The organism is Dactylosporangium sp. CS-047395, assembly GCF_050942185.1.
Classification (GTDB): Bacteria; Actinomycetota; Actinomycetes; order Mycobacteriales; family Micromonosporaceae; genus Dactylosporangium.
The window spans coordinates 9,938,738-10,861,483 of sequence record NZ_CP192015.1 but is presented as its reverse complement, the minus strand read 5'-3'; the positions used below and the strand labels follow the sequence as shown (position 1 = coordinate 10,861,483).

Sequence of the window (922,746 nt, the reverse complement as noted above, 5' to 3'; positions counted from 1 at the left end):
CAGACCGCGAAGCGCACCACCCCGGCGCGGCTCATCGTGGTCGTCGACCAGTCCGGCTCGATGGTCAACGCGATGGTCAACTGCACCATCCTGGCCTCGATCTTCGCCGGGCTGCCGAAGGTCGACGTGCACCTGATCGCCTACGACACCCGGGCGCTGGACCTGACCCCGTGGGTGGCCGACCCGTTCGAGGTGCTGCTGCGCACCCAGCTCGGCGGCGGCACCGACGGCACGGTCGCGATGACGCTGGCCCAGCCGAAGGTGTCCGACCCGCGCAACACCGTGGTGGTGTGGATCTCCGACTTCTACGAGTCGCACCAGCAGGTGTTGTTCGACGCGATGCAGGCGATGCACCGCTCCGGCATCAAGTTCATCCCCGTCGGCTCGGTGAGCAGCGGCGGGCAGCAGAGCGTCAACCCGTGGTTCCGGCAGCGGTTCAAGGACATGGGCGCGCCGGTGCTCTCCGGGCACATCAAGAAACTCGTCTTCGAACTCAAGAGCTTCCTGGCATAGGAGATCCCTCAGATGACTGACATGCTTCGCGCCCCCGCCGAGGTCAAGTACGCCGAGGAGCTCGACTGGCTCGAGTCCGTGGACGACGGCCCCAAGCCGTTCTCGTGGCGGCTCAGCCCGCGCATGGTCCGGCTGTTCGTGCTCGGCTCCGAGCGGGCCGACGGGCTCGACCGGGAGATCTCCCAGAAGTGGTTCGGCGACCGCAGCTTCGTCGAGCGCAGCATCGTGACCCTCGCCTCCGACCGCGGGCTGCTGCTGATCGGCGATCCCGGCACCGGCAAGAGCTGGCTGGCCGAGCTGCTGGCCGCGGCCATCTCGCGCAACTCGACGCTGGTGGTGCAGGGCACGGCGGGCACGACCGAGGACCACATCAAGTACAGCTGGAATGTCTCGATGGTCATCGCCAAGGGACAGTCGCGGGCCTCGATGATCCCGTCGCCGATCATGACCGCGATGGAGAACGGCGTGATCGGGCGGTTCGAGGAGCTGACCCGGTCCACCAGCGACGTGCAGGACGCGCTGATCTCGATCCTGTCGGAGAAGTACGTGTCGATTCCGGAGCTCGAGGACGACAACATCGTCTTCGCCCAGCCCGGATTCTCGATCATCGCCACCGCCAACAGCCGCGACCGGGGCGTCAACGACCTGTCCTCGGCGCTCAAGCGGCGCTTCAACTTCGTGCGGATCCCGGTGGTGACCAACAAGAAGAGCGAGGCGGAGATCGTCCGCTTCCGCACCTCCGAGCTGCTGCGCCGGCACCAGATCGAGCTCGACGTGCCGCCCAACCTGCTCGACATCCTGCTGCAGAGCTTCGCCGACCTGCGGGCCGCGGCGGCCTCGGCGACCAGCGACGACGAGAAGCTCGAGTCGGCGCTGTCGACCGCCGAGCAGATCGGCGTGCTGGAGGACGCGATCCTGCACAGCACGTTCTTCGGCGACCGCAGCCTGCGGGCCGAGACGCTGGCCGGGTCGCTGGTCGGTTCGCTGGCCCGGCGCAGCCCGGAGGATCTGGCCATCCTCAACAAGTACTGGCACGGGGTCGTCGAGCCGCGCAGCAAGGAGGACGGCGGGGAGTGGCCGGCGTTCCTCGAGGGCGGCCGGCAGGCGATTGCCACCCTGTCATGATCTTCGACGATCTGCGGACGCAGCTGGCCGGCGCCGCCGAGGCGCTGGCCGGCCGCGGCGCGGTGCCCGAGATCCTGGCCGGGATCGTCGACGACGTCGACCGGGCGCTGCGCGAGGAGCTGGAGATCTTCCCGGTCTGCCACCACTCGCCGGCGTCCGGGCTGGCCATGGTCCGGCGGCTGCGCGAGAAGCAGCCGAAGGTCATCTACCTGGAGCTGTGCGAGGATCTCGGCCCGCTGCTGACCGAGCTGCGCAACTGCCGGCTCCCGGTGGCGCTGCAGGCGTTCGCGTCGCAGCTGGACGGGTTCCCGCAGGAGTGGGGGCCGCTGAGCATCGTCGCGCCGATCACCGAGGCGTCGGCGGAATACCAGGCCATCGCGTACGCGCTGGACACGCCCGGCGTCGAGCTGGTGCTCGTCGACCGCTCCACCGACCACGTCTTCCAGTGGCAGCCGCAGGACGAGGCCGGCACCCCGCCGGCCGAGGGCGGCGAGGAGTCCGAGGACACCGACCTGCACGGCGACGCGGTCGGCATCGAGATCGGCGACCTGCGCCCGCGCTTCGCCGAGCTGGAGGAGCACCTGCTGCACCACGGCAAGGTGCGGCACTGGTCGGAGTGGTGGGACCAGTACGTCGAGCAGCCGCTGGCCGGGGCCGACTATGAGACGTACCGGCAGGTCATGGTCCTCATCGGCAGCCTGTTCCGGCGGCTCGCCCCGGCGGACTCGCGACGGGTGAGGGTCGACGAGGACCGTGAGCGGTACATGTGGACCCGGATGCGCGAGCACCTGGCGCGCACGGGCGTGGACAAGGGCGACTGCCTGTACATCTGCGGCGCCTTCCACGCGGCCAGCCGGGTCGAGGAGTTCGGCACCGAGCAGGGCGTGCCCGACTTCGAGATCAGCCCGCGCACGGCGACGAAGTGGCTCTACGGCCTGATCCCGTCCAGCCACTCGGCCATCGAGGGGCAGTTCGGGCTGGCCTCCGGCTCGGTCTCGATCGCCGCCGCCACCTGGCAGAAGGCGGTCACCCGGGCCAAGCTCACGCCGTTTCAGCTGTCGGGGCAGAAGGGCAGCCGCAAGCGCAAGGCGGTCGCGGCCGGCACCGCGGCGGTCGACGAGCCGGTCGCGGACAAGCTGACCGGGTTCCTGGCCAGCCCGCCGGCGCTCGACACGCTGGACGAGGAGGAACTGCTCGGCTGGTGCGTCGACATCGTGCGGCTGGCGCGGCGCAACGGCTATCTCGCCAGCACGGCCGACGCGATCGCGGTGTTCGAGACGTCGATCCTGCTGGCGGGCATGCGCAACCGGGCGCGGCCGACCCCGTACGACTTCCAGGACGCGGCGGTCACCTGCATCGAGAAGGACTCGGTGCCGGGACGGCGGGACGTGCGGCGGCTGTGCGAGATCCTGCTCGGCGGCGACCGGGTGGGCCAGGTCGGGTACGAGGCGCTGCCCCCACTGGCCCAGGACGTCTACGACCGGCTGGCCCCGATCGGGCTGGACCTGACCCGCGCGACCGTCCAGCGGGCGCTGCTCGACCTGGCCGGGCGGCCCGAGCTCGGACCGGCTTCGCACCTGTTGTGGATGCTGCGGTACCTCCTGCCGGACGGCGCCGTCCGCCCGATCATGGGCACCCGGCGGCTCGGCGAGAAGTCGATCCAGGAGAGCTGGGACCTCGCGATCGGCAAACATCAGCGGTACATCATCGAGCTCGGCTACGAGGGCGTGACCGTCGAGCAGGTGGTGGAGCAGCGGCTGCGCCGTTCGGTGTGGGCGCACGACGCCACGGCGGCGGTGGCGCTGCGGGCCGTCGAGGACTCGATCCTGTTCCTCGGCAGCCGGCGCTTCACCGACGAGCTCGGCGCCCGCGCGGTCGAGCTGCTCGCGGCGGAGCGGACCGTCGACGAGGCCCCGGAGGTGCTCAAGCGCATCCGGCGGCTGCTCGCGCACTACCGGGCCACTGAGCCGACGCTGCCGGCGTGGGCGGAGTCGTTCGTGACCGCTGGGTACGCGCACTACTGCACCCTGCTGCCGACCGCGTTCGTCGACGACGAGACCGGGGTCCGGCAGGTCGCGGCGATGCTCGGCTTCCTGTTCACGATGGAGGGGCTGGCCCTGGCGCTGGGCTGCGACCGGGCCCAGCTGGAGATCGCGGTGCGCCAGTCGCACCCGGAGAGCCCGGCCAAGGTGGCGCTGCTGTGGTCGGCCCACCACCAGCTGGGCCTGCTGCCGCTGGCCGAGCTGCGGGCGCGCGGGGCCGAGCTGCTGGCGAACCCGCTGGTGGTGCCGGCGGTGCCGCAGTACCTGAGCGGGTTCATCCAGGCGCTGGACCCGGCGCCGAAGCTGACGCCGTTCGTGGTCGAGTTCATGTCGAACGCGTTCGCCAAGTTGCCCGACCCGGTGCTGCTGCCGTGGCTGCCGACGCTCATCACCACGCTGCGCGACCAGGCGAGCGAGCTGGTGCCGCTGCTCATCCGGGAGGCGGGGCGCACGTTCCCGGGGAGCCTGGCCGCGGTCGACGCGTTCGTGCCGCCGTGGCGGGCGACCCGGGCGGTGGCTCCCGCGGCGGTGCCGGGGACGGGGCCGGCGACGGGGCCGGCGACGGGGCCGGTCGGTCCGTTTCTGGCCGCCCACCCGACGACCACGGAGGCGCTGGCCGCGGCACTTGGGCTCCCGGCAACCTGGCACATCGCCGAGGCCGGAACCGGGGCCGGAAGCGGGGCCGGAAGCGGGGCCGGAAGCGGGGCCGGTGCTGGTCCGCTGGCCCTGCTGGGCAGCTTCCCCGCGACGGCCGAGGCGCTGGCCGGCGTGCTGAGCGTGCCGGGGGGTCGCCTGGGTTGATCGATGTGCTTAGCGTGGGGCCATGGACTCGTCCCTGATCGTGGCCGGGATCGCCTGCGTCGGCGCGGTGTTCGTGCTGGTCATCATCCTGGCCGTGATCGGGCGGCGGCGGGAGCGGCAGCGGCGCGAGCTGCTGGAGGTCTGGGCGGTGCGCAACCGCTGGCAGTACGTGCCGCGACCGCCGAACGAGTGGTGGCGCCGCCTGCCCGGGCGCAACTCGCGGGGCGTGGCGCTGGCGCTCAGCGGTCAGCTGGGCGGGCGGCCGGTGTCGGTGGGCGAGTACTCGTACACGACGACGAGCACGACCTCGGGGGCCGACGGCACGACGTCGACCAGCAGCCAGACCCATCACTTCGTGGTCTGGGTGGTGCGGGTCCGCGGATCCTGGCCCGCGCTGTCGGTGCACCGGCGCGGGGCGATGTCCCGGTTCGGGCGGACGCTGTTCGGCGACCGGGCGACGGCGCTGGGGCACGAGGCGTTCGACAGCGCGTTCCGGATTTCGGCGGACCGGCCCGAGATGGTGCGCACCGTGTTCGGGCAGGCGCTGGTGGCCGAGCACCTGGCCGGGCGGCTGCCCGATTGGAGCCTGCGCGGCGACGAGCTCATGGTCGTGGAGAGCGGGCGGCTGACCGAACCGGACGCGATTCCCGCCCGGTTCGGCCCGCTCGTCCGCGTCGCCGACCTGCTTGAGGCCCCGCGCTAGCAACCCACGTGACCTGCGAGGTCGCCGCGCTAGCAACGCACGTGGCCCGCGAGGTCGCCGCGCTAGCAACGCACGTGGCCCGCGAGGTCCCGCGTTAGCAACGCACGTGGCCCGCGAGGCCGCCGCGTTCGAATCCGCGCGAGATCGAGGCGCTGCCAACGGAAACGCCTCGAACCACGCGGCGCTGCGGTGGAAGTGCGGCGTCTCGAAAGCGCTAGAGCTGCTTGACCCGCACGACGGCGGCGAGGTCGACGACGCCGGTCAGCGGGTTGGGCAGGACCGGCCACGCGACGACGAGCCTGTCGGCGGACCAGGTCAGGCCGAGGATGCCCGCGCCGTACGTGATGTCGCCGGGCGGGTCGACCTGGGAGACCTCGGCGGTGCGCACCGCGCCGCTGGGCAGGTCGACGGTGAGCACCTCGGTCGTGGCGCGGCCGCCGTCGTACGTCACCACGGGGAATGCCAGCCGCCGGCCGTCCGGTGCGACCGCGGCCTCGTCGGCTTGGGCGCACTCCGACTGCTGCTGCTTGCGCAGGGTCCAGAGGACGTGGCCCTCGAGGTCGTACGCCTGCACCGCGCACTCCTCGGTCGACGCCGAGACGAGGACGTTGTGCTGGATCGAGTACGTGCGGTGCGGGTCGGCCGTGGCCGCGTCGAGCGCCGTCAGCCGGGTCTCCGCGCCGGTGGCGAGGTCGTGCCGGACCAGGCCGCCGTTGGTGCGGGCCAGGTACACGTACCCGACGCCGATTCCGGCGCCGGGGCCGGAGCCGGCCAGTTGGACGTCCTGGCCCTGGATGCGCACGTTGCGCGACTGGGTGAGGTGGCCGTCGGCGCTCATGGTGACCAGGCGGATCTCCAGGCCGGTGACGTTCACGCCGTCCTCGCGCTGGGTGCCGGGTGCGAGGTTCTTGGTGCCGAGCAGGGCGTAGCCGCCGTCGGGGCGCGGGAGCCACTGGCGCACCTCGTCCACTTCCGGCGGGCGCGGGACGGTGTCGATCCGGGTGCCGTGCAGCGTGACGAGGCCGTCCGGGAGGCGGAAGCCGAGCTCGTGGCCCGCCTTGTCCTGGAAGACGGAGTCGGCGTGGCGGTGGACGGCGATGAGCGGCTCGTCCGCCGCCGGAGCGGTCGCCATCGACGTCGTGGCCGGGGTGGGTTCGGTGGAGGGTGTGAGCTTGGACAGTACAATCGAAGCGGTTGTGAAAAGCGCGAGGACGGTGATGCCGGCGGCGGCCATCTGCCGTGTGCGCCGACGCCGGTGCCGGCGCAGGATGGCTTGCATGTCGGGCGCGCTGGGGGGCACGGCGCCGGCGGCCCGGTGCACGGTTGACGTCAACTCGTCGTCGATCATCGCTGCTCCTCACTGAGCTCGCGGCGCAGCTCGGCGAGGCCGCGCGCCAGACGGCTCTTGACGGTGCCCTCGGCGATGCCGAGCACCGCCGCGGTCTCCACTGTGGACAGATCCAGCAGGACGCGGCAGACGATGACCGCGCGCTGGGGCAGGGCGAGGCGGTGCAGGGCGGCCAGCGCGTGCCGGCCCGCGGGATCGTCGAGTGACGCACGGTCACCGTTCGGCGGGAGCGGGCGTTCCCGGCGGACCTTGCGCCACCACGAGGTGGCCCAGTTCAGTCCGACCCGGAACGCCCATCCACCGGGGTTTTCCCGGTCGCGCACCCGATCCCAGTGGGCGTAGGCGCGCGCCATCGCCTCGTCCGCGGCCTCGCGGGCGAGTTGGGGGTCACCGAGGGTAACTGCCAGCGCACGGTAGAGGCGATCGGCCTCGGCGCGGTAGAAACCCTCGAAATCCTTGGTGAGCACGGGCGCTGCCACGATTGATACACGCAATGGGTGCCCGTGCCGTTCCCGGGTCCTTACAACTTCTGCAGGAACTCCGCCACGGTCGTGGTCGGGCGGCCGATGAGCCGGCTGAGGTCGCCGGTCACCACGTCCAGCGAGCCCTGCGCGATCGTGACGTCGACCTGCGCGAGGACGTGCGCGAAGCCGGCCGGGACGCCGAAGCTCTCCAGGGCCGCCTGGTACTCGTCGGCGGGCAGGTCGCGGTAGACGACCGGCTTGCCGAACCGCTGGGAGATCGCCTCGGCCAGCTCAGTGAGGGTGAAGGCCCGGTCGCCGCCGAGCTCGTACGCCTTGTTCTCGTGACCCTCGGTGGTCGCGACCACGGCCGCCGCCGCGGCGAAGTCGGCCCGGGTGGCAGCGGCGATGCGGCCGTTGCCCGCGGCGCCGAGCACCGCGCCGTTCTCGACGGTGGCGCCCAGGTTGCCGGTGTAGTTCTCGATGTACCAGTTGTTGCGCAGGAACGTGTACGGGATGCCGGAGGCCTTGATGAGCTCCTCGGTCGCCTTGTGCTCGGGCGCCAGCGGGATGCTGTTCGTGTCGGCGTGCGTGATGCTCGTGTACACGATACGGCCGACCTTGGCCTCGATGGCCGCGTCGACGACGGCGCGGTGCTGCGGCAGGCGCTTGCCGGCCTCGCTCGCGGACACGAACACGAGGGTGTCGGTGCCGGCGAGGGCATCGGCCAGGGTCTCGGGGCGGTCGTAGTCGCCGAGGCGGGCCGCCACGCCGTCAACCGCTTCCGGGCGGCGGGCGACCGCGCGGACGTCCTGGCCCTTCAGTTCGCGCAGGATCAGTTGCCCGAGGTGACCGGTCGCGCCGGTTACGGTGATCGTCATTTCTGAATCGTAGGCACTAACTTTTCGAAAGTGCAAGCTTTCGGGTTATCGTAGTGACATGTCCCTCGACCCGCTCGTATTCGACGTCTTCGCGCGCAACTGCACGTCGCGGCCCGTCATGGAGACCGTCGCGGGTCGCTGGGGCATCCTCACGCTGGCCGCGCTCCGGGAGGGCACGCACCGCTTCAACGAGCTGCGCCGGCGGGTCGACGGCGTCAGCGAGAAGATGCTGTCGCAGACCCTGCACGCGCTCGAGCGGGACGGGCTGGTCGTGCGCGAGGTGCGCAGCGCGATCCCGCCCCGGGTCGAATACAGCCTCACCGACTCCGGGGACAGGATCGCGGCCAAGCTCGCCGAGCTCATCGACCTGGTGGAGGCCGAGATGCCCACGATCACGACGGCGCAGGAGCGTTACGACGCTAAAGATCCCGATGTTGTACCGCAAAAGCCGACGCGATGAACGCCAGCGCATAAGCACCGAGCACCACCGCCGCGGTGCCCTGCCCCAGCGTCGTGCCGGGCATGCCGCCGAGCGCCATCGCGGCGCGGAACGGCAGCCAGCGGGCCGCATCGTCGCCGACGACCTCGGCCGCGACCCCCTCGATCAGCGCCAGCCAGGCCAGCGCACCGGCGATCGACCCGACCTGGCTGCGCACCAGCGCGCCGAGCCCGACCCCGATCGCCGCGAACAGCGCGTTCCAGGCCACGGCGCCGGCCAGCGTGCCCCACGGCACCGGGTCACTCTTCAGTACTACCACGATCGCCGCGGTGCCGGCGGCGGCGATGCCGAAGCCCGCTCCGGCGGCGGTGTACACCGCGAACTTCCGCAGCAGCACGCGCGTCCGGTCCGGCGTGGCGAGGTACGTGTCGGCGATCGTGCGATGCCGGAACTCGCCCGCCAGCGCCATGATCCCGAGCGCCAGCGGGAACAGCGCGGCCAGGCCGGCGTGGGCCGCGGCGCCGGCCGCGTCGTCGGGTTGCTTGGCGATCCGGCTGCCGGCGCCCACCGCCACGAGCGCGACGGCGGCGGCGAGCAGGAGCCAGGGCGACCGTACCGTCGTCAGCTTGCGCAGTTCAGCCCGCATGTCCCGCCCCCGTCGCGTTGAGGAACGTGCGCTCGAGATCCGGCTCGACCGGGCCGACGTGGTTGAGATGTCCATTGTGGACGATAACGATCCGGTCCGCGGTCTGCGCGATCTCGGCCAGGACGTGACTGGAGACGAGGACCGTCCTGTTCTCGGCCGCCCGGCGCCGCAGCAGCGCGCGCAGCCAGGCCATGCCGGCCGGGTCGAGGCCGTTGGCCGGTTCGTCGAGCACGAGCAGCCCCGGGTCGCCGAGCAGCGCGCCGGCGAGACCGAGGCGTTGGCGCATGCCGAGGGAGTAGGTGCGCACCCGGCTCCCGGCCGCCTCGACCAGCCCGACCTCGTCGAGCACGGCATCGACCCGGCGCGCCGGCAGCTTCGCCGCGTCGGCGAGGATCCGCAGGTGGTCGCGCCCGCTGCGGCCCGGGTGGAAGCCGCTCGCCTCCAGCAGCGCGCCGACGGTGCGGCGGGGGTCGGGGAGTTGGTCGTACCGGCGGCCGTCGATGAGCGCCTCGCCGGCGCTGGGGCGGACCAGCCCCACCAGCATGCGCAGCGTGGTCGTCTTGCCCGCGCCGTTGGGCCCCAGGAAGCCGGTGACCGCCCCGGCCGGCACGTCGAAGGTGAGCCCGTCGACGACCGTTCTGCGGCCGTACCGCTTGCTGAGCCCCCGAATCTGAACCTCTGTCATGCCGCCACTCTCGGCCGCGTGCGGCTCGTGGTCGTCCCCCGCGCGCGGCATCCGGGATACCGCGCTCGTGGGACGTTTTTGTCGTACCCCGGGTCTACGGTTTTGGCATGCGGATCGATTTGGTGATCGGGATCGTGGTGGGAGTCGTGGTGCTGGTCACGACCCACGGCTCCCCGACCGGCACGCCCATCGAGCCCGCCACCCTGACCGCCGTCCTGGTCGCCTGCGCCGCCCTGACCCTGCGCCGCCGCCACCCGTTCGCCGCGTTCCTGGTCAGCTCGATCGCCGCCGAGGCGTACCTGATCCTCAACCACAGCAGCACCAACGGCACGATGATCCTGGCCGCTCCGCTGATCACGCTCTACACGGTGGCCGAGTCCCAGTCCCGCCGCCGCGCTCTGGCCATCGGCGTCCTGGCGGTGTTGACCTTCGCGGGGCTGCACATGCTGGTCAAGCCGTCCTCGTGGCTGGGCGCGGAGAACCTGGCCCTGGCCGCACTGGGCGGGCTGGCGGTGGCGGCGGGCGACGGGGCGCGGTCGCGGCGGGAATACCTGGCCGAGGTGGAGGACCGCGCCCGCCTCGCCGAGCAGGAGCACGAGGCCGAGGCGCTGCGCCGCGTGACGGAGGAACGGCTGCGGATCGCCCGCGACCTGCACGACGCCGTGGGCCACCAGCTCGCGTTGATCACCGTCCAGGCCGGGGTGGCCACGCAACTGCTGGACACCGCGCCGGCGCGCGCCCGCGAGGCCTTGGCCCACGTCCGCCGCGCGGGGCGGACGGCGCTGGACGAGCTGAGCGACACGATCGGGTTGCTGCGGCGGCCGGATGAGCCTGCTTTACCGCTCGATCCCTTACCGGGTCTGGCGGCGTTGCCTGCACTGGTTGCCGCCCACCGCGCGGCGGGGCAGTCCATCACTGTGGTTGGTCCGGGCTTTGATTCGCCCGACCTTTCGGTGGCGGCGCATCGTGCGGCTGGTCCGGGCGGTGGTGAGCCCGAGTTGCCGGTGGTGGCGCATCGGGCGGCTGGTCCGGCCGGTGATGGGCCCGAGTTGCCGGTGGTGGCGCATCGGGCGGGTGGTCCGGGCGGTGGTGAGCCCGACCTGTCGGTGGTGGCGCATCGGACGGCGGAGCGGTCCATCGCCGGGAGCGGCCCGGCGGGTGGTGGGGCCGCGTTGCCGGTGGCGGTCGACCTGACGGCTTACCGGGTGATCCAGGAGGCGCTGACGAACGCTTGCAAGCACGCGCCGGGGGCACCGATCCGGCTGTCGGTGACCAACGCACCGCAGCTCCTGCACATCCGCGTCGACAACGGCCCGGGTCCGCCCTCGACGAGCACCGCGGCCAGATCACGGGCAACGGCCGCCGCTTCCGGTGCGCGGCCCGCGAGTTCTCCGGCCGAGCTCCACGGCGAAACCGCAGTCGAGCCCGGCGCGGAGCGTGCCGTTGAAGGGCGGCTCGTGGCGGGGGCGGAGTCTGCGGTGGACGGGCGGCTGATGGCGGGGGCGGAGCGTGCGGTGGAAGGGCGGCTGGTGGCGGGCGCTGGAGCTGGGGCCGGGCTCGGGCTTGTTGGGATGCGGGAGCGTGTACTGGCCCTGGGCGGATCACTCACGGCCGGGCCGCGACCCGATGGCGGCTACCGCGTCGATGCGAGGCTGCCCCACTCGGCGGCTACCACCGAACCGAAGCCCGACCTGACGTGAGGCGAGGCGGCTCGGGGCAGGGCGACGCGGGGCGACGCGGGGCGGGGCGGCTCAGGGCGACATGGGGCGGGCGACGTGGGGCGGGGCGACGTGGGGCGAGGCGGCTTGGGGCGGATCGAAGCGGGGCGGGGAAGGGGGCGGTCGGTGGACGAGGTCATTCGGGTCGTGCTGGCCGATGATCAGGCGCTGATTCGTAGTGGGTTCAAGGTGTTCGTCGAGGCGGCCGAGGACGTGGTCGTCGTCGGGGAGGCGGCCACCGGGCGGCAGGCGGTCGAGCTCGTGCGCGCCGAGCGGGCTGACGTCGTGCTCATGGACATTCGCATGCCTGAACTCGACGGGCTCGCGGCCACTCGGGTGATCACCGGGGATCCGGCGCTCGCCGGGGTCAAGGTGCTCATCCTGACGACGTTCGAGGTTGATGAGTACGTGTTCGAGGCGCTCCGCTCCGGGGCCAGTGGCTTCCTCGGCAAGGGGGCTGAGCCGGAGGAGTTGCTGGCGGCCATCCGTACGGTGCATCGGGGGGAGTCGCTGCTCTCGCCTGCGGCTACCAGGAGCCTCATCACGCGATTCCTCGCTGAGCCGGTCCGGACGCGGACACCGGCGCGAGGGGATCGGAGGCTTGTCGGGCTGTTGACCGAGCGGGAGCGGGAAGTGGTCGGGCTCGTCGCCACCGGGATGTCGAACGATGAGATTGCCAGGCATCTCGTGGTCAGTCCGCATACCGCGAAGACGCACGTCAATCGGGCCATGACTAAGCTCGGCGCGCACGATCGGGCCCAACTGGTGGTGATCGCGTACGAGTGGGGGCTGCGGTAGAGCGCAGCCCCCAAGAAACGCTGCAGTGGAGCGCAGCCCCCAAAAAGACGCTGCGGCAGAGCGCAGCCCCAAAAAAGAACGACCGAGAGCGACCTAGGCCCGCATCACCGTGGCGATCGGGATTCTTGCTGCTCGCATCGCTGGGATGGAGCCGCCCAGGATGCCGGCGATCAGGCCGGCGATCACGCCTGCCACGCCGGCCTGCCAGGGGAAGGTTACGTCCTGGAGTTGGGGGATTCGGCTGCCCAGCAAGGCTGTCGCGGCGTTCAACCCCGCTGCTGCCGTGGCGATCGCCGCGCCCGCCGTCAAGAGGCCCGTCAGCAGGGTCTCCGCCAGGACGATGCCGGCCAGCAGAACCCGTGGCGTGCCTACGGCTCTTCGCAGGGCGAACTCCTCCACGCGTTCGCCCACCGTGGCCAGGCCCACGTTCAGGATGCCGGCCACGCCGATGAGGAGGACCAGGCCGGCCATGCTCAGGAAGATCCAGTTGAGGATCGTCAGTTGCTGTTCGAGTTCCTTGCGGGCGTTGCGGACGTCGGCGTTCAAGGACTCGCGCGGGACGCCCAGGGCCACCAGCTTGCGGACCAGCAGGGCCTCCAGCTCGCCGTTGCCGGGGGCGAAGGAGACCGCGAGGGGCTGGCCCGACCAGCTCATCGGGAGGGCGTCCTTCGACGGGGCGGCCGGTGACGCACCGGTGGCGGGCGCCGGTGGAGGTAGCCAGTTGTCGATCTCGTCGGCGCGGGCGTAGGCGACAGGCTGGGAGTTGCCGTCGTCGACCACGCCGATGATGCGGGGGGTGGGGTTGGCGATGCCGCCGTCGAGGCGCATCTCGGCCGGGATGGTGAACTTCGCGAAGCCCACCGCCGCCGCCTTGTTGATGACCAGGCGCGGGGAGTAGGACGGGTCGCCCGAGAAGTCCAGGAAGTTGCCGGCCACCGGGCGGAAGGGGCGGAACGGGCGGATGTCGTTGATCAGGGCCACCAGCGACAGCTCGATCGCGGCACCCTTCGGGGCCGGGGCGGACGCGTCGACCGGGACGGGGCGGCAGTTGCCGGCGTCGTCGCACGACATCTCGAACTTGGTGTCGGGGCCGTACACGACGCCGTCGCCCATCTGGTCCAGGTGCTCGAAGGACTGGCCGCCGGGGTTGATCGGGCGGACCCGCGGCTCGCCGATGATGGCCTGCATGCTGTAGTTCGCGGCGGCGCCGGGGCGGCCCTTGATGGTCTCGGCGGTGGCCTGGGCGGCGCCGGCGATCGGGGGGACCCAGTAGGTGCGGGTGCCGTCGCGGCCCATCTGGAGTTCGATGTCGGCGAGGGTGAGCGTGCGGACCGTCTCGGCGCCCGCCTGCACCGTGACGACGGCCAGGACGCCCAGGAACAGGGAGATCATCGACAGGAACGTGCGGGTCTTGCGGGCGCGGATGCCCTGGAAGCCGATGATGAGGGCGGATCGGAACCGCCCCGACAGCCTGATCACAGGACCCCCGCGGCGGTCAGCGACTCGGGGTGCAGGACGCCGTCGGCCAGGCGGACGACGCGCTGCATCTTGGCCGCGTGGGCCTGGTCGTGGGTGACCAGGATCAGGCCGCAGCCGCGGTCGGTGGCGGCGCGCATCACCTCGATCACCAGGTTGCCGGTCTCGGTGTCCAGGGCGCCTGTCGGCTCGTCAGCAAGAAGCAGCCGCGGCTGGCGGACCAGGGCCCGGGCGATCGCCACGCGCTGCTGCTCGCCGCCGGAGAGCTTGGCCGGCTTGCTGCGCGCGAGATGGGCGATCCCGACGAGTTCCAGCGCCTCCATGGTGCGCGCCCGGCGCTTGCGGCGGGGGAGCCAGCCCTGGCCGTTGACCAGGGCCATGGCCACGTTCTGGGCCGCGGTCAGGTGCTTGAGGAGGAAGAAGCGCTGGAAGACGAAGCCGAACTGGGCGCTGCGCAGGGCGGCCGCCCGGCGCTCGGAGATGCGGGCCAGGTCGCGGCCGCCCATGAAGTAGTTGCCCGAGTCGGGCCGGTCGAACAGGCCGATCAGGCTCAGCAGCGTGCTCTTGCCGGAGCCGGAGCGGCCGAGGATGGCCACGCTCTCGCCCTCGCCGACGGAGAGGTCGACGCCGTCGAGGATGACCCGCGGCTCCTTCTGGCCCTTGAGGGTCTTGGTGATGCCGTTGAGCTCGATGATCGGATGGCTCATTTGCCGCCGCCCGGGTTGGCACCCTTGGCGTCCGGGATGCTCGGGCCGGGGACGGAGACCGTCTCGCCCTCGGTGATCCCGCTCTTGATCTCGATCACCTTGCCGTCCGTGAGCCCGAGGGTCACCTCGCGAATCTCGCGGCTCTGGTCGGCCTTGACCACCTCGACCTTCCCCTTGCCCTGCGAGCCGGCGACGGCTTCGACGGGCAGGACGAGTACACCTGCGGCCTTGGCAGTAATGATCTCGACCGTGGCGGCGGCGCCGTTGATCAGCTTGGTGTCGGCCGGTCCGGTGCAGACCAGGCGCATCCCGGTCGCCTCCGAGGGCTGCTGTGGCTGGCCCTGCGTCGGCTGCGCGACGGGCGCGGTGCTCGACGGGTTGACCACGGGCGCCTTGGGCTCCGGGATCGAGCCGCCGGGCAGCGCCGCCAGGGTGCCCAGGACCGTGCACGGGAAGGGGCCGGGGCCGCTCTTGACCTGCGCGGTGACCGACTGCAGGGTGTCGGTGACCTGGTACGCCTGGGTGCCGTCGATGTCCGCCACGATCCCGTAGCCGGCCTGGCGCGCCGAGACGATCGGCATGCCCGCGGTCACCTTGGCGCGGTCGTCGACGAGCCGGCCGGCGAACACCGCGCCCGCGGGCACCTCGACCGGCGTGGCCTTGCCGCTGACCCAGATGTTCGCGACCTTGGTCGGTTTGGTGGGGGTACCGGTGGCCGCCTTGACATCCAGGTAACGCACCTCGCCGTCGATCGGCGCGACCAGCCCGAACGTCGGGTTCAGCGTGACCTTGCCGCTGAGGCTCACCTTGTTGGTCAGGTCCTGGCGGGTCGGCTTGGCGGTGGTCACCGCGGTGCCGCGATCGGCCAGGCCCGGCGGGGGCTGCTCGGCCGCTCCGGAGGCGGTGCATCCGGCCAGCAGGCCGAGCGCCGCCAGTACAGGCAAGATCCGTCGCATCCGCAAACCCCTCGGCATTGAAGTTCGGCACAGGCTAACCGCCATTGGTATGACGCCGATGCCCCGTTTGAGGGATGCACGCGAGAAAGCCCCGTCCCCCGAAACAGGGGACGGGGCGGGTGAAGCGAGGCTTACACCTTGTACGTGAACGTGACGCCGGTGCTGGTGCCGCCCGGGGTCGTGACCTGCACGGTAGTCGCACCCGCGGCGTGCGGCGGCAGGACCACGCGCAGCTGCGTGTCGGAGATCTTGGTGAACGCCACGACCGCGCCGCCGGAGGTCACCTTGGTCGCGCCGCCGAGGTTCGCGCCGGTGAGCGTGACGGTGGTGGCGACCTTGGTGCCGCCGACGCTCGGCAGGATCGAGGCGAGCGACGGTGCGGGCGGGGCGACGTAGGTGAACGGCAGGGCCGTCGCCTCGTAGCTGCCGCCCGCGTTGGTCAGCTTCAGCATGACCTTGCCGGCCGCGTGGGCGGGCAGGGTCACCTTGATCTGGGTGTCCGAGACCTTGGTGAAGGCCACGGCGACGCCACCCGCGGTGACCGACTTCAGGGATGCGAAGCCGGTGCCGGTGACCGTGACGGCGGTGGCCGCGTTGGTCGGGCCGCTGGTCGCGCTCAGCGCGCTCACGGTCGGCGCGGGCGGGGCGACCAGGGTGAGCCGGCCGCCCGCGACAACGGGGCTGATGCCGTACGGCGTGGTGACCGTGACGTTGTACGCGCCCGCCGGGAGCCCGGCCGGGACCGGGAACGTGATCGTGGTCGGCGAGGTGACCTTGAACCCGGCGACCGCGGTGGTGCCGAGCTTCACCGCGGTGGCCTCCGAGAGGTCGGTGCCGGTGACGGTGATCGTCTCGCCGCCGGCGGTCGAGGCGGTGGCGGCGGAGATCCCCGAAAGCGCCGGCGCGGCCGGGACGTAGGTGAACTTGGCCGCTGCGTTGAGCGCGCTGGTGCCCTTGGCGTTGGTGACCGTCACGTCGACGGCGCCCTTGGTGTGCGCCGGCGCGGTCGCGACCAGCGTGGTGATGCCGTTGGCCTGGGACTTGGTGAACTTGGCGTCGACGCCGCCGAACTTGACCGCGGTGGCGGCCGCGAGGTTGCCGCCGGTGATGGTGACCTGGGTGCCGCCGGCCACCGGGCCGCGGACCGCGGAGAGCCCGGTGACGGCCGGGGCCGGGATGACCGCCTTCTCGGGCGACTTGAGGCCGTTCACGGTGTACGCGGCCTGCACGTCGCTCGTCACGAACGACCAGGACAGGTGGGCGTCGCCGTTCGCGCCCCAGCCGGTGCCCCACTGGTTGCGGATCCACACGCCGTCCGCGTCGTACGCGTACGCCGTGATCATGTGCCCGCCCAGGTTGGTGCCGGTGAGCGTGTTGTACAGCGTGTTGCCCTTGAGGTACATGAAGTCCTTGAAGACCGGGATGCCGATCGCGACCGGCGTGCCCGCGGCGATCGCCGTCTTGATCGCGGTCTTGGCCTTGTCGCCCTGCTTGTCGCCGACCCACAGCGTGGTCCAGCCGGAGAGCTTGTAGTTGGCCGCGTTGGCGATCTCGGTCGCGGTCGGGGCGGTCTGGTAGCCGTAGACGCCCTGCACGTAGTCGTCCTGGGTGTCCACGCCGTTGGTGGTGGCCTCCTGCAGCGCGACGCCCGGGTTCAGGCCCACGTTCGGGGCGCCGCCCTTGGTGACCGCGCGCATGTAGAGGTACAGCGGGGCGTAGGGGGCGCCGGTGCCGCTGTCGCGGTTCGCGTAGAAGCCCATGATCGTGTGCGCGATCGTCCACGCCACGCAGGAGGAGATCTGGCCCTGATCGCCGACCGGGGGCAGGTTGGTGATCAGCGAGGAGCTGTCCGGGAGCGTGTCCTGGGCCCGGAACGCCGGGACGCTCGCGTTGACCCGGGTCGTGGGCGCCGCGAAGCCGCCGACGGGATGGGGGAGGGCCGTCGTGTCGGCCAGCGCGGGCTGGGCGGCGATCAGCGTGCCGCCCGCCGCCAGCGCGAGGCCGAGGGCAGAGGTGAGAAGGCGCATCCGTGCTCCTAACGGGGGGTTCCCTGACCCCACCGAGATCGGCACAGGCGGCTCCGGCCTTCGTGCGGGCCGGTGCGGATGGAGGTGCAGAAAGGTGGCCGGCCCCGCCCGGGACCGGCCACCGATCACGCAAGTGCTACGGCGCCCAGGGCGCGTCGATGGACCAGGTGCTGTCCTCGACGAACAGCCCCGCGCCGTCATAAGCCCCCGGGCCGCCCGGCGTCGCCAGCCAGACCTCCGAGTTGTAGTGCCGCAGGTACTGCCCGGGGAAGTTCCAGGCCGTCAGCCGTACCCCGCCGTTGCCCTGCTGCGCGCAGAACGTCGCGTCGGCCTTGAACAGCGCCGAGTTGTCGTTGGTGTCGATGCGCGCCCGGAACGCCTGGTGGCGCAGGTAGCGGCCCGGGAAGTTGCGGGACTCGAAGGAGTAGCAGGACGAGTCGGCCAGGCCGGGCACCACGCGCCAGGTCGCGTCCTGCTTGAGCAGGGCCGAGCTGTTCGCGTCGACGACCTCGGTGTACCCGAGGCTGTTCTGGTGCCGCACGTAGCGGGTCGTGCAGCAGGCCGTCGTCGCGCGCAGCGACTTGTACACGCCCGTCTGCAGCGTGGCCGAGCCGACCGGGCTGGACGAGGCGTTGATGAGCGCCTGGTTGCTCGCCCGCAGCCGGGCCGCGTCCACCTTCACCACCTGCCGGTCGTAGGTGAGCAGGCCGTTGACCTCATTCTCCACGTCGGTGATCTCGGTGTACACCGAGGCCGAAAGACCCTGCGGCATGCCGCCGGTGCGGATCTGCTCGTAGAGGCCGTTGAGCCGGTCGTTGAGCCGGGCCGTGCTGGGCTGGTCCTCGTAGGAGAAGCCGTTGCCGGGCGACCACTCGTGGCCGGCGACCCGCTGGCCCAGGCCGCCGAACTCGCCGAGCACGGCCGCGCGGGTGCCGGACGGGCGGGTGGCGCCGGGGCCGACGTAGATGTGGTTGTCGAGCACGTCGCCGTTGCCGCCGTCGACCGAGCCGCAGCAGTTGATCCCGCTCATGTTGTTGACGAGCCGCGACGGGTCGTAGGACTTCACGTGCGAGGCGATCCGGGCCTGGTCGTACTGCCCCCAGCCCTCGTTCTGATCCACCCACATGACCAGGGACGGCGAGCTGCGGTGCTGGTCGATGATGCGGTCGAACTCCGCCTCCCACTGGGTGCGGGCGGCCGTGGTCGGGTTCTTGCCGGTCGGCATGGCCGGCATGTCCTGCCACACGAGCAGGCCGAGCTGGTCGGCGGCGTAGAACCAGCGCTGGGGCTCCACCTTGATGTGCTTGCGCACCATGTTGAAGCCCAGGTTCTTGTGCTGCTGCAGGTCGGAGCGCAGCGCGGCGTCGGTCGGGGCGGTGTAGATGCCGTCCGGCCAGTACCCCTGGTCCAGCGTCCCGCTCTGGAACACGAACTGGCCGTTGAGCAGGATGCGCAGCTTGCCGTTGACGTTGCCGATCGAGATCGAGCGCATGCCGGCGTAGCTGCCGATCGAGTCGACCACCGTCGAGCCGCTCTTGAGGTCCACCTTCACGTCGTAGAGGAACGGGTCGTTCGGGGTCCACCGGTGCGCGTTCGGGACCGGCACGCTGAATGCGGTACCGACGCTGCCGTTGGCACTTCCGACCGCGGCTCCGCCCGACGACACGGTGGCGGTCACCGTCTGGCCGGAGAGCCCGGCGCCGAGGACGTTCACCGACAGGGTGTTGTTGCCGATGTTCGGCACCAGGTCGACGCGCGTGATGCGGGCGGTCGGGGTCGGCTCCAGCCACACGGTCTGCCAGATGCCGGAGGCGCCGGTGTAGAAGATGCCGCCGCCGGCGTGCGGCAGGACGTCGTTGCGCCGCTGCTTGCCCACGGCCTGGGTGCCGGCGTCGGTCGGGTCGTACACCCCGACGACGATGGTGTTCGTCCCGCCGTTGAGCAGCGTGGTGATGTCGTAGGTGAAGGCGTCGTACCCGCCGCTGTGCACCGCGCCCGCCTGCGTGCCGTTCACCCAGACCGTGGTCTGCCAGTCGACGGCGCCGAAGTTGAGCTGGACCCGCTTGCCGGCCCAGCCGGCGGGGATCGTGAAGGTCCGGCGGTACCACATCCGGTCGTTCTCGGTGATGCGCCGCTGGATGCCGGACAGTGCCGACTCGACCGGGTAGGGGACCCGGATCTGTTCACCGAACGTGCCGGGCGGGGTGGTCTGCCCGGAGCCGGTGACCGCGAAGTCCCAGATGCCGTTCAGGTTGGCCCAGTCCGCGCGGGTCAGCTGCGGCCGCGGGTACTCGGGCAGCGGGTTCGTGGTGGACACCGAGTTGGTCCACGGGGTGGTCATCGGCGGGGTCTTGGGCGTCCAGGCGCTGGCCGGCTGCGCGGAGGCGACCAGCAGACCGGCGGTGGCGACGAGCGGGGCGAGCGCGAGCGCGACCCGTCTGGAGAGTCTCATGCGTACTCCTCGAGGCAACGGTGGCGGCCGTAGCCGATCCATGGAGATCCGTAGATCCCCATGGACCAACACATCCACTCATATTCCAACGAGAAGTGTCAACATACAGCCGCACGTACTACTGGACGATCGTGAATTTCTCCCAGGGCCCGATGGCCGTGCGGTTGGCGATCAGCGCGCTCGCGCCGGCGTTCTCGGCGGTCACGTACTTGGCGTTGGCCTGGGCCAGGAAGCTCACCGTGCCGTCGGAGTTGCGGACCAGGGTGAACGTCTCCCAGGCCCCGACGGCCGCCCGGTTGGCGATCAGCGGGTTGGCCCCGGTGTTCTCGGCGCAGACGTACTGCCCGTTGGACCGGGCCTTCAGCGCCACCTTGCCGCTGCCGAGGTCGACCAGGTCGTACTGCTGGGCCGGGCCCATCGTGGTCGCGTCGGCGATCAGCGGTGTGGTCGCGTTGAGCGCCGTCACGTACTTGGCGTTCGCCGTCGCCCGCAGGCTGGGGCCGGAGGTGCCCAACGTGAAGGCGTCCACGTCGAAGAGGTTGCCGGCCCCGCCCTTGAACACGAGGTACAGCGTCGTCGTCGAAGCAGGCGCCCCGGTCAAACTGGCCGAGACGTTCGCGAAGGTCTCCCAGCCGCCGGTCGGGACGACCGTCGCCGTGCCGAGCAGCGTGCCGGTCGCCGAACCGGCCCGCACCTCGATCGTGCCGCCGGCGCCGGCCGACGAGACGCGCGCGGTGAACTGCGTGGCGTTGTTCAACAGGTAGGGCGCGAACGACACCCAGTCGCCGTTGTCGATGAAGCCGACCGTCGAGCCGCCCTCGGCCGCGGCGTGGCTCGCGATCTGCACCCCGCCCGACTGCAGGCCGAAGTGCTCGCCCTGGCGGTGCCGCGGCTGCAGGGTCGACACGCCGTGGCCGGTCAGGCCGCCCTTGTCGGTGTAGGAGGCGTCGAAGACCCCGTAGACGTTGGCCGCGGCGTCGTGCTCACCGTCGACCGGGACCGCGATCGTGCCCGTGCAGCCGGTGTTCGACGTGATCTGGTGCTGGTGGGCGTCGTGGCCGAGCAGGTACGTCACGGTGACCTTGGAGCAGTCGATCGTCCCGTCCTCGGGGTCGGTCACCGTGACCGAGAACGGCACGGTGTCGCCGAAGCTGAAGAGCTGGCCGTTGGCGGGGAGGTTGAGCCGTACCGTCGGAGCGCTGTTCCCCACCGTGACGACCGTGCTCGCGGTGCCGGTCAGCCCCTGCGGGTCGCGGACCGTGAGCGTCGGCGTCTTGGTGCCGTTGGTGGTGTAGGTGAAGCTCGGGTTGGCCGCGGTCGAGTCCGTGGTCCCGTTGCCGTCGAAGTCCCACGCGTAGGTGAGCGCGCCGCCCTCGGGGTCGGACGAGCCGGCCGAGGAGAAGGCCACCGTGAGCGGGTTCGGGCCGGAGGTCCGGTCCGCGGTGATCTTCGCGATCGGGGCGCGGTTGGCCCCGCCGACGTACTCGATGCGGTACAGCGCCTGGTTGTTCGCCCCGCTGGTGCCGTAGTCGAGCACGTAGAGCGCGCCGTCCGGGCCGAAGGCCATGTCCATGACCTGCGTGCCGGCCCACGGGAAGGTGGAGATCTCGCCGGGTGAGCCGTCCGCGTTGACCTTCACGGGCTTGATCCAGCGGCGGCCGTACTCCCCGGCGAAGAACAGGCCGTCGAGGCTCTGCGGGAACTTGACGGCCGAGCTGAGCCCGGCGTTGTAGCGGTAGACGGGACCGCCCATCGGCGACTCCGACCCGGTGCCGAACTCGGGCGGGGTGCCGGCGTCGCCGCCGTACCGGATCCAGCTGCTCTTGGCGGCGGGCAGCGTGGCCAGTCCGGTGTTGCGGAAGGAGTTGTTCGCCGGCCCGCTTCCGCAGTTGTACTTCGCGCCGGTCACGCCGGCCGCGAAGTCCCACTCGTTGTAGGTCTCCGACGTGGTGTTCGTGCCGGTGCAGTACGGCCAGCCGTAGAAGCCGGGGCCGGTGACCCGGTCGAACTCGACCTGCCCGCCGGGGCCGCGGTTCGGGTCCGTCGTGCCGGCGTCGGGGCCGTAGTCGCCGAGGTACACGATCCCGGTCGGCTTGTCGACGCTCATCCGGAACGGGTTGCGGAAGCCCATGGCGTAGATCTCGGGGCGGGTCTTCGCGGTGCCCGGGGCGAACATGTTGCCGGACGGGATCGCGTACGTCCCGTCGGTGTTGGGCTTGATCCGCAGGAGCTTGCCCCGCAGGTCGTTGGTGTTGGCCGACGAGCGCTGGGCGTCGTACTGCGGGTTGCGGTTGGTGCGCTCGTCGATCGGCGCGTAGGAGTTGGACTCGAACGGGTTGGTGTCGTCGCCCGTGGTCAGGTAGAGGTTCCCGGCCGCGTCGAAGTCGATGTCGCCGCCGACGTGACAGCACAGCCCGCGGTCGTTGTCGACCGTGAGCACCACCTTCTCGCTGGTCAGGTCCAGCGTGTTGTCGGACTTCAGGGTGAACCGGGAGAGGTTGAGGTGACCCTTCCAGGTGTTGAAGTCCGCGGTTGTACCGGTTGCCGGTGCGTCGCCGGACGGAGTGGAAAGGGTCGGCGAGTAGTACAGCCAGACCCACCGGTTCGTCGCGAAGCCGGGATCGGCGGCGACGCCCTGCAGGCCCTCCTCGTCGTGCGTGTACACGGAGAGCTTGGCCGCGACCTTGGTGTTGCCGGCGGCATCGGTGATCCGGACTGTGCCGTCGCGGGCGGTGTGGATCACCGACCGGTCGGGCAGCACCGCCAGGGACATCGGCTCGCCCAGTTCTGACGGGCCGAGGGCCAGCTGGACGTGCTGATAATCAGCGGCCGGGATGGTGATCGCGTGGGCCGGGGTTTCGGCCACGGCGGCCACGAAGGTGCCGAGAACGGCTGCGACCAGCAGCAGCGATCGTCGGCGCGGGGATGGTGCCATGATGGGTGTCCTCCTGAGCTGTGGGGTTCAGCCAGGCAAGACGCGCGCCGATCGCGCTTGCTATTTGTTACGTGTGCTAACTAACCATTCATCGATGCCTTTGGCAATGGGTCGGTGTGCGCATGGTGAAAAAGGAACCCCAGAGGTTTGTCGTTATAGAACCGTGATAATCGGCAAGATCGGTCACCTGTGGTAGCTATCACAGTGGGTGTCTGTCCGATTTGATGGCGTCCTCGCCGTTCCTGTTTCGGGTCGGCGACTACGCAGCGTATGAATTTGCGAAATTCGGGGTTACCCGCCGGTAACGACCGGCCTTGAACCCGCGCGGGGGACGGGGCAACATCGTCCGCACGCCCCGACCCGGCCCCTGGAACCCGCCCGGCAGCGCCAGGAACCGGTCCCGACGGCGCGATGCGTGCGCCCGCTGTGCAGGAGCGCCGCACCACCAGCACCCCGCGACAAGAGGGAGCCCTACGTGTCCGTAGCTCAGGGCAGCGCGGTGAAGGGCCGCACGCGATGGAAGCGTTTCGCCACCGTCGTCGTGCCGGCCAGCTTCATCGCCGGCGCCATCGTCTTCGGCCAGGCCACCGGCGCGATCGCCGCGTCGTTCAACGTCTCCGGCAGTCAGTTCAAGGTGTCCGCCGACAAGCTCGTGGGCACGGGCTTCGTGCAGTACGGCGGCATGGCCACCGAGAAGGGCGGCGACCCGCGCAACCCGGCCGACCCGAAGAACCACCCGGTCGCCGTCTCCGGTATCGCCAACGCCAAGCTGTACAACCTGTGCCAGTCGGTGAAGGTGCCCGGCCTGCCGGTGACCATGGTCATCCACGCCGGCAAGGACGCGAACAACCCGGCCGAGGCGACCGACCTGCTGATCGACCTGACGTCGCTCAAGGGTGACGCCACGTTCGACAACATCCAGATCGGCATCGACGCGTCCGACCTCAGCAAGGGCGGCGCCAACGCCAAGGGCCTGCAGGGCGGCTTCGCCCAGCAGGCGGACGGCGTGACCATCACGAACCTCAAGCAGGTCGCCTGGTCGACCACCGCCGGCACGTTCAAGCTGACCGGCCTGGACCTCGGCATCTCGACCGGCGCCAACGCCGAAGAGTGCTTCTAGCAGCTCCATCAGGGCCCGCGGGGATGCGACCCCGCGGGCTCCCTGTTTGTTCTTGGAGGACCCAGTGACCCCCTCGCACGCTTCGGTCGGTTGGCGTGCCCAACGACCGTATTGGGGCGGGCTGTTCCTGCTGCTCTCGGGCGTGGAGCTCTTCGTCAGCGGCAACCTCAAGCTGGCGCTGGAGGTCCACTTCGGACCGACCGGCTTCCTGTCCTACGTGATTCCGCTGATGATGCTGCTCTGCGGGGCGCTGACGTGGTTCAGCCCGCAGCAGCGGCTGTTCTACGGGATTCTCGGGACGGTGGTGGCGCTCTATGCGCTCATCGGGCTCAACCTCGGTGGTTTCTTCCTCGGTACCGTCCTGGGCCTGGTCGGCGGCGGCCTCGCCGTCGCTTGGGCACCTCCCGCGGCGCCTCCTTCGGTTGCGGAAAGTGCTGTTGAGGCGCCTGAATCGCCTGAACCGCTTGAATCGGCGCCGTACTACCGCGACACGAAGCTCGACGACTTCCTGGTCGAGGACGACGCCGCTCCCGGCGCCGCGGCCGGTGCGTGGCCGACGTACGACGAGTCCCGGCGACCACCGTCCGGCGTGCTCCGCGACGAGATCCCGACGGCCCAGCTCAGCCCCCTGCACGAAGGGCACGGTGCGGGCAGCGCCGATGAGCAGCTCCCCCCATCGGACGGCCCAGGTGATCTGCCCAAGCGGCGTCACCTGGGCCCGCTCCTGATGGCCCTGCTGCTCACCGCCGCGGTCGTGGCCGCGACGAACCGGGGCGGCGAGGCGTACGCCGCGCCGGCCGCGTGCCCGTCGGTCCCGTCGTCATCGCCATCCGCCAAACCGGCCGCCACCACCCCGGCGGCCCCGGCCACTTCGGCGAGCCCCACCCCGACGCCGACGCCTACCAAGGCCGAGGGTCTGCTCGACTGGCTGGGTGATCTGTTCACCGGCGGCGACAAGAAAAACGAGACGGAGCCTTCGACCGCCGCGTCGGTCGCACCCCCGGCGGCGACCACCACCGCCGCCCCGACCAAGCAGCCGGCCTCGGCGAAGCCCTCGTCGACCCCGGCCTGCGGCCTGACCAGCGCGTCGCCGACCCCGAACAACAAGAAGGCCCAGATCGCGGCGGGCCAGCCCTTCGTCGCCAAGCAGCCGTCGATCCTCAAGGCGGACGTGATGACGATGGACGGCCTGACCTACGACGGCGTCGCCGACCTCCCGCGCAAGGACGGCACCACGGTGAAGGTGCTCGCCTTCTCGATGAAGAACTCGGTCTCCACCCCGTTCGAGCTCGACACCCCGGGCGGCCCGAAGCTGCTGATCACCAAGAGCTCGAAGCTGACGGTCTCGGGCGACGTGAAGTTCTACACGACCCGGTTCTCGGCCAACGTGCTGGGACTGCTGCCGCTGACCTTCACCCCGTCGTTCCCGCCGCCGCCGATCCCGCTGCCGGGCTTCTACACGGCGTGCGAGATCGAGCTGGTCTACGTGCAGTCCAACGTGCTCACCGCGCCGGCGCTGGACATCGCCCCGGCCGCCTAGTTTTGTTGGTGGGCGTCGCACCTGGACGCCCACCAAGAGGCCACCTGAACCCCCTATTTGCTGCCCGTGAGACCCGGCCCGCTTTTGAGGGGGTGTGGGTGGAGCTTGCTCCCCCACTGTTCTTCAGGACATCGAACAGTATCCAACGGTGCCAGCCAGACCATCCGCTCCCTAGATGCGCGCCAGGGCCGCGCGCAGCGGGTCCAGACCCAGCGAGCCCAGGTTGAGCGCGTCGCGGTGGAACGCCTTGAGGTCGAAGTCCGCGCCCTTGCGGGCCTGGGCGTCGGCCCGGGCGCCCAGCCAGGCGCGCTCGCCCAGCTTGTAGGAGGGGGCCTGGCCGGGCCAGCCGAGGTACCGGTTGAGCTCGAACCGCAGGCTCTTCTCCTCCACGCGGCAGTGCGCGCGCAGGAACTCCCAGCCCAGCTCCGGCGTCCAGCGCTCGCCCGGCGCGAAGCCGAACGGGTTGTCGCGCGGGATCTCCAGCTCCAGGTGCATGCCGATGTCCACGATCACGCGGGTGGCGCGGAAGGCCTGGCCGTCGAGCATGCCCAGCTTGTCGCCCGGGTCCGAGAGATACCCGAGCTCGTCCATCAGCCGCTCGGCGTAGAGCGCCCAGCCCTCGCCGTGCCCCGACGACCACGCGAGCACGCGGCGCCAGCGGTTGAGCAGTTCGGCGCGGACGTACGTCTGCGCGATCTGCAGGTGATGGCCGGGGACGCCCTCGTGGTAGACCGTGGTGACCTCGCGCCAGGTCGAGAAGCTGTCCACGCCCTGCGGGACGGCCCACCACATGCGGCCCGGGCGGGTGAAGTCCTCGCTCGGGCCGGTGTAGTAGATGCCGCCGTCGGACGTCGGGGCCAGCATGCACTCGATCGCGCGGACCTGCTCCGGGATGTCGAAGTGGCGGCCGTTGAGCTCGTCCACGGTGGCGTCGGCGAGCTCCTGCATCCAGTCGCGGAACGCCTCCTTGCCCTGGATCACCCGGGCCGGGTCGTTGTCCAGGGCGGCGACCGCCTCGTCGACCGTGCCGCCGGGCACGACCTTGTCGGCCACGGTGCGCATCTCCGACTCGAGACGGGCGAGTTCGTCGAAGCCCCAGGCGTACGCCTCGTCGATGTCGACCGTCGCGCCGAGGAAGTAGCGGGAGGCGAGCTGGTAGCGCTCGCGCCCGGCGGCCTCCTTGGGCCGGCCGAGCGGTGCGAGCTCGCGGCGCAGGAACTCGCTGGTCTCCACCGTGGCGGCCCGCGCGGCCTCGGCCCGGGTGGCGAGCTCGGCGGCCAGCGCCGGGCTCTCGGCCCCGATGCGGGCGGCCAGGTCGGGGTAGAAGTTGTCGCCCTGCGGGTCGGCCCAGACCTCGCACTGCTTGGCCACCTCGACGATCTGCTTCGAGGGGGCGACGTTGCCGCGCTGGGCCTCGTGCAGCAGGGTCGTGCGCCACTGGGCCAGCGCCCGGGGCACGTCGCGGAGCCGGGCCAGGATGTTGGCCACCGCCTCCTCGCCGCTGCTGGGCATGAGGTCGAACGAGCTCCGCACGCCGTGCAGCGGGCTGGAGATCACGTTGACGTCGCTGGTGAGGTCGCCCGCCTCGTACCGCTCCAGGGCCAGCCCGAGCCGCTCCTGCATGGCCTCCTTGGCCACCCGCTCGGTCTCGGTCGCGGGCGTCTCGCGGTCCAGCGCGGCCAGCGCGGCCCGGTCCAGGTCGGCGAGGGCGGCGAAGCCGTCGGGTGAGAGGTCGGTCAGCTCGTGATCGTGGCCGGCCACGCCGACGAAGGTCGCCCCGATCGGGTCGAGGGGCGCCCACTGCTCGACATACCGGTCGGCGATGTCATCGATAGAACCCACGGGCCGACCCTACGTTACGAAACCGATCACCGCCGGGCACCCGGAGGCCAATTCGCAACCCGTGGCTCAGCGGGCCGTCGCGGTGTGTCCCCGGCCTCCCAGGATGATGCAGAGTAAGGACTATGACGAGTCCCGCCCCTGACATCAAGCGCTGGCTGCCCGCCTTCGCCGCGGTCGCCCTGATCTGGGGCACGAGCTTCATGTTCATCAAGGACGCGCTCACGGGGCTCGCGCCGGTCTACATCGCGCTCTACCGCATCGCCCTCGGCGCCCTCACCCTCGTGCTGTTCCTGGCGGTCCGACGGCTGCCGTTGGCCCGCGGGGCCAGACTGTGGGGGCATCTGTTCCTGTTCGCGCTTTTCGCTTCGACGGTACCGTTCGTGCTCTTCGGATACGCCGAGCAACGCGTGCCGTCCGTCCTGGCCGGCATCTGGAACGGCACCGCCCCGCTCACCACGCTGCTGGTCACCCTCGTCGCCGTCCGGTCGCAGCGGCCGGCCCAGCGCCAGATCTGGGGCCTGCTCGTCGGCTTCGTGGGCGTACTCGTCGTGCTGGGCGTCTGGAAGGGCGTCGGCGGCGCCTCGCTCTCCGGCCAGCTCATGCTGCTCGGCGCGGTCACCTGCTACGGCATCGCCTTCAACTACACCCGCTGGCTGCTGCAGCACTTCGAGATCTCGGCGTTCCAGCTCTCGGCCGGGCAGCTGCTGATGTCCACGCTGCACCTGGTGATCGCCGCGCCGCTCATCGCCGGGCGGCCGGCGTCGCCGCTGGACCTCGGGCCGCGGGTGTGGATCGCGATCGTCGCCCTGGGCGTGTTCGGCACCGGGCTCGCGTTCGCGCTGAACTTCCACGTCGTGCAGACGGCGGGCGTGACGACCGGCTCGATGGTCACGTACTTCCCGCCGTTCGTGGCCGCGATCGCCGGCGTCGTGTTCCTCAACGAGCACCTGACCTGGCACCAGCCGGTCGGCGGCGTGATCGTCCTGCTCGGCGTGGGTATCTCGCAGGGGCTACTTGCGCGATGCGGTTTTTTGGTGGGAGGCCGTCCACGCCAGCAGGTCGTCAGCGGGGAGCGTGTTGAGGATCCGGTCGGCCGGGACGCCGCAGGCGATCGCGCGCTCGCAGCCGTTGGCGAGCCAGTCGAGCTGCCCGGGGGCGTGCGCGTCGGTGTCGATGGTGAAGCGGCAGCCGGCCTCCAGCGCCAGCCGTAGCAGCCGCTTCGGCGGGTCCAGCCGCTCCGGCCGCGAGTTGATCTCGATCGCCTTGTCGTGCTCGACCGCGGCCGCGAACACCGCCTCGGCGTCGAACCGGCTCTCCGGCCGGGTGCCCCGCCCGCCGGTGATGAGCCGCCCCGTGCAGTGCCCGAGGATGTCCATCCGCGGGTTGGCCAGCGCCGTGACCATCCGCCGGGTCATCACCTCGGGCTCGTCCTTGAGGCTGCTGTGCACGGACGCGACCACCACGTCGAGCCGGTCGAGCAGCTCGTCGGTCTGATCGAGCGACCCGTCGGCGAGAATGTCGACCTCGATGCCCGTCAGGAGCCGGAACGACATGCCGATGGTCGCGAACCCGGCGTTGATGTCGGCCACCACGTCCAGCTGCTCGGCGAGCCGCTCGGCCGACAGCCCCCGGGCCACGGTGAGGCGCGGCGAGTGATCGGTGAGCACGAGGTACTCGTGCCCGATCTGCGCGGCCGCCATGGCCATCTCGTCGATCGGCGACCCGCCGTCGCTCCAGTCGGAGTGCGCGTGACAGTCGCCGCGCAGCGCGTGCAGCAGCCCGGCCGTCTCGGCGTCCAGATCCTGCCCGGCCGTCGCCTCGAGCCGGCGCAGGTAGACGGGCTGCTCGCCGTTGAGCGACTCGACCACGCACCGCGCGGTCACGTCCCCGATGCCGGCGATGTCGGTCAGGGTGCCGGCCTGGGCTCTGGTGGCGAGCTCGCCCTCGGGGAGCTTGCCCAGCTTGGCCGCGGCGCCCCGGAACGCGCGGACGCGGTAGGTCTTCTCGTGGGCCCGCTCGAGCAGGAACGCGATGCGACGCAGGTCGGCGATCGGGTCACGCGCTTCTGGCATGTGGACCACGCTAGCGCTCACCCGTCCACGGCGCCCTGGCGCTTCCACGCCACCGCCGCGACGGTGTGGTTCGGCGTTGGCGCTGACCTGTCCGCGGCGCCCGGGCGCTTCCACGCCCGCCGAGACGGTGTGGTTCGGCGTTGGCGCTGACCCGTCCGCGGCGCCTGGGCGCTTCCACGCACCGCCGCGGCGTCCCTCCGGGGGCCTATTCCAGCGGCGGCGTGGTTCGGCGACGGCGGCGGGCATTCCGGGATGCGCAGAGCGGCGCGCGTAGCCTCACCCGGCGGGTTCGGGAAAGGTCTGACAACGAGCGGGCGCAAGGACGTGTTGTCGCAGCTCGCACCGGTTTGCCGGGTTGGTTCACATAAGTCGGTTGTGTAACAACTTGGCTAACCTGCTACATCCCAACCTGCCTTATGGCAGATGAGTCTTACACTGTCTCCGGCCCGAACGGGGCCATCCGAACGGTCGACATACTTGTCACAAGATCGGGCATGTCGGCCGTCGGCCGGCTTTTCCCTGGTCTTCGACCCTAAGCAGACCGAATCGCGAGTAGGGTGGGCGACAATCGGCCATACGGCACCTAGACGTACGACTGACGTCCAACGAGGGACACGATGAGTTCGGGTGACACCCCTGCCGTCGCGCGCCGAAAGGTGCGATTGGCGATCAAGGACGCCCGGAACGCCAAGGGTGACACGCAGACCCAAGTGGCCGAAGCCATGGAATGGTCGTTGTCCAAGGTGATGCGCATCGAGTCCGGCGAAGTGACGATCTCCGCGAACGATCTGCGGCCCCTGTTGTCGTATCTCGGCATCAAGGACCGCCGGACCGTCGACGATTTGGTGCAGGCCGCAAAAGCTTCGAAACAACGGCGCCAATGGTGGGACGAGAGTCGCTATCAGGGCCATTTGACGCCGGCCATGCGACAGTACATCAGCTTCGAGGCCGAGGCGACGTCCACCCGGACATTCGCACCGGCCGCGATTCCCGGATGGATGCAGACGGAAGAATACGCACACGCCGTGATGCAGCCATTCGTCGAGGATCTCACCAGCGAGGTCATTTCGGCCCGGTCCGCGATCCGGACGGCGCGGCGGAATGTCCTGCTCAAACGCAATCCCCGGCCCAGTATCTACATGGTGCTCGACGAGTCGGTGCTGCTGCGCAACATCGGTGGCGACCAGACCACCCGGGAACAATTCACGCTCATTCACTCCCTGATCGGCGAGGGCTGGCTGCACATCCGCATCCATCCCATGGCGAACCCGTTCGCGCCATTCGGCCACTTCGACCTGCTGTACCTCTCACCGGAGGAGAGCGGTCACGCCGTGCTGTACCGGGAGAGTGGCACCGTCGACGAGATCGTCGACGACGAGACCCGCATCGTCCGGCACCGCAAGGCGTGGGACCAGATGTGGGACGGCTCGCTGGACCAAGAGAATTCGACAGCCCGGATCGCCCGGGCGGCGCAGCTACCCCGCCCCGCCGCCGACGCCCCCGACGATTCCGACGACTCCGGGCCGGTCGAGAGAGGATCCTCGCGCTAGTCGAGGACCCAATGGGGGTGGTCCCGGCCACCTCCCCGCGAAGAAAACCAGGTGAAACAATGCAGAAGCCCGTCACGCTGTCCGGCTGGCAGAAGAGCAGCTACTGCGCAAACCAGAGCTGCGTCGAGGTCGCCGACCTGACGACGGCAACCATTCTGGTCCGCGATGCCAAGAAGCCGGAGGGTGCCGTGCTGTCGTTCGACCGCCAGACCTGGGGCGCGTTCGTCGGCGGTATCAAGGACGGTGAGTTCGACCTTCAGTAGGCATTCAGCATGGCGGAGGAAGTGTGCCGGAGCGCAGGTCGGTGACGAAAGCCCGCCAATCCGCCTTGCTGAATCGCAATTGAACGTCGGCCGGATCCTTCGAGTCGCGGACCAGCACCGCGTCGGTGGCCGTGGCGACCTCGACGCACGCGTTATTGGTGCAGGAACGCGACTTGCGCCAAGCGGGACCGTTGCTGTTCTCGGCCATCGGGTCGGCCTCCTCGTAACCCTAGGACGTGAACCTTCAGCATACGGATCGAGTCATTACACGACACGTGAATATGCGAAGTTGGCCCATGAATGCACATTACCGGCAAACCGGGCAACGAGCGTTGCCCGCGGAACCACAGTTCCGCGGGCAGATCCTCGACGATCGTCAGAGCAGTGCGTTCAGCTGCCGGTACTCCTCGGCGTAACCCCCGCGATCCAGCCGCTCGACACTCGCCGCGCTGGCCGCGAACGCCCGCATCAGACCGCGCCGCACCCGCAGCAGCGCAATCGCGTTGCTCGATGCGAATAGCGTGACCCCGGCCCCCGCGTAAGTGGCCCGCAAGAACCACACGACGGGCGTGAAGATCCGCACCACCCGCCCGGAGAACGGCGACACCGACAGCACCGCCGCCGCGATCATGAATTGGCCCGGTCGATCCGTGATCGAAATTCCCGCCACCGCCCCCACGGTGACCAGAGCGCCGGCGACGAGCGGTACGGTAGGTATCGCACGTCGACTGTGCTCGATGCGCAGATCTTGGAGCGCCTCCAGGTCGTACACCTGGGGCTCGGGCTTCCAGACCGCGAACACGTCGTCGGTGATGACGATATCTCGGTCCTGATAGAAGACGTTGGGCATCGGTTCCCCCCTTAGCCTCGTCTCAGTATCTATCGGCTGTGCGACTGCCCGCTAGACCGCGAAGTGCCATATCGCACGTTGCGTAATTCCCACTCGCCGTGCCCCTGCTGTCGCTGCCGGTCATCCCCCTGGTGAACGCCACCCTAGCGTCGCCCAGCCGCACGCATCGGCACAAATGGAATTCCGCGCGGTCGATCGCCCGCCACCCCACCCCCGGGGTCAGCCACACGACGGGGAAGGTGAGCCGAACGGCGCTCGGGCCAGACGCCTGCCGATGAAAACGCCAAAACGTCACAAACAGCCAGAAGCCCGGCGCCGTCGTGATGACGGGCCGGGCATCCGGGTTGGCCGTTGGCGGTGGCGCGGGGATTCGAACCCCGGGAGGGCTTGCACCCTCACACGCTTTCGAGGCGTGCTCCTTAGGCCACTCGGACACGCCACCGCCGAAGAGGTTACCTGACTGCCCGGGGCCATCCGCGCGGGGGCTCGCCGTTTGGCAGGATCACGGTATGAGCACGCACATCGGCGCCGAGCCGGGTCAGATTGCCGAGCGGGTCCTCATGCCGGGAGATCCTCTCCGGGCCAAGTGGATCGCCGAGACGTACCTCAAGGATGCCCGCTGCTACTCGACCGTCCGGAACATGCTCGGGTTCACCGGGACCTACGAGGGGGTCGAGGTGAGTGTCCAGGGCTCCGGCATGGGCATGCCCTCGGCCAGCATCTACGCGCACGAGCTGATCAACGACTACGGGGTGAAGGCCCTGATCCGGGTCGGCAGCTGCGGGGCGATTCGCGATGAGCTCAAGCTTCGCGACGTCGTGGCGGCCATCGGGTCGAGCACCGACTCCAACATGAACCGGGCGCGGTTCGACGGGCTGATCGACTACGCGCCGGTGGCGGACTTCGGGCTGCTGCGCACCGCGGTGGACGTGGCCGCCGAGAAGGGGATTCAGATGGTGGTCGGGCCGATCCTGGCCGCCGACGCGTTCTACACGGATCGGCCCGACCTCTATGACCGCCTCGCCGACTACGGGGTGCTGGCGGTGGAGATGGAGTCCGCCGCGCTGTACACGATCGCGGCCCGGTACAACGCGCGGGCGCTCACGCTGCTGACGGTGAGCGACCACATCAAGACCGGGGAGCGCACGACCGCGCAGGAGCGGGAGCAGACGTTCAGCCAGATGGTCGAGATCGCCCTGCAGACGATCATCAAGTAGCTCAAGCAGCCGTGTTGAGGGCCGCCGTCGGGGACATCCGGGCGGCCCGCATGGCCGGGTAGAGGCCGGCGATCGCGCCGATCACCAGCGTGGCGACGAGGCCGCCGGCCAGTACCCAGGCGGGCAGCACGGCGGGCCAGTCGCGCCAGGCCGCGTACGACGCCGTGACGAGTGCGCCGAGCAGCCCGCCGGCCAGTCCACCCAGGGCGGCGAGCAGCAGCGACTCGGCCAGGAACTGCAGCCGGACGTGCGTGCGGGTGGCGCCGAGTGCGCGCCGCAGGCCGATCTCGGGGCGGCGTTCGAGCACGGAGATGACCATGGTGTTGGCCACCCCGACGCCGCCCACGAGCAGGGCAACCGCCCCAAGACCCAAGAGCAGTCCGGTGTACGCCGTGTCGGTCGCCTCCTTCGCCGCCAGCGCATCCGACGGCCTCGACACCTGCACCTCGTTCGGCGCCGCCGGGTTGGCGGTCGCGGCCAGGACCGCGGCGACCTCGGGCACCGCGTCGTCGCGGGAGCGGCTGTAGATGGTGGTCGCGTACCCGTCGAAGCCGAGCACGGAAGACGCCACCGGCCAGCCGATGAGGGCGGCGGAGTCGAGTTCGGGCGCGAGCGGTACCGGATCCAGGATCCCGACCACGGTGAACCAATGCCCGCCGAGCCAGACGTTCAGGCCCAGGCCGCCGGTGAGGCCCAGGATGCCGGCGGCGCGGGAGCCGAGCACCACGGTGGGGTAGGTCGGCGCGGCCAGCCAGGTCCCGGCGTGCACGGTCGCGCCGACGGTGCCGGGCAGCGTGGTACGCGCCGCGAGCACCGCGATGCCGCCGGACTCCGCGGTGGGGATGCGGTCGGTGCGGTACACATGGGCGGAAGGAACGCGGCCGACGGCCGACACCGCGGTGACCGGCCCGATCCGGGCGACCATGGCCTCGGCCTCCTCGGGCAGGTGGGAGGCGTCGCCGAAGAACGACTTGCCCGGCCCGGCGGTGAGCAGGTTGGTGCCGAGCGTGGCCAGCCGCCGGTCGACCTCGGCGCGGCTGGAGGCGGAGATGCCGACCACCGCGACCATGGCGGCGATGCCGATGGCGATCCCGAGCGCGGAGAGCACCACGCGCAGCGGCCGGGTCCGCAGCCCGATCCCGCCGAGCCGCAGAATGTCCGCGAACTTCACGACAACCGCCCGTCCCGCAGCGAGATCTGCCGTGGCAGCGCGGCGGCGATGTCCTGGTCGTGCGTGATCACCACGACGGTTGTCCCGGACTCGTGCAAATCACCCAGAAGGCGCATGACGTCCGCGCCCGCCGCGCTGTCGAGGTTCCCGGTGGGCTCGTCGGCCAGGAGCAGCGGCGGGTTGCCGAGCACCGCACGGGCGATCGCCACCCGCTGGCGTTCCCCGCCGGAGAGCTGGTGCGGACGATGTGCGAGGCGGTGCTCGAGGCCCACCCGGGCAAGGGCGGCGGCGGCCTGGCGGCGGCGGGAGGCGAGGCCCACGCCGGCGTACAGCAACCCGTCCGCCACGTTGTCCAGCGCCGACGTCCCCGGCGCGAGATGGAACTGCTGGAAGACGAAGCCGATGGTCGAGGCGCGCAGCCGGGACAGGCCGGCGTCGGACAGGCCGGAGACGTCCTGCCCGTCGATGCGCACAACGCCGCCCGACGGCACGTCCAGCGCCCCGATCAGGTGCAGCAGCGTCGACTTGCCCGAGCCCGACGGGCCGACGATGGCGACCAGCGAGCCGGCGGCGATCGTCAGGGAGACGTCATCGAGGGCGACGACGCCTCCGGGGTACACCTTCCGGACCTTCTCGAGCGCAATCATCCGGCGACTCCGACCGTCAGTCCCGCCGCCAGCTCCGGCCCCGAGACCTCGACCTTGCCGGAGGCGAACAGCCCCGTCTTCACCGCGACCGTGCGCGTGGCGCGCTCGCTGACCAGCTGCAGCCCGTAGCCGCCCTCGGCCAGCGCGACGAGCGCCCCGACCGGCACGATCAGGACGTCCCGGCGCTGCTCCGACACCAGGGTCACGGTCACCGGGGCGGCGTCGAACGTGCCGAGCTTGTCCTGCTCGGCCACGGTCACGGTGACGTCGACGGTCACCTTGGTCTGGTTGTTCTGGGTGGACGCCGTGGCCACCGCGCCGATCGCGGAGATCTTCCCGGGTACCTCCCGATCGTCCGGCAGTTTCACCGTCGCCGCCGCCCCGATCGCCGCCAGCCGCTGCTCGGTGACGTCGAGCTGGACGGTGACCAGGCGGGTGGAGCCGGTCCACTGCAGGATCGGCCCGGTCGCGCCGTCGCCGAGGTGGGCCTTGACCTCGCCGACGCGCACCGCGTCGGGCGCGACCACGATCCGGCCGAGCTCGACGGTGCCGGTTTCCGGCAGCCCGAGGTCCTCCTGCCAGTCGCGCACGGCGTCGGCGGTCGCGGCCGTGTACGAGTCGTCGGCGGTGAAGCCCTTGTACCCGAGCGCGGCCAGGTTGGCCTCGAGCGCCCGCACGTCGTCGCCCTCGTCGCCGGGCTTCAGCGCGCGGTAGAACGGCGCGGCGGCGTAGAACAGGACGACGGGGCGGCCGTCAGCCCGGTACAAGACATCGTTGCGTCTGATCGTGGAACCCTCGGGCGGCAGCGCGGTGACGGTGCCGGGGAGGCGGCCGTTGACCGTGACCGGATCGCCGAAGCCGAGCGTGCCGTCGACGCTCTCGGTCGCGGTCAGCGTGCCTTTGGTGATCGTGGTGGTCTTCACCGCGACCGGCGGCGGCGTTGCCGTGCGGTGCCCGAACCCGGCATATCCGATGACGGCGACCAGGACGGGAACCGGGATCAACCACAAGAGCCGTTTCACCGTTGTACCAGCGACTTGCACGCGTCGGCCGCCGCCTTGAACGCGGGGGAGTTGAAGTCGATCCCGCTGTTGAGGATCGCCGAGACCCCGGTGTTCGGGTCCGGGTCCGGCATGGCGATCCCGTGCTCGCGCATGCACTTGGCGAACGCCCGCGCCTGCTCCAGCTGATCCGGCGAGAGGTTCTGCAGGTCGCCCCCGTTCGGCAGGTACTGCTGGCAGGCCGAAGCCGCCGCCACCGCCTTGCTGCGATCCCCGCCCGCCACGTCCGGGTCGAACTGGATGCTCCCGTCCGGACCGGGGTCGGGCACGTCCACCCCGTGCCCGCGCATGCACCTGGCGAACTGGCGGTTGGCCTCGGCCTTGTCGGGCGCGGCGCTCGCCGGGGCCTTGGTGGTGCCCCCGTCGGCGGTCGCGACGGACGGCCCCGACGGCGCGGACGAGCACCCGAACAGCAGCAGACAACTCATGACGACCAGCAGCTTCCTCATGCCGCCAGTGAAGGGAGGACCCGGTAAGACCGGCATCAGCGCGGGCGCTTATCCCCGGCTTACGCTCCGGCGCGGCACCATGAGGGCATGCGCGTACTGGTGGTGGAGGACGAGCACCTGCTGGCCGACGCCGTCGCCGAGGGGCTGCGCCGCGAGTCGTTCGCGGTCGACGTCGCCTACGACGGGCACGGGGCGCTGGAGCGGCTCGGCGTGAACGAGTACGACGTGCTGATCCTCGACCGTGACCTGCCCGCGGTCGGCGGCGACGAGGTCTGCCGGCACGTCAGCGCGACGCTGCCCGACACGCGGATCCTGATGCTGACCGCGGCCTCGGCGGTGGCCGAGCGGGTCGCCGGGCTGTCCCTCGGGGCCGACGACTACCTGGGCAAGCCGTTCGCGTTCACCGAGCTGGTGGCCCGGGTGCGGGCCCTGGGCCGGCGCGCCCGCGCGGCCGCGCCGCCGGTGCTGGAGCGCGGTGACCTGCGGCTGGACCCGAGCCGGCGGGAGGTGCTGCGGGGCGGGCGGTTCGTGGTGCTGACCCGCAAGGAGTTCGCCGTGCTGGAGGAGCTGCTGCGGGCCGGCGGCGCGGTGGTCACCGCCGAGCAGCTGCTGGAGCGGGCCTGGGACGAGCACATCGACCCGTTCACCAATGTGCTGCGGGTGACCGTGATGACGCTGCGCCGCAAGCTGGGTGATCCGCCCGTGATCGAGACCGTCGCCGGAGTGGGGTACCAGATCCCGTGAAACACCTGCGCATCCGCGTCCGCCTGACGGCGTTGTTCGGCGCCCTGTTCCTGGCCGGCGGCGCGCTGCTGCTGGGCCTGACGTACGTGCTGGTGGAGCAGAACATCCACCAGCGCAACGCCGGCTCGGCGACGATCGGCGACCTGCCGGACGAGGCCAAGAACCTGCTCGGGCTCGACCAGCGGCGCTTCTTCGACCTGGTCCAGCAGCTGCAGGAGCGCCAGGACCGCATCGAGCAGGACACCCTGAACGCGCTGCTCACCCAGGGCGCGATCGCGCTCGGCCTGCTGACCGTGATCGGGATCGGCGTCGGCTGGCTGATGGCCGAGCGGGCGCTGCGGCCGGTCGGGCAGATCACCGAGACGGCCCGGCGGGTGGCCGGCGGCAACCTGCACGAGCGGATCGCGCTGCAGGGGCCGCGGGACGAGATCAAGGAGCTCGCGGACACCTTCGACTCGATGCTGGAGCGGCTCGACCAGGCCTTCGACGGGCAGCGCCGGTTCGCCGCCAACGCCTCGCACGAGTTGCGTACCCCGCTGACGATCAACCGCACGCTGATCGAGGTGGCCCTGAGCCGCCCCGACCCGCCCCCGGAGGTGGTGCAGCTGGGCGAGACGCTGCTGGCCGTCAACGCCCGGCACGAGCGGCTCATCGACGGGCTGCTCACGCTCGTCGCGTCCGAGCAGGAGCTGACCGTGCGCGACCGGGTCGACCTGGCCGAGGTGGCCCGGCACGTGGTCGCGGACAAGGACGTCGAGGCCGCGCTGGACCCGGCCCCGGTGATCGGGGACCCGGTGCTGCTGGAGCGCGTCGTGCAGAACCTGGTCGACAACGCGCTGGCCTACAACGTGCCCGACGGCCGGGTCTGGGTCCGCACCGTGCGCAGCGGGAACTCGGCGCGGCTCGTGGTCGAGAACACCGGCCCGGTCATCCCCGGCTACGAGGTCCCGGGCCTGTTCGAGCCGTTCCGCCGGCTGCGCTCCCGCACCGGCTCGGCCCGCGGCACCGGGCTGGGGCTGTCGATCGTGCGCTCGGTCGCGGTCGCGCACGGCGGCAGCGCCGAGGCCGAGCCGCGCGACGGGGGCGGACTCCGAGTCACGGTGAACTTGCCCACAGAAAACTAACCGATCGGTCGCTCTTTTTGTTGGTACCGTCAAAGCATGATTGACGGCCGCCTGGCCCGCGGCGAACGGGCCCGCACCGCCGCCCTGGACGCCGCGGTGGTCCTGGCCACCGAGTCCGGCCTGGACGGGCTCTCGTTCAACCAGCTCGCCGAGCGCCTCGGGGTGAGCAAGTCGGGCCTGTTCGCGCACTGGTCGACCAAGGAGGAGCTGCAGCTCGCCGCGGCCGACCACGCCGAGGCGCGCTTCACCGATGTGGTGGTTCGCCCGGCCCTGCGCGCGCCGCGGGGCGTCCGGCGGCTGTTCGCGCTGCACGAGCACCGGCTGGCCGACATCGCGTCGGGCGCTCTTCCCGGTGGCTGTTTCTTCGGTACCGCCCAGTTCGCCTTCGCCGCCCGCACGGGCCCGGTGCACGAGCGGCTGGCGGTGGCCCTGGAGCACTGGCACGTGCTGCTCGAACGGCTCATCGCGGAGGCGGTCGAGCTCGGTGAGCTCCGTCCGGACACCGATGCGGGGCAGCTCTCCTTCGAGCTCAACGCGCTCGGCACCGCCGCCGTGTACGAGAGCCGGCTGCTCGCCGCCCCGCTCGTCTACGCCCACGCGCGCACGGCGGCGCTGGAGCGATTGCGGGGGCTCAGTCCAGTACCAAATCTGCTTCCGGAGGTTTGATGTCGGGCCATGTCGCACCTTTCACGGTGCACTTCGACGATCTCGATCCCATGGGGATCGTGCACAACGCGCGCTATGCGGTCTTCCTGGAACGCGCGCTGTCGCAGTGGTGGGCCGCGCGGGGCGTCTCGTTCGCCGGTGGCCGTCCCTCCTCGCCGGACGCGGTGCACGCGGTCGCCGAGTACGCGATCTCCTACCGGGCACCGGTCCGCGGCACGGGCGACATCGGCGTGCAGTTCTGGATCGAGACACTGGGGGAGAGCAGCGCGGTGTACCGCTTCCGCATCCTCTCGGCCGACGGCGGTACCGTCCACGCGGAGGGGCGCCGGGTCAACGTCAAGCTCGACCCGGACACGCTGCGGCCCGCGCCGTGGTCGCAGGAGGCGCGGGACCTGTGCCGGCCGCTACTGGCGGTGGGCGCGGAAGAACTCGCGCAGCAGCGCTGAGGACTCGGCCTCCAGCACGCCGCCGATCACCTCCGGGCGATGGGTGAGCCGCCGGTCGCGCAGCACGTCCCACAGCGAGCCGGCGGCGCCCGTCTTGGGCTCCCACGCGCCGAACACCACCCGCCCGACCCGGGCCAGCACGATCGCGCCCGCGCACATGGTGCAGGGCTCGACCGTCACGACCAGCGTGCAGTCCTCCAGGCGCCAGCCGTTCGCCCCGGCCGCCCGGCGCAGCGCCAGCATCTCGGCGTGCGCGGTCGGGTCGCCGGTCAGCTCGCGCTCGTTGTGCGCGACCCCCAGCTCGGCGCCGTCGGGCCCGAGGAGGACGGCGCCGATCGGCACGTCCGGGCCGGCTTCCGCCGCGACCGCGAGCGCGCGCCGCATGGCCGGCTCCCAGCGGGGCATCAGGCCTCGCGCAGTTCCTCGATCTCGTCGCCGGCCCCGATGGCCTGGCAGATCTCGGCGGTGAGGTCGGCCGGCAGCATGCCCTCCTGGGCGCACAGCTCCAGCAGCCGCCCGCCCGGCATGCCGAGGTCGGCCAGCAGCTCCGGGTCGCCGACCGGCTCGACGTCGGGCTCGGCCGAGGGACGGTCGTCCCCGTCGTCCTCGTCCTCGTCGGAGTCCTCGTCCTCGTCGTCGGCGATGTCGGGCACCTGCTCCTCGATGTCGCCCAGCAGGATCGCGCCCAGCCGCGACTCGTCGGCGAACACCTGGTCGGAGCCGAAGACCCGCAGGTCCTCGCCGTCGTCGAGGCGCAGGATGGCCAGGTACGCGTCGTCGGACTCGACGAACAACAGCGAGACGGCCGCCTCCGGATCGGCGTCCCGCAGGCGATCGGTGATCTCTTCGATGTCGGCGACGCCGCTGAGGTCCAGCTCGGCTGCGGCCCAGCCCTCAGCGCCGCGCGTGACAGCGGCAGCGAAGTGCGACACGGTCCCCCCGGTCGGTGCTCGTCGGTACGCGGTGAACACTATTCGAGCCGATTGCGCTCTGCGCGCAAAGGGGCCCGGAGTTCGCCTCGGCGAGTCTTGCGCGGGCTGGTCCCCAGCCCAGACGGTCTTCTCCGACGGTCTTCTCCGACGGTCTTCTCAGACGGTCTTCTCAGACGGTCTTGCGTCGTCGGTTGGCGATGAGTTCGCGGAGGCGGTCGGCGCGCAGCCGGCGGGGGTGGAGCCGCTCGCGCAGCGCCTTGGCGTCCGCGAGTTCGACCAGCAGCGCGAGCCGCCGGCGTCGCCGCTCGGGGTCGAGCCGCTGCAGCCTCAAAGCCATGTTGCTGAGCGTGATCCTCGGCGGAATCCGCGTCAAGGGGCTGTTTTCACCAGTCGCTTCTTACTGGCTCTTCACCAGAGGAGCCAGTCGCCGCCGGCCAGGCGGTAGGCGACCAGGATGCCCGCGATGGCGACGCCGAGTCCGCTGGCCGCCGCCACTCCGACGGCCACCCCGCGGTCGCCGAACCGGGCCAGGATCGCGGCCGCGCCCCAGGCGAGGAAGCCGGCGATGAGGGTGATCCAGACGTACCCGCGGGCCGACCCGGTCATGAGCAGCCCGAACAGCAGCATCCAGGCCGCCCCGGCAGCGCCGCCGAGCGCGATCATCTGGCCGTTGACGGCCATCGGCTCCCGGAAGGTCGGGCGGGGCTGGCTCACCTTGAACACGGGCGGCCGCAGCGCGCCATGCCACGCCCCGTACGCGGCGGCGGGTGTCGGCGGCCGCGCGGTCGGCGGCTGCGCGCTCAGCCGCGGCGGCGGGCCGACCACCGGCGGCCCCATGGCACCAGGCCAGGAACCGGGTGGGGCGGTGGCCGCGGACGGACCGCCGGGCTCCTTCCACTGCGACTCGCTCACTGCCACCTTTGCAGCTTAGCCCGGCCGCTTCGCTTACCCGGCTCCTGCGCTTCGCCGCCACCACAAATCCCGTGCGGCACCGGCAAACCGACGTAACCGTACAAATAGGAAGGAAACCGGCCTCGTGAGTCGTTCGGCGGCCGTCCCGAGCCGAACGGGTGATCGGGTGGTGTGGGAAAGTTCCGCAGTGCGGGTTGCGACGTTGAACGTGGCGGTGATCGGCCTCGGGCTGATCGGCGGGTCGGTCCTACGGGCCCTCGCGGTGCACGGGCACCGGGTGAGCGGCTACGACGCCGACCCGGCGACCAGGGCCACCGCGCGCACGGCCGCGGCCCAGGCGCCCAAGGACGCGCGCTGGCACGTGACCGGTTCCATCGCCGACGCCGTGCGCGATGCCGACCTGGCGATCGTGGCGGTGCCGCTCCCGGCCGTGGGTACGGTCTTCGATGAGCTCGCCTCCCTCGGGTACGTCGGCGTCGTCACCGACGTCACCTCGGTCAAGGGCCCGGTGCGCGACCTCGCCGCCGATCGCCTGCGCACCGGCGGGCAGGCGCTGGCCACGTTCATCGGCGGCCACCCGATGGCTGGGCGCGAGACGTCCGGTTTCACGGCCGCCGACCCCCGGCTGTTCAACGGCTGCGCCTGGGTGTTGTGCCTGGGCGAGGACGGCGCGCACCTGCGCGACTGGGTCGACCTCGCGGCCCTCGTCACCGGCCTCGGAGCCCGGGTCGTACCGGCCACCGCGGACGAGCACGACGCCGCCACCGCCGCCATCTCCCACGTACCGCACCTCGTGGCGGCCGCGGTCGCCGCGCTGATCTCCAGCGATCCGCTGGCCGGGACGCTGGGCGCCGGCTCGTTCCGGGACGGCACCCGGGTGGCCGCCTCCCGCCCCGAACTCACCGCGGCGATGTGCGGCGGCAACGCCCCCGCGGTCGGGCGCGCCCTGGACGCCGTGCTGGCCGACCTCGCCGCCGCGCGGGCCGCGCTGGACGGTTCCGACCCGATCGGCGCGCTCACCCCGTGGCTGACCCCCGGCCACACGGCCCGGGTCAACTGGCCGCCGGAGCCGGGCGAGTCGGCCGACCTCCCCGCCCGCGCCGACGTCCTGCTGCGCCTGGGCCGCGTCGGCGGCTGGATCGAGTCGGTCTCAGACGACCGCAAAACCGTGAGAGCTGTCCGCCCGGCCTGATCTCTTTTTAAAGAGAAGGGCCGTCCGCCCGGCCTGAAAAGGTTCGCTTGTCGGTGACCACCGCGGTCACCAGCTCAGCCGGCGTCACATCGAACGCAGGATTGATCGCCTCGGTGCCCGCGGGCGCCGTCGTGCCCGCGACCTCCTCCGACCCCCGGTCCTCGATCTCCACGTCCGCCCCCGAGGCGGTGCCGAGGTCCACCGTGGACTCCGGCGCCACGCAGATGAACGGGATGCCGGCGGCGCGGGCCCCGAGCGCATGCGCGTACGAGCCGATCTTGTTGACCACATCGCCGTTCGCGCAGATCCGGTCGGCGCCCAGGATCACCGCGTCGACCTGGCCCCGCGCCATCAGGAACGGCCCGGCCGAGTCGACCGCGAGCCGGTGCGGGATGCCCCGATTGCGCAGTTCCCAGGTGGTGAGCCGGGCGCCCTGCAGCAGCGGCCGGGTCTCGCTGGCCACCACCCCGCCGAGCGCGCCCCGCCGATGCAGCTCGAACACCACGGCAAGCGCGGTGCCGTCCACGACCGTGGCCAGCCCGCCGGTGTTGCAGTGGGTCAGCAGCGTCGGGTTCGGCCCACAGAGCCGCTCGACCAGGTCCGCCCCGAGCCGCGCCATGCCCTTCGAGCTCGCGATCTCCTCGTCCCGCACACGCAACGCCTCGGCCAGCACCGCATCGAACGACGGCAACAACGCCGCGACCCGATGCACCCCGCGCGCCAGATTCACCGCCGTCGGACGAGCCAAAGCCAGCGTTTGTACCGCCTGTGCCCGCTCCTCCGCCCGCTCGAACTGCTTGGCCGCGAGCGCGACCCCGAGCGCTCCAGCAACGCCGATGGCGGGCGCCCCACGGACCCGCAGCCGCTGAATCGCCTCAACGAGCGCGTCAACGGTTTCCAGGCGCAGGTACACCTCCTCGGCCGGCAACCGCGTCTGATCCACGAGCACCACGGCCCCATCAATCCAGTCAATGGTGTACATCAATGCCACTAGCCTTCCGTCGCCCGTTCGCATTCGGCCGTTCGGATCTATGGCACATCGGTTTCCCTAAAGCGCCGACACCGGACGTCGATCCGCGTACATTCGGTTTTCATGAGCTCCGCACTGGTGCTCGCGGCGGTCCCGATCGTGCTGGCCGCGGGTCTGCTCGCGTTGATGAAGGTACCGACGAATCTCCAGCTGACCGTCACCGACAGCGCACTCGTCATCGAGCCACAGGGCCTCGACCGCCTGTGGACCAGGCGCGATCGCATCGAGGTGCCCCTGTCCGCGGTCTCCTCCATTCGCATCGCCCCCCGCACCGAGGCCCCGCCCCTGCCGGGCCGCGGCAACGCCCTGCACCTTTCGGGAATCATCACCGCCGGCCCACACGGCAACACCTTCTGGGACGTCCGCCGAGGCGACCAGCTCCTCATCATCCAATGCCTGCCGGGCGCCGAATTCGACGCGCTGGTCCTGCAGTTCGCGAACCCGTTCGCGACGCTGACCCGCACGCGAACGGTCCTCGCTCCCTTCCGTCAGGCCGCGTAACTCAGCAGGATGTAGCTCTCCACCGTTTTCGGTTCGGCGACCTCGCCAATCCTGTGGAACGTCGCGTCCAGCACCACGATCTTCCCGACCTGGCGCACGAGCACCGTCCCGTCCGCCGTGAACAGCACCCGCCGCACGTCCCCGGACACCGGCAGCGCCACGACCTTGCTCGTGGTGGTGTCGAGCACGGCGAAGCTGTCGTCCTCGCGGGACGGGTCGGTGCCCTTCCAGCCGAGCGTGATGTACCGGCCGTCCTTCGAGACGCCGTTGGCCTCCCAGCCGTCGTGGTGCTCGGCCTGGACGGGGTCGGGCGTGTAGTGGTACGCCCGCGTCTGCTGCCCATTGCCGACCGTCCGCTCGTCGTTGACCTGCCGCGCCCCCCAGCTGCCGTCGGGCGACGCGGCCTGGAACTCGCGCTGGTCGAGCGTGGTCGCGGTGCCCGTCCTCACGTCCACGACCTGCTGCGGCTCGCCCTTGCGCACGACCAGCTTGTCGGCCCCGCTCCATCGGATCGCGTTGGTGCCGAGGCAGAGGATTGCGGTGCCGAGGGTCTTTTTGCCGGTACCGTCGATCGCCGACGTCATCAGCGTGCCCAACCCCGACGTGTCCCCGGCCGCCCCCTGCACCCACGCGATCCGCTTCCCGTCCGGCGACACCTTGACCGTGTTGCGCACACAGCCGGCCGCGTCCTCGGCGATCCTGGCCACGACGGTGTCCTGCGCACCTTTGACGGCGTGGATGGTTACGTTGTTCTGCGCCTCGCTGAGGTACCACCGCGTGCCCGTCAACACCGCCGGCGCGTTCGCCGCCGGGCTGCTGCCGTTCCCCGCAGGCGGCGCGACGGCTTCCTTGGACGGCTCGACAGTGGCCGCCGGCACGGGCGGCAGGGCTTCTTGGTTGGGCCGGATGGCGAAGGCAACCCCCGCGGCCGCCGCGAGCACCACGACCACGGCGGCGGAACTCGCCACGGCCCGCTGAACCCCCAGCCGCCGCGAGGTACGCAGCACCCGATCACGCAGATCGACGTTGTCCACCTCGTCGGCCAGGTCCCTCAGGTCGAGGCGCAGACGGCTGTCATTCATCGGGCAACCCCTTCCAGGGCGTACAGCTCGGCAAGTTCAGGGGCCACGACACGCAGCTTCGCCAGGGCCTTGGAGGTCTGGCTCTTGACCGTCCCGACGGCCACGCCGAGCAACTCGGCGGCCTCGGTCTCGGTGCAGTCCTCGAAGTAGCGAAGCACCAGAACGGCCCGCTGCTTGGCCGACAACCTCAACAGGGCGCCTCGCAACGTCATCCGCACCGTCGTCTGGTCGGCATGATCCGCGGCGCCCCCCGCTGCCCGCCGCGGCTCCGGCAGCTCCCCCGGCATGGCCTCGGGCACCCGCCGCCGCCACCAGGAAACCTGCAGGTGGTACATGACCTTGCGGGTATACGCCTCGGCATTCCCGCGATCGTGCAACCGCCCCCACGCTCGATGCGTCCGGGCCAGCGCCGATTGCACGAGATCCTCGGCCAGATGCTGATCGCCGGTCAGCAGATAAGCCGACCGCAACAGCGCAGCACTGCGAGATCGTACGAACGAGTCGAACTCATCCATCAGGATCCTCGGGTCAGGGGTGGCAATGCGAACAGATGCCACCCAAGACGCAACCTCACCCGCGAACCGTTGCCGCCCCGCCCAAAGTATTTACCGGCGTTGCGTCAGCCGGTGATCTCGCTGATCTTCTCCGCGCCCAGCGTCTCCATCAGCAGCCGCAGCGCCGCTTCCTCGCTCGTCTCCCGCACCTCGGAGGCGTCGTCGAGCAGCTCGTCCCCTGGATCGAGCCCAGGGAACCGCGGGTCGGAAACGGCCCCGTCGTACTCGGGATCGAACGGCGGCTCATCGGCCCCGGTCCCTTCCCAGGCCGACTCGCTCCCACCCCGGCCGCCCGCCGAACCGGCATTCCCACCTGCCGCGGGCCGCCGAGTCCCGTTGGCCGCCGCCCGCGCCGCCTCGCGCGCCTTCTCGATCGCGCTGGACCCACCTTGCCGAGCCCGCGCGGGCGCCGCCGGAGCGCCACCGCCACTCGCACCGTGCCCCGCGACCGGTCGTGCCGGAGCGCCACCGCCACTCGCACCATGGCCCGCGGCCGGTCGTGCCGGAGCGCCACCGCCACTCGCGCCGTGCCCCGCGACCGGTCGTGCCGGAGCGCCACCGCCACTCGCACCGTGCCCCGCGACCGGTCGTGCCGGAGCGCCACCGCCACTCGCACCATGGCCCGCGGCCGGTCGTGCGGGTGCTCCACCGCCCGCCGCGTGCCCGCCCGGGGCGCCGCCACTGGCGCCATAGTCTGCAGCCGGTCGTGCGGGTGCTCCACCGGCCGCACCTTGGCCCGCGCCCGGTCGTGCGGGATCGCCGCCATCTGTCGCGCCGGGCCCGGCGTTTCCGGCAGATACGGACGAACTGGACGCAACGGCGGCCGTCGCACGTGCCGCAGCAGCCGCCGGACTGGACGGCGCTGCGTGAGATGGTGCCGACGTTGGTGCGGGAGAGGAAGGTCCACTCGTCTCGAAGCGTCCCGCGCCAACGGACGAAGTTGCGGCTCCTGATGCAAACGGCGGCGAGGCTGCGTTTCCCGGCGATGGCGCCGCCGCGTGCACGTCAGAGGACAGTTGGGTGACGAGGGGAGCGGCGACGGCGCCCGGTGCGGAGTCGCCGGGCGCTGCGGGAGCTGGCCAGTCACCACCGGGGGCGGCAGGCGTCGGCCAGTCGTCCTCGCCAGCCGCAGAAGCCGCCGCACCGCCGGGGATCGCCGCGACCGGCCAATCCTCGTCCTCGTCCGCTGCCTGAACCGGAGCCGACGAGCCCGACCGAGCGGATGACGCGCTCGGCGGCCCGCCATGCTGCGACCCGCCGTGTCCTGCTGTGTTCAGCGATCCGCCGTGCTGTGACCCGCCGTGCTGTGACCCGCCGTGCTGTGACCCGCCGTGCTGTGACCCGCCGTGCTGTGACCCGCCGTGCTGTGACCCGCCGTGCTGTGACCCGCCGTGCTGTGACCCGCCGTGTTGGGCCAGATCCGGCGTCGTGCCGTGCCCTGCCGCGTTAGGTGATCCGCCGTGCTGGGTTCCGTCCGGTGAACCGCCGTGGTGGGTTGCGGTTGGGGCTGCGCCTTGGTGGGACGCGCTGGGGGCGCCGACCTGGCGGGGGGCGTTCTGCGGGCGGGGCTGCTGAGGCGCGCCGTACGACTGGCCGGATGCCGGGGCGGGCGCTCCCGACGGGCCCGAGGGCTGCGGGCTCGGTTTCGGTGGGGTCGGGCGACTGCCGCCGCCTCCGCCACCCCAGCTGCCGCCCGGTTGGCCGCCGACCTCGCAGCGGACCTGCCAGCGGCCGCCGAGGAGTTCCTGGAGGGCCTTGAGCAGGACGTCGGGGGAGGCGTTGAGCATGTCGGCGTGCGTGGAGTACTTGAAGCCGAGCACCAGCGTGGTGCCCTCCACGTCCTGGACCGTCGCCTCGCGGATGATGGCGCCGGCCTTTTTGCTCTTGTCGTTCACCAGGGCCAGCAGGTCCGGCCAGACCCGGCGGATCGCGTCCGCATCCATGCCGCCGCCACCCGCGGGCGGCTGAGCCACTGGAGCAGGCGGCTGAGCCACAGGAGCAGGCGGCTGAGCCGCAGGAGCGGGAGGCTGAGCCACTGGAGCAGGAGGCTGAGCCGCGGGAGCCGATTCAGGCGCGGAACCAGGCGGCGCGGAAACCGGAGCCGCCGATCCCACAGCGGGCGCCGGCGGAGCAGGCGTCGGTGGTGCAGACACGGGCGGCGCGGCCTCGGCCCAGCTGGCCGCCGGCGGCGTCGGGGCCGGAGCCGAACCAGCCGGCCGGATGTAATCCAGCCCCCGGTTCCCGTTGTCAGCCCCCGAAGAACCCGACGAAGGCGCCACAAACGAAGCTCCCGAAGGAGCCGTAGACGGAGCCCCCGAAGGAGCCACGGACGGAGCTGCCGACGGGGCCGCGTAAGAACCCGGAGCAGAGGGCACGCCCCCGGCCTGGAGGCGGCGCTCCATTCGCTCCAGGCGCTGCAGCAGCGCCGAGCTGGAGTCGTCCGCGCCGGGTAGGAGCATGCGGGCGGTGATCAGCTCCAGCAGGAGCCGCGGGGCCGTGGTGCCGCGCATTTCGGTCAGGCCGTTGTGGACGATGTCCGCGTACCGCGAAAGCGCCGCCTGCCCCAGCTGGGAGGCCTGGGCGCCCATGCGGTCGAGCTGGTCGTGCGGGGCGTCGAGCAGGCCCTTGTCGACGGCGTCCGGCACCTGCTGCAGGACGATGAGGTCGCGCAGGCGCTCGAGGAGGTCGGAGGCGAAGCGGCGCGGGTCGTGGCCGGCCTCGACGACCCGGTCGATGACGCCGTAGGCGCCGCGCCCGTCGTCGGCCGCCAGGGCCTCGCACATCTCGTCGAGGAGGGCCGCATCGGTGACGCCGAGCAGGGCCACCGCCCGGCCGTAGGTGACGCCCTCGTCGCCGGCGCCCGCGATGAGCTGGTCGAGGACCGAGAGCGTGTCGCGGGCGGAGCCGGCGCCGGCCCGTACCACCAAAGGAAAGACGGCGGGCTCGACCTTCACGCCCTCGGCGGCGGTCAGCTGCTCGAGATAGGGGCGCAGGACGCCGGGCGGGATCAGCCGGAAGGGGTAGTGGTGGGTGCGGGACTTGATCGTCCCGAGGACCTTCTCCGGCTCGGTGGTGGCGAAGACGAACTTGACGTATTCAGGTGGCTCCTCGACGAGCTTGAGCAGCGCGTTGAAGCCGGCCGAGGACACCATGTGGGCCTCGTCGATGACGTAGACCTTGAAGCGGCTCGAGACCGGGGCGAAGAAGGCGCGCTCGCGCAGGTCGCGGGCGTCGTCGACGCCGCCGTGGCTGGCCGCGTCGATCTCGATGACGTCGATCGAGCCGGAGCCGTCGGGGGCCAGGTCGCGGCAGGACTGGCACTCGCCGCACGGCTCGGGGGTCGGGCCGCGCTCGCAGTTGAGGGAGCGGGCCAGGATCCGGGCGCTACTGGTCTTGCCGCAGCCGCGCGGGCCGGAGAAGAGGTACGCGTGGTTGAGCCGCCCCGAGCGCAGCGCCTGCGACAGCGGCTCGGTGACGTGCTCCTGGCCGATGACCTCGGCGAACGTCCGAGGCCGGTACTTGCGGTACAACGCGAGCGCCACCTGCGGTCCTCCGTTCGACTAGTCCGATGTCTCGAGCCGGGACCACCGTACTCCCGAGCACCGACACTTTTCGGCGACCGTGGCACGAGCAGGACCACCGACACTTTTCGGCGACCGTGGCCGAGCACGACCACCGACACTTTCGGCGACCGTGGCACGAGCACGACCACCGACACTTTTCGGCGACCGTGCCGCACGCCGCGCGCGCGAGGAAAAGGGGGGATACGAAGACACCGCTCGTGCACCCGACAGAGCTCACTTATCCTTGCTGCCTTCCGGCCCTGGGGAGGTTCATGAGGTGTCGCCGCACGAGCGGCTTGCCGACAACAATACCCGGTGCACGAACCCGCCGAGCGATGGGTATCCTGGCGCACGGAGGATTCGCCTAGAGGCCTAGGGCGCACGCTTGGAAAGCGTGTTGGGATAAAACCCTCACGAGTTCGAATCTCGTATCCTCCGCACGATCTACCAGGCACGACGCCCGGCCACCCCATGTGGGAGCCGGGCGTCGTGCACTGAAGCCTCGAGGGCCGCAGATGGCGCCAGCCGAGTGTGGCGAGCGTCTCACGCCCCCGTTCGGGGGACCGCGGATCCCGGAACGCCATCCACCGGTCGGCCAATCGTCACACCGCCATCTGCGATATGGCAGGTTGACGCCTTCTCCGGCATGACACAGCGTGCGACCATCTCCTTACCGACACGCTGTTGGAGGGGGCCGCGATGTTCTATCGGAGCTCGGACATCCTGATCACCAGCACGCACGTGGTCGTCATGCGCCCGCAGGCCCTGCACCTCCCGCTCGAGGAGATCCAGGCGCCGTACATCGTGAAGCACGGTCGGGGGGCCGGCTTCCGCGTGGGCCACGAGATTCGCGCCCGGCACGGCTCGGCCGACGTGCGGATCTTCTACACCACCGACCGGGCCGTGTTCGGGGCGGTGCGCCGTGCGCTGATCCGGGCCCTGGAGTACCGCACGGACCCGCTGCCGATCTGAGCCTTGCCGTTCCGATCTTGCCACCGGCGGTTCGGCAATCTGCGATATGGCAGATTGTGAGCTAGCGCATAGGCGTACAGCCATGCAACCATCGAAGGAGAGCCACGAGGGGGCGAGTGGCGGAAACGCAACAGCGCCCGGCGGCCACCGGGCGCTGTTCTGTTTGCGGCCGCCACTCTGGCTACGCGGAGGGGCAGCGTCTTCACCTGAAGTTATCCCTACCGCATCGTCGGCCCCTCTCGCAAGACCGAGGGGGAAGAGGGAGATGCGAATGTTCTACCGAAGTCCCGACCTGGTCGTCACGAGCGACCACTGGATGATCCTGCGCCCCGCACCGGTCCAGTACCGCCTGGACTTCCTGGAGGGCGTCTACGTCCTGCAGCACCCCCGCACGGGCCGCCTGCGCCCGGCCCAGGAGATCCGCGCGCAGTACGGCCAGCAGGAGGTGCGGCTCTTCCACAGCACCGACCGCCAGACCTTCGGCCAGGTCCGGCGCGCGCTGATCCGCGCCCTGGAGTGGCGCGCCCGGTACGCGTCCGCCTGACCGGCAACCGGCCGGATCGTTGCCCTATCGGCGAGTAGGCGACGATCCGGCGCTTAGCGAGATCGGGCGATGAAGATGAAGTCTGTCGAGAGTGACAAGCCGGCCGTCGCGCGCCGCAAGGTCCGGCTGGCAATCAAGGACTCCCGCAATGCCAAGGGTGACACGCAGACCCAGGTGGCCGAGGCCATGGAGTGGTCGCTGTCCAAGGTGACGCGCATCGAATCGGGTGACGTCGCCATCTCCGCGAATGATCTGCGGCCGCTGCTGGCCTATCTGGGGGTCGAGGACCGCGCGATCGTGGACGATCTCGTCCAGGCGGCCAAAGCCTCAAAAGCGCGCCGCCCGGGCCGGGAGTCGGCGGGATAGGGCCTAAGCTGGTCCGAAGGTCTTGCCGACGACAGTTGAAGGAGCGCCCTGTGCGGCCCGGTGGACAGCCCAACCTGCAGCAGATGATGAAGCAGGCCCAGAAGATGCAGCAGCAGATGGTCTCCGCGCAGGCGGAGCTGGCCGAGGCCGAGCTCACCGGCACGGCCGGCGGCGGGCTCGTCACGGCCACGGTCAAGGGGACCGGCGAGGTTGTCTCCATCAAGATCGACCCCAAGGCGGTCGACCCCGACGATGTCGAGACGCTCGAGGACCTGGTTGTCGCCGCGGTGCACAACGCCGCCCAGGCGGCCCGTGACCTGACCGAGCAGAAGATGGGTCCGCTCACCGCCGGCCTGGGTGGCCTCGGCGGCGGGCTCGGGCTTCCCGGTTTCTAAATGTACGAAGGCGCCATCCAGGACCTGATCGACGAGCTCGGTCGCCTGCCCGGGGTCGGCCCGAAGAGTGCGCAGCGCATCGCGTTCCACGTGCTCTCGGCCGACCCGGTGGACGTCAAGCGGCTCGCCCAGGCCCTGCAGCGGGTCAAGGAGCTCGTGCGGTTCTGCACGCGCTGCTTCAACGTGGCCGAGGCCGAGCTGTGCCGGATCTGCCGCGACCCGCGCCGCAGCGACGAGGTGTACTGCGTCGTGGAGGAGCCCAAGGACGTCGTGGCGATCGAGCGCACGGGTGAGTTCCGCGGCCGGTACCACGTGCTCGGCGGCGCGATCAATCCGCTCGAGGGCATCGGGCCGGACAACCTGCGCATCCGGGAGCTGATGACCCGGCTCGCCGAGGGCACCTGCAAGGAGCTCATCCTGGCCACCGACCCCAACACCGAGGGGGAGGCGACCGCCACCTACCTCGCGCTGCTGGTCAAGCCGATGGGCCTCAACGTGACCAGGCTGGCGAGCGGCCTGCCGGTCGGCGGCGATTTGGAGTACGCCGACGAAATCACGCTGGGCAGGGCTTTTGAAGGCCGGAGAGCGGTCTAGCCCTCCGGGCGGTTGAGGATCCCGGCGACGACGGACTGGACGGCAGCCAGATCGGCGGGATCCTTCAAGGTGCCCTTGGCGCCCGTCACGCAGTACCACTCCTCGGCGTCCTTGTATTGAACCTTGACGACGAAGGACCCGTCGGCGCCGATCTCGGCCTGCAGGGTGAGGTCGCCGGTCACCACGCCGACCTCGTCGGTCATGACGCCACCCGGGCCGGCGGTGATGTCCGTTGGAGGAACCGAGACGGCCGGAGCCGCTGCAGTCGAGGTCGTCTCCGTCATCCGGTTCCTCCAAAAACGCATCAGCAGGTCGCCAGCATGTCCGCGAGCGACGTCTTCTCGGCCTGGGTCACGGTCAGCTTGTAGTACGCCTTCACTGTTACCCAGTCCTGCGCGTACGTGCACCAGAACGCGTGGTTCGGCGGCTTCCAGGTCGAGGGGTCCTGGTCACCCTTGGACCGGTTGGACTGCAGGCTGACCGCGAACAGTTGCGGCCGGGTCAGGTCGTTGGCGAAGTCCTTGCGCTGCTCGTCGGTCCACTTCCCCGCGCCCGAGCGCCAGGCCGCCGCCAGCGGCACCATGTGATCGATGTCCATGTCCTGCGGGTCGGTCGTGTCCTTGTTGTCGTACGGGCTGTGCCAGGAGCCGCCGGTGATCTTGCAGTCGGCGGTGGCCTTGACGTTCTTGCCGTCGCGCTTCAGTACGACGTCGCGCGTGTCGCAGCCGTTCCCCTGACTGATCCAGTGGGTGAACTTCTCCCGGCTGTAGCCGGACATGGAGCTCGCGGCGGCGACGGTCAACGTGTCGAGTGACCCGGTGCCGCCGCCACCACCTCCGCCACCGGTGCCCGCGCCGGTGCCCGCGGAACCCTCGGCCGCGCCGGGGGTGGAGGAGACTTCGCAGCTCCCGGCGCCGGTGAGCACCGTGGCGAGCGCGAGAGCGATGAGGACGGCTTTGCCGTTCGTGGAGGGGCGCACGTCACTACTGTGCGGCATCGATGCGAACAAGTGTTGGAGGACCCGCCCGTGTCGATCACCACGGGCGGGTCCGATTGCCGACTAACCGCGGTTGACCGCGCTCAATACGGCGCGCAACGAAGCGGTCACAATATTGGCGTCGACGCCGACACCCCAGTACGTCGTCCCGTCGACGGAGCACTCGACGTACGCCGCCGCCTGGGCACCCTCGCCGGAGGTCAGCGCGTGCTCGGCGTAGTCCAGCACCCGCACGTCCACGCCGACGTCGCCCAGGGCGTGCACGAACGCGTCGATCGGGCCGTTGCCGGTCGCCGCCACGGTGCGCGCCTCGCCGCCGACCGTGATGTCCGCGGCGAGCGAGACCTTGCCGTCGGCGGTGTTGGCCTCGTACGAGACCAGCGTGAAGCGGCGGTCGGAGAAGTACTCGGCGGCGAAGAAGTCGTACATCTGCTGCGGGTTGACCTCGCCGCCCTCGTCGTCGGTGTGCCGCTGCACGACGCCGGAGAACTCGATCTGCAGCCGGCGGGGCAGGTCCAGGTGGTGCTCGGACTTCATGACGTACGCGACGCCGCCCTTGCCGGACTGCGAGTTGACCCGGATGACGGCCTCGTAGGAGCGGCCCAGGTCCTTCGGGTCGACCGGCAGGTAGGGCACGCCCCAGGTGAACTGGTCGACGTCGACCCCGGCCTTCGCGGCGTCCCGGTTCAGCGCGTCGAAGCCCTTCTTGATCGCGTCCTGGTGCGAGCCGGAGAAGGCGGTGTACACCAGGTCGCCCGCGTACGGGTGCCGCTCGTGGACGGGCAGCTGGTTGCAGTACTCGACGGTGCGCTTGATCTCGTCGATGTCCGAGAAGTCGATCTGCGGGTCGACGCCCTGCGAGAACAAGTTCAGGCCCAGGGTGACCAGGTCGACGTTGCCGGTCCGCTCGCCGTTGCCGAACAGGCACCCCTCGACGCGGTCGGCCCCGGCCAGCAGGCCCAGCTCGGCGGCGGCGACGGCGGTACCCCGGTCGTTGTGCGGATGCAGCGACAGGATCACCGACTCGCGGTGCGGCAGGTTGCGCGACATCCACTCGATGGAGTCGGCGTAGACGTTGGGCGTGGCCATCTCGACCGTCGCCGGCAGGTTGACGATCAGCGGGTGGTCCGGCGTCGGCTGCAGCACCTCGATGACCGCGCTGCACACCTCCAGCGCGTAGTCCAGCTCCGTACCGGTGTAGGACTCCGGCGAGTACTCGTAGAAGATCTCGGTGTCCGGGGTGATCGCCTCGGCGTACTTCTGGCACAGCCGCGCGCCCGTGGTGGCGATGTCGGTGATCCCGGCCCGGTCCAGCCCGAACACCACGCGCCGCTGCAGCGTGGACGTCGAATTGTAGAAGTGCACGATCGCCCGGCGGGCCCCGACCAGCGACTGGAACGTGCGCTCGATCAGGTTGTCCCGGCACTGGGTCAGCACCTGGATCGTGACGTCCTCGGGGATCAGGTCCTGCTCGATCAGAGTGCGCACGAAGTCGAAGTCGGTCTGCGAGGCGGCCGGGAAGCCGACCTCGATCTCCTTGTAGCCCATGCGTACCAGCAGGTTGAACATCCGCCGCTTGCGCTCGACCGACATCGGGTCGATCAGGGCCTGGTTGCCGTCGCGCAGATCCACCGCGCACCAGCGGGGCGCGACCGTGACCTCTTTGCCGGGCCATTGCCGGTCGGTCAGCGGAATCGGGAACTGTTCAGAGAACGGCCGGTAGCGGTGAATGGGCATACGGCTGGCGGACTGCGTGGCGATTTCAGACATGCTCAAGGCTCCTGGAGTGCGAAAGTCGGTCTGGGATTCGACGTCAGACCGGCAGGAGCGCAGAACGCGCGCAACATCCCCGCGACGAGGTGCCGGCCCGGTCAGGCCTCGTCGCGGCGACGAAGAAGAAGCGTCTGCCACATGTCAAGCGCTAGCCTACGGCCTTCGTCGACGGTGCGCCACTGGCTGACGGCTTCGGGGGTGGCGGGGTCGCGGTGCCCAGGGCCGTACCGTCGCCGACCGGAGCGGGCAGCGAGATCGTGTCCGGCGGGGCGACCACCTCGCCGGTGAGCATGAGTTGGCCGAACGGCAACTTGGCCGCGGTCAGGATGCCCTTGTCGCTGTAGCAGAAGGTGCCGGGGTCGATCGGCGGCGCGATCGCGGTGACCCCGGGCTCGACCGCGAAGCACGGCGCCGAGGTGCCCGCCAGCGGCTCGGCCGAGGCCACGGCCAGCGGGACCTGCCGGTCGAGCAGCACGTCGAGCCAGCTCACGAAGACGTACTGGATCCGCGGGTCGATCGCCGCCGGCAGCTTCTTGCCGGCCGCCGCCACCCGCACGCACTGGCCGGAGGGGTTGATCTGGCACTGGTACATCCCCTCGGGCCGGCTCGCGATGGCCACGTCCGCCGTGCCACCGAGCGCGCCGCCCTGGATGTCGACCCGCCAGGTGCGGTCGGTGGCGACCGAGACCAGGATCGAGCGGGGACCCTTGCCCTGGACGGTGAGCGTGTACGCGGCGACGTAGCGCTGGTCCTTGGCCACCGCCACCCGCGCCGCGAGCAGCCCGCGGGGGTCCGGCTGGGCCGCGACCGGCGTGCCGTCCGGGGTGGTCGTGGCGTCCGGCTCGGGCGGGCCCGACGAGCTGCACCCGGCCAGGAGCAGCGCCGTGAGCGCGGCCAGGGCCGTGCCGGTGGTCACAGTGATCGGAAGATGGCCGACCCGAGGTCCCCGCATCCGCGTATTCTCGCCCGGCGGCCCGGCCGGATCGTGGAACGCCACTCCCGAGGGGTTTCCGACCCCGGTAGGCTCGGCTGCGTTGACTTCTTTGAGAAGGGAGCTCGGCGGCGTGGCGCTGATCGTGCAGAAGTATGGCGGTTCCTCCGTCGCCAACGCCGAGCGCATCAAGCGTGTCGCCGAGCGGATCGTCGACACGCGCAAGGCCGGCAACGAGGTCGTCGTGGTGGTCTCGGCCATGGGCGACACGACCGACGAGCTCCTCGACCTCGCGTCGCAGGTGAGCCCGGTCCCCGCCGGCCGTGAGCTGGACATGCTGCTGACCGCGGGTGAGCGGATCTCCATGGCGCTGCTCGCGATGGCGATCAACAATTTGGGGTACGAGGCCCGCTCCTACACCGGCAGCCAGGCCGGCGTGATCACCACGTCGACCCACGGCCGGGCCCGGATCATCGACGTGACCCCCGGCCGGCTGCGCAGCGCGCTGGACGAGGGCGCGATCGCGATCGTGGCCGGCTTCCAGGGCGTCTCCCAGGACACCAAGGACATCACCACCCTCGGCCGCGGCGGCTCCGACACCACCGCGGTCGCGCTGGCCGCCGCGCTGCAGTCCGACGTCTGCGAGATCTACACCGACGTCGACGGCATCTTCACGGCCGACCCGCGGGTGGCCAAGAACGCGCGGCACATCAAGCAGATCACGTACGAGGAGATGCTCGAGCTGGCCGCCTGCGGCGCCAAGGTGCTGCACCTGCGCAGCGTGGAGTACGCGCGGCGGTTCTCGCTGCCGATCCACGTGCGTTCCTCGTACTCAACCGCCAACGGCACCATGGTCACGGGATCGATGGAGGACCTCTCCGTGGAACAAGCGCTCATCACCGGCGTCGCGCACGATCGCGACGAGGCGAAGATCACCATCGTCGGCGTGCCCGACCAGCCCGGCGTGGCCGCGCGGATCTTCCAGACGGTCGCGGCCGCGGAGACCAACATCGACATGATCGTGCAGAACGTGTCGACCGAGAGCACCGGCCGCACGGACATCTCGTTCACGCTGCCGAAGACCGACGGCGCGACCGCCATGGCCGCCCTGGAGCGGATCAAGGCCTCGATCGACTTCAAGACGATCCTGTTCGACGACCACATCGGCAAGGTCTCACTGGTCGGCGCGGGCATGCGCTCCAACCCGGGCGTGGCCGCCAAGCTCTTCGCGGCCCTGGCCGAGGCCGGCGTGAACATCGAGATGATCTCCACCTCGGAGATCCGGGTCTCGGTCGTCTGCCGTGACACCGACCTCGACGTCGCCGTCCGGGCGATCCACGACGCGTTCGAACTGGGCGGCGACGAGGAAGCCGTGGTCTACGCGGGGACCGGAAGGTAGCGTCGTCCCTCATGGGCGGTCTACCGAGCCTGGCTGTTGTCGGTGCCACCGGGGCCGTCGGCTCCGTCATGTGTGAGCTGCTCTCGTCCCGCAAGAACGTGTGGGGCGAGATCCGGCTCGTAGCCTCCAAGCGCTCGGCGGGCCGCAAGCTCACCGTGCGCGGCGAGGAGCTGCTCGTCCACGAGCTCGCCCCCGAGGTCTTCGACGGCATCGACGTGGCGATGTTCGACGTGCCCGACGACGTCTCGGCCGAGTGGGCGCCGATCGCGGTCGGCCGCGGCGCGATCGCGGTGGACAACTCGGGCGCCTTCCGGATGGACCCCGACGTCCCGCTCGTGGTGCCCGAGATCAACCCCGAGCAGGTGCGCAACCGGCCCAAGGGGATCATCGCCAACGGCAACTGCACCACGCTGACGATGATCGTGGCGCTGTCGCCGCTGCACCGGGAGTACGGACTGAAGGAGCTCGTCCTCGCCTCCTATCAGGCCGTCTCCGGCGCCGGCCAGGACGGCGTGACCACGCTGCTCGACCAGCTGGAGCGCGTCGGCGGCGACCGCACGCTGGGCTCGCGCTCGGGCAACGTGCGGCGGGCGGTCGGCGACGACCTCGGCCCGTTCCCGGCCCCGCTGGCGCTGAACGTGGTGCCGTGGGCCGGCTCCCTCCGCGAGGCCGGCTGGTCCTCGGAGGAGCTCAAGCTGCGCAACGAGTCGCGCAAGATCCTCGGCCTGCCCGACCTCAAGGTCTCCGCCACCTGCGTGCGCGTCCCCGTGGTCACCGGCCACTCGGTCGCCGTGCACGCGGTCTTCGGCATGGAGGTCGACGCCGAGGGCGCCCGCGAAGTCCTGCGCCACGCCCCTGGCGTGATCCTGGTCGACGACCCGGCCGCGGGGGAGTTCCCAATGCCCATCGATGCCGTCGGTACCGATCCGTCGTGGGTCGGCCGCATCCGGCGCTCGGTCGACGACCCCCGGGCGCTGGACTTCTTCGTAACCGGCGACAACCTGCGCAAGGGCGCGGCGCTGAACACGGCCCAGATCGCGGAACTGCTCTCGGCAGAGCTGTCCGCCTGACTTGACCCGCGACCAACGGCAAAGTGTGGTGTTTTGACACACTTCCCCCCGGCCCCCCGGAGGGAAAAGCGCTAAGCCACCACGTCGTCAGCATCAGTGATCGTGTACGCGTACCCCTGCTCGGCCAGGAACCGCTGCCGGTGCGCCGCGTACTCGGTGTCGATCGTGTCCCGGGCAACGACCGTGTAGAAATGCGCCTGCCGACCATCGGACTTCGGCCGGAGCACACGACCCAAGCGCTGGGCTTCCTCCTGCCGTGAACCAAAGGTCCCCGACACCTGCACCGCGACCGCCGCCTCAGGCAGGTCGATCGAGAAGTTCCCGACCTTCGAGATCACCAGCGTCCGCAGCTCCCCGGCCCGGAACTGGTCAAAGAGCTTCTCCCGCTCCCGGTTGGTGGTCGACCCCTGGATGATCGGCGCCTGCAGGAACTCGCCCAGCTGGTGCAGCTGGTCGATGTACCCGCCGATCACCAGCACCTGGTCGTCCTTGTGCCGGTCGATCAGCTTCCGCACCACCGGCAGCTTCGTCCGCGCCGTGGCCGCCACCTTGTAGCGCTCCTCCGGCTCGGCCACCGCATAGGCCATCCGCTCCGCGTCGGTCAGCGTCACCCGCACCTCGACGCACTCCGCCGGCGCGATCCAGCCCTGCGCCTCGATGTCCTTCCACGGCGCGTCGTAGCGCTTCGGGCCGATCAGCGAGAACACGTCGCCCTCGCGGCCGTCCTCGCGGACCAGGGTCGCGGTCAGCCCGAGCCGCCGCCTGGCCTGCAGGTCGGCGGTGAACCGGAAGATCGGGGCCGGCAGCAGGTGGACCTCGTCGTAGACGACCAGGCCCCAGTCGCGGGCGTTGAACAGGTCCAGGTGGGCGAACTGGCCGCCGCGCCGCGTGGTGAGGACCTGGTAGGTCGCGATGGTGACCGGGCGGATCTCCTTGCGCTCGCCGGAGTATTCGCCGATCTCCTCCTCGGTCAGGCTCGTGCGGGCCAGCAGCTCCCGCTTCCACTGCCGCCCGGCGACCGTGTTGGTGACCAGGATCAGGGTGGTGGCCTTGGCCTCGGCCATCGCCGCCGCGCCGACCAGCGTCTTGCCCGCCCCGCAGGGGAGCACCACGACGCCGGAGCCGCCGGCCCAGAACGACTCCACCGCCTCGCGCTGGTAGGAGCGCAGCACCCAGCCGTCCTCGGCCAGGTCGATGGTGTGCGCCTCGCCGTCGACGTAGCCGGCCAGGTCCTCGGCGGGCCAGCCCAGCTTCAGCAGCGCCTGCTTGAGCCGCCCGCGCTCGGACGCGTGCACGACGATCGTGTCCGGGTCGATCTGGGTGCCCAGCATCCCGGCGAGCTTCTTGCTCTTGGACACCTCGATCAGCACGGCCCGGTCGGAGGCGTTGAGCACCAGGCCGTGGATCGGGTCGTTGAGCAGCCGCAGCCGCCCGTAGCGGTCCATCGTCTCGGCGATGTCGACCAGCAGCGCGTGCGGCACCGGATAGCGGGAGTAGCGCAGCAGCGAGTCCACCACGCCCTCGGCGTCGTGGCCCGCGGCGCGCGCGTTCCAGAGTCCCAGTGGCGTCAGGCGATAGGTGTGCACGTGCTCCGGCGACCGCTCGAGCTCGGCGAACGGCGCGATGGCCATGCGACACGCCTGGGCGTCGGGGTGGTCGACCTCGAGGAGAAGCGTCTTGTCGGACTGGACGATCAGTGGACCTTCAGGCACCGAACCAGTGTCGCATGAGGGTGTGACACTTCCCGGATAGTGGGAACGATCCATAGCCATGCAACCGCTGGACCCATGGGATGCGTTGAAGAACTTGTACGGTCTCGGCCGGACGCGCTCGGGTGAATCAGTTCGGGGGCGAGCGCGTCCAGCCGGGGCCGGCGGGCCGTACACATCGGGAAAATCACCTGATCCGGTGACCGCTGCTCGCGCCTAGCATCGATGCATGAGCGCCCTGGCGAAGCTGGGTGTAACCGTCGTGATCGCCGCCGCCGTCATCTACTTCGTGGTCTCCTGGCGGGTGTTCAACAGCCCGCTCACCGACGCGATCGGGGAGACTTTCGGCAGCCTGGCCGTGCTGCTCCTGGTCGTCGCCATCATCGGCACGGCCAGGGCGAATTAGGAAGCAGCGGACGGTCTGTCGGGCACTGTTGACTACCGTTCGATGTCCTGAAGAGCAGTGGGGGAGCTTCGCTCCACCCACACCCCCTCAAGACCGCACCAGGTGGACTCGGGGCGGCACGTCATGGCGCAATGGGGCCTAAGCCTCCGCCTCGGGCACCGCCCCCGTGATGCGGTGCAGGGCGAACGTGTGCAGCATCTCCGTGCGCTCGTCCTCCGCCCGCAGGTACCCCGACCCCATCGACACCGGCCGGACCAGCCGCGACGCGGTAGCCCCGTGCGCGTCGACGTAGCCGACCCAGACCCGCGTCTTCTCCCGCAGCGCCTGCTGCAGCACCTCCAGCGCCTCCGTGTGCGTGGCGCCCGAGGCCCCGTTGGCCCGCACCGTCACCGGAGCGCGCCGCGCGACCCGGGCCGCGGCGTCGCCCCGGCGGATCTGCTCGATGACGCCGGCGAGCCGGGGGGCGGAGAGCCGTACCGCCGCCGTCGGGTCCTCGACCCCGCGCGAGGCCCACGTCGGGCGCGGTGCCCCGCGGCGCGACTTGGGCCGGGTCAGCACGGCCGCGCCGGTCGAGTCCTCCTGGACCGGCGGGTATCCGGCCTCCCGCAGCGCCTCCAGCAGCCGGGTCGGCGTGTGGCGGCAGGCCAGCACGGTCGGGGCCAGCCGGCGCAGGCCCAGCGGCTGCAGGCGGCGGTCGGCCAGCACCTCGGCGATCACCGTCTCGTCGTCGCTGCGCACGTAGGAGTTGGCCGAGCCGATCCGCATCCCGCCGTGCCGGCGCGCCACGTCGTCGATGAGGTACGACAGCGTCTGCGGCACCGGCGTGCGCGAGCGCCGGGCGAGCAGCGCGTGCAGGTCGGCCGCCGAGTAGCCGGCGTCGAGGCTGCGGCGGACCGTGTCGGCCGTGATGCGGTACACGCTGGCCGATTCCTGCTGCCCGAGCAGCTCCAGCTCGCCGGCCAGGGTCGGCTCGGGCGGCCCGGGCACGATCACCGACAGGTCGGCCTGCAGCAGCACGTGGTCGACCGGCGTGGGCAGCAGCGTGTCGAGGAGGGCGGCCGAGCCGGACAGCGCGTACCCCTCCGGCGAGCCGATCCCCAGCGGGTCCTCCGGATCGGGGGCCTCCGCGGCGAGCTCGGCCAGCAGCAGCCGTCCGTAGCCGGTCATCCCGTCGAACCCGGTGAGCCCGACGAAGGCCGCCTCGGCCAGGCTCGCCTCGATGCCCGCCGAGGTGCCCCGGGTGATCCGCCGCGGCGCGCGCCAGGTCAGCGTCTCGACCACCGCCGCCGGGGCCGCGGTCGAGCCGGCGGCCAGGTCGGCCAGCACCTGCAGGGCGGCGCGGCGCTGGGCCGGGGCGCCGGGCCGGGACAGCTCCGGGGCGAGCGCGTTGAGCGGGCGGTCGCGGTCGTCGCGCTGGCCGACCAGGGCGGGTGCGCGGCTCATGGTGAGCCAGGCCACGGCCAGCCGGTGCCAGCGGGCGGCGATGCCGAAGGCGCGCCAGGCGTCGTACGCGACGGTGGGCAGGAACACGCTCTCGACCCGCTTGTTGTCGACGATCTCCTCGCCGATCAGCCCGGCCGCGGCCACGATCTCCACCAGCAGCGCCGCCTGCTGCTCGTCCACGCCGACGGTCTTGGCGTAGCGGCGCAGCTCGCGGACGCCGAGGCCACCTGAGCGCAGTACGGCCGGGGGATCCTGACCCATCGTCTCGATGAGCGCCTCGGCGTTGCGGACCAGCTCCAGCACCTGCCCCGCGCCCGCGCGATCCAGCTGGGCCGGCTCGCGCTGCGGGGTCTCCATCGGCGGCGGGTCGGGGTGCAGCTGGCCGAGCGGACCGGCCTCGCGCCGCAGCAGGAGCGCGACCTCGACCGGCAGCTCCACGGCGTCGCGCCCGACGGCGACCAGCAGGTGCCGGTCGACCAGCCAGCGGACCGGCGAGTCGGACTCGGCCTGCAGGACGGCGGCGGAGACGGTGCCGACCGGCGGCCCGGCGGCCAGGCGGTCGAGCACGGCGCGGGCGGCGGGGGAGGCGGCCAGCAGCGTGCGGCGCAGCCCGGCGGCGTCGGCGACCAGCGCGCCGGCCACCGGATCGAGCTCCTCGGCGGGGCGCCCCAGCCCGGCCGGGTACGGCGAGCAGACCTCGTCCACCGCCCCCACGATCCGCAGCGCCTGGTCGGGGCCGTAGACCACGGCATAGGCGCGCAACCGGTCGATCGAGGCCCGCACGCGCGCCGCCTCCACGCCCGACTGCGCGGTGAGCGCCAGCACCGCTTCGGCCGACGAGCTGTGACCGACGCGGGTGTACCGCAACGCGTCCAGAATCTCCAGCGTGAACTGGTCCAGGGCGTCCAGCGCGCGGGCCACCGCCACCCGGGACTGCGCTCGGTGCGCGAGCGCCGAGAAGTCTGACGGGGGCGGGATGACCAGGTCGGGGCGCAGGCGGATGAGCGCCGTCAGCTCGTCGTCGGGCAGGGCGCGCAAATGGTCGGCCAGCGAAGTCGTCATCTCGCCTCATACGCTAACCGGCCGGTACGACAAAAGAGGGCGGGCCCGGCGGGCCCGCCCTCTCCGGCGCTGTTTCCTGCTTACTTCAGGCCGCTGCTCACCGCGGTGATCAGCTCGCCGTTGCTGGTGTCACCCGAGAGCTCCCAGAAGAAGGCACCACCGAGGCTCTGCGCCTTGGCGTACGCCATCTTGCTGTTGATCGTCGAGGGCGTGTCGTAGCTCCACCAGTTGTTCCCGCACTTGGCGTAGGCGGTGCCACCGACGGTACCGGTGACCGGGCAGGAGTTCTTGAGGACCTTGTAGTCCTCGATGCCGGCCTCGTAGGTGCCCGGGGCCGCGCCGGTGGCGGTGCCGCCCGGAGCGGCCTGGGTGACGCCGGTCCAGCCGCGGCCGTAGAAGCCGACGCCCAGGAGCAGCTTGTTGGACGGGATGCCCTTGCTCTTGAGCTTGGTGATCGCGGCCTCGGAGCAGAAGCCGGCGGTCGGGATGCCCGAGTAGCAGGACAGCGGCGAGTGCGGAGCCGTCGGGCCCTGCGCGGCGAAGGCGCCGAAGTAGTCGTACGTCATCGGCATGAACCAGTCGAGGTTCGCGGCCGCACCGGCGTAGTCGGTGAGGTCGATCTTGCCGCCGTTGCTACCGTCGGCGGTGATGGCCGACGTGACGAGCTTCGACGAGCCGAACTTAGCGCGCAGCGCGGCGATCACGCTCTTGTAGGCGTTCGGGCCGGAGCCGTCACACTGCAGACCACACGCGTTCGGGTACTCCCAGTCGATGTCGATGCCGTCGAAGACACCGGCCCAGCGGGAGTCGTTGACCAGGTTGTAGCAGGAGTCGGCGAAGGCCGTCGGGTTCTGCGCGGCCTGCGTGAAGCCGGCCGACCAGGTCCAGCCACCGAACGACCAGATGACCTTGAGGCCGGGGTGCATCGCCTTGAGCTTCTTCAGCTGGTTGAACGAGCCGCGCAGCGGCTGGTCCCAGGTGTCGGCGACGCCGTCGACCGAGTCGGCCGCGGTGTAGGCCTTGTCGTAGTCCGCGTAGCTGTCACCGATCGAGCAGCGCCCGCCGGTGGTGTTGCCGAACGCGTACAGGATGTGGGTGAGCTTGGCGGCCGAGCCGCTCGTCTCGATGTTCTTCACGTGGTAGTTGCGGCCGTAGACGCCCCACTCCGCGAAGTACCCGACGACCTTCTTGCTGCCGGTGGCGGGCGGCGTGGTCGTGGTGGGCGGCGGGGTCGTCGGCGGCTTGGTGGTGCTCGTCGGCGACGTGGTGACCGGCGGCGTCGTCGGCGGCTTGGTCGTGGTCGGCGGGGCGGTGGTCGGGGAGCCCCCGCTACACGCGACGCCGTTGATCGTGCAGTTGGTCGGCGGCTTGGCGCCGGAGCCGTTCATGCCCCAGCTGAAGCTCGCGCCCGCGGCCAGGGTCGGGCTCCACGACTTGTTCTTGGCGACGTAGTGCTGACCCGAGCGGGTCACGTCGGCGTCCCAGAAGCTGGTGATCTGACCACCCGCGGGCAGGTCGAACTCGAGCGTCCACCCGTTGATCGTGCTGGCGGTCCCGTTGGTGATCTTGTAGCTGGCGCCCCAGCCGGAGCCCCAGTCCTGGTCGACCGTGAACGTCGCACTGAGGTTGCCGGCGGCATTGGCGGTAGTCGTGACGATTGGCACGACGGCCCCCGCGACCGCCAAAGCGGCGGCGACGATGAGGCCGTTGCGGACGGATCGTTTCATCGCGTCTCCTGGATGGTCTCTTAGGAAACTTTCCTAAAAGTTGTGATGACGGTAGTGGCCTGGATCTCACTCGTCAATAGGAGATCGTGGTTGTATTTCGCTGGCATACCTACTGTGACCTGGGCATCCTTAAGGGTGTCTCAACAACCGGTTGTCATTGGCTTTGACCTTGACATGACGCTCCTCGACACACGGCTCGGCATCGCTGCGACCTGGCGCGCGCTGACCGCGAGCACGGGGGTCCATGTCGACGCCGACCTGGCCGTCAGTCGCCTAGGGCCGCCGCTCCGCCTGGAAATGGCGGAGTGGTTCCCCTCCGACCGCATCGAGGAAGCGGTCGGGATCTATCGGGCGCTCTACCCGGACCACGCCATAACGCCCTCAATCGCCCTGCCAGGAGCATTAGAAGCCTTGGCATCGGTACGGCGTGTGCCCGCGCAGATCGCCGTCATCAGCTCGAAGCTGGGGCGCCTCGTCGAGCTCCACCTGGCGCACATGGGCATCGAGGTCGACCAGGTCCACGGCGACGTCTTCCACGCGCAGAAAGCGGAGGTCCTGCGCGAGATCGGCGCCGCGCTCTACGTCGGCGACCACGTGGCCGACATGCAGGCCGGCGTCCTGGCCGGCATCCCGGTCGTCGGCGTCACGTCCGGCCCCTGCTCGGCCGAAGAACTTCAAGACGCCGGAGCAACGGTCGTCTTCCCCGATCTGTACCCGTTTCCGGCGTTTCTCCAAGGCATGATCTCGGTTGGAAGTGCCGTTTCGGGTGACTAGCCTTGGTGTGCAATCCCGGGCGCCCGTTGACGCGGCCCGCCCGGGACCGGGTCCGACACTGGGGAGCAGGGCAGCGTGCCGACGGGTCGAGTGAAGTGGTACGACCAGGAGAAGGGTTTCGGATTCCTCACCAGCGACGACGGTGGAGACGTCTTCGTGCACAAGGCGGCACTGCCGTCGGGCGTGGGTGAGTTGAAGACCGGTCAGCGGGTCGAGTTCGGGGTGGTCGAGAGCCGCAAGGGCAGCCAGGCCCTGCAGGTCAAACTCCTCGAAGCGCCGCCGTCGGTGACCGAGGCCCGGGCGGTGGCCAGCCGCCGCCCGCCTGAGGAGCTCCACGGCCTCATCGAAGACATGATCAAGGTTCTGGAGGCGAAGATCCAACCCGACCTCCAGCGCGGCCGCTTCCCGGACCGCAAGACCGCCCGCACGGTCGCCGAGGCCGTCCATCTGGTCGCGCGGGAGCTCGAGGTCTAGCGCTGTTTTTCAAAGAAAAGGGCCCGCCGTTTGTACTGCACGGCGGGCCCTTTTGCATTTCAAGCTTGAGTTGCGACGTGGTTCAGGCTTTCGCCAGCGACGTGGTTCAGGCTTTCGCCAGCGACGTGGTTCAGGCTTTCACCAGCGGCGTGGTTCAGGCTTTCGCCAGCGGCGTGGTTCAGGCTTTCGCCAGCGGCGTGGCGGGGACGAGTCCCTCGGCCGCGGCCCGATTGAGCAGCGCGTCCACCGCAGCGTGCCCATCAGGCCCGAGCGAGGCGGTGAACTCGTTCACGTACAGCGCGATGTGCTGATCGACCACCGCCTGCTCCATCTCCTGCGCATGCTCAAGCACGAAGCCCCGGCTGACCTGCGGGTTCTCCCAAGCCAGCCGCACCGACTCCTTGATCCAAGCGGTAGCCTGCTCCGGATCGACCCGATCCCGGTGCGCAAGAATCGCCCCGAGCGGAATCGGCAACCCGGTGTCGCTCTCCCACCACTCACCGAGATCTGCAAGCGCGTGCAGCCCATACCGCTGATACGTGAACCGAGCCTCGTGAATCACCAGTCCGGCATCAAACTTCCCAGCCGCAACGGCCGGCATAATTTCCGCGAACGGCACAACCTCAATACGCGCCGGCGGCTCCCCGGCCGACCACAGCCGCATGAGCAAATAGGCGGTGGTCCGATCCCCCGGCACCGCCACAGTCCGGCCTTCAAGCGACGCGATGCTCTGGTCCTTGGTCAGCACGAGCGGCCCACACCCCCGCCCGAGCGCCCCACCACACGGCAACAACGTGTACTTGTCCAACAGCCAAGGCAACGCCGCATAACTAACCTTGACCAGATCGAACCGCCCACTGAGCGCAGCGGTGTTGGTGACGTCAACATCAGCGAAGGTCACGTCGAAGTCAGGCGCCCCGGGAACCAGCCCATGCGTCAGCGCGTGGAAGACGAACGTGTCATTCGGACACGGCGAAAAGGCGAGCGAAAGCGTCACAAACCCGAATCTAGCCCTCCCGGCGAAGCCCGCACCCCGAGTAACGAAACCCCAACTGTGACCCTCACGACTCTGCCGCCCCACCGCCGCACCCAACCGCATCCCGCGACAAGGCCGGCTTTGTGCTGCTCCACCCCGCAGCTCGGTGTCAGTCGACGGGTCGTGTCCGCCGCCCCACCCCGCACCCAACCGCACCACGCGACAAGGCCGAGTTGTGCCGCTCCACCACGCGACCCGGTGTCAGTCGACGGGTCGTGTCCGCCGCCCCACCACGGCGCCCAACGTCAGCGCGCGGCCACGGTGGCATCTGCTGCTCCACACCACCGGCCGACGTCAGCCAGCGGCGAGCGTCGTGCCTGCCGTCCCACCACGGCGCGCAACGTCAGCGCCCAACCTCAGCGTGCGGCGTCTGCATGCGGCGACGGCGGCGTCGGCCACCCCACCACGACGGGCAACGTCAGCGTGCGGCGAGGGCGGCGTCTGCCGGCCCACCACGGCGTGCGGTTTCAGTAGGCGGTTTCAGCGGGCGGCGAGGGTGGCGAACACTTCGCGGAGTGAGGCGAGGGCCTGCGGGATTCGCCAGGCGCCGCGGTCGCGGGGGCCGACGGCGTTGGAGACGGTTCTGATCTCGCCGAAGGCGGTGCCGGGCCAGAGGCGGGCCGCGGAGCCGACGCCGAAGCCCTCCATGCCCTCGGCCACGGCGTCGGGGTGGCGCTTCTGGACGGCCTCCTTGGAGCGGGCCGAGCCGGTCACGGTCGACACGGTCAGGACCGGGCCGCCGACCGCCTCCGGGAGGGCCTGCCGCAGCGTACGCAGCAGTGCCGGGTCAGCGTCGCACCTCGATGAGCCGAAGCCCAGTTCGTCGACGCTCTGGTAGCCGTCCTCCGACTCCGCGCCCAGGTCGGCGGCGATGGACTCGGTGGCGACGACCAGGCCGCCGATCTCGACGCGGCCGGCGAAGCCGCCCGCGATGCCGGCCGAGAGGACCAGGTCGAACGCCGGGCCCAGGTGCATGGCCGTGGTCAGGAACTGCGAGGTCACGGCCGCGGCGGCCGCCGGGCCCACGCCGCACGCGGCCACCACGACGGGCGCCCCGGTCTCCAGCGCGTCGGTCGGCTGCCCCTCAAGGCCCAGCCCGGCCAGCACGCTCTCCCGTTCGGCGTCGACCGCGGTCACGATCAGCGTCCGCGAGTACCCCAGGAACGGTCTCATCGCTCGTCGTCCTCCAGCCGCGCCGTTGGATCGGTCCCCGACGGCCGGTACAGGGTGTACCCCGGCGGCGCCAGCGGCGAACCGTCCTCAACCTCCACGGCGGGCATCTTCCTCGTCTCGGTGGTCTTCCGCACGTCGTTCGCGGTTTCGGCCCCGGTCGTGGACCCCGCCGCGGCCCCGGTCGAGCTTCCCGCCGTGGCTCCGGTCGAGGTCCCCGCGGTGCGCGAGGACGACGTGCCCGCCGTGGCTCCGCTCGAGCTTCCCGCGGTGCGCGAAGACGACGTGCCCGCCGCGCCGCCAGGTGAGGTCCCCGCAGTGCGCGAAGCCGAAGACCCTGCTCTGCCCCCGGCCGAGGTTCCCGCCGCTGCTGATGCCGTCGTTCTCGCGGTGCGTGAAGCCGAGGGGCCCGCGCCTGGAGCCGAGGTTCCCGCCGTGGGTGCCGTCGACGGCTCGGACCCGCGCCGTTTGCCGAACCCGAACCACCGCTTCCCCTGATCCTCGGGCGCGGTGGCCGGTCGAGGAACCGTCGTGCGCTCGCCGCCCGAAGCCCTGCCGGGAGCGGTCCACGGCGCGGTCGGAGCGTCCGAGGCAGCCGAACCGCCCGAACCGCCTGAGCTGCGGGAAGCACCCGGGCCGCCGGGGTTGGCTGACGCGCCCGAGCTGCCAGATCCGCCAGAGGCGTTCGAGCCGCGCGAAGCACCCTGGCTGCCGACGTTGCCGGAGGCGCCCGAGCTGCCAGAACCGCCAGAGGCGTTCGAGCCGCTCGACGAGGCCGGGGTCGCGGGCGTGGCGACCGTCGTGGCGTCGCTGTCGGCCACGTCCGGTGGGGCGCCGCGCAGCTTTTCCTTGCGGAGGACTACGGCGGAGTACAGGGCCCGCACCGCCCCCAGGGTCACGAACACCGCGGCGACGATCAGGCCCCACTGGCCGCCGAAGGGGATGAGGCCGACTGCGCCACCGAGTACCCAGGCGATCATGAGCAGGGTTTCGGAGTGGGCGAACGCGCTGGCCCGGACGTTTTCGTCGATGCGTTCCTGGATGGAGGCGTCGACGGCCAGCTTGGCCAGGCCGCTCGCGACCGCCGTGAACAGGCACAGCAGGGCCACCATGCCCAGGGAGCCGCGGTCGGCGGCCAGGATTGCCACGAAGGCGGCCAGCACCAAGCCGATGGCCTGCAGGAGCGCCGGCCGGTGGATGCGCAGCCTCGTGCCGATGGCCGTGGCGAGGAACGACCCCACCCCCAGGGCGGCCGCCACCACGACGACCGCCACCTGCTGGGAGAGGTTCCAGGCCAGCAGGCGTACCGGGAGCGTGCCCTCCTTGATCGCGAACGCGAGGTACAACGTCAGGAAGCCGAACAGCGCTCGCAGCGTGGCGCTCCCGATCAGCGCGGCGATCACCACGCGGCCGCTGAGCACCTTGCGCCCGCCCAGGGCCCCCTTGAACAGGCGCGGGACGGTCTCCGGCGGGTCGGAGTCGGCGCGGGGCGGCAGTCGCAGGGCGGTCACCATGCCCCAGAGGAAGACCAGGATCGACACCCGCAGCGGCCACTGCGGGCCCCACTGGCCGGCCAGCAGGCCGATCGGCAGGGCGATGGCGCCGGCGAACGTGCCGAAGACCGAGGCTCGTGCGCCGGCCTCGGACAGGCCCAGGCCGGGCGGCAGGACCCGGGGCACGGCGGCGCTGCGGGCCACCCCATAGGCCCGGGACAGCACGAGCATGCCGAACGCGGCGGGATAGAGCGCCCAGCTCGACAGGTGGTCGGAGAGCATGAAGGCCAGGAAGGCGCGGCCCAGCATGGTCACCGCGAGCGCGTAACGCCGGCCGTGCCGGAACCGGTCGAGCACCGGGCCGACGACCGGGGCGAGCAGGGCGAACGGGACCATGGTGATCAGCAGGTAGAGGGCTACGCGGCCGCGGGCCTCGCCGGCCGGCACCGAGAAGAAGACGGTCCCGGCCAGACCCAGGGCGACCAGGGCGTCGCCGGCGCAGGAGGCCGCGTGCAGGTCGAGCAGGCGCAGCATGCCGGCCTCGCCGCCGGCCCCGCGCTCGCGCACGCGGAGCAGGTTGCGCCCGAGGAACCGGCCCGCGCGCGTGGTGCCCACCGTCGCGACCCGTGCCGCGCGCACGGTGGTCACCACGGTCTGCGCCACTCCTCGAATCACCGACATGCCACCATCCTGAACCATGGGTACGACACTTTCGGCCCCCGCGCCGCGCCGTCGTGCTCAACATGGGCGGAGCGTGTGATCAACGCGAAAAAGACGAGCCGTACGGGCCGTGCTCAACCCGGGCGGAGCGTGTGATCAACACCAAAGAGAGATCCGTACGGTGCGCCGTGCTCAACCGGGCCGAGCGTGTGATCAACGCGAAAGAGAAGATCCGTACGGGGCGCCGTGCTCAAGCTGCGCGGCGATGAGCAAGAATGGACCCGTGACTGCCTCGACTGCACCCACGCGAGGAAGCGGCCGCGCCGCCAAGCCCGACCAGGTCCTGACGGACGCGGTCGAGGTCGCCCTGCAGGGCCTGGATGTCGTCGATCCCGACCACATCGGCGCCCATCTCGGCGTCGTGGCCGAGGGCGAACGGTTGGTCACGCACTTTTTCGAGTGCGGGCTGCCCGGGTACCGCGGCTGGCGCTGGGCCGTGAGCGTGACCCGCATCCCGCGCAGCAAGCAGGTCACGATCTGCGAGTCGACGCTGCTGCCCGGCCCCGAGGCCCTGCGCGCGCCCGAGTGGGTGCCCTGGCAGGAGCGCCTGCAGCCCGGTGACCTGGGCGTCGGCGACCTGCTGCCGACGCCGCCGGACGACCCGCGGCTGCAGCCCGGGTACATGCAGTCCGACGACCCGGCCGTCGAGGAGGTCAACCGCGAGATCGGCCTCGGCCGCGCCCGGGTGATGTCCCGGGACGGGCGGCTGGAGACGGCCCAGCGCTGGTACGACGGCGATCGCGGTCCCAACGCGCCCATCTCGGTCGGCGCACCGGCCGCCGCCCGCTGTGGCTCGTGCGGCTTCTACCTGCAGTTGGCCGGGTCGCTGCGGCTGGCGTTCGGGGTGTGCGGCAACGAGTACGCGCCCGACGACGCCCAGGTGGTCTCGGCCGACCACGGCTGCGGCGCGCACTCCGAGGTGCTGGTCGAGCAGGTCCAGGCGGTCGACGAGCTGCCGACGGTCTTCGACGACAGTGAGGTCGAGGAGGTCGCGGTCGGCCACACGCCCGGCTCCGTGGACGGCGACGAACCCGCCGAGCCCTATGGGCACGGCTGAGTTCGGGTACGTCGAGCGAGCGTCGCGGCTGCGCGGCGCCGTTGTATGGAGCAAGCGTTCGCGCCGGCACGGGCCCGCGCGTATCCTTCCCGACGGCTGCATGGACGTCATCCACAGCGACGGTGAGCTGTATGTCGCCGGTCCCGACACGACGGCGCACCTGTCGTGGAGCGCCGCCGGCCAGCGATCCGTCGCGGTGCGATTCGCGCCCGGCCAGGGTCCGGCGCTGCTCGGGGTGCCGGCGTGGGAGTTGCGCGATCAGCGGGTACCACTGCGGGCTCTTTGGTCTGAAACGACAGCGCGCCGGCTGACCGAACGGCTCGACGAGGCCGCCGACCCCGCGGCCGAGCTCGAGTCCGTGCTGCTCAGGATGGCGGCCGACCGGGAGCCGGACCCGTTGGCCCCGCGGCTGACGGCCCGCCTGCGCGCCGGGTGGACGGTGGCCGGGATCGCCGCCGAGGTCGGGTTGAGCGAGCGGCAGCTGCACCGGCGAGGACTGGCGCTGTACGGCTACGGCCTCAAGACCCTCGCCCGCATCCTCCGCCTGCAGGACGCATTGGGGCTGGCCAGGGGCGGTGTCGCGTATGCCGCGGCGGCCGCGAGCGCCGGGTACGCCGACCAGGCCCACTTGGCGCGCGATGTGAAGGCGCTGGCCGGAGTACCGATGCAGGCTCTGCTTCAGAGGGCGGCGTAGAGCTCGACGCTGTTGCCGTCGGGGTCGTGCAGGACGGCGTAGCGTTGGCCCCAGAACGCGTCCCAGGGTTCCTTGTGGCCGTCGTGCCCGGCGTCGACGAGCTCGCCGTAGACCCGGTCGACCTCGGCGGGCGACGCGCACTCGAACGCGAGGCCGACGCGGCTGCCACCCGTCGGCGGGGACCAGTCGGGCATGAACGAGCGCACCGTCTCGACGGTGTCCCAGCAGAGCTTGACGCCGCCGTCGAGCACGTGCTCCACGTGCGGGCTCTTGTCCTCGGCCTCGGGCACGTCCAGGCCCAGCCGGCGGTAGAAGGCGAGCGCGCGTGGCATGTCGGCCACGACCAGGCCGAATACGTTCAGTCTCATGCGCGCCACGCTATTGTGCGGTCGGCGCGTCCGTCTTGAACGAATCGGACGCCGCCTGCTCCCGGGCCCGGCGCCGCCGCCGGTTCCGGTCGTGCACAACCATCGCGGTCAGACCCGGAATGCCCCAGATCGCACCCGCGACCGCGATGCCGAACCAGTTGCCGTGCCCGTGCGCGGCCAGGTCGTCGCGGAACGGGAGCATGACCAGCAGGGCGATGATCCACAGCGCGATGCCCACGACGGCGAAGGGCACCATCGGCGGGTCGAGCGGCTTGGGCGGCGTGGTCACGGTGCACACGGTACCTCCTGGCGCCGCACATCCGTGACCGATGGCACAGGTCGTTAGCCATGCTCATTAGGTAAGCTAACTATCGTGATGGTTCGAGTGCCCAGACTCGCCGCCGCCCAGCTCGCGGCGGCCCTTCGGGACAGCATCACCCGCCTCAACCGCCGCCTGCGTCAGGCCCGCCCCATCGGCGACCTCACGATCACGCAGCTGTCGGCGCTGACCAGCCTGGAGCTCAACGGCGCCCTGACGCCGCGCGAGCTGGCCGAGGTCGAGCGGGTGCAGCCGCCCACCCTCACCAAGATCGTCGCGAAGCTGGAGGACCGCGGTCTCATCCAGCGCTCGCCGCACCCGACCGACGGCCGGCAGGTCATCCTCGCCGCCAGCGAGTCGGGTCGCGCCGTCGTGGCCGAGCACCGCCGCACCCGCGACGAGTGGCTCGCCAAGCAGCTCATGGCCCTCACCCCGGAGGAACGAGAGGTGCTGACCAAGGCCGCCGAGATATTGGGGAGGATCGGGCGCAGCGCATGATCGGCACCACGTTCGGCTCGTTACAGGTTCGCAATTACCGTCTGTTCACCATCGGTCAGCTCATCAAGCTCCTCGGCACCTGGATGCTGTTCACCGCGCAGGACTGGCTCGTCCTGCAGCTCTCGGACAACTCCGCATCCGCGCTCGGCGTCGTCACGGCGCTGCAATTCACGCCGGTACTCCTGCTCACCCTCTACGGCGGCCAGCTCGCCGACCGCTTCGACAAGCGGCGCCTGCTGCTGTTCGCCAACGCCGCGTCCGCCGTGGTGGCCACCCTGCTCGGCGTGCTCGTCGTCATCGGGATCGCGAACCTGTGGTGGGTCTTCGTGACCGCCGCGCTCTTCGGCGTCATCAGCGCCATCGAGACCCCGGTCCGCCAGTCGTTCGTCTCCGAACTGGTCGACAAGGACCTGCTGCCCAACGCGCTGTCGCTGTCGTCGGCGACCTTCAACACCGCGCGCATCGTCGGGCCCGCCGTCGCCGGGGTGATCATCGCGCTCCTGCACGACAAGACCGGCCCGATCTTCCTGCTCACGGCCGTCCTCTGCACCGCGCCGCTGGTTTCCTTGGCCCGAATGACACCCGCCGAGTTGTACCGTGTGGAGCGCGACGCCATCGCCGCCAGCGAGGCGCGCACCGTGGACGGTCTGCGGTACGTTTGGCAGCGCCCCGACCTCAGCCTGGCCATCCTGCTCGTCTTCGTGGTGAGCCTGTTCGGCTTCAACTTCCAGCTGACCCTGGCCGTGCTGGCGCGCGTGGAATTCCACGTCGACGCGAAGTACTTCGGCCTGCTCACCACCGCGATCGCGATCGGCGCCCTGGCCGGTGCCCTGGCGAGCTCGCGGCGGCGCGCCCGACCGTCGGTTTATCGTGTTCTGGCGGCGGCCATCCTGTTCGCCGGATTCGAGACGCTCGTCGGATTCTCCCCAAATTTCGTTGCCGCGGTTGTACTGCTGGTGCCGACCGGATTCTTCATGATCTACTTCGCGCAGGCGGCGAACCAGCGGGTCCAACTGGGCACCGACGCGGCCTTCCGGGGCCGGGTGATGGCCCTGTACGTGCTCGTCTTCCTCGGCAGCACGCCGATCGGCTCACTCGTCATCGGCTGGTGCGCGGAACAGTACGGCCCGCGCTCGGGCGTGCTGGTGGGCGGCGGCATCTCGCTGATCGCTGCGGTGGTCCTGGGCGTGCTGCAGCTGCGCCGGGCCGGCGGGCGCATCCATGTGGGCTTGCGGCCCCGCCTGCACGTGCACGTTCACGAGCGGGCTTCGGGGGTGCCGGCCGTGCGACCTGCGGTTCGGTAGTCGGTTGGGAACTTGATGGCGGCGGCCGCATCGTGTTGGTGCGGCCGTCGGCGTTTTTGTCGTACCTGTGTGGTTGAGTCACGGGCATGGAGCGATCGCGACTGTTGCAGTGTTTGGCCGCCGACTACATGCGCCTGCGAGAGGTCGCGGGGGCCGGTCTGACCGCCAAGGTGCCAACCTGCCCGCTGTGGACCGTGGGCGATCTGGTGCGCCATGTCGGCATGGTGTACCTGCACAAGGCCGAGGTCATGCGGCTCGGCTCCTGGCCCGATCCGTGGCCGCCGGAGACCACGGAGGAGCCGATCGCCCTGCTCGACCGTGGGTACGGTGCGCTCACCCACGAGTTCTCCCGCCGCCACGACGGCGACCAGGCGACCACCTGGCACTCCGCCGACCAGACGGTCAAGTTCTGGATCCGCCGGATGGCTCAGGAGACGCTCATCCACCGCCTCGACGCCGAGATCGCCCACAACGCCGACCCGGCCCCGATCCCCGACGACCTGGCCGCGGACGGCGTCGACGAGGTGCTGGAGCTCTTCGTCGGCTACGGCTCGACCCAGTGGACGGAGGACTTCGAGCAGCCGCTGGCCCAGGCCAAGGGTCACGTGGCCGAGATCCGCATGCTCCCGGCGGCCCGCTGCTGGCAGGTCCAGGCCACGCCCCAGCACGTCCTCGTCACCGCAATCGACGATTCCGTCACGACGCCTCCACCTTCCGCGACGGTAACGGGCTCTCCGGTCGCACTTCTGCGATGGCTTTGGGCACGCGAATCGAACCCAACGACCGATGTGCATCAACCGATCGAGGTGAAGGGTGACGAGGAGGCAATCGCGGAGCTCCGGACTCTGCTGAGGGCCGGCACGCAGTAAGCCCTTCCCGGGCGGGCCCCCGGGAACCTGGCGGTGATGGCTGAGCAGGCGACGACGAGGGGGCGGCGCCTGCTCGGCCTCACCCACCGCCGAAGGGCTGCCCGGCGAGTGCGCGGGGGCGCGCAGCGAGTGCGTGGGTCGCGGGCCGCATTGCGAGTGCGCGCGGTGGCGCGGCGTGTGCGGCGTTGCGAAGTGCGCGGGGCGTGTCGTGTGCGGCAAGTCCGCCGGGTGTGCGGCGCGCGTGGCGCGAACGGCCTTGCAGGTGCGCGCGGCGCGCAGCGAGTGCGCGGGGCGTGCGGCGGATGCGTGCGGCGAGTGCGTGCGGCGCGGGCGCGGACGGCGTTGCGAGTGCGCGGGTGTGCGGGCCGAGTGCGCGGGGACGCGAAGGGTGCGTGCGGCGCGCGGCGGGTGCGTGCGGTGCGCGGGCGTGCGGCGACTGCGCGGGGCGTGCGGCGAGTGCGTGTGGTTGCGTGGGGCGGGCGGCGAGTGCGAGGAGTGCGGTCAGTCGAGCTGAGCTGCGCTCGCGCGTGGTGGCGACCGGTTCTTTGCTCGGCGACGCGGCGATCATCTTCCGAGCGGCGATCGCCTCGGCGCGGCGTTGGCACAGTGCCTCTGCCGGCTCGATGACCTCCAGGGCCGACGCTTCGAAGGGGCCGACGCTTCGAGGGGGCCGATGCTTCGAGGCGACTACCGGTCGAACGTGGCGGCAAAGCCCCGCCTGCCATCGTCGCGGCGTGGCAATGGTGTGGTCGTTCTCCGCAGTCCGTCATGCGGCGGGGGCGGCGGTTGCGGGGTGGGAGACACGCGGAACGGAGGTGGGGAAGTTGGCGTGGCGAAGGAGGGCAAATCGGTGGCGGTCGTTCTCGTGTGAGCTTAGTCTCAAAACGTGGGCGTCCTGCACGGCCTGCTGGTGGCTGGAGTCATTGGGCTGATCGCCGTGGCTCCGTGTTTTGTGTGCGTGCTGCTCATGTCCGGGGGTGAAGCCATTCCCCACGGGTGGGAGCGGGTTCGGCGGCGGCTGCCCAAGCGGGCCCGTGCGCGGCTCGATGAGCGGACGCGGCGGCGGCGGGCGGAGGAGCCCAGGACGAAGTGGCGGATCGGGCGGGCGCCGCGCGAAGGTGACGAAAGCAAGGAAGACGGGCGGCTCGTGGGGCCGCCGATCGAGCAGGTCGCCGGGGATCTGCGGCGGCTCAATCGGCTCCGGGAGAGTGTGGCGACGCGGTCGCGGGTTTGGTTTGTGGCGGTGCAGGAGGCGTATGACGAAGGGCTGCACACCGCCTGCGCGCAGCTGGACATTGAGCAGCATCTCGACGAGGTGGCGGGGATCGATCGGGAGCTGGAGCGGCTTCGGGTCGAGGGGGAGTTGCAGCGGGCCGGGCTTGTGCTGCGCAAGGAGATAGGAAGCGGTAACAGCGTTTGAGGGTGTTCATGGCGGCGTACCCGCCGGTCGAGGTGCGGGAGCACTTCAAGCACATGGTGGACCAACTGGCCGTGGCGCGGCCTCGGGAGCGGTCCGTGCGGCTCGCTTCGCCCGAGCGGTGGCATCTCACCGTGGCGTTCATCGGGGAGGTTGAGGATGCCGCTACCGCGATCCAAGCGTTGCACGAGCTCGAAACGGCAGCGGCGCCCACGGTGCGCATTGCCGGGGGGAAGACGCTTGGGCGCCGGCAGTTCAAGCACCTGGTCGCGGGGCTGGAGACCGATGACGAGGGCAGAAAACTCCAGCAGCTCGGCGTCGCGGTGCGGAAGGCGTTGCGCAGGCATCGGCTGCCGTTCGACCGGCGGGACTGGCAGCCGCACGTCACCATTGCGCGGCCCGGGGACGTGCTCACAAAAGAGGAACTGGCCGCGGATCTTGAGCTGCTCGACCAGTACCGGGGGCCCGAATGGCGCATGCAGGACGTACACCTGATGCGGAGCCGGCTCGGTCCCCATCCCGAATATGACGTGCTGGCCGAAGTGAAGCTGGCGCCGGCCTGAGCCAGCGCCAGCAAACAACGAACTACCAGGCCCAGGCCTCCGGGCCCGGGCCGCCCTTGCCCACCGGCGGGAACAGCTCGTCCAGGCGGTCCAGCGTCTCCTGGGTCAGGGTCAGCTCCAGCGCGCCCAGTGCACCGTCCAGCTGCTCGTTCGTGCGGGGGCCGATGATCGGGGCCGTCACGCCGTCCTGGGCCAGCAGCCAGGCCAGGGCCAGGTTGGACGGGGCCGCGCCCAGCTCGGCGGCCAGCTTCTCGAACTGCTCGATCGCCGCCCGGTTCTTCTCGAGGTCGTCGGCGGCGCGGCCCTCGCCGCTGCGGCCGGCCTCGCCCGCGGCGATCTTGGCCAGGGCGCCGCTCAGCAGGCCGCCGTGCAGCGGGGACCAGGGGATGACGCCCAGACCGTACTGGCGGGCCGCCGGCAGCACCTCCAGCTCGACGGTGCGCGCCATGAGGTTGTAGATGCACTGCTCGGCGACCAGCCCCAGGAAGTGGCGGGACTTCGCCGACTCCTGCGCGGCCGCGATGTGCCAGCCGGCGAAGTTGGAGGACCCGACGTACAACACCTTGCCCTGGGCGACGAGCACCTCCATCGCCTGCCAGATCTCCTCCCACGGCGTGCTGCGGGAGATGTGATGCATCTGGTACAGGTCGATGTAATCGGTCTGCAGCCGGCGCAGTGACGCGTTGGCCTCGGCGATGATGTGGCGTGCGGAGAGGCCCTGGCCGTTGGGCCACTCCTGCATCTTCCCGTACACCTTGGTGGCCAGCACGATCTTCTCGCGCCGGCCGCCGCCCTGGCCGATCCAGTTGCCGATGATCGTCTCGGTGATGCCCTCGCCGATCTTCCAGCCGTACACGTTGGCCGTGTCGAAGAAGTTGATCCCGTGCTCCAGCGCGCGGTCCATGATCGCGAAGCTGTCGGACGGGGTGGTCTTGGGGCCGAAGTTCATGGTGCCCAGGCAGAGCCGGCTGACGGAGAGACCGGTACGCCCGAGGTTGGTGTACTCCATGCACACCAACCTATCGCGCACGCAACCTCAGCCCGGGCGATCGCGCCACCGAGAAGCGCGCCGCGTGATCACGGCGCCGCACAAAAGGAAGCTAAAACGGCGCCGCGCAAAGAAAGCCGAAACGGCTCCGCACAACAGAAAGCCGAAACGGCGCCGCCTAGAAGCGCGAACCGATCAGGACGTCTCGCGCGCCGCCGGGGCGCCGCCGAAGAGCACGTCGTCCCAGCTCGGCAGGCGCTTGCGCGGCTTCTCGTTGGCCGCCGACGGCTGGTCGACCGGTCCGGCCGCCGAGGTCGTGTTGCGGCGCGGGCGGAGGACGGCCAGCGACGGTACCGCCGGAACTTCCTTGCTCTGATCCGAGTCCTCGTCGAACGGGGAACGGCCGATCAGCGCCGCCGCACCCCGCGCGCGGCTCTCGTGCTTGGCCGGCGGCTGGACGACCGGCGCCGCCTCCTCGCCCGGCTGCGAGCCGAGCGGGCGGTCCAGCGAGGCCAGCAGCGCGTCGCGGCCGGCCCGGATCGGGTCGTTGCCCAGCGTGCGGCCGCCGGGGCGGCGCTCCGGGGTGGTGGGGCGCATGGGCTCGTGGCCGCCGCTGCGCACGGCGTCGGGGCGCAGGCCGAGGTCGCCGCGGCTGGTCTCGCCGCGGCTGGGCATCGAGCGCTCGGGGGCGGGCGGCTCCTGGCCGAGGGCCCCGGCGCCGCGCTCGGTGCACAGGTATTGCGCCATGTCGTCATGCGGCGCGACCAGCTGCCGGGCCTTGTCCAGCTCCCAGACGGCCTGCGCGGTCGCCTTGCCGCTGGGCCAGGTTGCGGTGATCCGCCACGTGCCGTCCTCGCGGCGGTACGCGTCCCAGGAGATCTTCTCGGTGTCGATGCCGTGCTGCCCGAGGCGGGTGTCGACCACCTCGGCCAGGGACGAGCCGCGCTCCGAGGTCTTCAGCCGCGTGCGCCGGGCGTGCTGGGCGAGCATGGCCCGCTCCTGCAAAACCGGGCCGGCGTAGCGCAGGACGCGGTCGACGGGCACGCCGGCGACCCGCGCGACCTCCTCGGCCGATTCGCCGGAGCGGATGCGGGCCTGGATGTCGCGCGGCGCGAGCTGCGAGGAGCCGGTCTCGGGCGTGCTGGTCGGGTGGGCGTGATCAGGCCGCAGGGCACTGTGGACACGGTCGTCGATGGGCAGCGCCAGCAGTCGCCCAACCTCGTCGGCAAGGACGAACGCCTGGCCGTCCTCCGAGAGGGCGACGAATCGCACAGGCCGCATCGCGTGCCTCCGTCCCACCCGCGTTAGGCGCCATCGGCCGGCGCCTTCCGGTCACAGTACGGCAACCCTAGCTGGAACGACGTGCGCCGCGCCGAGGAAAAGCACTTCAGAGCCGTTCGATGACGTAGTCGATGCACACGGTCAGCGCCTCGACGTCGGCCGGGTCGACGCCCGGGAACATCGCGATGCGCAGCTGGTTGCGGCCCAGCTTGCGGTACGGCTCGGTGTCCACGATCCCGTTCGCCCGCAGCGCCTTGGAGATGGCGGTGGCGTCGATCGCATCGACGAAGTCGACCGTGCCGACGACGTTGGAGCGGACCGCCGGGTCGGCGACGAACGGGGTGGCGACGCTGGAGCGCTCGGCCCAGCCGTACAAGAGCGACGCCGACTCCTCGCTGCGCTTGGCCGCGAACGAGAGGCCGCCGCCGGCCAGCATCCAGTCGACCTGCTCGGCCATCATGAAGATGGTGGCCAGGGCCGGCGTGTTGTAGGTCTGCTCGAGCCGCGAGTTGTCGATCGCCGTCTGCAGGTCGAGGAAGTCGGGGATGTAGCGGCCCGACTCCTTGATCTCCGCGGCGCGCGCGATGGCCGCCGGCGACATGAGCGCGATCCACAGGCCGCCGTCCGAGCCGAAGCCTTTCTGCGGCGCGAAGTAATAGACGTCCGTCTGGGCGACGTCGACATCGAGGCCGCCCGCACCCGAGGTTGCGTCAGTCAAGTGCAAAGAGCCCTCGTTTGTACCGTGCAAACGCTGCACCGGCACCGCTACCCCAGTGGAGGTCTCGTTCTGCGGCGAGCAGTACGCGTCGATACCGTCCTCGGCGCGCAGGAACGCGCCGGTGCCCGGATCGGCCTTGATCACCGTCGGCTCGCCCAGGAACGGGGCCTTCTTGGCGGCCGAGGCGAACTTGGCCCCGAACTCGCCGAAGCTCGCGAACTGCGCCCGGTCCTGGATCAGGCCGAAGACCGCGACGTCCCAGAACGCCGTGCTGCCCCCGTTGCCGAGCACCACCTCGTAGCCCTCGGGCAGGCTGAACAGCTCGGCGAGGCCGCGGCGCAGCCGGGCGACCTGGTCGCGGACCGGCTTCTGGCGGTGGCTGGTCCCCATCCACGTGGACGCGACGCCGGCGAGGGCCTGCACGGCCTCGGGCCGCACCTTGCTCGGACCGGAGCCGAAGCGCCCGTCCTTGGGCTTGATCTCGTCCGGAATGCGGATGTCAGCCATGCGGATACTCCCGGGGTGCGGCGGCAGCGGGTACCTCGCGGATCCTGCCACCTACTGTGCCGCACCCCGGAGAAAATTAACCAGCGTCACACCGTGAAGTCAGACCCCGTGCGGGATGCGGTCCCAGCCCTCGACGTCCTGCGGCTTGCGAGGCGCCGGGCCGACGTACTTGGCCGACGGCCGGACCAGCCGGTTGAGCTCCTTCTGCTCCAGGATGTGGGCGCTCCAGCCCGCCACCCGGGCGCAGGTGAACATCGACGTGAACATGTGCGCCGGCACCTCGGCGAAGTCCAGCACGACGGCCGACCAGAACTCGACGTTCGTCGCGAGCACGCGGTCCGGGCGGCGGGCGTGCAGCTCCTCCAGCGCCGCCTTCTCCAGGGCCTCGGCGACCCCGAAGCGCGGCGCGTTGAGCTCCTTGGCGGTGCGGCGCAGCACGCGGGCGCGGGGGTCCTCGGCGCGGTACACCCGGTGCCCGAAGCCCATCAACCGCTCGCCGCGGTCCAGGACGCCCTTCACGTAGCCCTCGGCATCGCCGCTGCGCTCGACCGCCTCGATCATCCCGAGGACGCGCGAGGGGGCGCCGCCGTGCAGCGGGCCGGACAGGGCGCCGATGCCGGAGGAGATGCAGGCGGCCGCGTCGGCGCCGGTGGAGGCGACCACGCGGGCGGTGAAGGTGGAGGCGTTCATGCCGTGCTCGGCGGCGGAGATGAAGTACGCGTCGACCGCCTTGACGTGCCGCGGGTCCGGGTCGCCCCGCCAGCGGCGCATGAACCGCTCGACGATGGTCTCGGCCTTGTCGATCTCCTTCTGCGGCACGGCCGGCAGCCCGAGGCCGCGGGCGGCCTGCGCGACGAACGACAGCGCGGTGACGCTGACCCGGGCCAGGTCCTCGCGGGCCTGCGGGGTCTCGATGTCCAGCAGCTGGCCCAGGCCCCAGTACGGGGCGAGCATGGCGACCGCGGACTGCACGTCGACGCGGATGTCACCGGAGTGCACCGGCACCGGGAACGGCTCGGCGGGCGGCAGGCCCGGGCCGAACTTCCCGTCGACCAGCAGGGCCCAAACGTTGCCGAAGGACACCTGGCCGATGAGATCCTCGATGTCGACGCCGCGGTACCGCAGCGCGCCGCCCTCCTTGTCGGGCTCGGCGATCTGCGATTCGAAGGCGATCACGCCCTCGAGTCCCGGCTTGAAATCGGACATGACGCACTCCTGACGGCAATCGGGGTGTCACTTCCAAGTCATCTTCACCCGAGTCGGCGGTAATTGCCGACTGAACGGAGGCTCAGATGTGTCCTGCATGACACATCTTCACGCAAATTCGATCGTCGGAGGAAGGATGTGAGGGTGAGACCCAGCACATCACCGCAAGATTTATCGCGCATGCGCACCGAGTACTCCGGCGAGTTCAGCGAGGACTCGCTGGCGGACAACTGGCTTGACCAGTTCGCCACCTGGTTCGCCGACGCGCAGGCCGCCGGCCTCCCCGAGCCCAACGCGATGCTGCTGGCCACCGCCTCCGCCGAGGGCCGCCCGTCCGCGCGGACCGTGCTGCTCAAGGGCTACGACCAGCGCGGCTTCACGTTCTTCACCAACTATGACTCGCGCAAGGGCCACGACCTGGCCGGGAACCCGCGGGCCACGCTGGTCTTCCCGTGGTACCACCTCCATCGCCAGGTGATCGTGAGCGGCTCCGTGGCCAAGGTGGACCGCGAGGAGACCGAGGAGTATTTCGCCGTGCGGCCGCGGGGCGCCCAGCTCGGCGCCTGGGCCAGCCCGCAGTCGACCGTCATCGGGGCGCGGGCCGATCTCGACGACCGGCTGGCCGCGGCCGAGGCGCGCTTCGGGGACGGGTCGATCGAGCCGCCGCCGCACTGGGGCGGGTTCCGGGTCGCGCCGGAGGAGGTCGAGTTCTGGCAGGGGCGCGCGAGCCGCCTGCACGACCGGCTGCGGTACGTCATGGCGGACGGTGGGACCAAGATCGAACGGCTCGCACCGTGACGTCGGTCGAGGACGATCAGCAGCAGCAGACCAGCAACCGGGGCTTTTTGCGGCGGCACGCGATCGACATCCGGCCGTTGCGGCACGGGCCGTACCGGCGAATCTTCATCGGTAACGCGGTGTCCTTCTTCGGCGTGCAGTTCACCGCCGTCGCCGTCCCGGTGCAGGTCTACGCCATCACCAAGTCGGCGCTGTGGGTCGGCATCTCCAGCTTCGTCGGCCTGATCCCGCTGATCGTGTTCTCGATCTGGGGCGGGGCGATCGCCGACGCCTACGACCGGCGCAAGGTGCTGCTGATCAGCTCGGTGCTGATGTGGCTGACCACGCTCGGGCTGTTCGCGCAGGCCGTGCTGCACCTGGACAACGCCTGGCTGATGCTCGCCCTGATCGCCGCCCAGTCGGCCGCGTTCGGCATCAACAGCCCCGTCCGCCAGGCGATCATCCCGTCCCTGGTCGGGCCGGAGGAGGTGGCCTCGGCCAACACGCTGGGCTTCACCGTGTCCAACGTGGCCGCGATCGGCGGCCCGGTCGGGGCCGGCATCGCCATCGCCGCGTTCGACTTCTCCGCCGCCTACGCCGTCGACGCGGTGCTGTTCACGGTGGTCCTCTGGGCGGCGCTCCGGCTGCCCGCCCTGCCGCCGACCGGCAAGAAGCAGTCGGCCGGCGTGCGCGACATCGGGGTCGGGCTGCGCTTCCTGGCCGGGCACCGGCTCATCCTGCTCACGTTCGCGATCGACATCGCGGCCATGGTGCTGGCCATGCCCAAGGCCCTGTTCCCGGTCGTCGCCGACGAGCGCTTCGGGGAATCGTCGTTGGCCTGGTTGTACTCCTCGATTGCGATCGGCGCCGTGCTCGCCGGACTCACGTCGGGGTGGATCAACCGGGTGCACCGCCGGGGCATCGCGCTCGTGGGCGCCGTGGTGGGCTGGGGGCTCGCGGTCGCGGCGGCGGGAGCGGTCCCGTGGCTGTGGGCATGTGTAGCTTTCATGGCGCTGGCGGGTGCGGCCGACATGATCAGCGGGGTGTACCGCCAGACGGTGCTCCTCAGCGCACCCGACGCGATGCGCGGCCGGCTGCAGGGCGTCTTCTTCGCCGTGGTGGCCGGAGGTCCACGTCTCGGTGACCTTCGGGCCGGTTCGGTGGCCGACGTGACCAACGCGACGGTCTCCTGGGTCGCCGGCGGAATCGCCGCCGCGGTGGTCGCCGTGCTGCTCGCGGCCGCGTTCCCGGTGCTCCTCCGCTACACCGACACGACTTCGTGACGATATTGTCACCAACCATGGAAACCGTCGCCGCCGCGCAGCTCGATCACGCGCCCTCCGGTACACAGTGGACGATCCGCTCCGGCGGCCAGCAGGCCGTCATCGTCGAGGTGGGCGGGGGCGTCCGCGCCTTCTCCACCGACGGGCGGGACGTCGTCGCCGGCTATGCGGAGCACGAGCACGCCGTCGGCTGTGCGGGACAGGTGCTGGCACCCTGGCCGAACCGCATCCGCGACGGGCAGTACGCGTTCGAGGGCGAGCACATGCAGCTGCCGTTGACCGAGCCCGAGCGGCACAACGCCATCCACGGCCTGGTCAACTGGGCCCGCTGGGCCGCCGTGGACGTGGCCGAGGACCGCGTGACGGTCGAGCACGACCTGGTGCCCCAGCCCGGGTATCGGTGGCCGCTGCGGCTGCGCACCACCTGGTCGGTGAGCGAGGCCGGGCTGCGCGCCGACCACGAGGTCACCAACACCGGCGCCACGGCCGCGCCGTTCGGGCTGGCCACCCACCCGTACGTGCTGGTACCGGGCGTGCCGGTGGACGAGCTGACGCTGCGGGTGCCGGCCCAGAGCCGGGTGCTCGTCGACATGCGGCTGCTGCCGATCGGCGGGGCCAAGGTCGCGGGCACCGAGTACGACTTCCTGGAGGGCCGCCGGCTGGGCGCGACCGTCCTCGACACGGCCTTCGGCGACGTGGACACCAACGCCGACGGCGGCTCGCAGGTCGAGGTGACCGCCCCGGACGGGCGCGGGGTGACGGTCTGGGCCGACGCCGCCTTCTCCTGGTGGCAGGTGTACTCCTCGGACACCCTGCCGGCCGACCGGCTGCGCAAGGCGCTGGCCATCGAGCCGATGACCTGCCCACCGGACGCCTTCCGCTCCGGCCGCGACCTCGTGATCCTCGAGCCCGGGACGACCTGGCGCGGCTCGTGGGGGATCCGCGCAATCTAGGACCCGCCGCGCTTTTGAGGGGGTGTGGGTGGAGCGAAGCTCCCCCACCGCTCTTCAGGACATCGAGCGGTAGACCCCGCCGCCCGAATCACCATCCGCTGCATCCAGAAACACCCCCTACCCTGGCACCGTGGAGCTTTCCGAGGTGATCCGCCGGCGGCGGATGGTGCGCAACTACGACCCCGACCGTCCGGTGCCGGCGGAGGCGGTGGAGCGGTTGCTGGAGTACGCCACCCACGCCCCGTCGGCCGGCTTCTCCCAGGGCTGGGAGTTCCTGCTGCTCGACGACCGCGCGGACGTCGAGCGGTTCTGGACCGCCACCACGCCCGACGAGCAGCCGCCGACGGGCTGGATGGAGGGCATGACCAAGGCGCCCGTCATCGTCGTGCCGCTGAGTCACCGCGACGCGTACCTGGACCGCTACGCCCAGCCCGACAAGGGCTGGACCGACCGGGACGAGGCCCGCTGGCCGGTGCCCTACTGGCACATCGACACCGGGATGGCCAGCCTGCTGGTGCTGCTCGGCGCGGTCGACGAGGGGCTCGCGTCCTGCTTCTTCGGCATCACGCCGGAGCGGATCCCGCAGTTCCGGGCCGAGTTCGGGGTACCCGAGGCCTACACCCCGATCGGGGCCATGACCCTCGGGTACCGCGCCGAGGACAAGAAGTCGCCGTCACTCAAACGGGGGCGGCGCGAATCACCGAGCGTTACGCACCGGGGCAACTGGGGTAACAGAGCCGACTCGTGACGCCGTTCTTGTCGCACCCAGTCGGTACCCTGGCACGGGTCAGGGGGGTGACGCGTTCATGATCTTCAAGGCGGTCCGGGAGGGTCGGCCGTATCCGGAGCATGGGCTGACGCTGAAACAGTGGTCGGAGATCCCACCGCGGCCGGTGCGTCTCGACCAGCTCATCACCACCAAGCGTGAGCTGGCGCTCGACCACCTGCTCGCGGAGGACTCGACGTTCTACGGCGACCTGTTCCCGCACGTCGTGGAATGGAGCGGCGGGCTCTACCTGGAGGACGGGCTGCACCGGGCGCTGCGGGCCGCGCTGCAGCAGCGCACTTCGATCCACGCACGAGTCCTGCAGGCCTAGTGCATATTGTTGGGGGCGTGACGACGACGCCGGAGCGCCCCCTCGACCTGCTCGATCTCGACGGCCTGCACTCCGAGGAGGAGCTGGCCATCCGGGCGCTGGTGCGCCGGGTCGTCGACGACCACGTGCGGCCCAACGTGGCCGACTGGTACGAGCGCGGCGCGGTACCGGTCCGCGAGCTGGCCAAGGAGCTGGCCGGGATCGGGCTGCTCGGCATGCACCTGGAGGGCTACGGCTGCGCCGGGGCGAGCGCCGTGGCCTACGGGCTGGCCTGCCTGGAGCTCGAGGCCGGCGACTCCGGGGTGCGCAGCCTGGTGTCGGTGCAGGGGTCGCTGGCGATGTTCGCGATCTGGAAGTACGGCTCAGAGGAGCAGAAGGCGCAGTGGCTGCCGCAGATGGCGGCCGGCGACGCGATCGGCTGCTTCGGGCTGACCGAGCCCGACCACGGCTCCGACCCGGCCTCGATGGCCACCCGGGCGCGGCGCGACGGGGACGACTGGGTGCTCAGCGGCGGCAAGATGTGGATCACCAATGCGCCGGTCGCGGACGTCGCCGTCGTCTGGGCGAGGAGCGACGACGGGATCTGCGGCTTCGCGGTACCGACGGAAACACCCGGCTTCAGCGCGCGCGAGGTGCACCACAAGCTCTCGCTGCGGGCCTCCTGCACCGGGCAGATCTTCCTCGACGAGGTCCGGCTGCCCGCCTCGGCCCAGTTGCCGCTCGCGCGCGGGCTCAAGGCGCCGCTGTCCTGCCTCACCGAGGCGCGCTACGGGATCGTCTGGGGCGCTCTGGGGGCCGCCCGCGACAGCCTGCACACCGCGCTGGACTACGCCGGCGCCCGCGAGCAGTTCGGCAAGCCGATCGCGGGGTTCCAGCTGACCCAGGCCAAGCTCGCGGATGCGGCGGTGGAGCTGCAGAAGGGGTACCTGCTGGCGCTGCACCTGGGCCGCCTGTCCGACGCCGGCAAGCTGCGCCCCGAGCAGGTCAGCGTGGGCAAGCTCAACAACGTGCGGGAGGCGCTGGCGATCGCCCGGCAGTGCCGCACGATTCTCGGCGCGAACGGGATCAGTGCGGAGTACCCGATCATGCGCCACGCCGCGAACCTGGAGACGGTGCTCACCTACGAGGGCACCTCGGAGATTCATCAGCTGGTCATCGGCCAGCGACTCACCGGGTTGGCTGCTTTCGCCTGAGATCGATTCGCGGGGCTTTACTGATCCCCTTACCGTTGAGGGTAGGTAGATCCTCCTCATCCAGGAGTCAGCATGTCGGACAACAACGAGTCGAAGACCTCCGAGTACCCCGAGGTCACGTCTGGCCCTGGAAAGAACCTGGAGATCGGCGACCGGCTCGACCCGCGGGACACCCGGGGCACCGAGCCGCCGCAGCCGGTGATCGTCAAGCAGGGCGGCGGCGCGATGCGCGGGCTGTTCTGGCTCGTCGCCGCGATCGGCCTGGTCGTCGCGCTGGTGCTCGGGGCCAAGACGATCGGGCTGTTCCCCGGCCTGAAGAACCCGTTCGCCCAGGAACAGACCGACCGCTCCGGCCCGGCGCTGCTCAAGTCCGTGCAGGACCTGAACCAGTTCGTCGCGGCCGAGGGCAACTTCCAGGTCATCGTCGATGTGCAGAAGGACCGCAAGTACATCCCGGACTTCCTGCTCAACGAGCGCATCCTGTTCGTGGCGGCCGGCTCCGTCGAGGTGTACGTCGACTTCTCCAGCATCGGCCAGGGCGCGGTCAAGGAGTCCGAGGACCGGCGTACCGCCGAGATCAACCTCCCGGCGCCCGCGCTGCGGCCGGTCCGGATCGACAACGACCACAGCTACGTCTACTCGGAGGAGCGCGGGGTCTTCAACCGCATCGGCGACGCTTTCAGTTCGGACCCGAACCGTCTCCAGGAGGTCTACAAGCTCGCCGAGGGCAAGATCGGTGACGCCGCCAAGGATGCCGGCCTGCAGAAACGTGCTGAGGACAACACGCGCAAGATGCTCCAGCAGTTCCTGGGGGCATTGGGCTACACATCGGTGACGGTGAACTTCCCGGCGGGCTGATCCGCAGGGCCACCAGGAAAACTCCGCCTCAGTAGTTGTGCGGTGACGGGCCGAACACTGGTCGTTCACCCGATGGACCAAGTTGCGTGCGCCTCATCACAGTATTTGACTCGGGGTAACTGGCCGAACCGCGAATGCTGACCTGGGGTGGAGGTGACGGTGGCTACCGTCGCACTCAAAGATGTGATGAAGGTCTTCGCCGACGGCACGGTTGCCGTCGACCGAGTGAACCTCGATGTGGGACAGGGCGAGTTCATGGTGCTCCTCGGTCCCAGTGGCTGCGGGAAGTCGACGCTGCTGCGCATGGTGGCCGGGCTGGAGGACCCCACCTCCGGCGCGATCATCATGGATGGTGAACTGGCCAACGACCTGCCGCCGCGGGAGCGGGGGGTCGCGATGGTCTTCCAGGACTTCGCGCTCTATCCACATATGACCGTCGGGGAGAACATCGGCTTCCCGCTTCGGCTGTCCGGCATCGAGCCGGAGCCGCGGGCGGAGCAGGTCGCCGAGGTCGCCAGCGCGCTGGGCATAGGGGACGTGCTCGCCCGCAAGCCCGGGCAGCTCTCCGGTGGCCAGCGCCAGCGCGTGGCGATGGGGCGGGCCATAGTACGGCGGCCGAAGCTCTTCCTCATGGACGAGCCGCTGTCCAACCTGGACAGTGGGCTGCGGGCCGAGCTGCGGGCCGAGATCTCCGGCCTGGTGCGGGAGCTCGGCGTCACCACGATCTACGTCACCCACGACCAGGCCGAGGCGCTGACCATGGCCGACCGGGTGGCGATCCTGCGCAAGGGCGTCCTGCAGGACGTGGGCACCCCGACGCAGGTGTACGGGCGGCCGGCGACCCTCTACGTCGCCGCGTTCCTCGGCAGCCCGCGGATGAACCTGCTCGAGGCCGAGGTGTACGTGCACCTCGACCGGCACATCGCGCTGCACATGGGCGACCAGGTGCTGCACCTGCCCTGGAACGACCTGCGCTCGCGGCAGGTGGCCCACTTCCACGGGGAGCGAATCGTCATCGGGGTGCGGGCGGAGGCGTTGACCCCGGTCCCCGATTCGACCACGGGCGACGTTTTGCGAGGCCGGATTCGGTACCTCGAGCACCACGGTCACGAGTCGCTCGCCTTCCTGGACATCGGGGCGACGGCGGTCATCGTCGACGAGATCGGCAAGCCCCCGACGGACGTGCCGATCAACGGCGGGGGGCTCCGCAAGTTCGTCAGCAAGCTCACCGGCCGGGGCGGCGAGGACGAGCTCGTCGGGGCCGGCGTCAACGGGCGGGCCCCTCAGCGCCGCCCGCAGAACCGCGAGAGCGTGCTGAGCGACCCGGGCCGCCACCACCGCCGGCCGGCGGAACTGGCGGTGCGCCTGGCGCCGTACCCGAACGTGACGCACGGTCATCCCTTGACCGTCGCTGTGCGCATGGAAGCACTGCACTTTTTCGACGAAAGAGGGCAACGCATCGACGTGGGGTGGCGCTGAGTGACATGCATCACTTAGCCTGCGCCGATGGCAGCCTATGGCGAATCCAGTTCTGGACTGCTCGTCATCGAGCGGATCCTGCGCGACCGCGAGGGGATCTGGCGGCAGATCGGTGAGGAGCGCGAGCTCGGCAAGCTGACGAGGCAGATGCTGTACAGCTCCGTGGTGGCCCTGGCCTGCTACGGAGCTGTACTCGGCGCCTCTCACAGCGTCGCGATGGCGGCGCTCTCGGCGGTGAAGCTGCCGCTGCTGTTCCTCATGACGCTGTCGCCGCGCCAGCCCGAGCTGCCGCCGGGCGAGCGACCGGCCAGCATGACCCTGCTCAACGTGTGGATCCTGCTGTTCGGCTTCGTGGGCACGCAGCTGGCCTGGACGCTGCGGCCGTTCTTCGGCTCGCCGGACGAGCCGTTCCAGATCTTCCGCCAGATCGAGGGCAACTTCTACGTCGAGATCGTCCGGGCGATCGGTCGGCTGTTCTCCTGAGTCCGCTCGTTGCTACCCGCCGGTAACATCCCCGGCATGACTGACGACATGAAGGCGGTCGCGGAGAACCTCATCGCGGCCGTACCGTTCGCGCGCACCCTCGGCATCGAGATCACCGACATCGCCGCCGAGGGCGACGCCGTCCGGGCCGTGGCGACCCTGCCCGACGAGGACCGCCTGCACAACCACGTGGCCGGCCCGCACGCCGGTGCCCTGTTCACGCTGGGCGAGACCGCCTCGGGCGCGGTCGGGATGGCCGCCTTCGGGCCGTACATGCACCTGGGCACCCCGTTGGCGGTCCGCTCGGACATCTCGTACCTCAAGCTGGCCCGCGGCCCGGTGACGGCCACGGCGACGCTGGGCCGCCCCGTGCGCGAGGTCATGGAGGAGCTCACGGGCGGCGCGCGGCCCGAGTTCCCGGTGCACGTGGAGATCACCCGCGCGGACGGCGCCGTCACAACCGCGATGACCGTGGTCTGGACCATCCGCCCGAACGGCTCATCCTGATTGCGTCTTGAACTGCGAAGACGCTGTTAACTACTGGAAGGTTTCTTGACTATTACCGAGTCGTGATGTGACCATTTTCGCCAAGCGAAGGGGTGGGTCACACGCATGGACGCAAGCACGGGGGTCGAACTCGAGAGCATGGCGAACGCCGTGCTCCAGCCGGGATTCGTGGGCAAGGAGCCCCCACCCTGGCTACGCCGCCGCCTCGCCGAAGGGCTGGGCGGCGTCGCCTTGTTCGCCCGCAACGTGGTCGACCGCGATCAGGTGGCCGAACTGACCGCCGCCCTGCGCGCCGAGAAGCCGGACATCATCGTCGCCATCGACGAGGAGGCCGGCGACGTCACCCGCATCGACGCCCACACCGGCAGCCCCTGGCCCGGCAACCTGGCCCTGGGCGCGATCGACGACCCGGCCCTGACCCGCGAGGTGGCGTGCCACATCGGCCGCGACCTGGCCGCCGCCGGCATCACGTTCGACTACGCCCCGGACGCCGACGTCAACAACGACCCGAACAACCCGGTCATCGGCTCCCGAGCCTTCGGCGCCGAACCCGACCGCGTGGCCCGCCACACCGCCGCCTGGATCACCGGCCTGCAGGAGTCCGGCGTGGCCGCGTGCGCCAAGCACTTCCCCGGCCACGGCAACACCAACGTCGACTCCCACCTGGACGTCCCCCTGATCAAGGCCGGCCGAGCCGAACTGGACGCCCTGGAGCTGATCCCGTTCCGAGCCGCGATAGCCGCCGGCGTACAGGCGGTGATGAGCGCCCACCTGCGCGTACCGTCGCTGGACCCGGAGATGCCGGCCACCCTGAGCCGCACCATCATGACCGACCTGCTCCGGGGAGAATTGGGCTTCGACGGCCTGATCGTGACCGACGGCATCGAGATGCGCGCCATCTCCGACCGCTACGGTCTGACCAACGCCACGGTCCTGGCCCTGGCCGCGGGAGCGGACGCGATCTGCGTAGGCGGCGAACACGCCGACGAGGAAACCGCCACCGTGCTCCGCGACGCCATCGTGGCCGCCGTCCGCGCGGGAGAGCTGCCGGAGGAGCGCCTGGCCGACGCCGCGGAGCGGGTGCGCAGACTGGCCGCCTGGTCGCAGGCGGCACCCAAACTCTCGCCGGACCCGCGCGCCGCTGCTCTCGGTCTGTCAGCCGCCCGGCGGGCCCTGCGGATCTTGGCCCCGGACGCCCTGTTCCCGCTGACCTCGGCCCCGTACGTGATCGAGTTCCAGCCCGAACTGAACCTGGCGATCGCCCCGGAAACCCCCTGGGGCCTGCTGGCGCCGCTGGCGGAGCTGATCCCGGCAACGGGCGTACGCCTGTCCTCGGCGGCCGGCTTGCCCGACGCGCTGGACGCCTCCCGGAACCGCCCGCTGGTCCTGGTCGTGCGCGATCCGCACAGGTACGCCTGGATGACGGACGCCCTGAAGGCCGCCCTGTCCGTCCGCCCAGACGCCATCGTGGTGGAAATGGGCGTCCCGGCGGCCCCTCTGGGCGACGTCCACATCGCCACCTTCGGCGCAACAGCCGCCGCGGGCCGCGCCGTCTCCGAACTCCTCGCGGGCCGCTCCTGACCTGATCGCCAGCCTCGCCGGCGCGGCTTGCTCAGGTCTCGTCCGCGCCGTCTAGGCCTTCGCGCTGGTCCACGATTTTTGTCGTACCCCGCCGGTAGAGTCAGCCCCAGAACGAACCGATCGACGCGAAGGATGAACCCGGCCCATCCTTCCCCGATCAGTTCGTGACCGACAGGCAGTTCCCGACTCCGACCAACGACCGTGTCGTCGCCCCGAACGGTCCGCTGGGGCGCGTGGCCGACCGTAACGGCAGCGGGCGCCCGCGACTCGCCCGTTGCGGCTGTTGGCGACGGGCGTCGGCGCCGCATCGAGCCATTGCGGCCGTGGTCGTCGCTGTGGTCGTCGCCGTCGTCGTGGCCGCTGTGGTCGCCGGGTCGCCGGGTCGCCGTAGCCGTGGTCGCCGCCGACGGATCGAGCCGCCGACGCCGCAGCAGCCGCCGTCCGTCGTCGCCGCCGTCGCCGCGCCGCCGTCCGTCGTGTCGCCGCCGCCGCCGTGACCCGTCGGATTGCGACGCCGTGGGAGCGGGCGTCTGCCGTGGTCGCCGCCAGTCGGGTCGGCGGTTGTGTGAGCGGCGCTGAAACGGTGCGGTCGCCGGTCGCCGCATCGGCATCAGCATCGGTCGCGCGGGGGTCAGATCGTCGTGGTCGGATAAGGAAACTGCCGGTCACGAACCGGTCGGGCGTCGGGACGGGGCCGGGTCCGTCCGTTTGTTCGAGCGGTTCGTTCGTAGCGCTGACCCTACCCGCCGGGTACGACAAAACCCGGCGCGTGAAGAAGGGGGAAGGCTGAGACAACGCTCAGTGTCCGGAAGGCGCGGAGTTTCCCTGCGGGGCTAGCATGCCCGTATGTCCCGCACCCAGTATCGCCCCGGGCGGCTTGTTGCCGGTATCGCTGCGCTTGCGGCGGTTGTTGTTGCGCTTGCCGGGTGTACCGGCGGCGACAAGGACAACAAGAGCTCCGCCCCCGCTGCTGATCAGAATCTGCCGGCGGCCGAGGGGCTGCTCAAGGACTCGTCCGCGGCCATGGGGTCGATCAAGACGGCGAAGTTCTTGATCACGGCTGATGGGACCATCGCCGGGCTGGCGCTCAAGCGGGCTGACGGGGTGCTCACCAAGGAGGGGAACGCCCAGGGTACGGCGCAGATTGAGCAGCTTGGGACCACTACCGATCTCAGCTTCACCATCGTCGGGAAGACGATGTGGCTCAAGGGGGCTACCGGGGACTACCAGCAGCTGCCGCTCGCGCTCGCGGCCACTGTCTACGATCCGTCGGCCATTCTTGATCCGGAGCGGGGGATTGCCAAGGTTCTCAGTACCGCTACCGAGGGGAAGACCGAGGCGGCCGAGAGCGTTGACGGGCAGGCGACGTACCGGGTCAGTGCGAAGTTCGTGGCCGATGATCTTTCGAAGATCGTTCCGGGGGTCACCGGCACGGTGCCGGGGAAGCTTTGGATTGCCAAGGACAGCAAGCGGCTGCTCAAGGCGGCCTTTGCGCTGCCCGCGTCGGGGGAGTCCAAGGGCGGGACGGTGACCGTGACGTTCACCGAGTTTGACGCCGCAGTCAGCATCGCGCCGCCGAAGTAATCGTTGTGGCGGTGATGGAACGTTCCGCCGGGACCGCGCGGCGGCGGCTCGCTATCGGGGTCGGCGGGGCGACCGTGCTGCTGGCGGCGTTGGACGCTTATGTCGTCGTCGGCGTGCTCACCGACATTCTCGACGCGTTGCACATTGCGACCAATCGGCTCGAGCGGGTCACGCCCGTTGTCACGGGGTTTCTGCTCGGGTACATCGCGGGGATGCCGCTGCTCGGGTCGCTCTCGGATCGGTTCGGGCGGCGGGCGGTACTGATCGGGTGCCTCGTCGGATTCGCGGCCGGGTCCGCCGTCACCGCCGCCTCCGGGGAGTCGATCTGGCTGCTGGCCTCCGGGCGGGCGCTGCAGGGGCTGGCCGGTGGGGCGCTGCTGCCGGTGACGCTGGCGCTGGCCGGGGACCTCTGGGCTGAGCAGCGGCGGGCCGGGGTGCTCGGGGTGGTCGGGGCGGCGCAGGAACTCGGGAGCGTACTCGGGCCGCTGTACGGGGTCGGCATCGCCGCGGCGCTCGGGTCGTGGCGGGGGATCTTCTGGCTCAACCTCCCGCTGGCGGCCGTGGCGATCGTGCTTGTTTGGGTGGCGCTGCCGGGGCAGGCACAGGACGTACCAAAGCGGAAAACGGACCTCGTGGGAGGGTTGCTGCTGGCGGTGTCGCTCGGGGCGGCCGTGGTGGCGCTCTACAACCCCGATCCCGAGCGTGCGGTGCTGCCGCCGTGGGGTGGGTGGGCGTTGGCCGGCGCTGGAGTCGCGGCCGTGCTGTTCGTCGTCTGGGAGCTGCGGGCCCGGACCCGGCTGGTGGACCTGCGCGGGGCGGTGCCGCGGCCGTTCTTCGCGGCGCTCGGGGCGAGTTTCTGCGCGGGCGCGGCGCTCATGGTGACGCTCGTCGATGTTGAGCTGGTGGCGCAGACGCTGCTCGGGCGCGGTGGGGTGCAGGGAACGCTGGTGCTGACCCGGTTCCTGGTCGCGCTGCCGGTTGGCGCGGTGCTTGGCGGGTGGCTGGTGGCGCGCCTCGGCGAAAGGGTCGTGGCCGTCGCCGGTCTGTTCATTGCCGCCCTTGGGTACGTCCTGATCGCCGACTGGCCCGCCGACGTCCTCGCGCGGCAGCACCTCGGGTTCCTCCCGCGGCTCGACACCGACCTCGCGGTCGCGGGGTTCGGGCTCGGGCTCGTGATCGGGCCGCTCTCCGCCGCCGTGCTGCGTGCCACTCCGCCCGCCCAGCACGGGGTCGCCTCGTCGGCGGTGGTCGTGGCGCGCATGATGGGCATGCTCATCGGGGTCGCGGCGCTGACCGCCTGGGGTCTGCACCGCTTCCACGAGCTCACCGCGCACCTGAACATTCCGCTCGTGTTCGGCAAGCCGCCGGACGAACAGCGGCGGATGCTCGACGCGTACAAGGCGGCGGTGCAGGCGGCGCTGCGCACGGAGTACCGCGAAATCTTCCTCGCCACCGCCGTGATCTGCGTCCTCGGAGCGGCGTGCGCGCTGCTGCTGTCCGGTAGGACCGCGAAGCAGGCCTAGACGAAGCCGCCCGCGCGGGCCAGGGAGCAGATCGCGATCAGGCGCAGGGCCGGCCACTCCAGGCTCGACCAGTCCAGGTCGGTCGTGGGCGGCAGCTGCCACTCGGCCTCGATCAGCGCGTCGCGCACGCCGGTCGCATAGCCCGCCAGGGGTACCGCGCCCGGGCCGCTCTCGGGATCGCCCAGCGCATCGCGCACCGAGGCCGCGTGCTGGTCGATCGCCGCCTGCAGGCCCGCGGACTCGCGCGCCGCGGCCAGGCCGGGCTCGCCGAGCCAGGTCATCAGGCCGTTGAGCGTGGAGCGCGCGATGCTGCGGCGGGTGGCCTCGGAGTAGTCGCCGTAGGTGCCGGCCGCGCTGGTGCTCGTGTCGTTGGACATGCCACCGACTTCGGCTCGGGTCCGCGGCGCATAAACGGACGAACCCTGCCGCACCCGGCGCTAACCGGTCCGCTCCGGGGAAAGCGGACGCAAAAGGCGAATACCCTGTCGGGCGATAAGTCCGATATGTCGCGGCGCGCCAGCGCCCGACATATCGTCCCCCCCCAAGAGGAGAAGGTGGCCCGGGCCGCACTCCCGGGCCACCAAGCTGGATCAGCGGTAGCTCCGCGCCGCCTTCGCCTCGTCCGGCATGAGCACCCACAGGACCAGGTAGATCACGAACTGCGGGCCGGGCAGCAGGCACGAGATGACGAAGATCAGCCGCATGATGTTCGGCGACATGCCGAAGCGGCGGGCGAGGCCCGAGCAGACGCCGGCGATCCAGCGGTTGTCACGGGGCCTGACGAGACTGGACATGGCGTTGGCTCCTTCTTCGATGTGTACCTCAACCGTAGAAATGCCCGGCCACGCTTCCCTCCAACCTTTGGCCGAATTCCGGGTGCCCGCCCACTAGGGAGGAAGCACCCAGCGCGGCTCGGTGGTAGCCGGTCGGTTGCCGGGGGTTGCTTGAAGGTTCGGCAGCTCAGGCGGGCTGTGACGGTCCCGATACCCATTGCGTCAGACATCACTGTCCCCGCAACGGAAGGCCTGAACAGTGACCCGATTCGCCCGCCGCGCCACCACGATCGCCGCCGCGCTCATCGCGGCTCCCCTCGGTTTCGCGCTCGTCACGACCACCGGTGCCCAGGCCTTCGCGGCCGCCGCGCCCGCCAAGGCCGCTGTCGCGCACGTCGCCGAGGCCGTGGGCGCCAACGCCGCGGACGACGTGGCCGCCAAGACGTCCACCAAGAAGAAGAAAAAGAAGAAGACGGTCGCCAAGAAGACCCCGGCCACGCCGGTCACCAAGGCGCCGGTCACCAAGGCGCCGACCACGACGCCGTCGGACCTGGAGACCCAGGTCGTGACCCTCACCAACAACTACCGCACGGCCAACGGCTGTGGCGCGCTGCGCATCGACACCCGCCTGGTCGCCGCCGCCCGGGCGCACAGCACCGACATGGTGACGAAGAACTTCTTCGACCACACCGGCTCCAACGGCAGCAACTTCGTGCAGCGTGAGGTGGCCGCCGGCTACACCACCGGCGCGTCGGCCGAGAACATCGCGTGGGGCTACCGCAGCGCGCAGGACGTCGTCACCGGCTGGATCAACAGCCCGGGGCACCGCGCCAACATCATGAACTGCTCGTCCGTCGCGGTGGGCGTCGGTGTGGCGTACAAGGCCGACGGCACGCCCTACTGGACGCAGGACTTCGGCCGCGTCTAAGAAGAACGGGTGACCCTCACCCTTCGCAAAGCGCTGCTGCTGGCGAGCACCGTCCTGGTGCTCGCCGGCTGCGGTGAGGACAAGGTGGCCGCGCCGCCCGAGGCGAAGTCCAACGCCGCCGCCTACGACTCCGTCGACGTGTGCGCGCTCGCCAGCGACGCGCAGTACCAGGCCGCGCTGGGCGAGCAGCCCGCCGGCCAGGAGCGCCGGGACACCGACAGCCTCAAGGCCTGTGCCGTCGACGGCGCGTCCGGGGCGTTCTACATTTTCCTCAGCGTCTCCCGCCCGGCCATGGCCGCCGGCGAGCAGGTCGGCTACGACAAGGCCGCGGTCAAGGACGCCAAAGAGATCGACGCCGGCACCTTCTCGTACTTCGACGAGGGCCAGGCGTACGTCGAGACCTCGGACGGGGCCCTGGTGCTGCGTGCGTCGTTCGTGTACTACCTCGACAGCGGCAAGATCACCGATGGACCGGGCATCGTCAACCGCCTACATACGCTGCTCGGGCAGATGACACAAAAAGTCTAGGAACGGTTCACGGCGGCTGCATAGCGTGCGGGCGCATGAAGAATCTTCGACGTGTTGCCCTGGGCGTGGGCGTCGGCGCGCTGGCCCTGACGCTGGCGGCGCCGAGTGCCGATGCGCACAACGGCCACGAGAACCGGGTGACGCTGACCGGCTGGGCCATGCTGCCCGCGGCGACGTTCGTCTCCGCGAGCGACCCGTCCGGCTCGCAGCTGGGCGGCACCCCGTCCAACGGCATCACCCCGCCCTTCGACGACCAGCCGATCCAGGGCTTCAGCGGCATCGTCAAGAACGGTGACGGCACGTTCGACGTCATCTCCGACAACGGCTACGGCAGCAAGTCCAACAGCGCCGACTTCGTGCTGCGCATCCAGCACCTCGGGCCGGACTACGGCAAGAAGACCGTCGACGTGCTCGGCGGCATCAACCTGACCGACCCGAACAACTTCGTGCCGTTCGCGCTGACCCGCAAGGACCGCGTGCTCACCGGGGCGGACTTCGACATCGAGTCGATCCAGCGGGTCAAGGACGGCTCGTACTGGATCGGCGACGAGTTCGGCCCGTACCTGCTGCACTTCGACCGGGCCGGCCGCCTGCTGCAGGCGCCGATCCCGCTGGCCGGCGTGCGCGCGCCGGAGAACCCGGACCAGTCGGAACCGCGCAACCCGACGATCAACAGCAGCAAGGGCTTCGAGGGCCTTGCGCAGTCGCCCGACGGCCGGACGCTGTACCCGCTGCTCGAGGGCACCGTGGCCGGCGACCCCGCCGGTGCGCTGCGGCTCAACGAGTTCGACCTGCCGAAGCAGCGGTACACCGGCAAGTACTTCACCTACCAGCTCGAGGACCCGGCCAACGCGATCGGCGACGCCATCGCCGTGGACAACGACCGGTTCCTGGTCATCGAGCGCGACAACGGCCAGGGCGCCACGGCCAAGTTCAAGCGCATCTACCTGGCCGACAAGCGCGACCGCAACCGCGACGGCAAGATGGACAAGACCCTCGTCGCGGACCTGATGAACATCGCCGACCCGCGCCACCTGGGCGGCAGCGCCGACGTGTTCACGTTCCCGTTCCAGACCATCGAGGACGTCGTGATCCTCGACGACCGCACGCTGGGCGTGGTGAACGACAACAACTTCCCGTTCTCCAACGGCCGCACCGCGGGTCAGCCGGACAACAACGAGTTCATCACCATCCGCCTGGCCGACAACCTGCACGCGGACAAGCGGTTCCTGAAGTAGCCCCTGAAAGTTACGGAACCAGGCAGCACACCGCGAGCAGGCGCAGCATCGCCCAGGTCGGGCGCGACCAGTCGTCCAGCGGGTCACCGGCATCGCGCGCCGCATCGCGGATCGCGGCCGAGTAACCGGCCAGGGCGACCGGGTCCAGCAGCGCACCGCCGAGGGAGTCACGGATCGCGGCCGCGTGCTGGTCCACCCGGGCCAGCAGGTCCGGCCGGGCGGCGACCGCCGCCCGGCCGGGTCCGCCGATCGTCGCGGCGAGCTCGGCGAGGCCGGCCCGCGCGATCCACGCGCGGCGCCCGGCGGTCAGCTCATCGAAGGGGGCACTCACGTCGCGACGATAAGCCCAGCGTCCAAGCTTGCACAGCCCTGAGTTGGAGATCGTCGGCCCGCACCGGCCCAGGACGAGCCGAACCGCCAGGTTCGTCCGGTTGATCCGGTGGGTAAATGGACCCGCATGGCCGATCGCGAGCCGCCGGACCGGGGCGATGAGACGCGCAACGAGCGGTACGACCGGAATTGGACGGAACTGCTCCAGGAGCTGCGGGTCGCCCAGACCGGCGTGCAGATCCTGTTCGCGTTCCTGCTGACGCTGCCGTTCAACGAGCGATTCGCGACCGTCACCCCGGCCCAGAAGGTCACCTATATCGTGACGATCCTGTGCACGGCCGTGGCCACCCTGTTCCTCATCGCGCCGGTCAGCCACCACCGCATTCTGTTCCGGCGCGGCCGCAAGGGGCAGCTGGTCGCCGTGAGCAGCAATCTGGCCGGCATCGGACTGTGGTTCCTGTGGATGTCCGTCGTCGGTGCGGTTTTCCTGATTTTTCAGGTCGTGGTGGGCCTGCCCTGGGCGATCGCGGCCAGCGTGGCCTTCGTTGCAGCTTTCATCGGCGTCTGGTACGTCATGCCGACGCTCAAGCGTTGAAGCGCTTCACATCTTGACAGCCCCTGTGCGCTAAGACACCGTGGGAACGCTCCCAACACTTTTCCGCCAAAGGGGTGTCTGTGCAGCGCAAATTACCCATCGCCATTGCGGCCGCATTGTTGCTGGTTCCGCTCGGTTCCTCCGCGGCCCACGCGGACCCGGCGGAACAGATCGTCAACGGCACGTTCGACAACGGCACGGACCCGTGGTGGTGGACCGGCAACTCGCCGGCCTCGGTCATTGACGGGCGACTGTGCGCGAGCATTCCCGCGGGCACCACCAACCCGTGGGACGCCATCATCGGGCAGAACGCGATCACCCTGCAGGCCGGCGAGTCGTACAAGCTCGCGTTCTCGGCCAGCGCGTCCGTCCCGGTCACCGTGCGGGCCAACGTGCAGCTGGCCGACCCGCCGTACACCCAGGAAATCTCCGAGGCCCCGCAGCTCACGCCCGAGGCCAAGGACTTCAGCTACACCTTCACCGCGGCCGCCGACACCACCGCCGGGCAGGTCGCGTTCCAGGTCGGCGGCAGCGCGACGGCCTACACGTTCTGCGTCGACAACGTCTCGCTGCAGGGAGGGGCACCGCCGCCCGTGTACGTGCCGGACACCGGCCCGCGGGTGCGGGTCAACCAGGTCGGCTACCAGGCCAATGGCCCGAAGCAGGCGACCGTCGTCACCGAGGCCACCGCCGCCCTGCCCTGGCAGCTCAAGAACGCCGCCGGCGCCGTGGTCGCCAGCGGGACCACCACCCCGCGCGGGGTGGACGCCACGAGCGGGCAGAACGTGCAGACGGCCGACTTCTCGCGGTACAAGACCCAGGGCAAGGGCTTCACGCTGACCGCCGACGGCGAGACCAGCGTGCCGTTCGACATCGGGGCTGCGGCCGCCTACGAGCAGCTGCGCACCGACGCGCTGTCCTGGTTCTACGTCCAGCGCAGCGGGATCGAGATCTCCGACGCGATCGCGCCGGGGTACGCCCGCAAGGCCGGGCACCTCGGGGTCGCGCCCAACCAGGGCGACACCGACGTCCCGTGCCAGGCCGGCGTGTGCGACTACCGCCTCGACGTGCGGGGCGGCTGGTACGACGCCGGCGACCACGGCAAGTACGTGGTCAACGGGGGCATCGCGGCGGCCCAGCTGATGAGCACCTACGAGCGCTCGAAGACGGCCGCGAGCGGCGACCCGCAGCGCCTGGCCGACGGGTCCCTGCGCCTGCCGGAGCACGGCAACCAGGTGCCCGACGTGCTCGACGAGGCCCGCTGGGAGCTCGAGTTCCTGCTGCGCATGCAGGTGCCCGCCGGGCAGCCGCTGGCCGGCATGGCGCACCACAAGATCCACGACCAGAACTGGACCGGCCTGCCGCTCGACCCGGCGGCCGACCCGCAGCCGCGCGAGCTGCACGCGCCGTCGACCGCGGCCACGCTGAACCTGGCGGCCACGGCGGCGCAGGGTGCCCGCCTGTTCCAGCCCTACGACAAGGCGTTCGCGGCGAAGCTGCTCGCGGCGTCGAAGACCGCGTACGCGGCGGCGTTGGCCCACCCGGCGATCTACGCGCTGGTCAGCGACGGCAACGGCGGCGGCGCGTACGACGACGCCGACGTGTCCGACGAGTTCTACTGGGCCGCGGCCGAGCTGTACATCAGCACCGGTGAGAAGACCTACCGCGACGCGGTGACCGCCTCCAAGTGGCACACCGCGGACGTGTTCAAGCCGGAGGGCTTCAGCTGGGGCTTCACCGCCGCGCTGGGCCGGCTCGACCTGGCCACCGTGCCCAACGGCCTGCCGGACCGCGACCGGGTCCGCCAGTCGGTGGTCGACGGGGCCAAGGCCTACCTGGCCACCGTGCGGGCCAACCCGTACGGCATCGCGTACGCGCCCACCTCGGGCAAGTACGAGTGGGGCTCCAACAGCGCCGTGCTCAACAACCTCGTCGTCATCGCGACCGCCTACGACCTGACCGGGTCGGCGGACTTCCGCGACGGCGTCGCCTCGGGCATGGACTACCTGCTGGGCCGCAACGCCCTCAACCAGTCCTACGTGACCGGCTACGGCGAGCGCGCCTCGCAGAACCAGCACACGCGGATCTTCGCGCACCAGCTCAACGCGGCGCTGCCGCACCCGCCGGCGGGCTCCCTCGCGGGCGGGCCGAACTCGAACCTGCAGGACCCGCTCGCGCAGAAGCTCCTGCCCGGCTGCGCGCCGCAGTTCTGCTACGTCGACGACATCAACTCGTACTCCACCAACGAGATCGCCATCAACTGGAACTCGACCCTGTCGTGGGTGGCCGCGTTCATGGCCGACCAGGGCGAGGGCGGCGCGCCGGCGGCGTCGGCGTGCTCGGTGCAGTACTCCACCGTGCTCAACCTCGGCGGCGTGTACATCGCGCAGGCCACGATCAGGAACACCGGCCGCCAGACGCTCAACGACGTCAAGGTGCGCTTCGCCTACACCGGCACGCAGAAGGTCGAGCTGGCGGTGAACGGCACGGCGACCCAGACGGCGGCGAACGTCGAACTGGCGCCCCGCGACAAGAAGCTCAAACCGGGCGAGCAGACCACCGTCCTGCTCGTCGGGACCGTCCCCTGGGGCCCGAACGCCGCCCCCGCCTCGTTCCACTGCTAGCAATGCGGCCCGTCGGTTCGGCGCTGGTTTTGAGGGGGTGTGGGTGGAGCTTGCTCCCCCACTGCTTTTCAGGACATCGCACGGTATCCAACGGTGCCCGAAAGACCGTCCGCTGATCCACCCCCTGCTCGGAGTGCTTCGAGCAGGGGGCCGATCGCTTCCAGGGAGTGCCCGCTGACCACGGCGTCGCAGTGCGGCCAGGCCGCGGCCATGCCGCCGACCAGCGGGCGGTAGCGCGGGCTCTGGGTGCGCGGGTTGACCCACACGATCCGGTGGGCCAGCCGGCGCAGGCGGGCCATCTCGGTGCCGACCTGGGCCGGGTCGCCGGTCTCCCACCCGTCGGAGACGATCAGGACCACCGCGCCACGGGCCAGACCCCGGCGGCCGTACTGGTCGTTGAACCGCCGCAGCGCCGCCCCGATCCGGGTCCCGCCCGACCAGTCCGGCGCTGCCTGCCCGGCCCGTTGCAACGCCGCGGCCGGGGTCGTGCGCCGGGCCATGAGGCGCGTGAGCCGGGTCAGCCGCGTGGCGAACGTGAACACCTCGGCCCGGGAGGCGCCGGCCGCGCAGTACAAGAGCTGGATCATCGCCCTTGCATAAGGCTCCATCGACCCGGAGATGTCGCACAGCACCACCAGCCGCCGGGGCTTCTCGCGCCGGGTCCGCCGGGGCAGGGACAGCGGCTCACCACCCGTGCGGCGGGCCTTGCGCAGGGCCGAGCGCAGGTCGATCTGGCGCCCGTCGGCGGCCGGGCGGAAGCGGCGGCTGCGCCGGGGCGGGGTGGCGAACCGCAGCAGCCTCATCAGCGCCGCGAGGCGGTCGAGCTCGTCCTCGCTGAGCGTGGCGAAGTCCCGCGTGGCCAGCCGCTCGGCCCCGCTTCCGGCGACGCCGACCGGAATGTCCCGAGCCGGAGCATTGCCCGATGCATCCCCCACCGAAGGAACGCCGGACGACGAACGCGAGGCCCCGGAAGCGTTGGTATCGCCCCGAAACTCGGCCACGTCGCTGTAACCCCGGAACACCGCGTCGAACACGGCGTCCAGCAACGCGAAGTCCGAAGGCGACGACACGAGCGTCGCCCGAGCACAGCGATGGAGCTCATCCAGGAACGAAGGATCGAGCACGGTGATCGCCTGAGCGAAGCGTGAAGCGCGATCCGGCCCCACCGACAGCCCCGCCTGGCGCAACGCCGCCGTGAAGGCCGCGACCAGATCAGCCAGTGATGTCGGCGAGAAGGGCACGCGCCGCCTCCTCGTCCTCGCGGTACTTCAGCACCGCCCCGAGCGTCATGCCCGCCGACCCGGAGTCCCACCCCAGCCCGAGCAGCTGCAGCGCATTGGCCCACGAGATCGCCTCGGCCACCCCGGGCGGCTTGACCAGCTCGAGGCCCCGCAGCTTGGACACCGCGCCGGCCACCCGCTCGGCGAGCGGCGCACCGGCCGCGGGCACCCGCCGGCGGATGATGGCGGCCACGCGGGCCTGGTCCGGATAGCCGATCCAGTGGTACAGGCAGCGCCGCAACAACGCGTCGTGCAGGTCCCGGGTCCGGTTGGAGGTGAGCACCACGATCGGCGGGACGACGGCGCGCCGCGTGCCCAGCTCCGGGATGGTGACCGCGCCCTCGGCGAGCAGCTCGAACAGGAACGCCTCGAACTCGTCGTCGGCCCGGTCGATCTCGTCGATGAGCAGCACCGCCGGTCGCGGCCCCGGATGCTCGATCGCGGCCAGCAACGGGCGGCGCAGCAGGTACTCCGGCGCGAACAGGTCCGCCTCGCGCGGGGTCTCGCCGCGCGCCTCGGCCAGCCGGATGCCGAGCAGCTGGCGCGGATAGTTCCACTCGTACAGCGCCTCCGCCGCGCTGAGCCCCTCGTAGCACTGCAGCCGGATCAGCGGCGTGTCCAGAGTGGACGCCAGCGCGCCCGCCGCGGCCGTCTTGCCCACGCCGGGCTCGCCCTCCAGCAGGATCGGCTGGCGCAGCCGGACCGCGAGGAAGAGCGCCGTCCCTAGCCCCTCCTCGGCGAGGTAGCCCTGCCCGTCCAGCCCGGCGACGAGCGCTTCGACGTCCTCGATCACAGGTACCGGGCCGGGTCGTCGGCGAACGCGCTGCGGCAGCCGCTGCCGCAGAAGTAGTACACGGTCACCTCGTGCTGGTAGTGCAGGGCGCCCGGCACGACCGCGACGTCCATGTTGCACACCGGGTCCTTGGCCGTCGTGGCAACGGCGGCCGGCGCCGTCTGCCGGGGTCGGACGAAGATGATCTCGGCGACCACGGACAGCGCGATCTCGTGCGGCGTCCGCGCGCCGATGTCCAGGCCGGCCGGGGCGTGCACCACGGCGTCGGGCCGGTCGAGCTCGGCCAGGACCGCCGCCGCGCGCTTGCGGCTGGCCACGAGCGCGATGTAGGGCGTCCGGGCCTTGACCGCGGCGGCCAGGATCTCCAGCTCGTCCCGTCCGTGCGAGGCGACCACGACGGCGTCGGCGTCCAGCGGGACCGGGCTGTCCAGATCGACCGCCTGGCGCGCGTCCCAGCCCACCGACCGCACGACGTCCACCATCGCGCGGGCGACCGGCGCCTCGCCGAAGACGAAGACCAGCGGCGCCGGGATCATCGCCTCGAGGAAGATTTCGAGGGTACCGCCGGAAAGGCAAGGATTCGCGACCGTCAACAGCCCCTCGGCGTCCGGCCGCGCGTCGGGCTCGGCGTCGTCGGGCGTGATGCGCAGCAGCGTCGACTCGCCCGTCGCCAGCAGCTGCAGCCCCTGCAGACGCACCGTGGACTCGGCGCAGGTGCCGCCGACGAAGCCCTCCATCGTGCCGTCGGGCAGGACCAGCGCGCGGTCGCCGGCCTTGGCGCTGGTGGGGCGCTCCGCCCGCACCACCGTCGCGAGGACGAACGGGGTGCGGGCGTCGCGCAGTTGGTCCGCGCGGTTCAGGAGGTTCATCAGCCGATGGCCATGTCGGTCCGGATCGGGTTGCCCTGCACGGCCCGCCAGACGTTCGACGGCGTGAGGGGCATGTCGGCGTGCCGGACCCCGAACGGCTTGATCGCGTCGAGCACGGCGTTGACGACCGCGGCCGGGGAACCGACCGTGGCCGACTCGCCGACGCCCTTGGCGCCGATCGGGTGGTGCGGCGACGGGGTGACGGTCTCGCCGAGCTCCCACGACGGGCACTCCAGCGCCGTCGGCAGCAGGTAGTCCATCAGCGAGGCGCCGAGGTGGTTGCCGTCCTCGTCGAACGCCATGAGCTGCATGAGGGCCATGCCGATGCCGTCGGCCAGGCCGCCGTGCACCTGCCCCTCGACGATCATCGGGTTGATCCGGACTCCGCAGTCGTCGACGGCGATGAATCGGCGCACCTTGACCTGGCCGGTGGCCGGGTCGACGTCCACGACGCAGACGTACGCGCCGAACGGGTAGGTCAGGTTGGGCGGGTTGTAGACCGTCGTCGCGTCGAGGTGGCCCTCCACGCCCTCGGGCAGCTCGAGGCTGGAGTGCGCCGCCATCGCGATCTCCTGGATCGTCCGGCCCTGGTCCGGGTCGCCCTTCACGAAGAAGCGGCCCTTCTCCCAGTCCAGGTCGTCCGGGGACACCTCCAGCATCGCCGAGGCCACGATCCGGGCCCGGTCGCGCACCTTGCGCGCGACGATCGCCGTGGCCGCGCCGCTGACGGGGGTGGAGCGCGATCCGTAGGTACCGAGGCCGAAGGGGGTCTGATCGGTGTCGCCGTGCACGACCTCGATGTCGTCGGGGGAGATGCCGAGCTCCTCGGCCACGATCTGGGCGAACGTGGTCTCGTGGCCCTGCCCCTGGGTCTGCACCGACAGCCGCAGGACGGCCTTGCCGGTCGGGTGCACCCGCAGCTCGGCGCCGTCGGCCATGCCGAGCCCGAGGATGTCCATGTGCTTGCGCGGACCGGCGCCGACGCCCTCGGTGAAAAAGCTCAGGCCGATTCCCATGTACTGCCCGAGCTCCCGCTTCTCCGCCTGCTCCCGGCGCAGCTGCTCGTACCCGACCATGTCCAGCGCCAGCCGCAGCGCCTTCGGGTAGTCGCCGGAGTCGTACTCCCAGCCGGTGGGCGTGGTGTACGGGAACTGCTCGGGCTTGAGCAGGTTCTTCATCCGCAGCTCGGCCGGGTCCATCTTCAGCTCGTAGGCCAGCACGTCGATCATGCGCTCGACGAGGTACACCGCCTCGGTGATCCGGAACGAGCAGGCGTACGCCACCCCGCCCGGCGCCTTGTTGGTGTAGACGCCCGTGACGTCGCACGAGGCAGCCTCGAGGTCGTAGGAGCCGGTGAAGATGTGGAAGAAGCCGGCTGGGAACTTGGTCGGCTGGGCGGTGCCGTTGAAGGCGCCGTGGTCGGCGAGCACGTTGACCCGCAGGGCCTTGATCTTGCCGTCCCTGGTCGCCGCGATCTCGCCGCGCATGTGGTAGTCGCGGGCGAACGCGGTGGAGGTCAGGTGCTCGTTGCGGTCCTCCATCCACTTGACCGGCTTGCCGGTGACGATCGAGCCGACGATGGCCAGCACGTAGCCGGGGTAGATGCCGACCTTGCCGCCGAAGCCGCCGCCGATGTCGGGCGAGATCACCCGGATCTTGTGCTCGGGCAGGCCGGCGACGAGCGCGTACACGGTCCGGTGGGCGTGCGGCGCCTGCGTGGTCGAGTAGATCGTGAGCTTGCCGCTGACCTTGTCGAAGTCGGCGACCGCGCCGCACGTCTCCAGCGGCGAGGGGTGCACCCGCGGGTAGAGCACGTCCTCGGCCACGACCACCTCGGCCTCGGCGAAGACCGCGTCGGTCTTCTCCTTGTCCCCGGCGCTCCAGTCGAAGATGTGGTTGTCGGTCTTGCCCTCCTTGTCGTCCCGGATGACCGGGGCGCCCGGGGCGAGGGCCTGCTTGGCGTCGGCGACGACCGGCAGCGGGTCGTACTCGACCTCGATGAGCTCCAGGGCGTCGCGCGCGATGTAGTGGCTGTCGGCCACCACGAACGCGACCTCCTGGTTCTGGAAGCGCACCTTGTCGGTGGCGAGCACCGCCTGCGTGTCGTAGGACAGCGTGGGCATCCAGGCCAGCTTCAGCGTCTCCAGCACCGCGCCGGTGATGACCGCCTTGACGCCCGGCAGCGCCTCGGCCGCGCTGGTGTCGATCGAGACGATCCGCGCGTGCGCGTAGGGGCTGCGCAGGAACGCCCCGTGCAGCATGCCGGGCAGCCGCACGTCGTCGACGTAGTTACCCTTGCCCCGCACGAACCGCGCGTCCTCCTTGCGGTGCATGCGGCCGAAGCCCATCGGGGTGGGGTTGTCGGTGACAGTCATGCCTGAGCCGCCCATCGGATCGATCGGACGATGTTCTCGTAGCCCGTGCAGCGGCAGAGCTGGCCGGAGATCGCCTCGCGAATCTCGCCCTCTGACGGGTCGGGGTTGCGGTCCAGCAGCGCGCGGGCGGTGACCAGCATGCCCGGGGTACAGAAGCCGCATTGCAGTCCATGACACTGGACGAAGCCCTGTTGCACCTTGTCCAGCCCGTCCGCGGTCTCCAGGCCCTCGACCGTGCCGACCCGCTTGCCGTCGGCCATGACCGCGAGCACGGTGCACGACTTCACCGGCACGCCGTCGAGCGTCACGGTGCACACGCCGCAGTTGGAGGTGTCGCAGCCCCAGTGCGTGCCAGTGAGGCCCAGCTCGTCGCGCAGGAAGTGCACGAGCAGCAGGCGGGGTTCGACGTCGCGGGTGTGCTGCTCCCCGTTGACCGTCACGGTGATCTGCATGCTCAGGCCTCCTGACCTCTGGCCCGGGCGGCCGCGGCACGCAGCGCGCGCGTGGTGAGCTCGCCGGCGAGGTGCCGCTTGTAGTCGACCGGGCCGCGCTGGTCGGCGACCGGGTTGGTGTGCTCGGCGGCGATGCGCCCCGCCGCGGCGAAGGTCTCCTCGGTGGCCGGCTGGCCGACCAGGTACTCCTGGGCCTCGGCCGCCCGGAAGTGTGCGGCCCCGACCGCGGCCAGGCCGATGCCGGCCCGCTGCACGGTGCCGCCGGAGATCCACAGTGCGGCACCGGCCGCGGCGACCGCCCAGTCGCCGACGCGCCGCTCGACCTTGAAGTACGCGGAGCCGCCGCCCGGCCGGATCGGCACCCGGATCTCGGTGAGCAGCTCGCCCGCCTCGACCACGGTCTCGTACGGCCCGACGTGGAACTCGCTCAGCGGCACGGTGCGCGTGCCGCAGGGGCCTTGGATGACCACCGACGCGTCGACGGCGGCGAAGGCGGCCGAGAGGTCCTCGGCCGGGTCGGCCTGGCACAGCGAGCCGCCGACGGTGCCCCGGTTGCGCACCAGCGGGTCGGCGATCACCTTCTCGGCGTCGGCGAAGATCCGGTAGTGCTCCTCGACCAGCGGCGAGGCGAGCAGCTCGGCGTGCCGGGTAAGGGCGCCGATGCGCAGCTGTGGGCCGTCGACGCGGATGTAGGACAGCTCGGCCACGTCGTTGATGTCGATCAGTGCGGTCGGCCGGGCCAGGCGCAGCTTCATCATCGGGATGAGGCTGTGCCCACCGGCGATCACGCGGGCCTCCTCGCCGTACTCCGCGAGGAGCTGCAGGGTCTGACCGACGCTTGTTGCCTTGGCGTACTCGAAAGCGGCGGGTACTTGCATCGGCACCTCCGGTCTTTTTTGCGAATCCTCGTCCTCCGTGCCGGGAACGACAAGGGGCAAGATTGTCGTCGTGGGTGGGCGGAAACGGGCGACGGGGATCGTCGCGCAGGTCGATGGGGGCGTGGCCGAGTTGTGCCCGGACGACGGGCGGCCGGGCCGGTGGACGCTGCTGCTGGACGGGTATCCACACTCGGCCCTCGACCTGGAGGAGCCGCGCACGCTCGACTTCGAGTACATGCGCCGGGTCGCGTCGGTGATCGATGCGATGGCCCCGGCCGGCGCCCCGCTGTCGGTGCTGCACCTCGGCGGTGGGGCGCTGACCCTGCCGCGGTACGTGGCGGCGACCCGGCCCGGCTCGGCCCAGCGGGTGGTCGAGCGGGACGCGGCGCTCATCGCGTTCGTGCGTGAGCACCTGCCGCTGCCGCGCGGGGCCGACATCCGGGTCCGGGCGGCCGACGCCCGCGAGGCGGTCGAGTCGCTCGCACCGGGCCGCTTCGACCTGGTCGTCGCCGACGTCTACGGCGGCGCCCGGGTGCCGGCCCACCTGGCGTCGCTGGAGTTCCTGACCGCCGCCGCCCGGCTGCTGCGCCCGGGCGGGATCTACGTGGCCAACCTGGCCGACGGGGCCGGGCTCGGCTTCGCCCGCGGCCAGGCGGTGACCCTGCGCCGCCTCTTCGGCGAGGTCGTCCTGCTCGCCGAGCCGTCCGTGCTGCGCGGGCGGCGGTTCGGCAACGTGATCCTGGTGGCCGCGGCCGAGCCGGGGCGCATCCCGCAGGCGCGGCTGGCCCGGGCCGGCGCGGCCGATCCGTTCCCGGCCCGGCTGGTGGCCGAGAACGACCTCACCGACCTGATCGCGGGGGCAAAGGTGGTGACCGATGCGACAGCGGTTCCGTCGCCGGCGCCTCCGGCCAATCTGTTTTGAGTGGTTGTTACCGACCAGTCCCCGGGATTCAGCTTAGGGATCGTTCAGGAAGCGCTTACAGTTCCGGGATGCTCGAATTCGACATCGTCCCGGCCGAGCGCCGCCCGGCGGAAGAGCGCGCCGCCCTGCTCGCCGATCCCGGGTTCGGCCGCGTCTTCACCGACCACATGGTCACCGTCCGCTATGCCGAGGGGGAGGGCTGGCACGACGCCCGGCTGATCCCCTTCGGGCCGCTGTCGCTCTCGCCGGCGACCGCGGCGCTGCACTACAGCCAGGAGCTGTTCGAGGGGCTCAAGGCGTACGCGCTGCCGGACGGCGGGATCGGCCTGTTCCGCCCCGAGGCCAACGCCCGCCGGCTGAACACGACCGCCGAGCGGCTGGCCATGCCGCAGCTGCCCGAGGAGCTCTTCCTGCAGGCGGTGCGCACGCTGGTCGAGGCGGACCGGGAGTGGGTGCCGACCGGCGAGGGGCAGAGCCTCTACATCCGGCCCTTCATGATCGCCACGGACCCGTTCCTGGGCGTGCGGCCGTCCTCGGAGTACCTCTTCGCGGTCATCGCCTCCCCGGCCGGCGGCTACTTCTCCGGCGGGGCCAAGCCGGTCACGGTCTGGATCTCCCAGGACTACTCGCGGGCCGCGCCGGGCGGCACCGGGCACGTCAAGGCGGCGGCGAACTACGCGGTGAGCCTGCGGGCCCAGGCTCAGGCCCAGGACGCCGGCTGCGACCAGACGGTCTTCCTCGACGCGGTCGAGCACCGTTGGATCGAGGAGTCCGGCAGCATGAACCTGTTCTTCGTGCACGGCTCGCCGGAGGCGCCGGTCCTGGTGACGCCGCCGCTGAACGGCTCGATCCTGCCGGGCGTGACCCGCGACTCGGTGCTCGCGCTGGCCCGCCACCGCGGCTGGACGGTCACCGAACGCCCGTACTCGGTCGACGAGTGGCGCTCCGACGCGGCCGACGGCACCCTGCTGGAGACGTTCGCCTGCGGCACCGGCGTGGTGATCACCTCGATCGGCCGGGCCCGCTCGCACGACGGCGAGTTCGCCATCGGCGGCGGCGCCGAAGGCCCGGTCACGGCCGCGATCCGCGACGCGCTGGTGGGCATCCAGCGCGGCCGCGCCGAGGACCCGTTCGGCTGGTCCGTCCGCCTCTGAAGTGGCCGTGAACTCGCTTAGCCGAGGTTTACGTTCCACTTAGAGACCTTGAGAGAGCGCTCTCCGGATCGTACGGTCGGGCCACAGACCAGCGCACCGGAGGACGTCCACGATGCCGCTCGACCCCCGGCTGAACCCGTATCGGGTGCCGCCGAGCCGACCGCCGCAGCGGCGCCGGACCCTGCTGGCGCTGCTCGCCATCCCCGTCCTCGGTGCGCTGGCGACCAGCCTCATCCTCACCACGACGGCCGGCGCCGAGCAGGTCGACACGGCCGGCGTGGTGCAGGCCGAGGCGTGGACCGCGCAGAGCGGGGCGAGGACCGAGAACACGTCCGACGCCGGGGGTGGCAAGAACGCCGGGTGGCTGGCCGACGGCGACTGGATGCGGTACGACAACGTCGACCTCGGCGGCCCGGGCTCGCTGACCGCGAGCGTCCGGGTCGCCGCGGCCAGCCGCGCCGGCGGCACGATCGAGCTGCGGGCCGGGGCGCGGGACGGCGAGCTGCTGGCGAGCTACCCGGTCGGGTACACCGGCGGCTGGCAGAACTGGACCACCAGGACCGCGGTCAGCGCCACCCGGCTGACCGGCCCGCAGACGCTGTTCCTGCTGCTCAAGAGCCCGCAGGCGGGCGACTTCGTGAACGTCAACTGGCTGCAGTTCAAGCGGACCCCGACCGCGGTGCTGCCCGGCTCGCCGACGGCGGCGCCGGTGTCGAACGTCGTCGATCCCGAGCGGCAGAAGGCCGACACCGCCGCGTTCTTCGCCCGCCGGCCCGCGCCGGTGACGAACAATCCGGTGAAGGTGCCCGAGTTCCACGCCACCTGCACGGTGAGCCACCACGGGCCCGACGACCCGATCGTCTTCCCGGGCCTGCCCGGCGCCTCGCACGACCACACGTTCCTGGGCAACCGGTCCACCAACGCCGCCTCGACGGCCGAGTCGCTCTACGCGGCCGGCACGACGTGCACGCCGGCGCAGGACCACAGCGCGTACTGGATTCCGACGCTGTACCAGAACGGCAAGGTCGTGGACCCCAAGGAGGTGACCGTCTACTACGGTTCCCGCCTCAAGGACCCGAGCCGGACCCAGCCGTTCCCGTTCGGGCTGCGGATGATCAGCGGGGACGCCAAGAACCAGAGCGACACCCCGGACAAGCAGGGCAACCACTTCTGGTGCGCGGGCGTCGGCGGCGAGACCGGCCGGACGGCGGGCGGTGAGTATCCGGTCTGCGCCAGGACGGCCGAACTCGTCCGCCAGATCACCTTCCCGGACTGCTGGGACGGCGTGCACCTGGACACCCCCGACCACAAGGCGCACATGGCCGACGGGGACCACACCGGGGCGTGCCCGGCCAGTCACCCGGTGCCCATTCCGTCGGTGTCGTTCGTCATCGCGTATCCGCTCAACACCGACACGAACGGAATAACCCTCGCGTCCGGCAACGGATTCTCCATGCATGCGGACTTCTTCAATGCGTGGGAGCCGGATGCGCTGGCCCAGCGGGTGCGGGACTGCCTCGACCAGGGCTACAAATGCAACGCGCAGGGCACGTTCTGACCCTTTATTAGAACGATTCCAGACCAGAGGCCACCCCGCCGCCACGGGGTGGCCTCTTTTGCCACCCAGCCCGGCTCGGAAACGCTTCGCGGAGTCCGAGCCGGGCCGGGGCCCGGCGCTTTTCCGGTTAGCAGCAAAGCCGTACCACCCCGATCCGTGGCACGGTTCAGGAATGACGATCCGCTGTGTCATCGTCGACGACTCGGAGCGGTTCCGGGCCAGCGCCCGAAAACTCCTTTCGACCCAGGGCATCGCGGTGGTCGCGACGGCCTCGGACAGTCGGCAGGCCCTGCGCGCGATCGAAGAGCAAGAGCCGGATGTCGTACTGGTCGACGTCGGCCTCGGCGCGGAGAGCGGGTTCGACCTGGCGGTCCGCATCCGCCACGGCGCCGTGATCATGGTTTCCAGCCTCGCCCCGGACGACCTGGCCGAACTGCTCGCGGGCAGTCCGGCGATCGGCTACCTGCCCAAGGACCAGCTCTCCGGCGACGCGATCACGGACCTGTTGCAGAGGATGCCGCTTCGAGAAAGGTGAGCACCGCGAGGACCCGCCGGTGCGTCTCGTCGGTCTCGGGCAGGTCCAGCTTGGTCAGGATCGACCGGACGTGCTTCTCGATCGTGCCCTCGGTGACCCACAGCGCCTTGGCCACGCCGGCGTTGGAGCGGCCCTCCGCCATCAGCGCGAGCACCTCGCGCTCGCGGGGGCTGAGCACGTCGAGGGGATCCCGGCGGCGGTGGGCGGCCACCAACTCCTGCACCACGGCCGGGTCGACGACGGTGCCGCCGTCGTGCACCCGGTGCAGCGTCTCCACGAAGTCGTCGACGTCGGTGACCCGGCTCTTGAGCAGGTAGCCGATCCGCTCGCCGCTGGCCAGCAGCTCGATCGCGTGCTCGACCTCGACGAACGCGGACAGGACCAGGATCGCCACCGACGGGAAGCGCACCCGGATCTCGCGGGCCGCCGCCAGCCCTTCGGTCGTGTGGGTCGGCGGCATGCGGATGTCGACCACCGCGATGTCCGGCCCGCTCTTCTCCACCAGCTCGAGCAGGTGGGGCCCGTCGTCGGCGAGCCCGGTCACGTCGAATCCGTGCCGGTCGAGCAGGCTCGCCAGCCCCTCGCGCAGCAGTACGTCGTCGTCCGCGATCACCACTGACCGGCGCAGTGCCGCGCTCGCCTCGAATGCCATCAAATCCAACATATCCCCGCGATCCGGGGTAGTCACCACCCCATGCACGGGGGGTTGACCGTCCGTCTCGCGGTGATCAGCGCACTGTTCACCATCATGATCAGTGCGGCGTTCGCGGTGATCCTCGTGTCGGTCTACCAGTTGCGCGCCTCGGTCATGGTGGTCACCCAGGCCGAGCGGGCCGTCTCGGCCAGCAACACCCTCGAGCGGCTGGTGCTCGACGTCGAGGCGGGCCGCCGCGGGTACGCCCTCACCCACGACCGCGAGCTGCTGGAACCCTGGATCCGGGCCCAGCAGCAGATCCCCCAGCGCCAGCAGGAGCTCGCCTCGTCGGTGACCGGCAGCGCGACCCAGTCGGCCCGGGTGGCCAAGCTGAACTCGGACGTCACGGCCTACCTCGACCGCTACGCCGACCCGCGGATCCTCAACGACGAGAAGGGCGACCCGGTCAACATCGACAAGGACTCCATCACGGACGGCCAGAAACAGATCGCCTCGCTGCGCACCGAGTTCAACGAGTTCATCGACAGCCAGAAGCTGACCGTGGACCGCATGCACGAGGAGGCGCGCCAGGCCGGCAAGCGGGCCTGGGTGGCCGGCCTCGCCGGGTTCGTGGTCGCCCTGCTCGCGGTGGCCGTGCTCACCCGGTCCCTGGCGGTCATGGTGGTGCGCCCGCTGCACCGGATGGTGATGGCGGCCGACCGGGCGGCCGGCGGTGATCTGAGCGTGCGGGTGGCCACGGACGGCCCCGAGGAGGTCGGCGCCTTGCAGCGCACCTTCAACTCGATGGTCGCCGCGCTCGACAAGGGCCGCACGATGCTCGCCGCGGTGGCGGCCGAGCAGGCGGCGCTGCGCCGGGTGGCGACCGTGGCGGCCCGCGGCAGGCCCGCGGAGGAGGTCTTCGCCGCGGTGACCGAGGAGGCCGGCAAGCTGTTCGGGGCCGACGCGGCCGTGCTGCTGCGCTTCGAGCCCGACGGCAACGGCACCGTGGTGGCCAGCTGGAGCCAGGATCCCGCGCACCGCGTCGGCCTGGGCAAGGTCAAGGTCAACGACGGCGGGGTGGCCGGGCAGGTGCTGCGCTCCGGCCGGCCGATCCGCCTGGCCGGGCTGCGCAGCGCCGACTTCCTGCAGCAGGAGTTCGGCGACGTGACCATCCGCTCGGCCATCGGCGCCCCGGTGCTGGTGGCCGGGCGCACGTGGGGCGCGCTCAAGGCGCTGTCCACCTGCGCCTCGCCGCTGCAGCAGCACGACGCCGAGCGGGCCGCCGAGTTCACCGAGCTGGTGGCCAGCGCGATCGCCAACTCGCAGGCCCGGGCCGACCTCACCGCGTCGCGGGCCCGGGTGGTGGCGGCCACGGACGAGAGCCGGCGGCGGATCGAGCGGGACCTGCACGACGGCACCCAGCAGCGGCTCATCGCCCTGCTGCTCGCCCTGCGAGCCACCGAGACCCAGACGTCCGGCGGCGTGCAGGACCGGCTGCACGGCATCGGCAGCGACCTGTCGGAGGCGATCGACGAGCTGCGCGAGCTGGCCCGCGGCATCCACCCCTCGATCCTGTCCGAGGGCGGCCTGAAGCCGGCCATCCGCTCCCTGGCCCGCCGCTCCCCGGTCCCGGTGGAGGTGCGTCTCGACCTGCCCGAACGGCTCGAGGCCAAGGTCGAGATCGGGGTGTACTACGTGGTGGCCGAGGCCCTCACCAACGCCGTCCGGCACGCGCACGCGACGCTGATCTCGGTGAACGGCACGGTGGCCACCGGCCGCCTGGAGATGGCCATCGAGGACGACGGCGTCGGCGGCGCGGACCCCGGCACCGGGACGGGCCTGACCGGCCTGGCCGACCGGGTGGCCGCGCTCGGCGGGAGCCTGCAGATCGCGAGCCGCCCCGGCAATGGCACGCGGCTGGGCATCTCCATCCCCTTGGGAGGGTGAGCGGTGTTGAGGCGGGCATGGAGGCCAGCAGGTATCGCCGGGTCGGAAAACCCGCAGGCGCTAAACCCCGCTGGCCGCGAGGCAACGGACAGTCGTCCGGAGGCACGGTGGATAAGTCATCCACACCCCCTTGAACAGGTGATCCACCATGACGAACCGCCCGGTCGACCCGGTGCTGTGCATGGCACTGTTCGTGTCCGACACCCCGTGCTTCTCCGACCCCGACGCCGCTACGGTCCGCGCCACGGTGGACAACACCTTGGACCGCCTCGGCCCCGAGGAGTGCTACGCCCGTGCCGCCGAGGTCTTCGGCGACCGCCCGGACGTCGCCCTCAACCGCATCCAGTGGGCCCGCTCGGTCTGCGAGCGCGCCCTGACCACCGCCGGCGCCCGCTGATTCCGGATTTTTCGCTCATCGCGTCAAATCAATGACAGATGGACGTGGTTCGTATGGTCACTCGACGGATCGCCGTTGCCGCCGCTGTAGGCATGCCACCCGGCGGCCGGCGTCCACACCTGCCGGAACCAGATGACGTACAGCACCCCGAGCGAGGACGCGTTCTTCACGAAGAAGGCGGCCAGGTTGGTGCCGTACGTCTTGTCCGCCCCGCTCGCCACGCCCCCGAAGCCGTCCGACGCGGCGGCGAAGTCGCAGGCCCGGCCCTTCGGATGTTCGTAGGGCCCGGATGGGCGGAAGCACGAGTAGAAGTGCGTGAAGCCGGCCTTCCGCGCCTCCTGCGCCGCGTGGTACGTCCGCGGTGTGATGCACCCGGTGGTCGTCGGGTCGTCGAGAATGCAGTTCTCGGCCGGCCATGAGCCGTCGGCGTTGCGCGGGGCCGGGGTCGCCAGCGGCGAGTTCACGTTGACGTAGCCGTCGGCCCGCCCCTTCATCTTGGCCAGCGCGGATTCCGCGTCGGCCTTTTTCTTGGCCTGGATCGCGCTCTGTGCCTGTTGCTTGGCCACCTCGTCGTCGGCCGCCTTCTTGGCGTCCGCGAGGTCCTTCTCCAGCTTCGTCAACCGCCCGATCTGCCGGTCGTTGTACTGCGCGATCGTGTTCACCAGCAGGATGCGGTCCATGAACTGCTCGGGCGAGTCGGTGTTCACCAGCGCCGAGGTGAGCCGGACGTTGCCGCCGGTGCGGTACGCCGCCGCCGCGATCACGTTCACGCTCGCGCGGACCGGCTCCAGCTCCTTCTGCATCGCCTCGACCTGCGCGGCCAGCTCGGCCTGGCGCTTCTTCGACTGGTCGAGCACGGCCTGAGCCTGCAGCCACTCCGTGTTGGCCGCGTCGAGTTTCTCGCCGAGCGTGAGGTCGGTGCCCTCGTTGGGTGCGCCGGTCGGATCACCGGGCGCGGCACCGGCCGGAGCGGCGAAGGCGCCGATCAGCACGAGTGCCGCAACCATGAGGATGAGTACTCGGCGCCGCATGCCGGTGAGATTACCGAACCCGCGAGGCGCGGCCCAGCCGCAAGAACGCGCCCGGATGACTACCGAAAGTAAGCCTGAACCTTCGCCCCGCGACGGTCGTATGCGCCTTTTCGATTCGAACACTTGTCGGGCGTGTCGGATTCGGTCATCGACGGTTGCTTTGCTAGCGTGCCCGCTAGCAAACGGCTAGCGGGAGTGGTGTTGGAAGCGACGGAGAAGACGGTGGCGATGCCGCCGCAACGGCCGCGGTTCGATCGCGTGCAGCTCAACACCCGGGTGCGGGTGGAGATCGAGCAGACCCTGCAGCGGTTCGTGGTCGACCACAACACCACGGTGCAGAGCTCCGTGGACCTCGCCCTGGCCGAATTTCTAGCCGCGCGGGGATACCCGTTGCCGGAAGACGACGGGAGAAGCCGGTGAGCACGCCGGGCATCAACGAGCTCGACGCCGATCTGCAGAAGACCGTCAAGCAGACCTCGTACATGCGGCAGCTGTTCTACTTCGTGGTGCTGCTGGTCGCCCTGGCCGGGCAGGTCTCCGGCGCGGTCGAGGCCCTCGGGATCCCGCTGATCTGGGCCATCCCGGCCGTCGGGGCCCTGGAGCTGGGCGGCATCGTGGTCCTGGCCAACGCCGACGTGCGCCGCCGGCTGGGCGAGAAGGCGACCGCCTCGCGCATCCTGTCGGCGGCCATCGCCGCGTTCGCGGTCGCGTTCAACTGGATGGCGCACGACAACAAGCTCCTGGCCGGGTTCTTCGCCGGCATGTCCGCGCTCGGGTACCTCGTGTGGCTGATGCACACCGAGAACCAGCGCCGCGACCGGCTGCGGGCCAAGGGTGACCTGCCGCCCACCACGCCGGCGTACGAGGTGGTCGGGCACTGGGTCCGCCACCCGTGGATCACGCTGCGGGCCAAGAACCTGGCCAAGGCCGATGTCAGCCTCGGGCTCTACAGCTCGATCGCCGCGGCCCGGGCCGAGAAGCGCAAGGAGCAGCGCACGGCAGCCATCGCCAAGGTGCTGCACCGCAAGATCCGCTCGGCCGTCGACCCGAAGACGGCCGACATCGCGGTGGCCGTCTACGACCTGGACGAGATCGCCGTCCGGCTCGCCGACGGGGCCGACTACGACGGGCTGACCGCGCTCATCGCCGCCGACCTGGCCCCGGCCCGGCTGGCCGCGATCTCGGCGACCCCACCGGTGACCCCGCCGGCCCCGGTGGCCGCGCCGCCTTCACCCGCCTCACCCGCGCTGCCCGTCCTGGACGCCGAAGAGGAACAGCCCGCGCTCCCTACCGTGCGGCGGGAGGCCGAGGACGCGGAGCGGCGCGCCGCCCGTGAGGCCGTGGCCCGCGCGACCGCCGCGTCCGAGCGGGAGCCCGAGCTGGAGCCGCAGCCGGTGATCATGCCGCCGTCGCCGCTGGGCGGGCTGCGCGGCGAGCTGGAGGGCATCCTACCGGCCACCCCGACGCCGCCGCGGCCGCGCCGGGCCCGGACCGCGCCGGTGACGCACGAGATCGGTGAGGTGCTCGAGATCGCCGAGGAGCCGACCCTGACCCCGCCGACGATCATCCGGGAGGGGTCCCTGCGCAATCAGGTGTACCAGGTGCTGGAGGACAACGTGCCGGCGAACGACCGGCGCGACGTGGTCGCCCTGACCACCATGGTCGGCGACCTGCTCGACCTCGACGACGTGGAGCGGCTGACCGCTTCCAACTACGTGCGGAACTGGAAGAGCGAGGTCGACGCCGGCCGCCGCTCCGCCGTCAACGGCCGCCACCTGCAGGGAATTCTGCCGACGAAGTAAGGCCCGTCGTTCCGCTGCCGATCAGGGTGGCGGAGAGGCGGGTGGTTCCGAATGGCCCGGTTGCTCGTGGTGGACGACGAGCCCGACGTCCGCGACCTGATCGTCAAGCGGCTCACCGCCGACGGTCACGACGTGCTCGCCGCCCAGGACGGGGCCGCCGCGCTCGAGGCGGTGGCCCGCCACGGCCTGCCGGAGGCGGCGATCCTCGACGTCGACCTGCCCGGCATGGACGGCATCGAGCTGCTGCAGCGGCTGCGGCGGGAGCGGGCCGACCTGCCGGCCATGTTCCTCACGGTGCTGTGGGACAGTGCGGTGGCGGCGCGGGCGCAGGAGACCGGCGCGCAGTACGTCCGCAAGCCGTTCACCGCCGAGGCGCTGCGGGCCGGCCTGGAGCGGGCCCTGCTGGGCGCCGGATGACCGCGTCGCTGCTGCGGACCGCGGTGTGGGCCGTCGTGTACGTCCTGGCGACGTACGCCGGCCGCAAGACCATCATGGACGACTCCAGCCTCAGCCTGGTCTGGCCGGCCGCGGGCGTCTCCGTGGTCTGGTTCGCCACCCAGCGCAAGGCCAGGGCCCGCTGGCTCGACCCGATCGTGCTGGCCGCGATCACGGTCGCCGTCAACCTCGCCACCGGCGCGTCGACGCTGCTCGCGCTGTGGTTCGTGGTGGCCAACCTGGCTCAGGTGGCGGTGTTCATGCGGGTCCTGCACCGGCTGAGCCCGCACCTGTGGGGCGCCGGCGGGGACGAGCCGCTGGCCCGCTCGGCCGACCTCTGGCGGGTGGTCGTGGCCACCTTCGCCGGCGCCGGCGCGGGCGCGCTGGTCGGGCCGACCGCGGTGTGGCTGACCACCGACTCGTTCGTGTGGACCGACGGGCTGGTGTGGTTCCTGCGCAACGGGGTGAGCATCCTGCTCATCGGGGCGGTCGGCCTGCGGCTGGGCTACCACCACAGCACCGGCTGGCCGCTGCGGCGGGCGAGTGCGGGGCGGCTGTTCGAGTACGTGGCGCTGGTCGCCTGCTCGCTGACCGCCTACGGCCTCGGCTTCGGCGTGGCCCACCTGCCGCTGGCCTTCCCGCTGGTCGCGGTGACGGTCTGGGCGGCCCTGCGGCTGCACACCACCTTCGTCGTCCTGCACGACCTCGGCCTGGGCACCATCGCCGTGCTCTTCACGCTGCACGGCAACGGTCCGTTCGCGGCCGTCCCCTCGCAGCCCGCCCGCGCGCTCGTGGCGCAGGCGTTCGTCGGCATGATCGCGATCGTCGGGCTGGCCATCGCCCTGGGCCGCGACGAGCGCGCCGAGCTCATGCAGCGGTTGACGGCGACGAGCCGGGAGGCGGCGGCCCATTCGCGCCTGCTGACCACCATCGTCAACTCGATGAGCGAGGGCGTTTCGGTGGTACGCCCCGATCACACCTGGATCATGCGCAATCCCGCCGCCCGGGCGCTGCTGGGCGGCGTGACGAGCCCCGACGGCACGGTCGCGCACCCGGCCCACTACGGCCTCTTCCACCCCGACGGCACCCCGCTGCCGGGCGAGGAGATGGCCCACGTCCAGGCCCTGGGCGGCCACGACGTGCGGGGGCAGGAGGTGCTGATCCGCAACGCCGGAGTACCCGAGGGAAGGATCCTGGACGTCAGCGCCACCCGGCTCCCGGCCGACGGCACGGACGAGGGCGGGGCCGTGGTCGTCTTCCACGACGTGACCGCCGAGCGCCGGCACCGCGACGAGCTCTCGTCCTTCGCCGGCGTGGTCGCGCACGACCTGCTCAACCCGCTCACCACGATCGACGGCTGGGCCGAGAACCTGGCCGACACCCTCGCCGCGATGCCGCCCGACGACCCGGCCGTGCGCGACGCGGGGGACAGCCTGGCCCGCATCACCCGCGCCTCGGCCCGCATGCGGCACCTGATCAACGACCTGCTGGCGTACACGACGGCCCGCAATGCCGCCATCGCGCCGGTCGACGTGCCGCTGCGCGACCTGATCGTCGAGGTGACCAACGCGCGCACGGACCTGGCCGCGGCCGCGGGCACCCCGGCGCCGGAGTTCACCCTGGGCCGGCTCGACGACGTCCAGGCCGACCCGGTCCTGCTGCGCCAGCTTCTGGACAACCTCGTCGGCAACGCGGTGAAGTACACGGCCCCCGGCACCGTCCCGCGGATCGAGATCGCCTCCGTCGTCGACGGTGACGGGCTGGTCCGCATCTCGCTGGCGGACAACGGCATCGGCATCCCGGCCGGGCACCACGACGCCATCTTCACCAACTTCCACCGGGCCCACCGCTCCAGCGGCTACGCCGGGACGGGCCTGGGCCTGGCGATCTGCAAGCGGATCGTGGAGCGGCACGGCGGGACGATCGCCGCCACCGACAACCCGGGCGGCGGCTCGCGCTTCACGTTCACGCTCCCGCCGGCCACGCCCGTGCGCACCGTGAGCGTCGCCGCGAACTGACGCGAACACCGTTCGCGCGCGCCGTGCGGACAGTGCGGCGTCGCGAGGCGAACGCCGTTCGCGCTTCGCCGTGCGGACCGTGAGCGGCGTCGCGATCTGAGGCGAACACCGTTCGCGCTTCGCCGTGCGGACCGTGAGCGGCGTCGCAAAGTAAAGCGAACGCTCATTCTTGACGGCGGCGGTGTGTCGGTCCACGCTAAAAAGAACGAACGAACGTTCTTTTAGGAGTTGTCATGCGCAAGGTCGCGGGAGTCGTCCTGCTCCTCACCGCACTGCTCAGCCTCATCATGGTGGCGTTCGCCTGGCCCGCGACCCGGTCCGGCGTGCACGACATCCCGCTCGCCGTGGCCGGGCCGGCGCCCGCCACCGCGCAGGTGGTCCAGCAGCTCGAAGCCAAGCGACCCGGAGCGTTCGACGTGCGGACGGTGGCCGACACCGCCGCCGCCGAGCGGCTCATCAAGGACCGCGAGGTGTACGGCGCGATCGACCTCACCACCGGCAAGCCCCAGCTGATCATCGCCTCCGCGGCCAGCCCGGCCGTCGCCCAGGCGCTGCAGCAGGTCGCGGCCGGCCTGAACCAGTCCCCGACCGAGGTGACCGTGCGCGACCTGGTGCCGTTGCCGCCCGACGACCAGCGCGGGGCCGGCCTCGCCGCCGGTGCGCTGCCCCTGGTCCTCGGCGGGATCGTGGCCGCCGGCCTGCTCACCGCGCTCATCGCCGGCACCGGCCGCCGGGTCGCGGGCGCGCTCGCCTTCGCGGTGACGGGCGGGTTGGCGCTGGTGGCCATTCTGCAGTACTGGCTGGGCTCCCTGGAGGGCGACTACTGGGCCAACAGCGGCGTCGTCGCGCTGTCCATCGCCGCCACCGCCCTGGCCATCCTCGGCCTGGAGTCCCTGCTCGGCCCGCGCGGCCTGGCGATCGGCGCGGCGGTCATGATGCTGCTCGGCAACCCGCTCTCGGGCCTGGCCAGCGCGCCGGAGATGCTGCCGTCGGGGTGGGGCGCGTTCGGCCAGTACCTCCCGCCCGGCGCCGCCGGCTCGCTCCTGCGCAGCACCGCCTTCTTCGACGGCGCCGGCGCCTGGCCGCACGTCCTCGTGCTGACGGCCTGGGCGGTCTTCGGCCTGCTCCTGGCCGGCCTCGCCGCGGTGCGCAAGAGCCGCCGCCCGGCCGAGCCGGCCGCGGAGCCCGAGCTCGTCGCCGCCTGAGCCGAAGGCTCACAGGTGGTTGCCAAGGTCCGGTCGGCCCGGTGCCAGGGTGCGCCGCGATCGTTGCTGGTGAGCGGCTCCCCGAAGCGGGCCGCCGGACCCAGGGGAGCCACACCATGACCACGCCGACCACCGACCAGCAGCAGCCTGTAAACGCCGCCCCGGTCTGGGCCGTACCCCAGCTGCCCCAGCCGCCCGTCGGACTCCCGCCCGCCACCACCCCGGCGCCCGCCGCGAAGTCGAGCCGGGTCAAGACGATCATCGTGGGCGTGGTGGCGGCGCTGGTGATCGGTGGCGGCGGGTACGCCGTGATCAGGGCGGCCGACGGCTCCTCGTCCACCACGACCCAGCAGGCCGGCCCCGGCGGCGGCAACGGGCAGGGCGGCCCGGGCGGCGGCATGGGCGGCGGTGGCGCGGCCGGCGGCGGCATGGGCGGCGGCGGCTCGACCGGGCTATCCGGCGCGCTCTACGGGGACTTCACGGCGTCCGACGGCAACGGCGGGTACACGACGAAACGCCTCCAGACCGGGACCGTCACCGCGATCAGCACCACCTCGATCACGGCCAAGAGCGCCGACGGGCACACGACGACCTTCGTGATCGGCTCGGCCACGTCCGTCGACAACGGGCAGGACCAGGTCGCGGACATCCAGGCCGGCGACACCGTGACCGTGGTCGGCACTGTGGACGGCTCGACCGCCACGGCCACCACGATCACCGACACGACCCTGAACCAGGCCAACGGCAACACCGGCCCGCAGGGCGGCGGGAACATGCCGGGCGCGACGACCAATTAAGAACGTGATGTAAGCCGCAAGGGCTTGGCGCCGACCCGTTCGTTGTACGAACATAACTATTATGGTCGTACAAACACGTGGTCGGCGCCTGCTCATCCTCGGCATCTGCTGCATGAGCCTGCTCATCGTCGGCCTCGACAACACGATCGTGAACATCGCGGTCCCGGCGATCGGGCGCGACCTGGACGCGCCGCTGTCGGGGCTGCAGTGGGCAATCGACGCGTACACGCTCGTGCTGGCCAGCCTGCTGATCATGGGTGGCTCGACGGCCGACCGGCTCGGCCGGCGGCTGGTCTTCCAGGTCGGCCTGGTGATCTTCGCCCTCGGCTCGCTGCTGTGCGGGCTGGCCCCCTCGCTGGGCTGGCTGATCGCGTTCCGGGTGGTGCAGGCGGTGGGCGGCTCGATGCTCAACCCGGTCGCCATGTCGATCATCACCAACGTGTTCACCGACCGCCGCGAGCGCGCCCAGGCCATCGGGGTCTGGGCCGGCGTCGTCGGCATCAGCATGGCGCTCGGGCCGGTCGTCGGCGGCCTGCTCGTGCAGACCGTCGGCTGGCGGACCATCTTCTGGATCAACGTGCCGATCGGGATCGCCGCGGTCGTGCTCACCGCGCTGTTCGTGCCCGAGTCCAAGGCGCCGCGGCCGCGCAAGGTCGACGTGCCGGGTCAGATCATCGTTCTGGTACTGCTCGCCAGCGCCACCTTCGCCATCATCGAACACCAGCCGCTGGTGGGCCTGCTCGCGGTGGTCGCGCTGGTGGCCCTGCTCGTGATCGAGCCGCGCCGGCCCGAGCCGCTCGTCGACATCACGCTGTTCCGCAGCCCGCCGTTCGCCGGGGCCACCTCGATCGCCGTCTGCGCGTTCGGGGCCCTGGCCGGGTTCCTGCTGCTCAACACGCTCTATCTGCAGGACGTGCGCGGCCTCTCCCCGCTGCACGCCGGCCTGCTCACGCTGCCGATCGCGGCCATCACCGTCATCCTCGGCCCGGTCTCCGGCCGGCTGGTCGGCGCCGTCGGGCCGCGCCCCTCGCTGCTCGTCGGCGGGGCCGGGATCATGGTCAGCGGGGTGCTGCTCACCGGCCTGACGCCGCACACGCCGCTGTTGTGGATCGTCGCCGCGTACGTCGCGTTCGGCATCGGCTTCGCCATGGTCAACCCGCCGATCACCGTCACCGCGGTCTCCGGCCTGCCGGTGTCCCAGGCCGGCGTGGCGGCCGCGTTCGCCTCGACCAGCCGCCAGTTCGGCTCGGTGCTGGGCATCGCCGTCCTCGGCGCCGTGGTCACCGCGGGTCTGCACGGCCGCGGGATGGCCGCCGGCTTCAGCCCGGCCAGCCACGTCGGCTGGTGGATCGTGGCCGGGTGCGGCGCCGCGATCCTCCTCATCGGTACGCTCACGACCAGCCAGCGGGCCATCAGCCGTCAACCCGATGCGGAGCTCGTCGATGCCTGAACCAGATCCGGACCGCGCGGCCGCCGTCTGGCGCGCCATGCTCGCCCTGGTCCACGAGCGCCACGACCGCCGCAAGGAGGTCAGCGAGGCGCTGGACCTGAGCTTCGTCCGGATCAAGGCGCTGCGCCGCCTGGCCGGCTCCCCGATGACGATGCGGGAGCTGGCCGCGCGCCTGTCGACCGACGCCCCGTACACCACCCTGGTCGTCGACGACCTGGAGCGCCGCGGCCTGGTGCGAAGGGAGCCGCACCCATCGGACCGCCGCGCCAAACTGGTCACCGCGACCGACCTGGGTCTGCGGGAGGCCAGGCGAGCAGAGGACATTCTGGCCGAGCCACCGCCCCAGATGATGACGCTGACCGCTGAGGAACTGGACGAGCTGGCGCGGCTACTGGCGAAGCTCGAAAGCTAAGCGCTCGATACCCGGAAGGTGGCGCGGGCGGTGACGGGGCCGGCGGCGGTCGGGAACGGCCGGTCGAAGGTGGCGCGGAGGGCGGGGATCAGGCGCTCGGCGGCCTCGGCGTCCGCGCCCGGCAGGAGGGACCGCGAAGTCGTCGCCGCCGAGGCGGGCCGTGACGGCGCAGTGCGGGGCGGTGCGGGTGCCGGCGTAGGCCGCGTCGCGGAGGCGGTGGGCGACGCCGATCAGGAGCTCGTCGCCGGCCTGGTGGCCGTGCGCCTCGTTGACGGCGCGAAAGCCGTAGCGACATGCCGCTGAGATCGGCCCGCACCCGGCCCGCAACAGTGCGGGCCGGGTGCGACACGGTTGTCGGTCTCAGGCGATCAGGGCCTGGCCGCTGGAGAACACGTTGGTCGGGTCGTAGGAGCGCTTCACCCGCAGCAGCCGGTCGCGGTCGGCGGCGGTCCAGTTGGCCAGGATCGACTCGACGTCCGCGCCGCCGGAGAAGTTGATCAGGCCGCCGGGGACGGTGTCGACGGCCAGGATCCGCTCGGTCACGGCGTCCACGACCGGCTGCAGGCCGGGCTCGCCGATGCCGATGACGAACAGGGAGTACGCGGCGCCGCGGCCGCTGACCGCGTTGGGCACGGCCGGCGTCCGGGCGAAGGCGCCGCCCAGCTGGCGCAGCTCGACCATCGGGATCGGCACGTTGACCTGCGGACCGGCCGCGGCGAGCACGCGCTCGACCGTCTCCGCGGTGAGCTCGCCGAGCAGCACGCCGCGCTCGCGGGTCGGCATCGGGTCGGTGGGGTCGCGGTGCACGGCGTCGATGGCGGCGTACGGCAGCGACTGGATGTCGTCGATGACCGCCGGGGCCGCCTCCCGCATCGGCGCGAGCAGCCGCGCGCACTCGTCCTCGCCGCCGAGGAAGAACACCCGCAGGTGGGCGACGTACGCCCCACGCAGCGGCGGCGGCAGCATCGGCAGGTCGGGCAGCCGGAGCAGGGCCACCGAGGTGCTCATCTCCTCGGGCAGGCCGGCCGACCAGTCGCGGTACGCGTGCAGCACCTCGGCGACGTGCGAGACCGGGAAGTAGATGCCGCCGCCGACGAAGCCGGGCACCTCGAACAGGTCGAACTCGATCGCGGTGACGATGCCGAAGTTGCCCTTGCCGCCGCGGACGGCCCAGAACAGGTCGGCCTCGTGGTCGGCGTCGATCGTGCGCAGCGCCCCGTCGGCGGTGACGATCTCGATCGAGCGGACGTGGTCGGCCGCGAAGCCGTACTTGCGCCCGAGCGGACCGGTGCCGCCGCCGAGGGTGTAGCCGACCACGCCGACCTGGGTCGAGGAGCCGTTGAGCGGGGCCAGGCCGTGCGGGGCCGCCGCCTCGACGACCTGCGACCAGCGGGCGCCGGCGGCCGCGCGGGCGCGCCGGGCGGCCGGGTCGACGCTCACCTCGGTCATCCGGCCGGTGGTGACCAGGACGCCGCCCCGGGCCGGGCGGACGGCGCCGTGCCCGGTGGCCTGGACCCAGACCGGCAGGCCGAGGGTGCCGGCCCAGCGGACCGTCGCGGCCACGTCCTCGGCGCAGGTGGCGCCGACGACCGCGAGGGGCTCGTGGGTGGTGGCGAAGTTCCAGGCGAACACCTCGTCGGCGAAGCCCTCGTCGCCGGGGACGTATACGGGACCGGCAACGGCCGGGAGGGAAGTCAGTGCAGTGGTCATGGGGACACCGTGGCGGGCCCCGGTTGGTCAGGACTTGGAATCGACTAGGGCGGCGACTTGTGCCTCGGCCGCGGCGATGAGGTGGGCCGCGCCCAGCCGGCGGTGCGCCTCCAGCGCGGCCCGGGCGTGGACCAGGGCTTTCTCCCGATCGCCGAACGCCGCGGCCAGCCCGGCCTGGGCGTAGCGCAGCGATCCCCAGGTGGCACAGCCGGTGCCCAGTGTCGGAAAACGGTCGGCGTAGGGCTCGATCTCGGCGTACAGCTGCCGTGGGTCGGGTGTGCCCAGCCGGGCCGATACGAGCGCCCACTGGAACGCCACGAAGTCCCAGCACCACAACTGCTCGTGGGCGGTGCCCCAGCGCTCGACGAGCGCCCGGGCGCGGTCCTCGTCGCCCGACTCGCACGCGGCCAGCACCGCGGTCGGGCGCAGCAGCTGCAGGTGCGGCTCGTCGGCCCGGCGGATCAGCTCCTCGCACAGCTCGCCGGCGCGGCCCTGGAAGCGGCGGCTGGTGTACAGCATCGCCAGCCGGATCCACTGCGTGCCCCACAGTGAGGTGTGCTCCTGCAGTGCGAACGCCTCGCCGACCAGCCGCTCCCCGGCCGCCCAGTCGCCGGCCAGCATCGCCCGGCCCGCCTGCGCGTAGCGCACCTGCGCGGGCAGCACCGGCGTGCGGATCTCCTCGGCCAGCCGCACGGCCCGGGCCAGGTCGGCGTCGAAGCCGGCCAGGTCGCCCAGGCTGACCTCCGTGATCATGCGGTGCAGCAGGGACATCACCTCGACCGTGCGCGGCAGGCCGGGGATCGCGAGCAGCTCGTCGGCGGTGGCCCGGCGCTCGTGCAGCCGCTGCGGGACCCAGCCGACGTTCCACGCGTTGTTCAGGGTCCGGGCCAGCAGCTCGGGGTCGCCCAGGCCGCGGGCCAGCCGCACCGCCTCGGCCGCGTGGGCCTCGCCCCGCTCGCGGTCGGGGTGGTGGTACAGCTCGACGGCGAGCGTCCCGAGCAGCACCGCCCGCCGGTACACGTCGTCCGGGCGGAGCCGCTCCAGCTGCTCGCGCAGGATGGCGATCATGCGCTCGTCGACGGTGAGGTACGGCCGCCACGTCCACAGCGTCGCCCCGCCGAACAGCGTCGCGGCGTCCATCGCGAGCTCGTCGTCGCCGAGCTGCCGGGCCAGCGTGAGGGCCTCGTCGAGCACCGCCCGGGTGCCGTCGAGGTCACCGGCCGCGCGCCGGGCCACCCCGAGCTGCACCAGCAGCCTGCAGCGCTGCTCGGCCGCGCCCGCGCGGGTGGGGTCCAGGGCGCCGAGGGCCGCTTCGAGGTAGCGGGCCGCCTCGTCGTAGGCCAGCTGGGCCATCGCCAGCTCGGCCGCCCGCGTGGCGTAGCGCACCGCCCGCTCGGCCACCCCGAGCCGCGCCGCCATCGTGAAGTGGTGGACCAGTCGCCCGAGCAGGTCGGGGTCGTCGGGCCGGTCGAACGCCTCCAGCGCCTCGCCCACCCGCTTGTGCAGCCGGGCCCGTTGCAGCCGGCTCAGCCGGCCATAGACGGCGTCCCGGACAAGAGCGTGCGAAAAGCGATAATCCCAGCCATCCGGTACTTCCAGCAGCACGCCCGCCGCCACCGCCGGTTCGAGCCCGGCCATGACGAGCTCGTGCCCTCCCGCGTCCCGGTTCTCGGTCGCGGCTTCGAGGAGGAGCAGGTCGACGTCCCGCCCGATCACGGCGGCCGTCTCCAGCAGCTCGCGGGTCCGCTCGGGCAGCCGGGTCAGCCGCCGGGTGATGACGTCCCGGACGCTCTCCGGCACGCCCGAGGCGGCCACGGCCTGGGTGTCGCTCCAGCCGTCCGGGTTCTCGCTCTCCAGCAGCCGCAGCAGCTCGTGCAGGTAGAAGGGGTTGCCGCCGGTCCGCTCCAGCAGGGCGTGGGCGACCCGGCCGGGGCGCTCGACGTACGCCGCGATGTCGTCCTCGGTCAGCGCCGCCAGCCGCATGCGCTCCGCCCCGCGCTCGTTGGCCAGCAGCGCCAGGGTCTCCCGCAGCGCCGGGTCGGCGTCGGCCGCCTCCGGCCGCAGCGTGCCCAGCACCAGGATCGACCGCCGGTGCAGGGCCGGTGCGAGGTGGGCGAGCAGCTGCAGCGAGGACGGGTCGGCCACGTGCAGGTCGTCGATCACGATGAGCAGGGGCCGGGCCGCCGCGTTGGCCCGCAGCGCCTCGCCGACCGCCTCGTGCAGGTGGAACAGGGCCGTGTCCGGGTCGCGCTCGGTGGTCGCGGTCCGACCGGCCAGCATGTCCAGCAGCGGGCGGGTGTCGGGAAGGGCGCGCAGCACCTGGTACCACGGCCAGAACGCCGGCGTCGCGCTCGCCTCCACGCACCGGCTCCAGGCCACGGTCAGGTCGGGCCCGGCCAGCTCGGCGGCCCGCTCGGCCAGGCTGGTCTTGCCCAGGCCGGCCTCGCCGACGAGGAGCAGCACCCCGCCGGACCCGGCCCGGGCCTGCTGGATGCGGCTGGTGATGCGCTCCTGCTCGGCCGCGCGGCCCACGAGCTTCTTGGCCGGCGGCCGGGCCACCGTGACCGCCGGTTCGGCCGGCAGCAGCGCCGGGTCCTGGCGCAGGATCGCCGTCTCCAGCGCGCTGAGCTCCGGGCCCGGGGGCAGGCCCAGCTCCTCGTCGAGCACCTTGCGGGCCCGGCGGAAGGCGTCCAGCGCGTCGGCCTGGCGGCCCTCGCGGTACAGGCCGAGCATGAGCTGACCCCAGGACCGCTCGCGGAACGGCCGGCGCTCCAGCAGCGCGCGGGCCCCGGCGATCGCGGCCGCCGTCCGGCCGGTGGCCAGCCGCGCCTCGGCCAGGTCCTCCAGCGCGCCGTCGCGCAGCTCGCCCAGGCGGGCCACCTCGGCCGCGGCGAACGCCTCGTCGGCGAAGTCCGCGAGCGGGTCCTGCCAGTCGCGCAGCGCCGCTTCGAGCAGGCGTTCGGCGTCGCGGTGCCCGCGCGCCGCCGCCACCGCCCGGGCGAAACGGACCGCGTCGATCTGGTCCCCCTCGACCGCCAGTAGGTACCCGGGGTCGCGGGTGAGCAGCACCGCGGGCGGCGTGCGGGGCGGCCGGTCGGGCTCCAGGGCCCGCCGCAGCTGGGAGACGTACGCCTGGAGGGTGCCGGTGGCGCTGACCGGCGCCTCCCCGGCCCACAGCCCCTCCACGATCCGGTCCACGGACACGACCCGCCCGGGTTCGAGCAGGAGCATCGCCAGGACCGCACGCTGCTTGCGGGCCCCGAGGTCGACGGCGCGGCCGTCCGGCGTCCGAACCTCGAGGGGGCCGAGCATCCGGAAGTCGAGCCGCGCCACGGCGCCACGATAGCCGCGCGGACCTGCGATGTCAGCGGCGCGCGAGGCGAAAATTGGTCCACAGCAAGGAACCCGTCACACCGGCGAGCGCCAATGCCGCCCACGCACCGGGTCCCGGGCCGGTCACCGTGTCCCCTTCGCGCAGAATGCCCATGAAGTTCAGCGTGTCGGCGTCGTTGATCATGAGGTACCAGAGCACCGTGTACACCGCCTGGAAGACCCGCGGGGCGCCGGTCAGCGTGCCCAGCGCGAGGGCCAGCGCGGGGACGAACAGCGCGCCGGCGGCCCAGGCGACCAGCCCCGGCCCGTCGGCCGCGAACCCCATCCGCAGCGCCGCGCCCGCGCCCAGGGCCGCCGCCAGCAGGACGCCCGCGAGCCACTCGGCGAGCACGCGGCGGCGCGGGGCCGGGTACGCCCCCAGGATCGCCGCCGTGCCCGAGGTCGCCGGCTGCGTGCCCAGCCGCGACCACAGCAGCACCGGCCACACCCAGGCGACGGCCAGCACCGCGCCGCGCGGGAGCGCCAGCCCGGCCAGGGTCAGCGCGGCCGCGCCCAGCCACCACCACAGCGGCGCGCCCGCGGCCAGGATGCGCGCCTCCCCGGCCAGCAGCCGCCCGAACCCGGGGCCGGGGCGCGGTTCAGCGCGCGGGAGCCCGCGGTACACCGAGCGCGGCTCCGGACCGGCCGGCGCGCGACCGGGCCGGGCCGGGCGGTCGAACCGGTGGAACCACAGCGCGGGCGCGAGGGCGACGGCCACCGCCACCAGCACCAGGGCCACCCGGCCGAGCAGGAACGGGGCGTCGAGCCGCAGCCCGGGCCAGTCGAACACCTTCAGGGGCTCGTCGACGTACATCAGGCCCAGCCCCACGTCCTGCGAGGCGCCGGCCGGCAGCGGTACCGGACGAAGCCCGAGGCCACCGAAGGGCGCCCGCGAGGACTGCCCGCCGATCGCGCCCACCATCCACACGAAGACCCACAGCACGTTGCCCAGCCCGCCGCGCAGCACCGGGGTCACCTCGAACAGCAGCGCCAGCGCGCTCGTCACCACCAGCATCGGCAGCGCCACCAGCGCGAAGGGCAGCAGCAGGCCGACCGGGTCGACGGTGCGCGACTCGCCGCGCAGCAGCTGCAGCACCAGCGCGGTCGCGGCCAGCACGGCGGTCATCGAGGCCAGCACCGCCACGTTGCTCACCAGCTTCGCGGCCAGATACGACCAGGCGCGCATGGGCGAGGCCGCGATCAGCTGCCCGACGCCGGTCCGCTCGTCCCGGGCCACCGCGTCGCGGACCAGGTAGAAGCCGACCAGCGTCAGCCACAGCGCGCTGGTCAGGGCGGTCACCAGACCCACGTAGTCGCTGGTGTACCGGCCGCGGAACCCGCCGATCACCAGCACCGACCAGTGCGCGTCGACCGGCGGCACCGCGATCAGGCCCAGCCCGATGGCGGAGATGAGCATCAGCAGGTACGCCGGGCGCCGCACCCGCTCCCGGAAGTCCGCCACGGCCGCTCCCGCGATCACCGCCGCACCGCCCCGACGTAGGCGTCCTCGAGGTCGGGCGCCACCGGCCGCGCGTCGGGCAAAGGACTTTCAAGAGCCAGAACCCGCAGCCGTACTCCCTGTGCCGTCCGCACGGCCCGCGTCGTCAGCAGCCGATGCTGCAGGGCCGCCGCGTGCTCGGCGGGCACCGTCGCCTCCCACACGTGCCCGGCCACGCTGCCGGTCAGCTCGGCCGGCGCCCCGTCGAAGCGGACCCGCCCGGCCGCGACCACGGCGATCCGGCCCGCCACCGACTCGACGTCGCTCACGATGTGCGTCGAGAGCAGCACGACCCGGGTCGCGGCCAGGTCGCTGAGGATGTTGCGGAATCGCACCCGCTCCTCCGGGTCGAGCCCGGCCGTCGGCTCGTCCACGATCACCACGCGCGGATCGGCGAGCAGCGTCTGCGCGATGCCGACGCGGCGCAGCATGCCTCCGCTGTACCCGCCGAGCGCCCGCTTCGCCGCATGCGTCAGGTTCACCAGCTCCAGCAGCTCCGGGATGCGGGCGCGGGCGGAGCGGGCGGAGAGGCCCTTGACCGCGGCCAGGTAGGTCAGGAACTCGACGGCGCTCAGGTTCGGGTACACGCCGAAGTCCTGCGGGAGATATCCGAGCGCCCGGCGCAGCCGGTCGGGGTGGGCGACCGCGTCCCGCCCCTCGAACCGCACCTGCCCGGTGGTGGGCCGGGTGACGGTGGCCGCGATGCGCAGCAGGGACGACTTCCCGGCCCCGTTCGGCCCCAGGAGCCCGATCAGGCCCGGCTCCAACCGGAGGGTCAGGCCGTCGACGGCGCGTTTCTGTCCCTTGTAGACCTTCGTGATGTCGAGGAGTTCGAGCATGTCCTCAAGGCTGCTGGCGCCCGTTCCCCGGCACATCTGCCGAATGGGAGAGATCGGCGACGACTTCCCACATTCCGTCTCTTGGCCCGGCGGTCAGTGTTCCGCCGACCTCGGTGGCTTGTTCGCGCAGCGCGTGGAGCCCACTTCCACCTCCCGCGCGCGTGGGCGACATTCCTGACATATCCGAAACGACGGCCAGAATCCCCGCGCTCGTCAGCGTGATCGTGACGCGGGCTGTCGAGGGGGCATGGCGGCGGACGTTGGTCAGGGCCTCGATCACCACGTGGTAAGCGACATTTCCGGCGGCGGGGGAGAGGGCCACGCCCGGCTCGATGGTGAGGGTCGCCGCCGGGCCGAAGCGCGCGACCACGCCCGGCAGGTCGGCCACGCCGTATCCGCGCGCGGGGGCGGCGTCGTCGCGCAGGGCGGCCACCATGTCGTCCATCGCCGCCAGGGCCCGCTGCCCCGCCGCCTCGATCCGCTCGTAGGAATCGCCGGCCGGCGCGACCCGGGCCGCCTGCGCCTCCAGGACGATGCCGGTGACCTCGTGGGCGACCAGGTCGTGCAGGTCCCGGGCCAGTTCGAGGCGCTGCGCGCGCTGGGCCGCCGCCAGTGCGCGGGCGCGCCGGCCGTCGCCGGCCCGCAGGTGCAGGCCGAGGCCCGCCGCCGCCATCGCGCACGCGAACGCGGTCGCCACCACGAGGATCGAGGCCTCCGCGCGGCTGTGCGGCTGGTGCAGGGTGACCCGCAGCGGCAGGACCGTGACGGCCAGCGCGACCAGCGCCGCGATCCACCTTCCGGCGCGGGTGGTGCGCACCAGCAGTACCAGCGAAGGGGTGAATTCGAGGATGAGCCAGAGGCCCGGCGGCTCCGGTGGACCCCGGTAGATCACCGTCACCAGGAGGGAGACCACGGCCGCGGCGAGCGCGAGCGACGGCCGGATCGCCGCCGCCACGGCCGCCATCGCCGCGATGCTCACCAGCAGCCCGGCCGCGCGCGCGAACGGCAGCCCGCACAGGACCGGGACGGCGAGCAGCAGGAGCAGCCAGCGCGACCTCACCGCGCGACGACCCCGTTGTTCCAGGCCCAGACCGCGATCCCGACCCGGTTGCGGACCCCGAGCTTGCGCTGCACGGCGGCGACGTGGGTCTTCACCGTGCCGGCCGAGATGAACAGCTCGGCGCCGATCTCGGCGTTGGTCCGCCCGGCCCCGACGTGCGCCGCGATCTCCAGCTCGCGCTCGGTGAGCGGCTCCGGCGACTCGGGCCGGGGGCTGGACAGGTGGCGCAGCAGCTTGACCGTGATCGCCGGGCTGATCAGGCTCTCCCCGGACACGGCGGCGCGGACGGCCTCGGTGAGCAGGGCCGGCCCGGACCGCTTGAGCAGGAACCCGGCGGCCCCGTTGCGCAGCGCCGCGTACACGTACTCGTCCAGGTCGAACGTGGTGACCACGACCACCCGGGTGGGGCCGCCGGCCAGCTCCCTGGTGAGGGTGAGCCCGTCCATCCGCGGCATCCGGATGTCGACGAGCGCGACGTCGGGGAGCACTGCGCGTACCAGAGCCAGGGCTTCCACTCCATCGGCGGCCTCGCCCACCACTTCGATGTCGTCGGCCGCGCCCAGGATGCGCCGCAGACCGTCGCGCACCATCGCCTGGTCGTCGGCGATCACCACCCGGATGCCCACGATCCAAAAGCCTAGACTTTCCCGCTATGGCCGACCCGTCGCCCGAAGGCGGCACGTCTTACTGGCGCCGTGACGTCGCCGCGCCCCTGCGCAACTTCATCACGACGGAGTCCGGCAGCGCCGGAGTCCTCGTGGCCGCCATCGTGGCCGCCCTGGTGTGGGCGAACGTGGACACCGCGGGGTACGAGCGGCTCTGGAGCACGGACCTCGCCGTCCGGCTCGGCGGCTGGCAGCTCTCCTGCGACCTGCGCACCTGGGTGAACAGCGGCCTGATGACCCTGTTCTTCATGGTCGTCGGCCTGGAGGCGCGCCGCGAGCTGGACCTGGGCGACCTGCGCGACCGCCGCCGCTTCCTGCTGCCGTTCGCGGCCGGGGTGGCCGGGATGGTGGTGCCGGTCGCGCTGTACCTCGCGATCAACCGCGGCGGCACCGGCGCCGGCGGCTGGGGCGTGGCGATGTCGACCGACACCGCGCTCGCCCTGGGCCTGCTCGCGCTGGTCGGCAAGGGCGTGCCCGAGCAGGCGAGGGTCTTCCTGCTGACCGTCTTCGTGGTGGACGACCTGGTCGCGCTGCTCGTGATCGCCGTCGCGTATTCCGAGCACATCGCGGCCATGTACCTGATCGTCGCCGTGGTGATCTTCGGGGTGATGCTGGGCCTGCGCCTGCTCGGCCTGCGGGCCGGCTTCGTCTACGCCCCGATCGGCATCGTGCTCTGGTACTTCATGCTGCGCAGCGGCGTCGACCCGGTCGTGGCCGGCCTGGCCATCGGCCTGATCGCCCCCGCGTACACGCCGGCCCGCAGCGCCCTGGAGGCGGCCAGCGGCCTGTTCAAGCTCTTCCGCGAGCAGCCGACCGCCGAACTGGCCCGCACGGCGTCGCTCGGCCTCAGCCGCACCCTGTCACCCAACGACCGGCTGCAGCGGATGTACCACCCGTGGACCAGCTACCTGATCGTGCCCCTCTTCGGCCTGGCCAACGCCGGCATCCCGATCGACGGCGCGTTCCTGGCCCGCGCGTTCACCTCGCCGGTGACCCTGGGTGTGCTGGTCGGCTACGTGCTCGGCAAGCCCCTGGCCGTAGTCGTCACATCGTGGCTGGTCACCCGCCTCTCCGGCGGCCGCGTGCGCCCCGGCGTCGGCTGGGCGGCGGTCCTCGGCAGCGGCACGATCGCGGGCATCGGCTTCACGGTCTCCCTGCTCATCGCCAACTTGGCGTTCACAGGCGACGAGCTGGCCGAGGCCAAACTGGGCGTGCTGGCGGCGGCGGTGCTCGCGTCATTGCTGACCTTCGTCGTGTACCGCGTGACGGCCCGACTCCCCAAGCACAAGCGAGCCCGCGCCCTGCTGGGCGACGCCGAGGTGCTCGTCGACCTCATCCCCCCGGTCGACGTGTCGGTCGACCACGTCCGCGGGGCCGCCGGCGCTTCGGTGACGATCGTCGAGTACGGCGACTTCCAATGCCCCTACTGCGGCCAGGCCGAACCGGTCGTGCGCGAACTGCTCTCCGACGCCGACCTGCGCTACGTCTGGCGGCACCTCCCGCTGACCGACGTCCACCCCCAGGCCCAACTCGCCGCCGAGGCCGCAGAGGCAGCGGCCGCGCAGGGCGCCTTCTGGCCTATGCACGACCTGCTCCTGGACCACCAGGACGAGCTCAAACCACAACAGCTGGTCGGGTACGCCGTCGAGCTGGGTTTGGACGCGGAGCGTTTCCGTGCCGACCTGCACCACCACTCGCACGAGGCCCGCATCGCGCAGGACGTCGAGTCAGCCGACCTGAGCGGCGTGAGCGGCACCCCGACCTTCTTCATCAACGGCCAGCGCCACTACGGCGCCTACGACCTGGCCACACTCACCGAGGCCGTGAAGGTGGCCCGGGCCCGCGCGTACATCGGCACGGCTGCGGGGCGGCCTTGATCGAGCCGGCTGTGGCGAAGGTTGCCCGGATACGCGATTTCGGTCGATGCCATGGTTCCCCTAGACTCGGTGACGCAGGTACGAGGCCTCGTAGCTCAGGGGATAGAGCACCGCTCTCCTAAAGCGGGTGTCGCGCGTTCGATTCGCGCCGGGGCCACTGGGCTCCCCCTTCGTGGGGGAGCTCCGCTCCACCCGCACCCCTCAGCCCTCCGCTCGATTTCCGGCCGTTCCCAAGCCTCAGCGGCCGTGACCGGCGAGGCCGACCGCGCCGGACCCCGTCGCCGGGAATTCCTTGGTCCGAGTTGATGCGCCCTGGTTGGTAGCGTGAGCCATGGGTGTTCCCTGGCGAAACGCGCCCGACGTGCTGGCCGATCTGCTGCGCGAGCATGGCCTCAGCCCCGACCGGGTGGACAACGTCGAGACTGCATGGCAGGCGTTCCGCGCGTTCCTCGCCCAACCGGTGGACGGTCTTGCAACAGCACCGGACCGCAGGCTCTATGGGCGAGCACTCCCTTCCGCAGCAACATCGACCTGGACCCCGCAGACTGACCCCACGATGAGCAGCCCGTGCCCACGGCCGCGGACGGCCGGACGGTCACCCACCGGTGGCAGATGCACCGCTCTCTTGAAGCGGGTGCCGCGCGTTCGATTCGCGCCGGGCCACCGGATGGTTTGGCCGCTTTGAGGGCTATGTCGCCGCGGTCTGCCACCACCTTGATCGGAAGCTAGCCTCGTCGATGATGGCGGACGAGATTCCCGAGCACTGGGCCCCGAACAGCACCAGCCGCGTCGGCCCGGCGGCCGTCGTGTTGACGGTGTTGACGGGCATCGCCTGGCTGTTGCTCGGCGTCGATGGGCTGATCTACCGCGACTCGCTGGACGAGCCGGAGGGGCTGGGCACCTTTGCGGCGGGGCTGGCTGGACTCGTCGGCTCGGCGGTGACGCTGGTGATCACCGTCGCCACCGCCGCTGTCGCGGGATATCACCGGGCCGTGAGCGAGCGGCGGTGGGCGTTGGTGGTCGCGGTGACCGCGACTGTTCTGGCGCTCGCGCTGTGCGGCGGTTGGGGCGTGGTGTTCGCCCGCCAGTGACCGCACCCGGCGGCCTCAGCAGGCCGGCGACGGCCACGCCCGCCGGCAATTTGCAAATGGCCGCCAAGGGTCCCGAATGGGAAAAAGGTCGGGCGTAGAGCGGCAATACCGTCGGCGGTCCGGCGGCCATTGTCTTTCGGGTCGGATGTGTTCGACCGGATGGCGGTGGGCGCCGGACTCGACGGGCTGCCAGTCCGGGTCGGCCGTGGATAGCGTCATTGGCGCCAAAATCGCCGAGACGATGTCTGGGGACGAAACGATGACGGTAAAGCGGAAAACACGGGCCAATCGGTTCGTGCGGCTGTTGACGGGGCTCGCCCTGATATCGAGTGTATTGGTGGCGACGCCGGCCGCGGCCGCCGCGCCTGCCGATGAGGTCGACGCGTATGCGGGTGTCCTGGCCAGCCAAGAAGCCTTCTGTTCGTGGGCGTACCAGGACATCCGTGACGTCTGGACCATCGGCTACGGATTCGATCTCCGGCAGAACCGGGCCGCGCTGCTCGAGGCCGGAATCACGACGGTGCAATATCCGGCGCTGACTTCCGCGCCCGGGTATCAGGTCGGTGAACAAGACGTGGATTCGGCTCGCGCGAGGCTCACGCAAGCGCAGGCAATGGTTGTTCTCAGGCAAATTCTGGTGACCTACATCGGCGTCGCGAAGTCGGTTTTCGGGTACTCGAACAAGGAGTGGAACGCCGAGAACATCAACCGCCGGGCCGCCATGGTGTCGATGGCCTACAACGGGTGGGCGGCGGGCTCGATCAACGCGGCGCAGATCCAGCGTGCCATCGCCAATGAGAACTGGCCGCGGGCGAGCGCGCTCAGCGCACAGCGGTACCGGAAGCTCAAGGACCCGAAGCGCGCCGGCACGATCCCGGCGCTGCTGCTCGGCGATCGGCCCCCGCTGCCGGCCGCGCTCTGTTCGCACGCCTTCATCGCCGACGTCGTCGCGAGTCCGGCCACCGTGGAGGGCGCCGACGGCAAGCCGGTCACCGTCAAGATCACGGCGACCTCGGACCGGACCGTCATCCCGAACACCAGGGTCTCGATGAGCGCGACCCTCGACGACCCGGCGATCGCGAAGGTCGACATCCCGAAGGCCGGCAAAGAGTTCAGGGCGGCGCCACGCGGTGGGACGGGCTCGGGGTCGCTGCGGGTGACCTGCCTGAAGAAGGGCACCACGACCGCCGTCGTCACGCTGACCGGTGTGCTGGTCGAGGACAGCAAGGTGACACCGACGCCGACCTGGCAGGTCAAGGTGCCGGTCACCTGCGACGGGGTCGCCGTGACAACCACCGCGCTTCCCGACGCGCAGGTCGGGGTGGCGTACTCGTTCCAGCTCACCGCGTCCGGCGGCACCGCACCGTACGTGTGGACGGGCGCGGGCCTGCCGGCCGGGCTGCGCGTCGACGAGCACGGGCTGATCTCCGGCACGCCGACCGCGGCCGGCACCGCCGGCAGCGTGCGGGTCACGGTGGTCGACAACGGCGGCGGCACCGACGAGGCCACGCTCAGCCTCGCCGTGGGCCCCGCGCTGCCGCCGATCCCGCCGGGCACCCCGCCCGCGCCGCCGGCCCAGCCGGTCTGTCACGGCACATGTGGCTCGACGATGGGCGACCCGCACCTGACGACGTTCGACGGCGCGCACTACGACTTCCAGCAGGCCGGCGAGTTCGTCGCGGTCGCGTCCACCGTGGACGACCTGCAGATCCAGGTCCGGCAGCGGCCGTGGAACAGCTCGCGGCTCGTCTCCGGCAACACGGCGGTGGCGTTCGCCGTGGCCGGGCACCGGGTCGGGATCTACCTGGCCGGCTCCGGGATGACCACGCTGGTCGACGGGCAGCCGGTCACCGTGACCGCGACCCCGTACGCGCTGCCGGGCGGCGGCACGCTCGCCGCGGGCCCGTCGGGGGAGACGGTGGCATGGCCCGACGGGTCGTTCGCCACGGTGTTCGTGCTGGCCGGCTTCCTCACCATGAACATCAGCGTTGCGCCGGCCCGGCAGGGGCAGCTGACCGGGCTGCTCGGCGACGACGACGGGAACCCGGCCGACGACCTGACCGCCCGCAGCGGGGAGGTGCTGGCGTATCCGGCGACCGCCGCCCAGCTGTACGGGCCGTACTCGGCGAGCTGGCGGCTCACGGCGGCCGAGTCGCTGTTCGACTACGAGGCGGGGCAGTCCACCGACTCGTTCACCGACACCGCTTTCCCGTACGCCTACGCCGAGGTGGCGGGGCTGCCGTCGGCCAACCGGGACGCCGCGCTGGCGGTCTGCCGGGCGGCCGGGGTCACCGAGCAGCCGTACCTCGACTCGTGCGTGCTCGACCTGGCCCTCACCGGTGACCTCGGGACGGTCACCGCGGCTGCGGCCGCCCAGGTGTTCGGGCGCCCCGGCAACCCCGCGCCGGCCTCGTCGTACGCGGGGACCGAGCACAACATCACGTACAACCTCAGCAGCACGTGGCGGGTGACCGGCCTGACCGTGGCCACCGACGGCACGCTCAGCGGCCTCGTCACGATCGATCCGCCGCTGGTCGGCAACGGCGCCCTGACCGGACGGCTCACCGGCTCGTCGATCACGTTCAGCGCCGGCGGCGTCTCCTACACCGGCACGGTCGCGCCCGACGGAACGATGAGCGGCACGTACACCTACGCGAACCAGACCGGCACCTGGACCCTGGCCCCGGTGTCGACCGTGCTGGCGGCCTCATCGCCCGGCGACGCCTGGAGCGACCCGTCGGGCGCCACCGGCACCGCGACCCTCACCTACGGCCACATCGGCTGCACCGCGGTCGACGCGCAGAACCTGTGCACGGGCGGGCTCTGGCCGGTCGTCCCGGGCGCGCCGTGGATCTGGACCGGCCAGTTCACCGGCGAGGACCAGGACACCGTCACCTTCACCCGGACGGTGACGGTGACCGCCGCGCAGGCCGCCCAGCCGGCCACGCTCACCGTGGACGCCGACAACCTGTACACCGTCACGCTCAACGGGTCCCCGGTCGCCTCCGGCAGCCTCGGCACCCCGCAGACCACGGGCGTGCACTTGGTGCCGGGGACCAACACCGTCTCGATCACCGTGACGAACATCAACGCGTACGACCCGAACGGCAACCCGGCCGGCCTGGCCTGGAAGCTGACCGCCGGCTAATCCCTCGCCACGAAGCCGGCGAAGACATCGGGGTCGTGGAAGGCGGTCAGCTCCCGGATCTGGCCGCCCTCCACGCGCAGGACCGAGATGGCGAACGGCCGCTCCTCGGTCGAGCCCGGTGGGACGTGGTAGGCGATCAGCGCCGGATCCCGGTTGGCCCGGGTCAGTTCGACCCGGATGCGACCCACGAAGTACGGCGACCCGGGCGGCACGCTCAAGGCCAGCGCCCCCGCGATCGCGTCGCGGCCGAGGTACCAGGCCGGGATCGGCGGCATCACCGCGCGGGCCTCCGCGGCCAGTAGCCGGGCCATGCCTGCCACGTCGGCGCGTTGGAAGGCGTCCACGTACTGCCGCAGCACCTCCTGCTCCGCCGGGTCCGGACCGCGCGACGGGGTCCAGTCCTCACCCCGGGACGGGAGGCGCTCGCGCAAGGTGGCGCGGGCGCGTTGCAGGGCGCTGTTCACTGACGCGGGCGTCACGGCCAGCAGCGACGCCGTCTCCGCGGCTGACCAGCCCAGCACGTCGCGGGAGATGAGGACCGCGCGCTGGCGTGGTGGGAGGTGTTGCAGGGCGGCCAGGAACGCCAGCTCCACCGTTTCCCGGGCCACGGTTCGGGTTTCCGGGTCGGCGTCGAGGACGCGGTCCGGGAGGGGTTCAAGCCAGGACACGTCGGTGACCGGTGGGCCGTCCACGCCCGGTGCCGACGGCGGGCCCAGGTCCATGGGCAGGACCCGGCGCTGGGCGCTTTTGAGGACATCGAGACAGGCATTTGTCGCTATCCGGTACAGCCAGGCCCGCACCGAGGACCGCCCCTCGAACGAGGACCAGCTCTTCCAGGCGCGCAGGTAGGTCTCCTGGACCAGGTCCTCCGCCTCGTGGAAGGAGCCCAGCATGCGGTAGCAGTGCACCTCCAGCTCGCGGCGGTACGGTTCCAGCTCGGTCAGGTCCAGTCCCATGTCCGCCCTCTCGTCCGTACATGCGAGATTAAGACGATGTGGGCGGAGTTTCGTGAGCGCGTGATCCTGGAGGACGACGCCGTCCTGGTGTTGGACAAGCCGGTGGGCGTCTCCGTGATGGGTGAGCGGCACGAGTCCGACCTGGTGCGGATGGCGGCGGAGGCGGGCGAGGAGCTGTTCCCGGTGCACCGGATCGACAAGGTGACGTCCGGGGTCATCCTGTTCGCGAAGGACCTGGCCGCGCACGGGGGGCTGACCCGGCAGTTCAACAAGCGGACCGTGGAGAAGGCGTACCTCGCCGTCACCAGCCCGGGTGGCCTGCCGGCGGCGGGGCGGATCGATCTGCCGCTGAGTGTGGGGCGCAAGAACCGGGTGCGGATCGCGGCGCCGCGGGAGAGCATCGTGCGGGACGGGGACGCATGGACGGTACCGGCGGCGGAAATCTTTGACAGCGTGTCAACCTATCCGTCGCAGACGTCGTTCAGCGTGCGGGCCCAGGACGACAGCCGGGCGCTGATCGAGGCGTTTCCGCACACCGGGCGGCGGCATCAGATCCGGGTGCACCTGGCCTGGATCGGGCATCCGATCGTCGGGGATCCGCTGTTCGAGAAGAACCCGGCCGGGCGGACGTTCCTGCACTCCTGGCGGCTCACGTTCGATCACCGGGGCGAGCGGGTGACCGTCGAGGCGCCCATGCCCCAGGAATTCACACCATAAGGACGAGGGCCATGAGGATGGCCAGGCTGTTGGTCAGGCAGTGCGCGGCGATGCTGATCCTGACGCTGCGCACGCGGAGCATGACCGCGATGAGCACGACCTGCGCGACGAAGACGAAGACGAACTTCTCCGGCTGCCAGTAGTGCTGGGCGGCGAACAGGCCGGCCGAGGTCAGCACCGCCGCCGCGCCGCGGACGGGCAGGCGGGGCAGCAGGTAGGAGCGGAAGTACAACTCCTCGACCGCCGGGTTGATCAGGCCGTCGACGGCCAGGGTGACCAGCAGCGTGCCGACCATCGTCGAGACCGGGAACGCGGTCGAATCCGCCGGGAGCAGCCACCCGGCCGGATAGACGTCGAGGAACCGCTGCTCGAAGGGGGCGAGCAGGACGACGAGGCCGATGGCCATCGCGGTGACGCAGGGCAGGATCATGAAGTACAGCCGGATCGGTAGTTTGCGCTTGAACGCCAGGACGTCCGGCAGGCCGCGCCACGACCAGCCCGCCGCCCGCAGCAGCAGGCCGAGCTCGATCGGGGTCAGCACGAACGCGAAGGCCAGGGTCAGCGCGAACTGCGGCGGCAGGTGCCAGGCCCGCATCAGCGGACCCAGGGCGAGGGCGGCGGCGAACGTGGCGGCCGCCGGGAGGAGATGCAGCGCGAGTACCGTCGGCCAGGTCATCCGGGCCCGCTCCGCGCCGGTGGCCCGCGTCAGGACGGTCGTCGTCATACCGTGACGCTATGCAGGTGGCCGTCGGCGCCCCAGCCTGCTGGGCGGAGTGTTCGGGGTAGGGCGGGCCCCACCGCGGATCCTCATGCGGGCACCATTGCGGGCGTGACGAACCCCAGGCTGGCCCGGAGATTGAGCACCGTCGACGCGGTCGTCGTCGGGCTCGGGGCGATGATCGGCGCGGGCGTCTTCGCGGCCTTCGCCCCGGCCGCGCGGGCCGTGCACGCGCAGGGCGGACTCCTGTTCGCCGCGCTCGGCCTGGCCGCCGTGGTCGCGTACTGCAACGCCTCCTCCTCCGCCCGCCTCGCCGCGCTGTACCCGGAGTCCGGCGGCACCTACGTCTACGGCCGCCGCCGGCTCGGCGACTTCTGGGGCTTCCTGGCCGGCTGGGGGTTCGTGGCCGGCAAGACCGCCTCGTGCGCGGCGATGGCGCTCACCGTCGGCGCGTACGCGTTTCCCGGCCACGCCCGCCTGGTCGCCGTCGCCGCGGTCGGCGCGGTCACCCTGCTGAACCTGTTCGGCGTGCAGAAGTCGGCCCTCGCCACCCGGGTCATCGTCGCCGTGGTGCTGGCCGTGCTCGCGGTCGTGGTGGTCGTGGCGCTGCTCGGGCCGGCCGCCGTCCCGCCGCCCTCGACGCTCCTGCCGCAGCGGCCGTTCGGCGTGCTGGAGGCGGCCGCCCTGCTGTTCTTCGCCTTCGCCGGCTACGCGCGCATCGCCACCCTGGGCGAGGAGGTCGCGGACCCCGCGCGGACCATTCCGCGGGCCGTGTTCATCGCCCTGGCCGTGACGCTGCTCGTGTACCTCGCTGTCGCCGTCGCCCTCCTGCACGCCCTCGGCCCGGCGCGGCTGGCCTCGTCCACCGCCCCGATCGCCGACGCGGTCGCCGCGGCCGGGGCCGGTGCGCTGGGCCCGGTGGTGCGCGTGGGCGCGGCGGTGGCCGCGCTCGGCTCGCTGCTCGCGCTGGTCCTCGGCGTCTCCCGGACCACCCTGGCCATGGCCCGCGACCGCCACCTGCCCGGCTTCCTGGCCGCCGTGCACCCGCGGCGGCAGGTCCCGCACCGGGCCGAGGTGGCGGTCGGGCTGGTCGTCATGGTGCTGGTGGCGCTGCTGGACCTGCGCGGCGCGATCGGCTTCTCGTCGTTCGGGGTCCTCGTGTACTACGCCATCGCCAACGCGTCCGCGCTCACGCTGCGCGCCGCCGTGGTGCCGATCGTGGGCCTGGCCGGCTGCGTGGTGCTCGCGGTCGCCTTGCCCTTGTCGTCGGTACTGCCCGGTCTCGCCCTGTTCGCCGTAGGCGCCCTGGTGTGGGTGATCCGCCGCCGGTCACGGGGTCAGGCTGCGGCGTAACACGAACGGGGCCAGCACCAGGCCACCCACCGCCCAGGCACCCAGGACGGCGACGATCCCGGCCGGCGCGCCCGGCGATTCGAGGAACGCGGCGCGCATGCCGAGGCCCATCCAGTACACCGGGAAGGCTTGGGCGGTTGCTTGCACCCATCCCGGCAGCATGGTGATCGGATAGAAGATGCCGGAGATGCCGATGACGGCCAGCACCGGCAGGGTGAGCAGGCCCTGCCCGCGGGCCGTGGGGAACAGCGTGCCGAGGATCGCGCCGAGCGGGAGGGTGGCGAGCAGGCCGAGGGCGAGGACCCACGCGACGGTGCCTCCGTTCACGGTCTTGGTGGAGACGATGAACAGTGCCGGAACGAGGAAGATGGCCAGGTCGATGAGCACGGTGGCCGCGACCGAGATGACCTTGCCCGCCAGGTAGGCCCGGACGCCGTTCGGGGTGGCGCGGGCGCGCAGGAGGGTGCCGTCCTCGCGGTCGGCCGTCAGGTGCTGGCTCATGGTCACCATGGCCATCGCGGCGTTCATGCCCAGGATCGACGGCAGCAGCTCCGCGCGGTCGCGAAGGAACCACAGCGTCACGAGCATCAGCGCCGGCCAGAAGCAGTGGTTGAACAGGTCGCCGGGGTTGGTCAGCGACTGCCGCAGCTCGATCCGCGCGCGCTCCCACGCCCTCATCGCGCCACCAGCCCGACGTAGGTGTGCTCCAGCGACGAGCGGCGGATCTCCAGGTCGGCGACCGCCTCGCCGTGCCGGCCGAACAGCTCGTAGGCGAAGCGGGTCGGGTCGGGGGTGGTCTCGGCGTACTGTCGTTCGCCGATCCGCCAGCGCACCTCGTCGGGGCCGGCGAGCTCGGCGGCGGTCCCGTCGGCGATCACCCGCCCGCCGTCCAGGATCACGATGTGCCCGGCCAGGTGCTCGGCCTCGTGCAGGTCGTGGGTGGTGAGCAGGATCGCGGTGCCCTCCTCGGCGACCAGCCGCTCGACCAGCCCGTGGAACTCCCGGCGGGCCAGCACGTCCAGGCCGGCCGTCGGCTCGTCGAGGAACAGCACCTCGGGCCGCCCGACGATGCCCAGGGCCAGGTCGAGGCGGCGCCGCTGGCCGCCGGAGAGGGTACCGATCCGCTGCCGCGCCTGCCCCGCCAGCCCGACCTGGGCGACGAGGGCGTCCGGGTCCCAGGCGCGGCCGGGGTAGTACCGGGCCTGGTGGGCGAGCAGTTCGCGGACCCGCCACTTCGCGTGGTCGCGCCAGGACTGCAGCACGATCCCGACCCGGGCCCGCCACCGCTCGTCGCCGCGGGCCGGGTCCACGCCGAGGACGGCCGCGGTGCCGCCGGTGCGGGCCCGGAAGCCCTCGAGGATCTCGATGGTGGTGCTCTTCCCGGCGCCGTTGGGCCCCAGCAGCGCGAGCACCTCGCCGGGGCGGCCCCGGAAGCTCACGCCCTGCAGGACGTCGCGGTCGCCGCCGTACCGCATCCGCAGTTGGTCGACCTCGAAAGTTTCCATATTCGGAAACGTAGGGCGTTGAGCGCTCAAAATGGCCCTGGCTTATGCAACGATGCGTTTCGTGCCAGGAGTGCGACTGACCCCCGAGGACCGCGCGCAGATCGCGGCCGGGCTGGCCGAGCGGCTCGACTACGCGGAGATCGCCCGGCGGCTGGGCCGGCCGACCTCGACGGTCTCCCGCGAGGTCGCCCGGAATCTGCGCCGCGGCACCTACGCGCCCCGGCCGCTGCCGTCCGCGCCGGTCGGCGTCCCCGACTTCGACGAGCGGTTCACCGCGCTGATGGTGGAGTCGGGACTGTCGCGCATGGCGTCCCGGGTGCTGACCGCGCTCGTCACCACCGACGCCGGCGCCCTGACCGCGGCCGAGCTGGTGGCCCGCCTGCGGGTGAGCCCGGCCTCGGTGTCGAAGGCGGTCGCCTACCTGGAGACCCTGTCGATCGTGCGGCGGGAGCGGGTGGCGGGGCGGCGGGAGCGGTACGTGATCGACGACGACGTCTGGCTGCGCACCTGGCAGACCAGCGCCGACCAGCACGCCCGCTGGGGCGCGGCGGCTCGCGCGGGGGCTCTGGAATACGGCGGCGCGGCCGGGGCCCGGCTGGAGCGCATGGGGCAGTTCTTCGAGAAGCTGGGCCAGACCATGGCCCACGACTACGACCCGGCGGTGGCCGAGGACATGCTGACGGTGATCGCGGCCCTCGTCCACGCCGTTGAGCCGCGTTCCGCGGAGGAGTTGGCCGCCGCCCTGGGCTGGCCCGTGGCCCGGGTGTCCGCGGCCCTCGCCCTGGCGGAACGGCCAGACTTCGCTGACCCCGTGGCTCCGCTGCGCCGGCCGGACGGGCGGTACGTCGCCGTCGCGAATCCCGATCGGCTCACGCCCGGCCAGCGTGCGGCCCTGAGCAGCTAGCCGTTCGCGAGGTGTTCACGCCGGCTTCGTCACGATGGCCGACGCTGCGCAGGTGCGCACCAAAATCCTTCTGCTCGCCGCCGCGGCGCCGCTGCTGATCGTCGGGCTGGGCGTGACCGCGGCCCAGGCGGCCGACGCGCCGGCCGTCCACATCAACGAGGTCGAGTCCAACGGCGGCACCCCCGGCGACTGGGTCGAGCTGGCCAACACCGGCTCCGCCCCGGTGGACCTGTCCGGCTGGATCGTCAAGGACAGCGACGACACCCACGTCTACACGATCGCCGCCGGCACCACGATCGCCCCGGGCGCGTTCCTGCCGGTCGACGTGGAGAGCGCCTACGGCCTCGGCGCGGCCGACTCGGCGCGGCTGTTCCTGCCCGACGGCACCACGCTCGTCGACTCCTACTCGTGGACCGCGCACGCGGCCACCACCTTCGGCCGCTGCCCCGACGGCACCGGCGAGTTCAAGACCACCACGACGTCGACGCGCGGGGCGGCCAACGACTGCCGGGAGCCCGGCACGGCGACCGTGCGCATCAACGAGGTCGAATCCAACGGCGGCACCCCCGGCGACTGGATCGAGCTGACCAACACCGGGCCGGCGGCCGTCGACGTGTCCGGTTGGACGCTCAAGGACAACGACGACAGCCACGTCTTCACGATCGGCTCCGGCGTTTCTCTTGCCGGCAACGGCTTCCTGGCGCTGGACGTCGACCCGGTCTTCGGCCTGGGCAGCGCCGACTCCGCGCGGCTGTTCACCGCGAGCGGCGCCCTGGTCGACTCGTACTCCTGGACGGCGCACGCGGCCACCACGTACGGCCGCTGCCCGGACGGCACCGGCGACTTCGCCACCACGACGGTCGGCACCAAGGGCGCGGCCAACGCCTGCCCTGGCCAGACCCCCGCGTCCCCGTGGCCGGGCGGCAGCGCGATCACGACCGTCGACGGCGCCAACGTCCTCGGCGGCAACATGAGCGGGCTCGCCTACGACGGTTCTTCGTTGTGGGCGGTCAAGAACGGCCCGGGCACGTTGTACCGCCTGAGCTCCGACGGCACGCAGTGGAACCCGGCCGCCACGTACCCCCTGCACTACCCGAACGGCACCGGTGACCCGGACGCCGAGGGCGTGACCCTCGCCAACGGCGCCGTCTACATCTCCACCGAGCGGGACAACAGCAACTCCGGCGTGAGCCGCCCGGCCGTCGAGCGCTTCGACGTCGCCGCGGGCGCGATCACCCGCGAGTGGGTGCTGACCGCGGACCTGCCGCCGGTCGCCGCCAACAGCGGGCTCGAGGGCATCACGTTCGTGCCGGACGGGTACCTCACCGCGAAGGGCTTCCGCGACGAGCACACGGGCGCGGCGTACGACCCGGCCACCTACCCGAACCACGGGGGCGGGCTGTTCCTCGTCGGGCTCGAGGCCAACGGCACCATCTACGCCTATGCGCTCTCCGAGGACGGCTCGTTCACCCGGGTCGCCACCATCGCGAGCGGCTTCGTGTCGGTGATGGATCTGCAGTACGAGCCGGAGACCGGCCCGATCTGGGCCGCCTGCGACGACACCTGCGGCGGCCGCACCGCCACCCTGGACGTCGACGCGTCGGGCAAGCTCGCGGTCACCAAGGTGTACGAGCGCCCGGCGGGCCTGCCGAACTACAACAACGAGGGCTTCGCGATCGCGCCTCAGTCCGAGTGCGTGGCCGGCCAGAAGCGCGTCTGGTGGTCGGACGACACCAACGACGAGGGCCACGCGCTGCGGGCCGGCACCATCAACTGCACCGTCCCCGACGCCGACGCCGACGGCATCCAGGACGCGGTCGACCCGCACCCCACGGTTCCGGGCGACGACTTCACCGGCGGCGCGATCCTGAACCGCGGCGGCCGTTCGCTGACCGTCGAGCCCGGCCTGAAGTTCACCGTCGGCGCCGGCACCGCACCGCTGCAGGTCCGCCTGGACGGCAGCACGTCGACGATCGCCCTCGGCACCGGCGTCTACACCCTCGCCCCGGGCGCCACGGTCGCGACGCTCTCCGGCGAGCCGGCGGTCGTGACCGCGTCGCTCAAGTCGCAGCCGATCCTGCTCACCGTGGCGGCCGGCGGCTCCGTCACCTACACCGACGCCCTGACGGGGATCGTTTCCAAGGGCCCCGTTTCGGTACGGTCGGCAAGCCAGCCCGCCGACGCCTGCACCGGCATCGCCGTGCAGAACGTCCTGATCGGCGGCACCGGCAACGACCGCCTGACCGGCACCGCGGGCAACGACCTGATCCTCGGCCGCGGCGGCAACGACGTGGTCGACGGCAACGGCGGCACCGACTGCGTCACGACCGGCCCCGGCAACGACACCATCACGGTCGGCGACGGCCACGACTGGATCGACGCCGGCGGCGGCAACAACGTCATCACCGCAGGTGGGGGCAACAACGTCATTTCGGCCGCCTCGGGTAACGACACCATCACGACCGGCCCCGGCAACGACACAATCACCGCGGGCGGCGGCAACAATGTGATCCGAGCCGGCGACGGCGACAACACCATCACGTCGGAGTCCGGCAACGACACCATCACCACGGGCAGCGGCAACGACACCGTGCACGCCGGCAACGGCAACAACACGGTGACCACCGCCGCCGGCACCGACACCATCACCACAGGCAGCGGCAACGACACCGTGGACTGCGGCGCGGACATCGACACCGCCAACCCGGGCCGCGGCAACAACACCAATTCCGGCGCGCGCTGCGAGGCCTTCACGGCCTGAGCTCTCCGCGCCCGACATAGAGGAACGGCCCTCAGCCCCATTGCGGGGCCGGGGGCCGTTTCGTTTGTGGTGGTTGCCTGAGAAGGTGGGGGAGCTTCGCTCCACCCACACCCCCTCAAGACCGCACCGGGTCTTGGCGGCGGCGGAAACCTCACCGGCGACCTCGGGATCACCGTCGAGCGTGGCGGTGACAGCCTCTACCACGCCGAACGTCGTCAGCGCGGTCTGCGCCACGACCGCCGGGCCGACCTAGCGGGCGCGGTCCCGGATAGCCGAAGCTGGCAAGCGCCGCGATGCGCCGATACACGAGCGGCCGGGTGAATGCGCATGCCGGTGCACGCCCGTGCCGCTCATCGCTCCCGCTGCGGCACCTGGATCCGCAGGTCGTCCACGGTGGCCGGGCTCGCGACGACGCTCGCCCCGCGGCCCGTAAGGGTAGGGGAAACCCCCCAACCGATCGGCGGGTTGGCACCGCTGATTCCGCGGCTCCCAAACGGCAGGGTAAAGGGCATGGAAGCGATGGCCGGCTGGGCGTACCTGGTGATCTTCGTGTTGTTGGTGCTGGACTGCCTCATCCCCGCGGTCCCGGCCGAGACGAGCGTGATCGCCGGCGGAGCGCTCGCCGCGAACGGCCACCTGCACGTCGGAGTGGTGCTGCTAGCCTCGGCGACGGCGGTATTCGTCGGCGACGTCCTCATGCACGAGGTGGCCAGGCGCGGCGGTCGGCGGTTCGTGGAGCGGTTCCTGCGCGGCGAGCGCTACGCCAGAGCCGTCGGCTGGGTCGCCCGCCTGCTCGATCGGCACGGTGGCGCGATCGTCGCCGGTGGGCGGTTCGTGCCGCTCGGGCGGACGACCGTGGCCCTGGTCAGCGGGTACGCCCAATTTCCCCGGAACCGCCTGCTCCCCGCGTTCGCGGTCGGCGCCGTTCTGTGGAGCCTCTACGTGGTCGGCCTCGGCTACCTCGGCGGGAACGTGTTCACCGACAACCCGCTCGCGGCGGCCGGGCTTGGGATTGCGCTCTCGTTCGTGCTCACCGGTGTGACGACCGCCGCGCGGCAGTTGCGTTTGCGCGGGCGGAAAGCCGGGCAACCTGCTTAGTGCAAGGCGAAAGACCAAATACGTGGAAGGGATGAGCGATGAGTTTCACGGACAAGGTCGAGCACAAGGCCGAAGAGCTCAAGGGTGCCGCCAAGGAGAAGTACGGCGACGCCACCGACAACGAGCGTCTGCAGGCCGAAGGCGCCGCTGAGCGCGCCGCCGCCAAGGCCAAGCAGGCCGGCGACCACGTGAAGGACGCGGGGCACGACGTGGCCGACGCGTTCAACCGGGATCGCTGACCGCGCAGAACCCTGCGTCGGTTTCCGGGCCGCCCCGATTTCGGGGCGGCCCGGCCGCGTCTCACGAAGATTCCGGGCCCAGGGCCGCACAGGTGAGGATCAGGATGCCCACCGCCACGTCGTTGGCGGTCGAGGCGGTCCAGCCGTACTGCAGCACCAGCGGGGCGACGAGCAGCCAGCCGGCCAGGCCGCCGATGATCGGGGTGAAGCCGGCCGCGCGGGGTTGCAGCAGCCGGATGATGGTTACGACGGCGAGCGCGATCCCGGTCACGGCGTCGCTCCAGAACACGTCGTAGCGGCCCTCGCCGATGTACCCGAACGGCACCGACGCCACCACCAGCCACACCGCGGCCAGGAATACGATGGTCAGCGGGAGCCGGCGGGCGTTCGTGGCGGCGGCCGGGGGCTCATCGGAGAATGAGGGGCGCACGTGCGCGGGCGTGGTGAAGTCCTGGTCCGAGATGAAGCTCGTCATGGGCCGAAGCCTCGGTAAATCCCGGATGAGCGGGGATCACCCCGACGGAGGGCTTTCGTTCCAGGACCGGTCGAGCTCGGTGACGCAGTAGGTGCCCTTGGGGCCGGTGAAGTCGCCGTCGCCGCCGCGTCTCGTGGCGACGAGCTTGGCGGCGCCGCCGTCGACGCGGTAGACGGCCGCCGCGACGCCCTTGCCCTTCCAGGTCAGCTTCACGCCGCCGCCGCTGGGCTCGGTGCTCAGGGTCGGCGCGCCCGGGGCGGTGTTCGGCAGCCACGACATCACCGGCGGGAGAGCCGGAGAACCATAGAAATCGCTCGTGTACTTCGTGACGGCGCCGAGCATATCCGCCCGCAAGTTCTTGGCGCTGAAGTGGACGCTGCCGGTGACCTGCGGATACTTGCGGTTCAGGGCCAGCTGGCGGTCGAGTTCGCCGGGATCGGACCACGGGCCGGACTGGCCGACGCGGTAGTCGGCCTGCCCGACGTACAACTGAACCCTGGTCTTTTTGACGACGTCGACCCACCAGGGCACGAGCTTGGCGTAGTCGGCGACCTCGAAGCCGATGTTCCAGTACAACTGCGGCACGATGTAGTCGAGCCACTGCTGCTGCACCCACAGGCGGGTGTCGGCGTAGATCTCGTCGTAGCTCTGCAGGCCGCGGGTCGGGGAGCCGGCCGGGTCGGTGGCGTCGTTGCGCCAGATGCCGAACGGGCTGATCCCGAACTTCACCCACGGCTTGATCTTCTTGATCCGCTCGCTCATCTCCTTGACCAGGAGATTGACGTTGTCGCGGCGCCAGTCGGCCAGGCTCTTGCCGGCCCCGTAGGTCCGGTACGCGGCGCCGTCCGGGTAGTCCTGCTTGGCCACCGGGTACTGGTAGAAGAAGTCGTCGAAGTGCACGCCGTCGACGTCGTACTTCTCCACCGCCTCCAGCATCGAGTCCTCGACGAACTTGCGCGCCTCGGGAATGCCCGGGTTGAAGTGCAGCCGACTGCCGGTGGTGCCCTCCGACGGGTAGACCACCGCCCACTCCGGGTGCTTGCGCAGCGGGTGGTCGGGCGCGAGCGCGTTGATGTCCGGTCCGGCCCCGGCGGGCGCGGGCTGGCTGCCCCGGTACGGGTTGAACCAGGCGTGGAACTCCAGGTTGCGCCGGTGGGTCTCGTCGATCATCCACTGCATGAGGTCGAAGCCGGGGCCCTGGCCGCGCACCCCCGTGATCCACTCGGACCAGGGCGCGTACTCCGAGGGCCACAGCGCGTCCCCGCTGGGCCGCACGTGCACGAAGACCGCGTTGAGATTGCGCTGCTTGGCGAGGTCCAGCCAGCCCAGGTACTCCTGCTTGATCTGGTCCGCGGGCAGCCCCGGCTGGCTCGGCCAGTCGATGTTCTCGACGGTGGTGATCCAGACCCCGCGCAGCTCGCGGGGCGCGCTCAGCGGGGCGCCGCCGCAGCGGGCCGCGCGCGGGTCGGCGGCCCGGTCGGCCCGGTCGCCGCCGCGGTCGATCCGATCCACGTCGGGGGAGTTGGCCGAGGCGTTGATGGACTTGTCCCACACCATGCGGGCCACCCCGACCCCGCCGACGAGGACCAGCACGATGCCGATGACGAGCGGCAGCACCGACGTGCGTTGAGGCAGGCGGTTCTGCACCGGCCCACTATGCACGGGAGACCCGGGGCGAAAGCAAGACATCGGGGCAACATTTTGGGCTGAAACTTCAACCCGTCCGACCCGTAGACGCTGGTGCAGGCATCGAGGGGGTGTGGGTGGAGCGGAGCTCCCCCGCGGATCGGGAGTACGGCCGGACCAGTCTCGATTGGTCTTCGAGTTCGGCCACCAAACGCTCCGTGGCGCGGCTGACCGCGGCGTCCATGAGCCGCCGCTCGGCCACCACGGTCTCCAGGCCGTCCCCGGCCAGCGCCTGCGCCTGGGCCGTGACCTGCAATTCCTGCTCGTGGCGGCGGGTCTCGGACAGCTCCCGCCGCCGGGCCTCGCGGGCCTCGGTGCGCTCGTAGCCGTTGCCGTGCGAGACGAGCTTGAGCCAGACCGCGGCGCAGTCCAGGCAGACCAGCAGGGCCGCCACCCCGAGGTAGAAGAAGCCGAAGCCCCAGAAGTCGCTGGTCACCAGGTGCCACATCGCGGTCGTACGGGCCCCGAAGCCGGACCCGGCCGCGACTGTGGCGCGGTTGGCGGCGCGCTGCTCGTCGATCTGCCCGAGCAGCGCGGCGACCTGCCCCGACCGCGACGCCCGGCCGGGGTCCTGGGCCGTGCGCAGCGCCGCCGCCTCGCCGTCGAGCCGGGTGGCCTCGTCCATGAGCGCGCGGGACTGCTGGACCAGCGTGTCGCAGTACCCGCCGGCCGGGCACCCGGCCCGCTGGGTCACGCCGCCGGCCCGGGAGTCGGCCAGGGCCTGGTCGTAGAGCGCCCCGGACTCCTTGCGCTTGTCGGCGGCCAGGGTGTGCAGCTTCGCGACGGCGTCGTCGTCGGCCGCGTCCTGGGCCCGCAGCGCGTCGAGCTGCCGCTGGAAGGTCGCGATGGCCCCGGTCTGCTCCAGCGTCGTCAGCTGGCGGTTGTGGACCGTCCCGAGATACGCGTCGATTTCGCCCTTGTACCGCGCGAGCATGAGCGGCTCGGTGATGACCACGGCGAACAGCAGGGCCAGGAGGATCCGCCCGGCGTACAGCCCGATGGTCCGCCGGCGCAGCAACTGGTGCGGGTCGGCCGAGTCGAGCTGCTCGAAGTTGACCGCGACCCGCCCGACGACGGCCCGGTCGTAGGCGATCACGGCCAGCGCGACCGGCGGCCCGACCAGCCACTGCCACCACGGATGGGCATAGTTGGTGGAGGCGTCGACGAAGCTCGCGGCGCCGACGATCGCGTAGACGCCGTACAGCACGATGAAGATGCCGATCGAGCCGTAGAGGGCCCGGTCGGTGTGGCTGCGCACGCTGGCGGGATTCACGTTCGCGATCCTCAGCAGCACGCTTCCCGCCATGGGAGCGACGGTACGCGAGGATAAGTCGCATTTGTGGGCGTTTCGGAAACCCGCGCCGGCCGGGGATCGCCTACTTGACCCCGGCGGCGATCGCGGGTGCCGGGGCCCGCACGACCATCGGCAGCGGCTTGACCATGATCAGGCAGCGCTCGGTGCTGAAGGTCTTGCGGCCCTCGTCGTCGTAGTCGATGACCATGGCGTTGACCTCGCCGTGCGGCCACTCCTCGTAGCCGCGGCCGGTGTACATCCGGCGGGCGGCGGCATTCGTGGGCGTCACGCCGAGCGCGATGCCGGTCCGGCCGCGGCCCCGGGCGTAGTCCTCGGCGGCCTGCATGATCTCCGAGGCCACGCCCTGGCGGCGCCGGTCGGCGACGACCTGCAGGTGGCTCAGGACCGGCACGTTGCGCAACCGGGCGCGCAGTTCCCACTCCTCGGCGGGCTGCATGCGCAGAAAGGCCGCGCCGGCCACCCGCTGCTCCGATTCGGCCACGAACAGGACGCCCAGCTGCGGCTGGCGGGCGATGCGCTCCGCGAAGTACTGCTGCTGCCGGAATGCGCTTACCAAGGCCGGAAGATCGGCGGGAACCGCCGGGCGAACCTCTGGCACCGTTGTCGAGCTCCTTTGGCCGACGGGGAATGCGGGTCGGGGACGGCCCCGCAATGGGCTCCGTCCCCGGTTGTCTGTGTGCTAAACCCGGCTGAAGGGCTCACCCCGCGCCGGAGTGGATCACGGTGTACAGCGTGACGAACATTACGGGACACAGGACCGCCACCCACAGCCAACCCCGCACGACATTGTCGCGCGCCTCGCGTTTCACCTCGCGGTGATACGGCGTCGGGGTCGCCTCCGGATGCCGATAGGTGTTGACCGAGCGGCCCAACCAGCCGACCACCACCGCGAAGGTGACGAGCACGGCGAAGAACAAGGCCACGACACTTGCATCAGGACTGTGATGTACGGGTGAACCGGAAACCAATACCATGGGCATCGGTACGTCCTTTTACTGGCGTGACAGGGCTACCGAAATTGGGGCGGCCCGGCGGCAACCGGGCCCGCCCCGTCTTGCGTTTCGCGGTGGACCGGCTCGTAGGGCATCACTCCGACCCCCCTCGTTTCAGTCAACGGGACTGAATTTCAGTGATGACCTGAAGTCCTACCGCTCTCACGTCATTGAGCCTATTGTTTCAGCACGTCCTGAAACAATAGGCAGCGCTCAAGGACGGCACAGTGCCGCGATAGCAGCAGATCGCGACGAGGATCGACGATCCTCACGGTCGGCCCGGATACTTCGGGCCACGCTGAAATCGGCTGAAGGGGGGAAGCGGTGACCGATCCGGACACGCTCGCGCAAGCGCTGCGGACGCTGCGCGGCGACGCCCGGCTTCAGGGCCGGCCCGACGGCAAGGTGAGCCAGGGCGACCTCGCCCGCGTCTTCGGGGTCAGCGTGCCGTCCATCTCGTCGTGGGAGAAGAAGACCGACGCCAAGCGACCGCCGGACGTCCATCTGGACAAGTACGCGCGGCTGTTCGCCACGCCCCGCTCGTTCGCCGACGGCGGGCCGGTGCTCTTCGAGGTCGAGCAGCTCACCGCCGAGGAGCGGGTGCGCCACGACGAGCTCAAGCGCGCGTTCGGCATGGAGTCCGAGCCGCTCAACCCGCTCAAGTTCCCGCCCGGCGAGCCGCTCACCGTGGTCTGCGCCGAGCTGCCCGAGGAACTGCAGGCGGCCCGGGAGTACGCCGACCCGCTCGCCCCGGACCACGTCGAGCTCTACAGCTACGCCGACCCGGACGCCCTCTTCGAGCTCTACAGCTACCTGCGCCAGGTGAACCCCAACAACCGGATCCGCTACAAGCTCGTCACCCGGCTCGACCGCGACGACTTCCACACCCACCTGCTGCTGCTCGGCGGGGTGGACTGGAACAACCTCACCCGGGAGACCTACGACCTGCTCGACATCCCGGTCCGGCAGGTCGGCCGGGAGGGCATCGAGGCCGGCGCGTTCGAGGTCCGCGACGCCGGCGGCACCGGCCGCACCCTGGTGCCGGTGCTCAAGGAGGAGGACGGCCGGCTCACGCTGCGCGAGGACGTGGCGCACCTCTGGCGCGCCCCGAACCCCTACGGCCGGGACGGCTCCACGGTGACGATCTTCAACGGGGTGTACGGCCGCGGCACCTACGGCATCGTCCGGGCGCTCACCGACGTCGACTGGCGCGAGCGCAACTTCCGCTACCTGGAGCGCCGCTTCGGCGGGGCGCCCTCGTTCAGCCTGGTCTCGCGGGTGCGGATCGTCACCGGGATCGTCACGGTGCCGGACTGGACCGATCCGAACATCCGACTGCACGAATGGCCGACCGACTCCGGCTGAGCAGCGGCGACACGCCGGGCGCGCGGGCCGTTAGAGTACTCGTCACACGATCGGGGAGTACGGGGAGGCATCGCGTGGAGTCGGCAGCTTCATGACCTCCGCGGAGCCGCATCACCACTCCTCCCACCGCCAGCTGCTCCGGCCCGACCGCGCCGGCCCCGGCAGCCTCGACGCGATCATCGTGCCCACCAACCGGCCGGTGAGCTTCATCAGCGCCGCCATGCGCCTGGCCGGCGAGCTGGACTGCCTGCTGCTGGTGCTGTGCAGCCGGTGGAGCACGGCCAGCCTGGTGATCAACGAGGCCGACCGGGCGGGCGTGCGGGCGGTCGCCGTCGACGTGCCGCCGCGGGCCCGGCTGCCCCGCCCGGGCGCCGACGCGCTGCTCGCCGGGCGCACCGCGGCCCCGCGAAGCGGCAGCACCGCGGGGCCGCGCGCCTGGCGCCGCCGCGGCCTGCCGTTCCGCAGCCGGACCGACACCAGCATGAAGCGCAACGTCGGGCTCGCGGTCGCGCACATGATGCCGGGCTGGCGGGCGGTGCTGTTCCTCGACGACGACGTCGCCGTGTCGGCCGATGACGTGCGGGGCGCGGCCGGGCTGCTCGGCGAGTACGACGCCGTGGGCCTGGAGAACACCGGCTACCCGGACAACTCCGTGGTCTGCCACGCCAACCGCGCGGTCGGCGCCGTCCAGGACACCTTCATCGGCGGCGGGGCGCTGCTGGTGCCGACGAGCAGCCGCTCGTACTTCCCCAACGTGTACAACGAGGACTGGTTCTTCCTCTTCGAGCACATCCGCGAGCGCCGCGTCGCCGTGACCGGCCTGGCCGACCAGAAGGCCTACGACCCGTTCGACGGGCCGGGCCGCGCCCGCCGCCAGGAGTTCGGCGACTGCCTCGCCGAGGGCGTGTTCGAGCTGCTCGACGACGGCCGCGACCTCGCCGACGCGGGCCACGGCTTCTGGAGCGACTACCTGGACCGGCGGGGCGCGTTCATCGACGGCATCATGGCGCAGCTGCCGCCGGACGCCGAGGGCGTCAGGATGCGCCGGGCGCTGCGGGCGGCCCAGGAGAGCCGGGAGAAGATCACCCCGCAGCTGTGCGTGGACTACCTCGCCGCCTGGCAGCGTGACCGGCAGGCGTGGGACGACTTCCTGGCCGGATTGCCCAAGTTGAGTGACGTCCATGCGGCTCTGCGGCATCTCAGCCTCCGGCCGACGGGCGGCGGCCAGGAGTAGAAATCCGGCGGGCGGGCAGGAGTAAAAATCCACGGTTCGTGGTATGCCAGATGCACGGTTCTCCCGGGTGGAGGGTGGCATCCCATGGGCAAGGACGTCGAGTCGACGGTGTTCAGCCGGGAAGACCGGATGCGCTACCGGGACAAGGTGCGCCGCTGCCTGGACGCCTTCGCGCGGATGCTCGCCGAGGACCCGTTCGAGGCCGGCAACGGCATGAGCGGCCTGGAGATCGAGCTCAACCTGGTCGACGAGAACTACGACCCGGCGCTGCGCAACCAGCGGGTCCTCGACGCGCTCGCCGACCCGGCCTTCGTCACCGAGCTCGGCCAGTTCAACATCGAGATCAACGTGCCGCCGCAGCGGCTGGCCGGCGACGGCCTGGCCCGCTTCGAGGCCCAGGTGCGCGAGAGCCTCAACGCGGCCGAGGAGCACGCGGCCCAGGTCGACACCCGGCTGGCGATGATCGGCATCCTGCCCACCCTGCGCCGCGACCTGCTGACCCCGGACGTGCTGTCGGCCAACCCGCGGTACTCGCTGCTGAACGAGCAGATCTTCGCGGCCCGCGGCGAGGACCTCATGATCGCCATCGACGGCGTCGAGCGGCTGCACGTGCGGTGCGACTCGATCGCACCCGAGGCGGCCTGCACCAGCGTGCAGTTCCACCTGCAGGTGGTGCCGCAGCAGTTCGCGGCGTACTGGAACGCGGCCCAGGCCATCGCGTCGGTGCAGGTGGCGCTGGGTGCCAACGCGCCGTACCTGTTCGGCCAGGAGCTGTGGCGCGAGACCCGCATCCCGCTGTTCGAGCAGGCCACCGACACCCGCGCCGAGGAGCTCAAGAGCCAGGGCGTGCGGCCCCGGGTCTGGTTCGGGGAGCGGTGGATCACCTCGATCTTCGACCTGTTCGAGGAGAACGTGCGGTATTTCCCGGCCCTGCTGCCCATCTGCGAGGACGAGGACCCGATCGACGTCCTCGACCGCGGCGAGGCGCCCCGGCTGGGCGAGCTCAAGCTGCACAACGGCACCATCTACCGGTGGAACCGGCCCATCTACGACGTCGTGGACGGCAAGCCGCACGTGCGCGTGGAGAACCGGGTGCTGCCGGCCGGGCCGACCGTCGTGGACAGCATGGCCAACGCCGCCTTCTACTTCGGCCTGGTGCACCGCCTGGCCGGGCAGGACCGTCCGGTGTGGACGCAGATGTCGTTCGGCGCGGCCGAGGAGAACTTCCACACCGCGGCCCGGCACGGCATCGACGCCTCGGTGTTCTGGCCCGGCCTCGGCACCCTGCCGGTGACCGAGCTCGTGCTGCGCCGGCTGCTGCCGCTGGCCCACGAGGGCCTCGACGAGTGGGGCGTCGACCCGGCCCACCGCGACCGGCTGCTCGGCATCATCGAGCACCGCTGCCTGTCCCAGCGCAACGGCGCCACCTGGCTGGTCGAGGCCGCCCACGCGATCGACGGCAGCGGCCCGGTGCAGCGCGACGACACCATGCGCAAGCTGCTCGCGGAGTACCTTCCGAGGATGCACTCGAACGTCCCCGTCCACGAATGGTGACTCGCCTGTGGTAACCGGGGAACTGGTCCTGACCCAGGACGGCCCGCTCGCCACGCTCGTCATCACCAACCCGGCCAAGCGCAACGCGATGACCGCGGCGATGTGGGGTGCCCTCCCCGGGATGCTCGACGCCCTGGCCAAGGACCCGGCGGTACGGGTCCTCGTGGTGGCCGGGGCCGGCGGGACGTTCTGCGCGGGCGCCGACATCACCGAGGCGGCGGCGATCGCCCGGTCCGGCGACGACAGTCTCGCGGTCGCGGCCGAGCGCGCCCTGGCCGAGTTCCCGCGGCCGGTGATCGCCCGCATCGACGGCTTCTGCGTCGGCGGCGGCTGCCAGCTGGCCGTCGCCTGCGACCTGCGGGTCGCGGCGGAGTCGGCGCGCTTCGGGATCACCCCGGCCAAGCTCGGCATCGTCTACCCGCCGTCGACCACCCGCCGCCTGGCCGCCTTGGTCGGGCCTTCCAAGGCGAAGCTGCTCTTGTACACCGCTGAGCTCTTCCCAGCCGCGGAAGCGCTGTGCATGGGCCTGGTCGACGTCCTGGTCCCGGACGGCGACCTGGCGGCGACGGTGGACGACCTGGCCGCGACGATCGCCGCCCGGTCGGAGCTCACCCTGCGGGCGGCGAAGGCCGTGCTGGGGGATCTGCCGGTGCCGCCGCAGGGCGAGGCCGAGATGGCCGAGGGCATCGCCGCCTTCAAGGAACGCCGTAACCCGAGCTGGGACTGACTCACAGCTCGCGCACAGCCTGTCCGCACGGGGCCGGAAGGCGCGCGCCGCACCTTGATGGTCATGACCACCACGCTGACCCCTCCGGCCGCGCCTCCCGCGCCCGCCGAGACCCGGGCGCGGGCCGGCGATCCCGTCTGGGTGCGGCCCTCGCTCGTCCTGCTGCTGCTCGCCACGGGTGCGCTGTACCTGTGGAACCTCAGCGCCTCCGGCTGGGGCAACGCGTTCTACGCGGCCGCGGCCCAGGCCGGCGGCGAGAGCTGGAAGGCGTGGTTCTTCGGCTCGTCCGACGCCTCGAACTTCATCACGGTCGACAAGACGCCGGCCGCCCTGTGGGTCACCGGCCTGTCGGTGCGGCTGTTCGGCCTCAGCTCGTGGAGCGTCCTCGCCCCGCAGGCGCTGATCGGGGTGGCGACGGTCTGGCTGCTGTACGTCACGGTCCGCCGCTGGCACGGCCCGGCCGCCGGCCTGCTCGCCGGCGCGGTGCTCGCCGGCACCCCGGTGGCCACCCTGATGTTCCGGTTCAACAACCCGGACGCGCTGCTCATGCTGCTGCTCGTGGCCAGCGTCTACGGCGTGCTGCGGGCCATCGAGCGCGGCAGCACCTGGTGGCTGATCTTCGCCGGCTCCGCAATCGGCTTCGGCTACCTCACCAAGATGCTCCAGGCCCTGCTGGTGGTGCCGGCGTTCGGGCTGGCGTACCTGCTCTTCGCCCCGACCGGCTGGACCCGCCGCCTGGTGCAGCTGCTGGCGGCGGGCGCGGCGGTCATCGTCTCGGCCGGCTGGTGGGTGGCGGCCGTGTCGCTGACCCCCGCGTCCTGGCGGCCGTACGTCGGCGGCTCCCAGACCAACTCGATCCTGGAGCTCACCCTCGGCTACAACGGCTTCGGCCGGCTGACCGGCGACGAGACCGGCAGCGTCGGCGGCGGAGGCGGCGGCTGGGGCGAGACCGGCTGGTCGCGGCTGCTGGACGGGCAGACCGGCGGCCAGGCGTCCTGGCTGCTGCCGGCGGCGCTGATCCTGACCGTGGCCGGCCTGATCTGGTCGAGTCGCAAGGCGGCCTTCGTCCTGTGGGGCGGCTGGCTGATCACCACCGTGCTGGTCTTCAGCTACATGCAGGGCATCTTCCACGACTACTACACGGTGGCCCTGGCCCCCGCGATCGGCGCGCTGATCGGCATGGGCACGGCGACGTTGTGGCGCCGCCGCTCCGACCTGTACGCCCTGCTGGTCCTGGGCGGCACGGTCGCGGTCACCGCGGTGTGGTCGTACATCCTGCTCAACCGGGCCACTGACTTCCACCCGTGGCTGAAGGTGGCGGTGCTCATCGCCGGTGCCCTGGGCGCGGCCGGCATTCTGCTGAGCCAGCAGCTGAACCGCAACCTGCGGCTGGCCGCGGCGGCGCTGGCCCTGGTCGCCGTGCTGGGCGGCCCGATCGCCTACTCGCTGAACACCGCCGCGACGGCCCACACCGGCTCGATCGTCACCGCGGGTCCCACCGTGGCCGGCGGCAACGGCTTCGGCGGCGGCGGTTTCCGCGGCGGTGGCGGCTTCGCCGGCGGCGGCGCTGGTTTCGGCGGCGGCACCCGGGGCGGCGGCGGTGGCGGCATGGGCGGCATGGGCGGCCTGCTCAACGCCACGACGCCGAGCAGCGAGGTGGTGGCGGCGCTGCGGGCCGACGCGTCCCGGTACACCTGGGTGGCCGCGGCGGTGGGCTCCAACAACGCCTCGGGCTACCAGTTGGCGACCGAGCTGCCGGTGATGGCGATCGGCGGCTTCAACGGCAGCGACCCGGCGCCGAGCCTGGCCCAGTTCCAGCAGTACGTGCGGGACGGCAAGATCCACTACTTCATCGGCGGATCGGGGCTGGGCGGCCAGAGCAACGGCGGCAGCAGCGTGAGCGCGGAGATCGCGGCCTGGGTCGAGGCCAACTACACGGCCACCACGGTCGGCAACACGACCCTGTACGACCTGACCGGCTGAACACAGCGCAGCTCGAACGGCCCCGCCTTCCGGCGGGGCCGTTTCGCGCGTTCACAGCCCGATCACAGGCTTGCGGGATCTTGCCGGAAGGTCCGGGCCCGAATCTTCGAGCATGAGCACTGAGACGCTTCCTCGCGCGGTCGGCGCGGGCGCCCGGAACGTCGGCGCCGTTCTCGACGTCGTCATTCCGGTCCACAACGAGGAGGCGGATCTGGGCCCGTGCGTGCGCCGGCTGCACGCGCACCTCAGCGAGAGCTTCCCGTACCCCTTCCGGATCACGGTCGCCGACAATGCGAGCACGGACGGTACCCCCGAGGTGGCCAAGGCGCTCGGCGTCGAGCTGGACGGGGTCGAGGTGCTGCGGCTGGCCGAGAAGGGCCGCGGGCGGGCGCTGAAGCGGGCGTGGTCGGCGTCGGACGCGCCGGTGCTCGCGTACATGGACGTCGACCTGAGCACCGACCTCAACGCGCTGCTGCCGCTGGTCGCGCCGCTGCTGTCCGGGCACTCCGACGTCTCCATCGGCAGCCGGCTGGCGCGCGGCTCGCGGGTCGTGCGCGGGCCGAAGCGCGAGTTCATCTCCCGCTCGTACAACCGGATCCTGCGCACGACGCTCAGCGCGAACTTCTCCGACGCCCAGTGCGGCTTCAAGGCCATCCGCCGCGACGTCGCCGAGCAGCTGCTGCCGCTGGTCGAGGACACCGGCTGGTTCTTCGACACCGAGCTGCTGGTGCTGGCCCAGCGGGCCGGGCTGCGCATCCACGAGGTGCCGGTGGACTGGATCGACGACCCGGACAGCCGGGTCGACATCGTGGCGACGGCCGTGGCCGACCTGAAGGGCATCGCGCGCCTGGGCCGGGCCCTGGTCACCGGCAAGGTTCCGGTGGCCGCGCTGCGCAGCCGGCTCGGCCGCGCGCCGCTGGTCGAGGGCGTGCCGGCGGGCCTGCCGGCGCAGCTGCTGCGCTTCGGGGCGATCGGGGTCCTCTCGACGGTGGCCTTCCTCGGCCTGTACGCGCTGCTGCGCCCCGAGATCGGCGCCCAGGCCGCGAACTTCGGGGCGCTGCTGACGACCGCGATCGCGAACACCGCGCTGAACCGCCGGTTGACGTTCGCGATCAGGGGCGGCGACGGCGCGGTACGACATCAGGTCCAGGGTCTGTTGCTCTTCGCTCTTGGCCTGGCACTGAACGCGGCCGCGCTGGCCGGGCTGGACGCGGCCGCGCCGGTGCACAGTCACGCGGCCGAGCTGGGGGTCCTGCTGTTCGCCAACGCGGTGACGACGCTGCTGCGGTTCGTGCTGATGCGGGTCTGGGTGTTCCGAAAGGACATTTAGGTCAAGTCTGACACGCGGGAGTCGCCCGTACGATACCGTCAAATGTGGTGAAAGCGGGATTTCTTCATGAAGTGCGCGACGGCGTCACGCCGCGCGCGGGTGCGCTGGTCCTCGCGGTCCTGGCCCTCCAGCTGGCGTTCATCGCGAGCTATATCGGAGCCTTCCACGAGCCGACCCCGCACCGGATTCCTGTGGCCGTCGCGGCGCCCCCGGAGGCCCTCGACGACCTGGTCGGCAAGCTCGACCGGCTGCCCGGCGAGCCGCTGGACGCGCGCCCCGCGTTCAGCGAGGACGCCGCACGCCGGATGATCGACCGGCGCGAGGTGTACGGGGCGTTCGTCGTCTCCAACACCGACGCCACCGACCGGCTCATCGTCGCCAGTGCCGCCGGCGCGAGCGTGGCCACGGTTCTGGAGCAGATCTTCACCCCGCTCGAGGACGCCCAGGAGCGCGCGTTCACGACCGAGGACGCCCACCCGGCGCTGCTCGGCGACGCGCGCGGCCTGTCGGGCTTCTACCTCGCGCTGGGCTGGGTCGTCGGCGGGTACCTCGTCGCGCTCGCGGTCAGCATGAGCAAGGGCGCCCGGCCGGCCAACCCGCACCGGGCCCTGATCCGCCTGCTGTCGCTGGCCGTCTACTCGGCCCTCTCGGGCGTGGGCGGCGCGCTCATCGCGGGCTCGCTGTTCGGGGCCCTGGGCGGCCACCTCGCGCAGCTGTGGTGGTTCGGCGCGCTGCTGGTCTTCGCGTCGGGCTGCTGCACCATGGCCCTGCAGGCGGCGTTCGGCTTCGTCGGTACCGGCCTGACGGTGCTGCTCTTCGTCGTGCTGGGCAATCCGAGCGCGGGCGGGGCGTACGCGGCGCCGCTGCTACCACCCTTCTGGCGGGCGATCGGCCAGTGGCTGCCACCGGGCCTGGGCACCGAGGCGATCCGCGGCATCGTGTACTTCTCCGGCGCGGGCGTCCAGCGCGCCGCGATCGTTCTGGGCGGGTATGCGCTCTTCGGCCTGATCGGCACACTGCTGGTGGCCCAGATCGCGCAGCCGCGCCAGGTCGTGATCACGCCTGGTCAATCGGTGGTGCCGGCGGGCGCTCGCGAAGCGGTGCCATCGGCGCGTACTTAGATCCGATATGTCGGGCATCGTTCCTCAGCCCGACATATCGGATTTATACCTTATTTCGGGTCGCTATCTCCTATTAGTCGATGTCGTAGATCATGCAGGTCGACGTGGCGTGGGCGATCAGGGCGCCGCGGGCGTCGGTGATGCGGGCCTCGGCCAGGGCGGTCCGCCGGCCCTTGGACAGCACGGTCCCCTCGCAGGTCAGCGTGCCCGAGGCGATCGACGCCGGGCGCAGGAACCGGGCGTTGAGGTCCAGCGTCGTGTACCCCACGCCGGCCGGAAGCGTCGAGTGCACCGCGCACCCCGTGGCGGTGTCGAGCAGGGTCGCGAGCACCCCGCCGTGCACGGTGCCGAGGGGGTTGTAGTGGTACTCGCGGGGCTCCAGCGTGACCCGCACGTGCCCCTCCTCGGCCTCGATCCGCCCGGTGCCGAGCAGGTGCGTGATCGGCGGGGCCGGCAGCTCGCCCCGGCTGATCGCCCGCAGCAGCTCCAACCCGCTGACCCGGCCGAGCTGTTCGGCGTTGAGCATCGGGTCGGACCAGGAGAACGTGCGGGTGCGGAGGTCGCCCTCGGTCTGCGTCATGGACTCAGCCTCGCGGCGGCCGCTGGATCTGTCAACAAGACTCAGCTCGGGGTTAGCCTGATCGCATGAGACCGAAGGCCCTCGAGTTCTCCGTCGACAACTGCACCATCGGGCGCGCGATGGCGATCCTCGGCGAGCGGTGGACCATCGTCGTACTGCGGGAGGTCTTCAACGGCATCTTCCGCTTCGACGACATGCGGGTGCGGACCGGCATTCCCCGCCAGGTGCTCACCAACCGGCTCGGCGTGCTCGTGGACAACGGGATCCTGCGCCGCGTGCCGTACCGCGAGCCGGGTGCGCGAGCGCGCGACGAGTACAAGCTGACGGAGATGGGGTTCGATCTTTACCCGATGTTCGTGGCCCTGCGCGAGTGGGGCGACCGCTACCTCGCCGACCCGGGCGGCCCGCCTTTGGAGACCGTGCACCGCGGCTGCGGCGCCCACGTCCACGCCGAGCTGGTCTGCGAGCAGGGCCACGCCGGGATCACGCCCCGCGACGTCGTCCCACAGGCCGGCCCCGGCGCGATCAGGCGAATCCCCGCTGAGGTGTAGGCCCTGTCCTGGTGCCGCGCGTCACCCAGCGTGAGCGAAGTACGACCGATCTGTTGACAACGTTCCGTTACGAACTGCCCAACCATGGATCACGGCGAGTCATCGACCCATGGAAGGGGCCCGCATGCCGAGCAGACACCGGAGCGCACTGGGCGCCGCGTCAGCCGCGATCATCGCGATCACGGCGGGGGCGGTCGCGCCGGGCGGGCCGGCGGCCACCGCAGCCACCACACCGACGGTCACCACCGCCGGACTGACCCGCGTCATCGTCGAGTACTCCGACGCCGACGCGGCCGCACGCGCGGTCACCCGCGCCGGCGGCACGGTCGGTCAGGCGCTGTCCGTCGTGGACGGCTTCGTGGCCGAGGTACCGAGCCAGCAGATATATGCGCTCAAGTCCGCGCAAGGAGTGCGCGGCGTGACCGTGGACGGAACGGTCTCACTCTCCGCGGCGCGATGGCGCGCCGACGGCGACTCCAACTCGATGTTCAGTGTCGTGCGCGCCACCGGCGCCCTCGACGTGTGGAAGAAGACGGACTCAGCACTGCGGAACATCACCGGGCAGGGCGTCGGCGTGGCGCTCATCGACTCCGGCGTCTCCCCGGTGACCGGCCTGAACGACGCGACCCGGATCGTCAACGGGCCGGACCTGTCGTTCGAGTCGCAGTCGGCGAACCTGCGCTACGCGGACACGTTCGGCCACGGCACGCACATGGCCGGGCTGATCGCGGGCCGCGACCCGCTCACCAACGTGCTGACCGTCAACGACCCGAGCAACTTCACCGGCATGGCGCCGAACGCCACGCTGGTGAGCGTCAAGGTGGCGGCGGCCGACGGGGCGACCGACGTGTCGCAGGTCATCGCCGGCATCGACTGGGTGGTCACGCACCGCAACGATCCCGGCCTGAACATCAAGGTCATCAACCTGTCCTTCGGCACCGACTCCAACCAGGACGAGAAGCTCGACCCGCTCTCGCACGCGGTCGAGTCGGCCTGGAAGAAGGGCATCACCGTGGTCGTGTCCGGCGGCAACGACGGCACCACCCGCAGCAACCTGTCGATGCCCGCGATGAACCCGTACGTCATCGCGGTCGGCGCGGCCGACTCCAAGGGCACCGACTCGCGCTCCGACGACGTCGTGGCCGATTTCAGCAGCCGCGGCAACGCCACCCGCTCGGTCGACCTGACCGCGCCCGGGCGCTCGATCGTCGGCCTGCGCGACCCCGGCTCGTACGTCGACGTGAACTACCCGACCGGGCTCGTCCCCGGCGACACGACGGGCCGCTACTTCCGCGGCAGCGGCAGCTCCCAGGCCGCGGCCATCACCTCCGGCGCGGTCGCGCTGCTGCTGCAGCAACGCCCGTCGCTCACTCCGGATCAGGTGAAGAAGCTGCTCACCAGTACCGCCGACAACATGCCCAAGGCCGAGAAGCTCGGCAGCGGCGCGGGCGAGCTGAACATCAAGAAGGCGATCGACGCGCCGACGCCGACCGCGGCCGCCGCGGCCCAGACCTGGGCGTCCTCCACCGGGGCCGGCTCGCTGGAGTCCTCCCGCGGCAGCGCCCACGTCGCCGACCCGGTCAGCGGCGTGGAGCTCACCGGCGAGAAGGACATCATGGGCAAGACCTGGAACGGCACCACCTGGGGCAAGGCGGCCACCGCCGGCACCGCGTGGACCGGCGGCACCTGGAACGGCGCGACCTGGACCGGCACGTCCATGAACACCGGGCTGTTCACCGGCCTGCTCACCGAGAAGAGCTGGTCCGGGGCCAACTGGTCGGGCACCAACTGGGACGGCCGCACCTGGAGCGGGCGGACCTGGAGCGGCGCCACATGGGACGGGCGCACATGGAGTGGCCGAACTTGGTCAGGAAACACCTGGAGCGGCCGAACTTGGAGTGGGAGCTACTGGTCCAGTTCCATCTGGAAGTAATCCCACGGATGCCGTGATTTCGTACAAACAGGGCGATTGATGAAGAAAGTTAGCGGTTGGAGTCGCCCGGACGCACGGGTCGCGACACTCAGTCTGTGGCTGGGTGTCGCGACCGTCGCGGCCCACGCGCTGCGTATCCGCTCGGTCGGGCTGCCGGCCGACCCCAATCCGGTGCCCCTGGCGATCCTGCTCGTCGCGTTCGCGCTGACCGAGGGCTTCGCCATCCACATCCGGGTCCGCCGCGGCGGGCACGCGATGAGCCTCAGCGAGATCCCGATGGTCCTGGGACTCCTGTCGGTCGACCCGACGCTGCTGCTCTGCGTCCGGCTCATCGGCGGGGTCGTCGGTCTGACCGTGCTGCGCCGGCAGCGGGGCATCAAGCTGGGCTTCAACCTCGCCCTGCTGGGGGTGCAGACGACCGCTTCGGCCGTACTGCTGCGGGCGCTCGCCGGCCCGTCCCTGCCCAGCGGGCCGCGGGAGTGGCTGCTGGTCCTGGTCGTCATGCTGGCGGCCGACGTGATCGCCGCAGTGCTGGTCACCGCCGTGATCGCCCTGCACGACGACCCGGGCGAATGGCGCCGGCTCCCCAGCGCTCTGCAGGGCCTGCCGCTCGTCGCCATCACCACCAGCATCGGGCTCATCAGCGCCCTCGCCATCGAGCGGGACGCGCGCGCCATCGCCCTGCTGGGCATCGTCTCCGCCGTCACGTACCGCGCCTATCGCGCCTTTGTCCGCCAGAGCCAGGGCCACCAGCAGGTCGAGGAGTTGTACGCGTTCACGCGCGCCCTCGACGGCCCGCTCGACACCCGCGGCGTGGCCCGGATCGTCCTCGAACAGGCCCGCGACCAGCTGCGCGCGGAGCGGGCCGAGCTCATCATCCCCGGCCCCGAGGGCACCTACCTGCGGCTGCGCATGCACGGGCAGAGTGCCTTCGAGATCGGTACCGTAGACGTCCTGCCCGCCACCGCCTGGTGGCAGCCCGCGCGGTCCGGCGAGCCGGTGCTCGTGACCAAGGGCAGCCGGGTGATCGGCTCGATCGACGACGGGATCGCGGTGCCCGTACCGCTGAACGACGGCGACTCCGGGGTGCTGCTCGTCGCCGACAGCCTGCCCGACATCCCGACCTTCGGCGAGCAGCACGTGCGGCTGTTCCAGGCCCTCGCCAACCACGCGAGCCTCTCCCTCACCAAGGCCCGCCTGCTCGACGACCTGCGCCGCGAGGTGGCGCTCAAGGAGCACCTGGCCACCTACGACCCGCTGACCGGCCTGCCCAACCGGCAGCGCTTCCAGGCGCTGACCGACCAGTTGCGAGCTTCGGGCACCCCTGTCGCGGTACTGCTGATGGACCTCGACCGGTTCAAGGACGTCAACGACGCTCTCGGCCACGACGTCGGCGACCAGCTGCTCCGGCTCGTGGGCGAGCGGCTGCAGGAGCGGCTGGGCGAGCGCGGCACGGTCGCGCGGTTCGGCGGGGACGAGTTCGCGGTACTGCTGCCGAACATGCGCACCCGCGAGGTCGCCATCGCCGTGGGCGACGACCTGGGCGCCGCCATGGAACAGCCCATCCCGATCGGGCACCTGCGGCTCAACGCGCGGGTGAGCATCGGCATCGCGCTCGCCCCCGAGCACGGCAACGACGCCAAGACGCTGATCCAGCGCGCGGACGTGGCGATGTACGTCGCCAAGAACACCCACACCGGCGTGCGCGTCTACACCAGCGACGACGACCGCAACAGCCCGCGCCGGCTGGCCATGGTCGCCGACCTGCGCGAGGCGATCCAGCGCCGCGACATCGTGGTGGTCTTCCAGCCCAAGCTCTCCACCGCCACCGGCCAGGTCGTCGGGGCCGAGGCCCTCGCGCGCTGGCACCACCCCGTGCACGGGTTCGTCCCGCCGGACGAGTTCATCCCGCTCGCCGAGCACTCCGGCCTCATCCGCCCCCTCACGCTGCACGTCCTCGAGGTGTCCCTGCGCCGCTGCGCGAGCTGGCGCCGGATGGGCCACGACATGCACGTCGCGGTCAACCTGTCGCCGAACAGCCTGCAGGAGACCGACATCCCCGACATCGTGGCGCGACTGCTGGGCCAGGCCGACGTGCCGGCGAGCGCGCTGACGCTGGAGATCACCGAGAGCAGCATCATGGCCGATCCCACCGGCGCCCTGGCGATCCTCGACCGGCTCCACGCGCTGGGGGTCAAGCTGGCCATCGACGACTTCGGCACGGGCTATTCGTCCCTGGGCCGCCTACGTGAGCTGCCCATCCACGAGATGAAGATCGACCGCTCCTTCGTGCAGCGCATCGCCGTCGACCACCGCGACCGGGCCGTTGTCCGCTCGGCCGTCCAGCTCGGCCATGCCCTCGACCTGATGGTGGTGGCCGAGGGCGTTGAGGACGAGGAGACGCTCCTGCACCTGCGCCGCGAGGGCTGCAACCTGGTCCAGGGCTTCTTCATCTCCAAGCCGCTGCCGGCCGACGAGTTCGCGGATTGGCTCACCGCGCGCGTCGCGGTCGGCTGACGTTTCATTTCCCTTTTGGGACGAATAACGTTCGGTCCATGTGCACCGTGCTCCTCCGGTTCGACCCCGACGCCACGTGGCCCGTCCTGCTGGCCGCGGTCCGCGACGAGTACCTGGCCCGCCCCTGGGAACCCCCGGCCGAACACTGGCCGGGCCGCTTCGGCGGCCGCGACAGCACCGCGGGCGGCACCTGGCTGGCGGTCGACCCGGCCCGCCCCAGCGTCACGGCCCTGCTGAACGGCTACCCACCCCTCCCGGCCGCGGGCGACCGCCCGACCCGGGGCTCGCTGCCCCTGGCCCACCGGCTGCCCTCGGACGACGTGCTGCGCTCCTTCGACGCCTTCCACCTGGTCCGCGCGGAGCCGACGGAGGTCGCGGTCACGTCCTGGGACGGCGTGCAGGTGACCCACCGCCTGCTGGAGCCCGGCAACCACGTCTTCGTGAACCAGGGCGTGGACGTCAACGCCTTCGCGCCCTTGCAGTCCGCCGCCACCCCGGACCCGAAGCCGGGCCAGCCACCGGCGGAGGCCTGGGGCGACTGGATCGCCCTGCTCTCGGGCGGCGAGTTCACCGGCGCGGCCGTGCGCCCCTTGCTGGTGCGGCGCGAGGTGGAGGGGCTGCTGTACGGGTCGGGGTCGGCCGCTCTGGTGGCGATCGGGGAGCCGGGGGTGCGCTACGACTTCACGTCGAACCCGGGCCCGGACGCCACGTGGTCCGAGATTCAACTCCCCAACTGAACCAGGTCGAGCGAGGACTCCCACAGGCGGCGGGCGCGGTCGGGGCTGGTCGAGCGCGGGGTGGCGGCGAACGGCTGGCGCAGGAAGTAGTAGCCGCCCGGGGCGAGCTCGCCCGCCGGGGCGTCCGCCAGCCACTGCAGCGTCTCCGCCGCCCGGGACGGGGAGGTGAACAGCACCGGGATGAGTTTGCCCAGCATGAACAGCGGGCTGCTGGACGCGAACCGGCTGCGCACCAGGCCCGGGAAGAACGCCGTCGGCAGCACCCCGGACGAGGTCCAGCGGCGGGCGGCCTCCAGGGTGAAGAGGATGTTGGCCTGCTTGGACGAGCCGTACGCGAGCCAGCGTGCGCGGTGCCACAGCGACGGCCGCAGCGGGTCGTCCACGTTCAGGACGCCCCACGCCTCGGCCAGCGAGGCGGTGGTGATCAGCCGGGCGGTGCCGGCCGCGCGCAGGTGGGGCAGCAGCTCGTGGGCGAACAGGAAGCCCGCGAGGTGGTTGACGAGGATGGCGCGCGGGCCGCGGTACAGGCCGCCGGCGTTGTTGACCAGCACGTCGATCCGGTCGCAGGCGGCGCGGACCTCGGCGGCGGCCGCGCGGACCCGGTCGAGCTCGCCGAAGTCGGCGCGCACGGTCGTCGAGCCCGGCAGTTCGGCGCCGATCGCGGCCAGGCGGCGCTCGTCGCGGCCCAGCAGGATCAGGCGGTCGCCGGCGGCCGCGAACCGGCGCGCGGCGGCCTGGCCGATGCCGGCGCTGGCCCCGGTGATCACCACGGTCCGGTTCATGGGCGCCGGCGCCACAGGTCGGGCAGGGCGAACGGACCCGCCGCCGGGCCGAAGCAGTGCCGCAGGGCCGCGAAGATCACCCAGGCCGAGACCGCGATCAGGGACACCCGCTCCGCGATGCCGGTGAGCAGCGAGCGGCCCGCGAACAGGATGCCGGCGGCCGACACCAGCAGCGGCGGGTACGCGATCACCACCCCCAGCAGGCCGGTCCAGCGGGACGGGGGTGGCAACAGGGAGTACAAGAGGATGGCCAAGGCACAGAGCAAGAGGGCGCCGATCGCCGCCGCCGCGTGGATCAGGTCGCGGGGTGCCGGGGTCTCGTAGGGCGGCAGCGGACAGCCCGGGCTGCAGTGCACCGCGCCGGACAGCGCGGCCAGCGGGGCCGCCGCCGCCAGGGACAAGCCGAGCAGCGACAGCACCCGCCGGGCGGGCACCGCCAGCAAGGCCAATGACAGCGCCAGCAGGGCCAGGGACAGCGAGTACAACCAGGCGCGCGGAGCTCCCGGCACGCCCGACTCGGAGACGTACGCCGACCACGGCGAACCGGCCACCGCGAGGCTCAGCCCGGCGGCGCCCAGGCCGCCCGCCACGGCGGACGCGGCGGCCGGCCAGCGGTTGATCACCAAGCCAGCTTAGTGATGGTGCTGGTGCACCACCGCGTGACCGCGGCCGCGGGCGATCAGCCAGCGGTTCACCGGCACGGTCACCGCGAACGCCACCACCAGCGAGATCGCCAGGCTGAGCCAGAACAGCGGCGAGGACAGCCCGGCGTCCATGGCGCCGGGGATGGCCAGCACGACCGCGTTGTCGACGATCTCCATCGACGTGATCGAGGCGGTGTCGGCGGCCAGCACCACCGGGACGGCGGCGGCCAGGGCCAGGCCAGCGGTGAGGACCGAGCGCAGGGTCAGGGCGTAGCCGAACACGAAGGCCAGCGCGATCGACAGCACGATCGTCGGCAGGTTGGACCAGCCCAGGGCGGTGCCGACGACCATGCCGAGGACCTCGCCGATGGCGCAGCCGGTCAGGCAGTGCAGGGTCGCGGTCACGGCCTGGCGGGTGAGGGATTCCATAGCGTCGAAGTATATACCCCCCGGGGGTACCGCCTTGTAAAAACGGCGTGTCTCGATGCTTTTAGGCCTTCTGCCAGGAGCGGAACGGCCCTACCGTCTTGGTATGGAACTGGAGCTGCGGCATCTGCGCGTCGTATGCGCGATCGCGGACGCCGGCAGCGTGACCAAGGCCGCGTCCGTGCTCGGCCTGGCCCAGCCCGCGCTCACCGCGCAACTGCAGCGGATCGAGCGCGCGCTCGGCGGGGCGTTGTTCGAGCGGGACCGGCGCGGTGCACGAGCAACGCCGCTGGGGGAGCTGGTACTTGCACGGGCCCGGGTTCTGCTGCCGGCCGTGAAGGGACTGCAGGACGAGGCGACTCGACTGGCGAGCGCGAGCGAACAACAGCATGGGCGGTACCGAATAGGGGCGGTCAACGGCCCGATCCTGGGCGGCCTCGTGCATCGGATCACCAGCAACCACCCGGCCGCCCAGGTCGCCACGCACGCATCGTGGTCGTCCACCGAGCTGGGCGATCTCGTGCTGGCCGGGAAGCTGGACTTCGTGCTGGTCGGGGCGTGCGGGGACGCGCCGCCGGCGACGGACACCGGGCTCGCCTGGCGGGTGGTCGCGGCCGATCCGGTGTTCCTGCTGCTGCCCGAGGGGCACGTGCTGGCCGGGCGGGACGAGGTGGAGCTGTCGGAGCTCGCGGAGGCCCAGTGGGTGGCGGCGCCGGGGGACGGGTGCTTCTCGTCCTGCCACGCGGCGGCCTGCGCGCGGGCCGGGTTCACGCCGCGGGTGCTGTTCGAGACCGAGGTGCGCGGCGCGATCGACCTGATCGAGTCGGGCGACGCGGTGGGGCTGTGCCAGGCGACGCTGCGGCCGATGGCGGGGCTGGTCACCGTGCCGATCGCCGGGGCGCCGCTGCACTGGCGGCAGATGCTCGGGTGGCTGCCGGACGGGCCGGCGGCGAACCTCGCGAGCCAGGTCTGGGCGTACGCCATCGAGTCCTACGCGGATGCGGTGCGGCGCAACGAGCGGTACTCGAACTGGCTGGGCCGGCACCCGGACCGGCGGGGGCTCGCCCTGTAGGCCGGCCCCCGCCGTCAGAACATCAGCCGGTGAACGTGGCCGTGATCTGGGTGTACTGCCAGTTGTTCTGCGCCACGCCGGAGCAGTTCGCGACCACGCCGCCGCCGGGGCAGGGCCGGTCCCGGTTGACCGACCAGAAGGCCAGGCGGGCGAGGTGGTTGTTCTGTGCGTAGTCGCGGATCTGCTGCCACTGTGCCGGGCTGGTGTTCTCCTGCTGGTCGGACAGGCCGTTCATGCCGGAGATGCCCATGTGCCGGTAGGCGGTGGCGTCGTCCCAGCCGAAGCTGGACTTGAGCATGGTCTTGAGGCCTTCGGAGGCGCTGACCGTGCTCTGGTACATGTTGGCGCCGCCGCCGAAGTCGAACGGCATGATCGTGAACACGTCGATGTTGGCGCCGGTGGACTGGGCCCGGCTGATGAGTTGCTGGGCGTAGTAGCCGGGGCCGGTGGTCGCGGTGCCGAACGTGACGATCGTCTTGATGCTGGGGTTGTTCTGCTTGACGATCTTGAGTGCGTCGACGATCCGGTTGCGGACGGTGTCGTTCTCGAACTCGTCGGTGTTCTCGATGTCGATGTCGATCGCTTTCAGCCCGTACGCGTTGATCACGGTCTGGTAGGCGCCGGCCAGGGCCTGCGGGGTGGAGCAGTTCGGGCCGAGCTTGTTGCCCTGCCAGCCGCCGAAGGACGGCACGACGTCGCCGCCGCCGGCGCGGATCTGGTTGATCGCGGTCTGGTCGACGCCGCCGGTGAGCGGCCGGCTGCCGTCCCAGGCCGGGGTGCAGCCGCCGCTGGAGAGCACGAACGCCATGGTGAACCACTTGATGCCGGTGGCCTGCTGCACGGTCTGCGGGTTCGGCGGGTCACCCCAGCCCATGTACAGGTACGGCGCCGCCGCCCCGCCCGCCGGGGGGTTCGTGGTGCCGCCGGTCGTGGTGGCGGTGAGGCTGTTCGACGCGGCCGACTCGCCCTGCGCGTTGTAGGCCTTGACCGTGTACGTGTGGGTCGAGCCCGCGGCCAGCCCGGAGATCGTGGTGCTGGTCCCGGTGACCGTGGCGCGGACGGTGCTGCCCTCGTAGACGCGGTACCCGGTCGGGCTGCCGGTCGAGGCGTTCCAGGCCAGCGCCAGGCTGGTGTTGGTGGTCGCGGTGACCCGCAGGTTGCCCGGCGCGCTCGGCACACCGGGGTTCGTGGTGCCGCCGGCGCACGAGGCGCCGTTCAGCGTGCAGTTGGCCGGGTCGCCGCTGCCGGCCGCGATGAAGCCGAAGCTCACCGAGCCGCCCGCCGGGATGGTGTTGTTCCAGCTGCCGGTGAAGACGATGTGGCCGGTCGAGCCGGTCCGGTTGCTGTCCCACGACGAGCTGACCGAGGTGCCGGACGGCAGGTCGAAGGCGACCGTCCAGCCGTTGATGGCCGACGCGGTGCCGTTGTTGATCGTGTACTTCGCCTCGTAGCCGGAGCCCCAGGTCGAGGTCTTGGTGAACGTCGCGGTGGCGCCCGCGGCGAATGCCGGCGTTTGGGTGATGACGGTGGCCGCGACCGTTGCCAGGGCAGCCGCGATCACCCCGATTCGCAGTCTCCGCACGATGGTCCTGCCTCGGGTAGAAGGGGGGTTAGGGCGCCCTTGGCAGCGAAGGTTACGCGAAGGTTTGTTAACAGTAAAGATGCCGATCTATAACTTGCGCAGCCGGATAGGCTAGCGCCGTGCAGGAGCGGGGCAACCTTGTCCAGGAGGCCGCCCGCCGCTGGCGGTCTCAGCTGATCGACCTCGGCGGCCGGAACACGCTGCTCTACTACCGCGACCTGCGCGCGGGCACGCTCGACCTGAGCGCCGCCGATCCGGTCGCCCTGCAGGCCCTGCTCGGCGGCCGCACGCTGCCGCTCGGCCAGCTGTTCGCCGATCGGGACGGGCACGCGGCCGCCATCAAGCGGGCCCGGACCATCCGCAACAAGGCCCGCGAGCTCACCGAGGAGCGGGGCATCGAGACCTGCTTCGCCGCGATCGGCAGCGCCACCTGGGACGAGGGCCCCCAGGGCGGCACCCCGGCCGCGCCGGTCCTGCTCCGCTCGGCCCAGCTGCGGGCCCGCGGCGCCGCCGAGGATGATTTCGACGTCACCCTCCAGGGCGATCTGGAACTGAACCCGACCCTCCTGCAGCGGCTCGACGAGGACTTCGGCGTGCGCGTGGACGCCGACGAGCTCGAGGAGCTGGTCAGCTACACCGCGGGATTCGACGCCGCCCCGCTGTACGAGCGGCTCATGAAGGAAACCGCGGGCCGGGTGCGCGGCTTCGCGATCACCCAGCGGTTCGTGCTCGGCACGTTCTCCTACGCCAAGCTGCCGATGGTCACCGACCTGCGGGCCGGGGCGCGGGCGCTGGTCGAGCACGACGTCATCGCGGCCATCGCCGGCGACCGCGACGCCCAGGCCGCCCTGCGCCCCGCGGCCGGCATCGCGCTGCGTGACCCGGACTGGATCCCGCCGGAGGACGAGTTCCTGGTCCTCGACGCCGACTCCTCGCAGAACTACGCGATCAACGCCGTCCTGGCCGGCCAGCACAGCGTGATCAAGGGCCCGCCCGGCACCGGCAAGAGCCAGACCATCGCCAACCTCATCGCCTCGCTGGTCGCCCGGGGCAAGCGTGTGCTGTTCGTGGCCGAGAAGCGGGCCGCGATCACCGCCGTCACCGACCGGCTGAACCGCCGCGGCCTGGGCCAGCTCGTCATGGACGTGCACGACGGCACCACCTCCCGGCGCAAGGTCGCGGCCGACCTCAAGGCCGCGTTCGACTCGGCCGCCCGCATCGCCCAGCCCGACCTGGTCGTGCTGCACGAGACCCTGGCTGCCCGGCGGGCCGCGCTCAACGACCACGACGAGGCCCTGCACCAGATCCGCGGCCCGTGGGGCATCTCGGCGTTCCAGGCGCAGACCGAGCTGATCCGCCTCAACGCCGTCGTGCACCCGATGCCCGGCGTCCGGCTGCGCGGCCCGGTGCTGGAGGCGCTCGACGAGGCCGGCGCCCGCCGCCTGCGCGAGCAGCTGCGCGACTACGCCACCGTCGGCGGGTTCAACCTGACCGAGCAGGAGTCCGGCTGGATCGGCTCGGCGGTGCGCACCCCGCAGGAGGCGCAGGTCGCGTTCGACCTGACCGAGCGCCTCGCCGGTCGCACGCTCGCCGAGACGCGCCCGGCCCTGGAGTACGTCGCCGCCCAGACCGGCCTGCAGCGCCCCACCAACGTCACGGGCTGGCGGGCGCTGTTCGCGTTCCTCGACCAGATCGCCGCCACCCTCCAGAATTTCCGCCCCGAGGTGTACCGCGAGGACCTGCGCCCCTACGCCCAGGTCAACGAGGTGGGTTGGTGGGCCCGGCGCAAGCTGCGCAAACAGGCCGCCCGGCTGTGGCGCGGCGCCGGCACCCCGAGCCACGAGCAGCTCTTCGAGGGCCTGGCCGTGGCCCGGCGCCAGCGCGAGCAGTGGGGCGGCGAGCCGCGGCTGCCCGACGACCTGCCCCGGGCCCGCGCCGCGTTCGACAAGCTCGATCGGGAAGTGCAGGAGCTGCAGCGGTACTGCGTGCAGCTCCCCCTCCTCACCATGGACCTCGACCGCCTGGCCCGGGTCGTGCAGTCCCTGGCCGCCGACGAGCGCACGCTGCGCCGGGTCCCGCGCCTCAACGAGCTCGCCGAGGCGTTCGCCCACGCCGGCCTGCACCAGCTCGTCGACGACCTGCAGGCCCGGCGCGCCGATGCCGACGTGGCGGGCGCGGTCTTCGACGCCTGCTGGCACGCCTCGATCCTGCAGCACCTCAACTTCACCGACCCCCGGGTGGGCGCGTTCGACGGGCCGCTGCAGGAGCGCACGGTCGCGGAGTACCGCGACGCCGACCGCCGCCACATCGACGCCACCGCCACCCGGGTCCTGCGGGCCGTGGCCGAGCACATCACCCGGGTCCGCGACGAGTACCCCGACGAGAGCAAGCTGGTCGAGCACCAGGCCAACCTCAAGCGCCGGCACCTGCCGATCCGCCAGCTCTTCGCCACCGCCCCGCACATGCTCACCGCGCTGCGCCCGTGCTGGGCGATGAGCCCGCTGGTCGTCTCCCAGCTGCTGCCGGCCCAGGCCGACCTGTTCGACGTGGTCGTCTTCGACGAGGCCAGCCAGGTCACCCCGGCCGACGCCGTCCCCGCCCTGCTGCGCGGCCGCCAGATCGTGGTCGCCGGCGACGAGCACCAGCTCCCGCCGACCTCGTTCTTCACCGCCGCCGAGGAGGGCGCCGGCGCCGACCCGCTGGGCGTCAACCCGGACGGCTCGATCGACCTGTCCCTCACCTCGGGCTACGAGTCCATTCTGGACGTGCTCACCGCCCTGCTGCCGGGGTACCTCCTGCGCTGGCACTACCGCAGCCAGGACGACCGGCTGATCGGCTTCTCCAACGCGCACATCTACGAGGGCTCGCTCGTCACGTTCCCGGGCGTGGCGGGGGAGGGCTCGGTCTCGCACGTCCACGTGCCGTTCGTCGCGGCCGAGCAGGACGAGGAGGCCACCGACTCGGTCACGGCCGAGGTCGAGCGGGTCGTCGAGCTGATCCTGCAGCACGCCCAGATCCGCCCCAACGAGTCGCTCGGCGTCATCACGATGGGCATCACCCACGCCGAGCGGATCGACCTCGCCCTGCGCCGGGCCATCGCCGCCCGGCCGGAGCTGCACCCGTTCTTCGCCGAGACCGCCGCCGAGCCGTTCTTCGTCAAGAACCTCGAGCGCGTCCAGGGCGACGAGCGCGACGCCATCATCCTGTCCATCGGCTACGGCAAGAACGCCCAGGGCCGGCTGCTGTACCGCTTCGGCCCCCTCCTGCTGCCGGGCGGTGAGCGCCGCCTGAACGTCGCCGTGACCCGCGCCCGCCGCCGGATGACCCTGGTCAGCTCGTTCACCGCGGCCGACATGGACCCGGCCCGCAGCACGAGCGACGGCGTGCGGCTGCTGCGCTCCTACCTGGAGTACACCGAGTCGGGCGGCACCTCCCTGCGCCCGGCCGCCGCCGACCGCCCGCCGCTGAGCGCCTTCGAGGCCGACGTCCGCGACCGCCTGACCGCCGCCGGCATCCCGGTCACCCCGCACTTCGGCGTGTCCGGCTACGCCATCGACTTCGCCTGCGCCCACCCGACCAACCCGAACGAGATGGTCCTGGCCATCGAGACGGACGGCGAGACCTACCACGCGGCCAGCACCGCCCGCGACCGCGACCGCCTGCGCCAGGAACAGCTCGAGCGCCTGGGCTGGCGCTTCCACCGCATCTGGTCCACGGACTGGTTCGCCGACCCGGCGGCCGAGACGGCCCGCGCAAGGGCCGCCTACGACGAGGCGGTGGCCGCGGTCGAGGCCCGCCGGACCGACGAGCCGACGGTGGTCCTGCACCTGGACCCGCCGGCCGCTTCCCCGGAGGAGGGTGACGAGGCCCGCTCCCTGCCGAGGCCCGAGTTCACGCCGGGGCGTCCGATCGCCGAGTACCCGCACGCCCTCCTGGTCGACCTGGTGCGCTGGATCGAGTCGGACACGCTGCTGCGTACCGAGGAACAGGTTCTGGAAGAAGCGCGCCGGCAGCTCGGCTTCAAGCGCGGCGGCACCCGCATCAACGCCGCCCTGATGGCCGCTCTCGAAGAAGCCCGCGGCGAACGCGAGCAGCCCGATCCGGACGAGACCCGCGTTTTGGAACGGCCCGAGACGGACTAGTTCAGGGGACGTGGGCTAGTTCAGGGGGACGTGGGCCAGGCTGCGCTCGGTCAGGCTGCCGAACCACAGGGTGTCGCCGGACTGGCGGACGCCGGTCAGCATCGGGTAGCGGCCGGCCGGGCTGTGCAGGGTGCGCAGCACGGTGCCGTCGGCGTCGACCTGGGCGGCGATCGTGTGCTTTCCCGGCTGCGGCTGCATCCAGGTCGGCAGGGCGGCGACCACCGTGCGGACCCGCGGGTGCGGCAGGAGCCGCTCGGCGATCGGGACCCGGGGGCTGGCCAGCGCGATCCAGAACGTGCCGTCGCCGACCGACGACATGTTGTCCGGGTACGCCGGCAGGTCGGCCAGCACCGTGGCCGCTCCCGACGGCAGGGCGATCCGGGTCAGCCGGTGCGCCACCGTCTCGCACACCAGCAGGGCGGACCCGTCCGGGGTCAGGGCCACGCCGTTGGGGAAGAACAGGCCGGTGGCGACCTCCGTGGTGGCGCCCGCCGACGGCGAGTACGCCAGGATGCGGCCGTTCGGACGGTGCTCCAGCAGGTCCCGGCGCCAGTGCGAGAGCGGGAACCGGTTGGACGAGTCGCTGAAGAACACGGTGCCGTCGGCCGCGATCGCCGCGTTGTTGCAGAACAGGATGCCGGCACCGGCCGCAGCATTGGTCAGGTCGTGCAGTGTGCCGTCGGGGTGAGGCGGAGCAGGCCGCGGTAGGCGTCGCAGACGATCAGGGAGTCGTCGCGCGGGTCGTGCTCGATGCCCAGCGGCCGCCCGCCGGTGTCGGCCAGGCGCTCGAACTCGCCGGAGCGGCGGCGCCAGATCACGCCTTCGGCGGTACCGGTGAAGACCGCACCGTCCGGGGAGACGGCGACGTCCTCGGGTGCGTGGCCGGCCGGCAGCGGGACGAGGACGGCCTCATCGATGCGGGTGTCGGTCGGCGCCCACGGCCCGGTCAGCGGCGGAGGGGTCGTCGCCGGCAGGGTGGCGGCGTTGATGAACCGCGGGACACTCATGCGCCTGAGTGTCCCGCGGTTCGTGACTCAGACGGAAGCGGTGAACGTGTAGGAACCCGATCCCACGAAGAAGCCCGAGCCGTTGGGCACGGCCTGGGCCGGGGCGGTGATCGAGGCGGCGTTGGACGTCGGCACCTTGACCGTCGCCGTGGCGCCCGCCGGGACCGTCACGCGCAGGGTGAGCGTGCCGCCGGCGATGGACCAGTCGCTGACCGCGCTGCCGTACGGGGTGTCGTACGACGACTTGGCCGAGGTGAGGCCGCCGCCCGGGATGGGGGCGATGGTCAGGGCGCCGTAGCCGGGGCTGGCCGGGGAGACGCCGCCGACCTGGCGGTACAGGAAGTCGCCGACCGAGCCGAGGCCGTAGTGGTTGAAGGAGTTCATGCCGGGGTCGTTGAAGGAACCGTCGGTGCGGATGCCGTCCCAGCGCTCCCAGATCGTGGTGGCGCCCTTCGAGATCTGGTAGCCCCAGCCGGGGAAGCCGGGCTGCATGAGCACCGTGTACGCGGTGTCGGCGTGCCCGGTCGCGGCCAGCACCGGCAGCAGGTTCTCCACGCCGAGGAAGCCGACCGAGAGGTGGCCGCCGGCGGCGTTGACCTTGGCCACCAGCTTGTCCGCCGACGCCTGGACGCGGTTGGCCGGGAGCAGGCCGAAGGCCAGGGCCATGACGTAGCCGGTCTGGGTGTTGCCGCTGACCGTGCCGTCGGCCGCCACGAAGCGGTTGGTGAAGGCGGCGCCGACCTGGTCCGCCAGCTGGCCGTACGAGGTGGCCTCGGCGGTGTGGCCGGTGGCCGCGGCCATCCGCGAGACCAGCCGGGCCGACCAGGCGAAGAACGCGGTCGAGACGACGTCCTGCGCGGTGTTGTCGTTGACGTTGAGCCAGTCGCCGTACGTGCTCTGGTTGCGGATCAGGTCGCTGCCCGAGGTGTTGCGCAGGTAGTCGACCCAGCGGGTCATGGCCGTGAAGTGCTCGTCGATCACCCGGGTGTCGCCGTAGCGCTGCCACAGGGTGTACGGCACGATCACCCCCGCGTCGCCCCAGCCCGCGGTCCCGGCGCCGGCCGACACGCCCGGGGCGACGTCGGTGAACGCGCCGTCGGCGTGCTGGGCGTCGGTCAGGTCGTCGGTGAACTTGTCCAGGAACGTGTGCACGTCGAGGTTGAACGTCGAGGTGGCCACGAACGCGGCGATGTCGCCGGTCCAGCCGAGCCGCTCGTCGCGCTGCGGGCAGTCGGTCGGGATGGTGAGCATGTTGTCGCGCTCGCCCCACAGGATGTTCTTGGCCAGTTGGTTGAGCAGCGCGCTGGACGTGGTGAACGTGCCCGGCTGGGCGCCGGTCTGCCACGCCGCGCGGCCGGTGAGCGTGTCGGCGGTCGGGGTGAAGCCCGCGGGCAGGCCGGTGAGCTCCACGTACCGGTACCCGTGCACGGTGAACCGCGGCTCGTAGGTCTCGGTGCCGGAGCCGCTGAAGGTGTACCGGTCCGTCGCCGCCGCACCCCGCAGGTTCGCCGTGTAGATGGTGCCGTCGGGGTTGAGCACCTCGGCGTGGCGCAGCTGCACCGTGGTGCCGGCCGGCGCGCTCATCGTGAGCCGGTCCCAGCCGGTGAAGTTCTGGCCGAGGTCGAGCACCCACACGCCGGACTGCGGCTGGGTGATCGCGACCGGCCGGAACTCCTGCTGCACGGTCACGCCGTTGTCGACCTGCGCGACCAGGTTGGGCTTGGTCCCGCCCTTGACCGCCGCGGTGGACCAGGCGCTGTCGTTGAACGCCGGGCCGTCCCAGCCGGCGATCGTCAGGCGGTTGTCGTAGGACTCGCCGCCGTACAGGTCGTCGGCCCGGATCGGACCCGCGCTCACCTTCCACGTGTTGTCGGTCCGCACGGTCTGCGTGGTGCCGTCGGTGAAGGTGATCAGCAGCTGCGCGGAGTACCACGGCTGGGAGCCGTAGATCGCGGTCCCGGCGAAGCCGACGTTGCCGGAGTACCAGCCGTTGCCGACATAGGCCCCCAGGGCGTTGGCACCCTGGCGGATCTGGCCGGTGACGTCATACTCCTTGTACTGCAGCCGCTTGTTGTAGTCCGTCCACCCGGGGGCGAGCACGTCGTTGCCGACCCTGGCCCCGTTGAGCCGGGTCTCGTGCAGGCCGAGCGCGGTCGTGAGCAGCCGGGCCGAGGCGACCGCCTTGCTCACCGTGAAGCCCTTGCGCAGCAGCGGCGACGGCTTGGTGACGACGACCTGCGCGCCCCACGGGCCGCTGCCGTAGGTCGCGACCGCCTTGGCCGCCGGCCAGCCGGAGTCGTTGAAGCCGGTGGTGTTCCAGCCGGACGGTGCGCTGGTGAACGACTTCCAGGCGGCGTCGGAGCTGATCGTCGTGCCGCCGGGCAGGAACAGCTTGGCCAGCACGCCGGCCGGGGAGGCGGTGGTGTTCTGGGCCGCGATGGCGATGGTGTTGGTACCGCTGGTCAGGCGCCCGGCGAGATCGATGGTCGCCGCCCGCTTCCAGGAGTCGGTCACCCGCGGCGAGGAGCTGACCAGCGTGCCGTTGACCCAGACGTCGGCGGTGTCGTCGCCGGTGACCACCAGGGAGGCCGCGGCGGGCGCGCTGCCGAGGCTGAAGGTCCGGCGGAAGTACCGGGTGGCGGCGGGCGCGGAGGTGGCGGGATCGCCCTCGGGGTACCAGATCCAGGTCGCTCCGGAGACATCGGCGTTGACGGCCGGCTGCCCGATGAAGTCCCCGGTCCACTCCGTGGCCGGCGCGCGCAGGGCGGTCTCGAAGGTCTGGGTCGCGCTCCAGGCACCGGTCCGGCCCTGGGTGTCCCAGGCGCGCACCCGCCAGTAGTACTTCCGCAGGCTGGTCAGGGCCGGCCCGCCGTAGGCGATGTCGACCTGGTTGCTCGAGGCGACCCGCCCGCTGTCCCACACGTCGGCGGTGTTGGCGCTGCTGGTGGAGACCTGCAGCTGGTACGCCGCCTGCTCCTGCGGCCCGGACGACGCGGCCAGCTTCCACCCGAACCGCGGCTGCGCGGCGTCGATGCCGATCGGGTTGGCCACGTGCTCGACGGTCGCGCTCGCCACGCTCAGCGGCGAGGCGGCGGTGGTGTCCGGCAGCACCACCGAGGTGTTCCACGGCGAGGAGCCGTAGAGGCCCAGGTCGCTCGCGGCGGGCCAGCCGCCGTCGCCGAAGCCGGGCTGCTCCCAGCCGGCGGCCGCGCTCTGGCCGCTCTTCCAGCTGCCGTCGGTGACGAGATCGGTGGTGCCGCCGCTCGTGGCGACGTGCACGTGCCCGATCACGCCGGCCGGTCCGGCGGTCGTGTTTTTCGAAGCCAGAGCAAGGGTGTTGGTACCGCTGGTGAGTGCGCTCTGCAGATCGACGTACACGGCGCTCTTCCACGAGTCCGTGACCCGCTGCGATCCGGCGAGCGGCTTGCCGTTGAGCCACACGTCGACCGTGTCGTCGCCGGTGACCACGAGCTGGGCGTCGCTGACCGTGCCGGCGGCGACGGTGAAGGACTTGCGGAAGTACCGGTAGCCGGCGGGCACGCTGACGTGGGCGTCGCCCTCGGGGTACCAGATCCAATGCGCCCCGGACAGCGCGACCGGCGTGGCGGCGCTGCTCGGCGCGGGCGGTGCGACAAGCACCAGGGCGGCGGCGGATATCAGCGCGGTGGCGGCCGCGCGCGTTCGTCTGTGCAGGGGCATGGCGGGCTCCCTTGGTTGTGAAACGTTTCATTAAAACGTTTCATATGCGCGTAGTGCGCTCACTGTAGTGAGACGCTGATCGATGCGCAATGGCGCGACTGGCACATCGGCCGCCAACACCCGAACAAATTCGAAACCCGATCCGGGCAAACGCGGGGCGCCGGGCGGTCCCGGTTTGCACTATTGGGTGTGGAGGTGGGATGGCGGGAAAACTGCTCGTCATCGGGGGCGCGGAGAGTCACGACGCCGGCGATGACGAGATCCTCGAGCGCTTCGTGCTGCTCGCGGGCGGGAGCGACGCGCACCTCGTCGTGATCGCCACGGCGAGCCAGAGCCCGGGGTTGCGGGAAAAGGAGTACGCCGAGGTCTTTCACCGTCTCGGCGCCCAGCGGGTCACCGCGCTGCGGCTCGAGTCGCGCGAGGACGCTAACGGCGAGGTCGCCGTGGCCGCGATCGAGCGGGCCACCGGCGTCTTCTTCACCGGCGGCGACCAGCTGCGCATCACCACGGTCGTCGGCGGCTCGCGGGTGGACACGGCGCTGCACGCGCGGCTGGGCGAGGGCATGATCCTGGCCGGCACCAGCGCGGGCGCCGCGATGATGTCCAGCACCATGATCCTCGGCGGCAGCATCGCCTCGGTGAGCACGACCAGCGTGCGGACCGGCCCCGGCATGGAGTTCCTGCCCGGCGTGCTCATCGACATGCACTTCGCCGAGCGCGGGCGGCTCAACCGGCTGCTCAGCGCCATCGCGATGTTCCCCCACGAGCTCGGCCTCGGCATCGACGAGAACACCGCCATCCTCGTCGAGGGCGACGTCTTCGAGGTGCTCGGCCGCGGCACGGTCACCGTGATCGACGCCGGCCAGGCCCGGGACATCCACTGCCCGTCGGCCGGGTTCGCCGGCGAGGCGGGCGGGCCGATCGCCCTGTGGGGCGCCCAACTGCACGTCCTGCCGGCCGGACACCGGTTCAACCTGACCGAGCGAGCTCCGATGAGGAAAGCGGAAGAGGACAATGCGTATTGAAAGCAGCCGCCGCTTGCGGGGGCCCAACCGGTACCTCGCCCGCCCGGTCCAGGTGACCCGGGTGCTGCTCGACCACCTCACCGGCCGCGAGACGCACGAGTTCCCGGGGCTGCCGGAGCGCGTGCTGGCCCTGCTGCCGGGGCTGGCCGAGCACCACTGCGCGGCGGGGGCGCCCGGCGGGTTCGTCACCCGGCTGCACGGCGGCACCTACTTCGGCCACACCGCCGAGCACATCGCGATCGAGCTCTCCAACCTCATCGGGCGCGAGGTCAGCTTCGGCCGCACCGTGGGCACCGAGGACCCGGCCGCGTTCGACGTCATCATGGAGTGCCCGCTCGACGAGCCGCTCGATTCCGACATGTCGGAAAAATTACTAGAAAAAGCGATAGAGATCGTTCACGCGCTCACCAGCGACCAGATGCCGCCGGCACCCGATCTGGAAGAGCTGCAGCGCCGGTACGAGCGGGAGAGACCCGGCCCGTCGACCCAGGCGATCGCCGAGGCGGCCCGGGCGCGGGGCATCCCGGTCGAGCGGGTGGGCGACCTGAGCCTGCTGCGGCTCGGCTACGGCCGGCACCGCCGCCTGGTCTGGGCCGCGCTCACCGACCAGACCTCGGCCATCGGGGTCGACATCGCCGGGGACAAGGAGCTCACCCGCTGCCTGCTCGGCGAGGCCGGCATCCCGGTCGCCGCCGGCGGCCCGGCCGCCACGGTCGACGAGGCGCTCGCGCTCTACGAGGAGCTGGGGGCGCCGGTGGTGGTCAAGCCCCGCGGGGGGCGGCAGGGTCAGCACGTGTACCTCGGGCTCGACTCGGCGGACGCCGTGCGCACCGCGTTCACCGCGGCGACCGCGGACGGGGGCGACGCCGTGGTCGAGCGGCAGGTCGAGGGGCGCGACTACCGGGTGCTGACGGTCGGCGGGGAGATCGTCGCCGCGGCCGAGCGGCTGGCGGCGCATGTGGTGGGCGATGGGCGTACCGACGTCGCCGGTTTGATCGAACGCGCGAACGAGGACCCTCGGCGCGGCGTCGGGCACGCGCGGGCCCTGACCCGGCTCGCGGTCGACGAGGTGGCCCAGTCGCTGCTCGGCCGCCAGGGCCTCGCGGTCGGCGACGTGCCGGAGGCGGGCCGCACGGTGTGGCTGCGTGACAACGCCAACCTGTCCACCGGCGGCACCAGCGTGGACGTGACCAAGACCGTGCACCCCACCGTCGCCGACCTGTGCCGCCGGGTGGCTGGCCTGGTCGGGCTCGACATCGCCGGGATCGACCTGCGGCTGCCCGACATCGCCGAGGAGCTGCCGCTGCGCCGGGGCGGGGTGATCGAGGTCAACGCCGCGCCCGGGCTGCGCATGCACCTGGAGCAGCACGACGTCGGCGCGGCGATCGTGGACGCGCTGTTCCCGGCCGGCACCCCGGCGCGGATCCCGATCGTGGCCATCACCGGCACCAACGGCAAGACCACGGTGGCCCGGCTGACCGCGCACCTGCTCTCCGGGGCCGGCCTGCGGGTCGGCACCACCACCACCGACGGCGTGGAGGTCGGCGGCCGGCTCATCCAGCGCGCCGACGCCACCGGCCCGCGCTCGGCCCAGGTGGTCCTGGGCGATCCGACGGTCGACGCGGCCGTGCTCGAGACCGCGCGCGGCGGGCTGCTGCGCCAGGGCCTCGGGTACGACTGGAGCGACGTCGGCGTCATCACCAACCTCTCCTCCGACCATCTCGGCCAGGACGGCGTCGAGAGCGTCGAGGAGCTCGTGCACGTCAAGTCGGTCGTGGCCGAGCGGGTGCGGGAGGGCGGCGCGGTCGTGCTCAACGCCGACGACCCGCGCAGCCGCGAGCTGGAGTTCCCCGGCCGCGAGATCATCTGGTGCTCGCTCGACCCGCGCAACCCGCTGGTCCGGCGGCACTGGGACACGGGCGGCCGCGCGTACCTGCTCGCCGACGGCTGGCTCGTCGAGCTCGCCGGGCGCCGGTGGGTCCCGCTGCTGGCCGCGCACGAGCTCGGCGGCGGCTTCGGCGGCGCGGCCCGGCACCTGGTGGCCAACGCGCTCGCCGCCACGGCCGCGGCCCGGGTGCTCGGCGTGACCACCGCCCGGGTCGCCGACCGCCTGCGCGGCTTCGGTGCCGACTGGGCCGACAACCCGGGCCGCGGCATGCTGCTGCGCTGCGGGGAGTTCGACGTGCTGGTCGACTACGCGCACAACCCCGATGCCATCGCCGCGGTGAGCGACCTGGTCGAGCGGGTCTGGGGGTACGAGCGCGCGGTCGCCGTGATCACGCTCCCCGGCGACCGCCGCGACGACCTGCTGCGCGAGTCGGCGGCCGTGGTCGGGGCGCGGTTCGGCCGGGTGGTGCTCTACGAGGACGCCGACCGCCGCGGCCGCGCGCCCGGCGAGGTGCCCGGCATCGTCCACGATGAGCTGCTCGCGGTCGCACCGCAGGTCGCCTGCAGCCAGGTGCGCTCGATCGACGAGGCGGTGCCGGCCGCGCTGTCGATGGCCCGGCCGGGGGACGTCGTCCTGCTGCTGTACGAGAAGATTGAACCCGTCCTCGCCCTGCTCAAGGCGCACGGGGCACGTCATGCCGAGGATGTTGGTGTGACGGACGTGAATCTGGGCAACACGATGGCGTGGACCGGTATCGGCTGATCGAGCCCCTCGGCACCGGCGGCATGTCCGTCGTGTGGCGCGCGTTCGACGAGATCCTGGAGCGGCCGGTCGCGGTCAAGCTGCTCGCCCCGAAACTGCTCGACGACCCGGAGTCCCGGCGGCGCATCCAGGCCGAGGCCCGTGCGGCGGCGCTGCTGAGCCATCCGCACATCGCGCAGGTGTACGACTTCGGCCACCGCTCGGACGGCGCGCCGTACGTCGTGATGGAGCTGGTCACCGGCCGCTCGCTGGACGACGCGGGCCCCCTGCCGCCCGCGGCGATCCTGCGCGTCGGCGCCGAGCTGGCCTCCGCCCTGGCCGCCGTGCACGCCCGCGGCCTGGTCCACCGCGACGTCAAACCGGCCAACGTGATGCTCACCGACGGCGGGGCCAAGCTCGTCGACTTCGGCATCTCGGCGGTGGCCGGCGACCACAGCGACAAGACCGGCCAGATCCTCGGCACGCCCGCCTACCTGGCCCCGGAGCGCATCCGGGGACTTCCCACCACCGCCGCGACCGACATCTACGCGCTCGGTCTCCTCTTGTACCGTGCCCTCGCCGGCCGTTTCCCCTGGCCCGACGGCACCACGACGACCGGCGTGATCGAGGCGCACCGGCGGACCCGCCCGGAGCCGCTGCCGACGGGGCGGGTGTCGCGCGAGGTTGCCGCGGCCATCACCCGCTGCCTGGCCAAGGCGCCCGAGAACCGCCCGTCGGCGGCGGAGATGGCGCACATCCTGTCCTCGTCGCTCTCGTCTTCGCCTTCCTCGTCTTCTTCGTCTTCTGCTGCTGTTCTTCCGGCTGGGGCGTTCGACTCCACCCGGCACGTGGTTCTGCCGCCCAGCGTCCGCGGGTTCCTCTCCCGCAACCCGCGCGGGCGCGGCAAGGTGGCGGCGATCGGCGTGGCGGCGGCGGCCGTGGTCGGCGTGCTGGCCATGTCCTCGTCGGGCAGCGCCTCGGCCGACGCGGAGGCGAAGAAGCCCGCGTGGATGTCCGGCTCGGCCCCGGCCCCGTCCCCGGTCGACTGCACCGTGGAATATTCGGTGCGCAGCGAGAACGCCGGCGCCTTCAACGCCGACCTGCAGCTCAAGGCCGCGGGCGGCCCCGGCGGCGGCTGGTCCCTGACCTTCCGGGTCCCCGACGGCCAGGCGATCGACGCCATCGACGGCGCCACCTGGCACCAGGACGGCACAACGGTCCTGCTGGGCGGCGCGGACCTCGCCGCCGACCTCGCGGCGGGCGCACACTTCGAGGTGGCCGGCGCCTACCGGGATGCCACCTCGATGCCGGCCGACTTCGCGCTGAACGGTTCGGCGTGCCGCTCGGTCCTGCTGGCTCCCGCGGCGGTCACGGTCGTGACGCAGGCTCCCGCCCAGACCCAGACCCAGACCCAGAACAACCCCGGCCCGGCCAAGCCGCCGGCGGCGAAGGGCCCGGCTGCCGACAAGGGTCCCGGCGCGGGCAAGGGCCCGGGTTCCGGCAAGGGCGCGGTCGAGAAAAAGGGCAAAGAAGACGACGACTGACCGTTTCGTCGTTGGATCGTCGTTTTGTTGGTTCTGGCGTGCAACCTTCCTGCCTGGTACACAAGTCTGATCCTGGTGGCGTCCCGTATGTCCGCGGGCCGCCTCGCCGTAGGGTGATGGGGTCGACAGGTAGGAGGCGCCGTGCGGTTCGAGATCAGCCGGGTCATGGACACGATCGAGCAGCGGCTGACCACGGACGTAACGTTGGCACAAGCCGTAGTCGACCTGGCCGAAGTGGCGCGCTTCCAGCCCTTGGACGGCGGCCGCCCGATCAACCTGCTCCGCCTGGGCATGGTGGTGGACGCCCTGAGCCGCTACCTGATCGACGCCGGCGCCATGCTCTACCCGGTAGCCGGCCGCGAGGTCCTCTCGGAGGCAGCCCTGACCTCGAAGGAACGCATGGTCCTGGGCCGCTGGGCCGACGACGGCCTGATCGAGGTCACCCCGGTGGTGGCGGACCGTCCGGCGGAGATCGCCGACTTCACGGGCTTGCCCCTGATCGCCGTACGCGACCTGCCCCAACAGGCGGCCCGCTTCCCGTGGATCGCGGACAGCCCCGAGCGGGTGCTGCGCCTGACCCCACGGGCGGGCGGCGCGGTACTGACTCCCGGCGGCGAACCAACCCCACCGAAGGACGGCAAGGAACGCCTGGTGGTGGTCGGCAAGGCGACGCTGCCGATCGTCCCGCCAGACCCGAACGACCCGGCAACCGAAAAAGCGATGGCTGAGCCAGAGCCTCTGGAGCCTGCAGCTGCCCCTGCTGCTTCCCCTTCGGCCTCCTCTTCTGCTTCCTCCGCGGCTTCCTCTTCCTCGGACGCCTCTGCCTCTTCTTCCGCGGCTTCTTCTCCCGCGGACGCCTCTCCGTCCGCGGCTTCCTCTTCTTCTGCGGATGCCTCTCCTGCTGCCGCTTCCCCTTCTTCTGCCGCTGCTTCTACCTCCGCCGCACAGCCTTCTGCGGGCGATGCTGCTTCGGAGGTCCCGTCCACGGAGCAGGCTGACTCTCCCGACGCGACTTCCTCTGATGCCTCCTCTCCTTCTGCGGCGGCCTCTCCCTCCGCGGCGGCCTCTTCCTCCGCGGGGGCCTCTCCTTCTGCGACCGCCTCTTCCACCGCGGCGGCCTCTCCATCTGCTGCGGCCTCTCCTTCCGCGGTCCCCTCTCAGCCCAAGCCGGGTTCTCCTGGAAACAGCTCCTCTCAATCAGGCTCTCCCGATGCCGCAGAGGCGAGAGGCGGCCGCCCCGACGGCCTCCAGTCCTTCACCGCGAGAGGCTCCCAACGCTTCGGCCGCACCCGAGTGGTACGCCGCCGCTTCACCCGAGCCGACCCCAGTGGCGTAGGCGCGTCCCTCATGGCCCGCGAGTGGCGCTGCAAGGAGCAGGACTGCCCCGCCTTCGGCGAGTACCGCCGAATCGGCCAGCCGGTCCCTCGCATGCGAGCCGGCGTGCCCGCCTGCCCCCGCCACGGCGAAGCCGTCAAGGACATCGGCCCCCGCCCCGCCGCCTTCGCAGTAGCGGTGGTGGTGGACGACCTGGCCAGACGCCGCTTCGTGGTGAGCGCCAACCACCCGGTCGTGGTGGGCAAGGACCCCAGGAACCCCGAAGACATCTCGGTAGCCGCCTGGCTCCACGAGGCCGCAGCCGCCTGGATCGCCAAGGAACACGTCAAACTGGAAGTCGTGGCCGGCCGCCTACAGGCCACCGACACAAGCGAAAACGGCACCCTGATCTGGAAGCGCTCCTCCCCGGACATCAAAGAAGAGACCGAACGCATCTACCGCAAGTCCTACCAACTCCAAGCCTGGGACTCTCTGGAGCTCTACACCGGCGTCGAACTGGTCCTGGGCGACAACCGCCTGCAGACAGTCGTCGGCTCCGAACCAGCCTCAGTCCTCCTGGACGCCCCAACGGTCGCCCTCCGCCTGGTCGACTAAGGCCGCTGCTCCACCTCCTCCTCACTGCTTCCTAGCGCGGCACCCAACCTCTCCCTTCTCCCGGCATCGCTCCTACCCTTTGCTCCGCGCGGCCTCTGCTCCGTGCGGCCCCTGCTCCGTGCGGCCTCCACTCCTTCCTGCGCGCCCCCTTCGCCGTTGCCTCTGCCCTGCTCTCTACGCAGCCCAGCCCTCCGCGGCCCCTGCTCCGCACGGCCCCACCCCGTGCGGCCCCTGCTCCTCCTCGCGGTCCTGTCCTGCCCCGGCCCCCCGGCCCCCGGCCCCCCCGGCCCCCGGCCCCCCGGCCCCGGCCCGCGCGCCGTCAGGCGGTCACTGCCAACGCGAACGGCAGCACCCCCCTCGCCCCAGCCTGGCGCAGAGCCCGCGCCGCCAGCGCCATCGTCCAGCCGCTGTCGACCATGTCGTCGACCAGCAGGACCGGGCCGTCCAAAGAGGTAACCGCTTCGGCCAGGGCCGGTGGCACCTCGAAGCCGCCGTACAACGCCCGCACCCGCTGAGCGCTGTTCGTCCGAGAAGCCGACTCCGTCGACCAGGCCGGCGGGATCGTGCCGAGCAGCGGCAGCCGCCCCACCTCGGCGATGCGGGCGCCCAGCGAGCCGACCAGGGCCGGGGCGTGCTGTGAACCCAGCACCACGACGCCGGCCGGGCGCTCCGCCCAGCGGGCGTCGCCCTTGGCCCACTCGGCCAGGGTGGCCACCACGCCCTTGAAGACCTCGTCGGAGACGGCGCCGTCGGGGCCGCTGAGCACCGCGCGCAGGCGGTCGCCCCAGCCCAGGTCGCTCAGCCGGCCGATCGCGCGGCCCGGCTCCGACTGCTCGGCGGGCGGGATCTTGCCGCTGAGCGGCACGCCGACGGCCGGCAGGGCGGTCGGCCACTGCTTGCGCGGGGCGATCTCGACGCCGGCGCGGCCGAGGTGGGCGCGGGCAGCGTCGAGGGCGGCGGGGGAGACCTCCGTCGCGTACCAGGCGCCCGCGCACGTGTCGCACCGCCCGCACGGGGCCGCCTGCGGGTCGTCGAGCTGGCGGCGCAGGAACTCCAGGCGGCAGGTGCTGAGCGCCGCGTACCGCCGCATCGCCTCCTGCTCCGCCTCGCGCGCCGTGGCGATGCGGGCGTACCGCTCGGTGTCGTGCTTCCACGGCTCGCCCGTCGACTCCCAGCCGCTGCGGGTGCGGTGCACCGCGCCGTCGACGTCGAGCACCTTGAGCATCAGCTCGAGGCGGCCACGGCGCAGCTCGACCCGCGGCTCCAGCATCGGCAGCGAGAGCGGGCGGCCGGTATCGGCGAGCACGTCGAGGACCTGGCGGACCTGGTGCTCGGGCGGGAAGGCGAGGGAGGCGAAGTACCGCCAGATCTCGGCATCCTCCTTGCCCGGCAGCAGCAGCACGTCGGCCTTCTCCACCGCCCGGCCGGCCCGTCCCACCTGCTGGTAATAGGCGATCGGCGACGACGGCGCGCCGAGGTGCACCACGAATCCCAGGTCGGGCTTGTCGAAGCCCATGCCGAGGGCCGAGGTCGCGACGAGTGCCTTGATGCGGTTCCCGAGCAGGTCCGCCTCGGCGTCCAGCCGTTCGGCGCCTTCGCTCTTCCCCGTGTACGCCGCGACGTCGTATCCCTGCGCCCGTAAGAACGCCGCCGTCTCGTGCGCTCCGGCCACGGTCAGCGTGTAGATGATCCCGGAGCCGGGCAGGTCCCGCAGGTGCTCGCCGAGCCAGGCCAGCCGGTGCGCGGGTGACGGCAGGCTGAGCGATCCCATGCGCAGGGACTCGCGGTCGAGTGATCCGCGCAGTACCAAGGCATCACCCAGCTGTTCGGCGACGTCCGCGGTCACCCGGGCGTTGGCCGTGGCCGTCGTCGCGAGGACCGGCGTGCCGGGCGCCAGGTCGAGCAGCAGCGTGCGCAGGCGCCGGTAGTCGGGGCGGAAGTCGTGGCCCCAGTCGGACACGCAATGCGCCTCGTCGACCACGAGCAGGCCGGTGGTGGCGGCGAGCTTGGGGAGTACATCATCGCGGAACGCTGGGTTGTTGAGCCTTTCCGGGCTCACCAGGAGGACGTCGACCGCGCCGTTGGCGATCTCGTCCCTGATGCCGTCCCACTCCTCCAGGTTGGCGGAGTTGATCGTCCGGGCCACGATCCCCGCCCGCGCCGCCGCGTCCGTCTGGTTGCGCATGAGGGCGAGCAGCGGCGAGACGATCACGGTCGGCCCGGCGCCGCGGGCTCGCAGCAGGGCGGTGGCCACGAAGTACACGGCCGATTTGCCCCATCCGGTGCGCTGCACGCAGAGCACGCGGCGGTGCTGGGCCACTAGTGCCTCGATGGCCGTCCACTGATCTTCACGCAGCTCAGCGGCGGGGCCGGCGAGCTTCTTGAGTACCTCTGTCGCTTCCTGTCGCACGCCAACGACGCTAGACGAGGGGTCTGACAAAAACCGAAACGATCACACTGGGCGGCCGAATCCGACCACCGGAGCGTAGTCGATCAGTCGCATAGAGATACGTTCCCCGGCCCGAGGTGCCTCGATCACGCGGCCCGAGCCGATGTAGATCCCCACGTGGCTGACGTCCTTGTAGTAGAAGACCAGGTCACCGGGTTGCAGCTCGGCGCGCGTGATCGGCTTGACGGTCTGTTTCTGCCGGGCGGCGTTGTGCGGCAGCACCACTCCGGCCGTCTTCCACGCCGCCATGGTCAGCCCCGAGCAGTCGAAGCTGTTCGGACCGTCGGCGCCCCACTGGTACACCTTGCCGAGCTGTGAAAACGCGAACTTGACCGCGCGACCGGCGGCATCGTCGGTGAACAGCGGCACGAACCCGTCGTGCAGCGCGCCGGAAGGTGCCCGAGCGCCCCGTGTGCCCCCGAGCCGGCGCAGCTGGGCCTCGATGGTGGCCTTGCGCTGGCCCAGCTCCGCGCTCTGCGTGCGCTGTTGTTGCTGCAGCGTCGAGAGCTCGGCCTTCTGTGTGTTCAGCCGGTCCTGTGCGGACTTGAGTGACTTAAGAGCGCCGACGCGCCGGCGCGAGATCTGGTCCAGCATGGCGAGCTGATCCATCCACGCCTCGGGCGACTGCGCCGAGATCAGCACGGCCGTCGAGCCGATGGCGCCGCTACGGTAGAGCGCGGCGGCCTGCGCATCGGTCTCCCGCTGGGCGGCATCGACCTCCGTCTGCAGCGGTCCCAGCTGCGAGTTCACCTGCTGAAGGCGTGTGTCGGTGGCTCGCAGGTCGTCCCGCACGGCGTTGTACCGTTCGATGACGCTCTCGAGCTCCTGCCAGGCGTTGGCGAGCTGCCGTTGCCGGTCCACGGTCGGATCCGCGTGCCCGGCCCCGGGCGCCACCAGGAGAATGAGTCCGGTGACGGCCAGTGTTGCGGCGCTGCGCAAGTTCTTGCGACAAAACCCCACGTGTCACTAACCCCACAAACTGGACAAAAGTTATTTAAACTCCCTCGGTAGGGTGGATCGCATGGCGTTCAAGGGACCGTTCGTGGCGGCCAGCCTGGTCGCGGCCCTGTTGCTGGGCTTCGGCATAGCCCGCGCAACGGCACCGCAGTCGACCCCCGCGGCGACGGCCGACCCGAACACGATCCCGTCCCACTCGCACGGCGGCGCCGTCATCGGCGACCTGGGCGGCTTCTCCTTGAGCGCCGGTGGTTTCACGTTGGTACCGTCCGAGCCCCCCACCTTCGCCGCCAACGTCCAACGCACCTTCGCGTTCCGGATCGTCGGCGCCGACGGAAAGCCCGTCACGAAGTTCGTCCCGAACCACGACAAGCTCATGCACTTCATCGTGGTCAGGCACGATCTCTCCGGCTTCCAGCACCTGCACCCGGAGATGGCCCCGGACGGCACCTGGTCGGTCCCACTCACGCTCGCCAGCCCCGGAATCTGGCGCCTGTACTCCGACTTCGTGACCCTCGACCCGACCGGCCAGCAGGTGCCCCTCGCCCTGTCGATCGACGCCACGGTGGCCGGCGATTACGCGCCCCAGAAAATGTCGGACCCCGGGCGTACTGTCGCGGTTGACGGATACACGGTCACCTACGAGGGCACTCCGAAGGTCAACGCCACGGCGCCGATCAGCTTCCGCGTCTTCCAGAACGGTTCCCCGGTCACCGATCTGGAGCGCTACCTGGCGGCCTACGGGCACCTGGTCGTCGTCCGCGACGGCGATCTCGGTTACCTGCACGTCCACCCCGAGGACCAGCTCGTCGGCGGCGCGGTGAAGTTCTGGCTGTCCGCTCCGAGCTCGGGCCGCTACCGCATGTACTTCGAGTTCCAGAAGTCCGGCGCGGTGCACCGCGCCGAGTTCACGCTCGACGTGCAGTAGAAGGCGGCGGTCGGGTCAGCTCGCCGGTCGGGTCAGCTCGCCGGTCGGGCCAGCTCGCCGGTCGGCCAGCCCGCGCGGGTCGGTCAGCCAGCGGGTCGGTCAGACCGCGCGAGTCGGTCGGGCTCGGCTGAGTGCGAGGCGCCCGCCGCACACGACTTGCGCGCAAGTGAGGCGCCCGCTGGCCCGCCGGTCGGTGGACGACGCCCGCCTCGGGCTGAGCGCGAGACTCACGCGCTCAGAAGGCTGAGGCGCGCGGAGGGCTAAGGCGCGCGGCGGCTTAGGCGCGTGGAAGGCTTAAGCGCGCGGCGGCTTAGGCGCGCGGAGGGCTGAAGCGCGCGGTAATGCCATGCAGGTCAGGCTGGCACGCGTGGAGGGCTCCTCGTATCACCATCGCGCGCCATCTGATCGGCACCTGCCTCACCGTCGACATCGCCGATACAAGCACGCGCGTCGCACCCCGCGAAGCACGCGCCTCGGACCCGCGAAGCGCGCGCGTCGCATCCTCGCCCGCGTCGAAGGTCTCAGCGCGGGTCCCGGACATGCGAAAGGGCGGGCCCGCGAAAGGCCCGCCCCTTGAAAACTGTCGCTACTCGGCCGAGCTCTCCGAGCCCTCGGCAGCGTCGCCCGCTCCACCGCGCCCACGTCCGCCCCGCCGACGGCGACGGCGGGTGCGGCCCGCGCCGCCCTCGTCGCCGGAGGTCTCAGACGCGAAAGGAGCCGCGTCGTCGGAGCCGGCGGAGGAGAAGAGCGCGGTCGTGGAGCCCGCAGTCGCGGAGCCCGCCGCCGTGGTGGTGGCCGTCACGACCGAAGACTCGGCGTGCTCGGCCGCGTCCACCTCGCCCCGGCGGCGACGGCGGCGCTGGCGGCGCGGTTCCGTCGAGTCGGTGGTGTCCGAGGAGGCCGGCGAGGGTGCTGCGCTGGAAGAAGAGGACCGGCCGCGACCGCGGGTGCGGGTGGCTCGGCCTCGGGGCTTGCCCTCGATGTCCTCCAGCTTCTCCGCCGACAGGCCGGCCCGCTTGCGGTCGGCCGTGGGGAGGGAGCCGGTGGTGCCCTCGGGGATGACGATGTCGCTGAGGAGGTGCGCCGACGTGTGGTACGTCTCCGGCGGCTCCGGCAGTTCCATCCCGAGGCTCTTGTCGATGATCCGCCAGCGCGGCATGTCCTCCCAGTCCACGAACGTCACCGCGACGCCGGTGGCGCCGGCGCGGCCGGTGCGGCCGATGCGGTGGGTGTACGTGTCCGGGTCTTCCGGGCAGTCGTAGTTGATGACGTGCGTGACGCCGGAGACGTCGAGGCCGCGGGCGGCCACGTCGGTGGCGACCAGGACGTCGATCTTGCCGGCGCGGAAGGCGCGGAGGGCTCGCTCGCGGGCGCCCTGGCCCAGGTCGCCGTGGACGGCGGCGGCCGCGAAGCCGCGGAAGTCGAGGTCCTCGGCCACCCGGTCGGCGGCGCGCTTGGTGCGGCAGAAGATCATCGTGAGACCGCGGTCGGTGGCCTGCAGGACGCGGGCCACGATCTCGATCTTGTTGAGGGGGTGGGTGCGGTACACGAACTGCTTCGTCAACGGCGAGGGGCCGGTGTTGGCGTCGTGGTGCGCGTGGATCGTCATCGGCTGGCGCAGGAACCGGCGCGCGAGGGTGACGATCGGGTCGGGCATGGTGGCCGAGAAGAGCATCGTCTGACGCTCCTCCGGCAGCAGGGTCAGGATGCGCTCGACGTCGTCGAGGAAGCCCAGGTCGAGCATCCGGTCGGCCTCGTCGAGCACCAGCGCGCGCACGGCGTGCAGGCGCAGATGCTTGCCCTTGGCCAGGTCCAGCAGGCGGCCGGGCGTCCCGACCACGATCTCCACGCCGTTGCGCAGCGCCTCGATCTGCGGCTCGTAGGCCACACCACCGTACAAAGGAAGCACTCGGACGTTTCTGGTCTTTCCGGCCGCCGCGATGTCCCGCGCGACCTGGAGGCCCAGCTCGCGGGTCGGCACGACGACGAGCGCCTGGGGCAGCCCGTCGGCGCCCTCGCCGGGGGCCGTGACGCGGTCCAGCAGCGGTACGCCGAACCCGAGGGTCTTGCCGGTGCCGGTCGGCGCCTGTCCGATCAGGTCGGTGCCCCGAAGTGCGATGGGAACCGCGTACTCCTGGATCGCGAAGGCGCGTGTGATGCCGACCGCCTCGAGCGCGGCCACGGTCTCGGGCCGCGCGCCCAGGTCGGCGAAGGAAGGACTGTCGGTGCGCACGGGCGCACGGGGGGCCACCGTCTCGGCGGCCTCAGTGTTGTCGATGGTCATGTTGTGCTCGGGGTGTCTCTCTCGCGGGAGCGCCCCTGAAATGCTGGGTGCGCTCGATCTGTGTGGGGCGCGGGCCACACGCGACCGTCTGACTGTGGTCACGGGCTACAAGCGCCGGTTTGCCAGGGCTAGGGTCCGCCCAGGGCTATCCGATCCATTGTACCGACACCGAGGCGGATCCGCTCACAACACTGCGTGCCGCCCGTCAAGGTCTGCGGCGCGGTACTGTGCCGACGTGTCCGATGTCACCCCGGCCGTCCGGTCCGAAGACGACCCGTCCACGTCCTCAGCGGCCGGCGAGGCGGCGGTGGAAGCGGCGGCGGAGGCGGTCACCGACCTTCTGGGCATGCTCGCGTACGGCGAACTCGTCGCCTTCGACCGCATGGCCGCCGACGCCCGGCTGGCCCCTGACCTGCGCCGGCGGGCGGTGCTCAGTGAGATGGCGGCCCGCGAGATCGCCAACTACGGCCGCCTGTCCGACCGCCTGGCGGAGCTCGGCGCGGACCCCGAGGCCGCGATGGCACCCTACGTCGAGGCCGTTTCGGCGTACCACGAGCAGACCGAGCCCAACGACTGGCTCGAGGGGCTGGCCAAGGCGTACGTCGGCGACGGCATCGCGGACGACTTCACCCGGGAGGTCGCCGTCGTGCTCGCGGCCGCCGACCGGGACCTCGTTCTCGACGTCCTGCACGACTCCCGGCACGCCGATTTCGCCGCCGACGAGCTGCGGGCGGCGATCGCCATCGACCCGAAGGTGCGCAACCGCCTGTCGATGTGGGCGCGCCGGCTGGTCGGGGAGGCCATCTCGCAGTCGATGCGGGTGGCGGCCGAGCGCCCGTCGATCGCGATGCTGCTCGCGGCCCGCGGCACGGACTTCCCGGCCCTGCTCAGGCGGCTGACCACGGCACACACGGCGCGCATGGGCGCCGTGGGCCTGAACAACTGATCTTGCGACAGTGAACCGGACAAAAGCCACAGAGCGCGAGTATCCCCCGTCGGGGTATAAGTCCGAAATGTCGCGGCGCGAAGCGCCCGACATTTCGCCCACACAAAAGGGCCCCCAATAAATGGGAGCCCTTTCACACAAAACTCAACGCGCCGCAGAGAACCCAACCGGCCGCGGCGACGCTTCGGCGATCTCCACGTAGGCGATCTTGCCAACCGGCACGATCACCCGGCGGCCCTTGTCGTCGACCAGGGACAGCACACCTTTATCGCCACCATTGATCGCGTCGGTGACCGCAGACTCGACCTCGGCCGGCGACTGCGTGCTCTCCAGCACCAGTTCCCGAGGCGCGTACTGCACGCCGATCTTGACCTCCACGTCTTCCTCCTTGATCGGGCGCGGCCATCATCGGCCCGCACACCCAGTGTGGTTGAAGATTAACGCGATCAGGCGTGTTCGCCGTGCAGGGGGAAGCTCGCGATGCCGCGCCACGACAATGTGGTCAGCAGGGTCTCCGCCTCGGCCTTGTCCACCTGGCGGCCGCCGGCCAGCCAGAACCGGGCCGCGATCTCGGCCGCGCCCACCAGGCCCGACGCGAGGAGCTCGGCGCGGGCGCGGCTCACCCCGGTGTCGGCCATGATCGTGTCGGTGATGGCGGCGATGCAGCCGGTCTCGACGCGGTCCACGCGCTCGCGCACGGCCGGGTCGTTGCGCAGGTCGGACTCGAAGACCAGACGGAACGCTTCGCTCTCGTGGTCAATGAAGTCGAAGTACGCCTGGATGGCGCCCCGCACGCGGTCCTTGTTGTCGGTGGTCGCCTCCATGGCCGAGCGGACCCGGGAGACCATCGCGTCGCAGTGCGTGTCGAGCAGGGCAAGGTACAACTCCAACTTGCCCGGGAAATGTTGGTACAAGACCGGCTTCGAGACACCCGCCCGCTCCGCGATATCGTCCATCGCGGCGGCGTGGTAGCCCTGGGCCACGAACACCTGCTGAGCCGCGGCGAGCAGTTGCTTTCGCCGCGCCGACCGCGGCAGTCGCACGGGCCGACCGGCCGCCTGCGTGCCGCTCATCGCCGAGGTCATGTTCACCATCCGGATTTGGGTCGAGATTGCAACTTACCCCCTTTCCACCCACACGGTAGCCTCACCTAGGGGCGACGGAGGAGCGTGCGGTGGACGAAACGGGGCAAGCCGGTAACCCGGAATCGGGTGGCGCCTACCCTGGTGCAAACCTCGGCCCGACCCCGGGCCTTGGTCGCGGTCGTGCCGCATACCCGGATCCGCAGGCCAATGGCGGTACGCCGACGGACGACGCCCTGGAGGCGATCGTCTCGGCCTGGCGTGAGCCCGCCTCCGGCGCGATCGCCGGGCGCGCCCAGGTGACCGGCGCCTTCAACCTCCATCAGGTGAACGGCAACGGCAACGGCCATGGCCTGAACGGGACGAACGGCGTGAACCCGGCCAATCGCGGCCGCGCCGAGGTGCGCAGCTCGTATTCCGACATTTTGGCCCCCGTCAGCCCGCCGGTGTCCTCCCCGCCGCCGCAGGTCGAGCCGCCCGTCCAGCCGCCCACGTCCACGCTGCACTACGGCCACTACGGCCCGGACGGGCAGGGCTGGCCCACGTCGACCCCGACCGGCGAGACCAGGAGCGTCCCGCCCCCGGGCACGGTGTACGGCGCCCGCGAGCTGGAGAACACGGGCGAGGTGCACCGTCCGATCTCCGCCCAGCCGTCCGCCTACAGCCAGCCCTACGAGCAGCCGATCGACCAATGGGGCTACCAGACCGCCCCGTATCAGCCGCAGGAGCAGTACCAGCCGCAGGAGCAGCGGCACTGGGCCCCGGAACCGGCGCAGCCGGAGTTCGACTGGGCCGCGCCGAGCCAGCAGCCCGAGCCGGCCCCGCCGCCGCCCCCGGCCCCGATTCAGCCGGTGCAGCCGATCCAGCCGCAGCAGCTGCCCGCCCAGCGCGTCCCGGAAGACGACCCGCTGGTCGGGCCGTTGCCGCCCGTCCTGCTCGGCTCGGCCACGGCGATGACGACCGCCGAGCCGATCATGCCGACGTTCGCCGACGACATGCGCCAGCCCGCGTACGACCCGCCGGAGCTGCCCCAGCGCGTGCCCGCCGAGCCCGACGTCCCGGCCCTGTCCGCCGGCGAGCCCCAGGCCGCCGCGGTCGGCGCCCCCGAGCTGGCGCGCATCAAGAACTACCTGCGCGAGGACGAGGACGGCGTGCCGGGCGACCCGGACAGCCGCCCCGACGGCTTCGACGTGCAGAGCGTCCTGCGGGCCGTGCAGACGGTCCGCGGCGTCGACCGCGCCACGCTGCGCAAGAACGCCGAGGGCATGCACACCCTGCGCCTGGAGCTGGCCGACGAGGCCGACGCCGGCCTGGTCAGCCGCCTCGTGGCCCGGATGCTCAACGACACCATGGGCCTGTCGGCCGAGCAGAACCCGCTGCTGCCCGACGGCATGCCGGAGCCCCTGTCGCCGGCCCCGTTCGCGCCCGAGGCGGGCCTGGAGACCTCGGTGCTGCCGCCCCGGCCGCCGTCGCCCGGTCTGGCCGCCGCGCGCAACGCGCCGCACAGTGCCCTGCCGGGGTACGGTCGCGAGGCCCGTCGCCGCCGCCCGGTGAGCAGCGGCGCACGCGTCAAGCCGGCCGCTCAGGAGAAGAAGGCGCCCGCCCTGATGCCCAACCCCGGCGCGATCGTCTCGCCGCGGGTCGTCATCGAATCGGTGGACGTCAACACCCAGGGCATCGACGCGACCGTCGAGGTCCGGCTGACCGCCGACAACCAGCCCGCGGTGGGCGTGGCCAGCGGCCCGAACTTCGACGGCTACATGCTCAAGCTGGCCGCCCTGGCCGCCGCCTCCGCCGTCGATCAGCTGCTCATCGACACCGATGCCACGGTCCGCGCGCGCTGCTACATCGAGCACGCCGCCGAGGTCTCGCTCGGCAGCTGCGAGGTCGCGGTGGTGGTGCTCCTGCTGATGTACGACGGCTTCGTCGAGCAGCTCACGGGCTCCGCGGTGGTCGGCGCCGACGGCGATGCCCGCCAGGCGATCGTGCGTGCGACCCTCGCCGCCGTCAACCGCCGCCTGGAGGCCCTCCTCCCGTAGCGTTGCTCAACTGCGCCCAAGATCGTGTATTGCTTGAATCCTCCGGGCACACTTGGAGCATGAAGCGCGCGACTCTTGTCCCAGAGTTCACCGTCCCGTCACCCGAGGACCTGCCCAAGCGGTGGCCCGGGCGGGAGGTCGAGCTCGATGGATCGGTCGCGTACGTGCGGGACACGCCGTCGCCGTCCCCCACCGCGGAACCCGCGGTCTACGTGCACGGCCTCGGCGGCTCGTCGACCAACTGGACCGACCTGGCCGGCATCCTGGCCGCGCGCACGGACGGGGTGGCGCTCGACGGGCAGGCCATCGACCTGCCCGGATTCGGGTACAGCGGCCGGGCGCGCAGCTACACCATCGACGCGATGGCGTCCCACGTCATCCGCTGGATCGAGTTCAGCGACCGCGGCCCGGTCCACCTGTTCGGCAACTCGATGGGCGGCGCCGCGATCGTCAAGGCCGCGGCCAGGCGCCCCGACCTGGTCCGCTCGCTGACCCTGATCTCCCCGGCGATGCCGTTCCTGGACCCGCGCCGCTCGTTGCAGGGCCGGGTCGTACCGCTGCTGCTCCTGCCCAACGCCGCCCGCCTCGCCGCGCGGCACATGTCGTCGATGACGCCCGAGGTGCTGGCCGACATGGTCATCGACTCCTGCTACGCCGATCCGACCCGCTACCCCGAGCAGCGCCGGCTGGAGGCGATCGAGGAGGCCCGCCTGCGCCATCAGGTGCCGTGGTACGCCGAGGCGTACGTCGGCAGCCTGCGCGGCCTGGTCGGCAGCTTCCTGCGGGCCTACCTGCCGGGGGAGGGCTCGATCTGGCGGTCCGCCGCCAGGATCACCGCGCCCACGCTGGTGATCGCCGGGCGGCAGGACAAGCTGGTGGACATCCGCACCGCGCCGCAGGTCGCCCAGCTCATCCCGGACAGCCGGCTGATGATGCTCGAGGGCGTCGGCCACGTGGCGCAGATGGAAGTTCCACGCTCGGTCGCCCGTGCCGTCTTCGGCCTGCTGGACGAGGTCACCGTGGGAGCCACCGCGCCGGTTGCGGTACAGGTGCAGGAGCCGGTCCGCTCGCGTGTCGCCCGGGTGCGCATGGCAAGCTGAGCGTCGATGGTGAGCCGGCTGATCAGTGACCGCCGGCGGGAGCCGGCCGCGCTGCCGAGCGACCCGACGGCCGCCCGTGAGGTCGTGCGCGCGGCCCGCCACCGCCGCCGGATGGAGGCCCGCCGGCGCCGCTACCTCATCGCCGGGCTGATGGCCGGGGCCGGGCTGCTCGCCGCGGCCGGCCTGACCCGCCAGCTGTTCTTCGCCGGTACGTCCGACCCGGCACCGACCGCCGCCGTGCGCCACGAGCAGCCGATGCTCGCGCCGCCCTCGCAGCCCGCCAGCCCGCCGCCCGAGGCGGGTGCGGCCAAGGGCGACGGCACGTTCGCGTACGCGACCACCGACGGGCCGGTGGCGGGCGGGGCCGGGGGACTCAAGAAGTACCGGATCGCCGTGGAGAACGGGGCCGGGCTGCAGGCCGACGCGTTCGCCGCCGCCGTCGAGAAGACCTACGCCGACCCGCGCGGCTGGACCGCGAGCGGCCAGCTGCGCCTGCAGCGGGTCAAGGGCGAGGGCGCCGCCGACTTCACCGTGTTCCTGGCCACGCCGGTCACCTCGGAGGCGATGTGCGGCACGGCCGGGCTGCACACCGACGGCTACAGCTCCTGCCGCATCACCGGCAAGGTCATCATCAACCTGGCCCGCTGGAACACCGCCATCCCGGACTACGGCGCGCCGGTCGCGGACTACCAGACGTACGTGATCAACCATGAGACCGGCCACGAGCTCGGGCACGGCCACGAGGCCTGCCCGGACGCCGGTAAGCCCGCGCCCGTCATGATGCAGCAGACGTACGGCCTGAAGGGTTGCGTCGCCAACAGCTGGCCCTACGTGGACGGGAAGCCGTACACGGGCCCCCAAGTGCCGTAGCTCACTCGGGTTCGGGGCCCTGGCGAGGCAGAATGAGAACCATGTCGCTGCCTCCCTTGGTCGAGCCCGCCGCCGACCTGTCGGTGGACGAGGTCCGCCGCTACTCACGCCATCTGATCATTCCCGACGTCGGGGTGGCCGGGCAGAAACGACTCAAGAACGCGAAGGTGCTCTGTGTGGGCGCGGGAGGCCTCGGCTCGCCCGCCCTCATGTACCTCGCGGCCGCCGGCGTCGGCACCCTCGGCATCGTCGAGTTCGACACCGTCGACGAGTCCAACCTGCAGCGCCAGATCATCCACGGCCAGTCGGACATCGGCCGGCCCAAGGCCGAGTCGGCGCGGGACTCGGTGCTGGAGATCAACCCGTACGTCAACGTCATCCTGCACAACGAGGCGCTCTCCAACGACAACGTCATGGAGATCTTCGCGCAGTACGACCTGATCATCGACGGCACCGACAACTTCGCGACGCGGTACATGGTCAACGACGCCGCGGTGCTGCTGGGCAAGCCGTACGTGTGGGGCTCGATCTACCGCTTCGACGGCCAGGCGTCGGTGTTCTGGGCCGAGCACGGCCCCTGCTACCGCTGCCTCTACCCGGAGCCGCCCCCGCCCGGCATGGTGCCGTCCTGCGCCGAGGGTGGCGTGCTCGGCGTGCTGTGCGCGTCGATCGGCGCGATCCAGGTGACGGAGGCGATCAAGCTCCTGACCGGCATCGGTGAGACGCTGCTGGGGCGCCTGATGGTGTACGACGCCCTGGAGATGGAGTACCGCAAGATCAAGCTCCGCAAGGACCCGAACTGCGCGATCTGCGGCGAGAACCCGACCGTGACCGGGCTCATCGACTACGACGACTTCTGCGGCGCCGTGTCGGACGAGGCCCAGGCCGCGACGGTGGGCTCGACGATCACCGCGACCGAGCTCAAGGACTGGCAGGACTCGGGCAAGCCGATCGAGCTGATCGACGTCCGCGAGCCGGCCGAGTGGGAGATCGTCCGGGTCCCCGGGGCGCGGCTCGTGCCGAAGGGCGAGTTCCTCAACGGCAACGCGCTCGCCGGGCTCCCTCAGGACAAGCAGATCGTCTTGTACTGCAAGAGCGGCGTCCGTTCCGCCGAGGCCCTCGCCGCCGTGAAGGCCGCGGGGTTCAAGGACGCGGTACACGTGCAGGGTGGCGTGGTGTCGTGGGTCAAGACGGTCGACCCGTCGCTGCCGATCTACTGATGGCCATACTTCTTTCCCAGTGATCAACCGGACATCGCCCGGCTCGACCCATGTGGTCGGGCCGGGCGAGCGGTAGTCTGCGGCGCATGGTCGACCTTGACGCCGCGATCGGCTACGTCGTCGCCCACGGCGACGCCGTGGACCGGGCTCGCCTGGCCTGGCTGCGCACCGGTCAGGCCCCGTCGGCCGACGTCCTGGACCGCGCTGAGATCGGCCAGGCGTCCACGGGCGGCTGGCCGGCGTACCAGGGCGCGCACGTCGCCTCGATCGACGCCACCTGCTTCCGCCTGGCCGAGCTGGACGACCTCGGCGCCCTCGCCCGCCCCGCGGCCCGCCGCGCCCTGGGCTGGCTCGGCCACAGCCAGCGCCCCGACGGCATGTGGGAAGAGGACGAGTCGCTGGCCGGCATCGCCCCGCCCTGGGCCCAGCCCGGCGACGACGAGGCGCGGCTGTTCCTGACCTGCAGCGCGGCGTACTGGCTGGTCGTCGGCGGCCCCGCCCCCGGCGACGAGCACGAGCACGCGGCCCGCATCGCCCGCGCGGCGGAGGCCTTCCGCGCCTCGCTGCGCCCCGACGGCAGCTGGCCGTCGTTCCTCGTCACCGGCTGGCTGGGTTGCGCCGTGCTGTACCACCTGGGCTGGTTCTACGAGTCGGCCCAGATCCAGGTCGCCCTGGCCGACCGCGTGCCGTCGATGACCGGCGCCGACACCGCCTGGCTCTACTCCTCGCTGCGCCGCATCGGCATGTCGACCGAGGACTGGCTGCTGGGCGCGGCCCGCAAGCGCCTGATCGAGACCCAGCGCAGCGACGGCGGCTGGACCAGCGACGACGGCGACCAGTTCAACGTGCACACGACGCTGCAGGCTATCCGCGCGCTGCGCTGAGCACCTCGACCAGCGCGGCGTCCAGGGCCACGCGCAGCGCCGTCGAGTCGCCCGTGGCGAGCAGGATGCCGACCCCGCCCTGCACCGCGGCCAGGATGACGAGCCCAGTCTTCTCCGGATCCGCCGCTCCCGACCGGCGCGCCCCCTCGATCAGCTTCTCCTGCCACGTCGTGAGCAGCCCGGACACGATCGGCCGAACCTCTGGGTTGCTCGGAGCAAGTTGCCGCGTCAGCGCCGCGAGCGGGCACCGCGTCCCCTGCGCCTCATAGCGCGCGATCACCGCGTCCCGCCAGGCCACCCAGGACTCCGGCGGGCCGAGGGAGCTGAGGTGCGGCTCCTGATCGGGCAGTACCGCGGAAGCCTCATGCTCGGCGACGGCCAGCAGCAGCCCGGAGCGGCCCGCCGGGAAGTAGTGGAACAGCTGACTCTTGCTGGTGGCGGTGGCCGCGCGGACGTCGTCGAGCGAAACCTCGTCGACCCCGCGCTCGCGCAGCAGCACCGCCGCCCCGGCCACGATCCGGTCCCGGGTCGCGGCTCCCTTGGCGGTCAAGGCCGTGCTCATCCCCACATCCTAGTCGCTTGGACCATTCGGTCCAGACAGTGCTAGGTTCGAGTGGACCAAACAGTCCAAGCCTGGAGTTGTACCGCATGAGCCGTCTCGCCCACCGCACCGCCCTCATCACCGGTTCGACGAGCGGCATCGGCCGCGCGATCGCCGAACGCTTCGCCACCGAGGGCGCCCACGTCATCATCACCGGCCGCCGCGAAGAGCTCGGCCAGGAGGTCGCCCGCAAGATCACCGCCGCCGGCGGTCAGGCCACCTATCTCCCCGCCGACCTGACCGCCGGCCGCGCGGCGATCGAGGCCTTCGCGACCCGCGCCGGCGACGTCGACATCCTGGTCAACAACGCCGCGTACCTGGTCGGCGGCCGCCCCACGCCCGACACCCCGGAGGACGTGGTGGACGCCGCCCTGGCCACCAACATCAAGGCCCCGTATCTGCTCACCGCCGCCCTGGCCCCCCGGATGCAGGCCCGCGGCGCAGGGGCGATCGTCAACATCGGCTCCATCAACGCGCTGACGGGGATGCCGGGCAGCGCGCTGTACAGCGCGACGAAGGCCGCCCTGCACGCACTGACCGCGGCCTGGGCAGCCGAGTTCGGCCCGCACGGCATCCGCGTCAACACGATCGCGCCCGGCCCCACGGACGTCGAGTGGGCCACGTCGATCCGCCCCCACCTGGAGCGCATCGTCGCCACGGTCCCGAGCCGCCGCCTGTCGAGCCCGTCAGAGGTCGCCGCGGCCGCGGTCTTCCTGGCCTCGGACGAGGCCTCCCACATCCACGGCGCCACGCTCCCCGTGGACGGCGGCCTGACGACGGTCACCGCCCACGGTCAGTCCCCGTCGGGCCACCAGGCGGCGTAACGCATATCCACCTTGTCCCCGCGCAGCGGCGTGCCCTCCCGCTTGTGCCGCCGCAGCGCCTCCTGCTCGTGACCGGGCACCAACCGCCCGTTCGCGGCCACCACCCGATGCCAGGGGACGGGCCCGCCATAGTGGGACATGACCGCCCCGACCTGGCGAGGCCCGCCCCGGCCGAGGTATTCGGCGATCGCGCCGTACGACATGACACGCCCCGGCGGAATCCGCTCCACCAGGGAGAGAACCTGCTCGGTGTACTCCTCGTCGGCCACGATATGGGAACCTACCGCGCTGGTGCTCCGGTCAGACGGCAAGATTAGCCCCGTGCGAGAACAGGTCACGGAGGCAAGGCGAATCGTCGTCAAGGTCGGTTCGTCCTCCCTGACCACCGCCACCGGCGGCCTGGACTTCGCCCGGGTGAACGCCCTGGTGGACGCCCTGACAGCCACCCCGGCCGAGGTGGTCCTGGTCTCGTCGGGCGCCATCGCCGCCGGCCTGTCCCCACTCGGCCTGCCCCGCCGTCCCAGAGATCTCGCAACTCAGCAGGCCGCGGCCAGCGTCGGGCAGGGCCTGCTGATGCGCGCGTACAACGACGCCTTCGCCAACCACGGCCGAGTCGTGGGCCAGGTCCTCCTGACCGTCGACGACGTCACTCGCCGGGCCCACTACCGCAACGCGTACCGCACGCTGCGCCGCCTGCTGGACCTGAAGGCCATCCCGATCGTCAACGAGAACGACACGGTGGCCACCCAGGAGATCCGCTTCGGCGACAACGACCGCCTGGCCGCTCTGGTGGCCTCCCTGGTCCACGCCGACCTGCTGGTCCTCCTGTCCGACGTGGACGGCCTGTACACGGGCGACCCTTCCCTCCCGACGTCGTCCCCCATCACGGACGTCCGCACCTTCGCCGACCTCGACGGCGTAGACATCCGCCGCCCTGGCAAAGCGGGGGTCGGCACCGGCGGAATGGTGACCAAGGTCGAGGCGGCCCGGATCGCCACGACGAGCGGCATCCCGGTCGTGCTGGCCTCGGCTCCCCAGGCCTCGGAGATCCTGACCGGCCAGCCGGTCGGCACCTTCTTCCACCGCCAGCGGGAACGTCCGCAGGCCCGCTTGTTCTGGCTGGCCCACGCCACCACCCCGCGCGGCCGCCTCGTCCTGGACGCGGGTGCGGTGCGGGCCGTGGTCGGCGGCCACGCGTCGTTGCTGCCGGCGGGGATCACGGCGGTGGACGGCCGCTTCGCCGCGGGCGACCCGGTCGACCTGGTGGACGGCGGCGGCGTACCGGTGGCCCGCGGCCTGGTCAACTACGACGCGACCGAGCTGCCGCCACTGCTCGGCCGCTCAACGGGCGACCTGGCCGCCGAATTGGGCCCGGCCTACGAACGCGAAGTCGTGCACCGGGACGACCTCGTCCTGCTCTAGCGCCCTTGCGTCCCGCCTTGACCTGCCTCCCTAGCATCAACGCATGTCGAAGTGGATCCGGGCGTCGACCTTCTTGCTCAGCTTCCTGGTCATCCTGTTTCTGCTGATCGAGCTTCCGTTCATTTTCGACCTCCTTGGTGGCACGACCGAGAGCTGGAATCGCCTCTCGCTCATCGGGCAGGCGTACGGCTCGGTATCGGCGATCATCTCGGCCGTGGCGCTGGCCGGCGTGGTCGTGTCGCTCAACGTGCAGCGCCAGCAGACCCGGATCGCCGCGCAGTACAACTTTCGGCAGCAGCACTTCAGCCTCATGAAGGCCGCGCTCGACGACCCGGCGTTGATGGCATGCCTGGGCTTCAACCGGGACGTCGACCCGGAGCGGCGTCGGCAGTTGGTCTACATCAACATGCTCACCGCGTTCTGGTACTCCGCGTGGCTCGTCGGCGATCTGCGCGACGCGGAGCTCGTCGCGAACCTCAAGCACGAGACGTTCACGACCGACATGGGCCTGCTCTGGTGGGAGCGCGCTCGCGAGTTCCGTGTCGTCGCCCATGAACAGGACCTCTCACGGTTCGACCGAATCGTCGAGCAGGTCTACCAGGAGGCGCTGGCTTCGCTGTGTTCTTTAAGCGCCGCCTTTATTTCCTCCTCGCTTCGCAACTTGAGCCATTTGTTCTGCGCAAAGGGGTAGGTGGTTAGCCACATATACTCCCGCTCGGAGTCAACGCCAGAAACCCGGGTGAAGAGCGCTTTCGTATGTGGCCAGCCATGTGCGGCCGTAGCCAGCCGTTCTCGGCTGTCCACGGAGAATACGCGGAGAAATCTCTGCGCTGGTGAGGCGGCGTCCTCCCTGGTCACGCCCTTGTCGTCATCGCCACCCATCGCGTCCTCGATGCGCCGGCGTGCCGCCGCTGCCTGGCCCACGATGCACTTGGCGTACACGCGTAAGAGCACAGCCACGCTGTGACCGGCCCACTCGGCGACCTGGGTGGCCGGCACCCCGGCGCTCAGCCACGTCGACACCATCGCGTGCCGGAGGTCGTCCAGCACAGCCGCACGCCGCGACTGGCATCGCCGCCAGAGCCGGGTGCCAGCCTCGGGCTTACTGCCACCCTCTTTGTTCGGTTCAGCCGCACCGCCCAGTGGCTTGGCGATCTCGCTGTACCGTTACTTCGCACGCCCCGCAGCCCCGCCCGCATGCACCAGCCAGTGTCATCGCACTGCGGGCAGAGCCGACACACTAGTTCTAAGCATCAGTTTTCAAGACGGCGATAGACCATCGACCGATCTTTAGGCTCAGGGCCGTAGATTGCCCCGAGGACTCCACACTGGTTTCCTCCTTGGCAAGCCGGGCCGCCGCTATTCGAATACGTGCGAGACGATCCAAAGACCTGGCGGCGTGCTTATCGAATTCAGAAGCAACCTTTGAGCATAGCGATCGATACGCACGCCACATTATTACGAGACATCCTAAATATATGGCGGGCATGGCAACAAATACACCAATGCTAACCAAACCGAATATCTTGTCTCTACCTTCGAGCCGACCCCTTAGGAATCCCCAAATGGCAATTGCCGTGAAGATTGCGAACGGAATCTGAGAGGCGACGAACAGCCTTGTTGGCCGCCACGGCCCGCGCCAGCGAAGCCACGCCCTGAAGCTAATAAGCTGGCTGCGGCGTCGGAGCTTCGAGGCAACTCCAATGACCCGCGCGAGCCCAACCTCCATGCTAGCGATTTTTGCCGCTGTTAGTATGGGCGATTCCATCCCGACAACGAGGGCGGCCACGAGCCGCGCCCGCATAGAGTACAAGCCGGACCTCCCAGCCATATCTCTGGCGACGCTACGCCCAAGCTGGAAGATAGCCACGACTCCGAACGCGCAGAAGATTACTCCAGGTGCGGCCTTGTCATCCGTAAGAAAGTTGACGCCTACACTGACAGCAAATGCGGCTAAGAACGACGCTATCGGAAGGTGGAGTGTTGCAAAGCTTACGTCTCGACCAAGATAGTCAATTCGTCGAAAAAATTCATATCCCCACCTGACTGACACAAGACTCAGCAGACTAAGCATCAACACTTGGGCAGTCAGAAATAGGGAGACCGCCTCAGACACAAGTACGATTCCCGTAAACACGTCAAGCATCAGTGGGCGCTCCGAGCATCATATCGGCCAGTAACCGAGGTCGAGTCATCGTAGCTCCTGCGTGGATCTACCGGCGGACATCACCTAGGAACGATGATCAAATATGTCGTGCGCGCCGGCGGCACGCATTAAAGAACATGGTGCATGCCATACTTCTAGGCCACAAAATGCGTATTGCGGCGCGGTAGTGCTGTTTTCTGCACCCGTCGGAGTCACGCTGTGAAGGACTCTCAGCGTCGCTGATCATCCGGGCCATTTGGCGGTAAGGCGCCGGGTGGTGCGAACGCGCTCCTCTCGATCGTCCGAACCTCCGTGCTGCTGTAGCATCGGCCGTGCCTGTCCACGCTTGGGTTCAATGCGCGTCAGAACAGGGGGCCGCTCTCCGCCCCGATGGGCATCCCCCAGTGAGGCCCTTTGGTGAAGCCCGGCTGAAACGAAAGGTTGCGCCGAACGGTGGACCAACGGTCCGTTGGAACGCCAGTCAGCCAGCAGACCGCAGAGGGCCCGTTATTGCGGCGCCGGCTCGTTGCCATGCCCCTGAGCAACCTTCGGGTGTTCGGGAAAGGAAAGCGAATGGAGGTGTGGGAACCACACCTCCGAAGGCATTGGAGGCTCGACTGGGATCGCGGGCGGCGGGGCGTTAGCGTCGGTTGCCCGCCAGGAAAGCCTGGTCTCTGTCGTTCCAGGCATCGTCGTTCCCACCCAGACCACTGGCCGGCCCACAAACGACGCCTCTCCCGCCCCATAAAGGCGCCCACCAAGACGGGCCATGGTAAGGACAACCTCGTCCTGCGCGAAGGTGAAATCTCCCCGAATTCCCAGGCGGACGATGAGATGCAATGTGTCGGTTTCGATACGCTTCAGATGGTATCCGAGACCTCCGATAGCCAGCTCCAACTCGAACGCCTTCAAGTCGTCGCGGTCCGGGCGATGGTGCGCCTCAACACCGAGCCACTTACCCACTGGCTCTAGGTATGCAGCTTCCCGGGCCAAGAAGGCCAGCGGTCCGAGAAGTACGCCACTTGGGTCGTAAATGTCGGCATCCGGTTGGCCCGGCACCGCGACGATTGCGCCATCATCTCCGTGAACATGAAGGGTGCACCGGGTCGGCTGGTAGTTGATCGAGTCCACGTACAACCGCTTCACCACGGGCTCGCCGTCAACCTCGACTATTTCGGGCTGAAGCGCCTCAACCTTGCCCTCCTCCAGGCCTACCCTGGTCAACGCTCTGCGGCTAAATCCCGCCCTGGACACCAGCACAAGCTTGTTGGTTGGCAGCCTGCGATGTTTATCGATCTGCTGCTCTACCCACTCGACGGACGCTGGCCTTCCCCGCTGGTTTACCTCCAGTGAAATTACGACGTGATCACCATCCGCCTTAGCCTCAACAACGATGTCGACTTCACGCAGCCCGAGAACCGGGTCATACAGAAGCTTCGACTCCGAGACCGTCACGCCGGGTCCGGCGTAATGCTGGCGCACCAGATGCACGATCGCCTGGAATGGGGTCGTCCGCCGTGGCATCTCAATAGAATAGCCCCCGTCTACGACTGCGGTACACCGGCGGGATGGCGCGTTGAGGACAGCGGCGTGGGCATGCGGGCCTCCATCAATTCGAAGATCAACAGCCTTACGGAGAATGCCCGGAGATTTACGCCGCTGCGAGTACTTCGTAGCAGGTCACGGACGGTGGGAGCCTGAGCGGTAAATCCGTCGCGAAAGGCTACAGAGGTTCGAATCCTCTACCCGCCACTGGCAGTACAGAGGCCCGCGACCAGGTTAACCCCCGGTCGCGGGCCTTTCCCGTCGGTCACGACAGCAGTCGCCCAATGCCGCCGCGCCGCGGGTCGCCCGCCGCGCCGGCGACCCCCACGGCGCTGACCCCGCCGAAGTAGTGGTCCATCTTGTCCCAGCGCTGAATCTTGTACCCGGCCTCCTGCAAGGCCTCCAGCTCGTCCTCCGGATACCCCGGCTCCGCATGCACCAGGTCCGACACCACATGGAACCGCGGACGGTGGATGGCCGAGAACGTGTCCGTCCCGTCGACGAGCGTGTTGATCAGAGCGTGCAACAACGCCGTCCGAATCCGTGTAGCGCCGGCCGACCCGATCGCCAATAAGAGCGGTCCATCCGGTGCGGTCACCACAGTCGGGCACATGCAGGACGCCATGCGCTCCCCAGGCAACGTCCCCGGCCGGATCAGCTCGCCCTCGCCCAGCATCGAGTTCAGGTGAATCCCCAGCCCATCGAGCCAAACCCCGGACCCGATCCCCAGCGTCAAGGTGATCACGCAAGCGTTGCCAGACGGGTCAACCACCGAGATGTTGGTCGTGTCCCCCAGCCGCTGCGTCCCATAAGCCCGCAACGCGTCCGCCAAAGCCACCGCCCGCGCCGGACGGGTCATCGACTCCAGGTCCGGCAGCGACCCCAGCGTCACGATGAAGTCGTTCAGATCCGGCCGGGCGGACACGGTCAACCCGGCCAGCGAAGCCGACGCCACCGGCTGTGCCAGCACCCGGTACGAGGCCAGATCAGTAGGCGTCAAAATCCCACCACCCGCGGCGATGGTCGACACCATCTGCCGCCCGATCCGCCCCGTGTAGAACGCCCCCGGCCCCTCGTCCGCCAAGATGCCCAGCGCCAGGTCCAACCCGGGGTGATACAGAAGGTCCCCACCCGACAGCAGCCGCCCGGCCGGCGCGTACACCTGCGAGCCGAGCCCAGGCAGCATGGCCGGCGCCAAGGACTCCAGCGTCGCTGCGTGCGGCTGCGGCAAGAGCGTCCCCGAGCGGGCGAGCGACAGGGCCGGCGCCACCACCCGGGGCCACGCCAATCGGCCCCAGCGCTGGTGGATTGCCCCGGCGCCGGCCGGAACACCGGGGACGCCGACGCTCGAGGCGCCGATCTCGTACCGCTGCGGCACCCCGCCGAACGCCACCGCGATCGGTTCCATGGGGGCCGCGGGGCGCTCGGCGTCGAGACCGGGAACCGAGCAGAAGAAGTCCAGGCAGGTCGTCGTGCCCGTGGCGGCCTCGTAGAACGTGGCGAAGCCGCCGCCCGCGATGCCGGTCAGGACGCTCTCGGCCACGCAGCTGGCGAGCATGGCGGCTACGGCGGCGTCGGCGGCCGTGCCGCCGTCCTGCAGGATGCGCAGGCCGACCTCGGTCGTCGCTGGATGTCCGGCGGCGACGCCCGCAGAAATTGAGGAATTCTCGCGGTAGCATCCGTGGACCATGGACCACCCGTCGGTTTCGCTGCCCGGTCGCGTGCGGGCGGGGTACGCGCTCGGATCGCTCGTCACGGGCGCGTTCGGCACCGTGCCCGGTTTGTTGCTTCTGCCCTACCTGACCGACACCCTCGGGGTCGCGGCCGGGGTCGCCGGGCTGCTCGTGCTCGCACCGAAGGCATGGGACGTGCTCATCAACCCGGTTGCCGGGAGAATCTCCGATCGTACCCGCACTCGATGGGGGGCCCGCCGACCATTTTTGCTCGGGGCCGGACTTGCCGTGGCGGTACTGTTTGCGCTGATTTTCGCGGCACCGGTGAAAAGCGGGGTATATGTCGCGCTGATGTTCCTCGCCACGGCCACGGCGTACGCGTTCTATCAGGTGCCATATGTCGCGATGCCCGCCGAAATGACCGATGACTACACCGAGCGGACCCGCCTGATGACCTGGCGCGTCGCCCTGCTGGCGGTCGCCATCCTGGTGTCGGGCGCGCTGGCCCCGGTGGTCACGAAACAGTTCGGGGACGGCATTCCGGGCCATCGGGCCATGGGAGTTTTCGTGGCCGCACTCATCGTCGTCGGTACCCTCGGCAGCTTTTTCGGCACCCGCAAGGCCCCCGTCGGCGCCATCACGCAGAGCGAGCCGAGCCTGGGCGTGCAGCTGAAAACGGCGCGGGCCAACAAGGCGTTCACCCGATTGCTCATCTGCTTCATCATTCAGGCGGCCGGAATCGCCACCATGCTGGCCGGAGTGAGTTACTTCGCCACCCAGATCCTGGCCGATCCGGACACGGGATCGACGCTGCTCTTCGCGTGTTTCGTCGGGCCGGCGCTGCTCGTCATGCCGCTCTGGTCGCGAATCGGCGCGAAAATCGGCAAACTCCGCTCGTACGTCCTGTCCTCCATGGTCTTCGCCACTGCCGCCGCCCTCATCGCGCTGGCGCCGGTGCTGCCCAACGCCGTCGTGTACGTGCTCACCGGCCTGGTCGGCTGTGGCTACGCCGGACAACAGGTCTTCGGGCTGGCCATGCTGCCCGACTGCATCGCCTACGACGCCGCGCGCACCGGCCGCCGCCAGGCCGGCGTGTTCACCGGGCTGTGGACGGCCGGGGAGACGTTCGGCCTGGCCCTCGGCCCCGGGATCTTCGCGCTGCTCCTGGCCGCGACCGGGTACGTCTCCAGCGACTCCGGCACCGCCGCGGCGCAGACCGACACCGCGCGAATGGGCGTGCAGCTCGGCTTCACGGTGATTCCGGCCGTTGTCGTCGCATTGGCGCTGTTCACTCTGCGAGGCTATGACCTGAACGAAGCGCGACTGTCGGAGGGCGAAGCACTTGAACGCACTGCCTGAGCGAGGCATCCCGGCCGGGGAGGTGCTCGCGGAGCTCAAGGAGCTGCGCGGCCACGACCTGCCGACGCACGGCGGCCGGCTGTTCGCCTACGTGTACGACCCCGGGCTGGCCGGCCTCGACGACCTCGCGGCCGCCGCCCACGCGCTGTCCTCGCACGTCAACGGGCTCGATCCGACCGCCTTCCCGTCGCTGCTCGCGATGGAGAACGACCTCGTCGGGGCGGCCGCGCAGGTGCTCGGCGGCGACGAGCGGAGCGTGGGGAGTGTGACCTCAGGCGGTACCGAATCGCTGATTTTGGCAGTGAAAGCGGCCCGCGATGGACGGCCCGAGATCGACCGGCCCCGTTTGGTCATGCCGGTCACCGCGCATGCGGCGCTGGCCAAGGCCGCGGCCTATCTGCGCGTCGAGCTCGACACCGTGCCGGTCGACCCGGTGTCGCTGCGCGTCGACCCGCGGGCGGTGGCGGCCGCGATCACCCCGGAGACGGTGCTCGTGGCCTGTTCGGCGCCGTCGTACGCGCACGGGCTGATCGATCCCGTCGAGCCGATCGCCGCCGCGGCCCAGGCGGCCGGGGTGCGCTGCCACGTGGACGCCTGCTTCGGCGGGTGGACGCTGCCGTACCTGCGCCGGCTGGGCGAGCCGATCCCGCCGTTCGACCTGTCGGTGCCCGGGGTCACGAGCATCTCCGTCGATCTGCACAAGTACGCGTACGCGCCCAAGGGCGTCTCCGTGCTGCTGCACCGCGATGAGGCCCTGCGCGCGCCGCAGTACTTCGGCTACGCGAACTGGCCCGGCTACACCATGGTCAACCCGGTCATCTCCTCGACCCGCTCCGGCGGCCCGATCGCCGCGGCGTGGGCGACCCTGCGGCACATCGGCGACGACGGATACCTGGCGCTGGCCGCGAAGACGCGCGACGCCACCCGCGACATCGCCCACGCGGTGGCGCGGATCGAGGACTTCACGGTGGTACCGACGGAATCGACCGTCGTCGCGTTCATGTCGTCCGGCGTCGACCTGTTCGTGCTCGCCGACGAGCTGGCGGCGCGGGGCTGGCACACGCAGCCGCAGTTCCGGCACGGTGAGATTCCGGCATCGGTACACCTCACGGTGACCGCGGCCGTCGCACCGCGGATCGGCGAGTTCGAGGCCGACCTGTCCGCCGCGGTCGCCGCGGCCCGCGCGCACGGGCCGATCGAGCTGCCCGACGGCATCGTCGAACTGCTCGGCAGCGCCCCGGTGGAGCAGATCGCGGCCGCGCTGGGCGTCGGCGAGGGCGGTGGGCTGCCGGAACGCATGGCACCGATCAACTCGCTGCTGAATGCGGTCGATCCGGCAGTACGAGAGCAGCTTCTTGTGGCTTTTCTCAGTCTCCTGCAGCGACCTTCACGGCGGCCGTGAGCACGAGCTGGGCCAGCGCGGCGGGGACCAGGACGAGCCAGCACAGGCGCTGGAGCTGGTCCTCGCGCAGGCGGGGGTAGGAGACGCGCACCCAGATCACCACGAACGAGACCGCGAAGATCTTGATCAGCGTCCAGGCCCAGCCGAGCTCGGCGTCCAGGCCGAACGGGCCCTTCCAGCCGCCGAGGAACAGCACGGTGGTGAGCGCGGCGATGACGACGATCCCGACGTACTCCGCGAGCAGGAAGAACGCGAACCGCAGCCCGGTGTACTCCGTCATGTAGCCGAACACCAGCTCGGAGTCCGCGATCGGCATGTCGAACGGCGGCCGGCGGATCTCGGCCAGCCCGGCGATGAAGAAGACGAGCATGGCCGGCAGCTGCCACAGCAGCCACCAGGGCCGCCACGCCTCGACGATGCCGGAGAGCGACAGGGTGCCCGCCGCCATCGCGACCGAGAGCGCCGAGAGGATGAACGGCAGCTCGTACCCGAGCAGCTGAGCCGCCGCGCGCAGGCCCCCGAGCAGCGCGTACTTGTTGGCGCTGGACCACGCGGCCATGAGCACCGCGACCACGCCGACGCCGACCACCGCGAGCACGAAGAACAGCCCGATGTCGAGCTTCTGGGCGACCAGCCCGTTGGGCCCGAGCGGGATGACGAGCAGCACGACCAGGTACGGCAGCAGCGCGATCACCGGCGCCAGCCGGAACACCGCCCGGTCGGCCGCGCGGGGCGTGATGTCCTCCTTCTGCACGAACTTCACGCCGTCGGCGACGAGCTGGGCCCAGCCGTGGAAGGCCCCCGCGTACATGGGCCCGAGCCGGCCCTGCATGTGCGCCATGACCTTGTGCTCGGCCTGCCCCACGATGAGCGGCAGGGTCAGGAAGGCGATCACGACGCCGAGCACGCGGATCGCGACATCCAGCCAGACCGGCATCACTTCGGCCACTCTTTGGGATCCGGTACTCCCGGCGGCCGCATCGGCGCCCGCTTGCTCACGGTGTGCTCGCTCTCCCCGGGCTCCTTCGCGCCGGGCCAGGGCTTGGCCACCCGCGAGGCGAGCACGAACTCCTTGCGCAGCGGATGCCCCTCGAACTCGTCCGGCAGCAGCAACGGCTTGAGCTCGCCGTGCCCGGTGAACCCGATCCCGAACATCTCGTGCGTCTCCCGCTCGTGCCAGGCCGCACCGGGATAGAGGTCCTTGACGCTCGCGATGGCCGGCGCGGAGCGCGGCACCTCGGCCCGGATCAGCACGCCCTGCTTGCGCTGGATCGACCAGAGGTGCACCACGAGCGTGAACCCGCCCGGCAGCTCGTCGACGGCGGAGAGCCAGTCGAAGTAGTCGTACCCCTCGCGCTTGGCGGTCTCGATCGCCTCGGCCCACCGCTCGGCGGGCACGTCGACGGTCGGCCGGGCGAACTGCCCCCCGCCGCTCTCGGACGTGTCACCCAGGTCGGAAAGGCTCATGGCTTCACCGGCGGCGCCGTCAGTGCCTTGACGTCGGGCCGCGGTGTCCCGCCCAGCCCGGCCTGCTCCCCGGCGATCTTCTCCTGCAGCCGCATGATCCCGTGCAGCAGCGCCTCGGGCCGCGGCGGACATCCCGGCACGTACACGTCCACGGGAATGATCTGATCCACGCCCTTGGTGACCGAGTACGAGTCCCAGTACGGGCCGCCGCAGTTGGAGCACGCCCCGAACGAGATCACGTACTTCGGCTCGGGCATCTGGTCGTAGAGCCGCTTCACCGCGGGCGCCATCTTGTCGGTCACGGTGCCCGACACCACCATCAGGTCGGCCTGCCGCGGCCCATGGGCGAACGGAATCACCCCGAGGCGCATGAAGTCGTGCCGCCCCATGGAGGTGGCGATGAACTCGATGGCGCAACAGGCAAGCCCGAAGTTGAACACCCACAGCGAGTAGCGCCGACCCCAGTTGAGCACGAACTTGATCGGCTCACCCAGCACTCCCGACATGGCGACAGCGTACTCGTGCCACGGCCTCTTCGATGCGGGGTAGGAACGTCCCCCGTTCCCCTTCGACGGCGATCACCGCCAGATACCCGTGCAGGCGCCACAGCTCCTTCCGCTCGGCGAAGCCTTCCTCGATCGGCCGGACCTCCCGATACCCGTCGAACAGCGCCGCGGGAACGGGCGCGAAGTAGTCGACGAGCGCGAGGTCGGCCTCGGGATGCCCGTAATAGGGCGCCACGTCGATGAACCACGCCTTGTCCGCGCTGGTGAGCAGGTTGTTCTGCTGCGGATCGCCATGCAGGAGGCTCGGCACGGCATCGGGCATCTCGGCGCGCTCGACGGCTTGCTCGATTGCTTGGGTGAGTTCTTTCGGGAGGCTCACTTGCTCGAGCCTGGGCCGGATGCGGCGCTCCCGGTAGAAGTCCCGCCACTTGTTTGACGCAACGGGCCGATTGTCCTGCGGCAGCGGGCCGAAGAAGCCATCAAAAGCGTCAAGGCCCCATTTTGTACTTTTTGTGCCGTGCAGGGTCGCGAGAGCCCGACCGACGCCGCGCCATTGCTCGTCGGTTCGCTGGGCCGCGGGGACTTCGTCGATCGCCTCGAGCAGCAGCACCGCTTGGTCCTGGTGCTCAACGATGGCGATCGGCTTCGGGGTGGCCACGTGCCGGCCGACGAGCTCCAGGCCCTTGATCTCGGCCTCGAAATGCGTCCGGTCCCCGAGCTTCGCGAACACCCTCGCTGAACCGGCGCGATAGATGCCGGCCGGGTGAGACGCCAGGTCATCCAAGGAGAAAAAGCCGTCCACGCGGCCGATCACGGCGCGCACGGCTTCGAGGACGTCCGGCTCTTGGGGTAGGTGCACGACTCATAGAAGCAAACCGCGGTCTCGCAGGAGATCGGCGGCCAGGTCCTCAACGAGCGCCCCCGCCGCCCTCACCGCGTCGTCGATGCACGCCGACGTCACCCCAGAGGTTGTGGATGAACACGGGCCACGCGTCGGCCATTCGAAGTCGTCGACATGGACGTACAGGTCGGCCAGGTCTACTCCGAACGACTCGGGCCATCGCAGGTCACGGTGGTCTGCGAGCGCGGTACGAGAAAGGCCCGCGACCTGGGTTAACCTGATCGCGGGCCTCTGTACTGCCGGTGGCGGGTAGAGGATTCGAACCTCTGTAGCTTTCGCGACGGATTTACAGCCCGCGATGCACACTGGTGCTGGTCTGCGCAAACGACGAGGGAACCTCACCCGTTGCCGCCCGGTTGCCGGCTACGCCAGACGACAATCGGGCCGGCGCGGCACGGACTACACCGTCATGGCGAAGAGCACAACCGCGGCGACCGCAGCCGCCACGCCGAGGGGGCCGCGGAGGTGGGGGTACCGGTAGCACAGCGCGCAGACCCCGACCAAGACGACCGCCAAGACGATCCACGCCTTGTCAACGTACATTTGAGTACACCTCCGACCGGGGGCGTCCGCGCCTCTGATCGGGCGCCCGTAAAAAGATGAGCTTTACAGCTCGGTTTACACGACAGTACGCCAGCCGCCATGGCGCTTCAACCAGGGGGCCCTTGTTGAGCTCGCAACCCATTCCTGTACAATCCGCCTCCGCCCGCGCGCTGTTCTCGGCGCTGCGGTCGCTGCACGCCGCCGCGGGCGCGCCGAGTAGCCGCTCAGTGGCTCAGGCGATAGGGGGCATGAGTCACACGACGGTCAACGCCGCCCTGCGGGGCACGAAGATGCCCTCATGGCCAGTTTTGGCGAAGCTGGTTAACCAGCTCGAAGGGGACGAAGAGCATTTTCGGCATCTATGGGTAGCTACCCGAGAATCGGACAATTTGGCTGATTCAGCTTTCGATGCGCCCGGTGACGCTGATGTTATGCGCCGCACCGACGTATCTGTTTTCGCGTCATATGCGCGAATGGATGACGAGTCGAGTTACGGTCGAATCTCGAAGTTCATCGAAGACCTAGGCAGAACGTACAGCAGCATTACCGGTTTGGACGTTGGGGTATTTAAGGACACGAAGTCGATTGCGCCTGGTGAGGATTGGAAGGATCGGATTCGTCTCGGTCTGGCGTCGTCTTCAATCTTCCTCGCGTTCATTTCGCCCTCATATCTCCGCAGCCCGAACTGTCGGGCGGAGCTGACCGAATTTTTGGCATTTCTGACTGCTAAGTCGACCCAGATGCTTGTCATCCCACTTCTCTTCTTCCCTGCTTCGCGCATCAAGAAGATGTTCGGGGACGATAGTCTCTGGCAGCAGTTGAGTAATCTAAACTACCTTGACATTTCAGATCTTCGACACGAGGAAACGGGATCATCTCCATGGCTTCGCAAGGTCGAGGATATTGCTGAGAGAATAGAGGAAGTCCTTAGCGCGGCGGATGTCGAGGATTCCAGTGCGCGGACTGGCTCTGGCTCTGGCTCCGGCTCAGCGCCGGCGGCAAGGCTAGCGGGTGGGGCGGTGGCTCCACTCGCCCGTCCGTCTTTGGAGTACATGACCGAGATTGAGCAGGCCACTCCCCAGACGGTGGAGGATCTTCAACGAGTCCTCACCCTGATGGAACAGTTGGGTGCCGAGGTGACTGCGTTTGGTCCGCAGGCGAATCGCGCCAAGACCTTCTCGCAGAAGCTGAATCTGACGAAGCGGCTGGCTAAACGGATCGATCCAATTGCTTCCGATCTCGAGTCGACAGCTTTTAAAGTTAGGGACGCTATTGCGGGCTGGGACGTAGCTGTTCGTGCGATCACCGGTCAGATGATCGAGGATCCAAAGATGGCTAGCTCACCGGACGGTGAGTCCTTCATCCGGGCAATTGAAGAATTTTCAGGGGCTGCAGAAATTGCTGGTCAGCTAGGCGAGTTCTACGCCGTCATTGGTGGTGGCAAGGGTCTATCCAAGGATCTAGACAGGCCGCTTGGAAAGATTCAGGACGCTGTGCTGCATCTGGCAGAGATGGTTGCCATGGTGAATGGCTGGCGCGATGAGCTCGAAGTCTTGTCGAGCTACGGATCTGACAGCTAATGGCTCTGTTCGCCGGTTCTTCCCTAGGTGCGGCAGCTGTGGCTAAGGTGTACGACGGCGAATGCCTGCTTAACGCTGGTCGGTCACGAAAGTTCCGCGCTGTGGGACGGTGAAGACCAGGCCGCGTTCACGGAGCAGTTCGACGGCGCGGCGGGCGGTGCCCCGGGCTACGCCAAACTCCTGTTGAAGGGCAAGTTCGCTTGGGATCGGCCGGTTGGGCTGTAGCTCGCCGGCCTCGATCCGCTGCTGGATGATGTCGGCGATCTGCACGTATACGGGCGTGGGGCCGTCCGGATCGACCATGTCGGCAACGTAGATGTGCAGGTACATCAGCGATCCTTTAGCTACGTCTCTAGACGTACATGTACGTACAGTCCTACACTTGTGCCTGCGGGCATGCGGCGGCGCAGATACCGCCGTTGTCATCCTCATCGTCATCACGGGTTGGCACCTGAGCTGCGAAACCCTGCAGCCGCGACGGCTGAGGCGGGCGTCCGTAACGGCGCCGGGGGAGGCCAATGCGCAGGGAGGCACCGCAGCCCGGCATTGCCACGCCCACCGAATTGCCGAGCCTTAAGTTGGCCACGGTTGTCACCAGAGCCGAGACGATTGGCGGTGGCCTCGTCCTGGTCGTCATCGACGACGTACACCGACTGCATCTTGTCAGCGGCCCCGACGACAGGGCGGTGGACGCAATCAGAGGAGCGCTACGGCTTGCCTCCAGTGCGTCCGTACACGCTCGTCAGCTCGCCGCCGAGCTAGCGCAGACCATCGAGCTGGAAGTCGGAGACCGGCATCTATCGGCGCGGCCGGAGTGGGACTGTGTCCGATGTAGCCGGCCTTGGCCATGCCTGTCGACCCGCCGCCGGCTTGCGGTCGAGTGCGGCCATGATCCCGCCGCGCTAACGGTCTTGATGACGCTGCGGCTAGCCGAGGCGTCGGCAGACCTCGGCCCTGCGGCTCTGCCGGGTCTCTACGACCGATTCCTGGGCTGGCTCCCGGAGCCGCCAGCCCATCCGCACGCTAGGGAGCGTTGAGTGATCACTGATCAGGAAGTCGTCGAAACGCCGGGCGGGGAGCCGCCGGCCTGCACGGTCCGCTTCGACCGTGTGTCGGGCTGCGGGGTCAACATCGAGGTGCACCAGAGGGGAGAGACGCCGCTGATCGCGTTGCGGTTCGTGACCTTCCTGCACATCCGCAAGTCGCATGAGCTGACGCTGGACCAGGTCGAACAGCTTCGAGCAGCGCTGGACGTGGTCAGCCGGAACGTCCGCGGTCCCTACGCGTTCTCCTCGATCCCGGAGACGCGGGAGGACACGGACGAGCCGGACGAGTCCGAGGAGGACGAGTAGGTTCGGCCCGCCCGACCTACCGCAGGGCCAGGAGCGCGGTGGCGATGTCGCCCATGCTGGTCAACACGATGTCGGCGCCCGCATCGGTGAACCGCTGGACCTTCGGCGGCTTGTTGGCGTAGGCGATGACCGGCACGCCGGCCGCGTGAGCGCCCTCGATGTCGAACAGTGAATCGCCGATCAGGACGCACGCCGCCGGCTCGACCTCAAGCGCGGTCGCCGCGCGCCAGAGCGGCTCTGGGTTCGGCTTCATCCGCTCGGGCCGCGCGTAGGCGCGGCCGGCAACGTAGGCGATGTGCCCTGCGAGCCGATGGGCAGCCAGGTACGCCTCGATCGCGCCGGCTGAGTTGTTGCTGACGATCGCTACGGGCCGCCCGGACTCCCGGGCGGCCACGATCACCTCACGCCCGTACCGCTCCGGGATCGCGGACTTCGCGGCGAGCAGCTCGGCGCGGCACAGCCCGTCCTCGACCTCGCGGAGCAGCTCGGGCTTGCCGAGCGTCGCGGACCAGCGCAGGACCTCCATCGGGTCCGTCTCGGACTGGATGTCGTCGGCGAGGTCGACGCCGCGGGCTTCTAACAGGTTGAGCAGCTCGGCCGCGACCTGCAGGGCCGGGTAGCCGCCGAAGATGCTGCACACCGGCCCGTCGAAGTCGAGCAGGATCGCGCGGCTGCGCGCGAGCAGCGAGCCCAGGTCGTCGCTCATCCCTCGTACTCCCTCGCCACGCTGCTCCACACCGACTCGAACCACTGCTTGGAAGCGCCGACGAACTGGGTGCCGTGCGAGGTGTCCTCGTCGCTGACCTGGTAGTTGAACAGCGGCACGTCCTTGCCCAGCAGGTCGTAGATCGCCAGGGGCTCGCCCTTGTGCGCCACGGTCCGCTCCGTCACCGGGTAGAAGCCGAAGAACACTTCGCTGTCGTTGATGATGTACAGCTTGAACAGCGGCGATGCCGAGTGCTGCCGCACCGTGACGGTGGCGGACTCGACCAGGCCGAGGTCGCCGAGTTCGTGCACCTGGTCGACGATCGCGTCCAGCGACCGGTGGGCGATCCGCTCCATCCGCTCGCGCACGATCGGATCGTCGGCGCCGGTTTCGGCTCGTGCGGGGATCGCCATCGGTACGCCCATGTCGGACACCATGACCCGGATCGCGATGCGCTTCGGCGCGAGCTGGCCGGCGCGCACCCGGTCGAGCACTTCGGCGAGGGCGCCCTGGAGGGTCTCGCCCGAGAAGCCGGCGAAGTCGATGGTGACCTCTTCGCGCTCGAAGGCGGCCTCGAGGTGCGGCCGCAGCTCGACCGGCCGCTGGGTTTGCGCGCGCACGAACACGCCGCTGCCCTGCCGCGACACGATGAGCCGCTCCGCGCGTAGCGCGTCGAGCGCGCGCTTCACCGTCTCCCGGGCCACGCCGTAGTGCTTGGCGAGGTCGGGCTGGGACGGCAGTTTCTCGGCCGGCCTGAGCCGCCCGGTCAGGATCGCCGCACGTAGTTGCCGGGCAATTTGGTTCGCAGCGCCTGAGGACTCGTCGGGGTCCAGTTCCCCCAGGTAATCCAGCTCATCGACCATGGCCCGCATCCTACAGCCTGACTAGCCAAACTAGAAAACTTGAGTTGGACGGCTTGACTTGTCTAGCCAAGCGCATTTACCCTCATCTCAGCGAACTTGACTAACCAAGTGAGCCAAATTGAAGGAGAGTACGTGAGGTACCCCGACGAACCCACCGATGCGGAGCTCGCGGCCATCGATCGCGAGTCCGACCTGATCGAGGCCGAGGTCGCCCTGGTCGACGCGGAGATCCGGCTCCTGGTCGCCGAGCCCGGCCCGTCCGTCCTCGACTGGCACCGCGTACGCCGCGCCGAGGCGCGCGTCATGCGCGAGCTGCTCAAGCTGGCCGCTGCCGGCATCCGGCCCGAGGCGGTGGCGGCGTGAAGGGCCGCGGCTGGGCCTACGCCGGCGCCGGCCTCGGCGGCGCCGTTTCCGTCGCCGCGAACGTCGCCCATTCCTACGTCCCGCCCGCCGGCAGCGAGCCCGGCTGGTCCCCGGACTTCGGCGCGGTGGTCGGCGCGGTCTTCTGGCCGATCGCGGTCTTCGTCGCGGTCGAGATCCTGGCCCGCGTCATCTGGCCGACCGGCCGCGCGTGGACCGCGCTGCGCTTCCTGGGCCTGCTCCCGGTCGCCTTGGTCGCCGCGGTCGTGTCGTACCGCCACCTGTCCGGCCTGCTCCAGTTCTACGGCGAGGACGACCTGACCACGCTCATCGGCCCCCTCGCGGTCGACGGCCTGATGGTCATGGCGACCGGCGCGCTCATCGCCACGGGCCGCCGTCAGCCACAGCCCGAGCCCGTCATCGAGCCGGCAACGGCACCGCAGTCCGAGCCGGTTCCAGACCCGGCAGTTGTACTGCCGGAACCCGCCCCGTCGGCCCCGGTACCCATCGCCGAGGCCAAGGCTCAGTCGCGCAAGACGGCCCCGAAGCGCCAGCCGTCCGCGGCGCAGCGCATCGCCACTGCGGTGGCGCGCAGCCCGAAGGCGAGCGACGCGACGATCGCCGCGCGGCTCGGCCTGAGCGAGGCCACCGTCAAGCGGCACCGTCGACAGGCTGTCGACAGCGTGTCGACGCCGACCCTCAAAGCCGCATGAGCCCCGCCGGCCGCGCCCCGCACCGCGCCCGACCAGCCAGCTACGCCACGGCACACGACCTGTAGGTCTGCCCGGAGCGCGGCCAGTCGGCCTAGGAACCTCGGCCGCGCTCCGGCCCCTCACTTGGAGGAAGCCTCATCATGCCCAGCGACAACCCCTTCGACTGGCAGCGGCACGAACAAGAACTGGCGGATGTCGTACAGCTCCACCCCGACGACCAGGACACCCCGACCCTCGTGGACTCGCCCGCGGCGCAGCGCCCGACCACGCTCGCCACGACCGCCCGGCGCGGCGAGCGCCGCCCGGTCATCCCGTCGTGGCTGCGATCCCGCGCCGAACTGGCGTACACGGTGCGCTGGTCGCTCGGGTACACCGGGCACGTCAGCGCGTATCACGCGGTACGACTGCCGAAATATGCCGGCAAGCTCGCCATCCGCGCACCGCGCGGGCTGCTGAAGATCCTCGGCGGGTACGTCCGGTGGCTGCTCGACCTCGAAGGCGAGGCCGTCCGCCAGGCGACCGTGCGCACCGAGGACGCCGAGGCGTACCTGAAGCTCTCCCGCCAGCGCGACCGGCGCGTGCGGTGGCGCGGCATCGTGACCCTGTTCCTGCTCGGCGCGCTCATCCTCGCCGTGGGCGTGCTCGCGGTCGAGCCGTCCTGGTGGCGCTGGTGCGCCCTGGCGCTCGGCGTCATCGTCTGCGGCGCGGTCGGCGCGCCGGCCGATCGGCCGCTGCTCGACACCGCCGTGGTCGCCCCGCGGGTCGCAGCGCTCACGTCCGACGTGGTGATCCGGGCGCTGTCCGTGCTCTCCATCGCCGGTATCGCCCAGGCCCTCGCCCGCAACCCGAAGGCGATCGGCTTCCCGGCGCCGATCACTCGCGACGGCCCCGGCTGGCGCGCCGATGTCGACCTTCCGCCCGGTGTCACGGCGGGGGAGGTCATGGACCGGCGGGACAAGCTCGCGTCCGGCCTCGGCCGCCCGCTCGGCTGCGTGTGGCCGGAGGGCAACGCCGACGTCAGCCCGTCCCGGCTGGTGGTGTGGGTCGGCGACGAGCCGATGTCCGCCGGCCGTCAACCGGCGTGGCCGCTGCTGAAGGCGTCCACGGTGGACATGTCCAAGCCGTTCCCGTTCGGCACCGACCCGCGCGGCCGGATCGTGTCCATGGAGCTGCCGTACACCAACCTCCTGATCGGCTCGATTCCCGGCTACGGCAAGACCGCGGGCATCCAACTCCCGATGCTGGTCGCCGCGCTCGACCCGTACGCCGCGCTGTGGGGCTACGAGTTCAAGGGCACCGGCGGACTCGACCCACTGACGAAGGTCTGCAGCCGGTTCGCCTCGGGCGCCGACGACGACACCGCCGAAGCCGGCCTCATGGCGCTGCGCGAGCTGCGCGCGGAGTGCCAGAAGCGCGCCGCCATCATCAAGAAGCTGCCCAAGGACGTGTGCCCGGACAACAAGGTCACGCCCGAACTGGCCCGGCGCATCAAGGGCCTGCACTGGCTGGTCGCCGGGTTCGACGAGTGCCAGGAACTGTTCGCCCACCCCGAGTTCGGCAAGGAAGCCGGCGAACTGGCCGAAAAGATCATCAAACTCGGCCGCGCCCTGGGCGTGATCCTGCTCCTCGCCACCCAGCGCCCCGACGCCAAAAGCCTCCCGACCGGCGTCTCGGCCAACGTCGGCACCCGGTTCTGCCTGCGGGTCATGGGCCAGCTCGAAAACGACATGGTGCTCGGCACCTCGGCGTACCGCAACGGCATCCGCGCCACCATGTTCGCCAAGAAGGACAAGGGCGTCGGCTACCTCGTCGGGGCGGCCGACGAGGCACAGATCGTCCGGACGTTCTACCTCGACGGCCCGAGCGTCGAACGGGTCTGCGCACGGGCGTACGCCGCACGCGAGGCCGCCGGCACACTCACCGAGCGACCGGCCGCCGAGCCGGCCGCCCGTCGCGAGACGCTGCTGGAAGACACGCTCAGCGTCATCCGCGCCGACGAGCCGAAGGTGTGGATGGAGACGCTCATCGAGCGCCTGGCCGCACTGCGCCCCGAGGTGTACGGCGAGCTGACACGAGACCAGCTCGGCGCAGCGCTCAAGCCGTACGGCATCGCGACCGGCCAGGTGTGGGGCACCGACCCGGCGACCGGCAAGGGCGCCAACCGGCGCGGCATCGACCGCGCCGCCCTCACCGAGGCGGTGGCCCAGCGTAACCGCCGCCGAGGGGATCAAGCCGCCTGAACGCTGCTAGGTCTAGCAGCCCGCGCTGCTAGACCTAGCACCCCCGCTAGCACCCAATCCAAGCCCTGATCAGCGCGCTAGTACCTAGCAGCGCCGATCCCCTGCACTCTCAAACCTCCCGCTGGAGGCGTTTCGTGGACTCCCTCGCCCTGCTAGCCACCCTCAGCCTTGCCGGTTACGCACTGTGCTACATCCTGGCCTGCGCCGCCTTCCCGTTCGGCGCCTGCCGTCGCTGCAAGGGCACCGGCAAGCTCCGCAACCCGATCGCCCGCCGCATGTACCGCCTCTGCCCGCGCTGCGACGGCACCGGTCACCGCGTGCGCATCGGCCGGCGCGTGTACGAGTACCTCCGCAGCGAGCACCGTCGGGGCACCCGATGAGCGACCACCCGGAGTGGTGCGCGCAGGGCCACCGATGCGGCCTCGGCGAGCACCGCGCCCACCCGATCACGCTCAACGCCCCCGGCGCCGGCCACGTCGTCCTCACCCGCGTGCGCGCCGCCAACGGCCGCGAACACGCCGAGGTCCGGCTCACCGTCGCCCTCGCCGCCGCCGAGCCGCTCGCCCGCCGCCAGCTCATGGCCCTGGTCAACGACCTCGACACCGTACTCAGTCGCGCCGCCCACCTCCGCGCCGCCTGACCGTCCACATCGGACCAGCAGAGAGGAGCCCAACGCCGTGAACCGCACCGCGCCGCACGACCAGGCCGCCGAACAGGCAGTGCTCGGCGCCGCCCTGCTCGACCCGGCCGTGCTGGCGAAGCTCGCCGCAACCCTCACCGCCAGCGACTTCTACCGCCCGGCCCACGGCGAGCTGTGGGCGGCGCTGGTGGAACTCCACCACACCGGCGCCCCGACCGACCCGGTGACCGTGGCCGCGCACCTTGCCGAGGCTGGCACCCTCGGCAAGGTCGGCGGCGCCAGCTACCTCCACACCCTCATCGCAGCCGTCCCCACCGTCGCCAACGCCGGCCACTACGCCAGCATCGTGGCCGACCGGGCGCGCCGCCGCGCGGTGGTCGACCTCGGCCGCCGCCTCACCCACCTCGCCGACGCCGACGCGGACACGTCCGAGGTGCTCGCCGCCGGTCGCGCGCTGCTCACCGACGCCGAACCGGCCTGGCCCGCGCCGATCCCGCTGACCGCGCGCCACCAGCCGCCACCGTTCCCGATCCACGTCCTGCCCGGCTGGCTCGGCGACATGGTGGCCGCCGTCGCCGAGTTCACCCAGACCCCTGTCGACGCCGCCGGCTGCATCGCCCTCGCCGCGCTGTCCACCGCGGCCGGCGGGCGGGCCGAGGTCGAGATCCGGTCCGGCTGGCGCGAGCCCTGCAACCTGTTCACAGTCGTGGTCCTGCCGCCCGGCTCGCGAAAGTCCGCGGTGTTCGCTGCGCTCATCCGGCCCTTGCTCGATGCCGAGAAGGCGCTCAAGGAACGCACTGCGCCAGCCATCATCGAGGCCGAGCTTGCGCAGCGCGTCGCCGGCAAGGCCGCCGAGAAGGCCGCGAACGCCGCCGCGAACGCCGACCCGGCCGCCCGCGATCGGCTGCTGGCCGAGGCCACCGCGGCCGCGATGAGCGCCGACGCCATCGCGGTCCCGAAGCCGCCGCAGCTCGTCGCCGACGACGTGACCAGCGAACAGGCCGCATCGCTGCTCGCCGAGCAGGGCGGCCGTCTGGCGGTGCTCTCGCCTGAGGGCGGCATCTTCGCCACCCTCGCCGGCCGGTACTCCGGCACGCCCAACCTGGAGGTCTTCCTCAAGGGCCACGCGGGCGACATGCTGCGCGTCGACCGGCGCTCCCGCCCGGCCGAGCACATCGACCACCCGGCGCTCACGCTCGGCCTGGCCGTGCAGCCCGAGGTACTGCGCGACATCGCCCGTATGCCCGGCTTCCGCGGCAAGGGCCTGCTCGCCCGGATCCTGTTCTCCCTGCCCGAGAACACGGTCGGTCGCCGCACCCCGGGCGCCCGGTCGGTGCCGACCGAGGTTGCGCACTCCTACACCCGCGACCTCGGCGCCCTGGTCCTCGACCTCGCCGCCCTCCCCGAGCCCGCGGTCATCCCGATGACCGCCGAGGCCGACGCCGCCGTACTCGGCATCGAGTGGCACGTCGAACCACGCTTGGCACCGACCGGCGCGTGGGCGCACATCGTGGACTGGGGCAGCAAGTACACCGGCGCTGTCGTCCGCATCGCTGGCCTACTCCACCTCGCCGAACACCACGCCAGCGGTGTGCACAAGCCCATCGAGTTCCACACCGTCGCCCAAGCCGACGCCATCGGCCGCTACTTCGCCGAACACGCCCTGGCCGCCTTCGACGACATGGGCACCGACCCGACCGTCGAAGACGCCCGGCACATCGTCGCCTGGCTGGAACGCACGGCCACAGCCCGATTCACCCGCCGCGAGCTGTTCAGCGCGGTCGCCCGTGGGCGGTTCCCGAAGGCCGGCGACCTCGACCCGCCGCTCAACCTCCTTCAGGCGCACGGCTACCTCCGGCCCGAGACGACCCCGACGCAGACGCGCGCCGGCCGCCCGCCGTCGCCCGCGTGGCTAGTGCACCCCGACGTGATCCGCCCGGCGGGCACGGTGCATCCGCTGTCGGCGGTGTCCCGATGACTTGCCCGCAGAATCCGCGCAATCCGCAGAACTCCAACTCCGCGCAGCATTCCGCGGATTGTGCGGATTCTGCGGCGGCTCCCCGACCACCGCCCGAGGGCGGCTCCCCGCTCAGCAGCCGACCGGACCAAGCCGAAAGGCCCCCTCGCTTGCCGAACCGATCGACCCCTGATCGCCGCACCGCCCACGGGGAGGACCACCGCATGCCCACGCCCAACGTCACAAGGCTCCCGAAGCGCGACGGCGAGCTGCTCACGCTCGCCCAGGTGCTCGCCGAGCTAGACGTCCCGAAGTCGACCTTCTTTCGCTGGAAGGCCATCGGCAAGGCACCCCGAACGATTAAGTACCCCAACGGCAGTCTCCGCATCCGCCGCACCGATCTCGACGCCTGGCTCACCGCCCACGAGGAGGACGCCGCAGCATGAGCACGTACGACGTGCGGATCTGGTCGATTCGCGAGCATAAGGGCAAGGACCGCAAGACCGGCAAGCCGCGCAGCACCTACCGGGTTCGTTGGGGCGTCGCCGGCAAGGAGTTCGGCGAGAGCTTCCAGACCCGAGCGCTGGCAGAAAGCTTCCGCTCGCGCTTGATGGTCGCTCAGCGGGAGGGTGTCGCGTTCGATGAACCGACTGGTCTCCCTGAGCCGATGGCGCGGGAGAAGAAGACCCGATCGTGGTACCAGCACGCCGTTGCCTTTGTGGACATGAAGTGGCCGCACGCCTCGCCGAATCACCGCAAGGGCATAGCCGAGACGCTGGCAACCGTAACCCCTGCGTTGCTGCTGGCGACCCGGGGAGCACCGAACGTCGACACGATGCGCGCGGCGCTTTACGGCTGGGTCTTCAACACCTCGGCTAGGAAGGCAGGGCCACCGCCGGCTCGCTTGGCAAGCGCTGTGGCGTGGATTGAAGAGAACACAGTCAACCTCTCGGCCCTGATGGATGCGGACCTTGTCCGGAAGGCGCTCAACGCGCTGGCGTTGCGGATGGATGGCAAGTCCGCTAGCGCGTCAACCGTCGCACGCAAGCGCGCCGTGTTCTCCGGTGCGCTGAAGTACGCGGTGGAGCTCCGCTTCATCGACAGGCACCCGCTAACTCTCGTGAGCTGGACTGCGCCCAAGAAGAAGGACGGAGTCGACCGGGGTGTGGTCGTCAACGTCGCCCAGGCCGTCGCGCTACTCGAAGCAGTGCGAGAGGTGAGTCCTGAACTGGAGGCGTTTTTCGGCTGCATGTATTACGCAGGTCTCCGGCCAGAGGAGGTGCTCCACCTCCAGGACGATGAGTACGAACGACCGAATCAGAATGCGGGTTGGGGCTGGCTACACCTCTCCGGCGCCACCGTTGCGGTGGGTCAGGGCTGGAGCGACGACAGCGAGGTCATTGAAGAACGCGGTCTGAAGCACCGTGCGGCGACGGCAACGCGGTCAGTGCCGGTAGCACCGCCGCTTGCCGCGTTGCTTGACCACCACATCCGGACGTACCCGGCTCCGATGAACCGGCGACTGTTCGTCACCAGGCGCGGGCCTGGCGGGCGGTACGTGGCAACTGCGGGACAGCCGATCCCGAACAACACGTACACCACATCCTGGCGTCGGGCGCGTCAGCTCGCTTTGACCGAGGCCCAGCAGCGCTCATCGCTCGCCAGGCGGCCGTACGACCTCCGACACGCGTGCCTGTCGACGTGGCTGAACGCGGGTGTGTCACCGACACAGGTCGCGGAATGGGCTGGCAATAGCGTCAAGGTCCTGCTGGAGGTCTACGCGAAGTGCATTGACGGTGAGGTCGAAGCGGCCCTCCAGCGCATACAACAGAATTACTAACCGGACGGCATCGGCCTGCCGCGTCAGTAGCGCGGCAGGCCGATCGGCTGGCGACGCCAGCCAAGGTCCGCCCGTGATTCGTCGGCTGATAGCTGTCTTGCAAGGCTTCACTTGACGAAAAGACGACCTAAGGCGACGATCACGAAGTGTCGCTGGCCGGCCGTCGACGCACCATATCGCCGAGATAGTGAAATCCTCGGGATCCTAGCCAGTCAATTGTTTCATGCGCACTTTCGGTGGCGCTTGTTTGGTCGCTACTGAGGGCAAGGCGAAGTACTTCCTCGATGGCCTGCCGATTTGCCGTGACGATCCAGCTCTTAGTGGCCCTATTCAGGATTGCCCGAAGCGCGCGAACTGAGCGCGTCGGGTAGCTAGACGCTAGGTCCCTTAGCCCGGCCAGTGCATTTGCTTCAGACCTGAACGAAGCGCCGGTATTGAGAGCGACTTCGGCCTGCGTAATGCGCCACTCGCGATCTAGCTGAGACGAAGCCAACCACGGTCCAAACTCTGCCGCTTCTGCTCTTTTCGCTGCGGCGGGTTCGTTGCCGAAGCGAGAAGACCTCCATTCCCAAAACGCCCGCGCTCTTTGGGTGGTCGCGTCATCCAATGTCGGGTTGTCCTCGAGCACTCTGCCGACGAAGTCAACTGCCGACGCGCGAATGGCAATGGGCGCAATTCGGAAAAGGCGATTGAGTGGGCTCTCGTCGTCAAGGCCGATTACACCCCGAAGGTAGAATACGAGGAGGTGCTCACTCAGCCTCTCCGCAGGCTTATCCGGGCCTGCGCCAAACCAGTTCCAATCGCCGTATTGCTCGTTAATGTGCTCTACCGCTCGCGCGTACTGCTGCTGAAGCAGTCGATAGGCCGATTCGTAAGGCTGGCAGAACATGATGTAGGCGGTCCACGCGGCATCTCCAAGGACAGAATCGTCAAAGATCCGCGTTGTCGCGCTCGCTGCCCACCGTTCGTCGAGCCGTGCGAGCCAGGGAAAGTACTGGCCGTAGATCGACCGAACTGCCGGCGAGGTCTCCGATGCTGGGTCAAGGTGTCGGTCAAGTAGGTGTTCGACTTCTGGCATATCGGAGAAGCTGACCGCAGATTGTTCCTGGCTTCGCGCAACCCACAATGCGTAGGCAACTACGGCACGAACTGCACGGCCCCGCGTGGAATTGAGAGCGACAGTGACGGGATCCATATTGGAGCCACCGAAGCGATCCTCATAAGCGGGTGACGGATCAGGGTCGGTGCAGAGGTTTTCGAGTACGCTCCACAGGCTCGCCCTTGCCTCGAACGGAACGGCCGATCCACGCTTTTGAAAGCTTGTCTCGAGGAGGCCGGCTGCTTCACGACGAACCGTTGGCCAACTGCCTTGATTGTCGTCATCCGCGCCGACGTTTTCCGTGTCCTCAGATTGGAAGATGTGTTGTAGGAAGTCGAGGACCGGCGGCCAATTGAGAGGCTCGTCGTCCTGCACGGCTTTGGTAAGACCAATGAGAGCCCATTGGCTATATATCGGGCGCAGTGAGGTCAACTTTGGTAGGAGGGCGGAGACTCTAGCGGGTTCTTGCTCTGCCAAGGAGGAAAGGGTTCGAGCTAGGCCCTCGGCACTTGGGCCGAACCATTCACTTGAGCCTGCTGTGTATCCGCGCAGCAGCTCGACCACTTGATCGTCTGTGCTCGCGCGTAGAGACTCTAGCTCAACGGGAGTTTCTGGGCCCCACCATGTGGTGATCTCAAAGCTTGTAATGAATTCCGACTCGCCGAACTTGCCGACAAGGGATGACAGCAGTAACATTCGGTCTGGCGGAAGGAATGCTCGTAGCAGGTGGAGTCGACGAATACGCCACTTTGCTGCGTATTCTTCCAAGTCGACTTGGGTAAGTGTCTCGCCCCGCTCCCTGGACGCCGATACGTAAGCTTCCAGATCGGGGCCTTCGTCGATCCACGAGTACAGAGTCTGTTGCTCGGTGGTGCCAAGCCGACCAAATGTCTTCTCCATTAGCTTGCGATACTCGTGACTTGGCTCTGGAGAGAAGAAAGATGATTTGTCGACCAGCACGCGAGAGAGATCGGAAGGGCTTGGCTCCGGTCCTTCGAGTGCAGCAAATGCGGCCACACGCTTCGGAAGCGGCGTGTTTACCGCGAACAGGGTATTCAAAACTTCTTCATCCGTCAGAAGCTGCTCGGTTCTGACGGTGGTTGCCGCATCGCGAAGGGCCGAAGCGACGGCCTGTCGCGTATCTTGGTCATTCCTCTGGTCGGCTTCGAGTCGTGGCCGCCATACCTGTGAGAGATCGAGCGCAACGGGTCCAACGTCGGCGCTTGGTTTAGGTGCAATATCGTTTGCCAGGAACGTTAGATACTTCAGTAGGTCTAACGGAACGCTTTGTGTCAGCAGGTTTGTTGCAGAGGAGAGTAGCTCGGCGTACTCCCAGCGAGACATTCTTGTACTCACCGACTCGTCGTCGATCGGCGCTTCACCCTCCGCTCGCTTCGACGGCCGGAATAGGGCGCGCATTATCGACAGCGCCAAGCCCCCTTCTCCCTCGTCCACCAGCTTTTTCATTAGCTTGAGGGCGTGCTCAGGCAGGCCAAAATAGAATTGTTCCTGTGTGAGAATCCACTTGATTTCACGCAGAATGAGAGGCCTGGCAATCGGAACAGGAAGTTCGGTGGCGGCGTCGAGGAAGTCGCTGTGCACGCGTTCGTTGTCGGTGTCGATACCGAGGATGACGGCAGCTACTTCCTCCGGTGCCTGTCCGGCGACACGAACGAGGTATTCCGACGGTGGCCACGCTTGCGCCCGGATTCCGCCGTCACTGGCCTCCGTGGCCGGTGGATCGCTGAACAATCCGTTAGCCCTGAGTGGCTCAATCCACTGCGGTGACGACAGACGCTCAAAGAAGTAATCGTAGTTTGCACGTCGTTTGCGGATTTGAACCAGGGCGCGATCAACAAGTTCGGGGCTAATCGGAGCCACGGCTCGCCTCCTCCAGGATGGCATCCACGGCATCAAAGTCCGCAAAGGTGCGTGGGCGTAGGCGATCGAGCAGGAATCGCTCAAGGGCATCTAGGTATGCGAGGAATTCTTGCTCGTCGGCGGGTTTCTGGTAGTGGCATATGCTGATGAAATAGTCCCGCGTGATGCTCCACTCATCGACAGCGAGACTTTCCAGCTTGTCGGGCAGTCGCCGGCCTGAGGCGTCCAGCTTCCGCAGGGTCGCGGTCATCTCATCCCGGCGTTTCGGTTGATGGCCCTTCTTCCACGTGAAGAACTCGTACAGCGCGGTCAGGGCCTTCCTGAGGTGCTGATCGATCTCCCCGGACCAGGCTCCGTTATTGAAGGTGCCGCTTTTGGCGACCGCGATGTCCCAAGACTGCTCGGCGGGCCCGAGTCGGTCGCCCATCCGTTCCTGCATCGCCTTGTTCGCGTAGCCCAAGCTTTTCGGCACCCGGTTGATCATCTCGCGCAGCACGTGTGCGGCTTGGGCGAACCGCTGCGTGTTCGCCGGCTGCTGGAGCACCATCAGCGCGCCCAGGTACATCGCACCAAGCTCGGCCGCCAGCGCTCCTAGTGCCTCGTGTAGGGCGCGCTGCTGCCCGGCCAGACGGAGACCCACGGGCTGCTGGGTAGGTTCGCTAGGGCCGTCGCCGACCGCGGCAATGTCGCTCATCGGGCCTCGGGCCTCCTTGCCCTTGCCGAGCTATCGGCGATCGCTACGCATGTCCGAAGGGCTAGTCGGTCGGCCCAGCCGTGAAGGCCACGCCTAAGAGGCTGACCGTCAAGATGAGCGACGCGGGGGCGACCGCAGGGGGCGGGCGTCCTACGGGATCCTACGTTCACGCGTTCGGGGCAGAGCGGAGATTGCCCGGCGGGGCTCCGTGTCGTTGCCACCCAGTTGCCACGACGAGTGGGAGCGGGTGAGCACGAGTGAGATCTTGCAAGACAAGAAGATGGGCCCCTAGCCTGCGTCTCCGCAGGTCAGGGGCCCATCGTCACTGCCGGTGGCGGGTAGAGGATTCGAACCTCTGTAGCTTTCGCGACGGATTTACAGTCCGCTCCCATTGGCCGCTCGGGCAACCCGCCTGGCGGAAGCCAGAATAGCGGTAGGCCCCCGGGGGTTTGCAAACGGGTACCCTCGGCACGCCCACACCCGTCTAACGCACGCAGTAACAGGGAGCGTCTGCCATGGCTTCGGCACCCTCGTTCGACATCGTCAGCAAGGTCGACCGGCAGGAGGTCGACAACGCGCTCAACCAGGCCGAGAAGGAGCTGGCGCAGCGGTTCGACTTCCGCGGCACCGGCGCTGAGATCAAGTGGGCCGGCGAGGAGACGGTCGCCCTTCAGGCTGAGACCGAGGAGCGGGTCGTCGCCGCGCTGGAAGTCTTCAAGGAGAAGCTCGTCAAGCGCAACATCTCGCTCAAGTCCCTCGACGCCGGCGAGCCGCGCGCGTCGGGCAAGGCGTACAAGATCGACGCCAAGATCATTCAGGGCATCGAGTCGGAGAAGGCCAAGGCCATCTCGAAGAAGATCCGCGACGAGGGCCCCAAGGGCGTCCAGGCCCAGATCCAGGGCGACCAGCTGCGCGTGACCGGCAAGAAGAAGGACGACCTGCAGGCCGTCATCACCCTGCTCAAGCAGGAGGACTTCGGCATCGCGCTGCAGTTCACGAACTACCGCTGAAAGCGTGCCGCCCCGGTCCCTTCGCGAGGGGCCGGGGCGGCGTTCGGTTGGTCTATCGTTTCCCGCGCCGCAGAGTGACCACGATGATGGTCGTGGCGACCGCGGCGACCACCAGAAGGCAGCAAAGCAGCAGCAGAACGTGCCATGGCTTGATTGCACCCATGACCGCGCAGCCTAGCTGACAGTCACCTCGCGGGTTGACCCGTCTCGATGAGCAAGATCGCGGAGACCGGCGAGATCGGTCAGGTCGTTCGGGGCGCGTACGAGCAGGAAGCTGTCCGCGTCGCGGATCTCGATGTCACGCTCTGTGGACTCGTCCGGGTCCGTGAGCACGGCGTGGAGCGTCTGAGCCATGGACGCAGACGCTACACGGCCGTCGTTGCGCGACTACCTATCCGAGTGAACGACACGCCCGTGAGCTGGGCGTTTGTCGTTTACCGGTGCAGCGCCAGGCCGGCCATCTGCTCGAGCCGGGCCACGCGCTGCTCCATCGGCGGGTGCGTCGAGAACAGCGAGGCGATGCCACCGCCGCGCAACGGATTGTCGATCATCAGGTGGGCCTGGCTCGCCAGCTGGCCGTCGGCCGGCAGCGGCAGCGCCTGGGTACCCCGGTGGATCTTCCGCAGCGCGCTCGCGAGGGCCAGCGGGTCGCCGGTGAGCTGCGCGCCCGACTCGTCCGCCTGGTACTCACGGCTCCGGCTGATCGCCAGCTGGATCACGGTCGCGGCGAGCGGGCCGAGGATCATCATGAGCAGCAGCCCGGCGATGCCCGGCCCCTCCTCGTCGTCGTTCGAGCCGCCGAGCGGCAGGAAGATCGCGAGGTTGGCGAGCATGGTGATCATGCCGCCCAGGGCGCCGGCGACACTCGAGATCAAAATGTCGCGGTTGTACACGTGGGAGAGCTCGTGCCCGATGACGCCCCGCAGCTCGCGGGGTGTGAGCATCTCCAGGATGCCGGAAGTGACCGCCACGGCCGCGTTCTGCGGGTTGCGCCCGGTCGCGAAGGCGTTGGGCTGGCGGGTCGGGCTGATGTAGAGCCGGGGCATCGGCTGTCCGGCCGAGGTCGCCAGGTCGCGCACCATGGCGTACAGCTGCGGCGCCTGCGCCTCGGTGACGGGCTGCGCGTTCATCGCCCGCAACGCGATCTTGTCGGAGTAGAAGTAGCTGAACGCGTTCATCCCAAGCGACAGGAACACGGCGATGACCAGACCGGTGCTACCGCCGAGCCAGTAGCCGACAAGCAGAATGATGGAGGTCAGCAGCCCGAGGAGGGCCGCCGTCTTCACGCCGTTGAAATGCCTGTGCTGCATGCCTCCTACAACAGCGCGACTCCCCGTACCCCTTCCCAACGCTCGCTGTGAGCTAGCTGAAAGCTCACCCGAACATTCCGGCCGCACGCATCACCAGTTCCGGCCCGAATCCCACCAGGACCGCCGCAACCGCCGCAAACGTCACGGAAACTCCGACCGACCACGGCACCCGCGTGCGCTGCGGCACCTCACCCCCCACCTCGCCGGGGGAGAACAGCGTGGCACCCACCCGGACGTAGTACGCCAGGCCGATCACCGCGTTCACCGCCACCACGATCGCCAGCCAGGTCGCGTCGCCGCCGAGCAGCGCGCGCACCACGGCCACCTTGGCGAACAGCCCGGCCAGCCCCGGCGGCAACCCGGCGAGCCCGGCCAGGGCCAGCACCAGCACCCCGGTCAGCCACGGCGAGCGCCGCGCCAGCCCCCGGTAGTCGTCGATCGCCCCGCCGTCGCCCGCCCCGCGGACCGCGACGAGCGCTCCGAACGCGGCGAACTCCAGTACGACATAGAAGAAGGCATATCCGAGGGTGGCCGCCACCAGCAGCGGCGTCACCTCGTCGGCCGCGATCAGGGCCCCGAGCGGGGCGAGCAGATATCCGGCCTGCGCCACCGACGACCACGCCAGCAGCCGCACCATCCGCCGCTGGCGCAGCGCCACCAGGTTGCCGACCGTCATGCTGGCCGCCGCCAGCACCGCCAGCGTCAGCCCCGACGTCGACAGCACCGGCCGCGCCGCGGACACCCCGACCAGCAGCAGCGCGACGACCCCGCCGAGCTTGGACGCCGTGGACAGATACGCCGCGATCGGCAACGGCGCCCCGTCGTACGTCGCGGGCGCCCACGCATGCGCCGGCACCGCCGCGACCTTGAAGCCGAGCCCGACCAGCAGCAGCACCACGCCGACCTTCAGCAGCGCCCCGGTCGCCGCCACGGGCGCGCCGACCGCCACCGACTGCCCGGCCAGGTGCGCCGGCCCCGCCGCGATGTCCGAGAAGTGCACCCCGCCGGTCGCGGTGAAGACCAGCGCCGCCCCGAGCAGCGCCACGGCGGTCGAAACAACGCTCACCACAAAGAACGTGACCGCGGCGGTACCGCCCTCCCGCGCCCCTCGCCGCAAGCCCACCAGCAGGTACAACGGCAGCGTCAGAGTCTCCAGCGCCACGATCAGCGTGATCAGGTCCCGCGCCCCGCCGAGCACCACTGCGCCGGTGAGCGAGCAGGCCAGCAGGAAGCAGTACTCGCCGACCGGCACCTCCCCGGTCCGCAGCAACGGCACCGACAGCCCCAGCGCCCCGAGCGCGAGCGCCGCGAACACCCCGGCCACGATCGCGGCCGCCGGATCGAGCACCAGCGAGCACTGATCCGGCCCGACGCAGAACGCCGTCCGGTGCTCACCCCAGACCCCCACGGCGATCGCGGCGGCGACGACCCCGGCCATCCCGAGCGCCGTCACGCCCATCACCGGCCCGCGCCGGCCAGGCACGAACAGGTCCATGAGCAGCGCGAGCACGGCCGTCCCCGCCGCCACGTACGCGGGAATCAGCGCCACCTGGTCGATCCTCATCGCCCGAACACCCCCGCCAGCGCCTCGACGGCCGCGTTGGACCAGTGCAGCGCCACCGCCGGCGCCACACCCACGACGAGCGTGAGCACGATCAGCGGCGCCCAGGCGACCAACTCCCCAGCGGTCAGCCGGGCCAAGGCCCGTCTCGGCCCGCCGCCGACCGCCGGCGCCGCATCCTCTGCGAGCTTCGCGATGAGCGGGGTCGCGGCGCCGTGGGTGACCCGCCGCAGCAGCCGCAGGAAGTACGCCGCCGCGAGCGCCGCCCCCACCGCCGCCAGCACGCCCAGCGTCGTCCACAGGCCACCGCCGCGCTGGAACGCCGCCACCACCGCGAACGCCTCGCCCCAGAACCCGGCCAGCCCCGGCAGCCCCAGCGAGGCGATCGCCGCGAAGGCCAGCACCCCGCTCAGCGCCGGCGCCGTCTCCCGCAGCCCACCGAGCTGGTCCAGTTCACCGGTGTGCGCCCGGTCCTTGATCGCGCCGGCGACGAAGAACAGCAGCCCGGTCACGAGCCCGTGCGCGATGTTGCCGATGAGCGCCGCCTGCATGCCCGTGGCCGTCAGCGTGGCCACGCCCAGCAGCACGAAGCCCATGTGCCCGACCGACGAGTACGCGATGAGCCGCTTCAGCTCCGTCTGCGCCAAACAGATCAGGCCACCCGCGAGGATCGCCGCCGTCGCCAGGATCCCGAGCACCGGCGCGGCCCGCGCGGCCCCGTCGGGCGCCACCCCCACCGCGACCCGCAGCAGCCCGTACGTGCCCATCTTCAGCAGCACCCCGGCCAGGATCACCGACCCGACCGTAGGCGCCTCGGTGTGCGCCGCCGGCAGCCACGTGTGCAGCGGCCACAGCGGACTCTTCACCGCGAACGCCACCGCCAGCAGCACGAACGCCAGCAGCTGCATGCCCGCTGACATCGGCCGCACCGCGGGGTCGCTGAGCGCCACCAGGTCCCCGGTGCCCGCCGACGAGACCACGACGAACACCCCGACAAGCAAAAGCACAGAGCCGAAGAGGGTGTACAGCACGAACTTCCGCGCCGCCCGCCGCCGGTCCGCCCCGCCCCAGACCGCGATCACGGCGTACATCGGCAGCAGTACGACCTCGAAGAACACGAAGAACAGCACCAGATCGAGGGCGAGAAACACCCCGGTGATGCCGGCCTGCAGCACCAGCAGCAGCGCGACAAGATGCCGCCCACGCCCCGGCTCCGGCACCCGCCACAGGCAGTACGCACAGCACAACACCGTCAGCAGCGCGGTCAGCACCACCAGCGGATACGAGATGCCATCCACCCCGAGGTGAAACCGCAGGCTGAGCGTGGGCGCCCACGGCAGGTCGATCTCGGCGAACGGCTCGATCCGCCGCACCCCCGGCACCGCCGTACGAGCCAGCCCGAGCGCAACCACCACCCCGAGCGAGGCGGCGGCGAACACGGTCCCACCAACCCGCCCGGCCCGATCGAGCCGCCCCGGCATCGCGGCCGCGAACAGCGCCCCGATCGCCGGCAACAACAAGGCCGCGAGCAACAACGCCTGCGCGGAGCTCATCGCCCCACCTCCAGCACCACGCTGTCGCCGGCCGCCGCCTTGGAAGCCGCCGCGCCGCCCACCGGCCCGAGCAACCCGCGGACCGCCGCCGCCGTCATGGGCAACGCGGAGCTGTGCGTTCGCGTGTTGGAGCTCATCGCCCCACCCCCAGCGCCACGACGATCACGGCCGCCAGCACCACGCCGCCGGCCAGCACCGCGGTCGCCGCCCGGGGCAGCGCCGCCGTATGCACCCGCGCGAGCAGCCCGCCGAGCCCGCCGGCACCCGCGCCGACCCCGTCGACGGCCCCGTCCACGAGCCCCTCGTCCCCCCGTCGAGCCAGCCGCGCCAACGCCGCCACCGGCCGCGTCACCAGCGCATCCTGCACCGCGTCTAAATAAAAGGCATTGGCCAGCAGCCGCCCGCCCGCGGTGTCAGGCAGCGCCGCGGCCGGATCACGCCGCCAGGCGGCCAGCCCACCGGCGGCCAGCAGCACCAGCGCGACCAACGTCATCCACCCCAGGTGCGCGACCGGTTCGTCGGCCCCGAGCCGCCCGCTGAATCCCGCCAGCAGCCCGGCCAACCCGAGCAGCGCCGCCGGTACCGCCAGCACCACCAACGGCCCCCGCATCGCCCACGCCGGCTCGTGCCCAGCCGCGGCCGCGTCGGTGCGCGGCGCGCCGAAGAACGTGCGCCGCCAGAGCCGCACCACGTACGCCGCGGTCAGCGCCACCGTCACCGCCCCCGACCCGAGCACGATCCACGCCACCCCGCGCGGCACCGGTCCGGACCCGGTCGCCGCCTCGAGAATCGCGTCCTTGCTCCAGAACCCGGCCAGCGGCGGCACCCCGGCCAGCGCTCCGAGCCCGATCGTCATGGTCCAGAACGTCACCGGCATCCGCCCGCGCAGCCCGCCCATCGTCGCCATCAGGTTGCTCCCGACCGCGTGGATCACCGACCCGGCCGCAAGGAACAACAGCGCCTTGAACGCCGCGTGCGTCAACAGATGGAACAGCGCCGCCGAGGGCGCCCCAACCGCGAGCGCCCCCGTCATGTACCCGAGCTGGCTGACCGTCGACCAGGCCAGCACCCGCTTGATGTCGTCCTGCCCGAGCGCACTGAGCGCCCCGAGCAGCATGGTCACCGAGGCCATCACCGCAAGCACCACCAGCGCCGCCGGAGCCCGCTCGAACAGCGGATACAGCCGCGCCACCACGTACACCCCCGCCGCCACCATCGTCGCCGCGTGGATCAGAGCGGAAATCGGCGTAGGACCGGCCATCGCGTCGGGCAACCAGGTGTGCAGCGGGAACTGCGCGCTCTTCCCCGCCACCCCCGCCAGCAGCAGCACACAGGCCGCGGTCAACGTCCCGCCGGAGATCGCCCCCGACCCGGCCGCCGCAAAGACATCGGCAATCCGAAAACTGTCCGCGTGCAGCCCCAGCACCACGATCCCGAGCAGAAACCCGATGTCACCCACCCGCGTCACCAGGAAGGCCTTCACCGCGGCTCGCGGCGCCTCGGGCAACCGCCGATCGTGCCCGATCAGCAGGTACGAGCAAATGCCCATGACCTCCCACCCGACCAACAACGCGATCAGGTCCCCGGACACCACCACCAGCAGCATCGCCCCGGTGAACAGACTCACCTGCGCCGCGTAGGGCGCATACCGCGAGTCGTCATGCAGATAGGCCACTGAATAAACCTGAACACACAGCGCCACGACCCCGACGGCCACGGCCACCAGCCCCGCCGGCCCGTCCAACCAGGTCCCGAAGGTCACCACAACCCGGCCGAACGCCGCGACCGTGACCCCCGAATCAGCCCCGCGCACACCCCGCACCGCAACGCCGATCGCCAACGCAAGTGCAACGGCCGCCCCGCCCACACCCAGAAGAGCCGCAAAGCCCCTCATCTTGTACCGCAAGAGCAGCCCAACCAGCCCCGCCCCCAAAGGCACAGCCGGCAGAGCGGCACCAAGTGCATCGACGCTCACCGAGCCACCCCCGCTCCACCCGAGTCCGTGCCGTCCGCCTCTTCATCGGAACGACCCCCGCGATCGGTTCGCAACCCGCGACGCGCATCACCGTCGCCCCCAGCCCGACCACCCACGGCGTCGCCCCCACCCTCAGCCGCGCCGCCACCGTCAACCCGCGCCGCTCCACCGCCAGCCCTTGAAGCCTCGCCGTCGATCTGCGCCGCCTCACCGCCGACCGTTGCAGCCTCGCCGCCGCCTCGCGCCGCTTGACCGTCGGCTCGCGTCTCTCCACCGCCGGTCCGTGTGGTCACGCCATCGGTCGGCGTTGGCTCGCTGGCCCGCGCCGCCTCTCCAGCGGCCGCCACGTCGCCGTCGGCCCGCGCCGTTTCACCGCCGCCTCGCGCCGCTTCACCGTCGGGCCGCGTCTCTCCACCGCCGGGCCGCGTGGTCACGCCATCGGTCGGCCTTGGCTCGCTGGCCCGCGCCGCCTCTCCAGCGGCCGCCACGTCGCCTTCGAACCGCGCTGCTTCACCGTCGGCCCCCGCAGCCTGGCCGTCGACCTGCGCCGCTTCGCCACCGGGACCTGCAGCCTCGCCGTCGACCTGCGCTGCGTTGCCGCCGGCACCTGCGGCAGACTTGTCGCTGCCTCGCGCCGCTTCACCGTCGGGCCGCGTCTCTCCACCGCTGGGCCGCGTGGTCACACCATCGGTCGGCGTTGGCTCGGCGTCGGTCCCTGCGGCGTCGATGGCGATGGGCGCCTTTTCCTCCGGCGAGGCCTGTTGCTGCGAGCCGGGCCACGGGGAGGGTGGCGGTGGTGGGGGAGCGGGCCCGTCTCCGAGGGGAAGGTCGTCGACGCCGACTGTCTGGCGCAGGCGGTACAGCTGCAGGATGAGGGCCAGGCCGACCCCGATCTCCGCGGCGGCCAGGACGATCACGAACAGGGTGAACGACTGCCCGGCGTTGGGGACGGCGGCACGGATGGACGCGTCCGCGGTCACGAAGATCAGGTTGACCGCGTTGAGCATGAGTTCGACGGCCATCAGCAACAGCACGGCGTTGCGGCGCACCAGGACGCCGTAGACCCCGATGCCAAACAACAGGGCCGCGATGGTGAACGGCAGCACGGGATGCATCAGCCGCGCCCCCGTCCTGTCGTGCGGGTACCGATGTCCGGGCGGGAGACCACGATCGCGCCGACCAGGGCGGCCAGGAGCAGGACCGAGACGAGCTCGAAGGGCAGCACCCAGGTGCGGAACAGAGCGGCGCCCAGGCGTTCGGCCGTTCCCGGTTCCGGCAGGTCGAGCCGGGTCCACCGGAACGCGTCGATGAGCAGCGCGGCCAGTCCAGCTCCGGCCCCGGCGCCGACCAGGGCCCCAGGCCATCGGGTGCGGTCCAGATCATCGCTCGCGCCGATCGGGGCTCGGGTGAGCATCACGGCGAAGAGCAGCAGTACGACGACCGCGCCGACGTAGACGAGCACCTGTACCCAAGCGACCAGCTCGGCGGTCAGCACCAGATAAAGGCCGGCGATCGCGCCCAGGGCGACAACGAGCCAGAGCCCGGCGCGCACGACATGGCGGGTCGTCACGACCAAGAGGCCGGCCCCCAGCGCCACCGCGCCGAGCGCCAGTGTGAGCACGTCCGCCACGGTCATCGCTGAGCCCCCTTTCTCTGCGCGTCATCCTGCCATCCGGGTATGACAGGAATCGACCGCCGGGCCGCCTGGCGATCACCCTCGGTTCGCGCGCAACATCAAGATGCGCGTCCGAGCGTGAGTTCCGGGCCCGCCGCCGTACCGTCCAGCCCGTCGGGGACCGGGTCGGCGTGCCCTCGGCGCCGTACTCGCCGAAGGCCGAGCCGCTCCCCGCTGAGGACCCCGAAAGGAGCCCCGAGACGAATCCCGACGCGAAACAGGACGTCGAGGACGACGTAACGGCCGGTCGCGCAGGACGCGAGGGCAGGGGCGAGTCGCACTCGTGAAGGAGAGCGACAGGGGCTAGGCAGCGCGATCAGGGCTGGTGGCGACGGCAGTTCTCAGGTTGCGACGGTGTATCCGGTCCCCGGCCGGACCCGCGCGGCGGATTCGGCCGAACCCTGAGGTCACCTGACGGCAACGGTCAGTCGGCAGGTCAACGGTCAGTCGGCAGGTCAACGGTCAGTCGGCAGGTCAACGGTCAGTCGGCAGGGCAAGACGGTCAGTCGGCGTCGCGGGCGGCGCGCTTGGCGGCGGCCGTCTGTTCCTTGGCCGGCTCGCCGCGCGGGTCGTGGGCCGGCGGGGGCGGGACCGTCGGTACCCATTCCTCGAGCCGCTGCTTCTCGTGCAGGAGGTCGCGGATGTCGTGCTCGGCGTACTCGAACTCCGGCGACCAGTGCAGCGCGTCGAAGGGGCAGACCTCGATGCAGATCCCGCAGTACATGCAAAGGGAGAAGTCGATCGCGAACCGGTCGAGGACGTTGCGCTGGCGTGCGCGGGCGGCGCCGGGGACCAGGACCTCTTCCTTGTGCGAGTCGATGTAGATGCACCAGTCCGGGCACTCCCGCGCGCACAGCATGCACACGGTGCAGTTCTCCTCGAGCAGCGCGATCACGCCGCGGGAGCGGGGCGGGAGGTCGGGTTCGACGTCCGGGTACTGCTGGGTGTGCGACCGCTTGGTCATCGTGCCCAGCGTGACGGCCAGTCCCTTGGCGAGACCCTTCCCCGGAAACTCCACGTTCGGAAGGTAACACCGCACCCGTGAGGGTGGTGCGACTCGGCGGGCCGAAAAAATGTCGTACACCTGTTCTAAGATGTGTTCATGAACGAGCGACGGTGGTGGAACGGCAGCTGGTCGCGGCTTACGCGCCGTGACGTCTACGTGCGCAACGCGGCCGAGGGCCGGTGGCAGGTCGAGCTTCGCCGGGGTGGCCCGGAGGGCCGGGTGCGGACCCGCGAGTTCGGCACCGAGCGCGAGGCGGTCGAGTGGATCGAGGCCTCGGTGGTCGGGATCGAGGCGGACTGGCGCGAGATCGTGGCAGCCCGGCCGAAGCGCAAGCCGCGCAATCGGCAGAGCGCGCTGAAGCCCTTGCCGGGTGGACAGGTCGCATAGGTCGCGGCTCGCGTAGGGCGCGGCTCGGGTAGGGCGCGGCTCGGGTAGGGCGCGGCTCGGGTAGGTCACGGGATGCATGGGTCACGGGGCGCATGGGTCACGGGACTCGTAGGTCGCGGGACTCCTAGATCGCGGAACGCGTAAGTCGCCGGGTGCAGTGGGCGTGTCGGTTGCGGTGTCCGGGCTCGACGAGCCGTATCCAGGTGGGCGAGATCTAGGTGGGCAGATCTAGGTGGGCAGATCCAGGTGGGCGAGCCCGTTCGGCGTGAGGGGCGGCCGGCGGGCTCGGCGAACAAGCGGGGTTGGGGGTGCCTCCGGGTGGCGGCTGAGCGCACGTCGCAAGTAGCACGCAGCAAGTATTAGGAACGGCGACTGCTGGGCAGCGGCCTAGTGTGCCGATGGAGGGTGTGGTGTTGGTCGAGCGCGGTGGCGGCTAAGCGCACCCCATCGGTGCGGACGAACAGGGCGGTTGACCGCGAACCGCCACAGAGCCATCAGCCGAGCGCCGAAGTCGGGCTCGGAGTCGGGCTCGGAGTCGGGCTCGGAGTCGGGCTCGGAGTCCAGTTCGGAGTCGGGTGAAGAAACGCGGCGCCGCGGGACCGATATTGTCCGGTTCCAGTGGGTGCGTCGCCTAAGTCGCAATGGCCGTGGTGTCCGCGATTTGAATGTTCAGGTGCGGGAGATCGTTCGGACACGGAAGACGCACGGAAGACGCACGGAGGCCGCGCGGAAGGTGCAGGGACGACGCACCGAAGACGAACCGAAGACGAACCGAAGACCCAAGGGAGACGCGCCGAAGGCGGAAGGCAGGGCCCGATTTGGGTGGACTTGCGGCAGCCGAACGGCGGACCACGATGGAGGAAGCGGTGGCAAGCTTCGACGAAGGCCGACTGCCGACGGCGCCGAAACGTTGCGGGGAAGCTGCGACGAGTGAGGTGATATAGCCGGTCCGCCAGACCTGAAATCGGCCGAAAGGTCGATTCTTCCGCGCGACCGCGTCATCTTGGCCCGCGCTCTGTTGGTCCTGACGTGGCTTGTGGCACGATCGTGGGTAACCAAACCGGGCCACGTGTCACAGCGATCGCATGGGAGCAACAGATGCGCGACAAGACGCTCGGCCGGTGGATTGTACGGCTGGCGGTGACCATCGGAGTTGGATCGATGGCGTTAGGCCTCTCAGCCGCTGCGGCGAACGCTGATGACTCGAGCGCATTCGGCCGGTCGCGGCCTGGGCTCGTCGGCACGGCCCAGCTGTCCTCGGCCGCCCCTGAGCACATTTTCGTCACCGAAGACTTCAGCTGGGACTGACCCCACACGTCGCCGATGCAGCGGGGCGGCGGTTGATCATGGCCTTGGCTGCACGCGATTGGGGAACTGGTGCCCGCACCGAAGGCGCCGATCAGGCGCGCTGACACGCAGGCCTGGCTCGTTACCGGGCCGCTGATCGTCATCGGGTTCCTCATGGCCATGCCGGGCCTGTTCTTTGATCAGGCCCACCCGATCATGGAGAACATCCAGTTCGCGCCCGTGCTGCTGCTCTTCGCCATTCTGGCCACGCACATGCAGCTGCGCCTGGATGTACGCCGGCAGGTGCTGGCGATCGGCATGAACGACGTCCCGATCCTGCTGGCGCTGTACTACCTGCCGCCCGTGCTCGTGATCGTCATCCGGATCATCGCCGGGCTGACGTGGTACCTGTTCAATGTCCGGCCGGGGCCGCACAAGATCGTGTTCAACGCGGCCAGTCACTTCGCGGGCGTGGCGGCGGCGACGCTCGTGCTGTACGGGCTGCACATCGGCACCGCGAGCGAGCCGCGCACCTGGCTGGTGCTGGCGCTCGCCATCGTTGCCAACAACATCGTCACGCTGGCGGCCGTCGCCAGCGTCATGACCCTGGTCCAGGGCGTCGCGCACCTGCCGCAGTTCCTGCGCACGGCGCTGCCCGGCTTCGGGGTGATGGCCGTCGGCATCGTGCTCGGCCTGGTGATGCTGCTGACGCTGCAGGCGAGCCCCTGGGCGATTCTGTTCCTGATCTTCATCGCGGTCGTGATGGTCCTGGCCAACCGGGCCTACGCGCGCTTCCTGCGCCAGCACCGCAGCCTCATGGAGATGTACGGCCTGACCCGCGACATCGCCAGCACCAACCACGACGGCACGCTGCCGGACGTGCTGCTCGGCCGGGTCCGCGCGCTGCTCGTGGCCGACTCCGCCTCGCTCTGGCTGCCGCCGCAGGGCCGGCACCAGGAGATCCTGCTGTCGGCGCGGTTCGACTACCCGGGACTGCTCGACACCGCCCCGACGCCGGATCTCTTTCGGGAACTGGCGATGCGCACCGGCCGTACCGTTGCGGTGGGACCTCGGGTGGGCGACCCCGAACTGCGCACGGCGCTGCAGGAGGCGTCGGTCAAGGACATCATCGTCGTGCCGCTGCGCTCCGGGCGCGTCACGATCGGCACCCTGGAGGTGGCCGGGCGGCTCGGCGAACGGACCGCGTTCGGCAAGGACGACGTCCAGCTGATCGAGACGCTCTCGGCGCACACCGGTGTCGCCGTCGAGAACAGCCGGCTCGTCGATCGGCTGCAGTTCGACGCCAACCACGACTCGCTGACGGGGCTGGCCAACCGGCGCCGGATGCTCGAGGCGCTCGGCGAGGCGATGAGCGGGCGCGGGCAGCAGCGGGAGGTCGTCGCCGTGCTGCTGTTCGACGTCGTGGCGCTGCGGCAGGTCAACGACTCGCTCGGGCACGCCGCCGGCGACAAGGTGCTGGTCGAGGTGGCCCGGCGGCTGCGGGCCCTCGCGCCGCAGGGTGCGCTGGTGGGCCGGGTCGGCGACGACGAGTTCGCGATCGAGCTGCGCACGGCCAGCGCCGACGCGGCCGCGAACGTCGCCGACACGTTACGCCAGGGTCTGCGCGATCCGATGGTGATCGATTCGCTGACCATCGACATCGACACGTACGTCGGCGTCGCGATCTATCCCGAGCACGGCACCGAGCCGGAGGAGCTGCTGCAGCGGGCGCACGTCGCCACGCACGTCGCCAAGTCGCGGGGCATCGTGCAGGTCTTCAACGCGGGCCTGCAGTCCCGGGCGGTGCGGCGGGTGGGTCTGGCCGCCGATCTGCGCACGGCCCTCGCCGGCGGTGAGCTCGAGGTGTATTTCCAGCCCAAGGTCGCCCTCACCGATCGCCGCCTGGTCGGCGTGGAGTGCCTGGCCCGCTGGGAGCACCCGGTGCACGGGCAGGTGGCGCCGCCGGACTTCGTCGCCGTGGCCGAGCACACGGGTCAGCTGAACCGCCTGAACGATGTTGTACTCCGTGAGGCCATCCGCCGCGCCCGCGAGTGGGACGACGCGGGGCGTCCGCTGGTGGTGTCGGTGAACCTTTCCACCCGTACACTCGGCGACTCTGAATTGCCCTTGCAGATCTCGGAACTGCTGGACGAGCACGGTGTCCCCGCCGACCGGCTGATCCTGGAGATCGCCGAGGACGAGGGCCTGCTCGCCGGCGGCCGCGCGCTGTCGACCCTCACCCGCCTGCGCGACCTCGGCGTGCGGCTCTCCGTGGACGACTTCGGCGCCGGCCGCTCGTCCTTCGCGGACCTGAGCCGGCTGCCGGTGCAGGAAGTCAAGATCGACCGTACGTTCGTGCAGGGCATGGCGACCTCGCCCAGCGATCTCGCGATCGTGCGGACGATCGTGGACATGGCGCGCAACTTCGGGCTCGACGTCGTGGCCGAGGGCGTGGAGAGCGAGCTCACGCTGGGCCTGCTCGAGGACATGCGCTGCGACATGGGCCAGGGCTTCCTGTTCAGCCGGCCGCTGCCGTACGAGCGGTTCGAGTCCTGGCTGCAGGTGCAGACCGCGGAGGACTCGGCCGAGGCGCCTGCGGGCGAGGTGCGCTGGCTCCGCGCGGTTCCATAAGACACGCCCCGAAAGAGCGCCGAAAAGCCTGGAAAAGGGCACCTGAGCTGCGCGAAGACCGAAAGTGGGCAAGTCGATTTCGTGCCTGGGGCGGGGCCGTGTACGCTTAGCGAGCGCGTGTGCGGGAACGTACGCGATGCGCCCCCTTAGCTCAGTCGGCAGAGCGTCTCCATGGTAAGGAGAAGGTCTACGGTTCGATTCCGTAAGGGGGCTCGAGACCGGGCTTGAGACATCGAGTCCGCCGCGGCGGTGTAGCTCAGATGGCAGAGCAAGCGGCTCATAATCGCTGTGTCGCCGGTTCAAGTCCGGCCACCGCTACAGAAGCACTACGGGACGCCCGATTGGGCGTCCATCTGTGTGAGCCGCTATGATGGTTCGCTGGATCTGTATCCGCCCCACCTGAACGTTCTGAAGGAAGGCACTTCGCCATGGCCAAGGCGACCGACGTTCGTCCGAAGATCACGCTGGCGTGCACGGAGTGCAAAGAGCGGAACTACATCACGAAGAAGAACCGCCGCAACGACCCGGACCGCATCGAGCTGAAGAAGTTCTGCCCCCGGGACGGCAAGCACACCCTGCACCGCGAGACCCGCTAGTCGCCGGGCGCTCGGCGCCCGCGACAACGACCTCACGAAGCCCCGGCCCGAGCGGCCGGGGCTTCGTCGTGCCCCGCGACCGCCGCCCGTGATCGGCCGTGGAGGGCTGTGCGAGAGGGCGCGTCGCGAGCAGGAGGCCAGCGGCCGGGGCTTCGTCGTGCCCTGCGACCGCCGCCCGTGATCGGCCGTGGAGGGCTGTGCGAGAGGGCACGCCGCGAGCAGGAGGCCTGCGACCGGGGCGGACGCGCGGAACCGGTAAATTTCTCGGCATGCCGCTGGATCAGTCGTTCTTGGGCCGGGTGTACCCGCCGACCCCGCCGTACGAGGTGGGCCGGGAGAAGATTCGCGAGTTCGCGGACGCGGTCTTCGCCGCCGACCCCGTTCATCGCGATCTCGCCGAGGCGCGGGCGCACGGGTACAGCGACGTCATCGCCCCGCCCACGTTCGCGATCATTCTCAGCCAGAACGCCGGGCAGCAGCTGGTGGACGATCCCGGGTTCGGGATGGACTACAGCCGGGTCGTGCACGGCGGGCAGACGTTCAAGTACGAGCGGCCCATCCAGGCCGGCGACCACCTCGTCACGGTGATGACGGTGGAGGAGATCAGCAGCCGGGCCGGGCACGCGTTCCTCACCACACGGCATGAGGTTTCCACCGTCGAGGGTGAACCTGTCGTCACGATCTGGACCCGGCTCGTCATCCGTGGGGAGGGCTGAACGATGCAGCCAGGCACCGAGTTCCCGGCTCAGACGTACACCGTCACGCGGGCCACGCTGGTGCGCTACGCGGGCGCGTCGGGCGACTTCAACCCGATCCACTGGAGCGACCGCCAGGCGAGCGCAGTCGGGCTGCCGGGGGTCATCGCGCACGGCATGCTGACCATGGGGCTGGCCGGGCAGGCGGTGGCGTGCTGGGTGGGCGGTACCGCCGCGATCGTGGAATTTTCGACCAGGTTCGCGAATCCGGTCGTGGTGCCGGATGACGACAAGGGCACCGAGATCGTGATCAGCGGCGTGGTGAAGAAGATCCTCGCCGATGGCCTGGTCCAGATCGACGTCACGGCGACGTGCCAGGGCGAGAAAGTCCTGGGAGCGGCCAAGGCGATCGTGCGCGACGCCCCGAGCCACAACCAGGGGGACAACCGGTAGAGGGGGGTGGTTGGGATATCCCGCCCGCAACCCGTACACTGGTCCGCCGTGGGGTGAGCAACTCGACACCGGCCTGTCCGGGGTCGTCGGGGAAGCCCTCCTCACGAAGGGGTGTGGCGCAATTGGTAGCGCAGCGGTCTCCAAAACCGCAGGTTGCAGGTTCGAGTCCTGTCGCCCCTGCGCCGAAGGCCTGACCTGGGTCTAGTGCGCCCGGCCGGAAGGCTGGGACGTCGACCACAGCGGTCACGGTTGGTCCGACCGCGTCGCCGCCGGCTCTTGCCGGGGGCTCCGCGAGAAGAGCCGAACCGGTGGTCGACGGGTCGTCCAAGGGCCCGGGGTCTTGCTGCCGGCCGACACCACGGACCGAGCACTCGCGAGATCACGGAAGAGGGCGAAAGTGGCCGAACGCAGGCGACGCGGGACCAACCCCGCCGACGATCGCCGTGAAGAGGAGCTCAGCGCCGAGGACGCCGCCATCGAGGAAGAGTTCGCCGACGAGCTGGACAGCCTCGACACCGCGGACGACGTCGACGACGACACGGACGACGACGACCTCGACGACGACGAGTCCGCGAGCAAGAACGGCCGTGCCAAGGACAAGACCAAGGACGCCAAGTCCAAGGACCTGAAGGTCAAGGACGGGCGCAAGGTCAAGGTCAAAGAGGGCGGCTCGAACAACATCTTCGCGCGGCTCATCAACTTCATCCGCGAGGTTGTCGCCGAACTGCGTAAGGTTATCTGGCCGACTCGCAAGGAGCTGACCACCTACACCGTCGTCGTAGTGGTGTTCGTGATCATCATGCTCGCCATCGTCGGCGGTCTCGACTACGGCTTCGCCAAGCTCGTCCTCTGGTCCTTCGGTAACGGCAACGCCGACCAGTAAGGCACGGCGGCGGCGCCGCGACGACCAAGCGGCGCCGTGCGACCGGACCTGACCGGACCGCGATCGAAGCCAAGGCCGGACGGGGAACAAGGCCGGACGGCTACCGAAGACAAAGACAGACGGAAGTGAGCAGCGTGCAGGAATTCGACGAGACGCCCGGAACCGACGACGAGCAGTCCGAGGAGGCGTCGCCGGTGATGACGGCCGCCCCGACGGCGACGTCCGAGGCCGAGGACCCCGTCGCCGAGCTGCGTGCCGCACTGCGCTTCGCGCCCGGTGACTGGTACGTCGTGCACTCCTACGCCGGCTACGAGAACAAGGTCAAGACGAATCTCGAGACCCGCATCACGAGCCTCGACATGGAAGAGTTCATCTACCAGGTCGAGGTCCCGACTCGTGAAGAGGTCGAGATCAAGAACGGCAAGCGCACCCAGGTGCAGAACAAGGTCTTCCCCGGCTACATCCTCGTCCGGATGGAGCTGACCCCGGAGTCGTACTCCTGCGTGCGCAACACGCCGGGCGTCACCGGCTTCGTGGGCGCGACCGACCGGGCCGACCGCCCGGCCCCGCTCTCGCTCGACGAGGTCCTCAAGTGGCTCGCCCCCGCGGTGCAGCCGGAGGGCGGCAAGAAGGCCGGCGGCAAGCCCGAGGTCAAGGTCCTCGACTTCGAGGTCGGCGACTCGGTCACCGTCACCGACGGCGCCTTCGCCTCACTCCAGGCCACGATCAGCGAGATCAACGCGGACCAGCAGAAGCTCAAGGTGCTGGTCTCGATCTTCGGCCGCGAGACCCCGGTGGAGCTCAACTTCAACCAGGTCACGAAGATCTAAAACCCCTGCGGTACGCTTGAGCGTCCGGCCAAAGTCGCCGGGCGCTTATGCGTGCGTAAAGAACGCACGCAAAACGATTCCAGCCCAGGAAGACGAAAGCAGCCATGCCTCCGAAGAAGAAGCTCGTCAAGACCTTCACGCTTCAGTTGCCGGGCGGCCAGGCCACCCCGGCACCGCCGGTCGGTCCCGCCCTCGGTCAGCACGGTGTGAACATCATGGAGTTCGTCAAGGCGTACAACGCCCAGACGGAGTCCATGCGCGGTGACATCATTCCGGCGCAGATCAGCGTCTACGAGGACCGCACGTTCACCTTCATCCTCAAGACGCCCCCGGCCGCTCGCCTGCTGCTCAAGGCGGCCGGCGTGCCCAAGGGCTCCGGGGTGCCGCAGAAGGACAAGGTCGGCTCGATCACCAAGGCCCAGCTCCGCGAGGTCGCCGAGAAGAAGATGGCCGACCTGAACGCGAACGACATCGAGATGGCCGAGCGGATCATCGCCGGCACTGCCCGCTCCATGGGCATCATCGTCAAGGACTGAAGCACCGCATCGCAGTAGTGGGAGGACGCCCCGAACGAGGGTGTCCGCACTGAGACCACAGGAGAAGTCAGCGACATGTCGCAGCACGGCAAGAACTACCGCAAGGCCGTCGACCTCGTCGACCGCAACGCGCTCTACAGCCCGATGGCCGCCGTCAAGCTGGCCAAGCAGACCACGACCGTGAAGTTCGATCCCACCGTCGAGGTGGCCATGCGCCTGGGTGTCGACCCGCGCAAGGCCGACCAGATGGTCCGGGGCACGGTCAACCTGCCGCACGGCACCGGCAAGACCGCCCGCGTCATCGTCTTCGCGCAGGGCGCCAAGGCCGCCGAGGCCGAGGCCGCCGGTGCGGACGCGGTCGGCACCGACGAGCTGGTCGCCCGCATTCAGGAGGGCTGGCTGGAGTTCGACGCGGCGATCGCCACGCCCGACCAGATGGCCAAGATCGGCCGGATCGCGCGGATCCTGGGCCCGCGCGGCCTGATGCCGAACCCGAAGACGGGCACGGTGACCATGGACGTCACCAAGGCGGTCAACGAGATCAAGGGTGGCAAGATCACCTACCGCGTGGACAAGCACTCGAACCTGCACCTCATCATCGGCAAGGCGAGCTTCTCGGAGCAGCAGCTGGTGGAGAACTACGCGGCGGTGCTCGACGAGGTCAACCGGGCCAAGCCGTCGGCGTCCAAGGGCAAGTACCTGCGCAAGGTCTTCCTCACCACCACCATGGGCCCGGGCATCCCGGTCGACCCGAGCAAGACCCGCAACCTCCTCGAGGACGACAGCGTCACCACCGTGGCGGAGTAGTCAGCAGACTCCCAGCGAAGCGGTACCACCCGGGACAGCGTGTCTATGGCACGCTGTCCCGGTGCGTTTCCAGGACGTGTGGTTTCGATACGGTCGCCGCGCACCCTGGACGCTGCGGGGCGTCGACCTGAGCCTCGAGCCGGGCGAGACGGCGGTGGTGGCGGGCCCGAACGGATCGGGCAAGTCCACACTGCTGCAGCTTGCCGCGGGTGTACTGCGACCCGGGCGCGGCCTGGTCGCGCACCGTCCAGCGGTCGTCGGCTGGGTTCCCGAGCGCTTCCCGGCGGATCAGCCGTTCACGGCGCGCGGCTATCTGCGGCACATGGCGGCCGTCCGCGGCCTGGACGGGCGGGCGGACATCGAGCGGTGGGCCGGCCGCCTGCACTTCGAGCACTTCCTCGACGTCCGCCTGGGCCGGCTGTCGAAGAGCTCGGCCCAGAAGGTCGGCCTGGTCCAGGCGCTGCTCAGCCCACCCGGCCTGCTGGTGCTCGACGAACCCTGGGAGGGCCTGGACGCCCAGACCCGCGAGCAGGTCCCCGCGATCGTCGCCGAGGTCGTCGGCCGCGGCGGGTCGGTGCTGGTCAGCGATCACCTGGGCGAGGTCGCGCGGCTGCCGGGCGCGCGCCGCTGGCACGTCCGCGACGGCGAGGTCCACGCGGGTGACCGGCCGGCCCGCAGGAAGGTCATCGAGCTCTCCGTCGACGCGGCGGAGGCGGGGGACACGGTCGCACGACTGCGCTCGGCAGGTTATGACATCGTCACGGTACGAGATGAGCTCCCGCTTTGACCGCCCTGATCCGCATGCGCCTGGCGGGCTTCGTGCAGACCGGCCGCGCCGCCGCCCCTGTGCTGGCGGCGCTGGTGGTGCTGTCCATCCTGTACGGCGGCGGCCAGGCCCAGGCCGGCGAGGCCTACGGCGTCTCCGCGGCCATCCTGTTCGCCGTCCTCGCCTGGCAGACCAAGATCCTGCTGGACGTCGAGCCGGACGTGCAGCGGCGCCTCGGCCGGGTCGCCGCCGGCGGGGCCGGACGGGAGATCGTCGCCGGGCTGCTGGCCGCCGTGCTGGCCGGGCTGCCCCTGGTCCTCATCGCCATGGTGCTGCCGTGGCTGGTCGGCGGCGTGACCACCCCGAAGGCGGGCGACCCCTCGCTGGCCTCCGGCATCGCCATGGGGCTCTGGGCCCACCTGCTGCTCCTGCTGCCCGCCGTGGCCCTGGGCGGCCTGGCCAGCCGGGCGGTGACCGTGCAGGCGGCCCGCGGGCTGGCCGTGCTGGTGGCCGGCATCGTCTTCACGATCGTGTTCGGCCTCAAGAGCTTCCCGGTGCCCTGGCTGGCCCCGCCGGTGATGGTCACCGCCCGCGACACGGTGGGCGCCGCGCACCTGCCGGCGATCGCCCTCGCGACCGGGTGGGGCCTGCTCTGGACCGCGGTGGCCGCCGGCATCTATGGCCGCCTGCGCGTCGACCGGGCGTGATTTGGAGAAACACACAACGTCGTCTACCTTTGATTACGCAAACCCGAAGACCGCTGGTCATGTCCGCGTGAGCGGACATCGAAGGTCCCGCACAATGCGGGCGACCCGCGCAGGGACGCGAAAACGGTTGGAACGTCGGCCATGTGTCGCCCTCCGCCCCGTGCGCTGTCCTGCGCCGGGGCGTTTTTCATTGCTCGGGGCCTGATCAGCACCGAAGCAACGAGAGAGGAGGGACATGGCGGACAAGCCGGTTCGAGACGACAAGGCCACGGCAGTCGCGGAGCTCACCGAGCACTTCCGGGGCGCCTCGGCCACCGTGCTGACCGAGTACCGCGGCCTCACCGTGGCGCAGCTCAAGACCCTGCGCCGCAACCTGGGCCGCGAGACCACGTACGCCGTCGCGAAGAACACGCTCGCGAAGCGTGCCGCGACGGATGCGGGCATCAGCGGGCTCGACGATTTGTTCTCCGGTCCTACCGCGCTCGCCTTCGTCGGCGGCGACCCGGTGGAGGCGGCCAAGAGCCTCCGCGAGTTCGCGAAGGCCAACCCGATGCTGGTCATCAAGGGTGGCGTCTTCGAGGGCAAGGCCATCAGCGCGGACGAGGTTCGTCGCCTGGCCGACCTGGAGTCCCGTGAGGTGCTGCTGGCGAAGCTGGCCGGCGCCATGAAGGGCAACCTGAGCAAGGCCGCGGCGCTCTTCCAGGCTCCGCTGTCCAAGGCGGTCCGCACCGCCCAGGCTCTGGCTGACAAGCGCGCGCAGGAAGCCGGTGGCGCGGCCGAGTAATCCGGCCCGCCCCGAAAATCAATCTTTTCGAGAGGAAACGCCACCATGGCGAAGCTGAGCACCGACGAACTCCTCGACGCGTTCAAGGAGATGACGCTGATCGAGCTCTCCGAGTTCGTGAAGCAGTTCGAAGAGGTCTTCGAGGTCACCGCGGCCGCCCCGGTCGCCATCGCGGGCGCTGCCGGCCCGGCCGCCGCGGCCCCCGAGGTCGAGGAGAAGACCGAGTTCGACGTCATCCTCGAGGGTGACGGCGGCAAGAAGATCCAGGTCATCAAGGTCGTGCGCGAGCTGACCGGCCTGGGCCTCAAGGAGGCCAAGGACCTCGTCGAGGCCGCGCCGAAGGCCGTCCTCGAGAAGGCCAACAAGGACGCCGCCGACAAGGCCAAGGCGAAGCTCGAGGCCGAGGGCGCCAAGGTTATCCTCAAGTAACTTCGCGTCGAGCGCGTGGACGGCCGCCGGACTCCGGCGGCCGTCTTTTTTGTCAGCGAGATGTAAGGACCCCAAGATCTAGGGGGTCGACCACAACACTTAGTGGTCGGTGTGCGAGATATCTGTCACGAAGCCCCGACGCGCGTGGGAACCCTTGACGTGGTGACCGGCGGGCAGGCACGCTAATCAGGCACTGCCTTCCGCGGACGCGGCGGCCGAGCGGACCGACCTGATGTGCCCCGATCCTTCTTGGACTCGGCTCCGAGCGCATCGACAGGAAACCGCAGGCCACGACCGACGCGAGCGGCTCGGCCGGTGGCGAAACGATCTTGCGAAAAGGTCGTTGGAAACATCGTGCACGATGCCGCTGGACAGCGGTGAGCCTCTCGGCTACACTGCTAGTTTGCGCTGTCTTCTGACTTCACCTTCGGCGTGAGGTGCCTCTTCGTGGGCTCCTCCACATCGGAGGTCGTCAGGCTGCACGCGAAACGGCCTGTCTGCAACACCGGTCCTCGGAAGGACGCATCTTGGCAGCTTCCCGCCCTGCGAAGACCAGTTCGAGCGCTTACGCTCCCCGCCGGGTCTCCTTCGGCAGGATCACCGAACACCTAGAGGTTCCCAACCTCCTTGCCATCCAAACCGACTCGTTCGATTGGCTGGTTGGCAACGAGAATTGGCAGAGCCGCTCGGCCGGTGATCAGCACGCCCGTTCAGGGCTCGCGGAGATCCTCGATGAGATCAGTCCTATTGAGGACTTCTCCGGAACGATGTCACTGTCGTTCTCCGCTCCGCGCTTCGACGAGGTCAAGGCCCCGATCGAGGAGTGCAAGGAGAAGGACCTCACCTACTGCGCCCCGCTGTTCGTGACCGCGGAGTTCACCAACCACACCACTGGCGAGATCAAGAGCCAGACGGTGTTCATGGGTGACTTCCCGATGATGACGCCCAAGGGCACCTTCATCATCAACGGCACCGAGCGCGTCGTGGTGAGCCAGCTTGTCCGCTCCCCGGGCGTGTACTTCGACAAGCAGCCGGACAAGACCTCCGACCGCGACCTCACCAGCGTCAAGGTCATCCCGAGCCGGGGTGCCTGGCTGGAGTTCGACATCGACAAGCGCGACACCGTCGGTGTCCGCATCGACCGCAAGCGCCGGCAGGCGGTCTCCGTCCTGCTCAAGGCCATCGGTTGGTCCGCCGAGCGCATCCGTGAGAAGTTCGGCTGGTCCGAGCTCATGATGACCACGCTCGAGAAGGACCACATCGCCGGCCAGGACGAGGCGCTGTTGGACATCTACCGCAAGCTGCGGCCGGGTGAGCCGCCGACGCGGGAGAACGCGCAGAACCTCCTCGACAACCTGTTCTTCAACCCGAAGCGGTACGACGTCGCCAAGGTTGGTCGATACAAGTTCAACAAGAAGCTCGAACTGGACGTGCCGATCAACCAGGGCGTCCTGACCGAAGACGACATCGTCGCCACGGTCGAGTACCTCTGCCGCCTGCACACGGGCGAAGAGGGCTACGAGGCCGACGACATCGACCACTTCGGCAACCGGCGGCTGCGTACGGTCGGCGAGCTCATCCAGAACCAGGTCCGCGTGGGCCTGTCCCGGATGGAGCGCGTCGTCCGCGAGCGCATGACCACCCAGGACGTCGAGGCGATCACGCCGCAGACCCTGATCAACATCCGTCCCGTCGTGGCGGCGATCAAGGAGTTCTTCGGCACCTCGCAGCTCTCCCAGTTCATGGACCAGACCAACCCGCTGGCGGGCCTGACCCACCGGCGCCGGCTGAGCGCGCTCGGCCCGGGTGGTCTGTCCCGTGAGCGGGCCGGCTTCGAGGTCCGCGACGTGCACCCGTCCCACTACGGCCGCATGTGCCCGATCGAGACCCCTGAGGGTCCCAACATCGGTCTCATCGGCGCGCTCTCGACGTTCGCGCGGGTCAACCCGTTCGGCTTCGTCGAGACGCCATACCGCAAGGTCACCGACGGCCGGGTCACCGACCAGATCGACTACCTGACCGCGGACGAGGAGGACCGGTACGTCAAGGCGCAGGCCAACGCTCCCCTGAAGAGCGACGGCAACTTCGCCGAGGACCGGATCCTGGTTCGCCGGAAGGGCGGTGAGGTCGACAACGTCCCCGCCGACCAGGTCGACTACATGGACGTGTCGCCGCGGCAGATGACCTCGGTCGCCACCGCGATGATCCCGTTCCTCGAGCACGACGACGCCAACCGGGCACTGATGGGCGCGAACATGCAGCGCCAGGCCGTGCCGCTGGTCAAGGCGGAGTCGCCGCTGGTCGGCACCGGCATGGAGTACCGTGCCGCGGTCGACGCTGGCGATGTGGTCGTGGCCGAGATCGGTGGGGTCGTCGAGGACATGTGCGCCGACTACATCACCATCCACCAGGACGACGGCCACCGCCGCACGTACCTGCTGCACAAGTTCCGCCGCTCCAACTCCGGCTCCTGCGTCAACCAGAAGCCGGTGATCTTCGAGGGCGACCGGGTCGAGGCGGGGCAGGTCATCGCCGACGGCCCGTGCACCGACGAGGGCGAGATGGCGCTCGGGCGAAACCTGCTCGTGGCGTTCATGCCCTGGGAGGGGCACAACTACGAAGACGCGATCATCCTGTCCCAGAAGCTGGTGCAGAACGACGTCCTCACCTCGATCCACATCGAGGAGCACGAGGTCGACGCGCGCGACACCAAGCTGGGGCCGGAGGAGATCACCCGCGACATCCCGAACGTCAGCGAGGAAATGCTCGCCGACCTCGACGAGCGGGGAATCATCCGGATCGGCGCCGAGGTCGTCACCGGCGACATCCTGGTCGGCAAGGTCACGCCCAAGGGTGAGACCGAGCTGACCCCGGAGGAGCGGCTGCTGCGCGCGATCTTCGGCGAGAAGGCCCGCGAGGTCCGCGACACCAGCCTCAAGGTGCCGCACGGCGAGACCGGCACGGTCATCGGCGTGCGGACGTTCAGCCGCGAGGACGGCGACGAGCTGTCCCCGGGCGTGAACGAGCTGGTGCGCGTCTACGTGGCCCAGAAGCGGAAGATCCAGGACGGCGACAAGCTCGCCGGCCGCCACGGCAACAAGGGTGTCATCTCCAAGATCCTGCCCGTCGAGGACATGCCGTTCCTCGAGGACGGGACCCCGGTCGACATCGTCCTCAACCCGCTCGGCGTGCCGAGCCGTATGAACATCGGCCAGGTCCTGGAGACCCACCTCGGGTGGGTGGCCAAGACCGGCTGGAAGATCGACGGCGACGATCACGAGTGGCAGCGCGCCCTGAAGGCCATCAACGCGGGGGAGTCCGAGGCGGATACCAACGTGGCGACCCCGGTCTTCGACGGCGCCAAGGAGGAGGAGATCGCCGGCCTGCTGAGCAGCACGCTTCCCAACCGGGACGGCAAGCAGCTCATCGGGGCCAGCGGCAAGGCGCAGCTGTTCGACGGCCGCTCCGGTGAGCCGCTGCCGGACCCGATCGCCGTCGGCTACATCTACATCCTGAAGCTGAACCACCTGGTCGACGACAAGATCCACGCCCGGTCCACCGGTCCGTACTCCATGATCACGCAGCAGCCGCTGGGTGGTAAGGCGCAGTTCGGTGGCCAGCGCTTCGGTGAGATGGAGTGCTGGGCGATGCAGGCCTACGGCGCGGCCTACGCGCTGCAGGAGCTGCTGACGATCAAGTCCGACGACGTCCTTGGTCGCGTCAAGGTCTACGAGGCGATCGTCAAGGGCGAGAACATCCCCGAGCCGGGCATCCCGGAGTCCTTCAAGGTGCTCCTCAAGGAGCTGCAGTCGCTGTGCCTGAACGTCGAGGTGCTCTCCAGCGACGGTGTGGCCCTCGAGATGCGCGAGACGGACGACGAGGTGTTCCGCGCCGCCGAGGAGTTGGGCATCGACCTCTCGCGGCGCGAGCCGAGCAGCGTCGAGGAAGTTTGATTCGCAGGTGATGCCCCTCGTAGCCACGGGGGGCATCACCGCCGCGACCTAGCAATTACCCGAGCAACTGAATCGTGAGGACATAGACGAAGTGCTCGACGTCAACTACTTCGACGAGCTCCGCATCGGCCTGGCCACGGCCGACGACATCCGGCAGTGGTCGCACGGCGAGGTCAAGAAGCCCGAGACGATCAACTACCGCACCCTGAAGCCGGAGAAGGACGGGCTCTTCTGCGAGAAGATCTTCGGCCCCACCCGGGACTGGGAGTGCTACTGCGGTAAGTACAAGCGGGTCCGCTTCAAGGGCATCATCTGCGAGCGCTGCGGCGTCGAGGTGACCCGGGCGAAGGTCCGCCGTGAGCGCATGGGCCACATCGAGCTCGCCGCGCCGGTCACGCACATCTGGTACTTCAAGGGTGTGCCCAGCCGCCTCGGCTACCTGCTCGACCTGGCGCCGAAGGACCTCGAGAAGATCATCTACTTCGCGTCGTACGTGATCACGAGCGTCGACAAGGAGGCCCGCCACCGCGACCTGGCGACCCTCGAGAACGAGGTGTCGGCCGAGAAGCGGCAGGCGGAGAACGCGCGCGACTCCGAGATCGAGAAGCGGGCCGCCAAGCTGGAGCAGGACCTGGCCGAGCTCGAGGCCGAGGGTGCGAAGGCCGACGTGCGCCGCAAGGTCAAGGAGGCCGGCGAGCGCGAGATGCGGCAGATCCGCGACCGCGCGCAGCGTGAGATCGACCGTCTCGACGAGGTCATGGACACGTTCCGCAAGCTGGAGCGCAAGAACCTCATCACCGACGAGCTGCTCTACCGCGAGCTGCGCGACCGGTTCGGTGAGTACTTCAACGGCGCCATGGGTGCCGAGGCGATCAAGGCTCTGCTGGAGAACCTGGACCTCGACGACGAGGCCGAGCTGCTGCGCGAGACCATCCGCAGCGGCAAGGGCCAGCGCAAGATCCGGGCGCTCAAGCGCCTCAAGGTCGTCGCCGCGTTCCTCAACACCGCGAACTCGCCGCTCGGCATGGTGCTGGACTGCGTCCCGGTCATCCCGCCGGACCTGCGCCCGATGGTGCAGCTCGACGGTGGCCGCTTCGCCACCAGCGACCTCAACGACCTGTACCGCCGGGTGATCAACCGCAACAACCGGCTCAAGCGCCTGATCGACCTGGGCGCCCCCGAGATCATCGTCAACAACGAGAAGCGGATGCTGCAGGAGGCCGTCGACGCGCTGTTCGACAACGGCCGCCGCGGTCGTCCCGTCACCGGTCCGGGCAACCGGCCGCTGAAGTCGCTGTCCGACATGCTCAAGGGCAAGCAGGGTCGCTTCCGGCAGAACCTGCTGGGCAAGCGCGTCGACTACTCCGGCCGTTCGGTCATCGTCGTCGGCCCGCAGCTCAAGCTGCACCAGTGCGGCCTGCCCAAGCAGATGGCCCTGGAGCTGTTCAAGCCGTTCGTGATGAAGCGCCTGGTGGACCTCAACCACGCGCAGAACATCAAGTCGGCCAAGCGCATGGTCGAGCGTCAGCGCCCGGTCGTGTGGGACGTGCTGGAGGAGGTCATCGCGGAGCACCCGGTGCTGCTCAACCGCGCGCCGACCCTGCACCGCCTGGGCATCCAGGCCTTCGAGCCGCAGCTGGTCGAGGGCAAGGCGATCCAGATCCACCCGCTCGTCTGCACCGCCTTCAACGCCGACTTCGACGGCGACCAGATGGCCGTGCACGTGCCGCTGTCCGCGGAGGCGCAGGCCGAGGCCCGCATCCTCATGCTGTCCAGCAACAACATCCTCAAGCCGGCCGACGGCAAGCCGGTCACCATGCCCACCCAGGACATGGTCATCGGCCTGTACCACCTCTCGCACATCCAGAAGAACCTGCTGGGCGAGGGGCGGACCTTCAGCTCCGACGCCGAGGCGCGGATGGCGTTCGACAACGGCGAGCTGCACCTGCAGGCGCCGGTGCGGATCCGGCTGAAGGACATCGTCGGCGTCGACAACGGCGTCGGTGCGCAGCCGTGGGAAGCGCCGGAGGGCTGGCAGCCGGGCGAGCCGGTGATCGTCGAGACGACGCTCGGGCGCGTGCTGTTCAACGAGGCGCTCCCCGTGGGGTACCGCTTCGTGAACTACGAGATCCGCAAGGGTCAGCTCTCGGCGATCGTCAACGACCTCGCCGAGCGGTTCCCGAAGGTCTCCCTCGCGGCCGCCCTGGACGCGTTGAAGCTGGCCGGCTTCCACTGGGCCACCTGGTCCGGCGTCACCATCGGCATGGAGGACGTCATCCAGCCACCTCGTAAGCGCGAGATCCTCGAGCGCTACGAGAAGGAGGCCGAGCGGATCGACAAGCAGTACCAGCGTGGTCTCATGACCGCCGAGGAGCGTCGCGGCGAGCTCATCGAGATCTGGACCAAGGCGACCGGCGAGGTGGCCAAGGAGATGGAGAGCGCGCTGCCGCGCGAGAACCCGTTGTGGAAGATGATCAACTCGGGTGCCCGCGGTAACCTCCTTCAGCTCCGCCAGATCGCCGCGATCCGTGGCCTGGTGGCCAACCCGAAGGGCGAGATCATCCCGCGGCCGATCAAGGCCAGCTACCGGGAGGGTCTGTCCGTGCTGGAGTACTTCATCTCCACCCACGGTGCCCGCAAGGGTCTGGCCGACACCGCGCTGCGTACCGCCGACTCGGGTTACCTGACCCGTCGTCTGGTCGACGTGTCGCAGGACGTCATCATCCGCGAGGAGGACTGCGGCACCGACCGCGCCATCCCGATGGCGGTGGGCGAGCTCGACAACGGCGTCATGCGCATCCACACCCACGCGGAGACCGGTGTGCACGCCCGCACCCTGGCCGACGACGTGCGTGACCCGGACGGCCGCATGGTCGCCGAGCGCGGCACGGACATCAACTCGATGGTGGTCGACGCGCTGGTCGCGGCCAACGTGGAGACGGTCCGGGTCCGCAGCGTGCTCACCTGCGAGTCGAAGCTCGGTGTCTGCGGCGCCTGCTACGGCCGGTCGCTGCCCACGGGCAAGACGGTCGACGTCGGCGAGGCGGTCGGCATCATCGCCGCCCAGTCCATCGGTGAGCCGGGCACGCAGCTGACGATGCGTACCTTCCACACCGGTGGTGTCGCCGGTGAGGACATCACCCAGGGTCTGCCCCGTGTCACGGAAATCTTCGAGGCCCGCGTGCCGAAGGGTAAGGCGCCCATCGCCGACACCCCCGGCCGCGTGCGCATCGAGGACGGCGAGCGGATGCGGAAGATCATCATCGTGCCGGACGACGGCAGCGACGAGATCGTCCACGACAAGCTCAGCCGCCGCGTCAAGCTGCGGATCCAGGACGGCGAGCACGTCGAGGTGGGCGAGAAGCTCACCGAGGGCACGATCGACCCGCACGAGCTGCTGCGCATCATGGGTCCCCGGGCGGTGCAGGTGCACCTGACGTCCGAGGTCCAGGAGGTGTACCGCTCGCAGGGTGTGCTCATCCACGACAAGCACATCGAGATCATCATCCGCCAGATGCTCAAGCGGGTGACGGTCATCGACTCCGGCTCGACCGAGTTCCTGCCGGGCGTGCTCGTCGACCGCGCGATGTTCGAGGCGGAGAACCGCCGCGTCGTCGCCGAGGGCGGTGAGCCGGCCGCGGGTCGTCCGGTGCTCATGGGCATCACCAAGGCGTCGCTGGCGACGGAGTCGTGGCTGTCCGCGGCCTCGTTCCAGGAGACGACCCGGGTGCTGACCGATGCCGCGATCCACGCGCGCAGCGACTCGCTGATCGGTCTGAAGGAGAACGTCATCATCGGAAAGCTCATCCCGGCCGGTACTGGCATCAGCAAGTACCGCAGCATCCGGGTCGAGCCGACCGAGGAGGCGAAGGCGAAGGTCTACTCGATGACCGGTTACCCGGAGGCCGACTACGGCTTCGGGCCCGCGAGTGGCCAGGCCGTCCCGCTGGACGACTTCGACCTGGGCTCCTTCCGGTAAGTCGCACGAGCAAGGCAACAAGGGGCGGGGACCTTCCGGGGTCTCCGCCCCTTCGCCGTTCAGCCGGGCGAAGCCGTGCGCTGTTCGGCTGGGCGAAGCCGTGCGCCGTTCGGTCGAGGACCGTGTCCGGCCGCGCCCCGTCCCGCCGGGCGAGGCGGTGCAGCGTTCGGGCGGGCGAGGCCGTTCGCCGTTCGGCCGGGCGAGGCGGTGCAGCGTTCGGGCGGGCGAGGCCGTGCGCCGTTCGACCGGGCGAAGCCGTGCACCGCACCGGAGGGAACCGGCGGCGTTCACCGGATAGAGTCGACTCGTGACGTCATCGACCCGGCATCCGCTGGATCCGGACCCCGTCCGGGCGACCAAGGCCACCGCCGTGTTCGGCCTGGGCCTGCTGTCGGTCGTCACCGGGCCGTTCCTCGGTGGGGTGATCCCGGCGACGCTGGCGCTGCTCATGGCCCGCGAGTCGCGCGGCGAACTGGTCGCCGCGGAGGGCTTCCTGCTGGGCTCCCGCCGTCTGCGCAGCGGCGTACGGCTGGCCTGGACCGGGATCGTGCTCGCCATCGCCGGCCTCGTGGTGCTGGCCATCATCGGCCTGCTGCATTACGCCCGCCAGCGCGGCACCGACTTCGACTCGACGGTGAACTAGATGTCGTACCCGCCGTACCAGCCGCCGTCGTCGCCCGGCTACGGCCCGCCGCAATCCGCCTATGGTGCGCCGCAGCCGCCCGCTCACGGTGCGCCGCAGCCGCCGGGTCACGGTGCCCCGGCGCCGGCGGGTCACGGTGCGCCGCAGCCGCCGGCCTACGGTGCGCCGCAACCGCCGGCGTACGGTGCGCCGCAGTCGGCGGGTCACGGTGTGCCGCTGCCACCGGCGTACGGTGCGCCGCAGCCCGCCTACGGTGCGCCGGTGGGTCACGGTGCGCCGCCGCCCATGTACACGGCACCGGTGGGCCCGCCGTCGCCCGCGCTGGCCCCGGCCATGCGCGTGGACGCCGTGGAGGGCACCCCGTTCGGGGTCGCCTACCCGGCCGTGGCGGCCACGCCCAGCGGCCCGTCCATCGGCTCCCTGATCGCCGGCATCGCCTCGATCCTGGTCGCGCTGTTCGCGATGTGCCTGGGGCTCACCGGCGCCTCCGAGGGCTGGGGCCTCGCCGCGGCCGGCGCGTTCACCGTCCTGGGTGTCTTTCTCGGCGCGGGTGCGGTCGGCCTGGCCCTCGCCGCCACCCGCCAGATCCGTCGGGCCGCGGGCACGGGCGTGGCGGTCAGCGGCCGAGGCATGGCAATCACCGGCATCGTCCTGGGCTGCGTCGGCGGCGGCCTCGCGGTCCTGGTCATCCTGCTGACCTTCGCGATGAGCTGAGCGCTGACGTCCGCGATGAGCTGAGCGCTGGCGTCGGCGATGAGCTGAGCGCCGCGCGACCGCGACGAGCTGAGCGCTGACGTCGGCGATGAGCAGAGCGACGCGCGACCGGCAACCCGCGACGAGCCGAGCGCCGCGCCCCGCGACGAGCCGAGCGCCGCGCGATCCGCGATGAGCCGAGCGGCGCGGGACCCGCGAGGACCGCCGGACGGGTGCGAATTCGGGCAGTTGAGCACGGGAAACGAGCCCCCCGGACACTTCGATCCGCGACCAGGTACTCTTGGTGTGAAGAGTGTTCCGTCGGCGGGCGCCCCGGGCGATTTTGACCAGCGTCCTCACGGTGGGTACTCTTTCCCCTCGTGCCCGGCATTGCCGGGCAACTCGTGCGTGCGCCCACATCGGCCCCGCTCCGCGGGAGTGAGGGTGGGTGCGGACCACAACCCCGGGCTGGGATCAATCGGGCCGGGCCGCGGAACGGGCGACACGCCCGACCGCGGGTGCCGGTCACGCCGGGAGACAGAAGAGAAGACGTTGCGGCCGCGAGGCCGAAGGGAGAGGCAGGCCCAGTGCCTACGATCCAGCAGCTGGTCCGCAAGGGCCGCCAGGCGAAGCTGAGCAAGACCAAGACGCCGGCGCTCAAGGGAAGCCCGCAGCGGCGGGGCGTCTGCACGCGTGTGTACACCACCACGCCGAAGAAGCCCAACTCGGCGCTTCGCAAGGTGGCCCGTGTGCGACTGAGCAACGGCATCGAGGTGACGGCCTACATCCCCGGTGTCGGTCACAACCTTCAGGAGCACTCGATCGTGCTGGTCCGTGGCGGCCGTGTGAAGGACCTGCCCGGCGTCCGGTACAAGATCATCCGTGGTTCGCTGGACACCCAGGGTGTCCGCAACCGCAAGCAGGCCCGCAGCCGTTACGGCGCGAAGAAGGAGAAGAGCTGACATGCCGCGTAAAGGCCCCGCGCCGCGCCGGCCGCTCGTGGCGGACCCGGTCTACAACTCGCTGCTCGTCACCCAGCTGATCAACAAGATCCTGGTCGAGGGCAAGCGCCAGCTCGCCGAGCGCATCGTGTACAGCGCGCTCGAGGGCGCCCGCGAGAAGACCGGCACCGACCCCGTGGTGACGCTCAAGCGCGCCATGGACAACGTCAAGCCGACCCTCGAGGTCCGCAGCCGCCGCGTCGGTGGCGCGACCTACCAGGTGCCGGTCGAGGTCCGCCCTCCCCGGGCGACGACGCTGGGCCTGCGCTGGCTGGTCACCTACTCCCGCGCCCGGCGCGAGAAGACCATGACCGAGCGGCTGATGAACGAGCTGCTGGACGCCAGCAACGGTCTCGGTGCTTCGGTGAAGCGCCGCGAAGACACCCACAAGATGGCGGAGTCCAACAAGGCCTTCGCGCACTACCGCTGGTAAGCGTCGCTTCTCAGCACATCCGACGAGAGACGAAGTAGGGATTTGTAGTGGCTGCCGTAGACGCCGCCCTCGCCAAGGTCCGCAACATCGGCATCATGGCGCACATCGACGCCGGTAAGACGACGACGACCGAGCGCATCCTCTTCTACACCGGCATCACGTACAAGATCGGCGAGGTCCACGAGGGCGCGGCGGTCATGGACTGGATGGAGCAGGAGCAGGAGCGCGGCATCACCATCACCTCCGCCGCCACCAAGTGCGAGTGGAAGGGCCACACGATCCAGATCATCGACACGCCCGGCCACGTCGACTTCACGGTCGAGGTCGAGCGGTCGCTGCGCGTCCTGGACGGTGCGGTGGCGGTCTACGACGGCGTCGCCGGCGTGGAGCCGCAGACCGAGAACGTCTGGCGGCAGGCGGACAAGTACAACGTCCCGCGTATGTGCTTCGTCAACAAGCTGGACCGGACCGGGGCCGACTTCTTCCGCTGCGTGCAGATGATGGTCGACCGGCTCAACGCCACCCCGCTGGTGCTGCAGATTCCGATCGGCCTCGAAGGCGACCACATCGGTGTCGTCGACCTGCTGGAGATGCGCGCGCTGACCTGGCGCGGCGAGACCCAGAAGGGCGAGGACTACGCCATCGAGGACATCCCGGCGGACCTGGTCGAGCAGGCCAACGAGTACCGGGACAAGCTCCTCGAGACGCTGTCCGAGACCGACGACGAGATCATGGTCCGCTACCTCGACGGCGACACGTTCGACGTCAAGGAGCTCAAGGCCGCGATCCGCAAGGCCACCATCGCCGGCAAGCTGAACCCGGTCGTGTGTGGCTCGGCGTTCAAGAACAAGGGCGTGCAGCCCATGCTCGACGCCGTCGTGGACTTCCTGCCCTCGCCGCTGGACATCCCGGCCATCGAGGGCATCGCGACGGACGGCGAGACGCCGCTGCTGCGCAAGCCGTCGGTGGACGAGCCGTTCTCGGGTCTTGCTTTCAAGATCCAGACGGACAAGCACCTCGGCAAGCTCACCTACGTGCGCATCTACTCCGGCACGCTCGACTCCGGCACCCAGGTGGTCAACTCCACCAAGGACCGCAAGGAGCGGATCGGCAAGATCTACCAGATGCACGCGAACAAGCGTGAGGAGCGCAGCAGCGCCGGTGCCGGCGACATCATCGCCGTGCAGGGTCTCAAGCAGACCACCACCGGTGACACGCTGTGCGACCCGGCCAACCCGGTCATCCTCGAGTCGATGACCTTCCCGGAGCCGGTCATCGAGGTGGCCATCGAGCCCAAGACGAAGGCCGACCAGGAGAAGCTGGGCACCGCCATCCAGCGCCTGGCCGAGGAGGACCCGACCTTCCGCGTCAAGAACGACGAGGAGACCGGGCAGACGGTCATCGCCGGCATGGGCGAGCTGCACCTCGACATCCTCGTCGACCGCATGCGGCGCGAGTTCAACGTCGAGGCCAACATCGGCAAGCCGCAGGTGGCCTACCGCGAGACGATCAAGGCCGTCGCGGAGAAGGTCGAGTACACCCACAAGAAGCAGACGGGTGGCTCCGGCCAGTACGCCCGAGTGATCATCAAGCTCGAGCCGCTGGAGACCAGCGCCGATGGCCCCACGTACGAGTTCGTCAACGCCGTCACCGGTGGTCGCATCCCGAAGGAGTTCATCCCCTCGGTCGACGCCGGCGCGCAGGACGCGATGCAGTACGGCGTCCTGGCGGGCTTCCCGCTCGTCGGCATCAAGCTGACGCTGCTGGACGGGCAGTACCACGAGGTCGACTCCTCCGAGATGGCGTTCAAGATCGCCGGCTCGATGGTGCTCAAGGACGCGGCTCGCCGCGCCAACCCCGTGCTGCTCGAGCCGCTCATGGCGGTGGAGGTGACGACGCCCGAGGAGAACATGGGCGACGTCATCGGCGACCTCAACTCCCGGCGTGGCACCATCCAGGCGATGGAGGAGCGTGGCGGCGCCCGTGTCGTCCGCGCCACCGTGCCGTTGTCGGAGATGTTCGGCTACGTCGGCGACCTGCGGTCGAAGACTCAGGGCCGGGCGAGCTACTCGATGCAGTTCGACTCCTACGCCGAGGTTCCCGCGAACGTGGCGAAGGAGATCATCGCGAAGGCAACCGGCGAGTAAAACCGCCGGTAATGGCCGTGAGGCTGTGTCAGCGGGGCTGAGGCTTAGTTAGGCCGCCAGACCCAAGTCGACAGGGTGCGTCGGCGCTTCCAGCGTCGGCGCACCGTGAACCAAGAAGTCCACAGGAGGACACCAGTGGCGAAGGCGAAGTTCGAGCGGACTAAGCCGCACGTCAACATCGGCACCATCGGTCACATCGACCACGGTAAGACGACGCTGACGGCGGCCATTACCAAGGTGCTGCACGACCGGATGCCGGACGTGAACCCGTACACGCCGTTCGACGAGATCGACAAGGCGCCGGAGGAGAAGGCCCGCGGCATCACGATCTCGATCGCGCACGTCGAGTACCAGACCGAGGCCCGGCACTACGCGCACGTCGACTGCCCGGGTCACGCCGACTACATCAAGAACATGATCACCGGTGCCGCGCAGATGGACGGCGCGATCCTGGTGGTGGCGGCGACCGACGGCCCGATGCCGCAGACCCGCGAGCACGTGCTGCTGGCCCGCCAGGTCGGTGTGCCGTACATCGTCGTGGCGCTCAACAAGAGCGACATGGTCGACGATGAGGAGCTCCTCGAGCTCGTCGAGCTCGAGGTCCGTGAGCTGCTGTCGAGCCAGGAGTTCCCGGGCGACGACGCTCCGGTCGTGCGCGTCTCGGCGCTCAAGGCTCTCGAGGGCGACCAGAAGTGGTCGGACGCTCTCATGGAGCTCATGACCGCCGTCGACACCGCGATCCCGCAGCCCGAGCGCGAGACCGAGAAGCCGTTCCTCATGCCCGTCGAGGACGTCTTCACGATCACCGGTCGTGGCACGGTCGTGACCGGTCGTGTCGAGCGCGGCATCCTCAAGCCGAACGAGGAAGTCGAGATCGTCGGCATCAAGGCCAAGTCGATGAAGACCACCTGCACCGCCATCGAGATGTTCCGCAAGATCCTCGACGAGGCGCGTGCCGGTGAGAACGTCGGCCTGCTCCTGCGCGGTATCAAGCGCGAGGACGTCGAGCGCGGCATGGTCGTGGTGAAGCCGGGCAGCAACACCCCGCACACCGAGTTCGAGGCGACCGTCTACATCCTCTCCAAGGAGGAGGGTGGCCGGCACACCCCGTTCTTCCAGAACTACCGGCCGCAGTTCTACTTCCGCACCACGGACGTCACCGGCGTCGTCACGCTGCCCGAGGGCACCGAGATGGTCATGCCGGGCGACAACACCAGCATGGCGGTGCAGCTCATCCAGCCCATCGCGATGGAGGAGAACCTCCGCTTCGCGATCCGCGAGGGTGGCCGTACCGTCGGCGCCGGCCGCGTGACGAAGATCATCAAGTAGCACCAGAGGTACCCCGATTTCACTTTGTCGCGATGGTTGCGGCATAATGGACGGGTTGCGTCGTGGGGCGGTCGAGACTGCTCGTTGAACAGTCTCGACCGCTTCTGCGCGGCGTCGGTCCCCTGGACCGGCGCGGATCCCCTCGACGGGCGTGGCACGCCCTGGGGTAGGTCTCCACAGCGGGAAATCGCATATGGCGGAGCCTGGCCCTTGGCCGCGACACGCCCGACCGCGGGGGTCGGACAAACACATTAGGCGGCACCGGACCCTTCGGGGTTTGGCGGGGTTGCGAAGCCCCGCATGAGAGAGGGAACTGAAGCCACCATGGCGGGACAGAAGATCCGCATCCGGCTCAAGGCCTACGACCACGAGGTCGTCGACTCCTCGGCGCGGAAGATCGTCGAGACGGTCACGCGCACCGGGGCTCAGGTCGCTGGGCCGGTGCCGCTGCCCACTGAGATCAACCGCTACTGCGTGATCCGCTCGCCGCACAAGTACAAGGACTCGCGCGAGCACTTCGAGATGCGCACGCACAAGCGTCTGATCGACATCATCGACCCCACGCCGAAGACCGTCGACTCGCTGATGCGGCTCGACCTGCCGGCCGGTGTCGACATCGAGATCAAGCTGTAGGGACTCGGACTTATGGACAGGCAAGTCAAGGGCATCCTGGGTGAGAAGCTCGGCATGACCCAGGTCTGGGACAACGGCAAGGTTGTCCCGGTGACCGTGGTGCAGGCCGGCCCGTGCGTCGTGACCCAGGTGCGCACGCCCGACAACGACGGGTACTCGGCGGTTCAGCTCGCGTGGGGGCAGATCGACCCGCGCAAGGTCAACAAGCCGCGCGCCGGCCACTTCGCCAAGGCGGACGTCGCGCCGCGCCGGCACATCGTGGAGCTGCGCACCTCCGACGCCGGCGAGTACTCGCTCGGCCAGGAGATCGGCGCCGACTCCTTCGCCGCCGGCCAGCGCATCGACGTCACCGGCCGCACCAAGGGCAAGGGTTACGCCGGTGTCATGAAGCGGCACGGCTTCCACGGCCTGCGGGCCAGCCACGGTGTCGAGCGCAAGCACCGCTCGCCCGGTTCCATCGGCGCCTGCGCGACCCCGGGCCGCGTGTTCAAGGGTGTCCGCATGGCCGGTCGCATGGGTGGCGCGCGCTTCACCGTGCAGAACGTCACCGTTCAGGCGGTCGACGCCGAGCAGGGCCTGATCCTGGTCCGGGGCGCCGTCCCCGGCCCGAAGGGCAGCCTCGTGCTCCTGCGCAGCGCGGCCAAGATCGAGGCGAAGGCGCAGAAGGGCGGGATCACCAAATGACCTCCGTCGACGTTCGTAAGGCCGACGGCACCACCAACGGCTCCGTCGAGCTCCCCGACGACATCTTCGACGCCCAGGCCAGCATCCCGCTGATGCACCAGGTCGTTGTCGCGCAGCTCAACGCCGCGCGGCAGGGCACGCACAAGGCGAAGTCCCGCGGCGAGGTCGCCGGCGGTGGCAAGAAGCCGTACAAGCAGAAGGGCACCGGCCGCGCCCGTCAGGGCTCGATCCGCGCGCCGCAGTTCACCGGTGGTGGCGTGGTCCACGGCCCCGTGCCGCGCGACTACACCCAGCGGGTGAACAAGAAGATGAAGGCCGCCGCCCTGCGCGGTGCGCTGTCGGACCGTGCCCGCGAGGGCCGCGTCCACGTCGTCGAGACCTTCATCGAGGGCGAGACGCCGAAGACCAAGGACGCGCTCGCCGCGTTGCGCGGCATCACCGAGGCCCGCCGGGTGCTCGTGGTGCTCGCCCGCGACGACGAGGCCAACTGGCTCAGCCTGCGCAACGAGCAGTCGGTCCACCTGCTGGTGGCCGACCAGCTCAACACCCATGACGTGCTCGTCGCCGACGACGTGGTGTTCACCACCACGGCGCTGGACGAGTTCCTCGGGGTGCCGGCCGAGTCGGGCGCAAGCGCCGACGCCGACAGCAACGAGGAGGGCTGAGCCATGGCGACGATCGCCGACCCGCGGGACGTGATCATCCAGCCGGTGGTCTCGGAGAAGAGCTACAGCGAGCTCAACCGCAACTGGTACACGTTCCTGGTGCACCCGGACGCCAACAAGACCGAGATCAAGATCGCGATCCAGCAGATCTTCAACGTCCGCGTCCTGACGGTCAACACCATCAACCGCGAAGGCAAGCGCAAGCGGACCCGCACGGGTTGGGGCAAGCGCAAGGACACGAAGCGGGCAATGGTGAAGCTCGCCGAGGGTGACCGGATCGAAGCCTTCGGCGGACCGGTCAGCTGAGGGGTATAGACGATGGCTATCCGTAAATACAAGCCGACGACCCCCGGTCGTCGTGGCTCGAGCGTTTCCGACTTCGCCGAGATCACCCGATCGACGCCCGAGAAGTCGCTCCTCGTGCCGCTGCCGAACAAGGGCGGCCGCAACGTCCACGGGCGGGTCACCGCTCGGCACCAGGGCGGCGGGCACAAGCGCCAGTACCGGTTGATCGACTTCCGGCGTGCGGACAAGGACGGGATTCCCGCCAAGGTCGCGCACATCGAGTACGACCCCAACCGCACCGCGCGCATCGCCCTGCTGCACTACGCCGACGGCGAGAAGCGCTACATCATCGCGCCGAAGGACCTCAAGCAGGGCGACGCGGTCGAGGCCGGTGCCGGCGCGGACATCAAGCCGGGCAACAACCTGCCGCTGCGCAACATCCCGGTCGGCACCACCGTGCACGCGGTGGAGCTGCGCCCGGGCGGCGGCGCCAAGCTCGCCCGCTCGGCCGGCGTCGGCATTCAGCTGCTCGGCCGCGAGGACCAGTACGCCACGCTGCGTATGCCCTCGGGTGAGATCCGGCGCGTCGACGTGCACTGCCGTGCCACCGTCGGCGAGATCGGCAACGCCGACCAGTCGAACATCAACTGGGGCAAGGCCGGCCGTATGCGGTGGAAGGGCAAGCGCCCGACCGTCCGTGGTGTCGCGATGAACCCCATCGACCACCCGCACGGTGGTGGTGAGGGTAAGACCTCGGGTGGTCGCCACCCGGTCAACCCGAAGGGCAAGCCGGAGGGCCGTACGCGGCGCAAGGGCCAGCCGAGCGACCGTCTCATCGTCCGTCGGCGTTACGCCACCCGGAAGCGCGGCTAAGGAGCCTGAGCAATGCCTCGCAGCCTGAAGAAGGGCCCGTTCGTTGACGACCACCTGATCAAGAAGGTGGAAGTCCAGAACGCCAAGAACTCCAAGAACGTCATCAAGACCTGGTCGCGCCGGTCGACGATCGTCCCCGAGATGCTCGGCCACACGATCGCCGTCCACGACGGACGCAAGCACGTGCCCGTCTTCGTGACCGAGGCGATGGTCGGGCACAAGCTCGGCGAGTTCGCGCTGACCCGCACGTTCAAGGGTCACGAGAAGGACGACCGGAAGAGCCGCCGCCGCTAAGGCAGCCGATAGGAATCAAGAGGATTTCCCGATGCCAACGAAGAGCGAGGCGGCGCTGCCCGGTGCGCGGGCGATCGCGCGGCACGTCCGCGTGTCGCCGATGAAGGCGCGCCGTGTGGTGAACCTTGTGCGCGGTCTCCCCGCGCGCGAGGCGCTCACGGTGCTGCAGTTCGCGCCGCAGTCGGCGAGCGAGCCGGTCTACAAGGTGCTCGCGAGCGCCATTGCCAACGCAGAGAACAACGAGCGACTCGACCCCGATTCGCTCCTGGTCGCCGAGGCCTACGTCGACGAGGGCCCCACGCTGAAGCGGTTCCGGCCGCGGGCGCAGGGCCGGGCGTACCGGATCCGCAAGCGCACCAGCCACATCACGATCGTGGTCGAGAGCGTCCCGGCCGCTCAGGCCCGCGCGGCGAAGGCCGGCGTGGCCAAGGCGACCAAGGCGGCCAAGGCCGTGACCCCGGAGACCGACGAGGTCGACGAGGTGGAGTCGAAGCCGGCCAAGAAGACGGCCGCCAAGAAGGCTCCGGCGAAGAAGGCCGCGCCCGCCAAGCAGGCGGAGGCCAAGAAGGCTGACGCCGACGAGGCTGAGGCCGAGGAAGGGACCGAGTAATGGGTCAGAAGGTTCACCCGCACGGGTTCCGGCTCGGCATCAGCACCGACTGGAAGTCCCGCTGGTACGCCGACAAGCTCTACAAGGACTACATCGCCGAGGACGTCAAGATCCGTCGGATGATGTCCAAGGGCCTGGAGCGGGCCGGCATCGCCAAGGTCGACATCGAGCGCACCCGCGACCGGGTCCGCGTGGACATCCACACGGCCCGCCCGGGCATCGTCATCGGCCGCAAGGGCGCCGAGGCGGACCGCATCCGCGCCGAGCTCGAGAAGCTCACCGGCAAGCAGGTGCAGCTGAACATCCTCGAGGTGAAGAGCCCCGAGTCGGATGCTCAGCTCGTCGCGCAGGCCGTGGCCGAGCAGCTGTCCAGCCGCGTCAGCTTCCGCCGCGCGATGCGCAAGTCGATGCAGTCGGCGATGAAGAACCCGCTCGTGCGCGGAATTCGGGTGCAGGTCTCCGGCCGTCTCGGCGGCGCGGAGATGAGCCGCACCGAGTTCTACCGCGAGGGTCGCGTGCCGCTGCACTCGCTGCGCGCGAACATCGAGTACGGCTTCTTCGAGGCCCGTACGACCTTCGGCCGCATCGGCGTGAAGGTCTGGATCTACAAGGGCGACGCCGTTCCGGGTCGCGAGGCGCCGGCCGAGGCCGCTCCGTCCCGTGGCCGCCGTGACCGTGCCGACCGGCCCGAGCGTCCGCGCCGCGGTCGCTCCGGTTCCTCCGGCACGACCGCCGGTGGCACCGAGGCCGGCCGGGCCGCGGCCGCCGCGCACGCCGCTGAGGCGGCCGCCGGCGACAGCGCCCCCGCCGCGGAGGCGCCCGCCGCCGCTCCGGCAGAGACGCAGCAGGAGGGCTGACGAATGCTGATCCCTCGTAAGCCCCCGAAGGGCTTCCGCAAGCCGCACCACCCGGACCGGCACGGCCCGGCCAAGGGCGGCACCCGCGTGGTCTTCGGTGAGTTCGGTATTCAGGCCCTCGAGCCCGCGTACATCACGAACCGCCAGATCGAGGCGGCCCGTATCGCGATGACCCGGCACATCCGCCGTGGTGGCAAGGTCTGGATCACGATCTTCCCGGACCGCTCCATCACCAAGAAGCCGGCCGAGACCCGGATGGGTTCCGGTAAGGGTTCGCCCGAGTGGTGGGTGGCCAACATCAAGCCGGGCCGGATTCTCTTCGAGATGTCGTTCCCGAACGAGCAGATCGCCAGGGAAGCAATGCGCCGCGCGATCCACAAGCTTCCGCTGAAGTGCCGGATCGTCACGCGCGAAGGGGCTGATGTGTGATGGCCGCCGGTATCAAGGCGACCGAGCTGCGTGAGCAGTCCGACGAGGCCCTGGTCGAGAAGCTGCGGGAAGCCAAGGCGGAGCTGTTCAATCTCCGCGTGCAGTCGGCCACCGGCCAGCTGGACAACCACGGGCGCCTGCAGACCATCCGCAGGGACATCGCCCGGATCTACACGATCATGCGCGAGCGCGAGCTGGGTCTTTCGGCCGCGCCCGACGCTGTGGCTGAGGTGGCATGAGCATGAGCGAGCAGACGACCGAGTCGGGCACCGAGGTGCGCGGCCGCCGCAAGGTCCGTGAGGGCCTCGTGGTCAGCGACAAGATGAACAAGACCGTCGTCGTGGCGGTCGAGGACCAGGTCAAGCACCCGCTGTACGGCAAGGTCATGCGCCGCACCAGCAAGCTGAAGGCGCACGACGAGCAGAACGCTTGCGGCGTCGGCGACCGGGTGCTGCTCATGGAGACCCGCCCCCTGTCGGCGACCAAGCGCTGGCGGGTCGTGGAGATCCTCGAAAAGGCCAAGTAAGGCCGTCGTTCCGCCAAGCTCGGCGCCGGTGCCCAGGATCGCCTCGGGCCGGCGCCGAGAACTGGCAGACATTAGGAGACAAGCGTGATTCAGCAGGAGTCGCGGCTGCGCGTCGCCGACAACACGGGTGCTCGGGAGATTCTCTGCATCCGCGTTCTCGGTGGCTCCGGCCGCCGCTATGCAGGTATCGGCGACATCATCGTGGCCACGGTGAAGGACGCCATCCCGGGCGCCGGCGTGAAGAAGGGCGACGTGGTCAAGGCCGTCGTCGTCCGCACCACGAAGGAGCGGCGCCGGCCGGACGGCTCGTACATCCGCTTCGACGAGAACGCCGCTGTGATCATCAAGGACGGCGGCGACCCGCGCGGTACCCGCATCTTCGGCCCCGTCGGTCGCGAGCTGCGGGACAAGCGTTTCATGAAGATCATCTCGCTCGCGCCGGAGGTGTTGTAGCCATGAAGGTCAAGAAGGGCGACACCGTCCTCGTCATCGCGGGCAAGGACAAGGGTTCCCGCGGCAAGGTCCTCGCCGCGCTTCCCCGCGAGGACAAGGTCCTCGTGGAGGGCGTGAACCGGGTCAAGAAGCACACCCGCATCCGCACCACCCAGCGGGGCTCGAAGACCGGCGGCATCGTGACGCAGGAAGCCCCGATCCACATCTCGAACGTGATGGTGATCGACTCGGACGGCAACGCGACCCGGGTCGGCTCCCGCGAGGACGAGAACGGCGTGAAGACCCGCGTGTCCCGCCGTTCCGGTAAGGAACTGTGATGACGACGGTCGAGAAGGTGAACCCGCGCCTCAAGCAGCGCTACCGCGACGAGATCGCCGGCGCGATGCGGGACCAGTTCAAGTACGACAACGTCATGCAGATCCCCGGCGTGGTGAAGGTCGTCGTGAACATGGGTGTCGGCGAGGCTGCTCGCGACTCCAAGCTCATCGACGGCGCGGTGCGCGACCTGGCCACCATCACCGGCCAGAAGCCGCAGGTCCGGCGGGCCACCAAGTCGATCGCGCAGTTCAAGCTGCGCGAGGGCATGCCGATCGGCGCCAAGGTCACCCTGCGCAACGACCGCATGTGGGAGTTCCTGGACCGCCTGCTGTCGATCGCGCTGCCGCGTATCCGCGACTTCCGCGGCCTCGACGGGCGCAAGCTCGACGGCAACGGCAACTACACGTTCGGTCTCACCGAGCAGTCGGTGTTCCACGAGATCGACCAGGACCGCATCGACCGGCCGCGAGGGATGGACATCACCGTGGTCACCACCGCCCGCACGGACGAGGAAGGTCGCGCGCTGCTCAAGCTGCTCGGCTTCCCCTTCCGTGAGAACTAGGGAGAACTGACCAATGGCGAAGAAGGCCCTTGTCCTCAAGGCCGCCGCGAAGCCCAAGTTCGCGGTCCGCGCGTACACCCGCTGCCAGCGCTGCGGCCGGCCCAAGGCCGTCTACCGCAAGTTCGGCCTGTGCCGCGTGTGCATCCGTGAGATGGCGCACCGTGGCGAACTGCCCGGCGTTTCCAAGGCTTCCTGGTAATCCTCCTTCGCCGCAGGCCCACCGACCCGGTGCGGAACCGCGGCGAGAAAGGCTGACAAACCCATGACCATGACCGACCCGATCGCAGACATGCTGACCCGTCTGCGCAACGCCAACCAGGCGTACCACGACCGGGTGTCGATGCCATATTCGAAGATCAAGGCGAACATCGCCGAGGTGCTCAAGTCCGAGGGCTACGTGTCCGCGTGGCTGGTTCAGGACCCGGAAGAGGGCAAGGTCGGCAAGACCCTTGTCGTCGACCTGAAGTACGGCCAGAACCGTGAGCGCAGCCTCGCCGGCATCCGCCGCGTGTCGAAGCCCGGCCTCCGCGTGTACGCGAAGTCGGTCGACATGCCGCGCGTGCTCGGCGGCCTCGGCGTGGCCATCATCTCGACGTCCCAGGGTCTGCTGACCGACAAGCAGGCTCGCAAGCGAGGGGTGGGCGGGGAAGTCCTCGCCTACGTCTGGTAAGGGAAGGCATCACATGTCTCGAATCGGACGTAAGCCGATCACGGTGCCCGCCGGTGTCGACATCAAGGTCGACGGCGCCCGCGTCACCGTCAAGGGCCCCAAGGGCGAGCTGAGCCACACCCTGGCCGAGCCGATCACGATCGAGCGGGCCGAGGACGGCACCTACAGCGTCGTCCGCCCGAACGACGAGCGGAAGTCCAAGGAGCTGCACGGCCTGTCGCGCACGCTGGTCTCCAACATGGTGATCGGCGTGACCGAGGGCTACCGCAAGAGCCTGGAGATCGCCGGCACCGGTTACCGCGTCACGGCCAAGGGCAGCGACCTCGAGTTCGCGCTCGGGTTCTCGCACCCGGTCCTCGTGACGCCGCCCCCCGGCATCACCTTCACGGTCGAGAAGCCGACGGTGTTCCACATCGCCGGCATCGACAAGCAGCAGGTCGGCGAGGTTGCCGCCAACATCCGCAAGATTCGCCCGCCGGAGCCGTACAAGGGCAAGGGCGTGCGGTACCAGGGCGAGGTCATCCGCCGCAAGGCCGGAAAGGCTGGTAAGAAATGAGCGCCACGCTGCTCAAGCGCCGCAACTCCGGCGGCGTTGCCGCCGCGCGCCGCACGGGGCGTGCTCGCCGGCACTTCCGCATCCGCAAGCACGTCGGTGGCACCGCCGAGCGTCCCCGCCTGGTGGTCACCCGCTCGCTTCGCAACATCACCGCGCAGATCGTCGACGACCTCAAGGGCCACACGCTGGCCTCGGCCTCGACGCTCGACGCGACCATCCGCGGCACCGACGGCGACAAGAAGGCGCAGGCCGCGAAGGTCGGCAAGCTCCTCGCCGACCGGGCCAAGGCCGCGGGTGTGGGCAAGGTCGTCTTCGATCGTGGTGGCAACAAGTACGCCGGCCGCATCGCGGCGCTGGCGGACGCCGCCCGCGAAGCCGGACTCGAGTTCTAAGGAGAAACGTTCATGCCTGGTCCTCAGCGCAGGGGCGGCGGGTCCGGTAACACCCAAGAAGGTGGTGGCGGCCGTCGCGAGAATCGTCGTGAGGGAGGCGGCCGCGGCAACGCGCCCGCCGAGAAGACCCCGCACCTCGAGCGGGTCGTCGCGATCAACCGCGTCGCCAAGGTCGTGAAGGGTGGTCGTCGCTTCAGCTTCACCGCCCTGGTGATCGTCGGCGACGGCGACGGCACGGTCGGCGTCGGCTACGGAAAGGCCAAGGAGGTGCCCGCGGCCATCGCCAAGGGCGTCGAGGAGGCCAAGAAGCACTTCTTCAAGGTCCCGCGGCTCGCGGCGTCCATCCCGCACCCGGTGATCGGCGAGGACGCGGCCGGTGTGGTGCTGCTCAAGCCGGCCTCCGCCGGTACGGGCGTCATCGCCGGCGGCCCGGTCCGCGCCGTCCTGGAGTGCGCGGGCATCCACGACGTGCTCTCCAAGAGCCTCGGCTCCTCCAACGCCATCAACATCGTCCACGCGACGGTGGCGGCGCTGAAGAAGCTCGAGTCCCCGGAGGCCGTGGCCGCGCGCCGTGGCCTGCCGGTCGAGGATGTCGCGCCGGCCGCCATGCTGGCCGCGCGCGCCGGGGCGGGGGCATAGCCATGGCCCGTCTCAAGGTGACCCAGATCCGGTCCGAGATCGGCGGCAAGCACAACCAGCGCGAGACGCTGCGCTCGCTGGGCCTGAAGCGGATCCGCGACGTGGTCGTCAAGGAGGATCGCCCGGAGATCCGCGGCATGATCCACACCGTGTCGCACCTCGTCACGGTGGAAGAGGTGGAGTAACTCATGACGATCAAGCTGCACCACCTGCGGCCGGCCCCCGGCGCCAAGACCGAGAAGACCCGTGTGGGTCGCGGTGAGGGCTCCAAGGGCAAGACCGCCGGTCGTGGTACCAAGGGTTCCAAGGCCCGCAAGAACATCTCGGCGGCGTTCGAGGGTGGTCAGATCCCCCTGCACATGCGCCTGCCGAAGATGAAGGGCTTCCGGAACCGCAACCGCATCGAGTTCCAGGTTGTGAACCTTGCACGCCTCGCGGAGCTGTTCCCGCAGGGCGGCACGGTCGGCGTGGCCGAGCTGGTCGACGCCGGCGCCGTGCGCAAGGGCGAGCTCGTCAAGGTCCTCGGCGACGGGGAGCTCGGCGGGGTGAACCTGCAGGTCAGCGCGCACAAGTTCAGCGCGTCGGCCAAGGAGAAGATCGAGGCGGCCGGCGGCTCTGTCAAGCTGCTCGGCGGCGACTCGGAATAGAGCGCTATCGTGGCGTCCACCACCGTGGTGGGCGCCACGCGGCGCATCCAAAGCCGGACGTGATGTGCCCCGGACATCCTGTTAGAGTCCGTTGCGCAGTAACACGCTCGACTCAATCGCACGGCCCAGTCACACGCACCACCCGGACCCCACCTCGTCGGCCGAACGACCGGCCGCCTTGCGCAGGAGGATGAAGTTGCTCTCCGCCTTTGTTAGTGCGTTCCGAACGCCTGACCTGCGCAAGAAGATCTTGTTCACGTTGCTCATGATCGGCGTGTACCGGCTCGGCGCGACCCTGCCCAGCCCGGGCGTCAGCTACGGCAACGTGCAGAAGTGCCTCAACATCGTCGAGAACAGCAAGGACAACCAGGTCTTCACCCTGTTGAACCTGTTCTCCGGTGGGGCACTGCTCCAGCTGTCGGTGTTCGCGCTGGGCATCATGCCCTACATCACCGCGAGCATCATCCTGCAGCTGCTGACGGTGGTGATCCCGCGCCTCGAGCAGCTCCGCAAGGAGGGCCAGTCCGGCCAGGCGAAGATCACGCAGTACACGCGCTACCTGACCCTCGGCCTCGGCATCCTGCAGGCCTCGGCGTTCGTCGCCCTGGCGCGGTCCGGCCAGCTCTTCGGCGGCGCGTGCGACCAGTCGCAATACCCGATCATCCCGGACACCGGCCGCATCCCGATGTGGCTCACGCTGACCTGCCTGGTCGTCACCATGACCGCCGGCACCGGCGTCATCATGTGGCTGGGTGAGCTGGTCACCGACCGCGGCGTCGGCAACGGCATGTCGGTCCTCATCTTCACCTCGATCGCGGCCCGGCTCCCGCTCGAGGGCATCCAGATCTGGCAGGACAACAAGACCACGTTCTTCGTGATCGTCGGCCTGGCGGTCGTCGTCATCGCCTTCGTGGTCTTCCTCGAGCAGGCCCAGCGGCGCATCCCGGTGCAGTACGCGAAGCGGATGATCGGCCGGCGCATGTACGGCGGCACCTCGACCTACATCCCGCTGAAGGTCAACCAGGCGGGTGTCATCCCGGTCATCTTCGCCTCGTCGCTGCTCTACATCCCGCAGCTGATCACCTCGTTCGCCGGCACCGACTCGACGAACAAGACGATCCTGTGGATCAACCGGAACATCGTGCCGCAGAACAGCGCCTGGCACATCTCGATCTACTTCCTGCTGATCATCTTCTTCACCTACTTCTACGTGTCCATCACCTTCAACCCGACCGAGGTGGCGGACAACATGCGCAAGTACGGTGGATTCGTCCCCGGCATCCGCCCGGGCAAGCCCACCGCCGAGTATCTTGACTTCATCCTCAGCCGCATCACCCTTCCCGGCGCGCTCTACCTGGGCATCATCTCGATCCTGCCCAACCTGCTCATCGGGATCGTGGGCGGCGGGCAGGCTCTGCAGAACTTCCCGTTCGGTGGCACCGCGGTCCTCATTATTGTTGGTGTGGGCCTCGAGACGGTGAAGCAGATCGAGAGCCAGCTGATGCAGCGCAACTACGAAGGGTTCCTCCGGTAGTGAGGCTGGTGCTGGTAGGTCCCCCCGGGGCGGGCAAGGGGACCCAGGCCGAGTACATCGCCGCGCACCTCGCCGTGCCCAAAATCTCCACCGGCGACATCTTCCGGGCCAACGTCGGGCAGGGCACCCCGCTCGGCGTGGAGGCCAAGCGGTACATGGACGCGGGGCAGCTGGTGCCGGACGAGGTCACCATCAACATGGTGTCCGACCGGCTCAGCGAGGGCGACGCGACCGACGGCTTCCTGCTCGACGGCTTCCCCCGCACGGTCCCGCAGGCCAACGCGCTGGACAAGCTGCTGGCCGACCTCGGCACCGGGCTCGACATCGTGCTCGAGCTCGTGGTCGAGAACGAAGAGGTCATCCGCCGGCTCTCGGGCCGGCGGACCTGCCGTGGCTGCGGCAAGATCTGGCACATCGAGTTCGACGCGCCGACGCACGACGGGGTCTGTGACCGGTGCGGCGGCGAGCTCTTCCAGCGCGACGACGACAAGGCCGAGACCATCGCCGAGCGGCTGAAGGTCTACGCGCGCGACACGTCGCCGCTGGTGGACTACTACGGCGCACAGGGCAAGCTGGTGGGCATCGACGCGACGGGTCCCGTGGAGGACATCACCGTGCGCGCGATCGACGCCCTCCGTTCCTACGGCGCCTGAGCGCCGGCGGAAAGTACGTTTCATGGCCGCACACCATCAGGTCGAGATCGAGCTCAAGACGCCCGAGCAGATCGGCGCCATGCGCCGCGCCGGGGTCGTCGTGGCCGACGCCCTGGCCCGCATGCGCAACGCCGTCACGCCCGGGATCTCCACCGCCGAGCTGGACCGGATCGCCGAGGAGACCATCCGGGCCGCCGGCGCGGTGCCGAGCTTCAAGGGGTACCACGGCTATCCGGCATCCATCTGCTCGTCCGTGAACGACCAGGTCGTGCACGCGATCCCGAGTCCGCGGCAGGTGCTGCGCGAGGGGGACCTCATCTCCATCGACTGCGGCGCCGACCTCGACGGGTGGCACGGGGACGCGGCGATCACGGTCGGCGTGGGGACGGTACACCCGGATCTGCTTCGCCTTGTGCGAGTCGCCGAGGACGCCATGTGGGCCGGCATCGCCGCCGCCGCCCGTGGGGCGCGGACGGGCAAGGGCCGGCTGACCGACATCTCCTTCGCCATTCAGTCCACGGTCCGCAAGGCGGGTCGCTACGGCATCGTCGAGGGCTATGGCGGGCACGGCATCGGCAGCGCCATGCACCAGGACCCGTTCGTGCAGAACTCCGGCCGGCCGGGCAAGGGCCCGATGCTGCGCCCGGGCATGGCGCTCGCCATCGAGCCCATGATCACCCGGGGCAAGCCGAAGGTCGCCGAGCTCGACGACGGCTGGACGGTCGTCACGGTGGACGGCTCGGTCGCGGCCCACGTCGAGCACACGATGGCCTTCTGCGAGGACGGCGTGTGGGTGCTGACCGCCCATGACGGGGGTCGCGCCCGCCTCGGCGACCTGGTGACGGCCCGTGAGCCCGTAGGAGCCTCGGAGTAGGGGAAACTCCGGGGTGGAACCGCCGTGCGGACGAATGCGATGCTGTGTGCAGTGTCCGAAGGGGGAGCGGTGGCAGACCGGCGGGAAGACCTGCGCGCGGCCGATGTGGACCGGCAGTTCGTGGCGGAGCGCCTCAAGGCGGCGCTCGACGAGGGCCGGCTGTCGCTCGGCGAGTACGACGATCGGCTCAAGGAGACCTACGCCGCCCGCACCTACGGCGACCTGGACGGCATCCTCAAGGATCTGCCCGGCTTCCACCCGACCGGCGGCTCGCAGCTGGAGCCCAAGGCGCCCCTGGCCGACACCCGGGACGAGCGCGGCGACGCCGAGCGCGGCAACCCGAAGTGGCTGGTCGGCATCTGGAGCGCCTGGCTCGTGGCCGTCTCGGTCAACGTGGTCATCTGGGCCCTGGTCAGCCTGTCCGCCGGCACGCCGGTCTACTTCTGGCCGATGTGGGTCGCGGGCCCGTGGGGCGCCGTGCTGCTCGCCTCGACGTTCTCCGTCAAGGTGCTCGGGAAGGACCCGCCGGAGAGCCAGCGGCGCTACCGTGACAGTTAGACGCCCCCGATTTGGTGAGAAGGCGTCCCACGCGTAGACTTGCCCATTGGCGCAAAGCGTCCACTCCGGCATGCCTCCACGCGCTTCTAGTGGTATGTCCGGAGCCGCGGCTGGCTCAGGGGTTTCGTGACCTCTGAGAAAAGGATGCGAGCGTCGACCACCAGACCCGATGTCAGGTAGCGGAGGACATGCCGAAGAAAGACGGGGCCATCGAGATCGAGGGCCGAGTGATCGAGCCACTTCCGAACGCGATGTTCCGGGTGGAGCTCGCCAATGGCCACAAGGTCTTGGCGCACATCAGCGGCAAGATGCGGCAGCACTACATCCGCATCCTGCCCGAGGACCGTGTTGTCGTGGAGCTCTCGCCCTACGACCTCACTCGCGGGCGCATCGTCTACCGCTACAAGTAATCGGTGTCGGTACCCAGATAACGGTCGGGTTCTGTCGTGCCCGCTCGCGGGAGCGAGCGCGTGCGCAGCGAGAGTTAGGCAAACCGTGAAGGTCAAGCCGAGCGTCAAGCGGATCTGCAACAACTGCCGGGTCATCCGGCGGCATGGCCGGGTCATGGTCATCTGCAGCACTGACCCGCGCCACAAGCAGCGCCAGGGCTGAGTCCCTAGCACCGCGAGCTTTTTGTTTCGCCCGTTCCAGCCTCGGGCGGCCCCGCCGTAACGGCGTGGCGTGCGTGGGGCTGCACCCCTGGTCGGAGGCCAGGGCCCGTCTGTGGGCAGACGGGAGTGGAGCGGGCACAGACCTCCGCACACTTGAGGAGCACGCCCACTTATGGCACGTCTCGTCGGTGTCGACCTCCCGCGCGACAAGCGCACGGAGATCGCACTTACCTACATCTTCGGCATCGGGCGCACGCGCGCTGTCGAGACCCTGGCCGCCACTGGCATCGACCCGAACAAGCGGGCCCGGGACCTGACCGATGAAGAGGTCGTGCAGCTGCGCGACCACATCGAGGCCAATTACAAAGTTGAAGGTGACCTTCGCCGCGAGGTCCAGGCGGACATCCGCCGCAAGGTTGAGATCGGCTGCTACGAGGGCATCCGGCACCGCAAGGGCCTGCCCGTGCGCGGTCAGCGCACCCGGACCAACGCGCGCACCCGCAAGGGTCCGAAGCGCACGGTCGCCGGCAAGAAGAAGCCGGGCAAGAAGTAACCGCCGGTTCGAGATCTCAGAAACGAATCTAGGAGCGCATAGAGAATGCCGCCGAAGGCTCGCGCCGGTGGGGCCGCTGTCAAGAAGGTCCGGCGCAAGGAACGCAAGAACGTCGCCCACGGGCAGGCGCACATCAAGAGCACGTTCAACAACACCATCGTGTCGATCACTGACCCGACCGGTGCTGTCATCTCCTGGGCCTCCGCCGGCCAGGTGGGTTTCAAGGGCTCGCGCAAGTCGACCCCGTTCGCCGCGCAGCTGGCCGCCGAGGCCGCCGCTCGTCGCGCGATGGAGCACGGCATGCGCAAGGTCGACGTCTTCGTGAAGGGTCCCGGCTCCGGCCGCGAGACCGCGATCCGCTCGCTGCAGGCCGTCGGCCTGGAGGTCGGGCAGATCTCCGACGTCACCCCGCAGCCGCACAACGGCTGCCGTCCGCCGAAGCGCCGCCGGGTCTAAGGGAAGAGACAGAGAACATGGCTCGCTATACAGGTGCCGACTGCCGCCGTTGCCGGCGCGAGAAGATGAAGCTGTTCCTCAAGGGCAGCAAGTGCGACGGGCCGAAATGCCCGTTCGAGTCGCGTCCCTTCCCGCCCGGCCAGCACGGCCGCGGCCGGCCGAAGGAGACCGAGTACCTCCTGCAGCTGCGCGAGAAGCAGAAGGCCCGCCGCATCTACGGCGTGCTCGAGCGTCAGTTCGCCGGCTACTACGAGGAGGCCGTCTCCAAGCCGGGCAAGACCGGCGAGGAGCTGCTGCGCATCCTCGAGTCGCGGCTGGACAACGTCGTGTACCGCGCCGGCCTCGCGTCGTCGCGTGACATGGCCCGCCAGCTGGTGAAGCACGGCCACATCGTGGTCAACGGCCGGAAGGTCGATATCCCGTCGTACCGTCTGCGCGAGCACGACATCGTGCAGGTGCGCGAGAAGTCGCGGGAGCTCACCCCCTTCCAGGTCGCGCAGGGCCTCGCGGGCAGCAAGACCGTCCCGGCGTGGCTGGAGTTCATCCCGAGCGAGTTCAAGGTCCTGGTGCACAGCCTGCCGGCCCGGCAGGTCATCGACACCCAGGTCCAGGAGCAGCTCATCGTCGAGCTCTACAGCAAGTAGCTCTACCTGTCGGCCGGGGCCGCGAGGCCCCGCCGACCCGGAGCGCGTCAAATAGCGGGCGCGCAACGAACTGGAGGAACCAGAAGTGCTCATCTCCCAGCGGCCCAGCCTCGCCGAAGAGTCGATCAGCGAGGTCCGGTCCAAGTTCACCATCGAGCCCCTCGAGCCGGGCTTCGGGTACACCCTCGGCAACTCGCTGCGGCGTACCCTGCTCAGCTCGATCCCCGGCGCGGCGGTGACGAGCATCAAGATCGACGGCGTGCTGCACGAGTTCACCACGATCCCCGGTGTCAAGGAGGACGTGGTCGAGCTCGTCATGAACATCAAGGAGCTGTGCGTCAGCTCCGAGCTCGACGAGCCGGTCTCGATGTACCTGCGCAAGCAGGGCCCCGGCGACGTCACCGCGGGCGACATCCAGCCCCCGGCCGGCGTCTCCGTGCACAACCCCGACCTCAAGCTGGCCACGCTCAACGGCAAGGGCCGCCTCGACATGGAGCTCACGGTCGAGCGGGGCCGCGGTTACGTCACGGCGAACCAGAACAAGCAGCAGGGCCAGGAGATCGGGCGCATCCCGGTCGACTCGATCTACTCGCCGGTGCTCAAGGTGACGTACCGCGTCGAGGCGACCCGTGTCGAGCAGCGCACCGACTTCGACCGGCTCATCATCGACGTCGAGACCAAGGCGTCGCTGACCCCGCGTACCGCGCTGGCCTCGGCCGGCTCGACGCTGGTGGAGCTGTTCGGCCTGGCGCGCGAGCTGGACGAGACCGCCGAGGGCATCGACATCGGCCCGTCGCCGCAGGACGCGCAGCTCGCGGCCGACCTGGCGCTGCCGATCGAGGAGCTGGACCTGACCGTCCGCTCGTACAACTGCCTCAAGCGCGAGGGCATCAACTCCGTGGGCGAATTGATAAGCCGTACGGAAGCAGACCTCCTCGATATAAGGAATTTCGGTCAGAAGTCGATCGACGAGGTCAAGATGAAGCTCGCCGGGATGGGCCTGGGTCTGAAGGACTCCGCCCCGACGTTCGACCCGGCCCACGTCGTGGACTCCTTCGCCGAGGTGGACTACGACGCCGACGACTACCGCGAGACCGAGCAGCTGTAACCGCTGCTGTATTAGAGGAGTCCCGAGAATGCCCACGCCCACCAGAGGTCCCCGCCTCGGCGGCAGCCCCGCGCACGAGCGGCTGATGCTGGCGAATCTCGCCACGTCGCTGTTCAAGCACGGTCGCATCACCACCACCGAGACGAAGGCCAAGCGGCTGCGCCCGCTCGCCGAGCAGCTCATCACCAAGGCCAAGCGCGGCGACCTGCACGCGCGCCGTCAAGCGCTCTCCGTGGTGCGGGACAAGGACGTGGTGTTCCAGCTGTTCGACCAGATCGCGCCGCGGTTCAGCAACCGTCCGGGTGGCTACACCCGCATTGTGAAGACGGGCCCCCGCAAGGGCGACGCCGCTCCGATGGCGATCATCGAGCTGGTCGAGGAGCTCGAGGTGGCCGCCGCTCCCAAGGCGCCGCGCAAGACCGCCCGCAAGGCCGCCAAGGCCGACTCGATCGCGGTTCTCGCCGGTGACGACGACGCGGACGAGACCCCGGTCGCGGCCAAGTCCGCGGACGAGGGCGACGCCGAGGCGAAGGACGAAGAGACCAAGGCCTGATCACCGGCCACGGTTCGACGGCCCGGCACCCTTCACGGGGTGCCGGGTCTTCCTTTTTGGAGTACCGCATGAGCGTCCGCATTCGCCTCGACGTCTCCTACGACGGGACGGACTTCTCCGGGTGGGCCGTGCAGCCGGGCCGCCGCACGGTCGCCGGCGAGCTCCAGGCGGTCCTGGAGCGGCTCTTCGGCACGGTCGAGGGGATGACCGTGGCCGGTCGCACCGACGCCGGGGTGCATGCCACGGGGCAGGTGTGCCACGTCGACGTGCCGCCTTCCCGTTGGGAAATGCTGGAAGCCTCGCTTGTACGCAAACTCGCCGGGCTGCTGCCGCAAGACGTCCGCGTGCTCGCGGCGCGGGCGGTGCCTGCCGAGTTCGACGCGCGCTTCTCGGCGTTGGCGCGGCGGTACGAGTACCGGGTGACCGACGCCCCCTTCGGCGCCGAGCCCCTCCGCCGGCGGGACACCCTCGCCTGGCCGCGCCCGCTCGACCTGGCACTGCTGAACGCGGCCGCGGCCGGGCTGGTGGGCGAGCACGACTTCGCGGCGTTCTGCCGGCGGAAGGAGCATGCCAGCACGATCCGGGCGGTGAGCCGGATGGACTGGCGGCGCGAGCCGGACGGGACCGTGGTGGCGACTGTGGCGGCGGACGCGTTCTGCTGGTCGATGGTGCGCAGCCTGGTGGGGGCGCAGTTGGTCGCGGGGGATGGGCGGCGGGAGACGGGTTGGCCGGGGTCGCTGCTGACGCGGACGGTGCGGGCCGACGAGGTGGTGGTGGCGCCGGCGCATGGGTTGACGCTGGTTGAGGTGACCTATCCGGCCGATGCCGCGGCGCTGCTGGCTCGGGCGGAGCTGACGCGGCGGCGGCGGGACCTCTAGGCCGCTTAAGTCAGGCCTGATCCCTAGTTCGATAACCCGGGCGCTGGCACGGCTGGATCTTGGACCGATAATTCCGGCGGTGGCGGGACCTCTAGTCCGATAAGTCGGGCGCTGGCGCGCCGCGACTTATCGGAAATTTCAACATCCGCGCGGAATGTCCGGATCGATGATCAGCTCGGCTGCGTGTTCGGCAGTGAGGCGGCCGGGGTCGCCTCGGGCTGGATGATCGAGCGGTTCTCGATGATCCCGTTGTCCAGGTAGGTCTCGACGATGTCGTACGTGATCTGGTTCGGGTACGCGTCGCCCTGCGCGAAGTTGTTGCCGTCCACTCGGGCGATCACGCAGTACGTGATGAAATGGCCCTTGTAGTTCCATCCCAGCTGCGTGGGTGCCCGCACCAGCGCGTCGGTCCCGGTGCCCGCGCCGACGCTCATCCCGGCGAAGCGGCCTTTCTGCCCGTCGACGATCGGCTTGATCCCGTCGAAGGTCTTGGCCGCCACCTGCTCGCTGCTGACGTTGAAGATGCCCGCCGTGATGAGGTACTCCTCGGTCGGCGACTTCATCGTGGCCCGCACGACCTCCGTGCAGCCCGCCCCGGCCAGCAGCGTCGCCAGCTCCTCGGTCGCCGCGACCTTGCAGTCCTTGTCGGCGCGCGTGGTGAGAATGACGTACGGCGGCTCGTTCGGCGCCGCGACAATGTTGTTGCTCGGGAACACCTCGGCCTCGGACAGCGGCTTGGGGTCCACGTCCCGGCTACTGATGTCCCGCTTCTTCGGCGCCGACGTCTGACTCGACTTGGCTGAGTCAGGTCCGTTCTTCTCGTCCTTGAGAATGAACCAGGTCCCCACACCACAGGCCCCGAGCACGACCACGACCGCGATCACGCTGAGCATGGCCACCCACCGATGCGGCCGCGGCCCGCTGGGACGCACCGGATCGATCACCGTCCGCGGCCGATCCAGCCGATCGGGCGCCGAGCTGCGGCGCTTGGTCCCCCCAGAAGTGAATTCGCCGGTACCGCGCGAGCGCCGACGAACCTCGGAAGGCTCGTCATACGGCTCGTACGGCATATCGTCATCGAGCGCGCGCCGCTGCTGCGGAGGCTCGTCGTACCGCCCCCGCATGGCCTCCTGACGCCGCCGCACCCCGGTGTCATCCCGGCGCGCGGTATCAGGCGCGGCGGCGGCCTCAAACCCGGCCCGCGACCGCCGCCCGGTGTCCTCAAAGCCACGCTCATCGTCTTCGTACGCCGAGCGCCCCCTCCGCCCACCCCGCGGATCCTCCCCGGGGCGGAACATGGTGGTCTCACCGGCATAGGGCGCACCACTGCGGGGCCCATCATCGTCGTACGCGCGGCCACGCCCACCACGCGCCCCGTCGTCCTCAAACCCGCGCCCGCCCCGAGAACCGTTGCGCGGGCTGTCGTCTTCGAAGGCCCGCCCGCCCCGCGACCCGTTACGCGGCGCGTCGTCCTCGATGGCCCGTCCGCCGCGCGACCCGATGCGCGGCGCGTCGTCCTCAAGGGCCCGTCCGCCGCGGGTGCCGTTGCGGGGGCTGTCGTCGTCGAGGCTGTTGGGCGGGGCGCCGTAGACGCCGGCGGAGCCGTTGGCGCGGGTGCCGTTGGCGCCGCGTTGACGCCGCACGCCCGTGTCATCGCCGGGTCGGAACATCGTCGTCTCGCCGGCGTAGAGCGCGCCCTCGCCGCTGCCGTTGCGGCGCACCTCGGGGTCGTCCGCGGCCGCGCGACGGCGGCCACCGGTCACGTCACCGGTGCGCGGGTCGTCGGCGGCGCGGCGGCGTCCACCACCGGCCACGTCGCCCGTGCGCTCGGCACCGAAGCCGCCCGTGCGGTCGCCGGCGCGGGTGCCGACATCGCCGGTTCGGGAGCCGCGCGTGCCGATGTCGCCCGTGCGTGCGCCGAGGTCGCCGGTGCGGGAGCCTCGTGTGCCGACGTCGCCGGTGCGTGTGCCCAGGTCGCCGGTTCGTGAGCCTCGCGTGCCGATGTCGCCGGTGCGCGGGTTGACCTCGCCGGTGTGGGAGGCCGGGTCACCCGCGAAGGCGGCGGGTTGCTCGGCGGCCGCGCGGCGGGCTCGTCGAGCGGCGCCACTCGTCGGGGAGGAGTCGGGCCGCATGTTGGGGAAGATCGGGACCAGCGGCGGCGGGTCGTCGGTAGTCGGCGGGGCCGCGGCCAGTTCGGCGAGCGGCTTGATGATCGGGGTGAGCTCCGGCCCGTGGTCGTACGAGTCGCCGTCCCGCTCCCGGGCCCGTCGGCGGCCCCGCGAGTCGTCGGCGCCGGTGTCGCCGTAGCCGCCCGCTGCGCCGGTGCTGCTGCCGTAGGTGCCGTTGGCGCCCGCCGTGCCCGCGCCGCCGTAGGTGCCCGCCGCGCCGGTGCTGCCGTAGCCGCCCGCCGTGCCGGTGCTGCCGTAGGTACCGTTGGCGCCCGCTGCGCTGCGTGGGCTGGCGGTGGTGCTGCCGTAGGTGCCGGTCGAGGGGGCGTCGCCGTAGCCGCCTGATGCGCTGCGGGAGCCGATGCCGGGCGAGGTGGCGCCGGTGCCGTAGGCGCTGTCGGCGGGGGAGCCGTACGTGGTCGAGCTGGGGAGCTGTTGGTCGAGCGGGGGGCGGGCGGGGGGAGCGGTGCGGCCGTACACGCCGCTGGGGGAGTCGTCGTCCTGGGCCCGGCGGCGGCCGGGGGTGCCGGTGGCGTCCGGGGTCGACCAGCCGTCGACGTTGGCCGGGCGGGACGGTGGCGGGGCCGGGGGCAGGGAGCCGGGGCCGAACACGCCGCTGGGGGAGTCCTCGCGGGAACGGCGGCCCCGGGTGTCACCCGTGCGGGGTTCGCGCAGGTCGCCCGTCCGGGGGTCACCGGTCCGGGCGTCGCTGCGTGACGGGCGCTTGATCGCGGTGGTGCGGTCGAAGGAGGCCGCGCGCTCGGAAGTGCCCGAACGCTCCATGCGGCCAGGTCCGTCGAAAGCCCGCTCGCTCGTTCCCGAACGCTCCATCCGCGAGGGGCCGTCGAAGGCGCGCTCGGAGGTGCCGGAGCGCTCCATGCGGCCAGGAGCGTCGGAGGAAGAGCGGCCGGGACCGTCGAAGGCGCGCTCGGAGGTGCCGGAGCGCTCCATGCGGCCCGCAGGGTCGGACGAAGAGCGGCTCGGGCCGTCGAACGGGCGGCCGGGGGCGTCGGAAGAAGAGCGGCCGGGTCGGTCGAAGGCGCGTTCGGAAGTGCCCGAGCGCTCCATGCGGCCGGGGGCGTCGAAGGAGCGTCCTTCGGGGGAGCGGCCGGGGCCGTCGAAGGAGTCGAATGGGGGAGCGTCGTACGGGTCGGGGGGCGGCGCTGAGAAGGGGTCCGGCTCGCCCCGGCCGCTGCCGCGGAGGCCGGCCAGCCAGTTGTCGGCTTCGTCCGCCTCGTCCCGGCGGAACGAGTCGGATCGCCGCTTCCGGCGCTGCTCGTCCCGAGAAGTCATGTCGCACAGGGTAGCCGACGTGGCCGGGCGGTGGCTTGTCGGCGATGTTTCGCACAATCCGATCGGGTGGCCGTCCAAACGACCCGTCACCTGCGTATGGACGCAGCGTTGCCCGGCGGTGCCAACCTGGTCAGGCATCGACGCACCCGGTGACGCTGAGGCTAAGAGCAACACTCCTGGTCAGGACGCCGACACCCAAGGCGGCAACGAACCGGGGGTCAGCGCAACCCAGTCACGCAACGTCACCGGTCGGGCACCGCGGAAACCGACGACCCGGCGAACGGCCCAGCGGAAGACCGGGCGGCGCAAGCGGGCGAGAGTCCAGGCGGCGCAGACGGGCGGCAGTCCGGCGGTGCGCGCGGGCAAAGTGCGGGCGGGCGGAGAAGTGGGCGGCGCCGGCGCGGAAGAGTCGGCGGGCGGAAGAGCCGGCGGGCGGAAGAAGTGGGCGGTGCGGGCGGGCGGAAGAAGTGGGCGGTGCGGGCGGCCGGCGCGACGGACGGAAGACCGGGCGGCCCGGGCGGACGGGCGGCGCGGCCGAAAGAGCGGCGGGCGGAAAAGGTGGGTGCGCGGAAGACCCGGGCGCGTGCGGGCACGCTGAACGTGAGGCGGGCGGCGGGCGAGTGGAAGAGCGGGCGTGCGGGACAATCAACCCAAGCGCGATCGGAGGCGGCAATCTTGGCAGGCGAGCACTACTTCTCAGCCGACCCCGCGGTCGCGCACGAGCGGCACGAGGTCGTGTTCGAGGCGCTCGGCCGGGAGTTCCGCCTCGCCTCGGCGTCGGGAGTGTTCTCGTGGAGCCGGCTCGACCCGGGGACCGCGACCCTGCTCGCCGAGGCACCCCTGCCCGACGCCGGGACCGAGGGGGCGCTGCTCGACCTCGGCTGCGGATATGGGCCCATTGCCGCTGTGCTGGCCACCGCTGCGCCGAAGGCCATCGTGTACGCCGTGGACGTCAACCAGCGGGCGCTGGAGCTCGCGCGGGAGAACACCGTCGGCAAGAACGTCGTCACCGCTGAGCCGGACGGCGTGCCGGAGACTGTCGGATTCGCGCAGATCTGGTCCAACCCGCCGATCCGGATCGGTAAGCCCGAGCTGCACGCGTTGCTGTTGCGGTGGCTGCCGCGGCTCGCGGCCGGAGGGGTTGCGTGGCTGGTCGTGGGCAAGAATCTCGGCGGGGACTCGCTGCAGCGCTGGCTCGAGGAGCAGGGGTTCGCGGCCGAGCGGTACGCCAGTCGCAAAGGGTTCAGGGTGTTGCGGGTCGAAAAACCTCTTTCGTGAGGTACCGCTGCCGCATGAAGCTTTGATGCGTGGGATATGTGGACGTCGCAGGGGTCGGGCACACGCTGCCGGACGGTCGTGAGCTCTTCTCCGAGGTTTCGTTCCGGGTCGGCGAAGGCGCGAAGGTGGCGCTGGTCGGGCCGAACGGTGCCGGCAAGACGACCCTGCTGAAGATGGTGGCCGGCGACCTGCCGGTGCACGAGGGCGCGGTCGCGCGCTCCGGTGGGCTGGGGATCATGCGGCAGTTCATCGGCATGATCGGGGACGATCGGACGCTCGGTGACCTGGCGCTGGAGCTGGCCCCGCCGCGCCTGGCCGAGGTCGGGCGGCGGCTGCACGCGGCCGAGGTCGCCATGCACGCGAAGGGCGACGAGAAGGCGCAGCTCAAGTACGCCAATGCGCTGGCCGCGTGGGGCGAGGCGGGCGGGTACGACGCGGAGGTCCTCTTCGACACGGCCAGTGTCGCCGCGCTCGGGCTGCCGTGGGACGAGACCCGGGAGCGGCCGGTGCGCACGCTTTCCGGCGGGCAGCAGAAGCGGTTCGCGCTGGAGTTGCTCCTGCGCGGGGAGGACGAGGTGCTGCTGCTGGACGAGCCGGACAACTTCCTGGACGTGCCGGGGAAGCGCTGGCTCGAGGAGCGCCTGCGGGAATCCTCGAAGAGCGTGCTCTATGTGTCGCACGACCGTGAGCTGCTGGCCCAGTCGGCCGACCGGGTCGTCGCGGTCGAGGGCGGCTCGGCGTGGGTGCACCCCGGCGGGTTCGCGTCCTGGCACGAGGCCCGCAGCGCGCGGCACGAGCGGCTGGACGAGCTGCGCCGGCGCTGGGACGAGGAGCACGAAAAACTCAAAGCCCTTGTCCTCATGTACCGCACGAAAGCCGCCTACAACGACGGTCTCGCCTCGCGGTACCAGGCCGCCCAGACCCGCCTGCGCAAGTTCGAGGAGGCCGGCCCCCCGCCGGAGCCGCCGAAGGACCAGAACATCCGGATGCGACTCTCCGGCGGCCGTACGGCCAAACGCGCCGTCATGTGCGAGCAGCTGGAGCTCGACGGGCTGACCTACCCGTTCGACCTGGAAATCTGGTACGGCGACCGCGTGGCAGTCCTCGGCGGCAACGGCACCGGCAAGTCGCACTTCCTGCGGCTGCTGGCCCGCGGCGGCTCCGACCCGGACGGCCCGCAGATCAACGCCGAGCTCACCCCGGTGGCCCACGGCGGCCGGGTACGCCTCGGCGCGCGCGTCCGGCCGGGCCACTTCTCGCAGACCCACGACCGCCCCGAGCTGCTGGACAAGACCCTCGCCGAAATCCTCTGGCGGGGCGACGACTGGCGCACCGGCCTGCCGCGGCCGCAGGCGATGCCGGCCCTCGGGCGGTACGAGCTCGCGGCCCAGGCCGACCAGCGCTTCGGCACCCTGTCCGGCGGGCAGCAGGCCCGGTTCCTGGTCCTGCTGCTGGAGCTGTCCGGGGCGACCCTGCTGCTGCTCGACGAGCCGACCGACAACCTGGACCTGGCCAGCGCCGAGGCGCTCGAGGTAGGGCTAGCGGCGTTCGACGGCACGGTGGTCGCGGTGACCCATGACCGCTGGTTCAGCCGCTCCTTCGACCGCTACGTCCTCTTCCGCGCCGACGGCGAGGTCGTAGAAGTGCCAGAACCAGTCTGGGAAGGCCGCGGCTAGAACGGACTGCTTGTGCGGGCGTTGGGTCACCCTGCGTGGTGACCTATCGGCCGTGGAGCCGACTGTTGTTCTCACCATCGGAGCGTCTGACTCCTCCGGCGGCTCGGGCCTGCAGGCCGACCTGCGTACCTTGGCCGCGCTCAGGATGCACGGCGCCTCGGTGGTGACCGCGGTGCTCTCGCGCAATACGCGGGACACGGCCGACCTCTTCGCGCAGCCGACCAACGTGGTCACCGCGCAGCTCGCCAGCGTGCTGGAGGATCTGCCGGTGGCCGCGGTGAAGACGGGCATCCTGCCGACGCCGGAGACGGCGGTGGCGATCGCCGCCCGCGCCCGCACGGGGGCGTTGCCCAACCTGGTGGTGGATCCGGTGCTCACGGCGGCGGAGGGCTCGCGGCGGGGGCTCATCGCGGCGTACGAGCGGCTCCTGCCCCACACCACGGTCCTCACCCCGAACCGTGAGGAGGCGTCGGCCCTGCTCGGCTGGCAGGTCGCCACCCCGCGGGACATGGCGGCGGCGGCCGAACAGCTCGCCGCCCGCGGCCCGCGCTGCGTCGTGGTCACCGGCGGCGACTTCGCGGCCGGCGGGGACGCGATCGACGTGGTCTGGCTGGAGGGCGAGGCCCGGCTGCTGCAGAGCCCGCGGATCGCCAGCCGCAACACCGACGGCAGCGGCGCCACCTTCGCCACCGCGGTGGCCGCGCGCCTGGCCGCCGGGGACGAGGCGGACGCCGCGGTCGCCTGGGCCAAGGGCTTCGTCGGCCGCGCGATCGGCGACGCCTCCGAGTGGCGCATCGGCGGCGGCACCGGCCCGATCGACCAGTTCGGCTGGTCCGCCCTCACCCTGCGCTGAGCCCAACGCCCAACGCCCAACGCCCAACGCCCAACGCCCAACGCCCAACGCCCAACGCCGGAGCTCACCCTGCGCCGAGCGTCACAGCGCAACGCCGGAGCTCACCCTGCGCCCGCGCCCAAGACGTGGTGGATGATGCATGCCATGGACGAGAAGACGCTGATCCACCAGATCTCCACCCTGGTCGACGAGGAGCACAAGCTCCGCACCCAGCTGCAGGCGGGCAAGATCACCGAGCAGGACGAGCACGACCGCCTGCGCGCTGTTGAGGTGCAGCTCGACCAGCTGTGGGACCTCATGCGCCGGCGCCGGGCGGCCAAGTTGCAGGGCGTCTCGCCCGACGAGGTCCAGGCGCACTCCGCCGACGAGGTAGAGCACTACCTCCAGTAACGTGCTGCCGCACGTAGACCCGGTGCGGTGTTGAGGGGGCGTGGGTGGAGCTTGCTCCCCCACTGTCTTTCAGGACATAACGCGGTATACCCCGCTGCTAGGGCGCCCTTACCGGGCTGACACCTTCCGGTGCTAGTCGACGCGCAGGCGGTAGCCCCGCTTCACCACGGTCTGGACGAAGGAAGAGCCGCCCAGGGCCGCCCGCAGCCGGGCCACCGCCATCTCCACCGCGTGCTCGTCGGCGCCCCGCGGGAGTTCGCGCAGCAGGGCGGCCCGGGACAGCACACGGCCCGGGGAGGCGGCCAGCGCCCGCAGGACCGCCATCGGGCCCGGGGCGAGTGGCTTCAGGGTGCCGTCGATGATGGCCGCGTGCCCGCGCAGGGTCACCGCCGCGCCCGCGACCTGCAGGGTGGGCGAGCGCTTGGGCAGCTCGTCCACCAGGATGCGGACCAGCGCGCCCAGGCGGGCCCGGGACGGCGCGGCCACCGGCACGCCGAGGCGCTGCAGGGGCGCCGCGGTCACCGGGCCCACGCAGGCGGCGAGCACGTCCGTCCGCAGCGCCTCCAGCACGTCCGGGGCCTCCGGGCCGGCCACCCGCAGCAGCGAGCTGACCGCCGGGGCCGACGTGAAGGTGACCGAGTCGACCAGGCGCGAGCAGATCAGGTCGACGAGGCGGCGGAGGGGGGCGGGGTCGACCGGGGGCGCCCAGCGGTACACCGGAATCTCCACGACGATCGCGCCCGCGTCCCGCAGCGCCGTGGTGAACTCCGGGTGCGGCTCGCCGTGCAGTTGCAGGGCGATGCGCCGGCCCCGGATCCCGCCCGGGAAGCCGCCCGAGATCAGGTAGTCGAGCACCTCGTCGCAGCTCTCGGTGTCCGGGGACCAGTTCTCCAGCATCCCGGCGGCGCGGACGGCGCCCTTGGCCTTGGGGCCGCGGGCGATCAGGTACGCCTGGCCGAGCCGGATGCGCAGCGCCTCGCCCAGGCCCCAGCCCTCGGCCGCCTCGATCCAGCCGCGCAGCCCGATGCCGGTCGTGGCGATCACGATGTCCGGGGCGATGTCGACGCACGACACGGTCGCCGCCTTGAGCTCGGTGTCGTCGGCCACCGGCACGATCCGCAGCGCCGGGGCGAGCACCACCCGGGCCCCGCGCCGCTCCAGCAGGGCGCTGAGCTCGTCACGGCGCCGGTCGGCGGTCACGGCCACCGTGAAGCCGGCCAGAGGCGTGTCCTCGCTCACGCCGGCTCCCTCAACAGCGAAGCGATCTCTACCATGCCGTCGTTGACGCGCACGGAGTACACCGGAACCCTGACTCCGGGCTCGTCGAGGCACTCGCCGGTGGTCAGGTCGTAGGCCTGCTTGTGCATCGGCGAGGCCACCACCGGGCGGTCGCCGCGGCTGCCGACGATCCCCCGGGAGAGCACGGCCGCGCCGCTGATCGGGTCGACGTTGCCGATGGCGTAGAGCCCGCCGTCGAAGACGCGGAAGAGCGCGACCTGTTCGCCGCCGACGAGGGCGGCCACCCCGCGATCCGGCTCCAGCCGGAGGTACGGGCATACGGCAGTCCAGTTCACGGGCGCGCTCCTAGGACGACGGGGACCGGTTGTCCGCGTTCGGAAACGAAGGAGATCGTCGGGTCGGGGGTGCCGGGGGCGTTGACGAACGACACGAACCGCGCCAGCCGCTCCGGGTCCTCGACCGTCGCCCGCCACTCGTCCACGTACGACGAGACGTGGCGGGCCATCATGGCGTCGAGCTCTTCGGCGATGCCGAGGGAGTCCTCGACGATCACCGCGCGCAGGTAGTCCAGGCCGCCCTCCAGCCCCTCGACCCAGGCCGAGGTGCGCTGCAGGCGGTCGGCGGTGCGGATGTAGAACATCAGGAACCGGTCGACCAGGCGGATCAGCTCCGCGGTCGAGAGGTCCGCGGCGAGCAGGTCGGCGTGGCGGGGCCGGAAGCCGCCGTTCCCGCCGACGTAGAGGTTCCAGCCCTGGTCGGTCGCGATGACGCCGAAGTCCTTGCCCTTGGCCTCGGCGCACTCGCGAGCGCACCCGGACACCGCGGACTTGATCTTGTGGGGGGCGCGCAGCCCGCGGTACCGCAGCTCCAGCTCGATGGCGAGCGCGACCGAGTCCTGCACGCCGTACCGGCACCAGGTCGAGCCGACGCAGGACTTCACGGTGCGCAGCGCCTTGCCGTAGGCGTGCCCGGACTCGAACCCGGCCGCGACCAGCCGGCCCCAGATCGCCGGGAGCTGCTCGACCCGGGCCCCGAGCAGGTCGATGCGCTGCCCGCCGGTGATCTTCGTGTACAGGTCGAAGTCCCGCGCCACCTCACCGATCACGATCAGCTTCTCCGGCGTGATCTCGCCGCCCGGGATGCGCGGGACGACCGAGTAGGTGCCGTTGCGCTGGATGTTGGCCAGGAAGTGGTCGTTGGTGTCCTGCAGCGAGGCCTGCTCCCCCTCCAGCACATAGTCGTTGTGCAGCGAGGCGAGGATCGAGGCGACCGTCGGCTTGCACACGTCGCAGCCGCGCCCGCGGCCGTGGCCGGCGATCAGCTCGGAGAAGGTCCGGATCTCCCGGATGCGCACGATGTCAAAAAGTTCGGCGCGGCTGTACTCGAAGTGCTCGCACAACGCCTTCGAGGCCACGACACCCTGCTGCCCGAGGATCTTCTTCAGCAGCGGAACGCAGGACCCGCAGCTGGTCCCGGCCCGCGTGCACTCCTTGAGCGCGGCGACGTCCGTGCAGCCGTCCGCGATCGCGGCCACCACCTGGCCCTGGGTGACCGCGTTGCAGCTGCACACCTGGGCCTCGGCGGGCAGCGCGACGTCGGCCTGGGCGGCGTCCCCGGCCAGCAGGGCGAGCGGGTGGCCGGGCAGCCGGCCGCCGACGCTCGCGCGCAGCGTCGGATAGGCGCTCGCGTCGCCGACCAGGATTCCGCCGAGCAGCGTCTGGGCGTCGTCGGAGAGCACGAGTTTGGCGTAGCGCCCGTTGGCCGGGTCGAGGTACACCACGTCGAGCAGATCCTCGCGCAGCGCGTCGCCGAAGCTGGCCACGTCGACCCCGAGCAGCTTGAGCTTGGTCGACGTGTCCGCGCCGGGGAACTCGGCCGCACCCCCGAGCAGCCGGTCGGCGACCACCTCGGCCATCGCGTACCCGGGCGCGACCAGCCCGTAGCAGCGCCCGCCGATCTCGGCGCACTCGCCGATGGCGTAGATCGCCGGGTCCTCGGTGCGGCAGCCGGCGTCGACGACCACGCCCCCGCGCGCCCCCACGGGCAGCCCGGCCGCCCGGGCCAGCTCGTCGCGGGGTCGGATGCCGGCCGCGACCACCACGATGTCGGCGGGCACGTGGGCGCCGTCGGAGAGCGTGAGGCCGAGCCGGCCGCTGGGCGCGGTCGCGCGGATCGCGGTCGTGCCGGCGCCCAGGTGCACGCGCACGCCGAGGTCCTCGACGTAGCGGCGCAGCACCGCCCCGCCGGCCGCGTCGACCTGCATCGGCATGAGCCGCGGGGCGAACTCGATCACGTGCGTCCGCAGCCCGAGCAGCCGCAGCGCGTTGGCCGCCTCCAGGCCCAGCAGCCCGCCGCCGATCACCGCCCCGACCTCACGCCCCCGCGCGTGCTCGCGGATCGCGTCGAGGTCGTCGAGCGTGCGGTACACGAAAACGCCTTGTTGTTCGACCCCGCTGATCGGCGGGACGAAGGCCGACGAGCCCGTCGCCAGGACCAGGGCGTCATAGGTGTACTCCCCGTGCGCCGTCACCACCCGCCGCGCACCCCGGTCGACGGCGAGGACCGGCTCGCCGAGGCGGAGGTCCACCCCGGCCGGCACGTCGTAGGTCAGCTCGGCGGCGGAGACCCCGTCGAAGTACGCCGAGAGCCGCACCCGGTCGTAGGCCGAGCGCCCCTCCTCGGCCAGCACCGTGACCTGCCAGCGGCGCTCCGGATCGCGCGCGGCCAGCGCCTCGGCGAACCGGTGCCCGACCATGCCGTGGCCGACCACGACCACTTTCATCGACGAACCTGATTCTGCCACCGCTTCGGACATGGCCAAAAGGCTGCCGAAGACCGGTTTCGCCGCTAAGTCCCGAATGTTTCGCGCCTGCTAAGAGCGACTCACACGCAACTTGAGCAGGCCGTTACCGAGCTGTGCTCGAATCTCCGTGCCAGATCCCCCCACGGTAGATTGGCGACGGTCCACGGCGGGGTACACAACCATGGACCCCTATACAGCAGCGAGGAGGAAGCAGATGCGCACGACCGGCAAGGCCGCACTCGCGGCCGTTGCGGCGCTCAGCATCGGGCTCACCGGATGCAGTGGTGACAAGGCCAGCCCCGGGGCCGGGGCCTCGGCGGGTGCCTCCGGCGCGCCCGGCGCGGGCTCGACGGCCGGCGCCTCCACGGGCGCCTCGGGCGACACCAACGGGACCACCGGCGGCGGGCAGGGATCCGTGGCGTCGTGCCTGGTCGGGACCTGGAAGGCGGACAACATCACCGGCAAGCTCTCCGGGCCGGTGGGCGGCAACTTCCAAGGTGGCGGCGGCACCCTGCTGACCATCGACTCCGGCGGCAAGACGCAGGTCGACTTCGGCCCGATGCAGCCGGTGACCTTCACGTTCTCCGTCTCGGGCAACGACGTGAAGGGCAGCTTCTCGTACGGCGGCAAGGTCAACGGCGCGATCAAGAGCCCCTCCGGCACCACCGGAACGCTCGAGCCGACCGGCTCCGTTGACTTCAGCACCCTCACGGTGACCGTCGACCTCACCGCGCCGGTCGCCCAGCGCGTCGCCGACAAGGTGTCGATCGCCGAGTTCGCCGGCAGCGGCACCACCAACACCGGCGGGGCCGTCGACTCCCAGCCGATCCTGAAGAAGAGCGCGTACGAGTGCGGCAGCGGCACCCTCAAGCTGTCCCCGCCCGCGGGCGCCGACGACACCGGCACGTGGACCTTCAAGAAGGCCTGATCGCTTGCTGAACCCTGCGGCGGCGGGATCTCACAATTGGGATCTCGCCGCCGTGGGGTTTTCGTTTTGGCGCTGACAACTTCGGCGCGATGGCTGGAAACGGGCCGTTCCTACATTCGCGGCCATGACACTCGCCGTGGACAAGCCGCAGTCCCAACCCGCGCCGCGGCGCGGTGGCCGGTGGATCGACGACTGGCGGCCCGAGGAACCCGCGTTCTGGGCCGCGACCGGGGCCAAGGTGGCCCGGCGCAACCTGGTCGTCTCCATCCTCTCCGAGCACATCGGCTTCTCGATCTGGAGCCTGTGGTCGGTCTTCGTGCTGTTCCTGGGCCCCCGCTACGGGCTCGACCCGGCCCAGAAGTTCCTGCTCACGAGCGCGCCCACGCTGGTCGGGGCGGTGCTGCGGCTGCCGTACACGTTCGCCGTGGCCACGTTCGGCGGGCGCAACTGGACGATCTTCAGCGCGCTGCTGCTCCTGGTCCCGACCGTCTTCGCCGGAATCGTGCTGGAGCCGGGCGTCTCGTTCACCACGCTGCTCATCGCCGCCTCGGTCGCCGGGGTCGGCGGCGGCAACTTCGCCTCGTCGATGGCGAACATCAATGCCTTCTACCCGCAGCGGCTCAAGGGCTGGGCGCTGGGGATCAACGCCGGCGGCGGCAACATCGGGGTGGCCGCGGTCCAGCTCGTCGGGCTGCTCGTGCTGGCCACCGCCGGGGCCGCCCACCCGCGCCTGATCGTGCTGATCTACCTGCCGCTGATCGTGGTGGCGGCGCTGCTGGCCGCCATCTACATGGACAACCTCACGCACGCCGCGAACGACCGGCGGGCCATGCGCGACGTGATCAAGGACGGGCACGCGTGGGTCATGTCGCTGCTGTACATCGGGACGTTCGGCTCGTTCATCGGGTTCGGCTTCGCCTTCGGGCAGGTGCTGCAGGTGCAGTTCAAGGCCGACTTCGACACCCCGGTGAAGGCGGCCTACCTCACGTTCCTGGGCCCGCTGCTCGGCTCGCTGATCCGCCCGGTCGGCGGCCTGCTGGCCGACCGCTTCGGCGGCTCGCGGGTCACCTTCTGGAACTTCGTGGCCATGGCCCTGGGCGCCGGGACGGTCCTGCTCGCCTCCCGCCAGCACTCCCTGCCGCTGTTCGTGACCGGGTTCGTGTTCCTGTTCCTCTTCAGCGGGCTCGGCAACGGCTCGACGTACAAGATGATCCCGGCGATCTTCAAGGCCAAGCACCCGGACGACGAGCGCGAGGCCCGGCGGCTGGCGACCGCGCTCATCGGCGTGGCCGGTGCGGTCGGCGCGGCCGGCGGCGTGCTCGTGAACCTGGCGTTCCGGCAGTCGTTCCTGACGTACAAGACAGGTGATGGGGCATATGTCGCCTTCATTGCCTTCTACGCCCTGTGCGGCGTTGTCACCTGGGCGGTCTACCGCCGGCGGTCGCCGCGGCGGCTCCCGGAAGTCTGACCCGATTTTGTTCCGCTGGGGACGCCGAGTATCGTGGATTGCTGTTGTGCGATGACAAGGCGTTCCCACCGTTCGGGTACGCTGGATGACCGTGCGCTCTGTGTGCCGTCATCGAGACGCACCCCAGACCGACGACGTGGAAGCAAGGTAGACCTGTGGGTACGTACAGCCCGAAGCCGGGTGAGATCGAGCGCGTGTGGCATGTCATCGACGCCACCGATGTGGTGCTCGGCCGCCTGGCCACGCACGCTGCGACGCTGCTGCGCGGCAAGCACAAGCCGACGTTCGCCCCGCACGTGGACACCGGCGACTTCGTCATCGTGATCAACGCCGGCAAGGTGGCGCTGACCGGCAACAAGCGCCAGACGAAGGTGGCCTACCGCCACTCGGGCTACCCGGGTGGTCTCAAGCGGGTCGGCTACGAGGAGCTGCTCACCAAGAACCCGGAGCGGGCGATCGAGCTGGCCGTCAAGGGCATGCTCCCGCACAACCGGCTGGGTGCGCGCCAGATCCACAAGCTGAAGGTGTACGCGGGCGCCGAGCACCCGCACGCCGCGCAGCTGCCCCAGCCGTTCGAGATCAAGCAGATCGCGCAGTGAGCGCGGACGAAGGACTGAGCGTGACCGACGAGACCACCGCCGACCAGACGCCGGCCGCCGAGGCCGTCGAGACCGTCGAGACCCCGGCCGCCGCCGAGGCTCCGGAGGCCGCCGAGGCCCCCGCCGCCGCTGAGGCTCCGGCCGCCCCGGCCGCGACCGCGGCTCCGGCCGCCACCGCGACCGCGACTGCGGCCCCGGCCGCCACCAGCACCACGCCGACCCGCGCCCGCCGCGCCGGCCAGCCGATCCAGACCGTCGGCCGCCGCAAGGAGGCCATCGTCCGGGTCCGCCTGGTCCCCGGCACCGGCAAGTTCCTGCTGAACGGCCGCGAGCTGGAGAACTACTTCCCGAGCAAGGTGCACCAGCAGTCGGTGAAGGAACCGCTCGTGATCGCCGAGAAGGCGGAGCAGTTCGACGTCTTCGCCAACCTGCGTGGCGGCGGCACCACCGGCCAGGCGGGCGCCCTGCGCCTCGCCATCGCCCGGGCCCTGGTCGAGAACGAGGCGGACGACCGCCCCGCGCTCAAGAAGGCCGGCTTCCTGACCCGGGACGCGCGTGCGACCGAGCGCAAGAAGTACGGTCTGAAGAAGGCCCGTAAGGCGCCTCAGTACTCGAAGCGCTAACGAAGCACGTCGGCCGGGTGCCACCCTGGAGGTGGGCGCCCGGCCGTTTCGTGTTGCGCGGGCGGTACGGGCCGGGCGAAACGCGCGCGGTGGGTTCGACCTTGGGAGGTTTCGCGATGGGGCGACTCTTCGGCACCGACGGAGTCCGGGGGCGGGCCAACGCCGACCTGACTCCCGAGCTGGCCATGGCGGTCGCCATCGCGGCGGCCCAGGCGCTGTTCGAGCACGACCACTCCCACGCGCCCGTCGCGGTGGTCGGACGCGACCCCCGCGCGAGCGGGGAGATGCTGGAGGCGGCCGTCGTGGCCGGCCTGACCAGCGCGGGCGCGAACGTGGTGCGGGTCGGGGTGCTGCCGACGCCGGCCGTGGCGTACCTGACCGGCGTGCTCGAGGCCGACATCGGCGTGATGCTCTCGGCGTCGCACAACCCGATGCCGGACAACGGGATCAAGCTCTTCGCGGCCGGTGGGCACAAGCTGCCCGACGAGGTCGAGAACGAGATCGAGCGGCTCATGGACGACGGCACCCACCGCCGCCCGACCGGGGCCGGCGTGGGCCGGGTCACCGACTACGCCGACGGCGAGGACCGCTACGTCCAGCACCTGCTGACCTCGCTGCCCAGCCCGCTGGCCGAGCTCAAGGTGGTCGTGGACTGCGCCAACGGGGCCGCCTCGTCCGCCGCGCCCGAGGCCTACCGGCGCGCCGGCGCCTCCGTCATCGCGATCAACGCGGACCCCGACGGCCTCAACATCAACGAGGACTGCGGCTCCAACCACATCGCCCAGCTGCGCGCGGCCGTCGTCGAGCACGGCGCCGACCTGGGCATCGCGCACGACGGCGACGCCGACCGGTGCATCGCGGTGGCCGCGGACGGCACCGAGATCGACGGCGACCAGATCATGGCGATCCTGGCCCTGTCCATGCGCGAGGCCGGTCAGCTGACCGAGGACACCCTGGTCGCCACCGTGATGAGCAACCTCGGCCTGAAGCTCGCGATGGCCGAGGCCGGCATCCGGCTGCTGGAGACCAAGGTCGGCGACCGGTACGTGCTGGAGGAGCTGCGCGCCAAGGGCCTCGCGCTCGGCGGCGAGCAGAGCGGGCACATCGTGATGCCGGCGTTCGCCACCACCGGGGACGGCGTGCTCACCGCCCTGCACCTCATGGGGCGCATCGAGCGCACCGGCAAGAGCCTCAAGGAGCTCGGCGCGGTCGTCCAGCGGCTGCCGCAGGTGATGATCAACGTACCGGTGCTGGACCGCGCCGCGGCCGCCCGCTCGCCGCAGGTGCTCGACGCGGCCAAGCAGGTCGAGGGCGAGCTCGGCGGCACCGGCCGGGTGCTGCTGCGCCCCTCCGGCACCGAGCAGCTGGTGCGCGTGATGGTCGAGGCCGGCACGCAGGAGATCGCCAAGGCCGCGGCCGAGCGGATCGCTCACATCGTGCGGACGGTCAGCCCTACCCAGTAGTAACGTGCGCGCATGACTGATGCCCGCACAGTGATCGTCACCGGTGCGTCCCGCGGAATCGGCAAGGCCAGCGCCATGGCCTTCGCCGCCGAGGGGTGCAACGTGGTGCTGACCTCCCGCAAGATCGAGGCCCTGGACGAGGTCGCGGCCGAGATCACCGCGCAGTTCCCGGACGTCGGCGTGCTCACCCGCGCCGCCCACGCCGCCGAGCCCGAGCAGGCGGCGGTCGTGGTCGAGGCGGCCATGGAGCACTTCGGCGCGATCGACGTGCTGGTCAACAACGCCGGCACCAACCCGTACTTCGGCCCGCTCATGGACATCGACCCGGTCCGGGCCGAGAAGACCGTGCGGCTCAACCAGTTCGGCCCGGTGCTGTGGAGCCAGCTGGTCTGGAAGGCCTCGATGGCCCAGCGGGGCAGCGGCACCATCGTCAACGTCGCCTCGGTCGGCGGCGTGCTCACCGAGCCGGGGATCGGCTACTACAACGCCACCAAGGCCGCGGTGATCCACCTGACCCGGCAGATGGCCGCCGAGCTCGCCCCGGTCCGGGTCAACGCCGTCGCGCCCGGGATCGTGCGCACCCACCTGGCGCGCGGGCTGTGGGAGAGCAACGAGGACTTCCTCAACGACAAGCTCCCGCTCGGTCGGATCGGCGAGCCGGACGACATCGCCGATGTCATCACCTTCCTGGCCGGTCCTGCGTCACGCTGGATGACGGGCCAGACCCTGGTCGTCGACGGCGGCGCGCAGATCCGCTCGTCACTGATCTAGGGTCAGCCGTTCGTGCGCATTTCCCGTGCGCGTATGCGACAGTTTCGCGCACGGGCTCTGCTCAAAAGTCTGCTACGGTACGGGCATGTGCGGAATCGTGGGGTACGCCGGCGCCCGGCCGGCTCTGAACATCGTGCTGGACGGGCTGCGGCGGCTGGAGTACCGCGGCTACGACTCCGCCGGCGTCGCGATCGTGAACGGTGAGCTGCTCACCGCCAAGCGCGCCGGCAAGCTCGCCAACCTGGAGAAGGCCCTCGCCGACGAGCAGGGGCACGGCCTCGGTACCGGCACCACAGGCATCGGCCACACCCGCTGGGCCACCCACGGCGGCCCAACCGACCGCAACGCGCACCCCCACCGCTCGTTCGACGGCCGGGTCGCGGTGATCCACAACGGGATCATCGAGAACTTCGCCAAGCTGCGCGCCGAGCTGGAGAACGGCGGCATCGAGTTCGCCAGCGACACCGACTCCGAGTGCGCGGCCCACCTGCTCGCGCAGGCGCTGCAGGACGCGGAGGGCGACACCCCGGGCGCGCGGCTGGCCGAGGCCATGCGGTCCGTCTGCCGCCGCCTGGAGGGCGCGTTCACCCTGCTCGCCGTCGACGTGCAGGCCCCCGGCGTGGTGGTCGGCGCCCGGCGCAACTCCCCGCTCGTCGTGGGCCGCGGCCAGGGCGAGAACTACCTGGCCAGCGACGTCTCCGCGTTCATCGAGCACACCCGCGAGGCGGTCGAGCTCGGCCAGGACCAGGTCGTGCTGATCAGCGGGGCCGACATCGTGATCACCGACTTCCTCGGCAACCCGGCCGAGGGCAAGAACTTCCACATCGACTGGGACGCCTCGGCCGCCGAGAAGGGCGGCTACGAGTACTTCATGCTCAAGGAGATCGCCGAGCAGCCGCACGCGGTCGCCGAGACCCTCCTGGGCCGGCTCAACGAGCAGGGCGACCTCATGCTCGACGAGGTCCGCCTGACCGACCAGGACCTGCGCGACGTCGACAAGGTGTTCATCGTCGCCTGCGGCACGGCGTACCACGCGGGCATGGTCGCCAAGTACGCGATCGAGCACTGGACCCGCATCCCCTGCGAGGTCGAGCTGGCCAGCGAGTTCCGCTACCGCGACCCGGTGCTCGACCGCTCCACGCTGGTGGTGTCCATCTCCCAGTCCGGCGAGACCATGGACACCCTGATGGCGCTGCGCCACGCGAAGGAGCAGAAGGCCCGGGTGCTGGCCATCTGCAACACCAACGGCTCGACCATCCCGCGCGAGTCCGACGCCGTGCTCTACACGCACGCCGGGCCGGAGATCGCGGTCGCCTCCACCAAGGCGTTCCTCACCCAGCTCGTCGCCTGCTACCTCGTCGGGCTGCATCTGGCCCAGGTGCGCGGGGTGAAGTACGCCGACGAGGTGGGCGCGGTCGTCGCCCAGCTGCAGGAGATGCCGGCCAAGATCGAGCAGGTCCTGAACATGATGGCCCCGATCCGGGAGCTCGCCCGCGAGCTCGCCGAGGCCAAGAGCGTGCTGTTCATCGGCCGGCACGTGAGCTACCCGGTGGCCCTGGAGGGTGCGCTGAAGCTCAAGGAGCTGGCGTACATGCACGCCGAGGGCTTCGCCGCCGGTGAGCTCAAGCACGGCCCGATCGCGCTGATCGACGAGGGCACGCCGGTCGTGTGCGTGGTCCCCTCGCCCCGCGGCCGCGGCGTGCTGCACGACAAGGTCGTCTCCAACATCCAGGAGGTCCGGGCCCGCGGCGCGCGCACGATCGTGATCGCGGAGGAGGGCGACGTGGCGGTGAAGCCGTACGCGGATCACCTCTTCTACGTCCCGGTCACCCCGACGCTGCTCGCCCCGCTGGTCACCACGGTCCCGCTGCAGGTCCTGGCCTGCGAGATCGCCTCGGCCCGGGGTCACGACGTGGATCAGCCGCGCAACTTGGCGAAGTCCGTGACCGTCGAATAGGGACGGTGTGGTTGGGTTGTTCTCGTGAGAGCAGCCTGGCGGGTCGCGCAGGTGCGCGCGGCCGAAGAGTCCGTGATGAAAGCTCTGCCCGACGGCGCGCTCATGCAGCGCGCCGCCTCGGGCCTGGCCCGGCGCTGTGCCGACACCCTGGCGCGGGTGTACGGCGCGCGCATCCTGCTCCTCGTCGGGCCGGGCAACAACGGCGGCGACGCGCTCTACGCGGGCGCGCTGCTGGCCCGCCGGGGCGCCCGGGTCGACGCGCTGCTGTTCGACCCGGACCGGGTGCATCGGGGCGGGGCGGAAGCGCTGTACCGGGCCGGCGGGCGGCTCGGCGAACAGGCACCCTCGTACCGAAACGTCGATCTTGTCATTGACGGCATTCTCGGCATCGGCGGCCACGGTGGGCTGCGCGAGCCGGTGGCCACCCGGGTCGCCGACGTGGCCGGAATCCTCACCGGGGCGCCGGTGATCGCGGTCGACGTGCCGTCCGGGGTCGACGCCGACACCGGCGCGGTGACCGGCATGGCGATCCACGCCGACATCACCGTCACCTTCGGCGTGCTCAAGCCGGGGCTGCTGGTCGGGGCGGGTGCGGTACACGCGGGGATCGTGGAGCTCGTCGACATCGGCCTGACCGGGCACCTCGACGGCGACCCGGCCCTCTACGTCCCCGACGCGGACGACATCGCCGCGTGGTGGCCGCGGCCGCGGGCCAACGACAACAAGTACTCCCGCGGCGTGGTCGGGCTCGCGACCGGCGGCGACAAGTACCCGGGGGCCGCCGTGCTCTCCACCGCCGGCGCCCTGGCCGGGCCGTCGGGGCTGGTGCGGTACGCGGGGGGCGCCGCCGACGCCGTGCGCTTCCACCACCCGACGGTCATCGCCACCGAGCGGGTGCCCGACGCCGGGCGGGTGCAGGCCTGGGTCTGCGGCAGCGGCCTGGGCACCGACGAGCGCTCCTACGGCGAGCTGCGCGCGGTCCTCGGCGCCCCGGTGCCGGCGATCCTCGACGCCGACGCCCTGACCCTGCTCGCCGACGCGCGGATGGCCGACTGGCTGCGCGAGCGGGACGCGCCGACCGTCGTCACCCCGCACGACGGGGAGTTCCAGCGGCTGTTCGGCGGCGCGCCCGGCGACGACCGGATCGCGGCGGCCACGGGCCTGGCCGCGCGCATGGACGCGGTGGTCCTGCTCAAGGGCGACCGGACCATCGTGGCCACCCCTGACGGCCGGGTGTACGTCAACCCGACCGGCACGGCCGCGCTCGCCACCGGCGGCACCGGGGACGTGCTGGCCGGGCTGCTCGGCGCGCTGCTGGCGGGCGGGCTGCAGGCCGAGCAGGCCGCCATCGCCGCCGCCTACGTGCACGGGCTGGCCGGCCGCCGGGCCGCCGAGCACGGGCCGGTCACCGCCGCCGATGTCGCCGCCCACCTGCGCGAAGCCGTCGGGAGCTTAACTCGCCGGTAACGACCGTTTAGGCTCTTGGTATGGGTACCGAGGTGGTGAAGGGCGGCAGTCGCAAGCGCACGGCCGGGATCATCGGGGCGATCGTCGGCCTCGCCGCGGCCGGAGTCGCCGCCGGGGTGGCCACCGAGCGGTACCTCGTGCGCCGCTCCAAGAACGCCGACGACCCGTACACCGACGAGGACTTCGGGGTCTGGGATTTCGACGAGGAGCTGACCGTCACCACCGACGACGGCATCGACCTGCACGTCGAGGTGGTCGACGGTCCCGAGGGTGACGATCGGCCGACCCTCGTCTTCGTGCACGGATTCTGCCTGGACATGGGGACGTTCCACTTCCAGCGCAAGCACTACGAGGGCAAGAACCGCATGGTCCTCTACGACCAGCCCGGGCACGGGCGGTCGGGGCGGTTGAGCAAGGGGGAGTACACGATCGACTCACTCGGCGCCGGGCTCCGCGCGGTGCTGGAGGCGACCTGTCCGGAGGGCCCGATCGTGCTGGTCGGGCACTCGATGGGCGGCATGACGATCATGGCCCTGGCCGAGCAGCTGCCCGAGCTGTTCCAGACCCGGGTCCAGGCCTGCGTGCTGATCTCCACCTCGGCCGGCAAGCTCGACACCGTCACCTTCGGCTTCCCCGAGGTGGTGGCCCGGTTCCGCCGGCCGCTGCTGCCGCTGGTCGGGTTCGCCGGCCCGATCAGCTCGGCCGTGATCGACCGCGGCCGGCGCGCCTCGACCGACCTCGCCTGGCTGCTGACCCGCCGCTACGGGTTCGGCACCTCGCGCCCCAGCCCGGCCCTGGTCTCCTACGTCGAGAAGATGAACTCGACCACCTCGACCGAGGTCATCGCGCGGTACCTGCGCACCCTCTACACGCACTCCCGGCTGCTGGTGCTCGGCCCGCTCAAGTCGGTGCCGGTGTTGCTGGTCTGCGGCGACAAGGACGTGTTGACGCCGCTCGCCCACACGCAGGAGATAACCTCGGTGCTGCCCGAGGCGGAGCTCGACGTCATCGCCGACGGCGGCCACGTCGTGCTGCTCGAGCACGCCGACGCGGTCAACGAGGCCATGGACACGTTCCTGACGAAGGTGCTGCCGTGACGAAGATCCTGTCCACCGTCGACGAGACGCGGGACCTCGGCCGGGCGCTCGCCGCCGTGCTGCGCGCGGGCGACCTGGTCGTGCTCACCGGCCCGCTTGGTGCCGGCAAGACCGCCCTGGCCCAGGGGGTGGGCGCGGGGCTGAACGTGCGCGGGGACGTGACCTCGCCGACGTTCGTGATCGCCCGGGTACATCAGCCGGACGCCGCCCGCGGTGGCACCGTGCCGCTCGTGCACGTCGACGCGTACCGGCTGGGCAACGTGGCCGATCCGATCGGCGAGGTGGACGCGCTGGATCTCGACGCGACGCTGGAGGACTCGGTGACGCTGGTCGAGTGGGGGTCGGGGGTGGTGTCGCAGCTCAGCGACGAGCACCTGGAGATCCGCCTGGACCGCCGCGACGACGACTCCCGCGTTGTCGAGCTCATTCCGCGGGGAAGCGACTGGTCCGCGCGGACGTCGACGCTGGCCCGATAAGTCGGGCGCTGGCGTTTGGTCCGATAAGTCGGGCGCTGGCGCGCCGCGACTTATCGGAAATTTCGGTTATGCCCGGTTTCACGCGGGCTGCAAAACCTCCCAGACGTCCACCCAGGCGCCGTCGTCGTCCGTGCCGCGGGCGAGCAGGTGGCGGCCCTCGTGGCAGAAGGCGGTGCTCACCTGGCGCGCCGGTGACAGGTCGGCCCGGAACACCTCCGCCTCCGTCTCCAGGTCGCGCACCGAGACGGTGCCGTCCAGCGCGGCCGCGCGCAGCCGGCCGTCCGGGCTCTCGGCCTCGCTCGCGAACGCGTCCGCGCGGCTGGTCTCGGTGTAGCCGGTGAACCGCTTGCCGAGGTCCTCGCCGACGATCCGGTCGAGGCGGGCCCCGGTCGCGAGGTCCCACACGGTGGCGACGTCCCGGCGGTACCGTCCCACGTGTGCGGCACCCTCGCCGGTGGCGAGCAGGCGCCATTCGGATTCGTTGAGCAGTACCAAATCCGGCTTGTGAACGTCGGCGAAGCTGGCCATGACGCGGCCCGAGAGCACGTCCCAGACGGCGAAGCGGCCGTCGGCGTCCCAGGTGACCAGGGCCAGCTGCTGCCCCGGCCCCAGCGCGACCTGCGCGTGCCCGCCCCGCCCGGCGCGCCCCGGCCGCAGCTCGGTGACGAGGGCACCGCTGGCGATCGCGCGCACCTTGACGTACTCGCCGTCGCCCGAGCACTCCACGAGCGTGCGGCGGTCCGGCATGAGCAGCCAGTCGCCGGCCACCCGCAGGTGGTGGCGCTTGGCCAGCTGGAAGCGCTCGACCCCGGCCGGCTCCAGGCGCGCGTGCGCGGCCACCGCACCGGAGACGACGACGTCGCCCACCGCCACCCGCTGCTCGAGCAGGACCCCCTCGCCGCGGCCGGAGGACAGGTCGAACACCCGGTCGTCGGCCGTGCGGACCTGGGCCAGCAGGGCGTCGCGGCCGTACGCCTCGCCCTCCTTCACCAGCCATCGCACCATCCGCCCGCGGCCGCCCGGGATCGTCCACGACAGCGGCTCGACGCGCCACGACGGCGGGTCGGCGGGCACGGCGCGCGACCGGTGGCTGCGCACCCACGCCGCGGCGCCGCGCAGCACGGACAGTTCGGGGTCGGCCGGGCGGGTGACCGGGCGCCCGAGCCCGTTGTGCAGGACCTGGCCGAGGCCCGGCAGGCGCGCCCCGCCGCCGACGAGCAGGACGGCGGTCACGTCGCCCGGATGGATGCCCGCGCGCGCCACGACCGCCCGGCAGCTGGCGATCAACCAGCGCGCCGCCGGCTCGGTGACCTGATCGAGGAGCCTTCGATCCATCCGGTACGGCGGAACGCCCTGCTCCACCTCGCCCGTCACCTCCGGGACGTCGGCGAGCCGGTGCTTGAGCCGCCGCACCACGTCCAGGGCATGCAGGCCGGCCCGCACGCCCGTGTCGCCGCCGGCCGCGAACGCGGGCTCGACCCACTCGGACAGCGCCGCCCGCAGGTCGGCGACGAGCAGGACGTCGAGGTCACGGCCGTGTCCGGCACTCTCCTGACTCAGCGGTACCGGCTGTGCGTGCTGCACCTGCGCCAGCGTCGCGGTCCACGTCGCGCCGAGGTCGCACACCAGGACGTAGCCGCCCTCGGGCACTTCGAGCATGGTCATCGGGTCGAGCACGGCGGCGCTCGCGTCGATCAGGAGCTCGGCGTCGGGGTAGCCGGCCAGGCCCGCGGCGGCGATCAGCGTTTCCCGCCGGGGATCATGCGTCCGGTACGTCGCGGGCGCGCTCATCACCAGGCGGGGGATCGGGCCGTACAAGCGGCGGGCCTCTTGCACGATCGCGTCGAGGGCGGTGCCGAGCAGCTCCGCCCCGGTGACGAGCCGGTCGCCGAGCCAGATGGGGGCGTTGGCGTCGATGGCGCGGCGAACGCCGTCGACGTACTGCCGGGGGTGCTCGTCGCGGGCGTGCTCGGCCTGGGTGCCGATGAGCAGCTGGTCGCGGCCGGTCAGGGTGGCGCCGCCGGGCCAGCGGAGCGCTCCGGTGGCCGGCTCTCGTACGGGGTGCAGCTGGTCGGCTTGCGCGACGGCGGCGGACAGGGCCCAGGAGCCGACGTCCACGACCAGGATCGGTTCGTTCAAGGCCCCTCCCGGCTTTGACAGTCGCCGATGCTATGGCCGCCTCGTTGCGGGCGCGTTACGCCTCGGCTGGCGCGTCGCGGAAAGTGTCGGACCCCTCCTCTAAGGTTGGGGGGTGCTGGTGATGGTGGTGGACACGGCGACGGCGGCGGTGACCGCGGCGCTCGCGCGGATCGACGACGACGTCACGCTGCTCGCGGAGCGGGTGACGGTCGACGCGCGCGGCGCCGGCGAGCTGCTGGCCCCGCAGATCGCCGCCGTGCTGGCCGAGGGTGAGGCGGCCCCCGGCGACCTGGCCGCGGTGGTGGCCGGCGTCGGGCCGGGGCCGTTCACCGGGCTGCGGGCCGGCATGGTCACGGCGGCCGCGCTGGGGCACGCGCTCGCGATCCCGGTCTATGGCGTGTGCACGCTCGACGCGATCGGGCTCGGGCTGCCGGGGCGGGCGCTGGTGGCGACGGACGCGCGGCGCAAGGAGGTCTACTGGGCCACGTACGTGGACGGGCTGCGCCTCGACGGTCCCGACGTGGCCAAGCCCGCCGATCTGGCCTTCGCGGGGATCGGCGTGGCGGCCGGCGACGGGGCTGAGAAGTATGCCGACGTGCTCGGAGTGCCGGTCGAGGGGCCGCGCTATCCCGGGGCGCTCGCGCTGGCCACGCTGGCGGCGGACCGGGTGCGGAGCAAGGCGCCGGGGGAGACGCTGACGCCGCTGTACCTGCGCCGGCCCGACGCGGTGCTGCCGGGCGAGCGGAAACCGGCGCTGCAGTGACCGGCTCCGTGATGCGCGACGTGCAGCTCGCCGAGCTGCGGTGGTTCCACATCGAGGAGCTGCTGCCGATCGAGGACGAGCTGTTCGGCGAGGAGCGCTGGTCGGCGGGCATGTTCTGGAACGAGCTCGCGTCGGGCCACCACTACCTGGTGGCGCTCGACGCCGATGCCTCGGTGCTGGGCTACGCCGGACTGGCCGTCGCCGGCCCCGATGAGGCGTGGGTGCAGAACCTCGGGGTGCGCACGTCGGCGCAGCGGCGCGGCATCGGGCGGCGACTGCTCGAGGCGCTGCTGGCCGAGGCGGCCCGGCGCGGGGCGAAGCAGGTGCTGCTCGAGGTGGCCGTCGACAATGCGCCGGCGCAGCGGCTCTATGCGGAGTACGGGTTCGAGGCCGTCGGCATCCGCCGCGGTTACTACCAGCCCAGCAACACGGATGCACTGGTGATGATGCGTGAGCAAGACTGAACCGCTCGTTCTGGGGATCGAGACGTCCTGCGACGAGACGGGCGTCGGGATCGTCCGCGGGCACACGCTGCTCGCCGACGAGATCGCGTCGAGCGTCGACGAGCACGCCCGGTTCGGCGGCGTGGTGCCCGAGGTGGCCAGCCGCGCCCACTTCGAGGCCATGGTCCCGACCATGCAGCGGGCCCTGGACAAGGCGGGCGTGACCCTGTCCGACGTGGACGCGATCGCCGTGACGGCGGGCCCCGGCCTCGCCGGCGCGCTGCTGGTGGGCGTCGCCGCGGCCAAGGCCTACGCGCTGGCCGCCGGCAAGCCGATCTACGGCGTGAACCACCTGGCCGCCCACGTGGCCGTCGACACCCTGGAGCACGGCGCCCTTCCCGAGCCGGCGGTGGCCCTGCTGGTCTCTGGCGGCCACTCCTCCCTGCTGCGCGTCGACGACCTGGCCGGCGGCGTGGTCCCGCTCGGCGCCACGATCGACGACGCCGCCGGCGAGGCCTTCGACAAGGTGGCCCGCCTGCTCGGCCTGCCCTTCCCCGGCGGCCCGCCGATCGACAAGGCGGCCCGCGAGGGCCAGGTCGTCATCCCGTTCCCGCGCGGCCTGACCGGCCCCCGCGACCTGGCCGAACACCGCTTCGACTTCTCCTTCTCCGGCCTGAAGACGGCGGTCGCCCGCTGGGTCGAGGCCCGCGAACGCAACGGCGAGCCGGTCCCGGTCAACGACGTGGCGGCCAGCTTCCAGGAGGCGGTCTGCGACGTCCTGACGGCCAAGGCGGTCGACGCCTGCCGCGAGCACGGCATCGAGACCCTGGTCATCGGCGGCGGCGTGGCGGCGAACTCGCGAATCCGCTCGATGGCCCAGGAGCGGGCGGAGAAGTACGGGATCACGGTGCGCGTACCGAGGCCGAAGCTCTGCACCGACAACGGCGCGATGGTCGCGGCGCTGGGCTCCCACCTGGTGGCCGCCGGCGCTTCGCCGGGCGAGTTGGGCCTCCCGTCCGACTCGGCCATGCCCATCACGCTCGTGACCGCCTGAAGCTCGTGACCGACCGGCGCTGGGAGGAGGCCGCGGCATGGGGGTAGAGTCCACCGCCGTGATCGTGCGCATGTGGGAGGTCAGGGCGCACCCGGAGGCGTTCGGGGAGTTGTTGTCCTGGGTCTGCGAGGCCATGCTGCCCAAGGTCGAGGTGCACCCGATGCACCTGACCAGCGAGGTGTACTCCTCGACCGACCAACGCCTCGTCGTGATCTCCAAGTGGCGGGGGAGCACGCCGGAGCCTTTCGCTGAGCCGCCTTCGCATTTGGTCGCGCGCAAGCCGCAGTTCTGGGACTTCACCGAGGTCGACCGCTGACGCTTCGGCCGAACGACTCCACCACGGCGCCGCCCGCGCTTTGCTCCTAGCGCCACGTCGCCGTCCACGCCGCGCCGCCGTCCACGCCACGCCACGTCGCCGTCCACGCCGCGCCGCCGTCCACGCCGCGTCGCCCGTCGAGCCAGCGTGTTCTCGGCGGCGTGTCCGCGTCGTGCTGCGCCACCGTGGTGCCGTGTCCGCGTTGCGCTGTGCTTGCGTCCTGCCGTGTCCGCGTCGTGCTCGTGTCCGCGTCGTGCTCGTGTCCGCGTCGTGCCCGTGTCCGCGTCGTGCTTGCGTCGTGCCGTGTCCGCGTGCGTGGCCTGCTTCGCCGATATCGGTGCGGGTGGAGGTGTGGGGTGCGGATGGAGGTGTGTGGTGAGGGTGCGGACGGAGGTGTGTGGTGCGGGCGGAGGTGTGTGGCTGCGGGTAGGGGTGCGGGGTGCCGACGGAGTTGTGTGGCGCGGGCGGAGGTGTGTGGTGGGGTGGAGATGTGTGGTGCCGGTGGAGATGTGTGGTGCGGGTGGGGCGCGGGGTGAGGTGTGGGATGCGGCACGGTGTCCGGTGGGCGGGAAAATGTAAGGCGCTTTAGGCGCTTTTGCAGTTACCGTCGGGGGCTGTGCGAAGACTGCCGCGTGCCGAGACCAGTGAGCCTGACAGTCGGTCGGCCGGGCGTTATCTGCTCTGGGTGGCTCGGGAGCAGCTCGGGCTGATCGTCGGGGGCATGTGCTTCGGCATTCTGTGGATGGTCAGTCAGGCGCTCGTCCCCGCCGCCATCGGGGCCGGGGTTGATGCCCTTGCGCGGCACGATCGGGGTGGGTTGCTCTGGGCGGGCGCCGCGGTGCTCGGGCTCGGGGCATCCACGGCCGTGACCGGGATTATGCGGCACCGGTTCGCGGTGTCGAATTTTCTCAGTGCCGGGTTCCGTACCGTGCAAGTGACGGCGCGGCAGGCCACGCGGCTCGGGGCGGCGTTGCAGAAACGGGTGGCCACCGGTGAAGTGGTGAGTATCGGGACCACCGATTTCGACCACATCGGGTACTCGATCGACGTTACCGCTCGGGGTAGTGGGGCCGTTGTCGCGATCGTTGTGGTGGCCGTTCTGCTGCTGCGGGTGTCGGTGCCGCTCGGGCTGGTCGTTGTCGTTGGGGTTCCCGTTCTGGTGCTCACGGTGGGGCTGTTGCTGCGGCCCCTCCATCAGCGGCGGCGGCATCAGCGGCAGCTCAGTGGGGAGTTGACCGGGCGGGCGGGCGACATTGTGGCGGGGCTGCGGGTGTTGCGGGGGGTTGGGGGCGAGAGCGAATTCTCGCGGCGGTACAAGGTTGAGTCGCAGCGGGTTCGGTTTGCGGGAGTTCGGGTGGCCAAAGTTGAGGCCACGCTCGAGGGGGCGCAGATTCTGCTGCCCGGAGTGTTTGTCGCGCTGGTTACCTGGCTCGGGGCGCGGTTCGCGGTCAGTGGGCGGATTTCGCCGGGGGAACTGGTGGCGTTCTATGCCTATGCGGCATTCCTGATCGGGCCGTTGCGGACGATTACCGAGTTCGCGCAGAAGCTGACCCGGGGGCTGGTGGCGGCGGGGCGGGTTGTGGCCGTGCTGCGGATCGAGCCCGATTTTCACAAGGACGCGGCATCGGTACCGGCGGTCGACGGTGATCTGGACGACCCCGACTCGGGACTGATGGTCGTGCGGCATCGGCTGACGGCGGTGGCGGCGGTGCGGCCCGAGGACGCGGTGGCCATCGCCGAGCGGATCGCGCTTGTTGATCCGGCGTCGAAGGCGCGGCTGGACGGGGTACAACTGCGGGATCTGGATCTTGAAGAGGTGCGGCGGCGCATTCTGCTCAGTGACAACGAGGCGACGCTGTTTCGGGGGGTGTTGCGCGAGGAGGTCGGCGACGGGCGCACCCTCGGCGACGCGGCCGCGACGGACATTGTCGAGGCGTTGCCCGGTGGGCTCGACGCTGAGATCGCCGAGCGGGGGCGGGATTTCTCGGGCGGGCAGCAGCAGCGGCTGCGGCTGGCGCGGGCGCTCGCCGTCGACCCGCCGGTGCTCGTGCTGGTCGAGCCGACCAGTGCCGTCGACGCGCACACCGAGGCGCTCATCGCCGAGCGGCTGCCCGAAGCGCGGGCCGGGCGGACCACGGTGGTGTGCACGACCAGTCCGCTGCTGCTCGACCGGGCCGACATCGTGGCGTTCGTGGATGCCGGCGGGCGGGTGGCGGCTACCGGGCGGCACCGCGAACTGCTGGACACGTGCCCGGCCTATGCGGCGACCGTCACGCGCGGGGAGGACTGAGCATGCTGCCGATCGCGTCCACCGGGGAGGTCCGCGGCTATCTGCGGACGCTGTTCACCGACTACCCCTGGCGGCTGGCCGGGGTGCTGGCGCTGCACGTCACCGGGGCGGCGGCGGGGCTCGCGGCGCCGCCGTTGCTGGGGTTGCTGGTCGAAAGGGTCGCCGCCGGTACTTCCACCTGGACCGTCGACCGCATCGCGCTCGCGATCGCGGGGTTCGTGGTGGCGCAGGCGGTGCTCGTGCGGTTCGCGCGCGTCGCGGCCGCGCAGCTCGCCGAGCGGGTGCTGGCCCGGCTGCGGGAGGAGTTCGTCGACGGGGTGCTGGCGATCCCGCTGTCGACCGTCGAGCGGGCCGGGACCGGGGACCTGCTGAGCCGGGCGTCGCGGGACGTGGCCCAGACCAACGACTCGGTGCAGGTCGCGCTGCCCACGATCGTCGTGTGCGGGCTGCAGATGCTGCTCACGATCGGGGCCATCGCGTTCGTCGGGCCGATTTTCCTGCTGCCGAGCCTGCTCGCGGTACCGCTGCTGTATCTGCCCTCGCGCTGGTACTTCCGCCGGGCCAACGACGGCTATCTGCGCGAGGCGGCGGCCATGGCGCGGATGGCCGACGGGCTCGCCGAGACGGTCGAGGGGGCCCGGACGGTCGAGACGCTCGGGTTGCAGGAGCGGCGCATCGAGCGGACCCGCGAGCAACTGGCGGGGTTGTACGGCGCCGCGATGTACACGCTGCGCCTGCGCACGGTCTGGTTCCCGCTCTCCGAGTTCGCCTACGCGCTGCCGGCCGCGGTCACGCTCGTGGCGGGCGGCTGGTTCGTGATGGAGGGCTGGGCGAGCATCGGGCAGGTGACGGCCGCGGTGCTGTACCTCGTCGCGATCATCGACCCGCTCGACCACATCCTCAGCTACGTCGACCAGCTGCAGCTCGGCCTGGCCTCGTTCGCCCGGATCATCGGCGTGCGGGCGGCGGCCGAGGCGCCGGTGGCGAAGACCGCCGATCCGGTGGACGAGCGGCTGGTCGCCAAGGACGTGCGGTTCGCGTACGTGGGTGACCGCGACGTCCTGCACGGCATCGACCTCGCCATCCGGCCCGGGGAGCGGCTGGCCATGGTCGGGCCCTCGGGCGCCGGCAAGTCCACGCTGGGGCGGCTGCTCGCCGGGATTCACGCGCCGCGGGCGGGGTCGATCGAGCTGGGTACCGTACCGATGCGGGAAATCCCGCCCGACGAACTGCGGGGGCACGTCGCGCTGGTGACCCAGGAGCATCACGTGTTCATCGGGACCCTGCGCGAGAACCTGACCCTCGCCCGGCCCGGGGCGAGCGACGCCGAGCTGTGCGCGGCGCTGGAGACGGTCGACGCGCTGGACTGGGCGCTCGCGCTGCCGGAGGGGCTGGACACCATGTCGCCGGCGCTCTCGCCGGCCCAGGCCCAGCAGCTCGCGCTGGCCCGGCTGGTGCTTGCCGATCCGCACACGCTGGTGCTGGACGAGGCGACGTCGCTGATCGACCCGCGCGCGGCCCGGCACCTGGAGCGGTCGCTGGCCGGGGCGCTGGAGGGGCGGACCGTGATCGCGATCGCGCACCGGCTCTTCTCCGCGCACGACGCCGACCGGGTCGCGGTGGTCGAGCACGGGCGGATCACCGAACTGGGCAGCCACGAGGAGCTGGTCGCGGCGGGCGGGGCCTACGCCGCGCTGTGGCGGTCGTGGCACGGATCGAAAACTACTTGATCAGGGTGTACACCACCGCGAACGCGGCCACCACGGCGATCGCGATCGCGAAGATCAGCAGGAGGTGACGGTCGCCGGCCGGTTCGGGCGACGGGGGAGCGGCGGGGGCCGCGGCCAGCGCCGGCAGGTCGACGATCGCGGCGCGGAGATCGTCGAGGGTCGTCGCCGCGTACACAGTGCCGACCCGGTCGGAGAACTCGTCCAGAGTCAGGCGGCCCGCCTCGGTGTGGCGCTGCAGGACCCCGATCACGCGCTGCCGGTCCTCGTCCGATGCCCGCACGGACGTCATGGTGTCAGTGGGACGCGATCGGCGCCAGGGTCGCCCCGGTGACCTGGACGAGGTCGCCCGGGGCGAGCTCGATCTGCAGGCCGCGCCGCCCACCGGAGACGTACACGGTCGCCATGCCCTCGGCCGAGGCGTCGATCACGATCGGCAGCCGGGAGCGCTGGCCGACCGGGGAGATGCCGCCGGTGACGTACCCGGTGGCGCGCTCGGCCGCGGCCGGCTCGGCCATCGCGGCGCGCTTGCCGCCGACCGCGGCCGCGAGGGCCTTGAGGTCCAGCGAGGCCGAGACCGGCACCACGCCGACCGTGAGCTGGCCGTCGACCGTGGTCACGAGCGTCTTGAACAGCCGGGTCGGCTCGACGCCCAGGGCCGCGGCCGCCGCCTCGCCGTAGGAGGTGGCCCGGGGGTCGACCTCGTACGTGTGCGGGGTGAACGCGATCTTCTGGCGCGTCAGCAGTGCGGTCGCGGGGGTACCCTTGCTCGCCACTGGCCCACAATAGCGAGATGCAGATCGGCGCGGTCCAGCTGTACCTCGGCCACGGCCACCTGTTCCTGGGCGCTGCGACCAGCGTGGACCTGTCGGTGTTCGACGGGGACGGGCCGGTCACCGCGACCGAGCACCACGTGCGCATCGCCGCCCGCCCGCAGGTCGGGCTGGTCCGGGTCCGGTTGTGGCAAGGGGCCGGGCCGCGGGTCGGCAAGCTGGTCTTCGACGGGCCGCTGAAGCTGCCTGACGCCAAGTTCAGCGTGGAGGAGGGCGGGGGGCTTTCGCGGTACGTCACGAAGGTCTCCAGCCACAGCCCGCGCGTCCTCATCGCGGTCGACGACCCCGGCCACGCCTCCCGCGTCGAGGTGGTGCTGGAGCCGGAGTTCGTGCCGCGCAGCGCCCAGGTCTGGACGGCCGGCGAGCCGCCGTTCCCGAAGCTCACCGTGGCCCCGACCGCACCCCGGCACCGGGCCGACGCGTTCGCCGACGCCCTGTCCGGGCACGACTTCGCGCGCAAGCGCCTGGCCGCCGCCCTGCTGGTGGTGGCCGAGGAGCGCCGGCAGCGCAACTCCGAGCAGAGCGTGGCGTTCTACGTCAACGACATCGTGGAGTGGCTGCGCTGGCTGAACGACCGGCTGACCTACGAGATGTGCCGGGACACCGGGCGGCACCTGATGGGGCAGCTCGGCCTGCGCCCGCCCGACGTGCTCGCCGACGACACGCTCAGCGACCTGCAGCGGCGGCTGGGGCATCCGCTGGTTTGAGCAGCAGCGCGGCCGGCTCGCCCTTGATGCGCGTGAGCGCCAGGAACGCGCTCCCACGTCCGTCGAGTCGCAGTTGTCGTCTCAGGTCGTCCACGTCGTGGGCGGAGCCGCGCTTGAGGATCTGCAGGGCGCCGATGTCGCGTTCCTTGAGCGCGGCGCGCAGCTTCTTGAGCGCGATGGGGAGGCGGTCGATGACCGTGTAAGGGCGGGCGAAAGGTGTGTGTTCCAGGTGGTTCGTGGTGATGTAGGCGATGGATTCGTCCAGCAGGTTGCCGCTCAGGGCGTCGGCCAGCTCGGCCACCAGGTGGGAGCGGACGACGGCGCCGTCGGGGTCGTAGAGGTAGGTGCCGACCGGGCCGACCGGGGCGCGCTCCTCGCCGGAGCCGGTGAGCTCGAACACGTCCTCGCCGCGGATGACCGTCGCCCGCCGCGGCGCCTCGGCGAGCGGGCCGCACCAGGCCGCCGCCTCGACCACGTCGCCGTCGACCGAGACCCACTCGCCCTCGGCGCCGGCGGGCAGCAGGGCGTGGTCGATGCCGGGGGCGAGCTTGAGCACCGCGTTGGGCACGCGGGAAGGCAGCGCGGTGACGAAGTCCCACGGCGGCGAGTAGGCGCGCGGGTCGAACACCCGCCGGCCGCCCGACGTCCGGCGGGCCGGGTCACAGAAGACCGCCTCGACGGCGACCAGGGGCGTGGTGGTGGCGTCGCGGGCTTCGACCAGTACACCTGGGAGCCCTAGGTTTTTGATGTTGGCTTCGGCGATCGCGGCCGTGCCGGGGTCGGCGTCCACCGCCAGCACCCGCATCCCGGCGCGCGCGAACGCGATCGTGTCCGCCCCGACGCCGCAGCCCAGGTCGGCCACCCGGCGCGCACCGGCGGCGGCCAGGCGGGCGGCGCGGCGGCGGGCCACGACGGATCGGGTCGCCTGCTCCAGGCCCGCGCGGGTGAAGAACATGACGGCCGCATCGGTACCGAACTTCGCCCGCGCTTTCCTGCGCAGCTCCGTCTGGGTGAGGGCGGCGGCGGCGAGGGTGGGCGCGAAGCCCTGAGCGCGTAACTTCTCGGCCGCGGCGAGCGGGTCACCGTCGGGCAGCAGGGCCGCGGCGGCCAGTGCTTCCTGCCCGGCCGGGCTCGTCAGGGCCTGCACGTCCTCGGGCTGCACGGGTTCCTTTGCTGGAGTCCGGGGTGATTTCGTGGCGTGTCTGGCACTCTAGTTGACGGAGTGCTAGCGACCGGCATAACCTCCGAGTTAGCACTCTCCTGTCGAGGGTGCCAGACATACCCGGCCGGGGCCGGCACCCGCGACGACGGCTTCACCGGGCTCTCGAATAGCAAGCTCGATACCCCAGGAGGGTATGCCCGTGACTACCGCGACGCAGGTTGCGATCAAGCCGCTCGAGGACCGCATCCTGGTCCAGGCCAACGAGGCTGAGACGACCACCGCCTCGGGCATCGTCATTCCGGACACCGCCAAGGAGAAGCCCCAGGAGGGCACCGTCAAGGCGGTGGGCCCGGGTCGCATCGACGACAAGGGCAACCGGGTGCCGATCGACGTGAAGGTCGGCGACACGGTGATCTACTCGAAGTACGGCGGCACCGAGGTCAAGTACGCCGGCCAGGAGTACCTCGTGCTCTCGGCCCGCGACGTCCTCGCCGTCATCGAGAAGTGACCGTTTTTCACTAGAAGCAGTGGCCACCGCCCCGGACCCGTGCGTTAGGCGCGAGGCAGCCGGGGCGGTGTCGCTTTGAAGGGAATCCACAAAGCATGGCGAAGATCCTGAGTTTCTCCGACGAGGCGCGCCACCTTCTGGAGCACGGCGTCAACCACCTGGCCGACACGGTCAAGGTCACGCTCGGCCCCCGCGGGCGCAACGTCGTCCTGGACAAGAAGTTCGGCGCCCCGACCATCACCAACGACGGCGTGACGATCGCCAAGGAGATCGAGCTCGCCAACCCGTACGAGAACCTTGGCGCGCAGCTGGTCAAGGAGGTCGCCACCAAGACCAACGACGTCGCCGGCGACGGTACGACGACCGCCACGGTCCTGGCTCAGGCGCTGGTCCGCGAGGGCCTGCGCAACGTCGCCGCCGGGGCCAACCCGGCCGGCGTCAAGCGCGGCATCGACCAGGCCTCGGCCGCGATCGTCAAGGCGCTCAAGGACAAGGCCACCCCGGTCGCGAGCCACACCGAGATCGCGCAGGTCGCCACCATCTCCGCCCAGGACGCCACCATCGGCGACCTGATCGCCTCGGCCATGGAGCGCGTCGGCCGCGACGGCGTCATCACGGTGGAGGAGGGCTCGATGCTCACCACCGAGCTCGACGTCACCGAGGGCATGCAGTTCGACAAGGGCTTCATCTCCCCGCACTTCGTCACCGACGGCGAGGCGCAGGAGGCGGTCCTCGAGGACGCGTACGTCCTCATCACCACGCAGAAGATCTCCGCCATCGAGGAGCTCCTGCCGCTGCTGGAGAAGATCGTCCAGAACAGCAAGCCGCTGCTGATCATCGCCGAGGACGTCGAGGGCCAGGCCCTGTCGACCCTCGTGGTGAACGCCATCCGCAAGACCTTCCGGGTCGTCGCGGTCAAGGCGCCCGGCTTCGGCGACCGCCGCAAGGCAATGCTGCAGGACATCTGCATCCTGACCGGCTCCGAGCTCATCGCGCCCGAGCTGGGCTACAAGCTGGAGAACACCGGCCTGGAGCAGCTCGGCACGGCTCGCCGCGTCGTGGTCACCAAGGACCTGTGCACCATCGTCGACGGCGGTGGCGACCAGTCCGAGGTCACCTCGCGCGTCGAGCAGCTGCGCAAAGAGGTCGAGGCCTCGGACTCCGACTGGGACAAGGAGAAGCTGAACGAGCGCGTCGCGAAGCTCTCCGGCGGTGTCGCGGTCGTCAAGGCCGGCGCCGCGACCGAGATCGAGATGAAGGAGCGCAAGCACCGCATCGAGGACGCCATCTCGGCGACCAAGGCCGCGGTGCAGGAGGGCATCGTCCCCGGCGGCGGCGCGGCCCTGGCCCAGGTCGCCTCGGTCCTCGACGGCGACCTCGGCCTCACCGGCGACGAGAAGGTCGGCGTGGGCATCGTCCGCAAGGCCCTCGTGGAGCCGCTGCGGTGGATCGCCCAGAACGCGGGCTTCGACGGCTACGTAGTGGTCGGCAAGGTCCAGGCCCTCGACTTCGGCCACGGCCTGGACGCGGCCACGGGCGAGTACGTCGACCTGGTCAAGTCGGGCATCGTCGACCCGGTGAAGGTGACGCACAGCGCTGTCGCCAACGCCGCTTCGATCGCGGGTCTCCTGCTCACCACGGAGAGCCTGATCGTCGAGAAGCCGGAGGCGGCTGAGCCGGCTGCCGGTGGCGGTCACGGGCACGGCCACGGGCACTCGCACGGGCCGGGCTTCTGAGTTTCTTGCTTTTTCGGGCCCTGGGCGCTGGTCGCCTGGGGCCCGTTCTTTTTCCTGCTTGGGCGCTGGGCTGGGGTGGTTGGGGCGATAAGTCGGGCGCTGGCGCGCCGTGACTTATCGGACTTTTCGCCTGACGGGGCATAAATCGGGTTGGTCGGATTTTCGGATGGCGCGTATTTGGACGTCCGGCGAAGTGGGGCAAATCGCCTGGGGAGCGGCTGTCACCCGGTCGGTTGATGCCGGAACGGCCTCCGCACGGCACCAGCACCGCGCCGCGCAAACGGGGGTGGTGCTGTGTCGCGCGACCGGGCGGCGCTGTGGCGAGCGATGGGTCAGTGCTGCGCCCGAACGGGCGGGGGGTGGCGCGGCGCCGCGCGACGGCGGGCTCTGGCCGCGTGATGGGGCGGTGCTGCGCCGATCGAGCGGCAGGTGATGCGGCGCTGCGCGACGGAGGTGCCGGCCGCGCGAGTGGGCGGTGCTGTGCCACGCCTCGAAGCCCATCGGCGCGTGCGGCGTAGTGGGCGTGGAGCGGGTTGGCGGCGCGGTCCGGCGGGCTGCCGCGTGGGCCTGGGCTGACAGAGCGATGCGGAGTGCAGCTGACGTAGGCGCGGGTTGGTGAGGCGGTGCGGACGGGGCGGTCGGGGGGAGGTAAGGCGTCGCTCGGTGTGGTGGGTAGGTCACGGGTGGGGCGGCGAATGATTAGGGACCCATTACGCAGCTTGGTGCGCTGCGGATGATCGCCGCATGCTGGAACCGTGCAGACTCGTAAGTTCGCCGCGTTGGCCGGGCTGGCCGCCGCCGGCACCGCGCTCGGGGTCGCCGAGATCGTGGCGATCTTCACCGGACCCGCCACGTCGCCGCTGGTAAGTGTCGGTGGCGTGGTCATCGACAGCGTGCCCGGTGAGGTGAAGGACCTTGCGGTCCAGATCTTCTACACGTACGACAAGCTGGCGCTCACCATCGGCACCCTCGTCGTGCTGGCCGCCATCGCCGCCGGGATCGGGGTGTTGGCGGCGCGGAGGCGGCTCTGGGGGTACATAGGGATCGGGCTCTTTGGTGTTGTGGGCATTGCCGCCGCGCTGAGCAGGCACAACTCGCCCTGGTATGCCTTTGTGCCCACGCTCGTCGGGGCGGTGGCGGGTGCGGCGGTGCTGCGGTGGCTGCTGACGCACGAGGCGGGCGACAATGCCACGGCGGAGGAGCGGCGGTGGTTCCTGCGGGCGGCCGGGTACACCCTGGCCGGAGCCGCGGCCGTCGGGTTCTTCGGGCGCTGGTGGTCGACGCGGCGCGGGGTCGAGGCGGACCGGGAGGCGGTCAACCTGCCGACCGTGGCGCCGAACAGCGTGGCGCCGCTGCCGCCCGATGCCGACGCCAAGGTGCCCGATCTGGCGCCGTTCGTCACGCCGAACAAGGATTTCTACCTGATCGATACGTCGCTGGTGTCGCCGCAGCTCACGACCGAGGACTGGAAGCTGCGCATCTACGGCAAGGTCGAGAAGGAGCTCACGATCAGCTGGGCCGAGCTGCTGCAGCGGCCGATGATCGAGCGGTACATCACGCTGGCCTGCGTCTCCAACGAGGTCGGCGGCGGGCTCATCGGCAACGCGAAGTGGCAGGGGGTCCGGGTGGCCGACCTGCTCGCCGAGGCCAGGCCGCGCGCCGGGGCCGACCAGGTGGTCAGCCGGTCGATCGACGGGTTCACCGCCGGGACGCCGACCGACGTGCTGCTCGACGGGCGCGACGCCATGCTCGCGGTCGCCATGAACGGGGAGCCGCTGCCGGTGCAGCACGGTTTTCCGGTGCGGATGGTGGTGCCCGGCTTGTACGGGTACGTCTCCGCCACGAAATGGCTCGTCGAACTGGAACTGACGTCGTTCGCCGATTTCGACGCTTATTGGATCAAGCGCGGATGGTCGGCCAAGGGCCCGATCAAGACCGAATCGAGAATCGACGCGCCGCGCGACGGGAGCAGTCCGCACGCCGGAGAGATCACGATTGCCGGCGTCGCCTGGGCGCAGCATCGCGGCATTTCCAAGGTCGAGGTCCGGGTCGACAACGGGGCGTGGCAGCAGGCGACGCTCCTGCCGGTGCCGTCGATCGACACCTGGCGCCAGTGGACCCTGAAGTGGCAGGCCACGCCGGGGCAGCACCGGATCACCGTGCGCGCGACCGACAACGGCGGCGACACCCAGACAGACGCCGTGGCGCCGCCGGATCCCGACGGCGCCACAGGCTGGCACTCCATAAGTATCGAGGTCAAGTAGCCCTAACGGGCGGCGGTGCGGGACCGGGAGTTGCCGGCCGTCACCTGCGGCCGGCGCTGCGACGGCACGCCCGGCGCGGGGTGCGTGGGGCCCGGACGGCCCGGCACCACGCGCAGCGGCTGCTGAGCGCCCTGGTTGGGGGCCGGCGACGGCGCGGTCGGGCGCAGGCCCAGCTTCGCCTCCAGGCGCGCGATGTCCACCCGCTGGTGGCGGCGGTCCGACGCGTCCTCCCAGCCCAGGGCCAGCAGGCGGAGCCGCTCGCCCTCGGTGAAGCCGCCCCACACGCCGTACGGCTCGCGCGTGGCCAGAGCCTGCGCGGCGCACTCCGCGCGGACCGGGCAAGCCCGGCAGACGTTCTTGGCGGCGGTCTCCCGGCGGCCACGCGAGGCACCGCGCTCACCGTCGGGGTGGAAGAACTGGGCGCTGTCCCGTCCGCGGCACAGGCCGAGTCGCTGCCAGTCCCAGATGTCCGCGATCGGACCGGGCAGGCGAGTCACATTCGTCATTCGCTCCTCCTTCCAGGCGTGCGGCCTGGAATTCGCGCGTCGCACAATCTCTGTACAACGCGCGAGACCGCCACAGGTAACGGCATGTCGTCGGTCAATTTCTCGTAGGCCAATCGCGGCAAAACCACGTCTAGATCTCGCCATTTCGTGTTTCTCTCTTTGAGAGAGAGGAGCACGACGGTGCGTACGATTTTGGTGTGTGTGCGAACACAGGTCGCGGCACAGACGGTCGCCGCTGCCGCGGCCCGGCTTGGAGTGGCACACGCGGTGCGGACCGCCGTCACGATGGTCGAGGCCCTGGCGCGTCTTTCTGAGCAGCCGGCCGACCTGGTGCTGGCGGACCCGACGCTGGCCCGGCCCGACAGCGCGGAGTTCTCCCGCCGCGTGCTGGCCGTGGCGCCGGGCGCGACGGTGGTCTTCTTCGGCACGGAGGAGCCCCGCGCAGCCGCGGCCGCGATCGCGGCGGGCGCCCGGGCGGTCATCCGGGTCGACACCGCGGACCCGGTCACGACGCTGGCCAAGGCGGTGCTGCTGGTGCTGAGCCAGGTGGGCCGCGGTAACGGCGAGCCGGTGCTGCAGGCGCGCGTGGGCGCGCCCAGCCAGGCGGCGGGCGGGATGCTGCAGAACGGGCGCGGACTGCCCGGTGCGGCCAGGACCGCGGTCGGGATGCCCGGAGCGCGGGTGGCCGGGGCCGGCGTGCCCCAGCAGCGCGGCGACGTGCCGGGCGAGCCCCCGCGCCGGCGCGTGGAGCTGACCGAGCGCGAGCTGCAGGTGCTGCGCGGGATGGCCGACGGGAAGAGCAACGCCGAGATCGGGCGTGAGCTGTTCGTCTCGGAGGACACGGTCAAGACGCACGCTCGCCGGCTGTTCCGGAAGCTGGGCGCACGCGACCGGGCACACGCCGTAGCGGCGGCATTCCGTGCCGGGCTTGTGAGCTAGCGGCGCTAGCGCTGCGGGCCATCCGGGGCATGCCGCAGCGGTACCCGCCGCGCGACAAACCTAAACGAGCGCCTGCTGGACGTCAGCCGTCGTTGTCGTCGGTCGCACTCGCGAGTGCGTCATGGACTCCGTCAGCGTAACCCCGCGCGTACTCCCATGTGACGTAATGGTCCGGGTCGGGGTCGAAGGCGGGCTCGTGCACGCGTGGGCGACCCGACGTCAGCAGGTGTTTCAGGTTGCCCCGCAGCAGATCCCAGTCGAAGTAGTGCGGTTCGTGGCAGTCCTCACACTCGATGACGAGCCCACGGACGCCGATCGCCGTGAGCAGCGCCTGGTAGATCTCGAGGTCCGCGAGGTCCTCGAGAACGTCCTGGCGCTCGGCGGCGGTCAACGGGTCTTCGTTCCCGCTGTCGTCGAGCTCGGCCGAGGGATCGGCCGGGTCGCCGGCGAACGGGTCGATGGGCTCTTCGTGCACGTGTCAACGGTATCCCCAAAAGGCCCCGGTGTGGGCCCGGGCACGGCTCTGCCATGGCGGACGGGTGCGGCGCCGGGGCGGAAGTACGATGAGACGCACCCGCCGGACGACCGAGAGCTGGGATGCGCTTCATGGATTTCTCGCGACCTGACGTGCTGCCTTTGGGCCTGACCTTCGACGACGTGCTGCTGCTTCCGGGCGAATCGGACGTGGTCCCCAGCGGCGTGGACACCTCCAGCCGGGTCACCCGGAACATCACCCTCCGGATACCGCTGGTGTCCTCGGCCATGGACACGGTGACCGAGGCCCGCATGGCGATCGCCATGGCCCGCCAGGGCGGCATCGGCACGCTGCACCGCAACATGTCGATCGAGGACCAGGCACTCCAGGTCGACCTGGTGAAACGGTCCGAGGCCGGCATGATCACCAACCCGGTGACCTGCTCGCCCGACGACACGCTGGGCGAGGTCGACGCCATGTGCGGCCGCTACCGCATCTCCGGCGTGCCGGTCACCGACGCCGAGGGCCAGCTCGTGGGGATCGTGACCAACCGCGACATGCGCTTCGTGTCCGACCCGGGCGTGCGGGTGCGCGACATCATGACCGTCGCGCCGCTGATCACCGCCCCCGTCGGGGTGAGCAAGGACGAGGCCCTGGCCCTGCTGCGCAAGCACAAGGTCGAGAAGCTGCCGATCGTCGACGCCGGCGGCAAGCTGCGCGGCCTGATCACCGTGAAGGACTTCTCCAAGAGCGAGAAGTTTCCGTACGCGACCAAGGACGAGGCCGGCCGCCTGCGGGTCGCCGCCGCGGTGGGGGTCGGCGAGGACTCCTACAAGCGCGCCCGCACGCTGATCGACGCCGGGCTGGACATCGTCATGGTCGACACCGCGCACGGGCACAACCGCCAGGTGCTCGAGATGGTCAGCCGGATGAAGAAGGAGACCTCGGTCGACGTGGTCGGCGGCAACGTGGCCACCTACGAAGGTGCCAAGGCGCTGGCCGAGGCCGGGGCCGACGCGGTCAAGGTCGGCGTCGGGCCGGGCTCGATCTGCACCACCCGGGTCGTGGCCGGCGTGGGCGTGCCGCAGATCACGGCGATCATGGAGGCGGCCCGGGCCTGTCGCCCGCTCGGCGTGCCCGTGATCGGCGACGGCGGCATGCAGTACTCCGGCGACATCGCCAAGGCCATCGTGGCCGGGGCCGACACCGTCATGCTGGGCAGCCTCCTGGCGGGTTGCGAGGAGAGCCCCGGCGATCTGATCTTCATCAACGGCAAGCAGTTCAAGGCGTACCGCGGGATGGGTTCCCTCGGCGCCATGCAGTCCCGCGGCCAGGCGCGCTCGTACTCCAAGGACCGCTACTTCCAGGACGACGTCAACGCCGACGACAAGCTGGTCCCGGAGGGCATCGAGGGCCAGGTGGCGTACCGCGGCCCGCTCGCCGCCGTCGCCCAGCAGCTGGTCGGCGGCCTGCGCTCCGGCATGGGCTACGTCGGCGCGGGCACGATGCCGGACATGCACGAGCGCGGGCGCCTCATCCGGATCACCGCGGCGGGGCTCAAGGAGAGCCACCCGCACGACATCCAGATGACCGTCGAGGCGCCGAACTACCACTCGCGCTAGCGCTTCGCGCGAAGCGCTGGGTCGCGAACGCACACCCCCGAGTCAACAGGAGCTGACAATGCGTGACGTGGTCGAGATCGGGCTGAGCAAGAGCGCCCGGCGGGGCTACCACCTGGACGACATCGCGATCGTCCCGACGCGCCGCACCCGCGACGTCGACGACGTTTCCACGAACTGGCAGCTCGACGCGTACCCGTTCAAGATCCCCTGCGTGGCCCACCCGTCCGACGCCACGATGAGCCCGGCCACCGCGGTCGCGCTCGGCAAGCTGGGCGGCCTCGGCGTGCTCAACGTCGAGGGGCTCTGGACGCGGTACAGCGACCCGACCAAGATCCTCGAGGAGCTGGCCGGGCTGGACGACGAGGCTCCGGCCACGGCCCGCCTGCAGGAGGTGTACGCCGAGCCGATCAAGCCCGAGCTGATCGGCGAGCGGGTCAAGGAGATGCGCGACGGCGGCATCACGGTCGCCGTGCGGGTCTCGCCGCAGCACACCCTCGCCCTCGCGCCGGTGATTCTCGACGCCGGGGTGGACATCCTGGTGATCCAGGGCACGCTGGTCTCGGCCGAGCACGTCTCGACCACCGACGAGCCGCTGAACCTCAAGGAGTTCATCGCCGACCTCGACCTGCCGGTCATCGTCGGCGGCTGCACGAACTACCAGACCGCGCTGCACCTCATGCGCACCGGCGCGGCCGGCGTGATCGTAGGCATCGGGGCCGACGAGTGGTCGACCACCGACCGCGTGCTGGGCATCCGGGTGCCGATGGCGACCGCGATCGCCGACGCCGCCGACGCGCGCCGGGACTATCTCGACGAGACCGGCGGCCGGTACGTCCACATCATCGCCGACGGCAACATCCAGACCTCGGGCGACATCGCCAAGGCGCTGGGTTGCGGGGCCGACGCTGTGATGGTCGGCGAGCCGCTGTCGCGCAGCGAGTCCGCCCCGGCCGGCGGCGCCTGGTGGCACTCGGCGGCGAGCCACCCCAAGCTGCCGCGCGGCTCCTTCGGCTCGGCCGAGCCGACGCTGGGCAGCCTGGAGAAGGTGCTCTACGGCCCGTCCGAGGACCCCGACGGCGCGCTGAACCTCTTCGGCGGGCTGCGCCGGGCGATGGCGAAGTGCGGGTACCGCGACCTCAAGGAATTCCAGAAGGTCGGTCTGATTCTCGACAAGTGAGCAAGGTGCGAGGGGGTCCCGGCGGCGTGCCGGGGCCCCCTTTCGCGTCTGCCTAGCGGGGCAGGGCCTGCTGCAGTTCCGCGCGCAGCGCCGGGGTCAGCATCTCGCCCGCCTGCTTGGCCAGGCGGGCCATCTCGTAGCCGACCACGCCGATGTCGGCCTCGCGGCCGGCCAGCGTGGCCAGGATCGAGCCGTCGCGGATCGACATGACCAGGAAGAAGCCCTGGCCCATCTCCACCACGGTCTGCTTGACCTCGTCGCCGTCGAAGATCCGGGCCGCCCCGCTGGTCACGCTCACCAGGCCCGACGTGACCGCGGCGAGCTGATCGGCGCTGTCCCGGGGCAGGTGGTCCGAGACGGCCACCAGCAGGCCGTCGGAGGACACCACCACGGCATGCGCGATGCCGGGCACCCGCTCGGTGAACGCGTTGATCAGCCAGCTCAGGTCTCGTGCTTGTTGGCTCAGGGTCACGCCGTGCTCCCTCGATGTTCGTTGATCGGCACCGTGGGCACCTCGTCCTCGTTCGCGGCCCGATGCACGCCACTGTAGAACCGGGTGAGCATGCTGCCCACGCTGGCCGGGTCCGGCTCGGTGTGCGGCACCGTGACCGGCTGCGTATCCTCCGGCGCCGGAGCCGGCTCGTTCGGATCACCGGGCAGCTGCGCCAGGGGTACCCGGATCGGCAGACCGGCATTGCTCGTGCCGGCGGTCACCGGCTGACGCTGGGCCGGAATGATCGACGCCGGCCGCGGCGCGTCGCCGCCACCGTCGCGCGTCCACCACCGGGTGCCCTTCGCGGGCGCGCCGTTCGAACCGGACGCGACAGCGATGATCTCCTCGGCCCGGGCCGGGCGCGGCTTGGTGCCGTTGACCGGCCCGCCGTTGGGCGGCGCCGAGGCCGGGACGGCCGAGATGGGCACCGCCGAGACCGGGGCGGCCGACACCGGGGCGGCCGACACCGGCACCGCGGAGACCGGCGCCTCCGCGGGCACCTCAGGCGCGGCCACCGCGGGAACCGCACCGTCGGAAGCGGGCTCGTCGATGGCATCGGAAGGCCGGGACGGCAGGGCCGCCATGACGGCCGTCGGCTGGTCGCTGGTGTGCTCGACCGCCGCCGTCGGAGCCTGGGAGCCGCCCCCGTCGACCGGGATCGGCAGCCGGGCCGCGCCCGCGAGCCGGCTGGCCGCGCTGGCGTTGCCGTAGAGGCCGGCGCCGTCCGGCGGGGCGGCGAGCAGGCGGGCGGGCAGCGTGACGTACGCGGTGACGCCGTCGTCGTTCGCCGTGAGCCGCACCGAGACGCCGTGCCGGTCCGCGAGGTGACCGACCACGACCAGACCCATCCGCTCGGACGCGGCCACGTCGATCGCGATCGGGCTGGAGACGCGCTCGTTCGCCTCGATGAGGCCGGACTCGGTCATCCCGATGCCCTTGTCCTCGATGACGATCGTCGCCTCGCGGGCCTGCTGGGCCGGCCAGCCGGTCACCGTCACCACCGTGTCGGGCGGGGAGAACGTGGTCGCGTTCTCCAGCAGCTCGGCGAAGAGGTGCACGATGTCGGAGACGGCGTGGCCGACCACGAAGACATCGTTGGACACGTCGTGACGGATCCGCGCGTACTGCTCGATCTCCGCCATCGCCGCCAGCAGTACCGCGGAGAGCGACACCGGCTGCGCCCACCGCCGCGTCGCCTCACTGCCCGCGAGGACCAGCAGGTTCTCGTCGTTGCGGCGCATGCGGGTGGCCAGGTGGTCGAGGCGGAACAGGTTGGCCAGCTGGTCCGGGTCGGTCTCGGCCGACTCCAGCTGGTCGAGCAGCTGCAGCTGGCGCTCGACCAGCGTCTGCGAGCGGCGGGCCAGGTTGACGAACATCGAGTTGACGTTGCGCCGCATGACCGCCTGCTCGACGGCCAGGCTCACGGCGCTTCGGTGCACGGCGGTGAACGCGTCCGCCACCTCACCGATCTCGTCGGACGAGCGCACCCGGGTCGTTGTGTCGACCGTGACCGTCTCGCCCCTGGGCAGTGTTCGCAGCCGCTGGATCGCCTCGGGCAGCCGGTGCTGGGCCACGTCGAGGGCCTGGGCCCGCAGCTGGCGCAGCGAGCGCGCCATCGACCGGCCGATGAGCCAGGACAGCAGCAGCGCCAGGAGCATGACCAGCACGATCGCCGAGGTGGCGACGATCGCGTTGGTGCGCTGGGTGCTGCTTCGCTCGGCTGCGCCGTTGATCGCGTCGTCGAGCATCTGCTGCTCGATCGTGCGGATGTACTGCAGCTCCAGCGTGCTCGCCCGCCACCAGTCCTCGGCCGAGACGCCGACCTGCGCGCCCCGGGCCCGGGAGATGATCTCCTGCTGGAGCCGGGCGACAGTGGCCACCGCGGTGTACTTGAGGTTCTTGTCGTACAGCGCCAGATGCCGCGGGCTCGCCGAGGCCCGGAAGCGCTCGACCGCGGCGACCTGCCGGGCCTGGATCTCCGAGAAGGTCTCGAAGTCGTCGGGCCCGAACTTGCCGGCGCTGGCCGCGGCGAAGATCCGCCCGCGCAGCTGGTCCTTGAGCTCCTTGGCCTGGGCGAGGTCCATCAGCGAGGACACCTCGGCCACCGACTGGGAGTCGCCGCCGATGTCCGGCCGGTCCGGCACCAGGTCGAAGAGGTGCTGGATCGTCACCGAGTAGGCGTCGAACACCGCCTCCTCGCGCAGCCACCGGTGGGCCACGCCGTCGCGGACCAGGCCGAGGTCGGTGAAGTCCGAGCCGATCCGGTTCTGCACCCCGGCGAAGATCGGGTTGCGCAGCAGCGGACGCGCCTGCTCGGAGAAGGCCCGCAGGGCAGCGTCGGTCTCGCCCTGGCTGGCGGCGAGATCGTTCGCGTCGGGATTCGGACCGGTCGGCGCCGGGCCGGTGGTCGACTTGGCGAGATATCCGACCGTTCGGTCCCTTTCCAGCTGCAACTGGTGGATCAGATCGGTCAACTGGGTGCCGACCTTGACCCCTTGGGCGAACTGGTCCAGCTTGGTCGCGTCCTGCACGGACACGTTGATCTGCACGCCGGCGATGACCAGGAAGGCCACGGCGGGCAGCACGAGCACCGCCGCGAGCTTCGTGGGCACGCGCCAGTCGCGCACCCGGAACAGGGATGCGCTGCGCCGTTGCGGTTCCCCCGGCCGCCTACGGCGATGGCTGTTCACCTTCATCACGACGGCAGGGGCCCTCGTTGAAGGCGGCGAAGCGAAGGTCTGCACCCCTCCACACCTTTCGCATGCGTCATCGCGCTGCGGAGCAGCGTGCGGCACTTATCAAACCAGGGTTGCGACCCGTGTCCAACCACGTCATAGTGGCGCAGGTCACAATACTCGAAGCCGGACAGCGGGCTTGCTACGCATTGATCAGACGGGAAGGATACGGCCGTCCGACCTGCAACGCTTCATGAGGAGTCATTCACCGTGCGCACCCGGGGCTTCCGGCCCGCAGTGACCACCCTCATTCTGGTGTCGGCGTTACTCATGTCCGCCTGCACGGGCGACGCCAAGCCGGCCGCGTCCGCGCCCGCGAGCATCGCCATCGGGCTCCTGGTGCCCACCGGCGGCCCCAACGCCCAGCTCGGCCAGCAGGCCACCCTGGGCGCCCGGCTCGCCATCGAGGTGGTCAACCGCGACATCCCGACCAAGCCGCTGCCGCTGCCGCTCGGCCCGAACATCGGCCTGCACGGCAACACCAAGTTGTCGCTGCTCACGAGCAACACCGACAGCGCGCCGGAGAAGATCGAGAAGGAGACCGGCAAGCTCGTCGACGACGGCGCCGTCGGGCTCGTGCTGGCCGACACCATCGAGGTCAGCCAGGTCACCAGCCGGGTCGCCGAGCAGCTCGGGGTCTCCCTGGTCGACGCCCTGAGCACCTCCGACGCCTTCGGCACGAACAGCCGGACCGGGCACTTCCGCATCCAGCCGACCGACCGGCGCGAGGTCGGCGCGGCGCTGGACCTGCTCTACCGCTACCGGGGCACGCCGAACCAGGTGAAGCGGATCGTGACGGCCGCCGGCACCCCGGCCACCCCGGCCCTGACCGAGGAGGCGAACCTCCTCAAGGGCTCGATCGAGGACCTGAGCCTCTCCGCCGGCTACGAGGTCGCCGCCAAGGACAAGGTCGTGCCGCTCTCCGGCGGCGAGGCCGGCCAGCCCAACGGGCTGGTGGTGAAGGGCGACGCCGTGCTCGCCATCGTCACCAGCGCGGCCGAGGCGAGCGCCGCCAACGACCTGGCCGTGAAGCTCAAGGGCACCGCCCAGGTGATCGCGATCGGCCCGGCCGTGCCGGCCCTCGACGGTGTCAAGAATCCGACCGCGCTGCGGGCCTCGGGCTGGTCCAACGAGTTCGCCACCCGCAACCCGACGGCCCAGGTCATCGGCGCGATGTTCGAGCAGGCGTACCACACCAAGCTCACCGAGGTCGCCGCCAACGCGTTCATGGCCACCATGACCCTGGCGGTGGCGATGGACCAGGCCACGGACTACTCGAAGCAGGCCGTGCGCAGCTCGGTCCAGCAGCTCACCCTGCCGGCCACCCAGACGATCATGCCGTGGAACGGGGTGCGGTTCGACGGCAACGGCGTCAACCAGCTCGCCGCGGGCGTGGTCGAGCAGCGCACGTCGAACGGGTACATGGTCGTGCACCCGGCCGAGCTCGCCATCACGCAGGCGCAGAACCTCTGACGCTCACCCGAGGTGGGTGCGCAGGGCCCCCGGGTCGCTGCGGACCAGCTCGTTGAGGTCGAGCACCTCGTCGGAGTCCGGGGCGACCAGGCGCCGGGGCAGCAGCGGGTGCTCGCGGTGCCAGCCCTTGCGCAGCAGCGCGTACTCCACGACGACCGCCAGCAGCGCCGCCCCCATCCACGGCGGGGGCGTCGGCGCCTCGGTCTCCGCGTCCGGCGGCAGCCCGCGCCGGGCCCGCTCCACGTCCACCGGCCGGCGCAGCAGGGTCCCGGCCAGCTCGTCGCGGCCGTCGGGGGTGCGCCCGAGGACCTCGTTGACCGCCTCCACGTACTGCCGGGCCCGCCGCTCCACGTCCGGCAGGTAGGACTCCACCGGCAGGTCGGCCAGGCGAACCCACGGCTCGGCGGAGTCCGGCAGCACGTCGGCGGCCAGCGTGCGCATCACGGCCGGGCCGAGCTCGTCGAGGTGGACCGCGTCCGGGTCGAGGGCGACCAGTGGCCCGTCGGCCGCAGTGCGGATCTCCGAGGCGAGCCCCGGGTGGCGCACGGCCAGCGCGGCCCGGTCGAGCTCGGTCGCGGGCGCGCCCCAGCGGGACAGCCGCAGCCGCCAGCCGTCATGCAGGTCCTCGGCGCGGATCGGGCCGGTGGCGGGCAGCGAGCCGGTGCTGAAGGCCGACATGGTGCCGGAGGCCAGCGGGGCCGCCGCGAAGGCCGCGAACGCCGCCCCGATCGCGGCCGCCTTGAGCAGCGCCCGGCCCGCGTCCTCGACCGCCGACAGGCCGCCGCCGGCCGCCGTGATCGCGATCGCGTCGCGGACCTGCTCGGCCTCGGCCAGCAGCGGCTCGGTCGCCTCCAGCAGCCGGGCGTGGCGGATCGCCGCCTTCTCCGAGGCCGGGTGCCGGCGGCGCGCCTCGAGCAGGCCGCGGACCAGGTCGGGGTGGCGCGACGGGGGCAGCGCGAGCTCGTGGGCGAGCAGCACGCGCAGCTGGTCGGCGGAGAGCCCCCAGGCCAGCGGGAGTCCGACGACGAGCACGCCGCCGTCGGCGCGGGCGGTGGCGTGGCCTCCGAGGTGTACCGAATGCGGCGCCGCCACATCGGCGAACTTCACGGCGTCCAGGACCACCGAGTGCAGACCCGCGTGGTGGCTCGCGTCCACGGCCGGCAGGGGTGGCGACGGCGCGGCGGCCGGTCCGCCGCCCAGCAGCCGGCGACCACGCCAGACGGGCAGCCCGCCGGGAAGTCTCGCCATAGTTGACCAGTCTGCCGTAAATGACCGCGGAAACCGAAGGGGCTACCGCCTAAGTTACCGGCGGGTCACAATGCACCATGCGCTACGACGTGGTGGTGATCGGCTCGGGGTTCGGCGGCAGCGTCACCGCGCTGCGCCTGGCCGAGAAGGGCTACTCGGTGGCCGTCCTGGAGGCGGGGCGCCGCTTCGCCGACGACGAGTTCCCGAAGACCTCCTGGGACGCGCGGCGCTTCCTGTGGGCGCCGGCGCTCGGCTGCTTCGGCATCCAGCGGATCACCATGCTGCGCAACGTGGTCGTGCTCGCCGGCGCCGGGGTCGGTGGCGGCTCGCTGGTCTACGCCAACACGCTGTACCGGCCGATGCCGCCCTTCTACGCCGACCCGCAGTGGCGCCACATCGCCGACTGGGAGGCCGAGCTCGCGCCGTTCTACGACCAGGCCGAGCGGATGCTGGGGGTGACCACCTATGCCCGCACCACCGCCGCCGACCGCGCGTTCCAGCGGGTCGCCGAGCGGATGGGCGTCGGGGACTCCTTCCATCCCACCCCGGTCGGCGTGTACTTCGGCCGCTCCGGCGTCGACCCCTACTTCGGCGGCGCCGGGCCGGTGCGCCAGTCCTGCGAGCACTGCGGGTCCTGCATGACCGGGTGCCGCGTCGGGGCCAAGAACACGCTCGTCAAGAACTACCTCTACCTGGCCGAAGAACAGGGCGCGCGGGTGTACCCGCTGACGACCGTCACCGCCGTGCGCCCGTCCGAGGGTGGCTATTGCGTGCAGACCCGCGGGACGGACCGGCGCGGACGCGGGCAGACGTTCGAGGCGGGCCAGGTGGTCTTCGCCGCCGGCGCGCTGGGCACCCAGCGGCTCCTGCACCGGATGCGGGCCGAGGGTGCGCTGCCGAACGTCTCGGCGCGGCTGGGCCGGCTCACCCGTACCAACTCGGAATCCATCGTCGGCGCCCGCTCGCTGCGCCGGGGCGTGGACTTCACCGACGGCGTGGCCATCACCAGCTCGTTCCATCCGGACGCCGACACCCACATCGAGCCGGTCCGCTACGGGCCCGGGTCCAACGCGATGGGCCTGCTGCAGACCGTGCTCACCGACGGCGGGCCGTGGCGGCCGCTGCGCTGGTTCGGGGCCTTCTTCCGGCACCCGCTGCGCCACCTGCGCATCCTGTCCGTGCGCCGCTGGTCGCACAAGACGGTGATCGCGCTGGTCATGCAGTCCCGCGACAACTCGCTGGACGTGCACTGGAAGCGTTCGTGGACCGGCCGGCGGCGGCTCACCACCACCCAGGGCCACGGCGAGCCGAACCCGGCCTGGATCCCGGCGGGCAACGAGGCGGTGCGCCTGCTGGCCGAGGAGATCGGCGGGCTGCCCGGCGGCGGCTGGTCCGAGGTGTTCAACATCCCGCTGACCGCGCACATCCTCGGCGGGGCGGCGATCGGGGACTCGGCGGCGACCGGGGTCGTGGACGGGTACCACCGCGTCTTCGGCCATCCGGGACTGCACGTCGTCGACGGCGCCGCGGTCTCGGCCAACCTGGGGGTGAACCCGTCGCTGACCATCGCCGCCCAGGCCGAGCGGGCCGCGTCGATGTGGCCGAACAAGGGCGAGGCGGACCCCCGCCCCGAGCTGGGCGCGCCCTACGTGCCGGTGGCGCCGATAGCTCCGTCACGCCCGGCCGTCCCCGCGGCGGCTCCGGCGGCGCTCCGACTAGGCTTTTCGGCATGACCACGCCGCAGCCAGTGCTCGTCGTCGACTTCGGTGCCCAGTACGCGCAGCTGATCGCCCGCCGCGTCCGCGAGGCCCACGTCTACTCGGAGATCGTGCCGAGCTCGATGCCGGTCGCCGAGATGCTGGCCAAGCGCCCCGCCGCGATCATCCTCTCGGGCGGCCCGTCGTCGGTCTACGAGGAGGGCGCGCCCCAGGTCGACGCGGCCATGTTCGCGGCCGGCGTCCCGGTCTTCGGCATCTGCTACGGCTTCCAGGCGATGGCCGTCGCGCTGCACGGCGAGGCGGCCCACACGGGCAACCGCGAGTTCGGCGGTACTGCGCTGACGATCGCCGGCGACGGCGGCGTCCTGCTGCGCGGCCTCGACGGCGAGCAGTCCGTCTGGATGAGCCACGGCGACTGCGTCACGGCCGCCCCGGCCGGGTTCACGGTCACCGGCGGCTCGCCGGGCGCGCCGGTCGCCGCGTTCGAGGACACCGAGCGCCGGCTGGCCGGCGTGCAGTTCCACCCCGAGGTCGCGCACACGCCGCACGGCCAGGAGATCCTGCGCCGCTTCCTCTACGAGATCGCCGGGCTGGAGCCCACCTGGACCTCGAACAACATCATCGAGGAGCAGGTCGAGGCGATCCGGGCCCGGGTCGGCAGCAAGCGGGTCATCTGCGGGCTGTCCGGCGGCGTGGACTCCGCGGTCGCCGCGGCGCTGGTCCACAAGGCCGTCGGCGACCAGCTGACCTGCGTCTTCGTCGACCACGGGCTGCTGCGCGCGGGCGAGGCGGAGCAGGTCGAGAAGGACTACGTGGCGGCCACCGGGATCAACCTCAAGGTGGTCGACGCCTCCGCCACGTTCCTCGGCGCGCTGGCCGGGGTGACCGACCCGGAGCAGAAGCGCAAGATCGTCGGGCGCGAGTTCATCCGCACCTTCGAGGCCGCCGCCCGCGAGCTGGAGGCCGAGGAGCACGTCGAGTTCCTGGTCCAGGGCACGCTCTACCCGGACGTGGTCGAGTCCGGCGGCGGCACCGGCACGGCCAACATCAAGTCGCACCACAACGTCGGCGGGCTGCCCGACGACCTGCAGTTCGCGCTGGTCGAGCCGCTGCGGACGCTGTTCAAGGACGAGGTCCGGGCGATCGGGGCCGCCCTCGGGCTGCCCGAGGAGATCGTCATGCGCCACCCGTTCCCGGGTCCGGGGCTGTCGATCCGGATCATCGGCGCGGTCGACGAGGAGCGGCTGGCCATCCTGCGCGCGGCCGATCTGATCGCCCGCGAGGAGCTCACCGCGGCCGGCCTGGACCGCAGCGTCTGGCAGTTCCCGGTGGTGCTGCTGGCCGACGTGCGCAGCGTCGGGGTGCAGGGCGACGGGCGGACCTACGGCCACCCGATCGTGCTGCGTCCGGTCTCCAGCGACGACGCCATGACGGCCGACTGGTCGCGGCTGCCGCACGAGCTGATCGCCAAGATTTCGACCCGGATAACGAACGAGGTCCGCGAGGTCAACCGCGTGGTCGTCGATGTTACGTCGAAGCCCCCGGGCACCATTGAATGGGAATGAATCCCCGGCTGCCGCCCCGACCACCCACCCCTGGCCGGAATTTTCATTCAGCACTTTCGGGGTACTCCACTCTTGTACTTGTGCCGGAAAGCCGGACAATTTATTTCCGTGACTCCAGCGTTACAACCGCTGCGGCGCATCGCGGCCTACTGCGTGTGCACCGACGGCGACGCCTTCCTGCTCGTGCGGGCCTCGGCCAAGTCGGGGACGCCCGGCGCCTGGTCGCTGCCTGGCGGCGCCGTCGACCACGGTGAGAACCCGGTCGACACCGTCGTGCGCGAGACCGCGGCCGAGACCGGCCTGTCCGTGGCGGTCGCGGGCCTGCGCGACGTGCTGGCCGACATGCGGGCGTTGCCCCAGCGCGGGCTGACCATCCACACCGACCGGCTGATCTACGAGGTCTCGGTCCGCGGCGGCGCGCTGCGCGACCGGGTCGGCCAGCCGACCGACCTGGCCCGCTGGGTGACCCTGGAGGAGGCGCAGGCCCTGCCGCTGCGCCGGTTCACCGCCGACGCGCTCGGGCTGCCCGAGGCGACGGCCGACATCCGGCCCGACGGCACGCCGCAGGTGCCCTCGTTCTATGCGGTCCCCGGCCCCGACGGGCTGCACCGGGCCCAGCGCTTCGCCGCCTACGCGGTCTGCACCGACCGGCGCAACCGCGTCCTGCTCACCCGGATCGCCGAGGGCTATCCCGGCAGCGGCTGCTGGCACCTGCCGGGCGGCGGCACCGACTTCGGCGAGCAGCCGGGCGTCGCGCTCATCCGTGAGCTGGTCGAGGAGACCGGCCAGGAGGGGCGGATCGTCGAGCTGCTCGGCGTGGCCAGCCACCGCGACGCGGCCCAGCTCGGCCCCGAGGGCTACCCGATCGACTGGCACGGCGTGCGCGCGTTCTACCGGGTCCAGGTGGCCCGCTCGAGCCGCCCGGTGATCCACGACGTCGGCGGCTCGACCGCCGAGGCGCGCTGGTTCGACCCGGAGGAGCTCGACGAGCTGCCATTGACGGAGGTGACCGAGGAGGCCCTGCGCGGGGTCGGCCTACGCTGATCACCATGACGCAGACACGGGTGATCACGGTGTACGGCCGCCTGCCGGGCGCCACCGAGGACGTCGGCGGACCGATCCGGCACGGGGAGAACCCGGCGTCGGCGGTGGTCCGGCTGTTCCGGGAGAGTGCCGGACTGCCGGTGTCGGTTTCCCGGGTACGCGAAGTGCTCGCCCTCACCACGCCCGACCTGCACGAGGATCGCGTCCTCTTCGACGTCGTGCCCGCCGAACCGGTCGCTTCGGAGGCGGCCGAGCAGGCGGCCGAGTCGGATCTGCCCAAGGGCCAGCGGTTCGCCGCCTACGGGTTCGTCACCGACCCGGCCGGGCGGGTCCTGCTCACCGAGATCGCGGTAGGGTTCCCCGGCGCCGGGCGCTGGCACCTGCCGGGCGGCGGCACCGACGTCGGCGAGCAGCCGGCCGAGGCGCTGCTGCGGGAGCTGTACGAGGAGACCGGCCAGCAGGGCGAGATCGTCGAACTGCTCGGGGTGACACACCGGCGCAGTTCCGGGCTCGTCGGCCCGGAGGGGTACCCGATGAACTGGCACGCGGTCCGCGCGCTCTACCGCGTGCTGGTGCCCGCGCCGTCGACACCGAGCGTGACCGAGGCGGCCGGCGGCTCGACCGCCGCGGCGGCCTGGTTCGAGCCCGCCGACCTCGCCGGCCTGGACATCACGGAAGTTGTGCATTGGGCGCTCTCACTGCCCGCAACGGCGGAGTGACCGGTGTCGTTAAAATGGACTAGAGGTTAACGAATAACTACACTGAGTAGTTCCACGGCTCGCACTAGACGGCGGTTTCCTTCCTGAGGCATCGCCAATCGCGACCTGATATGAGACCGTGTAGATCGCGAGACCGTCTCGCGAAACGGACATCGAGGGTCGAAAGGCCCGAAAAAGCGACCGTGGGAACCTCGTTCCTACAGTGGAGGATCAGTGCCGAGCACACCTTGGCAGCGACGACGCACCACGGACAGCCCGCGCCCCGGTGGCGGACGGCAATGGGCGGGACGGCTGCGGCGCAGCGGTTCCCTCGCCCGCCGGGTGCTCTTCGCCGGCCGCGTCGGACGTCGCGGGGACGGCAATGTGGCCGGCGCGACCTCCCTGCTCGTGCCCGCGGTGGAGACCGACGAGCGCACCGGCCGGGTCCGCCTGCCGCGCCTGCGGATGCGCCGCCGTGACGGTCTGTCACGAGACCTGACGGCGCTCGCGCCGATCAGCCCGCCGGTCGTCGCCACGCCGCCGGCGCCCGCGCCCGAGGTCGTGGAGGATTCCTCCCTCTCGATCCCGCTGCTGCCCGGCGAGCGCACCCTGGCCCGCCGGATCCGCTTCGCGCTGGTCAACGCCTGCACCCTGTCGAGCCTCATGCTCGGGCTGTCGGCCATCTTCATCGCCGTCAACCAGGGCGACGTGCGGGTGGCGGCCTCGCTGCTCATCGCCTGCGTGGTCTTCGACGGCCTGGACGGCTTCCTGGCCCGCCGCCTCGGCGTGGCCAGCCCCTTCGGCGCGCAGATGGACTCGCTGGCCGACATGTGCTCGTTCGGCCTGGCGGCGCCGGTGGTGGTCTACGCCTGGCTCAACGGCTCGGCCCCCGGCTGGCTGCTGATCCCGGCCTGCGCCCTGGTCGCGGCGGCGGCGGCGATCCGGCTCGCCCGGTTCAACGTATCGCCGAAGGACGGCCGCTTCTTCTGCGGCGTGCCGACCACGATGTGCGCGGCGGTCCTGGCCCTGAGCACGCTGATCGCGCCGCAGATGCCGGTCGCGCTGCGGGTCGCCGGGGTGGTGCTGCTGGGGCTGGCGATGGTGTCCAGCTTCCCGTACGCCAAGCTCGCCCGGCTGCTGAAGCTGCCGCCGTGGCTGCTGGTGCTGCCGGTGGTGGGCGCGCTGGTGGACTACCAGGTGACGTTCGTGGTGGTCGTGTTCGCCTACCTGGTGAGCGGGCCGCTGCTGTGGCTCAAGCACCGCAACTGAGCTTTTTGTGAAGAACGGCCCCGCTCTCTCAGGTGAGCGGGGCCGTTCTGCGCTTGGGATCCGGCTTGGCCTCGGGGTCCGATAAGTCGGGCGCTGGCCGCTTGCGGTCCGATAAGTCGGGCGCTGGCGCGCCGCGACTTATCGGATTTATCGGTTATCCGCGGTTTGTCCTATTTCCAGGTGGCGATCACGGTCTGGCCGCCGATCACGCGGTCGCCCGGGGCCACCTCGGGCTCGGCCCGGTCGGCCGGCAGGTAGACGTCGGTGCGGGAGCCGAACCGGATCAGCCCGAAGCGCTCGCCCTTGGCCAGCAGCGAGCCGATCGGCGCGCGCTGCACGATCCGGCGGGCGATCAGGCCGGTCCGCTGCACCACGGCGACCGGGCCGTGGGCGGTCTCCAGCAGGGTGTACGCCGCGACGTTGTGCTCCGCCTCCGGCTTCATCGCCGCCGCGTAGCCGCCGTCCTCGACGAAGTAGTCGACCACCTTGCCGGCCACCGGCGCGCGGTTCACGTGCACGTCGAGCACCGACAGGAACACGGCGATGCGCAGGAACTCCATGTCGCCGAAGCGCTTGTCGTGCATCCGCTCCACGCCCAGGACCTTGCCGTCGCTGGCCGCCACGATCGCGTTGCCGTCCTCGGGCACGTCGCGCTGCGGGTCGCGGAAGAACGCCGCCACCGGGGCCGCGGCCAGCGCCGGGACCAGCCAGAGTTTCGACTTCGGCCGGGCCGCCTTGGCCAGCGCGGCCAGGCCCAGCGCGATGCCGGCCGCGGCCACGCCGTTGGAGTCGATGTTCATCCCGCGGGTGAGCGGCACGCTGGACGGGCGCAGGGCCGGCAGCAGGTTCGAGGCGATGCTGTGGTGGGCCGGGGTGTGCCGCAGGCGGTGGACGCGCACCGGGGGGACGTTGCGCAGGACGAGGTCGCTGCCCACGCCGTACAGCGCGGCCTGGCGCTCCACCTCGTCGGCCGCGCCGCTGGGCAGCCGGGTCGCGGGCACCACGACGGTCAGCACGCCGCCGTCGGCGACCAGCTTGGCCAGGCCGGCGAGCACCTCGCGGGCGTCCTCGGCGCTGCCGGTGAGGGCCTCGGCGTGCACGACCACGTCGGCGGGCTCGGCGTTGTCGATCGAGTCGATCACCCGGGTGCGCTCGGCGACCCAGCGGCCCTGGCGCTCCACGTGCTCGCGCAGGGCGGCGGCCGAGCCGGACCCGGAGGCGACGACGGTCAGCCGGTCGTCGGGCAGCAGCGCGTCGATCACCGCGGCCAGGGCCGGGGAGCCGGCGGTCGCCCCGATCACCAGGCCGGTCTTGGGACCGCCGTGGCGGGCGAGCTCGGAGGCGAGGACCCGGGCGGCCCGGTCACCGATCTGGGTCGGGCGGCGGGACGCGCCGGACGTGCCGCCAACGGGAAACTGGGTCATCTCGGAAGGGCTCCTCAAAGGCAGATGGCGGAAGTTCGATCAGGGCCGGAACGAGAGCCGGCCGACGGGGTACGCAACCCCGTCGGCCAGCATATTCCGTGCCGCGATGAATCGGCTGACGTCCTGGACGCCCGCCGGGCCCCCCGCCCGGTTCAGTCGGTGTCCAGGTCGTAGTCGAACCCATCGCCGTTCTTCTCGGCCTTGCCGCGGCCCGGTTTGTCCGAGCGCAGCGCCCCCAGCAGGCCGAGACCTCCGAACAGGATCAGGCCCACGGCCACGATCCAGCCGGCGTTCAGGTGCACCGAGACGGCCTGGTTGAACAGCCAGACGACCACGATGCCCAGGAAGATCAGGCCGAACGTCAGCGAGACGCCGTCCAGACGGTGCGGTTTCATCGATCCACCCTCACGTCGCCCCATTGCGTGTCCAGATTGAGCTCCAGCTTGCCGCCGCCGGGACCGTCGGTCCCGTAGTCGGTGATCGTGGTCGACGTGTTGAACCCGCCGCACGAGGACTCGAAGACCCGGCAGTCACCGCCCTGGATGTGCACGGTGACCGTCACGTCCACCTCCTTCGGCACGGTGATCCGCAGATTGCCGGCGCCGACGTGGAAGCCGACCACCGTGGGGGTGACCTCCTGGGTCGCGAAGTTGAGCCCGGTGAGGTCGGCGTCGATGTTGCCGAAGTCCGTCGAGTACGACGGGCTCAGCTCGTAGAACGCCTCCGGCTGGATGTTGATGTTGTCGGTGCGGTGCGGCACCGTGGTGCCGGCGGCGGTCGCGATGGCCAGCGCGATGCTCAGCACCGCGCCGAGCAGGATCAGCACGCGCGCCCGGCCCAGCCACGCGCCCGTGATCAGGCCGAGGGCGGTGACAGCCAGCGGTACCGCGAAAAATGTGCTCGCCTTGAAGTCGGCCACGGTCACCTCGAGCGCGACCAGGATGCCCAGCGCGAGCACGATCAGCGAGAACGTGATCCGGCCCAGGCGCGACTTCTCCTTGGGCTTCTTCGGCACCGGCGCCAGCCCCGGGTAGGGCGAGACCGGCACCCCCGGCGGGTAGCCCAGGCTGGCCGCGTACGGGCTGCTCGACGCGTACGGTCCGTGCGGCGCGAACGGCGGCCGGTACCCCGGCGCACCACCGGCCGAGAACGGCGGGAGCGGCGGCAGAGGCGGGAGCGGCGGCAGCATCGGTGGGCGGGGCGGGAGCACGGCCGGCTTGCTCTCGGCGTACGCCGCGGGCGGCGGCGGGAAGCCCGCGTCGGGATCCTCCGCGGCGGTCTGCGGCACGATCGGCGGCGCGCTCGACATGGTGGGTGCCGGCGTCACGGGCGCCTGCGGCTGCGCGGATGGCGGCCCGAACGAGGGGGCGCCGAACGCCATGGGGCCGAACGCCGCGCTCGGTGCGCCGGGGGCCGGCGGAAACTGCGCACCCGCCCCGGTGAACGGGTTCGGGCCGGCGTTGGGCACGGCCGGCGGCACGTACGGACCGGGTGGCGGTTGTTGCTGGCCATTGCCCTGGTTGCCCTGCTGACCGCGCACGACCAGGGCGACCACCCCGATGACGATGGCCAGGCCGACCAGGGCGGCGCCGAAGTTCTGGGTCATCACCAGCAGGAACGCGAGCACCGCGCAGACCCCGATGACGATCGCCAGCGGCGCCGAGGTGCCCGAGCGGCCGCGGCCGAGCAGCGCCTCCAGCGGCGAGCCGGTGTCGCCCTCGGCCGGCAGCAGGAGCCAGCCGAGGAGGTACGCCACGATGCTCACGCCCCCCGCCAGCGTCAGCACGGCGAAGATCACGCGCCACAGGGTGGGGTCGGTGTTGGTGGCCCGGCCGATCGCGGCGCAGACACCGGCCACGTACCGGCCCTGCTGCGGGCGGACGAGCAGGTTCCGGTTGAACCCGGCGCTGCCGAATCCCCCGAACGGCGGCGGGTTGGGTCCGCCCGCACCGAACGGCGGCGGCACCGCTCCCGGCGGGGGCGGGGGCATGCTTCCGGGGGGCGGCGTCTCTCCGGGTGGCGGCGCGGTCGGCTGCTCCGCGTCCTCGGCGGGCCACTCGAAGGTCGATGACGGGCTGGACGTCGCATAGTCGGCCTCGAAGCTGGGTTCGGTGACCTTCTCCGTGACCTTTTCGTCCGTCTCGTCAGCGTTCGCGGGGGTGTCGGGCTTTTCCTCCACCGGCTCCGCGGCGGCGTTGCGGGCCGGCTCGTCGGCGGCAGGCGGGTTCGTCATGCCATCCATGCTCGCGGAGCTTCGGGGTGCCGCGCCTCAGGCATCGACCCTGAAGCCACCCTGATTCTGCGGCTCCGGGGCGCTCGGAGTGGTTTCCGGCCCGCCATCCGTGTGACGATTCTCGGGTGAGCAGCCCGTTCCCCGTCCGCCGCCTGTACCGCGAACCCGCCGACCGGGTCGTCGGAGGCGTCGCCGCGGGCATCGCCGCGCACCTGGGCGCCTCCGTGCTCCTGGTGCGCGTGGCGTTCGTGGTGCTCGCGGCGTTCAACGGGCTCGGCGCGCTGCTCTACGCCGCGTTCTGGGCCGTCCTGCCGATGCCGCCGCACGGCCGCCACGGCGGGCGCAACGTCAACCAGCTGTTCTCGTTCCTCGCGCTCGGCATCGGCATCGTGGTGCTGCGCCTGATGGTCCAGCCCGACGGCAGCGTGTCCTCGGTGATCGGCTGGCTCGCCGCGATCATCGCGCTCGGCGCCGGCATCATCTGGCACCAGGCCGACCCCAAGCGCCGCGAGCGCTGGTCCGCGACCGTGCCCGGGATGCCGTGGCTGGGCGCGGCCATGGACAGCAACCGCAAGTCGTACCTCGTGCGCTTCGTCGGCGGCGGCCTGCTCGTCGTGGCCGGGATCATCGGCGTGTTCGTGGTCGGCGTGTTCCCGCTGCGCAACGTGCCCTTCTCGTCGATCGGCTACGGCCTGGGCTTCGCCGCGGTCGCGCTGGCCGGCGTGGGGCTGGCCCTGGCGCCGCTGCTGTACCGGATGTTCACCCAGCTCAGCGCCGAGCGCGAGGCCCGCGTGCGGGAGCAGGAGCGGGCCGAGCTGGCGGCGATGATCCACGACCAGGTGCTGCACACGCTCGCCCTGATCCAGCGCAACGCCGGGGACCTCAAGGAGGTACAACGGCTGGCCAGGGGGCAGGAGCGGACGCTGCGCAACTGGCTGTACAAGCCGACCGCCTCGCCGGTGGAGAAGCTCAGCGCGGCCCTGGAGGAGGCGTCGGCCGAGGTCGAGGACACGTTCGCGGTGGCGGTGGAGACCGTGGTCGTCGGGGACGTGGACGTCGACGAGAAGGTCGGCGCGATCGTCGCGGCCGCCCGGGAGGCGCTGGTCAACGCGGCCAAGCACGCCAAGGTGCAGACGATTTCGCTGTACGCCGAGGTCGAACCCGACTGCGTCAGCGTCTTCGTGCGCGACCGGGGCGCCGGCTTCGACCTGGCCGCGGTGGACGACGACCGGCACGGGGTGCGCGGCTCGATCGTCCTGCGCATGCAGCGCCACGGCGGCAAGGCGGAGATCCGCAGTACGCCGGGGGAGGGCACCGAGGTCCGCCTCAGCATGCCCGTCGACAGCGAGGCCCGTCGCCGCAAGAGCGCGGCCCACAGCGAAAGCGGAGAGAAATGAGCACCGAAGAGACCACCCAGCGGCTGCGCGTGTTCCTGGTCGACGACCACGCGATGTTCCGCGCCGGCGTCCGCGCCGAGCTCGGCCTGCACGTCGACGTGGTGGGCGAGGCCAGCGCCGTGGCCGAGGCGGTCCAGAAGATCACCGCCCTGGAGCCCGACGTGGTCCTGCTCGACGTGCACATGCCCGACGGCGGCGGCCGCGCGGTCCTCGACGCGATGCGCCGCACCCACCCCAACGTCCGCTTCCTGGCCCTGTCGGTCTCCGACGCCGCCGAGGACGTGATCGGCCTGATCCGCGCGGGCGCCCGCGGCTACGTCACCAAGACCATCTCCCCGGACGAGCTGGCCGACGCCATCCGCCGCGTGGCCGACGGCGATGCTGTTTTTTCGCCGCGCCTGGCCGGCTTCGTGCTGGACGCCTTCGCCGCCCGCCCCGACACTCCGGTCGCCGACCCGGAGCTGGACCAGCTGACCAACCGCGAGCGCGAGGTGCTGCGGCTGCTGGCCCGGGGGTACGCGTACAAGGAGATCGCCAAGGAGCTCTTCATCTCGATCAAGACCGTCGAGACGCACGTCTCCAACGTTCTGCGGAAGCTGCAGATGTCGAACCGGTACGAGCTGTCCCGGTGGGCGGCTGACCGGCGTCTGGTCTGAGCGGTTTTGTGCCGATAAGTCGGGCGCTGGCGCGCCGCGACTTATCGGATTTATACCCCGGCGTGCGATAAATCGGACATGTCCGGTGCGGAGCGCCCGACATGTCGTTCAAGCGTGTTTTGAGCAGCTTTCGACGGGCTTTGCTTCAGGCTTTTGCTTCAGGCGGTCGCTTCAGGCGGTCGCTTCAGCGGGTCGCTCCAGCGGGTCGCTTCAGGCGGTCGCTTCAGGCGGTCGCTTCAGCGGGTCGCTCCAGCGGGTCGCTTCAGGCGGTTGCTTCAGGCGGTCGAGAAGACCGAGTAGCCCTCGGCCAGCCGGCCCTCGGGGAGGCCGCCGGCGCGCGCCACCATGGCGTGCCGCTCGCGCAGCATGTCCTCGAAGCCGTCCAGGTGCGAGGTCTGTGACGCGTGCGCCCGCAGGGCCGCCAGCTTGCGCGCGAATGTGTCGGTGATGTCGACGAAGTGGTCCGGATTGGGGCCGCCGCTGTACCAGATCTCCCGCACCGTCCACGGCTCCAGCCCGATGTCGGTGAAGGTGAACGGGTTGCGCGCGTCCGGGTACACCGCGCACGTCGTCGCCTCGCCCGCGGCCAGGTGGTCCGGGTGGCTCGGCCCGGCGATGCGGTCCCAGCGGCGCAGCGGCGAGCTGGTCAGCACGCGGTCGGGCCGGAACCGGCGGATCGCCGCCGTGATGTCCCGGCGCAGCCCGATCGTCGGCTCGAGGACGCCGTCGCGGTAGCCGTCGAGGAACTCCACCTGCTTCACGCCCACGGCGGCCGCGGCCGCGCGCTGTTCCGCCTCGCGCAGGATCGGCATCTGCTCGCGGGGCGTGTCGTCGAAGCCGCCCGCGTCGCCCTTGGTGACGAGGAGGTACCCGACCTCGAGACCGGCGTCGACCCAGGTCGCGATCGTGCCGGCGGAACCGAAGTCGACGTCGTCGGGGTGCGCGAGGACGCACAGGACGCGCTGCACGTCGGTGAGCGGCGCGGCCGAGGGAGGAAAGGTCATGTTCCTATTAGAACCCTTACAGGGGTCCGCGTCCCGCCCGCAGGATCAGCAGCGCCAGCTGGGTGCCGTCGGCCCCGAGATCCTGGGAGAAGCGCTCGAGGATCTCCCGCTCGCGGGAGAGCACGAGGCGGGTGCCACCGGCGGCGACGCGGGTCTTGCCGACCTCCTGCGAGATCGCGGCGCGTTCCTTCCACAGCGCCACGATGGCCGAGTCGATCTCGTCGATGCGGTTGCGCAGGCCGGCGATGTGCTCGTCCGGGGACGGCTGGGCGTCGGCGGGCTGCTGTTCCATGGTGATGGCGGCCATTTCTCTTCGTCCCTTGTGTACTGGGCCCGGTGCTCCGCCCCCGGGAACGCGAACGCCCCGGGCTTGGAGCCCGGGGCGTCGGTAGGTTCTGCGATCAGGCGCGACCTACGGCTGCCGGACTCCGGTAGCCGTAAAAAAAGTAGTGCGCCCGCTCGATCACGTTCCCGAGTATGGCACGCCCTTCGAGTCCGCGGGAAGGTCTTCCGCAGGTTGGGACGCCGTCGGTTTTCGGTCATTCGTTCGACTCGCCACGGGGTGCGGAGCCGGAAAAGTGTCGGTGGGTCGGCGTAGAGTCGCCCCTGCGATGCATGCTCTCTTCGAAGTACCCCAGTCCCGCCCGCCGCAGCCCGAGGCCCCGGCGGCGCAGTCAACGCCACCCAAGGCACCCAGGCGCGACCTGCTGGACGGGCTCAACGGCCCCCAGCGCGACGCGGTGACGCACGAGGGGCAGCCCCTGCTCATCGTGGCCGGCGCCGGGTCCGGCAAGACGAAGGTGCTCACCAGCCGCATCGCCTACCTGCTGGGCGAGCGGCACGTGCATCCGGGCGAGATCATCGCGATCACGTTCACCAACAAGGCCGCCGGCGAGATGAAGGAGCGGGTCGCCAAGCTGGTGGGCAACCGCGCCCGGCTGATGTGGGTGTCCACCTTCCACTCGGCCTGCGTGCGCATCCTGCGCGCCGAGCACGACCACGCCGGGCTCAAGTCGACGTTCTCGATCTACGACGCCGACGACTCGCGCCGCCTCATGCAGCTCGTCGCGCGGGAGCTCGACCTCGACCCGAAGCGCTATCCGGCCCGGGGCCTGGCCACCCAGGTGTCGAACCTCAAGAACGAGCTCGTCGACCCGGAGACGTTCGCCGGCACCGCCAAGGGCCCGGCCGAGCGGACCCTGGCCGAGGCCTACACGCTGTACCAGCAGCGGTTGACCGAGGCGCACGCGCTCGACTTCGACGATCTGATCATGAAGGTCGTCCACCTGCTGCAGAGCCACCCGGAGGTCGCCGAGAGCTACCGGCGGCGCTTCCGCCACGTGCTCGTTGACGAGTATCAGGACACCAACCACGCGCAGTACATGCTGGTGAAGGAGCTCGTCGGCAGCACCGGCGAGCTGTGCGTGGTGGGCGACGCCGACCAGTCGATCTACGCGTTCCGCGGCGCCACGATCCGCAACATCCTGGAGTTCGAGCGCGACTACCCCAACGCGCACACGATCCTGCTGGAGCAGAACTACCGCTCCACCCAGACCATCCTGTCCGCGGCCAACTCCGTGATCGGGCGCAACACCGATCGCAAGCCCAAGCGGCTGTGGAGCGACCAGGGCGAGGGCGAGCAGATCGTCGGCTACGTGGCCGACACCGAGCACGCCGAGGCCGACTGGGTCGCCCGCGAGATCGACCGGCTCTCCGACCGCGAGGGCGTGCGCCCGGCCGACGTGGCCGTGTTCTACCGGACCAACGCGCAGTCCCGCGTGTTCGAGGAGATGTTCATCCGCTTCGGCCTGCCGTACAAGGTCGTCGGCGGGGTGCGCTTCTACGAGCGCAAGGAGGTCCGCGACGCGCTGGCCTACCTGCGCGCGGTGGTCAACGAGGACGACACGGTCAGCGTCCGCCGGGTGCTCAACACCCCGCGCCGCGGCATCGGCGACCGGGCCGAGGCCTGCATCGAGGCGCTCGCGAGCCGTGACCGGATCTCGTTCGGCGCGGCCCTGCGCCGGGCGAGCGAGGCGCCGGGCATCTCGACCCGCGCGGTCAACGCGATCGGCGACTTCGTGGCCCTGCTCGATGAGCTGCGCACGATGGCCGAGACCGCGCTGCCCGAGGAGGTGCTGGAGGCCGCGCTGGAGCGCTCCGGCTACCTCGCCGAGATCGAGGAGAGCACCGACCCGCAGGAGGCCGGCCGCGTCGAGAACCTGCAGGAGCTGGTGAGCGTGGCCCGGGAGTACACCGAGCGCGCCGAGGCCACCGTGGTCGTCGCCGCCGAGCAGGGCGACGCGACCGCCGCGCCGGCGCCGAGCGTCGCCGGGTTCCTGGAGCAGGTCTCGCTGGTCGCCGACGCGGACCAGATCCCGTCCGACGACCCCGACCACACCGGCGTCGTGACGCTCATGACCCTGCACACCGCCAAGGGCCTCGAGTTCCCGGTCGTGTTCCTCACCGGCCTGGAGGACAGCGTCTTCCCGCACCAGCGCGCGATGAGCGACCGCAAGGAGCTGGAGGAGGAGCGCCGCCTGGCCTACGTGGGCATCACCCGGGCCCGGCAGCGGCTCTACATCTCCCGCGCGGTGACCCGCTCGGCGTGGGGCGCGCCCTCCTACAACCCGCCGTCGCGCTTCCTGGAGGAGCTGCCGCCGGAGCTGGTGCGGTGGGAGCGGACCGAGGCGTCGTACACGAGCTGGTCGGGCCGCGCCGGCGTCGGCGGCCGCTCCTCGGGCGCGACCCAGTCCCGCACCTCGTCCTTCGTCGGCAACACCCCGAAAGCGGCCCAGCTGGCGGCCAAGCTCGGCCTGGACGCCTCGAAGCTGTCGACGGCGAGCGAGCTGCAGCGCGACGTGCCCTCACTCGCCGTCGGGGACCGGGTCAACCACCAGCGCTACGGCCTCGGCCGCGTGCTGGCGGTCGAGGGCGCCGGCCCGCGCGCCCAGGCCCAGATCGACTTCGGCGACCAGGTGATGTGGATCGTCCTGCGGCACGCTTCGCTCGACAAGATCTGACGCCCGGCCCCGCGCCGGCGTCGACTGGCGCGGGGCAGTCCAGGCTGCGATATGTCGGGCGCTGCTGGCCAAGCCGCCGCGCCGTGGCGATGGGATCAGGCGGTCTGCTTGCGTTCGGCCAGGTCGACGACGTTGGCCAGGAGCATGGCGCGGGTCATCGGGCCGACGCCGCCGGGCATCGGGGCCAGGAAGCCAGCCACCTCGGCCACGTCGGGCGCCACGTCGCCGACGAGGCGCGCCTTGCCGGTGGTCTCGTCCACCACACGGGTCACGCCCACGTCGAGGACGGCGGCGCCCGGCTTGACCATGTCCGCGGTGAGCAGTCCGGCCGAGCCGGCGGCCACGATCACGATGTCGGCGTTGCGGGTGTGGGCGGCCAGGTCGCGGGTGCCGGTGTGGCACAGCGTCACCGTGGCGTTCTCCGTCTTGCGGGTGAATATCAGGCCCAGCGGTCGCCCCGCCGTGGTGCCGCGGCCGATCGCGGTGACCTCGGCCCCGTTGATCGGCACGTCGTAGCGGCGAAGGAGCTGCACGATGCCGTGCGGGGTGCAGGGGAGCGGGCCCGGGATGTTCAGGACGAGCCGGCCGAGGTTTGTGGGGTGCAGGCCGTCGGCGTCCTTGTCGGGGTCGATGAGCTCCAGGATGCGCTGCTCGTCGAGGCCGGCGGGGAGGGGGAGCTGCACGATGTACCCCGTGCAGGCCGGGTCGGCGTTGAGCTCCGCGACCACGGCCTCCACCTCGGCCTGGGTGGCCGTCGCGGGCAGGTCGCGGCGGATCGAGGCGATGCCGACCTCGGCGCAGTCGCGGTGCTTGCCGGCCACGTACGCGTGCGAGCCCGGATCGTCGCCGACCAGCACCGTGCCCAGGCCGGGGGTGATGCCCCGGGCCGTCAGGGCCGCCACCCGGGCGCGCAGCTCGTCCTTTATGGCGGTGGCCGTCGCCTTACCGTCGAGAATCGTTGCCGTCACGGAACCCGATCCTGCCATTAGAGTGCAGGGCGTGCTGCTCCGGCGCGGCCTTGTCGCCCTCCTCACCCTGTCCGTCCTGGCGGGCTGCGGCGACGACGCGACACCGCGGCCGTTCGCCCCGTCGGCGGCGGCGAGTCAGGGTCGCCAGGTCGACGGCGGCGCGGCCGGGCTGCAGGACAAGAGCGCACCGGCCGCCCAGGCCCAGGGTGCGAAGGACAAGACGACGGCGTTCGTCCAGAAGCAGTCCGGGACGTTCGGGATCATCGTGCGGGACCGGCAGACCGGGCAGACCTGGAGCGCCGGGGACACCAAGGCGACGACTTGGACCGCGTCGACGATCAAGCTAGCGATCGCCACCGATCTGCTCGAACGGCAGCAGGCCAAGGAGATCACGCTCGGCTCGGCGGACAAGGCCAACCTCGACAAGGCGCTGATCAACTCCGACAACGACGCCGCCACGGCGCTGTGGAACAAGTACGACGGGCCGGGCATGCTCGATCGGTTCAAGTCGGCCTATGGGATGGGCGGGCTCAAGGTCATCAGCGGGTACGAAACCTTCTGGCGCAATTTGGAGTGCAGCGCCGAGGACCTGCAGAACCTCATGAGCTATGTGCTGGAGAAGCTGGACCCGGCGGGCCGGACCTATCTGGTGACCACGCTGCGCAAGGTGGCGAGCAACCAGCGCTGGGGCGTCTGGGCGGCCGGGTCGGCGCTGAAGCCGGGGAACAAGGACGGCTGGGCCGAGAAGCCGGTCGACGGCAAGAACGTCTGGGTCACGCACACGGTCGGCTTCGCGGGCGACGGCGAGCGGTACGTCGTGGCCGCCATGTACGAGCAGAAGCCCGGCGGCACCCTGGAGAAGGGCGCGCACGCGGTGAGCGACGCGGTGGCCACGTACTTCGGGGCCAAGGTGCCGGCCCCCGTCACGCTGCCGTAAGCGGGGGCCGGCGCAACCTCAGTGGAAGAAGTGCCGGGTGCCGGTGAAGTACATGGTCACGCCGGCCGCCTCGGCCGCCGCGATGACCTGGTCGTCGCGGATCGAGCCGCCGGGCTGCACGATCGCCTTGACGCCCGCCGCGATCAGCGCCTCGGGGCCGTCCGGGAACGGGAAGAACGCGTCGGAGGCGCAGACCGAGCCGGTGACCCGCTCCTCGCCGGCCCGGCTGATCGCCAGGCGCACCGAGTCGACCCGGTTGACCTGGCCCATGCCGACGCCCACCGTCGCCCCGTCGGAGGCGAGCAGGATCGCGTTGGACTTCACCGACCGCACGGCCCGCCACGCGAAGACCAGGTCGCGCCGGGTCTCCTCGTCGGCGGCGGTGCCGGTGACGAGCCTCCAGTTCTCGAAAGCGTCACCATCCGCGTCGATTCGATCCGCCGCTTGTACCAGTACGCCTCCGGAAATCTGCCGCCGCTCGACCGGATCCGGGGTCCAGGCCGGTGCGCGCAGGATCCGCAGATTGCGCTTGGCGGTGAGCAGCTCGAGCGCGTCCGGCTCGTACGCCGGGGCCACCACGACCTCGGTGAAGATCTCGCTGATCTGCTTGGCCAGGTCCGTGGTGACCGGGGCGTTGACCGCGATCACGCCGCCGTACGCGCTGACCGGGTCGCAGGCGTGCGCCTTGCGGTGCGCCTCGGCGACGTCCGCGCCGATCGCGATGCCGCACGGGTTGGCGTGCTTGATGACCGCGACGCAGGGCTCGGCGAAGTCGTGGGCGGCGCGCCAGGCGGCGTCGGCGTCGACGTAGTTGTTGTACGACATCTCCTTGCCGCCGAGCTGCTCGGCCTGGGCCAGGCCGGGTGCGGCGGCCGGGTCGGCGTAGAGCGCGGCGGGCTGGTGCGGGTTCTCGCCGTAGCGCAGGGTCGCCGAGTGGCGCAGCGCCGTGCCCGCGAACCGCTGGTCGTCGCGGGCGAACCAGGCCGCCACCGCCACGTCGTACTCCGCGATGTGCGCGAAGGCCTGCCCGGCCAGGGCGCGCCGCTCGTCGAGGGTGAAGCCGCCGTCGGTGACTGCTTGCAGTACCGAATCGTAGGAAGCCGGCGACGTGACGACGGCGACGCTGGGGAAGTTCTTGGCCGCGGCCCGCACCATGGCCGGCCCGCCGATGTCGATCTGCTCGACGCACTCGTCGTCGGAGGCGCCCGACGCGACCGTGTCGGTGAACGGGTAGAGGTTGGACACGAGCAGCTCGAACGGCTCGATCCCGAGCTCCGCGAGCTGGGCCGCGTGGGCCTCCAGGCGCAGGTCGGCCAGCAGCCCGGCGTGCACCTTCGGGTGCAGCGTCTTGACCCGCCCGTCCAGCGTCTCCGGGAAGCCGGTGAGCTGCTCGACCCGGGTGACCGGCAGGCCGAGGGCCTCGATGCGCCCGGCGGTGGAACCGGTCGAGACCAGCTCGACGCCGGCGCCGGCCAGGGCGCGCGCGAGCTCCTCGAGACCGGTCTTGTCGTAGACGCTGATGAGCGCGCGCCTGATGGGACGGCGGTTAGCCACGGCCCAGCCTGACCTTTCGTTCGTTGACGGTCCAGCCGTCGCGCACCATCCGCCCGACCGTGTCGACCAGCTGGCGGCGCTCGGCCACTTTGATCCGCTCCAGCAGCGTGTCCTCGGTGTCGTCGTCCAGGACGGGCACCGCGACCTGCGCGATGATGGCCCCGGTGTCGACGCCGCTGTCGACGAAGTGCAGCGTGGCGCCGGCGAGCTTCACGCCGTAGGCGAGCGCGTCGCGGGGCCCGTGCGTGCCGGGGAACGCCGGGAGCAGGGCGTTGTGGGTGTTCACATAGCGTCCCTCGTACTCCCCGAGGAACCGCGGCCCGACCAGCTTCATGAAGCCGGCGGAGACGATCAGGTCCGGCTTGAACCGGGAGCACTCGGCCAGCAGCGCCGCGTCCCAGCCGTCCCGGGTCGGAAAGTCGGCGACCCGCGCGACGAACGTGGGCACGCCGCTACGCTCCGCACGCGCAAGACCCTCGATGCCGGGGCGGTCCGCGCCGACCCCGACCACCTCGGCGCCGTAGGCCGGGTCGGCGGCCGCGTCGAGCAGGGCCTGCAGGTTGGACCCGGAACCGGACACGAGCACGACAAGCCGAGATGTCACCACGAAACTCTATCGGCCAGGTCGCCCCTGCTCAGCGGCGGGTCGGACGGCAATTCGGATGATTCTGGACAATTGCCAGGCTTCTGTGGTCCAGTTATCGATACTCCACCCGTTTAGCGCTGCGCAGAGTTGATCGGGGCAAGTAGGCTGCCGGGGTTCCGTATCCCCTCGGGACTACCCTGGTGCAACCACCACGAAGCGATAGTCCCCAGTTTTAGGAGCCATCAGTCATGGGCTACCCACCACCGGGCCAGGATCCGTACGGGCAGCAGCCCAACCAGGATCCATACGGTCAGCAGCCGCAGTACGGCGGCCAGCAGCCCCAGTACGGCCAGCCCCAGCAGCAGCCCGGGTACCAGGACCCCTACGCGCAGCCGCAGCAGCCCGCGTACCAGGACCCGTACGCGCAGCCGCAGCAGCCGGCGTACCAGGACCCGTACGCGCAGCAGCCGCCGGTCTCCGGCACGCCGTACCCGACCTCGGGCGGGGCCTACCCCACCTCGGGTGGCGCCTACCCGACCTCGGGCGGGGCCTACCCGCAGGGCGGCTACCAGCAGGGCTACGGCGCGCCCGCGCAGCCGCAGAACACGCTGGGCCTGGTCGGCATGATCCTGGGCATCGCGGCCATCCCGCTGCTGTGCTGCTTCAACATCGGCCTGCCGCTGGGTATCGCCGCGGTGATCGTCAGCTACCTCGGCATGAACAAGGTCAAGCAGGGCCTCGCGAACAACCGCAGCCAGGCGCTGACCGGTCTCATCTGCGGTGGCGTGGCCGTCGGCCTCTGGGTGATCCTGCTCATCCTGTCGCTGACGCTCAACCTGACCACCTCGTACGGCGGGATCTGATCCCTCCCGGTTCGTCGTGAAAGGCGCGCGAGTGTTTACTCGCGCGCCTTTTTCGCGCGCAGGGCGAGTTTGGTCGCGGCGGTCGACAGCAGCGTGCCGATCGCGATCATGAACATGGCGACGAAGCCGACGGCGCCCGCGTGCGGCCCGATGTCGGCCAGCCCGTCCGCGCCGAGCGATCCGCCGGCCGCGGCGCTCACCAGGGCCAGCAGCACGCCCGCCACCGGCCCGGCCAGGGCCGCCGCCCCGAGCAGCGGGAACCACGAGCGCTCGGGATCGCTGCGCAGCGACCGCCGGGCCAGCAGCCAGCCCGCGATCAGGGCCGCGAGCAGGGGCAGGCCGAGCAGCAGCGGCGCGTACCCGGTGGCCGGCGTCGAGGGAAGACCGGCCAGCAGCGGTACCGCGGGCAGGTTCCCCACGCTCACGTGCGCCGCACTGATGAAGGTCTCCGAGCCGATCGTGAACCCCGGCCCGACCAGGTAGCTGGCGGCCCACACGGTCACGTCCGGGGCGAAGAACCCGCACACGATCACCAGCCCGATCTGCCCGGCGATGCCCGTGTGATAGTCGTCGATGATCTGGCTCGCGTCGCCGCCGCTGACCGCGACCGCCATGCCCGTCGTGGCGGCGCCGGCCCCGAGCACGAGCAGGGCGGCGACGAGCCCGGTGCGCACGGCGTCGCGCAGCACCCGCGGCGTGTGGGCGGCCAGCCGGGCGATGCCGCGGGCCTCCGCGAACGCCCCCAGCGAGCCCGCGACCAGGCCGAAGCCGCCGAACGTGAGCGCCGCGCGGACCGTGGACACGTCGACGCCCTTGTGGGTGGCGAGCGCGGCGGCGAGGGTGCCGAGGCCGCTGTACACGATGCCGATCGCGAGACCGGCGCGCGCGGCCGGCCACGGGGACCACGGCAGGCGTTTGTGATGCGCGCGGGCGCCGATCGCGCGGGCCGTGTGCACCCCGGCGCGGTAGACCCGCCACGCGGCGACGGCGGTGAGCCCCAGGGGCGCCAGGCTGATCGGGCCGATTCCGGTCTGCAGCGGTACCCAGTGCGCGAGCACCCACCCCGCCAGACCGAGCCGCAGCGTCTCCCCGAGTGAGGTGCCGGAGCTGTCGGAGGCGAACACGCCCCAGACGAGGAGCAGGGTCGGTACCAGGGAAACCAGCGCGGCCCAGAGGGAGTTGACCACCGCGGCGAGGGCGAGGGGGGCACGGCGAGCCGGGCGCTTGGCGGGGCTCTTCCCACGCACCGCGCGCCGCTGGATCGGCAGCTTGACGGTCTCGCGGTCGGCGAGCCGGGTCTGCGCCCCCTCTTCCGGGTCCTCGGGGGTAGGGGTGGTCGGCATCGCCTTTTACTCTGCCAAAGACCGGACGGCCGGTCACTAACCCCGGCCGTCCGGACCTGCGCGGTCTTTTGTTTAGAGGGCGGTGACGATGTCCCGCATGAGGTTGGCCGTCTCGGTCGGGGTCTTGCCGACCGCGACGCCGGCCGCCTCGAGCGCGAGCTTCTTGGCGTCCGCGGTGCCCGCCGAGCCCGAGATGATCGCGCCGGCGTGGCCCATGGTCTTGCCGGGCGGGGCGGTGAAGCCCGCGATGTAGCCGACGACCGGCTTGCGCACGTTGGACTTGATGAAGTCCGCGGCCCGCTCCTCGGCGTCGCCGCCGATCTCGCCGATCATGACGATCGCCGCGGTCTCCGGGTCGGCCTCGAACGCCGCGAGGGCGTCGATGTGCGTGGTGCCGATGACCGGGTCGCCGCCGATGCCGATGGCGGTCGAGAAGCCGATGTCCCGAAGTTCATACATCATCTGGTACGTCAAGGTGCCCGACTTGCTCACCAGGCCGATCTTGCCGGGGCCGGAGATGTCGGCCGGGATGATGCCGGCGTTGGACTTGCCGGGGCTCGCGATGCCGGGGCAGTTCGGGCCGATGATCCGCGTCGCGTTGCCGGTGGCCTGGGCGTGCGCCCAGAAGTACGCGGTGTCGTGCACCGGCACGCCCTCGGTGATGACCACGGCGAGCGGGATCCGCGCGTCGATCGCCTCGATCGCGGCCGCCTTGGTGAAGGCCGGCGGGACGAAGATGACGCTGGTGTCGGCGCCCGTCTGCTCCATCGCCTCCTTGACGTTGGCGAACACCGGCAGCTTGGTGCCGTCGAAGTCGACCTGCTGGCCCGCCTTGCGCGGGTTCACGCCGCCGACGATGTCAGTGCCCGCGGCGAGCATGCGCCGGGTGTGCTTGGAGCCCTCGGCGCCGGTCATGCCCTGGACGATGACCTTGCTGGACTCGGTCAGCCATACCGCCATGGTCGTTACACCCCACTCGCTGCGAGCTCGGCGGCCCGGCGGGCCGCGCCGTCCATCGTGTCCACCCGCTCGATCAGCGGGTTGGCGGCCTCGTCGAGGATGCGGCGACCCTCTTCGGCGTTGTTGCCGTCGAGGCGGACCACGAGCGGCTTGGTGACGGCCTCGCCGCGGTCCTTGAGCAGCTGCAGCGCCTGCACGATGCCGTTGGCGACCGCGTCGCAGGCGGTGATGCCGCCGAAGACGTTGACGAAGACGCTCTTGACGTCGGGGTCGCCCAGCACGATCTCCAGGCCGTTGGCCATGACCTGGGCGCTGGCGCCACCGCCGATGTCGAGGAAGTTGGCCGGCTTGCTGCCGAGCCCCTCGCCCGCGTAGGCGACGACGTCGAGGGTCGACATGACCAGGCCCGCGCCGTTGCCGATGATGCCGACGTTGCCGTCGAGCTTCACGTAGTTGAGGTTCTTCTCCTTGGCCGCCTGCTCCAGCGGGTCGGCCGCCGCCTTGTCCTCCAGCTCCTCGTGCTCGGGCTGGCGGAAGTCGGCGTTGGCGTCCAGCGTGACCTTGGCGTCCAGGCACAGCACGGTTCCGTCGGTCGTCTTGGCCAGCGGGTTCACCTCGACCAGGGTGGCGTCCTCGGCGACGAACGCCTGCCACAGCTTGACCGCGATGGCGACGACCTGGTCGGCCACCTCGGCCGGGAACTTGGCCTGCTCGACGATCTGCCGCGCGAGCGCCTCGTCGACGCCCTTGGCCGCATCGATGGCGACCTTGGCCACCTTCTCGGGCGCGTCGTGCGCGACGGTCTCGATCTCCATGCCGCCGGCGACGCTGGCGATGCACAGGAACGTGCGGTTCGCCCGGTCGAGCAGGTACGAGAAGTAGTACTCCTCGGCGATGTCGGCCGTCGTGGTGACCATCACCTTGTGGACCGTGTGGCCCTTGATGTCCATGCCGAGGATGTTGGTCGCGTGCGCGGTGGCCTCGTCGGCGCCCTCCGCGAGCTTCACGCCACCGGCCTTGCCGCGGCCGCCGACCTTCACCTGGGCTTTGATGACGACCCGGCCGCCGAGTTCTTCGGCGATCGCCCGGGCCTCGTCAGGGGTCTCGGCGACACCGCCGCCCAGCACGGGAAGCCCGTGCTTGGCGAAGAGGGCGCGCCCCTGGTACTCGTACAGGTCCACAGTTGGTCCCGTTCCGTCAACCGTGCCGCCTGCCCCATCGCGAGGACGGCTCAACGCTTCGCAGCCTAACCAGGCCGTCACCCTCCAGCACCGCGCGGGTCTTTGATGTGCCCCATTCCACTTTCACTTCCGGGGGACAAGCACCTCCGCGCGTAACCACCGCCGGGACGCGTCGTTGAGAGCAGTGTCGGCCCGCCCACGGGGAAAACCCGAAGGCGAGGCCGGCACCAAAACGGCCGATGCCCTGTCGGTCGAGGGGTGGCGGCGGGGCATCGTGCGATAGAGGGGCCGGACGTGTGAGGGGTGCGTCCGGCCCCTCGCCCTTTTCTTTTTTGACGAAGCCCAGGCTCGTCGCCGCAGGCATTGGCGTCCGTTGGTGCTTTCGGTGCTTTTTGGGTCAGGCGGCGGCCAGGTTCTTCTGCGCCCATTCGACGATCGACTGCGTCGTGGCGCCCGGCGTGAAGATGGCGGCGACCCCGAGCCGCTCCAGCTCGGGCAGGTCCTCGTCGGGAATGATGCCGCCCCCGAACACGGTGACGTCGGCGGCGCCCCGCTCGGCCAGCAGCTCGATCACCCGGCGGAACAGGGTCATGTGCGCACCCGACAGGACGGACAGCCCGACCGCGTCGGCGTCCTCCTGGATGGCGGTCTCCACGATCTGCTCAGGCGTCTGATGCAGCCCGGTGTAGATGACCTCCATACCGGCATCCCGCAGCGCACGAGCGACGATCTTGACGCCTCGGTCATGTCCGTCGAGGCCAGGCTTGGCGATGACGACGCGGGTCCGCGCGCTCATCCTCACGGTCCTTCCCGGCCGTTCGTGGCGGCCACTGGGGGGAGCTCCTGCCAGTCGCGGGAGCCCTCAGCCCGAAGGTACCGCACCTCGGCCGCCGACCCGCGGTTCGTGCCCCACGTGTGGTTTCGCGGTGTTCTCGCCGCCAACGACCGCGTGGGAATGCGGTTACGCACAACCATTCCGACGGGCAAAATCCCGGCGCGGCGCGCGGAATGGCTTGTGCGGACGATTCGGGCATGACTACCGTAGCGTTCGGTTTCGCCCATTCTCGATCCATATTCACAATTCGTCGAATTGATTTCGGCCCCGGACCCGGAGGTTCCCGCGTTGCCTTCAGCAACCGAGCGCGCGAACTACCGCGGCCGCCGACGCCTGGAAAGCCCCAGAAGCCGTTTCCTGGCCGTGGTGACGACGGCCCTGGTCGCCTCGGGCGTCGTGGCGCTGGGCACCGCGACCACCCTGGAGTCCCACACCGACGGCCTGACCATGGAGTCCGCGGGCAGCTACGACGACATCACCACCCGCTCCGGCGACCGGGCAAGCCGAGCCGACCTGCACGGCACCACCGTCTCGACGGCCAACCAGCCCGCCCCGGACGTCTGGATGCTCCCCCTGCACAAATACACCCTGACGTCGTTCTACGGCGAACGCTGGGGCCGCCTGCACCCGGGCGTCGACCTGGGCGCCGCACAGGGCACTCCCTTCACCGCCGCAGCAGCGGGCCGAGTGATCCTGTGCCGCTGGAACGCCGGCTACGGCAACAACGTCATGATCGACCACGGCGACGGCATCGTGACCGTGTACGGCCACGCCTCCAAGCTCCTCTGCAAGGAAGGCCAACAGGTCAAGGCCGGCGACCGCCTGGCCCTGGTCGGCAACACCGGCCACTCGTTCGGCTCGCACCTGCACTTCGAGGTCCGCGAGAACGACCGCCCGGTCGAACCGCTGTCCTTCATGCGCAAACACGGCGTAGACATCCAAAAACACACCGAAGCGATCTACTCATAGCCCCCCGCAGGTAGAGCTTTTCCCGCTCTCTGCAAGGTTTTCTCTGCGAGGCCTTCTCTACGGGTCTTCTCAGCGAGGTCTTTGGGAGGTTTTCTCTGCAAGGTCTCTCGTACGGCGTCTCCATGCTGCGCCCTCTACACGTCTCACCAAGCAGGCCCAACGCCCGGTCTTTCGAACCATCTCCATTTCGCTTCGTCTCAGTGGTGCGCGCTCTTCCCTAACCTCTCCCCCCCGGCCCCCCCCGGCCCCCCGGCCCCCGGCCCCGCCCGGCCCACCGCCTCACACAGCGCTCAAATACATCTCCACCGCCTTCTCCTCCCGAGTCCCCACCACCGCACGCCCATTCGCCGCCGCAACCATCGCCTCCGGACAGCGGGTATTGCACGCGATCGCCCGCTCCTCAGTGGTAGAGCCGTCATTGGTCGAGGCCGTCAGCAGCCGCAGCGCCCCAGCCGTGTTCCGCCACAGGACATACACGCGCCCGTCCGCCGTCGTCGAGGCCATCGGCTGATAGCCGCTCAGACCGGCCAGCGTCACATTCCACTGCACCTTGCCGGTCTGCGCCTCGACGGACGCGAGCCGCGCCTGAGCGGACCCGGGATCGGCGTACACGACGCTCGCGCCGACCGCCAGCGGCAGCGTGCCCGGAGCGTCATGGTGGGCCCCCACCGAGCCGTTCTCGGCGTCCATGTACGTCGCCCGCTGCGGAGCCGTGCCCGTCAGGGTGACGAAGCCGGTGCCGACGGGCAGGATCTTGAGCTCGGCGGTGCCCCGCTGGATGGCGTGCCACGACCACCGCTCGCCGCCCGTCTCGGTGGCGAGCCCGACGGCGACGTCGTCGACGCCCTGGGCCCGGCAGCGCAGGGCCACGGCCACGGTCTGCGGCGAGCCCGCCACGTCGGTCACGTCGCAGGCGGCGCCGCCCCGGGCCGGGGTCCAGCGCCAGCGCTGGGTGCCGTCGTGGGCGTCGATGCCGAGCAGGTCGCCGGCCCCACCGCCGGTTCCCGACAGGACGGCCGTGCGACCGGCGGCGTGGACCGTCGCGATCCTGCCCGACTGGTACCGCTTGGAGAACCGCTCCGCCCCCGTCGCCGCGTCCAGGGCGGTGACGAGCACGCCGTCGTCGGTACCGAAGGCGATCACGACCTGGCCGTCCACCAGCCCGGCGGCCTGACTGGGCAGATCGGAGCGCAGGTACTGCCACGCCGGTGTCCCGCTGCCGAGCCACAGCGCGCGGATGCCGTCGACGCCGCGAATGATGGCGAGGTCCTTGTGTACGCCGACAAGCTGTACACCGGAAAGGCTGAGCGGCCAGGTCTGCGTCTGTGGTGCCGGAGCCGACCCGGCGGTCGTGGCGTCCACGAACCGTCCCTCGCGCGCCCAGGAGATCGCGTAGCCGCCGACCAGGGACAGGACCACGGCGACGGCGCCGACCGGGGCCCAGCGCCGCCAGCTCGCGCTCGGCAGGAGGCCCACGCCGGTCACGACCAGCACCAGCCAGCCCAGGACCAGGGCGGCGGCGCCCACCACCGTGACGGGGCCGCCGAGGCCGATTCCCGCGCTCGGCTCGACCAGGCGGGCGAGGGCCACCGCGATCACCGTCGCGGCCGCGGCGGCCACCCCGGCGACGATCGAGATCAGGCGGGATCGGCGGGGCTCGGTTCGCCCGTACAGGATGCAGAGCCCGGTGAGGATGGGCCCCAGGAACCCGATGCCGGCCACGGTGACCAGGTCGGGATGCCTGCTGCCGGCCATCGTCCACGGCAGGGCGAGGCCGGCGACGGTGGCGATGACGCCGAGGCCGAGGATGACGACGCCTGCTGCGCGTGCGATGAGGTTCACGAGGACAGGATGACGGGTGGGTACGACAGTTTTCATCCGGCCTGCTCGCGGCGCTTCTGCCGGTACGCCGCCGACTTCGCCCGGTTCTGGCACGCGAGCGAGCAGAAGCGGCGCGACGCGTTCTTCGTCGAGTCGAGGTAGAAGGCGTCGCAGGCGTCGGCCGAGCACTGCCCGAGCCGATGCGTCTGCCGGGTGCCGATCAGAAACGCCAGCGCGGTGGCGGATTCGGCGGCCCAGGCGTCCACGATCGGCGCGTCCGCCGCGTGGAAGGCCAGGTGCGGCACTTCACCGGCCGCCGCATGCAGATTTGGTACCGCGCCGAACTCCGCCAGCACCGTATTCAACGCGAACGCGGCGGTCAGCAGGTCGCCCGCGATGCACGTCTCGATCGCGATGTGCAGCCGCCGGGCCACCGAGGCCAGATCGTCGACGTCCGCCGAGGAGATCTCGAAGTCCTCGGTGAGCACGTTGTCGGCCAGTTCGGCGAACGCGTCGGCCAGCCCGGCGTCGGCGGGCACCCGGCGCCCCTGCCGTACCTCGACGACCAGGTCGTTGACGATCGCCACGCACAGATCGATCCATGCCGCCACGTAACTGTCTATTGCGGCTTGACCAGTGATGCCGGGGCGGTCTATCGTCACTGTCATAGCGTATCAAGGCAGTGACGGGGAGGCCTGAACATGCAGTTCGAGTTCACCGACGTGAGCCGCTACGTGGCCGGCGTGGCGCTGCTCTCGATCGTCACCATCGAATTCGGTGGATACTTCCTCACCCGGATCGTGCGCGGGTCGGTGCCGATGACGCCGTTCCAGCAGAACTTCGCCCGGGCGGGCCACGCGCACGCCGGGGTGCTGGTCACGCTGGGGCTGGTCGGCATCCTCTACGCGGACCTGGCAGGGCTCGACGGGGTGCTGGGGTGGCTGGGCCGGATCGGGATTCTGGCGGCGGCGATCCTGATGCCGGGCGGGTTCTTCGCCTCGTCGGCCGGGAAGGACCGGACGACCGCCAACGGGGCGGTCGTGCTGGTGTGGATCGGGGCGTTGTGTCTGGCGGCGGGGGCGTTGAGCCTCGGGATCGGCGTCCTGGCCTCCTGAACCGGGGAGGCCGCCCTGCTCGCCGGGGGACCGCGCTACTGCCGGTGGTTGTCAGGGTGCAGGGGCCGCCAGGCGTACCGGGAGGTGTCCGGAGCAAGTAGGGCGTCGCCTCGAGCGCGCTCGAATTGCGGTGCACGCAGCAGGGTGGCCCGTCGTGAGCCGAACCGTGGCCCGCATGGAGCGCGACGGCCTGTTTTCCGCGGTCATGCGCGGCGCAAAGGCCGCGGAAAAGGGGCCGGCCCCGCTCGGGAACCCTTGTGGGGCTCCGAGCGGGGCCGGCGGTGCTGTGCGCTCGTGTCAGGCGCTCAGGCGCTTCGCGAGGTTCTGGTCCAGCGCGTTCATGAACTCGTCCGTGGTCAGCCACGGGGCGTCGCGCGAGATCAGGAGGGCCAGGTCCTTCGTCATCTGGCCGCCCTCGACGGTGTCGATGCAGACCTGCTCGAGGGTGTTGGCGAAGTTGGTGACCTCGGGGGTGCCGTCGACCTTGCCGCGGTGGGCGAGGCCGCGCGTCCAGGCGAAGATGGACGCGATCGGGTTCGTCGAGGTCTTCTCGCCCTTCTGCCACTGGCGGTAGTGCCGGGTGACCGTGCCGTGCGCCGCCTCGGCCTCGACGGTCTTGCCGTCGGGGGTCATGAGGACGCTGGTCATGAGGCCGAGCGAGCCGAAGCCCTGGGCGACCGTGTCAGACTGCACGTCGCCGTCGTAGTTCTTGGCGGCCCACACGAAGCCGCCCTCCCACTTCAGCGCGGCGGCGACCATGTCGTCGATGAGGCGGTGCTCGTAGGTGATGCCGGCCTTGGCGAACTCGTCCTTGAACTCGGTCTCGAAGACCTCGGCGAACAGGTCCTTGAAGCGACCGTCGTACGCCTTGAGGATCGTGTTCTTGGTCGACAGGTACACCGGGTAGCCGCGGTCGAGGCCGTAGCGGAACGACGCGCGGGCGAAGTCGCGGATCGAGTCGTCGTAGTTGTACATGCCCATGGCCACGCCGCCGCCGGGGAAGTTCGCGACCTCGAACTCCATCGGGGCGCTGCCGTCGGCCGGGGTGTACGTGACGGTGACCTTGCCCGGGCCGGGGACGACGAAGTCGGTGGCCTTGTACTGGTCGCCGTGGGCGTGACGGCCGATGATGATCGGCTTGGTCCAGCCGGGGACGAGCCGCGGGACGTTGGACATGATGATCGGCTCGCGGAAGACCACGCCGCCGAGGATGTTGCGGATGGTGCCGTTCGGCGAGCGCCACATCTTCTTGAGCGAGAACTCCTCGACGCGCGCCTCGTCGGGGGTGATCGTCGCGCACTTGACGCCCACGCCGTACTGCTTGATGGCGTTCGCGGCGTCGATCGTGACCTGGTCGTCGGTCTGGTCGCGGTACTCGATCGACAGGTCGTAGTACTTCAGATCGACGTCGAGGTAGGGCAGGACCAGCTGCTCGCGGATCTGCTTCCAGATGATCCGGGTCATCTCGTCGCCGTCGAGCTCGACGACAGGGTTGTTTACCTTGATCTTCGCCATCGGCCGGGCGCTCCTCTCGCGCTGCCTCAACGGGGGGTCTCCGCCGCCGCGGGGCAGTCCTCGCTGAATCCTCGCTTAGCAGTACGAGCGTACTGCATCCTCGGCCAAACCCCCGACTCGACCCCCGGGCCGCACAAAAGACCGGCTGAGCAGCGAAAATCGAAGCCACCCGATGGAGATGGCCAAAAATCGTGATATGTCCGATAAGTCGCGGCGCGAAGCGCCCGACTTATCGTCAAACCCACAAAGTGCCCGCAGGAGTGTCCTGAATCGAAACACCCACCGAGGCCAAGACGTCCCGCAGCAAGTCGCTCAAGGCGAAGTCACGCCCCGAACGAGCCGCAGTGCGCAGCTCCACCAGGGCGGAGACCAGAGGCGCAAAGCGATCCGGCCCCGCGAACGAGCCCAGCCGCACGAGCATCGAGCGCAGCGCCGCCCGGGCCTGCTCGCGCTCGTCGGAGACGTCCGTGTCCGCGATCCAGTCCTGCAGCGCCTGCTCCAGGTCGAGTGCCGCCGCCACGCAGCCGTCCGGGTCGCGGGCCTCGAAACACCGTTCGAAGCGGGCCGTCGTCTCCAAGGTCGACGCGGCCAACGACGTGAGCGGCGGCGGATCGAGCGAGGCCACGACGGGAGACGAGGAAATCCCAGCCGTGAACGACGAGGAAAACACCGAGAACGGCAAGGTCGTGCCCGCGGGCCAGCGTTGCGAGGCGCCGCCGCGGCGGAGGGTCAGGCCGCCGTTGCCGACGATTTCGACGGTACCGGCGGCAAGGTCGAACAACCCCGCCGTGTGCTCGTCGATGCCGATGATGAACGCGTCGGCCGGGAGCAGCGGCTCGAGCAGCGCAAGGCGGCGTTCGCCCAGGTAGCAGAAGCGGGTGTCGTGGTGCCCGCCCTCGGTGTTGTCGTAGTGCGGGATGATCACGGCGGGCAGCCCGGTCATCCGGTGGAACAGATCCAGGCCCGGCACCCAGTGCGGGTCGACGCCGGCCTTGTAGATCTCGTACACCGGGATCGTGTGCGATCCGAGCGTCAGGGCCGCCGCCGAGGCGAAGCACACCACACCGCCGGCTTCGAGAACCTCGGCCAGTACACCCGGGATCGGCGTTTCTGCCCATTGACGCAGGGCATAGGTCGGGCTGCCCGGGCCCGCGAACAGCCAACCGGCCCCGCGCAGGCCGCTCAGCGCGCGCTCCAGGGGCAGCCCCGGCGCGGGCGTGGTGCGCCACTCGACGACCGCGAGCCGGCGGCCGGTGCTGTCGGCGAAGTACTTGACCGCCTTGGCCGAGATGTCGTCGGCGTTCTCCTGGAAGCCGTACGGCGTGTCGAGCAGCACCGCCGGCCGGTCCCCGCACCGCTTGAAGATCTCCCGGTGCGGCTTGACCATCGTCGGCGCCGTCTCGCCGGAGCCCATGATGACCAGCAGGCCCGTCATGCGAGGCTCAGCAGGTCGGCGGCGACGGCGGCCGGATGCTGGGCGTGCACGTCATGATCGGCACCCGGGTACGCCCGGACCCGCACATCCCGCAGCCCGCCCAGATCCGGCGTGTGCGAACCGGCCGGAATGGCCAGGACCGGCACGCCGATGCGCGGGTAGTACGGCTGCGGCGGGTCGTCCCACATGCTGCGCACGATCCGCATGTGCGCGGGAATCGGCAGCCGCCGCGACAACGAATCGTCGGGGTGCACGACCAGGTTGAACACCGTCGCCTCGATCGCCCACGGTTCCCAGTCGGGATGCGCCGCCCGCAGCCGCGAGCGCAGCGAAGTCGCGCTCAGCCCGGTCACGTCCGGCGGCCGCAGCCGCTCCTCGCACGCCGCCCAGTCCCGGAACTGCGCGGCCAGGTTGATCCAGCCGCCGTCGACCAGCGCCACGGCCCGCACGTGCTCAGGATGAAGAGCCGCCAGGTGTACGGCGACGTTCCCACCCCACGACTGCCCGGCCACAATGCTCGGCGCCCGACCGAAATCGGCAAGCAGACCAGCCAGATCAGCAGCGGCGGTCGCGGTGTCGTAGCCGTCCGGCGGGCTCGGCGACTCCCCGTGCGAGCGCAGGTCGACCGCGCGCACAGGATGGCCCGCGGCGACGAGGTGCGCGGCCACCCCGTCCCACAGCCGGGCGTTCGACGACAGCCCGTGCACCAGCAGGAACGGCGTCCCCGCGAGGCCGTCGCCGTGCACGCGAACGTGAAGCCTCATGGGGCAGAAGCCTAGATGCCGTGGCCTCTTCGGTGGAGGGCCCCGAGGACGCTTTCGACCTTCACCATGCCGGTGACCGCCGCGATCGCGATCGCCGCCCGGGGCTCGCGCCAGTTCGACCGCATCGCGGCCTTGGTCCAGTGCCAGGCCTCGCGCCGATCGCCGGTGGCGGCGGACCAGCAGGCCAGCTGGCCGTACACGCGGCCGGCTCCCGTAGTGGAGTTGGCGATCTCGGGGTGGCGGCCCATCATCCAGCGCAGCGAGGCCATCTTCGTCGCGTACTCGTACGCGAACATCGAGGTCCGCCCCCACAACACGCGCACGAGCGGGTCGTCGACGTGCACGATCTCGCCGCGCTTGGCCGCGCGCAGCAGCAGGTCCCAGTCCTCGTTCTGGCTGCCCGGCGCGTCCTCGGCGACCAGGCCCATCTCGTCGTCGGCGAACGCGGCCCGGCGTACCAGAAACGTCGACGAGTGCAGCATCGCCATCCGCGACCGGACCAGGTCGTCCAGCCCGACCAGCGAGGCGCCGGCCAGCCGCGGGGTGAGCCGGTCGGCGAACTCGACCTCGATCGCCGACGTGCAGAACTCGGCCTGCGGGCGCTGCTGCAGCGCATGGACCTGGCGGCGCAGCTTGGCCGGCAGCCACACGTCGTCGTCGTCGCAGAACGCCACCAGGTCGGTGTCGAGCGCGACGATGCCCGTGTTGCGCGCGCCGGCCAATCCAGGCTTCCGAAGATTCGGCAGTACGTCCAGTGGCCGATCCCCGCCGCGGCACAGATTCGCGTCGGGGTCGTGCTGGTCGAAGATCACGATGGTGCGGACCGGGCCCGGGTAGTCCTGGGCCACGATCCCGGCGACCGCGCGGCGCAGCAGCTCCGGCCGGTTGCGGGTGGGGATGATGACGCCGACGCTCGGCCAGTGCCCGCCGGTGGTGGTCATCGGGCCTCCCCGCGGTAGCCGTAGGCGCCGAGCAGCGGCGCGGTCAGCGCACTGACGACCCGTCGCTGCCGGTGGGGCAGGGCCGTGCGCCAGGCATCGTCGCGGCGCAGCGGCACCGGCCCGACCGTGAAGCGCATCGGGTTGCCGGCCGCGCTGTGGCACGCGCCGAGCGTGGCCACGCCGTCCTGCAGGAAGGGCAGCCCGCCCGGCCGGATGTCGATGAAGCGGGACAGCTCGCGCAGCGTCTCCTCGGGTTTGTCGAGCAGCTCCTCGTACCGCACCCGCTGCACCGGCACGCCACAGCGGTGCAGGGCCGAGAACGCCACGTTGTGCGCGTTCCACAGCAGCGCCGAGCGGCCGGGGGAGTACCGGGTCATCTCCTCGGCGTTGTCCGTCTCCGGCCGCGTGACCTTCTTCGTCCACGAATAGGCGACACCGCGGCTGTCCCGGACCATGTGCACGACCCGCAGGTCGATGCTCGGCGCGAACCGCAGGCAGTAGGCGAGCGCGGCGTGCTTGGAGGAGTCGACGAGCACGTCGGCGCCGGAGACGATCGCGGCGGCCTCGTACAGCCGGGCGTACCAGTCGGCGTACTCCTCGACCAGCAGCCGATGGGCCGGGCTCATCCGCACGCTGGCCAGCCGCGGAATGTGCCGCGTGCGCTCGACGGCGTGCCGGAGCGCGAGGACGCGCCACACGTCGACGTGCTGCCAGCCGCCGAACGCCTTCTCGCCGACGGCCTGCCAGAAGCCGCAGTCGGAGAAGTGGTCGCCGCAGGCGCAGCGCTCGTCGCCGGCGATGTCGCGCTCCCAGAGGTGCACCACCTCCCCGAGCGGACACACGCCGGGCAGTTCTCCCAGCAGGCGTTCGAGCAGCGTGGTGCCGCTGCGACCCAGCCCCCCGAGGAACAGAACGCGTACCAAAGCGTCCTCCTTGGTCGTTTTGGTAGATATGCCAGTTTCGCTGGCATCTGTGAGGTCTAACGAGGAATTGCGGACGAACGATGCTGCGCAGCTACTCCCACACCCGGCGGGTCCCCGTGGGTGGACTGGCGATCGACCCGTTGACCGAGGACGAGGTGGTGGCGCGCGTGCTCGCGGCCCTCGACCGGGGCCGGGGCGGCTGGATCGTCACGCCGAACGTCGACATCCTGCGTCAGGTGGCGCGCGACGAGACGCTGCGCGCGCAGCTCAGCGCGGCCGATCTCGTGGTGGCCGACGGCGCGCCGCTGGTGTGGGCGGCCCGGCTGGCCGGCCGCGCGCTCCCCGCGCGGGTGGCGGGCTCGGACCTGATCTGGTCACTGTCCCAGGGCCTGGCGAGCCGCCGCGGCAGCGTGTTCGTGCTCGGCGGCACGCCGGCCGAGAACCCGGGCGAACGCGACGGAGCACACCGGGCCGCCGACCGCCTCGCGGCGCAGTGCCCCGGCCTGCGCATCGCCGGCGCACACTGCCCGCCGTTCGGCTTCGACCGCAACCCGCGCGCGCTGCGTTCGGTCTGCGCCCGGGTCGTCAAGGCCCAACCGCAGATGGTGTACGTCGGGATCGGCTTCCCCCGCCAGGAGCACCTCATCGCACGGCTGCGAGAGGCACTGCCCGCCACCTGGTTCCTGGGCTGCGGCGCGGCGGTGAACTTCGTGGCCGGCGACGTCCAGCGGGCCCGGCCGGCGCTGCAGAAGGCCGGCCTGGAGTGGCTCGACCGGCTGGCCCGGGAACCACGCCGACTGGCCCGGCGCTACCTGCGCGAGGACGCCCCGTTCGCCGCGGCGCTGCTAGCCAGGTCGCTGCACCACCGGCTCACCCGCCGCCCGGCCCACCGCGCCTGAGCCCCGAAAAGCGTGGAGACCCGGCTCACCCGCCGCCCGGCACGCTGCGCGCGTGAGCCCCGAAAAGCGTGGAGACCCGGCTCACCCGCCGCCCGGTATACCGCGCGCGAGCCCCGAAAAGCGTGGAGACCCGGCACGCCGCGCGCGTGAGACCCGGAAAGCGTGGAAGCCCCGGTCGCTGCACCACCCGGCAAGTGGAACCCGAAACCGTGGAGGCATGGTCTGCCCCCGTGGGCGGCCCTTCCTTTTTACCCCTCTAGCTTATCCGATGCGTCCTAATCGATCTTTTAGTTGATCACCACCAGCAACGCGCAGTAATCAAGCGCCCGCGCCGCGTTCGACGGCCCGCACCGATTCCATGTACGCGAGAGCCGCCGAACGAAGAGCCGCCTCCGCGTCCTCGTCGGCGGCCCGCGCCGAGGCGACGACGGCGAACAGCCGGCCGCCCAGCGTCGTCGGCGGCGGCAGCGGCACGTCCAGCCCCGCCCGTGAGACCCGCTGCAGGAGTTTCGCCGCCAGGGCCAGGGCCGGCTGCGACAAAGCCACCCCGTCCACGGTCGAGGCGCGGGACTTCTCCGCCTTCTTGATCTGCTCCCAGTTGGCGATGATCTCGTCGATTCCGCCCACCTCGGTGTCCGCGAAGACGTGCGGGTTGCGCCGGATCAGCTTGGCCACCAGGTCGCCGGCCACGTCGTCGACGGTGAAGTCCGAGGTCTCCTCGGCCAGCCGGGCGTGCAGGATCACCTGGAGCAGCACGTCGCCGAGCTCCTCGCGGACCGCCTCGGGGTCGTCGTCGGCGATGGCGTCGTAGAGCTCGTACGCCTCCTCCAGCAGGAAATGGGCCAGGCTGGCGTGGGTCTGCGCCCGCTTCCACGGATCGCCGGCCTCGGGGTGCATCAGCCGGTCCATCACGGTCACCACGTCGAGCAGGCGGGCGCCGGCCGGGTCCCAGGAGCCGTACACCAGCTCGAGCTCGGCCAGTCCCGGCTCGCGGGCCAGGCGCAGGCCCAGCTCGCGGGCCAGCTGCTCGTCGCCGTCGGGCGCGGCCAGCCAGACCAGGGTGCCGTGTTCGGCGAGCGCCGCCAGCAGCGTGTCGACGGAGGGAGCCACGACCGAGACCGTCGCGCCGGCGGCGCGCAGGGCCGCGGTCTGTTCGGAGTCGGCCGCGGTGAGCACGGGGTGGGCGCGCACCAGGTCCCAGGCCTGCGCGGTCAGCACCCCCGCCGGCAGCCGAGGGGAGGTCACCAGCAGGACCACGCTACGAGACACCGACGTCAAGCCTCCTCGAACGCCACGTCCAGGTGCCGGCCGTTCAGCACCACGGGCAGGACCACCGGACCGTACCGCGGGTTGACCGACACGTCCGCGCCGGCCATCGCGCCGGCCAGGCGTTGCTGGGCGCCGAACAGCGTGGCCAGGTTGAGCTGGGTCTTGAAGCGGTGCACGGCCTCGTCGTAGTCGACGTCGGGGTCGGCCGCGCCCGCCTCGTAGAGCCGGTCCGCCTCGTCGTCGGTCAGCGGGCGGTTCTGCTCGGCCGCGGCCACCGACTGCAGGCCGGTCAGGTATTCCGTCCACAGCCGCACGTAGCGGTCGGCCGGCGGCATCGCGAAGGTCTCGGCGATCGTGTCGGCCGGCGCCGGGTGGGTGGTCAGACCGCGGTCGGCGATGACCCGCCGACCCAGGTCGGCCAGGACGATCAGGGACACCACCTCGGTGCCGGTGGTGCGCACGATCGGCGGTGGCAGGGTGCCCGGATCGGTGGCGCGGGCGGCGGCGAACGCGGCGATGCGCCGGTCGGCCTCGTCGTTGACGCCCCGCACGATCGCGTCGACCTCGGCCGCGGAGACCGTGCGGTCACCGAGGTACACGGCGACGTCCGGCTGCGAGCGGCACGCGGTCAGGAAGACCAGCGAGAGGGCGATGGCACCGGCGAAGCGACGAACACGCATAGTGCACCACCCTCCCACAGGGGAATCCGCGAACCCGGTCACGCCGCGACCGGGTCACCCAACACGGTCTTGAGCAGTTCGGCCGCCCACTCCAGCAGCTGGGTGTCCCGCATGGGCTCGCCACCCACCCGGCGGGTCGACGGGCGGGGCAGCGAGACCGTGTCCGCCGCCGCCTTGAACACCGACTCCGGGTAGAGCCGCTTGAGCCGCATCTGCTTGGAGTCCGGCAGCGGCAGCGGCCCGAAGCGCACGTGCTTGCCCTGCAGTGACACGTCGGTCAGCCCGTAGGCGCGGGCCAGGAACCGGAACCGGGCCACCGCCAGCAGGTTGGCCACCGGCTCCGGCGGCTCGCCGTAGCGGTCCTTCATCTCGGCCACGATCTCGTCGAGGGCGGCGTCGTCCTTGGCCCCGGCGATCTTGCGGTAGATCTCCAGGCGGAGCCGCTCGGCCGCGATGTACTCCAGCGGCAGGTGGGCGTCGACCGGAAGGTCGATCTTGACGTCCGGCTCCTCCTCCTCGGGCCGCTCGCCCTTGAACTGCTGGACCGCCTCGCCGACCATGCGCACGTAGAGGTCGAAGCCGACGCCCTCGATGTGGCCGGACTGCTCGCCGCCGAGCAGGTTGCCGGCGCCGCGGATCTCCAGGTCCTTCATCGCCACGTACATGCCGGCGCCGAGCTCGGTGTGCTGGGCGATGGTGGCGAGCCGCTCGTGGGCGTGCTCGGTCAGCGGCTTGTCCGGCGGGTACAGGAAGTAGGCGTAGGCCCGCTCCCGCCCGCGGCCGACCCGGCCCCGGATCTGGTGCAGCTGCGCGAGGCCCAGCAGGTCGGCGCGCTCGACGATCAGGGTGTTGGCGTTGGGGATGTCGATGCCGCTCTCCACGATCGTGGTGCAGACGAGGACGTCGTACTCCTTCTCCCAGAAGCCCACCATGATCTTCTCCAGGGCCTCCTCGGTCATCTGGCCGTGGGCGACCGCGACCCGTGCCTCGGGCACCAGCTCCCGCAGCCGGCGCGCCGCCCGCTCGATCGACTCGACCCGGTTGTGCAGGTAGAAGACCTGGCCGTCGCGCAGCAGCTCGCGGTGGATGGCCGCGGACACCTGCTTGTCGTCCTGGGCGCCGACGAACGTGAGCACCGGGTGGCGCTCCTCCGGCGGGGTGGCGATGGTGGACATCTCGCGGATGCCAGTGATCGCCATCTCCAGGGTGCGCGGGATCGGGGTGGCCGACATGGTCAGCACGTCGACCGAGGCCCGCAGCTGCTTGAGGAACTCCTTGTGCTCCACGCCGAAGCGCTGCTCCTCGTCGACGATCACCAGGCCGAGCTGCTTGAACCGGGTCGCGGTCTGCAGCAGCCGGTGGGTGCCGATGACGATGTCGACGGTGCCGTCGGTGACCTTCTCCATCGTCAGCTTCGTCTCGGTCGGGGTCTGGAACCGCGACAGCTGCCTGACCTCCACCGGAAACTGCGACACCCGCTCGGAGAACGTGTTGAAGTGCTGCTGGGCCAGCAGCGTGGTCGGCACCAGCACGGCGACCTGCTTGCCGTCCTGCACAGCCTTGAACGCCGCCCGCACCGCGATCTCGGTCTTGCCGTAGCCGACGTCGCCGCAGATCAGCCGGTCCATCGGCACCGACTTCTCCATGTCGGCCTTGACCTCCTCGATGGCGGCGAGCTGGTCCGGGGTCTCGTGATAGGGGAACGCGTCCTCCAGCTCCCGCTGCCACGGGGTGTCCGGGCCGAAGGCGTGGCCCTGCGAGTTCTGCCGCACGGCGTAGAGCTGGATCAGCTGCGCGGCGATCTCCTTCACCGCCTTGCGCGCCCGCGACTTGGCCTTCTGCCACTCCGAGCCGCCCATCTTGTGCAGCGTGGGCGCCTCCCCGCCGACGTAGCGGGAGAGCTGGTCGAGCTGGTCGGTGGGGACGAAGAGCCGGTCGCCGGGCTGGCCGCGCTTGGACGCCGCGTATTCGATGACCAGGTATTCCCGGTCGGCCCCGTTCACCGTGCGCTGGACCATCTCCACGTAGCGGCCGATGCCGTGCTGCTCGTGCACCACGTAGTCGCCGGCCCGCAGCTCCAGCGGGTCGATCTGGTTGCGCCGCCGGCTGGGCATCTTGCGCATGTCCTTGGTGGACGCGCCCCGCCCGCCGGAGATGTCGGTCCCGGTGATGACCGCGAACCGGGCGTCCTCGTCGAGGAAGCCGAGCTCGAGCGAGCCCGTCGTGACCGTGACGACCCCGGCCGCGGGCTTCGAGTCAATCGCCTCGACGAACGACACCCCGAGGTCTGAGCCCCGCAGCACCTCGGCCGCCCGCTGAGCGGGACCGGTGCCCTCGAACACCAGCGCGACCCGCCACCCGTCGCCGGTCAGCCGCTTGAGGTCGTCCACGACCCGCGCGGTCTCGCCGTGGTAGAGCGGGACGGCCTGCGCGGCGAGCGAGATCGAGACCGCGTCGTCGGAGACCACCACGGCCTCCGGCGAATCCGGAGAAGCCGCGAACGGGCTCAGCGACCACCACGGCTGGCCGAGCGAGGAGGCCGCCGCCCGGACGTCGCCGAGGTGGCGGAAGGCCGCCGCGCCGAGGTCGATCGGGGCCTTGCCGCCCACCGCGGCCGCGGCCCAGCTGGCCTCCAGGAACTCGTCGCTGGTGCGCACCAGGTCGTGGGCCCGGGTGCGGATCCGCTCCGGGTCGCACAGCAGGACGTGGGTGCCCTCCGGCATGCAGTGCAGCACCAGCTCGAGCGAGTCGGTGCCGCCGAGCAGGGCCGGGGCCAGGGACTCCATGCCCTCGACGGGGATGCCGCCGGCCAGCTTGTCGAGCATCTCGGCCAGCTGCGGGTGGTCGGTGGACAGCGCCCGGGCCCGGTCCCGCACCTCGTCGGTGAGCAGCAGCTCGCGGCACGGCGGGGCCCACAGCCGCTCGACCTTCTCGATGGTGCGCTGGTCGGCGACGGCGAACGAGCGGATCTCCTCCACCTCGTCGCCCCAGAACTCGACCCGCAGCGGGTGCTCCTCGGTCGGCGGGAAGACGTCGAGGATGCCGCCGCGGACCGCGAACTCACCGCGCTTGGTGACCAGGTCGACCCGGGCGTAGGCGAGCTCGGCCAGCCGGACCGTGAGCTCGTCGAGGTCGGCCGCCAGACCGGGCGCCAGCTCGATCGGCTCCAGGTCGCCCAGCCCCTTGAGCTGCGGCTGGAGCACCGAGCGGACCGGCGCGACGACGACCCGGGGGCGGGGCGCCTCGGGCGTCGGGTGGGCCAGCCGGCGCAGCACCGACAGCCGCCGGCCGACCGTGTCGGAGCGGGGTGACAGCCGCTCGTGCGGCAGCGTCTCCCACGACGGGTACACCGCCACCGACTCCGGGTCGAGCAGGCAGCCCAGCGCGCCCGCCAGGTCCTCGGCCTCGCGGCCGGTGGCGGTCACGGCCAGCAGCGGCCGCTCCGCGGCGACCGCGGCGGCGACGAACGCGCGCAGGGCCGGCGGCCCGGTCAGGTCGACCTGGTCGCTGTGCCCGGCCCGAGCGAGGTCACGCGCGCGGGCGAGAGCGGGATCGGCGAGGGCGGCTTCGGTCAGTCCGGCAAGCTTCATGGCAAATGCACCCAATGTCCGAAATATCCAGTAAACCCACAGCAAACAACCCCGGCGCCCAGACAGGACGGGGGTGGTCGATGCGGATTCAAGACTATCCGGAGGGTATGACAGAAACCGAGACATGGCTCACCGGGACGCCACGGCCGGACGACGAAGCCGATACGATGCCCCTGAATCGGACAGCGCCGTCCCCAGCCAAGCCGACCGCAATTTGGGCCGACCGCAACTTGGAGGGGACACATGTCTGAGGACGTCGCGGACGCCGCCGACGCCGCCCTGCGCGCCGACATCCGCCGGCTGGGCTCGCTGCTCGGTCAGAGCCTCGTGCGCCAGGACGGCCAGCAGCTGCTCGACCTCGTCGAAGAGGTCCGCGCGCTGGTCCGCACCGACCCGGAGGCGGCCGCCGAGCGCCTGCACGGCCTCGACGTCGTCACCGGCACCCAGCTGGCCCGGGCCTTCTCCACGTACTTCCACCTGGCCAACATCACCGAGCAGGTGCACCGCTCGCGGGAGCTGCGCCGCATCCGGGTCCGCGAGGGCGGCTGGCTGGAGCGGGCCGCGAAGCTGATCGCCGACCGCGGCGTCGGCGTGCGCGAGATCGGCCAGATCGCCTCGAAGCTCGCCGTGCGCCCGGTCTTCACCGCGCACCCGACCGAGGCCTCCCGCCGCTCGGTGCTGACCAAGCTGCGCGCGGTCGGCGACGAGCTCGACGCCGAGGCCGTGGCCACCGCGCTGGACGGCTCGCTGGAGCCGGACAAGACCCGCACCGCGCGCACCGACCGGCGCCTGGCCGAGCTGCTCGACCTGCTGTGGCAGACCGACGAGCTGCGCCTGGAGCGGCCGGAGCCCAGCGACGAGGCCCGCAACGCCGTGTACTACCTGGCCGACCTCGCCAATGGCGCGGCCCCGCAGGTGCTCGACGACCTCTACGAGACGCTGCGCGATCTCGGCGTACAGCTGCCGCCCACCGCCCGCCCGCTGACCTTCGGCTCGTGGATCGGCGGCGACCGCGACGGCAACCCGTTCGTCACCCCGGCCGTCACCCGCGACGTGCTGCTCATCCAGCACGAGTACGGCATCCGCATGGCCGAGGGCGTGATCGACGCCCTCATCGACGAGATCTCGGTCTCCAAGCGCCTGCGCGGCGTCTCGCTGGACCTCTCCGCGAGCCTCGCGGCCGACCTCGACAACCTCCCCGAGCTGCCGGCCCGCTACCGCCGGGTCAACATGGAGGAGTCGTACCGCCTGAAGCTGCGCTGCATCCGCCTGAAGCTCAGCCACACCCGCCAGCGCCTGGCCACCGGCACGCCGCACAAGCCGGGCCGCGACTACCTCGGCACCGCCGAGCTCATCGCCGACCTGGAGCTCATGCGCGCGTCCCTGGCCCGCAACGGCGGCCAGCTGGCCGCGACCGGCAAGCTCGCCTCGGCGATCCGCACGCTGTCCGCGTTCGGCCTGCAGCTGGCCACGCTGGACGTGCGCGAGCACGCCGACGCCCACCACGAGGTGCTGGCCCAGCTGTACCGCCGGGTCGGCGAGGTCGACTACTCCTCGCTGGACCGCTCCGCCCGCCAGCAGCTGCTCGTCGACGAGCTCAACGGCCGCCGCCCGCTCGCGACCCGCGACACCGCGCTGACCGACACCGCGCGCAAGACGTTCGACGTGTTCGCGGCCATCCGCGAGGTGCAGGAGCGCTTCGGGCCGGAGGTCGTGGAGACGTACATCATCTCGATGACCACCGGCATCGACGACGTGCTCGCCGCCGTGGTCCTGGCCCGCGAGTGGGGCCTGGTCGAGGTGAGCGCAGGGGCCGGCTTCGGCGGCGCCGCGATCGAGTCGGCGCGGTCCCGGATCGGCTTCGCCCCGCTGCTGGAGCAGGCCCGCGAGCTGGACATGGCCGGCGAGCTGCTCGACGAGCTGCTTTCCATCCCGGTGTACCGCGCGATCGTCCGCGCCCGCGGCGACGTCCAGGAGGTCATGCTCGGCTACTCCGACTCCAACAAGGACGCCGGCATCACGACCTCGCAGTGGATGATCCACAAGGCCCAGCGCCAGCTGCGCGACGTCGCGGCCCGCCACGGCGTCCGCCTGCGGCTCTTCCACGGCCGCGGCGGCACGGTCGGGCGCGGTGGCGGCCCGACCCACGAGGCCATCCTGGCCCAGCCGTGGGGCACGCTGGACGGCGCGATCAAGGTGACCGAGCAGGGCGAGGTCATCTCGGACAAGTACACGCTGCCCGCCCTGGCCCGGGAGAACCTCGAGCTCACCCTGGCCGCGGTCCTGCAGAGCGCGCTGCTGCACACGGAGCCCCGCCAGCCCGCCGAGGCCCTGGCCCGCTGGGACTCGGCGATGGAGACCGTGTCCACCGCGGCCTTCGCCAACTACCGGGCGCTGGTGGAGAACCCGGACCTGCCCGCGTACTTCTGGGCGGCCACCCCGACCGAGCTGCTCGGCGCGCTCAACATCGGCTCGCGGCCGGCCAAGCGGCCCAACGCCGACGCGGGCCTGTCCGGCCTGCGGGCCATCCCGTGGGTGTTCGGCTGGACCCAGTCCCGCCAGATCGTGCCCGGCTGGTTCGGCGTCGGCAGCGGCCTCAAGGCGGCCCGCGAGGCCGGCCTGGGCGACGTGCTGCGCGAGATGCACGAGAAGTGGCACTTCTTCGCGACGTTCCTGTCCAACGTCGAGATGATGCTGGTCAAGACCGATCTGGAGATCGCCGCACGGTACGTCGAGACCCTCGTCCCCGAGCCGCTGCGCCCGATCTTCGCGGTGATCAGCGAGGAGTACGAGCGCACCGTCGCCGAGGTGCTGGCGATCACCGGCGAGGACGCGCTGCTCGACCGGCAGCCGGTGCTGCAGCGCACGCTCGGGGTCCGCGACAGCTACCTGCAGCCGCTGCACCACCTGCAGGTCACGCTGCTCGGGCAGTACCGCGACAGCAAGTCCGCCGACGCCGGCAACTGGCCCACCGGCCGCCGCTCGTCGCCGGACCCGGCCCTGGAGCGGGCGCTGCTCACCACGATCAATGGTATTGCGGCGGGCATGCGCAACACGGGCTGACGCCTGTGGCAGTCTTGCGGGGTGTCTGTGGATGGTTGGAGCTTGCCGGATGACGTACTACGCGACGCCCCGACCTACACGCCGAAATCCTCCGAGCTCGCCGACCTGGAACTGCTGGTCTCGGGCGCATATGCGCCCCTGACCGGCTTCCTGGGCTCGGCCGACCTCATCGCGCTGCGCCGGACCGGCCGGCTCGCCGACGGCACCGCCTGGCCGGTCCCGGTCACGCTGGAGCTGCCCCGCGGCATCGCGGAGCAGCTCGACGTCGCCGACCCGGCCCGGCGGGTGCTGATCCTGGCCGACCTGGAGGGCGCGCCCGTCGCGGCCCTGGACGCCACCGAGCTCTACCCGGCCCGCAAGACCACGCTGGGCGTGGCCGGCCGGGTGCGCCGCCTCGGCGACGGCGGGCACGGCGCGTTCCGCCGGATGCGCCGCACCCCGGCCGAGGTCCGGCAGTCGCTGCCGCCCGGGCGCATCCTCGGGGTCATCGCCGACCGGCCGCTGCACCGGCCGCAGCTGGCCCAGATCGCGCGGGCCGCCCGGACCCTCGCCGCCCACCTCGTGGTGCTCGTCCCGGTCGACGGCCCCGGCCCCGACGGGCTGGCCCCCGAGGCGCTGGTCCGCTGCGTGCTGGCCGCCCGCGACCGGATGCCGGCCTCGACGATCGTCGCGCTGCCCCTGCCGCACCACGACGGCGACGACATCCGCGACGCGATGCTGCGCACCCGGGTCGCCGCCGCCTACGGCGTGACCCACCTGCTGGCCTCCAGCGAGTCGATGCTCTCCGGCGGCGGCCTGCGCGTGCTGGTGCCCCGCGAGCTCGCCTACGACGGCCGCGACGGGCAGTGGCGCTCCCTGGACGACATCCCGCCCCGGCACCGGCGCCTGCCGCTGACCTTCGCCGAGATCGACGACCACCTGGACCGGGGCACCATCCTGCCCGAGTGGCACACCCCGCCGGCCGTCGCCCGCGAACTCGCCCGGGCCCGCCCGCCCCGCCGCCAGCGCGGCCTGGTGGTGTTCTTCACCGGCCTGTCCGGCAGCGGCAAGTCCACGATGGCCACCGGTCTCGCGGATGTACTGCTGGAAACCGGCGAACGCACCATCACGCTCCTCGACGGCGACATCGTGCGCCGGCACCTCTCGGCCGGCCTGGGCTTCTCCGCCGAGGACCGGGACACGAACATCCGCCGCATCGGCTGGGTCGCCGCGGAGGCCGCCCGGCACGGGGGTGTCGCGATCTGCTGCCCGATCGCCCCGTACCGCGACGCCCGCGCCGCCGCCCGCCAGTTCGCTCACAACGCGGGCGCCGGCTTCGTGCTCGTGCACGTGTCGACCCCCCTCGCGGAGTGCGAGCGGCGGGACCGCAAGGGCCTCTACGCGAAGGCGCGGGCCGGGATCATCAAGGGCATGACGGGCATCGACGACCCCTACGAGGAGCCGCTCGACGCCGAGCTCGCGATCGACACGACCGGCCTGTCCCACGGCGAGGCCGTGACGACGGTGCTTCGTTATCTCGGTAGCAACGGCTGGCTGGACCCCCGCCCGATCCCGTAGCGGAACCGCTTCCCAGGGAGTGAAGCGGACTTATCGCCCATTACGAACCGAGCGACCACGGCGTTAGAGGCTGGAGAACCTGACGCCGAAGGGGCCGCCGCTCAATGGACGCCAACCGCCTGCACACCGCCGAACCCGACTCCCCAGGCGTCGATCTGCTCGGCATGGCCCGGCGCCACTGGTGGCTGGTCCTGGTGCTCGTCCTGGTCGGGCTGGCCGGCGCCGTGCAGTTCACCTCGATGCAGACCAAGGTCTACGAGTCCGCCACCTCGGTGCTGGTCTCGCCGATCGGCAACGGCCAGGACGCCAACTCGACCAGCGGGCGCACCAAGGGCGACATCAACCTCGACAACGAGGCCCAGCTCGTGGCCAGCACCACCGTGGCCACCGACGCCGCCGCCCTGATGCGCTCGACCACGCCGCCGGACACGCTCGCGGCCAGCGTCCGGGTCGAGGTGCCGCCGAACACCACGTTCCTGGTCATCACGTTCTCGGCCAGCACCGCCGAGCAGGCCCAGGCCGGCTCGCACGCGTTCGCCGAGGCGTACCTGCGCAACCGCGAGGAGTCGGCCAAGGCCGACGTCGCCGGGCGCATCGCGATCCTGAACGACAAGATCAACCAGCTCAACGCCGGGCTGACCCAGATCAACGCCAAGCTCGCCACGCTCAAGCAGACCGACCCCAACCGGCCCAACCTGGAGAGCCAGCGCAGCACCGCCACCTCGCAGGTCAACACGCTCGCGGGCCAGCTCAACCAGCTGCTCACCACGACCGTCAGCGCCGGGAAGATCACCCGCGACGCCGACCTGCCGAGCACCCCGGTCAAGCCCAACCGGCTGCTCAACCTGGCCAGCGGCGCGATGGTCGGGCTGCTGCTCGGCGTCGGCGCGGCCATGCTGCGCGAGCGGCTCGACCAGCGCGTCCGGCGCGCCTCCGACCTGCCCCGCCGGGTCGACGTGGGCGTGCTCGCGACCGTGCCGGGCCGGGTCAAGCCGCGCCTCGACGACGTGTTCGCGCCGTTCGGCGCGGGCGGGCGGATCTTCAACCGGCTGCGCAACGAGGTGCTCGCGAGCATCCCGGCCCCCGTCGGCGGCGACGCCCGGGTGGCCCTGGCCGGGCAGGTCGTGGTCGTGGCCGGGGCGAGCCGCGGCGCCTCGTCGACCGTGGTGGCGGCGAACCTGGCGGCGGCGTTCGCCCGTACCGGAGCGGAAACCGTCCTTGTCTGTGCACACCTCCCTGACAGCATGGTCGACACCGCCTCGGTCCATCGGATGCTCGGCGTCCGCGCGGTGCCCGGCCTGTCCGACGTGCTCGCCGGCCGCTTCTCGCTCAGCAGCGCGACGCAGCGCGCCCCGCGCCACCCGAACCTCAGCGTGGTGACCACCGGCGGCACCGCCAGCGCCGGCGGGCTGCTGCAGTCCCAGACCCTGCGGGACACCCTGGCCACCCTGCGGGAGCGGGCCGCCTACGTGGTCGTCGAGGCCCCGTCCACCGCCACCAGCGCCGACGCGCAGAGCCTGGCCGCCCTCGCCGACGCCGCCATCGTCGCGGTGGAGCTGCGCCGGACCCGCAACACCGAGATCGCCGACGCCGCCGACCAGCTGCGCCGGGTCGGCACCCCGCTGCTCGGCGCGGTCGTCCTGCCGCGGCTGGCCGCCCCGCGCAACGCCGACGAGCGCGAGGAGACCCCGGCCCCGGTCACCGTCGCCGACGACATGACCACCGTGCTGGAGAAGATCCCGGCCAAGGACGAGCCCGCCGTCCACAAGGACGAGCAGCCGAAGCGGATCCGCACCACACCGGCCGCCCCCGCCACCCCGCCGCCGGCCACCAAGGCGAAAACGGTGCCGCCGCCGAGCCGGCCGACCCGGGCGACCATCTCGGTCACCCGCATCCCGGCCGAGGCGCCCAGCGAGAACGGTGCCGACAAGCGCCGATGACCACCGTGACGAGCCACCCCTCCACCGAGCCCGCGCTCGGTGCGCCGTCGGCCTCGATCCGCCGCCGGGTCCATCGCCTCAACGCCTGGCCCATCACCGGGATCCTGCTGCTGTACCCCCTGTGGTGGGCCCTGGGCCTCGGCGTCCTCATCTTCTTCATCGCGGCCGTGCCCATGGCGTGGTCGCTGGTCCGCCACCGCGCGGCCGGGCACGTGGTCAAGCTGCCGCCCGCGTTCCTGCTGTGGCTGCTGTTCCTGGCCGCGGTCTGCTTCGGGCTGTTCACGCTCGGCGCCGACCCGGCCGGCACGGTCCCCGGCACGTGGCAGAGCCGCTTCGTGTCCTACGCGTTCCGCCTCGGCGGCTACGGCGCGCTCACCGTGCTGCTGGTCTACGCCGGCAACCTGGAGCGCCGCGCGCTCAGCCAGGAGCGGCTCGTGCGGCAGCTCGCCTGGCTGTTCGCGGTCACCGTGGCCGGCGGCATCCTCGGCATGGCGGCGCCGCGCTTCGAGTTCACCGCGCCGTTCGAGCTGCTGCTGCCGCCGCACGTGCGCCACGACGGGTTCGTGCAGTCGCTGATGCACCCGACCGCGGCCCAGATCATGAACCTGCTGGGCGGGGAGACGCCGCGGCCGGGCGCGCCGTGGGGGTACACGAACACCTGGGGCAACAACGTGTGCCTGCTCGTCGGGTGGCTCGCCGTCGCCGGCTTCTGCCTGACCCGCAAGCGGCGCACCAAGGTCTTCGCGGCCGCGACGCTGCTCGTGGCCATCGTCCCGATCGTGTACTCGCTCAACCGCGGCCTGTGGATCGGCCTCGCGGTGATGGCGGTCTACGTGGCCGTACGGCTGGCGTTGAAGGGCCGGGTCGCCGCGCTGGGCCTGGTCGCCGTGGTCGCGGTCGGCATCGCCGTCGCCCTGGCCGTCACCCCGCTCGGCGACGTGGTCGGCGCCCGGGTGGACAACGGCAAGTCCAACGGCGTGCGGATGTACACCACCCAGAAGGCCCTGTCCGGCATGCAGGAGTCGGCGCTGATCGGCTTCGGCTCGACCCGCACCACGATCGGCGGGCGCAACTCGATCGCCGTGGGTGAGAGCGCCGACTGCGAGCGCTGCGGGAACTTCACCATCGGCGGCAACGGCCAGCTCTGGCAGCTGCTGTACGCGCACGGCCTGCTCGGCACCCTGTCCTACGTCGGTTTCTTCCTGGCCGGCCTGTGGCGGTTCCGGCGCGACGCCAGCCCGATCGGCCTGGCCGGCGGGGCCGCGCTGGTGTCCGGCTTCTCGGCCATGCTCTGGTACAACAGCCTGGTCACCCCGCTGGCCCTGACGTTCCTGGCGTATGCCGTCCTGTGGCGCAACCAGCAGAGGGGTTTCAGCCAGCCATGAGTCCGATCAAGACCGCTCCGGCCGCGCTCAAGGCCGACGACGAGCAGCTGCGCGCCCAATACATCGAGGAAGTGCTCGGCCTGTTGTACCCCGGGCAGGGTGCCCGTCCGGTGCGGTACCTCGTCATTCCGAACGCGCGCAAGCCCCGCCTGCTGGTGCCGGACGATCGCCGGGTCGCCGCCGCGGCCGTGCGCCGCTACGCCGAGCCCCAGTCGCGGCTGGCCCGGCTCAAGCGCGACGCCGTGGTGGCCGCGCTGCGCACCGGGCTGTCCGGGCTGCTGCTGCGCGACCGGCTGACGCTGAGCCCGGCCGAGGACACCATCGACGCGTACCTCGGCCGCCACCTCGGCGCCGGCCTGCGCCTCAGTGTCCACATCGGACCGGCGCGGGCCAACCGCAAACCGGTGCTGCAGCTGCTCGACCCGGCCGGGCGCACCCTGGCCTTCGCCAAGCTCGGCACCGCGGCGCTGACCCGCGAGCTGGTCCGGGCCGAGGCCGCCGCGCTCGGCACCGTCGGCGCCGCCGGGCTCACCCAGGTGCGGGTGCCCGGCGTGCTGCACGCCGGGCAGTGGGGCGAGCACGAGGTGCTGGTGCAGTCCGCGCTGCCGGTCTGGGAGCCGCGGGTGGCGCCGACCGCACCCCGCCTCGCGAGCGCGATGCTGGAGGTGGCGCGCTGCTGCGGCACCAGCCAGGGCCGCCTGGACGGCAGCGGCTACTGGGCCCGGCTGCGGGCCCGCCTGGACGCCGTCGCCGGGCACGCCGAGGGTGCCGCCCTGCGCACCGCGGCCGAGCGCATCGCGCGCGCGGCCGGCGACGTCCAGCTGCACTTCGGCTCCTGGCACGGGGACTGGTCGCCGTGGAACATGGCCGGCGTCGCGAGCGGCGTGCTGGTCTGGGACTGGGAGCGGTTCACCCCGGGCGTGCCGATCGGCTTCGACGGGCTGCACCACGCGCTGCAGCTGGGCATCGGCCGCTCGCCCTCGGCCGGGCAGGCGGTCAACGAGCTCGTCGCGGCCGCGCCGGACCTGCTGCTGCCGTTCGGCGTCGTGCACCGCCAGGCGGTCGAGGTGACCGCGCTGCTGTACCTCATCGACCTGGCCACCCGGTACGTCACCGACCGGCAGGCGGAGGCCGGCGCCCGGCTGGGCGTGCTCGGCAGCTGGCTGCTGCCCGTCCTCGTCGCGCGAGTGGAGGCGCTGTAACCATGCCCGTGCCGGTCCCCGAGACGATGAAGCGCATCGTCCACTTCGGATCCCGCAACTACGGCCAGCTCACCGCCGGCCGGCGGATGCTGCCGCAGTTCCTCATCTGCGGCGGGCAGCGCTGCGGCACCACGTCGCTCTACCGCGCCCTGGCCGCGCACCCCGCCGTCATCAAGGCCGTCCTGCACAAGGGCGTGCACTACTTCGACGTCGGCTACCACCACGGCCTGCGCTGGTACCGCGGCCACTTCCCGCTGCAGCGCCGGGCCGAGCGGGTCCGGGCCGAGTTCGGGGTGCCCGCGCAGACGTTCGAGTCGAGCCCGTACTACATGTACCACCCGCACGCCCTGGCCCGCATCGCCGCCGACCTGCCCGGGGTGCGCCTGGTCGTGCTGGTGCGCGACCCGGTCGAGCGGGCCTACTCCCAGCACGCGCACGAGGTCGCCCGCGGCTTCGAGCCCGAGGTCGAGTTCGGCCGGGCGCTGGAGCTGGAGCAGGAGCGCCTCGACGGGCAGCGCGAGAAGCTGCTGGCCGACCCGTTCGCGTACAGCTTCGCCCACCAGCACCACGCCTACCGCGCCCGCGGCGAGTACATCGAGTACCTCGAGCCGATGGCCCGCCTGCTCGGCCGCGACCGGGTGCACGTGGTCGACAGCACCGAGTTCTTCACCCGGCCGGAGCCGGTCTACGACGCCGTCGTGGACTTCCTGGGCCTGCCGCACGTGAACGCGTACCCGCCGTTCGACCGGCACAACGCCCGGCCCCGCAACCGCCTCGACGACTCGATCGCCCAGCAGCTGGCCGAGCACTACCGGCCGTACGACGAGCGGCTGGCCGACTTCCTCGGGCACCGGCCGAGCTGGATGCTCAAGTGACGAGCACGCTGGAGCGGCCCGCGGTCGAGTCGCCCGGCGGGATGCTGCGCGGCGCGGCCCGCGGCGGGATCGCCAACCTCGCCGGCACCGTCTGCACCGGCCTGGCCGGCGTCGGTGTCACCTGGCTGGCCGCGCGGGCCCTCGACCCGCACGCGGCCGGCGCGTTCTTCGCCGCCACGGCCACCTTCGGCCTCGGCGTGACGGTGGCCAAGCTCGGCGTGCAGACGTCCCTGGTGTACTGGCCGGCCCGGATGCGCGCGGTCGGCGACCTGTCCCGCTTCGCCGAGCTGCTGCGGATCGCGCTGGTCCCGGTCGCGGTGGCCGCGGTGTGCATCGCGGGCGGCCTGTGGTTCGGCGCCGAGCTGCTGCCCGGTCGGCCCGACCTGGTCCGCGCGCTCGCCCTGTTCCTGCCGGCCGCCGCGTTCACCGACGCGCTGCTGTCCACCACCCGCGGGCTGCGGGCGATGCGCCCGACGGTGCTGCTGGACCGGGTCATGCGCCCGGCCGCGCAGCTGCTGCTGCTCGTGCTGGTCTGGGCCCTCGGGTGGAGCGAGCAGCTGTTCGCCGCGGTGTGGGCCCTGCCGTACATCCCGACCGCGCTGCTGGCCGGCTATGCGCTGCAGCGGCTGCGCAGGACCCTGCGGCCCGAGCAATCGGACACGTCGGATTTCACGCCCGGGCGTTTCTGGTCCTTCACCGCGCCCCGAGCCGTCGCCAGCTTCGCCCAGATGGCCCTGCAGCGCGTCGACGTGCTCATGGTCGCCGCCCTGGCCGGCCTCGCGCCCGCCGCCATGTACGCGGTGGCCGGCCGGTTCGTCATCCTCGGCCAGTTCGTGAACCAGGGCGTCTCGCAGTCGGTGCAGCCGCGGCTGGCCGAGCGGCTGGCGGTCCAGGACACCGCGGGCGCGAACCTGCTGTACCGGCAGTCGACCGCCTGGGTCGTGCTGTGCTGCTGGCCGCTGTACCTGCTGGTGTTCACGTACGCGCCGCTGTACCTGGGCCTGTTCGGCGAGCACTACGAGGACGGCGTCGGCGTGGTGCGCGTGCTCGCGGCCGCCATGATGGTCGCCACCGCGTGCGGCATGGTCGACGTGGTGCTGGCGATGGCCGGGCGCACCTGGTGGAACCTGGCCAACGTCGGGCTGGCCCTGATCGTGATGCTCGGCGTCGACGCGCTGCTCATCCCCCGCAGCGGCGCATTCGGCGCGTCCGTCGGCCTCGCGGCCGCGGTGCTCGTGAACAACCTCGTCCCGCTCGTGCAGGTCGTGCGCGGGCTGGGACTGCACCCCTTCGGCCGGGCGACGTTGCTCGCCTGTGCCATGGCGGCCGGGTTCTTCGCCGCGCCCCAGCTCCTGCTGTGGCCGCTGCACCCCGGTCTGATCGTGAAATTCGCCGCCACCGGGGCGGGTGCCGTCGCGTACTGCTACGCGGCGGTGCGCTTGAGAACAGTTCTGATGCAGGGGGGACGATGAGAACGGATTACGCGGAGGTCTTCCAATCGGAGGCGGCGGTTGAGAAGTACGAGCGGGTGGTCTATGCGCCGGAGACCTACGCGACGGCGGTGAGCGTGCGCCAGCGGGCGTTCCTGCGCCGGCTGGTGCGGCGGGAGTTCACGGCCCGGCGGCCGGTCCAGCACGACTTCGCCTGCGGCACCGGGCGGGCGATCAAGCTGCTGCACGGCGTGGTGCGGGCCGCGCACGGGTATGACTCCTCGGAGCAGATGCTCGCCAAGGCCCGGGAGGCGGGCGTCTACGCGAAGCTGCACCAGGTGACCGAGGACGGGCCGGTGCCGGAACCGGCCACAGTGGACGGACCGGCCCTGGTGACCGTGTTCCGGCTGCTGCTCAACGCCCCGAAGGACGTGCGGGACCGGGCGATCGCGTTCGCCGCCCGGATCCTGCCGGAGGCGGACTCGGGGCTGCTGGTCGTGGAGAACCACGGCAACCGTACGTCGCTGCGCCACCTGCGCCACCGCGCGCACCGGGGCAACGCGTGGTTCGCCGAGCTGCAGCACGGCGAGGTCGAGCAGCTGCTGGCCCGGCACGGCTTCGAGGTCATCGACCGGCGCGGCTTCGCCGTGTTCCCGGCCGGGGCGTACCGGCGGGAGTGGCTGCGCCCGATGGCCCGAAAGGCGGATGACCTCGCTACCCGATCGCGCAGTCTCTCCGGGGTGGCCACGGACGTTCTCTATGTAGCAAGGCGGATTCCGAAGTAGGAGACCATCGTTGAAGCGGATCGTCGTCACCGGCGCTGTGGTGGCCGTGGTCGTCGCGGTCGCCGCGGCCGTCACCCTGACCGTGCTCAATCGGGACCGGCCGGACCGTCCGCCCACGGCGGCCCCGTCGTCCACAGTGGAGACGGGGCCGCCCGCCATCGCCACGTCCGAGGGGCCCTTCCAGGCCGGGCCCGTCGGACCGCCGAAGCGGGGCTCCTACCTCGGCGCGTGGGTGCGGCCCGAGCACCTCACGGAGCCGGGGCGGGTGACGGCGATGACGGTCTGGGAGCAGACGCTCGGGCGGAAGATGGCGATCGTCAACACCTACCGCCGCTTCGACGAGAACTTCATCAACGACTCCGACCGCCAGTTCGCGGCCCGCGGCAGCACGCTGATGCTGTCGTGGGCCGGCGGCGACACCCGGCTCGTCACGATGGGCCGCTACGACGAGCTGATCCGCGAGCGGGCCCGGGAGCTCAAGGCCTTCGGGCATCCGGTGCTGCTGCGGTACCGCTGGGAGATGGACCGCCCGAACCTGCGCGCCCAGATGTGGTCCGGCGAGGACTACATCGCCGCCTGGAAGTACGTGCGGAACATCTTCGTCCAGGAGGGCGCGACCAACGCCTCGTGGGTGTGGTGCCCGACGGCCGAGGGCTTCCAGAACGGCTCCGCGCCGAGCTTCTACCCCGGCGACGACCAGGTCGACTGGACCTGCGTGGACGTGTACGCGGGCACGAAGTACGGCACCATCGGCCAGCTGATGCGCCCGTTCCTGGAGTTCGTGGCCAAGCACCCGAGCAAGCCGGTGATGATCGGCGAGTTCGGCATCGCCCGCAGTTGGGGCACCGGCCAGCGGTCCGCGTGGCTGCGGGACGCCTCGGCGACGTTCAAGGCGAACCCGCAGATCCGCGCGGTGCTCTACTTCGAGTCGGACCCTACCGACAACAAGGGGCCGACGAACCAGTACATGGTCTCCGACGACCCGGACGTGCTCGGCGCCTTCCGCACCTCGCTCGCCCAGGACGAGTACTACAGGCCGATGACGAGCTCGCGGCCCTGACGTTCGCCGGCGGCCAGGGTCGGCATCCAGCGCCCGGCGTCGAACACGTTGCCGCCGATCGCCGCCATCGACGCGTCGTCGGGCTCGATGACGGTGAACGCCGGGTCGAGCGAGTCGCGCTGCAGCAGCGGCATGCGCGGCGCCACCACGACGACCCTGTCGTAGCCGGCGGCGAGGTCCGCGTTGGTCCGCGACCGCACGCCGCCGTCCATGTACTTCGCGCCGTTCACCGGGATCGGCGGGAAGATGCACGGGACCGCGCAACTGGCGGTGACGGCGGGCACCAGGGGTACACCGGAATCGGCATCCCACTGCACCGGCTCTCCGGTCTCGGCGTTGGTGGCGGTCACCGTGAGCCGCTCGGGCCAGCCCTCGATCGGCAGCCGCCGCCCGAACGCCGCCAGCCACGGCTCCGGCGGCCCGACCGCGGCCTCCAGCGCGATCCGGCCGAGCCGCCTTCGCATCTCGGCCGGCTCCAGCGACTCGTCCTGCAGCAGGCCGAACGCGATCGGGCCGAGATTCCAGTCCGCGTTGAGCGGCGGGTCGCCGGGCCCGAGCGGGGCCTCGATGGCCGCGGCGGTGCGCGGGTCGCCGAACGCGGCGACGAGGGCGCCGGTCATGGCGCCGGCGGAGGTGCCGAGAATCAGGTCGGCCTGCCCGAGGGCGATGCCCCGGTCGTGCAGGCCGACGAGGATGCCGAGTTGCCAGGCGACGCCGGTGATGCCACCGGCGCCGAGGACGAGCGCGGTGCGTTCCATTCATCTTGCTTAACACGCCCGCCTGAACGCGTCGCCGCGATCACCAGACCGGCACCCACCAGCAAGACGCCGGCCACCTTGCCCGGGCCCGGCGGCGCACGGTCCACCGCGGCCGCCGTGATCAGCGCGAACACCGGCACCAGGCCGACGAACAACCCCGCCCGGTCCACGCCGAGCCCGGCCACGCCCGAATACCAGCACACGAACGCGATCACGGTCAGCACCAGCCCGAGGAAGGCCAGCGCGGCCCCCTCGGACGCGTCGGGAAGGCGCGGCCGCTCCCCGCTGAAGGGCAACAGCAACAGCAGCAATGGTACGGCCAGTGCCGTGCTCCACGCCGAGACGCGCACCGGTCCGAGGCGCGGCAGCAGGGGCGCGGCGAGCAGCGAGAAGGCGGCCTCGCAGAGCAGCACCCCGGCGGCCGCGACGAGGCCCGCCCGGTCGTGCGCGCCGAAGCCCGACACGATCGCCGCGCCCGCGACCACCACGGCGGCCGCCCCGAGCAGCCGCGGCGTGGGCCGGCGGCGCTCCTGCAGCGGGCCGAGCAGGGCCAGCAGCAGCGGGCTCGCGCCGACGATGGTGGCGATGACGGCCGGATCGGCGTGCCGCAGGGCGAAGAGCAGCAGCACGTTGAACGCGACCAGCCCGGTCGCCGCCACCAGGGCCAGCCGGCCGAGTTCGCGCCCGTTCGGGTGAATCTTCCGCGCGTCGCGGGCCACCAGCGCGAACAGCGCCAGCGCGGCCAGGCCGTAGCGAATCGCCTGGCCGGAGAGGATCGGATAGCCGACGATCGAGCGGCTCACGACGAACGAACTGCCGAGAATCGCGCAGGTCAGCACGCAGAACGCGATGTGGCGCCGGGTCATGCGGGTGAACTTACGGCGGCCAGTGGTACCCGCTACAGTGCCACCGAGACCGGCTTTTAGGGGGCCAATTTTTGTCGGTTTGGGAGGCGTTGGTCGAGCTCGACCGCACCCGGCCACGGGTGGGGGAGCAGCTCGTGGGCGCGCTCAGGGAGGCGATCACACGGGGCCGCCTGGCACCGGGGACCCGCCTGCCCTCGACCCGCGACCTCGCGACCGACCTGGGCGTCTCCCGCGGGCTGGTGGTCGGCGCCTACGAGCAGCTGGCGGCCGAGGGGCGGCTGATCAGCCGGCGCGGCTCCGGCACCGTGGTGGCCGAGGTGGTCGCGCCCGCGCCGCTGCGGCGGGCCGACGCGACCGAGCGGCCGGCCGCGGTCGCGCCGCTGCGCCCGGGCGTGCCGGACCTCGGGGCCTTCCCGCGCACGGCGTGGCGGCGGGCCTACGAGACCGCGCTGACCAGCGCGCTGGACGCGGACTTCGATTACGGCGACGCGACCGGGGTGCCGCGGCTGCGGGCCGAGCTGGCGGGCTACCTGGGCCGCGTCCGCGCCGCGCTCGTGCCGCCCGACGGCCTCATCGTCACCGCCGGGGTCACCCAGGGGCTCGCGCTGCTGGCGCGGGTCCTGCTGGCTCGCGGTACCCGCTGGATCGCCCTCGAGGATCCGGGCCCGGCCGCCCTGCGCGACCATCTGGCCCGGCTCGGCCTCGACGTGGTGCCGGTCCCGGTCGACGGCGACGGGCTCGACGTGGCCGCCCTGGCCCGCACCCGCGCCCGCGCGGTCGTGCTCACCCCGGCCCACCAGTTCCCGACCGGCGTGGTGCTCGCGCCCGGGCGGCGGGCCGAGGTGGTGGCCTGGGCCCGCCGCGTGGACGGGCTGGTGGTGGAGGACGACTACGACGCCGAGTACCGCTACGACCGCGAGCCCGTCGCGTGCCTGCAGGGGCTGGCCCCGGACCACGTGGCGCTGGTCGGCTCGGTGAGCAAGGTCCTGGCACCGGGGCTGCGGCTGGGCTGGCTGGCCGCGCCGCCCGGGTGGGTCGACGAGCTGTGCGCGGCCAAGCACGACGCCGACAACGGCGGCCCGGCGCTGCAGCAGCTGGCCTTCGCCGAGTTCCTGGCCGGCGGCGCCTACGACCGGCACCTGCGCCGCGCCCGCCGGCTGCACCGCGAGCGCCGCGACGCGGTAGTGGCCGCGGTGCGCCGGCACCTGCCCCGGGCCCGCATCGGCGGCATCGCGGCCGGGCTGCACCTGGTGGTCGAGCTGCCGCCGGGGGTGGACGACCTGGCCCTGGCCGCGCGGGCGGCGGACGCCGGGCTCGGCCCGCTGGCCCTGTCGACCCTGCGGATGCGCAAGGCCGGCCCGTGCGGGCTGGTCCTCGGCTACGCCGCGCACACCCCGCACGAGCTGGCCGCCGCGGTCCGCAAGCTCGCCACGCTGGTGTGAGGGCAGCCGCCCGGCGGTCCACCCGATACCGTCGGGGGCATGTCCCAGCACTTTGTTCCACTGGCCGAGCACATCGCCGACGCGTTGCTCGAGTGTGCGCCCGCGCTCGCCGCCGGCGCCGGGGATCACCGTTTCGACGACCGGCTGCCCGACTACTCCGCCGAGGGCGTGGCCGGCGACGTCGACATGCTGCGCGACGCCTCGGCCGCGCTGAGCCAGATCGACCTGGACGAGCTCGACCCGCAGGACCAGGTCGACCACGCCGTGCTGCTGGCCCGGGTGGAGCGGATGCTGTTCGAGCGGACCGAGATCCGCGAGCACGAGTGGAACCCGCTCGTGCACAACCCGGGCGGGCTGCTGCACGGGCTCATCTCGCGGCCGTTCGCGCCGGCCGAGGAGCGGCTGATGTCGATCGCCGCCCGGCTCACCGCCGTTCCGGACGCCCTGGCCACCGCCCGCGAGGTGCTGGGCGACGCGCCGCGGGTGCACGTCGAGACGGCGGTCGGCCAGTTCGCCGGCACCGCCCGGCTGGTCCGCGAGGAGCTCGGCGAGCTGTTCAAGGAGGCGCCCGGGATGGCCGAGGTGGTCGCCCCGGTGCAGGAGCGCGCGGCCGAGGAGCTCGACGCGTTCGCCGCGTGGCTGCGCGGCCGGCTCGACGGCGCCGAGCGCGACCCGCGGCTGGGCCGGCGGCTCTGGGAGGCCCGGCTGTGGCACACGCTGGACACCGAGCTCGGCGCCCGGACCGTGCTGGAGCGGGCCGAGGCCAACCTGGAGCGGGTGAGCGCCGAGCTGCGCACGGCCGCGGCCGAGCTGACCGGCGGGCCGGAGACCGACGAGACGGTGCGGGCGGCGCTCGCCCAGGCGGCCGCCGACGTGCCGGACAACGACACGATCGTGGACCTGGCCAAGGTGTCGCTGGACGAGGCGACCGAGTTCGTCCGGGCGCACGACCTGATCACCCTGATCGACGACCCACTGGTGATCATGGAGATGCCCGAGTTCGCGCGCGGCGTGGCGGTGGCCTACTGCGACCCGCCGGGCCTGCTGGAGCCGGCCGAGCTGCCGACGTTCTTCTGCATCTCGCCCACCCCGTCGGGCTGGTCGGACGAGCGGGTGGCGTCGTTCTACCGCGAGTACAACAGCCACATGCTGCGCGACCTGACCGTCCACGAGGCGACCCCCGGGCACTTCCTGCAGCTGGCCCACGCGCGCCGGTTCCGCGGCCGCACCAGGGCCCGGGCCATCGGCTGGAGCGGCCCGTTCGTAGAGGGCTGGGCCGTCTACGCCGAGGAGTTCATGGCCGAGCGCGGCTTCGGCGGCCTGCCGGTGCGCCTGCAGCAGCTCAAGATGCAGCTGCGGATGAGCATCAACGCGATCATCGACCAGCGGGTGCACTGCGACGGGATGACCGAGCAGGAGGCGATGGCGCTGATGATGGAGCGCGGCTTCCAGGAGGAGGGCGAGGCGGCCGGCAAGTGGCGGCGGGCCCTGCTCAGCTCGACCCAGCTCTCGACGTACTTCGTGGGCTACACCGAGGTCCGGCAGATCGCGGATGAACGCCCGGCGAACGTCACACTCCGCGACTGGCACGACCGTATGCTCGCCCACGGCTCCCCGCCGCCCCGCCACCTGCGCACGCTGCTGGAGCTCTGACCGACCGGCGGCCGCCGGCCCCGCCGGAGTGCGGTTCGTGGAGGCCGCGCACACGGCGGGCCCGGCTCCCTCGGCGCTCACCGCGACCGATGTGTGGCAGGGGGCGTGGGTGGGCGGAGCCCCCCACTGGGGAGCGACCGAAGGAAGCGCGAAATACTGAGGGTGCCGCACCGTGGCGGCCGACCAAACATTTTCTGCAAGGAGTGACACGACAGTGGCCACTATCGAAGCAATCGGCGCGCGGGAGATCCTCGACTCGCGGGGCAACCCGACGGTCGAGGTCGAGGTCGTCCTCGACGACGGCACCCTGGCCCGGGCGGCGGTTCCCTCGGGCGCCTCCACCGGCGCGTTCGAGGCCAACGAGCTGCGCGACGGCGACAGCAAGCGCTACCTGGGCAAGGGCGTCGAGAAGGCCGTCGAGAACGTCAACGAGCGCATCGCCGAGGCCGTGCGCGGGTTCGACGCCACCGAGCAGCGCCTCGTCGACCAGGCCATGCTCGACCTCGACGGCACGCCGGAGAAGTCCGAGCTGGGCGCCAACGCCATCCTCGGCGTCTCGCTCGCCGTGGCCAAGGCGGCGGCCGACTCGGCCGGCCTGAGCCTGTTCAAGTACCTCGGCGGCCCGAACGCGCACCTGCTGCCGGTGCCGATGATGAACATCCTCAACGGCGGCGCGCACGCGGACTCCAACGTCGACATCCAGGAGTTCATGATCGCGCCGGTCGGCGCCCCGACCTTCCGCGAGGCGCTGCGCACCGGCGCCGAGGTGTACCACACCCTCAAGTCGGTGCTGAAGAAGAAGGGCCTGGCCACCGGCCTGGGCGACGAGGGCGGCTTCGCCCCGAGCCTGCCGACCAACGCGGCCGCGCTCGACCTGATCGCCGAGGCCGTCGAGAAGGCCGGCTACTCGCTGGGCAGCGACATCGTGCTCGCGCTCGACGTGGCCGCGACCGAGTTCTACAAGGACGGGTCCTACGGCTTCGAGGGCGGCACCAAGTCCTCCGACGAGATGATCGCGTACTACACGTCGCTCGTCGACGCGTACCCGATCGTGTCGATCGAGGACCCGCTGAACGAGGAGGACTGGGACGGCTGGAAGGCGATGACCGAGGCGCTCGGCGGCCGCATCCAGATCGTCGGCGACGACCTGTTCGTCACCAACCCGCAGCGCATCGCCCGGGGCATCGCCACCGACACGGCGAACGCGGTCCTGGTCAAGGTCAACCAGATCGGCTCGCTCACCGAGACGCTCGACGCCGTGGACCTCGCCCACCGCGCCGGCTTCCGCACCATGATGAGCCACCGCTCGGGTGAGACCGAGGACACCACCATCGCCGACCTCGCCGTGGCCCTGGGCACCGGCCAGATCAAGACCGGCGCGCCGGCCCGCTCCGAGCGGGTGGCGAAGTACAACCAGCTGCTGCGCATCGAGGACGAGCTCGACGACGCGGCGCGCTACGCCGGGCGCGGGGCCTTCCCGCGGTACCGTTAACCGTTCTTGACCGCCCGCGGCCTTCACCAGCTGGAGGCCGCGGGCCGTGCGGACCTTGGGGGAGGGCATGCAGCCGCGGAGCAGGCCAGGCGGGCGCTCGTCCCCTCGCAACGTCAACACCCGCAACGCCGGCACCCGCAACGCCGCCGGCGCGCGCAACGTCAGCAAGGGCCGGGCCCCCTCGCGGCCCATGGTCGCCCGGCGGGCGGTGGCCACCGGCGGCGCCGCGATGCGCACCCGGGCCCCGCAGCCGCGCCGGTTCACCAGCCGGGCGGTGGTACTCAGCCTGATCCTGCTCGTGCTGCTGCTCGCCTACGCCTACCCCGTGCGGGTGTACCTCGCCCAGCAGGCCGAGATCGAGGCCCTGGAGCAGAGCCAGCAGCGGCAGGCGGCCAAGGTCGCCGAGATGCAGGCGCGGGCCAAGAAGTGGGACGACCCCGAGTACGTGATCTCCCAGGCCCGCCAGCGCCTGCACATGGTGCTGCCGGGTGAGAAGCCGTACGTGGTGGTGGACCCGGCCAACAGTCAGCAGACCGACCCCGACGAGCTGCCGGGCGCGCCGAAGCAGCCCCGGGCCTGGTACGGCAAGTTGTGGTCGAGCGTCGAGGCGGCGGACAAGCAGTGAGCGATTTCCAGAAGGCCACCGACGAGGATCTCGCGGTGGTCGCGGCCCAGCTCGGCCGCACGCCCCGCGGCACCCGGGCGGTCGCCCACCGCTGCCCGTGCGGCCTGCCCGACGTCGTGGAGACCACGCCCCGGCTGCCCGACGGCACGCCGTTCCCGACGCTGTTCTACCTGACCTGCCCCCGGGCCGTGCACGAGTGCAGCCGCCTGGAGTCGGCGGGCCTGATGCGCGAGATGGGCGCCCGGCTGGCCGAGGACCCCGAGCTGGCCGCGCAGTACCAGCGGGCCCACGAGGACTACCTGGCCCGCCGCGAGGCGGTCGGGCACGTCCGGGAGATCGACGGCGTCTCCGCGGGCGGCATGCCCACCCGGGTGAAGTGCCTGCACGTCCACCTCGGCCACGCCCTGGCCGTCGGCCCGGGGGTCAACCCGTTCGGCGACGAGACGGCCGAGCTGGCCGGCGAGTGGTGGGCCCAGGGCCCGTGTGTCGCAAAGGAAACCTCACTCGATGCTGGTGACGACTGACCGCAGGATCTCGTAGCCCTCGGCGTCGTCCTGCGTGCCCGTGTGCGGCCGGCGGAAGCGGCGCACCTCGACCGCGATGTCCGACAGCGCCCACCGCAGCTGGAACAGCATGATCGTGGACGGGCGGACCAGCACCCCGGTCGCCTCGGCGTAGGCCGCGAAGATCGAGCCGTCGCCCGGCTCGATCAGCCACAGGTCCCGCTCCGGCGGGGAGACCAGCACGGTGTCCCAGTCGATGAGCCGCCAGCCGGTCGGCGTGCGCATGGTGTTGCCCGAGTGCGGCTCCCCGTGGGTGAGCACCGCGCGCACCGGCTCGGCCCGGCTCTGCAGCACCAGCTCGTCGTAGCGGGCCAGCACCCGCTGCAGCGGCCGGCGGTGCTCCTCGAGCAGGTCGGCCGCGGGCACCGCGTAGGGGCCGCAGCCGGACTGCTCGCCGGGCGCGCGCAGGGCGGCCTCGACCTCGTCGCGGTGCGGCACCGCGAAGTCGTCCACCCGCGCGTGCCGCCGGGCGATCGGCGGCGCCGTGTGCAGCCGGATGATCATGTCGAGGGTGGCCTGGCGGTGGGCCGGGCCGGTGAACGCGTTCCAGTCGAAGCTCGCACCCTCGACGAACGGGTACAGCGCGATCGTGAACGACCCCGACCGCATCGTGCTGGCCCCGCTCAGCGCCGGGATCGGGGCGACGACGAAGGTGTGCCCGGTGGCGTGCAGGTCGGCGGCCGTCCGCAGCGAGGCGTCGAGCTTCGCCGGGTCGGCCGGCTCATCGACGTTCACGAACCAGCGGAAGCCCGCCGTGTCCGTGACCTCCCAGTGGTGGGAGCCGAAGCCGACCGGCCGGTAGCCGAGCGATTTGACCGGAATGCCCCACTCCCGGCTGATCAATATCCCGAGTGCGTCCTCGGGAAGCCCGGCCGGTGGGGTCAGCACCCAAAGAAGGTACGTCAGACTTCTTGCCAAAGCGGGACCGGATACCCGCCACATGCAAACAGTCAGATTTATGACTCAACAGGGCGCGCCATTGACAGAGCAGCTCGTGGGTGGGCCGGCCGGCCCCTTGGCCTCGAATCCCATCCGGATCGCCCCGCCCGCCTCCAGGTAGGTGTTGTACGCCTGGGAGCGCAGCACGAGCTTGCCCGGCTGCTGCTCGGCGGTGGCGCCCCAGGTCGAGGTGACGTCGACGTCCTTGGGCAGTTCGAGGTTCACCATCCAGCCCATCAGCGGCTGGCTGCCCAGGTTGGTCACGGTGACCTCGGCGTTGAAGCCGTCCTTCCACTTGCTGCGCACCGCATAGGCGGCCTTCACGGTGCCCGGCTTCGCGGTACCGGCGACGCTCGCCCCGGGCGACGCGTGCGGGGGACCCGTCGTGCGCGCCACCGGCTTGACCGGTTGCGGGCCGGGCCCGTCTTTGGTCACGTACAGGACCGTCATGGTGCCGGCCGCCACGGTCATCACCGCGGTGGTGACCATCAGCACCCGATCGCGTGTCAGGAGCCACATCCGCGCGCCACTACCCTTGCGTTCATGGAGGTAACCGTCCGGCGGGCACGAACCGCCGACGTGCGGGGGATTCGGCGGCTGGTCGCGATGTACGTCGCGGACCGGCGGCTGCTCTCCAAGCCCACCGTCGCGCTCTACGAGGCCGTGCCGGAGTTCTGGGTCGCCGAGCGCAGCACCGACGGCACCATCGTCGGCTGCGGTGCGCTCCACGTGATGTGGGAGGACCTCGCCGAGGTGCGCACGGTGGCGGTCGACCCGCTGCTGCGCGGGCACAAGATCGGCCACCGGATCGTGGCCGAGCTGCTCGACGCGGCCCGCGACATCGGGGTGCGCCGGGTGTTCGTGCTGACCTTCGAGACCCGGTTCTTCGCCTCGTTCGGGTTCATCCCGATCGACGGCACCCCGGTCACCCACCAGGTGTACGAGGAGCTGCTGCGCTCCTACGACGAGGGCGTGGCCGAGTTCCTGGACCTGGAGCGGGTCAAGCCCAACACCCTGGGCAACCACCGCATGCTGCTGCATTTGTAGGCTGGGCCGGTGAAGCGCGTGGCGGCCATCGACTGCGGAACCAACTCGGTGCGGCTCCTGATCGCCGACGTCTCCGATGTCTCTGACGACCCGGGAGCGTCGGCGGTGTCGGACGTGACCCGGCAGATGCGGATCGTGCGGCTGGGGGAGGGCGTCGACCGGACCGGGCGGCTGTCCCCGGCGGCGATCGAGCGCACCCGGGTGGCCCTGGTCGACTACGCGGCGGACATCGCCGAGGCCGGGGTCGACGCGGCCCGGATGGTGGCCACGAGCGCGTCGCGGGACGCCGAGAACGCGGCCGACTTCCGCGCCATGGTGCTCGACACGCTCGGCTTCGCGCCGGAGGTGATCACCGGCGACGAGGAGGCCCGGCTCTCGTTCAACGGCGCCGTGCGCGGCCTCACCGCCGAGGCCCCGTTCCTCGTCGTGGACATCGGGGGCGGCTCCACCGAGTTCGTGGTCGGTGAAAGGGATGTGGACGCGGCCATCAGCGTCGATATCGGGTGTGTGCGGATGACCGAGCGGCACCTGCGCGCCGACCCGCCCATCCCCGAGCAGGTGGCGGCGGCCGAGGAGGACATCGCGGCCGCGGTGGACCGGGCCCTGGCCGCGGTCGACGGCGCCCGGGCCCGCACGCTGGTCGGGCTGGCCGGGTCGGTGACCACGGTGGCCGCGCTGGCGCTGGAGCTGCCGGAGTACGACCCGAAGCGCATCCACCGCGCCCGCGTCTCGGCCGCCGACATCGCCAAGGTGACCGCCGACCTGCTGGGCCGCACGGCGGAGCAGCGGCTGCGGTATCCGGTGATGCACCCCGGCCGCGCCGACGTGATCGGCGCGGGGGCCCTGATTCTGCGGATCATCGTCGAGCGGGCCGGCCTGGACGCCGTCATCGCCTCGGAGTCCGACATTCTGGACGGAATCGCCCTGTCGCTCGCGTAATTTTCGCAACGTTCACGTGTCGGATTTGCGTCACCGCAGCTCAGCACCCGTGCACGGAGCGTCACCCGGTCCGGCGTACCTCGGCCCGGGACTGCTCGCGCGGCTCGGCGTCGTCGCGGGACCACCACCAGCCGTACGTGAGCACGCCGTCACTGGGCATGGTGATGATGATCTTGGCCGGAAGGGCGCCCTCGTAGGCGCTGAACACCCCGGGCTCGCTCTGCACGAACCGGGTCACCCCGGGCAGCTCCAGGCAGGTGACGTGCAGTTCCAGCCGGCCGGCCTCGCTCGCGGTGAGGATCGTGTGCTCGACGTGCTGCAGTCCTTTGCTGTCGCTGACCGCCTCATAGTCCAGCGTGATGGCGTTGCCGCGCACCACCGAGGTCACCTTGATCCGGGCGACGAAAGGTCCGGACTCCAGGCCGTCGCCGCGCCCCCGATACACACCGGGACCGGCCGCAAGCCGTTTCAACAGATCGGTCACGGCGCACACCGTAATACGAACACGCTCAGTGCTGCGCGGGTTGGCCCTCTACCGCTATCGTGAGCCGTCTCCAGTGGGTCGAAGGGGCGGTTTCCCAAGCTCAACCGTCTTTTTGCCCGTTAGGGTGATCTTTGCGGCATACCCCGGAAGGAAACACATGTCTGATCAGTACCCGCCGCCCGGCAGCTACCCGCCACCCGGTGGCGGGGGTTACCCGCCGCCCGGCGGTGACCAGCCGCCGTACGGGCAGTCGTCCGGCGCGCCCTACGGCCAGCAGCCGTCCTCGGGCGGCCCCTACGGCCAGCAGCCCGCGTCCGGCGCCCCCTACGGCCAGCAGCCGTCGTCCGGCGCCCCTTACGACCCGGCGTACGGGCAGCCCCCGGCGTCCGGCTCGCCGTACGACCAGCCGCCGTCCTACGGTGCCCCGGCCGCGCCCGGTGCCCCGTTCGGCGCCCCGCCGCCGCCTCCGAAGAAGAGCAGCGCCGGCAAGATCATTCTGATCATCCTCGGCGTCATCCTGGTCCTCGCGCTCGTCTGCTGTGGCGGCATCTTCCTGTTCGCCCGCAGCACGTGGAACGACATCGTCGACAGCGTGAACTCGGACCCGTCGAACGCCGCGGTCGGCGACTGCCTGGCCGGCGACTCGATCAGCGACAACACGTCGAAGAACGTCAGCGTGAAGATCGTCAAGTGCGACGACTCGACGGCGAAGTACAAGGTCGTGGGCATCAAGAACGGCGTGTCCCAGACCGAGGCGCTCAAGGACGAGGCCACCGTCTGCGACGCGTTCTCCGACGCCAAGTACGTGCTCTGGCAGGGCACCAACGAGGCGAGCGGCGACGCCCTCTGCCTCGACGACGCCAAGTAAGACCCCGGCACCGAAGCAAGCTTTCGCAGGGCGGTCCGCGCAGCAGGCGGGCCGCCTTTTGCGTGTCCCGGTGTTCCGTGCTTGATAGTACTTCGCACTGCATAGTACTGTGCATGCCGTGGACACCACCCAGCTGCTCAAGGGGGTGCTCGACCTGGCCGTGCTCGCCGTGCTGCGGGACGAGGACGGTTACGGGTACGACATCCTGCGCCGGTTGCGCGCGGCCGGCCTCGAGGAGGTCGGCGACGCCTCGGTCTACGGCACGCTGCGCCGCCTCTTCCAGGCCGGCGCGCTGAACACCTACGTGGTTCCTAGCGAGTCGGGGCCGCACCGCAAGTACTACGCGCTCAACGCGGCCGGCCGCGCCCAGCTGGCCCAGTCCGGCAAGGTCTGGCACGGCTTCGCGCAGACCATGGACCGCCTGATCGGGGAGGAGGCGGCATGACCGCGCCGAGCGACAGCAGCTTGGAGATCGACTTCTATCTGGAGCGGGTGGCCGCGGCGCTCGCCGACCTTCCCCAGGAGGTGCGCGACGACCTGCTCGAGGACCTGCCCGCGCACTTCGCCGAGGTGCTGGAGGAGCAGGGCGGCTCGCTCGTCGAGCGGCTCGGGCCGCCGGCCGACTACGCCGCCGAGCTGCGCGCGGCCGCCGGGATCGAGACCGCCGGCGCGACCGCGACCACCCGGGCCGGCATCGACCTGGAGCAGCTGCGGGAGCGGCTGCGCACCGCCGACGAGCGCACCGGCCGGCTGATCGGCTACGAGCGCACCTCCGACTTCCTGCGCCTGCTCCGCCCGGCCTGGTGGGTCGCGCGCGGGGTCGCCGTCGTCGTGCTGATCTTCGCGCTGGACATCATCCCCACCGACCGCCTCGACGACCCGATCGGCTGGGTGCTCATCGCCGCCGCCGTGATCGTCTCGGTGCGGCTGGGCGCGACCGGGCGCCCGCGCATGCACCGCTTCGTCGGCTACGGGATCACCGCCCTCGGGGTGCTCGGCGTGCTGGTCATGGCGGTCAACCTGGACCGGCTGGGCGGCTCGACCTACTACACCCCGAACTCGTCGTACAACCCGTACGAGAACGTGCGCGACGTGTACCCGGTCGACGAGAACGGGCGGCCGCTGCACGACGTCGTGCTGTACGACCAGGACGGCAACGTCATCACGATCGGCGACCCGTACCGGTGCGCCACCGATCAGTACAGCGACATGCGCGCGACGGTGCCGGCCTACCCGCTCTGCCCGATCGGCCGCTTCGCCCCTTCGGAGAGTCCGGTCCCGTCGGTGAGCCCTTCGGCGGTCACGTCCCCGTCACCCACGCCTTCCGTCAGCCCGTCCCGCTAACGTTCGAGGTGTGGGAGACGCGCTGGACGAGCTCGATCGGGAGATCTCCGAGTGCCGCCGCTGCCCGCGGCTGGTGGCCTGGCGGGAGGAGGTCGCGGCGGTCAAGCGCGCGGCGTTCCGCGACGAGGAGTACTGGGGGCGCCCGGTGCCGGGCTTCGGCTCGCACCGGGCGCCCGTCGCCATTCTCGGGCTCGCCCCGGCCGCACACGGCGGCAACCGCACGGGCCGGATGTTCACCGGCGACCGCTCCGGCGACGTGCTCTTCGCCGCGCTGCACCGCGCCGGCCTGGCCAACCAGCCCACCAGCACGTACCGCGACGACGGCCTCACGCTGACCGGCACCCGGATCTTCTCCGCGGTGCGCTGCGCCCCGCCGGACAACAAGCCCACGCCCCAGGAGCGCGACACGTGCGCCCCGTTCCTGCACCGCGAGCTGCGGGAGATCGCGCCGGACCTGCGCGTGGTAGTTGCACTCGGCGCATTCGCGTGGGCCGCCTTCTGGCCCGCCCTCCGGGCCGTCTACGGTGTAGCACCGGCGCGGAAGGTTCCGTTCGGTCACGGCACGCTGTGGCAGGCCGAACGTGCCCCCGCGTTGCTCGGTTGTTACCACGTGAGCCAGCAGAACACCTTTACCGGTCGGCTCACGCCAGGAATGCTGGACGAGGTTCTCGCCCGGGCGAAAGTGCTCGCCGGGCTCCCTTAGAGCGACGGGATGCTGGTGAAGGCTCAGGACCGCACCTTCAGCCGATGGTTGCCGGTGCTGGGCGTCATCGCCGTCCTGCTCATCGGCGGACTGGCCGCGTCCATGTCCTCGCCCGAGATCACCAACGTGCCCGTCCCGACCCCGGCCGCGCCCGAGCCGACGGCGACCGCGCTGCCCACCGACGAGATCGCGACGGCCGAGCCGACGCCGGAGCCCACGCGCGACGACGAGTTCGAGATCCCCGGCTGGGTGCTCACCGCGGCCACCGCCCTGTGCGGCCTGCTCGTCCTGGTGCTCGTCGGCAGCCTCGTCTACTACCTGCTCTCCAACCGCACCGCCAAGCCGAAACCGCGGGTCTTCGTCGAACCCGAGGCGCCCCGGCCGATGGTCGCGGGCGCCGCCGAAGAGGTCATGGCGGCCGTCGAGGCGGGCATCGTCGAGCTCAGCGACACCGACACCGACCCCCGCCGGGCCGTGATCGCGTGCTGGGTGCGGCTGGAGCGCGCGGCCGCCGCGGCCGGCACCCCGCGCCTGGTCGGCGACAGCCCGACCGAGCTGGTCACCCGCCTGCTCTCGGCGCACCAGGTCAGCCGGCCCACGCTCGAGGGTTTCGCCGACGTGTACCGCGAGGCCCGCTACGCCACCCACCCCGTCGGCGAGCGCTCCCGCCAGGACGCGATCGGGGCCCTTCGCCAGATCCGGGCCGAGCTGTCCGGCGTCGGCGCGAGCGCACCGGGAGGTGGTCCCGGTGCCGCGTGAGGAGCAGGTGGTCGGCCTCGATGAGCTGTTCGACGGCGGCCCGGCCGTCCCGCGCCGCGAGCAGCCGCCGCGCCCGTCCCGCCGGCCGTCCCGGCCGTTCGACTGGCGCTGGTGGGTCCGCCGGCTCTTCGTCGCCTTCGCGCTGACCACGGTCGGCTTCGGCATCCTGTACTTCGTCGGCTACATCGTGTCGTACCCCCTCATCCTGCTCACGATCGTGGCCGTCCAGGTGATGCGCGAGATGCTCGTGCAGGTCCGCTCGGACGAGCTGCCGGCCACCGTCACCGGCCGCGGCCTGGAGCCGGCGGTCCGCCCCGACGAGCGCCCGGGCGGCGACGTGGCACCGACCCGGCGCATGCTGCGCGACTCGATCCCGCCCCGCGACGGCATCCTGCTGGCCGTGGCCAAGTGGGACGACCGGTTCGTCTGGGGCGAGCGCGACCCGAACCGGTTCGCCGCCGTGGTCGTACCCCGCTTCACCGACCTCGTCGACGCCCGGCTGCGCCAGCGCCACGGCATCACCCTGGCCGGCCAGCCCGACCAGGCCCGCAAGCTGGTCGGCGAGGAACTCTGGCAGTTGCTGCACTACACGCCGTCCCGCGTGCCCAGCCCGCAGGACATAGCATCGATCGTCGCAAAGGTGGAGGCGCTATGAAGACGCTCGCACCGGCCGAGGTGGGCCGGATCGCCAAGGTGGTCCTGGACCAGGTCGGCACGGTGGTCGTCGGCAAGCGCGACTCGCTGGAGCTGGTCCTGGCCGGAATCCTGGCCGGCGGCCACGTGCTGCTGGAAGACCTGCCGGGCCTGGGCAAGACGCTGACCGCGCGCTCGTTCGCCCAGGCGCTCGGCATCGGCTTCCGGCGGCTGCAGTTCACCCCCGACCTGCTGCCCGCCGACGTCACCGGCTCGTTCCTCTACGACCAGCGCAACCACGAGTTCTCGTTCCGGGCCGGGCCGGTCTTCACCAACCTGCTGCTCGCCGACGAGATCAACCGCACGCCCCCGAAGACCCAGTCGGCCCTGCTGGAGGCGATGCAGGAGCGGCAGGTCTCGGTCGAGGGCGCGACGTACCGCCTCGACGCGCCCTTCCACGTGCTCGCCACGGCCAACCCGATCGAGTACGAGGGCACCTATCCGCTGCCCGAGGCCCAGCTGGACCGGTTCCTGCTGCGGGTGTCGTTCGGGTACCCGGAGGCCGACGAGGAGTGGGACGTGCTGCGGCGGCGGATGTCGCGCCGGCAGGAGGAGGCCGTCCTCGAACCGGTCGTCGACTCGGAGACGCTGCTGGCCATGCAGGCGGCGCTCGAGGACGTCGTGGTGGAGGACTCGATCGGGCGGTACATCGTGAGCCTGACCGCCGCCACCCGCGTCCACCCGCACGTCCTGGTCGGCGCCTCGCCCCGCGGCTCGCTCGCGCTGCTGCTGCTCTCCCGCGCCTCGGCCGCGCTGAGCGGGCGGGACTACGTGGTGCCCGAGGACATCAAGGCGGTCGCCATCCCGGCGCTGTCGCACCGCATCTCGTTGCGCCCGGAGATGTGGCTCAAGCGCATCGACCCGCGCTCGGTGGTGACCGAGGTGCTGGGCCAGACGCCGGCGCCGGCCAGCGGGGCGCTGCCGACGTACGGCGGAAGGCGCGGCTGATCGGCATGGTTGATCGAGATGGTTGATCGAGATGGCTGATCGAGATGGCTGATTCGCATGGCTGACGCAGCGCCGCGCTCGCACGCGCGGGCGTTCGAGCCGACCCGGGCCCTGGGCAGGGCCGTGCTGGTCGCCGGGGCGCTCGTGCTCGTCGCCGTGCTCACCGGCCGGTTCGACCTCGTGGTCATCGCCACCCCGTTCGCCATCGGCACCGCGGTGTCGCTGGTCCGCCGGCCGCGGCGGGGCCCGACGGTCGAGGCCGTCGCGGCCGAGCCGTTCCTGGTCGAGGGGGCCGACCTCGGCGTCTCGGTCAACATCGGCAACCCCAACCCGGCCGACTTCGACCTGGTCGTGGTCCGCTCCGTGGTGCCGCGCTGGGTCAAGCTCAAGCACAGCGACCGCCCGTACGCGGTGAACGTCGAGGGCGGCACGATCTCCGGTGTCGACCTGGAGGGCCGGGTCCTGCGCTGGGGCCGCCACCCGCTCGGGCCGGTGACCGCGCACGCCATCGCCTCCGACGGGCTGCTCGTCGGGCGGGCCGTGCAGACCCCGCCGCTGCCGCTCAAGGCGTACCCGGCGACCGAGCACTTCGACGCGGCCGAGGCCATGCCCCGCGCGGCCGGGCACGTCGGCGGGCACCGCTCCCGCCGCCCCGGCGAGGGCGGCGAGCTGGCGGGCGTGCGCCGCTTCGGCCCCGGCGACCGGCTGCGCCGCATCGACTGGCGGGTGTCGTTGCGCACCCGCGAGATCCACGTGGTGAGCACCCTGTCCGACCGCGACGCCGAGGTGGTCGTGCTGCTCGACGCGCTGCACGAGGCCGGGCGCTCGGGTGGCATCGACGGGCGCGCCTCCGTGCTCGACATCACGGTGCGGGCGGCGGCCGGCATCGCCGAGCACTACCTGCACCGGGGCGACCGGGTGGCGCTGCTGCAGTACGGCGGGACGGTCCGTCATCTGCGCGCGGCGAGCGGCCGGCGGCACTACATGACCACGATGGAGTTCCTGCTCGACGTGGCCGCGAGCGAGGAGGCCGACGAGCCGCCGCCGTCGTCGTTCGGGCCGCACATGATCCAGGGCAACGCGCTGGTCATGGTGCTCACCCCGCTGCTGGACCTGCGCAGCGCGGCGATGCTGGCCAACCTGGCCCGGGCCGGGCGGTTCGTGGTCGCGGTCGACACCCTGGCCGACTCGGTGCTGCGCGTCCGCGCGACGGGCAAGTGGGGCGACGTGGCCTGGCGGATGTGGCGGCTGGAGCGCGAGGCGATCATCGGGCAGCTGCGCGAGCACGGCGTGCCGGTCGTGGCCTGGGGCGGGGCCGGCAGCCTGGACGAGGTCCTGCAGGGCGTCGCGCGGGTCGCGGTCGGGCGGACGGTGACGGCCTGATGCTGCAGGAGCTGAGCGAGTACGTCGCCGGGCGGGTCGGCCGCTGGCGGGACATGGCCGCGCGGGCCGCCGCCGGGCCGCTGTTGATCCGGGCCGGGATCGCCGTCTTCGCCGCGCTGAGCCTGGTGCTGGCGTTCCCGGGCGACGTGATGCGCAATGTCGCCGCGATCCTGCTGGCCGCCATCGTGGCGCTGCTGCCGGCCACGTTCCCGCGCAGCCGGCTGGTCGGCCTGGCCGTCTTCGCGTGCGCGTTCGGATGGGTGCTGGGCACGCTGATGTACGGCGAGGACGTCGAAGTCCCGCGCCTGATCGCGCTGTCCGCGACGCTGTACCTCATGCACTCCCTGGCCGCCCTCGCCGCCGTGCTGCCCTACGACGCCGTCGTGTCGCCGGGCGTGATCAGCGGCTGGCTGCTGCGCGCGGCCGCCGTGGTCGCGGTCAGCGCGATCGTCAGCGTGGCGATGCTGTTCCTGGTCAAGGTCACCCTCGGCCCGGTGTACCTGGTGGCCTCGCTGGTGGGCGTGCTCGCGGCCGGCGCGCTGGCCTACCTGGTCGCGCGGCGGGCCGGCCATTGACCCTTGTGGTCGGGGTTACACCCGTGGTAACGGGCATTACATTGTCGGTCACCGGGCAGAGGATCGCCGGGTCAGGCTCCTAGCGTTGAGGACGTGGCTGCGAAGCGAATCCTCATCGTCGGCGCCGGGCACGTCGGGCTCTACGCCGCCCTGCGCCTGTCCAAGAAGCTCAACCTGCACGAGGCTGAGGTCACGGTCGTCGACCCCCAGCCCCACATGACCTACCAGCCGTTCCTGCCCGAGTCGGCGGCCGGCAACATCTCGCCCCGGCACAGCGTCGTCCCGCTGCGCCGCGAGCTCAAGCGCTGCCACGTGCTCTCCGGCACGGTGACGAGCATCGAGCACGCGCGCAAGGTGGCGATCGTCCAGCCGATCATCGGCCCGGCCCGCGAGGTCGCCTACGACCACATCGTCGTCGCCCCCGGCTCGGTCTCGCGCACGCTGCCCATCCCGGGCCTGCGCGAGCAGGCGGTCGGCTTCAAGACCATCGGCGAGGCGGTCTTCCTGCGCAACAGCGTGCTCGACCGGCTCGACGTGGCCGCGACGACCGACGACGAGGCCACCCGCCGGCGGGCGCTCGCCTTCGTGTTCGTCGGCGGCGGCTACGCGGGCGTCGAGGCGCTGGCCGAGATGGAGGACATGGTCCGCGGCGCGCTGCGGTACTACCCGGAGATCCCGCAGCACGAGGTGCGCTTCATGCTCGTGGAGGCGGCCAACCGCATCCTGCCCGAGGTGGGTGCGGAGATGGGGGCCTACACGGCGGTACAGCTGACGCGGCGCGGCATCGACATCCGCCTCGGCACGCGGCTGGAGTCGTGCGTCGACGGCCTCGTCAAGCTCTCCGACGGCGACGCGTTCGAGGCCGACACCATCGTGTGGACGGCCGGCGTGAAGCCGCACCCGATGCTCGAGGACACCGACCTGCCGCGCACCCAGCGCGGGGCGATCACGTGCAAGCCGACGCTGCAGGTGGTCGACGCCGAGGGCAACGTGGTCGAGGGGGCCTGGAGCGCGGGCGACTGCGCCGCGGTGCCGGACCTCACGTCCGCGGACCCGGACGCCCTGTGCTCGCCCAGCGCCCAGCACGCCGTGCGGCAGGCGTCCCAGCTGGCCGACAACATCGCGGCGGTGGTCCGCGGCCGCCAGCCGGTCGACTACCGGCACAAGCACGTCGGCTCGGTGGCCGGCCTCGGCCTCTACAAGGGCGCCGCACGCGTGTACGGCATCAAGGTCCGCGGCGTCCCGGCGTGGTTCATGCACCGCACGTACCACCTCAGCCGCATCCCCACCCTGAACCGCAAGATCCGGGTGCTGGTCGACTGGACCCTGCAGCTCGTCCTGCGCCGCGAGGTGGTGGCGCTGGGCTCCCTGCACGAGCCCCGCGAGGCCTTCACCGAGGTGGCCGTCCCGATCCCGTTCCCCACGCCGCCCGAGCGGAAAATGGCCGCCTAGCGCATGACGTGCCGCCGCTCGTAGGAGCCGGTGCGGTTTTGAGGGGGTGTGGGTGGAGCTTGCTCCCCCACTGCTTTTCAGGACATAACGCGGTAGTCAACGGTGCCCGAGAGACCGTCCGTCGCTTCGAGAAGCGGGACTTCATTCACCCTCTCGCGCGCCAGACCCAGACGTCGGCCACGCGTTCGCCCGGTCCCAGCAGGGCGTCGAGGGTGCTCTTCAGCGCCCCGGCGCCCTTCTGGCCGTCGGCGAGCACAAAGCACGAGGCGTGCCAGTAGGCGATGTCCCGGCGCAGGTCGACGCGGTCGCGATCGGTCAGCACCGGCGCGTTGTCGTTGGCCACGGTACGGTGCAGCAGCTGCGACGTCGGCCGCGGGAACACGCCGACCGCGGACCGGCCACCGTCGCCGTACGGGCCGATGAACCAGCCCTGCGGGGTGGCGAAGGCCACGTTGGTCGCGGCGGCCCAGCGCATGGCCTGCGGGTCGCGCCAGTCGGGGAGCGGTACCGGGACGATGGTGCCGTCCTGCGGGGCGAAGCCGCGCCAATAGCCCTCGGTGAAGAACCGCGGCACCGGTGCGCGCTCCACAGTCGGCAGCGGCATCGGAGCCAGCGGTACGAGTGCGGCGGTCACCGCGACCGGGACGAGCAGCTTCAGCGTCTCGGTCTGGGTGAGCGCGGCGTGCACGACGCTCGCCAGCACGAACCCCAGCAGCGGGACGGCGGCCAGCGCGAAGCGGGTCGGCAGCGCCCACTCCACCACCGGCAGACCAGAGAGCAAGCTGTACGGCGCCCACTGCTCCGTCCGCTCGTGCCCGACCACGATCCGCGGGCCGAGGGCCAGCGCGCACAGGACGAGCGACACCACCGTGCAGGCCACCACGGCCGGGCGGCGCCACAGCCACAGCGTCGCGCCCAGCACCACGATGAGCACCGGGGCGCCGAAGAAGGCGGTGTACTCCGCCGGCCCGCTCGCCAGCCGCGCCGCCCCGTCCCCGCCGGCCAGGGACAGCGGCGAGATGGCGGCGAAGCTCTTGAGGTCGGCCGAGTAGAACTCCGGCTGGAACACCCCGCCGTGCGCGCTCTGCGGGCCGCGGAACTGCATCCAGATCGGGTACGCGAGCAGTGCACCGGCCACCGCCCCGGCGAGCGCCAGCCCGCGGGCCAGGGCGGGCAGCGCGTGGCGCGGGATCGGCCGGGCGGTCGCGGCGTACCCGAGGCAGAACAGCGTCAGCGTGACGGCGGCCAGCAGCAGCACCTCCTCGCCGAGGAAGAACTGCCCCACCACCAGCAGGCCCAGCAGCAGCCCGTGCCGGGCCTTCCCGGCGAGGTTGAACACGCACCACGCGATCGGCGGCACCAGCCAGGCGGCGGTCATGTGCAGGTGGCCGTTGGACTGGCTCACCATGCCCGGGGCGAAGCCGCAGAAGGCGCCGCCGATGAGCGCGGCCAGGCGGTGCAGGCGGGCGCCGCGGGCGAAGAGGAGGTACCAGCCGATGCCGTTGGCGGCCAGATTGAGCCCGGTCGCCACCGCGAACGTCACCGGCGCCCCGAACGCGAGGGTCAGCGGGGCGAGCAGCACGCCGAGCCCGACGAGCGAGGCGTTGCCGAGCAGGTTGATGCCGTCGGGCGAGTTGAGGGCGGTCGTCACGAGGGACAGGTCGCCGCGGTACGCCCGGGTCGCGTAGGCCAGGAACCACTCGTCCAACGCCTGGTCATCCGGGTTGAGCGCGAGCCCGCGACCGGCCAGCAGACCCTTGGTGACGAAGGCCGCGGCAAGCACCATGAGGGCACTCGCGAGGGCGTCGATAATCCATGAACGACGAATGCGCAATGGCTGCGCGGCCCGTTTGTCATGGTCAACCGGAGCAGTGCCCGCCTCGTCGGTCTGTGGGGCGCTGGTCACCCGGTCGACAGTAACGGCCAACCCGTTGTCGGTGTTGACAGTTCACCGGACGGGCTACGGTGAGATCGCGTTCAACGCCCGGGTGGTGGAACGGCAGACACGGCCGCCTTAAAAGCGGCTGCCGCGAGGCGTGCGGGTTCGAACCCCGCCCCGGGCACTTGTTTTTGGCGCTTTGCGGGACGAAACACTGAGTCTCCTGTGAACATACAGCTGCGCTGTATGGTGCCGGTTTCTCCTGTGCTCTTTCGCGGTACCCTGGTCGTACACGTGAATGAGACGCCCATGGAGGCCGATCGTGCAGAGTTCCAACCCGGTGCTCACCCGCCTTGGCGAGGCGGCGCGGGCTTCCCGTTACGAGACCGGGGTCCAGCCCGGCTATCCGGGCGCGCCCGCGCGCTCAATGACCATGGACGACGTCGTCGTCCGGACCATCGCGCTGCTCGCCGTGACCGGTGTGGTCGGGGCCGGCGCGTGGATCCTGCTTCCCCCGAGCAGCGGCCTGACCTACTTCGCGGCCTTCATGTCCAGCATCGCCGGACTGGTCCTGGGCCTCGTCATCTCGTTCCGCCGGGTCACCAGCCCCGCCGTGATCATCCCCTACGCGGTGCTCCAGGGCGTGGCGCTCGGCGTCTTCAGCCGGGCCTTCGAGAGCTGGTACTCCGGCATCGTCCTGCAGGCCGTCGTCGGCACGTTCGGCATCTTCGCCGTGATGGCGCTGCTCTACAAACTCAAGGTGCTGCGCGCCACCCCGCGCTTCACCAAGTTCGTCATCGGCGCCCTGATCGGCGTCATGGTGCTGGCCTTCGCCAACTGGCTGTTCTACCTGTTCGGCGTGAACCTGGGCCTGCGCGAGTACACCCAGAACGGCCAGGTCGGCTGGCTGCCGATCGTGTTCAGCCTGGTGATCATCGGCGTCGGGGCGCTGACCTTCATCCTCGACTTCGACGCCATCGAGCAGGGCACCCGCTACGGCCTGCCGGAGAAGTACGCCTGGTACTGCGCCTTCGGCATCCTGGTGGGCCTGATCTTCCTGTACTACGAGATCCTGCGCCTGCTGAGCTACCTGCGACGCTGATGCCCGACGACGATCAGCTGAGCGCCGCCGTGCGCAAGCTGGTCGGCCAGGTCTCACACTGGACGCCGCCCCGATGGGCGGCGTCCGGTCTGTCTGGGGCCAGCCGGGCCGACCTGATGCATGACCTGGTCCAGTGGATGGCCGACCGCTGCGCGGAGGCCGAGGGCCGCCCGGCGCGGCCGGTCCCGCGGCTGGAGAACGACCTGGCCCTGCCCGACCAGCTCCAGGTGGTCGCGGCCGACCTCCGCCGCTTCGCCCCGCCGCCCGTCCAGGACGAGGCGGCGACCCGGATCAACACGATTCGCGGTGCATTCGCCTGAAGCTCGAGTCGCTCGAGAGCGCCGGCTCCGAGTCGGTCCGGGTCACGGCGACCGCCCTCCTCGAGCTGGCCCGGAAGGTTCCCCGCCAACCCCATCAGTACCTGCTGTTCCTCGGCGACTGAAGTCGCACGCCAGGGCGCCTCCTCGGGGGTGCCCTTTTGCGTGGCTTAGCAGGCAATACGAGACGATCTCGCGGATCGTGAGTTTTGAGGTTCTTTCGGGTGACTCGCTGCTACTTTGAGTGACGTCCCGGTTGCTGAGCGCTACCTCTCCGGGGATCTGCGCCCACCGAGCACTCCCACACCGTGGCTATCGACGGAGGAGACACTCAAGTGCAAGTCAGAAAGCGACTCGCCCATGCGGGCGTCGTCCTGGGCGTGGTAGGCGCCGGCCTGGTCGCGACGACGTCACCCAGCTTCGCGGCCGTCGAGACCATCGTGGCCAAGCCGTCCCACGGACCGAGCGGTGGCACCTACGACACGGTCCTCACCAGCACCGGCACGTGGAGCGGCACCAACTACGTGCAGTGGTCGCAGGCCGCCTGCAACGCCAAGTATCAGGCGCAGGTCCCGATCGCCTCCACGGCCGGTGCGGTCACCGCGGGTATCGTCTCGGCGGCCGCGGCGGGCACCGGAAGCACCGCCGACCTGACCGTCACGGTGCCGAGCACGCTCGCGCTGCCGACCGACGTCACCGCGCCGGCCGGCTTCTACGTCTGCGTCTACGACGGCGCCGTGGCGGGCACGTCCGACCTGGTCGCCAACACGGCCGCCGCGAGCTTCAAGGTCGACCCGCTGCTCACGCCGAACCCGACCAAGGGTGCCAGCGGCGGCGGGTACTCGGTCGAGCTGAACTCGCCGAACCCGGCCTTCACCGCGTTCTCGCCGAGCACGTACACCGTGCAGTTCCAGGCGATCACCGCGACCACCACGGTGTGTGCGGCGACCCCGGCCGGCGCGACCGCGCCGAGTGCGTCGGGCGGTGCGCTGACCGGCGGTGCCGTCGCGGTGCCGGCGGCCAACGTCCAGGTGCCGACCTCGCGCCAGATCAAGGTGCAGGTGCCGGCGACCCTCGCGCAGCCGACCAGCCCGATGCTGTTCACGGCGAACTTCAACGTCTGCGTGTACGCGGGCGGCAACATCCTCGCCGAGACGATGTCGACGGCGCCGTTCAACCTGAACGGCAACGTGGCGCTGAGCGCGCAGAACGGCTCGACGGTGGGCGGCAACGCGCTCACGCTGACCGCGGCCGGCCCGATCTTCACCAGCGGCTCGACCTTCGCCCAGCTGCAGGACGCCACCGCGGGCGGTGGGCACCCGAACTGCGACGCGAGCTACCAGGGCAGCGGCGGCCCGATCAACCTGACGGCGGCCCAGACGCGGTTCATCTCGACGAGCAAGATCGCGCTGACGCTGCCGGCACCGATCGCGGCGGGCACGTACAACGTCTGCGTCTACAGCCAGAACACCGGTAACAACCTGGTCGCGCAGGGCTTCGGCACCTACACCGCGGGTACCGTCCCGGCCGTCGTCTCCGTCAGCCCGGCCACCGGCCCGGCGCAGGGTGGCACCACGATCACCGTGACCGGTGCGAACTTCGACACCACGGGCGCCATGACGGCCACCGTCGGCGGCACCCCGATGACGATCCTGACGGTCGCGACGGGCACGTTCACCGCGCAGACCCCGCCGCACGCCGCGGCGTCGAACCTGCCGATCGCCGTCTCCGTCAACGGGCAGACGTTCGAGACCAAGAGCCTGTTCACATACACCAACGGCATCACGGTGACGCCGAACACCGCAACGAACACCAAGGCAGCCGGGACTGACATCGACATCCAGGGTGTCGGCTTCCAGGACCTGACCTTCGCGGCGCCGGGCACCTACGACGCCAACAGCACCAAGGCGCACGTGTACCTGGTCAGGGGCGCGTACAACCCGGTCGGCTCCGGCACGACCAAGACCAACGGCCAGACCGCCGAGTGCGGTGACGTGCTCGTGGTCTCCGACACCAACCTGATCTGCACGGTGTACCTGATGGGCAACGGCCCGCTGCCCGGCACCGTGGCGCGCAGCATGACCGGTTGCGCCGGCACCTCCGGCCAGTCCGTGCTCACGATCGGCGCGGCCTGCACGTTCAGCTCGACCGACGTCGGCCTGACCATCTCCGGCACCGGCATCGCGGCGGCCACGACGATCACCGCGGTCAACGCGAGCACCGGCGTGCCGACGCTCAGCAAGGCGCTGACGGCCAACATCACCGGCGCCGGGGTCATCAACGTGTACTCGCTGACGGCGGGCAAGACGCTGACCGACGCCGCGGGCGCCAACAACAGCAAGACGCTGACCACCACCACCGCGATGTTCGCCTCGACGGACGTGGGCAAGGCCGTGTACGGCGCGAACATCCCGGCCGGCACCGTCATCAGCGCGTTCACCGACACCAAGACCGTGACGCTGTCCAACGCGCTCAGCAGCGCGCAGACGGCGGCGGCCAGCCTGGCCCAGCCGATCTTCGTGTACGGCTCCGGGCCGATCGCCAACGGCACGTACACCGTGACCGTGGTCAGCAGCGGCGCCGTCAACGCGGCCACCGTGTCCACCAGCAACCCGAACGCCGCGAACTACATGCAGTCGATCATTTCGAGTGGGTCGACGTTCACCGTGGCGGATTACAACTGAGCGTCGTGACACACAACTGAATGAGCTCGGAACTACGAACGGCCCGGAGTCGCGGGACTCCGGGCCGTTCGCTGTGCGGGTAACCGTACGAAAGGGTTTTGGCAGGCGAGGGCACCAATTCGCGATATATGCGGGGGAACCACAAAGTAGTGCCCTCGCCTGCCGGGTAAGACCCGCCCGATCCCTGGGGAGGACGCCTGGCCGGAGGCGTTCGGAGCCGACGGAGGCATGTCGGCAACCGCGTCCGGGCGGGTCTTTTGTGTCGCGGGACTTGCGTTGCACTGGCGGGGCGCGCCGAAGTCTCCGCTAGATTCAACGATCGAATCAGAGGAAGGTTCCTCGATTTCCGCCGGCGCGATGCCAGCCGCCGCGGGATTCGCGTGGGCGGCCGAGGTCGATGCGCCAGTCGGGCATCGTGCGCAGGCTGTAGAGGTCGTGGCGGGCGGTCCAGGCCTCGTTCCACGGGCGCCGGGACGCCTCGGCGGCGTTCTCGGCCAAGCGGCGCGGTGCGCAGGGCCACTCGCGGCCGCACCAGAGGCACTGGCCGTCGCCGTCGGACTCGCTGTGCCGACTCAGGATCTGCGTGGCGTCCCGCCACAGCAGTCGGTCGACGACGTCTGTTGGCTCGGACTGGTCAACACTGACCAACTTCCCTACCCCCAGTCTCATGAGGTGGCCTGAGCACCTCCGGACGAAACGTTAAACAGTCGGGCCGTACGGATGAGCGGACAAGCAGTGCGACATTCTCCCGACCACACGAAAGGGGACGGCGTGGCGCCTGCGATGATGGCCGCCATGGAGAGCCCCCTCTTGCAGCGGATACGTGCCGGCGTGATCGGCGACGACCAGGTGATGTGGGGGCCCTTCGGGGCGCGCCGGGTGACCTACGCGGACTACACCGCGTCGGGCCGGGCGCTGGACTTCATCGAGCGGTTCATCCGGGACGAGGTCCTTCCGCGGTACGCCAATACGCACACGGAATCGTCCGGCACGGGGCTGCAGACGACCCGGTTGCGGGAGGATGCGCGGCAGATCGTCAACGACGCGGTGGGCGGCGACGCCGACACCGTGGTGATCTTCACCGGGTCCGGGTCGACGGCGGCGATCGACAAGATCGTGCACATCCTCGGGCTGCGGGTGCCGGCCGGGCTGGAGGACCGCTACCAGCTCTCGGCGCGCATCCCGGCCGCGGATCGCCCGGTCGTGTTCATCGGGCCGTTCGAGCATCACTCCAACGAGTTGCCGTGGCGCGAGTCCATCGCGGACGTCGTCGTCATCCCCGAGGATCACAACGGCCACATCGACCTGGACCGGCTGCGCGCGGAACTCGTGCGCCACGCCGATCGGCCGCTGAAGATCGGATCGTTCTCGGCGGCCTCCAACGTGACCGGGATCGTCACCGACACCCATGCGATCTCGGCGCTGCTGCACGAGCACGGGGCGCTGTCGTTCTGGGACTTCGCCGCGGCCGCGCCGTACGTCGACATCGAGATGTACGACAAGGACGCGGTCTTCATCTCGCCGCACAAGTTCGTCGGCGGGCCGGGCACTCCCGGCGTGCTGGTCGTGCGGCGCGCGCTGCTGACCAACCGGGTGCCGACCGTGCCCGGCGGCGGGACGGTGGACTACGTCAACCCGACCGACCACCACTACATCGCCGACCCGGCCCACCGCGAGGAGGGCGGCACCCCGGCGATCGTCGAGTCGATCCGGGCCGGCCTGGTGTTCCAGCTCAAGCAGGCGGTCGGCACGGACACCATCCGCGCCCTGGAGGAGGGCTTCCTGCGCGAGGCCATCACCTCGTGGCAGACCAACCCCAACATCGAGATCCTGGGCAACCTGGACGCGCCCCGGCTGTCCATCGTGTCGTTCGTCATCAAACGACCCGGCGGCCGGTACCTCCACCACAACTTCGTGGTCTCGCTCCTCAACGACCTGTTCGGGATCCAGTCGCGGGGCGGCTGCTCGTGCGCGGGCCCCTACGGCCACCGGCTGCTCGGCATCGACATCGAGCGCTCGCACCGCTTCGAGCAGGAGATCATCGCCGGTTGCGAGGGGATCAAGCCGGGCTGGGTGCGGGTCAGCTTCAACTACTTCATCTCGGAGGCGGTGTTCCGCTACATCGTCGACGCCGTGCACCTCGTGGCCACGCACGGGTGGGCGCTGCTGCCCCAGTACCGTTTCGACCCCTACACGGGCCTCTGGAAGCACCGCGACGGGGTCGTGGAGCCGCCGCTGCGCCTGTCGGAGCTGCGGTACGCGGAGACCGGCGAGCTGACCTGGCCCGCGCGCCACGAGCGGGCCCCGGAGTCGGACCTGTCGGGATATCTGCGATACGCGCGCGAGCTGGTCGAGGCACTGCCGACCGCGGCCGAGCCGGAGGGCGTGGTCTCGGCGAACTTCGAGGCCCTGCGCTGGTTCGACCTCCCCGCCAAATCGCTGTTGGCGTAATTCGGAGCGGCATGCCGTACCGACGCGGCTTGTTCTTGTGTCCATGGATGCTTACAGCCAGGTCGTCTCCACCGTGGCGGCCACCCTGCTGCCGAGCGTGGCCAGCCTGACCGTGCGCAGCCGGCGCGGCGAAGGGGCCGGCTCGGCCGTCGTATACACCCCGGACGGCTTCACCTTGACGTCCGCCCACGTCGTCGAAGGCGCGGACGGTGGCGTCGCCGAGTTCACCAACGGCGTCGAGACCCGCTTCGACGTGGTCGGCGCCGACCCGCTCTCCGACCTGGCGGTGCTGCGCATCCGCGAGGCCGAGGTGCCGCCCGCGACCCTGGGCAACGCCGACGAGCTGCGCATCGGCCAGCTCGTGGTGGCCGTGGGCAACCCGCTGGGCCTGGCCGGCTCGGTCACCGCGGGCGTGGTCTCGGCGCTGGGCCGCTCGCTGCCGGTCCGCGACGGGCGGCACACCCGCCTGGTCGACGACGTGATCCAGACCGATGCCGCCCTCAACCCCGGCAACTCGGGCGGCGCGCTGTCCGACTCGGCGTCGCGGGTGGTCGGGATCAACACCGCCGTCGCCGGGATCGGGCTGGGCCTGGCCGTGCCGATCAACGGTACGACCAGGCTGATCCTCTCCGAGCTGATGTCCACCGGCCGCGTGCGCCGCGCGTGGCTCGGGGTCGCGGGGGCCACGGTGCCGCTTCCGCCGCCGGTGGCTGAGCGGCTGGGCCAGAGCAAGGCGCTGCGGCTGGCCGAGGTGGTGCCGGGCAGCCCGGCGGGGCAGGCCGGGCTCTATGTGGGCGATGTGGTCCTCAGCGCGGGCGGGAAGCCCATCACGGGTGTACAGGATGTGCTCCGGCTGATGCTCGGCCCGGCCATCGGCACGCGGCTGTCCATCACGGTGCTGCGCAAGGGAGCGCTGGTTGACGTGGTGGCTGTGCCGAGGCCGCTGGAGTGAGAGCGATATGTCCGGCGCTGGCGCGCCGGACATATCGGACTTATCAGCATTTAGCGGTAAGCTTTGTTGCTTAACTCAAGCGCTCAATCACCATCGCCATGCCCTGGCCGCCGCCGACGCACATCGTTTCGAGGCCGATCGACTTGTCGTGCCAGTTCAGCGAGTTGATCAGCGTGCCCGTGATGCGGGCGCCGGTCATGCCGAACGGGTGGCCGACGGCGATCGCGCCGCCGTTGACGTTGAGCTTCTCGAGCGGGATGCCGAGGTTGCGGTACGAGGGGATGACCTGCGCGGCGAAGGCCTCGTTGATCTCGACCAGGTCGACGTCGTCGATGGTCATCCCGGCCCGCGCGAGCGCGCTGCGGGAGGCCTCGACCGGGCCGATGCCCATGATCTCCGGCGACATCGCGGTCACGCCGGTGGAGATGATCCGCGCGAGCGGCGTGATCCCCAGCTCCCGGGCCTTGGTGTCGCTCATGATGACCACCGCGGCGGCGCCGTCGTTGAGCGGGCAGCAGTTGCCGGCGGTGACCTTGCCGTCGGGGCGGAAGACCGGCTTGAGCCCGGCCACGCCCTCCATCGTCACGCCCGCGCGCGGCCCGTCGTCGGTGGCCACGACGGTGCCGTCGGGCGTGGTGACCGGCGTGATCTCGCGGGCCCAGAAGCCGTTCTTGATGGCCTCTTCGGCAAGATTCTGCGACCGTACGCCGAACTCGTCCATGTCCTGCCGCGTCACGCCCTCGATCTCGGCGAGGTTCTCCGCGGTCTGCCCCATCGCGACGTAGATGTCGGGCAGCTCGCCGTCCTCGCGCGGGTCGTGCCAGGGCTCCGCGCCGCCCTCGGCCCGCTTGTTCGTGCGCTGGTAGGCGTTGAGGAAGGCCGGGTTCTGCCACGGGCCGCCGACCGCCGCCTGCGCGTCGGGCGGGAGGGCGTCGGAGTTGCCGCGGGCGTACCGCGAGACGCACTCGACGCCGGCCGAGATGAACACGTCGCCCTCGCCGGCCTTGATCGCGTGGAAGGCCATCCGCGTCGTCTGCAGTGACGAGGCGCAGTACCGCGTGGTGGTGGCGCCCGGCAGGTGGTCGAAGCCGAGCAGCGTGCTCACCACCCGGGCCATGTTGAAGCCCTGCTCGCCGCCGGGCAGGCCGCACCCCAGGTAGAGGTCCTCGATGGCGCGCGGATCGAGCTGCGGCACCTTGTCGAGCGCGGCACGGACGATGGTGGCGGCAAGATCGTCGGGGCGGAGGTCGCGCAGCGATCCCTTGACGGCACGGCCGATCGGGGACCGGGCGGTGGCAACGATGACAGCTTCCGGCATAGCTCGATGCTACTTGGAGGTAACCCCGCCGGGATCGCGCTCTGGGGGCTGAATATGTCACACGAAGTGCGCAATGTGAGAGCACTCGTGGATACGTGGGCGGGTCTATGAGCACCGGGGGTCTGTCGCGGGGGACCCTTTGGCGCCGTTGGATACGCGGTCGGGTCTTTGGGCATCGGAGGCTCTGTGGCGGAAGGACCTATCGGCAGCGGGGTTTACCGTGCGATGTCCTGAAGAACAGTGGGGGAGCTCCGCTCCACCCACACCCCCTCAACACCGCACCGAGTCCTAACAGCGGCGGAAAGTCTGCCCACGCTCTCTCAGAAAACCGCACCCGGGCCCCGAGTCCATGGGCGGCGGGACGTCTGCCCACGCCCTCTCAAAACCGCCCCCGGGTCCCGGGTCCCGGGTCCACGGGCGGCGGCACGTGCTCCTGGGCGGGCCTAGGCGGCTTTGCGGAGGGCGGCGGCTTCTTCTACGGCGGGTAGGAGGGCGTGGGCCCAGACGCGGTAGCCGTCGGCTGAGGGGTGGAAGCCGTCGTGGCAGAGGGTGCCCTGGTCGGCGCGGAAGACCGGGCCGGTGCGGGCGCCCAGGTCGACCACGACCGCGCCCGCGGTGCCGGCGGCGGCGGCTTGGAGGCGGGCGACCCGGCGGCTGCGCAGGCCCAGGAGCTGGCGCAGGGGTGGGGCGAAGGCGCGCAGGGCGCCGAAGTCGGGGCAGGTGCCGACGACGACCGGGATGCCGGCGTCGCGCAGGCGGCGGCAGGCGGCGCCGAGGTGCTCGGCCGCTTCGACGGCGCGGCCGGGGTGGGTGACGTCGTTGCCGCCGACGAGCACCAGGGCCACGTCGGGGACCGGGCCGACCAGGGCGCGGGCCACCTGGGTGGCCAGGTCGAAGGAGCGGGAGCCGGCGACGGCCACGCTGGAGAGCTCGACGCGGCGGCCGGAGGAACCCTCGGCCAGGAGCGCGCCGAGCTGGCCGCCCACGGTGTCGGCGACCCGTTCGACGCCGACGCCCAGGGCGGTCGCGTCGCCGAGCAGGACCAGGCGCATGGGGGGCTTGCCGACGCCGCCGATCGAGGAGCGCATGGCCAGGCGCATGTCGGGCTTGGCGTAGGCGCGGGTGCGCGCGGCCACCGCCTGGGCGGCCAGCACGGCGGCCCCGCCGACCGTGCCCGCGATCGCCGTCACGGTCGCGAGCTTGGCGAGGCGTTTGACGACAGTCACGCCGCCACCTCCGTTCCGGGCGATTCCATCGAATCACGCTCCGGGGGACCCGAACAAGGGGCAAATCCGGACGAATCCCGAACCGCGCCCCAACGGCGGGGAAACGGCGGGCGTCCCGAAATCCGGCACATGGGCGGTACCAGGGAGAAGTCGGTCTTCATGCCGGCTCCGCCGTGCGGTCCGGAGTGCGCTCGGCCTGCTGCGGCAGCCGGTGCCAGACCCGCCGGCGCAGCTGGGCCCAGCGGCCCGCCGGTCCGCGGTCGCGCCCGGCCACCTGGGCCGCGCTGACCTCGGTGCCGGGGGTGTGCGCGGCCTCGACCGCGGCCTGCGGGAGCGACCGCACGCCCTCGCCGGCCGCGAGGACCGGGGCGGCCGGCACGCCCGCGGGCTGGGCCGGCTCGGTGAGCGCGGCCACGACCGTGGGCAGGACGGCCTGGGCGGCCGCGAGGTAGCCGGCGCCCGAGGGGTGGAAGCGGTCGAAGCTGAACATCCGGTCGGGCTCGGCGTAGAAGAGCTCGCCCAGCAGGTCACCCAGGGAGACGGTACGACCGCCGGCCTCGACCACCGCGATGGTCTGCGCGGTGGCCATCTGGCGGCTCCAGTGCCGGGCCAGCCAGCGCAGCGGCGGCTGGATCGGGCGGATGGTGCCCAGGTCGGGGCAGGTGCCGACGACGACCTCGACGCCCGCCTCGCGCAGCGTGCGCACCGAGTGCACCAGGTGGCCGATCGCGGTCGGGATGCGCACCCGGTGGGTCACGTCGTTGCCGCCGACGCAGATCACGGCGACGTCCGGGCGCTGCCGCAACGCCACCTCGACCTGCGGTGGGAGGCCCTTGGACTCGGCGCCGACGACGGCGAAGCAGCGCATGCGCACCGGCCGGTGCAGTTGCTCGGCCAGACCGGCCGCCACCGCGGCGGCGAACGTCTCGCTGGGGCTCTCCGCGCCGTACCCGGCGGCCGAGGAGTCGCCGAGCACCACCAGGCGCAGCGGCTCACCCTCGAACTGGGTGCCGTAGACCCCGTCCGCGCGCGGCGGCGGGCTGATCACCTGCGGAATGGTCTTGCGCGCCAGCAGCGCCTGACCCAGCACCACCCCGTAGAACAACGCGCCCGCCCCGGCCACGCCACCGCCACCGACCACCGCCGCTGTGGCTATCCGCTTCGCCCGCTCCGACTGCAGTTTCACCGCCCCCGCCCTTCCTCCCCCGGTTCCTCGCAGTCCCCGAGGTTAACCCCCGCCCTCCAAGTAAAACGTCGCTCATAACGTCGATCATCCCGACCGATCCGGCCCCGCTCGGTCGAGGGTGATCCGGATCAGCACCCGCTGTTCCGCGATCATCGCCGCGCGGTACTCGTCCCAGTTGTCATGTTCCTGTCCGGTTGCCCGCCGGTAGTAGTCGACCAAACCTTCAACGCTGTCGGGTGGCGAAACGATCTCAGCCTGGCCCTCGACCTGGATCCAGCGGCCGAAGAACCCGTTCGGCAGCACGCAGACCGCGGCGCGCGGTTCGCGGCGCAGGTTGCGCACCTTGTACGCCGGCAGGCGGCTGCTGATCAGCACCCGGCCCTCGGCGTCGACGGCCACCACGACCGGCGACATCTGCACCCCGCCGTCGGTGCGGCGGGTGGCCAGCACGGCCTGGTGCTGCTCGGCGAGCACGGCACGAGCCTCATCGAGATCCATGTCGCCATTCTTACTCCGGCGGTTCGTGACAGACACCGTTACATTCGATTCACGGCAGAGAGGGCTATCACCATGGCGGACAGTGCGCTGCGACGGCGAATGGCGTGGACCGCGCTCGCGCGCGTCTTCCGCTCGGACACCCCCGGGATCGGACGGCGGCTGGGCGCCATCCCCCGCATGATCAAGGCGACGATGAAAGGCCAGTACGACGGCGGTTCGCGGCTGGCGATGCTGGCGGTCGCCGGGGTGTACATCGTCTCGCCCATCGACGCCGTCCCCGAGGCCTTCCTGCTGGTCTTCGGGCTGGTCGACGACCTGGCCGTGGCCGGGTACTTCGCCGGTGCCCTGATGGACGAGCTCGAGCGTTTCCTGGAATGGGAGAAGCGCCGGGAGACCGTGATTCCCGGACACGTCGTCAGGTAGCCCGCGCAGGCCCGATACGCTGGCGGCGTGCGCTACTACGACAACGTCGTCGAGTTGGTGGGCAACACCCCCCTCGTCCGGCTCCGCAACGTCACCGCCGGCATCTCCGCCACCGTGCTGGCCAAGGTCGAGTACCTCAACCCCGGCGGCAGCGTGAAGGACCGCATCGCGCTGCGCATGGTCGAGGAGGCCGAGCAGGCCGGCATCCTCAAGCCCGGCGGCACGATCGTCGAGCCCACGTCCGGCAACACCGGCGTCGGGCTGGCGCTGGTCGCGCAGCTCAAGGGGTACCGCTGCGTATTCGTCTGTCCCGACAAGGTCAGCGAGGACAAGCAGAACGTCCTGCGTGCCTATGGGGCCGAGGTCGTGGTCTGCCCGACGGCCGTCGCGCCGGAGGACCCCCGCTCGTACTACAACGTCTCCGACCGCCTGGCCCGCGAGATTCCCGGCGCGTGGAAGCCCGACCAGTACGCGAACCCGGCCAACCCCCGCTCGCACTACGAGACCACGGGTCCCGAGCTGTGGGAGCAGACCGAGGGCCGGATCACGCACTTCGTGGCGGGCGTCGGCACCGGCGGGACCATCTCGGGCGCCGGCCGCTTCCTCAAGGAGGCCTCCGAGGGCCGCGTGCGCGTGGTCGGGGCCGACCCGGAGGGTTCCGTGTACTCCGGCGGGAGCGGCCGCCCCTACCTGGTCGAGGGCGTCGGCGAGGACTTCTGGCCCACGACGTACGACCGGACCATCTGCGACGAGATCGTCGAGGTCTCCGACAAGGACTCGTTCGACCTCACCCGCCGCCTGGCCCGCGAGGAGGGCCTGCTCGTGGGCGGCTCCTGCGGGATGGCCGTGGCGGCCGCGCTCAAAGTGGCCCGCGAGGCCGGCCCGGACGACGTCGTCGTGGTGCTGCTCCCCGACGGCGGCCGCGGCTACCTCTCCAAGATCTTCAATGACACCTGGATGGCCCGTTACGGCTTCCTTCGTACCGCCGACGAGCACCCCACCGTCGCCGACGTCCTGGTCGGCAAGGACGGCCGGGTGCCCGGGATGGTGCACATCCACCCCAACGAGACGGTGCGCGACGCGATCGACTACATGCGCGAGTACGGCGTCTCGCAGCTCCCGGTCCTCAAGGCCGAACCGCCGGTCGTCACCGGCGAGGTGGCCGGCGCGATCGCCGAGCGGGACCTGCTCGACGCGCTCTTCTCCGGCCAGGCCCACCTGCACGACATGGTGGAGCGGCACATGGCCGACCCGCTGCCGATGATCGGCGGCGGGCAGCCGGTGGCCGAGGCGGTGGCGCTGCTGGAGAAGGCGGACGCCGCCGTGGTCCTCATCGACGGCAAGCCGGCCGGCGTGATCACCCGGCAGGATCTGCTGACCCACCTGACGTAGGGGAGAGTCGACCGGGCGCCCGGTGGATCCCGGGCGCTTGCAGCGGCGGCCAGTTCCAGAACCTGAAGCCCAGGTGACCCACGACGATGTCGGAGAGGTGGTCCGGGTCGCGCAGGATGGTCCGATGGTTCGGTCCGGGCCGGTGACCGCGGTCGGTCCCCAACGCCGCATCGCTCCGGGTGGCCTCGACAATGCCCGCGGCCGCCAGCCAGCGCAGCACCGCCTCGGCGAGTGCCGGTGCTTCACCCGGGGTGGCCTCGACATCGACGAGGACCTCGAACGTGTCACCCACGCGGGCCCGCTACAAGTCCGGCCAGCACCATGCGGACGCCCGCCGGCCGCAGGTTGAGGGCATCGAACTCGTCGGGTGCGGCCCACAGCAGCTCGAAGCTGTTGTCCGGCCCGTTTGCGACGGCCTCGGGGCCGGACAGCGTCGGCGTGCCCGTGGCGTTGGCCATCAGGAAGTACAACTGGAGGCGGCCCCGCTCCTGGTGGGTCCAGAGCTGCCGGTCGACGTCGGCCCGGAGCCCGGTCTCCTCGGCGAGCTCGCGCACCGCCGCCGCCTCGGCGCTCTCGCCGGGCTCGATGTGGCCTCCCGGCAGCACGGCATAGTGGTGGCCGGGACAGTCAGGACCGGGCGCGCCGTTCTCCTCGCACATGACACAGCCGGCCAGTGACTGCTGACGCAGGAAGCGCTTGATCACCAGCACCCGGCTGCCTTGAGTCACGATCGCGACCGCTCTGGGGATTTGCATCGTCGAACTATGCCCGGTGTGCCGGCATGGACAGCGCACTGGCGCGGATCCCGGGGATCCGCGCCAGGCGTCGGGAGTTACGCCGTCTTGGCCACGCCGATCGGGCAGGTCATGCCGTTCGGGCCGTGGTTGCAGTAGCCGCCCGGGTTCTTCGCGTCCGAGAGGTACTGCTGGTGGTAGTCCTCCGCGTAATAGAACGGCCCGGCCGGCGCGATCTCGGTCGTGATCTCGCCATGGCCCGCCGAACGGACGACCGGCGCGAACGCCTCCCGCGACGACGCGGCCACCGCGGCCTGGGACGGGGTCGTGGTGTAGATGGCCGAGCGGTACTGGGTGCCCACGTCGTTGCCCTGGCGCATGCCCTGGGTCGGGTCGTGGTTCTCCCAGAACGCCTTCAGCAGCGTCTCGTACGACACCTTGGCCGGGTCATAGACGACCTGCACGGCCTCGGTGTGGCCCGTCCGGCCCGAGCAGGTCTCCTCGTACGTCGGGTTCTTGGTGAAGCCGCCCTGGTAGCCGACCGATGTGGAGTACACGCCGGGGATCTGCCAGAAGATGCGCTCGGCGCCCCAGAAGCAGCCCATGCCGAAGTAGGCGACCTCCAGGCCCGCGGGCCAGGGGCCGCGCAGCGGGGTGCCGAGGACGGTGTGCGAAGCGGCTACGGGCAACTCGGTGTCGCGCCCGGTGATGGCCGACTCGGCGGTCGGCAGGTCAAGCTGCTTGGTGTACCGCAGGAACACGATCCGCTCCTTAAAACTTGAGGCTCTCGGGCTCAAGTTTGCCGCGAAAATCGCCGCAAGGCCTTATGAGCTCATTACGGCCGAGACCTTCTCCGCGTATGACAACGCCTCGTCGTCGGACGCGTATTTCGTCCTCGGCCAGAAGAAGCCCTTGAGGCCGTCGCCCTTCGTCCTGGGTACCACGTGCGTGTGCAGGTGGGCCACGCTCTGCGAGACGCGGTTGTTGATCGCGACGAAGGTTCCGCCCGCCGACAGTCCGGTCTCGACGGCGGCGGCGATGTTCTGAACGAACCCGAAGTACCCCGGAATGTCCGAAGGGTCGAGATCGGTGAGGGTCACCACGTGGATCTTGGGCACGACCAGCACATGGCCCTTGAACAGGGGGCGGATGTCCAGAAACGCGGCGGCGGTGTCCGTGGACGCCACCAGGAATCCGGGGGCGGCGCCCGACGCGATCGAGCAGAACAGGCAGTCCGACACGAACGCCAGACTAGTCGCGACTAGGGTCGCCCTATGACCCACGGCTTCGAAACGCTCGCCATCCATGCCGGGCAGGAACCGGACCCGGCCACCGGCGCCGTCGTGCCGCCGATCTTCCAGACGAGCACCTATGCCCAGGATGCCGTGGGCAGCCCGCGGCAGGGGTACGAATACAGCCGCACCACCAACCCGACGCGCGACGCCCTGCAGGAGTGCCTGGCGGCGATCGAGGGCGGACGGCGCGCCCTGGCCTTCGCGTCCGGGCTCGCGGCCGAGGACACGCTGCTGCGCACGGTGTGCCGGCCGGGCGATCACGTGGTGATCCCCGACGACGCATACGGCGGGACGTTCCGGCTCTTCTCCAAGGTCGCCGAGCGCTGGGGCCTGAACTGGACCGCCGCCTCGATCCACAGCGTCGACGCGATCCGGGCGGCGATGACCGAGCGCACCCGGATCGTGTGGGTGGAGACGCCGACCAACCCGCTGCTGGGCATCGCCGACATCGCGGCGCTGGCCCAGGTCGCCCACGACCGCGGCGCGCTGCTGGTGGTCGACAACACGTTCGCCTCGCCGTATCTCCAGCAGCCGTTGCACCTCGGGGCGGACCTGGTCGTGCACTCGACGACGAAGTACCTCGGCGGGCATTCCGACGTGGTCGGCGGCGCGCTCGTCGGCAGCGACGAGGGCCTGCTCGGGGAGCTGGCGTTCCATCAGAACGCGATGGGCGCGATCAACGGGCCGTTCGATGCCTGGCTCACCCTGCGCGGGATCAAGACGCTCGGCGTGCGGATGGACCGGCACTGCGACAACGCCGAGAAGGTCGTCGAGTTCCTGTCCAGGAACAAGGACATCAAGCAGGTGTTGTACCCGGGGCTGCCCGACCATCCCGGCCACGAGACGGCGGCCAAGCAGATGCGCCGCTTCGGCGGGATGGTGAGCTTCCGCGCGCAGAGCGAGGAGCACGCCGTCGAGATCTGCAACCGCGCCCGGCTCTTCGTGCTCGGGGAGTCGCTGGGTGGGGTCGAGTCGCTCATCGAGCACCCGGGACGCATGACCCACGCGAGTGCCGCGGGGAGCCCGCTGGAAGTGCCGGGGGACCTCGTCCGGTTGTCCGTCGGAATCGAGACGATCGACGATCTTCTGGCCGATCTGGAGTACGCGCTCGCTCGTTGACACACTTGACCGCACCGCCGAGATGGGTACGGGAAGGGTGTTCGATGCCGGCTCGCGCAACCACCTGGGTAGGGGCCACGGCCAAGGAGATCGCGCGCGCGGTACGGCGCGGTGACACCTCGGCGACCGCGGTCGTCGCGGACCATCTGGACTCGATCAGGGCGTACGACCGGATCGTCGGTGCCTTTCGCGAGGTGCGCGGCGGGGCGGCCATCGCCGAGGCGGAGATCGTCGACGATCAGCCGGACCTCGCCAACCTCGCGCTGGCCGGGGTGCCGGTCGCGGTCAAGGAGAACGTCCCGGTCGCCGGGCTGCCCACCTGGAGCGGCTCGGCGGCCGCGCGCAGCCCCGTCGCCGACCGCGACCACGAGGTGGTCCGGCGGCTGCGCGGGGCCGGCGCGGTCGTGGTCGGCGTGACCCGCATGCCGGAGCTGGGGATCTTCGCGACCACCGACGACGCGGGCACGATCACGCGCAACCCGTGGCGCACCGACCGTACCCCCGGCGGCTCCTCGGGCGGTTCGGCCGCGGCGGTCGCGGCCGGGCTGGTGCCGATCGCGCACGGCAACGACGGGCTCGGCTCGATCCGCATCCCGGCCGCCTGCTGCGGGATCGTCGGGCTCAAGCCGGGCCTGGGCGCGGTGCCGGCCGGGATCGGCAGCACCGACTGGTACGGGCTCGCCGAGAACGGCATCCTGGCCACCACGGTCGCCGATGCGCACCTCGGCTTCAGCGTGTTGTCCGGCCGTACGCCGCACGCGCTCACCGAACCCGCCCGGCTGCGGATCGCGGTGTCCGCGCGCAGCCCCGTCGCCGGCGTGTTCCCCGACGCGGGGGCGAGAAAGGGCCTGAGCGATGCGGTACGGCTGCTGCTCGCCCACGGCCACGGCGCGGTCAAGGCCGACCCGGTGTACACGCCCGCCCTGGCCACCCGGGTCCTCGCCACCTGGTTCGCCGGGGCCGCGACCGACGCCGCCGAGCTGGACAGGTCCGCGCTGCAGCCGCGCACCCGCCGCCACGTGGCCCTCGGCGAGCGCGCGCTGGAACGGGGCCTGGTGCGCGCGGCCGACCGGGCCGCCTGGCGCGAGCGCTGCCAGCACTGGTTCGGCGACGGCGGCTACGACGTGCTGATCACCCCGGCGCTCGCCGGCCCGCCCCCGGCCGCGGAGCGCTGGTCGGCGCGCTCGTGGGCGGCGAACATGATGGTCAACACGCGGTACGCGCCCTATGCGGCGCCGTGGAACTTCGCCGGCTTCCCGGGCCTGGTCTTCCCGGTCGGGGTGCGCGCGGACGGGCTGCCCGCCGCGGTCCAGCTGATCGGGCCGCCCGGCGCCGAACCGCTCCTGCTCGCCCTGGCCGGGCAGCTCGAACAGGCCGCACCGTGGCGCCGGAACGCGCCGGGCTGGCCCCGGATGGCGGCGCGGCGCCGATGATCCGGGCCCTCGCACACTGGGCGAACGCCGCGATGGTGGCCGTCGCGGCGGCGGCCCTGCTCAATCTCGGTATCGCGTTTCTGCCGTTGGCGGACCTGCATGCGGTACACCATCCGGGCCCAGAAACCGCGGCGCTGGCGACCACCTTGCGGCTCGTCGGCTGGGCCGGGCGGGCCGTGCTGCTGGTGATCGCGGCGCTGGTGTGGATCGGCTGGGTGAGCCGCGCGCGGTCCAACCTGGCCGCCTTCGGGGTGCGCTCGCACCGGGTCGTCGACAGCGTCGGCCGCGCGCCCGAGCCGCGCCGCCGCATGACCCTGCTGACCTGGGCGTTTCGGGGGACGTCGCTGGTCGGGGCGGCGACGCTGCTGATCGCCTGGCTGGCCTCGCGGGAGACCGCGGCGGAGATCGGGCTGGTGCGCACGCAGGCCAGGGACGGGCGGGTCGTCGACGACGCGCTCGCCGGGCACCTTTTCGGAAGAGAGCTGCTCTTGTACCTCCCGTCGGCGGCGCTGTTCGTGCTCGCCGCCGGGTTCGCGGTGTTGATCGTCGCGCATGTGACCAGCGCACAGTACGGCCGGGTGGCGCGGCTGCGGGCCCGCGACTCCGTCCTCGCCGAAGGTGGGACTATCAGGGCATGACCGTTTCAGCGGATCTCGTCACCCTCACCGAGATCGAAGCGGCGCGGAAGCTGCTGGCCGGCGTGACCCGCCTGACCCCGGTGGAGCCGAGCCGGCCCCTGACCGCCAAGCTCGGCGGCCCGACCTGGCTGAAGTGCGAGAACCTGCAGCGGGCCGGGTCGTTCAAGGTCCGCGGCGCCTACGTGCGGCTGGCCCGCCTCTCCGACGAGGAGCGCCGCCGCGGGGTGGTGGCGGCGAGTGCCGGCAACCACGCCCAGGGCGTCGCGCTGGCGGCGGGGTTGCTGGGCATCGCCAGCACCGTCTACATGCCGGTCGGCGCCCCGCTACCCAAGATCGCCGCGACCAAGGGCTACGGCGCGACCGTCGAGTTCGCCGGGTCCACCGTGGACGAGGCGCTGGTGGCGGCGCAGGAGTTCGCCGAGCGTACCGGTGCGGTGTTCATCCATCCCTTCGACCATCCGGACGTGATCGCCGGACAGGGCACCGTCGCGCTGGAGATCCTCGAGCAGGTGCCCGAGGTCAAGACCGTGATCACCGGGGCCGGCGGGGGCGGGCTGGTCTCGGGCCTCGCCGTGGCGATCAAGGCCCTGCGGCCCGATGTGCGGGTCATCGGCGTGCAGGCGGCGGACGCGGCCGCGTTCCCGCCGTCGCTGGCCAAGGGGCGGCCGGTGCGGCTCGGCGCGTTCGGGACGATCGCGGACGGCATCGCGGTCGGGCGGCCCGGGGACATCACGTTCGCGCACGTCTCCAAGCTGGTCGACGAGGTCGTGACGGTGACCGAGGAGGACATCTCGCGGGCGCTGCTGATGCTGCTGGAGCGCGGGAAGATGGTCGTCGAACCGGCCGGGAGCGTGGGTGTCGCCGCGCTGCTCGCCGGGGTGGTGCAGGTGGAGACGCCGGTGGTGGCCGTGCTGTCGGGCGGGAACATTGATCCGATGCTCATGGTCCGGGTGATCGAGCACGGGCTGGCGGCCGCTGGGCGGTACCTCACGTTCACCGTGCGGTGCGGGGACCGGCCGGGGCATCTGGCGAAGCTGCTGACCTACATCGCCGAGCAGGGGGCCAACGTCGTCGACGTGGCGCATCGGCGGCAGGATTCGCGGTTGCAGCTCGGCGAGGTCGAGCTGGGGTTCTCGGTCGAGACCCGGGGGTCTGAGCACTCCGACCGGTTGCTCAACGCGCTTCGGACGGCGGGCTACACAGTTGTGTGATTGCTTGTGTAGCCCGCGCTGTCGTCCGTGTTATCCGGCGAACGGCTCGAACTCGATGACCTTCACCTTGATCGCGGCGCCGCTGGGCGCCGTGTAGGTCACCACGTCGCCGCGCTTCGAGCCCATGATGGCCTTACCGAGGGCCGACTCCGGGCTGTAGACGGTCAGGTCCGTGGTCGCGGCGATCTCCCGCGAGCCGAGGAGGAACTTCTCGGTGTCGTCCTCGTCGTCGTCGAACTGGATGGTGACCACGGTGCCGGGCGCGACGGCGTTCGAGGTCGGCGCGTCGCCGACGACCGCCTTGCGGAGGAACTCCTTGAGGTACAAGATCCGGCCCTCGGCCTTGCCCTGCTCCTCGCGGGCGGCGTGGTAGCCGCCGTTCTCGCGCAGATCGCCCTCTTCGCGGCGTGCGTTGATCTCGGCGGCTACCGCCGGGCGGTTGGCGATGAGCTCGTCGAGCTCCGCCTGCAGCCGGTCATAGGCGTCCTGCGACAGCCAGGTGGTGGCCTGGTTGCCGTCGGTGGTCGACACTGAAGATCTCCTTACGGGCACGCTCGGTCAAACTACTAACGTACCAGTGACTCGCATCACCGCCGCCACTTCAATTTCAGCGCTGTTTGAAGGGCCCGCACGCCGGTACCTCGACCGTGACCGGGCGATCGCTCGTGGCCAGGCGATATGTGACGAACGCCTCGGCACCCTCGGGCACGTCGACCTGGGCCAGCCCGACCTCCTCGCCGGCGGCGTTGCGCGCCCGGACGCTGCAGGTGGCGCGCTGGTCGGGCTCCTTGCGCACGACGAACTCGACCGAGATGCCGTCGTCGGTGACGTTGTAGAAGCGCTGGACCTGCGGCTCGAAGTCCTGCGGCCCGTACTGCTGGTACAGCTGCCACGCGATCGCCAGCCCCGCCGCCGCCACCACGGCGGCCAGCGCGAACACCAGCCAGCGGCGCCGCGGCTGCGGCTCCCGGCGGCGGCCGTAGCGGCCCGGCGGGTACTTGGCTGTGGCGTGCGTCTCTTCTGGTGCTGTCACGGGAGTGCGTCCTCGTCGTTTTTTGTCAGAGGTACCGACCACAATAGGGTCGGAATGTCGCCGCGCCTCGCGGCGGGTCTCTCTGGAGGGATAGCTCGTGACCGAGCAGTTGCGCTTGATGGCGGTGCACGCACACCCCGACGACGAGTCGAGCAAGGGCGCGGCCGCCATGGCAAAGTACTCGGCCGACGGGGTCGACGTCCTGGTTGTGACCTGCACGGGCGGGGAGCGCGGCAGCGTGCTCAACCCGAAGCTCGACCGCCCCGAGATCTGGGAGAACATCGCCGAGATCCGCCGCGCCGAGATGGACCGGGCCCGCGAGATCCTCGGCGTGCGCCAGGCCTGGCTCGGCTTCGTCGACTCGGGCTTCCCCGAGGGCGACCCGCTGCCCCCGCTGCCCGAGGGCTGCTTCGGCCTGATGGACCCCGAGGTCGCCGCCGAGCCGCTGGTGAAGATCATCCGCGAGTTCAAGCCGCACGTCATCACCACCTACGACGAGCGCGGCGGCTACCCGCACCCCGACCACGTGATGACGCACAAGGTCAGCGTGGCCGCCTTCGAGGCCGCCAACGACCCGGAGCGCTTCCCGGACGCGGGCGAGCCGTGGCAGCCGCTGAAGCTGTACTACAACATGGGCTGGTCCCGGAAGCGGATGACCATGCTGCACGAGGCCATGCTGGAGGCGACGGGCGAGTCGCCGTACACCGAATGGCTCAAGCAGTGGCAGGAGCGCCACGACGGCGAGGAGTACCCCGACGCCGACCAGCGCACCACCACCCGCGTGCCGTGCGGCGAGTTCTTCGAGGTGCGCGACGACGCCCTGCGCGCCCACGCCACGCAGGTCGACCCGGACGGCTTCTGGTTCGCGGTGCCGCTCAACCTGCAGCAGAAGATCTGGCCCACCGAGGACTACGAACTGGTCAAGTCCTTCGTCGAGACCACCACACCGGAAGACGATCTCTTCACCGGCGTAAGGTGAGCTTTATGGGCGCGTTGGACGTTCTGGCCGAGAACAACTTCGGCGACACCCGCTCCGGGGGCCTGGCCGGCCCCATGGGGCTGCTCATCATCGTGCTCCTGGGCATCGCGACGGTCTTCCTGATCCGCAACATGACCATGCGGATCCGCCGCCTGCCGGCCGAGTTCCCCGACCCGGACGCCCCGAAGAAGGGCGACCAGGCATCGGACCCGGCCAGTCCCCCTGAGTAGTGCCGGTCGATGATCTGAGTTAGAAACGCATCGCTGGCCACTGTTGTCCCCATCCCGCGTGGCTTAGCCTTCACGAGGTGCGCGTTCCACCTTGCCGGGCGCGCATCCCTGTGGAGCAGGGGAAGGGGGCACCGGTGACGGCCATTCGCCTCCTGGCATCCCGCCTTCGCTTTTCTGCGACACGGCCTTTCGCGGTTTGCGGCCGGTGGTGGGGGTGACCACTTCGGTGCGTGCCGATCGTTCCCTGCCGTCGCGCCTGATCGCGCTGATGGTGACCGTCGCCGCTCTGGGTGTCGTCGCCGCTCTGGTGGCCGCCTCCCGCCTGCCCGAGGGCACGGTCGCGGCCGCATTGAATCGGTTCAGTGTCGACGGACTGCCCGCGGTGCCGACGGCGGTGCTGGTCGGCGGGGCCGTCGCCATGGTGTCCCAGCTGGCCCGCCTGCGCGTCCGTGCCGGCGGTGGCCTGGCCCGGCTGGCCTGGGGCGAGGCCGCGGTGGTGGTCCTGCTCGCGAGCCTGCCGCCCGAGCTGGTCCCGCCCGTGGCCCTGCTCGGCTTCGCCGCCGCCCACGCCGCCCTGCACGTGGTCGACGCCCGCGCGAGCCGCGCCCGCCCGGTCCGCGAGAGCATCTACGGCGTCGCCGCGCTGACCGTCGGCGCGAGCCTGGCCACCCTGGTCATGGTCGTGATCTGGGGCAGCGGCCCGGACCGCGAGGGCCTGCCGCCCCGCTTCGTGGCCGCCCTGTGCGCCGCCGCGGCGGTGTACTTCGTGGCCACCTTCGCCCTGGTGGTCCTGCGCATCGTGGCCGCCGGCGGCGACCTGCGGGCCACCGTGTCGACCATGGTCACCAGCACACCCCTGATGCTCGTCGGCAACGTGGCCGTCGGCCTGGTGATCGTCTGGGCGTGCGTCACGAGCGGCTTCCTGCTCCTGCTGCTGCCGCCGGTCCTCTGGCTGATGCACCAGTTCTACGCGAACCGCATCGGCGAGGACGACGAGCGCCGCACCTGGTCCGAATTCGCCGACGTGGCCCGCGACCTGAACCGCCTCAACGAGCGCGACGCCGCCCGGGCCGGCATCACGGGCGCCATCCGCCTCTTCCACGTCCCCGCCGCGAGGATCGTCCTGTCGGGCGGCCGCTCGCACGGGGAGCTGCCGCCCGGTCCCTACACGAGCCGCCCGTTGACCGTCGGCTCGGTCGCCGTGGGCGAGCTCCAGCTGGCCGGCCCGGAACCGCAGCGCCCGCGCGACCGCCTGATGCTCGCCACCTTCGGCGACGCCCTGGCCGCCGCGCTGCACGACGCCATCACGCACGGCGAGCTGCGGGCGATGAGCGAGCGCACGACGTACGACGCGGTGCGTGACCCCCTGACCGGCCTCCTGAACCGCGCCGCCCTGCTGGCCCGCGGCAACCTCCAGCTGGCCGCGCGCGCTCCGGGCGCCCCGGTGGCCCTGCTGCTACTGGACGTCAACGACTTCAAAGAGGTCAACAACGCCCTGGGCCACACCGCGGGCGACGAGGTCCTGAAGGTCATCGCCGGCCGGGTGCGTGACTCGTTCGACCCATCTGTCGATCTCTCGTCTTCTGCTGGTCTTTCGCTCGGCCGTTCCGCTGATTTGTGCGCCCGGCTCGGTGGCGACGAGTTCGCGATCCTCATCACCGACATGGCCGCGGGCGCCGACGACCTGGCCCTCGCCGCCGCGGTGGAACGGGCCCGCAAGCTCGGCGCGCAGATCGCCACCCCCATGGAGATCGACGGCGTGACCCTCTCCAAGGAAACGTCCATCGGCGTCGTGGTGGCCCCGGCCGGCTCGGCCGACCTGACCGAACTCCTCCGCCGCGCCGACATCGCCATGTACCAGGCCAAGAACGGCGCCCAACCCGTTGCCTGGTACGACCCGGCGCGCGACGACGCCAGCACCGACCGCCTGGCCCTCCTGGCCGAACTCCGCGAGGCCCTGAACTCCCCGGGCGACGGCCAGCTCACCCTGGAACTCCAACCGGCGATCGCCCTGGTCCCGGGGGCCGCCTCGCCCGTCGTCTCGAGCGGCCCCGTCCCCGGCCGCTCGATCCCGAGCCAGCGCCAGCCGGGCAAGTCGGCCGCCGCCGCTGCCGCCGTCCCCGCCCCGGTCACCAGCGTCGAAGCCTTGATCCGCTGGCGCCACCCCCGCCGCGGCCGCCTGATGCCCGCCCAGTTCCTCCCCGCGGTGGAGGCGAGCGAGCTGATCGGCCCGCTCACCCACTGGGTCCTGGAACGAGCCATCTTCCTGGCCGCAGGCTGGCGCCGAGCGGGCCTGGCGGTACCCGTGGCCGTGAACATCTCGGCCCGCAGCCTCGCCGAACGCCAGCTCCCCGAGACGATCAACGACCTCCTGTCCCGCCACCGCCTCCCCGCCGAGTTCCTGGTCCTGGAGATCACCGAAACCGTCATGCTCTCCAACTCCCCGGTGATCGACGACGTCCTCTCGCGCGTGCAGCGACTGGGCGTACAGCTGGCGGTGGACGACTTCGGCACCGGCTATTCGGCCTTCACCCTCCTGACGAGAGTCCCGGTCCAGGAGGTCAAGATCGACCGCGAGTTCGTGGCCCAGATGCTCGACTCCCCGAAGGCCGGCGCAATCGTCCAAACCACCGTGGACCTGGCCCGGCGCATGGGCCTTCGCGTGGTGGCCGAGGGCGTGGAAAACCCGGAGCAGCGAGCCCGCTTGACGGAGTTGGGCTGTACGTCGGCCCAGGGCTTCCTGTTCTTCCCGCCCCTGTCCCCGGAGGGCCTCCAGTCCGTCCTCCGCGAACGCCGCCAGGTCCAACGCCGCCACCTGAGGTCCGAAGGCACCGGCTGAGCGCCCGCCAAGAGAGCAACGCCCCGCTCACTGGATCATGCCTTGCTACTGGAATGGAACATTCCGTTCTGATAGAGTGAGGGTGTCACAAGGACGGCAAGCTGACGGGAGCCGGAACGATGAACGAGCAGCCGAACATCACCTGGACCGTGCTGGACGAGTCCCACCGAGCCCTGCGCGCAGCCATCGCGGGCATCAAGGAATCCGACTGGCTCCGCCCGACCCCCTGCACCGAATGGAATGTCGCCCAGGTCCTCCAGCACGCGGCGGGCGACCAACTCGGCTACGCCGCCGCGGTGACCGGCTCGGGCTGGCCGACGTTCGACCCCTTCGCCCCGACCGGCCACCTGCCGGCGGAGACCGCTGCGAACGAACATTCGGAGGTAACCTCGGAGGTCAGCTTCACCGCTCTGGCCGCGTTCGCCGAGGAGGCAATGCAGTCCTCCGCCGCGACGTACGCAACGATCAAGCAGGACGCCCCCGAGGTCCCCACCCCGCTCCCGCAGGGCAAACTCCCGGCCTGGCTGGCCGCGGGTGCCTGCGCCCTGGACGCCGCCGTGCACGCCTGGGACATCGCCCGTGCCACCGGCCAGCCCTCCCCACTGGACAACGCCCTGTCCCGCGACCTCCTGAAGGTCGCTCAGGAACTCACCGAACCCCTCCGGGCCTGGGGCGCCTACGCCGCGATCGTCCCCGCCACCTCCTCCGACGACGACACCGCAACCCTCCTGCGCTACCTGGGCCGCGACCCCCACTGGACCGCCCCGACCGCCTGACGCCGACCCCCCTTGCTCATCCCCGCCGCAACACCGAGTCGGGAGGGGGTGAGGCGGGAGGGTGAGCGGCGGGTGTGAGGCTGGGTTGACACACCGGGCGGGTGTTCGGTCCTGAGGGCGTGTTGCCCTAGCGTCACCGAGTGTGAGCAGGCGGGGGATTGCCGGGGTTGCCGGGTTTGCGGTCGCTGCCGTTGGGGCGTTCGTGGTGCTCGATCGCTTCGGGGGGACCGAGCGGTTCGCCGATCTGCCGGGAGGCGTCGACGTACGGCTCGTCGGACGGTTCACGCCGCAGCAGGTGGAGCGGATCGGGGAGTTGCCCGAGGCTCAGGCGGTCGAGTGCGATGACACGCTGTTCGATGTCAGTGTGGCCACCGGGCGGATGCAGCTCGAGCAGGTGACGGTGCTGACGGCGGTGCGGAGTTCCGGGCTGCAGCGGGCCGCGTTGGTGCAGGGGCGCGCCGTGCAAGGGGACGCCGAAATGTTGGCGGTGGACGGGCGTGGGCTCAAGCTCGGCGAGCGGGTCACCGTCACGCGGAGCGGGCGTGGGGTTGCCGGGAGCGTGGTCGGCGTCGTCGCGCGGCCGTCGGGGCAGCCCGATGCCGTTGCCCTCCTGCCCGCCGGCGCCATCGCGCGGCTCGACGGGCGGGGCGGATGTGGGGAGCTGGCGATCCAGCTCAAGCGGCGCAGTCAGGCCACGGCGTTTCAGCGGGCGGCCAAAGGCGTGCTCGGCGGGGACCCGGTGGTGACGTACGACGAATCGCTCCGCGGACACGTCTAAAATCCGGACCAGGTCAGGGACAGCGCGGTAGCCGCGCGTTCCGCCTTGATCTCCATGGCCGAGCCCAGGATCACCGCGCGGTCCGAGACCACCGCGGTGTCGTCCAGCGTGTACGTGACCCTGGTGCTGATGAAGACGGGTGTGTTGGCGGGCTCGTGCAGGTACACCCGGGAAGGCTCGGGCAGCAGATCCGGCCGCACCGTCTCCGTGGCGCGGACGACCGGGACGCCGATCGAGGACAGGGCGGTGTAGAGGGCCGTCGTGGTGAAGTCGACGTCCGCGAGCGGGGCGGCGTGTGGGGGTGCGATCCAGGAGATCTGATGGATGGACGGGCGGCCGCGGAACTCGCGGACCCGTTCCAGGCGCAGGGAACCGTCGACCAGCGCGGCCGAGATGACCGTGGTCCGCACCTCGAAGCCCTGGTCGCGCAGGTCGTCGGTCAGGCTTCGCAGGGAACCGAGGCGGTAGGCCAGGTGGGGCGGCGACACGAAGGTGCCCCGCCCCGGCTGCTGGTCGATGAGGCCCTCGTCGCTGAGCTGGCGCAGGGCCTGGCGGAGGGTCATGAGCGTCACGCCGTACGCCGTGCTCAGCTCGCGCTGCGCCGGTAACGCGGTGCCAGGGGCGTAGAAGCCGCTGTGGATCTTCGCCGCCAGGTCGGTGGCGATGGCTCGGTAGCGGGGTTCGCCGTCCCGGGGCAAGCGTCCAGCCTCCTTGAGCAACTACATCGCCGACCGCAGCGAGCCCACGAACTCGGCGGCCTCCGCGGGGGTGGCGCCGTCGAGGATTCGGCGCATCACGGCCGCGCCGACCACGACGCCGTCGGCCAATTGTGCGGCCTCGGCGGCCTGGGGCGGGGTCGAGATGCCGAATCCTAGCAAGACCGGCAGCGAGGTCCGGGCCTTGAGGCGGGTGGCCAGGGACGAGGCCGAGGCGGCCAGCTCGGTGCGTTCACCGGTGGTGCCCATGACCGTCACGCCGTACACGAAATGCTTGCTGCGGCGGCCGATCTCGGTCAGGCGCGCGTCCGGGGTCGCGGGGGAGGCGAGCAGCACGAGGTCGATGTGCTCGGCGACCTCGGCGGACTCCTCGAGCGGCAGGTCGGGCACGATCAACGCGGTGAATCCGGCGGCCCGCAACCGGGCTCCGAAGGCCGCCGCGCCCGAGCGGATGACCAGGTTGGCGTAGGTCGAGGCGATCAGCGGTACCGGAACCGAGATCTCCGACAGATCGGCGAATATTCGATCCAGGGTCGCCCCGCGCGCGAGTGCCGCCGCGGTCGCCTCCTGGATCGTCGCCCCGTCCAGCGTGGGATCGGAGAACGGCAGCCCGACCTCGATGTACGAAGCGCCCGCCGCGGCGAACGCCGGCAGGTACGAGGTCCACGACGGCGTGATGCCGGCCGTGATGTACGGCATCAGCAGCTTCACAACGCCCCCCGCAACGATCCGAGATCCTTGTCGCCCCGCCCCGACACCGTGACGAGCACGGTCGAACCCGCCGGCAGCTCGCCCCGCATGACCCAGGCCAGGGCATGCGCCGACTCCAGGGCCGGGATGATGCCCTCGGTCCGCGCTAGGCGCATGGCCGCGTCGACGACCTCGGCGTCGGAGACCGTGACGTACCGCGCCCGCCCGAGGTCCCGCAGGTGCACGTGCTCCGGCCCGATGCCCGGATAGTCCAGGCCGGCCGCGATGGAGTGCGCCTCGGCGACCTGGCCGTCCTCGTCCTGCAGGAACATCGAGCGCACGCCGTGCAGGACGCCGAGGGAGCCGCTGCTCGCCCCCGCGCCGCCCTCGGCCTCGACGCCGATCAGCCGGGCCGGCGTGTCGACGAAGCCGGCGAAGGTGCCGGCCGCGTTCGAGCCGCCGCCCACGCACGCGACCACATAGTCGGGCACCGCGGCGCGCAGCTCGGTCGCGCACTGACGCCGCGCCTCGTCGCCGATGACGCGTTGGAATTCACGGACCATCCAGGGGTACGGCGCCGGGCCCAGCACCGAGCCCATGCAGTAGTGCGCCGTCGCGACCGCGCCCACCCAGTGCCGCATGGCCTCGCTGGTCGCGTCCTTGAGCGTCTGCGCGCCGGTGTGCACGGGCACGACCTCGGCGCCCAGCATGCGCATGCGGAAGACGTTGAGCTCCTGGCGCTCGATGTCCTTGGCGCCCATGAACACCGTCGCGTCGAGGCCGAACAGCGCGGCCGCGGTCGCCGTGGCCACGCCGTGCTGGCCGGCGCCGGTCTCGGCGATCAGCCGCGTCCGCCCCATGCGCTTGGCCAGCAGCGCCTGCCCGAGCACGTTGTTGATTTTGTGCGAGCCGGTGTGCGTCAGGTCCTCGCGCTTGAGCAGGACGGTCACCCCGAGCTCGGTGGACAGGCGCAGCGCGGGGGTGAGCGGCGTCGGCCGTCCCGCGTACGTCGCGAGCAAACGGTCGAGCTGCCCGCGGAACCCCGGGTCGGCCCACGCCTCGCGGAACGCGTCCTCGACCTCGCGGCAGGCGCCGTTGAGGGACTCGGGCACGTACCGCCCGCCGTACTCCCCGAACCGCCCCAGCGCGCCCGGGTCGCCCATGAGCGGCCCGCGCTCGACGTCGCGGCGCGGCCGGATGAGCAGCTCAGCCATGATGAGCCTCCACAGTTCTAGAACTGTCTACTGTTCTAGAACTGTGGCACGAAACGGGGCGCGTGTCCAGACTGACCGGGTGGCGATCATCGATTACGACACCCGGGCCGCGGCCGCGTTCGTGGCCGGTCGGCACCCGCAGGATGAAGGCCTCCGCGCGTGGCGCGAGCGCATCGCCCACCACCTGCGCCCCGACGCGCGGACGCGGATCCTCGACCTCGGCGCCGGCACCGGTCACTGGATGGCCGCCTTTCGCCGTTGGTACCGCCTGAGCCCCCACGGCCTCGACCCGTCCCCGGCCATGCGCGCGGCCGCGACGGAGCCGATCGGGGACGGAGACGCCGCGCACATCCCGCTCCCGGACGGGTCCCTGGACGCGGTCTGGCTCTCCACCGTCGTGCACCACATCCCCGACCTGCGCGCGGCCGCGGCCGAGATCAGGCGCGTGCTGCGCCCCGGCGGCCTGGTGCTGATCCGGTCCGTGTTCGCCGGCCGCCCCGACGGCGTCTCGCTGTTCCGCTACTTCCCCGAGGCCGCGGCCGTGCTCGACGCGCGGTATCCGTCGGCGGCGGAGGTGGCGGGATCGTTCGGTACCAGTGGATTCGTTGCCCTTGCTCTTGAACCGGTGCCGCAGGTCACCGCGCCGACCATGGCGGCCGTCCTGGGCAGTTTCGACCGGGCCGCCCACACGCCGTTGGTGCTGATCGACGACGACGCCTATGCGCGCGGCCTCGCCCGGCTCCGGGCCGCCGACCGGGCCGCGCCGGTGATCGACGCCCTCGACCTTCTCGTGCTGCGGGCCGGCCGCGAACCGCAGCACGTCGACGAGCGCCGCGGCCACACCGCGACGAACACCGCCGTCGGCCGCAGCAGGCGCCCCGCACATGCCATTCAGCGTGACGTCGCGTGGGTGCCGCGCTCATCCGCACATGTACGCAACCAGCCTGGGTAGCCTGACCCACATGGCCAACCGTCTCGCCGGGGCGACCTCGCCCTACCTGCAGCAGCACAAGGACAACCCGGTCGACTGGTGGCAGTGGTCGCCCGAGGCGTTCGAGGAGGCGCGCCGCCGCGACGTGCCGGTGCTCATCTCGGTCGGCTACGCCGCGTGCCACTGGTGCCACGTGATGGCCCACGAGTCCTTCGAGCACGAGGGCGTCGCGGCGGTGATCAACGATTTGACGGTACCGATCAAGGTCGACCGCGAGGAACGGCCCGACGTCGACGCGGTCTACATGACGGCCACCCAGGCGATGACGGGCCAGGGCGGCTGGCCGATGACGGTGTTCGCCACGCCCGACGGCGAGCCGTTCTACTGCGGCACCTACTTCCCGCGCGACGCGTTCGTGCGCCTCGTGCAGGCCGTGGCCGGCGCCTGGCACGAGCAGCGCGAGGGGGTCCTGCAGCAGAGCGCGGCGGTGGTCAAGGCGGTGCGCCAGGTCGCCGAGCGGCCGCCTTCCAACCCCTTGGACGCGTCGGTACTGCAAGCCGCCGCCACCACCCTCATGCAGACCTACGACGACCAGCACGGCGGCTTCGGCGGTGCGCCCAAGTTCCCGCCGCACATGGCCCTGCTGTTCCTGCTGCGGCACTACCAGCGCACGCGCGACGACGCGATCCTCGACGCGGTCCGCTTCACCTGCGAGCGGATGGCCCGCGGCGGCATGTACGACCAGCTTGCCGGCGGCTTCGCCCGGTACGCGGTGGACGGCACCTGGACCGTGCCGCACTTCGAGAAGATGCTCTACGACAACGCGCTGCTGCTGCGGGTGTACACCCACCTCGACCGCATCGCCGGCAGTGGCACCGGCCGCCGGGTGGCCGGCGAGATCGTCGCGTTCCTGGCTCAGGACCTCTACGACGGGCACGGCTTCATCTCCGCCCTCGACGCCGACGCGGACGGGGAGGAGGGCCTGACGTACGTCTGGACGCCCGCGCAGCTCGACGAGCTCCTCGGCGACGTGGACGGCGCGTGGGCGCGGTACCTGCTGCAGGTCACGCCGGAGGGCACCTTCGAGCACGGCGCCTCGGTGCTGCAGTTGCCCGAGGACCCGATGAACGTCGAGCGCTGGCACGACATCCGCGCCCGCCTCCTCGCCGCGCGCGCGAAGCGGCCGCAGCCCGCCCGGGACGGCAAGGTGGTCGCGGCCTGGAACGGCCTGGCGATCACGGGCCTGGTCGAGTACGGCAAGGCGTACGACGACCCCGACGCCATCTCCCTCGCCGTCGCGGTCGCCGAGTTCCTGGCCGGCACCCACCTCGTCGACGGCCGCCTGCGCCGCGTCTCCCGCGACGGCGTGGCCGGCGCGCCCGCGGGCGTCCTGGAGGACTACGGCGCGGTCGCGGAGGCGTTCTGCGCGGTCCACCAGGCCACCGGCGACGGCCGCTGGCTCGCGCTGGCCAAGGAGCTGCTGGACGTCGCGCTGGCGCACTTCCGCGACCCGGACTCGGGCGGGTTCTTCGACACCGCCGACGACGCCGAGACGCTCGTGGCCCGCCCCGCCGACATCACCGACAACGCGACGCCGTCCGGGCTTTCGGCGGTGTGCGCGGCGCTGGTGACGTACTCGGCGCTGACCGCCGACACCTCCTACCGCGAGGCGGCCGAGCGGGGCCTCGCGACGGTGGCCGTGGTGGCCGCGACGCACGGCCGGTTCACGGGCTATGCGTGCGCCGCGGGCGAGGCGCTGCACTCCGGCCCCTTCGAGATCGCGATCGCCACCCCCGACCCGGCCGACCCGCTCGTCGCGGCGGCGTGGTGGCACGCGCCGCCCGGGGCCGTGATCGTTGCCGGGGCGCCGGATGCTTCGGGTGTACCGCTCCTGGAGGGCCGCCCCCTGCGCGACGACGCGGCCACGGCGTACGTGTGCCGGGGTTTCGTGTGCGACGCGCCGGTGACGACCCTCGAGGACCTGGTGGCCAAGCTGGCCTGAGCGGTCAGTCGAGCGCCTTCGGCGGCCAGACGTGCCAGGAGGTGATCTCGACCACGGCCGTCACGCGCGGGCGCTCCCGGTTGGCGTACTCCTCGCCCGTGTAGTGCCTGGCGATCCGGTCGATGTCGGCCAGGTCCGGGTCGTCGCGCAGTTCGGCGACGGTGCCGGTCAGGGAGATGTGGGTGTACCAGTTCTCCTTGTCCAGCACCGTCAGGCTGACCCGCGGCTCCTCGCGCAGGTAGGCCAGGCGCTTCCGGCCCGCGTCCATGTTCACGAGGATGCGGCCCTCCTCGAAGACGTACCAGGTGGCCACGGAGACGGGCTGCCCGTCCTGCCGCACCGTGGCGATGACGGCCGGGTTGGGCTGGGCGAGCAGCCCCTGCAAACGCTCGGGAAGTGTCACCCGTCAACCGTACGGGACGGACCGACCATCCACTGTGGACGGCGTCAGCCGATGCGGTCGCGGAGCCAGGCGATCAGGGCCGGGTATTCGCTCAGCACCCGGTCCACGGCCGCGCCGCCGGGGCGCAGGAGGCGCTGTTCGGTGACGCAGGCGGCCTGTTCGGCCTGCAGCCGCTCGCCCTCGGCGGCGTTGCCGTTGGCCACGGCCCGGTTGAGCAGCCGGGCGTAGCAGGCGATGGCCTCCTCGATGAGCTCGAGGGCGGCGTCGTGACGCGCACTGTCGCGGCGGTTGTACTCGAACGACTCGACCCCGCCGACCGCCGAGTAATCGGACATCGATCCCCCTCACCGTCCAGTGTCGCGGTCACTGTACCGCTACGACACCGCTGCGTGGGGTCACCGTCGGGAGCCGGAAAGGCCTGACCTTTTCGATGCCTGCTCAGCGAACTGATCGACGGGCGTTGAAGACTCGCACAAGCCGGAGCAAGCGCGGCGCGACGGCGAGCACGACGCCGGCGAGGATGAGCAGCAACGTGACGGACGCCACTCCGGCCACGACGACGTTGCTGACCGCGCGGGCCGGCTCGCTCCCGGGCGCGTTGCCGGGCGGTGCGGCGGCGGCGGTCCCGAAGGCGAGCGCCGAGCCCACCGCGACGGCGCCGACCACCACGCGCGCCATCCACCGGCCGAGCTTGTCGCTTCGCTGCGCCGTCATGCCTTACCGCCCCTTGATCCGCTTGAACGCCTCCTCCCGATAACGGAAGAAACAGACAAAGGGTTGCGCTCGTGAACCCGTTCGGCCCCTTGCGCAGAGACATGTGCGGTACCACCGTCCGCGCTACACCGGGAGGAAGCCGATGGAACCGTGGTGATGACCGAGCCGGGCCCCGACGTCGGGGCCGACGACGCCGCGGCCGTGCGCGACCCGCGCCTCTTCGCGGTGCTCTACGACCGGTACGCCGCGCAGCTCTACCGGTACGCGCACCGCCGCATCGGCCCGGAGCAGGCCGAGGACGCCGTCGCCGAGACGTTCCTGGCCGCGTTCCAGCGCCGGCACCGCTACGACGCGGACCGGCCCAGCGCGCGGCCGTGGCTCTTCGGCATCCTGACCCGCGAGCTGGCCCGGCGGCATCGCGCGGAGAGCGCCCGCTACCGCGCCCTCGCGCGGGCCGGCCCCGACGACGTGCACCCGGCCTTCACCGACCGCGTCGACGCGGCGGTTTCGGCCCAGGCCCTGCACGGCCCGCTCGCCGGCGCCCTGGCCCGGCTGTCCCGGGGCGACCGCGACGTGCTGCTGCTCGTGGCGTGGGGCGACTGCAGCTACGAGGAGGTCGCCGAGACCCTCGGCATTCCGCTCGGCACCGTGCGCTCGCGCCTGCACCGCGCGCGCCGGCAGATCCGTGACGCTTTGGGGAGCATCGATGAACGAGCTTGACGTGCTGTACGACCTCGGCACCGCCCTGGACCCGGCAACCCCCGACCACGCGCCCGCGCGGCTGCGCCACCGGGTGCTGCACGCGGCCGGACCGACGACGCACCGTCCATGGAAGCGCCGCCTGGTCCTCGCCGGCGCCCTGGCCGCCGTGGTGACCGCCGCCCTGCTGGTCACGCAGGCCCTCGCACCCAACGGCAACGCCTCGGCGACGGCGGCGGAGGTCCTGCACGGCGCGGCCGCGGAGGCCCGGGCGCAGACGGCCCTCACACCACGCGACGACCAGTTCGTGTACATCGAGTCGCGCACCAAGGCCGCCGCCCTGATGCCCGGCGTCCGCGCGACGTTCCCGGAGGAACAGCGGACGGTCTGGCTCTCGGCCGACGGCTCCCGCCCAGGTCTGCTGCGCACCGAGAGCGGCGACCTCCCGCTGCCCAACGAACGCGGCTACCGCGCCGACCTGCCGACCGACACCGAGGTGATGCGCAAGTACCTCTACGACCACGCCTCCGGCGGCAACCCGCGCGACCAGCAGGCGTTCACCACCGCCGCCGACCTGATCCGCGAGGCCTACCTGTCACCGGCCGCTCTGGCCGCCGTCTTCGACGCGGTGGCGCGCATCCCCGGCGTGGACGTGGTCGGCGACGTCACCGACGACGCCGGGCGCCCGGGCGTGGCGGTCGCCCTGACCGAGGTGCAGGGCATGCGCACCGAGCTCATCTTCGACAAGGCGACCCACGCGTTCCTGGGCGTCCGCTCGGTGATGGTCCGCGACGACCCGACGAGCGGCCTGGTGCGCGGCGACATCTTCTCTTCCGCATCGGTACTCCGCACAGCCATCGTCGATCGCGCAGGTCAGACCCCGTAGGGGAACTGTCCGCGCTCGGCGAGGTGCAGGACCAGGGCGGCGATGTTCCAGGCGTCGTCGGCACCGTTGTGGTGCCGCCCCTCCAGGGGCAGGCCGGCCGTCTTCAGCGCGCCGGCCATGCCCTGGCGGCGCAGGCCGTGCGCCTCGGCGAAGGTGGCCTTGGCGTTGACGTGGACGGAGCCGAACGGGTACCGGACGGCCCCGACGCACTGCCGCTCGAACTGCTTGCGGTCGTAATCGCCCCAGCTCGCCCACGGCCGTGAGTCGGCGTGGTGTTCGCGCTTGAGCCGCTCGCACGCCGCGGCGAAGTCGAGGCCCGCGGCGGCCTCCTCGGCGGTGATGCCGGTCAGCTGCGTGCAGAACGGGCTGACCGTCGATCGCGCCGGCCGGACCATGATGCGGTCCCGGCCGACCCGCTCCCGCGCGTCCAGATCGACGACGCAGACGCCGATCTCGATGATCTCGTTGATCTGCCCGGGCGGCGGCGCGCCTTCCCAGCACGTCGCCTCGACATCGATCACGTTGAGCAGCCGTCCCATGGCCGCCCAGGGTAGGTCATTGCGCGGCGGGCTTCGCCTCAATTAGCGAGGCGGACAGCGCGGCGTCCTTCTCGGCGACCATGGCCCGCAGGGACTCCTGGAAGTCGCGGACCTTGGCCAGCAGCTCCGGGTTGGCCGCCGCGAGGATGCGCACCGCGAGCAGTCCCGCGTTGCGCGCACCGCCGATCGAGACGGTGGCGACGGGGATGCCGGCGGGCATCTGCACGATCGACATGAGCGAGTCAAGACCGTCAAGATGCTTCAACGGTACGGGTACGCCGATCACCGGCAGCGGCGTGGCCGACGCCACCATGCCCGGCAGGTGGGCCGCGCCGCCCGCGCCCGCGATGACGACCTTCAGGCCCCGGGCCACCGCCTCGCCGGCGTAGTCGAGCATGAGGTGCGGGGTGCGGTGGGCGGAGACGACGCGGACCTCGTAGCCGATCCCGAACTCGTCCAGCGCCTCGGCCGCCAGCCGCATGACCGGCCAGTCCGAGTCGCTGCCCATGATGACGCCGACCTCGATCACTGGCGCGCTCAATGCTGGTACCCCTCCTCGAGAATGCGAGCCGCCCGGCGGGCGCGCCGGCGGCAGTCGTCCAGGTCGTCCCCGAGCACCGTGACGTGCCCGATCTTGCGGCCGGGGCGGACCTGCTTGCCGTACAAGTGGACCTTGGCGGTTGGCTCTTCGGCGAACAGGTGGTGCAGGCGCTCGTCGATGGACATGCCGCCGTCCTCGCCGCCCAGCACGTTGGCCATGACGACGGCGGGCGCGGTGAGCCGGGTGTCGCCCATCGGGTAGTCGAGCACGGCCCGCAGGTGCTGCTCGAACTGCGACGTGCGGGCGCCCTCGATGGTCCAGTGCGCGGAGTTGTGCGGGCGCATCGCGAGCTCGTTGATGAGCAGCCGCCCGTCCGTGGTCTCGAACAGCTCGACGGCGAGGATGCCGACCGCGCCGAGCCCGGTCGCGATGTCGATGGCGAGGCGCTGGGCCCGCACCGCGACGTCCTCGTCCAGCCCGGGCGCGGGCGCGAGCACCTCGACGCAGATGCCGCCCTCCTGCACGGTTTCCACGATGGGGTACGCCGCGACCTGCCCCAACGGCGACCGCGCGACGACGGCGGCGAGCTCGCGGCGCAACGGCACCATTTCCTCGGCGATGACCTCGACCCCGGGCGGCACGTCGGCCATGGACTGCGCGACGAACACGCCGCGGCCGTCGTACCCGCCCGTCGCCGTCTTCACGATGATCGGCCAGCCGACCTCGTCCCCGAACGCCGCGACGTCGCCGTCGGTCCAGCGCGGCATCGGGAACCCGAGTTTCCCGAGGTGCTCGCGCATGACCCGCTTGTTCTGAGCGTACTGCAGCGCGTCCGCGCCCGGCAGCAGGTTGAACCCCTCGCCGGCGAGCTGCCGGATGAGCTCGCCCGGCACGTGCTCGTGGTCGAACGTGACGACGTCGCAGCCCTTGGCGAACTCCCGCAGCGCCTCGACGTCGTCGTGCCGCCCGATCTGGACGTCGGCGGCGACGAGGGCGGCCCCGTCGGTGGAGGAGACGGCGAGCACGCGCAGCGACTGGCCGAGGGCGATGGCCGCCTGGTGGGTCATCCGGGCCAGCTGCCCCCCGCCCACCATGCCGACGACGGGAAGTCCGGTTCGGGTGTCCATAGGCTGGCCAGCCTATCCTCCGCGCCGGGGAGGCTTCCTTGGGCACCGTTGGATACCTGGTCGTGTGCTCTGGCAGCGGAGGCTCAGCGCTGTATGGGCGCCCTGGCAGCGGGGTTTACCGTTGGATGTCCTGAAGAGCAGTGGGGGAGCTCCGCTCCACCCACACCCCCTCAAAACCGCACCGGGTCCTATTGCAGCGGCAGGTCATGCTGCAGCATGACCTGCGGCGCGCTAGACGGCGGGGCCTCGCTTGCGCAGCTCATCTACGGACTCCATGGCCTCGCGGAGCTCGGTCAGCCAGGTGTCGGCGTGCTGGCCGACGAGCGCGACGCACCAGGCCAGCGCCTCCGAGCGCGACCGCGCCACGCCCGAGTCGACAAGCGTGTCGAGCACCTGCCGCTCGGCCTGCCGCAGCCGCGTCATGACCGGCGCTGAGTGGGTGGTGAACAGCTCCCGGACGTCGCCGACCTGGACGCCCCAGGCGACCTTGCGGCGGTAGCGGCGTTCGAGCTGCTGGGCGATGCCGATTCGCTGGTCGCGCGTCGTTTCGCGGAAGCCGGCGATACGGCCCTGTTCGGCGGCGGTCTTGTCGGCGTCGGTGGAGTCCTCGGGCAGGGTGGGCTCGCTCAGGCGGCCCACGATCAGGATCTCGTCGCGGTCGATGGTCACCTCGGCCGGGCCCTGGAACCAGGTCTCCGGCAGTGCGCCGCCGATCCAGGCGGTCGCGTCGTCGGCCGGCGGGGGCTCGCTGCGCGGGCCGCCGCCACGGCCCCAGGGGGCGTCTCCTCGTCGCATCATCATGCTTACACGATTACACCGTTACAGGCTTACAGCTATAAAAGTGCCTACGCCGACAGCGGAATCCGAAAGTGGTGTCATGTGGTGTCACTTCCTCTTGTGTTGACACCACGGTGGTGCTAACTTGGTGTCATGGACATCGACCGGTACGTCTCCGAACTCCAGACGCAGCTCGCCGCGGCGGCGGAGATCGGGGACCCCGAGGCCCGCACGGTCGCTGAGCGGCTGAGCGGGGCGCTCGAAGCGGCCACCCGGCTGACGGTGCTGAACGTGCTCAGCGACGTGGCCAGCGAGATCACCCGGGAGATCGCGCCCGGTTCGGTCGATCTGGTGCTCCGCGGACGCGACCCGCACCTCGTGGTGTCACGGGCCGCCGAGCCGGTCGCCGCACCCGCTCCCGCCGCCCCGGCCACTGCGGCCGCGGCGCCCGAGCCGGGTGACGACACCGTCACCTCCCGCACCACGCTGCGGCTGCCCGACCGGCTCAAGGCCCGGGCCGAGCAGGCCGCGGCCGAGGAGGGGGTGTCGGTGAACACCTGGTTCGTCCGCGCGATCGCCGCCGCGCTCGACCCGGAGACGCCCCGCGCCGCCCCGCCGCGGCGCCCGAGCAGCACCAAGGGCGACAGCTTCATCGGCTGGGCCCGCTAACACTCCGCTTTCATCCAGTCCTCGAAGTCCCGGCGTCCGCGGCGGGGCTGACTCGCCATGCCCTCTGGAGGTCATCATGCCCAGCTACGACGTTTCCGGCCCGATCGACCTGGACGTCAACGTCGGCGTCGCCCTCGTCGACATCGTCGCCTCCGACACCACCGAGGTGGTCGTCGAGATCGTCCCGACCAATCCCGGCCGCGGCGGCGACGAGTCGCTCGCCCGCCAGGCCACCGTGTCGTTCGACGGCGGGCGGGTGCGGGTGAAGGTACCGCGCCGCCTCAACCTCTTCGGCAAGGGCGACTCCGTCGACGTGCGCTGCGAGGTCCCGACCGGCTCACGGGTCACGGTCGAGAACGCCTACGGCTCGGTCCGGGCCCGCGGCGTGCTCGGCGACACCCGGATCGTGGCCAAGTACGGCGGCGTCACCGCCGACACGGTGGCGGACCTCGTGCTCGACGCGCCGTACGGCAGCACGGACATCGCCGAGGTGACCGGCCGGCTCAACGTCGTCGCCGGCCACGGTGCCCTGCGCATCGGCCACGTCCACGGCGACGCCAAGCTGCGCGCCTCGCACGGCAGCCTCGAGCTCGGCACCGCCGCCGGGCACGTGGAGGCGGCCACCTCGGGCGCGCTGACCATCGACCGGGCGCTGGGCGACGTGACCGCCCGCAGCGCGCACGGTGCCATCCGCCTCCGCGAGGTCGGCGGCGGCGCGATCCGGCTCGACAACGGCTACGCGGACATCGAGGTCGGCGTCCCGGCCGGCGTCGCCGCGTGGATCGACGCCAGCTCGGCCAACGGCCGCGTGCTGAGCGAGCTCCAGCCCGACCCCGAGGCCGCCACCAGCGACCGCACGGTCGAGCTCCACCTGCACAACAACTACGGCAACGTCAGCATCCGCCGCATCAGTCCCCGGAAGGACGCCTCGTCATGAGCAACAGCGCGATCCAGGTGTACGGCCTGGAGAAGTCCTACGGCACGACGCCCGTCCTGCGCGGCGTGGAGTTCGAAATCACCGCCGGTACAATATTCGCCTTGCTCGGTTCCAACGGCGCCGGCAAAACCACCGTCGTGCGCATCCTGTCCACGCTGCTGCGCGCCGACGCCGGAACGAGCACTGTCAACGGTTTCGACGTCGCGACGCAGCCCGCGAAGGTGCGCGAGTCGATCAGCCTCACCGGCCAGTTCGCGGCCGTGGACGAGATCCTCACGGGCCGCGAGAACCTGATGCTCATCGCCCGGCTGCGGCACCTGAAGAACCCCGGCCGGATCGCGGACGACCTGCTGGCCCGCTTCTCGCTCACGGACGCGGGCGGTCGGAAGGTCGCGACGTACTCCGGTGGCATGCGTCGCCGCCTGGACCTCGCGATGAGCCTCATCGGCGACCCGCCGGTCGTGTTCCTCGACGAGCCGACCACGGGCCTCGACCCGCAGGCGCGCATCGAGGTGTGGCACGCCGTGCGGGAACTGGCCGGGCGCGGGACCACGGTGCTGCTGACGACGCAGTACCTCGACGAGGCCGAGCAACTCGCCGACCGCATCGCGATCCTGCACGAGGGCCGCATCCTCGTGAACGGCACCCTCACCGAGCTCAAGCAGCTGCTCCCGCCGGCCAAGGTCGAGTACGTCGAGAAGCAGCCAACGCTGGAAGACGTGTTCCTCACCCTCGTCGCCACGAACAAGTAAAGGAACGACGATGTCTCACTTCCTCGGCGACACCGCCACCCTGACCCGGCGCTCCCTGAGCCACATCGCCCGCAGCATGGACACCATCATCACCACGACGATCATGCCGATCGCCTTCATGCTGCTGTTCGTCTACGTCTTCGGCGGCGCGATCAACTCGGGCTCCGACAATTACGTGCAGTACCTGCTGCCGGGCATCCTGCTCATCACGATCGCGTCCGGCATCTCGTACACCGCGTTCCGCCTGTTCCAGGACATGCAGAGCGGCATCTTCGAACGCTTCCAGTCGATGCCGATCACCCGCTCGTCGGTGCTGTGGGCGCACGTGCTCACCTCGCTGGTCGCCAACCTGGTCTCCGTCGTGGTGGTCGTGCTGGTCGCCCTGCTCATGGGCTTCCGCACCGGCGCAAGCCCGCTGGCCTGGCTGGCCGTGCTCGGCATCCTGCTGCTGTTCACCCTGGCCCTGACCTGGATCGCCGTCCTGCCGGGCCTGACCGCCAAGTCGATCGACGGGGCGAGCGCCTTCTCCTACCCGCTGATCTTCCTGCCGTTCATCAGCTCGGCCTTCGTCCCCACCGCGAGCATGCCGGGCCCGGTGCGCGCCTTCGCCGACAACCAGCCGGTGACGTCCATCGTGAACGCGGTCCGGCACCTGTTCGAACAGCAGCCGGTCGGCACCGACATCTGGGTCGCCCTCGGCTGGTGCGTGGGCATCCTGGTGGTCGCGTACGCCTTCGCGATGCGGGTGTACCGCCGCAAGATCTCCTGACCGTCAGCATCTCCTGACCGTCAGCTCCAACAGCGACGAGGCCCACACCGTGGGCCTCGTCGACTGTGTGTGCGCAAGCTCAGCCCTTGAGGAGCTGGCGGGCCATCACGATCCGCTGGACCTGGTTGGTGCCCTCGTAGATCTGGGTGATCTTCGCGTCGCGCATCATGCGCTCCAGCGGGAAGTCCTTGGTGTAGCCGTAGCCGCCCAGGAGCTGGACCGCGTCCGTGGTGATGGACATGGCGGCGTCCGAGGCGAAGCACTTCGCCGCCGCGCCGAAGTAGGTCAGGTCGGCGTCGCCGCGTTCGGACTTGGCCGCGGCGGTGTAGGTGAGCTGGCGGGCCGCCTCCAGCTTCATGCCCATGTCGGCCAGCATGAACTGGATGCCCTGGAAGTCGGCGATGGCCTTGCCGAACTGCTTGCGCTCCTGGACGTAGCCGAGCGCGAAGTCCAGGGCGCCCTGCGCGATGCCCAGGGCCTGGGCGGCGATCGTCACGCGGGTGTGGTCCAGGGTGCGCATGGCGGTGCCGAAGCCGGTGCCGGGGTCGCCGATGATGCGGTCGGCCGGGATGCGGACGTTGTCGAGGTATACCTCGCGGGTCGGGCTGCCCTTGATGCCGAGTTTCTTCTCGGGTGCGCCGAAGCTCACACCAGGGTCCGACTTCTCGACCACGAAGGCGGAGATGCCGCGGGAGCGGGCGGCGGGGTCGGTGACGGCGAACACCGTGTAGTACTCGCTGACGCCCGCGTTGGTGATCCAGCGCTTGACGCCGTTGAGGACCCAGGTGTCGCCGTCGAGTTCGGCGCGGGTCTTCATGCCGGCGGCGTCGCTGCCCGCCTCGGGCTCGGAGAGGCAGTAGGAGAACATGGCGTCGCCCGCGGCCACCGGGGTGAGGTAGCGCTGCTTCAGGGACTCGGACCCGGCCAGGATGAGGGGCATGGTGCCGAGCTTGTTCACGGCGGGGATGAGGGAGGACGACGCGCAGGCGCGGGCGACCTCCTCGATGACGATGGCGGTGGCCAGGGCGTCCGCGCCGGCGCCGCCGTACTCGGCGGGGATGTGCGGGGCGTGGAAGTCCGAGGCGCGCAGCGCGTCGTAGGACGCCTGGGGGAACTCGCTGGTTTCGTCCGCAGCCGCGGCGTTCGGTGCCACCTTTCCGTCACACACGGCGCGCACCGCCTCACGGACCGCGACGTGCTCCTCGGGCAGCGAATAGGCCTCGAACATGGCAAACCCCCTTGTCACAGCGGTACTGAACCGCCGTTCAGCGGTCCGCCGCTGTGAGCATACCGACGAGTAACGAAACAGCCGGAGGCACCACCGGCGCCGAGGGTCTATCCTCGCCGTGGCGACGTCGGCCCGATCCCACCAGGTGGGTCGGCGGCGCGGACCCCGATCGAGCGGAGACAGAGGCGTGACCATCGCGTACCCCAGCACCCCACCCGTCGTCGCGGCGCCCTCAGGTTCGGCGCGGCCCCGGCTGACCTTCCTGGGCACCGGATACCTCGGCGCGACCTACGCGATCTGCTTCGCGGAGCTTGGCTACGAGGTGATCGGCTTCGACATCGACGAGGCCAAGATCGCGAAGCTGGCCGGCGGCGACGTGCCGTTCCACGAGCCCGGCCTCGACGAGCTGCTCCGCAAGAATCTCTCGGCCGGTCGGCTGCGGTTCTCCACGTCCTACGAGGAGGTCGCCGAGTTCGGCGACATCCACTTCATCTGCGTGGGCACCCCGCAGCGCGCCGACGGTATGGCCGCCGACCTCTCGCACGTCGAGAGCGCCGTGTCGAACCTGGCTCCGCACCTGACCCGCAAGGCGCTGATTGTCGGCAAGTCGACCGTACCGGTGGGCACGGCCGAGTGGATCGAGCAGCTGGTGGCCCGGCACACCACCTCCGACCTCGGGGTCGAGGTCGCCTGGAGCCCCGAGTTCCTGCAGGAGGGCGTCGCCGTCGAGGACGTGCTGCGCCCCAACCGCGTCATCTTTGGCATCAAGTCGGAGTGGGCGACCGGCATGCTGTACGCGGCCCACAAGGGCGTGTTCGACCTGGCCGTCACCGAGGACCGCGAGGTCCCGGTCGTCGTCACCGACTTCGCCACCGCCGAGCTGGTCAAGGTCGCGGCCAACGCCTTCCTGGCCACCAAGATCTCCTTCATCAACGCGATGGCCGAGGTCTGCGAGGCGGCCGGCGCCGACGTCACCCAGCTGGCCCGCTCGATCGGCTACGACGCCCGCATCGGCAACAAGTTCCTGCGCGCCGGCGTCGGCTTCGGCGGCGGCTGCCTGCCCAAGGACATCCGCGCGTTCCAGGCCCGGGCCCAGGAGCTCGGCGTCGGCGAGGCGCTGCGGTTCCTGCACGAGGTCGACCTGATCAACCAGCGCCGCCGGCAGAAGATCGTCCAGCTCTCGGCCGAGCTGCTCGGCCGCGGCTACGGCCCGGCCGGGCCGGACCTGGCCGGCACCAAGATCACGGTGCTGGGCGCGACCTTCAAGCCCAACTCCGACGACGTGCGCGACTCGCCGGCCCTCTCGGTCGTGCGCAAGCTCGCCCGCTCCGGCGCCGAGGTCACGGTCTACGACCCGGAGGGCATGGAGCAGGCGCGGGCCGAGGTCGCCGACGTGACGTACGCCAAGACGCTCAACGACGCCGTCACCGGCTCCGACCTCGTGTGCGTGCTCACGGAGTGGGAGGAGTTCCGCAACACGGACCCCAACTCCCTCTCCGCACTTGTCTCAGCCAAGAAGGTCATTGACGGACGGAACTGCCTCGACCAGGCCGTCTGGGTCGCTGCCGGCTGGGAGTACCGCGGCATGGGGCGCCCCGTCGTTTCGTAGAGAACCTCCCGAACGGGCGCATCGCTTTCGTCGCCCGGCGAAACAAGGCATTCTTCCCAGTAGGGCGTGAACGGCCGGGACTCCGCGACACGGAGCCCCGGCCGCGAACTCCGGGGGAGGAGTGGCGTGGAGACGTACCCGTGCCCGGCGTGTGGCGGGCCGGCCAGCGAGGCCACCGGCTGCCGATCGTGCGGCCGGCCGCATGATCCGGATGCGGCGGCGCTCGCCCTGTTCCAGCGCACGGTCGCGGCGCTGGAGCAGAAGAAGCGGGACCTCACCGAGAACACCCAGATGCTGCGCAAGCAGCTCGCGCACACCTCCGCGCAGCGCGACAGCCTGCGCCGCAAGGTCCGCGCCGCCCTCGAGGCCGAGCGCGCGGCCCAGGCCGCCAAGGCCAAGCGCCCGCTGCTGGGCCGCCAGCGCGAGGCCGCCCCGCCGGCCGTGACCGAGTCGGTCGCGCCGACCAGCCCGCAGCCGATCACCACCACGACGACCGCCGAGCCGGTCGGGGCCACGGCCGGCGCGACCACCACCGCCCTCCCGGCCGTCGCACCGGGGCAGCAGCGCTTCTCCCCGCGCGCGCCGCACCCGGTCGAGAGCGGCCACGTGCCCGCCGCCGGGCGCCCGCGCATCGCCCCGCTGGACGGACCCCCGCCCGGCCGCCCCCGCCCGGGCGAGCGGAGCCTCCCGCCCGGCGATCAGCCCGAGGCCACCGAGAGCAGCATGCAGGCGTCGGTCCTGGCGCTGGGCGGCCTGCTGCTGGCCGGCGCCGCGATCGTGCTCACCCTCGACGCGTTCGGCAGCATCGGCACCGTCGGGCGCGTGCTGTCGCTGGCCGCCATCACCGCGATCGCCCTGGCCCTGCCGGTCGTGCTGGTCAAGCGCGGCCTGAGCGCGACCGCCGAGACGGTGGCCTCGGTCGCCCTGCTGCTCGTGCTCCTCGACGGCTACGTGGTGCGCTCGGAGAAGCTGCTGGGCGCCGACCGGCCCCAGTTCCTCACCTATCTGGGCCTCGTCTGCCTGCTCACGGCCGGGGTCGCCGCCGTGTACAGCCTGCAGAGCCACCTCATCGCCTCCCGCTACGCCACCCTGGTGGCCCTGCAGCCCGTCCTGCCGCTGTTGTTCTACGACGCCATCCACGGCCCGACCGGCTGGGCGATCGCGCTGTGCGGGGTGGCGCTCATCGACCTGGGCTTCGCGGTCGCGCTGAAGCAGTCGATCCAGCGCCGCATCGACGCCCATCACGAGGACGCCGCGGCCGAGGACGAGCTCGCCCACACGGGCCGGACCAACCGCATCGCCGACGGGCTGATGCGCGACCTGGCCTGGATCCTCTTCGCCGTGGCCACCGGGGTCGCGCTGCTGGCGGCCGCGGTCGGGCTGCTCGTCACCGACGCGCGGATGCCGACCCTGCAGGCCGCGACGGCCATGCTGATCGCCGCCGCGCTCGGCGTCGGCGGGGCGCTGACCTGGCGCCGCGGGGTGCTGCCGGACATCGCCGCGGGCGTGGCCACCGGCGCCGTCATCGTCGCCATCGCGCGCGTGGGCACGGTGTGGCTGCCCGGCTCGACGCCGCTGTTCCTGGCGCTCGCGGTGACCGTTGCCGCCGCGGGTGTACCGTTCCTGCCCGCCGACGCCCGCCGCGGCCCCCGCTACGCCGTTTCCGTCTCGGCCGCCGCCGCCACGCTGCTGGTGCTCGTGCGGGCGTTCCCGGGCATCGCGGCTCCGCTGCGGGCCGCGTGGCCGGTGTGGGAGGCGGACCTCAGCCAGTACGAGAGCAGAATCCACGCCGCGGTCGGGCCGGACGGCTGGCAGTTCGTGATCGCGATCGTGCTGCTGACCGGGGCCTGCATCCTGATGCTCAGCGGGCGCACCGACCCGGTGACGGTCAAGCTGCGCGACGGCTTCGGGCCCACGGTCGCGCCGGACGAGCTGCGGGTCGACATCGCCGTGGTCGGCGCCGCCCTCACCCTGCTCGTCGCGCCGGCCGCACTCGGGCTGAGCTGGCTCGCCATCCCGGCCCTGGCGGTCAGCGCGGCCGTCGTCGCCGGCGCCCTGGCCCTGCGCGTCCGCGCGGCGCACACCGCGTGGGTCTGCCTCGGCGCCGCGCTCGTGCTGGGCCTCTACGCCGCCGCGGCCGCCCTGGTCCGCCCGGGCGCGACCGCGCTCACCCTGACCGCGATCGCCGTCGCCGGGGCGGCCATCGCCTGGCTGCCGCGCCCGCACCACACCGACGGCGACCGGCTCGCCGTCACCCAGCGGGTCGCCGACGCCGCGGCCGGCGGCGCACTGTTCGCCCTGCCCGGCGCGGCCGCGTCGGCCGCCGCGATCGTCTTCGGCGACCTGCCCGGCGGCGCCACCGTGGTGCTCGTGCTGAGCTTCCTGGCCCTCGCGGTCAGCCTCGGCGTGGCCGCGCTGACCCAGGTCGCACGCAACGGCGAGCCCAGCGTGCCGCTGCTGGCCGGGGCCACCGCCGCCGCGGTCGCGGTCGGCCTGGCCACCGTGCTCGCACCCGGCGCCGAAACCATCGACTTCGTCATCGGCCTGCTCATGGTGCTCGCCGCGGTGACCCTCTGGGCGGCGCCGCGGATGGACGACCGGCAGACCTTCGGCATCGAGTTCAGCGGCTCGGACGCGGCCGCCGCGGCGGTCACCATCGCCGCCATCGGCGCGGTCGCCCGGGCCGTCTCCCTGGCCGCCTCCGGCATCGAGGTGGTCACCCTCGCCCTGCTGGTGTTCCTCGTCGCGGTGGCGGCCCGCTCGTCGCTGCCGGAGGAGTGGCGCCGCGGCCCGGTCGCGGGCGCCGCCCTGGTCGGCTTCGGCACCGGCCTCTACGCGGGCGCCCTGTCGGTGATCGGCGCCATCGGGGTGATCCAGGCGGCCAACCCGATGTGGCACGCGCCGCTCGACGCCCACTGGGCCGAGACCGCGCACGGGCTGGCCCAGTTCGGCTGGCAGATCCCGATCGCCCTGCTCCTGCTGGCCGGGGCGGCGGCGATCGCGCTGCCGCAGCCGTACGGCGACGACACCGCCTCCGCCGCGCTCGTCCTGGCCACCCTGGGCGCGCCGGTCGGGCTGGGCCTGGGCTGGCAGGCCCCGATGATCATCGGCTGGGCCGCGGCCACCGCCGTCGCCGCCTGGGCCTCCTTCGCCCGCAGCTGGCGCGGCGTCTACACGCGTCTCGGGGCGGCCCTGGTGGCCGGGCTCTACGCGGCCGGAGCGAGCCTCGTGCGCCCGGGCGCGACCGCGGGCACCCTGGCCGCGCTCGGCGTCAGCGGCGCCCTCATCGCCGCGCTGGCCCGCACGGTCGTGCTGCGGCGGGCGGCCGAGGGCGACCGGCGCGCCGACGACGAGGACCCGGACGACGTCGACGGCGGCCCGCTGACCGTCGTGGGCGGGGCCGGGATCGCGGGCGCCCTGTTCGCGTTCACCGGCGCGGCCGCGGCCATGGTCGGCAGCCTGTATCCGGACCGGACCAGCACCATCCTCATCGCGGCGCTCGCCACCGCCGCCGTCGGGCTCGCCGCCGCCGCGGCCGGGGCCCAGCAGGCGCCCGGCTACATGCCCTACGTCAGCACGGGTGTCGCGATCTCGGGCACCACGATCGCGGTGATCGCGCTCATCGTCGACCGGCAGGGCGCCGTGGTCTACGCCGCGGCCGCCGCGTTGCTCGGGGTGCTCGCGGAACTGCTGCGGGCCAACTGGTACCGCCCCCGCGAACCCGAGTTCGGCCGGTTCCGGCCGGACCGGGCGAGCCGGCCGCCGACCCGCTGGGACGTCTCCCGCGACCAGAACCGCATTCCGCGCAACTTCGCGATGGGTGTCGCCGCCGCGGCCGGAGTGCCGGCCGCCATCGTCGTGGTGTTCCTCGCGCCGGCGCTGCTGGCCGCGCTGGCCGGGCCGTACCGGTGGATCCAGCACCCCTGGACCGGAACGCCGGAGACCGCGGCGGATCTGGGGTCGTTCGCGCAGTACGCCGGGAACAACACCCACGTGCTGGGGGCCTTCCTGCTCACCATCGCGGCCGCGTTGATGGCCGTGGGCCTGGGCGGCGACGCGGAGGCGATGGCCAACCGGGCGGTCGCGATCGTGGTCCCCGGCGTCGCCCTGACCATGCTCATCGCCCCGGCCGCGCTCGACGCGCCGTGGCCGGTGCAGCCGACGCTGGCCCTGCTGGTGGCCACCATCGCCGGGCTCGGCCTGGCCCTCACCCTGCCGCCGACGTCCGACAGCCCGGACGCCCGGCTCATGGTAGGCGCGCGCCGGCTCGTGTTCGTCATCGCCGTGCTGGCCGCGGGCGCGGGTGGCGCGGGCAGCCTCGCCACCAAGAGCCAGACCCTGACCTGGCTGGCCGGGTCGGTCGTGGTCGGCGCGATCGGCGGGATCTGGGGCAAGACCGCCACCGCGCGGATGCTCGGCTGGCACGTGGCCGCCTCGACCGCCGAGGGCTTCGCGATCGCCGCCGGGCTGGCGGCCGGGCTGGGCCTCAAGCAGTGCGCGTTCCCGCTGCTCATCGTCGCGACCGCGCTGCTGGTGCTCGGGGCCGCGCTGCCTCGCCTGCGGCCGAGCGACAGCATCAACCGGGAGGCGCTGACGGTCGAGGCGGCGGGGTACGCCGGGGCCGGCATCGCGGTCCTGCTCACCCTGGGCTCACCCGCGCACACCGCGGCCGCGCTGACCGCCGTCGGGGCGATCCTCGGCCTGTCGGCGGCGCGCAAGGGCCGCAGCCCGCGCCAGCGCACGTTCCTCATCATCGCCGCGTCGATCGCCGAGCTGCTCGCGATCTGGCTGCTGCTGATCACCGTGCGGGTGGCCGTGCCCGAGGCGTACACCCTGCCGTTCGCGGCGCTCGCCCTGATCACCGGCCTGATCGAGATCCGCAACCGGCCCGAGCTGGGCAGCTGGCTGGCGTACGGCCCGGCGCTGGTGGCGGGCTTCGGCCCCAGCTTGGCGATCGCGGTGGCCCAGCCCGACTCACCCGAGCTGCGCCAGGTGCTGCTGATCCTGGCCGGCGTCATCTGCGTGGCCATCGGCGCGGCCCGCCAGCAGAAGGCTCCGGTCGCGGTGGGCGCCGCGGTGACCGTGATCGCCACGGTCAACGAGCTGTTCCGGATCGGCCTGCCGTTCTGGATGATGCTGCTGCTGTTCACCGGCACCGGCGTGCTGCTGATCAGCCTCGGCGCCACCTACGAGCAGCGCCAGCGGCTGGACCGGCTGCGCGGGGTGTACCGCGGGATGCGCTAGGGCCGGGTCTCGGCGCCGGCGTCGGTCTCGGCGTCGGCGTCGGCCTCGAGCTGCTCGATGACCCAGCGGGCCCAGTCGCGCTGGAGGGCGTAGTACCGGCGGCCGAACTCGGCGGCGAAGCGCGAGTAGCCGACCGCGTGGCCCGCCGCGGCCGCCTCGTCCATCTGCTTGACGGCGTCGTCGAGCTCGGTCACCTCGGCGTCGCTCTCGCCGGCCATCTGCTCGGCGAGCACCCGGACGTCGGGCAGGTCCAGCGAGGACAACAGGAACAGGCGCAGCACGAACTCGTTGCGCGGCGGGGTCTCGCCCAGCGGGCTGAACATCCACCGGCGCAGCTCCTCGCGGCCGGGCCCGGTCACCCCGTAGACCTTGCTGCCGCGCGAGCCCTCGTCCACGACCTCGATCAGGCCGTCGGTGAGCATTCGCTTGAGTTCGGGGTAGATCTGGCTGTGCCCGGCGTTCCAGGCGTGCGACGACAGCGTCCTCTCGAACCGTTTGGCGAGGTCGTAGCCGTTCTGTGGGGTGTCGGCGAGCAGCCCCAGCAGGGCGTGGCGAAGGGACATGGGAAAAGCCTAACCTGTCGAACTCGACATGTCGAACTCAACATGACGGCATTGACATGTCTGATCTGACATGTCACGGTTGGAATATGGATGACGCGATGCACAAGACCAAGACCCCGGGGTTCCTGGCCATCCTGAAGTCGCTCTTGTGGGACGTCGGGCTGTCGCTCGCCGCCTACTTCGTCGCCCACTGGCTCGGCGCCAGTGACTACGTGGCCCTGCTGTGCGGCTCGATCGCCGCGCTGGCCCGGGTCCTGTGGGTCGCCTTCCGGGCCCGCAAGTTCGACGTCTTCGCCGCCGTCATGCTCGGCGTGTTCATGGCCGGCCTGGTCCTGTCGTTCGTGACCGGCTCGCCGAAGTTCCTGCTGGTCAAGGAGTCCTTCGGGACGGGCCTGGCCGGCCTCGCCTTCGTCGTGTCGTGCTTCGTCGGCCGCCCGCTGATCTACCACGCGGCACTGCGGATGCAGGAGGGCAGCCCGGCCCGGGCCGCGGAGTTCGAGCAGAAGTGGCGGGACCTTCCCGGGTTCCGCCGCAGCTTCCGCGTCATGTCCGCGGCCTGGGGCGGGGGCCTGCTGTTCGACGCGATCGTGCGCATCCCGCTGGTGCTGAGCCTGCCCACGTCGGCCGCGGTCACCGCCTCGACGGCGCTGTTCGTGACCACGATGGTGCTGCTGGCACTGTGGAACGTCCGCTACGTCAAGCGCGCTCAGGCGCGGGCAGCGGCGCTGCAGCAGGTGTGACCGGCTCGGCTTCCGGCTCGTCGGCCGGCTCGTTTTTCGGTTTGTCCTCCGGCTCGTCTTCCGGTTTGTTCTCCGGCTCGGCGGCCGGGCGGCGGCCGGCGAGGAACAGGATCGGGATGAGCGTCAGGGCGGCGGCGCCGGCGGCCCACCAGAACGTGGTGCCGAAGGCGTCGCCGAGTGCGGCGAGGGAGTCGGCGCCGGCCGCGTTGCGCTGGAGGCCCACGGCCAGGATGGCCACCCCGAACGAGCCGCCGACCTGTTGGAGCACGCGCACGGCGGTGGTCGCATGCGGTACCGCCGCGCGATCCAGACCTGCGTAGACGCCGGACTGGGCGCCGACGATCACGCAGCCGAACCCGGCGCCGCCGAGGCCGATGAGTGCGGCGATGGTCCACTGGGTGGTGCCGGCCGAGAGCTGGGTGAGTGCCAGGGTGACGCCGAGCAGGAGAAGGGCGCCGGCCAGCGCGACCGGGCGCGCGCCGAAGCGGTCGCTGAACCGGCCCGCGACCGTGAGGGCCAGGGCCGAGCCGACGCCGTGCGGGGCCATGAGCAGGCCGGCGTGGAGCGGGCCGAAGCCGTGGACCTGCTGGTAGTACAACGGAATCAGAAGAATCGTGCCGAGCAGCGCGACCATGCCGAGGAACATCAGCACCGCCGATGCCGTGAAGGTGCGGCTGCGGAACAGGCGCAGGTCGAACACCGGCGCGGGCACCCGCAGGGCGTGGGCGACGAACCAGCCCAGCAGTGCGACGCCCGCGCCGACGGACAGCAGGGTGACGGCGCCGAAGCCACCGTCGGTGCTCGCCCGCGACAGGCCCCACACGATGCCGACGATGGCGGGGGAGAGCAGCGCGAGGCCGAGCACGTCGAGGCGGGTCGGGCGCTCGATCCGCTCGGCCGGCAGCACGCGGGCCGCCGCCCAGGCCGCGACCGCGCAGATCGGCAGGTTGATCAGGAAGATCCAGCGCCAGCCGGCGCCGTCGACCAGCACGCCGCCGAGGACCGGGCCCAGCACCGGGCCGAGCAGCATCGGCACGCCGATCATGGCCATTGTCTTGCCGAAGTTCCGGCCGGCCGCGCGGCGGGCCAGGATCGTCTGGAAGAGCGGCATGAGCATCCCGCCGCCGATGCCCTGCACCACCCGCATCGCGATCAGGCTGCCGGCCGACCAGGCCACCCCGCACAGCAGCGAGCCCAGCGTGAACACCCCGAGCGAGGTGAGCCACGCGGTACGCGCACCGAACCGGTCGATCGCCCACCCGGCCACCGGGATCACCGCGGACATGGCCAGCAGGTACGCCGCGCTGACCCACTGCACCGTGCCCAGCCCGGCGTCGAAGTCGCGCCGCAGGCTCTCCAGGGCGATGTTGACCATCGTCGAGTCCATCTGGACCAGGAACACGCCCAGCAGGATCGCGCCCACGAGCGCGAGCAGCTCCCGGGGGATTTTCTCCGCCATCTCCAACTCCTTCGTACGGTGTAGCGAGATGCGATACAGTGTATCAGTGCGCGATACAATGTATCGGTAGTTCGTACATCGATACAATGGCCGCGTGACGGAGAACCGGGGACCGGTCTGGACCCGCCCGCCCGCCGCCAAGCCGGAGCGGCTCACCCAGGAGGCGGTCGTGGCCTGCGCGGTCGACCTGGCCGACCGGGAGGGGCTGGAGGCGGTCACCGTGCGCCGGGTGGCGGCCGAGCTGTCGGCCCGGCCGATGAGCCTGTACTCGTTCTTCAAGCGCAAGGACGACCTGGTCGACCTGATGCTCGACCAGGTGCTGGCCGAGATGCTGCTGGCCGAGGTGCCGGCCGGGGACTGGCGCGCGGCGATCAAGGCCGTGGTGCACCGCCAGCTCGAGGTGGGCCGGCGGCACCTGTGGATCATGGGGGCGTTCGGTGCGCGGGCCCCGATCGGCCCGAACGCGGCCCGGCACGCCGAGCAGTCCCTGGCCGCGCTGGCCGGGCTCGGGCTGCCACCGCAGCGGCAGGTGCGGCTGCTGCGGGCGATCGACACGTACCTGTGGGGCTTCGCCGCACTCAGCGGGCAGGAGCTCGCCTCGCGTCAGCGCGACCAGCTCACCGAGCAGGAGTGGCGGGAGTCGACCGACGCGTACTTCACCGGCCTCGTCGCCGGCGGCGACCTGCCCCACCTGGCCGAGGCGGGGCGGCACGGGCTGCTGCGGGGCGAGGTCGAGGAGTGGATCGCCGACTTCGACGAGGGCCTGGACTGGCTGCTGAACGGCTTCGCGGCCACCCTGGATGGATAACTGCGCTTCGCGGCGGCCGGCGCTGGAGCGATAGCCGCGTTTCGTGGCGGCGCCTGTGAGTTCTGTGGACTGACCGTTCAGGGGATCAACTCCAGCGGCTCCGTGCCGATAGCAGGGCCATGTCGAGCACGAGTGAGCGCTGGTTCGGCGCCGGGCACAGCACCGCCGCCGACTCCGCCAAGGCCGGCGGGGAAGCGGCGGCGGCGGCGATCGCCGGGCGTACGGCCGCCGTGGTCTTCGTCTTCACCTCCGGCGGGCACGACCCGGCCGCCGTCCTCGCCGCCGTGCGCGCGGAGGCGGGCGACGCGGTGGTCGTCGGCGGCACCGGCTTCGGCGAGCTCAGCCCGGCCGGCGCGACCAGGCACGGCGTCGCCGTCGCGGCGCTGGGCGGGGACGGCTTCACCGCGCGGGTGCGCACGGCCGACATCGGCGAGCTCGGCGCGCGGGAGGCGGGCGCGGAGGCGGCCCGGGCGGCGGCCGAGATCGACGCCCCGCACACCGCGCTGCTGCTGATCTGCGACGGCACCGCGCTCGGCCCGCACGAGATCGTGCGTGGGGCCTATTCGGTGGTCGGCGCGGCGGTACCCCTGGTCGGCGGGCTCACCGCGGACCCCGTGCAGCTCTGTGGCGACCGCGTGCTGCACAACAGCGTCATCGGCGTCGCGCTCGGCTCGCCGCGCCCGGTCGGCATCGGCCTGGCGCACGGCTGGCGGCGGGTCGAGCCGCCGATGATCGTGACCAGGTCCGAGGGCGAGCGCCTCTGCGAGCTCGACGGGGAGCCCGCCCTCGACGCGCTGGTGCGCCGCCGGGGCAGCGACGGCACGGCCGAGCGGCTGTTCACCGACAGCGGCTTCCTGCAGCCGGTCGGCCTGGCCCGGCGCAGCGGGCTCGACATCCGCTCGCTGAAGGCGGGTCCGGACGGCGACACCGCCGTGTACGGCACCTCCGACATCCCCCAGGGCTCGCTCGTCTGGTCGATGGACGCCACCCAGGCCGACATCGTGGCCGGGGCCGGCGCCGCAATCGACGAGGCGGTCGCGGCCCTCGGCGGGCACCCCCCGCTCGGCGTGCTCGCGTTCGACTGCGGCGGCCGCAAGATCGCCCTGGGCGCGGACGGCATCGGCGACGAGGTGGCGGCCATGCGCGCCGCGCTCGGCGACGTGCCCTTCGCCGGTTTCTACACCCTCGGCGAGATCGCCCGGGTGCGCGGCGCCGCCGGGATGCACCAGCTGACCCTGGTCGCCCTGGCGCTGGCCTGAGGAGCGACGCCGTGCCCACCTGGTCGACGCAACAGCTGACCGAGTACTTCATCGCCGTCAACGCCGCCCCCACCGAGGACGCCGCCGTCGCGCTCGCGGTCGAGCGGGCCGCCGAGATCGTCGAGGCCGAGGTCGGCGTAGTCGTGCTCGCCGGGCGCCCGCACGGCGCGTGGGGCCTCGGCCGCGGCGCGCCCGCGCCCGCGCTGCTGACCCTGCCCGCCGCCGGCGCCGTGGTCGACCTGCCGGGGCTCGGCGACGTGCACGCCGTGCCCAGCCAGCTCGGCTCCGGGCTGGCCGGCGCGCTGGTCGTGGGCCGTCTCGACGAGCCGTTCGGCCCCGAGGAGCGCCAGACGCTGCAGGGCATGGCCCAGATGCTCGGGGCGGCCATGCGCGGCGCCCGCGCCCTCGCGGCCGAGCAGACGCTCCGTGCCGAGCGCGAGCGGGAAGCGCGGCTGGTCGAGACCCTGCTGGCGATCCAGCGCGGCATCTCCGCGCGGAGGCCGTTGCAGGAGACCCTCGACGCGATCACCGGCGGCGCCGCCGAGCTGCTCGGGGCCCAGGTGCGGCTGGTACTCGCCGGCGACGACACCAGCTGCCCGGCCGCCGACGCGGCGATGCGCAGCGAGGAGCTCTACGTCGACGAGGACGCCGAGGGGCTGACGGTCATCGCGGTGCCCGTGCTCGCGGCCGGGGAGACGGCGGGGGCGCTGGTCGCGCGGGTGAGCGGCGCCGAGGGGTACCACGCCGACCAGGTCGAGGCGTTCGCGCAGCAGGCGGGGCTGGCGCTGACGGATGCCCGTACCGTCGAAGAGGTTCACGAGGCGCACCACGATCACGTCACCGGACTGCCCAACCGCGCGCTGTTCCTGAAGGCCTTCCACGACCGCGACCGCGCGGGCGTGCTGTTCATCGACCTCGACCGGTTCAAGGCGGTCAACGACAGCCTCGGCCACGACGCCGGCGACAAGCTGCTGGCCGCCGTGGCCGGGCGCATCCGCGGCTGCGTGCGGGTCGGCGACACGGTGGCCCGCCTCGGCGGCGACGAGTTCGCGGTGCTGCTCGGCGACGCCGCGCGGGACTCGGCGGTGGCGACCGGCGAGCGGATCATCGCCGCGGTGCGCGAGCCGTTCCGGATCGAGGGCCGCAGCGTGTACATCGGGGCCAGCATCGGCGTCGCGCTCCCCGCCACCGCCGGCGCGGTCCCCGACGAGCTGCTCAGCTGTGCGGACCTGGCGATGTACCGGGCCAAGAAGGACGGCCCCGGCCGCGTCGTCGTCTACGAGCCGGCCATGCACGCGGCCGCGCTGCACTACCTGTCGCTGCGGGCCGACCTGCAGCGGGCGCTCGCGGGCGGGGAGTTCGCGCTGCAGTACCAGCCGCTGGTCCGTCTCGACAACGGCACGGTCGTCGGCGTCGAGGCGTTGCTGCGCTGGAACTCCCCCGAACGCGGCGTCGTCGCGCCGGGCGAGTTCCTGCCGATCGCCGAAGAGGCCGGGCTGATCGGCGACATCGGCCAGTGGGTGCTGGCCAGCGCGGCGCGCCAGGTCGCGGCCTGGCGGCGGCGCCGGCCCGGGCTGACGCTCAACGTCAACATCTCCGGGCTCGAGCTGCTCCGGCCCGGCTTCGTCGAGGACGTGACCCGCACCCTGGCCGCGGCCGCGCTGCCCACGAGCGCGGTCACGCTGGAGCTCACCGAGTCGGTGCTCATGAGCGACCCCAAGCCGGCCGTGCTGGCGCTCAACCGGCTGCGGGCGCGCGGGGTCCAGCTGTCGATCGACGACTTCGGCACCGGGTACTCGTCCCTGGCGTACCTGCGCGACCTGCCCGTCGACGAGCTGAAGGTGGACCGCGCGTTCATCGCCCGGACCCAGCTGACCGGCCGGGACATGGCACTCGTCTCGACCATCATGGAACTGGGGCACATTCTCGGCCTTCGCGTGGTGGCCGAGGGCATCGAGAACCAGGCGCAGCTGGATGCGGTACAACGGCTGGGTTGTGCGCTTGGACAGGGCTTTCACCTGCACCGGCCGATGGATCCGGCCGCGATCCCCCCGTTGCTGGACGCGCCCCCGCTCTACCGCGCCGCATGACAAAGGGGCCGGGCTTTGTTCAAGCCCGGCCCCTTGTCGCTGTCGCTGTCGCTGTCGCTGTCGCTGCCGCTGCCGCGTGGGACCCGGTGCGGTTTTGAGGGGGTGTGGGTGGAGCTTGCTCCCCCACTGTTGTTCAGGACATAACGCGGTAACCAACGGTGCCAAGGCACCCTTACAGCGCTACCACCCTTACAGCGGCTACCGCCCCTCGAGGGACTTCACGTTGTCGCCGAAGGTCCAGCCCTTTGAGCCGTCCCAGTTGATCGACCAGTCCATCAGGCCCTTGATGCCGGAGACGCTGTTGTACGCCTGCGACACCAGCGAGGGCGCCATGTACCCGCCGCCGGCGCCCGACTGGGCGGGGAGGCCGGGGACCTGCTTGTCGTACGGGATGCGGATCGTGGTGCCCTGGATCGTCAGCCCGTTGTTCAGGCACTGCGTCTGCACCGTGAAGCCCTGAACCGTGCCGGCCGAGTACGAGTCGCCGGAGCAGCCGTACATCGAGCCGTTGTAGTACTGCATGTTCAGCCACCACAGGCGGCCGTTGTCCAGGTACTTCTTGATGATCGGCAGGTACGAGCCCCAGATCGAGCCGTACGTCACGCTGCCGCCGGTCACGTAGGCCGTCTCCGGCGCCATGGTGAGGCCGAAGTTCGACGGCATCTGGGCCAGCACGCCGTCGATGATGCGAATGAGGTTGGCCTGCGACGTCGACAGCGTGTTGATGTTGCCGCTGCCGGTGAGCCCGGTCTCGATGTCGATGTCGATACCGTCGAAGTTGTTGGCCTTCAGGATCGGCACGATGCTCGACACGAACCGGTCGGCGACGGCCGAGGAGCTCAGGTCGATGCCGGCCGCGGCGCCGCCGATGGACATCAGCAGCGTCAGGCCGTTGTTCTTGGCCGCGCACATCTCGGCCGGGGTCGGGACCTTCACGCCCGCGTCCATGCCGTTCTCCCACAGCACCGTGCCGTCGGAGCGGATGACCGGGAAGGCCAGGTTGACCACGTTGTACCCGTGCTGGGCGATCCGGCTGTCCGTGATCGGGATCCAGCCGAGGCCGGGGTGCACGCCGTTGGAGGCGCCGTCCCAGTTCTCCCAGTACCCCTGCAGGACCTTGCCACCCGGCCGCGACTTGACCGCGCAGCTACCCGTCCCGCCGGTCGGCGTGGGCGAGGTCGTCGGCGACTTGGTCGGGGTCGGGGACTTGGTCGGCGTCGGCGAGGTGGTCCGCGTCGGCGTCGGCGACGGCGAGTTGGTGCGCGTCGGCGAGGTGGTCGGGTTGGTGCCCGAGCAGGCCCCGAGGTCCTTCCACAGCGACGGCGTCGCGGCCGGGTTCCAGCCGGCGCCCACATAGGCGGTGTGGGTCACCAGCGCCTGATAGGTGTGGCCGTTGTACGTCACCTGCTGACCGGCCGTGTACGTGTTGCCCTCGGCCCAGTTCGGAGCCGAACACGCGGCGGCGGCGGCGTTCGTGGCGGCCTGGGCCCCGAGCACTGGTGCGAGCGCGAGAGCGGCCACGAGGGCCGCGGCTGCCCCGGTCACCAGGGCGATTGTGCGACGACGAGATCTCACGGGACCTCCAGCCCATCGATGGATCGATGAGCAGGGACGCTATCAGTTAATATTATTAAATGTAAGGGTCGGGAACCTTAAAGCGACGCCGGCGCGCTTTCGTTTTGTCGCCGGTTCGCTCTCTTGGGCCGCGTGTTTGGCGCGATAAGTCGGGCGCTGGCGCGCCGCGACTTATCGGACATATCAGCATTTTCTGGGGTTGCGCCGGAAAACAAGCCGGCCCCGCCGCGTTGGTGCTTGCGGCGGGGCCTTTTCGGGTTTGCGGACTTGCTAGCTGCGATCGCGCGGGGGTTCGGCCCAGGGCGACGTTGGAGGGTTGTCCCGCCTGGGTGGGGGCTGCTCCTCGTCCTGATTGTCATCGGGCTGCGCAGCGGTCTGGCCGGTTGGCTGCCCGGTTGTATGGCCGGTTGTCTGGCTGGTTGTCTGCCCGGCTGCTCGCTCGGCGGCGATGCGGTCGAGTTGGGACTGGGCGGCGGTGGCTCGGCGTTCGGCCTCGCCTCGAGCGAAGGCGGCGCGCCGTTCGGCGGCCTCCGTGGGGGTGGGGCCGCCGTCGCCGAAGCCGAAGTTGGCGGTGGCGTCGGCGTCTTCCACCGGAGCCTCGAACCGCGTCGTGGCCTCGTCGCTGGCCGGTTGGTTGGTGGCGCCCCCGTACGGCCACAGGGTGGTGGCCTCGTCCGAGTCGGCGACGTCGTCCACAGCGGGCGAGGAGAAAGCGGGCGAGGAGGAACTCTCGGCGGGCGATGAGGAACCGACGGTGGCCGACGAGGAACCGACGTTGACCGGCGCGGAGTCATCGGCGGTCGGCGCGGACTCTGCGGTCGTGGTCCGGGTCGCCGGGGACGTCGGGTTCGGGTCGGCCTGGCGGATGATCGTTGTGGCCTCGCCGTCGTCGACCGGGGTGCGCAGGGCGGTGGTCCGGTCCTCGTCCACCGGCTGCGGTGCCATCGGCTGGAAGCGGCCGCGGCGGTCGGTGTCGTCGCCGTTGGTGACCACCGAGTACTCCCCGGTGCCGGGTGCCGCATGCCGCGGCCGCGGCGGGACGGGGGACTGACTTCCTGGGTGGAAGGCCTCGGTCTCCTCTTCCCGGCCCGGGCGTGAGGGGACGGCGAACCCGTCGAACGATGGGCCGTCGAGCAGCGAGCGCTCCTCGTCGGCCGGTCCCCGCGCGGCGCGTGAGGGCAGGCCGACCGGGGTCTCGCCGGTGTTGATCGGGCGGGTGGCCTCGGTGTCCTCGACCTCCGCCTGAGCACCCGGGGCCGAGACAGCCTGGGCACCCGGAGCTGAGGCGGCCTGCGCACCCGGAGCCGGGACGACCGGCCACGAACCCGATGGGGTCATGCCGGCGGCGTCCGCGGCGGGCGCGGCCGGGGAGTCGGGGGCCGGAACCGGCCAGGCCGGCGGGGCGTCCTCGGCGGGGGGTGGGGAGCTCGCTCCACGGCTGTACGCGATGGCGCCCGTCGCCGCCGCATCCTCCGCCGCCGGCTGGCTCGCGGGTGCGCCGGTCCAGGGGGAGTTGCTTGACTCGGGGGTCAGCCAGCCGTCAGAGGACTGCGCCGAACCGGGTGCCCCAGCCGCGGGTGGTCTGGAGACTGGAGGCGCGGACGCGGGCGGCGGTGGCGTGAAGACCGGCTGCGGCGAGGACCCGGGCGGCGCCGGCGGGAACGGTCCGGGAGGCCCGGGCGGTGTCGAAGCGGGCGGCCCGGAAACCATGGGCGGCGTCGACGGAATCGGAGGCGGCCCACTCACCGGAGGCCCGCTCACGGGTGGCGCCGACGAAACGGGAGGCGCCGACGAAACCGGAGGCGCAGAGGAAACCGGCGGTGCGGCAACGAACGGCGGTGCCGACGAAACCGGTGGCGCGGCGACGAACGGCGGTGCGGACGAGGCGGGCGGCGTGGAAACCGGCGGAACGAACGGCGGTTGACCGGCGGTCGGCCCGCCGTACGGGATCGGCGGCAGCCCACCCACCGGCGGCGCGGCCGCGAACGGCGAACCGGACGACCCCGACGGCTGCGAAGCGTAAGGCGGCGTAGAAACCGGCGGCTGCGAGGCGTACGGCGGCGTAGAAACCGGCGGCCCCGCGGCGGCGAACGGCGATCCAGACGACCCCGGCTGCTGCGAAGCGTAAGGCGGCGTAGAGACCGGCGGCTGCGAGGCGTAGGGCGGCGTAGAAACCGGCGGCTGCGAGGCGTACGGCGGCGTAGAAACCGGCGGCCCCGCAGCGGCGAACGGTGAGCCAGAAGAAGCTGGCGGCCCCGCGGCGGCGAACGGTGGACCGGAAGGCCCCCCAGAAGGAGCGAACGGCGAGGAAGCCCCCAAAGAAGGCACCGGCTGCGTCTCGTCGCTGGCCGGCAACGACCCAGGTCCCGGCAGCACCGTGGTGGACGAGGACGAAGCCGGGAACGCCGTGGTCTGCGCCGCCGGGTTGTAGGCCGGCCGCGGTGGAGTGGTCCCCGGACCCTGGCCCAGCGGGTACTCGTGCACGTCCGCCGGGCCGTCGCCCGGGATGGCGGCGATCGGCAGGGCGGTCGGCCAGGTGCGCCAGCGCTTGATGCTGAAGGCCGCGATCAACAATGCCAGCCCCAGGACCGCCGTGGTGCCGTTGACGATGGGGAGGCGGGTGTCGACGGTCAGGCTGGCGATCTTCAGGTCGCGGGGCAGGCTGTTCATGACCGAGAGCGGGTCGATGAAGAGGCTGACATACGTGGCGAGGAGGGCCGCGCCCGCGACGATCGGGCCGACGGGGGAGATGCGCAGGGTGGCGATGAGGCCGATGAGCAGGCCGGCGCCGAGGAGGTACGCGGCGGGGGTGAGGAGGTCGACGGAGTCGAAAGCGCCGCGCTCGACCCACTTTGCCACGGTATCCGCGGATTGCTGCTGACCGATCGCGATCAGCAGCCAGGCGATCGGGGCGATGAACATCCCCGCGATCAGGCTTCCGACGTGTCGCATGGGTCGCACCGTACCGTTTTTGGCATGAGCGAGCACACCGCCCGACCGACCAGCCGTGCCACCAGTTACTCGCGGGTCACGCTGAGCCGGATCATGACCGCGGTCGACGTGAACCTGTACGGCACGGTGCACGGCGGCGTGATCATGAAGTTCATCGACGACGTGGCCGGTGCGGCCGCCGCGCGGCACAGCGGCGGGACGGCCGTGACCGCCTCGATCGACGAGATCGCGTTCATCGAGCCGCTCCGGGTGGGCGACCTGGTGCACGCGTTCGCGCAGGTCAACTGGACCGGCACCAGCTCGATGGAGGTCGGCGTGCGGCTCGACGCCGAGCGTTGGGACCAGGTGAGCGAGGCCGCCCCGCTCGTCGTGGCCACCGCGTACCTCGTGTTCGTGGCCATCGACGCCGACGGCAAGCCGCGCCCGGTCCCGGCCGTCGCCCCCGACTCGCCCGAGAACGAGGGCCGCTGGCATGAGGCGGAAATCCGACGCGCCCACCGTCTCGCCCGCCGGGAAGCAATCCAGCAGCACCGATCGAACCGCTGAAAAAACCCGGGAACACCATGAGGCGCACCGGACAAGAAGGTGTGTGGACCCGGAAGGCAACCTCTTGATCGCGGACGGCTTCACCGCCCTCTACGACCGGCACGCGCAGGCGCTGTACCGCTACTGCGCGCGCCGGGTGGGGCCCGACCTCGCCGAGGACGCGGTGGCCCAGACGTTCCTCATCGCGTACGAGAAGCGGCACACGGCCGACCCCGGCGTGGACCCGCTGCCGTGGCTCTTCGGCATCGCCACCAACGTGCTGTTCCGCCATCGCCGCGACGAGGTGCGCGGCTACCGGGCGCTGGCCCGGACCGGCGCGGACCCGCTGCTGGTGCAGATGTCGGCCGAGAGCCACGCGGCGCGGGCGGACGAGCGCGTCGACGCGGGGCAGCGCGCCCGCCGCATCGCGCGGGTGCTGGCCAAGCTGCCCGCCCGGCAGCGCGACGTGCTGCTGCTGTTCGCGGTCGCCGACCTGTCGTACGCCGAGATCGCCGAGGCCCTGCACCTGCCGCTCGGCACCGTGCAATCGGCGCTGCACCGGGCCCGCGCCAAGTTGCGCAAATCCCTGAACGAAGAAGAGGCGGGGCGATGACGATGAGCACCGACGACGACAGCGACCTCAAGGCGCTGCGCGAGTTCCGCGGCGCGTTGGACGAGCCGCCGGAGGGCGCCCTCGCCCGCGGCCGATACCGGATGGCGAGCAGCGAGGACCGCCCGAGAAAGCGGCGGCAGTGGCTGCTCGCCCCCATCGGCGCGGCCGCGGCCCTGGCGGTGGTGCTCGGGGCGGCCGCCGCGCTCGAACCCGGCAACAACGAGCAGGGCCAGGCGCCGGCGGAAAAGCCCTCAGCGCAGGCAACCACGGCCGCCAAGGAGCCGGACCTGCCGGTCACGAAAGGCATCAGGGCACCGGTCAACGCGAAGGTGAGCAGCGACGGGGGCGCGACGCACGCCAAGGCGGTCGCCGCGATGGATCGCCTGGCCGGCGCGGCCGCGAACGCCCGGCCGATGGAGGTCGGGGCCGACCGGGTGCTGTACGTGAAGACCTACAACCTGGTCCCGGACGCCGGCAGCTACGTCCACGAGGTCTGGATGGACCCGCTGACCATGGTGCCGCTGCGCATCCGCCGCACCGACGGCGGTCAGCAGCTCGATGACACCTCCACCCAGGAGGAGATCGACAAGGCCGCGGCCGAGCCGTCCAACCTGTACCGCCCGGACGTCGCCTACCTGCGCCACCTGCCCACCGACCCGGGCCAGCTGATCGCCGCCTGGCGGCAGTGGGCCCAGGGGCAGTATCCGGGCCGCTCCGCCGACGGCATGATCTGGAAGGACACCTTCGAGCTGATGAACTACTCGGAGCCGTTCTGGACCGCCGACGAGCGCGCCACGATCTACCAGGCGCTGGCCAAGATGCCCGACGTCAAGGCGACGGGCGCGACGATCGACGGCAGGCCGTACGACATGGTGTGCATGGATCGTGAACCCGACGGCGGCGGCACCGTGGACTGCACGCTGTTCGACACCGCCACCGGCCGCTACGCGGGCAGCGCCCTCCCGGGCAAGAACCTGAAGCTCACCACCGAGAACGTGAACCTGGTCGACTACGGGACCCAGCCGCGGCCGATCCCGGCCATCAAAGAGAAGTAACAGCGAGGAATGACAGCTGGGGCGGCCCACACCGGATCGAGGGATCGGGTAGGGGCCGCCCACACTGAGCGATCGTTCACGCGTACCGCAAGATGGACCAATGGCGAAGCTGCTCTGGCAACCCCCGGCCGACGTGCGTGACCACACCCGGATCGGGGCGTTCCTGCGCTGGCTGGAGGCCGAGCGCGGCCTGACGTTCGCCGACTACCAGGCCCTGTGGCAGTGGTCGGTCGACGAGCCCGGACAGTTCTGGCGCGCGATCTGGGACCACTTCGAGGTCGTCGCGCATGTGGCGCCCACCGACACCCTCCCGGACCCGCGCATGCCCGGGACGGACTGGTTCCCCGGCGCCCGGCTCAACTACGCCGAGCACGTGCTGCGCATGCCGGGCGTCGCCGACGACGAGCCGATCGTGATCGCCCGCTCGCAGACCCGCGGCCCGATCGAGCTGACCGCGGCCGAGCTGCGCGAGCAGGTCCGCCGCGCCCGCGCGGGACTCAGGCGACTGGGCGTCGGCGAAGGCGACCGGGTCGCGGCCTACGCGCCCAACATCCCCGAGACGTTCGTGCTCCTGCTCGCCACGGCCAGCCTCGGCGCCATCTTCTCCAGCTGCGCCCCCGAGTTCGGCACCCGCTCGGTCGTCGACCGCTGGCAGCAGATCGAGCCCAAGGTCCTGGTGGCCGTCGACGGCTATCGCTACGGCGACAAGCCCATCGACCGTACCGGCGAGGTCGAGGCCATCCACCGGGCGCTTCCGTCGGTCGAGCACGTGGTCCGCATCGGCCACCTGGATCCCCGAAAAGACGACTGGGCCGCGCTGACACAAGAAACCGACGAGCCGTTGGAGTTCAAGGCGGTGCCGTTCAAGCATCCGCTGTACGTCCTCTACTCCTCCGGCACCACCGGCCTGCCCAAGCCGATCGTCCACGGCCACGGCGGCATCCTGCTGGAGCACCTCAAGATGCTGGCCCTGCACCACGATCTGGGCCCGGGGGACCGGTTCTTCTGGTTCACCACGACCGGCTGGATGATGTGGAACTACCTCGTCTCCGGGCCGGCCGTCGGCGCCGCGGTCGTGCTCGTCGACGGCAACCCGGCCCATCCCGACCTCGGCTGGCTGTGGCGCGTCGCGGACGAGACCGGGACGAGCTACTTCGGCACCTCGGCGCCCTTCCTGCTGTCCTGTCGCAAGGCCGCGGTTGTACCGTCCGAGCTCGCCGACCTGACCCGCCTGCGCGGCATCGGCTCGACCGGGGCGCCGTTGCCCCCCGAGGGCTTCGAGTGGGTCTACGAGACGGTGTCGAAGGACGTGCTGCTGGCGTCGGCATCGGGCGGTACCGACGTGTGCACCGCCTTTGTCGGCGGCGTCCCGCTGCTCCCCGTCCGCGCGGGCGAGATCGCCTGCCGGGCGCTCGGGGCGCGGGTCGAGGCGTTCGCGGCCGACGGCACCCCCGTCATCGGCGAGCTCGGCGAGCTGGTCATCACCGCCCCGATGCCGAGCATGCCGGTCGGGTTCTGGGGCGACGCGGACGGGAGTCGCTACGCGGAGGCGTACTTCGGCACGTACCCGGGCGTGTGGCGGCACGGCGACTGGATCACCATCGACGAGCGCGGCGCCTGCGTCATCACCGGCCGCTCGGACGCGACCCTGAACCGCGGCGGCGTGCGGCTCGGCACGAGCGAGTTCTACTCCGTGGTCGAAGGGCTGGACGAGGTCGTGGACTCCGTGGTGGTACACCTGGAGGACCCTGAGGGCGGCGCCGGTGAACTGCTGCTCTTCGTGGTGCTGGCCCCCGGCACCGACCTCGACGACGCGCTGCGGGCCCGGATCGCCCGCGAGCTGCGCACCGCGCTGTCCCCGCGGCACGTCCCCGACGAGGTGTTCCAGGTCGAGGCCGTGCCGCGGACACTCTCGGGCAAGAAGCTGGAGGTGCCGGTGAAGCGCATCCTGACCGGGACCCCGGTGGATCAGGCGGCCGCGAAGGGCGCGCTGGCCAATCCCGAGTCCCTGCAGTACTTCCAGCGGTACTTCGTCAAAGCACGCTCGTAGCCTGCTCCGACTCGGCGCGGGCGGCGAGCTTGGCCGGGTCGGAGTTGACGCTCAGCACGATGCTGGCGCCCGCGGCGAGCGGACCGACGAGCCACTCCACCGGATCGGGGTGGGCGACCGCGTCGATCAGCAGCCGCCCGCCCGGGTAGGCCAGCTTCCGCGCGCGCTCGACCAGGTCCTCGGTCCCGGCCCCACCCACCGGCCCCGGGTAGTGGTCGCCGAACTGCCGCACCTCGGTCACGTAGTCGGCGAACCCGGCCGGGGCCGGACCGCGCATCGGCAGGCCCATCGGCGCCAGGCCGAGGACGTAGCGGTCGGCCGGCCCGGGCGCGCCGGTCTCGGCCGCGCTCAGCGACGCGAACTCCACGTCCGCGCCGGCGCCGGTCGGCTGGCCGTACGTGACGCTGAGGCCGGCCGTCCACGCCCCGAGCAGGATCGCCGCGGTCTGCCAGTGCGCCGGCAACCGCACCGCGGCGACGTCGCCGGGGCCCAGCCCACAACCGTCGACCAGCAGGTTCGCGGTCTTCGCCACCCAGTTGGCCAGGGTCGCGCCGGACAGTTCCGTTCGCTCGCCGGTCGCGTCGTCATAGAACGTCAGGAACGGAAGTGACGGGTCTTTCCCGACAACTGCCGCAAAGAGTGAAGGAACTGTATTCCCCATATGTCCAAATTATCCCTTCCATAACATCTCACCTGATTTCTCGGGAGATGGGACAAGCGAGATGGGTGTCTGGGCAACGCGACGATACCGGCGCGGCAGGCTGGTCGTGCTCGCCGGCTGCTCGCTCGCCCTGCTTGCCGCGGCGGCCGTCGGCGGCGGCGCGGTGGCCCGCCCGACCGAGCCGCCGGTCGCCGCCGAGGGCCTGACCGCGCCGATCGAGTGGGCCAACCCGGCCGCCACCGCGCCCGGGGGCGAGGGCGTGCCGGCCCGGGTCACCCGCGTCCGGCTGGGCGACTTCGACCGGCCCGCGAGCGGGGTGAGCGCCCAGGGCGGGGTCCTGGAGGACGTGCCGCTCGCCGACGGGTACCGCAGGACGACCCGCAGCCGCACCCTGACCGTCACGCGCACCCCGACCGAGCGGTTCAGCGCGGTCGGCGTCACCTGGCGCGAGACGGCGCACGTCGGCGCGCTCAGCGTGGCCGTGCGCCACCACACGCCGGGCGGGGCCTGGAGCGCCTGGCAGACCGTCGGGGCGGGGGAGAGCGACCGCGACCCGGTGAGCGTGCCCGCCGGGCCCCGGGCGCGGGCCAAGGCCTCGCCGTCGCCGAGCGCGTCCGCGCCCGCGGCCGGGCCGGTCGAGCGCGGCGGGGCGGATCTCGTCTGGGTCGGCCCGAGCGACGGCGTGCAGATCACGGTCAGCTCGACGAGTGGTTCGGCCCCGCACGATCTCGCGGCCGACCTCATCGACCCGGCCGACGCGCCGGCCGACGCGGTGCCGCCCATGCCGCCCGCGCCCGCCGCCGAGGACGCGCCGGTCGCTCTGCGCCCGTTCATGCCGGCCATCAACCGCCGCGCCTCCTGGGGTGCCAACGAGCAGCTCATGGACTGGAAGCCGCAGTACGCGCCGCTGGTCAAGGCGGTCGTGGTCCATCACACGGCGACGGGCAACGACTACGCCGAGGCCGACGTGCCCAAGATCCTGCGCTCGATCTACCAGTACCAGACGGTCAGCCGTGGCTGGGGCGACATCGGCTACAACGTGCTGGTCGACCGGTTCGGCCGGCTCTGGGAGGGCCGCTCCGGCGGGCTGTCCCGGCCGGTCGTGGGGGCGCAGGCGGGCGGGTTCAACACCGGCACGGCGGGCCTCGCGATGATCGGCGACTACCGCGGCACGGCCGTCCCGCCGGCGGTGGTGGAGTCGGCCGCGAAGTACACCGCCTGGAAACTTTCACTGAACCAGGCCATCGACCCGCACGGGACCGTGACGCTCACCGGCGGCGGCTCGACGTCGAAGTACCCGGCCGGCACCACGGTCACCGTCCCGCGGGTGATGCCGCACCGGCAGACCAACGCCACCGAGTGCCCGGGCGCGCGCGGGATGGACGTCCTGCCGGCCATCCGCGACCGGGCTGCCGGGCTGCTGGGGGACCTGACCAAACCGCAGACGGTACGGTCGCTGATGGCCGCCTACCGCCCGGCCGACGGGACCGTGCGCCTGCAGGGAGTACCGGATCCGATTTTCACTTCGGGTCCGAACGAAATCGCGGTGCCGGCCGATTACAACGGCGACGGCAAGGCCGACGTGGCCACCTGGTCGCCGATCACCGGCAACTGGACGATGCTGCTGACCGGCGAGGGGCGCTCGGTGGTGCAGTGGGGCCTGCCCGGGGACGTGCCCGCGCCGGCCGACTACGACGGCGACGGCCGGGCCGACCTCGCCGTGTTCCGGCCGTCCAACGGGGTCTGGTACATCAAGGGCGGCGGCGAACTGCAGCTCGGGCAGACCGGTGACCAGCCGGTTCCCGGCGACTACACGGGCGACGGGCGGGCCGAGCCGGCGATCTGGCGCCCCTCCACGGGGCTGTGGGCGATCCGGGCCATCCGGGAGTGGCAGTTCGGCGAGCCCGGGGCGATCGCGGTGCCCGCGGACTACGACGGCGACGGCCGGCTCGATCCGGCGGTGTGGTCGCCCGCGACCCAGCAGTTCACCGTCACCGGGCAGGCTCCGGTGCGCCTCGGCGACCCGGGCGACACGCCGGTGCCCGGCCAGTACGACGGGGACGGCCGGGCGGACCTCGCGGTGTGGCACGACGGGCGGTTCGACGTGCGCGCGGTTGGGAAGTACGAGGTGGGAGCGCCCGGAGACGTACCGATGCCGTTGAATTGAGCAAAACTTGAACTTCGTTGCCGACACGTGAGTTGATTCAGGCTGAATCCTGGGTGGAACTCACGATGCGAGTCGCGTCGTGGACATCGATCACCGGCGGATCGGGCGTAGGCTTTGCCGCGAGAGACCGCCGCACCGAAGATCCGCATCGAGTCCAAAAGGGAGTGCCCTGTGACCCCCGGCCGACCGCCACGCGTGCTCGTTGACGCCACGAGTGTCCCAGCCGACCGAGGCGGTGTGGGGCGCTATGTCGACGGTCTGCTGGGCGCCCTCGGCGCGCTCGACGCCGACCTGGCCGTGGTGTGCCAGCGCACCGACGCGGAGCGTTACGGGCGGTTGCTGCCCAGTGCCCGGATCATGTCGGCCCCGGCGGCGGCCGCGCACCGCCCGGCCCGGCTGGCCTGGGAGCAGACCGGCCTGCCGATGCTCGCCCAGCAGGTCGGGGCCCAGGTGCTGCACTCGCCCTTCTACACCTGCCCGCTGCGCGCGAGCTGCCCGGTGACGGTCACGGTCCACGACGCCACGTTCTTCACCGAGCCGGAGCACTACGACAAGTCCCGGCGCACCTTCTTCCGTTCGGCGATCAAGACGTCGCTGCGCCGCGCCAGCCGGGTGATCGTGCCCAGCAAGGCCACCCGCGACGAGCTGATCCGCCTGCTCGACGCCGACCCGACCCGCATCGACGTGGCCTACCACGGCGTCGACCCGCAGGCGTTCCACGCGCCCAGCGACGACGAGAAGGCCCGGGTGCGGGCGCGGCTGGGGCTGGGCTCGACGGAGTACATCGCCTTCCTGGGCGCCAAGGAGCCCCGCAAGAACGTGCCGAGCCTGGTCCGCGGCTGGATCTCCGCCGTGCGCGACCGGCCGGACCCGCCGGCGCTGGTCGTCGCGGGCGGCCAGGGCCACGACGACGAGATCGACGGGGCCATCGCCGAGGTGCCCAGCCACCTGCGGCTGCTGCGCCCCGGCTACCTGCGCTACGCGGACCTGCCGGGCTTCCTCGGCGGCGCGGTGGTGGCCGCCTACCCGTCCTTCGGCGAGGGCTTCGGCCTGCCGATCCTGGAGGCCATGGCCTGCGGCGCGCCGGTGCTCACCACGCCCCGGCTGTCGCTGCCGGAGGTGGGCGGGGACGCGGTGGCCTACACCGGCCCGCAGCCCGACGAGATCGCCCGTGACCTTTCGGCGCTGCTCGACGACATGGAGCGACGTAACGCTTTGGCAAAGGCCGGTGCCGCGCGCGCCAAGGAGTTCACCTGGGAGTCCAGCGCCGAGGTTCACCTCGCCGCGTGGGCGAGAGCCGCCGGACCCCGCGGCATCTGACCCGATGTGCCCCACGGTGTCACCCAGCGAGGTGGTGCCGGGCGATTTCGGTGATGGTGTTGACACCCCCGAGTTGTGGAAAGGTGCCCTATTCCGGGCATGATGGGCGCGTGTTCTACGCGGTGATTCCTGCAGGTGGCAGCGGCACGCGGCTCTGGCCGCTGTCGCGAGCCGGCCATCCGAAGTTTCTCCACGCCCTCACCGGGACCCCGTTGTCGCTGCTCCAGGCGACGTACGGCCGTCTCGAAGGCCTGGCGATGCCCGAGTCCACCTTCGTGGTGACCGGCGTGGCGCACGCGGCTGCCGTGGCCCGGCAGCTGCCGGGTCTTCCGGAGGGCAACATCCTCGTCGAGCCGACGCCGCGCGACTCCTGCGCCGCCATCGGGCTCGCCGCGGCGGTGATCTCCCGCCGCGACCCGCACGCCGTCATGGGCGCGTTCGCCGCCGACCAGCTGGTCCGCGACGTGCCGGCCTTCCAGGACACCCTGCACCGGGCGATCCAGGGCGCCGAGGACGGCCTGCTGATGACGATCGGCATCACGCCGACGCATCCCGAGACCGGCTACGGCTACCTGCACGTCGGCGAGCCCACCGGCACCGGCGACGTGTGCAAGGTGGCCGAGTTCGCCGAGAAGCCCGCCTACGACGTCGCCCAGCGCTACGTCGACTCCGGCGAGTACCTCTGGAACGCCGGCATGTTCGTCTGGCGCGTCGACGTGTTCCTCGACGAGCTCGCCCGCCAGCAGCCGAGCCTGCACGACGGCCTGCGGCGCATCGCCGAGGCCTGGGACACCCACGACCGCGAGGAGATCCTGGCCCAGATCTGGCCCGGGCTCACCAAGATCTCGGTCGACTTCGGGGTGATGGAGGGCGCGGGCCGGGCCGGCCTCGTCGGCACCGTGCCGGGCAACTTCGGCTGGAACGACGTCGGCGACTTCCACACCCTCGGCGAGCTGCTCGAGACCGACACCGCGGGCAACGTGGTGGTCGAGCTCGGCGCGGTGATCGACGACCCGGCGGCCGGCGCCCAGAACAAGCCGACGGTCCTCATGCAGGACGCGGAGCGGGTGGTCGTGGTGCCGCGCTCGGGCCGGCTCGTGGCCGCCGTCGGCGTGAGCGACCTGATCATCGTGGACACGCCGGACGCGCTGCTGATCTGCCCGCGCGCCCGGGCCCAGGACGTCAAGAAGCTGGTCGACTCCCTGAAGGAGCGGGGCTCGTCCGAGCTGCTGTAAGCGCCCACGCGAGCGCGGGCGCGACGAGGATCTCCGTCGCGTCCGCCAGTGGCTCCGGCAGCTCGTCCGGCGCGAACCAGCCCAGCGCGCTGGACTCCGCGCTCACCGTCTCCACCGCGCCGGGTTGGGCGATCGCCGCGTACCGGATGTCGTAGTGCAGCGACGGCCCGCCCGAGCAGTGCACGTGGTGCACGTCGAGGTTGATCGGGGCCTCGCTGATGCGCAGGCCCAGGATGCCCGACTCCTCGGTCGCCTCCCGCAGCGCCGCGCTCGCGACCGTGGCGTCGCCCGGCTCGCAGTGCCCGCCGAGCTGCACCCAGCGCTTGATCCGGCCGTGCAGGCAGAGCAGGACCCGCTCGGCCGCGGCGTCCACGACCAGGGCGCTCGCGGTCACGTGGCCGCCGTGGTGCTCGCGCCAGACGGTGGTGGGATCGGGCCGTACAAAATCCAGGAACCGCTGCCGGGTCGCCTCGGCCTCCGCAGACGGAGCCGTCCATCCCGACAGCACGGCCAGTGCGTTCTCGTGCAGCGTCATAGTGACGGCAGGCTACCGCGCCCGATGGCGAGCACGCCGAGGGGCACGCCGCCGGCCGGGACCTCGGCGGCCAGCGCGGCCGGATCGGTGATCTCCAGCCAGCCGCTCGCGAGCCCGTCAGCAGCGAGAACGGCCCGCAGCCGCTCGGCCCGGCGGCCCGCCTCGGCGGCCGCGCGCAGATCCCCGGCCGGGGCCCACACGATCACGGCGGCCACGGTGTTGTCCGGGACCGTCACGCTGCGTGTCGACGGGAACGGCAGGGCGGGCAGCCGCACGGGCGGGTCGGCCGGGCTGAACGCGGTCGCGTCGGGCAGTTCGGCGGCCACGCGCAAACCCCGGGCAACGGCCTCGGCGGTACCGAGTGAGAAGAGATCGGCGTCCGCCCCTCGGATGAGCTCGGCGGCGCCCGGACCGTGCGCGTAGGGGAAGGCCCGCGCGAAGCCCCGCACGATCGCCACCGGCACCTGCGTCGTCTTGCCCTGCACCAGTTCCGCGGCCGAGGCGAGCTGGTCGATCTGGGCCATCTGGGTCAGCTGGAGCTCGTTGCCGTACGCGTCCTTGAGCCCGCGGTAGTCCAGCATCGCGTCGACCCCGGCCGCGCCGATGGCCACGTCGATCAGTCCCAGCCGCCAGGGCCGGCCCATGGTGTCGGTGATGACCACGGCGACGTCGAGCTGGAAGCGGTCGCGCAGCTCCTCGCGCAGCGCCCGGGCCGAGGCGTCCGGGTCCTTGGGCAGCAGCACCAGGTGGGTCGCGTCGACGTTGGACGCGTCGATGCCGGCCGCGGCCAGCACCAGGCCGTGGTGGGTCTGCACGATGCGGGTCGGGCCGCGCCGGGCCACGATCCGGGCCGTCTCCGCGCGCAGCGCGGCCTCGCGGGCCGCCTCGCGCTCGGGCTCGTCCGGCGGCAGCTCGACCAGCCGGCCCTCGGACTTGCTCACGATCTTGCTGGTCACCACGACGACGTCGCCGTCGCGGATCCAGTCGGCCGCGCCGGTGATGAGGTCGGCCAGGTTGTCGCCGGGCTTGACGTCGCCGATGCCGACGACCGGGTGGATCTCGATCGACGGGATCATGCGACACCCACCGTGCTCATCGCGTTGCGCACCATCGTGGCGGTCGCGGCCTCGTCGGTCATCCAGAGCGGCACGGCGCGCACGGTCAGGCCCGGGATTTTCGTGTTCTCGTCGGTCTCGTCGACCAGCCAGGCGTCGAGGACGCCGCCGTTGGCCCGGGCGCCGAGCAGCCCGCCGACGCCCTCGGGGGTGCACTCCACGCCCATCACGGCGAGGCACTTGTCGGCCATGCCGCGGACTGGAGCGGTACCGATGATGGGGGAGAAACCGACCACAGGCGCCCGGCCGGTGGCGACCGCGTCGCGCACGGCGGGCACGGCCAGGATCGGCGCGATCGAGACGACGGGGTTGCTGGGGGCGACCAGCACGACGTCGGCCGCGGCGATCGCGTCCAGCACGCCGGCCGCCGGCTTGGCGCTGTCGGCCCCGACGAACACGAAGCGCTGGGTCGGGATCTCCGCGCGGTAGCGGATCCACCATTCCTGGAAGTGGATGGCGCGGACGGCCCCGTCGAGCTCGACCACGGCGTGCGTCTCCACGCGGTCGTCGCTGGCCGGCAGCATCCTGATCCCGGGCTGCCAGCGGTCGCACAGCGCCTCGGTGACCGCCGAGAGCGGGTAGCCGGCCTCCAGCATCCGGGTGCGCACCAGGTGGGTGGCGATGTCCTTGTCGCCGAGGCCGAACCAGGTGGGCTCGGCCCCGTAGGCGGCCAGCTCCTCCTTGACCGTCCAGCTCTCCCCGACCCGGCCCCAGCCGCGCTCGGGATCGGCCCCGCCGCCGAGGGTGTACATCACGCTGTCCAGGTCCGGGCAGATGCGCAGCCCGTGCAGGGTCACGTCGTCGCCCACGTTGATCACCGCGGTGACGTCGGCGCCCGTCTCCCGGGCGACCGCGCGCACCCCGAGCAGGAAGCGCGCGCCGCCGATGCCACCTGCAAGAACCACGATCCGCATGGCCTCAATCCTGCCCCACCCGCGCGGCGCGGCCGCTCGGGGTCTCTCACGCACGCGGGATTGGCCAGTGGGAGCTAGGCTGCTGGCGACCTGTTGCACGGAACGCTTCACTTCGGGAGAGCCAGTGAGCACCCAGCCACCCGATCCGAACGCCACCGGGGCCTACCAGCCCCAGCCGGCGGCCCAGTACCAGACCCCGGCTCCCGTTTCGGGTGCCGCGCAGCAGTACCAGGCCGCTCCCGCGCCCGCCGCCGCCCCGGCAACGCCGCCGGACGCCCGGAAGGCCCGCGGCCTGCTGGAGCCCTACCGCGAGCTGACCGCCTTCGGCCTGCTCGGCGCGGTCGCGCTGATCCTGCTGGCCGGCCTCGTGCGGGTCCTCACCGGTCTGTTCAACTCGTTCCTGGCCACGGCGACCGCCTCGTTCGGCAACGTGATCGGCTTCGAGGTCATCCTGCTGCCGATCGTCGCCGTCGTGCTGGTCCTGCTCATCGACCCGGTGACGCCGCGGGCCAAGGTGGTCGTGATCGGCGCGCTCGTGGAATACGCGATCGCCGCCGTGCTCGGCCTCGTGCTGCTGCTCGCCGGGCTCATCGGCGACTTCCAGAGCGAGGGCCCGATCGGCTGGGCGCTGGGCGGCTTCCTGGAGCACCTGGCCGGCCTCGGGCTGATCGGCCTCGGGCTCTTCCTCACCGCGCGCATCTTCCTGGGCGCCTACTCGGCCCCGAAGCCGGTCGCCGCGCCGTACCAGCAGGGCTACGGCTACCAGCAGCAGGGCTACGGGTACCCGCAGCAGCAGTACGCGCAGCAGACCGGGTACGTCACCGGCTCCCAGCCCGCGGCGGCGGCGCAGCAGCAGGCTTACCCGGCTGGATATGCGCAGCAGCAGCAGCAGCCGGCCACCGGCGGCTGGCAGACCACGGGCAGCACGCCGGCGGCGGCGGCGCCGGCGCAGCAGCAGGCCTACACCCAGCCCCAGGCGCAGACCGGCTACGTCGCGCCGACGACGGGTGCTCCGGCCGCCGCGCCGACGTCCGGTGGGTATGCCGCCCCGGGTTACGCGACTCCCGGCTACGCCCAGCCGACGGCTCCGGCCCCGGCCGCCCCGGCGCAGCCCGCCGCCGAGACCGCGCAGCCGGCCTCGGGTCCGCCGCTGAGCTCGCCGTTCGCGGCGTACACGGCGCCGGCTCCGACCCCGGTCACCGACGAGCCGGTCTCGGCCTCACCGGCCGACACGGGCGCCTCGACGCCTCCGGGCGGCTTCGCTCAGGCGGGCTGGCCGGGCGGTCAGTCGACCCCGCCCGCGCCCGCGCCCGCCGAGGAGGAGGGCACCGCGGTGCTCACCCCCGCCGACCCGGATGCCACCCAGGCGGCCCCGGTCGTCAAGCCGGCCGACGAGGACCCGGACCGCACCACCGTCATGCGCCCCGGCGAGAAGCACGACGGCGGCGACGAGACGCAGCGCACCCAGGCGATCCCGCCGAGTAACTGAGCGGGCCCCCGTGGCCGCGGAACGCCGCGGCCACGGGGAACACGTCACACACCTAGCTCGCGAAGATTCGCCCGCGGGCGGCCTACGCTCAGGTGGTGACGTCTGAAGGCAGAACTACCGAGGGCAACGCGATGCGGCGGGCCCTGCGGCGCGCGGCCGACGGCCGCACGCTCGACGCGACCGAGGCCGCCGTCCTGCTGACCGCACGCGGGCCGGCCCTGGACGAGCTGCTCGGCATCGCCGGCGCGGTGCGCGACGCGGGCCTCGCCGACGCCGGCCGCCCGGGCGTCATCACGTTCTCCAAGAAGGTCTTCATCCCGCTGACGCGGCTGTGCCGGGACCGGTGCCACTACTGCACGTTCGCGACCGTGCCGCACCGCCTTCCCGCCGAGTACCTCGAGATGGACGAGGTCCTCGAGATCGCCCGCGAGGGCGCCAAGCAGGGCTGCAAGGAGGCCCTGTTCACGCTGGGCGACCGGCCCGAGGAGCGCTGGCCGCAGGCCCGCCGCTGGCTGGACGAGCGGGGCTACGACGACACCCTCGCGTACGTGCGCGCCTGCGCGATCGCCGTGCTCGAGGAGACCGGCCTGCTGCCCCACCTCAACCCGGGCGTGCTGTCCTGGGCCGAGCTGCAGCGGCTCAAGCCGGTCGCGCCGAGCATGGGCATGATGCTGGAGACCACCGCGACCCGCCTGTGGTCGGAGCCGGGCGGCCCGCACTACGGCTCGCCGGACAAGGAGCCGGCGGTCCGGCTGCGCGTGCTGGAGGACGCCGGCCGGGTCGGGGTCCCGTTCACCACCGGCATCCTGATCGGCATCGGCGAGACCCTCGACGAGCGGGCCGACGCGCTGTTCGCGATCCGCAAGACGATGCGGGAGTACGGCCACATCCAGGAGACGATCGTCCAGAACTTCCGCGCCAAGCCCGACACGGCCATGCGCGGGATGCCCGACGCCGAGCTGCGGGATCTGGCCGCGACCATCGCGGTGGCTCGATTGGTGCTCGGCCCGAAGGCGCGCATCCAGGCCCCGCCGAACCTCATCGACGACGAATACGCCCTGCTCATCCGGGCCGGCATCGACGACTGGGGCGGCGTGAGCCCGGTGACGCCGGACCACGTCAACCCCGAGCGCCCCTGGCCCGCCCTCGACGAGTTGGCTTCCAAGACAAAAGACGCCGGTTTTGTACTCCATGAGCGTCTGACCATCTACCCCGAGTACGCCCGCCGCGGGGTGCCGTGGCTGGACGCCCGCCTGGCCGCGCACGTCGAGGCCCTCATGGACCCAGAGACCGGCCTGGCCGACGAGGAGGCGCTGCCCACCGGGCTGCCGTGGCAGGAGCCGGACGGCGGGCACGAGGACAGCGGCCGCACCGACCTGCACACCGCCATCGACGACGAGGGCCGCAGCGCGGACCGCCGCGGCGACTTCGACACCGTCTACGGCGACTGGAACGAGGTCGCCACCCGCGTCCCGCACAACGCCCCCGCGCGCCTCGACCAGGAAGTCCACAGTGGACTCAAGCTGGCCGAGACCGACCCCGGCGCGTTGCTGCGCCCGGAGCACGAGGCGGCCGCCCTGGCACTGTTCAATGTGGACGGTCTCGGCCTGGAGGAGCTCGTCCGCATCGCCGACACGCTGCGCCAGGAGGCGGCCGGCGACGACATCACCTACGTCGTGAACCGGAACATCAACTTCTCCAACGTGTGCTACGTCGGGTGCCGCTTCTGCGCCTTCGCCCAGCGCGAACGCGACGCCGACGCCTACCGCCTCTCCTACGAGCAGGTCGCCGACCGCGCCGAGGAGGCCTGGAACGCGGGCGCGACCGAGGTCTGCATGCAGGGCGGCATCGACCCGAAGCTCCCCGTCGGCGCGTACGCCGAGCTCGTCCGCGCCGTCAAGCAGCGCGTCCCGGGCATGCACGTGCACGCCTTCAGCCCGATGGAGGTGGTCACGGCGGCGGCCAAGGCCGGCGTGTCCATCCGCGACTGGCTGACCCAGCTCAAGGAGGCCGGCCTGGACACCATCCCCGGCACCGCCGCCGAAATCCTCGACGACGAGGTCCGCTGGGTGCTCACCAAGGGCAAGCTCCCGACCTCGGCGTGGGTCGAGGTGGTCAGCACCGCACACGAGCTGGGCATCCGCTCGAGCTCCACGATGATGTACGGTCACGTCGACCACCCCGGCCACTGGCTCGGCCACTTCCGGGTGCTGGCCGGCATCCAGGACCGCACCGGCGGCTTCACCGAGTTCGTGGCCCTGCCGTTCGTCCACCACAGCGCCCCCATCTACCTCGCCGGCATCGCCCGCCCGGGCCCGACCTGGCGCGACAACCGCGCCGTACACGCGATGGCCCGGGTCCTCCTGCACGGCCGCATCCCCAACATCCAGTGCTCCTGGGTCAAACTCGGCGACGAGGGCACCGTGGCCATGCTGCGCGGCGGCGCCAACGACATCGGCGGCACCCTGATGGAGGAGACCATCTCCCGGATGGCCGGCTCGGAACACGGCTCGGCCCGCACCAAGGACGAACTCGAAGCCATCGGCCACGCCGCCGGCCGCCCCGTCCGCCGCCGCACCACCGTCTACGGACGGGTCTGACCCCACGCCTCACGCCCAACGCCTCGCCCCGCGTCTGACGTCGCGCACAGGTCGCGTCGCGCGGCACGTCGCCCCAGCGTCTGACGTCGTGTCGCACGCGTCGCGTCGCGTGGCACACGTCGGGCACCACGTCGCGCACGCGTCGCGTCGCGTCGCACGTCGCGTCGCGTCGCGTCGCACGTCGCGTCGCGCGGCACGTCGCCCCGCGTCCGGCGTCGCGCGGCACGTCGCGCGCGGCACGTGGCGTGGCGTGGCGACGCCGTGCGGCGCGGGGGCTGGCGGTTCGGGCCCGGGGCGGCCGCCGGGTGATGCTCGGCGTGTGCGGGGTGATGCCTCAGCCGATCGTTGTCGGCACCAGCGCCACGGCGGCCACGAGGGCGCCCAGCAGGAGCAGGCCCAGGATGCGCCGGCCGGGGATCAGCAGGGCCAGCAGCAGCGCACCCGCGGCGATCTTCACGGGGTGGGTGCGCACCTGCATGACGGGCCAGCCGACGTGCGGCAGGATCAGGCGCACCGGGCCTACCACGCGCTTGCGGTCGACCGCGGCCGGTTCCGGCTGGGGGCTCGCGTCGCCCTTGAGCATCAGGGTGCCGTTGTTCGCCTGCGAAATCACCCGGTGGGTGATGGGGCCGCGCGGGTCGTTGTAGGTGACGATCTCGTACTGCGCCACGGACTTCGCGTTGGGATCGACGAGGATCAGGTCGCCGCGGTGGATTGCGGGGGTCATGGACTCGGACATCACGACGTAGGGCTTCCAGCCCAGGCCGGCGACGCCGACGGCGAACAGGATCGCGGAGACGGCGGCGCCCAGGAGCAGACGACGGATCATGAGCGGGCCGTGAGGATGGAGCTCAACTTTTGCCGCACATCGGCGCAGTTCGGCCGGGCCGAGCGCGGGTTGAGCAAACTCGCCGGAACTCTTCCGGCGCGTCCGGCGTGTCGCCCGTTACCTCCGGCGGTGCTTGGTCGGTATGGGTACGGCACGGGGTGCAAGCGATCGCCCGAGCGGGCCTATTTATCAGGTTCGGCTTGACGACGCACGCATTACACGCGTGTAATTTCACGGGGGATGTTCGCCGGGTGGCGTTGCTAGAGCCATCAAGCGGACATAAGGAACACCGCGCCGAGGTACAGCAACCTTGTAGGACATGCGCCTTCCGCGTGGGGGGTTGCGCCGGCATTGACGCCGGTGCGCAAGAAGGAGGCACGCTGATGGACGGCCGACCAGTCGTGGCCGACCTGCTGGGTAACGCTCCGGAGTGGCAAGAGCGCGCTTTGTGTTCGCAAACGGATCCGGAGGCTTTCTTCCCGGAGAAGGGCGGGTCGACGCGCGAGGCCAAGCGCATCTGCTCGCGCTGCGAGGTGCGGGCGGATTGCCTGGAGTACGCGCTCGGGCACGATGAGCGTTTCGGGATCTGGGGCGGGCTCTCGGAGCGCGAGCGCCGCAAGCTCAAGCGCCGGGCTGCTTAGCGGGATCGGAATTTTCGAATTGGGGCGTCGATTTCCCTTTTGGGGGTCGGCGCCCCTTTCTTTGTAATTATTATGCGTCCGGGGGAATAACCCGCAAATGTCCACGCCGCCCGAGCGGATGCTGTTGATCGGGTTCTTCGCGGTTGGGCGCCGGGCGAGCCGCCTCGCGCACCGCCTCGGCCAGGGCCACCAGGTCGTCGTTCGTGGGCGGCGGCGGCCCGTACTCCCCCTCGTGCCGAACCAGATCCCACCCCCGCGGCGCCGTCAGCCCCCGGGCGTGCGACTCGCACAGGTCGTACGAATGCGGCTCGGCGAACGCGGCCAGCGGCCCGACAACTGCGGTCGATTCGGCATAAACATACGTCAACGTCGCAACGGGCGATCGCGGGCAACCGTTGCGCGAGCATCGACGTGGGGTCCTCACGGCCAGACGGTATCGCTCAAAGCCCCCCGTGTCGCCGGCAAAGCCCCGCGACACGCCGGGGTGACCACGGCGACACGCCCACTCGGGCGATCTGTCTGATTGGCACCCCTCACCCTCGCCCCACCCCGGCACGAGGCGTCGGGGCAGCACGGCGTGTCGCTCGGGTGGGGCATCGGCGTGTCCGCGCGGTGGCGGCAGCGCCGGGGTGCGGGGTCGGGCGTTACGCTGATGGGCGTGGCGAGCCCAGATCGACGACGCAGTGGACCGGGACGGCGCGGTCGCGATCGGCACGGGCGGGGTCTGCGCGGCCGCCTGGTGCCGGCGTCGCTGCCGATGTCCCGCACCCGCGCCGAGATGTTCGACGATCTCGTCCTGGACTCGGTCGAGCAGCTCGAGCAGCGGTTCTCCCAGGAACTGGCCGGGGTCGAGTTCGCCGTCGAGGACGTGCCACCGGAGCTGAACGTGTACGACTCGGACGTCCTCGAGGACGGCGAGGTCCCACTCGCCCGCCTGCTCCCCGGTCGCCCGGGCCGCCACGGCGTGCCGCCCCGCATCGTGCTCTACCGCCGCCCCCTGGAGTTCCGCGCCGCCGACCACGACGACCTGGCCGACCTCGTGCACGACGTGATCATCGAGCAGGTCGCCAACCTCCTGGGCGTCTCACCCGACGAACTCGAAGGCTGATCGAAGCCACCCGGAATCAGCCACCGAGGAGACGGGACATCAGCGCGGCCCGGCGGGCGATGCGGCCCGTGCGCGCCTCGGCCGCGTCCGCCGAGCCCATCAGCCGCAGGCTCGCGTTCACGCCCAGCCAGCGCAGCGGCTCCGGCTCCCAGCGCGGCGACCGGTGCCCCACCCACGGCAGCCGCACCAGCTCGGAGTCGACCCCGGTGATCAGGTCGGCCAGCGTCCGCCCGGCCAGGTTCGTGGTGGCCACCCCGTCGCCGACGTACCCGCCGGCCCAGGCCAGGCCGGTCGCCGGGTCGAGCCCGACCGAGGCCATCCAGTCCCGGGCCACCCCCAGCGGCCCGCCCCAGGTCGCCGCCACCGGCACGTCCCCCAGCGCCGGGAACAGCTCGCCCAGCGCGCGCCGCAGCTCGGCGAAGACCCGCGGCTCGCGATCGAAGGCCGGGTCGATCGTCGAGCCGTAGTGGTACGGCGCACCTCGCCCGCCAAAGGCCAGCCGATCGTCAGCCGTGCGTTGCCCATAGATGATCAGATGCCGGAAGTCGGCGAACGTCTCGCGACCGGCCAGCCCGGCGGAAGCCCAGAACGCCTCGGGCAGCGCCTCCGTGGCGATCATCAGGGAGTACAACGGCGCAATCGATCGCTTGAAGCCGGGCAGGCGCGGGGTGAAGCCCTCCGTCGCCCGCACCACGATCGGCGCGCGCACGGTGCCCGACGGCGTCTCCGCGCGCCCCGCGGCCAGGCGCGTCACCGGCGTCCGCTCGACGATGCGCACGCCCCGCCGCTCGCAGGCGTCCGCGAGGCCGCGGGCCAGCTTGGCCGGTTGGATGGCGGCGCAGTGCGGGGTGTACGTGCCGCCCAGCACCTCGGTCGCGCCCACCCGCGCCCGCGCCTCGGCGGCGGAGAGCAGCACCAGGTCGAGCCCGTACAAGGAGGCCTCGGCGACGTCGGCCCGCGCCCGCGCGAGCTGCGCCTCGGTGCGGGCCAGCACCACGGTGCCACCCTTGGCCCAGTCGCAGTCGATGCCCTCCGCGGCCACGACCCGGCCGACCTCGTCCACAGTGGACTCCATCGCGGCGTTCAGCGCGAGCGCGGCGTCGCGGCCGAACATGCGGTCCAGGGCGCTCACCGACTTGGGGAACAGCGCCGAGCACCAGCCGCCGTTGCGGCCACTGGCGCCGAAGCCCGCGGTCTCCGCCTCCAGCACCACGATCCGCAGGGCGGGGTCGGCCAGCGCCAGGTAGTACGCGGTCCACAGGCCGGTGTAGCCCGCGCCGACGATGCACACGTCGGCCTCCGCGTCGCCGTCCAACGCGGCGCGCGGCGGAACAGCAGGCAGTACCGACATCCAGAAGCTCATGGCTCTTGGACCAGGGGGTCGATCACCGTCCGGACCGGCAGGACGCCGGTCGGCGGGTCCCAGCCCTCGTCCTCGGGTCCGGTGTCCGGCCAGCCGTCGCTCACCTTCAGCGACCACTCGTCGAGGGGCAGCCGCAGCACCAGCGTCGCCGCCAGTTCCTTGCGCGACGGCGGGCGCACCACCGCCCACCGGCCCGGGGTCAGGTGCTCGCTGATCAGGCGCAGCGCCGGTTCCTGGTCCTCGACGACCGAGCAGGCGCCGAGGACCATCGCCGAGCGGTACCGCATCGAGGCCTCGAACGCGCTCCGCGCCAGGATCAGCCCGTCGAGCAGGGTGACCGTCAGGCAGCAGGGCGCGCCGCCGGCCAGGAGGCGGAACAGCCGGCTGCCGGACGAGCCGTGGAAGAGCACCGAGTCGCCGTCGCGGCCGTACGCCACCGGGACGGCGAACGGGTGTCCATCGTGGACGAACGCCACGTGGGCGACCATCCCGGCGTCGAGCACGGCGTGCAGCGTCGAGCGCTCGCGGACCGCCTTGTCGGGCAGGCGGCGGATCCGCGTGCGCTCTACAGGCGCGCCCACGCCTCGGTCAGCACCGAGCGCAGGATCTGCTCCATCTCGGCGAAGTGCGTCTCGTCGCAGATCAGCGGCGGGGCGAGCTGGATCACCGGGTCGCCGCGGTCGTCGGCGCGGCAGTACAGGCCGGCCTCGAACAGCGCCTTGGACAGGAAGCCGCGCAGCAGCGCCTCGGACTCGGCCTCGTTGAACGTCTCCCGGGTCGCCTTGTCCTTGACCAGTTCGATGCCGAAGAAGTAGCCGTCGCCCCGCACGTCGCCGACGATCGGCAGGTCGTGCAGGCGCTCGAGGTACGAGCGGAACAGCGGAGAATTCGTGCGCACGTGCGCGTTGAGGTCCTCGCGCTCGAAGATGTCGAGGTTGGCCAGGGCGACCGCCGAGCCGACCGGGTGCCCGCCGTAGGTGATGCCGTGCGCGAACCAGTTGCGCCCGGTCAGGAACGGCTCGGCCAGCCGGTCCGAAACCAGCATCGCCCCCAGCGGGACGTAGCCGCTGGTCAGGCCCTTGGCGCAGGTGATGATGTCGGGCTGGTAGCCGTAGCGGTCGGCGCCGAAGTACTCGCCGAGCCGGCCGAACGCGCAGATCACCTCGTCGGAGACGAGCAGCACGTCGTACCGGTCGCAGATCTCGCGCACCCGCTGGAAGTAACCGGGCGGGGGCGGGAAGCAGCCGCCCGCGTTCTGCACCGGCTCCAGGTAGACCGCGGCGACCGTGTCGGGCCCCTCGAACTCGATCATCTCGGCGATGCGGTCCGCGGCCCAGACGCCGAACTCCTCGGGCGACATCGACTGGTCGGGCCGGCGGTAGTAGTTGGTGTTGGGCACCCGGAACGCGCCCGGAACCAGCGGCTCGAAGTCCTGCCGGAACGCCGGGACGCCGGTGATGGACAGCGCGCCCATCGAGGTGCCGTGGTAGGCGACGTAGCGGGAGAGCACCTTGGTCTTCAGCGGCTTGCCGACCTTGCGGAAGTACGAGCGGGCCAGCTTCCAGGCGCTCTCCACCGCCTCGGAGCCGCCGGTGGTGAAGAAGGCCCGGTTCAGGTCGCCCGGGGCCAGGCTGGTGAGCCGCTCGGCCAGCTCGATCGCCTTCGGGTGCGCGTAGGACCACAGCGGGAAGTACGCGAGCTCGGAGGCCTGCTTCGCGGCGGCCTCCGCGAGCTCCTGGCGGCCGTGCCCGGTCTGCACCACGAAGAGCGCGGAGAGCCCGTCGAGGTAGCGGCGGCCGTGGCTGTCGTAGATGTAGGCCCCGTCGCCGCGGACGATGACCGGCACCGGGTTCTGCGCGTAGTCGGACAGGCGGGTGAAGTGCATCCAAAGGTGATCGCGCGCGGACGCGTCGAGCGCGGCGGAGTCGGGCTGTTGGTCGTTCATCGGGTCCCCCACGCATAGGTCTGCTTGGCGAGCTTGAGGTAGACGAAGGTCTCCGTCGCGGTGACGCCGGGGATGCTTCGCACCGTGTCGTTGATGAGGTCGAGCAGGTGCTCGTCGTCGGTGCAGACCAGCTCGACGAGCAGGTCGTAGCCGCCGGCGCAGATCACCACGTAGTCGATCTCCGGCACCGAGGCGAGCGCCTTGGCGACCGGCCGGAGATCCCCCTCGACCTTGACGCCGATCATCACCTGGCGCGCGAAGCCCAGGGTGAGGGGATCGGTGACCGCGACGATCTGCATCACGCCGCTGTCCAGCAGGCGTTGCACCCGCTGGCGGACGGCCGCCTCGGAGAGGCCCACGACCTTGGCCAGGGCGGCGTAGGACATGCGACCATCGCGCTGCAGCTGCTCGATGATCCGCTTGTTGACGTCGTCAAGGGCGGTGACGGGCTCGCTCACGTGTGGATTCTTGCTCAGCAATCGGCCTTTGGCAACTGATTCCATGGCCACTCAACGAGTTGTCTGCGGATTCGTTAGGGTTGCCGTCGGCCGGGAAGCCGTAGGACACTGTTTGTCCCTGTTGCGGCGAGGTGACGGCCGTGACTTCTTCTTGATTTCATCGCGTTTTTCGTTGTGCGGCCCGATCGTGACAACGGAATCCCTTGTGAGTGATGGCACCTCGTGTCAGGATCAGTCGTCGGTCGCCATCCCCCCAGTTTCGGCGACCGAGATCGAGATCCGTAGGAGCCCCCTGTGCGAAACAATGCCGCCGGCCTCTCGCGCCGGACCCTGATTCGCAGTCTGCTGGCCAGCGGTGCCCTCGTCGCGTCCGGCGGGACCCTGGCCGCCTGCGGCACGAAGCCCGCGAAGAAGAACGACGCGGAGAAGGCCGCCTGTGTCGGCACCGACGCCTCGGCCACCGAGAAGAAGCTCGCCTGGTCGAACTGGCCGCTGTACATCGACGTGGACGCCAACGACGACAAGAAGCGCCCGTCGCTCGACGCGTTCACCCAGAAGACCGGCATCGCGGTGACCTACACCGAGGACGTCAACGACAACAACGAGTTCTTCGGCAAGGTGCGCAACCAGCTGCAGGCGTGCCAGTCGATCGACCGCGACGTCATGGTCCTCACCGACTGGATGGCCTCGCGGGTGGTCAACCTGGGTTGGGTGCAGCCCTTCGACCCCGCCAAGGTCCCCAACTTCACCAAGAACGTCCTGTCCACGCTGCGCAACCGCCCGTGGGACAAGGACATGACCCACGCCGCGCCGTGGCAGTCCGGCCTCACCGGCATCGCGTACAACGGCGCGGTGACCAAGGAGGTCAAGACCATCGACGAGCTGCTGACCCGCCCCGACCTCAAGGGCAAGGTGGCCGTGCTCACCGAGATGCGCGACACCGTCGGGCTGCTGCTGCTGTCGATGGGCAAGGACCCGGCCAACCACACCGAGGCCGACTTCGACGCGGCGATCGAGAAGCTCAAGAAGGCCGTCGACTCCGGGCAGATCCGCAAGTTCACCGGCAACGACTACAAGGAGGACCTCGCCAAGGGCGACCTCGCGGCGTGCATCGCGTGGTCCGGCGACGTCATCCAGCTCGCCGCCGAGGAGGGCTCGAAGGTCGCCTTCGTCACGCCCGAGGAGGGCCTGATCGTCTGGTCGGACAACCTGCTCATCCCGGCCCCGGCGACCCACAAGGCCAACGCCGAGCAGCTCATCGACTACTACTACGACCCGGCCGTGGCCGCGCAGGTGGCGGCGACGGTCAACTACATCTGCCCGGTCCAGGGCGCCCAGGACGCGATGACGAAGATCGACCCGGACCTGGCGACCAACCCGCTGATCTTCCCGGACGCGGCGACGCTCGCCAAGACGCACTCGTTCAAGGCGCTGACCGAGGACGAGGACAAGAAGTACGCCGCCAAGTTCGAAGCCGTTTCGGGGGCCTGATACATGGACCTTCGCCTCAGTGGTGTGACGAAGCGATTCGGCCAGTTCACCGCGGTCGACGACCTGAGCCTGACGGTGCCCCGGGGTTCCTTCTTCGCGCTGCTGGGCGCGTCCGGATGCGGCAAGACGACCACCCTGCGCATGATCGCGGGGCTGGAGGAGCCCACGGACGGTCAGGTCCTGCTGGGCGATCAGGACATCACCCGGCTGCGGCCGTACAAGCGGCCGGTCAACACGGTGTTCCAGAGCTACGCGCTCTTCCCGCACCTCAGCATCGAGGACAACGTCGCGTTCGGCCTGCGCCGGCGCGGCATCCGCAAGTGCGCCGACCAGGTGGAGCAGATGCTGCACCTGGTCGACCTCGACGGCTTCGGCAAGCGCCGGCCCGCGCAGCTGTCCGGCGGGCAGCAGCAGCGGGTGGCGCTGGCCCGGGCCCTGATCAACCAGCCCCAGGTGCTGCTGCTCGACGAGCCGCTCGGCGCGCTCGACCTCAAGCTGCGCCGGCAGATGCAGGTCGAGCTCAAGCGCATCCAGACCGAGGTCGGCATCACGTTCGTGCACGTCACCCACGACCAGGAGGAGGCCATGACGATGGCCGACACGGTCGCGGTGATGAACGCCGGGCGGATCGAGCAGCTCGGGGCGCCGGTGGAGATGTACGACTTCCCCGGCACCGCCTTCGTCGCGAACTTCCTCGGCCAGTCCAACCTGCTGGCCGCCGAGGTGACCGGCCGCTCGGGCGACGACCTGCTGCTGGACGCCTACGGCACCCGCTACTCGGTCCCGGCGTCGCGGGCCCGCGCGAGCGACGGCACGGTGTGGCTGGGCGTGCGGCCGGAGAAGCTGCACCTGACCACCGGTGAGGTTCCGGCCGGGCATCAGGCGGTGACCGGGCTGGTGACCGACTCGTCCTACATGGGTGTCAGCACGCAGTACCTGGTGCGGGCGCCATGGGGCGACGAGCTGACGGTCTTCTCACCGAACTCCGGTGTGGCCGCGCCGCTCGCTGTGGCCAGTGAGGTCACCGTGTCGTGGCGACCGGAGCACGCGTTCCTGCTGCCCCGCCCGGCCGATCAGACCCATGCGCCGGTGGTGGACGTGGAGGAAGTGCCGGCATGAGCGCGCTGGGGCAACTGAACACCGGTGCGGCCCCGGTCAAGCTGGAGAAGCCGCGCCGGAAGTGGCTGCCGTACCTGTTGCTGCTGCCCGGCGGCCTCTGGCTGATCCTGTTCTTCGCCGTGCCGTGCATCCAGCTGTTCGCGACCAGCCTCTACGACCCGAGCGGGTCGCTGGAGGACGGATACGCGATGACCTGGGCGTTCGGCAACTACAGCGACGCCTTCGTGGAGTACCTGCCGCAGTTCGGCCGCTCGCTGTGGTACGCCCTGCTCACCACCGCGTTCTCGCTCCTGCTGGGCTACCCGCTGGCGTACGCGATCGCGCTCACGGCCGGCCGCTGGAAGAACGTGATGCTCATCTGCGTCATCGCGCCGTTCTTCACCAGCTTCCTGATCCGCACCCTGGCCTGGAAGGTCATCCTCTCCGACAACGGCACGGTCGTGTCGGTGCTCAACGCGCTGCACGTCCCGCTGCCCGACGGCCGGCTGCTGGCGACCACGCCGGCGGTGATCGCCGGGCTGGTGTACAACTTCCTGCCCTTCATGGTTCTGCCGCTCTACGCCAGCCTGGAAAAGCTCGACCCGCGGCTGATCGAGGCGGCCGGGGACCTCTACGCCCGCCCGGTGGCCCGGTTCACCCGGGTCGTGCTGCCGCTGTCGATGCCGGGCGTCGTCGCGGGCACCCTGCTGACGTTCATCCCGGCGGCCGGCGACTACATCAACGCGCAGCTGCTCGGGACCAACCGGCAGTTCATGATCGGCAACGTGATCCAGTCGAAGTTCCTGAAGGTCGGCGACTATCCGGCGGCCGCCGCGCTGTCCTTCACCCTGATGGCGGCGATCCTCGTGCTGGTCTTCGTCTACGTGCGGCGCGCCGGAACGGACGAGGTGCTGTGATGCTCCACCGTTTGCGCAGGTTCGCTGCCGACCACTGGGTGCTGGCGATCGGGCTCGTCGTCCTGCTGTACCTCTTCGTGCCCATCGGTGTCGTCGCCGCCATGTCGTTCCGCGACGCCCGGGCCAACGCCCCCTACACGCTGGACAACTACAAGTTCACGCTGGACCACTGGAAGCATCCGTTCGGCGTGGCCGGCATCGGCGACGCGTTCTGGCTCAGCATCGGCATCGCGCTGCTGGCCACCCTGTGCGCGACCGTGCTCGGCACGCTGATGTCCTTCGCCCTGGCCCGGCACGCCTTCCGCGGCCGCGCCGCCACCAACACCCTGATCTTCCTGCCGATGGCGACGCCCGAGATCGTGATGGGCTCGTCGCTGCTGGCGCTGTTCGTCGCGGCCGGCGTCCCGCTGGGCTTCTGGACCGTCGTCATCGCGCACATCATGTTCTGCCTGTCGTTCGTGGTCGTCACGGTCAAGGCCCGCCTCGCCGGGCTCGACCCGCGGCTGCAGGAGGCGGCCATGGACCTCTACGCCGACGAGCGGCAGACGTTCCTGCGGGTCACTCTCCCGCTGGTGCTGCCCGGCATCGTCGCGGCCGCCCTGCTCTCCTTCTCGCTCTCCTTCGACGACTTCATCGTCACCAACTTCAACTCCGGGACCACCGTGACGTTCCCGATGTTCGTCTGGGGGGCCTCGCAGCGCGGCATTCCCGCCCAGATCAACGTCATCGGCACCGCGATGTTCCTCATCTCCTTCCTGATCGTCCTCATCGGACAGTTGCCGCGCCTTCGCCGGAGGAAGGCCTAGGAGTCATGCGATTACTGATCGTCGGCGCCGGTGGCGTCGGCACCGCCGCGGTGCGCATCGCCGCCCGCCGATCCTTCTTCGAGCAGTGCGTCGTCACCGATCAGGACCCCAACCGCGCCGAGGCCGCGGTGGCCGCGGCCGACGATCCCCGCTTCGTCGCGGCCATCCTGGACGCCTCCTCCGCACCGGCCGTCGCCGAACTCTGCCGGAGCCTGCGCATCACGCACGTCTTCAACGCCGTCGACCCCCGCTTCGTCATGCCGGTGTTCACCGGCGCGTACGAGGCCGGCGCGCACTACATCGACATGGCGATGTCGCTGTCGCAGCCGCACCCCGAACGGCCCTACGAGAAGGTCGGCCGGCTGCTCGGCGAGGAGCAGTTCGAGGCCGAGGACAAGTGGCAGGCGGCGAACCGGCTCGCCCTGGTCGGCATGGGCGTCGAGCCCGGCCTGTCCGACGTGTTCGCCCGCTACGCCGCCGACGTGCTGTTCGCCGAGATCCACGACATCGGCGTCCGGGACGGCTCCGACCTGGTGGTGGAGGGCTACGAGTTCGCGCCCTCCTTCTCGATCTGGACGACGATCGAGGAGTGCCTCAACGCGCCCCTCATTTACGAGAAGAACCGGGGGGTGTACGTCACGCACCCCTTCTCCGAGCCCGAGATCTTCGACTTCCCGGCCGGCATCGGGCCCGTCGAGTGCGTGAACGTGGAGCACGAGGAGGTGCTGCTCATCCCGCGCTGGATCGACGTGCGGCGGGTCACCTTCAAGTACGGCCTGGGCCAGGAGTTCATCGAGATTCTCAAGACCATCCAGAAGCTCGGCCTGGACTCGACCCGCAAGGTCCGCGTGGGCGGGACCCTGGTGTCCCCGCGTGACGTGGTGGCCGCGGTCCTGCCCGACCCGGCGACGCTGGGCGAGCGGATGCACGGCCGCACCTGCGCCGGCACCTACGTCACCGGCCTCGGCCGCGACGGGCGGCCCCGGGCCACGTACCTCTACCACGTCGTCGACAACGCCTGGACCATGCGCGAGTACGGCTGCCAGGCGGTCGTCTGGCAGACCGCGGTCAACGCCGTGGTCGCCCTGGAACTGCTGGCCGACGGGGTCTGGAGCGGCGCCGGCGTGCTCGGCCCGGAGGCGTTCCCGCCCCGCCCGTTTCTCGAGCTGCTCGTCCAGCACGGCGTCCCGTGGAGTATGCAGGAGCTATGAACCAGTACGGCCCGAGCTTCACGTTCCTCGGGGTGCCCGCGTGCGACCTGGCCGCGCTGCCGGAGGCCGACGTGGTCATCCTCGGCGCCCCGTACGACGGCGGCACCTCCCACCGGCCCGGCGCGCGGTTCGGCCCGCAGGCCATCCGCGGCGCCGACTACCTGCCGCAGGACGGGTCCCGCCCGTCGCTCGCCATGCGCGTCGACGCCCTCAAGGACCTGCGGGTCTTCGACGCCGGCGACGTCGACATGTACGCACCGGACTCGGCCGCGTCGCTGCGGCGGCTGGAGGACGCGGTCTTCGCCGTGGCCGACGCGGGCGCGATCCCGGTCGTGCTCGGCGGCGACCACACCATCGCCTGGCCCGACGCCACCGGCGTGGCCCGCAAGCTCGGCTACGGCCGGGTCTCCATGGTCCACTTCGACGCCCACGCGGACACCGGCGACACCGACCACGGCTCGCTGATCGGCCACGGCCAGCCGATGCGCCGCCTGATCGAGTCGGGGGCCCTGCGCGGCGACCGGTTCCTCCAGCTGGGGCTGCGCGGCTACTGGCCCGAGCCGGAGACGCTGGACTGGATGGCTCAGCAGGGCCTGCGCTCGTACGAGATGACCGAGATCGTCGCCCGCGGGCTCGACGAGTGCCTGGCCGAGGCGTTCACCATCGCTACCGACGAGTGCGACGGGGTGTTCCTCTCCGTCGACGTGGACGTCGTCGATCCCGGCATGGCCCCCGGCACCGGTACCCCCGAGCCGGGCGGCCTCACCGCGCGGCAGCTGCTCGACGCGGTCCGCCGCTGCTGCTACGAGCTGCCGATCGTCGGTGTCGACGTGGTCGAGGTCTCGCCGCCCTACGACCACGCCGAGATCACCGCGTTCCTGGCCAACCGCGTCGTGCTGGAGGCCCTGTCCGCCATCGCCCGCAAGCGCCGCGGTGACTCCTGGGATCCCCGGCAGCCCTTACTCCAGGGCCGCTAGCTCCTCGGGCGTCAGCAGGCGGGACCGGATCAGGAAACGCGCCCCCTCCGGCGCTTCCAGCGAGAACCCGCTGCCCCGGCCCGGCACGACGTCGACCGTCAGGTGGGTGTGCCGCCACAGCTCGAACTGCGACTTCGACATCCAGAACGTCACCGGCTCGTCCACGCCGTCGATCTTGATCGACTGCAGGAGGACGTCCGACGAGCCGGTGCGGAACTCGCCCTCCAGGTAGCACATCGGCGAGCTGCCGTCGCAGCAGCCGCCGGACTGGTGGAACATCAGGGGTCCGTGCGTGCCCCGCAGCGACCGGATCAGGTCGGCCGCCGCGGGGGTCACCGCCACTCGCTCCATCTCTAGAAGAATCCGAGCTTGTTGGGGCTGTAGCTGACGAGCAGGTTCTTGGTCTGCTGGTAGTGCTCCAGCATCATCTTGTGGTTCTCGCGGCCGATGCCCGACTGCTTGTAGCCGCCGAAGGCCGCGTGCGCCGGGTACGCGTGGTAGCAGTTGGTCCACACCCGGCCGGCCTGGATGGCCCGGCCCGCGCGGTAGGCGGTGTTCGTGTCGCGGGTCCACACCCCGGCCCCGAGGCCGTAGAGGGTGTCGTTGGCGAGCTTGATGGCGTCGGCGAAGTCGGAGAACGAGGTCACCGAGACCACCGGGCCGAAGATCTCCTCCTGGAAGATCCGCATCGCGTTGTCACCCTCGAAGACCGTGGGCTGGACGTAGTACCCGCCGGAGAGCTCGCCGCCGAGGTCCGCGCGCTCGCCGCCGATGCGCACCTTGGCGCCCTCCTCCTTGCCGATGGCCAGGTAGGAGAGGATCTTCTCGAGCTGGTCGTTGGAGGCCTGGGCGCCGACCATGGTCTCGCTGTCGAGCGGGTGGCCCTGCTTGATGGCCCGCACGCGCTCGGTGGCGGCCTCCATGAACGTGCCGTAGTGCCCCTGCTGGACGAGCGCGCGGGACGGGCAGGTGCACACCTCGCCCTGGTTCAGCGCGAACATCGCGAAGCCCTCGAGCGCCTTGTCGAAGAAGGCGTCGTTGGCGGACGAGACGTCGTCGAAGAAGATGTTGGGGCTCTTGCCGCCGAGCTCGAGCGTCACCGGCTTGATGTTCTCGCTGGCGTACTGCATGATCAGCCGCCCGGTCGTCGTCTCGCCGGTGAACGCCACCTTGGCCACCCGCGCGCTGCTCGCGAGCGGCTTGCCGGCCTCGACGCCGAACCCGTTGACGATGTTGACCACGCCCGGCGGGAGCAGGTCGGCGATCAGGTTCATGAGCACGTGGATCGAGGCGGGCGTCTGCTCGGCCGGCTTGAGCACGACCGCGTTGCCGGCCGCGAGCGCCGGGGCGAGCTTCCAGGTGGCCATGAGGATCGGGAAGTTCCACGGGATGATCTGCGCGACCACGCCCAGCGGCTCGTGGAAGTGGTACGCCACGGTGTCGTCGTCGATCTCGCCGAGGCTGCCCTCCTGCGCGCGGATGGCGCCGGCGAAGTACCGGAAGTGGTCCACCGCCAGCGGCAGGTCGGCGGCCATGGTCTCCCGGATCGGCTTGCCTACGCCCAGTCTGGCTCGGCCCGCGATGCCGGACCGACCCAGACCGGGCGCTCCCACGGCGCCTCGGTCCAGGCCGCGAGCAGGCGGATGTCGCCGCTCGCCCGGACCCCGGCCCGCAGCTGGCCCTCGATCAGCCGCCGCAGCCGGACGATGCCCGGCGCCTCCGAGCGGGGAAGGAGCGGGCCGCGGTACGCGCGCAGGGCCCCGGCCACGTCCCCGGTCGCCAACAGGTCGGCGAGCTCGGCGAAGTCGGCCCGGACCGGGTCGGCCAGCCGATAGGGCCGGGACAGCAGCAGCGGGCCGAGGGCGTGGCGCAGCCGGGACAGCTCGGCCCGCAGCGTGACCGGGTTGACGAACTCGTTGCCGTAGAGCTCCAGCGCGAGCTGGTCGCCGGTGAGCCCCTCGGGGTGCGCGCACAGCAGGGCGACGATCTCGCTGTGCCGCCGGCTGAGCCGCCGCGACCGCAGCACGCCCTCGTCGCGCCCGAGCACGCTGAAGGCGGGCCCCGGCGGGGTCAGCGTGGCCAGGTGCGCCTCGGCCGCGCGGGCGGTGGCCACGACCAGGGCGAGCGAGTGCGGGTTGGCCAGGTGGTCGCCGCCGGTCACGTCGATCGCGCCGAGCAGCCGCCCGGTCCGCGGGTCGTGGATCGGGGCGGCCGAGCAGGTGAAGTGCTGGACCCGGCGGCTGAAGTGCTCGGTGGCGAAGATCTGCACCTCGTGGTCGACGGCGATGGCGGTGCCGGGCGCGTTGGTCCCGGCGTGCGCCTCGTCCCACTGGGCGCCGGCCACGAAGTTCATGTCCTCGGCCCGGCGCAGCACGGACTTGTGCCCCTCGACCCACAACAGGCGGCCGTGGGCGTCGCAGATGGCCATCAGGTGGTCGCCGTCCTCGGCGAAGCTGCCGAGCAGGTCCCGGAAGAGCGGTAGGGCGTGCCGGAGCGGGTGGCCGCGCCGGTACTCCTCCAGCTGTCAGCGACGACCCCGTGGAAGGGCCCGTCGACGTGGCCGTCGCCCTGGAACGCGTCCCAGGCCAGCCGGACCTGGCCGCTCCGCTCGCGGGGGTCAGCCTTACGCCAAGTCTGGCCCGGTGACGCTACGCGGGCACCGGCCCAGACCCGGCGCCGTGGGCAGCGCGAGCCAGGGATTTCGCATGCCCCATAGTGACCCGCGTCACCCTTGATCGCCAAGGCCAGATTCGAGCAGGTCCAGCGCGCGCTCCAGGGTCGGGTCGTCCATCACGAGCGGGGGGAGGAAGCGGATCACGTTGCCGTACGTCCCGCAGGTGAGCAGCAGCAGCCCGGCCTCGTGGGCCCGGCGCTGGATCGCGGCCGTGCGGGCGGCGTCCGGGGTCGCGCCCAGCGGCGCCCCCTTGGCCCAGCCGCGCTCCGCCGTCAGCGTGCCCGGCGTGGCCGACTCGGGCACCACGATCTCCATTGCCAGCATGGCACCGCGCCCGCGGACGTCCCCGACGAACGGGAAGCGCTCCTGGAGCGCGCGCAGGCGGGGCAGCATGACCGACTCGATCCGCCGGGCGGCCGCGGCCAGGTCCAGCTCCCGCATGGTCTCGATGGCGGCGAGGGCGGCCGCGCAGGCGATCGGGTTGCCGCCGTAGGTGCCGCCGAGGCCGCCCGGGTGCACGGCGTCCATGAGCTCGGCGCGCCCGGTGACCCCGGCGAGGGGCAGCCCGCCGGCGATGCCCTTGGCCGTGGTGATCAGGTCGGGCTCGACGTGCTCGTGGGTGCTGGCGAACCAGTCGCCGGTGCGGCAGAAGCCGGTCTGGATCTCGTCGGCGATGTAGAGCGCCCCGTTCGCCTTCGCCCAGGCGGCCAGCGACGGCAGGAAACCCGGCGCCGGCACCACGAAGCCGCCCTCGCCCTGGATCGGCTCGATGAGCACGGCGGCCACCTGGTCGGCCCCGATCTGCTTCTCGATCAGGCCGATGGCCAGCGCGGCCGCGTCCGGGCCGGCCAGCCCGTCGCGGAACGGGTACGACATCGGCACCCGGTAGATCTCGCCGGCGAACGGGCCGAAGCCGTGCTTGTACGGCATGTCCTTGGCCGTGAGCGCCATGGTCAGGTTGGTCCGGCCGTGGTACGCGTGGTCGAACACGACGACGGCCCGCCGCCCGGTCGCGTGCCGGGCGACCTTGACCGCGTTCTCGACCGCCTCGGCGCCCGAGTTGAACAGGGCCGAGCGCTTCTCGAACGCGCCCGGGGTGAGCGCGTTGAGCTGCTCGCAGACGGCGACGTAGCCCTCGTACGGCGCGATCATGAAGCAGGTGTGGGTGAACCGCTCGGCCTGCCGCTGGACCGCGGCCACCACCCGCGGGTCCGAGTTGCCGACGTTGGTGACGGCGATGCCGGCCGCGAGGTCGACCCACTCCTTGCCGTCGACGTCGGTCAGGGTGCCGTTCGCCGCGTGGTCGACGTACGAGGTGATCATGCTGCTGACCCCGCGGGCGACGGCGGCGGAGCGGCGCTTGTGCAGGTCGGCCGAGTTCGTCATGGTCACAGCTCGATGTTGTGCATGACGTGCTTGATCCGGGTGTAGTCCTCCAGGCCGTACATGGACAGGTCCTTGCCGTAGCCGGAGTTCTTGAACCCGCCGTGCGGCATCTCGGCCACGATCGGGATGTGCGCGTTGACCCAGACGCAGCCGAAGTCGAGCCGGCGGGTCATCCGCATCGCGCGGCCGTGGTCGCGGGTCCAGACCGAGGAGCTCAGCCCGTACTCCACGCCGTTGGCCCAGCGCACCGCCTCGTCCTCGTCGCTGAAGCGCTGCACCGTGATCACCGGGCCGAACACCTCGTCCTGGATGATCTCGTCGTCCTGGCGCAGGCCGGAGACGACGGTGGGGGAGTAGAAGAAGCCGCGGTCGCCGACCCGGGACCCGCCGGTGTTGAGCTTCGCGTGGTCGGGGAGCCGGTCGATGAAGCCGCCGACCCGGGCCAGCTGGTTGGCGTTGTTGAGCGGGCCGTACAGGATGTCCTCGTCGTCCGGCGCGCCCGTCCTGGTGCCGGCGGCCTGCTCGGCCAGGGCGGCCACGAAGTCGTCGTAGATGCCGGGCCCGGCCAGCACCCGGGTGGCCGCGGTGCAGTCCTGGCCGGCGTTGAAGTAGCCGGCGACCGCGATCGCCTCGGCCGCGGCGGCCAGGTCGGCGTCGTCGAAGACCACGACCGGGGCCTTGCCGCCGAGCTCCAGGTGGGTCCGCTTGAGCGAGGGGGCGGCGCCGGCGGCGACCTCGCGCCCGGCCCGCACCGAGCCGGTGATGGAGACGAAGTTCGGGGTCGGGTGGGCGACCAGCGCGCGGCCGGTGTCCCGGTCGCCGGTGACGACGTTGAGCACGCCCGGCGGCAGGAACTCGGCGGCCAGCTCGGCCAGCAGCAGCGTGGAGACCGGGGTGGTGTCGGAGGGCTTGAGCACGACGGTGTTGCCCGCGGCCAGCGCCGGGGCGATCTTCCAGACCGCCATCATGAGCGGGTAGTTCCAGGGGGTGACCTGGGCGCAGACCCCGATCGGCTCGCGCCGCACGTAGCTGGTGTGGCCCTTCAGGTACTCGCCGGCCGACTTGCCCTCCAGCACCCGGGCGGCGCCGGCGAAGAACCGGATCTGGTCGATCGAGGGCGGCAGCTCCTCGCTGGCCGTCATCGCGCGCGGCTTGCCGGTGTTGCGGACCTCGGCGTCGATGATCTCGGCGGCCCGGTCCTCCATGGCGTCGGCGAGCTTCAGCAGCGCCCGCTGCCGCTCCGAGGGCGTGGCGTCGCGCCAGGTCTCGAACGCCTTGGCCGCCGCCTTCACGGCGCGGTCGACGTCCTCGGGGCCGGACACCGGGGCGGAGGCGAACACCTCGCCGGTGGATGGATCGACGAGGTCCGAATACCGTCCGTCGGCGGGGTCGATGTATTCGCCGTCGACGAAGTTCTGCAGCTGCTTGGTCATGTCCGCTCCCTTGGAGTGCCGGCACCGACATCTTTTCCATCGAATCCGTGGTGCACAAGCCCTCGGGCAACTGTTTCCGTGGGGGATAGGGTGGAATCGTGACCCCGTTCTTCATCGCCGGGCGCCCGGCAACCAGCGACGACGCCGTCGAGATCCGCCACCCCTACGACGGGCGTCAGGTCGGTACCACCTCCAATGCCACCCCCGAGCAGGTCGAACAGGCGATCGCCGCGGCCGCCGCCGTCGCCCCGGCGGCCGCGGCCCTGCCCGCCAGCGCCCGGGCCGCCGCCCTGGACCACGTCAGCGCCCGGCTCAAGGAGCGCGCCGACGAGGTCGCCCGGCTCATCACGGCCGAGAACGGCAAGCCCATGAAGTGGTCGCGGGGCGAGGTCGCCCGGGCCGTCTCGACGTTCCGCTGGGCCGCCGAGGAGGCCCGCCGCTTCTCCGGCTCGCTGCAGCGCCTCGACACCGACCCGGCCGCGACGGGCCGGATCGCCCTGGTCAAGCGGGTGCCGCGCGGTCCGGTGCTGGGCATCTCCCCGTTCAACTTCCCGCTGAACCTGGTCGCCCACAAAGTCGCCCCGGCCCTCGCGGTCGGCGCGCCGATCGTGCTCAAGCCGGCCCCGGCCACCCCGCTCAGCGCGCTGCTGCTGGGCGAGATCCTGGCCGAGACCGAGCTGCCCGAGGGCATGTGGTCGATCGTGCCGATCCCCAACGACCGCGCGTCCGCCCTGGTCGCCGACCCGCGCCTGCCGGTGGTGTCGTTCACCGGCTCCGGCCCGGTCGGCTGGCAGATCCGCGACGCCGTGCCGCGCAAGCACGTCACGCTGGAGCTGGGCGGCAACGCGGCGGTCGTCGTGTGCGAGGACTACGAGGACCTCGACTGGGCGGCGGCCCGCATCGCCACCTTCTCCAACTATCAGGCCGGGCAGAGCTGCATCGCAGTGCAGCGGGTGTACGTCCACGAGCGGCACCACGACGCGCTCGCCGACAAGCTCGTGGCGGCCGTGGAGGCCCAGCGCACCGGCGACCCGTCCGACGAGCAGACCGACGTCGGCCCGCTGATCAGCGAGGACGCGGCCAAACGGGTCGAGGCTTGGGTCGGCGAGGCGGTCGCGGCCGGGGCCAAGCTGCTCACCGGCGGCACCCGCGACGGCTCCTCCTACGCCCCGACCGTCCTCGCCGGAGCACCGGCCGACGCCAAGGTCACCACCGAGGAGGTCTTCGGCCCGGTTCTGGTCCTGGAGCGGGTCGCCTCCGACGCCGACGGGTTCGCCGCGGTCAACGCCTCCCAGTACGGCCTGCAGGCCGGCGTCTTCACCCGCCGCCTCGACCGCGCCTTCGAGGCCCACCGCATCCTGGAGGTCGGCGGCGTGATCGTCGGCGACGTTCCGAGCTACCGGGCCGACCAGATGCCCTACGGCGGTGCCAAGGCCAGCGGCATCGGCCGCGAGGGTCTCGCCAGCGCCATGGCCGACTACACCGAGGAGCGCGTCATGGTCCTCACCGGCCTGCAGTTGTGACCCACTGTATGGGCGCCTTGGCGGCGGGGTTTTCCGTCGAATGTCCTGAAGAACAGTGGGGGAGCTCCGCTCCACCCACACCCCCTCAACACCGCACCGGGTCCTACCTGCGGCAGAAAGTGGACTAGCGGGACTTGTTCATTCCCACGCCTCGCGGGGCTCGGGGGAGGAGGAGCCCGGCGGGCGCTCGGCGGTCTCGTACAGCTTGGCGTTGAACACGTCGGGCTCCAGGAAGATGAAGCACTCGTACGACAGCTCGTCGCGCACGCGTTTCTCGGCGCGGTCGATGGCCTGGGCGACGTGGGCCATGGTCTCGCTGGCCTGCACCGCCACCTTGGCCGCGATCAGGAGCTGGTCGGGGCCGAGGTGCATGGTGCGCAGGTGGATCATGCGCTCGATCAGCGGCTCGCGCTCGATCGCGGCCTCGATCTGCAGCAGCGTGCCGTTGTCGGCGGACTCGCCGATGAGCAGGCTGCGCATGCGCTGGGACAGGGTGATCGAGATGACCACCAGCAGGGCGCCGATGGCGAGGGTGCCGGCCGCGTCCCACCGCCCGTCGCCGGTGATGACGGCGAGGGTGATGCCGAGGAAGGCGAAGGTGAGGCCGGTCAGCGCGCCGAAGTCCTCGGCCAGCACGACCGGCAGCTCGGGGGAGCGGGTGGTGCGGATGAAGCGCAGCCAGGGCGCCCCGCGGCGGGACGGCTGGGCCTCGTGCACGGCGGTGCGCAGCGAGAACGACTCCAACACGACCGAGATGCCGAGCACCACGAACGCCCAGATCGGGTCGTCCACCGGCTCCGGGCTGTGCAGCTTCTCCCAGCCCTCGAACAGCGCGAACACGCCGCCGACGAGGAAGATCACCAGGGTGACGAGGAAGCCGTAGAAGTACCGGAAGCGGGCGTATCCGAACGGGTGCAGCTGGCTGGCGCGCTGCTGGGCCCGGCGGCCGCCGATGAGCAGCAGCACCTGGTTGGCGGTGTCGGCCACCGAGTGCACCGCCTCCGCGAGCAGCGACGACGAGCCGGTGAACAGGAACGCGACGAACTTGCTCAGCGCGATGCCGAGGTTCGCCGCCAGGGCCGCCACGATCGCCCGCAGCGAGTTGCCTTCCTCAGCCATGGGTTCATCCTGCCCTACGAGCTTCACCTGTTCGCACATGAGCAACTTGGGACTGACACGTGTACGGAACGCAACCGCACTAGGCTCCCTCGTAGGAACAGCGACCACGACTAGGGGTGCGAGACTGTGATCGACCTGAGCCGGATCGTCAAGGCCTACGACGTGCGGGGGACGGTGCCCGACCAGCTCAACGAGCCGGTGGCGGAGGCACTCGGGCGGGCGTTCGTGCAGACGCTGCGCAACCGTGGCGAGTTCGCCGAGAAGATCGTGACCGCGCATGACATGCGGGCTTCCGGCCCGGCCCTGGCGACCGCCTTCGCCAACGGTGCGCGCGCCGAGGGCGCCGACGTGCTGGAGGCCGGCCTGGGCTCCACCGACCTGCTGTACTACGCCTCGGGCGTGCTGGACCTGCCGGGCGCGATGTTCACCGCCAGCCACAACCCGGCGCAGTACAACGGGATCAAGCTCTGCAAGCAGGGCGCCAAGCCGGTCGGGCAGGACTCCGGCCTGGCCGAGATCCGCGAGCGGGCCCAGCAGATCCTCGACGGCGGGTCCCGGGTGCGGGAGGGCGAGCTCAAGGGCGGCCTGGAGCAGTACAGCCTGCTCGAGCGCTACGCGACCCACCTGCTCAAGCTCGTGGACCTCTCCGACATCCGGCCGCTGACCGTGGTCGTCGACGCCGGCAACGGCATGGGCGGCTACACGGTCCCCGCCGTGCTCGGCTCGGGGCTGCCGCTGACGATCATCCCGCTCTACTTCGAGCTGGACGGCACCTTCCCCAACCACGAGGCCAACCCGCTGGAGCCGGCCAACCTGGTCGACCTGCAGGCCAAGGTGCGCGAGACCGGCGCCGACATCGGCCTGGCCTTCGACGGCGACGCCGACCGCTGCTTCGTCGTCGACGAGCGCGGCGAGGCCGTCTCGCCGTCGGTGATCACGGCGATGGTCGCGGTCCGGGAGCTGGAGAAGGACCCGGGCGCCACGATCATCCACAACCTCATCACCTCGAAGGTGGTGCCGGAGATCGTCCGCGAGCACGGCGGGCAGCCGGTGCGCACCCGGGTCGGGCACTCGTTCATCAAGGGCGAGATGGCCCGGACCGGCGCCGTCTTCGGCGGCGAGCACTCGGCCCACTACTACTTCCGCGACTTCTGGGGCGCCGACACCGGGATGCTGGCCGCCCTGCACACCCTGGCCCTGCTCGGCAGCCAGGCCGCGCCGCTCTCGGCGCTGGCCAAGGATTTCGAGCGCTACGCCGCCTCGGGGGAGATCAACTCGACGGTGGCCGACACCGCCGGGAAGATGGCGGAGATCGAGCAGGCGTTCCCGGTGGAGATCGACCGCCTCGACGGGATCACCCTCACGTTCCCCGACGGCAGCTGGGCCAACGTCCGCCCGTCCAACACGGAGCCGCTCCTGCGGCTTAACGTTGAGGCGCCGACCGCCGAGCGGATGGCGGCCCTGCGCGATGAGATGCTGGCCGTCATCCGCCGCTGAACGAGGAGTGGAACGCGTGTCCGTGGACCCCGCCCTGCTGTCGATCCTGCGCTGCCCCGACGAGCATCACGCCGAGCTGACCCTCGACGCCGAGGCCCAGACGCTCACCTGCACCGAGTGCGGACGGATCTATGAGATCCGCGACGGCATCCCGGTGCTGCTGCTGGACGAGGCGCGCCAGCCCGCGACCGGCGACGCGGTTGAGAACGCCGACGGCGGGGAAACCGCCAATGCCGAAGAGGGTGGTGAGGCGTGAATCCACTGGAGGGTACGGCGGGCGTCCGCGGGCATCGCGAGATCGATCTCGCGCTGCTGGACAACGCCGAGGGGCTGGAGAAGAACGACCCGGGCGGCATGCTGCGCGCGACCGCGTCGGCCGGTGCCCAGGTGCGGGAGGCGGCCACGCTGGCCGCCGAGACCGACCTGAGCGCCCTGGCCGACGAGGGCCGTCCGCGCGCCGTGGTCGTCGCGGGCGTCGGCACGGCCGCGCGCACCGGCGACATCCTGGAGACCGTCGCCGGGCCGCGCTGCCCGGTGCCGGTCCTGGCGCACCGCAGCGCGGGCATTCCCGGCTGGGTCGGCGCGGCCGACGTGGTCATCGCCGTCTCGGCGTCCGGCCGCTCCCCGGAGGCCCTCGCGGCCGCCGAGGCCGCCGGGCGGCGCGGGGCCCGGCTGGTGGCCATCGGGGCCCCCGACACCCAGCTGCACGCCCTGGCCGACCGCTTCCGGGCGCCGTTCATCCCGGTGCCGCGGCGCGCCCCGGCCCGGGCCAGCCTCTGGGGGCTGACCGTCCCGGTCCTGCTGGCCGCCCGCCAGCTGGGGCTGGTCAAGGTCACCGAGGCCGACTTCGCCGAGACCGCCTCCCGGCTCGACGCCGACGCCGAGCGGTGCCGCACGGCGATGGAGACGTTCGTCAACCCGGGCAAGAGCCTGGCCCTGGACCTGGCCCACTCGGTGCCGATCGTCTGGGGCTCCTCGCCGCTGGCCACGGTGGCCGCCCGGCGCTTCGGCGACACGCTATCGGCCAACGCGCGGTACCCGGCAGTCGTCGGCGCGCTCGGCGAGGCCGGCCGCGGCCGGGTCGGGCTGCTCGACGGCGTCTACGGCGGGCTCGCCGAGGCCGACCGCGACATCTTCGCCGACCCCGACGAGGACGAGGAGAGCGCCGCCCCGGGCACCCGCCTGCGCCTGGTGCTGCTCCGCGACGGCGGGCTGACCGGCGAGGACGAGGACGACGGCGAGCCGGTCGCGGTCGAGGAGCGGCGGGCCGAGGCGGTCCAGGAACTGGCCGAGCGCCGCGGCGTGCGGGTGAGCCTGATCACCGCCGAGGGCGGCTCCGCTCTGGAACGATTGGCCTCGCTCGTCGCCGTTCCGGACTTCACCTCCATCTACCTTGGTCTGGCGCACGGCTTCGACCCCATGGCCGTGCCGGCTGTCTCCGAGATGAAGGATCTGGTGTCTCCGTGAGCACTGAGGGTGGGACGAAAGCGATCTTGGCGGCCCTCGCCGCCAACCTCGGCATCGCCGCTACCAAGTTCGTCGCGTTCTTCCTGACCGGCTCGTCGTCGATGCTGGCCGAGGCCATCCACTCGGTCGCCGACTCCGGCAACCAGGGCCTGCTGCTGCTCGGCGGCAAGCAGGCCACGAAGCAGGCGACCGCGCGCCACCCGTTCGGCTACGGCCGCGAGCGGTACATCTACGCCTTCATCGTCGCCGTCGTGCTGTTCTTCGTCGGTGGCGTCTTCGCCATCTACGAGGCCTGGCACAAGCTGTCCCACCCGGAGCCGATCGAGTCGTGGCAGTGGGTGCCGGTGGTCGTGCTGGTCGCCGCGATCGTCATGGAGGGCCTATCCTTCCGCACCGCGATCGGCGAGACGAAGAAGATCAAGGGCAAGGCGACCTGGGTCCAGTTCATCCGCCGGGCCAAGCAGCCGGAGCTGCCGGTCATCCTGCTGGAGGACCTCGCCGCCCTGATCGGCCTCGTGCTCGCCCTGTTCGGCGTCGGGCTGACCCTGATCACCGGCAACGGCATCTGGGACGGCGTCGGCACCGCGGCCATCGGCCTGCTGCTCATCGCCGTGGCGGCCGTGCTCGCGGTGGAGATGAAGAGCCTGCTCGTCGGGGAGGCGGCCACCGAGGAGCAGGTCGCCGCCATCGAGGCCGCGATCGTGGACGGCCCCGAGGTCGAGCGCGTGATCCACATGCGCACGGTGCACCTCGGGCCGGACGAGCTGCTGGTGGCGGCCAAGATCGCGGTACGGCACAACGAGACCGCGGACGAGATCGCCAGCGGCATCGACGCCGCCGAGGCCCGCATCCGGGCCGCGGTGCCGATCGCCCGGGTGATCTACCTGGAGCCGGACATCTACCGGGCGACCAAGGCCGGCGAGGCGGACACGACCAACGCTCCGGCGGCCGATCCTGCAGAGGCGCACTGACCCGTGGAACTTCTCGACAGCCCGATCCGCAAATACGCGTGGGGCTCGCGCACCGCGATCGCCACGCTGCAGGGCCGGCCCGCGCCGACCACCGACCCCGAGGCCGAGCTGTGGATGGGCGCGCACCCGGCGAGCCCGTCCCGGCTGGCGGTGAGCGGCCGGTCGCTGGCCGACGCGATCGCCGCCGACCCGGTCGCGCTGCTCGGGCCGGGCAACGTCGAGCGCTTCGGCACCCGGCTGCCGTTCCTGCTCAAGGTGCTGGCGGCCGCCCAGCCGCTGTCGCTGCAGGCGCACCCGACGCTGGAGCAGGCCCGGGCGGCGCACGAGGCCGGGCACCCGTCCTACGTCGACGCCTGGCACAAGCCGGAGATGCTGGTCGCGCTGACCGACTTCGACGCGCTGTGCGGCTTCCGCGACCCGGCGGCGGCCGCGGCCGACCTCGCCGCGCTCGGCGTGGCGCGGCTCAAGCCCACGATCGACGCGCTGAGCCAGGCCGACCCGGCGGCGGCGCTGCACGACGCCGTCCGTGGCCTGCTCGGCAACCCGGACGCCGACCTGGTCGGGGAGGTCGTGGCGGCGGCGGGCGCGCGGGCGGCCGAGCGGCCGGCGTACGACCTGATCGCCGCCCTGGCCGAGCAGTACCCGGGCGACAGCGGGGTGATCGTGGCCACGCTGCTCAACCGCATCCGGCTGCGCCCGTCCGAGGCGGTCTGGATGCCGGCCGGCAACCTGCACGCCTACCTGCGCGGGGTCGGGGTCGAGATCATGGCCGCGTCGGACAACGTCCTGCGCGGCGGGCTGACCCCGAAGCACGTGGACGTGGCCGAGCTGCTGCGGGTGCTGCGCTTCGAGGTGCTCGACGAGCCGGTGACGCGCGCCGAGGAGCTGGGCGGGGGCCTGTCGGCCTACCCGGTGCCGGTGCCCGACTTCGCGCTGCACCGGGCCGTGCTGGACGCCGAACGTCCGGCCGTGCGGCTGCCGGGCAGCGGGCCGCGGATCGTGCTGTGCACGCGCGGCTCGGTGCGGGTCGACGACGGGGCGGTACCGGTGACGCTCGGTCCCGGCCAGGCGGCCTTCGCCCCGGCCAGCCGCCCCGAGCTCTCGCTCAGCGGGAACGGCGAGGCCTTCCAAGCGGCGACGCCGCTGACCTGAGTCACCCACTCGGGCTGTTGAACCGGGCGCTCCGCGGCTGTCGCGGGGCGCCCGGTCTCGTTACCAATCCAAAGCGTCCGATTTGGTAGCAAATGCTTGACATCTCGGTTGCAGGCTGTAATCTTCTAACTACGCAGGGTTTGTGACAGCGTCCAAGCCAATTGCGGGGGAACCAAACCGGGGGGAAGAACGGGGCGGTGGGAGCAATCCCGCCGCCCCGTTCGCTGCCCAGGTACTTCCTGCGTGCCGACTCCCGCAGGGGCGCTTGGAAGCCTTCCACGCCGCCGCGTACCGTGAAGGGTCGCCGTACGACGTCTGCAGACCAGGAGATCGCATTGACCAGCACGCTGCCGCCGAAGACCGTCGCCGACGGTGACTTCAAGGTGGCCGACCTGTCCCTCGCCGCGTTCGGGCGCAAGGAGATCCAGCTCGCCGAGCACGAGATGCCGGGCCTGATGGCCATCCGGCGCGAGTTCGCCGCGACGCAGCCCCTCAAGGGCGCGCGGATCACCGGCTCGCTGCACATGACGATCCAGACGGCGGTGCTGATCGAGACGCTCGTCGCCCTCGGTGCGCAGGTGCGCTGGGCGTCCTGCAACATCTTCTCGACCCAGGACCACGCCGCCGCCGCGATCGCCGTCGGCCCCGAGGGCACCCCGGAGAAGCCGGCCGGCGTTCCCGTGTACGCGTGGAAGGGCGAGACCCTCGACGAGTACTGGTGGTGCACCGAGCAGGTGCTGCTCTGGCCCGACGGCCAGGGCCCGAACATGATCCTCGACGACGGCGGCGACGCCACGCTGCTGGTGCACAAGGGCGCCGAGTTCGAGGGGGCTGGGGCCGTACCGTCGCCGGACACCGCCGACTCCGAGGAGTACGCGGTCATCCTCACCGTGCTGCAGCGCTCCCTCGGCGAGGACAGCGGCCGCTGGACCCGCATCGCGGCCGGCATCAAGGGCGTGACCGAGGAGACCACCACCGGCGTGCACCGCCTCTACGAGATGCAGCAGACCGGCTCGCTGCTCTTCCCGGCGATCAACGTGAACGACTCCGTCACGAAGTCGAAGTTCGACAACAAGTACGGCTGCCGCCACTCGCTCATCGACGGCATCAACCGCGCCACCGACGTCCTCATCGGCGGCAAGGTGGCCGTGGTCTTCGGCTACGGCGACGTGGGCAAGGGCTGCGCCGAGTCGCTGCGCGGCCAGGGTGCCCGGGTCATCGTCACCGAGGTCGACCCGATCTGCGCGCTGCAGGCCGCTATGGACGGCTACCAGGTCGCCACCATGGAGGACGTCGTCGAGACGGCCGACATCTTCATCACCGCCACGGGCTGCCTCGACGTCATCACCGCCGAGCACATGAGCCGGATGAAGCACCAGGCGATCGTCGGCAACATCGGGCACTTCGACAACGAGATCGACATGGCCGGCCTGGCCCGCCGCTCCGACGTGACCCGGATCAACATCAAGCCGCAGGTCGACGAGTGGAAGTTCGACGACGGCAAGTCGATCATCGTGCTGAGCGAGGGCCGGCTGCTCAACCTGGGCAACGCGACCGGGCACCCGTCGTTCGTGATGTCCAACAGCTTCGCGAACCAGACGATCGCGCAGATCGAGCTGTTCACGAAGACCGAGGAGTACCCGATCGGCGTCTACACGCTGCCGAAGCACCTCGACGAGAAGGTCGCCCGGCTGCACCTGGACGCGCTCGGCGTGCACCTCACCGAGCTGACCAAGAAGCAGGCCGAATACCTCGGCATCCCGGTCGAGGGGCCGTTCAAGGCGGACCACTACCGGTACTGACCGTTTCCACGAGGACCCCGCCGCGCGAATCGCCGGCGGGGTCCTTTGTGTTCAAGTTCAGTCAAGTTCCACACGCTTGTAGTAGATACGCGTGAGGTCTAAGGTAAAGCTGACCTAAGTAAGGTACGGCTAACCAACCTGCGGAGCTCGGCATGACCGCCATCTACCTGATCGGCCTGCGCGAAGGACTCGAGATCACTTTGGTGGTCTCGATTCTCGTCGCCTTCCTGGTCAAGAGTGACCGCAGGCACCTGCTGAAGTGGGTGTGGGCCGGTGTGGCGGCCGCGGCCGTGCTCTCCATCGGGGTCGCCGCGCTGCTGCAGGCCGGCACCGCGTATCTGTCCGGCCCGCACCAGGAGCTGGTCGACGCGATCGCCTCGCTGATCGCCGTGGTCTTCGTGACCTTCATGATCTTCTGGATGCGCCGGATGGCCCGCCAGATGGCCAAGGAGCTGCGCGGCCGGCTCGAGGACGCGATCGAGGTCGGCACCTTCGCGGTGGCCGGCATGGCGTTCCTGGCCGTGGCCCGCGAGGGGCTGGAGACCTCGATCCTGTTCTTCGCCGCGGCCCAGGGCGCCGACGACTGGCAGCCCTTCGTCGGCATCACGCTCGGCCTGCTCACCGCGGTCGTGCTCGGCTGGCTGCTCTACGCGAGCGCGGTGCGGATCAACCTGACCAAGTTCTTCACCTGGACCGGCGCGCTGCTGGTGCTGGTGGCCGCCGGGATCCTCAAGTACGGGGTGCACGACCTGCAGGAGGCCAACGTCCTGCCGGGCCTGAACAACCACGCCTTCGATCTCACCGGCGCGCTGCCGCCGACCGCGTGGTACGCGGAGCTGCTGCGCGGCATGTTCAACTTCACGCCCCAGCCGTCGGTGCTGGAGACCATCGCCTGGGTCGCGTACGGCATCCCGGTCCTCGTGCTCTTCCTCCTGCCGCTGCTGCGCAAGCCGGCACCGGAGCCGGAGCCGGCACCTGTCGCGAACGCCTGATTCCACCCCCTTCCCACATTTCGTAGGAGAACCATGCGTACTTCACGCCTGCTCGCCCTGAGCGCCGTGCCGGCCCTGGCCGTCGTGGCCCTCGCCGGGTGCGGTGACGACAAATCCGACAGCCAGCCGGGTGCGGCCGCCAGTGGGAACGGCAAGATCGCCGTCACCGCCACCGACTCCGAGTGCAAGGTCGAGAAGACCGAGGCGGCCTCCGGGCCGGTCACCTTCACCGTCAGCAACAAGGGCGGCAAGGTCACCGAGTTCTACGTGTACGCCACCGGCGACCGCATCGTCGGCGAGGTGGAGAACGTGGCGCCGGGCCTCACCCGCGACCTGATCGTCGAACTGCCGGCCGGCAGCTACGAGACCGCCTGCAAGCCGGGCATGGTCGGCAACGGCATCCGCGGCCAGTTCAAGGCCACCGGCGAGAGCAAGCCGCTGACCGACGACGCCAAGCTCGCGCAGGCGACGAAGGACTACCAGCAGTACGTCAAGAACAACACCGGCGCGCTGATCGACAAGACGACCGAGTTCGTCACCGCGGTCAAGGGCGGCGACATCGAGAAGTCCAAGGCGCTGTTCCCGATCGCCCGCACCTACTGGGAGCGCATCGAGCCGGTGGCCGAGAGCTTCGGCGACCTCGACCCGGCCATCGACGCCCGCGAGGCCGACCTCGAGCCCGGCCAGGAGTGGACCGGCTTCCACAAGATCGAGAAGGACCTCTGGGTCACCAAGGACATCAGCAAGTCCGGCCCGACCGCCGACAAGCTGCTCGCGGACGTCAAGACCATCGTCAGCAAGGCCGAGACGGTCCAGCTGTCCCCGATCGAGCTGGCCAACGGGGCCAAGGAGCTGCTCGACGAGGTCGCCACCGGCAAGATCACCGGCGAGGAGGACACCTTCTCGCACACCGACCTGTGGGACTTCCAGGCCAACCTCGAGGGCTCCCGGGCCGCCATCGCGGCGCTCCGCCCGGTGATCGAGGAGAAGGACGCCGCCCTGGCCAAGAGCCTGGACGAGAAGTTCGCGGCGGCGCAGGCGGAGCTGGACAAGTACCGCAGCGGGGACGGCTGGAAGCTGCACAACGAGCTCTCCGAGGCCCAGCTCAAGTCGCTCGCCGACTCGATCAACGCGCTCGCGGAGCCGATCAGCAAGGTCGCCCCGCTGGTCGCGGCCAAGTAGTTCTCTCTTAAGGATTGCTGTCATGGACCGTCGCAAGATGCTTGGACTCGCCGGAGCCGGGGCCCTCGGGGCCGCGGCCGGCGGGGCCGTCGGCGTGCAGATCTTCGACGGGCCGCCGCCCGCCCGGGCCAACGACCCGGGCGCGGCGGAACCCTTCTACGGGACCCGGCAGGCTGGGATCATCACGCCCGCGCAGGACCGGCTGCACTTCGTCGCCTTCGACGTCATCACGGACAAGAAGGCCGAGGTGGTCGAGCTGCTGCAGAAGTGGACGGCGGCGGCCGCGCGGATGACGGAGGGCAAGGACGCCGGGACGATCGGCGCGGTCGGCGGCCAGCCGGAGGCGGCCCCGGACGACACCGGCGAGGCGCTCGGCCTGCCGCCGTCCGGGCTGACGCTGACCGTCGGCTTCGGCCCGACGTTCTTCCGCACCGCGGAGGGCAAGGACCGCTTCGGTATCGCCGACAAGCGGCCGGAGGCGCTGGCGGATCTGCCGAAGTTCGCCAAGGACACGCTGCAGCCGGGGATCTCGGGCGGGGACATCTGCGTGCAGGCGTGCGCGCACGACCCCCAGGTGGCGGTGCACGCGGTGCGCAACCTGGCCCGGATCGGCTTCGGGGTGGTGAGCGTACGGTGGTCGCAGCTGGGCTTCGGGCGGACGTCGTCGACGTCGCGGACCCAGGCGACGGCCCGCAACCTGTTCGGGTTCAAGGACGGCACCGCGAACCTCAAGGCCGAGGACACGGCGCTGCTCGACGAGCAGTTGTGGGTGCGGGCCGGGGACGGGCCGGAGTGGATGACCGGCGGCTCGTACATGGTGACCCGGAAGATCCGGATGCTGATCGAGACGTGGGACCGGACCTCGCTGGGCGAGCAGGAGGCCATCATCGGCCGCAACAAGGGCGAGGGTGCGGCCCTCGGCTCGGCCAAGGAGTTCGACGAGCCGGTCTTCGACGGCGAGACCATCGCGATGGACGCGCACGTGCGGCTGGCCCACCAGAAGTTCAATGACGGGGCCCGGCTGCTGCGCCGCGGGTACAACTTCGTGGACGGCTCCGACGGCCTCGGGCGCCTCGACGCCGGGCTGTTCTTCATCGCCTACATGCGCGACCCGCGCAAGCAGTTCGTGCCGATCCAGACCCGGCTGTCGCGGCAGGACGCGCTCAACGAGTACATCCGGCATGTCTCCAGCGGGCTGTTCGCCTGCCCGCCCGGGGTGTCGGGCGTGGACGACTCGTGGGGTCGTGGCCTCTTCGTCTAGGTCCGCCCCCTATGGTTGCCGGGTGGCGTTTGTAACTGGAAGGCAGATGCGGGGCTCGATCGCGGCGCTGGCGGCGGCCGCGCTCCTGCTCGGGGCGTGCACGGGAGGCGGCTCCGGCAAGCCGTCACCGACGGCCACCATCGGGTTCGCGGACTGCGAGAAGAACCCGACCACCTGCAACGGTGGCGACATCCGGCTCGGCGGGTCGTACACGTACGGCCTGGAGCAGCCGATCGCCAACTGGAACGTCAACACCAAGGACGGCGCCACGCCGGCCACCAGGCAGGCCCTGTCCGGTGTGCTGCCGCAGGTGTTCAAGGTCGACCCGCAGGGCCGCCTGCAGCTCAACTCCGACCTGGTGAGCTCGGCCGACATCACGAACCAGACCCCCGAGACGATCGTCTACAAGATCCGTCCGGACGCGGTCTGGAGCGACGGCATCCCGATCACCGCCGACGACTTCGTGTTCTCGTGGAAGCAGAACTCGGGCAACCCGCAGCACTGCGCCGGCTGCACCCCGGCCGCGACCGCGGGGTACGACATCATCAAGAGCATCGTCGGCTCCGACGGCGGCAAGACCGTCACGATGACCTTCACCGACGGCAAGACGTACGGCGACTGGAAGGGCAACTTCTCCAACGACGGGCTGTACCCCTCGCACCTCGCCACCAAGCAGGGCTTCGACCTGGCCAAGCCGGACGGCGTCGGGGCCGCGATGGACTGGTTCGCGCGCACGGTGCCGATCTGGTCCGGCGGCCCGTACCAGATCGACACCTACAACCCCGGCCAGAACCTGGTGCTGAAGAAGAACGACAAGTGGTACGGCAAGACCAAGCCGTCCCTGGACACCATCACGTTCAAGTTCGTCACCGACCCGGCCGCGATCCTCCCCGCCCTGAAGGCCAAAGAGATCACCGGCATGTCCCCGACCCCGAGCCAGGCCCTGGTCGCCGGCGTCGCGGGCACCCCCGGGGTGATCTACGAGGTCGGCGAGGGCTACGCGTGGGAGCACCTGATGCTCAACGTGCGCAACAAGTACCTGGCCGACCCGGTGCTGCGCCGCGCCCTGTTCACCGAGGTCAACGTCAAGACCGTGGTCGAGAAGACGTACGGCGCCTTCGACAAGAGCCTCAAGCCGCTGGGCAGCCACAACTTCGTCCCCGGCGACATGGCCTACAAGGACGTCGTCTCCGGCACCGGCCAGGGCACCGGGGACAGCGAGAAGGCCAAGAAGCTGCTCACCGACGCCGGTTACAAGCTGGAGAACGGCCGCCTGTCCACCAAGGCCGGCGAGGCGATCCCGGCCCTGCGCCTGCGCTACGACAAGGGCAACACCACCCGCGCGGCCGCGGCCGAGCTGATCTCGGCGGCGCTGAAGAACATCGGCATCGACGCCCACCCGGAGACCACCGACGGCCTGCCCCAGACCCTGGCCGCGGGCGACTTCGATCTGGTACTGGCGGATTTCGTGAACGGCCCGCTGTACCAGGGCGCGGCGGAACGGCGCTGGGCCACGGGCGCGGCGGGGAACTACGGCGGGTACAGCAACGCGGAGCTGGACCGCCTGGTGCACTCGGCCGCCATCGACGTGGACGCCCGGCACGCGGCGGACACGCTGAACCAGGCGGATGACCTGCTGACCAAGGACGCCTATGTCCTGCCGCTGATGCAGCGGCCCACGTTGACGTTCACCTACTCCGAGTACGCGAACATCCGCGACAACCCGTCGGTCTGGGGGCCCACCTACAACATCCAGGAGTGGGGCCTGCGCTCCGCCTGATCGAGCTGCTCAGGGGCGCGGGACCGGCGGGCGCGGCATCACCGGTGCCGACGGTACGGCGGGCGGGGTCCAGGCGCTGGTCAGGTTGGGCAGGCTCGCGGGCGGCTTCGGGGTGATCGGCGCGTACAGGCCCGGCCAGACCGCGGCCGACGCCGCCCGGGCCCGGGCCAGCCGGTGGCTGGAGCGCCGGTGCCGCTCGGCCAGCACGGCCGCGAGGTAGGCCCAGCCCGGCACGCCCGGGGGCGGCGGCGGGGTCGTCCGGCTCGCCACCTCGCGCGCGAGGGCCTGGCCCAGGGCGGTGCGGGCCGGCTCGGCGATCTCGCGGTTGCGGGCCAGGAAGTGCCGGACGGCGAGCGCCAGGCTGTCGTCGAGCCCGGTCAGGTCCAGCAGCGCGGCCCAGCGGGTGAGCGGCGGCGGCATGGCCGGCACCCAGCCCCAGGCGGCCGGGGTCCGCTCGTGGATGACGATGGTGCCGGCCACCAGGTCGCCGATGCGCTTGCCGCTCGGGTTGAGCATGAGCACGCCCAGGCTGCCGAGCCAGGAGACGACCGGGAACAGCAGCCCGGGCCACTCGATGGCCAGCCCGACCAGCGCGCGGGCCAGGGCGTGCCGGGAGCGGACCGGCCCGCCGTCGTCGCGCACGACGCGCAGCCCCATGGCCGCCTTCCCGGGCGTACGGCCGCGCAGGATGGTCTCGAAGAAGACCGGATATCCGACGAGGACGACGGCCATCAGGATGACGACGATGGCCTCCAGCAGGCCCTGGTCGAAGATGTTGGCCCGGGCCGTCAGGTACACCACGATCGCCGTGGCCATGAGCAGCCCGAGCAGCAGCACGAACTGCAGCACGATGTCGAGCATCAGGGCCAGCACCCGGGACCCGGCCCGCGCGACCCGCACCTCGAGCTCGACGGCCTCGCCACTGACGAGCCGCTCACCGGGCATTCCGGCGGCCGAGGTGTCGGTCATGGCTGACAGTCTGCTACAGCCGCGCACCCGCCGGGGTCCGGTCCACCGCCGCGACCGGCCGGACAAGGGTGCGGGCGGCGTCTACGCTGCCGGGGTGGACCTCGACGCCTTCGTGGCTGAGCACAACGCCGAGTGGCGGCGGCTCGAAGAGCTGTCCAAGCGGCGCAAGCTCACCGCCGGCGAGGCCGATGAGCTCGTGGCGCTCTATCAGCGCGCGGCCACCCACCTGTCGTTGATCCGCAGCCGGTCGCCCGAGCCGATCCTCGTGGCCCGGCTCTCGCGGCTCGTGCTGTCCGGGCGCAACGCGCTCACCGGGGCGCCGTCGTTCTCGATGGCCACGGTGGGGCGGTTCTTCACGCACACCTTTCCGATGGCGGTCTACCGCGCCTGGCCGTGGTGGTGCGGGGTCGCCACCGTGTTCTCGCTCTTCACCTTTGTGCTCATGGGATACGTGGCCGCCAATCCCGAAGTGGCGGGCTACTTCATGTCCGACGGGGATATCGGCGACCTCGTCAACGAGCAGTTCGAGGGGTACTACAGCGCCTATCTGCCGCAGAACCAGTTCCTGCGCGTGTGGACGCACAATGCGCTGCTCACCGGGGAATGCCTCGCCGCCGGCGTGGTGTTCTTCCCGGTCATCTACCTGCTGTTCCAGAACGCGCTCAATGTCGGGCTCATCGGCGGGGTCATGATCGCCTACGGGCGCGCCGACACGTTCTTCGGGCTCATCGTGCCGCACGGGCTGCTCGAGCTCACCGCCGTGTTCGTCGGGGCCGGTGTCGGGCTGCGGATCGGGTGGTCGTGGGTGGCGCCGGGGCCGCTGCGGACCCGGGGGCGGGCGCTGGCCGAGACCGCCATGGAGGGCATGCTCGTCGCGCTCGGGTTGGTGGCCGTCCTGTTCGTCAGCGGACTCCTCGAAGCGTTCGTCACGCCGGCGAGCATGCTGCCCTACGTCGTGCGGGACTTCATCGGGTTCGTGGTCTGGGCCGCCTTCCTGCTCTACGTGTTCGTGCTGGGGCGGCGGGCGCATCTCGAGGGGGCGAGCGCCGCTATCGAGGGCGAGATCGCGCCGGAGTCGCTGCCGGCCGTCTGATCCAGCGCGGAAGCCAGACGTCCGAAGCCGGCGCCCGATATCCGTCTGCCGCGAACGTGCGGAGCCGGGCCAGCGTCGGGTGGGTGTTCGTGCGGCGCCAGAGCAGCGACATCGGGTACACCGGGGTGGGATCCTCGATCGGGATCCGTCGCAGGTCGTAGGCGTCCGGCCACATGTACCAGGAGCCGGCCCCGACCAGCGTCGCCACGTCCGCGGCGGCGGCGATCTCGGCCAGCAGGGCCTCGTTGCCGAAGATCGGGCCGCCGGCGTCGATGGTGAGGGCAAAGACCTCCGCCAATTCCTCGTAATAGGCGCCCCATTCCGTGGCCGTCGACAGCCCCGGCATCCGGATGCGGTGGCCGGCCAGATCGCGGGGGCTCACCGACGCGCGCTCGGCGAACGGATGGTGCGGGCCCACCAGCAACTCGTGGGGCTCGTCGAGCACCCGAACGGAATCGATGCCGTCCCATTCCGCATCCGGTACCGCATGAAACGTCGCATCGATCGTCCCCGCTACGAGTCCGGCCACGGCGGCGTCCACGTCGGCCGCGAGCGTGACGACGTCGAGGGAGCTCATCGGGTGCGAGCGATAAAACTCCTGCAGCAGGACCGCGGGCGCGATGCGGCGGTTGACGACGTCCACGCGCAGGGCCCGCCGGCCGGGGCGGACGGAGGCGTCGGCGCGGTCGGCGACCCGCAGCAGCTCGCGGGCGTGCGGGAGGAAGGCCTGGCCGTCGACGGTGAGCCGGGCGCCGCGCGCGGTGCGGGTGAAGAGGCGGACCTCCAGATCGCGCTCCAGGGCGGCGATGCGCTTCGAGACCGCCTGCTGCGTGATGGACAGCCGGACCGCGGCCTCCTGGAACTGCCCGGCGTCCGCGGCGGTGACGAACGTGCGCACGGCTTCCAGGTCCACCCGTGCAGCCTAGGGACACAACCGGGCGTTGTGGCGCGCCGCGGGGGCCGTTGTTTGATCCGGCGGCCGGGCGCTTGCTTGGATCCGGCGGTGGCGCGGCGGAATCTGGGGCGGAAGTTCGGGTGGCTGTGGGCGTCGTACGCGGTCAGCGCGTACGGCTCGGGGCTCGGCTTCGGCGCCGTCCCGCTCATCGCGGTGCTGGCGCTGGAGGCGAGTCCCGGGCAGGTGTCCGCGCTGGCCGCGGTGGGCCCGGCGGTGGGCGCGCTGCTGGCGCTGCCGCTGGGGCCCTGGGTCGAGGACCGGCGCAAGCGGCCGGTGATGATCGCGACGGACCTGGTCCGGTTCGTGGCGATGCTGAGCGTGCCCCTGGCCTACCTCCTGGGCGTCCTGAGCCTCGTCCAGCTCCTGGTGGTCACCGCGGTCGTGGCGGCGGCCAAGATCGCGTTCGGCGCCGCGAGCGGGGCCTATCTCAAGCGCGTGGTCCGGCCCGCGGACCTGATGGTGGCCAACGCCCGGTTCGAGTCGACGAACTGGAGCTCGATCGCGGTCGGGCCGCCGCTGGGTGGCGCCGCGGTCGGGCTGTTCGGGCCGGTGGCGAGCATCGCGGCCGACGCGGCGAGCTACCTGCTGTCCGCGCTCGGCATCGCGGCGATCCGCGACCGTGAGGAGCGGCCGGTGGGCGCTCGGCCGGCGAGCGTCAGCGGGCTGCTCGACGGCTGGCGGTTCCTGTGGGCGCACCCCGGCCTGCGCGCGCTCTACGCCAACAACGTCCTCGTCGGCGGGCTGATCATGGCGACCGAGCCGCTGCTGGCCGTGCTGCTGCTGCGCGACCTCGGGTTCCCGCCGTGGCAGTACGGGCTCGCGTTCGCGGCGCCCTGCCTCGGCGGGCTGCTGGGCTCGCGGCTGGCGCCCCGGGTCGTGGCGCGGTTCGGGCGGGCGAAGGTGATCCGGGTGGTCGGCACCCTGCGCGCGATCTGGCTGGTCGGGCTGGCGTTCGTGCCGCCGGGCGTGGCCGGGCTCATCACGGTGATCGCCGTCGAGCTCGCGATCATCGTGAGCATGAGTTTGTACATGCCGGTGCTCGCCACCTACCGGCTGGAGGAACTGCCGCCGGAGCGGGTCGCCCGCGCCCTGTCCGCCTGGTCGATCGGCAGCGGCCTGGCGATCGCGGCGCTCAGCGCGCTGGGCGGGGTCCTGGCCGACCTCACCGGCCCGCGGACCGCCATCGCGGTGGCGGGCGGGCTGATCCTGTTGACGCCGCTGCTGTTGCCGCGCGCGAGGACGATCGAGCGTCAGAGCCGGCCGGTGTGCTTGAGCGCCAAATAGTGATCGGTGAGGCGGGACGCGAACTCGTCCGCCGGGGCGTCCACGACCTCCACCCCGTGCCGGCGCAGCGCGGCCGCGACGCGGTCCCGTTCGGCGAGCGCGCGTTGGGCGGCGGCCGCGGCGTACACGTCGGCCGGGGTCGCATCGGGTGCCACGTGCGCCATGCGGGACAGCTCCGGGTCGTGCACGGCCGCGACGATGACCTTGTGCCGGGCGGCGAGCTGGGGCAGGACCGGGAGCAGGCCCTCGCCGAGCGCACCGGGCTCCAGGGCGGTGAACAGCACCACCAGCGCCCGCTTGCGCTCGCGGCGCAGCACCTCGCCCGCGACCAGGCCGAAGTCGGTCTCCACCAGCGCCGGCTCGAGCGGCGCCATGGTCGTGACCAGGCGGAACAGCAGCGTGCGCTTCTCCACGTTGGTGACCGAGGCGCGCACCGCGGTGTCCACGGCGAGCAGGTCGACGCGGTCGTCCGCGCGGGCGGCCACCGAGGCGAGCAGGAGGGCGGCGTCCATGGCCGCGTCCAGGCGGGGCTCGTCGCCGATGCGCGCGGCGGACGTACGCCCGGTGTCGAGCACGCACACCAGCCGCCGGTCCCGCTCGGGGCGCCACGTGCGCACCACGATGTCGGAACGCCGCGCGCTGCCGCGCCAGTCGATCGAGCGCACGTCGTCGCCGACCACGTACTCCCGCAGCGTGTCGAACTCGGTGCCCTGGCCGCGGCCCCGGGTCACCACCGAGCCGTCCAGCACGCGCAGCCGGGACAGCTTCTCCGGCAGCAGGCGGCGGCTGTGGAAGCGCGGGAAGACCCGCAGGCGCCACGCCGGCGTGAGACGGTCCGCGGTCTGTTTGCTCGTCTGGCGGTACGTCAGCCCGAACGGTCCGAACGAGCGCACCAGCACGCGCACGGCCGGGCGGTCGCCGCGCCGCGTCGGGGTGAGCGTGGTGACCAGCGCGACCGTGCGGCCCGGCTCGATGCGGACGGTGCGCATGGTGGGGGTGGCGCCGGCGGAGGGTACCCAGGCGTCGCGCACCCGCCCGCTCAGCACCCGGTCGGACTTGTTCTGCAGCAGCAGCGTGACCTGCCCGGTCTCGCCCAGCCAGAGCGACTGGTCGCCGGTGCGGCTCATCCGCAGCAGCTTCGGCGAGGCCGCGTTGAGCCAGTCCAGCAGGCACGCGGCGGCGACGGCCAGCACGAGCAGCCCGCCCGCGATCCACAGCCAGGGCCGGTCGATCGCGTCGCCCGCGACCGACCCGACGACCGCCAGCAGGACGGCGCCGGCCCCGAGCAGCGCCGCCGCCCGCCAGGTGATCATCGCGGCGTCGGCACCGTGGCGAGCACCGACTCAAGCACGTTGTCCGTGGTCACGCCCTCCAGCTCGGCCTCGGCCCGCAGCCGCACCCGGTGCCGCAGCGTCGGGCGGGCCAGCGCCTTCACGTCGTCCGGGGTCACGTAGTCGCGCCCGGTGAGCCAGGCCCAGGCCTTGGACCCGGCCAGCAGCGCGGTCGCGCCACGCGGGGAGGCGCCCAGCTCCAGCGACGGCGAGACGCGGGTCGCCCGGCAGAGGTCGACGATGTACGCGAGGACCCCGTCGGCCACCGCCACCCGCTGCACCGCGGCGCGGCCGAGGGCCAGGTCGGCCCCGGTGGCCACGGCTTGCACGCCGGCCTCGCGCAGCCGGCGCGGGTCGAAGCCGTTGTGATGCGCCCGCAGCACGCCGAGCTCCTCGTCCCGGGTCGGCAGCGGCACCGTCAGCTTGAGCAGGAACCGGTCCAGCTGCGCCTCCGGCAGCGGGTACGTCCCCTCGTACTCGATCGGGTTCTGCGTCGCCGCGACCAGGAACGGGTCCGGCAGCGGCCGCGCGGTGCCCTCGACCGAGACCTGGCGCTCCTCCATGACCTCCAGCAGCGAGGCCTGGGTCTTCGGCGGGGTCCGGTTGATCTCGTCGGCGAGCAGCAGGTTGGTGAAGACCGGCCCCTCCCGGAACTGGAACTCGGCGCTGCGGGCGTCGAAGATCAGCGAGCCGGTGACGTCGCCGGGCATCAGGTCGGGCGTGAACTGCACCCGCTTGGAGTCCAGGTCCAGCGCCGCCGCGATGGTGCGGATGAGCAGCGTCTTGGCCACGCCGGGCACGCCCTCCAGCAGCACGTGGCCGCGGGCGAGCAGCGCGATGACCATGCCGGTAACGACCGCGTCCTGCCCGACCACGACCTTGCCGACCTCGGCGCGCAGGCGCCCGAGCGCGGCCCGGGCCTGCTGCGCGCCGGCCTCGGGCGAACCCTGGATCGGCGGGGTGGCGATGTCGGTCACCGTGGTTCTCCTTCGATCGGCGCGGCCGCGACCGGCTGCGCGCCCGGGTTTTCGGTCGTGACGGCGTTGACGAGCTGCTCCAGGCGCACCGCGGCGCCGACCAGGTCGGGGTCGTTGTCCGGCGGCGGGCCGAACAGCGTGTGCTCGACCGCGGCCGGCGGCCAGCCGCTGCTCGCCGCGACCGCCTCGATCAGCACCGGCCGCGCGACGTCGGGCTCCAGCCGCAGCAGCTTGGTCAGCCGGACGATCGCCGCGTCCCGCAGGATCTGCAGCGACTCCGCCCGGGCCTTGGCGCGCTGGTAGAGCCGGCCCCGCCCGAGCGCCGTCTCGCTGGAGCGCACGACCACCGGCAGCGGCTCGACCACGGGCGCGCCGAGCCGCCGGGCCATCGCCACCGCGAGCGCGACCGCGCCGAGGACGAGCAGGGCGGTCGCGACGTACGTCCACGGCGGGAACGCGCTCCACAGCGGATTGGGCGGCTCGTTGTCGGACTGGTCGCCGTCGTCGCCGCCGACGTTGCCCTGGCCGGGCGGGGGCGGTTCGGCGCCCTTGCCCTGCACCGGGAAGTCGCTGTCGTCCGGGTCGCCGGATCGGTGCGGGCGCAGCGACGGCGGCGCGGCCGGCCCGCCCGCGAGCGCCGGATCGTTGGTGATGCCCGGCGGGGGCTCGCGGTGATGCAGGTCGAGCCAGATCAGCCGGGGCGCCTGGGTCAGCAGCGCGGTCGCCAGCTTGGCGTTGCCGTGCTCGCCCGCCCGGTCGTTGCGGAACGGGTCCGCCGAGCCCACGACCGTCACGGTGGCCGCCTCGCGCTGGTACACCACGAGGCTGTCGGCGTAGCAGCGCGCGACCTCGCGGCCGTACTCCGGATCGACCTGGCCGTAGCGCGTGCGCACCACCGCCGCCGCCCCGGCCTGCGCGGCGGGGGCGTAGTCGCAGCCGGGCGCCGCGGTCTTGGCCACGTAGTTGCGCGCGGAGCCCCGCATCGGCAGCAGCCCCTCGGCGATCGTGGTGCCGTCGGGCTCGACGATCACCACGCGCGTGGTGGCGGGCAGGAGCTTGAGCATGCGCAGGTAGTACTTGTGCATCAGCTGCGGCGTGGTCAGCAGCAGGGTGGCGTTGCCCGCGTACGCCGCGACGAGCGCGTCCGAGCTCTGCCGCTCGGGGATGATCTCCACCCCGGCCTGGCGGACCCGCATCGCGAGCTCGGAGGCGCCGATGCCGGACACGTTGTCGGGGGCGAGGTAGGCGGCGTCGTCGAGGTCGGGCTCGCCCCACTGGTACACCACGGTGCCCAGCAGCATCAGCAGCACCACGGCCACGGGCGGGACGACCAGCCGGAGCCACCGCAGGTTGCGCTTCCTGGTCATCGGCCGACCTCCGCCGCCAGGTCGCGCATCCGATGGTCGTGCTCGGCGGTGGCGGGGCGCTCGCCGTACCAGATGTCGGAGAAGATCGTGGAGGCGTTCCGCATCGGGGCCTCGACCGCCGGCTTTGCGCTGCCGGCCGCGCGGGCCAGCTCGGTGACGGTCATGCCGGGCTGGTGCTCGATGACCTGGCGCTCGACGAGGCCGCGGACCATCGCCCGGAGCCGCTCGCGGACCGCCTCGGCGTAGCGGCCCTCGGCGGCGAGCCGGTCGGCCAGCGAGGCGAACACGTGCGCGGGCAGCTCGGGCACCTCCTCGTCGGCGGCCGGCTCGGGCTCCGGCTCGGGCATCTCCGCCTCTTCGAGGTCCAGGTCGAGCTGCTCCTCCTCGCCCTTGCGCTGGCGGCCGAGGCGCAGGCCCGGGAAGCGCTTGGGGACCCAGCGGGGGTAGAAGTAGTACAGCAGGGCGAACACGATCGCGGCCACGAGCAGCAGCAGCCCGGCCAGCGGGACACCGATCCAGTCGTCGACGACCTGCAGGAACGTCGCCCAGGCCCTGGTCATCGCACCGCCGCCCCGAGGATGACGGAGCTGGCGAGGTCGACCGGCCGGTCCAGGCGGCGCAGGCGCCCGATGGCCACGTCCAGGCCCTCGACCCGCATCCGCACCTCGAGGTAGAGCACGGCGTCGATACAGGCCAGCGTCGCGTACGCCACGGTGTCGACGATCGCCCACGCCAGGATCAGCGCGATCGTGTGCAGGGTGGTCTGCCGGCCCAGCCAGATCTCCAGCAGCGCGGCGGCGCCGAGGCCCAGCGCGAGGCGGATCGCGGCCCAGCTCAGGTAGGCCCCGACGCGGATGAAGACGCCCCGCAGCCCGCGGCCGGCGAGCTTGAACGAGCGCCCGACGGCCCGGAACGGCCCGACCCGGTCGATCATGAGCGCGGGGGAGGCGAGACCGAGCAGGCCGTACAGGAGCGGCCAGGGAAGCATGAGGACCAGCGAGGTGACGAGCACGAGCGCGCTCGCCACCAGCGCGATCACCAGCAGCGGCAGGGTGCGCCGCCCCACCTGGCGCAGCAGCGCCTTGCGTGGCACGGTCCGGCCGAGCAGGCCCGGGCCGGCCGCCGCGCCCGCGAACCCGCCGAGCAGGGCCAGGATGCCGGCCTCCAGCGCCATGCCGATGCAGAAGACCAGCCAGGACTGGCCGATGTAGTCGCCGCTGAACCAGTAGAGCGGCGGGTCCATGTGGGCCCAGTCGCGCAGCGGGCCGAGCGCGAACTGCTCGGCGGTGGCCAGCACGAACGCCGCGCCGAGCAGCACGGGAGCCTGGGCGCGCAGCAGCGACACGGCCGCGTCGAGCAACTCACCGAAGGTGAGCGGACGCATCGGGATCACGGCCCGGGTCTCCTCCACGCGGGACACCGTAGTCGGCCCGTGCGAGTTCGGGAGCCCGGGTCACTCAGCGTCACATGATCGACACTACCGGGCAGGAATATTTCATGATCGGCCCACGGGTTCCCAAGTTTGGGCGTGGAGGTGAAATATTGGACCGCATGAGAGCCCGTGTCCTGGTGGTCGACGACGACCCCGCCCTCGCCGAGATGCTCGGCATCGTCCTGCGCAGCGAGGGATTCCTTCCGTCCTTCGTCGCCGACGGTGAGCGCGCTCTCGCCGCGTTCCGGGACACCCGCCCCGACATCGTCCTGCTCGACCTGATGCTGCCCGGCATGAGCGGGATCGACGTGTGCCGGTCCATCCGGGCCGAGTCGGGCGTGCCGATCGTGATGCTCACCGCCAAGAGCGACACGGTCGACGTGGTGCTGGGCCTGGAGTCCGGGGCCGACGACTACGTGATGAAGCCGTTCAAGCCCAAGGAGCTGGTCGCCCGCATGCGCGCGCGGCTGCGCCGGGGCGAGGACGTGGCGCCGGAGCTGCTGACCATAGGGCCGCCGGGCAACCAGATCACCATCGACGTCCCCGCGCACACCGTCATGCGCGACGGGGAAGAGGTCAAGCTGACCCCGCTCGAGTTCGACCTGCTGGTCGCGCTCGCCCGCAAGCCGCGCCAGGTGTTCACCCGCGAGGTGCTGCTGGAGCAGGTCTGGGGCTACCGCCACGCGGCCGACACCCGCCTGGTCAACGTGCACGTCCAGCGCCTGCGGGCCAAGATCGAACCGGACCCCGAGAAGCCCGAGATCATCCTCACCGTGCGCGGGGTGGGCTACAAGGCCGGAACCGGATAGGCCTGACCTGTGGTGCGTATCGACCCGATCATCGTGCGGGCGCGCCGCCTGCGACCCAGGCGGCTCGTCCCGCAGGCCGTGAGCCGGCGGCTGCGCCGGCTCTGGGCCGTGGCCCGCCGGCAGTGGCGCCGCTCGCTGCAGTTCCGGGTCGTCGGCATCACCCTGCTGCTCTCCGCCGCGCTCGTGCTGGCCTTCAGCTACACGGTCGCGTCGCTGATCAGCAACGGCGTGCTGCAGAACAAGCTCGACCAGTCCAAGAACATGATCGACAACGGGTCCGGCTACGCCATGCGCGAGCTGGCCGGCTTCACCCAGCCCGACGACCCCAGCCTGCCGCCGAGCCTGCGCAACGTGGTCACCCAGCTCTACGGCTCGATCAACAACCAGGAGGCCGAGGTCGTCATGCTGCGCCGCAGCGGCGACCTCAATGCCTCCTGGCCGCCCAGCCGCAATCCCGACGTCATGGACAACCCGCAGGTCAGCGGGTTGCGCTCGCTCGTGGTCGGCGCGAAGGGCGGCACCTACCAGCAGATCGCGACGCTGGACATCGGCGACGGGACGCAGAAGTACCTCGTGATGGGCACGCCGGTCGCCGTCGGCTCGGTGCCGATCGAGCTGTACTACGTGATCCCCCTGCGCACCGAGGACGAGCTCGTCCGCTTCACCGGGGCGGTGGTCACCGGCACCGGCATCGCGCTCGTGGCGCTGCTCGCCCTGATCGCCGCCATGATGACCCGGCTGGTCGTCACGCCGGTGCGGGTCGCCGCGCGGACCGCCCAGCGGCTCTCGGCCGGCCTGCTCGACCAGCGCATGGTGGTGCGCGGAGAGGACGATCTGGCGCGGCTCGCCGCCGCCTTCAACCAGATGGCCGCGAACCTGCAGCGCCAGATCGTGCGGCTGGAGGAGATGTCCCGGCTGCAGCGCCGGTTCACCTCCGACGTGTCGCACGAGCTGCGGACGCCGCTGACGACCGTACGGATGGCGGCCGACCTGCTCTTCGCCTCCCGCGACGAGTTCGAGCCGGCCGCGGCGCGCAGCGCCGAGCTGCTGCAGGCCGAGCTGGACCGGTTCGAGGCGCTGCTCACCGACCTGCTGGAGATCAGCCGGTTCGACGCCGGCTTCGCCGCGCTCGACGCCGAGCCGACCGACCTGGTCCCGGTCGTGCGCCGGGTCACCGACCAGCTCACCTCGCTCGCCGAGCGGTGCAAGGTGGAGCTGCGCGTGGTCGTGCCCGAGGCCGAGGTGATCGCCGAGGTCGACCCCCGCCGCGTCGAGCGCGTCCTGCGCAACCTCGTCGGCAACGCGGTCGAGCACGGCGAGGCCCGGCCGGTCGTGGTGACCCTGGCCGCCGACGGCTCGGCGGTCGCCGTGACCGTGCGCGACCACGGAGTGGGGCTCAAGCCGGGAGAGGAAAAACTGGTGTTCAACCGGTTCTGGCGGGCCGACCCGTCGCGGGCCCGGCAGACCGGCGGCACCGGGCTCGGCCTGTCGATCAGCCTGGAGGACGCGCGGCTGCACGGCGGGTGGCTGGAGGCCTGGGGCGCGCCCGGCAAGGGCGCCCAGTTCCGGCTGACGCTGCCGGCCCGCAACGGCGACCGGCTGGTGTCCTCGCCGCTGCGCCTGGTGCCGGACGACGCCCGGGCCGACGAGGCCGCGCTGATCGGTGAGACGCCGTGAGGCTGCTGGTCCGCGGGGGGATGGCGGCCGCGACGGTCGCCGTGCTGGCCCTTTCCGGGTGCGGATTGCCGTCCGGTACTGAGCCGAAGTACGTCGGCCCCGCGCAGAGCCCGGCGGCGGCGCAGGGCGGGCAGAAGACCCCGCCGAAGCCGACCGACGGGCTGACCAGCGAGCAGCTGGTCGCCTCGTTCCTGTCCGCCTCCGTCGGCGCCAACCTGGGCAGCGACGCCGAGGCGGACGCGAACCAGGAGGCGCTGGTCCGGATGCGGGGGTACATGACGCCCGGCGCGGCCGGCAACTGGAAGCCGGTCACCAAGGGGATCGTCATCGTGCGCGACCCGCAGATCAAGTCGGTCGGCATCGGCAACGGCCGGGAGAACGTCACGCTGCAGCTGCAGCCGCTGGGCACGCTCAACAACAACGGCGAGGTGATCCGGGCTGCGCCCGGCAGCCCAGCGATCGAGGCCTTCTACCAGACCGTGCTGATCGGCGGGCAGCGCCGCTTCGACGACGCGCCCCGCGATCAGGTGTTCATCTCGGAGACGGGGCTGCGGAACTGGTACACCCAGCAGCCCATCTACTTCTGGAGCAACGACGCGGCGGACGCGCGGCTGGTGCCGGACCTGAGGTACATGCCGAGCACGCTGTCGCGGGCCAAGCAGGTCGCCGAGACGCAGCGCTGGCTGCGGGGCGGCCCCGGGCTGCTGCTCGGCAACACGGTCGCGGGGGTGCCGGAGTCGATCGAGTTCAAGGACAATCCGGTCCTCGAGGACTCCGACGTCCGGGTCAACCTCTCCGGCAAGGCGAACTCGCAGGGCAAGGACGTGCTCTCCCGCCTCGCCCGCCAGATCCGCTGGTCGCTGCCGGACCACCAGCCGGTCAAGCTGACCATCGAGTCACAGGACGCCGCCGGGGTGGACTCGGAGGGGTACCTCAACGACAACCCCGCGGTCGAGGCGTCCCAGGTGGACCAGACGCGGTACATCGTGGTGAACGAGAGCGTGCGGAGCCAGATCATCGATTCCGGTACGCCCGAGGACCCGCTCTTCGTCGCCGGCCCCGACAACACCGGCGTGGTCGCGGCCGCGCTCAACCGGCAGGGCGACCGGGCCGCGCTGGTGCGCAGGTCGGGCACCGGGTCCAAGGCCGAGCAGCGCCTGTACGTCTCGGCCGACCCGCCGGTGGCCAACCCGCCCCGCTACGAGGCGACCAACATCGCCGGGCCCAGACTGAGCCGACCGGCTTGGATCACCTACCCGTCCAAGCGGCTGATGATCTCGGACGGCACCCGCCTGTACGTCAGCAAGGGCGCCAACGGCCGCGAGCTCGACCCGGTCGAGCTGGGCACGCTGTCCCAGGTGCCGATCAGCGCGTTCGCGGTCGCCCCGGAGGGCCGGCGGATCGCCTTCGTCTCGGCCAGCACCCTGATGGTGGCCACGCTGACGGTGGACGACACCGGCAAGTTCAGCATCGGCACACCGTTCCAGGTGGCCACCTCGCTCGGCGACAACCAGGCGGTCGGCTGGCTGACCGAGACCACGCTCGCGGTGGGCGGCAAGCCCAACGCCAAGTCGACCCACCCGATCGCCCCGAACATCGCCGAGCCGCGCTACAACCTCGTGGCCGTGACCATCGACGGGGCGCAGGAGGAGCCGCTGCCGCAGAGCCTGACCCGCCCGGAGGCCGTCTCGGACGTGACCGAGCTGGTGTGCCGGGTGAACCGCCCCGGCTTCCCGATGGACTACCCGGTCCTGTACGAGGCCAACGGCGTCGCCCAGCGCATGTTCACCAGCAGCAGCGAGGCGATGTGGCCGCAGACGGGCGCTACTCCGGCCACCCCGGTGCCGGGCAACAACCCGACGGCCCCCTTCTTCGCGGACTGACCCGTGCCCGGCGCGGTGCGGGGGTTCGTGGACTCGCTGCTGGATCTCGTGCTGCCGGCGACATGTGCGGGCTGCGACGAGCCGGCCGCGCGGGCGCTGTGTGACCCGTGCCTGGCGGCGCTCGACCGGGCGCGGCCGCGGGCGACGCGGCCCGATCCGGCGCCGGACCGGATGCCGCCGACATATGCGCTGGCGGCCTACGCCGGGGTGTTGCAGCGGGCGGTCGTGCAGTTCAAGGAGGAGAACCGGCACGAGCTGGCCGGGGCGCTCGGTGGGCTGCTCGGCCGCGTGGTGGACCGGGCCGTGGCGGGCGCCGGTGCGCCGGCCGTGGCGGGCGCCGGGGCGCCCGTGGTGCTGGTGCCGGTGCCGTCCACGGCCGCGGCGGTCCGGCGGCGGCACGGCGATCACATGCTGCGGCTGGCTCGGGCGGCGGCGCGTGGGCGGCCTGGAGTCGCGATCGCGCGGCCGTTGCGGGCGTTGCCACGGCGCGACGACTCGGCCGAGCTGACGGCCGCTGAGCGGGCTGCCGCCGCGCGGGACGCCTTCGCGGTGCGGCTCGGGGAAACGGCCGCGCTCAGGGCCCGGATCGAGCGGGACGGGGCCGTGGTCGTGGTGCTGGACGACATCGTCACCACCGGGGTCACCCTCACCGCGGCCGCGCGCCGGTTGGAGGAGGCGGGCGTGCTGGTGCATCGCGCCGCCGTGCTGGCCGCGACCCAGCGCCGCCGGGGGCGGTCGCCGGCTCATCCGCCCGCGGTCGTCGGCCGTGCGCTCGGACCGCGCCGTGCCGCGGTGCGGACGGTGGCGGGTTGAGTCGCGGTGCGGCGGGCGGTGGGTTGAGCCGTTTGAGCCGCAGTGCGGCGGGTGGCGGGTTGAGTCGTGGTGCGGTGGGTGGCGGTTGAGTCGTGGTGCGGTGGGTGGCGGGTTGAGTCGTGGTGCGGCGGGCGGCGGGTTAATCCGTCGTGCGGCGGGCATCACGATGGGCGCTACGCAACGTCAGCGGTAGATCACGAGATTTACCCGATTTGTACGGATAGTAACTTTGTGCGTAGCCTGCGGTAATCCCTCGGGGTGGGTTTCGCGTCTGGAAATGGCCGTTCTTCTGAACCAGGGGTGACTAGCGGCTGTCCTCGGTTTAACGTCGAGAGACGACCAATGCTCGCCACGGCGGCGCTCCCGGGCGAGCCGCGGTGAGAAGGCCGCGAAGGGAGGACCTGACACCCGCTGTTTCGGTCGCGTACCGCGTAGGGCTCAGCCTCTGGGGAGGCGCGTTCCGGCCGAGTCTCGAAACCGAAACCCGAACCCGAAATCTGCGAAGAACCCGTGGGGGAGGTCAGGAGTGGACATCGTCGTCAAGGGCCGCAACGTCGAGGTGCCCGATCACTACCGGCAGCATGTCGCTGACAAGCTGACGAAGGTCGAGCGCTACGACCACAAGCTCATCCGTGTCGACGTCGAGTTGTTTCACGAGCGCAATCCGCGCCAATCCGATCACTGTCAGCGAGTCGAGATCACGTGCTACTCGCGTGGTCCGGTGATCCGGGCGGAGGCCTGCGCCGCCGACTTCTACAGCGCCCTGGACGCCGCGATCAGCAAGCTGGACAGCCGGCTGAGCCGCGCCGCCGACCGACGGCGGGTGCATCGGGGCCGGCACTCGCCGGTCTCCGTGGCCGCCGCGACCGCGTCACTCGCATTCACGCCGCCCGAGCGGTACGGCACCACCGCGCTCGCAACCCAGACCGAGATGGTCCAAGCGGAGCGTGTGGACGGCTTCGACCTCCTCGAGGAGGCCGATGACCAGCCGTGGCACATCGTGCGTGAGAAAGAGCATCCCGGTGAGCCGATGACCGTCGACGACGCGCTGTTCCACATGGAGCTGCTCGGCCACGACTTCTATCTGTTCAACGACAAGGAGTCGGGGCGCCCGAGTGTGGTGTACCGCCGCCGGGCGTACGACTACGGCGTCATGAGCCTCGGGATGTAACGACCTGACCGACCGTGCTTCGGTGGGACGCCTGGTGCCGGGGCATCCCACCGGAGCGGGTCGCCTAACGGGACTGCAGGTACAGGTCCCGGGCCAGGAACGCGGTGTCCGGGTAGTCGGCGAAGACCCCGTCGAGGCCGGCCGCCAGGAAGAGCCTGACCTCTTCGAGGATGTTGCCCCACGCGTTGGGGTCCGCGCCCACGCGCAGGTTCAGCGGCAGGAACTGGTTCTCGTTGCGGAACGTCCACGCGTGGACCTTCAGCCCGCGGGCGTGCGCGTCGTGGATCAGCGCCGTGGGCTGCAGCAGGTTGCCGGCCGCATCGCGGGCGATGACCAGGTTCTTGGTGGCCCCGACGCCGTCGGTGAACGCCTTGAGGTAGTCCAGCCCGGCCGGCTTGGCCAGGTCCGCCCACGTGCGCGGGTCGCCGCTGGTCTTGAAGTCGAAGGGCTGGCCGACCGCGTCGAGCAGCACGACCGACGGGGTGTCGACGAGCCCGCGCAGCTTCTTGATGCTGGTCGGCTCGAAGGACTGCAGGAAGACCGCCGCGTTGCGCCCGGCGAGGTTGTTGCGCTTGAGCACCCGGGCGACCAGCGGCTCCAGGGCCAGGCCGATCGAGCTGAAATAGGTCGGGTGCTTGGTCTCCGGGTACACCCCGATCGTCCGCCCGACCCGCTTGCCCTCTTCCCGCGCGAGGTCGATGACCTCCTGGAAAGTCGGGACCTGGAACAGCCCGTTGTAGATCGTGTTGTGCGTGCGCACCGCGGGCAGCCGCTCGACCGCGCGCAGCGTCTTGAGCTCGGCGAGCGTGAAGTCCTCGGTGAACCAGCCGGTCACCGCGACCCCGTCGACCGTCTTGGTGGTCTTGCGGGAGGCGAACTGCGGCTTGGTGGAGACGTCGGTGGTTCCGCCGATCTCGTTCTCGTGCCGGGCGACGAGCTGTCCGTCCTTGGTCGGCACGAGGTCGGGCTCGATGAAGTCGGCGCCGAGGTCGATGGCGAGGCGGTAGGAGGCCAGGGTGTGCTCGGGGCGGTGCCCGCTGGCGCCGCGGTGGCCGATGACCAGCGGCCGGGCCGGGCGGTGGCGATCCCGGTCGGCCTGGGTGTCGGCGGCGTTGGCGACGGCGGGGCTGACGAGGGCGGCGGGCAGCACGGCCGCGCCGGCCGCCACGCTCATCCCGGAAATCACTGCACGACGACGCATGGACCTTACAAAAGAGGCCCGACCGCAACGTCACATGACGATCAGGTGGCCGCCGGGCGCAGTTTGGCGAACGCAACGTTGTCGATCCAGTCACCCTCCGGGCCGGGCAGGCGGCGCTCCTGGACGACCTCGCGGAAGTACCCGGCCGCCTCCAGCACCCGCTGCGACGCCTCGTTGTCCCCGGCGGTGCCGGCGACCATCCGGTTCATGCCGATCTCGAAGCCCCAGTCGGTGACCAGGCGGGCGGCGCGCGTCGCGTACCCGTGGCCGCGCGCCTCGGGGCTCAGGCTGTAACCGATCATGGCCTCGCGCAGCACCGGATCGCTGTAGTACAGCGCGATCTCGCCGAGGTACGCGTCGTCGGCCGCGCGCCGGATCGTCAGCTCCGCGCGCTCCCCGGCCAGCCACCGCGAGGCGGACTCGGCGCACTTGCGCGCCATGAGACTCGGCGTAAGGGGCGAGTGCACGACCGCCCGGCCGCTCACGTCCGGCAGGATCCGCAGGTTGTACGTCACGTCGGCGTCATCGGCACCGAGTGGCCGGAGGACGACCACGCCGTCGGTGAGCCGGCCGTCCGGCAGATCGGGCAGCGGGCGCGGGGCGGGACCGGCCGGGTCGTCGGCCAGCCGCGAGAAGACCGCCATGTCGTACCGGGTGCCGTCCCGCCGCCGGCCGGCACCACGGGCGACACCCTCCCGGGAGTACCCAGCGGACATTGCGACCCGTTGGCTGGCGGCGTTCTCGGCCTCGATCTCGCAGTACAAACGCTGCATGGTCTTGAAAAGCTCGGCCCCGAGCAGCTCCAGCGCGGTGGTGGCCACCCGGCGCCCGCGCGCGGCCGGGACGACCCAGTAGCCGACCGAGGCGACGCCGTGCCCGCGCGGCATCCAGCCGACGCACCCGAGCACCTCGCCGGTCTCCCCGTCGACCGCGGCCCGTTCGTGCACGGCGCGCGCGATGAAGTCCTCGGCGTCCGGGCGCGTGTAGGGGGCGGGGAGCGTCGGGATGTACAACTGCGTCGTGGGGTCGTTGCAGGCCTCGACGATGACGTCGGCGTCCTCGGAGCGCCAGGCGCGCAGGACGATGCTCACGTGAGGTCTCCCGGCAGCAGGGTCGCCACCCAGCCGTCGACGCGCTCGCCGCGCTGGACGCAGCTGTCGCGCTGCACGCCCTCCACCACGAACCCCACCTTCTCCGCCACCCGGCGGGACGCGTCGTTGCCCACGTGGGCGCGCCACACGATACGACCCAGGGCGAGGCGCTCGAAACCGAAGGCACACGCGGCGCGCACGGCCTCCGTCGTGTAACCCTTGCCGCGGGCCCACGGCGCGGCCGAATACCCGACCTCGCCGGTCACCGGGTCGAGCGCGCTGATGCGCAGATCGACGGTGCCGGCGAAGCGGTCGTCGCCGTCGGCAAAAGCAAAGCCTGCTCCGGTACCGCGCAGCCACATCGCCGGATACGCGTGCCGGATGAAGTCCCGGCCCTGCTCCGGCCGGTAGTCCAGCGGGATCGAGGTCCACTGGATGGTGCCGGGATCCCGGAACGTGGCCACGACGCCGTCGAGGTCCTCGTCCCGCAGGGCGCGCAGGGTGCACGGGCCGGCCGGCAGGCGGATCGGCGGGTGGCTGAGCGCTTGGGCGCGGCGCGCACCCGGGCCGCCGGGCGCGACCCAGGCCGGCGGGGTGTCGCAGACCTCGCCCGGCAGCAGCACGCCGTGCCAGCCGTCGACGAAGCCGCCGCCGCGGGCGGGGAGGGCGGCGCGGACGTACCCGTCGAACGTGAACCCGATCCGCTCGGCCGACAGCTTGGAGGCGTGGTTGCCGATCTCGGCGCGCCAGATCAGCCGGCGCAGCCCGAGCACCTCGAACGCCCAGTGCGCGACCGCGCGCCCGGCCCGCTCGGCCACCCGCCGGCCGCGGGCCCACGGCGCCACCCAGGTGCCGACCTCGGCGTCGCCCCGGGCCCGGTCGAGCGCGACCAGGCCGCCCGAGGCGAGCAGGTCACCCGTGTGGGCGTCGAAGACCCCGAGCGGCGCCGAGGTCTCCCCGGCCCAGGCCGCGCGGGTGAGCGCGCCGGTGAAGTCCGCGGCGTGTTCGCGCAGGTAGGGGACGGGCACCATGGTCCAGCGCTGGATCAGGGGATCCTGGCACGCGCGGAACACGTCATCGGCGTCCTCGGGCTGCCAGGCGCGCAGGACGAGTCCGTCACCGGTGGCGAGTTCGATGGGGTCCATGAACGCCGATCCTGCCTTATCGGCGGCCGCCCGGTGCTCGCCATCTGCGAGGCCGTTTTGGGTGGGTGCCTGGTGCTCGCCACCGGCGAGGCGTTTTGATCGGGTCCACGAACGGCGATCGTGCTTGATGGGTGGGCGCCTTGAGGCGGATATTTCCGCGGTTTCTTGGGCGTTTTGTCACGTTTTGGTGGTGAAAGTCCGTTGAGTGGGTGGACAGGGGCGGCAGGTCGGCGGAGAAGCCGCCTACGATGGGTCGCAGACGTTTGAGGGAGCGCTGACCCGTGTCGATTTTCGAGAAGATCCTCCGCGCCGGCGAGGGCCGGATGGTGCGCAGGTTGAAGGCCGTCGCCGACGCCGTCAACTCGCTGGAGGACGAGTATGCCGACCTGACCGACGAAGAGCTCGCCGGCATGACCGAACAGTTCAAGGAACGGCTCGCCGACGGTCAGACGCTGGACGACATCCTGCCGGAGGCGTTCGCGGTCGCGCGCGAGGCGGCCTCCCGGGTGCTGGGCCAGCGCCACTACGACGTACAGATCATGGGCGGCGCGGCCCTGCACTACGGCAACATCGCCGAGATGAAGACCGGTGAGGGCAAGACCCTGACCTGTGTCCTTCCGGCGTACCTCAACGCGCTGTCCGGCAAGGGCGTGCACGTCGTCACCACGAACGACTACCTGGCGCAGCGCGACGCCGAGTGGATGGGGCGCGTTCACCGCTTCCTCGGCCTCACCGTCGGCACGGTGCTGCCCAACCAGCCGTCCAGCGCGCACAAGGCCGCCTACGAGTGCGACATCACGTACGGCACGAACAACGAGTTCGGCTTCGACTACCTGCGCGACAACATGGCCTGGTCGAAGGACGAGCTGGTGCAGCGCGGGCACAACTTCGCCATCGTCGACGAGGTCGACTCGATCCTCATCGACGAGGCCCGGACCCCGCTGATCATCGCCGGCCCGGCCGAGCAGTCCGCCCGGTGGTACCAGGAGTTCGCCCGCGTGGTGAACCGCCTGAAGCGCGGCAAGGAGGGCGAGGCCGACTACGACGTCGACGAGTCGAAGCGGACCATCTCGGTCACCGAGCGCGGCGTGACCAAGGTCGAGGACCAGCTGGGCATCGACAACCTTTACGAGTCGGTGAACACGCCCCTGGTCGGCTACCTCAACAACGCGATCAAGGCCAAGGAGCTGTACAAGAAGGACAAGGACTACGTCGTCAACGAGGGCGAGGTCCTCATCGTCGACGAGTTCACCGGCCGCATCCTGCACGGCCGGCGGTACAACGAAGGCATGCACCAGGCCATCGAGGCCAAAGAGGGCGTCGAGATCAAGCAGGAGAACCAGACCCTCGCCTCGATCACGCTGCAGAACTTCTTCCGGCTGTACTCGAAGCTGTCCGGCATGACCGGTACCGCGCAGACCGAGGCGGCCGAGTTCAACAAGGTGTACAACGTCGGCGTCGTGTCCATCCCGACGCACCGCTCGATGATCCGCATCGACCACCCCGACGTGATCTACAAGACGGAGAAGGCGAAGTACAACGCCGTCGTCGAGGACATCGTCGAGCGGCACAGCCTCGGCCAGCCCATCCTCGTCGGCACGGTCTCGGTCGAGAAGTCCGAGCTGCTCTCCCAGCTGCTGCGCCGCAAGGGCATCCCGCACGCCGTGCTCAACGCGAAGTTCCACGCCAAGGAGGCGGAGATCGTCGCGCAGGCCGGCCGCAAGGGCGCGGTCACGGTCGCCACCAACATGGCCGGCCGCGGCACCGACATCCTGCTCGGCGGCAACGCGGAATACCTCGCCAACGCCGAGCTGCGCCAGCGCGGGATCACCGAGGAGGAGACGCCGGACGAGTACGAGAAGGCGTTCGCCGAGATCCTGCCCGAGTTCGAGAAGCTCGTCGAGGACGAGTCGGACGAGGTCACCGACGCCGGCGGCCTCTACGTGCTCGGCACCGAGCGGCACGAGTCCCGCCGCATCGACAACCAGCTCCGCGGCCGCTCCGGCCGGCAGGGCGACCCGGGCGAGTCGCGCTTCTACCTCTCGCTGCAGGACGAGCTCATGCGCCGCTTCCGCGCCAGCGCGGTCGAGGCGGTCATGGACCGGTTCAACATCCCCGAGGACGTGCCGATCGAGTCGAAGATGGTCACGCGCCAGATCAAGAGCGCGCAGACCCAGATCGAGGCGCAGAACGCGGAGATCCGCAAGAACGTCCTCAAGTACGACGAGGTCCTCAACAAGCAGCGCAAGGTCATCTACGCCGAGCGCAAGCGCGTGCTCGACGGCGAGGACCTCAGCGAGCAGGTCCGCAACATGATCGACGACGTCATCGGCGCCTACGTCGTCGGCGCCACCTCCCTCGGCGAGACCGCCGAGGACTGGGACCTCGAGCAGCTGTGGACCAGCCTCAAGCAGCTCTACCCGGTCGGCGTCACCATCGAGGACCTGGAGGAGGAGGGCGGCGGCCAGATCGACCCCGAGTTCCTGCGCGTCCAGCTCATCGAGGACGCCCACGCCGCGTACGACCGCCGCGAAGAGGAACTCGGCGCCGAGGCCGTCCGCGAGCTCGAGCGCCAGGTGCTGCTCAACGTCATCGACCGCAAGTGGCGCGAGCACCTCTACGAGATGGACTACCTGCAGGAGGGCATCACCCTCCGCGCCTACGCGCAGCGCGACCCGGTCGTGGAATATCAGCGCGAGGGCTTCGACATGTTCCAGCAGATGCAGGAGGGCATCAAGGAAGAAGCGATCGGCTTCCTCTTCAACCTCGAGGTCCACGTCGAGGAGGCGGTCGAGGAGATCCCGACCGAGTCCGACGACGAGGCCGACAGCGATGCTCCCGCGGTGCGCCTCTCCGACCACCCGGTCGAGATCCGCGCCAAGGGCCTGGGCGGCAACCGCGCGCCGCGCTCCCTGCAGTACTCGGCCCCAACCATCGACGGCGCCGCCGGCGAGGCCGGGGTCGTGATCGAGCAGGAGCAGGCTCCCGCGCTCGGCCTCGGCACCAACGGCTCCTCGGCCGGCGAACGCCCTTCCCCTTCGGCGCGCCGGTCTGGGCCGCCTTCGCCGGGGGTGCGCAAGCCTTCGCCGGGGCAGGCGACTGCGGGGAATGGGCCGTCGCGTAATGCTCCTTGCCCTTGCGGCTCGGGGAAGAAGTACAAGCGCTGCCACGGCGCCCCGGGCGGACCGGCCTGATCGGCGCGCTGGATCGGCTCCTCGGAAGCGGGCGTCTCCTTTGGTGGGGGCGCCCGCTTCCTTTTGTGCTTGTGAGCTCGCCCGGCCGCTAGGTCTTGCCGCTGGGTTCTGCGGCTGGGTTCTGCGGCTGGGTTGTGCGGCTGGGTTCTGCGGCTGGGTTCTGCGGGCTGGGTTCTGCCGCTAGGTTCTGCCCGCTAGGTTCCTAGCCGCCCAAGCCGAAGGCGCTGCGGTGTCGTCTCGTGCTGCGGCGCCGTCTCGTGCTGCCATGTGGTCTCGTTCTTCCGCGGCGCAGTCTTGCGCTGCGGCGTCTCGTTCTTCTGCGGCGTCTCGTTCTTCTGCGGCGCCGTCTCGTGCGGCGGTGTCGTCTTGCGCGGCGGTGTCGTCTTGCGCGGCGGTGTCGTCTTGCGCGGCGGTGTCGTCTTGCGCGGCGGTGTCGTCTTGCGCGGCGGTGTCGTCTTGCGCGGCGGTGTCGTCTGGTTCTTCTGCGGCGCGCGTCTCGGTCTTCTGCGGCGTCTCGTTCCTCTGCGGCGCCGTCTCGTGCTGCGATGTCGTCTTGTGCGGCGGCGTGGTCTCGTGCCGCGGCGGCTGGGATTGCGGTGCGGGGTTTCGCAGGGTCGAGGAGCGGCCGCCGCAAGTGCTCTTGGGGGAGTGCGGCGGCCGCGCTCGTGTGGGTGGGTCTCCTTGTTGGGGGCGGTCGCCGTGGACGAGGCCCATCGAATACACGGCGACCGCGCTCTGGGCGGTGGCTTGGTTGGGCGGCCGCCGCGGAGGAGGCGAATCGGATCCGCGGCGGCCGCGCCCTTGGGGGTGGGTCTCCTTGGTCGGGGACGGTCGCCGTGGACGAGGCCCATCAATCCACGGCGACCGCGTTCGGGGCGACCGTCTTCGGGTCGGCGACGGTCGCGCTCGTTGGTCGGTGCGGGTTGGATCCCAGTGCACCCGCCGCTTCGAGAGCTACCGAGCACACCGGGGGAACGTGTGGTGGGTGGCGGCCATCGCGCCCCGGCACGAGTGGGCGCGATGGCCGCCGGTGGAGGGTTGCCTGCCCGGCCCACCGAATCCGGGTAGGTGCCCTCCGGGGCCGCCGCTCGACCGGTCCCTCCCCAAACGAGCGGCGGGTGCGACGGCGGAGGCCGGGCCGTCCTGCCCCGTGCCGGGACGGACCGGCTGCCGCCGTGGTTGGCTGCGGCTACCGGACCGGAGATCAGACGAGACCGGCCGGTTGCCGCCGTGGACAGTAGTGGGTGTGGCTGCCGGGCGAGCCGGTTGCCGCTGTGGAGAGTGGGTGTGGCTGCCGGGCGAGCCAGTTGCCGCTGTGGAGAGTGGGTGTGGCTGCCGGGCGAGCCAGTTGCCACCGTGGAGAGTGGGTGTGGCTGCCGGGCGAGCCGGTTGCCACCGAGGGGTCGCGGCGGTCGGACCTGTTCCGGGCTGGGTCGGCCACCACCATGTGGGTGCGGTGGTGGGCTGCTGACCACCGTGGTGTGTGCGGCGGCTGCACCCGTGCTGGGAGGGGCTCACCGCAGCCTTGGTGTGAGCGGCGGCCAGGCGCCCACGAGGGGACGGGCCGAGTCGCCGCCGGTTGGCTGAGTGTCGTCGCCGCACCTGGCACCGTTTTCGGCGGTGCTGGCGGATAAACGGCGGCCGTGGGGTCAGATGACGGTTACGACGGTGCAGATCCAACCGAGTACGCCGGTGTTGGGGCGGTCCTGCTTTTCCATGCGGATCGCCATGGCCCAGGCGACCGGGCCGTGTTCGAGCACGACCACGCCCTCGGCTATGCCTGGTTTTGGTTCGGTCAGGAGCAGGCGGCGGATGCGGACCAGGGTGCCCTGGCGGGCGGCCTGGCCGGGGGTCATGCGGATGCGGACGGTACGGCGCAACAGTTGGTCGCTGATGTCGCCGAACTTCTTGGGGTGGGCGAGCGGGCGGAGTTGGTTGGGCGGGCGGTACCCGTTGAGGACCTCCACGCACAGGCTCGTGAAGCGCTTCGCTGCCTTGTAGGCCTCGGAGCGGGACGTCGGCAGCGGCGCCGGGGCCGGGGCCGGGGTTGGCTTGGCCGGCTGGGGGTCGGGTGCGGCGCCGGACCAGTCGAGCGGGAGCGGGTCCATGTCGTAGGCCGGAGCTGCGGCGACCAGGCGTAGTCGCGGCGGGTCGACCACCGGTGGGTCCAGGGGCGGGGGTAGGCGCAGGACCACGGCCGGGCCTGGGGCCGTCGGCTGGGCCGGCGCGCGGAGGGCGTGGCTCGGCTGCTGGTTTCGCCGGGCGCGCGTGGTGCGGCTCGGCCGTTGCTCGGTGATCGCCGCCATGAGAAGCCCCCCGATGCTTGCGTTTGCCTTCGATTGCCTCCAGGAACCGTTCTATCGAGGGCGCGCGGAACCGTCAAGAAGCCTGCGTTTGCTTACGTTTGCCTATGACCCGGTTGAGACCCGTTGGTCCTTTCGCGCACGCGCGCCATCCGTGTCCGGAATGCCCCGGGTCAGGTGAGGTCTGGATCTTCGCGGTCGACCAGGGGGTTGGTGCGCACCCACTCGGCGGTCTCGGCGTACTTGCGCTCGATGTACTCCTCGAGCTTGCTGCGCTCGATGCGCCATTGGCCGCGGCCGCCGACCTTGATCGCTGGCAGTTCTCCGCTGCGCACCATGTGGTACACCTGCGAGGCCGACACGTTCAGCTGCTCGGCTACGTCGGCCATGAGGAGAAACCGCGGCTCCATCGGCTCAGTTTGCCATCGTTCGCTTGTCACTGGTTACGATGATCGCGAGAAGACCTGCCATGACACGCCCGACATGCGTGTCGAAACCCGGGCAAGGGTGTAGGACAAGAGCGTGACGACGGACTCCACGCGCGTGTATCTGCCCGCGACGCTCGCTCAGCTCGCCGTCCTGCGCGAGAGCGGCGAACTGCCGCCGCCGACGGAGGCGCATGCGGTCACTCCGTCGCTTCGGGAGTGGTATGCCGAGGGCGACGAGGAAGAGCTGGAGTACGTGGCCTTTACCCGCGCCGCCCAGAGCGCCCTGCGACTCCTGCGCCACGACGACAAGGCCCCACGGCGGCGCGTCGTGATCTCGGCGGACCTGCCGGCGGTGCAAGTGAAGATGGACGGGCTCGAACTCGGATCGAGCCTGGTCGACATCTCCGGCAAGATCGCCCTGGCCACCGTCGCCGCCATCCACGTCGACGGCCAGGCGGCCGAGGCGGACGTCGCAGCGGCGGCGGACGTGGTCGAAGAGGCCGAGGCCGGAGACCCGGACGCACAGTTCACCGTCGACGGCGCCGAAGACCACGAACTCGAGTGGTACGACCCAACCGAACTCGACACCCTAATCAACTAGCCGAACAACCGATGACCAGCGATGACCAGCGAGACCGGGCAGCGGACGACCTTCCGCTGCAAGGAGGGCCAGGTGCGGTTTGAGGTGGCTCAGGTAGACGGCAGCGGATGACTTCCCGCTGCGAGCAGGACCGGGTGCGGTTTTGAGGGGGCGTGGGTGGAGCGAAGCTCCCCCACTGTTCTTCAGGACATCGAACGGTAACCAACGGTGCCAGGGCGCCCATACAGCGAACTGCCCTTCCGGTGCTCGAAGACAACAGCGCCAAAACTTCGCGGTGCTAAAAAACAGCCCCTAGTCCCGCTTCAGTGTTCGACCGACCAGGATCATCGCGACGAAGGCGCCCGCGAAGAGCAGGATCAGGCCGTGGTTGACCTGCTCCGGCAGGCGGTTGGCGATGATCGCGGCGTCGAACTCGCTCTCCTTCGCCACGGCGTGGGAGAGCGGTAGGCCGCCGATCCAGCCGATCAGGGCCGCGCCCAGGGTGAGCAGGCCGGGGATGCCGCCGGCGAGCGGGTACGCGGGCCACGGCAGAGCGAGTCCGGTGCGCCGCAGGTAGCCGAAGGCCATGGCGCCGGCCGCGATGCCGCTGACGATGGACGAGGTCAGCTGCAGCCGGTACGACGCGTCGGCCATGCTGCCGACGGTCTCCTGGTTGCCGAAGAGGTCGACGAGGTCGTTCTGAAAGTACGCCACGAGGAGGCCGATCGCGGAGGCCAGCACGCCCGCCGCCGCGCCCGCCGCGATCGTGCTGATCGGCCGTGCCCCGGCGACCAGGCCACCGAGCGGGCCGGCGATCGCGACGGTGACCGCGACATAGGTCACTGAAGGTCCCGAATGGTACGCCGCGAGCATCCCGCCCATCGCGAGCAGGCCGATGGGGAGGCCGCCGATCACGGCGTACAAGAGCCGCTTCTGGATCTTTGCTTCTGGCGCGAAGCGTCCGACCGAGAGGACGCCCAGCGCGGCGGCGGCGATCAGGGTCGGGGTCAGCACGCCGGGCAGCACCAGTGCGGCGACCGCGGGCCCCGGGACGTGCCCGTATGCGGAGAAGAGGGTCAGGAAGAGCAGCACGAGCGCGAACCCGGCCACGAACACGGCGCGCGTCGGCCGCCACGTCTCCACGGGTTTCTCGGTCACCTCAGCACGCTTCGCACCCACGGGGTAGAAGCGTACGCGAGCCGGTTTGTCAACCCGCGACCCGTGCGATGACACGCTGCGTGACGGAAAACAACGCTGTGTGATCGAAATCCGGAGCCCCTCCCGACCCGTGCGAGGATGGAGAAAACCTCGCCAACGCTGCCGAGACGACGTGGGAGACCCTCATGGATGCCTTGATCAACGTGCCTGAGCCCGTAAACGAGCCGGTGCACGGATACGCCCCCGACACCCCGGAGCGGGCGAGCCTGCAGCGCCGCCTCGGCGAACTCGCCGGTGAGCGGCATGAACTGACGATGACCATCGATGGCGAGCGGCGGATGGCCGCCGGCGAGCCGATCGAGGTCGTGCAACCGCATCGACACAGCCAGGTGCTGGGCGTCACGCACAACGCGACCACCGACGACGCCGCGCGCGCCGTGGCCGCGGCCAAGCGGGCGGCTCCGGCCTGGCGGGACCTGCCCTACGCCGAGCGGGCCGCCGTCTTCCTTCGCGCCGCCGACCTGCTCAGCGGCCCGTGGCGGGACACGCTCAACGCCGCGACGATGCTCGGGCAGTCCAAGACGGCGATCCAGGCCGAGATCGACTCCGCCTGTGAATTGATCGACTTCCTTCGCTTCAACGTGTACTTCGGGCAGCAGATTCTCGCCGATCAGCCCCGCTCGTCGGCAGGCGTGTGGAACCGCTTCGATCACCGCCCGCTCGAGGGCTTCGTCTATGCGATCACGCCCTTCAACTTCACGGCGATCGCGGGCAACCTGCCCTCCGCGCCGGCGCTCATGGGCAACACGGTGCTCTGGAAGCCGTCGCCGACCCAGCAGCTCGCCGCGCACTACACGATGCGCCTCTTCGAGGCGGCGGGCCTGCCGCCCGGCGTGATCAACATGGTCACCGGCGACGGGCTGGCCGTGTCCGACGTGGCCCTGGCCGATCCGGAGCTGGCCGGCATCCACTTCACCGGGTCGACCGCGGTGTTCCGCACGCTCAACCGGACCGTGGCGTCCAATGTGTACCGTTCGTACCCGCGCGTCGTCGGCGAGACCGGCGGCAAGGACTTCGTGATCGCGCACCCGTCGGCCGACCCGGCGCCGCTGATCACGGCCCTGATTCGCGGTGCGTTCGAGTACCAGGGGCAGAAGTGCTCGGCCGCGTCGCGGGCCTACGTGCCGGCCAGCCTCTGGGCGCGGATCAAGGACGAGCTCGTGGCCACCGCCGAATCCATCACCTACGGCGACGTGACCGACTTCAGCAACTTCGGCGGGGCGGTGATCGACCGGCGCGCCTTCGACCGGCATGCGGCGGCGCTGGATCGCATCAAGAACTCCTCGGCCTGCACGGTTGTCGCCGGGGGTACGGCCGATGACGCCGAAGGATTCTTCGTCCGCCCGACGATCGTGGAGTGCACGGATCCCTCGCACGAGGTCTTCACGACGGAATACTTCGGGCCGATTCTCGCGGTGCACGTGTTCGACGACGCGTCCTTCGACGACGTCGTGACGCAGGCCGAGTCGGCTGCGCCGTACGCGCTGACGGGGTCGATCTTCGCGACCGATCGGCAGGCGGTGGAGCGGGCCGCGCATGTCCTTCGGTTCGCGGCCGGCAACTTCTACATCAACGACAAGCCGACCGGGGCCGTGGTCGGGCAGCAGCCGTTCGGCGGTGGGCGGGCCTCGGGGACCAACGACAAGGCCGGGTCCTGGCACAACCTGCTGCGGTGGACGTCGCCTCGGACGATCAAGGAGACGTTTGTGCCGCCTACCGATCACCGGTATCCGCACATGGGGTGATCTCGCTTCTGGCGGGGGTTTTCTTCAGTGGGAGCCGCGGCGTTGGCCTTTTGGGGTCGCGTCGCGGCTTTCGCGTTTCTCGTGGTTGGAGCTGCGCCGGCGGTGGTTTTCGGGCTCGGAAAAATGTCGTACCCCGCGCGTAGGGTTCCTGATAGGTCGATCGGGTTTACGCGGGGGCCGGCGGGGCTCGACTCGACTGATTCGGTGAGGTTGTGACCGAACGGGAAGGGGGAGTCGATTGGACGGCGAATCAGTGGCGAGGGCGGGCCACGGCGACGATTTTGTCGAGCGTGAAGGCTCGTTCGTCGCGGCGTAGGCGGCACCAGGCTTCGATGGTCGAGCCCGCGAGTTCGGCGTTTTCGATGACGCGTTCCGAGGCGCGGCCATTGGCGTCGCCGTAGCGGATCCAGACCGGCGTGCCGTGCTCGACCGCGTCGGCCAGGAGCCGGGCCTGTTCCGGGCGCAGCTGGGGCGCTCGGTGGCGGATCTGCTCCAGGGGCGAGGCGTCGCGCTGCAGGGGGACGGTCAGGCGGGCGGCGAGCTCGACCGGGTCGACGGCCGGGCGAATGCGAGGAGAAGGGGCAGCGCGTACGGGAGAAGGGGGACGAGTCACGGTGACCTTGGTGGCCTCGGTCGAGGCGTGAAAGCCGGCCTCGCGGAGGGCGGTCAGGGTGTCGGAGGCCGACGACGGCGCGGCGGCGACCGTGGGGGCCAGGCGATCCAGCTCGGGCAGCGCGTCCGCCAGGCTGTCCAGCAGGGCCGGGTCGTCGGCGACGATCACGCTGGGCGGGGCGAGGACCTTCAGGGAGGGCTCCGGCAGCAGGTGCGAGGCCACCTCGGCGACCGAGCGGCCGTCCGCGAGAGCGCGGCCGAACGGGCTGATCGCGAAGACGTCGGGGTCGAGCATGACGCAGACGCCGAGCAGCGTGGCCTCGGCCACGATGGCGCTCACGACATCGGCCAGGGGAGTTGCCGGACCGCCGCTGCCGTCGGAGGGCGCGGGCGTCGCGGCGCGGGCGGGCAGCGGGGCGGTCCAGTGCACCAGTGGGGCGAGGGAGTCGGTGCCGCGTACGGCGGTGTCCGGGGGGAGGTCGTGCAGGACCCGCACCACGACCCGGCGCAGCGGTGTGCCGGACGACCACCAGGTCGACAGGATGCGTGCGAGGCGGGTGGCGTCCGGGGCCGGCGGCCCTGTCTGCGGTACCACCTGGCGATAGTGCGCAGCCAACGGCACGTCGCGGCTCGGGTCGGCGGCGTACTCCAGAAGTGCCCGCGCCGCCTCGGCCGCGGCTTCGCGGATTGCTGATCGGTCGGCTGGGATCAGGGAGGGGGCGGGGGGTACCGGGGCGAAGGGTTCTTCGTCCGACGTTTCAAGGAGCAGGCCGGGGGAGAGCCAGAGGTCCTCGCCGTCCGGCCAGGCCAGGGCGCGTTGGCTCAGCACGCGCAGGGTTGCGTCCAGCTCGGTGTCGTCGGGGGAGCGGTGCAGCGCCGCGGCCAGCCGGGCGCGGGAGACCGGGGAGGGGCCCAGGCGGGTCAGCGCCTCGAGGACCTGTACGGCCGGCAAGGGCAGCTTGGCCACCACCTCGCTGACCGCCGTGCGGGTGACCAGCCGGCTCGCGAGCTGCACCAGGTCGCCGGGTGACGGGGCGATCAACGCGTCGGGGCGGCGGCGGAGGATCTCGCCCAGGTCGCGCGCCTCGAGACCCTGCAGCCAGCGGACCAGTGCGCCTCTCGTCACGACTGGTGACCTTATAGCGTGGGCCGGTGACCAACGAATCGGCCGGCAGCGCCGCCGGCATCCCTGGCAGCGCCAACGGCGAACCCAGCAACGCTGCCGGCATTCCATCCATTGCCAACGGAGAATCCGACAGCGCCACCGGCATCCCGCGGAACGCGAACGGCAACTCCGGCTCCGGCTCCGGTTCGGGCTCCGGCTCCGGCTCCGAGACTGGGAACGGCATCTCGGGTAGCGAGGGCGGCGTTTCGGGCGGCGCGGCGGGCGTTCCGAGCGGCGCGGCGGGCGTTCCGGGCCGTGCGGCTGGCGCCGCTGGCAACCGCGGCAGTGTCGGAGGCCAGGCAAGCAGCGTCGGAGGCCAAGCGAGCAGCACCCCTGGGAACACCGGGGCGGGGGGCGAGGCGAACGGCGCCGCCGGGAATTGGACCGATGCGCATTTCGGGGAGCAGGGCGGGCGCCTCACGTACGGGGACTATTTGCGCCTGTCGGGGCTGCTCGAAGCGCAAGTCCCCGAGTCCAGCCCGCCCGCGCACGACGAGTTGCTCTTCATCACGATCCATCAGGTGTACGAGCTGTGGTTCAAACTCGTCCTGCACGAGCTCGAGGACGCGCGGGACCGGTTGCTCGGCGGGGAGACGTATCTGCCGCGGGTGAGGTTGGAGCGATGCCTGTCGATTCAGCGCGTTCTGGTCAGTCAGGTCGACATCATTGACAGCATGACCCCGCAGGACTTTCTGCGGTTCCGCAACAAGTTGTCGCCGGCGTCGGGGTTCCAGTCAGGGCAGTTCCGGGAGATCGAGTTTCTGTCCGGGTTGAAGGACCCGACGTACCTCAAGCGGTTCCGCGGGCTGTCCGAGGTGGAGAAGGAGCGGCTGGAGCGGCGGCTGGCCGAGCCGAGTCTGTGGGAGGCGTTCCTGACCATGCTCGGCAAGCACGGGTTCGCGGTGTCGAGCGCCGAGGAGCGGTTCGAGTCGTTGCTGGCGATCTCGCGGGACCGGGAGCGGTACGGGCCGCTGTGGGATCTTGCCGAGGCCATGGTCGCCCATGATCAGGCCTGGTCGCTGTGGCGGGCGCGGCATGTGCTCATGGCTGAGCGGCAGATCGGCACGAAAGCCGGGACGGGTGGGAGCGCCGGCGGGGCATACCTGCGGTCGCGGGTCGAGCTGCGCTTCTACCCGGAGCTCTGGGAGCTGCGCAGCCTCATGTGAAGCAGCCCCATGTGAAGCAGCCTCACGTTGAGCAGCCTCATGGGAAGCAGCCCCACGACCAGGACTCCCCGGTTTGTGCCATCGGGCGCGCCGAATGGAAAACGCGTGGCGGCCCTCGCCTACCGTCTCGGGTAAGGGGAGGGACGGTCATGAAGACGAGCGCGAAGACGATGCTGGGCAGCCGGTACCGGCTCGAGTCGGAGGTGGCCCGGGGCGCGATCGGCGCGGTCTGGCGCGCGTACGACTCGCAGGCCGGTGAGTGGGTCGCGGTGAAGGTGCTGCGGCCCGAGGCGGCGTCCGTGCCGGAGCTCAAGGACGGCTTCCTCGGCGAGGCCGAGCTGCTGGCCGGGCTCGATCACCCGTCCGTCATCCGGGTCAAGAACCTGGTCAGCGAGAAGAGCATGCTCGCGATCGCCATGGAGCTGGTCACCGGGCCTGACCTGCGCCGCCGGCTGCGGGCCGAGGGGCCGTTGCCGCCCGCGGTGGCGGCCGAGGTGGTCGCGCAGGTGGCCGACGCGCTCGCGTACGTGCACGCGAACAACATCGTGCACGGCGACGTGAAGCCCGGGAACGTGCTGGTCCCGACCGACGGCGGGCCGGTGCGCCTGGCCGACTTCGGGGTCGCGCGCCGGCTGGACCGCCCGGCCGGGCCGACGCACGCCACGCCCGAGTACGTGGCGCCGGAGGTCGTGGCCGGGGGCACGCCGAGCCCGGCCGCGGACGTCTACGCGCTGGGCGTCGTGCTGTTCGAGTTGATCTGCGGCCGCAGCCCGTACCGCGGCGGCTCGCCCAACGAGGTGCTGCGCCGCCACGCCGACTGCGTGCCGGTCCCGCCTCCGGGCATGCCGGCCGCGCTCTGGCCGGTGATCGAGGCGTGCATGGAGATCGACCCGCGCATGCGGCCGACGGCGTCCTCGATCGTCGGGCGGCTGCGCGCGGCCGAGGGCGCGCTGGACGGGTTCGAGCCGCTGCCCCGCCTGCCCGCCGAGGCGGTCACGTTCTGGCAGCGCTCGGCCGAGCAGACCGCGCCCGTCTCGGCACCGGTCCGCCGCGTCGACTGGGTCCCGCTGCCGACCGCCCCGACGTCCCCGGCGGCCGCCTCGGCGGCGCTGATGATGGCGGTCCCGATCTCCGAGCGCCCCACCGACGTGATCGACACAAGCGCCCAGGCAACCAACGTGATCCAGCCGCGCACGCCCGCAACGGACGCGATCGAACCGAGCACGCCCGCAACCGAGGTGATCAAGTCGAGCGCGCCGGCAACCAACGCGATCGAACCGAGCACGCCCGCAACGGACGTGATCAAGCCGAGCACGCCCGCAGCCGACGTGATCAAGCCGCGCACGCCTGCAACCGACGCGAACAAACCGAGCGAAACCAGCAAACCGAGCGAAACCAGCGAAACGAGCGAAACCAGCGGTCCGGCAACCGAGGTGATCGCGGCGAGCATGTCCGCCACCAACGCTAGCGAAACGAGCGCCCCGGCGCCCAACCTGACTGAGTCAAGCACGCCCACCAGCACTCCAGCGGCCGGCGTGGCTGAGCCGAGCACGCCCGGCGTGGCTGGGCCGAGCACGCCAACCAGCACTGCAGCGCCCGGCGTGGCTGGGCCGAGCACGCCAACCAGCACTGCAGCGCCCGGCGTGGCTGGGCCGAGCACGCCAACCAGCACTGCAGCGCCCGACGTGGCTGAGCCGAGCACGCCCGACGCGGTCGCCGCAGCGATGGCCGCCGGCACGCCGCTGTGGGCCGGCCCCAACCCCACGCCCGAGATGATCATCCCGCCGCAGCGCAACGCGTCGCCCGATGAGCCGCCCACGCGGCTGCGGGCCGGGTCCGCCGCGCCGGAAGAGCCCGAGACGGAGATCGTTTCCAAGCCCGAAGAGCCAACCGCGCCAATTGTACCGATTGTGCTGTTCGGCCAGGAACCGCCGGTCCGCCCGGCCCACGTCACCCCGGAGGAGACCGCCGACCGCCTGTTCGAGCAGTTCGGCGACCACGCCGCCCCCACCGGGGACGACCGGCCGACCGACACCCGGCGCAAGCAGCGGCGCGTCCTCGCCGCGATCGGCGGCGGCCTGCTGCTCATCGCGATCATCGCCATCGGCGCCCTGCTGCTGACCGGCGGAAACGACAGAACCGACAACACGGGCGACAAGAAGGTCAACGCCACCACGCCGGCCCCGGCCGCGTCCACCCCGGCCGGCGGCGAGCCCGCGGCGAGCGCCACGCCGGGGGAGCCGACCACCGACCCGGCTGCGACGGGCGACCCGGGCGCGGGCGGCGGCGAGGCGAAGCCGACCAAGAAGGCGCCCACGACCGCTCCGACGCCCACCAAGACCGGACTGCCGGGCATCGGCGACCCCATGCCCCCGTTCCCGACGATGCCGAGCATGCCCGCCTTCCCGACGTTCAAGCAATGAGCGCCCCCGTACGGATGTCCTAAGTCGACAGTCGCAGCGCGACAGTTCACAGTGGATTTGCCGAAATGCTGGACTGAGCTGTCGAAAGATGGCAGCGTGGCAGGCATGGCGGATTCTGGAGTCAACGCGACCGCGGCGGCCCTGCTGGGGCTGTTGCACGAGGGACCGATGACGGGCGGCCAGTTGATGGCGGCCGCGCAGCGCCGGCTCGGGCCGTACTGGTCCATGACGCGCAGCCAGGTCTACCGCGAACTTCCGGCGCTGGCCGACTCCGGCTACGTCAAGCTCGGCAAGCCGGGGGCGCGCTCCAGCCAGCCGTACGCGATCACTCCGGCCGGCAAGCGCGCCTTCGCCCGGTGGCTGTCCGAGCCGGCGGGGCGCGAGGCGCTGCGCAATCCGGTGGCCCTGCGGGTGGCCTTCGGCGCCCAGCAATCGGCCACGCAACTGCAGGACGTCTATGCCCAGGCGGCGGAATACCACAATGCCGCGCTGACCGAGGCGCGCGAAATGGCGAAAGAGGCCAAGAAGAGCGGCGACGACTTCTTCGCCGCCTCGCTGGAGTTCGCGGTCGGCTATCACAAGGCGGCGATCACCTGGCTCAAGAGCGCGCCGGGCAAATAGGCGGTAGCGGGTCGGCGTACCCTTGATGCGTGACTGCTCTGGACCACGCCGAATCCCTCAAGAATCTCGACGGCACCCTGCGCAACATCGAAGCGGTGCTCGACCTCGGTCGACTGCGCAAGGAGAAGGCCGATCTCGAGGAGCAGGCGTCGGCTCCCAACTTGTGGGACGACCCGGCCGCCGCGCAGAAGGTGACCTCGCGGCTGTCCTACGTCCAGGGCGAGATCAACCGGCTGGAGTCGCTGCGCTCGCGGCTGGACGACGCCCAGGTGCTGCTGGAGCTCGCGCAGGCCGAGGCGGACGCCTCCTCGCTGCACGAGGTCGCCGACGAGATCACCGCGCTGTCCAAGTCGATCGAGGACCTCGAGGTCCGCACGCTGCTGTCCGGGGAGTACGACTCCCGCGAGGCGCTCGTGACGATCCGGGCGGGCGCGGGCGGGGTCGACGCGGCCGACTTCGCCGACATGCTGATGCGGATGTACCTGCGCTGGGCCGAGCGGCACGGCTACGACACCGACGTGTACGACACCTCCTACGCGGAGGAGGCCGGCATCAAGTCGGCCACGTTCGCGGTCAAGGCCCCCTTCGCGTACGGCACGCTCTCCGTCGAGTCCGGCACGCACCGGCTCGTGCGGATCAGCCCGTTCGACAACCAGGGCCGCCGGCAGACGTCGTTCGCGGCGCTGGAGGTCGTGCCGGTGGTCGAGCAGACCGACGAGGTGGACATCCCGGACGACGAACTGCGCGTCGACGTGTACCGCTCCAGCGGCCCCGGCGGCCAGGGCGTCAACACCACCGACTCGGCGGTGCGGCTCACCCACATCCCGACCGGCATCGTGGTGTCCTGCCAGAACGAGCGCTCGCAGATCCAGAACAAGGCCACCGCCATGGGCGTGCTGAAGGCCAAGCTGCTGGCCCTCAAGCGGGCCGAGGAGGCGGCGAAGATGGATGCGCTGCGCGGCGACGTGGCCGGCTCGTGGGGCGACCAGATGCGCTCGTATGTGCTGCACCCGTACCAGATGGTCAAGGATCTTCGCACGGAGCACGAGACGGGCAATCCGACCGCAGTGTTCGACGGCGACATCGACGCGTTCATCGATGCCGGCATCCGCTGGCGCAAGCAGCGCGAGCTCGACCCGGCCGCGTAAGGGCCGCTTGATCATCTCTTCGCAGTGCGTCGATGACGCACCGTGATGTCGTGCGTCCGCAGCAAAGTGTTATGTATGTCACACTCGGCCGAGGAATCAAGCGCTGCCCTGCGGGAAGCGTCCCCGGTTCGGGTCCGCATTCCTCACAAATCGCACATGACGCACCGCGTGTACTAGCCCCACTTGTCACACCGCGTAGACTCCACTCCCGTGATTCGGCTTGACCACGTGACGAAGACGTACCCGAAGGCGTCTCGCCCCTCTCTTGACGATGTCTCCGTCAACATCGAAAAGGGCGAGTTCGTCTTCTTCATCGGTCCCTCCGGCTCAGGCAAATCCACGATCATCAAGCTCTTGCTGCACGAGGTCCAGCCCAACCGGGGCAAGGTCGTCGTGAACGAGCGGGACGTGACGTCGATGCGCTCGTGGCGGATCCCGGCCTTCCGGCGCCAGATCGGCTGCGTGTTCCAGGACTTCCGGCTCCTGCCGAACCGCACGGCGTACGAGAACGTGGCCTTCGCCCTCGAGGTCATCGGCAAGTCGAAGGGCGTCGCCCGCCGCGTCGTCCCCGAGGTGCTCGAGCTCGTCGGCCTGGGCGGCAAGGAGCACCGCTACCCCCACGAGCTCTCCGGTGGCGAGCAGCAGCGCGTCGCCGTGGCCCGGGCGTTCGTCAACCGGCCGCTGATCCTGCTGGCCGACGAGCCGACCGGAAACCTGGACCCGGACACGTCGATCGAGATCATGCGGCTGCTGGACCGGATCAACCGGACCGGCACGACGGTCGTCATGGTCACCCACGACTCCAACATCGTGAACCAGATGCGCCGGCGGGTCGTGGAGATCGAAAGCGGCCGGATCGTGCGGGACCAGCCCCGCGGTGTCTACGGCTGACCCCAGCCTTAGTCCGCACCGCCCCCCGTCCTCCTGCTGGGTCCGCTGGGAAGGAACCCCCACCCGATGCGCGTGAGATACATCCTGACCGAAGTCCTGACCGGACTCTGGCGCAACGTCACGATGACCATCGCGATGATCATCACGATGACGGTCTCGCTGACCATGCTCGGCGCGAGCCTGCTGCTGTTCTTCCAGGTCGGCAAGATGGAAGACTTCTTCTACCAGCGGGTGGAGGTCTCCGTCTTCCTCAAGGCCGACGTCTCCGACGACCAGCGCAGCAGCATCGAGAGCGCGCTGAAGTCCAACGGCCTGGTGAAGTCGTACGAGCACGAGACCAAGGAAGCCGCCTGGAACCGCTTCAAGGAGCAGTTCAAGGACGCGCCCGACCTCGTGGCGGCGACCAAGCAGGACTCGCTGCCGGAGTCGTTCCGGATCAAGCTGAAGGACCCGAACAAGGTCGCCGACTTCAGCGACCAGTTCCGCACCCAGGAGGGTGTCAGCGACATCATCGACCAGAAGCAGCTGCTGAAACGGGTCTTCGACCTGCTCGGCGCGCTGCAGACGCTGGCGCTGACGGTCGCCGTGGTCCAGGGCGCGGCCGCGCTGCTCCTGGTGGCCAACACCATCCAGGTCGCCGCGTACAGCAAGCGGCGTGAGGTCGCGGTCATGAAGCTGGTCGGCGCCTCGAACTGGTTCATCCAGATGCCGTTCGTCCTGGAGGCGGTCTTCGCCGGCCTGATCGGCGCGATCCTCGCCTTCGGGGCCCTGGTGGCCGCGAAGATCTTCTTCATCGACGGCTCACTCAAGGCGCTGACAACGGTGCTGCTGCCGGTCGACTGGGGCAACGTGTGGATCATGCTGCCGGTCCTGTGTGGCGCCGGTGGTCTGGTCAGCGCCATCACGGCCTGGGTCACGCTGCGGTTCTACGTGCGCGTCTGATCGCATCGCACGCTTCGAGGGCGGGCTCCCACTTCGGGGGTCCGCCCTTTTGCGTGTCCTCCGCCACGAACGGCGCAATTATCGGAAATTTCGGACTTATGGGCTTTTTCCGGCGTACCGTAACCCCCAAGTGGTACTTGGAGGGTTGCTTCCGTGAACCGAATTCGGGTCGGCGCCGCAGTTGTCGGCGTCGTGCTGATGCTGCTCGGCCCGGGTACCGCCGCGCGGGCCGACGCCGGCGACGACAAGGCCCGCCTCGACAAGCAGCTGCAGGAGACCCAGGCCACGCTCGAGGCGGCGACCGACAAGGCGCAGCAGGCGGCGGCCGACCATGATCGCGCCGAGGCCGCCCTCCCCGGGGCGCGGCAGAGCCTGGACGACGCCAAAGGTCGCGTGATCGCGGCCGATGCGGCGGTACGGCAGGCCGAGCGCGACCGCAACGCCGCCGACGCGGCCTTCGAGGTCGCCGACGCGGGGTACGCCGAGGCCAAGCGCCAGGTCGACAAGGCCCGGCAGGACGTGTCGGTCTTCGTCGCGGCCACGTACAAGGGCGGCGGGTTCGCCATGGTCAACTCGGTCCTCGACTCCGGCGGGCCGACGGATCTGGCCCTGCGCATCGAGTACCTCAACCAGATCGCGATGGCCAACCAGGCCGCCGTGGACGAGTTGACCGCGGCCCGGATGGACGCCAAGAAGCACAGCGACATCGCGGTGCTGGCGCTGCGCCGGGCCCAGGAGGCCGCCGACGCCGCGCAGCGCAGCCTCGACCAGTCCCAGGACGCCCAGGCCGGCGCCGAGCGGGCCGCCGCCGACGTGCAGACGCTGCTCGATCAGAGCGCCCAGGCCGAGGCGACCGCGAACCAGGAACGCGGCGCCGTGCTGGCCCGCTACGACGCGCTGAAGCACGAGAGCGACCGGGTCGCCGAGCAGCTGCGGGCCGAGGCGCAGGCGGAGGCCAGGCGGGCCAAGAAGAGCACTGGGGGTACCAACGCGAAAAATGCTCCCCCGAACACCGTTATCGGCCCGAAGGTGGGCGCGTTCTTCCTGATGCCCGTGCACGGCTGGAAATCGAGCAACTTCGGGATGCGCTTCGACCCGGTCTACAAGGTCTATCAGCTGCATGCGGGGGTCGACATCGCCGCCGGGGGCGGGCAGCCGATCGTGGCGGCCGCGGACGGGGTCGTGGTGCGCGCCGGGCCGTCGGGCGGCAATGGCAACTACACGTGCATCTCGCACGGGCTGTATCAGGGCAAGGGGCTCGCGACCTGCTACGCCCACCAGTCGGCCATCCTGGTGCGGGTCGGCGAGCGCGTGAGCCGCGGCGAGCTGATCGGGCGGGTGGGGACGACCGGCGCCTCGACCGGGTACCACCTGCACTTCGAGGTGCGGCTCAACGGTTCGCCCGTCCAGCCGCTCGGTTGGCTGCCGGGATGCCTCTGCTGAGCGAATCCCCTTGCCGGGCGCGCTACGCTTTCCTTCGATCGAGAGTTTCGACCTGGAGACTTCCGATCGGGAGACTCAGGAGGGGTCCATGCCGCGCGAAAAGGGGCGCAAGCTGGTCGCGTCCAACCGGAAGGCGCGGCACGACTACGAGATCCTCGAGACGTTCGAGGCCGGCATCGCGCTGACCGGGACCGAGGTCAAGTCGCTGCGGGCCGGCCGCTGCTCGCTGGTGGACGCGTTCGGCCAGATCTCCGACCGCGAGGTCTACCTGCACGCGATGCACGTGCCGGAGTACACGATGGGCACGTGGACCAACCACCCGCCCCGCCGCATCCGGAAACTGCTGCTGAAGCGGCAGGAAATCGACCGTATCGGGGCGAAGGTCCGGGAAAGCGGCCTGACGCTGGTGCCGCTGTCGGTGTACTTCTCGGACGGATGGGCGAAGGTCGAGCTCGCCCTCGCGCGCGGTAAAAAGGCCTACGACAAGCGTCAGACGCTGGCCAAACGCGACGCGGACCGGGAGATTGCTCGCGTTATGGGCCGCCGCGACAAGGGCAACGCAGAGTAGAGCACCTCCGGCGCGTGAGTAACGTGTCGCGATACTGCGAGCAATGCGTCGAGGCCATATAGTCCCTGCGTGACCGAGATTCGGGTCGATGTCGACCTCGAGCACCCACCCAGCGTGGTGTGGCGCGCGCTCACCGAGGCCCACCTCGTCACCGACTGGCTGCCGACGACCCGGTTCATGATCCGCGACGACGGCAGCTTCACCTTCCAGGCGACCGAGCTCACCGGCCTCGAGGACCCGATCGAGGGCCAGATCGTCACCGTCGAGAGCGAGCGGCGGCTGGTCATGCGCTGGGAGGCCAGCAATCTGCACACGGTGGTCGCCGTCACCCTGGCCGAGCGGGAGACCGGCACGCGGCTCACGATGACCCAGAGCGGGTTCCTGGGCCCGCAGGGGACGATGCGGCGGCGGACGCTGCTCGGGACGTACACGAAACTGTTCAAAGGCCCGTTGACCGCGACCCTGGCCAAGATCGCCGCAACCCCGGCGCCGCCCCCGGCCGAGCCTCCTCCCCGGCGCAACGACGGCGGCCCCTTCAACCGCCTGCCGCGCCAACTGAACGCCCCGAGCCGCTCGGCACCCGGCCTCAGCTCCTCCCGCCGCTCGACCGCGGGCCCGCGCCCGACCACGGCCATGCCCGGCTTCGCGGCCGCCGTCCTCGGCGCCCGGGCCACTGGCGTCGCCAAGGTCACCGAGCCCACCGAGCCCACCGTGGTGGCGATTGTTCCTGGCCGCGGCCGCTCCTGGCTCCGCGCGATGTGGAGCCGGCTGGCGGGCGCCCGCGACTGGTCCGCCGACCGCCGCAGCCAGGCCGTCGCGACCGGCGCGGCGGTACTGCTCCTGCTCGCCCTGGCCGCCATCCTCATCGGCAAGGCGACGGCGCTGCACCCGGCCAAGCCCCCGCGCACCGGCGGCGAGAGCCCCGGCCCGGTCCAGGTCACCCTCCCCGGCGCCGCGATCGCTCCCAGCCGCGCCACCTCGAACCCGATCGTCTCAGCCGCCTCCCGCCCGCCGTCCGCGCTGCCGGCCTCACCCACGAACCCCCCGGCGACGGCGGTGGCGAGCGCGGCCCAGCTCACCGCGGCGTACCGCACGGAGGACCTGTCGCTCACCGCGTACCGGGTCACCGTGACGATCGCGAACCCGACCGCCATCGCCGCGTCCAACTGGCAGCTGGTCGTCCAGCTCCCCCTGCTCGACCTGAGCGTGACGAACGTCAACGGCGCCGTGATGGCCCGCACGGAGGGCCACCTCAACTTCACCCCGGTCGACGCCACCCGCACCCTCAAGCCGGGGGCCACCGCCACCGTCCGCTTCGACGTCGAGGGCCTCGGCGTGCGCAACGAGCCCTTCACCTGCACGATCGACACCCGCAACTGCACCGGCGCCACCGGATGACGCCTCAGGTATACCGGGATGAAACCCGGGCGCGGACGCGTTACTCTTGATCGGTCGCGCCGTGGTGGCGCGACAGCCAACACCACCCGCGCGGGGGTGACTGGTTTCGACTTTGTTTGCAGCGATAGGGGAAGCGAGCCGAGGAAGCCGACGTTGTCTCGCTAATCAGCCGTCGGAAAGTTATAAGCGCCGATATGAAGCGCTCCGAGCTCGCTCTCGCTGCCTAAGCTAGAGTCGAGCTCTGTCGGTCTGGGATTGCCTTCGGCCCAGTAACCGGCATCAGCTAGAAGGCTGGCCAACCGAGTCCGGTCACGGGGCTCGCGCGGTGAGATCAATTGTGACTGGGCCTGTCATACCAACTTGCTCGTGTGATTGGTAGGGCCGAGTAGAGACTTAACGAGCTGCGCTCGGAGAAGCCCTAACAAAGCGACGAAGGACCCGGGTTCGATTCCCGGCACCTCCACCACTGGAGATCAGCTGTGGCGGCCTTACCTACCGGTGAGGCCGCCACAGCCGTTTTCGACCCCAGCGGGAAGGCCGGTGGCCCGCGATGACGCTCCTGCGGTGATCGGCGGCGAGCGCGCTTGAGGTGAAGGGGCCGGCCCGGAGGCTGGGGTCGTTCGATCGATGCATCGGTATCGTGGGATGCGTGATCGAGCTGTTGTTCGAGCCGGGTGACCTGGCTCGGATCCGGTTCGCGCGCTCGCCGATGCAGGAGCTCGTGAGCAGTGTCCGGGTCGCTGGTCACGCCAGGCGGGTGCGGGTGCATCGGCCGTGGGTGCAGTCGGTGCGGGGGTCGGTCTCCGCGCTGCGGCTCGACCTGCTTGCGCCGCTGCTGGCCGACCCGAGGTACGTGCCGGAGTTCCTGGTGCCGGCGCCGGATCGGATGGGCACCAGGTTCGGCGACGAGCTGGCGCGGGTGCGCAGTGCATCCGAGGGCGCCGTGCGGGAGCAGCTGGAGCTGCTCGGGGGAGGTGCGCCGCTCGCTGCGGCGCTGCGTCCGCTGTACGACGATCCGCAGCGCCATCTTGGCCGGCTGGCCGCGGAGCTCCAGGCGTACTGGCAGGCCGCGATCGAGCCGATCTGGTCGCGGCTGGCTGGGCTGCTCGATGCCGAGATCGGCTACCGGGCCGACCAGTTGACCTCCGGCGGCATTGTGCGAGTGCTCGGGAGCCTGCACCCGGAGCTGGAGTACGCCGAGGATGCGCTGCGGATCCTGTGGCCCACGTGGCAGTCCCGCAACCGGCTCGACGGCACCGGGGTGCTGCTGGTCCCTTGCGTATTCGCGTGGCCCTCGCTGCTGGTCGACACCAGCTCGCCGAGTCCAACGCTCATCTACGGGCCGCGCGGGGTCGGCCAGGTCTGGCACGGCTCGGCGCGGTGGTCCGCCCCGCCGGTCGCCGACCTGCTCGGACGCAGCCGCGCGGCGCTGCTGGCGCGGCTGGACCTTCCGCAGTCCACCACCCAGGTCGCGCGGGAGCTTGGTCTCAGTGCGGCATCGGTCAGCGAGCATCTCTCCGTGCTCCGGCGCAGCGGGCTGGTCTCGTCCCGCCGATCGGGGCGACAGGTGCTGTACCAACGCACGGCCCTCGGCACCGATCTCCTGGGTGCCGCGTCCCGGCCGAGCGTTCGGTGACGGCCGAAGCGCAGAACCGCCGCGTCCCGGCCGAGCGTTCGGTGACGGCCGAAGCGCAGAACCGCCGCGTCCCGGCCGAGCGTTCGGTGACGGCCGAAGCGCAGAACCGCCGCGTCCCGGCCGAGCGTTCGGTGACGGCCGAAGCGCAGAACCGCCGCGTCCCGGCTGAGCATTCGGTGACGGCCGAATCGTAGAACCGCCGCGCCCGCCGCGCCCACCATGTCCGGGTCAGTGCAACGGACTGAGGGAGGCCACATGCGTGTGATGAAGGCGCTGCTGTTGTCGGCGGTCATCGTGGCGGTGACCGCGGCGCCGGCCGCGGCGTCCGGCCCGGGCGGCGGCGGGTGGGAGCCGACGAGCACCCCGCCGTTCGTCATCCCGGCCGGAGCGGTCTGCTCCTTCGAGATCAAGGGCGACATCGTCCGGGATCGCGAGCGGATGCGGACGCCGGCCACGTACCCGGACGGCTCGCCGAAGGTGCAGGACTTCGAAGGCGTGCTGGTGATCCGCTACACCAACACCAGCAACCACAAGTCGGTCGTCCGCGATGCCACGGGCTCGATCCGCGTGTACTACCTGGCGGACGGTACCAAGATCCAGCAGCTGCACGGCCACAACGCGCTGCCCGTCAAGGCGTCCAACGTGGGGTTCCCGGGCGGCGACTACGTGCTCAACGGGGATTTCGTCGTGATCGACCATCCCGACCACAACCGGGAGGTGCCGGTCCAGCTCGGCACCAAGGAAAATCTCTGCGTGACGCTGGCTTAGGCCCGGCCGCACGACGCGAGGAGGCGCCCGCCGCTCGACGGGGGCGCCTCCTTCGCGCGGTCGTCAGTCGAGGCGGGAGAGCTGGTAGTGCTCGATGAACCACCGCTCCTCGCCCCGTCGCAGCAGGACGCTCAAGCACCCCGTCACCATCGTCCGGTCCGGGCGGGTGAATTCCACGGCGAGGTAGCCCAGCATCAGGTCGTCCGCCAGGCGGCGGGCCTCCAGGATTTCGTACGCCGCGGTCAACCCGATCGGCTGCGCCTCGTAATAGGTGGCGACGCCGTCCGGGCCCACGCTGTACCGGTGCAGGCCTTGGAAAATCGCCTCGTCCGTGAACAATGCGGCCACCCGGCGGGGGTCGTGCGCGTTCACGGCGGATTTCCACTGTTCGAGAACCGTGCGCAGGGCGTCCATCATCTCAGTGTCCCGCGCTCTGGCCGCCGTCGACGTGGAGGATTTCGCCGGTGATGAAGGGGGCTGATTCCAGGTACAGCACGGCGTCCACGATGTCGGCGATTTCGCCCATGCGGGCCATCGGGTGGAGGGCGGCCAGGAAATCGTGGGTTTCCGGGGCGTGCATCGGGGTGCGGATGATGCCGGGGGAAACGGCGTTGAAGCGGATGCCGCGGGTCGCGTATTCGACGGCCAGGGAACGGGTCACGGCGTTCAGGCCGCCCTTGGTCAGTGCGGCCAGCGCGGACGGGACGTTGCTGTTCGCGTGGTCGACGAGGCTCGTCGTGATGTTGACGACGTGGCCGCCGCCGTTTGCGAGCATGGCGGTGGTGGCGCGCTGGGTGACTTCGAAGAAGCCGCGGTGGTTGACGCCGGTGACCAGGGCGTAGTCGGCCGCGGTGTACTCGGTGAAGGGCTTGGCCACGAAGACGCCGGCGTTGTTGATCAGGGTGTCGACGCGGCCGAACGTGGCCAGGGCCAGGGCTACCAGGCCGGTGCCGACGGCCGGGTCAGCGATGTCGCCCGGGACCGTCACGATCATGGGGTCGTCGGACTGGGGGATGGTGCGGGAGTTGGCGACGACGGCGTAGCCCAGCTTGCGGTACGCGGCCAGCAGTCCCGCGCCGATGCCCTGCGAAGCGCCGGTGATGATGGCGACCTTGTGCATGCTCATGCATCGAATCCTGGGGCGGCCGCGCGGGTGGTGCCAGGACCGGCTTGCTCGCTGCTGGTAGGCCGGGGCTCGCAGCGCAGTACGTTGGGCGGATGGAGTTGCGCCAGCTCCGCTACTTCGTCGCCGTCGCGGAGGAGCTGCACTTCGGCCGGGCCGCGCTCCGGTTGCGCATCGCCGGGCCGTCGCTGTCGCAGCAGATCAAGAGCCTGGAACGCGATTTAGGTGTACGTCTCTTCGACCGCGACCGCCGCTCGGTCGCGCTCACGCCCGCGGGTGAGGCGCTCCTGCCCCGCACGCAGGCGCTCCTCGACCGGGCCGACGAGTTGCGCCGCGCGGCCGCGGGCCTGTCGGCGGGGGAGCCGGTGCGGCTCGGCTACGTCAACTGGCGCCCGCCCGACCTGGCCGCGCGGACCTCCGGAGTGGTCCAGTTGCACGTCGACACCTGGGTCCTGCCGTCCCACACCCAGGCCGCCCGCGTCGCCGACGGCACCCTTGACCTGGCCATCTGCTGGATCGAGGAGGAGGACCTGGCCGCGCTCGACCTGGCCGCCCACCACCTCGGCACCGACCGGCTGTTCGCCGTCGACGTCGGCGCCGACACGTCGGCGATACAAGCCAGGGATGCGGTGGTACTCCTCGATGCCGACACCGCCACCTGGTCCTCGTGGAACCGCTTTGCCGAGGCACTTGCCCGCGGTACCAAAGCGAAAATCGTGCGGATCGAGGACGGGGGCATCACCGGACAGGCCTTCTTCGACCACGTCCGCCGGCTGCGCGTGCCGGTGCTCAATTCGCCGAAGGGGCAGACCACCCCGATCCCGCCGGACTTGGTTCAGCGCCCGGTAGTCAACCCGGAGCCGCACTGGCCGTGGTACCTCGTTTCGCGCCGCAACGAGGCCCGGCCGGCTGTGCTGGCCGCCATCGAGGCGCTCCGTCATGGCCCGCACGCAGCCGGAATCGGTCGGTCATTCGGCCCATCGGCGCCCGCCGCGCTTTTCCCTGACAGTGAGTGAATCCCCTGGTGGTGGGGGCGCGATCGGGGTGGGGGAGGGATTCGGCCCCGCCTGCCGGGGAATGCGCTACGGTATCCGCGCGGAAGCCCGTACCGAGACGGACGGAGCCCGCCGCGATTCCTGTGGTTGGCGTCATCTCATCGACGTGGGCACCCGTGGGACACGGTAACCTTGTCGCAAGCATCGCAGCGGAGGACGAGCACGACATGGAAAACACCCGTTCCGCCTTGGAGTCGCAGCCCGTCCGGGACGGCGATATTCCGCTGCAGCTTTTGCTCACCGTGCAGGATGATGAGTCGGCGCTGGCCAAGTCGATCCGGAGGGTGTCCGATGCCGCTCGACGGAATCCCGCCAACTCGGTCGCCGCGTTCAACAACTACATCTGACGCCGCCGGGAATTTCCCCGGCCGGCCGATCAGTCAGGTCTTGCTGAAGATCCACAGCCGTTGCAATCTGTCCTGCGACTATTGCTACGTATATACCCATATCGATCAGACCTGGCGAAATCAGCCCACCGTGATGCCCGATCAGGTGATCGAGCTGGCCGCCCGTCGCGTCGCCGAGCACGTCGACGCCCACGACCTCGACGCGGTCACCATGATCCTGCACGGCGGCGAGCCGCTGCTCGCCGGCAAGGCGGTCATCGCGCGGACGGTGGAGGCCGTCCGGGCCGCGGTACGCCCACAAACGCGCATGTCATGGCACGTGCAGACGAACGGGCTGCTGCTCGACGACGAGTTCCTGCGCATCTTCGCCCGCTACGGCATCCGCGTCGGCGTGAGCCTCGACGGCGGCCGCGTGCACAACGACCGCCGCCGGGTGTACGCGAACGGTCGCGGCAGCTACGCGGACGTGGCGAGCGCGCTGCGGCGGCTCGCGGAGTACCCGGACCGGTACGGCGGCATCCTGTGCACGATCCACCTGGACAACGATCCGCTCGCTGTCTATCGCGAACTGCTCGCCTTCGCGCCGCCGCGGATCGACTTTCTGCTGCCGCACGGGAATTGGACCACCCCGCCGCCCGGAAGAAGCCCCGGGGGCGACGACGCCCCGTATGCCGACTGGCTCGTCCCCATTTTCGATGAATGGTTCGACGCGCCGGCCCAGCCGACCGGCATCCGGCTTTTCGAGTCGATTCTCGATCTCCTTCTCGGCGGGTCGAGCGGCACCGAGGCGATCGGGGCCGAGCCGGTCGACCTGCTCATTGTGGAAACGGACGGCTCCATCGAGCAGGGTGATGCTCTGAAGACCACGGAATCGGGCATGGCGGCGACCGGCCTGCATATCCGGTCGGCGAGCTTCGACGACGCGCTGGCCCATCCCGGATTCCAGGCCCGGCAGACCGGAATCGACGGGCTGTCGGCGACCTGCCGGGCCTGCCCGGTCGTGCGCGTCTGCGGCGGCGGCCTGTACGCGCACCGCTACCGCGCGGGCAGCGGCTTCGACAACCCGTCCGTCTACTGCCCGGACCTCATGAAGCTGATCCGCCACGCGCAGGGCCGGATCTCGGAGCAGCTGCTCGCGAGCTGACGGCCGGTCACAGCTGGCACATGTCGATCTCGCAGTCCCACCGCTCCCGGCCGGCGATCGCCGCCGTGATCGGGTGGTCGCGCCCGAGCGAGCGCACCGCCGCCGCGTGCAGCGCGGCCCGGAAGTCGTCCAGGCCGTCGATGTCGCCGAGGGTGGCCCGGCTGGACGCCACGTTGCACCCGGCGACCAGCCGCTCGGGGTGGGTCGCGCCGAGCACCTGCTCCATCCGGGCGTACGCGTCCGCCTCCAGCTCCAGCGCGGCGGCCGGATCGCCGGCGGCGAAGCGGGTGTTCGCCGCGATGATCGTGCACTGCAGGGCGTACGGGTGGTCGGGCCCGAACGCGTACACCAGGTCCTCCAGGGCCCCGTCGGCCTCGAACCGGGCGGAGTCGACCTCGCCGGCCCGGCGCAGCACGATGGCCAGGTTGGCGCTCGCGCCGAGGGAGAACGAGTCCTTGGGCCCGAACTTGTCGCGGTACCGGTCGACGCACTCCTGTTGCAGCCGCAGCGCCTCGGTCTGGTTGCCCAGCGCGGAGTACGTCAGGGCGAGCGTGTTGAGGCAGTTGAGCCGGTCCTGGTGGTCCAGCAGCCAGTCGGCCGCGTAGGCGTCGCGGACGAGGTCGCGGGCGATGTCCAGCTCGCCCAGCCGCCGGTGGGTGGCGCCGAGCTCCACGGCGGCCTGCCGGGTCGTCGGGTTGGACTCACCCAGCAGCGTCCGGCAGCCGTTCAGGGTGGTCTCCAGCAGCCGGCGCGAGCCCCGGTAGTCGCCGACGAAGCGCATCGTGCGGCCGTAGCTCAGCGCCGAGAACAGCGTGTCGGGATGCCGCTCCGACAGCAGCCGCCGCCGCCCCGCGTATGCGCTGGCGTGCAGGCGGAGCGCCTCCTGGTAGTCGCCGACCCGTTCGAGGTGCACGGCGAGGTTGTTCATCGCGCGGTACGCCCGCCGGTGCTCCTGGCCGAACAGCTCGACCGAGTTGCTCAGCGCCTCCTCGAGCAGGCCGCGGGCCCGCGCGTACTGGCTCTTCGGCCACAGGTCGGCGGCGAGGCCGGCCATGCTCATGATCGTGTACTGGTTGCGCGGGCCGACCGTGCCCATCAGCCCCGCGTGGGCGACCTCGCTGAGATCGGCGCTGCGCTCGAGGTTGCCCTCCGCGCGGACCGCGTTGGCCAGGAAGACCGTGGCGATCAGCGTCTTCTCGTCATCCGCCGGCCAGGCCCGCAGCGCGGCGTCGGCGAGCTCGGCGCTGCCCGCGAAGTCGGCGCGGCGGTACAGGTAGCGGACCACGTCCAGGACCAGCTGCCGGGTCGCGTCGTCGGTGGCGTGCAGCGCGTCGGAGGTCACCACGTGCGGCCAGAGCGCGTCCCAGCGTTCCCAGGTCTCCGGGCGGTCGGAGTCGCCGGGGGCCGCCTCCACCAGGAGCCGGTGGACCTGCCGGCGGTACATGTCGGCCAGCTCGATCGGCAGGTTCTCCCGGATCACCGCGAGGACCAGCCGGTGCATCTGCAGCGACTCCTCCGCCTCGTCGAAGGTGGCCAGGCCGAACCGGCGCACCTCGGCGATCAGGTTGCCGAAGGCCACGTCGTCGCGCAGGGCCGGGTCGCCGCCGGCGACGAAGTCGATCAGGTCGTGGCTGTACAGCAGAAACGCCGGAACCGGCTCGGGCCCGAAGAAGGCCAGCAGCTCGACCAGGCGGGCCGCGGCCGGCGAGCGCCCGCGCAGCTGGTCCAGCGACAGCAGCCAGGTGATCGCGCCGGCCCGCTCGTAGCCGGCCGGCGGGTTCTCCGCGAGCATGCGGGAGAGCTGGTTGTCGACCAGGGTGAGGTACCGCTCGACCGGCATGCGCGTCGCCGCCAGCCAGGACCCGGCCTGCTCGATCGCGAGCGGGAGGTCGCCCAGCCGCTCAGCGACCCGGTCGGCCTCGACCGGGCTCAGGGCCGGCAGCCGCAGGCGCAGGAGCTCGACGCTCTCGTCCCGGCTGAACGGCATGACCTCGATGCCCTCGATCGACTCGCCCCAGGCCGGGCTGCGCGAGGTGATCAGCACGTGCCCGGGGCCATCCGGGATCAGGCCGTTGAGGTCGGACGGGTCCCGGGCCGAGTCGAAGATGATCAGCCAGCGGGGGTACGGCCGGCCCTGGCGCAGCGCGTCGAGCAGCAGCCGGATCCGCTCGGCCGTCGTCTCGGTCGCCGGCACGTGCAGGTCGTCGGCGAGGTCCACGAGGTTGGCGCGCACCATGGTGCTCTGGGCGGCCGGCACCCACCACACCACGTCGTAGTCGGCCGCGAAACGGTGGGCGTACTCGGTCGCGATCTGGGTCTTGCCGACGCCGCCCAGACCGCTGATCGCGACCGGGGCCGTCGAGTCCGAGCGCGGCGACAGGTGCTCGCGGATCGCCGCGAGCACGTCCCGGCGTCCCGTGAAACTCAAATTCCGCAAAGGCAGCCGTTGTACCGCCGGTGGGTTGCCCGGAAACCGCGGCTCGTCGAGCCCGCCCGTCCGGGGCTCGTTCACCGGCCAGTTCAGCGCGGTGAGCAGCGCGGTGCGGGCCCGCTCGGCCGTCATGCCGGACAGCTCGATCGCCCCGAAGCCCTCGAGCTCGAGCGGGGGATTGGCGCCGTCCAGCGAGATCGGCAACACCGTCGGCCGGCGCAGGCTGATGTTGACCGAACGGCGCAGCCACTCCGCGCTCTCGGCCGGAAGCTGGTACGCCGCGGACAGCAGGACGGCCACCAGGTCGATGTGCGGGTCGGGTTCGGGCGTGGGGGCGGTGGTGTCGCGCAGTACCGTCGGCAGCCCCACCTCGTTCAGCACGCCCGAGATCCACTCGGCCCACATCCGGTCCTCGGCGGCGTGGCTGATCAGGACGCGGGTCATCGCGCGCGGGCGGGTGCGCTCGAACTTGGCCAGCCAGAAGCGGCGCACCGACTCGTCTATCGGGGTCGCCTCGGGCAGGTCGCGAGGTCCGGCGATGCGGCGGGCGAGGCGCTCGTACGCGGCCAGGAGCGTGGCGGGCTGACCCGGCCGGTCGCCGAAGACGCTGAGGATCTCCTCGTAGGCGTAGTACACGCGGTACGGGATCTCGACCTCGGCCCAGTACCGGGTCATCTGCTCGACGTCGAGATCCTCGAGGAACTGGGCGAACCGCAGCCACGCGTGATCGCGCCCCGCGTCGAGTTTGCCCTTCTCGCCGTCTTCGACCCGCATCGGTACCGGCAGCTGGCGCACCGGATCGTCGAGGCGCTGGTTGCGGATGGAGCGGGCCACGGTCACGGCGCCGTCGATGCTCTGGGTGCTCAGGGTGAAGCAGTTGACCACGGTGTCCGGCATGAGCACGGTGCAGATGCCGGCGCTGTCGCTGAGCCCGGTGCGGCTGTCGATGAGCACGAAGTCGTAGAGCTCGCGCATGTTGTCGCGCAGCGCGGCCAGGAACGCGGCGCCGCCGAGCCCGTCGTAGAAGCTCGGCCAGTCGAACGTGCTCACCGTCGCGGAGTACGCCGGGCCCTGGCGGCCCGCGGGCAGCAGGTCCAGCTCGCCGCCGCCGGCGAAGCGCCAGTCCAGCGACACCGCGTACCGGCGCACGTCGGCGGCCGGCAGGTCGGCCGGGTCCGGCTGGCTGGCGGCGATCGCGGCGTACTCGCGGATCAGGTCGATCACGCCGTCGGAGGTGTGCAGCTGCGGGTCCTTGAGGAACGGGTGGAAGAACCGGTGCACGCCCGGCGACTCCAGGTCCCAGTCGACCACGAGCACCCGATGGCCGGCGCTGGCCAGGATCCACGCGACGTTGGCCACGGCCATCGTGCGGCCGGTGCCGCCCTTGTACGAGTAGAAGGTGACGACCTGGCCGGGTCCGCGCTGGTCGTGGGTCATCGTGTCCCTCTCAGGGTCCCTCGAGGATGGGCCGGGCCATCCCGATGGCCGGTGGCGCGGACGGGAGGCCGCCGCGGACCGCGAAGGAGCGGTTGCGGGCGGTCTCCAGCACGATCTGCAGGTCCTCGTCGAAGGCCCGGTGGGTGAGGATGTCCTGGCGGTAGACGAGCGAGTCGCGGGTGGCGATCCGGTCCAGGAACATGCTGCGCAGCCCGTCGGACAGCAGCCGCCAGTGCTCCTCGGTCTCGGCGTCCTCGGTGTTGCGCGGCACCAGGGCCGCGGTCGCCCGGTGCCGCTCCTCGTGGCGCTCGACCGCCTGCCGGTAGGTCTCCAGCTGGCTCGTCCAGGCGTCGACGAGCAGCACGATGATCCGGGCGCCGCCGTCCGGGCTCTCGGCCCCGGCCGGGCTCAGCGAGATGGTCGAGGCGCCCGCCGTGAGACCGCGCCGCGCGGCGATCTCCCGGGCGAAGCCGGCCAGCGGGGTGGTGTGCGTGGTCGCGTACGGCGTCCAGTCCAGCGACTGCTCGCCGTAGTAGCTCACGTCCCCGCGCACCAGGCGGGCGTCGTCGCGGTTCGGGGCGGCCACGATGAAGTGCACGTCGGTGGACTTCGGCAGCGCCGGCTCGGCCCGGGCCAGCAGTGCGGTGTCGAAGGCGTTGGGTGCCGCCGCGAACTCGCCGCGGCTCGCCAGCGGCAGCGGCGGGAGCCGGTCCACCTCGGCGTTGTCCACGATGTGCTGGGCCAGCACGGAGATCGCTTCGAGATATTCGTCGTGGTACCGCGCCAGCCGCATGAGCTGCCGCAGCCCGTCGCGCCGGTACGCCTCGCTGAACCGCTCCTGGTCGTACTGCACCCGCTGCATCGCCGGCGGCATCTGGCGCGGCGGCAGCCACAGGGCCGGCACCAGCGCGGTCGAGCGGCGCCCGTTGTCCAACTCGTACTGCTCGCACCGCTGCGCGAACAGGTGCCACTCCTGGCCGCAGGGCTCGCTCAGGATGTACCGCGGGGAGCACAGGCCGATGAAGGTCGTGCACGTGGCGAGGGCGTCGACGAGTTCCTTGGACCAGATCGTGCCCATCTCGAGGTTGCGGTCGAGAAAGCCGACGGTCTCCGCGCTGCCGATCCCGGCGCGCACCCGGACCTCGCCGGACAGGTCCTTGAAGAACTGTTCGACGTACAGGTCGTCGTCGCTGCGCGCGTAGCTCAGGAAGAAATACGGCGGCGGCGACCGGTGGGCCGGCGGCGGGGGCGGCAGACCGATTGCGCTCATCGGGGGACCTCGGCGCACCGATACGCCTTCAGATGGTGCAAGAAGTGGCCGAAGTCGACATATACGGGAATACTCGCGACGCTGGGACCGCACACCGTTGGGCGTCCTGACTGGTCGTCGTCTGGCAATGCGGACATGACCCGAACACATCCCCGAAACGGTGGTCAGCAGACGGCTGCGCGGGCTCGGTGCGGCACTTGAGTCGATCCCGCAGACTCATGATGCCCGTTGCCCGCCACTTTCCGGAAGAGTGAGCAGGGTTGAAGATCATGCTTGGCTCTTTGCGTCGTGATCTATTACCCTGAGGGTCGAGTATTGTTTTCCGACGGCCCTTCGATCCCTAAGATCATTGTCGTACGCGAATATCTGACTTTCGGCTGCCGCGACTGAAACTTTCCTGGTGAAGGTCGCGGTGCCGCCATTGCCGTGCCTGTGCAGCAGGAGGACGTATGTGCCCTTGCCAACGGGCCCGATCCCACCGCACGGTCCGAACCGCGACGGGGACCGGCATCCGTGACCGGCCGAGGAGGGGTCGGTGCCTCAGTTCTTCCTGAGCCGCGCGGTCGGTCACGACGACCGTTACGTCGACCGGTTCTTCCGAGATCTCTCGGCCAAGGTGGAGGAACTGGCCGGCACCCACGGCGACATCGGCTACATGCGACCACCCGACGGGCCGCCCTGGCCGAGTGAGGTGCTCGAGGCGCTGACCTCCTGCCAGGTGTTCGTGGAGCTGCGCTCGCCCGCGTCGGTGCTGAGCCGCCGGTGCGCCGGCGAGCGGGCCGTCTTCGAGGAGCGGCTGCGCCGGCAGGCCGCGGTCACCGGCCAGGCCGTGGAGGCGCTCATCCCGCTGGTGTGGGCGGAGGACCCGCTGGGGCCGCACGCCGAGGGCGAGAAGGTCGGCGAGCTCATCCGGCACCGGGCCGAGCGCGACCGCTACGAGGACTGCGTCGCCGCGGTGGCCCACCGCGTCGTCGACCTGGTGGCCCAGGACCGGCTGCCGAAGGCCGACGCCGACCTCGATCTGGCCGCCCTGGTCGCCGCCGAGATCGGCGTGGACGCCGCCCGGCAGGTGCACTTCGTCGTCGCCGCCGCCAGCAACGAGGAGATGGCCCGGATCCGCGACGACCTGCGCTACTACGGGGCCAAGGCCCGCGACTGGCACCCGTACGACCCGGCCGGCTACGCCCCGCCGCTGGCCGACCAGGCCCGCGGTGTCGCCGCCGACCTGTTGTTCGGCTCCGACGTGACCGACCTGCGCGGGCTCGCCCAGCGGGTCGAGTCGGCCCGGCAGAACAACCACATCGTCGTGCTGCTGCTGGACCTGTGGGTGATCCGGCTGGAGGGGCGCCGCCGGCAGCTGTCCACGCTGGCCGGCAGCGGCGAGGCCACGGTGGCCGTGCTGGCCCCGTTGAGCGACGCGGACGCGGAGACCGTGAGCAACCGCGAGGAGCTGCGCTCCGACCTCTCCCGCGCGGTGACCGGGGAGATCACCGAGCGGGACGCGCCGACGCGGCTGGAGATCGGCAGCAGCGAGGCCTTCGTCGAGAACCTGATCTCGGCGCTCGAAGAGGCGCAGAACCGGGTCTTCAGCCGCGGCCGCGTGTTCCGCCGACCGGCGGTCGAGTCCGCCGTCAGCCGTCCGATCCTGCAGGGCCCGTGATGGTGGCGGGCCAGGGGGTTGTCGATGTGTTGCACCGTCGAAGTCGACCGGGGGGAGGTGGCAGGCCGCGATGAACGACGCTGACGGGGCAGGTCAGGGTGGTCGAATCATCACGTTCTACTCCTACAAGGGCGGCGCGGGCCGCACGATGGCGCTTGCCAACGTCGCGTGGATCCTCGCCAGCAACGGCGCGCGGGTGCTCGCGATCGACTGGGATCTCGAGTCGCCCGGCCTGCATCGGTACTTCCACCCGTTCCTCGAGGACAAGGAGCTGCGCGGCTCGCCCGGCGGGGTGATCGACCTGATCCGCGCGTTCGCGATGGCCGCCACCCAGCCGGCCGACCTGGGCGACCTCGCGCCCGAGGAGGTCGCCCGGCTCGCCCGGGTCGGCCCCTACACGACGTCGCTGGAGTACCCGTTCCAGGGCCAGGGCCGCATCGACCTGCTGTCGGCCGGCCGCCAGGTGCCCGAGTACTCCACCCGGGTCAGCACGTTCAACTGGGACGACTTCTACGACCGGCTGGGCGGGCAGGCCTTCCTGACCGCACTACGCGACGAGCTGCGCCGCGACCACGACTTCATCCTGATCGACAGCCGCACCGGTCTCAGTGACAACGCCGGCATCTGTACCGTCTTCCTGCCCGACGCCCTCGTCAACTGCTTCACGATGAGCACCCAGAGCATCGACGGCGCCGTGGCGATCGCGCGCTCGGTCCGCAAGTTGCGCACCGAGCCGATCGAGATCTTCCCGGTCCCGACCCGCGTCGAGGACGGCGAGCAGACCAAGCTCGAACGCAGTCGCAGCTATGCCCGGCACCGGTTCGAGTCGTTCGTGCCGGCGAGCGACCCGCGCGCGATCGAGGAGTACTGGGGCTCGGTCGAGATCCCGTACAAGATCTACTACGCCTATGAGGAGATCCTCGCCGCGTTCGGCGACCGGCCACGCCAGGAGGGCACGCTGCTGTCCGCCTACGAGCGGCTGGCCGGCCGGATCACCGGCGGCGACCGCGAGCTGACCCCGGTCGGCGAGACGACCCGGCTGCAGTGGCTGGGTTCGTTCGAGCGCGGGGTCGCCGTCGCACCGGGCGACCCGATCGCGATCAGCTTCGCGCCCCGCGACCGGATGTGGGCCGAGTGGATCAGCGCCGAGCTGAAGCTCGTCGACCAGCCCCACGACCTGCGCGAGCTGCGCGCCTCCGGCGGAGCCCTGGACAGCGCGAGCCGGGTGGTGGCGCTGCTGTCGGAGGAGTACCTGCGCTCACCCGAGGCCGCCGCGACCCTGCAGCAGGCGGCGGCCCGGCACTACCGCGGCCGCGGCACGTTCCTGGTGCCGCTGCGGCTGGACGGGGCCGAGCTGCCCAAGCCGCTGCTCGGCGGGGCGGTGCCGAACCTCAAAGACCTCACCGCCGCCCGGGCCCGCGAGGTGCTGCTGACCGCCCTGGACCTGGCCGACGTCGCGGTGCCGCTGGCCGGCACGAACGGCCCCGGCCCGCGCTACCCGGCCACCATGCCCGCGATCTGGAAGGTTCCCGCCCGCAACCCGGTCTTCACGGGCCGCGACACGCTGCTCGACCAGTTGCGCACCCGGCTGATCGGCAGCCCGTTCGCCCGTCCGGTCGCGCTGACCGGGCTGAGTGGCGTGGGCAAGACCCAGGTCGCCCTCGAGTACGCCCACCGCTTCGCCGCCCACTACGACCTCGTCTGGTGGATCTCGGCCGACCAGCCCGCGATCGTCCGTGCCGAGCTGGGCCGGCTGGCCGGTCCGCTCCGCCTGAACGCCGGCGCGGACACCACGGCGCAGGTCGACGCCGTGCTCCACGCGCTGCGCCAGGGTGACCGGCTGCGCCGCTGGCTCGTCATCTTCGACAACCCGGACGACCCCGAGTCCATCGCGGAGTTCCTCCCGGCCGGGCCGGGCGACGTCATCGTCACGACCCGCAACCCGGACTGGACCCAGCGCGCCGAGCGGATCGAGGTCGGGGTCTTCGAGCGCCAGGAGAGCATCGAGCTCATCGGCAGGAAGATCGAGTCGTTGTCGACGGCCGACGCCGACGCCGTCGCCGACCGGGTCGGGGATCTCCCGCTCGTGGTGGAGCAGGCGGCCGCGTGGCTGCGCGAGACCGCGATGCCGGTGCAGAGCTACCTCGAACTGCTCCAGTCCCGCCCGTCCGCCGTGCTTGACGAGTCGTCCTCGGGGTATGGCGTCTCGGCGACCGCGACTTGGACCCTGTCCATGCAGCGGCTCCGCGAGCGCCAACCGGCGGCGGCCCGGCTCATGGAGTTGCTCGCCTTCTTCAGCCCGGAACCGATCCCGACATGGCTCATCCAGACACCAGCTATGACGGAGGAGCTTGCTAAGGTCGACCGGACCATGCGCGACCCACTGTTGCACGGCTCGTTGATTCGGGAAATAGGCCGGTTTGCGCTGGCCAGGGTCGATCCGTCGATAAGTGCCGTTCGCGTTCACCGGCTGGTGCAGTCTGTAATCAGGGACGCGCTGAGCGAGTCTGATACGGAGACAACGAGAGTGCAGGTTCAGGAGATCCTCGCCGCGGCGGCCGCGGCGAGGCAGGGTGGCGCGGACGACCAGGACAACTGGCCGATCTTCGATGAGCTGCGCCCCCACCTGGTTCCGTCCGGGGCACTGCGCTCACGCGAGGACGCGGTCCGGCAGCTGGTCATCACCATGGTCCGGTTCCTGCGGCTGCGCGGCGACCTCGCCGGCAGCGAGGAGCTCGCCAAGCAGGCCCTCACCGAGTGGTCGGCGACGGAGGACGAGACCCCGGCCGACCGCGAGGTGACGCTGCGGCTGCAGATCCAGCTGGCCAACGTGCTGCGGACGGCGGGCCGCGACGACGAGTCCCGCCAGCTCAGCCAGGCCGTCACCGACGAGCTGACCGCGCTGCTCGGGCCGAGCCACCCGTATCGCCTGGAGGCGGCGGGCGGGCTCGCCGCCGACCTGTGGTCGGCCGGCCTCTATCAGGAGGGGCTCGCGCTCAACCGGGAGCTGCTCGGCCAGTGGCGCGAGGGCTTCGACAACGACCACGCCCGCACCCTGATGGCGGCCAACAACCTGGCCCACGCCGAGCGCCTGTGCGGCAACCTCGCCGAGGCGGTCCGGCTGGACGCCGACACGCTCCGGCGGCGGACCAAGACGCTCGGGGCCGACGACATCTGGACCCTGTTCTCGGCGATCAACTACGGGCTCGGGCTGCGCGAGATGGGTCGCTACCCGGAGGCCCGGGACCTGTTGCAGCGCACCGTCGAGGAGTGCCGGCGCACCCTCGGGCCCGAGCACGAGCAGACCCTGCGCGCCTCCCGGGTGCTGGCCGGCACGCTGCGCCGGATGGGGCTCTCGGTGGACGCCGAGCGACTGGCCGGCGAGACGCACACGCGGTACAAGAAGACGCTCGGGATGAAGCACCGAGAGACGATGCTGGCCGAGCTCGAGCTCGCCTGCAACCGGTCCGCGGCGGGCGAGCACGCGGAGGCCGACGCGATGGCGGCCGAGGTCCACGAGTACTACAACGACCAGTACAAGAGCGACAACCCCTACACTCTGGCGGCCGCCAACGACCGGGCCATCTTCAAAATCCGGGCGGATGACATGGCCGGGGCGCTGGCCATCCTGGACGACATCGCCGAGACGTACGAGAGCAAGCTCGGCGAGGAGCACCCGTCGACCCTGATCTGCCGCCTGAACCTGGCCAACGCGTCCTTCCTCACGGGTGACCGCGCCCGCGCCCGGCGGCTCGACGAGCGCACGCACGACCGGCTGCGCAAGACCTTCGACGCCGAGCACCCCGTCGTCATCGCGGCCATCAACAACCTGGCCGTCAGCCTCGCCGCGGCCGGTCAGGAGCGCGAGGCCGAGCGGCTGTTCACCGAGGCGGCCCGCCTGGCGCGCGAGGCGCTGGGGACCGAGCATCCCAACACCGTCGCGATCGCCGAGCGGGCGCGCATCAACACCGACATCGAGCCTTACACGCCCTGAGCCACGTCAGGGCCGAGGACGGCCCTGAGCCGCGTCCGGGCCGAGGACGGCGCTGACGCCGGCCGCGGCGTGCGTCAGGGGTCGAGGACGGCGCTGACCCAGGCCGCGACGTCGGCCGGGGCCACCGTGCCGCCGGCCGCCTCGTACAGCCGGCGGACCAGCCGTGGGCGGCGCACCGGGGCGCCGCGGCGGCTGGCCACGCACAGCCCGACCCAGCCGTCGGGGGCGCCGCCGTCGATCGCGGTGCGGAAGCCGTGCGCGGCCCGGTCGGCCCGCCCGCCGACGTGGGCGACGACGGCGTCGATCAGCCGCGGGTCGCCGTCGGCGGCCTCCCCGCCGACCACGATGGACCGGATGAGCGTGGCCACCGCCGGCTCGGCCGCCCCGCCCGAGGCCTCGTCCGGGGCCGGGCCGGGGGCAGCGCTCCAGGCCGCCGGCAACCACGGCGGGCGGGGCGCCCCGGCCAGCCGCTCCAGCTCCGCCGCGGAGGACGCGCCGTAGGTCAGGTCCCAGCGCACCCAGTACGCGTACGCCACGTCCGCGGCCGCCCGGTCGATGTCGGCCGGGACCGGCTCGGCCGCCCAGGCCCGCAGCGCCTCGTCCAGCGGCCGGACGAAGTCCCGCCCGAGCGGGGTCAGCTCCTCAGAGTCCAGCAGGGTCCGCACGGCGCGCAGGGTCAGCCGGCGCCACAGCGCGAACTCGAAATCGGCCGACCGGTCCGGCGCCGAACCGCGCCGGCGCCGCCAGAAATCGCACACCCCGAAATGCGCGTAGGCGCCGTGCAGCAATGCCGAGATCGGGCGCGGATCCGAGCGCCACGGCGCGAAGTACAAACGCCGGCCCTCGGCATGCAGGTCGTACTGGTCGAGGATGGCGACCAATTTCATGTGCATGAATTCATGAACGAGCGATAAGGCGAGCGCCTCGGCCGACATATCCAGAGAAACGGCCAGCGACCCGAATGCGCGGAAGGCGGTGGCGCCCTGACTCTCGACGTCCTCGGAATGCGCCAGCGGGACCAGTGAGGCCAATGCGGTGCGCATGCCCTCGGCGTGTTCGGGAAAATCGGCCGAGATGATCGACCAGGCGGCCCGGCAGGTGTCGCGGAAACGCGCCGCGGTGGCGTCGTCGAGGCGGTTGCGGGGCGGCCAGGGGTAGCAGTCGCGCTGGGTGTCGAGGTCCTCGACGGCGATGGCGTACCGGCCGTCGAGGTCGAACCGGCGCACCGGTTCCCAGTGCGTGGCGGCGGCGGTGAACGGCCGCGGCACGTCGGCCCGGCCGGCCGGCCCGGTGAGCGTGATCCGGTCCGGCGCGCCGTCGATCCGCACCCGGCCTGGGCCGAGGCCGGTGCCCGCACCCAGCGTGGGCAGGACGACCGTGCCGTCGCTGCTGTGCACGTCGATGGCGAAGGTCATCCGGGCCCGGGCCGCGGCCGCGGCGGCGATGGTCGCGAGGTAGTCGGCCGCCTCGCCGCGATCGCCCTCGGCGCGCAGCCAGCGGGCGGCCCACTGGTCGAGGTACGGATGCCCGAGGACGCTCAGCGCGGCGTCGCGGTCGGCCGACTCCGCCTCGGCCAGCAGCCCGATCGCGCGCTGAATGGTGCGCGCGGGGGCGTCCTCGGCGTCACGTGTCTCGTGCCGGATGCCGGCGACGAGATATTTTCGTTTCAAAACCTGGCTCAGGGCGAGTTTTTGCACCGCCGTGCTGCCGCCGTCGATTGAAGTCAAGCTCGTGAATTCGGCACGCGTCAGCGCGAGCCGTCCGAGCTTGGGCGTGTTGGCACTCCGCACGGAGGCTGAGCATATTGGTGCGCGGGGTGAGTTCCAACGCGGCAGGTCGAAGCAGGTTGCGGTGTGTTCCGCCGTTCATCCAAACGTAGTATTCGGTGACCGCGCACAGTGATTCGAGAGCCACCCAGCGACATCATTCGGATGCGAACGCCATCGCCCGCCTTGATCAATTCGAGCGCTTGTTCCCGGCGCCGGGGGTTGACCTGGAGCGCGCTCCAGGTGGAATCGTGGCCGGCATGGATACGCGATTCCTGGGACGCAGCGGCATCGAGGTCAGCGCGCTGGGCATGGGCTGCTGGGCGATCGGCGGGCCGTTCTGGGCGGGCGAACAGCCGCTCGGCTGGGGCGAGGTCGACGACGACGAGTCGATTCGTGCGGTACACCGGGCGCTCGATCTTGGCGTTTCGTTCTTCGACACCGCCAACGTCTATGGCGCCGGGCACAGCGAGCGGGTCCTCGCCCGCGCCCTGGCCGGCCGGCGCGACGAGGTTGTGCTGGCCACCAAGTTCGGCGGCACGTTCGACGAGCAGACCCGCCAGGTCGGCCCCGACGACGGCTCGCCGGAGAACCTCCAGCGCTCGGTCCGCGACTCGCTGCGCCGGCTCGGCACCGATCGCATCGACCTGCTCCAGCTGCACATCAACGCGCTGCCGATTCCGCAGGCCCTGGACCTGATTCCGGCCCTGGAGGACCTGGTGGATCGGGGCCTGATCCGCGCGTACGGCTGGAGCACCGACTTCCCGGAACGCGCGGACGCCTTCGCGGCGGCGGGGCAGCGCTGCGCCACGATCCAGGCCGACCTGTCGGTGCTGCGCGGCTCCTTCGCGGTGCTCCCCGCCGCGGCGAAGCACGACCTCGGCGTCATCATCCGCGGCCCGCTGGCGATGGGGCTGCTGGGCGGGCGGTACACGACGACCTCGACGCTCCCGCGCGACGACGTGCGGGGGTTGAGCCCGGATTGGATGACGTACTTCACCGACGGCCACCCGACGCCCGAGTTCCTGGCGCGCATCGACGGCATCCGCGACGTGCTCACCTCCGGCGGCCGGACGCTGGCCCAGGGGGCGCTGGCGTGGCTGTGGGCGTACGACGAGCGGGCGGTGCCGATTCCGGGGTGCCGTACGGTCGCGCAGGTCGAGGAGAACGCGGGCGCGCTGGCCCACGGTCCCCTGACCCCCGCGGAACTCGCCGACGTCGAGCGGCTGATGGGCCGCTAGCGCGCCGGTGCGGCCTCGTGCTCGGCGACCCGCGGCGTGGTGACCGGGCGGCGGCGGGTGGGCAGGCCGAGCGTCGGGTTGGCCACGCTCCACGCCGCGCCCTTGCAGACCAGTTCCTTGTACAGCGCCGCCGCCCGCCCCGTCAGTGCGGCTGAAACGGCGCGGTCGTCGGCGGTGACGTACTGGATCAGGCCCTCCTTGCGCCCCAGCGAGATGCACTGGTTGAAGTAGCGCAACGGGGCGTGCGGGAGCTTGCCGCCGGTCAGGCGGGCGGCGATCGCGTCCGCCGCCTGCCAGGCCTCCGGGGTGCCGGAGGCGCACGACATGCGCAGGGGCTTGTCGGCGGGGCCCATGGCGTAGGCGGCGTCGCCGATGGCGTACACGTCCGGGTGGGAGACGGAGCGCATGGTGCCGTCGACGACGATCTGGCCGGTGTCGGTGACCTGCAGGGTGGTGGCGGCGGCGATCGGGTGCACCGCGAAGCCGCCCGTCCACACGGTGACCGTCGCGGGGATCGTGCGGCCGTCCGACGTTGCCACGTGGTCGGACTCCACGGCGGTGACGGTGGTGTGGTCGTGGACGGTGATGTGCAGGCCGTCGAAGACCTTGTGGACGTGGGCGCGGCCCTTCGGGGAGAGCCAGTCGCCCAGGGCGCCGGTGGTGATCAGGGCGATGTCCAGGTCGGGGCGGGACTCGGCGAATTCCGTGGCCGCTTCGATGCCGGTCAGGCCACCGCCGACCACCGTCACGGGAGTGCCGTGCGGGAGGGTGGCGAGGCGCTCGCGGAGGCGGAGGGCGCCCGGGCGACTGGCGATTTCAAAAGCATGCTCGTCGGTACCGGATGCGCCTTGGGCATTCCACCCGCTCCCCAAGGCGTAGACGAGGGTGTCGTAGGCGAGGTCCTCGGCGCCGGTCAGGGAGACCGTCCTGTGGTCGGTGTCGATAGCCGTCACCCGTGCGATGCGCAGCTCGACTCCGGTGCCCGCGAACATGGCGCTCAGGGGGCGGGGCTTGAGCTGCTGGCCGGTGGCGAGCTGGTGCATGCGGACGCGCTCGACGAAGTCCGGCTCGGCGTTGACCAGGGTGATGGCGACGTCCTCGCGGCGCAGGCGCTTGGCGAGGCGGCCGGCGGCGATGGCTCCGGAGTAGCCGGCGCCCAGTACGACGATGCGGTGCATGGTGTGCTCCTGTCCTGTGCGGCTTGTGCCCTTTGAGCCGGGCGGGGCCGCGATTCATGACAGGAGCGGGCTGTGAAGCGGCTCACAGCGCGGTGAAGAGGGGTTCCCCGTGATCGGTGGCGTTCCAGAGGGCCGTGGCGCGTTCGAGCTTGTCGGGGTTCACCTGGTTGAGGACGGCGGCGATTCCGGCCTCGGTGACCTCCAGGCACATCACGCCGACGACGCGGTCGCCGATCACCGCGATCGCGGCCGGCCCGCCGTTGGCCGTCCACGGGTAGATCTCCGGGCGGCCGCCGATGACCTTCTCCTTGGCCGTACCGGGCCGGAACAGCCCCCAGATGAACCGGGCGACCGCGGTGGCGCCCGCGAACGCCTTGGCCCGCGCCGGCACCTTGCCCCCGCCGTCCCCGATCGACACGGCGTCCGCGGTGAGCAGGCGCACCAGCGGCTCGGTCTGCCCGCTCGTCGCCGCGGCCAGGAACTCCTCGACGATCCGCCGCGCCGCCGCCGCGTCGACCGCGACGCGCTGCCGGCCGCCGGCGACGTGCTGCTTGGCGCGGTGCAGAATCTGCTGGCTGGCCGCCTCGGTCAGCTCCAGGATCTCCGCGATCTCGCGGTGCGGATAGTCGAACGCCTCGCGCAGCACGTACACGGCCCGCTCGTTGGGCGACAGGCGCTCCAGCAGCACCAGCACCGCGTACGACAGCGACTCCCGCTGCTCCACCGTATCGGCCGGCCCGAGCATAGGATCACCGGCGAGGAGCGGCTCGGGAAGCCACTGCCCGACGTACGTCTCCCGCCGCGCCCGCGCCGACGTGAGCTGGTTCAGGCAAAGGTTCGTGAGCACCTTGGTGAGCCACGCCTCGGGCACCTCGATCCGCCCGACATCCGCCGCCTGCCAGCGCAGATAGGTCTCCTGCACGGCGTCCTCGGCCTCGGCCGCCGACCCGAGCAGGCGATACGCGATAGCCTCCAGGCGCCGCCGGGAGGCCTCGAACCGATCGACGTGCTCGGCGGCCAGGGACATGGCCCCGATGCTAGCCCCGAACTACCCACCGACCGAGCCACGTCACCTTCCCCACTTTCCCGCTGCACGAGCACGCAAGCGCCACCCTTCACCACTTTCCGCTGGGGGAGGACTTGGGTGCGCAGGGGGCCTGGGTGGGCGGCAGCCCCCCAGGGGGGAGCGCCCGAAGGGCGCGCGAGGAATCCACCCATCGCATACGCGAAAAGGCGCCCCCGCCTTGAGCAGGGAGCGCCTTCCGATGGGTGGAGCCGAGGGGACTCGAACCCCTGACCCCCACACTGCCAGTGAAGAACCCATTCTGCCATACGCTGACGCCCAATGTCGACTCATGCTTTTTCCAGGAAGAACGCCTTTGGTCGAATGCCGGCTGATGTTGGTTCCTGATGCCCAGTTCTGCAGGTTCGATCTTGCACGGTGAGCGATTCTGTGAGTAAGTCGAGTGTGGGGCGGTCGACGAAGCCGTCCGCGTGGATCTTCGGCCGGCCGGGACGGGACGTTCGCCAACGACACGAGCCCGGCAAGAGCCAGGAGCAACTCGCCGGTTCCTCCGGCGCCCACTGGACCTACATGGGAGACAGGTTGAGAGTGGCCGGCGGAACATCAGCCTGCACAACATCGTGAAGCTGTCCGCTTGCCTGGAGATCGATCCGGGCAACCCGATGCGGGGTTTACCGCAACTTGACCGGACGATGGCCAGCTCTCCTTAATTGCGCGCCGCGCCAGGGCCGTAAGACAGTCACGAAGTCGAAGTGTCTGCGTTCCCATCGTGCGCCAAGATGTCCCTTATAATCTGAAAGATTGGCGCGAATGCTGACATGTCCAAATGCCCGAAGGCGTCTGTCCTGGCGTGAACCAGATCCGCGAACCGGCCTTTGGACAAGCCGACATGGCAGCCGTTGTCATCAACGATTAGCTCTGCCTCGTCGTCATATGGCTTCTTGGTCAACTCCGCCGATTCAGCAGGCGGGATTGGCGCGTAGCGGAGGACAGCGTCGGCAACAATCTCTTTCCTCAACTCGTTGTTAAAGTAGAGCCGTTTGCCGTCGCTTGTCCTAGTCGCTATGTCCGTGTCGGTGTAGAGCATCTCAACTGAGATATTCTTGTAGTCCACTCGGTGTGCAGGCATGGGGAGGACAATTGAATAGACATTATTGCCCCATGCCTGGAAGGCATCCAGGTCGCCGCGCGCCTTCAGCTTGGCCAGTACCTGCGGGTTGTCGCGATCGAATATTGCGATCACCTTGTTTGTGTTGGGTGGCCCAAATTTCGATAGACGCTCGCATACCTGAAAGAGCGCAGAATCCCCCAACGAATCACTGGTAGTTGGGTATCCGAGCGACATATCCACACCCAATGCCCGGCGTGCGGCTTCAATGTGCCGCCAATCCGTCCTGCCCTCTGTAATGATGTGTGGTCGCTGCGAAAGCCTGATGCGATCCCGGATATTAGCCAGTACGCGATCAACATGTAGGTCTTGATAAAGCGCGCCCAGTTGCGCCCACACACCATCTTGGGAGATTTTGCGGCTGGCGTCAAAGAACAGGCCGTACTTCCAACCAACCTTCATGACGCATATGACGGTATCGGTCGGTTCTAGCGTGATTCCTTCAGGACGGTAGCTCACGATATCGCCAATGTCGTGGACGTAAAGGGGATCACCCTTTGTCACAGCGCGGCTGACGCGCGCCTGGGCGATGACTGGATAGTCGGTGTAGACATCGGCCTCACCATCCGGTCGCTGGACGATGAAGAACTTTGTGACGGAGTCGCCGCTCAAGCCGGCAAGCTGTAAGAAATCGTCACTGATCTGGTTGACGAACATGTAGAAATATGGACTGTCAGCCGTGACTTGAAATTGGTGTGCCACCCGCACCGATTCGCCATCTTTGGCGCTCTCGGTCGCAAAGCCCGCGATGAGGTCCGTCTTTATCGTTTTCTTCACCGTGCGAGGCGGTACTTCGTGTTGCTCATCAAGCAATCCATCAGCGGCTGGTGTCACGATGGCCCTTCCAGAGATACACGCTATCTGCGGACTCAGCTTACGAGGAGTTGCGAGATGTAACCACCCTGCCATCCAACTGCCGATGGGGCGGGAACGACACGCCAAGAGCAGGTGGTAAGCGAAAACCTGCCCGCACAACGTTTAGGGCTGGCCAAAGGTGGGGATCGATTCGGCCGACTTGGTAAGCCGCCTGCAACCAAGGGCCGGAACATCCGGCTCCTTAAGCTTGATCTTCAACCTGCAGGTGAGACCGGCCGCGCGGCACACAGGGTCGGGTGGCGCTTTCCGGCCTAGCCGGCATGAGCGGGGTCTTCGCGGCGGTGGTCGGTGGCGGCCGAAATCCACCGCTCGTGCATGTCGTCGGTGCGAAACGCGAATCCCAGTGCTGCGGCCAAGGGCTCGTCGAACATCTGCTGGTGGTGGTGCGACTGTCGGCGCAGGTAGGTGATCGCGACCGTCGTGAGTTGGATCGTGGCCGACAACAACGGCTGGGGGCGTGCAGTCGCGGCCCCGAAGTCGGGTTCGAAGCCGCCATCGACCTGCCGGAGGTGGTTGCGCAGCAGGTCGTGCCACGTGCCGTGTACCGCACCGGATCCGGTGCGGAACGACGGGTACGCGGTGGGGCCGAACGCCATCTCGATCCGGTCCAGCGCGGACGGCCAGTTGATCTGCCGTCGTCCGGGGATCTGGTCGACCTCAATACCGGCGGCTCGGGCGGTGTCGTTGATGGATGCGCGGATCCGGGCCTCGATCGGTAGTTCGGCGGCACTGTTGGCGGCCTGCTGACGCTCGACGACTTTGAGGAACTCGCGTTCGGCGATGAGGCTGTCCTGGATGAAAGCGAGGTGCCGCGCGCCGCATTCGTCGTCGCCGCAGAGGTAGGACAGGTTGGCCAGCGTTTCGAGAAGCTGCCGCGTCAAGGCGATCTGCTGACGTCCCATAAGCATGCACGCGTCCGCGACCAGGTCGGTGCACAGCTTGCAGGCCCGGACGAGCAAGCCGCATCGGATCGCGGCATGTAGATCGTACGGCTGGTCGGGCACGATGCCGGCCAGGGCACTGGTCACGCCCAAGGCGCCTTTGAGGAGTTCGACGGCGGCGTGCATGAACGGGTTCTCGTCGGCCGCCTCGCGCAGCGCGCGCCAATCGGGCTCGACTACGTGAACATCGTCCACCGCAACGTACTGCGACCGCCAGATCATGAGACCGAGGTTAACGCCGCATTCCATGGAGCCGACAGCGGTTTTCCTCGCGGCGACGTCATAGCGCGCGTCTCCGCGGCGTGCTTTCCTGTGCCGGCGGGCCGCGGCGTCGTGGCCGGAAGGACTCACACGGTCGTCGGTGGCGCGGTGCCGTTGACCGACGTCACGTTGTAGGCGACGCCCTGTCCGCCGGTGTCGTAGTTCTCCGTCTGGATGTGCCGGGGACCGCCGCCGGGGTGCCACCGAAGGGCGCCTCGATCGGGCCGTCGCCGTCCTGCCAGCTGTTGCCGCTGAGCGTCGCTGTGGAGCCGCCGGAGTTGTTGAGGTACGCAAAGCCGACATGCTCCTGGGTGATGGCACTCACCTGCGGGCCGCACCGGCAGATGTCGCCGCCGAATAGCTTGTTGATGATCCACCCGATCCAACGTCCGTGGCACTGCGGGGAGCGTGTCGCACGCCGGACCGGCCCAAGACCGTTGTGTCCAACGCGTACAGTGTCGCCGTGGCCATCGGGATCGCGTCCTTCGACCTCACCGAGGTCGCGCGACGGCGCGACGCATTCACCGATCTGGTGCTACGGCACGCCGACACGATGCCTTCGCAGGTCGAGCTGCACATCACGCCGGACGGCATCATCGTGCCCGGTGTCGCGCACATCGACCTGCCCGCCGGCTGCGGCAAGACGACGACAGCGCTGACCTTGGTTTCACACCTGGCCCACACCAACCGGCAGGTGCTGATCGCAGCACCCACGGTGGCCGAGACGATGCAGGTCGCGCAGCGGCTCCAGGTCCTGCTGACGACATCGATGCTGTCGAACGGGATCGATGTCACCGAAGGTGATCACGCCCGTCAGGTGCTGGTAATTCCCCGCACGACGACACAGGCGAGTCCGACCAGCGGATACACAGCGCTGCGGCGGGTCGCGCCGGAACTGTTCGCCGTGGCGAACCGGCGACCCCAGGTGCCACGGATGAATCTCTCTGACCGGTCACTGCTCCGGCCGATCCGCCGGCTGCTCGCGCGCCTGGACACTCGCACCCGATCGTTGGCGGAGCTGCTCACCGCTGCGATCCGGCGGCTGCGTCGCCACGCGCACACGCAACTGGACCGCGCAGCCTCAATGTATGGACACATCCCCGGCGTAGACCCGCTCGGGGTCCCCGTGCCGCCAGGACCGCAGCTGACCCGCGGACCGACCGAGTCGTGGACGAACACTGTCTTGTCCGTCCCCCGGGAGTTGGCCTACACCTGACACATAAGGCCCTCCCTGTTCTTTGCCCTGGGAACGGCCCCCGATGTCATGGTTGTTCGAGCAAGCCAGATCGCTGCCGTGGCCGGCGTATCTCGCGCTCGCCGTACTCGCCTTAAGCCTGATCACGGTACTCGCGGTCACCGCGGTCGTTACCAACAACCCCCATCGCCGCGACGCTGCCTTGGACGTGCTATGCGTCCTGCTACGACGTCCATACCGGCCCCGACGTCACGATCTCGCCGCGCCCAAGAGGCCACGGACCGGTGTCGAGCCCCACCCTCGTACCGGCGTACCAAGGCGCCGGCAACGCCAGGGCCGGACGGGCGGATCCGGTAGCTAATCACCAGGCACTCGCCCTGTTCAGACCATGTATCAAACCTTCGAGTCAAAGAACACCTTGGCTTGGCTCGGCCGTCGGTCAGCTCGTGCGATCAGCTGGGCGTTGAAGGAGTCGCTCATGGTTGGTAGACAAAGTCGAGCGAGCGGCGCTGTCGCTGACGTTCCATATGAGGGCGAGGCGCCTGACGAGACCTAGAAGATCGGAGGGTCGTGCAGCTCGACCCGCCGACCTGGTGTAGGGCCCGTCCGTCTCCAGCAGGACCCGTTCGGGTGGGACGAACGCTAGCAAAGGGGCGGCGCGGCGGGAGACCATCATGGCGGGGTTGATCGAGAAGTAGAGGCCGCCCGCCAATGCCTTCTCCGCGATGCTGATTGATCCGGTGTACCAGTGCAGGATGGCGGGGACTTGGGCGTCAATCAGTCGGGTGACACAGTCGTTTTCGGCTCCTCGGCTGTGCACGGTCGTCGGATGACTACGCAGGTGCGGCTGGGCGAGGAGTGCGTCGAAGACTCGGAGTTGGGCCCGTTTCGTGTCCGCCCCTGCCCGAGAGAAGTCCAGGCCGATCTCACCGACCCAGGTTGCTTGGGGCAGGAGTCGCAGAAACCGGGCCAGGGTTGCCTCGAACCCGTCTTGGATGCGCAGGGGGTGCCATCCAAGGGCGACTTCCAGCCCGCTGCGTCGTCCGAGTCGAGTTCGCAGTTGTCGGTAGCGTCCCGGATCCTCCGTCACGGCTACGACCGCGACGCCTGACGCTGTGGCCTCTTGCAAGACGTTGACCGGGTTGTCGTAGGTGTCGAGATGGCAGTGGGTGTCCCAAAGCACGGGCTGGTCGGAGGTCATTGCAGCGCTCCGATGATCTGTGCAAGGTCGCCTTCGGCTCCACTGGCCAGCCACGTTCTGAGTTCGGCTTGCCCGCGGCGCCAGACGTCGACGAAGGCGCGTCGCTCCCCGGCGGGCAGCGGGCCGTTGCGGAGGGCATCACGGTCTGGGCGTGGCGTGAACGCTCCGTTGACGACCGCGCGCAGGTCGCTTCCGCGCTGCTTCTGACTGTCGAGCAGTACTGCTTCAGTCAAGGCATCCCATGCGTACTCATCGTTGTCCCATCCGACGTGCGCCATCGCCGACCTGCGGATCAGACAAGGGAAGCAATAGCCACAGTTGCCCTGCCTCCGCTTCGACCATCGCGGGGCTTCCGGGTGTGCACATGAGACGCTCACAGGTGCCAGGCGCCCCAGCAGGGACGGGTTGCGCGATGAGGCGAGCATCTCTCCTTTGGTCGCGAGCCGATAGGGGTTCAGGATCGGGTTCCCCACTCCCACCGTTAAAGCCGCCGCGTGCAACAGATTCATGAAATGGGGATGAGTGGTGCGGGTACTCAAGCTCCCGAACCGGGCACGGGTTAGTGGCACGTTGATGCCGATGAAGCCGTTCTCTGGGATGTAAACGGGCACGTTGGGCCCGCATGACGCCGCGATGGCCAGAGCGGTCGACAGGAACAGCATGGATCGGGCTCGTGTCGTGTTCTCTCGGGTTCGCGGAAGCGGACGGGTTTGCCATTGGTTGGCTGGTGCCGGACGGAGGTACAAACGGCGCAGCGCGAGCCGGTGGGTGCCGTAGTGGGCGGTCAGTTGCGCGTAGAGGTCTTGCTGGGCGGTGGATGCTTGTCCGCCTTCGTGGTGGGATACGAGGCACAGGGTGCGGTTCGGGTCTTCCTCCAGCAGGTCGATGACCCCGCACAACGAGTCGAGCCCACCAGAGAACAGGCACACCGCGTCCACTCCGAGGCCGGTGGGCTGCGGGCCGGCGGGAACTCCGCGTACTCCGGTGAGAGGGTGGCCGGTTGAGGCGTATGCAGCAACGTCCCAGTGGTCACCGGTCAGGAAGTTGAGGACTTGGGGCCAGTCGGCCTTAGCCCACGCGGATACGTCGCCGACTGGTAGCTCAAGGGCCAGGTCGCGTGTCCACCGGTCCGGGCGCCGGCTGCGACGTGCAGTCTTGTCGACGCAGTACGCCGCCGCGCCCAGCATCAGGAGATCTGCGGCTGGTCGCGGCGGACGCCAGCCGGAGAAGAAGGCGGGGCCGTGGTCTCCGGTCTGTATGGTGGCGGCCACGTCGCCGGGTGCCCAATCCAGAAGGCGGACGTCTGCGGAAAGTTCATCGTGTAGAGAGGTGCTCAAGTCCGTGCGTACCCGGTAACGGATCATGACTCGTCTCCGTCCCAGCCTTCGAATGCTTCATAGGCCCGTCTCAGCGCGTCGTCGGCAATCTGACGGCCCTGTGGTCCTGACCAGTCGACGTTGAACGGGTCTGCGGGCATCGCGATAGCGACCATGTCCTCGATGATGGCGCGCATATCGGCGTCGGCTTGCTGCGCTGCCTGCGGGTCGAACAGTCGGCTGAGTCGCTCGGCGACGACCGGCATGCGGTTGTAGATATAGCGCGCAAGGAACGCCTCCAACAGTCGCGGTAGGTCCTCGGCAGAGATGGCAGTCGCGTGGAGATCGTCCCAGCTGTCGGCATCCCCGAAGACGTCATCGATGACGTCGCAGGCGGCGTCGCGCGCTGCCTGCGAATCCGCGTCACTGCCGTCGCCCGCGATGTAAGTGATCAATTCGTCGAGTACATCGAACCGATCTTGGCCCACGAGACGTTCCAGACCCGCGTTACGCAGCGCCGAGCCGAGGTCGCCAGTGCCGATGTCGGTGAGGAAGTCGCCGAGTCGTTGGATGCCTGCACGTCCGGCGCGGGCACTCGCGGTGGCGGCGCCGGCGCCGCCGAGCACGGGCACGTGCCGGCTGATGACCCGCCGGGCACGGGCTGAGTCGCCGCCAGTGGGTAGCGTCCGCAGGTACGCGGTGGTGGCCTGCTTGAGCGGTGTCCAGGCCCCGCCCGCTCCGGCCGATCGGTCCGCTGACGTGCCCATCAGGTGCTGGGACGGCGAGCGGCTCGAACGGCGCTGGCAAGCGCGGTGTTGTCGCCACCTGCCCACTTGTCCAAGAGCTCATCGATGCCGGCAACGCCCGCAAGGCGGCGAACGGCCGCCGTTCCAACCGAGCCGGGAACGGCCGAGGGCGGCAGCGGAAGCAACCCCTGCACAATCGTGGCGGCCGTGTCCGGGATCCGCTCGGCCAACTCGACCGCCCCCAGCGTGCCAGGGCCGCCCGGATTCCGACCAACGCGGTCCATCAGACCGTCCACGAGCTGAGCCAGCTCGTGCGGTGGCAGTTGTGCAACATCGCCGATCGCTGCCCTGCGCGTGGCCGGCAGCGCGTCCTGAACTCGCCGTAGCAGCGCTTGGAGGTGCTGCGGCATCCGGGACACCGCCACACCGAGCGAAAGCTTGTCGCGCGAGTACGTGAAGTAAGGACGCAGGTTGGTCGCCCCGAGTCGCGGCTCTAGCGCCAACCAATGCCGCACGTGCTCCTTGTCGGTCCACGCCTGAACGTCGGCTCGAAGCTTCGGGGGCGCTGACGCCTTCCGCACCCGAGATGGCCGCTCAGAGCCACTGTCGTTCGCCCTGGTGTTGTTAGTGCCCGCCTTCGCCGCGGCGACTGCTGACCCGGACGTGGCTGAGGTTGCGCTGCCGGTCTCCGCTGCGGCGATGTGGAGGACCGCGCCCTCCGCCTGCGCGAGTTCCGGGATGGTCCCCTCAGCGCCGAGTTGCCAGTCGAACAGTCGTTTGAAGTCGGGGAAATGCTGTTCCTCCAGGATTTGGAGCTTGGCGAGTACGTCGGGTCGCAGTACGACGCCGCGCAGCGCGGCGCTGCGGTGTCGCAACATCAGCGTGTTCAGGAATCGCTTGATCTGCCGCGGATTGCCGCGCAGCCCCGTGGCGAGGGAGGGCGCTATTTCGGCGGCCCAACCCAGATCGCGAGCCAGTTTGTCGGGAACTGCATTGAGCAGACCGCTGGCGATACCCAGATTAAACGCGACCGTCAGTTCTCCGCCAGCGCGCAACTTCTGCGTGGATTCGAGCACTGTCGCGAATTCCTCAGGCCCCAGCCACAGATCGGCCAGGAGGAGGTTTACGTACGTTTCGGCTTCCGGGACAGCTAACGCGGGGATCGCAACCTTGAGCTGAAGCATTTTCTCCAGATAGTCCGCGCCAATACCTATGCCATCATCACGGCGAAGCTCTGGGTACCGAGAGTCGATCGCCGCCTCAACCACAGCCTGGTTAGCGGCTACGACGTACGCGGTCTTACTGCTATTGAGGAACAGCCTGATCGCTTCGAACGTGTCAACTACTGCATCAGGAAGGCACCTGTCGAGGTCATCGATGAAGACTACGACCGCCCGAACGCCGGTAAGGTTCTCAACTAGCTCTTCGAACTGCCGATGAAACTCGGTGCTGTTCGTGATTTCGACGTCGGTGGGCGAGCCCACCGACGTCGTGCTCTTCGCCGAAGAACTTGCCAGGGCTCGTTGGCCCTCGCTCACGGCCGCACCAACAACGGCCTGAGCGATCGGCAAGACCTCCACGGGCACCAGGGTCGGATCGTAAGCAGCGGCGGCGGTCACAGCAGCCGGGACTCCAGCAAGGGTCGTTCTGCCGACCCACCGGCCACTTGCCCGCAATTTCTCCTTGAATCGGCTTAGCCGCCCGATCCGCTCGTGCTGCTCATCATCCGGCTCGGTGATTTCTTGTGCCAGCCGATCAAGCACAGCCGACATCAGCGCGACCTTAACGTCCTCGAAGTCTTGGTGACGCCACGGGCTGAACGGCACGCACACGTACCGCCGCCGCGACTCTTGGCCATCGCTCGCTTCTTCCTCGGCAGCCGCTGACAGCTTCTCCAACTGCAGACGAGCCATGATCATGAGGCTCGACTTACCCGAGCCCCAATCGCCGAGCACTCCTAGTGTCAAAGGCAGGAGACGAGGCTCCGTCAAGGCGACAACAAGGCTGTCGACGAGGAACTCGTAACCAAGAAGATCAACTTCCGTCTCATTGTCAGCCCACACCAGCAGCACCCTTCGAGCAAGCCCACAGATCATTGGCCGTCGCCGAAGCGTCACCGGCGTGGTCAGTCGAGCGGCTCAGGATACCCGCCACGCACCACCGCGTTGCACACCGCGCACAGTTCGCTGACTGTCTGTTGCCTGACTCCGGACGATGGCACTGGGTGGAACAGGTACCCCATCTCTGTCGCCTGCATGTGGATCAACGCGATACCGGCCTCGGCGACAAGCGTCTGCCGGGTGACCGTCTTTTGGCTTCGTCGGCGACTGTGGGACCCGTTTGTCGGTGAGCTCGGGTCCCACCGGCCGATGGCCGATTGTTGTGTTCGTCAGTTCGGGACCCACGCTGACGCCGGTTGGGCTCGGGTAGGCGAGCCAGCTGTCCTGTCTCACCCGGCCCGAGGCAGTCTCGGCAGAGACAGGCATCCGCACTGGCGTCTGACGAAGCTGAGGCAGTCGGGCGCCTGGCCAGCGAGAATCGGCTCGACCACGGCCCGCAGGTCGGTGAACTGCCTCATGATCAGCGCGACAAACCGGAAATTGAACCGTCTCACCTACCTGAGGCACCGCAGGTCACGGACTTGCCGGTGCCTCGTGATCGACGAGACCGGACACCAGCGTGTTTGCCCGTCGCCAGCGAAGTCTGTCCGCGTGCCGCCGAACTCCGTTGCGTCGGCCTGCGCCGACCTCGGCCGCCTACGCTCTTTGATCGACGGGAGATGCACCGGCTCGCGCACGGCGCGAATCGCGGCATTAGCGGCGGCTAGTTGATCTACTCGACGCCGCGTCTCCGACGTGACGTAAGTGCGCGGCGTCGGCGTGGGGGACGATGGTTCGCCTGTACGGCCGCCACCAGGGTGACGGCGCCGCCGGCGAGCGTGAGCAGGTCGCCGAGGACGGCGGTCACGGTGGTCCAGATCTGCATGGTGGTATGCCCTTCGTGCACGGGGAATCGGTATGGGATTCAGGTTCGCCCCGATGCCGCGCCTCCGGCGGTGTGCTGCCGTACTGTCCTTGGTCGTACGCCTCCGGCCAGGACCGGAGTGACCTTCAGGAGTACACCGGCCGTACGCTGAGCGCACAGCGGGCGGGGCGAAAGGGCGGCGATCATCAGCGGGCGGGGTAAGCCGGTGGACCAGTCACGGTGGCCTGCTCGGGGGCCGTGGCGCGATTGGCTCGACCTGTGCGCGCGGATCCACCGAGAGAACGGGCTGCCCAGCTTGCGAACGCTCGCCGGCCGGATGCAGCTCTCCTCGGCCAGCCGGGTTGGCGAGATCCTGCGCGGCATCGCCTGGCCCGCAGATGGCATCCAGGCCGAGAGCCTCCTGCGTGCGCTCGGTGCGACTGACACGGAGGTGAGGCGAGGGAAGCAGCTCTTCGAGAAGGCCCGCCTCGAGCGGGACACCGCAGCTGCCGTACGGGAGCGTCCGGACTGGTGGCGCCGGTCGGGCTACCTCGAACAGCTCGCCGACATGGCACCAGTCAAACTTCTCGACCGCGACGCTGAGCTCGCCGAACTCGCTGCCTGGTGCACCACCGACGAGGCGTACGTGTGGTGGCAGGCACCGGCCCGGGCGGGCAAGTCGGCGCTGATGTCCTGGTTCGTCCTGCACCCTCCGCCGGACGTGTGGGTGGTGTCGTTCTTCGTCACAGCGCGGCTGGCGAGCCAGGCGGACAGCGCGGCCTTCACCGATGGCCTGCTGGACCAGCTCACGGCGCTCACCGGCGAGCAGCCCCCGCCGCTCCTCTCGCCCGCCCAACGTGACCGGCTGCGCCGCCGCCTGCTCGCCGACGCCGTGGCGAAGGCCGCTGCCGCGGGCCGCCGGCTGGTGCTACTCGTCGACGGTCTTGACGAGGACTGCGGGTCGTTGCCAGGATCGGGCCAGGCCAGCATCGCCGCCCTGCTACCCAAGCGCCAGAACGGCCTCAAGGTTATCGTCGTGGGGCGCCCCGATCCGCCGCTACCGGCCGACGTCGACGCCGACCACCCCCTGCGTACCGCCCGGATACGGCCCCTGACGGCCTCGCCGCACGCCCGCCATGTCATCGAGCTCGCCGATCGTGAACTCGACGAGATCCTGGCCGTCGACCCCGATCGCCACGACGGGCTCGGTTTCCAGGTGCTCGGCCTGGTCGCCGCCAGCGGCGGCGGCCTCAACCGCGATGATCTCCACCTGCTGACCAGGAGGCCGGGGTATCAGATCGATCGGCTCCTGGGCGGTGTGTTCGGCCGCACCGTTGCCGGGCGCACCGATCAGCGCGCCGACGGCCGGGTCTTCCTTTTCACCCACGAGACCCTGCGAGTCCAGGCCCTCGACCGGCTCGGGCCGCAGACGCTCGCGGATTTTCAGGAGCGCCTCTATACGTGGGCGGACAGCTACCGGCAGTTGCGTTGGCCCGTTGAGACCCCCGCCGGCTACCTGATTCGCGGTTACTTCCGGATGCTGAAGAGCATCGGCGACCTTCGGAGGATGCTTGCGCTGGCCACTGACACCGATCGACATCGGTGGCTACGGACCGTTACGGGAGGTGACGACACCGCCCTCGCCGAGATCAGCGACACCCAGCATGCCCTGCACCGGGCCGGCGACAATCATCTGCCCGACATTGCGCAGCTGGCCTGGCTGCGGAACCGGATCCGCCGGCGGAACAACCACATTCCGTGGCCGCTCGTCGAGGCGCGGGCACGCCTGGGCCAGACCGCCCGGGCCGAAGCGCTCGCCCGTTCCCTGACCGGTATGGACGACCGGGCCGTAGTATTCGCTGAGTTGGCGGGCGTCGCGGCTGAGTGCGGCCAGTTCGACGAGGCGGAACGCCTGGCCATGTCGATCCCCGCGGGGAGCCGGCATGTAGGTGCTCTGCTGGCCATCGCCATACAGGCGGTGGCGGCCAACGAGCAGCTGCGGGCGCGTCGGCTGGTTGACGTGGCGGCCGGCCTCGTGGCCGCCGATCCCGGCTTGCAGCAGGCCGGGGTGTACGGCCAGCTCGCGGTCGCGGCGGCCGGCCTCAGCGATCGTGCTGCGTCGGCGTGGTTCGCCGACCAGGCCGAGTGTTGCGCTGCTGCCATGCAGTTTCCCGGGATGCGGCAGCAGGAAGTCGATGTGGCAGGGCTCGCCGCGGTGAAGGCCGGTGATACCGACCGTGCGGTGCGGCTGCTCAACCTTTTACCCGGTCCGTCTGCCCAAGTACAGCAGCTACGGCGGCTCGCGGAGACCGCAGCTCGGCACGGCGACCGGGAAAAGGCAGCGGCATGGATTGAGCAGGCAGCTGATCTGTGTTCCACGCTCGACGGCGCTCAGGATCGCGCCGACAAGTGCGCGCTGGTCGCGATAGGGTTCGCGGACTTGGGCGACGCCCGACGCGCTGTCGAGATGACTGAACGCGCCGTTACCACCGCACGGCAACTCGAACCCGCCGGGCGGGCCAGGGTGCTCTGCTGGTGCGTAGAGGCAGCGATCATGGCCGGCAACCTTGATCACGCGGTCGCCCTGGCACGTGAGGCTGAAGAGGCAGCGCGGTCCGTAGCCGATCCGCGTGAACGTTCCACGCAACTCGCGTGGGTCGCCGGGCTGGTGGCCGCCGTCGACGCGGCGTGGTTCGCACGCCTGCTGGAGGAGTTCGACCAGTCCGAGACACGCGACCAAGTGCTTGAACATGCTCTTCGCCAACCGGCCGGGGCCAGCCCGGAGCACTTGCACGAGCTGGCCGGCATGATTCACGATCCGTTCCGGCGGGCGCAGGCCCTGGCCGGAGTCGCCATGAGCCTCGCCTGCAACGGCGCCTTCGACGACGCCGTCAGGTGCGCCGATCAGGCAGAACAGATAGCCCAGTCCATCGACACCGCCGAGGCCAGGACCGCATCGCTAGTCGCGGCCATCAACGCCATGCTGCGTATCGGCGATCACGACCGGGCCGCGGCGCTGGCCGCACACCTTGAGCCCAACGTCGGCCTGCTCGACCCAGTCGGACAGCAGGCCCTGCTGCGGATCGCCGGGCTCGAGGCGCTGGTCGCGGTGGGAGACTTGGCCGCAGCACTGCGGCTCGCCCGCACCAACGAGAACCCTTCCGGAGATCCGAGCGCGATTACCGCGGTGGCACTCGCCGCCGTGCGCGCGGGCCTCGCCGCCCGCGCTCGCGACATTGTGTTGTCACTTCCCGTCTCGTCGCACAGGGTCCACACACTGACACAAGTCGCACACGAACACCTTGCCGCGGGCCGGCCCGAGCAGGCACGTGAGCTGGTCAAACTCGCCCGTACTACGGCGGACGCGATCGGCGACCCACGCGACCATGACTATGCGCTGCACTGGCTTCCGGCTGTGCTGTGCCGGCTGGGCGACGTCGAGGACGCGCGTCGCGTCGCCGGCATGATCCGGTCATCCGAGCCTCGGATTGCGGCGCTCGTGCAGATCGCGGAGACGGTCGCAGCGGGCAGTAGCGTCGACCAGGTCGAACAGGTCATTGCCGAGGCCGAGGAGCTGACCACCACTCTCGATACGGTGCACCCGCGGGTGGACGCCCTCGCGAGGCTCGCTACGGCAGCCGCTGCAGCCGGCCTGATCGCCCTGACCGACGAACTCCTGCAGCGGGCCGCTGCCGCAGCACGCCTCGACCCGCTGACGCACGACCAGGTTGCTGCGCTCGTGGCCGTCGCAGCAGCGAAGGCAAGGCGGCTCGATGCAGCCGAGACACTCCTCAGCGAACGCGGCAAGACTTCACGAATTTCCTGGAGCTCGCACGCATCGAATATCGCCGAAGTACTCGAGCTGATGATCCAACAGGACGATGTAGAACGGGCGACCCACATCCTGGACGGCATCAGCGGAACGTGGCGGCCACACATCCAGAAGCGACTCGCCGAGACCGCGGCCCAGGCGGGAAACCTCACGGCCGCCGAGAACCTCTCGCAATCGATCGAAGACCCCGACCTGCAAGCAGCTGCGCTCGCCGCGCTCGCCGTCGCAGCTCCCGCTCACGCACAACAACCGCTGTTCTCCCGGGCGTTGATCGCCGGTGGCTGGGACGCCTGCTTCACCGGGATGGCTCACCTCGCTCCCGACCTGGCAAGAACATACGCCGACGAATTACTCGCTCCGGACAGTGACACAGCGTCTCAATACGTCGCAAAGACGATCAAACCGCTCCATTCGATCTAGGCTCCATTCGAGTCGCATGTCACTTCCACCTGTTCTGTCACTCCACCAGGATTGCTGGATCACGTTAGCTCAGGCGCTGCCGAACCGGGTCGACCTGAAGTCCTCCTCGTCATCGGCGACGTGAAAGCCGATCTCCTCCAGCCGCTCGATCTCGGCGATGGGTACTCCAGCTGGTTGGGCACAGACGATCAGCTCACCCAGCGTGCAGTGGAGCGGGCTGATGTCATTGTTGTGGGCCGGGGCGAGCATCGCCAACGCCTCAACCAGCTCGCACCACGCAGGCGGCGCGTCGGGGCCGAGGAGCTGCTGGACTAAGGCGCGGCGGGTCTCCGGGTCCATGGTGATTTCAGGTTCGTCCTCGTAGCTGAAGATTTTCATGTCGATGTCTCCGTCTTGATCTGCTCTAAGCCTGGATCCACCGATGGGCCCTGAGGTGCGCGTGTCGCGAAGCATTGCATCGATGTGTGCTGATTGTGTTGGTCGGTGGGCGTGATGGACACGCCGGCGCGCCGGCGTGCTCCGTGGCGAGGGTGGGCCCGGGGTGGGCGGTTGGTCCGGGTCAGGCCGGGACGGGTGGTGCGTGGACTCGGTCGAAGAGGGTCTGCCACGAGTGCTGCCAGGGCCAGTGGGTGGGCAGGTGCAGGATGAGGCGGCGGGCTCGGCGGGCCAGCCGGGCTGGGACGGTGATCAGCTGGCGGCGGATGGTAGCGGCTCGGGCGGTGGCGTAGCGGGGGCTGGTCAGGCAGCCGGCCGCGCGCAGCAGGTTGTGGGTCATCGCGGCGAGGCTCAGCCAGGCGGCGTTGGCGGCGAACCGGCCCGAAGGTAGATGTGCGAGGGGCCCGTCGATGAGGTCGGCGAAGACCTGTTCGACGACGGCGTGGCCGCGGTGGGTCAGATCAGCATCCACGGTGGATTCCGTGGTGTCGGTGAGGAAGGCGTGATACCGCCACATCGGGAACAACGCCTCCTGGCCTTCGGGGGCGGGGTTGCGTTCCTTGACCCGGCGCACGACGAGGCGGGCGGTGATCTTGTGGCGGGTGGACTCGAATGCGGTGTAGACGGTTTCGGCGACCTCGGCCTCGGAGATCCAGCATCCGGTGTCGGCGTCGTAGACGGCACCGGGGTAGCGCACCGGCGTCCACGCCTGCTCGTCGATCCCGGTGATCGCGGCGCGGAGTTTGGGGTTGGACTGCAGGGTGAGGGAGAAGTTCGCTCCGGCGTTGCGGCAGGCGGTGGCCACGGGGCCGGAGCCGAACGCCGAGTCGGCCCGGACCAGGATCCGGCCGGTGGCGCCGCACGACCGCGCGGTGGCGATCGCCTGACGCACGAGGGACGCCGCGCCGCGGGCGGAGCCGGCGTTGCCGCCCCGCAGCCGGGTCGCCGCGATCACCGGCGCCGCGGTGGCGGTGCTGATCGTGGCCACCAGCGGGGACAGGCCGCGCAGGCGCACGCGGTAGCCACCGACCTTGGCGTGGCCGAACGCGGCGCCCTGCTTGGCGTGACCGTAGACCCGCCGCAGCAACGAGTCCACGTCGACATACGTCTGCCTGCCCGCATCGGGCAGCAGCGGTGTCGCCGCGGCGAGGGCGGCCAGCAGGTCCCGGGCAGCGGCCTCCAACTGCAGGGCGTGGCCCCAGGTGAAGAACCGCAGGAACGACCCCAGCGTCGAGGGCGCGTACACCCCGGCGAACAGCATGGCCATCCCACCGTGCCGCAGTACGTCCAGGTCGTCGATGCTGTCCGCGCCAGCCGCCATCCCGGCCACGACCGCGGCGGCTTTGGCGCCCGCGTTCGACCCTGTGGACAGATCCGGCCGCACCCGGGATGCGACCAGCCCGGCCAGATCGACCTGCTCGGCCAGACCCATCACCGGCACCAGGCCGGCACACGACACCAGATTCGCCTCGTCGAACACCGCATCGACCGCGCGGCGAGCATGCAACAATCGCACCTACGAGATGCCCTCTCGACCAGGGTGATGGAAGCGTAGAGAACTCCCATCCTTCCAGGTCAGAGGGCATTTCCCATACCCTCGCACCTCACAACGTGACCGTTGGTCGGTGGATCGAGGCTAAGGCTTGTCTGATACGCCTGCCGCTGTGGCGGCCAGCCCACCATCATCAACGTCGAAATCCTGCGCTCGACAGCGACATGCTCCCCAGCCACTACTGACCCCAGCTACGCACAGCAACCGCTAGGTGGCAGCTTCCCGTCCCTGGGGCGAGAACTCGCGACAGTCGAATAGGCGTTCTCACCAGTATCAACCCCGGTCTCTGCCGGATCTCAGCGGCACCGCCGTGATCGATGGACAGCAGGGCACCGTTGATGGCGCGGAGTTCTGGCGCGTGGGCTCCGTCGCATCTGGGTTCAGCGGCGATGCTGACCGTCGACGTCTCGGGCTGCTTATCCAGGGCCTTTGAGTGACGTTCCCGCAGGATGTCGTATTAGTCATCTAGTGTGCCTGCGTGGCCCACCCCATCCCCCCTCACCGCGAGCTTCGGCGCCTGTATGAAACCGAAGGCCTGTCAGCGAAAAAGATCGGCGCAATCTATGGCGTGGCCACCGGCACCGTCACCTCGTGGCTGCGCAAGCGTGACATCCAGGTTCGCGAAGTGGGCGGCGGCCGACCAAGCGCCGAGACTTTGGCTCGGATCGCACACGAAGCCATCGAGAAGATGTACGCAGCGCTGATGCAGCCGCTGGAGCCCTACCCCGGAGACCGGGCGACGCCGTGGAGGTGCAGGTGCCTGTGTCAACGGCGGATTAGAACTGACCCCCCTCGGGCGGTTTGGGATTGACCCCCCGTCAGGTCGGCTTGGTCTATTTGTCGCGGTTCTTGGCGAGGAGTGCGCGGCGGGCGCGGGTGCGGAACGAGTCGCCGGCGAGGGTGAGGACCTCGGCGTGGTGGACGAGCCGGTCGATCATCGCCGCGGCGACGACTTCGTCGCCGAAGACCTCGCCCCAGCGGCCGAACGGTAGGTTCGACGTCACCAGGATCGAGGCTTGCTCGTAGCGGGACGCGACCAGCTGGAAGAACAGGTTCGCTGCGTCGGTGTCGAACGGGATGTAGCCCACCTCATCGATGATGATCAACCGGTAGCGGCGGATCTTCTTGAGCTCGGCCTCCAGCGCGCCGCTGTGGTGGGCCCGGGCGAGCCGGGTGATCCAGTTCGTGGCGGTGTCGAACAGCACGGAGTTGCCGGCCTGGGCGGCCTTGATGCCCAGCCCGATCGCGAGGTGGGTCTTGCCGATCCCGGGCGGGCCCAGGAGCACCACGTTGTCGGCCTTCGGGACGAACGTGGCGGTGGCCAGGTGCGCCAGGACGTCCTTGCGGAGGCTGGGCAGGTGCTCGAGGTTGAAGTCGTCCAGGGTCTTGATGGCCGGGAAGTGCGCGGTGCGGACCCGCATCATGTTCCCGGCTGATTCCCGGTCGGCGACCTGGCGTTCCAGGACGGCGGCGAGGTATTCCTCGTGGGACCAGTTCGCGTCGCGGGCCTGCTCGGCGAGGTCTTCCCAGACCCGGCCGATCGTGGGGGTCTTCAGTACCCGGGCCAGGTAGGCCAGTTTCGACGTCAGCCCGTCCGGCCGGGCCGCGGCAGGCCTTTGCGTCGCGGCCTTGCTTCGCGTGCTTGCTGTGGTGGTCATGAGATCCCTTCAGCGATGGTGGATGCGGGTGGGTGCTCGACGGGGTGCGGATCGAAGTCGACGCCGAACAGGTCGTCGTAGTCGGGCAAGGCGCGGATGGCCACGACATGCCCGTCGGCGTGGCTTCTGGTCGTCTCGCGCTCGAGCTCGCGCCGGCGGTGCGCCAGCTCGGCGCGCAGCAGCCGGGCAGTGTCGCGGTGGGCCGGGTCGGTGATCGTCTGCCGGACTCCCCAGAAGCGGGCGTGTTCGGCGACGACCTGACCGGCGCAGGACGCCACGACCCGCACTGGGTTGGCGAACACGTCGACGAACCGGCCGATCGCGCGGGGGTCCACGCTGTAGTCGTTGCTGTCGACCCGGACGTAGTAGTCGCGGCCCAGCCGGACCCGGTGGGTCAGCCCGATCGCCGGCGCCACCGGCGGCAGGCCGACCATGCCGGCCCGGTCGGCGTCCCACCGCTGGGCTGGGGAAGCGCCGATCGCGCGCAGGTGCCGGACGTTCGCCCGGGTCGTGAGCCAGTCACCGATCTGTGTGTTGAAGTCGAACGGCGAGGTGAACGTGCGGCCCGGCAGGAACGACGTCTCGAAGTAGCCGTTGCGCCGCTCGACCAGACCTTTGGATTCCGGATCCCGTCGCGGTGTCAGCCGGATGCCGACGCCCAGCGTTCCCGCGAACGACGTCGCCTCGGCCGTCAGCTTCCCGGTCCCGCCGATCGCTGATTCCCGGTCCCAGACCAGCGTGCGCGGGCACGCACCCCACCCGCCGATGATCTCCCACATCCCGGCCAGGATGTCGCCCGCCTGCCGCGACGGGATCATCACCGCGTCCGTCACCCGCGAATGCCCGCACGTCATCGCCAGGACCGGCAACACCCGCCGCTGACCGGCCCCGACCGGGATCTGCGGCTCCGGGAACCACAGATCGCATTGCGCGACCTCACCCGGCGAGTACTCGATCCGGTCCGCCGGATCCGGCGGCACGAACAACGGCCGCAACTGCCGAACCCGGTCCTTCAACACCGTCAACGACCGCGTCCAACCGATCCGTTCCGCGATCACCGGCACGGGCATCGACGGCCACTGCGTCAGCAGCAACCGGATCTGTGGCTCGAACACATCAATCGACGAACCCCGCGGCCCACGCTCACGCCGCGGCGGCTCCACCGCCCGCACCGCCGACCGCACCGTGTTCCGCGACAACCCGAACCGCCGAGCGAGCTCCTTGATCGGCACACCCTCGCCCAGGTGCAACCGCCGCAGCTCAGCCCACTCCTCCAACTTGATCACCCCTCCAGACTTACGGAGAGGGGTCAATTCCAATCCGCCGCCAGAGGGTCAGTCTTAGGCCGCCGTCGACAGCCTGGTATGCGGATGGGCTGGCCCGGTTCTGCTGGTGACTGCCCGCCGCGGTGGCCGCGGTTGTAAGCCCTGCGGTCGGGCACGTACTACCCAAGCTCGCAGACTTCCAGAGGATGCTGCAGTAGCCCGGATGCGCGCCGCGTGGATGGAACCTCTCGATCCCTATCCGGGCAGCCATGGGCCGTGGCGAAGCCTGTGCATGAAGTGCGGTGAGGTCCGTAGTCCCCGGTTGCACGACATCGGCGAAGGTGGGTGCAAGCCCTGCGCAGACGCGGCCAACGGACTCGCCCGCCGCCTCGACGTAGCCGAAGCCGTCTCCCGGATGCGGACAGCCGGAATGCAGCCGCTCGACCCGTACCCGGGAGGCGCGAAACCCTGGCACAGCCGCTGCCTCGACTGCGGCGAGATCTCCAGCCCGAGGCTGACCAACATCACCAGCGGCCAGGGCGGCTGCACGCCGTGCGCCGCCACAGCGAACGGCCTCGCGAGCCGCAAACCAGAGACACTCGCCATCGCACAGGCACGCGGCGCCGGCTTTAACCCACTTGAGCCCTACCCCGGCGGCAACAAGCCGTGGCTATGCAGATGCCTGAACTGCGATGAGATCGTCACACCACGCTTGAGCAACATCCTGCGCCCGGAATCGGACGGCTGCCAGAACTGCGCAAACAACAGACCAGACCTCGTCGGGCCAGCGGTGCTGTACCTGATCACCCACCCCGAGCTGGGAGCGCACAAGGTGGGCGTGACCGGCCAAGGATCGACACGGGTCGCCAGCTTCAAAAACGTGGGCTGGCACGTCTTCGAGCTCCTCGCGATGGTCACCGGACGGCAGGCGTATGCGATCGAAACGGCCGTTCTGAACCGCCTTCGAGAGCAAGGTGTTGCCCTGGGCTTCGTGCCCAAGGACAAGATGCGCAACGGCGGCTTCACCGAGACCTTCTCCGCAGCCAGTATTTCCCTCACAGATGCCTTCAGGCTTGTTCTGGCGGAGACCAGGGCCTACCAGCGACGGGCTGACGAGATGATCAAAATGCATCTGACGACGGAGGCCCTCGCGCCAGCACCGGCCGCCGCCTTGGCCTCGTGACTGGCCGTTCGTGCGTGCACGGACTAACTACGGTACGGGACCGGCTGATCACCGTGGGGAGGAACAGTGACCGAAACACCACACCGCCTCCGCCTGACGAAGTCGCCCACGCGCTGGCCGGCATGCAGCAGCAGATCGATGACCTGCTCGTCGCGGTGAGCGCGCATCAGCGGTTGTTGGAGCCGTACTGCCGGCACAAGCAGATTGCTCGCAGATGCTAAAATCCACACTCAAGATCGGCATGCCGTCCCGATACGGAGTTTGTTAGCTCGTCGAGAAGATGGTCGCGACGGTGCTGGGAATGCTGGCACTCGGGCGAAGGTTGTCAACGACGGTTGAAAAGTGAGCAGGTTGCGACGGGGCGGGTTCTAGTCAACGTTGCAACACGGACGGATCGCTCGAGGCTAGCAGCGTCGCGAAGAGGTCCGCCGGCGCTTGGTCGTTGAGCACCATTCGGGGCGGTGGTTGAGTTCGTCCTCGACTGCGGCCAGGTGCTCGGGCGAGTGGGCGCTGAGGTCGGTGCCCTTGGGGAAGTAGTCGCGCAGCAGCCCGTTGGTATTTTCGTTGGAGCCGCGCTGCCAGGGCGATCGGGAGTCGCAGAAGTAGACCGGCGTGCCGAGCGACTTGGTGATCGATCGGTGTCGGGCCATTTCGGTGCCCTGGTCCCAGGTGATCGAGCGCACCAGTCCGGGCGGCAGGTCGGCCAGGCGGGCGGTGAGCGCGTGGTGCAGCGCGTCGCCGTCGCGCAGTGGCAGGTGCAGCAGGCGCACCAGTCGAGTGGTGCGTTCGACCAGCGTGCCGATCGCGGAGCGGTGCTCTTTGCCGACGATGAGGTCTCCTTCCCAGTGCCCGGCCTGGGACCGGTCCTCGGGTTGAAAAGGGCGCTGGTGAATGGTGCGCATTGGTTGTTGGAAGCGGGGCCGGCGCCGCTCGACGCGTTGGTGGGCGCGGCGATGGTCGCGGCCAGTCCGTAGCGGCGAACGCCGTTGCGGTGCAAGCCTCGTCGGTCGCATCATGACGGAGCCGGGTTGGTAGATCGCTTGGTAGATGCTTTCGTGGCACAGCCACATCTCCGGCTCGTCGGGGAACCGCAGCCGCAGGTGGCGGCTGATCTGCTGCGGGCTCCACCGCTGCTCGAGCAGTGCGCCGATGAAGTCGCGGAGCTCATGGTTGGTCTCGATGCGGCGGAGATGAGGCCGGGCACGGCGAGTGGTCGCTAGCCGTTGCGCCTCGAACGGGCGGTAGGTGGCGCCGGGAGCGTTGCGGCGCAGTTCCCGCGAGATCGTCGACGGTGCCCGGCCCAGCTGTTCGGCGATCTGCCGAATCGTGCAGCCGGCCTGGCGCAGGTCCGCGATCGCGATCCGCTCGTCCTGGGACAGGAACCGGGCGCTGATCTGGCGCACGGCCAACCGATCCAGCGCCGCGACGAACCCGACTACAACACCGTTGCGGTAGATCTTGTAGCCGCGAGACCAGTTGGCGCCCGTCGTGCGACTCACCCCCACCTCCCGCGTCGCCGCCCGGACACTCCAACCCCGCTCACGCAGCTCCATGAACCGCTGGCGTTTGGCCGACTGCGGACGACGCCCCGGCCCCTTCTTCACCCGACGTGACGACAACACGGCTCCCATAATGATCTAGGAAGTGTTGCGACCGTCAATAGAAACCACCCGGTTGAAAACTGAGCAGCCGCGCTGATGGTTTGTCCTATTTCTTGCGGTCTTTGGTGAGCAGGTCGCGGCGGGCTTTGGTGCGGTAGGAGTCGCCGGCGAGGGTGAGGACCTCGGCGTGGTGGACGAGGCGGTCGATCATGGCGGCGGCGACGACTTCGTCGCCGAAGACCTCGCCCCAGCGCCCGAACGGCAGGTTCGAGGTGACCAGGATCGAGGCTTGCTCGTAGCGGGATGCGACGAGCTGGAAGAACAGGTTTGCTGCGTCGGTGTCGAACGGGATGTAGCCCACTTCATCGATAATGATCAACCGGTAGCGGCGGATCTTCTTGAGCTCGGCCTCGAGCGCGCCGCTGTGGTGGGCCCGGGCGAGCCGAGTGATCCAGTTCGTGGCGGTGTCGAACAGCACCGAGTTGCCGGCCTGGGCGGCTTTGACGCCCAGGCCGATGGCGAGGTGGGTCTTGCCGATCCCGGGCGGCCCGAGGAGCACGACGTTGTCGGCCTTGGGCACGAACGTGGCGGTGGCGAGGTGGGCCAGGACGTCTTTGCGCAGGCTGGGCAGGTGGTCGAGGTTGAAGTCCTCGAGGGTCTTGACGGCCGGGAAGTGCGCGGTGCGGACCCGCATCATGTTCCCGGCGGACTCGCGGTCGGCGACCTGCCGCTCGAGGACGGCGGTGAGGTATTCCTCGTGCGACCAGTTCGCGTCGCGGGCGGTGTCGGCCAGGTCCTGCCAGACCCGCCCGATCGTGGGCGTCTTGAGAACCCGGGTGAGATAGGCGAGTTTCGAGTCGAGCTGGTCCGGGCGTGAGCGGGTCGTGGCGGCCGCGGTGGCGCGGGTGCTCGCTGTCGTGGTGGCGGGCATTTAGATCCTCTCGTGGATGGATGACTCGGCGCTGGACTGCTCGCCGGGCGGGTCTTCGGGCTGGTCGTGTGGTCGGGGGTCGAAGTCGACGCCGTAGAGGGCGTCGTAGTCGGGCAGTGCTCGCAGGGCCACGACGTGGCCGTCGGGGTGGCTGCGGGTGGCGGGATGCTGGGCGGCGCGGCGTTGCGCGAGCTCGGCGCGCAGCAGCTTCGCGGTGGCCCGGTGCTGCGGGTCAGTGATCGTCACGCCGTGAGTCCAGGACCGGTCGTGTTCGGCGACGACCTGACCGGCGCAGGACGCCACGACCCGGGCCGGGGTGGCGATCCAGTCGACGAACCGGCCGATCGCCCGGGGGTCGACGCTGTAGTCGTTGGCGTCGACGCGCAGGTAGTAGTCCCGGCCCAGCCGGACCCGGCCGGTCAACCCGACCTGCGGGGCCACCGGCGGCAGAGCGACCATCGCGGCCCGCTCCGCCGGCCACCGATCCACCGGCCGCGCGCCGATCGCGCGCAGATGCCGCACGTTCGCCCGTTCCGCCAGCCACTGGCTGATCTGGATGTTGAAGTCGAACGGCGACGTGAACGCCCGCCCGGGCAGGAACGAGGTCTCGAAGAACCCATTACGCCGCTCCACCAAGCCCTTCGACTCAGGATCCCGCGGCGGAGCCAGCCGAATCCTCACGCCGAGCGTCCCGGCGAACGAGGCCGCCTCGGTCGTCAACCGGCCGGTCCCGCCGATCGCGGCCTCCCGATCCCACAGCAGCGTGCGCGGGCAGGCGCCCCAGTCGGCGATCACCTCCCACATCCCGGCCAGGATGTCGCCCGCCCGCCGCGACGGGATCATGAGCGCGTCGGTGATCCGCGAGTGCCCGCACGTCATGGCCAGGACCGGCAGCACCCGGGTCTGGCCGGCGCCGACCGGCACCGGCAGCGGCGGGAACCACAGATCGCACTGCGCGACCTCGCCCGGCGCATACTCGATCCGGTCGGCCGGGTCCACCCCGGCGAACAACGGCCGCAGCTCCCGCACCCGGTCCTTGAGCACCGTCAACGATCTGGTCCAGCCGATCCGCTCCGCGATCACCGTGGCCGGCATCGTCGGCCACTGCGCCAGCAACGAGCGGATCCGGGCATCCACCGCGTCCACCGCCGAACCCCGCGGCGCCCGCTGATACTTCGGCGGCCGGTCCGACGCCAACGCCCGCGCCACCGTGTTCCGCGAAATCCTCAACCGGCGAGCAATCGCCGCCTGGCTCACACCCTCAGACCGGTGCAGCCGACGGATGTAGCGGAGGCGCTACGGGTGGGGCGTACGGCGCACTCGCCGTCGCATTGATGGGACCCCGGCCGATCCGAGGATTGGGCAGGCGCGTAGCCGCGCCGCTGGCGCCGAGTGATCGGCGCGCGCTGGTGGACATTGGTGATCATCCCGTCCCGTGCTCACACAACGGAGCAGGGGGAGGCCAGGGATGTGGATCTCTGTGAGCAGAGGCGTGATCACAAGATCATCGCCCCTGCTCTATATCCACAGGTCAAACCCTGTGGAGCCGAGGGGACTCGAACCCCTGACCCCCACACTGCCAGTGTGGTGCGCTACCAGCTGCGCCACGGCCCCATCTGCTGTGCGTCGCTCTCGCGGGCACTCACGGAATAGTACACATACCCGGGGGAGGGGTCACATCGGGTATCCCTAGTTCTGGGTCGGATCCGATGGGTAGTGGGCCACCGCCGCCATCAGGCCGCCCTGGCGGCGTAGGACCATGTGCCACAGGTCGTCGGGGCGGGGGGCGAAGGCGTCGCTCGGGAGGGCGTCGAAGACGAACCAGGAGCCGCCCTCGATCTCGCGTTCCAGCTGGCCGGGGGACCAGCCCGCGTAGCCGGCGAAGACTCGTACGCCCAGGACTCCTGCAACGAGGAGATCGGGGTCGCCGGACAGGTCCACGGTGCCTACGGCGCCCGAGACTCGGTTGAAGCCGGCGAGGTCCTCGACGCCGGGGCGGGTGCGGGCCAGGCAGATGGCGGCTTCGGGCTGGACGGGGCCGCCCTCGAAGACGACCGGGGGTTCACCCGCGAGGGCGCCCCAGCCGCCGAGGACGTCGGCGACCTGGACCTCGGTGGCGCGGTTGAGGACCACGCCCAGGGCGCCGCCCTCCTCGTGGGCGACCACCAGGACGACGGTGCGCTCGAAGTTGGGGTCGCGGAGCGCGGGCGTCGCCACCAGCAGACGGCCCGTCAGCGACTCCATCGCCCTCCCTCGACGCTGCCTGGACGTTCCCCGGCCCGTGCCGGAATTCCCTGGTCTGGGTGACCCGCGACCGGTCGGGGGTTCACCGAGATCCCCGTGCATGGACATCAGCCCCACCAGCAAACGTCGAAGGGCGGTGCGAGGGTCATGTCTCGCACCATAGCCTGACCCGCGCGTCCCGGTTAGGGTCTGTTCCGTGACCTCACTCGCGGACGTCGCCGTGATCGGCGGATCGGGGCTGTACGCACTCCTCGAGGACGCCGAGGAACACGTGGTCGACACGCCTTATGGCCCACCGTCGGACCCGATCACGGTCGCCACGGTGGGCGGGCGGCGCGCCGCGTTTCTGCCCCGGCACGGAAAGGATCACCGGTTTCCGCCGCATCGGATCCCCTATCGGGCGAACCTGTGGGCGCTGAAGGAGATCGGTGTGTCACAGGTGCTGGCACCCTGTGCGGTCGGGGGTCTGCGGCCGGAGTTGGGGCCGGGCACGTTCGTGGTGCCGGACCAGCTCATCGACCGCACGTCGGGGCGGGTGCAGACCTTTTACGACTCCGGCGCGGTGCACGTGAACTTCGCGGATCCGTACTGCGCGACAGGCCGTACAACAGCGAAAAAAGTGCTGGCCGAGCACGGCATCGAGGCCGGTGACGGGACGATGGTGGTCGTCGAGGGTCCGCGCTTCTCGACGCGGGCGGAGTCGCGGTGGTTCACGGCGATCGGCGGGGCGGTGGTGAACATGACCGGGCATCCGGAGGCGGTGCTGGCCCGGGAACTGGCGCTCTGCTACACCTCGATCGCCCTGGTCACCGACCTCGACGCGGGCGTGGAGGGCGAGCACGGGGTCACCCAGGAGGAGGTCTTCCGGGTCTTCGGGGAGAACACCGGCCGCCTGCGCAGCGCCCTGCTCGACATCATCCCGCGGTTGCCGGAGCGGCCGGATGACCCGTGCCGGCACGCGCTGGACGGCCTGCTGCAGTAGGCAACCGCACGACGAAGCGGCAACCCTCGCCGACGTTCGAGGCGGCCACGGAGCCGTGCTGCGCCTCGACGAGGCCCTGGACGATGGCCAGGCCCAGCCCGCCGCCGGCGCCGCGGGCGGGCGTCCGCGCGGGTGTACCGCGGAACGCCACGTCGAAGACGCGCGGCAGGTCGGCGTCGGGGATGCCGCCGCACGTGTCGCTGACCGCGAGCCAGCCGTCGCCGTCGTCGTCCTGGCCGCCGGTGACGGTGACCGTACCGTCGGGCGGCGTGTAGTGGATCGCGTTGCGGATGAGGTTGTCGACGACGCGTGCGAGCTCCGGGACCGAGCCGCGCACCACCGGCCAGCCCGCGGTCGGCTCGGCCACGATGCTGATGCGCTCGGCCGCGGCGAGCGGTGAGGCCGAGGCGATCGCGTCGGAGACCAGCTCGCCGAGCGGCACGTCGGCGATGGCCAGCCGCAGCGCGCCCGCGTTGATCCGGGATAGCTCGAACAGGTCGTCGACCAGGCCGGCCATCCGGTCGGCCTCGATGCTGATGCGGCGGTGGTACTCCGCGATCGTCTCCGGATCGTCCACCACGCCGTCGTCGAGCGCCTCGGCCATCGCGCGGAGGCCGGCCAGCGGGGTCCGCAGATCGTGCGACACCCAGGCCACCAGCTCGCGGCGGCGCGCCTCGGCGGTGCGTTCGCGCTCCCGCGCCTCGGCCGCCCACATGCTGGCGCGGGCCAGGCGCCGGCCCGCCCAGAGCCCGACGGCGAGGGAGACCGTGGCCGCGGTACCGATGACGATGAGCAGCACGTGCACGTCGTGGTCCGAGATGAACATGGCCATCGCGGAGCTGAGGACGCCGGCGAGCACGCTGAGCACGGTGACGAACAGGATGACCACGATGTGCGCGGTGACCGAGCGGCCGCGCAGCACACGCAGCACGAGCAGCCCGATGACGGCGACGAACAGCGAGACCGCCAGCGCCAGCGCGAAGGTGTGCGGGATGTTGGGCATGGTGTCAGGCGGCATGTTCGTACCTGTATCCGACGCCCCACACCGTGAGGATCCGCTTGGGTTCGGCCGGGTCGTCCTCGACCTTCTCCCGCAGCCGTCGCATGTGGACGGTGACGGTGGACTGGTCGCCGAAGGTCCAGCCCCAGACCTGCTCGAGCAGTTCCGCGCGGCGCAGCACCCGCCCCGGGTTGCGCATCAGGAACACCAGCAGGTCGAACTCGCGCACGGTGAGCCCGAGCTCCTGGCCGCGCAGCGTGGCGATCCGGCGCGCGACGTCCACGTGCAGGTCGCCGTCGACCAGTTCGTCGGTGCGGTCGGAGGCGGGCACGGGCGCGGTGCGGCGCAGGACCGACTGCACCCGCAGCACGAGTTCGCGCGGCGAGAACGGCTTGGTGACGTAGTCGTCGGCGCCGATCTCCAGGCCGAGCACCCGGTCGGACTCCTCGCCGAGGGCGGTCAGCATGATGATGGGCAGGGTCGGGTCCTGGGTGCGCAACCGCCGGCACACCTCGAGCCCGTCGATGCCGGGCAGCATCAGGTCCAGCACCACGAGGTCCGGGCGTTCGCGGGTGTACTCGTCGAGCGCCCGCTGCCCATCGCTCGCCAGACGCACGCCGAAGTCGGCCCGCTCCAGGTATCGCCGCACGACGTCGCTGACGGTCGGGTCGTCGTCAACGACCAGCACGCGTTGCCCCATCGTTCGAGCGTAGAGCGCGAACGGGTGACCGCCTCACGGGCACCGGGGCCGTAAGCGGATCGTCAGGTCTCGCCGCCGAGGTCGGTGGTGTAGGCCTCGTACAGCAGGTCCGCGCCCCGCTGCCGGTGCTCCCACATCTCCTGGATGAGCCGGTCCGCGTCCCGGCGCACCACCTCCGGCGAGTGCCGGTCGCCGAGCCGCCCCTCGAGCTCGTCCAGCGCCGTCCACACCGAGCGGTGGTCGCCGACCAGGCTGTTGAGGTAGGGGGCCAGCCGCGGGGCGTCGTGCATCACCCCCGCGTAGAGCCCGCCCGGGCCCTCGGTCACCTCGATGTGTTCCGCGAACGCCGCCTTGAGCTCCGCCACCGCGTGGGACACCCGGGTGCCGAACGCCGGGTCTCCGTCCGGTGTCTGGATGGCGTGTTGCATGCCGTGAATGCCGCCGAGCAATTCCATGCCGCACCTCCCGCCCACTCCATGATGTGACGCGGGACACACCGCTGTCCAGGTCAGAGCGTGGGGATCTCCTCGCTCTCCGCAGCCGGCGCCTCGGTCATCCGGCGCAGCCACGCGTTCACCACGGCCAGCTCATCCTGGGTGAAACCGCTGGCCAGGCGGGCTTCCACGGCCTGCACCGCCGGCACCGCCTCGCCGACGCGGGCCCGGCCGGCCTCGGTCAGAAAGATCTGCTGGGAGCGGCGATCGTTCGGATGCTGACGACGCTCGACCAGGCCGGCCTTCTCCAGGCCGGTGAGCATCTCGTTGGCCGACTGCCGGGCGGTGGAGACCTTGCGGGCCACGTCGGCCACGGACATGCCGGGCGACTCCTCGAGCAGCAGCAGCGAGGCGAACTGGGCGACCGAGAGCTCGTGCGCGACCAGCGCCTCGGCGACGACGCCGCGCAGGGTGAGCCAGGCGTGGCGGACGAGGAAGGTCGAGCAGGCGTCGATCGGAGGAGTCACCCCCTCATTGTGCGCCGCGTCGCTATTGACAGGAACCTGTCAATCGTGAAGTGTGGCCGATATGACCGTCAGGGACCTGTCAATAAATCTACCCCGGCAGCGGCGCGTGCTGTCGGTGCTCGTGTTCGCCGCCGTGCTCATCTGGATCGACACGACCATCCTCGGCATCGCCCTGGAGCGCATCGCCGATCCGCGCACCGGCCTCGGCGCGACGCCCGGCCAGCTGCAGTGGGCCGTCGGCTCCTACGCCCTGCTCTTCGCCACCGCCCTGTTCGCCGCCGGCGCGCTCGGCGACCGGTACGGCCACCGCACGATCCTCGTGCTCGGGCTCGCCATCTTCGGGGCCGCCTCGATCTGGGCCGCGTGGGCCGGCGACGCGACCGGCCTGATCCTCGCCCGCGGCCTGATGGGCGTCGGCGGGGCGATGATGATGCCGACCTCGATGGCGATCATCGGCGCGACGTTCCCGCCCGAGCGGCGCGCGGGCGCGATCGCGGCCTGGTCGGCGTCCAGCGGCGTCGGCGTCGCGCTCGGCCCGCTGCTCGGCGGCGTGCTCGTGGACCACTTCTGGTGGGGGTCGGTCTTCCTGGTGAACCTGCCGGTCGTGGCGGTGGCGCTGATCGGGATAGCACTGGTGGTACCGAATCCGAAGCTTGCACAGAAGCGGCGCCCCGATCCGCTGGGGCTGCTGCTGTCCACCGCCGGCCTGGCCGCGCTGGCGTATGGCCTGATCGAGGCCGGGCAGGACACCGACTGGGCCCGGGCGCGGGTGTGGGGTCCGGTGCTGGCCGGGCTGGCGCTGCTCGCCGCGTTCACGATCTTCGAATGGCGCTCACGGGAGCCCTCGTTCGACCCGCGGCTGTTCCGCAACGGCCGGTTCAGCGCCGGCAACGTCGCGCTGGCCGCGCTGTTCTTCGCCATCACCGGGCAGATGTTCTACGGCAACTTCTACCTGCAGGGCGCCCGCGGGATGAGCGCCCTCGCCACCGGCCTGGCCTTCCTGCCCGGCGCGCTCGGTGTCGCGCTCGGCTCCGGCCTGGGCGCGCGGCTGGCCAAGCGGCACGGCGTGGCCCTGGTCAGCGGCGGCGGCCTGCTCGTGGTGGCCGCCGCGTTCTTCGCCAACCTGTGGTTCGACGTCGACACGCCGCTGGTCTGGTTCTGCCTCGTCGGCCTCGTCAGCGGTACCGCCATGGGCATGACGATCGCGCCCACCGTCGCCGCCGTCATCGCCGTGCTGCCGCTGGACCGCATGGGGGCCGGATCGGCCGTCAACAACACCGTGCGGCAGGTCGGCAGCGTGCTGGGCATCGCGTTGCTGGGCACCGTGCTGGCCACCACGTACCGCGACCGGATCGGCCCGGCGCTGTCCGGCCTGCCCGACGCGGCGCGGGCGGCCGCCGAGCCCTCGGCCGAGCACACCCGCGCGGTCGCCGACGCCCTGCACCGGCCCGACCTCGCCGAGCGGGCCAACGACGCCTTCATCGCGGCCATGCACACGACCGCCGCTACGGCCGCTCTCGTCGCGCTTCTGGGTTCGGTACTGCTCCTGCTCGCCTTCCGCACGCGACGTCCCCAGGCCCGCGCGCATCAGGCCGAGCCCGATCGCGACCGCCGCGACGTGGTCGAAGCACGCTGAAGGCGGCCGGCGCCGGTTCAGTCGCGGGGCTTCAGCCGGCGCCAGCCGCCCGCGCGGTTGTTGGCGATGATCTGGCGGAACATCACCAGGAGCGGGGCCGTGGGCAGCTCGCCGCCCTCGTGGACCGCGACCGTGCGGGCCGTCTTGTTGTCGTGGCCGGCGGTGATGATGCCGTCCGGGTCGGGGACGATGGCGCCGTCGTAGAGGAAGACGTTCACGTGGGTCCTGGCGGCCAGCAGGGCGCAGATGTTGCCCTGCAGGACGAAGTACGGCTGGACCGTGCGCTTGACGGTCTCCGCCACCTCGGGGTCGGCCGCGTGCACGAGGTCGCGGACCTGGCGGCAGATGGTCTGCTGCCAGGCCGGCAGCGCGGGGGCGTTCCCGGCCGGGCGTGATGTGGCCTTCGCCGACCGGGTCCGCGGCGCGATCTAGCGGGGCGCGATCTAGAGGGGTTCGTCCGAGGAGTAGCAGGGCGTTGCGATGTTGACGCGCAAGGTGTCCGTGCCCTCGGGGGCGACGGAGATCATGACGCGGTCCGGCGTGGTGGCGTTCAGGGCGCTGGAGCCGTCGGTGGCCGGCGGCGCGACCGTGTACTTCGCGCTGTCGTAGTGCTCGCGGAGCTTCTGCAGGGCCGCGGGCTGCGCGGCGGCGGGCACGGGCACGTCGCCGTACGTGATGGCGGTGAACGTGCCCTTGCCCTCGCAGGCCATCAGCATGCTGGTCGGCGTCCCCGCCGGCGGGGTGCCGAGGGTGTCGACGGCCTCGGTGCGGTATTTGTCGGCCAGCGCCTGCGCGTCGGCGTGTGGCATGGCTTTGACCGGGCCGGCGGCGGGCGTGCCGGGCTCGGGGGTGCTCTTCTCGTCGTTGGAGCAGCCGGCCACCACGACGGCGACCAGCAGCAGACTCAGGATGCGCCTCACTGCACACTCCCAGCGGACGAATTCGGCGGCGTCGGTGTTCAGGTTAGGTCGTACACGACGGTTTGGATCTCTTGTGCACAGAGCCGGTTGATGATCAAGGGCTCGATGCGCTCCCATGTTCCGCCGGCCAGCCCGGCGCCGATGCGCGGCATGTGCACGGACGCGCCGAGGCGCTGGGCGTGCCCGGCCAGCGCGGCCAGGCAGCGGTCGAGCGCGTCGTACCGGATCGGCGGGCCCTTCGAACCGGTCCGCATGCCGTGCTGGCCGATCATGTTCGCGACCCAGATGTCCGCTCTGACGGGAATCACACGGATCGCGCCGAGCCCGAAGTCGTTCCCGGCGCGCTCGCGGTGCCAGGCGCGGTAGTCGCGCTCCGGCTCGGGCCAGCGGCGGGAGACGGCGAGCACGAAGCCCTTGCCCCAGCCGCCGAGGTCGTTGCAGACGTGCGCGACGACTTTGGGCCCGGCGGCCTGCGGGCTGGTCGCGTCGCCCTTGCGGTAGGTCAGCGGTACCACGGCAGGGAGGCTAGACGACCCGGCGCGGCAGGACGAGCGCGAAAGCGCGCGGGAAGCCCAGCGGCTCCAGCCGGCGCGCCCGCACGTCGGCGACCGGGATCGTGGTCACCACGCCCCGGGCCGGGTTGAAGCAGTGCAGGTCGTCGCCGTCGTGGCCGACGATCAGGACCCAGTGCCGCGGTACGCCCTTGCCGATCAGCATGGCGACCGGCCAGTCGCACTCCACCGCCGCGATGGCCGGGCCGAGGTCGCCGCGGAAGAGCCGCCAGCCGTACCGCACGCCCAGCGGAGCCGTGTGCCGCGAGATGAACGCGGCCACGCCCCAGGGCGTCGTGCCCAGCTTGCGAGGCCAGAGCCGGTTGGCCGCGGCGTGGATGCGGTGCTGCTCGGTCGCGGGGTCGGTGACGGTCGCGCCGTACTGCGGGTCGAGGGCGGCGGCGGCGACCATGGCGACCGTCGGGCCACAGGTGAAGCCGTCGGTCTGCCGCACGTACGCATAGTCGGGCATGGAAGCGTTATCCCCGGCGGAGCAGGCGGCCAACCGCGGCCATCATCTCCGTGGCCATCTCCTCGCCGTTGCCCTCCTGGGCACCGTTGTGCATGCAGTGGCGGGCGTGGTCGTCGAGCAGCCCGAGGGCGACCTTGTCCAGGGCCGCCTGGATGGCGCTGATCTGGGTGAGGACGTCGATGCAGTAGCGGTCCTCGTCGACCATCTTCTCCACGCCGCGGACCTGGCCCTCGATGCGGCGCAGGCGGCTCTGGAGCTGGTCCTTCGTCGCGGTGTACCCGCGCGGCGTCGGCGCAGTCATGCCCGAAACTATAGCGCGCGGTACGGCTACCCCTGGGGGGTATAAAACCCGCTCACAATGCTCAACCCGGGCGGGGGTGATGCCGATAACCCACCCGTGGGAGAGCGGCTGAACCAGCGACTGTGGGTCGTCTGGCTTCTCGTGGGCGGTCTGGCGGCCGCTTCGTACCCGCTGCTGCCCCGGATGTCCTGGCCTTCGAGCGCGATCTACGAGGTCGTCGGCTTCGGCTCCCTGATCATGGTGCTGCTCGGCCTGCGGTGGCACCGGCCCGCACGCCCGGAGGTGTGGTACCTGCTCGGCGCCGGCCTGGCGATGTGGGCCCTCGGCGACGTCGCGTACGGCCTGATCTACCACCAGCGTGGCACCGTCCCCTACCCGTCGGTGACCGACTTCTTCTACCTGGGCGCGTACGTCCCGCTCGCGCTTGGCCTCTGGCGCCTCCTGCGCGCGCACGGGCGCGACAAGACCGGGCTGATCGACGCGGGCATCACGGCGTCCGGCAGCGGGCTGCTGTTCTGGGTGTTCGTGGTGCAGCCGCTCGCCGACGCCCGCGGCGTGCCGCTGCTGGACCGGACGCTCGCCCTGGCCTCGCCGCTCGCCGACGTGATCCTGCTCGTGCTGCTCGCCCGGCTGCTGACCGGCCGGACCGCGCGGACGCCGAGCTACCGGCTGCTGGTCGGCAGCATGGCGCTGATGTGCGCCGCCGACGTGGCCTTCACCGTGCTGGCGACCCGGACCGCGGTGCCGGAGGGGCTGATCCAGGCCGGCTGGCTCATGTCCTACGCCACCCTCGGCGCGGCCGCGCTGCACCCGTCCATGCGCACGCTGACCGAGCCCAGCGGGGCGGCCGGGCCGACCCTGTCGCGCGGGCGCCTGGCCGTGCTCGCGGTCTGCTCGCTCATCGCACCGGTACTGCTGCTGGCCCAGGGCGTCGCGGGGGTCGAGCACATGGACTGGCTCGCCATCGGGGCCGTCGCCGTCGTGCTGTTCCTGCTCGTCGTGGTGCGGATGGGGGGCCTGGTGGCGCAGGTGCAGACCCAGGCCGACCAGCTCAGCGGCCTCGCCATGCGCGACGACCTCACCGGGCTGCCCAACCGGCGCCTGCTGGAGGAGATGATCCGCCGGGAGCTTGTGCGCGGCGGGCACCCGCAGGTCGCCTTCATCGACCTCGACGACTTCAAGGGGATCAACGACGGGCTCGGCCACGCGGTGGGCGACCAGCTGCTGGTGGCGGTCGGGCGGCGGCTCACCGGCGTCCTGCGCCCGGGCGACCAGGTGGCCCGGCTCGGCGGGGACGAGTTCGCCGTGCTGATGCCCGACACCGGCCCGGCCGCGGCCGACGCGCTCGTCGGGGAACTGGCGGCCGCGCTCGAGCAGCCCGTGTACGCCGGCGAGCACCACCTGCTCGTGCAGGCCGGCATCGGCGTCGCGGACGCGGAGGGCACCCGCGACCCGTTCGAGCTGCTGCGCCGGGCGGACGTCGCGATGTACGCCGCGAAGGAGTCCAAGACCCGCCAGGAGCGCTTCCGCCCGGAGTTCGACCAGCGCGCGTCCGAGCACGCCCGCCTCGGCGCACAGTTGCGGGAGGCGCTGGACAAGGGTCAGTTCCAGCTCGTGTACCAGCCGATCGTGGCGCTACCGCGCGGCGAGCTCGCCGGCGTGGAGGCGCTGATCCGCTGGCACCACCCCGAGCTCGGGTTCATGAGCCCGGCCGACTTCATCCCGGTCGCCGAGCGCAACGGGCAGATCGTCGAGCTCGGCGCGTGGATCCTGCTGGAGGCCTGCTCCCAGGCGGCGGCCTGGCTGGCCGAGCTCGGCCCGGCGGCGCCGGGCAAGGTGAGCGTCAACGTGTCCGCGCGCCAGCTCGCCGAGCCGGACTTCGCCGAGGTGGTAGCCGCGGTCCTGGCCGCGACCGGGCTGCCGGCCGAGCGCCTCGCGATCGAGGTGACCGAGACCGCGGTCTTCGGCGGCGGACGGGCCATCGAGGCGCTCGACGCGGTCCACCGCCTGGGCGTGCGGATCGCGCTGGACGACTTCGGGACCGGCCACTCGTCGCTCGGGCTGCTGCAGACGTGTCCGGTCGACATCCTCAAGGTCGACAAGTCGTTCGTCGACAACGTGACCATGGCGGGGCGGCACTCCGTCATCGCGACCGCGCTCATCAACGTGAGCGACGGGCTCAACCTCGACGCGATCGCCGAGGGCGTGGAGACCGCGGAGCAGGCGGCCGAGCTGTACCGGCTGGGCTACCGCTACGCCCAGGGGTACCACTTCGGCCGGCCCACGCCTACTCCCCGGTTCGCGCTGGAGCCGGCCGCGGCGGCGTGACGCTGTTCGGCAGCACGACACAGACGCGGCAGCGCGCCTCGTACGTGTAGGTCCCGTCGTCCGGGAGCGCGGTCGACGGCGGCAGCTCGCGGATCATCGGGCGGCCGTGCTCCAGCACCTGGGTGTACACCGCGGAGAAGGAACGGCAGCAGTCGCACACGGCGCGACGGTAGGTGACCGCGGCCGGGCCGAGCTCCAGCAGCGCCCGGACCGGGGCGAACAGCTCGCCGCGGTGGTCGAGGTCGATGCCCGCGGCGACGACCCGGGTGCCCCGCACCAGCAGCTGCCGCACGACGTCCATGTCGGCGAGGTTGAACATGTGCACCTCGTCGATGCCGACGACGTCGAGCTCCTCGTCCAGCGCGGCGGCGAGCGACGTGGCCTTGACGGTCGCGAGGGCGGCGCCGCTGCGCGAGACCACGCCGGCGTCGCGCACGTGCCGCGCGCTCTGGAACACGCGGTGCCGCGCGTCCGTGTATTGCAGCGGCGAGAGCAGGCTCACCAGCTCGAGCGACTTGCCGCTCTTCATCGGGCCGAGGATGACGGTCAGATCCACCGCGCCACTGTAGGTTTTTTCACCTCCGGTTGCGACCTTCGGCCCGAGCGGGCATGTTTGATGGCATGCAGGTCGTCCCGCCGCCCAGCCGTCTGCGGCGCGGTGTGCGACGACTGGCGATGGCCGTGTGCGCCGTGATCATCGGGGCCGGCTTCACGCCCGCCCTGCCGTCCACAGTGGACCCCCAGCGCCCGGCCGCGGTGTCGTTGCACGCCGCGCCGTCCGGTTCGCGCCAGCCGGAGTCCACAGTGGACCCGTTCGTTCCGGTCGCCTTCACCGCGCCGGCCGCCGTCACCGCCGACCTGGTCCTGCCCGACGGCCGGTCCGTGGGCGCGGTCGCGGGCCGGGCCCCACCGCCGCACCCGGCGTGAGACGAACCTCTCCCTGACCGGTCTCGTTCCCCCCGAGGTGCCCCCGTCATGCAGAACTTCTCGCACGGCATGCAGCAAGCCCTGACCATCTGGCTGGCCCTGCTGGCCGCGGCCATCATCGCGTTCTTCGTGATGTCCTACATGTCCCGGCGCGGCCAGGGCGGCCCGTCGTGGTGGAGCCGGCTGCGCAAGGCGATCCGCGACCCCGACGCGAAGCGCGAGAAGCTCGCCAAGGCCGAGCGAAGTGCCGAAGAGCTTCAGGAGCTGCAACGGTACTGCGCTGAGGTCGCCGTCGCCGCCGAGCGCGCCACCGCCATGGCCGACCGCCGCCGCAACGAGTGGGAGGCGGCCCAGCGCACGCAGGAGGCGGCCTGGCGGGCGTACGAGGAGTCGGAGCAGGACGTCCGGCGCCTGCGCCGCGCGAACGCCTTCCCGCTGACCGACGACGACCCGGAGACCCGCCGCCGCCACCTCGTGCGCATGGTGAACGCCGCCCACGACCGCGGCGAGATCTCGGCCAGCGACCTCGCGGACGCGCTCATGCACCGCGACGGCTGGGACCCGCAGGCGCACCCGTTCGCGCAGCAGCTCATGCTGCAACGGGTCATCCGCGACCGGAAGTTCCGCGCGTACCAGGAGGCCTCGGAGATCGAGCGGCACACGGCGAATGCGGCCGACATGGCGGCGGCGGCCAAGCGGAGCCTGGACGACGAGTCCTTCGACGCCGAGCTGCGCCTGCGTAAGGCGACGGCGGTCAAGCCGGCCGAGCAGTCGGCGCCCTCGTTCCTGACGGCTCCTGCGGGGTCTTAGCTTTTTTGGGCGCTGTGGGATACGGGGTCTGGTTTTTGGGTCTCGGAAGGTCTGTCTCGGACGGACCTTCCGGCACCGGGGTATACCGTGCGATGTCCTGAAAAGCCGTGGGGGAGCTCCGCTCCACCCACACCCCCTCAACACCGCACCGACTCCTAGGGGCGGCTGGACGTCTACCCACACCCCTCAAGAGGGCACCGGGTCGGTGGTTGCTGGCGTGCCGTTCCAAGGTCAAGTTGGTTCGGTGGGCTGTAACGTGTGCGTAACGTTGCGTGATCTTTCGGGGGCCGGTCATGAGTATTGAGCTGTCGATCGTTGCGGGGCAGTGTTATGCGTCGTCGAGTGTCAACGCCCATGGGCAGGACCGGCATGCGACGAGTGCGTCTGAGGTGGAGCTGTTCGGGCTGGGCGAGGAGGGGCTCGTCGAGGCGGCGGCGCAGTGCCTTGGGCGGGCGCCGGATCGGGTGCAGATCGACGGGCTGTTGCACGGTACGCACGGGTGGACGCCGGTCACCACGACGCTCCGGGTGGCGAGTGCCTCGATCACCGGGGTCGGGTCGGAGCCGGTCGAGCTGCCGATCGGGGACGTTCCGATGCTGACGGCCACGGCGGCCCATCTGTGGTCGCCGAATGGCGGGGTGGTGGCGGCGGAGCACGTGCGGTACGACATCGAAATCCCGAACGGGCAGCGCCTGCGCTATGAGCATGTCTGGGGTGCCGACACCATCGAATCGTCCAGCGTCGAACTCGCGGCGGGTGCGGACGGGGACGAGTTGCTCGCGTTGCGCATCAATCTCGGCGTGCGGATCGTCTATGACGCGTATCTCAGCGGGGACGTGGCCGTGCTCTTCCGCGACGGGCACGAGGGCCATCGGGTGTGGGGCGTCGACATCGGCACGATCATGGCCGCCGGCGGGCTGCCGAACGGGCGGAACTTCGCGGAGAACGTGGTCATCCGCTACCTCGCGGGTGCGCGGGTCGTGCATGCGGGGCCGGGGGGCACGGTCAGTACCGTCGGCGGGCCTGGAATCCGGGCGGGCGAGGACCTGGCGCTGATCAGTGCCTGAAATGACCTGGTGGTCATCGGCGCCTTACCGCTAGGTTGCCGGGGTGGCCTACCTCATCTCGGTCAACGCCGGCGCGCTCGTGCGCACCGACCACTCCGACGTGGATCTGACGGGCATCGACAAGCAGCCGGTCGACGGGCCGGTGGCGATCACCGTGCCCGGGCCGCGGGGGAGCGTGGCGACCGGGGTGGCCGGCGACGAGGTCGGCGACACGCGGCATCACGGCGGGCCCGATCAGGCCGTCTACGCGTACGCCCGCGAGGACCTCGACAAGTGGTCCGCCGAGCTCGGGCGCGAGCTGGCCGGCGGCATGTTCGGGGAGAACCTGACCACGGCCGGGCTCGACGTCACCGGCGCCCGGATCGGCGAGCGGTGGCTGATCGGCGACGAGGTCGTCCTGGAGGTCAGCGCGCCGCGCATCCCGTGCCGCACGTTCGCGGGCTGGCTGGGCGAGCGCGGCTGGATCAGGACGTTCACGCAGCGGGCGATTCCGGGCGCGTACCTCCGCGTGATCACGCCCGGCGCGGTGCGCGCCGGCGATGACATCCGCGTGGTGCACACGCCCCCGCACGACGTCACGATCGGCCTGACGTTCCGGGCGCTGACCACCGAGCCGGAGCTGCTGCCCCGGCTGCTGGTGGCGTCCGCGCTGCCCGAACGGACCCGGGAGAAGGTCCTAAGCCGTCTGTAGCGAGCGCTTGGACAGGCCCATGAAGTACCCGTCGATGACCGAGCGCACGGGCGCGTCCGGCTGATCGGCGGCGCCCAGCGTGACGAACAGCGGCGAGTAGTGCTCCGCCGTCGGGTGCGCGTAGGGCATGCCGGGGGCCTGGCTGGCGTACCGCGCGAGGGTGTCGACGTCCCCGCGCGCGAGGGCGTCGGCGGCCCACGCGTCGAAGTCGGCCGACCAGCCGGGCGGGGTGCCGTGCCCGGTCCAGTGCTCGCGGGTCAAGAATGGCAGCCCGTGGGTCATGAACCCGGAGCCGATCACGAGCACGCCCTCCTGGCGCAGCGGCCGGAGCCGGCGGCCGAGCTCGAGCAGCCGGTCCGGGTTGTGCGTGGGCAGGCTGAGCTGCAGCACCGGGACGTCGCCGAGCGGGTACATCACCATCAGCGGCACCCACGCACCGTGGTCGAGGCCGCGGCTGCGGTGCTCGTACAGCGGCTCGGTGTCGGGCATCAGGGCGGCCACCTGCTCGGCCAGGTCGGCGGCGTCGGGCGTGTTGTACTGCAGCTGGTAGAAGACCGGCTTGAATCCGCCGAAGTCGTAGACCAGCGGGGTGCCGGCCGGGGTCGCCGAGACGCTGAGCGGGGCCGACTCCCAGTGCGCGCTGACGATGAGGATCGCCTTGGGCTTGGGCAGCTGCAGGGTCCAGTCGAGCAGTTCGCGCATCCACTGGGCGTCCTCGAGCAGGGGCGGGGCGCCGTGGCTGATGTACAGGCTCGGCAGCGCCCCGTCCTCGGGCGTCCACATCCGCTGGTCGCGGCTGGCGGGGACGGCCTCGGCGAGGTGCTGCTCGAGGAGGGGCAGTTGGGTCATGCCTTTGAGCGTAGCGCTTTAGTTGAGCATTCAACAGGACGACAAGTCGTGCGCTGGCGCACTCAACAGCCCGATATGTCGGGCGCTGACGCGCCGCGACATATCGGACTTATCATGATTTAGCGGCCAGCTCGGACGCCCGGTGCAGGGCTTCGGCGACGGCGCGCGTCTCGGCGGCGCCGTACACCAGGAGAAGCTCGCGATCCTTGCCGCCGTGGCGGTCGGTGGCGGTCGCCCGCTCGACGACGACGCGGGTGGTGGTGAGCCGGTCGTCGACCTCGATGTCCATGTCGGCCACGCCGATGTCCACCTGCCGGACGAAGAGTTCTTCCATGACCAAAAGCGTGGCGCCGCCCGGACGCGCGGACGCCGCCCCGATCGGGTTATCTCGCCTCAGAAATGCGCCCGCGCGGCGGTGGTCACCAGGAGTTTGGCCTCGTGGAGATGCGCCTTCTCCTCGGCGGTCACGTTGGGGTCGGCCACCCGCCGGTGCACGGCCGCCTCGAGCTGCGAGAGCGGGTTGTCGCGGCTGCAACTCATCAGCGTGTCGAGAAACGGCTCCGCGTGGTGCTCGAACTGGTGCCCGGGCATCACCGAGACGGTCGCGATGATGAGCGCCGTCATCGCCACGTCCAGCTCCGGCGGCCCCTCGCAGCTGTTGCGCCAGTCGATGACGACCGGCCCGCCCTCGGTCATGATCACGTTCTCGGGGTGCAGGTCGAGGTGCAGGATGCGGGTGCCGGGGTCGGTGGCCGAGCGCACGCGCACCTTGTGCAGCCGCTCCAGCAGGTCGGCCAGCACGGTCGCGCCGGAGCGCAGGTCGAGCGTGCTGTCGCCGAGGGCCTGCAGCATCGTCGGGCCCTCGAGGCGCTCCATGACCAGGTCAGCGCCCTCGGCGTGGTAGATGCGCGGGACCGGAAATCCATGATCGGCGACGTACCGCATCGTGGCCGCCTCCGACGTCACGTCCCCGCCGCGCCGGTACCGCCGGAGTACTCGCCGCTCGTCGAGCGCATAGATGTCCGCGTCGCGGCCGCTGGCGAGAAGTGCGGTCATGCCGCGACTCTACGTCCCCGGCCGGAATGATTCAGCCCTGCTATCCCTTTAGAGCCAGCCGTTCTCGTCCGCCAGCCGCACCGCTTCCGCGCGCGTCCGCTTAGAGCCAGCCGTTCTCGTCCGCCAGCCGCACCGCTTCCGCGCGCGTCCGCGCCCCCGTTTTGCCGATCGCCGCCGACAGATGGTTGCGCACGGTTCCCTCGGAGAGCCCCAGCTGCCCGGCGACGTCGGCGACCGTGCCACCTTCGCGGGCGGCGCGCAGGACGTCGGCCTCCCGCGGCGTCAGCGGACTGTCCCCGTTCGCGAGCGTCTCCGCGGCCAGCGTGGGGTCGACGACGCGCAGGCCTTGGGCGATGCGGCGTACCGCGTCGGCGAGCTGCTTGGCCGGCGTGTCCTTGACCACGAAGCCCGACGCGCCCGCGGCCATCGCCCGGCGCAGATACCCCGGCCGCCCGAACGTGGTCACCATCAGCACCTTGCACGACGGCAGCGCCTTGCGCAGCGCCGCCGCGGCCGCGATCCCGTCCAGCCCCGGCATCTCCACGTCGAGCAGCGCGACGTCGGGCCGGTGCTCCCGCGCGGCCGCGACGACCTCGTCCCCGCGCCCGACCTCGGCCACGACGTCCAGGTCGGCCTCGAGATCGAGCAACGCCGCGAGCGCGCCGCGCACCAGCGCCTGGTCGTCGGCGATCAGCAGTCGGATGGACACCGCTCACCGCATCCCATCGTGATCTGCGTCACTGCGCCAGCTCGATGATCGTCCGCACGGCGGCCCTGACCACCCCGGCCGCGAACTCATAGTCCAGCGTGTCCGCGGTGTCGCCCGGCCCGTGATAGTTCGGGTTGCGATAGTCCGCCGTGTCGGTCACCAGCACCGCTCGCCGCCCCGCCTCCCAATACGGCACGTGATCGCTGCGCATCGCCACTTCCTGCGCGAAAGCCGGAAGAACAAGAGGCAGCGTCGGTACCTCCAGGTGCCTGGCCAACCGCCCCAGCAACCCCTGCGACGCCTCGTCGGCCACCAGCCCGATGAAGTCGCCGCGCTCGGGCGCCTGGATGAAGCCGGCCAGTTCCTCGGGAAAGCGCTGGTAGGGCGCGGTGTACCCGATCATCTCGAACACGATCGCCTCGGTCTGCGCGGTGATGAAGGCCTGATGCGCGGCGCTGCCGTCGAAGTGCGCCTCCTCCCCGCCGAACAGGCAGAACCGGATCGTCCGCGCGGGAAGCTCGGCGTCGCGCAGCACCCGCGCGGCCTCCAGCACCCCGGCCACCCCGCTGGCGTTGTCATCGGCCCCGGGCGTGTTCTCCACGGAGTCCCAGTGCGCACAGAGCTCAACCGCGTCGTCGGAGGTGCCACCCTCGATCTCGGCGACCAGGTTCACCTGGTGCAACTCGGTGCCGTACCGCTCGACGCGGACCTTCAGCCCCATCGCCGAGAGCTGATCGGTGATGTACCGCAAGCACGCCGGCACCCCCGGCTGGTCCTCGAACCGGGGCCCGTGCGCGGTGAGCGCCTCGACATGAGCGCGAAGTCGTTCGGCGGAGATCACCGCCACAGAATAAGGAATCCCCGGCCCGCACGAGAACCGCCGGACGGCCCCGTGGTTCCGGAGCCCCCTCGTTCGGGTCCTGACGGTGGACCCTGACCTTGGACCCTGGCCTTGGACATGGAACAGCCCCCGAGGTTCCCGCGCTGTTGCGCGTGGGCCGGTTGGACTGACACCGGAAAGCCTCGGGGGCTGGGTGGCTGTCTCGTATTCGCCTGACCGCCATCCGGGCGGACACACGAAGTGCGAGTCCAGAGGACGGCGACTAGCGGACAGTCACCTCACGAGTCCCATTGCTACACAACTTTGGACCACCTCCTTTCCCGTGTACGACCAACGTAGCCAGCTCCGTGGATCACCCGCAACGCTTTTTCAGGAGCACTTTGGTTAGCGGCTCCACCGCTGGTCAGCCCACCCGACCGCCCGCCGCCGTCGTCGCCCGCCTCGCCCGCCTCGCCACCGCGGTCGTTGCCCACCTCGCCTACGTCGCCTACCTCGCCACCGCGGTCGTCGTCCACCTTGCCTACGTCGTCCACGTCACCACCGTGGTCGTCGCCTGCCGCCGCCGTCGCTCACGTCGCCCGCCGTCGTCGCCCGCCGTCGCGCTCGGGATCGTCACCGCCGCATCGGAGCGCCGGCGCGCTGTTCCCGCGCGTCCGTGCGCTGTCTCCGCGCGTCCGTGCGCTGTTCCCGCGTCGTCCGTGCCGTGCGGGCGGCGTGGGCTGCGTGCGGGCGGTGTGGGCTGCGGGTGGCGGCGTGGCCTGCGGTGGTGCGCCGTTCCCGGGTGTCCGGGCGGCGGCGGATACGCTGCGCGATGTGAGAGACATCGAGATCCGGGGCGACATGATTCGCCTGGGTCAGTTTCTGAAGCTTGCCGACGTCATGGAGTCCGGTGGGGAGAGCAAGGAGCTCATCCTCGACGGCGAAGTGAGCGTGAACGGCGAGGTTGACACCCGGCGGGGGCGGCAGTTGCACAAGGGCGACGTCGTGCGGGTGCTCGGGGAGACGTTGCGCGTGGCCTGACGGGCCCCGGTACTCAGGAACTTCACAGCGCCGTTTGGGGCGGTCCCCAGGTCAGGCCCGCATAGTTCTTGGTGTGACCGGCGCCGGAAAAACCGGAAGCCTCCCTGGATGGTCCACCGGCGCGCGGTCACGCCAAAACGTTGCTCATGTCGTTGCCTCGCTGGGGTGGTCAGCACAAAGGCGACGCTGATGCGGTCGAGGTCGGGGCACCACCTGCCGGGGGTGTTCCCGGCCTCGACTGTGTTTCGGCCCCGGTTTCGAGGCGGACCTCGACGGTGATGGTGGCGACCTGGTCGGGCCCACCGCTCGGCGGGGACGTGATCAAGGTCCAGCACCGGCCGGCGTGCCGGTCGAGTTTTGTTATGGGGTCAGGACCAGCTTGCCCCGGACGTGGCCGGTGTCCAGGAGGCGGTGCGCGTCGGCGGCCTCGGCGAGCGGCAGTTCGCGGTGCAGGGCCACGCGCAGGCGGCCGCGGTCGGCAAGCTCGGCCAGCCAGCGGAGGTCGGCGGCGGAGGGTTCGGCGGGCACGTACCGGCCGCCGGCTGCCGCGATGGCCGGGTTGACGGTGGAGACGGCGCGGGCGGCGTCGCGGACCTCGCGCAGGGCGGCCGCCGTCGTGTCGCCGCCGACCAGGTCCACGGCCACGTCCACCGGCTCCATGGGGTCGTCGACGGGCTCGGCGCCGAGTTCGCGCAGGAAGTCGCGGTCGGCCTCGGGGGCCGTGCCCAGGACGCGCTCGGCGCCCAGGGCCCGGGCGATCTGCACGGCGAAGTGGCCGGGGCCGCTCGCCGCGTCGTGGATCAGCACCACGTCGCCCTCGCCGGTGCCAGCGGCGCGGAGGGCTTGCAGGGCGGTGACTGCTGCCCGGGGTACCGCTGCGGCTTCCACAAACGTCAGACCCGCCGGCTTGTGGGCGGCGGCGCGCTCCGGGACGGTGACCCGCTCGGCGTAGGCGCCCTCGGCCCAGGCGTAGACCTCGTCGCCCACGACGAACCCGGTGACCTCGGGACCGTGGGCGAGCACGACGCCCGCCACCTCGCGCCCGGGCACGCTCTCCGCCCGCGCACCGGAACCGGCCGATCCAGAAGCAGACCCGGGAGCAGACGTGCCGGATGCAGACCCGGACGCAGACGACCCGGACGCAGACGACCCGGAAGCAGACGCGCCGGAAGCAGATCCGGACGCGGACGCGCCAGAAGCGGACCCGGCTGCGCCGGCAGCGCGCGCGTCGAGTGGGAGCCCGGACGCGGCCGAGCCGGACGCGTCGGAGCCCGGCACGGACGCGTCGGAGCCGGGCCCGGACGGGGCAGGAGCAGGGGCAGCGGAGGGGTCCAAGTCGGTGCGGTCGACACCGGCCGCCCGGATGGCCAGCAGCAGCTGGTCCGGGGCCGGGCGCGGATCGGGAAGGTCCCGCAGGGCCAGCGTGTGCTCCGCGGTGAGCGTGATCGCCTTCACGCCTCCATGTCTAGCGGCTCCGGGACCCGCGCGCAGGCGGATATGGCCAGGTCGAGGGAGGTGAGATGGCAAAGTCCCGCGCGGGTGAGGGCCGGCACCACCCCGGCCGTGAGCCATCCGGGGCCCGCGGGAGCGAACGTGGTGGCGGGGAATTCGGCGGCCGTGGCGAGCAGTCCCGCGGCGTCGGCGGTGGTGGCGGTCTGGGACCAGATCACGGCGGTACCCGCCGCCGTGCGCTCGGTCGCCGCCCGCAAGGAGCGCCACGGGACGCCGGGGCCGAGCGGGAAGGTGCCGATGCGCCGCTCGAACAGCGCGGCGGAGAGGGCCTTGAGCGGGAGGTCGTGCTCCTCGCCGGGGGTGCACGCGAGCAGGACGTGGTTGCTGCGGATGTCGCCGTGGCGCGGGACGCTGGACAGGTCGAGGCCGCGGGCGATGCCCTCGCTGAGCACGTGCTCGACCGCGATGTCGAAGGGGCCGCTACCCGCCCCGGCCCGACGCAGGGCGGGTACGCAGGCCCCGGTCCAGGTCCTGGCGACGCCGTGCCGCGCCGTCAGGGTGACGACGATGCCGGCGACGGCGCCGCTGTCCAGGTCCCGGGCCGCGTCCAACAGGTCCAAGAGCCGCATACCCAGTCATTCGCCTGGATAGCGGCGCTTGGATGCAGCGGGAGCGCGGGTGTGGGGTCCGAACTCCCGAGAAAGATCACATGCGTCAGGCGCTCTGGCGGCGGACCAGGGTGGTGGGCAGGACCGGTGGTTCGTCCCAGGGCTCGTTGGACATCTGGGCGAGCAGCTGGCGGGCCGCGGCCGCGCCGATCTCCTCGACCGGTTGCTTGATCGTGGTCAGGGGCGGTTGGGTGAACGACGCGAGCGGCAGGTCGTCGAAGCCGACCAGCGCGACGTCCTCGGGCACCCGCCGGCCCGACTGCCGCAGTGCGTGCAGCGCACCGACCGCCATCAGGTCCGACGCGCAGAAGACGGCGTCGAGGTTGGGGCGATGATCCAAGAGCCGGGTCATCGCGTGTACGCCGGCCGGGCGGGTGAAGTCGCCGTAGGCGATCGGGCCCGGGTCCAGGCCCGCCCGCTCGAGGCCTTCACGGAACCCGGCCAGCCGGTCCACCCCGGCCGAGACGTCCGGCGGGCCGGCGATCGTCACGATGCGGCGGCGGCCGGTCCGGGCCAGGTACTCCACCGCCTGCCGCGCGCCGCCGCGGTTGTCCGCGTCGACGTACGACAGCGCGCTGCCCTGCAACGGCCGGCCGATGAGGGTGACCGGCACACCGAGTGCGGGGAGCGTGACGACGAGGGGGTGGCTGCTGCGGCAGTAGATCAGCAGCACGCCGTCGATGTGCCCGCTGCTGAGGTACCGCTGCAGCGAGGCCGGCCGCTCGCCCGCCGCGAGCAGCATGGGCATGTCGCGCTCGGCGAACGCGGCACTGGCCCCGGCCAGCACCCGGGAGTAGAACGGATCGGCGAAGAGGCGTGCGTTGGGTTCGCACACCACGGCGGCGACGGAGCGGGGGCGGCGGTCCACAGCGCGGGCGGCGCGCTGACGGACGTAACCGAGCCGGTCAACGGCGTCGCGGACCTGCTGGCGGGCGGCCGGCGAGACGCGAGCGGAACCGTTGAGCACGCGCGAGGCGGTGGCGGAAGAAACGCCCGCGAGCGCGGCGACGTGGGCGAGGGTGGGGTGTTCGGCGGTGTCACGCATGGGGTCGTGCGTGGGATCCTGCGTTTCCGGAGCGGCGGTAATCGACATCGCGACCTCCTTAGATAGCAAGTCGTCGATTTTGGGAGCGCTTCCATATCGGAGCGTCATACACGGTTTCTGCGGTGTCAACACGAGATTGCCGCAAGGTTTCGCTACCGGGGTTCTGACTGTAAATTTCAGCGCCGGGCCGTGAGTCAGGTCTCGACGCGCACCCGCCGGGTTCTCTAGCCTCGCTGCATCGAAGGAGGCAAGGATGCGTGACTGGATCGCTGTGATCGTCGCGGTGCTCGGGGTGCTCTTGGTGCTCGCCGGGGCCGTCCTGATCGTGCTGCAGGCCCTCCCCGAGCGCCGCCTGGCGCCCGCCCCGGTGGCGCCCGTCGCGGACAATGCCGACACCGTCGTGGTCGACACCCCGCCGGCGCCGCAGGTCGAGCCGCTCGGCAGCCGGCTCATCGGTGCAGTGAAAAGCCCAACTCCCGCCGATCGGCTGATCTTCTGGGGGATCATTCTCTTGGTGCTGGCCGCGATCGCGGCGGGTGCCATCAGCTTTGACTTCGGGGCCAAGGGCGGGAGCTGAACCCCAGCGTTTTCGCGTCGGGCGAAGGGACTATTCTGCCTGCGGGGTGACGTGTTGATCGCACTGCCGATCGCCCGGAGCCTCGCGGAGCTGGCTCGCCAGCTGGTTCAACAGCCTCAGGAGGCCTTTCGTGACCACCGTCGCACCGAAGCCGATCGTCACCAGGCCTTGGCCGGTGCACAAGCCGGTCAAGGGCTCGGCGTTCGCTCGGCTGCTGCGCACCACGGATGCGAAGCAGATCGGCCTGATGTACCTCATCACGTCGTTCGTGTTCTTCATGATCGGCGGCTTCATGGCGCTGCTCATGCGCGCCGAGCTGGCCCGGCCGGGTCTGCAGTTTCTCTCCCCTGAGCAGTACAACCAGCTGTTCACCATGCACGGCACGATCATGCTGCTGTTCTTCGCGACGCCGATCGTCTTCGCGTTCGCGAACTACATCACGCCGCTGCAGATCGGCGCGCCGGACGTCTCGTTCCCGCGGCTGAACGCCTTCGCGTACTGGCTGTACGCGTTCGGCGGCACGATCACGCTCGTCGGCTTCATCACGCCCGGCGGCGCCGCGGACTTCGGATGGTTCGCCTACGCGCCGCTGAACAGCATCATCAACTCGCCCGGCGTGGGCGCCGACCTCTGGATCGTCGGCCTGGTGCTCTCCGGCCTCGGCACGATCCTCGGCGCGGTCAACATGATCACGACGGTGCTGACCCTGCGCGCGCCCGGCATGACGATGTTCCGGATGCCGATGTTCACCTGGAACATCCTGGTGACGAGCGTCCTGGTGATCATGGTCTTCCCGATCCTGGCCGCCGCGCTGCTGTGCCTGGAGGCCGACCGCCGCCTGGGCGCGCACGTCTACGACGCCGAGACCGGCGGCGCGATGCTCTGGCAGCACCTGTTCTGGTTCTTCGGCCACCCCGAGGTGTACATCGTGGCGCTGCCGTTCTTCGGCATCATCACCGAGGTCATCCCGGTCTTCAGCCGCAAGCCGGTCTTCGGCTACAAAGGCCTCGTCGGCGCCACGATCGCGATCGGTGCCCTGTCGATGAGCGTGTGGGCCCACCACATGTTCGCCACGGGCCAGGTCCTGATGCCGTTCTTCTCGTTCCTGAGCTTCGTCATCGCGGTGCCGACCGGCATGAAGTTCTTCAACTGGATCGGCACGATGTGGCGGGGCCAGATCACCTTCGAGACACCGATGCTCTTCGCGGTGGGCTTCCTGGTGACCTTCCTCTTCGGCGGCCTGTCGGGCGTGCTCCTGGCGAGCCCGCCGATCGACTTCCACGTCTCCGACACCTACTTCGTGGTCGCCCACTTCCACTACGTGCTCTTCGGCACGATCGTCTTCGCGGTGTACTCCGGCATCTACTTCTGGTTCCCGAAGATGACCGGCCGGATGCTCGACGACCGGCTGGGCAAGGTCCACTTCTGGCTGACCACGATCGGCTTCCACACCACGTTCCTGGTGCAGCACTGGCTGGGCACGCAGGGCATGCCCCGTCGGTACGCGGACTATCTGGCCACCGACGGCTTCACCACGCTGAACACGATCTCCACGATCGGCTCGTTCATCACCGGCCTGTCGACGCTGCCGTTCATCTGGAACGTGTGGAAGTCGTACAAGACCGGCCGCGTGGTGGAGGTGAACGACCCGTGGGGCCACGGCATGTCGCTGGAGTGGGCCACGTCCTGCCCGCCGCCGCTGCGCAACTTCGACAGCATGCCGCGCATCCGCTCGGAGCGGCCGGCGTTCGACGCCCGGTTCCCGGCGCACGCGCCGGGGCACTCGCTGGAGGCGCCGCCGCCTGGTGGGGCGAAGCCGCTCAGCTCCGAGGCTGACGGCGGGGCCAGCTACCAGGAACAGTCGTAGCCCTCGTTGAGACAGGCTCTGAGAACGCCCTCGATCGCCACGCGGTCGGGGGCGTTCTCCGTTTGCAGGGCGCTGGCACCGAAGCCTGTAGCGGCCGTCTAAGCGGGCCGGAACGGAAGCGCCGGAACGGAAGCGCCGGAACAGAAGCGCCGGAACGGAAGCGCCGGAACGGCCGTCTGAGCGCGCCGCAACAGGACGCGGCAGCGGGCCCTCTAGGTGGGCCGCAACAGAAGCGTGCGGTGGCGGCCCGGTCCAAGCGGGCCGCAACAGCAACGGGACAGCGGCCGTCCGAGCGGCCCGCAACAGCCGTCCGAGTGGGCCCCGAGAGATCTAACAGCCGTCCGTGTGGGCCCCGAGAGATCGGACGAATCGGGCAAACCGCGCTATGACAGTTTCGTGAAAAAGCCGCCGTGATCGCCAGAGAGGGTGAATTGCTTACGCATGGTGGCGGCAGAGATAACGCAGCGTGCACCTCGACTCGTCGCCAGCGCGGAGGCGCCGCCGCCGGGGTGAGGGGCGGGGCGCTCCGCGCGCGTCGTCAAGGTGGGGTCGGCCGGAGCCGGAGGAGAGAAACTACGTTCTGTAATGCGTGTCAGGCCGGTTGGGTGACCCCGCCGCGCGGGGCGGGCAGGCGGCCGGACACGGTGCCGGGCGGGATCGGCACGCCGAGGATGTCGCTCACTCCCACCACCGCGAACAGCCTCGCGATGAAGGGGTTGGGCCGGCGAATGTCGAGCTTGACGCCCATGCTGTGGCAGATGCGCTTGGCAACGACGAGGGTGCCGATGCCGGTGGAGTCGAGGAAGGTGACCCCTTGAAGGTCGATGACAAGGAGGTCGATGCTTCCGTCGAGCACTGAGCTCACCGCGGTGCGGAGCTCCTGAGCGGTCTCATAGTCGATTTCGCCACTCAGCGTCAGCACTGACTCTCGCTGATCCGAAGGGCGAGTCTCGATCGACAACTTCACGTGACCCTCCTGGTGCTGAGCCGTCCACCATGGACGACCCTTCGAGGTCCCGCAAGCGTAGCGAAGTCTAACCATTTTCGCCACGCTCCGTGTAGGTGCTCCTTACGTAGTGACGTGAGAAGTCCTCACATCGGTGCCGCGGAACCGGCTTGCCCGGATGACGGTACACGTCGGTTGTTACACGGCAAGTCCAGCCATGTGCCATCCGCCGGACGGTCAGCTCCCGGCCACGACCGGTTCACCGACCAAGGTCACCCCGGCTTCCCGCAGCTCAACCAGGGCGGACTCGGTGGTGGCGGGCATGACACCCGCGGTCAGGTCGAGGAGCACGGTTGTAACAAAGCCGGCCCGGACCGCATCGAGCGCCGTCGCGCGGACGCAGTGATCCGTGGCGATCCCCACCACGTCGACCTCGGTCACGTCCCGCTCGCGCAGCCAGTCGGCGAGGCCCTCGCCGTCCGCCGCGCCCTCGAAGCCGGAGTACGCGGCCTGGTAGGAGCCCTTCTCGAAGATCGCCTCGACCCGGCTGATGTCCAGGTTGGGGTGGAAGCCGATCCCGCCGGTGCCGACCACGCAGTGCACCGGCCAGGTGCTCACGTAGTCGGGGTGTTCGGCGAAGTGCGCCCCCGGGTCGATGTGGTGGTCCTGGGTGGCCACCACGTGGTCCCACCGGCCGCCGGCGGCCAGTGCGGCCGAGATCTGCTTGGCCACTCCCGCCCCGCCGGCCACCGCGAGGGAGCCGCCCTCGCAGAAGTCGTTCTGCACGTCCACCACGATCAACGCCCGCGTCATGCGGTGCCTCCCGAAATTCCGCCGGACATGACGACCGGGACCGCTGGGTCGCCGGCCGAGAGCTTGAGCCCCTCCCAGGGGATCGAGATGAGGCACTGGCGCAGATGCTCGCGCGACTCGCGCAGCGTCGGCAGGTCCGCCACCGGCTCGCCGCCGCGCAGCAGGGGCCGCTGCAGGGCCCGGTCGTGCGGCTGCGCGTCGGGCGTGCCGAGGGAGACGACGACCTCCTCGGTGGCGGTGCCGGTGGGCTTGTGCCGCCGTACCGCCGTCTTGCGCCCGCCAACCGTGCCCTTGTGCTCGGAGCGCTTCACGACCGGGCGCCCGTCGACCTCGACGAGCTTGTAGACCAGCCCGGCGGTCGGCGCGCCCGAGCCGACCACGACCGCCGTGCCCGCGCCGTAGGCGTCGACCGGCTCGGCGGCCAGCGCGGCGATCGCGTACTCGTCCAGGTCGCCGGAGACCACGATCTGCGTGTCGGTGGCGCCCAGCGAGTCCAGCAGCGCCCGGGACTCGGACGCGAGCACGCTCAGGTCGCCGGAGTCGATGCGCACCGCGCGCAGCTCGGGCCCGGCCACGGCGATCGCGTTGCGGATGCCCTGGGCGATGTCGTACGTGTCGACCAGCAGCGTGGTCTGCTTGCCCAGCGCCTCCACCTGGGAGCGGAACGCGGCCTGCTCGGAGTCGTGCAGCAGCGTGAAGGCGTGGGCGGCGGTGCCGGTCGTCGGGATGCCGTAGCGCCGGCCGGCCTCCAGGTTGGACGTGAACGCGAAGCCGGCCAGGTAGGCCGCGCGCGCCGCGGCGACCGCCGCCTCCTCCTGAGTGCGCCGCGAGCCCATCTCGATCACCGGGCGCCCGCGCGCCGCGGTGACCATCCGGGCCGCGGCCGCCGCGATCGCGCTGTCGTGGTTGAGCACCGACAGGATCAGCGTCTCCAGCACCACGCACTCGGCGAACGTGCCGCTCACGGTCAGGATGGGGGAGCCGGGGAAGAACAGCTCGCCCTCGGCATACCCGTCGACGTCACCGCGGAATTTGTACTTCCCGAGCCAATCGGCCGTCGCGTCGTCCACGATCCCGCGCTCGCGCAGGAACGCGACCTCCTCATCGCCGAAGGTGAACTCGGCGATGAGGTCGAGCAGCCGCCCCGTCCCCGCGACCACGCCGTAGCGCCGCCCGATCGGCAGCCGCCGGGCGAACACCTCGAACACGCAACTCCGGTCGGCGGTGTCGTCGCGCAGGGCCGCCGACAGCATGGTCAGCTCGTAGTGGTCGGTCAGGAACGCGCTCGTCGTCACATGAACAACATATTCCAAGCGCTATAGGACCGCGATCACTCCACCCGCCGCCAGCAAGCGCACCACGGCGGCGACGCAGGGCGGCGCGGCACAGGGCGGGCGCGAGCGCAGCGCAGGGCGGCCGCAGGCGCGGGCGGCTGCGCAGGGCGCGGCGCAAAGCGCGGGGCGCGGTGCAGGGGCGCGGGGCGCGGTGCAGGGCGCGGTGCAGGGCGCGGTGCAGGGCGCGGGCGCGGCGCAGGGCGCGGTGCAGGGGCGCGGTGCAGGGGCACGGGGCGCGGTGCAGGGCGCGGGCGCCGCGCCGCGCAGGGCGGGCGCCGCGCCGCGCCGCGCCGCGCCGCGCCGCGCCGCGCAGGGCGGGCGCCGCGCAGCGCGGGCGCGGGCGTAGCGCGGGCGCGGCGCGGCGGCAGCGGAGCAGCTTTCGAGTGCTACAGGACCGCGATCACTCCTCCGGCGGCAGCGAGCGCAGCGCGGCGGCGAGCTCGGCCCGGCCGGTCACACCCAGCTTGGCGTAGACGCGCATGAGGTGGTTGTCGACGGTACGAGAGGACAAGTAAAGCTGGTCCGCGATCTCCTTCGACGGCACCCCAGCCGCCGCCAGCCGGGCGATCTGGCGCTCCCGGCCGGTCAGCATGGGCTGCGGGACCACCAGGGCCGGGGTCACCGCGTGCGGGCACTCCGTCCGCAGCTCGGCCAGGCGCTGGGCGGCCCGCGGCGTCTGCGGCGAGCGGATGCCCCGCAGCAGCGTCACGGCGCCGGCGGCGGCCTCGGCGGCGAACAGGTACAGCTGCATGTCCGCCAGCTCCTCGGCCACCGAGAGCAGGGCGCCGCCGTCCTCCTCGGCCATCGCGCGGACGTGCCACGCCATGGCCGGGGCGAGCCGGCCCTCGACCGTCTGTGCGAGGGCCCCGATCCGCTCGTTGACCTCCGCGGCGAAGCCGAGGCGGCCCAGGTCGTACAGGGCGAACATCTCGTGGGCGGCGAACCCGTCGCTGCGGTTGCGGGCGGCGAGCAGGCGCAGCACCTCGGCCGCGGTGGTCACGTCGCCCGCGGCCACGGCGACCCAGGCGCGGGCCTCCTCCAGCCAGGGGTACAGGACCTCCATGGACCGGTAGTGCGCCTCCTCGGCCAGCGCGAACGCCGCGGCGGCGCCGGCCGCGTCGCCCTGCAGCGCGGCGATGTGGGCCCGCTCCGCGTGGGCCAGCGCGACGAAGATCCGGCCGGTGGCGAGCATGGCGCTGGCCTGGCTGGCGGCCCGGCCGCCCTCCTGCAGGTGTCCGCGCAGCCGGGCCGCCTGGGCCCGCACGATCTGCAGGTAGCCGGAGCCGAGCAGGAAGTTGCCGGCGTCGGCCATGCCCGCGAACTCGGTGGCCACGATCGCGTCGACGGCCTCGAGGTCGGCGGCGAGGATCATGGCCGTGCCGCGGGCGAGCTCGATGCCCAGCTGGATGTACGGCACCTCGGCCCGCCACTGCGTCGCGTCCGCGTCCAGCAGCGCCATCGCCTTGACCGTCTGCACCGGCGTGCCGCGCATCGCCTGGAGGTGGCCCATGATCGAGCGGGCCAGGGCGCGCGGCCCGGGCGCGGACGCGGGGCTGTCCAGCACCGTGCGGGCCAGCGTGAGGGCCTGGCCGAAGTCGCCGCGGTGCAGCCGCATGGTCGACTCGACCGACAGCGCGAGGGAGCGCTCGCGCAGGTCGACGATCTTGTGTGCCTGGCGGTCCATCTCGTCCGCGGTCGACGAGTCGCCCACGCCCCAGTGCGAGATGATGTGCCGGATCGCCAGCCAGCGGCTGCGCTGGCCCTCGTCGCCGATCTGGCCCTCGTTCTGGTCCAGCAGCAGCGCGCCCTCGTCGGGGCAGTTGGCGAACATGAGGATCGTGGCGAGCGTCTCCGCGGCGTCGAACCCGCCGCCCGCCGCCACCGCCGCGCGCCCGAGCCGCATCGCCAGCGCCATGTCGTACGTCGCGAAGGCGAGCCGGCACGCGTTGAGCAGCAGCACCGGGTCGCGCGCGGTGTCGGAGTCGAGCCGCCAGACCGCGACGCGCAGCAGGTCGTCGCGGCGCCGCGCGCCACAGTTCTCCACCAGCGAGGCGAGGTCGGCGAGCAGGCGCCGGTTGCGGGTGACCGGGCAGCGGCGGCGGACGACCTCGCCGTACAACGGATGGGCCAGCCGCACCGTGGTCCGCCGGTCCTCGACGACCACGCGGACGAGCTGGCGCTCCTCGGCCGTCTCCACCGTGGCCAGGTCGGTCGCCTTGACCAGCAGCGGCAGGCCGATCGGCTCGCCGAAGGCGACCAGCTCCAGCACCGCCCGCTCCTGCGGGGTGAGCTTGCCGATGCGCGCGTCGACGACCTCGGTCAGGGTCGGGGCCAGGTCGACCTTGCCGGTCCAGCGCTGCATGCCGTAGCTCTCGATGATCTCGCCGGCCGCGTGCGCGCCGATCACCAGCTCGCGCAGCAACAGGGCGTTGCCCTGGGAGAGCTGCCAGAGCCGGTCCACCGAGGCCGAGTCGACCGGGCCGCCGAGCACCTGCTGCAGCAGGTCGGAGGTCTCCTGCAGGGTGAGCGGCCCGAGCTCGATCCGCTCGACCAGGTCGTCCTTCCACAGGGCGCTGATCGGGTCGTGCACCGACTCGCCGGTGCGCACGGTGCCGATCACCGTGGCGTTCTCCGAGCGGGCCACGTAGTACACGAGCGCGGCGGACAGCGGGTCGAGCAGGTGCGCGTCGTCGATCGCGACCACGATCGGGCGACCGGCGGCCTGGCGGTGCAGCGCGTCGACCGCCCAGCGCAGCAGCCCGGCGGGCGAGCCGCCGGCGGGCTGGTCGGGCGGGAGCACCTGGGCCAGCCCGCCGAGCGGCAGCCCGGCCGTCGCGGCGTTAGCGGTGGCCGTCCAGACCGCGAGTCTGTCCTGGTCAAGTGCATTGACGCCCTCGCGCAGCAATCGGCTCTTGCCGATGCCCGGCGGGCCGCCGAGAATCAGACCGCGACCGGTGGAACCGGAGGCCGCCTCGGCGACACGGGTGAGTTCTGCGTTTCTGCCGACAAAGCTCCAGGGAGGCACCGTCGCAGCATATCGATACGTTGATTACTGCGTGTACCTGCGGATGCACGAACTTGAGTAGTGCGTTCGGCCCCAGTGAGTACCAGAAACCCTGCTGTTGTAAGTGCCCGTTCACGTAGCGTTCCGATGCCCCGCCCGGCAAGGCTGCCCGGCAGCGTGTCGGACGGGTTCTCCGGGCGTGCACAAGGAGGTCGCACATATGGGCTTCGGGGTCATGCAGGCACCGCTGATCGAACTCACCGTCACGTCGGCGCCGGCCTTCGGCATCACGACGAGCGGGAGATCAGCAGCCGCCATGCCGATTCGCGGTAGCCGGAACCACCGGCAGTCCACCGCCCCGTCCCAACCTGCCCATCGGGCCTGCGCGATCGTCGCCGGCACCGCCAGGTCGGGCAAGACCGCCCTGGTCGACGCCCTGATCCGGCGGGCCGCCGGGCCGATCGACGGCGGCGACGCCTGGGTCGTGTTCCGCCACGGCGAGCGCGCGGACGCGTGGGCCTACGTGCCCGGCCGCCGCGAGCCCCGCCCGTTCCCGGAGCGCAGCGCGGTGAAGGGCCCGGTCCGCCCGGCCCGGCGGATCGAGGTCGCCCACCCGTCGCCACTGCTCAAGCGCGTCTCCTTGATCGACACGCCCGGCAGCGGGGGCCTGGATCCGGTGACCGCCGAGATCTCCCTCGACGCCGCCGCCGAGGGCCTCGGCCTGCTCTTCGTGGTCGACGCCGCCGCCCCGCTCGGGCGGGCCGACCTCGACCTGCTCGCCGCCGCGGCCGACCGGCTGGAGCGCATCGCGTTCGTGCTCACCCGCATCGACCAGCACGACGAGTGGCCGGAGATGCTCGCGGCCAACCGCGCCCTGCTCGCCGCGCGCGGCCCGCGCCTGGCCACCGCGCCCTGGTTCCCGGTCTCGCTCGACCCGGCGTCCACGTTCGGCGTCGCCGAGCTGCGCCACCAGCTCGAGGCCTGGGCCGACGAGCGGGCCGCGGCCGGCACCCGGGTCGGCGGCGTGGCCGCGGCCACCGTCTCGGCCACCGGCGACGGCTGGCAGGAGCTGCTGGACCGGGAGATCCGGGCCCGCCGCCTGGCCGCCGTCGAGCGGGTATCGATCGACCTGGCCACCATCCACGTGCGCTGCGTGCAGGAGCTCGGCTCGGGCAAGGGCTGCCCCGAGCTGCCCCGGGTGCTCGACCGGCAGCTGCACGCGCTCTCCGTGCGCAGCTCCCGCCAGCTGCGCATCGACACCCGCGAGGTGATCGACACGGTCTTCGGCGCGCTGCTGGACACCCCGCCCGACGAGGTGGTGCTGGCCCGCATCGCCACCGCCGCCCGCCGCACCGTGGACAACGGCCGTGACGACGGCCGGGACCGCGACCGGGCGCTGCTGGTGACCACCACCTCGGGCGTGGCCTCGCTGGCCGGGGCCGGCGCGCTGGACAGCCTCTCGGCCACCGGGACGGGCCCCGAGGACGGCCAGGTGCTCTCCCCGCTGGGGGTGGGGCTCAATGCCGGGTCGTACGCGATGTGGCAGCCCCGGACCGGCCCGGGCGGCCCGCCCAAGCTGCCGGACAAGAAGGACTGCCGGCGCTGGCTGCAACACGCGCTGCGGGAGATCGAGGTCGAACTGGGCCACGAGATCGGCGAGCGCTACGCCGAGCTGCGCCAGGCGCTGTCGATCATCGCTGGGGACGCGGTCGACCATGGCGTGCTGCTCGCTTGATGGCACCATGTTGGTATGGCGGCGCCGCAGGTCCTACCGATCGAAGAGACCCATGTCGAGGTTGACGAGGTGCCCAAGACCGACCGTCCGTGGGTGACCGTCGTCTGGAACGATCCCGTCAACCTCATGAGCTACGTGACCTGGGTCCTGCAGAAGCTGTTCGGGTACAGCAAGGAGAAGGCCGAACGCCTCATGCTCGATGTGCATCACAAGGGCAAGGCGATCGTGACCAGCGGCGCCCGCGAGAAGATGGAGTACGACGCATCCCGGCTGCAGGCCCATGGCCTCTGGGCGACGGTGGAGCAGTCGTGACCATGTTCGTGCGCGCCGGCACCGTCTGCGTGGCCCGGTTCGGTCCGGGCGAGGCGGCCGTGCTCAACGAGGTGATGCTCGAGGTCATCACGCTGCTGTCCGAGGGCTTCGACCGCACCGATCCGGTGATCGAGCGCCTGTTCCCCGACGTGTACCGCGATGATCCGGCGCTGTCGGCGGAGCTCAGGCGGTACACGGAAGATGATCTTCGGTCTTCGAAACTGGAGCAGGCGGCACTGCTGCTCGACGCCCTGCCCGTCGAGGGCGGCGAGGTGGCGCTGGACGAGGAGCAGGCCGAGGCGTGGCTGCGCGCGCTGACCGACGTGCGGCTCACCCTCGGGCTGCGGCTGGGCATCGCCGACGACGACGTGGACATCGAGGACGAGCTGGACGAGGCCATCCTCAAGGACCCCACCTCGGCCCGCGTCGCGCAGCTTTCGGTGTACCAGTACCTCACCTACCTGCAGGAGTCGCTCGTCGGCGCGCTGATGGGCTGAGACACCCGTCACGGGCAAGTGACGCGGAGGTTTCGGTAGGCTGTGGGCGTGCTGACCATCGACGCCGCGATCCTCGACGCGATCGTCGCGCACGCCCGCCGGGACCACCCGGACGAGGCGTGCGGGATCGTCGCGGGTCCGGCCGGCTCCGACCGGCCGGAGCGGCACGTGCCGATGGAGAACGCGGCCCGCTCCATGACGTTCTACGAGTTCGACTCCAAGGAGCAGCTGCGGCTGTGGCGGGAGATGGACGACGCCGACGAGGAGCCGGTCGTGGTCTACCACTCGCACACCGCGACCGAGGCCTACCCGTCCCGCACGGACGTCTCCTTCGCCGGCGAGCCGAACGCCCACTACCTGCTCGTCTCGACCCGTGAGCCCGAGGTGACCGAGGTCCGTTCGTTCCGCATCGTGGACGGGGCCGTCACCGAGGAGCCGGTTCGGGTAGTTAATGCAGTCGTGGATTCGAACGCCGTCCAGAAGTACCTCTTCGGGCAGAGCCCGGCGACCGTCGACTACGAGTGTCAGACCGGCAGCTGATCAGCCGCCCCATCCGTTCTGACCCGTTTTGTCCAGTCGTTCACAAAGAGAGAGTTTTCCCATGGCTATCGAGGTTCGCATCCCCACCATCCTGCGCAGCTACACGGGCGGCGCGAAGACCGTCGAGGGCTCCGGCGACACCATCGCCGACCTGCTCACCGACCTCGACTCCCGGCACTCGGGGCTCAAGGACCGGCTGATCACGGGTGAGGGCGGCCTGCACCGCTTCGTCAACGTGTACATCAACGACGAGGACGTCCGGTTCCTCGGCGCGCTCGACGCGAAGCTCAACGACGGCGACTCCGTGACGATCCTGCCCGCCGTCGCGGGCGGCGCGTTCGCGTTCGCCGCCGCGCACGCTCTTCGCGGCTGATCCCGTGGCGCGCTACGAGTCCCTGCTCGACGCGTGCGGCAACACGCCGCTCGTCGGCCTGCCCCGGCTCTCGCCGAGCGCCGACGTGCGGCTGTGGGCCAAGCTCGAGGACCGCAACCCGACGGGGAGCGTCAAGGACCGCGTGGCGCTGTGGATGGTTAAGGCGGCCGAGGAAGCGGGCCGCCTCCGCCCCGGTGACACGATCATCGAGCCGACCAGCGGCAACACCGGCATCGCGCTGGCCATGGTGGCCAAGCTGCGCGGCTACCGGCTGGTCTGCGTGATGCCGGAGAACGTCTCCGCCGAGCGCACGGCCCTGCTGCGGATGTACGGCGCCGAGATCATCACCTCGCCCGCGGCCGGCGGCTCCAACCGGGCCGTCGCCGTGGCCAAGGAGATCGCGGCCGAGCATCCGGACTGGGTGATGCTCTACCAGTACGGTAACGAGGCCAACGCCCGCGCCCACTACGAGTCGACCGGCCCGGAGATTCTGCGCGACCTGCCCACGATCACGCACTTCGTGGCCGGCCTGGGCACCACCGGCACGCTCATGGGCGTCGGGCGGTACCTGCGCGAAAAGGTCGAGGACATCGAGATCATCGCCGCCGAGCCGCGCTACGGCGAGCTGGTCTACGGCCTGCGCAACCTGGACGAGGGCTATGTGCCGGAGTTGTACGACGCGAAGGTGCTGACCCGCCGCTTCTCGGTGGGCACCCAGGACTCCGTGCTGCGCACCCGGCAGCTGGTCGAGGTCGAGGGCATGTTCGTGGGCTTCTCGACCGGCGCCGTGCTGCACGCCGCGCTCGCCGTGGCCCACCAGGCGCTCAAGGCCGGCAAGCGGGCCGACGTGGTGTTCCTGGTGGCCGACGGCGGCTTCAAGTACCTCTCCACCGGCGCCTACGGCGGCACCCTCGCCGAGGCGGAGACGGCGCTCGAGGGCCAGCTCTGGGCTTAGAGCCCGGTGACGACCCAGCCGACCAGCAGGCTCACCGAGGCGGCGCCCAGCAGCGCGTACGGGAGGCGGCGGCGGTGCACGCTCGCGAACGCGGCGATCGTGCACGCCAGGCCGAGCAGGCCGATGGTGATGACGACCGGGCCGTACCAGACGCGGTATTCGGCGATGAGCCCGACGAACGCCCGCAGCGCCACCGCCATGCCCCCGAGGCCCAGCGCCGCCGCCCACGCGCAGACCGCGGCGATCTGACGGTTGTCGGGGCGCGGGTCGGCCTCCGTGGGCAGGCGAAACGCGTCGGGCAGCTGCCGGCGCAGTCGCTTGGCTCGGGACACGTCAACCGACACGGTCGCCTCCTCTGTTACCGCTTCACAGCGTGCAACGAGCGAGGTGGGCGACCGTGACGCGAGCGTGTCACGTTGGCGACATCCGCCCCCGGATCTTTCGGCCTGAGCAGCCCCCGCGGCGTAGGCTGCGCAGCGTGAACGGGCCAAGCCGTGCCTGTTCAAGGATTGGATCTATCCTCACCCTGACGGGTCCTGGCCATATGCGATCCACGGTTTGGTACGAAGACGAGGAGACGGCGGGTTGAGGGCAGCATCATGAGGCTCACGGTTCTCGGCTGCGCCGGCAGCTTTCCGGGGCCGGAGGCGCCCTGTTCCGCCTACCTCGTGGAGGCGGACGGCTTCCGCCTGCTGATGGACTTCGGGCCCGGCTCCATGTCGGCGCTGCAGCGCTACGGCAGCCTCTACGCGGTCGACGCCATCCTGCTGTCGCACCTGCACTGCGACCACATGCTCGACGCCTGCTCGTACATCGTGGCCCGCCGCTACGCCCCCGCCGGCCCGTTCCCGCCCCTGCCGGTCTACGCGCCGGTGAACGCCCCCGAGCGGATCTCCTCGGCCTACGGCGGCGAGAACGAGCCGATGTCCATCGGTGACGTGTACACCTTCTACGCCCTGCAGCCCGGCAGCTTCCCGATCGGCCCGTTCGGCGTGACCGTGGACCGCGTCAACCATCCGATCGAGACGTACGGCGTGCGCCTCGAACACGACGGCAAGGTCCTCACGTACTCGGCCGACACCGCGCCCTGCGAGGCCCTGATCCGGCTGGCCCAGGGCGCCGACGCGTTCCTGTGTGAGGCAAGTTACCTCGACGGCGTCGACAACCCGCCCGACCTGCACCTGACCGGCCGGGAAGCGGCCGAGCACGCCACCAAGGCCGGGGTCGGCCGGCTGCTGCTCACGCACCTGGTCCCGGCGTGGGGGAGCGAGGCCCTGACCCTCGAAGCGGCATCGAGCGCCTTCGCTGGCCAAATTGATATCGTCCGACCCGGGGCCAGGTACGACATTTAGGGCCCCGTTTGCCGACTGGTCAACCTACTGTGGCCGCATGCATGGACACCCCCCTCATGGTCATGGCATGCGGATCGCGATCGTCACCGAATCGTTCCCGCCCGATGTGAACGGTGTGGCCCACTCCGTCGTCCGGGTCGCCGAACACCTCGTCGCGCGTGGCCACGAGCCGCTCGTGATCGCTCCTCAGCCGTCCTCCGGGGCGCGCTCGGTCACCGGCTCGTTCCCGTACTCGATCATCCGGGTGCCCTCCGTGGCCACGCCCGGCTATGGGAGCTTCCGGCTGGGGCTGCCCAGCCGCCGCCTGGCCACCGCCCTGAAGGCGCACCGCACCGACCTCGTCCACCTGGCCAGCCCGTTCGTGCTGGGCGCCCGGGGCATGACCGTCGCCGCGTCGCTGGGCCTGCCCACGGTGGCCGTCTACCAGACGGACGTGCCCGCCTACGCCCGCCTGTACTACAAGTCGAACCTCGGCGAGCAGGCCGCCTGGCGCTGGCTGCGGCACATCCACAACGCCGCCGACCGGACCCTCGCCCCGTCCACCGCGGCCGCCACCGCCCTGCACTCCCACGGCATCGAGCGGGTCTGGCTCTGGCGCCGCGGCGTGGACGCCTCCCGCTTCGACCCCGGACACCGCTCCGCCGCCCTGCGCCGCGCGGTCGCCGCCGAAGGACAGGTGATCGTCGGCTACGTCGGCCGGCTCGCCGTCGAGAAGCGCGTCGATCTCCTCGCCCCGGTCAGCCGCATCCCCGGCGTCCGGGTGGTCGTGGTCGGCGACGGCCCCGCCCGGGCCAACCTCGAGCGCGCCATGCCGGACGCGGTCTTCCTCGGCGAGCGGCGCGGGGCGCAGCTGGCCCGGATCTTCGCCAGCCTCGACCTCTTCGTGCACACCGGGCCGTTCGAGACGTTCGGCCAGACCATCCAGGAGGCCCTGGCCAGCGGCGTACCCGTGGTGGCGCCGGCCCAGGGTGGCCCGCTGGACCTGGTCGACGACGGCCGCACCGGCCTGCTGGTCCCGCCGTGCGACGCCTCCTCGCTCGTGGCGGCGGTGGCCTCGCTGGTCGACGACACCGACCGGCGCCTGGCGATGGGGGTGGCCGCTCGCGTGGCGGTGGCCTCCCGGACCTGGGCCGCGGTGGGGGACGAGCTGATCAAGCACTACGTCGACGTGCACTCGGGCGGCATCGCCGCGCGGTCCGTCCCGATTCCCGCATGAGCTCTCGCATAGTGCGGCTCGCGAACTTCGTGATGCCGCGCTCCGGAGGCCTGCGCACGGCGCTGCAGGCGCTCGGGGAGGGGTACCTCGCCGCCGGTCACGAGCCGATCCTCATCGTGCCCGGGTCCGAGTACGGCGACGAGATGACCTCGCAGGGCCGCGTGATCACGCTGCCCGGCCCGATCGTGCCCGGCACCGGCGGGTACCGCGTGATCCTGTCCCGGCGGCGGCTGCAGAAGCTGCTCGAGCGGCTCGAACCCGACCGGCTCGAGGTCTCCGACCGCTTCACGCTGCGCTGGACCGGCCGCTGGGCCCGCGAGCGCGGCATCCCGTCCGTGATGATCTCCCACGAGAGCCTCGCCGGGCTGCTCACGTTCGCCGGCCCGCTGAGCAATCCGTGGGCGAACATGCTCAACACGCGCAGCTTCCGCTCGTACGACCGGATCGTCTGCACGACCGGCTGGGCCGCCAACGAGTTCCGGCGCATCGGGGCCGGCAACCTCGCCCAGGTGCCGCTCGGCGTCGACCTGGAGCTGTTCAACCCGTCCCGCTACGACGACACCCTGCGGGCCCGCTACGCCAAGCCGGACCAGGTGCTGCTCGTGCACTGCGGCCGGCTCTCCTCGGAGAAGCGGCCCGAGCGTTCCGTCGACGCCCTGGTGGCCCTGCGCAAGCGCGGGGTCGACGCGGTGCTCGTGGTGGCCGGCGACGGCCCGCTGCGCGCCCGGCTGCAGGAGCAGGCCCGGGGCCACGAGGTGCACTTCATGGAGTTCGTGACCGAGCGCACCGCGGTCGCCTCCCTGCTCGCCACGGCCGACGTCGTCATCGCGCCCGGACCGATCGAGACCTTCGGGCTGGCGGCCCTGGAGGCGCTGGCCTGCGGCACGCCCGTCGTCGTGGACGCGGCGTCCGCCCTGCCCGAGGTGATCGGCGCCGCCGGTGTCGCCGTCACCAACGATTTCGCTTCGGGTGTACTGCAAGTGCTCGAGCGCCCCGACGCCGCCCGTCGCGCCGCCGCCCGCGCCCGCGCCGAGCAGTTCTCCTGGCCGGCCGCGGTCGCCGGGTTCCTCGCCGTGCACCACTCGCTCGTCCTGTCCGGAGCGGTCTCGTGATCCGTGCCTGCTCCGGACCCGCTCTTCGGGGGTGATCCTGTGACCGTGTTCGCTGCTCTTGGTGATTCGACCACCGCGGGCTACGGCGACCGCGTCAAAGGCAAGTGGCGCGGCTGGGCGCCGATCTTCGCCCAGGCGCTCGGCCTGCGGCTGCACAACTTCTCGACCAGCGGGGCCCGCGTCCACGACCTGGAGCGCGACCAGCTGCCCAAGGCCCTGGCGGTGGCCCCGACCGTCGCCGCCGTGGTCATCGGGACCAACGACACGCTGCGCGATCCGTTCGACGCGACCCGGTTCGCCGGGCACCTCGAGCGGACCGTCGGCACGCTGCGCGAGTCGGGGGCGGAGGTGCTCACCATCCGGCTGCCCGCCCCCGGCGCCATCTTCGGCCTGCCCGGTCCGCTGGCCCGCCCGCTCGCCCGCCGGATGGCCGAGATCAACGAGGCGGCGGACCGGATCGCGGTGCAGTACGACACCGTGCACTTCGACGCGGCCGGGCACCCGGACTCGTACCAGCGGGACATGTGGAGCGTCGATCGCCTGCACCCGAGCGAGCGCGGGCACCGGTTCCTGGCCTGCTCGTTCTTCGACCTGCTGGACGAGCGCGGGGTCGTGAAGTCGCTGCTCGCGGACGGGCTGGACCCGCAGCGGCCGTCGCCGGAGCCGAGCAGCCGGCCGCCGTCGAAGCTCGCGCAGGGCCTGTGGCTGTCCACGGCGGGGACGCACTGGGTGATCCGCCGCTCGACCGACCTGCTGCCCGGCCTGGCGCGGCTCGCCTGGTCCGAGTGGCGGCACGGCTCGCCTTTGGAGTTGGACTCCGTGGCGGTTTCCGGGAAGGTCGCCTGAGGCCGTGGTGCGGCGTTTCCGTAGGCTGGCTGTCATGGCCCGACCCGATGGACGTAACGCCGACCAGCTCCGACCCGTATCGATCACCCGCCAGTGGAGCATGCACCCGGAGGGATCCGTGCTCATCGAGTTCGGCGCCACCCGCGTGCTGTGCACCGCCAGCGTCACCGAGGGCGTGCCGCGCTGGCGCAAGGGCTCCGGCCTGGGCTGGCTGACCGCCGAGTACTCGATGCTCCCGCGCGCCACCACCACCCGCAGCGACCGCGAGAGCGTGAAGGGCAAGATCGGTGGCCGTACCCACGAAATCTCGCGTTTGATCGGTCGCAGCCTGCGCGCCTGCATCGACCTGAAGGCCCTCGGCGAGAACTCGATCGTCCTGGACTGCGACGTGCTGCAGGCCGACGGCGGCACCCGCACGGCCGCGATCACCGGCGCGTATGTCGCCCTCCACGACGCCGTGGGCTGGCTCGCCACCCAGCGCAAGCTCGCCGGCAAGCCCGCCGACGTGCTGCACCGCTCGGTCGCCGCCGTCTCGGTCGGGATCATCGCCGGCGACCCGCGCCTCGACCTCTGCTACGAGGAGGACGTGATCGCGGACGTCGACATGAACGTGGTGTGCACCGGCAACGGCGAGTTCGTCGAGGTCCAGGGCACCGGCGAGCAGGGCATCTTCACCCGCGCCGAGCTCGACACGCTCGTCGACCTGGGCGCGCGGGGCTGCGCCGAGCTGACCACGCTGCAGCAGAAGGCGCTGGCCGGATGAAGCTGCTGCTCGCGACCCGGAACAAGAAGAAGCTCGTGGAGCTGCGCCGCGTCCTGGAGTCCTCGGCGCCGCACATCGAGCTCGTCGGCCTCGACGACGTCGACACCTACCCCGAGGCGCCCGAGACCGGGCTCACCTTCGAGGAGAACGCGCTGCTCAAGGCCCGTGAGGCGGTGCAGTACACCGGGCTGCCCAGCATCGGCGACGACTCCGGCCTGGCCGTGGACGCGCTCAACGGAATGCCCGGCGTCTTCTCGGCGCGCTGGTCGGGGCTGCCCAGCGGCGCACCCGACCGCGACGGGGCCAACCTTCGTCTCGTGCTCGCGCAGGTCGGGGACGTGCCGGACGAGCACCTGGGCGCGGCCTTCGTCTGCGCGGCCGCCCTGGTCCACCCGGACGGCCGCGAGCAGGTCTTCCGCGGCGAGATGCGCGGCCGGCTGATCCGCGCGCCGCGTGGCGACGGCGGGTTCGGGTACGACCCGATCTTCGTCGCGGACGGGCACACGGAAACGACCGCGGAGCTTTCGCCCGAGGCGAAGGACGCGATCAGCCATCGGGGGATCGCCTTCCGCGCCCTTGCCGCCGTTTTGTAGCTGCTTCTTTCCTGGCGCGGCCGCTTCCGGTTTTCGGTGGCGGCCGCTTCCGGTTTTTAAGGGTGGCCGCTTCCGGCTTCGGTTTTCGGCGGTGGCCGCTTTCCGGCGTCGGCTTTCGGCGGTGGCCGTTTCCGGCTTTCGGTGGGGGCCGCTTGCTGCTGAGCTTCTATGCGAGCGGCCCCGCTACCTGTTCGATCGCCTTTTTCAGCTCCCGCGACCGCACCATGCCGCGGGCCGCTTCCATCACCGGGGCGAGGAACACGTCCGGGCCCGGTCCGCCCGCGAACTGTTCGACCAGTTCGACCGCCAGCTTCCCGGCCGGCGACGGTTCGAGCGGGGTTCGCAGCTGAATGCCCCGTACACCCGAAAGCAGCTCGACCGCGAGAATGCTGCACAGGTTGTCGAGCACGGTCCGCAGCTTCTTGGTCGCCGCCCACCCCATCGACACGTGGTCTTCCTGCATCCCCGACGTCGGCAGCGAGTCGACGCTTGCCGGTGCGGCCAGCCGCCGGTTCTCCGCGACGATTCCCGCCGCCGTGTACTGCGCGATCATCAGCCCCGAGTTCACGCCCGCGTCCGGCGTCAGGAACGGCGGCAGGTCCCGCGAGCGGGTCACGTCGAGCAGCCGGTCGACCCGCCGCTCGGCGATCGCCCCGACCTCCGACGCCGCGATCGCCAGGTAGTCCGCGGCGAACCCGAGCGGCGCCCCGTGGAAGTTGCCCGTCGACTCGACCCGCCCGTCGGTCAGCACCACCGGGTTGTCTACGATCGAGCGCAGCTCCCGCCCGGCCACCGTCGCCGCGAACTCCAGCGTGTCCCGCGCCGCCCCGGCCACCTGCGGCGCGCACCGCATCGAGTACGCGTCCTGCACCGCGTGCACCAGGTCGTCCCGGTGCGAATCCATGATCGGCGAGCCCTGCAGCAGCCGGTGGAGGTTCGCCGCCGACGCCGCCTGCCCCGGATGCGGCCGGATCTCGTGCAACTCCGGCATGAACGGCCGGTCGGACCCGAGCATCGCCTCGATCGACAGCGCCGCCGTGATGTCCGCCATCGTGAACAGGTGCCGCGCGTCCTCGATGGCCATGATCAGCATGCCGAGCATGCCGTCGGTGCCGTTGATCAGCGCCAGCCCCTCCTTCGAGGAGAGCGCGATCGGCGACACCCCGGCGTCGAGCGCGGTGATCCGGGTGCCGTCCTTCGCCAGTACCCATCCCTCGCCGATCAGCACCAGCGCGCAATGGGCCAGCGGGGCAAGATCGCCGGAGGCCCCGAGCGACCCGTGCTCCGGCACCCACGGCGTGATGTCGGCGTTGAGCAACTCGACGAGCGCCTGCGCGACCTCCGGCCGCACGCCCGACCGCCCCATCGCCAGCGAGCGAATCCGCAGCAGCATCATCGCCCGGACCACCTCCCGCGGCATCGGCGCCCCGACCCCGGCCGCATGCGACCTGATCAGCGCGTGCTGCAGCTCGGCCCGTCGCTCCGGCGCGATGAACGTGTTGGCCAGCGCCCCGAACCCGGTCGACACCCCGTACACCGGGCGCCCGTCCCGCTCGATCGCGTCCACAATGGACCGGCTCGCCCGCATGGCGTCGAGCGCGTCCGGCGCGAGGGTCACCCGCGCGTTGGCCCGGGCGACCGCGATCAGGTCGTCGGGACTGATGCCAGAGGCGGTGATGGTGATCAAACCAGCTCCCCATTGAGCACGACGTGGTTGGTGAGCGGCACCCCGGGCCGGTAGGCCAGGTGCACGTACGAGGGGGCGTCCAGCACGACGAGGTCGCCGCGCGCCCCGTACGTCAGCCGCCCGATGTCATCCCGGCGCAACGCCGCCGCCCCACCGCGCGTAGCGGCAAGCACGGCCTCGGCCGGCGTCATGGCCATCTCGCGCACGGCGAGCGCGATGCAGAACGGCATCGACGTCGTGTACGAGGACCCGGGATTGCAGTCCGTGGCCAGCGCCACGACCGCCCCCGCGTCGATGAGTTTCCGAGCCGGCGGGTACGGCGACCGCGTCGAAAACTCCGCCCCCGGCAACAACGTCGCCACGGTGCCCGATCCGGCCAGCGCCGCGATGTCCCGTTCCGACAGATGGGTGCAGTGGTCCGCCGACGCCGCGTTCAGTTCCACCGCCAGCTGTACGCCGGGCCCCTCCGACAGCTGATTCGCGTGCACCCGCACACCCAGCCCTTCGGCCGCCCCCACGGTCAGGATCGCCCGCGAATGGTCGGCGTCGAACGCCCCCCGCTCACAGAACACGTCGATCCACTTCGCCCCGGCCCCGCGCGCCGCCGACAGCATCGGCCCGCACACGAGGCTCACATAGTCGTCGGTACGGTCCGCATACTCCGCCGGCACCACATGCGCCCCGAGAAACGTCGTCTCGCCGCTGAACTCCCGAGCGATCCGCAACGACCGAGCCTCGTCGGCCACACTCAACCCGTACCCCGACTTGATCTCCATCGTCGTCGTGCCCTGCCGCAGCGCCTCGTTCCGCAGCCGCGCCACGTTCGCCCGCAACTGCCCGTCATCGGCGGCCCGCGTGGCCCCGACGGTCGTGCGAATTCCACCGCCCGTGTACTTCTGCCCCGCCATCCGCGCCGCGAACTCCGCCGCCCGATCACCCCCGAACACCAGGTGCGAGTGACTGTCCACGAACCCCGGCAGCACCGCCGCCCCATCGACATCGAGCCGCGCATCGGCCGCCGGCGTGTCCCCGGCCCGCCCGATCCACTCGACCCGCCGATCGTCGATAACCAGCGCCGCGTTCCGCCTGATGCCGAGCGGTCCCTCACCCCAGTTCGGATCGCCGGTGACCAGCTCGCCGATATTGGTGACCAGCAGCGACCTCATCGCCCCGCCCCGATTCGCGCAGCGTTCTCTCCGACCAGCGGCGCCCTCATCGCGTGGCCCCGATCCGTTCGGCGTTGGTGGCGCGGTCGCTGAGCATCGCGATCGCCTCCGCCAGCGCCGCTCCGACGTCGCCGATCGCCAGGTGCACCCCGTCGCGCACGACCACCCGGCCGTCCACCACCACGTGCCGCACATCCGCCGCGGTGGCCGCGAAGGCGATGGCCGCCGGTTCGCAGCCGGCCGTACGCGGGGAGTCGAGCGCCACGCTCACCAGATCCGCCCGCGCCCCGACCGCGATCGACCCGGCGTGTGGCCACCCGAGTGCCGCATGCCCGGCCACCGTCGCCGCATCGATCAGCTCACCCGCGGTGAAATGCCCGCGATGCTCGGTGTGCAGCCGCTCGTGCATCTCCACCCCGCGCGCCTCCTCGAACAGATCGATCACCGCGTGGCTGTCACTGCCCAGACTCAGCGGACTCCCGGCCTCGACCAGCGCCCGCGCGTGCCCGATCCCGTCAGCCAGATCCCGCTCGGTCGTAGGGCAGAAACACACCCCGGTGCCGCTATCCCCGAGCTCAGTCCGATCCGTGTCCGACAGGTGCGTCGCGTGCACCGCCGTCACCCGCCCACCCAGCAAACCGTGATCGGCGAGCAACTCCGTCGGCGTACGCCCGTGCACCGCCAAACACGCCTCGTTCTCGGCGCGCTGCTCGGAGAGGTGCACGTGGGTCGGCATCCCATCGGTCCGCTCGGCAAACGCCGCCAGCACCTCGGCCGGCACCGCCCGCACACTGTGCGCCGCCGCCCCGAGCCGGACGTGGGGCCGCCCCCGCAGCCGATCGAGCCGGCTCGACCAGCCCTCGAAGGACCCATCCCCAAACCGAAGTTGTACCCCCTGCAAAGCCTCCCCGCCGACCCCCGCCGTCAGATACAGCGTGTCGAGCAGCGTGATCCTGATCCCCGCATCCGCCGCCGCCGCGATGAGCGCCTCACTCATCGCGTTCGGGTCCGCGTACCGCACTCCGCCAGGCCCGTGATGCAGGTAGTGAAACTCGCCCACACACGTGATCCCGGCCAACGCCATCTCCCCGTACACCGCGGTAGCCAGCGCGTGATACGAGTCCGGATCGAGCGCCCCCGCAACGGCGTACATCTGCTCCCGCCACGTCCAGAACGTTCCCCGCTCCCGCTGGGTCCGCCCCCGCAAGGCCCGATGAAACGCATGCGAGTGCGCATTCGCCAGCCCCGGCAACGTCACCCCGGCGAGCCGAACCGCACCCTCAGCCTCAGTCGCATCCACGGGAATCCCCGCCCGCACACCCACGAACCGGCCGCCCGCAACTTCGACCAGCACGTCATCGGCCACCCCACCCGGCAACCAGGCATGCGCACAGTGAAACCGCGTCACCGACATGGCTGCCCTACCCGCTCGCCACACTTCCCACCGACACTGCGCCTTCTCGGAACGCCGACCTTGAGCCCGCTCATGACGGTGACGTTGCGGCTGCCCATGACCCCGATGCCGCGTCCGACCATGGTGCGGACTTCGCGTTCGCCCACGATGCCGATGCCGATGCCGATGCCGATGCCGATGCCGATGCCGATGCCGATGCCGAGGTCGAGGTCGAGGTCGAGGTCGGTCCGACCCGCAATGCCGGTCGTGGCGACGGGGCCGGTGATCGCCGTGCTTCCGAAGGTGCGGTCGGTCGGAGCGCCGACGCCGGTCGTGGCGACGGGGCCTGTGCTCGCCGTGCTTCCGAAGGTGCGGTCGCTCTGACCCCCGACACCGGTCGTGGCGACGGGGCCTGTGCTCGCCGCGCTTCCGAAGGTGCGGTCGCTCTGACCCCCGACACCGGTCGTGGCGACGGGGCCTGTGCTCGGCGCATCTCCGAAGGGGCGGTCGGTCAGAGCGCCGGCGCTTTCATCACCGGCGCGGTTGGCTGGGTCTGCGAGCTGGCGGCCGTTCGAGATCGCGTGAGGTCGGGTCACTGGCATAGCCGGCCCAAGAGGTCGGTGAGCTTCTCCACCCCGGCGGCGCAGTCGGCGTGGGAGGCGGACTCCTGCGGGGCGTGGGAGATGCCCGTCGGGTTGCGGACGAACAGCATCGCGGTGTCGACGTGCCCGGCCAGCACGCCGGCGTCGTGGCCGGCGCCGGTGGGGAGTACGGGTGCGTGTAGTTCGAGCGCGGCCAGCCGGCTGACGTCGCCGGTGAAGGCGACCTCGCCGGTCAGTGACTCGGTGGCCATGGCGACCTGGGTGCCGTCGAGCCGCGCCCGCCGCTCGGCTCGCTGGCGGATCGCGTCGACCAGCTTCTGCAGCGTCTCACCGTCTGCGGCTCGGGCGTCCAGCCAGGCCGACGCCCGCGAGGCGATCGCGTTGGTGGCGTTCGGCGCGACATCGACCCGTCCGACGGTGGCGTGCGCGCCGTGCATCCGGGCGACCTCGTCCGTCGCCAGCACCGTGGCCGCGAGCGTGAGCATCGGATCGTGCCGGTCCGACATCCGCGTCGTCCCGGCGTGGTTCCCCTCACCGGTGAAGTCGAACCGGTACCGCCCATGCGGCCAGATCGCACTCGCCACGCCCACCGGAGCGTCGAGGTGGTCGAGCGCCCGTCCCTGCTCGATGTGCAGTTCGACGAACGCCCCGATGCGTGCCAGCCGCTCCGGATCGGGCCCCAGCCGCTCCGGGTCGAGCCCGGCCCGGCCGATCGCCTCGGCGAGGTGGAAGCCCTCCCGGTCCCGCAGCCGCAGCGCCTTGGCCGGATCGAAGGCGCCGGTCATCAGCCGGGAGCCCAGGCACGGTACCCCGAACCGCGATCCCTCCTCCTCGGTGAACACCACGACCGCCACGGGCTTCGCCGGTTTCACGCCCCGCTCCCGGAGCCGGTCGATGGCGAGCAGCCCTGACACCACCCCGAGCGGCCCGTCGTACCCGCCGCCGTGCGGCACCGAGTCGAGGTGGCTCCCGGTGACCACGGCGCCGCCCTGCTCCGGCTCGCCCCACCAGGCCCACAGGTTGCCGTTCCGGTCGATCTCGACTTCGAGGTCGCGGTCGAGCGCCTCCTCGACGAACCACTCCCGGCACACCAGGTCGGTGTCGGTCCAGGAGTGCCGCACGTACCCGCCGTCGTCCCCGGCCTTCCCGACCGGACTCAGCGACTCCCACAGCGCGGCAAACCGCTCAGCACTCATCACGCCCGCTCACCAGCCCCTCCGTCGCTGGCCTGGCCGTGTTCGGCGCTTCCACTACCTGTCGGGCCGCTGCTGGCCTGGGGCGGCTGGACTGTCAGACCGGTCGTTTCGGTCAGGCCGGCCGTGGCTGCCGTCTGCTCGGTGGCTCCGGCGCTGTTGACCCGCACCTGCTCGCGCGGTCCGGTTCCGCTGGTCGGCGTCCGCTCGTCGGTCCGCTCGTCCGTGGGCGCCTCGCGCATCGGGACTCGGAGGCTGTGTGCGTCGGCGACGTCGGTGGCGTCCTCGTAGCCGGCGTCGACGTGTCGCAGTACACCCATGGCGGGGTCGTTGGTGAGGACCCGGGCCAGCTTTTGTGCGGCGAGGGCGGTGCCGTCGGCGACCGAGACCTGGCCTGCGTGGATGGAGCGGCCGATGCCGACGCCGCCGCCGTGGTGGATGGAGACCCAGGAGGCGCCCGAGGCGGTGTTGACCAGGGCGTTGAGCAGGGGCCAGTCGGCGATGGCGTCGGAGCCGTCGCGCATGGACTCGGTTTCGCGGTACGGCGAGGCGACGGAGCCGGTGTCCAGGTGGTCTCGGCCGATCACGATCGGTGCTTCGAGGGTGCCGTCGGCGACCATCTCGTTGAAGCGGAGGCCGGCGCGGTCGCGCTCGCCCTGGCCGAGCCAGCAGATGCGGGCGGGCAGGCCCTGGAACGCGACGCGCTCGCGGGCCATCGTGATCCAGCGGTGCAGCGACTCGTTCTCCGGGAAGAGGTCGAGGATCGCGCGGTCGGTCGCGGCGATATCGGCGGGGTTGCCGGACAGGGCGGCCCAGCGGAAGGGACCCTTGCCCTGGCAGAAGAGCGGTCGGATGTACGCCGGGACGAACCCCGGGAACGCGAACGCCCGATCGAAGCCGCCCAGCTGGGCCTCGCCCCGGATCGAGTTGCCGTAGTCGAACACCTCGGCGCCGTGGTCGAGGAAGCCGACCATGGCCTCGACGTGCCGGGCCATGGACTGGCGGGCCCGGTCCGTGAACTCCTCGGGCTTCTTGGCCGCGTAGTCGGCCGCGTCCTCGGGCGCGATTCCGCTCGGTACGTAGGACAGCGGGTCGTGCGCGGAGGTCTGGTCGGTCACGATGTCGACCGCGACGCCCATCCGGAGCAGTTCCGGCAGCAGTACCGCGGCGTTGCCCACGACCCCGACCGACAGCGCCTTGCGGCCGGTTTTGGCCTCGAGGGCGAGCCGGACGCCGTCCTCCAGCGAGTCGGCGACGACGTCGAGGTAGCGGGTGGCGACCCGGCGCTCCAGGCGGGCCCGGTCGACGTCTATGATCAGGCAGACTCCGCCGTTCATGGTGACCGCGAGCGGCTGTGCGCCGCCCATGCCGCCGCAGCCCGCGGTGACCGTCAGCGTGCCGGCGAGGGTGCCGCCGAACCGCTTCTCCGCCACGGCCGCGAATGTCTCGTAGGTGCCCTGCAGGATGCCCTGCGTTCCGATGTAGATCCAGGAGCCGGCGGTCATCTGGCCGTACATCGTGAGGCCGAGCGCCTCCAGCCGGCGGAACTCGGGCCAGTTGGCCCAGTCGCCGACGAGGTTGGAGTTGGCGATCAGGACCCGGGGCGCCCACTCGTGTGTCTGCAGGACGCCGATCGGGCGGCCGGACTGCACCAGCATCGTCTCGTCGGGCGCGAGGGTGGTCAGCGTGCGGACCAGTGCGCGGTAGGAGGGCCAGTCGCGGGCTGCCTTGCCGGTGCCGCCGTAGACCACCAGGTCCTGCGGACGCTCCGCGACGTCAGGGTCGAGGTTGTTCATGAGCATGCGCAGGGCGGCTTCCTGTTGCCATCCTCGCGCCGTCAACTGGGTGCCCCGAGGGGCACGGATTGGTTCCATGATTCTCCTCGGCTAAGGCAGGAATACCTGACGGGTGGCGGCGGAGCGTTCGAAGGCCTCGAGCCGCTCCTGGGTTTCGGCCGGGGCGGAGTCGCACATCGCCTGCAGCAGCATCGTCACCATGGCCATCGGCGCGGCGTGCATGTCGAACACCAGGCGGGAGCCGACCGGCGCCGGCAGGACCAGGTCGGACTCCGCGGCCGCCGGGCTGACTGGGGAGTCGGTCACCGTGACCACACGAAGCCCTGCGGCCCGCGCCTCGCGGAGCGCGTCGACCGCCTCGCGCGGGTATCGGGGCAGCACAAACGCCAGCATGGCAACTGCACCGGCCGCGCGTGCCTGTTCCAAGCGATCCGCGAGCAGGCTGCCCTGCTCGTGCACCAGCCGCACATCCGGGTGGACCTTCGCCGCGAAATAGGCGAACGCTCCCGACAGCGCCGCGGCCGCCCGGAGGCCGAGGACCGGCAGCGGCCGGCTCGACATGAGCAGCCGGCCCGCCTCCGCCAGCGGCGCGGGGTCCTTCAGCGTGTCGGCGAGCCGCTGCAGGTTGCCGATCTCGTCGCCGAGCGCCTGTTCGAACTCGCTGACGGGGGCGGACTCATCGGATTCGTCCATTGTGGAGGGGCTGTGCCGGTAGCCGTCGATCGTGACCCGCAGCTGGTCCCGCAGCGCCGGGTAGCCCTCGAAGCCCAGCGCCATCGCGAACCTGGTCACCGAGGGCTGGCTGACGCCGGCGAGGGTCGCCAGGTCGCCGCTGGAGAGGTAGCCGGCCCGCCCCGCGTGCTCGACCAGGATGCGCGCGATGCGGCGCTGGACGGGCGTGAGTCGCTGTCCGTCGAAGAGGTCGAGTATCCGCTGGCGCGGGTTTTGGGTCATGGAGGGACTGTAAGTCGACTTTCAGGATTGCGTCAAGTGCATGGAGTCATTCAGAATGGTGGCGGGACGATGGCGGGAAGGGGGTGCGACATGCGACTCTCGGATCGTGCGGCTGAGCTACCTGGCGACCTACCCGATCAAGAGCTGCTATCGCGTGGAGGCAGACAACGCAGAAGTCGAGCCGTGGGGGCTGGCGGGCGATCGGCGGTGGATGGTCGTCGACGAGGCCGCCAAGCTGATCACGCAGCGGGACTGGCCCGCGATGGGACGGGTGCGCCCGCGGTACACCAACCAGGGGCTCGTGCTCGAAGCGGCGGGCGCGACTCCGATCGAGGTGCCGTACCCCTCGACGGAGACGACCGACATCAAGCACTTCTTCCAGTGGATCGCCGCGACGTCCGCGGGGGACGCCGCGAACCGCTGGTTGTCGGAGGCGATCGGGCGGCCCGCGCGCCTGTTCTACCTCGACGATCCGACGCGGCGGGCGGTCGACGCGGAGTACGCGACGCCGGGCGACACGGTCAGCTTCGCGGACGGGTTCCCGCTGCTGCTGACCAACGAGGCCTCGCTGGGTGCGGTGAACGACTGGCTCGCCGAGGAGGGCGCGGAGCCGGTTCCGATGACCCGCTTCCGCCCCAACGCCGTTGTCGCCGGTGCGCCCGCCTGGGCGGAGGACGACTGGATCGGCCGGCGCGTCGTCATCGGCGACGTGGTCTTCCGGGCGCCCAAGGCCTGCTCCCGGTGCGTGCTGACCACGATCGACCAGGAGACGCAGGAGAAGGGCCGGCAGCCGCTGTCGGTGCTGGGTAAGCGGCGGCGGTTCCCCGAGGGGCTGCTGTTCGGCATCAACCTCATTCCGGACGCTCGCGGCAAAATCGCTGTCGGCGACGAGATCACGCTGCGCTGAGGGCGGTGCTGGGTCTTTCTGGGTAGCCGTTCGCTGCGCTTCCTGCTGCGCATACGGCAAGACCTGCGGCGTTGTGACGGCCGTGGTCGGTCAAAAGATCAGTGGCCGCTTGGACGGCACGCTTTTGAACAATTACGGACGGATCCGTGGTTCCCGCTGAGGCGCGCCCGGCAGCGGGCGGTCCAATGGGGTTCGGGTCGGGCCGCGGGCGTGGTGGGGGCCGACGGTGCTATGGGGGCGAGTCAGGAACGAAAAGCTTTAAGTCTCAAAGGGAGGAAGGGCAATGATTTGAGCCTGGCCGCACGCGGTGCCTTGGGCACGACTCGTGGCCGGTGAGATCACCGTCGGGGTTTGAACTGCCCGGACCGGCGGCATTGGCGGCGGGCCTCACACGAGGCGCGGGCAGCGTTGGGCCAGTGTGGGGCCTGTCGCGAGACGCTGCGTGCAGGGCGCCGGTCGCGTGAGTGCGGATCGTGCGGTGGCGCCGGTGGTGTGGGGCGCCGGTTGTGTGGGGTGCCGGTTGTGTGGGGTGCCGGTTGTGTGGGGTGCCGGTTGTGCGGGGCGCCGATGGTGCGGTGGCGCCGATGGTGCGGGGTGCCGGTGGCGTGGGGTGTCGGTGGTGCGGTGGCGCCGATGGTGCGGGGCGTCGGGTGTGCGGGGTGCCGGTGGTGCGGGGTGCCGGTGGTGCGGTGGCGCCGATGGTGCGGGGCGTCGGGTATGCGGGGCGTCGGGTGTGCGGGGCGCCGGTTGTGCGGGGCGTCGGTTGTGCGGTGGCGCCGGTGGCGTGGGGTGCCGGTTCTGCGGTGGTGGCGGTCGTTTGCGGTGGTGCGGTCGTGTGGGGCGCCGGTCGTGTAAGGCGCGGGTCGTGCGGCGGAGGTGGCTGGTGTGTTTGGCGGGAGGCGGGGAGACGCTGGGGGAGGGGTGATCGAGTGGGATCCGGACAGTAGCGGCGAGAGCACGCTGGGCGGCGGGGCGAAAGTGGCATAACGCGTCGCGGGGGGCGGTAGGCGGGACATGATCAAGCCGTGACGCCCGTGCGGGTGCGGCCCCATCTTGCCGAGATTCTTCAGCGGACGCATCACGTTGTGGTGACGTTCAGTGTGTTGGGGAACTTGCTGCCTGAGCCGGAGGCGGTGGCGCTTCGGGTTGGCGAGATGTTGCGGGAGAACGGGCATCGGGTGTCGATTCTGGAGGGTACGAGCGACAACCCGTTCGAGATGCTGGCTGCGGCGTATGAGGTGTCGGAGGAGGTCGGGCGCAGGGCCGAGCAGGTGATCCATGACGCTGAGGTGGATGCGGCGGACTGGGTGCCTGTTACGACGGGTACGGCTGAGTTGCTTGAGGCATGCCGGGCGACCGCGCGGTCGGTGGCCGTTTATGCGCCGCACAGTGAGTCGGCGGTTGGGCGGTACCTGCATCGGCTTGGGCTGCGGAATCTGGTCGGGCCCGCGTTGGGGCGGGGGTTTGCGATGCGGAACCCGACGGTTCGGACGTTGGCGCCGGTGTTCGAGCAGATCGGCGTGCGGGCGCAGGACACGGCGGTGGTGTGTGCGACGTTCTCGGCGATGTCGGCCACGCAGCGGGCGGGGGCGCACGCGATCGGGGTGGAGCGGATCCGTGAGCCGCGGAAGGTTTTGCACGGAGGGGAAGGGCGCAATGCGGTGGTCCGGTCGCTGACGACGCTCGCTGATGCCATCAAGGAGTGCGGGCCGCCACCCGAGATCGTGTGAGACGCCCCGCGATCAACCGAGGGCCCCGCAAGGCCCGAAGGCGTGTGGAGACGCCCCGCGATCAACCGAAGGCCTCCGCAAGGCCCGGAAGGCGAGTGGGACGCCCCCCGCGTTGAACCGAGGGCCCGCAAGGCACCGAAGGCGAGAGGCGAGCGAGACGGCCTCCCCGCGATCAACCGATGGCCCCGTAAGGCACCGAAGGCGGGCAGCAACCACAAAGGCGAATTGGTGAAGCCCGGCGGAGTATCCATCCGCCGGGCTTCGGCTTGCCGCCCAATTGCGCACGCCGGCGGCGTTTGAAGAACGTGGATCAGGTTATGACGTCGCGCTCTTCGATTGAGCTATCGGCCCGTGGAGAGGACCGAGCGGGAGTTGAACCCGCAACCTCGACGACTGGCGTCCCGTTCGGTTGATCCGGCGTTCGGCGGCGGATGCTCAGACTGGAGCGAGAAGTTGAGTTTGTGTTTCGGCTCCCGCGGCCGCCTCTGCCATTGGGCTACGCCGCCGAGAGAACTGGCGGCGGAAGGAATCGAACCTCCACGTTGACACCGCGCGCACCTGTCAAACTGAGCCTCAGGTTCAGCCTGCGCTCCTGCGCGCCTCCGATCCTAAGACCAACCCGCCGCCCCACGGAACCGCATTACCGGGCGGGGATGGGCGCTCACCGGGAGTACACCATCAGGAGCCGAAGAGGAAGCGGAACACCTTCTCGCCGGTTTCCTGTTCGACCACCTCGACGCCGTTGGCCTCTTCGCGGGCGAACTTGACGGCGGCCTGCAGCTTTTCGACGCGCTCGACGAGTTCGTTGACGCGCTTGGCGGGGAGGGCGCCGGAGAACTTGATCGTCTTCCAGTAGCCGATGACGACGTCCTCGTAGTAGACCTCGACCTGGGCCGGGTGCTTCTCCGTAGCTTCGGCCTTGACGTGGTTGCGCGGGATCTTCTTGGTGCGCGTGGTCTGGGTCGGCTCGGTGGCGTAGGTGTCCGCCGACGCGTCGTAGACCCAGGTCTCGGCGGCGTCGAGGATCGGGAGCTTGCGCACGAAGGTCAGCAGGTCGGCCAGCTGCTTCTCGAGGAAGAGCAGGTAGGACACCGGGACCTCGCGGAGCAGGACCTCGCCGTCGACGGAGACGTCGGCGCGGGCCACGCAGTTGGTCCAGTCCTTGGTCGCGGTGACGTCGAAGAGGCGGGTCAGGATGGTCCCGGTCTGGCGGAGGACCTCTTCGGCCTTGACCTGCACGCGCGTCGACTCGGGCGGGAGCTGCTCGCCCTCCTCGTCCTTCGGCCGGTACGTGCGGGAGATGCCCGCCAGCAGCGCCGGCTTCTGCAGGACGTGGTGGGACTCGGTGAGGTCCTGGAACGAGCGGGACTTCACGCCCTTCTCGACCGCGATGATCTGATTCAGCTTCGTCATAATGCGCCGAGTGTACGAGGCTGAAATGCCTTTGCAGAACCGATAAACGGGCCCGAGGGGGTCCGGGTGGAGCGGAGCTCCCCTGGGCAGGAATTGCAGTGGGGCCGGTGAGAGTCGAACTCACACTGGCACGGACCTAAACCGTGTGCCTCTGCCATTGGGCTACGGCCCCGCGTAACAGAGAGACACAATACTCAGGCCAGCCGGGTGATCTCCACCGTGACGCCCAGGTGCTTGCTCGGCGCGCCGTGGTACACGCCACGCAGGGGCGGCACGTCGTCGTAGTCGCGGCCGCGGGCGACCACCACGTGCCGCGGGCCGACCGGGACGCCGTTGGTGGGGTCGAAGCCCGTCCATTCGCCGGCCCACCACTCGACCCAGGCGTGGCTCTGCCCGGCGACCGTCTCGCCGACCTCGGCCTCGACCTTGGGGTGCAGGTACCCGGACACGTACCGGGCCGGAATCCCGCGCGCCCGCAGCAGGCCCACGGTCAGGTGCGCGATGTCCTGGCAGACGCCCTTGCGCAGGTCCCACGCCTCCTGGGCGCTGGTCTGCACGCCGGTCGAGCCGGGGACGTACGCGACCGCGTCCCGCACCCAGTGGCAGACGGCCTCGGCGAACTGCGCGGGTGCGGCGGAACCGACGGCGCTCCAGGCGTCCTCGGCCAGGGCGGCACTCACCGAGGTCAGCCGGGAGCAGGCGAGGAACTCGGCCTGGGCGTCAAGGACCGCGCTGGTACCGAGTGCCGCCCAGTCCAGCGACAAGGACGCCGACGGCGGCGGGGAGACCTCGACCAGGCTGCTCGACACGACGCGGAGCTGCTGGTGCGGGCGGTGCAGGTCGAACGCGGTCACCTGGGTCGCCCAGTAGTCGTGGTAACGGTAGGTGGCCGCGCCCGGCGTCACCTCGACCTGGCTGAACAGCGTGGTCTGCCAGGGCAGGGTCAGCGGCGTGAGGCGGGCCTCGTTGTAGGAGGCGGACACGGTACCGGCGTACTTGTACCCCGTGACGTGCCGGATCTTCAGGCGCCAGTTCATGAGCCACCCCAAGCGACTGTGCCCCACGTGACGGGCGTGGACTGCGGAAAGTACCGGGCGGTGATGGCCGCGCTCGCCGTCGCGCAGGTCTGCTGCAGCGCGCGCAGGTGCTGCGGGAGCTCGGCCAGCAGCGTGGTCGTGTCGGCGTACTCCAGCCGCGTGCGGATCTGCCCGATCGGCCTCCGCGCGGCGTCGGTCACACCGGCCCGTTCGATGGTGGGGGCGAGGTCGACGAGGCACTGCTCGGCGGTACCGAGGGCATGGAGCGCGGACCGGGGAAACAGGCGGTCCAGGAGCAGGAACTCGGTGACCCGCTGCGGGTCGAACGTGCCGCCGTGGGTGCGCAGGAACGCCTCGTCGGCGCCGCACGAGCGCAGCACCGTGCGCCAGCCGGTCACCTCGTCGGGCGTGTTGGTCTGGATCGACAGCAGCCGGGCGGTCATGTCGACCCGCTCCAGGCTGCGGCCCAGCACCAGGAACCGCCAGCCGTCGTCGCGGCTCATGGTCGACTCGGCGAGGCCGGCGAGCACGGCCGCCCGCTCGCGGACATAGCTGAGGAACACGGTCGGCCCGAGGCGCTCGGCCGCGACCCGGCGGGATGCCAGGGTGTGCCAGGTGACGTTGAGGCATTCCCACATTTCGCTGGAAATCGTCTCTCGTACCCCACGTGCGTTGTCCCGCGCCGCCACGATCGCGCCGGAGATCGCGCTGGGATCCTCCGCATCGAAGGCCAGTAGTTCGAGCACGTCGCCGGTGGTGAGCCGGCGGTCCTGCGGGGCCGGCGCGCCGAGGATCGACATGAGCGTGCGGCAGGCCCCGTCCTCGTCGGCCCACGGATCTTCGATCAGCCGGCCGAGGAAGGCGTCGAGGATGCGGGCGGTGTCGTCGGCGCGTTCGATGTACCGGCCGATCCAGAACAGCGACTCCGCGATGCGACTGAGCATGCGTCCCCTCCCTACTGCTGCTGTCCGGCCATCTGCGCGGCCGCCGGCCCGGTGTCGCGGGGGCTCGATCCGGCGTCGCGGGGCTCGGCCACCGTCCGGGGCCGCGGCGCGGGCGCCGGGTCGCCGGGGTGGGCGAGCACCCAGGTGTCCTTGGACCCGCCGCCCTGACTGGAGTTCACGACGAGCGCCCCCTCGGGCAGCGCGACCCGGGTCAGCCCGCCCGGCAGCAGCCAGATCTCGCTGCCGTCGTTGACCGCGAACGGCCGCAGGTCGATGTGCCGGGGCGCGACCCGGTCCCCGAGCAGCGTCGGCGACGTCGACAGGGCGACCGGCCGCTGGGCGATCCAGCCCCGCGGGTCCTTGGCGACCGCCTGGCGCAGCGTGGCCAGCGTCTCCGCCGAGGCCTGCGGCCCGATCACGATCCCCTTGCCCCCGGCGCCGTCGACCGGCTTGAGCACCAGCTGATCGAGCCGGTCGAGCACGTCGTGGAGGATCTCGGGGTCGCGCTCGTCCAGCCGGTACGTCTCCACGTTGTCGATCAGCGGCTCCTCCGCCAGGTAGTACCGGATCAGGTCCGGCACGTACGTGTAGAGCAGCTTGTCGTCGGCCACCCCGTTGCCGATCGCGTTCGCGAGCGTCACCTGCCCCGCGCGGGCCGCGTTCACGATCCCCGGGCAGCCGATGACCGAGTCGGGCCGGAAGTGCAGCGGATCGATGAAGTCGTCGTCCACCCGCCGGTACACGACGTGCACCGGCCGCTCGCCCTGCGTGGTCCGCATCCGCACCCGGTTGCCGCTGCAGATCAGGTCGCGCCCCTCGACGAGCTCGACCCCCATGAGCCGCGCGAGCAGCGCATGCTCGAAATAGGCCGCGTTGTACACACCGGGGGTCAGCACGACGACGGTCGGGTCGTCGACGCCTTCGGGAGCCGAGGCTCGCAGCGCCGCGAGCAGCCGGGCCGGATAGTCGTCGACGGGCCGCACCCGAGCGTCGGCGAACAGCGCCGGCATGGTGTGCGTGAGCGCCCGCCGGTTCTCGATCACGTACGACACGCCGCTGGGAATTCGCAGGTTGTCCTCGAGCACGCAGAACCGCCCGGCCTCGTCCCGCACGAGGTCCACCCCGCTGATGTGGACGCGGACCCCGTTCGGCGGCTCGATCCCGTAGGCCTGCCGGTGGAAGTGGGCACTGGTGGTGACGAGCTTGCGGGGCACGACCCCGTCGGCGAAGACCCGCCCGGCCCCGTAGATGTCGGCCAGGAACGCCTCGAGCGCCTTGACCCGCTGCTGCACCGCCGCCGTGAGCAGATCCCACTCGGCGGCATCGAGGATGCGCGGAATCAGATCGAGCGGAAAGGGCCGCTCCTCGCCCGCGTACGCGAACGTGACCCCTCGATCCGTGAACACGCGAGCCAGCTGATCGGCCCGGAACCGCAGGTCGGCCGGGGCAAGCGGCTGGAGCGCGGCGAACAGCGACCGATAGGGCGACCGCGGCTGACCGGGGCGTTCGAACATCTCGTCCCAAGCTTCGAACATGGCCCCGGACATCGAGTATTCATCGAAGATGTCCGCCATGCACGGAGCCTAGGCAGCAACCGTTTCGCCCCGATTACCAGTGTGTTTTGGCCAAGATCTCGCCAAGAGCCAGCCACATCCCGACGCCCAGCCCAAAACCCCGACGCCCAGCCCAACCCCGACGGCCCGCACCGAACGAGGATGCCCCGGCCCCCCGGCCCCCGGCCCAAGAGCCCTCAATCCAATCCAAGGTCCTTGCGCAACTTCGCCACATGCCCAGTAGCCCGCACGTTGTACATGGCCCGCTCGATCAGCCCCTTCTCATCGATCACGAAGGTCGACCGGATCACCCCAAGCACCGTCCGCCCATAGTTCTGCTTCTCCCCATAAGCGCCATAGGACCGCAGCACCGCCCGATCCGGATCGGAGACCAGCGGAAACGTGATCGCGTCCCGCTCCCGGAACTGGGCAAGCTTCGCGGGGGAGTCCGGCGAGATCCCGACCACCTCATACCCGGCCGACTTCAGCGACGCCAGGTTGTCCCGGAAGTCGCACGCCTGCTTCGTGCAGCCCGGGGTCATCGCCGCCGGGTACGCGTAGAGGACGACCTTGCGCCCGCGCAGGTCGGCGAGGGACAAGGTCTCGTCCCGGTCCGTCTGTAACGTGAACTCGGGGGCGGTGTCACCCGGCTCCAAGCGTGTCGTCGTCATGGCGAGACTCTATCGCGAGGGTACGACAGAACCGGGGAGCCATCGCCGAGCGTCCATGGCGGTGCTACCGAAAGTCATCGGGAACTTTTAGGGGGCCACCCGCGACCACCTCAGAATGACCGGCGCGAAATCATGAAGTCATGACCAACCGCAGATGGTCCGTACCCCTGGCGATGCTCCTCGGCGCCTTGGCCATCCTCGTGCTGCCCGCCGCGCCCGCCAGCGCGCACGCGGAACTCGAACAGACCGCGCCGGTCGCCGGCACCGTGCTGCAGGAGATGCCGGGTGAGGTGACGCTCACCTTCAGCGAGCAGGTCCGCCTGGTCGCCGACAAGATCAAGGTCGTCGCGCCGGACGGCAGCCGGGCCGACACCGGCAAGCCCGCGGTGCGCGACCAGGAACTGGTGATCCCGCTCAAGACCGGCGGGCCGAAGGGCACGTACCTGGTCAGCTACCGGGTCATCTCGGCCGACAGCCATCCGGTCAGCGGCGGGTACAGCTTCTCCTTCGGCGAGGTGTCGAACACGCCGAACGCCGACGACGCCGGCTCCTCCGTGCAGACCGACGGGGTCGTCAAGGCCGCCATGTCGGTGGCCCGCTTCCTGGGCTTCGCCGGCCTGGTGCTGCTGGTCGGGCCGGCGCTGATCCTGTTCGCCCTCTGGCCGCGCCGGCTCTCCACCCGCGATCCGGGCCGCGTCGCCATGGCCGGCACCGGACTGCTCGCGATCAGCACGATCCTCGAGTTGTACGTCGAAATCCCGTACACCGCCGGCACGACCCTCTTCGACGTGACCGGCGCCGCCACCCGGGAGGTCCTGGGCACCCCGTTCGGGGCCGCGCACCTGGTCCGCCTGGGCGTCGTGCTCGCCACCGCGGTCCTGCTCCGGCCGGTCATCGCCGGCCGCGCGGGCAAGTTCGACCAGACGATGCTGGTCATCCTGGGCATCGTCGGGCTCGCGACCTGGCCGATCTCCGGGCACCCGAGCGCCTCCCCGGTGCCGACCCTCACCGTGGTCGCCGACGCCGCCCACCTCGCCGCCATGTCGGTCTGGCTCGGCGGCCTGGTGATGCTGTTCGGCTTCCTGCTGCGCCGGGCCAACACCCGCGAACTGACCGCCATCGTGCCGGTCTGGTCCGGCTGGGCGCTGTTCGCGATCACCGTCCTGGTGCTCGCGGGCACGGCGCAGGCCCTGGTGGAGATCGGGACGCTCGACGCGCTCACCGGCACGACGTACGGCCAGATCGTCATCGCCAAGGTCGCGCTCCTCGCCGTCGTGATCGCGGTCGCCGCGTACTCGCGCCGCCTCACGAACAGCCGCTTCACCCCGGTCGGTCCGGGCGTCGGCGACATGTCGGAAATGTCCGACAGGGGAGAGCTCGCAGATCGCGACGAGGCGGCCCGCGAGGAAGACGACGAGGCCGACTGGACCGACGAAGACGAGGACGTCGAGGAGCAGGAAGAGGAGCGCGACGAAGAGACCGAACGCGTACACGCCAAGGTCAGCAGCATCGAAGCCCGCCGCGGCGCCGTGACCAGCGCGCTCGGTGACACGACCGCCGGCCGGAGCAGCGGCCGGACCCGCGACGGTGGCGAGGTCGAAGCGCATGACGGCGCCGACGTGGTCGAGTTCCGCCGGCGCGGTGAGGCCGGGGTCGCGGTGGCGCCGGAGATCGAGCAGCGGGACCGGAAGCGGCTGCGCACCGCGGTCCTCGTCGAGGTCGCCATCGCCGTGGTCGTGCTGGCCCTGACCTCGGTCCTCGTGCAGACCAGCCCCGCGCGCAGCGGCGAGAGCTCCACCCCGCCCGGTCCGTTCGACACCGTGGTCTCCACCAGCCTCCTCAAGCTGCAGGTGGACATCTCGCCCGCGACCGTGGGGCAGAACTCCATCCACTTGTACGCCGTGAAGGCCGACGGCTCCGGCCCGCAAACCGTCGTGGAGTGGAAGGCGACCGCCGCCCTGCCCGCCAAGGGAATCGAGCCGCTGACCGTCCCGACCCTCGCGGTCAGCGACGACCACGCGGTCGGGCAGGTCTCGCTGGTGTCGCCCGGCACCTGGGAGTTCAAGTTCACGGCGCGCGTCGACGACCTCAACCAGACAACGGTGACGGTGCAGGTGCCGGTGAAGTAAAGGGGTAAAGCAACGCGTTACCGGCGATTTGGGGAGCAATAGTCCGAATTGCCGGTAATGTCGGGGCAGTAACGCCGGGGGAAGAGGGGCCGCTGCCATGGTCGTGCGTCTGGTTCGGGCGGGTGTCGGCGCGCTGCTGCTGCTCATCGCGGTGCCGCTGGCTCTCGCCGGTGGCGGACTCCTGTTGGCCATGGAGCACCGGGCCGCCGACGACACGTTCAGGGCACGGCTGGAACCGGTCCGCACGGACGGTACCGCGGTGGTCGTGCCCGACGTCGACGCGCTCCTGCGGGCCGACGCGCCGTTCGCGCGGGGTGGGCAGACGACGCTCAGCCTGTCGGCGGTCGGCTCCGGCGGCCCGCTCTTCATCGGGCTCGCCCCGGAGGCGCAGGTCAAGCGGTACCTCGGCGAGCGGACGTACACCAACCTGACGCACGTGCGGCTGGCCCGCGGGCCGCTGCCGGTCGAGCTGACCACGATGGCCGCGAACCGCACGGGCAAGGCCAACCCGGCGCCGCCGGCCGAGGCCCCGGCGCAGGACCCGGCCGCGGTGCAAGACCCGGCCGCCGCTCCGCAGGACCCGGCCGCTCAGGATCCCGCCGCCCAGGACCCGGCCACCGTGCAGGACCCGGCGGCGCCGAGCGGTCAGGAGCCGGCCAACCCGCGGCTCGCCGACAAGGGCGAAGGCCCGGCGGGCGAGACGTTCTGGACCGCCCGCAGCGTGCAGCGCGACGGCCGCAGCGAGCTCACCTGGTCGGCCTCGGCCCTGCGGGGCAAGCACCTGTCGCTGGTGGTGATGCGCGCCGACGGTACCGACGGGATCGACGCCGCCATCACCGCCCGGCTGGCCCCGGCCTGGCTCGGCCCCACCACCGGCGGCCTGCTCATGCTCGGCGGCGCGCTGTTCTTCCTCGCCCTGATCACGCTGGCCTGGCCCCCGGCCCGCCCGGCGCTGCAGGCGGCCGGCGCCGCGACCGGCACCGAGGCCGAAGACGAGACGCCCGCCGAGCCGGAGCCGCTGCCGATCCCGGCGCAGCCCACCTCCGAGACGCGTGACGAAGAGTCGATCAACACGCGCGACGAAGAACCGAACGAGACGCGCGCCGAGGAGACGGCCGAGGAGCCGGCCGCGACCGCGACGGCCGAAGAGCCGAAGGCCGAAGAGCCGAAGGCGGAGGAGCCGAAGGTCGAGAAGGCCCGCGTCATGGCCACCCTCGCCGACGTCATGGCCGCCGCCGACGCCGAGCGCGAGCCGGAAGCGGACGAGCCCAAGGCCGAGGAGAAGGCGATGGCCGAGTGCGAGCTCGACCGCCCCGCGCCCAAGGACGTCGAGCTCGACATCGACCTGCCCCCGCTGCCCGCCATGCCGGCGATCGACATCCAGTTCACGTGGGCGCCGCTCGAAGTGGCCGCCGAGACGGACGAAACCGACCAGACAGCCAAAACCGCCGCGCGCTGAGGCGGAGGCACGTCGTGATCCGCGCCACATTGAACGCAGGCTTTGGTAACGACATGGCGCAGTATGGGTGGTTGCCCGCACCGAGGAGCGAGAAGTCAGCCAAATGAACACTAGGCTGTCGGGTGTGGGTGATCTTTTGGTCTGGATCGACTGTGAGATGACGGGCCTCGATCTGGGTAAGGACGCGCTGATCGAAGTGGCGGCGCTGGTGACCGACCCGGATCTCAACGTGCTCGGCGAAGGTGTCGACGTGGTGATCCACGCCGACGACGCCGCGCTGGACGGGATGCTCGAGGTCGTGCGGGACATGCACGGGCGCTCGGGTCTCACCGAGGCCGTCCGCGCCTCCACCGTGACGGTGGCCGAGGCGGAGGACCTCATCATGGGGTACATCACCGAGCACGTGCGGGACCCGCGCACCGCCCCGCTGTGCGGCAACTCGATCGCGACGGACCGCGGCTTCCTGGCCCGCGACATGCCGCGCCTCGATCACCACCTGCACTACCGGATGATCGACGTCTCCTCCATCAAGGAGCTCTGCCGGCGCTGGTACCCGCGCGTGTACTTCGGCCAGCCCCCGAAGGGCCTCGCCCACCGCGCCCTCGCCGACATCCGCGAGAGCATCCGTGAGCTGGAGTACTACCGCCGCACGCTCTTCGTGCCGCTGCCCGGACCGGACGTCGAGACGGCCAAGTCGATCGCGGCCGAGCTCAGCCGGGAAGGCGACACGAACGCGTCATAACCCTGTCGACGGATCCCGTCCCGCATGCCCTACTATTAGCGGGCGAGTTCATGGTGGCTGTAGCTCAGTTGGCAGAGCACCGGGTTGTGGTCCCGGGTGTCGTGGGTTCAAATCCCATCAGTCACCCCATATGAAAGCGGCCCCCGTCGTGAGACGGGGGCCGTTGTCATTCGCGGAGCACTACGAGACAGGCATCAAAGCCAAGCGCCCGTGGTACTCCCCGCCGATCCGTTCGGTGTCCGAGCCCACCAGCAGCCCCTGGGGCGTCGCCAGCAGCGCCCGCGCCCCGATGCCCCGCGGATTGCGCTGCGGGTTCCAGGAGGTCGCCTTGCCCGTCTTCGGGTCGATGGCGGCGATCCCCGGCCGCGCCACCGCGCCCGGCCCCGCCGTCTCCCGGCCCTGCGGGTTGTCCATCCACCGCTGGTGCCCGCCGACGTAGATCGCCGAGCCGGTGTCCGCGACCGAGTACAGCGAGTCCCCGCCGGTGTGGTTCACCCACAGCGGCTTGTGCAGCCCCGTGCCGCGCAGGTCGAAGCGGGCCGCCGTGTCGCACATCAGGTTCTCGCCCCACTTGCGGCCGGTGGCCACGATCGTGGCGTAGGTGCCCGTCGGGTCGAAGTCGACGCCGCGCAGGTACGTCTCGAAGCCGGCCCGGCACTCGTGGGCGTAGGCGTCGGTGTACCAGTCGGCGAGCTTCACGGCCCCGCCGGCCGGCATGTCGGCCATCACGACCTGCGCCCGCCACTGCCCGGCGGCCTGCTCCACGGCGCCGACGACGGCCAGCCGCGTCCCGTCCGGGTTCAGGGCCAGGTCCTCGAGCTTCACGCGGGTCAGGTGCGGCGCGGCCAGCTTCAGGTCGAAGGCGGGGTCCACGGCGCCGTTCGCGGCGTTGAGCCGGGCCAGGCCGATCCGCTGGGTCGAGCCGATGGCGCTGAAGGAGCCGGCCACGTACAACCACGGCCCCTGCGCGATGATGCTGCGGCTGTCGCCCCAGTTGATCGCAGCGGTGAAGGCCGGCACGCGGCTGCCGTCGGCGAGGTTGAGCTGGGCCAGGCCCCGCTGCTCACCGCCGCCGATGCGCTTGAACTGGCCACCGGCGTACACGGTGTTGTTGGGCCCGGTGGCGAGGGTGAACACCGGCGCGTCCGGCTGTGGCGCGAACGGGAGGATCTCGCCGGTCGTCGCACGGTACGCGAACAGGTTCTTGCGGTTGTAGCGCACCTTGCGCTGGGCGTCCGTGACGGTGTCGAAATCACCGCCCACCACCACCGTGTCGCCGACCATCGCGAACGCCCGGACCTCGCCGTCGGTCACGTTCGGGGTGAAGTCGGCGGGGTTCGTCGACACCGTGGCGGGCTGGTTGAGCGCGGCGTGCGCGGCGGGGATGGCGACCGCGAAAGCGGCCAATGCTGTGGCGGCAGCGGCGATCAGGCGTCGGCGCATGCAGGCGTCTCCTCGGTCGTTTCGTGAGGCCCGGCGGGGCCAGACCGTGCCGCCGGAGACGGCGGCACATAGCCAGACAACTCGAAACGTGGCGAAAGGAAACGCAAACGGCGCTAAAGCACCGGAATGGTCTGACTGTCCGATTCTTCCGGGTCGTCGGCATTGACCATGAAGTGGGCGGCGCGCTCCAAGTAGTCCCAGAGCGTGGCCTCCTGCTCCGGTGCGAGCGCGATCGCGTCGACGGCCCGGCGCATCTGGCGCAGCCAGGCGTCCCGCTCGGCCGACGCGATCCGGAACGGGGCGTGGCGCATCCGCAGGCGCGGGTGGCCGCGGTTCTCCGAGTACGTGGTGGGGCCGCCCCAGTACTGGATGAGGAACAGCCGGAACCGCTCGTTGGCCGGGCCGAGGTCCTCCTCGGGGTACAACGGGCGCAGGATCGGGTCCTCGGCCACGCCGGCGTAGAACTCGTCGACGAGCTTGCGGAACGTCGGCTCGCCGCCGACCAGCTCGTAGAAGTTGGGGGAGGCGGAGTTGGGGGAGGTCACGCCATCAACTATGCCGCGCGGGCTGGGACGGCGGTGCGGGCGGGAGGCCACCCAGCTCGGCGGTGCGCTCGGTGAGGTCGACGGTGCGCTCGGCCGGGTCGGCCATCGGCGGCTCGCGGCGGGCCGACGGGCCGGGGGAGGGCCGGCGGCGGCGCGGCGGCACGGGCACCCGGGCCAGGTCGATCGTGACCTCGCTGAGGTCGTCGATGCCGGAGTGGTCGGCGGCGTACTGCGTGGCCGCCACCCGGACCTTGTTGGCCGCGATGGCATCGGCGATGGTCGCCTTCGCGGGCCACGCGGCGATGATCAGCACGGTGGCGCCCAGGCCGGCGATGCCGAAGTACCCGACGACCTCCGGCAGCGGGTAGAAGGTGGCGAGCCAGCCGGTGAACAGGATCGCCCCGCCCTGCAGCAGATGTACGCCGCTCTGCATCACACCGAACGCGCGGGCCCGGTACGCCGGCGGCAGCACCTGCACGAACAGCCCGTTGCCGGCCGGCAGCGTGATCGCGAGCGAGGCACCGGCGAGCAGTGTCATGACCACGATCACCGGCAGGCTCGGGTCGAGCAGGGCCGGCACGAGCGCCAGGGGTGTGACGATCGCCATCGGCCGGATCAGCGCGACCCGCCGCTGGGGCCGCAGCAGCCAGGTGACCAGGGCGCTGCCGAGCACGAAGCCGGCCGCGGCGGCGGTGATGATGACGCCGAAGCCGAACGTGTCGGAGTGCCCGGCGAGGTGGGCGGCCCACGCCGCGGCCAGGCCCTCGGGGACCACGCCGAAGCAGACGCCGCAGAACACGACCAGTGCGATGGCCCGCATGACGGGGGAGCTGAACACGACCCGGTAGCCGTCGGCCGCCTCGCGCAGCAGGTTGGTGTGCTCCTCGGCCTTCAGCGCGGGTTGCCGCTCCTTGATCACGAGCGCGATCAGCCCGGCCGAGACGATGAACGTGAGCCCGTTGATGAGCAGTGCCGCGGAGCCGTTGATGGAGGCCAGCAGCGCGCCCAGAGCATACCCGGCGATCAGCGAGACCTGGCCGGTCGTGCGGTTGAGCGTGATCGCGGTGACGTACCGCTCGCCCTGCAACAGCTGCGGCATGAGCGCCGAGCGGGAGGCGTCGAACGGCGGGCTCAGCAGCGCGTTGCCGAACAGCAGCAGGATGATCAGCGCGGTCGGCAGCCCCGGAAAGGCGGCCAGCACCATCATGATCGCGGCCCGGAGGAGATCGCAGCCGATCATGGTCCGCCGGTACGGGTGCCGCTCCGCCCACGCCGCCAGCAGCGCGCCGACGCCGAGCCACGGCAGGTAGCTCACGGCGAACGCGGCGGCGGACAGGATCGGGGAGTTGGTCTGGCGGTACACCAGCGCGACCACCGCCGCCCGGGCCACGTTGTCGCCCAGGCTCGACTGCGCCTGCGCCGTGAACAGCGCCGCGTATTCGCGGTTGGCGAGCGTTTCCCGGATCGTGGCGGGGCGACTGGCGGACTCGTCGGGTTTCGACACCGGCAGAGCCCCCTTCCCCTTTGGTCGCGACGGCGGCGGAACGTTCGCGGGCGCGGCCGAACCGGTCAATCCGCCCGAGAGGGGTCAACGGCGGCGGACCGGGACACTGTGCAGCGATGCACCTGAACGAACGGACGATAACCGACTGACCACCCGACGCGCGACCCTACCCTCCGGGTTGATCACAGATGCCCGCGAGATCGGACAATAGCACCTTTCGGTGCGCTACTGGCGATATGGCCACATCAGCCGGGTGGCGACGGGCAAGCTTGCGACGTGCCAACCAGCACAATGGCGACTGTCGATTGAAGAGCCCGCTCTGGTACCGGACTCAGGCGGGTCCGCCCGGCCCCGGCTCGCCGTCGCCGTTGGCCGGCCGGATGTACATCCGCGCCGCGGTCAGCTGAGCCGCGATCCCGGCCTGCTCCAGCGACTCCGACAGCCGCCGGCGCAGCTCGCGCCCGATGCGCCACTGGGCCTCGTTCGAGGTCTTGACGGTGGTCCGCAGCACGGCGCCGTCGGCGGTCAGCTGCTCCACGCCGAGCACCTTGGGCGGGTCCATGAAGTCGTCGGCGAAGTCGGGGTCGGCCGCGAACGCCTCGGCCGTGGCCTGCAGCACCGCGGTGGCCTGGTCGACCGAGACGAATCCCACGGGTACGTCGATGTTGACCACGGCCCAGCCCTGGCTCTTGTTGCCGACCCGGACGATCTCGCCGTTGCGCACGTACCAGACCACGCCGGCCGCGTCCCGGATCGTGGTGATGCGCAGCCCGACCGCCTCGACGGTGCCGCTGGTCTCGCCCACGTCGACCACGTCGCCGACCCCGTACTGGTCCTCCAGCAGCATGAACAGGCCGGCGATGAAGTCTTTGACCAGGTTCTGGGCGCCGAAGCCGATGGCCAGGCCCGCGATGCCGGCGCTGGCCAGCAGCGGGCCGAGGTTGATCCCGATCTCGCCCAGCACGAGCATCGCGGCGATCGAGAACACGACGGCCGAGACGATGCTGCGCAGCACCGAGCCGAGCGCCCGGGCGCGCTGGTTGCGCCGCTCCGAGGGCGCCGTCAGGGTGGGCAGGCGCTTGCGCAGCGGGCGCAGGACCGACCCGCCCGACTCGTTGTCGGCCACCGTGTGCCTGATCAGCCGGTCCACCGCCCGGTGGATGAGCGCCCGGATGATGAGCGCCACGATGATGATCATGAGGATCGTCAGCGGCTTGACCAGCACCCAGTAGCTGCTCTCGGCCAGCCACTTGTTCTTGGTCTGGTCCCAGACGAAGTCGCAGAGGCCCGACTTGTCGGCGGCCGCGCAGCTCGGGGAGCTGCCGGGCACCGGGTCCTTCAGGGGCATCGCGATGGGGCTGATCACTGGGCTCCTCGCAGCAAACCGGGGCGAACCGGGGTAAGTCCGCCCAAAGGCCGGGGGTAGCGGGGGAAGGTTCACCCACCGGCCGCAAATAGTACGTGCAATCCGAGGATCTATCAGGGACGATTAGCCCACGGACCACCACCGGTGGGCCCGTGAGCAGACCTCACATGGCCATTACCAGGGAGACTTCCTTCACGCACTAGGGGGACGGCGATGCCTGACATACGACCCGCACGAGTATCGGGTGCGCTGGTGCTGAACGCCACCTACGAGCCCCTGTGTGTCGTGTCTGTCAGACGTGCCACCATCCTCGTCCTGACGTCGAAGGCCGTGTGTGTCGCCGACGGGGACGGAATTCTCCACAGTGCGATGAACGAGTTGCCGGTGCCCTCGGTGGTCCGGCTCACCCGCTACGTCCGGGTCCCGTACCGCACGCACATAGGCCTCTCCCGCCGCGGCATATTCGCGCGCGACGGATGGCGGTGCGCCTACTGCCGCGGCCCGGCCGAGACCATCGACCACGTGATGCCACGCAGCCGTGGCGGGCGGCACGCCTGGGAGAACGTCGTAGCCGCCTGCGCCCGCTGCAACCACACCAAAGGTGACAAAACGCCAGCCGAACTCGGCTGGCGTTTGCATGCCACCCCCATTGCCCCCAAGGGCGTCGCCTGGCGGGTCCTCGGCCACCGCACCCCCGACCCGCGCTGGGCCGACTGGCTGGACCTCCCCGCCGACGAGGTGCAGGCGGCTGCCTAGATCAGGTGACCCGGCTCAGTGACGCCTCGAACGAGGCGTACGAGCCGGAGTCGAGGATCTCGCGCAGTCTCGTCATGCCCTCGTGTACGTCGACGAAGCGGGTGTACAGCGGCGCCAGCCCGATCCGCAGCCGCTCCGGCGTGCGGAAATCCGGGATCACGCCCGCAGCCTTGAGGGCTTGGCAGATCTGCCAGGCCTCAGGCGCGCGGAAGGTCACATGGCTGCCCCGCCGCGCCGCGTCCCGTGGGCTGGCCAGGGTCAGGCGGTCGCCGAGCCATTCCGTGGCCAGGTCGATCGCGTAGTCCGTCAGCGCCGCGCCCTTCGCCGCGAGGGCGTCCAGGCCGGCCTCGGCGGTGATGCGGGCGCCCTCCAGGGCCGCGTACCCGCCCAGGACCGGCGGCGTGCCCACCAGGAAGCGGTCGATGGAGCCCGCGGGGTCGTAGCCCGCGCCCATCGCGAACTGGTCCTTGCGACCGAACCAGCCCCAGATCGGCTGGCGCAGCTCGGGCTGCAGGTCCTCGCGCACGAAGAGGAACGCGGGCGCGCCCGGGCCGGCGTTGAGGTACTTGTACGTGCAGCCCACGGCCAGGTCCGCACCCGACTCGCGCAGCGGGACCCGCACGGCGCCCGCCGAGTGGCAGAGATCCCACAGTGTGAGGGCCCCCACGCGGTGCGCCGCAGTGGTGATCGCCACCATGTCGGCGATCGCGCCCGAGCGGTACGCCACGTGGGACAGGCAGACCAGCGCCACGTCGTCGTCCAGGGCCGCCGCCACGCGGTCCGGGTCCACGCCGGCGTCGACGTCGGTCTCGATCACCCGCAGCTCCAGGCCGCGGGCCTTGGCGAGGCCTTCGAGGACGTACCGGTCGGTGGGGAAGTTGTCGTCGTCGGTGACGATTACGCCGCGGCCGGGCCGGGCGTCGAGCGCCGCCGCGGCCAGTTTGTACGCGTTGACGCTGGTGGAGTCGGACAGGATCACCTCGCCGGGGCGCACGTGCAGTACCGACGAAGCGAGAATGTCGCCGACGGAACGGGCGAGGTCGATCCAGCTGTCCCAGCCGCGGATCAGGTCGTGGCCCCATTCGCGATCGACGGCGTCGCGCAGGCGCTCGCGGGTGGCGAGCGGCAGCCGGCCGAGGGAGTTGCCGTCGAAATAGATCAGCTGTTCGTCCGGAATGTAGAAACGCGCCCGGAAATGTCCGATCGAGTCCTGTCCGTCGAGGGATTGGGCATACTGGCGCGAGGAGTCCATGTCAGTGACGGTAGGCCCCCGGCAACCGGCTGGTCATTGCCGCCCGCTAACGTGAAGCCGGTCTTTTAGTCCCTTCGACGCCTGGGGGCGTTGAGCTTGTCCATCATCGAGACGACGCTGATTTTCGCCGGGATCCCGCTCGCGGTCATCCTGCTCATCGCGGGCGCCGTCTACGCGGGGGGTTCCCGCCGTAGCCGGCGTTACCGGCCCGGACGGCCGTTCGAGTTCACGCCGGTCTGGTTCCTCTCCGCGCCCGAGCAGCTGGCCGAGGCGGCGCACGCCCGCGAGCTCACCGGTGCGCGGCGGGCCGCCCTGCCCGCGGGCAACGACGCCTCCGCGACCACCGAGTGGTCCGGCGAGCGCACGCAGCCGCAAGTCATCGGAGGCGCAAGTGACCGGTGGTAGCCCGACCGGCCTGACCGGCCGGCCCGAAGTCCTCAACGGCCCGTTCACCACGCGCCAGCTGCTCCGCCTCGACGAGGCGCTGCGCCTGGCCGACACGTCGACCGGGCTGACCTTCAGCATCTACGTCGGCGACCTCGAGGAGCCGGCCCGGGCCTACACGGAGAAGCTGCACGGGCAGCTCGCCGACCCGGCGAACTCCGTGCTGATCGCCCTGTCGCCGAACCAGCGCGTGCTGGAGATCGTGACCGGGGGCGAGGCCCGCCGCCGCCTGCCGGACCGGGCGGCCAAGCTCGCCGCGCTGTCGATGGCGGCCGCGTTCGGCGGGGGCGACCTGGCCGGCGGTCTGGTCTCCGGGCTGTCCCAGCTGGCCGACCACGCGGGCCGGCACTGACGTTCACGAAAAACGCCGCGCTCCGACCGGGAGCGCGGCGTTTTCGTTGGTACCGGCTATGAGGCCGAGGCGTCCTTCGCCCGTGCCTTGAGGGCCCGCACGATGCCGTCGCGGCCCTCGCCCACCAGACGGCGCAGCGGCGCCGGCGTGTCCGGGGTGGCCAGCCAGGCCTCGGTGCGCGCCACGGTGTCCTCGCTGACCTGGTAGGCCGGGTAGGCCATCTCGACGAACTCGGCCGCCGGCTCGCTGTCGCGGTTGGACCACACCGGCAGCAGCGCGTCGAAGTAGGCCGGCACGTACGGCGCGGTCAGCTCCTGCTGGGCCGAGTGCTGGAAGCCCTGCAGCAGCGAGCGCTGCAGCCAGTTGGGCAGCGCGTGGTCCTGCGTGAGCCGGCGCCAGGTCTCCGCCTTCGACTCGGCGGTCGGCACCAGCGCCCGGCCGAGCGCGGCCTGGCGCTCGCCGCTGGCCGTGCGGTCGCGGTCGAGCTCGTCCTCGATCTGCGCCGGGTCGGCCGCGCCGTTGGCGATCAGCGAGTGCAGGATGCCCCAGCGCAGGTCGGCCTGGATGGTCAGCCCCGGCGGGACGTCCTCGCCGCGCAGCCAGCCGGCCAGCACCGCGAGGTCGGCCTGGCTGCGGGCCGCCGCCGCGAACGAGCGGGCCCAGGCGAGCTGGAAGCCGCTGCCCGGCTCGGCCGAGCGCAGCGCGCTGCGGGCGGCGTCGGCGATCTGGGCCCAGCCCTGCGGCGCCCAGGCCGGGTCGGCGTAGAAGACCAGCGCCGACTGGGCCTGCCGGATGGTCGCGGTGACCAGGTTGATGTCCCGTTCGGCGGCCAGGCCGGTGGCGACCAGCCGCACGTAGTCGCGCGCGGCCAGCTCGGCGTCGCGGACCATGTCCCACGAGGCCGACCACACCAGCGCGCGGGCCAGGGAGTTGTCCAGGCCGTCGATGTGGTCCACCACGACCGCCATCGACTCGGGATCGAGGCGCAGCTTGGCGTACGTCAGGTCGTCGTCGTTGAGCAGCAGCACGTCGGCCGCGCGGACCCCGGCCAGCGCGGCGATCTCGGTCTGCTCGCCGTCCACGTCGGCCTCGACGAGCTCGCGGCGCACGAGGGCGCCGTCCACGAGGTCGTACAGGCCGATGCCGATCCGGTGCGTGCGCAGCGTCGGGTAGGCGGCCGGGGCCTCCTGGCGCACCACGACCCGCTCGTAGGTGCCGTCGGCGGCCACCGTGAGCTCCGGGCGCAGCGTGTTGACCTGGGCCGTCTCCAGCCACTGGGCGGCGAACTTGCGCAGCTCCTTGCCGCTGGCCGACTCGAGCGCGCTCAGTAGGTCGTCGAAGGTCGCGTTGCCCCACTGGTGCTGGGCGAAGTAGGAGCGCAGGCCGCTGCGGAAGGCGTCGATGCCGACGTACGCGACGAGCTGCTTGATGACGCTGGCACCCTTGGCGTACGTGATGCCGTCGAAGTTGACCTCGACCGCCTCGACGTCGGGCATCTCGGTGTACACCGGGTGGGTCGAGGAGAGCTGGTCCTGCCGGTAGCCCCAGTTCTTGCGGACCGACAGGAACGTCGTCCAGGCGTCGGTGAACCGGGTCGCGTGGGTGTTGCACCAGTGGCTGGCCCACTCGGCGAACGACTCGTTCAGCCACAGGTCGTCCCACCAGCGCATGGTCACGAGGTCGCCGAACCACATGTGGGCGAGCTCGTGCAGGATCGTGTTGGCCCGCTGCTCGTACTCGAAGTCGGTGACCGGCGAGCGGAAGATGTAGTGCTGCTCGGCGTGGACGACACAGCCGAAGTTCTCCATCGCGCCCGCGTTGAACTCGGGCGAGTACACCTGGTCGTACTTCGGCAGCGGGTACCGGATGCCGAACTCCTCGTGGAAGAAGTCGAAGCCCTGCTTGGTCACGAGGTTGATGTCGTCGGCGTCGAGGTACTGCCGCATCGACTGCCGGCAGAAGACGCCCAGGTCGATGCCGTCGTGGCTGTCGCGGACCTCGTGGTACGGCCCGGCGCACACGGCGGTGATGTAGGTGCTCATCCGCGGCGTGGGCTGGAAGACCCGCACGAGCCCGTCCTGGCTCGCCGCCGGCATGTTGGAGATGACCTTCCAGTGCTTGGGCGCGGTGACCCGGAAGGTGAACTCGGCCTTGAGGTCGGGCTGGTCGAAGCAGGCGAAGGCGCGCTGGGCGTCGGCCGTCTCGAACTGGCTGTAGAGGTACACCTCCTTGTCGACGGGGTCGACGCTGCGGTGCAGGCCCTGGCCGGTCGTGGAGTACGGGAACTCGGCGTCCACGACGAGGACGTTGTCGGCGCGCAGGCCGGTCAGCTCCAGGCCGCTCTCGGTGGACCAGCCGCTCGTGTCGACCGGCTCGCCGTTCAGCGTGGCACCGTGCACGGCCGCCGCGGCCACCTCGATGAACGTCCCGGCCCCCGGCTCGCGGCAGGTGAACCGGACCTCGCTGGTCGACCGGAACGTGCCCTCACCCGGATTCCCGGCGCCGTCGGTCAGATCGAGGCTGATGTCATACGCCGTCACCTCGAGCAGGCGGGCCCGCTCGACCGCTTCGACCTGGCGTAGGTTGCGTACACCGGCCACGTCTCGTCTCCTGTCGTTGCGCTGTGGCCGTCCCCGTCGACGGCGTCACCCCGAGTGTTCCATGCTCGCGGAGGAGACTGGGGGAGTGGCTCAGGTCACTCGTGCCCGAAGTGGTACCTCACACGAGGGTTGCGTAAGGATCGCATCGGGTTCCCGACGCTTTCAGTAGAGAGGTGGTCACCGCCGTGACCGAAGACCGCGTCATCGCCGATATGTGGTTCGACCCGCGCTGCCCGTGGGCCTGGATCACGTCCCGCTGGCTGCTGGAGGTGGAGCAGGTCCGGCCCGTCGACGTCCGCTTCCACGTCATGAGCCTCTCGATCCTCAACGAAGGCCGCGACGACCTGCCGGAGAAATACAAGGAGGGTCTGGCAAAGGGTTGGGGCCCGGTCCGGGTGGCCATCGCGGCCGAGCAGAAGTTCGGAAATGACGTACTTCGTCCGCTTTACACCGCCCTCGGCAACCGGATCCACCACGAGCAGCAGGAGCTCGGGCCGGAGCTGTACCGGGCGGCCCTGGCCGAGGCGGGGCTCCCGGCCGACCTGGCCGAGTTCGCCGACTCGACCGAGTTCGACGACCAGCTGCGGGAGAGCCACTTCGCCGGGATGAACCCGGTCGGCATGGACGTCGGCACGCCGGTGATCCACGTGCCGGGCCCGGACGGCAACCTCATCGCGTTCTTCGGCCCCGTGGTCACCCCGCGCCCGAAGGGTGAGGCCGCCGGCCGCCTGTGGGACGGCACCCTGCTGGTCGCCGGCACCCCTGGTTTCTACGAGATCAAGCGCACCCGCGACGTCGGCCCGGTCTTCGACTGAGTAGCCTGCCTACTTGTGCGGCAGTTTTTCTCACCCCGATGGGTGCTCGGGCATGTCCTGACACTCGTCGGGGTCGCCGTGTGCGTTGCCGCATGCGTCTGGCAGTACCAGCGGGCCACCGCGGGCAACATGCTGAGCTGGGCGTACACCGTACAGTGGCCGCTCTTCGCGATCTTCGTGGTGTTCCTGTGGGGCCGGGCCGTGCGTGACGCCCGCGGCACCCGCGCGCCGCGTTCCGGGCCGCCCCCGCTGCGCCCGATCGCGCCCCGGCCGGCGCCTGTGGGCAGATCATCGCTCGGCTCCTCGCTCGACGATGAGGATCCGCAGCTCGCGCAGTACAACCGGATGCTGGCCTGGCTCGCCGCCAATCCCGACCGCCGCCCGAGCGACTTCCCAGGATGACGACATGAATCTCTACCCTGCCCTCACGCGATACCGGGTCATCGCCTGGATCGTCGGTGTGCTGCTGATCGTGCTCACCGTCGGCACCGTGATCAAGTACACCGCCGACAACGAGACGATCGTGGCGCTGGTGGGTCCGGCGCACGGCTTCCTGTACATGGTCTACCTGGTGCTCGCGGCCGACCTGGCCCGCCGGGCGCGCTGGAAGGTCGGCTTCACGGTCCTGGTGCTGCTGGCCGGAACCGTGCCCTTCCTGTCCTTCGTGGCCGAGCGCGTGGTGACCCGCCGGGTCAAGGCGCAGGCCGCGCCCGAGCCCGTCGGCACGGCTGTCTAGCCTTCCTGCAGACCGGCTGTAAGTTTCCTCCCCACGCGCGCGGGGCACCCTTACGGTGCAACCAGTTCGCGCGTGAAGGGAGCCCACCGTGGGGATGGAAGTCCGGCTTTCGCTCTCCCTGCCGCGCGATCGCACCACGGTCCCGCTGACCCGCCGGGTGCTCGACGCGGCGCTCGCGGTCTTCTCGGTGACCAAGGACTGCCGCGATGACATCGGGCTCGCCGTCGGCGAAGCGTGCGCCAACGCCGTGCAGCACGCCGACAGCGGCGCCGACTACGAGGTCACGGTCACCATCCACGAGGATCGCTGCATCATCGATGTGGTGGACGACGGCGTGGGTCTCGAGAATGCCGCGGCGGTACTGGATGATGTCCCGCCCGATGCCGAGAGCGGACGCGGCCTGAAGATCATCCACGCCCTGGCCGACATGGTGGAGCTGCGTAGCCGTCAGCCGCGCGGGATGGCCCTTCGGATCGTCAAAATGCTCACGAGGACGACCCCCGCCTTCTCCTGAAGTACCGTTTTCGTGCCTTGCTGGCGACTGAACCATTGTTCTGCCGAATCCGTGTTGTTCTCTGGAATCGCACCGCTGGTGCGTCACCCGCACGGATGAGTGCCGTTGCACTTCGCGACGACACATTCTGGAGGAAGCCGAGATCATGTCTGACACCCGCTGGACCGTCCAGGACTCGACCTGGAAGGACGAGCTGCCCGAGCTCCCCGACGACGTGAGCGCGCTCCTCGCGCCGCCCGTCGTCGTGTGCGCGGGCGGGGCGATCGTCCGCGGCGCGCGCCGCCGCACTGCGGGACGGGCAAACCCCCGTGCCGTGGCCCGTGTTTCCTGAGCTATAGCGTCTTGCGTATGACGGTTGCGTACCCGATCGCCCACGCCTGGCTCTCCACCGGAGGGACCGGCGCGCAGAACTACGACGAGTTCGCCGACGACGCGGAGATCACCGCGATCATCGCCGCCAACCCCAGCAGCGCCCTCGCGGTGGAAATGCCGCACCGGGCCCCCGACAGCGTCGGCCGCCCGTTCCTCGACTGCCTGCCCGACGCCGTGGAGCGTCTGCGCGCGGCCAAGGAGGACGGCCACTACGCACCCGCCGACGACGTCGTGGTGCTGTACCGGATCACCGCCCCGGACGGCGCCCGCGCCTACGGCCTGTGGTGCATGGTCGCCACCGACCAGATCTCCACGAGCGCCGACGAGCCGGGCGCGGTCATCCGCAACGAGGACGTCTTCATCGAGAAGGTCCGCGAGCGGGTGGCCCTGGCCGAGGCCACCGGGCACCTGCTTTCGCCCGTCCTGCTGCTGCAGACGGCCCACGGCGAGGCCCTGCACGCGGCGCTGGCCCAGGCCGTGGCCGACGCCGGGCAGCCGGCGGTGACCGACACCGACCCCGCCGGCCGTGCCCACGAGATCTGGGCCGTGGGAGTCGGCACCACCCGCGACCGCCTCCTCGCCCTCGCGGGCGGCGGCGAGCTCGTGGTGGCCGACGGCAACCATCGCAGCCTCGCCGCGCAGACCGCCGGCTACGAACGCTTCCTCGCCGTCGTGACGACGCCGGAATCGGTGGCGATCCAGCCGTACAACAGACTGGTCTCGGAACTTCCGTTCTTCGAGGGCCTCGACCTCCAGCCCCTGGACGGCCCGGCCGAGGTGCCGGCCACCGGCGGCCGCGTGCACCTCTACACCCGCTCGGGTTCCTGGTCGGTGCTCCTGGCCCCGGTCGAGGGCTCCGGCGTCGTGGACAACCTGGACCACGCCCTCGTCGAGCGCCGGCTGTTCGCCGAGACGCTGGGCCTGGAGCCCGGCGACAAGCGGATCACCTATGTCGGCGGCGACTACCCGGCCGAGTGGCTGCGCGGCGAGGTCGACGCCGGCCGCGCCGAGCTGGCCGTGCTCATCGCCCCGGTCACCGTCGACGACTTCGTGGCCGTCAACCTCGCCCGCCAGAAGATGCCCCGCAAGAGCACCTGGTTCACCCCGAAGGCCCGCGCCGGCCTCGTGGTGGCGCAGCTCGATTCGTTCTAGTCACCCGATCGTGATACACACTAGGCCGCTGTACTTCGGGCCTGGGGTGTGTACATGCAGATGCAGATCTTCATCGCGGCGATGATCGCCGCGTTCGGCATCGGCGCCTTCGCCGCCGCCGCGCTCGTCTGGGACCGCCGGAGACTCCTGCGGCTCAAGACGGGCGCGACCGCGGGGTGGGTGTTCGGCCTTGTCCTGCTGGGTGGTGGGTTGCTGGCGGGTTCCTGCCTGGGGCTGATCCGGCTCTGAAAGACTGCCGGGTATGCGCGTCTACCTTGGTTCGGACCACGCCGGCTACGAACTGAAAGTGCACCTGGTCAGCGCCCTGGGCCTGCAGGGCTACGAGGTCGTGGACGTCGGACCGGCGTCGTACGACCCCGACGACGACTACCCGGTCTTCTGCTTCCACACGGGGGCCCGGGTGGTCGCCGACCCCAACACCCTGGGCGTGGTGATCGGCGGCTCCGGCAACGGGGAGCAGATCGCCGCCAACAAGGTCCCGGGGGTGCGGGCGGCTCTGGCCTGGAACGTGGAGACGGCCCAACTCGCCCGCGAACACAACGACGCGAACGTCGTGGCGATCGGGGCCCGCCAGCACACCCTGGACGAGGCCACGACGCTGGTGACCACGTTCCTGTCGACGAAGTTCTCCGGCAACGAACGGCACGCCCGGCGGATCGCCCAGGTCCTGGAGTACGACAACACCCGCGTGTTGCCGCCGCTGCCGTGATCCTCTCGCTGTACCGGGCGCGACGATGCCGAGCCTCGGTTGCTCGTCGCGCCCAGCGGCGACGCCGTCGGCTCAGCTCGTGGGGGAGCGGCGGCCCGGGCGGGTCAGTTCCTCGCGGGGCACCCAACCGCGCCGGATGATCTGCAGGTCGCGTTCCGCGGCGGCCAGGTCGTCGTCCGTGGGGCGGGCCGCGTCGCGGGCGCGCATGGCGGCGGAGACGCTCACCTGGGACGAGCCGCCGCCCACCAGGCCCCGCAGGCCGCGTTCGGAGACCACCTCGTCGTGGTGATGGTGGTGATGGTGATGGTGGTGGTCGTCGTGGTGATGGTGGTCGTCGCCGGAAGCGGTCGGTGACGGCGGCGGCGCCGGGGCCGGGGACGTGGGCTCGACCGGGTCCGGGTCATGCACGGCGGCCGTCATCGCGAACGTGCCCGACAGCTCCGCCAAGTGGTGTGGCGAAGGGCGCGGCGGGGGCGCGGGAGCCGGTGGTTGCTCCAGAACCGGCTCCGCCGGAACCGGAGCGGGTTCGTCCAAAACCGGAGGGACCGGCGGGGCCGACGCGGCCGGCGGGGCAGGCGGCGGAGGAGCGGCCTGGGCAGGCGGCGTCTGGGGCACCGGTTGATGTTGCCGCATGCGGCGCCGGCGGCGCTGGATACCACCCATGCGCCGACAGTACCGCCTGCGGCCCCATCGTCGGATCGATCAGAAGATTTCGATCGAGTACGGCGCCACCGGCCAGCTGAACGCGGTGCTCGTGGCGGCTACGGCGCCCGGGCGGTGTTCGCGGACGCGGCCGGCGAGGTGGAGGGCGCCCAGCCTCGTGCCGCCCAGGTACACGGCGCTCAGCTCCGAGATGCCCAGCTCGAAGTCCGGGTCGCCGTCGGCGCGCTGGCAGGTGACCAGGGCGCCGCCCGCGCCGGCCCGCAGGCGCCAGCGGCCGGCGTTCGCGGGGCGCAGGGTGTCGGTGAGCTCGAAGACCACGTCGATCGGGGCCGCGTACCGGCGGGCCGTCAGCGCGCGCGGCACGTCCGTCAGGCGGACCCACAGGCCGTCGCCCGCCTTGGCGCCGAGCTGGCGGGGCTCGTCGACGAGGTGGAAGAGCGGGTCGTCGGCGCTGGTCAGGCCCTGGACCAGGGACCGTGACAGGTCGATGCGCAGCAGGAAGCGGTAGAGCTCGGCGTAGGCCGCCGGGGTCGCCGCCACCAGTTCGATGACGTTGACCTCCTGCTTCGGGCCGTTGTCGTCCCAGTTCGGGCGGATGCGGTAGCGCGCGAAGCCGTCCACCACGCCGTCCGGGTTCTCGAAGAGGACGGCTCGGGCCTTGGTGCCGCCCTCGCGGCGCGTTTCCGGGTCGGCGGTCAGGTGCTTCCACCACGCCTCGTCGCGGCTGGACCAGCCGGGCTTGTGCGGCAGCACCCGGGAGTACACCTCGGAAAGCTCTTTGATCAGATCTGCCGGAATGCCGCCGCGCAGGGTGCCGGGCGCGGGCGGGGCCGTGATCCGCAGGTCGCGGCGGTCGGCGCGCATGGTCACGTTCTGGGCGGCCAGGCCGTAGCCGAAGCGCGGGTAGATCCGGCCCTCCGACGCCCACAGCACGGCCAGGGCCTCGGGGGCGTCGGTGAGCTGGGCCTGCATGAGGCGGGTCAGCAGGCCCTTGCGGGTGTGGACCGGGGAGACCGAGACGCCGGTCACATGGGCGGCCGGGACGACCGCGCCCGGGATGGCGAGGTCGCGGGTGAAGGCGCCGGTGACGCCCACCACCTGGCCGTCCTGCTCGATGAGGTGCGTGCGGGCGGGCTCGAAAATCGTGCGGTACGTGCCTTCGGGGTTGAATTCGCCGGGGTCGGCGAACGCCTCTCGCCTGAGGCGGGCCACCTGTTCCAGATCGCCGTCCGTCGCGGTGCGCAGGACATAGTCGCTCATCGGTTGTGTCTACCTCGTGACCTCCGGTCGGCGCGACCGATTTGCACGCTCGTTACTCTCGAAACCGATGGGGGGCGGCAAGACGAATGCTGGGGGGAGCGACACGATGACGCAGGGTGCGTTGCTGGACCTTGTCTGCGGTCCGGCGAGCCCTTTGCCCGAGACGTTCCAGCGGTACCGCCTGGTGGCCCACCTGGGCTCCGGCGGACAGGCGGACGTCTACCGTGCCGTGCGCGTCTGCGGCGGAGTGACCTCGGCGCCGATGACGGTGAAGGTCTTCCGCGTCGACCCGCAGCGCCCGATCGCCGACGAGCTGCGCTCGTGGGACAAGGGCGACGCGGCACTCATGGATCTCAACAACCGCGGGGTGCCGGGGATCTGCCGGCGCGCGGACGGCTTCTACGGGCCGCCGCCGCACCGGCCGGGCGAGCGGACGGCGCCGGGGGACGCCGTGCCGTACCAGGTCTACGACTACCTCCACGGGGTGAACCTGCGCGAATACGTGGCCCAGCGCGCGGGGGCGGCGCCGGGTGCCCGCCGGCTCAATGCCGTCTCGGCGCTGAAGACCCTGGCCGTCGCGCTGCAGAACCTGCACAACCCGCAGGAGAGCGGCGCGACGCCGGTGCTGCACATGGACGTGAAGCCGTCGAACGTGATGGTGCTCGCCACCGGGGAGGTGCGCCTGATCGACTTCACCGGGGCGCGCTACTTCCGCGAGGAGGAGATCACCCAGATCGCGTACACGCCGGAGTCGGGCGGGCCGGAGGCGTTCGGCGGGGTCAAGTACGTCGGGCCGGCGTACGACGTGCACGGCTTCGGCGCGGTGGCGTACTTCATGGTCACCGGCGCCTACCCGCGCGTCGACGGGCGCAGCGAGCAGCAGGCCGGCGGGCCGGACGCCTCGCCGCCGCCGTGGAGCGTGCTGCGGCGGCATCCGCTGCTGGAGCAGTACCCGTCGCTGCGCGATCACCTGCACCTGCCGCTCGCCGACCGGCCCGCCGACCGGCCGCTGACCCGCGACCTGCAGTCGTGGCTGCAGCACCTGGCCATGCTGGTGCGCCGCACCGACCTGCCGGACGTGGGCTGCGACTGGATCGAGGCGGACGCGGCCGAGTCGGGCCGGGTGGTCGGGCGGGCGCGGCCGGCGATCAGCGGTACCGAAACGGAGGCTTATCAACGCATCGAGAGCCTGGAGCGCGAACTGGTGGCGTTGCGCACCGGCGGCACAGTGAACGGTGCACCGGTGCCGGTGCAGCCGGTGTCCGCACCCCCCGTTTCGGGTGCTCCGGTCTCCAACGGAGGTGTCGCTGTGAACGCTGAAGGTGTGCCGCAGATGCGGGGCCGCGCCAAGGTCGTGCCGCGGGTCGCGCCCGAGCCGACGGGCATGATGGATTTCGAGCCTGAAGAGCGTCTGCCGCGGTACTCCCCACCCCGCGGCGATCGCGCCCGCCAGTTGAAGATCGGCTGGGAGTACACCGGAACGGGCGCCATCATCGCGTTCATCTGCTGGGGCCTGTGGGCGCTGGACAGCGAGGGCAGCCTCAACGGCCCGTTCATCGCGTTCCTGGTCGTGCTGGGCGTGGCCGTCGGCGTGTTCGCGCTGGCGCGGCTCATCGGCCGGCTCGTGCTGGAGCAGCGGATGGGCCGGGTGCGCCGTTCGGCCCGGGGCGCGCACGCGATCACCGGGCTGTTCCTGGCCGCGGCCGGCATCGCCTACCTGCGCGAGGTCAGCTGGGTGCTCGACGTCTACCACTGGGCGAAGGACCTCATCGGGTGAGGTTCTGGCGCCGCCGCAAGCCCTTGTCCCGCCCGCTGGAGGGCCTGGTCAACTTCCGGGACCTCGGCGGGCTGCCCGCGGACGGCGGCACCGTGCGCCCCGGGGTGCTGTTCCGCAGCGACTCCCTCGCCTACGCGACCGACGCCGACGCCGACCGCCTGGTCCGCGACCTCGGCCTGTCCACCGTGATCGACCTGCGCGGCGAGTACGAGGTGTCCCAGCTCGGCCGGGGCCCGCTGGCCCGGGCCTCGGTCGAGTACTTCCCGGCCCCGATCGCCGACGTGAGCGGGGCCGAGGACCTGGTCGGGCACTACGTGGCGATGCTCACGGAGAAGGGCCCGGTGCTGGCCGGCACCGTGCGGCTGCTCTCCTGCGCGGGCACCCTGCCGGCGGTGTTCCACTGCGAGGCCGGCTGCGACCGCACGGGCGTGCTGGCCGCCGTGGTGCTGGGCCTGCTGGGCGTGCCGGCCGACGTGATCGCCGCCGACTACGCGGCGACGGCGGCCGCGATGCCGACCATCCACGAGCGGGTGGCCGTGGTCGTGCACCGGCTGGGCCTGCCGCCGCGGCCCGTCGAGCTGCCGGCCTGGGAGCCCGAGGCGGCGCTGATGACCAAGATGCTCGACGTGGTGGGGGAGCGCTGGGGCGACATGGAGGGCTGGGCGCTGTCGTACGGGCTGACGCAGGACGAGCTCGCCGCCCTGCGCCAGAACCTGATCCGGTCTGCTTAGGCCTGTCCTAGACCGAGACCGCTTGGGCGGGCAGCGGCCGGGCGTTGAGCAGCGCCGTGTAGTCCCGCTGGGCGCCGTCGAGCACCATCCGCCAGGAGTCCTCGCCGATCGGCAGGCGCACCGGGCGCTCCTCGGCGGCGACGAGCCGCATGACCTCGGCCGCGAACGCCTCCGGCGGGCTCGAGATGGGCAGCGACTTGAGCGCCCGCACGCCCGCGCGCACGGGTTCGATGACGCCGGAGTATGCGGGCACGTGCTCGGCCGACTCCGACAGCGAACTGCCCCAGTCGGTGGCGAACATGCCCGGCTCGACCGCGGTCACGTGGACCCCGGTCCCGGCGAGTTCGAGCGCGAGGGTCTCGACCAGGCCCTCCAGGGCGAACTTCCCGACCGCGTACGCGCCGAGGCCCGGCATCGCCACCCGCCCCGCGGTCGAGGAGACCATCACGATGTCCCCGAAGCCCTGCGCGCGCATCAGCGGCAGCACCATCCGGGTGAGCCGCCACGGCGCGACGAGGTTCACCGCCAGCTGCGCCTCCAGCTCGGCGTCCGTGACCTCCTCGACGGCGCCGAAGTGGCCGGTGCCCGCGTTGTTCACCAGCACGTCCACCCCGCCGTAGCGGGCCAGCGCGGCGTGCACCGCGTTGTGGCAGTCGTCGGGATCGCGGACGTCGAGGACGCAGGTGGCGAGCGTACTGGGGTAGCGGTCCCGGAGGTCCTCGAGCATCTCCGGCTTCCGTGCCGTGGCCAGCACCTGCTGCCCGGAGGCGGCGACCGCCTCGGCGAGTGCGCGCCCCAGGCCGGTGGAGCAACCTGTGATCAACCAGCGACGAGTCATGTTCGACATAGTGACTCTCAGTATCCGCCGCCCAACAGTCCGAAAAACGTGAATGACAATCATTCAGCGGCCATTTCCGCCGTTCGTGTCCGCCCGGTATCCGGCCGTACAGTTGCCAGGTGCGCTCGCTGGCGGAGCTGATCTCCGACGACCGGTCCGCCTGGGCCGAGATCGAGGCCGCGGTCTCCGGCTCTCCCTACGCGGTCGAGCTGCTGCCCGCCGACCCCGACCGGGCGGCCGCGTGCCTGCACCGGCTGCAGGTGGCCACCACGTCCTGGCTCGGCGCCCTGGTGTACGGCAGCGGCGGCCTGATCGTCGACGGCGGCTGGCTGCGCGTGCTCGGCTCCGGCCACCCGCGCCGCCGCCTGGCCGACATCCACGAGGTCAACGAGCGGTTCGAGGCGGCCGGGCTGGTCGTGGCCCAGGACATCCTCGGCGGCGAGTTCGTGTGGCGGCAGGGCGAGTCCGACGGGCGGCCCACCATCCACTACTTCGCCCCGGACACCCTGCGCTGGGAGGATCTCACCCTCGGGTACACCGACTGGCTGTACGCGATGCTCGCCGGCGCCGCCGACCAGTTCTACCTGAGCTGGCGCTGGCCCGGCTGGCGCGACGAGGTGGCCTCCTGCCCGCTCGACGCCGGGATCGACACCGTGCCGCCGCTGTTCTCCAAGGACGGCCGCGACCTCGACTCGATGCGCCGCCGGCCGATCGCCATGTGGGAGCTGCTGAGCGTCAAGCACGACATGGCCGACCAGCTGGGCGCATGAGGCTCGCCCGCACCGACACCGGCGGGGACGGCCCGCCGATCGTGCTGCTGCACGGCGGCGGCAGCGGGCGCGGGACCTGGGCCACGTTCAGCCGGGAGCTCGCCGGTTGGCGGGTGATCGCCCCCGACCTGCGCGGGCACGGGGAGAGTCCGCGCTGTGCGGAGTACACCCTCATGGACCACGCGGACGACGTGCTCGAACTCCTCGACGAGCTGGACCTCGACGCGCCGGTGCTCGTCGGGCACAGCCTGGGCGGGTTCGCCGCGGCCACGGTCGCGCAGCGGCACCCGGACCGCGTCGGCCGGCTCGTGCTCGAGGACCCGCCGGCCCCGCCCCGCGACGGCGTGCGCGCCGGTGGCTTCTCGCGCACCAAGCTCGCCCTCTCCGCGCTGGCCGGCGGCCTGTCCCGGCGCGCGTTCGACCGCGCCGCCCTCATGTCGGCCATCCACGACCTCCGTGAGCCGAATCCGTCCTGGTGGGCCGGCTTGGAAAAGATTCAGGCCCCCTCGTTGGTACTGTCCGGAGGCGCGAAAAGCCACATCCCGCCCGAGCGCCTGGCCGCCGTGGCCGCGGCGATCCCGGACGCCGAACTGCGCACGATCCCGGTGGGCCACCGCATCCACAGCACCGCACCCGCCCAGTTCGCCGAAGTCGTTCTGCAGTTCCTCGGCTGACCTGTCCGGATGGCGGCGGCGGCTCCGACGTACCCACGAGAACACCCGAACCGAAGGGGACGACCGTGAAGTACATGATCCTCAGCTACGCCTCCCAGCGCGACTACGACGCCATGGCGGGCAACCCCGGCGAGACACCGTGGACGCCGGAGCACTTCGCCGCCATGGGCGAGTTCATGGCCAAGCTCAACGGCGAGCTGGAGGAGTCCGGAGAGCTCGTCGAGACCCGCGCCCTGGACGCGCCCGTGCACACCCGTCGCGTCAGCGGCCTGCCCGCGCTGGTCACCGACGGCCCGTACGCGGAGACGCAGGAGGTCCTCGCCGGGTACTGGATCGTCGAGTGCGACAGCTTCGACCGCGCCACCCAGATCGCCCAGAAGCTCGCCGAGTGCCCGGCCCCGCCGGAGGTGCAGGCGACCGCGTTCGCCGACGTGCGCCCGATCGTCGACTCGTCGGCGGACCTCGGCTTCTGACGGTTCGTGATCGCGGCTGCTGATGGTGTCGATGGAGGACCTGCTGCGCTCGCTGGCGCCGCAGGTCCTCGGCGCGCTGGTCCGTCGCTACGGGCACTTCGACACGGCCGAGGACGCCGTGCAGGAGGCCCTGCTCGCGGCCGCCCGTCAGTGGCCGGACGACCCGCCCGCCGACCCCCGGGCCTGGCTCATCGCGGTGGCCGCGCGCCGGCTCACCGACCTGCTCCGCGCCGACCAGGCCCGGCGCCGGCGCGAGGAGACGGTGTTCCGCCTGGCGCACGAGGTGCCGCCGGAGATCGCGCAGACCGACGACTCGCTGGTGCTGCTGTTCATGTGCTGCCACCCCGCGCTCGCCCCCGACGCCCAGGTGGCGCTCACCCTGCGGGCGATCGGCGGCCTGAGCACCGCCGAGGTGGCGCGCGCGTTCCTGGTCCCCGAGGCCACCATGACCAGGCGCATCACGCGGGCCAAGCAACGGATCAAGGCCAGCGGCCTGCCCTTCGCGCTGCCCCCTCCGGCCGACCGGCAAGAGCGCCTCGCGGTCGTACTGCACGTGCTCTACCTGATCTTCAACGAGGGCTACGCGGCCACGCGGGGCGAGCTGCTCCACCGCCCCGATCTGGCCGGCGAGGCGATCCGCCTGACCCGGCTGGTGCACCGCCTGCTGCCCGACGACCTGGAGACGGCCGGCCTGCTGGCCCTGATGCTCCTGACGGACGCCCGCCGCGAGGCGCGGACGGCCCCCGACGGCGCGCTGGTCCCCATGGCCGAGCAGGACCGCACCAGGTGGAACGCGGAGCAGATCGCCGAGGGCGTCGCGTTGATCACCGCGACCCTGCCCCGCGGCGTGCCGGGCATGTACCAACTCCAGGCCGCGATCGCCGCACTCCACGACGAGGCCCGGTCGGCTCACGAGACCGACTGGCCCCAGATCGTCGCGTTGTACGAGCTGCTCATGGCCCGCGCTCCCGGCCCGATGGTCGCCCTGAACCACGCTGTCGCGGTGGCCATGGCGCGCGGCCCGTCGGCTGGCCTTGCGCTCCTGGAAGATGTGACGGAGCTGGAGCTTGATCATCGTCTGCACGCCGTACGAGCCCACCTTCTGGAGATGTCGGATCAATTACCGGCCGCGCGGGCCGCGTACCTGAAGGCGGCAACGCTGGCCGGCACCCTGCCCCAGCGCCGCTACCTCAACGCCCGAGCCGCCCAAATTCCGGATCCCGAGGCATGATCCGGACGTTTTCCCAGGTCAGTTCCATGATTCACGGCGCGTTCGCACTGGTGTTCGATTAGGCTCCTCCCTCATGAACGAGATCACCTGCCCCGCCACCAAGACCACGACAACCGCCACCGGCGACGTCGAAGTCCGCTGCTCAAAGCCAGTCGGCCACAAGGAATCCCACGAATCTCGGCTGGGCGCCTTTCCTATTCGGTGGCGTTAGTCGTAAAGTGTCTTCGGCTCGCAGGCCATGTTCACCTTCTTCGAAGGGGACGGCGACTGCCGTGGAGCCGAAGTACACCCTGATCATGAGCACTCTGCAGGACCGCATCGACCGCGGCATATTGCCGGTCGGCACCCTCCTGCCCAGCGAGGCCGCGCTGACCGCCGAATTCGGCACTTCCCGCTCGACGGTCGTCCGGGCCTTGCGACAATTGCGCACCCAGGGCTGGGTGAAAGGGATCCAGGGCAAAGGCCGCCTGATCCTGGGTCGCCCGGCCCGCACTTTGTCAACGCTTCCCCGCCGAATCCAATACCTCCTCCAGGCCGACCGCCACGCCGAATACCTCGGCAGCCGCGACTTGGCCGCCCCGCCGCAGATGGCCGCCATCCTGCGGGTGCCGCCGGGCACCCAAATCTACGGCGCGCGCTACCGGCTGTCCCTGCTCAACAACACGCCACTGGCTCTGACCACGGCTTTCACCCCCTACTGCCTGACCCGCGAGCGCTACCTGCTGGACGAGCTCGAGTCCGTGTACGGCCGAAGAGCCCACCACGTCACCGAACGCTGGGGCGCCCGCCTACTGACTTTGCAGGAGGCCGAAGCCCTTTCCCTAGCCAAACGAAGAAGCGTGGCCGTGGCCCTCATAACCGTCCACGACGCTGGTGGGTTACCGTTTCTAGCGGTGAACGCGGTGCTCTCTCGCGAGGCTCCTGAACTCTCCCAGACCTACGACATCTGAACCTCTCCGATCCGCCGCTTTACCGCTCTCCACTTTCCTGTCGGCCGAGAACGCTGAGTTGTCGCGCAAAGCCGAAGGAATCCCGCGGAACGCATGTGACCAATCCATCGTTCCCGCCAAATCCCCCGCATTGAGCGGCCCTTCTCCAGCCTATTTCTTCAGCTGGTCCCTCGCTTTTCCAACGCCGGTTCCGCGCGCCCACACCCGCGGCGGCGAACGACTCGGCGGCCTCCCGAGAAATAGCGCGATCGCTTCCCGAGTAGCGGCTTCTGTTCGGTCATGTGTTCGAAGCTAGGCGTGGTGGGCCTGCGTGGTCCAACGCCCGGCTCTCCGGTGCACGCTAGAACCCCTGCTGAGCAGCGCGAAGGCAACTTGGCGCTTGAAGCAGACAAGTCGGCGCCGGCCGCGGTGGCGGGCCTGATCAATGCGGCGCGCCTGTGGGCACTTCGAGGCGATCGTCCGGCGGGCATGTGTCGACGCAGGCACGTGGGGTACACGAGACGCTGCGAAAACGCCGAAGAACCTCGCGGTGCCGAAGCACCCCGCGCCGGTTTTGAGGGGGTCTGGGTGGAGCGGAGCTCCCCCAGGGAAGGCCAGAAGAGAGCGGGCGAGGAGAATCGAACTCCCACCGTCAGTTTGGAAGACTGAAGCTCTGCCATTGAGCTACGCCCGCACGCGTGGTGCCCAGCGTACCTAATCAGTGTGCGCGGGGTCAGTAGCGGGGGTCCACGGTGTGCGACACCGGCATACCGAGCGGCGCGGTCTCCGGTCGAGCGCATACACTTGCCGACGCACACCACCGGGGTGTAGCGCAGTTTGGTAGCGCACTCGCTTTGGGAGCGAGGGGCCGTGGGTTCAAATCCCGCCACCCCGACCAGGAACGACCAAGCGCAGCCGCCAGTCCTACAAGCCGTAGTAACGAGGGAGAAAGTTCTGTGAAGAGCACCGTCGAGACCCTGAGCCCGACTCGCGTGCGGCTCGAAATCGAGGTGCCGTTCGCCGAGCTCGAGCCGAGTCTCAAGAAGGCGTATCGCGAGATCGGCTCGCAGGTCAACATCCCGGGGTTCCGGCGGGGCAAGGTGCCGACCCAGGTCATCGACCAGCGGGTGGGGCGCGGGGCGGTGCTGAACGAGGCCGTCCAGGAGGTCATCCCGTCGCAGATTCTGGCGGCGGTGCGCGAGCACGAGGTCAAGACGCTCGGGCGGCCCGAGGTGGAGATCACCGAGTTCGCCGACGGGCAGCCGTTGAAGTTCACGGCTGAGGTCGACGTGCGGCCGGAGATCGCGCTGCCGGACATGAGCGGGATCACGGTGACCGTGGACGCGCTCACGGTGGCCGAGGATGACGTCGAGGAGCAGCTCAAGGGGCTGCGCGACCGGTTCGCGACGCTGAAGACGGTCGAGCGGACGGCGCTGGTCGGCGACTACGTCCAGATCGACCTCGTGGCCAAGGTGGACGGCGAGGAGGTGCCGGGCGGGAGCGCGACCAACGTGTCGCACGAGGTCGGCAGCGGCCAGCTCGTCCCCGGCCTCGACGACGTGCTCGTGGGCATGGGCGCCGGCGACTCGACGACGTTCACCACGCAGCTGGTGGGCGGGGAGTTCGAGGGGCGCGACGCCGAGGTGTCGGTGACCGTGAAGTCCGTGAAGGACAAGCAGCTGCCCGAGGTGGACGACGAGTTCGCGCAGCTCGCGAGCGAGTTCGACACCCTGGAGGAGCTCAAGGACGACCTGCGGACCCGGCTCACCCGGGTGAAGCGCATGGAGCAGCTGTACTCCGCGCGTGACCTCGCGCTCAAGGCGGTCATCGACGCGACCGACGTCCCCGCGCCCGAGGGTGTGGTGAAGGACGAGGTCGAGTCGCGCAAGGAGTCGATGAACGACCAGCTGCAGCGCATCGGCGCCTCGTTCGACGACTACCTGCAGACCGAGGGCAAGACCGAGGAGGAGATGGACGCCGAGCTCAACGAGGCGGCCGTCGAGGGCGTGAAGGTGCAGCTGGTGCTCGACACCCTGGCCGACGCCGAGGACATCCAGGTCAGCGACGACGAGTTCGGGCACGAGATCGTGCACCGGGCGCAGCGGGCCGGGATGGGCCCCCAGCAGTACTACGACCAGCTGGTCCAGGCCGGCGTGGCCGGTGCGGTCTTCGGCGACGTGCGCCGCGGCAAGGCCCTCGGGGTCGTGCTCGAGCGGGTGAAGATCGTGGACAGCGAGGGCGAGCAGCTCAGCCTCGACGACCTGCGCGGTGCGGTCGACGAGCACGAGGGTCACGATCACGGCGACCACGAGGGCCACGACCACTAACGTTGTAGGCCGGGGCAAAAGCCCCGGCCTTCACCACGGTGCGCTCATAGCGAAATGCGGTGAGCACGGGAAGCTGATGCCTCCCGCACCGGTTAGGGTCGGCAAGTACAAGACTCTTGCGAAGGGCTGCCATGACCGACCTGCATATTCCAGCGTCGCCAGTCAGTCCCGCGCCCCACGGGCGCGGTCGGGGCGCGGACACGAGCCTGACGCTCGACGACTCGGTGTTCAACCGGCTGCTCAAGGAACGCATCATCTTCCTGGGTAGCGAGGTCAACGACCAGGTGGCCAACCGGATCTGCGCGCAGATGCTCCTCCTCGCGGCTGAGGACGACGAGCGCGACATCTGGCTGTACATCAACTCGCCCGGTGGTTCCGTCTACTCGGGCATGGCGATCTACGACATCATGCAGTTCGTCACCAACGACGTGGCGACCGTGGCGATGGGCATGGCCGCCTCGATGGGCCAGCTCCTGCTGTGTGCGGGGGCTCCCGGCAAGCGCATGGCGCTGCCGCACGCGCGGATCATGATGCACCAGCCGTCCGGTGGCATCGGGGGCACCGCCTCCGACATCGCCATCCAGGCCGAGCAGATGCTGTACACGAAGCGCATGTTCCAGGAGCGCGTGTCGTTCCACACCGGTCAGTCGCTCGAGCAGATCGAGTCCGACTCCGACCGTGACCGCTGGTTCACCGCCGAAGAGGCGCGAGACTACGGCTTCATCGACAAGGTGATCACCGGGGCCCAGCAGGCTCCGGAAGGCGCCGGAACCCTGGCCTGAGGAGCGAAGCCATGACCGATCTGAGCCTGCCTCCGGCGCTGCGCGAGGTGCACAACCGATACATCCTCCCGTCGTACGTCGAGCGCACGTCGTACGGCATCAAAGAGACCAACCCGTACAACAAGCTGTTCGAGGACCGGATCATCTTCCTCGGCGTGCAGATCGACGACGCGTCGGCCAACGACGTGATGGCGCAGCTGCTGACGCTGGAGAGCACCGAGCCGGACCGGGACATCACGCTGTACATCAACTCGCCCGGCGGCTCGTTCACGGCCATGACGGCGATCTACGACACGATGCTCTACGTCCGGCCCGACATCCTCACGGTGTGCCTGGGCCAGGCCGCGAGCGCCGCCGCGGTCCTGCTGGCGGCCGGCACGCCGGGCAAGCGTCTCGCGCTGCCCAACTCGCGCATCATCATCCACCAGCCGGCCACCGAGGGCGGCTACGGGCAGGGCTCGGACATCGAGATCCAGGCCCGCGAGATCATGCGCATGCGGACCCAGCTCGAGGACATGGTGTCGCGGCACACCGGTCAGCCGGTCGAGAAGGTCCGCAAGGACATCGACCGCGACAAGATCCTCACGGCGGACGAGGCCAAGGAGTACGGCCTGGTCGACAACGTGCTGGTCAGCCGCAAGAAGTCCAGCCTGGTGGCCTCGGGCAACTGATCGGCGCCCGCTGCCCACGACCGCATCGGCCCGCCCTAACCTGGAGGTTGGGCGGGCCGATGGAGTGTCAGGCGAGTGTCGTCATGAGGGCGGCCAAAAAGACACCCCCGCGTAGGGGGTCGGAATACGGGCCACCACCAGGTAACGTCGAGGCAGTAGCCAGCGCGGGCGCAGTTGGCCCCCGCAGCGAGCAGATGCGATCCGGACGTAGGGTCCGGCCGAAGGCAGGGAGATCGTAGGTGGCACGGATCGGCGACGGCGGCGACCTACTGAAGTGCTCCTTCTGCGGCAAGTCGCAGAAGCAGGTGAAGAAGCTGATCGCCGGCCCTGGCGTTTACATCTGCGACGAGTGCATCGATCTCTGTAATGAGATCATCGAGGAAGAGCTCGCGGAATCGGGCGACGTCAAGTTCGACGAGCTGCCCAAGCCGATGGAGATCTGCGCCTTCCTCGACCAGTACGTCGTCGGGCAGGACCAGGCCAAGAAGGCGCTCGCGGTGGCGGTGTACAACCACTACAAGCGGGTGCAGGCGGAGTCGGGCGGCAGCTCGGGCGGCGACGGGGTCGAGCTCGCGAAGTCGAACATCCTCCTCATCGGCCCCACCGGATGCGGCAAGACGCACCTGGCCCAGACGCTCGCGCGGATGCTCAACGTCCCGTTCGCGATCGCCGACGCCACGGCGCTGACCGAAGCCGGCTATGTGGGCGAGGACGTCGAGAACATCCTCCTGAAGCTCATCCAGGCCGCGGACTACGACATCCGCCGCGCCGAGACCGGCATCGTGTACATCGACGAGGTCGACAAGATCGCCCGTAAGTCGGAGAACCCGTCGATCACGCGCGACGTCTCCGGCGAGGGTGTCCAGCAGGCGCTGCTGAAGATCATCGAGGGTACGGTCGCCAACGTCCCGCCGCAGGGCGGACGCAAGCACCCGCACCAGGAGTTCATCCAGATCGACACGTCCAACGTGCTGTTCATCTGCGGTGGCGCGTTCGCCGGCCTCGACCGGATCGTGCAGCAGCGGGTCGGCAAGGGCGGCACCGGCTTCGGAGCCAACCTCCGCTCGATCACCGACCGGACCGCGGACGACGCGTTCGGCGACGTGATGCCGGAGGACATGCTCAAGTTCGGCCTGATCCCCGAGTTCATCGGCCGGCTGCCGGTCATCACGAGCGTCAAGAGCCTCGACCGCGACGCCCTGGTCAAGATCCTCACCGAGCCGCGCAACGCGCTCGTGCGGCAGTACCAGCGGCTGTTCGAGCTCGACGGGGTGGAGCTGGAGTTCGCGCCCGAGGCCCTGGAGTCGATCGCCGACCAGGCCATCCTGCGCGGCACCGGCGCCCGCGGGCTGCGGGCCATCATGGAGGAGGTCCTGCTCTCCGTGATGTACGAGGTGCCGAGCAACCCCAACATCGCGCGGGTACTGATCACCCGCGAGGTGGTGCTCGAGAAGGTCATCCCGACGATCGTGCCGCGCGATCTGGCCGCCCACCGGGTCGGCCGTCGACGCGCGGACCGCGAGGAGAAGTCGGCGTAGCCTGGCGCCTATGCGCGTAGCGGTATGTCAGCTCAATGCCCGCGACGACCGGGCTGAGAACCTCAAGGCGGCCCGTTCGCTCCTGCAGCGGGCATCCGACGGGGGAGCGGATCTGGCGGTCCTCCCTGAGTACGTGGACTATCTCGGGCGCGCGCGTTCGGCACCCGCGCCCGAGCCGGTCGACGGGGAGTTCGCGGCGTTCTTCGCCGACGCCGCGCGCGAGCTCGGGATGTGGGTGCACGCGGGCTCGTTCCACGAGACCGGACCCGACCCCGCGCACACCTTCAACACGTCGCTGGTCTTCGATCGATCCGGTGCTCTTGCCGGCCGCTATCGAAAGATCCACCTCTATGACGTGGAGATCCCCGGGCGCGTCTTATACCAGGAGTCGGCGACCGTCGCACCTGGAGAGTCGACGAGCATCGTCGATGTCGAGCAGGTTCGACTAGGACTGTCGATCTGTTACGACCTGCGTTTTCCCGAGTTGTACCGCATGCTGGCGATCGCCGGCGCGAACGTCCTCGTCGTGCCGGCGGCGTTCATGCTCCACACCGGACGGGACCACTGGGAGGTTCTGCTCCGAGCGCGAGCCATCGAGAACCAGTGTTATGTGCTCGCCGCCGGACAGATCGGCAACCATGATCCCGATCGCACCTGTTTCGGGCGGAGCATGGTCGTGGATCCGTGGGGGACGGTCATCGCCCAGGCGCCGGACGTCGTGGGGGTGACGTTCGCGGAGCTCGACCTCGAGCGGCTCGCGGAGATCCGGGAGACGCTGCCGAGTCTCGCCAACCGCCGGCTCTGACACTCCACTGTGGTCGTCGCGGCGCTGCCCATTTCGCGGAAACCGTTGCTGTGCAGGGGTTTTCGTTCATGCGAGGGGCCGATTTGACTCGGGCGGGGCAAGGTCCGTAAGGTTCTCCAAGTCCGAGGGGATGGGCGGAAACGCCCGGTTCGTCGGATTGGTACCACCAGGGCGGTGCGGGAAGCGATTTGCGAACGCGAAGCCGACCGGGTAAGGTACTCCAGCCGGTAGGAACCGGGCGAGCTTGCAAGAGCTGGCCGGCCTACCGAACCCCCGAGCAGATCTGGCGCCGGAAACGGCGCGGATGAACTGTGCGGGAGTTACGGTCCAGAAGGTCAACAAGCGGAAAACGCGGACTTGACAGAACGGATCGGGCAGGTAAGATAGACAGGCCGGTAACGAGCCGGGCGGGCCAAGCGAGCGACAAGCTCCCAAGTGCCGGTCGGTGTTACTGGATCTCCCGAAACAAGATCACCGGAAACGGTGGCCTTGCTATGCTCGGGAAAACCGCTTGAACGAATTAAGTTCGGACAACGAACTTGACAACGGCGAGCGACCTGGTAAAGTAGAGAAGTTGCCCCGGACGAGGCAAGCGAGTGATCGCGAGTCACGGCGGTGTGTGTTGGTTGTTTGAGAACTCAACAGGGTGCTTGTTAAGCCAGTGCCAATTGAAATTTACCCCGTGGCGCGGGCTGGTCTCCTTCTGGGGGCTGGTTGCGTGTCTGGGATTCCTTTGGTGACAACATGTTTGTTGCCGGGTGATTGATTCACCAACGCAGATTTTGTTGGAGAGTTTGATCCTGGCTCAGGACGAACGCTGGCGGCGTGCTTAACACATGCAAGTCGAGCGGAAAGGCCCTTCGGGGTACTCGAGCGGCGAACGGGTGAGTAACACGTGAGTAACCTGCCCTAGGCTTTGGGATAACCCTCGGAAACGGGGGCTAATACCGAATATTCATGGACTGCGGCATCGTGGTTTGTGGAAAGTTTTTCGGCCTGGGATGGGCTCGCGGCCTATCAGCTTGTTGGTGGGGTGATGGCCTACCAAGGCGACGACGGGTAGCCGGCCTGAGAGGGCGACCGGCCACACTGGGACTGAGACACGGCCCAGACTCCTACGGGAGGCAGCAGTGGGGAATATTGCACAATGGGCGGAAGCCTGATGCAGCGACGCCGCGTGAGGGATGAAGGCCTTCGGGTTGTAAACCTCTTTCGACAGGGACGAAGCGCAAGTGACGGTACCTGGAGAAGAAGCGCCGGCCAACTACGTGCCAGCAGCCGCGGTAAGACGTAGGGCGCGAGCGTTGTCCGGATTTATTGGGCGTAAAGAGCTCGTAGGCGGCTTGTTGCGTCAGCTGTGAAAACCCGCAGCTCAACTGTGGGCTTGCAGCTGATACGGGCAGGCTTGAGTTCGGTAGGGGAGACTGGAATTCCTGGTGTAGCGGTGAAATGCGCAGATATCAGGAGGAACACCGGTGGCGAAGGCGGGTCTCTGGGCCGATACTGACGCTGAGGAGCGAAAGCGTGGGGAGCGAACAGGATTAGATACCCTGGTAGTCCACGCTGTAAACGTTGGGCGCTAGGTGTGGGGGGCCTCTCCGGTTCTCTGTGCCGCAGCTAACGCATTAAGCGCCCCGCCTGGGGAGTACGGCCGCAAGGCTAAAACTCAAAGGAATTGACGGGGGCCCGCACAAGCGGCGGAGCATGCGGATTAATTCGATGCAACGCGAAGAACCTTACCTGGGTTTGACATGTGCGCTAAAGCCGTGGAGACACGGTGTCCTTCGGGGGCGTTCACAGGTGGTGCATGGCTGTCGTCAGCTCGTGTCGTGAGATGTTGGGTTAAGTCCCGCAACGAGCGCAACCCTTGTTCGATGTTGCCAGCGGTTCGGCCGGGGACTCATCGAAGACTGCCGGGGTCAACTCGGAGGAAGGTGGGGATGACGTCAAGTCATCATGCCCCTTATGTCCAGGGCTTCACGCATGCTACAATGGCCGGTACAAAGGGCTGCGATACCGTAAGGTGGAGCGAATCCCAAAAAGCCGGTCTCAGTTCGGATCGGGGTCTGCAACTCGACCCCGTGAAGTCGGAGTCGCTAGTAATCGCAGATCAGCAACGCTGCGGTGAATACGTTCCCGGGCCTTGTACACACCGCCCGTCACGTCACGAAAGTCGGCAACACCCGAAGCCGGTGGCCCAACCCTTGTGGAGGGAGCCGTCGAAGGTGGGGCTGGCGATTGGGACGAAGTCGTAACAAGGTAGCCGTACCGGAAGGTGCGGCTGGATCACCTCCTTTCTAAGGAGCACCTTCAGCCGAAAGGCTGCAAGGAGCCCGCACCACCCGAATGTGGTGGTGGGGTGCTCATAGGCGGAGACACTGGCGAAGCTTTCCCGCGACAACGGTCGCCGGCTAGTACAACCCCGTTTGGGGAGTGGAACGGCGGTGATGCGGTTCGGGAGGGCGTATAGGCACCCTGTTGGGTCCTGAAACAATCAGCACGATGGTGTTGAGGGTTTCGGACGTGGATCTGCGCCGGCGCGCAAAACCAGGCAGAGGTTTCTGCACGGGTTGCGGCTGACAAAACGGTGTGGGTTTGGTGTTGGTTGAGAATTGCACAGTGGATGCGAGCATCTTTATTGCTTTGTGGTCAAGTTGCTGAGGGCGTACGGTGGATGCCTTGGCACCAGGAGCCGATGAAGGACGTGGGAGGCCGCGATAGGCCTGGGGGAGCTGTCAACCGAGCTGTGATCCCAGGGTGTCCGAATGGGGGAACCCGGCACCAGTCATGTGGTGTCACTCCTGCCTGAACACATAGGGCAGGTAGAGGGAACGCGGGGAAGTGAAACATCTCAGTACCCGCAGGAAGAGAAAACAACAGTGATTCCGTGAGTAGTGGCGAGCGAAAGCGGATGAGGCTAAACCGAGCATGTGTGATACCCGGCAGGGGTTGCATGTTTGGGGTTGTGGGGCATGTCTTGTCTGGTCTGCCGGCTGGACGCACAGTCAGAAAACCATTGGTTAGTCGAAGTTCGCTGGAAAGCGGCACCGTAGACGGTGAGAGTCCGGTAGGTGAAAGCTGATGGTCTGTGTTGATGTGTTCCCGAGTAGCGGCGGACTCCTGTAATCTGCCGTGAATCTGCCAGGACCACCTGGTAAGCCTAAATACTCCCTGGTGACCGATAGCGGACTAGTACCGTGAGGGAAAGGTGAAAAGTACCCCGGGAGGGGAGTGAAATAGTACCTGAAACCGTGCGCCTACAATCCGTCGGAGCGTCCTGGCTTTTGCCGGGGGTGACGGCGTGCCTTTTGAAGAATGAGCCTGCGAGTTAGTGATACGTGGCGAGGTTAACCCGTGTGGGGGAGCCGTAGCGAAAGCGAGTCTGAATAGGGCGTTCAGTCGCGTGTCCTAGACCCGAAGCGGAGTGATCTAGCCATGGGCAGGCTGAAGCGCGGGTAAGACCGCGTGGAGGGCCGAACCCACCAACGTTGAAAAGTTGGGGGATGATCTGTGGTTAGGGGTGAAAGGCCAATCAAACTCCGTGATAGCTGGTTCTCCCCGAAATGCATTTAGGTGCAGCGTCACGTGTTTCTTGCCGGAGGTAGAGCACTGGATGGCCTAGGGGGCCTACAAGCTTACTGAAGTCAACCAAACTCCGAATGCCGGTAAGTGAGAGCGTGGCAGTGAGACTGCGGGGGATAAGCTTCGTAGTCGAGAGGGAAACAGCCCAGATCACCAGCTAAGGCCCCTAAGCGTGTGCTAAGTGGTAAAGGATGTGGGGTCGCATAGACAACCAGGAGGTTGGCTTAGAAGCAGCCACCCTTGAAAGAGTGCGTAATAGCTCACTGGTCAAGTGGTTCCGCGCCGACAATGTAGCGGGGCTCAAGCACACCGCCGAAGCTGTGGCATTCACGCGTGTACCAGGCCTTCGTGGTCCAGGTGTGTGGATGGGTAGGGGAGCGTCGTGTCACCGGTGAAGCGGCGGAGTGATCCAGCCGTGGAGGTGACGCGAGTGAGAATGCAGGCATGAGTAGCGAAAGCAGGGTGAGAAACCCTGCCGCCGGATGACCAAGGGTTCCAGGGCCAGGCTAATCCGCCCTGGGTGAGTCGGGGCCTAAGGCGAGGCCGAGAGGCGTAGTCGATGGACAACGGGTTGATATTCCCGTACCCGCGTAGAAGCGTCCATGCTGAACCTGCTTGTACTAACCTCACAATGGTCTGAACCTTTCGGGGGGATGGCCGGCGTTTGGGAACTCGGGTGGTAGTAGGCAAGCGATGGGGTGACGCAGGAGGGTAGCTGGACCCGGCCGGTGGTTGTGCCGGGGCAAGCGTGTAGCCCGTGCTGTAGGCAAATCCGCAGCACTTGAGGGTGAGACGTGAAGCGGAGCCGTTTCAGGTGAAGTCAGTGATCCCATGCTGCCGAGAAAAGCCTCTAGCGAGTTTCGAGCGGCCCGTACCCCAAACCGACACAGGTGGTCAGGTAGAGAATACCGAGGCGATCGGGCGAACTGTGGTTAAGGAACTCGGCAAATTGCCCCCGTAACTTCGGGAGAAGGGGGGCCACCGATGGTGAGACCACGTGCTGGTGGAGCGGTTGGTGGCCGCAGAGACCAGGGGGAAGCGACTGTTTACTAAAAACACAGGTCCATGCTAAGTCGTAAGACGACGTATATGGACTGACGCCTGCCCGGTGCTGGAACGTTAAGGGGACCTGTTAGTCCTTCGGGGCGAAGCGGAGAACTTAAGCGCCAGTAAACGGCGGTGGTAACTATAACCATCCTAAGGTAGCGAAATTCCTTGTCGGGTAAGTTCCGACCTGCACGAATGGCGTAACGACTTCCCCACTGTCTCAACCACAGGCCCGGCGAAATTGCACTACGAGTAAAGATGCTCGTTACGCGCGGCAGGACGGAAAGACCCCGGGACCTTCACTATAGCTTGACATTGGTACTCGAATTCGATTGTGTAGGATAGGTGGGAGCCTGTGAAGCGGTCACGCCAGTGGTCGTGGAGGCAAGCTTGAAATACCACTCTGTTGGATTTGGGTATCTAACCTTGGACCGTGAGCCGGTTCAGGGACAGTGTCTGGTGGGTAGTTTAACTGGGGCGGTTGCCTCCTAAAATGTAACGGAGGCGCCCAAAGGTTCCCTCAGCCTGGTTGGCAATCAGGTGTTGAGTGCAAGTGCACAAGGGGGCTTGACTGTGAGACTGACAGGTCGAGCAGGGACGAAAGTCGGGACTAGTGATCCGGCACTGGCAGGTGGAAGCGGTGTCGCTCAACGGATAAAAGGTACCCCGGGGATAACAGGCTGATCTTCCCCAAGAGTCCATATCGACGGGATGGTTTGGCACCTCGATGTCGGCTCGTCGCATCCTGGGGCTGGAGTAGGTCCCAAGGGTTGGGCTGTTCGCCCATTAAAGCGGTACGCGAGCTGGGTTTAGAACGTCGTGAGACAGTTCGGTCCCTATCCGCCGCGCGCGTAGGATACTTGAGAAGGGCTGTCCCTAGTACGAGAGGACCGGGACGGACGAACCTCTGGTGTGCCAGTTGTTCTGCCAAGAGCACGGCTGGTTGGCTACGTTCGGAAGGGATAACCGCTGAAAGCATCTAAGCGGGAAGCTCGCTTCGAGATGAGGTATCCCACCCCTTGAGGGTTAAGGCCCCCAGCGAGACCACTGGGTTGATAGGCCGGAAGTGGAAGCCTGGTAACAGGTTTGAGCTGACCGGTACTAATAGGCCGAGGACTTGACCTACACATCAAGCTGTAGAGACGCTTTGCATCCACTGTGTGATTCTGAACCAACACCGGATCGCACCCTGAACGCCAGTGAGGTGGTTTGGGTGTGCGGGGTTGATAGGTTCATAGTGTTACGGCGGCCATAGCGGTGGGGAAACGCCCGGTCCCATTCCGAACCCGGAAGCTAAGCCCTCCAGCGCCGATGGTACTGCACCCGAGAGAGTGTGGGAGAGTAGGACGCCGCCGGACTAAATTTCCCTCAGGGGCTCACCGATTTAGGTGGGCCCCTGAGGCGTTTCTGTATGCGGGCAAAGAAAAGGCCCGCGAGGGTTCGCGGGCCGGCGGAAAAGCAGCGTCAGTTGCGGTGCTCGACTGCGGTGCGCAGCTCGAGCATCGACTTCGCGGACTCGGGAACACCGCGGTTGGAGAACAGGGCCACGCCCAGGGAGCCGTTGTCGGCCCAGCCGCAGACCGTCAGATCCGAGTCGTCGACCTTCGTGGTGCCGCAGCGCATCGTGCCGCCCAAGGAACCCGCGTCGACGTCCTTGGTGTCGCGTACGCCGCCGGCGTCGTCGGCCACCATGTCGAACGCCGTCTTCAGGGTGTCCTCCGGCTTCCAGATGCGCGCAGTGCCGGCGACCAGGATGGCGTCGGTCTTCCCGTCCCGGTAGATCAGGCCGACGCTGTCGTCGAGGTTGACCTTCGAGGCGATCGCATCCCGGATGTACTCGCTCGTCTGCTGGGCGCCGTCGCTCTTGTCGAGCGCGAACGCACCCACCTTCTCCGGTGACTTGATTTCGGTGTCGCTCTGGCCCAGGACCCGGAAGACCGTGGGGCCGTAGAAGATGCCGGAAACGAGCAGCGCCGCGGCCGCGACCGAGCCGGAGATGATGGCCACGCGCTTCAGCGGGACGCGGCTCGCCGGAGTCTCGGCGGCGTCATCGTCGTCGTCTTCGTAGTACAGGCCGGCGGGTCCGCCGTCGGGGTCGACCATCGGCGAACTGTAGCAACTCCCGGCAGAAACGACTGTGGGGGCGCCGGAACGCCCCCACAAAACGAACGAACCGTCAGCCGCGGGTCTGCACGGCCTCGCGGATGTCCACGAAGTGCCCCGCGGCGTAGCTCAGCTCCTGGCCCATGAACAGCACCAGGCCCACGCTCCCGTGATCGGCCCAGGCGCACATGCTCATCTTGACGCTGGTGCCGCCGGCGCTGTACGCGCTGCTGCCGCACTTCGCCGTCCCGCCGAGCTTGCCGGCCGGGTACTCGGAGGGTGCGCTGACCGTCGTCGCGCCGCTGCTGCTGCCGAAGCCCTTGAAGGCCGAGTCGACCTCGGAGCCCGGGGAGAAGAACGTGCCGGTCGCGGCGACGAGGACGACCACGTGGGTGATGTCGTCGTCCTGCTCGTCGGAGTACACGCCGGTCGCGATCTCGTCGATGCTCTCGATCGTGCCCCGCAGGTCGCTCTCCATGCTCGACTTGAGCTCGTCGGCCTCGGGGCTGTCCTGCTTCGACAGGCCACCGGGCAGCGTCGGCGGGGCGGACACGTGCGCGCCGGCGTCACGGTAGATCGGGTAGAACGCCACGCAGGCGATCACCGCGCAGACCAGGAACACGCCGCCGATCACGCTGAGCGTGATCTTCAGCCCCTTGCCCTTCTTCTGGGGAGGCGGCGGAAAACCGGGAGCGACCTGCGGGTATCCGGGCTGCGGAGCCTGATAGGCGGGCTGGCCATAAGGCTGCGCCGAAACGGGCGGCTGGCCGTAGGGCTGCGCCGAAACGGGCGGCTGGCCGTACGGCTGCGCCGAAACAGGAGGCTGGCCATAAGGCTGCGCCGGATACGAAGGCTGCGCGGGATAACCAGGCGGCGGGCCAGGAGGAGGACCAGCCTGCTGCGCAGGGGGCGTCGTGCCGTACTCCGGAGCAAGGTCGTACGACATAGGCCGGAACGGCTCGGAACGCGGCTCGTCATCCGGGTTCTGCGGCGGGTAGGTCACCGTCGATCAGTCTCCTGAGTGTAGGGGCAATGGCGAGCGTAGACCCCCCGCGCGACAGTTCTAGACTTTGCGTGTGACGGATACTCCACGCGCGGGGCAGGCAACCCCGGCGCTCTCGGCTCAGTACGCTCCCGGCGAGGTCGAGCAGCGGCGGTACGAGCAATGGGTAGCCGACGGTCTGTTCACGGCGGACGCGACCAGCGACAAGCCGCCGTTCTCTATCGTGTTGCCCCCGCCGAACGTCACCGGCTCCCTGCACATCGGCCACGCCCTCGACCACTCGGTCCAGGACGCGCTGTCGCGGCGCAAGCGCATGCAGGGGTACGAGACGCTGTGGCTGCCCGGCATGGACCACGCCGGCATCGCCACCCAGAACGTCGTCGAGCGCCAGCTGGCCGGGGACGGTCAGTCCCGCCACGACCTGGGCCGCGAGGCGTTCGTCGAGCGCGTGTGGCAGTGGAAGCACGAGTCCGGCGGCAAGATCCTGGGGCAGATGACCCGGCTCGGCGACTCGGTGGACTGGAGCCGCGAGCGCTTCACCATGGACGAGGGGCTGTCCCGGGCCGTCATCACGATCTTCAAGCGGCTGTTCGACGACGGGCTGATCTACCGGGCCGAGCGGATCATCAACTGGTGCCCGCGGTGCCTGACGGCCCTGAGCGACATCGAGGTCGAGCACTCCGACGACGACGGCGAGCTCGTCTCGATCCGCTACGGCGACGGCGACAACGCGATCGTGGTGGCGACGACCCGCGCCGAGACCATGCTCGGGGACACCGCGGTGGCGGTGCACCCGGACGACGAGCGGTACCAGCATCTGATCGGCACCGAGGTCGAGCTGCCGCTGACCGGGCGCCGGATCCCGATCGTGGCCGACGCGCACGTCGACCCGGCGTTCGGCACCGGCGCGGTCAAGGTGACCCCGGCCCACGATCCGAACGACTTCGAGATCGGCCAGCGCCACGACCTGCCGAGCCTCACCGTCATGGACGAGCACGGCGTGATCACGGTGCACGGGCCGTTCCTGGGCCTGGACCGGTTCGAGGCGCGCCCCGCGGTCGTCGCGGCGCTGCGCGAAGAGGGCCGGATCGTCGCCGAGAAGCGGCCCTACGTGCACGCCGTCGGGCACTGCTCGCGCTGCAGCACCACCGTCGAGCCGCGGCTGTCGCTGCAGTGGTTCGTGCGGACCGAGCCCCTCGCGAAGGCGGCCGGCGACGCGGTGCGCGACGGGCGGGTGCGGGTCGAGCCGCCGGAGCTGACCAAGCGCTACTTCGGCTGGGTCGACAACATGCACGACTGGTGCATCTCGCGGCAGCTGTGGTGGGGGCACCGGATTCCGGTCTGGTACGGCCCGAACGGCGAGGTCGTGTGCGTGGGCCCGGACGACACGGCGCCGACCGGCCCGGGCTGGACCCAGGACGCCGACGTGCTCGACACGTGGTTCAGCTCGGCGCTGTGGCCGTTCTCGACCCTCGGCTGGCCCGACGAGACCCCGGACCTGGCCAAGTTCTATCCGACCAGCGTGCTCGTCACCGGGTACGACATCCTGTTCTTCTGGGTTGCCCGGATGATGATGTTCGGGCTCTACGCGATGGACGGCAAGCAGCCCTTCGACGTCGTCATGCTGCACGGCATGGTGCGGGACCAGTACGGCAAGAAGATGTCGAAGTCCTTCGGCAACGTCGTCGACCCGCTGGACTGGATCGAGCGGTTCGGGGCCGACGCGACCCGGTTCACGCTGCTGCGCGGGGCGAACCCGGGCGCCGACGTGCCGGTCAGCGAGGAGTGGGTGCAGGGCGCCCGCAACTTCGCCAACAAGCTGTGGAACGCCACGCGCTACGGGCTGAGCAACGGGGCCACGGTCGAGGGCGAGCTGCCGACCGACGAGCTGACCACCGTCGACCGGTGGATCCTGTCCCGGCTGCAGCACGTGATCGGCGAGGTGGACCAGCAGTTCGAGGCGTTCGAGCTGGCCAAGGTGTGCGACACGCTGTACCACTTCGCCTGGGACGACGTCTGCGACTGGTATCTGGAGCTGACCAAGCCGGTGCTCGCCGGCGACGACGAGGCGGCCAAGGCCCGCACCCGCCGGGTGCTCGGGCACGTGCTGGAGAACCTTCAGCGGCTGCTGCACCCGATCATGCCGTTCGTGACCGAGGAGCTCTGGACGACGCTCACCGGCGGGCCGACCGTGATGCGCGCCGAGTGGCCGACGGCGGACAAGGAGCTGGTCGACGACACCGCCGAGCGCGAGGTGGAGAACCTGCAGCAGGTCGTCACCGAGGTCCGCCGGTTCCGGGCCGACCAGGGCGTGAAGCCGGCCCAGCGGGTCGTGGCCCGGCTCGAGGGGCTGGAGGCGGCCGGCCTCGCGCCGCACGAGGGGCTGATCCGCTCGCTGGCCCGGCTCGACACCGCCACCGAGGACTTCGCCGCCTCGGCCCGGCTGGCCGTCGGCGTCGGGGTGACCGTGGAGCTGGACACCCGCGGCGCGATCGACGTCGCCGCCGAGCGGGCCCGGCTGACCAAGGACAAGGCGGCGGCCGAGAAGGAGGCCGCGCAGTGCCGGGCCAAGCTCGGCAACCCGGCCTTCACCGACAAGGCGCCGGAGGCCGTGGTGGCCAAGATCAAGGAGCGGCTGGACAAGGCCGAGGCCGACCTGACCCGCATCGATCAGCAACTGGCCGCGCTGTGAGCCCGAGCTTCCACGAGGTCGACCAGGAGCTCAACGCCCGCGGGTTCACCCGCATGGTGTTCGACCTGTCGCGCATCGAGGGGCTGCTCGACTCGCTCGGCAGCCCCCAGCGGGCGTATCCGGCGATCCATCTGACCGGTACCAACGGCAAGACCTCGACGGCGCGCATGATCGACTCGCTGCTGCGGGCGCACGGGCTGCGGACCGGGCGGTACACCAGCCCGCACCTGCAGAGCATCACCGAGCGGATCAGCATCGAGGGTGAGCCGATCAGCGAGGAGAAGTTCGTCGAGGTGTACGAGGAGGTGCAGCCGCTGGCCGAGTACCTCGACGCGACCAACGACGCACCCCTCACGTACTTCGACATGACCACCGCGATGGCGTTCGCGGCGTTCGCCGACGCGCCCGTCGACGTGGCCGTGGTCGAGGTCGGCCTCGGCGGCGCGGACGACTCGACCAACGTGCTGCAGGCGCAGACCACGGTGATCACGCCGATCGGGCTCGACCACACCGAGTGGCTGGGCGACACGATCGAGGAGATCGCCTGGGCCAAGGCCGGGATCGTGCACAAGGGCTCGACGCTGATCTGCGCGCTGCAGCCGGAGGAGGCGATGCGCCCGATCCTGGAGCGCTGCGCCGAGGTCGGGGCGACCGTGGCCCGCGAGGGGCGCGAGTTCGGCGTGGTCAACCGCGACCTCGCCGTCGGCGGGCAGGTGCTGACGCTGCAGGGGCTCTCCGGGGTGTACGAGGGAATCTTCCTGCCCTTGCACGGCGAGCATCAGGCGCAGAACGCGGCCATCGCGCTCGCGGCGGTCGAGGCGTTCCTGGGCGCGGGCAGCGAGCGGGCGCTCAACGCCGAGGCGGTCCGCGACGGCTTCGCCGGGGCCACCTCGCCCGGCCGGCTGGAGCGGGTGCGCAACTCGCCGCCGATCCTGCTCGACGCGGCCCACAACGCGGCCGGCATGCAGGCCACGGTCCGGGCGCTGACCGAGGAGTTCGCGTTCAGCGGGCTCGTCGCGGTCGTCGCCGCGCTGGCCGACAAGGACGTCGAGGGCATGCTGGAGCTGCTGGAGCCGATCACGGAGAGCATCGTGGTGACCCGCAACAGCTCGCCCCGCGCGATGCCGCTGGTGCAGCTGGCCCAGATCGCCGAGGAGCTCTACGGCGGCGATCGGGTGCATGTGGTACCCAACTTCCCCGACGCGATCGACGCCGCCGTGACGCTCGCCGAGAGCGACAACGCCGTCCCCGGCACCATCGGGATTCTCATCACCGGCTCGGTCGTGACCGTCGCCGACGCGCGCGGGTTGCTGAAGCGATGAGCGCCCCCGCGGGTCTGAAGAACCCGGGCGGTGCCGTGCGCGGCGTCGGGGCAGCCGGGCTGGTCGTCGAGGGCGTGGTACTGCTGCTGGCCCTGCTGCCCCTGGCCAAGCTCGGCCACGGCGACAACACGGCCGCGATCTGGGTCTGTGCCGGGCTGGCGGTCGTGTGCTTCCTGCTGTGCGGGCTGCTCAAGCACGCCTGGGCGTGGACCGCCGGGCTGGTCGTGCAGGTCGCGCTGCTGGCCGGCGGGTTCCTGCACTGGTCGCTGCTCGCGCTCGGGATCGTGTTCGGGCCGGCCTGGCTGTACGCGCTCTACGTGCGCCGGTCCGTCTACGCGAACAAGCCCGACTGATGCGCGCCGGTCGGCTGCTCTCGACGCTGCTGCTGTTGCAGACCCGGGGCCGGCTGACCGCGCAGCAGATCGCCGACGAGCTCGAGGTGTCGGTGCGCACCGTGTACCGCGACATCGAGGCCCTGTCCGCGTCGGGCGTGCCGGTCTACGCCGATCGCGGGCCGGCGGGCGGGTTCGCGCTGCTCGACGGGTACAAGACCAGCTTGACGGGCCTCACGACCGACGAGGCCGCCGCGCTGTTCCTGGCCGGGAGCGCAGCGACCGCGGGCGACTTCGGGCTCGGCCCCACGCTGGACGCGGCGCGGCTCAAGCTGCTCGCCGCCCTCCCCGCCGAGCAGCGCACGAGGGCCGGGCGCATTCAGGAACGCGTGCACGTCGATGCGCCCGGGTGGTTCCGCGATCCGGAGGCCCCGCCCCACCTCGACAGCCTCGCCGTCGCGGTGTTCGAACAAAGCAAGATCCAGATTTTGTACCGCAAGTGGGACGGCGAATCGGTCCAGCGCACGATCGCCCCGTACGGTCTCGTGCTCAAAGGCACCGCCTGGTACGTGGTCGCGGCCGGCAACACCCGCACGAACGCCTACCGGATCTCCCGCATCGACGCGCTCACGGCGCTGGACGAGCGGTTCGAGCGCCCAGCCGACTTCGATCTGCGGCGATACTGGCTGGAGTTCTCGGAGCGGCTGGAGTCCACGCTCTATGCAGGAGGATCCGCGGTGGTACGGCTTTCGCCGCGCGCCGTGCGCCTGTGGTTCCTGCTCGGGCCGGTCGCCGGCCGGGCGCTGCGCGAGACGGCGACGCCCGACGGGGACGGCTGGGTCCGGGTGACCGTCCCGATCGAGTCCATCGAGCACGCCCGGGGCGACTTCGGCCGCTTCGGCGCCGACCTCGAGGTGCTGGAGCCCCCCGAGTTGCGGGACGTCATGCGCGCGACGGCCGCCGCGCTGGCGCGGCTGTATCTAGCGCCGTAGTTCCCATCTGGTGAGGGCGATGGCGTGGCCGTCGGGGTCGCGGAAGGTGGCCGAGCACAGTTCCAGCTGCTCGCCCTGCGGGACGACCCGGGGCCGGTGGACGAAGTCGACGCCCTGTTCGCGGAGGCGCTCGTACGCCTCGTACACGTCGGGCACGTCGAGGTTCAGGTGCACCACGCGCCGGTCGACCGGCGGCATGTCGGCCACCTGGCGCAGCACGACCCGCGCCGTCCCGGTCTCCAGCACGGCGCTGGTCTCGCCGCTGTCGAGCTCGGTCAGGCCGAGGGTCTCGCGGTAGAAGCGGCGGGAGCGCTGCAGGTCCGACACGATGAGCGTGATGCTGACCCCGTGCACGCCGTCGAGCGGCGTGGTGGGCTGCCGGCGCGGCCCGGCGGCCAGGAACTCGGCCACGGCGCCCTCGCTGAGCGGCTGCTCCTCGAGCGCGTCGGCGTCCTCACCGTCGTCGTCCTCGTCGGGCGGCAGGTAGTGCTCGGTCGCGTACGGGTCCGGGGCCACCGGCTCCTCGTCCTCGTCCACGCCGTCGGATTCGGTCTCGGCCGGCGGGCGGAACACGGGCGGGGCGCTGTAGAGGCCGGCGCCGACGGGCACCGGGCCGCGCCCGTTGGCCGACCACGCCGACCGGCCGAACGGCGTCCGGCCGTTCTCCGAGGGGTGCGCCTCGTCGACGGTTGCCGTGGCCCCGTTGCCGTTGGCCGGCCCGGACTCGGCTTCGGTGTCCCCGGCTTCGGTGTCTTCGGCGGCGGGTGCCTCGGCGGCGGTCTCCTCGGCGGTTGTCCCGGCGGTGTCTTCCGCGAGCTCGCCCTCGATCGTGGCGTCGTCGTCCACGGGTGCGAGCTCGCCGTCGATCACCGGGGCCGGCACGTAGATGCCGCGGGTCGGCGGGGTCTCGGACTCGCGATCCGGGTAGTACGCGGCGGGCGGGCGCGGCTCGTCGGCCCCTTCCCACCACTCGATCTCGCCGCCGGCCTCGGGGTCCAGGGCCAGGGCGGGGGTGCGGGAGCCGGCCTCCGGGATCGTGTACGTCTCCGGCGCCTCCATGTTGGCCAGCACCTCGGCCCGGCTGGTGACGATCGGCTCGTCCGTCGCCTCGGCGTCGTCCGGGGAGAACGACTCGGGCCGTACCAGAGCGTGCTGGTCCTTGGTGGTCTCCTCGACGACGGCGATCGGCTCGGCCGCGGTCTCGGCCGCGGTCTCAGTCTCGGTCTCGGCGAGCTGCGCGGTGGTCGGCTCGATCGGGGCGGGGGGCTGCGTTGCGGCGGCAGCCTCGGTCGAGGGGAGCGCCGGGGGCTCCGGCGGCGTCGGACGGGTGCGGTTGGGGCGGGTCCGTGCCGCCGTGCGCGGGTGCGGGCTCGGCCGGCGGTGCTGGCGCGGGGTCGAACGCAGCCGCATGATGATCGGCTCGTCCTCCTCGCCGATGACGGTCGGCCGGGACGCCGTCGGCGGCTCCGCACCGGCTTCCTCCACCGCCTCCTCGACCTCGATCGCGTCCGGCTCCTCGGCGATCTCCGTGGCGGCGGGCGGCTCTTCAGCGATCTCCGGGGCCATCTCCGAGGTGGCGGGCGGTGGGGCGGGCTGGGCGGCGGTCTCGGTGAACGCGGTGGCCGTCGCGGCGGCGCCCAGCGGCTCGGTCGGGCGGTGCGTCGGGCCGTTGGGTGCGGCGGCGTGCCGGGGCTTGGCCGCCTGGCGCGGCGGGAAGCCCATGAACCCGCGCAGGCCGCCCGGCCGGCGGGCGGCGTCGGGGATCTGCTCGGCCGGCGGGGCGACCGTCGCCACCCGCGCGCCGACCGGCTCGTCGATCTCCGCCTGGACCGGGGGGAGGTCGGTCAGGGTCGGGGTGTTGTCCGGCGGGACGGTCGCGAAGGGGGCCGGGCGGCGGTAGTCGTCGTCCGGGTCGTACGCGCCGTCGGCGTTCATGGCCGCGTTGAGGTCGCTGAAGTCGTCGTCCGGCTCGCCGCGGCGCTGCCCGGCCAGGACGACCTGCTGGTGGGTGTCGACCCGGTCCCACTGGACGGTGAACTTGCGCGGGTTGCCCTTGAGGACCTGGACCGGCAGGGTCGCGCCGCGCTCGGGCCACTTGTCGACCGGGATCGCCGGGTCGGTGCCGGTCACCGAGACGCCGTGGATGCCCGTCGCGGTGATGGTCAGCTTCAACCGTCCGCGGGCCGTGCGACCCTCGGCGGTCGGGCGGGCCGTGATCTCCTCGACGAGGGCGGTCCCGTGGACGTACAGGCGGATCTTGTTCCGGTTGTTGGCTACCATGATCATGACCGGCCCGACGGCGGCCAGGAGCACGCCGAGGGCGACCACGAGCGGATTCGCCGCACCCACGCCACAGAAGGCCAGGAACCCACCGATCGCCAGCAGCCCCAGGATGAGCAGGGTCCGGCTGTCGTTCGATGGCGCGCGGTTGCTGGACGGCAAGTCGACCTCCCCAGACGACTGACACCAGGCTATGCCTGATCATTACCGAAACGGAAGTCTCCGGCACCCTGAGCGCCCCGTGGCGGTGACGCTCGGTAGGCTTCGGGCAGTACCGGTGAAAGATGGAGGATTCTCGTGTCTGAGCGCACGCTCGTACTCATCAAGCCCGACGCCGTCCGCCGCGGCCTGGTGGGCGAGGTTCTCGGGCGCCTGGAGCGCAAGGGTCTGACCATCGACGCGATGGCGCTGCGCACGATGGACGTGGCCCTGGCCGACCAGCACTACGCCGAGCACGTGGACCGTCCGTTCTACCCGCCGCTGCGCGACTTCATGACCGGCGGCAACCTGGTGGCGCTGATCGTCGCCGGCGACGAGGCCATCACCGTGGTCCGCAACCTGATCGGCGCGACCGACGGCCGCAAGGCCGCCCCGGGCAGCATCCGCGGCGACCTGTCCCTGTCCAATCGGGAAAACCTGGTGCACGCCTCGGACTCCCCGGACAGCGCGAAGCGCGAGATCGCGCTGTGGTTCCCCGAGTTCGCCCTCTAAAACCCCCGGCCTCCCGGCGGGGTTACTCGCCCGACGTGGGCTCGGTGATCTGGTCGGGGCGTTTCGGGGCGTAGCGGCCCACGTACTCCTGACCGGTGAGCTGCTGGATCGCGTTCATCAGCTTCAGGGTCACCTCGCGCAGGGCGCGGCTGTCGACCTCGCCGCCGCCCTGCCACTGGCTCAGGTCCAGGGGCTCGCCGATGCGGACCTCGACCTTGGGGCCGAGCTTGGGCAGCGAGGCGCCGACCGGCAGGACCTGGTCGAAGCCCATCAGCCCGACCGGGATGATCGGGGCCGGGGCGTCCAGGGCGAGCTTGGCCACGCCGGGGCGGCCGCGGTACAGCCGGCCGTCCGTCGAGCGCGTGCCCTCCGGGAAGATGCCGAGCACGTGGCCGGCCCGCAGCACCGGCAGGGCGGCGTCCAGGGCCAGGAGGCTGGCGCGGCCGCCGGAGCGGTCGACCGGGATCTGGTTCAGGCCGTACATGATGTTGCGCAGCGCCGCGCCCTTGAGGCCGGGGCCGCGGAAGTACTGGTCCTTGGCGAGGAAGTAGACGTTGCGCGGGGCGATGGCGCCCATCATCACCGAGTCGAGCACCGACTGGTGGTTGCTGGCGAGGATGACCGGGCCGGTCTTCGGCACGTTGTCCACGCCGATGATCTTCGGACGCCAGAGGAGCCGGACGGTCGGGGCGATCGTCATCTTGCCGACCGCATAGAGCGCGGACAAATGCCCTCCACCAGGCTCAACGCAACGCTGCCGCACACTCTAACGGCACCGTCGGGCCGGGTCTGCGGGGCAGCCCACAAGGTGGGCAATGCCACGTGCCAGGCGTCAGGAGGCCACGAGGACGAGGGCCGTGGCGGCCAGGCCCAGCCCGGCCAGCTGGACCGGGCGGAGGCGCTCGCGGTCGACGAGCATCGCCAGCAGGACCGTCGAGACGGGGTACAGCGACGCGATCGGGGCGATGATGCTCAGGTCGCCGCGGGCCACCGCGAGCAGGTACAGCGCGTTCGCGCTCATGTCCAGCAGGCCCGCGGTGATCATCCAGCGGCGGGACGATCCGGCCGGGAGGGCGGCCCCGCGCCGGAACCGGGCCCAGGCGAACGGCGCGCCGAAGGCGACCGCGGCCACCTGGGCGCCGGCGATGGGCCAAAGGCCGCCCCCGTCGCCGGCGTGGGCGAGGCAGGTGAAGAACAGGCCGAACGCGGCCCCGGAGAGCAGGGCCAGGCCGACGAGCCGGCCGGTCACCCGGCCGCCCGCGCCGCCGGCCGCGCTGACCAGGCCGATCGCCGCGATCGCGCACGCCGCGCCGGTCAGCGCCAGGGTGCCCGGGCGCTCGCCGGTGGCCAGGCCGAACGCGACCGGGATCAGCGCGGTCGTCACGGCGCTGATCGGGGCGACGATCGCCATCGCGCCGGCCGCCAGGGCGCGGTAGAAGACGAACATGCCGAGCACGCCGAGCACGCCGGCGGCGGCGCCCCAGGTCATCGCGTGTGCGCTGAGCGCGCCCGGGATGAGCAGCAGGTAGACCGCGAGCAGGGGCAGGCTCACCACCTTGGACAGCACCACCACGAGCAGCGAGTCGGCGCGCTGGCTGGCCTTGCCGCCGGAGAAGTCGCCGACGCCCCAGACCAGGCCGGACAGCGCGGCCAGCAGGATGCCGATCATGCGAGCCGCTCGATGGTGGCGGTGTCGGCGTCGAGCAGGGCGACAAGGGCCTCGGCGGCCGGGTAGAGGTCGACGTCGAGCCCCTCCAGCAGGAACACGGCCGAGGTGGTGGCGTCGGTGAGCGCGGTGCGCCGGCCCTGCCGCCAGTTCCAGCGGCGGCAGGTCACGGCCACGTCGTCGCGCCAGACGATCTCGCCGGGCTCGGGCGACTCGGTCACCCCGACGCCGTCCTTCACCGTGTCGAACGGCTCGTCGCCGACCGCCCGGACCAGGCGCTCGGTCCCGGCCAGGGCGGCCCGGTCCTCGCCCCCGATGGGCACGGCGAAGCGGATGCTCACGGCGTTGTACGCGTCGACGATCCGGTTCACCGAGGGCACGTCGCCCTTGGCCGCGCGCTTGCGCAGGGCCTCGGCCGAGCAGGGCGTGCGCTGGGGCTTGGCGCCGAACGCGCGGTACACGTCGCGCCAGGCCTCGAGGTGTGGATGCGGCGCGCCGAGATCGCCCGCCGCCGCGATCGCCGCGTGCAGCAGCGCGGGATCGCCGGGGCCGTTGCGCAGCCCGTCGGCGAGGACCGCGAGCACGGTAGCCTCGTGGCCCACGGAGCGGCACAGGTCGAGCACCTCATCGGCGATGGCGAACATACCTCAGTCGTATCACAATAATGACCGTGAAGGAAAATATTTTGACCGACCGGGAGCGGGACGCCCAGGTGGCCATCGCGCGGCAGGTGAAGGGCCTTCGCCAGGGCCGGCGCTGGTCGCTGGACGAGCTGGCCAGCCGCTCGGGTGTGAGCAAGGGCATGCTCGTGCAGATCGAGGGCGCCCGCACCAACCCGAGCATCGGCACGCTCTGCCGGATCGCCGAGTCGTTCGGGGTGAACGTCGGGCTGCTGCTGGAGGCCGAGCCCGAGGTGGTAGTGAAGCTGGTCGGGGCCGACGAGCCGCCGGTGCTGTGGCGCGGGCCGGACGGCGGGACCGGGCGGCTGCTGCGCGGCGTCAACGACCCCGCGTTCGTCGAGGTGTGGGAGTGGCGGATGGCGCCGGGGGAGGAGCACGACTCCGGCGACCACGCGCCCCGCACCCGCGAGATCATCCACGTCGACGCGGGCTCGATCACGGTCAAGGTCGACGAGACGGACTACCCGGTCGCCACGAAGGAGACCATCGACTTCCCGGCCGACCGCCCCCACCGGTACCGCAACAGCGGCACGGTGGAGGCGGTCCTCACGATGGTCGTGGTCATGCCTCCGGGCGAGCACGACCGACGGGCGTGACGGTCACCTTGACCCCGAGGCCGTCGCCGACCTCACCCGCGAACCCGTCGACCAGGGTGCCCAGCTCGACCGAGTTGGCCAGGGTCTCGCCGGCCACGAACTCGCCGTGCACCGCCAGCGCGTCCGCGACCGCGTCCGGGCCGTCGACGACGACCACGATCCGGTCCGACACGTCCAGGTCGGCGTCGCGGCGGGCCTGCTGGAAGACCCGCACCAGATCCCGGGCCACGCCCTCGGCCGCCAGCTCCGGCGTCACCGTGCTGTCGAGCACGACCACGCCCTCGCCGCCGGGCAGCGGCGCCGACCGGGACGGGTCCGCGGCCACGAGCTTGAGGTCGAACTCGCCCTCCTGCAGCCGCACCCCGCCGGCCGTCACCACGCCCCCGGCCTGGCTCCAGTCGCCGGCCTTGACCGCCTTGATCACCTGCTGGACCTGACCGCCGAGGCGCGGGCCGAGCACCCGCGGCACCAGGGTCAGCACCGGCGTGCAGTGCGCGGCCACATCGCCGGTGAAGTCGACCCGCTTGACGTTGACCTCGTCGGCCACCAGCGCGGCGAACGGGCGCAGCGCCTCCGCGTCCGGCGTGGCCACCGTGAGCAGCGACAGCGGGAGCCGCACGCGCAGTCCCCGGGCCTTCCGCAGCGACAGGGCGGCCGAGCAGACCTCGCGCACGGCGTCCATGTCGGCCACGAGCTTGTGGTCGGCCGGGAAGTCCGCCGCGTCGGGCCAGTCCGTCAGGTGTACCGAACGATCCCCGGTCAGCCCGCGGAAGATCTCCTCCGCGGTCAGCGGCGCGAGCGGGGCGACCACCTGTGCGAGCGTCGTGAGCACGGTGAACAGCGTGTCGAACGCGTCGTGGTCGCCCGACCAGAAGCGGTCCCGGGACCGGCGCACGTACCAGTTGGTCAGCGCGTCGAGGTAGGCCCGCACGGTGCCGCACGCGCCCGAGATGTCGTACGCGTCCAGCTGCCGCCCGACCGTGGCCACCAGCTCGCCGGTCTTGGCCAGCACGTAGCGGTCCAGCAGGTCGGCGCTGTCGGTGCGGCGGCGGGCGGTGTACCCCTCGGCGTTGGCGTAGAGGGAGAAGAAGTAGTACACGTTCCACAGCGGCAGCAGCACGTGCCGGACCGAGTCGCGGATGCCGACCTCGGTGACCGGCATGTCCCCGCCGCGCAGCACCGGCGAGGAGACCAGGAACCAGCGCATGGCGTCCGAGCCGTACTCGTCGAAGACCCGGTAGACGTCCGGGTAGTTGCGCAGGCTCTTGGACATCTTGCGGCCGTCCTCGCCGAGCAGGATGCCGTGGGACACGCAGTTGTTGAACGCGGGCCGGTCGAACAGCGCCGTGGCCAGCACGTGCATGGTGTAGAACCAGCCGCGGCTCTGGCCGATGTACTCCACGATGAAGTCGCCCGGGTAGTGGTGCTCGAACCAGCCGGCGTTCTCGAACGGGTAGTGCACCTGCGCGAACGGCATCGAGCCGGACTCGAACCAGCAGTCCAGCACCTCCGGCACCCGGCGCATGACCGACTGCCCGGTCGGGTCGTCCGGGTTGGGCCGGGTCAGGTTGTCGATCTCGGGCCGGTGCAGGTCGGTGGGGCGCACGCCGAAGTCGCGCTCGAGCTCGTCGAGCGAGCCGTACACGTCCAGGCGCGGGTACTGCGGATCGTCGGACTTCCACACCGGGATCGGCGAGCCCCAGAACCGGTTGCGGCTGATCGACCAGTCGCGCGCGTTGGCGAGCCACTTGCCGAACGAGCCCTCCTTGATGTGCTCGGGCGTCCAGGTGATCTGCTGGTTGAGCTCCACCATCCGGTCGCGGAAGGCGGTCACCTGCACGAACCACGAGGAGACGGCCTTGTAGACCAGGGGCGTGTCGCAGCGCCAGCAGTGCGGGTACGAGTGGGTGTAGCTGTCGTGCCGCACGACGACGCCGGCCGCCTTGAGGTCGCGGATCACCGGCTTGTTGGCCTCGAAGACCTGCAGCCCCTGGTAGTCCGGGACCAGCGAGGTGAACCGGGTGTGCTCGTCGACGGTGACCACGGTCGGGATGTCCACCGAGGCGCACGCGTTCTGGTCGTCCTCGCCGAAGGCGGGCGCCATGTGCACCACGCCGGTGCCGTCCTCGGTGGTGACGAAGTCGGCCCCGATCACCTGGAAGGCGTTCGGGGTGTCGGCCAGAAAGTCGAAGAGGGGGGTGTACCGCCGGCCGACCAGCTCGGACCCGCGCAGCGAGCCGACCCGGGCGGCCCCGGCCAGCTCCTTCTCGTAGGCGCCGACGCGGGACTCGGCCAGGATGAACCGCTCGCCGCCCTCCTCGAACAGCGCGTACTCGATGTCCGGCCCGACCGCGATGGCCAGGTTGGACGGCAGGGTCCACGGCGTGGTGGTCCAGACCAGGATCTTCTCGCCGGTCTCCAGCCGGAACGCGACGGTCAGCGCCGGGTCCTGCCGGTCGCGGTAGACGTCCTCGTCCATCCGCAGCTCGGTGTTGGACAGCGGCGTCTCGCAGCGCCAGCAGTAGGCGAGGACGCGGAACCCCTCGTACACCAGACCCTTGTCGTGCAGGGTCTTGAAGGCCCACATGACGCTCTCCATATAGGGCAGGTCCAGCGTCTTGTAGTCGTTGGTGAAGTCGACCCAGCGGGCCTGGCGGGTGACGTACCGCTCCCACTCGCTGGTGTAGCGCAGCACCGACTCCCTGGTGGCCGCGTTGAACTTGTCCACGCCGAGCTGGAGGATCTCGGCCTTGGTGGTGATGCCCAGCTGCTTCTCGGCCTCGACCTCGGCCGGCATGCCGTGGCAGTCCCAGCCGAAACGGCGCTCGACCCGGAAGCCCTTCATCGTCTTGTACCGCGGGACGACGTCCTTCGCGTAGCCCGTCAGCAGGTGCCCGTAGTGGGGCAGGCCGTTGGCGAACGGGGGACCGTCGTAGAACACGAACTCGTTCGAGCCGTCGGCGCCGGCGTCGCGCTGCTCCACCGAGGCCTCGAAGGTCGCGTCGCCGGACCAGTAGTCCAGGACCTCGCGCTCGACTTCGGGGAGGTTCGGGCTCGCGGGGACGCCGGTGCCCGTGCGGTGCATCGGGTAGGCCATCGGTGGTCGCTCTCTCTCGCGTGGTCGATGTGTCGAATCCACGCGGGGACGAACCCTAGGGTCCGCGGTACCACCCCGCTTGCCGCCGGATCTTGCGTTCGGCGGCCGCTCGTTGGCCGGCTGTCACGGGCCGGTACCCGTCCGGTTCTACTGGGCCGCCGGGGCGGCCGTTCTTCCGGAGGCTCGCCGGTGATGGCCGGGTCGATGCCTGTACCCCGAGGATAGCGCGCCGCGTAACCGGGTTTTCCCGGGAGCCTTATCAAATAGTAAAGAAACCTTGACATTAATTTCCGGTCCGTGGAACGTGAGAGGACACGTCGACGCCCATCGACGTCACCCCCCTCTGGAGAGCCCATGCGTAGACGCCACATCACCCTGCTCGCCGGGGCCGGTGCGGCGGTCATGACCCTGGCCGGGGTCCTGATCGCGCTGCCCGCTTCCGCCGCCGAGCTGATCACCAACCCCGGGTTCGAGACCGGCAACGCGTCCGCCTGGACGTGTGAGTCCGCGTCCGTGACGTCCGGCTCCGCCCACTCCGGCACCTACAAGCTCGCCGGTACGCCCGGCGGCACCACCGCCCAGTGCTCGCAGGTCGTGACGGTCCAGCCGAACACGAAGTACACCCTCACGGGCTGGGTCAACGGCTCCTACGTCTTCATCGGCGTGACCGGCGGCGTCGACGCCAGCACCTGGACCCCCGGCAGCAGCGGTTACCAGCAGCTGTCCGTGCCGTTCACCACCGCCGCCGGGCAGACCAAGGCGACCGTCTTCGTGCACGGCTGGTACGGCCAGCCGGCGTACACCGCCGACGACTTCTCGCTCAACGGCCCGGGCGGCCTGCCGACCACGCTGGAGCCGACCACGCCGTCGAAGTCCCCCTCGGCCTCGGCCTCGCCGTCCAAGTCCCCGTCCCAGTCCCCGTCGGCCTCGAAGTCGCCGTCCAGCTCGCCCTCGACGTCCCCGTCGAACCCGACCGGCTCGCTGCCCAAGCACTTCCTCACCGGGTACTGGCAGAACTTCGTCAACCCGGCCACGCCCCTGCGGCTACGGGACGTGCCCAGCGAGTACGACCTGATCGACGTGGCGTTCGCGGAGGCCGGCTCCTCGCCCGGCTCGCTGACCTACGCGGCCGACTCCGGGCTGTCCAGCGCGCTCGGCGGCTACTCCGACGCCGACCAGAAGGCCGACATCGCGACCCTGCACTCGCGGGGCAAGAAGGTCATCCTCTCCGTCGGCGGCGAGACCGGCCGGGTCAGCGTGGGCGACTCCGCCTCGGCCACCAACTTCGCCAACACGGCCTACGCGCTGATGCAGCAGTACGGCTTCGACGGCATCGACATCGACCTCGAGAACGGCCTGAACCCGACGTACATGGCGCAGGCGCTGCGCTCGCTGCGGGCCAAGGCCGGCGCGGGCCTGATCATCACGATGGCGCCGCAGACGATCGACATGCAGTCCACCGGCAGCAGCTACTTCGCCCTGGCCCTGTCGATCAAGGACATCCTCACCGTCGTCTACACCCAGTTCTACAACTCCGGCAGCATGCTCGGCTGCGACCAGATGCAGGCGTACTCGCAGGGCACGGTCAACTTCATGACCGCCCTGGCCTGCATCCAGCTGGAGAACGGCCTGCGCCCCGACCAGGTGGCCCTGGGCCTGCCGGCCGGACCGGGCGCGGCGGGCGGCGGCGTGGTCGCCCCGGCGCTGGTGAACCAGGCGCTGGACTGCCTTGCCGCCGGTACCAACTGCGGAAGTTTCAAACCCCCGCACACGTATCCCGGCATCCGCGGGGCGATGACCTGGTCGATCAACTGGGACGTGAAGAACGGCAACGGCTTCGCGAAGACGGTGAAGCCGCACCTGGCGACACTGCCCTAGGTCCTTCCTCCACCAACCGGCTCCGGGGGAGAGAGCGTTCCCAGCGCTCTTTCCCCCGGGGTCGTTCACTGTATGGGTGCCTGGGCACCAAGCTGGACACCGTGATGTCCTGAAAAGCAGTGGGGGAGCTTCGCTCCACCCACACCCCCTCAAGACCGCGGCGGGGCGCGCTAGTCGCGGTTGACGATCGCGGCGCGGATGGACTGCATGGAGCGGGAGGCCTCGTCGACGGTCTTGCCGGCGAAGACGGCGATCGCGATCACGCCGTGGTCGGCCCAGCCGCAGACGGTGGCCGGGCGGCCGTCCAGGCGGGAGGCGGCGCAGCGCTGCTCGCCGCCGAGCACCCCCGGCTCGACGTCGCGGACGTTCTGCACCTGGATCTTGGTGCCGAGCTTGCCCAGGCTGGCGTCGAGGTCCCGGGCGGGGTCGGTGATGAACCGGGTCGCCCCGAAGACCAGGATCTTGGCCTTGCCGTCGGCGTTGTCCTGGTACGCCACCGTGAACCCGGACTCGTCGAGGTGGTCCGAGGTCAGCGCGGTCTGCAGCTGCTCCGCGGTCTTCTTGCTGCCCGCGTCCGTGAGCCTGGTCAGGCCGGCCACGCCCGCGTCGACGTTCACCGAGGCCGGGTACTGCACCCACCACGGCCGCGCCCAGGCGTACGAGCCGCCGCAGCAGCCGGCGCACAGGACCAGCAGGAACAGCATCACCCAGGGCCACTTGCGCCGCCTCCGGTACTGCGGGGGAGGCGGGAACGGGCCCGGCCGGTAGCCCGGCGGGAGGGGTCCGTAGCCCGGCGGGACGACCGGCACGTAGCGGATCTGCGGCTGGGGTTGAGGCTGTGGCTGGGGAGGGTTCGCCGGCAGCTCACGGGTCCGCGGGAGCTCCCGCGTCTCGGGTTCGGCCGGGAGGTCGAGGGTGTCCTCCCACTGGCGGCGCCGGCGCGATCCGCCCTGGGGTACGGAGGCGGAACCGACCCACGTGGGTGAGTTCGGCGGCTCGCCCGGTGGCGGATGTGTCACAACTGGAAGGCTAGCGATCCCGTGCACGCCGCGCAGAGTTCGCTGATCGGGGATAACGTCGAAGGAGTGCTGGGTCTACCGGATCATGTCACCGCGTGCCTGTTCGATCTCGATGGTGTGCTGACCCCGACGGCGGTCATCCACAACAAGGCCTGGACCGCGATGTTCAACGAATTCCTCAAGGCCAGGGGTCAGCAGGAGTTCGACCCGGTCCACGACTACAACGACTACGTCGACGGCAAGCCCCGCGAGGCGGGCGTCCGCGACTTCCTGGCCTCCCGCGGCATCACGCTGCCGGAGGGCACTCCCGACGACCCGCCCGGGGCCGAGACGGTCTGGGGGCTGGGCAACCGCAAGAACGTCCAGGTGCTGAAGCTGCTGGACGAGGGCAAGCTGGAGCCGTACCCGACCTCCGTGACGTACCTGCGGAAGGCGCGGGCGGCCGGGCTGCGCTGCGCCGTGGTCAGCTCCAGCGCCAACACGCTGCAGGTCATCACCAACACCGGGCTGGATCAGTACCTCGAGGCGCGGGTCGACGGGGTGACCATCCGCGAGCGCGGGCTCAAGGGCAAGCCGGCCCCGGACACGTTCCTGGAGGCCGCGCGCGAGCTGGGCGTCGAGCCGCACAACGCGGTCGTGTTCGAGGACGCGCTGGCCGGGGTGACCGCGGGTCACGCCGGCGGCTTCTACGTCGTCGGGGTGGACCGGGTCGGCGGCAAGCACGCCGACGACCTGGCGCGCTCCGGCGCCGACAAGGTGGTCAAGGACATCGGAGAGCTTCTCGAGGAGCAATCGTGAGCGTCTTTCCCGTCGAACCCTGGGCGCTGCGCGAGACGAGTCTGGACGTCGAGACGCTGGCCCAGACCGAGTCGCTGTTCTCGCTGGCCAACGGGCACATCGGCCTGCGCGGCAACCTGGACGAGGGCGAGCCGTTCGGCCTGCCCGGGACCTACCTGAACTCCTTCTTCGAGGAGCGCCCGCTGCCCTACGCGGAGGCCGGGTACGGCTTCCCGGAGGAGGGCCAGACGATCCTCAACGTGACCAACGGCAAGGTCTTCCGGCTGCTGGTCGACGACGAGCCGTTCGACGTGCGCTACGGCAACCTGGTCGCCCACGAGCGCGTGCTCGACCTGCGCGGCGGCACCCTGCTGCGGGACGTCGAGTGGGTCTCGCCGGCCGGGCAGCGGGTCAAGGTCCGCACGGTCCGGCTGGTCTCGCTGGAGCAGCGCTCGGTGGCCGCCTTCCTCTACGAGGTCGAGCCGGTCGACCAGCCGGCCCGGATCATCGTGCAGTCCGAGCTGGTGGCCAACGAGGACGTGCCCACCCCGAGCAAGGACCCGCGGGTCGCCGCCGCCCTCGGCCACGCGCTGGTCGGGGAGGGCCACTACGCCCGCGACCTCGACGCCCAGCTGCTGCACCGCACCAACGCGAGCCGCCTGCGCCTCGGGGCCGAGATGGACCACGAGGTCGAGGCGCCGGTGCCGGTGCGCACGCACACCGACTCCACCGACGACTGGGCCCGCACCACGTTCGCCTGCGAGCTGCAGCCCGGCCAGCGGCTGCGGATCGTGAAGTACCTCGCCTACGGCTGGTCCAGCCAGCGCTCCCGCCAGGCCATCCGCGACCAGGTGCACGGCGCCGTGGCCGGGGCCAAGCTGGGCGGCTGGGACGGCCTCGTGAAGGCCCAGCGGACCTACCTGGACCAGTTCTGGGCCCAGGCCGACGTCGAGATCGACGGTGACTCGGAGATCCAGCAGGCCGTCCGGTTCGCGCTGTTCCACCTCATGCAGGCCGGCGCCCGCGCCGAGGCCCGCCCGATCGCGGCCAAGGGGCTCACCGGCCGCGGGTACGACGGCCATGTCTTCTGGGACACCGAGAGCTTCGTGCTGCCGGTGCTGACCTACACCCACCCGCAGGTCGCGCGGGACGGGCTGCGGTGGCGCCACGACACCCTCGACCTGGCCCGGGACCGCGCCCGCCAGCTCGGCCTCAAGGGCGCCACCTTCCCCTGGCGCACCATCCGCGGTCAGGAGTGCTCGGCCTACTGGCCGGCCGGCACCGCGGGCTTCCACGTCAACGCCGACATCGCCGCCGCGGTCGTGCGCTACGTGCAGGCCACCGGCGATCATCAGTTCGAGCAGGAGTACGGGCTCGAACTGCTCGTCGAGACCGCCCGGCTGTGGCGCTCGCTGGGCCACCACGACCGCCACGGCGTGTTCCACATCGACGGGGTGACCGGCCCGGACGAGTACTCCGCGATCGCGGACGACAACATCTACACGAACCTCATGGCGCAGCACAATCTGCGGCACGCGGCCGACGCGGCCGAGCGGCACCCGGAGAAGGCCCGCGAGTTCGGGGTCGACGACGAGGAGGTGTCCTCGTGGCGCGACGCGGCCGCGCGGGTGCACCTGCCCTACGACCGGGAGCTGGGCGTGCACCAGCAGTCGGCGAACTTCACCCTGCACCAGGAGTGGGACTTCGCCAACACGCCGAAGGACCACTACCCGCTGCTGCTGCACTACCCGTACTTCGACCTGTACCGCCGCCAGGTGGTCAAGCAGGCCGACCTCGTGCTGGCCATGCACTGGCGCGGCGACGCGTTCACGGCCGAGGAGAAGGCCCGCAACTTCCACTACTACGACGAGCGCACGGTCCGTGACTCCTCGCTGTCGGCGTGCACCCAGGCGGTCATGGCGGCCGAGGTCGGGCACACCGAGCTCGCGTACGACTACCTGGGCGAGGCGGCCTTCGTCGACCTGTACGACCTGCAGCGCAACGCGGGCGACGGGCTGCACATGGCCTCGCTGGCCGGCACCTGGCTGGCCATCGTGGCGGGCTTCGGCGGCATGCGCGACTACGGCGGCGAGCTCACGTTCATGCCCCGGCTGCCGTCCCGGATCGACAAGCTCAAGTTCGCGGTGACCATCCACGGCGACGTCCTGCGGGTGGAGATCGACCACAGGCAGGCGACCTACACCGTGGACCAGGGCGAGATCGCGCTGCGCCACCACGACGAGCACGTCTCGGTGACCGCCGGCAACCCGGTTACGCTGCGGATTCCCGATCCTCACCCGGGCACTCCGGCGCCCCGCCAGCCCCGCGGGCGCGCTCCGCACCGGCGGCAGCGAGGAGAACAGGTCCCGGGGTAGGTACTCTGGTATTCCGTGAGTGTGACGAGCGTCTTCCCCCAACTCGAGCGACTGCTGCCTCAGATCAGCAAGCCGATCCAGTACGTCGGCGGTGAGCTGGGCGCGGTCGTGAAGGACTGGGACGCCGTCACCGTGCGCTGGGTGCTGTCCTACCCGGACGCCTACGAGGTCGGCCTGCCCAACCAGGGCGTGCAGATCCTCTACGAGGTGCTCAACGAGCAGCCCGACGTGCTCGCCGAGCGCACCTATGCGGTCTGGCCCGACCTGGAGAAGCTCATGCGCTCCGAGGGCGTGCCGCAGTTCACCGTGGACGCGCACCGCCCGGTCACCGCGTTCGACCTGTTCGGCGTGTCGTTCTCGACCGAGCTGGGCTACACGAACCTGCTCACCATGCTCGACCTGGCCGGCATCCCGCTCGACGCGCGCGAGCGGGATGCCCGGCACCCGATCGTGATCGCGGGCGGCCACGCGGCCTTCAACCCGGAGCCGATCGCCGACTTCATCGACGCCGCCGTGCTCGGCGACGGCGAGGAGGCGGTCCTCGAGATCACCGGCATCGTCCGCACGTGGAAGGCCGAGGGCGAGCCGGGCGGCCGCGACGAGCTGCTGCTGCGCCTGGCCCGCACCGAGTCGGTCTACGTGCCGCGCTTCTACGACGTGGACTACCTGCCCGACGGGCGCATCCAGCGGGTCGTGCCCAACCGCGCCGACGTGCCCTTCCGGGTGCACAAGCGCACCACGATGGACCTCGACGCGTGGCCGTACCCGAAGAAGCCCCTGGTCCCGCTGGCCGAGACGGTGCACGAGCGCTATGCGGTGGAGATCTTCCGCGGCTGCACGCGCGGGTGCCGCTTCTGCCAGGCCGGCATGATCACCCGGCCGGTGCGCGAGCGCAGCATCACCACCGTGGGGCAGATGGTCAAGGAGGGGCTGGAGTTCTCCGGCTTCCACGAGGTCGGGCTGCTCTCGCTGTCCTCGGCCGACCACTCCGAGATCGGCGACATGTGCTCGGGCCTCGCCCAGCAGTACGAGGGCACCAACGTGTCGCTGTCGCTGCCCTCCACGCGCGTGGACGCGTTCAACGTGACGCTCGCCCAGGAGCTGTCCCGCAACGGGCGGCGCACGGGCCTCACCTTCGCTCCCGAGGGCGGCTCCGAGCGCATCCGCCAGGTGATCAACAAGATGGTCACCGAGGAGGACCTGATCCGCACGGTCGTCACCGCCTACACCAACGGGTGGCGGCAGGTGAAGCTGTACTTCATGTGCGGCCTGCCCACCGAGACCGACGACGACGTGCTGCAGATCGCCAAGCTCGCGCACGAGGTGATCCGCAGCGGGCGCCAGGCGACCGGCTCGCGGAACATCCGCTGCACGGTCTCGATCGGCGGCTTCGTGCCCAAGCCGCACACGCCGTTCCAGTGGGCGCCGATGGAGGAGCCGGAGGTCATCGACCGGCGGCTCAAGGCGCTCAAGGACGCCATCAACTCGGACCGCTCGCTGGGCAAGGCGATCGGGTACCGGTACCACGACGGGGAGCCCTCGCAGGTCGAGGGGCTGCTCAGCCGGGGCGACCGGCGGGTCGGGGCCGTGATCCGGCGGGTCTGGGAAAACGGCGGCCGCTTCGACGGCTGGTCGGAGCACTTCTCCTTCCAGCGCTGGGTCGAGGCGGCGGCCGAGGTGCTGCCGGCCTACGGCGTGGACCTGGCCTGGTACACCACCCGGGAGCGCGAGCAGGTCGAGGTGCTGCCCTGGGACCACCTCGACTCCGGGCTGGACAAGGACTGGCTCTGGCAGGACTGGCAGGACGCCCTGACCGGCTACGAGCAGGACGACTGCCGCTGGACGCCGTGCTTCGACTGCGGCGTGTGCCCCAGCCAGGACACCGAGATCCAGATCGGGCCCACCGGCCGCAAGCTGCTCCCGCTCACGCCGGTGTCGGGCCTGCGGGTGCCGCATGCCTAAGCGGCAGCCGGAGGGCAACCAGGACCCCGTGGTGCAGCGGATCAGGCTCCGCTACGCCAAGCGGGGCCCGCTGCGCTTCACCTCCCACCGCGACTTCGCCCGTGCGTTCGAGCGGGCGCTGCTGCGGGCGAACGTCCCCATCGCGTACTCCCAGGGCTTCACCCCGCACCCCAAGGTCTCCTACGCCTCCGCCGCGCCGACGGGGGTGGCCAGCGAGGCCGAGTACCTCGAGATCGGCCTGCGGGCCGTGGTGGACCCGGCCGACCTGCGCCGGGCCCTCGACGCGGCCCTCTCGCCCGGCCTCGACGTGCTGGAGGCGGTCGAGTCACCACTCACCGGCGGGGGCAGCCTCGCCGACCGGATCGACGCGTCGAGCTGGCGTGTCGAGCTTCCGGGCATCTCCGGGCAGGACGCCGCCGTCGCCGTCCGGGCCTTCCTCGACGCGCCCGAAGTGCTCGTCGAACGCCTCACCAAGCAGGGCCGCCGGACCTTCGACACACGCGCCGCGGTGGTCCGGCTCGAGGCTTCCGATCTTGAAATTCTGTCGGATATCGCGGTCAGTGACGTACCTTCCGAGGTCACCGACATACCGTGTGCGATACTCGACCTTGTCGTGCGGCAGGTGACCCCGACCGTTCGACCCGACGATGTGCTGTCCGGTCTGCGCGTTGTGGCCGACCTGGAGCCGCCGGTTCCGCCCCGTGCGACCCGACTGGCTCAGGGAGTGCTGACCGAGCAGGGGGAGTTCGTCGATCCGCTCGCCCAGTCCGGCGACGCGGATCGGCCGGCGGCAGTCGTCGGGACTTCGTCGCCGTAGTCGACGGGTAGACCGCCAGGTGGCGGGATGCCGGTCGCCAGGGCGCGAGGTTGGCAGACTTTCGGCGGATCGTCCGCGTCGCGGATACCTCCGCCGGCACAACATATATGGGTGTGCCTGTGTGGCTGCGTTCTACGCGCCCGGGAGCACCAGAACTGGAGAACGTCCGCATGTTCGACAACGAGTCGGCCGGCGGCGAGACCACCGGCGAGGAGCCGGTGGCTGCTGCCGCAGCCAGCGACGAAGAGACCACCGCACCCGTGCGGCGCACGCGCCGCCGGGCTACCAAGGCCGCCGCCGAGCCGCCTGCTCCGGAGGAGTCGGCACCCCCCGCCTCCGCCGAGGAGGAGCCCGCGCCGCGGACCACCCGTCGGCGCCGCAAGGTCGCCGAACCTGACGAAACGGGCGAATCCGGCGAGTCTGGGCAGCAGGCCCTTCCGCTGGAGGAACCGCCCGCGCCGGTGAAGACGACCCGGACCCGGCGCTCCCGGGCCAAGGTCGTGGAACCCGAGCCGGAGCCCGAGCCCGAGCCGCTGCCCGTCGCCGAGGAGCTTCCGGAAGAGGAAGAGCCGCTCGGCGACGAGATCGCGGCCGAGGAGGCCGAGCAGGACTCCGACACGCCCGAGGAGCTCGAGCCCCTGGTCGTGGAGGACGAGCCGCCGGCCCGCCGCGGGCGCCGGGCTGCCCCCGCCGTCCAGCTGCTGTTCATGCCGCCCAGCGAGCAGGCACCACCACCGCCGGCCCGTGCCGAGCGGGTCGAGCGCGTGGAGCGCGCCGAGCGCGTGGAGGACGAGGAGCTCGCCGAGGAGGAGCCGGTCGGCCGCAGCCGCCGGCGCCGCCGGGGCCGGGCCGCGGCCGAGGAGGTCGTCGCCGAGGCGCCCGCCGAGGCGGTGGAGGCCGCCGTCGAGACCGACGAGGCCGACACCGAGGCCGACGAGGACGAGGACGAGGACGGCTTCGAGGGCAGCGGCCGCCGCCGGCGCCGCCGGGGCCGGCGTGGCCGTGGACGCGGCCGGGGCGGCGTGGGCGACGACGACGAGGGCGACGAGACCGCCGAGGGCGAGGAGGCCGCCGCCGAGGAGGCGGAGGAGGCGTCCGCCGAGGACGAGGGCGACGAGGACGGCGAGGGCCTGACCCGCCGCCGGCGCCGCCGCCGGCGCAAGGGCGCCGCCGACACCGAGGCCGCCGACGACCCGCACGTGGTCGTCAAGATCCGCGAGCCGCGCTCGGCCGCCCGCGACGAGGTGCAGGGCGTCTCCGGCTCGACCCGGCTGGAGGCCAAGCGCCAGCGCCGCCGGGACGGCCGCGAGCAGCGCCGGACCCGCCCGCCGATCCTGAGCGAGTCGGAGTTCCTGGCCCGCCGCGAGGCCGTGGACCGCAGCATGGTCATCCGGCAGAAGAACGACCGGACCCAGATCGCCGTGCTCGAGGACAAGGTGCTCGTCGAGCACTACGTGACCCGGGCCTCGTCGAGCTCGATGGTCGGCAACGTCTACCTCGGGCGCGTCCAGAACGTGCTGCCCAGCATGGAGGCGGCGTTCGTCGACATCGGCCGGGGCCGCAACGCCGTGCTCTACGCCGGCGAGGTCAACTGGGACGCCACCGGCCTGGAGGGCCGCACCCGCACCATCGAGCAGGCGCTGAAGTCCGGCGACTCGGTGCTCGTGCAGGTCACCAAGGACCCGATCGGCACCAAGGGGGCCCGCCTCACCAGCCACATCGCGCTGTCCGGGCGGCACCTGGTCTACGTGCCGCACGGCAACGCCTCCGGGATCAGCCGCAAGCTCTCCGACATCGAGCGCAAGCGGCTGCGTGACGTGCTCAAGAACCTGGTGCCCGACGGCGCCGGCGTGATCGTGCGCACCGCGGCCGAGGGCGCCTCCGAGGACGACCTGGAGCGCGACGTCAAGCGGCTGCAGGCGCAGTGGGAGGCGATCCAGGAGAAGTCCCGCAGCAGCAGTGCGCCGGCCCTGCTCTACGAGGAGCCCGAGCTGGTCGTGCGGGTCGTGCGGGACCTGTTCAACGAGGACTTCCGCGAGCTGGTCATCCAGGGCAACGAGGCCTTCGACTCGGTCGAGCCCTACCTCTCGCACGTCTCGCCGGACCTCGTCGACCGGGTGCGCCGCTACACCGGCACCGGCGACGTCTTCGCCGACCTGCGCATCGACGAGCAGCTGATCAAGGCGCTGGACCGGCGGGTGTTCCTGCCCTCCGGCGGCAGCCTGGTCATCGACCGCACCGAGGCGATGACCGTCATCGACGTGAACACCGGCAAGTACACCGGCGCCGGGGGCAACCTCGAGGAGACGGTCACCCGCAACAACCTGGAGGCGGCCGAGGAGATCGTCCACCAGCTGCGGCTGCGCGACCTCGGCGGCATCATCGTCATCGACTTCATCGACATGGTCCTGGAGTCCAACCGCGAGCTGGTGCTGCGCCGGCTGACCGAGTGCCTGGGCCGGGACCGGACCAAGCACCAGGTCACCGAGATCACCTCGCTCGGCCTGGTCCAGATGACCCGCAAGCGGGTCGGCCAGGGTCTGCTGGAGGCCTTCAGCGAGACCTGCGAGGTCTGCAAGGGCCGCGGCCTGATCATCCACACCGAGCCGATCCCGGAGAAGCGCGGCGGCGGCGGCGGTGGGGGCGGCGGCAACGGCCACAGTCACGCGGTCGCCAAGGTCGCCTCGGCCGCGACCGGGCCGGGCGTCACCTCCGGGGTGGAGGAGGCCGACGCACCCGCGCCGCGCAGCCGCCGCCGGGGCCGCCGCGGGGCCACCGCGGTCGCCGAGGAGGAGACCGCCGAGGAGTCGCCGGCCGTCGAGGCGCACCGGGCCGATCCGCACCGGGCCGATCCGGGTGAGGAGGGCGACTTCACGCCGATCGCCTCCGAGGACGACCCCGACAACGTCGAGGACGACGAGGAAGAGGGCGCCGGCAACGGGGCCCGGCGCCGCACTCGCCGGGGTGGCGTCCGCCGCCGGACCCGGCCCTGATTTGGGGAGTACGCCCCTGGTGGCGTACTCTCTTCAAAGCGCACTTTCGTGCGCGGGGTCTTTTGCGTGCCGGTCAGGCTACGCAGCTTGGACCAGCCCGCCAGAGCTCTACGACAGGAGTCCGCGTCCCATGTACGCGATCGTCAAGACCGGCGGCAAGCAGTACAAGGTCGCCGAGGGCGATGTGATCGAGGTCGAGAAGCTCGCGGGCGAGCCGGGCGATGCGCTGACGCTCTCCGCTGTCCTGCTTGTCGACGGCGAGGATCTCATCACCGACGCGGCCAAGCTTGCCAGTTCCGCGGTGACCGCTGAGGTCGTCGCGCACACCAAGGGTCCGAAGATCCGGATCCACAAGTTCAAGAACAAGACCGGCTACCACAAGCGCCAGGGTCACCGTCAGCCGCTGACCCAGGTGAAGGTCACCGGCATCTCCACCGGGAAGTAGGGCAAGCGCGATGGCACACAAAAAGGGTGCGTCCAGCTCGCGGAACGGGCGCGACTCCGCCGCCCAGCGGCTCGGCGTGAAGCGGTTCGGTGGCCAGTTGGTCAACGCGGGTGAGATCATCATCCGCCAGCGCGGCACCAAGTTCCACCCGGGCGACCTGGTCGGCCGCGGCGGCGACGACACGCTCTTCGCGCTCGCCCCGGGTCACGTGACCTTCGGCACCAAGCGCGGCCGCAAGACGATCAGCATCACGCCGGTCGAGGCCTGATTTTCGGAAGTTTTGCGCGCGGCGGGCAGGGGCATGACGGTCCCTCGCCCGCCGTTGCTGCGTTATTGGGACGTTGAGGGAAGGGTGTTCTGCGGTGACCTCGTTCGTTGACCGGGCCGTGCTGCACGTGAAGGCCGGCGACGGCGGTCACGGCTGCGTGTCCATCCACCGGGAGAAGTTCAAGCCGTTCGGCGGGCCGGACGGCGGCGACGGCGGGCATGGCGGCAGCGTCACGCTCATCGTCGACCCGGGCGTGCACACCCTGCTCGACTTCCACTTCCACCCGCACCAGAAGGCCCGCAACGGCGCCGGGGGAGCCGGCAACGACCGCGACGGCGCGAACGGCGAGACCCTGGAGTTGCGGGTGCCCGACGGCACCGTAGTGCAGTCCGTCGACGGCGAGGTGCTCGCCGACCTCGTGGGCGCCGGCACCAAGTTCGAGCTGGCCCGCGGCGGGCGGGGCGGGCGCGGCAACGCCTCCCTGGCCAGCACCCGCCGCAAGGCCCCGGGCTTCGCCGAGCTGGGCGAGCCGGGCGAGCAGCTCGACGTCGTGCTGGAGCTCAAGAGCGTCGCCGACGTCGGCCTGGTCGGGTTCCCCTCGGCCGGCAAGTCGTCGCTGATCGCCGCCATCTCCGCCGCTCGGCCAAAGATCGCCGACTACCCGTTCACCACGTTGGTGCCCAACCTCGGCGTCGTGCAGGCCGGCGAGGAGACGTTCACCGTCGCCGACGTGCCCGGGCTGATCCCCGGCGCGGCCACCGGCAAGGGCCTGGGCCTGGAGTTCCTGCGGCACATCGAGCGCACCGCGGTGCTCGCCCACGTGGTGGACTGCGCGGCGCTGGAGACCGAGCGCGACCCGGTGTCGGACATCGACGCGATCGAGGCCGAGCTGTCCGCGTACGGCGGGCTCGAGGACCGGCCGCGGCTCGTCGTGCTCAACAAGATCGACGTGCCCGACGGGCGGGACCTGGCCGAGATCATGCAGCCCGAGCTGGAGGACCGCGGCTTCGCCGTGCACCTGGTCAGCGCGGTGACCCACGAGAACCTGCGCGAGCTCACCTTCGCCCTGGCCGCGCTGGTCAAGGAGCACCGGCTGGCCGCGCCGCCGCCGGAGCGGACCCGGATCGTGCTGCGCCCGGTCGCGGTCGACGACAGCGGCTTCACCATCGAGCGCGACAGCGAGGGCGTGTTCGTGGTCAGCGGCGGCGCGCCCGAGCGCTGGGTGCGCCAGACCAACTTCGACAACGACGAGGCCGTCGGGTACCTTGCCGACCGCCTCGCCCGCCTCGGCGTCGAGTCCGCGCTCAAGAAGGCCGGCGCGGAGCCGGGAGATCCGGTTCGCATTGGCGTCCGTGAATTCGACTGGCAGCCGAACCAGTTCGCCGAGGAGGAGTTCGTGCCCGGCAACCGGGGCACCGACTACCGCATCGAGGACGCCAACAAGCGGGTCGGCGCGGCCGAGCGCAAGGCCATGCGGGCCGCCCGCCGCGTCCCGTACGAGCAGCGGGAACTTTCACCCGCGAGTGAGCCCGACGACGACGATTTTTAACGCGCCCCGCAACGCGATCTGCCCGTTCAGGGAAACATCGGGGAAATCGAGGGTGCGTACCGTCGGTCCATGTTGATCGAGCAACGTCCATCGGGCGACTCGGAGGTGAGCGCGCTCGTCGTCGACCAGCAGGTCGAGCTGCGCACGCGCGACGGTGGCCGGGAGGGCCACGTGTACGCGGTCGACCCGGCCGCCCGCTACCTGGTCGCGGTCGTCGGCGGGGAGGCCGTGGCCTGCGGCGCGCTGCTCGCCCTGGACCTGGACGCGGCCGAGGTGACCAGGCTGTACGTGCGCCCGGCGTACCGCAACCGCGGGCTCGGCCGGCGCATGCTCGCCGCGATCGAGGACCTCGCCGCGTCCCGGGGCCACCGGGTGCTGCGGCTGGAGGCGGGCGTGACCGCGCCCGAGGCGATCGCGCTGTTCCTCGGGGCCGGCTACCGGCCCATCCCGCGCTTCGGCCGGTACGTGCGGTACGAGGCCAGCCGCTGCTTCGAGAAGCGCTTCGACGACACCGGCGAGGTGCGCGTGCTGCGCAAGGCGGCCACCGACCCGGCCGTCGCCGAGCTCGTCACGCTCTCCGCCGACGAGGCCGCGAGCCGCTACGGCGACACGGAGGCCCGCCGGTTCCCGATCGACCCGCGGGCCAAGTTCGTGCTCGCCACGATCGGCGGGATCGGCGCCGGGTGCGGGGCGATCCAGCCCATCGACGACCAGACCGTCGAGGTCAAGCGCATGTACGTGCGCCCGGTGTACCGCGGCAACGGCATCGCCCGGCGCACGCTCGCGGCGCTCGAGGACCTCGCGGCGGCCTCGCACTACCTGTTCATACGGCTCGAAACGGGCGCCCGGCAGCCGGAGTCGATCCGATTGTACGAATCGGCCGGTTACCGACCGATTCCGCCGTATGGGCCGTACGTACACAGCCCGCTCAGCCTGTGCTACGAAAAACTCGTGATTGCCCCGGAGCCCATCGCGTCTGAGCTCGGCTGAGGCTAATGTTCGGTCGGTGGGCATCCTCGAGCGGCTGACCCGACCGGCCCGTTCACCACGGGAGCGCTTCGCCGACCAGGTGCTGGCCGAGCTGCGCCGACGCGGGTTCACCGACGCCGAATTCCGCCCGACCCAGTTCGCCATCGTGTGCGAATGCGGCCAGGACGCGTACAGCACACTCTTCCTGTCGAAGGCGTTTTCGCAGTACCAGCGCAGTCACGGCGACCGCAAGCAGTTCGTGCGGGAGTTCGTCGCGCACAGCCTCGCCCCGCCGGCGCAGCCCAGGACCTTCGCCGAGGCGCTGCCCGAGCTGCGGCTCGCCCTGCGCCACGCCGCCCGCGGGACCCGCACGCTGCGCCGCCCCGCCCTGCCGCATCTCGACGAGGTGGTGCTGGCCGGGGACGTGCCGCTGGACAACCAGAGCCCGGCGCGCTGGGGGGTGAGCGCGGAGGCGATCTTCGCGGCGGCGCACAACCGCACGCTCGCTCGCGCCGAACTGCCGGCCTCGGCGGGTTTTTTCGGTCCATCGGTACTGCACGTGCCCGACTACGGCGGCGAGCAGCTGGTCTCCTGGGTCCTGCTGGAGGGCTGGCTCGCCGAGCTCGACGAGCAGGTCGGCGGCCGGGCGGTGGCGTTCCTGCCCAGCACGCTGATGCTGCTCGTGTGCGCGGACGAGCCGCGGCTGGTCGAGCAGCTCTACGACCTCGCGGCCGACGAGTACGCGCGCACGCCGCGGCCGCTCTCGCCGATGGCCTACACCACCGACGACGACGGCCGGGTGGTGCCGTTCCTGCCCGATCGGGGGCATCCGGCGTACCCCGCGGCGGCCAAGGCGGCCCGGCGGCTCGCGGTCGACGTGGCCGAGCACCAGCGGCGCACGCTGGGCGACCCGGACCTGGCCGAGGCCACCCTCGCCGCCCGGCCGGACGGCTCGGCGTTCACGACGGCCCAGTGGACCGTGGGGACGCCGGCGCTGCTGCCCGTGGTCGATCTGGTGGGCGTGTCCGTGCCGGGCGAGAAGGTGTTCCACGTGCCGTGGGCGCTGCTGGTCGAGGCCGATCTCGTGATCGAGGAGATCGACTACCGGCCGTCGCGCTTCAGCGTGGTGCCGGAGCCGTCCGAGGCGTCGCTGGGGTACCTGCGGGAGCGGGCCGTCCGCTGGTGACGGTGGTTTTTACCGCTTTCCTGCTGAGGCCCATCGCGGTTTTGACGCGCTGGACCGTGGCGTCGGCGCGTTCGGCGGCCTGTTCCGCGCCCTGAGCGAGGGCCTGTTCGATGTCGTCGGCGGCGAGCTCGCGGTAGCGGCGCTGGATGGGCTCCAGCAGGGCGATCACCGCGTCGGCGACGGCCGTCTTCAGGGCGCCGTAGCTGGTGTAGCCGGCGGCGAGCTGTCCGGGCTGCGCGTTCGTACAGGTGGCCAGCAGATCGAGCAGGTTGGAGACGCCCGGTTTGCCCTCGGGGTCGTAGGCGACCTCGGTGCCGGCGTCGGTGACCGCCCGCATGATCTTGCGGCGGAGGACGTCCGGCGGGTCGAGCAGGAACAGCACGCCGTTGGTGGCGGTGTTGGTCTTGCCCATCTTGGCCGCCGGGTCGGCCAGGTCGGCGAGGCGGGCCGCGATCGCCGGGTGCGTGGCGCGCGGAACGGTGAAGACCGGGCCGTGCCGCTCGTTGAACCGCAGCGCCAGATCGCGGGTCAGTTCGACGTGCTGGCGCTGGTCGCGGCCGACGGGCACCTCGGCGATGTCGTGCAACAGGATGTCCGCGGCCATGAGCACGGGGTACGTGAGCAGCGACAGCCGGGTACCGCTGCCGCCGCCTTTCTCCTTGAACTGGATCATGCGGTGCGCCTCGCCGTAGCTCGTCGTGCACTCCAGCAGGTAATGCAGCTCGTAGTGGGCGGCGAGGTCGGACTGCCGGTAGAGGATCGTGCGCCGCGGGTCGAGGCCGGCGGCGAGCAGGAGCCCGGCGACCTGCAGCGTCAGGTCGCGGAGGCGCTCGGGATCGTGCGGCACGGTGAGGGCGTGCAGGTCGGCGACGAACGCGACGGTGGGCCGGTCCTGGCCCAGCACCAGCGGGCGGATGGCGCCGACGTAGTTGCCGAGCTGCAGGGGGCCGGTGGGCTTGAAACCGGAGATGCGGCGGTCGGACATGGGACTGTTCCTCCTGCAAATCGGAGCCGCCGGTCCCGGGCGGTGCGCGCACACCAAGAAGGCCACCCGGTTTCCGGGCGGCCCTGGTGATGTGGGGTTGTCGCGAACGCGAAGACTGGCCGCCCCTAGCGGGCGCGCCAGCTGTTCTGTCGAGTGCTTCGCGACATACGCAGAGGGTAGCGCAGGTCGGTCGGTGCTGGCCCCTCCCAAGCGGCGTTTTGTGGTGTTGCCTGGGGGGTGGGGGCGGAAGGCGTCGGTGGGGGAGGACCTGTGCGAGACGAGGAATGCAAGGGTGGGGGCTGGCTGCGGCTGGAGTGCCCGGCGTGCCGGGGGTGGCTCGGCATTCCGGAGCACGTGCCGCCGGGGGTGGCGGCGGAGCGGGTGGCGCGGCGGATCGACGCGTTCACCCACCGGCACCGCGCGTGCGGGCGGCGGCCGTGATGCGGGTGCGGCAGTTCCGGCTGCTGGTGGCCGGGGAGCTGACCGAGCCGGCGGCGGACGCGCTGTTCGTGCGGGCGCGGGACCTGTGCGTGGAGGCGCTGCCGTCGCGGGGTGGGCTGCCCGTCGTGCCGGTGGGCTGGGCCGCCCCGCCGGCGCCGCCCGGCGACGACGGGGGCTGGGTCGGCTGGGTGGCCTTCGACCGGCCGGCGCCGACGCTGATCGACGCGGTGGTGTCCGGGGTGCGCGACCTGGACGTGGCGGGGCTGGCCATCGCGGCCGCGATCGCCGACGACTCGCTGGTCACGGCGTTCACGATCGCGGAGCGGGGCGGGCGGATGGCGGCGCTGGTGCCGCTCGGGTCGTGGGTGCGGCCGGTGTACGACTGGGCCTCGTGCTCGGCTTCCGGGGCTGACGCGCCGGGGGTTGACGCGCCGGGGGTTGACGCGTCGGACGGTGATGAGGAGGCGGTGTTCGAGGCGGTCTCGCTCGTACTGCGGGTGCGCGCGCTCGCGCCGCGGCTGGAGCGGCTGGCGCCGTTGCGGTCGCTGCTCTAGCCGTACAAGTGCGGCGGTTGTCCTTGGCGGTTGGTTTTTTTGTCCTTGGCGGGTGCCTCAGACGTCGAACTCGCCGTCTTTGGCGCCCGCCACGAAGGCGTCCCATTCGTCCTGGGTGAAGACGAGGACCGGGCTGTCCGGGTCGGTGCCGTTGCGCAGGCCGATGAGGTCGTCGACGAACGCCACCTCGACGCGGCTGCCGTGACTGTCGCCGGGCGCCGAACGCCACACGGCGCGGGAACTGTCGAAATCGCCCTTCGGGTGGGACATCGTCATGCGCGTCACCGTACCGCCAACCGTCGCGGTGATGCTCCGCACGTCCCCCGTTCGCGCTCGCGATCATTACGATGCGGTGATGCGTGTGGGCATCATGGGCGGCACCTTCGATCCGATCCACCACGGCCACCTCGTGGCGGCCAGCGAGGTGGCCGACCGGTTCGGGCTCGACCAGGTGGTCTTCGTCCCGACCGGGGAGCCGTGGCAGAAGAGCGAGGTCGCGGTCAGCCCGGCCGAGGACCGGTACCTCATGACCGTCATCGCCACCGCCTCCAACCCGCGCTTCACGGTGAGCCGCGTGGACATCGACCGGGGCGGGCCCACATACACCGTGGACACGTTGCGTGACTTGCGGGCTGCTTACGGTACCGACGCGGAGTTGTTCTTCATCACCGGTGCGGACGCGCTGGGCAAGATCCTGTCGTGGAAGGACGCGCCCGACCTGTTCGAGCTGGCGCATTTCGTGGGCGTGACCCGGCCCGGGTTCGAGCTGAGCGCCTCGCACCTTCCGGCCGACCGGGTGAGCAAGGTGCAGGTGCCGGCCATGGCGATCTCCTCCACCGACTGCCGCCGGCGGGTCGAGGAGGGCAAGCCGGTCTGGTATCTGGTCCCCGACGGAGTGGTGCAGTACATCGCAAAGCGCGGTTTGTACCGAAAAGTCGGCAGTATCTGAGGAGCAAAATGTCGTACCCGCGTGAGAGGCTTGAACGAGCCCGGTGAACCTGACCGGGGTGGTCTTACGAAGGGAGCCCGGTGCCCGCGACTGAGCGTGCCCGCGAGCTGGCGCTCACCGCCGCGCAGGCGGCCGCCGACAAGAAGGCCGAGGACATCGTCATCCTCGACGTGGCCGACCAGCTGGTCATCACCGACGCGTTCCTGCTCGCTTCGGCGCCCAACGAGCGCCAGGTGCTGTCGATCGTCGACGCGATCGAGGAGCGGCTGGTGCAGCTGCCGGAGAAGGCGAAGCCGGTGCGGCGCGAGGGCGAGCGCGGCGGGCGGTGGGTGCTGCTGGACTACGTGGACATCGTGGTGCATGTGCAGCATTCCGAGGAGCGCGAGTTCTACGCGCTCGATCGGCTGTGGAAGGACTGCCCGCAGATCGAGTTCGTGGACCGCGATCTCCCTGCTTCGGCATGACCCTCGTTGTTCTTTGGCGCCACGGGCAGACGGAGTGGAATCGGTCGCATCGGATTCAGGGGCAGACCGATACGCCCCTGTCACCGGTCGGCGTTGAGCAGGCGGCCGAGAGCGCGCCCCGGGTGGCCGCGCTGCAGCCGACCGTGTTCATCTCCAGCGACCTGCAGCGCGCCGCCACCACGGCCGCCGCCCTGACCGCCATCACCGGGATGGAGCCCACCTTCGACCCGCGGCTGCGCGAGCGCAGCTTCGGCGAGTGGGAGGGGCTCATGCACCCCGAGGCGATCGCGCGGTGGCCCGTGGCGTTCGAGCGCTGGCGGCGCGGCGACGAGGTCGGCGAGGCCGGCGTCGAGGAGATCGACGTGGTGGCCAAGCGGATGCTCGCGGCGCTGCACGAGGCGGTCGACAAGGCCGGGCCCGATGGTGTCGTCCTGGCCGCCACGCACGGCGCCGCCGCGCGGTTCGCGACGCTGGCGATGGTGGGGTTGCCGATGGAGTACGCGCCGCGGTTCGGGCCGATGCACAACTGCCACCGCACCCACCTGCGCCGCGACCCGAAGCGGGGCTGGCAGCTCGACGCGCACAACGTGCCCTGATTTGCATCGGAACCCCGGGGTGGGGTCTAGCGTCGAAGGTGTCATGAGGCTTGTAGCGCTGATCGTCGGGGGTGGGCTGGCTCTGGCCGGCCTTGCCGCGTGTGGGGAGACGTCGGAGCCGGTCACGGCGCCGCCGCCGTCCGTCGTGCCCACCACCGCCTCCGCACCTTCGGTTTCTCTTTCGCCGTCTCTTTCGCTCGGGTCGGAGCAGCCGCTCGTGTCCGTGCGGGGGACGGTCAAGGACGGGGTGGAGCCGGGGTGCGTGCTGCTCTCGGCGACCGACAGCAAGACGTATCTGCTGCTGGGCGGGGATCGGGCCGCTTTGAAGAGCGGGGCTACGGTGACCGTGTACGGCAAGCCCGAGCCGGAGATGATGAGCACGTGTCAGCAGGGCACGCCGTTCCGCGTCTCCCGGGTTGAGAACTGACGCTTTCCTTGAGGACGCGGTCCTCCTTCTTGGGGGCGTGGTCGCTTCTCGTGGGGGTGCGGTCGCTCTTTTTGGGGGCGCGGGGATCGGCTACCGTGCCGTCATGACCCGCCCGCAGCCTGTCGCCGTGGTCACCGACTCGACCGCGTATCTGCCGCCGTTGCCCGCCGGCGCCGTGGGCGGGCTCACCGTGGTGCCGCTCGCCGTGGTCGTCAACGGCGTGCCGGGCCTGGAGACCGTCGACATCGACTCGGCCACCGTCGCCGAGGCGCTCAACGCCCGCCGGGTCGCGGTCACCACGTCGCGGCCGTCGCCCGAGGCCTTCTCCCAGGTGTACCGCAAGCTGCTCGACGACGGCGCCCGGTCGGTGCTGTCCGTGCACCTGTCGGCGCAGCTCTCGGGCACGTACGACGCCGCGACCCTGGCCGCCGCCGACTTCGACGGGCGGGTCGAGGTCATCGACACCCAGTCGACCGGGATGGGGCTCGGCTTCCCCGCGCTGGCCGCCGCCGACGCGGCCGCGGCCGGTGGCTCGCCGGCCGAGGTGCGGGCGGCGGCGGAGGCGGCGGTGGGGCGTACGACGACGCTGTTCTATGTCGACACCCTCGAGTTCCTGCGCCGGGGCGGCCGGATCGGCGCGGCGGCCGCGCTGCTGGGCACGGCGCTGTCGGTCAAGCCGATCCTGCACACCACCGAGCAGGGCGTCGTGGTCCGCGAGAAGGTCCGCACGGCCGGCCGCGCGCTGGCCCGGCTGGTCGACATCGCGGTCGAGTCGGCCGGGGAGTCGGACGTGGACGTGGCCGTGCATCACCTGGCCGCCCCGGATCGGGCCGACGCGCTGCTCACGACCGTGAAGGAGCGGTTCGGGGAGCGGCTGCGCGGTGCGTACCTGACCGAGGTGGGCGCGGTGGTCGGGGCGCACGTGGGGCCGGGCATGGTCGCCGTGGTTATCCACAGGGTCGACTGAGTTATCCACAGGGGGTCTGCGGGCTTGCTCCGATCGGCCTAGCCTCCCTGGCGTGGACCGCGTGACCGAGCTTCCTGATGAGCTTCCTGATGTTTCCGGCGACGACTACCCCTGGGACGACGCCTTCCAGGACGACGCCCTCAAGCGCCGAAGACCTGGGCCGACCTGGGACCCGGGGCCGCGGGGGCGGCGGGTCCTGCTCGTGGTGGCCGGTTTCGTGGTGTGCCTCTCGGCCGCGCTGGTCTGGTTCTCGCGCCCGCATGTGACGGCGGCGCCTGCTCCCGCCGTGTCGGTGGCCGCCGCGCCCGCTTCGCCCGCCATTTTGATCGTTTCGGTGGCCGGGAAGGTGAACCGGCCGGGGCTGGTGCGGCTGCCGGCGGGCTCCCGGGTGGCCGACGCGATCGACGCGGCGGGCGGGATCGTGGCCGGGACCGATGTCACCGGGCTGAACCTGGCGCGCAAGGTGGTCGACGGGGAGATGATCGCCGTCGGGGTGCCGCCGCCGGTCGGGGCCGCTCCCGCCGGCGCCGGTCCTGGCTCGGGGTTGATCAACTTGAATACGGCCTCCGTGGCCGACCTGCAGAAGCTGCCCGGGATCGGAGAGGTGCTGGCGCAGCGGATCGTGGAGTTCCGCGACGGGCACGGCGGGTTCCGGGCTGTGACCGACCTGCGGCAGGTCGAGGGGATCGGCGACGCGAAGTTCGCGCAGCTCAAGGACAAGGTCACGGTATGACCGCCGACCTGCGCCTGGTCGGGGCGGCGCTGGGGTGCTGGTTCGCGGCGATCGGGGCGTTGTTCCTGCCCGCGGCGGTGGGGTGGGGCCTGGCCGGCGGGGCGTTGCTGGTGGCGGTGCTGTGGCGGTTCGGGCGGGCGCGGTGGATCGTGGCCGCGGCGGCGGCCGGGGTGGCCTGCGGCGCGGCGGCGACGGCGGCGCGGGTCGGCGAGCGGGACGCGGAGCCGTTGCGGGGGCTGGCCGTGCGACACGCCACGGTGCGGGCCGGGCTGGTGATCAGCGACGACCCGCGGCTCGGTCGGGCGCACGTCGGGCGGGACGCCACCGTGATCGTGCCCGCCCGGCTCGACTGGATCGAGACCGGCGAGCGGCGGATCGTGCTCTCCTCCCGGGTGTTGGTGCTGGCCGGCGACCGGGGCTGGCTCGGGCTGCTGCCGGGGCAGCATGCCGAGGCGTCCGCCCGGCTGTCCCCGCCCGACGGCGGGGATCTCGGGGCGGCGCTGCTCTCCATCAGCGCCGGGCCCACGCTGGTCGGGGCGGCGCCGTGGGTGCAGCGGGCCGCGGGGACGCTGCGGGCCGGGCTGCAGCGGGCCTGTGCTGGGTTGCCGGCCGAGCCGGGCGGGCTGTTGCCGGGGCTGGTGGTGGGGGACACCAGCCGGCTCGACCCGGCGCTCGCGGACGACTTCAAGACCACCGGACTGACCCACTTGACCGCTGTGAGCGGGGCGAATCTGGCGATCGTCGTCGGGCTGGTGCTCGTCGGGGTGCGGTGGTGCCGGGCCGGGCCCCGGGTGGCGGCGGTGCTGTGTGTGCTGGCGCTGGCGGGGTTCGTGGTGCTCGTACGGCCCTCGCCCAGTGTCCTGCGGGCCGCGGCCATGGGCGGGCTGGCGCTCGTCGCGCTCGCGCTCGGGCGGCCGCGGGCGGCGGTGCCGGCGCTCGCGGCGGGGGTGCTCGGGCTCGTCGTGCTCGATCCGGAACTGGCCGTCGACGCCGGGTTCGCGCTGTCGGTGCTCGCCACGGGCGGGTTGGTGCTCATCGCGCCGCGCTGGACCCGGGCCCTCGAAGAGCGCGGTTGGCCTCGGGTGGCGGCGGAGGCGGTGGCGGTGCCGGCGGCGGCTCAGGCGGCCTGCGCGCCCGTGATCGCGGCCATCTCGGCGAGCGTCAGCCTGACGACGATTCCGGCCAACCTGCTCGCGGCGCCGGCCGTCGCGCCGGCGACGATTCTCGGGCTCAGCTCGGCGGTGCTGTCGCCGGTGCTGCCCTCCCTCGCGGCCTTCGCGGCCTGGCTGGCGTCGTGGCCGGCCCGATGGCTGGTGGTCGTCGCGCACCGTGGGGCGGACGTGCCGGCCGGGCTGCTGCCGTGGCCCGGCGGGACCGGGGGCGGGCTGCTGCTCGGGGCGCTCGTCGCGGCGCTGCTGGCCGGGTTCCGGTGGCCGGTGGTGCGGCGCTGGGTCCTCGTCGCCGCGGTGGCCGCCGTGCTCGGGGCGGTGCCGGTGCGCTTCCTCGCCGCCGCCTGGCCGCCGCGGGGGTGGCTGGTGGTGGCGTGCGACGTGGGGCAGGGCGACGCGCTGGCGGTGGCGGCCGGGCCGGGTTCCGCTGTGGTCGTCGATGCCGGGCCGGAGCCGGACCCGGTGGACGGGTGCCTGCGGCGGCTCGGCGTGCACCGGGTGCCGCTCCTCGTGATCAGCCACTTCCACGTCGACCACGTGGGCGGGCTGGACGGGGTGCTGCGCGGGCGCCGGGTGGACGGGCTGCTGGTGCCGTCCTTCGCCGAGCCGGCCGCCGCTCGGTCGGCGGTGCTGGGGCGCGGGGTGCCGGCGGCTCCGGCGGTGCCGGGGTCGGCGCTGACCGTGGGGGAGGTGCGGGTCGAGGTGCTGGGGCCGGTGCGGCCGGTGACCGGGACTCGTTCGGACCCTAACAACAATTCGCTGGTACTGGCGGTGACCGTCGATGGGATCCGGGTGCTGCTGACCGGGGACGCCGAGACGGAGGAGCAGCTCAGCCTGCTGCCGCTGGCTCTGCGGGCCGACGTTCTGAAGGTCGCCCACCATGGGTCGGCCTACCAGTCCGAGGAGTTCCTTGCCGCCGTTTCGCCCCGGGTGGCGCTGGTCAGCGTGGGGGTCGGGAACGACTACGGGCATCCCAGTTCGGTGCTGCTCGCTCGGCTGGAGCGGGGTGGGGCGCGGGTGATGCGTACCGATCAGCTGGGGGATGTCGCCGTGGTGCGGGACGCCGATGGTCGCCTTGCCGTCGCCGCCCGCGGATCATGACGGACTTCGCCGCGGCGGCCGCGCGGGCGCGTTCGCGCGGGTCGGCGCGTGACACGATGGCTGGCGTGTCTAGTCTTCCGCGCCTTCGCCTGGTGATCGGGGACGAGGAGCTGCTCGTCTCCCGTGCCGTCGCCGAGACCATCGCCGCCGCCCGGGCCGAGGAGCCCGACACCGAGGTGCGGCAGAAGGCGGGCGGGGAGCTCGTCGTGGGCGAACTGGCCGAGATGCTCAGCCCCTCGCTGTTCGGCGGGCGGCGGGTGATCGTGGTGCTCGACGGGCAGGACGCGAAGAAGGACGTGGCGGCGGCGCTGACCGCGTACGCCAAGTCGCCCGAGGACGACGTCGTGCTCGTGGTCACCCACGCCGGCGGGGCCAAGGGCAAGGCGCTGGCCGACGGGTTCAAGGCGGCCGGGGCCGACGTGGTGACCGCGGCGAAGATCGGCAAGCACCGCGAGCGGGTCGACTTCGTGCGCAACGAGATCCGGCGGCAGGGCGGCAAGGCCGGCGAGGACGCGGCCGAGGCGCTGCTGGCGGCCGTTGGCAACGACCTGCGCGAGATCGTGGCGGCCTGTTCGCAGCTCGTCGCCGACACCGGCGGGCGGATCGATGTGAAGACGATCGCGCAGTACTACAAGGGCCGGGCCGAGGTCTCCGGGTTCACCGTCGCCGATGCCGTCATGGTCGGCGACGCGGCCGGGGCGCTGGAGGCGCTGCGGTGGGCGCTGCACGTCGGCGTGGACCCGGTGCCGATCGCCGATGCCATCGCCGACGGGGTCCGGACCGTGGCCCGGGTGGCCTCCGCCGGCAAGGGCAGCGCATACCAACTCGCCGGTAGTTTGGGAATGCCTCCGTGGAAGGTCGAACGCGCGCAGCGCCAAGCCCGTGGCTGGACGGCCGAGGCGCTCGTTGATGCCATGCGAGCGGCTGCTGAGTGCAACGCCGCCGTGAAGGGTGGATCTGACGACCGCGGCTATGCGCTCGAGCGGGCGGTGTTCGCAGTGGTCGCGGCGCGCGGTGGAGGAATAGGACGATGACGAGCAACGGGTTCGCGCACCAAGCGCCGCTCTACGTGCGGGCGCTGCGGCTTCGGCACCTGCACGTGGGCGGATTCGTGAGTTTCCTGCTGTTCGAGTGCATGATCGCCGCGGGGGTCCTGCTGGCCCTCGCCGAACTGGTCAGCTGGTGGGCCGTGCCCGTCCTGCCGGCCGTCGTAGCGATCATGGTCAAGGTCAACGACATGGTCATTGGCGGCTCCAAGCGCGCCCGGGCGCTGGCTCGGGCTTCATCCGATCGAGCGTCATCCACTCGGGTGGATCCGGATGACCGCACCGACGAGAGCACCTCGGTTCCCCGGAGGACCGCGACCGCGCTCGATCGAGCCGAGATCGCCCGGGCCGGCGCGGCCGCTCGGGCCCGCTCCGGGTCGACCGGCTACGGCTCTGGCTCTGGTTCCGGCTCTGGTTCCGGCTCTGGTTCCGGCTCTGGCTCGAACGGTGCGTCGCACGGCTCTGGCGCGGGCGGCTCTATTGCGGGCGGCTCTGTTGCGGGCGGCTCTGGCGTGGGCGGTTCGGGGGCGAGTGGGGCTTTGGCCGGCGCGGGGGTGGACGGGTCGGGGGCGACTGGGTCGTCGACCGGTGCGGTGCGTACGCGGACCGTTGAGCCGCCGGCGCAGCGCAAGAAGGTCGGGATCATCAAGATCTCGGTGCCGGCCAAGGACGCCGGGTCTCGGCACGCGGCGGCTGACGAGGGCAACCGGGAGGTCGTCGACGCCGGGTACGGGATCTCGCCCGGCTCGGAGGACGCCCTGCCCGCGCCCGCGTTGCCGCCCGTTGAGCCTGGCCACGCCGCCGGCGAGCTTCGGGATGGGCGCGTTGACGTCGAGCTTCGGGATGGGCGCGTCGACGTCGAGCTTGGGGATGGGCGCTTCGCGGTCGAGCCCGGGCACGGCGTCGAGCCTGGGTATGGCCGTGTCGACGTTGAGCGTGGGCATGGTGTCGGGCATGGGCGCGGTGGCGAGGACGAGTGGACGGACACCGACTCGCACGGCTTTCAGCGGTCGCGGCCGCTGCACCCGTCGGGGTGGAGCGACCGGCCGGCTCAGGACCCGTGGGCGGAGCAGGCGGCCGAGCCGGTGCGCGAGTCGGTCGACCCGATGCAGGCCGAGTGGTCCGGCGAGACCAACGGCTGGGGCGACCGGGCGGCCTGGAACGCGCCTGCGGCGAGCGCGAACGCGCAGGCCAACTGGGGCGACGAGACGGCGTGGGGGGACCGCGCGGCGTGGGGTGACCAGCCCGTCCGGGGTGCCCATCACCAGCAGCAGGCGTCGGCCGACTGGGACGACGAGACCGGCTTCGCCGACCAGGCGGCGTGGTCCTCGACCGGCCGCCGGACGTCGTGGGGCTCGTACGGCGAGTGGGAGCCCGGCGCGCCCGACTACGTGTCGGACTACACCGGCGAGACCGCGGCCGAGGCGGCCCGTGACCTGGCCGCGCGGGGCGAGGCGTACCGGGCTGGGCATGACGACTCGTACGCCGCGGGACACGGCACCGTCTACGGATCGGCCAACTACGGCGAGTCGAGCTACGGTGACCCGAACCATGCCAACCCGAGCCACGCCGATCCGACTTATGGCGTCTCCAACCATGGAGACCCGAATTACGGCGGCGACCCGAATTACGGCGGCGACCCGAGCTACGGCGGCGGTTACGGCGAGGCGCGCGGGGCTGGCGAGCACCGGCGGTATGACCAGGAGCGGCACGACACGCGCCCGATCAACCGTGAGCACACCGGGCGGCACGCTCGTCAGCAGCAGCAGCCGGGGCGGCGGCGGTCCGAGGACACCGACAACGTGACGTCTGGGCACTTCACGACCGGCCGGCACGCGGACCGGGGGTGGCGCTCGGAGGATGAGCTGGCCCGGCAGCGTACGGGTGGCGTCAACCAGGGGCGCTTCGCCTGATCAGACCTTGCTCCGCCGGTCCGTCACCCGGGCCGGCGCCAGCACCCGGTAATTCCCATTTATCCGGCATGTGAGTGCCGGTGTGATGTGGCCTTGGACGATCGGCGCGCTTCGGCTCGCCGGGAGCCCAAGGCCACTTTTTTGCGAGACGCCCGTCAAGGAACCGCGGCGAAAAGGAACCCGGGGTGCGGCGAAGGACTCTGGGACATGGCGAGGGAGTCCAGGGCGCGGCAGAGCGAGTCCAGGGCGCGGCGGGATGAAGCCCGGGGCGGCGCGGCGGAGACAGTCCAAGGCGGCCCGGCGGACAGAGAGCCGGGAGTCCGAGCCGCGGCGCACGAATCCGGGAAGGCGCGGCGCGAGGAGCCGAAGGCGCGGTGGAGGTGGGCTCAGGGCACAGCGAAAGCGCCGCTCCACCAGGTGGGCGGCGCTTTTCGCGGTACAGCGAAAAAAATCAGGCGGAGGTGATCCCGGCCAGCTTCTTGGTGATGGCCGACTTCCGGTTGGCCGCCTGGTTCTTGTGAATCACGCCCTTGCTGGCGGCCTTGTCCAGCTTCCGGGAAGCGTCACGAAGCAGCGCGGCAGCGGTGTCGTTGTCACCGGCGGCGGTCGCCTCGTGGAACTTGCGGATGGCCGTCTTCAGCGACGACTTGACCGACTTGTTGCGCAGGCGGCGCTTCTCGTTCTGCCGGTTGCGCTTGATCTGGGACTTGATGTTCGCCACGCGACAGCCTCGTCTTAAAGCTCGGGGTTTCGGTTTCCTTGAGCGCATGGCACGACGGCGCGTCACCTAGCGCGATGAATCAGGCTACCAGGTCCAACGACGGCCAGCCAAAACGGGGCTCACGCGGAGTACAGCGCGCTGCCCTTCCGGTACTGCTCCCAGGGGAGCTCCCAGTCCGTCCAGCCGTCGCCGTACTTCACCCGCTCCTCGGTGCCCTTCACGATCACCGGGTCGCCGATGTGGGTCACGCCGTAGAGCCACTTCGCGAGGTCCAGGGAGATGTTCACGCAGCCGTGGGAGACGTTGCGCTTGCCCTGGTCGGCGACGGACCAGGGGGCGGCGTGGATGTACTGGCCGCTCCACGTGATGCGCTGCGGGAACTCGACCTTGGTGCGGTAGCCGTCGGGGGAGTCCACCGGCACGCCGTAGGTGGAGGAGTCGAACCACTCCCACTCGTTCTTCACCATGACGATGAAGTTGCCGCTGTCCGAGGGGTTGCTCGGCTTGCCCAGGCTGACCGGCATGGTCTTGAGCAGCACGCCGTCCTCGGTGATGGTCATCTTCTTGGTCGCGTTGTCGACGTCCATGATGACCCGCTTGCCGACGGTCGCGTCGACGGTGAGGTCCTTCTCGGCGTACGACTTGCCGCCGAGCGAGACCCCGCCCACCGCGGCCCGCAACTTGAGTTTGGTGCCCGCCTGCCAGTACTCCTTCGGGCGGTAGTGCACCTCCTTGGCGCTGAACCAGTTCCAGGAACCCTCCTGGGGCGGGTCCGACTCCATGAACAGGCGGCGCTCGACGCCGGCCCGGGCGTCCTTCGGGATCTCGTTGGCGAAGCTCAGGATCATCGGCATGCCGACGCCCACGACCTGGTTGTCGCCGATCTGGCTGGTGACGCGCTGCAGGCCGGACGGCTTGGCCATGGTGGTGAACTTCACCTCGCCGGTGGCGTCCTCCGACTTCACCGTGGCCGTGTACTCCGTGCCCCATTTGAGCTGCTTGTCGGGCACCCAGTGCACGCCGCCGGTCGAGGAGACCGCGGCGCCGGTGATCGAGGCACCCGAGGCGTCCGTCAAGGTGACCGCGGCCGTGGCGGGAGCGTCGAAGACCAGGTCAAGCGCGGTCGTGACGTCCGTGGCGCCATTGGCGGGCGACGAGATCGGGATCTGCTTGGCGGGAGCTGGGGCGGCGCCACCGGAAGTACCGGTGCCGGGGCTCTTCCATGAAGTATCCGAATCCGAACAGGCAGTGAGCGCCAAGCCACCCATGACCAGCAACGACACAAATCGAGACCGCATGGAACCAGCTTGCCCGACCCCGGCGAACGCGCAAACGGGCGCGGGGCGAGACGAGCCTTACGGGCAGTAGGCGGGCAGCCGGACGACGAACGTGGTGCCCGGTTTGTCGCCGTGGTCGGTGACCGTGATGGTGCCGCCGTGGCGTTCGACCACGGTACGGCTGATCGCCAGGCCCAGCCCCGTTCCCGGCACGCCCTGGTTGCGGATGTTGGACCCGCGGAAGAAGCGCTCGAACAGCCGGGACCGCTCCTCCTCCGGGATGCCCACGCCGGTGTCCACGACCCGCAGCGTGACGCCCGCCACGTCGCCGTCCAGGCGGATCTCGACCCGTCCGCCGGCCGGCGTGAACTTCACCGCGTTCGTGACCAGGTGGTCGACCACCTTGCGCAGGCGCGGGAGGTCGCCGGTGACCGGGGCGGCGCCGTCGGGCAGGACCACCGAGACGTCCAGGTCCTTCTCCTGGGCGGCGCGCGCGTTGGCGTCCGCGACCTCGCGCACCACGGCGGCGAAGTCCAGCGGCCGCTCGACCATGGTCACGTAGCCGCTCTCCAGGCCGGCCAGGTCGAGCAGGTCGTCGATGATGGCCCGGAGGTTTTCGGCGTTGCGGGCGATGACGGCCAGGAACTCCTCGCGGGACTCCTGGTCCTCCTGGTCGTCGTGCAACAGCAGTTCGGTGTACGACGAGATCGACGTCAACGGCGTGCGCAGCTCATGGCCGACCAGGGCGATGAACTCGTCCTTGGTCCGCGCCAGCTGCTTGGCCAGGTCCTCGGCCCGGCGCCGCTCCAGGAACTGCCCGACGTGCGCGGCGATGCCCGACAGCAGGGCGATCAGCGACTGCTCGGGCTGTTCGGCGGCGTCGCCGAAGAAGCTCAGGGTGCCGATGACGCCGAGGCCGTCGCGGATCGGGATGGCCAGGCCGACCCGCAGGCCGTGCTTGGCCAGCGACGGTACGTTCAACCGGCTCGTGCTCGCCGAGATGTCCGGGATCCACGTCGGCTGCCCGGTCTCCCACGCCACGCCGGAGACGCCCTTGCCGGGGGCGAGCGGGTCCGGGTGCTGGATCTCGTACCCGGGCTCGGTCCACATGGCCGCGTTGCGCAGCACGTTGCCGACCTTGTCCACGAGCCACAGCTCGGCGTGCGGCCAGTGCAGCGTGCGCGCCACCGTCTCCAGCAGCTCGGGGCCGGCGTCCTCGATGGTCGGCGACTGCTCCAGGATGCGCGACACGGCCAGCTCGCACTCGATGAGGCGCTGGGCCCGGCGGCGGTCGGTGACCTCGTGCAGGGCCGCGACCGCGCCCAGGCGGGTGCCGTCGGAGTCGCGGATCGGCTGGGCGTTGACCGTGAACGAGCGCCGCGGCCGGTCGGGCAGGTGGATGACCAGCTCGGCCTCGCGGATGTGCTCGCCGCGGAAGGCGCGGGTCAGCGGCATGTCCTCGCCGCTGATCGTCTCCCCGCCGGGCGCGGCCGGGATCGCGCTCCAGGCCTCCTGGGTCGAGCCGTCGGCGTCGTGCCCGGTGATCTCCCGCATCGCGCGGTTGAACAGGATGAGCCGGCCGCGCTCGTCGCTGGCGACCACGCCGACGTCGAGGTTGTCCAGCAGCGCGGTCAGGAAGTGCCGCTCGCGGGCCAGCTGCCGCTCGGCGGTGACCCGCTCGCTGATGTCGTAGATGAACGCGTGCGCGTGCCGGCCGAGCGGGCCGTCGATCACGTTGAGCGTGATCTCGATCGGGAACTCGTCGCCGGCCCGGTTGATGGCGTAGAGCTGCAGGCGCTGGCCGAGCACGCGCGGCACGCCGCCGCGGGCCATCCGGCTGAGCCCGGCGCGGTGCGCGGCCCGGAACCGCTCGGGAATGATCAGCTCGTGCACGGCCTGGCCGATGGCCTCCTCGGCGGTCCAGCCGAAGGTGCGCTCGGCCGCGCGGTTCCAGCGCTTGATCTCGCCGTTGAGCTCGATGGCGACGAACGCCTCCAGGGCCGTCTCCAGCACCGCGTCGGTCTCGGCGGCGGCGATCGCGATGTCCTCGCGGGACGCCTCGGCGGCCAGCATGACCTCGATCAGCCCGGCGCACTCGGCGATGGCGGCGATGTCGTCGTCGGTCCAGTGCCGCGGCACGGAGTCGGTCACGCAGACCGCGCCGAGCGTGTGGCCGGCGGCGTCGTGCACGGGCTGGCCGAGGTACGCCGTGATGTGCCGGCCGTGCAGCACGCCCAGCTCGCGCAGCATCGGGTCCTCGCGCGCGTCGCGGACCACGAGCGGCGCGTCCTCGGCCACCACGAACTGGCAGAAGGAGCTGGTGGCGGGCTCGGCGTGGACGCGCTCGAGGTCCGGCGGCAGGCCGTGCCGGCCGACCACGTGCATCCGCTCCGCGTCGACGAGCGTGAGCAGGCCGACGGGGGCCACCACGGAGCGGGCGGCGAGCCGGACGAGGCCGTCGACCGGGGCCGAGGAGGAACTCAGGAGCAGTTGCGCGCGGCGCAGGGCGCGGAGCCGTTCAGGCCGCGCGAGCACGCCGGTATCGAGTTGCGGCATACCACCCCCAACCCGCAAGCACGTAAGAGCCATCGTACCTGCGAAATGGGGCAAACCACGGCTAAAGCCGCACACTGTATGGGTGCCTTGGCACCGTTGGATACCCCGCGATGTCCTGCAGAACAGTGGGGGAGCTTCGCTCCACCCACACCCCCTCAAAACCGCAGCTGCGTTGCTCGGGCCAGGGTGGACTCGGGCGGCTCACCGGACGTGAGGTCGATGTCCTCCTCGAGCCGGCCGTCGGCGAGGCGGATGAGGCGGTCGCAGCGCGCCGCGATGTGCTGCTCGTGGGTGGCCAGCAGGACCGTCATCCCGCGCTCCTCGCGCAGTTCGAGCAGCAGGTCGAGGATCTGGGCGCCGTTGGCCGAGTCCAGGTTGCCGGTGGGCTCGTCGGCCAGCAGCAGCTTCGGCCCGCCGATCAGCGCGCGGGCGATCGCGACCCGCTGCTGCTGCCCGCCGGAGAGCTGGGCCGGCAGCGCCTTCTCGCGACCGGCCAGGCCGACCGCGTCGAGCAGCTCCCGCGCGCGGGCGCGCTTGTCGAACCCGACCTTGAACGGCAGGACCGGGGCGATGACGTTGTCGAGCGCACTGAGCGCGGGCAGCAGGTGATAACGCTGAAAGACAAAGCCGATGCCGCGCCGGTACTCGCTGAGGCGCCGCCGCCGCAGCCCGGTCACCTCCACGCCGTCGACGGTGATCGTGCCCGCGTCCGCCGTCTCGATCGCGCCGACCAGGTGCAGCAGCGTCGACTTCCCGGAGCCGCTCGGCCCGGTGACGCCCGTGAAGCTGCCCGCCGCGACCTCCAGCGACAGGTCGTCGGCGGCCACGATGTCCTGGAACCGCTTGCTCAGGCCCTCGATGGACAGCATTCGACTCACTCCTCGGCCAGCAGGCGGGCGGTGGGCAGGCGCTGCAGGAGCAGCGCGGGGACGATCGCGGCGACGGTGGCGACCAGCGCGCCGGCGGCGAGGGCGGCCACCGCGGTCCAGATGAGCCCGGTGGTGACCGTGCCGACCAGCCAGGCCGCGCCGCCGAGCCCGGCCCCGGCGCCGAGCAGGCCGCCGAGCACGCCGATGCCGAAGCCCTCGGCCGCGACCAGGCGGCCCAGCGCGCCCGCCGTCCAGCCGGTGGCGCGCAACGTCGCGAGCTCGGCCGAGCGGTCGCGGATGTTGAGGTAGAGCACGTCGGCGACGGCGAGGGCGCCCAGCAGCACGGTGGCCCCGACCGCGATCGTGTCGACCGAGCGGACCTGCAGCGACACCGCGTCGCCGAGCAGCGTGCCGACGATCGTGCCGTGGAAGGCGAAGGTGATCGCGCCGAGCAGCGTGGCGGCGGTGATGCCGATGGCCAGCGCGCAGGCCCCGAGCAGCGTGCGCCCGGGCACCCGCAGCAGGTTGCGCAGGCCCAGCCCGATCGGCCCGCGCGGACGCCCGGCCCGGCGCGGTCGCAGCGCCACCGGACGCAGGCCCTTGGCGGGGCGCGCCCGCGCGGCCGACAGCGCCGGGGCCAGTCCGGCCAGAAGAGCCAGAAGCAGCGCCATCGGTACCGCCAGCAGCCCCCGCCCCCACGGCACGCGCACGTCCAGCAGCCACCCCAGCGGGGCCGCGAGCAGCATCGTGCCCGCCCCCGCCACGAGCCCGATCGCGGCCACCTCGCCGAGCACGACGGCGAACACCCGGCGGGCCGGCCAGCCGAGCGCGGTGAGCGTCGCGAGCTCGGTGCGCCGGTCGCGGACCCCGGCGGCGACGGCGTTGGTGAGGAACAGCGCGCAGACCACCAGTACCAACACGAAGAGCACGACGCTCTTGCGGTCCACGGCGCTCACGATCGCCGCGGCCACCCCCTTGCGGGTCCACAGTTCCGAGAGTCGCAGCGCCGGCCGGCCGAACTGGCCCGCCGAGATGTCCACGGCCTGCGGCTGCGGCGAGGAGCCGTAGGTGATGTCGACGTCCAGCCCGGTCGTGGCGGCGATCCGCTCGGCCACCACCCGGACCCGCTCCCGCGCGGCGGCGTCGAAGCCGTGCACCCCGGCCACGCGCACCCGCACCGCCGAGACCGGGGCCTTGCGCGGCGTGCTCAGCCCGAGCGTGTCGTAGAGCTGGTCGAGCAGGTCCAGGCTGGTCAGCAGGGTCGGCGGGCTGGCCAGGTAGCCGGCCGGGTTGCCGTTGGGCAGCAGCGCGCCGCCGCCGAGCAGGTCACGGGTGCGCTGGTCGCCGCCGGTGGCCGTGGGGGCCTGGTACGTCTCCATCGGCACCTTGGTCAGCGGGTCGAACGCCTGCACCCGGGCCGGGTCGTAGATCCCGGTGATCTCGGCGACGCCCAGCTTGGGGGTCTGGGCGATGGTGCGGTACGCGGTGTCGTAGATCTGCCACGGCACGTGGACGCCCTCCAGATCGTCCAGGCGCCAGGCCTCCGGGTCCGCCTCGACCGGGAGCGCGGTCAGCGAGCCGTCCGGATTCTCGGTGTAGCCGATGCCGCCCACCTGCATGAACGGGGTGAGGTAGGCGGCCCCGCCGACATTCTCGGGGTCGGCCCGCACGGTGCGGGTCTCCAGCCGGGGGCCGCTCATCGCGTCGAAGGTGGCCAGGGTGTGTTCGGGAGTGTCACCCGGCGGCTGCCCGCTCAGCGGTATACGGCTCAGGCCGATGCTGAGGCTGTTGTCCGGGTACGGCCGCTCGACCGACAGCACCGGCAGCCACGGCTCGTTCATCGGCGGGTACTTCCGCTCGACCTTGTCGCCCGGGCCGAGGTAGTGCCCGGCGGTGACGGCCTGGTCCAGCCCGACCAGCCGGGCCTCGGCCCGCGGGTCGACCGCGGCCAGCAGCATCGGGATCCGCCAGCTCAGGTAGACGCCCGCGGTGTCGGTCGTGACGACGTCGGCGGCCTTCGGTCCCTGCGAGCCCTGCTGGAAGCGGCCGTCGGGCATGAGCTGGAAGGTGGTGAGGCTCCCGCCCTGCAGGTCGTTCATCAGGCTCGACACCGCCTCCTCCTCGATCCGGTCGCAGACCGGCCGGCCCTCCTCGAGGACGGGCAGCGTGTCGCCGCACAGGTCGTAGCCGCGGCGCACCGAGCCGTCGCTGTACTCGACGCGATCCGAGGTCGCCCCGTCGACCTTGGGCCAGACGAGCGGGTGCTTCGTGATGTACACGAACGAGGGTGCGGCCTTGGCGGTGCTCAGCCCGTGGTCGGCGAGGAACGTCCGGTCGACGCGGATCAGCTGCCGGTCGAGCGAGCGGTCGACCAGGCCCGAGACGTCCTCGATGGCGTAGCGCGACTCGTTGGCGTAGCCGACCATCGCGATCGGCGCCGCCACGTCCACGCCGTCGAGGGCGGCGATCCGGGCCACCTGGTCGGTGGTGATCCCGCCGTAGATGCCGCTGAGCGAGTTGGGCCGGACCTTCTGCCGGTCGTTCTCGAGCTGGGTGCGGGTGCCCTGGGGCCGCACGAGCACCTGGTAGGCGGCCGTGGCGGTGCGGTCGACCTCGCCGGTGACCTCCAGCCGTACGGTGTCCGTGGCGCCGGTCAGCACGGTGAAGCCGGTGGTGGCCACCAGCACGCCGAGCAGCAGCGCCACCGATCTCGCCGCGCGCCCCCGCAGATGCGCCCAGATGAATGGGATCACCCGCATACTCTGTCGCAATGCATTGTGACAATGCAAGGGGTACGATCTCCGGTCATGCCGATCCATCACGCGGTGCTGTCGCTGCTGTCGCACGGGCCGAGCTACGGATACGAGCTCAAGGGCGCCTTCGAGACGGCGGTCGGGCCGCAGTGGGGCCCGCTCAACATCGGCCACCTGTACCAGATCCTGGACCGGCTCTCCCGTGACGGCATGGTGGTCTCGCAGCGGCACGCGCAGGCGGTCAAGCCGGACCGCGTCGTGTACGAGATCACCGAGGGCGGCCGCACCGAGCTCGGGCGCTGGCTGGCCGAGGCCTCCCCGCGCAGCGGCGGCTTCCGCGACGACTTCTTCCTCAAGGTGACGGCGGCGGCCCGCTCCGGCGACGCGGCCACGGTCAAGACGGTGCTGTCGCAGCAGCGCACCTATCTCATGCGGGAGCTGCGCAACCTCGACGGGCTGCGGCGCAAGGCGGAGGACCCGGTGGTGGCGCTGCTGCTCTCGGCGGCCACCCGGCACGTGGAGGCCGACCTGTCCTTCGTGGACGACGCCGACCGCGCGCTGCTGCGCACGCCCGGCGCGCTCGCCGCCGTGCCCGCGGCGCGGGCGCCCGAGGCCGGCCGGCTAGCGGGGTAGCAGCGCGGCGGGGTCCAGGCCCGGGATCTCGTACGCCTCACCGAGCAGCTGCGCCGCCGCCAGCCGGGCCAGCGCCGGGGTGGTCTGGATGCCCGTGCCGCCCAGCCCGGCGAACCAGAAGAAGCCCGCCTGCTTCGGGTCCGGACCGACGATCGGGTTGCGGTCGGGCGCGAACGTGCGCAGGCCGGCCCAGCTCGTGCGGACCCGGTCGAGGCGCAGCGAGGTCGCCGCGTTGACCCGCTCGATCGCCACGCTGATGTCCTGCGGTGCGGCGACCGCGTCGGTCGGCGGCGACGGGGTCTCGTCGGCCGGGGAGACCAGCAGGCCGCCGCGCTCCGGGCGGAAGTAGTAGCGCCCGGCCACGTCGATGACCAGCGGCCAGGCCGGGCCCACGCCCTCCGCGGTGGCGATCGCGACCGTGCGGCGGAGGTTGGCCAGCCCGGCCGGCGGCACCTCCAGGCGGGCGGCGACCGCGTCCGCCCACGGCCCGGCGGCGTTCACGACCCGCTGGGTGACGAGCTCGCCGCGGTCGGTGGTGAGCGTCCACTCGGCGCGGGCGTCGTCCCAGGTGCCGGACTCCAGGCCGATCGCGGTGCGCAGCGTGGCCCCGGCGGCCGCCGCGCGGTCGCGGTACTGCTGGTGCAGCGCCTCCACGTCCACGTCCTGGGCGGTGCGCTCGACCGCCGCCCGGGCCGTGATCTCCGGGCGCAGGGCCGGGCAGAGGGTCCGCGCGGCGGCCGAATCGGCCGCGCGCAGGGCCGGGCTCGCGGTCAGCAGCGCGTTGAGGGCGCCCACGTTGTCCTCGTCGGCGACCCAGACGACCGGGCGGGTCCGCAGCAGCGGGGTGCCCGACTCGGCGCCGAGCGCGTCGAGGATGGTCCGCGAGGCCCGGGTGAGGGCGCGCTGCTCGGGTGAGCCCAGGGTCTCCGAGAGCGTGGCGATCGAGCGGCCGGTCGAGTGGTAGGCGTACTGGTTCTCCCGTTCGAGCAGGACGATCCGCCGCTCCGGGCGCGTTCCGCCCGACCGTTCCACCATCCGGCCATCCAGCTCGGCGAGCTCCGCGGCGAGGGCCAGGCCGGCGACGCCCCCGCCGATGATCGCCACGTCTGCGCGTTCGATGTCCCGATTGTCGCAGGCGCGGGCGGGCGCGGGGCCGGGAATGAACCGGCCCGGCCGGGGTACCGGCGGCCGATGGAAAGTTCAGGCAATTTCGCCGTCCTGGCCGAGGGCTGGCGGGACGCCTCGGTGCTGGTCGTCGGCGACGCACTGCTCGACGGATGGCTGTGCGGACGCCCGGTCCGGCTCAGCCGGGAGGCCCCCGTGCCCGTGGTCGCCCTGGAGGACACCCGCGAGGCGTGCGGCGGCGCGGCCAACACCGCGGCCAACTTCGCCGCCCTCGGGGCCCGGACCACCCTCGTGGGCACCGTCGGGGACGACGACGCGGGGGCGCGGCTGCGCACGTGCGTGTGGGACGCCGGGGTGGCCGACCGGCTCGTCACCGCGGTCGGGCGGCGCACCGTCACCAAGCGGCGGGTGGTGGCGGACGGCTACGTGCTGGTCCGCTTCGACGACGGCGACACCGGCCCGCTCAGCCCGGTGGTGGCCGAGACCCTGGTGCGCCGGCTCGACGAGACCCTCAGCGCCGAGCCGCGCCCGGACGCGGTCGTCGTGTGCGACCACGGCAACGGCACGCTCGGCCCGCAGATCCGCGCGCTGCTCGCGGCCCGCCGCCTCGACCTGCCGCTGTTCGCGGTCGACGCGCACGACCTGGCCCCGTGGGCGCCCACCGGGCCGGACCTGGTCACCCCGAACCGGGGCGAGGCCGCGCGGGTGCTCGGGCACCAGCCGGGGGAGTTCGACCGCGACCGGGACCGGGGTCAGCTGCTGCGGCGCACCGGGGCGGCCGTCGTGGCGGTCACCCTCGACGCCGAGGGCTCGGCCGTGCTCAGCCTCGACGGGGAGACGCTCACCACCGCCGCGCCGCCGGCGCCCGTCGCGCACGCGGCCGGCGCGGGCGGGGCCTACCTGGCCGGGTTCGTGCTCGGGCGGCTGGCCGGGGCCGACCTCGCGGAGGCGGCGGGGGTCGCGCAGCGTTGCGCCTCGATGGCGATCCGTGGCGTCGGCACCGCCGTGGTGCCCGAGCAGTTCGGGGTGATCCAGCGGGTCGGCTAGAACGTGCACGACCCGGTCATATAAATATGATCTGACCAGTGATATAAATTGCGGTCGATGCGCGCCGCGGCCTTCCCCGACCTGTTACTCCACGTCCGCGTGGGGGCCGTCGGCCGCGCAACGCACGACCACCCGGACCTCCTTGCCGCCGTCGGCCTTGAAGGTGACCCGGGACTGCGGCCCGGGCGCCCGGTCCGCGCTCGCGATGTGGAAGCCGGCCGCGGGGCTCAGGTAGCGCACCCGCACCTGGGTCCCGTCGCAGCCGGCGACGATGTTCCCGCCCGGCGTGCGCAGGATCCGCGGCGCGTCCGGCGACGGGGAGGGCGAGGGCGTGCTGGGCGCGCCCGGTGCCGGTCGGGCCGCCTTCAGCAGGGCGGCCCGCCCCGCCGCGGCGGCATTGAAGGCCAGGGCGATCAGCCCGGCCGCACACAGCACCCAGGCCCCGACGGCCACCACCCAGCGTCCACGTCGCATCGCGCCGGGCTGCCCCGGGACGTCCGGTGTACACCGGGCGAAGGGCGGAAAAAGGGGCGAGACCGCTATATGCCCCTGACAACCTCGCTGGTGACTTCCGGCCCCACCTGTCCGTATCATGCCCGAGGCGCCACCCCTCCCATCGCCCCGCGACCCAGCGAGGAACCGACCGTATGAAGAGCTCTTCGTGGAGAATCCGTACCTGGTCGATCCGCGCGAAGATCATCACCCTGCTGGTGCCGCCCCTGGCCTCCCTCGTGGTGATGTGGGTGTTCGCGACCACACTGACCGCCGGCGACACCGCCGAGCTGTTCAACAGCCAGACCTACTACGCGCTGTCCGGTAAGCCCTCCGAGAACGTGATCGTCGAGCTGCAGCGCGAGCGGAAGCTGACCCAGGTGTACCTCGCGACGGGCCGCCAGGAGGGCAAGCCCGAGACCGCCGCGCTCACCGAGCAGCGCGGCAAGGTCGACGAGGCGCTCAACGACTTCCGCCGCCGCGCCGCCGACAGCGACCTGCAGGACGCGATCCCCGAGGTGGCCCGCGGCCGGCTGCGCGACATCATCAAGGAGTTCGACGCGCTGACGGCCGGCCGGACGGGCATCTCGCTGGGCCAGATCGACCGGGCCGAGGCGCTGAACGTCTACAACCGGCCGATCGACGCGGTCTACCACTGGTACGACTCGCTGCCCGGGATCAGCGACGCCAACCTGACCCGCAACGCGCTCATCGTGATCGCCACCAGCCGCGGCCGCGAGCAGCTGGCTCGCGAGGACGCGATCATCAGCGGCGTCGCGGCGGCCGGGAAGTTCCAGAATCGCGAGAGCTCGGACCTGGTCGCGGTGATCGGGGCCAAGCGCAACGTGTACGCCGACGCCACGTACGGCCTGCCCGAGAGCGGCCGCGCGCTGTGGGACCCGATCGCGGCCGGCGACAACTACAAGCGCGTGCAGGACCTCGAGAACAAGATCATGTCGGACGCCCGGCCCGGCGGCCTGCTGCCGATCGACATCAACGTCTGGCGCGACGCGTACGACAAGCTCGTGGCCCAGCTGCGCGACTTCGACCTGCGCTTCGGCGAGGTCATCGTGGCCGACGCGGGCCCGGTCGGCACCGCGATCGTGCTGCGGACCATCGGCGCCGGCGTGCTCGGCCTGATCGCCGTGGTGATCTCGATCCTGCTGTCGATCCGGATCGGCCGCTCGCTGATCCGGCGCCTCGTCGGCCTGCGCCAGGACGCCCAGGACCTGGCCGACGTCCGGCTGCCCGCGCTCGTCGCCCGGCTGCGCCACGGCGAGAAGATCGACGTGGTGGCGGCCGCGCCGCCGCTGGAGTACGGCGCGGACGAGATCGGCAAGGTGGGCAACGCGTTCAGCGCCGTGCAGCGCACCGCCGTGCAGTCCGCGGTGCACGAGGCCCAGCTGCGGCAGGGGCTCAACGAGGTCTTCCTCAACATCGCCCGGCGCAGCCAGACCCTGCTGCACCGCCAGCTCGGGCTGCTGGACCGGATGGAGCGGCGCAGCACCGACCCGGAAGAGCTCGAGGACCTCTTCCGGGTCGACCACCTCGCCACCCGCATGCGCCGCCACGCCGAGGACCTGGTCATCCTGGCCGGCGCCGCACCCGGCCGGGGCTGGCGCAACCCGGTGCCGATGGTCGACGTGATCCGCGGCGCCGTCTCGGAGGTCGAGGACTACGCCCGGGTCGGGTTCCTCGCCCTGCCCGAGGCCGCGCTGGTCGGGCGGGCCGTGGCCGACGTCATCCACCTGCTGGCCGAGGTGATCGAGAACGCCACCGCGTACTCGCCGCCGCACACCCGCGTGCAGATCAGCGGGCAGCTGGTGCCGAACGGCTACGCGGTCGAGATCGAGGACCGCGGCCTGGGCATGGCCCCGGAGGCGATCGAGGAGGCCAACCTGCGCCTCGCCCAGCCGCCGGACTTCGACCCGGCCAACTCGGCCCGGCTCGGCCTCTTCGTGGTGGCGCTGCTGGCCGCGCGGCACGGGGTGCGGGTCACGCTGCGCTCGTCGGCGTACGGCGGCATCACCGCGGTCGTGCTCATCCCGCCGCACCTGATCTCCGGGGCGACCCACGAGCTGACCGCGCCGACGCCGGCCGAGGAGCGCCAGGCCGCCGCCGAGGCCGTGCTGGAGCTCGAACCCGCCGACGCCATCCGCCCCACGATCGAGGAGGTGGGCCCGTCGTCGGTGGAGTATGTCGTCGCGGCGGCCGCGAAGCCTCCGGCAGTACCGGAGCAGGCTCTTGCCCCGGTGCGGGACGAGGACCCGGAGCTCACCGATGACGGGCTGCCCCGGCGCCGGCGTCAGGCCAGCATCGCCCCGCAGCTCAAGGAGCGGCCGGAGGAGGAGCGGACCGTCGACGGCATCCCGGCGGCCCAGTTCGCGACCACCGCGGTCGGTGGGCGATCACCCGAGCAGACCCGGGCGATGATGACCTCGCTGCAGGCCGGCTTCACGAAGGGGCGGCGCGACGCCGGGCAGCTCGGGCCCGACGAGGCCGCCGACACGAATTCTCCGGAAAGGGACGCATAGGTGACGCACTCGACGAGCCGCACCGGCAAGCTCGACTGGCTCCTCGACGATCTCGTCGAGCGGGTCGAGTCGGCGCAGCACGCCGTGGTGCTCTCCGCCGACGGGCTGCTCATGGGCGCGTCCAGCGGGCTCGGGCGCGACGACGCCGAGCACCTCTCGGCCGTCGCGTCCGGGTTCCAGAGCCTGGCCCGCAGCGCCGGGCGGCAGTTCAACGGCGGCTCGGTCCGCCAGACCATCGTGGAGATGGACAACTCGTTCCTGTTCGTCACCGCCGCCGGGCAGGGTGCCTGCCTCGCGGTGCTCAGCGCCGCCGACTCGGACATCGGCGTGATCGCCTACGAGATGGCGATGCTGGTGACCAGGGTCGGGCAGTACCTCACCGCGCCGTCGCGACCGGGCGTGTCCCACGATGCCACCGGGTGACCACGACTGGATGGACTCCGACGCCGGCCCGGTGGTGCGCCCGTACGCCGTGACGGGCGGCCGGGCCAAGCCGGCGGTCGGCGCCTTCGACCTGGTCGCCTTCGTGGTGAGCCGGGTCGACGGGTCGGGCGAGCAGAACCTCCTGCCCGAGCAGCGCGCGATCCTGGCGCGCACCAGTGAGCCGGTGTCGGTCGCCGAGCTCGCGTCCCATCTCGATCTCGCGCTCGGCGTCGTGCGCGTCCTGCTGGGCGACCTGCTCCAGCAGGGGCTGATCGAGATGCACGAACCGGAGTACGACCAGTCCGTCGGGCCGCAGCGGCCCGACGATCGCATCCTCAAGGCGGTTGTCAATGGCCTCCGAGCGCTCTGACGGTCACGTTCCCCTCGCGGTGAAAATCCTCATCGCGGGCGGGTTCGGCGTCGGCAAGACCACGCTCGTCAGCGCGGTGAGCGAGATCCGCCCCCTCCAGACGGAGGAGGTGCTCACCAACGCCGGCGTCGGCATCGACGACGTGCACGGCGTCGAAGGCAAGCGCACGACGACCGTGGCCATGGACTTCGGCCGGATCAGCATCAATCAGGACATCGTGCTGTACCTCTTCGGCACGCCGGGCCAGGACCGCTTCTGGTTCCTGTGGGACGAGCTGGCGCTGGGCGCGCTCGGGGCGGTGGTGCTGGCCGACACCCGCCGGCTGAACGACTGCTTCCCGTCGGTGGACTACTTCGAGGGGCGCAACACGCCGTTCCTGGTCGCGGTGAACTGCTTCGACGGGGTGCAGAAGCACAGCGCCACGCAGATCGCCAAGGCGCTGGACCTCGACCCGGACGTGCCGGTCGTGCTCTGCGACGCGCGGGACCGGCGCTCGGTCAAGGACGTGCTGATCGCGCTGGTCGAGCACGTCATGACCCTCAAGCAGGTCGCGGCTTAGCAGGTCGGCCTGCCGTCTGATCTCCGGTACGGCGGTCGTCTCCCACCAGTTCGGGCCCCTCCGTACCGGGCCGATGGTCCAGATCCGTTCGGTGATGCGGCCCTTGTGATCGACTTCGAGGCCCAGGCCGTCCTTGACCAGGTTCTGGCCGAGTTCGGTGGCGGCGATGCCCTGCGGGCCGGTGCAGTTGATGATGGCCGCCGGGTTCTGCGGGCGGCTGCGGCTGACGGCCGGAGCCTTTCCGGCCGAGGCCGGCGGCATGCGGTGGCGGTGGATCTCCCAGTAGGTGGCGACGTGGCGCACGAACCGCTGCTGCGCGTCGGGGGTGAGCTGCCGCCAGAGCTCGTCGGTGCGCGAGCGCAGCGCGTCGACGGCCGAGCGCCAATCCGGCTGCGTTGCCGCGAACTCGCGCACCGCCCGCAGCAAACCGCCCAACGAGCTTCCCTGGTACTCGAACGTGCCCGTCGCCGGCAGCACGTCCGCGTGCACGCGGGGCAGGAGCCCGCGGCGCGAGCAGGCGACGACGGGCGCCCGGCCTTCGAGGGCGATGGCGACGTCCACGGCGGTGAGTCCGGTGCCGATCAACAGCACCGGGCCGGGGCCCTCGATACCGTCCAGGGCGCCCGGTTCCCACGGGTTGGGCACGTACCGCGGATGCTCCGCCAGGTGCGCCAGCGCGGGCGGCAGGGCCGGCGCGCCGTGCCCGGACGCGAGCACCACCCGGTCGCCGCGCAGTGCGCCGCCGCCGCGCAGCTCGACGGTGCCGTCGGCGCGCACCCGGGTCGCGTCCGCGCGCACGTGGGTGAAGGTGGCGCCGCGCAGCCGGTCGTGCAGGTAGTCGCCGTAGACGCCGCGCGGCGCGAAGTCGGCCGGGCCGATGTCCAGGTCGCGGTCGCGGCACCAGCGCACGAAGTCGTCGGGCTGGTCGGCCAGGGCGCTCATCGCCGCCGCGCGCGAGTTGAGCAGGTGGGCCGGGTGGCGGGTGCGGTACGCCGCGCCGCGCCCGAGCGCCGCGGCGGGCGCCGGATCGACCAGCACGACCCGGTGCCGGGGGTCCCGGCTCAGGTGGATCGCCGTCAGCGCGCCGCTACAGCCGCCCCCGACGACGACCGTGGTGCAGGTCCGCCCCATCGCTCACCTCCGGCTTTAATTCATATTCAACCGATAGACTTTATCGTACTCCACGGGAGCGCCACGTGTAGGAAGGTGATCGTTCGGGCATGTCGGTTCGCATGTCGTCACTCTTTCGCACGAAGTCGATCGAGCAGTCGATGCGGGACACCGACGAGCCCGGCCACAAGCTCCGCAAGAACCTCTCCGCGTTCGACCTCACCGTCTTCGGCGTGGGGGTCATCATCGGCACGGGCATCTTCGTGCTGACCGGGCAGCAGGCGGCCAAGAACGCCGGCCCCGCCATCGTGATCTCGTTCGCCCTGGCCGGCGTGGTGTGCGCGCTGGCCGCCCTCTGCTACGCGGAGTTCGCCTCCACGGTGCCGGTCGCCGGCTCGGCGTACACGTTCTCCTACGCCACCCTGGGCCAGTTCGTGGCCTGGGTGATCGGCTGGGACCTGTGCCTGGAGCTGGCGCTGGGCGCGGCGGTGGTGTCGCGCGGCTGGTCGGCGTACCTCCAGGAGCTGTTCGGCCTGCCCACCTGGCTCGCCGGCGACCACGCCCGGCCCGACTTCGGGGCCGCGTTCATCGTGCTGGTGCTGTCGATCGTGGCGATCGTGGGGGCCAAGCTCTCCGGGCGCGTCACCGGCGCCCTGGTCATCGTCAAGGTGGCCGTCGTCGTGTTCGTCATCGGCCTGGGCCTGTTCTTCATCAAGGCCGCGAACTACAAGCCGTTCATCCCGCCGGCCGAGGCCTCGGAGAAGGCGTCGGGCGGGGACGCGCCGCTGCTGCAGGTGCTGGCCGGGATCACCCCGCAGCACTTCGGCTGGTTCGGCATCGTGGCGGCGGCCTCGATCGTCTTCTTCGCGTACATCGGCTTCGACGTGGTGGCGACGACCGCCGAGGAGACCGCCCGCCCGCAGCGCGACGTGCCCCGCGGCATCATCGGCTCGCTGATCATCTGCGCGGTGCTCTACATGGCCGTGTCGTTCGTGGTGACCGGGATGGTCCACTACGGCGACCTGAACACCGCGGCCCCCCTCGCCAAGGCGTTCGACCTGGCCGGGCAGGGCTGGGCCTCGAAGATCATCTCGCTGGGCGCGGTCTGCGGCATCACCTCGGTGATCCTGGTGCTGCTGCTCGGCCAGTCCCGGGTCTCCTTCGCCATGGCCCGCGACGGGCTGCTGCCGCCGGTGCTGGCCAAGGTCCACCCCCGCTTCGGCACCCCGTGGGTCATGTCGACCATCACCGGGGCGATCGTGCTGGTGCTGGCCGCGTTCGTGCCACTGTCCGAACTGTCCGAGCTGACCAGCATCGGCACGCTCTTCGCGTTCGTGGTCGTCTCGATCGGCGTGGTCGTGCTGCGCCGCACCCGGCCCGACCTGCCGCGCGGGTTCCGGACGCCGTGGGTGCCGGTGCTGCCCGTCGTCAGCGTGCTCGCCAGCGTCTGGCTGATGCTGAACCTGCCGGTGGTCACCTGGGTGCGGTTCCTCATCTGGATGGCGCTCGGCCTGATCCTGTACTTCGCCTACGGCATGCGCCGCGCCAAGCGCTCCGCCGACCGGGGTGAGGCCGCCGAGGTCGAGCCGACATCGACCTAGGGTTATCGACATAGGGTGGGTGCATGACCGACTGGGGCCTGCAGTCCGACGACTACCACCTGGACCTGAGCCCGGACGACGTGGCCGACCCGGAGGCGGTGTTCGGCCACGGTCCGCTCACGGCCGAGTCCTACGGCACGGCGGGCCTCAGCGCGGCCGACCCGGATCCGTCGCTCTCGGCGGAGGATCCGTCGCTCTCCGCGGGGGACATGGGCGGCGACGCGGAGACGGTCGGCTACGACTCCGACGGCGACGGCCGGGTCGACATGCTCCTGGCCGACACGGACCAGGACGGCCGGACCGACGTGGCGATGTGGGACACCAACCACGACGGCCTGGTCGACCAGGTCGCCTACGACCAGGACCACGACGGCCGGATCGACCTGATCTACCACGACGACGACTTCGACGGGCACGTGGACCGCGTCGAGGAGGCCGACGGCGACCTGCCCGGCTACACGTCCAACTAGCCTCCAACTAGCCTCTGCGTACGGTGCTCATCCGCTTGGCGTAGGAGCGCTTGCCGACCGTCCAGTACAGGACGCGGGCCGGCAGCGGCAGGTGGCCCAGGAACCGGGTCCGCTCGGCCGGGGTGGCCTCCTCCAGCAGCGCCCCCAGCGTGAACAGCAGCTTGTCCTTCGGGGTCTTGGCCATCGCGTGCTCGCCGAGCGCCGACCACTCCGGCACCGTCAGGTGCTCCTCGATCAGCGGCAGGACGCTGCGCTCCTCCTCGTCGAGGTGCTCGAGCAGGTCGCGGCGGTGGCGGGCCAGCGCGCCGACGAGCGCGTCGCGCTCCGGCTCGGCGGGCGTGCGCTCCCACGCGGCCAGCAGCCGCTCGACGTCCCGCAGGCCCGCGTCGACGACCTGGTGCTGCTGCTCCATGCGCAGCACGAGCTCGGCGTCGAGGTCGACCCGGGCCAGCAGCTTGGGCCAGAGCAGCTCGTCCTCGCTCGTGTGGTGGTTGTGCAGGCCCTCCACGTAGTCCCGGGCGAGGCCGGCCAGCAGCGCGGCCCGCGCGGTGTCGCCGGGGCGGACGGCGCCGATCAGGTCGTGCAGGTATCGCGACTCCCGGCGGAAGACGCGGTGCACGATGACCATCTCCTGGGCCCAGGGGCGCGCGGTGGCGGTGGTGGTGCTCATATCGGTGACTCCTGTCCGTCGAAATTCGCCGTCTCAAGGTCGCCGGACTGTCTTGTAGCGGTCTTGGAGTGCGCTTGGCGGCGGCTACGATGGCGCCCGTCATGCTGCTGCGGGTGCTCGGACCCTTCGAGGTCGCGGACGATGCGGGCGGAACCGTCGACTTCGGCGGCCCCCGCCAGCGCGCCGTGCTCGCCCTGCTGCTCACGGCCCGCGGTGACGTCGTCTCGGTGGACCGGATGATCGAGGACCTGTGGCGCGGCGAGGCCCCGCCCCGCGCGATCGCCTCGCTCCAGGCGTACGTGTCCAACCTCCGCCGCATCCTCGAGCCCGGCCGCGAGCGCCGCGCCCCAGCCCGGCTGCTGGTCAGCGCGCCGCCGGGCTACGCGATCCGGCTCCCGGCCGAGTGCGTGGACGCCTGGCGGTTCGAGCAGCTCCTGGCCGAGGCTCGCGCCGCGCTGCCCGACGATCCGCGGCGGGCCCGGGCGCGGCTGCGGGCCGGCCTGCAGCTGTGGCGCGGCGACGCCCTCGCCGAGTTCGCGGCCGAGCCCTGGGCCCAGCCCGAGGCGGCCCGGCTGGAGGAGCTGCGCCTCGCCGCGCGGGAGCTGCTGCTCGACGCGACGCTGCGCACCGGGGCCGCGGCCGAGGCGGTGGCCGAGGCCGAGCTGCTGACCCGGCAGGCCCCGCTGCGCGAGGAGAGCTGGCGGCTGCTGGCCCTGGCCCTGTGGCGCAGCGGCCGGCAGGCCGACGCGCTCGCCGCCCTGCGCCGCGCCCGCGCGATGCTCGCCGAGGAGCTGGGCCTCGACCCCGGCCCGGCGCTGCTGGAGCTTGAGGCGTCGATCCTCACCGGGACGGCTCCCGTCGCCCTGCCGCCACCCGTGGTCGTTCCCGATTCGCCGGTGGTGGACTCGGACGAGCTGTTCGTCGGGCGCGCCGAGGAGCTCGCCACGCTGCGCGCGGTCACGCCGCCGCGGGTGGTGCTGCTCAGCGGCGAGGCCGGGGTGGGCAAGAGCAGCCTCCTCGGCCGGTACCGCCAGGAGCTCGCCCGGCAGGGCTTCCGGGTCATCGTCGGGCGCTGCCCGGAGGTCGAGGGCGCGCCGCCGGCCTGGGCGTGGGTCGAGGCGCTGCGACAGCTCGCCGCGGCCGTGCCGCCGGGCGACCTCGCGGGCGAGCTGCGGCCGCTGCTGGCCGAGGACGCCGGGGCGGAGCCGGGGGAGGACGTGGCGGCCGGGCGGTTCCGGCTGCATCGGGCCGTGGCGGGCTGGCTGGCCGCCGCCGCGGCCGAGCGGCCCCTGGCCGTGGTCCTCGACGACCTGCACGCGGCCGACGGCGAGACGCTCATGCTGCTGGCCCGGGTGGCGGAGCTGATCGAGCCGGGCGGGCCGCCGCTGCTGCTCGTCGCCGCGCTGCGCCCGGCCGACAACCGGGAACGGCTCGCCGCGACCATGGCGGCGCTCGCGCGGCGCTCGCCGGTACGGGTACAGCTGCAGGGTCTGGAAACCGGCGACGTGGCCCGGCTGGTCGAGGCGTTCGCGCGCACGCCGGTCGATGCGCCGACGCTCGCCGCGCTGGCCGAGCGGACCGGCGGCAACCCGTTCTATGTGCGCGAGTCCGCGCAGCTGCTCGCGTCCGAGGGCGCCCTGGTGGCCACCTCCGAGGTGCCCGAGGGGGTGCGCGACGTGCTGCGGCGGCGGCTGTCCCGGCTGCCCCAACCGGCGGTCGCGGTGCTGCGGCTGGCCGCCGTGGTCGGGCGCGAGGCGGACGTCGAGACGCTCGTGGAGGCGGCCGACGCCGACGAGGGCGGGGTGCTCGACGCGCTGGAGGCCGGGCTCATCGCCGGGCTGCTCACCGAGCCGGCGCCCGGACGCGTCCGGTTCGTGCACGGGCTGGTCCGCGACACCATGTACACCGACCTGTCCCGCCTGCGCCGGGCCCGCATGCACGCGCGGGTCGCGGCCACCACGCGGGCGCTGCGCCCCGACGACTACCCGGCCCTGGCCCACCACTACGCGCGGGCGGCGTCCTCGGAGACCGCGGCGGCGGCCGTCGACTTCGCGGTGCGGGCGGCCGAGCTGGCCGAGCGGCGCTACGCGTACGACGCGGCGGCCGAGGTGCTCGGGGCCGCCCTGGCCGCGATCGAGGCGGCCGGCACCGTGCCCGGCGACCGCGACGCGCTCCTCGTCGACCTGCTCGGGCGGCTCCTGCGGGCCCAGGCGAGCGCGGGCGCGGTGGCGGCGGCGCGGCGGACCCGGCAGCGGGCCGTCGACGTGGCCGCCGCCGCCGGCCGGGACGACCTGCTCGTGGCCGCGTTCACGGCGTGGACGGTGCCGACGCCGTGGCAGATCCACGAGTACGGCGTGATCGACGAGCGCCTCGTCGACGTCCTCGACCGCCTGCTGCGCCGCGACGACCTCGCCCCGGCCGACCGGTGCCGGCTGCTCGACGCGCTCAGCAGCGAGCTGGACGGGGAGGCCGACGAGCGCGGGCCCGCGGCCGGGCGGGAGGCCCTGGCCATCGCCCGCGGGCTGGGCGATCCCGAGCTGCTCGCCCTCGGGCTGGCCGCGCGGGGCCGGTCGATGCCGTACGACCTGGAAGTGCCGGCCCGCCGCGCGGTCGCACTGGAGCTGCGGGACCTGGCCGCCGCGCACGGGCTGGTGGCGTACCGGTGGCTGGCCGAGCAGATGCTGGGCAACGCGGCCGCGGCGAGCAACGAGGCGGACGAGCTGCGCACCTCGACGGCCCGCCAGGGCACCCTCGCCGCGACCTACCACCTGCCCGAGCCGCAGTCCATCCACCTGGCCCAGCGGGCCACCCTCGCGCACATCGAGGGCGACCTGGCCGGGTCACGGGCGCTGTACGACGAGTGCCTGGAGTCGATGCGCCGGCAGGGCTCGTTGCACGGGGACGCCTTTCACTTCTTCGCGACGTTCGGCGTGATGCTGAGCGAGGGCCGGCTCGCCGAGTTCGTGGAGCCGACCCGCTACGTCGCGCAGGAGCTGGGCACGGTCGCCCACGACGCCTTCGCGCTGACCCTCGTCGCGGCCGGGCGGATGGACGAGGCGCGGGCGGTGCGCATCGGGGTGCACCCGGTGCGGCCGGACTACTTCGCCTCGGCGTTCCTCACCGTCCGTACCCTGGCGATCGTCGCGCTCGGTCGGGTGGACCTGGCCGAGCCGGTCATTCAGGCGCTGCTGCCGGTGCGCTCCCAGCTGGCGGGGGTGTCGAGCACGTCGATCGCGATGCAGCCGGTCGCGCTGAGTCTGGGTGAGCTGTACCGGCTGCAGGACCGTCGCTCGGCGGCTCTGGAGAGTTTCCAGCTCGCGGCGGACGTGGCGGCCCGGTGGGGTTCTCCGCACTGGCTGGCCCGGGCGAAGTCGTTCTTGTGAACGCGAACGCGATGAGCGCGACCGCGCCGGCGGCGAAGCCGGCGTTGCCCCACCAGCGGACCGGGTCGTGCGGCTCCATCAGGGCCGTGAGGACGAAGCCGCCCCAGGCGTAGGTGAGCAGGGTGCCGGCGGCGATGGCCAGGATGTGGCGGTCGGTCCAGCTCGTGCCGGCCAGCCAGACGCCGGCTGCCGCGAGCCAGGCCAGGCCGAACCAGAAGCCGGGCCAGGACTCCGGTCTGGCGAAGAACACGCTGCTGGCCGCGAAGGCGATGACGCCCGTCAGCATTGCGTTTCCGGGCGACTTCTGTCGGAATTTATGGTTCTTGGGCAGATATGCGAGACCGATCAGCAGCAGGGCCGCGGCCGCCGCGCCGATGCGCTGGGCCGGGGTGGCGAGGAAGCCCTCGCTGTCGCGCAGGTCGCCGAAGATGATCCAGCAGCCGAAGAGGTAGAGCAGGGCGGTGCCGGTCATGCCCTTCCAGCCCAGCCAGGGTGTCGTGCGGCCGCGCTCGACCAGCGCGATCGGCACCGTGATGCTCCAGATCGCGTGGCCGGCCACGAACGACAGCGTGCTGGCCGCGCTCAGGCCCAGCGCCGGGATCGGGGTGACCGACTGGAAGTCGTGGCCCTCGAAGCTCGGGTTGAACAGGGACTGGTCGACCAGGCCGGCCTCGATCACCCCGTAGGCGGCGCCGAGCAGCAGGATCGTGGGCCAGCCGCGGCCGGTGCGGCGGGCGACCTCGCGGATGAGCAGGGCGCCGCCGCCGTACATGGGCACGAGGAACGGCAGCGCGGGCAGCACCCGCACGGAGAGGTTGCCGAGCAGGAACTCGCCGACCAGCGGGGCCAGCAGCAGAAGACCGAGAACCATGGGTCGAGTCCAGCCGCTCCCGGGATGGTTTTCCAGCGCCGAAAGTCGACTTGTGCCCCGGCATTAGTGGACTCCAAGTGGGCTGAAAGCGGAGCGGCGCATGGTGCTCGTACCTTGGCTTACCTATTTGTGGAGGACGTCATGTCCCGTTTCCTTGGCCGGCTCGGCGGCGCGGCGGCCGCCCACCCCTGGCGGACGATCGGCGCGTGGTTGATCGCGCTCGTCGCCTTCACCGCGCTGTCCGTCGGCTTCGGCGGCACCCCGCACGACGACTACAACGTGCCCGGCACCCAGTCCCAGGCCGGCACCGAGTTCCTGCGCGCGCACTTCCCGCAGATGTCCGGGGCCGACGCGCGGGTGGTCGTGCACGACGGCAAGCCGCTCGACCCGGCCGTGCTCGAGTCGCTGCGCGGCCGCCTGGAGCGGATGCCGTCGGCCGGGATCGTGGCGCCCGCCCGGATGTCGGCGGACGGGGACACGGCGCTGATCGGCGTGCAGTACGACATCCCGGTCACCGACTTCGAGGGCACCACGGCCATGGACGCCCTGCGCGCCGCGGCCGAGCCGCTGCGGCGGGAAGGGCTGCAGGTCGAGTTCGGCGGCCAGGTCGCCGAGAACATCTCCGCCCCGAGCGGCACGGCGGAGGCGGTCGGCATCGTGGCCGCGCTGCTGATCCTGGTGCTCGGGCTCGCCTCGGTGGTGGCGGCCGGGCTGCCGCTCGTGGTGGCGATCGCCGGGCTCGGCATCGCGACCGCGGTCATCGCGCTGCTGGAGAAGGTCACCGACATCAGCAACACGGCGCCGACGGTCGCCACCATGGTCGGGCTCGGCGTCGGCATCGACTACGCGCTGCTGCTCGTGGCCCGGCACATCGAGGGGCTGCGCCGCGGGCTGTCCCCGCGCGCGGCGGCGGCGGAGGCCAACGCGACGGCGGGCGCCTCGGTCGTGGTGGCCGGCCTGACCGTGCTGGTGTCGCTGTTCGGGCTCAAGCTGGCGACGCTTCCGGTGTACTCCTCGTTCGGCTACGCCACCTTCGCCGCCGTGGTCGCGGTGATGGCGGCGGCCCTGACGCTCGTGCCGGCGCTGTGCGGCCTGGCCGGGCACCGCGTGCTGCCGCGCAAGGTTCGCCGTTCGGCCGCCGTCGTCGAGAAGCCCAGCCTCACGGGTCGCTGGGCGGCTGCGGTGGGGCGGCGTCCCGTGCTGGCCGCCCTGGCCGCGCTCGTGGTGCTGGCCGCGCTGGCCGCGCCGATGCTGGGCATGCGCACCTGGCCGCAGGACGCGGGCAGCCAGCCGACGTCGAACACCACGCGGCAGGCGTACGACCTCGTCTCGGCCGAGTTCGGCCCGGGCGCCAACGGCCCGCTGCTGCTCGCCGTGGACACCACCAAGGTGTCCGATGTGGACGGTCTGGTGGCCCGGCTGCGCACCGAGCCCGGCATCGCCTCGGTCGCGCCGCCGGCGGTCAACGGCACCGCGGCGGTGATCGCGATCGAGCCGACCACCGGCCCGCAGGACGAGGCGACCACCCGGCTGCTGGACCACCTGCGCGCCGACGTGCTCCCCGCCGGGGTGCAGGTGACCGGGCTGGTGGCGGTCTTCGCGGACATCTCCGAGCGGCTCGCCGACCGGCTGTGGACCGTCGTCGCGTTCGTGGTGGCGCTGTCGCTCATCCTGCTCACCGTGCTCTTCCGGGCCCCGGTGGTGGCCCTGAAGGCGGCGATCATGAACCTGCTGTCGGTGGCCGCGGCGTACGGCGTGATGACCGCCGTCTTCCAGACCGACTTCGGCGCGCGCCTCGTCGGGCTCCCGCACGCCGTCCCGGTCTCCAGCTGGGTGCCGATCCTGCTGTTCACGGTGCTCTTCGGCCTGTCGATGGACTACGAGGTCTTCCTGCTCGGCCGCGTCCGCGAGGACTGGCTGGCCACCGGCGACGCCCGCGGCAGCGTGGTCCGCGGCCTGGCGGCGACCGGCCGGGTGATCAGCAGCGCGGCGGCCATCATGGTGGCGGTCTTCATCGGCTTCGCCCTCGACCCCGACGTGACCGTGAAGATGATCGGGGTGGGCATGGCGGTGGCCGTGTTCATCGACGCCACGCTGGTGCGGCTGGTGCTGGTGCCGGCGACGATGGCGCTGCTGGGGCGGGCCAACTGGTGGCTGCCCCGGTGGCTGGACCGGCTGCTGCCGCACGTGGAGGTGGAGAAGCCGGCGCCTGCGGTCGCGCCTGCGCCGGCTTCTGTGTAGCCCTTCGTCGTGCGGCGACCCTCGGTCTATCGCAGGCCGAGGGTCGCCAGCACGCGGCGGGTGATCTCGGCGACGGGCCGGAGGATCCACTCGTTGACCCACCGCACGGGCGGGACGACGAGGTACTGCCAGACGAACCTGACCGGGACGACGACCAGGTACCGCCAGAGCAGGACCACGGAGTGGTTCCAGGCCCAGGCGATCGCCGTCCCGATCGGCACCACGACCCACCGCCAGACGAACGCGATGGCCTTGCCGATGGGCGTGAGGACGTACCGGTAGATCCGCGTCATCACCCAGCCGACCGCCCGGGCCGCTTCCAGGAGGATGCGGCCGAGCAGGTACCAGAAGGGCGCGGTGGCCTTGAGCAGCCACCAGATGCCCTCGGCGAGCGGCGCCAGGACGTGCTTGACGAGCCAGACGAGCGGCGTCCAGAGCAGGTTGACGGCGATCCAGCGCAGCGGGATCCACAGCAGGTACAGCGTGATCCAGCGCAGGGGTAGCCAGATCACGTAGTACAGGAACGGCTGGATGACGTACTTGGTGAGCGGGGCGCCGACGTACTTCCACAGCTGCGCCAGCACCCAGCCGAGCCCGTCCCAGGCGAGCTTGACTGGCACCACGAAGATGACGGCCAGCACCCGGATCGGCCACGCGAGCCAACCCGGCAGCGGCTGGACCTCCTCGCGCGCGCTCACGCCCGGCCGCCCAGCTCGTGGCGGGCCTGCATGAGGGCGTACCCCAGCAGGTTCAGCCCCCGCCAGCGCCGCGGGTCCTGGACCGCCTCGTCGTCGGCGGCCAGGCCGATGCCCCAGACCCGGTCGAGCGGACTCGCCTCGACGAGCACCCGGTCGCCGGTGCCCAGCAGGAACCCGCGCAGCTCGTCGGTCGAGTCGAACTTCGCCCGGCTGGCCGCGACGACGATCGCGAACCGCTCGCGGGCCCACGTGTCATCGTCGTAGCCCTTGACGGTCCGGCCGACGTTCTTGGCCTCGGCCGGGCTCTTCGCAACCAGCACGCGGCCGGCCGCGTCGTCGTCCCCGAAGAGCCGGGCCTTGCTCCACATCATGTAGTGCTCGGCCGACGGAAACCCGACACCGTCGAGCTCGAAGCGGGCCGGCCACCACTGGCTCAGGCAGCTGGCACCCAGGGTGCCGTCGGGCCGGGGCCGGTGACCCCAGAAGTACAGATATTTGTAGCGCTTCCCCGAATCGAGGAGGCGAATGAGTGCTTCGTTGGTAGTAGGAGGTGCGGACATGCCCCCGAGTGTGCCCGATCACCTCGATTCGTCATGTCGGATATTCGCTGCTGGCGGCGGTGGGAAGGATCACCGTCACGGTCAGCCCACCCCCGTCGCGCGGGTCGGCGAACACCTTCCCGCCGTGCGCCGCCGCCACCGCCCGCACGATCGACAACCCCAGCCCCGCCCCGGGCCCGGCCGCCCGCTCCGTGCCCAGCCGCCGGAACGGCTCGAACAGGTTCGGAATCTCGTACCGCGGCACCACCGGCCCGCTGTTGCTGACGGTCACGAACACCCCGTCGGGCCGCGTCCCGCTCTCCACCCGCACCCAGCCGCCGGCCGGCACGTTGTGCCGCACGCCGTTCTCGACCAGGTTGTGCACCAGCCGCTCCAGCAACACGGCATTGCCCATGGTCGGGGCCTCGTCGGCCACGGACGTGACCTTCACGGTCCCGTCGTCCTGGTGCTGGGCGGCCACGTGGGTGACGACGTCGGCCAGGTCCACATAGGAGCGGTCGCCCACCGCGCGTTCCGAGCGGGCCAGCAGCAGCAGGCCGTCGATGAGGCGCTCGTGGCGTTCGTTGACGGCGAGCAGGGTGCGGCCGAGCTGGCGGAGCTCGGGGGCGGCGTCGGGGTGCTCGGTCGACACCTCCAGCAGGGTGCGGTTGAGCGTCAGCGGGGTGCGCAGCTCGTGGGAGGCGTTGACGATGAAGCGGCGCTGGACGTCGAAGGACTTGTCGAGCCGGGCGATCATCAGGTCGAAGGTGTCGGCCAGCTCCTTCACCTCGTCGTACGGGCCCCGCAGGGCGATCCGCTCGTGCAACCCGCGGTCGGGCGCTCCGGCGATGCGCCGGGCCGTCTCGGTGACCCGGTGCAGAGGTTGGAGCAGGCGGCCGGCGATCAGCCAGCTGAAGGCCAGGCCCAGCGCCACGACCACGGCCAGGGCGATCGAGCCCTGGGTGAGGACGGCCCGGCTCGCGTCGGAGCGGACCTCGCCGCGGAACTGGGTGGCGAGGTCGCCGGCCACCCCGGCTCCCGGTAGGGGGAGGTCCTCGCCGATGGTCTTGGTCACGAACAGCTTGTCGCCCAGCTGCTGGAAGACCAGCAGGTAGGTGATGCCCAGCAGGAGCAGCCCGCCGGCCAGCAGCATGCCGCCGACCACGAGGGTCAGCCGGGTCCGGATGGTCATCTTCCTCATGGGATGCGGTACCCCACTCCCGGCTCGGTCAGCACGACGGCGGGGTCGCCCAGCTTCCGCCGCAGCTTGAGGATCGTCATGCGGACGGTGTGCGTGAACGGATCGGCGTGCTCGTCCCAGGCCTTCTCCAGCAGCTGCTCGGCCGAGACCGCGGCGCCGGCGGCCCGGAGCAGCTCGGCCAGGACGGCGAACTCCTTGCGCGAGAGTGGGACGTAGCGGCCGTCGCGATACACCTCGCGGCGATGCGGATCGAGGCGGATGCCGGCGCGCTCCAGCACCGGCGGGGCGGCCGGGCGGGACCGCCGTCCGAGGGCCGCCACGCGCGCGGCCAGCTCGCGGAAGGCGAACGGCTTGGGCAGGTAGTCGTCGGCGCCCAGGGCGAGCCCGGCGACCCGGTCGTCGATCTCGGCGGCGGCGGTCAGCATGAGCACCCGGGCCGCCGACTCGCGCCGGGTCAGCTCGCGGCAGACGTCGTCGCCGTGCAGCACCGGCAGGTCGCGGTCGAGCACCACGACGTCGTAGTCGTTGACGTCGAGCCGCTCCAGGGCGGCCGCGCCGTCGTGGACCACGTCGACGGCGTGGGTCTCCCGCCGCAGGCCCTGCGCGACCGTCTCGGCGAGAAGCCGCTCGTCCTCGACCACCAGAATCCGCATGCCTCCATCGTCCTCCGCGCCGGTGTCAACCCGGTGTCAACGTTCGCGGTTACGGCCGGTTGACGCGCACCCGCCTTGACTGAGCGGCAGCAGCACATCGATCCGACCTTTGGAGGTCACCATGCGCATCAGGACCAGCCTCGCGCTCGGCCTGCTGCTCGTGCTCACCGCCGCCGGCTGCGGCAAGGCCGGCGGCACCGGCGACGAAGGCGTGGCCAGCGCGGGCGGCGGCAAGGCCGATGCGACCCCGACCGCCACCGCGACCGGCGGCACCGGCGTGCGGCGCGATCCGCAGGCCGACCAGGAGGCGTTCCTCAAGTTCGCGCAGTGCATGCGCGATCACGGAGTACCGATGGAGGATCCGAACTTCGAGGGAAACGGCGTCTCGCTGACGATTCCCGAGGGCACCGACAAGAGCAAGGTCGACGCGGCGCAGGCGGAGTGCAAGAGCCTGATGCCCAACGGCGGCGAGCCGCCCAAGCTCAGCCCCGAGCAGCAGGAGCGGATGCGCAAGTACGCGCAGTGCATGCGCGACCAGGGCATCACCAACTTCCCCGACCCGTCCGAGGAGGGCGGCTTCATGATCGACGGCGACAAGCTCAGCGTCGACCTGCGCGGCGAGCAGATGAAGGCGGCCGAGAAGGCGTGCGAGCAGTACGACCTGCGGCCCAAGGGCGGCGACGGCGAGGCCGGCGAGAAGACGACGCAGGACAGCGGGGGCGGGGCATGAGCAACCGCCGCCGGCGCGGCCGCACGGGACAGGTGATCTTCGGGGTGGCCGCCGTGGCCGCGGTCGGGGCGGCGGCCGCGGCCGGGCTGGGGCTGCCCGAGCGCGGAAGCGACGCCGGCACCCCGACCAGCTCGCCGCCGGCCAGGACGGCCCAGGTCACCAGGCAGACGCTGGTCGACACCGAGAACCACGACGGCAAACTGGGCCACGGCGACAGCCGCACCCTCTCCGGCCGCGGCGCGGGCACGCTCACCGAGGTGCCGGCGGTGGGCACGACCGTCCAACGTGGACAGGCGCTCTACCGGACGGACAACACGCCGATCATTCTCTTGTACGGTGTGCTGCCCTCCTACCGCAGCCTGACCGCCGGCGACGAGGGCGCGGACGTCAAGCAGCTGGAGGAGAACCTCGCCGCGCTCGGGTACACCGGCTTCACGGTCGACGACGAGTTCTCCTCGGCGACGGCGAGCGCGGTCCGCAAGTGGCAGGGCGACCTCGGGCTCACCAGGACGGGCACGGTGGAGGCCGGGCGCGTCGTGTACGCGACCGGGCCCGTCCGCGTTGACGAGCACAAGGCGGAGGCGGGCGATCCGAGCGGGGGCGCGATCCTGGCGTACACGAGCACGACCCCGGTGGTGACGCTGGACCTCGACACCGACGACCAGCGGCTGGCCAAGTCCGGCAGCGCGGTCGCGGCCAAGCTGCCCGACGGCCGCAGCGTGCCCGGGAAGATCGCGGCGGTGCGGACGGTCATCCAGCCGGCGCAGGGGAACGATCCGGCGGAGACGAAGTACCGGCTGACCATCACGCCCGATGACGCGAAGGCCTTCGACGGGCTCGACCAGATGACGGTCACCGTGACGTTCACCGCGGGCCGGCGGGAGAACGTGCTGGCGGTACCGGTGCAGGCTCTGCTGGCTCTTGCCGAGGGCGGCTATGGCGTGCAGGTCGTCGAGAACGGCACCGCGCGCGTCGTCGCGGTCGAACTGGGGCTGTTCGCCGCGGGCAAGGTCGAGATCACCGGGGACGGTCTCGCGGCCGGCACGGTCGTCGGGATGCCGGGATGACGACCTTCATCGATCTCACCCCGGAGCCGGCGGCCGTGCCTGTCGTGCAGCTGGAGTCGGTGTGGAAGGAGTACCCCGGCGGGGTCGTCGCGGTCCGCGACGTCAGCCTCACCGTGGCCGCGGGCGAGTTCGTGGCCATCGTCGGCCCGTCGGGCTCGGGCAAGAGCACCATGCTCCATCTCATCGGTACGCTCGACCGCCCCACCGCCGGCACGGTGCGCATCGACGGCCACGAGGTCGCCGGGCTGCGCGACCGCCGCCTGTCCGCGCTGCGGGCGCTCCGCATCGGCTTCGTGTTCCAGCAGTTCCACCTGGCCCCGGGCCAGCCCGCGCTGGACAACGTCGCGGACGGCCTGCTCTACGCCGGCCCGTCGCGGGCCGAGCGGCGCCGGAAGGCCGAGGACGCCCTGGTCCGCGTCGGGCTGGGCGACCGCCTCGACCACCTGCCGCACGAGCTGTCCGGCGGCGAGAAACAGCGCGTGGCGATCGCGCGCGCCGTCGTGGGTGAGCCGGCCATCCTGCTCGCGGACGAGCCGACCGGCAACCTCGACTCGGCCTCCGGCGCGGGCGTGATGCAGCTGCTCGCGGAACTGCACCACGCGGGCACGACGATCCTGGTGATCACGCACGACCGGCAGATCGCGGCCGGCCTGCCGCGCCAGGTGAGCATGCGCGACGGGGAGGTGGTCACGGATGACGACGTCGTTGGCGCCGGCGCGGCTGGCCCCCGCTGACGTGGTGCGGGTCGGCGGGGCCGGGCTGCGGACGCGGCCGATGCGGGCGTTCCTGTCGGCGCTGGGCATCGCGATCGGCATCGCCGCGATGGTGGCGGTGGTCGGGATCTCGTCGTCCAGCCGGGCCGAGCTCGACCGGCAGCTCGCCGCGCTCGGGACCAATCTGCTCACGGTCGCGCCCGGAAACGACATCTTCGGGGACGACGCGACGTTGCCGGACGAGTCGGTGGAGATGATCCGGCGGATCGGGCCGGTCACCGAGGTGTCCGCGGTGGGCAAGCTCGCGGGCGTGCACGTGTACCGCTCCGACCAGATCCCCGTCTCGCAGACCAACGCGATCACGCTGCGCGCGGCCCAGCTGGAGATGCTGCGCACGGTCGGCGGCTCGATGGCGTCCGGCGTGTGGCTCAACGCCGCGACCGCGCGCTTCCCGGCGGTCGTGCTCGGCGCGGCGGCGGCCCGGCGGCTGGGGATCACCACGGCCGGCGAGGGCGTGCAGGTCTACATCCACGCACGGTGGTTCACGGTCATCGGGATTCTCGCTCCGGTGCCGCTCGCGCCCGAACTCGACGCCTCCGCCCTCATCGGCTGGGACGCGGCCGCGGCGTACGCGGGCTTCGACGGCCACCCGACCACGGTCTACACCCGCGCGCGGGACGATCAGGTCGAGGCGGTGCAGGCCGTGCTGGCGCGGACCGCGAACCCGGCCGCGCCCAGCCAGGTGAAGGTCTCCCGGCCCTCCGACGCGCTCGCCGCGCGGCAGGCCACCGACAAGACCTTCACCGGCCTGCTCCTCGGCCTCGGCGCGGTCGCACTGCTCGTCGGCGGCGTCGGGGTGGCCAACACCATGGTCATCTCGGTGCTGGAACGGCGCTCGGAGATCGGGCTGCGCCGCGCCCTAGGCGCCACCCGGGGCCAGATCCTGGTCCAGTTCCTGGCCGAGTCGCTGCTGCTGTCGGCCCTGGGCGGCATCGGTGGCGTGACGACCGGCATCGCGGTGACGGCCCTGTACTCCAGCACCCGCGACTGGCCGACCGTCGTCCCGGCGTGGGCAACGGCCGGTGGGGTCGCCGCCACGCTCGTCATCGGCGCGATCGCGGGCCTCTACCCGGCGGTGCGCGCCGCCCGGCTGGCCCCGACGGAGGCCCTGGCCGCGCCGTGAGCCCGCTGGGCGAACTGGTAGGCCGCCATGAGGTGGCCGAGGTAGTGCTCCGCGGAGTACGCGTCCGCGGCAGCGCGGCCCGCCTCGGCCACCTCGTGGTGCAGGGCCGGGTCGGTGAGCACGCGGCCGAGCCCGGCGCCGAACGAGTCGGCGTCGGGTGCGGTCGCGAGGCGGCCCGAGGCCCCGCCCGGGCGTTCGGCGAGGGCGGCGTCGGCCAGCACGACCGGCAGCCCGGCCGCCTCCGCCTCGATCATGACCAGGCCCTGGGTGTCGGTGGTGGAGGCGAAGGCGAGGACGTCGGCCATCCGGTAGTACGCGGCCATGCGGTTGTGCGGCACCGGGCGGACCAGGCGCAGCGCGTGCGCCACGCCCATCTGACGCGCGACCCGCAGGACGTTGATGCGGTTCTGCTTGACGCCGACCATGACGAGCCGCGCGTTGGGCACCTGGCGCAGCAGGCGGGCGAACGACGCCAGCAAGAGGGCCGGGTCCTTCTCCTTGGTGGCGCGACCGACAGCCAGTACAACCGGCGCGGTTTCTGGAATCCGGAGCGAACGGCGCAACTCCGCGCGCCCGAGCGGGCACTCCGCGAGCTGGATCGAGGTCGGCACCGTCCAGACCGGTGGGAGCCGCTCGAACTCGGCCAGGCCGGCGGCCGTTTTCGCGGAGGGTGCGATCACGACCGAGGTGCGGTCCATGAACTCCTGGCCGAGCCGCAGCAGTTGCGCGCGACGTTCCGCGCCCGAGCGCGCCAGCCGCAGGTAGTCGCGCACGGTCCAGCCGAGCGCGAGGCGTTGCGCGGCGTGCGCGGCCCCGAACTGGATCTCCATGAAGTGCGCGGAGTACGCGAGCAGGTCCGTGTGCCAGGTCATGACCACGGGCAGGTCGTGCGCCCGCGCGTAGCGCAGCCCGCCGATGCCGACCGGGCCCGGCGTGTGCACGTGCACGATGTGCGGCACCGGGCGCATGCCGGAGAAGTGCGGCAGGCCCACCCGGATGTTGCGCATCGGCACAGGAAGCGAGCGGACCCCGCAGGGCTCGTCGCGCCCGCGCAGCAGCGGCGCCGGCTGGTACACCTGGACCTCGTGCCCGGCGGCGCGCAGGAGGGACACCGTGGCGGCCACCGAGGTCGCGACGCCGTCGGAGCGCCCCGGATGGCTGTCGCAGAAGTGCGCGATTCTCACGCCGCACATGGTGCGTTACGGTGCCCATCGCAGACGAGAATGCGCATCCGTTGTACGCCATCTGTTCATTGACCCGGCAGATCCAATTTCTCTACCGGCGGCAGCTGGAGTATCGGCTCGGCCGGCGCGTACACCCGCAAGATCAGGTGAAACTCGCCCGCGGGGGTCCGCAGCCAGGGCCCGTCGCGCTCCGGCCGCTCGGACCCGATGTGGATCGGGCCGTCGCCGTCGACCGGGATCGAGTCGACCAGGTGCGCGTCCGCGCCGTAGGTGGCCAGCGTGCACGCCGCGGCGGGCAGGGGGGACAGCGGCAGGGTGTACTCGCCGTCGCCCGTCAGCCGCGCGCCCGCGCCGTCCTTGTGCACCGCCGGGTACAGCGCCTCGTACGCGTGGTTGCCCCACAGCCGGGTGCGGGCCGCGACCGCGCGCGCCAGGTGGGCCGAGTCGCGGTCCGGCAGGGTCCACTGCGGAGCGTCGACGGTGCCGAGCTCGAAGTAGTCCAGGTTGTAGTCGAACGCGTGGGCGTCGTTGGTCCAGCCGTTGACCGGCGCGGCGTGCGCGGTCGTGGCCGCCTCTTCGAGCGCCTCGCGGCCGCGGTCCAGCCCCTCGCGCAGGGCCAGCCTCAGGTCGCGCGGGATCGTCGGGTACGGCGAGTTCCCGCCCTCGAACAGCCCCAGCGGGCCGAATCGCCGCTGGTAGCGCCGCTCGGCCGGGGACGGCGGGAACGCGGCCAGGCCCCGGCGCAACGCCTCCAGGAAGATCAGGTCGTCGGGCACCCCCGGCTGCGGCGCGGGCAGGCCGTCGAGGGGCACCTGGGGGTACATCCGCTGTAGTTGCAACCCGTCCTGCAGCTCGTGCACGCCGGGACCCGCGGCGAACCGCGCGATGAGTGTGGCGATCATCGTGGGCACCCGGATCACCTCGGCCGCGGGCGCCTCCCGGCCGGCCCACCCGGGCGGCACGAGCAGGTATTCGCGCGGCTCGTCGCCGGTGGTGCGGCTGCCGACGTACGCGAAGTTGTCCGTCCACGCGTCGACGAACTGCACGACGTGGTACCGGCCGTCGGTGGCCGGAACGCGCAGCCAGATCGGACCGCCGGACAGGTCGAGCTGGGCGGTCGAATAGAGCAGGTCGGGATTGGCGTGTGCGGTGCCGGGCACGGTGCGCTGGTGCGTCCATGCGTTGAAGACGGATGCGGTGCTGACGGCGTGCAGGTCCTGGAGCAGGGGGTAGCCGTAGCCGTACGCCTCGGCGGCCAGCGCGGGCAGGTCGTCTCTCATACGCAGCCTCCCTCGTCCTGCTCCAAGCGTCCGTGGCGGTTGGAGCGGCACCGGGTGAGGCGGGGGGTGAGCTCAGCGCCGCGGCTTGGCCCGTTTCGTTGCGGGCGCTGTGGTCGGGTCATCGGGCCAAGGGTGGCGGGGGTAGCGGCCGCGGAGCTCGGCGCGGACCTGGAGGTAGCCGGTGCGCCAGAAGGAGGCCAGGTCACGCGTCACCGCGACCGGGCGTCCGGCCGGCGACAGCAGGTGCAGGAGCACCGGACGGCCGCCGACCACAGGTGTCGTGGGCAGGCCGAACATCTCCTGGACCTTGACCGCGAGCACCGGACCTTCCGGGTCGGCGTAGTCGAGCTTGATCGTCGAGCCGCTGGGGACCGGCAGCCGCTCGGGCGCGAGCTTGTCGAGATCCTTCGCGGCGGGCCACGGGAGGATGGCCTGCAGGGCGGTGTGCACGTCGGCACCGTCCACCATGGACTCGATCAGCGCCGCGTCGCTGACGTCGGGCCACGGCGCGCCGATCGTGCGGTGCAGGAACGCGAGGCGATGGCGGAGCGGTGTCCACGGGATCCGCAGGTTCGCCCGCCGCGCGGCCGCGAGCACTTCGGCCGGGGGTGCGCCGACCTTCTTGCGGGACAGCACGATCGCGCCCAGGCGCTCGATTCTCTCGATGCCGGCCGTGCTTGCCTCATCCACTGTGGACAACAACGCCGCCGCGACCTCGCGGGCGATGTCCTCGTCGATCGCGGCGGCCAGGCGGATGCGCGCGTTGACGCGTCCGGACGGGCGGTCGGCGGCCGCGATGGCGAGCCATGGGTGGCCCTGCAGCGGAGACCCGGGCGCGAGCTCGGCCTCGGTGCCGCTCGCCATGAGGTAGGCGTCGCGGCGGCGCCGGGCGATGCGCTCCGGGTACGCGAGGCCGGCGATGACCCCCGCGGCCCGGTCGGCGTTCGTGGTGCGCTCGACCGGGTTTTCGATCATCCGGTACAGCAGGGCGGCCTCGCGGCGCCAGCGGTCGGTCGTGCGCCGTACCGCCGCGACGTCATCCGACGCGAAGGAGTCCTCGGCGAGCACGGCCACCACCTCGGCGGCGTTGCGGGCGCCCACGATCGGCGCCCCGTCCAGCAGCGCGCGGGCCAGCCGCGGGTGCGCACCCACGCGCGCGATCCGCCGCCCCCGCGCGGTCGCCCGCCCGTCCCCGTCGATCGCCCCGAGCGCGGTCAGGGTCTGCTCCGCGACGCTCATCGCGGCCGCCGGCGGCTCGTCGGGCAGCGCCAGGCCCCGCCCGCCCGGGCTGCCCCAGCAGGCGAGCGCCAGCGCGAAGCCGGTGAGCTCGGCCGTGCGGACCTCGGGCTCGGGCTGGGCCGGGAGCCGCTCGTCGTCGGCCGGGCTCCAGCACTTGTACACCACGCCGGCCCCCTCCCGCGCGGCTCGCCCGGCCCGCTGCACCGTGCTCGCCTTCGCCGCGCGGACGGTCTGCAGGGAGCCGAGCCCGCGCGCGAGGTCGATGCGCGGCACGCGGGCCAGCCCGGAGTCGACCACGACGCGCACGCCGGGCACCGTGAGGCTGCTCTCGGCCACCGCGGTCGCCACGATCACCCGGCGCGTCGTGCGCTGCAGCGCGCGGTCCTGATCCTCGGCGGGCAGCCGCCCGTGCAGCGGCAGGCTCGGAATGCCGGGCAGGTTGCGGCGCACCCGCTCGATCTCGGCGACGCCCGGGACGAAGACGAGGATGTCGTGCTCGGTCTCGGCCCAGGCCTGCCGCACGACCTGCGCGACGTGTTCCATGGTGAGCGGGGGACGCTTGGGCGGTACCCACCGGATCTCGATCGGGAAGAGGGGACTCTCGACCTCGATCAGCTCCGCCCCGGGCAGCGTCTTGCCGGGCGTCGCGGTGGCCGCGAGCAGGCCGAGGTCGGGCCGGATGGCGTCGCGCGTCTCGAGCAGGAACGCGGTGGCCAGGTCGGTGTCGAGGTGGCGCTCGTGGCACTCGTCGAGCATCACGACGTCGACGCCGGGCAGTTCCGGATCGGCGAGCAGGCGCTGCACGAGCAGCCCGGTCGTGACCACCTCGATCCGGGTCGCGCGGCTGACCTTGCGATCGCCGCGGACGGAGTACCCGACGCTCTGCCCGACCCGCTCGCCGCGCAACTCGGCCATCCGCTGCGCGGCCGCGCGGGCGGCGATGCGCCGCGGCTCGGCCACGACGACCGTCTCCCGGTCGAAATGCAGCGGCACGAGCGTCGTCTTGCCGGTCCCGGGCGGCGCCACGAGGACGGTCGGCGTGCGGCGGACCGACGCGACGACTTCGTCCAGCACACGGGTGACCGGCAGCGATTCCACGAAGACCATCTTGTACCGTCGCCTGGATGCCCGAACTGCCAGAGGTCGAGTCGGCCCGCACGGTCCTGGAGCGCTACGCCTTGGACCGCGAGATCGTCGACGTCGACGACACCGACACGTGGGTCTGCCGCCCGCACGCACCCGGCTCGATCCGCGCGGCGTTGCTGGGCCGGAAGCTGACCGCCGCCAACCGCCGCGGCAAGAGCATGTGGCTCGACACCACGGGCCCGACGCTCGGCATCCACCTGGGCATGTCCGGCAAAATGGTCTTCGTCGACGAGTCCAGCGCCGAACACGACGGCGGCGACTACTGGCAGCGCGGCCGCGCGCCGGGCGATCACCGCTTCACCCGCTTCGAGCTCTCCTTCCGCGACGGTACGTCCCTGATGCTGGTCGACCCGCGCCGCCTCGGCCGCGTCCGCCTCGACCCGCCGGTGGAGCACCTCGGCCCGGACGCGCGCGACATCACCCCGGCCCAGTTCCGCGCGGCCCTGTCCCGCGGGACGGCGCCGGTGAAGGCGCGTCTGCTGGACCAGGAGGCGCTGGCCGGCGTGGGCAATCTGCTGGCCGACCAGATCCTCTGGCTGGCCAAGGTCAACCCGTCCCGCCCGGTGTCCGCGCTCACCCGGCCGGACCTGGACCGCCTGCAGCGCGCTACGCGCAGGTCGGTGGACGCGGCGATCGCGGAGGGGGGCGTGCATACGTTGTCGGTCGTGCCGTACCGCCGCGAGGGCGCGCTCTGCCCCCGCTGCCACACCGAGATGCGCCGAGCCACGGTGGGCGGCCGCACGACCTGGTTCTGCCCGCGCGAACAGGTCTGAGCGGGCCGTTTCTGCGCGAGCCGATTTTGCGCGTGGTTTGCTCAGGCCGCGCGGGTGGTTTTGGGTGGTTTTGCCGCGCGGCCGCGCGTGGCTTGCTCAGGCGGCGCCGATGGCAGTGAACGCGCAGGCCGTGGCGGTGGCGAGCGGGTCGCCGGACGCGTCCGCGCGCATCGCGCACAGGGCTTCGGCCGGGCACAGGCCCGCGCGGAGGCCGCGGTGGAGCGTCTGCATGAGCCCGGCGGTGACCTCGTCGTCGACGGGCACGACGCTGGCCACGATCGCCGCGGTGCCGAGTGGTAGCAGCGCCGCGGCCAGGCCGAGCAGCTCGTCGGCGCCCGACGGGGCCAGTCGGGCCGAGTCGCAGGCGGAGAGCACGAGACGGTACGGCGCGGCGGGCATCCGCTCGAAGTCGTGCACGGTCAGCGGCCCGTCGTGCAGGTGCAGCGCCGAGAACAGCGGGCTGTCCGCGCGGAAGGTCCCGTGCGCGGCGATGTGCGCGAGCCGGCTGCCCCCGAGCGCGTCGAGCACCCGCGCGGCCGTGGCGCGTGCGGCGTCGAGGACCGTCGGCTGGTCGTACAGCTTGGCGATCGCCGCCACCTCCTGCGGCCCGGCGGCCAGGTCGGGGCCGGAGACCAGGACCACGGTGCTGTTCGCGGGTTCGGGCACCGCGCGGGCGCGCAGCCACGACCGGGCCGAGGGGGCGACGCTCAGCGGCAACGGCCGCAGCGCCGGCAGCAGCGCCCAGGGCATCGCGTGCATCCACGCGGGCGGGACGATCACCACCGGCCCGTCGCCGAGCTGCCGGGCGACGGGGCCGAGGAGCAGCTCCTGGAGCCGCCGGCCGTGCACGGCCCGGCCCCCGAGCGCCATCCTGCGCAGCCCGGCCTGGGCGAACTCCAGCTCGGCGGCGACCTCGGCGGTCCTCCCGGCGGCGAATCGACGGATGCGGCCGCGGTGGCAGAGCAGGACGTACAAGCGGCCATCGACGTCCACCAGTTCAGCCATCCGGGTGTCGCCCAGCGCCTCGAGCAACTGGGGGACGAGGAGCCGCTCGGGCGCGCCGCCGTTTCCGGGCTGCCGCATCTCCCGCGCGCGGATGCGGCGTTCGAGCGCGAGCTGAGCCCGGCGCAGGTGCGGCGCGGCCTGCCCGGCGGCCTCGGTCTCGGCGACACGGCTCGTCACGCCGCGGTACCGCACGAGCTCCGCCCGCAACCCCGCATCCGGCCCACCCCGCGCGGCCGGCACCGCGAGCGCGATGGCCCGCCAACGCTCACACCACTCCAGAAGCCGCCGCGCCCCACCCGCGCGCAGACTCGTCCGGAGCGCGACCGCGGCGAGCTCGCTCCCGCGCGCGGTGGACTGCGCGCGCAGCTCCGATCCGCCGAGGCTGAGCTGATGCCTGGCCAGCACGTCAAGGCCGCGCCGGCAGGCTTCGAGGGTACGCTGCGGATTGCCGGCCGCCTCCGCGCGCAGGGCCTCGGCCAGCCAGCCGGTCGCCCGCACCAACGCCGAACCTCGAGCCCGATCCCGCGCCGCCACCGCGAGATGTGCATCGGCCCGCGCCAGCCACCCAACAGCCCGCCCCCACGCACGATCGACCGCCCGCGCGTTCCCCGCAGCGATCGTGGGCCGGCCGGGGGCAAGGGCGTTGCCCGCGGCAGTCGTGGGGCGGCCGAGGGCCAGGGCGGCGCGGCCGGCCAGCAGGTGGGCCTGGCCCGATTCCGGCGAGCCCAGTTCCTCCAGGCGCCGGGCGATCCGCCCGGCCTCGGCGACAAGGCGGGACAGCCCGGGCGTGGCAGGCGAGGGCGCAGGCGCGTCGGGAGACGGGGGACGATGCGCGGCGAAGCGGCTCTGCAGCAGCACCAGCCGCGAGTGAACCGCCCACCAGTCGCGGCCCTGGGCGGCGAACAAGCGGCCCGCCGCCGACGCGCGGGCGCGGGCGGTGTCAGGGTCGGACGCGGCCAGCGCCGCCCGGCCCGCGACCAGCAGCAGCTCCGCCTTGCGCGTGGCCTGGCCGCGGAGGGAGTCCAGCTCCCGCACCCCCGCGTCCGCGACCTCCAACGCCTCCCGCGCCAACCCCGCGGTCAGCAGCACGCCGCAGCGGTCCACCGTGAGGTCCGGAGCCGGCGTCCCCAGCCGGCGGTACCGCCCGGCCGCGTCGTCGAGGTGGGCCAGCGCGGCGGGCAGGTCGCCCGCCCGGAAGGCGACCAGCCCACGGTTGTGCACGGCCACGGCGACGTCGTGGTCCTGCTCCGTGGTGGCGAACAAGCGCTCGGCCACGCCCAGGTCGTCCTCCGCCGCCGCGGCCGCGCCCTGGGACAGCCGGATCAACGCGCGCAGCGTCAGAGCGCGCGCCGTCCAGATCGGGTCGTCCGCGCGGCGCAGCAACGGCAGCGCGCGGCGCAGGTCGGCCGAAGCTGCGGCGTGCCGGCCGAGGACCCACAGCGCGCGGGCGCGGCGGAACCGGGCCCGGGCCGCGTCCGCGCCCGTGGCCAGGCGTACCGCGGCGTCCAGGCGGGACAGTCCCGCGCGGGTGCGGCCGGCGTGGATCAACGCCACGCCCAGAGCGGCCAGCGCGTCGGCCTCGCGGGGCGCGGACGCGGCGCGGCGGGCCAGGCGCACGGCCAGCCGCAGCTCGCCGACCGCCGCCGCGGCGTCGCCGAAGTCGCGTTCGACCAGGCCGATCACCTGGTGGGCGATCGAGGCGTCGTGGGGCGACGGGTGAGCAGCCAGGATGCGGCGGGCGGCGGCCAGGGCCTCGCGCGGGCGCGCGAAGACCAGCGGCAGTAACTGGGCCGGACCGCCGCCGAGATCGGACGCGCGTCTGATGCGATCCGGCATCCGCCGATGCTATTGCTAGGGGCGCGGGGCTTGTATCAGGCGGACATCCGAACCATCACCTCGGTGGAACAGCGTTTGCTCTGGAGGAACTCGAGGAAGGGCCCACCAATGGCGCGTCCCTTGCACGATCCGCAGCAGAGGTTCTGGGAACAGGTCGAGGGAATCCGCGACCAGTACGGCGCCGCCGCCATCGGGCCGCCGGAGGCCGGGGCGACGCCGCGGTACCTCATGGAGCCCGGGCACGTCCTCGCGCGCAAAGGGCCGGGCGAGGAGGCCGTCCGGGCGCGACTCGCCGTGCGCGACGAGGAGGTGCGCGAGGCGCACGGCGTCGTGCGGTTCCCGGTGCCCGGGGACGTGTCGGAGTTCGCCCGCACGAACACCGAAACGCGCCCGAATCACCTGGTCACCATCACGCCGGTGAACAGTTGCCCGGCGGATGAGCCGACGATCCCGCCGTACAACCGGAGCAGACCCCTCGCGTTGACGCCGCAGCGGCATCCGGACGAGTCGGCCGGGCAGGGTGTCGAGGTGCTGGTCGTCGACACCGGGCTGGTGCCGCAGTATCAGGAGTTCGACACCCTGCGCGGGACGACCGGCCTGCCGCGCGACACGCCGTCGCCGGGCGTCATCACGCAGTACTACGGGCACGGCACGTTCATCGCCGGCGTCCTCAAGAACACGGCGCCCGGCGTCGACCTGAGGGTGTGGAACCACCTGCAGCACGCGGGCACGATCTGCGAGTTCGATCTGGGGCGGATCCTGCTCGACGCGCTGCCCTCGGACGGCACGCCGTGGCCGGCGATCATCAGCCTGTCCGCCGGGGCGCCCAGCATGGACGACGCGCCGCTGCTCGGGCTCGAGAAGTTCGTGCGCACGCTCGTCGACGAGCATCCGGAGACGGTACTGGTGGCCGCCGCCGGCAACGACGGCGAGCCCGAGCAGCCGTTCTGGCCGGCCGCGCTCGCGCACGAGTACGCCGACTCGCGGGCGATCGTGGCCGTCGGCGCGCTGCGCGAGGACCTGGCCGGGCGCGCGTGCTTCTCGAACTGCGGCGAATGGGTGAGCGTGTACGCACCCGGCGAGCGGCTGACGAACACGTTCGCCTACGGCACCTACAAGAACGTGCACGGCGCGACGCGCGACTGCCGCTACCACCCCGGCTACGACCCGCTCTACCGCGGCTGCACGTGCGTCACCGCGGGCGCGCAGGGCGAGGAGGTGACCTTCCACGGGTACGGCGTGTGGAGCGGCACCTCGTTCGCCACCCCGATCGTCGCCGGGCGGATCGCGCGCTGCATGGACCTCGATCGCAAATGGACGTCGCGCGAGGCGGCGCGGTACCTGCTCAGCCGGCGGGTCCATACGATCACCGACGCCGCGGACGGACGCCCGCTGCCCGTGCTCTTCGACAAGGACGGCGATGGAGCCTGACGACACCGGTGCGCTCGTGACCGCCGCCGCGCACGGCGACCGCACGGCCTGGAGCGCGCTCGTGGACCGCTTCGGCCGGCTGGTGTGGGCGGTGGCCCGCGCGCACCAGCTGGAGCGGGCCGATGCCGAGGAGGTGTACCAGATGACCTGGCTGCGCCTCACCGAGCACATCGATCGCCTGAAGCAGCCCGAGCGCGTCGCGGCGTGGCTCGCGACCACCGCACGCAACGAGTCGCTCATGGTGATCCGCGCCGGTGGGCGGCTGACGGTGACGAGCGATCCGTGGCTGCTCGACCGGGGTACCGAGGAATCGTCCCCGGAACGCGCACTGCTCGACGCCGAGGAGGCCGCGGACGACGCGCGGCGCATCCGGCGCGTCTGGGCGGCGTTCGACCGGTTGCCGGACCGCTGCCAGCAGCTCCTGCGCCTGCTCGTGACGACGCCGCGGCCGAGCTACGCGGAGATCGGCGAGCTGCTGGGCATCCCGGTCGGCAGCATCGGCCCCAACCGCGCCCGCTGCCTGGACCGCCTCCGCGCGCAGGTGGCCGCGTGATGGACGACGACGACCTCGAACGCGACCTCGCGCGGGCGCTGGACGCCCACGACCCGGTGCCGTCCCACCTGGACCTTCCGCTGCTCGCCGCGTTCGACGCGCGCGTGGACGCGGAGCTCGCGGCGCTGGTCTTCGACTCCCTGACCACCACCACGACGCGCGGCGCCGGCGGCCCCCGCGCGCTGACGTTCGAGGGCACCGGCCTGGCCATCGAGGCCGAACTCTCCCCGGAGCGCCGCCTGGTGGTGCGTCTGGAACCGCAGAAGCCCACGTTGTACGAGCTGTGGTCGGGCGGGACCCGCCACTCCGGCCGCTCGGACGCGCTGGGCCGCTTCGCCCTCACGATCCCGTCGGCGGGCCCGTTCCGGCTCCGCTGCGAGCAGGACGACGCGCCGCCGGTGATCACACCCTGGCTGTCGGCCTGAATCGGCCTGACGACGCGCGCCGGGGTCGTTGAGCCGGAACCCCGACGCGCGCCGAACCGATCAGGCCTTGCGGAAGGACTGCGCGCCGCTGCCGTTGCAGTCCCAGATCTGCAGCCGCGTCCCGTTGCCGGTGTTGCCGTTCGGGGAGTCCAGGCACCGGCCGGACTGCGGGTTGCGCAGCGTGCCGTTGCCCCCGTCGACCCACACCTGGGCCGCGTTACCGGTGCAGTCGTGCAGCTGCAGGACGGTACCGTTGCCGGTTCCTCCACCCGCGATGTCCAAGCACCGGCCGAGCGACGTCAGCGCGGATCCGTTCCATTTCCAGTTCTGGTCCCGCGACTGGTCCTGGCAGTCCCACAGCTGCACGGCCGCGCCGTCGCCGGCCGAGTCGTCACCGGCCACGTCGACGCACTTGCCGCCCGGGCCGACGACGATCGAAGCGCCCGAGTTGTACGGGAAGGCCTGCGCGCCGCTGCCGTTGCAGTCCCAGATCTGCAGGCGGGTCCCGTTGCCCGTCGCGCCCGAGGGCGAGTCGAGGCACCGGCCGGAGCCCGTGTTCACGAGCGTGCCGCTGGGCGTCGTGCGCCACTGCTGCGCGCCGCTGCCGTTGCAGTCCCACAGCTGGAGCTTCGCGCCGCCGGCCGTGCTGCCGCCGGTGACGTCCAGGCAGCGGCCGAGCGTCTGCACCGAGCCGTTGTTCTTGAGCAGCCAGTGCTGGTCCTTGGCGCCTGCCTGGCAGTCCCAGAGCTGGACCGCCGCGCCGTTGCCGCCGGTGTCGTCGCCGGAGACGTCCATGCACTTGCCGCCGGGACCGAGCACGTTGTACCCCGCGCCGGTGCCACCGCCGCCGCCACCCGGGCCCTTGTTGTACACGGCGACGGAGTCGATGACCATCGAGGCGCCGGACACGGTCGAGGCGTAGGGGCCGCCGCCGAACGCGTCGGGGAAGCCGCCGCCGATGGCCAGGTCGTAGATGATGAAGAACGGGTGGTCGACCGCGTTCGACCAGGTGGTGGCGTCGACCTGGTTGGCGTTGAGGGTGAAGAAGTTGCCGCCGTCGAAGTAGAAGCGGATCTGTTCGGGCGCGACCGAGCGGTCCACCTCGACCGCGTAGTCGTGGAACCCGGTCTGACAGCCGGGGCACGCGCGCTCGCCGCTGCCCAGGCCGGTGCTCTCGTTGCAGGGCCCGCCCGGGTTCACGCCGCAGTGCAGCGTGCTGAACAGCGAGCTACGCCCGTTGATGTCCTCCATGATGTCGATCTCGCCGGAGCCCGGCCACGGCACGCCGGCCCGCAGCGGGGCGCCGAGCATCCAGAAGGCGGGCCAGTAGCCGGCGCCGTTCGCCGTGTTGACGTTCGGCTGCTGCAGCCGCGACTCCACCCGCATGACGCCGCCCGGCGCCGCGCCGAACGTGGCCGCCTGCGTCTCGATGCGCCCCGAGGTCCAACCGGCGCGCGGGTCGGAGCCGCTGTGCAGGGCGGTGAGCAGCAGATGGCCAGCGCCGTCATAGTGCACGTTGGCGGTACTGCTGGTCATGGTCTCGATCTCGCCGGTGCCGAAGGTCGAACCGGGCCCGGTGTCGTACTTCCAGATGCCCTGATCGACGCCCGTCCCGGCGGCGCCGTTGAAGTCGTCACTCCACGTGAGCGTGAAACCGGACGGCGGTGGGTTGATGGCGGCACCCGCGGGCGCGGTGATCGCGGCGGCCACGATCGGCACGGCCACGGCGACGACCGCGAGAGCCACTTGCAGTCTTCTGCGCATCGGCTGACCTTTCTCGTACTGTCAGCTTTGTTTACAGTTGGCGCGACCGTGAGTCAATTGTTGTCGATATGTTGTTTGATAGTTGCATTCGCTTGTTCGATCGCCGGTTTCGCTGCACAGACGGCCGATGGCATGTCGGCATTTGTCCGCGGATGCACGGATATCTGGAGGGTCCGGCCCGACCCCGTCCGTGTGTATAGTGACCGGGCGCCGGTGACGCATTGCAACGGCGTTCGGCCTGGATGGGGGGAGTGCGGGCAGTGGTACCAGCACCCGTTTTGTCCGTCGTGATGCCCGTCTACAACGAAGAGGCGGTCCTCTTCCTGACCGCGGACCGGCTACGCCGCGTCATGGACGGCCTGGGCGAGACGTACGAGGTCATCCTCGTCGACGACGGCAGCCAGGACCACTCCAACGAGATCATCCGGGTGCTGCAGACGAGCTGGCCGCAGCTGCGCCTGATCCAGCTGCAGCGCAACTCCGGGCACCAGGCGGCGCTCGCGGCCGGCCTGCAGCGGGCGGCCGGGCAGTACGTCGTCAGCATCGACGCCGACCTGCAGGACCCGCCCGAGACGATCCCCGAGATGCTCGCGCTGGCCCGCACCAAGGACGTGCACGTCGTCTACGGGGTCCGCTCCGACCGCACGACGGACGCCTTCTTCAAGAAGACCACCGCCGGCCTGTACTACCGGATGATGCGCCGCTACGTGGGCAGCTGGGTGCCCGCGCAGGCCGGCGACTTCCGCCTGATGAGCCGTGACGTCGTCGACGCCCTGAACGAACTGCCCGAGCAGAAGCCGGTGTACCGCCTGGTCGTCCCGGCGCTCGGCTTCAGCAGCGGCGAGGTGCCGTACGTGCGGGCGGAGCGGGCTGCCGGCAGTACCAAATATCCATTGAGCAAGATGGTCGCGCTGGCCGTCGACAGCCTCACCCGCTTCTCCGCCATGCCGCTGCGCATCGCGACCTGGCTCGGCGCCTTCGGGTTCGTGGCCTGCCTGGCCCTTGTCGTGTACTGCATCGTCGGCTTCGCCCGCGGCGTCACGGTCCCCGGATGGACCTCGATGTTCCTGGCCGTGCTGCTGATCGGCGCGATCCAGCTGGTGTGCATCGGCCTGCTCGGCGAGTACATCGCCCGCATCTACGCCCATCTGTTGAACCGGCCCACCTTCCGGATCGCGTACGATTCGGACGCCCAGCCGGCCGCGGAGCCCACCACCGTCCCGGCCCAGCGGGTCCAGCCCGACCACGACAAGCAGGTCGAAACGCTGGTCGGCTGACAGGGTCCCGGGTCCGGATTGTCGTTCGAAACGATCGGTACGTCGTCAATGGTGCTGTCACAGGAAGTCGGCGGATCCCCGTCCGCGGACGGCGGCGAGCCGTCCCCGGCCGCGACCGAGCCCGAGGAGCAGCCCGCCGAGCGCGGCCGCTGGTCCCGCGCCTGGCGCATCGGCGCGCTCTACTGGCTGATCTGCCACGTGGGCTATCTCGCCGTCCAGTTCATCGCCCTGCGCTTCGTGCCGGTGACCCCTGGCAACGGCCGCGGCTGGCTCTCCCAGGTCATCAACAACTGGGTGCAGTGGGACGGCCGCAACTACGTCCACATCGCCAACTTCGGCTACCCGATCGTGGACGACCCCGGCTTCAAGACCGTGGACTCGAGCTATCCGGTCTGGCCGCCGTTGTACCCCGCGCTGGTCCGACTGGCCTCGTACGTCCTACCGAGCGACATGTCCTTCGCCGCCCTCGTGGTCAGCAACCTGGCGGCGCTGGGCATGCTCGTCGTGCTGTACCGCTGGGCCGAACACGAACTGGGTCCGAAGCTTTCCGAGCGCACCCTGCTGATGCTCATCGCCTTCCCGACCGCGTTCTTCCTGGCCACCGCGTACACGGAAGCGCTCTTCCTGTTCCTGACCTTCGCCGCCCTCTACTGCGCCCGCCGCGACCACTGGTGGGCCGCAGGCCTACTGGCCGGCGCAGCCAGCGCAACCCGGGTCCTGGGCGTCCTCATCGTATTCGCCTTCGCCTATGAATATCTGCGCCAGCGCAACTTCAACTGGCGCCGAATCCGCTTCAACGTCCTGGGCGTGGCCCTGGCCCCGTCCGGCCTGATCCTGTACATGGCGTACCTCTGGCAGCGCTTCGGCAACCCCATGCAGTTCCGCGACGCCCAGTCCTTCTGGGGCCGCGGCGGCATGCACGCTCCGTGGACCACAATCTCCCACGCGCTGCGGGGCATAAGCCTTTCCCAGAACCCCAACGGTGCGGTACTGAACCTGCTCGACCTGGCCGCCTGCATCCTGGGCGTCGCTTTCCTGGTGCTGTGCTTCGTCGGGCCTTGGCGCTTGCGCCGCGACCAGTTCTACCTGATCCTGGCGGGCGCACTGCCGTTCCTGGTCGCCCTCCTGCAACCGGTGAACATCGACAGCGGCACGCCGATGCAGTCGTTGAACCGCTACGTGCTGGCGCTGTTCCCCATGTTCTTCGTGATGGCGAAAATGGCGAGCAACAGATTCGTCGAAAAGTTCATTCTGTTCGCAGCGCTGCCCCTGCAAACCGGCCTCATCATGCTCTACATCTCCGGCCAGTGGGCCGGCTGACACTTCGCACGTCCCCGATGGTGACATCCCCGATGGCGGCGTCGTTGTGGTGGCGCATCGGCGTACCGGCCGTGGGCCTGGCTGTTGCCCTCGCCGTGGGGTGGCGGCTGTCCTCGAGCGTCACGGTGCTCATCGTCGTCTGCGCGTGGCTGCCGCTCGCCGTGTTCTGCCTTCTCGCACCGCGCAACCTTGTGGCGCTACCCATCGCGGTTGTCCTGCTGGCCGCGATCGGTGCGCTCTGGTGGATTCTGCCGGGCCGCCCCGGCGATCGGACTGCGGCTGGTTGGACCCTGCTGTGGTACCCGTGCCTCGGCGGACTGGCCCTGCTGGCCGCGAGCCTGCCGTTCCGGCGGCGGCGGGTGAGCGCACCTGTGGTCGCCGCGGCCCTGTTCGTGCTGGGCTGTTTCGGCGGCGGCCTCTCCTACGACCAGCCGGGCGTGCCCTCGGCGGACGAGCTGTTCCCGCTTCCGGCCGGCTTGGAGGCGACCACCGCCGCGGGCCCGGACGGCGCGAACGGCTGCGACCAGACCGGCCACGCCTGCTGGACGTACTACCGCATCACCGGCGACAACGGCGAGTCGACGACGGCCCTCACCGAGCTCCTGCACCGGCACCTGCGCGAGGGGAGGGGCTGGGACGAAGCCGATTGCCGGCCGATCCACCGATTCGGCCGCCCGACGCGGATCGACCTCTGCATCACGGTGACCAGCGACCCGACGAGCACCGCCGACCACCCGGCCGTCGGCGTCGAGTTGTCCACGTCAAAGCTCCGTCGCGCCCCGTGACCGCCGCCCACGCGGGCCGTCTTCCCGAGCCGGTGCTCGACGGCCGCGGCGGAAGAGGCGTTGGGCCTCTCCCGCCGCGGGGTGGAGCGGTTCAGGTGTCGAGCGCGTCAGCGCCGTTCCCGGAGTCGTTTGCGGCGAGCCGGGTCAGGAGTTGACCAGGATGTCGTAGTAGCGGATCTCCGTCGCCGTCCCGGCGGCCGTGTGGCCGATGACCGTCAGGCGGTGGACGCCGCCGGTCGCCGGGGTGTAGGTGGTGGTGGCCCGGCCCTGAGAATCGACCGGGACGGTGACGGGCTGGGCGTCGTCGAAGGTGAAGTCGAACGACGTCACGCCCTCCATGCCGCCGCCGGCGGTGAAGTGGCCTTCCACGCCCACGGCGCCGGACCAGACGCCGATGGGGAACTCCGTGGAGGCGACGAACGGCAGCGTGCCGACCTGGAAGCGGAACTCCCGCGGGGAGGACAGCTCGCCGGCGGCGGTGCGGCCGCGGACCACCAGGACGTTGAGGCCGGTGCGGTCCGGGACGATCGTCACGGTGGTGCCGAAACCGTCGGAGACCGCCGGTGCGACGACCTCCGCCCCGCCGTTGAGGGTGTAGACGTACTCCACCGTCTCCGGCACGTACTCGGTGCGGAAGGTGACGGTGCCGGGGACACCCAGGCCGCCGGTCGTCCAGTACTCGCTGTAGGACGAGTACACCTCGACGCCGGTGAGGCGCAGGTTGGTGTAGAAGCTGCGCTCGGGCGACTCGGTGCCGTCGGCGGCCACGCTGGTGGCGCGGATCGACAGCGACGTGCTGTCCGAGGGGATGTAGGTGAAGCTCGCCGTGCCGTCGGCGGCCGCGGCCACCGTCTCCGACGGACCTCCGTTGACCGAGTAGTGGAACTCCTTCGGGCCCGGCCGGACCGAGGTCAGCTTCACCGTCACCGGGTGGCCCATCGCACCGGGCGACGGGTCGGTGGAGATGAGCGGCGCCTCGTACGGCTGCCACGTGAACGTCGCCGCCGGTGAACGACCGCCACCGGGCAGCAGCGCCTGCGCGACGACCGTATTGTCCCCGAGCCGCGGGGTCACCGAGACGACGGTGCCGTACCACGGGCCGGTCACGGTCTGCTCGGTCCCGCCGTTGAAGGTGTAGACGAAGCCCGTCACGTCGGTCATCTGACTGGACAGCCGCAGCTCGAGAGGCTTGCCCGGGGCGTCGGTGCGGGTCGTGGTCTGCAGCTCCTGCGCCCAGATCTGCGGCTTCGGGTCGATGATGTTGAACTGGTAGTAGTTCTCCTGCGACAACGCTCCGCCGGCCCCGATCGAGCGGACCGTCAGATAGGTCCAGCCCGGCGGGTCGGCCGTCCAGCGCAGCGTCGCCACGCCGTCCGCGCCCGCCGCGATGCGCTGCTCCCCGCTGCCGAAGTCGTAGGCGTAACCGACGACGCCGGCGCTGCGCGGCTTGAACGTGAACGTGCCGGTCTCGCCGGCGAGCGCGTCGCGCTCCAGGTTGAACTCCGCGGAGGAGACGTCCGGCGCGTCGGAGACCTGGACGTCGATCGACTTCTCCCCGAGCAGCTTGCCGGCGGCGTTGTAGCTGCGCAGGAAGACCTTGACGTAGCCGGTGGCCGGGAAGACGATCTGCCCGGTCGCGCCGGTGCCGGACGCGTTGGGGACGCGGGTCTCCGAGCCGCCCTGCACCTGGTACCCGAAGGTGGCGGCGCTGCCGTACAGCGTGATCGTGCTCGGCAGCCCGACCCCGGCCACGTCGACGGTGGCCTCGGGCGCGGTCGATGCCACCCAGAACCGGTACTCCGTCGTGGCGCCGTAATTGCCGGCCGAATCGATCGATTGCACGGAAAGCGACTGTGGCCCGCTGCGGGTCGGTGTGTACTCCATGACCGCCCGGCCCTGCCGCGCGTCGACGCGGCCGCTGAGCCCCTGCCAGTCGCGCCAGACGAACGCCGCGACGTCGGCCTCGCCGGCCGCGTCGAGCCGGAAACGGCCCTTGATGCCCTGGCCGCCGGTCGCCACCGCACCGGTCGGGTAGAGCTTCGAGGCGACCACCGGGGGCGTGGCCGGGCCCTGCTTGTCGATGCGGATGTAGCAGGTCTTGGACCAGGGGCCGTAATCGGTGTAGTCGTAGCCGTGTGCCTGCCAGGCCACGACCGTGCCGTCGGCATAGTCGCTCAGGTCGACGCTGTCATACGCGATGCCGCGCTCCTTGCGCTGCTCCGGGTGGTCGATCGGCCAGGTCGCGACGCTGACCGAGACGAAGTCGCCGTCGGCGTCGGCCTTGTCGACCGTCAGCGCGTCCGACGCCCGGGCCGGGCTCGGCTTCTGCGGCGTGCCGCAGGGGCGGTCCGGATAGCGCAGCCGCGGGTTGCTCACGACCGGCGGGTGGTTGCTGGTCGAGCTCAACGTCGGCGCCTGGATCGTGCGACCGAGGTGGACGTCGGTCTCCTGGGCGGCGGCGACGCGATACTCGAAGGTGACGGTCTTGTCCCCTCGGGCGATCGCGGCGTTGAGCTGGTCGACCATGTCACGGCCCAGGTAGCTCGGGCACGACCAGCTGCCGCTGCCGACCTCGGCGGCGAAGAGCCGCTCGAGTTCCTTCGGCGAATTCTTCCAGGAGGTGTTGTCCCGCACCGGCGCGGTGCGCCACAGCTCGACCGTGGCCGCCTTCGTGCAGTCGGTGACGTGGTCCTCGTAGGTGTACAGGTAGGAGCTGTGGACGACCTGGCCCTTGAGGCCACTGAGGTCGAACGTGAAGTAGGAGCGGTAGGTGTGCGACTTGCCGGCCGCGTCGGCGATGGTGCCCACCGGCGGCGGCACGGTGGCGTCGACGAACTTGGCCTTGGGGCTCGCCGAGTCGAGGTACGTCCAGCTCAGCCTGGGCAGGTTGACGGACTGCCAGCCGGCGGCGGCGGGCTGCCCGGTGGCGAACAGGGCCGCGCTCGCCGCGACAGCCGTGGCGAGCAACCCCGCCAGGCTGGAACGGATGGTGGGTCTCATGGGTGGTCCTCCCCGTGTCCGCGGCCGCGTGGCCGCGTTACAGGGGGATCGTAGGCCGGGGGTACGACAGGTTTTCTCCCGAGTGTCCAAAGTGGACAAGTTCGCCTAGATGTCCGCAGAAGACGTAACACGCCTGTTGCGCCGTCACCGTACGGCCGGCCACTGCCCCTTGCTCTGGAAGTACTGCGCCGCCTCCGGCTCTTCCACGAACTCCAGCAGCCCGCCCGCCTTCTGCTGCAGGATGTCCCGCACGGCGGTCGGTGTGGCGAAGAAGAACTCGCGGCGCTCATTGACGAAGTTCACCCGGCGGTCGGCAAACGCCTTGTGCAGCTCATGCTCGAGCGCAACGGCGTCGTCCGAGAAGTACAGCGCGTGCACGTCGTACGGAAACGGCACCGAGGCGTCGCCGAGCTCCCGGATCACTCCAGGCGCTTCTTCGCGGTGGTGATGTTGCCTGCCCGAAGCGAGCGGACACAGTTGTCAGCCTCGGCGTTGTAGGCCCGCAACATCAGCTTGGACAGGTCCGCGACCATCTTGCGGCCCTTGGCCAGCGACCGGAGAAGGTGATGGCTGGCGTGCCGCGTGGTGAGATCGCAAAATGGGCGCTACGACAGGCGGGACGCCAGCGAGTCACCGAACTCATTCGGGCGGCCAAGAGCCCCGCCACCGACCGCAGCGACGAAGAGCGTGATCGCGAGCGGCGCGAATCCGGTGTGCCATTCCCGGACTCGCTCGATACATGCAGCAAGCCAACCACAAATGCAACGCAGGAAACGGGCGCAACCCAGATCGGCCGCAACGAAAGCCGCAGCTCGGGAGGGGGTTCGGGTGGAGGCGAAGTCTCCCCCGAAGGGCGAGCGGAGCGAACCCGCAAATAAAAACTGTACGCCGCGTAGGACTTGAACCTACAACCCGCAGATTAAGAGTCTGCTGCTCTGCCAGTTGAGCTAGCGGCGCCTGGCTGAACGGAGGTAACCCTAGCACGCGCCCGCAGGCCCGCAAAAACGAGATACCCCCGTCCAGGGCGTGGCCTCGGTTACTCCTCGTCGTCCTCCCAGAAGAAGTCCGTCTCCGCGGTCTGGGCCGGGTCGGCGGAGAGGTCGTCGGCGAGCAGGTCCGCGTCCGGGGCGGCGAGCTCATCCAGCTCGTCGTCCGGCTGGTCCCAGGTCACGCGCGAATTCGGCATCTCGGCTGTCATCACAACACCCCCGTGCGATGCGTTCGGGAACAACTTGGCGACGCGCGAGCTACCCGGGCCTGCGGGAACTAACCGCGCCCGGGGAATGGTCGCGGACGGGCCAGGTCGAGGCGCGCAGGACCAGGGTGGTCGGCATCAGCAGCTCCTCGGGGGTCCAGGAGCCGGCGGTCATCGCGCGGCGCAGCATGCCGGCCGCCAGGACGCCCTGTTCGAAGACGCGCTGCCGTACCGTCGTCAGGTCCAGCAGCGCGCTCAGCTCGTGGTCGTCGAAGCCGATGACCGAGACGTGCCGGCCCGTGCGGCGCAGCGCGCTCAGGGCGCCGAAGGCCAGCTCGTCCGATTCGGCGAAGACCGCGGTCGGGGGATCGGGCAGGGTGAGCAGGCGACGCATGGCCTGTTCGCCGCCGTCCATGCCGTGCGGGACCGACATGACGAGGTCGTCGTCGACGTCGATGCCGGCGGTGGCCAGGGTCTCGACGTAGGCGCGGCGGCGGGCGTGGGCGACCGGGAGCCACATGTTCTGGTCGTTGAAGGTGGAGATCATCCCGATCCGGCGGTGGCCCAGGGCGAGCAGATGCTGGACCGCGGAGGCGGCTGCGGCCACGTCGTCGATGCGCACGCAGCCGGCGCCCGGGACGTCGTGGCCCACGGCGACGATGGGGACGCCCAGAGATTGCAAGTCGTCGATTTCGGTCGGCGTGAACTGCATGGCGACCGTGAGGACGGCGTCGACCCGGCGGCGGAGCGGGAGGGCGCCGAAGAAGCGCTGCCGGGACGGGATGTCCCCGATGTTGTACAGCAGCAGGTCCAGCGAGTGCTCCCGCAGGACCGACTCGGCGCCGGCGACGATCTGGCCGAAGAACCAGCGCGAGGCGTACGGCACGATCACGCCGACGGTGTGGGTGCGGCCGCTCGCGAGGCGGGAGGCGATCGGCGAGACGACATACGACAGCGACGCCGCGGCCTGCAGCACGCGGTCGCGCGTCTCGTCGGAGACGTTGGGCAGCCCGCGGAGGGTGCGCGACACGGTTGCCGTCGAAACTCCCGCAAGTCGGGCAACGTCCTCCATGCTGACGGGCGCTGGAACGTCAGCCACACGCGAGAGGCTAGGCAACGAGGCGACCCACGGCAATATGTCCGCCGTGTTGCGAACTCGTTATCGATGAAAGGCCGTGAGGGGCTCGACAAACCGACCTTGCAAACGCTTACATCCGAGGAACACCAGGCACACCCCAGCACACCGGGTACGCGGGCGAACCTTGCCCGCGGGACCGGGTATAGCCAAAGGAGGCTAACCATGGCCGTCCTCTCGAGGCGGCGTCGAGCGTTCACGCTCGCCGGTGTGGCCGCGTTGGCCCTCGCCGCGTCCGCCTGCGGCAGTGACAGCGACTCCGGCTCCAACAACGCCGACAAGCCCGAGTGTCAGCCGTACGCCCAGTACCGGGTCGACAAGACCAAGCACGTCTCGATCTACGCGACGATCCGCGACACCGAGGCCGACAAGCTCGAGCAGTCTTGGAAGCAGTTCGAGGACTGCACCAATATCAAGATTGACTACGAGGGCTCCGGCGAGTTCGAGACCCAGATCAAGGTCCGGGCCGACGGCGGCCAGCCGCCGGACATCGCGGTCTTCCCGCAGCCTGGTCTGCTCGCCACGTTCGCCAAGTCCGGCCAGCTCAAGCAACTGCCGGCGCCGGTGCAGGCCAACCTGGACAAGAACTGGTCGAAGGACTGGGCCAAGTACGCGACGGTGGACGGCAAGGTCTACGGCGTGCCGATGGGCGCGAACGTGAAGTCCCTCGTGTGGTACTCGCCCGGCCTGTTCAAGGAGAAGGGCTACAAGGTCCCGACCACGTGGGACGAGATGATCAAGCTGTCCGACACCATCGCGGCCAGCGGCATCCAGGCCTGGTGTGCGGGCATCGAGTCCGGTGACGCGACGGGCTGGCCGGCCACCGACTGGATCGAGGACATCGTCCTGCGCGACCAGGGTCCGGACGTGTACGACCAGTGGGTCAACCACACCATCCCGTTCAACGACCCGAAGATCCTTTCGGCCGCCGAGCGCGCCGCGACGATCCTCAAGAACCCGAAGTACGTTGGCAACCCCAAGACGATCGTGACCACCTCGTTCCAGGAGGGTGGCCTCCCGGTCAAGGACAAGAAGTGCGGCATGCACCGGCAGGCCAACTTCTACTCCAACCAGTGGCCGAAGGGCACCAACGTCGGCCCGGACGGTGACGTCTACGCCTTCTACTTCCCGGCCGTCGACCCCGCCAAGGGCAAGCCGGTTCTGGTCGGTGGCGAGTTCGTCTCCGCGTTCTCGGACCGCGACGAGGTCGTCAAGGTGCAGACCTACCTCGCCTCCGGCGAGTGGGCCAACAGCAAGGCCAAGCTCGGCGACTGGATCTCGGCGAACAAGAGCCTCGACGTGAGTGCCGTGAACGGCACGATCGACAAGCTCTCGGTGCAGATCCTGCAGGACCCGGCCACCGTGGCCCGGTTCGACGGCTCGGACCTGATGCCCGCCCAGGTCGGCTCGAAGTCCTTCTGGACCGGCATGACCGACTGGATCAACGGCACCAAGGACACCAAGGCGACGCTGGACTACATCGAAAGCACCTGGCCGAAATAACCTGAACTGAGGTCCGGGTCCGGCGCCACGCACCACGGCGCCGGACCCGGCTGGTCGGAGGACACCCCATGGATTACGACTTCTCCGAGGACGTCGCCAAGATCTGGCCGGCGCTCATGTTCATGGCCGGTTTCATCGTGGTCGTCGGTGCGCTGCTGTTCGTGCTCGACCTGCTGCCCCGGTGGGGGAGGGGCAAGGAACGGCTGCAGATGGCTGGCTTCCTCGGCCCGGCGCTGGCCCTGCTCGCCCTGGGCCTGGTGTACCCCCTCTTCCGCACCGTGTACCAGTCGTTCTTCGACTCGACCGGTGACGCCTTCATCGGCTTCGAGAACTACACGTGGATCTTCACCAACGACGACACCCTCACGATGCTGCGCAACACGCTCTTCTGGGTGGTGTGCGTCCCGCTGTTCGCCACCGGCTTCGGCCTGCTGTACGCGGTGCTGGTGGACAAGGCCCGCGGCGAGGGCATCGCCAAGTCCCTGATCTTCATGCCGATGGCCATCTCGCTCGTCGGCGCGTCGATCATCTGGAAGTTCATCTACGCCTACCGTGACCCGGGCGTGGAGCAGATCGGCCTGCTCAACCAGATCCTGGTCTGGTTCGGCGCCGAACCCCAGCAGTTCCTGAGCAACGCGCCGGGCAACACGTTCTACATGATCGTGATCCTGATCTGGATCCAGGCCGGCTTCGCGATGGTCATCCTCTCCGCCGCGATCAAGGCCATCCCGGCCGAGATCGTCGAGGCGGCCAAGCTCGACGGGGCCAACCCGTGGCAGATGTTCTGGCGCGTGACGATGCCCAGCATCCGCCCGGCCGTCGTCGTGGTGGTCGTCACCATCACGATCGCCACGCTGAAGGTCTTCGACATCGTCCGGACCATGACCGGCGGCCAGTTCAAGAGCAGCGTGCTCGCCGTGGAGATGTACAACCAGGCGTTCCGCTCCTACGACGACGGCAAGGGCTCCGCGCTCGCCGTCCTGTTGTTCCTGCTGGTCGTGCCGATCGTCATCTACCAGGCCCGGCAACTGCGGCACCGAACGGAGATCCGATGAGCAGCACTGACGCCGTCAGCACCGACGCTGCTGACGTCCCCGAGGCCAGCCCGCTGTACCGGCCCGAGGGCGGCGACACGATGGCGAGCCGGGTCCGGCGCAAGCTCACGTCCCGCGCGGCCAGCGTCGTGTCGATCATCATCGCGCTGCTCTGGACGATTCCCACGTTCGGGTTGTTCGTGTCCTCGCTGCGGCCCGAGGAGGACATCAAGACCACGGGCTGGTGGACGTTCTTCTCGAACCCGAGCCTGACCCTGGACAACTACAACGAGGTCGTCTTCGGTACTTCGGCCAGCTCCGGCCGGCTCGCCAGCTACTTCGTCAACTCGCTGGTCATCACCGTGCCGGCCGTGCTGTTCTCGGTCACCATGGCGGCGATGGCGGCCTACGCGCTGTCGTGGCTGAACTTCCGCGGCCGCGACTGGATCTTCATCGGCGTGTTCGCGCTGCAGATCGTCCCGTTGCAGATGGCCCTGATCCCGATGCTCCAGCTCGTGAAGGGGTACACGGAGTGGGGTGGCGGCTTCTTCGCCGTCTGGTTCGCCCACACCTGCTTCGGCCTGCCGCTGGGCGTGTTCCTGCTGCACAACTTCATGTCCGAACTGCCCAAGGACCTCTTCGAGGCCGCGCGGGTGGACGGGGCGGGACCGGCGATGACCTTCCGGCGGATCGTGTTGCCGCTGGTCACGCCGGCGCTGGCCTCCCTCACCATCTTCCAGTTCCTGTGGATCTGGAATGATCTGCTGGTGGCGCTGGTGTTCACGTCGGGCCAGGGCAACCGCCCGCTGACCGCACGGCTCGCGGAGCTCGCCGGCACCCGGGGCAACGACTGGCAGCGGCTGACCTCCGGCGCGTTCGTGTCGATGATCATCCCGCTGATCGTCTTCCTGTCCCTGCAACGCTATTTCGTACGCGGCCTGCTGGCCGGTGGAGTCAAGGGGTGAGTTCGCTGCTCTGGTGGCGTGATGCCGTGATCTATCAGGTCTACCCGCGCTCGTTCGCCGACGCGGACGGCGACGGGATGGGGGACCTGCGCGGCATCACGTCGCGCCTCGACCACCTGGTCGAGCTGGGCGTCGACGCCCTGTGGATGTCGCCGTTCTACCCGTCTCCACAGCACGACGCGGGCTACGACGTCGCGGACTACCGCGACGTCGACCCGCGCTTCGGCACGCTGGCCGACTTCGACGCGCTCATGGCCGCGGCCAAGCAGCGCGGCCTGCGCGTCGTGGTCGACCTGGTGCCCAACCACACCTCCAGCGACCACGTGTGGTTCCAGGAGGCGCTCGCGGGCGGGCCGGGCAGTCCGGCGCGCGACCGGTACCACTTCCGCAAGGGTCTCGGCGTCGACGGCGAGCTGCCGCCGAACGGGTGGCAGAGCGTCTTCGGCGGCCCGGCGTGGACCCGGGTGCCGGACGGGGAGTGGTACCTGCACCTGTTCGACACGAGCCAGCCGGACCTGAACTGGGACCTGCCGGCAGTACGAGCGATGTTTGAAGACGTTCTTCGCTTCTGGCTCGACCGCGGCGTCGACGGCTTCCGCGTGGACGTCGCCCACGGCCTGATCAAGGAGAGCGGGCTGCCGGACTGGGTCGAGGCGCAGGTGCCGATCACCTCGCCCGGCGCCGAGCACCGCACCCCGCCGATGTGGGACCAGGACGGCGTGCACGAGGTGTACCGCCAGTGGCGCCGCATCCTCGACAGCTACCCCGGCGACCGGATGATGGTCGGCGAGGCCTGGGTCGCGCCCGCCGAGCGGCTCGCGCGCTACGTCCGCCCCGACGAGATGCACCAGGCGTTCAACTTCAACTACCTCATGGCCCCGTGGACGGCCGCCGACCAGCGCGAGGCGATCGAGTCCAGCCTGGCCGGAGTGGCACCGGTCGGCGCGATCTGCACGTGGGTTCTGTCCAACCACGATGTCGTACGGCATGCGAGCCGGTTGGGCTTCGAGCCCGGCTACTCCACGCAGGGCGGCATCGGCGTCGGCGACCGGCAGCCCGACGAGGCCTTGGGCCTGCGCCGGGCCCGGGCGGCCACGCTGCTCATGCTCTCGCTGCCCGGCTCCGCCTACGTCTACCAGGGCGAGGAGCTCGGCCTGCCCGAGCACACCACCCTGCCGGACGAGGTGCGCCAGGACCCGACCTGGTTCCGCTCCTCGCACGAGGTGCGCGGCCGCGACGGCTGCCGGGTGCCGATCCCGTGGGAGGCGGAGGCCCCCGCGTACGGCTTCGGCCCGAGCGGCAGCACCTGGCTCCCGCAGCCGGCGGACTGGGCCCGCTTCGCCGCCGACCGCGAGCGGGGCGTGCCGGGCTCGACGCTCTCGATGTACACCGAGGCGCTGCGGCTGCGGCGCACCCACGAGCTCGGCCGGGGCACGGTCACCTGGAGCGCGGGCGACGACCTGCTCGACTTCGTCAACGGCGCGGTCCGGGTGATCACCAACTTCGGCTCCGCCCCCGCCCCGCTCCCGCCGGGTGAGGTGCTGCTGGCCAGCGGGGACCTCGCGGCCGACGGCAGCCTGCCGCCGGACACCACGGCCTGGCTGCGGGCGTGACAGCGCCGGTTACCGTCGAAGGCATGAACGCTCTGATCGCGCTGATCTACAGCTACCTCAGCCCGGCGACCCTGGACGCCCTGGACACCGGGCTGGAGCTGGAACGCCGACGGCGCAGCTCCGGCAGTTTCGGCATCATCGGTGCCTGCTGCTGCGCCGTGGTCGTCATCGCGGTCGTGGCCGTCGTGATCATCATGCGGCGGCGTCGCCCGCGGGCTTAATCTCGCGCGTCCGTGACCGATGGGTCCCGGTGAGGAGATTGTGATCCTCACGGAAGGGAACCATTCGGTCATGGCGCGAGTCCTGCTCATCGACGACGACGCGGAGATCCGGGAGACCACCGCCATCCGCCTGCAGATCGGCGGCCACCACGTGATCTCCGCCGCGACACCCCAGGAGGCCCTGAACGTGGCCTCCGAACAGCCCCGTTTCGACGTGGCGGTGCTCGACCTGCACCTGCCTCCGGTCGACGGCGACCACCTGCTGGACCTGCTGCGCGAGAACTCGGCGACGGCGGACCTGCCGGTGGTCTTCTACAGCGCGAACGCCCCGCACGCCACATCCGTGCACGGCCTCTCCCTCGCCGACGCCCGGCTCACCAAGGGCCGCCCGCTCAACAACCTGCTCGCCACGATCAGCTGCCTGTCCACGTAGGTTGTAAGCCGGTTGCAGTGCCGGAAGATCCAAGTTTCGGCAGGTCAAGCACGGGTAGTGTCTCGGCTCGGGCGCGGCGCCGCGGCAGAGCGGCGACAGGGACGGGCGCTTTCGAGCCCCCAGAACACCGCGCCGACCGAAGGGGGTGTCCGCTTGATGCGGATCGATGTGCGAATCGCGTGCGAACCCCGGCGTACCGCCGGCCGGGTGGAAGGGGACGGCCATGTGGCCGCCTGAGCACGAGCGGTTCGCGGACCGAACGGCCGCCGGACGCACGCTCGGAGCCGAGATCGCGGAGCACCTGCGGCGGCGCGAGGCTCCGGCCGAGGCGAGGACCGCGGAGATGACCGCGGCGAGCAAGAAGCCGCTGGTGCTGGCGCTGCCCAAGGGCGGGGTGCCGGTCGCGGTCGCGGTGGCCGAGGCCATCGGGGCCGACTTCGACCTGGTGATCTCCCGCAAGATCGGGCTGCCCTGGCAGTCCGACCACGGGGTGGGCGCGATCGCCGAGAACGGCCCCGCCGTGTTCGACCTCAGCGCCGTGGCCGCCGTCGGCCTCAGCGTCCACGACCTCTCGCCGGCCGTCCAGCGCGAGCGCGTGGAGCTGCGGCGGCGCCAGGAGCGCTACCGGGGCTCCCGCCCGGCACCCGACGTGGCCGGCCGCGTGGTCGTGGTCGTCGACGACGGGCTCGCCACGGGGGTGACGGCCCGGGCCGCGGTCCGGGCGCTGCGGGCCGGCAAGCCCGAGCACCTGATCTTCGCCGCCCCGGTGTGCGCGGCCGAGTCGGTCGATCTGCTCGCCACCGACTGCGACACGGTCATCGACATCCACAGCCCGCGCGAGTTCCACGCGCTCGGGCTGTACTACCACGACTTTGCCCCGCTGACCGACTCCCATGTGCTGCGGATGTGCGAGCAGATGTGGAGCGACAGCGAAATCCCTTCGCCCGTTTAAAACAAAAACCAGTCGCGATCCCGGTGCCGAAATATTGGCACCGGGATCGCGGTGTTTATAACGCCGGGGGTGGGTAGAGCATCACCCCATGAGGGCGGAAGACCTGCGGGCCCGCATCGAGCGACGGGGTGATGCCACGGTGGTGCGCCTCGGCGGCGTGCTGGACGTGGACAGTTCCCCGGCGTTGCGCTCGGCCGTGCTGGCGTGCCTGGCGACCGAGCCGTCCGTGATCGTGCTCGACGTGGCCGAACTGCGCCACGACGACGATGTCGCGCTGACGGTGCTGCCGGCGCTCGCCCAGCACGCCGCGGCCTGGCCCGGCAGCGCGATGACGCTCGCCGCCGTGCCGCCGCAGCTGGCCTCGGCGCTGGACCGGATGGCCGTGGCCCGGCTGGTGCCCACCTATCCGACCGCCGACGCCGCGCTGGCCGACACCGCCGGCGGCTCGGCCGCGGGCCGGGTGCGCCTCACCCTCCCGCCGCTGATGGACGCCACCTCGGCCGCGCGGCACCTGGTCGGCCGGGCCTGCCTGCGGTGGGGCTTCGACCGGGTGCGGGACATCGCCGAACTCGTGGCCACCGAGCTGGTGAGCAACGTGCTGCGGCACGCCGGCACCGAAATGGAGGTGGCCGCCGCCCGGGACCGCCGCCAGCTGCACGTTTCCGTCCGCGACCGCGGGCCGGGCATGCCGCGGCTCGGCGGGCGCCCGGGCGCCGGGGCGACGCTGCGCGAGGACGGTCGCGGCCTGCTCGTGGTGAGCGCGCTGACCCGCGCCTGGGGCTGCATTCCGGTGCCTGACGGAAAGGTGGTGTGGGCGACCGTCGCCAATTGAAAAACACGGGGGAGTTATTGCCGGTCAAAGGCTCACCCCGGAACTCATCCTTTCGCCCTGAATTCCGGGGCGAATTGCTGCGTACAGTAATCCGGAAAGCAAATCCGCCTAGGAGATTAGGGGGAGTCTCCGCCATGGAGACAATGCCTACGGATTCGGTACTTGAACTGGACACCTGGCGGAATGGCGACGACGAGATTCTGCGTCCTTCCGGGGTTCTGGACTATTCGGCGAGTGTCGGCCTGCGGGTCGCGCTCTCCCGGCGCCTCGACGCCGGCCAGCTCAGCCTGACCGTGGACCTGTCCCGCCTGCGCCTGCTCGACTGCGCGGCGGCCGACACCCTGCTGCGCGCCCAGACGGAGGCCCAGGAGCGCGGCGGGGCACTGCGTGCACCGGGCGCGTCCGACCTGGTCCTGGACGTGCTGGAGATCATCGGGGCGGCGAAGCAGCTGCGGGCCTACGACGACCCGCCGCCCGGTGCCCCGCCGGTGCCCGAGGAGGAGCACGGGGAGGACGCCGAGCCGCCCAGCCAGTGGACCACCGTCAACGAGCTGCTGCGCCAGGCGGCCGCCCTGGACCGCACCGATCCGCGGCGCGGCGCCCTGCGCGACCGCGCGGTGGCGCACAGCCTGCCGCTGGCCGACCGGCTGGCCCGCCGCTTCCACGGCATGGGCGAGTCGCCGGCCGACCTGAGCCAGGTGGCGGCGCTCGGGCTGATGAAGGCGATCGAGGGCTTCGACCCGGACTACGGCACCGACTTCGGCGGCTATGCCACCCCCACGATCGTCGGCGAGCTCAAGCGGTACTTCCGCGACAAGGGCTGGGGCGTGCACGTGCCCCGCCGGCTGCAGGAGCTGCGCATCGAGATCAACCGCGTGCGCGACTCGCTCGGCCAGCGCCTCGGCCGCTCGCCCACCCCGAAGGACGTCGCCGAGCACCTCGGCATCGACGAGGAGCAGGTGCTGGAGGCGCTGGTGGCCTCCTCGGCGTACCGCCCGGTCTCGCTCTTCGCCCCGCTCGGCGGCGACGACGACGCGGGCACCCTGGCCGACGTGCTGGGCGACGACGACCGCGACATCGACGGCGTGGAGTTCCGCCAGGCCGTCAAGCCGCTCATCGCCCGGCTGCCCGAGCGGGAGCGGCGGATCCTGTCGCTGCGCTTCTACGGCAACCGGACCCAGGCCCAGATCGCGGCCGATCTCGGCATCTCCCAGATGCACGTGTCGCGCCTGCTCAGCCGCACTTTGGAGGGGTTGCGCCGAGCCCTGCTCGACGGCTGAGGGCCGGTTCCTGAGGGTTGAGAAGAACGCGCCACGGGTAGTACGCCCCCCGGTTCGACGAAGGGGGAGCCGTGACAGACCTCCACACCGTGGAGTTCGCCGCCGTACTACGCCAGCTGACCGCCCGGCTGATCGCGAGTGACGATCTCGAGGAGGCACTGGAGGACCTCGTCGAGACCGCCGCCGACCTGGTCGACGGGGCGTCCTGGTGCGCGGTCACGCTGGTCCGCTCGGGTGGGCCGTCGACGGCGGCGGCCTCGTCGGGCCTGCCGGAGTCGCTGCTCGACAGCCAGTACGACAGCGGCGCCGGCCCTTCCATGGAGGCCATCCGCGCCCGGGACCTCACGCTCAGTGACGACCTGGCCGCGGACGACCGCTGGCCGGACTGGCGCCCGCGCGCCCTCGCGGCCGGGGTGAAGGCGGTCCTCGCGGTGCCGGTCGACATCGACTCGCACGCGCTCGGGGCGCTGACCGTCTACGCGGCCGAGCCGGGCCTGTTCACCACCGACGTGGGCCTGACCGCGATGCTCGTCGCCGAGCACGCGGGCCTGCTGCTCTCGGCGGTGCTGGACCGGGAGCGCCGCGCGGGCGTGCACGCCCAGCTCACCGAGGCCCTCAAGGAGGCGCTGACCGACGGCGAGACGGTGAACCGCGCGGTCGGCATCATGATGGTCCAGCGGGCCTGCTCGGCCGAGGCCGCCCTGGACGTGCTGCGGGGCACCGCCGGGCGGCTGGGGCTGCCGCTGACGACCGTGGCCGAGCGGCTGGTGAGCACCATCGAGCAGCGCGCGGGCGCGGCCTCGTAGGGCGTTCTGGCGGCCTACGTGCGCCCCTCCTGCTCCTGGGCCTTGCGCAGGGTCGAGGAGTGCGGGACCCAGTCGGCCAGGCGCACCGGATAGCCCAGGCCGCGCAGCCGGGCGACCACCTCGGGGTCGTCGTCAACCACGATCTCCACCGCCGACTCCCGGGCCATCCGGGCCAGCTGCCGGGCCTTGAACTCGCGGGCCGGGCGGCGGTCGGTCGGCGGGCGCATGAACAGCAGGTCGGCCGGCAGCTCGGCCGCGCGCAGCCACGCCGCGGTCACGTCGCGCAGGTACTCCGGCCGCCCCGTCAGCCACACCAGCACGTGTGACTCGGCGTACGAGCGGGCCAGCGCCACGCCCTCGTCGAGTACCGGATCGCGGTCCGCGGCGGCGAAGAAGCGCCCCCAGTCCTTGGGCCGGCGGTCCAGGTACTTGAGCCGGTGGCGCACGTCGGCGACCACTCCATCGATGTCGAACACCGCCAGCGAGTCCTGCATGGCACCAGTCTGCCCGCAACCGGGCGGCAACGACCGGCGACCCGGCGGCGCTCCCCGCCTTGCCCAATCTGGAACGGCACCGAAATGGCGTCCTCTGATTGGAGCTCCGGCATCATGCGAGCGTTCCTCCGTACGACCCTGATCGCGGCCGCGGTGACCGCCGGCCTCGTCGGGGCGGGCACGCCCGCGCTGGCCTCGCCCGAGGGCACCATCCTGGGCGCGAACGAGGCTGGTTCGATCCGGGACCGGTACATCGTGGTCTTCAAGGACACCGTCGCCGCCGGCACCACCGCGGCCGACGCGAACCGGCTCGCCACCCAGTCCGGCGGCACGGTGCGCCGCTCGTTCAGCAAGACGCTCAAGGGCTTCTCGGCCCAGCTGACCGAGAAGGCGGCCAAGCGGCTCGCGGCCAACCCGCTCGTCGACTACGTGCAGCAGGACAAGACGGTCAAGGTGGCCGACACGGAGTCGAACGCCCCGTGGGGCCTGGACCGCATCGACCAGGTGAGCCGGCCGCTGAGCGGGACCTACACCTACCCGGCGCCCGCCTCCGGTGTGACCGCCTACGTCCTGGACACCGGCATCCGCATGTCGCACACGGACTTCCAGGGACGGGCCCGCTCGGGGTACGACTTCGTGGACAACGACACCGACGCGAGCGACTGCCAGGGCCACGGCACGCACGTCGCCGGCACCGTCGGCGGCGCCACCTACGGCGTGGCCAAGGGCGTGCGGCTGGTCGGCGTGCGGGTGCTCGGCTGCGACGGCTCCGGCAGCTACTCCGGCATCATCGCCGGCATCGACTGGATCACCGCCAACGCGCAGAAGCCGGCCGTGGTGAACATGAGCCTCGGCGGCGACGCGGACGGCTCGGTCGACCAGGCCGTGCGCAACTCGATCGCGGCGGGCATCACCTACGCGGTCGCGGCCGGCAACGCGGCCACCGACGCCTGCGCGATGTCCCCGGCCCGCACCGCCGAGGCGATCACCGTCGGCGCGACCGACCAGAACGACGCGCGCGCCTCGTTCTCCAACTACGGCTCGTGCCTGGACATCTTCGCCCCCGGCGTGGCCATCACGAGCGACAGCAAGGATTCCGACACCGGTACGACGGTGATGAGCGGGACCTCCATGGCGACGCCGCACGTGGCCGGCGCGGCCGCGCTGTTCCTGTCGGCCAACCCGACCGCGACGCCGTCGCAGGTGCGCGACGCGCTCGTGGCCGGCTCGGTGAACAACGCGGTGACCGATCCCGGCGCCGGCTCGCCCAACCGCCTCCTGAACCTCGTCCCGACCACCACCACCGCCCCCACGCACCAGCCCGAGAGCGCCCCGGCCGCCACCCCCGCCACCCCCGCCACGGTCGTCGCTTCCGCGCCCGTCGTCGCGCCGGTGCAGCCCTGCAACGTGCGCTCCAACGGCAACGACGTCGTGCTGCGCGACCGCGGGACCGCCGTGTCGGCCGTGGCCGTCACCGGGTGCGCGGGCAAGGCGTCGCGGGCGGCGAAGGTCGAGGTGCACGTGGCGTACCCGAAGCGCGGCGACCTGACCGTCGAGCTGATCGCCCCCAACGGCGCGGTCAAGAAGCTCAAGAGCGCGAACAAGCGGGACAAGGCGAACGGGCTGAACGCGGTGTACACCGTGAACCTCAGCAAGTACAACCGGAATGGCGTTTGGAAGGTGCGCGTGCGCGACACCGCGAAGGGCGGCGCGGGCTACCTGGACAGCTGGGTGCTGACCGTCTGAAAATCGATCGCTCGCCGCGTGCCCCGGAGCCTACGCTTCGGGGCACGATGCTGAAGCGGACCGATCCCCGTCTCGTCCGGCTCGACGAGTCCTGGACGACGCTGCCCAATTCCTACGACATCCCGGTCGAGATCTGCGCCGGTCCCGACGTCCCGCTCGAGCCGGCCGCGCTGGACGAGCTGCTGACGGTGCTGGAGACGCAGCGCAGCCTGCAGACGCTCAGCCCGGATGCGCGCATCGAGCAGGTCGTGTGCACCCCCGACTTCCACAAGGGCGCCGGGATCCCGATCGGCACCGTCATCAAGACAACCGCCGCACTTGTACCGCACGCCGTCGGCAACGACATCAACTGCGGGATGCGCGTGGAGGCGACGTCGCTCACCGTCGACGAGGTGCGCCCGCGCCTGGACGAGCTGGAGCGCCGCCTGCGCCACCTGTTCTTCGAGGGCGGCCGGCACATCGGCCTGACCCCCGCGCAGCGCGAGGGGCTGCTGCGGGAGGGGCTGCCGGGCCTGTTCGACGACGACGTGCGCGACGCCGGCCGCCTGCACGCCACCGGCTTCCCGGCCGCGCACGCCGACGAGTTCCGCGACTGGGTGCAGAGCGGCGGCGGCACGAGCTACGACTCCATCATCGGCAGCGTCGGCGGCGGCAACCACTTCGCGGAGCTGCAGTACGTCGCGGCGGTCCACGACGGCCCGACGGCCTACGCGTGGGGCCTGACGCCCGGGCGCGTGGTCACCATGGTGCACAGCGGCTCGCTGTCCCTGGGCCACCAGGCCGGCGCGACGGGCCGCGACCTCGCGCGCAAGTCGTGGCCCGCCGGGGTCGCCCTGCCCGCCAACGGCATCGTGCCAATGCTTTTCAAGGACAAGAGCCTGCATCGGTACCGTACGAGCTTCGCCAACGCCGCCAACTTCGCGCTCGGCAACCGGTTCTTCCTGAGCCGGATGATGCGCGACGGGCTCACCGCGGCCGTGGGGGAGCTGGAGGCCCGGCTGGTCTACGACGCCCCGCACAACCTGATGTGGTTCGGGGACGACGACACCGTCGTGCACCGCAAGGGGGCCACGCCGGCCGGCCTGTCCGCGGACGGCTGGGGCGAGCCGGTCATCGTGCCCGGCTCGATGGGCGCGCCGAGCTACCTGCTGCGCGGCCTGGCCAACGAGCGCTCCCTCACCAGCGCCTGCCACGGCGCCGGCCGCAGCGTCCCCCGCGGCGCGGCCGCGCGCGGGAGCGACGCGGAGCTGGACGCCTTCCTACGCGACTTCCGCGTGGTGACGCCGCTCAACCACCGGGATCCCGCGGTGTCGACCCGCCGCGACATCATCGGCGCGTGGCGCCGCGACTTGAAGCAGGAGGCGCCGTGGGCGTACAAGGAGGTGCGGCCGGTGGTGGACAGCCTCAGCACGGCCGGCGTGGCCGAGCCGGTGGTCGAGTTGCGGCCGCTGCTGACGGTCAAGGGCTGACGCGATGCACTACCTGAAGCCGGGCCTCTGGGCCGCGACCTCGTCCGGACGTTCTGGTGACGAGCCGTGGCGGTCGTCGTCGCCCTTTGCTCCGCCGCCCCGCCGCGATTCGCGGTTCCCGGGTGCGTCCTCGCGGCGCGACTCGGCTCGCAACCACTGGCCGTTGCGCTTCTCGCCGCGCTCCTGAGCTTTTCGCCCCGCTTCTAGGCTCTGCGCCGCGCGGTGGTTGGCCGGTTCAGGCCAGCGCTGCGGCGGGCGTCGCGGCGCGCTCCTCCAGCAGGGCGGCGAGTGTGGGAGCGGGCATGGGGCGGGCGAACAGGAAGCCTTGCGCGTGGGCGCAGTCGAGCTCACGCAGTACTGAAGCCTGCCCTGGGGTTTCGACGCCCTCCGCGACCGGCGTCAGGAACATGCTGCGCGCGAGTTCCACGACCGCCCGGAAGAGGGCCTTGTCCTGCCGCTCCTCGATGCGGTGCACGAAGGCGCGGTCGATCTTCAGCACGTCGAGGGGGAGCGTGCGGAGGTAGGCCAGCGAGGAGTAGCCGGTGCCGAAGTCGTCGATGGCGATGCGGATGCCGAACGCGCGGAGGCGGGCCAGGCGCCGGCTGACCTCCGCCGTCTCCTCCAGGGAGGCCGTGACCAGCACGGTTTCGGTGATCTCCAGGACCAGCGCCGCGCCCGGGAGCCCGGTGCGCCTGAGCACGGCCAGGACCTCGTCGGCGAACGCGGGGTTGCGCAGCTGGCGGCCCGAGACGTTCACGGTCACCGAGATGCCGTGCGCGTCGTGCCAGGCCTTCGCGTCCGTGCAGGCCTGTTCGAGGACCCACGCGCCGAGCTTGCCGATGAGGCCGATCTCCTCGGCGACCGGCACGAACACGGCGGGCGAGACCGCGTTGCCCTCCGGCGTGGTGAAGCGCAGCAGCGCCTCCACGGCCGTGATGCGCGTCGTGTGCACGTCGACCACCGGCTGGTAGTGCATCGCGAAGCCGGTGCTGCTCTCGACCGCCGCGCGGAGCTGGTCGGCGAGCAGCGTGTGCGCGACGTGGGCCTCGCGCAGGGCCGGGTGGTAGCGCACGAAGCGGTTGCGGCCGGCCTCCTTCGCGGCGTACAGGGCGATGTCCGCGCTCTGCAGCGCCTCGCCGGTGGTGACGGGGTGGCCGGAGTACACCCCGATGCTGGCGCTGATGCGCTGCTCGCGGCCGGCCACGCGGTACGGCTGGGCGAGCTCGCGGACCAGTGCGCCGGCGAGGTCCTCGAGCACCTCCGGGCCGCAGACGACGGCGAACTCGTCGCCGCCGAGCCGGGCCAGCAGCGGCTCAGGCCCGGCACACGCGCGGAGGCGCTCGGCCGCGTGCAGCAGCAGCTCGTCGCCGGCCGGGTGGCCGAGGGTGTCGTTGACGTCCTTGAAGCCGTCGAGGTCGATGATGAGCAGGCCGATCTCGCGCTGGGCGTCGATCTCCTCCTGCAGGCTGCTGCGGAACAGATCGCGGTTGGCCAGGGCGGTGAGCACGTCGTGCTGGGCGCGGAAGGCGAGCTCCTGCTGCAGCCGCACGCGGTCGCGCAGGGCCCGGCCGAGGCGCAGCACCATGGCGACCATCAGCGCGCCGGTGAGCACCGCGGGCACCAGGGCGTGCCGCCACGGGTCGACGCCGCGGCGCAGGACCAGGTCGGCGACGAGGAGCCCGGGGCCGAGCAGCGAGAGGGCGATGAAGCCGCCGATGGGGGTACCGTAATCGCCCCGGCCCTTGCGTGCGCGCACCAGGGCCGTGCGGGCCTCGGGGTGCAGGGCCGCCGCCGCGAACAGCAGCGCCCAGGTCAGCCAGCCCACCGCCGAGAACGAGCTGATGACCTCGGTGCCGCGGCCGGCGACGTACTTGACGATGTAGAACGCGTCCGAGCACACCATCACCGCGGCCGAGGCAAGCACAAGCAGCGCCACCGCACTGCGGCGCACGGCGAGCACGACGCGCAGCAGCAGCGCGACGGTGACCAGGTCGCACACGGCGATCAGGCTGACCCCGATCGCGTCGAGGGGCTTGAGGCCACTGCGGTGCAGCAGCGGGTACAAGACGAAAATCCAGGTCAGTTGCGCGATCCCGATCAGAATGATGGTCGCGTCGAAAATTCGCGTGGACGACCAGGGCCGCAACCGGCGCGCGATCAGCCACAGGCCGGTCGCGGTGAGCGGGTAGCAGAAGAAGTAGCCGGCCCCCAGCTCCTCGGGCGCGTTCGGCACCACCGACAGCGCGATGGTGCTGGCCGCCGAGGCGACGACCCCGCTGAACAGCAGCCACCACGCGACGCGCGGCTCCGGCCGCTGCCGGCGCAGCGCGATCGCGGCCACCGCCAGGCAGCCGAGCAGGATCGCGGAGTTCAGGGCGCCCTTGCCACCGGGCGCGACGATCGCCGCGACGGTGGAGAGCGCCCCGGCGCCGCCGAGGAACCAGAGCCAGATTCGCACAACGCTTATTCAGCGCCGCCCACGGTGCAGCCCGGTTGCCCGCGCGGGTGCAACCCCGGATTCGGCGTTTTCCGACTGATGTAGCGCGGTTGCGAGCCGGTTCGCGCGGGCCGGATCAGCGCTCAGCGGGGCATCGCCGGGGCCGGTGCGGCTCGGTTGCGCAACGGTGGGCATGGCGGTTCATCGTTGCCGAGCCGCGGCCCGCTTCCGATGCGACCTTCCGTGCGCCTTCTGAACTCGCGAAACTACCGCCTCTGGGCCGCCGCCGACCTGGTCTCCGTGACCGGCACGTGGATGAAGGTCCTGGGGGTCAACTGGTTCGTCCTGCAAGCCACCGGCTCCACGACGAGCATGGGCCTCGCGCTCATGCTGCAGACGCTGCCGATCCTGCTGCTCGGCCCGCTCGGTGGCGCGCTCGCCGACCGCCTGCCGGTGCGCCGGATCCTGCTGGCCACGCAGGCGGCGCACGCGGTGCTGTCGGCCGGTTTCGCCGCCGTGGTGCTGCTCGGCGGGCAGCTCTGGTGGCTGTACGCCCTGTCCTTCCTCACCGGCATGGTCACCGCCGCCGACGGCCCCGCCCTCGGCCGCTTCGGCGGCATGGTCGCCGGCCCCGAGCTGCTGGGCCAGGCGCTGGCCAACGGCTCGCTGATCAGCTCCACGGGCCGCATCATCGGCATGAGCGCCGGCGGCGTGGTCGCCGCCACCGCCGGCCCGGCCGCGCTGTTCATCGCCAACGCGGTGAGCTTCTCGGCCGTCATCGCCGCCCTCCTCGCGATGCGCACCTCCTCGCTGCACCGGCTCGAATCCGCCGCCCCGGCCGAGAAGGGCGCCGTGCGGGCCGGCTTCCGCTACCTCGCGACCCAGCCGGCCGTCCTGGTCACCCTGGCCGTCGCCTTCGTCCTCGGCAGCATCGGCCGCAACTACCAGGTCACTATGGCCGCCATGAGCTTCGGCCCGCTGTCGGGCGGTCCGGCGGGATACGGTGTCCTGTCGACGGTCTTCGCCGCCGGTACCGTCCTGGGCGCCCTCGCCGTCGGCCGCTTCCGCGCACTGCGCCACCACCTCCTGATCGCGGCCGGCCTGGCCGCGAGCGTCCTGCAGATGATCGCCGGCGCCGCACCCGGGCTTTGGTCCTTCGCCGCCGTGCTGATCCCGATCGCGGCCGCCGCGGTCATCGTCGACACCACGGTCACGACCCGCGCCCAGCTCGACACCAGCGAGGACATGCGCGGCCGTGTCCTGGCGGCGGTCGCTCTGGTGAGTGCCCTGGGCGGCATGGTCGGCGCACCGGTGCTGGGCGCGCTGTGCGAGGCCGTCGGGCCCCGCGAGACGCTCGTTCTGGCCGGCGCGATCGGCGTCCTGGCCTGCGCCGCGGGCGCGGTGTTCCTCTTCGGCCGCCGCTCGTCGGGCGTCCCCGCGCTGGCTGACTAGGTTGCTGCGGCCTGTAGGGCGTTCCCGCGCCGGCCGCTACCCACCACCTTCCAAGTGGAGACCATCTGAGACCGGTTAGTACGCATATAGTCGGTTTATGAGGTTCCGCCGGCTGGTCCTGGTCGCGGCGGTGCTGCTGGTCCTGGCCGCGCTGGCCGGAGGCGCAACGGCGGCGCCAGACTGGTGGGGGCGCACCCGCGAGATCCAGTCCGCCCAGCAGCGTCTCTCCCAGCAGCTCGACGCCCGCTGGGCGAGCGACGCGGCCGCGCCCGCCACCGGGCCGCAGGCGCGCCTGCACCTGCCGACCCTCAGCGCCGACCTGGTCGTGCTCGACGCGACCGCGCGCGACGACCGGCGACCCGGACCGGGCTACATCCCCGGCACCGCACCGATCGGCACGGCTGGCAACACCGGCATCGCGGGGGAGCGGGTGCCGGGCGTCTTCTGGAACCTCGACCGCCTCGACATCGGCGATCCCGTCATCCTGGAGACCCGGGACACCTGGTTCGTCTACCGCGTGATGGAGGCCCGCGTCGTACGCCCCGAGGACGGCACGGCACTCGACCCGCCCCCGCCCGGCGCCAGCCCGGTACTGACCCTGATGACCGACGAACCCCGCCTGAGCACCGCCCGCCGCCTCATCCGCCAGGCCACCCTGATCCGCCGCGACCCGCACGAGGGCCCACGCCCAGCCGAACTGACCTAGCCCCACGCGTCGTGTCGGCGCGTCGTGTCGGCGCGTCGTGTCGGCGCGTCGTGTCCGCGCGTCGTGTCCGCGCGTCGTGTCCGCACACACGCCGTCGACGGGTGCCGTGACGGCCCGCCTCCGAACGTGGCGTCGCGGCGTGCCCTCCGGGACGTTGCGCCCGCGGGCCGAGCCTGCAGGCCGCGTCCACACGCCGCATCAACGCGTGGTGTCCGCGCGCCGCATCAACGCGTGGTGTCCGCGCGCCGCATCAACGCGTGGTCTTCACACGCCGCATCAAAGCGTGGTGTCCGCGCGTGGTCTCCACACGCCGCGTCGACGTGTGGTGTCCGCGCGCGGCGTCGACGTGTGGCCTGGGTGCTCGGTCGCGTCGGTGCGTGCCGCCAGCCCGGTGGCATCAGGAGGCCGCGCCCGAGCGGAGCGGGGTTCGAAACCGAGCGCCTACGCCCGGTGACGGCGCCCTCACAGGATCTCCTTTACCGGGCACGGCGGGTGCCGATTGTCCCAGTGGGTGCGAACCGCGGGGTTCGTCCCGATGCGTGTCGTGTCCCCTGGGTGGGGACGGAAGGAGCGCCTGGTCGTGAGCGATTTGGGTGACATTGTCCAGGAGTTTCTCGTCGAGTCCCACGAGAACCTCGACCAGCTGGACCGGGACCTGGTCGCGCTCGAGGCCCAGCCGGGCTCGCGCGAGCTGCTCTCCTCGATCTTCCGGACGATCCACACCATCAAGGGCACGTCCGGCTTCCTGGCCTTCCACCGCCTCGAAAAGGTTACCCACGTCGGTGAGTCGCTGCTGTCGCGGCTGCGTGACGGTGCGCAGGAGATGACGCCGGCCACCACTGACGCCCTGTTGCGCATGGTCGACACGGTGCGCGGGCTGCTCGCCGAGATCGAGGAAAACGGCCAGGAGCTGCCCGGCGACGACTCCGAAGTGGTCGCCGCGGTCAACGCCTGCATCACCGACGACGCCGCCAAGGCCGCGACCCCCGCCGCACCCGCCGCTACCGCCACGCCGGCCACACCGGCCACTGATGCCACGCCCGCCGCGTCGGCCCCGGACGCCGCGGCCGCCGGCACGCCCGTGGTCGAAGGCGTCCCGGTAGTCATCGAGGGCACCCCCGTGGTCGTCGAGCCGCCGGCCGAGGTCGTCGTGGTCCAGCCGGTCGTCGCGATCGTCGAGGTCCCAGCCACGCCCCAACCAGCCGCCGCCACACCCCAGCCGTCCGCCGGGCCCGCCGCCACACCCGCAGTCCAGCCGTCCGCCACACCCGGCGCCACAGCCGCTGTCCAGCCCTCTGCCACACCCGGCGCGACAGCCGCCGCCGTCCAGCCGTCCGCCACGCCCGCCGCGCAGTCGCCCGCCACGGCGGCCGCGCCCGCCGCGGGGACCCAGCAGCCGGCCGCCGCAGTACAAGAGAAGCCCGGATCTCAAAAGCCGCCCACGCCGCCCGCCGGGGCCAAGGGCGCGCCCGAGCCGGGCGAGGAGGGCACCTCCCGCCGCAGCGTCGCCGACCAGTCCATCCGCGTCGACGTCGATCTGCTCGACAAGCTCATGAACCTCGTCGGCGAGCTGGTGCTCACCCGTAACCAGCTCGTGCGGGCCATCGGCACCGTGTCCGACCCCGGCATGACGCGTACGGGCCAGCGGCTCAATCTCATCACCTCCGAGCTGCAGGAATCGGTGATGAAGACCCGCATGCAGGCGATCGACCACATCTGGTCGAAGCTGCCCCGCGTCGTCCGCGACCTCTCCTCGACCTTCGGCAAGCAGATCAAGCTGGCTCAGGAGGGCAAGGAGACCGAGCTCGACCGCTCGCTGCTGGAGGCGGTCAAGGACCCGCTGACCCACCTCGTGCGCAACGCCGTCGACCACGGGATCGAGACGCCCGCGGACCGGGTCGCGGCCGGCAAGCCTGCCGAGGGGACGTTGACACTGCGCGCGTACCACGAAGGCGGGCACGTCATCGTCGAGGTCCGCGACGACGGCTCCGGCATCGATCCTGACAAGATCGCGCGGATCGCCGTGGAGAAGGGCATCGTCTCCCGCGACCAGCTCGCCGCGATGGACAAGCGCGAGATCCTCGGCCTGGTGTTCAAGCCGGGCTTCTCCACCGCGAAGGCGGTCACCAACGTCTCCGGCCGCGGCGTCGGCATGGACGTGGTGAAGACGAACATCGAGCGGATCGGTGGCGCCGTCGACGTCGACTCGGTGGTCGGCAAGGGGACCACGTGGCGGCTCACGATCCCGTTGACGCTCGCGATCATCCAGGCGCTGACCATCGAGTGCGCGCAGGAGCGCTACGTCATCCCCCAGGTGGCGGTGCACGAGCTGGTCTATCTCGACGGCCAGTCCGGTCGTGTCGTCGAACATGCGATGGGCGCTCCGGTGTACCGCCTGAGAGGCAAACTCCTCCCGCTCGTCTACCTCGACGAGACCCTCGGCGTGGCACACGGCGGCGAGCACGACACCGACGTCTACGTGGCGGTGCTGCAGGCCGAGGGGAAGCGCTTCGGGCTCGTGGTCGACCGCGTCCTGAACACCGAGGAGGTCGTGGTCAAGCCGCTCACCTCGCGGTTCAAGGACATCGGGGTCTACGCCGGGGCCACCCTGCTCGGCGACGGCCGGGTCGCGCTCATCCTCGACGTGGCCTCGCTCGCCCGCCGGGCCCACCTGGCGGCCAGCGGCGAGCGGGAGAACGCCGAGGCGACCGTCCGCCGGGGCGGGGGCAACGCCGACCGGCTGCTCATCGCCGGCGTCGGCGACCGGCGGGTGGCGATCCCGCTGGACATGGTCACCCGGCTCGAGGAGTTCCCGGTCGAGCGGATCGAGCGCACCGGGAGCCGGGAGGTCGTGCAGTACCGCGACCAGATCCTGCCCGTCCTGCGCCTCTCGCACCTGCTCGGGGCCTACGAGACAGAAGCCGGGCCGACGGTACCGGTGGTCGTCTACACCGAGAACGGCCGCTCGGTCGCGCTCGCCGTGGAGAAGATCATCGACATCGTCGAGGAGGGGCTGGACGACTCCAAGCGCGACTTCGGCGACGACGGCCTGCTCGGCTCGGCCGTCATCCAGCAGCGCGTCACCGAGCTGCTGGACGTGCGGCGGGCCATCCTCGCCGCCGACCCGCTGTTCCACACCTCGATGGACCCGTACGAGCAGTACCAGACCGGCACCGACGCCGACTACACCTCCTCCTACCAGACCGCCGGAGCCTGAACCCATGGCCAGCCGTCAGTACGCCACCTTCGAGGTCGCCGACCAGCTCTTCGGCCTCGACGTCGCCAAGGTCCAGGAGGTTCTCTCCTTCGACCAGTACACCCCGGTGCCGCTCGCCCCCGAGAGCGTGGGCGGCCTGTTCAACCTGCGCGGCCAGGTCATCGCCGCGGTCGACCTGCGGGTGCAGCTCGGGCTGCCGCCGCGCACGAAGACCGCCGAGCCGGCGATGAACGTCATCGTCAAGACCGACGAGGAGTCGGTATCACTGCTCGTCGACCGCATCGGCGAGGTCGTGACGCTGCAGGACGACACGTTCGAACCGCCGCCGGACACCCTGCAGGGCCGCGCCCGCGCGCTCATCACCGGCGCGTTCAAGCTCGACGGCCGGCTGCTGCTCGCCCTGGACACGCAGAAAGCCGTCAACACCAACCCGCCCGGCACCACCCGCGAGGAATAGAAACATGAGCTGGTTCACGAATCGCAGCGTGCGGGCCAAGGTTCTCACCGCGATCGCGGTCGGCGGCGTCGTCACGCTCGTCATCACGTTCTTCGGGCTCAAGTCGCTGAGCAGCGCCAATGACACCATGCGGCAGTTCACCGCGCAGAATCGGCAGTTCGTCGCGCTGTCGGAGGTGCGCCAGGCGCTGACCGACATCATCGGGTCGCTGAATCCGGATCAGCAGAAGGCCGCCGACGCCGATCTGGCCGACGCCATCACGCGGTACCGCGACGGCGCCCCCAGCGACCGCGACGCCGACGTTGCGGTCATCGAGAACTCCGTGCAGGCCTACCGTGAGGTGCGTGACGGCGTGGCGGCGCAGGCGATCGCCGCCGGTGGGGTCGAGCAGTACGTCACGGTGATGTCGGCCCAGGGCCAGCCGCAGCTGACCAAGGCCAAGGAGGCCATCAGCCGGCTGCAGGACAAGGACATCGCCCAGGCCGAGGCGTGGCGGACCAGTGCCGAGGACGACTACCGGACCAGCCGGATGCTGATGATCATCGCGGCCGTGGTCGGGCTCATCGCCGCGTTCGGGATCGGGATGTGGGTCACCGCCCTGGTCGTACGGCCGTTGCGGCGCGTCGCGGACGTGCTCGGTGCGGTGGCCGACGGGGACCTGACGACCAAGGTCGACGTGCGCTCGACCGACGAGGTCGGGGTGATGGCCGCGGCGTTGAACAAGGCGACGGACAGTATGCGGGTGACGGTACAGACGATGGATCACACGGCGACGTCGCTGGCTTCATCGGCCGGCGAGCTGACCGGGGTGAGCGCGCAGATCGCCTCCGGCACCGGCGAGGTCAGCGACCAGGCCGGGGTCGTCGCGCTCGCGGCCGAGGAGGTCTCGCGCAACGTGCAGACCGTGGCCGCCGGGGCCGACGAGATGGGCCTGTCGATCCGCGAGATCGCGCAGAACGCGAGCGAGGCGGCCAAGGTGGCCTCGCAGGCGGTGATGGCGGCCGAGTCGACCAACCAGGCGGTGAGCCGGCTGGGGGAATCTTCGACCGAGATCGGCAACGTGGTCAAGGTGATCACCTCGATCGCCGAGCAGACCAACCTGCTCGCGCTCAACGCGACCATCGAGGCGGCCCGGGCGGGCGAGGCCGGCAAGGGCTTCGCGGTGGTGGCCAACGAGGTCAAGGAGCTCGCGCAGGAGACCGCGCGGGCCACCGAGGACATCTCGCGGCGGGTCGAGGCGATCCAGGCCGACACCACCGGCGCGGTCGCGGCGATCGGCGAGATCGGCCAGATCATCTCGCGGATCAACGACTACCAGCTCACCATCGCCTCGGCGGTGGAGGAGCAGACGGCCACCACGAACGAGATGAACCGCAGCGTCGGCGAGGCGGCGACCGGCTCGGCCGAGATCGCGACCAACGTCTCCACGGTGGCCTCGGCGACCCAGAATACGTCACGCAACGTAGCCGAAGCACAACGCGCAGCGTCGGATCTGTCCCGCATGTCGAGCGAGATGCGAGCGCTGGTGGCGCGGTTCCGAATCTGAGGCGCGGGGCGGCTGTCGGTCACTGACAGTCGCCCCGCGGCCCGATCGGTGGACAGACCGGGGTGCAGCTGCGTTGCAGACTAGTTGCATGTACAGCCTGGTTAGCGCCCCCGTTCTCGGCTTCGACCTCTCCCGCCTGCAGGGCGGATCGGCCGCCGCCGATGTACTGCTCCGCGGTCTGACCCTCACGCAGAGTGACCTTCCGGCGATGGCCTCGGCCCGCGCCGACGACGACTGGGACCGGGTCGACCTGTGGCGCGACGTCGACGCCGCCGCCCAGGAGCGCCGGGCGAACGCCGCCGACGCCGGCACGCTGACCGTCATCGAGCGGGCCCCGCTGGGCACCCTCGACGGGCTGCTGCACTGCCTGCGGTACGACGTGCTCGACTGGACCTGGGGCAAGCGCCCGGCGCCGTCGGCCACCATGCCGGCCCCGCAGGCCCGCACCCCGCGGCAGCGGCAGAGCCCGGTCGCCAGCAAGGCCACCGGCGTGCTCTCCGACGCCGCCGCGGCCGCCTACCTCCGCGAGCTGCTCTCCGACGACTCCCGCCGCAAGCTCGCGGCGCCGTTCGTCTCGGCCGTGCGCGCCCTGCCCGAGCGCGAGCACGACCTGGGCCCGCAGGCCGACGACGTGCACCGCCTGCTCGCCCGCGTCGGCGCGCTGACCGCCGACGAGATGCGCAGCCTGAACAAGGTCACCGACAGCTCCCGCCCCGGCCTGTCCGACTGGGCGCCGGCCGTGCACTCGGCCTCCTGGGCCGTCTTCCTCTCCGGCCGCGTCCGCGCCGGCGCCGCCGCCCAGCTCCTGCTCGTCCAGGCCCTGGACCGCTCCGGCGTCCCGGTGGCCGACCGCGCCGGCGGCGTCTGGAACCTCCTGAGCGGTGCCGTGCAGGCGCTCATGGTCCGCGACCTGCTCGACTCGGCCACCGCCCGCCGCCTCCTCGACCCGTACTTCACCGCCCTCGGCCCGCTCGCGAGCTGAAACCGCCCCCGCGCGCGCCGCAAACCGCGAAACGGCCACCCGCGGGGACGGCCGCAACGGCTTCCGCGCCCGCTGCGGACGGCAAAACGGCCTCCGCGCGCGCCGCGGGGACGGCGCAACGGCTTCCGCGCGCGCCGCGGGACGGCGCAACGGCCTCCGCACGCGCCGCGACCGGCGAAACGGCCTCCGCGCGCTGCGGACGGCGAGCGGCCGCCCGCGGGTACGGCGAAACGGACGCCGCATGGTGAAGGCGGCGAAGCGGTCGCCACGCGGCGGAAATGGCGCAGCGGCGGTGAAAGCCCGCACCGAGGCCGCGGGCGGCGGCGGCGAAGGTCCGCACCGAGGCCGCGGGCGGCGGAACAACGAGCACCCGAGCCGCACCCCCGCCGCTGTCCGGAATGCTCCGGGCAGCGGCGGTTCTTTTGGAATTTCCCTTATCCACGCCGGATGCGACGCCGATTAGCCCGCTGGAACGTGACGGGCCTCGCAAGTGCCGCGGGCCCCCCGGTGCTGGAGGCAAGGCGCGTGATCTCGGTTCTGGTCGTGGACGACTCGGTCGTCGTCCGGCGTCTGATCACCGACGCGCTCGGCGACGACCCGGAGATCCGCGTGGTGGGTACCGCGCCCAACGGCAAGGTCGCGCTCACCAAGATCGAGCAGCTGCGGCCGGATCTGGTCACGCTCGACATCGAGATGCCGATCATGGACGGCCTGCAGACCATGCGGGCGATCCGGGCGAAGTACGCGCGGCTGCCGGTCATCATGTTCTCCACGCTCACCGCGGCCGGTGCCACCGCCACGCTCGACGCGCTCTCGGCCGGGGCCAGCGACTACGTGACCAAGCCGGCCAACGTCGGGTCGGTCGCCGAGAGCATCCGCAGCGTCCGCGAGCAGATCATCCCGCGCATCCACGCGTTGTGCGGGGGGCGGCGCAGTGCGCTGGCCCCGCCGCTGCGGCCGGGTCTGGCGCCGGGGCGGCCGTTGCCGGGCACCGCGCACACCAATGCCGCGCCGACGTTGACGCGTCCGGGCGGCACCCCGCTTCCGGGCGTCGTGCGGCCGCCGAACGTGCCGCCGGGCGGGCCCGCCACGGCGCCGATCCGCACCATGCCGCGCACGGGCGGCGTCGAGTGCGTGGCCATCGGGTGCTCGACCGGCGGGCCGGACGCGCTCACCGCGGTGGTCCGGGCGTTGCCGGCGAGCCTGCCGGTGCCCGTGGTGGTGGTGCAGCACATGCCGCCCGTCTTCACGAAGATGTTCGCCGACCGGCTCGACCGCACCGCCGCCCTGACCGTCGTGGAGGCGGCCGGAGACATGGCCGTACGGCCCGGCACGGTCTACATCGCGCCCGGCGACTTCCATCTGGAGGTACACCGGCGTGGAACCGAGGTGGTGACCAAGCTCAACACCGGGCCGCCGGAGAACTTCTGCCGGCCGGCCGTGGACGTGCTCTTCCGGTCGGTGGCCCGCACGTACGGCGGCGGGACGCTGGCGATCGTCCTGACCGGCATGGGCCAGGACGGGAAGCGCGGTGCGGAACAGCTGCGCTCGGCGGGTGCCGAGATCGTGGCCCAGGACGAGGCGACCTCGGTCGTCTGGGGCATGCCGGGCGCGGTCGCGCAGGCCGGCCTCGCGCACGCCGTGCTGCCGCTGGGCGAGATCGCGAACCATCTCATCAGCCGTACCGCAGGTGGCCGCGGCGCCAAGTCCATGGAGGTGACCCGATGACCTTGACCGCCCAGGAGTTCGCCTTCATCAGCGGCCTCGTCCGCCGGGACGCGGCGATCGTGCTGGAGGCCGGCAAGGAGTACCTGGTCGAGGCCCGCCTGCTGCCCCTCGCGCGCCAGTCGGGGCTGCCCACCGTCTCGGAGTTCGTCAACCGCGCCCAGCTGCGGCCCGAGCCGGAGATCCACGCCAAGATCGTCGACGCGCTCACCACCAACGAGACGTCGTTCTTCCGCGACGGGGAGCCGTTCAAGCAACTGGTCGACACGGTGCTGCCGGACCTGCTGCAGCGCCGGGCGAGCACCCGCACCATCAAGGTCTGGTCGGCCGCGAGCTCCAGCGGGCAGGAGCCGTACACCCTCGCCATGGTTCTGCAGGACAACCTGCCGCCGGGCTGGTCCTTCGACATTCTGGGCACCGACATCTCCACCGAGATGCTCACCCGCGCGGAGGCCGGGCAGTACACCCAGCTGGAGGTCAACCGCGGCCTCCCCGCGCCCTTGCTGGTCAAGCACTTCGAGCGCCAGGGCGCGCACTGGAAGGTCGCGCCGACGCTGCGCAAGAACGTGACGTTCCGCCGGCTGAACCTGGCGGCGCCGTTTCCGCCGATGGGCCCGTTCGACATCGTGTTCATCCGCAATGTGCTCATCTACTTCGATGTGCAGACGAAGCGGAGCGTGCTGCAGCGGGTCGCCGGGACGCTGCGCCCGGACGGCTGGCTCTTCCTCGGCTCGGCCGAGACGACGATCGGCATCGATGACAGGTTTGAACGGGTGGTCGCCGGCCGCACGTCCGCATACAAGCTCCGGGCGGCCGGCAAGGCCGCCAGCCCCGTGAGCGCCGTAGGAAAGGGGTGAAGCCAGATGCTCACCATGGTGATCGACGATTCGCGTGCGATGCGCATGATCCTCAAGCGGATCGTGGCCCAGCTGGGCTTCGACGTGGTCGAGGCGGGCAACGGCCAGGAGGCGATGGACTACCTCAAGACGAACGTGCTCGAGGGTGACGGTGAGGTCCCCGGCCTGGCGCTCGTGGACTGGAACATGCCCGAGATGAACGGGCTGGAGTTCGTCACAGCGGTCCGCGCCGAGCCGCGGCTGCGCGGGATGACGCTGATGATGGTGACGACGGAGAGCGAGCAGAGCCAGATCGTGCGGGCGCTCGCGTCGGGGGCGCACGAGTACGTGATCAAGCCCTTCACCCCGGACGCCATCATCGACAAGCTCGCGCTGCTCGGCCTGGTCCCGAACGGAGTCGCGGCATGACGAACCCGACCGAAGAGGACCTCAAGGTCATCGCGGACCAGGTCTGGTCCTCGTACCTCGACCTGGACGGCGCGAGCCCGCTGGTGCCGGTGGCCCACGAGAAGCCCACCGACGACGTGACCGCGTCCGTCTCGGTCACCGGGGCCTGGCGCGGGCACGTCCTGGTGAGCTGCTCGGAGGGCGCGGCCAAGCACGTCGCGGCCGCGCTGCTGGGCATCGACTTCGACGACGTGGCCGAGGAGGACGTCGCCGACGCCCTGGGCGAGCTCGCGAACATCATCGGCGGCAACGTCAAGAGCCTCCTGCCGGAGCCCTGCGCCCTGTCGCTGCCGCACGTGCACGTCGACGGGGCCAGCGGCCGGTACCCGTCGGTCACCGAGGTCTGCCACCTCGAGGGCACCTGGATGGCCGAGTCCGTCACCGTCACCGTCCTGGAAAGCACCGCCGATCTCGCTGGAGCACCCGCATGAAAATTCTGATCGCCGACGACAGCCGGGTGATGCGTCAGATCGTGACCCGGACCCTGCGCCAGGCCGGGTTCGAGGGGCACGACCTGGTGGAGGCCAGCGACGGGCAGGAGGCCTTCGACAAGACGGTGAGCGAGAAGCCGGACCTGGTCCTGTCCGACTGGAACATGCCGCACATGACCGGGGTCGAGGTGCTGCGGATGCTGCGCGCCAACGGCAACCAGGTCCCGTTCGGGTTCGTCACGTCCGAGGGCACGCCGGAGATGCGGCAGGCGGCCGAGGACGCCGGCGCGCTGTTCCTGGTCACGAAGCCGTTCACAGCCGACACTTTCAAGGACGCGCTCGATCCTATTTTGGGATGATATGACCTATGTCGCATGTTCTGCCCGTTCCGAAGGCCGTCAAGGACCTGTTTGACGACCTGCTCGGCCGGCCGGTCACCGTGAACCCGGCCGACCCCATCAAAGCCGCTGACGTTCCCCGCGAACTTTTCGCCCTCTACACCGACGAACGGCTGCAGCTGATGGCCGTGATCGGCATGGACTTCGAGCTCACCGCGTACGCCGGCGCGGCCATCGGCCTGATCCCGCCCGGCGGTGCGGAAGCGTGCATCGAGGACAAGGAGATCTCGAAGATGATCGGCGAGAACGCCGTCGAGATCTGCAACATCCTCGCCGGGCTCATCAACAAGGAGGACGCGCCGCGGGTCAAGCTGCACCAGACCTTCCTGCCCGGTGGCAACCCGCCGGCGGACGCGGTCAACTACCTGCTCGCCCTCGGTCGCCGGCTCGACCTCCGGGTGGATGTTTCAGGCTACGGCGGCGGCAAGATCTCGATCGCGCTCACCGCCTGACGGAGTGCCCGGAAAATCCCGCATTTTTCGGGCACCCACCCGGCCCGGTCGGGGGCCCCGCTGATGCGTGGGCGACATCGTGCAAAAAATTGCGTAGTCATGCACTACGCTTGCGGGCATGACTCGACGACTCGCTGAGGTGGCGAAGTACGCCGGCGTGAGCGAGGCGACCGTGAGTCGGGTGCTCAACGGCAAGCCAGGCATCTCCGACGCGACCCGCACGGCGGTGCTCACCGCGCTCGACGTGCTCGGCTACGAGCGCCCGACCAAGCTGCGGGGCGAACGTGCCCGGCTGGTCGGCCTCGTGCTGCCGGAACTGCAAAACCCGATCTTCCCGGCCTTCGCCGAAGTGGTCGCCGGGGCGCTGTCCAAGCGCGGCTTCACGCCGGTGCTCTGCACGCGGACCGCGGACGGCGTCTCCGAGGCCGACTACGTCGAGATGCTGCTGGATCAGCACGTCTCCGGCATCATCTTCTGCGGCGGCCTCTACCACCAGGCGGCCGCCGAACACGAGCACTACCACCGCCTGCACGACCGCGGCCTGCCCGCCGTGCTGGTCAACGCCGCGATCGACGACCTGGGCTTCCCGCGCGTGTCGACCGACGACGGCCACGCCGTGGATCAGGCCTTCAACCACCTCAGTTCGCTGGGGCACAAGCGGATCGGGCTGATCCTCGGCCCGGCCGACCACGCCCCGTCCAACCGCAAGCTGGCCGCGTTCCAGGCGGCCGCGGCGGACTCGGACACCGTGAACGAGAACGACGTCGAGCGGGTCATCTTCTCGATGGAGGGCGGCCGCGCCGGCGCCACCCGGCTCATCAAGCACGGGGTCACCGGCATCATCTGCGCCTCCGACGTGCAGGCCCTGGGCGCGATAAGGGCCGTGCGGCGGCTCGGCCGCGAGGTGCCCGACGACGTATCGGTGGTCGGCTACGACGACTCGCTGTTCATGAACTGCACCGACCCGCCGCTGACCACGGTCCGCCAGCCCATCCAGGCGATGGGCCAGGCCGCCGTGACCCTGCTGGTCAGCCAGGTCGCGGGCACGCTGGTGCCGACCGAGGAGATGCTCTTCGAGCCTGAGCTCGTGGTGCGTGGGTCCACCGGGGCGCTCCAGGAGGCCCGGGCTACCACTGCCGCGTAGCTGGCAGTGAAAGGCTGTAGGGGTGATCTCAAAGCTCAGCGCTGTATGGGCGCCTTGGCGGCGGGGTTGGACCGTCGGATGTCCTGAAAAGCGGTGGGGGAGCTTCGCTCCACCCACACCCCCTCAAGACCGCAGCGGGTCTTAGCCTGAAGTCACAAGAGCGCCACGACTCCACCGGAGTCGTGGCGCTCTTTTGCGTGCGGGTCGCAACTGACTTGCTGGGCGCGCTCCCACTTGCAAGGGCCGGTGAACAGGCCCGCTTGCTGCGGGTTTTCGGTTGATTCCGTGCAAGTTGAGGCCCGTTGAGAGCGCGCCCGTGCAAACGACTGCTCCGAGATCATTAAAATTTTGCAACGGACCATGGACTTCTTGTGGGGCGTGAGCCTAATCTCTTGCCAACGCCAGGCCGAAACCCTGACGCGATGCGACGGAAACCGATCAGTAACGGGCCCTGCTGCACCCCAGCGGCCCGACGTCAGGCTGCGCACCCCGCGCGGAGCGGTCCAGGTCGGACGCCCCACCGCTCGGCGCGGCTTCTACACCCCCCCAACAAGGAGCGACGATGAAGTACTCACGTACCTCCACGGTGGCGCTCGCCATCGTGGGTGCGCTCGCGCTCAGCAGCACGCTCGTCGCGTGTGGCTCGAGCGACGACGCCGGCAGCGGCGACTCGAGTTCCACCACGCTCGACCCGAACACCAAGGTCACGCTCAACGTCGTGGGTCTGCTCCCGGGTGCCAAGCCCGAGGCGCAGAAGGCCCTCGCCGACGAGGTCGCGGACTTCCAGAAGGAAAACCCGAACATCACCATCAAGACCAACGACTACGAGTGGAAGGCCACCACGTTCGCGGCCGACCTCGCGGGCGGCACGCTGCCGACGGTGTTCGAGATCCCCTTCACGGACGCGAAGACCCTGATCGCGAACCAGCAGATCTCCGACATGCAGGCGTACCTCAGCCAGCTCTCGTACGCGCAGAACTTCAACAAGAACCTGCTGCAGTACGGCCAGAGCGAGGACGGCAAGACCTACGCCATCCCGGCCAAGAGCATCTACGCCGTGGGTCTGCACTACAACCGTGCCCTGTTCACCCAGGCCGGTCTCGACCCGAACAAGCCGCCGACCACGTGGGACGAGGTCCGCACGGCCGCCAAGGCGATCGCGGACAAGACCGGCCAGGCCGGCTTCGCCCAGATGTCCAAGGACGCCACGGGCGGCTGGCAGCTGACGGTCGACACCTACGCCCGCGGCGGGCGCCTGGAGGACGGCAAGAAGGCCACCCTCAACAACGACGCGACCAAGGCCTCGCTGCAGTTCCTCAAGGACATGCGCTGGACCGACAACTCCATGGGCGCGAACTTCGACTACGACTGGTCGGGCATCAACCAGGCGTTCGCGGCCGGCAAGCTCGGCATGTACACCTCGGGCCAGGACGTCTACACCAGCCTGGTGCAGACCAACAACATCGACCCGAAGACGTACGGCCTGACGATGATCCCGCTGACCGGCTCCAACTCCGGCGTGCTCGGCGGTGGCACCATGGCCGCCGTCTCCAGCAAGGCCAGCAACAACGAGAAGGCCGCCGCGGTGAAGTGGATCGACTACCACTACCTGCGCAAGTACACCAACCAGGACGCCGCCAAGAAGAACGCGGAGATCCAGGTCGCGAGCAAGCAGCCCGTCGGCACGCCCGAGCTGCCGATCTTCTCGCAGCAGCAGTACCAGCAGTACCAGGACTGGATCAAGTCCTACGTGAACGTCCCGCTGGACCAGATGACCTCCTTCACCGGCAAGGTCTTCGACGCCAAGCTCGTCAACGAGCCGGCCATCGCCACCCAGGACGTCTACAAGTCGCTCGACACGGTCGTGCAGGCCGTCCTGACCAACAAGGACGCCAACATCGACCAGCTGCTCACCGAGGCCAACACGAAGGCGCAGCGCGCCATCGACGCGGCCTGACGCATCTCGACAACCCGTTAGGTGTGGGCCGCCGGGCGACCGGCGGCCCACACCCGGGGCTCCGCCCCTCGATCCAGGACTGGAGTGATGTGTCGTGAGTGCCGTCGGGGGCAGTCACAAGGCAGAGGTGGTCGGTCGCGTCCGCCGGCGCAACCCGGTGACCTGGGTCCAGCGCGGCGGCCTGAGCTCGGTGCTGTTCGCACTGCCGCTCCTGATCATCTTCGGTGTCTTCTCGTGGTGGCCGATCGTGCGGTCGGTCGTCATGAGCTTCCAGAAGACCAACCTCGTCGGTACGCCGAAGTGGGTCGGCTGGAACAACTTCCACTACGTGCTCACCGATCCCGACCTGCCCACGGCGATCCTGAACACCCTCTACTTCGCGCTGCTGGCCCTGGTGATCGGCTTCCCGATCCCGCTGGTGACCGCGGTGCTCATCAGCTCGGTCCGGCGCCGCAAGGGCATCTACTCGGTGCTCGCCTACCTGCCGGTGGTGGTGCCGCCGGTCGTGGCCGTGCTGCTGTGGAAGTTCTTCTACGACGGCTCCAAGGACGGCGTGTTCAACACGATGCTCGGCTACGTCGGGCTCGGGCCGTACCAGTGGCTGTCCAGTCCTGACCTCGCGATGCCCTCCCTCGTGGTCGAGGCGACCTGGGCCGCGGCCGGCGGGACCGTGATCATCTACCTGGCCGCCCTCATCGGCGTGCCGGACGAGCTCTACGACGCCGCCGAGGTCGACGGGGCCGGCATCTGGCGCAAGGTGTGGCACGTGACCATGCCGCAGCTGCGCGGCGTCCTGCTGATCACCTTCATCCTGCAGATCATCGGTACCGTCCAGGTCTTCCTCGAGCCGTACCTGTTCACCGGCGGCGGCCCCGCGGGCGCCACGCTGACGATTCTGCTGATGATCTACGACTACGGGTTCGGCCGGTCCCTGGGCGGGAACTACGGTGCGGCGACGGCGCTGTCCGTCATGCTCGCCGCGTTCCTGGCCATCCTGTCCCTGGTGTACTTCAAGCTCACGTCGAGTTGGAGCAAGTCGTGACGAGCCAAACCACCATGCCGGCCCAGCCGCCGGAGGTCGTGACCCCGGTCGCCACCGGCCAGGTCCCGGGGCGGGTCAGCCGGCGCCGCAAGTCGCAGTTCGAGGGCAGCCGTGGCTACGTCTCGGCCCAGGACTGGCGCAACCCCCGGGTCAGCGCCACCATGAAGACCCTGCACGTCATCCTGCTGATCCTGCTGCTCGTGGTCGGCATCGGCCCGATCCTGCTGCTGGCGAAGTACGCGATCACGCCCACCCAGGACATCATCCGCACCCCGTTGGCGGTCTTCCCGCACGGCGTGCGCTGGGCGAACATCAGTGAGGCCTGGAACGACGTCCAGATCAGCAAGTACTTCCTCAACACGATCTGGCTCGCGGCCGGCTCCTGGTTCGTGCAGATGCTCGTGGCCACCACCGGCGGCTTCGTGCTCTCCGTCCTGCGCCCGGCCTGGGGCAAGATCGTCAACGGGCTGGTCATCGCGACCCTGTTCGTGCCGAGCGTCGTGCTGCTGGTGCCGCTGTACCTCACGATCCTGAACCCGCCGGTCGTCGGTACCTCGCTCATCAACAACTTCCTCGCCGTCTGGCTGCCCTCCGGCGCGAGCGCGTTCAACGTCGTGCTCGTGACGCGGTTCTTCGACAGCCTCCCGCGCGAGGTGTTCGAGGCGGCCAAGGTCGACGGGGCCAGCTCGTTCCGGTTGTTCTGGTCGGTCGTCCTGCCGATGTCCAAGCCCATCCTCGGCGTCGTGTCGGTGTTCGCCACCATCGCCAGCTGGAAGGATTTCCTCTGGCCGATGCTGGTGCTGAAGGATCCGTCCAAGCAGCCGCTGTCGGTGCGCCTGCCGGCGATCGCGTCGCAGACCGACCTGGGTGTCTTCCTGGCGTCCCTGGCCATCTCGACGGCCATCCCGGTCGTGTTCTTCCTCGTCTTCCAGCGCATGTTCCTCTCGGGCGCCGGGCTGGGCGGGGCCGTCAAGGGCTGAGCCCTCGACCGCCGTCAACGCTTTCACCACTCGATCTACGCAGAAAGCAGGTTCCACGTGGCCGACCAAGCTTGGTGGCGTAGCGCCGCTATCTACCAGGTGTACTTGCGGAGCTTCGCCGACGGCAACGGCGACGGCGTCGGCGACCTGGCGGGCCTGCGCTCGCGGCTTCCGTACCTGGCCGGGCTCGGCATCGACGCGATCTGGATCGTGCCGTGGTACCCCTCGCCGCTGGCCGACGGCGGCTACGACGTCGCCGACTTCCGGGCCATCGACCCGATCTTCGGCACCCTGGCCGAGGCCGAGAAGCTGATCGAGGAGGCGCACGCCGCCGGCATCCGGGTGATCTGCGACATCGTCCCGAACCACTGCTCCGACCAGCACGCCTGGTTCCAGCGCGCGCTCGCGTCGGCCCCCGGCTCGCCGGAGCGGGACCTGTTCTGGTTCCGCAAGGGCCGCGGCGCGGAGGGCGAGCTCCCGCCGACCGACCTGCAGTCCATCTTCGGCGGCCCGGCCTGGACCCGGGTCGCCGACGGCGAGTGGTACCTGCACCTGTTCGCCTCCGAGCAGCCGGACTTCAACTGGGACCACCCGGCGGTGCGCGACGAGTTCGAGGACATCCTGCGCTTCTGGTTCGACCGCGGCATCGACGGCATCCGCATCGACTCGGCCGCCGTGCTCATCAAGGACCCGCTCGTCAGCGACGTCTACGAGGACAACGAGGGCATCCACGAGGTGTACCAGGCGTGGCGGCGCATCGCCGACACGTACACCCCGCCGCGGGCCCTGATCGGCGAGGTCTGGCTGCCCGACCACGAGGCGTTCGCGCGGTACCTGCGCCCGGACGAGCTGCACACCGCGTTCAACTTCGCGTTCCTGGGCGCCCCGTGGGAGGCCGCGGAGCTGCGCAAGGAGATCGACATGACGATCGCGGTGCACGCCCCGGTCGCCGCGCCCGCCACCTGGGTGCTGAGCAACCACGACGTGACCCGCGAGGTGACCCGCTTCGGCCGCGAGGTCACCAACTTCGCCTTCGCCGACAAGCGCCGCGACGTCCCCTCCGACCTGGAGCTGGGCACCCGGCGGGCGCGCGCGGCGGCGCTGCTGACCATGTCCCTGCCCGGCGCCTACTACCTCTACCAGGGCGAGGAGCTCGGGCTGGAGGAGGTCGAGGACCTCGACGACGCACTGCGCGAGGACCCCATGTTCCATCGTTCCGGGGGTGTGAACCCCGGCCGGGACGGCTGCCGCGTGCCGCTGCCCTGGTCGGGGACCTCCGCGCCGTTCGGCTTCAGCCCGTCCGACGCGACCGGCGACCCGTGGCTCCCGCAGCCGGCCCACTGGTCGGAGCTTTCGGTCGCCGCCCAGCAGGGCGTGCCGGGTTCCTTCCTCCAGTTGTACTGCGATGCGCTGCGCCTGCGCCGCCAGGAACCCTCGCTCGGCGACGGCCCGATGCGCTGGCTGGACTCGGAGTCCCAGGTGCTCGCGTTCGCCCGCGGGGACCTGGCCAACGTCACGAACCTCGGCACCGCGCCGGCCGCGCTGCCCGCCCACCGCGAGGTGCTGCTCAGCAGCGTCCCGCTCAACGAGGACGGCACCCTGCCGGCCGACGCCTCGGTCTGGCTGCGGCTGGCCTGACCGCACCACCACACGGGGACCCGGACGCCGGGCGGTCGCACAAGTTGGCGGGTGCGACCGTCCGGCCTTTTTCCGTCTCTTAACTGTTAAGAGCCGTTCGAACCCAGAGCGTTAACTGTTAACGCGATCCATAATCTTGATGGCCTCGGGGGCCGCCCAATAGGTTCTTGCACAAGGAAAGAGACTTCCTTGTGGAGGCGGCACATGCGTTCCACCCCGACCGTCGCGGCGACATCCCAGCCGTTCCGATGGTGACGCCGGGTAAATCCGGGAACAGAGGCGGGGCGCTGGCCACCACACCGGCGCCCCGTTGTTCTTCACTCACATCAAAGGTGCTGTGGAAAATGCCATCGAAAATTCTGTGACCATCCGGTACTGAGTGCTAGTCCCAGTCCCACCGCAGGCCGTAGCGCCCGGGGCCGTAGTCGAGCGCGATCGCGTGCACCGAATGGCCGGTGTCGATCTCCATCGACACGACCTGTTCATCCTGCCCATCCATTTGCTGGAACTGATATATCGCGCGGGGTAACGCGGCCGGGTCGAAACAGACCTCGACCACGTATTCACGCACTGGCAGCCGGAACTTGCGCTCGTACTGCATCGCCAGCGGGAACGGCGGATAATTGTGCAGCGCGTGCTCGGTGATCACCGTCTCGCCCTTGGCCAGCGGCCGGTCGAAGAGCAACTCGGCGAGCAGCAGGCCGCTCTCCGGGTGTTCCACGACGCGCCCCATCCGACAGTTGCGCACGGGGGTGAGCAGCGGCAGCGGATTGCCGGGCACGTCCAGCCGGATGATCGCCACCCAGCGGTCCGGCCCGTCGGCCTCGGCCCGCAGCACCTGGCGCACCAGGAACGACACCTCGCCCCGGTCGGCCCCCACGTTGACCCGGTCGTGCTGGGAGAGCCGGGTCAGCCGCTCGTCCCAGCGGGTCTCGATGCCCTGGGCCAGGTCCACGATGAGGTCCCGTTCGGACCAGAACGCGCCCAGCTCCACGGTGTCGGGGCTCTTGTGCAGATGGCGCCCGCGCGGGCGTGGCGGGCCCACCAGGGCGGCCAGCGAGCCCGGCTCGACCTCCAGGATCTTCTCCAGCTCGGCCAGGGCCGCGAGGGACTCGCGCCGCTCCGGCCGGCTGCGCCCGGTCTGCCAGTAACTGAGCGTGGCGAGGCTGACCGAGTAACCCTCGGCCCGCAACCGCTCCTGGATGCGCTCCAGCCCCAGGCCACGTGCCTGGATTGCATCTCGTAGCGCGCCAGCGAAGTCGACCATCAGCCCCCCGGGAGCCATCCTCGCGTTCCGGGCCGCACGCACGCAAGCGCGCGTTTGAGCCGAGGCCGAATCGGAGACCCGAACCACATGGGCGAGCGGTGGTACACCGAGAGTGTCATCTATTGCCTGGACGTCGAGACGTTCCAGGACTCCAACGGCGACGGCATCGGCGACTTTCAAGGTCTGGTCAGTCGCCTGGACTACCTGACCAGGCTCGGAGTCAACTGCCTGTGGCTCAGCCCAATCCATCCGACGCCCGGCAAGGACGACGGCTACGACGTCACGGACTTCTACAACGTCGATCCGCGGCTCGGCACGCTGGGCGACTTCGCGGAACTGCTGCACCAGGCGGCGAACCGGGGCATCAAGGTCATGATCGACCTGGTCGTGAACCACACCTCCGACGAGCACCCGTGGTTCCAGTCCGCGATCTCGTCGCCCGACTCGCCGTACCGCGACTGGTTCATCTGGTCCGACAAGGAGCCGGCCGACCGCCACCAGGGCATGGTGTTCCCCGGCGAGCAGGCCGAGACGTGGACGTACCACCGCAAGGCCCGGGCCTGGTACTACCACCGCTTCTACAACTTCCAGCCGGACCTCAACTTCACGAACCCGCAGGTCCGCGCGGAGATCAAGAAGGTCCTGGCGTTCTGGATCCAGCTGGGGGTGGCCGGGTTCCGGATGGACGCGGTGCCGTTCATCATCGAGCTCACCGAGCCGGGCAACCCCACCAGCCCGATGGACTTCGACTACCTCTCCGAGCTGCGGTCCCACGTGCAGTGGCGGCGCGGTGACGCGATGCTGCTCGCCGAGGCCAACGTGGAACCCGAGAAACTTCCGGAGTACTTCGGAGACTCAGGCGGTACCGGAAACCGCATTCACATGCTCTTCGACTTCATGCTCAACGGGCGTCTGGTGCTGGCCCTGGCCCGGCAGAACCCCGAGCCGGTGATCGAATGGCTGCGGACCACCCCGCACCTGCCCCCGGGCGGGCACTGGGCGACGTTCCTGCGCAACCACGACGAGATCGACCTGTCCCGGCTCACCGCCGAGCAGCGCGACGACGTCTTCAAGCAGTTCGGCCCCACCGAGGACATGCAGCTCTACGGCCGGGGCATCCGCCGCCGGCTGGCCCCGATGCTGGGCAACGACCGCAGCCGGATCGAGCTGGCGTACTCGCTGCAGTTCACCATGCGCGGCACGCCGGTCCTGCGCTACGGCGAGGAGATCGGCATGGGGGAGGACCTCTCGCAGGAGGGCCGCTACGCGATCCGCACGCCGATGCAGTGGTCGTTCGACAAGCACGGCGGGTTCTCGGCCGCCGACCCGATCCGGCCGGTGATCAGCAAGGGCGAGTTCAGCTACGAGAAGGTCAACGTGACCGCGCAGCGCCACGACGACCAGTCGCTGCTGGCGTGGTTCGAGCGGATGATCCGGACGCTGCGGGAGAGCCCCGAGGTCGGCAACGGCACGTGCACCGTCGTCGACCAGGCGCTGCCGCCGGGGGTGCTGGTGCACAAGGCCGAGGGCCGCACGGGCAGCATGCTGTTCCTGCACAACCTGGGCACCGACGACGTCGTGGTGGACCTCTCCGACCTCGCCGCCGAGGTGAACCACCCCAACGACGTGTTCGCCGACCGGGAGTACCCGGAGGTCGGGGACTTCTCCGCACTGCCGCTGGGCCCGTACGGGTACCGATGGATCAGGCTGAAGCGGGAGAGCGTGTGAGCGGGATGCGGGCCGGCGCCACCGGCCGCCCGAAGTGCCAGCCCTGGCCGAGGTCGCAGCCCAGCGCGGCCAGCCGGGCGGCCTGATCGGCGGTCTCGATGCCCTCGGCGGTGACCGTCATCTGCAGCGTGTGCGCGAGGCGGATGACGGTCTCGACGATCTGCTCGTCGACGTGGTCGCTCTCCAGCTTGCGGATGCCGGCCATGAAGGCGCCGGCCAGCTTCAGCCCGTGCACCGGCAGGTGGCGCAGGTAGGCCAGGTTGGAGTAGCCGATCCCGAAGTCGTCGATGACGATCCGCACGCCGAGGTCGGCCAGCTGGCGCAGGGTCTGCACCGGCCGTCCGGTCTCCTGCATGAGCACCGTCTCGGTCAACTCCAGCTGCAGGTTGCCCGGCGCGAGCCCGGACTCGGCCAGCGCCGCCCGCACGTCCTCGAGCAGCCGCGGGTCGGAGCACTGCCGGGGCGAGACGTTGACGCTGATGAGCAGCGGCTGGCCGGGGTGCTCGCGCTGCCAGGCCGCCGCGGCCAGGCACGACTCGCGCAGCACCCACCGGCCCAGCGGCAGGATCATGCCGGACTGCTCGGCGACCGGGATGAACGTGTTGGGCGACACGGTGCCCAGCTCCGGATGCCGCCAGCGCAGCAGCGCCTCGGCCCCGTGCAGCCGGTTGTCGGCCAGCCCGACCAGCGGCTGGTAGACGAGCTCGAACTCGCCGCGGTCCAGCGCACCCGCGAGGCGCCCGGTCAGCCCGTACCGCAACAGCTGCTGGGCGTTGCGCTGCTCGTCGAAGACCGCGTAGCGGGCGCGGCCGTCGGCCTTGGCGAGGTAGAGCGTGGCGTCGGCGGCCCGCAGCAGCTCCTCCGGCTCCGCACCGCGCGCGGCCTGCTCGACGATGCCGATGCTGGCCGACACCGCCAGCTCGTGCCCGTCGAGCCGCACCGGCTTCGCGAGCGCCTCCAGCATCGCCTCGGCCAGCTCCGTGAGCTCGTCGGAGCCCTTGGTGTCGCGCACCACGACCACGAACTCGTCGCCGCCGACCCGCGCCACGAAGTGCCCGGCCGCGTTGACGCAGCCCCGCAGCCGGTCGGCCAGCGCGACCAGGAGCTCGTCGCCGTACCCGTGGCCGAGCGTGTCGTTGATGGTCTTGAACTCGTCGAGGTCGAGGAAGCACACTCCGATGCGGGCGCCGTCCTCCGCCTCGTGCAGCGCCTCGGCGAGGTGGCCGTAGAGCAGGACCCGGTTCGGCAGGCCGGTCAGCGGGTCGTGGTGGGCCTGGTGGTGCAGCTCGCGCTGCAGGCTGTGCTCGGCGTCGGTGAGCGCGCGGGTCCACGCCCGCCGGATGCGCTCCTGGTCGTCGAGGATCCGCTGGCGCTGGGCCCGGGCGAAGCCGGCCGCGAACCCGCCGAGCACCTCGGCGCTGCTGTCCGGGGCCAGGACGGTGATCGAGCGCTGCAGCGCCTCCGGGCTGTTGAGCCCGACGCCGACCAGCGCCGCCCCGACGTCACCGGCCGCGCCGGCATCCGCGCGCAGGCGGAGCGTCTGCTCCTCGAAGAACCGCTGCAGGGCCTCGGCGCTCAGGTCGAGGTAGCCGGTCTGCCGCACGGCGGCGAGCCACTGCCGGGCGAGCTGCGACAGCGCAGGATCGATGACGGCCTCACCCCGGTTGTCCGAGCCCGCCACCAGATCACCCCCGGCGAAGATTACTGCACCGCGGCCCGGTGATGAATCGACGCTCAGTGCCGTTCTGCCGCCGTTTCGGTGAGCCCGTCGACGAACCGGGTCAGGAGCTGCGCGAACGTGGCCCGCTCGGCCGGGTCCCAGTTTCGTGTCGCTTCGGCGAACCGTTGCCGGCGCCCTTCGTGGACGCGCTCGCAGAGTTCCCGGCCGCTCACCGTCAGTGCCAGCAAGGCTTTCCGGCCGTCGCGCTGGTCGGCCTCGCGCCTGATCAGCCCGGCCTCGACGGCGGCGGCGACGAGCTTGCTGGCCCGCGGCTGCGCGACGTCGAGCGCGGCTGCGATGTCGGTCACGGTGACGCTGCCGCGCGCTTCGGTCTCGCCCCCGCGGGCCGCGTCCGCGCGCGCCTCGATCGCGTCCGCGCGTGCGTCGATCGCGTCCCTGCGCGCCTCGGCCGCGTGTGTGTCCGCCTCGACTGCGCGCCCGCGCGGCGCGTCCGTGCGTGCCGCGTGCGTTCCTGCGGCCGCCGCATCCGTGCGTGACGTGCCCACGTTCGTCTGTGCCGTGCCCGCGTCCGTGCGTGCCGCGTCCGTGCGTGCCGCGTCCGTGCGTGCCGCGTCCGTGCGTGCCGCGTCCGTGCGTGCCGCGTCCGTGCGTGGCGTGTCTGCGTCGGTGCGTGCCGGGTCTGTTTTCGCGGCCGGTGCGTCCGGGCGTGGCTCGGGCGCGGTCGTGCCGGCTTCGACTGCGTCCACGACGTCGAAGAGGGCGGGGTCGACGTAGGGCGAGCTGCGGGCCAGCGCGCGGCGGGTCTGGCGGCGGCGGATGGTCACCATGGCTGACTCGATGGCCTTGAGGACCGCTTCCTCGTTTTGCATAATCTCTGTTATCTACATTCTCTTTGTTATGGAGATTCGATGAAGCCTATCGGGTACTGGCTGCGCGAGCTCGACCGCCGGCTGGAGGACGCGTTCGCGGGGGCGCTGGCCGGCTCGGGTGTGTCTCGGCGGGACTGGCAGGTGCTGAACGGGCTGGGGGCGGACGATCCGTTCGACGGGCAGGCGGAATCGGTGGCGGCGCTGGTCGCTCGGGGCTGGTTGACTCCGGACGGGACGGTGACGCCGGCCGGGGCGGCGGCGCGCGCGGCCATTCGGGCGCGGGTGGACGAGATCCGGCGCCGGTCGATGGTGGGGGTTTCGGAGGAGCGGTACTTCAGTACGGTACAAACGCTGGAGCTCATGGCTTTGAATTTGGCAGCGCCAGCGTGATCGCGGTCAGCGTGTGCGGCGTTAGCCGCCCGTCGCCCAGGCCGAGCTCGATCAGATCGTCGAACACCCGCTGATCCTTGCGGGCGGCGCGCACGGCGGCGTCCACGATCCACCGGCGCTGGCTGAGGGCGGCGGCGACCCGCGAATGGCGCAGGTGCTGCCCGAGCCGCGCGCGGAGGGCCTTGCGGTAGCGGGTCGCCGGATCGTCGCCGTGGGCGGCCGCGGCACCCGCCAGTGCGCCGGAGAGCACCGCGTAGAAGATGCCCTCGCCGGTGAACGGGTTGATCAGCGAGAGGGCGTCCCCGGCGAGCAGGAGCCGGCCGCGTCCGGGCGGTGGGCGGTGGGTGGACAGGGGCAGGTGGTGCGCGCGCAGCTCGGTGGCGGCCGCGGTGTCGACGTCGGGCAGCAGTTCGGCGAGCCGGTCGAGCAGCCGCGCGCGGGTGAGCGGGCGGCCGCGCAGGACTTCCCCGTAGCCGATGTTGGCTCGGCCGTCGCCGATCGGGAACGCCCACGCGTACGCCGGCCAGCCCGACTCGGTGGTGATGATGCGCTGCTCGGGCGCGAGGTCCGGGGCGTGCACGTAGCCGCGGATGGCGAGCGCGAGATGCCCCGGGCCGTTGGGGGCGTGGCCGAGGGTCTTGCGGATCAGGGAGTACGCGCCGTCGGCCCCGATCACGGCGCCCGCCCGGATCGCGCCGTCGACCAGCACGTGGTCGCCGCGCTCCTCGACGCTTCGCACCGCGTGCCGGCGCAGCTCCGCGCCCGCCGCCAGCGCCGCCTTGACCAGGCGGTCGTCGAACACCACGCGTGGGATCGTGTGCGCGGGGCGGGCGTGCGGGCGGGCCACCTCGCCGCCGCCCGGGCCGGCCAGGCGCAGCGCGGGAACCGGGGCGTAGCCCGCGGCGAGGGTGTCGACGCCGAACTCCCTGACCACGTCCAGGGCGTGCGGGGCGATGCCGTCGCCGCACGGCTTGTCGCGGGGGAAGTCGGCTTTGTCGAGCATCAGGACGGACGCGCCTGCGCTGCGGGCGGCGAGGGCGGCGGCGGATCCGGCCGGGCCTGCTCCTACCACCACCACGTCGTACCGGTCGGCCATGGGACGAGACTGCCATCGACTGGTTCGCGGGGCACGCCGGGTCGGCGGAAACGCCGGGGCGTGCCATCCATCGACCCGCTCGGGGCGCTGCTTGTGTTAGGTCGACTTGCGTGCCGGGGTGCGGCTGGTGTGCGGTCGACTTACGGCGCGGGCGCGGCTCGTGTGCCGTCGACTTGGGGTGCGGGTGCGGCGGGTTGGCGGAAACGCCCGGCCTTCCGGCGTGGTGTGGTCGTCGATTCGGCGCCGACGGGGGACGCTCGGTGGTTCCGGCTGGTTGCCGGGGGTCGATACGCTCGCCGCATGCCCTGCCCCACCTGTTATTTCCCGGGTAACGCGCCCACGGCTACGCATTGTGCGCAGTGCGGGACCGTGTTGTCGCCCGCGGCTGGGGCATTCCCCGGGTCGCCCGTTTCGTACGACGTGCAGCCCATCTCCGACCCGGGAATGGCGGCGCCGCCCGTTTTCGCTCCGCCTCCGCCGCCCGTTTACGGTCCACCCCCGGCGGCCGCCTATTCGCCGCCGGCCGGGTTTTCGCCGCCGGCCGGGTATCCGTCCGGGGCTTATCCGCAGTTGCCGCCCGTCTCCGGGGCGCCCATTTCGGTCACGCCCATTTCGGGGTCGCCGCAGCCGGGGTACTACCAGCCGCTCAAACCGAGTCGCGGTCGTCTCCTGGTGCCGTTGACGGTGATTGTGGTGGTGCTCGTCATTGCCAGTACCGTCATCGCGGTTGTGAAACTCACCGGGAACTCCGACAGCGGGACGCCGGTGGCCGACACCTCGGACCGCTCCGTCGTCGTGCCCACGACCGCGGTGCCGACCGGGCCGACGCCGCCCACGCCGACCGATGGGCCGACCGCCGATCCGAAGGCGCAGGCGGCGGCGGTCGATGCGGTGCTCGACGCGAGCATTTCGAGTCGCAAGAAGCTCAACGACGCGATCGACCTGGTGAACAAGTGCTCGTTCCTGGACAAGGCGATCGGTGACATGCAGACCGTCGGGACCGAGCGGCAGTCGCAGATCGACAGCGTGACCAAGTTCGACCTGTCCGGCATTCCGGAGGGGGAGCAGGTGCGCGCGGCGTTGAAGGAGGCGTTGGGGTTCTCGCTGGCCGCTGACAAGTCGTTCGTACCGTGGGGGCAGGCCGAACTGTCCAGCGGGTGCAACGGCGGCGGCGACGGGTACTACGACGAGGCGCAGCGGCAGTCCAAGAACGCCACCGACGCCAAGAACCGGTTCCTGGGCGTGTGGAATCCGGTGGCGAGCCGCTACGGCCTGCGCACCCGGTCCTCGAACGACATTTGAGCTATTCGGCGCGACGCTGCCCGCCGCACGCGCTTTTGTCGCGTGCTGTCTTCGGCTCGGCGCCGTTCACGGCGTGCTGTCCTCCGCGCGGCGTTGCTGGAACGGCTCGCCGGCGGTGGCTTCGGCGCGGAGCGGCTGGTCGCCCTCGGTCTCCTGGTCGCCCGGCTTCGGTTCGGTTCGCTTCTCGTCCGGCTTGTCGCCGTAGCCGCGCGTGACCATGCGGAACAGCGCCAGCATGATGGCCGCCACCGGGACGGCGATCAGCAGGCGGAGCAGGGCCGTCTGCATGTTCAGGGCGTGCGTCACGAAGCCGGCGTACAGCGCCGGCGACGCGATCAGCAGCGCCAGGAACAGGGTCGAGAAGCGGGCCATCCCCAGCATCCGGGCGTCAGCCTCCCACCAGGCTCAGGCGCTCGCACAGCATCGCGGCCCACTGGAACGGGGTCGAGGGCCGGCCGTCCAGCAGGGCGACCGGGACCCGCAGTGAGAGCGGGCTGGCCGGGTCGCCGCTGGAGCCGGTGCCGCGCAGGCAGATCGCGTCCACGCGGCGCAGGCCCTGCAGGTGGTGGGCCACGTCCGAGGTCTTGCGGCTGGCGTCGACCACGACCCAGACCGCGACCGGGCGTACGGCCTCCACGATCGCCGCGGCCCAGCTCGCCTCGTCCAGCGCCGCCTCCACGGCCACCACGCTCGGCGCGTCGGACTTGCGCAGCTTCTTGGCCCACAGGCGGGCGTCGTGCGCGCCGGTGATGCGCCGCTTGCCGTCGATGCCCGCGGCGGCCGCGTTGCGCCCGGCGAACAGGATGTGCTCGGCGTCCAGCCGCTGCGCCTCCGCGACGAAGCGGGCGACCTCCATCGCGTGGGTCGACTCGCCCACGACGATCAGGGTCTCGCCCGGCGCGTCGGGCGCCGGGTCGGCCATCGGCAGGGCGGCGAAGGCCTCGACGATGGCGCCGTACGTGTCGCCGTTGGTCGCGCGGACGGAGATGTCCGACGGCACGCCCAGCGACTCCAGCTTGTGGATCAGCGCCGGGCCGGTGGCCGCGCCGTTGGTGCCGTTGCTTGTGCGCTCGGCCTTCTCAGCCAGCGCCTCGGCCGCGGCCGCGGACGCCTGGGCGTAGGCACCCAGCCGCTCGCTCGCGGGAGGCGTACGCGGCTTCTCCACCGTGGCGGTCGCTTCAACAGGCATTAGGGACTCCTGCCGGGAATCGGTCGGCCGGATCTGGGCCGGCTCGGAACGGATAGGTCCAGCTGCTGCGGGATCGGCCTGGTCGTACGGCGATCCGTCGGGTCCGGGCGGGCCGGTCGGCCGCGCCCCACCGGTCCAGGCCGGCGGCGGGGGCACCGGGCCCCGCGGGAAGGCGCCACCCATGAGCCCGAGCGACGCTGCCCGGCTCGGCGGCGGTGATCCTGGCCGCCCACGCGCACCACTTCTGGAATCCGGCGCGTCGCGGGTTCCGTTAGGCGGCGCGTCTTGGGTTCCGTAGGGCGGTGCGTAGCGGGCTTCGTAAGGCGGAGCGTCGCGGGTTTCATAGGGCGGCGCGTTGTGGGCGAAGCGGGCCGGTGTGTCGCGGCCGAAGTGCGAGGGTGTGGCGGGGCTCGGCGGGGCGTACCGCAGGCCGCGGCCACCCGGACGGCCGGACGCGTAGCGCAGTGCGTCGCCCGTCGGGATCGGGGTGCCGGCCGGGGGTGGTGGTCCCCAGCCCGCGGTCGGACGGCCCCAGGCGGCGGTGGACAGGTCGGTCGCCGCGGCCGTGGGGATGCGGGTGGGGTCCCGCAGCGCACTTCGTTGTGCGGCCCAGGAATCGGTACGGTCGGGCAGCCAGGACGGCGTCCCCTCGGCCCACGACTCGAGTCGTTCGAGCTGGCTCCAGTCCACCTCGATCGCGGGTGGATCGGCTAGCAGCCGCGGCCGCACGGGGGCCGGCGGGGGGACTTGCGGGCGGAATCGCTCGGCCGCCGCCTGACTCGCGATCGGCCCGGGTGCGAGTGTCGGCGAAGGAAATGGCGGGACACCACGCAGCGGCTCGGCCGCGGTGGCCGGCGAGACAGGCGCGGCCGCGGGTGTCGATGGGACAGACAAACCGACCGGCTCACTGAGCATCTCGGCAGCCGCGAGCGGTGCATCCTCGGAAGACGCGCCCGCGGGCGACGCAGCATCGGATAACCCAGCCACAGATGCCGCGCCGGGCGATACAGGTGCGGAGGACACAGGTTCGGGGGACGCGGCCGCGGGCGGTGCGGCCGGGCGGATGCTCGGTGGTGTCGCCGGCGTCCAACCAGCGGGTGGCGAGGTCGGCTTCGCCGGAGAAGTGGGCGGCCTCACGGGCGCCTTCTCAGCGGCCTTGGTAGACGCAGCCTTAGCCGTCGCCGCCTTCGCAGGCGACCGCGCGGGAACTGCAGCCGGTGGAGCGGAAGCCGGGGGAGCGGAGTCCGGGGAAACAGCGCCCGGAGGAGCGGAGGCCGAGGGAAAAGCGGGTGCAGCAGAGGACGGAGCAGCCGCGGACTTGGCCGGTGTCTGTGAAGCCGGCGCGGCATCAGAAGCCGCCTTCACCACAGGCGGCTTCTTCGGACCCGCCGCCTGCACCGCGGCCGGAGGAGGCGGCGGCGTCATCCCCAGCTTCGCAACAGGCTGATCAGACCCAGGCCGGAACGGCCGCACCGAAGGCGCCGCCGACTCAGCAACCGCCGCCGAAGAACCCGAAGAACCCTGAGAACCCGGGGAAGACGAAGGACCCGTAGAAGACGAAGGACCCGAAGAAGAGGAAGGCCGCCCCGCAGTATCGGCTCCGAGAAGGCGGTGCAAAGCGTCCGCAGCCGTAGCCGGCCGAGCCGGAGGAACCGAAGACTGCGCCTCCGCGAGCAATTCGGCGAAGGCGGAAGCAGCCGTAGGGTTTTCGCCCCGCCGCTCGGCCGCGTCCGCCATCGCGGCCAGATCCTCGATGGTGATCTGGCGTTTCGGCGTGTCGTCTTGGTCTGCGGCCGGAACAGATGGTTCAGTGTTCTCAGGCGATGATGCAGCAACGGCGGGAACAGCGTCCGGAACTTCGACCGTCAGCTCGTATTTCTGGGTGCCGAAAAGGCCGCCGACACCACCGGACCGAACCTTTTCGGCCGAGATGATGACAGCGTCAGGCCCGTGCTCGTCGCGTACTTGCGCGAGCAGTTCCTCGAGGTCACGACCCTCAAGCAGCAACCGGGTAGGCACCGTTCACCACCCCAATAGTCTCAATTCGCAGCGTACTCCCGGCGATCTCTGAGTACGACAGAACCGGCAAACGCGGCAGCGCCATCTGCACCAGGCGCCGCAATGCGTTGCGCAGTTGTGGGGAACAGACGAGAACGGGACTGACGCCGCGTTCCTCGCCCTGTTCGGTAAGGCGCGTGAGGTCGGCCAGAATCGACTCGGCGCGGCCGGTGTCGATGAGCAGTTGCAGGCCGTTGTCGGTCGGGCGCATCGATTCCAGCAGCTGCTGTTCCAGCCTGGGCTCCAACGTGATGGCGGTCAGCGTGCCGTCCTGCGAATAGCGGTTGGCGATGGCCGGGCCGAGCGAGGCGCGGGCCGCCTCCAGCAGGGCGTCGGGGTCGGTGGACTGCTTGGCCTGCAGCGACAGTGCCTCGAAGATGCGCACCAGGTCGCGGATCGGCACGCCCTCGTCGAGCATCCCGGCGAGCACCTGCTGGACCTGGCCGAGGCTGAGCACGGCCGGGGTCAGCTCCTCCACGACGACCGGGTGCGAGCGGCGGACCACCTCGGCGAGCGCGCGCACGTCCTCGCGGCCGAGCAGGCGGCTCGCGTGGACGCGGACGATCTCGGCCAGGTGCGTGATGATGACCGACGCGCGGTCGACGACGGTGGCGCCGGTGAGGTCGGCCTGGTGCCGCAGTTCGGCCGGGACCCACTTGCCGGCCAGGCCGAAGACGGGTTCGACGCCGGCCCGGCCGGGCAGGAAGTCCAGGCCGTCGCCGATCGCGAGGACGGTGCCGGGCGGGGCCTGGCCGCGGCCGACCTCGACGCCGCTGATCCGCACCACGTACGTCGACAGCGGCAGGTCCAGGTCGTCGCGGGTGCGCACGGGCGGCATGACGATGCCGAGTTCGAGGGCGACCTTGCGGCGCAGCGCGCGGACGCGTTCGAGGAGGTCGCCGCCGCTGGCCTCGACGAGGTCGACGAGGTCGGGGGCGAGGGCCAGCTCGAGCGGATCGACCCGCATCTCGTTGAGCAGGACCTCGGTCGGGTCGGGCGGGGCCGCCGCCTCGGCCTCGGCGGCGGCGATCGCGGCCTGGTCCTCGGCCGACGGCTCGGTCTTCTTGGGCAGCCGGAAGGCGATGGCCAGCACGCCGCCGCCGGCGATCAGGAACGGCAGCTTCGGCAGGCCCGGCACCAGGCACAGGGCGAGCGCCGCGCCGCCGCCGATCAGCAGCGCGTTGCGGTGCTGGCTGAGCTGCTTGGCCACGGTCGAGCCCATGTCGCCGTCGTTGGCCGAGCGGGTGACGATGAGGCCGGTGGCGACCGAGAGCAGCAGGGCCGGAATCTGCGAGACCAGGCCGTCGCCGACGGAGAGCAGCGAGTACGTCGTGATCGAGTCGGCCGGCGAGAGCCCGCGCTGCAGCATGCCGATCGCGAAGCCGCCGATCAGATTGACCATCGTGATGATGATGGCCGCGATCGCGTCGCCCTTGACGAACTTCGACGCGCCGTCCATGGCGCCGTAGAAGCTGGCCTCGGAGGTCACCTCGGTGCGCCGCTTGCGCGCGGTCGCCTCGTCGATGAGCCCGGCGTTGAGGTCGGCGTCGATCGCCATCTGCTTGCCGGGCATGGCGTCGAGGGTGAACCGCGCGCCGACCTCGGCCACCCGCTCGGCGCCCTTGGTGATGACGATGAACTGGATGATGAACAGGATCAGGAAGATGACCAGGCCGACGATGAGCGAACCGCCGACGACGAAGTGGCCGAACGCGTCGATGACGTTGCCGGCGAAGCCGTTGGTGAGCACCAGCCGGGTCGCGCTGATGTTCAGGGCCAGCCGGAACAGCGTCGCGATGAGCAGCAGCGAGGGGAACGCGGAGAAGTCGAGGGCGCGCTTGACGTACATGCTGACGAGCACGATGACGAGCGCCAGGGTGATGTTGGCGGCGATGAGCGCGTCGAGTATGAACGCCGGCAGCGGCACGACCATCATCAGGATGATCAGCACGATGCCGATCGGCACGACGTACTGCGAAAGCCGCTTCGGCACCGCCCGCTGTTCCCTTCCGAACCTCTGGTCGTTGTCCTCCCCATCGGTGGCGTACGGGTACTTCTGAGGGTTTTCCTTTGGTTGCAGCGCCAGGTGCCGATCGTTCGTGCGTGCAGCCCGCGACAACCCCCACCCGGACCGACTCCACCCAGTTGGTGCACATCGGCCGCCAGCCCATCTACGACTGGGGCGGCCATGTGGTGGGCTACGAGCTGCTCTTCCGCGGCGCCGCCGAGGACATCGAGGCCACCCGGCGCAGCTCGTACGCGACGAGCCAGGTCATCGTCAACGCGTTCACCGAGTTCGGCCTGGAGCAGCTCGTCGGCGGGCGCAAGTGCTTCATCAACCTCACGCGCGAGTTTCTCGTCGGGGACCTGCCGCTGCCGTTCGACCCCGACCACGCGATCCTGGAGATCCTGGAGACCGTCGAGATCGACGGCGCGGTGCTGTCGGGCACGGCCCGGCTCGTCGAGCAGGGGTACGAGATCGCGCTGGACGACTTCGTGTTCGGCCTCGGCCACGAGCGGCTGCTGGGCCTGGCCGCGTACGTGAAGCTCGACCTGCTGATCCGCGAGCCCGAGGAGCTGGCCGAGGTCGTCGAGCAGTGCCGGCACTACCCCGGCGTCAAGCTGGTCGCCGAGCGGCTGGAGACCGAGGAGCACATCCTGCTGGCCAAGCGCTTCGGGTTCGACCTGCTGCAGGGCTACGCGGTCGGCCGCCCGCAGGTGCTCAGCGCGGTGGCCCTGTCCCCGTCGCGTTTGCGCCGGCTGGAGCTGCTCGGCGCGGTCACGGCCGAGGACGCGGACCTGGCCAAGGTCGTGTCGATCGTGCAGAGCGACCCCGCCCTCTCGTACCGTGTGCTGCGCGCGACGAACTCCGCCGCCAGTGGCCTGCCGCGCCGGGTGGGGTCCGTGCGCGACGCCGTGGTACTGCTGGGCTCGGCCAAGATCCGGCAGTGGGCCGCGCTCATGCTCGTCAGCGACGTGGCCGAGTCGGCGTCCGAGGAACAGCTGTCGGCGACGATGGCCCGGGCGCGGCTGTGCCAGACGGTGGCCGAGCGGCTGAACCTGTCGGGGGAGGCGGCGTTCACCGTCGGGCTGCTGGCCGGGGTGGCCGAACTGATCAGCGAGCCGATCGCCGAGATCGCGGCCCGGCTGCCGCTCACGGTGGAGATCGTCGAGGCGCTCGTCGACGGCCACGGCCGGCTGGGCCAGGTGCTGGCCACGGTCAAGGCCTACGAGCTGGCCGACGAGCAGGCCCTGGCCGCCTCGCCGGTGTCCTCGAGCGAGCTCGCGAAGGCGTACCTCTCCGCGGTGGGCTGGTCGATGAAGACCATCGAGGGCGCCCTGGGGACCAGCGCGGGGTAGGTCGTGGCCGGCGAGAAGACCGAGCAGCCTACCGAGCAGAAGAAGCGGCAGGCCCGGCGCGAGGGCACCCGGGCCCGCACGCCCGATCTCGGCGCGTGGGGCGGGGTGCTGCTGGCCAGCTTCCTCATCCCGACGATGGCGCGGGAGCTGGCGACGCGCACCCAGTCGATGTTCCACCGCAGCACGCAGGCGTTCATCGACCCGGAGCCGGCCAAGGCCATCGAGCTGGCCAAGGCCGGGGCCAAGGACATGCTCATCATCGCCGCGCCGATCACGGTCGGGCTGTTCGCGTTCGCGATCCTGGCCTCGGCGGCCCAGGGCGGCCTGCGCCCGGCGACCAAGCTGTTCAAGCCGGACTTCAAGCGCCTCAACCCGTTGAAGGGCCTGAAGAAGACCTTCGGCGGCCAGGCGGCGTGGGAGTCGGTCAAGTCGCTGGCCAAGGTGATCGTGCTCGGACTGGTCGTCTACAACACGATGAAGAGCCTCGTGCCCGCGTTGTTGTCGGCGACGACGGTACCGCTGCAGACGATCATCGGCATGGTCGCGAGCACCGTCATGCGCGTCGTGCGGGTCGCCGCCGCGACCGGCCTCGTGCTCGCCTTCGCCGACTACTTCGTGGCCAAACGCCGGGTCAACAAGCAGCTGAAGATGTCGAAGGAGGAGGTCAAGGAGGAGCACAAGAAGTCCGAGGGCGACCCGCACGTCAAGGGCCAGATCCGGTCCCGGCAGTTCGCGATGGCCCGCAGCCGCATGATGGCCGACGTGCCGTCCGCCGACGTCGTGGTGACGAACCCGACGCACGTGGCGGTCGCGCTCAAGTACGAGCCGGACAAGGGCGCGCCGCGGGTGGTGGCCAAGGGCACCGAGCTCATCGCCGCGAAGATCCGCGAGGTGGCGACCGAGCACCGGGTGCCGATCGTGCAGGACGTGCCGCTGGCCCGCGCGCTGTACGCGGCCTGCGAGATCGGCGACGAGATCCCGGCCGAGCTGTTCGGCGCGGTCGCGCGGGTGCTCGCGTTCATCATGATGCTCAAGTCAAAGGGCTCAGCCGCCGGCGTCCACACCAACGTCCTAGGCCCGGCCCCCGGCCCCGACTAGGAGTCGGTGCTTCTTTTCGCTCCGACTGGGAGTCGGTGCTTCTTTTGAGGGGGTGTGGGTGGAGCTTGCTCCCCCACTGCTCTTCAGGACATCGAGGGGTTTACCCCGCTGCCAGGGCGCCCATACAGTGGGTGGCCTAGCTTCCGCTGTACAGGCGCAGCGTGAGCTCGATCGCCCGCGTCGTGAGGTTCACCATCGCGTTGGGCAGGAGCATCATCGCGGTACCGGCGATGGAAAGGGTCAGGAAGATCTTCGCCGGGAAGCCGAAGGAGAACGGGTTCAGGGCCGGCGCGGCCCGGGTCAGCAGCCCCAGCGCGACGTCCACGGCCAGCATGATGGCGATCAACGGCGCCGCGATCTGCAGGCCGGCCAGGAACATCTGGCCGGCGCCGGTCGTGACGAGCTGGGTGAAGTGGGCCATCGACATCGTGCCGTTGAGCGGGATCGCGGTGAACGACGACGTGAAGCCGCGCAGGATCAGCTGGTGGGCGTCCGTGGCGTACATGATGGCCATGGTGATGAGGCCGTAGAACCGGCCGAAGACGGCGTTGCCCTGCAGGGAGAACGGGTCCATCGCGAAGGCCAGCGTGAAGCCGCCGACGAGGTCGATGAGGTTGCCCGCGATCTGCGTCGCGGCGAAGATCATCATGGTCAGGAAGGCGAGCGCGGCGCCCACCGCGGCCTGCTCGATCGCGTTGGTGACCAGGAACCCGGCCGACATGTCCGCGGGCACCTGGTTGGCCAGCTTCGAGGCCAGCGGCAACGCGATCGCGACGGACAGCAGCGCCTTGACCGTCTGCGGGGTGCCCCGGTTGCTGAACGGCGGGGTCAGCGTCAGCCACACGCCCGTGCGGATGGCGGCCAGCAGGACCGCGATGACCGTGTTGAGCGAGAGGTCAAGCGCCATTGATCAGGTCGGGGATCTGGGCGTAGAGCTGCTCGGTGTACGCCACCATCTCGTGCAGCATCCAGTTGCCGGAGATGACCAGGGCGGCCCCGATGGCGGCGGCCTTGGGCACGAAGCTCAGCGTGCTCTCCTGGATCTGGGTGACGGACTGGAACAGCGACACCGCGAAGCCGACGATGAGCGCCGTCAGCAGCACGGGCGCGCCGAGCTTGGCGGCGATCGTCATCGCCTGCAGGGACAGTTCGATGATCTTCGTATCGGTCATCAGGGACACACCTCGGATCAGCCGCGGTAACTGGCCACCAGCGCGGTGAGGATCAGCCCCCACCCGTTGACGAGCACGAACAGCAGCAGTTTGAAGGGCAGGGCGATCGTGACCGGGGGCAGCATCATCATGCCCAGGCTCATCAGGGCGGCCGAGACCACCATGTCGATCACCAGGAACGGGATGTAGATGACGAAGCCGATGATGAACGCGGCCCGCAGCTCCGAGAGCACGAACGCCGGGATGAGCGTCGTCATCGGTACGTCGTTCTTGTTCTTCGGCGCGGGCCGGTCGGCGATCTTGGTGAAGAGGGCGATCTCGTCCCGGCGCGTCTGCTTGAGCATGAAGTCGCGCAACGGGGCCGAGCCGTCCTTGAACGCCACCGACTGCGTCTTCTCGCCGTGCAGGTAGGGCTGGAGGCCGTCCTTGTTCACCGCCGAGAGCGTCGGCGACATGATGAACAGGCTGATGAACAGGGCCAGGCCGGCGATGACCTGGTTGGGCGGGACGTTGCTCAGGCCGAGCGCGTTGCGGGTGATGGACAGAACCACGAAGACCTTGGTGAACGAGGTCATCGTGAGCAGCAGCGCGGGCGCCACCGACAACAGCGTGAGCGCGACCAGGATGGTGATCGACTGGCTGGGCTTCACGCCGTTGACGTCGATGTTGACCGTGCCGTCGGGCGAGCCGTCGATCACCGGAGCGGTTGGAGTGGCCGGAGGTTTCGGCGTCGGTACCGCCTCCGCGATGCCCGGTGACGCCAGCACCACGAGTGCGAGCACAAGCAGTACCGTCGCAGCCGCCTTTTTCACAGGATGCTCTTCCCGAACAGTTTGAGACCCGCACCGGTCGGCTCGGGCTCCGGGAACAGTGCGGCGTCGGCGTCGGCGAGCAGTGAAACGCCCTGGTCGGTGACGCCGAGCACGAGGGCGCGGTCGGCGACCTTGACGACCGCGACGGACGAGCCGCGGCTGAGCTGCTGGCGTGCCACCACGGTCAGATTCCCCCCGCCGCGGCCGGCGAGCGGGCGCCGCGCCAGCCGCATCAGCGCCCAGAGTATCGCGAACACTACGGTGAGTGAGCACAATACGCGCAGTACGAGTTCCATGGTGGTCGCTGCCGCCCCTAGGCCCGGTCGCTCGGGCCGACGATCTCGGTGATCCGGATGCCGAAGTTCTCGTCGATGACGACCACCTCGCCGCGCGCGATGAGCCGGCCGTTGACCAGCAGGTCGGCCGGGCCGCCGGCCGCGCGGTCGAGCTCGATGACCGCGCCCGGGGCGAGGGAGAGCAGCTCGCGCACGCTCATCCGGGTCCGGCCCAGCTCGGCCGTGACCTCCATCTCGACGTCGTGCAGCAGGTCGAATGCGGGCGGGCCACCGCGGGCGCGCTCCGAGCGGTCGGCGTCCCCGGCGTCGCCGCCGTCGGCGCCCAGCACCTCCGCCGCCACCGAGAGCCCGACGACGGCCTGGACGCCGAGCTCACCGGCCTCGAGGGAAACCAGGACGCCGCCGGCGGCGACGAGCTCCCGCAGGGCCTGCCCGGGCTCCAGCAGCTCGCCCGGGTCGACCACCACCGGACCGAGCACGGCCGCGGCCGCCTCCAGCGCGGGGCGTACCGCCTGGCTCAGGTCCAGGCTGCCCATGGGCGAGTTGGCCAGGGCCTCGACGAGGTCCTGGGTGACGACGATCGCGACCTCGCCCTGGGCCGCGCCGGCGAACCGGGCGCGCACGGCCTGGCCGGTCACGGCCAGATCGTCGGCGTTCTGGGTGGGTGCACCGACGGAGAGCGGTGAGCTGGCGGGCAGCAGTGCCACGGCGGCCTGCGCGGCCGCCTCGGCCCGGGCCAGCGCGGCCCCGTTGGTACCGATCGTCATCGGCTGGTCTCCTCAGCGCGGTTCTTCATGCCGAGTTGTCCGGCAGGCCGGTGGGTCGGGCGTTGACCCGGCTGGGGGCTCGGCACCACCAGGCAGGCCATGCGGTTGCCCTGCGCGCCGGGCACGGCGTAGGCGAACGTGATGTCCGCGGTCACCACCGCGAGCGGCGTGGACGTCGAGTGGGCCAGCGGGACCACGTCGCCGGGCTGCAGCCCGATGAGGTCGGCGGGGTGCATCCGCACCGGCTGGAAGCGCACGGAGACCTCGATCGGGGCGCCCTCGAGGCCCGCAACGACATTACGGTACGCGGCCTCGCGCGCCGCCCGCTGCGCCTCCGTCAGGACCGCGTCGCCCCGTTCGCCCTGCAGCTTCGGAAAGATCGACCCGAACGGCAGGCAGATCGAGGCCACGCACTCCTCGGTGCCCACGCGCATCTCGAACGACGACACGATCACGGCGTCGGAGGCCGCTCCGGCCTGGGCGAACTGGGGGTTGTACTCGATCGTCGTCATCTTCGGCCGCAGCGCCACGATGCCCTCGAAGGCGTACCGCAGCTCGCCGAGCGTCCGCTCGATGAGGCCGTGCAGCAACGGCATCTCGATGTCGCTCAGCGGGCGCTGCGGCTGCGGGCCGCCGGGGCCGCCCAGCATGTGGTCGATGCAGGCCATGGCCGTGCTCAGGGAGAACTCCAGGATGGCGGTGCCGGGCAGGGGGTCGATGGAGAACATCGCGACGACCGTCGGGCTCGACAGGCCGGAGATGTACTCGTCGTAGGTGAGCTGCTCGATGGAGATGAGGCTGATCGAGGACACCGCGCGCAGGCTCGTGGTGAGCAGCGTGGCGTACTGGCGGGCGAAGGTCTCGTAAGCGATCTGGAGCGTGCGGATGTGCTCGCGGGACAGCTTGGTCGGGCGCCGGAAGTCATACGGCTCGGGACCGGAACTCTTGCCGCCGCGCCGGTGCATCCTGCCCGGCGTGCGGCCGCTACCGGTCGCGGACGTTGACTGCGTCACTCTCTTACCATCGGTCTTTTCGGGTCCAGGTTGACGTAAAACGGCCGAAACGGACCTGAAGGTTTCATCGGAAACCTCCAGGTCCGGCTCGGGGCTTGCAGCTACTGAATCACAAACGTCGTGAAGTAGACGTCCATAACCTCTTTCTTCTTGTCCTCCGTGTACGCCTTGACGACCGCCTCGACCAGCTTCTTCTTCGCGGCCTCGCGGCCCTCGGTGGTCAGCAGGGTGTCCTCGCTGACGTTGCTGAACTGCTCGATCGCGATGTCGAGGGCCTTGCTGCCGTCCGGGGCCTCGGCGGCGTCGGTGGTGGCCTGCAGGGTCATCTTGAGCTTCAGGTAGTGCCCGTCGGCCAGGTTGATGGTCACCGCGTCCAGCACGGACACGACGCCCGGTGTGGGCTCCGGCTCGGCCTCGGCCGTCTTGGGCTTGAACATCATGTACCCGCCGGCGCCGCCGCCCAGGACGACCAGCACGATGACGATGATCATGATGAGCTTCTTCTTGCCGCCGCTCTTCGCGGGGGTCTCTTCGGTGGTCTTCTCGTCCTTCGCCATGGTGTTCTACTCCCTCAGTTCGTTGAAGCCGAGGGCAGCAGCGCCCGGGTGTCGGCCGGTAGGTTGGACAGGACGATGACCTCGACGCGGCGGTTGAGGGTCTCGGCCCGGGGGTCGGTGCTGGGGTACAGGGGTTTGGTGTCGGCGAACCCGGCGGCCTGCAGCCGGTTGTCGGCGATGCCGGCGTCGGTGTGCAGCATCCGCACGACGGCCGAGGCGCGTGCTGAGGACAGTTCCCAGCCGGAGGGGTAGTTGCCGGTGCCCCCGGACAGCTGGTTGGTGTGCCCGTCGACCTCGATCTTGTTGGGCAGGGCGGCGATGGCCGGGCCGACGCCGTCGACGATCTTCTTGCCGGCGGTGAGGAGGTTGGCCTCGTTGCCGTCGAAGACGATCCCGGTGGTCACGATGGTGACGACCAGGCCGCGTTCGTCGACGGAGTACTTGACCTGGTCGGCCAGGCCCTGTTTGGCCAGTTCGGCGTCGATCTGTTCTTTGATCTTGTCGTAGTTCTTGACCTCGTCGGCGGCGGCCTGCTGGCGTTTGGAGGCGCTGGCGCGTTCCTTGGCCTGCACGGCGTCCTGTACGGCGGTGGCGTCGGAGGTGGTGCCGCCGATGCCGGAGGACAGGTCCATCGGCGAGTTGGAGTCCGACGACTCCATCAGGCTGGCCTCGCCGCCCTCGAACGCGACGGACGGGTTGCCGAAGCCGACCGCGAGGCCGTTCTTGAGTTCGGCGAACTTCTTCTGGTCGACCTGGGAGATCGCGAACAGCACGATGAACAGCACCATCAGCAGGGTCATCATGTCCGCGTAGGACACCAGCCACCGCTCGTGGTTCTCGTGCTCCTCCTCGTCGTGGCCGCCCTTTTTGTGCTTCGTGTGCGCGCCGGCCTTCGCCGCGTGTCCACCACCACTCATTTGGCGGCCCCCCTCCAGGTCGTTGTAACGCCGTCAGGGGTTACATCGGACCGACCGGAGGACACAAGAGTTCCGGGGTGGTGTCGTACGGGTGCGCGCAGGTTACGCGGCCTTCTCCTCCTTGGCGGCGCCCGGCGGCAGGAGGCTGCGCAGCTTCTGGGCCACGAGTCGCGGGTTGGCGCCGGCCTGGATGTTGATGATGCCGGCGATCACCAGCTCCATCTGGGCGACCTCGATCTCGGAGACGCGCTTGAGCTTCGCGCCCATCGGCAGCCACATGACGTTCGCGGACAGCACGCCCCACAGGGTGGCCACGAACGCGCCGGCGATCAGGTGGCCGAGCTTCTCCGGCTCGCTCAGGTTCTCCAGCACGTGGATGAGGCCGATGACGGTACCGATGATGCCGATGGTGGGTGCGTAACCGCCCATGGCCGTGAAGATCGCCGCGGCCTGCTTGTCGGCCTTCTTCTTGGCGTCCACCTCGGCCTCGAGAATGGCCGAGAGCTCCTCGGAGTCCGTGCCGTCGATCGCGAGCTGCAGGCCCTTCTTCAGAAAAGGGTCCTGCACCTCCTTCATGGCGTCCTCGAGGGCCAGCAGCCCTTCCCGCCGCGCCTTCTCGGCCAGCTTGACGATGTCGTCGACCAGCGCGTCGTACACCGCGGCCTTGCTCAGCAGCACCCGCTTGAACGAGTCCACCAGCGCGAGGGTGTCCTTGAGCATGCCGCCGGCCATCGCCGCGCCGAGGGTGCCGACGAACACCAGCACCAACGGCGGGACGAGGAAGATCGAGCCGGGGCTGCCGCCCTCCAGGATCATCGCGGCGAAGATCGCGATGAAGGCGAGGACGATCCCAGCGATGGTTGCCGGATCCATAGGTGCTCAGCGCTCCCGACGGTGCAGACGGACGACGTTGGTCTCCTTGACCAGCTCGGCGGCGGCCTCGGCCCGCTCCTCCGGTGTCTGCCCGACCATGTGCTGCGCCTCGACCACGACGGACGCGCGGTACTGCCGGGTCAGCGCCACCAGTTCGGGCAGCGACTCGGCGACGAGGTACTTGGTGCCGTCCACGAGGGTGATCACCGTGTCCGGGGTGCAGTCGGCCCGCTCGACCAGGTCTGGGTTGAGCGCGAACACCGGGCCGTTGAGACGGGTCAGCAGTATCACGGTGGCCTCCTAAGGCACTGGGCGACCGGCAATAGGCCAAGATCACGACCGACTGGGGCCGCCGTGGCGCCTGCTCTTACCGCTTCAGGTTCACCAGTTCCTGGAGCACATCGTCGGACGTGCTGATCACCTTGGAGTTGGCCTGGAAGCCGCGCTGGGCGACGATCAGGTTGGTGAACTCCTGGGCCAGGTCGACGTTGGACATCTCGACCGCGCCGGCCTGCAGCGTGCCGAGCCCGCCGGTGCCGGGTGAGCCGATCTGGGCCAGGCCCGAGTTCACGGTGAACCGGTACAGCGAGTCGCCGACCTTCTCCAGGCCCGGCGGGTTGTTGAAGTTGGCCAGGCCGAGCTGGGCGATGGTCTGCTTGTTGCCGTTGGAGAACACGCCGACCAGCTGACCGTCCGGGTTGATGCTGAAGGACTGCAGCGTCGCCGCCGGGGCGCCGTTCTGGCTCAGCGGCTGCACCGTGGTGTTGCCGGTGTACTCGGTGAGCCCCGCGAGGTCCACACCGATGCCGGCACCGGTGCCCATCGGGTCGTACATGATGCCGACCTTGGTGGCGCCGTTCTTGTCGGTGAAGGTGGGGCCGGTGATCTGCCCGTTGGTGCCGAACGTCAGCGCCGTCGGCCCGACCTGGTTGGTCCCGTCCGACAGCGTCAGCGACCAGGCGCCACCGGTGAAGTTGAACGTCTCGGTCAGCGTGACCGTGTTGCCCGTGACGTCGTACGTCTTGATCGACCGCGTGATCGTCGACGGGTCGGTCGCGTTGGCCGGCAGGTTGCCCGCGACGACCACGGTGTCCGTCGCCGTCGGCGCGATCAGCGTGCCCATCGGCAGCCGGATGTCGCCGATCGGGGCGTTGCTGTTGACCACCCCGTTGACCGCGGGCCAGCCCTGCACCGCGGCGCCGGTCGGGGTGACCAGCTTGCCCTCGGCGTCGAAGTTGAACGCGCCGGCCCTGGTGTACAGCTGCTCGTTCACCGAGTTCACCACGAAGAACCCGTCACCGGAGATCATGACGTCGGTGGGGCGGCCGGTGGTCTGGGCCGAGCCCTGGGTGAACACGGTGTTGATGGCGGCCATCCGCACGCCCAGGCCGACCTGGGCCGGGTTGGTGCCGCCGATCTCGGGCTGCGGCGCACCGGCGGCGCGCATCATCTGGCTCAGCGTGTCGGCGAAGACCGTCTGTGAAGCCTTGTACCCCACGGTGTTCACGTTGGCGATGTTGTTGCTGGTGACGTCGAGCATCTGCTGGTGGGCGCGCAGGCCGCTGATGCCGGAGAAGAGTGAGCGGAGCATGTGGGGTGGTTTCCTTTCAGGACGGCTTGCTGGGCGACGGCGGCTGGCTTCCCGCTTGTTGCTGCTGGCCTCCCGCTTGCGTCGGCTGCTGCTGCGTGCCTTGCGCCGGCTGCTGGCCTCCCGCTTGCGTCGGCGGCTGCTGCTGCGTGCCTTGCGTCGGCGCGGTTTGCGGGTTCCCCGGCTGCGTGCCTTGCCCGGGCTGCTGGCTGCTTCCCGGTTGTGCGCCTTGCGCGGGCGCGGTTTGCTGCGTCGCCGGTGTGGTTTGCGGCGTCGCGGGCGTGGGGGCGTTTTGTCCCGTTTGCGGCGGCGCGGCCTTGTCGGTCACTTCGCTCACGCTGGCCAGGGGTACGTCGGTGTTGCCCACATGCAGCGTGGGCGGCCCGGCGGTGAAGAACTTGGCCGACGTGACCACGCCGGTGAGGGCCTTGCCGTCGGCGCCCGCGTACGTGACCGTCTTGCCGATCAGGTTGCTCGCCCCGAGCTGCAGCTGGGCGTTGAGCAGACTCTGCTCGGCCTCGGCGACGTCGTTGAGCTTCTCGAGCGTCGAGAACTGCGCGGTCTGGGCCAGGAACTCCCGGTTGTCCATGGGGTTGCTGGGATCCTGGTACTTCAGCTGCGTCACGAGCAGCTTCATGAACGCGTCCTTGCCCAGCTCGCCACCCGGCTTCGCGGGCCCGTCCGAGTCGTCCTGCTTCTTGGTCGGCGCATTCGTCTTCGGCACATAGTCGGCGACGTTGCCACTGACCGGCGTCGGCGCGGTGATGGCAGACTCCCTTGTTCGCGCTTCTGGTCCCTGTCGGCGCGCATCCGTGCAGCGGTCGGGGTGTCGTCCCTGATCCCCGGGCCCCGTCTAGAGCCGTACGTCCAGCGGTCCGTCCTCCACCGGCTCAACCGAACCGGACGACGGGTCCCGCGCGCCCGTTTCGACGCGTTCGGGCGCTCGTTGTTGTGATCGTCCCTCCGGCTGCCAACCTGAGAAATGTTGCGATCCGTTGCCGGAGAAGGAGCCATGCTGGTCCAGTTCGAGCACACACTGATCGAACCCGGCCGCACTGAGGTCCTGCCGCAACTCGGGCAGCGCCGCCTGCAGCGCCTCCTGCCCAGCCTCGAGATCGGCCCGCAACTGCACGGCGATGGACCCGTCCCGCACCTCGGCGACAATGCTGACCGGCCCCAGCGACTCGGGCTTGAGCCGCAACGTCATCCGATGCACCCCGTCCGCCCCCTTCCGCAACGGCGACAACACACTCACCAACTGCGGCGCCACACTGGCCCAGGCCCCGGGCCGATCGAGCAGCGACCCGTCCACGGTCCCGCCGCCCACACCCCCGATGACCGCGGCAAAGGCACTCCCACCGGCCCCGCCTCCGCCGGCACCACCCTGCGGATTGCCCCCCGCCCCGGACCGCCCGCTCCCCGTCGCGTCACCCCCGGCCCCGCTGTTCACAACGGCGCCGAGATTCAAGAAAACCCCCGCATTGGTACCGCCGGCAGCCACCCCATCCGCCGCCACCGCACCATCCCCGTCCGTAAGCCTCGCCCCGTTCCCGCGCCCGCCACCGTCAACACCCCGCAGCCCCCCGGCGAGCCCAAAGCCGGCCACGACCGCACTCACATCGCCCCCAGCGTTCCCAGGCCCGACCCCGAGGTGCGCGACGCTGTCCGCCCCATTCGCCGGATCGCCCAGCCCAGAACGATCAGCGGGCGCGGCAAGCACCGAGGCCGCTCGAACGCCGACGCCCGGCAGCCCGGTGCCCGAACCGTCCGCGGCAAGGATGGCCGAGTTCCCGCTGGAGCCGACCGTGGGCCCGGCACCCTGTGCGCCCGGGATGCTCGCCGATTGGTCGGTCCCTGCCTGGGCGGTGATCGGCGCGGCGATCGGCACCGGAATGACCGGCCCGGAATTGGCGGAACCGGGATCGAACGCTCCGTTGTTCGACGAATCACCGGGATAGGTCGTGCCCTGGTTGGCCGTGCCGAGGATGGTCGCGCTGTTGTTGGACAAGCCGCCGCCGGCATAAGTCATGCCTTGACCAGCCGTGCCGACATCGTTCGCGCCGGAGTTGTTCGCACCTGGGTTGTCTGCCCTGGGGTCGGTCGCTCCGGGATGGGCCTGGCCACCGGAATGGGTCGCGCCCTGGTTGTCCGAGCCGGAATTGATCGAGCCGAGAATATCTGCGCCTGGGATGGCTGTGCCGGAGTTGGCCGCGACAGGGTCGTTCGTGCCCAAGTTGTTCGCGCGCGAGTTGGCACCGTCCGAATTGGCCGCGCCAGCGTTGGCACCGCCGGTGTTGGTCGCACCGGGGTGGGTCGCGCCTTGGTTGGTCGTGCCCTGGTTGGCCGTTCCGGGAGTCCCCGCATCGGAAATCCCTGCACCGGGAATGGCTGTGCCGGGGTCCGTCGTGCCGGAGTTGCCCGCGCCGAGGGCGGCTTCGCCGGGGTTGCCTGCACCGGGATCGGCCATTCCGGGGGTGGGCGCGCCGGGGATGGTCGTGCCGCCCGAGTAGGCCGCGATGCCAGGAATGGTCGGGCTGCTCGAATAGGCCGCGATGCCGGGAGCAGCCGGGGCCGGAACGTTCGAAGCGGGGACCGTTCCGCCCGGGTAGATCGCGCCCGGATCGTTTGCGCTCGAGTTCATCGCGCCCGGATCGTTTGCGCTCGAGTTCATCGCGCCCGGATTGTTTGCGCTCGGGTTCATCGCGCCCGGATTGGTCGCGCCCGGGTTCATCGCGCCTGAGCGGATCCCGGCCGGGTCAACCGCGCCCGGACCGGTCGCGCCGAGCCCCGTCGCGCCGAGGCCGGTCTCGTCAGCGTTGATCGCGCCCGCGTTGATCCCGCTCGGAGGCGCGGCCGAGCCGGCGGTGGCAGATGCGGCTGTCAGGGAAGCCTGGCCGAGGAGCTCGCGAGCGAAGGCACCGGTGGCGACGGATTCGGTGGTAATGGTGCCGTCGGGGTTGAGGAGGGCAGCTTCGACCAGTACGCCGGTGCCGGGGCCAAAGGTCGTGGGCTCCGCGGCCATGGCAGCCACGGCGAGCTTGGCCTCCAGATCAGCCGCGAGCGCATTGCGGAGCATGACGTCGGCCGAGGCGGCCATAGGTGAGGCAACACCGGTGCCGGAGCGGGTGGCGGTCCCGGTGGCGGACAGGCGGGCGGCCAGGTCCTGGGCCATCGCCTGCGCGGTATTGCCGGCTGCCCCGGATTGCCGCGCGGGTGCGCCGTCGGTGGTGACCGTCGTGGCCGCGACGACCGAAACCTGCGATGCGGTGACGGGCTCGGCGACCTGGTTCGGGTCGAGCGCGGTGGGTTCCGGACGGGCCGCAACGCGCTTGGAGCCGCCGCGCGCCACGGTGGTACCGCCGTCCCGCGCCTCCCCGCCGTCCCGCCCGGCAACGGTACGCGATCGGGCAGCGTCACCAACTGCGGCACCGCGAGCCGCAGCATCCCGCGCAGCCGCGGCGTTCCGAGCGGCAATGGCGTCCCGTGCGGCCAGGGCGTCTCGTGCAGCCAACGCATCTCGTGCGGCCAAGGCGTCACGCGCGGCCGCGGCATCTCGGGTGGCCAATGCGTCGCGGGTGGTGGTGGCGTTGCGGAGGGCGTCGGCCAAGGGGGCGGTGTCGCGGGCCAGAGAGTAGGGCTCGCGCCGCACGCGGGAGCGGAGTTCTTCCTGGGTGAAGCGGGGGCGCACCATCAACGCCTCCGCGCGTTGGGCGGCGGCCAGGGTGTCGGCGAAGCTGTCGTCCGAAGTGGACGCTGTGCTCGGGGAACCGGTCGATGAGGTGGTGCGGTTCGCGGCCGCGGTGGCGGGGATCATGCCAGGAGCCCTCCGTCCGAAGTGGACTCAGTGGACAACAGGGATGCCAGCGAGGGCGACGTCGCGCCGCCCAGGAACGATGAGCCCCCGCCGAGCAACGACGAGGCGCCCAGCAGGGACGAGGCGTCCGAAGCAGGGGAGGCGCCCAGCAACGACGCGGCGTCCCCGCCCAGCGATGAAGAGCCCAGCAATGAAGAGCGCAGGGATGGAGCGTCGAGCGGCGAAGCGGCCAGTGGCGACGAGGCGCCCAGTGAGAGCGCTGCCAGGGCGGAGGGGGTCAAGGTGGTGGACTCCGTTGCGTGGCGGGTGGCGGTCAGTGCGGCCAGTGCGGCCTTCACCTTCGGGATGTAGGCCTGGGTCTCGGCGAAGGGCGGAATCCCGCCGTACCGGCTCACCGCGCTGCCCCCCGCGTTGTAAGCCGCCAAGGCCAGCTCCACGCTGCCGAACTGCTTCAAGTGGGACGACAGCAGCCTCGCCGCGCCGTCGACGGCCTGGGCCGGGTTGAGGGCGTCGACGCCAAGACCTCGGGCGGTGGACGGCATGATCTGCATCAGGCCCTGCGCGCCCGCGCGGCTCACGGCGTTCGGGTTGTAGCCCGATTCCACCTTCGCCACCGCGGCCAGCAAGGCCGGGGGGACGCCGTAGCGGAGGCCGGCGGACTGGAAGAGGGCGGCGTACGGTACCGACTCCGGTAGTTGGGTGGTGGACAACGCGGCGGGGCGCAGGGCCGGGGTGGTGCTCACCGGGATGACGCGGCGGATGGCCGTCGGGTGGCCCGTCACGCGCTCCGTCTTGACCACCTCGCCGGTGTGCGGGGCGACGACCATGGTGTTGTTGCCCGCGTAGATGGCGATGTGGTTCACGGGGCGGCCGAACGCGAGCAGGTCGCCCGGGCGGGCCTGGGACAGCGACGGGACCGCCGTGCCGAAGCTGGCCTGGTCGCGCGCGGTGCGAGGGAGCTTGATGCCCACGTCGGCGTAGGCGCGCTGGACCAGGCCCGAGCAGTCCAGGCCGCTCTCGGGGGTGTTGCTGCCGAATTTGTACGGCGTCCCGGCATACTTCTGCGCCGCTTCCACCACGGCGGTGCCGGAGATGGGGGTGGTGCGTCCATACGCGGGCGCGGCCGTGGCGGCGCCGTCGACCTCGGAGCGCAGGGCGTTCGCGAAGCCCGACGCGGCGTCGGTCGCGGTGGGGCGGTGCAGGCCCAGCATCGAGCGGATCTCGTTGATGCGGGACTGGGCTTCCAGCACGGTCACGTGTCGTCCCCCCGGAACGAGCCGGACGTGGTGATGTCGTCGACGGCCTTCTCCTCCGCGGCCGCCTCCGTGCGTTTGCGGGTCAGGTCGTGGCGCTCCTGGAGCTTCTCCATGATGCGGCGCTGCACGGCGGCGTCGGTGAGTTCGCGCATGCGCTCCTCGACCGTCTCGTCGGCCACTTCGCTCAGGGCGATCGCCGCGGCCACCTCGCCGGCGAGGGCCTGGCGGGCGGTGAGCGTCGCCGCGTACGCCGCGGCCGTGGCGTTGTTCGGCACCGCGCGGCCGTCGAGGTCGCGCTCGCGCGCGCGGACGCGTTGGACGGCGGCCGTGGCGTCGGCTCTTGCCCGTACAACTGCTGCTTTTGCGATGTCTTCCTGCGCCTTGCGGGCCCGCAGCACGGCGCCCAGCCGGAATCCGCTTTTCGCCATCAGCCACCTGCCAGAAGTGCTTCGAGCATCTGCCACGCCCGGGGTGCCGGGGTGGTGTCGTCCATGTCCTGCCGGAGGAAGTCGTTGATGCGCGGCCACAGCTCCTGCGCGCGGTCGGCGTCGGGGTTGGTGCCCGCCTGGTACGCCCCGATCTCCACCAGCTCCCGCACGTCCCGCTGCGCGGCGAGCATCCGGCGCAGCGCGGTCGCGTTCGCCTTCTGCTCGCGGGTCGTCACGGCGCCCGCGACGCGGGAGATGGACTCCAGCACGTCGATGCTGGGGAAATGGCCGGACGTCGCGAGGCGGCGGTCGAGGGTGATGTGGCCGTCGAGGATCGAGCGCGCGGAGTCGGCGATCGGCTCGTTGTGGTCGTCGCCCTCGACGAGCACCGTGTACAGGCCGGTGATGCTGCCCACCGGGGCCGGTCCGGCCCGTTCGAGGAGCCTGGGGAGCAGGGCGAAGACGCTCGGCGGGTAGCCCCGGGTGGCCGGCGGCTCGCCCGCGGACAGGCCGACCTCGCGCTGGGCCATGGCCGTGCGGGTGAGGCTGTCCATGAGCAGCAGGACGTCCTGGCCGCCGTCGCGGAAGTACTCGGCGATGCGGGTGGCCACGAACCCGGCGCGCAGGCGCACGAGCGGCGGCTGGTCGGAGGTGGCGATGACCACGACCGAGCGTGCGAGTCCCTCCGGGCCCAGGTCGTTCTCGATGAACTCGCGGACCTCGCGCCCGCGCTCGCCGACCAGGCCGATGACCGAGATTTCCGCGTCGGTACCGCGGGTGATCATCGACATGAGCGAGCTCTTGCCGACGCCGGAGCCGGCGAAGATGCCCATCCGCTGCCCGCGCCCGCACGGCACCAGGGTGTCCAGCGCGCGGACGCCCAGCGACAGGGGCTCCATCACGCGGCCGCGCTCCAGCGCGATCGGCGCCTCGTTCTCCACCGACACCTGCTCCAGGCCGATGAGCGCCGGGCCGTTGTCCATCGGGCGGCCGAGCCCGTCGAGGATGCGCCCGCGCAGCTGCGGCCCGACCGGGATCTGCAACGGCGCGCCGGTACTGCTCACCGGGCTCCCGGTCCCGATCCCGACCAACGGGCCGAGGGGAAGGCAGGCGAGGCGGTCGCCGTTGAGCGAGACCACCTCGGCGGGCACGACCGCGCCGCGCGCCGGGTCGCCGATCTCGACCAGGTCGCCGACGCTGCCCTCGACCCCGGCCACGGTGACGGACAGGCCGACGATCGACACGACCCGGCCGGTGACGCGCGGGTGCGCGGCGTGCGCGGCCGCGGCGAGGCGGGCCGATAGCGCGGATGTCACTGCTGCAAGACCTCCCGGACCCGGTCGAGCGCGGGGCCCAGCCGGGCGTCGACGGTCGTGGCGTCGCACAGCGCCACCGCGTCGCCGGGCTGCAGGCCCGGATCGTCCACGAGCGTCACCGTGCGGCCGTCCATGACCAGTTCCGTCTGGCCAATCGTCAGCCGATCGGCCGGGTTGAGCCGTACGGTCACCGGACTTGCCGACGGCGCCAGCTCGAGCGCCCGGGCGAGCGCCTCCCGCCCCGGCTCGGTCGCGGTGCGCAGCTCCCGGGTCAGCACCGCCTCGGCGATCGCGAACGCGGTGGCGATGATCTGCTCCTCGATGTCCTGCGCGGACGCGACCGCGCGCCCTTCGAGGGCCGCCGCGGCCTGGCCGATGGCGTGCAGGGCCCGATCGGCGCGCAGCCGCTGCATCTCGGCGAACTCCCCGGCCTCGCGGGCGACCCGGTCCGCCTCGGCGGCGGCGGCCTCGCGGGCCTCGCGCACGCCCTGGGCCCAGCCGGCCGCGTACCCGGTCGCCTCCGCCTCGCCCCGCCACCGCTCCAGCAGCTCGGGCGGGATCGGCTCGCGCTCGCGCAGGTCGACGTCGAAGCGGGCGGACGGCGCCGTGCCGGCCCGGTCGTCGCGCAGCACGCTCTCGCCGAAGCGCACCGTCGGCGGCCGCTCGGGCGGCGGGAAGGCGCGCGTGGCCGGGGTCGTCGGCGGGGGAGGGGGCGGCGGGAAGGCCGGCCGCGGCGGACCGGCCGGCTTGCGCTCCGGCGGTGGGAAGGCGAGCGGGAGTTCGCCCGGCGCCGCGGCGGGGAACTCGGCGGGGGAGAACTCGGCGGGGGAGAACTCAGCCGACGAACTCATCGTCCTCGCCCCTGCTGATCACGATCTGGCCGGACTCCTCGAGCGTGCGGATCGCCTGGACGATCTTGGCCTGGGACTCCTCGACCTGGCGCAGCCGCACCGGGCCGAGCATCTCGATCTCGTCGGCCAGGTTCTCGGCGGCGCGCTCGGAGAGGTTCTTCATGACCTTCTGGCGCACCTCCTCGCGCACGCCCTTGAGCGCGGTCGCGAGGTCGTTGGTCTCCACCTGCCGCAGCACGAGCTGGATGGAGCGGTCGTCGAGGCTCACGATGTCCTCGAACATGAACATCTTGGAGCGGATCTCCTCGGCCAGCTCCGGGTTGCGCCCGGCGAGGCCCTCCAGGATGAGCCGCTCGGTCGCGCGGTCGGTGCGGTTGATGATCTCGACCAGCGGCTCCAGGCCGCCGACGGCGGAGAGGTCGCTGGGTTGCAGGACCGAGGACATCTTGCGTTCGAGGGTGGCCTCGACCTGGCGGATGATGTCGGGCGAGGTCCGGTCCATGACGGCGATGCGGTGCGCGACGTCGGCCTGCAGCTCCGGGGCGAGGCCGGAGAGGATCTGCGAGGCCTGGGTGGCGGTCATGTGCGCGAGGACGAGCGCGATCGTCTGCGGGTGCTCGTCCTGCAGGAACGACAGCAGCTGGCGCGGGTCGGCCTGGCCGAGGAAGCCGAACGGCACGTCCATGAAGACGGTGTTGAGCCGTCCCACGATCTCGCCGGCCCGCTCCCGCCCGAGCGAGGCCTCCAGCAGGTCGCGGGCGAAGTCCATGCCGCCCTGGCCCACGTACTTGTGCCCGGTCGCCATGTCGTGGAACTCCTCGAGCACCACGTTGGCGACGTCCGACTCGACCTGGCCCAGTCGCACGATCTCGGCGGTGAGCTCCTCGACCTCCGCCTCCCGGAGGTGCGCCATGATCTTGGCGGCCTCCTCCTTGCCCATCTGTACGAGCAGGATGGCGGCCTTGCGCAGCCCCGTCATCTCACCCGCGACCATCTAGCACCTTTCGCCCACCGAAAGCACCGGTAAAACACCAATATCGTGATAAGTCCGAAATGTCGCGGCGCGCCAGCGCCCGACATTTCGCAATCAGCCCCGCCGGTCGGCGAGCCACCCGCGCAGGAGCTGCGCCACCTCGTCCGGCTGCTTCTCCACCATCGTCGAGAGGTCGCGGAACCGACCGTCCCGGTCGAACTCGTCGCCCGGCGCGCCCCCGCCCTCCAGCGCCGGCGCCCCGGCCGGCCCGCCGCCGCCTTCCAGCTGCAGCTTCGCCCGCGCCGCCTCGATCGCCGACTGCATCTCCTCCAGCGCGGCGTTCTGCTCCTCGGTGAGCTTCTGCTTCTCCGCCTTCTTGCGCTTGCGCTGGGCGAGCGCCGCGATGATCAGCAGGATCAGCAGGGCCAGCACGATCGCGCCCATCTGGATGTACTGCTGCATCACCTCCGCCTGCTGCCCCTTCGCCGCCTCCTTGGCCGCGTTCTGCTCCGCCGTCGCCGCCGAGGTGTCGAAGGCCATGGAGGACACCGCGATCTGGTCGCCCCGCGTCGCGTCCAGCCCGACGGCGGAGGAGACCAGCTGCTGCAGCTGCGCGAGGTCGACCTTGGCCACGGCGCTGTCGACGATGACCGCGATGCCGAGCTTGTTCACCTGCCCCGGCGCCGTCTTCGTGGTCTCGGTGACCATCCCGACCGCGTTGTTGCGGGTCTCGGTCGTCTGCTGGTACTGCCCGTCGCCCCCGGCCCCCGTACCGTTGGGCACCTGGATGTTGTCCGGGCCGAGCACACCGCCGACCGGAACCCCGTTGCCGCCGGTGTACTGCTCCGACTTCTTCTGCTCGGACAGCGGCGGGATGGCCGGGTCGGCGACGTACTTCTGCGTCTTGGTCTCGGTGTTGTCGTAGTTCAGCGCGGCCGTCACGTTCACGGCCGAGTGCCCCGGCCCGACGACGGTGTCGAGCATCGTCTGCACGGCCGAGCGCAGGCGTTGCTCGTAGGCCGAGGTCGCCGCCGAACTGCTGTCGCCGCCGCCCCCGCCGGAGTCCGATGTGGACAGCACCTTGCCGCTGGCGCTGACGACCGTGACCGCGCCCGGTTCCAGCCCTTCCACGCTGGAGGAGACCAGGTTCACGATCGAGGTGACCTGGTCGCCGTTGAGCGTCTTGGTGCCGGTGTTCACGAGCACCGAGGCGGTCGGGGCCTGCTGCTCGTCGGTGAACACGTCCTTCTCGGGGATGGCCAGATGCACCGTCGCCGCGTTCACGTTCTTGATCGAGCCGATGCTCTTGGCCAGTTCGCCTTCCAGGGCCCGCCGGTACGTCACCTGCTGCATGAACTCGCTGGTCATGATGCCCTGCTTGTCCAGCAGCGCGTACCCGGCGTCGCCCTGTGCGGGAAGGCCGGCCCCGCTCATCTCGATGCGCAGCGCGTACACCTGATCGGCGGGCACGTTGATGGTGCCGCCGCCGTCGGAGAGCGTGTAGGTGACCCCGTCCGCGTTGAGCTTGTCCACGATGGCGCTCGCGTCGGCGGCGGCCAGGTTCGAGAACAGCGGGGCCATGGTCGGCTTGCCGGACCAGCTCGCGAAGAACCAGCCGCCGATCGCCAGGGCCAGGATGGCGAAGATCGTGACGGCTTTCTGGCCGGGGGAGAACGACTTCCAGCCGTCGATGCCCCGCCGGCCGAGCGCGGTGAGCCGGTCACGCATCAGGCCTGCATCCTCATGATCTCGTTGAAGGCGTCAAGGGCCTTGTTGCGCACGGCGACGGTGAGGCTGGTGGCGAGGTTGGCCTCGGTCGCGGCGATGATGTAGTCGTGCACGTCGGTGAGCCGGCCGGTGGCGGCCTCCACGGCCAGGTTGTCGGCGGTGTTCTGGACGTCCTGGAGCTTCTGCAGCCCCTGGGCGACCATGTTGCCGAAGTTCAGCCCGGCGGCCGGGTCGGCCGAGGAGCCCGGCGTGCCGGTCGCGTTCATCATCGAGGAGACGGGGGAGATCGCGCCGAACGGCTGGATCGCGTCAATGCTCATGTTCAGCCCTTACCGACCTGGATAGCCGCCTGGTACTGGTCCTTGGCCCGGTCGACGACGGTCAGGTTCGCCTGGTAGGCCCGCTGCGCCATGATCAGCTGGGTCATCTGGCTGCCGAGGTCGATGTCCGGGTACTTCACGTAGCCCTCGCGATCGGCCAGGGGATTCTCCGGCTCGTACACCAGCCGCCCCTTCGGATCGCCCAGCGCGGTGCCGGCCACGACCACGCCGCCCTCACCGTCGCCGTAGTGCACCGCCTGCGCCTGGACGTAGCGGGCCCGGAAGACCTGCCCGCTGGTCGGCACGGCGTCGTTGATGTTCGCGATGTTGTCCGCGACGGCGTCCAGCCACTTGCGGTAGACGGTGACGCCCGTGCCGGCGATGCCGATCGCCCCGAAGATGGTCATCCCGATCAGCCCCGGATGACCGAGCGGAGCAGGCCGAACTTGTCGTCCGTGGCGCGCAGCATCGTCTGGTACCGCAGCCCCGTGTCGATGTTCGAGAGCACCTCGTGGTCGAGGTTCACGTTGTTGCCGTCCTCGCGGGTGGGTTCGAGGGACCGCGCCGTGGTGAGCTCCGCGTCCTTCGGGTCGCCGGCCTGCACCGCCAGGCGCAGCGCGTCCTCGAAGTCGACACGGCCGGCCAGAAAACCGGGCGTGTTGATGTTGGCGATGTTGTCGGCGATCACCCGTTGCCGCTTCGACAGGCCGGTCAGGGCCCCGTGCAGCGCGACCTGGGTGGTGTCCTCGAGCATGAAAACCGAGCCCCCCGTCGGTGTGTCGCCAGTCCATTGGCTCAGGGGTGAGCCATCCTGGCTCACTGGAGGCATCGGCCCGGTAGCGGCCATGTTGAGGCAGAACGGTGCTTTCTTCGGTTGCAAACCGGTGGCTGTCCGTGACCCCTGATACTCAGGGGATCCCCGGGTTCGTGATTCCGGGTGCGAGCCGGGTGCAGCCCGGATGTCCGCGGGACGCCCGATCCATAGCGTCATCAGGCGTGGAGAAGAGACCGGTTACAGTTCGCGTCGCCCGCTGGAGTGCGGAGCACCCGTGGCGCGCCATTGCACTCTGGGTCGTGTTCGTCGCCGTGTGCTTCGTCGGCGGGAACATGGCGGGCACCGTCGAGGCGACCAACCGCGACGCGGCCATCGGCGAGTCCGGCCGGGCCGACGTCATCGTCGACGACGGCCACTTCGACAACCCGGCCGTCGAGAGCGTCCTCATCACCGCCCGCACCGGCGCGCTGGACACCGACGCCGCCCTGAAGGCCGCGGCCGACGTCAAGACGGCCATGCAGGGCCTGCCGGACGTCGCCGAGATCAGCGACCCGCTGCCGTCGCACGACAAGAGCGCGATCCTGGTCCGGGTGACCCTGAAGGGCGACCCCGACACGGCCCAGGACCGCCTCACCCCGCTCACCGCGGCCACCGCCGCCGTCCAAAACCGCCACCCGGACCTGCGGGTCGAGGAGACCGGCGGGCCGTCCATCTCCAAGGCCATGGACGACACCCTCGGCAAGGACTTCCAGCGGGCCGAGTACCTGAGCCTCCCGGTCACCTTCGCCATCCTCATCGTGGCCTTCGGCGCGCTCATCGCGGCCGGCATCCCGGTGCTGCTGGCGCTGTCCTCGGTGGCGGCCGCGCTCGGCCTTTCCACCCTGGCCTCCCACCTGGTCCCGTCGACCGACACCACCTCCAGCGTCATCCTGCTCATCGGCATGGCCGTCGGCGTCGACTACTCCCTGTTCTACCTGCGCCGCGAGCGCGAGGAACGGGCCCGCGGCCGCGAGCACCTCGACGCGGTCGAGCTCGCCGCCGAGACCTCCGGGCACGCCGTGGTCGTCTCCGGCATCGCCGTGACGATCGCGATGGCCGGGCTGTTCCTCGCCGGCGACGTCGTGTTCTCCTCCCTCGCCCTCGGCTCGATCCTCGTCGTGCTCGTCGCCGTGCTCGGCTCGCTGACCGTGCTGCCGGCGCTGCTGTCCAAGCTCGGCCGCTGGATCGACCGGCCCCGCGTGCCGCTGCTGTGGCGCCTCACCCGCCCCCGCACCGACGAGCGCGGATCCCGGGTCTGGTCGGCCATCCTGCGCCCCGCGCTGCGCCGTCCGGCCGCGACCCTCGCCATTTCGGTACTCGCCCTGCTGGCCCTGGCCGCGCCCGCGCTGAGCATGCGCCTGACGTTCCCCGGCATGGAGGACCTTCCGCGCACGACCCCGGCGATGCAGGCGTACGACCGGCTCGTGAAGGCCTTCCCGAGCAACGGCACCGTCCACACGGTGGCCGTGCGTGTCCCCGCCGGGCAGCTGGACAACACCAGGGAGGCGCTGACCCAGCTCGCGCAGAAGGCCGCCGGCGACCCGCTGTTCGCGCCGCTGGACCAGGAGCCGCAGATCGAGGTGTCCAAGGACGGGCGGGTCGCCGTGCTCGACGTCGCCACCCCGTTCGAGGGCCGCTCCGACCAGGCCAAGGAGTCGCTGACCCGGCTGCGCACCCAGCTCGTGCCGCAAACCCTGGGCGCCGTGCCGGGCGCCGAGAGCGCGGTCGGCGGGTTCGTCGCGGCCGACGTCGACTACGCCAACCACGTCAAGCACAAGCTGCCGCTGGTCGTCGGGTTCGTGCTGGTGCTGACGTTCATCGTGATGGCCTTCACGTTCCGCTCGGTCGTGATCGCGCTGACCTCGATCGCGCTGAACATGCTGTCGGCGGCCGCGTCGTACGGCCTGGTCGTGCTGATCTTCCAGGGCACGTGGGCCGAGGGCATCCTGGGCTTCACGTCCATGGACGCGGTCGTCTCCTGGCTGCCGCTGTTCCTCTTCGTGGTCCTCTTCGGCCTCTCGATGGACTACCACGTCTTCGTGGTCAGCCGGATCCGCGAGGCGGTCCGCTCGGGCCTCACCACCCGCGAGGCGGTCGCCAAGGGCATCTCCGGCTCGGCCGGGGTGGTCACCAGCGCGGCCGTGGTCATGGTGGCGGTGTTCGCCATCTTCGCCACGCTCAGCACGATCGACATGAAGCAGCTCGGGGTCGGCCTGGCCGCCGCGATCCTGCTCGACGCGACCATCATCCGCGCGGTCGTGCTGCCCTCGCTGATGACGCTGCTGGGCGACGCCAACTGGTGGGCCCCGCGCTGGATGCGCCCGCGCCCGGCGCCGCGGCACAGTGTGGCGGAACTTGACGGCGAGAAGGTTTTCCTAAAGGTGTGACCTGGGTGCCGATGGGGCCGGTGTGCGGAACAACACACGCCGGCCCTGTGCGGCCGTCATCCTCCCCTCCCGCGACTCGATCGCGTATCGGCGCTGCGCCACGCTGGCCCGCCAGGTGGCGGCCCGCGGCTGGGACGTGCTGGCGATCGAGCCGACCCGCGCCCAGGGCACCGCGACACTTCGCGAGACGGGCCTGGAACAGGGCGTCAGGCAGTACACCCTGGAAGTTCCCGGTCCTGAACCGTTCTTCGGCGACACCCCGTCCGAGCGTCTCCTGGCCGAGCTGCTCGTCGGCCGCGACGTCGACGTCGTGCACGTCCACCTCGCCGGCGAGCTCGCCGACGCCGCCCTGCTGGAGCGCACCTGGCTGCTGGGCCTGCCGCTCGTCGCGAGCGTCCACGCCGGCTGGGCCCCGCCGCCCAGCGAGGCCGCGCAGGTGTTCCTCACCGACCAGTTCACCCGGGCCGACCTCGTCTGCGTCGCCGACCACCGCGGCCTGCTCGCCGACTGGCTCGACCCGGGCAGCCCGGTCCTCGACCACTCCAGTCCAGGAGCGGGAAAGGGCTGGGCCGACGTGTACCGCGAACTCGCCGGCGACCTCGAGCCGCCCCAGACCGACCTGTCCCTCGGCGTGGTCATCACCACCTTCCAGCGCCCGGCCGCGTTGCACGACTGCCTCGCCGCCCTGTGCGAGCAGACGCTCCCGCGCGAACGGTTCCACGTCGTGGTCGTCGACGACGGCTCGCCCGAATCGGCCGAGCTGGTGGTGCTGCCATTCCTCGACCGCCTCGACCTGACCTTCATCCGGCTCGACCAGAACGCCGGGCCCGGCGAGGCGCGCAACGTCGGCATCGAGGCGAGCCACGCCGACATCCTGTTCTTCCTCGACGACGACGACGAGCCCGCGCCGCGCTGCCTGGCCGAGCACCTGCGCACGTACGTCGAGCACGGCAACGACGTCGACGCCGTCCTCGGCTGGACCGGGCCGGCCGCCGACCGGGCCTGCAGCGTCGAGGCCTGGCTCGCCTTCCGGGGCACCGTGTACCGCAGCCACGAGGGCCTGCGGCACTTCGGCATCGGCGACTGGCACCAGTTCTGGGGCGGCCGCTCCAGCATCCGCCGCTCGGTGCTCGGCGACGCGCGCTTCGAGGTGCCGTTCGCCGAGGACGCCGACCTCGCCTACCGGCTGTCGCGCAAACCCCGCGGCCTGCGCGTGGTGCACAACCGGCACGCGGTGCAGCGGGTGCGGATCGGCCTCGACCCGGTGTCGCTGATGCGCCGCGCGGGTCGCGTCGGGCAGGCCCGGGCGCACCTGGCCGAGCGCCATCCGGATCTGCGGACGCACCCGGCGTACCGCGGAACCACCTATGAGGCGACGACGCGCAAGGTCGGCCGGCGCACGGACGCGCGCCTGCGGCTCATGACCACCAACCTGCCCTCGACCGTCGAGGAGCTGCGCAAGGCCCACGACCCGCACGGCAAGGGCACCCTGCTCGACCGCATGCACCAGGACCTCGTCACGGTCAGCTCGATCGAGGCCAGCCTGGGCTGGCTGCTGGTCACCCGGCGCACCGCCGCCCGCGAGGAGGGCCGGCCGCTGCGGATCGGCATCAGCGCGCTCTCCCCGCTGCTCGACGAGGTCGCCGGCGAGCTGGCCCAGGCCCCGTCGGGCGCGGCGGTGCTCGTCGTCGGGGTGCCGCCCGGCCTCGCGATCACCGCGGCGGACATCGACGTGCCCTGCGAGTACGAGATGCTCGACGGCCAGGGCGCCGACGACCTCTGGCGGGCGTGCGACCTCGTCGCCTCCTTCGCGCCCGTGGACGGCCACGACCCGGCCCGGCACGGCCTGCCGCTGCCGCGCGGCCCGATCGCCGAGACCCTGCGGCGCCTGCTGAACATCCGCGACCTCGTGGGGAGCCTCCGATGAGCAAGACCGCAGTTTTGGAACGGCTCCTCATCCCGCGGGTCTTCCACCGCCTCGCGCTCGGCGGGCCGCTGTCCGAGCGGGAGCGGGCCCTCGGCGAGACCTGGCGGCAGCAGCACCCCGGCTGGGAGCTGCGACTGTGGACCGAGGCCGACCTGCCGCCGCTGCGCAACCAGGCCCTGTTCGACGCCGCGCCGGCGGGGCAGCGGGCCGACATCGCGAAGTACGAGCTGCTGCTCGCCCACGGCGGCGTGTTCATCGGCACCGACATGGAATGCCTGCGCAACATCGAGCCGCTGCTGGACGGCGTCGAGGTGTTCTGCGCCCGCGAGGACGGCTTCCGGCTCGCCGACGGCGTGCTGGGCGCGGCCGCGGGCAGCCCGCTCATCGAGGCCGTGGTCGCGGCGCTGCCGAACTCGGTCGGCTGGCGCCCGGGCCGGCCGCGCGACGAGCAGACCGGGGCCGAGCTGCTGACCCGGATCGTGGCCGAGCAGGACGCGCTCGGACGCGCGACGCCGGCCGTGTTCGGGCCGGAGCTGTTCTACCCGTACCACTGGACCGAACCGCCCCGCGCGGGCGCGACGTTCCCCGCGGCGTACGCCGTGTGCCACTGGCTCTCCGCGTTCCCCTCGGACCTCGCGCCCGCGGTCGCGCCGCCGGTCGAGCCGCGGGTGGTCGCGAAGGGCGCGGCCGTCGACCGCATCGTGGTGACCGTCGACCCCGACCTCGTGGAGTCGGCCGCCGTCGTGCTCGCGGGGGCGATGGAGCTCGCGATGGCCACGCCAGGCATGGAGCTGGGCCTGGTCGTGAAGGGCGTTCCCGAGGTCACCGAGGCCGTCGGCGACGCGATGGCGGGGCTCATGCAGCAGCTGGCCGGCGGGCGGGACATGCCCGAGGTCGTGGTGTACAGCGAACCCGAAGGCGAGGGCCTGGCCGCGAGCGTGCGGCTGGCGATGAGCGACGACCCGGCCGCCAACGCCCGGGCCCTGCTGTCGCGTTCGGTCGCCCCGGCTCCCGCCGCCGCTGCCGCGCCTGAGCAGCCCGCTCCGCGCGGGGGCATGCGCGGCACCTACATCGGCAACAACCGGATGCTCGTCGACGTGGTGTACGGCGCGATGCTCGTCGTCCCCTCCGACGACTACAGCCTCATGCCGTCGCTGGTGACGTGGGGCGCGATCGAGCCGCCGCTGACCAAGTTCCTCGCGGGCGAGATCAAGGCCGGGCAGACCTTCGTGGACGTGGGCGCCAACATCGGGTACTTCACCGTGCTCGCCACCCAGCGCGTGGGCGCGGCCGGGCGGGTCATCGCGTTCGAGGCCAACCCGACGACGGCCGGCATCCTGCGCGACAACCTGGCCGTCAACTGGCTCACCGAGCACAACGTCGAGGTGCGCAACCAGGCCGCGTACTCCGAGAACGGCACCATCGCGTTCAACGCCTCGGCCAAGTGGGTCGGCGACTCCTCGATCCGGCACCGCCCCGAGAACGCCCACCGGGTCGACGAGATCACCCGGATGGACATCCCGGCCGTACGCCTCGACGACGCGCTGGCCGGCGCCGGGACCATCGACATCCTGAAGATCGACATCGAGGGCGGGGAGTACCACGCCTTCCTCGGCATGCAGAACCTCATCCGCCAGCGGCGCATCCGCCGCATCGTGTTCGAGTGGAACGCGGTGATGCTGGGGGAGGAGCGGGACCGCTTCGCCGACCTGCTGCGCGGCATCGACGGGCGCCTCTCGGTGCTGGACGCCCAGGCCCGCCCGACGCCGATCGCGGTCTCGGACCTCGAACGGGTGGCGTTCTACCCGTTCGCGGTCATCGATCTCTGATGGGTCTTCGCCTCAAGAACACCGACCCGGCGATCGCCGGTGTCCTGCGGCCCGACCTGCCCGCGGCGGTGACCGCGGCCCGGCGGCGCGAGTTCGCCTCCCGCCGCGCGCTGTCGGTCACCGCGCGGCTGCCCGGCTCGCGCGCCGTACTAGCGGGCCCTCTGCGGTTGTGTTATCTGGCCCCGCGCACCGACGTCGGCGGCGGGTCGCGCATCCTGTTCGAGCACGGCAACCGGCTCACCGCCCACGGCCACGAGGTGACGGTGCTGAGCCACTTCCCCCGCCCGGACTGGATCGACGTGCGGGCGCGCTTCGTCCAGGTCCCGTTCGGCGTGGAGCTGACCTCGGCCGTGCCGGCGTGCGACGTGATCGTGTGCGGATACTGGGACCAGATCCTGGCCGCCCGCGCCCTGGGCAAGGCCCCCGTGGTCCACTTCGAACAGGGCGACTTCCACCTGTTCGAGGAGATCGACCGCGAAACGTTCGGCATCGCATCGCGCAACCTGTCCGCGGCGGACGCCACGATCACCGTGAGCGCCACGGTTGCAACGGTGCTGGAGTCCCGCTTCGGCGTCACGGCGGGCGTGGTGGGCAACGCGGTGGACCGCGCGGTGTTCACGCCCAACGGCCCGCCGGCCGCCGCCGACCGGCCCTATTTGCTGTTTGTGGGCTGGGACGGCAACGCGTTCAAGGGCATGGACGAAATGCGCCGCGTGTACTCCCAGTTGACCGCGACCGGCCGCCCGCTGGACCTGGTCTGGGTGACCCCCCGCCCGCCCCTGGTCCCGCTGGGCCGCGTGGTGGTAGCCCCCGACCAGCCGACTTTGGGCGCCCTGTTCCGCGGCGCGGCGGCGTACGTCTGCTGCTCCCGCTACGAGTCGTTCTCACTGCCCTGCCTGGAGGCGATGGCCGCGGGCACCCCGGTCGTGGCGACCCGCAACACGGGCGTCCTGGAGTACGCCCGCGACGGCGAAAACGCCCTGCTGGCCGACATCGGCGACGTCGCCGTTCTCGCGGCCCAGACCGCGCGCGTCCTCGACGATCCGCTGCTTTCCCAGCGCCTGCGCGAGGGCGGCCTGAACACCGCGGACGCGTACTCCTGGGACGTGATCGTCGGCCGCCTCGACGGCGCGTACCGGGCCGCGGCCGGCGCTTGGACGCCGCCTTCGCTGCCGCCGGGGTGGGTGTTCGCCTTGGACGGTTTGGCCTTCACCGACCCGTCGGCACCTTCGGCGCTGCGGCGGATGGCGGCGGCTACGGCGGCGAGCGCTATCGCGGTGCCGGTGTCGTACCCGGCCTTCGAGGGCCACCGCGCCGTGCGCTGGCGCGTGGTCGCCCGCCGTGGCCCTGCTACGAGCAACAACGTCTCACCCGAGGCCAGCGCCGCGATTGGCGACGCCGCGCGCGGCGATGGCGTTGCGGGCGGCGGCGTTGCGCGCGACAGCGGCGTTGCGGGCGGCGATGGCGTTGCGGGCGGCGGCGTTGCGCGCGGCAGCGGCGTTGCGGGCGGCGATGGCGTTGCGGGCGGCGGCGTTGCGCGCGGCAGCGGCGTTGCGGGCGGCGGTGGCGTTGCGCGCGGCGGTGGCGTTTCGGGCGACAGCGGCGTTTCGGGCGGCGGTGGCAGCGGCGTTGCGCGCGGTAATGGCCTTGTGGGCGTTGCGGGCGGCGGCGTCTCCAACGGCGGCATCGCGGACCGAGGCGCGCCGATCTCCCGGAACAGCGCCCTCGACGCCGACGCAGTCCGCGCCTACCTTCCCGCCGCCGACCTAGCCGCGACGGCCGGGTCGCCGCCGGCCGGCGTGCCGTACGCCGCCGCGATGCGCGACTTCGCCGCCGGCCGGATCGAGGCCGCGCTGGACGGCTTCATGACCGTGTTCCAGCGCCCGGGAGCCCGCGCGGAGGCCGGGCGCTGGGTGGTGCTGTGCCTGCTCGAACTGGGCCGCGACGTCGAGGCGGCCGAACTCGTCTCCGGGGCCGTCCGCGAGTTCCCCGACCACAGCGACTACCAGTACCTGCAGGCGATGGTCGGCCGCCTCACCGGACGCCGGGTCGACCGTGACGCCTACGCCGCCGCGATCGCGATGCTCGGGCCGGCCACCCATTACGCCGAATGGTTCGAGGACCCGGCGAGCCTCATCCGCGGGCGCTTCTAACGTTCCGACGCTTTCAAAGCGCCAGTGCCTTGACCACAAACGTTGGCGGTGTTGGATGACACGTCGCCGGCAGGTCATGCCAGCCTCAACCCTCAGTAGGCGGGTGGCCGTCCCCGCCTGATCAGTGACCACGACGAAGCGTTCATCGTCGCGACAGCCAACACGCGTCCAGAAGCCCTCGGCCAGCCGTTCACCCGCTGGAGCCTACGGAAACTCGTTGGCGCAACGCCAACACCCGCCACCCCGACGTCCTGACCGCGCAACGCCGCGAACGCGCCCGCACTAGCATTCGGCCGTGGACGACGACGCGCTCGCGGAGCTGGCCGAGCAACTGGTCAGCCGGCCGTTTCTGGACGGCGCGTACCGCAATGACGGCGCCTGGCTCTGGGGTGAATCCGAGAGCGAGCCGGGCGCCCAATTCGCGCCGATTGCGGTGCACGACAGCCTGTACGAGACGCCCGCCGATGGGACACCGGAGTTCGACCGGCTGGAGGTCGAGTTCCTCGCCGACCTGGTGCAGCGGCGGGCCTGGGCGGTCGCCGCGTTGTCGAAGCGGTGGGGACCGCCGCAGTCGCACTCGTTCCGCGAGGAGCACATGCGGGTCCTCCGCAACGACGACACCGTCACCGCACCCTACGCGTCCGCCAGTTCGATGCTTGACGATACGCGCGGCGCCAAGATTCGGATTTCCTCCAGTACACCTGCGGAAAGTTCGTCCGGCACCGCTGTCAAGGCCTCGTTCAACAATGGCAGCGCCGTCTCGTCGTGGAACATCTCCAAGGCGATCGCCGCCGCCAAAGTACGCTCCCGAGGCGTCCGCCGCTCGTCCGCCGACAAGGCCAGAAGCGTGCACTGATCCGGAAACCCGTGCTGCCGCAGCCGCGCCGACCACTCCATCGCGCGGATCAGCGGCACCCGCCGGCCGACGCGGGCGGCGAGCGTCAGCAGGGTCGGCTCGCCCGGGTACCGCCGCCACAGGGCCTCCAGCAGCTCGTCCGCCGCCTCCGGCGGTGCCTCGGCCACGCTGAACAGCAGGCCGCGCACGTTTTCCGCCGGTACCAGCTCGGCCACCTCGGCCAGGCTGCCGTCGGCCGCGCCCAGCACCTGGGCCATCCGCGCCACCGGGATCGGGACCTGGCCGTCCTGCAGGGCCTGGCGCAGGTGGTACGCCGCCTCCTGATGCCGGTCCAGCCGGCTCAGCGCGTCGATCTGCAGGCCGGCGAAGCGGCCGCGGCCCACGCCGTAGAGGAGGTCGTTCGCGCCCGACTCCGGCAGTTCGCCGAGGATCTCCAGGGTGCGCTCGTAGTCGCCCTCGGCGAAGCGGAGCTTGACCTCGTGCTCGTTGACCGTGAACGAGGTGTTGGCGACCTTGCGCAGGTCCTCGATCGTCTGGTTGGCGTCGGCCAGGCGGCCCACCGTGACGTACGCGTCGGCCAGGATCTTCAGGAACAGCACCTTGTGGGTGTGCTCCTGAGCCTCCTCCAGCCCGCGCCGGGCCGTCTCGATGCACTCGTCGAAGTGGCCCGAGCCGAGCTGGGAGCGGGCGAGGTTGCCCACCGCGGTCAGCCCGCTCACGTCCTCGGCGGCCAGGGTGGCCAGGCGCAGGTTGCGTTCGGCCTTGTTCTTGAGCGTGCCGCGCAGCCGGGTGTACCCGGAGTGGTCGAGCACGAGGTCCGGCAGCAGGGAGCCGTTCAGGGAGCGGCCGGTGATGCGGTCCATGACCTGCTCGTGCAGGCGGCCGTAGATGCGCCCGTGGGTCCGGCGGAACATGCGCGGGAAGTAGATGGTGCTCGACCCGGCGCCGCCCTCATGGCCCTCGCGGTTGTCGATGGTCGCGAAGAAGGCGCTGTTTTCGCTGTACCGCAACGCGTCCCGCACGACCCGCGCGTCGCCGACGAACACCTCGTCGGCGTCGACCCACAGCGCCCAGCGGCCCGAGCAGTAGGTGAGGCAGCGGCTGCGGGCGTCGCCGAAGTGGTCGTTCCAGTAGCCCTCGATGACCGTCGCGCCGTACTCGCGGGCGATCTCCATGCTGCGGTCGGTGGAGCCGGTGTCGTACACCACGATCTCGTCGGCGAACTCGCGCAGCGCGGACAGGCAGCGGGGCAGCACGTCCTCCTCGTCCTTGACGATGAGGCTGGCGGTGAGCAGCGGGGCGTCCTCCGGCGGGTCGGGCTGGCGCAGGCCGCACGCGGGGGAGCCGACGTGGGCCACGAGCGCGGCGTGCGCGACGACGATGCGGCCCTGGGCGGAGAGCTCGTCGTACGGCTGGTCGATGCTCGGCCCGCCGGCGATCTGCAGCGCGTCGCGGCGCACGGCCAGGCAGACCGGGCCGAGCCGGTCGACGTCCATGAACTCGTCGCGGTGCTCCTGGCGCCACTCGCGGGCGTAGGCCTTGAAGGCGGCCGCGCTCTCCATCGCCGCCTCGGGCGGGTCGGCCTGCTGCGGGCCGTAGCTGTGCTGCACGCGGGGGCCGGCCGCGACCACCGAGGGGTCGCCGAAGGCCTCCAGCACCGGGTCGAGCCAGTGGGCGGAGAGCACGATGTCGCCGCAGAGGAAGACGACGATCGGGTGCCGCGTCGCCGCGAGCCCGTCGGTCCAGGGCAGCGCGCCGGTCGAGTCGACGACCCGCAGCCAGCTCTGCCCGCGCAGTTCGGCGCGCAGTTCCGGGCGGTCGGCGGGCATCACGCACACGACCTCGTCCCGCATGCCCAGCGTGGGTCGCAGCGACTCGAGGCAGGCGTGGAAGTCGTCGGGGCTGCCCCCGGCGGCGACGATGACGGAGACCGGGATGTGGCTCATGCTGCCCAAATCGGCGCGAACGAGCAGTTTTCAAGAGTTTTTCAGGTGCGATTGTCGAAGTACACCGGCGGCGCCCCACCCCCGCCGCCCTCGCGCCGGGTCCGGCTGACCAGCCGCGCCTGCTGCCGGTTGCCGGCGATGGCCACGGACAGCTCCCGGGACAGGTCGAGCTGCCGGGCCACCAGCTGGCGGGCCCGGTCGGTCAGCTCCAGGGGCAGCGGCCCGATGCCGGACGGCGGCACGAACACGGCGCGTTCGGGCGCCTGCTCGAGCAGGTCGCGGTGGCGCAGCATCCGCTCCACCGCGTCCGCCTCGAGTTCCATCTCGGCCAGGGCCGCGGTCCAGGCCGCCGTCCAGTCCGGACTGGTCATTGCCCCTGGGCGGTCACCTGCGCGGCCGCCTCCCGCCACGCGTCGCGCAGCTGCTCGGCGAAGCCCTGCACGGTCTCGACCCGCGCGCGGTCGCCGGCCACGTTGGCCTGGACCAACTCGTTGATCATGAAGCTGTACAGCGAGGCGAGCCCGGGGCCGCCGCTCCACACCGAGGTGTCGAGCGTCGCGCGCAGCTCCATGAGGATCTCCTGGGCGTGGTACACCCGGCTCGAGCTCGTCGTCGCGTCGCCGGCCTCCAGAGCCTGGCCGGCGATCATCAGGTCGAGCACGAGCCGGTCGTACAGCATCACCAGCAGCTGCGCGGGGGGCGCGGTGGCGACGCTGTCGGCGACGTACCGGTTGCGCAGGGCTTGTGTCGTCATGCGATCTCCCAGATCAGCCAGGGCGGGCGAATCAGAGCGCCGCCAGCTGGCCGGACAGCCACGACGACTGGTTCTTCAGCGAGCCCAGCGCGGTCTCCATCGCGGAGAACTGCCGCTGCAGCGTCTGCTGGCGCTGCGCGAGCCGGACGTCCCAGTCGCCGATGCGGTCGGTGAGGTCCTTGATCGTGCTGTTGCCGCTGGTGATGAGCTGAGCCAGGGTGCCCGTGTTGGACTGGGTGGCCTTGTTGGCCATGCCGACCATCTTGTCGGCGAAGCCGTCCTTGATGCCGTCGCCGTCGGTGTCGGTGGCGCTGTTGAAGTACGACTGGGTCTTGGCCGGATCGGCGTTGAGCGCGGACACGAACTTGGTCTTGTCGAACGTCAGCTGCCCGTCGCGGGTCAGCTCGATGCCGACGTCCTTGAGGCTGCCCAGCGCGCCCGCGCCGCCGGAGACGGTCTGCAGGATGGTGCTCGAGAGCTGCTGCATGGACGAGTTGCCGGCCAGCACGCCGCCGGGCACGTCGCCGCTGGCGTTCTTGGTCTGCCCGGCGATCTCGCTCAGCGCGCCGTTGGCCGCGTCGACCATCGCCTGGACCTTGGCCGCGATCCCGTCGGTGTCCTTGGTGACGCCGACCGTGATCGGCGGGTCGGTGTCGCCGCTCTTGGCCTTCGCGGTGATCGTGAGGCCGTCCATGAGGCCCTTGAAGGTGTTCGAGGAGGAGGAGATCTCGAACGTGTTCGTGGTGCCGACGGTCAGGACCGCGTCGGAGCCCTCGGTCGCGGCCACGTCGGCGCCCAGGCCGTCGATGCCGCCGATGCTGAAGGCCGACGCGGCGCCGGTGTCGTTGGCGGTGAGCTGCAGCGTGTACTTCCCGGGGGCGAGCTGGATCGCGGTCGCCTTCACGCCGAGGTCGCTGGAGCCGTTGATGGCGTCGACCACGCCCTTGAGCGACGTGTCGGTGAGCGCCAGGTTCTTCACCTCGCCGCTGGCCGTGTTCGTGATCGAGATGTTCGACGAGGAGGTGATGCTGTCACTGGTCGCGGCGACCGAGCCCGAGGAGAAGATCCGCGACTCCGGGGCCGCCAGCGACTTGACCTTGAAGGTCACCGAGCCGGTCTGGTTGCTCCCGGTGGTGCTCGTGGTGGCCAGCACGGCGTCGGAGCTCGACGTCGCCGTCGCGCCCTTCCAGGCGGTCGGGTCGTTGAGGGCCTTCGCCGCGGTCAGCAGCCCGCTCATCTTCGTGTTGATCGTCTGGTACGAGCTGACGACCTTCTGCTGCGTGCTGACCTTGGTCTTGAGGGCGGTCTGCGGTGCCGCTTCGACCTGCATCAGTCCGGCGATGACGGACGAGGTCTGCATGCCCGAGACCAGGCCGTCGACGCTAGCGCCAGTGACCATGCGGTACCTCCTGAGGAGAGGCGAGCGGGGAGGAGACCGTGCTCCTCCCCGGACGGTTTGGTGGTTTACCGCAGCAGCGACAGCACGTTCTGTGGTGCCTGGTTGGCCTGGGCCAGCATGCTGGTGCCGGCCTGGGTCAGGATCTGCGAGCGGGTGAACGACACCATCTCCTGGGCCATGTCCGTGTCCCTGATGCGGGACTCGGACGCGGACAGGTTCTCCACGGCGACGTTCAGGTTGTTGATGGTGTGCTCGAAGCGGTTCTGATACGCACCGAGCTGGGCGCGGGCGGTGGATACGCCCTTGATGGCGGTGTCGATGGCGTCGATGGCCGTCGTACCGGCGGTGGTCAGGTCCAGCGAGCCGACGCCGAGGCCGGCCGAGTCGAACCCGGTCACGCCGGCGACGCTGCCGAAGGCGGCGGTGCCGAGGCTGACCGTGATCTGGTCGGAGGCCGAGCCGTTCGCGCCGACCTGGAATGTCCCGACGAACGGGCTGGTCGACGTGTCCAGCAGCTTCTGCCCGCCGAAGGCGGTGGTGTTGGCGATGCGGTCGAGCTCCTGGCCGAGCTGCGAGAACTCGGTCTGCGCCGCGTAGCGGGCATCCGAGTCCTGCGAACCGGTGGAGGCGGCCTGCACGGACAGGTCACGCATGCGCTGGAGGATCGAGTGGGTCTCGGTCAGTGCACCTTCAGCGGTCTGGACGACGGAGATGCCGTCCTGCGCGTTGCGCACGGCGACCTTGAGGCCGCCGATCTGCGAGCGGAGTCCCTCGGAGATGGACAGGCCGGCCGCGTCGTCCGCGGCTCGGTTGATCCGGTACCCCGAAGAGAGTTTCTCCAGTGACTTGCCCATCTGGCTGTCGGTGACCGACAGGTTGCGATAGGCGTTCTGCGCGGCGATGTTGTTGTTGATCCTGAGACCCATGGCGCTCCTCCCTGAGTCCTGAAACCGGCCTTCCGCGGCCCCGGTGTGCTCTTCTTCCGGTCCCATCGGATCGCGCGGTCAGCGCTTGAGAGGAAACACACCCGGAGATGTAGCAGGGCACGGCGCCCTGGCTGGATGCCGTGCCCTGCCGGTGTCCTCCTGGTTCAGGTCAAAGCCCGTAGGTCCTAGCGCAGCAGCGAGAGGACGTTCTGCGGCGCCTGGTTGGCCTGGGCCAGCATGCTGGTGCCGGCCTGGGTCAGGATCTGCGAGCGGGTGAACGACACCATCTCCTGAGCCATGTCGGTGTCACGGATCCGCGACTCCGACGCCGAGAGGTTCTCGACCGCGACGTTCAGGTTGTTGATGGTGTGCTCGAACCGGTTCTGGTACGCACCCAGGGTGGCACGAGCCGTCGAAACACCCTTGATGGCCTTGTCGATCGCGTCGATCGCCGCGGTTCCGGCGCTCGTCAGGTCGAGGGAACCGACCCCGAGGCCGGCCGAGTCAAACCCGGTCAGCGAGGAACCGCTGCCGAAGGCGGCGGTGCTCAGGTTGACCGCGATCTGGTCGGACGACGAGCCGTTCGCGCCGACCTGGAACGTGCCCGAGTAGGCACTGCCACCGACGTCGAGCAGCTTCTGGCCGCCGAAGGCGGTGGTGTTGGCGATACGGTCGAGCTCCTGGCCGAGCTGCGAGAACTCGGTCTGGGCGGCCGACCGCGCATCGGAGTCCTGGGAACCCGTGGAAGCAGCCTGAACGGACAGGTCACGCATACGCTGCAGGATGGAGTGCGTCTCGGTGAGCGCACCTTCAGCGGTCTGCACGACCGAGATGCCGTCCTGCGCGTTGCGCACCGCGACCTTCAGGCCGCCGATCTGGGACCGAAGACCCTCGCTGATGGAGAGGCCCGCGGCGTCGTCGGCCGCGCGGTTGATCCGGTAACCCGACGACAGCTTCTCCAGCGACTTGCTCATCTGGCTGTCCGTCACCGACAGGTTCCGGTAGGCGTTCTGAGCAGCGATGTTGTTGTTAATGCGAAGACCCACGATCTTCCTCCTTGAGTCGGGTCAGGCCGGTCCATCCGTGGTCCGGTCGTTCATCACATCGGCACGATCCCGTGCCACTGAAGGATTTCCGGGAAAAAATCAGCGGGCCGGCCCCGTTGGCGGGGGCCGGCCCGAGTGCTCAGGGACTAGCGCAGCAGGGACAGGACGTTCTGCGGCGCCTGGTTGGCCTGGGCCAGCATGCTGGTGCCGGCCTGGGTCAGGATCTGCGAGCGGGTGAAGGACACCATCTCCTGGGCCATGTCGGTGTCACGGATGCGCGACTCCGACGCGGACAGGTTCTCCACGGCGACGTTGAGGTTGTTGATGGTGTGCTCGAAGCGGTTCTGGTACGCACCGAGCGTCGCGCGAGCCGTCGACACGCCCTTGATGGCCTTGTCGATCGCGTCGATCGCGGCGGTGCCGGAGGTGGTCAGGTCCAGCGTGCTCACGCCGAGGCCGGTCGAGTCGAAGCCGGACAGGCTCGAGGTGCCGAACGCGGAACCGAGGTTGACGGCGATCTGGTCGGACGAGGACCCGTTCGCGCCGACCTGGAAGGTGCCGGTGTACGCCGAGGCGCCGCTCTGCAGCAGCTTCTGCCCGCCGAACGCGGTGGTCGAGGCGATCCGGTCGAGCTCGGCGCCGAGCTGCGAGAACTCGGTCTGGGCGGCGGCGCGGGCGTCGGAGTCCTGCGAACCGGTCGAGGACGCCTGCACGGACAGGTCACGCATGCGCTGCAGGATCGAGTGGGTCTCGGTCAGCGCACCTTCAGCGGTCTGCACGACGGAGATGCCGTCCTGCGCGTTGCGCACCGCGACCTTGAGGCCGCCGATCTGGGAACGCAGGCCCTCGGAGATGGACAGGCCGGCCGCGTCGTCGGCGGCGCGGTTGATCCGGTAGCCGGACGAGAGCTTCTCCAGCGACTTGCTCTGCTGTGCGTCGGTGACCGACAGGTTCCGGTAGGCGTTCTGGGCGGCGATGTTGTTGTTGATACGAAGACCCATGATGACTCCTCCATGAATTGGGTCGAACTCCGCGGGCCGTCCTTGGCTCGCTCGCTTGGAACATCGGCGTTTCCGCCGGGCACTGAAGAGATTTGCTAAGACTTTTTCGGTACTCCCAGATGGTTGGTCAAAGCCAGGCGCGCGCTCAGGTCGCCCTGCGCGGCGATGTTCGCGTAGAACGTCTCGCGCCGGCGCGCCACGCAGCCCTTGTCGCGCGCGGCCGCCACGAGGTGCGGGTCGAGGTGGTTGTTGAGCCCGTCGCGCAGCAGCACCAGCGCCTCCGCGCGCAGCTGGCTGACGCGGGACTCGGTGACGCCGATCTCCGCGGCGATGTCGCTCATCGGGCGCTCGTCGAAGAAGTACGCCTGGACCACCTTGCGCAGGCGGTCCGGCAGCGCGGTGACGGCCTGGTGGAGGTACCCGATGCGCTCCCGGTGCAGGATCAGCTCCTCGGGGCCGGCGGCGCGCTCCGGGACGAGGTCCTCGGCGGTGCCGGCGGTGAAGCCCTGCAGGGACAGTACAACCGCGCGTTGCACGTCGTCGTCGATGCTCTTGAGCTCGCCGACGGCGACGCCGAGCGACTGGGCCAGCTCGGCCTGGCTCGGGACGCGCCCGAGCGCCGCGGTCAGCTCCTGCTGGGCGGTCTCGACCTTTCTGGCCCTGGTACGCACGGATCGGCTCGCCCAGTCCAGCCCGCGCAGCTCGTCCAGCAGCGCGCCGCGGATCCGCGTGGTCGCGAAGCTGCCGAACGGGATGCCGCGGCTCGGGTCGAACGAGCGCGCCGCGCCGGCGAGGGCGGCCATGCCGGCCGAGACGAGGTCCTCCCGCGAGACGTGCGACGGGAGGCGGCCGAGCATCTCGCGGACGAGGTGCCCGACGAGCGGAAGGTGACTGCGCACGAGCTCCTCTCGCTCGGCGCTGGTCGTCTTGATGGCAGTGGAGGTCACGGCAACCTTCTTCGTGGCAGGAAGTCCGGTCTCTCTCAGCCTCTGTCACGTTGGGTACACAACCGGTCGCTCTTGGTTGCTAATCGGTTGTCGTTGCCGGGACGCCCGAAGGCGGGGCGGCATCCATGCGCGCCCCGCCTCCGGGTTCGTCCCCGGACCTCCGTGTCCCGCGTCGTTCCGGCATCCCTGCCACGCGTCCGGGCATCCGTGCCCGGGTGTCGGCGTCCATGCCTGATGCGATGCGTCTGGGCGTCCGTGCCCGTGCGCGGGCGTCCGTGCCCTTGTGTGGCGTCCGTGCCCGTCGCCGGCCTCCGTGCCGTCACCGGTGGTGCTGCGCGTCCGTGCCTGGGCGTCCATGCCTGGTCCGTGGTGCTCCTACCGCCCCCGAGTCCGTTCGGGTCGCGGGTTTGCAGCGAGTTCGTCCGTCGCCTCCGGGCTCTCCGTGGCGACTCGCTGCGGGCTCGAGAATCCGGCTGATACCGGATAGATCACCTGTCAGGGTATAAATCCGAAATGTCGTGGCGCGCCAGCGCCCGACATTTCGCGCCTACGCCGCCCGCGGAAGGCCCAGCGGCGTCGTGACCGACAGGCGGGCGCTCAGGTTGCCCTGGGCGGCGATGTTCGCGTAGTAGGCCTCGCGGCGGCGCGCGACGCAGCCGCCGGCGGCCGGGCCGCCCAGCATCTCCGGGTCGAGGTGGTTGTTCAGCCCGTCGCGCAGCAGCACCAGCGCCTCCGCGCGCAGCTGGCTGATCCGCGACTCGGTGACGCCCAGCTCCTCGGCGATGTCGTTCATCGGGCGCTCCTGGAAGAAGTACGCCGTGACGACCGTGCGCAGCCGCTCGGGGAGCGCGTTGATGGCCTGGTGGAGGTACCCGATGCGCTCCCGGTGCAGGATCAGGTCCTCGGGGCCGGCGGCGCGCTCCGGGACCAGTTCCTCGGCCGAGCCGGCGGTGAAGCCCTGCAGCGACAGCACGACCGCGCGCTGCACGTCCTCGTCGATCGTCTTGAGCTCGTCGACCGCGACGCCCATCGCCTCGGCCAGTTCCTGCTGGGTCGGGGTGCGGCCCAGGCGGCCGGTCAGCTCCTGCTGCACCGTCTCCACCTTGCGCGCCCGCGCCCGCACCGAGCGGCTGGCCCAGTCCAGGCCGCGCAGCTCGTCGAGCAGGGCGCCGCGGATGCGGCTGGTGGCGAAGCTGCCGAAGGGGATGCCGCGGCTCGGGTCGAAGGAGCGCCCGGCGCCGGCCAGCGCGGCCATGCCCGCCGAGATGAGGTCCTCGCGGGAGACGTGGGCCGGCAGCCGGCCGAGCATCTCGCGGACCAGGTGACCCACGAGCGGGAGGTGGGCGCGCACCTGGGCGTCCAGCTCCGAGGGGCTCAGGGTGGTGGCGGCGGGGGCTTCGGCGGTGCTGGTCACGGCAACCTCTTCGTGGCAGGAGTTGGTTGGTCGAGATCCAGATTCGGCAGCCACGGGTGCGGGCCCGGGTGACGCGAAGTTGCGAACCGGTTGTGCTCAAGCCGGACATGGAAATGCCGAACTACCGGGCGAACGCGGCACGGATGTGCATGAGGAGAGGCGGAGCGGATGGGGCTGGCGGATCTCGCGAGCATCCTGTGGCGGGAGCGCGAGATGCTGGAGCTGCTGCTGTTCAAGCTGGAGGAGGAGCAGCTCGTGCTCGCCTCCGGCCGGACGCGGTGGCTGGCCCACGCCACCCGCGAGGTCGAGGTCGTGCTGGAGGAGATCCGGCGCACCGAGGTCGTGCGGGCCGCCGAGGTCGAGGCGATCGGGCAGGAGTTCGGGCTGGGCCCCAACCCGAGCCTGAGCGCGCTGGCCGAGGCCGCCCCGCCCCCGTGGAACGACCTGCTCAACCAGCACCGCAAGGCGTTCCTGACGATCACCGCCGAGGTGCACGCGCTCGCCGAGGCCAACCGGGACCTGCTCACCACCGGGGCCCGGGCCGCGCGCGAGACGATGCTCGCGGTCGTGGGGTCCGTGGAGACGTACGGGCGCAAGGGCCAGACCGTCGCGGCCGCCGCCCGTACCCGGCTGATTGACGAGGCGATGTAGATGAGCACCTTCTCCGGCCTGAACACGGCCCTGTCCGCCCTCTACGCCCAGCGCCGCGCCCTCGACCTGACCGGGCAGAACATCGCCAACGCCAACACCGAGGGGTACTCCCGCCAGCGCGTGGAGCTCTCGCCCGTCGAGGCGGTCACCAAGCCGGCCTTCTGGTCCAAGAGCGACGGCGTCGGCGACGGGGTGCGCATCACCGACGTCACCCGGCTGCACGACGAGTTCATGTCGAACCGGACCCGCACGGAGCGCGGGCTCAACCAGTACCTGCAGGCGCAGGGCACGGTGTTCGCCAACGTCGAGCAGACCCTGGGCGAGCCCAGCGACACCGGCCTGCAGTCGCAGCTGGCCGACTACTGGAACGCGTGGTCGGACGTGGCCAACCGGCCCGGCGACCTCTCGGCCCGCACCCAGCTGCTGTCGCGGGCCAACACCATCGCCGACACGATGGGCACCACCCGGCAGAACCTCGACAACCTCTTCGGCGAGACCCGCGAGGCCCTCGACGCCGACATCGCCGTGGTCAACCAGACCTCGGGCGGCATCGCCGACCTCAACGCCCGCATCCAGCTGGCCCGCAACGGCAACCTGCCGACCAACGAGCTGTCCGACCAGCGCGACCAGCTGGTGCTGCGGCTCTCGGAGCTGACCGGGGCGACCGGCCGGCTCAACGAGAACGGCACCATGGACGTCTCGCTCGGCGGCAACATGCTGGTGCAGGGCGACACCGCGCGGAACCTCAAGGCGGTCGGCAGCACCACCGTCGACGGGATCGCGGTCGCCCCGGTGCAGGTGCAGTTCGCCGACAACAGCAGCGCGGCCGCCATCACCACCGGCAAGGTCGCCTCGGGCCTGGAGGCGCTGACCACGACCATCCCGGGCGCCGTGGCCGGCTTGGACAGCGTGGCCAGCACGCTCATCACCAAGGTGAACGCGCAGCACGCGCAGGGCTTCGACATCAGCACCGCCCCGGGCTCGAGCACGCCGACACCGCAGGCGGGCGGCGCGTTCTTCACCGGCAGCAGCGCCAAGGACATCCGGGTCGCGATCACCGACCCGACGAAGATCGCCGCCTCCAGCACGGCGACCACGCCGTACCAGGGCGACAACGCCAACGCCATGGCCGCGCTGGCCAAGGACCCGCAGGGCGCGGACACGCAGTACCGCAACTTCGTGGTCGACATCGGGATCCAGGCGCAGACGGTCAACCGCCGCGCGCAGGCCCAGCAGGTCATCGCCGACGACGTCACGTCCGCCGAGCAGGCGGAGTCGGGCGTCAGCCTCGACGAGGAGATGACCAACATGCTGCAGTTCCAGCGGGCGTACGAGGCCGCCGCCAAGGTGATCAGCGTCGTGGACACCACCCTCGACACGCTGATCAACATGAAGAGGTAACAGGAGGAGGGAACGGATGCCCGGCTTCCGCGTCACCGAACGGTCGGTGGCCACCAACACCCTGGCCAACCTGCAGCTCAACCTGCAGCGCAACCAGGACCTGCAGAACCAGCTGTCCAGCGGCAAGCAGATCACCAAGGCGTCGGACTCGCCCGGCGGCGCGGTCATCGCCATGCAGACCCGCAGCGACATGGCGACGCTCAACCAGTACTCACGCAACGGCGATGACGGGATGGGCTGGTTGAACCAGGCCGACACGGCGCTCACCAGCGCCTCGACGCAGCTCAACCGGGCCCGCGAGCTCGTGCTGACCGGCCTGTCCAGCGGCTCCGCCGGCAGCTCCCAGGCCCGCGAGGCGATCGCCCTGGAGGTCGAGAACCTGCGCGGCTCGATGCTCGACCTGGCCAACACCCAGTACCTGGACCGGCCGATCTTCGGCGGCACCACGGCCGGCAACGTCGCCTACGACCCCAGCGGCACCTACGTCGGCGACACCGGCTCGGTGAACCGCACCATCGGCGCGAACGCCAACGTGCGGGTGGACACCGACGCCGCCTCGGTGTTCGGCTCCGGCACCGGCAACGTGTTCAACACGCTGCAGAAGATCGCCGACGATCTGCGCAACAACCCGGCCGCGCTGCAGAACGACCTCGCCGATATCGACACGGCGCAGAAACGGGTGCAGACGGGGCTTTCGGGCGTTGGATCCCGATACAATCAGGTTTCACAAATGCAGCAGGCCGCGGACAACCGGGTGCTCGACCTGAGGACCCAGCTGTCCGACGTCGAGGACATCGACCTGCCGAAGACCATCACCGAGCTGTCCCTGCAGCAGACCGCATATCAGGCGGCGCTGGCCGCGACCGCGAAGGTCATCCAGCCGTCGCTGGTGGACTTCCTGCGGTAGCCCGTACGGCGGCTCCAGTCATCGTGAGGAATCTATGAGCGTCGCGACCGTTGACAGCCCCGGGGAGACGACCACGCTTCCGGTGATCGACTTTGTCGCGCCGATTCCCGGCTTCCCCGAGGACCGCCGCTTCGTGCTGGTGCGCCTCGACGACGCCGGCGTGCTGTACTCGCTCAAGTCCGTCGACTCCGACGGCCTGCGCTTCCTCGTCGTCCCGCCGACCCAGTTCTTCCCGGACTACGAGGCCGAGATCGACGACGAGACCCTGGCCACGCTCGGCGTCAGCGACCCGGGCGACCTGGTCGTGCTGCTCGTGGTGACCGCGGGCGAGGCGGGGGCCGAGGACGCCACGGCCAACCTCATGGCGCCGATCGTGCTCGATCAGCGCACCCGGCGCGCGGTACAGCTGATCCTCAGCCACACCGGCCTCCCGGTGCGGCAGAAGCTCATGGTCGCCTGAACGGGGCCGCGCGGCGCTTTCCGGCCCGGCGGACCCGGCAAATCGGGTACTGTTCGCCTATCGCCCATGGAGGGAGCGGCTTGTGCTCGTCCTGACCCGACGGCCCGGTGAAAGCGTGATGGTCGGTGACGACGTCGTCGTCACCGTGCTCGACGTGCGCGGTGACGTGGTGCGGCTGGGCATCAAGGCGCCCCGCAGCATCCAGGTCCACCGCGAAGAGGTGTACCGCGAGCTGCAGAAGGCCAACCGCGAAGCCGCCTCGCCGAGCGACGTGGCCGTGCGCGCCCTCAGCCGCATGCTGCGCACCGAACCGAAGTAGCTACCCGATCGATCCTGACTTCTCAAGCGCCCCGTGCCGCGGCCGATAGGCCGGATGAGACGCTTCGAGAAGGGCACATCAATGGCTGGGCTTCGCCGGTTCGCGCGCAATCTCCCGATCGCCGCGAAACTCGGCGCGGTCATCGTGCTCGCCGTGCTGACCGTCGGCGCCCTGCTGGTCGTCGGCGTCCGCGCGCTGAAGGCCGACGGCGACCGCGCGCACCAGCTGCAGCGCATCAACGGCCTGACCCGCAGCACCCTCGAGGCCGACATGGCCCACGACGCCGTGCGCGGCGACGTGCTGAGCGTCCTGCTCGCCGCGGCCGCGGGCACCGCCGCGAGCGACACCGAGCTCACCGAGCACGCGAAGATCCTCACCGACGCCATGGCGCTGTTCACCGGGGCCGGCATGGACGCCGACGTGCGCGCCGCGGCGCAGCGCGTGCGGCCGGCCGTCGAGCAGTACGTCCAGCTGGCCGGCCAGACCGTCAGCGCCGCCCGCGCGGGGCAGTCCACGACGCAGTCCTACGCCGACTTCCAGACCGCGTTCGGCACGGTCGAGCAGCAGCTCCCGGCGATCGGTGACGCGCTCGCCGGGCACGCCCGGGCCGCCTCGTCCGCCGTGGACCGCGAGCGGGTCCGGGCGATCACCGCACTGTCGCTCGCCGGCGGCATCGGCGTGCTGCTCATCGTGGCCGTGAGCGTGCTCGTGGCGCGCGGCATCATCGCACCGCTGCGCGAGGTCTCCGGCGTGCTGCGCGGGATGGCCGGCGGTGACCTGTCGCGCACCTCCGGCGTCGACTCCACCGACGAGGTCGGCCGGATGGCCCGCGATCTCAACCAAGCCATGAGCAGTGTCCACGGTACGGTCCGATCGCTGGCCGAATCCGCCCGCACCGTCGCCGGCTCGGCCGAGGAGCTGTCGGGGTCCTCGCAGCGCATCGCCGCCTCGGCCGGGCAGGCGAGCACGCGGGTCGGATCGGCCAACGAGGCGGCCGGGCAGGTTTCGCTCAACGTGGACACCCTGGCCGCGGCCAGCGAGCAGATGAGCGGCTCCATCGCCGAGATCTCCCGCAACGCCAACGAGGCGCTGCGCGTGGCGTCCGACGCTGTCGGCATGGCCGCGCAGACGAACACCACCATGTCGCGGCTCGGCGCGTCGTCGGTCGAGATCGGCAACGTCGTCAAGCTCATCACCACCATCGCCGAGCAGACCAACCTGCTCGCGCTCAACGCGACCATCGAGGCCGCGCGGGCGGGCGACGCCGGCAAGGGCTTCGCGGTGGTGGCCGGCGAGGTCAAGGAGCTGGCCCAGGAGACGGCGCGGGCCACCGAGGACATCGGCGGGCGGGTCGAGGCGATCCAGGCCGACGCCCAGCAGGCGATCGCGGCCATCGCCGAGATCGGCTCGATCATCGAGCGGATCAACGACTTCCAGGTCACCATCGCCAGCGCGGTCGAGCAGCAGACGGCCACCACCCAGGAGACGACCCGCACGATCAGCGACGTCGCCAGCCGGACCAACATGATCGCCGCGACCATCGGCGACGTCGCCGGCGCGGCCGCGCAGAACAGCGAGGAGGCGGGCACCTCGCTCACCGCCGCGCGGTCGCTGGCCGGCATGGCCGAGCAGATGAACGCTCTGGTCACGCGGTTCAAGTTCTAGGTCCCAGCAGCTTCCAGGTTCCGTCGGCAACGCGCGGAGGTCGGTGAGATGCCCAACGGCGAGGCCGAGCTGCGGTCGCTGGCCGCCCCCGACCGCTGGCCGCGGATCCTGCCGTTCGTGGCGGTCACGGCGCTCGCGTTCGCCGTCGCCGGATTCCCGCCGCGCGTGCATCCCGTCGCGCTGGCCGCGGCCGGGGGACTGGTGCTGGTGCTGCTGGCCACCGTCGTGCTGGTGCCGTGGCGGCGGCTGCCGGTGCTGCTGGAGGCCGTCCCGCCGCTCGGGTACTTCGGCGTCGTCATCCTGCTCAACGTCGGCGGCGACGGCGAACCGGCCGGGTACGCGCCGCTCGCCCTGCTGCCCGTGCTGTGGCTGGGGCTGCACCACGGCCGGCTCGCCACCGCGATCGGCGTGACCGTCATGGCGCTCGTGTTCGTGGTACCGGCCGCGCTCAACCCGGACGTCCTCGCCGGGGAGTGGCGCCGCGGCGTGCTCATCGTCGCCATCGGGGTCATCGTGGCCACCGCCGCGCAGGGCTGGACCCGCCGCGCCCGCGCGTCCGCGCGCCAGCTCGTGCGGGCGACCCGCGCCGCCCGCCGGGACCGCGACTTCAACCAGGCCATCCTCGACTCGACCGGGTTCCTCGTGATCGGTGTGGACGCGACCGGCACCGTGACCGCGTTCAACCGCCGCTGCGAGGAGCTGACCGGGCGGGCGGCGGCGGAGGTGATCGGGCGGCCGTACCGCAGCCTGGGCCTGTCCGCCCTGGACGACGCGCGCCTCGACGCGGAGCTCGCCGGGGTCCCGGCCGAACGGTTCCCGGGCACCGCCGAGCGCGACTGGATCGTCCCCGGCGGCCGGCGCCGCATCGCGTGGAGCAGCGCCGCCCTGCACGACGACGACGGCCGCCTCACGCACATGATCTGCACCGGCATCGACGTCACCGACCAGCGGCGCACCGAGCGGCTCTTCGCCGACGTGCTCGCGGCCGCGACCGAGCTGGCCGTGGTCGGCGTGGACCGGGCCGGGACGGTGACCGTGTTCAACGCGGGGGCGGAGCGGATGCTGGGGTACCGCGCGCCGGACGTCGTCGGCTCCGCGGACCTCGCGGTCTTCCACGCCCCCGGCGAGCTCGACTCCCTGGAGGCGCTCTTCGCGACCGCGCGGGCCGGCGACACCGAGGCCCGCGAGTGCGTCTACCGGCGCCGGGACGGCACCCACCTGCCGGTGGCGCGCACCGTGAGCGTCATCCGCGACGAGTCGGGGGATGTCGGCGGGTACCTCAGCGTGGCCCGCGACATCACCCGCGAGCGGCGCACCGTGGAGGCGATGCGCCACGCCCTGGACCGCGAGCGCGACGCGACCGCGCGCCTGCGCGAGCTGGACAAGGTGCGGGCCGACCTGGTCGCGACCGTCTCACACGAGCTGCGCACGCCCCTGACGAGCATCCTGGGCAACGTCGAGGTGATCGTCGACGGCGACGCCGGCCCGGTCGCGAAGGCCCAGGCCCGGCTGCTGGCGGCCGTCGAGCGCAACGCCCGCCGCCTCCTCGCGCTGATCGAGGACCTGCTGATGCTGTCCCGCATCGAGGCCGGAGCCGTGAAGATCAACGCCAGCCCGGTCCAGGTCGCCACGGTGGTCTCCGGCGCGCTCGAGGCGCTGGCGGCGGTTCGCGGGCAACGGGACGTACACCTGGAAATCGACCTGCCCGAAGCACCGATCCTCGTGGAAGGCGACCGCGACCAGCTGGAGCGGGTGGTCATCAACCTGCTCGACAACGCCCTGAAGTTCACCCCGGCGGGCGGGAGCGCGCGGCTGACCGCGGACCTGGACGGGGAGCAGGTGCGGCTGACCGTCTCCGACACCGGGATGGGCATCCCGGAGGACGAGATCGACCAGATCTTCGAACAGTTCTTCCGGTCCAGCCGCTCACACGAGCGGCAGAGCCAGGGCACGGGGCTGGGACTGGCGATCACCAAGACGATCGTGGAGCGGCACGGCGGGCGGATCTGGGCCACACCGGCCGCGGGCCAGGGCACGGTCGTGACCTGCCTGCTGCCGCGGGCTCAGCTGGTGGCGTCCCCGTAGGCCTCGGCGACCCAGCCCAGGATGCGCTCGTCGACGACGTCGCCGTCCTTGACCCGCACGACGTTCACGAACCGCCCGCGGCCGATCGGGTAGACGCGCACGACCCGGGCGTCGTCCAGCGCCCGCGGCAGGTAGAGCTCGACGGAGAGGGCCCGGGCCATCGGGCGGATCTCGGCGAGTTTGCGGTCGCGCTTGAGGAACACCCCGACCTTGACCGCGTCCTCGTGGATCGGGCCCAGGTCGTCGAGGAACGCGATGATGGCGTCGTAGGCGGCCCGCTGGTATCCGGGGCGGCCCGCGAAGGTGTCGTCGACGGTGCAGCCGGGCACGCAGACGTGGCCCTGGCCCGCCTTGTCGAATTCCCGCTCACACCGCGGGCAGACCCACCGCGCCATCGGCGTCGATGCTACAGCGACTCGCCGACCAGCGTGATCGCCGCGGGCGGACCTACCGCGCCGTCGGCGTCTCGCCGGACAGCGTGATCACCGCTGGCGGACCGACGGCGCCATGGGCGTCTCGCCGCACAGCGTGATCGCCGCGGGCGGATCGACCGCGCCATCGGCGTCTCGCCTTACAGCGTGATCGTCGCGGACGGACCGACCGCGCCGTCGGCATGGGTGCTACAGCGACTCGCCGAACAGCGTGATCACCGCGACCAGGGTGATGCCCAGAAGGACGGCGCCCAGCCCGATGTCGAGCGTGGCCGCACCCCGGTCGCGACCATGGCGAGCGGCGCGGTCCAGCAGCTTGACGAGTACCTTCATGTTTCATCTCCCTCAACTCGGTGTAGTCAAAGCATGACCGAAGGTGAGCCGCTCGTCTGTCCGACGATCACCCGACACGGCGGTGCGGGGTGGGTGTCGAGCGGGCGCTGATGGGCAGCTAGCGGGCCATGGCGTCCCGGGCGCATTTGCCGAAAGTCACCCCTGCGAGGGCTTGCGCGGATCAGAATGGAACCGTGCCGAAGATCGACACTGGTCTGGCGGCGGTACTGCGGGCACTCGTGCTGGTGCTCTGCGCGGCCTGGCTGGTGGGCGAGCCGCCCATGACCCTGCAGACCGCGAAGTTCGCCATCGTGATCCCGGGGCCACCGCACGGACAGCCCGCCGAAGCGGCGATGGACGGCGGGCGCTGCGCCGACCCGGCCGGCACCTGGCTGGGCATGCGCTGGCGCAACGAGCTCAAGTGGCGGGTCAACGAGAAGACGATCCCCGCCTACCTGGGCGACCGCGCCACCGTCGTCAACTCCCTGCGCAGCGCCGCCTACACCGTGGACACCGGCCGCAACTTCTGCGGCCTGCCCGAAAACTTAGGAATCTCCGAGTCCTACGAGGGCAAGACCGACCACATCGCCGGCGTGACCCCCTCGGGCGGCTGCGGCGAGCGCGACGGGCACAACGCCGTCTCGTTCGGCCCGCTCAACCAGGGCCTGCTCGCCGTGACGTGCATCTGGTGGTACGGCGGCAAGGACAACGGCCGCAGCGTCGAGACCGACATCCTCATCGACGACACCGAGGGCCTGTTCTTCACCAGCACCCCGCCGGCGTGCAGCAACCGGTGGGACCTGGAGGGCACCGTCACGCACGAGTTCGGCCACGCCTTCGGCCTCGGCCACGTCTCGTTCGCCCAGCACTCCGCGCTCACCATGACCGACGGCCTGCCGGACTGCTCGACCGCCTACCGCGGCCTCGGCCTCGGCGACTACCTCGCGCTCAAGCAGCAGTACGGGACCAACTAACCCGACGCGCGGCTCGCCCTCGCCACCCGCAACTGTCCGGCACCGTCCTGAACACCCATCTCCGGCCCGCCCTGCCGCCGGCGTCGCGCACGCTGCGTGTGGCAGGGCGGCTCCGCGCTGAACTCCGCGCTGAACCGCCTCCGCGTGGAGCTGGGCCGCCCTGGCGCCGGCGTCGCGCACGCTCGTGTCGCAGGGCGGCTCCGCGCTGAACCGCCTCCGCGTGGAGGGCACTCGGCGGGCTCGCGCGGAGTGCGTCCGGCGGTTCGTGCGGAGGCCTCCGGCGGGTTCGCGCGGAGGGCGTCCGGCGGGCTTGGCAACGACCTGGCACCCGGCGCGGAACGAGGCCCGCAACGCCGGTTGACGACCTTTGAGGGGACCTGCCCACCCCTCTTGGGAGATCAGCCGATGTTGCGCAGCTTCACGAAGTACCTCTTCGCTCCGGCGCTGGCCCTTGCCGCGACCGCCACGACCCTCGTCGTGGCCGCTGCACCGGCCGACGCCGCCGTTGTCAGTGTTCGCGTCAAGGGCTCACTCGCCGCTCGTACCGGCGCCGCCAACTGGTTCGGCAAGACCCGGACCATCAAGAACAAGCAGAAGGTCACCGTCACCTGCCGCGTGAGCGGCCAGTACCTCCGCGGCAACGTGCGGAAGACCGCGCAATGGGACCGCACCCTGATCGGCGACTACATCTCGCACGCGTACGTCTCCGGCAACCCGAAGCTCCCGGTCTGCGCCCCGCCGGCCCCCGCCCCGGTCGCCGCCGTCCCGATGGGCCCGACCGGCACCATGACCAACGAGCAGTTCCTGGCCGCCGCGATCGGCCCGGCCCAGCAGAGCCAGCGCGACACCAAGGTCCCCGCCTCGGTGACCCTGGCCCAGGCCATCCTCGAGTCCGGCTGGGGCCGCAGCTCCCTGTCGGCGAACGACAACAACTTCTTCGGCATGAAATGCTTCAACAACGCCCCCGGCTCATACGCCGCGGGCTGCAAGTCATACTCGACCCAGGAGTGCACCGCCCAGGGCGCCTGCACGACGACGGTAGCCACCTTCCGCACCTACCGCGGCTCGGTCGACTCGTTCCGCGACCACGGCGCGAACCTGAAGTCGCTGTCCCGCTACGCGGCCGCCTTCAACTACACGAACAACCCGAACCAGTTCATCGCCGAGGTCCACAAGGGCGGCTACGCCACGGACCCCCAGTACACGACAAAGGTCGTCAACCTGATGGCGAAGTACAACCTGTACCAGTACGACCTGAAGGTCTGACCTCCCCTTCTCGTACGGCGGCCGTCTCCTGCTCGGAGGCGGCCGCCGTTTCGTGCTCATCCGGTCAACCTCCGCGTCAGCGCCGCGACATCATCCGACCCGGTCCTTGACGAGCCGCGCCTGCTGCACGGATTGGCCACCACCATCGCGGGTTCACCGTCAGCACCTTGGCACCACAGCACCACAGCACCACAGCACCACGGGATCTCAGCACCGCGGCATCTCAGCACGTCGGCACCGCAACACCTCGGCGCACGGGTGTGCGGACTGGGCCGGACTCCTCGCCAGGTTCGACCGCGACGACGCCCGGCAGCTCGACGCGCACAGGCCCGGCGGCTCGACGCGCGCCGGCCCGGTGGCCTCGGCGGAAGGCGTCAAGGCCACGACTCGTACAGCGCGGCCGCCGCCGCCAGTGCCGTCACCCCCGTGACGGTGAGCCATCGCCTTGCCAGGTCGTGGCGCAGCAACACAGCCAGCGCGATCAAGACCGCGCCCGCGATGAGCATGGGTAGGCGGAGCGACGGTCCATTGTGGACCCATGGCAGCAAGGCGAGCAGTGGGCCGAGTGGAACGGCCAGGAGTGCGCCCAGGCTGAACCGTAGGCGTCGTTGTCGTGGTGGGCCGGTACCAACGGCCATGCGTGGCCTCGTTGGAGCGGCATGCCGAGCTGAACCCATCCGCAGCCCCCGATCTCGCTGATGTGCTCGTCATCAAGCCTGGGCCTGGCAGAGCTGGGCGTCCAGAGGGAGTTTCGGCCTGTGGATAACCCTCCGGCTGCGAGTTGTAAACAAAGTTCAACAATTCGCCGTTGGAGATTGTTCGATGACAACGAAGTGGGACAGACTGGGCGCTCCTGACCCGTCCGCCAACGGGAGATGCCCATGTTTCGATTCACGTTCAGGCCGCGACCGAAGGTGCTCGCCATTGTGGCGGGGGCCCTGCTGGTTGTCGGCATCGGTACTGCGCCCGCGTGGGCGCAGCAGCAACAGCAGCAAGGGCCGCCGGATCCCACGATTCCGGCCAACGATCACGCGCGGGGGCTCAACTACGACGGGTTCAAGGTCGGCACCGGCCGCTGCAAGGGCCTGTTCGAGGTCAAGAACGTCCCCGGCGCCTGTACCCACGGACCCGACGCGGCCTTCGCCGGCATGGACGTGACCAAGTCGGTCGCGCCGCTCGCCGAGGCCAAGAGTGTCACCCAGGCCGCGGCGGCCGCGACCATCGTCTGTGACGGTGACGGGCAGTCCGGCAACCGGGTGCAGGTCCTGTACGTGCGCGGATCCAGCAACGCCGACCGGCTCAGCCAGTACCTCGGCTCCATCCGCACCTGGACCCAGGGCGTGGACGACATCTACAACGCCAGCGCGGCGCAGACCGGCGGCGTGCGGCACATCCGGTTCGTCACCGACAGTTCGTGCAACATCTCGGTCACCAGCGTCGCGATCGCCAACAGCGCGCTGAGCGACTTCGGCAACTCGGTCAACGCGATCAAGGCGCTCGGGTACAACCGGACCGATCGCAAGTACCTCATGTACGTGGACGCGACCGCGCTGTGCGGTGTGGCGTACGTGACGCTCGACGATCGGCCGGGGCAGGACAACTACAACAACTCGGGGGCAAGCTTCAGCCGGGTCGACTCCGGCTGCTGGAGCTCCGGGCCGGCGGCGCACGAGCTGACGCATGCGATGGGTGCGGTGATGAGCAGTTCGCCGAACCACACGGCGTACGGCCACTGCACCGACGACTACGACATCATGTGCTACAACGACGGCCCCGGCACGGTGATGCGGATCGTCTGCGGCGACCAGGCCCAGGACAACCGCCTGGACTGCAACAAGGACGACTACTTCAACACCAACCCGCCCGCCGGGTCGTACCTCGCGACGCACTGGAACACGGCCAACAACCGGTTCCTGCTCACCAGTGGCGGGTCAAGCGGCGGCTCGAAGACCGGGCCCGTGAAACTCGTACAACTGAACAAGTGCGTCGACGTGAACGGATCCGGCACGGCGAACGGCACGAAGATTCAGGTGTGGAGCTGCAACGGTACCGGCGCGCAGAACTGGACGTTCCCGGGTGACGGCACCGTGCGGGCGCTCGGCAAGTGCCTCGACGTCACGTCGGCCGGCACCGCCAACGGCACGAAGCTGCAGCTGTGGGACTGCAACGGTACGGGCGCGCAGCAGTGGACGTACGCGTCCGGCACCCAGGCCCTGCGCAACCCGGCGTCCGGGCGCTGCCTCGACGACCCGAACAGCAGCACCACGGACGGCACCCAGTTCCAGATCTGGGACTGCAACGCCACCAACGCACAGCGGGTGGCCGTCCCGGCGTAGCGAAAAACGGCAACGCCACCAACGCGCAGCGGGTGACCGTCCCGGCGTGAGCGTTAAAACGGCAACGCCGCCAACGCACAGCGAGTGACCGTCCCGGCGTGAGCGTAAAACGGCAACGCCGCCAACGCACAGCGCGCGACGATCCCGGCGTGAGCGTTGAAACGGCAAAGCCATCAACGCCAGCAACGCCACCAACGCCGCGGCGGGTGACCGTGCCGGCGTGACAACCGCACGGCAAAGAGATCGGCCCGGCTCCGGGGGGAAGGAGCCGGGCCGACGCTTTCAATCCCTTCAAGCCGCCTCGGCCGACACCAGCAGACCCTGGTTGACCGCGGCCATGAGCGCCTGCGAGCGGTTGTTGACGCGCAGCTTGCTGTACAGGCGGGACACGTACGTCTTGACCGTCGCCTCCGACACCGCCAGCCGCTGCGCGATCGTCGGCAGTGACAGCCCGTCCCGCATCAGCGACAGCACCTCCTGCTCGCGCTGGCTCAGCAGGCCGGTCTGCCCGCGGCGGCGCTGCAGGGCGGAGGACAGGCCCGGCGCCGTGAACGAGTGCGGGGCGACCGCGGCGTGGCGGATCGCGGCCAGCACCGACGAGATCGGGGCGGCCTTGGTGACGTACGCCGACAGCCCCGCGTCCAGCGCCCGGTACAGCAGGTTGTCGTCGCTGACCGCGCTGAGCAGTACGACACCCAGGTCCGGGCTCGTGGCGCGCAGCTTGCGGGCCAGCGAGATACCGTCGGTGTCGGCGAGTGAGGCGTCGATCGTCACGACCTCCGCGTGCGTCTCGGCGACGACGCGCTCGGCCTCGGCCGCGCTGCCGGCCTCGCCGACGAGAGTGATGTCGGGAACCGTGGCCACGACCCGGTTGAGACCGAGACGGAGAAGGACGTGTTCGTCGACGGCGACCAGTCGGATCGTCATCTTGGGTCTCCCTAGAAATGGGGTGTGGCCTGGGCATTTGGTGTTGCCTGACCAGCGTCGCAGCGGGAGAAGGGCGCAGCTAGAGGCTGCAATGGACCTGCGCTCGTCGGCACCCGTGCTGCACCGGGGGACAATCGGACACCGCCCGACACTCGTCCTCATTTAGGCTGAAGTGCATGTCGGACCTGGTGACACGGGTGCGCGCGATCTGCCTCGCGCTGCCGGAGGTGACCGAGCACGTCAGCCACGGCACGCCGCTGTTCAAACGGCGGAAGAAGGCGTTCGTGCAGCTGTGGCCGGACGGGCATCACCAGAACGACTTCCCACATCTGTGGGCCGCGGCGCCGGAGGGCGTGCAGGAGCTCCTCATCGAGCAGGATTCGCAGGTGTACTTCCGGCCGCCCTACGTCGGACACCGAGGCTGGATCGGCATGCGGCTGACCGCACCCGACTGGGACGACGTCGAAGAGCGGATCGAAACCGCCTACGAAACGAGCGCCGGCCGCGCGTGACCGCGCCCGCCGCCGCGGACGCGGCAGCGCGCATCGGCGGCATTCAGGAGGCGAGCGCCGCGGACGTGGCAGCGCGCGTCGGCGGCGTTCAGGAGGCGAGCGCTGCGGACGTGGCGGCGCGCGTCGGCGGCGCTCAGGAGACGAGCGCGAGCCGCACCTGACCGCCCGCTGGGGCGGACGTGGCAGCGCGCGTCGGCGGCGTACAGGAGGCGAGCGCTGCGAACGTGGCAGGGCGCGTCGGCGGCGGTCAGGAGACGAGCGCCAGCCGCACCTGGTCGGCGGGCTTGGGGAGGGTGATGCGCATGGTCGTACCGCCGCCGGGGGTTTCGTCTATGACGAGCTTGGCGTCGTGGGCCTCGACGATGCGCTGACAGGTCGCCAGGCCGATGCCGGAGCCCTCCACGTCCTTGCGCAGCCGGGTGAACATTTCGAGCACGCGCGGGCGGTCCTCGGGCGCGATGCCGATGCCGTTGTCGGCGATGTTCAGCGTCCAGCCGGTCGTCGACTCGTCGGAGGTGAGCGCGATGCGGCAGTCGCGGCCGCGGTCGCGGAACTTGAGCGAGTTGCTCACCATGTTCTGGATCAGCACGCGCAGCTGGGTGGCGTCGCCGACGACGGTGGGCAGCCGGCCGATCTCGACGACGGCCTGGGAGGCGGCGATCGCGGTGCCGACGTCCTCGACGACCTGGCGGGCGATCGACTCCAGGGAGACCTCGGTGAACGTGGGCCGGCCGCCGAGCGAGGCGTGCGAGAGGACGTCCTCGATCATGCGCCACATGCGGGTGGCCGAGGACAGGGCGCGGTCCACGCAGCGCTTGCCGTCCGGGTCGGCCGCGACCGCCGGGATCTCGGAGAGCATGGCCACGAAGCCGAGGACGCCGGTGAGCGGGTTCTTGAGGTCGTGGCTGACCTGGCCGGCGAAGTGCTGCAGCGAGGCGTTGGAGCGCTGCAGCTCGCGGCTGGTGCGGTGGACCTTGTCCAGTGCCTCCTCCAGCAGCTGGCCGTGCCGGTGCAGTTCCAGCACGTCCATCACCATCCGGGCCAGCTTGTCCAGGCCCTCGCGCTGCTGGGGGGTCAGGTCGTGCGGCTCGGTGTCGAACACGCACAGCGTGCCCAGCACGTGCCCGTCGCGGTTGCGCAGCTGGGACGAGGCGTAGAAGCGCACGTCGTGGATGACGCCGGTGACGAACGGGTTGTCGGCGAAGCGCGGGTCCTGGGTGGCGTCGCGTACGACCACCGTCTCGGGCTCGATCATGCTGATCGCGCACATCGAGTCCTCGCGGTCGCAGACGTTGCCGGCGAACCCGTAGGCGGCCATCTGGATCTGCTGCGACGCCGAGATGAGGTTCACCACGGCGTTGGGCACGCCGCAGACGTACGCCGCGAGCTCCACCACCGACGGCAGGTCCGGCAGCGGGGGAGCGCCGACGATGCCGTACGAGGCCAGCGTCTTGAGCCGTTCCTGCTCGTTCTCGGGGACCGGGAACGAGCGCGGCTTGATGAACGACGACGTGCTCATGCGGCCGACCATAGGCGCGCAAAGTTGCAGGTCACGGGAAACGGGCGGGAAGGGCGATCCGGACGGTCACACCCGGCCGGTCGACCGACGTGACCATGCTGCCGCCGTGGCGCGCGGCGATCTCCCGGCCCAGCATCAGCGCGAGCGCGCCGGTGCGGTGCTCGCCGGCCTGCTCCGGGTGCGGGATGCGCATGGAGAGCAGCCGTTCCGCGGTCAGCGCGGTCCCGGTCGCGGCGGTCACGGTCACGTGCCAATGCCCGTCGGCGTACTGGGCCTCGGCCTCGGCCGCGCCCGTGAGCGCGACGATCTGCACGGCGGTGTGCAGGAGCTCGTGCAGCAGCACCCGATCGCCCATGAGGACCGGTCCGTCGCCGCAACGTAGCGGTACACCCGGAAAATCCAGAAGCTCGGGGACGCGCAACGGGGCGAGGTCCAGCGGTGCCTCGGCCGTCTCCAGGCTCGACAGCAGCAGCAGGTCGGCCACGATGACCTGCATGTGTTCGGCGTTGCGCCGGATCACGCCGATCGCTGCCTGCCGATCCGCGGCCGTGAGCGGCAGCGTCTCGTCCACCGATTCGAGCATCGTCGCGAACGTGATGATCGATGTGAGCGGCGTGCGCAGCTCGTGCGAGGCGACGCGGATGAACTCCGTGCGCAGCTGGGCGAGGTCGGTGGCGGCCGGACTGTCAGCCGTTTCGTCGTCCATCAGCACCCGCTCGGTCCTCCGGAAACGTTACAGGACATGTCATTACATTGCGTAGGATATGTGTGTACCGACAGTAAGCGACGAATGCCGCGTTCGCTGCCGGCGAGGAGTGCTTTGCGAGGAGAGACCGACCGCCTGGTCGACACGGGCCTGATCGAGGGCGCCGTGGTCGATCTGGTCGTCCGTGCGGCGAACGCGGCCACCGTGGTGGACGCGCAGCGGCTCGTGGCCGAGCTGCGGTCCTTCTCCGGCGTGCGCTCGGCCGACATCGTCCCCGCGGTGCTGCCGGCCGTCGGGGAGCTCGACCTGCTCGACCGGCTGCCGGTCGGGCCCGCGCAGTGGGGCCAGGAGTTGCGGGTCGAGTTCAGCGCCGCGCCCGCGCGGGCCGAGCTGCTGCCGGCCGCCTCCGAGATCGCCGCCGCCGCCGACCGCGCCCTCGCGCAGCCGTGCCGCGCGGTGCCGCCCCCGCCGGCGCACGGCTCGCCGATCGCGTGGGCGATCACCGGCGGCGCCCGCGCGATGATCGTGCTGGTCGACCCGGCGCGCGGCTGGAGCGCGCTGTCCGACTCGTTCACCAAGGTGCTCGGCTACGACCGGCACCGCCCGGCCGACTTCCGGCTGCTCGACATCGTGCACCCGGACGACCGCCCGGCCGCGGTGGCGCTGTTCCTGGCGTGCTGCGCGGGGCGCGTGCCCGACCACGCGGTGGACATGCGCGTCTGTACGGTCAACGGGCGCTGGCGCACCGTCGAGGTCGGCGCGCGCAGCTTCGTGGACGACGCCGACGTCGGCGCCGTGGTCTTCTTCGGCCTCGACGTCACCGCCCAGCGCGACGCCGAGCGGGCCGCGCGGGTCGAGCAGCAGCGCCTGGCCCGGCTGGTCGAGACGATGGACGACGGGCTGCTGATGCTCGACGAGGGCGGCCACGTGTGCCTGGCCAACCGCGCCGCGCACAAGCTGCTGGACACCGGCATGCTCGACGTGAGCCCCGAGCACGACCCCGACGACGCCGAGCCGCTCGACTGGTCCCAGGTCATCGAGCGCACCATCACGCGCCTCGGCCACGCGTCCGCGCACGTCGATCGGCTGCGGATCGGGTTCCGGACCCGGCGGGCGGTGATCGGCGAGGAGCTCGCCTTCGAGGACGGCCGGGTGCTGGAGCTGGACCTGGTGCCCGTCACCGGTCCGGCCGGCCCGGGCGGCACCGACGGCGGCACGCTCATCCACCTGCGCGACGTGACCGCGCGGGTGGCCGTGCGCCGCGGCCTGGAGGAGCGCAGCCGGGGCCTCGAGGAGCGCAACCAGGCCCTCGTCGAGGCGACCGCGCTCAACAACGAGTTCATCGCGAGCGTCTCCCACGAGCTGCGCGGGCCGCTGTCGTCGGTGGTCGCGTTCTCGCACCTGCTCGGCGACAGTACGAGCGGCGAGCTTTCCGAGGATCAGCAGACGTACCTCTCCGTCATCGACCGCAACGCCAACCGCCTCCTGCGCCTCATCGAGGACCTGCTCCTGCTGTCCCGCCTGGAGGCGCGCACCCTGCAGCTCAAGCCGACGCCCACCCGGCTGCCGGAGCTGCTCACGGTCGCGGTCACCGAGCGCATCCCGGCCGCCGGCGCGGCCGGCATCGACCTGGTCCTCGAGTGCGCCGAGGGCCCGGACATCGTCTGCGACGACACCCGCGTGCACCAGGTCGTGGACAACCTGGTCAGCAACGCGGTGAAGTTCACGCCCAGCGGCGGGCGGGTCACGGTGAAGGCCTGGCCCGGCCCCGACGGCGAGGGCTGGAGCGTCGCCGTCGCCGACTCCGGGGTGGGCATCCCGGCCGCGGACCTGCCGCGGTTGTTCAGCGCGTTCTTCCGCGGTTCCAACGTGACCGCGGCGGTCGGGCGGCAGGTCATGCCCGGCACGGGACTCGGGCTGGTCGTCAGCCGGGCCATCGTCGAGTTACATGGCGGCAGCATCAGCGTCGCCAGCACTGAAGGGGTCGGCACGACGGTCACGCTGTCGTTGCCCACGCGACCGGCACGAAATGGGGGATGATCGTGAGCCGACTTCTCGTCGTCGAAGACGATCCGGATATCGCCATGGCGCTGCGCCTGCTCCTGACGCGAGCGGGCCATCAGGTCGCGCACGCCAAGGACGGCCGGACCGGGCTACGGGACGCCTACACCGAGCGCCCGGAGCTCGTGATCCTCGACATCGGGCTACCCGGGATGGACGGCTGGCAGGTGCTGGAGCGGCTGCGCGACGTCAGTGACGTACCGGTGCTGCTGCTGACGGCGCACGGGCAGGAGTCCGACAAGGTTCGCGGCCTGCGCGGCGGGGCCGACGACTACCTGACCAAGCCGTTCACCAACGCCGAACTGGTGGCCCGCGTCGAGGCCCTGCTGCGCCGCAGCGCCGGCCCGGCCTCATGGGCCGACGAGGTGTACGACGACGGCGTCCTGCGCATCGACCCCGCCGCCCGCCGCACCTTCGTGGCCGGCGACGAGGTACGCCTGACGCCAACCGAGTTCCGCCTGCTCAACGTCCTCGTCCGCCATGCCGGCGCGGTCCTGTCGCCGAACCAGCTCCTGGCGCAGGCCTGGGACGACCCGACCGGCATCGGCCCGGAACGCGTCAAGTTCGCCGTCCTACGCCTGCGGCGCAAACTGGGCTGGACCGACCCCGACGCCTCGCCCATCGAGTCGGTGCGAGGCTTCGGCTACCGGTACCGCCGCCCGGTGATGGACCGCGCAGAGTAGCCCGACCGTCGGCAGACATGCCGGATTTGTCGCCCGACAGGGGATGAATCGGTCATGCCCACGGGAGTGGTGTACGAATCGCCCACCTTTGTGGTGGTTGAGGAGATGGAGACGGTCACCGCTTGATCCTTCGAACTGACGAAAGTACCGAAGGAGAGATCAAGCGATGACCGCACCCAAGAGTGTGGACGTCGGCCGGTTCCTGCGTGAGGAACTTGGCTCGGCGTCACCCGATCTGCTGCGTTCGATGGTGAAGGCGTTCGCTGAAGCGTTGATGTCCGCGGAGGCCGACGCCGTGTGCGGCGCGCCGTATGGCGAGCGCAGCGAGGAGCGGACGAACCAGCGCAACGGCTACCGGGCTCGGGAGTGGGACACCCGCGCCGGCAGCGTGGAGCTGGCGATCCCGAAGCTTCGCCACGGCTCGTACTTCCCCGACTGGCTGCTGCAACACCGCCGCCGCGCCGAACAAGCGCTGGTGTCGGTGGTGGCGACCGCGTATCTGCTCGGCGTGTCGACCCGGCGGGTGGAGAAACTCGTCGAGCAACTCGGCATCACCGGCCTGTCCAAGTCGCAGGTTTCGGAGATGGCCGCGCACCTGGACGCGCAGGTCGAGGCGTTCCGCAACCGTCCCCTCGACGCCGGCCCCTACACGTTCCTCGCCCTGGACGCCCTCGTTGTCAAAGTGCGGGAACGAGGCCGGATCGTCGGTGTCCACACGCTCATCGCGACCGGCGTCAACGCCGACGGCCAACGCGAAGTCCTGGGCCTGGACGTGACCTCGGACGAGGACGGCGCCGGCTGGCTGGCCTTCCTACGCAGTCTGACCGCCCGCGGCCTCGGCGGCGTCCGGCTCGTGGTCTCCGACGCGCACCGCGGCCTGGTCTCAGCGATCGGCGCGGCGCTGCCCGGCGCCGGGTGGCAACGCTGCCGGACGCACTACCTGCGCAACCTGCTGACCAAGGTCCCGAAGTCGGCGCAGCCGTGGGTCGCGACCCTGGTCCGGACCATCTTCGACCAGCCCGACATCGACGCCGTCCGAGCCCAGTACACCCGCACCGTGACGACCCTCGCCGAACGGTTCCCCGACGCCGCGGACCACCTCGACGACGCCCGCGAAGAGCTCCTCGCCTTCACCGCGTTCCCACGCGACATCTGGCGCCAGATCTGGTCGAACAACCCACAGGAACGGCTGAACAAGGAGATCCGCCGCCGCACCGACGTCGTGGGCATCTTCCCGAATCGCGCCGCGATCATCCGACTGATCGGTGCGGTGCTGGCCGAGCAGACCGACGAATGGAGCGAAGGCCGCCGCTACATGGGCCTGGAAACCCTGGCCAAAGCCCGCATGACCATCATCACCACCGAGGGAACCGACACCGACCCCACCACCACCGAACTCGCCGCGGCCTAACATCAACCACAACGGATCAGCGCTGACCGCCTCCTACACCACCAGCGCGGACGTGACCGATGAATCCGGCATGCGGTGAAGCTCGAGAGCGTTATGACGTGCGCGACCCAGTCGGACCCGCGCCACCTTCCGCGCGCCGTCCAACCAGGCAGCAATCCACGGTGCCAACGTTCCGCGACCAGTTGGACTCGCGCCGGTGTTGAGGGGGTGTGGGTGGAGCGAAGCTCCCCCACCGCTTTTCAGGACATCGCACGGTAAACAACAGCGCCAAAAGGTCCTTCCGCGCACAGACTTTCCGCGAGCCGTCCAGCTAGGGCGGTAGTCACCTTCCGCGCCCCGTCCAGCGAGTCGGTGGTGACCTTCTGCGCCCCGTCCAGCGAGTCGGTGGTGACCTTCTGCGCCCCGTCCAGCCAGTCGGTGGTGACCTTCCGCGCCCCGTCCAGCCAGTCGGTGGTGACCTTCCGCGCCCCGTCCAACCAGGGCGGTACTCAACGGTGCCAAAATTCCTTCCCCGACGGCGTGCAGTGCCAGTCCAGCCAGCCGGTAGCCAACGATGCAAAGTCCATCCGCGACAGCAAGCGGCACCAGTCCAACCAACCCGCAACGCCCTGAGAACGGTGGGTGCGACCCGGCGTGGCGAATCTGGAGAAGTCCCGCCACGACGACCACGAAATGAGTCGCCCACATGATCGACCTCTCCGCCGACGGACACGTCCACACCGCGTTCTCGTCCGGGCGCGACAGCGTTTCGGTGCTCGTCGCCGCGGCCGAGCAGGCCGGGCTGACGGAGCTCACCTTCGCCGACCGCGTGGGACCGGACACGAGCTGGCTGCCGCCGTACCTGTCCTCGATCCAGCGGGCCCAGCAGCGCACCGACGTCGTGCTGCGCCGCGGCGTCGAGGTGGAGGCGATCGGCATCGACGGCTGGCTCGCGTTCCCGTCCGACCTCAGCGGCCTGGAGGTCATCTCGGTCGGGCTGAACCGCCTGCCGCTGCCGGCCGGGCTGCTGAGCCCCGACGCGGTGCGGCTGCAGATCGAGTCCGGCGCCATGCGCGCGCTGGACGTCATCGACCAGGTTGTCACCGTCACCGGGCTGGCCGTCGAGCGGGTCTCCCGCTACGCCCCGACGCGCCTGGCCCGCCCGCTGGACTTCCTGATCCGGGCCGGCATCGACGAGGCCGCGGTGCCCGACGCCGCGCTCGCCGAGCTGGTCGAGTCGCTGCGGGCCAACGGCACCGTGGTCGAGGTCAGCGAGCGGCACCGGCTGCCCGGGCTGCGCCTCGTGCAGGCGTGCGCGGACGCGGGTGTGCGGCTCGTGGCGGCCAGCGACGCGGTACGGGCGAGCGAGGTCGGCGGCTACCGGTACGTCCGGGAGATCGCGGCCGGCGTCGTGGGAGCCACCGCGGCCGCCTGAGCTTGGCCGGGTTCGCGTCTCGTGCAGGCGTGCGCGGACGCGGGTGTGCGGCTCGTGGCGGCCAGTGACGCGGTACGGGCGAGCGAGGTCGGCGGCTGCCGGTACGTCCGGGAGATCGCGGCCGGCGTCGTGGGAGCCACCGCGGCCGCCTGAGCTTGGCCGGGTTCGCTTTCCGACCCGCCGTCGTTCGCCTGAAACGGGCTAATGGCGGCGGGTCCGGCATTTAGGATCAAGGTGTGCCGAAGGATCGCGAACTCGTCCTCGTCTCCCTCCTGCAGGAGGCGACCCGGATCGCGAACGAAGCCGACGACATCCGCGACGCCGGGCTGCCGGTGATCAACGCGGTCTGCGCGGCGACCGGCTGGCCCGTGGGCCACCTGTGCCTGCCGGACGAGCGCGATCGCCGGGTCTTCGTGTCCACCGACGTGTGGCACGAGGACGTCCCGGGTGAGTTCGCCGAGCTGCGCAAGGCCAGCGAGGACGTGCGGTTCCCGCTGGGCGCCGGGATCGTCGGGCGGGCCGCCAAGACCGGGCGCCCGCAGTGGATCGCGGACGTGACCACCGAGCCCACCATGGTGCGCCCGGCCGTGGACTGCGTCGGCTCCGCCATCGCCTTCCCGATCACCGGGCGCGGGATCGTCGCCGCGGTGCTGGAGTTCTTCACCCGCGAGCCGGTCGAGCCCGACCACGGCCTGCTGGAGATCATGTCCGACGTCGGCATCCAGCTGGGGCGGGTCGCCGACCGGATGGCCGCGCGGCAGGCGCTGCTGTTCGGCTCGCAGCGGCTGGAGCGCATCCTCGACAGCTGCGTCGAGGCGTTCGTGGCCATGGACGAGGGCGGCATGATCACCTCCTGGAACACGACCGCCGAGAAGGTGTTCGGGCTGTCGCGCGAGGAGGCGATCGGGCGGCGGCTGGCCGACACGATCGTGCCGCCGCAGTACCGCGAGGCGCACCACCTGGGCGTCGGGCGCTTCCTGACGACGGGGGAGAAGCGGGTCCTCGACAACCGGATCGAGATCACCGCCTGGCACGCCAACGGCTACGAGTTCCCCGTCGAGCTCGCTGTGTGGGCGGTGCAGGACCCGATGATGGGCTGGACGTTCAACGCGTTCGTGCACGACATCACCGATCGCAAGCGCACCGAGGACGCGCTGCGCCACGCGTACGAGCACGAGCGCGAGGCCGTCTCCCGCCTGCGCGAGCTCGACGTGGCCAAGAGCGACTTCGTGGCCACCGTGTCGCACGAGTTCCGCACGCCGCTGACGAACGTGATCGGCCATCTCGAGGTGCTCACCTCGGGCGACGCCGGACCGCTCACGCCCGCGCAGACGCGCATGCTCGGCGTCATCGGCCGCAACTCCGACCGGCTGCGCGCGCTCGTCGAGGACCTGCTCACCATCTCCAAGGTGGAGGCCGGCGTCTTCGACCTGGAGCTGCGCGAGACCGACCTGCACGAGGTGCTCGCGGCCGCCTGCGCCGCCGTGGAACCCCGGGCCAAGCGCCGCGGCCACCGGCTCGTGCTGGCCGTCGAGGGGCAGCTGGGCGCGGTCGAGGCCGACCCCGAGCAGCTGCAGCGCGCGCTGTCCAACCTGCTCGTCAACGGCGTGAACTTCACCCCCGACGGCGGGCTGGTCGAGCTGACCGCGCGCGTCGACGG

The 922,746-nt window shown here is 71.1% G+C and carries 819 protein-coding genes, 16 tRNA genes, 3 rRNA genes, 2 other RNA genes and 13 pseudogenes (2 of these 853 only partly in view); 498 read left to right on the top strand and 355 right to left on the bottom strand.

All coding sequences use genetic code 11. The annotated features are described in order from the left end of the window. The 4 genes in view from ACQP00_RS50715 to ACQP00_RS50700 are tightly spaced (at most 22 nt apart) and all read left to right on the top strand, a layout consistent with a single transcriptional unit that may run on beyond the window. Positions 1-513, top strand: the 3' end of a protein-coding gene (locus ACQP00_RS50715) for a VWA domain-containing protein (protein ID WP_433211549.1). 789 nt of this gene lie to the left of the window's left edge; the window shows 513 of its 1,302 coding nt (coding positions 790-1,302); its start codon lies off the left edge, out of view; it ends in the stop codon at positions 511-513. 12 nt (positions 514-525) lie between these two features. Continuing rightward, positions 526-1,638, top strand: a complete 1,113-nt coding sequence (locus tag ACQP00_RS50710) for an ATP-binding protein (RefSeq protein WP_433211547.1) — start codon at positions 526-528, stop codon at positions 1,636-1,638. Continuing rightward, on the top strand, positions 1,635-4,481 hold the full coding sequence (locus tag ACQP00_RS50705; protein ID WP_433211544.1) for a DUF5682 family protein: 2,847 nt from the start codon (positions 1,635-1,637) through the stop codon (positions 4,479-4,481). Before ACQP00_RS50710 ends, ACQP00_RS50705 begins: the two co-directional genes overlap by 4 nt. Positions 4,482-4,503: 22 nt before the next feature. Next, positions 4,504-5,184, top strand: coding sequence for a hypothetical protein (locus ACQP00_RS50700; protein ID WP_433211541.1), 681 nt, complete (start codon positions 4,504-4,506; stop codon positions 5,182-5,184). 214 nt (positions 5,185-5,398) lie between these two features. Here ACQP00_RS50700 and ACQP00_RS50695 read toward each other — a convergent pair whose 3' ends face one another. From ACQP00_RS50695 to ACQP00_RS50685, 3 genes are read right to left on the bottom strand one after another with little or no spacing between them, the layout of a single operon-like run. After that, on the bottom strand, positions 5,399-6,532 hold the full coding sequence (locus tag ACQP00_RS50695; RefSeq protein WP_433211538.1) for a hypothetical protein: 1,134 nt from the start codon (positions 6,530-6,532) through the stop codon (positions 5,399-5,401). Beyond that, a complete protein-coding gene (locus ACQP00_RS50690; protein WP_433211535.1) occupies positions 6,529-6,999 on the bottom strand; it encodes a sigma factor-like helix-turn-helix DNA-binding protein in 471 nt (156 codons plus the stop codon). The genes ACQP00_RS50695 and ACQP00_RS50690 overlap by 4 nt, the downstream gene beginning before the upstream one ends. A gap of 53 nt (positions 7,000-7,052) precedes the next feature. Continuing rightward, positions 7,053-7,874 carry an SDR family oxidoreductase gene (locus ACQP00_RS50685; protein ID WP_433211532.1) on the bottom strand — a complete coding sequence of 274 codons (822 nt, stop codon included), beginning with the start codon at positions 7,872-7,874 and terminating at the stop codon, positions 7,053-7,055. 58 nt (positions 7,875-7,932) lie between these two features. On the opposite strand from ACQP00_RS50685, the gene ACQP00_RS50680 reads away from it, so the two are divergent. After that, complete coding sequence (locus ACQP00_RS50680; RefSeq protein WP_433211529.1) at positions 7,933-8,334, top strand: winged helix-turn-helix transcriptional regulator; 402 nt, start codon at positions 7,933-7,935, stop codon at positions 8,332-8,334. On the opposite strand, the gene ACQP00_RS50675 is transcribed toward ACQP00_RS50680, so the two are convergent. Together ACQP00_RS50675 and ACQP00_RS50670 are read right to left on the bottom strand one after the other, a co-directional pair. Further along, complete coding sequence (locus tag ACQP00_RS50675; protein WP_433211526.1) at positions 8,294-8,959, bottom strand: hypothetical protein; 666 nt, start codon at positions 8,957-8,959, stop codon at positions 8,294-8,296. The two genes, ACQP00_RS50680 and ACQP00_RS50675, sit on opposite strands and share 41 nt — an antisense overlap. Next, a complete protein-coding gene (locus ACQP00_RS50670; RefSeq protein ID WP_433211523.1) occupies positions 8,949-9,644 on the bottom strand; it encodes an ATP-binding cassette domain-containing protein in 696 nt (231 codons plus the stop codon). Before ACQP00_RS50670 ends, ACQP00_RS50675 begins: the two co-directional genes overlap by 11 nt. A 107-nt stretch (positions 9,645-9,751) precedes the next feature. On the opposite strand from ACQP00_RS50670, the gene ACQP00_RS50665 reads away from it, so the two are divergent. Together ACQP00_RS50665 and ACQP00_RS50660 are read left to right on the top strand one after the other, a co-directional pair. Then, positions 9,752-11,344: a sensor histidine kinase gene (locus ACQP00_RS50665; RefSeq protein WP_433211520.1), complete on the top strand. Its 1,593-nt coding sequence runs from the start codon at positions 9,752-9,754 to the stop codon at positions 11,342-11,344. 144 nt (positions 11,345-11,488) lie between these two features. Continuing rightward, positions 11,489-12,160 (top strand): response regulator, encoded by a 672-nt coding sequence (locus tag ACQP00_RS50660; RefSeq protein ID WP_433211517.1) that lies wholly within the window; start codon positions 11,489-11,491, stop codon positions 12,158-12,160. A gap of 93 nt (positions 12,161-12,253) precedes the next feature. On the opposite strand, the gene ACQP00_RS50655 is transcribed toward ACQP00_RS50660, so the two are convergent. The 6 genes from ACQP00_RS50655 to ACQP00_RS50630 all read right to left on the bottom strand — a co-directional run bounded on the left by ACQP00_RS50655 (position 12,254) and on the right by ACQP00_RS50630 (position 22,713). Continuing rightward, a complete protein-coding gene (locus ACQP00_RS50655) occupies positions 12,254-13,639 on the bottom strand; it encodes an FtsX-like permease family protein (protein WP_433211514.1) in 1,386 nt (461 codons plus the stop codon). Further along, positions 13,636-14,343 (bottom strand): ABC transporter ATP-binding protein, encoded by a 708-nt coding sequence (locus ACQP00_RS50650; protein WP_433211511.1) that lies wholly within the window; start codon positions 14,341-14,343, stop codon positions 13,636-13,638. Before ACQP00_RS50650 ends, ACQP00_RS50655 begins: the two co-directional genes overlap by 4 nt. Further along, positions 14,340-15,299: an efflux RND transporter periplasmic adaptor subunit gene (locus ACQP00_RS50645; protein WP_433211508.1), complete on the bottom strand. Its 960-nt coding sequence runs from the start codon at positions 15,297-15,299 to the stop codon at positions 14,340-14,342. Before ACQP00_RS50645 ends, ACQP00_RS50650 begins: the two co-directional genes overlap by 4 nt. 131 nt (positions 15,300-15,430) lie before the next feature. Beyond that, entirely contained in the window at positions 15,431-17,326 is a 1,896-nt protein-coding gene (locus ACQP00_RS50640) for an IPT/TIG domain-containing protein (RefSeq protein ID WP_433211505.1), read from the bottom strand. A 136-nt stretch (positions 17,327-17,462) separates the two neighbouring features. Continuing rightward, positions 17,463-19,778 carry an AbfB domain-containing protein gene (locus ACQP00_RS50635; protein ID WP_433211502.1) on the bottom strand — a complete coding sequence of 772 codons (2,316 nt, stop codon included), beginning with the start codon at positions 19,776-19,778 and terminating at the stop codon, positions 17,463-17,465. Between the two features lie 118 nt (positions 19,779-19,896). Next, positions 19,897-22,713: a PQQ-dependent sugar dehydrogenase gene (locus ACQP00_RS50630; RefSeq protein ID WP_433211499.1), complete on the bottom strand. Its 2,817-nt coding sequence runs from the start codon at positions 22,711-22,713 to the stop codon at positions 19,897-19,899. A 475-nt stretch (positions 22,714-23,188) separates the two neighbouring features. On the opposite strand from ACQP00_RS50630, the gene ACQP00_RS50625 reads away from it, so the two are divergent. Both ACQP00_RS50625 and ACQP00_RS50620 read left to right on the top strand, forming a co-directional pair. Further along, the gene (locus ACQP00_RS50625; protein WP_433211496.1) at positions 23,189-23,833 is read left to right on the top strand and encodes a DUF6230 family protein; all 645 of its coding nucleotides are present in this window, start codon (positions 23,189-23,191) and stop codon (positions 23,831-23,833) included. A gap of 64 nt (positions 23,834-23,897) precedes the next feature. Then, on the top strand, positions 23,898-25,373 hold the full coding sequence (locus tag ACQP00_RS50620; RefSeq protein ID WP_433211493.1) for a DUF6114 domain-containing protein: 1,476 nt from the start codon (positions 23,898-23,900) through the stop codon (positions 25,371-25,373). A gap of 171 nt (positions 25,374-25,544) precedes the next feature. On the opposite strand, the gene ACQP00_RS50615 is transcribed toward ACQP00_RS50620, so the two are convergent. Then, positions 25,545-27,215 (bottom strand): DUF885 domain-containing protein, encoded by a 1,671-nt coding sequence (locus ACQP00_RS50615; RefSeq protein WP_433211490.1) that lies wholly within the window; start codon positions 27,213-27,215, stop codon positions 25,545-25,547. 122 nt (positions 27,216-27,337) lie between these two features. On the opposite strand from ACQP00_RS50615, the pseudogene ACQP00_RS50610 reads away from it, so the two are divergent. Beyond that, a pseudogene (locus ACQP00_RS50610) lies at positions 27,338-28,153 on the top strand (DMT family transporter); the annotation flags it as partial. Between the two features lie 72 nt (positions 28,154-28,225). Here the strand turns inward: ACQP00_RS50610 and ACQP00_RS50605 are convergent. Continuing rightward, a complete protein-coding gene (locus ACQP00_RS50605) occupies positions 28,226-29,287 on the bottom strand; it encodes a PHP domain-containing protein (RefSeq protein ID WP_433211487.1) in 1,062 nt (353 codons plus the stop codon). Between the two features lie 617 nt (positions 29,288-29,904). Here ACQP00_RS50605 and ACQP00_RS50600 point away from each other — a divergent pair. Then, positions 29,905-30,837 (top strand): helix-turn-helix domain-containing protein, encoded by a 933-nt coding sequence (locus tag ACQP00_RS50600; protein WP_433211484.1) that lies wholly within the window; start codon positions 29,905-29,907, stop codon positions 30,835-30,837. Positions 30,838-30,896: 59 nt separating this feature from the next. Further along, positions 30,897-31,100, top strand: coding sequence for a DUF397 domain-containing protein (locus tag ACQP00_RS50595; RefSeq protein WP_433053038.1), 204 nt, complete (start codon positions 30,897-30,899; stop codon positions 31,098-31,100). A 4-nt stretch (positions 31,101-31,104) separates the two neighbouring features. On the opposite strand, the gene ACQP00_RS50590 is transcribed toward ACQP00_RS50595, so the two are convergent. From ACQP00_RS50590 to ACQP00_RS50580, 3 genes are all read right to left on the bottom strand, one after another. Beyond that, positions 31,105-31,308, bottom strand: a complete 204-nt coding sequence (locus ACQP00_RS50590) for a DUF397 domain-containing protein (protein ID WP_433211481.1) — start codon at positions 31,306-31,308, stop codon at positions 31,105-31,107. Positions 31,309-31,476: 168 nt separating this feature from the next. Then, complete coding sequence (locus ACQP00_RS50585; protein ID WP_433211478.1) at positions 31,477-31,950, bottom strand: DUF6232 family protein; 474 nt, start codon at positions 31,948-31,950, stop codon at positions 31,477-31,479. A 352-nt stretch (positions 31,951-32,302) separates the two neighbouring features. Continuing rightward, positions 32,303-32,392 (bottom strand) — tRNA-Ser (locus ACQP00_RS50580). A 67-nt stretch (positions 32,393-32,459) separates the two neighbouring features. Between ACQP00_RS50580 and deoD the strand changes: the two genes are divergently transcribed. Next, the gene (deoD, locus tag ACQP00_RS50575) at positions 32,460-33,167 is read left to right on the top strand and encodes a purine-nucleoside phosphorylase (RefSeq protein WP_433053023.1); all 708 of its coding nucleotides are present in this window, start codon (positions 32,460-32,462) and stop codon (positions 33,165-33,167) included. Between the two features lies 1 nt (position 33,168). Here the strand turns inward: deoD and ACQP00_RS50570 are convergent, their stop codons facing one another. From ACQP00_RS50570 to ACQP00_RS50555, 4 genes are read right to left on the bottom strand one after another with little or no spacing between them, the layout of a single operon-like run. Further along, the gene (locus ACQP00_RS50570) at positions 33,169-34,338 is read right to left on the bottom strand and encodes an ABC transporter permease (RefSeq protein WP_433211475.1); all 1,170 of its coding nucleotides are present in this window, start codon (positions 34,336-34,338) and stop codon (positions 33,169-33,171) included. After that, complete coding sequence (locus ACQP00_RS50565; RefSeq protein ID WP_433211472.1) at positions 34,335-34,985, bottom strand: ABC transporter ATP-binding protein; 651 nt, start codon at positions 34,983-34,985, stop codon at positions 34,335-34,337. Before ACQP00_RS50565 ends, ACQP00_RS50570 begins: the two co-directional genes overlap by 4 nt. Then, positions 34,982-36,007 (bottom strand): peptidoglycan-binding protein, encoded by a 1,026-nt coding sequence (locus ACQP00_RS50560; RefSeq protein WP_433211469.1) that lies wholly within the window; start codon positions 36,005-36,007, stop codon positions 34,982-34,984. Before ACQP00_RS50560 ends, ACQP00_RS50565 begins: the two co-directional genes overlap by 4 nt. After that, positions 36,004-36,495: a hypothetical protein gene (locus ACQP00_RS50555; RefSeq protein ID WP_433211466.1), complete on the bottom strand. Its 492-nt coding sequence runs from the start codon at positions 36,493-36,495 to the stop codon at positions 36,004-36,006. Before ACQP00_RS50555 ends, ACQP00_RS50560 begins: the two co-directional genes overlap by 4 nt. Positions 36,496-36,582: 87 nt before the next feature. Between ACQP00_RS50555 and ACQP00_RS50550 the strand changes: the two genes are divergently transcribed. The 4 genes from ACQP00_RS50550 to ACQP00_RS50535 are packed head-to-tail and all read left to right on the top strand — an operon-like array spanning position 36,583 to position 39,475. Beyond that, complete coding sequence (locus ACQP00_RS50550) at positions 36,583-37,239, top strand: response regulator transcription factor (RefSeq protein WP_433211463.1); 657 nt, start codon at positions 36,583-36,585, stop codon at positions 37,237-37,239. Continuing rightward, positions 37,236-38,363, top strand: coding sequence for a sensor histidine kinase (locus ACQP00_RS50545; RefSeq protein WP_433211460.1), 1,128 nt, complete (start codon positions 37,236-37,238; stop codon positions 38,361-38,363). The genes ACQP00_RS50550 and ACQP00_RS50545 overlap by 4 nt, the downstream gene beginning before the upstream one ends. 36 nt (positions 38,364-38,399) lie before the next feature. After that, positions 38,400-39,029, top strand: coding sequence for a TetR/AcrR family transcriptional regulator (locus tag ACQP00_RS50540; protein ID WP_433211457.1), 630 nt, complete (start codon positions 38,400-38,402; stop codon positions 39,027-39,029). Further along, positions 39,029-39,475 (top strand): acyl-CoA thioesterase, encoded by a 447-nt coding sequence (locus ACQP00_RS50535; protein ID WP_433211454.1) that lies wholly within the window; start codon positions 39,029-39,031, stop codon positions 39,473-39,475. Before ACQP00_RS50540 ends, ACQP00_RS50535 begins: the two co-directional genes overlap by 1 nt. Here the strand turns inward: ACQP00_RS50535 and ACQP00_RS50530 are convergent. The 4 genes from ACQP00_RS50530 to ACQP00_RS50515 all read right to left on the bottom strand — a co-directional run bounded on the left by ACQP00_RS50530 (position 39,434) and on the right by ACQP00_RS50515 (position 41,325). Then, a complete protein-coding gene (locus ACQP00_RS50530; protein ID WP_433211451.1) occupies positions 39,434-39,880 on the bottom strand; it encodes a nucleoside deaminase in 447 nt (148 codons plus the stop codon). The genes ACQP00_RS50535 and ACQP00_RS50530 overlap by 42 nt on opposite strands. Then, entirely contained in the window at positions 39,880-40,407 is a 528-nt protein-coding gene (locus tag ACQP00_RS50525; protein WP_433211448.1) for a tRNA adenosine deaminase-associated protein, read from the bottom strand. The genes ACQP00_RS50530 and ACQP00_RS50525 overlap by 1 nt, the downstream gene beginning before the upstream one ends. A 169-nt stretch (positions 40,408-40,576) precedes the next feature. Continuing rightward, a complete protein-coding gene (locus tag ACQP00_RS50520) occupies positions 40,577-40,744 on the bottom strand; it encodes a hypothetical protein (RefSeq protein ID WP_433211445.1) in 168 nt (55 codons plus the stop codon). Between the two features lie 71 nt (positions 40,745-40,815). After that, the gene (locus tag ACQP00_RS50515; protein WP_433211442.1) at positions 40,816-41,325 is read right to left on the bottom strand and encodes a hypothetical protein; all 510 of its coding nucleotides are present in this window, start codon (positions 41,323-41,325) and stop codon (positions 40,816-40,818) included. A gap of 181 nt (positions 41,326-41,506) precedes the next feature. Between ACQP00_RS50515 and ACQP00_RS50510 the strand changes: the two genes are divergently transcribed. Beyond that, positions 41,507-42,511, top strand: a complete 1,005-nt coding sequence (locus ACQP00_RS50510; RefSeq protein ID WP_433211439.1) for a prephenate dehydrogenase — start codon at positions 41,507-41,509, stop codon at positions 42,509-42,511. A 7-nt stretch (positions 42,512-42,518) separates the two neighbouring features. Here the strand turns inward: ACQP00_RS50510 and mtnA are convergent, their stop codons facing one another. Further along, positions 42,519-43,493, bottom strand: a complete 975-nt coding sequence (gene mtnA / locus ACQP00_RS50505; protein WP_433211436.1) for an S-methyl-5-thioribose-1-phosphate isomerase — start codon at positions 43,491-43,493, stop codon at positions 42,519-42,521. Between the two features lie 111 nt (positions 43,494-43,604). Here mtnA and ACQP00_RS50500 point away from each other — a divergent pair, with 111 nt between their 5' ends. After that, entirely contained in the window at positions 43,605-44,042 is a 438-nt protein-coding gene (locus ACQP00_RS50500; protein ID WP_433211433.1) for a hypothetical protein, read from the top strand. Here ACQP00_RS50500 and ACQP00_RS50495 read toward each other — a convergent pair. From ACQP00_RS50495 to ffs, 4 genes are all read right to left on the bottom strand, one after another. Beyond that, positions 44,030-45,124 (bottom strand): hypothetical protein, encoded by a 1,095-nt coding sequence (locus ACQP00_RS50495; protein ID WP_433211430.1) that lies wholly within the window; start codon positions 45,122-45,124, stop codon positions 44,030-44,032. The genes ACQP00_RS50500 and ACQP00_RS50495 overlap by 13 nt on opposite strands. Continuing rightward, positions 45,121-45,639, bottom strand: coding sequence for a SigE family RNA polymerase sigma factor (locus tag ACQP00_RS50490; protein WP_433211427.1), 519 nt, complete (start codon positions 45,637-45,639; stop codon positions 45,121-45,123). The genes ACQP00_RS50495 and ACQP00_RS50490 overlap by 4 nt, the downstream gene beginning before the upstream one ends. Positions 45,640-45,743: 104 nt before the next feature. After that, complete coding sequence (locus ACQP00_RS50485; RefSeq protein WP_433211424.1) at positions 45,744-49,220, bottom strand: DNA polymerase III subunit gamma and tau; 3,477 nt, start codon at positions 49,218-49,220, stop codon at positions 45,744-45,746. A gap of 226 nt (positions 49,221-49,446) precedes the next feature. Beyond that, positions 49,447-49,540: signal recognition particle sRNA small type (gene ffs, locus ACQP00_RS50480), an RNA gene on the bottom strand. Positions 49,541-49,594: 54 nt separating this feature from the next. On the opposite strand from ffs, the gene ACQP00_RS50475 reads away from it, so the two are divergent. The 6 genes from ACQP00_RS50475 to recR all read left to right on the top strand — a co-directional run bounded on the left by ACQP00_RS50475 (position 49,595) and on the right by recR (position 52,112). Beyond that, positions 49,595-49,679, top strand: a tRNA-Ser gene (locus ACQP00_RS50475). A 261-nt stretch (positions 49,680-49,940) separates the two neighbouring features. Then, on the top strand, positions 49,941-50,213 hold the full coding sequence (locus ACQP00_RS50470) for a hypothetical protein (protein WP_433211421.1): 273 nt from the start codon (positions 49,941-49,943) through the stop codon (positions 50,211-50,213). Positions 50,214-50,484: 271 nt separating this feature from the next. Continuing rightward, positions 50,485-50,757, top strand: coding sequence for a DUF6232 family protein (locus ACQP00_RS50465; RefSeq protein ID WP_433211418.1), 273 nt, complete (start codon positions 50,485-50,487; stop codon positions 50,755-50,757). A 69-nt stretch (positions 50,758-50,826) separates the two neighbouring features. After that, positions 50,827-51,123, top strand: a complete 297-nt coding sequence (locus ACQP00_RS50460; RefSeq protein WP_433211415.1) for a helix-turn-helix domain-containing protein — start codon at positions 50,827-50,829, stop codon at positions 51,121-51,123. Between the two features lie 74 nt (positions 51,124-51,197). Further along, positions 51,198-51,518 (top strand): YbaB/EbfC family nucleoid-associated protein, encoded by a 321-nt coding sequence (locus tag ACQP00_RS50455; protein WP_433067076.1) that lies wholly within the window; start codon positions 51,198-51,200, stop codon positions 51,516-51,518. After that, positions 51,519-52,112: a recombination mediator RecR gene (gene recR / locus ACQP00_RS50450; RefSeq protein WP_433211412.1), complete on the top strand. Its 594-nt coding sequence runs from the start codon at positions 51,519-51,521 to the stop codon at positions 52,110-52,112. On the opposite strand, the gene ACQP00_RS50445 is transcribed toward recR, so the two are convergent. The 4 genes from ACQP00_RS50445 to ACQP00_RS50430 form a co-directional block, all read right to left on the bottom strand. Beyond that, positions 52,109-52,315 carry a hypothetical protein gene (locus tag ACQP00_RS50445; protein ID WP_433211409.1) on the bottom strand — a complete coding sequence of 69 codons (207 nt, stop codon included), beginning with the start codon at positions 52,313-52,315 and terminating at the stop codon, positions 52,109-52,111. The two genes, recR and ACQP00_RS50445, sit on opposite strands and share 4 nt — an antisense overlap. A gap of 101 nt (positions 52,316-52,416) precedes the next feature. Continuing rightward, positions 52,417-53,109, bottom strand: coding sequence for an HNH endonuclease family protein (locus ACQP00_RS50440; RefSeq protein WP_433211406.1), 693 nt, complete (start codon positions 53,107-53,109; stop codon positions 52,417-52,419). Between the two features lie 63 nt (positions 53,110-53,172). Beyond that, positions 53,173-54,879 (bottom strand): 2-isopropylmalate synthase, encoded by a 1,707-nt coding sequence (gene leuA / locus ACQP00_RS50435; RefSeq protein ID WP_433211403.1) that lies wholly within the window; start codon positions 54,877-54,879, stop codon positions 53,173-53,175. A gap of 151 nt (positions 54,880-55,030) precedes the next feature. Then, positions 55,031-55,798, bottom strand: coding sequence for a hypothetical protein (locus ACQP00_RS50430; protein WP_433211400.1), 768 nt, complete (start codon positions 55,796-55,798; stop codon positions 55,031-55,033). A gap of 148 nt (positions 55,799-55,946) precedes the next feature. Between ACQP00_RS50430 and ACQP00_RS50425 the strand changes: the two genes are divergently transcribed. Beyond that, entirely contained in the window at positions 55,947-57,212 is a 1,266-nt protein-coding gene (locus ACQP00_RS50425; RefSeq protein WP_433052942.1) for an aspartate kinase, read from the top strand. A gap of 11 nt (positions 57,213-57,223) precedes the next feature. Continuing rightward, positions 57,224-58,282: an aspartate-semialdehyde dehydrogenase gene (locus tag ACQP00_RS50420; protein WP_433211397.1), complete on the top strand. Its 1,059-nt coding sequence runs from the start codon at positions 57,224-57,226 to the stop codon at positions 58,280-58,282. 71 nt (positions 58,283-58,353) lie between these two features. Here ACQP00_RS50420 and ACQP00_RS50415 read toward each other — a convergent pair whose 3' ends face one another. Continuing rightward, positions 58,354-59,994 (bottom strand): DNA repair helicase XPB, encoded by a 1,641-nt coding sequence (locus ACQP00_RS50415; RefSeq protein WP_433211394.1) that lies wholly within the window; start codon positions 59,992-59,994, stop codon positions 58,354-58,356. 226 nt (positions 59,995-60,220) lie between these two features. On the opposite strand from ACQP00_RS50415, the gene ACQP00_RS50410 reads away from it, so the two are divergent. Then, entirely contained in the window at positions 60,221-60,397 is a 177-nt protein-coding gene (locus ACQP00_RS50410; protein WP_433211391.1) for a hypothetical protein, read from the top strand. 138 nt (positions 60,398-60,535) lie between these two features. On the opposite strand, the gene ACQP00_RS50405 is transcribed toward ACQP00_RS50410, so the two are convergent. Next, positions 60,536-62,902: a helicase-associated domain-containing protein gene (locus tag ACQP00_RS50405; RefSeq protein ID WP_433211388.1), complete on the bottom strand. Its 2,367-nt coding sequence runs from the start codon at positions 62,900-62,902 to the stop codon at positions 60,536-60,538. An 80-nt stretch (positions 62,903-62,982) separates the two neighbouring features. Continuing rightward, the gene (locus ACQP00_RS50400; RefSeq protein ID WP_433211385.1) at positions 62,983-64,629 is read right to left on the bottom strand and encodes a glycosyl hydrolase family 18 protein; all 1,647 of its coding nucleotides are present in this window, start codon (positions 64,627-64,629) and stop codon (positions 62,983-62,985) included. 174 nt (positions 64,630-64,803) lie between these two features. Here ACQP00_RS50400 and ACQP00_RS50395 point away from each other — a divergent pair, with 174 nt between their 5' ends. Both ACQP00_RS50395 and ACQP00_RS50390 read left to right on the top strand, forming a co-directional pair. Continuing rightward, complete coding sequence (locus ACQP00_RS50395) at positions 64,804-65,403, top strand: HAD family hydrolase (RefSeq protein ID WP_433211382.1); 600 nt, start codon at positions 64,804-64,806, stop codon at positions 65,401-65,403. Positions 65,404-65,478: 75 nt separating this feature from the next. Beyond that, positions 65,479-65,877, top strand: coding sequence for a cold-shock protein (locus ACQP00_RS50390; protein ID WP_433211379.1), 399 nt, complete (start codon positions 65,479-65,481; stop codon positions 65,875-65,877). Positions 65,878-66,055: 178 nt separating this feature from the next. On the opposite strand, the gene ACQP00_RS50385 is transcribed toward ACQP00_RS50390, so the two are convergent. The 3 genes and pseudogenes from ACQP00_RS50385 to ACQP00_RS50375 all read right to left on the bottom strand — a co-directional run. Further along, positions 66,056-66,874, bottom strand: coding sequence for a 1,4-dihydroxy-6-naphthoate synthase (locus tag ACQP00_RS50385; protein ID WP_433211377.1), 819 nt, complete (start codon positions 66,872-66,874; stop codon positions 66,056-66,058). 519 nt (positions 66,875-67,393) lie between these two features. Continuing rightward, positions 67,394-68,086: a futalosine hydrolase gene (locus tag ACQP00_RS50380; RefSeq protein WP_433211374.1), complete on the bottom strand. Its 693-nt coding sequence runs from the start codon at positions 68,084-68,086 to the stop codon at positions 67,394-67,396. A gap of 635 nt (positions 68,087-68,721) precedes the next feature. Continuing rightward, positions 68,722-70,257 (bottom strand): annotated as a pseudogene (locus ACQP00_RS50375) (MFS transporter); the annotation flags it as partial. Between the two features lie 244 nt (positions 70,258-70,501). On the opposite strand from ACQP00_RS50375, the gene ACQP00_RS50370 reads away from it, so the two are divergent. Further along, positions 70,502-71,353: a DUF3027 domain-containing protein gene (locus ACQP00_RS50370; RefSeq protein WP_433211371.1), complete on the top strand. Its 852-nt coding sequence runs from the start codon at positions 70,502-70,504 to the stop codon at positions 71,351-71,353. After that, entirely contained in the window at positions 71,340-72,047 is a 708-nt protein-coding gene (locus tag ACQP00_RS50365; protein ID WP_433211368.1) for a helix-turn-helix domain-containing protein, read from the top strand. Before ACQP00_RS50370 ends, ACQP00_RS50365 begins: the two co-directional genes overlap by 14 nt. On the opposite strand, the gene ACQP00_RS50360 is transcribed toward ACQP00_RS50365, so the two are convergent. Together ACQP00_RS50360 and ACQP00_RS50355 are read right to left on the bottom strand one after the other, a co-directional pair. Next, the gene (locus tag ACQP00_RS50360) at positions 72,032-72,415 is read right to left on the bottom strand and encodes a VOC family protein (RefSeq protein ID WP_433211365.1); all 384 of its coding nucleotides are present in this window, start codon (positions 72,413-72,415) and stop codon (positions 72,032-72,034) included. The two genes, ACQP00_RS50365 and ACQP00_RS50360, sit on opposite strands and share 16 nt — an antisense overlap. A 10-nt stretch (positions 72,416-72,425) precedes the next feature. Beyond that, positions 72,426-72,671 carry a DUF2530 domain-containing protein gene (locus ACQP00_RS50355; protein WP_433224315.1) on the bottom strand — a complete coding sequence of 82 codons (246 nt, stop codon included), beginning with the start codon at positions 72,669-72,671 and terminating at the stop codon, positions 72,426-72,428. Positions 72,672-72,791: 120 nt separating this feature from the next. Here ACQP00_RS50355 and ACQP00_RS50350 point away from each other — a divergent pair, with 120 nt between their 5' ends. From ACQP00_RS50350 to thpR, 5 genes are all read left to right on the top strand, one after another. Beyond that, entirely contained in the window at positions 72,792-73,232 is a 441-nt protein-coding gene (locus tag ACQP00_RS50350; protein ID WP_433067070.1) for a MarR family winged helix-turn-helix transcriptional regulator, read from the top strand. After that, entirely contained in the window at positions 73,229-74,536 is a 1,308-nt protein-coding gene (locus ACQP00_RS50345; protein ID WP_433211362.1) for an MFS transporter, read from the top strand. Before ACQP00_RS50350 ends, ACQP00_RS50345 begins: the two co-directional genes overlap by 4 nt. 86 nt (positions 74,537-74,622) lie before the next feature. Next, entirely contained in the window at positions 74,623-75,405 is a 783-nt protein-coding gene (locus tag ACQP00_RS50340) for a maleylpyruvate isomerase N-terminal domain-containing protein (RefSeq protein ID WP_433211359.1), read from the top strand. 886 nt (positions 75,406-76,291) lie between these two features. Beyond that, the gene (locus ACQP00_RS50335; RefSeq protein ID WP_433211356.1) at positions 76,292-76,825 is read left to right on the top strand and encodes a hypothetical protein; all 534 of its coding nucleotides are present in this window, start codon (positions 76,292-76,294) and stop codon (positions 76,823-76,825) included. An 8-nt stretch (positions 76,826-76,833) separates the two neighbouring features. Then, positions 76,834-77,385 (top strand): RNA 2',3'-cyclic phosphodiesterase, encoded by a 552-nt coding sequence (gene thpR, locus ACQP00_RS50330; RefSeq protein WP_433224313.1) that lies wholly within the window; start codon positions 76,834-76,836, stop codon positions 77,383-77,385. Positions 77,386-77,407: 22 nt separating this feature from the next. Here the strand turns inward: thpR and ACQP00_RS50325 are convergent, their stop codons facing one another. The 4 genes from ACQP00_RS50325 to ACQP00_RS50310 all read right to left on the bottom strand — a co-directional run bounded on the left by ACQP00_RS50325 (position 77,408) and on the right by ACQP00_RS50310 (position 82,085). Next, positions 77,408-78,394 carry an aldo/keto reductase gene (locus ACQP00_RS50325; RefSeq protein ID WP_433211353.1) on the bottom strand — a complete coding sequence of 329 codons (987 nt, stop codon included), beginning with the start codon at positions 78,392-78,394 and terminating at the stop codon, positions 77,408-77,410. 174 nt (positions 78,395-78,568) lie between these two features. After that, positions 78,569-79,654, bottom strand: coding sequence for a septation protein SepH (gene sepH, locus ACQP00_RS50320; protein WP_433211350.1), 1,086 nt, complete (start codon positions 79,652-79,654; stop codon positions 78,569-78,571). A 106-nt stretch (positions 79,655-79,760) separates the two neighbouring features. Further along, positions 79,761-80,879 (bottom strand): phosphoserine transaminase, encoded by a 1,119-nt coding sequence (gene serC / locus ACQP00_RS50315; protein ID WP_433211347.1) that lies wholly within the window; start codon positions 80,877-80,879, stop codon positions 79,761-79,763. Between the two features lie 99 nt (positions 80,880-80,978). Further along, entirely contained in the window at positions 80,979-82,085 is a 1,107-nt protein-coding gene (locus ACQP00_RS50310) for a citrate synthase 2 (RefSeq protein WP_433052879.1), read from the bottom strand. 180 nt (positions 82,086-82,265) lie between these two features. Here ACQP00_RS50310 and pdxH point away from each other — a divergent pair, with 180 nt between their 5' ends. From pdxH to ACQP00_RS50240, 14 genes are all read left to right on the top strand, one after another. Further along, complete coding sequence (pdxH, locus tag ACQP00_RS50305; protein ID WP_433211344.1) at positions 82,266-82,883, top strand: pyridoxamine 5'-phosphate oxidase; 618 nt, start codon at positions 82,266-82,268, stop codon at positions 82,881-82,883. After that, positions 82,880-84,145 carry an MFS transporter gene (locus ACQP00_RS50300; RefSeq protein WP_433211341.1) on the top strand — a complete coding sequence of 422 codons (1,266 nt, stop codon included), beginning with the start codon at positions 82,880-82,882 and terminating at the stop codon, positions 84,143-84,145. Before pdxH ends, ACQP00_RS50300 begins: the two co-directional genes overlap by 4 nt. 17 nt (positions 84,146-84,162) lie before the next feature. After that, positions 84,163-85,098, top strand: coding sequence for an aldose 1-epimerase family protein (locus ACQP00_RS50295; RefSeq protein ID WP_433211338.1), 936 nt, complete (start codon positions 84,163-84,165; stop codon positions 85,096-85,098). Between the two features lie 130 nt (positions 85,099-85,228). Continuing rightward, positions 85,229-85,846 (top strand): nitroreductase family protein, encoded by a 618-nt coding sequence (locus ACQP00_RS50290; RefSeq protein ID WP_433211335.1) that lies wholly within the window; start codon positions 85,229-85,231, stop codon positions 85,844-85,846. 58 nt (positions 85,847-85,904) lie between these two features. After that, complete coding sequence (locus ACQP00_RS50285) at positions 85,905-86,195, top strand: type II toxin-antitoxin system VapB family antitoxin (RefSeq protein WP_433052867.1); 291 nt, start codon at positions 85,905-85,907, stop codon at positions 86,193-86,195. A 17-nt stretch (positions 86,196-86,212) separates the two neighbouring features. After that, complete coding sequence (locus ACQP00_RS50280; RefSeq protein WP_433211332.1) at positions 86,213-87,388, top strand: acyl-CoA dehydrogenase family protein; 1,176 nt, start codon at positions 86,213-86,215, stop codon at positions 87,386-87,388. A gap of 72 nt (positions 87,389-87,460) precedes the next feature. Beyond that, on the top strand, positions 87,461-88,246 hold the full coding sequence (locus ACQP00_RS50275) for a DUF4230 domain-containing protein (RefSeq protein ID WP_433211329.1): 786 nt from the start codon (positions 87,461-87,463) through the stop codon (positions 88,244-88,246). 159 nt (positions 88,247-88,405) lie between these two features. Beyond that, positions 88,406-89,725, top strand: coding sequence for an ABC transporter ATP-binding protein (locus ACQP00_RS50270; protein ID WP_433224311.1), 1,320 nt, complete (start codon positions 88,406-88,408; stop codon positions 89,723-89,725). A 27-nt stretch (positions 89,726-89,752) separates the two neighbouring features. Then, a complete protein-coding gene (locus ACQP00_RS50265; protein WP_433211326.1) occupies positions 89,753-90,208 on the top strand; it encodes a hypothetical protein in 456 nt (151 codons plus the stop codon). A 36-nt stretch (positions 90,209-90,244) separates the two neighbouring features. After that, positions 90,245-90,715 (top strand): DUF4442 domain-containing protein, encoded by a 471-nt coding sequence (locus ACQP00_RS50260; RefSeq protein WP_433211323.1) that lies wholly within the window; start codon positions 90,245-90,247, stop codon positions 90,713-90,715. A 105-nt stretch (positions 90,716-90,820) separates the two neighbouring features. Then, positions 90,821-92,296: a glycoside hydrolase family 3 protein gene (locus ACQP00_RS50255; RefSeq protein ID WP_433211320.1), complete on the top strand. Its 1,476-nt coding sequence runs from the start codon at positions 90,821-90,823 to the stop codon at positions 92,294-92,296. A 323-nt stretch (positions 92,297-92,619) separates the two neighbouring features. Beyond that, entirely contained in the window at positions 92,620-92,793 is a 174-nt protein-coding gene (locus tag ACQP00_RS50250) for a hypothetical protein (RefSeq protein WP_433211317.1), read from the top strand. Positions 92,794-93,142: 349 nt separating this feature from the next. Beyond that, positions 93,143-93,880, top strand: coding sequence for an LppX_LprAFG lipoprotein (locus ACQP00_RS50245; RefSeq protein ID WP_433211314.1), 738 nt, complete (start codon positions 93,143-93,145; stop codon positions 93,878-93,880). A gap of 14 nt (positions 93,881-93,894) precedes the next feature. Continuing rightward, positions 93,895-95,403 (top strand): MFS transporter, encoded by a 1,509-nt coding sequence (locus ACQP00_RS50240; protein ID WP_433224309.1) that lies wholly within the window; start codon positions 93,895-93,897, stop codon positions 95,401-95,403. On the opposite strand, the gene ACQP00_RS50235 is transcribed toward ACQP00_RS50240, so the two are convergent. Further along, the gene (locus ACQP00_RS50235; protein ID WP_433211311.1) at positions 95,400-95,780 is read right to left on the bottom strand and encodes a DUF6401 family natural product biosynthesis protein; all 381 of its coding nucleotides are present in this window, start codon (positions 95,778-95,780) and stop codon (positions 95,400-95,402) included. The two genes, ACQP00_RS50240 and ACQP00_RS50235, sit on opposite strands and share 4 nt — an antisense overlap. Positions 95,781-95,993: 213 nt before the next feature. Continuing rightward, a complete protein-coding gene (locus ACQP00_RS50230) occupies positions 95,994-96,197 on the bottom strand; it encodes a PspC domain-containing protein (protein WP_433211308.1) in 204 nt (67 codons plus the stop codon). A gap of 238 nt (positions 96,198-96,435) precedes the next feature. On the opposite strand from ACQP00_RS50230, the gene ACQP00_RS50225 reads away from it, so the two are divergent. The 3 genes from ACQP00_RS50225 to ACQP00_RS50215 are packed head-to-tail and all read left to right on the top strand — an operon-like array spanning position 96,436 to position 98,870. After that, on the top strand, positions 96,436-97,104 hold the full coding sequence (locus ACQP00_RS50225) for a CAP domain-containing protein (protein ID WP_433211305.1): 669 nt from the start codon (positions 96,436-96,438) through the stop codon (positions 97,102-97,104). A 9-nt stretch (positions 97,105-97,113) separates the two neighbouring features. After that, positions 97,114-97,632, top strand: coding sequence for a hypothetical protein (locus ACQP00_RS50220; RefSeq protein ID WP_433211302.1), 519 nt, complete (start codon positions 97,114-97,116; stop codon positions 97,630-97,632). Between the two features lie 35 nt (positions 97,633-97,667). Next, positions 97,668-98,870 (top strand): esterase-like activity of phytase family protein, encoded by a 1,203-nt coding sequence (locus tag ACQP00_RS50215; RefSeq protein WP_433211299.1) that lies wholly within the window; start codon positions 97,668-97,670, stop codon positions 98,868-98,870. A gap of 10 nt (positions 98,871-98,880) precedes the next feature. Here the strand turns inward: ACQP00_RS50215 and ACQP00_RS50210 are convergent, their stop codons facing one another. Further along, complete coding sequence (locus ACQP00_RS50210; protein ID WP_433211296.1) at positions 98,881-99,201, bottom strand: DUF6401 family natural product biosynthesis protein; 321 nt, start codon at positions 99,199-99,201, stop codon at positions 98,881-98,883. A 126-nt stretch (positions 99,202-99,327) separates the two neighbouring features. Here ACQP00_RS50210 and ACQP00_RS50205 point away from each other — a divergent pair, with 126 nt between their 5' ends. Together ACQP00_RS50205 and ACQP00_RS50200 are read left to right on the top strand one after the other, a co-directional pair. Continuing rightward, entirely contained in the window at positions 99,328-99,795 is a 468-nt protein-coding gene (locus ACQP00_RS50205; RefSeq protein ID WP_433211293.1) for a DUF6328 family protein, read from the top strand. Between the two features lie 80 nt (positions 99,796-99,875). After that, the gene (locus ACQP00_RS50200) at positions 99,876-102,419 is read left to right on the top strand and encodes a glycoside hydrolase family 9 protein (RefSeq protein WP_433211290.1); all 2,544 of its coding nucleotides are present in this window, start codon (positions 99,876-99,878) and stop codon (positions 102,417-102,419) included. 68 nt (positions 102,420-102,487) lie between these two features. Here the strand turns inward: ACQP00_RS50200 and ACQP00_RS50195 are convergent, their stop codons facing one another. The 6 genes from ACQP00_RS50195 to ACQP00_RS50170 are packed head-to-tail and all read right to left on the bottom strand — an operon-like array spanning position 102,488 to position 109,066. Next, positions 102,488-103,660 carry a vWA domain-containing protein gene (locus ACQP00_RS50195; protein ID WP_433211287.1) on the bottom strand — a complete coding sequence of 391 codons (1,173 nt, stop codon included), beginning with the start codon at positions 103,658-103,660 and terminating at the stop codon, positions 102,488-102,490. Next, entirely contained in the window at positions 103,632-104,492 is an 861-nt protein-coding gene (locus ACQP00_RS50190) for an AAA family ATPase (protein ID WP_433211284.1), read from the bottom strand. Before ACQP00_RS50190 ends, ACQP00_RS50195 begins: the two co-directional genes overlap by 29 nt. After that, on the bottom strand, positions 104,489-105,361 hold the full coding sequence (locus tag ACQP00_RS50185) for an XdhC family protein (RefSeq protein WP_433211281.1): 873 nt from the start codon (positions 105,359-105,361) through the stop codon (positions 104,489-104,491). Before ACQP00_RS50185 ends, ACQP00_RS50190 begins: the two co-directional genes overlap by 4 nt. Beyond that, positions 105,361-107,736 (bottom strand): aerobic carbon-monoxide dehydrogenase large subunit, encoded by a 2,376-nt coding sequence (locus ACQP00_RS50180; protein WP_433211278.1) that lies wholly within the window; start codon positions 107,734-107,736, stop codon positions 105,361-105,363. The genes ACQP00_RS50185 and ACQP00_RS50180 overlap by 1 nt, the downstream gene beginning before the upstream one ends. Then, positions 107,733-108,188, bottom strand: coding sequence for a (2Fe-2S)-binding protein (locus ACQP00_RS50175; protein ID WP_433211275.1), 456 nt, complete (start codon positions 108,186-108,188; stop codon positions 107,733-107,735). Before ACQP00_RS50175 ends, ACQP00_RS50180 begins: the two co-directional genes overlap by 4 nt. A gap of 2 nt (positions 108,189-108,190) precedes the next feature. Continuing rightward, positions 108,191-109,066: an FAD binding domain-containing protein gene (locus ACQP00_RS50170; protein ID WP_433211272.1), complete on the bottom strand. Its 876-nt coding sequence runs from the start codon at positions 109,064-109,066 to the stop codon at positions 108,191-108,193. Between the two features lie 70 nt (positions 109,067-109,136). Here ACQP00_RS50170 and ACQP00_RS50165 point away from each other — a divergent pair, with 70 nt between their 5' ends. From ACQP00_RS50165 to ACQP00_RS50150, 4 genes are all read left to right on the top strand, one after another. Further along, a complete protein-coding gene (locus tag ACQP00_RS50165; RefSeq protein ID WP_433211269.1) occupies positions 109,137-109,988 on the top strand; it encodes a spermidine synthase in 852 nt (283 codons plus the stop codon). 68 nt (positions 109,989-110,056) lie between these two features. Then, a complete protein-coding gene (locus ACQP00_RS50160; protein WP_433211266.1) occupies positions 110,057-111,142 on the top strand; it encodes a branched-chain amino acid aminotransferase in 1,086 nt (361 codons plus the stop codon). Positions 111,143-111,254: 112 nt separating this feature from the next. Continuing rightward, positions 111,255-112,700, top strand: a complete 1,446-nt coding sequence (locus tag ACQP00_RS50155) for a DUF1996 domain-containing protein (RefSeq protein WP_433211263.1) — start codon at positions 111,255-111,257, stop codon at positions 112,698-112,700. 172 nt (positions 112,701-112,872) lie between these two features. Then, positions 112,873-113,235, top strand: a complete 363-nt coding sequence (locus tag ACQP00_RS50150) for a response regulator (RefSeq protein WP_433211260.1) — start codon at positions 112,873-112,875, stop codon at positions 113,233-113,235. On the opposite strand, the gene ACQP00_RS50145 is transcribed toward ACQP00_RS50150, so the two are convergent. Next, positions 113,195-113,887: a response regulator transcription factor gene (locus ACQP00_RS50145; RefSeq protein ID WP_433052790.1), complete on the bottom strand. Its 693-nt coding sequence runs from the start codon at positions 113,885-113,887 to the stop codon at positions 113,195-113,197. The two genes, ACQP00_RS50150 and ACQP00_RS50145, sit on opposite strands and share 41 nt — an antisense overlap. 54 nt (positions 113,888-113,941) lie before the next feature. Here ACQP00_RS50145 and ACQP00_RS50140 point away from each other — a divergent pair, with 54 nt between their 5' ends. Further along, positions 113,942-115,816 (top strand): GAF domain-containing protein, encoded by a 1,875-nt coding sequence (locus tag ACQP00_RS50140; protein WP_433211257.1) that lies wholly within the window; start codon positions 113,942-113,944, stop codon positions 115,814-115,816. A gap of 148 nt (positions 115,817-115,964) precedes the next feature. Continuing rightward, positions 115,965-116,213 carry a hypothetical protein gene (locus tag ACQP00_RS50135; protein WP_433052783.1) on the top strand — a complete coding sequence of 83 codons (249 nt, stop codon included), beginning with the start codon at positions 115,965-115,967 and terminating at the stop codon, positions 116,211-116,213. A gap of 23 nt (positions 116,214-116,236) precedes the next feature. Here ACQP00_RS50135 and ACQP00_RS50130 read toward each other — a convergent pair whose 3' ends face one another. Then, positions 116,237-117,244 carry a coiled-coil domain-containing protein gene (locus ACQP00_RS50130; RefSeq protein ID WP_433211254.1) on the bottom strand — a complete coding sequence of 336 codons (1,008 nt, stop codon included), beginning with the start codon at positions 117,242-117,244 and terminating at the stop codon, positions 116,237-116,239. A gap of 201 nt (positions 117,245-117,445) precedes the next feature. Here ACQP00_RS50130 and ACQP00_RS50125 point away from each other — a divergent pair, with 201 nt between their 5' ends. The 8 genes from ACQP00_RS50125 (at position 117,446) to ACQP00_RS50090 (ending at position 125,363) form a co-directional block, all read left to right on the top strand. Next, on the top strand, positions 117,446-117,664 hold the full coding sequence (locus tag ACQP00_RS50125) for a hypothetical protein (RefSeq protein ID WP_433211251.1): 219 nt from the start codon (positions 117,446-117,448) through the stop codon (positions 117,662-117,664). Then, entirely contained in the window at positions 117,661-119,046 is a 1,386-nt protein-coding gene (locus ACQP00_RS50120) for a hypothetical protein (protein ID WP_433211248.1), read from the top strand. The genes ACQP00_RS50125 and ACQP00_RS50120 overlap by 4 nt, the downstream gene beginning before the upstream one ends. Before the next feature lie 51 nt (positions 119,047-119,097). Further along, positions 119,098-119,463 carry a response regulator gene (locus ACQP00_RS50115; RefSeq protein ID WP_433211245.1) on the top strand — a complete coding sequence of 122 codons (366 nt, stop codon included), beginning with the start codon at positions 119,098-119,100 and terminating at the stop codon, positions 119,461-119,463. Beyond that, positions 119,460-121,499, top strand: coding sequence for an ATP-binding protein (locus ACQP00_RS50110; protein WP_433211242.1), 2,040 nt, complete (start codon positions 119,460-119,462; stop codon positions 121,497-121,499). The genes ACQP00_RS50115 and ACQP00_RS50110 overlap by 4 nt, the downstream gene beginning before the upstream one ends. Positions 121,500-121,732: 233 nt before the next feature. Next, positions 121,733-122,704 carry an ABC transporter permease gene (locus ACQP00_RS50105; RefSeq protein ID WP_433211239.1) on the top strand — a complete coding sequence of 324 codons (972 nt, stop codon included), beginning with the start codon at positions 121,733-121,735 and terminating at the stop codon, positions 122,702-122,704. 116 nt (positions 122,705-122,820) lie between these two features. Further along, positions 122,821-123,501: a hypothetical protein gene (locus ACQP00_RS50100; RefSeq protein ID WP_433211236.1), complete on the top strand. Its 681-nt coding sequence runs from the start codon at positions 122,821-122,823 to the stop codon at positions 123,499-123,501. A gap of 112 nt (positions 123,502-123,613) precedes the next feature. After that, entirely contained in the window at positions 123,614-124,951 is a 1,338-nt protein-coding gene (locus ACQP00_RS50095; RefSeq protein ID WP_433211233.1) for an MFS transporter, read from the top strand. Then, complete coding sequence (locus ACQP00_RS50090; protein WP_433211230.1) at positions 124,944-125,363, top strand: MarR family winged helix-turn-helix transcriptional regulator; 420 nt, start codon at positions 124,944-124,946, stop codon at positions 125,361-125,363. The genes ACQP00_RS50095 and ACQP00_RS50090 overlap by 8 nt, the downstream gene beginning before the upstream one ends. Here the strand turns inward: ACQP00_RS50090 and ACQP00_RS50085 are convergent. From ACQP00_RS50085 to ACQP00_RS50055, 7 genes are read right to left on the bottom strand one after another with little or no spacing between them, the layout of a single operon-like run. After that, positions 125,340-125,690, bottom strand: a complete 351-nt coding sequence (locus tag ACQP00_RS50085) for a diguanylate cyclase domain-containing protein (protein ID WP_433211228.1) — start codon at positions 125,688-125,690, stop codon at positions 125,340-125,342. The genes ACQP00_RS50090 and ACQP00_RS50085 overlap by 24 nt on opposite strands. 33 nt (positions 125,691-125,723) lie before the next feature. Beyond that, positions 125,724-127,073 carry an FAD-binding oxidoreductase gene (locus ACQP00_RS50080; RefSeq protein WP_433211225.1) on the bottom strand — a complete coding sequence of 450 codons (1,350 nt, stop codon included), beginning with the start codon at positions 127,071-127,073 and terminating at the stop codon, positions 125,724-125,726. Between the two features lie 27 nt (positions 127,074-127,100). Next, entirely contained in the window at positions 127,101-130,406 is a 3,306-nt protein-coding gene (locus ACQP00_RS50075) for an ATP-binding protein (RefSeq protein ID WP_433211222.1), read from the bottom strand. Positions 130,407-130,437: 31 nt separating this feature from the next. After that, positions 130,438-131,925 (bottom strand): hypothetical protein, encoded by a 1,488-nt coding sequence (locus ACQP00_RS50070; RefSeq protein WP_433211219.1) that lies wholly within the window; start codon positions 131,923-131,925, stop codon positions 130,438-130,440. Beyond that, entirely contained in the window at positions 131,922-132,782 is an 861-nt protein-coding gene (locus ACQP00_RS50065; RefSeq protein WP_433211216.1) for an ABC transporter ATP-binding protein, read from the bottom strand. Before ACQP00_RS50065 ends, ACQP00_RS50070 begins: the two co-directional genes overlap by 4 nt. A 4-nt stretch (positions 132,783-132,786) precedes the next feature. Continuing rightward, positions 132,787-133,842: a sensor histidine kinase gene (locus ACQP00_RS50060; protein ID WP_433211213.1), complete on the bottom strand. Its 1,056-nt coding sequence runs from the start codon at positions 133,840-133,842 to the stop codon at positions 132,787-132,789. Further along, complete coding sequence (locus ACQP00_RS50055) at positions 133,839-134,468, bottom strand: response regulator (RefSeq protein WP_433211210.1); 630 nt, start codon at positions 134,466-134,468, stop codon at positions 133,839-133,841. The genes ACQP00_RS50060 and ACQP00_RS50055 overlap by 4 nt, the downstream gene beginning before the upstream one ends. A 26-nt stretch (positions 134,469-134,494) precedes the next feature. Here ACQP00_RS50055 and nhaA point away from each other — a divergent pair, with 26 nt between their 5' ends. The 5 genes from nhaA to ACQP00_RS50030 all read left to right on the top strand — a co-directional run bounded on the left by nhaA (position 134,495) and on the right by ACQP00_RS50030 (position 140,623). Beyond that, on the top strand, positions 134,495-136,384 hold the full coding sequence (gene nhaA / locus ACQP00_RS50050; protein WP_433211207.1) for a Na+/H+ antiporter NhaA: 1,890 nt from the start codon (positions 134,495-134,497) through the stop codon (positions 136,382-136,384). Positions 136,385-136,468: 84 nt separating this feature from the next. After that, positions 136,469-136,541 (top strand) — tRNA-Arg (locus tag ACQP00_RS50045). Between the two features lie 427 nt (positions 136,542-136,968). Continuing rightward, positions 136,969-137,048, top strand: a tRNA-Lys gene (locus ACQP00_RS50040). 73 nt (positions 137,049-137,121) lie between these two features. After that, the gene (locus tag ACQP00_RS50035) at positions 137,122-137,475 is read left to right on the top strand and encodes a hypothetical protein (protein ID WP_433211204.1); all 354 of its coding nucleotides are present in this window, start codon (positions 137,122-137,124) and stop codon (positions 137,473-137,475) included. A 76-nt stretch (positions 137,476-137,551) separates the two neighbouring features. Further along, on the top strand, positions 137,552-140,623 hold the full coding sequence (locus tag ACQP00_RS50030) for a VWD domain-containing protein (protein WP_433211201.1): 3,072 nt from the start codon (positions 137,552-137,554) through the stop codon (positions 140,621-140,623). Here the strand turns inward: ACQP00_RS50030 and ACQP00_RS50025 are convergent. Further along, the gene (locus ACQP00_RS50025; protein WP_433211199.1) at positions 140,620-141,579 is read right to left on the bottom strand and encodes a sigma-70 family RNA polymerase sigma factor; all 960 of its coding nucleotides are present in this window, start codon (positions 141,577-141,579) and stop codon (positions 140,620-140,622) included. The two genes, ACQP00_RS50030 and ACQP00_RS50025, sit on opposite strands and share 4 nt — an antisense overlap. 60 nt (positions 141,580-141,639) lie before the next feature. Between ACQP00_RS50025 and ACQP00_RS50020 the strand changes: the two genes are divergently transcribed. After that, positions 141,640-142,296, top strand: a complete 657-nt coding sequence (locus ACQP00_RS50020) for an RluA family pseudouridine synthase (RefSeq protein WP_433211196.1) — start codon at positions 141,640-141,642, stop codon at positions 142,294-142,296. Here the strand turns inward: ACQP00_RS50020 and ACQP00_RS50015 are convergent. Further along, complete coding sequence (locus tag ACQP00_RS50015; RefSeq protein ID WP_433211193.1) at positions 142,286-143,020, bottom strand: lysostaphin resistance A-like protein; 735 nt, start codon at positions 143,018-143,020, stop codon at positions 142,286-142,288. The two genes, ACQP00_RS50020 and ACQP00_RS50015, sit on opposite strands and share 11 nt — an antisense overlap. A 171-nt stretch (positions 143,021-143,191) precedes the next feature. Between ACQP00_RS50015 and ACQP00_RS50010 the strand changes: the two genes are divergently transcribed. Further along, positions 143,192-144,367, top strand: coding sequence for an APC family permease (locus tag ACQP00_RS50010; RefSeq protein WP_433224307.1), 1,176 nt, complete (start codon positions 143,192-143,194; stop codon positions 144,365-144,367). On the opposite strand, the gene ACQP00_RS50005 is transcribed toward ACQP00_RS50010, so the two are convergent. Next, a complete protein-coding gene (locus ACQP00_RS50005) occupies positions 144,344-145,045 on the bottom strand; it encodes an ABC transporter permease (protein WP_433211190.1) in 702 nt (233 codons plus the stop codon). The genes ACQP00_RS50010 and ACQP00_RS50005 overlap by 24 nt on opposite strands. Continuing rightward, positions 145,042-145,872 (bottom strand): ABC transporter ATP-binding protein, encoded by an 831-nt coding sequence (locus ACQP00_RS50000; RefSeq protein ID WP_433211187.1) that lies wholly within the window; start codon positions 145,870-145,872, stop codon positions 145,042-145,044. The genes ACQP00_RS50005 and ACQP00_RS50000 overlap by 4 nt, the downstream gene beginning before the upstream one ends. A 61-nt stretch (positions 145,873-145,933) precedes the next feature. Here ACQP00_RS50000 and ACQP00_RS49995 point away from each other — a divergent pair, with 61 nt between their 5' ends. From ACQP00_RS49995 to ACQP00_RS49980, 4 genes are all read left to right on the top strand, one after another. Further along, positions 145,934-146,776 carry a MarR family transcriptional regulator gene (locus ACQP00_RS49995; RefSeq protein WP_433211184.1) on the top strand — a complete coding sequence of 281 codons (843 nt, stop codon included), beginning with the start codon at positions 145,934-145,936 and terminating at the stop codon, positions 146,774-146,776. Positions 146,777-146,828: 52 nt separating this feature from the next. Beyond that, the gene (locus ACQP00_RS49990; protein WP_433211181.1) at positions 146,829-149,537 is read left to right on the top strand and encodes a lamin tail domain-containing protein; all 2,709 of its coding nucleotides are present in this window, start codon (positions 146,829-146,831) and stop codon (positions 149,535-149,537) included. Positions 149,538-150,047: 510 nt separating this feature from the next. Continuing rightward, positions 150,048-150,635: a DedA family protein gene (locus tag ACQP00_RS49985; protein ID WP_433211178.1), complete on the top strand. Its 588-nt coding sequence runs from the start codon at positions 150,048-150,050 to the stop codon at positions 150,633-150,635. Positions 150,636-150,673: 38 nt separating this feature from the next. Then, positions 150,674-150,874 carry a CsbD family protein gene (locus tag ACQP00_RS49980; protein ID WP_433211175.1) on the top strand — a complete coding sequence of 67 codons (201 nt, stop codon included), beginning with the start codon at positions 150,674-150,676 and terminating at the stop codon, positions 150,872-150,874. Positions 150,875-150,935: 61 nt separating this feature from the next. On the opposite strand, the gene ACQP00_RS49975 is transcribed toward ACQP00_RS49980, so the two are convergent. The 5 genes from ACQP00_RS49975 to ACQP00_RS49955 all read right to left on the bottom strand — a co-directional run bounded on the left by ACQP00_RS49975 (position 150,936) and on the right by ACQP00_RS49955 (position 155,267). Further along, positions 150,936-151,349 carry an SPW repeat domain-containing protein gene (locus tag ACQP00_RS49975; RefSeq protein WP_433211172.1) on the bottom strand — a complete coding sequence of 138 codons (414 nt, stop codon included), beginning with the start codon at positions 151,347-151,349 and terminating at the stop codon, positions 150,936-150,938. A 36-nt stretch (positions 151,350-151,385) separates the two neighbouring features. Further along, positions 151,386-152,996 carry a glycoside hydrolase family 10 protein gene (locus ACQP00_RS49970; RefSeq protein ID WP_433211169.1) on the bottom strand — a complete coding sequence of 537 codons (1,611 nt, stop codon included), beginning with the start codon at positions 152,994-152,996 and terminating at the stop codon, positions 151,386-151,388. A 67-nt stretch (positions 152,997-153,063) separates the two neighbouring features. After that, the gene (locus ACQP00_RS49965; RefSeq protein ID WP_433211166.1) at positions 153,064-154,341 is read right to left on the bottom strand and encodes a DUF4407 domain-containing protein; all 1,278 of its coding nucleotides are present in this window, start codon (positions 154,339-154,341) and stop codon (positions 153,064-153,066) included. Positions 154,342-154,411: 70 nt separating this feature from the next. Then, positions 154,412-154,906: a GNAT family N-acetyltransferase gene (locus tag ACQP00_RS49960; RefSeq protein ID WP_433211163.1), complete on the bottom strand. Its 495-nt coding sequence runs from the start codon at positions 154,904-154,906 to the stop codon at positions 154,412-154,414. A 142-nt stretch (positions 154,907-155,048) separates the two neighbouring features. Then, positions 155,049-155,267, bottom strand: coding sequence for a hypothetical protein (locus ACQP00_RS49955; protein WP_433211160.1), 219 nt, complete (start codon positions 155,265-155,267; stop codon positions 155,049-155,051). 399 nt (positions 155,268-155,666) lie between these two features. Here ACQP00_RS49955 and ACQP00_RS49950 point away from each other — a divergent pair, with 399 nt between their 5' ends. The 7 genes from ACQP00_RS49950 (at position 155,667) to ACQP00_RS49920 (ending at position 164,656) form a co-directional block, all read left to right on the top strand. Next, positions 155,667-156,707: a hypothetical protein gene (locus ACQP00_RS49950; protein ID WP_433211157.1), complete on the top strand. Its 1,041-nt coding sequence runs from the start codon at positions 155,667-155,669 to the stop codon at positions 156,705-156,707. Positions 156,708-156,798: 91 nt separating this feature from the next. Further along, positions 156,799-157,941 (top strand): hypothetical protein, encoded by a 1,143-nt coding sequence (locus tag ACQP00_RS49945; RefSeq protein ID WP_433211154.1) that lies wholly within the window; start codon positions 156,799-156,801, stop codon positions 157,939-157,941. 84 nt (positions 157,942-158,025) lie between these two features. Beyond that, a complete protein-coding gene (locus ACQP00_RS49940; RefSeq protein ID WP_433211151.1) occupies positions 158,026-159,495 on the top strand; it encodes a glutamate--cysteine ligase in 1,470 nt (489 codons plus the stop codon). A gap of 7 nt (positions 159,496-159,502) precedes the next feature. Continuing rightward, positions 159,503-160,222 (top strand): enoyl-CoA hydratase/isomerase family protein, encoded by a 720-nt coding sequence (locus tag ACQP00_RS49935; RefSeq protein ID WP_433211148.1) that lies wholly within the window; start codon positions 159,503-159,505, stop codon positions 160,220-160,222. A gap of 63 nt (positions 160,223-160,285) precedes the next feature. Beyond that, a complete protein-coding gene (locus tag ACQP00_RS49930; protein WP_433211145.1) occupies positions 160,286-162,205 on the top strand; it encodes an ArnT family glycosyltransferase in 1,920 nt (639 codons plus the stop codon). Between the two features lie 112 nt (positions 162,206-162,317). Then, positions 162,318-163,535: a glycosyltransferase gene (locus ACQP00_RS49925; protein ID WP_433211142.1), complete on the top strand. Its 1,218-nt coding sequence runs from the start codon at positions 162,318-162,320 to the stop codon at positions 163,533-163,535. A 71-nt stretch (positions 163,536-163,606) separates the two neighbouring features. Beyond that, the gene (locus tag ACQP00_RS49920; RefSeq protein WP_433211139.1) at positions 163,607-164,656 is read left to right on the top strand and encodes a hypothetical protein; all 1,050 of its coding nucleotides are present in this window, start codon (positions 163,607-163,609) and stop codon (positions 164,654-164,656) included. 73 nt (positions 164,657-164,729) lie between these two features. On the opposite strand, the gene ACQP00_RS49915 is transcribed toward ACQP00_RS49920, so the two are convergent. Continuing rightward, entirely contained in the window at positions 164,730-165,236 is a 507-nt protein-coding gene (locus tag ACQP00_RS49915; protein ID WP_433211136.1) for a PaaI family thioesterase, read from the bottom strand. Between the two features lie 65 nt (positions 165,237-165,301). Here ACQP00_RS49915 and ACQP00_RS49910 point away from each other — a divergent pair, with 65 nt between their 5' ends. From ACQP00_RS49910 to ACQP00_RS49895, 4 genes are all read left to right on the top strand, one after another. Beyond that, positions 165,302-165,787 (top strand): winged helix-turn-helix transcriptional regulator, encoded by a 486-nt coding sequence (locus tag ACQP00_RS49910; RefSeq protein WP_433211133.1) that lies wholly within the window; start codon positions 165,302-165,304, stop codon positions 165,785-165,787. A 124-nt stretch (positions 165,788-165,911) separates the two neighbouring features. Further along, the gene (locus tag ACQP00_RS49905; protein ID WP_433211130.1) at positions 165,912-167,720 is read left to right on the top strand and encodes a S8 family serine peptidase; all 1,809 of its coding nucleotides are present in this window, start codon (positions 165,912-165,914) and stop codon (positions 167,718-167,720) included. A gap of 39 nt (positions 167,721-167,759) precedes the next feature. Continuing rightward, positions 167,760-170,237, top strand: coding sequence for a putative bifunctional diguanylate cyclase/phosphodiesterase (locus tag ACQP00_RS49900; protein WP_433211127.1), 2,478 nt, complete (start codon positions 167,760-167,762; stop codon positions 170,235-170,237). Between the two features lie 38 nt (positions 170,238-170,275). Beyond that, positions 170,276-170,974: an NRDE family protein gene (locus ACQP00_RS49895; protein ID WP_433211124.1), complete on the top strand. Its 699-nt coding sequence runs from the start codon at positions 170,276-170,278 to the stop codon at positions 170,972-170,974. On the opposite strand, the gene ACQP00_RS49890 is transcribed toward ACQP00_RS49895, so the two are convergent. From ACQP00_RS49890 to ACQP00_RS49880, 3 genes are read right to left on the bottom strand one after another with little or no spacing between them, the layout of a single operon-like run. Beyond that, positions 170,959-171,744 carry an SDR family NAD(P)-dependent oxidoreductase gene (locus ACQP00_RS49890; protein ID WP_433211121.1) on the bottom strand — a complete coding sequence of 262 codons (786 nt, stop codon included), beginning with the start codon at positions 171,742-171,744 and terminating at the stop codon, positions 170,959-170,961. The two genes, ACQP00_RS49895 and ACQP00_RS49890, sit on opposite strands and share 16 nt — an antisense overlap. Positions 171,745-171,752: 8 nt before the next feature. Beyond that, complete coding sequence (locus ACQP00_RS49885) at positions 171,753-172,379, bottom strand: DUF998 domain-containing protein (RefSeq protein WP_433211118.1); 627 nt, start codon at positions 172,377-172,379, stop codon at positions 171,753-171,755. Positions 172,380-172,388: 9 nt separating this feature from the next. Next, positions 172,389-172,829 carry a DUF4396 domain-containing protein gene (locus tag ACQP00_RS49880; RefSeq protein WP_433211115.1) on the bottom strand — a complete coding sequence of 147 codons (441 nt, stop codon included), beginning with the start codon at positions 172,827-172,829 and terminating at the stop codon, positions 172,389-172,391. 103 nt (positions 172,830-172,932) lie between these two features. Between ACQP00_RS49880 and ACQP00_RS49875 the strand changes: the two genes are divergently transcribed. Further along, positions 172,933-173,898, top strand: coding sequence for a LysR substrate-binding domain-containing protein (locus ACQP00_RS49875; protein WP_433211112.1), 966 nt, complete (start codon positions 172,933-172,935; stop codon positions 173,896-173,898). Between the two features lie 22 nt (positions 173,899-173,920). On the opposite strand, the gene ACQP00_RS49870 is transcribed toward ACQP00_RS49875, so the two are convergent. Continuing rightward, positions 173,921-175,480, bottom strand: coding sequence for a cellulose binding domain-containing protein (locus tag ACQP00_RS49870; protein ID WP_433211109.1), 1,560 nt, complete (start codon positions 175,478-175,480; stop codon positions 173,921-173,923). A 119-nt stretch (positions 175,481-175,599) separates the two neighbouring features. Between ACQP00_RS49870 and ACQP00_RS49865 the strand changes: the two genes are divergently transcribed. Further along, the gene (locus tag ACQP00_RS49865) at positions 175,600-179,622 is read left to right on the top strand and encodes an AAA domain-containing protein (RefSeq protein WP_433211106.1); all 4,023 of its coding nucleotides are present in this window, start codon (positions 175,600-175,602) and stop codon (positions 179,620-179,622) included. A gap of 15 nt (positions 179,623-179,637) precedes the next feature. Here the strand turns inward: ACQP00_RS49865 and ACQP00_RS49860 are convergent, their stop codons facing one another. The 3 genes from ACQP00_RS49860 to ACQP00_RS49850 all read right to left on the bottom strand — a co-directional run bounded on the left by ACQP00_RS49860 (position 179,638) and on the right by ACQP00_RS49850 (position 184,328). Then, a complete protein-coding gene (locus ACQP00_RS49860; RefSeq protein WP_433211103.1) occupies positions 179,638-180,216 on the bottom strand; it encodes an SMP-30/gluconolactonase/LRE family protein in 579 nt (192 codons plus the stop codon). Between the two features lie 65 nt (positions 180,217-180,281). Continuing rightward, the gene (locus ACQP00_RS49855; protein ID WP_433211100.1) at positions 180,282-180,629 is read right to left on the bottom strand and encodes a hypothetical protein; all 348 of its coding nucleotides are present in this window, start codon (positions 180,627-180,629) and stop codon (positions 180,282-180,284) included. Between the two features lie 27 nt (positions 180,630-180,656). Continuing rightward, entirely contained in the window at positions 180,657-184,328 is a 3,672-nt protein-coding gene (locus tag ACQP00_RS49850; protein WP_433211097.1) for a family 78 glycoside hydrolase catalytic domain, read from the bottom strand. Between the two features lie 200 nt (positions 184,329-184,528). Here ACQP00_RS49850 and ACQP00_RS49845 point away from each other — a divergent pair, with 200 nt between their 5' ends. The 4 genes from ACQP00_RS49845 (at position 184,529) to ACQP00_RS49830 (ending at position 191,455) form a co-directional block, all read left to right on the top strand. After that, positions 184,529-185,353: a cyanophycinase gene (locus ACQP00_RS49845; protein ID WP_433211094.1), complete on the top strand. Its 825-nt coding sequence runs from the start codon at positions 184,529-184,531 to the stop codon at positions 185,351-185,353. Next, positions 185,343-188,003, top strand: a complete 2,661-nt coding sequence (gene cphA, locus ACQP00_RS49840) for a cyanophycin synthetase (protein WP_433211091.1) — start codon at positions 185,343-185,345, stop codon at positions 188,001-188,003. The genes ACQP00_RS49845 and cphA overlap by 11 nt, the downstream gene beginning before the upstream one ends. After that, positions 187,985-189,526, top strand: coding sequence for a serine/threonine-protein kinase (locus ACQP00_RS49835; protein WP_433211088.1), 1,542 nt, complete (start codon positions 187,985-187,987; stop codon positions 189,524-189,526). The genes cphA and ACQP00_RS49835 overlap by 19 nt, the downstream gene beginning before the upstream one ends. A gap of 141 nt (positions 189,527-189,667) precedes the next feature. Then, a complete protein-coding gene (locus tag ACQP00_RS49830) occupies positions 189,668-191,455 on the top strand; it encodes a hypothetical protein (RefSeq protein ID WP_433211085.1) in 1,788 nt (595 codons plus the stop codon). Between the two features lie 319 nt (positions 191,456-191,774). On the opposite strand, the gene ACQP00_RS49825 is transcribed toward ACQP00_RS49830, so the two are convergent. Together ACQP00_RS49825 and ACQP00_RS49820 are read right to left on the bottom strand one after the other, a co-directional pair. Next, complete coding sequence (locus ACQP00_RS49825) at positions 191,775-193,865, bottom strand: RecQ family ATP-dependent DNA helicase (RefSeq protein ID WP_433211082.1); 2,091 nt, start codon at positions 193,863-193,865, stop codon at positions 191,775-191,777. 42 nt (positions 193,866-193,907) lie between these two features. Continuing rightward, positions 193,908-194,765 carry an NlpC/P60 family protein gene (locus tag ACQP00_RS49820; protein WP_433211079.1) on the bottom strand — a complete coding sequence of 286 codons (858 nt, stop codon included), beginning with the start codon at positions 194,763-194,765 and terminating at the stop codon, positions 193,908-193,910. A 160-nt stretch (positions 194,766-194,925) separates the two neighbouring features. Between ACQP00_RS49820 and ACQP00_RS49815 the strand changes: the two genes are divergently transcribed. Next, positions 194,926-195,789 (top strand): hypothetical protein, encoded by an 864-nt coding sequence (locus tag ACQP00_RS49815; RefSeq protein ID WP_433211076.1) that lies wholly within the window; start codon positions 194,926-194,928, stop codon positions 195,787-195,789. Between the two features lie 586 nt (positions 195,790-196,375). Here the strand turns inward: ACQP00_RS49815 and ACQP00_RS49810 are convergent. Beyond that, a complete protein-coding gene (locus ACQP00_RS49810) occupies positions 196,376-198,073 on the bottom strand; it encodes a DEAD/DEAH box helicase (RefSeq protein WP_433211073.1) in 1,698 nt (565 codons plus the stop codon). A 235-nt stretch (positions 198,074-198,308) separates the two neighbouring features. Here ACQP00_RS49810 and ACQP00_RS49805 point away from each other — a divergent pair, with 235 nt between their 5' ends. Then, positions 198,309-199,019 carry a ferritin-like fold-containing protein gene (locus tag ACQP00_RS49805; RefSeq protein WP_433211070.1) on the top strand — a complete coding sequence of 237 codons (711 nt, stop codon included), beginning with the start codon at positions 198,309-198,311 and terminating at the stop codon, positions 199,017-199,019. A 144-nt stretch (positions 199,020-199,163) separates the two neighbouring features. On the opposite strand, the gene ACQP00_RS49800 is transcribed toward ACQP00_RS49805, so the two are convergent. Together ACQP00_RS49800 and ACQP00_RS49795 are read right to left on the bottom strand one after the other, a co-directional pair. Further along, complete coding sequence (locus ACQP00_RS49800; RefSeq protein ID WP_433052599.1) at positions 199,164-199,397, bottom strand: DUF3107 domain-containing protein; 234 nt, start codon at positions 199,395-199,397, stop codon at positions 199,164-199,166. Between the two features lie 68 nt (positions 199,398-199,465). Beyond that, positions 199,466-200,104, bottom strand: coding sequence for a TetR/AcrR family transcriptional regulator (locus ACQP00_RS49795; protein ID WP_433052596.1), 639 nt, complete (start codon positions 200,102-200,104; stop codon positions 199,466-199,468). Between the two features lie 89 nt (positions 200,105-200,193). Here ACQP00_RS49795 and ACQP00_RS49790 point away from each other — a divergent pair, with 89 nt between their 5' ends. The 5 genes from ACQP00_RS49790 to ACQP00_RS49770 all read left to right on the top strand — a co-directional run bounded on the left by ACQP00_RS49790 (position 200,194) and on the right by ACQP00_RS49770 (position 206,214). After that, entirely contained in the window at positions 200,194-202,140 is a 1,947-nt protein-coding gene (locus ACQP00_RS49790; RefSeq protein ID WP_433211067.1) for a hypothetical protein, read from the top strand. A gap of 59 nt (positions 202,141-202,199) precedes the next feature. After that, entirely contained in the window at positions 202,200-203,240 is a 1,041-nt protein-coding gene (locus tag ACQP00_RS49785; RefSeq protein WP_433211064.1) for an alpha/beta fold hydrolase, read from the top strand. Positions 203,241-203,246: 6 nt separating this feature from the next. Continuing rightward, on the top strand, positions 203,247-204,110 hold the full coding sequence (locus ACQP00_RS49780) for a DUF3152 domain-containing protein (protein WP_433211061.1): 864 nt from the start codon (positions 203,247-203,249) through the stop codon (positions 204,108-204,110). Between the two features lie 41 nt (positions 204,111-204,151). Then, positions 204,152-205,330 carry an adenylyltransferase/sulfurtransferase MoeZ gene (gene moeZ / locus ACQP00_RS49775; RefSeq protein WP_433211058.1) on the top strand — a complete coding sequence of 393 codons (1,179 nt, stop codon included), beginning with the start codon at positions 204,152-204,154 and terminating at the stop codon, positions 205,328-205,330. A gap of 86 nt (positions 205,331-205,416) precedes the next feature. Continuing rightward, entirely contained in the window at positions 205,417-206,214 is a 798-nt protein-coding gene (locus ACQP00_RS49770; protein WP_433211055.1) for a squalene--hopene cyclase, read from the top strand. Here the strand turns inward: ACQP00_RS49770 and ACQP00_RS49765 are convergent. Beyond that, complete coding sequence (locus ACQP00_RS49765) at positions 206,195-206,776, bottom strand: TetR/AcrR family transcriptional regulator (protein WP_433211052.1); 582 nt, start codon at positions 206,774-206,776, stop codon at positions 206,195-206,197. The two genes, ACQP00_RS49770 and ACQP00_RS49765, sit on opposite strands and share 20 nt — an antisense overlap. Positions 206,777-206,862: 86 nt before the next feature. Between ACQP00_RS49765 and ACQP00_RS49760 the strand changes: the two genes are divergently transcribed. Continuing rightward, the gene (locus ACQP00_RS49760; RefSeq protein ID WP_433211049.1) at positions 206,863-207,639 is read left to right on the top strand and encodes an SDR family NAD(P)-dependent oxidoreductase; all 777 of its coding nucleotides are present in this window, start codon (positions 206,863-206,865) and stop codon (positions 207,637-207,639) included. Here ACQP00_RS49760 and ACQP00_RS49755 read toward each other — a convergent pair. After that, entirely contained in the window at positions 207,609-207,908 is a 300-nt protein-coding gene (locus ACQP00_RS49755) for an MGMT family protein (RefSeq protein WP_433211046.1), read from the bottom strand. The genes ACQP00_RS49760 and ACQP00_RS49755 overlap by 31 nt on opposite strands. 52 nt (positions 207,909-207,960) lie before the next feature. Between ACQP00_RS49755 and proB the strand changes: the two genes are divergently transcribed. Both proB and ACQP00_RS49745 read left to right on the top strand, forming a co-directional pair. Continuing rightward, entirely contained in the window at positions 207,961-209,061 is a 1,101-nt protein-coding gene (gene proB / locus ACQP00_RS49750; RefSeq protein ID WP_433211043.1) for a glutamate 5-kinase, read from the top strand. Between the two features lie 43 nt (positions 209,062-209,104). Continuing rightward, positions 209,105-209,752, top strand: a complete 648-nt coding sequence (locus tag ACQP00_RS49745; RefSeq protein ID WP_433211040.1) for a DUF6082 family protein — start codon at positions 209,105-209,107, stop codon at positions 209,750-209,752. A gap of 185 nt (positions 209,753-209,937) precedes the next feature. Here the strand turns inward: ACQP00_RS49745 and ACQP00_RS49740 are convergent. Both ACQP00_RS49740 and ACQP00_RS49735 read right to left on the bottom strand, forming a co-directional pair. Further along, positions 209,938-210,102, bottom strand: a pseudogene (locus tag ACQP00_RS49740) (integrase); the annotation flags it as partial. Positions 210,103-211,714: 1,612 nt separating this feature from the next. After that, a complete protein-coding gene (locus ACQP00_RS49735; RefSeq protein WP_433211037.1) occupies positions 211,715-212,689 on the bottom strand; it encodes a hypothetical protein in 975 nt (324 codons plus the stop codon). A gap of 209 nt (positions 212,690-212,898) precedes the next feature. Between ACQP00_RS49735 and ACQP00_RS49730 the strand changes: the two genes are divergently transcribed. Continuing rightward, positions 212,899-212,959 (top strand) — tRNA-OTHER (locus tag ACQP00_RS49730). Positions 212,960-213,017: 58 nt separating this feature from the next. On the opposite strand, the gene ACQP00_RS49725 is transcribed toward ACQP00_RS49730, so the two are convergent. Further along, on the bottom strand, positions 213,018-214,442 hold the full coding sequence (locus ACQP00_RS49725; RefSeq protein WP_433211034.1) for a gamma-glutamyltransferase: 1,425 nt from the start codon (positions 214,440-214,442) through the stop codon (positions 213,018-213,020). Here ACQP00_RS49725 and ACQP00_RS49720 point away from each other — a divergent pair. Continuing rightward, complete coding sequence (locus ACQP00_RS49720; RefSeq protein WP_433211031.1) at positions 214,441-215,784, top strand: MFS transporter; 1,344 nt, start codon at positions 214,441-214,443, stop codon at positions 215,782-215,784. The two genes, ACQP00_RS49725 and ACQP00_RS49720, sit on opposite strands and share 2 nt — an antisense overlap. After that, on the top strand, positions 215,768-217,186 hold the full coding sequence (locus ACQP00_RS49715; protein WP_433211028.1) for a pyridoxal phosphate-dependent decarboxylase family protein: 1,419 nt from the start codon (positions 215,768-215,770) through the stop codon (positions 217,184-217,186). Before ACQP00_RS49720 ends, ACQP00_RS49715 begins: the two co-directional genes overlap by 17 nt. Here the strand turns inward: ACQP00_RS49715 and nuoH are convergent. From nuoH to ACQP00_RS49690, 5 genes are all read right to left on the bottom strand, one after another. Beyond that, on the bottom strand, positions 217,152-218,123 hold the full coding sequence (gene nuoH, locus ACQP00_RS49710) for an NADH-quinone oxidoreductase subunit NuoH (protein ID WP_433211025.1): 972 nt from the start codon (positions 218,121-218,123) through the stop codon (positions 217,152-217,154). The two genes, ACQP00_RS49715 and nuoH, sit on opposite strands and share 35 nt — an antisense overlap. Beyond that, positions 218,123-218,653 (bottom strand): NADH-quinone oxidoreductase subunit C, encoded by a 531-nt coding sequence (locus ACQP00_RS49705; protein WP_433211022.1) that lies wholly within the window; start codon positions 218,651-218,653, stop codon positions 218,123-218,125. The genes nuoH and ACQP00_RS49705 overlap by 1 nt, the downstream gene beginning before the upstream one ends. Then, positions 218,650-219,159: an NADH-quinone oxidoreductase subunit B gene (locus tag ACQP00_RS49700; RefSeq protein WP_433211019.1), complete on the bottom strand. Its 510-nt coding sequence runs from the start codon at positions 219,157-219,159 to the stop codon at positions 218,650-218,652. The genes ACQP00_RS49705 and ACQP00_RS49700 overlap by 4 nt, the downstream gene beginning before the upstream one ends. Further along, a complete protein-coding gene (locus ACQP00_RS49695) occupies positions 219,140-219,982 on the bottom strand; it encodes a fructosamine kinase family protein (protein ID WP_433211016.1) in 843 nt (280 codons plus the stop codon). Before ACQP00_RS49695 ends, ACQP00_RS49700 begins: the two co-directional genes overlap by 20 nt. Positions 219,983-220,459: 477 nt before the next feature. Then, positions 220,460-220,603 (bottom strand): hypothetical protein, encoded by a 144-nt coding sequence (locus tag ACQP00_RS49690; protein ID WP_433211013.1) that lies wholly within the window; start codon positions 220,601-220,603, stop codon positions 220,460-220,462. 248 nt (positions 220,604-220,851) lie between these two features. On the opposite strand from ACQP00_RS49690, the gene ACQP00_RS49685 reads away from it, so the two are divergent. Further along, the gene (locus tag ACQP00_RS49685; protein WP_433211010.1) at positions 220,852-222,183 is read left to right on the top strand and encodes a toll/interleukin-1 receptor domain-containing protein; all 1,332 of its coding nucleotides are present in this window, start codon (positions 220,852-220,854) and stop codon (positions 222,181-222,183) included. A 69-nt stretch (positions 222,184-222,252) separates the two neighbouring features. Here ACQP00_RS49685 and ACQP00_RS49680 read toward each other — a convergent pair whose 3' ends face one another. After that, positions 222,253-222,486, bottom strand: a complete 234-nt coding sequence (locus ACQP00_RS49680; protein WP_433224305.1) for a GntR family transcriptional regulator — start codon at positions 222,484-222,486, stop codon at positions 222,253-222,255. A 734-nt stretch (positions 222,487-223,220) separates the two neighbouring features. On the opposite strand from ACQP00_RS49680, the gene ACQP00_RS49675 reads away from it, so the two are divergent. Further along, positions 223,221-223,535 (top strand): hypothetical protein, encoded by a 315-nt coding sequence (locus tag ACQP00_RS49675; protein WP_433211007.1) that lies wholly within the window; start codon positions 223,221-223,223, stop codon positions 223,533-223,535. Between the two features lie 16 nt (positions 223,536-223,551). Here ACQP00_RS49675 and ACQP00_RS49670 read toward each other — a convergent pair whose 3' ends face one another. Then, positions 223,552-224,241 (bottom strand): HAD family hydrolase, encoded by a 690-nt coding sequence (locus ACQP00_RS49670; RefSeq protein WP_433211004.1) that lies wholly within the window; start codon positions 224,239-224,241, stop codon positions 223,552-223,554. Further along, on the bottom strand, positions 224,238-225,104 hold the full coding sequence (locus ACQP00_RS49665) for a GntR family transcriptional regulator (protein WP_433211002.1): 867 nt from the start codon (positions 225,102-225,104) through the stop codon (positions 224,238-224,240). The genes ACQP00_RS49670 and ACQP00_RS49665 overlap by 4 nt, the downstream gene beginning before the upstream one ends. A gap of 132 nt (positions 225,105-225,236) precedes the next feature. Here ACQP00_RS49665 and ACQP00_RS49660 point away from each other — a divergent pair, with 132 nt between their 5' ends. The 8 genes from ACQP00_RS49660 to ACQP00_RS49625 all read left to right on the top strand — a co-directional run bounded on the left by ACQP00_RS49660 (position 225,237) and on the right by ACQP00_RS49625 (position 232,854). Then, positions 225,237-225,467 carry a DUF6284 family protein gene (locus tag ACQP00_RS49660; RefSeq protein WP_433211000.1) on the top strand — a complete coding sequence of 77 codons (231 nt, stop codon included), beginning with the start codon at positions 225,237-225,239 and terminating at the stop codon, positions 225,465-225,467. After that, on the top strand, positions 225,464-226,177 hold the full coding sequence (locus tag ACQP00_RS49655; RefSeq protein ID WP_433210999.1) for a hypothetical protein: 714 nt from the start codon (positions 225,464-225,466) through the stop codon (positions 226,175-226,177). Before ACQP00_RS49660 ends, ACQP00_RS49655 begins: the two co-directional genes overlap by 4 nt. A gap of 140 nt (positions 226,178-226,317) precedes the next feature. Further along, positions 226,318-228,417: a cell division protein FtsK gene (locus ACQP00_RS49650; protein WP_433210997.1), complete on the top strand. Its 2,100-nt coding sequence runs from the start codon at positions 226,318-226,320 to the stop codon at positions 228,415-228,417. A 134-nt stretch (positions 228,418-228,551) separates the two neighbouring features. Next, positions 228,552-228,797, top strand: a complete 246-nt coding sequence (locus ACQP00_RS49645; protein WP_433210995.1) for a hypothetical protein — start codon at positions 228,552-228,554, stop codon at positions 228,795-228,797. Further along, positions 228,794-229,057, top strand: coding sequence for a hypothetical protein (locus ACQP00_RS49640; RefSeq protein WP_433210993.1), 264 nt, complete (start codon positions 228,794-228,796; stop codon positions 229,055-229,057). Before ACQP00_RS49645 ends, ACQP00_RS49640 begins: the two co-directional genes overlap by 4 nt. Before the next feature lie 37 nt (positions 229,058-229,094). Further along, on the top strand, positions 229,095-231,035 hold the full coding sequence (locus ACQP00_RS49635; protein ID WP_433210991.1) for a DUF3987 domain-containing protein: 1,941 nt from the start codon (positions 229,095-229,097) through the stop codon (positions 231,033-231,035). A gap of 203 nt (positions 231,036-231,238) precedes the next feature. Next, positions 231,239-231,460, top strand: coding sequence for a helix-turn-helix transcriptional regulator (locus tag ACQP00_RS49630; RefSeq protein ID WP_433210989.1), 222 nt, complete (start codon positions 231,239-231,241; stop codon positions 231,458-231,460). Next, positions 231,457-232,854 (top strand): tyrosine-type recombinase/integrase, encoded by a 1,398-nt coding sequence (locus ACQP00_RS49625; protein WP_433210987.1) that lies wholly within the window; start codon positions 231,457-231,459, stop codon positions 232,852-232,854. Before ACQP00_RS49630 ends, ACQP00_RS49625 begins: the two co-directional genes overlap by 4 nt. A 139-nt stretch (positions 232,855-232,993) precedes the next feature. On the opposite strand, the gene ACQP00_RS49620 is transcribed toward ACQP00_RS49625, so the two are convergent. The 3 genes from ACQP00_RS49620 to ACQP00_RS49610 form a co-directional block, all read right to left on the bottom strand. Then, complete coding sequence (locus tag ACQP00_RS49620) at positions 232,994-235,834, bottom strand: hypothetical protein (RefSeq protein WP_433210985.1); 2,841 nt, start codon at positions 235,832-235,834, stop codon at positions 232,994-232,996. Continuing rightward, positions 235,821-236,528 carry a hypothetical protein gene (locus ACQP00_RS49615; protein ID WP_433210983.1) on the bottom strand — a complete coding sequence of 236 codons (708 nt, stop codon included), beginning with the start codon at positions 236,526-236,528 and terminating at the stop codon, positions 235,821-235,823. Before ACQP00_RS49615 ends, ACQP00_RS49620 begins: the two co-directional genes overlap by 14 nt. 332 nt (positions 236,529-236,860) lie before the next feature. After that, positions 236,861-236,941, bottom strand: a tRNA-Tyr gene (locus ACQP00_RS49610). 102 nt (positions 236,942-237,043) lie between these two features. Here ACQP00_RS49610 and ACQP00_RS49605 point away from each other — a divergent pair. Further along, positions 237,044-237,538 (top strand): YajQ family cyclic di-GMP-binding protein, encoded by a 495-nt coding sequence (locus tag ACQP00_RS49605; RefSeq protein ID WP_433210981.1) that lies wholly within the window; start codon positions 237,044-237,046, stop codon positions 237,536-237,538. A gap of 174 nt (positions 237,539-237,712) precedes the next feature. On the opposite strand, the gene ACQP00_RS49600 is transcribed toward ACQP00_RS49605, so the two are convergent. From ACQP00_RS49600 to ACQP00_RS49560, 9 genes and pseudogenes are all read right to left on the bottom strand, one after another. Continuing rightward, a complete protein-coding gene (locus ACQP00_RS49600) occupies positions 237,713-237,892 on the bottom strand; it encodes a hypothetical protein (protein WP_433210979.1) in 180 nt (59 codons plus the stop codon). Between the two features lie 80 nt (positions 237,893-237,972). Beyond that, on the bottom strand, positions 237,973-238,848 hold the full coding sequence (gene htpX, locus ACQP00_RS49595; RefSeq protein WP_433210977.1) for a zinc metalloprotease HtpX: 876 nt from the start codon (positions 238,846-238,848) through the stop codon (positions 237,973-237,975). Positions 238,849-238,912: 64 nt separating this feature from the next. After that, complete coding sequence (locus tag ACQP00_RS49590; RefSeq protein WP_433210975.1) at positions 238,913-240,412, bottom strand: NADH-quinone oxidoreductase subunit N; 1,500 nt, start codon at positions 240,410-240,412, stop codon at positions 238,913-238,915. Beyond that, a complete protein-coding gene (locus ACQP00_RS49585) occupies positions 240,409-241,962 on the bottom strand; it encodes a complex I subunit 4 family protein (protein ID WP_433210973.1) in 1,554 nt (517 codons plus the stop codon). The genes ACQP00_RS49590 and ACQP00_RS49585 overlap by 4 nt, the downstream gene beginning before the upstream one ends. Then, a complete protein-coding gene (locus ACQP00_RS49580; RefSeq protein ID WP_433210971.1) occupies positions 241,959-242,099 on the bottom strand; it encodes a hypothetical protein in 141 nt (46 codons plus the stop codon). Before ACQP00_RS49580 ends, ACQP00_RS49585 begins: the two co-directional genes overlap by 4 nt. After that, positions 242,096-243,937, bottom strand: a complete 1,842-nt coding sequence (locus ACQP00_RS49575) for an NADH-quinone oxidoreductase subunit 5 family protein (RefSeq protein WP_433210969.1) — start codon at positions 243,935-243,937, stop codon at positions 242,096-242,098. The genes ACQP00_RS49580 and ACQP00_RS49575 overlap by 4 nt, the downstream gene beginning before the upstream one ends. A gap of 743 nt (positions 243,938-244,680) precedes the next feature. After that, a pseudogene (gene nuoK / locus ACQP00_RS49570) lies at positions 244,681-245,052 on the bottom strand (NADH-quinone oxidoreductase subunit NuoK); the annotation flags it as partial. After that, on the bottom strand, positions 245,052-245,573 hold the full coding sequence (locus tag ACQP00_RS49565) for an NADH-quinone oxidoreductase subunit J family protein (protein ID WP_433210967.1): 522 nt from the start codon (positions 245,571-245,573) through the stop codon (positions 245,052-245,054). The gene ACQP00_RS49565 and the pseudogene nuoK, both read right to left, overlap by 1 nt. A 544-nt stretch (positions 245,574-246,117) precedes the next feature. Next, positions 246,118-246,651, bottom strand: a pseudogene (locus tag ACQP00_RS49560) (NuoI/complex I 23 kDa subunit family protein); the annotation flags it as partial. Positions 246,652-246,714: 63 nt separating this feature from the next. Here ACQP00_RS49560 and ACQP00_RS49555 point away from each other — a divergent pair. The 58 genes and pseudogenes from ACQP00_RS49555 (at position 246,715) to truA (ending at position 291,102) form a co-directional block, all read left to right on the top strand. Then, positions 246,715-247,005 (top strand): hypothetical protein, encoded by a 291-nt coding sequence (locus ACQP00_RS49555; RefSeq protein WP_433210965.1) that lies wholly within the window; start codon positions 246,715-246,717, stop codon positions 247,003-247,005. A 1,098-nt stretch (positions 247,006-248,103) separates the two neighbouring features. After that, positions 248,104-248,313 carry a hypothetical protein gene (locus tag ACQP00_RS49550; protein ID WP_433210963.1) on the top strand — a complete coding sequence of 70 codons (210 nt, stop codon included), beginning with the start codon at positions 248,104-248,106 and terminating at the stop codon, positions 248,311-248,313. Between the two features lie 69 nt (positions 248,314-248,382). After that, complete coding sequence (locus tag ACQP00_RS49545) at positions 248,383-250,923, top strand: EAL domain-containing protein (RefSeq protein ID WP_433210961.1); 2,541 nt, start codon at positions 248,383-248,385, stop codon at positions 250,921-250,923. Between the two features lie 140 nt (positions 250,924-251,063). After that, positions 251,064-251,136: transfer RNA gene (locus ACQP00_RS49540), tRNA-Thr, on the top strand. Positions 251,137-251,168: 32 nt separating this feature from the next. After that, positions 251,169-251,241, top strand: a tRNA-Met gene (locus ACQP00_RS49535). A 110-nt stretch (positions 251,242-251,351) separates the two neighbouring features. Beyond that, a complete protein-coding gene (rpmG, locus tag ACQP00_RS49530) occupies positions 251,352-251,519 on the top strand; it encodes a 50S ribosomal protein L33 (protein ID WP_350619868.1) in 168 nt (55 codons plus the stop codon). Between the two features lie 269 nt (positions 251,520-251,788). Next, positions 251,789-252,235: an FAS1-like dehydratase domain-containing protein gene (locus tag ACQP00_RS49525; RefSeq protein WP_433210959.1), complete on the top strand. Its 447-nt coding sequence runs from the start codon at positions 251,789-251,791 to the stop codon at positions 252,233-252,235. 3 nt (positions 252,236-252,238) lie between these two features. Beyond that, positions 252,239-252,667 carry a MaoC family dehydratase gene (locus tag ACQP00_RS49520; RefSeq protein WP_433210957.1) on the top strand — a complete coding sequence of 143 codons (429 nt, stop codon included), beginning with the start codon at positions 252,239-252,241 and terminating at the stop codon, positions 252,665-252,667. Between the two features lie 107 nt (positions 252,668-252,774). Next, a tRNA-Trp gene (locus ACQP00_RS49515) sits at positions 252,775-252,847 on the top strand. 217 nt (positions 252,848-253,064) lie between these two features. Then, complete coding sequence (gene secE, locus ACQP00_RS49510; RefSeq protein WP_433210955.1) at positions 253,065-253,550, top strand: preprotein translocase subunit SecE; 486 nt, start codon at positions 253,065-253,067, stop codon at positions 253,548-253,550. Between the two features lie 194 nt (positions 253,551-253,744). Further along, positions 253,745-254,380, top strand: a complete 636-nt coding sequence (gene nusG, locus ACQP00_RS49505) for a transcription termination/antitermination protein NusG (RefSeq protein WP_433224303.1) — start codon at positions 253,745-253,747, stop codon at positions 254,378-254,380. A 104-nt stretch (positions 254,381-254,484) separates the two neighbouring features. Next, positions 254,485-254,916, top strand: coding sequence for a 50S ribosomal protein L11 (rplK, locus tag ACQP00_RS49500; protein WP_223099136.1), 432 nt, complete (start codon positions 254,485-254,487; stop codon positions 254,914-254,916). 75 nt (positions 254,917-254,991) lie between these two features. Then, positions 254,992-255,723, top strand: coding sequence for a 50S ribosomal protein L1 (gene rplA, locus ACQP00_RS49495; protein WP_433210953.1), 732 nt, complete (start codon positions 254,992-254,994; stop codon positions 255,721-255,723). Positions 255,724-255,784: 61 nt separating this feature from the next. Next, complete coding sequence (locus ACQP00_RS49490; protein WP_433210951.1) at positions 255,785-256,510, top strand: ATP-binding cassette domain-containing protein; 726 nt, start codon at positions 255,785-255,787, stop codon at positions 256,508-256,510. After that, positions 256,507-257,196 (top strand): hypothetical protein, encoded by a 690-nt coding sequence (locus ACQP00_RS49485; RefSeq protein ID WP_433210949.1) that lies wholly within the window; start codon positions 256,507-256,509, stop codon positions 257,194-257,196. Before ACQP00_RS49490 ends, ACQP00_RS49485 begins: the two co-directional genes overlap by 4 nt. A 235-nt stretch (positions 257,197-257,431) precedes the next feature. Next, positions 257,432-257,980 (top strand): 50S ribosomal protein L10, encoded by a 549-nt coding sequence (gene rplJ, locus ACQP00_RS49480; RefSeq protein ID WP_433210947.1) that lies wholly within the window; start codon positions 257,432-257,434, stop codon positions 257,978-257,980. 45 nt (positions 257,981-258,025) lie between these two features. After that, positions 258,026-258,409 carry a 50S ribosomal protein L7/L12 gene (gene rplL, locus ACQP00_RS49475; RefSeq protein WP_433210945.1) on the top strand — a complete coding sequence of 128 codons (384 nt, stop codon included), beginning with the start codon at positions 258,026-258,028 and terminating at the stop codon, positions 258,407-258,409. Between the two features lie 527 nt (positions 258,410-258,936). Then, entirely contained in the window at positions 258,937-262,362 is a 3,426-nt protein-coding gene (locus ACQP00_RS49470; RefSeq protein ID WP_433210943.1) for a DNA-directed RNA polymerase subunit beta, read from the top strand. A gap of 91 nt (positions 262,363-262,453) precedes the next feature. Then, on the top strand, positions 262,454-266,341 hold the full coding sequence (locus ACQP00_RS49465) for a DNA-directed RNA polymerase subunit beta' (RefSeq protein ID WP_433210941.1): 3,888 nt from the start codon (positions 262,454-262,456) through the stop codon (positions 266,339-266,341). A gap of 307 nt (positions 266,342-266,648) precedes the next feature. After that, the gene (locus ACQP00_RS49460; protein ID WP_433210939.1) at positions 266,649-266,984 is read left to right on the top strand and encodes a hypothetical protein; all 336 of its coding nucleotides are present in this window, start codon (positions 266,649-266,651) and stop codon (positions 266,982-266,984) included. Positions 266,985-267,245: 261 nt separating this feature from the next. Then, a complete protein-coding gene (locus ACQP00_RS49455; RefSeq protein WP_433210937.1) occupies positions 267,246-267,698 on the top strand; it encodes a hypothetical protein in 453 nt (150 codons plus the stop codon). A 566-nt stretch (positions 267,699-268,264) separates the two neighbouring features. Next, the gene (rpsL, locus tag ACQP00_RS49450; protein ID WP_033357671.1) at positions 268,265-268,639 is read left to right on the top strand and encodes a 30S ribosomal protein S12; all 375 of its coding nucleotides are present in this window, start codon (positions 268,265-268,267) and stop codon (positions 268,637-268,639) included. A 1-nt stretch (position 268,640) separates the two neighbouring features. Continuing rightward, entirely contained in the window at positions 268,641-269,111 is a 471-nt protein-coding gene (gene rpsG / locus ACQP00_RS49445; protein ID WP_223099121.1) for a 30S ribosomal protein S7, read from the top strand. A gap of 47 nt (positions 269,112-269,158) precedes the next feature. After that, positions 269,159-271,258, top strand: a complete 2,100-nt coding sequence (gene fusA / locus ACQP00_RS49440; RefSeq protein ID WP_433210935.1) for an elongation factor G — start codon at positions 269,159-269,161, stop codon at positions 271,256-271,258. Positions 271,259-271,393: 135 nt separating this feature from the next. Next, the gene (tuf, locus tag ACQP00_RS49435; RefSeq protein WP_433052466.1) at positions 271,394-272,587 is read left to right on the top strand and encodes an elongation factor Tu; all 1,194 of its coding nucleotides are present in this window, start codon (positions 271,394-271,396) and stop codon (positions 272,585-272,587) included. Between the two features lie 324 nt (positions 272,588-272,911). After that, positions 272,912-273,220, top strand: a complete 309-nt coding sequence (gene rpsJ / locus ACQP00_RS49430) for a 30S ribosomal protein S10 (protein ID WP_018347762.1) — start codon at positions 272,912-272,914, stop codon at positions 273,218-273,220. 12 nt (positions 273,221-273,232) lie between these two features. Then, positions 273,233-273,904: a 50S ribosomal protein L3 gene (rplC, locus tag ACQP00_RS49425; protein WP_433210933.1), complete on the top strand. Its 672-nt coding sequence runs from the start codon at positions 273,233-273,235 to the stop codon at positions 273,902-273,904. Next, positions 273,901-274,569 carry a 50S ribosomal protein L4 gene (gene rplD, locus ACQP00_RS49420; protein WP_433210931.1) on the top strand — a complete coding sequence of 223 codons (669 nt, stop codon included), beginning with the start codon at positions 273,901-273,903 and terminating at the stop codon, positions 274,567-274,569. The genes rplC and rplD overlap by 4 nt, the downstream gene beginning before the upstream one ends. Before the next feature lie 3 nt (positions 274,570-274,572). Beyond that, a complete protein-coding gene (gene rplW, locus ACQP00_RS49415; protein ID WP_354756605.1) occupies positions 274,573-274,875 on the top strand; it encodes a 50S ribosomal protein L23 in 303 nt (100 codons plus the stop codon). Positions 274,876-274,887: 12 nt separating this feature from the next. Then, a complete protein-coding gene (gene rplB / locus ACQP00_RS49410; protein WP_433052456.1) occupies positions 274,888-275,727 on the top strand; it encodes a 50S ribosomal protein L2 in 840 nt (279 codons plus the stop codon). A gap of 12 nt (positions 275,728-275,739) precedes the next feature. Further along, positions 275,740-276,021: a 30S ribosomal protein S19 gene (gene rpsS, locus ACQP00_RS49405; RefSeq protein ID WP_190249384.1), complete on the top strand. Its 282-nt coding sequence runs from the start codon at positions 275,740-275,742 to the stop codon at positions 276,019-276,021. A 31-nt stretch (positions 276,022-276,052) separates the two neighbouring features. Further along, positions 276,053-276,493 (top strand): annotated as a pseudogene (gene rplV, locus ACQP00_RS49400) (50S ribosomal protein L22); the annotation flags it as partial. 137 nt (positions 276,494-276,630) lie between these two features. Beyond that, positions 276,631-277,488, top strand: a complete 858-nt coding sequence (gene rpsC / locus ACQP00_RS49395) for a 30S ribosomal protein S3 (RefSeq protein ID WP_433052453.1) — start codon at positions 276,631-276,633, stop codon at positions 277,486-277,488. 3 nt (positions 277,489-277,491) lie between these two features. After that, on the top strand, positions 277,492-277,917 hold the full coding sequence (rplP, locus tag ACQP00_RS49390; protein WP_190249381.1) for a 50S ribosomal protein L16: 426 nt from the start codon (positions 277,492-277,494) through the stop codon (positions 277,915-277,917). Continuing rightward, positions 277,917-278,156 (top strand): 50S ribosomal protein L29, encoded by a 240-nt coding sequence (rpmC, locus tag ACQP00_RS49385; protein ID WP_433052450.1) that lies wholly within the window; start codon positions 277,917-277,919, stop codon positions 278,154-278,156. The genes rplP and rpmC overlap by 1 nt, the downstream gene beginning before the upstream one ends. 2 nt (positions 278,157-278,158) lie before the next feature. Beyond that, positions 278,159-278,443 (top strand): 30S ribosomal protein S17, encoded by a 285-nt coding sequence (rpsQ, locus tag ACQP00_RS49380; protein ID WP_344615991.1) that lies wholly within the window; start codon positions 278,159-278,161, stop codon positions 278,441-278,443. A gap of 84 nt (positions 278,444-278,527) precedes the next feature. Continuing rightward, on the top strand, positions 278,528-278,896 hold the full coding sequence (gene rplN / locus ACQP00_RS49375; protein ID WP_033357657.1) for a 50S ribosomal protein L14: 369 nt from the start codon (positions 278,528-278,530) through the stop codon (positions 278,894-278,896). A gap of 2 nt (positions 278,897-278,898) precedes the next feature. Beyond that, on the top strand, positions 278,899-279,213 hold the full coding sequence (gene rplX / locus ACQP00_RS49370; protein ID WP_433210929.1) for a 50S ribosomal protein L24: 315 nt from the start codon (positions 278,899-278,901) through the stop codon (positions 279,211-279,213). Continuing rightward, positions 279,213-279,776 carry a 50S ribosomal protein L5 gene (gene rplE / locus ACQP00_RS49365; RefSeq protein WP_433052447.1) on the top strand — a complete coding sequence of 188 codons (564 nt, stop codon included), beginning with the start codon at positions 279,213-279,215 and terminating at the stop codon, positions 279,774-279,776. The genes rplX and rplE overlap by 1 nt, the downstream gene beginning before the upstream one ends. Positions 279,777-279,789: 13 nt before the next feature. Then, entirely contained in the window at positions 279,790-279,975 is a 186-nt protein-coding gene (locus tag ACQP00_RS49360) for a type Z 30S ribosomal protein S14 (RefSeq protein WP_190249376.1), read from the top strand. 63 nt (positions 279,976-280,038) lie between these two features. Further along, entirely contained in the window at positions 280,039-280,446 is a 408-nt protein-coding gene (gene rpsH / locus ACQP00_RS49355) for a 30S ribosomal protein S8 (protein ID WP_433210927.1), read from the top strand. Between the two features lie 13 nt (positions 280,447-280,459). Continuing rightward, positions 280,460-281,002 carry a 50S ribosomal protein L6 gene (rplF, locus tag ACQP00_RS49350; protein ID WP_433210925.1) on the top strand — a complete coding sequence of 181 codons (543 nt, stop codon included), beginning with the start codon at positions 280,460-280,462 and terminating at the stop codon, positions 281,000-281,002. Then, entirely contained in the window at positions 280,999-281,394 is a 396-nt protein-coding gene (rplR, locus tag ACQP00_RS49345; protein ID WP_433210923.1) for a 50S ribosomal protein L18, read from the top strand. Before rplF ends, rplR begins: the two co-directional genes overlap by 4 nt. Before the next feature lie 12 nt (positions 281,395-281,406). Next, positions 281,407-282,033 carry a 30S ribosomal protein S5 gene (gene rpsE, locus ACQP00_RS49340; RefSeq protein ID WP_433052437.1) on the top strand — a complete coding sequence of 209 codons (627 nt, stop codon included), beginning with the start codon at positions 281,407-281,409 and terminating at the stop codon, positions 282,031-282,033. A 2-nt stretch (positions 282,034-282,035) separates the two neighbouring features. Continuing rightward, positions 282,036-282,218, top strand: coding sequence for a 50S ribosomal protein L30 (gene rpmD / locus ACQP00_RS49335; protein ID WP_433052434.1), 183 nt, complete (start codon positions 282,036-282,038; stop codon positions 282,216-282,218). Between the two features lie 3 nt (positions 282,219-282,221). Next, positions 282,222-282,680, top strand: a complete 459-nt coding sequence (rplO, locus tag ACQP00_RS49330; RefSeq protein WP_433210921.1) for a 50S ribosomal protein L15 — start codon at positions 282,222-282,224, stop codon at positions 282,678-282,680. 196 nt (positions 282,681-282,876) lie between these two features. Continuing rightward, the gene (gene secY, locus ACQP00_RS49325) at positions 282,877-284,214 is read left to right on the top strand and encodes a preprotein translocase subunit SecY (protein WP_433067053.1); all 1,338 of its coding nucleotides are present in this window, start codon (positions 282,877-282,879) and stop codon (positions 284,212-284,214) included. Next, complete coding sequence (locus ACQP00_RS49320; RefSeq protein ID WP_433052428.1) at positions 284,214-284,867, top strand: adenylate kinase; 654 nt, start codon at positions 284,214-284,216, stop codon at positions 284,865-284,867. The genes secY and ACQP00_RS49320 overlap by 1 nt, the downstream gene beginning before the upstream one ends. Before the next feature lie 22 nt (positions 284,868-284,889). After that, a complete protein-coding gene (gene map, locus ACQP00_RS49315; RefSeq protein ID WP_433210919.1) occupies positions 284,890-285,741 on the top strand; it encodes a type I methionyl aminopeptidase in 852 nt (283 codons plus the stop codon). A 69-nt stretch (positions 285,742-285,810) separates the two neighbouring features. After that, positions 285,811-286,299: a DUF1707 SHOCT-like domain-containing protein gene (locus ACQP00_RS49310; RefSeq protein ID WP_433210917.1), complete on the top strand. Its 489-nt coding sequence runs from the start codon at positions 285,811-285,813 to the stop codon at positions 286,297-286,299. A 188-nt stretch (positions 286,300-286,487) separates the two neighbouring features. Further along, on the top strand, positions 286,488-286,709 hold the full coding sequence (gene infA, locus ACQP00_RS49305; protein WP_007073013.1) for a translation initiation factor IF-1: 222 nt from the start codon (positions 286,488-286,490) through the stop codon (positions 286,707-286,709). Between the two features lie 85 nt (positions 286,710-286,794). Continuing rightward, the gene (gene rpmJ / locus ACQP00_RS49300) at positions 286,795-286,911 is read left to right on the top strand and encodes a 50S ribosomal protein L36 (RefSeq protein ID WP_014440745.1); all 117 of its coding nucleotides are present in this window, start codon (positions 286,795-286,797) and stop codon (positions 286,909-286,911) included. 171 nt (positions 286,912-287,082) lie between these two features. Further along, positions 287,083-287,463, top strand: coding sequence for a 30S ribosomal protein S13 (gene rpsM, locus ACQP00_RS49295; RefSeq protein WP_223099067.1), 381 nt, complete (start codon positions 287,083-287,085; stop codon positions 287,461-287,463). 45 nt (positions 287,464-287,508) lie between these two features. Further along, on the top strand, positions 287,509-287,919 hold the full coding sequence (gene rpsK / locus ACQP00_RS49290; RefSeq protein ID WP_223099064.1) for a 30S ribosomal protein S11: 411 nt from the start codon (positions 287,509-287,511) through the stop codon (positions 287,917-287,919). A 17-nt stretch (positions 287,920-287,936) separates the two neighbouring features. After that, positions 287,937-288,563 (top strand): 30S ribosomal protein S4, encoded by a 627-nt coding sequence (gene rpsD, locus ACQP00_RS49285; RefSeq protein ID WP_223099061.1) that lies wholly within the window; start codon positions 287,937-287,939, stop codon positions 288,561-288,563. 85 nt (positions 288,564-288,648) lie between these two features. Next, on the top strand, positions 288,649-289,671 hold the full coding sequence (locus ACQP00_RS49280) for a DNA-directed RNA polymerase subunit alpha (RefSeq protein ID WP_350611890.1): 1,023 nt from the start codon (positions 288,649-288,651) through the stop codon (positions 289,669-289,671). Between the two features lie 28 nt (positions 289,672-289,699). Further along, a complete protein-coding gene (gene rplQ / locus ACQP00_RS49275; RefSeq protein ID WP_433210915.1) occupies positions 289,700-290,224 on the top strand; it encodes a 50S ribosomal protein L17 in 525 nt (174 codons plus the stop codon). A 68-nt stretch (positions 290,225-290,292) separates the two neighbouring features. Next, a complete protein-coding gene (gene truA / locus ACQP00_RS49270; RefSeq protein WP_433210913.1) occupies positions 290,293-291,102 on the top strand; it encodes a tRNA pseudouridine(38-40) synthase TruA in 810 nt (269 codons plus the stop codon). A 170-nt stretch (positions 291,103-291,272) separates the two neighbouring features. Here truA and ACQP00_RS49265 read toward each other — a convergent pair whose 3' ends face one another. Further along, positions 291,273-294,563 (bottom strand): hypothetical protein, encoded by a 3,291-nt coding sequence (locus ACQP00_RS49265; protein ID WP_433210911.1) that lies wholly within the window; start codon positions 294,561-294,563, stop codon positions 291,273-291,275. A gap of 675 nt (positions 294,564-295,238) precedes the next feature. On the opposite strand from ACQP00_RS49265, the gene ACQP00_RS49260 reads away from it, so the two are divergent. From ACQP00_RS49260 to ACQP00_RS49245, 4 genes are all read left to right on the top strand, one after another. Continuing rightward, positions 295,239-295,841: a class I SAM-dependent methyltransferase gene (locus tag ACQP00_RS49260; RefSeq protein WP_433210909.1), complete on the top strand. Its 603-nt coding sequence runs from the start codon at positions 295,239-295,241 to the stop codon at positions 295,839-295,841. A gap of 29 nt (positions 295,842-295,870) precedes the next feature. Further along, the gene (locus ACQP00_RS49255) at positions 295,871-297,517 is read left to right on the top strand and encodes an ABC-F family ATP-binding cassette domain-containing protein (protein ID WP_433210907.1); all 1,647 of its coding nucleotides are present in this window, start codon (positions 295,871-295,873) and stop codon (positions 297,515-297,517) included. Positions 297,518-297,569: 52 nt separating this feature from the next. Continuing rightward, positions 297,570-298,370, top strand: coding sequence for a bifunctional hydroxymethylpyrimidine kinase/phosphomethylpyrimidine kinase (thiD, locus tag ACQP00_RS49250; protein ID WP_433210905.1), 801 nt, complete (start codon positions 297,570-297,572; stop codon positions 298,368-298,370). A 144-nt stretch (positions 298,371-298,514) separates the two neighbouring features. Beyond that, entirely contained in the window at positions 298,515-298,760 is a 246-nt protein-coding gene (locus ACQP00_RS49245; RefSeq protein ID WP_433210903.1) for a DUF2630 family protein, read from the top strand. Between the two features lie 132 nt (positions 298,761-298,892). On the opposite strand, the gene ACQP00_RS49240 is transcribed toward ACQP00_RS49245, so the two are convergent. From ACQP00_RS49240 to nirB, 3 genes are read right to left on the bottom strand one after another with little or no spacing between them, the layout of a single operon-like run. Beyond that, positions 298,893-299,999 carry a uroporphyrinogen-III synthase gene (locus ACQP00_RS49240; RefSeq protein ID WP_433210901.1) on the bottom strand — a complete coding sequence of 369 codons (1,107 nt, stop codon included), beginning with the start codon at positions 299,997-299,999 and terminating at the stop codon, positions 298,893-298,895. Further along, entirely contained in the window at positions 299,996-300,334 is a 339-nt protein-coding gene (gene nirD, locus ACQP00_RS49235) for a nitrite reductase small subunit NirD (protein ID WP_433210899.1), read from the bottom strand. Before nirD ends, ACQP00_RS49240 begins: the two co-directional genes overlap by 4 nt. Then, on the bottom strand, positions 300,331-302,781 hold the full coding sequence (gene nirB, locus ACQP00_RS49230; protein WP_433210897.1) for a nitrite reductase large subunit NirB: 2,451 nt from the start codon (positions 302,779-302,781) through the stop codon (positions 300,331-300,333). Before nirB ends, nirD begins: the two co-directional genes overlap by 4 nt. Before the next feature lie 235 nt (positions 302,782-303,016). Between nirB and ACQP00_RS49225 the strand changes: the two genes are divergently transcribed. From ACQP00_RS49225 to tsaE, 10 genes and pseudogenes are all read left to right on the top strand, one after another. Then, positions 303,017-303,730, top strand: a complete 714-nt coding sequence (locus ACQP00_RS49225) for a hypothetical protein (RefSeq protein WP_433210895.1) — start codon at positions 303,017-303,019, stop codon at positions 303,728-303,730. 124 nt (positions 303,731-303,854) lie between these two features. Continuing rightward, complete coding sequence (locus ACQP00_RS49220) at positions 303,855-305,198, top strand: nitrate/nitrite transporter (RefSeq protein ID WP_433210893.1); 1,344 nt, start codon at positions 303,855-303,857, stop codon at positions 305,196-305,198. 155 nt (positions 305,199-305,353) lie between these two features. Further along, complete coding sequence (gene rplM / locus ACQP00_RS49215; RefSeq protein ID WP_246655830.1) at positions 305,354-305,797, top strand: 50S ribosomal protein L13; 444 nt, start codon at positions 305,354-305,356, stop codon at positions 305,795-305,797. 173 nt (positions 305,798-305,970) lie between these two features. Then, positions 305,971-306,420: pseudogene (rpsI, locus tag ACQP00_RS49210) on the top strand (30S ribosomal protein S9); the annotation flags it as partial. A gap of 116 nt (positions 306,421-306,536) precedes the next feature. Further along, the gene (glmM, locus tag ACQP00_RS49205; RefSeq protein ID WP_433210891.1) at positions 306,537-307,883 is read left to right on the top strand and encodes a phosphoglucosamine mutase; all 1,347 of its coding nucleotides are present in this window, start codon (positions 306,537-306,539) and stop codon (positions 307,881-307,883) included. 12 nt (positions 307,884-307,895) lie between these two features. Beyond that, positions 307,896-308,654 (top strand): SDR family oxidoreductase, encoded by a 759-nt coding sequence (locus ACQP00_RS49200; protein ID WP_433210889.1) that lies wholly within the window; start codon positions 307,896-307,898, stop codon positions 308,652-308,654. 85 nt (positions 308,655-308,739) lie between these two features. Further along, positions 308,740-310,611 carry a glutamine--fructose-6-phosphate transaminase (isomerizing) gene (glmS, locus tag ACQP00_RS49195; protein ID WP_433210887.1) on the top strand — a complete coding sequence of 624 codons (1,872 nt, stop codon included), beginning with the start codon at positions 308,740-308,742 and terminating at the stop codon, positions 310,609-310,611. A 24-nt stretch (positions 310,612-310,635) separates the two neighbouring features. Beyond that, positions 310,636-312,078, top strand: a complete 1,443-nt coding sequence (locus ACQP00_RS49190; protein WP_433210885.1) for an NAD(P)H-hydrate dehydratase — start codon at positions 310,636-310,638, stop codon at positions 312,076-312,078. Between the two features lie 20 nt (positions 312,079-312,098). After that, positions 312,099-313,175, top strand: a complete 1,077-nt coding sequence (locus tag ACQP00_RS49185) for an alpha/beta fold hydrolase (RefSeq protein WP_433210883.1) — start codon at positions 312,099-312,101, stop codon at positions 313,173-313,175. Beyond that, positions 313,172-313,651 (top strand): tRNA (adenosine(37)-N6)-threonylcarbamoyltransferase complex ATPase subunit type 1 TsaE, encoded by a 480-nt coding sequence (gene tsaE, locus ACQP00_RS49180; protein ID WP_433210881.1) that lies wholly within the window; start codon positions 313,172-313,174, stop codon positions 313,649-313,651. The genes ACQP00_RS49185 and tsaE overlap by 4 nt, the downstream gene beginning before the upstream one ends. A gap of 78 nt (positions 313,652-313,729) precedes the next feature. Here tsaE and ACQP00_RS49175 read toward each other — a convergent pair whose 3' ends face one another. Further along, positions 313,730-315,790 carry an Hsp70 family protein gene (locus ACQP00_RS49175; protein ID WP_433210879.1) on the bottom strand — a complete coding sequence of 687 codons (2,061 nt, stop codon included), beginning with the start codon at positions 315,788-315,790 and terminating at the stop codon, positions 313,730-313,732. 112 nt (positions 315,791-315,902) lie between these two features. On the opposite strand from ACQP00_RS49175, the gene tsaB reads away from it, so the two are divergent. From tsaB to ACQP00_RS49145, 6 genes are all read left to right on the top strand, one after another. Continuing rightward, entirely contained in the window at positions 315,903-316,553 is a 651-nt protein-coding gene (tsaB, locus tag ACQP00_RS49170; protein ID WP_433210877.1) for a tRNA (adenosine(37)-N6)-threonylcarbamoyltransferase complex dimerization subunit type 1 TsaB, read from the top strand. Between the two features lie 11 nt (positions 316,554-316,564). After that, entirely contained in the window at positions 316,565-317,017 is a 453-nt protein-coding gene (gene rimI, locus ACQP00_RS49165; protein WP_433224301.1) for a ribosomal protein S18-alanine N-acetyltransferase, read from the top strand. Next, positions 317,004-318,050 (top strand): tRNA (adenosine(37)-N6)-threonylcarbamoyltransferase complex transferase subunit TsaD, encoded by a 1,047-nt coding sequence (tsaD, locus tag ACQP00_RS49160; protein ID WP_433210875.1) that lies wholly within the window; start codon positions 317,004-317,006, stop codon positions 318,048-318,050. The genes rimI and tsaD overlap by 14 nt, the downstream gene beginning before the upstream one ends. 58 nt (positions 318,051-318,108) lie before the next feature. Further along, positions 318,109-318,366: a hypothetical protein gene (locus ACQP00_RS49155; RefSeq protein WP_433224299.1), complete on the top strand. Its 258-nt coding sequence runs from the start codon at positions 318,109-318,111 to the stop codon at positions 318,364-318,366. Between the two features lie 616 nt (positions 318,367-318,982). Beyond that, positions 318,983-320,656 carry an ABC transporter transmembrane domain-containing protein gene (locus ACQP00_RS49150; RefSeq protein WP_433210873.1) on the top strand — a complete coding sequence of 558 codons (1,674 nt, stop codon included), beginning with the start codon at positions 318,983-318,985 and terminating at the stop codon, positions 320,654-320,656. A 2-nt stretch (positions 320,657-320,658) separates the two neighbouring features. Beyond that, the gene (locus ACQP00_RS49145; protein WP_433210871.1) at positions 320,659-322,386 is read left to right on the top strand and encodes an ABC transporter ATP-binding protein; all 1,728 of its coding nucleotides are present in this window, start codon (positions 320,659-320,661) and stop codon (positions 322,384-322,386) included. Here the strand turns inward: ACQP00_RS49145 and ACQP00_RS49140 are convergent. Further along, positions 322,379-322,675: a DUF1707 SHOCT-like domain-containing protein gene (locus ACQP00_RS49140; protein WP_433210869.1), complete on the bottom strand. Its 297-nt coding sequence runs from the start codon at positions 322,673-322,675 to the stop codon at positions 322,379-322,381. The genes ACQP00_RS49145 and ACQP00_RS49140 overlap by 8 nt on opposite strands. 4 nt (positions 322,676-322,679) lie before the next feature. Next, positions 322,680-323,159, bottom strand: a complete 480-nt coding sequence (gene ybaK, locus ACQP00_RS49135) for a Cys-tRNA(Pro) deacylase (protein ID WP_433210867.1) — start codon at positions 323,157-323,159, stop codon at positions 322,680-322,682. A 17-nt stretch (positions 323,160-323,176) separates the two neighbouring features. Here ybaK and ACQP00_RS49130 point away from each other — a divergent pair, with 17 nt between their 5' ends. After that, positions 323,177-323,923: a hypothetical protein gene (locus ACQP00_RS49130; RefSeq protein ID WP_433210865.1), complete on the top strand. Its 747-nt coding sequence runs from the start codon at positions 323,177-323,179 to the stop codon at positions 323,921-323,923. On the opposite strand, the gene ACQP00_RS49125 is transcribed toward ACQP00_RS49130, so the two are convergent. Beyond that, positions 323,883-325,085 carry a THUMP-like domain-containing protein gene (locus ACQP00_RS49125; protein ID WP_433210863.1) on the bottom strand — a complete coding sequence of 401 codons (1,203 nt, stop codon included), beginning with the start codon at positions 325,083-325,085 and terminating at the stop codon, positions 323,883-323,885. The two genes, ACQP00_RS49130 and ACQP00_RS49125, sit on opposite strands and share 41 nt — an antisense overlap. Positions 325,086-325,278: 193 nt before the next feature. On the opposite strand from ACQP00_RS49125, the gene groES reads away from it, so the two are divergent. The 3 genes from groES (at position 325,279) to ACQP00_RS49110 (ending at position 329,593) form a co-directional block, all read left to right on the top strand. Beyond that, entirely contained in the window at positions 325,279-325,593 is a 315-nt protein-coding gene (gene groES, locus ACQP00_RS49120; RefSeq protein ID WP_433052340.1) for a co-chaperone GroES, read from the top strand. Positions 325,594-325,688: 95 nt separating this feature from the next. Continuing rightward, complete coding sequence (groL, locus tag ACQP00_RS49115; RefSeq protein ID WP_433210861.1) at positions 325,689-327,329, top strand: chaperonin GroEL; 1,641 nt, start codon at positions 325,689-325,691, stop codon at positions 327,327-327,329. A gap of 755 nt (positions 327,330-328,084) precedes the next feature. Then, complete coding sequence (locus tag ACQP00_RS49110) at positions 328,085-329,593, top strand: molybdopterin-dependent oxidoreductase (protein ID WP_433210859.1); 1,509 nt, start codon at positions 328,085-328,087, stop codon at positions 329,591-329,593. Between the two features lie 140 nt (positions 329,594-329,733). On the opposite strand, the pseudogene ACQP00_RS49105 reads toward ACQP00_RS49110, so the two are convergent. Continuing rightward, positions 329,734-330,099 (bottom strand): annotated as a pseudogene (locus ACQP00_RS49105) (WhiB family transcriptional regulator); the annotation flags it as partial. 180 nt (positions 330,100-330,279) lie between these two features. On the opposite strand from ACQP00_RS49105, the gene ACQP00_RS49100 reads away from it, so the two are divergent. After that, positions 330,280-331,038 (top strand): helix-turn-helix domain-containing protein, encoded by a 759-nt coding sequence (locus ACQP00_RS49100; RefSeq protein WP_433210857.1) that lies wholly within the window; start codon positions 330,280-330,282, stop codon positions 331,036-331,038. Between the two features lie 82 nt (positions 331,039-331,120). Here the strand turns inward: ACQP00_RS49100 and ACQP00_RS49095 are convergent, their stop codons facing one another. Beyond that, the gene (locus tag ACQP00_RS49095) at positions 331,121-331,513 is read right to left on the bottom strand and encodes a DUF5319 domain-containing protein (RefSeq protein WP_433210855.1); all 393 of its coding nucleotides are present in this window, start codon (positions 331,511-331,513) and stop codon (positions 331,121-331,123) included. A gap of 122 nt (positions 331,514-331,635) precedes the next feature. On the opposite strand from ACQP00_RS49095, the gene guaB reads away from it, so the two are divergent. Together guaB and ACQP00_RS49085 are read left to right on the top strand one after the other, a co-directional pair. Next, positions 331,636-333,135, top strand: coding sequence for an IMP dehydrogenase (gene guaB / locus ACQP00_RS49090; RefSeq protein WP_433210853.1), 1,500 nt, complete (start codon positions 331,636-331,638; stop codon positions 333,133-333,135). A gap of 58 nt (positions 333,136-333,193) precedes the next feature. Beyond that, positions 333,194-334,312 (top strand): GuaB3 family IMP dehydrogenase-related protein, encoded by a 1,119-nt coding sequence (locus ACQP00_RS49085; protein ID WP_433052321.1) that lies wholly within the window; start codon positions 333,194-333,196, stop codon positions 334,310-334,312. A gap of 52 nt (positions 334,313-334,364) precedes the next feature. On the opposite strand, the gene ACQP00_RS49080 is transcribed toward ACQP00_RS49085, so the two are convergent. Both ACQP00_RS49080 and ACQP00_RS49075 read right to left on the bottom strand, forming a co-directional pair. Further along, positions 334,365-334,784: a roadblock/LC7 domain-containing protein gene (locus ACQP00_RS49080; RefSeq protein ID WP_425556692.1), complete on the bottom strand. Its 420-nt coding sequence runs from the start codon at positions 334,782-334,784 to the stop codon at positions 334,365-334,367. Further along, positions 334,781-337,432: a sensor histidine kinase gene (locus ACQP00_RS49075; protein ID WP_433210851.1), complete on the bottom strand. Its 2,652-nt coding sequence runs from the start codon at positions 337,430-337,432 to the stop codon at positions 334,781-334,783. The genes ACQP00_RS49080 and ACQP00_RS49075 overlap by 4 nt, the downstream gene beginning before the upstream one ends. Before the next feature lie 363 nt (positions 337,433-337,795). Here ACQP00_RS49075 and ACQP00_RS49070 point away from each other — a divergent pair, with 363 nt between their 5' ends. Further along, positions 337,796-339,013, top strand: a complete 1,218-nt coding sequence (locus ACQP00_RS49070; RefSeq protein WP_433210849.1) for an ABC transporter substrate-binding protein — start codon at positions 337,796-337,798, stop codon at positions 339,011-339,013. Between the two features lie 3 nt (positions 339,014-339,016). On the opposite strand, the gene ACQP00_RS49065 is transcribed toward ACQP00_RS49070, so the two are convergent. Then, positions 339,017-340,261: a hypothetical protein gene (locus ACQP00_RS49065; RefSeq protein ID WP_433210847.1), complete on the bottom strand. Its 1,245-nt coding sequence runs from the start codon at positions 340,259-340,261 to the stop codon at positions 339,017-339,019. 77 nt (positions 340,262-340,338) lie between these two features. Here ACQP00_RS49065 and ACQP00_RS49060 point away from each other — a divergent pair, with 77 nt between their 5' ends. From ACQP00_RS49060 to ACQP00_RS49040, 5 genes are all read left to right on the top strand, one after another. Then, positions 340,339-341,994, top strand: a complete 1,656-nt coding sequence (locus ACQP00_RS49060; RefSeq protein ID WP_433210845.1) for an FAD-dependent oxidoreductase — start codon at positions 340,339-340,341, stop codon at positions 341,992-341,994. Further along, entirely contained in the window at positions 341,991-343,544 is a 1,554-nt protein-coding gene (gene guaA, locus ACQP00_RS49055; protein WP_433210843.1) for a glutamine-hydrolyzing GMP synthase, read from the top strand. Before ACQP00_RS49060 ends, guaA begins: the two co-directional genes overlap by 4 nt. 108 nt (positions 343,545-343,652) lie before the next feature. Next, positions 343,653-344,588 (top strand): NUDIX domain-containing protein, encoded by a 936-nt coding sequence (locus tag ACQP00_RS49050; protein WP_433210841.1) that lies wholly within the window; start codon positions 343,653-343,655, stop codon positions 344,586-344,588. 5 nt (positions 344,589-344,593) lie between these two features. Beyond that, on the top strand, positions 344,594-345,307 hold the full coding sequence (locus tag ACQP00_RS49045) for an NUDIX hydrolase (protein ID WP_433210839.1): 714 nt from the start codon (positions 344,594-344,596) through the stop codon (positions 345,305-345,307). Positions 345,308-345,598: 291 nt separating this feature from the next. Continuing rightward, complete coding sequence (locus tag ACQP00_RS49040) at positions 345,599-346,555, top strand: CDP-alcohol phosphatidyltransferase family protein (protein ID WP_433224297.1); 957 nt, start codon at positions 345,599-345,601, stop codon at positions 346,553-346,555. Positions 346,556-346,725: 170 nt separating this feature from the next. On the opposite strand, the gene ACQP00_RS49035 is transcribed toward ACQP00_RS49040, so the two are convergent. The 3 genes from ACQP00_RS49035 to ACQP00_RS49025 form a co-directional block, all read right to left on the bottom strand. Then, on the bottom strand, positions 346,726-347,979 hold the full coding sequence (locus ACQP00_RS49035; RefSeq protein WP_433210837.1) for a phosphatidylserine decarboxylase: 1,254 nt from the start codon (positions 347,977-347,979) through the stop codon (positions 346,726-346,728). A gap of 152 nt (positions 347,980-348,131) precedes the next feature. Then, positions 348,132-348,374 carry a hypothetical protein gene (locus tag ACQP00_RS49030; protein ID WP_433052297.1) on the bottom strand — a complete coding sequence of 81 codons (243 nt, stop codon included), beginning with the start codon at positions 348,372-348,374 and terminating at the stop codon, positions 348,132-348,134. Continuing rightward, complete coding sequence (locus ACQP00_RS49025) at positions 348,371-350,212, bottom strand: PspC domain-containing protein (RefSeq protein ID WP_433210835.1); 1,842 nt, start codon at positions 350,210-350,212, stop codon at positions 348,371-348,373. The genes ACQP00_RS49030 and ACQP00_RS49025 overlap by 4 nt, the downstream gene beginning before the upstream one ends. A 125-nt stretch (positions 350,213-350,337) precedes the next feature. On the opposite strand from ACQP00_RS49025, the gene ACQP00_RS49020 reads away from it, so the two are divergent. Both ACQP00_RS49020 and ACQP00_RS49015 read left to right on the top strand, forming a co-directional pair. After that, complete coding sequence (locus ACQP00_RS49020) at positions 350,338-351,609, top strand: ATP-binding protein (RefSeq protein WP_433210833.1); 1,272 nt, start codon at positions 350,338-350,340, stop codon at positions 351,607-351,609. Beyond that, positions 351,606-352,265 (top strand): response regulator, encoded by a 660-nt coding sequence (locus ACQP00_RS49015; RefSeq protein WP_433052288.1) that lies wholly within the window; start codon positions 351,606-351,608, stop codon positions 352,263-352,265. The genes ACQP00_RS49020 and ACQP00_RS49015 overlap by 4 nt, the downstream gene beginning before the upstream one ends. A 275-nt stretch (positions 352,266-352,540) precedes the next feature. Here ACQP00_RS49015 and ACQP00_RS49010 read toward each other — a convergent pair whose 3' ends face one another. Together ACQP00_RS49010 and ACQP00_RS49005 are read right to left on the bottom strand one after the other, a co-directional pair. Continuing rightward, positions 352,541-353,269, bottom strand: a complete 729-nt coding sequence (locus ACQP00_RS49010) for a PIG-L deacetylase family protein (protein WP_433210831.1) — start codon at positions 353,267-353,269, stop codon at positions 352,541-352,543. Positions 353,270-353,285: 16 nt separating this feature from the next. Then, positions 353,286-353,561: a chorismate mutase gene (locus ACQP00_RS49005; protein ID WP_433224295.1), complete on the bottom strand. Its 276-nt coding sequence runs from the start codon at positions 353,559-353,561 to the stop codon at positions 353,286-353,288. A gap of 319 nt (positions 353,562-353,880) precedes the next feature. Here ACQP00_RS49005 and pcrA point away from each other — a divergent pair, with 319 nt between their 5' ends. Next, the gene (gene pcrA, locus ACQP00_RS49000) at positions 353,881-356,289 is read left to right on the top strand and encodes a DNA helicase PcrA (protein ID WP_433210829.1); all 2,409 of its coding nucleotides are present in this window, start codon (positions 353,881-353,883) and stop codon (positions 356,287-356,289) included. Between the two features lie 95 nt (positions 356,290-356,384). Here pcrA and ACQP00_RS48995 read toward each other — a convergent pair whose 3' ends face one another. Then, positions 356,385-357,257 (bottom strand): bifunctional methylenetetrahydrofolate dehydrogenase/methenyltetrahydrofolate cyclohydrolase, encoded by an 873-nt coding sequence (locus ACQP00_RS48995; RefSeq protein ID WP_433210827.1) that lies wholly within the window; start codon positions 357,255-357,257, stop codon positions 356,385-356,387. A 31-nt stretch (positions 357,258-357,288) separates the two neighbouring features. Here ACQP00_RS48995 and ACQP00_RS48990 point away from each other — a divergent pair, with 31 nt between their 5' ends. After that, positions 357,289-358,194 (top strand): hypothetical protein, encoded by a 906-nt coding sequence (locus ACQP00_RS48990; RefSeq protein WP_433210825.1) that lies wholly within the window; start codon positions 357,289-357,291, stop codon positions 358,192-358,194. An 18-nt stretch (positions 358,195-358,212) separates the two neighbouring features. Here ACQP00_RS48990 and purH read toward each other — a convergent pair whose 3' ends face one another. Further along, positions 358,213-359,748, bottom strand: a complete 1,536-nt coding sequence (gene purH / locus ACQP00_RS48985) for a bifunctional phosphoribosylaminoimidazolecarboxamide formyltransferase/IMP cyclohydrolase (RefSeq protein WP_433210823.1) — start codon at positions 359,746-359,748, stop codon at positions 358,213-358,215. Then, positions 359,741-360,352 (bottom strand): phosphoribosylglycinamide formyltransferase, encoded by a 612-nt coding sequence (purN, locus tag ACQP00_RS48980; protein ID WP_433210821.1) that lies wholly within the window; start codon positions 360,350-360,352, stop codon positions 359,741-359,743. The genes purH and purN overlap by 8 nt, the downstream gene beginning before the upstream one ends. A 230-nt stretch (positions 360,353-360,582) precedes the next feature. Between purN and ACQP00_RS48975 the strand changes: the two genes are divergently transcribed. Then, positions 360,583-361,197 carry a DUF4190 domain-containing protein gene (locus tag ACQP00_RS48975; protein WP_433210819.1) on the top strand — a complete coding sequence of 205 codons (615 nt, stop codon included), beginning with the start codon at positions 360,583-360,585 and terminating at the stop codon, positions 361,195-361,197. Positions 361,198-361,232: 35 nt separating this feature from the next. On the opposite strand, the gene ACQP00_RS48970 is transcribed toward ACQP00_RS48975, so the two are convergent. The 4 genes from ACQP00_RS48970 to ACQP00_RS48955 all read right to left on the bottom strand — a co-directional run bounded on the left by ACQP00_RS48970 (position 361,233) and on the right by ACQP00_RS48955 (position 365,477). Further along, entirely contained in the window at positions 361,233-362,540 is a 1,308-nt protein-coding gene (locus ACQP00_RS48970) for a cell division protein PerM (protein ID WP_433210817.1), read from the bottom strand. Between the two features lie 72 nt (positions 362,541-362,612). Further along, complete coding sequence (gene sucD, locus ACQP00_RS48965; RefSeq protein WP_433210815.1) at positions 362,613-363,500, bottom strand: succinate--CoA ligase subunit alpha; 888 nt, start codon at positions 363,498-363,500, stop codon at positions 362,613-362,615. Between the two features lie 5 nt (positions 363,501-363,505). Continuing rightward, entirely contained in the window at positions 363,506-364,681 is a 1,176-nt protein-coding gene (gene sucC, locus ACQP00_RS48960; RefSeq protein ID WP_433210813.1) for an ADP-forming succinate--CoA ligase subunit beta, read from the bottom strand. Between the two features lie 397 nt (positions 364,682-365,078). After that, positions 365,079-365,477, bottom strand: coding sequence for a cobalamin B12-binding domain-containing protein (locus tag ACQP00_RS48955; protein WP_433210811.1), 399 nt, complete (start codon positions 365,475-365,477; stop codon positions 365,079-365,081). Positions 365,478-365,882: 405 nt separating this feature from the next. Here ACQP00_RS48955 and ACQP00_RS48950 point away from each other — a divergent pair, with 405 nt between their 5' ends. Further along, on the top strand, positions 365,883-366,485 hold the full coding sequence (locus tag ACQP00_RS48950; protein ID WP_433210809.1) for a M23 family metallopeptidase: 603 nt from the start codon (positions 365,883-365,885) through the stop codon (positions 366,483-366,485). Between the two features lie 279 nt (positions 366,486-366,764). Here ACQP00_RS48950 and ACQP00_RS48945 read toward each other — a convergent pair whose 3' ends face one another. Together ACQP00_RS48945 and ACQP00_RS48940 are read right to left on the bottom strand one after the other, a co-directional pair. Then, the gene (locus ACQP00_RS48945; protein WP_433210807.1) at positions 366,765-368,327 is read right to left on the bottom strand and encodes a hypothetical protein; all 1,563 of its coding nucleotides are present in this window, start codon (positions 368,325-368,327) and stop codon (positions 366,765-366,767) included. 32 nt (positions 368,328-368,359) lie between these two features. Continuing rightward, positions 368,360-368,917, bottom strand: coding sequence for a CGNR zinc finger domain-containing protein (locus ACQP00_RS48940; RefSeq protein WP_433210805.1), 558 nt, complete (start codon positions 368,915-368,917; stop codon positions 368,360-368,362). Positions 368,918-369,007: 90 nt separating this feature from the next. Between ACQP00_RS48940 and ACQP00_RS48935 the strand changes: the two genes are divergently transcribed. Next, positions 369,008-369,421: a hypothetical protein gene (locus ACQP00_RS48935; protein ID WP_433210803.1), complete on the top strand. Its 414-nt coding sequence runs from the start codon at positions 369,008-369,010 to the stop codon at positions 369,419-369,421. A 297-nt stretch (positions 369,422-369,718) separates the two neighbouring features. On the opposite strand, the gene ACQP00_RS48930 is transcribed toward ACQP00_RS48935, so the two are convergent. The 5 genes from ACQP00_RS48930 to ACQP00_RS48910 all read right to left on the bottom strand — a co-directional run bounded on the left by ACQP00_RS48930 (position 369,719) and on the right by ACQP00_RS48910 (position 374,999). After that, positions 369,719-370,936 (bottom strand): NADP-dependent isocitrate dehydrogenase, encoded by a 1,218-nt coding sequence (locus ACQP00_RS48930; RefSeq protein ID WP_433210801.1) that lies wholly within the window; start codon positions 370,934-370,936, stop codon positions 369,719-369,721. 235 nt (positions 370,937-371,171) lie between these two features. After that, the gene (locus ACQP00_RS48925) at positions 371,172-372,371 is read right to left on the bottom strand and encodes a hypothetical protein (protein ID WP_433210799.1); all 1,200 of its coding nucleotides are present in this window, start codon (positions 372,369-372,371) and stop codon (positions 371,172-371,174) included. Continuing rightward, positions 372,368-373,135 (bottom strand): alpha/beta fold hydrolase, encoded by a 768-nt coding sequence (locus tag ACQP00_RS48920; protein ID WP_433210797.1) that lies wholly within the window; start codon positions 373,133-373,135, stop codon positions 372,368-372,370. The genes ACQP00_RS48925 and ACQP00_RS48920 overlap by 4 nt, the downstream gene beginning before the upstream one ends. Positions 373,136-373,146: 11 nt before the next feature. Next, positions 373,147-374,076, bottom strand: coding sequence for a glycosyltransferase family A protein (locus ACQP00_RS48915; RefSeq protein WP_433210795.1), 930 nt, complete (start codon positions 374,074-374,076; stop codon positions 373,147-373,149). Continuing rightward, entirely contained in the window at positions 374,073-374,999 is a 927-nt protein-coding gene (locus ACQP00_RS48910; protein ID WP_433210793.1) for a sulfotransferase, read from the bottom strand. The genes ACQP00_RS48915 and ACQP00_RS48910 overlap by 4 nt, the downstream gene beginning before the upstream one ends. 80 nt (positions 375,000-375,079) lie before the next feature. On the opposite strand from ACQP00_RS48910, the gene ACQP00_RS48905 reads away from it, so the two are divergent. Beyond that, entirely contained in the window at positions 375,080-375,898 is an 819-nt protein-coding gene (locus ACQP00_RS48905) for a WecB/TagA/CpsF family glycosyltransferase (protein WP_433210791.1), read from the top strand. Positions 375,899-376,216: 318 nt separating this feature from the next. On the opposite strand, the gene ACQP00_RS48900 is transcribed toward ACQP00_RS48905, so the two are convergent. From ACQP00_RS48900 to mfd, 3 genes are read right to left on the bottom strand one after another with little or no spacing between them, the layout of a single operon-like run. Continuing rightward, positions 376,217-377,167, bottom strand: a complete 951-nt coding sequence (locus ACQP00_RS48900) for a MazG family protein (RefSeq protein WP_433210789.1) — start codon at positions 377,165-377,167, stop codon at positions 376,217-376,219. Between the two features lie 5 nt (positions 377,168-377,172). Continuing rightward, entirely contained in the window at positions 377,173-377,847 is a 675-nt protein-coding gene (locus ACQP00_RS48895) for a hypothetical protein (protein ID WP_433210787.1), read from the bottom strand. A 38-nt stretch (positions 377,848-377,885) separates the two neighbouring features. Beyond that, the gene (gene mfd, locus ACQP00_RS48890; protein ID WP_433210785.1) at positions 377,886-381,437 is read right to left on the bottom strand and encodes a transcription-repair coupling factor; all 3,552 of its coding nucleotides are present in this window, start codon (positions 381,435-381,437) and stop codon (positions 377,886-377,888) included. A gap of 243 nt (positions 381,438-381,680) precedes the next feature. Between mfd and ppc the strand changes: the two genes are divergently transcribed. The 9 genes from ppc (at position 381,681) to ACQP00_RS48845 (ending at position 394,734) form a co-directional block, all read left to right on the top strand. Then, the gene (ppc, locus tag ACQP00_RS48885; RefSeq protein ID WP_433210783.1) at positions 381,681-384,500 is read left to right on the top strand and encodes a phosphoenolpyruvate carboxylase; all 2,820 of its coding nucleotides are present in this window, start codon (positions 381,681-381,683) and stop codon (positions 384,498-384,500) included. Positions 384,501-384,527: 27 nt separating this feature from the next. Beyond that, positions 384,528-386,057, top strand: a complete 1,530-nt coding sequence (cysC, locus tag ACQP00_RS48880; protein ID WP_433224293.1) for an adenylyl-sulfate kinase — start codon at positions 384,528-384,530, stop codon at positions 386,055-386,057. Between the two features lie 104 nt (positions 386,058-386,161). Next, positions 386,162-387,997 (top strand): Wzz/FepE/Etk N-terminal domain-containing protein, encoded by a 1,836-nt coding sequence (locus ACQP00_RS48875; RefSeq protein ID WP_433210781.1) that lies wholly within the window; start codon positions 386,162-386,164, stop codon positions 387,995-387,997. Further along, on the top strand, positions 387,994-389,382 hold the full coding sequence (locus tag ACQP00_RS48870) for an O-antigen ligase family protein (RefSeq protein ID WP_433210779.1): 1,389 nt from the start codon (positions 387,994-387,996) through the stop codon (positions 389,380-389,382). The genes ACQP00_RS48875 and ACQP00_RS48870 overlap by 4 nt, the downstream gene beginning before the upstream one ends. After that, positions 389,379-390,584: a hypothetical protein gene (locus ACQP00_RS48865; RefSeq protein ID WP_433210777.1), complete on the top strand. Its 1,206-nt coding sequence runs from the start codon at positions 389,379-389,381 to the stop codon at positions 390,582-390,584. Before ACQP00_RS48870 ends, ACQP00_RS48865 begins: the two co-directional genes overlap by 4 nt. 2 nt (positions 390,585-390,586) lie before the next feature. After that, the gene (locus ACQP00_RS48860; protein WP_433210775.1) at positions 390,587-391,459 is read left to right on the top strand and encodes a sulfotransferase domain-containing protein; all 873 of its coding nucleotides are present in this window, start codon (positions 390,587-390,589) and stop codon (positions 391,457-391,459) included. Beyond that, complete coding sequence (locus ACQP00_RS48855; protein WP_433210773.1) at positions 391,456-392,931, top strand: lipopolysaccharide biosynthesis protein; 1,476 nt, start codon at positions 391,456-391,458, stop codon at positions 392,929-392,931. The genes ACQP00_RS48860 and ACQP00_RS48855 overlap by 4 nt, the downstream gene beginning before the upstream one ends. Continuing rightward, positions 392,928-393,674 (top strand): methyltransferase domain-containing protein, encoded by a 747-nt coding sequence (locus ACQP00_RS48850; protein ID WP_433210771.1) that lies wholly within the window; start codon positions 392,928-392,930, stop codon positions 393,672-393,674. The genes ACQP00_RS48855 and ACQP00_RS48850 overlap by 4 nt, the downstream gene beginning before the upstream one ends. Positions 393,675-393,684: 10 nt before the next feature. Then, complete coding sequence (locus ACQP00_RS48845) at positions 393,685-394,734, top strand: glycoside hydrolase family 26 protein (RefSeq protein ID WP_433210769.1); 1,050 nt, start codon at positions 393,685-393,687, stop codon at positions 394,732-394,734. Here ACQP00_RS48845 and ACQP00_RS48840 read toward each other — a convergent pair. Continuing rightward, positions 394,704-395,492 (bottom strand): patatin-like phospholipase family protein, encoded by a 789-nt coding sequence (locus tag ACQP00_RS48840; protein ID WP_433210767.1) that lies wholly within the window; start codon positions 395,490-395,492, stop codon positions 394,704-394,706. The two genes, ACQP00_RS48845 and ACQP00_RS48840, sit on opposite strands and share 31 nt — an antisense overlap. Then, positions 395,378-396,358 carry a DMT family transporter gene (locus ACQP00_RS48835; RefSeq protein WP_433210765.1) on the bottom strand — a complete coding sequence of 327 codons (981 nt, stop codon included), beginning with the start codon at positions 396,356-396,358 and terminating at the stop codon, positions 395,378-395,380. Before ACQP00_RS48835 ends, ACQP00_RS48840 begins: the two co-directional genes overlap by 115 nt. A 134-nt stretch (positions 396,359-396,492) precedes the next feature. Here ACQP00_RS48835 and ACQP00_RS48830 point away from each other — a divergent pair, with 134 nt between their 5' ends. The 5 genes from ACQP00_RS48830 (at position 396,493) to ACQP00_RS48810 (ending at position 402,094) form a co-directional block, all read left to right on the top strand. Then, positions 396,493-397,800, top strand: coding sequence for a PLP-dependent aminotransferase family protein (locus ACQP00_RS48830; RefSeq protein WP_433210763.1), 1,308 nt, complete (start codon positions 396,493-396,495; stop codon positions 397,798-397,800). A gap of 39 nt (positions 397,801-397,839) precedes the next feature. Beyond that, entirely contained in the window at positions 397,840-399,453 is a 1,614-nt protein-coding gene (locus ACQP00_RS48825; RefSeq protein ID WP_433210761.1) for a DUF885 domain-containing protein, read from the top strand. A gap of 214 nt (positions 399,454-399,667) precedes the next feature. Next, the gene (gene eno / locus ACQP00_RS48820) at positions 399,668-400,945 is read left to right on the top strand and encodes a phosphopyruvate hydratase (protein ID WP_433210759.1); all 1,278 of its coding nucleotides are present in this window, start codon (positions 399,668-399,670) and stop codon (positions 400,943-400,945) included. A gap of 67 nt (positions 400,946-401,012) precedes the next feature. Further along, positions 401,013-401,570: an FtsB family cell division protein gene (locus ACQP00_RS48815; RefSeq protein WP_433210757.1), complete on the top strand. Its 558-nt coding sequence runs from the start codon at positions 401,013-401,015 to the stop codon at positions 401,568-401,570. Next, positions 401,567-402,094 carry a DUF501 domain-containing protein gene (locus ACQP00_RS48810; protein ID WP_433210755.1) on the top strand — a complete coding sequence of 176 codons (528 nt, stop codon included), beginning with the start codon at positions 401,567-401,569 and terminating at the stop codon, positions 402,092-402,094. Before ACQP00_RS48815 ends, ACQP00_RS48810 begins: the two co-directional genes overlap by 4 nt. On the opposite strand, the gene ACQP00_RS48805 is transcribed toward ACQP00_RS48810, so the two are convergent. Continuing rightward, positions 402,071-403,021 (bottom strand): phosphotransferase, encoded by a 951-nt coding sequence (locus tag ACQP00_RS48805; protein WP_433210753.1) that lies wholly within the window; start codon positions 403,019-403,021, stop codon positions 402,071-402,073. The two genes, ACQP00_RS48810 and ACQP00_RS48805, sit on opposite strands and share 24 nt — an antisense overlap. A 75-nt stretch (positions 403,022-403,096) precedes the next feature. Next, positions 403,097-403,591 carry a cellulose binding domain-containing protein gene (locus tag ACQP00_RS48800; protein WP_433210751.1) on the bottom strand — a complete coding sequence of 165 codons (495 nt, stop codon included), beginning with the start codon at positions 403,589-403,591 and terminating at the stop codon, positions 403,097-403,099. 24 nt (positions 403,592-403,615) lie between these two features. On the opposite strand from ACQP00_RS48800, the gene ACQP00_RS48795 reads away from it, so the two are divergent. Further along, on the top strand, positions 403,616-404,119 hold the full coding sequence (locus ACQP00_RS48795; RefSeq protein ID WP_433210749.1) for an amino-acid N-acetyltransferase: 504 nt from the start codon (positions 403,616-403,618) through the stop codon (positions 404,117-404,119). 18 nt (positions 404,120-404,137) lie between these two features. Further along, the gene (locus ACQP00_RS48790) at positions 404,138-405,058 is read left to right on the top strand and encodes an exopolyphosphatase (protein ID WP_433224291.1); all 921 of its coding nucleotides are present in this window, start codon (positions 404,138-404,140) and stop codon (positions 405,056-405,058) included. A gap of 61 nt (positions 405,059-405,119) precedes the next feature. Here ACQP00_RS48790 and ACQP00_RS48785 read toward each other — a convergent pair whose 3' ends face one another. Continuing rightward, complete coding sequence (locus ACQP00_RS48785) at positions 405,120-405,542, bottom strand: hypothetical protein (protein WP_433210747.1); 423 nt, start codon at positions 405,540-405,542, stop codon at positions 405,120-405,122. A gap of 157 nt (positions 405,543-405,699) precedes the next feature. Here ACQP00_RS48785 and ACQP00_RS48780 point away from each other — a divergent pair, with 157 nt between their 5' ends. The 10 genes from ACQP00_RS48780 (at position 405,700) to ACQP00_RS48735 (ending at position 414,267) form a co-directional block, all read left to right on the top strand. Continuing rightward, the gene (locus ACQP00_RS48780; RefSeq protein ID WP_433210745.1) at positions 405,700-406,410 is read left to right on the top strand and encodes an LppU/SCO3897 family protein; all 711 of its coding nucleotides are present in this window, start codon (positions 405,700-405,702) and stop codon (positions 406,408-406,410) included. Positions 406,411-406,528: 118 nt separating this feature from the next. Next, positions 406,529-406,855: a PadR family transcriptional regulator gene (locus ACQP00_RS48775; RefSeq protein ID WP_433210743.1), complete on the top strand. Its 327-nt coding sequence runs from the start codon at positions 406,529-406,531 to the stop codon at positions 406,853-406,855. Further along, on the top strand, positions 406,852-407,754 hold the full coding sequence (locus tag ACQP00_RS48770; protein WP_433210741.1) for an HAAS signaling domain-containing protein: 903 nt from the start codon (positions 406,852-406,854) through the stop codon (positions 407,752-407,754). Before ACQP00_RS48775 ends, ACQP00_RS48770 begins: the two co-directional genes overlap by 4 nt. Positions 407,755-407,764: 10 nt before the next feature. Continuing rightward, a complete protein-coding gene (locus tag ACQP00_RS48765; RefSeq protein WP_433210739.1) occupies positions 407,765-408,457 on the top strand; it encodes a uracil-DNA glycosylase in 693 nt (230 codons plus the stop codon). 9 nt (positions 408,458-408,466) lie between these two features. Continuing rightward, the gene (locus ACQP00_RS48760; protein ID WP_433210737.1) at positions 408,467-409,216 is read left to right on the top strand and encodes a DUF4129 domain-containing protein; all 750 of its coding nucleotides are present in this window, start codon (positions 408,467-408,469) and stop codon (positions 409,214-409,216) included. Next, a complete protein-coding gene (locus ACQP00_RS48755; RefSeq protein WP_433210735.1) occupies positions 409,206-409,871 on the top strand; it encodes a hypothetical protein in 666 nt (221 codons plus the stop codon). The genes ACQP00_RS48760 and ACQP00_RS48755 overlap by 11 nt, the downstream gene beginning before the upstream one ends. Next, positions 409,868-410,857, top strand: coding sequence for an AAA family ATPase (locus tag ACQP00_RS48750; protein WP_433210733.1), 990 nt, complete (start codon positions 409,868-409,870; stop codon positions 410,855-410,857). The genes ACQP00_RS48755 and ACQP00_RS48750 overlap by 4 nt, the downstream gene beginning before the upstream one ends. A gap of 57 nt (positions 410,858-410,914) precedes the next feature. Continuing rightward, a complete protein-coding gene (locus ACQP00_RS48745) occupies positions 410,915-412,240 on the top strand; it encodes a DUF58 domain-containing protein (protein WP_433210731.1) in 1,326 nt (441 codons plus the stop codon). Then, positions 412,240-412,815: a hypothetical protein gene (locus ACQP00_RS48740; protein ID WP_433210729.1), complete on the top strand. Its 576-nt coding sequence runs from the start codon at positions 412,240-412,242 to the stop codon at positions 412,813-412,815. The genes ACQP00_RS48745 and ACQP00_RS48740 overlap by 1 nt, the downstream gene beginning before the upstream one ends. Before the next feature lie 93 nt (positions 412,816-412,908). Then, a complete protein-coding gene (locus tag ACQP00_RS48735; protein ID WP_433210727.1) occupies positions 412,909-414,267 on the top strand; it encodes an NAD(P)/FAD-dependent oxidoreductase in 1,359 nt (452 codons plus the stop codon). Between the two features lie 145 nt (positions 414,268-414,412). On the opposite strand, the gene ACQP00_RS48730 is transcribed toward ACQP00_RS48735, so the two are convergent. Further along, a complete protein-coding gene (locus tag ACQP00_RS48730) occupies positions 414,413-416,053 on the bottom strand; it encodes a hypothetical protein (RefSeq protein WP_433210725.1) in 1,641 nt (546 codons plus the stop codon). 196 nt (positions 416,054-416,249) lie between these two features. On the opposite strand from ACQP00_RS48730, the gene ACQP00_RS48725 reads away from it, so the two are divergent. From ACQP00_RS48725 to ACQP00_RS48710, 4 genes are all read left to right on the top strand, one after another. Continuing rightward, a tRNA-Leu gene (locus ACQP00_RS48725) sits at positions 416,250-416,330 on the top strand. Positions 416,331-416,468: 138 nt separating this feature from the next. After that, positions 416,469-417,248 (top strand): Bax inhibitor-1/YccA family protein, encoded by a 780-nt coding sequence (locus tag ACQP00_RS48720; protein WP_433052126.1) that lies wholly within the window; start codon positions 416,469-416,471, stop codon positions 417,246-417,248. Beyond that, the gene (locus tag ACQP00_RS48715) at positions 417,248-417,568 is read left to right on the top strand and encodes a hypothetical protein (protein WP_433210723.1); all 321 of its coding nucleotides are present in this window, start codon (positions 417,248-417,250) and stop codon (positions 417,566-417,568) included. The genes ACQP00_RS48720 and ACQP00_RS48715 overlap by 1 nt, the downstream gene beginning before the upstream one ends. Before the next feature lie 332 nt (positions 417,569-417,900). Beyond that, positions 417,901-420,249, top strand: coding sequence for an IPT/TIG domain-containing protein (locus ACQP00_RS48710; RefSeq protein ID WP_433210721.1), 2,349 nt, complete (start codon positions 417,901-417,903; stop codon positions 420,247-420,249). Between the two features lie 324 nt (positions 420,250-420,573). On the opposite strand, the gene ACQP00_RS48705 is transcribed toward ACQP00_RS48710, so the two are convergent. Further along, positions 420,574-420,897 (bottom strand): hypothetical protein, encoded by a 324-nt coding sequence (locus ACQP00_RS48705; RefSeq protein ID WP_433052097.1) that lies wholly within the window; start codon positions 420,895-420,897, stop codon positions 420,574-420,576. Positions 420,898-421,044: 147 nt separating this feature from the next. Here ACQP00_RS48705 and ACQP00_RS48700 point away from each other — a divergent pair, with 147 nt between their 5' ends. Together ACQP00_RS48700 and ACQP00_RS48695 are read left to right on the top strand one after the other, a co-directional pair. Next, complete coding sequence (locus ACQP00_RS48700) at positions 421,045-422,700, top strand: aminotransferase class V-fold PLP-dependent enzyme (RefSeq protein ID WP_433210719.1); 1,656 nt, start codon at positions 421,045-421,047, stop codon at positions 422,698-422,700. A 43-nt stretch (positions 422,701-422,743) separates the two neighbouring features. Further along, positions 422,744-423,652: a S1C family serine protease gene (locus ACQP00_RS48695; RefSeq protein ID WP_433210717.1), complete on the top strand. Its 909-nt coding sequence runs from the start codon at positions 422,744-422,746 to the stop codon at positions 423,650-423,652. A 70-nt stretch (positions 423,653-423,722) separates the two neighbouring features. Here the strand turns inward: ACQP00_RS48695 and ACQP00_RS48690 are convergent, their stop codons facing one another. The 4 genes from ACQP00_RS48690 to ACQP00_RS48675 form a co-directional block, all read right to left on the bottom strand. Beyond that, positions 423,723-424,970 (bottom strand): acetyl-CoA C-acetyltransferase, encoded by a 1,248-nt coding sequence (locus ACQP00_RS48690; RefSeq protein WP_433210715.1) that lies wholly within the window; start codon positions 424,968-424,970, stop codon positions 423,723-423,725. A 443-nt stretch (positions 424,971-425,413) separates the two neighbouring features. Beyond that, entirely contained in the window at positions 425,414-426,196 is a 783-nt protein-coding gene (locus tag ACQP00_RS48685) for an SGNH/GDSL hydrolase family protein (RefSeq protein ID WP_433210713.1), read from the bottom strand. Positions 426,197-426,353: 157 nt separating this feature from the next. Beyond that, entirely contained in the window at positions 426,354-427,382 is a 1,029-nt protein-coding gene (locus ACQP00_RS48680) for an SGNH/GDSL hydrolase family protein (protein WP_433210711.1), read from the bottom strand. An 84-nt stretch (positions 427,383-427,466) separates the two neighbouring features. Next, complete coding sequence (locus tag ACQP00_RS48675; protein ID WP_433210709.1) at positions 427,467-427,880, bottom strand: PPOX class F420-dependent oxidoreductase; 414 nt, start codon at positions 427,878-427,880, stop codon at positions 427,467-427,469. A gap of 72 nt (positions 427,881-427,952) precedes the next feature. On the opposite strand from ACQP00_RS48675, the gene ACQP00_RS48670 reads away from it, so the two are divergent. Then, complete coding sequence (locus ACQP00_RS48670; protein ID WP_433210707.1) at positions 427,953-428,303, top strand: YkvA family protein; 351 nt, start codon at positions 427,953-427,955, stop codon at positions 428,301-428,303. Between the two features lie 27 nt (positions 428,304-428,330). After that, complete coding sequence (locus ACQP00_RS48665; protein WP_433210705.1) at positions 428,331-429,695, top strand: cystathionine beta-synthase; 1,365 nt, start codon at positions 428,331-428,333, stop codon at positions 429,693-429,695. Here ACQP00_RS48665 and ACQP00_RS48660 read toward each other — a convergent pair. The 4 genes from ACQP00_RS48660 to ACQP00_RS48645 all read right to left on the bottom strand — a co-directional run bounded on the left by ACQP00_RS48660 (position 429,661) and on the right by ACQP00_RS48645 (position 431,670). Further along, positions 429,661-429,987, bottom strand: coding sequence for a hypothetical protein (locus tag ACQP00_RS48660; RefSeq protein WP_433210703.1), 327 nt, complete (start codon positions 429,985-429,987; stop codon positions 429,661-429,663). The two genes, ACQP00_RS48665 and ACQP00_RS48660, sit on opposite strands and share 35 nt — an antisense overlap. Continuing rightward, positions 429,980-430,450, bottom strand: coding sequence for an NUDIX hydrolase (locus ACQP00_RS48655; protein WP_433210701.1), 471 nt, complete (start codon positions 430,448-430,450; stop codon positions 429,980-429,982). The genes ACQP00_RS48660 and ACQP00_RS48655 overlap by 8 nt, the downstream gene beginning before the upstream one ends. Before the next feature lie 77 nt (positions 430,451-430,527). Continuing rightward, positions 430,528-431,190 carry a peptide-methionine (S)-S-oxide reductase MsrA gene (gene msrA / locus ACQP00_RS48650; RefSeq protein WP_433210699.1) on the bottom strand — a complete coding sequence of 221 codons (663 nt, stop codon included), beginning with the start codon at positions 431,188-431,190 and terminating at the stop codon, positions 430,528-430,530. Positions 431,191-431,253: 63 nt separating this feature from the next. After that, a complete protein-coding gene (locus tag ACQP00_RS48645; RefSeq protein WP_433210697.1) occupies positions 431,254-431,670 on the bottom strand; it encodes an HIT family protein in 417 nt (138 codons plus the stop codon). A gap of 33 nt (positions 431,671-431,703) precedes the next feature. On the opposite strand from ACQP00_RS48645, the gene ACQP00_RS48640 reads away from it, so the two are divergent. From ACQP00_RS48640 to ilvA, 4 genes are read left to right on the top strand one after another with little or no spacing between them, the layout of a single operon-like run. Then, positions 431,704-432,843, top strand: coding sequence for a cystathionine gamma-synthase (locus ACQP00_RS48640; RefSeq protein WP_433210695.1), 1,140 nt, complete (start codon positions 431,704-431,706; stop codon positions 432,841-432,843). Positions 432,844-432,887: 44 nt separating this feature from the next. After that, entirely contained in the window at positions 432,888-434,276 is a 1,389-nt protein-coding gene (locus tag ACQP00_RS48635) for an amidase (protein WP_433210692.1), read from the top strand. Beyond that, entirely contained in the window at positions 434,225-434,914 is a 690-nt protein-coding gene (locus ACQP00_RS48630) for a hypothetical protein (protein ID WP_433210689.1), read from the top strand. The genes ACQP00_RS48635 and ACQP00_RS48630 overlap by 52 nt, the downstream gene beginning before the upstream one ends. Beyond that, the gene (gene ilvA, locus ACQP00_RS48625; RefSeq protein ID WP_433210687.1) at positions 434,911-436,125 is read left to right on the top strand and encodes a threonine ammonia-lyase; all 1,215 of its coding nucleotides are present in this window, start codon (positions 434,911-434,913) and stop codon (positions 436,123-436,125) included. The genes ACQP00_RS48630 and ilvA overlap by 4 nt, the downstream gene beginning before the upstream one ends. A 30-nt stretch (positions 436,126-436,155) precedes the next feature. Here the strand turns inward: ilvA and greA are convergent, their stop codons facing one another. Beyond that, positions 436,156-436,656, bottom strand: a complete 501-nt coding sequence (gene greA / locus ACQP00_RS48620; RefSeq protein WP_433210686.1) for a transcription elongation factor GreA — start codon at positions 436,654-436,656, stop codon at positions 436,156-436,158. Between the two features lie 76 nt (positions 436,657-436,732). Further along, entirely contained in the window at positions 436,733-437,158 is a 426-nt protein-coding gene (locus ACQP00_RS48615; RefSeq protein ID WP_433210684.1) for a DUF4307 domain-containing protein, read from the bottom strand. A gap of 97 nt (positions 437,159-437,255) precedes the next feature. On the opposite strand from ACQP00_RS48615, the gene mca reads away from it, so the two are divergent. The 5 genes from mca (at position 437,256) to ACQP00_RS48590 (ending at position 442,760) form a co-directional block, all read left to right on the top strand. Then, on the top strand, positions 437,256-438,137 hold the full coding sequence (gene mca / locus ACQP00_RS48610; protein ID WP_433210682.1) for a mycothiol conjugate amidase Mca: 882 nt from the start codon (positions 437,256-437,258) through the stop codon (positions 438,135-438,137). Between the two features lie 5 nt (positions 438,138-438,142). Next, a complete protein-coding gene (locus ACQP00_RS48605; protein ID WP_433052058.1) occupies positions 438,143-438,367 on the top strand; it encodes a hypothetical protein in 225 nt (74 codons plus the stop codon). Between the two features lie 226 nt (positions 438,368-438,593). Then, positions 438,594-441,206 carry a putative bifunctional diguanylate cyclase/phosphodiesterase gene (locus ACQP00_RS48600; RefSeq protein WP_433210680.1) on the top strand — a complete coding sequence of 871 codons (2,613 nt, stop codon included), beginning with the start codon at positions 438,594-438,596 and terminating at the stop codon, positions 441,204-441,206. 119 nt (positions 441,207-441,325) lie between these two features. Continuing rightward, positions 441,326-441,982 carry a TIGR03086 family metal-binding protein gene (locus ACQP00_RS48595; RefSeq protein WP_433210678.1) on the top strand — a complete coding sequence of 219 codons (657 nt, stop codon included), beginning with the start codon at positions 441,326-441,328 and terminating at the stop codon, positions 441,980-441,982. A gap of 142 nt (positions 441,983-442,124) precedes the next feature. Beyond that, entirely contained in the window at positions 442,125-442,760 is a 636-nt protein-coding gene (locus tag ACQP00_RS48590) for a hypothetical protein (RefSeq protein WP_433210676.1), read from the top strand. On the opposite strand, the gene ACQP00_RS48585 is transcribed toward ACQP00_RS48590, so the two are convergent. From ACQP00_RS48585 to trpB, 3 genes are read right to left on the bottom strand one after another with little or no spacing between them, the layout of a single operon-like run. Beyond that, positions 442,757-443,458 (bottom strand): GntR family transcriptional regulator, encoded by a 702-nt coding sequence (locus ACQP00_RS48585; RefSeq protein WP_433210674.1) that lies wholly within the window; start codon positions 443,456-443,458, stop codon positions 442,757-442,759. The two genes, ACQP00_RS48590 and ACQP00_RS48585, sit on opposite strands and share 4 nt — an antisense overlap. A gap of 21 nt (positions 443,459-443,479) precedes the next feature. Further along, entirely contained in the window at positions 443,480-444,187 is a 708-nt protein-coding gene (gene trpA, locus ACQP00_RS48580; protein WP_433210672.1) for a tryptophan synthase subunit alpha, read from the bottom strand. Continuing rightward, positions 444,184-445,380 (bottom strand): tryptophan synthase subunit beta, encoded by a 1,197-nt coding sequence (gene trpB / locus ACQP00_RS48575; RefSeq protein WP_433210670.1) that lies wholly within the window; start codon positions 445,378-445,380, stop codon positions 444,184-444,186. The genes trpA and trpB overlap by 4 nt, the downstream gene beginning before the upstream one ends. 79 nt (positions 445,381-445,459) lie before the next feature. Here trpB and ACQP00_RS48570 point away from each other — a divergent pair. Together ACQP00_RS48570 and ACQP00_RS48565 are read left to right on the top strand one after the other, a co-directional pair. Beyond that, a pseudogene (locus ACQP00_RS48570) lies at positions 445,460-446,179 on the top strand (class I SAM-dependent methyltransferase); the annotation flags it as partial. A gap of 163 nt (positions 446,180-446,342) precedes the next feature. Beyond that, positions 446,343-448,313 (top strand): thioredoxin domain-containing protein, encoded by a 1,971-nt coding sequence (locus ACQP00_RS48565; protein WP_433210668.1) that lies wholly within the window; start codon positions 446,343-446,345, stop codon positions 448,311-448,313. A 4-nt stretch (positions 448,314-448,317) separates the two neighbouring features. On the opposite strand, the gene ACQP00_RS48560 is transcribed toward ACQP00_RS48565, so the two are convergent. The 3 genes from ACQP00_RS48560 to ACQP00_RS48550 all read right to left on the bottom strand — a co-directional run bounded on the left by ACQP00_RS48560 (position 448,318) and on the right by ACQP00_RS48550 (position 449,430). Continuing rightward, the gene (locus tag ACQP00_RS48560; RefSeq protein ID WP_433210666.1) at positions 448,318-448,716 is read right to left on the bottom strand and encodes a PPOX class F420-dependent oxidoreductase; all 399 of its coding nucleotides are present in this window, start codon (positions 448,714-448,716) and stop codon (positions 448,318-448,320) included. Between the two features lie 44 nt (positions 448,717-448,760). Then, positions 448,761-449,051, bottom strand: coding sequence for a hypothetical protein (locus ACQP00_RS48555; protein ID WP_433210664.1), 291 nt, complete (start codon positions 449,049-449,051; stop codon positions 448,761-448,763). A 103-nt stretch (positions 449,052-449,154) separates the two neighbouring features. Beyond that, a complete protein-coding gene (locus ACQP00_RS48550) occupies positions 449,155-449,430 on the bottom strand; it encodes a hypothetical protein (protein ID WP_433210663.1) in 276 nt (91 codons plus the stop codon). A gap of 156 nt (positions 449,431-449,586) precedes the next feature. Between ACQP00_RS48550 and ACQP00_RS48545 the strand changes: the two genes are divergently transcribed. Both ACQP00_RS48545 and ACQP00_RS48540 read left to right on the top strand, forming a co-directional pair. After that, positions 449,587-450,150, top strand: coding sequence for an RNA polymerase sigma factor (locus ACQP00_RS48545; protein ID WP_433210661.1), 564 nt, complete (start codon positions 449,587-449,589; stop codon positions 450,148-450,150). Then, positions 450,137-451,015, top strand: coding sequence for a CU044_5270 family protein (locus ACQP00_RS48540; RefSeq protein WP_433210659.1), 879 nt, complete (start codon positions 450,137-450,139; stop codon positions 451,013-451,015). Before ACQP00_RS48545 ends, ACQP00_RS48540 begins: the two co-directional genes overlap by 14 nt. Here ACQP00_RS48540 and ACQP00_RS48535 read toward each other — a convergent pair. From ACQP00_RS48535 to ACQP00_RS48520, 4 genes are all read right to left on the bottom strand, one after another. Then, on the bottom strand, positions 451,003-451,554 hold the full coding sequence (locus tag ACQP00_RS48535) for an exonuclease domain-containing protein (RefSeq protein WP_433210657.1): 552 nt from the start codon (positions 451,552-451,554) through the stop codon (positions 451,003-451,005). The genes ACQP00_RS48540 and ACQP00_RS48535 overlap by 13 nt on opposite strands. Before the next feature lie 16 nt (positions 451,555-451,570). Next, positions 451,571-452,062 carry a 5-(carboxyamino)imidazole ribonucleotide mutase gene (purE, locus tag ACQP00_RS48530; RefSeq protein ID WP_433224289.1) on the bottom strand — a complete coding sequence of 164 codons (492 nt, stop codon included), beginning with the start codon at positions 452,060-452,062 and terminating at the stop codon, positions 451,571-451,573. 29 nt (positions 452,063-452,091) lie between these two features. Next, complete coding sequence (locus tag ACQP00_RS48525; RefSeq protein ID WP_433210655.1) at positions 452,092-453,222, bottom strand: 5-(carboxyamino)imidazole ribonucleotide synthase; 1,131 nt, start codon at positions 453,220-453,222, stop codon at positions 452,092-452,094. Between the two features lie 231 nt (positions 453,223-453,453). Beyond that, positions 453,454-454,023 carry a hypothetical protein gene (locus ACQP00_RS48520; protein WP_433210653.1) on the bottom strand — a complete coding sequence of 190 codons (570 nt, stop codon included), beginning with the start codon at positions 454,021-454,023 and terminating at the stop codon, positions 453,454-453,456. 129 nt (positions 454,024-454,152) lie between these two features. Here ACQP00_RS48520 and ACQP00_RS48515 point away from each other — a divergent pair, with 129 nt between their 5' ends. The 4 genes from ACQP00_RS48515 to ACQP00_RS48500 all read left to right on the top strand — a co-directional run bounded on the left by ACQP00_RS48515 (position 454,153) and on the right by ACQP00_RS48500 (position 457,126). Further along, positions 454,153-454,668 carry a toxin-antitoxin system HicB family antitoxin gene (locus ACQP00_RS48515; RefSeq protein WP_433210651.1) on the top strand — a complete coding sequence of 172 codons (516 nt, stop codon included), beginning with the start codon at positions 454,153-454,155 and terminating at the stop codon, positions 454,666-454,668. A gap of 76 nt (positions 454,669-454,744) precedes the next feature. Continuing rightward, a complete protein-coding gene (locus ACQP00_RS48510; protein ID WP_433210649.1) occupies positions 454,745-455,605 on the top strand; it encodes a DUF4097 family beta strand repeat-containing protein in 861 nt (286 codons plus the stop codon). Beyond that, positions 455,602-456,357: an ABC transporter ATP-binding protein gene (locus ACQP00_RS48505; protein WP_433210647.1), complete on the top strand. Its 756-nt coding sequence runs from the start codon at positions 455,602-455,604 to the stop codon at positions 456,355-456,357. The genes ACQP00_RS48510 and ACQP00_RS48505 overlap by 4 nt, the downstream gene beginning before the upstream one ends. A gap of 10 nt (positions 456,358-456,367) precedes the next feature. After that, on the top strand, positions 456,368-457,126 hold the full coding sequence (locus tag ACQP00_RS48500) for an ABC transporter permease (protein ID WP_433210645.1): 759 nt from the start codon (positions 456,368-456,370) through the stop codon (positions 457,124-457,126). 79 nt (positions 457,127-457,205) lie between these two features. Here ACQP00_RS48500 and ACQP00_RS48495 read toward each other — a convergent pair whose 3' ends face one another. After that, positions 457,206-458,354 carry an acyl-CoA dehydrogenase family protein gene (locus tag ACQP00_RS48495; RefSeq protein ID WP_433210644.1) on the bottom strand — a complete coding sequence of 383 codons (1,149 nt, stop codon included), beginning with the start codon at positions 458,352-458,354 and terminating at the stop codon, positions 457,206-457,208. Between the two features lie 187 nt (positions 458,355-458,541). On the opposite strand from ACQP00_RS48495, the gene ACQP00_RS48490 reads away from it, so the two are divergent. Both ACQP00_RS48490 and ACQP00_RS48485 read left to right on the top strand, forming a co-directional pair. Next, the gene (locus tag ACQP00_RS48490; protein ID WP_433210642.1) at positions 458,542-459,963 is read left to right on the top strand and encodes a UDP-glucose dehydrogenase family protein; all 1,422 of its coding nucleotides are present in this window, start codon (positions 458,542-458,544) and stop codon (positions 459,961-459,963) included. Between the two features lie 126 nt (positions 459,964-460,089). Beyond that, positions 460,090-465,207 carry an SCO7613 C-terminal domain-containing membrane protein gene (locus tag ACQP00_RS48485; RefSeq protein ID WP_433210640.1) on the top strand — a complete coding sequence of 1,706 codons (5,118 nt, stop codon included), beginning with the start codon at positions 460,090-460,092 and terminating at the stop codon, positions 465,205-465,207. Here ACQP00_RS48485 and ACQP00_RS48480 read toward each other — a convergent pair. Further along, the gene (locus ACQP00_RS48480) at positions 465,204-465,770 is read right to left on the bottom strand and encodes a PadR family transcriptional regulator (protein WP_433210638.1); all 567 of its coding nucleotides are present in this window, start codon (positions 465,768-465,770) and stop codon (positions 465,204-465,206) included. The two genes, ACQP00_RS48485 and ACQP00_RS48480, sit on opposite strands and share 4 nt — an antisense overlap. A gap of 86 nt (positions 465,771-465,856) precedes the next feature. On the opposite strand from ACQP00_RS48480, the gene ACQP00_RS48475 reads away from it, so the two are divergent. After that, positions 465,857-466,510 (top strand): VC0807 family protein, encoded by a 654-nt coding sequence (locus ACQP00_RS48475; protein ID WP_433210636.1) that lies wholly within the window; start codon positions 465,857-465,859, stop codon positions 466,508-466,510. On the opposite strand, the gene ACQP00_RS48470 is transcribed toward ACQP00_RS48475, so the two are convergent. After that, entirely contained in the window at positions 466,467-467,969 is a 1,503-nt protein-coding gene (locus ACQP00_RS48470) for a DHA2 family efflux MFS transporter permease subunit (protein ID WP_433210634.1), read from the bottom strand. The two genes, ACQP00_RS48475 and ACQP00_RS48470, sit on opposite strands and share 44 nt — an antisense overlap. Positions 467,970-468,063: 94 nt before the next feature. Between ACQP00_RS48470 and ACQP00_RS48465 the strand changes: the two genes are divergently transcribed. The 3 genes from ACQP00_RS48465 (at position 468,064) to ACQP00_RS48455 (ending at position 472,126) form a co-directional block, all read left to right on the top strand. Further along, complete coding sequence (locus ACQP00_RS48465) at positions 468,064-468,777, top strand: TetR/AcrR family transcriptional regulator (RefSeq protein WP_433210632.1); 714 nt, start codon at positions 468,064-468,066, stop codon at positions 468,775-468,777. A 119-nt stretch (positions 468,778-468,896) separates the two neighbouring features. Beyond that, a complete protein-coding gene (locus ACQP00_RS48460; RefSeq protein ID WP_433210630.1) occupies positions 468,897-470,036 on the top strand; it encodes an FIST signal transduction protein in 1,140 nt (379 codons plus the stop codon). An 11-nt stretch (positions 470,037-470,047) separates the two neighbouring features. Further along, entirely contained in the window at positions 470,048-472,126 is a 2,079-nt protein-coding gene (locus ACQP00_RS48455) for a putative bifunctional diguanylate cyclase/phosphodiesterase (protein ID WP_433210628.1), read from the top strand. Positions 472,127-472,324: 198 nt separating this feature from the next. Here ACQP00_RS48455 and ACQP00_RS48450 read toward each other — a convergent pair whose 3' ends face one another. Beyond that, positions 472,325-473,647, bottom strand: a complete 1,323-nt coding sequence (locus ACQP00_RS48450) for a carbohydrate-binding protein (protein WP_433224287.1) — start codon at positions 473,645-473,647, stop codon at positions 472,325-472,327. Between the two features lie 324 nt (positions 473,648-473,971). Then, positions 473,972-476,653, bottom strand: coding sequence for a hypothetical protein (locus ACQP00_RS48445; RefSeq protein WP_433210626.1), 2,682 nt, complete (start codon positions 476,651-476,653; stop codon positions 473,972-473,974). A 24-nt stretch (positions 476,654-476,677) separates the two neighbouring features. Here ACQP00_RS48445 and ACQP00_RS48440 point away from each other — a divergent pair, with 24 nt between their 5' ends. The 4 genes from ACQP00_RS48440 to ACQP00_RS48425 all read left to right on the top strand — a co-directional run bounded on the left by ACQP00_RS48440 (position 476,678) and on the right by ACQP00_RS48425 (position 480,896). Next, positions 476,678-477,199, top strand: coding sequence for an acyl-CoA thioesterase (locus ACQP00_RS48440; RefSeq protein WP_433210624.1), 522 nt, complete (start codon positions 476,678-476,680; stop codon positions 477,197-477,199). A gap of 43 nt (positions 477,200-477,242) precedes the next feature. Further along, positions 477,243-477,791: an RNA polymerase sigma factor gene (locus ACQP00_RS48435; RefSeq protein ID WP_433210622.1), complete on the top strand. Its 549-nt coding sequence runs from the start codon at positions 477,243-477,245 to the stop codon at positions 477,789-477,791. Then, on the top strand, positions 477,788-478,846 hold the full coding sequence (locus tag ACQP00_RS48430) for a hypothetical protein (RefSeq protein ID WP_433210620.1): 1,059 nt from the start codon (positions 477,788-477,790) through the stop codon (positions 478,844-478,846). The genes ACQP00_RS48435 and ACQP00_RS48430 overlap by 4 nt, the downstream gene beginning before the upstream one ends. A gap of 100 nt (positions 478,847-478,946) precedes the next feature. Further along, positions 478,947-480,896 (top strand): acetoacetate--CoA ligase, encoded by a 1,950-nt coding sequence (locus tag ACQP00_RS48425; protein WP_433210619.1) that lies wholly within the window; start codon positions 478,947-478,949, stop codon positions 480,894-480,896. Here the strand turns inward: ACQP00_RS48425 and ACQP00_RS48420 are convergent. Further along, the gene (locus ACQP00_RS48420) at positions 480,880-481,557 is read right to left on the bottom strand and encodes a TIGR03089 family protein (protein WP_433210617.1); all 678 of its coding nucleotides are present in this window, start codon (positions 481,555-481,557) and stop codon (positions 480,880-480,882) included. The genes ACQP00_RS48425 and ACQP00_RS48420 overlap by 17 nt on opposite strands. Positions 481,558-481,618: 61 nt before the next feature. Between ACQP00_RS48420 and ACQP00_RS48415 the strand changes: the two genes are divergently transcribed. The 3 genes from ACQP00_RS48415 to ACQP00_RS48405 all read left to right on the top strand — a co-directional run bounded on the left by ACQP00_RS48415 (position 481,619) and on the right by ACQP00_RS48405 (position 486,279). After that, positions 481,619-483,724, top strand: a complete 2,106-nt coding sequence (locus tag ACQP00_RS48415) for an FG-GAP-like repeat-containing protein (RefSeq protein ID WP_433210615.1) — start codon at positions 481,619-481,621, stop codon at positions 483,722-483,724. A 171-nt stretch (positions 483,725-483,895) separates the two neighbouring features. Further along, positions 483,896-485,044 carry a glycosyltransferase family 4 protein gene (locus ACQP00_RS48410; RefSeq protein ID WP_433210613.1) on the top strand — a complete coding sequence of 383 codons (1,149 nt, stop codon included), beginning with the start codon at positions 483,896-483,898 and terminating at the stop codon, positions 485,042-485,044. 110 nt (positions 485,045-485,154) lie between these two features. After that, positions 485,155-486,279, top strand: a complete 1,125-nt coding sequence (locus ACQP00_RS48405) for a mannose-1-phosphate guanylyltransferase (protein ID WP_433210611.1) — start codon at positions 485,155-485,157, stop codon at positions 486,277-486,279. Here the strand turns inward: ACQP00_RS48405 and ACQP00_RS48400 are convergent. Genes ACQP00_RS48400 through cofD form a run of 3 tightly spaced genes read right to left on the bottom strand, consistent with a single transcriptional unit; the run spans position 486,227 to position 488,843 of the window. After that, positions 486,227-486,814, bottom strand: coding sequence for an NUDIX hydrolase (locus tag ACQP00_RS48400; RefSeq protein ID WP_433210609.1), 588 nt, complete (start codon positions 486,812-486,814; stop codon positions 486,227-486,229). The genes ACQP00_RS48405 and ACQP00_RS48400 overlap by 53 nt on opposite strands. Continuing rightward, positions 486,811-487,890, bottom strand: coding sequence for a coenzyme F420-0:L-glutamate ligase (locus ACQP00_RS48395; protein WP_433210607.1), 1,080 nt, complete (start codon positions 487,888-487,890; stop codon positions 486,811-486,813). The genes ACQP00_RS48400 and ACQP00_RS48395 overlap by 4 nt, the downstream gene beginning before the upstream one ends. Next, a complete protein-coding gene (gene cofD, locus ACQP00_RS48390; RefSeq protein WP_433210605.1) occupies positions 487,887-488,843 on the bottom strand; it encodes a 2-phospho-L-lactate transferase in 957 nt (318 codons plus the stop codon). The genes ACQP00_RS48395 and cofD overlap by 4 nt, the downstream gene beginning before the upstream one ends. A gap of 124 nt (positions 488,844-488,967) precedes the next feature. Here cofD and ACQP00_RS48385 point away from each other — a divergent pair, with 124 nt between their 5' ends. Continuing rightward, positions 488,968-490,332, top strand: a complete 1,365-nt coding sequence (locus ACQP00_RS48385) for a hypothetical protein (RefSeq protein ID WP_433210603.1) — start codon at positions 488,968-488,970, stop codon at positions 490,330-490,332. 131 nt (positions 490,333-490,463) lie between these two features. Then, complete coding sequence (locus ACQP00_RS48380) at positions 490,464-492,932, top strand: bifunctional FO biosynthesis protein CofGH (RefSeq protein ID WP_433224285.1); 2,469 nt, start codon at positions 490,464-490,466, stop codon at positions 492,930-492,932. 334 nt (positions 492,933-493,266) lie between these two features. Here ACQP00_RS48380 and ACQP00_RS48375 read toward each other — a convergent pair whose 3' ends face one another. Further along, positions 493,267-493,761, bottom strand: coding sequence for a signal peptidase I (locus tag ACQP00_RS48375; RefSeq protein WP_433210601.1), 495 nt, complete (start codon positions 493,759-493,761; stop codon positions 493,267-493,269). A gap of 383 nt (positions 493,762-494,144) precedes the next feature. Between ACQP00_RS48375 and ACQP00_RS48370 the strand changes: the two genes are divergently transcribed. Beyond that, positions 494,145-494,402 carry a WhiB family transcriptional regulator gene (locus ACQP00_RS48370; protein ID WP_033364663.1) on the top strand — a complete coding sequence of 86 codons (258 nt, stop codon included), beginning with the start codon at positions 494,145-494,147 and terminating at the stop codon, positions 494,400-494,402. A gap of 70 nt (positions 494,403-494,472) precedes the next feature. Here ACQP00_RS48370 and ACQP00_RS48365 read toward each other — a convergent pair whose 3' ends face one another. After that, entirely contained in the window at positions 494,473-494,826 is a 354-nt protein-coding gene (locus tag ACQP00_RS48365; protein ID WP_350612062.1) for a DUF3499 domain-containing protein, read from the bottom strand. Positions 494,827-495,060: 234 nt separating this feature from the next. Between ACQP00_RS48365 and ACQP00_RS48360 the strand changes: the two genes are divergently transcribed. Beyond that, complete coding sequence (locus ACQP00_RS48360; RefSeq protein ID WP_350612063.1) at positions 495,061-495,510, top strand: metallopeptidase family protein; 450 nt, start codon at positions 495,061-495,063, stop codon at positions 495,508-495,510. Positions 495,511-495,526: 16 nt separating this feature from the next. Here the strand turns inward: ACQP00_RS48360 and ACQP00_RS48355 are convergent, their stop codons facing one another. From ACQP00_RS48355 to ACQP00_RS48340, 4 genes are read right to left on the bottom strand one after another with little or no spacing between them, the layout of a single operon-like run. Then, positions 495,527-496,873, bottom strand: a complete 1,347-nt coding sequence (locus ACQP00_RS48355; protein ID WP_433210599.1) for an NAD(P)/FAD-dependent oxidoreductase — start codon at positions 496,871-496,873, stop codon at positions 495,527-495,529. Then, positions 496,870-497,454: a pyridoxamine 5'-phosphate oxidase family protein gene (locus tag ACQP00_RS48350; protein WP_433210597.1), complete on the bottom strand. Its 585-nt coding sequence runs from the start codon at positions 497,452-497,454 to the stop codon at positions 496,870-496,872. The genes ACQP00_RS48355 and ACQP00_RS48350 overlap by 4 nt, the downstream gene beginning before the upstream one ends. Further along, entirely contained in the window at positions 497,439-498,818 is a 1,380-nt protein-coding gene (locus ACQP00_RS48345; RefSeq protein ID WP_433210595.1) for an aspartate aminotransferase family protein, read from the bottom strand. Before ACQP00_RS48345 ends, ACQP00_RS48350 begins: the two co-directional genes overlap by 16 nt. Next, on the bottom strand, positions 498,815-499,276 hold the full coding sequence (locus ACQP00_RS48340) for an Lrp/AsnC family transcriptional regulator (RefSeq protein WP_433210593.1): 462 nt from the start codon (positions 499,274-499,276) through the stop codon (positions 498,815-498,817). Before ACQP00_RS48340 ends, ACQP00_RS48345 begins: the two co-directional genes overlap by 4 nt. A gap of 294 nt (positions 499,277-499,570) precedes the next feature. On the opposite strand from ACQP00_RS48340, the gene ACQP00_RS48335 reads away from it, so the two are divergent. Genes ACQP00_RS48335 through speB form a run of 6 tightly spaced genes read left to right on the top strand, consistent with a single transcriptional unit; the run spans position 499,571 to position 505,776 of the window. Continuing rightward, a complete protein-coding gene (locus ACQP00_RS48335; RefSeq protein ID WP_433210591.1) occupies positions 499,571-500,767 on the top strand; it encodes an extracellular solute-binding protein in 1,197 nt (398 codons plus the stop codon). Between the two features lie 3 nt (positions 500,768-500,770). Continuing rightward, complete coding sequence (locus ACQP00_RS48330) at positions 500,771-501,886, top strand: ABC transporter ATP-binding protein (protein WP_433210589.1); 1,116 nt, start codon at positions 500,771-500,773, stop codon at positions 501,884-501,886. After that, entirely contained in the window at positions 501,883-502,782 is a 900-nt protein-coding gene (locus ACQP00_RS48325) for an ABC transporter permease (RefSeq protein ID WP_433210587.1), read from the top strand. The genes ACQP00_RS48330 and ACQP00_RS48325 overlap by 4 nt, the downstream gene beginning before the upstream one ends. Before the next feature lie 11 nt (positions 502,783-502,793). Beyond that, positions 502,794-503,588: an ABC transporter permease gene (locus ACQP00_RS48320; protein WP_433210585.1), complete on the top strand. Its 795-nt coding sequence runs from the start codon at positions 502,794-502,796 to the stop codon at positions 503,586-503,588. Positions 503,589-503,593: 5 nt separating this feature from the next. Beyond that, positions 503,594-504,799 (top strand): saccharopine dehydrogenase family protein, encoded by a 1,206-nt coding sequence (locus tag ACQP00_RS48315; RefSeq protein ID WP_433210583.1) that lies wholly within the window; start codon positions 503,594-503,596, stop codon positions 504,797-504,799. Continuing rightward, a complete protein-coding gene (gene speB / locus ACQP00_RS48310) occupies positions 504,796-505,776 on the top strand; it encodes an agmatinase (RefSeq protein ID WP_433210581.1) in 981 nt (326 codons plus the stop codon). Before ACQP00_RS48315 ends, speB begins: the two co-directional genes overlap by 4 nt. Here the strand turns inward: speB and ACQP00_RS48305 are convergent. The 5 genes and pseudogenes from ACQP00_RS48305 to ACQP00_RS48285 form a co-directional block, all read right to left on the bottom strand. After that, positions 505,759-506,127 (bottom strand): DUF779 domain-containing protein, encoded by a 369-nt coding sequence (locus ACQP00_RS48305; RefSeq protein WP_433210579.1) that lies wholly within the window; start codon positions 506,125-506,127, stop codon positions 505,759-505,761. The genes speB and ACQP00_RS48305 overlap by 18 nt on opposite strands. A gap of 2 nt (positions 506,128-506,129) precedes the next feature. Beyond that, positions 506,130-507,332, bottom strand: a pseudogene (adh, locus tag ACQP00_RS48300) (aldehyde dehydrogenase); the annotation flags it as partial. A 56-nt stretch (positions 507,333-507,388) separates the two neighbouring features. Then, a pseudogene (locus tag ACQP00_RS48295) lies at positions 507,389-508,297 on the bottom strand (GAF domain-containing protein); the annotation flags it as partial. Between the two features lie 204 nt (positions 508,298-508,501). After that, the gene (gene gabT, locus ACQP00_RS48290; RefSeq protein ID WP_433210577.1) at positions 508,502-509,836 is read right to left on the bottom strand and encodes a 4-aminobutyrate--2-oxoglutarate transaminase; all 1,335 of its coding nucleotides are present in this window, start codon (positions 509,834-509,836) and stop codon (positions 508,502-508,504) included. Between the two features lie 2 nt (positions 509,837-509,838). Then, entirely contained in the window at positions 509,839-511,269 is a 1,431-nt protein-coding gene (locus ACQP00_RS48285; protein WP_433210575.1) for a gamma-aminobutyraldehyde dehydrogenase, read from the bottom strand. A 98-nt stretch (positions 511,270-511,367) separates the two neighbouring features. Between ACQP00_RS48285 and ACQP00_RS48280 the strand changes: the two genes are divergently transcribed. Beyond that, positions 511,368-512,792 (top strand): aldehyde dehydrogenase family protein, encoded by a 1,425-nt coding sequence (locus ACQP00_RS48280; protein WP_433210573.1) that lies wholly within the window; start codon positions 511,368-511,370, stop codon positions 512,790-512,792. Between the two features lie 138 nt (positions 512,793-512,930). On the opposite strand, the gene ACQP00_RS48275 is transcribed toward ACQP00_RS48280, so the two are convergent. After that, positions 512,931-513,911 (bottom strand): cation diffusion facilitator family transporter, encoded by a 981-nt coding sequence (locus ACQP00_RS48275; protein ID WP_433210571.1) that lies wholly within the window; start codon positions 513,909-513,911, stop codon positions 512,931-512,933. Between the two features lie 126 nt (positions 513,912-514,037). Here ACQP00_RS48275 and ACQP00_RS48270 point away from each other — a divergent pair, with 126 nt between their 5' ends. The 10 genes from ACQP00_RS48270 to ACQP00_RS48225 all read left to right on the top strand — a co-directional run bounded on the left by ACQP00_RS48270 (position 514,038) and on the right by ACQP00_RS48225 (position 526,015). Then, positions 514,038-515,408, top strand: a complete 1,371-nt coding sequence (locus ACQP00_RS48270) for a phosphomannomutase/phosphoglucomutase (protein WP_433210569.1) — start codon at positions 514,038-514,040, stop codon at positions 515,406-515,408. Between the two features lie 16 nt (positions 515,409-515,424). Next, complete coding sequence (locus ACQP00_RS48265; RefSeq protein ID WP_433210567.1) at positions 515,425-515,664, top strand: Trm112 family protein; 240 nt, start codon at positions 515,425-515,427, stop codon at positions 515,662-515,664. A 5-nt stretch (positions 515,665-515,669) separates the two neighbouring features. Continuing rightward, positions 515,670-516,875 (top strand): SIS domain-containing protein, encoded by a 1,206-nt coding sequence (locus ACQP00_RS48260; protein ID WP_433224283.1) that lies wholly within the window; start codon positions 515,670-515,672, stop codon positions 516,873-516,875. Continuing rightward, positions 516,872-517,846: a cation diffusion facilitator family transporter gene (locus tag ACQP00_RS48255; RefSeq protein WP_433210565.1), complete on the top strand. Its 975-nt coding sequence runs from the start codon at positions 516,872-516,874 to the stop codon at positions 517,844-517,846. Before ACQP00_RS48260 ends, ACQP00_RS48255 begins: the two co-directional genes overlap by 4 nt. Before the next feature lie 3 nt (positions 517,847-517,849). Then, positions 517,850-518,998 (top strand): mannose-6-phosphate isomerase, class I, encoded by a 1,149-nt coding sequence (gene manA / locus ACQP00_RS48250; RefSeq protein ID WP_433210563.1) that lies wholly within the window; start codon positions 517,850-517,852, stop codon positions 518,996-518,998. A 335-nt stretch (positions 518,999-519,333) separates the two neighbouring features. Next, complete coding sequence (gene ahcY, locus ACQP00_RS48245) at positions 519,334-520,800, top strand: adenosylhomocysteinase (protein ID WP_433210561.1); 1,467 nt, start codon at positions 519,334-519,336, stop codon at positions 520,798-520,800. Positions 520,801-520,952: 152 nt separating this feature from the next. Continuing rightward, entirely contained in the window at positions 520,953-521,792 is an 840-nt protein-coding gene (gene efeU, locus ACQP00_RS48240) for an iron uptake transporter permease EfeU (protein WP_433210559.1), read from the top strand. Between the two features lie 33 nt (positions 521,793-521,825). Next, a complete protein-coding gene (efeO, locus tag ACQP00_RS48235; protein ID WP_433210557.1) occupies positions 521,826-522,974 on the top strand; it encodes an iron uptake system protein EfeO in 1,149 nt (382 codons plus the stop codon). Positions 522,975-522,996: 22 nt separating this feature from the next. Continuing rightward, a complete protein-coding gene (efeB, locus tag ACQP00_RS48230) occupies positions 522,997-524,235 on the top strand; it encodes an iron uptake transporter deferrochelatase/peroxidase subunit (RefSeq protein WP_433210555.1) in 1,239 nt (412 codons plus the stop codon). A 22-nt stretch (positions 524,236-524,257) separates the two neighbouring features. Beyond that, a complete protein-coding gene (locus tag ACQP00_RS48225; RefSeq protein WP_433210553.1) occupies positions 524,258-526,015 on the top strand; it encodes an ABC transporter family substrate-binding protein in 1,758 nt (585 codons plus the stop codon). Positions 526,016-526,024: 9 nt separating this feature from the next. Here ACQP00_RS48225 and ACQP00_RS48220 read toward each other — a convergent pair whose 3' ends face one another. Then, on the bottom strand, positions 526,025-526,984 hold the full coding sequence (locus ACQP00_RS48220; RefSeq protein WP_433210552.1) for an RDD family protein: 960 nt from the start codon (positions 526,982-526,984) through the stop codon (positions 526,025-526,027). Here ACQP00_RS48220 and ACQP00_RS48215 point away from each other — a divergent pair. Next, on the top strand, positions 526,983-528,077 hold the full coding sequence (locus ACQP00_RS48215; protein ID WP_433210550.1) for a stage II sporulation protein M: 1,095 nt from the start codon (positions 526,983-526,985) through the stop codon (positions 528,075-528,077). The two genes, ACQP00_RS48220 and ACQP00_RS48215, sit on opposite strands and share 2 nt — an antisense overlap. On the opposite strand, the gene ACQP00_RS48210 is transcribed toward ACQP00_RS48215, so the two are convergent. Continuing rightward, positions 528,034-528,990 carry a LysR family transcriptional regulator gene (locus ACQP00_RS48210; RefSeq protein ID WP_433210548.1) on the bottom strand — a complete coding sequence of 319 codons (957 nt, stop codon included), beginning with the start codon at positions 528,988-528,990 and terminating at the stop codon, positions 528,034-528,036. The two genes, ACQP00_RS48215 and ACQP00_RS48210, sit on opposite strands and share 44 nt — an antisense overlap. A gap of 90 nt (positions 528,991-529,080) precedes the next feature. Between ACQP00_RS48210 and ACQP00_RS48205 the strand changes: the two genes are divergently transcribed. Further along, positions 529,081-530,316, top strand: coding sequence for an MFS transporter (locus tag ACQP00_RS48205; RefSeq protein ID WP_433210547.1), 1,236 nt, complete (start codon positions 529,081-529,083; stop codon positions 530,314-530,316). Here ACQP00_RS48205 and ACQP00_RS48200 read toward each other — a convergent pair. The 5 genes from ACQP00_RS48200 to ACQP00_RS48180 are packed head-to-tail and all read right to left on the bottom strand — an operon-like array spanning position 530,283 to position 535,402. Continuing rightward, positions 530,283-531,629 (bottom strand): DUF58 domain-containing protein, encoded by a 1,347-nt coding sequence (locus ACQP00_RS48200; protein ID WP_433210545.1) that lies wholly within the window; start codon positions 531,627-531,629, stop codon positions 530,283-530,285. The genes ACQP00_RS48205 and ACQP00_RS48200 overlap by 34 nt on opposite strands. Further along, the gene (locus tag ACQP00_RS48195) at positions 531,626-532,615 is read right to left on the bottom strand and encodes an AAA family ATPase (RefSeq protein ID WP_433224281.1); all 990 of its coding nucleotides are present in this window, start codon (positions 532,613-532,615) and stop codon (positions 531,626-531,628) included. The genes ACQP00_RS48200 and ACQP00_RS48195 overlap by 4 nt, the downstream gene beginning before the upstream one ends. A gap of 5 nt (positions 532,616-532,620) precedes the next feature. Continuing rightward, positions 532,621-533,991: a DUF4350 domain-containing protein gene (locus ACQP00_RS48190; RefSeq protein WP_433210543.1), complete on the bottom strand. Its 1,371-nt coding sequence runs from the start codon at positions 533,989-533,991 to the stop codon at positions 532,621-532,623. Beyond that, positions 533,988-534,551, bottom strand: a complete 564-nt coding sequence (locus tag ACQP00_RS48185; RefSeq protein WP_433210541.1) for a DUF4129 domain-containing protein — start codon at positions 534,549-534,551, stop codon at positions 533,988-533,990. The genes ACQP00_RS48190 and ACQP00_RS48185 overlap by 4 nt, the downstream gene beginning before the upstream one ends. Next, positions 534,548-535,402 carry a hypothetical protein gene (locus ACQP00_RS48180; RefSeq protein WP_433210539.1) on the bottom strand — a complete coding sequence of 285 codons (855 nt, stop codon included), beginning with the start codon at positions 535,400-535,402 and terminating at the stop codon, positions 534,548-534,550. The genes ACQP00_RS48185 and ACQP00_RS48180 overlap by 4 nt, the downstream gene beginning before the upstream one ends. Positions 535,403-535,542: 140 nt before the next feature. Here ACQP00_RS48180 and mtrA point away from each other — a divergent pair, with 140 nt between their 5' ends. From mtrA to hpf, 5 genes are all read left to right on the top strand, one after another. Beyond that, entirely contained in the window at positions 535,543-536,232 is a 690-nt protein-coding gene (gene mtrA, locus ACQP00_RS48175; RefSeq protein WP_223098678.1) for an MtrAB system response regulator MtrA, read from the top strand. 12 nt (positions 536,233-536,244) lie between these two features. Continuing rightward, complete coding sequence (gene mtrB / locus ACQP00_RS48170) at positions 536,245-537,909, top strand: MtrAB system histidine kinase MtrB (RefSeq protein WP_433224279.1); 1,665 nt, start codon at positions 536,245-536,247, stop codon at positions 537,907-537,909. Next, entirely contained in the window at positions 537,906-539,792 is a 1,887-nt protein-coding gene (locus ACQP00_RS48165) for an LpqB family beta-propeller domain-containing protein (protein ID WP_433210537.1), read from the top strand. Before mtrB ends, ACQP00_RS48165 begins: the two co-directional genes overlap by 4 nt. Before the next feature lie 15 nt (positions 539,793-539,807). Then, positions 539,808-540,605, top strand: coding sequence for a ComF family protein (locus ACQP00_RS48160; RefSeq protein ID WP_433224277.1), 798 nt, complete (start codon positions 539,808-539,810; stop codon positions 540,603-540,605). Positions 540,606-541,131: 526 nt separating this feature from the next. Then, the gene (hpf, locus tag ACQP00_RS48155; protein WP_433210535.1) at positions 541,132-541,776 is read left to right on the top strand and encodes a ribosome hibernation-promoting factor, HPF/YfiA family; all 645 of its coding nucleotides are present in this window, start codon (positions 541,132-541,134) and stop codon (positions 541,774-541,776) included. 64 nt (positions 541,777-541,840) lie between these two features. Here the strand turns inward: hpf and ACQP00_RS48150 are convergent, their stop codons facing one another. From ACQP00_RS48150 to ACQP00_RS48140, 3 genes are read right to left on the bottom strand one after another with little or no spacing between them, the layout of a single operon-like run. Continuing rightward, positions 541,841-542,977, bottom strand: coding sequence for a glycerophosphodiester phosphodiesterase (locus ACQP00_RS48150; RefSeq protein ID WP_433210533.1), 1,137 nt, complete (start codon positions 542,975-542,977; stop codon positions 541,841-541,843). 41 nt (positions 542,978-543,018) lie between these two features. Continuing rightward, complete coding sequence (locus ACQP00_RS48145) at positions 543,019-544,068, bottom strand: GNAT family N-acetyltransferase (protein ID WP_433210531.1); 1,050 nt, start codon at positions 544,066-544,068, stop codon at positions 543,019-543,021. Further along, the gene (locus ACQP00_RS48140; RefSeq protein WP_433210529.1) at positions 544,065-545,213 is read right to left on the bottom strand and encodes a GNAT family N-acetyltransferase; all 1,149 of its coding nucleotides are present in this window, start codon (positions 545,211-545,213) and stop codon (positions 544,065-544,067) included. Before ACQP00_RS48140 ends, ACQP00_RS48145 begins: the two co-directional genes overlap by 4 nt. A 281-nt stretch (positions 545,214-545,494) precedes the next feature. Between ACQP00_RS48140 and secA the strand changes: the two genes are divergently transcribed. Next, complete coding sequence (gene secA, locus ACQP00_RS48135; RefSeq protein WP_433210527.1) at positions 545,495-548,407, top strand: preprotein translocase subunit SecA; 2,913 nt, start codon at positions 545,495-545,497, stop codon at positions 548,405-548,407. Positions 548,408-550,056: 1,649 nt separating this feature from the next. Here secA and ACQP00_RS48130 read toward each other — a convergent pair. Next, positions 550,057-550,713, bottom strand: coding sequence for an Rv3235 family protein (locus tag ACQP00_RS48130; RefSeq protein WP_433210526.1), 657 nt, complete (start codon positions 550,711-550,713; stop codon positions 550,057-550,059). A 170-nt stretch (positions 550,714-550,883) separates the two neighbouring features. Beyond that, entirely contained in the window at positions 550,884-551,120 is a 237-nt protein-coding gene (locus ACQP00_RS48125; RefSeq protein WP_433210524.1) for a helix-turn-helix domain-containing protein, read from the bottom strand. Between the two features lie 112 nt (positions 551,121-551,232). On the opposite strand from ACQP00_RS48125, the gene ACQP00_RS48120 reads away from it, so the two are divergent. Beyond that, positions 551,233-551,739 carry a DUF6912 family protein gene (locus ACQP00_RS48120; protein ID WP_433210522.1) on the top strand — a complete coding sequence of 169 codons (507 nt, stop codon included), beginning with the start codon at positions 551,233-551,235 and terminating at the stop codon, positions 551,737-551,739. Between the two features lie 291 nt (positions 551,740-552,030). On the opposite strand, the gene ACQP00_RS48115 is transcribed toward ACQP00_RS48120, so the two are convergent. Continuing rightward, positions 552,031-552,876 carry a hypothetical protein gene (locus tag ACQP00_RS48115; RefSeq protein ID WP_433210521.1) on the bottom strand — a complete coding sequence of 282 codons (846 nt, stop codon included), beginning with the start codon at positions 552,874-552,876 and terminating at the stop codon, positions 552,031-552,033. Between the two features lie 185 nt (positions 552,877-553,061). Between ACQP00_RS48115 and pruA the strand changes: the two genes are divergently transcribed. After that, a complete protein-coding gene (gene pruA, locus ACQP00_RS48110) occupies positions 553,062-554,681 on the top strand; it encodes an L-glutamate gamma-semialdehyde dehydrogenase (protein WP_433210519.1) in 1,620 nt (539 codons plus the stop codon). Positions 554,682-554,931: 250 nt separating this feature from the next. Here pruA and ACQP00_RS48105 read toward each other — a convergent pair whose 3' ends face one another. Then, a complete protein-coding gene (locus ACQP00_RS48105; RefSeq protein WP_433210517.1) occupies positions 554,932-556,419 on the bottom strand; it encodes a hypothetical protein in 1,488 nt (495 codons plus the stop codon). A 26-nt stretch (positions 556,420-556,445) separates the two neighbouring features. Here ACQP00_RS48105 and ACQP00_RS48100 point away from each other — a divergent pair, with 26 nt between their 5' ends. From ACQP00_RS48100 to ACQP00_RS48040, 13 genes are all read left to right on the top strand, one after another. After that, entirely contained in the window at positions 556,446-557,624 is a 1,179-nt protein-coding gene (locus ACQP00_RS48100; protein ID WP_433210515.1) for a tryptophan 2,3-dioxygenase, read from the top strand. A gap of 149 nt (positions 557,625-557,773) precedes the next feature. Continuing rightward, entirely contained in the window at positions 557,774-560,047 is a 2,274-nt protein-coding gene (locus ACQP00_RS48095; protein WP_433210513.1) for a protein kinase domain-containing protein, read from the top strand. A 105-nt stretch (positions 560,048-560,152) separates the two neighbouring features. Beyond that, complete coding sequence (locus ACQP00_RS48090; RefSeq protein WP_433224275.1) at positions 560,153-560,668, top strand: PadR family transcriptional regulator; 516 nt, start codon at positions 560,153-560,155, stop codon at positions 560,666-560,668. A 29-nt stretch (positions 560,669-560,697) separates the two neighbouring features. After that, on the top strand, positions 560,698-561,816 hold the full coding sequence (gene prfB / locus ACQP00_RS48085; RefSeq protein ID WP_433210511.1) for a peptide chain release factor 2: 1,119 nt from the start codon (positions 560,698-560,700) through the stop codon (positions 561,814-561,816). A gap of 210 nt (positions 561,817-562,026) precedes the next feature. Then, positions 562,027-562,707: a cell division ATP-binding protein FtsE gene (gene ftsE, locus ACQP00_RS48080; RefSeq protein ID WP_433051763.1), complete on the top strand. Its 681-nt coding sequence runs from the start codon at positions 562,027-562,029 to the stop codon at positions 562,705-562,707. A gap of 66 nt (positions 562,708-562,773) precedes the next feature. Then, the gene (ftsX, locus tag ACQP00_RS48075; RefSeq protein ID WP_433210509.1) at positions 562,774-563,649 is read left to right on the top strand and encodes a permease-like cell division protein FtsX; all 876 of its coding nucleotides are present in this window, start codon (positions 562,774-562,776) and stop codon (positions 563,647-563,649) included. A 153-nt stretch (positions 563,650-563,802) separates the two neighbouring features. Further along, positions 563,803-565,092, top strand: a complete 1,290-nt coding sequence (locus tag ACQP00_RS48070) for a peptidoglycan DD-metalloendopeptidase family protein (protein WP_433210507.1) — start codon at positions 563,803-563,805, stop codon at positions 565,090-565,092. Positions 565,093-565,180: 88 nt separating this feature from the next. Beyond that, positions 565,181-565,660, top strand: a complete 480-nt coding sequence (gene smpB, locus ACQP00_RS48065; RefSeq protein WP_433224271.1) for an SsrA-binding protein SmpB — start codon at positions 565,181-565,183, stop codon at positions 565,658-565,660. Positions 565,661-565,729: 69 nt separating this feature from the next. Beyond that, a complete protein-coding gene (locus ACQP00_RS48060; protein WP_433210505.1) occupies positions 565,730-567,058 on the top strand; it encodes an SRPBCC domain-containing protein in 1,329 nt (442 codons plus the stop codon). Positions 567,059-567,150: 92 nt separating this feature from the next. After that, positions 567,151-567,524, top strand: a transfer-messenger RNA (tmRNA) gene (gene ssrA / locus ACQP00_RS48055). A 183-nt stretch (positions 567,525-567,707) separates the two neighbouring features. Further along, entirely contained in the window at positions 567,708-568,694 is a 987-nt protein-coding gene (locus ACQP00_RS48050) for a DUF5937 family protein (protein ID WP_433210503.1), read from the top strand. Next, positions 568,691-568,888 carry a hypothetical protein gene (locus ACQP00_RS48045; protein ID WP_433210501.1) on the top strand — a complete coding sequence of 66 codons (198 nt, stop codon included), beginning with the start codon at positions 568,691-568,693 and terminating at the stop codon, positions 568,886-568,888. Before ACQP00_RS48050 ends, ACQP00_RS48045 begins: the two co-directional genes overlap by 4 nt. Positions 568,889-568,949: 61 nt before the next feature. Further along, positions 568,950-569,462, top strand: a complete 513-nt coding sequence (locus ACQP00_RS48040) for a hypothetical protein (RefSeq protein WP_433210499.1) — start codon at positions 568,950-568,952, stop codon at positions 569,460-569,462. Positions 569,463-569,525: 63 nt separating this feature from the next. On the opposite strand, the gene ACQP00_RS48035 is transcribed toward ACQP00_RS48040, so the two are convergent. Then, positions 569,526-569,876 (bottom strand): SgcJ/EcaC family oxidoreductase, encoded by a 351-nt coding sequence (locus ACQP00_RS48035; protein ID WP_433210497.1) that lies wholly within the window; start codon positions 569,874-569,876, stop codon positions 569,526-569,528. Between the two features lie 4 nt (positions 569,877-569,880). After that, positions 569,881-570,588, bottom strand: a complete 708-nt coding sequence (locus tag ACQP00_RS48030) for an SDR family NAD(P)-dependent oxidoreductase (protein ID WP_433210495.1) — start codon at positions 570,586-570,588, stop codon at positions 569,881-569,883. A gap of 92 nt (positions 570,589-570,680) precedes the next feature. Here ACQP00_RS48030 and ACQP00_RS48025 point away from each other — a divergent pair, with 92 nt between their 5' ends. The 3 genes from ACQP00_RS48025 (at position 570,681) to ACQP00_RS48015 (ending at position 573,131) form a co-directional block, all read left to right on the top strand. Further along, the gene (locus ACQP00_RS48025) at positions 570,681-571,601 is read left to right on the top strand and encodes a LysR family transcriptional regulator (RefSeq protein ID WP_433210493.1); all 921 of its coding nucleotides are present in this window, start codon (positions 570,681-570,683) and stop codon (positions 571,599-571,601) included. A 206-nt stretch (positions 571,602-571,807) separates the two neighbouring features. After that, positions 571,808-571,987, top strand: coding sequence for a hypothetical protein (locus ACQP00_RS48020; protein ID WP_433210491.1), 180 nt, complete (start codon positions 571,808-571,810; stop codon positions 571,985-571,987). A 40-nt stretch (positions 571,988-572,027) separates the two neighbouring features. Then, the gene (locus tag ACQP00_RS48015) at positions 572,028-573,131 is read left to right on the top strand and encodes an FxsB family cyclophane-forming radical SAM/SPASM peptide maturase (RefSeq protein WP_433210489.1); all 1,104 of its coding nucleotides are present in this window, start codon (positions 572,028-572,030) and stop codon (positions 573,129-573,131) included. Between the two features lie 7 nt (positions 573,132-573,138). Here ACQP00_RS48015 and fxsT (ACQP00_RS48010) read toward each other — a convergent pair whose 3' ends face one another. Then, positions 573,139-576,999, bottom strand: coding sequence for an FxSxx-COOH system tetratricopeptide repeat protein (gene fxsT, locus ACQP00_RS48010; protein WP_433210488.1), 3,861 nt, complete (start codon positions 576,997-576,999; stop codon positions 573,139-573,141). Positions 577,000-577,009: 10 nt separating this feature from the next. Continuing rightward, positions 577,010-578,269 carry a TIR-like protein FxsC gene (locus ACQP00_RS48005; protein ID WP_433210486.1) on the bottom strand — a complete coding sequence of 420 codons (1,260 nt, stop codon included), beginning with the start codon at positions 578,267-578,269 and terminating at the stop codon, positions 577,010-577,012. A gap of 535 nt (positions 578,270-578,804) precedes the next feature. On the opposite strand from ACQP00_RS48005, the gene fsxC reads away from it, so the two are divergent. After that, the gene (fsxC, locus tag ACQP00_RS48000; protein ID WP_433210484.1) at positions 578,805-579,929 is read left to right on the top strand and encodes an FxsC protein; all 1,125 of its coding nucleotides are present in this window, start codon (positions 578,805-578,807) and stop codon (positions 579,927-579,929) included. Positions 579,930-579,999: 70 nt separating this feature from the next. Beyond that, on the top strand, positions 580,000-583,923 hold the full coding sequence (fxsT, locus tag ACQP00_RS47995; RefSeq protein ID WP_433210482.1) for an FxSxx-COOH system tetratricopeptide repeat protein: 3,924 nt from the start codon (positions 580,000-580,002) through the stop codon (positions 583,921-583,923). A gap of 74 nt (positions 583,924-583,997) precedes the next feature. Here fxsT (ACQP00_RS47995) and ACQP00_RS47990 read toward each other — a convergent pair whose 3' ends face one another. Next, positions 583,998-585,713, bottom strand: coding sequence for an aKG-HExxH-type peptide beta-hydroxylase (locus ACQP00_RS47990; RefSeq protein WP_433210480.1), 1,716 nt, complete (start codon positions 585,711-585,713; stop codon positions 583,998-584,000). A gap of 236 nt (positions 585,714-585,949) precedes the next feature. On the opposite strand from ACQP00_RS47990, the gene ACQP00_RS47985 reads away from it, so the two are divergent. Further along, positions 585,950-586,930, top strand: coding sequence for an aldo/keto reductase (locus ACQP00_RS47985; RefSeq protein WP_433210478.1), 981 nt, complete (start codon positions 585,950-585,952; stop codon positions 586,928-586,930). Here ACQP00_RS47985 and ACQP00_RS47980 read toward each other — a convergent pair. The 4 genes from ACQP00_RS47980 to ACQP00_RS47965 all read right to left on the bottom strand — a co-directional run bounded on the left by ACQP00_RS47980 (position 586,927) and on the right by ACQP00_RS47965 (position 592,339). Further along, the gene (locus ACQP00_RS47980) at positions 586,927-588,108 is read right to left on the bottom strand and encodes an NAD(P)/FAD-dependent oxidoreductase (RefSeq protein WP_433210476.1); all 1,182 of its coding nucleotides are present in this window, start codon (positions 588,106-588,108) and stop codon (positions 586,927-586,929) included. The genes ACQP00_RS47985 and ACQP00_RS47980 overlap by 4 nt on opposite strands. Before the next feature lie 82 nt (positions 588,109-588,190). Next, the gene (locus ACQP00_RS47975; RefSeq protein ID WP_433210474.1) at positions 588,191-589,135 is read right to left on the bottom strand and encodes an RNA polymerase sigma-70 factor; all 945 of its coding nucleotides are present in this window, start codon (positions 589,133-589,135) and stop codon (positions 588,191-588,193) included. Between the two features lie 736 nt (positions 589,136-589,871). Beyond that, positions 589,872-591,134 (bottom strand): hypothetical protein, encoded by a 1,263-nt coding sequence (locus tag ACQP00_RS47970; RefSeq protein WP_433210472.1) that lies wholly within the window; start codon positions 591,132-591,134, stop codon positions 589,872-589,874. 293 nt (positions 591,135-591,427) lie between these two features. After that, positions 591,428-592,339 carry a DUF5677 domain-containing protein gene (locus ACQP00_RS47965; RefSeq protein ID WP_433210470.1) on the bottom strand — a complete coding sequence of 304 codons (912 nt, stop codon included), beginning with the start codon at positions 592,337-592,339 and terminating at the stop codon, positions 591,428-591,430. 502 nt (positions 592,340-592,841) lie between these two features. Between ACQP00_RS47965 and ACQP00_RS47960 the strand changes: the two genes are divergently transcribed. Then, the gene (locus tag ACQP00_RS47960) at positions 592,842-593,594 is read left to right on the top strand and encodes a hypothetical protein (protein WP_350615923.1); all 753 of its coding nucleotides are present in this window, start codon (positions 592,842-592,844) and stop codon (positions 593,592-593,594) included. A 418-nt stretch (positions 593,595-594,012) separates the two neighbouring features. On the opposite strand, the gene ACQP00_RS47955 is transcribed toward ACQP00_RS47960, so the two are convergent. From ACQP00_RS47955 to ACQP00_RS47940, 4 genes are all read right to left on the bottom strand, one after another. Further along, positions 594,013-594,774 carry a TatD family hydrolase gene (locus tag ACQP00_RS47955; RefSeq protein ID WP_433210468.1) on the bottom strand — a complete coding sequence of 254 codons (762 nt, stop codon included), beginning with the start codon at positions 594,772-594,774 and terminating at the stop codon, positions 594,013-594,015. Continuing rightward, entirely contained in the window at positions 594,771-596,138 is a 1,368-nt protein-coding gene (qatC, locus tag ACQP00_RS47950) for a Qat anti-phage system QueC-like protein QatC (RefSeq protein WP_433210466.1), read from the bottom strand. Before qatC ends, ACQP00_RS47955 begins: the two co-directional genes overlap by 4 nt. Further along, positions 596,135-596,722: a hypothetical protein gene (locus tag ACQP00_RS47945; protein WP_433210464.1), complete on the bottom strand. Its 588-nt coding sequence runs from the start codon at positions 596,720-596,722 to the stop codon at positions 596,135-596,137. Before ACQP00_RS47945 ends, qatC begins: the two co-directional genes overlap by 4 nt. A gap of 134 nt (positions 596,723-596,856) precedes the next feature. Beyond that, positions 596,857-598,908, bottom strand: a complete 2,052-nt coding sequence (locus tag ACQP00_RS47940; RefSeq protein ID WP_433210463.1) for a P-loop NTPase fold protein — start codon at positions 598,906-598,908, stop codon at positions 596,857-596,859. A 1,208-nt stretch (positions 598,909-600,116) separates the two neighbouring features. On the opposite strand from ACQP00_RS47940, the gene ACQP00_RS47935 reads away from it, so the two are divergent. Continuing rightward, positions 600,117-604,052: a hypothetical protein gene (locus ACQP00_RS47935; protein WP_433210461.1), complete on the top strand. Its 3,936-nt coding sequence runs from the start codon at positions 600,117-600,119 to the stop codon at positions 604,050-604,052. Between the two features lie 69 nt (positions 604,053-604,121). On the opposite strand, the gene ACQP00_RS47930 is transcribed toward ACQP00_RS47935, so the two are convergent. The 4 genes from ACQP00_RS47930 to istA (ACQP00_RS47915) form a co-directional block, all read right to left on the bottom strand. Continuing rightward, positions 604,122-604,430 (bottom strand): hypothetical protein, encoded by a 309-nt coding sequence (locus ACQP00_RS47930; protein WP_433210459.1) that lies wholly within the window; start codon positions 604,428-604,430, stop codon positions 604,122-604,124. Between the two features lie 181 nt (positions 604,431-604,611). After that, the gene (locus tag ACQP00_RS47925) at positions 604,612-606,003 is read right to left on the bottom strand and encodes an IS1380 family transposase (RefSeq protein WP_433206730.1); all 1,392 of its coding nucleotides are present in this window, start codon (positions 606,001-606,003) and stop codon (positions 604,612-604,614) included. 869 nt (positions 606,004-606,872) lie between these two features. Further along, on the bottom strand, positions 606,873-607,697 hold the full coding sequence (gene istB, locus ACQP00_RS47920) for an IS21-like element helper ATPase IstB (protein ID WP_433199894.1): 825 nt from the start codon (positions 607,695-607,697) through the stop codon (positions 606,873-606,875). Then, complete coding sequence (gene istA, locus ACQP00_RS47915) at positions 607,694-608,983, bottom strand: IS21 family transposase (RefSeq protein ID WP_433199897.1); 1,290 nt, start codon at positions 608,981-608,983, stop codon at positions 607,694-607,696. The genes istB (ACQP00_RS47920) and istA (ACQP00_RS47915) overlap by 4 nt, the downstream gene beginning before the upstream one ends. Positions 608,984-609,185: 202 nt before the next feature. On the opposite strand from istA (ACQP00_RS47915), the gene ACQP00_RS47910 reads away from it, so the two are divergent. After that, a complete protein-coding gene (locus ACQP00_RS47910) occupies positions 609,186-610,145 on the top strand; it encodes a hypothetical protein (RefSeq protein WP_433210457.1) in 960 nt (319 codons plus the stop codon). Positions 610,146-610,549: 404 nt separating this feature from the next. On the opposite strand, the gene ACQP00_RS47905 is transcribed toward ACQP00_RS47910, so the two are convergent. The 5 genes from ACQP00_RS47905 to ACQP00_RS47885 form a co-directional block, all read right to left on the bottom strand. Next, positions 610,550-611,776, bottom strand: coding sequence for an IS30 family transposase (locus ACQP00_RS47905; protein ID WP_433210455.1), 1,227 nt, complete (start codon positions 611,774-611,776; stop codon positions 610,550-610,552). 76 nt (positions 611,777-611,852) lie between these two features. Beyond that, positions 611,853-612,677, bottom strand: a complete 825-nt coding sequence (gene istB / locus ACQP00_RS47900; protein ID WP_433210453.1) for an IS21-like element helper ATPase IstB — start codon at positions 612,675-612,677, stop codon at positions 611,853-611,855. Then, on the bottom strand, positions 612,678-613,961 hold the full coding sequence (gene istA, locus ACQP00_RS47895; RefSeq protein WP_433224269.1) for an IS21 family transposase: 1,284 nt from the start codon (positions 613,959-613,961) through the stop codon (positions 612,678-612,680). Between the two features lie 257 nt (positions 613,962-614,218). After that, positions 614,219-614,291 (bottom strand) — tRNA-Ala (locus ACQP00_RS47890). Positions 614,292-614,366: 75 nt separating this feature from the next. Then, complete coding sequence (locus tag ACQP00_RS47885) at positions 614,367-614,921, bottom strand: YqgE/AlgH family protein (RefSeq protein WP_433051674.1); 555 nt, start codon at positions 614,919-614,921, stop codon at positions 614,367-614,369. 220 nt (positions 614,922-615,141) lie between these two features. Between ACQP00_RS47885 and ACQP00_RS47880 the strand changes: the two genes are divergently transcribed. Further along, the gene (locus tag ACQP00_RS47880; RefSeq protein ID WP_433224267.1) at positions 615,142-615,903 is read left to right on the top strand and encodes an S-methyl-5'-thioadenosine phosphorylase; all 762 of its coding nucleotides are present in this window, start codon (positions 615,142-615,144) and stop codon (positions 615,901-615,903) included. Here ACQP00_RS47880 and ACQP00_RS47875 read toward each other — a convergent pair. The 4 genes from ACQP00_RS47875 to ACQP00_RS47860 form a co-directional block, all read right to left on the bottom strand. Continuing rightward, entirely contained in the window at positions 615,836-616,906 is a 1,071-nt protein-coding gene (locus tag ACQP00_RS47875; RefSeq protein ID WP_433224265.1) for a sensor histidine kinase, read from the bottom strand. The two genes, ACQP00_RS47880 and ACQP00_RS47875, sit on opposite strands and share 68 nt — an antisense overlap. Positions 616,907-616,910: 4 nt before the next feature. Next, entirely contained in the window at positions 616,911-617,603 is a 693-nt protein-coding gene (locus ACQP00_RS47870) for a response regulator transcription factor (protein WP_433210451.1), read from the bottom strand. Between the two features lie 62 nt (positions 617,604-617,665). Further along, complete coding sequence (locus ACQP00_RS47865; RefSeq protein ID WP_433210449.1) at positions 617,666-618,058, bottom strand: hypothetical protein; 393 nt, start codon at positions 618,056-618,058, stop codon at positions 617,666-617,668. A gap of 53 nt (positions 618,059-618,111) precedes the next feature. Next, a complete protein-coding gene (locus ACQP00_RS47860; RefSeq protein WP_433210447.1) occupies positions 618,112-618,564 on the bottom strand; it encodes a MarR family winged helix-turn-helix transcriptional regulator in 453 nt (150 codons plus the stop codon). 61 nt (positions 618,565-618,625) lie between these two features. Here ACQP00_RS47860 and ACQP00_RS47855 point away from each other — a divergent pair, with 61 nt between their 5' ends. Then, positions 618,626-620,200 carry an MFS transporter gene (locus ACQP00_RS47855; RefSeq protein ID WP_433210445.1) on the top strand — a complete coding sequence of 525 codons (1,575 nt, stop codon included), beginning with the start codon at positions 618,626-618,628 and terminating at the stop codon, positions 620,198-620,200. Positions 620,201-620,217: 17 nt separating this feature from the next. Here the strand turns inward: ACQP00_RS47855 and ACQP00_RS47850 are convergent, their stop codons facing one another. From ACQP00_RS47850 to ACQP00_RS47830, 5 genes are all read right to left on the bottom strand, one after another. Next, the gene (locus tag ACQP00_RS47850; protein ID WP_433210443.1) at positions 620,218-620,523 is read right to left on the bottom strand and encodes a DUF1801 domain-containing protein; all 306 of its coding nucleotides are present in this window, start codon (positions 620,521-620,523) and stop codon (positions 620,218-620,220) included. Between the two features lie 120 nt (positions 620,524-620,643). Beyond that, on the bottom strand, positions 620,644-621,120 hold the full coding sequence (locus tag ACQP00_RS47845) for a lipoprotein (protein WP_433210441.1): 477 nt from the start codon (positions 621,118-621,120) through the stop codon (positions 620,644-620,646). A 38-nt stretch (positions 621,121-621,158) separates the two neighbouring features. After that, complete coding sequence (locus ACQP00_RS47840) at positions 621,159-621,635, bottom strand: macro domain-containing protein (RefSeq protein ID WP_433210439.1); 477 nt, start codon at positions 621,633-621,635, stop codon at positions 621,159-621,161. 10 nt (positions 621,636-621,645) lie between these two features. Then, positions 621,646-622,143, bottom strand: coding sequence for a hypothetical protein (locus ACQP00_RS47835; RefSeq protein WP_433210437.1), 498 nt, complete (start codon positions 622,141-622,143; stop codon positions 621,646-621,648). 7 nt (positions 622,144-622,150) lie between these two features. Next, positions 622,151-622,444, bottom strand: coding sequence for a metal-sensitive transcriptional regulator (locus tag ACQP00_RS47830; protein ID WP_433051629.1), 294 nt, complete (start codon positions 622,442-622,444; stop codon positions 622,151-622,153). Between the two features lie 96 nt (positions 622,445-622,540). Here ACQP00_RS47830 and ACQP00_RS47825 point away from each other — a divergent pair, with 96 nt between their 5' ends. Further along, on the top strand, positions 622,541-624,772 hold the full coding sequence (locus ACQP00_RS47825; RefSeq protein ID WP_433210435.1) for a putative bifunctional diguanylate cyclase/phosphodiesterase: 2,232 nt from the start codon (positions 622,541-622,543) through the stop codon (positions 624,770-624,772). Here the strand turns inward: ACQP00_RS47825 and ACQP00_RS47820 are convergent. Then, positions 624,732-625,328 carry a thymidine kinase gene (locus ACQP00_RS47820; protein WP_433210433.1) on the bottom strand — a complete coding sequence of 199 codons (597 nt, stop codon included), beginning with the start codon at positions 625,326-625,328 and terminating at the stop codon, positions 624,732-624,734. The two genes, ACQP00_RS47825 and ACQP00_RS47820, sit on opposite strands and share 41 nt — an antisense overlap. Positions 625,329-625,393: 65 nt before the next feature. Here ACQP00_RS47820 and ACQP00_RS47815 point away from each other — a divergent pair, with 65 nt between their 5' ends. The 4 genes from ACQP00_RS47815 to ACQP00_RS47800 all read left to right on the top strand — a co-directional run bounded on the left by ACQP00_RS47815 (position 625,394) and on the right by ACQP00_RS47800 (position 628,267). Further along, positions 625,394-625,699: a hypothetical protein gene (locus ACQP00_RS47815; protein ID WP_433210431.1), complete on the top strand. Its 306-nt coding sequence runs from the start codon at positions 625,394-625,396 to the stop codon at positions 625,697-625,699. Positions 625,700-625,747: 48 nt separating this feature from the next. After that, a complete protein-coding gene (locus ACQP00_RS47810; protein ID WP_433210429.1) occupies positions 625,748-626,509 on the top strand; it encodes a hypothetical protein in 762 nt (253 codons plus the stop codon). A gap of 293 nt (positions 626,510-626,802) precedes the next feature. Next, on the top strand, positions 626,803-627,576 hold the full coding sequence (locus ACQP00_RS47805; RefSeq protein WP_433210428.1) for a hypothetical protein: 774 nt from the start codon (positions 626,803-626,805) through the stop codon (positions 627,574-627,576). Between the two features lie 43 nt (positions 627,577-627,619). Continuing rightward, positions 627,620-628,267 (top strand): MOSC domain-containing protein, encoded by a 648-nt coding sequence (locus tag ACQP00_RS47800; protein ID WP_433210426.1) that lies wholly within the window; start codon positions 627,620-627,622, stop codon positions 628,265-628,267. Here ACQP00_RS47800 and ACQP00_RS47795 read toward each other — a convergent pair. The 5 genes from ACQP00_RS47795 to ACQP00_RS47775 all read right to left on the bottom strand — a co-directional run bounded on the left by ACQP00_RS47795 (position 628,253) and on the right by ACQP00_RS47775 (position 631,722). After that, a complete protein-coding gene (locus tag ACQP00_RS47795) occupies positions 628,253-629,116 on the bottom strand; it encodes a dioxygenase family protein (protein ID WP_433210424.1) in 864 nt (287 codons plus the stop codon). The two genes, ACQP00_RS47800 and ACQP00_RS47795, sit on opposite strands and share 15 nt — an antisense overlap. Positions 629,117-629,228: 112 nt before the next feature. After that, complete coding sequence (locus ACQP00_RS47790) at positions 629,229-629,450, bottom strand: hypothetical protein (RefSeq protein WP_433210422.1); 222 nt, start codon at positions 629,448-629,450, stop codon at positions 629,229-629,231. A 59-nt stretch (positions 629,451-629,509) separates the two neighbouring features. Further along, positions 629,510-630,172 (bottom strand): phosphotransferase, encoded by a 663-nt coding sequence (locus ACQP00_RS47785; RefSeq protein ID WP_433210420.1) that lies wholly within the window; start codon positions 630,170-630,172, stop codon positions 629,510-629,512. Positions 630,173-630,272: 100 nt separating this feature from the next. Next, on the bottom strand, positions 630,273-630,881 hold the full coding sequence (locus tag ACQP00_RS47780) for a response regulator transcription factor (RefSeq protein WP_433210418.1): 609 nt from the start codon (positions 630,879-630,881) through the stop codon (positions 630,273-630,275). A gap of 28 nt (positions 630,882-630,909) precedes the next feature. Beyond that, a complete protein-coding gene (locus ACQP00_RS47775; protein WP_433210416.1) occupies positions 630,910-631,722 on the bottom strand; it encodes a M20/M25/M40 family metallo-hydrolase in 813 nt (270 codons plus the stop codon). Between the two features lie 813 nt (positions 631,723-632,535). Here ACQP00_RS47775 and ACQP00_RS47770 point away from each other — a divergent pair. Next, positions 632,536-632,742, top strand: a complete 207-nt coding sequence (locus ACQP00_RS47770; RefSeq protein WP_433051594.1) for an RNA-binding S4 domain-containing protein — start codon at positions 632,536-632,538, stop codon at positions 632,740-632,742. Between the two features lie 360 nt (positions 632,743-633,102). On the opposite strand, the gene ACQP00_RS47765 is transcribed toward ACQP00_RS47770, so the two are convergent. From ACQP00_RS47765 to ACQP00_RS47755, 3 genes are all read right to left on the bottom strand, one after another. Continuing rightward, the gene (locus ACQP00_RS47765) at positions 633,103-633,792 is read right to left on the bottom strand and encodes an NADP-dependent oxidoreductase (RefSeq protein ID WP_433210414.1); all 690 of its coding nucleotides are present in this window, start codon (positions 633,790-633,792) and stop codon (positions 633,103-633,105) included. A gap of 401 nt (positions 633,793-634,193) precedes the next feature. Continuing rightward, positions 634,194-634,823: a transcriptional regulator gene (locus ACQP00_RS47760; protein ID WP_433210412.1), complete on the bottom strand. Its 630-nt coding sequence runs from the start codon at positions 634,821-634,823 to the stop codon at positions 634,194-634,196. A gap of 85 nt (positions 634,824-634,908) precedes the next feature. Continuing rightward, positions 634,909-635,955, bottom strand: coding sequence for a LacI family DNA-binding transcriptional regulator (locus tag ACQP00_RS47755; protein WP_433210410.1), 1,047 nt, complete (start codon positions 635,953-635,955; stop codon positions 634,909-634,911). A gap of 205 nt (positions 635,956-636,160) precedes the next feature. Between ACQP00_RS47755 and ACQP00_RS47750 the strand changes: the two genes are divergently transcribed. Further along, positions 636,161-636,484: a hypothetical protein gene (locus ACQP00_RS47750; RefSeq protein ID WP_433210408.1), complete on the top strand. Its 324-nt coding sequence runs from the start codon at positions 636,161-636,163 to the stop codon at positions 636,482-636,484. Positions 636,485-636,614: 130 nt separating this feature from the next. Beyond that, entirely contained in the window at positions 636,615-638,351 is a 1,737-nt protein-coding gene (ctaD, locus tag ACQP00_RS47745; RefSeq protein WP_433210406.1) for an aa3-type cytochrome oxidase subunit I, read from the top strand. 592 nt (positions 638,352-638,943) lie between these two features. Here the strand turns inward: ctaD and ACQP00_RS47740 are convergent. The 4 genes from ACQP00_RS47740 to ACQP00_RS47725 all read right to left on the bottom strand — a co-directional run bounded on the left by ACQP00_RS47740 (position 638,944) and on the right by ACQP00_RS47725 (position 644,469). Then, on the bottom strand, positions 638,944-639,318 hold the full coding sequence (locus ACQP00_RS47740) for an STAS domain-containing protein (protein WP_433210404.1): 375 nt from the start codon (positions 639,316-639,318) through the stop codon (positions 638,944-638,946). A gap of 216 nt (positions 639,319-639,534) precedes the next feature. After that, complete coding sequence (locus ACQP00_RS47735) at positions 639,535-640,110, bottom strand: nicotinamidase (protein ID WP_433210402.1); 576 nt, start codon at positions 640,108-640,110, stop codon at positions 639,535-639,537. Continuing rightward, positions 640,107-641,363, bottom strand: coding sequence for a nicotinate phosphoribosyltransferase (locus ACQP00_RS47730; protein WP_433224263.1), 1,257 nt, complete (start codon positions 641,361-641,363; stop codon positions 640,107-640,109). Before ACQP00_RS47730 ends, ACQP00_RS47735 begins: the two co-directional genes overlap by 4 nt. A 481-nt stretch (positions 641,364-641,844) precedes the next feature. Continuing rightward, entirely contained in the window at positions 641,845-644,469 is a 2,625-nt protein-coding gene (locus ACQP00_RS47725) for a LuxR C-terminal-related transcriptional regulator (protein WP_433210400.1), read from the bottom strand. Between the two features lie 199 nt (positions 644,470-644,668). On the opposite strand from ACQP00_RS47725, the gene ACQP00_RS47720 reads away from it, so the two are divergent. From ACQP00_RS47720 to ACQP00_RS47695, 6 genes are all read left to right on the top strand, one after another. Then, a complete protein-coding gene (locus ACQP00_RS47720) occupies positions 644,669-646,183 on the top strand; it encodes a GTPase domain-containing protein (protein WP_433210398.1) in 1,515 nt (504 codons plus the stop codon). A 15-nt stretch (positions 646,184-646,198) separates the two neighbouring features. Continuing rightward, complete coding sequence (gene clpS, locus ACQP00_RS47715; protein WP_433210396.1) at positions 646,199-646,495, top strand: ATP-dependent Clp protease adapter ClpS; 297 nt, start codon at positions 646,199-646,201, stop codon at positions 646,493-646,495. Continuing rightward, positions 646,471-646,992 (top strand): DUF2017 domain-containing protein, encoded by a 522-nt coding sequence (locus ACQP00_RS47710; protein WP_433224261.1) that lies wholly within the window; start codon positions 646,471-646,473, stop codon positions 646,990-646,992. The genes clpS and ACQP00_RS47710 overlap by 25 nt, the downstream gene beginning before the upstream one ends. 48 nt (positions 646,993-647,040) lie before the next feature. Continuing rightward, a complete protein-coding gene (locus ACQP00_RS47705; RefSeq protein WP_433210395.1) occupies positions 647,041-647,532 on the top strand; it encodes a Mov34/MPN/PAD-1 family protein in 492 nt (163 codons plus the stop codon). A gap of 61 nt (positions 647,533-647,593) precedes the next feature. Continuing rightward, the gene (locus tag ACQP00_RS47700) at positions 647,594-647,905 is read left to right on the top strand and encodes a MoaD family protein (RefSeq protein WP_433051555.1); all 312 of its coding nucleotides are present in this window, start codon (positions 647,594-647,596) and stop codon (positions 647,903-647,905) included. A 4-nt stretch (positions 647,906-647,909) separates the two neighbouring features. Then, positions 647,910-648,860, top strand: a complete 951-nt coding sequence (locus ACQP00_RS47695) for a PLP-dependent cysteine synthase family protein (RefSeq protein WP_433210394.1) — start codon at positions 647,910-647,912, stop codon at positions 648,858-648,860. Here the strand turns inward: ACQP00_RS47695 and ACQP00_RS47690 are convergent. Beyond that, positions 648,857-649,204, bottom strand: coding sequence for a hypothetical protein (locus tag ACQP00_RS47690; protein WP_433051549.1), 348 nt, complete (start codon positions 649,202-649,204; stop codon positions 648,857-648,859). The two genes, ACQP00_RS47695 and ACQP00_RS47690, sit on opposite strands and share 4 nt — an antisense overlap. 255 nt (positions 649,205-649,459) lie before the next feature. Here ACQP00_RS47690 and ACQP00_RS47685 point away from each other — a divergent pair, with 255 nt between their 5' ends. The 6 genes from ACQP00_RS47685 (at position 649,460) to rdgB (ending at position 654,742) form a co-directional block, all read left to right on the top strand. Continuing rightward, on the top strand, positions 649,460-650,212 hold the full coding sequence (locus ACQP00_RS47685; protein WP_433210392.1) for an MBL fold metallo-hydrolase: 753 nt from the start codon (positions 649,460-649,462) through the stop codon (positions 650,210-650,212). A gap of 67 nt (positions 650,213-650,279) precedes the next feature. Continuing rightward, positions 650,280-651,428: a glycosyltransferase family 4 protein gene (locus ACQP00_RS47680; RefSeq protein ID WP_433210390.1), complete on the top strand. Its 1,149-nt coding sequence runs from the start codon at positions 650,280-650,282 to the stop codon at positions 651,426-651,428. After that, complete coding sequence (locus ACQP00_RS47675) at positions 651,425-652,540, top strand: glycosyltransferase (protein WP_433210388.1); 1,116 nt, start codon at positions 651,425-651,427, stop codon at positions 652,538-652,540. The genes ACQP00_RS47680 and ACQP00_RS47675 overlap by 4 nt, the downstream gene beginning before the upstream one ends. Positions 652,541-652,579: 39 nt before the next feature. Continuing rightward, positions 652,580-653,386 carry an SGNH/GDSL hydrolase family protein gene (locus ACQP00_RS47670; RefSeq protein WP_433210386.1) on the top strand — a complete coding sequence of 269 codons (807 nt, stop codon included), beginning with the start codon at positions 652,580-652,582 and terminating at the stop codon, positions 653,384-653,386. Positions 653,387-653,420: 34 nt separating this feature from the next. After that, a complete protein-coding gene (rph, locus tag ACQP00_RS47665; protein WP_433210384.1) occupies positions 653,421-654,149 on the top strand; it encodes a ribonuclease PH in 729 nt (242 codons plus the stop codon). After that, entirely contained in the window at positions 654,146-654,742 is a 597-nt protein-coding gene (rdgB, locus tag ACQP00_RS47660; RefSeq protein WP_433210382.1) for an RdgB/HAM1 family non-canonical purine NTP pyrophosphatase, read from the top strand. The genes rph and rdgB overlap by 4 nt, the downstream gene beginning before the upstream one ends. Positions 654,743-654,908: 166 nt before the next feature. Here rdgB and hutH read toward each other — a convergent pair whose 3' ends face one another. The 7 genes and pseudogenes from hutH to ACQP00_RS47625 all read right to left on the bottom strand — a co-directional run bounded on the left by hutH (position 654,909) and on the right by ACQP00_RS47625 (position 663,533). Then, the gene (gene hutH, locus ACQP00_RS47655) at positions 654,909-656,429 is read right to left on the bottom strand and encodes a histidine ammonia-lyase (protein ID WP_433210380.1); all 1,521 of its coding nucleotides are present in this window, start codon (positions 656,427-656,429) and stop codon (positions 654,909-654,911) included. Further along, positions 656,426-657,595 (bottom strand): imidazolonepropionase, encoded by a 1,170-nt coding sequence (hutI, locus tag ACQP00_RS47650; RefSeq protein ID WP_433210378.1) that lies wholly within the window; start codon positions 657,593-657,595, stop codon positions 656,426-656,428. The genes hutH and hutI overlap by 4 nt, the downstream gene beginning before the upstream one ends. Positions 657,596-657,641: 46 nt before the next feature. Further along, positions 657,642-659,003: a formimidoylglutamate deiminase gene (locus ACQP00_RS47645; RefSeq protein WP_433210376.1), complete on the bottom strand. Its 1,362-nt coding sequence runs from the start codon at positions 659,001-659,003 to the stop codon at positions 657,642-657,644. Then, complete coding sequence (locus ACQP00_RS47640; protein ID WP_433210374.1) at positions 659,000-659,584, bottom strand: hypothetical protein; 585 nt, start codon at positions 659,582-659,584, stop codon at positions 659,000-659,002. The genes ACQP00_RS47645 and ACQP00_RS47640 overlap by 4 nt, the downstream gene beginning before the upstream one ends. Further along, on the bottom strand, positions 659,581-660,786 hold the full coding sequence (locus ACQP00_RS47635) for an allantoate amidohydrolase (protein ID WP_433210372.1): 1,206 nt from the start codon (positions 660,784-660,786) through the stop codon (positions 659,581-659,583). Before ACQP00_RS47635 ends, ACQP00_RS47640 begins: the two co-directional genes overlap by 4 nt. Before the next feature lie 227 nt (positions 660,787-661,013). Then, positions 661,014-662,660 (bottom strand): annotated as a pseudogene (gene hutU, locus ACQP00_RS47630) (urocanate hydratase); the annotation flags it as partial. 9 nt (positions 662,661-662,669) lie between these two features. Next, entirely contained in the window at positions 662,670-663,533 is an 864-nt protein-coding gene (locus ACQP00_RS47625) for a MurR/RpiR family transcriptional regulator (RefSeq protein ID WP_433210370.1), read from the bottom strand. 106 nt (positions 663,534-663,639) lie between these two features. On the opposite strand from ACQP00_RS47625, the gene ACQP00_RS47620 reads away from it, so the two are divergent. Together ACQP00_RS47620 and ACQP00_RS47615 are read left to right on the top strand one after the other, a co-directional pair. Beyond that, positions 663,640-664,440 carry an MOSC domain-containing protein gene (locus ACQP00_RS47620; protein ID WP_433210368.1) on the top strand — a complete coding sequence of 267 codons (801 nt, stop codon included), beginning with the start codon at positions 663,640-663,642 and terminating at the stop codon, positions 664,438-664,440. Between the two features lie 1,025 nt (positions 664,441-665,465). After that, positions 665,466-666,170, top strand: a complete 705-nt coding sequence (locus tag ACQP00_RS47615; protein ID WP_433210366.1) for a hypothetical protein — start codon at positions 665,466-665,468, stop codon at positions 666,168-666,170. Positions 666,171-666,848: 678 nt separating this feature from the next. Here the strand turns inward: ACQP00_RS47615 and ACQP00_RS47610 are convergent. From ACQP00_RS47610 to bcp, 6 genes are all read right to left on the bottom strand, one after another. Next, positions 666,849-667,583 carry a hypothetical protein gene (locus tag ACQP00_RS47610; RefSeq protein ID WP_433210364.1) on the bottom strand — a complete coding sequence of 245 codons (735 nt, stop codon included), beginning with the start codon at positions 667,581-667,583 and terminating at the stop codon, positions 666,849-666,851. 99 nt (positions 667,584-667,682) lie between these two features. Then, positions 667,683-667,755: transfer RNA gene (locus tag ACQP00_RS47605), tRNA-Leu, on the bottom strand. A gap of 22 nt (positions 667,756-667,777) precedes the next feature. Further along, the gene (locus ACQP00_RS47600; RefSeq protein ID WP_433210362.1) at positions 667,778-668,620 is read right to left on the bottom strand and encodes a transglutaminase family protein; all 843 of its coding nucleotides are present in this window, start codon (positions 668,618-668,620) and stop codon (positions 667,778-667,780) included. After that, entirely contained in the window at positions 668,617-669,564 is a 948-nt protein-coding gene (locus ACQP00_RS47595) for an alpha-E domain-containing protein (RefSeq protein ID WP_433210360.1), read from the bottom strand. The genes ACQP00_RS47600 and ACQP00_RS47595 overlap by 4 nt, the downstream gene beginning before the upstream one ends. 11 nt (positions 669,565-669,575) lie before the next feature. After that, a complete protein-coding gene (locus ACQP00_RS47590) occupies positions 669,576-671,138 on the bottom strand; it encodes a circularly permuted type 2 ATP-grasp protein (RefSeq protein WP_433210358.1) in 1,563 nt (520 codons plus the stop codon). Between the two features lie 176 nt (positions 671,139-671,314). Then, positions 671,315-671,788 (bottom strand): thioredoxin-dependent thiol peroxidase, encoded by a 474-nt coding sequence (gene bcp, locus ACQP00_RS47585; protein WP_433210356.1) that lies wholly within the window; start codon positions 671,786-671,788, stop codon positions 671,315-671,317. Between the two features lie 140 nt (positions 671,789-671,928). Here bcp and ACQP00_RS47580 point away from each other — a divergent pair, with 140 nt between their 5' ends. From ACQP00_RS47580 to ACQP00_RS47565, 4 genes are all read left to right on the top strand, one after another. Next, positions 671,929-673,917: a copper resistance CopC/CopD family protein gene (locus ACQP00_RS47580; protein ID WP_433210354.1), complete on the top strand. Its 1,989-nt coding sequence runs from the start codon at positions 671,929-671,931 to the stop codon at positions 673,915-673,917. A gap of 97 nt (positions 673,918-674,014) precedes the next feature. Beyond that, positions 674,015-675,376: a hypothetical protein gene (locus ACQP00_RS47575; protein ID WP_433210352.1), complete on the top strand. Its 1,362-nt coding sequence runs from the start codon at positions 674,015-674,017 to the stop codon at positions 675,374-675,376. A 103-nt stretch (positions 675,377-675,479) separates the two neighbouring features. Then, positions 675,480-676,118: an oligoribonuclease gene (gene orn / locus ACQP00_RS47570; RefSeq protein ID WP_433210350.1), complete on the top strand. Its 639-nt coding sequence runs from the start codon at positions 675,480-675,482 to the stop codon at positions 676,116-676,118. A gap of 53 nt (positions 676,119-676,171) precedes the next feature. After that, positions 676,172-676,247, top strand: a tRNA-His gene (locus ACQP00_RS47565). A gap of 51 nt (positions 676,248-676,298) precedes the next feature. On the opposite strand, the gene ACQP00_RS47560 is transcribed toward ACQP00_RS47565, so the two are convergent. The 4 genes from ACQP00_RS47560 to ACQP00_RS47545 form a co-directional block, all read right to left on the bottom strand. After that, positions 676,299-677,561: a delta-60 repeat domain-containing protein gene (locus ACQP00_RS47560; protein WP_433210348.1), complete on the bottom strand. Its 1,263-nt coding sequence runs from the start codon at positions 677,559-677,561 to the stop codon at positions 676,299-676,301. Between the two features lie 113 nt (positions 677,562-677,674). Beyond that, positions 677,675-678,106: a globin gene (locus ACQP00_RS47555; protein ID WP_433210346.1), complete on the bottom strand. Its 432-nt coding sequence runs from the start codon at positions 678,104-678,106 to the stop codon at positions 677,675-677,677. Positions 678,107-678,110: 4 nt separating this feature from the next. Continuing rightward, entirely contained in the window at positions 678,111-679,610 is a 1,500-nt protein-coding gene (locus tag ACQP00_RS47550; protein ID WP_433210344.1) for an MFS transporter, read from the bottom strand. Between the two features lie 331 nt (positions 679,611-679,941). Further along, positions 679,942-680,976 carry a mechanosensitive ion channel family protein gene (locus ACQP00_RS47545; RefSeq protein WP_433210342.1) on the bottom strand — a complete coding sequence of 345 codons (1,035 nt, stop codon included), beginning with the start codon at positions 680,974-680,976 and terminating at the stop codon, positions 679,942-679,944. Between the two features lie 213 nt (positions 680,977-681,189). Here ACQP00_RS47545 and ACQP00_RS47540 point away from each other — a divergent pair, with 213 nt between their 5' ends. Continuing rightward, positions 681,190-681,732: an HNH endonuclease gene (locus tag ACQP00_RS47540; protein ID WP_433051475.1), complete on the top strand. Its 543-nt coding sequence runs from the start codon at positions 681,190-681,192 to the stop codon at positions 681,730-681,732. A gap of 1 nt (position 681,733) precedes the next feature. On the opposite strand, the gene kynU is transcribed toward ACQP00_RS47540, so the two are convergent. Continuing rightward, entirely contained in the window at positions 681,734-682,984 is a 1,251-nt protein-coding gene (gene kynU, locus ACQP00_RS47535) for a kynureninase (protein WP_433210340.1), read from the bottom strand. A 96-nt stretch (positions 682,985-683,080) separates the two neighbouring features. Between kynU and ctaJ the strand changes: the two genes are divergently transcribed. Together ctaJ and ACQP00_RS47525 are read left to right on the top strand one after the other, a co-directional pair. Beyond that, positions 683,081-683,389, top strand: a complete 309-nt coding sequence (gene ctaJ / locus ACQP00_RS47530; protein WP_433051469.1) for an aa3-type cytochrome oxidase subunit CtaJ — start codon at positions 683,081-683,083, stop codon at positions 683,387-683,389. After that, entirely contained in the window at positions 683,376-683,780 is a 405-nt protein-coding gene (locus ACQP00_RS47525; RefSeq protein ID WP_433210338.1) for a DUF5130 family protein, read from the top strand. Before ctaJ ends, ACQP00_RS47525 begins: the two co-directional genes overlap by 14 nt. 56 nt (positions 683,781-683,836) lie before the next feature. Here the strand turns inward: ACQP00_RS47525 and pepN are convergent, their stop codons facing one another. Next, a complete protein-coding gene (gene pepN / locus ACQP00_RS47520; protein ID WP_433210336.1) occupies positions 683,837-686,380 on the bottom strand; it encodes an aminopeptidase N in 2,544 nt (847 codons plus the stop codon). 212 nt (positions 686,381-686,592) lie between these two features. Between pepN and ACQP00_RS47515 the strand changes: the two genes are divergently transcribed. The 8 genes from ACQP00_RS47515 to ACQP00_RS47480 all read left to right on the top strand — a co-directional run bounded on the left by ACQP00_RS47515 (position 686,593) and on the right by ACQP00_RS47480 (position 690,699). Beyond that, positions 686,593-687,195 (top strand): mycothiol-dependent nitroreductase Rv2466c family protein, encoded by a 603-nt coding sequence (locus ACQP00_RS47515; protein WP_433224259.1) that lies wholly within the window; start codon positions 686,593-686,595, stop codon positions 687,193-687,195. A gap of 15 nt (positions 687,196-687,210) precedes the next feature. Beyond that, positions 687,211-687,597, top strand: coding sequence for a hypothetical protein (locus tag ACQP00_RS47510; RefSeq protein WP_433210334.1), 387 nt, complete (start codon positions 687,211-687,213; stop codon positions 687,595-687,597). Between the two features lie 4 nt (positions 687,598-687,601). Next, positions 687,602-687,931, top strand: a complete 330-nt coding sequence (locus ACQP00_RS47505) for a DUF3817 domain-containing protein (RefSeq protein ID WP_433210332.1) — start codon at positions 687,602-687,604, stop codon at positions 687,929-687,931. Positions 687,932-688,025: 94 nt separating this feature from the next. Continuing rightward, complete coding sequence (locus ACQP00_RS47500; RefSeq protein ID WP_433224257.1) at positions 688,026-688,445, top strand: ATP-binding protein; 420 nt, start codon at positions 688,026-688,028, stop codon at positions 688,443-688,445. A gap of 145 nt (positions 688,446-688,590) precedes the next feature. Then, positions 688,591-688,776, top strand: a complete 186-nt coding sequence (locus tag ACQP00_RS47495; protein WP_433210330.1) for a hypothetical protein — start codon at positions 688,591-688,593, stop codon at positions 688,774-688,776. A 17-nt stretch (positions 688,777-688,793) separates the two neighbouring features. Continuing rightward, a complete protein-coding gene (locus ACQP00_RS47490; RefSeq protein ID WP_433210328.1) occupies positions 688,794-689,969 on the top strand; it encodes a DUF1015 family protein in 1,176 nt (391 codons plus the stop codon). Between the two features lie 54 nt (positions 689,970-690,023). After that, the gene (locus ACQP00_RS47485) at positions 690,024-690,218 is read left to right on the top strand and encodes a hypothetical protein (protein ID WP_433051448.1); all 195 of its coding nucleotides are present in this window, start codon (positions 690,024-690,026) and stop codon (positions 690,216-690,218) included. 13 nt (positions 690,219-690,231) lie between these two features. Next, a complete protein-coding gene (locus ACQP00_RS47480) occupies positions 690,232-690,699 on the top strand; it encodes a ribose-5-phosphate isomerase (RefSeq protein ID WP_433210326.1) in 468 nt (155 codons plus the stop codon). Positions 690,700-690,771: 72 nt separating this feature from the next. Here ACQP00_RS47480 and ACQP00_RS47475 read toward each other — a convergent pair whose 3' ends face one another. Together ACQP00_RS47475 and ACQP00_RS47470 are read right to left on the bottom strand one after the other, a co-directional pair. Beyond that, on the bottom strand, positions 690,772-691,119 hold the full coding sequence (locus ACQP00_RS47475; protein WP_433224255.1) for a hypothetical protein: 348 nt from the start codon (positions 691,117-691,119) through the stop codon (positions 690,772-690,774). 282 nt (positions 691,120-691,401) lie between these two features. After that, a complete protein-coding gene (locus ACQP00_RS47470; RefSeq protein ID WP_433210324.1) occupies positions 691,402-692,622 on the bottom strand; it encodes a GNAT family N-acetyltransferase in 1,221 nt (406 codons plus the stop codon). 106 nt (positions 692,623-692,728) lie between these two features. Here ACQP00_RS47470 and ACQP00_RS47465 point away from each other — a divergent pair, with 106 nt between their 5' ends. Together ACQP00_RS47465 and ACQP00_RS47460 are read left to right on the top strand one after the other, a co-directional pair. Continuing rightward, positions 692,729-694,399 (top strand): protein kinase domain-containing protein, encoded by a 1,671-nt coding sequence (locus ACQP00_RS47465; protein ID WP_433210322.1) that lies wholly within the window; start codon positions 692,729-692,731, stop codon positions 694,397-694,399. Continuing rightward, positions 694,396-695,130: a tyrosine-protein phosphatase gene (locus ACQP00_RS47460; protein ID WP_433210319.1), complete on the top strand. Its 735-nt coding sequence runs from the start codon at positions 694,396-694,398 to the stop codon at positions 695,128-695,130. The genes ACQP00_RS47465 and ACQP00_RS47460 overlap by 4 nt, the downstream gene beginning before the upstream one ends. Positions 695,131-695,137: 7 nt before the next feature. Here ACQP00_RS47460 and ACQP00_RS47455 read toward each other — a convergent pair whose 3' ends face one another. Next, the gene (locus tag ACQP00_RS47455; protein WP_433210317.1) at positions 695,138-695,968 is read right to left on the bottom strand and encodes an SDR family oxidoreductase; all 831 of its coding nucleotides are present in this window, start codon (positions 695,966-695,968) and stop codon (positions 695,138-695,140) included. Between the two features lie 119 nt (positions 695,969-696,087). On the opposite strand from ACQP00_RS47455, the gene ACQP00_RS47450 reads away from it, so the two are divergent. From ACQP00_RS47450 to ACQP00_RS47430, 5 genes are all read left to right on the top strand, one after another. Beyond that, a complete protein-coding gene (locus tag ACQP00_RS47450; protein ID WP_433210315.1) occupies positions 696,088-696,738 on the top strand; it encodes a DUF2625 family protein in 651 nt (216 codons plus the stop codon). Then, positions 696,735-697,412, top strand: coding sequence for an alpha/beta fold hydrolase (locus ACQP00_RS47445; RefSeq protein WP_433210313.1), 678 nt, complete (start codon positions 696,735-696,737; stop codon positions 697,410-697,412). Before ACQP00_RS47450 ends, ACQP00_RS47445 begins: the two co-directional genes overlap by 4 nt. Before the next feature lie 74 nt (positions 697,413-697,486). After that, positions 697,487-697,885 (top strand): YciI family protein, encoded by a 399-nt coding sequence (locus ACQP00_RS47440; RefSeq protein WP_433224253.1) that lies wholly within the window; start codon positions 697,487-697,489, stop codon positions 697,883-697,885. Between the two features lie 31 nt (positions 697,886-697,916). Further along, a complete protein-coding gene (locus tag ACQP00_RS47435) occupies positions 697,917-699,116 on the top strand; it encodes an RNA polymerase sigma factor (RefSeq protein ID WP_433210311.1) in 1,200 nt (399 codons plus the stop codon). 272 nt (positions 699,117-699,388) lie between these two features. Then, entirely contained in the window at positions 699,389-700,066 is a 678-nt protein-coding gene (locus tag ACQP00_RS47430) for a GntR family transcriptional regulator (RefSeq protein WP_433210309.1), read from the top strand. Between the two features lie 602 nt (positions 700,067-700,668). On the opposite strand, the gene ACQP00_RS47425 is transcribed toward ACQP00_RS47430, so the two are convergent. After that, positions 700,669-700,739 (bottom strand) — tRNA-Gly (locus tag ACQP00_RS47425). Positions 700,740-700,866: 127 nt separating this feature from the next. On the opposite strand from ACQP00_RS47425, the gene ACQP00_RS47420 reads away from it, so the two are divergent. The 9 genes from ACQP00_RS47420 (at position 700,867) to rrf (ending at position 712,155) form a co-directional block, all read left to right on the top strand. After that, positions 700,867-700,943, top strand: a tRNA-Pro gene (locus ACQP00_RS47420). 58 nt (positions 700,944-701,001) lie between these two features. Further along, complete coding sequence (tig, locus tag ACQP00_RS47415) at positions 701,002-702,372, top strand: trigger factor (protein ID WP_433210307.1); 1,371 nt, start codon at positions 701,002-701,004, stop codon at positions 702,370-702,372. Between the two features lie 131 nt (positions 702,373-702,503). Beyond that, positions 702,504-703,154 (top strand): ATP-dependent Clp protease proteolytic subunit, encoded by a 651-nt coding sequence (locus tag ACQP00_RS47410; RefSeq protein WP_360378043.1) that lies wholly within the window; start codon positions 702,504-702,506, stop codon positions 703,152-703,154. An 11-nt stretch (positions 703,155-703,165) separates the two neighbouring features. Continuing rightward, the gene (locus tag ACQP00_RS47405; RefSeq protein WP_433051397.1) at positions 703,166-703,825 is read left to right on the top strand and encodes an ATP-dependent Clp protease proteolytic subunit; all 660 of its coding nucleotides are present in this window, start codon (positions 703,166-703,168) and stop codon (positions 703,823-703,825) included. Between the two features lie 239 nt (positions 703,826-704,064). After that, positions 704,065-705,363, top strand: coding sequence for an ATP-dependent Clp protease ATP-binding subunit ClpX (gene clpX / locus ACQP00_RS47400; protein ID WP_433210305.1), 1,299 nt, complete (start codon positions 704,065-704,067; stop codon positions 705,361-705,363). A 10-nt stretch (positions 705,364-705,373) separates the two neighbouring features. Continuing rightward, positions 705,374-706,168, top strand: a complete 795-nt coding sequence (locus ACQP00_RS47395; protein WP_433210303.1) for a carbon-nitrogen hydrolase family protein — start codon at positions 705,374-705,376, stop codon at positions 706,166-706,168. Between the two features lie 782 nt (positions 706,169-706,950). Beyond that, positions 706,951-708,465, top strand: a 16S ribosomal RNA gene (locus tag ACQP00_RS47390). A 350-nt stretch (positions 708,466-708,815) separates the two neighbouring features. After that, a 23S ribosomal RNA gene (locus ACQP00_RS47385) occupies positions 708,816-711,922 on the top strand. Between the two features lie 116 nt (positions 711,923-712,038). Beyond that, positions 712,039-712,155 (top strand): 5S ribosomal RNA (gene rrf / locus ACQP00_RS47380). Together the 16S, 23S and 5S rRNA genes form the textbook arrangement of a ribosomal RNA operon. A 106-nt stretch (positions 712,156-712,261) precedes the next feature. On the opposite strand, the gene ACQP00_RS47375 is transcribed toward rrf, so the two are convergent. Further along, the gene (locus ACQP00_RS47375) at positions 712,262-712,900 is read right to left on the bottom strand and encodes a hypothetical protein (protein ID WP_433210301.1); all 639 of its coding nucleotides are present in this window, start codon (positions 712,898-712,900) and stop codon (positions 712,262-712,264) included. 73 nt (positions 712,901-712,973) lie between these two features. Further along, on the bottom strand, positions 712,974-713,534 hold the full coding sequence (locus tag ACQP00_RS47370; protein ID WP_433210299.1) for a hypothetical protein: 561 nt from the start codon (positions 713,532-713,534) through the stop codon (positions 712,974-712,976). 442 nt (positions 713,535-713,976) lie between these two features. Between ACQP00_RS47370 and ACQP00_RS47365 the strand changes: the two genes are divergently transcribed. Genes ACQP00_RS47365 through ACQP00_RS47350 form a run of 4 tightly spaced genes read left to right on the top strand, consistent with a single transcriptional unit; the run spans position 713,977 to position 719,241 of the window. Further along, complete coding sequence (locus ACQP00_RS47365; RefSeq protein ID WP_433210297.1) at positions 713,977-716,595, top strand: valine--tRNA ligase; 2,619 nt, start codon at positions 713,977-713,979, stop codon at positions 716,593-716,595. Positions 716,596-716,648: 53 nt separating this feature from the next. Beyond that, entirely contained in the window at positions 716,649-717,917 is a 1,269-nt protein-coding gene (locus tag ACQP00_RS47360) for a bifunctional folylpolyglutamate synthase/dihydrofolate synthase (RefSeq protein ID WP_433224251.1), read from the top strand. After that, on the top strand, positions 717,914-718,270 hold the full coding sequence (locus ACQP00_RS47355) for a DUF4233 domain-containing protein (RefSeq protein WP_433210295.1): 357 nt from the start codon (positions 717,914-717,916) through the stop codon (positions 718,268-718,270). The genes ACQP00_RS47360 and ACQP00_RS47355 overlap by 4 nt, the downstream gene beginning before the upstream one ends. Next, the gene (locus tag ACQP00_RS47350; protein WP_433210293.1) at positions 718,270-719,241 is read left to right on the top strand and encodes a helix-turn-helix transcriptional regulator; all 972 of its coding nucleotides are present in this window, start codon (positions 718,270-718,272) and stop codon (positions 719,239-719,241) included. Before ACQP00_RS47355 ends, ACQP00_RS47350 begins: the two co-directional genes overlap by 1 nt. Here the strand turns inward: ACQP00_RS47350 and ACQP00_RS47345 are convergent. Then, the gene (locus tag ACQP00_RS47345) at positions 719,230-721,683 is read right to left on the bottom strand and encodes a VOC family protein (RefSeq protein WP_433210291.1); all 2,454 of its coding nucleotides are present in this window, start codon (positions 721,681-721,683) and stop codon (positions 719,230-719,232) included. The genes ACQP00_RS47350 and ACQP00_RS47345 overlap by 12 nt on opposite strands. A 135-nt stretch (positions 721,684-721,818) precedes the next feature. Between ACQP00_RS47345 and ndk the strand changes: the two genes are divergently transcribed. Next, a complete protein-coding gene (gene ndk / locus ACQP00_RS47340; protein WP_433210289.1) occupies positions 721,819-722,232 on the top strand; it encodes a nucleoside-diphosphate kinase in 414 nt (137 codons plus the stop codon). 22 nt (positions 722,233-722,254) lie between these two features. Here ndk and ACQP00_RS47335 read toward each other — a convergent pair whose 3' ends face one another. From ACQP00_RS47335 to ACQP00_RS47325, 3 genes are all read right to left on the bottom strand, one after another. Next, the gene (locus ACQP00_RS47335) at positions 722,255-722,959 is read right to left on the bottom strand and encodes a lysophospholipid acyltransferase family protein (RefSeq protein WP_433210287.1); all 705 of its coding nucleotides are present in this window, start codon (positions 722,957-722,959) and stop codon (positions 722,255-722,257) included. 105 nt (positions 722,960-723,064) lie between these two features. Next, positions 723,065-723,901, bottom strand: coding sequence for an EamA family transporter (locus tag ACQP00_RS47330; protein WP_433210285.1), 837 nt, complete (start codon positions 723,899-723,901; stop codon positions 723,065-723,067). Beyond that, positions 723,898-724,542 carry a B3/B4 domain-containing protein gene (locus tag ACQP00_RS47325; protein ID WP_433210283.1) on the bottom strand — a complete coding sequence of 215 codons (645 nt, stop codon included), beginning with the start codon at positions 724,540-724,542 and terminating at the stop codon, positions 723,898-723,900. Before ACQP00_RS47325 ends, ACQP00_RS47330 begins: the two co-directional genes overlap by 4 nt. 26 nt (positions 724,543-724,568) lie before the next feature. On the opposite strand from ACQP00_RS47325, the gene ACQP00_RS47320 reads away from it, so the two are divergent. Further along, positions 724,569-725,174: a helix-turn-helix domain-containing protein gene (locus ACQP00_RS47320; RefSeq protein ID WP_433210281.1), complete on the top strand. Its 606-nt coding sequence runs from the start codon at positions 724,569-724,571 to the stop codon at positions 725,172-725,174. Here the strand turns inward: ACQP00_RS47320 and ileS are convergent. Then, a complete protein-coding gene (gene ileS / locus ACQP00_RS47315; RefSeq protein WP_433210279.1) occupies positions 725,140-728,271 on the bottom strand; it encodes an isoleucine--tRNA ligase in 3,132 nt (1,043 codons plus the stop codon). The genes ACQP00_RS47320 and ileS overlap by 35 nt on opposite strands. Positions 728,272-728,625: 354 nt before the next feature. Here ileS and ACQP00_RS47310 point away from each other — a divergent pair, with 354 nt between their 5' ends. Beyond that, positions 728,626-730,149 (top strand): chitinase, encoded by a 1,524-nt coding sequence (locus ACQP00_RS47310; protein WP_433210277.1) that lies wholly within the window; start codon positions 728,626-728,628, stop codon positions 730,147-730,149. A 170-nt stretch (positions 730,150-730,319) separates the two neighbouring features. Here the strand turns inward: ACQP00_RS47310 and ACQP00_RS47305 are convergent, their stop codons facing one another. Beyond that, entirely contained in the window at positions 730,320-731,168 is an 849-nt protein-coding gene (locus ACQP00_RS47305) for a hypothetical protein (RefSeq protein ID WP_433210275.1), read from the bottom strand. Between the two features lie 66 nt (positions 731,169-731,234). Between ACQP00_RS47305 and ACQP00_RS47300 the strand changes: the two genes are divergently transcribed. The 10 genes from ACQP00_RS47300 (at position 731,235) to ACQP00_RS47255 (ending at position 744,509) form a co-directional block, all read left to right on the top strand. Beyond that, positions 731,235-731,966 (top strand): beta-phosphoglucomutase family hydrolase, encoded by a 732-nt coding sequence (locus ACQP00_RS47300; protein ID WP_433210273.1) that lies wholly within the window; start codon positions 731,235-731,237, stop codon positions 731,964-731,966. Further along, entirely contained in the window at positions 731,963-734,320 is a 2,358-nt protein-coding gene (locus tag ACQP00_RS47295; protein ID WP_433210271.1) for a glycoside hydrolase family 65 protein, read from the top strand. Before ACQP00_RS47300 ends, ACQP00_RS47295 begins: the two co-directional genes overlap by 4 nt. A gap of 15 nt (positions 734,321-734,335) precedes the next feature. Beyond that, on the top strand, positions 734,336-736,282 hold the full coding sequence (locus ACQP00_RS47290; RefSeq protein ID WP_433210269.1) for a TIGR03960 family B12-binding radical SAM protein: 1,947 nt from the start codon (positions 734,336-734,338) through the stop codon (positions 736,280-736,282). Positions 736,283-736,352: 70 nt separating this feature from the next. Next, positions 736,353-737,099, top strand: a complete 747-nt coding sequence (locus ACQP00_RS47285) for a TIGR03936 family radical SAM-associated protein (protein WP_433224249.1) — start codon at positions 736,353-736,355, stop codon at positions 737,097-737,099. A 170-nt stretch (positions 737,100-737,269) separates the two neighbouring features. Next, positions 737,270-740,092 (top strand): Rne/Rng family ribonuclease, encoded by a 2,823-nt coding sequence (locus tag ACQP00_RS47280; protein WP_433210267.1) that lies wholly within the window; start codon positions 737,270-737,272, stop codon positions 740,090-740,092. A 130-nt stretch (positions 740,093-740,222) separates the two neighbouring features. After that, positions 740,223-740,537 (top strand): 50S ribosomal protein L21, encoded by a 315-nt coding sequence (gene rplU / locus ACQP00_RS47275; RefSeq protein WP_433051336.1) that lies wholly within the window; start codon positions 740,223-740,225, stop codon positions 740,535-740,537. 10 nt (positions 740,538-740,547) lie between these two features. Beyond that, the gene (gene rpmA / locus ACQP00_RS47270; protein WP_433051333.1) at positions 740,548-740,805 is read left to right on the top strand and encodes a 50S ribosomal protein L27; all 258 of its coding nucleotides are present in this window, start codon (positions 740,548-740,550) and stop codon (positions 740,803-740,805) included. A gap of 94 nt (positions 740,806-740,899) precedes the next feature. Further along, positions 740,900-742,354: a GTPase ObgE gene (gene obgE, locus ACQP00_RS47265; RefSeq protein WP_433210265.1), complete on the top strand. Its 1,455-nt coding sequence runs from the start codon at positions 740,900-740,902 to the stop codon at positions 742,352-742,354. A 69-nt stretch (positions 742,355-742,423) separates the two neighbouring features. Next, positions 742,424-743,344 (top strand): GNAT family N-acetyltransferase, encoded by a 921-nt coding sequence (locus ACQP00_RS47260; RefSeq protein ID WP_433210263.1) that lies wholly within the window; start codon positions 742,424-742,426, stop codon positions 743,342-743,344. A gap of 16 nt (positions 743,345-743,360) precedes the next feature. Beyond that, on the top strand, positions 743,361-744,509 hold the full coding sequence (locus tag ACQP00_RS47255; protein WP_433210262.1) for a hypothetical protein: 1,149 nt from the start codon (positions 743,361-743,363) through the stop codon (positions 744,507-744,509). On the opposite strand, the gene trpS is transcribed toward ACQP00_RS47255, so the two are convergent. Further along, complete coding sequence (trpS, locus tag ACQP00_RS47250; protein WP_433210260.1) at positions 744,442-745,494, bottom strand: tryptophan--tRNA ligase; 1,053 nt, start codon at positions 745,492-745,494, stop codon at positions 744,442-744,444. The genes ACQP00_RS47255 and trpS overlap by 68 nt on opposite strands. 270 nt (positions 745,495-745,764) lie before the next feature. Here trpS and ACQP00_RS47245 point away from each other — a divergent pair, with 270 nt between their 5' ends. Next, positions 745,765-745,935, top strand: a complete 171-nt coding sequence (locus tag ACQP00_RS47245; protein ID WP_433210258.1) for a hypothetical protein — start codon at positions 745,765-745,767, stop codon at positions 745,933-745,935. 5 nt (positions 745,936-745,940) lie between these two features. Further along, a complete protein-coding gene (locus ACQP00_RS47240; RefSeq protein WP_433210256.1) occupies positions 745,941-746,489 on the top strand; it encodes a hypothetical protein in 549 nt (182 codons plus the stop codon). Between the two features lie 57 nt (positions 746,490-746,546). Here the strand turns inward: ACQP00_RS47240 and ACQP00_RS47235 are convergent, their stop codons facing one another. Next, a complete protein-coding gene (locus tag ACQP00_RS47235) occupies positions 746,547-746,759 on the bottom strand; it encodes a DUF397 domain-containing protein (RefSeq protein ID WP_433224247.1) in 213 nt (70 codons plus the stop codon). 100 nt (positions 746,760-746,859) lie between these two features. Here ACQP00_RS47235 and nadD point away from each other — a divergent pair, with 100 nt between their 5' ends. The 9 genes from nadD (at position 746,860) to ACQP00_RS47190 (ending at position 755,854) form a co-directional block, all read left to right on the top strand. Then, the gene (gene nadD / locus ACQP00_RS47230; RefSeq protein ID WP_433224245.1) at positions 746,860-747,438 is read left to right on the top strand and encodes a nicotinate-nucleotide adenylyltransferase; all 579 of its coding nucleotides are present in this window, start codon (positions 746,860-746,862) and stop codon (positions 747,436-747,438) included. An 80-nt stretch (positions 747,439-747,518) separates the two neighbouring features. Continuing rightward, on the top strand, positions 747,519-747,902 hold the full coding sequence (rsfS, locus tag ACQP00_RS47225) for a ribosome silencing factor (RefSeq protein WP_433210254.1): 384 nt from the start codon (positions 747,519-747,521) through the stop codon (positions 747,900-747,902). Then, entirely contained in the window at positions 747,899-748,498 is a 600-nt protein-coding gene (locus tag ACQP00_RS47220; protein ID WP_433210252.1) for a histidine phosphatase family protein, read from the top strand. The genes rsfS and ACQP00_RS47220 overlap by 4 nt, the downstream gene beginning before the upstream one ends. 43 nt (positions 748,499-748,541) lie before the next feature. Continuing rightward, positions 748,542-748,925, top strand: a complete 384-nt coding sequence (locus tag ACQP00_RS47215; RefSeq protein WP_433210250.1) for a hypothetical protein — start codon at positions 748,542-748,544, stop codon at positions 748,923-748,925. 103 nt (positions 748,926-749,028) lie between these two features. After that, positions 749,029-749,892 (top strand): DegV family protein, encoded by an 864-nt coding sequence (locus tag ACQP00_RS47210; RefSeq protein WP_433210248.1) that lies wholly within the window; start codon positions 749,029-749,031, stop codon positions 749,890-749,892. Positions 749,893-749,944: 52 nt separating this feature from the next. Beyond that, positions 749,945-750,625, top strand: a complete 681-nt coding sequence (locus tag ACQP00_RS47205; RefSeq protein ID WP_433210246.1) for a helix-hairpin-helix domain-containing protein — start codon at positions 749,945-749,947, stop codon at positions 750,623-750,625. Continuing rightward, positions 750,622-752,895, top strand: a complete 2,274-nt coding sequence (locus ACQP00_RS47200) for a ComEC/Rec2 family competence protein (RefSeq protein WP_433210244.1) — start codon at positions 750,622-750,624, stop codon at positions 752,893-752,895. The genes ACQP00_RS47205 and ACQP00_RS47200 overlap by 4 nt, the downstream gene beginning before the upstream one ends. Positions 752,896-752,951: 56 nt before the next feature. Then, a complete protein-coding gene (gene holA, locus ACQP00_RS47195; RefSeq protein ID WP_433210242.1) occupies positions 752,952-753,929 on the top strand; it encodes a DNA polymerase III subunit delta in 978 nt (325 codons plus the stop codon). Then, positions 753,926-755,854, top strand: coding sequence for a hypothetical protein (locus ACQP00_RS47190; protein ID WP_433210240.1), 1,929 nt, complete (start codon positions 753,926-753,928; stop codon positions 755,852-755,854). Before holA ends, ACQP00_RS47190 begins: the two co-directional genes overlap by 4 nt. Positions 755,855-756,305: 451 nt before the next feature. On the opposite strand, the gene rpsT is transcribed toward ACQP00_RS47190, so the two are convergent. From rpsT to ACQP00_RS47165, 5 genes are all read right to left on the bottom strand, one after another. Further along, on the bottom strand, positions 756,306-756,575 hold the full coding sequence (rpsT, locus tag ACQP00_RS47185) for a 30S ribosomal protein S20 (protein ID WP_433210238.1): 270 nt from the start codon (positions 756,573-756,575) through the stop codon (positions 756,306-756,308). Positions 756,576-756,694: 119 nt separating this feature from the next. Then, positions 756,695-757,873, bottom strand: coding sequence for an Ig-like domain-containing protein (locus ACQP00_RS47180; protein ID WP_433210236.1), 1,179 nt, complete (start codon positions 757,871-757,873; stop codon positions 756,695-756,697). A 57-nt stretch (positions 757,874-757,930) separates the two neighbouring features. Further along, positions 757,931-760,408 (bottom strand): PAS domain S-box protein, encoded by a 2,478-nt coding sequence (locus ACQP00_RS47175; RefSeq protein ID WP_433210234.1) that lies wholly within the window; start codon positions 760,406-760,408, stop codon positions 757,931-757,933. Positions 760,409-760,563: 155 nt separating this feature from the next. Further along, positions 760,564-761,277: an ABC transporter ATP-binding protein gene (locus ACQP00_RS47170; RefSeq protein WP_433210233.1), complete on the bottom strand. Its 714-nt coding sequence runs from the start codon at positions 761,275-761,277 to the stop codon at positions 760,564-760,566. A gap of 5 nt (positions 761,278-761,282) precedes the next feature. After that, positions 761,283-764,030 (bottom strand): FtsX-like permease family protein, encoded by a 2,748-nt coding sequence (locus ACQP00_RS47165; RefSeq protein ID WP_433210231.1) that lies wholly within the window; start codon positions 764,028-764,030, stop codon positions 761,283-761,285. Positions 764,031-764,084: 54 nt separating this feature from the next. Here ACQP00_RS47165 and ACQP00_RS47160 point away from each other — a divergent pair, with 54 nt between their 5' ends. Beyond that, entirely contained in the window at positions 764,085-764,663 is a 579-nt protein-coding gene (locus ACQP00_RS47160) for a PadR family transcriptional regulator (RefSeq protein WP_433210229.1), read from the top strand. Here ACQP00_RS47160 and ACQP00_RS47155 read toward each other — a convergent pair. Then, complete coding sequence (locus ACQP00_RS47155; protein WP_433210227.1) at positions 764,652-765,767, bottom strand: NAD(P)/FAD-dependent oxidoreductase; 1,116 nt, start codon at positions 765,765-765,767, stop codon at positions 764,652-764,654. The two genes, ACQP00_RS47160 and ACQP00_RS47155, sit on opposite strands and share 12 nt — an antisense overlap. A gap of 87 nt (positions 765,768-765,854) precedes the next feature. On the opposite strand from ACQP00_RS47155, the gene ACQP00_RS47150 reads away from it, so the two are divergent. Continuing rightward, positions 765,855-766,835: a bifunctional heptose 7-phosphate kinase/heptose 1-phosphate adenyltransferase gene (locus ACQP00_RS47150; RefSeq protein ID WP_433210225.1), complete on the top strand. Its 981-nt coding sequence runs from the start codon at positions 765,855-765,857 to the stop codon at positions 766,833-766,835. An 84-nt stretch (positions 766,836-766,919) separates the two neighbouring features. On the opposite strand, the gene ACQP00_RS47145 is transcribed toward ACQP00_RS47150, so the two are convergent. Then, the gene (locus ACQP00_RS47145) at positions 766,920-767,309 is read right to left on the bottom strand and encodes a hypothetical protein (protein ID WP_433210223.1); all 390 of its coding nucleotides are present in this window, start codon (positions 767,307-767,309) and stop codon (positions 766,920-766,922) included. Positions 767,310-767,482: 173 nt separating this feature from the next. On the opposite strand from ACQP00_RS47145, the gene ACQP00_RS47140 reads away from it, so the two are divergent. The 4 genes from ACQP00_RS47140 to ACQP00_RS47125 are packed head-to-tail and all read left to right on the top strand — an operon-like array spanning position 767,483 to position 771,213. Then, positions 767,483-769,861 (top strand): sensor histidine kinase, encoded by a 2,379-nt coding sequence (locus tag ACQP00_RS47140; protein ID WP_433210221.1) that lies wholly within the window; start codon positions 767,483-767,485, stop codon positions 769,859-769,861. Further along, a complete protein-coding gene (locus ACQP00_RS47135) occupies positions 769,862-770,284 on the top strand; it encodes a roadblock/LC7 domain-containing protein (RefSeq protein ID WP_433210219.1) in 423 nt (140 codons plus the stop codon). Between the two features lie 10 nt (positions 770,285-770,294). After that, positions 770,295-770,654: a DUF742 domain-containing protein gene (locus ACQP00_RS47130; RefSeq protein ID WP_433051258.1), complete on the top strand. Its 360-nt coding sequence runs from the start codon at positions 770,295-770,297 to the stop codon at positions 770,652-770,654. Further along, positions 770,635-771,213 carry a GTP-binding protein gene (locus ACQP00_RS47125; RefSeq protein ID WP_433224243.1) on the top strand — a complete coding sequence of 193 codons (579 nt, stop codon included), beginning with the start codon at positions 770,635-770,637 and terminating at the stop codon, positions 771,211-771,213. The genes ACQP00_RS47130 and ACQP00_RS47125 overlap by 20 nt, the downstream gene beginning before the upstream one ends. A gap of 594 nt (positions 771,214-771,807) precedes the next feature. On the opposite strand, the pseudogene ACQP00_RS47120 reads toward ACQP00_RS47125, so the two are convergent. Next, positions 771,808-772,344: pseudogene (locus tag ACQP00_RS47120) on the bottom strand (FAD-dependent oxidoreductase); the annotation flags it as partial. Positions 772,345-772,445: 101 nt separating this feature from the next. On the opposite strand from ACQP00_RS47120, the gene ACQP00_RS47115 reads away from it, so the two are divergent. Beyond that, positions 772,446-773,924, top strand: coding sequence for an amino acid permease (locus ACQP00_RS47115; protein WP_433210217.1), 1,479 nt, complete (start codon positions 772,446-772,448; stop codon positions 773,922-773,924). A gap of 23 nt (positions 773,925-773,947) precedes the next feature. Then, a complete protein-coding gene (locus ACQP00_RS47110) occupies positions 773,948-774,394 on the top strand; it encodes a hypothetical protein (RefSeq protein WP_433210215.1) in 447 nt (148 codons plus the stop codon). A gap of 7 nt (positions 774,395-774,401) precedes the next feature. On the opposite strand, the gene ACQP00_RS47105 is transcribed toward ACQP00_RS47110, so the two are convergent. Continuing rightward, positions 774,402-775,064, bottom strand: a complete 663-nt coding sequence (locus ACQP00_RS47105) for a hemerythrin domain-containing protein (protein ID WP_433210214.1) — start codon at positions 775,062-775,064, stop codon at positions 774,402-774,404. 101 nt (positions 775,065-775,165) lie between these two features. Here ACQP00_RS47105 and ACQP00_RS47100 point away from each other — a divergent pair, with 101 nt between their 5' ends. Continuing rightward, positions 775,166-778,447, top strand: a complete 3,282-nt coding sequence (locus ACQP00_RS47100; RefSeq protein WP_433210212.1) for an ATP-binding protein — start codon at positions 775,166-775,168, stop codon at positions 778,445-778,447. A gap of 1,012 nt (positions 778,448-779,459) precedes the next feature. Then, positions 779,460-781,559, top strand: a complete 2,100-nt coding sequence (locus ACQP00_RS47095) for an MMPL family transporter (protein WP_433210210.1) — start codon at positions 779,460-779,462, stop codon at positions 781,557-781,559. Between the two features lie 26 nt (positions 781,560-781,585). Here ACQP00_RS47095 and ACQP00_RS47090 read toward each other — a convergent pair whose 3' ends face one another. Genes ACQP00_RS47090 through ACQP00_RS47075 form a run of 4 tightly spaced genes read right to left on the bottom strand, consistent with a single transcriptional unit; the run spans position 781,586 to position 784,650 of the window. Next, complete coding sequence (locus ACQP00_RS47090) at positions 781,586-782,257, bottom strand: hypothetical protein (RefSeq protein ID WP_433210208.1); 672 nt, start codon at positions 782,255-782,257, stop codon at positions 781,586-781,588. Beyond that, entirely contained in the window at positions 782,254-782,817 is a 564-nt protein-coding gene (locus tag ACQP00_RS47085; RefSeq protein WP_433210206.1) for an NADAR family protein, read from the bottom strand. Before ACQP00_RS47085 ends, ACQP00_RS47090 begins: the two co-directional genes overlap by 4 nt. A 31-nt stretch (positions 782,818-782,848) precedes the next feature. After that, positions 782,849-783,997 carry a sensor histidine kinase gene (locus tag ACQP00_RS47080; protein WP_433210204.1) on the bottom strand — a complete coding sequence of 383 codons (1,149 nt, stop codon included), beginning with the start codon at positions 783,995-783,997 and terminating at the stop codon, positions 782,849-782,851. Then, positions 783,994-784,650 (bottom strand): response regulator transcription factor, encoded by a 657-nt coding sequence (locus ACQP00_RS47075; protein ID WP_433051228.1) that lies wholly within the window; start codon positions 784,648-784,650, stop codon positions 783,994-783,996. Before ACQP00_RS47075 ends, ACQP00_RS47080 begins: the two co-directional genes overlap by 4 nt. Positions 784,651-784,771: 121 nt before the next feature. Between ACQP00_RS47075 and ACQP00_RS47070 the strand changes: the two genes are divergently transcribed. From ACQP00_RS47070 to ACQP00_RS47055, 4 genes are read left to right on the top strand one after another with little or no spacing between them, the layout of a single operon-like run. Continuing rightward, positions 784,772-785,380, top strand: coding sequence for a hypothetical protein (locus ACQP00_RS47070; RefSeq protein WP_433210202.1), 609 nt, complete (start codon positions 784,772-784,774; stop codon positions 785,378-785,380). Then, entirely contained in the window at positions 785,377-786,447 is a 1,071-nt protein-coding gene (locus ACQP00_RS47065) for a peptidoglycan-binding protein (protein WP_433210200.1), read from the top strand. Before ACQP00_RS47070 ends, ACQP00_RS47065 begins: the two co-directional genes overlap by 4 nt. Further along, the gene (locus ACQP00_RS47060; protein WP_433210198.1) at positions 786,444-787,181 is read left to right on the top strand and encodes an ABC transporter ATP-binding protein; all 738 of its coding nucleotides are present in this window, start codon (positions 786,444-786,446) and stop codon (positions 787,179-787,181) included. The genes ACQP00_RS47065 and ACQP00_RS47060 overlap by 4 nt, the downstream gene beginning before the upstream one ends. Further along, positions 787,141-788,343 (top strand): ABC transporter permease, encoded by a 1,203-nt coding sequence (locus ACQP00_RS47055; RefSeq protein WP_433210196.1) that lies wholly within the window; start codon positions 787,141-787,143, stop codon positions 788,341-788,343. The genes ACQP00_RS47060 and ACQP00_RS47055 overlap by 41 nt, the downstream gene beginning before the upstream one ends. Here the strand turns inward: ACQP00_RS47055 and ACQP00_RS47050 are convergent. The 3 genes from ACQP00_RS47050 to hrpB all read right to left on the bottom strand — a co-directional run bounded on the left by ACQP00_RS47050 (position 788,286) and on the right by hrpB (position 793,144). Next, on the bottom strand, positions 788,286-789,527 hold the full coding sequence (locus ACQP00_RS47050; protein ID WP_433210194.1) for a glycosyltransferase: 1,242 nt from the start codon (positions 789,525-789,527) through the stop codon (positions 788,286-788,288). The genes ACQP00_RS47055 and ACQP00_RS47050 overlap by 58 nt on opposite strands. 65 nt (positions 789,528-789,592) lie before the next feature. After that, positions 789,593-790,807 carry a DUF1254 domain-containing protein gene (locus tag ACQP00_RS47045; protein WP_433210192.1) on the bottom strand — a complete coding sequence of 405 codons (1,215 nt, stop codon included), beginning with the start codon at positions 790,805-790,807 and terminating at the stop codon, positions 789,593-789,595. Positions 790,808-790,879: 72 nt separating this feature from the next. Continuing rightward, positions 790,880-793,144, bottom strand: coding sequence for an ATP-dependent helicase HrpB (gene hrpB / locus ACQP00_RS47040; protein ID WP_433210190.1), 2,265 nt, complete (start codon positions 793,142-793,144; stop codon positions 790,880-790,882). Between the two features lie 26 nt (positions 793,145-793,170). On the opposite strand from hrpB, the gene ACQP00_RS47035 reads away from it, so the two are divergent. Beyond that, positions 793,171-793,965 carry an Fpg/Nei family DNA glycosylase gene (locus ACQP00_RS47035; protein WP_433210188.1) on the top strand — a complete coding sequence of 265 codons (795 nt, stop codon included), beginning with the start codon at positions 793,171-793,173 and terminating at the stop codon, positions 793,963-793,965. A 96-nt stretch (positions 793,966-794,061) separates the two neighbouring features. Here ACQP00_RS47035 and ACQP00_RS47030 read toward each other — a convergent pair whose 3' ends face one another. Further along, positions 794,062-796,806 carry a CHAT domain-containing protein gene (locus tag ACQP00_RS47030; protein ID WP_433210186.1) on the bottom strand — a complete coding sequence of 915 codons (2,745 nt, stop codon included), beginning with the start codon at positions 796,804-796,806 and terminating at the stop codon, positions 794,062-794,064. Between the two features lie 108 nt (positions 796,807-796,914). Between ACQP00_RS47030 and ACQP00_RS47025 the strand changes: the two genes are divergently transcribed. Genes ACQP00_RS47025 through ACQP00_RS47015 form a run of 3 tightly spaced genes read left to right on the top strand, consistent with a single transcriptional unit; the run spans position 796,915 to position 799,215 of the window. Then, a complete protein-coding gene (locus tag ACQP00_RS47025) occupies positions 796,915-798,237 on the top strand; it encodes a S8/S53 family peptidase (protein WP_433210184.1) in 1,323 nt (440 codons plus the stop codon). Next, entirely contained in the window at positions 798,227-798,790 is a 564-nt protein-coding gene (locus ACQP00_RS47020; protein WP_433210182.1) for an RNA polymerase sigma factor, read from the top strand. The genes ACQP00_RS47025 and ACQP00_RS47020 overlap by 11 nt, the downstream gene beginning before the upstream one ends. Then, positions 798,787-799,215 carry a hypothetical protein gene (locus ACQP00_RS47015; RefSeq protein ID WP_433210180.1) on the top strand — a complete coding sequence of 143 codons (429 nt, stop codon included), beginning with the start codon at positions 798,787-798,789 and terminating at the stop codon, positions 799,213-799,215. Before ACQP00_RS47020 ends, ACQP00_RS47015 begins: the two co-directional genes overlap by 4 nt. A gap of 60 nt (positions 799,216-799,275) precedes the next feature. Here the strand turns inward: ACQP00_RS47015 and ACQP00_RS47010 are convergent, their stop codons facing one another. Beyond that, positions 799,276-800,979 (bottom strand): ricin-type beta-trefoil lectin domain protein, encoded by a 1,704-nt coding sequence (locus ACQP00_RS47010; protein ID WP_433210178.1) that lies wholly within the window; start codon positions 800,977-800,979, stop codon positions 799,276-799,278. A 290-nt stretch (positions 800,980-801,269) separates the two neighbouring features. Between ACQP00_RS47010 and ACQP00_RS47005 the strand changes: the two genes are divergently transcribed. From ACQP00_RS47005 to ACQP00_RS46995, 3 genes are read left to right on the top strand one after another with little or no spacing between them, the layout of a single operon-like run. After that, entirely contained in the window at positions 801,270-802,256 is a 987-nt protein-coding gene (locus ACQP00_RS47005; protein ID WP_433210176.1) for a glycosyltransferase family 2 protein, read from the top strand. 48 nt (positions 802,257-802,304) lie between these two features. Then, positions 802,305-803,576 carry a mannosyltransferase family protein gene (locus ACQP00_RS47000; protein WP_433210174.1) on the top strand — a complete coding sequence of 424 codons (1,272 nt, stop codon included), beginning with the start codon at positions 802,305-802,307 and terminating at the stop codon, positions 803,574-803,576. Positions 803,577-803,608: 32 nt separating this feature from the next. After that, positions 803,609-804,361, top strand: coding sequence for a hypothetical protein (locus tag ACQP00_RS46995; protein WP_433210172.1), 753 nt, complete (start codon positions 803,609-803,611; stop codon positions 804,359-804,361). Between the two features lie 144 nt (positions 804,362-804,505). On the opposite strand, the gene ACQP00_RS46990 is transcribed toward ACQP00_RS46995, so the two are convergent. From ACQP00_RS46990 to ACQP00_RS46965, 6 genes are all read right to left on the bottom strand, one after another. Continuing rightward, the gene (locus ACQP00_RS46990) at positions 804,506-807,361 is read right to left on the bottom strand and encodes a hypothetical protein (protein ID WP_433210170.1); all 2,856 of its coding nucleotides are present in this window, start codon (positions 807,359-807,361) and stop codon (positions 804,506-804,508) included. A gap of 144 nt (positions 807,362-807,505) precedes the next feature. Next, a complete protein-coding gene (locus ACQP00_RS46985) occupies positions 807,506-807,784 on the bottom strand; it encodes a GIY-YIG nuclease family protein (RefSeq protein ID WP_433210168.1) in 279 nt (92 codons plus the stop codon). Next, positions 807,781-807,894, bottom strand: coding sequence for a DUF4041 domain-containing protein (locus ACQP00_RS46980; protein ID WP_433210166.1), 114 nt, complete (start codon positions 807,892-807,894; stop codon positions 807,781-807,783). The genes ACQP00_RS46985 and ACQP00_RS46980 overlap by 4 nt, the downstream gene beginning before the upstream one ends. A 351-nt stretch (positions 807,895-808,245) precedes the next feature. After that, positions 808,246-808,318: transfer RNA gene (locus ACQP00_RS46975), tRNA-Lys, on the bottom strand. Positions 808,319-808,397: 79 nt separating this feature from the next. Beyond that, complete coding sequence (locus ACQP00_RS46970; protein ID WP_433051120.1) at positions 808,398-808,559, bottom strand: hypothetical protein; 162 nt, start codon at positions 808,557-808,559, stop codon at positions 808,398-808,400. A 49-nt stretch (positions 808,560-808,608) separates the two neighbouring features. Beyond that, positions 808,609-809,586 carry a LacI family DNA-binding transcriptional regulator gene (locus ACQP00_RS46965; RefSeq protein WP_433210164.1) on the bottom strand — a complete coding sequence of 326 codons (978 nt, stop codon included), beginning with the start codon at positions 809,584-809,586 and terminating at the stop codon, positions 808,609-808,611. Positions 809,587-809,856: 270 nt separating this feature from the next. Between ACQP00_RS46965 and ACQP00_RS46960 the strand changes: the two genes are divergently transcribed. The 10 genes from ACQP00_RS46960 to ACQP00_RS46915 all read left to right on the top strand — a co-directional run bounded on the left by ACQP00_RS46960 (position 809,857) and on the right by ACQP00_RS46915 (position 819,330). Next, a complete protein-coding gene (locus tag ACQP00_RS46960; RefSeq protein WP_433210162.1) occupies positions 809,857-811,194 on the top strand; it encodes an ABC transporter substrate-binding protein in 1,338 nt (445 codons plus the stop codon). Between the two features lie 68 nt (positions 811,195-811,262). Then, positions 811,263-812,249: a carbohydrate ABC transporter permease gene (locus ACQP00_RS46955; protein ID WP_433210160.1), complete on the top strand. Its 987-nt coding sequence runs from the start codon at positions 811,263-811,265 to the stop codon at positions 812,247-812,249. Positions 812,250-812,329: 80 nt separating this feature from the next. Next, positions 812,330-813,193 (top strand): carbohydrate ABC transporter permease, encoded by an 864-nt coding sequence (locus ACQP00_RS46950; protein ID WP_433224241.1) that lies wholly within the window; start codon positions 812,330-812,332, stop codon positions 813,191-813,193. 77 nt (positions 813,194-813,270) lie between these two features. Further along, on the top strand, positions 813,271-814,806 hold the full coding sequence (locus ACQP00_RS46945; protein ID WP_433224239.1) for a glycoside hydrolase family 13 protein: 1,536 nt from the start codon (positions 813,271-813,273) through the stop codon (positions 814,804-814,806). Positions 814,807-814,829: 23 nt separating this feature from the next. Then, complete coding sequence (locus ACQP00_RS46940; protein ID WP_433210158.1) at positions 814,830-815,027, top strand: hypothetical protein; 198 nt, start codon at positions 814,830-814,832, stop codon at positions 815,025-815,027. Between the two features lie 70 nt (positions 815,028-815,097). After that, entirely contained in the window at positions 815,098-815,460 is a 363-nt protein-coding gene (locus ACQP00_RS46935) for a response regulator (protein WP_433210157.1), read from the top strand. A 223-nt stretch (positions 815,461-815,683) separates the two neighbouring features. Beyond that, complete coding sequence (locus tag ACQP00_RS46930; RefSeq protein ID WP_433210155.1) at positions 815,684-816,412, top strand: phosphoribosyltransferase family protein; 729 nt, start codon at positions 815,684-815,686, stop codon at positions 816,410-816,412. A gap of 88 nt (positions 816,413-816,500) precedes the next feature. Then, on the top strand, positions 816,501-817,244 hold the full coding sequence (locus ACQP00_RS46925) for an ATP-binding protein (RefSeq protein WP_433210153.1): 744 nt from the start codon (positions 816,501-816,503) through the stop codon (positions 817,242-817,244). Between the two features lie 143 nt (positions 817,245-817,387). Beyond that, complete coding sequence (locus tag ACQP00_RS46920; RefSeq protein WP_433210151.1) at positions 817,388-818,524, top strand: SigB/SigF/SigG family RNA polymerase sigma factor; 1,137 nt, start codon at positions 817,388-817,390, stop codon at positions 818,522-818,524. 71 nt (positions 818,525-818,595) lie between these two features. Next, complete coding sequence (locus tag ACQP00_RS46915; RefSeq protein ID WP_433210149.1) at positions 818,596-819,330, top strand: GAF and ANTAR domain-containing protein; 735 nt, start codon at positions 818,596-818,598, stop codon at positions 819,328-819,330. A 14-nt stretch (positions 819,331-819,344) separates the two neighbouring features. Here the strand turns inward: ACQP00_RS46915 and ACQP00_RS46910 are convergent, their stop codons facing one another. Continuing rightward, positions 819,345-819,824 (bottom strand): hypothetical protein, encoded by a 480-nt coding sequence (locus ACQP00_RS46910; RefSeq protein WP_433210147.1) that lies wholly within the window; start codon positions 819,822-819,824, stop codon positions 819,345-819,347. A 114-nt stretch (positions 819,825-819,938) separates the two neighbouring features. Between ACQP00_RS46910 and ACQP00_RS46905 the strand changes: the two genes are divergently transcribed. Next, on the top strand, positions 819,939-821,570 hold the full coding sequence (locus tag ACQP00_RS46905; RefSeq protein WP_433210145.1) for a S8 family serine peptidase: 1,632 nt from the start codon (positions 819,939-819,941) through the stop codon (positions 821,568-821,570). Between the two features lie 47 nt (positions 821,571-821,617). After that, positions 821,618-823,039 (top strand): RtcB family protein, encoded by a 1,422-nt coding sequence (locus ACQP00_RS46900; RefSeq protein ID WP_433210143.1) that lies wholly within the window; start codon positions 821,618-821,620, stop codon positions 823,037-823,039. 235 nt (positions 823,040-823,274) lie between these two features. Here ACQP00_RS46900 and ACQP00_RS46895 read toward each other — a convergent pair whose 3' ends face one another. Continuing rightward, the gene (locus ACQP00_RS46895) at positions 823,275-825,497 is read right to left on the bottom strand and encodes a putative bifunctional diguanylate cyclase/phosphodiesterase (RefSeq protein WP_433210141.1); all 2,223 of its coding nucleotides are present in this window, start codon (positions 825,495-825,497) and stop codon (positions 823,275-823,277) included. Between the two features lie 222 nt (positions 825,498-825,719). On the opposite strand from ACQP00_RS46895, the gene ACQP00_RS46890 reads away from it, so the two are divergent. The 17 genes from ACQP00_RS46890 (at position 825,720) to ACQP00_RS46810 (ending at position 844,907) form a co-directional block, all read left to right on the top strand. Continuing rightward, a complete protein-coding gene (locus ACQP00_RS46890; protein WP_433210139.1) occupies positions 825,720-826,928 on the top strand; it encodes an MFS transporter in 1,209 nt (402 codons plus the stop codon). A gap of 97 nt (positions 826,929-827,025) precedes the next feature. Then, positions 827,026-827,634: a sortase domain-containing protein gene (locus ACQP00_RS46885; protein WP_433210137.1), complete on the top strand. Its 609-nt coding sequence runs from the start codon at positions 827,026-827,028 to the stop codon at positions 827,632-827,634. A 580-nt stretch (positions 827,635-828,214) separates the two neighbouring features. Beyond that, on the top strand, positions 828,215-830,851 hold the full coding sequence (locus ACQP00_RS46880; protein WP_433210136.1) for a chemotaxis protein CheW: 2,637 nt from the start codon (positions 828,215-828,217) through the stop codon (positions 830,849-830,851). Between the two features lie 4 nt (positions 830,852-830,855). After that, entirely contained in the window at positions 830,856-831,308 is a 453-nt protein-coding gene (locus ACQP00_RS46875; RefSeq protein WP_433051068.1) for a chemotaxis protein CheW, read from the top strand. Between the two features lie 4 nt (positions 831,309-831,312). Further along, positions 831,313-832,854, top strand: coding sequence for a methyl-accepting chemotaxis protein (locus ACQP00_RS46870; RefSeq protein ID WP_433210134.1), 1,542 nt, complete (start codon positions 831,313-831,315; stop codon positions 832,852-832,854). A gap of 88 nt (positions 832,855-832,942) precedes the next feature. Next, entirely contained in the window at positions 832,943-833,836 is an 894-nt protein-coding gene (locus tag ACQP00_RS46865; RefSeq protein ID WP_433210132.1) for a hypothetical protein, read from the top strand. Between the two features lie 525 nt (positions 833,837-834,361). Next, positions 834,362-835,564 (top strand): protein-glutamate methylesterase/protein-glutamine glutaminase, encoded by a 1,203-nt coding sequence (locus tag ACQP00_RS46860; RefSeq protein ID WP_433210130.1) that lies wholly within the window; start codon positions 834,362-834,364, stop codon positions 835,562-835,564. Beyond that, entirely contained in the window at positions 835,561-836,418 is an 858-nt protein-coding gene (locus ACQP00_RS46855) for a CheR family methyltransferase (protein WP_433051056.1), read from the top strand. Before ACQP00_RS46860 ends, ACQP00_RS46855 begins: the two co-directional genes overlap by 4 nt. 6 nt (positions 836,419-836,424) lie before the next feature. Then, complete coding sequence (locus ACQP00_RS46850; protein ID WP_433210128.1) at positions 836,425-836,826, top strand: response regulator; 402 nt, start codon at positions 836,425-836,427, stop codon at positions 836,824-836,826. Beyond that, entirely contained in the window at positions 836,823-837,296 is a 474-nt protein-coding gene (locus ACQP00_RS46845) for a chemotaxis protein CheX (protein ID WP_433210126.1), read from the top strand. The genes ACQP00_RS46850 and ACQP00_RS46845 overlap by 4 nt, the downstream gene beginning before the upstream one ends. Continuing rightward, on the top strand, positions 837,293-837,655 hold the full coding sequence (locus tag ACQP00_RS46840) for a response regulator (protein WP_433051047.1): 363 nt from the start codon (positions 837,293-837,295) through the stop codon (positions 837,653-837,655). The genes ACQP00_RS46845 and ACQP00_RS46840 overlap by 4 nt, the downstream gene beginning before the upstream one ends. Positions 837,656-837,663: 8 nt before the next feature. Further along, positions 837,664-838,146: a hypothetical protein gene (locus ACQP00_RS46835; RefSeq protein ID WP_433210124.1), complete on the top strand. Its 483-nt coding sequence runs from the start codon at positions 837,664-837,666 to the stop codon at positions 838,144-838,146. A 118-nt stretch (positions 838,147-838,264) separates the two neighbouring features. Further along, a complete protein-coding gene (locus ACQP00_RS46830; RefSeq protein ID WP_433210122.1) occupies positions 838,265-839,290 on the top strand; it encodes a LacI family DNA-binding transcriptional regulator in 1,026 nt (341 codons plus the stop codon). Positions 839,291-839,852: 562 nt separating this feature from the next. After that, a complete protein-coding gene (locus ACQP00_RS46825) occupies positions 839,853-841,247 on the top strand; it encodes an ABC transporter substrate-binding protein (protein WP_433210120.1) in 1,395 nt (464 codons plus the stop codon). Between the two features lie 127 nt (positions 841,248-841,374). Further along, on the top strand, positions 841,375-842,289 hold the full coding sequence (locus tag ACQP00_RS46820) for a carbohydrate ABC transporter permease (protein ID WP_433210118.1): 915 nt from the start codon (positions 841,375-841,377) through the stop codon (positions 842,287-842,289). Then, positions 842,286-843,269 carry a carbohydrate ABC transporter permease gene (locus ACQP00_RS46815; RefSeq protein WP_433210117.1) on the top strand — a complete coding sequence of 328 codons (984 nt, stop codon included), beginning with the start codon at positions 842,286-842,288 and terminating at the stop codon, positions 843,267-843,269. The genes ACQP00_RS46820 and ACQP00_RS46815 overlap by 4 nt, the downstream gene beginning before the upstream one ends. A gap of 57 nt (positions 843,270-843,326) precedes the next feature. Beyond that, positions 843,327-844,907 (top strand): glycoside hydrolase family 13 protein, encoded by a 1,581-nt coding sequence (locus ACQP00_RS46810; protein WP_433210115.1) that lies wholly within the window; start codon positions 843,327-843,329, stop codon positions 844,905-844,907. Positions 844,908-845,289: 382 nt separating this feature from the next. Here ACQP00_RS46810 and ACQP00_RS46805 read toward each other — a convergent pair whose 3' ends face one another. Then, a complete protein-coding gene (locus ACQP00_RS46805) occupies positions 845,290-846,174 on the bottom strand; it encodes a hypothetical protein (protein ID WP_433210113.1) in 885 nt (294 codons plus the stop codon). 87 nt (positions 846,175-846,261) lie between these two features. Here ACQP00_RS46805 and ACQP00_RS46800 point away from each other — a divergent pair, with 87 nt between their 5' ends. Then, positions 846,262-847,902 (top strand): alpha-amylase family protein, encoded by a 1,641-nt coding sequence (locus ACQP00_RS46800; protein WP_433210111.1) that lies wholly within the window; start codon positions 846,262-846,264, stop codon positions 847,900-847,902. On the opposite strand, the gene ACQP00_RS46795 is transcribed toward ACQP00_RS46800, so the two are convergent. Beyond that, a complete protein-coding gene (locus ACQP00_RS46795) occupies positions 847,877-849,583 on the bottom strand; it encodes a putative bifunctional diguanylate cyclase/phosphodiesterase (protein WP_433210109.1) in 1,707 nt (568 codons plus the stop codon). The two genes, ACQP00_RS46800 and ACQP00_RS46795, sit on opposite strands and share 26 nt — an antisense overlap. Positions 849,584-849,636: 53 nt before the next feature. After that, positions 849,637-850,452 carry a MarR family transcriptional regulator gene (locus tag ACQP00_RS46790; protein WP_433210107.1) on the bottom strand — a complete coding sequence of 272 codons (816 nt, stop codon included), beginning with the start codon at positions 850,450-850,452 and terminating at the stop codon, positions 849,637-849,639. A 39-nt stretch (positions 850,453-850,491) separates the two neighbouring features. Here ACQP00_RS46790 and ACQP00_RS46785 point away from each other — a divergent pair, with 39 nt between their 5' ends. Next, complete coding sequence (locus ACQP00_RS46785; RefSeq protein ID WP_433210105.1) at positions 850,492-850,842, top strand: helix-turn-helix domain-containing protein; 351 nt, start codon at positions 850,492-850,494, stop codon at positions 850,840-850,842. Here ACQP00_RS46785 and ACQP00_RS46780 read toward each other — a convergent pair. Then, positions 850,811-851,938, bottom strand: coding sequence for a geranylgeranyl reductase family protein (locus ACQP00_RS46780; RefSeq protein ID WP_433210103.1), 1,128 nt, complete (start codon positions 851,936-851,938; stop codon positions 850,811-850,813). The genes ACQP00_RS46785 and ACQP00_RS46780 overlap by 32 nt on opposite strands. A gap of 678 nt (positions 851,939-852,616) precedes the next feature. Between ACQP00_RS46780 and ACQP00_RS46775 the strand changes: the two genes are divergently transcribed. After that, positions 852,617-853,240, top strand: coding sequence for a hypothetical protein (locus ACQP00_RS46775; protein WP_433210101.1), 624 nt, complete (start codon positions 852,617-852,619; stop codon positions 853,238-853,240). 66 nt (positions 853,241-853,306) lie between these two features. Here the strand turns inward: ACQP00_RS46775 and ACQP00_RS46770 are convergent, their stop codons facing one another. The 3 genes from ACQP00_RS46770 to flhA all read right to left on the bottom strand — a co-directional run bounded on the left by ACQP00_RS46770 (position 853,307) and on the right by flhA (position 858,480). Next, positions 853,307-853,621 (bottom strand): hypothetical protein, encoded by a 315-nt coding sequence (locus ACQP00_RS46770; protein ID WP_433210099.1) that lies wholly within the window; start codon positions 853,619-853,621, stop codon positions 853,307-853,309. Between the two features lie 7 nt (positions 853,622-853,628). Continuing rightward, positions 853,629-854,429, bottom strand: coding sequence for a hypothetical protein (locus ACQP00_RS46765; RefSeq protein WP_433210097.1), 801 nt, complete (start codon positions 854,427-854,429; stop codon positions 853,629-853,631). Positions 854,430-856,425: 1,996 nt separating this feature from the next. Continuing rightward, positions 856,426-858,480 (bottom strand): flagellar biosynthesis protein FlhA, encoded by a 2,055-nt coding sequence (flhA, locus tag ACQP00_RS46760; RefSeq protein ID WP_433210095.1) that lies wholly within the window; start codon positions 858,478-858,480, stop codon positions 856,426-856,428. Positions 858,481-858,590: 110 nt separating this feature from the next. On the opposite strand from flhA, the gene ACQP00_RS46755 reads away from it, so the two are divergent. Both ACQP00_RS46755 and ACQP00_RS46750 read left to right on the top strand, forming a co-directional pair. Beyond that, positions 858,591-859,847 (top strand): EAL and HDOD domain-containing protein, encoded by a 1,257-nt coding sequence (locus ACQP00_RS46755; RefSeq protein ID WP_433210093.1) that lies wholly within the window; start codon positions 858,591-858,593, stop codon positions 859,845-859,847. A 3-nt stretch (positions 859,848-859,850) separates the two neighbouring features. Beyond that, a complete protein-coding gene (locus ACQP00_RS46750; protein ID WP_433210091.1) occupies positions 859,851-860,945 on the top strand; it encodes an EscU/YscU/HrcU family type III secretion system export apparatus switch protein in 1,095 nt (364 codons plus the stop codon). Positions 860,946-861,081: 136 nt separating this feature from the next. Here the strand turns inward: ACQP00_RS46750 and ACQP00_RS46745 are convergent, their stop codons facing one another. The 22 genes from ACQP00_RS46745 to flgB all read right to left on the bottom strand — a co-directional run bounded on the left by ACQP00_RS46745 (position 861,082) and on the right by flgB (position 880,380). Beyond that, the gene (locus tag ACQP00_RS46745) at positions 861,082-861,852 is read right to left on the bottom strand and encodes a flagellar biosynthetic protein FliR (RefSeq protein ID WP_433210089.1); all 771 of its coding nucleotides are present in this window, start codon (positions 861,850-861,852) and stop codon (positions 861,082-861,084) included. Then, positions 861,842-862,117, bottom strand: coding sequence for a flagellar biosynthesis protein FliQ (fliQ, locus tag ACQP00_RS46740; RefSeq protein WP_433210087.1), 276 nt, complete (start codon positions 862,115-862,117; stop codon positions 861,842-861,844). The genes ACQP00_RS46745 and fliQ overlap by 11 nt, the downstream gene beginning before the upstream one ends. A 17-nt stretch (positions 862,118-862,134) precedes the next feature. Continuing rightward, positions 862,135-862,899: a flagellar type III secretion system pore protein FliP gene (fliP, locus tag ACQP00_RS46735; protein WP_433210085.1), complete on the bottom strand. Its 765-nt coding sequence runs from the start codon at positions 862,897-862,899 to the stop codon at positions 862,135-862,137. Between the two features lie 26 nt (positions 862,900-862,925). Further along, complete coding sequence (gene fliO / locus ACQP00_RS46730; protein WP_433210083.1) at positions 862,926-863,225, bottom strand: flagellar biosynthetic protein FliO; 300 nt, start codon at positions 863,223-863,225, stop codon at positions 862,926-862,928. 17 nt (positions 863,226-863,242) lie between these two features. Continuing rightward, positions 863,243-863,992, bottom strand: a complete 750-nt coding sequence (gene fliN / locus ACQP00_RS46725) for a flagellar motor switch protein FliN (protein WP_433210081.1) — start codon at positions 863,990-863,992, stop codon at positions 863,243-863,245. Next, positions 863,989-865,005, bottom strand: a complete 1,017-nt coding sequence (locus tag ACQP00_RS46720; protein ID WP_433210079.1) for a flagellar motor switch protein FliM — start codon at positions 865,003-865,005, stop codon at positions 863,989-863,991. The genes fliN and ACQP00_RS46720 overlap by 4 nt, the downstream gene beginning before the upstream one ends. 101 nt (positions 865,006-865,106) lie before the next feature. After that, positions 865,107-865,562 (bottom strand): flagellar basal body-associated FliL family protein, encoded by a 456-nt coding sequence (locus ACQP00_RS46715; RefSeq protein ID WP_433210077.1) that lies wholly within the window; start codon positions 865,560-865,562, stop codon positions 865,107-865,109. Between the two features lie 14 nt (positions 865,563-865,576). Continuing rightward, the gene (locus ACQP00_RS46710) at positions 865,577-866,479 is read right to left on the bottom strand and encodes a flagellar motor protein MotB (protein WP_433210075.1); all 903 of its coding nucleotides are present in this window, start codon (positions 866,477-866,479) and stop codon (positions 865,577-865,579) included. A gap of 102 nt (positions 866,480-866,581) precedes the next feature. Then, positions 866,582-867,352: a flagellar motor protein gene (locus tag ACQP00_RS46705; protein ID WP_433210073.1), complete on the bottom strand. Its 771-nt coding sequence runs from the start codon at positions 867,350-867,352 to the stop codon at positions 866,582-866,584. Positions 867,353-867,358: 6 nt separating this feature from the next. Beyond that, positions 867,359-867,643 (bottom strand): flagellar FlbD family protein, encoded by a 285-nt coding sequence (locus tag ACQP00_RS46700; protein WP_433210071.1) that lies wholly within the window; start codon positions 867,641-867,643, stop codon positions 867,359-867,361. Positions 867,644-867,719: 76 nt separating this feature from the next. Further along, positions 867,720-868,943 carry a flagellar hook protein FlgE gene (locus ACQP00_RS46695; RefSeq protein WP_433210069.1) on the bottom strand — a complete coding sequence of 408 codons (1,224 nt, stop codon included), beginning with the start codon at positions 868,941-868,943 and terminating at the stop codon, positions 867,720-867,722. Between the two features lie 16 nt (positions 868,944-868,959). Then, entirely contained in the window at positions 868,960-869,664 is a 705-nt protein-coding gene (locus tag ACQP00_RS46690) for a flagellar hook capping FlgD N-terminal domain-containing protein (protein WP_433210067.1), read from the bottom strand. A 129-nt stretch (positions 869,665-869,793) separates the two neighbouring features. Continuing rightward, positions 869,794-872,754 carry a flagellar hook-length control protein FliK gene (locus tag ACQP00_RS46685; RefSeq protein ID WP_433210065.1) on the bottom strand — a complete coding sequence of 987 codons (2,961 nt, stop codon included), beginning with the start codon at positions 872,752-872,754 and terminating at the stop codon, positions 869,794-869,796. Next, positions 872,751-874,010 (bottom strand): lytic transglycosylase domain-containing protein, encoded by a 1,260-nt coding sequence (locus ACQP00_RS46680; protein WP_433210063.1) that lies wholly within the window; start codon positions 874,008-874,010, stop codon positions 872,751-872,753. The genes ACQP00_RS46685 and ACQP00_RS46680 overlap by 4 nt, the downstream gene beginning before the upstream one ends. Continuing rightward, complete coding sequence (locus tag ACQP00_RS46675; protein ID WP_433210061.1) at positions 874,007-874,438, bottom strand: cell envelope biogenesis protein TolA; 432 nt, start codon at positions 874,436-874,438, stop codon at positions 874,007-874,009. The genes ACQP00_RS46680 and ACQP00_RS46675 overlap by 4 nt, the downstream gene beginning before the upstream one ends. After that, complete coding sequence (locus ACQP00_RS46670; protein ID WP_433210059.1) at positions 874,438-875,754, bottom strand: FliI/YscN family ATPase; 1,317 nt, start codon at positions 875,752-875,754, stop codon at positions 874,438-874,440. The genes ACQP00_RS46675 and ACQP00_RS46670 overlap by 1 nt, the downstream gene beginning before the upstream one ends. Next, complete coding sequence (locus ACQP00_RS46665; protein WP_433210057.1) at positions 875,751-876,605, bottom strand: FliH/SctL family protein; 855 nt, start codon at positions 876,603-876,605, stop codon at positions 875,751-875,753. Before ACQP00_RS46665 ends, ACQP00_RS46670 begins: the two co-directional genes overlap by 4 nt. Beyond that, the gene (gene fliG / locus ACQP00_RS46660) at positions 876,589-877,599 is read right to left on the bottom strand and encodes a flagellar motor switch protein FliG (RefSeq protein ID WP_433050940.1); all 1,011 of its coding nucleotides are present in this window, start codon (positions 877,597-877,599) and stop codon (positions 876,589-876,591) included. The genes ACQP00_RS46665 and fliG overlap by 17 nt, the downstream gene beginning before the upstream one ends. Positions 877,600-877,692: 93 nt before the next feature. Continuing rightward, entirely contained in the window at positions 877,693-879,306 is a 1,614-nt protein-coding gene (gene fliF, locus ACQP00_RS46655) for a flagellar basal-body MS-ring/collar protein FliF (RefSeq protein WP_433210055.1), read from the bottom strand. Beyond that, positions 879,306-879,626, bottom strand: a complete 321-nt coding sequence (fliE, locus tag ACQP00_RS46650) for a flagellar hook-basal body complex protein FliE (RefSeq protein WP_433210053.1) — start codon at positions 879,624-879,626, stop codon at positions 879,306-879,308. The genes fliF and fliE overlap by 1 nt, the downstream gene beginning before the upstream one ends. A 2-nt stretch (positions 879,627-879,628) precedes the next feature. Then, complete coding sequence (locus ACQP00_RS46645) at positions 879,629-880,033, bottom strand: flagellar basal body rod protein FlgC (protein ID WP_433210051.1); 405 nt, start codon at positions 880,031-880,033, stop codon at positions 879,629-879,631. Between the two features lie 5 nt (positions 880,034-880,038). Next, positions 880,039-880,380, bottom strand: a complete 342-nt coding sequence (gene flgB, locus ACQP00_RS46640; protein WP_433210049.1) for a flagellar basal body rod protein FlgB — start codon at positions 880,378-880,380, stop codon at positions 880,039-880,041. 242 nt (positions 880,381-880,622) lie between these two features. Between flgB and ACQP00_RS46635 the strand changes: the two genes are divergently transcribed. Genes ACQP00_RS46635 through ACQP00_RS46620 form a run of 4 tightly spaced genes read left to right on the top strand, consistent with a single transcriptional unit; the run spans position 880,623 to position 888,736 of the window. After that, positions 880,623-882,827 carry an MMPL family transporter gene (locus tag ACQP00_RS46635; RefSeq protein ID WP_433210047.1) on the top strand — a complete coding sequence of 735 codons (2,205 nt, stop codon included), beginning with the start codon at positions 880,623-880,625 and terminating at the stop codon, positions 882,825-882,827. Positions 882,828-882,849: 22 nt separating this feature from the next. Next, positions 882,850-884,754 carry a glycosyltransferase gene (locus ACQP00_RS46630; protein ID WP_433210045.1) on the top strand — a complete coding sequence of 635 codons (1,905 nt, stop codon included), beginning with the start codon at positions 882,850-882,852 and terminating at the stop codon, positions 884,752-884,754. Next, positions 884,751-886,583 (top strand): FkbM family methyltransferase, encoded by a 1,833-nt coding sequence (locus ACQP00_RS46625; RefSeq protein ID WP_433210043.1) that lies wholly within the window; start codon positions 884,751-884,753, stop codon positions 886,581-886,583. Before ACQP00_RS46630 ends, ACQP00_RS46625 begins: the two co-directional genes overlap by 4 nt. Continuing rightward, complete coding sequence (locus ACQP00_RS46620) at positions 886,583-888,736, top strand: glycosyltransferase family 4 protein (protein WP_433210041.1); 2,154 nt, start codon at positions 886,583-886,585, stop codon at positions 888,734-888,736. The genes ACQP00_RS46625 and ACQP00_RS46620 overlap by 1 nt, the downstream gene beginning before the upstream one ends. A 633-nt stretch (positions 888,737-889,369) precedes the next feature. On the opposite strand, the gene ACQP00_RS46615 is transcribed toward ACQP00_RS46620, so the two are convergent. The 9 genes from ACQP00_RS46615 to ACQP00_RS46575 form a co-directional block, all read right to left on the bottom strand. Continuing rightward, positions 889,370-891,538, bottom strand: a complete 2,169-nt coding sequence (locus ACQP00_RS46615) for a glycosyltransferase (RefSeq protein WP_433210039.1) — start codon at positions 891,536-891,538, stop codon at positions 889,370-889,372. 41 nt (positions 891,539-891,579) lie between these two features. After that, positions 891,580-891,909: a hypothetical protein gene (locus ACQP00_RS46610; RefSeq protein WP_433210037.1), complete on the bottom strand. Its 330-nt coding sequence runs from the start codon at positions 891,907-891,909 to the stop codon at positions 891,580-891,582. Continuing rightward, the gene (fliS, locus tag ACQP00_RS46605; RefSeq protein ID WP_433210035.1) at positions 891,906-892,292 is read right to left on the bottom strand and encodes a flagellar export chaperone FliS; all 387 of its coding nucleotides are present in this window, start codon (positions 892,290-892,292) and stop codon (positions 891,906-891,908) included. Before fliS ends, ACQP00_RS46610 begins: the two co-directional genes overlap by 4 nt. 31 nt (positions 892,293-892,323) lie before the next feature. Beyond that, positions 892,324-893,691, bottom strand: a complete 1,368-nt coding sequence (fliD, locus tag ACQP00_RS46600; RefSeq protein ID WP_433210033.1) for a flagellar filament capping protein FliD — start codon at positions 893,689-893,691, stop codon at positions 892,324-892,326. A 65-nt stretch (positions 893,692-893,756) separates the two neighbouring features. Beyond that, on the bottom strand, positions 893,757-894,617 hold the full coding sequence (locus tag ACQP00_RS46595) for a flagellin (RefSeq protein ID WP_433210031.1): 861 nt from the start codon (positions 894,615-894,617) through the stop codon (positions 893,757-893,759). Positions 894,618-894,802: 185 nt separating this feature from the next. After that, positions 894,803-895,663, bottom strand: a complete 861-nt coding sequence (locus tag ACQP00_RS46590) for a flagellin (RefSeq protein WP_433210029.1) — start codon at positions 895,661-895,663, stop codon at positions 894,803-894,805. A gap of 146 nt (positions 895,664-895,809) precedes the next feature. Beyond that, positions 895,810-896,664 carry a flagellin gene (locus ACQP00_RS46585; protein ID WP_433210027.1) on the bottom strand — a complete coding sequence of 285 codons (855 nt, stop codon included), beginning with the start codon at positions 896,662-896,664 and terminating at the stop codon, positions 895,810-895,812. A gap of 95 nt (positions 896,665-896,759) precedes the next feature. Then, positions 896,760-897,611, bottom strand: coding sequence for a sigma-70 family RNA polymerase sigma factor (locus ACQP00_RS46580; RefSeq protein ID WP_433210025.1), 852 nt, complete (start codon positions 897,609-897,611; stop codon positions 896,760-896,762). A 547-nt stretch (positions 897,612-898,158) separates the two neighbouring features. After that, positions 898,159-899,025, bottom strand: coding sequence for a sigma-70 family RNA polymerase sigma factor (locus tag ACQP00_RS46575; protein WP_433210023.1), 867 nt, complete (start codon positions 899,023-899,025; stop codon positions 898,159-898,161). 168 nt (positions 899,026-899,193) lie between these two features. On the opposite strand from ACQP00_RS46575, the gene ACQP00_RS46570 reads away from it, so the two are divergent. The 7 genes from ACQP00_RS46570 to ACQP00_RS46540 all read left to right on the top strand — a co-directional run bounded on the left by ACQP00_RS46570 (position 899,194) and on the right by ACQP00_RS46540 (position 906,513). Further along, complete coding sequence (locus tag ACQP00_RS46570) at positions 899,194-899,676, top strand: flagellar protein FlgN (protein ID WP_433210021.1); 483 nt, start codon at positions 899,194-899,196, stop codon at positions 899,674-899,676. Beyond that, entirely contained in the window at positions 899,677-901,077 is a 1,401-nt protein-coding gene (flgK, locus tag ACQP00_RS46565; protein WP_433210019.1) for a flagellar hook-associated protein FlgK, read from the top strand. Positions 901,078-901,093: 16 nt separating this feature from the next. After that, positions 901,094-901,984: a flagellin gene (locus ACQP00_RS46560; protein WP_433210017.1), complete on the top strand. Its 891-nt coding sequence runs from the start codon at positions 901,094-901,096 to the stop codon at positions 901,982-901,984. A gap of 34 nt (positions 901,985-902,018) precedes the next feature. Continuing rightward, positions 902,019-902,444: a flagellar assembly protein FliW gene (fliW, locus tag ACQP00_RS46555; RefSeq protein ID WP_433210015.1), complete on the top strand. Its 426-nt coding sequence runs from the start codon at positions 902,019-902,021 to the stop codon at positions 902,442-902,444. Positions 902,445-902,562: 118 nt separating this feature from the next. After that, on the top strand, positions 902,563-902,763 hold the full coding sequence (locus tag ACQP00_RS46550; RefSeq protein WP_433224237.1) for a carbon storage regulator: 201 nt from the start codon (positions 902,563-902,565) through the stop codon (positions 902,761-902,763). Positions 902,764-902,844: 81 nt separating this feature from the next. After that, the gene (locus ACQP00_RS46545) at positions 902,845-904,428 is read left to right on the top strand and encodes a methyl-accepting chemotaxis protein (protein ID WP_433210013.1); all 1,584 of its coding nucleotides are present in this window, start codon (positions 902,845-902,847) and stop codon (positions 904,426-904,428) included. A 48-nt stretch (positions 904,429-904,476) separates the two neighbouring features. Next, positions 904,477-906,513: an ATP-binding protein gene (locus ACQP00_RS46540; RefSeq protein ID WP_433210011.1), complete on the top strand. Its 2,037-nt coding sequence runs from the start codon at positions 904,477-904,479 to the stop codon at positions 906,511-906,513. Here the strand turns inward: ACQP00_RS46540 and ACQP00_RS46535 are convergent. After that, the gene (locus tag ACQP00_RS46535; protein ID WP_433210009.1) at positions 906,492-906,908 is read right to left on the bottom strand and encodes a DUF5655 domain-containing protein; all 417 of its coding nucleotides are present in this window, start codon (positions 906,906-906,908) and stop codon (positions 906,492-906,494) included. The two genes, ACQP00_RS46540 and ACQP00_RS46535, sit on opposite strands and share 22 nt — an antisense overlap. A 225-nt stretch (positions 906,909-907,133) precedes the next feature. Continuing rightward, positions 907,134-907,277 (bottom strand): hypothetical protein, encoded by a 144-nt coding sequence (locus ACQP00_RS46530; RefSeq protein ID WP_433210007.1) that lies wholly within the window; start codon positions 907,275-907,277, stop codon positions 907,134-907,136. A gap of 194 nt (positions 907,278-907,471) precedes the next feature. On the opposite strand from ACQP00_RS46530, the gene ACQP00_RS46525 reads away from it, so the two are divergent. The 3 genes from ACQP00_RS46525 (at position 907,472) to ACQP00_RS46515 (ending at position 911,853) form a co-directional block, all read left to right on the top strand. Beyond that, complete coding sequence (locus ACQP00_RS46525; protein ID WP_433210005.1) at positions 907,472-908,251, top strand: hypothetical protein; 780 nt, start codon at positions 907,472-907,474, stop codon at positions 908,249-908,251. A gap of 405 nt (positions 908,252-908,656) precedes the next feature. Continuing rightward, a complete protein-coding gene (gene gsmA, locus ACQP00_RS46520; RefSeq protein WP_433210003.1) occupies positions 908,657-909,517 on the top strand; it encodes a sporangiospore maturation cell wall hydrolase GsmA in 861 nt (286 codons plus the stop codon). A gap of 881 nt (positions 909,518-910,398) precedes the next feature. Further along, on the top strand, positions 910,399-911,853 hold the full coding sequence (locus tag ACQP00_RS46515) for a ricin-type beta-trefoil lectin domain protein (protein WP_433210001.1): 1,455 nt from the start codon (positions 910,399-910,401) through the stop codon (positions 911,851-911,853). Positions 911,854-912,144: 291 nt separating this feature from the next. Here the strand turns inward: ACQP00_RS46515 and ACQP00_RS46510 are convergent, their stop codons facing one another. Beyond that, a complete protein-coding gene (locus ACQP00_RS46510; RefSeq protein WP_433209999.1) occupies positions 912,145-912,780 on the bottom strand; it encodes a response regulator transcription factor in 636 nt (211 codons plus the stop codon). A gap of 176 nt (positions 912,781-912,956) precedes the next feature. On the opposite strand from ACQP00_RS46510, the gene ACQP00_RS46505 reads away from it, so the two are divergent. Beyond that, positions 912,957-913,292, top strand: a complete 336-nt coding sequence (locus ACQP00_RS46505) for an MmcQ/YjbR family DNA-binding protein (protein ID WP_433209997.1) — start codon at positions 912,957-912,959, stop codon at positions 913,290-913,292. Further along, positions 913,289-913,453 carry a hypothetical protein gene (locus tag ACQP00_RS46500; protein ID WP_433209995.1) on the top strand — a complete coding sequence of 55 codons (165 nt, stop codon included), beginning with the start codon at positions 913,289-913,291 and terminating at the stop codon, positions 913,451-913,453. Before ACQP00_RS46505 ends, ACQP00_RS46500 begins: the two co-directional genes overlap by 4 nt. 86 nt (positions 913,454-913,539) lie before the next feature. Here the strand turns inward: ACQP00_RS46500 and ACQP00_RS46495 are convergent, their stop codons facing one another. Continuing rightward, the gene (locus ACQP00_RS46495; protein WP_433209993.1) at positions 913,540-914,811 is read right to left on the bottom strand and encodes a sensor histidine kinase; all 1,272 of its coding nucleotides are present in this window, start codon (positions 914,809-914,811) and stop codon (positions 913,540-913,542) included. Between the two features lie 31 nt (positions 914,812-914,842). Continuing rightward, complete coding sequence (locus tag ACQP00_RS46490; protein ID WP_433209991.1) at positions 914,843-915,517, bottom strand: sensor histidine kinase; 675 nt, start codon at positions 915,515-915,517, stop codon at positions 914,843-914,845. Between the two features lie 114 nt (positions 915,518-915,631). On the opposite strand from ACQP00_RS46490, the gene ACQP00_RS46485 reads away from it, so the two are divergent. From ACQP00_RS46485 to ACQP00_RS46475, 3 genes are all read left to right on the top strand, one after another. Then, complete coding sequence (locus tag ACQP00_RS46485; RefSeq protein WP_433209989.1) at positions 915,632-917,557, top strand: PAS domain-containing sensor histidine kinase; 1,926 nt, start codon at positions 915,632-915,634, stop codon at positions 917,555-917,557. After that, positions 917,554-918,261, top strand: a complete 708-nt coding sequence (locus tag ACQP00_RS46480; protein WP_246655778.1) for a response regulator transcription factor — start codon at positions 917,554-917,556, stop codon at positions 918,259-918,261. Before ACQP00_RS46485 ends, ACQP00_RS46480 begins: the two co-directional genes overlap by 4 nt. A 166-nt stretch (positions 918,262-918,427) precedes the next feature. Further along, positions 918,428-919,672 carry an IS256 family transposase gene (locus tag ACQP00_RS46475; RefSeq protein ID WP_433209987.1) on the top strand — a complete coding sequence of 415 codons (1,245 nt, stop codon included), beginning with the start codon at positions 918,428-918,430 and terminating at the stop codon, positions 919,670-919,672. A gap of 239 nt (positions 919,673-919,911) precedes the next feature. Here the strand turns inward: ACQP00_RS46475 and ACQP00_RS46470 are convergent, their stop codons facing one another. Beyond that, the gene (locus tag ACQP00_RS46470) at positions 919,912-920,148 is read right to left on the bottom strand and encodes a hypothetical protein (RefSeq protein ID WP_433209985.1); all 237 of its coding nucleotides are present in this window, start codon (positions 920,146-920,148) and stop codon (positions 919,912-919,914) included. A gap of 209 nt (positions 920,149-920,357) precedes the next feature. Here ACQP00_RS46470 and ACQP00_RS46465 point away from each other — a divergent pair, with 209 nt between their 5' ends. From ACQP00_RS46465 to ACQP00_RS46455, 3 genes are all read left to right on the top strand, one after another. Beyond that, positions 920,358-921,086, top strand: coding sequence for a hydrolase (locus ACQP00_RS46465; RefSeq protein ID WP_433209983.1), 729 nt, complete (start codon positions 920,358-920,360; stop codon positions 921,084-921,086). 21 nt (positions 921,087-921,107) lie between these two features. Continuing rightward, positions 921,108-921,239, top strand: coding sequence for a hypothetical protein (locus ACQP00_RS46460; protein WP_433209981.1), 132 nt, complete (start codon positions 921,108-921,110; stop codon positions 921,237-921,239). Positions 921,240-921,322: 83 nt separating this feature from the next. Beyond that, positions 921,323-922,746, top strand: the 5' portion of a protein-coding gene (locus tag ACQP00_RS46455; protein ID WP_433209979.1) for an ATP-binding protein. 250 nt of this gene lie beyond the right edge of the window; the window shows 1,424 of its 1,674 coding nt (coding positions 1-1,424); it begins with the start codon at positions 921,323-921,325; the stop codon falls past the right edge of the window.

Coding starts and splice junctions, on each gene's coding strand:
- ACQP00_RS50680 (WP_433211529.1), top strand. CDS start 7,933: ATGTCCCTCGACCCGCTCGTATTCGACGTCTTCGCGCGCAACTGCACG.
- ACQP00_RS46990 (WP_433210170.1), bottom strand. CDS start 807,361: ATGAGACCCACCATCCGTTCCAGCCTGGCGGGGTTGCTCGCCACGGCT.
- ACQP00_RS46570 (WP_433210021.1), top strand. CDS start 899,194: ATGGGGCTGGCGGATCTCGCGAGCATCCTGTGGCGGGAGCGCGAGATG.
- ACQP00_RS49815 (WP_433211076.1), top strand. CDS start 194,926: ATGGCGTTCAAGGGACCGTTCGTGGCGGCCAGCCTGGTCGCGGCCCTG.
- ACQP00_RS48460 (WP_433210630.1), top strand. CDS start 468,897: ATGTCGAGCACGAGTGAGCGCTGGTTCGGCGCCGGGCACAGCACCGCC.
- sucD (WP_433210815.1), bottom strand. CDS start 363,500: ATGGCGGTATGGCTGACCGAGTCCAGCAAGGTCATCGTCCAGGGCATG.
- ACQP00_RS47045 (WP_433210192.1), bottom strand. CDS start 790,807: ATGAGAGACGACCTGCCCGCGCTGGCCGCCGAGGCGTACGGCTACGGC.
- ACQP00_RS46940 (WP_433210158.1), top strand. CDS start 814,830: ATGAACGCTCTGATCGCGCTGATCTACAGCTACCTCAGCCCGGCGACC.
- ACQP00_RS47835 (WP_433210437.1), bottom strand. CDS start 622,143: ATGCCCGACTATGCGTACGTGCGGCAGACCGACGGCTTCACCTGTGGC.
- ACQP00_RS50160 (WP_433211266.1), top strand. CDS start 110,057: ATGCTCGAATTCGACATCGTCCCGGCCGAGCGCCGCCCGGCGGAAGAG.
- ACQP00_RS49880 (WP_433211115.1), bottom strand. CDS start 172,829: ATGGAATCCCTCACCCGCCAGGCCGTGACCGCGACCCTGCACTGCCTG.
- ACQP00_RS48520 (WP_433210653.1), bottom strand. CDS start 454,023: ATGATGATGCGACGAGGAGACGCCCCCTGGGGCCGTGGCGGCGGCCCG.
- cofD (WP_433210605.1), bottom strand. CDS start 488,843: ATGCGGATCGTGGTTCTTGCAGGTGGCATCGGCGGCGCGCGCTTCCTG.
- ACQP00_RS47160 (WP_433210229.1), top strand. CDS start 764,085: ATGCCGATCCATCACGCGGTGCTGTCGCTGCTGTCGCACGGGCCGAGC.
- ACQP00_RS46665 (WP_433210057.1), bottom strand. CDS start 876,605: ATGAGTTCGTCGGCTGAGTTCTCCCCCGCCGAGTTCTCCCCCGCCGAG.
- ACQP00_RS50520 (WP_433211445.1), bottom strand. CDS start 40,744: ATGGCTTTGAGGCTGCAGCGGCTCGACCCCGAGCGGCGACGCCGGCGG.
- ACQP00_RS50230 (WP_433211308.1), bottom strand. CDS start 96,197: ATGTCCAGTCTCGTCAGGCCCCGTGACAACCGCTGGATCGCCGGCGTC.
- ACQP00_RS47680 (WP_433210390.1), top strand. CDS start 650,280: ATGCGGATCGCGATCGTCACCGAATCGTTCCCGCCCGATGTGAACGGT.
- ACQP00_RS47200 (WP_433210244.1), top strand. CDS start 750,622: ATGACCGCCGACCTGCGCCTGGTCGGGGCGGCGCTGGGGTGCTGGTTC.
- ACQP00_RS48400 (WP_433210609.1), bottom strand. CDS start 486,814: ATGACGCTGCACGAGAACGCACTGGCCGTGCTGTCGGGATGGACGGCT.
- ACQP00_RS49615 (WP_433210983.1), bottom strand. CDS start 236,528: ATGAGCGACATTGCCGCGGTCGGCGACGGCCCTAGCGAACCTACCCAG.
- ACQP00_RS47870 (WP_433210451.1), bottom strand. CDS start 617,603: ATGGGGCAACGCGTGCTGGTCGTTGACGACGACCCGACCGTCAGCGAC.
- ACQP00_RS47080 (WP_433210204.1), bottom strand. CDS start 783,997: ATGAGGAAGATGACCATCCGGACCCGGCTGACCCTCGTGGTCGGCGGC.
- ACQP00_RS48930 (WP_433210801.1), bottom strand. CDS start 370,936: ATGGCGAAGATCAAGGTAAACAACCCTGTCGTCGAGCTCGACGGCGAC.
- ACQP00_RS50410 (WP_433211391.1), top strand. CDS start 60,221: ATGAGCGCCCTGGCGAAGCTGGGTGTAACCGTCGTGATCGCCGCCGCC.
- ACQP00_RS46535 (WP_433210009.1), bottom strand. CDS start 906,908: ATGGCGCGGTGGGTCTGCCCGCGGTGTGAGCGGGAATTCGACAAGGCG.
- ACQP00_RS50590 (WP_433211481.1), bottom strand. CDS start 31,308: ATGGCCGAGAACAGCAACGGTCCCGCTTGGCGCAAGTCGCGTTCCTGC.
- ACQP00_RS50640 (WP_433211505.1), bottom strand. CDS start 17,326: ATGCGCCTTCTCACCTCTGCCCTCGGCCTCGCGCTGGCGGCGGGCGGC.
- ACQP00_RS50325 (WP_433211353.1), bottom strand. CDS start 78,394: ATGGAGTACACCAACCTCGGGCGTACCGGTCTCTCCGTCAGCCGGCTC.
- ACQP00_RS48480 (WP_433210638.1), bottom strand. CDS start 465,770: ATGTCCCTTCGCCACGCCCTGCTGGGGCTGCTCGCCGACACCCCACAG.
- ACQP00_RS48500 (WP_433210645.1), top strand. CDS start 456,368: ATGTCTCACTTCCTCGGCGACACCGCCACCCTGACCCGGCGCTCCCTG.
- ACQP00_RS48875 (WP_433210781.1), top strand. CDS start 386,162: ATGGACGCCAACCGCCTGCACACCGCCGAACCCGACTCCCCAGGCGTC.
- ACQP00_RS46855 (WP_433051056.1), top strand. CDS start 835,561: ATGACCTTGACCGCCCAGGAGTTCGCCTTCATCAGCGGCCTCGTCCGC.
- fliS (WP_433210035.1), bottom strand. CDS start 892,292: ATGACGACACAAGCCCTGCGCAACCGGTACGTCGCCGACAGCGTCGCC.
- ACQP00_RS47590 (WP_433210358.1), bottom strand. CDS start 671,138: ATGGCGGACATCTTCGATGAATACTCGATGTCCGGGGCCATGTTCGAA.
- ACQP00_RS46480 (WP_246655778.1), top strand. CDS start 917,554: ATGATCGTGAGCCGACTTCTCGTCGTCGAAGACGATCCGGATATCGCC.
- rplA (WP_433210953.1), top strand. CDS start 254,992: ATGTCGCAGCACGGCAAGAACTACCGCAAGGCCGTCGACCTCGTCGAC.
- kynU (WP_433210340.1), bottom strand. CDS start 682,984: ATGGACTCCTCGCGCCAGTATGCCCAATCCCTCGACGGACAGGACTCG.
- ACQP00_RS49045 (WP_433210839.1), top strand. CDS start 344,594: ATGACGCAGACACGGGTGATCACGGTGTACGGCCGCCTGCCGGGCGCC.
- guaB (WP_433210853.1), top strand. CDS start 331,636: ATGCGCTTCATGGATTTCTCGCGACCTGACGTGCTGCCTTTGGGCCTG.
- ACQP00_RS50600 (WP_433211484.1), top strand. CDS start 29,905: ATGAGTTCGGGTGACACCCCTGCCGTCGCGCGCCGAAAGGTGCGATTG.
- ACQP00_RS46980 (WP_433210166.1), bottom strand. CDS start 807,894: ATGGTCGCGGACCTGTCCAAGCTGATGTTGCGGGCCTACAACGCCGAG.
- ACQP00_RS48915 (WP_433210795.1), bottom strand. CDS start 374,076: ATGACCACCACCGGCGGGCACTGGCCGAGCGTCGGCGTCATCATCCCC.
- ACQP00_RS48870 (WP_433210779.1), top strand. CDS start 387,994: ATGACCACCGTGACGAGCCACCCCTCCACCGAGCCCGCGCTCGGTGCG.
- ACQP00_RS48825 (WP_433210761.1), top strand. CDS start 397,840: ATGTCCCAGCACTTTGTTCCACTGGCCGAGCACATCGCCGACGCGTTG.
- ACQP00_RS50460 (WP_433211415.1), top strand. CDS start 50,827: ATGAAGATGAAGTCTGTCGAGAGTGACAAGCCGGCCGTCGCGCGCCGC.
- fliQ (WP_433210087.1), bottom strand. CDS start 862,117: ATGACCGATACGAAGATCATCGAACTGTCCCTGCAGGCGATGACGATC.
- ACQP00_RS46995 (WP_433210172.1), top strand. CDS start 803,609: ATGGCGGCGTCGTTGTGGTGGCGCATCGGCGTACCGGCCGTGGGCCTG.
- fxsT (WP_433210488.1), bottom strand. CDS start 576,999: ATGACCCACGACCAGCGCGGACCCGGCCAGGTCGTCACCTTCTACTCG.
- ACQP00_RS48305 (WP_433210579.1), bottom strand. CDS start 506,127: ATGGAGCGAGTGGCGGTGACCCCCGCGGCGGCCGACCTGATCCGGTCG.
- ACQP00_RS49185 (WP_433210883.1), top strand. CDS start 312,099: ATGGGTACCGAGGTGGTGAAGGGCGGCAGTCGCAAGCGCACGGCCGGG.
- ACQP00_RS47810 (WP_433210429.1), top strand. CDS start 625,748: ATGCAGAACTTCTCGCACGGCATGCAGCAAGCCCTGACCATCTGGCTG.
- ACQP00_RS48745 (WP_433210731.1), top strand. CDS start 410,915: ATGGCTGACGCAGCGCCGCGCTCGCACGCGCGGGCGTTCGAGCCGACC.
- ACQP00_RS49555 (WP_433210965.1), top strand. CDS start 246,715: ATGAACGAGCGACGGTGGTGGAACGGCAGCTGGTCGCGGCTTACGCGC.
- ACQP00_RS50360 (WP_433211365.1), bottom strand. CDS start 72,415: ATGAGACTGAACGTATTCGGCCTGGTCGTGGCCGACATGCCACGCGCG.
- ACQP00_RS48420 (WP_433210617.1), bottom strand. CDS start 481,557: ATGGGGAATACAGTTCCTTCACTCTTTGCGGCAGTTGTCGGGAAAGAC.
- ACQP00_RS48760 (WP_433210737.1), top strand. CDS start 408,467: ATGCTGGTGAAGGCTCAGGACCGCACCTTCAGCCGATGGTTGCCGGTG.
- ACQP00_RS50130 (WP_433211254.1), bottom strand. CDS start 117,244: ATGCGGCGCCGAGTACTCATCCTCATGGTTGCGGCACTCGTGCTGATC.
- ACQP00_RS46675 (WP_433210061.1), bottom strand. CDS start 874,438: ATGGCGAAAAGCGGATTCCGGCTGGGCGCCGTGCTGCGGGCCCGCAAG.
- smpB (WP_433224271.1), top strand. CDS start 565,181: ATGCCGCGCGAAAAGGGGCGCAAGCTGGTCGCGTCCAACCGGAAGGCG.
- ACQP00_RS47355 (WP_433210295.1), top strand. CDS start 717,914: ATGAGCGCCCCCGCGGGTCTGAAGAACCCGGGCGGTGCCGTGCGCGGC.
- rpmC (WP_433052450.1), top strand. CDS start 277,917: ATGGCCGCCGGTATCAAGGCGACCGAGCTGCGTGAGCAGTCCGACGAG.
- ACQP00_RS47505 (WP_433210332.1), top strand. CDS start 687,602: ATGAATCTCTACCCTGCCCTCACGCGATACCGGGTCATCGCCTGGATC.
- ACQP00_RS46830 (WP_433210122.1), top strand. CDS start 838,265: ATGACTCGACGACTCGCTGAGGTGGCGAAGTACGCCGGCGTGAGCGAG.
- ACQP00_RS49985 (WP_433211178.1), top strand. CDS start 150,048: ATGGAAGCGATGGCCGGCTGGGCGTACCTGGTGATCTTCGTGTTGTTG.
- ACQP00_RS48795 (WP_433210749.1), top strand. CDS start 403,616: ATGGAGGTAACCGTCCGGCGGGCACGAACCGCCGACGTGCGGGGGATT.
- hutI (WP_433210378.1), bottom strand. CDS start 657,595: ATGAGGTCGCTGCTGGTCACCAATATCGGCGAGCTGGTCACCGGCGAT.
- nadD (WP_433224245.1), top strand. CDS start 746,860: ATGGGCGGCACCTTCGATCCGATCCACCACGGCCACCTCGTGGCGGCC.
- ACQP00_RS47025 (WP_433210184.1), top strand. CDS start 796,915: ATGGCGCGTCCCTTGCACGATCCGCAGCAGAGGTTCTGGGAACAGGTC.
- ACQP00_RS47760 (WP_433210412.1), bottom strand. CDS start 634,823: ATGCGGCTCTTGGACCTGTTGGACGCGGCCCGGGACCTGGACAGCGGC.
- ACQP00_RS50205 (WP_433211293.1), top strand. CDS start 99,328: ATGGCCGATCGCGAGCCGCCGGACCGGGGCGATGAGACGCGCAACGAG.
- ACQP00_RS47600 (WP_433210362.1), bottom strand. CDS start 668,620: ATGAACTGGCGCCTGAAGATCCGGCACGTCACGGGGTACAAGTACGCC.
- ACQP00_RS47515 (WP_433224259.1), top strand. CDS start 686,593: ATGTGGTTCGACCCGCGCTGCCCGTGGGCCTGGATCACGTCCCGCTGG.
- ACQP00_RS50530 (WP_433211451.1), bottom strand. CDS start 39,880: ATGCCCCGCTGGGAGCCGGCCATGCGGCGCGCGCTCGCGGTCGCGGCG.
- rpsQ (WP_344615991.1), top strand. CDS start 278,159: ATGAGCGAGCAGACGACCGAGTCGGGCACCGAGGTGCGCGGCCGCCGC.
- ACQP00_RS50585 (WP_433211478.1), bottom strand. CDS start 31,950: ATGCCCAACGTCTTCTATCAGGACCGAGATATCGTCATCACCGACGAC.
- rpsS (WP_190249384.1), top strand. CDS start 275,740: ATGCCTCGCAGCCTGAAGAAGGGCCCGTTCGTTGACGACCACCTGATC.
- nuoH (WP_433211025.1), bottom strand. CDS start 218,123: ATGCCGGTCTGGCTGGATGTCGCGATCCGCGTGCTCGGCGTCGTGATC.
- ACQP00_RS49665 (WP_433211002.1), bottom strand. CDS start 225,104: ATGGTCGATGAGCTGGATTACCTGGGGGAACTGGACCCCGACGAGTCC.
- ACQP00_RS49600 (WP_433210979.1), bottom strand. CDS start 237,892: ATGGCTCAGACGCTCCACGCCGTGCTCACGGACCCGGACGAGTCCACA.
- ACQP00_RS48510 (WP_433210649.1), top strand. CDS start 454,745: ATGCCCAGCTACGACGTTTCCGGCCCGATCGACCTGGACGTCAACGTC.
- ACQP00_RS47955 (WP_433210468.1), bottom strand. CDS start 594,774: ATGACCTCCGACCAGCCCGTGCTTTGGGACACCCACTGCCATCTCGAC.
- ACQP00_RS50470 (WP_433211421.1), top strand. CDS start 49,941: ATGTTCTATCGGAGCTCGGACATCCTGATCACCAGCACGCACGTGGTC.
- ACQP00_RS49685 (WP_433211010.1), top strand. CDS start 220,852: ATGAGTCACACGACGGTCAACGCCGCCCTGCGGGGCACGAAGATGCCC.
- ACQP00_RS48430 (WP_433210620.1), top strand. CDS start 477,788: ATGACGATGAGCACCGACGACGACAGCGACCTCAAGGCGCTGCGCGAG.
- ACQP00_RS48815 (WP_433210757.1), top strand. CDS start 401,013: ATGCAGCCGCGGAGCAGGCCAGGCGGGCGCTCGTCCCCTCGCAACGTC.
- ACQP00_RS49630 (WP_433210989.1), top strand. CDS start 231,239: ATGCCCACGCCCAACGTCACAAGGCTCCCGAAGCGCGACGGCGAGCTG.
- ACQP00_RS49980 (WP_433211175.1), top strand. CDS start 150,674: ATGAGTTTCACGGACAAGGTCGAGCACAAGGCCGAAGAGCTCAAGGGT.
- ACQP00_RS47485 (WP_433051448.1), top strand. CDS start 690,024: ATGCAGATGCAGATCTTCATCGCGGCGATGATCGCCGCGTTCGGCATC.
- ACQP00_RS46765 (WP_433210097.1), bottom strand. CDS start 854,429: ATGCCTGTTGAAGCGACCGCCACGGTGGAGAAGCCGCGTACGCCTCCC.
- rplF (WP_433210925.1), top strand. CDS start 280,460: ATGTCTCGAATCGGACGTAAGCCGATCACGGTGCCCGCCGGTGTCGAC.
- ACQP00_RS47435 (WP_433210311.1), top strand. CDS start 697,917: ATGGAGGACCTGCTGCGCTCGCTGGCGCCGCAGGTCCTCGGCGCGCTG.
- ACQP00_RS48035 (WP_433210497.1), bottom strand. CDS start 569,876: ATGGACGCCCTGCGCACGGTTCTCGAACAGTGGAAATCCGCCGTGAAC.
- rpsM (WP_223099067.1), top strand. CDS start 287,083: ATGGCACGTCTCGTCGGTGTCGACCTCCCGCGCGACAAGCGCACGGAG.
- ACQP00_RS47750 (WP_433210408.1), top strand. CDS start 636,161: ATGCGTGACTGGATCGCTGTGATCGTCGCGGTGCTCGGGGTGCTCTTG.
- ACQP00_RS46875 (WP_433051068.1), top strand. CDS start 830,856: ATGGCCAGCCGTCAGTACGCCACCTTCGAGGTCGCCGACCAGCTCTTC.
- ACQP00_RS46950 (WP_433224241.1), top strand. CDS start 812,330: ATGGCGAGCCGGGTCCGGCGCAAGCTCACGTCCCGCGCGGCCAGCGTC.
- ACQP00_RS49130 (WP_433210865.1), top strand. CDS start 323,177: ATGCAGATCGGCGCGGTCCAGCTGTACCTCGGCCACGGCCACCTGTTC.
- ACQP00_RS47330 (WP_433210285.1), bottom strand. CDS start 723,901: ATGATCGGCATCCTGCTGGCCGCGCTGTCCGGCCTGGTCTGGGGCGTC.
- ACQP00_RS47175 (WP_433210234.1), bottom strand. CDS start 760,408: ATGCCGCAACTCGATACCGGCGTGCTCGCGCGGCCTGAACGGCTCCGC.
- ACQP00_RS49760 (WP_433211049.1), top strand. CDS start 206,863: ATGAGCCGTCTCGCCCACCGCACCGCCCTCATCACCGGTTCGACGAGC.
- ACQP00_RS46615 (WP_433210039.1), bottom strand. CDS start 891,538: ATGAGCCACATCCCGGTCTCCGTCATCGTCGCCGCCGGGGGCAGCCCC.
- ACQP00_RS46850 (WP_433210128.1), top strand. CDS start 836,425: ATGCTCACCATGGTGATCGACGATTCGCGTGCGATGCGCATGATCCTC.
- flgB (WP_433210049.1), bottom strand. CDS start 880,380: ATGCTCGAGGACACCACCCAGGTCGCGCTGCACGGGGCCCTGACCGGC.
- ACQP00_RS49550 (WP_433210963.1), top strand. CDS start 248,104: ATGCGCGACAAGACGCTCGGCCGGTGGATTGTACGGCTGGCGGTGACC.
- ACQP00_RS46490 (WP_433209991.1), bottom strand. CDS start 915,517: ATGGACGACGAAACGGCTGACAGTCCGGCCGCCACCGACCTCGCCCAG.
- ACQP00_RS50180 (WP_433211278.1), bottom strand. CDS start 107,736: ATGACTGTCACCGACAACCCCACCCCGATGGGCTTCGGCCGCATGCAC.
- rplD (WP_433210931.1), top strand. CDS start 273,901: ATGACCTCCGTCGACGTTCGTAAGGCCGACGGCACCACCAACGGCTCC.
- ACQP00_RS50710 (WP_433211547.1), top strand. CDS start 526: ATGACTGACATGCTTCGCGCCCCCGCCGAGGTCAAGTACGCCGAGGAG.
- ACQP00_RS49025 (WP_433210835.1), bottom strand. CDS start 350,212: ATGACGAACCCGCCTGCCGCCGACGAGCCGGCCCGCAACGCCGCCGCG.
- ACQP00_RS49780 (WP_433211061.1), top strand. CDS start 203,247: ATGGTGAGCCGGCTGATCAGTGACCGCCGGCGGGAGCCGGCCGCGCTG.
- ACQP00_RS48695 (WP_433210717.1), top strand. CDS start 422,744: ATGGATGCTTACAGCCAGGTCGTCTCCACCGTGGCGGCCACCCTGCTG.
- ACQP00_RS46530 (WP_433210007.1), bottom strand. CDS start 907,277: ATGAAGGTACTCGTCAAGCTGCTGGACCGCGCCGCTCGCCATGGTCGC.
- serC (WP_433211347.1), bottom strand. CDS start 80,879: ATGGCTGACATCCGCATTCCGGACGAGATCAAGCCCAAGGACGGGCGC.
- ACQP00_RS50295 (WP_433211338.1), top strand. CDS start 84,163: ATGGAAACCGTCGCCGCCGCGCAGCTCGATCACGCGCCCTCCGGTACA.
- ACQP00_RS48185 (WP_433210541.1), bottom strand. CDS start 534,551: ATGACCAGGGCCTGGGCGACGTTCCTGCAGGTCGTCGACGACTGGATC.
- ACQP00_RS47410 (WP_360378043.1), top strand. CDS start 702,504: ATGACCGACCTGCATATTCCAGCGTCGCCAGTCAGTCCCGCGCCCCAC.
- ACQP00_RS49010 (WP_433210831.1), bottom strand. CDS start 353,269: ATGACCTTTCCTCCCTCGGCCGCGCCGCTCACCGACGTGCAGCGCGTC.
- htpX (WP_433210977.1), bottom strand. CDS start 238,848: ATGCAGCACAGGCATTTCAACGGCGTGAAGACGGCGGCCCTCCTCGGG.
- ACQP00_RS48780 (WP_433210745.1), top strand. CDS start 405,700: ATGTCTGATCAGTACCCGCCGCCCGGCAGCTACCCGCCACCCGGTGGC.
- rpmG (WP_350619868.1), top strand. CDS start 251,352: ATGGCCAAGGCGACCGACGTTCGTCCGAAGATCACGCTGGCGTGCACG.
- ACQP00_RS49650 (WP_433210997.1), top strand. CDS start 226,318: ATGCCCAGCGACAACCCCTTCGACTGGCAGCGGCACGAACAAGAACTG.
- rplK (WP_223099136.1), top strand. CDS start 254,485: ATGCCTCCGAAGAAGAAGCTCGTCAAGACCTTCACGCTTCAGTTGCCG.
- ACQP00_RS50110 (WP_433211242.1), top strand. CDS start 119,460: ATGACCGCGTCGCTGCTGCGGACCGCGGTGTGGGCCGTCGTGTACGTC.
- ACQP00_RS46545 (WP_433210013.1), top strand. CDS start 902,845: ATGGCTGGGCTTCGCCGGTTCGCGCGCAATCTCCCGATCGCCGCGAAA.
- ACQP00_RS48315 (WP_433210583.1), top strand. CDS start 503,594: ATGCGATTACTGATCGTCGGCGCCGGTGGCGTCGGCACCGCCGCGGTG.
- ACQP00_RS48275 (WP_433210571.1), bottom strand. CDS start 513,911: ATGGCTGAGGAAGGCAACTCGCTGCGGGCGATCGTGGCGGCCCTGGCG.
- ACQP00_RS47310 (WP_433210277.1), top strand. CDS start 728,626: ATGCGTAGACGCCACATCACCCTGCTCGCCGGGGCCGGTGCGGCGGTC.
- ACQP00_RS47360 (WP_433224251.1), top strand. CDS start 716,649: ATGGTGTTCGACCTGTCGCGCATCGAGGGGCTGCTCGACTCGCTCGGC.
- ACQP00_RS47055 (WP_433210196.1), top strand. CDS start 787,141: ATGACGACGTCGTTGGCGCCGGCGCGGCTGGCCCCCGCTGACGTGGTG.
- ACQP00_RS46935 (WP_433210157.1), top strand. CDS start 815,098: ATGGCGCGAGTCCTGCTCATCGACGACGACGCGGAGATCCGGGAGACC.
- ACQP00_RS50490 (WP_433211427.1), bottom strand. CDS start 45,639: ATGGATGAGTTCGACTCGTTCGTACGATCTCGCAGTGCTGCGCTGTTG.
- pdxH (WP_433211344.1), top strand. CDS start 82,266: ATGCGCACCGAGTACTCCGGCGAGTTCAGCGAGGACTCGCTGGCGGAC.
- ACQP00_RS50275 (WP_433211329.1), top strand. CDS start 87,461: ATGTCGGACAACAACGAGTCGAAGACCTCCGAGTACCCCGAGGTCACG.
- ACQP00_RS50150 (WP_433211260.1), top strand. CDS start 112,873: ATGACGATCCGCTGTGTCATCGTCGACGACTCGGAGCGGTTCCGGGCC.
- ACQP00_RS50565 (WP_433211472.1), bottom strand. CDS start 34,985: ATGATTGCGCTCGAGAAGGTCCGGAAGGTGTACCCCGGAGGCGTCGTC.
- ACQP00_RS46865 (WP_433210132.1), top strand. CDS start 832,943: ATGTACAGCCTGGTTAGCGCCCCCGTTCTCGGCTTCGACCTCTCCCGC.
- ACQP00_RS47730 (WP_433224263.1), bottom strand. CDS start 641,363: ATGCTGTCGGCGGCCCTGCGCGACGACACCGCCGACCGGAGTTGCGTG.
- ACQP00_RS48635 (WP_433210692.1), top strand. CDS start 432,888: ATGCCGGCTCGCGCAACCACCTGGGTAGGGGCCACGGCCAAGGAGATC.
- ACQP00_RS47440 (WP_433224253.1), top strand. CDS start 697,487: ATGATCCTCAGCTACGCCTCCCAGCGCGACTACGACGCCATGGCGGGC.
- ACQP00_RS46465 (WP_433209983.1), top strand. CDS start 920,358: ATGATCGACCTCTCCGCCGACGGACACGTCCACACCGCGTTCTCGTCC.
- rdgB (WP_433210382.1), top strand. CDS start 654,146: ATGAAGCTGCTGCTCGCGACCCGGAACAAGAAGAAGCTCGTGGAGCTG.
- ACQP00_RS46955 (WP_433210160.1), top strand. CDS start 811,263: ATGGATTACGACTTCTCCGAGGACGTCGCCAAGATCTGGCCGGCGCTC.
- ACQP00_RS47910 (WP_433210457.1), top strand. CDS start 609,186: ATGCGCGCCGCGTGGATGGAACCTCTCGATCCCTATCCGGGCAGCCAT.
- ACQP00_RS48130 (WP_433210526.1), bottom strand. CDS start 550,713: ATGGCGGCGATCACCGAGCAACGGCCGAGCCGCACCACGCGCGCCCGG.
- ACQP00_RS49690 (WP_433211013.1), bottom strand. CDS start 220,603: ATGTACGTTGACAAGGCGTGGATCGTCTTGGCGGTCGTCTTGGTCGGG.
- ACQP00_RS46845 (WP_433210126.1), top strand. CDS start 836,823: ATGACGAACCCGACCGAAGAGGACCTCAAGGTCATCGCGGACCAGGTC.
- ACQP00_RS46925 (WP_433210153.1), top strand. CDS start 816,501: ATGAGGGCGGAAGACCTGCGGGCCCGCATCGAGCGACGGGGTGATGCC.
- ACQP00_RS48030 (WP_433210495.1), bottom strand. CDS start 570,588: ATGAGCATGCACAAGGTCGCCATCATCACCGGCGCTTCGCAGGGCATC.
- ACQP00_RS49925 (WP_433211142.1), top strand. CDS start 162,318: ATGAGCACTGAGACGCTTCCTCGCGCGGTCGGCGCGGGCGCCCGGAAC.
- ACQP00_RS50215 (WP_433211299.1), top strand. CDS start 97,668: ATGAAGAATCTTCGACGTGTTGCCCTGGGCGTGGGCGTCGGCGCGCTG.
- ACQP00_RS48970 (WP_433210817.1), bottom strand. CDS start 362,540: ATGCCGACCACCCCTACCCCCGAGGACCCGGAAGAGGGGGCGCAGACC.
- ACQP00_RS48345 (WP_433210595.1), bottom strand. CDS start 498,818: ATGAACGACCAACAGCCCGACTCCGCCGCGCTCGACGCGTCCGCGCGC.
- ACQP00_RS49005 (WP_433224295.1), bottom strand. CDS start 353,561: ATGGAACAGCAGCCCGCCGACGCCCAGCCGTCCCCGGACGAGCACATC.
- fliW (WP_433210015.1), top strand. CDS start 902,019: ATGAGCGTCGCGACCGTTGACAGCCCCGGGGAGACGACCACGCTTCCG.
- ACQP00_RS50675 (WP_433211526.1), bottom strand. CDS start 8,959: ATGCGGGCTGAACTGCGCAAGCTGACGACGGTACGGTCGCCCTGGCTC.
- ACQP00_RS47475 (WP_433224255.1), bottom strand. CDS start 691,119: ATGACGGCCGCCGTGCATGACCCGGACCCGGTCGAGCCCACGTCCCCG.
- ACQP00_RS47145 (WP_433210223.1), bottom strand. CDS start 767,309: ATGCGACGTGGACGCTGGGTGGTGGCCGTCGGGGCCTGGGTGCTGTGT.
- ileS (WP_433210279.1), bottom strand. CDS start 728,271: ATGGCCTACCCGATGCACCGCACGGGCACCGGCGTCCCCGCGAGCCCG.
- ACQP00_RS49605 (WP_433210981.1), top strand. CDS start 237,044: ATGGCTTCGGCACCCTCGTTCGACATCGTCAGCAAGGTCGACCGGCAG.
- ACQP00_RS50115 (WP_433211245.1), top strand. CDS start 119,098: ATGGCCCGGTTGCTCGTGGTGGACGACGAGCCCGACGTCCGCGACCTG.
- ACQP00_RS48370 (WP_033364663.1), top strand. CDS start 494,145: ATGGACGGCCGACCAGTCGTGGCCGACCTGCTGGGTAACGCTCCGGAG.
- ACQP00_RS47625 (WP_433210370.1), bottom strand. CDS start 663,533: ATGACCCAAAACCCGCGCCAGCGGATACTCGACCTCTTCGACGGACAG.
- ACQP00_RS47470 (WP_433210324.1), bottom strand. CDS start 692,622: ATGAGCGACTATGTCCTGCGCACCGCGACGGACGGCGATCTGGAACAG.
- ACQP00_RS47220 (WP_433210252.1), top strand. CDS start 747,899: ATGACCCTCGTTGTTCTTTGGCGCCACGGGCAGACGGAGTGGAATCGG.
- ACQP00_RS50090 (WP_433211230.1), top strand. CDS start 124,944: ATGCCTGAACCAGATCCGGACCGCGCGGCCGCCGTCTGGCGCGCCATG.
- ACQP00_RS48555 (WP_433210664.1), bottom strand. CDS start 449,051: ATGTCCGATTACTCGGCGGTCGGCGGGGTCGAGTCGTTCGAGTACAAC.
- ACQP00_RS47075 (WP_433051228.1), bottom strand. CDS start 784,650: ATGCGGATTCTGGTGGTCGAGGACGAGCGGCTTCTCGCCGAGACGGTC.
- ACQP00_RS50630 (WP_433211499.1), bottom strand. CDS start 22,713: ATGGCACCATCCCCGCGCCGACGATCGCTGCTGCTGGTCGCAGCCGTT.
- groL (WP_433210861.1), top strand. CDS start 325,689: ATGGCGAAGATCCTGAGTTTCTCCGACGAGGCGCGCCACCTTCTGGAG.
- ACQP00_RS48850 (WP_433210771.1), top strand. CDS start 392,928: ATGAGAACGGATTACGCGGAGGTCTTCCAATCGGAGGCGGCGGTTGAG.
- rplP (WP_190249381.1), top strand. CDS start 277,492: ATGCTGATCCCTCGTAAGCCCCCGAAGGGCTTCCGCAAGCCGCACCAC.
- ACQP00_RS46770 (WP_433210099.1), bottom strand. CDS start 853,621: ATGCTGGGGATGGCCCGCTTCTCGACCCTGTTCCTGGCGCTGCTGATC.
- mtnA (WP_433211436.1), bottom strand. CDS start 43,493: ATGTACACCATTGACTGGATTGATGGGGCCGTGGTGCTCGTGGATCAG.
- ACQP00_RS46625 (WP_433210043.1), top strand. CDS start 884,751: ATGAGCAAGACCGCAGTTTTGGAACGGCTCCTCATCCCGCGGGTCTTC.
- ACQP00_RS50550 (WP_433211463.1), top strand. CDS start 36,583: ATGCGCGTACTGGTGGTGGAGGACGAGCACCTGCTGGCCGACGCCGTC.
- ACQP00_RS46710 (WP_433210075.1), bottom strand. CDS start 866,479: ATGAGTGGTGGTGGACACGCGGCGAAGGCCGGCGCGCACACGAAGCAC.
- ACQP00_RS46595 (WP_433210031.1), bottom strand. CDS start 894,617: ATGGGTCTCAGGATCAACAACAACATCGCCGCGCAGAACGCCTATCGC.
- ACQP00_RS50175 (WP_433211275.1), bottom strand. CDS start 108,188: ATGCAGATCACCGTGACGGTCAACGGGGAGCAGCACACCCGCGACGTC.
- ACQP00_RS48220 (WP_433210552.1), bottom strand. CDS start 526,984: ATGACCGACACCTCGGCCGCCGGAATGCCCGGTGAGCGGCTCGTCAGT.
- pcrA (WP_433210829.1), top strand. CDS start 353,881: ATGCATGCTCTCTTCGAAGTACCCCAGTCCCGCCCGCCGCAGCCCGAG.
- ACQP00_RS49520 (WP_433210957.1), top strand. CDS start 252,239: ATGCAGCCAGGCACCGAGTTCCCGGCTCAGACGTACACCGTCACGCGG.
- ACQP00_RS47580 (WP_433210354.1), top strand. CDS start 671,929: ATGACCAACCGCAGATGGTCCGTACCCCTGGCGATGCTCCTCGGCGCC.
- rplR (WP_433210923.1), top strand. CDS start 280,999: ATGAGCGCCACGCTGCTCAAGCGCCGCAACTCCGGCGGCGTTGCCGCC.
- ACQP00_RS48525 (WP_433210655.1), bottom strand. CDS start 453,222: ATGGACACCCGAACCGGACTTCCCGTCGTCGGCATGGTGGGCGGGGGG.
- ACQP00_RS50285 (WP_433052867.1), top strand. CDS start 85,905: ATGATCTTCAAGGCGGTCCGGGAGGGTCGGCCGTATCCGGAGCATGGG.
- ACQP00_RS49145 (WP_433210871.1), top strand. CDS start 320,659: ATGCTGCCGATCGCGTCCACCGGGGAGGTCCGCGGCTATCTGCGGACG.
- ACQP00_RS47070 (WP_433210202.1), top strand. CDS start 784,772: ATGCGCATCAGGACCAGCCTCGCGCTCGGCCTGCTGCTCGTGCTCACC.
- ACQP00_RS50310 (WP_433052879.1), bottom strand. CDS start 82,085: ATGTCCGATTTCAAGCCGGGACTCGAGGGCGTGATCGCCTTCGAATCG.
- ACQP00_RS48800 (WP_433210751.1), bottom strand. CDS start 403,591: ATGTGGCTCCTGACACGCGATCGGGTGCTGATGGTCACCACCGCGGTG.
- ACQP00_RS47020 (WP_433210182.1), top strand. CDS start 798,227: ATGGAGCCTGACGACACCGGTGCGCTCGTGACCGCCGCCGCGCACGGC.
- nhaA (WP_433211207.1), top strand. CDS start 134,495: ATGGCCGACCCGTCGCCCGAAGGCGGCACGTCTTACTGGCGCCGTGAC.
- ACQP00_RS47610 (WP_433210364.1), bottom strand. CDS start 667,583: ATGACGAAGCTGAATCAGATCATCGCGGTCGAGAAGGGCGTGAAGTCC.
- ACQP00_RS47885 (WP_433051674.1), bottom strand. CDS start 614,921: ATGGAGTCGCTGACGGGCCGTCTGCTGGTGGCGACGCCCGCGCTCCGC.
- ACQP00_RS50365 (WP_433211368.1), top strand. CDS start 71,340: ATGGGCACGGCTGAGTTCGGGTACGTCGAGCGAGCGTCGCGGCTGCGC.
- ACQP00_RS49725 (WP_433211034.1), bottom strand. CDS start 214,442: ATGGTCCACGGATGCTACCGCGAGAATTCCTCAATTTCTGCGGGCGTC.
- ACQP00_RS49035 (WP_433210837.1), bottom strand. CDS start 347,979: ATGACCCAGTTTCCCGTTGGCGGCACGTCCGGCGCGTCCCGCCGCCCG.
- nirB (WP_433210897.1), bottom strand. CDS start 302,781: ATGAAAGTGGTCGTGGTCGGCCACGGCATGGTCGGGCACCGGTTCGCC.
- ACQP00_RS50700 (WP_433211541.1), top strand. CDS start 4,504: ATGGACTCGTCCCTGATCGTGGCCGGGATCGCCTGCGTCGGCGCGGTG.
- ACQP00_RS49940 (WP_433211151.1), top strand. CDS start 158,026: ATGGGCAAGGACGTCGAGTCGACGGTGTTCAGCCGGGAAGACCGGATG.
- ACQP00_RS49905 (WP_433211130.1), top strand. CDS start 165,912: ATGCCGAGCAGACACCGGAGCGCACTGGGCGCCGCGTCAGCCGCGATC.
- ACQP00_RS49810 (WP_433211073.1), bottom strand. CDS start 198,073: ATGACCATCGACAACACTGAGGCCGCCGAGACGGTGGCCCCCCGTGCG.
- ACQP00_RS47830 (WP_433051629.1), bottom strand. CDS start 622,444: ATGACTGCGCCGACGCCGCGCGGGTACACCGCGACGAAGGACCAGCTC.
- gabT (WP_433210577.1), bottom strand. CDS start 509,836: ATGACGAACTCGGCCGACCTGCACAAGCGCCGCTCCGCCGCCGTCGCC.
- rplB (WP_433052456.1), top strand. CDS start 274,888: ATGGCTATCCGTAAATACAAGCCGACGACCCCCGGTCGTCGTGGCTCG.
- ACQP00_RS49085 (WP_433052321.1), top strand. CDS start 333,194: ATGCGTGACGTGGTCGAGATCGGGCTGAGCAAGAGCGCCCGGCGGGGC.
- ACQP00_RS50345 (WP_433211362.1), top strand. CDS start 73,229: ATGATCGGCACCACGTTCGGCTCGTTACAGGTTCGCAATTACCGTCTG.
- rpsD (WP_223099061.1), top strand. CDS start 287,937: ATGGCTCGCTATACAGGTGCCGACTGCCGCCGTTGCCGGCGCGAGAAG.
- ACQP00_RS48690 (WP_433210715.1), bottom strand. CDS start 424,970: ATGCCGGAAGCTGTCATCGTTGCCACCGCCCGGTCCCCGATCGGCCGT.
- ACQP00_RS48380 (WP_433224285.1), top strand. CDS start 490,464: ATGCGGCGGGCCCTGCGGCGCGCGGCCGACGGCCGCACGCTCGACGCG.
- ACQP00_RS47805 (WP_433210428.1), top strand. CDS start 626,803: ATGAGTATTGAGCTGTCGATCGTTGCGGGGCAGTGTTATGCGTCGTCG.
- ACQP00_RS50465 (WP_433211418.1), top strand. CDS start 50,485: ATGTTCTACCGAAGTCCCGACCTGGTCGTCACGAGCGACCACTGGATG.
- ACQP00_RS48355 (WP_433210599.1), bottom strand. CDS start 496,873: ATGAGCTTCTGGATGTCGGTACTGCCTGCTGTTCCGCCGCGCGCCGCG.
- ACQP00_RS48125 (WP_433210524.1), bottom strand. CDS start 551,120: ATGGAGCCGCGGTTTCTCCTCATGGCCGACGTAGCCGAGCAGCTGAAC.
- ACQP00_RS47125 (WP_433224243.1), top strand. CDS start 770,635: ATGGCCTCCGAGCGCTCTGACGGTCACGTTCCCCTCGCGGTGAAAATC.
- ppc (WP_433210783.1), top strand. CDS start 381,681: ATGTCTGAGGACGTCGCGGACGCCGCCGACGCCGCCCTGCGCGCCGAC.
- ACQP00_RS49765 (WP_433211052.1), bottom strand. CDS start 206,776: ATGAGCACGGCCTTGACCGCCAAGGGAGCCGCGACCCGGGACCGGATC.
- ACQP00_RS46620 (WP_433210041.1), top strand. CDS start 886,583: ATGGGTCTTCGCCTCAAGAACACCGACCCGGCGATCGCCGGTGTCCTG.
- fxsT (WP_433210482.1), top strand. CDS start 580,000: ATGAACGACGCTGACGGGGCAGGTCAGGGTGGTCGAATCATCACGTTC.
- ACQP00_RS47480 (WP_433210326.1), top strand. CDS start 690,232: ATGCGCGTCTACCTTGGTTCGGACCACGCCGGCTACGAACTGAAAGTG.
- ACQP00_RS49770 (WP_433211055.1), top strand. CDS start 205,417: ATGGTCGACCTTGACGCCGCGATCGGCTACGTCGTCGCCCACGGCGAC.
- ACQP00_RS47905 (WP_433210455.1), bottom strand. CDS start 611,776: ATGGGAGCCGTGTTGTCGTCACGTCGGGTGAAGAAGGGGCCGGGGCGT.
- ACQP00_RS47110 (WP_433210215.1), top strand. CDS start 773,948: ATGACCGACTGGGGCCTGCAGTCCGACGACTACCACCTGGACCTGAGC.
- ACQP00_RS46550 (WP_433224237.1), top strand. CDS start 902,563: ATGGTCGGTGACGACGTCGTCGTCACCGTGCTCGACGTGCGCGGTGAC.
- ACQP00_RS46745 (WP_433210089.1), bottom strand. CDS start 861,852: ATGGCGCTTGACCTCTCGCTCAACACGGTCATCGCGGTCCTGCTGGCC.
- ACQP00_RS48325 (WP_433210587.1), top strand. CDS start 501,883: ATGAGCGCGCTGGGGCAACTGAACACCGGTGCGGCCCCGGTCAAGCTG.
- ACQP00_RS48750 (WP_433210733.1), top strand. CDS start 409,868: ATGAAGACGCTCGCACCGGCCGAGGTGGGCCGGATCGCCAAGGTGGTC.
- ACQP00_RS49900 (WP_433211127.1), top strand. CDS start 167,760: ATGAAGAAAGTTAGCGGTTGGAGTCGCCCGGACGCACGGGTCGCGACA.
- ACQP00_RS49895 (WP_433211124.1), top strand. CDS start 170,276: ATGTGCACCGTGCTCCTCCGGTTCGACCCCGACGCCACGTGGCCCGTC.
- ACQP00_RS50240 (WP_433224309.1), top strand. CDS start 93,895: ATGGAACGTTCCGCCGGGACCGCGCGGCGGCGGCTCGCTATCGGGGTC.
- ACQP00_RS47095 (WP_433210210.1), top strand. CDS start 779,460: ATGTCCCGTTTCCTTGGCCGGCTCGGCGGCGCGGCGGCCGCCCACCCC.
- ACQP00_RS48470 (WP_433210634.1), bottom strand. CDS start 467,969: ATGGCGGAGAAAATCCCCCGGGAGCTGCTCGCGCTCGTGGGCGCGATC.
- ACQP00_RS47010 (WP_433210178.1), bottom strand. CDS start 800,979: ATGCGCAGAAGACTGCAAGTGGCTCTCGCGGTCGTCGCCGTGGCCGTG.
- ACQP00_RS50145 (WP_433052790.1), bottom strand. CDS start 113,887: ATGGCATTCGAGGCGAGCGCGGCACTGCGCCGGTCAGTGGTGATCGCG.
- ACQP00_RS47035 (WP_433210188.1), top strand. CDS start 793,171: ATGCCCGAACTGCCAGAGGTCGAGTCGGCCCGCACGGTCCTGGAGCGC.
- ACQP00_RS48025 (WP_433210493.1), top strand. CDS start 570,681: ATGGAGTTGCGCCAGCTCCGCTACTTCGTCGCCGTCGCGGAGGAGCTG.
- ACQP00_RS50355 (WP_433224315.1), bottom strand. CDS start 72,671: ATGGTGCCCTTCGCCGTCGTGGGCATCGCGCTGTGGATCATCGCCCTG.
- ACQP00_RS46885 (WP_433210137.1), top strand. CDS start 827,026: ATGAGGTTCCGCCGGCTGGTCCTGGTCGCGGCGGTGCTGCTGGTCCTG.
- ftsX (WP_433210509.1), top strand. CDS start 562,774: ATGCGCGTGAGATACATCCTGACCGAAGTCCTGACCGGACTCTGGCGC.
- ACQP00_RS48150 (WP_433210533.1), bottom strand. CDS start 542,977: ATGCGTCGTCGTGCAGTGATTTCCGGGATGAGCGTGGCGGCCGGCGCG.
- map (WP_433210919.1), top strand. CDS start 284,890: ATGGCCGCACACCATCAGGTCGAGATCGAGCTCAAGACGCCCGAGCAG.
- ACQP00_RS46910 (WP_433210147.1), bottom strand. CDS start 819,824: ATGCAGGACTCGCTGGCGGTGTTCGACATCGATGGAGTGGTCGCCGAC.
- ACQP00_RS47790 (WP_433210422.1), bottom strand. CDS start 629,450: ATGGAAGAACTCTTCGTCCGGCAGGTGGACATCGGCGTGGCCGACATG.
- qatC (WP_433210466.1), bottom strand. CDS start 596,138: ATGATCCGTTACCGGGTACGCACGGACTTGAGCACCTCTCTACACGAT.
- ACQP00_RS48865 (WP_433210777.1), top strand. CDS start 389,379: ATGAGTCCGATCAAGACCGCTCCGGCCGCGCTCAAGGCCGACGACGAG.
- ACQP00_RS48140 (WP_433210529.1), bottom strand. CDS start 545,213: ATGGACCCCATCGAACTCGCCACCGGTGACGGACTCGTCCTGCGCGCC.
- ACQP00_RS50535 (WP_433211454.1), top strand. CDS start 39,029: ATGTCGGGCCATGTCGCACCTTTCACGGTGCACTTCGACGATCTCGAT.
- ACQP00_RS50395 (WP_433211382.1), top strand. CDS start 64,804: ATGACGCTCCTCGACACACGGCTCGGCATCGCTGCGACCTGGCGCGCG.
- ACQP00_RS49915 (WP_433211136.1), bottom strand. CDS start 165,236: ATGACGCAGACCGAGGGCGACCTCCGCACCCGCACGTTCTCCTGGTCC.
- holA (WP_433210242.1), top strand. CDS start 752,952: ATGGCTGGCGTGTCTAGTCTTCCGCGCCTTCGCCTGGTGATCGGGGAC.
- ACQP00_RS47350 (WP_433210293.1), top strand. CDS start 718,270: ATGCGCGCCGGTCGGCTGCTCTCGACGCTGCTGCTGTTGCAGACCCGG.
- ACQP00_RS48835 (WP_433210765.1), bottom strand. CDS start 396,358: ATGACCCGGCGCCACATCGCGTTCTGCGTGCTGACCTGCGCGATTCTC.
- ACQP00_RS48415 (WP_433210615.1), top strand. CDS start 481,619: ATGGGTGTCTGGGCAACGCGACGATACCGGCGCGGCAGGCTGGTCGTG.
- ACQP00_RS47795 (WP_433210424.1), bottom strand. CDS start 629,116: ATGACCCAACTGCCCCTCCTCGAGCAGCACCTCGCCGAGGCCGTCCCC.
- ACQP00_RS46800 (WP_433210111.1), top strand. CDS start 846,262: ATGGGCGAGCGGTGGTACACCGAGAGTGTCATCTATTGCCTGGACGTC.
- ACQP00_RS47575 (WP_433210352.1), top strand. CDS start 674,015: ATGGTCGTGCGTCTGGTTCGGGCGGGTGTCGGCGCGCTGCTGCTGCTC.
- ACQP00_RS49785 (WP_433211064.1), top strand. CDS start 202,200: ATGAAGCGCGCGACTCTTGTCCCAGAGTTCACCGTCCCGTCACCCGAG.
- ACQP00_RS47170 (WP_433210233.1), bottom strand. CDS start 761,277: ATGCTGTCCATCGAGGGCCTGAGCAAGCGGTTCCAGGACATCGTGGCC.
- ACQP00_RS46715 (WP_433210077.1), bottom strand. CDS start 865,562: ATGGCGAAGGACGAGAAGACCACCGAAGAGACCCCCGCGAAGAGCGGC.
- ACQP00_RS46515 (WP_433210001.1), top strand. CDS start 910,399: ATGTTTCGATTCACGTTCAGGCCGCGACCGAAGGTGCTCGCCATTGTG.
- rph (WP_433210384.1), top strand. CDS start 653,421: ATGGCCCGACCCGATGGACGTAACGCCGACCAGCTCCGACCCGTATCG.
- glmM (WP_433210891.1), top strand. CDS start 306,537: ATGGGGCGACTCTTCGGCACCGACGGAGTCCGGGGGCGGGCCAACGCC.
- infA (WP_007073013.1), top strand. CDS start 286,488: ATGCCGAAGAAAGACGGGGCCATCGAGATCGAGGGCCGAGTGATCGAG.
- ACQP00_RS50265 (WP_433211326.1), top strand. CDS start 89,753: ATGGCAGCCTATGGCGAATCCAGTTCTGGACTGCTCGTCATCGAGCGG.
- ACQP00_RS49140 (WP_433210869.1), bottom strand. CDS start 322,675: ATGACGTCCGTGCGGGCATCGGACGAGGACCGGCAGCGCGTGATCGGG.
- ACQP00_RS48920 (WP_433210797.1), bottom strand. CDS start 373,135: ATGAGGCTTCACGTTCGCGTGCACGGCGACGGCCTCGCGGGGACGCCG.
- ACQP00_RS48495 (WP_433210644.1), bottom strand. CDS start 458,354: ATGTTCGAGGCCTATTCGCTGCCCGAGGAGCACGTCGCGGTCCGTGAG.
- ACQP00_RS47210 (WP_433210248.1), top strand. CDS start 749,029: ATGACCCGCCCGCAGCCTGTCGCCGTGGTCACCGACTCGACCGCGTAT.
- ACQP00_RS50260 (WP_433211323.1), top strand. CDS start 90,245: ATGACTGACGACATGAAGGCGGTCGCGGAGAACCTCATCGCGGCCGTA.
- ACQP00_RS50350 (WP_433067070.1), top strand. CDS start 72,792: ATGGTTCGAGTGCCCAGACTCGCCGCCGCCCAGCTCGCGGCGGCCCTT.
- trpS (WP_433210260.1), bottom strand. CDS start 745,494: ATGTCCGACCGCCGCATCTCCGGTTTCAAGCCCACCGGCCCCCTGCAG.
- ACQP00_RS50685 (WP_433211532.1), bottom strand. CDS start 7,874: ATGACGATCACCGTAACCGGCGCGACCGGTCACCTCGGGCAACTGATC.
- ACQP00_RS49845 (WP_433211094.1), top strand. CDS start 184,529: ATGGCGGGAAAACTGCTCGTCATCGGGGGCGCGGAGAGTCACGACGCC.
- ACQP00_RS50235 (WP_433211311.1), bottom strand. CDS start 95,780: ATGTCCAACGACACGAGCACCAGCGCGGCCGGCACCTACGGCGACTAC.
- ACQP00_RS50245 (WP_433211314.1), top strand. CDS start 93,143: ATGTCCCGCACCCAGTATCGCCCCGGGCGGCTTGTTGCCGGTATCGCT.
- ACQP00_RS47965 (WP_433210470.1), bottom strand. CDS start 592,339: ATGATCTGGCGGTCGCAGTACGTTGCGGTGGACGATGTTCACGTAGTC.
- ACQP00_RS50635 (WP_433211502.1), bottom strand. CDS start 19,778: ATGAGACTCTCCAGACGGGTCGCGCTCGCGCTCGCCCCGCTCGTCGCC.
- deoD (WP_433053023.1), top strand. CDS start 32,460: ATGAGCACGCACATCGGCGCCGAGCCGGGTCAGATTGCCGAGCGGGTC.
- ACQP00_RS46970 (WP_433051120.1), bottom strand. CDS start 808,559: ATGACAGCCGAGATGCCGAATTCGCGCGTGACCTGGGACCAGCCGGAC.
- ACQP00_RS50380 (WP_433211374.1), bottom strand. CDS start 68,086: ATGAGACCGTTCCTGGGGTACTCGCGGACGCTGATCGTGACCGCGGTC.
- ACQP00_RS47540 (WP_433051475.1), top strand. CDS start 681,190: ATGCCTGACATACGACCCGCACGAGTATCGGGTGCGCTGGTGCTGAAC.
- ACQP00_RS48505 (WP_433210647.1), top strand. CDS start 455,602: ATGAGCAACAGCGCGATCCAGGTGTACGGCCTGGAGAAGTCCTACGGC.
- ACQP00_RS50065 (WP_433211216.1), bottom strand. CDS start 132,782: ATGCTCGAACTCCTCGACATCACGAAGGTCTACAAGGGACAGAAACGC.
- ACQP00_RS46505 (WP_433209997.1), top strand. CDS start 912,957: ATGTCGGACCTGGTGACACGGGTGCGCGCGATCTGCCTCGCGCTGCCG.
- ACQP00_RS48535 (WP_433210657.1), bottom strand. CDS start 451,554: ATGGGACGGCTGCTCAACGTGATCGATGTCGAGGCGACGTGCTGGGAA.
- ACQP00_RS48975 (WP_433210819.1), top strand. CDS start 360,583: ATGGGCTACCCACCACCGGGCCAGGATCCGTACGGGCAGCAGCCCAAC.
- ACQP00_RS47675 (WP_433210388.1), top strand. CDS start 651,425: ATGAGCTCTCGCATAGTGCGGCTCGCGAACTTCGTGATGCCGCGCTCC.
- ACQP00_RS50080 (WP_433211225.1), bottom strand. CDS start 127,073: ATGACCACTGCACTGACTTCCCTCCCGGCCGTTGCCGGTCCCGTATAC.
- ACQP00_RS49585 (WP_433210973.1), bottom strand. CDS start 241,962: ATGAGCTCCGCGCAGGCGTTGTTGCTCGCGGCCTTGTTGTTGCCGGCG.
- ACQP00_RS49700 (WP_433211019.1), bottom strand. CDS start 219,159: ATGTCGGGAGTGCTGGGTGAGCCGATCAAGTTCGTGCTCAACTGGGGT.
- ACQP00_RS49850 (WP_433211097.1), bottom strand. CDS start 184,328: ATGCCCCTGCACAGACGAACGCGCGCGGCCGCCACCGCGCTGATATCC.
- ACQP00_RS49580 (WP_433210971.1), bottom strand. CDS start 242,099: ATGAGCTCCAACACGCGAACGCACAGCTCCGCGTTGCCCATGACGGCG.
- ACQP00_RS49680 (WP_433224305.1), bottom strand. CDS start 222,486: ATGGTCGATCCGGACGGCCCCACGCCCGTATACGTGCAGATCGCCGAC.
- ACQP00_RS49030 (WP_433052297.1), bottom strand. CDS start 348,374: ATGAAACCGCACCGTCTGGACGGCGTCTCGCTGACGTTCGGCCTGATC.
- ACQP00_RS49625 (WP_433210987.1), top strand. CDS start 231,457: ATGAGCACGTACGACGTGCGGATCTGGTCGATTCGCGAGCATAAGGGC.
- ACQP00_RS48730 (WP_433210725.1), bottom strand. CDS start 416,053: ATGGTGCTTGCCGCGGCCTTCGTCACCAAGGGTCTGCTGGCCGGTCGC.
- ACQP00_RS46790 (WP_433210107.1), bottom strand. CDS start 850,452: ATGCAAAACGAGGAAGCGGTCCTCAAGGCCATCGAGTCAGCCATGGTG.
- ACQP00_RS49360 (WP_190249376.1), top strand. CDS start 279,790: ATGGCGAAGAAGGCCCTTGTCCTCAAGGCCGCCGCGAAGCCCAAGTTC.
- rplU (WP_433051336.1), top strand. CDS start 740,223: ATGTACGCGATCGTCAAGACCGGCGGCAAGCAGTACAAGGTCGCCGAG.
- ACQP00_RS47260 (WP_433210263.1), top strand. CDS start 742,424: ATGTTGATCGAGCAACGTCCATCGGGCGACTCGGAGGTGAGCGCGCTC.
- ACQP00_RS48740 (WP_433210729.1), top strand. CDS start 412,240: ATGCTGCAGGAGCTGAGCGAGTACGTCGCCGGGCGGGTCGGCCGCTGG.
- ACQP00_RS47445 (WP_433210313.1), top strand. CDS start 696,735: ATGAGGCTCGCCCGCACCGACACCGGCGGGGACGGCCCGCCGATCGTG.
- rplJ (WP_433210947.1), top strand. CDS start 257,432: ATGGCGGACAAGCCGGTTCGAGACGACAAGGCCACGGCAGTCGCGGAG.
- ACQP00_RS47980 (WP_433210476.1), bottom strand. CDS start 588,108: ATGCACCGCATCGTCGTACTGGGCGCCGGCTACTCCGGAGCCATCGCC.
- ACQP00_RS46705 (WP_433210073.1), bottom strand. CDS start 867,352: ATGGATCCGGCAACCATCGCTGGGATCGTCCTCGCCTTCATCGCGATC.
- ACQP00_RS47700 (WP_433051555.1), top strand. CDS start 647,594: ATGGCTATCGAGGTTCGCATCCCCACCATCCTGCGCAGCTACACGGGC.
- ACQP00_RS47785 (WP_433210420.1), bottom strand. CDS start 630,172: ATGACCGCACTTCTCGCCAGCGGCCGCGACGCGGACATCTATGCGCTC.
- ACQP00_RS46560 (WP_433210017.1), top strand. CDS start 901,094: ATGCCCGGCTTCCGCGTCACCGAACGGTCGGTGGCCACCAACACCCTG.
- ACQP00_RS48715 (WP_433210723.1), top strand. CDS start 417,248: ATGCCCGACGACGATCAGCTGAGCGCCGCCGTGCGCAAGCTGGTCGGC.
- glmS (WP_433210887.1), top strand. CDS start 308,740: ATGTGCGGAATCGTGGGGTACGCCGGCGCCCGGCCGGCTCTGAACATC.
- ACQP00_RS46930 (WP_433210155.1), top strand. CDS start 815,684: ATGTGGCCGCCTGAGCACGAGCGGTTCGCGGACCGAACGGCCGCCGGA.
- ACQP00_RS48770 (WP_433210741.1), top strand. CDS start 406,852: ATGACCGCGCCGAGCGACAGCAGCTTGGAGATCGACTTCTATCTGGAG.
- ACQP00_RS48605 (WP_433052058.1), top strand. CDS start 438,143: ATGGGCGCGTTGGACGTTCTGGCCGAGAACAACTTCGGCGACACCCGC.
- fliN (WP_433210081.1), bottom strand. CDS start 863,992: ATGACGATCGGTACCAACGGGGCCGCGCTGGCCCGGGCCGAGGCGGCC.
- ACQP00_RS47755 (WP_433210410.1), bottom strand. CDS start 635,955: ATGTCGATTACCGCCGCTCCGGAAACGCAGGATCCCACGCACGACCCC.
- rplL (WP_433210945.1), top strand. CDS start 258,026: ATGGCGAAGCTGAGCACCGACGAACTCCTCGACGCGTTCAAGGAGATG.
- ACQP00_RS47975 (WP_433210474.1), bottom strand. CDS start 589,135: ATGTCCCTGGCCGCCGAGCACGTCGATCGGTTCGAGGCCTCCCGGCGG.
- ACQP00_RS47065 (WP_433210200.1), top strand. CDS start 785,377: ATGAGCAACCGCCGCCGGCGCGGCCGCACGGGACAGGTGATCTTCGGG.
- ACQP00_RS46825 (WP_433210120.1), top strand. CDS start 839,853: ATGAAGTACTCACGTACCTCCACGGTGGCGCTCGCCATCGTGGGTGCG.
- ACQP00_RS48595 (WP_433210678.1), top strand. CDS start 441,326: ATGAACGAGCAGCCGAACATCACCTGGACCGTGCTGGACGAGTCCCAC.
- ACQP00_RS47720 (WP_433210398.1), top strand. CDS start 644,669: ATGGGCTTCGGGGTCATGCAGGCACCGCTGATCGAACTCACCGTCACG.
- ACQP00_RS47190 (WP_433210240.1), top strand. CDS start 753,926: ATGACGAGCAACGGGTTCGCGCACCAAGCGCCGCTCTACGTGCGGGCG.
- ACQP00_RS50445 (WP_433211409.1), bottom strand. CDS start 52,315: ATGACCGACGAGGTCGGCGTGGTGACCGGCGACCTCACCCTGCAGGCC.
- ACQP00_RS48445 (WP_433210626.1), bottom strand. CDS start 476,653: ATGCGACACGTCGGAAGCCTGATCGCGGGGATGTTCATCGCCCCGATC.
- ACQP00_RS48020 (WP_433210491.1), top strand. CDS start 571,808: ATGGAAAACACCCGTTCCGCCTTGGAGTCGCAGCCCGTCCGGGACGGC.
- ACQP00_RS47465 (WP_433210322.1), top strand. CDS start 692,729: ATGACGCAGGGTGCGTTGCTGGACCTTGTCTGCGGTCCGGCGAGCCCT.
- ACQP00_RS47560 (WP_433210348.1), bottom strand. CDS start 677,561: ATGCGCCGACGCCTGATCGCCGCTGCCGCCACAGCATTGGCCGCTTTC.
- mtrA (WP_223098678.1), top strand. CDS start 535,543: ATGAGAGCCCGTGTCCTGGTGGTCGACGACGACCCCGCCCTCGCCGAG.
- rplW (WP_354756605.1), top strand. CDS start 274,573: ATGGCGACGATCGCCGACCCGCGGGACGTGATCATCCAGCCGGTGGTC.
- ACQP00_RS48440 (WP_433210624.1), top strand. CDS start 476,678: ATGAGCGAGCACACCGCCCGACCGACCAGCCGTGCCACCAGTTACTCG.
- ACQP00_RS48395 (WP_433210607.1), bottom strand. CDS start 487,890: ATGATCCCGTCGATCGAGATCCACCCGGTCGTCGGCATCGGCGACGTC.
- ACQP00_RS48005 (WP_433210486.1), bottom strand. CDS start 578,269: ATGAGCGCAATCGGTCTGCCGCCCCCGCCGCCGGCCCACCGGTCGCCG.
- ACQP00_RS49670 (WP_433211004.1), bottom strand. CDS start 224,241: ATGAGCGACGACCTGGGCTCGCTGCTCGCGCGCAGCCGCGCGATCCTG.
- guaA (WP_433210843.1), top strand. CDS start 341,991: ATGACCACGCCGCAGCCAGTGCTCGTCGTCGACTTCGGTGCCCAGTAC.
- ACQP00_RS50595 (WP_433053038.1), top strand. CDS start 30,897: ATGCAGAAGCCCGTCACGCTGTCCGGCTGGCAGAAGAGCAGCTACTGC.
- ACQP00_RS50555 (WP_433211466.1), bottom strand. CDS start 36,495: ATGAGGAAGCTGCTGGTCGTCATGAGTTGTCTGCTGCTGTTCGGGTGC.
- fliG (WP_433050940.1), bottom strand. CDS start 877,599: ATGGTCGCGGGTGAGATGACGGGGCTGCGCAAGGCCGCCATCCTGCTC.
- ACQP00_RS49065 (WP_433210847.1), bottom strand. CDS start 340,261: ATGGCGAGACTTCCCGGCGGGCTGCCCGTCTGGCGTGGTCGCCGGCTG.
- ACQP00_RS46900 (WP_433210143.1), top strand. CDS start 821,618: ATGCTGAAGCGGACCGATCCCCGTCTCGTCCGGCTCGACGAGTCCTGG.
- ACQP00_RS47085 (WP_433210206.1), bottom strand. CDS start 782,817: ATGTCCGCACCTCCTACTACCAACGAAGCACTCATTCGCCTCCTCGAT.
- ACQP00_RS47000 (WP_433210174.1), top strand. CDS start 802,305: ATGGTGCTGTCACAGGAAGTCGGCGGATCCCCGTCCGCGGACGGCGGC.
- ACQP00_RS46475 (WP_433209987.1), top strand. CDS start 918,428: ATGACCGCACCCAAGAGTGTGGACGTCGGCCGGTTCCTGCGTGAGGAA.
- rpmA (WP_433051333.1), top strand. CDS start 740,548: ATGGCACACAAAAAGGGTGCGTCCAGCTCGCGGAACGGGCGCGACTCC.
- ACQP00_RS47375 (WP_433210301.1), bottom strand. CDS start 712,900: ATGGTCGACCCCGACGGCGGACCCGCCGGCCTGTACTACGAAGACGAC.
- sepH (WP_433211350.1), bottom strand. CDS start 79,654: ATGCGGCCTGTGCGATTCGTCGCCCTCTCGGAGGACGGCCAGGCGTTC.
- rplO (WP_433210921.1), top strand. CDS start 282,222: ATGACGATCAAGCTGCACCACCTGCGGCCGGCCCCCGGCGCCAAGACC.
- ACQP00_RS50670 (WP_433211523.1), bottom strand. CDS start 9,644: ATGACAGAGGTTCAGATTCGGGGGCTCAGCAAGCGGTACGGCCGCAGA.
- efeU (WP_433210559.1), top strand. CDS start 520,953: ATGACCGCCATCTACCTGATCGGCCTGCGCGAAGGACTCGAGATCACT.
- ACQP00_RS47215 (WP_433210250.1), top strand. CDS start 748,542: ATGAGGCTTGTAGCGCTGATCGTCGGGGGTGGGCTGGCTCTGGCCGGC.
- rpsH (WP_433210927.1), top strand. CDS start 280,039: ATGACCATGACCGACCCGATCGCAGACATGCTGACCCGTCTGCGCAAC.
- rpsJ (WP_018347762.1), top strand. CDS start 272,912: ATGGCGGGACAGAAGATCCGCATCCGGCTCAAGGCCTACGACCACGAG.
- ACQP00_RS50500 (WP_433211433.1), top strand. CDS start 43,605: ATGAGCTCCGCACTGGTGCTCGCGGCGGTCCCGATCGTGCTGGCCGCG.
- ACQP00_RS46610 (WP_433210037.1), bottom strand. CDS start 891,909: ATGACCAGTCCGGACTGGACGGCGGCCTGGACCGCGGCCCTGGCCGAG.
- ilvA (WP_433210687.1), top strand. CDS start 434,911: ATGACCGTTTCAGCGGATCTCGTCACCCTCACCGAGATCGAAGCGGCG.
- ACQP00_RS47455 (WP_433210317.1), bottom strand. CDS start 695,968: ATGACTCGTCGCTGGTTGATCACAGGTTGCTCCACCGGCCTGGGGCGC.
- ACQP00_RS47405 (WP_433051397.1), top strand. CDS start 703,166: ATGACCGATCTGAGCCTGCCTCCGGCGCTGCGCGAGGTGCACAACCGA.
- ACQP00_RS49930 (WP_433211145.1), top strand. CDS start 160,286: ATGACCACCACGCTGACCCCTCCGGCCGCGCCTCCCGCGCCCGCCGAG.
- ACQP00_RS48190 (WP_433210543.1), bottom strand. CDS start 533,991: ATGACCAGGAAGCGCAACCTGCGGTGGCTCCGGCTGGTCGTCCCGCCC.
- ACQP00_RS47180 (WP_433210236.1), bottom strand. CDS start 757,873: ATGCGGTCTCGATTTGTGTCGTTGCTGGTCATGGGTGGCTTGGCGCTC.
- istB (WP_433210453.1), bottom strand. CDS start 612,677: ATGCCCGCCACCACGACAGCGAGCACCCGCGCCACCGCGGCCGCCACG.
- rimI (WP_433224301.1), top strand. CDS start 316,565: ATGCGCGACGTGCAGCTCGCCGAGCTGCGGTGGTTCCACATCGAGGAG.
- ACQP00_RS48330 (WP_433210589.1), top strand. CDS start 500,771: ATGGACCTTCGCCTCAGTGGTGTGACGAAGCGATTCGGCCAGTTCACC.
- ACQP00_RS47115 (WP_433210217.1), top strand. CDS start 772,446: ATGTCGTCACTCTTTCGCACGAAGTCGATCGAGCAGTCGATGCGGGAC.
- ACQP00_RS48215 (WP_433210550.1), top strand. CDS start 526,983: ATGGCTGACAGTCTGCTACAGCCGCGCACCCGCCGGGGTCCGGTCCAC.
- ACQP00_RS48860 (WP_433210775.1), top strand. CDS start 390,587: ATGCCCGTGCCGGTCCCCGAGACGATGAAGCGCATCGTCCACTTCGGA.
- ACQP00_RS48895 (WP_433210787.1), bottom strand. CDS start 377,847: ATGCGTGTTCGTCGCTTCGCCGGTGCCATCGCCCTCTCGCTGGTCTTC.
- ACQP00_RS49265 (WP_433210911.1), bottom strand. CDS start 294,563: ATGACTTCTCGGGACGAGCAGCGCCGGAAGCGGCGATCCGACTCGTTC.
- fliE (WP_433210053.1), bottom strand. CDS start 879,626: ATGAGCATTGACGCGATCCAGCCGTTCGGCGCGATCTCCCCCGTCTCC.
- ACQP00_RS46905 (WP_433210145.1), top strand. CDS start 819,939: ATGCGAGCGTTCCTCCGTACGACCCTGATCGCGGCCGCGGTGACCGCC.
- ACQP00_RS50695 (WP_433211538.1), bottom strand. CDS start 6,532: ATGATCGACGACGAGTTGACGTCAACCGTGCACCGGGCCGCCGGCGCC.
- ACQP00_RS50440 (WP_433211406.1), bottom strand. CDS start 53,109: ATGCCGCACAGTAGTGACGTGCGCCCCTCCACGAACGGCAAAGCCGTC.
- fliO (WP_433210083.1), bottom strand. CDS start 863,225: ATGGAACTCGTACTGCGCGTATTGTGCTCACTCACCGTAGTGTTCGCG.
- recR (WP_433211412.1), top strand. CDS start 51,519: ATGTACGAAGGCGCCATCCAGGACCTGATCGACGAGCTCGGTCGCCTG.
- rpsG (WP_223099121.1), top strand. CDS start 268,641: ATGCCGCGTAAAGGCCCCGCGCCGCGCCGGCCGCTCGTGGCGGACCCG.
- ACQP00_RS49855 (WP_433211100.1), bottom strand. CDS start 180,629: ATGAGTGTCCCGCGGTTCATCAACGCCGCCACCCTGCCGGCGACGACC.
- efeB (WP_433210555.1), top strand. CDS start 522,997: ATGGACCGTCGCAAGATGCTTGGACTCGCCGGAGCCGGGGCCCTCGGG.
- ACQP00_RS47150 (WP_433210225.1), top strand. CDS start 765,855: ATGGAAAGTTCAGGCAATTTCGCCGTCCTGGCCGAGGGCTGGCGGGAC.
- ACQP00_RS46510 (WP_433209999.1), bottom strand. CDS start 912,780: ATGACGATCCGACTGGTCGCCGTCGACGAACACGTCCTTCTCCGTCTC.
- ACQP00_RS50105 (WP_433211239.1), top strand. CDS start 121,733: ATGCGCAAGGTCGCGGGAGTCGTCCTGCTCCTCACCGCACTGCTCAGC.
- ACQP00_RS47105 (WP_433210214.1), bottom strand. CDS start 775,064: ATGAGCACCACCACCGCCACCGCGCGCCCCTGGGCCCAGGAGATGGTC.
- ACQP00_RS47395 (WP_433210303.1), top strand. CDS start 705,374: ATGCGCGTAGCGGTATGTCAGCTCAATGCCCGCGACGACCGGGCTGAG.
- ACQP00_RS48955 (WP_433210811.1), bottom strand. CDS start 365,477: ATGAGCGCGCGGACCCGCGTCGTCATCGCCAAGCCTGGCCTCGACGGA.
- bcp (WP_433210356.1), bottom strand. CDS start 671,788: ATGACGACGACACGCTTGGAGCCGGGTGACACCGCCCCCGAGTTCACG.
- fliF (WP_433210055.1), bottom strand. CDS start 879,306: ATGCGTGACCGGCTCACCGCGCTCGGCCGGCGGGGCATCGACGGCTGG.
- ACQP00_RS47855 (WP_433210445.1), top strand. CDS start 618,626: ATGACCGTCAGGGACCTGTCAATAAATCTACCCCGGCAGCGGCGCGTG.
- gsmA (WP_433210003.1), top strand. CDS start 908,657: ATGTTGCGCAGCTTCACGAAGTACCTCTTCGCTCCGGCGCTGGCCCTT.
- ACQP00_RS50540 (WP_433211457.1), top strand. CDS start 38,400: ATGATTGACGGCCGCCTGGCCCGCGGCGAACGGGCCCGCACCGCCGCC.
- ACQP00_RS46785 (WP_433210105.1), top strand. CDS start 850,492: ATGAAGCCTATCGGGTACTGGCTGCGCGAGCTCGACCGCCGGCTGGAG.
- speB (WP_433210581.1), top strand. CDS start 504,796: ATGAACCAGTACGGCCCGAGCTTCACGTTCCTCGGGGTGCCCGCGTGC.
- ACQP00_RS48200 (WP_433210545.1), bottom strand. CDS start 531,629: ATGATCACCTGGCGGGCGGCGGCGCTGCTCGGGGCCGGCGCCGTCCTG.
- ACQP00_RS48565 (WP_433210668.1), top strand. CDS start 446,343: ATGGCCAACCGTCTCGCCGGGGCGACCTCGCCCTACCTGCAGCAGCAC.
- ACQP00_RS48700 (WP_433210719.1), top strand. CDS start 421,045: ATGGAGAGCCCCCTCTTGCAGCGGATACGTGCCGGCGTGATCGGCGAC.
- ACQP00_RS46945 (WP_433224239.1), top strand. CDS start 813,271: ATGGGGGACCTGCGCGGCATCACGTCGCGCCTCGACCACCTGGTCGAG.
- ACQP00_RS48285 (WP_433210575.1), bottom strand. CDS start 511,269: ATGACCAAGCAGCTGCAGAACTTCGTCGACGGCGAATACATCGACCCC.
- ACQP00_RS49975 (WP_433211172.1), bottom strand. CDS start 151,349: ATGACGAGCTTCATCTCGGACCAGGACTTCACCACGCCCGCGCACGTG.
- ACQP00_RS48905 (WP_433210791.1), top strand. CDS start 375,080: ATGCTGCGCAGCTACTCCCACACCCGGCGGGTCCCCGTGGGTGGACTG.
- ACQP00_RS50605 (WP_433211487.1), bottom strand. CDS start 29,287: ATGCCAGAAGCGCGTGACCCGATCGCCGACCTGCGTCGCATCGCGTTC.
- ACQP00_RS49565 (WP_433210967.1), bottom strand. CDS start 245,573: ATGACCGTGGCGGACGTGCTCACACTGGCGCTCGGCGCGGTGGCGCTG.
- ACQP00_RS49720 (WP_433211031.1), top strand. CDS start 214,441: ATGGACCACCCGTCGGTTTCGCTGCCCGGTCGCGTGCGGGCGGGGTAC.
- ACQP00_RS49875 (WP_433211112.1), top strand. CDS start 172,933: ATGGAACTGGAGCTGCGGCATCTGCGCGTCGTATGCGCGATCGCGGAC.
- ACQP00_RS47685 (WP_433210392.1), top strand. CDS start 649,460: ATGAGGCTCACGGTTCTCGGCTGCGCCGGCAGCTTTCCGGGGCCGGAG.
- ACQP00_RS49220 (WP_433210893.1), top strand. CDS start 303,855: ATGACACTCGCCGTGGACAAGCCGCAGTCCCAACCCGCGCCGCGGCGC.
- ACQP00_RS46645 (WP_433210051.1), bottom strand. CDS start 880,033: ATGACCATCTTCGGGGCGATCGGCATCGCCGGCACGGGCGTCACCGTC.
- ACQP00_RS50005 (WP_433211190.1), bottom strand. CDS start 145,045: ATGAGGGCGTGGGAGCGCGCGCGGATCGAGCTGCGGCAGTCGCTGACC.
- ACQP00_RS46540 (WP_433210011.1), top strand. CDS start 904,477: ATGCCCAACGGCGAGGCCGAGCTGCGGTCGCTGGCCGCCCCCGACCGC.
- ACQP00_RS50255 (WP_433211320.1), top strand. CDS start 90,821: ATGGACGCAAGCACGGGGGTCGAACTCGAGAGCATGGCGAACGCCGTG.
- ACQP00_RS47495 (WP_433210330.1), top strand. CDS start 688,591: ATGTCTGACACCCGCTGGACCGTCCAGGACTCGACCTGGAAGGACGAG.
- ACQP00_RS46920 (WP_433210151.1), top strand. CDS start 817,388: ATGCCTACGGATTCGGTACTTGAACTGGACACCTGGCGGAATGGCGAC.
- ACQP00_RS48090 (WP_433224275.1), top strand. CDS start 560,153: ATGGCGGATTCTGGAGTCAACGCGACCGCGGCGGCCCTGCTGGGGCTG.
- ACQP00_RS49705 (WP_433211022.1), bottom strand. CDS start 218,653: ATGAGCCTTTCCGACCTGGGTGACACGTCCGAGAGCGGCGGGGGGCAG.
- ACQP00_RS50340 (WP_433211359.1), top strand. CDS start 74,623: ATGGAGCGATCGCGACTGTTGCAGTGTTTGGCCGCCGACTACATGCGC.
- ACQP00_RS50405 (WP_433211388.1), bottom strand. CDS start 62,902: ATGACGACTTCGCTGGCCGACCATTTGCGCGCCCTGCCCGACGACGAG.
- trpB (WP_433210670.1), bottom strand. CDS start 445,380: ATGGCTGAGCTGCTCATCCGGCCGCGCCGCGACGTCGAGCGCGGGCCG.
- purE (WP_433224289.1), bottom strand. CDS start 452,062: ATGGGCAGCGACTCGGACTGGCCGGTCATGCGGCTGGCGGCCGAGGCG.
- ACQP00_RS47635 (WP_433210372.1), bottom strand. CDS start 660,786: ATGAGTGCTGAGCGGTTTGCCGCGCTGTGGGAGTCGCTGAGTCCGGTC.
- ACQP00_RS50015 (WP_433211193.1), bottom strand. CDS start 143,020: ATGACGACGACCGTCCTGACGCGGGCCACCGGCGCGGAGCGGGCCCGG.
- ACQP00_RS46960 (WP_433210162.1), top strand. CDS start 809,857: ATGGCCGTCCTCTCGAGGCGGCGTCGAGCGTTCACGCTCGCCGGTGTG.
- truA (WP_433210913.1), top strand. CDS start 290,293: ATGAGCGTCCGCATTCGCCTCGACGTCTCCTACGACGGGACGGACTTC.
- leuA (WP_433211403.1), bottom strand. CDS start 54,879: ATGTCTGAAATCGCCACGCAGTCCGCCAGCCGTATGCCCATTCACCGC.
- ACQP00_RS46495 (WP_433209993.1), bottom strand. CDS start 914,811: ATGAGCACGTCGTCGTTCATCAAGCCGCGCTCGTTCCCGGTCCCCGAG.
- flgK (WP_433210019.1), top strand. CDS start 899,677: ATGAGCACCTTCTCCGGCCTGAACACGGCCCTGTCCGCCCTCTACGCC.
- ACQP00_RS47490 (WP_433210328.1), top strand. CDS start 688,794: ATGACGGTTGCGTACCCGATCGCCCACGCCTGGCTCTCCACCGGAGGG.
- ACQP00_RS49965 (WP_433211166.1), bottom strand. CDS start 154,341: ATGGCGGGAAGCGTGCTGCTGAGGATCGCGAACGTGAATCCCGCCAGC.
- ACQP00_RS50000 (WP_433211187.1), bottom strand. CDS start 145,872: ATGGAAACTTTCGAGGTCGACCAACTGCGGATGCGGTACGGCGGCGAC.
- rpsK (WP_223099064.1), top strand. CDS start 287,509: ATGCCGCCGAAGGCTCGCGCCGGTGGGGCCGCTGTCAAGAAGGTCCGG.
- ACQP00_RS47325 (WP_433210283.1), bottom strand. CDS start 724,542: ATGTTCGCCATCGCCGATGAGGTGCTCGACCTGTGCCGCTCCGTGGGC.
- ACQP00_RS48425 (WP_433210619.1), top strand. CDS start 478,947: ATGGCGAAGCTGCTCTGGCAACCCCCGGCCGACGTGCGTGACCACACC.
- clpS (WP_433210396.1), top strand. CDS start 646,199: ATGGCGGCGCCGCAGGTCCTACCGATCGAAGAGACCCATGTCGAGGTT.
- ACQP00_RS49525 (WP_433210959.1), top strand. CDS start 251,789: ATGCCGCTGGATCAGTCGTTCTTGGGCCGGGTGTACCCGCCGACCCCG.
- rpmD (WP_433052434.1), top strand. CDS start 282,036: ATGGCCCGTCTCAAGGTGACCCAGATCCGGTCCGAGATCGGCGGCAAG.
- ACQP00_RS47815 (WP_433210431.1), top strand. CDS start 625,394: ATGCAGGTCGTCCCGCCGCCCAGCCGTCTGCGGCGCGGTGTGCGACGA.
- ACQP00_RS50400 (WP_433211385.1), bottom strand. CDS start 64,629: ATGAAACGATCCGTCCGCAACGGCCTCATCGTCGCCGCCGCTTTGGCG.
- ACQP00_RS50705 (WP_433211544.1), top strand. CDS start 1,635: ATGATCTTCGACGATCTGCGGACGCAGCTGGCCGGCGCCGCCGAGGCG.
- ACQP00_RS50155 (WP_433211263.1), top strand. CDS start 111,255: ATGCCGCTCGACCCCCGGCTGAACCCGTATCGGGTGCCGCCGAGCCGA.
- ACQP00_RS50495 (WP_433211430.1), bottom strand. CDS start 45,124: ATGAATGACAGCCGTCTGCGCCTCGACCTGAGGGACCTGGCCGACGAG.
- ACQP00_RS47005 (WP_433210176.1), top strand. CDS start 801,270: ATGCCCGTCTACAACGAAGAGGCGGTCCTCTTCCTGACCGCGGACCGG.
- ACQP00_RS47280 (WP_433210267.1), top strand. CDS start 737,270: ATGTTCGACAACGAGTCGGCCGGCGGCGAGACCACCGGCGAGGAGCCG.
- ACQP00_RS50170 (WP_433211272.1), bottom strand. CDS start 109,066: ATGCAAGTACCCGCCGCTTTCGAGTACGCCAAGGCAACAAGCGTCGGT.
- ACQP00_RS49590 (WP_433210975.1), bottom strand. CDS start 240,412: ATGAGGATCGACCAGGTGGCGCTGATTCCCGCGTACGTGGCGGCGGGG.
- ACQP00_RS49245 (WP_433210903.1), top strand. CDS start 298,515: ATGGACGAGAAGACGCTGATCCACCAGATCTCCACCCTGGTCGACGAG.
- ACQP00_RS50100 (WP_433211236.1), top strand. CDS start 122,821: ATGACCACGCCGACCACCGACCAGCAGCAGCCTGTAAACGCCGCCCCG.
- ACQP00_RS46835 (WP_433210124.1), top strand. CDS start 837,664: ATGTCGCATGTTCTGCCCGTTCCGAAGGCCGTCAAGGACCTGTTTGAC.
- ACQP00_RS47130 (WP_433051258.1), top strand. CDS start 770,295: ATGGACTCCGACGCCGGCCCGGTGGTGCGCCCGTACGCCGTGACGGGC.
- ACQP00_RS50135 (WP_433052783.1), top strand. CDS start 115,965: ATGACGAACCGCCCGGTCGACCCGGTGCTGTGCATGGCACTGTTCGTG.
- ACQP00_RS49640 (WP_433210993.1), top strand. CDS start 228,794: ATGAGCGACCACCCGGAGTGGTGCGCGCAGGGCCACCGATGCGGCCTC.
- ACQP00_RS50185 (WP_433211281.1), bottom strand. CDS start 105,361: ATGAACCTCCTGAACCGCGCGGACCAACTGCGCGACGCCCGCACCCCG.
- ACQP00_RS48545 (WP_433210661.1), top strand. CDS start 449,587: ATGACCGAGCCGGGCCCCGACGTCGGGGCCGACGACGCCGCGGCCGTG.
- ACQP00_RS49015 (WP_433052288.1), top strand. CDS start 351,606: ATGAGCACCGAAGAGACCACCCAGCGGCTGCGCGTGTTCCTGGTCGAC.
- ACQP00_RS48540 (WP_433210659.1), top strand. CDS start 450,137: ATGAACGAGCTTGACGTGCTGTACGACCTCGGCACCGCCCTGGACCCG.
- ACQP00_RS47985 (WP_433210478.1), top strand. CDS start 585,950: ATGGATACGCGATTCCTGGGACGCAGCGGCATCGAGGTCAGCGCGCTG.
- ACQP00_RS49745 (WP_433211040.1), top strand. CDS start 209,105: ATGTCGAAGTGGATCCGGGCGTCGACCTTCTTGCTCAGCTTCCTGGTC.
- ACQP00_RS49945 (WP_433211154.1), top strand. CDS start 156,799: ATGACCTCCGCGGAGCCGCATCACCACTCCTCCCACCGCCAGCTGCTC.
- ACQP00_RS46805 (WP_433210113.1), bottom strand. CDS start 846,174: ATGGTCGACTTCGCTGGCGCGCTACGAGATGCAATCCAGGCACGTGGC.
- ACQP00_RS50650 (WP_433211511.1), bottom strand. CDS start 14,343: ATGAGCCATCCGATCATCGAGCTCAACGGCATCACCAAGACCCTCAAG.
- ACQP00_RS50095 (WP_433211233.1), top strand. CDS start 123,614: ATGAGCCTGCTCATCGTCGGCCTCGACAACACGATCGTGAACATCGCG.
- ACQP00_RS50035 (WP_433211204.1), top strand. CDS start 137,122: ATGATGGCGGACGAGATTCCCGAGCACTGGGCCCCGAACAGCACCAGC.
- ACQP00_RS48475 (WP_433210636.1), top strand. CDS start 465,857: ATGGATGACGCGATGCACAAGACCAAGACCCCGGGGTTCCTGGCCATC.
- ACQP00_RS49060 (WP_433210845.1), top strand. CDS start 340,339: ATGCGCTACGACGTGGTGGTGATCGGCTCGGGGTTCGGCGGCAGCGTC.
- ACQP00_RS49795 (WP_433052596.1), bottom strand. CDS start 200,104: ATGACCTCGGCGATGAGCGGCACGCAGGCGGCCGGTCGGCCCGTGCGA.
- ACQP00_RS49910 (WP_433211133.1), top strand. CDS start 165,302: ATGAGACCGAAGGCCCTCGAGTTCTCCGTCGACAACTGCACCATCGGG.
- ACQP00_RS47865 (WP_433210449.1), bottom strand. CDS start 618,058: ATGGAATTGCTCGGCGGCATTCACGGCATGCAACACGCCATCCAGACA.
- ACQP00_RS47595 (WP_433210360.1), bottom strand. CDS start 669,564: ATGCTCAGTCGCATCGCGGAGTCGCTGTTCTGGATCGGCCGGTACATC.
- ACQP00_RS48925 (WP_433210799.1), bottom strand. CDS start 372,371: ATGACGGGCCTGCTGGTCATCATGGGCTCCGGCGAGACGGCGCCGACG.
- cphA (WP_433211091.1), top strand. CDS start 185,343: ATGCGTATTGAAAGCAGCCGCCGCTTGCGGGGGCCCAACCGGTACCTC.
- ACQP00_RS47140 (WP_433210221.1), top strand. CDS start 767,483: ATGAAGAGCTCTTCGTGGAGAATCCGTACCTGGTCGATCCGCGCGAAG.
- efeO (WP_433210557.1), top strand. CDS start 521,826: ATGCGTACTTCACGCCTGCTCGCCCTGAGCGCCGTGCCGGCCCTGGCC.
- rpsC (WP_433052453.1), top strand. CDS start 276,631: ATGGGTCAGAAGGTTCACCCGCACGGGTTCCGGCTCGGCATCAGCACC.
- ACQP00_RS48095 (WP_433210513.1), top strand. CDS start 557,774: ATGAAGACGAGCGCGAAGACGATGCTGGGCAGCCGGTACCGGCTCGAG.
- orn (WP_433210350.1), top strand. CDS start 675,480: ATGAACACTAGGCTGTCGGGTGTGGGTGATCTTTTGGTCTGGATCGAC.
- ACQP00_RS46585 (WP_433210027.1), bottom strand. CDS start 896,664: ATGGGTCTTCGTATCAACAACAACATCGCCGCCCAGAACGCCTACCGG.
- rplQ (WP_433210915.1), top strand. CDS start 289,700: ATGCCCACGCCCACCAGAGGTCCCCGCCTCGGCGGCAGCCCCGCGCAC.
- ACQP00_RS50645 (WP_433211508.1), bottom strand. CDS start 15,299: ATGCGACGGATCTTGCCTGTACTGGCGGCGCTCGGCCTGCTGGCCGGA.
- ACQP00_RS47100 (WP_433210212.1), top strand. CDS start 775,166: ATGCTGCTGCGGGTGCTCGGACCCTTCGAGGTCGCGGACGATGCGGGC.
- ACQP00_RS48375 (WP_433210601.1), bottom strand. CDS start 493,761: ATGATCCGTCGTCTGCTCCTGGGCGCCGCCGTCTCCGCGATCCTGTTC.
- ACQP00_RS47875 (WP_433224265.1), bottom strand. CDS start 616,906: ATGCCCAACATCCCGCACACCTTCGCGCTGGCGCTGGCGGTCTCGCTG.
- ACQP00_RS48670 (WP_433210707.1), top strand. CDS start 427,953: ATGGCGGACAGTGCGCTGCGACGGCGAATGGCGTGGACCGCGCTCGCG.
- ACQP00_RS48640 (WP_433210695.1), top strand. CDS start 431,704: ATGACCCACGGCTTCGAAACGCTCGCCATCCATGCCGGGCAGGAACCG.
- groES (WP_433052340.1), top strand. CDS start 325,279: ATGCCCGTGACTACCGCGACGCAGGTTGCGATCAAGCCGCTCGAGGAC.
- ACQP00_RS49200 (WP_433210889.1), top strand. CDS start 307,896: ATGACTGATGCCCGCACAGTGATCGTCACCGGTGCGTCCCGCGGAATC.
- ACQP00_RS47060 (WP_433210198.1), top strand. CDS start 786,444: ATGACGACCTTCATCGATCTCACCCCGGAGCCGGCGGCCGTGCCTGTC.
- ACQP00_RS48675 (WP_433210709.1), bottom strand. CDS start 427,880: ATGGATCTCGATGAGGCTCGTGCCGTGCTCGCCGAGCAGCACCAGGCC.
- ACQP00_RS50030 (WP_433211201.1), top strand. CDS start 137,552: ATGGGAAAAAGGTCGGGCGTAGAGCGGCAATACCGTCGGCGGTCCGGC.
- ACQP00_RS50370 (WP_433211371.1), top strand. CDS start 70,502: ATGAGCAAGAATGGACCCGTGACTGCCTCGACTGCACCCACGCGAGGA.
- ACQP00_RS47030 (WP_433210186.1), bottom strand. CDS start 796,806: ATGCCGGATCGCATCAGACGCGCGTCCGATCTCGGCGGCGGTCCGGCC.
- ACQP00_RS46840 (WP_433051047.1), top strand. CDS start 837,293: ATGAAAATTCTGATCGCCGACGACAGCCGGGTGATGCGTCAGATCGTG.
- ACQP00_RS50665 (WP_433211520.1), top strand. CDS start 9,752: ATGCGGATCGATTTGGTGATCGGGATCGTGGTGGGAGTCGTGGTGCTG.
- istB (WP_433199894.1), bottom strand. CDS start 607,697: ATGACCACCACAGCAAGCACGCGAAGCAAGGCCGCGACGCAAAGGCCT.
- ACQP00_RS48040 (WP_433210499.1), top strand. CDS start 568,950: ATGCGTGTGATGAAGGCGCTGCTGTTGTCGGCGGTCATCGTGGCGGTG.
- rpsE (WP_433052437.1), top strand. CDS start 281,407: ATGCCTGGTCCTCAGCGCAGGGGCGGCGGGTCCGGTAACACCCAAGAA.
- ACQP00_RS46685 (WP_433210065.1), bottom strand. CDS start 872,754: ATGATCCCCGCCACCGCGGCCGCGAACCGCACCACCTCATCGACCGGT.
- ACQP00_RS48655 (WP_433210701.1), bottom strand. CDS start 430,450: ATGCAAATCCCCAGAGCGGTCGCGATCGTGACTCAAGGCAGCCGGGTG.
- ACQP00_RS50025 (WP_433211199.1), bottom strand. CDS start 141,579: ATGGGACTGGACCTGACCGAGCTGGAACCGTACCGCCGCGAGCTGGAG.
- rplE (WP_433052447.1), top strand. CDS start 279,213: ATGACGACGGTCGAGAAGGTGAACCCGCGCCTCAAGCAGCGCTACCGC.
- ACQP00_RS49225 (WP_433210895.1), top strand. CDS start 303,017: ATGCGCACGACCGGCAAGGCCGCACTCGCGGCCGTTGCGGCGCTCAGC.
- ACQP00_RS50010 (WP_433224307.1), top strand. CDS start 143,192: ATGATCGGCGCGGGCGTCTTCGCGGCCTTCGCCCCGGCCGCGCGGGCC.
- ACQP00_RS50420 (WP_433211397.1), top strand. CDS start 57,224: ATGGGCGGTCTACCGAGCCTGGCTGTTGTCGGTGCCACCGGGGCCGTC.
- mfd (WP_433210785.1), bottom strand. CDS start 381,437: ATGAAGCTTGCCGGACTGACCGAAGCCGCCCTCGCCGATCCCGCTCTC.
- ACQP00_RS48840 (WP_433210767.1), bottom strand. CDS start 395,492: ATGGAACGCACCGCGCTCGTCCTCGGCGCCGGTGGCATCACCGGCGTC.
- pruA (WP_433210519.1), top strand. CDS start 553,062: ATGGATGCCTTGATCAACGTGCCTGAGCCCGTAAACGAGCCGGTGCAC.
- fliD (WP_433210033.1), bottom strand. CDS start 893,691: ATGGTCACTGGCGCTAGCGTCGACGGCCTGGTCTCGGGCATGCAGACC.
- ACQP00_RS47235 (WP_433224247.1), bottom strand. CDS start 746,759: ATGTCCCACCCGAAGGGCGATTTCGACAGTTCCCGCGCCGTGTGGCGT.
- ACQP00_RS46695 (WP_433210069.1), bottom strand. CDS start 868,943: ATGCTCCGCTCACTCTTCTCCGGCATCAGCGGCCTGCGCGCCCACCAG.
- ACQP00_RS47500 (WP_433224257.1), top strand. CDS start 688,026: ATGGAAGTCCGGCTTTCGCTCTCCCTGCCGCGCGATCGCACCACGGTC.
- ACQP00_RS48515 (WP_433210651.1), top strand. CDS start 454,153: ATGGACATCGACCGGTACGTCTCCGAACTCCAGACGCAGCTCGCCGCG.
- rplX (WP_433210929.1), top strand. CDS start 278,899: ATGAAGGTCAAGAAGGGCGACACCGTCCTCGTCATCGCGGGCAAGGAC.
- thpR (WP_433224313.1), top strand. CDS start 76,834: ATGGCGGCGTACCCGCCGGTCGAGGTGCGGGAGCACTTCAAGCACATG.
- ACQP00_RS47930 (WP_433210459.1), bottom strand. CDS start 604,430: ATGAAAATCTTCAGCTACGAGGACGAACCTGAAATCACCATGGACCCG.
- moeZ (WP_433211058.1), top strand. CDS start 204,152: ATGTCGCTGCCTCCCTTGGTCGAGCCCGCCGCCGACCTGTCGGTGGAC.
- ACQP00_RS46870 (WP_433210134.1), top strand. CDS start 831,313: ATGAGCTGGTTCACGAATCGCAGCGTGCGGGCCAAGGTTCTCACCGCG.
- ACQP00_RS48935 (WP_433210803.1), top strand. CDS start 369,008: ATGCAGTTCGAGTTCACCGACGTGAGCCGCTACGTGGCCGGCGTGGCG.
- ACQP00_RS47735 (WP_433210402.1), bottom strand. CDS start 640,110: ATGACGCGGGCGTTGATCGTGGTGGACGTGCAGAACGACTTCTGCGAG.
- ACQP00_RS48550 (WP_433210663.1), bottom strand. CDS start 449,430: ATGACGGCGCAGCGAAGCGACAAGCTCGGCCGGTGGATGGCGCGCGTG.
- ACQP00_RS46780 (WP_433210103.1), bottom strand. CDS start 851,938: ATGGCCGACCGGTACGACGTGGTGGTGGTAGGAGCAGGCCCGGCCGGA.
- rplC (WP_433210933.1), top strand. CDS start 273,233: ATGGACAGGCAAGTCAAGGGCATCCTGGGTGAGAAGCTCGGCATGACC.